Annotated in this window: 789 protein-coding genes, 28 tRNA genes, 21 rRNA genes, 24 pseudogenes, 15 riboswitches and 1 other annotated feature (2 of these 878 cut by a window edge); of the genes and pseudogenes, 629 read left to right on the top strand and 233 right to left on the bottom strand. The window is 38.1% G+C overall.

Annotation, left to right across the window (positions count from 1 at the left end; translation table 11 throughout):
• The 7 genes from JFU24_RS15405 to JFU24_RS15375 form a co-directional block, all read left to right on the top strand.
• On the top strand, positions 1-276 hold the final stretch of the coding sequence (locus tag JFU24_RS15405; protein WP_201250177.1) for a CdaR family protein. It extends 1,065 nt beyond the left edge of the window; only the last 276 of its 1,341 coding nucleotides appear in the window; its start codon lies beyond the left edge, outside the window; it ends in the stop codon at positions 274-276.
• Positions 277-331: 55 nt separating this feature from the next.
• Positions 332-1,681, top strand: a complete 1,350-nt coding sequence (gene glmM, locus JFU24_RS15400) for a phosphoglucosamine mutase (RefSeq protein ID WP_056525971.1) — start codon at positions 332-334, stop codon at positions 1,679-1,681.
• A gap of 449 nt (positions 1,682-2,130) precedes the next feature.
• Complete coding sequence (gene glmS / locus JFU24_RS15395; RefSeq protein ID WP_201222439.1) at positions 2,131-3,933, top strand: glutamine--fructose-6-phosphate transaminase (isomerizing); 1,803 nt, start codon at positions 2,131-2,133, stop codon at positions 3,931-3,933.
• 367 nt (positions 3,934-4,300) lie between these two features.
• On the top strand, positions 4,301-4,447 hold the full coding sequence (locus tag JFU24_RS15390; protein WP_201250176.1) for a hypothetical protein: 147 nt from the start codon (positions 4,301-4,303) through the stop codon (positions 4,445-4,447).
• 1 nt (position 4,448) lies between these two features.
• Positions 4,449-4,820, top strand: a complete 372-nt coding sequence (locus JFU24_RS15385) for an iron chaperone (protein ID WP_201222435.1) — start codon at positions 4,449-4,451, stop codon at positions 4,818-4,820.
• Between the two features lie 624 nt (positions 4,821-5,444).
• The gene (locus tag JFU24_RS15380) at positions 5,445-6,614 is read left to right on the top strand and encodes an ATP-grasp domain-containing protein (protein WP_201188252.1); all 1,170 of its coding nucleotides are present in this window, start codon (positions 5,445-5,447) and stop codon (positions 6,612-6,614) included.
• 13 nt (positions 6,615-6,627) lie between these two features.
• Positions 6,628-8,322 carry a methyl-accepting chemotaxis protein gene (locus JFU24_RS15375; RefSeq protein WP_242485347.1) on the top strand — a complete coding sequence of 565 codons (1,695 nt, stop codon included), beginning with the start codon at positions 6,628-6,630 and terminating at the stop codon, positions 8,320-8,322.
• Between the two features lie 61 nt (positions 8,323-8,383).
• Here the strand turns inward: JFU24_RS15375 and JFU24_RS15370 are convergent, their stop codons facing one another.
• On the bottom strand, positions 8,384-9,142 hold the full coding sequence (locus tag JFU24_RS15370; protein ID WP_056525958.1) for an SDR family oxidoreductase: 759 nt from the start codon (positions 9,140-9,142) through the stop codon (positions 8,384-8,386).
• 185 nt (positions 9,143-9,327) lie between these two features.
• Between JFU24_RS15370 and JFU24_RS15365 the strand changes: the two genes are divergently transcribed.
• The 11 genes from JFU24_RS15365 (at position 9,328) to JFU24_RS15315 (ending at position 24,005) form a co-directional block, all read left to right on the top strand.
• Positions 9,328-9,906 carry a TetR/AcrR family transcriptional regulator gene (locus JFU24_RS15365; protein ID WP_201250175.1) on the top strand — a complete coding sequence of 193 codons (579 nt, stop codon included), beginning with the start codon at positions 9,328-9,330 and terminating at the stop codon, positions 9,904-9,906.
• Between the two features lie 251 nt (positions 9,907-10,157).
• On the top strand, positions 10,158-10,358 hold the full coding sequence (locus JFU24_RS15360) for a cold-shock protein (protein ID WP_034304915.1): 201 nt from the start codon (positions 10,158-10,160) through the stop codon (positions 10,356-10,358).
• A gap of 692 nt (positions 10,359-11,050) precedes the next feature.
• A complete protein-coding gene (locus JFU24_RS15355; RefSeq protein ID WP_376107593.1) occupies positions 11,051-11,413 on the top strand; it encodes an ArsR/SmtB family transcription factor in 363 nt (120 codons plus the stop codon).
• On the top strand, positions 11,406-13,529 hold the full coding sequence (locus JFU24_RS15350; protein ID WP_201250174.1) for a heavy metal translocating P-type ATPase: 2,124 nt from the start codon (positions 11,406-11,408) through the stop codon (positions 13,527-13,529). The genes JFU24_RS15355 and JFU24_RS15350 overlap by 8 nt, the downstream gene beginning before the upstream one ends.
• 625 nt (positions 13,530-14,154) lie before the next feature.
• Entirely contained in the window at positions 14,155-15,417 is a 1,263-nt protein-coding gene (gene hflX, locus JFU24_RS15345) for a GTPase HflX (protein ID WP_201222429.1), read from the top strand.
• 748 nt (positions 15,418-16,165) lie between these two features.
• Positions 16,166-17,524 (top strand): NAD(P)-dependent oxidoreductase, encoded by a 1,359-nt coding sequence (locus tag JFU24_RS15340; RefSeq protein WP_201188420.1) that lies wholly within the window; start codon positions 16,166-16,168, stop codon positions 17,522-17,524.
• 26 nt (positions 17,525-17,550) lie between these two features.
• Positions 17,551-18,837 carry an NAD-dependent dihydropyrimidine dehydrogenase subunit PreA gene (preA, locus tag JFU24_RS15335; RefSeq protein WP_056525941.1) on the top strand — a complete coding sequence of 429 codons (1,287 nt, stop codon included), beginning with the start codon at positions 17,551-17,553 and terminating at the stop codon, positions 18,835-18,837.
• 27 nt (positions 18,838-18,864) lie between these two features.
• Complete coding sequence (gene hydA, locus JFU24_RS15330) at positions 18,865-20,283, top strand: dihydropyrimidinase (protein ID WP_056525995.1); 1,419 nt, start codon at positions 18,865-18,867, stop codon at positions 20,281-20,283.
• Between the two features lie 46 nt (positions 20,284-20,329).
• A complete protein-coding gene (locus tag JFU24_RS15325) occupies positions 20,330-21,814 on the top strand; it encodes an NCS1 family transporter (protein WP_201188255.1) in 1,485 nt (494 codons plus the stop codon).
• A gap of 16 nt (positions 21,815-21,830) precedes the next feature.
• Complete coding sequence (locus JFU24_RS15320; RefSeq protein ID WP_053348238.1) at positions 21,831-22,046, top strand: hypothetical protein; 216 nt, start codon at positions 21,831-21,833, stop codon at positions 22,044-22,046.
• A 324-nt stretch (positions 22,047-22,370) separates the two neighbouring features.
• Positions 22,371-24,005, top strand: a complete 1,635-nt coding sequence (locus JFU24_RS15315; RefSeq protein WP_201250173.1) for a PucR family transcriptional regulator — start codon at positions 22,371-22,373, stop codon at positions 24,003-24,005.
• A 148-nt stretch (positions 24,006-24,153) separates the two neighbouring features.
• Here JFU24_RS15315 and yhfH (JFU24_RS15310) read toward each other — a convergent pair whose 3' ends face one another.
• From yhfH (JFU24_RS15310) to yhfH (JFU24_RS15285), 6 genes are read right to left on the bottom strand one after another with little or no spacing between them, the layout of a single operon-like run.
• A complete protein-coding gene (gene yhfH, locus JFU24_RS15310) occupies positions 24,154-24,294 on the bottom strand; it encodes a protein YhfH (protein WP_201222427.1) in 141 nt (46 codons plus the stop codon).
• A 23-nt stretch (positions 24,295-24,317) separates the two neighbouring features.
• A complete protein-coding gene (yhfH, locus tag JFU24_RS15305; RefSeq protein WP_082527583.1) occupies positions 24,318-24,458 on the bottom strand; it encodes a protein YhfH in 141 nt (46 codons plus the stop codon).
• Positions 24,459-24,481: 23 nt separating this feature from the next.
• Positions 24,482-24,622, bottom strand: a complete 141-nt coding sequence (yhfH, locus tag JFU24_RS15300; protein WP_082527583.1) for a protein YhfH — start codon at positions 24,620-24,622, stop codon at positions 24,482-24,484.
• Positions 24,623-24,645: 23 nt separating this feature from the next.
• Positions 24,646-24,786, bottom strand: coding sequence for a protein YhfH (gene yhfH, locus JFU24_RS15295; RefSeq protein ID WP_082527583.1), 141 nt, complete (start codon positions 24,784-24,786; stop codon positions 24,646-24,648).
• A gap of 28 nt (positions 24,787-24,814) precedes the next feature.
• Positions 24,815-24,952 (bottom strand): protein YhfH, encoded by a 138-nt coding sequence (gene yhfH, locus JFU24_RS15290; protein ID WP_098176682.1) that lies wholly within the window; start codon positions 24,950-24,952, stop codon positions 24,815-24,817.
• A gap of 46 nt (positions 24,953-24,998) precedes the next feature.
• Positions 24,999-25,133 (bottom strand): protein YhfH, encoded by a 135-nt coding sequence (gene yhfH, locus JFU24_RS15285; protein WP_082527581.1) that lies wholly within the window; start codon positions 25,131-25,133, stop codon positions 24,999-25,001.
• Positions 25,134-25,848: 715 nt separating this feature from the next.
• Between yhfH (JFU24_RS15285) and JFU24_RS15280 the strand changes: the two genes are divergently transcribed.
• The 4 genes from JFU24_RS15280 (at position 25,849) to JFU24_RS15265 (ending at position 31,302) form a co-directional block, all read left to right on the top strand.
• Positions 25,849-26,739 carry a diacylglycerol/lipid kinase family protein gene (locus tag JFU24_RS15280; RefSeq protein ID WP_201222426.1) on the top strand — a complete coding sequence of 297 codons (891 nt, stop codon included), beginning with the start codon at positions 25,849-25,851 and terminating at the stop codon, positions 26,737-26,739.
• Positions 26,740-26,977: 238 nt separating this feature from the next.
• Positions 26,978-29,011 (top strand): Na+/H+ antiporter, encoded by a 2,034-nt coding sequence (locus tag JFU24_RS15275; RefSeq protein ID WP_201250172.1) that lies wholly within the window; start codon positions 26,978-26,980, stop codon positions 29,009-29,011.
• Positions 29,012-29,125: 114 nt separating this feature from the next.
• Positions 29,126-29,620: a GNAT family N-acetyltransferase gene (locus JFU24_RS15270; protein WP_201250171.1), complete on the top strand. Its 495-nt coding sequence runs from the start codon at positions 29,126-29,128 to the stop codon at positions 29,618-29,620.
• A gap of 296 nt (positions 29,621-29,916) precedes the next feature.
• Positions 29,917-31,302 (top strand): protoporphyrinogen oxidase, encoded by a 1,386-nt coding sequence (locus tag JFU24_RS15265; RefSeq protein ID WP_201250170.1) that lies wholly within the window; start codon positions 29,917-29,919, stop codon positions 31,300-31,302.
• A 51-nt stretch (positions 31,303-31,353) separates the two neighbouring features.
• On the opposite strand, the gene JFU24_RS15260 is transcribed toward JFU24_RS15265, so the two are convergent.
• Positions 31,354-32,702, bottom strand: a protein-coding gene (locus JFU24_RS15260; protein WP_201182105.1) for an IS3 family transposase whose coding sequence is annotated in 2 segments (ribosomal slippage) — positions 31,354-32,258 and positions 32,258-32,702 — 1,350 coding nt in all. Because the reading frame shifts where the segments join, the coding sequence is not laid out codon by codon here.
• A 215-nt stretch (positions 32,703-32,917) separates the two neighbouring features.
• Between JFU24_RS15260 and JFU24_RS15255 the strand changes: the two genes are divergently transcribed.
• The 6 genes from JFU24_RS15255 to JFU24_RS15230 all read left to right on the top strand — a co-directional run bounded on the left by JFU24_RS15255 (position 32,918) and on the right by JFU24_RS15230 (position 38,567).
• Positions 32,918-33,460: a helix-turn-helix domain-containing protein gene (locus JFU24_RS15255; RefSeq protein ID WP_053348244.1), complete on the top strand. Its 543-nt coding sequence runs from the start codon at positions 32,918-32,920 to the stop codon at positions 33,458-33,460.
• 73 nt (positions 33,461-33,533) lie between these two features.
• The gene (locus JFU24_RS15250) at positions 33,534-34,643 is read left to right on the top strand and encodes an ABC transporter ATP-binding protein (protein WP_053348245.1); all 1,110 of its coding nucleotides are present in this window, start codon (positions 33,534-33,536) and stop codon (positions 34,641-34,643) included.
• The gene (locus JFU24_RS15245; RefSeq protein ID WP_053348246.1) at positions 34,633-35,436 is read left to right on the top strand and encodes an ABC transporter permease; all 804 of its coding nucleotides are present in this window, start codon (positions 34,633-34,635) and stop codon (positions 35,434-35,436) included. The genes JFU24_RS15250 and JFU24_RS15245 overlap by 11 nt, the downstream gene beginning before the upstream one ends.
• Position 35,437: 1 nt before the next feature.
• Entirely contained in the window at positions 35,438-36,241 is an 804-nt protein-coding gene (locus JFU24_RS15240) for an ABC transporter permease (protein WP_201188268.1), read from the top strand.
• Positions 36,238-37,311: an ABC transporter substrate-binding protein gene (locus JFU24_RS15235; RefSeq protein ID WP_201250169.1), complete on the top strand. Its 1,074-nt coding sequence runs from the start codon at positions 36,238-36,240 to the stop codon at positions 37,309-37,311. Before JFU24_RS15240 ends, JFU24_RS15235 begins: the two co-directional genes overlap by 4 nt.
• 365 nt (positions 37,312-37,676) lie before the next feature.
• Complete coding sequence (locus JFU24_RS15230) at positions 37,677-38,567, top strand: foldase protein PrsA (protein WP_201250168.1); 891 nt, start codon at positions 37,677-37,679, stop codon at positions 38,565-38,567.
• A 171-nt stretch (positions 38,568-38,738) separates the two neighbouring features.
• On the opposite strand, the gene JFU24_RS15225 is transcribed toward JFU24_RS15230, so the two are convergent.
• From JFU24_RS15225 to nagA, 5 genes are all read right to left on the bottom strand, one after another.
• Complete coding sequence (locus JFU24_RS15225) at positions 38,739-39,263, bottom strand: YtxH domain-containing protein (RefSeq protein WP_201222418.1); 525 nt, start codon at positions 39,261-39,263, stop codon at positions 38,739-38,741.
• 208 nt (positions 39,264-39,471) lie between these two features.
• Complete coding sequence (locus JFU24_RS15220) at positions 39,472-40,194, bottom strand: SIS domain-containing protein (RefSeq protein ID WP_201188276.1); 723 nt, start codon at positions 40,192-40,194, stop codon at positions 39,472-39,474.
• Between the two features lie 86 nt (positions 40,195-40,280).
• A complete protein-coding gene (gene phnF / locus JFU24_RS15215) occupies positions 40,281-41,003 on the bottom strand; it encodes a phosphonate metabolism transcriptional regulator PhnF (RefSeq protein ID WP_053348252.1) in 723 nt (240 codons plus the stop codon).
• Between the two features lie 14 nt (positions 41,004-41,017).
• Positions 41,018-41,752, bottom strand: a complete 735-nt coding sequence (gene nagB / locus JFU24_RS15210) for a glucosamine-6-phosphate deaminase (protein WP_201188279.1) — start codon at positions 41,750-41,752, stop codon at positions 41,018-41,020.
• Positions 41,752-42,930: an N-acetylglucosamine-6-phosphate deacetylase gene (gene nagA, locus JFU24_RS15205; protein WP_201222417.1), complete on the bottom strand. Its 1,179-nt coding sequence runs from the start codon at positions 42,928-42,930 to the stop codon at positions 41,752-41,754. The genes nagB and nagA overlap by 1 nt, the downstream gene beginning before the upstream one ends.
• Positions 42,931-43,242: 312 nt before the next feature.
• On the opposite strand from nagA, the gene nagE reads away from it, so the two are divergent.
• Complete coding sequence (gene nagE / locus JFU24_RS15200; protein WP_201188283.1) at positions 43,243-45,153, top strand: N-acetylglucosamine-specific PTS transporter subunit IIBC; 1,911 nt, start codon at positions 43,243-43,245, stop codon at positions 45,151-45,153.
• Between the two features lie 320 nt (positions 45,154-45,473).
• On the top strand, positions 45,474-46,832 hold the full coding sequence (locus JFU24_RS15195; protein WP_201180978.1) for an IS1182 family transposase: 1,359 nt from the start codon (positions 45,474-45,476) through the stop codon (positions 46,830-46,832).
• 138 nt (positions 46,833-46,970) lie between these two features.
• Here the strand turns inward: JFU24_RS15195 and JFU24_RS15190 are convergent, their stop codons facing one another.
• Positions 46,971-48,698, bottom strand: coding sequence for an AAA family ATPase (locus JFU24_RS15190; protein ID WP_201188285.1), 1,728 nt, complete (start codon positions 48,696-48,698; stop codon positions 46,971-46,973).
• Positions 48,699-48,930: 232 nt separating this feature from the next.
• Between JFU24_RS15190 and def the strand changes: the two genes are divergently transcribed.
• Positions 48,931-49,509 (top strand): peptide deformylase, encoded by a 579-nt coding sequence (def, locus tag JFU24_RS15185; RefSeq protein ID WP_201250167.1) that lies wholly within the window; start codon positions 48,931-48,933, stop codon positions 49,507-49,509.
• A gap of 42 nt (positions 49,510-49,551) precedes the next feature.
• On the opposite strand, the gene JFU24_RS15180 is transcribed toward def, so the two are convergent.
• Together JFU24_RS15180 and JFU24_RS15175 are read right to left on the bottom strand one after the other, a co-directional pair.
• Entirely contained in the window at positions 49,552-50,244 is a 693-nt protein-coding gene (locus JFU24_RS15180; RefSeq protein ID WP_201188289.1) for an SGNH/GDSL hydrolase family protein, read from the bottom strand.
• Positions 50,245-50,412: 168 nt separating this feature from the next.
• The gene (locus JFU24_RS15175; protein WP_053348259.1) at positions 50,413-51,927 is read right to left on the bottom strand and encodes an MDR family MFS transporter; all 1,515 of its coding nucleotides are present in this window, start codon (positions 51,925-51,927) and stop codon (positions 50,413-50,415) included.
• A gap of 132 nt (positions 51,928-52,059) precedes the next feature.
• Between JFU24_RS15175 and JFU24_RS15170 the strand changes: the two genes are divergently transcribed.
• The 4 genes from JFU24_RS15170 (at position 52,060) to JFU24_RS15155 (ending at position 56,735) form a co-directional block, all read left to right on the top strand.
• Positions 52,060-52,548, top strand: a complete 489-nt coding sequence (locus JFU24_RS15170) for a MarR family winged helix-turn-helix transcriptional regulator (protein ID WP_201188291.1) — start codon at positions 52,060-52,062, stop codon at positions 52,546-52,548.
• 204 nt (positions 52,549-52,752) lie between these two features.
• Entirely contained in the window at positions 52,753-53,604 is an 852-nt protein-coding gene (efeO, locus tag JFU24_RS15165; protein ID WP_201250166.1) for an iron uptake system protein EfeO, read from the top strand.
• On the top strand, positions 53,605-54,891 hold the full coding sequence (efeB, locus tag JFU24_RS15160) for an iron uptake transporter deferrochelatase/peroxidase subunit (protein WP_397329060.1): 1,287 nt from the start codon (positions 53,605-53,607) through the stop codon (positions 54,889-54,891). It abuts the gene before it with no gap.
• Positions 54,892-54,980: 89 nt separating this feature from the next.
• Entirely contained in the window at positions 54,981-56,735 is a 1,755-nt protein-coding gene (locus JFU24_RS15155) for an FTR1 family protein (protein WP_201250165.1), read from the top strand.
• 40 nt (positions 56,736-56,775) lie between these two features.
• On the opposite strand, the gene JFU24_RS15150 is transcribed toward JFU24_RS15155, so the two are convergent.
• On the bottom strand, positions 56,776-57,201 hold the full coding sequence (locus JFU24_RS15150; protein ID WP_201250164.1) for a DUF4395 domain-containing protein: 426 nt from the start codon (positions 57,199-57,201) through the stop codon (positions 56,776-56,778).
• A gap of 565 nt (positions 57,202-57,766) precedes the next feature.
• Between JFU24_RS15150 and JFU24_RS15145 the strand changes: the two genes are divergently transcribed.
• From JFU24_RS15145 to JFU24_RS15125, 5 genes are all read left to right on the top strand, one after another.
• Positions 57,767-58,162: a MerR family transcriptional regulator gene (locus tag JFU24_RS15145; RefSeq protein WP_242485346.1), complete on the top strand. Its 396-nt coding sequence runs from the start codon at positions 57,767-57,769 to the stop codon at positions 58,160-58,162.
• A gap of 196 nt (positions 58,163-58,358) precedes the next feature.
• The gene (locus JFU24_RS15140) at positions 58,359-59,672 is read left to right on the top strand and encodes a hemolysin family protein (protein WP_445670465.1); all 1,314 of its coding nucleotides are present in this window, start codon (positions 58,359-58,361) and stop codon (positions 59,670-59,672) included.
• Between the two features lie 321 nt (positions 59,673-59,993).
• Positions 59,994-62,771: a response regulator gene (locus JFU24_RS15135; RefSeq protein ID WP_242485345.1), complete on the top strand. Its 2,778-nt coding sequence runs from the start codon at positions 59,994-59,996 to the stop codon at positions 62,769-62,771.
• Between the two features lie 28 nt (positions 62,772-62,799).
• A complete protein-coding gene (locus JFU24_RS15130; RefSeq protein ID WP_201250162.1) occupies positions 62,800-63,633 on the top strand; it encodes a CheR family methyltransferase in 834 nt (277 codons plus the stop codon).
• A 305-nt stretch (positions 63,634-63,938) separates the two neighbouring features.
• Complete coding sequence (locus JFU24_RS15125; protein ID WP_056525851.1) at positions 63,939-65,081, top strand: fused response regulator/phosphatase; 1,143 nt, start codon at positions 63,939-63,941, stop codon at positions 65,079-65,081.
• Between the two features lie 102 nt (positions 65,082-65,183).
• Here the strand turns inward: JFU24_RS15125 and JFU24_RS15120 are convergent, their stop codons facing one another.
• The gene (locus JFU24_RS15120; protein WP_082527580.1) at positions 65,184-65,354 is read right to left on the bottom strand and encodes a CsbD family protein; all 171 of its coding nucleotides are present in this window, start codon (positions 65,352-65,354) and stop codon (positions 65,184-65,186) included.
• Positions 65,355-65,432: 78 nt separating this feature from the next.
• Positions 65,433-66,191, bottom strand: a complete 759-nt coding sequence (locus JFU24_RS15115; RefSeq protein ID WP_201222411.1) for an alpha/beta hydrolase — start codon at positions 66,189-66,191, stop codon at positions 65,433-65,435.
• Positions 66,192-66,905: 714 nt separating this feature from the next.
• On the opposite strand from JFU24_RS15115, the gene JFU24_RS15110 reads away from it, so the two are divergent.
• From JFU24_RS15110 to JFU24_RS15080, 7 genes are all read left to right on the top strand, one after another.
• A 16S ribosomal RNA gene (locus tag JFU24_RS15110) occupies positions 66,906-68,458 on the top strand.
• Between the two features lie 175 nt (positions 68,459-68,633).
• A 23S ribosomal RNA gene (locus JFU24_RS15105) occupies positions 68,634-71,565 on the top strand.
• A 61-nt stretch (positions 71,566-71,626) separates the two neighbouring features.
• A 5S ribosomal RNA gene (rrf, locus tag JFU24_RS15100) occupies positions 71,627-71,742 on the top strand.
• Positions 71,743-72,393: 651 nt separating this feature from the next.
• Positions 72,394-73,945: ribosomal RNA gene (locus JFU24_RS15095) — 16S ribosomal RNA — on the top strand.
• Between the two features lie 174 nt (positions 73,946-74,119).
• Positions 74,120-77,053 (top strand): 23S ribosomal RNA (locus JFU24_RS15090).
• 61 nt (positions 77,054-77,114) lie between these two features.
• A 5S ribosomal RNA gene (gene rrf, locus JFU24_RS15085) occupies positions 77,115-77,230 on the top strand.
• Together the 16S, 23S and 5S rRNA genes form the textbook arrangement of a ribosomal RNA operon.
• Before the next feature lie 329 nt (positions 77,231-77,559).
• A complete protein-coding gene (locus JFU24_RS15080) occupies positions 77,560-78,399 on the top strand; it encodes a tyrosine-type recombinase/integrase (protein WP_201188307.1) in 840 nt (279 codons plus the stop codon).
• Between the two features lie 405 nt (positions 78,400-78,804).
• Here JFU24_RS15080 and JFU24_RS15075 read toward each other — a convergent pair whose 3' ends face one another.
• A complete protein-coding gene (locus tag JFU24_RS15075; RefSeq protein WP_201250161.1) occupies positions 78,805-81,936 on the bottom strand; it encodes an efflux RND transporter permease subunit in 3,132 nt (1,043 codons plus the stop codon).
• 191 nt (positions 81,937-82,127) lie between these two features.
• Between JFU24_RS15075 and JFU24_RS15070 the strand changes: the two genes are divergently transcribed.
• From JFU24_RS15070 to JFU24_RS15055, 4 genes are all read left to right on the top strand, one after another.
• Complete coding sequence (locus tag JFU24_RS15070; RefSeq protein ID WP_201188311.1) at positions 82,128-83,006, top strand: TetR/AcrR family transcriptional regulator; 879 nt, start codon at positions 82,128-82,130, stop codon at positions 83,004-83,006.
• Between the two features lie 661 nt (positions 83,007-83,667).
• Positions 83,668-84,330, top strand: a complete 663-nt coding sequence (locus JFU24_RS15065; protein ID WP_201250160.1) for a hypothetical protein — start codon at positions 83,668-83,670, stop codon at positions 84,328-84,330.
• A gap of 14 nt (positions 84,331-84,344) precedes the next feature.
• Positions 84,345-85,604, top strand: coding sequence for an efflux RND transporter periplasmic adaptor subunit (locus JFU24_RS15060; RefSeq protein ID WP_201250159.1), 1,260 nt, complete (start codon positions 84,345-84,347; stop codon positions 85,602-85,604).
• A 210-nt stretch (positions 85,605-85,814) separates the two neighbouring features.
• Positions 85,815-85,962: riboswitch (cyclic di-AMP (ydaO/yuaA leader) on the top strand.
• A gap of 172 nt (positions 85,963-86,134) precedes the next feature.
• Positions 86,135-87,397 (top strand): cation:dicarboxylate symporter family transporter, encoded by a 1,263-nt coding sequence (locus JFU24_RS15055; protein ID WP_201188317.1) that lies wholly within the window; start codon positions 86,135-86,137, stop codon positions 87,395-87,397.
• 62 nt (positions 87,398-87,459) lie between these two features.
• Here JFU24_RS15055 and JFU24_RS15050 read toward each other — a convergent pair whose 3' ends face one another.
• Entirely contained in the window at positions 87,460-88,203 is a 744-nt protein-coding gene (locus tag JFU24_RS15050; RefSeq protein WP_201222403.1) for a class I SAM-dependent methyltransferase, read from the bottom strand.
• 244 nt (positions 88,204-88,447) lie between these two features.
• Here JFU24_RS15050 and JFU24_RS15045 point away from each other — a divergent pair, with 244 nt between their 5' ends.
• The 3 genes from JFU24_RS15045 to JFU24_RS15035 all read left to right on the top strand — a co-directional run bounded on the left by JFU24_RS15045 (position 88,448) and on the right by JFU24_RS15035 (position 92,380).
• The gene (locus JFU24_RS15045) at positions 88,448-89,230 is read left to right on the top strand and encodes a hypothetical protein (RefSeq protein WP_201188321.1); all 783 of its coding nucleotides are present in this window, start codon (positions 88,448-88,450) and stop codon (positions 89,228-89,230) included.
• Between the two features lie 524 nt (positions 89,231-89,754).
• A complete protein-coding gene (locus tag JFU24_RS15040; protein WP_056526341.1) occupies positions 89,755-90,837 on the top strand; it encodes a D-alanine--D-alanine ligase in 1,083 nt (360 codons plus the stop codon).
• 160 nt (positions 90,838-90,997) lie between these two features.
• Entirely contained in the window at positions 90,998-92,380 is a 1,383-nt protein-coding gene (locus JFU24_RS15035; protein WP_201188323.1) for a UDP-N-acetylmuramoyl-tripeptide--D-alanyl-D-alanine ligase, read from the top strand.
• Between the two features lie 53 nt (positions 92,381-92,433).
• Here the strand turns inward: JFU24_RS15035 and JFU24_RS15030 are convergent, their stop codons facing one another.
• On the bottom strand, positions 92,434-93,585 hold the full coding sequence (locus JFU24_RS15030; RefSeq protein ID WP_201222401.1) for a PP2C family protein-serine/threonine phosphatase: 1,152 nt from the start codon (positions 93,583-93,585) through the stop codon (positions 92,434-92,436).
• Positions 93,586-95,038: 1,453 nt separating this feature from the next.
• On the opposite strand from JFU24_RS15030, the gene JFU24_RS15025 reads away from it, so the two are divergent.
• From JFU24_RS15025 to JFU24_RS15015, 3 genes are all read left to right on the top strand, one after another.
• Positions 95,039-96,538, top strand: a complete 1,500-nt coding sequence (locus JFU24_RS15025; protein ID WP_201250158.1) for a DEAD/DEAH box helicase — start codon at positions 95,039-95,041, stop codon at positions 96,536-96,538.
• A gap of 219 nt (positions 96,539-96,757) precedes the next feature.
• A complete protein-coding gene (locus JFU24_RS15020; RefSeq protein ID WP_056526348.1) occupies positions 96,758-97,231 on the top strand; it encodes a PH domain-containing protein in 474 nt (157 codons plus the stop codon).
• Positions 97,224-98,699, top strand: a complete 1,476-nt coding sequence (locus JFU24_RS15015) for a PH domain-containing protein (RefSeq protein ID WP_201222396.1) — start codon at positions 97,224-97,226, stop codon at positions 98,697-98,699. Before JFU24_RS15020 ends, JFU24_RS15015 begins: the two co-directional genes overlap by 8 nt.
• A 27-nt stretch (positions 98,700-98,726) precedes the next feature.
• Here JFU24_RS15015 and JFU24_RS15010 read toward each other — a convergent pair whose 3' ends face one another.
• Positions 98,727-99,317 (bottom strand): rhomboid family intramembrane serine protease, encoded by a 591-nt coding sequence (locus tag JFU24_RS15010; protein ID WP_201188331.1) that lies wholly within the window; start codon positions 99,315-99,317, stop codon positions 98,727-98,729.
• 110 nt (positions 99,318-99,427) lie between these two features.
• Between JFU24_RS15010 and acpS the strand changes: the two genes are divergently transcribed.
• The 14 genes from acpS (at position 99,428) to JFU24_RS14940 (ending at position 110,840) form a co-directional block, all read left to right on the top strand.
• Positions 99,428-99,784 carry a holo-ACP synthase gene (gene acpS, locus JFU24_RS15005; protein WP_201222390.1) on the top strand — a complete coding sequence of 119 codons (357 nt, stop codon included), beginning with the start codon at positions 99,428-99,430 and terminating at the stop codon, positions 99,782-99,784.
• Between the two features lie 234 nt (positions 99,785-100,018).
• On the top strand, positions 100,019-101,023 hold the full coding sequence (locus JFU24_RS15000; RefSeq protein ID WP_201222389.1) for a LolA family protein: 1,005 nt from the start codon (positions 100,019-100,021) through the stop codon (positions 101,021-101,023).
• A gap of 250 nt (positions 101,024-101,273) precedes the next feature.
• Entirely contained in the window at positions 101,274-102,431 is a 1,158-nt protein-coding gene (alr, locus tag JFU24_RS14995; protein WP_242485344.1) for an alanine racemase, read from the top strand.
• Between the two features lie 160 nt (positions 102,432-102,591).
• Positions 102,592-102,873, top strand: a complete 282-nt coding sequence (locus JFU24_RS14990; protein ID WP_034306380.1) for a CopG family ribbon-helix-helix protein — start codon at positions 102,592-102,594, stop codon at positions 102,871-102,873.
• A gap of 7 nt (positions 102,874-102,880) precedes the next feature.
• On the top strand, positions 102,881-103,231 hold the full coding sequence (locus JFU24_RS14985) for a type II toxin-antitoxin system PemK/MazF family toxin (RefSeq protein ID WP_034306610.1): 351 nt from the start codon (positions 102,881-102,883) through the stop codon (positions 103,229-103,231).
• 485 nt (positions 103,232-103,716) lie between these two features.
• A complete protein-coding gene (locus tag JFU24_RS14980; protein WP_053348281.1) occupies positions 103,717-104,544 on the top strand; it encodes an RsbT co-antagonist protein RsbRA in 828 nt (275 codons plus the stop codon).
• A 2-nt stretch (positions 104,545-104,546) separates the two neighbouring features.
• On the top strand, positions 104,547-104,903 hold the full coding sequence (locus tag JFU24_RS14975; protein WP_034306376.1) for an STAS domain-containing protein: 357 nt from the start codon (positions 104,547-104,549) through the stop codon (positions 104,901-104,903).
• Between the two features lie 3 nt (positions 104,904-104,906).
• On the top strand, positions 104,907-105,308 hold the full coding sequence (locus JFU24_RS14970) for an anti-sigma regulatory factor (protein ID WP_053348280.1): 402 nt from the start codon (positions 104,907-104,909) through the stop codon (positions 105,306-105,308).
• Between the two features lie 8 nt (positions 105,309-105,316).
• Positions 105,317-106,327: a PP2C family protein-serine/threonine phosphatase gene (locus JFU24_RS14965; RefSeq protein ID WP_201222387.1), complete on the top strand. Its 1,011-nt coding sequence runs from the start codon at positions 105,317-105,319 to the stop codon at positions 106,325-106,327.
• A 59-nt stretch (positions 106,328-106,386) separates the two neighbouring features.
• Positions 106,387-106,719 (top strand): anti-sigma factor antagonist, encoded by a 333-nt coding sequence (locus JFU24_RS14960; protein WP_201188335.1) that lies wholly within the window; start codon positions 106,387-106,389, stop codon positions 106,717-106,719.
• Positions 106,716-107,189 (top strand): anti-sigma B factor RsbW, encoded by a 474-nt coding sequence (gene rsbW, locus JFU24_RS14955; RefSeq protein ID WP_201250157.1) that lies wholly within the window; start codon positions 106,716-106,718, stop codon positions 107,187-107,189. Before JFU24_RS14960 ends, rsbW begins: the two co-directional genes overlap by 4 nt.
• Entirely contained in the window at positions 107,167-107,952 is a 786-nt protein-coding gene (sigB, locus tag JFU24_RS14950) for an RNA polymerase sigma factor SigB (protein WP_056526373.1), read from the top strand. The genes rsbW and sigB overlap by 23 nt, the downstream gene beginning before the upstream one ends.
• Positions 107,952-108,563 carry a PP2C family serine/threonine-protein phosphatase gene (locus JFU24_RS14945; RefSeq protein ID WP_309558402.1) on the top strand — a complete coding sequence of 204 codons (612 nt, stop codon included), beginning with the start codon at positions 107,952-107,954 and terminating at the stop codon, positions 108,561-108,563. The genes sigB and JFU24_RS14945 overlap by 1 nt, the downstream gene beginning before the upstream one ends.
• Positions 108,564-108,656: 93 nt before the next feature.
• Positions 108,657-110,840: a Tex family protein gene (locus JFU24_RS14940; RefSeq protein ID WP_242485343.1), complete on the top strand. Its 2,184-nt coding sequence runs from the start codon at positions 108,657-108,659 to the stop codon at positions 110,838-110,840.
• A 96-nt stretch (positions 110,841-110,936) separates the two neighbouring features.
• Here the strand turns inward: JFU24_RS14940 and cmpA are convergent, their stop codons facing one another.
• A complete protein-coding gene (gene cmpA, locus JFU24_RS14935) occupies positions 110,937-111,056 on the bottom strand; it encodes a cortex morphogenetic protein CmpA (protein ID WP_089364909.1) in 120 nt (39 codons plus the stop codon).
• Between the two features lie 85 nt (positions 111,057-111,141).
• Here cmpA and JFU24_RS14930 point away from each other — a divergent pair, with 85 nt between their 5' ends.
• The 20 genes from JFU24_RS14930 to tsaD all read left to right on the top strand — a co-directional run bounded on the left by JFU24_RS14930 (position 111,142) and on the right by tsaD (position 120,874).
• Complete coding sequence (locus JFU24_RS14930; RefSeq protein WP_201188337.1) at positions 111,142-111,621, top strand: SprT family protein; 480 nt, start codon at positions 111,142-111,144, stop codon at positions 111,619-111,621.
• Between the two features lie 132 nt (positions 111,622-111,753).
• A tRNA-Asn gene (locus tag JFU24_RS14925) sits at positions 111,754-111,828 on the top strand.
• Between the two features lie 7 nt (positions 111,829-111,835).
• Positions 111,836-111,926, top strand: a tRNA-Ser gene (locus tag JFU24_RS14920).
• Between the two features lie 17 nt (positions 111,927-111,943).
• Positions 111,944-112,018: transfer RNA gene (locus JFU24_RS14915), tRNA-Glu, on the top strand.
• 27 nt (positions 112,019-112,045) lie between these two features.
• Positions 112,046-112,121 (top strand) — tRNA-Asp (locus JFU24_RS14910).
• 82 nt (positions 112,122-112,203) lie between these two features.
• A tRNA-Gln gene (locus JFU24_RS14905) sits at positions 112,204-112,278 on the top strand.
• Between the two features lie 9 nt (positions 112,279-112,287).
• Positions 112,288-112,363 (top strand) — tRNA-Lys (locus tag JFU24_RS14900).
• 9 nt (positions 112,364-112,372) lie between these two features.
• Positions 112,373-112,454 (top strand) — tRNA-Leu (locus tag JFU24_RS14895).
• 59 nt (positions 112,455-112,513) lie between these two features.
• Positions 112,514-112,599: transfer RNA gene (locus JFU24_RS14890), tRNA-Leu, on the top strand.
• 18 nt (positions 112,600-112,617) lie between these two features.
• Positions 112,618-112,694 (top strand) — tRNA-Arg (locus tag JFU24_RS14885).
• A 6-nt stretch (positions 112,695-112,700) separates the two neighbouring features.
• A tRNA-Pro gene (locus JFU24_RS14880) sits at positions 112,701-112,777 on the top strand.
• Between the two features lie 32 nt (positions 112,778-112,809).
• Positions 112,810-112,883: transfer RNA gene (locus JFU24_RS14875), tRNA-Gly, on the top strand.
• A gap of 97 nt (positions 112,884-112,980) precedes the next feature.
• Positions 112,981-114,530 (top strand): 16S ribosomal RNA (locus tag JFU24_RS14870).
• Between the two features lie 175 nt (positions 114,531-114,705).
• Positions 114,706-117,640, top strand: a 23S ribosomal RNA gene (locus JFU24_RS14865).
• 115 nt (positions 117,641-117,755) lie between these two features.
• Positions 117,756-117,871: ribosomal RNA gene (gene rrf, locus JFU24_RS14860) — 5S ribosomal RNA — on the top strand.
• A gap of 71 nt (positions 117,872-117,942) precedes the next feature.
• A tRNA-Met gene (locus tag JFU24_RS14855) sits at positions 117,943-118,016 on the top strand.
• A 225-nt stretch (positions 118,017-118,241) separates the two neighbouring features.
• Complete coding sequence (gene tsaE, locus JFU24_RS14850) at positions 118,242-118,694, top strand: tRNA (adenosine(37)-N6)-threonylcarbamoyltransferase complex ATPase subunit type 1 TsaE (protein WP_053348963.1); 453 nt, start codon at positions 118,242-118,244, stop codon at positions 118,692-118,694.
• The gene (tsaB, locus tag JFU24_RS14845; protein ID WP_201188339.1) at positions 118,694-119,386 is read left to right on the top strand and encodes a tRNA (adenosine(37)-N6)-threonylcarbamoyltransferase complex dimerization subunit type 1 TsaB; all 693 of its coding nucleotides are present in this window, start codon (positions 118,694-118,696) and stop codon (positions 119,384-119,386) included. Before tsaE ends, tsaB begins: the two co-directional genes overlap by 1 nt.
• A gap of 25 nt (positions 119,387-119,411) precedes the next feature.
• Entirely contained in the window at positions 119,412-119,864 is a 453-nt protein-coding gene (gene rimI, locus JFU24_RS14840; RefSeq protein WP_201188341.1) for a ribosomal protein S18-alanine N-acetyltransferase, read from the top strand.
• On the top strand, positions 119,861-120,874 hold the full coding sequence (gene tsaD / locus JFU24_RS14835) for a tRNA (adenosine(37)-N6)-threonylcarbamoyltransferase complex transferase subunit TsaD (protein ID WP_056523290.1): 1,014 nt from the start codon (positions 119,861-119,863) through the stop codon (positions 120,872-120,874). Before rimI ends, tsaD begins: the two co-directional genes overlap by 4 nt.
• Positions 120,875-121,155: 281 nt before the next feature.
• On the opposite strand, the gene JFU24_RS14830 is transcribed toward tsaD, so the two are convergent.
• Positions 121,156-123,075 carry an ABC-F family ATP-binding cassette domain-containing protein gene (locus tag JFU24_RS14830; RefSeq protein WP_201188343.1) on the bottom strand — a complete coding sequence of 640 codons (1,920 nt, stop codon included), beginning with the start codon at positions 123,073-123,075 and terminating at the stop codon, positions 121,156-121,158.
• Between the two features lie 130 nt (positions 123,076-123,205).
• Between JFU24_RS14830 and moaC the strand changes: the two genes are divergently transcribed.
• Complete coding sequence (gene moaC / locus JFU24_RS14825; RefSeq protein ID WP_053348958.1) at positions 123,206-123,715, top strand: cyclic pyranopterin monophosphate synthase MoaC; 510 nt, start codon at positions 123,206-123,208, stop codon at positions 123,713-123,715.
• 34 nt (positions 123,716-123,749) lie between these two features.
• Positions 123,750-124,409 carry a redox-sensing transcriptional repressor Rex gene (locus JFU24_RS14820; protein WP_053348957.1) on the top strand — a complete coding sequence of 220 codons (660 nt, stop codon included), beginning with the start codon at positions 123,750-123,752 and terminating at the stop codon, positions 124,407-124,409.
• Positions 124,410-124,436: 27 nt separating this feature from the next.
• Here the strand turns inward: JFU24_RS14820 and JFU24_RS14815 are convergent, their stop codons facing one another.
• Complete coding sequence (locus JFU24_RS14815) at positions 124,437-124,652, bottom strand: YdiK family protein (RefSeq protein ID WP_201188345.1); 216 nt, start codon at positions 124,650-124,652, stop codon at positions 124,437-124,439.
• The gene (locus JFU24_RS14810; RefSeq protein ID WP_201188347.1) at positions 124,649-125,374 is read right to left on the bottom strand and encodes a CPBP family intramembrane glutamic endopeptidase; all 726 of its coding nucleotides are present in this window, start codon (positions 125,372-125,374) and stop codon (positions 124,649-124,651) included. The genes JFU24_RS14815 and JFU24_RS14810 overlap by 4 nt, the downstream gene beginning before the upstream one ends.
• A 336-nt stretch (positions 125,375-125,710) precedes the next feature.
• Between JFU24_RS14810 and groES the strand changes: the two genes are divergently transcribed.
• From groES to gnd, 9 genes and pseudogenes are all read left to right on the top strand, one after another.
• Positions 125,711-125,995 (top strand): co-chaperone GroES, encoded by a 285-nt coding sequence (gene groES / locus JFU24_RS14805; protein ID WP_053348954.1) that lies wholly within the window; start codon positions 125,711-125,713, stop codon positions 125,993-125,995.
• Positions 125,996-126,054: 59 nt separating this feature from the next.
• Positions 126,055-127,692, top strand: coding sequence for a chaperonin GroEL (gene groL / locus JFU24_RS14800; RefSeq protein WP_053348953.1), 1,638 nt, complete (start codon positions 126,055-126,057; stop codon positions 127,690-127,692).
• 968 nt (positions 127,693-128,660) lie between these two features.
• Positions 128,661-131,012 carry an ABC transporter permease gene (locus JFU24_RS14795; RefSeq protein WP_201250156.1) on the top strand — a complete coding sequence of 784 codons (2,352 nt, stop codon included), beginning with the start codon at positions 128,661-128,663 and terminating at the stop codon, positions 131,010-131,012.
• Positions 131,013-131,182: 170 nt separating this feature from the next.
• On the top strand, positions 131,183-131,950 hold the full coding sequence (locus JFU24_RS14790) for an ABC transporter ATP-binding protein (protein ID WP_201222378.1): 768 nt from the start codon (positions 131,183-131,185) through the stop codon (positions 131,948-131,950).
• A gap of 122 nt (positions 131,951-132,072) precedes the next feature.
• Positions 132,073-132,189, top strand: a pseudogene (locus tag JFU24_RS30335) (IS6 family transposase); the annotation flags it as partial.
• Between the two features lie 193 nt (positions 132,190-132,382).
• Positions 132,383-133,114, top strand: coding sequence for a GntR family transcriptional regulator (locus tag JFU24_RS14785; protein ID WP_201250155.1), 732 nt, complete (start codon positions 132,383-132,385; stop codon positions 133,112-133,114).
• Positions 133,107-134,651 (top strand): gluconokinase, encoded by a 1,545-nt coding sequence (gene gntK, locus JFU24_RS14780; RefSeq protein WP_201250154.1) that lies wholly within the window; start codon positions 133,107-133,109, stop codon positions 134,649-134,651. The genes JFU24_RS14785 and gntK overlap by 8 nt, the downstream gene beginning before the upstream one ends.
• 18 nt (positions 134,652-134,669) lie before the next feature.
• The gene (locus tag JFU24_RS14775) at positions 134,670-136,016 is read left to right on the top strand and encodes a GntP family permease (protein ID WP_201250153.1); all 1,347 of its coding nucleotides are present in this window, start codon (positions 134,670-134,672) and stop codon (positions 136,014-136,016) included.
• 77 nt (positions 136,017-136,093) lie between these two features.
• On the top strand, positions 136,094-137,497 hold the full coding sequence (gnd, locus tag JFU24_RS14770) for a decarboxylating NADP(+)-dependent phosphogluconate dehydrogenase (RefSeq protein ID WP_201250152.1): 1,404 nt from the start codon (positions 136,094-136,096) through the stop codon (positions 137,495-137,497).
• Positions 137,498-138,002: 505 nt separating this feature from the next.
• On the opposite strand, the gene JFU24_RS14765 is transcribed toward gnd, so the two are convergent.
• Positions 138,003-138,167, bottom strand: a complete 165-nt coding sequence (locus JFU24_RS14765; RefSeq protein WP_201250151.1) for a hypothetical protein — start codon at positions 138,165-138,167, stop codon at positions 138,003-138,005.
• Positions 138,168-138,444: 277 nt separating this feature from the next.
• The gene (locus JFU24_RS14760; RefSeq protein WP_201188363.1) at positions 138,445-138,624 is read right to left on the bottom strand and encodes a hypothetical protein; all 180 of its coding nucleotides are present in this window, start codon (positions 138,622-138,624) and stop codon (positions 138,445-138,447) included.
• A gap of 269 nt (positions 138,625-138,893) precedes the next feature.
• On the opposite strand from JFU24_RS14760, the gene JFU24_RS14755 reads away from it, so the two are divergent.
• The 7 genes from JFU24_RS14755 (at position 138,894) to JFU24_RS14725 (ending at position 148,573) form a co-directional block, all read left to right on the top strand.
• Positions 138,894-139,604 (top strand): hypothetical protein, encoded by a 711-nt coding sequence (locus JFU24_RS14755; protein ID WP_201222369.1) that lies wholly within the window; start codon positions 138,894-138,896, stop codon positions 139,602-139,604.
• Positions 139,605-140,265: 661 nt separating this feature from the next.
• The gene (locus JFU24_RS14750) at positions 140,266-140,517 is read left to right on the top strand and encodes a hypothetical protein (RefSeq protein WP_201250150.1); all 252 of its coding nucleotides are present in this window, start codon (positions 140,266-140,268) and stop codon (positions 140,515-140,517) included.
• A 1,953-nt stretch (positions 140,518-142,470) separates the two neighbouring features.
• Positions 142,471-142,583: riboswitch (SAM riboswitch) on the top strand.
• Between the two features lie 403 nt (positions 142,584-142,986).
• Complete coding sequence (locus tag JFU24_RS14745) at positions 142,987-144,009, top strand: methionine ABC transporter ATP-binding protein (RefSeq protein WP_201188370.1); 1,023 nt, start codon at positions 142,987-142,989, stop codon at positions 144,007-144,009.
• Between the two features lie 13 nt (positions 144,010-144,022).
• Entirely contained in the window at positions 144,023-144,673 is a 651-nt protein-coding gene (locus tag JFU24_RS14740; RefSeq protein WP_098175930.1) for a methionine ABC transporter permease, read from the top strand.
• Positions 144,674-144,694: 21 nt separating this feature from the next.
• Complete coding sequence (locus JFU24_RS14735; RefSeq protein ID WP_201188371.1) at positions 144,695-145,567, top strand: MetQ/NlpA family ABC transporter substrate-binding protein; 873 nt, start codon at positions 144,695-144,697, stop codon at positions 145,565-145,567.
• Positions 145,568-145,647: 80 nt separating this feature from the next.
• A complete protein-coding gene (locus tag JFU24_RS14730) occupies positions 145,648-146,856 on the top strand; it encodes a M20 family metallopeptidase (RefSeq protein WP_201188373.1) in 1,209 nt (402 codons plus the stop codon).
• Between the two features lie 535 nt (positions 146,857-147,391).
• Positions 147,392-148,573: a D-alanyl-D-alanine carboxypeptidase family protein gene (locus JFU24_RS14725; RefSeq protein ID WP_201188375.1), complete on the top strand. Its 1,182-nt coding sequence runs from the start codon at positions 147,392-147,394 to the stop codon at positions 148,571-148,573.
• A gap of 328 nt (positions 148,574-148,901) precedes the next feature.
• Here JFU24_RS14725 and JFU24_RS14720 read toward each other — a convergent pair whose 3' ends face one another.
• Together JFU24_RS14720 and JFU24_RS14715 are read right to left on the bottom strand one after the other, a co-directional pair.
• Entirely contained in the window at positions 148,902-150,335 is a 1,434-nt protein-coding gene (locus tag JFU24_RS14720) for an aldehyde dehydrogenase family protein (protein WP_201188377.1), read from the bottom strand.
• Between the two features lie 27 nt (positions 150,336-150,362).
• The gene (locus JFU24_RS14715) at positions 150,363-151,997 is read right to left on the bottom strand and encodes an acetolactate synthase large subunit (protein ID WP_201188379.1); all 1,635 of its coding nucleotides are present in this window, start codon (positions 151,995-151,997) and stop codon (positions 150,363-150,365) included.
• 698 nt (positions 151,998-152,695) lie between these two features.
• Between JFU24_RS14715 and JFU24_RS14710 the strand changes: the two genes are divergently transcribed.
• Positions 152,696-152,863, top strand: a complete 168-nt coding sequence (locus JFU24_RS14710; RefSeq protein ID WP_162878727.1) for a hypothetical protein — start codon at positions 152,696-152,698, stop codon at positions 152,861-152,863.
• 280 nt (positions 152,864-153,143) lie between these two features.
• Here the strand turns inward: JFU24_RS14710 and iadA are convergent, their stop codons facing one another.
• Together iadA and JFU24_RS14700 are read right to left on the bottom strand one after the other, a co-directional pair.
• The gene (iadA, locus tag JFU24_RS14705; protein WP_201222362.1) at positions 153,144-154,316 is read right to left on the bottom strand and encodes a beta-aspartyl-peptidase; all 1,173 of its coding nucleotides are present in this window, start codon (positions 154,314-154,316) and stop codon (positions 153,144-153,146) included.
• Positions 154,317-154,364: 48 nt separating this feature from the next.
• Positions 154,365-155,786: a YfcC family protein gene (locus JFU24_RS14700; RefSeq protein ID WP_201222360.1), complete on the bottom strand. Its 1,422-nt coding sequence runs from the start codon at positions 155,784-155,786 to the stop codon at positions 154,365-154,367.
• Positions 155,787-156,060: 274 nt separating this feature from the next.
• On the opposite strand from JFU24_RS14700, the gene JFU24_RS14695 reads away from it, so the two are divergent.
• Positions 156,061-158,100, top strand: coding sequence for a sigma 54-interacting transcriptional regulator (locus tag JFU24_RS14695; RefSeq protein ID WP_201222358.1), 2,040 nt, complete (start codon positions 156,061-156,063; stop codon positions 158,098-158,100).
• Between the two features lie 512 nt (positions 158,101-158,612).
• Here JFU24_RS14695 and JFU24_RS14690 read toward each other — a convergent pair.
• Positions 158,613-158,933, bottom strand: coding sequence for a hypothetical protein (locus JFU24_RS14690; RefSeq protein WP_201188387.1), 321 nt, complete (start codon positions 158,931-158,933; stop codon positions 158,613-158,615).
• 682 nt (positions 158,934-159,615) lie between these two features.
• On the opposite strand from JFU24_RS14690, the gene hutP reads away from it, so the two are divergent.
• The 7 genes and pseudogenes from hutP to JFU24_RS30795 all read left to right on the top strand — a co-directional run bounded on the left by hutP (position 159,616) and on the right by JFU24_RS30795 (position 169,470).
• Entirely contained in the window at positions 159,616-160,080 is a 465-nt protein-coding gene (gene hutP, locus JFU24_RS14685; RefSeq protein WP_053348919.1) for a hut operon transcriptional regulator HutP, read from the top strand.
• 316 nt (positions 160,081-160,396) lie between these two features.
• Entirely contained in the window at positions 160,397-161,908 is a 1,512-nt protein-coding gene (gene hutH / locus JFU24_RS14680; protein ID WP_201188389.1) for a histidine ammonia-lyase, read from the top strand.
• Positions 161,909-162,102: 194 nt separating this feature from the next.
• Positions 162,103-163,761, top strand: a complete 1,659-nt coding sequence (hutU, locus tag JFU24_RS14675) for a urocanate hydratase (RefSeq protein WP_201188391.1) — start codon at positions 162,103-162,105, stop codon at positions 163,759-163,761.
• A gap of 13 nt (positions 163,762-163,774) precedes the next feature.
• Positions 163,775-165,073 (top strand): imidazolonepropionase, encoded by a 1,299-nt coding sequence (gene hutI, locus JFU24_RS14670; protein WP_201188432.1) that lies wholly within the window; start codon positions 163,775-163,777, stop codon positions 165,071-165,073.
• Positions 165,074-165,192: 119 nt separating this feature from the next.
• Positions 165,193-165,303: pseudogene (locus JFU24_RS14665) on the top strand (hypothetical protein); the annotation flags it as partial.
• A 1,229-nt stretch (positions 165,304-166,532) separates the two neighbouring features.
• Positions 166,533-167,738, top strand: coding sequence for a quaternary amine ABC transporter ATP-binding protein (locus JFU24_RS14660; RefSeq protein WP_201188395.1), 1,206 nt, complete (start codon positions 166,533-166,535; stop codon positions 167,736-167,738).
• A gap of 4 nt (positions 167,739-167,742) precedes the next feature.
• Complete coding sequence (locus JFU24_RS30795) at positions 167,743-169,470, top strand: glycine betaine ABC transporter substrate-binding protein (RefSeq protein WP_201250149.1); 1,728 nt, start codon at positions 167,743-167,745, stop codon at positions 169,468-169,470.
• A gap of 180 nt (positions 169,471-169,650) precedes the next feature.
• On the opposite strand, the gene JFU24_RS14650 is transcribed toward JFU24_RS30795, so the two are convergent.
• Positions 169,651-169,833, bottom strand: a complete 183-nt coding sequence (locus tag JFU24_RS14650) for a hypothetical protein (RefSeq protein WP_056523237.1) — start codon at positions 169,831-169,833, stop codon at positions 169,651-169,653.
• 592 nt (positions 169,834-170,425) lie between these two features.
• On the opposite strand from JFU24_RS14650, the gene JFU24_RS14645 reads away from it, so the two are divergent.
• Positions 170,426-171,340, top strand: a complete 915-nt coding sequence (locus JFU24_RS14645) for a nucleoside hydrolase (protein WP_201250148.1) — start codon at positions 170,426-170,428, stop codon at positions 171,338-171,340.
• Positions 171,341-172,421: 1,081 nt separating this feature from the next.
• On the opposite strand, the gene JFU24_RS14640 is transcribed toward JFU24_RS14645, so the two are convergent.
• Together JFU24_RS14640 and JFU24_RS14635 are read right to left on the bottom strand one after the other, a co-directional pair.
• Positions 172,422-173,372 (bottom strand): ABC transporter substrate-binding protein, encoded by a 951-nt coding sequence (locus tag JFU24_RS14640; RefSeq protein ID WP_201188401.1) that lies wholly within the window; start codon positions 173,370-173,372, stop codon positions 172,422-172,424.
• A gap of 3 nt (positions 173,373-173,375) precedes the next feature.
• The gene (locus JFU24_RS14635) at positions 173,376-173,921 is read right to left on the bottom strand and encodes a hypothetical protein (RefSeq protein ID WP_201188403.1); all 546 of its coding nucleotides are present in this window, start codon (positions 173,919-173,921) and stop codon (positions 173,376-173,378) included.
• A gap of 159 nt (positions 173,922-174,080) precedes the next feature.
• Positions 174,081-174,300, bottom strand: a riboswitch (cobalamin riboswitch).
• A 201-nt stretch (positions 174,301-174,501) separates the two neighbouring features.
• Here JFU24_RS14635 and JFU24_RS14630 point away from each other — a divergent pair.
• The 22 genes from JFU24_RS14630 to JFU24_RS14525 all read left to right on the top strand — a co-directional run bounded on the left by JFU24_RS14630 (position 174,502) and on the right by JFU24_RS14525 (position 205,956).
• Positions 174,502-175,458 (top strand): AAA family ATPase, encoded by a 957-nt coding sequence (locus tag JFU24_RS14630; protein ID WP_053348904.1) that lies wholly within the window; start codon positions 174,502-174,504, stop codon positions 175,456-175,458.
• Positions 175,458-176,654 (top strand): DUF58 domain-containing protein, encoded by a 1,197-nt coding sequence (locus JFU24_RS14625; protein ID WP_201250147.1) that lies wholly within the window; start codon positions 175,458-175,460, stop codon positions 176,652-176,654. The genes JFU24_RS14630 and JFU24_RS14625 overlap by 1 nt, the downstream gene beginning before the upstream one ends.
• Positions 176,651-178,855 carry a DUF4129 domain-containing transglutaminase family protein gene (locus JFU24_RS14620; protein ID WP_201250146.1) on the top strand — a complete coding sequence of 735 codons (2,205 nt, stop codon included), beginning with the start codon at positions 176,651-176,653 and terminating at the stop codon, positions 178,853-178,855. The genes JFU24_RS14625 and JFU24_RS14620 overlap by 4 nt, the downstream gene beginning before the upstream one ends.
• Positions 178,856-178,881: 26 nt before the next feature.
• Positions 178,882-178,983: riboswitch (purine riboswitch) on the top strand.
• Between the two features lie 178 nt (positions 178,984-179,161).
• The gene (gene guaA, locus JFU24_RS14615; protein ID WP_201188434.1) at positions 179,162-180,682 is read left to right on the top strand and encodes a glutamine-hydrolyzing GMP synthase; all 1,521 of its coding nucleotides are present in this window, start codon (positions 179,162-179,164) and stop codon (positions 180,680-180,682) included.
• 267 nt (positions 180,683-180,949) lie between these two features.
• Complete coding sequence (locus tag JFU24_RS14610; protein ID WP_201250145.1) at positions 180,950-181,213, top strand: toll/interleukin-1 receptor domain-containing protein; 264 nt, start codon at positions 180,950-180,952, stop codon at positions 181,211-181,213.
• A gap of 19 nt (positions 181,214-181,232) precedes the next feature.
• Positions 181,233-181,766, top strand: coding sequence for a hypothetical protein (locus JFU24_RS14605; RefSeq protein WP_201250144.1), 534 nt, complete (start codon positions 181,233-181,235; stop codon positions 181,764-181,766).
• A gap of 24 nt (positions 181,767-181,790) precedes the next feature.
• The gene (locus JFU24_RS14600) at positions 181,791-182,426 is read left to right on the top strand and encodes a hypothetical protein (RefSeq protein ID WP_201250143.1); all 636 of its coding nucleotides are present in this window, start codon (positions 181,791-181,793) and stop codon (positions 182,424-182,426) included.
• 78 nt (positions 182,427-182,504) lie between these two features.
• Positions 182,505-183,173 carry a DUF6037 family protein gene (locus tag JFU24_RS14595; protein ID WP_242485342.1) on the top strand — a complete coding sequence of 223 codons (669 nt, stop codon included), beginning with the start codon at positions 182,505-182,507 and terminating at the stop codon, positions 183,171-183,173.
• Positions 183,174-183,596: 423 nt separating this feature from the next.
• Positions 183,597-183,698: riboswitch (purine riboswitch) on the top strand.
• 108 nt (positions 183,699-183,806) lie between these two features.
• Positions 183,807-185,138: an NCS2 family permease gene (locus JFU24_RS14590; protein WP_053348900.1), complete on the top strand. Its 1,332-nt coding sequence runs from the start codon at positions 183,807-183,809 to the stop codon at positions 185,136-185,138.
• Between the two features lie 146 nt (positions 185,139-185,284).
• Positions 185,285-186,127, top strand: a complete 843-nt coding sequence (gene glcT / locus JFU24_RS14585) for a glucose PTS transporter transcription antiterminator GlcT (RefSeq protein ID WP_201188409.1) — start codon at positions 185,285-185,287, stop codon at positions 186,125-186,127.
• Positions 186,128-186,342: 215 nt separating this feature from the next.
• Entirely contained in the window at positions 186,343-188,412 is a 2,070-nt protein-coding gene (ptsG, locus tag JFU24_RS14580) for a glucose-specific PTS transporter subunit IIBC (RefSeq protein ID WP_201250142.1), read from the top strand.
• A 450-nt stretch (positions 188,413-188,862) separates the two neighbouring features.
• Positions 188,863-190,412 (top strand): 16S ribosomal RNA (locus tag JFU24_RS14575).
• Positions 190,413-190,587: 175 nt separating this feature from the next.
• Positions 190,588-193,522, top strand: a 23S ribosomal RNA gene (locus JFU24_RS14570).
• Positions 193,523-193,583: 61 nt separating this feature from the next.
• Positions 193,584-193,699, top strand: a 5S ribosomal RNA gene (gene rrf, locus JFU24_RS14565).
• A gap of 565 nt (positions 193,700-194,264) precedes the next feature.
• Positions 194,265-195,816, top strand: a 16S ribosomal RNA gene (locus JFU24_RS14560).
• A gap of 175 nt (positions 195,817-195,991) precedes the next feature.
• Positions 195,992-198,924: ribosomal RNA gene (locus tag JFU24_RS14555) — 23S ribosomal RNA — on the top strand.
• A 61-nt stretch (positions 198,925-198,985) separates the two neighbouring features.
• Positions 198,986-199,101 (top strand): 5S ribosomal RNA (gene rrf, locus JFU24_RS14550).
• 1,011 nt (positions 199,102-200,112) lie between these two features.
• Positions 200,113-201,318, top strand: a complete 1,206-nt coding sequence (locus tag JFU24_RS14545; RefSeq protein ID WP_201222354.1) for an MFS transporter — start codon at positions 200,113-200,115, stop codon at positions 201,316-201,318.
• A 97-nt stretch (positions 201,319-201,415) separates the two neighbouring features.
• Positions 201,416-202,177, top strand: a complete 762-nt coding sequence (gene aroD, locus JFU24_RS14540) for a type I 3-dehydroquinate dehydratase (RefSeq protein ID WP_116821329.1) — start codon at positions 201,416-201,418, stop codon at positions 202,175-202,177.
• Between the two features lie 69 nt (positions 202,178-202,246).
• Positions 202,247-203,131 carry a quinate/shikimate dehydrogenase gene (locus tag JFU24_RS14535; RefSeq protein ID WP_098178045.1) on the top strand — a complete coding sequence of 295 codons (885 nt, stop codon included), beginning with the start codon at positions 202,247-202,249 and terminating at the stop codon, positions 203,129-203,131.
• 358 nt (positions 203,132-203,489) lie between these two features.
• Positions 203,490-204,692 (top strand): MFS transporter, encoded by a 1,203-nt coding sequence (locus JFU24_RS14530; protein WP_201222353.1) that lies wholly within the window; start codon positions 203,490-203,492, stop codon positions 204,690-204,692.
• Positions 204,693-204,942: 250 nt separating this feature from the next.
• On the top strand, positions 204,943-205,956 hold the full coding sequence (locus JFU24_RS14525) for a LacI family DNA-binding transcriptional regulator (protein WP_056529132.1): 1,014 nt from the start codon (positions 204,943-204,945) through the stop codon (positions 205,954-205,956).
• Between the two features lie 121 nt (positions 205,957-206,077).
• Here JFU24_RS14525 and JFU24_RS14520 read toward each other — a convergent pair whose 3' ends face one another.
• Complete coding sequence (locus tag JFU24_RS14520) at positions 206,078-206,635, bottom strand: shikimate kinase (protein WP_201183247.1); 558 nt, start codon at positions 206,633-206,635, stop codon at positions 206,078-206,080.
• 1,317 nt (positions 206,636-207,952) lie between these two features.
• On the opposite strand from JFU24_RS14520, the gene JFU24_RS14515 reads away from it, so the two are divergent.
• The 16 genes from JFU24_RS14515 to purD all read left to right on the top strand — a co-directional run bounded on the left by JFU24_RS14515 (position 207,953) and on the right by purD (position 226,433).
• Positions 207,953-209,506, top strand: a 16S ribosomal RNA gene (locus JFU24_RS14515).
• Positions 209,507-209,681: 175 nt separating this feature from the next.
• Positions 209,682-212,616: ribosomal RNA gene (locus JFU24_RS14510) — 23S ribosomal RNA — on the top strand.
• Positions 212,617-212,677: 61 nt separating this feature from the next.
• Positions 212,678-212,793, top strand: a 5S ribosomal RNA gene (rrf, locus tag JFU24_RS14505).
• A gap of 156 nt (positions 212,794-212,949) precedes the next feature.
• Positions 212,950-213,321, top strand: a complete 372-nt coding sequence (locus tag JFU24_RS31365) for an NETI motif-containing protein (protein WP_397443393.1) — start codon at positions 212,950-212,952, stop codon at positions 213,319-213,321.
• Between the two features lie 74 nt (positions 213,322-213,395).
• Positions 213,396-213,497, top strand: a riboswitch (purine riboswitch).
• A gap of 167 nt (positions 213,498-213,664) precedes the next feature.
• Entirely contained in the window at positions 213,665-214,153 is a 489-nt protein-coding gene (purE, locus tag JFU24_RS14495; RefSeq protein ID WP_053344200.1) for a 5-(carboxyamino)imidazole ribonucleotide mutase, read from the top strand.
• Positions 214,137-215,297, top strand: a complete 1,161-nt coding sequence (gene purK / locus JFU24_RS14490; RefSeq protein WP_201183245.1) for a 5-(carboxyamino)imidazole ribonucleotide synthase — start codon at positions 214,137-214,139, stop codon at positions 215,295-215,297. The genes purE and purK overlap by 17 nt, the downstream gene beginning before the upstream one ends.
• Positions 215,294-216,586, top strand: a complete 1,293-nt coding sequence (purB, locus tag JFU24_RS14485; protein ID WP_056522797.1) for an adenylosuccinate lyase — start codon at positions 215,294-215,296, stop codon at positions 216,584-216,586. The genes purK and purB overlap by 4 nt, the downstream gene beginning before the upstream one ends.
• Before the next feature lie 103 nt (positions 216,587-216,689).
• The gene (gene purC / locus JFU24_RS14480; RefSeq protein ID WP_201250141.1) at positions 216,690-217,409 is read left to right on the top strand and encodes a phosphoribosylaminoimidazolesuccinocarboxamide synthase; all 720 of its coding nucleotides are present in this window, start codon (positions 216,690-216,692) and stop codon (positions 217,407-217,409) included.
• On the top strand, positions 217,402-217,656 hold the full coding sequence (gene purS, locus JFU24_RS14475; RefSeq protein ID WP_053344204.1) for a phosphoribosylformylglycinamidine synthase subunit PurS: 255 nt from the start codon (positions 217,402-217,404) through the stop codon (positions 217,654-217,656). Before purC ends, purS begins: the two co-directional genes overlap by 8 nt.
• Entirely contained in the window at positions 217,653-218,339 is a 687-nt protein-coding gene (purQ, locus tag JFU24_RS14470; protein WP_053344205.1) for a phosphoribosylformylglycinamidine synthase subunit PurQ, read from the top strand. Before purS ends, purQ begins: the two co-directional genes overlap by 4 nt.
• Positions 218,323-220,545 (top strand): phosphoribosylformylglycinamidine synthase subunit PurL, encoded by a 2,223-nt coding sequence (purL, locus tag JFU24_RS14465; RefSeq protein ID WP_201222347.1) that lies wholly within the window; start codon positions 218,323-218,325, stop codon positions 220,543-220,545. Before purQ ends, purL begins: the two co-directional genes overlap by 17 nt.
• A complete protein-coding gene (purF, locus tag JFU24_RS14460) occupies positions 220,530-221,945 on the top strand; it encodes an amidophosphoribosyltransferase (RefSeq protein WP_053344207.1) in 1,416 nt (471 codons plus the stop codon). Before purL ends, purF begins: the two co-directional genes overlap by 16 nt.
• A gap of 42 nt (positions 221,946-221,987) precedes the next feature.
• Positions 221,988-223,016, top strand: a complete 1,029-nt coding sequence (gene purM, locus JFU24_RS14455; protein WP_201183241.1) for a phosphoribosylformylglycinamidine cyclo-ligase — start codon at positions 221,988-221,990, stop codon at positions 223,014-223,016.
• The gene (gene purN, locus JFU24_RS14450; protein WP_053344209.1) at positions 223,013-223,582 is read left to right on the top strand and encodes a phosphoribosylglycinamide formyltransferase; all 570 of its coding nucleotides are present in this window, start codon (positions 223,013-223,015) and stop codon (positions 223,580-223,582) included. Before purM ends, purN begins: the two co-directional genes overlap by 4 nt.
• Before the next feature lie 27 nt (positions 223,583-223,609).
• The gene (purH, locus tag JFU24_RS14445; RefSeq protein ID WP_201250140.1) at positions 223,610-225,142 is read left to right on the top strand and encodes a bifunctional phosphoribosylaminoimidazolecarboxamide formyltransferase/IMP cyclohydrolase; all 1,533 of its coding nucleotides are present in this window, start codon (positions 223,610-223,612) and stop codon (positions 225,140-225,142) included.
• 19 nt (positions 225,143-225,161) lie between these two features.
• Entirely contained in the window at positions 225,162-226,433 is a 1,272-nt protein-coding gene (purD, locus tag JFU24_RS14440; RefSeq protein WP_053344211.1) for a phosphoribosylamine--glycine ligase, read from the top strand.
• Positions 226,434-226,486: 53 nt separating this feature from the next.
• Here the strand turns inward: purD and JFU24_RS14435 are convergent, their stop codons facing one another.
• A complete protein-coding gene (locus JFU24_RS14435) occupies positions 226,487-226,753 on the bottom strand; it encodes a YgaP-like transmembrane domain (protein ID WP_201250139.1) in 267 nt (88 codons plus the stop codon).
• Positions 226,754-226,899: 146 nt separating this feature from the next.
• On the opposite strand from JFU24_RS14435, the gene JFU24_RS14430 reads away from it, so the two are divergent.
• From JFU24_RS14430 to JFU24_RS14350, 17 genes are all read left to right on the top strand, one after another.
• Positions 226,900-228,645, top strand: coding sequence for an adenine deaminase C-terminal domain-containing protein (locus tag JFU24_RS14430; protein WP_056522784.1), 1,746 nt, complete (start codon positions 226,900-226,902; stop codon positions 228,643-228,645).
• Positions 228,646-228,688: 43 nt separating this feature from the next.
• Complete coding sequence (locus JFU24_RS14425; RefSeq protein ID WP_053344214.1) at positions 228,689-229,726, top strand: DUF3048 domain-containing protein; 1,038 nt, start codon at positions 228,689-228,691, stop codon at positions 229,724-229,726.
• 27 nt (positions 229,727-229,753) lie between these two features.
• Positions 229,754-230,068 (top strand): YerC/YecD family TrpR-related protein, encoded by a 315-nt coding sequence (locus JFU24_RS14420; RefSeq protein ID WP_053344215.1) that lies wholly within the window; start codon positions 229,754-229,756, stop codon positions 230,066-230,068.
• Positions 230,069-230,302: 234 nt separating this feature from the next.
• Positions 230,303-230,986, top strand: coding sequence for a heptaprenylglyceryl phosphate synthase (locus tag JFU24_RS14415; RefSeq protein WP_053344216.1), 684 nt, complete (start codon positions 230,303-230,305; stop codon positions 230,984-230,986).
• A 78-nt stretch (positions 230,987-231,064) separates the two neighbouring features.
• Positions 231,065-233,314 carry a DNA helicase PcrA gene (pcrA, locus tag JFU24_RS14410; RefSeq protein ID WP_056522781.1) on the top strand — a complete coding sequence of 750 codons (2,250 nt, stop codon included), beginning with the start codon at positions 231,065-231,067 and terminating at the stop codon, positions 233,312-233,314.
• A gap of 103 nt (positions 233,315-233,417) precedes the next feature.
• Positions 233,418-235,424 (top strand): NAD-dependent DNA ligase LigA, encoded by a 2,007-nt coding sequence (gene ligA / locus JFU24_RS14405; RefSeq protein ID WP_201222345.1) that lies wholly within the window; start codon positions 233,418-233,420, stop codon positions 235,422-235,424.
• Positions 235,425-235,435: 11 nt separating this feature from the next.
• Entirely contained in the window at positions 235,436-236,605 is a 1,170-nt protein-coding gene (locus JFU24_RS14400) for a CamS family sex pheromone protein (protein WP_201183236.1), read from the top strand.
• Positions 236,606-236,807: 202 nt separating this feature from the next.
• Positions 236,808-238,355, top strand: a complete 1,548-nt coding sequence (gene pruA, locus JFU24_RS14395) for an L-glutamate gamma-semialdehyde dehydrogenase (RefSeq protein WP_201222343.1) — start codon at positions 236,808-236,810, stop codon at positions 238,353-238,355.
• Positions 238,356-238,629: 274 nt separating this feature from the next.
• On the top strand, positions 238,630-238,920 hold the full coding sequence (gene gatC / locus JFU24_RS14390; RefSeq protein ID WP_053344220.1) for an Asp-tRNA(Asn)/Glu-tRNA(Gln) amidotransferase subunit GatC: 291 nt from the start codon (positions 238,630-238,632) through the stop codon (positions 238,918-238,920).
• Between the two features lie 12 nt (positions 238,921-238,932).
• Entirely contained in the window at positions 238,933-240,393 is a 1,461-nt protein-coding gene (gatA, locus tag JFU24_RS14385) for an Asp-tRNA(Asn)/Glu-tRNA(Gln) amidotransferase subunit GatA (protein ID WP_057218305.1), read from the top strand.
• 12 nt (positions 240,394-240,405) lie between these two features.
• Positions 240,406-241,833, top strand: coding sequence for an Asp-tRNA(Asn)/Glu-tRNA(Gln) amidotransferase subunit GatB (gatB, locus tag JFU24_RS14380; protein WP_201183234.1), 1,428 nt, complete (start codon positions 240,406-240,408; stop codon positions 241,831-241,833).
• Between the two features lie 183 nt (positions 241,834-242,016).
• The gene (locus JFU24_RS14375; RefSeq protein WP_309558432.1) at positions 242,017-242,559 is read left to right on the top strand and encodes a sigma-70 family RNA polymerase sigma factor; all 543 of its coding nucleotides are present in this window, start codon (positions 242,017-242,019) and stop codon (positions 242,557-242,559) included.
• Entirely contained in the window at positions 242,556-243,023 is a 468-nt protein-coding gene (locus tag JFU24_RS14370; RefSeq protein ID WP_201183232.1) for a hypothetical protein, read from the top strand. The genes JFU24_RS14375 and JFU24_RS14370 overlap by 4 nt, the downstream gene beginning before the upstream one ends.
• The gene (locus tag JFU24_RS14365; RefSeq protein WP_201222341.1) at positions 243,016-244,086 is read left to right on the top strand and encodes a hypothetical protein; all 1,071 of its coding nucleotides are present in this window, start codon (positions 243,016-243,018) and stop codon (positions 244,084-244,086) included. Before JFU24_RS14370 ends, JFU24_RS14365 begins: the two co-directional genes overlap by 8 nt.
• Positions 244,083-245,021, top strand: a complete 939-nt coding sequence (locus JFU24_RS14360) for a hypothetical protein (RefSeq protein WP_201183230.1) — start codon at positions 244,083-244,085, stop codon at positions 245,019-245,021. The genes JFU24_RS14365 and JFU24_RS14360 overlap by 4 nt, the downstream gene beginning before the upstream one ends.
• A gap of 183 nt (positions 245,022-245,204) precedes the next feature.
• Positions 245,205-246,119 (top strand): diacylglycerol kinase, encoded by a 915-nt coding sequence (locus JFU24_RS14355; protein ID WP_201183229.1) that lies wholly within the window; start codon positions 245,205-245,207, stop codon positions 246,117-246,119.
• Positions 246,120-246,182: 63 nt separating this feature from the next.
• Entirely contained in the window at positions 246,183-246,758 is a 576-nt protein-coding gene (locus JFU24_RS14350; protein WP_057218296.1) for a GNAT family N-acetyltransferase, read from the top strand.
• 77 nt (positions 246,759-246,835) lie between these two features.
• On the opposite strand, the gene JFU24_RS14345 is transcribed toward JFU24_RS14350, so the two are convergent.
• Positions 246,836-247,054 (bottom strand): hypothetical protein, encoded by a 219-nt coding sequence (locus JFU24_RS14345; RefSeq protein ID WP_053344229.1) that lies wholly within the window; start codon positions 247,052-247,054, stop codon positions 246,836-246,838.
• 188 nt (positions 247,055-247,242) lie between these two features.
• Here JFU24_RS14345 and rlmD (JFU24_RS14340) point away from each other — a divergent pair, with 188 nt between their 5' ends.
• Entirely contained in the window at positions 247,243-248,613 is a 1,371-nt protein-coding gene (rlmD, locus tag JFU24_RS14340) for a 23S rRNA (uracil(1939)-C(5))-methyltransferase RlmD (protein ID WP_201222339.1), read from the top strand.
• Between the two features lie 297 nt (positions 248,614-248,910).
• Positions 248,911-249,459, top strand: a complete 549-nt coding sequence (locus tag JFU24_RS14335; RefSeq protein WP_201183224.1) for a YitT family protein — start codon at positions 248,911-248,913, stop codon at positions 249,457-249,459.
• A gap of 32 nt (positions 249,460-249,491) precedes the next feature.
• Here JFU24_RS14335 and JFU24_RS14330 read toward each other — a convergent pair whose 3' ends face one another.
• From JFU24_RS14330 to JFU24_RS14300, 7 genes are all read right to left on the bottom strand, one after another.
• Entirely contained in the window at positions 249,492-250,352 is an 861-nt protein-coding gene (locus JFU24_RS14330) for a DUF421 domain-containing protein (protein ID WP_201183222.1), read from the bottom strand.
• A 32-nt stretch (positions 250,353-250,384) separates the two neighbouring features.
• Positions 250,385-250,591 carry a DUF1657 domain-containing protein gene (locus JFU24_RS14325; RefSeq protein WP_053344233.1) on the bottom strand — a complete coding sequence of 69 codons (207 nt, stop codon included), beginning with the start codon at positions 250,589-250,591 and terminating at the stop codon, positions 250,385-250,387.
• A gap of 12 nt (positions 250,592-250,603) precedes the next feature.
• A complete protein-coding gene (spoVAE, locus tag JFU24_RS14320) occupies positions 250,604-250,954 on the bottom strand; it encodes a stage V sporulation protein AE (protein ID WP_053347930.1) in 351 nt (116 codons plus the stop codon).
• A 5-nt stretch (positions 250,955-250,959) separates the two neighbouring features.
• The gene (gene spoVAD, locus JFU24_RS14315; RefSeq protein WP_053344234.1) at positions 250,960-251,970 is read right to left on the bottom strand and encodes a stage V sporulation protein AD; all 1,011 of its coding nucleotides are present in this window, start codon (positions 251,968-251,970) and stop codon (positions 250,960-250,962) included.
• A complete protein-coding gene (gene spoVAC / locus JFU24_RS14310) occupies positions 251,970-252,449 on the bottom strand; it encodes a stage V sporulation protein AC (RefSeq protein WP_201183220.1) in 480 nt (159 codons plus the stop codon). The genes spoVAD and spoVAC overlap by 1 nt, the downstream gene beginning before the upstream one ends.
• Positions 252,450-252,469: 20 nt before the next feature.
• A complete protein-coding gene (locus JFU24_RS14305) occupies positions 252,470-252,940 on the bottom strand; it encodes a YhcN/YlaJ family sporulation lipoprotein (protein ID WP_201183218.1) in 471 nt (156 codons plus the stop codon).
• 69 nt (positions 252,941-253,009) lie between these two features.
• Positions 253,010-253,213 carry a DUF1657 domain-containing protein gene (locus tag JFU24_RS14300; RefSeq protein ID WP_053344237.1) on the bottom strand — a complete coding sequence of 68 codons (204 nt, stop codon included), beginning with the start codon at positions 253,211-253,213 and terminating at the stop codon, positions 253,010-253,012.
• Positions 253,214-253,937: 724 nt separating this feature from the next.
• On the opposite strand from JFU24_RS14300, the gene JFU24_RS14295 reads away from it, so the two are divergent.
• From JFU24_RS14295 to JFU24_RS14275, 5 genes are all read left to right on the top strand, one after another.
• Positions 253,938-254,354 (top strand): hypothetical protein, encoded by a 417-nt coding sequence (locus JFU24_RS14295; protein ID WP_201250138.1) that lies wholly within the window; start codon positions 253,938-253,940, stop codon positions 254,352-254,354.
• Entirely contained in the window at positions 254,351-255,628 is a 1,278-nt protein-coding gene (locus tag JFU24_RS14290) for an ammonium transporter (RefSeq protein WP_201183215.1), read from the top strand. Before JFU24_RS14295 ends, JFU24_RS14290 begins: the two co-directional genes overlap by 4 nt.
• Positions 255,629-255,664: 36 nt before the next feature.
• Positions 255,665-255,892 carry a group-specific protein gene (locus tag JFU24_RS14285; RefSeq protein WP_201183213.1) on the top strand — a complete coding sequence of 76 codons (228 nt, stop codon included), beginning with the start codon at positions 255,665-255,667 and terminating at the stop codon, positions 255,890-255,892.
• Positions 255,893-256,437: 545 nt separating this feature from the next.
• A complete protein-coding gene (locus tag JFU24_RS14280; RefSeq protein WP_201250137.1) occupies positions 256,438-258,303 on the top strand; it encodes a DUF6583 family protein in 1,866 nt (621 codons plus the stop codon).
• Positions 258,304-258,319: 16 nt separating this feature from the next.
• Positions 258,320-258,478 (top strand): hypothetical protein, encoded by a 159-nt coding sequence (locus JFU24_RS14275; protein ID WP_201183209.1) that lies wholly within the window; start codon positions 258,320-258,322, stop codon positions 258,476-258,478.
• A 539-nt stretch (positions 258,479-259,017) separates the two neighbouring features.
• On the opposite strand, the gene JFU24_RS14270 is transcribed toward JFU24_RS14275, so the two are convergent.
• On the bottom strand, positions 259,018-259,464 hold the full coding sequence (locus JFU24_RS14270) for a hypothetical protein (RefSeq protein ID WP_207196240.1): 447 nt from the start codon (positions 259,462-259,464) through the stop codon (positions 259,018-259,020).
• 256 nt (positions 259,465-259,720) lie between these two features.
• Here JFU24_RS14270 and JFU24_RS14265 point away from each other — a divergent pair, with 256 nt between their 5' ends.
• From JFU24_RS14265 to JFU24_RS14245, 5 genes are all read left to right on the top strand, one after another.
• Positions 259,721-260,377: a 5-bromo-4-chloroindolyl phosphate hydrolysis family protein gene (locus tag JFU24_RS14265; protein WP_201222335.1), complete on the top strand. Its 657-nt coding sequence runs from the start codon at positions 259,721-259,723 to the stop codon at positions 260,375-260,377.
• Positions 260,374-261,546 (top strand): toxic anion resistance protein, encoded by a 1,173-nt coding sequence (locus JFU24_RS14260; RefSeq protein ID WP_201183205.1) that lies wholly within the window; start codon positions 260,374-260,376, stop codon positions 261,544-261,546. Before JFU24_RS14265 ends, JFU24_RS14260 begins: the two co-directional genes overlap by 4 nt.
• Positions 261,547-261,557: 11 nt before the next feature.
• Positions 261,558-262,127 carry a nitroreductase family protein gene (locus tag JFU24_RS14255; RefSeq protein ID WP_057218282.1) on the top strand — a complete coding sequence of 190 codons (570 nt, stop codon included), beginning with the start codon at positions 261,558-261,560 and terminating at the stop codon, positions 262,125-262,127.
• Positions 262,128-262,334: 207 nt separating this feature from the next.
• Entirely contained in the window at positions 262,335-262,841 is a 507-nt protein-coding gene (locus JFU24_RS14250) for an SEC-C metal-binding domain-containing protein (RefSeq protein ID WP_201183203.1), read from the top strand.
• A gap of 340 nt (positions 262,842-263,181) precedes the next feature.
• Positions 263,182-264,180 (top strand): S8 family peptidase, encoded by a 999-nt coding sequence (locus tag JFU24_RS14245; protein WP_201183201.1) that lies wholly within the window; start codon positions 263,182-263,184, stop codon positions 264,178-264,180.
• 43 nt (positions 264,181-264,223) lie between these two features.
• On the opposite strand, the gene JFU24_RS14240 is transcribed toward JFU24_RS14245, so the two are convergent.
• Both JFU24_RS14240 and JFU24_RS14235 read right to left on the bottom strand, forming a co-directional pair.
• Positions 264,224-264,886: a YcnI family copper-binding membrane protein gene (locus JFU24_RS14240; RefSeq protein ID WP_201250136.1), complete on the bottom strand. Its 663-nt coding sequence runs from the start codon at positions 264,884-264,886 to the stop codon at positions 264,224-264,226.
• An 18-nt stretch (positions 264,887-264,904) separates the two neighbouring features.
• Positions 264,905-266,536, bottom strand: coding sequence for a copper resistance protein CopC (locus tag JFU24_RS14235; protein ID WP_201250135.1), 1,632 nt, complete (start codon positions 266,534-266,536; stop codon positions 264,905-264,907).
• Positions 266,537-266,711: 175 nt separating this feature from the next.
• Between JFU24_RS14235 and JFU24_RS14230 the strand changes: the two genes are divergently transcribed.
• Positions 266,712-267,581: a VOC family protein gene (locus tag JFU24_RS14230; RefSeq protein ID WP_201250134.1), complete on the top strand. Its 870-nt coding sequence runs from the start codon at positions 266,712-266,714 to the stop codon at positions 267,579-267,581.
• 57 nt (positions 267,582-267,638) lie between these two features.
• Positions 267,639-269,090, top strand: a complete 1,452-nt coding sequence (locus JFU24_RS14225) for a cadherin-like beta sandwich domain-containing protein (protein ID WP_201250133.1) — start codon at positions 267,639-267,641, stop codon at positions 269,088-269,090.
• 89 nt (positions 269,091-269,179) lie between these two features.
• Here the strand turns inward: JFU24_RS14225 and JFU24_RS14220 are convergent, their stop codons facing one another.
• The 3 genes from JFU24_RS14220 to JFU24_RS14210 form a co-directional block, all read right to left on the bottom strand.
• On the bottom strand, positions 269,180-270,805 hold the full coding sequence (locus JFU24_RS14220) for a PAS domain-containing sensor histidine kinase (RefSeq protein ID WP_201222326.1): 1,626 nt from the start codon (positions 270,803-270,805) through the stop codon (positions 269,180-269,182).
• A 115-nt stretch (positions 270,806-270,920) separates the two neighbouring features.
• Entirely contained in the window at positions 270,921-271,577 is a 657-nt protein-coding gene (locus tag JFU24_RS14215; protein ID WP_201183188.1) for a TVP38/TMEM64 family protein, read from the bottom strand.
• A gap of 121 nt (positions 271,578-271,698) precedes the next feature.
• Complete coding sequence (locus tag JFU24_RS14210) at positions 271,699-272,184, bottom strand: QueT transporter family protein (RefSeq protein ID WP_201250132.1); 486 nt, start codon at positions 272,182-272,184, stop codon at positions 271,699-271,701.
• 6 nt (positions 272,185-272,190) lie between these two features.
• Positions 272,191-272,235: riboswitch (PreQ1 riboswitch) on the bottom strand.
• A 168-nt stretch (positions 272,236-272,403) separates the two neighbouring features.
• On the opposite strand from JFU24_RS14210, the gene JFU24_RS14205 reads away from it, so the two are divergent.
• Both JFU24_RS14205 and JFU24_RS14200 read left to right on the top strand, forming a co-directional pair.
• Complete coding sequence (locus JFU24_RS14205; protein WP_201183184.1) at positions 272,404-272,925, top strand: YbaK/EbsC family protein; 522 nt, start codon at positions 272,404-272,406, stop codon at positions 272,923-272,925.
• A 263-nt stretch (positions 272,926-273,188) separates the two neighbouring features.
• Positions 273,189-274,001: a hypothetical protein gene (locus JFU24_RS14200; RefSeq protein ID WP_056522703.1), complete on the top strand. Its 813-nt coding sequence runs from the start codon at positions 273,189-273,191 to the stop codon at positions 273,999-274,001.
• Between the two features lie 184 nt (positions 274,002-274,185).
• On the opposite strand, the gene JFU24_RS14195 is transcribed toward JFU24_RS14200, so the two are convergent.
• Positions 274,186-274,482, bottom strand: a complete 297-nt coding sequence (locus JFU24_RS14195; RefSeq protein WP_201250131.1) for a DUF3892 domain-containing protein — start codon at positions 274,480-274,482, stop codon at positions 274,186-274,188.
• A 278-nt stretch (positions 274,483-274,760) separates the two neighbouring features.
• Here JFU24_RS14195 and adhP point away from each other — a divergent pair, with 278 nt between their 5' ends.
• Positions 274,761-275,774 carry an alcohol dehydrogenase AdhP gene (gene adhP, locus JFU24_RS14190; protein WP_053347932.1) on the top strand — a complete coding sequence of 338 codons (1,014 nt, stop codon included), beginning with the start codon at positions 274,761-274,763 and terminating at the stop codon, positions 275,772-275,774.
• Positions 275,775-275,851: 77 nt separating this feature from the next.
• Here the strand turns inward: adhP and JFU24_RS14185 are convergent, their stop codons facing one another.
• Genes JFU24_RS14185 through JFU24_RS14175 form a run of 3 tightly spaced genes read right to left on the bottom strand, consistent with a single transcriptional unit; the run spans position 275,852 to position 280,063 of the window.
• Complete coding sequence (locus JFU24_RS14185; RefSeq protein ID WP_201222324.1) at positions 275,852-277,282, bottom strand: sigma-54-dependent transcriptional regulator; 1,431 nt, start codon at positions 277,280-277,282, stop codon at positions 275,852-275,854.
• A 4-nt stretch (positions 277,283-277,286) separates the two neighbouring features.
• Positions 277,287-278,903 (bottom strand): sensor histidine kinase, encoded by a 1,617-nt coding sequence (locus JFU24_RS14180; RefSeq protein WP_201222323.1) that lies wholly within the window; start codon positions 278,901-278,903, stop codon positions 277,287-277,289.
• Between the two features lie 11 nt (positions 278,904-278,914).
• Positions 278,915-280,063 carry an iron-containing alcohol dehydrogenase gene (locus JFU24_RS14175; RefSeq protein WP_098176995.1) on the bottom strand — a complete coding sequence of 383 codons (1,149 nt, stop codon included), beginning with the start codon at positions 280,061-280,063 and terminating at the stop codon, positions 278,915-278,917.
• Positions 280,064-280,337: 274 nt separating this feature from the next.
• Here JFU24_RS14175 and JFU24_RS14170 point away from each other — a divergent pair, with 274 nt between their 5' ends.
• The 3 genes from JFU24_RS14170 (at position 280,338) to JFU24_RS14160 (ending at position 282,155) form a co-directional block, all read left to right on the top strand.
• Positions 280,338-281,747, top strand: a complete 1,410-nt coding sequence (locus JFU24_RS14170) for a M28 family peptidase (protein ID WP_201250130.1) — start codon at positions 280,338-280,340, stop codon at positions 281,745-281,747.
• A 76-nt stretch (positions 281,748-281,823) separates the two neighbouring features.
• Positions 281,824-281,961, top strand: coding sequence for a hypothetical protein (locus JFU24_RS14165; RefSeq protein WP_201250129.1), 138 nt, complete (start codon positions 281,824-281,826; stop codon positions 281,959-281,961).
• A complete protein-coding gene (locus JFU24_RS14160; protein ID WP_201183175.1) occupies positions 281,961-282,155 on the top strand; it encodes a DUF5344 family protein in 195 nt (64 codons plus the stop codon). The genes JFU24_RS14165 and JFU24_RS14160 overlap by 1 nt, the downstream gene beginning before the upstream one ends.
• A gap of 174 nt (positions 282,156-282,329) precedes the next feature.
• On the opposite strand, the gene JFU24_RS14155 is transcribed toward JFU24_RS14160, so the two are convergent.
• A complete protein-coding gene (locus JFU24_RS14155) occupies positions 282,330-283,586 on the bottom strand; it encodes a DUF445 domain-containing protein (protein ID WP_201183173.1) in 1,257 nt (418 codons plus the stop codon).
• A gap of 383 nt (positions 283,587-283,969) precedes the next feature.
• Positions 283,970-284,944, bottom strand: coding sequence for a bile acid:sodium symporter family protein (locus JFU24_RS14150; RefSeq protein ID WP_201183171.1), 975 nt, complete (start codon positions 284,942-284,944; stop codon positions 283,970-283,972).
• Positions 284,945-285,295: 351 nt separating this feature from the next.
• On the opposite strand from JFU24_RS14150, the gene JFU24_RS14145 reads away from it, so the two are divergent.
• From JFU24_RS14145 to JFU24_RS14130, 4 genes are all read left to right on the top strand, one after another.
• Positions 285,296-285,973, top strand: coding sequence for a response regulator transcription factor (locus JFU24_RS14145; RefSeq protein ID WP_201222320.1), 678 nt, complete (start codon positions 285,296-285,298; stop codon positions 285,971-285,973).
• On the top strand, positions 285,970-287,349 hold the full coding sequence (locus JFU24_RS14140; RefSeq protein ID WP_201183167.1) for a sensor histidine kinase: 1,380 nt from the start codon (positions 285,970-285,972) through the stop codon (positions 287,347-287,349). Before JFU24_RS14145 ends, JFU24_RS14140 begins: the two co-directional genes overlap by 4 nt.
• A 99-nt stretch (positions 287,350-287,448) precedes the next feature.
• Positions 287,449-288,555 carry an ABC transporter permease gene (locus JFU24_RS14135; RefSeq protein WP_201222318.1) on the top strand — a complete coding sequence of 369 codons (1,107 nt, stop codon included), beginning with the start codon at positions 287,449-287,451 and terminating at the stop codon, positions 288,553-288,555.
• Positions 288,552-289,229 carry an ABC transporter ATP-binding protein gene (locus tag JFU24_RS14130; protein ID WP_201183163.1) on the top strand — a complete coding sequence of 226 codons (678 nt, stop codon included), beginning with the start codon at positions 288,552-288,554 and terminating at the stop codon, positions 289,227-289,229. The genes JFU24_RS14135 and JFU24_RS14130 overlap by 4 nt, the downstream gene beginning before the upstream one ends.
• A 490-nt stretch (positions 289,230-289,719) precedes the next feature.
• On the opposite strand, the gene bioC is transcribed toward JFU24_RS14130, so the two are convergent.
• Genes bioC through bioF form a run of 3 tightly spaced genes read right to left on the bottom strand, consistent with a single transcriptional unit; the run spans position 289,720 to position 292,485 of the window.
• Entirely contained in the window at positions 289,720-290,550 is an 831-nt protein-coding gene (bioC, locus tag JFU24_RS14125; RefSeq protein WP_201222316.1) for a malonyl-ACP O-methyltransferase BioC, read from the bottom strand.
• Positions 290,540-291,289, bottom strand: coding sequence for an alpha/beta fold hydrolase (locus tag JFU24_RS14120; protein WP_201222314.1), 750 nt, complete (start codon positions 291,287-291,289; stop codon positions 290,540-290,542). Before JFU24_RS14120 ends, bioC begins: the two co-directional genes overlap by 11 nt.
• A complete protein-coding gene (gene bioF, locus JFU24_RS14115; protein WP_201250128.1) occupies positions 291,286-292,485 on the bottom strand; it encodes an 8-amino-7-oxononanoate synthase in 1,200 nt (399 codons plus the stop codon). Before bioF ends, JFU24_RS14120 begins: the two co-directional genes overlap by 4 nt.
• A 459-nt stretch (positions 292,486-292,944) precedes the next feature.
• Between bioF and JFU24_RS14110 the strand changes: the two genes are divergently transcribed.
• The 10 genes from JFU24_RS14110 (at position 292,945) to JFU24_RS14065 (ending at position 302,853) form a co-directional block, all read left to right on the top strand.
• Positions 292,945-293,784, top strand: a complete 840-nt coding sequence (locus tag JFU24_RS14110) for a YitT family protein (protein WP_053344275.1) — start codon at positions 292,945-292,947, stop codon at positions 293,782-293,784.
• Between the two features lie 231 nt (positions 293,785-294,015).
• Complete coding sequence (locus JFU24_RS14105) at positions 294,016-294,201, top strand: hypothetical protein (protein ID WP_201183156.1); 186 nt, start codon at positions 294,016-294,018, stop codon at positions 294,199-294,201.
• 364 nt (positions 294,202-294,565) lie between these two features.
• Positions 294,566-295,864 (top strand): ABC transporter substrate-binding protein, encoded by a 1,299-nt coding sequence (locus JFU24_RS14100; protein WP_201250127.1) that lies wholly within the window; start codon positions 294,566-294,568, stop codon positions 295,862-295,864.
• Positions 295,865-296,038: 174 nt separating this feature from the next.
• A complete protein-coding gene (locus tag JFU24_RS14095; RefSeq protein ID WP_053344278.1) occupies positions 296,039-296,899 on the top strand; it encodes a carbohydrate ABC transporter permease in 861 nt (286 codons plus the stop codon).
• A complete protein-coding gene (locus JFU24_RS14090; protein ID WP_053344279.1) occupies positions 296,899-297,717 on the top strand; it encodes a carbohydrate ABC transporter permease in 819 nt (272 codons plus the stop codon). The genes JFU24_RS14095 and JFU24_RS14090 overlap by 1 nt, the downstream gene beginning before the upstream one ends.
• Before the next feature lie 57 nt (positions 297,718-297,774).
• Positions 297,775-298,809, top strand: a complete 1,035-nt coding sequence (locus tag JFU24_RS14085) for a LacI family DNA-binding transcriptional regulator (protein ID WP_053344280.1) — start codon at positions 297,775-297,777, stop codon at positions 298,807-298,809.
• A gap of 232 nt (positions 298,810-299,041) precedes the next feature.
• Positions 299,042-299,764 (top strand): ThuA domain-containing protein, encoded by a 723-nt coding sequence (locus JFU24_RS14080; protein WP_056522646.1) that lies wholly within the window; start codon positions 299,042-299,044, stop codon positions 299,762-299,764.
• Between the two features lie 18 nt (positions 299,765-299,782).
• Positions 299,783-300,805, top strand: a complete 1,023-nt coding sequence (locus JFU24_RS14075) for a Gfo/Idh/MocA family protein (RefSeq protein ID WP_201222308.1) — start codon at positions 299,783-299,785, stop codon at positions 300,803-300,805.
• Between the two features lie 17 nt (positions 300,806-300,822).
• On the top strand, positions 300,823-301,863 hold the full coding sequence (locus JFU24_RS14070; RefSeq protein WP_053344283.1) for a Gfo/Idh/MocA family protein: 1,041 nt from the start codon (positions 300,823-300,825) through the stop codon (positions 301,861-301,863).
• 21 nt (positions 301,864-301,884) lie between these two features.
• The gene (locus tag JFU24_RS14065) at positions 301,885-302,853 is read left to right on the top strand and encodes a TIM barrel protein (protein WP_201250126.1); all 969 of its coding nucleotides are present in this window, start codon (positions 301,885-301,887) and stop codon (positions 302,851-302,853) included.
• Between the two features lie 202 nt (positions 302,854-303,055).
• Here the strand turns inward: JFU24_RS14065 and rluF are convergent, their stop codons facing one another.
• Positions 303,056-303,763 (bottom strand): 23S rRNA pseudouridine(2604) synthase RluF, encoded by a 708-nt coding sequence (gene rluF, locus JFU24_RS14060; protein ID WP_056522637.1) that lies wholly within the window; start codon positions 303,761-303,763, stop codon positions 303,056-303,058.
• A gap of 115 nt (positions 303,764-303,878) precedes the next feature.
• A complete protein-coding gene (locus JFU24_RS14055) occupies positions 303,879-304,775 on the bottom strand; it encodes a DMT family transporter (RefSeq protein ID WP_201183146.1) in 897 nt (298 codons plus the stop codon).
• A gap of 666 nt (positions 304,776-305,441) precedes the next feature.
• Here JFU24_RS14055 and galU point away from each other — a divergent pair.
• From galU to tagH, 7 genes are all read left to right on the top strand, one after another.
• Positions 305,442-306,332, top strand: coding sequence for a UTP--glucose-1-phosphate uridylyltransferase GalU (gene galU / locus JFU24_RS14050; RefSeq protein ID WP_201250125.1), 891 nt, complete (start codon positions 305,442-305,444; stop codon positions 306,330-306,332).
• A gap of 514 nt (positions 306,333-306,846) precedes the next feature.
• A complete protein-coding gene (locus tag JFU24_RS14045; protein ID WP_201250124.1) occupies positions 306,847-308,016 on the top strand; it encodes a glycosyltransferase family 2 protein in 1,170 nt (389 codons plus the stop codon).
• 661 nt (positions 308,017-308,677) lie between these two features.
• On the top strand, positions 308,678-310,096 hold the full coding sequence (locus JFU24_RS30790; protein WP_201250123.1) for a CDP-glycerol glycerophosphotransferase family protein: 1,419 nt from the start codon (positions 308,678-308,680) through the stop codon (positions 310,094-310,096).
• A gap of 56 nt (positions 310,097-310,152) precedes the next feature.
• Entirely contained in the window at positions 310,153-310,812 is a 660-nt protein-coding gene (locus JFU24_RS30785) for a CDP-glycerol glycerophosphotransferase family protein (RefSeq protein ID WP_313888874.1), read from the top strand.
• A gap of 571 nt (positions 310,813-311,383) precedes the next feature.
• Positions 311,384-312,880, top strand: coding sequence for a DUF6270 domain-containing protein (locus tag JFU24_RS14030; RefSeq protein WP_201250122.1), 1,497 nt, complete (start codon positions 311,384-311,386; stop codon positions 312,878-312,880).
• A gap of 200 nt (positions 312,881-313,080) precedes the next feature.
• The gene (locus tag JFU24_RS14025; RefSeq protein WP_201250121.1) at positions 313,081-313,989 is read left to right on the top strand and encodes a right-handed parallel beta-helix repeat-containing protein; all 909 of its coding nucleotides are present in this window, start codon (positions 313,081-313,083) and stop codon (positions 313,987-313,989) included.
• A gap of 290 nt (positions 313,990-314,279) precedes the next feature.
• Positions 314,280-315,884 carry a teichoic acids export ABC transporter ATP-binding subunit TagH gene (tagH, locus tag JFU24_RS14020; protein WP_201250120.1) on the top strand — a complete coding sequence of 535 codons (1,605 nt, stop codon included), beginning with the start codon at positions 314,280-314,282 and terminating at the stop codon, positions 315,882-315,884.
• Positions 315,885-316,115: 231 nt separating this feature from the next.
• Here the strand turns inward: tagH and JFU24_RS14015 are convergent, their stop codons facing one another.
• Both JFU24_RS14015 and brnQ read right to left on the bottom strand, forming a co-directional pair.
• Complete coding sequence (locus tag JFU24_RS14015; protein ID WP_201183142.1) at positions 316,116-317,048, bottom strand: aldo/keto reductase; 933 nt, start codon at positions 317,046-317,048, stop codon at positions 316,116-316,118.
• Positions 317,049-317,192: 144 nt separating this feature from the next.
• Positions 317,193-318,524 (bottom strand): branched-chain amino acid transport system II carrier protein, encoded by a 1,332-nt coding sequence (gene brnQ, locus JFU24_RS14010; protein ID WP_201250119.1) that lies wholly within the window; start codon positions 318,522-318,524, stop codon positions 317,193-317,195.
• 97 nt (positions 318,525-318,621) lie between these two features.
• Positions 318,622-318,869 (bottom strand) — a binding site (T-box leader).
• A 223-nt stretch (positions 318,870-319,092) separates the two neighbouring features.
• Between brnQ and JFU24_RS14005 the strand changes: the two genes are divergently transcribed.
• From JFU24_RS14005 to JFU24_RS13985, 5 genes are all read left to right on the top strand, one after another.
• A complete protein-coding gene (locus JFU24_RS14005; RefSeq protein ID WP_162878730.1) occupies positions 319,093-319,266 on the top strand; it encodes a hypothetical protein in 174 nt (57 codons plus the stop codon).
• 559 nt (positions 319,267-319,825) lie between these two features.
• The gene (locus JFU24_RS14000; RefSeq protein ID WP_242485340.1) at positions 319,826-322,567 is read left to right on the top strand and encodes a GTPase domain-containing protein; all 2,742 of its coding nucleotides are present in this window, start codon (positions 319,826-319,828) and stop codon (positions 322,565-322,567) included.
• Positions 322,568-322,663: 96 nt separating this feature from the next.
• A riboswitch (SAM riboswitch) is annotated at positions 322,664-322,769 on the top strand.
• 116 nt (positions 322,770-322,885) lie between these two features.
• Entirely contained in the window at positions 322,886-324,001 is a 1,116-nt protein-coding gene (locus JFU24_RS13995; protein ID WP_053344291.1) for a sugar ABC transporter substrate-binding protein, read from the top strand.
• Between the two features lie 65 nt (positions 324,002-324,066).
• On the top strand, positions 324,067-325,569 hold the full coding sequence (locus tag JFU24_RS13990; protein WP_201222298.1) for a sugar ABC transporter ATP-binding protein: 1,503 nt from the start codon (positions 324,067-324,069) through the stop codon (positions 325,567-325,569).
• Between the two features lies 1 nt (position 325,570).
• Positions 325,571-326,578, top strand: a complete 1,008-nt coding sequence (locus tag JFU24_RS13985; RefSeq protein WP_056522618.1) for an ABC transporter permease — start codon at positions 325,571-325,573, stop codon at positions 326,576-326,578.
• Positions 326,579-326,862: 284 nt separating this feature from the next.
• Here the strand turns inward: JFU24_RS13985 and JFU24_RS13980 are convergent, their stop codons facing one another.
• Entirely contained in the window at positions 326,863-327,219 is a 357-nt protein-coding gene (locus JFU24_RS13980; protein WP_201222296.1) for a hydrolase, read from the bottom strand.
• Between the two features lie 193 nt (positions 327,220-327,412).
• Between JFU24_RS13980 and JFU24_RS13975 the strand changes: the two genes are divergently transcribed.
• From JFU24_RS13975 to JFU24_RS13965, 3 genes are all read left to right on the top strand, one after another.
• Entirely contained in the window at positions 327,413-328,141 is a 729-nt protein-coding gene (locus JFU24_RS13975; protein ID WP_201222294.1) for a hypothetical protein, read from the top strand.
• Between the two features lie 233 nt (positions 328,142-328,374).
• Positions 328,375-329,610: a S1C family serine protease gene (locus JFU24_RS13970; RefSeq protein ID WP_201183133.1), complete on the top strand. Its 1,236-nt coding sequence runs from the start codon at positions 328,375-328,377 to the stop codon at positions 329,608-329,610.
• Between the two features lie 293 nt (positions 329,611-329,903).
• Positions 329,904-330,212: a hypothetical protein gene (locus JFU24_RS13965; RefSeq protein ID WP_201183132.1), complete on the top strand. Its 309-nt coding sequence runs from the start codon at positions 329,904-329,906 to the stop codon at positions 330,210-330,212.
• Here the strand turns inward: JFU24_RS13965 and qoxD (JFU24_RS13960) are convergent.
• Together qoxD (JFU24_RS13960) and JFU24_RS13955 are read right to left on the bottom strand one after the other, a co-directional pair.
• Positions 330,171-330,445, bottom strand: a pseudogene (gene qoxD, locus JFU24_RS13960) (cytochrome aa3 quinol oxidase subunit IV). The gene JFU24_RS13965 and the pseudogene qoxD (JFU24_RS13960) sit on opposite strands and share 42 nt — an antisense overlap.
• A 28-nt stretch (positions 330,446-330,473) precedes the next feature.
• Positions 330,474-330,731 carry a hypothetical protein gene (locus JFU24_RS13955; RefSeq protein WP_201250118.1) on the bottom strand — a complete coding sequence of 86 codons (258 nt, stop codon included), beginning with the start codon at positions 330,729-330,731 and terminating at the stop codon, positions 330,474-330,476.
• A gap of 1,203 nt (positions 330,732-331,934) precedes the next feature.
• Here JFU24_RS13955 and qoxA point away from each other — a divergent pair.
• The 5 genes from qoxA (at position 331,935) to JFU24_RS13930 (ending at position 336,976) form a co-directional block, all read left to right on the top strand.
• Positions 331,935-332,864, top strand: a complete 930-nt coding sequence (gene qoxA, locus JFU24_RS13950) for a cytochrome aa3 quinol oxidase subunit II (protein WP_201183130.1) — start codon at positions 331,935-331,937, stop codon at positions 332,862-332,864.
• Positions 332,865-332,937: 73 nt separating this feature from the next.
• Positions 332,938-334,884, top strand: coding sequence for a cytochrome aa3 quinol oxidase subunit I (qoxB, locus tag JFU24_RS13945; RefSeq protein WP_201183129.1), 1,947 nt, complete (start codon positions 332,938-332,940; stop codon positions 334,882-334,884).
• Positions 334,884-335,480, top strand: coding sequence for a cytochrome aa3 quinol oxidase subunit III (gene qoxC / locus JFU24_RS13940; protein WP_053344300.1), 597 nt, complete (start codon positions 334,884-334,886; stop codon positions 335,478-335,480). The genes qoxB and qoxC overlap by 1 nt, the downstream gene beginning before the upstream one ends.
• Position 335,481: 1 nt before the next feature.
• Entirely contained in the window at positions 335,482-335,766 is a 285-nt protein-coding gene (gene qoxD, locus JFU24_RS13935) for a cytochrome aa3 quinol oxidase subunit IV (RefSeq protein ID WP_053344301.1), read from the top strand.
• Between the two features lie 760 nt (positions 335,767-336,526).
• Positions 336,527-336,976: a YfmQ family protein gene (locus JFU24_RS13930; protein ID WP_201183128.1), complete on the top strand. Its 450-nt coding sequence runs from the start codon at positions 336,527-336,529 to the stop codon at positions 336,974-336,976.
• A gap of 448 nt (positions 336,977-337,424) precedes the next feature.
• Here the strand turns inward: JFU24_RS13930 and JFU24_RS13925 are convergent, their stop codons facing one another.
• Positions 337,425-337,559, bottom strand: coding sequence for a BA3454 family stress response protein (locus JFU24_RS13925; RefSeq protein ID WP_098176965.1), 135 nt, complete (start codon positions 337,557-337,559; stop codon positions 337,425-337,427).
• 314 nt (positions 337,560-337,873) lie between these two features.
• A complete protein-coding gene (locus tag JFU24_RS13920) occupies positions 337,874-338,731 on the bottom strand; it encodes a DMT family transporter (protein WP_242485339.1) in 858 nt (285 codons plus the stop codon).
• A gap of 130 nt (positions 338,732-338,861) precedes the next feature.
• A riboswitch (PreQ1 riboswitch) is annotated at positions 338,862-338,907 on the top strand.
• A gap of 105 nt (positions 338,908-339,012) precedes the next feature.
• Between JFU24_RS13920 and queF the strand changes: the two genes are divergently transcribed.
• Together queF and JFU24_RS13910 are read left to right on the top strand one after the other, a co-directional pair.
• Positions 339,013-339,513 carry a preQ(1) synthase gene (gene queF / locus JFU24_RS13915; protein ID WP_053344304.1) on the top strand — a complete coding sequence of 167 codons (501 nt, stop codon included), beginning with the start codon at positions 339,013-339,015 and terminating at the stop codon, positions 339,511-339,513.
• Between the two features lie 526 nt (positions 339,514-340,039).
• Positions 340,040-341,386: an aspartate kinase gene (locus tag JFU24_RS13910; protein ID WP_053344305.1), complete on the top strand. Its 1,347-nt coding sequence runs from the start codon at positions 340,040-340,042 to the stop codon at positions 341,384-341,386.
• 146 nt (positions 341,387-341,532) lie between these two features.
• Here the strand turns inward: JFU24_RS13910 and JFU24_RS13905 are convergent, their stop codons facing one another.
• The 3 genes from JFU24_RS13905 to JFU24_RS13895 all read right to left on the bottom strand — a co-directional run bounded on the left by JFU24_RS13905 (position 341,533) and on the right by JFU24_RS13895 (position 345,168).
• A complete protein-coding gene (locus JFU24_RS13905) occupies positions 341,533-342,891 on the bottom strand; it encodes an IS1182 family transposase (RefSeq protein WP_201249442.1) in 1,359 nt (452 codons plus the stop codon).
• A 368-nt stretch (positions 342,892-343,259) separates the two neighbouring features.
• On the bottom strand, positions 343,260-344,426 hold the full coding sequence (locus tag JFU24_RS13900; protein WP_201183127.1) for an ABC transporter permease: 1,167 nt from the start codon (positions 344,424-344,426) through the stop codon (positions 343,260-343,262).
• Positions 344,416-345,168, bottom strand: coding sequence for an ATP-binding cassette domain-containing protein (locus JFU24_RS13895; protein WP_201183126.1), 753 nt, complete (start codon positions 345,166-345,168; stop codon positions 344,416-344,418). The genes JFU24_RS13900 and JFU24_RS13895 overlap by 11 nt, the downstream gene beginning before the upstream one ends.
• Positions 345,169-345,329: 161 nt before the next feature.
• Between JFU24_RS13895 and JFU24_RS13890 the strand changes: the two genes are divergently transcribed.
• From JFU24_RS13890 to fosB, 3 genes are read left to right on the top strand one after another with little or no spacing between them, the layout of a single operon-like run.
• The gene (locus JFU24_RS13890; RefSeq protein ID WP_201183125.1) at positions 345,330-346,028 is read left to right on the top strand and encodes a LytR/AlgR family response regulator transcription factor; all 699 of its coding nucleotides are present in this window, start codon (positions 345,330-345,332) and stop codon (positions 346,026-346,028) included.
• 12 nt (positions 346,029-346,040) lie between these two features.
• On the top strand, positions 346,041-347,018 hold the full coding sequence (locus JFU24_RS13885; RefSeq protein WP_201222289.1) for a sensor histidine kinase: 978 nt from the start codon (positions 346,041-346,043) through the stop codon (positions 347,016-347,018).
• Between the two features lie 51 nt (positions 347,019-347,069).
• A complete protein-coding gene (gene fosB / locus JFU24_RS13880; RefSeq protein ID WP_201250922.1) occupies positions 347,070-347,492 on the top strand; it encodes a metallothiol transferase FosB in 423 nt (140 codons plus the stop codon).
• Between the two features lie 70 nt (positions 347,493-347,562).
• Here the strand turns inward: fosB and JFU24_RS13875 are convergent, their stop codons facing one another.
• Positions 347,563-348,123 (bottom strand): nitroreductase family protein, encoded by a 561-nt coding sequence (locus JFU24_RS13875; protein WP_053344308.1) that lies wholly within the window; start codon positions 348,121-348,123, stop codon positions 347,563-347,565.
• A gap of 453 nt (positions 348,124-348,576) precedes the next feature.
• Here JFU24_RS13875 and JFU24_RS13870 point away from each other — a divergent pair, with 453 nt between their 5' ends.
• Entirely contained in the window at positions 348,577-350,325 is a 1,749-nt protein-coding gene (locus JFU24_RS13870) for an ABC transporter ATP-binding protein (protein WP_201183123.1), read from the top strand.
• Complete coding sequence (locus JFU24_RS13865; RefSeq protein WP_201250117.1) at positions 350,300-352,090, top strand: ABC transporter ATP-binding protein; 1,791 nt, start codon at positions 350,300-350,302, stop codon at positions 352,088-352,090. Before JFU24_RS13870 ends, JFU24_RS13865 begins: the two co-directional genes overlap by 26 nt.
• Before the next feature lie 62 nt (positions 352,091-352,152).
• On the opposite strand, the gene JFU24_RS13860 is transcribed toward JFU24_RS13865, so the two are convergent.
• Positions 352,153-352,383, bottom strand: coding sequence for a hypothetical protein (locus JFU24_RS13860; RefSeq protein ID WP_201183121.1), 231 nt, complete (start codon positions 352,381-352,383; stop codon positions 352,153-352,155).
• A 325-nt stretch (positions 352,384-352,708) separates the two neighbouring features.
• On the opposite strand from JFU24_RS13860, the gene JFU24_RS13855 reads away from it, so the two are divergent.
• From JFU24_RS13855 to JFU24_RS13825, 7 genes are all read left to right on the top strand, one after another.
• Positions 352,709-354,760 carry a carbon starvation CstA family protein gene (locus JFU24_RS13855; protein ID WP_201183118.1) on the top strand — a complete coding sequence of 684 codons (2,052 nt, stop codon included), beginning with the start codon at positions 352,709-352,711 and terminating at the stop codon, positions 354,758-354,760.
• Between the two features lie 13 nt (positions 354,761-354,773).
• Complete coding sequence (locus tag JFU24_RS13850) at positions 354,774-354,977, top strand: YbdD/YjiX family protein (RefSeq protein ID WP_053344312.1); 204 nt, start codon at positions 354,774-354,776, stop codon at positions 354,975-354,977.
• 297 nt (positions 354,978-355,274) lie between these two features.
• On the top strand, positions 355,275-356,489 hold the full coding sequence (locus JFU24_RS13845) for an ammonium transporter (protein ID WP_201250116.1): 1,215 nt from the start codon (positions 355,275-355,277) through the stop codon (positions 356,487-356,489).
• A gap of 15 nt (positions 356,490-356,504) precedes the next feature.
• Entirely contained in the window at positions 356,505-356,867 is a 363-nt protein-coding gene (locus JFU24_RS13840; protein ID WP_201250115.1) for a P-II family nitrogen regulator, read from the top strand.
• A gap of 606 nt (positions 356,868-357,473) precedes the next feature.
• Complete coding sequence (locus JFU24_RS13835) at positions 357,474-358,124, top strand: LytTR family DNA-binding domain-containing protein (RefSeq protein ID WP_098176956.1); 651 nt, start codon at positions 357,474-357,476, stop codon at positions 358,122-358,124.
• A gap of 131 nt (positions 358,125-358,255) precedes the next feature.
• On the top strand, positions 358,256-359,782 hold the full coding sequence (locus tag JFU24_RS13830) for an acetyl-CoA hydrolase/transferase family protein (protein ID WP_053344317.1): 1,527 nt from the start codon (positions 358,256-358,258) through the stop codon (positions 359,780-359,782).
• A gap of 449 nt (positions 359,783-360,231) precedes the next feature.
• Positions 360,232-361,338: an AI-2E family transporter gene (locus JFU24_RS13825; RefSeq protein ID WP_201183108.1), complete on the top strand. Its 1,107-nt coding sequence runs from the start codon at positions 360,232-360,234 to the stop codon at positions 361,336-361,338.
• Between the two features lie 82 nt (positions 361,339-361,420).
• Here JFU24_RS13825 and JFU24_RS13820 read toward each other — a convergent pair whose 3' ends face one another.
• The 3 genes from JFU24_RS13820 to JFU24_RS13810 form a co-directional block, all read right to left on the bottom strand.
• Entirely contained in the window at positions 361,421-362,839 is a 1,419-nt protein-coding gene (locus tag JFU24_RS13820; protein ID WP_053344319.1) for an NAD-dependent succinate-semialdehyde dehydrogenase, read from the bottom strand.
• Between the two features lie 263 nt (positions 362,840-363,102).
• Positions 363,103-364,371 (bottom strand): dicarboxylate/amino acid:cation symporter, encoded by a 1,269-nt coding sequence (locus JFU24_RS13815; RefSeq protein ID WP_201250114.1) that lies wholly within the window; start codon positions 364,369-364,371, stop codon positions 363,103-363,105.
• Positions 364,372-364,605: 234 nt separating this feature from the next.
• Positions 364,606-365,517 carry a ketopantoate reductase family protein gene (locus JFU24_RS13810; RefSeq protein WP_201250113.1) on the bottom strand — a complete coding sequence of 304 codons (912 nt, stop codon included), beginning with the start codon at positions 365,515-365,517 and terminating at the stop codon, positions 364,606-364,608.
• A 287-nt stretch (positions 365,518-365,804) separates the two neighbouring features.
• On the opposite strand from JFU24_RS13810, the gene treP reads away from it, so the two are divergent.
• From treP to treR, 3 genes are read left to right on the top strand one after another with little or no spacing between them, the layout of a single operon-like run.
• Positions 365,805-367,265, top strand: coding sequence for a PTS system trehalose-specific EIIBC component (gene treP, locus JFU24_RS13805; RefSeq protein WP_201222279.1), 1,461 nt, complete (start codon positions 365,805-365,807; stop codon positions 367,263-367,265).
• 24 nt (positions 367,266-367,289) lie between these two features.
• A complete protein-coding gene (treC, locus tag JFU24_RS13800) occupies positions 367,290-368,975 on the top strand; it encodes an alpha,alpha-phosphotrehalase (protein ID WP_201222277.1) in 1,686 nt (561 codons plus the stop codon).
• Between the two features lie 20 nt (positions 368,976-368,995).
• Positions 368,996-369,706, top strand: a complete 711-nt coding sequence (gene treR / locus JFU24_RS13795) for a trehalose operon repressor (protein ID WP_201222275.1) — start codon at positions 368,996-368,998, stop codon at positions 369,704-369,706.
• Between the two features lie 158 nt (positions 369,707-369,864).
• Here the strand turns inward: treR and JFU24_RS13790 are convergent, their stop codons facing one another.
• Both JFU24_RS13790 and JFU24_RS13785 read right to left on the bottom strand, forming a co-directional pair.
• The gene (locus JFU24_RS13790) at positions 369,865-370,419 is read right to left on the bottom strand and encodes a 3D domain-containing protein (protein WP_201183090.1); all 555 of its coding nucleotides are present in this window, start codon (positions 370,417-370,419) and stop codon (positions 369,865-369,867) included.
• Positions 370,420-370,936: 517 nt separating this feature from the next.
• The gene (locus JFU24_RS13785; RefSeq protein WP_201250112.1) at positions 370,937-372,001 is read right to left on the bottom strand and encodes a M20 family metallopeptidase; all 1,065 of its coding nucleotides are present in this window, start codon (positions 371,999-372,001) and stop codon (positions 370,937-370,939) included.
• A 163-nt stretch (positions 372,002-372,164) separates the two neighbouring features.
• Between JFU24_RS13785 and JFU24_RS13780 the strand changes: the two genes are divergently transcribed.
• A complete protein-coding gene (locus JFU24_RS13780) occupies positions 372,165-372,668 on the top strand; it encodes a general stress protein (RefSeq protein ID WP_098176950.1) in 504 nt (167 codons plus the stop codon).
• A 48-nt stretch (positions 372,669-372,716) separates the two neighbouring features.
• On the opposite strand, the gene JFU24_RS13775 is transcribed toward JFU24_RS13780, so the two are convergent.
• From JFU24_RS13775 to JFU24_RS13765, 3 genes are all read right to left on the bottom strand, one after another.
• Positions 372,717-374,708 (bottom strand): methyl-accepting chemotaxis protein, encoded by a 1,992-nt coding sequence (locus tag JFU24_RS13775; RefSeq protein ID WP_201250111.1) that lies wholly within the window; start codon positions 374,706-374,708, stop codon positions 372,717-372,719.
• A gap of 222 nt (positions 374,709-374,930) precedes the next feature.
• Positions 374,931-376,400, bottom strand: coding sequence for a PH domain-containing protein (locus tag JFU24_RS13770; RefSeq protein ID WP_201183084.1), 1,470 nt, complete (start codon positions 376,398-376,400; stop codon positions 374,931-374,933).
• A 2-nt stretch (positions 376,401-376,402) separates the two neighbouring features.
• On the bottom strand, positions 376,403-376,897 hold the full coding sequence (locus JFU24_RS13765) for a PH domain-containing protein (protein WP_201183075.1): 495 nt from the start codon (positions 376,895-376,897) through the stop codon (positions 376,403-376,405).
• A gap of 343 nt (positions 376,898-377,240) precedes the next feature.
• On the opposite strand from JFU24_RS13765, the gene dacB reads away from it, so the two are divergent.
• Positions 377,241-378,662, top strand: a complete 1,422-nt coding sequence (gene dacB, locus JFU24_RS13760; RefSeq protein ID WP_201250921.1) for a D-alanyl-D-alanine carboxypeptidase/D-alanyl-D-alanine endopeptidase — start codon at positions 377,241-377,243, stop codon at positions 378,660-378,662.
• Here the strand turns inward: dacB and JFU24_RS13755 are convergent.
• The gene (locus tag JFU24_RS13755) at positions 378,659-379,324 is read right to left on the bottom strand and encodes an HAD hydrolase-like protein (RefSeq protein ID WP_446728289.1); all 666 of its coding nucleotides are present in this window, start codon (positions 379,322-379,324) and stop codon (positions 378,659-378,661) included. The two genes, dacB and JFU24_RS13755, sit on opposite strands and share 4 nt — an antisense overlap.
• Before the next feature lie 91 nt (positions 379,325-379,415).
• Between JFU24_RS13755 and JFU24_RS13750 the strand changes: the two genes are divergently transcribed.
• Entirely contained in the window at positions 379,416-380,021 is a 606-nt protein-coding gene (locus tag JFU24_RS13750) for a uridine kinase family protein (protein WP_201183068.1), read from the top strand.
• Positions 380,022-380,335: 314 nt separating this feature from the next.
• Here JFU24_RS13750 and JFU24_RS31360 read toward each other — a convergent pair whose 3' ends face one another.
• On the bottom strand, positions 380,336-380,596 hold the full coding sequence (locus JFU24_RS31360; protein ID WP_242486167.1) for an isochorismatase family protein: 261 nt from the start codon (positions 380,594-380,596) through the stop codon (positions 380,336-380,338).
• A 271-nt stretch (positions 380,597-380,867) separates the two neighbouring features.
• Here JFU24_RS31360 and bluB point away from each other — a divergent pair, with 271 nt between their 5' ends.
• Both bluB and JFU24_RS30780 read left to right on the top strand, forming a co-directional pair.
• Positions 380,868-381,509 carry a 5,6-dimethylbenzimidazole synthase gene (gene bluB / locus JFU24_RS13740; RefSeq protein ID WP_053344332.1) on the top strand — a complete coding sequence of 214 codons (642 nt, stop codon included), beginning with the start codon at positions 380,868-380,870 and terminating at the stop codon, positions 381,507-381,509.
• 170 nt (positions 381,510-381,679) lie between these two features.
• Positions 381,680-381,802, top strand: coding sequence for a hypothetical protein (locus tag JFU24_RS30780; RefSeq protein ID WP_274608129.1), 123 nt, complete (start codon positions 381,680-381,682; stop codon positions 381,800-381,802).
• 58 nt (positions 381,803-381,860) lie between these two features.
• Here JFU24_RS30780 and rpoN read toward each other — a convergent pair whose 3' ends face one another.
• Complete coding sequence (rpoN, locus tag JFU24_RS13735) at positions 381,861-383,234, bottom strand: RNA polymerase factor sigma-54 (RefSeq protein ID WP_201250110.1); 1,374 nt, start codon at positions 383,232-383,234, stop codon at positions 381,861-381,863.
• 388 nt (positions 383,235-383,622) lie between these two features.
• Between rpoN and JFU24_RS13730 the strand changes: the two genes are divergently transcribed.
• The 3 genes from JFU24_RS13730 to JFU24_RS13720 all read left to right on the top strand — a co-directional run bounded on the left by JFU24_RS13730 (position 383,623) and on the right by JFU24_RS13720 (position 388,211).
• Positions 383,623-384,948 (top strand): aminotransferase family protein, encoded by a 1,326-nt coding sequence (locus JFU24_RS13730; RefSeq protein WP_201183064.1) that lies wholly within the window; start codon positions 383,623-383,625, stop codon positions 384,946-384,948.
• A gap of 18 nt (positions 384,949-384,966) precedes the next feature.
• Positions 384,967-386,400 (top strand): aldehyde dehydrogenase family protein, encoded by a 1,434-nt coding sequence (locus tag JFU24_RS13725; protein ID WP_201250919.1) that lies wholly within the window; start codon positions 384,967-384,969, stop codon positions 386,398-386,400.
• 290 nt (positions 386,401-386,690) lie between these two features.
• Positions 386,691-388,211, top strand: a complete 1,521-nt coding sequence (locus tag JFU24_RS13720; RefSeq protein ID WP_056522546.1) for an aldehyde dehydrogenase family protein — start codon at positions 386,691-386,693, stop codon at positions 388,209-388,211.
• 209 nt (positions 388,212-388,420) lie between these two features.
• Here the strand turns inward: JFU24_RS13720 and JFU24_RS13715 are convergent, their stop codons facing one another.
• A complete protein-coding gene (locus JFU24_RS13715; protein WP_201183062.1) occupies positions 388,421-390,460 on the bottom strand; it encodes a molybdopterin oxidoreductase family protein in 2,040 nt (679 codons plus the stop codon).
• A gap of 192 nt (positions 390,461-390,652) precedes the next feature.
• Here JFU24_RS13715 and putP point away from each other — a divergent pair, with 192 nt between their 5' ends.
• The 3 genes from putP (at position 390,653) to JFU24_RS13700 (ending at position 394,742) form a co-directional block, all read left to right on the top strand.
• Positions 390,653-392,122: a sodium/proline symporter PutP gene (gene putP, locus JFU24_RS13710; RefSeq protein ID WP_201183060.1), complete on the top strand. Its 1,470-nt coding sequence runs from the start codon at positions 390,653-390,655 to the stop codon at positions 392,120-392,122.
• 157 nt (positions 392,123-392,279) lie between these two features.
• The gene (locus tag JFU24_RS13705; protein WP_201183058.1) at positions 392,280-393,554 is read left to right on the top strand and encodes an ATP-binding protein; all 1,275 of its coding nucleotides are present in this window, start codon (positions 392,280-392,282) and stop codon (positions 393,552-393,554) included.
• Positions 393,555-393,605: 51 nt separating this feature from the next.
• Positions 393,606-394,742, top strand: coding sequence for a DEAD/DEAH box helicase (locus tag JFU24_RS13700; RefSeq protein ID WP_201183056.1), 1,137 nt, complete (start codon positions 393,606-393,608; stop codon positions 394,740-394,742).
• Positions 394,743-394,807: 65 nt separating this feature from the next.
• Here JFU24_RS13700 and JFU24_RS13695 read toward each other — a convergent pair whose 3' ends face one another.
• Entirely contained in the window at positions 394,808-395,005 is a 198-nt protein-coding gene (locus JFU24_RS13695; protein WP_201183054.1) for a hypothetical protein, read from the bottom strand.
• Between the two features lie 44 nt (positions 395,006-395,049).
• Positions 395,050-395,931, bottom strand: coding sequence for a DMT family transporter (locus JFU24_RS13690; RefSeq protein WP_201250109.1), 882 nt, complete (start codon positions 395,929-395,931; stop codon positions 395,050-395,052).
• 181 nt (positions 395,932-396,112) lie between these two features.
• On the opposite strand from JFU24_RS13690, the gene megL reads away from it, so the two are divergent.
• Entirely contained in the window at positions 396,113-397,288 is a 1,176-nt protein-coding gene (gene megL, locus JFU24_RS13685) for a methionine gamma-lyase (RefSeq protein WP_201250108.1), read from the top strand.
• A gap of 13 nt (positions 397,289-397,301) precedes the next feature.
• Here megL and JFU24_RS13680 read toward each other — a convergent pair whose 3' ends face one another.
• Complete coding sequence (locus tag JFU24_RS13680; protein ID WP_201250107.1) at positions 397,302-397,712, bottom strand: hypothetical protein; 411 nt, start codon at positions 397,710-397,712, stop codon at positions 397,302-397,304.
• Positions 397,713-397,876: 164 nt separating this feature from the next.
• Positions 397,877-398,007: riboswitch (FMN riboswitch) on the top strand.
• A 144-nt stretch (positions 398,008-398,151) separates the two neighbouring features.
• On the opposite strand from JFU24_RS13680, the gene ribE reads away from it, so the two are divergent.
• From ribE to JFU24_RS13660, 4 genes and pseudogenes are all read left to right on the top strand, one after another.
• Positions 398,152-398,790 (top strand): riboflavin synthase, encoded by a 639-nt coding sequence (ribE, locus tag JFU24_RS13675; protein ID WP_053344344.1) that lies wholly within the window; start codon positions 398,152-398,154, stop codon positions 398,788-398,790.
• Positions 398,791-398,809: 19 nt separating this feature from the next.
• Positions 398,810-399,448, top strand: a pseudogene (gene ribB, locus JFU24_RS13670) (3,4-dihydroxy-2-butanone-4-phosphate synthase); the annotation flags it as partial.
• A gap of 80 nt (positions 399,449-399,528) precedes the next feature.
• The gene (gene ribH / locus JFU24_RS13665) at positions 399,529-399,999 is read left to right on the top strand and encodes a 6,7-dimethyl-8-ribityllumazine synthase (protein ID WP_056522523.1); all 471 of its coding nucleotides are present in this window, start codon (positions 399,529-399,531) and stop codon (positions 399,997-399,999) included.
• Between the two features lie 705 nt (positions 400,000-400,704).
• Positions 400,705-401,871: a DHH family phosphoesterase gene (locus JFU24_RS13660; protein WP_201183042.1), complete on the top strand. Its 1,167-nt coding sequence runs from the start codon at positions 400,705-400,707 to the stop codon at positions 401,869-401,871.
• 264 nt (positions 401,872-402,135) lie between these two features.
• On the opposite strand, the gene JFU24_RS13655 is transcribed toward JFU24_RS13660, so the two are convergent.
• From JFU24_RS13655 to JFU24_RS13625, 7 genes and pseudogenes are all read right to left on the bottom strand, one after another.
• Positions 402,136-403,002, bottom strand: coding sequence for a YihY/virulence factor BrkB family protein (locus tag JFU24_RS13655; protein ID WP_190270389.1), 867 nt, complete (start codon positions 403,000-403,002; stop codon positions 402,136-402,138).
• A 144-nt stretch (positions 403,003-403,146) separates the two neighbouring features.
• Entirely contained in the window at positions 403,147-403,599 is a 453-nt protein-coding gene (locus JFU24_RS13650) for a hypothetical protein (RefSeq protein ID WP_201250106.1), read from the bottom strand.
• A gap of 130 nt (positions 403,600-403,729) precedes the next feature.
• Positions 403,730-404,956: a cation:proton antiporter gene (locus tag JFU24_RS13645; protein WP_056522512.1), complete on the bottom strand. Its 1,227-nt coding sequence runs from the start codon at positions 404,954-404,956 to the stop codon at positions 403,730-403,732.
• 6 nt (positions 404,957-404,962) lie between these two features.
• Positions 404,963-405,460 carry a cation:proton antiporter regulatory subunit gene (locus JFU24_RS13640; protein ID WP_053344355.1) on the bottom strand — a complete coding sequence of 166 codons (498 nt, stop codon included), beginning with the start codon at positions 405,458-405,460 and terminating at the stop codon, positions 404,963-404,965.
• A 52-nt stretch (positions 405,461-405,512) separates the two neighbouring features.
• A complete protein-coding gene (locus JFU24_RS13635) occupies positions 405,513-406,076 on the bottom strand; it encodes a tyrosine-type recombinase/integrase (protein WP_053344356.1) in 564 nt (187 codons plus the stop codon).
• Positions 406,077-406,380: 304 nt separating this feature from the next.
• Positions 406,381-407,388, bottom strand: a complete 1,008-nt coding sequence (gene mreBH, locus JFU24_RS13630) for a rod-share determining protein MreBH (protein ID WP_201222260.1) — start codon at positions 407,386-407,388, stop codon at positions 406,381-406,383.
• Between the two features lie 77 nt (positions 407,389-407,465).
• Positions 407,466-408,530: pseudogene (locus JFU24_RS13625) on the bottom strand (MFS transporter); the annotation flags it as partial.
• A 131-nt stretch (positions 408,531-408,661) separates the two neighbouring features.
• On the opposite strand from JFU24_RS13625, the gene JFU24_RS13620 reads away from it, so the two are divergent.
• From JFU24_RS13620 to map, 8 genes and pseudogenes are all read left to right on the top strand, one after another.
• Entirely contained in the window at positions 408,662-409,759 is a 1,098-nt protein-coding gene (locus tag JFU24_RS13620; protein WP_201183036.1) for an AbrB family transcriptional regulator, read from the top strand.
• Between the two features lie 373 nt (positions 409,760-410,132).
• The gene (gene motA / locus JFU24_RS13615) at positions 410,133-410,924 is read left to right on the top strand and encodes a flagellar motor stator protein MotA (RefSeq protein WP_057218176.1); all 792 of its coding nucleotides are present in this window, start codon (positions 410,133-410,135) and stop codon (positions 410,922-410,924) included.
• Positions 410,917-411,672, top strand: a complete 756-nt coding sequence (motB, locus tag JFU24_RS13610; RefSeq protein ID WP_201183033.1) for a flagellar motor protein MotB — start codon at positions 410,917-410,919, stop codon at positions 411,670-411,672. The genes motA and motB overlap by 8 nt, the downstream gene beginning before the upstream one ends.
• A gap of 46 nt (positions 411,673-411,718) precedes the next feature.
• Entirely contained in the window at positions 411,719-412,009 is a 291-nt protein-coding gene (locus JFU24_RS13605; RefSeq protein WP_242485337.1) for a late competence development ComFB family protein, read from the top strand.
• Between the two features lie 247 nt (positions 412,010-412,256).
• Positions 412,257-413,462, top strand: a pseudogene (tnpB, locus tag JFU24_RS13600) (IS200/IS605 family element RNA-guided endonuclease TnpB).
• A gap of 161 nt (positions 413,463-413,623) precedes the next feature.
• Positions 413,624-414,139, top strand: a complete 516-nt coding sequence (locus JFU24_RS13595) for a type 1 glutamine amidotransferase domain-containing protein (protein ID WP_201250105.1) — start codon at positions 413,624-413,626, stop codon at positions 414,137-414,139.
• A gap of 310 nt (positions 414,140-414,449) precedes the next feature.
• Positions 414,450-415,263 (top strand): annotated as a pseudogene (locus JFU24_RS13590) (transposase).
• A gap of 219 nt (positions 415,264-415,482) precedes the next feature.
• Positions 415,483-416,229 (top strand): type I methionyl aminopeptidase, encoded by a 747-nt coding sequence (gene map, locus JFU24_RS13585; protein WP_201183028.1) that lies wholly within the window; start codon positions 415,483-415,485, stop codon positions 416,227-416,229.
• A 69-nt stretch (positions 416,230-416,298) separates the two neighbouring features.
• On the opposite strand, the gene JFU24_RS13580 is transcribed toward map, so the two are convergent.
• The 4 genes from JFU24_RS13580 to JFU24_RS13565 form a co-directional block, all read right to left on the bottom strand.
• Positions 416,299-416,541, bottom strand: coding sequence for a DUF2164 domain-containing protein (locus tag JFU24_RS13580; RefSeq protein WP_201183026.1), 243 nt, complete (start codon positions 416,539-416,541; stop codon positions 416,299-416,301).
• 12 nt (positions 416,542-416,553) lie between these two features.
• Positions 416,554-417,069, bottom strand: a complete 516-nt coding sequence (mobB, locus tag JFU24_RS13575) for a molybdopterin-guanine dinucleotide biosynthesis protein B (protein WP_201250104.1) — start codon at positions 417,067-417,069, stop codon at positions 416,554-416,556.
• Positions 417,057-418,322 carry a molybdopterin molybdotransferase MoeA gene (locus tag JFU24_RS13570; RefSeq protein WP_201250103.1) on the bottom strand — a complete coding sequence of 422 codons (1,266 nt, stop codon included), beginning with the start codon at positions 418,320-418,322 and terminating at the stop codon, positions 417,057-417,059. The genes mobB and JFU24_RS13570 overlap by 13 nt, the downstream gene beginning before the upstream one ends.
• Positions 418,323-418,425: 103 nt before the next feature.
• Complete coding sequence (locus tag JFU24_RS13565) at positions 418,426-418,650, bottom strand: DUF1128 domain-containing protein (protein ID WP_053344366.1); 225 nt, start codon at positions 418,648-418,650, stop codon at positions 418,426-418,428.
• 230 nt (positions 418,651-418,880) lie between these two features.
• Here JFU24_RS13565 and JFU24_RS13560 point away from each other — a divergent pair, with 230 nt between their 5' ends.
• Together JFU24_RS13560 and JFU24_RS13555 are read left to right on the top strand one after the other, a co-directional pair.
• Positions 418,881-419,282, top strand: coding sequence for a YtxH domain-containing protein (locus tag JFU24_RS13560; RefSeq protein WP_201222254.1), 402 nt, complete (start codon positions 418,881-418,883; stop codon positions 419,280-419,282).
• A 16-nt stretch (positions 419,283-419,298) separates the two neighbouring features.
• Positions 419,299-420,138, top strand: coding sequence for a YihY/virulence factor BrkB family protein (locus tag JFU24_RS13555; RefSeq protein WP_201222252.1), 840 nt, complete (start codon positions 419,299-419,301; stop codon positions 420,136-420,138).
• A 223-nt stretch (positions 420,139-420,361) separates the two neighbouring features.
• On the opposite strand, the gene JFU24_RS13550 is transcribed toward JFU24_RS13555, so the two are convergent.
• Positions 420,362-422,281, bottom strand: coding sequence for a heavy metal translocating P-type ATPase (locus tag JFU24_RS13550; RefSeq protein ID WP_201250102.1), 1,920 nt, complete (start codon positions 422,279-422,281; stop codon positions 420,362-420,364).
• A gap of 335 nt (positions 422,282-422,616) precedes the next feature.
• Positions 422,617-423,783: an MFS transporter gene (locus JFU24_RS13545; RefSeq protein WP_201250101.1), complete on the bottom strand. Its 1,167-nt coding sequence runs from the start codon at positions 423,781-423,783 to the stop codon at positions 422,617-422,619.
• Positions 423,784-423,973: 190 nt separating this feature from the next.
• Between JFU24_RS13545 and cax the strand changes: the two genes are divergently transcribed.
• On the top strand, positions 423,974-425,041 hold the full coding sequence (gene cax, locus JFU24_RS13540; RefSeq protein ID WP_053347939.1) for a calcium/proton exchanger: 1,068 nt from the start codon (positions 423,974-423,976) through the stop codon (positions 425,039-425,041).
• A gap of 468 nt (positions 425,042-425,509) precedes the next feature.
• Positions 425,510-426,325 (top strand): YfkD famly protein, encoded by an 816-nt coding sequence (locus tag JFU24_RS13535; protein ID WP_053344371.1) that lies wholly within the window; start codon positions 425,510-425,512, stop codon positions 426,323-426,325.
• Between the two features lie 44 nt (positions 426,326-426,369).
• Here the strand turns inward: JFU24_RS13535 and yfkAB are convergent, their stop codons facing one another.
• On the bottom strand, positions 426,370-427,491 hold the full coding sequence (gene yfkAB / locus JFU24_RS13530) for a radical SAM/CxCxxxxC motif protein YfkAB (protein WP_201250918.1): 1,122 nt from the start codon (positions 427,489-427,491) through the stop codon (positions 426,370-426,372).
• Positions 427,492-427,646: 155 nt separating this feature from the next.
• Between yfkAB and JFU24_RS13525 the strand changes: the two genes are divergently transcribed.
• Both JFU24_RS13525 and JFU24_RS13520 read left to right on the top strand, forming a co-directional pair.
• Positions 427,647-427,835 carry an SE1561 family protein gene (locus JFU24_RS13525; RefSeq protein ID WP_053344373.1) on the top strand — a complete coding sequence of 63 codons (189 nt, stop codon included), beginning with the start codon at positions 427,647-427,649 and terminating at the stop codon, positions 427,833-427,835.
• A 318-nt stretch (positions 427,836-428,153) separates the two neighbouring features.
• Positions 428,154-429,722, top strand: coding sequence for a fumarate hydratase (locus tag JFU24_RS13520; protein ID WP_274606919.1), 1,569 nt, complete (start codon positions 428,154-428,156; stop codon positions 429,720-429,722).
• Positions 429,723-429,769: 47 nt separating this feature from the next.
• On the opposite strand, the gene JFU24_RS13515 is transcribed toward JFU24_RS13520, so the two are convergent.
• The gene (locus JFU24_RS13515) at positions 429,770-429,907 is read right to left on the bottom strand and encodes a hypothetical protein (protein WP_162878737.1); all 138 of its coding nucleotides are present in this window, start codon (positions 429,905-429,907) and stop codon (positions 429,770-429,772) included.
• Positions 429,908-430,018: 111 nt separating this feature from the next.
• Here JFU24_RS13515 and JFU24_RS13510 point away from each other — a divergent pair, with 111 nt between their 5' ends.
• The 8 genes from JFU24_RS13510 to JFU24_RS13475 all read left to right on the top strand — a co-directional run bounded on the left by JFU24_RS13510 (position 430,019) and on the right by JFU24_RS13475 (position 437,319).
• On the top strand, positions 430,019-430,204 hold the full coding sequence (locus JFU24_RS13510; RefSeq protein ID WP_201183013.1) for a hypothetical protein: 186 nt from the start codon (positions 430,019-430,021) through the stop codon (positions 430,202-430,204).
• 470 nt (positions 430,205-430,674) lie between these two features.
• Positions 430,675-431,460, top strand: coding sequence for a delta-lactam-biosynthetic de-N-acetylase (pdaA, locus tag JFU24_RS13505; RefSeq protein WP_201250100.1), 786 nt, complete (start codon positions 430,675-430,677; stop codon positions 431,458-431,460).
• Positions 431,461-431,582: 122 nt separating this feature from the next.
• Positions 431,583-432,467, top strand: coding sequence for a DNA-3-methyladenine glycosylase (locus JFU24_RS13500; protein WP_201250099.1), 885 nt, complete (start codon positions 431,583-431,585; stop codon positions 432,465-432,467).
• Entirely contained in the window at positions 432,464-433,846 is a 1,383-nt protein-coding gene (gene rlmD / locus JFU24_RS13495) for a 23S rRNA (uracil(1939)-C(5))-methyltransferase RlmD (RefSeq protein ID WP_053344378.1), read from the top strand. Before JFU24_RS13500 ends, rlmD (JFU24_RS13495) begins: the two co-directional genes overlap by 4 nt.
• A gap of 117 nt (positions 433,847-433,963) precedes the next feature.
• Positions 433,964-434,482: a DUF1456 family protein gene (locus JFU24_RS13490; RefSeq protein ID WP_053344379.1), complete on the top strand. Its 519-nt coding sequence runs from the start codon at positions 433,964-433,966 to the stop codon at positions 434,480-434,482.
• Between the two features lie 627 nt (positions 434,483-435,109).
• Positions 435,110-435,886, top strand: coding sequence for a transporter substrate-binding domain-containing protein (locus JFU24_RS13485; RefSeq protein WP_053344380.1), 777 nt, complete (start codon positions 435,110-435,112; stop codon positions 435,884-435,886).
• A gap of 57 nt (positions 435,887-435,943) precedes the next feature.
• A complete protein-coding gene (locus JFU24_RS13480) occupies positions 435,944-436,588 on the top strand; it encodes an amino acid ABC transporter permease (RefSeq protein WP_053344381.1) in 645 nt (214 codons plus the stop codon).
• Positions 436,585-437,319 (top strand): amino acid ABC transporter ATP-binding protein, encoded by a 735-nt coding sequence (locus tag JFU24_RS13475; RefSeq protein ID WP_053344382.1) that lies wholly within the window; start codon positions 436,585-436,587, stop codon positions 437,317-437,319. The genes JFU24_RS13480 and JFU24_RS13475 overlap by 4 nt, the downstream gene beginning before the upstream one ends.
• 297 nt (positions 437,320-437,616) lie before the next feature.
• On the opposite strand, the gene JFU24_RS13470 is transcribed toward JFU24_RS13475, so the two are convergent.
• The gene (locus tag JFU24_RS13470; protein ID WP_201250098.1) at positions 437,617-440,124 is read right to left on the bottom strand and encodes an NEW3 domain-containing protein; all 2,508 of its coding nucleotides are present in this window, start codon (positions 440,122-440,124) and stop codon (positions 437,617-437,619) included.
• A gap of 271 nt (positions 440,125-440,395) precedes the next feature.
• Here JFU24_RS13470 and JFU24_RS13465 point away from each other — a divergent pair, with 271 nt between their 5' ends.
• The 7 genes from JFU24_RS13465 (at position 440,396) to tnpB (JFU24_RS13435) (ending at position 449,373) form a co-directional block, all read left to right on the top strand.
• Positions 440,396-441,622: an ROK family transcriptional regulator gene (locus JFU24_RS13465; protein ID WP_201222243.1), complete on the top strand. Its 1,227-nt coding sequence runs from the start codon at positions 440,396-440,398 to the stop codon at positions 441,620-441,622.
• Positions 441,622-442,713 (top strand): extracellular solute-binding protein, encoded by a 1,092-nt coding sequence (locus JFU24_RS13460; protein ID WP_056522461.1) that lies wholly within the window; start codon positions 441,622-441,624, stop codon positions 442,711-442,713. Before JFU24_RS13465 ends, JFU24_RS13460 begins: the two co-directional genes overlap by 1 nt.
• A gap of 15 nt (positions 442,714-442,728) precedes the next feature.
• Positions 442,729-443,841 carry an ABC transporter ATP-binding protein gene (locus JFU24_RS13455; RefSeq protein WP_201250097.1) on the top strand — a complete coding sequence of 371 codons (1,113 nt, stop codon included), beginning with the start codon at positions 442,729-442,731 and terminating at the stop codon, positions 443,839-443,841.
• Complete coding sequence (locus tag JFU24_RS13450) at positions 443,838-445,526, top strand: ABC transporter permease (RefSeq protein WP_201250096.1); 1,689 nt, start codon at positions 443,838-443,840, stop codon at positions 445,524-445,526. The genes JFU24_RS13455 and JFU24_RS13450 overlap by 4 nt, the downstream gene beginning before the upstream one ends.
• A 15-nt stretch (positions 445,527-445,541) precedes the next feature.
• Complete coding sequence (gene argH, locus JFU24_RS13445; RefSeq protein ID WP_201182997.1) at positions 445,542-447,026, top strand: argininosuccinate lyase; 1,485 nt, start codon at positions 445,542-445,544, stop codon at positions 447,024-447,026.
• Between the two features lie 290 nt (positions 447,027-447,316).
• A complete protein-coding gene (locus JFU24_RS13440; RefSeq protein ID WP_201250095.1) occupies positions 447,317-447,910 on the top strand; it encodes a MepB family protein in 594 nt (197 codons plus the stop codon).
• A gap of 257 nt (positions 447,911-448,167) precedes the next feature.
• A complete protein-coding gene (gene tnpB, locus JFU24_RS13435) occupies positions 448,168-449,373 on the top strand; it encodes an IS200/IS605 family element RNA-guided endonuclease TnpB (RefSeq protein ID WP_201250094.1) in 1,206 nt (401 codons plus the stop codon).
• A gap of 467 nt (positions 449,374-449,840) precedes the next feature.
• On the opposite strand, the gene JFU24_RS13430 is transcribed toward tnpB (JFU24_RS13435), so the two are convergent.
• The 3 genes from JFU24_RS13430 to JFU24_RS13420 form a co-directional block, all read right to left on the bottom strand.
• On the bottom strand, positions 449,841-451,307 hold the full coding sequence (locus tag JFU24_RS13430; RefSeq protein ID WP_201250093.1) for a sodium:solute symporter family protein: 1,467 nt from the start codon (positions 451,305-451,307) through the stop codon (positions 449,841-449,843).
• Positions 451,304-451,504, bottom strand: a complete 201-nt coding sequence (locus tag JFU24_RS13425) for a DUF3311 domain-containing protein (RefSeq protein ID WP_053344391.1) — start codon at positions 451,502-451,504, stop codon at positions 451,304-451,306. Before JFU24_RS13425 ends, JFU24_RS13430 begins: the two co-directional genes overlap by 4 nt.
• A 188-nt stretch (positions 451,505-451,692) precedes the next feature.
• Positions 451,693-453,033 (bottom strand): amino acid permease, encoded by a 1,341-nt coding sequence (locus JFU24_RS13420; protein WP_201250092.1) that lies wholly within the window; start codon positions 453,031-453,033, stop codon positions 451,693-451,695.
• Between the two features lie 179 nt (positions 453,034-453,212).
• Positions 453,213-453,291: riboswitch (glycine riboswitch) on the bottom strand.
• Positions 453,292-453,846: 555 nt separating this feature from the next.
• Between JFU24_RS13420 and JFU24_RS13415 the strand changes: the two genes are divergently transcribed.
• The 3 genes from JFU24_RS13415 to JFU24_RS13405 all read left to right on the top strand — a co-directional run bounded on the left by JFU24_RS13415 (position 453,847) and on the right by JFU24_RS13405 (position 459,015).
• On the top strand, positions 453,847-454,773 hold the full coding sequence (locus tag JFU24_RS13415) for a ketopantoate reductase family protein (RefSeq protein WP_201182990.1): 927 nt from the start codon (positions 453,847-453,849) through the stop codon (positions 454,771-454,773).
• Between the two features lie 437 nt (positions 454,774-455,210).
• Positions 455,211-456,608, top strand: coding sequence for an amino acid permease (locus JFU24_RS13410; RefSeq protein WP_201250091.1), 1,398 nt, complete (start codon positions 455,211-455,213; stop codon positions 456,606-456,608).
• Positions 456,609-457,289: 681 nt separating this feature from the next.
• Positions 457,290-457,368, top strand: a riboswitch (ZMP/ZTP riboswitch).
• 54 nt (positions 457,369-457,422) lie between these two features.
• On the top strand, positions 457,423-459,015 hold the full coding sequence (locus JFU24_RS13405) for an APC family permease (RefSeq protein WP_201250090.1): 1,593 nt from the start codon (positions 457,423-457,425) through the stop codon (positions 459,013-459,015).
• Between the two features lie 355 nt (positions 459,016-459,370).
• Here JFU24_RS13405 and JFU24_RS13400 read toward each other — a convergent pair whose 3' ends face one another.
• Positions 459,371-460,054 carry an adenine nucleotide alpha hydrolase gene (locus JFU24_RS13400; RefSeq protein WP_201250089.1) on the bottom strand — a complete coding sequence of 228 codons (684 nt, stop codon included), beginning with the start codon at positions 460,052-460,054 and terminating at the stop codon, positions 459,371-459,373.
• A gap of 413 nt (positions 460,055-460,467) precedes the next feature.
• Between JFU24_RS13400 and JFU24_RS13395 the strand changes: the two genes are divergently transcribed.
• Positions 460,468-461,844 (top strand): FAD-binding oxidoreductase, encoded by a 1,377-nt coding sequence (locus JFU24_RS13395; RefSeq protein WP_201250088.1) that lies wholly within the window; start codon positions 460,468-460,470, stop codon positions 461,842-461,844.
• Between the two features lie 94 nt (positions 461,845-461,938).
• Here JFU24_RS13395 and JFU24_RS13390 read toward each other — a convergent pair whose 3' ends face one another.
• Positions 461,939-462,151, bottom strand: a complete 213-nt coding sequence (locus tag JFU24_RS13390; RefSeq protein WP_053344397.1) for a hypothetical protein — start codon at positions 462,149-462,151, stop codon at positions 461,939-461,941.
• Between the two features lie 654 nt (positions 462,152-462,805).
• Here JFU24_RS13390 and JFU24_RS13385 point away from each other — a divergent pair.
• From JFU24_RS13385 to JFU24_RS13300, 18 genes are all read left to right on the top strand, one after another.
• Positions 462,806-463,699 (top strand): LysR family transcriptional regulator, encoded by an 894-nt coding sequence (locus JFU24_RS13385; RefSeq protein WP_053344398.1) that lies wholly within the window; start codon positions 462,806-462,808, stop codon positions 463,697-463,699.
• A 142-nt stretch (positions 463,700-463,841) separates the two neighbouring features.
• Positions 463,842-464,870 (top strand): LLM class flavin-dependent oxidoreductase, encoded by a 1,029-nt coding sequence (locus JFU24_RS13380; RefSeq protein ID WP_201250087.1) that lies wholly within the window; start codon positions 463,842-463,844, stop codon positions 464,868-464,870.
• A 74-nt stretch (positions 464,871-464,944) separates the two neighbouring features.
• Positions 464,945-466,279 carry an LLM class flavin-dependent oxidoreductase gene (locus JFU24_RS13375; protein WP_201250086.1) on the top strand — a complete coding sequence of 445 codons (1,335 nt, stop codon included), beginning with the start codon at positions 464,945-464,947 and terminating at the stop codon, positions 466,277-466,279.
• Between the two features lie 38 nt (positions 466,280-466,317).
• Positions 466,318-466,578: a glutaredoxin family protein gene (locus JFU24_RS13370; RefSeq protein WP_201250085.1), complete on the top strand. Its 261-nt coding sequence runs from the start codon at positions 466,318-466,320 to the stop codon at positions 466,576-466,578.
• 303 nt (positions 466,579-466,881) lie between these two features.
• Positions 466,882-467,178: a GNAT family N-acetyltransferase gene (locus JFU24_RS30310; RefSeq protein ID WP_342214749.1), complete on the top strand. Its 297-nt coding sequence runs from the start codon at positions 466,882-466,884 to the stop codon at positions 467,176-467,178.
• Between the two features lie 75 nt (positions 467,179-467,253).
• Entirely contained in the window at positions 467,254-468,078 is an 825-nt protein-coding gene (locus JFU24_RS13360; protein ID WP_201250084.1) for a transporter substrate-binding domain-containing protein, read from the top strand.
• 32 nt (positions 468,079-468,110) lie between these two features.
• Positions 468,111-468,818, top strand: a complete 708-nt coding sequence (locus JFU24_RS13355; protein WP_201250083.1) for an amino acid ABC transporter permease — start codon at positions 468,111-468,113, stop codon at positions 468,816-468,818.
• 20 nt (positions 468,819-468,838) lie between these two features.
• Positions 468,839-469,549 carry an amino acid ABC transporter permease gene (locus tag JFU24_RS13350; protein ID WP_201182972.1) on the top strand — a complete coding sequence of 237 codons (711 nt, stop codon included), beginning with the start codon at positions 468,839-468,841 and terminating at the stop codon, positions 469,547-469,549.
• Entirely contained in the window at positions 469,546-470,316 is a 771-nt protein-coding gene (locus tag JFU24_RS13345) for an amino acid ABC transporter ATP-binding protein (protein WP_201250082.1), read from the top strand. Before JFU24_RS13350 ends, JFU24_RS13345 begins: the two co-directional genes overlap by 4 nt.
• Positions 470,317-470,339: 23 nt before the next feature.
• A complete protein-coding gene (locus JFU24_RS13340; protein WP_201250081.1) occupies positions 470,340-470,849 on the top strand; it encodes a GNAT family N-acetyltransferase in 510 nt (169 codons plus the stop codon).
• Between the two features lie 14 nt (positions 470,850-470,863).
• Entirely contained in the window at positions 470,864-472,006 is a 1,143-nt protein-coding gene (locus JFU24_RS13335; protein ID WP_201182967.1) for an amidohydrolase, read from the top strand.
• A 589-nt stretch (positions 472,007-472,595) separates the two neighbouring features.
• Positions 472,596-473,630 (top strand): LLM class flavin-dependent oxidoreductase, encoded by a 1,035-nt coding sequence (locus JFU24_RS13330; protein ID WP_201250080.1) that lies wholly within the window; start codon positions 472,596-472,598, stop codon positions 473,628-473,630.
• Positions 473,631-473,696: 66 nt separating this feature from the next.
• Positions 473,697-474,530: a MetQ/NlpA family ABC transporter substrate-binding protein gene (locus tag JFU24_RS13325; RefSeq protein ID WP_053344410.1), complete on the top strand. Its 834-nt coding sequence runs from the start codon at positions 473,697-473,699 to the stop codon at positions 474,528-474,530.
• Positions 474,531-474,580: 50 nt separating this feature from the next.
• Positions 474,581-475,660 carry a methionine ABC transporter ATP-binding protein gene (locus tag JFU24_RS13320; RefSeq protein WP_201250079.1) on the top strand — a complete coding sequence of 360 codons (1,080 nt, stop codon included), beginning with the start codon at positions 474,581-474,583 and terminating at the stop codon, positions 475,658-475,660.
• Positions 475,602-476,252: a methionine ABC transporter permease gene (locus JFU24_RS13315; RefSeq protein WP_053344412.1), complete on the top strand. Its 651-nt coding sequence runs from the start codon at positions 475,602-475,604 to the stop codon at positions 476,250-476,252. The genes JFU24_RS13320 and JFU24_RS13315 overlap by 59 nt, the downstream gene beginning before the upstream one ends.
• A 35-nt stretch (positions 476,253-476,287) precedes the next feature.
• Positions 476,288-477,139 carry a MetQ/NlpA family ABC transporter substrate-binding protein gene (locus JFU24_RS13310; protein ID WP_201182959.1) on the top strand — a complete coding sequence of 284 codons (852 nt, stop codon included), beginning with the start codon at positions 476,288-476,290 and terminating at the stop codon, positions 477,137-477,139.
• Between the two features lie 12 nt (positions 477,140-477,151).
• Positions 477,152-478,495, top strand: coding sequence for an LLM class flavin-dependent oxidoreductase (locus JFU24_RS13305; protein WP_201250078.1), 1,344 nt, complete (start codon positions 477,152-477,154; stop codon positions 478,493-478,495).
• A gap of 416 nt (positions 478,496-478,911) precedes the next feature.
• Entirely contained in the window at positions 478,912-479,472 is a 561-nt protein-coding gene (locus JFU24_RS13300) for a thioredoxin family protein (protein ID WP_201250077.1), read from the top strand.
• A gap of 229 nt (positions 479,473-479,701) precedes the next feature.
• On the opposite strand, the gene JFU24_RS13295 is transcribed toward JFU24_RS13300, so the two are convergent.
• Entirely contained in the window at positions 479,702-480,247 is a 546-nt protein-coding gene (locus JFU24_RS13295; RefSeq protein ID WP_201182953.1) for a helix-turn-helix domain-containing protein, read from the bottom strand.
• 489 nt (positions 480,248-480,736) lie between these two features.
• Here JFU24_RS13295 and JFU24_RS13290 point away from each other — a divergent pair, with 489 nt between their 5' ends.
• The 15 genes and pseudogenes from JFU24_RS13290 (at position 480,737) to JFU24_RS13220 (ending at position 511,255) form a co-directional block, all read left to right on the top strand.
• Positions 480,737-480,976 carry a PLD nuclease N-terminal domain-containing protein gene (locus JFU24_RS13290; protein WP_201182951.1) on the top strand — a complete coding sequence of 80 codons (240 nt, stop codon included), beginning with the start codon at positions 480,737-480,739 and terminating at the stop codon, positions 480,974-480,976.
• Positions 480,973-481,878 (top strand): ABC transporter ATP-binding protein, encoded by a 906-nt coding sequence (locus JFU24_RS13285; protein ID WP_201182949.1) that lies wholly within the window; start codon positions 480,973-480,975, stop codon positions 481,876-481,878. The genes JFU24_RS13290 and JFU24_RS13285 overlap by 4 nt, the downstream gene beginning before the upstream one ends.
• Complete coding sequence (locus JFU24_RS13280; protein ID WP_201182947.1) at positions 481,875-482,663, top strand: ABC transporter permease; 789 nt, start codon at positions 481,875-481,877, stop codon at positions 482,661-482,663. The genes JFU24_RS13285 and JFU24_RS13280 overlap by 4 nt, the downstream gene beginning before the upstream one ends.
• Positions 482,664-482,712: 49 nt before the next feature.
• Entirely contained in the window at positions 482,713-483,429 is a 717-nt protein-coding gene (locus tag JFU24_RS13275; RefSeq protein ID WP_201182945.1) for an ABC transporter ATP-binding protein, read from the top strand.
• Complete coding sequence (locus JFU24_RS13270) at positions 483,404-484,996, top strand: hypothetical protein (protein WP_201250076.1); 1,593 nt, start codon at positions 483,404-483,406, stop codon at positions 484,994-484,996. The genes JFU24_RS13275 and JFU24_RS13270 overlap by 26 nt, the downstream gene beginning before the upstream one ends.
• Positions 484,997-485,089: 93 nt before the next feature.
• Positions 485,090-485,377, top strand: coding sequence for a transposase (locus JFU24_RS13265; RefSeq protein WP_190270366.1), 288 nt, complete (start codon positions 485,090-485,092; stop codon positions 485,375-485,377).
• A 480-nt stretch (positions 485,378-485,857) separates the two neighbouring features.
• Positions 485,858-486,547, top strand: coding sequence for a 4'-phosphopantetheinyl transferase family protein (locus JFU24_RS13260; RefSeq protein WP_201182939.1), 690 nt, complete (start codon positions 485,858-485,860; stop codon positions 486,545-486,547).
• A 14-nt stretch (positions 486,548-486,561) separates the two neighbouring features.
• A complete protein-coding gene (locus JFU24_RS13255; RefSeq protein WP_201182930.1) occupies positions 486,562-487,221 on the top strand; it encodes a hypothetical protein in 660 nt (219 codons plus the stop codon).
• A gap of 18 nt (positions 487,222-487,239) precedes the next feature.
• Complete coding sequence (locus JFU24_RS13250) at positions 487,240-494,778, top strand: non-ribosomal peptide synthetase (RefSeq protein WP_201250075.1); 7,539 nt, start codon at positions 487,240-487,242, stop codon at positions 494,776-494,778.
• Between the two features lie 11 nt (positions 494,779-494,789).
• Positions 494,790-495,056, top strand: coding sequence for a phosphopantetheine-binding protein (locus tag JFU24_RS13245; protein ID WP_190270362.1), 267 nt, complete (start codon positions 494,790-494,792; stop codon positions 495,054-495,056).
• 26 nt (positions 495,057-495,082) lie between these two features.
• Positions 495,083-496,635, top strand: a pseudogene (locus tag JFU24_RS31355) (condensation domain-containing protein); the annotation flags it as partial.
• Positions 496,636-496,680: 45 nt separating this feature from the next.
• Entirely contained in the window at positions 496,681-499,803 is a 3,123-nt protein-coding gene (locus tag JFU24_RS13235) for an amino acid adenylation domain-containing protein (RefSeq protein WP_446728302.1), read from the top strand.
• An 81-nt stretch (positions 499,804-499,884) separates the two neighbouring features.
• A complete protein-coding gene (locus JFU24_RS13230; protein ID WP_201250073.1) occupies positions 499,885-507,576 on the top strand; it encodes a non-ribosomal peptide synthetase in 7,692 nt (2,563 codons plus the stop codon).
• Entirely contained in the window at positions 507,573-510,476 is a 2,904-nt protein-coding gene (locus tag JFU24_RS13225) for a non-ribosomal peptide synthetase (RefSeq protein ID WP_201250072.1), read from the top strand. The genes JFU24_RS13230 and JFU24_RS13225 overlap by 4 nt, the downstream gene beginning before the upstream one ends.
• A 35-nt stretch (positions 510,477-510,511) precedes the next feature.
• On the top strand, positions 510,512-511,255 hold the full coding sequence (locus JFU24_RS13220; protein WP_201250071.1) for a thioesterase II family protein: 744 nt from the start codon (positions 510,512-510,514) through the stop codon (positions 511,253-511,255).
• Positions 511,256-511,629: 374 nt separating this feature from the next.
• Here JFU24_RS13220 and JFU24_RS13215 read toward each other — a convergent pair whose 3' ends face one another.
• A complete protein-coding gene (locus JFU24_RS13215) occupies positions 511,630-512,370 on the bottom strand; it encodes an IclR family transcriptional regulator (RefSeq protein WP_053344420.1) in 741 nt (246 codons plus the stop codon).
• Between the two features lie 147 nt (positions 512,371-512,517).
• Here JFU24_RS13215 and JFU24_RS13210 point away from each other — a divergent pair, with 147 nt between their 5' ends.
• The 5 genes and pseudogenes from JFU24_RS13210 to JFU24_RS13195 all read left to right on the top strand — a co-directional run bounded on the left by JFU24_RS13210 (position 512,518) and on the right by JFU24_RS13195 (position 517,989).
• Positions 512,518-513,402, top strand: coding sequence for a dimethylarginine dimethylaminohydrolase family protein (locus JFU24_RS13210; protein WP_201250070.1), 885 nt, complete (start codon positions 512,518-512,520; stop codon positions 513,400-513,402).
• 37 nt (positions 513,403-513,439) lie between these two features.
• A pseudogene (locus JFU24_RS30305) lies at positions 513,440-513,896 on the top strand (hypothetical protein).
• Between the two features lie 78 nt (positions 513,897-513,974).
• Positions 513,975-515,591 carry a M20/M25/M40 family metallo-hydrolase gene (locus JFU24_RS13205; RefSeq protein WP_201250069.1) on the top strand — a complete coding sequence of 539 codons (1,617 nt, stop codon included), beginning with the start codon at positions 513,975-513,977 and terminating at the stop codon, positions 515,589-515,591.
• A 165-nt stretch (positions 515,592-515,756) separates the two neighbouring features.
• Entirely contained in the window at positions 515,757-516,518 is a 762-nt protein-coding gene (locus tag JFU24_RS13200) for a dimethylarginine dimethylaminohydrolase family protein (protein WP_201250068.1), read from the top strand.
• Positions 516,519-516,567: 49 nt separating this feature from the next.
• A complete protein-coding gene (locus JFU24_RS13195) occupies positions 516,568-517,989 on the top strand; it encodes an amino acid permease (RefSeq protein WP_201250067.1) in 1,422 nt (473 codons plus the stop codon).
• Positions 517,990-518,182: 193 nt separating this feature from the next.
• On the opposite strand, the gene JFU24_RS13190 is transcribed toward JFU24_RS13195, so the two are convergent.
• On the bottom strand, positions 518,183-519,574 hold the full coding sequence (locus JFU24_RS13190) for a hypothetical protein (RefSeq protein ID WP_201222199.1): 1,392 nt from the start codon (positions 519,572-519,574) through the stop codon (positions 518,183-518,185).
• Between the two features lie 144 nt (positions 519,575-519,718).
• On the opposite strand from JFU24_RS13190, the gene JFU24_RS13185 reads away from it, so the two are divergent.
• From JFU24_RS13185 to JFU24_RS13170, 5 genes are all read left to right on the top strand, one after another.
• Positions 519,719-520,021, top strand: coding sequence for a hypothetical protein (locus JFU24_RS13185; RefSeq protein WP_201250066.1), 303 nt, complete (start codon positions 519,719-519,721; stop codon positions 520,019-520,021).
• A gap of 1 nt (position 520,022) precedes the next feature.
• Positions 520,023-520,169 carry a hypothetical protein gene (locus JFU24_RS13180; RefSeq protein WP_242485336.1) on the top strand — a complete coding sequence of 49 codons (147 nt, stop codon included), beginning with the start codon at positions 520,023-520,025 and terminating at the stop codon, positions 520,167-520,169.
• Positions 520,148-520,225, top strand: a complete 78-nt coding sequence (locus JFU24_RS30300; RefSeq protein WP_342214748.1) for a hypothetical protein — start codon at positions 520,148-520,150, stop codon at positions 520,223-520,225. Before JFU24_RS13180 ends, JFU24_RS30300 begins: the two co-directional genes overlap by 22 nt.
• A gap of 49 nt (positions 520,226-520,274) precedes the next feature.
• Positions 520,275-520,976 carry a LysM peptidoglycan-binding domain-containing protein gene (locus JFU24_RS13175; protein WP_201250065.1) on the top strand — a complete coding sequence of 234 codons (702 nt, stop codon included), beginning with the start codon at positions 520,275-520,277 and terminating at the stop codon, positions 520,974-520,976.
• 93 nt (positions 520,977-521,069) lie between these two features.
• Positions 521,070-521,402, top strand: a complete 333-nt coding sequence (locus JFU24_RS13170) for a peptidoglycan-binding protein (protein WP_201250064.1) — start codon at positions 521,070-521,072, stop codon at positions 521,400-521,402.
• Between the two features lie 81 nt (positions 521,403-521,483).
• Here the strand turns inward: JFU24_RS13170 and JFU24_RS13165 are convergent, their stop codons facing one another.
• The 5 genes and pseudogenes from JFU24_RS13165 to JFU24_RS13140 all read right to left on the bottom strand — a co-directional run bounded on the left by JFU24_RS13165 (position 521,484) and on the right by JFU24_RS13140 (position 525,480).
• Positions 521,484-521,993 carry a pyridoxal-phosphate dependent enzyme gene (locus JFU24_RS13165; protein WP_342214747.1) on the bottom strand — a complete coding sequence of 170 codons (510 nt, stop codon included), beginning with the start codon at positions 521,991-521,993 and terminating at the stop codon, positions 521,484-521,486.
• Between the two features lie 128 nt (positions 521,994-522,121).
• Complete coding sequence (locus tag JFU24_RS13160) at positions 522,122-522,673, bottom strand: VanZ family protein (RefSeq protein WP_207203207.1); 552 nt, start codon at positions 522,671-522,673, stop codon at positions 522,122-522,124.
• Positions 522,674-522,770: 97 nt separating this feature from the next.
• Positions 522,771-523,193: a hypothetical protein gene (locus tag JFU24_RS13155; RefSeq protein ID WP_201250063.1), complete on the bottom strand. Its 423-nt coding sequence runs from the start codon at positions 523,191-523,193 to the stop codon at positions 522,771-522,773.
• A gap of 318 nt (positions 523,194-523,511) precedes the next feature.
• A pseudogene (locus JFU24_RS30295) lies at positions 523,512-523,886 on the bottom strand (hypothetical protein); the annotation flags it as partial.
• Positions 523,887-525,048: 1,162 nt separating this feature from the next.
• The gene (locus JFU24_RS13140) at positions 525,049-525,480 is read right to left on the bottom strand and encodes a hypothetical protein (RefSeq protein WP_201250060.1); all 432 of its coding nucleotides are present in this window, start codon (positions 525,478-525,480) and stop codon (positions 525,049-525,051) included.
• Between the two features lie 1,076 nt (positions 525,481-526,556).
• Here JFU24_RS13140 and JFU24_RS13135 point away from each other — a divergent pair.
• The 11 genes from JFU24_RS13135 (at position 526,557) to JFU24_RS13085 (ending at position 538,749) form a co-directional block, all read left to right on the top strand.
• Positions 526,557-527,621 carry a C45 family autoproteolytic acyltransferase/hydolase gene (locus JFU24_RS13135; RefSeq protein WP_201250059.1) on the top strand — a complete coding sequence of 355 codons (1,065 nt, stop codon included), beginning with the start codon at positions 526,557-526,559 and terminating at the stop codon, positions 527,619-527,621.
• 258 nt (positions 527,622-527,879) lie between these two features.
• Positions 527,880-528,656: an IclR family transcriptional regulator gene (locus tag JFU24_RS13130; protein WP_201250058.1), complete on the top strand. Its 777-nt coding sequence runs from the start codon at positions 527,880-527,882 to the stop codon at positions 528,654-528,656.
• A gap of 275 nt (positions 528,657-528,931) precedes the next feature.
• Complete coding sequence (locus JFU24_RS13125; protein ID WP_201250057.1) at positions 528,932-530,140, top strand: CaiB/BaiF CoA transferase family protein; 1,209 nt, start codon at positions 528,932-528,934, stop codon at positions 530,138-530,140.
• Between the two features lies 1 nt (position 530,141).
• Entirely contained in the window at positions 530,142-531,095 is a 954-nt protein-coding gene (locus JFU24_RS13120; RefSeq protein WP_201250056.1) for a hydroxymethylglutaryl-CoA lyase, read from the top strand.
• 158 nt (positions 531,096-531,253) lie between these two features.
• Positions 531,254-532,552, top strand: a complete 1,299-nt coding sequence (locus JFU24_RS13115; protein ID WP_201250055.1) for a CitMHS family transporter — start codon at positions 531,254-531,256, stop codon at positions 532,550-532,552.
• A gap of 74 nt (positions 532,553-532,626) precedes the next feature.
• Positions 532,627-533,310, top strand: coding sequence for an RraA family protein (locus JFU24_RS13110; protein WP_201250054.1), 684 nt, complete (start codon positions 532,627-532,629; stop codon positions 533,308-533,310).
• Between the two features lie 307 nt (positions 533,311-533,617).
• Positions 533,618-533,908 (top strand): DUF3817 domain-containing protein, encoded by a 291-nt coding sequence (locus JFU24_RS13105; protein WP_201222184.1) that lies wholly within the window; start codon positions 533,618-533,620, stop codon positions 533,906-533,908.
• Positions 533,909-534,433: 525 nt separating this feature from the next.
• Positions 534,434-535,582, top strand: a complete 1,149-nt coding sequence (locus tag JFU24_RS13100; RefSeq protein WP_201250053.1) for a VanZ family protein — start codon at positions 534,434-534,436, stop codon at positions 535,580-535,582.
• Between the two features lie 134 nt (positions 535,583-535,716).
• A complete protein-coding gene (locus JFU24_RS13095) occupies positions 535,717-536,484 on the top strand; it encodes an ABC transporter ATP-binding protein (RefSeq protein ID WP_053344432.1) in 768 nt (255 codons plus the stop codon).
• A complete protein-coding gene (locus JFU24_RS13090; RefSeq protein WP_201250052.1) occupies positions 536,471-538,390 on the top strand; it encodes an ABC transporter permease in 1,920 nt (639 codons plus the stop codon). Before JFU24_RS13095 ends, JFU24_RS13090 begins: the two co-directional genes overlap by 14 nt.
• Positions 538,391-538,395: 5 nt before the next feature.
• The gene (locus JFU24_RS13085; RefSeq protein ID WP_201182892.1) at positions 538,396-538,749 is read left to right on the top strand and encodes a YxeA family protein; all 354 of its coding nucleotides are present in this window, start codon (positions 538,396-538,398) and stop codon (positions 538,747-538,749) included.
• A gap of 80 nt (positions 538,750-538,829) precedes the next feature.
• Here JFU24_RS13085 and JFU24_RS13080 read toward each other — a convergent pair whose 3' ends face one another.
• The gene (locus tag JFU24_RS13080) at positions 538,830-540,260 is read right to left on the bottom strand and encodes a sensor histidine kinase (protein WP_201250051.1); all 1,431 of its coding nucleotides are present in this window, start codon (positions 540,258-540,260) and stop codon (positions 538,830-538,832) included.
• Between the two features lie 5 nt (positions 540,261-540,265).
• Positions 540,266-540,967 carry a response regulator transcription factor gene (locus tag JFU24_RS13075; protein WP_201250050.1) on the bottom strand — a complete coding sequence of 234 codons (702 nt, stop codon included), beginning with the start codon at positions 540,965-540,967 and terminating at the stop codon, positions 540,266-540,268.
• A gap of 526 nt (positions 540,968-541,493) precedes the next feature.
• Here JFU24_RS13075 and JFU24_RS13070 point away from each other — a divergent pair.
• A complete protein-coding gene (locus tag JFU24_RS13070) occupies positions 541,494-542,663 on the top strand; it encodes an MFS transporter (protein WP_201250049.1) in 1,170 nt (389 codons plus the stop codon).
• A 162-nt stretch (positions 542,664-542,825) separates the two neighbouring features.
• On the opposite strand, the gene JFU24_RS13065 is transcribed toward JFU24_RS13070, so the two are convergent.
• From JFU24_RS13065 to JFU24_RS13050, 4 genes are all read right to left on the bottom strand, one after another.
• Complete coding sequence (locus JFU24_RS13065) at positions 542,826-543,563, bottom strand: amino acid ABC transporter ATP-binding protein (RefSeq protein WP_201250048.1); 738 nt, start codon at positions 543,561-543,563, stop codon at positions 542,826-542,828.
• A gap of 29 nt (positions 543,564-543,592) precedes the next feature.
• The gene (locus tag JFU24_RS13060) at positions 543,593-544,297 is read right to left on the bottom strand and encodes an amino acid ABC transporter permease (RefSeq protein WP_201250047.1); all 705 of its coding nucleotides are present in this window, start codon (positions 544,295-544,297) and stop codon (positions 543,593-543,595) included.
• Positions 544,281-545,105 (bottom strand): amino acid ABC transporter substrate-binding protein, encoded by an 825-nt coding sequence (locus JFU24_RS13055; protein ID WP_201250046.1) that lies wholly within the window; start codon positions 545,103-545,105, stop codon positions 544,281-544,283. Before JFU24_RS13055 ends, JFU24_RS13060 begins: the two co-directional genes overlap by 17 nt.
• 509 nt (positions 545,106-545,614) lie before the next feature.
• Positions 545,615-547,201 (bottom strand): S-layer protein, encoded by a 1,587-nt coding sequence (locus JFU24_RS13050; protein WP_201250045.1) that lies wholly within the window; start codon positions 547,199-547,201, stop codon positions 545,615-545,617.
• A 393-nt stretch (positions 547,202-547,594) separates the two neighbouring features.
• On the opposite strand from JFU24_RS13050, the gene JFU24_RS13045 reads away from it, so the two are divergent.
• Together JFU24_RS13045 and JFU24_RS13040 are read left to right on the top strand one after the other, a co-directional pair.
• Entirely contained in the window at positions 547,595-548,491 is an 897-nt protein-coding gene (locus tag JFU24_RS13045) for a TIGR01777 family oxidoreductase (RefSeq protein WP_201250044.1), read from the top strand.
• A gap of 73 nt (positions 548,492-548,564) precedes the next feature.
• Complete coding sequence (locus tag JFU24_RS13040) at positions 548,565-549,752, top strand: LL-diaminopimelate aminotransferase (RefSeq protein ID WP_201250043.1); 1,188 nt, start codon at positions 548,565-548,567, stop codon at positions 549,750-549,752.
• A gap of 66 nt (positions 549,753-549,818) precedes the next feature.
• Here JFU24_RS13040 and JFU24_RS13035 read toward each other — a convergent pair whose 3' ends face one another.
• Both JFU24_RS13035 and JFU24_RS13030 read right to left on the bottom strand, forming a co-directional pair.
• Positions 549,819-550,061, bottom strand: coding sequence for a hypothetical protein (locus JFU24_RS13035; protein WP_201250042.1), 243 nt, complete (start codon positions 550,059-550,061; stop codon positions 549,819-549,821).
• A 425-nt stretch (positions 550,062-550,486) separates the two neighbouring features.
• Positions 550,487-550,996 carry a DoxX family protein gene (locus tag JFU24_RS13030; protein WP_201250041.1) on the bottom strand — a complete coding sequence of 170 codons (510 nt, stop codon included), beginning with the start codon at positions 550,994-550,996 and terminating at the stop codon, positions 550,487-550,489.
• Positions 550,997-551,443: 447 nt separating this feature from the next.
• Here JFU24_RS13030 and JFU24_RS13025 point away from each other — a divergent pair, with 447 nt between their 5' ends.
• From JFU24_RS13025 to JFU24_RS13005, 5 genes are all read left to right on the top strand, one after another.
• Positions 551,444-552,061 carry an undecaprenyl-diphosphatase gene (locus JFU24_RS13025; protein ID WP_201250040.1) on the top strand — a complete coding sequence of 206 codons (618 nt, stop codon included), beginning with the start codon at positions 551,444-551,446 and terminating at the stop codon, positions 552,059-552,061.
• 175 nt (positions 552,062-552,236) lie between these two features.
• Positions 552,237-553,226 (top strand): zinc-dependent alcohol dehydrogenase family protein, encoded by a 990-nt coding sequence (locus tag JFU24_RS13020; RefSeq protein ID WP_201250039.1) that lies wholly within the window; start codon positions 552,237-552,239, stop codon positions 553,224-553,226.
• 555 nt (positions 553,227-553,781) lie between these two features.
• A complete protein-coding gene (locus JFU24_RS13015) occupies positions 553,782-554,054 on the top strand; it encodes a phage holin (protein ID WP_053344448.1) in 273 nt (90 codons plus the stop codon).
• A gap of 242 nt (positions 554,055-554,296) precedes the next feature.
• Positions 554,297-555,502 (top strand): IS200/IS605 family element RNA-guided endonuclease TnpB, encoded by a 1,206-nt coding sequence (gene tnpB, locus JFU24_RS13010; RefSeq protein WP_201250038.1) that lies wholly within the window; start codon positions 554,297-554,299, stop codon positions 555,500-555,502.
• A 205-nt stretch (positions 555,503-555,707) separates the two neighbouring features.
• Positions 555,708-556,187 carry a C40 family peptidase gene (locus JFU24_RS13005; protein ID WP_201250037.1) on the top strand — a complete coding sequence of 160 codons (480 nt, stop codon included), beginning with the start codon at positions 555,708-555,710 and terminating at the stop codon, positions 556,185-556,187.
• Between the two features lie 101 nt (positions 556,188-556,288).
• On the opposite strand, the gene JFU24_RS13000 is transcribed toward JFU24_RS13005, so the two are convergent.
• Both JFU24_RS13000 and JFU24_RS12995 read right to left on the bottom strand, forming a co-directional pair.
• The gene (locus JFU24_RS13000; RefSeq protein ID WP_201250036.1) at positions 556,289-556,828 is read right to left on the bottom strand and encodes a GDYXXLXY domain-containing protein; all 540 of its coding nucleotides are present in this window, start codon (positions 556,826-556,828) and stop codon (positions 556,289-556,291) included.
• Positions 556,818-557,879, bottom strand: a complete 1,062-nt coding sequence (locus JFU24_RS12995; protein ID WP_201182863.1) for a DUF2157 domain-containing protein — start codon at positions 557,877-557,879, stop codon at positions 556,818-556,820. The genes JFU24_RS13000 and JFU24_RS12995 overlap by 11 nt, the downstream gene beginning before the upstream one ends.
• 320 nt (positions 557,880-558,199) lie before the next feature.
• Between JFU24_RS12995 and JFU24_RS12990 the strand changes: the two genes are divergently transcribed.
• Genes JFU24_RS12990 through JFU24_RS12980 form a run of 3 tightly spaced genes read left to right on the top strand, consistent with a single transcriptional unit; the run spans position 558,200 to position 559,858 of the window.
• Positions 558,200-558,520, top strand: a complete 321-nt coding sequence (locus tag JFU24_RS12990; protein WP_056522239.1) for a PadR family transcriptional regulator — start codon at positions 558,200-558,202, stop codon at positions 558,518-558,520.
• Positions 558,517-559,071 carry a DUF1700 domain-containing protein gene (locus tag JFU24_RS12985; protein WP_201182861.1) on the top strand — a complete coding sequence of 185 codons (555 nt, stop codon included), beginning with the start codon at positions 558,517-558,519 and terminating at the stop codon, positions 559,069-559,071. Before JFU24_RS12990 ends, JFU24_RS12985 begins: the two co-directional genes overlap by 4 nt.
• A complete protein-coding gene (locus JFU24_RS12980; RefSeq protein ID WP_201182859.1) occupies positions 559,064-559,858 on the top strand; it encodes a DUF4097 family beta strand repeat-containing protein in 795 nt (264 codons plus the stop codon). The genes JFU24_RS12985 and JFU24_RS12980 overlap by 8 nt, the downstream gene beginning before the upstream one ends.
• Positions 559,859-559,905: 47 nt before the next feature.
• Here the strand turns inward: JFU24_RS12980 and JFU24_RS12975 are convergent, their stop codons facing one another.
• A complete protein-coding gene (locus JFU24_RS12975; protein WP_201250035.1) occupies positions 559,906-560,877 on the bottom strand; it encodes a bile acid:sodium symporter family protein in 972 nt (323 codons plus the stop codon).
• Between the two features lie 350 nt (positions 560,878-561,227).
• Here JFU24_RS12975 and tnpB (JFU24_RS12970) point away from each other — a divergent pair, with 350 nt between their 5' ends.
• The gene (gene tnpB / locus JFU24_RS12970) at positions 561,228-562,433 is read left to right on the top strand and encodes an IS200/IS605 family element RNA-guided endonuclease TnpB (RefSeq protein WP_201250034.1); all 1,206 of its coding nucleotides are present in this window, start codon (positions 561,228-561,230) and stop codon (positions 562,431-562,433) included.
• Positions 562,434-563,240: 807 nt separating this feature from the next.
• Here the strand turns inward: tnpB (JFU24_RS12970) and JFU24_RS12965 are convergent.
• Positions 563,241-564,611: a hypothetical protein gene (locus tag JFU24_RS12965; RefSeq protein ID WP_201250033.1), complete on the bottom strand. Its 1,371-nt coding sequence runs from the start codon at positions 564,609-564,611 to the stop codon at positions 563,241-563,243.
• Between the two features lie 468 nt (positions 564,612-565,079).
• On the opposite strand from JFU24_RS12965, the gene JFU24_RS12960 reads away from it, so the two are divergent.
• Both JFU24_RS12960 and JFU24_RS12955 read left to right on the top strand, forming a co-directional pair.
• The gene (locus JFU24_RS12960; protein ID WP_201250032.1) at positions 565,080-566,276 is read left to right on the top strand and encodes an MFS transporter; all 1,197 of its coding nucleotides are present in this window, start codon (positions 565,080-565,082) and stop codon (positions 566,274-566,276) included.
• 202 nt (positions 566,277-566,478) lie between these two features.
• Positions 566,479-571,164, top strand: a complete 4,686-nt coding sequence (locus JFU24_RS12955; RefSeq protein ID WP_201250031.1) for a hypothetical protein — start codon at positions 566,479-566,481, stop codon at positions 571,162-571,164.
• A 220-nt stretch (positions 571,165-571,384) separates the two neighbouring features.
• Here the strand turns inward: JFU24_RS12955 and JFU24_RS12950 are convergent, their stop codons facing one another.
• Entirely contained in the window at positions 571,385-572,332 is a 948-nt protein-coding gene (locus JFU24_RS12950) for a hypothetical protein (RefSeq protein ID WP_201222144.1), read from the bottom strand.
• A 654-nt stretch (positions 572,333-572,986) separates the two neighbouring features.
• Here JFU24_RS12950 and JFU24_RS12945 point away from each other — a divergent pair.
• From JFU24_RS12945 to JFU24_RS12925, 5 genes are all read left to right on the top strand, one after another.
• Entirely contained in the window at positions 572,987-573,217 is a 231-nt protein-coding gene (locus tag JFU24_RS12945) for an excisionase family DNA-binding protein (protein ID WP_098174491.1), read from the top strand.
• A gap of 238 nt (positions 573,218-573,455) precedes the next feature.
• Positions 573,456-574,475 (top strand): AI-2E family transporter, encoded by a 1,020-nt coding sequence (locus JFU24_RS12940; RefSeq protein WP_309558543.1) that lies wholly within the window; start codon positions 573,456-573,458, stop codon positions 574,473-574,475.
• Positions 574,476-574,811: 336 nt separating this feature from the next.
• Positions 574,812-575,633, top strand: coding sequence for a basic amino acid ABC transporter substrate-binding protein (locus JFU24_RS12935; RefSeq protein WP_053344464.1), 822 nt, complete (start codon positions 574,812-574,814; stop codon positions 575,631-575,633).
• A gap of 78 nt (positions 575,634-575,711) precedes the next feature.
• Positions 575,712-576,368, top strand: a complete 657-nt coding sequence (locus tag JFU24_RS12930; RefSeq protein ID WP_201222142.1) for an amino acid ABC transporter permease — start codon at positions 575,712-575,714, stop codon at positions 576,366-576,368.
• Positions 576,365-577,087 (top strand): amino acid ABC transporter ATP-binding protein, encoded by a 723-nt coding sequence (locus JFU24_RS12925; RefSeq protein WP_056522225.1) that lies wholly within the window; start codon positions 576,365-576,367, stop codon positions 577,085-577,087. The genes JFU24_RS12930 and JFU24_RS12925 overlap by 4 nt, the downstream gene beginning before the upstream one ends.
• 65 nt (positions 577,088-577,152) lie before the next feature.
• On the opposite strand, the gene JFU24_RS12920 is transcribed toward JFU24_RS12925, so the two are convergent.
• From JFU24_RS12920 to JFU24_RS12910, 3 genes are all read right to left on the bottom strand, one after another.
• The gene (locus JFU24_RS12920) at positions 577,153-577,524 is read right to left on the bottom strand and encodes a hypothetical protein (protein WP_201182838.1); all 372 of its coding nucleotides are present in this window, start codon (positions 577,522-577,524) and stop codon (positions 577,153-577,155) included.
• Positions 577,525-577,691: 167 nt separating this feature from the next.
• The gene (cidR, locus tag JFU24_RS12915; RefSeq protein ID WP_201182836.1) at positions 577,692-578,576 is read right to left on the bottom strand and encodes a cidABC operon transcriptional activator CidR; all 885 of its coding nucleotides are present in this window, start codon (positions 578,574-578,576) and stop codon (positions 577,692-577,694) included.
• A 184-nt stretch (positions 578,577-578,760) separates the two neighbouring features.
• Entirely contained in the window at positions 578,761-579,186 is a 426-nt protein-coding gene (locus tag JFU24_RS12910; RefSeq protein WP_053344469.1) for a universal stress protein, read from the bottom strand.
• 164 nt (positions 579,187-579,350) lie between these two features.
• Here JFU24_RS12910 and JFU24_RS12905 point away from each other — a divergent pair, with 164 nt between their 5' ends.
• The 5 genes from JFU24_RS12905 to JFU24_RS12885 all read left to right on the top strand — a co-directional run bounded on the left by JFU24_RS12905 (position 579,351) and on the right by JFU24_RS12885 (position 584,784).
• On the top strand, positions 579,351-579,731 hold the full coding sequence (locus tag JFU24_RS12905) for a MerR family transcriptional regulator (RefSeq protein WP_053344470.1): 381 nt from the start codon (positions 579,351-579,353) through the stop codon (positions 579,729-579,731).
• Between the two features lie 121 nt (positions 579,732-579,852).
• The gene (locus tag JFU24_RS12900) at positions 579,853-580,620 is read left to right on the top strand and encodes a 3-hydroxyacyl-CoA dehydrogenase (protein ID WP_201182834.1); all 768 of its coding nucleotides are present in this window, start codon (positions 579,853-579,855) and stop codon (positions 580,618-580,620) included.
• A 116-nt stretch (positions 580,621-580,736) separates the two neighbouring features.
• Positions 580,737-581,882 carry an acyl-CoA dehydrogenase family protein gene (locus JFU24_RS12895; RefSeq protein WP_201250030.1) on the top strand — a complete coding sequence of 382 codons (1,146 nt, stop codon included), beginning with the start codon at positions 580,737-580,739 and terminating at the stop codon, positions 581,880-581,882.
• Between the two features lie 28 nt (positions 581,883-581,910).
• Entirely contained in the window at positions 581,911-583,062 is a 1,152-nt protein-coding gene (locus JFU24_RS12890; protein WP_201182832.1) for a thiolase family protein, read from the top strand.
• A gap of 132 nt (positions 583,063-583,194) precedes the next feature.
• Positions 583,195-584,784: a fatty acid--CoA ligase gene (locus JFU24_RS12885; protein WP_201250029.1), complete on the top strand. Its 1,590-nt coding sequence runs from the start codon at positions 583,195-583,197 to the stop codon at positions 584,782-584,784.
• 322 nt (positions 584,785-585,106) lie between these two features.
• Here JFU24_RS12885 and JFU24_RS12880 read toward each other — a convergent pair whose 3' ends face one another.
• The 3 genes from JFU24_RS12880 to JFU24_RS12870 all read right to left on the bottom strand — a co-directional run bounded on the left by JFU24_RS12880 (position 585,107) and on the right by JFU24_RS12870 (position 586,494).
• A complete protein-coding gene (locus JFU24_RS12880) occupies positions 585,107-585,283 on the bottom strand; it encodes a YfhD family protein (protein WP_201182828.1) in 177 nt (58 codons plus the stop codon).
• Positions 585,284-585,397: 114 nt separating this feature from the next.
• Positions 585,398-585,520, bottom strand: a complete 123-nt coding sequence (locus JFU24_RS12875) for a YfhE family protein (protein WP_082527457.1) — start codon at positions 585,518-585,520, stop codon at positions 585,398-585,400.
• Between the two features lie 53 nt (positions 585,521-585,573).
• Positions 585,574-586,494, bottom strand: a complete 921-nt coding sequence (locus JFU24_RS12870; protein WP_201250028.1) for a TIGR01777 family oxidoreductase — start codon at positions 586,492-586,494, stop codon at positions 585,574-585,576.
• A gap of 127 nt (positions 586,495-586,621) precedes the next feature.
• Here JFU24_RS12870 and recX point away from each other — a divergent pair, with 127 nt between their 5' ends.
• Together recX and JFU24_RS12860 are read left to right on the top strand one after the other, a co-directional pair.
• The gene (gene recX, locus JFU24_RS12865) at positions 586,622-587,419 is read left to right on the top strand and encodes a recombination regulator RecX (RefSeq protein ID WP_201222133.1); all 798 of its coding nucleotides are present in this window, start codon (positions 586,622-586,624) and stop codon (positions 587,417-587,419) included.
• 75 nt (positions 587,420-587,494) lie between these two features.
• Positions 587,495-587,806 carry a YfhH family protein gene (locus JFU24_RS12860; RefSeq protein WP_053344476.1) on the top strand — a complete coding sequence of 104 codons (312 nt, stop codon included), beginning with the start codon at positions 587,495-587,497 and terminating at the stop codon, positions 587,804-587,806.
• A 47-nt stretch (positions 587,807-587,853) separates the two neighbouring features.
• On the opposite strand, the gene JFU24_RS12855 is transcribed toward JFU24_RS12860, so the two are convergent.
• A complete protein-coding gene (locus tag JFU24_RS12855; RefSeq protein ID WP_034305387.1) occupies positions 587,854-588,009 on the bottom strand; it encodes a small, acid-soluble spore protein K in 156 nt (51 codons plus the stop codon).
• 113 nt (positions 588,010-588,122) lie between these two features.
• On the opposite strand from JFU24_RS12855, the gene JFU24_RS12850 reads away from it, so the two are divergent.
• Entirely contained in the window at positions 588,123-588,389 is a 267-nt protein-coding gene (locus JFU24_RS12850) for a YfhJ family protein (RefSeq protein ID WP_053344478.1), read from the top strand.
• A gap of 57 nt (positions 588,390-588,446) precedes the next feature.
• Here the strand turns inward: JFU24_RS12850 and JFU24_RS12845 are convergent, their stop codons facing one another.
• The gene (locus JFU24_RS12845) at positions 588,447-589,424 is read right to left on the bottom strand and encodes a metal-dependent hydrolase (RefSeq protein WP_053344479.1); all 978 of its coding nucleotides are present in this window, start codon (positions 589,422-589,424) and stop codon (positions 588,447-588,449) included.
• Between the two features lie 205 nt (positions 589,425-589,629).
• Here JFU24_RS12845 and mutY point away from each other — a divergent pair, with 205 nt between their 5' ends.
• Together mutY and JFU24_RS12835 are read left to right on the top strand one after the other, a co-directional pair.
• On the top strand, positions 589,630-590,748 hold the full coding sequence (gene mutY, locus JFU24_RS12840; protein WP_201222130.1) for an A/G-specific adenine glycosylase: 1,119 nt from the start codon (positions 589,630-589,632) through the stop codon (positions 590,746-590,748).
• Positions 590,749-590,864: 116 nt separating this feature from the next.
• Positions 590,865-591,128 (top strand): hypothetical protein, encoded by a 264-nt coding sequence (locus JFU24_RS12835; protein ID WP_201182820.1) that lies wholly within the window; start codon positions 590,865-590,867, stop codon positions 591,126-591,128.
• A 116-nt stretch (positions 591,129-591,244) separates the two neighbouring features.
• On the opposite strand, the gene JFU24_RS12830 is transcribed toward JFU24_RS12835, so the two are convergent.
• A complete protein-coding gene (locus JFU24_RS12830) occupies positions 591,245-591,469 on the bottom strand; it encodes a hypothetical protein (protein WP_053344482.1) in 225 nt (74 codons plus the stop codon).
• A 60-nt stretch (positions 591,470-591,529) separates the two neighbouring features.
• Here JFU24_RS12830 and fabL point away from each other — a divergent pair, with 60 nt between their 5' ends.
• From fabL to JFU24_RS12805, 5 genes are all read left to right on the top strand, one after another.
• Positions 591,530-592,279 carry an enoyl-[acyl-carrier-protein] reductase FabL gene (gene fabL / locus JFU24_RS12825; protein WP_201182818.1) on the top strand — a complete coding sequence of 250 codons (750 nt, stop codon included), beginning with the start codon at positions 591,530-591,532 and terminating at the stop codon, positions 592,277-592,279.
• 82 nt (positions 592,280-592,361) lie between these two features.
• Positions 592,362-592,646 (top strand): gamma-type small acid-soluble spore protein, encoded by a 285-nt coding sequence (locus JFU24_RS12820; RefSeq protein ID WP_201250027.1) that lies wholly within the window; start codon positions 592,362-592,364, stop codon positions 592,644-592,646.
• Between the two features lie 169 nt (positions 592,647-592,815).
• The gene (locus JFU24_RS12815) at positions 592,816-593,070 is read left to right on the top strand and encodes a YgaB family protein (RefSeq protein ID WP_053344485.1); all 255 of its coding nucleotides are present in this window, start codon (positions 592,816-592,818) and stop codon (positions 593,068-593,070) included.
• 233 nt (positions 593,071-593,303) lie between these two features.
• Complete coding sequence (gene ntdP / locus JFU24_RS12810; RefSeq protein WP_201182812.1) at positions 593,304-593,834, top strand: nucleoside tri-diphosphate phosphatase; 531 nt, start codon at positions 593,304-593,306, stop codon at positions 593,832-593,834.
• A 422-nt stretch (positions 593,835-594,256) separates the two neighbouring features.
• Complete coding sequence (locus JFU24_RS12805; protein ID WP_201250026.1) at positions 594,257-596,002, top strand: ABC transporter transmembrane domain-containing protein; 1,746 nt, start codon at positions 594,257-594,259, stop codon at positions 596,000-596,002.
• 299 nt (positions 596,003-596,301) lie between these two features.
• Here the strand turns inward: JFU24_RS12805 and JFU24_RS12800 are convergent, their stop codons facing one another.
• The 5 genes from JFU24_RS12800 to JFU24_RS12780 all read right to left on the bottom strand — a co-directional run bounded on the left by JFU24_RS12800 (position 596,302) and on the right by JFU24_RS12780 (position 600,722).
• Positions 596,302-597,222 carry an EamA family transporter gene (locus tag JFU24_RS12800; protein WP_201222126.1) on the bottom strand — a complete coding sequence of 307 codons (921 nt, stop codon included), beginning with the start codon at positions 597,220-597,222 and terminating at the stop codon, positions 596,302-596,304.
• A gap of 292 nt (positions 597,223-597,514) precedes the next feature.
• Complete coding sequence (locus tag JFU24_RS12795) at positions 597,515-597,862, bottom strand: hypothetical protein (protein ID WP_201222124.1); 348 nt, start codon at positions 597,860-597,862, stop codon at positions 597,515-597,517.
• Positions 597,863-597,875: 13 nt separating this feature from the next.
• Positions 597,876-598,406 (bottom strand): NAD(P)H-dependent oxidoreductase, encoded by a 531-nt coding sequence (locus tag JFU24_RS12790; RefSeq protein ID WP_053344490.1) that lies wholly within the window; start codon positions 598,404-598,406, stop codon positions 597,876-597,878.
• 18 nt (positions 598,407-598,424) lie between these two features.
• Positions 598,425-600,029, bottom strand: coding sequence for a DHA2 family efflux MFS transporter permease subunit (locus tag JFU24_RS12785; RefSeq protein WP_446728178.1), 1,605 nt, complete (start codon positions 600,027-600,029; stop codon positions 598,425-598,427).
• Positions 600,030-600,083: 54 nt separating this feature from the next.
• Entirely contained in the window at positions 600,084-600,722 is a 639-nt protein-coding gene (locus tag JFU24_RS12780) for an HlyD family efflux transporter periplasmic adaptor subunit (protein WP_201182799.1), read from the bottom strand.
• 368 nt (positions 600,723-601,090) lie between these two features.
• Here JFU24_RS12780 and JFU24_RS12775 point away from each other — a divergent pair, with 368 nt between their 5' ends.
• On the top strand, positions 601,091-601,549 hold the full coding sequence (locus JFU24_RS12775) for a MarR family winged helix-turn-helix transcriptional regulator (protein WP_157443849.1): 459 nt from the start codon (positions 601,091-601,093) through the stop codon (positions 601,547-601,549).
• Positions 601,550-601,608: 59 nt separating this feature from the next.
• Here JFU24_RS12775 and JFU24_RS12770 read toward each other — a convergent pair whose 3' ends face one another.
• The 4 genes from JFU24_RS12770 to JFU24_RS12755 form a co-directional block, all read right to left on the bottom strand.
• Positions 601,609-602,700 (bottom strand): FUSC family protein, encoded by a 1,092-nt coding sequence (locus JFU24_RS12770; RefSeq protein ID WP_053344494.1) that lies wholly within the window; start codon positions 602,698-602,700, stop codon positions 601,609-601,611.
• A gap of 367 nt (positions 602,701-603,067) precedes the next feature.
• Positions 603,068-607,540 (bottom strand): glutamate synthase-related protein, encoded by a 4,473-nt coding sequence (locus JFU24_RS12765; RefSeq protein ID WP_201222120.1) that lies wholly within the window; start codon positions 607,538-607,540, stop codon positions 603,068-603,070.
• A gap of 333 nt (positions 607,541-607,873) precedes the next feature.
• Positions 607,874-609,163 carry a glutamate-1-semialdehyde 2,1-aminomutase gene (locus JFU24_RS12760; protein ID WP_201250025.1) on the bottom strand — a complete coding sequence of 430 codons (1,290 nt, stop codon included), beginning with the start codon at positions 609,161-609,163 and terminating at the stop codon, positions 607,874-607,876.
• A 144-nt stretch (positions 609,164-609,307) separates the two neighbouring features.
• Positions 609,308-609,628: a hypothetical protein gene (locus JFU24_RS12755; protein ID WP_201250024.1), complete on the bottom strand. Its 321-nt coding sequence runs from the start codon at positions 609,626-609,628 to the stop codon at positions 609,308-609,310.
• Positions 609,629-609,779: 151 nt separating this feature from the next.
• Here JFU24_RS12755 and JFU24_RS12750 point away from each other — a divergent pair, with 151 nt between their 5' ends.
• Genes JFU24_RS12750 through JFU24_RS12740 form a run of 3 tightly spaced genes read left to right on the top strand, consistent with a single transcriptional unit; the run spans position 609,780 to position 612,417 of the window.
• Positions 609,780-610,787, top strand: a complete 1,008-nt coding sequence (locus JFU24_RS12750; RefSeq protein WP_053344498.1) for an ABC transporter ATP-binding protein — start codon at positions 609,780-609,782, stop codon at positions 610,785-610,787.
• 48 nt (positions 610,788-610,835) lie between these two features.
• Positions 610,836-611,627: an ABC transporter permease gene (locus JFU24_RS12745; protein WP_056522169.1), complete on the top strand. Its 792-nt coding sequence runs from the start codon at positions 610,836-610,838 to the stop codon at positions 611,625-611,627.
• Between the two features lie 4 nt (positions 611,628-611,631).
• Positions 611,632-612,417, top strand: a complete 786-nt coding sequence (locus tag JFU24_RS12740) for an ABC transporter permease (protein WP_201182789.1) — start codon at positions 611,632-611,634, stop codon at positions 612,415-612,417.
• Between the two features lie 40 nt (positions 612,418-612,457).
• On the opposite strand, the gene JFU24_RS12735 is transcribed toward JFU24_RS12740, so the two are convergent.
• Both JFU24_RS12735 and metE read right to left on the bottom strand, forming a co-directional pair.
• On the bottom strand, positions 612,458-612,946 hold the full coding sequence (locus JFU24_RS12735; RefSeq protein WP_201182787.1) for an acyl-CoA thioesterase: 489 nt from the start codon (positions 612,944-612,946) through the stop codon (positions 612,458-612,460).
• A complete protein-coding gene (gene metE / locus JFU24_RS12730) occupies positions 612,939-615,248 on the bottom strand; it encodes a 5-methyltetrahydropteroyltriglutamate--homocysteine S-methyltransferase (protein ID WP_201250023.1) in 2,310 nt (769 codons plus the stop codon). The genes JFU24_RS12735 and metE overlap by 8 nt, the downstream gene beginning before the upstream one ends.
• A 155-nt stretch (positions 615,249-615,403) precedes the next feature.
• Positions 615,404-615,594: riboswitch (cobalamin riboswitch) on the bottom strand.
• A 291-nt stretch (positions 615,595-615,885) separates the two neighbouring features.
• Between metE and JFU24_RS12725 the strand changes: the two genes are divergently transcribed.
• From JFU24_RS12725 to perR, 7 genes are all read left to right on the top strand, one after another.
• Positions 615,886-616,305: a potassium channel family protein gene (locus JFU24_RS12725; RefSeq protein WP_053344503.1), complete on the top strand. Its 420-nt coding sequence runs from the start codon at positions 615,886-615,888 to the stop codon at positions 616,303-616,305.
• A gap of 62 nt (positions 616,306-616,367) precedes the next feature.
• Positions 616,368-616,838: a thioredoxin-dependent thiol peroxidase gene (gene bcp, locus JFU24_RS12720; protein ID WP_201222116.1), complete on the top strand. Its 471-nt coding sequence runs from the start codon at positions 616,368-616,370 to the stop codon at positions 616,836-616,838.
• An 11-nt stretch (positions 616,839-616,849) separates the two neighbouring features.
• Positions 616,850-617,959 (top strand): aminopeptidase, encoded by a 1,110-nt coding sequence (locus JFU24_RS12715; RefSeq protein WP_201182781.1) that lies wholly within the window; start codon positions 616,850-616,852, stop codon positions 617,957-617,959.
• Positions 617,960-618,230: 271 nt separating this feature from the next.
• Positions 618,231-618,425 (top strand): hypothetical protein, encoded by a 195-nt coding sequence (locus JFU24_RS30290; RefSeq protein WP_342214745.1) that lies wholly within the window; start codon positions 618,231-618,233, stop codon positions 618,423-618,425.
• A gap of 43 nt (positions 618,426-618,468) precedes the next feature.
• Complete coding sequence (locus JFU24_RS31035; protein ID WP_277950978.1) at positions 618,469-618,654, top strand: NAD(P)-dependent oxidoreductase; 186 nt, start codon at positions 618,469-618,471, stop codon at positions 618,652-618,654.
• 58 nt (positions 618,655-618,712) lie between these two features.
• On the top strand, positions 618,713-618,841 hold the full coding sequence (locus JFU24_RS30775; RefSeq protein ID WP_309558556.1) for an NAD(P)-dependent oxidoreductase: 129 nt from the start codon (positions 618,713-618,715) through the stop codon (positions 618,839-618,841).
• A gap of 313 nt (positions 618,842-619,154) precedes the next feature.
• Positions 619,155-619,598 (top strand): peroxide-responsive transcriptional repressor PerR, encoded by a 444-nt coding sequence (gene perR, locus JFU24_RS12705; RefSeq protein ID WP_053344506.1) that lies wholly within the window; start codon positions 619,155-619,157, stop codon positions 619,596-619,598.
• 105 nt (positions 619,599-619,703) lie between these two features.
• On the opposite strand, the gene JFU24_RS12700 is transcribed toward perR, so the two are convergent.
• The gene (locus JFU24_RS12700; protein ID WP_053344507.1) at positions 619,704-620,057 is read right to left on the bottom strand and encodes a YgzB family protein; all 354 of its coding nucleotides are present in this window, start codon (positions 620,055-620,057) and stop codon (positions 619,704-619,706) included.
• A 181-nt stretch (positions 620,058-620,238) separates the two neighbouring features.
• On the opposite strand from JFU24_RS12700, the gene JFU24_RS12695 reads away from it, so the two are divergent.
• The 20 genes from JFU24_RS12695 (at position 620,239) to JFU24_RS12600 (ending at position 628,437) form a co-directional block, all read left to right on the top strand.
• A complete protein-coding gene (locus tag JFU24_RS12695) occupies positions 620,239-621,102 on the top strand; it encodes a nucleotidyltransferase-like protein (RefSeq protein WP_201182779.1) in 864 nt (287 codons plus the stop codon).
• A 282-nt stretch (positions 621,103-621,384) separates the two neighbouring features.
• A 16S ribosomal RNA gene (locus JFU24_RS12690) occupies positions 621,385-622,937 on the top strand.
• Positions 622,938-623,112: 175 nt separating this feature from the next.
• Positions 623,113-626,046 (top strand): 23S ribosomal RNA (locus tag JFU24_RS12685).
• 116 nt (positions 626,047-626,162) lie between these two features.
• A 5S ribosomal RNA gene (gene rrf, locus JFU24_RS12680) occupies positions 626,163-626,278 on the top strand.
• 9 nt (positions 626,279-626,287) lie between these two features.
• A tRNA-Asn gene (locus tag JFU24_RS12675) sits at positions 626,288-626,362 on the top strand.
• A 5-nt stretch (positions 626,363-626,367) separates the two neighbouring features.
• Positions 626,368-626,459 (top strand) — tRNA-Ser (locus JFU24_RS12670).
• A 9-nt stretch (positions 626,460-626,468) separates the two neighbouring features.
• Positions 626,469-626,543: transfer RNA gene (locus JFU24_RS12665), tRNA-Glu, on the top strand.
• A 14-nt stretch (positions 626,544-626,557) separates the two neighbouring features.
• Positions 626,558-626,633 (top strand) — tRNA-Val (locus tag JFU24_RS12660).
• A gap of 90 nt (positions 626,634-626,723) precedes the next feature.
• Positions 626,724-626,797 (top strand) — tRNA-Met (locus tag JFU24_RS12655).
• Positions 626,798-626,802: 5 nt separating this feature from the next.
• Positions 626,803-626,878 (top strand) — tRNA-Asp (locus tag JFU24_RS12650).
• A gap of 12 nt (positions 626,879-626,890) precedes the next feature.
• Positions 626,891-626,966: transfer RNA gene (locus JFU24_RS12645), tRNA-Phe, on the top strand.
• A gap of 7 nt (positions 626,967-626,973) precedes the next feature.
• Positions 626,974-627,049 (top strand) — tRNA-Thr (locus JFU24_RS12640).
• A 15-nt stretch (positions 627,050-627,064) separates the two neighbouring features.
• A tRNA-Tyr gene (locus JFU24_RS12635) sits at positions 627,065-627,148 on the top strand.
• Between the two features lie 10 nt (positions 627,149-627,158).
• A tRNA-Trp gene (locus JFU24_RS12630) sits at positions 627,159-627,232 on the top strand.
• 17 nt (positions 627,233-627,249) lie between these two features.
• Positions 627,250-627,325: transfer RNA gene (locus tag JFU24_RS12625), tRNA-His, on the top strand.
• A gap of 38 nt (positions 627,326-627,363) precedes the next feature.
• Positions 627,364-627,438: transfer RNA gene (locus JFU24_RS12620), tRNA-Gln, on the top strand.
• A 3-nt stretch (positions 627,439-627,441) separates the two neighbouring features.
• A tRNA-Gly gene (locus tag JFU24_RS12615) sits at positions 627,442-627,516 on the top strand.
• A gap of 8 nt (positions 627,517-627,524) precedes the next feature.
• Positions 627,525-627,598 (top strand) — tRNA-Cys (locus tag JFU24_RS12610).
• 8 nt (positions 627,599-627,606) lie between these two features.
• Positions 627,607-627,687: transfer RNA gene (locus JFU24_RS12605), tRNA-Leu, on the top strand.
• A gap of 411 nt (positions 627,688-628,098) precedes the next feature.
• On the top strand, positions 628,099-628,437 hold the full coding sequence (locus JFU24_RS12600) for a hypothetical protein (protein ID WP_201222114.1): 339 nt from the start codon (positions 628,099-628,101) through the stop codon (positions 628,435-628,437).
• A gap of 39 nt (positions 628,438-628,476) precedes the next feature.
• On the opposite strand, the gene JFU24_RS12595 is transcribed toward JFU24_RS12600, so the two are convergent.
• From JFU24_RS12595 to JFU24_RS12585, 3 genes are all read right to left on the bottom strand, one after another.
• Positions 628,477-628,776 (bottom strand): hypothetical protein, encoded by a 300-nt coding sequence (locus tag JFU24_RS12595; protein ID WP_201250022.1) that lies wholly within the window; start codon positions 628,774-628,776, stop codon positions 628,477-628,479.
• Between the two features lie 91 nt (positions 628,777-628,867).
• On the bottom strand, positions 628,868-629,071 hold the full coding sequence (locus JFU24_RS12590; protein ID WP_056527384.1) for a hypothetical protein: 204 nt from the start codon (positions 629,069-629,071) through the stop codon (positions 628,868-628,870).
• A 592-nt stretch (positions 629,072-629,663) separates the two neighbouring features.
• Positions 629,664-629,954 carry a hypothetical protein gene (locus JFU24_RS12585; protein WP_201182773.1) on the bottom strand — a complete coding sequence of 97 codons (291 nt, stop codon included), beginning with the start codon at positions 629,952-629,954 and terminating at the stop codon, positions 629,664-629,666.
• Positions 629,955-630,464: 510 nt separating this feature from the next.
• Between JFU24_RS12585 and JFU24_RS12580 the strand changes: the two genes are divergently transcribed.
• Positions 630,465-630,881 (top strand): hypothetical protein, encoded by a 417-nt coding sequence (locus JFU24_RS12580; protein WP_201182771.1) that lies wholly within the window; start codon positions 630,465-630,467, stop codon positions 630,879-630,881.
• Positions 630,882-631,484: 603 nt separating this feature from the next.
• Positions 631,485-632,426: a glutaminase A gene (gene glsA / locus JFU24_RS12575; RefSeq protein ID WP_201183498.1), complete on the top strand. Its 942-nt coding sequence runs from the start codon at positions 631,485-631,487 to the stop codon at positions 632,424-632,426.
• Positions 632,427-632,643: 217 nt separating this feature from the next.
• Here the strand turns inward: glsA and JFU24_RS12570 are convergent, their stop codons facing one another.
• Entirely contained in the window at positions 632,644-632,835 is a 192-nt protein-coding gene (locus JFU24_RS12570) for a hypothetical protein (protein WP_053344519.1), read from the bottom strand.
• Positions 632,836-632,848: 13 nt separating this feature from the next.
• The gene (locus tag JFU24_RS12565) at positions 632,849-633,403 is read right to left on the bottom strand and encodes a site-specific integrase (RefSeq protein WP_242485334.1); all 555 of its coding nucleotides are present in this window, start codon (positions 633,401-633,403) and stop codon (positions 632,849-632,851) included.
• Between the two features lie 395 nt (positions 633,404-633,798).
• On the opposite strand from JFU24_RS12565, the gene JFU24_RS12560 reads away from it, so the two are divergent.
• The 3 genes from JFU24_RS12560 to JFU24_RS12550 all read left to right on the top strand — a co-directional run bounded on the left by JFU24_RS12560 (position 633,799) and on the right by JFU24_RS12550 (position 637,115).
• Positions 633,799-634,509 carry a sigma-70 family RNA polymerase sigma factor gene (locus JFU24_RS12560; protein ID WP_201250021.1) on the top strand — a complete coding sequence of 237 codons (711 nt, stop codon included), beginning with the start codon at positions 633,799-633,801 and terminating at the stop codon, positions 634,507-634,509.
• Between the two features lie 30 nt (positions 634,510-634,539).
• Positions 634,540-635,124, top strand: coding sequence for an ATP-dependent Clp endopeptidase proteolytic subunit ClpP (gene clpP / locus JFU24_RS12555; protein WP_053344522.1), 585 nt, complete (start codon positions 634,540-634,542; stop codon positions 635,122-635,124).
• Positions 635,125-635,624: 500 nt separating this feature from the next.
• Complete coding sequence (locus tag JFU24_RS12550) at positions 635,625-637,115, top strand: DHA2 family efflux MFS transporter permease subunit (protein ID WP_201182765.1); 1,491 nt, start codon at positions 635,625-635,627, stop codon at positions 637,113-637,115.
• A 151-nt stretch (positions 637,116-637,266) separates the two neighbouring features.
• On the opposite strand, the gene JFU24_RS12545 is transcribed toward JFU24_RS12550, so the two are convergent.
• Positions 637,267-638,160: a TauD/TfdA dioxygenase family protein gene (locus JFU24_RS12545; protein WP_201182763.1), complete on the bottom strand. Its 894-nt coding sequence runs from the start codon at positions 638,158-638,160 to the stop codon at positions 637,267-637,269.
• A 30-nt stretch (positions 638,161-638,190) separates the two neighbouring features.
• Positions 638,191-639,180, bottom strand: a complete 990-nt coding sequence (locus JFU24_RS12540; protein ID WP_201250020.1) for an ABC transporter substrate-binding protein — start codon at positions 639,178-639,180, stop codon at positions 638,191-638,193.
• Positions 639,181-639,568: 388 nt separating this feature from the next.
• Between JFU24_RS12540 and JFU24_RS12535 the strand changes: the two genes are divergently transcribed.
• On the top strand, positions 639,569-640,336 hold the full coding sequence (locus JFU24_RS12535; protein WP_201182759.1) for an ABC transporter ATP-binding protein: 768 nt from the start codon (positions 639,569-639,571) through the stop codon (positions 640,334-640,336).
• A 25-nt stretch (positions 640,337-640,361) separates the two neighbouring features.
• Positions 640,362-641,195, top strand: a complete 834-nt coding sequence (locus JFU24_RS12530; protein ID WP_379161119.1) for an ABC transporter permease — start codon at positions 640,362-640,364, stop codon at positions 641,193-641,195.
• 75 nt (positions 641,196-641,270) lie between these two features.
• Here JFU24_RS12530 and JFU24_RS12525 read toward each other — a convergent pair whose 3' ends face one another.
• Positions 641,271-642,497 carry a sensor histidine kinase gene (locus tag JFU24_RS12525; RefSeq protein WP_201182756.1) on the bottom strand — a complete coding sequence of 409 codons (1,227 nt, stop codon included), beginning with the start codon at positions 642,495-642,497 and terminating at the stop codon, positions 641,271-641,273.
• 352 nt (positions 642,498-642,849) lie between these two features.
• Here JFU24_RS12525 and JFU24_RS12520 point away from each other — a divergent pair, with 352 nt between their 5' ends.
• Both JFU24_RS12520 and JFU24_RS12515 read left to right on the top strand, forming a co-directional pair.
• Positions 642,850-643,749, top strand: a complete 900-nt coding sequence (locus tag JFU24_RS12520) for a glycerophosphodiester phosphodiesterase (protein ID WP_201183494.1) — start codon at positions 642,850-642,852, stop codon at positions 643,747-643,749.
• A 330-nt stretch (positions 643,750-644,079) separates the two neighbouring features.
• The gene (locus JFU24_RS12515; protein WP_201182754.1) at positions 644,080-644,538 is read left to right on the top strand and encodes a hypothetical protein; all 459 of its coding nucleotides are present in this window, start codon (positions 644,080-644,082) and stop codon (positions 644,536-644,538) included.
• A 366-nt stretch (positions 644,539-644,904) separates the two neighbouring features.
• Here JFU24_RS12515 and JFU24_RS12510 read toward each other — a convergent pair whose 3' ends face one another.
• Positions 644,905-645,801 carry a PdaC/SigV domain-containing protein gene (locus JFU24_RS12510; RefSeq protein WP_201182751.1) on the bottom strand — a complete coding sequence of 299 codons (897 nt, stop codon included), beginning with the start codon at positions 645,799-645,801 and terminating at the stop codon, positions 644,905-644,907.
• A gap of 102 nt (positions 645,802-645,903) precedes the next feature.
• On the opposite strand from JFU24_RS12510, the gene JFU24_RS12505 reads away from it, so the two are divergent.
• The 5 genes from JFU24_RS12505 to JFU24_RS12485 all read left to right on the top strand — a co-directional run bounded on the left by JFU24_RS12505 (position 645,904) and on the right by JFU24_RS12485 (position 650,817).
• Positions 645,904-646,440 (top strand): histidine phosphatase family protein, encoded by a 537-nt coding sequence (locus JFU24_RS12505; protein ID WP_201182749.1) that lies wholly within the window; start codon positions 645,904-645,906, stop codon positions 646,438-646,440.
• Positions 646,441-646,620: 180 nt separating this feature from the next.
• Positions 646,621-647,409, top strand: coding sequence for an HAD family hydrolase (locus JFU24_RS12500; protein ID WP_201182747.1), 789 nt, complete (start codon positions 646,621-646,623; stop codon positions 647,407-647,409).
• A gap of 150 nt (positions 647,410-647,559) precedes the next feature.
• Positions 647,560-647,676, top strand: a riboswitch (TPP riboswitch).
• Between the two features lie 133 nt (positions 647,677-647,809).
• The gene (gene thiC, locus JFU24_RS12495; protein ID WP_342214743.1) at positions 647,810-649,591 is read left to right on the top strand and encodes a phosphomethylpyrimidine synthase ThiC; all 1,782 of its coding nucleotides are present in this window, start codon (positions 647,810-647,812) and stop codon (positions 649,589-649,591) included.
• Between the two features lie 22 nt (positions 649,592-649,613).
• Positions 649,614-649,784, top strand: a complete 171-nt coding sequence (locus JFU24_RS12490; protein ID WP_162878748.1) for a hypothetical protein — start codon at positions 649,614-649,616, stop codon at positions 649,782-649,784.
• A gap of 409 nt (positions 649,785-650,193) precedes the next feature.
• Entirely contained in the window at positions 650,194-650,817 is a 624-nt protein-coding gene (locus JFU24_RS12485) for a spore coat protein (RefSeq protein ID WP_201225030.1), read from the top strand.
• A gap of 137 nt (positions 650,818-650,954) precedes the next feature.
• Here JFU24_RS12485 and JFU24_RS12480 read toward each other — a convergent pair whose 3' ends face one another.
• Positions 650,955-651,320, bottom strand: coding sequence for a carboxymuconolactone decarboxylase family protein (locus tag JFU24_RS12480; RefSeq protein WP_201225029.1), 366 nt, complete (start codon positions 651,318-651,320; stop codon positions 650,955-650,957).
• Positions 651,321-651,626: 306 nt separating this feature from the next.
• On the opposite strand from JFU24_RS12480, the gene JFU24_RS12475 reads away from it, so the two are divergent.
• From JFU24_RS12475 to JFU24_RS31350, 10 genes are all read left to right on the top strand, one after another.
• A complete protein-coding gene (locus JFU24_RS12475) occupies positions 651,627-652,394 on the top strand; it encodes an arylamine N-acetyltransferase family protein (RefSeq protein WP_201222108.1) in 768 nt (255 codons plus the stop codon).
• Positions 652,395-652,614: 220 nt separating this feature from the next.
• The gene (locus JFU24_RS12470; RefSeq protein ID WP_053344532.1) at positions 652,615-652,851 is read left to right on the top strand and encodes a hypothetical protein; all 237 of its coding nucleotides are present in this window, start codon (positions 652,615-652,617) and stop codon (positions 652,849-652,851) included.
• A 75-nt stretch (positions 652,852-652,926) separates the two neighbouring features.
• A complete protein-coding gene (locus JFU24_RS12465) occupies positions 652,927-653,553 on the top strand; it encodes a hypothetical protein (protein ID WP_201182739.1) in 627 nt (208 codons plus the stop codon).
• 383 nt (positions 653,554-653,936) lie between these two features.
• Positions 653,937-654,509, top strand: coding sequence for a YdhK family protein (locus JFU24_RS12460; RefSeq protein ID WP_201222106.1), 573 nt, complete (start codon positions 653,937-653,939; stop codon positions 654,507-654,509).
• A gap of 219 nt (positions 654,510-654,728) precedes the next feature.
• Complete coding sequence (gene tnpB, locus JFU24_RS12455) at positions 654,729-655,934, top strand: IS200/IS605 family element RNA-guided endonuclease TnpB (RefSeq protein ID WP_201222104.1); 1,206 nt, start codon at positions 654,729-654,731, stop codon at positions 655,932-655,934.
• A gap of 133 nt (positions 655,935-656,067) precedes the next feature.
• Complete coding sequence (locus JFU24_RS12450; protein ID WP_056528993.1) at positions 656,068-657,096, top strand: FUSC family protein; 1,029 nt, start codon at positions 656,068-656,070, stop codon at positions 657,094-657,096.
• A gap of 498 nt (positions 657,097-657,594) precedes the next feature.
• Positions 657,595-658,779, top strand: a complete 1,185-nt coding sequence (locus JFU24_RS12445; RefSeq protein WP_057217183.1) for a glycosyltransferase family 4 protein — start codon at positions 657,595-657,597, stop codon at positions 658,777-658,779.
• 20 nt (positions 658,780-658,799) lie between these two features.
• Positions 658,800-659,123: a hypothetical protein gene (locus JFU24_RS12440; RefSeq protein WP_201182733.1), complete on the top strand. Its 324-nt coding sequence runs from the start codon at positions 658,800-658,802 to the stop codon at positions 659,121-659,123.
• Positions 659,124-659,160: 37 nt separating this feature from the next.
• Positions 659,161-660,951 (top strand): hypothetical protein, encoded by a 1,791-nt coding sequence (locus tag JFU24_RS12435; protein WP_201250019.1) that lies wholly within the window; start codon positions 659,161-659,163, stop codon positions 660,949-660,951.
• 262 nt (positions 660,952-661,213) lie between these two features.
• On the top strand, positions 661,214-661,489 hold the full coding sequence (locus JFU24_RS31350) for a transposase (protein ID WP_207198782.1): 276 nt from the start codon (positions 661,214-661,216) through the stop codon (positions 661,487-661,489).
• A gap of 177 nt (positions 661,490-661,666) precedes the next feature.
• Here the strand turns inward: JFU24_RS31350 and JFU24_RS12425 are convergent, their stop codons facing one another.
• The gene (locus JFU24_RS12425) at positions 661,667-662,089 is read right to left on the bottom strand and encodes a carboxymuconolactone decarboxylase family protein (RefSeq protein WP_201222098.1); all 423 of its coding nucleotides are present in this window, start codon (positions 662,087-662,089) and stop codon (positions 661,667-661,669) included.
• Positions 662,090-662,806: 717 nt separating this feature from the next.
• Positions 662,807-663,394: an ABC transporter permease gene (locus JFU24_RS12420; protein WP_242489031.1), complete on the bottom strand. Its 588-nt coding sequence runs from the start codon at positions 663,392-663,394 to the stop codon at positions 662,807-662,809.
• Positions 663,395-663,762: 368 nt separating this feature from the next.
• Here JFU24_RS12420 and JFU24_RS12415 point away from each other — a divergent pair, with 368 nt between their 5' ends.
• From JFU24_RS12415 to JFU24_RS12380, 8 genes are all read left to right on the top strand, one after another.
• Positions 663,763-664,260, top strand: a complete 498-nt coding sequence (locus JFU24_RS12415) for a PaaI family thioesterase (RefSeq protein ID WP_201222096.1) — start codon at positions 663,763-663,765, stop codon at positions 664,258-664,260.
• Between the two features lie 382 nt (positions 664,261-664,642).
• Positions 664,643-665,098: a LytTR family DNA-binding domain-containing protein gene (locus JFU24_RS12410; RefSeq protein WP_098176513.1), complete on the top strand. Its 456-nt coding sequence runs from the start codon at positions 664,643-664,645 to the stop codon at positions 665,096-665,098.
• Entirely contained in the window at positions 665,095-665,514 is a 420-nt protein-coding gene (locus JFU24_RS12405) for a DUF3021 domain-containing protein (RefSeq protein WP_236694850.1), read from the top strand. The genes JFU24_RS12410 and JFU24_RS12405 overlap by 4 nt, the downstream gene beginning before the upstream one ends.
• 613 nt (positions 665,515-666,127) lie before the next feature.
• A complete protein-coding gene (locus tag JFU24_RS12400) occupies positions 666,128-666,442 on the top strand; it encodes a PadR family transcriptional regulator (RefSeq protein ID WP_201182725.1) in 315 nt (104 codons plus the stop codon).
• Between the two features lies 1 nt (position 666,443).
• Positions 666,444-666,968, top strand: a complete 525-nt coding sequence (locus JFU24_RS12395; RefSeq protein ID WP_201182723.1) for a DUF2812 domain-containing protein — start codon at positions 666,444-666,446, stop codon at positions 666,966-666,968.
• A gap of 299 nt (positions 666,969-667,267) precedes the next feature.
• Complete coding sequence (locus JFU24_RS12390) at positions 667,268-667,681, top strand: hypothetical protein (RefSeq protein ID WP_201182721.1); 414 nt, start codon at positions 667,268-667,270, stop codon at positions 667,679-667,681.
• Positions 667,682-668,317: 636 nt separating this feature from the next.
• Positions 668,318-669,115, top strand: a complete 798-nt coding sequence (locus JFU24_RS12385; RefSeq protein WP_053344548.1) for a fumarylacetoacetate hydrolase family protein — start codon at positions 668,318-668,320, stop codon at positions 669,113-669,115.
• Between the two features lie 538 nt (positions 669,116-669,653).
• Positions 669,654-670,199 carry a GNAT family N-acetyltransferase gene (locus JFU24_RS12380; RefSeq protein WP_201222094.1) on the top strand — a complete coding sequence of 182 codons (546 nt, stop codon included), beginning with the start codon at positions 669,654-669,656 and terminating at the stop codon, positions 670,197-670,199.
• A 263-nt stretch (positions 670,200-670,462) separates the two neighbouring features.
• Here the strand turns inward: JFU24_RS12380 and JFU24_RS31345 are convergent, their stop codons facing one another.
• A complete protein-coding gene (locus tag JFU24_RS31345; protein ID WP_446728175.1) occupies positions 670,463-670,822 on the bottom strand; it encodes a hypothetical protein in 360 nt (119 codons plus the stop codon).
• A 176-nt stretch (positions 670,823-670,998) separates the two neighbouring features.
• Here JFU24_RS31345 and JFU24_RS12370 point away from each other — a divergent pair, with 176 nt between their 5' ends.
• Both JFU24_RS12370 and JFU24_RS12365 read left to right on the top strand, forming a co-directional pair.
• Positions 670,999-671,517, top strand: coding sequence for a GNAT family N-acetyltransferase (locus JFU24_RS12370; protein ID WP_201222090.1), 519 nt, complete (start codon positions 670,999-671,001; stop codon positions 671,515-671,517).
• A gap of 266 nt (positions 671,518-671,783) precedes the next feature.
• Positions 671,784-672,311, top strand: a complete 528-nt coding sequence (locus JFU24_RS12365) for a dihydrofolate reductase family protein (RefSeq protein WP_201182713.1) — start codon at positions 671,784-671,786, stop codon at positions 672,309-672,311.
• Between the two features lie 229 nt (positions 672,312-672,540).
• On the opposite strand, the gene JFU24_RS12360 is transcribed toward JFU24_RS12365, so the two are convergent.
• The gene (locus JFU24_RS12360; protein ID WP_201250018.1) at positions 672,541-672,990 is read right to left on the bottom strand and encodes a VOC family protein; all 450 of its coding nucleotides are present in this window, start codon (positions 672,988-672,990) and stop codon (positions 672,541-672,543) included.
• Between the two features lie 126 nt (positions 672,991-673,116).
• On the opposite strand from JFU24_RS12360, the gene JFU24_RS12355 reads away from it, so the two are divergent.
• The 3 genes from JFU24_RS12355 to JFU24_RS12345 all read left to right on the top strand — a co-directional run bounded on the left by JFU24_RS12355 (position 673,117) and on the right by JFU24_RS12345 (position 674,815).
• On the top strand, positions 673,117-673,557 hold the full coding sequence (locus JFU24_RS12355) for an Lrp/AsnC family transcriptional regulator (protein WP_201222084.1): 441 nt from the start codon (positions 673,117-673,119) through the stop codon (positions 673,555-673,557).
• 223 nt (positions 673,558-673,780) lie between these two features.
• On the top strand, positions 673,781-674,101 hold the full coding sequence (locus tag JFU24_RS12350; RefSeq protein WP_201222082.1) for a hypothetical protein: 321 nt from the start codon (positions 673,781-673,783) through the stop codon (positions 674,099-674,101).
• Positions 674,102-674,260: 159 nt separating this feature from the next.
• Positions 674,261-674,815 (top strand): hypothetical protein, encoded by a 555-nt coding sequence (locus tag JFU24_RS12345; protein WP_201250017.1) that lies wholly within the window; start codon positions 674,261-674,263, stop codon positions 674,813-674,815.
• A gap of 313 nt (positions 674,816-675,128) precedes the next feature.
• Here the strand turns inward: JFU24_RS12345 and JFU24_RS12340 are convergent, their stop codons facing one another.
• Positions 675,129-676,490, bottom strand: coding sequence for a D-serine ammonia-lyase (locus JFU24_RS12340; RefSeq protein ID WP_201222080.1), 1,362 nt, complete (start codon positions 676,488-676,490; stop codon positions 675,129-675,131).
• Positions 676,491-676,641: 151 nt separating this feature from the next.
• Between JFU24_RS12340 and JFU24_RS12335 the strand changes: the two genes are divergently transcribed.
• The 6 genes from JFU24_RS12335 to JFU24_RS12310 all read left to right on the top strand — a co-directional run bounded on the left by JFU24_RS12335 (position 676,642) and on the right by JFU24_RS12310 (position 683,264).
• Positions 676,642-677,187: a helix-turn-helix domain-containing protein gene (locus tag JFU24_RS12335; RefSeq protein WP_201222078.1), complete on the top strand. Its 546-nt coding sequence runs from the start codon at positions 676,642-676,644 to the stop codon at positions 677,185-677,187.
• A 120-nt stretch (positions 677,188-677,307) separates the two neighbouring features.
• Positions 677,308-677,496, top strand: a complete 189-nt coding sequence (locus JFU24_RS12330) for a hypothetical protein (protein WP_201222076.1) — start codon at positions 677,308-677,310, stop codon at positions 677,494-677,496.
• Positions 677,497-677,691: 195 nt separating this feature from the next.
• Positions 677,692-679,149, top strand: a complete 1,458-nt coding sequence (locus tag JFU24_RS12325) for a S8 family serine peptidase (protein ID WP_201182699.1) — start codon at positions 677,692-677,694, stop codon at positions 679,147-679,149.
• Positions 679,150-680,483: 1,334 nt separating this feature from the next.
• Entirely contained in the window at positions 680,484-682,217 is a 1,734-nt protein-coding gene (locus tag JFU24_RS12320) for an amidohydrolase (RefSeq protein WP_201182698.1), read from the top strand.
• A gap of 441 nt (positions 682,218-682,658) precedes the next feature.
• Positions 682,659-682,874: a hypothetical protein gene (locus JFU24_RS12315; protein ID WP_053348812.1), complete on the top strand. Its 216-nt coding sequence runs from the start codon at positions 682,659-682,661 to the stop codon at positions 682,872-682,874.
• 240 nt (positions 682,875-683,114) lie between these two features.
• Positions 683,115-683,264, top strand: coding sequence for a hypothetical protein (locus JFU24_RS12310; RefSeq protein ID WP_056529733.1), 150 nt, complete (start codon positions 683,115-683,117; stop codon positions 683,262-683,264).
• A gap of 33 nt (positions 683,265-683,297) precedes the next feature.
• On the opposite strand, the gene JFU24_RS12305 is transcribed toward JFU24_RS12310, so the two are convergent.
• Positions 683,298-683,561 carry a hypothetical protein gene (locus JFU24_RS12305; RefSeq protein WP_201222072.1) on the bottom strand — a complete coding sequence of 88 codons (264 nt, stop codon included), beginning with the start codon at positions 683,559-683,561 and terminating at the stop codon, positions 683,298-683,300.
• Between the two features lie 1,067 nt (positions 683,562-684,628).
• Here JFU24_RS12305 and JFU24_RS12300 point away from each other — a divergent pair.
• The 3 genes from JFU24_RS12300 (at position 684,629) to JFU24_RS12290 (ending at position 687,399) form a co-directional block, all read left to right on the top strand.
• Positions 684,629-684,838, top strand: coding sequence for a hypothetical protein (locus tag JFU24_RS12300; protein ID WP_201222070.1), 210 nt, complete (start codon positions 684,629-684,631; stop codon positions 684,836-684,838).
• Between the two features lie 950 nt (positions 684,839-685,788).
• Positions 685,789-686,106, top strand: a complete 318-nt coding sequence (locus JFU24_RS12295; protein WP_201250016.1) for a hypothetical protein — start codon at positions 685,789-685,791, stop codon at positions 686,104-686,106.
• Positions 686,107-686,142: 36 nt separating this feature from the next.
• Complete coding sequence (locus JFU24_RS12290) at positions 686,143-687,399, top strand: glutathionylspermidine synthase family protein (RefSeq protein WP_201250015.1); 1,257 nt, start codon at positions 686,143-686,145, stop codon at positions 687,397-687,399.
• A gap of 569 nt (positions 687,400-687,968) precedes the next feature.
• Here the strand turns inward: JFU24_RS12290 and pcp are convergent.
• Genes pcp through JFU24_RS12275 form a run of 3 tightly spaced genes read right to left on the bottom strand, consistent with a single transcriptional unit; the run spans position 687,969 to position 690,300 of the window.
• A complete protein-coding gene (gene pcp, locus JFU24_RS12285; protein WP_056523388.1) occupies positions 687,969-688,616 on the bottom strand; it encodes a pyroglutamyl-peptidase I in 648 nt (215 codons plus the stop codon).
• Between the two features lie 11 nt (positions 688,617-688,627).
• Positions 688,628-689,590 (bottom strand): DUF979 domain-containing protein, encoded by a 963-nt coding sequence (locus JFU24_RS12280; RefSeq protein ID WP_141995143.1) that lies wholly within the window; start codon positions 689,588-689,590, stop codon positions 688,628-688,630.
• A 35-nt stretch (positions 689,591-689,625) separates the two neighbouring features.
• Positions 689,626-690,300, bottom strand: a complete 675-nt coding sequence (locus JFU24_RS12275; RefSeq protein WP_098178254.1) for a DUF969 domain-containing protein — start codon at positions 690,298-690,300, stop codon at positions 689,626-689,628.
• Between the two features lie 494 nt (positions 690,301-690,794).
• Here JFU24_RS12275 and JFU24_RS12270 point away from each other — a divergent pair, with 494 nt between their 5' ends.
• The 7 genes from JFU24_RS12270 to JFU24_RS12240 all read left to right on the top strand — a co-directional run bounded on the left by JFU24_RS12270 (position 690,795) and on the right by JFU24_RS12240 (position 696,877).
• Positions 690,795-691,184: a VOC family protein gene (locus JFU24_RS12270; protein ID WP_201183486.1), complete on the top strand. Its 390-nt coding sequence runs from the start codon at positions 690,795-690,797 to the stop codon at positions 691,182-691,184.
• Positions 691,185-691,283: 99 nt separating this feature from the next.
• Positions 691,284-691,676, top strand: a complete 393-nt coding sequence (locus JFU24_RS12265) for a hypothetical protein (protein WP_201250014.1) — start codon at positions 691,284-691,286, stop codon at positions 691,674-691,676.
• A 249-nt stretch (positions 691,677-691,925) separates the two neighbouring features.
• Positions 691,926-692,636: a VOC family protein gene (locus JFU24_RS12260; protein ID WP_201182663.1), complete on the top strand. Its 711-nt coding sequence runs from the start codon at positions 691,926-691,928 to the stop codon at positions 692,634-692,636.
• A 197-nt stretch (positions 692,637-692,833) separates the two neighbouring features.
• A complete protein-coding gene (locus tag JFU24_RS12255) occupies positions 692,834-693,436 on the top strand; it encodes a hypothetical protein (RefSeq protein ID WP_201182660.1) in 603 nt (200 codons plus the stop codon).
• Between the two features lie 130 nt (positions 693,437-693,566).
• Entirely contained in the window at positions 693,567-693,755 is a 189-nt protein-coding gene (locus JFU24_RS12250) for a hypothetical protein (RefSeq protein ID WP_201222062.1), read from the top strand.
• Between the two features lie 462 nt (positions 693,756-694,217).
• Positions 694,218-695,357, top strand: a complete 1,140-nt coding sequence (locus JFU24_RS12245; RefSeq protein WP_201222060.1) for an FtsW/RodA/SpoVE family cell cycle protein — start codon at positions 694,218-694,220, stop codon at positions 695,355-695,357.
• 323 nt (positions 695,358-695,680) lie between these two features.
• Positions 695,681-696,877 carry an FAD-dependent monooxygenase gene (locus JFU24_RS12240; RefSeq protein ID WP_201250013.1) on the top strand — a complete coding sequence of 399 codons (1,197 nt, stop codon included), beginning with the start codon at positions 695,681-695,683 and terminating at the stop codon, positions 696,875-696,877.
• 285 nt (positions 696,878-697,162) lie between these two features.
• Here the strand turns inward: JFU24_RS12240 and JFU24_RS12235 are convergent, their stop codons facing one another.
• From JFU24_RS12235 to JFU24_RS12215, 5 genes are all read right to left on the bottom strand, one after another.
• Positions 697,163-697,414 carry a hypothetical protein gene (locus tag JFU24_RS12235; protein ID WP_201182649.1) on the bottom strand — a complete coding sequence of 84 codons (252 nt, stop codon included), beginning with the start codon at positions 697,412-697,414 and terminating at the stop codon, positions 697,163-697,165.
• Positions 697,415-697,979: 565 nt separating this feature from the next.
• A complete protein-coding gene (locus JFU24_RS12230) occupies positions 697,980-698,525 on the bottom strand; it encodes a DUF1697 domain-containing protein (protein ID WP_201250012.1) in 546 nt (181 codons plus the stop codon).
• Positions 698,526-698,676: 151 nt separating this feature from the next.
• The gene (locus JFU24_RS12225) at positions 698,677-699,330 is read right to left on the bottom strand and encodes a Vat family streptogramin A O-acetyltransferase (RefSeq protein ID WP_201182645.1); all 654 of its coding nucleotides are present in this window, start codon (positions 699,328-699,330) and stop codon (positions 698,677-698,679) included.
• Between the two features lie 25 nt (positions 699,331-699,355).
• Entirely contained in the window at positions 699,356-700,243 is an 888-nt protein-coding gene (locus tag JFU24_RS12220; RefSeq protein ID WP_201222054.1) for a Vgb family protein, read from the bottom strand.
• Positions 700,244-700,375: 132 nt separating this feature from the next.
• Positions 700,376-700,762: a VOC family protein gene (locus JFU24_RS12215; protein ID WP_201182643.1), complete on the bottom strand. Its 387-nt coding sequence runs from the start codon at positions 700,760-700,762 to the stop codon at positions 700,376-700,378.
• Between the two features lie 384 nt (positions 700,763-701,146).
• Between JFU24_RS12215 and JFU24_RS12210 the strand changes: the two genes are divergently transcribed.
• From JFU24_RS12210 to JFU24_RS12145, 15 genes and pseudogenes are all read left to right on the top strand, one after another.
• Positions 701,147-701,722, top strand: coding sequence for a recombinase family protein (locus JFU24_RS12210; RefSeq protein WP_056529749.1), 576 nt, complete (start codon positions 701,147-701,149; stop codon positions 701,720-701,722).
• A 152-nt stretch (positions 701,723-701,874) separates the two neighbouring features.
• Entirely contained in the window at positions 701,875-702,792 is a 918-nt protein-coding gene (locus JFU24_RS12205) for a DUF3885 domain-containing protein (protein ID WP_201250011.1), read from the top strand.
• Between the two features lie 228 nt (positions 702,793-703,020).
• Positions 703,021-703,761, top strand: coding sequence for an MBL fold metallo-hydrolase (locus tag JFU24_RS12200; RefSeq protein ID WP_201250010.1), 741 nt, complete (start codon positions 703,021-703,023; stop codon positions 703,759-703,761).
• A gap of 221 nt (positions 703,762-703,982) precedes the next feature.
• On the top strand, positions 703,983-704,402 hold the full coding sequence (locus tag JFU24_RS12195) for a hypothetical protein (protein ID WP_201250009.1): 420 nt from the start codon (positions 703,983-703,985) through the stop codon (positions 704,400-704,402).
• A 386-nt stretch (positions 704,403-704,788) separates the two neighbouring features.
• Entirely contained in the window at positions 704,789-705,208 is a 420-nt protein-coding gene (locus JFU24_RS12190) for a VOC family protein (protein WP_201250008.1), read from the top strand.
• 170 nt (positions 705,209-705,378) lie between these two features.
• Positions 705,379-705,834, top strand: coding sequence for an SRPBCC family protein (locus JFU24_RS12185; protein WP_201250007.1), 456 nt, complete (start codon positions 705,379-705,381; stop codon positions 705,832-705,834).
• Positions 705,835-706,189: 355 nt separating this feature from the next.
• A complete protein-coding gene (locus JFU24_RS12180) occupies positions 706,190-706,681 on the top strand; it encodes a hypothetical protein (RefSeq protein ID WP_201250006.1) in 492 nt (163 codons plus the stop codon).
• A gap of 337 nt (positions 706,682-707,018) precedes the next feature.
• Positions 707,019-707,186 carry a hypothetical protein gene (locus JFU24_RS12175; protein ID WP_201249321.1) on the top strand — a complete coding sequence of 56 codons (168 nt, stop codon included), beginning with the start codon at positions 707,019-707,021 and terminating at the stop codon, positions 707,184-707,186.
• A gap of 164 nt (positions 707,187-707,350) precedes the next feature.
• Positions 707,351-707,797, top strand: a complete 447-nt coding sequence (locus JFU24_RS30280) for a DivIVA domain-containing protein (protein ID WP_242485332.1) — start codon at positions 707,351-707,353, stop codon at positions 707,795-707,797.
• Between the two features lie 72 nt (positions 707,798-707,869).
• Positions 707,870-708,028, top strand: a pseudogene (locus JFU24_RS30275) (GNAT family N-acetyltransferase); the annotation flags it as partial.
• A gap of 753 nt (positions 708,029-708,781) precedes the next feature.
• Positions 708,782-709,012 carry a hypothetical protein gene (locus tag JFU24_RS12165; RefSeq protein WP_201250005.1) on the top strand — a complete coding sequence of 77 codons (231 nt, stop codon included), beginning with the start codon at positions 708,782-708,784 and terminating at the stop codon, positions 709,010-709,012.
• A gap of 62 nt (positions 709,013-709,074) precedes the next feature.
• Positions 709,075-709,359 carry a hypothetical protein gene (locus JFU24_RS12160; RefSeq protein WP_201250004.1) on the top strand — a complete coding sequence of 95 codons (285 nt, stop codon included), beginning with the start codon at positions 709,075-709,077 and terminating at the stop codon, positions 709,357-709,359.
• Positions 709,360-709,557: 198 nt separating this feature from the next.
• Positions 709,558-710,007: a DinB family protein gene (locus tag JFU24_RS12155; protein ID WP_201250003.1), complete on the top strand. Its 450-nt coding sequence runs from the start codon at positions 709,558-709,560 to the stop codon at positions 710,005-710,007.
• Between the two features lie 200 nt (positions 710,008-710,207).
• Positions 710,208-710,711 carry a DinB family protein gene (locus tag JFU24_RS12150; RefSeq protein ID WP_201250002.1) on the top strand — a complete coding sequence of 168 codons (504 nt, stop codon included), beginning with the start codon at positions 710,208-710,210 and terminating at the stop codon, positions 710,709-710,711.
• A 316-nt stretch (positions 710,712-711,027) separates the two neighbouring features.
• Positions 711,028-712,056 carry a serine hydrolase domain-containing protein gene (locus JFU24_RS12145; protein ID WP_201250001.1) on the top strand — a complete coding sequence of 343 codons (1,029 nt, stop codon included), beginning with the start codon at positions 711,028-711,030 and terminating at the stop codon, positions 712,054-712,056.
• Between the two features lie 364 nt (positions 712,057-712,420).
• Here JFU24_RS12145 and JFU24_RS12140 read toward each other — a convergent pair whose 3' ends face one another.
• The 4 genes from JFU24_RS12140 to JFU24_RS12125 form a co-directional block, all read right to left on the bottom strand.
• A complete protein-coding gene (locus JFU24_RS12140; RefSeq protein WP_201250000.1) occupies positions 712,421-712,840 on the bottom strand; it encodes a hypothetical protein in 420 nt (139 codons plus the stop codon).
• 53 nt (positions 712,841-712,893) lie between these two features.
• Positions 712,894-714,207, bottom strand: coding sequence for a DUF4179 domain-containing protein (locus tag JFU24_RS12135; protein ID WP_201249999.1), 1,314 nt, complete (start codon positions 714,205-714,207; stop codon positions 712,894-712,896).
• Entirely contained in the window at positions 714,200-714,724 is a 525-nt protein-coding gene (locus tag JFU24_RS12130; RefSeq protein ID WP_201249998.1) for a sigma-70 family RNA polymerase sigma factor, read from the bottom strand. The genes JFU24_RS12135 and JFU24_RS12130 overlap by 8 nt, the downstream gene beginning before the upstream one ends.
• A 764-nt stretch (positions 714,725-715,488) precedes the next feature.
• Entirely contained in the window at positions 715,489-716,397 is a 909-nt protein-coding gene (locus tag JFU24_RS12125) for a restriction endonuclease (protein ID WP_201249997.1), read from the bottom strand.
• Between the two features lie 253 nt (positions 716,398-716,650).
• Here JFU24_RS12125 and JFU24_RS12120 point away from each other — a divergent pair, with 253 nt between their 5' ends.
• From JFU24_RS12120 to JFU24_RS12110, 3 genes are all read left to right on the top strand, one after another.
• Positions 716,651-717,214 carry a histidine phosphatase family protein gene (locus tag JFU24_RS12120; RefSeq protein WP_201249214.1) on the top strand — a complete coding sequence of 188 codons (564 nt, stop codon included), beginning with the start codon at positions 716,651-716,653 and terminating at the stop codon, positions 717,212-717,214.
• A gap of 96 nt (positions 717,215-717,310) precedes the next feature.
• Positions 717,311-717,784 (top strand): GNAT family N-acetyltransferase, encoded by a 474-nt coding sequence (locus tag JFU24_RS12115; RefSeq protein WP_201225380.1) that lies wholly within the window; start codon positions 717,311-717,313, stop codon positions 717,782-717,784.
• 127 nt (positions 717,785-717,911) lie between these two features.
• On the top strand, positions 717,912-718,406 hold the full coding sequence (locus JFU24_RS12110) for a GNAT family N-acetyltransferase (protein WP_201182639.1): 495 nt from the start codon (positions 717,912-717,914) through the stop codon (positions 718,404-718,406).
• Positions 718,407-719,226: 820 nt separating this feature from the next.
• Here JFU24_RS12110 and JFU24_RS12105 read toward each other — a convergent pair.
• From JFU24_RS12105 to JFU24_RS12095, 3 genes are read right to left on the bottom strand one after another with little or no spacing between them, the layout of a single operon-like run.
• Entirely contained in the window at positions 719,227-720,501 is a 1,275-nt protein-coding gene (locus JFU24_RS12105) for an FtsW/RodA/SpoVE family cell cycle protein (protein WP_201249996.1), read from the bottom strand.
• Positions 720,498-720,917: a PadR family transcriptional regulator gene (locus JFU24_RS12100; RefSeq protein ID WP_201249995.1), complete on the bottom strand. Its 420-nt coding sequence runs from the start codon at positions 720,915-720,917 to the stop codon at positions 720,498-720,500. Before JFU24_RS12100 ends, JFU24_RS12105 begins: the two co-directional genes overlap by 4 nt.
• The gene (locus JFU24_RS12095; RefSeq protein ID WP_274608128.1) at positions 720,907-721,449 is read right to left on the bottom strand and encodes a sigma-70 family RNA polymerase sigma factor; all 543 of its coding nucleotides are present in this window, start codon (positions 721,447-721,449) and stop codon (positions 720,907-720,909) included. Before JFU24_RS12095 ends, JFU24_RS12100 begins: the two co-directional genes overlap by 11 nt.
• Positions 721,450-721,752: 303 nt before the next feature.
• Between JFU24_RS12095 and JFU24_RS12090 the strand changes: the two genes are divergently transcribed.
• From JFU24_RS12090 to hutH (JFU24_RS12005), 18 genes and pseudogenes are all read left to right on the top strand, one after another.
• Positions 721,753-722,235, top strand: a complete 483-nt coding sequence (locus tag JFU24_RS12090) for a hypothetical protein (protein ID WP_201182633.1) — start codon at positions 721,753-721,755, stop codon at positions 722,233-722,235.
• 210 nt (positions 722,236-722,445) lie between these two features.
• Positions 722,446-722,712: a DUF3953 domain-containing protein gene (locus JFU24_RS30270; protein WP_201250914.1), complete on the top strand. Its 267-nt coding sequence runs from the start codon at positions 722,446-722,448 to the stop codon at positions 722,710-722,712.
• Between the two features lie 155 nt (positions 722,713-722,867).
• On the top strand, positions 722,868-723,029 hold the full coding sequence (locus JFU24_RS12080; RefSeq protein WP_201182631.1) for a hypothetical protein: 162 nt from the start codon (positions 722,868-722,870) through the stop codon (positions 723,027-723,029).
• Between the two features lie 17 nt (positions 723,030-723,046).
• Positions 723,047-723,412 (top strand): hypothetical protein, encoded by a 366-nt coding sequence (locus JFU24_RS12075; RefSeq protein WP_201182629.1) that lies wholly within the window; start codon positions 723,047-723,049, stop codon positions 723,410-723,412.
• Positions 723,413-723,646: 234 nt separating this feature from the next.
• Positions 723,647-724,186: a GNAT family N-acetyltransferase gene (locus JFU24_RS12070; protein ID WP_201222044.1), complete on the top strand. Its 540-nt coding sequence runs from the start codon at positions 723,647-723,649 to the stop codon at positions 724,184-724,186.
• 178 nt (positions 724,187-724,364) lie between these two features.
• Complete coding sequence (locus JFU24_RS12065; RefSeq protein ID WP_201222042.1) at positions 724,365-724,580, top strand: hypothetical protein; 216 nt, start codon at positions 724,365-724,367, stop codon at positions 724,578-724,580.
• Positions 724,581-724,823: 243 nt separating this feature from the next.
• A complete protein-coding gene (locus JFU24_RS12060; RefSeq protein WP_201249994.1) occupies positions 724,824-725,273 on the top strand; it encodes a YrvL family regulatory protein in 450 nt (149 codons plus the stop codon).
• 434 nt (positions 725,274-725,707) lie between these two features.
• A complete protein-coding gene (locus tag JFU24_RS30770; protein WP_242486097.1) occupies positions 725,708-725,869 on the top strand; it encodes a GNAT family N-acetyltransferase in 162 nt (53 codons plus the stop codon).
• 255 nt (positions 725,870-726,124) lie between these two features.
• On the top strand, positions 726,125-726,448 hold the full coding sequence (locus tag JFU24_RS12050; RefSeq protein WP_201182621.1) for a heavy metal-binding domain-containing protein: 324 nt from the start codon (positions 726,125-726,127) through the stop codon (positions 726,446-726,448).
• Between the two features lie 2 nt (positions 726,449-726,450).
• The gene (locus JFU24_RS12045; RefSeq protein WP_201182619.1) at positions 726,451-726,681 is read left to right on the top strand and encodes a hypothetical protein; all 231 of its coding nucleotides are present in this window, start codon (positions 726,451-726,453) and stop codon (positions 726,679-726,681) included.
• Positions 726,682-726,940: 259 nt separating this feature from the next.
• The gene (locus JFU24_RS12040; protein WP_201249993.1) at positions 726,941-728,050 is read left to right on the top strand and encodes a lactonase family protein; all 1,110 of its coding nucleotides are present in this window, start codon (positions 726,941-726,943) and stop codon (positions 728,048-728,050) included.
• 576 nt (positions 728,051-728,626) lie between these two features.
• Positions 728,627-729,022 carry a DUF2500 domain-containing protein gene (locus tag JFU24_RS12035; RefSeq protein ID WP_201249992.1) on the top strand — a complete coding sequence of 132 codons (396 nt, stop codon included), beginning with the start codon at positions 728,627-728,629 and terminating at the stop codon, positions 729,020-729,022.
• A 189-nt stretch (positions 729,023-729,211) separates the two neighbouring features.
• Positions 729,212-729,415, top strand: coding sequence for a zinc ribbon domain-containing protein (locus JFU24_RS12030; RefSeq protein WP_201182613.1), 204 nt, complete (start codon positions 729,212-729,214; stop codon positions 729,413-729,415).
• Positions 729,416-729,602: 187 nt separating this feature from the next.
• On the top strand, positions 729,603-729,920 hold the full coding sequence (locus tag JFU24_RS30265) for an alpha/beta fold hydrolase (protein WP_242485331.1): 318 nt from the start codon (positions 729,603-729,605) through the stop codon (positions 729,918-729,920).
• Positions 729,921-729,949: 29 nt separating this feature from the next.
• Positions 729,950-730,173, top strand: a pseudogene (locus tag JFU24_RS12020) (DDE-type integrase/transposase/recombinase); the annotation flags it as partial.
• A gap of 107 nt (positions 730,174-730,280) precedes the next feature.
• Positions 730,281-731,777 carry a helix-turn-helix domain-containing protein gene (locus JFU24_RS12015; RefSeq protein WP_201182611.1) on the top strand — a complete coding sequence of 499 codons (1,497 nt, stop codon included), beginning with the start codon at positions 730,281-730,283 and terminating at the stop codon, positions 731,775-731,777.
• Positions 731,778-731,950: 173 nt separating this feature from the next.
• Complete coding sequence (locus JFU24_RS12010) at positions 731,951-733,321, top strand: MFS transporter (RefSeq protein WP_201182608.1); 1,371 nt, start codon at positions 731,951-731,953, stop codon at positions 733,319-733,321.
• 129 nt (positions 733,322-733,450) lie between these two features.
• A complete protein-coding gene (gene hutH, locus JFU24_RS12005; RefSeq protein ID WP_201182606.1) occupies positions 733,451-734,986 on the top strand; it encodes a histidine ammonia-lyase in 1,536 nt (511 codons plus the stop codon).
• On the opposite strand, the pseudogene JFU24_RS12000 reads toward hutH (JFU24_RS12005), so the two are convergent.
• Positions 734,983-735,507, bottom strand: a pseudogene (locus tag JFU24_RS12000) (IS110 family transposase). The gene hutH (JFU24_RS12005) and the pseudogene JFU24_RS12000 overlap by 4 nt on opposite strands.
• Positions 735,508-735,813: 306 nt before the next feature.
• On the opposite strand from JFU24_RS12000, the gene JFU24_RS11995 reads away from it, so the two are divergent.
• From JFU24_RS11995 to JFU24_RS11965, 7 genes are all read left to right on the top strand, one after another.
• Complete coding sequence (locus JFU24_RS11995) at positions 735,814-736,254, top strand: cell wall hydrolase (protein WP_056523359.1); 441 nt, start codon at positions 735,814-735,816, stop codon at positions 736,252-736,254.
• A 399-nt stretch (positions 736,255-736,653) separates the two neighbouring features.
• Complete coding sequence (locus tag JFU24_RS11990; RefSeq protein ID WP_056523357.1) at positions 736,654-737,037, top strand: hypothetical protein; 384 nt, start codon at positions 736,654-736,656, stop codon at positions 737,035-737,037.
• Positions 737,038-737,512: 475 nt separating this feature from the next.
• Positions 737,513-737,956: a MarR family winged helix-turn-helix transcriptional regulator gene (locus JFU24_RS11985; protein ID WP_201249991.1), complete on the top strand. Its 444-nt coding sequence runs from the start codon at positions 737,513-737,515 to the stop codon at positions 737,954-737,956.
• 1 nt (position 737,957) lies between these two features.
• A complete protein-coding gene (locus JFU24_RS11980; RefSeq protein WP_057217744.1) occupies positions 737,958-738,998 on the top strand; it encodes a threonine aldolase family protein in 1,041 nt (346 codons plus the stop codon).
• A gap of 3 nt (positions 738,999-739,001) precedes the next feature.
• Positions 739,002-739,364: an alanine--tRNA ligase-related protein gene (locus JFU24_RS11975; protein ID WP_201182600.1), complete on the top strand. Its 363-nt coding sequence runs from the start codon at positions 739,002-739,004 to the stop codon at positions 739,362-739,364.
• Positions 739,365-739,721 carry a hypothetical protein gene (locus JFU24_RS31340; RefSeq protein ID WP_201183478.1) on the top strand — a complete coding sequence of 119 codons (357 nt, stop codon included), beginning with the start codon at positions 739,365-739,367 and terminating at the stop codon, positions 739,719-739,721.
• Between the two features lie 286 nt (positions 739,722-740,007).
• Positions 740,008-740,412, top strand: a complete 405-nt coding sequence (locus tag JFU24_RS11965; protein ID WP_201249990.1) for a hypothetical protein — start codon at positions 740,008-740,010, stop codon at positions 740,410-740,412.
• Between the two features lie 196 nt (positions 740,413-740,608).
• On the opposite strand, the gene JFU24_RS11960 is transcribed toward JFU24_RS11965, so the two are convergent.
• Positions 740,609-741,481 carry a DMT family transporter gene (locus tag JFU24_RS11960; RefSeq protein WP_201182596.1) on the bottom strand — a complete coding sequence of 291 codons (873 nt, stop codon included), beginning with the start codon at positions 741,479-741,481 and terminating at the stop codon, positions 740,609-740,611.
• A 110-nt stretch (positions 741,482-741,591) separates the two neighbouring features.
• On the opposite strand from JFU24_RS11960, the gene JFU24_RS11955 reads away from it, so the two are divergent.
• From JFU24_RS11955 to JFU24_RS11910, 10 genes and pseudogenes are all read left to right on the top strand, one after another.
• Positions 741,592-742,449, top strand: a complete 858-nt coding sequence (locus tag JFU24_RS11955; protein WP_201182594.1) for a LysR family transcriptional regulator — start codon at positions 741,592-741,594, stop codon at positions 742,447-742,449.
• 202 nt (positions 742,450-742,651) lie between these two features.
• A complete protein-coding gene (locus JFU24_RS11950; protein WP_201222032.1) occupies positions 742,652-743,206 on the top strand; it encodes a GNAT family N-acetyltransferase in 555 nt (184 codons plus the stop codon).
• Between the two features lie 270 nt (positions 743,207-743,476).
• Positions 743,477-743,827 carry a hypothetical protein gene (locus tag JFU24_RS11945; protein ID WP_201249989.1) on the top strand — a complete coding sequence of 117 codons (351 nt, stop codon included), beginning with the start codon at positions 743,477-743,479 and terminating at the stop codon, positions 743,825-743,827.
• A gap of 42 nt (positions 743,828-743,869) precedes the next feature.
• Positions 743,870-744,379, top strand: a complete 510-nt coding sequence (locus tag JFU24_RS11940; protein ID WP_201249988.1) for a hypothetical protein — start codon at positions 743,870-743,872, stop codon at positions 744,377-744,379.
• 488 nt (positions 744,380-744,867) lie between these two features.
• Positions 744,868-745,308 (top strand): CoxG family protein, encoded by a 441-nt coding sequence (locus JFU24_RS11935; RefSeq protein ID WP_201182588.1) that lies wholly within the window; start codon positions 744,868-744,870, stop codon positions 745,306-745,308.
• 703 nt (positions 745,309-746,011) lie between these two features.
• Positions 746,012-746,509, top strand: coding sequence for a GrpB family protein (locus JFU24_RS11930; RefSeq protein WP_201182586.1), 498 nt, complete (start codon positions 746,012-746,014; stop codon positions 746,507-746,509).
• 182 nt (positions 746,510-746,691) lie between these two features.
• The gene (locus JFU24_RS11925) at positions 746,692-747,327 is read left to right on the top strand and encodes a Type 1 glutamine amidotransferase-like domain-containing protein (protein ID WP_201182578.1); all 636 of its coding nucleotides are present in this window, start codon (positions 746,692-746,694) and stop codon (positions 747,325-747,327) included.
• Positions 747,328-747,494: 167 nt separating this feature from the next.
• Complete coding sequence (locus JFU24_RS11920; protein ID WP_201182570.1) at positions 747,495-747,779, top strand: hypothetical protein; 285 nt, start codon at positions 747,495-747,497, stop codon at positions 747,777-747,779.
• 157 nt (positions 747,780-747,936) lie between these two features.
• On the top strand, positions 747,937-748,461 hold the full coding sequence (locus JFU24_RS11915; protein ID WP_201250913.1) for a GNAT family N-acetyltransferase: 525 nt from the start codon (positions 747,937-747,939) through the stop codon (positions 748,459-748,461).
• 56 nt (positions 748,462-748,517) lie between these two features.
• Positions 748,518-748,688: pseudogene (locus tag JFU24_RS11910) on the top strand (lipid II flippase family protein); the annotation flags it as partial.
• A gap of 363 nt (positions 748,689-749,051) precedes the next feature.
• Here JFU24_RS11910 and JFU24_RS11905 read toward each other — a convergent pair.
• Complete coding sequence (locus tag JFU24_RS11905; protein WP_242485330.1) at positions 749,052-750,482, bottom strand: sigma-54 interaction domain-containing protein; 1,431 nt, start codon at positions 750,480-750,482, stop codon at positions 749,052-749,054.
• Positions 750,483-750,791: 309 nt separating this feature from the next.
• Between JFU24_RS11905 and JFU24_RS11900 the strand changes: the two genes are divergently transcribed.
• From JFU24_RS11900 to JFU24_RS11890, 3 genes are all read left to right on the top strand, one after another.
• Positions 750,792-751,826: an aromatic ring-hydroxylating oxygenase subunit alpha gene (locus tag JFU24_RS11900; protein ID WP_201249987.1), complete on the top strand. Its 1,035-nt coding sequence runs from the start codon at positions 750,792-750,794 to the stop codon at positions 751,824-751,826.
• Between the two features lie 146 nt (positions 751,827-751,972).
• A complete protein-coding gene (locus JFU24_RS11895) occupies positions 751,973-753,529 on the top strand; it encodes a BCCT family transporter (protein ID WP_201222024.1) in 1,557 nt (518 codons plus the stop codon).
• Positions 753,530-754,248: 719 nt separating this feature from the next.
• Positions 754,249-755,661, top strand: coding sequence for an MFS transporter (locus JFU24_RS11890; RefSeq protein WP_201182554.1), 1,413 nt, complete (start codon positions 754,249-754,251; stop codon positions 755,659-755,661).
• Positions 755,662-755,701: 40 nt separating this feature from the next.
• Here the strand turns inward: JFU24_RS11890 and JFU24_RS11885 are convergent, their stop codons facing one another.
• Complete coding sequence (locus tag JFU24_RS11885) at positions 755,702-756,880, bottom strand: ROK family transcriptional regulator (RefSeq protein WP_201249986.1); 1,179 nt, start codon at positions 756,878-756,880, stop codon at positions 755,702-755,704.
• Between the two features lie 250 nt (positions 756,881-757,130).
• Here JFU24_RS11885 and uxaC point away from each other — a divergent pair, with 250 nt between their 5' ends.
• The 22 genes from uxaC to tnpB (JFU24_RS11780) all read left to right on the top strand — a co-directional run bounded on the left by uxaC (position 757,131) and on the right by tnpB (JFU24_RS11780) (position 782,524).
• Positions 757,131-758,534 carry a glucuronate isomerase gene (uxaC, locus tag JFU24_RS11880; RefSeq protein ID WP_201249985.1) on the top strand — a complete coding sequence of 468 codons (1,404 nt, stop codon included), beginning with the start codon at positions 757,131-757,133 and terminating at the stop codon, positions 758,532-758,534.
• A 91-nt stretch (positions 758,535-758,625) separates the two neighbouring features.
• Positions 758,626-760,416, top strand: a complete 1,791-nt coding sequence (gene uidA / locus JFU24_RS11875) for a beta-glucuronidase (protein WP_201249984.1) — start codon at positions 758,626-758,628, stop codon at positions 760,414-760,416.
• A 623-nt stretch (positions 760,417-761,039) separates the two neighbouring features.
• A complete protein-coding gene (locus JFU24_RS11870) occupies positions 761,040-761,975 on the top strand; it encodes an AraC family transcriptional regulator (RefSeq protein WP_201249983.1) in 936 nt (311 codons plus the stop codon).
• On the top strand, positions 761,976-762,863 hold the full coding sequence (locus tag JFU24_RS11865; RefSeq protein WP_201249982.1) for a sugar phosphate isomerase/epimerase family protein: 888 nt from the start codon (positions 761,976-761,978) through the stop codon (positions 762,861-762,863). It begins immediately after the preceding gene.
• A 2-nt stretch (positions 762,864-762,865) separates the two neighbouring features.
• The gene (locus JFU24_RS11860; RefSeq protein WP_201249981.1) at positions 762,866-764,026 is read left to right on the top strand and encodes a Gfo/Idh/MocA family protein; all 1,161 of its coding nucleotides are present in this window, start codon (positions 762,866-762,868) and stop codon (positions 764,024-764,026) included.
• A 74-nt stretch (positions 764,027-764,100) separates the two neighbouring features.
• Positions 764,101-765,105, top strand: a complete 1,005-nt coding sequence (locus JFU24_RS11855) for a Gfo/Idh/MocA family protein (protein ID WP_201249980.1) — start codon at positions 764,101-764,103, stop codon at positions 765,103-765,105.
• 4 nt (positions 765,106-765,109) lie between these two features.
• On the top strand, positions 765,110-765,973 hold the full coding sequence (locus JFU24_RS11850; protein WP_201249979.1) for a sugar phosphate isomerase/epimerase family protein: 864 nt from the start codon (positions 765,110-765,112) through the stop codon (positions 765,971-765,973).
• Positions 765,974-766,702: 729 nt separating this feature from the next.
• On the top strand, positions 766,703-767,473 hold the full coding sequence (locus JFU24_RS11845) for an SDR family oxidoreductase (RefSeq protein ID WP_201249977.1): 771 nt from the start codon (positions 766,703-766,705) through the stop codon (positions 767,471-767,473).
• A gap of 929 nt (positions 767,474-768,402) precedes the next feature.
• On the top strand, positions 768,403-769,995 hold the full coding sequence (locus tag JFU24_RS11840) for a spore germination protein (protein WP_201222009.1): 1,593 nt from the start codon (positions 768,403-768,405) through the stop codon (positions 769,993-769,995).
• A 7-nt stretch (positions 769,996-770,002) separates the two neighbouring features.
• Complete coding sequence (locus tag JFU24_RS30765; RefSeq protein ID WP_274608166.1) at positions 770,003-770,131, top strand: hypothetical protein; 129 nt, start codon at positions 770,003-770,005, stop codon at positions 770,129-770,131.
• Complete coding sequence (locus tag JFU24_RS11835; protein ID WP_342214686.1) at positions 770,118-771,236, top strand: Ger(x)C family spore germination protein; 1,119 nt, start codon at positions 770,118-770,120, stop codon at positions 771,234-771,236. Before JFU24_RS30765 ends, JFU24_RS11835 begins: the two co-directional genes overlap by 14 nt.
• Positions 771,237-771,250: 14 nt before the next feature.
• Positions 771,251-771,454, top strand: a complete 204-nt coding sequence (locus tag JFU24_RS11830; RefSeq protein WP_207196258.1) for a hypothetical protein — start codon at positions 771,251-771,253, stop codon at positions 771,452-771,454.
• Between the two features lie 56 nt (positions 771,455-771,510).
• Positions 771,511-772,608: a GerAB/ArcD/ProY family transporter gene (locus tag JFU24_RS11825; protein WP_201222005.1), complete on the top strand. Its 1,098-nt coding sequence runs from the start codon at positions 771,511-771,513 to the stop codon at positions 772,606-772,608.
• Positions 772,609-772,751: 143 nt separating this feature from the next.
• Entirely contained in the window at positions 772,752-773,864 is a 1,113-nt protein-coding gene (locus JFU24_RS11820) for a GerAB/ArcD/ProY family transporter (RefSeq protein WP_342214685.1), read from the top strand.
• A 141-nt stretch (positions 773,865-774,005) separates the two neighbouring features.
• The gene (locus JFU24_RS11815; RefSeq protein WP_201249976.1) at positions 774,006-774,146 is read left to right on the top strand and encodes a hypothetical protein; all 141 of its coding nucleotides are present in this window, start codon (positions 774,006-774,008) and stop codon (positions 774,144-774,146) included.
• Between the two features lie 129 nt (positions 774,147-774,275).
• Positions 774,276-774,593 (top strand): SRPBCC family protein, encoded by a 318-nt coding sequence (locus JFU24_RS11810; protein ID WP_342214684.1) that lies wholly within the window; start codon positions 774,276-774,278, stop codon positions 774,591-774,593.
• 445 nt (positions 774,594-775,038) lie between these two features.
• Positions 775,039-776,547 (top strand): sigma-54-dependent Fis family transcriptional regulator, encoded by a 1,509-nt coding sequence (locus tag JFU24_RS11805; RefSeq protein WP_201249975.1) that lies wholly within the window; start codon positions 775,039-775,041, stop codon positions 776,545-776,547.
• A 25-nt stretch (positions 776,548-776,572) separates the two neighbouring features.
• A complete protein-coding gene (locus JFU24_RS11800; RefSeq protein WP_201249974.1) occupies positions 776,573-776,881 on the top strand; it encodes a helix-turn-helix domain-containing protein in 309 nt (102 codons plus the stop codon).
• A 168-nt stretch (positions 776,882-777,049) separates the two neighbouring features.
• Positions 777,050-778,300 carry a GntP family permease gene (locus JFU24_RS11795; RefSeq protein WP_201249973.1) on the top strand — a complete coding sequence of 417 codons (1,251 nt, stop codon included), beginning with the start codon at positions 777,050-777,052 and terminating at the stop codon, positions 778,298-778,300.
• Positions 778,301-778,334: 34 nt separating this feature from the next.
• Complete coding sequence (locus JFU24_RS11790) at positions 778,335-779,255, top strand: NAD(P)-dependent oxidoreductase (protein WP_201221997.1); 921 nt, start codon at positions 778,335-778,337, stop codon at positions 779,253-779,255.
• Positions 779,256-779,266: 11 nt separating this feature from the next.
• A complete protein-coding gene (locus JFU24_RS11785) occupies positions 779,267-780,787 on the top strand; it encodes a CoA-acylating methylmalonate-semialdehyde dehydrogenase (RefSeq protein ID WP_201249972.1) in 1,521 nt (506 codons plus the stop codon).
• 531 nt (positions 780,788-781,318) lie between these two features.
• A complete protein-coding gene (gene tnpB / locus JFU24_RS11780) occupies positions 781,319-782,524 on the top strand; it encodes an IS200/IS605 family element RNA-guided endonuclease TnpB (protein WP_201249971.1) in 1,206 nt (401 codons plus the stop codon).
• A gap of 79 nt (positions 782,525-782,603) precedes the next feature.
• Here the strand turns inward: tnpB (JFU24_RS11780) and JFU24_RS11775 are convergent, their stop codons facing one another.
• Positions 782,604-783,248 carry a GntR family transcriptional regulator gene (locus JFU24_RS11775; protein ID WP_201221991.1) on the bottom strand — a complete coding sequence of 215 codons (645 nt, stop codon included), beginning with the start codon at positions 783,246-783,248 and terminating at the stop codon, positions 782,604-782,606.
• 257 nt (positions 783,249-783,505) lie between these two features.
• Here JFU24_RS11775 and garR point away from each other — a divergent pair, with 257 nt between their 5' ends.
• The 4 genes from garR (at position 783,506) to JFU24_RS11755 (ending at position 788,153) form a co-directional block, all read left to right on the top strand.
• Positions 783,506-784,396 (top strand): 2-hydroxy-3-oxopropionate reductase, encoded by an 891-nt coding sequence (gene garR, locus JFU24_RS11770; RefSeq protein WP_201182517.1) that lies wholly within the window; start codon positions 783,506-783,508, stop codon positions 784,394-784,396.
• Positions 784,397-784,469: 73 nt separating this feature from the next.
• On the top strand, positions 784,470-785,843 hold the full coding sequence (locus JFU24_RS11765) for a four-carbon acid sugar kinase family protein (protein ID WP_201250909.1): 1,374 nt from the start codon (positions 784,470-784,472) through the stop codon (positions 785,841-785,843).
• Between the two features lie 66 nt (positions 785,844-785,909).
• Positions 785,910-786,746, top strand: coding sequence for a class II fructose-bisphosphate aldolase (locus JFU24_RS11760; protein ID WP_201249970.1), 837 nt, complete (start codon positions 785,910-785,912; stop codon positions 786,744-786,746).
• An 87-nt stretch (positions 786,747-786,833) separates the two neighbouring features.
• Positions 786,834-788,153: a gluconate:H+ symporter gene (locus JFU24_RS11755; protein ID WP_201182512.1), complete on the top strand. Its 1,320-nt coding sequence runs from the start codon at positions 786,834-786,836 to the stop codon at positions 788,151-788,153.
• Between the two features lie 258 nt (positions 788,154-788,411).
• Here JFU24_RS11755 and JFU24_RS31335 read toward each other — a convergent pair whose 3' ends face one another.
• Entirely contained in the window at positions 788,412-788,762 is a 351-nt protein-coding gene (locus JFU24_RS31335; RefSeq protein WP_446728301.1) for a VanZ family protein, read from the bottom strand.
• A 519-nt stretch (positions 788,763-789,281) separates the two neighbouring features.
• On the opposite strand from JFU24_RS31335, the gene JFU24_RS11745 reads away from it, so the two are divergent.
• Both JFU24_RS11745 and tnpB (JFU24_RS11740) read left to right on the top strand, forming a co-directional pair.
• Positions 789,282-789,986 carry a YjjG family noncanonical pyrimidine nucleotidase gene (locus JFU24_RS11745; protein WP_201249969.1) on the top strand — a complete coding sequence of 235 codons (705 nt, stop codon included), beginning with the start codon at positions 789,282-789,284 and terminating at the stop codon, positions 789,984-789,986.
• 305 nt (positions 789,987-790,291) lie between these two features.
• A complete protein-coding gene (tnpB, locus tag JFU24_RS11740) occupies positions 790,292-791,497 on the top strand; it encodes an IS200/IS605 family element RNA-guided endonuclease TnpB (RefSeq protein ID WP_201249968.1) in 1,206 nt (401 codons plus the stop codon).
• A 180-nt stretch (positions 791,498-791,677) separates the two neighbouring features.
• Here the strand turns inward: tnpB (JFU24_RS11740) and JFU24_RS11735 are convergent, their stop codons facing one another.
• The 3 genes from JFU24_RS11735 to JFU24_RS11725 form a co-directional block, all read right to left on the bottom strand.
• Positions 791,678-792,190 carry a hypothetical protein gene (locus JFU24_RS11735; protein WP_242485327.1) on the bottom strand — a complete coding sequence of 171 codons (513 nt, stop codon included), beginning with the start codon at positions 792,188-792,190 and terminating at the stop codon, positions 791,678-791,680.
• Positions 792,191-792,208: 18 nt separating this feature from the next.
• A complete protein-coding gene (locus JFU24_RS11730; RefSeq protein ID WP_201182494.1) occupies positions 792,209-792,715 on the bottom strand; it encodes a hypothetical protein in 507 nt (168 codons plus the stop codon).
• A 489-nt stretch (positions 792,716-793,204) separates the two neighbouring features.
• A complete protein-coding gene (locus JFU24_RS11725) occupies positions 793,205-794,596 on the bottom strand; it encodes a sigma-54 interaction domain-containing protein (protein WP_201250907.1) in 1,392 nt (463 codons plus the stop codon).
• A 532-nt stretch (positions 794,597-795,128) separates the two neighbouring features.
• Here JFU24_RS11725 and speB point away from each other — a divergent pair.
• The 16 genes from speB to JFU24_RS11650 all read left to right on the top strand — a co-directional run bounded on the left by speB (position 795,129) and on the right by JFU24_RS11650 (position 812,588).
• The gene (speB, locus tag JFU24_RS11720) at positions 795,129-796,127 is read left to right on the top strand and encodes an agmatinase (RefSeq protein WP_056527527.1); all 999 of its coding nucleotides are present in this window, start codon (positions 795,129-795,131) and stop codon (positions 796,125-796,127) included.
• Between the two features lie 104 nt (positions 796,128-796,231).
• Positions 796,232-797,653, top strand: coding sequence for a sodium:solute symporter (locus JFU24_RS11715; RefSeq protein WP_057218010.1), 1,422 nt, complete (start codon positions 796,232-796,234; stop codon positions 797,651-797,653).
• Positions 797,654-797,698: 45 nt separating this feature from the next.
• Complete coding sequence (locus JFU24_RS11710) at positions 797,699-798,460, top strand: class II aldolase/adducin family protein (RefSeq protein ID WP_053344614.1); 762 nt, start codon at positions 797,699-797,701, stop codon at positions 798,458-798,460.
• Between the two features lie 174 nt (positions 798,461-798,634).
• Positions 798,635-799,624, top strand: coding sequence for a D-2-hydroxyacid dehydrogenase (locus JFU24_RS11705; protein ID WP_201249967.1), 990 nt, complete (start codon positions 798,635-798,637; stop codon positions 799,622-799,624).
• Between the two features lie 334 nt (positions 799,625-799,958).
• Positions 799,959-800,828 (top strand): 5-oxoprolinase subunit B family protein, encoded by an 870-nt coding sequence (locus JFU24_RS11700; protein WP_053344616.1) that lies wholly within the window; start codon positions 799,959-799,961, stop codon positions 800,826-800,828.
• Positions 800,825-801,823 carry a 5-oxoprolinase subunit C family protein gene (locus JFU24_RS11695; protein WP_201249966.1) on the top strand — a complete coding sequence of 333 codons (999 nt, stop codon included), beginning with the start codon at positions 800,825-800,827 and terminating at the stop codon, positions 801,821-801,823. Before JFU24_RS11700 ends, JFU24_RS11695 begins: the two co-directional genes overlap by 4 nt.
• Positions 801,816-802,064 carry an acetyl-CoA carboxylase gene (locus tag JFU24_RS11690; RefSeq protein ID WP_053344618.1) on the top strand — a complete coding sequence of 83 codons (249 nt, stop codon included), beginning with the start codon at positions 801,816-801,818 and terminating at the stop codon, positions 802,062-802,064. Before JFU24_RS11695 ends, JFU24_RS11690 begins: the two co-directional genes overlap by 8 nt.
• Positions 802,065-802,095: 31 nt before the next feature.
• Positions 802,096-803,451 (top strand): acetyl-CoA carboxylase biotin carboxylase subunit, encoded by a 1,356-nt coding sequence (locus JFU24_RS11685; RefSeq protein ID WP_201221977.1) that lies wholly within the window; start codon positions 802,096-802,098, stop codon positions 803,449-803,451.
• 5 nt (positions 803,452-803,456) lie between these two features.
• The gene (locus JFU24_RS11680) at positions 803,457-804,221 is read left to right on the top strand and encodes a LamB/YcsF family protein (RefSeq protein WP_201182482.1); all 765 of its coding nucleotides are present in this window, start codon (positions 803,457-803,459) and stop codon (positions 804,219-804,221) included.
• A 368-nt stretch (positions 804,222-804,589) separates the two neighbouring features.
• Entirely contained in the window at positions 804,590-806,644 is a 2,055-nt protein-coding gene (locus tag JFU24_RS11675; protein ID WP_342214683.1) for a sigma-54 interaction domain-containing protein, read from the top strand.
• An 18-nt stretch (positions 806,645-806,662) separates the two neighbouring features.
• Complete coding sequence (locus JFU24_RS11670; protein WP_201182478.1) at positions 806,663-807,538, top strand: 5-oxoprolinase subunit B family protein; 876 nt, start codon at positions 806,663-806,665, stop codon at positions 807,536-807,538.
• Complete coding sequence (locus JFU24_RS11665; RefSeq protein WP_201221975.1) at positions 807,539-808,516, top strand: 5-oxoprolinase subunit C family protein; 978 nt, start codon at positions 807,539-807,541, stop codon at positions 808,514-808,516. It begins immediately after the preceding gene.
• A gap of 316 nt (positions 808,517-808,832) precedes the next feature.
• A complete protein-coding gene (locus tag JFU24_RS31330) occupies positions 808,833-808,925 on the top strand; it encodes a putative holin-like toxin (protein WP_223305372.1) in 93 nt (30 codons plus the stop codon).
• 268 nt (positions 808,926-809,193) lie between these two features.
• Positions 809,194-809,766: a TetR/AcrR family transcriptional regulator gene (locus JFU24_RS11660; RefSeq protein ID WP_053344623.1), complete on the top strand. Its 573-nt coding sequence runs from the start codon at positions 809,194-809,196 to the stop codon at positions 809,764-809,766.
• A gap of 62 nt (positions 809,767-809,828) precedes the next feature.
• Positions 809,829-811,259 carry an MDR family MFS transporter gene (locus tag JFU24_RS11655; protein ID WP_116821497.1) on the top strand — a complete coding sequence of 477 codons (1,431 nt, stop codon included), beginning with the start codon at positions 809,829-809,831 and terminating at the stop codon, positions 811,257-811,259.
• Positions 811,260-811,703: 444 nt separating this feature from the next.
• Positions 811,704-812,588 (top strand): DMT family transporter, encoded by an 885-nt coding sequence (locus JFU24_RS11650; protein ID WP_201182471.1) that lies wholly within the window; start codon positions 811,704-811,706, stop codon positions 812,586-812,588.
• 111 nt (positions 812,589-812,699) lie between these two features.
• Here JFU24_RS11650 and JFU24_RS11645 read toward each other — a convergent pair whose 3' ends face one another.
• Complete coding sequence (locus JFU24_RS11645) at positions 812,700-813,386, bottom strand: ArsR/SmtB family transcription factor (protein ID WP_201182469.1); 687 nt, start codon at positions 813,384-813,386, stop codon at positions 812,700-812,702.
• 330 nt (positions 813,387-813,716) lie between these two features.
• Here JFU24_RS11645 and JFU24_RS11640 point away from each other — a divergent pair.
• The 4 genes and pseudogenes from JFU24_RS11640 to JFU24_RS11625 form a co-directional block, all read left to right on the top strand.
• Positions 813,717-813,959, top strand: a pseudogene (locus JFU24_RS11640) (hypothetical protein); the annotation flags it as partial.
• A gap of 192 nt (positions 813,960-814,151) precedes the next feature.
• The gene (locus JFU24_RS11635) at positions 814,152-814,331 is read left to right on the top strand and encodes a hypothetical protein (RefSeq protein ID WP_201182467.1); all 180 of its coding nucleotides are present in this window, start codon (positions 814,152-814,154) and stop codon (positions 814,329-814,331) included.
• A gap of 470 nt (positions 814,332-814,801) precedes the next feature.
• Positions 814,802-815,050, top strand: coding sequence for a hypothetical protein (locus JFU24_RS11630; protein ID WP_201182465.1), 249 nt, complete (start codon positions 814,802-814,804; stop codon positions 815,048-815,050).
• A 120-nt stretch (positions 815,051-815,170) separates the two neighbouring features.
• Complete coding sequence (locus tag JFU24_RS11625; RefSeq protein WP_201249965.1) at positions 815,171-816,112, top strand: hypothetical protein; 942 nt, start codon at positions 815,171-815,173, stop codon at positions 816,110-816,112.
• A gap of 784 nt (positions 816,113-816,896) precedes the next feature.
• Here the strand turns inward: JFU24_RS11625 and JFU24_RS11620 are convergent.
• Positions 816,897-818,273 (bottom strand): aminotransferase-like domain-containing protein, encoded by a 1,377-nt coding sequence (locus JFU24_RS11620; RefSeq protein WP_201182460.1) that lies wholly within the window; start codon positions 818,271-818,273, stop codon positions 816,897-816,899.
• A 161-nt stretch (positions 818,274-818,434) separates the two neighbouring features.
• Here JFU24_RS11620 and JFU24_RS11615 point away from each other — a divergent pair, with 161 nt between their 5' ends.
• From JFU24_RS11615 to dfr, 11 genes and pseudogenes are all read left to right on the top strand, one after another.
• Positions 818,435-819,337, top strand: coding sequence for a DMT family transporter (locus tag JFU24_RS11615; RefSeq protein ID WP_201221967.1), 903 nt, complete (start codon positions 818,435-818,437; stop codon positions 819,335-819,337).
• 170 nt (positions 819,338-819,507) lie between these two features.
• Positions 819,508-820,119, top strand: coding sequence for an FMN-binding negative transcriptional regulator (locus JFU24_RS11610; RefSeq protein WP_201249964.1), 612 nt, complete (start codon positions 819,508-819,510; stop codon positions 820,117-820,119).
• Positions 820,120-820,348: 229 nt separating this feature from the next.
• Positions 820,349-820,513, top strand: a pseudogene (locus JFU24_RS30260) (GNAT family N-acetyltransferase); the annotation flags it as partial.
• A gap of 838 nt (positions 820,514-821,351) precedes the next feature.
• Positions 821,352-822,662 carry a hypothetical protein gene (locus tag JFU24_RS11600; RefSeq protein ID WP_201221961.1) on the top strand — a complete coding sequence of 437 codons (1,311 nt, stop codon included), beginning with the start codon at positions 821,352-821,354 and terminating at the stop codon, positions 822,660-822,662.
• Between the two features lie 81 nt (positions 822,663-822,743).
• The gene (locus JFU24_RS11595; protein WP_201221959.1) at positions 822,744-823,286 is read left to right on the top strand and encodes an NADPH-dependent FMN reductase; all 543 of its coding nucleotides are present in this window, start codon (positions 822,744-822,746) and stop codon (positions 823,284-823,286) included.
• Between the two features lie 261 nt (positions 823,287-823,547).
• Positions 823,548-823,903, top strand: a pseudogene (locus JFU24_RS11590) (MFS transporter); the annotation flags it as partial.
• A gap of 87 nt (positions 823,904-823,990) precedes the next feature.
• Positions 823,991-825,178: an amidohydrolase gene (locus tag JFU24_RS11585; RefSeq protein WP_201249962.1), complete on the top strand. Its 1,188-nt coding sequence runs from the start codon at positions 823,991-823,993 to the stop codon at positions 825,176-825,178.
• A gap of 338 nt (positions 825,179-825,516) precedes the next feature.
• A complete protein-coding gene (locus JFU24_RS11580) occupies positions 825,517-825,744 on the top strand; it encodes a DUF3953 domain-containing protein (RefSeq protein WP_201250906.1) in 228 nt (75 codons plus the stop codon).
• 567 nt (positions 825,745-826,311) lie between these two features.
• Positions 826,312-826,920, top strand: coding sequence for a DedA family protein (locus JFU24_RS11575; RefSeq protein WP_201182430.1), 609 nt, complete (start codon positions 826,312-826,314; stop codon positions 826,918-826,920).
• A gap of 502 nt (positions 826,921-827,422) precedes the next feature.
• The gene (locus JFU24_RS11570) at positions 827,423-827,617 is read left to right on the top strand and encodes a GNAT family N-acetyltransferase (protein ID WP_242485462.1); all 195 of its coding nucleotides are present in this window, start codon (positions 827,423-827,425) and stop codon (positions 827,615-827,617) included.
• A 118-nt stretch (positions 827,618-827,735) separates the two neighbouring features.
• Positions 827,736-828,233, top strand: a complete 498-nt coding sequence (gene dfr, locus JFU24_RS11565; RefSeq protein ID WP_201221952.1) for a DfrD/DfrG/DfrK family trimethoprim-resistant dihydrofolate reductase — start codon at positions 827,736-827,738, stop codon at positions 828,231-828,233.
• Positions 828,234-828,839: 606 nt separating this feature from the next.
• Here the strand turns inward: dfr and JFU24_RS11560 are convergent.
• From JFU24_RS11560 to JFU24_RS11550, 3 genes are all read right to left on the bottom strand, one after another.
• On the bottom strand, positions 828,840-830,246 hold the full coding sequence (locus tag JFU24_RS11560; protein ID WP_201221951.1) for a M20 family metallopeptidase: 1,407 nt from the start codon (positions 830,244-830,246) through the stop codon (positions 828,840-828,842).
• A gap of 67 nt (positions 830,247-830,313) precedes the next feature.
• Entirely contained in the window at positions 830,314-831,573 is a 1,260-nt protein-coding gene (locus tag JFU24_RS11555) for an amidohydrolase (protein ID WP_201182425.1), read from the bottom strand.
• Positions 831,574-831,699: 126 nt separating this feature from the next.
• The gene (locus JFU24_RS11550; protein ID WP_053347958.1) at positions 831,700-833,229 is read right to left on the bottom strand and encodes an AbgT family transporter; all 1,530 of its coding nucleotides are present in this window, start codon (positions 833,227-833,229) and stop codon (positions 831,700-831,702) included.
• Positions 833,230-833,741: 512 nt separating this feature from the next.
• Here JFU24_RS11550 and JFU24_RS11545 point away from each other — a divergent pair.
• The 3 genes from JFU24_RS11545 to JFU24_RS11535 all read left to right on the top strand — a co-directional run bounded on the left by JFU24_RS11545 (position 833,742) and on the right by JFU24_RS11535 (position 836,800).
• Positions 833,742-835,046 carry a hypothetical protein gene (locus JFU24_RS11545; protein WP_201182421.1) on the top strand — a complete coding sequence of 435 codons (1,305 nt, stop codon included), beginning with the start codon at positions 833,742-833,744 and terminating at the stop codon, positions 835,044-835,046.
• Positions 835,047-835,477: 431 nt separating this feature from the next.
• Positions 835,478-836,011 (top strand): GNAT family N-acetyltransferase, encoded by a 534-nt coding sequence (locus JFU24_RS11540; RefSeq protein ID WP_201182419.1) that lies wholly within the window; start codon positions 835,478-835,480, stop codon positions 836,009-836,011.
• A 174-nt stretch (positions 836,012-836,185) separates the two neighbouring features.
• A complete protein-coding gene (locus tag JFU24_RS11535; protein WP_201182417.1) occupies positions 836,186-836,800 on the top strand; it encodes a LysE family translocator in 615 nt (204 codons plus the stop codon).
• Positions 836,801-837,060: 260 nt separating this feature from the next.
• Here the strand turns inward: JFU24_RS11535 and JFU24_RS11530 are convergent, their stop codons facing one another.
• The 3 genes from JFU24_RS11530 to JFU24_RS11520 form a co-directional block, all read right to left on the bottom strand.
• A complete protein-coding gene (locus JFU24_RS11530; RefSeq protein WP_201221950.1) occupies positions 837,061-838,851 on the bottom strand; it encodes a S9 family peptidase in 1,791 nt (596 codons plus the stop codon).
• 406 nt (positions 838,852-839,257) lie between these two features.
• Complete coding sequence (locus tag JFU24_RS11525; RefSeq protein WP_201182413.1) at positions 839,258-839,638, bottom strand: CBO0543 family protein; 381 nt, start codon at positions 839,636-839,638, stop codon at positions 839,258-839,260.
• Complete coding sequence (locus tag JFU24_RS11520; protein ID WP_201182411.1) at positions 839,631-840,818, bottom strand: DUF2515 domain-containing protein; 1,188 nt, start codon at positions 840,816-840,818, stop codon at positions 839,631-839,633. The genes JFU24_RS11525 and JFU24_RS11520 overlap by 8 nt, the downstream gene beginning before the upstream one ends.
• Before the next feature lie 827 nt (positions 840,819-841,645).
• Here JFU24_RS11520 and JFU24_RS11515 point away from each other — a divergent pair.
• The 4 genes from JFU24_RS11515 to JFU24_RS11500 all read left to right on the top strand — a co-directional run bounded on the left by JFU24_RS11515 (position 841,646) and on the right by JFU24_RS11500 (position 846,101).
• Positions 841,646-842,944, top strand: coding sequence for a hypothetical protein (locus tag JFU24_RS11515; protein ID WP_201249961.1), 1,299 nt, complete (start codon positions 841,646-841,648; stop codon positions 842,942-842,944).
• Between the two features lie 236 nt (positions 842,945-843,180).
• Entirely contained in the window at positions 843,181-844,368 is a 1,188-nt protein-coding gene (locus JFU24_RS11510; RefSeq protein WP_201249960.1) for a M20 family metallopeptidase, read from the top strand.
• A gap of 12 nt (positions 844,369-844,380) precedes the next feature.
• Positions 844,381-844,581: a DUF3311 domain-containing protein gene (locus JFU24_RS11505; protein WP_053344651.1), complete on the top strand. Its 201-nt coding sequence runs from the start codon at positions 844,381-844,383 to the stop codon at positions 844,579-844,581.
• Positions 844,578-846,101, top strand: coding sequence for a sodium:solute symporter family protein (locus tag JFU24_RS11500; RefSeq protein WP_201249959.1), 1,524 nt, complete (start codon positions 844,578-844,580; stop codon positions 846,099-846,101). The genes JFU24_RS11505 and JFU24_RS11500 overlap by 4 nt, the downstream gene beginning before the upstream one ends.
• A gap of 339 nt (positions 846,102-846,440) precedes the next feature.
• Here JFU24_RS11500 and JFU24_RS30760 read toward each other — a convergent pair whose 3' ends face one another.
• Positions 846,441-846,569 carry a hypothetical protein gene (locus JFU24_RS30760; protein ID WP_255264060.1) on the bottom strand — a complete coding sequence of 43 codons (129 nt, stop codon included), beginning with the start codon at positions 846,567-846,569 and terminating at the stop codon, positions 846,441-846,443.
• Between the two features lie 348 nt (positions 846,570-846,917).
• Here JFU24_RS30760 and JFU24_RS11495 point away from each other — a divergent pair, with 348 nt between their 5' ends.
• The 3 genes from JFU24_RS11495 (at position 846,918) to tatC (ending at position 849,561) form a co-directional block, all read left to right on the top strand.
• Positions 846,918-848,555 (top strand): PhoX family protein, encoded by a 1,638-nt coding sequence (locus JFU24_RS11495; RefSeq protein ID WP_201221947.1) that lies wholly within the window; start codon positions 846,918-846,920, stop codon positions 848,553-848,555.
• A 12-nt stretch (positions 848,556-848,567) separates the two neighbouring features.
• Positions 848,568-848,750, top strand: a complete 183-nt coding sequence (locus JFU24_RS11490) for a twin-arginine translocase TatA/TatE family subunit (RefSeq protein WP_053344654.1) — start codon at positions 848,568-848,570, stop codon at positions 848,748-848,750.
• A gap of 64 nt (positions 848,751-848,814) precedes the next feature.
• Positions 848,815-849,561: a twin-arginine translocase subunit TatC gene (tatC, locus tag JFU24_RS11485; RefSeq protein WP_201249958.1), complete on the top strand. Its 747-nt coding sequence runs from the start codon at positions 848,815-848,817 to the stop codon at positions 849,559-849,561.
• Positions 849,562-849,960: 399 nt separating this feature from the next.
• On the opposite strand, the pseudogene JFU24_RS31325 reads toward tatC, so the two are convergent.
• Both JFU24_RS31325 and JFU24_RS11475 read right to left on the bottom strand, forming a co-directional pair.
• A pseudogene (locus JFU24_RS31325) lies at positions 849,961-850,077 on the bottom strand (YjcZ family sporulation protein); the annotation flags it as partial.
• Between the two features lie 637 nt (positions 850,078-850,714).
• Positions 850,715-851,983, bottom strand: coding sequence for an ATP-binding protein (locus JFU24_RS11475; RefSeq protein ID WP_201221945.1), 1,269 nt, complete (start codon positions 851,981-851,983; stop codon positions 850,715-850,717).
• Between the two features lie 532 nt (positions 851,984-852,515).
• On the opposite strand from JFU24_RS11475, the gene JFU24_RS11470 reads away from it, so the two are divergent.
• From JFU24_RS11470 to JFU24_RS31320, 4 genes and pseudogenes are all read left to right on the top strand, one after another.
• On the top strand, positions 852,516-853,925 hold the full coding sequence (locus JFU24_RS11470) for a GH1 family beta-glucosidase (protein WP_201249956.1): 1,410 nt from the start codon (positions 852,516-852,518) through the stop codon (positions 853,923-853,925).
• Positions 853,926-854,013: 88 nt separating this feature from the next.
• Complete coding sequence (locus tag JFU24_RS11465; protein WP_201182393.1) at positions 854,014-854,721, top strand: GntR family transcriptional regulator; 708 nt, start codon at positions 854,014-854,016, stop codon at positions 854,719-854,721.
• A gap of 700 nt (positions 854,722-855,421) precedes the next feature.
• Positions 855,422-856,714, top strand: a complete 1,293-nt coding sequence (locus JFU24_RS11460; RefSeq protein ID WP_201182391.1) for an MFS transporter — start codon at positions 855,422-855,424, stop codon at positions 856,712-856,714.
• Positions 856,715-856,998: 284 nt separating this feature from the next.
• Positions 856,999-857,114: pseudogene (locus JFU24_RS31320) on the top strand (HXXEE domain-containing protein); the annotation flags it as partial.
• A 105-nt stretch (positions 857,115-857,219) separates the two neighbouring features.
• Here the strand turns inward: JFU24_RS31320 and JFU24_RS11455 are convergent.
• Entirely contained in the window at positions 857,220-858,443 is a 1,224-nt protein-coding gene (locus tag JFU24_RS11455) for an alpha/beta hydrolase family protein (protein ID WP_309558640.1), read from the bottom strand.
• A 530-nt stretch (positions 858,444-858,973) separates the two neighbouring features.
• Here JFU24_RS11455 and JFU24_RS11450 point away from each other — a divergent pair.
• Positions 858,974-859,414, top strand: a complete 441-nt coding sequence (locus tag JFU24_RS11450) for an SRPBCC family protein (protein WP_201221943.1) — start codon at positions 858,974-858,976, stop codon at positions 859,412-859,414.
• Positions 859,415-859,478: 64 nt separating this feature from the next.
• Positions 859,479-859,946, top strand: coding sequence for a UPF0158 family protein (locus JFU24_RS11445; protein ID WP_201182385.1), 468 nt, complete (start codon positions 859,479-859,481; stop codon positions 859,944-859,946).
• Positions 859,947-860,149: 203 nt separating this feature from the next.
• Here the strand turns inward: JFU24_RS11445 and JFU24_RS11440 are convergent.
• From JFU24_RS11440 to JFU24_RS11410, 7 genes and pseudogenes are all read right to left on the bottom strand, one after another.
• Positions 860,150-861,507, bottom strand: a pseudogene (locus JFU24_RS11440) (IS1182 family transposase).
• A gap of 298 nt (positions 861,508-861,805) precedes the next feature.
• Complete coding sequence (locus JFU24_RS11435; RefSeq protein WP_053344663.1) at positions 861,806-862,153, bottom strand: DMT family transporter; 348 nt, start codon at positions 862,151-862,153, stop codon at positions 861,806-861,808.
• 25 nt (positions 862,154-862,178) lie between these two features.
• Positions 862,179-862,451: a DMT family transporter gene (locus tag JFU24_RS11430; RefSeq protein WP_235569608.1), complete on the bottom strand. Its 273-nt coding sequence runs from the start codon at positions 862,449-862,451 to the stop codon at positions 862,179-862,181.
• 69 nt (positions 862,452-862,520) lie between these two features.
• Positions 862,521-863,060, bottom strand: coding sequence for a TetR/AcrR family transcriptional regulator (locus JFU24_RS11425; protein ID WP_201221942.1), 540 nt, complete (start codon positions 863,058-863,060; stop codon positions 862,521-862,523).
• A gap of 774 nt (positions 863,061-863,834) precedes the next feature.
• A complete protein-coding gene (locus tag JFU24_RS11420) occupies positions 863,835-864,872 on the bottom strand; it encodes a HAMP domain-containing sensor histidine kinase (RefSeq protein ID WP_242485326.1) in 1,038 nt (345 codons plus the stop codon).
• Positions 864,869-865,543: a response regulator transcription factor gene (locus JFU24_RS11415; protein WP_201182380.1), complete on the bottom strand. Its 675-nt coding sequence runs from the start codon at positions 865,541-865,543 to the stop codon at positions 864,869-864,871. Before JFU24_RS11415 ends, JFU24_RS11420 begins: the two co-directional genes overlap by 4 nt.
• 23 nt (positions 865,544-865,566) lie before the next feature.
• The gene (locus tag JFU24_RS11410) at positions 865,567-867,318 is read right to left on the bottom strand and encodes an ABC transporter ATP-binding protein (protein ID WP_397443447.1); all 1,752 of its coding nucleotides are present in this window, start codon (positions 867,316-867,318) and stop codon (positions 865,567-865,569) included.
• Between the two features lie 490 nt (positions 867,319-867,808).
• Between JFU24_RS11410 and JFU24_RS11405 the strand changes: the two genes are divergently transcribed.
• From JFU24_RS11405 to JFU24_RS11390, 4 genes are all read left to right on the top strand, one after another.
• Positions 867,809-868,837, top strand: a complete 1,029-nt coding sequence (locus tag JFU24_RS11405) for an NADP-dependent oxidoreductase (RefSeq protein WP_201182376.1) — start codon at positions 867,809-867,811, stop codon at positions 868,835-868,837.
• 300 nt (positions 868,838-869,137) lie between these two features.
• Positions 869,138-871,090 carry an FUSC family protein gene (locus tag JFU24_RS11400; RefSeq protein ID WP_201249955.1) on the top strand — a complete coding sequence of 651 codons (1,953 nt, stop codon included), beginning with the start codon at positions 869,138-869,140 and terminating at the stop codon, positions 871,088-871,090.
• Between the two features lie 153 nt (positions 871,091-871,243).
• On the top strand, positions 871,244-871,657 hold the full coding sequence (locus tag JFU24_RS11395; RefSeq protein WP_098176604.1) for a YbjN domain-containing protein: 414 nt from the start codon (positions 871,244-871,246) through the stop codon (positions 871,655-871,657).
• A 189-nt stretch (positions 871,658-871,846) separates the two neighbouring features.
• Positions 871,847-871,920 (top strand) — tRNA-Gly (locus tag JFU24_RS11390).
• Between the two features lie 324 nt (positions 871,921-872,244).
• Here JFU24_RS11390 and JFU24_RS11385 read toward each other — a convergent pair.
• Positions 872,245-872,913 (bottom strand): B3/B4 domain-containing protein, encoded by a 669-nt coding sequence (locus JFU24_RS11385; protein WP_053344669.1) that lies wholly within the window; start codon positions 872,911-872,913, stop codon positions 872,245-872,247.
• 105 nt (positions 872,914-873,018) lie between these two features.
• On the opposite strand from JFU24_RS11385, the gene queG reads away from it, so the two are divergent.
• From queG to JFU24_RS11345, 8 genes are all read left to right on the top strand, one after another.
• Positions 873,019-874,158: a tRNA epoxyqueuosine(34) reductase QueG gene (gene queG / locus JFU24_RS11380; protein WP_053344670.1), complete on the top strand. Its 1,140-nt coding sequence runs from the start codon at positions 873,019-873,021 to the stop codon at positions 874,156-874,158.
• A 453-nt stretch (positions 874,159-874,611) separates the two neighbouring features.
• The gene (locus JFU24_RS11375) at positions 874,612-875,469 is read left to right on the top strand and encodes an amidase domain-containing protein (RefSeq protein WP_057217886.1); all 858 of its coding nucleotides are present in this window, start codon (positions 874,612-874,614) and stop codon (positions 875,467-875,469) included.
• A 65-nt stretch (positions 875,470-875,534) separates the two neighbouring features.
• Positions 875,535-876,023 (top strand): tRNA (uridine(34)/cytosine(34)/5-carboxymethylaminomethyluridine(34)-2'-O)-methyltransferase TrmL, encoded by a 489-nt coding sequence (trmL, locus tag JFU24_RS11370; protein WP_053344672.1) that lies wholly within the window; start codon positions 875,535-875,537, stop codon positions 876,021-876,023.
• A gap of 91 nt (positions 876,024-876,114) precedes the next feature.
• Positions 876,115-876,864: an oxygen-insensitive NADPH nitroreductase gene (gene nfsA, locus JFU24_RS11365; protein WP_057217955.1), complete on the top strand. Its 750-nt coding sequence runs from the start codon at positions 876,115-876,117 to the stop codon at positions 876,862-876,864.
• 337 nt (positions 876,865-877,201) lie between these two features.
• The gene (locus tag JFU24_RS11360; RefSeq protein ID WP_201182370.1) at positions 877,202-878,050 is read left to right on the top strand and encodes an ABC transporter ATP-binding protein; all 849 of its coding nucleotides are present in this window, start codon (positions 877,202-877,204) and stop codon (positions 878,048-878,050) included.
• Positions 878,001-878,921 (top strand): iron-hydroxamate ABC transporter substrate-binding protein, encoded by a 921-nt coding sequence (locus JFU24_RS11355; RefSeq protein WP_201182368.1) that lies wholly within the window; start codon positions 878,001-878,003, stop codon positions 878,919-878,921. Before JFU24_RS11360 ends, JFU24_RS11355 begins: the two co-directional genes overlap by 50 nt.
• 66 nt (positions 878,922-878,987) lie before the next feature.
• Positions 878,988-879,998 (top strand): FecCD family ABC transporter permease, encoded by a 1,011-nt coding sequence (locus tag JFU24_RS11350; RefSeq protein WP_201182366.1) that lies wholly within the window; start codon positions 878,988-878,990, stop codon positions 879,996-879,998.
• Positions 879,995-881,002 (top strand): FecCD family ABC transporter permease, encoded by a 1,008-nt coding sequence (locus JFU24_RS11345; protein ID WP_201182364.1) that lies wholly within the window; start codon positions 879,995-879,997, stop codon positions 881,000-881,002. The genes JFU24_RS11350 and JFU24_RS11345 overlap by 4 nt, the downstream gene beginning before the upstream one ends.
• A gap of 116 nt (positions 881,003-881,118) precedes the next feature.
• On the opposite strand, the gene JFU24_RS11340 is transcribed toward JFU24_RS11345, so the two are convergent.
• Together JFU24_RS11340 and JFU24_RS11335 are read right to left on the bottom strand one after the other, a co-directional pair.
• The gene (locus JFU24_RS11340) at positions 881,119-882,066 is read right to left on the bottom strand and encodes a response regulator (protein WP_201182362.1); all 948 of its coding nucleotides are present in this window, start codon (positions 882,064-882,066) and stop codon (positions 881,119-881,121) included.
• Between the two features lie 4 nt (positions 882,067-882,070).
• Positions 882,071-883,390, bottom strand: a complete 1,320-nt coding sequence (locus tag JFU24_RS11335) for an ATP-binding protein (protein WP_313889313.1) — start codon at positions 883,388-883,390, stop codon at positions 882,071-882,073.
• A gap of 397 nt (positions 883,391-883,787) precedes the next feature.
• Here JFU24_RS11335 and JFU24_RS11330 point away from each other — a divergent pair, with 397 nt between their 5' ends.
• The 6 genes and pseudogenes from JFU24_RS11330 (at position 883,788) to JFU24_RS11310 (ending at position 890,124) form a co-directional block, all read left to right on the top strand.
• Positions 883,788-884,780 carry a glutaminase gene (locus tag JFU24_RS11330; RefSeq protein WP_201182360.1) on the top strand — a complete coding sequence of 331 codons (993 nt, stop codon included), beginning with the start codon at positions 883,788-883,790 and terminating at the stop codon, positions 884,778-884,780.
• A gap of 142 nt (positions 884,781-884,922) precedes the next feature.
• Positions 884,923-885,147 (top strand): annotated as a pseudogene (locus JFU24_RS30250) (alanine:cation symporter family protein); the annotation flags it as partial.
• A 94-nt stretch (positions 885,148-885,241) separates the two neighbouring features.
• Positions 885,242-886,879, top strand: coding sequence for an APC family permease (locus tag JFU24_RS11325; RefSeq protein WP_201182359.1), 1,638 nt, complete (start codon positions 885,242-885,244; stop codon positions 886,877-886,879).
• A 72-nt stretch (positions 886,880-886,951) separates the two neighbouring features.
• Positions 886,952-887,048, top strand: a pseudogene (locus JFU24_RS31315) (alanine:cation symporter family protein); the annotation flags it as partial.
• A 647-nt stretch (positions 887,049-887,695) separates the two neighbouring features.
• Positions 887,696-889,591: a PrkA family serine protein kinase gene (locus tag JFU24_RS11315; protein ID WP_201182355.1), complete on the top strand. Its 1,896-nt coding sequence runs from the start codon at positions 887,696-887,698 to the stop codon at positions 889,589-889,591.
• A 224-nt stretch (positions 889,592-889,815) separates the two neighbouring features.
• On the top strand, positions 889,816-890,124 hold the full coding sequence (locus JFU24_RS11310) for an SCP2 sterol-binding domain-containing protein (protein WP_242485325.1): 309 nt from the start codon (positions 889,816-889,818) through the stop codon (positions 890,122-890,124).
• A 172-nt stretch (positions 890,125-890,296) separates the two neighbouring features.
• Here JFU24_RS11310 and JFU24_RS11305 read toward each other — a convergent pair whose 3' ends face one another.
• Entirely contained in the window at positions 890,297-890,506 is a 210-nt protein-coding gene (locus tag JFU24_RS11305; protein ID WP_053344681.1) for a heavy-metal-associated domain-containing protein, read from the bottom strand.
• 118 nt (positions 890,507-890,624) lie between these two features.
• Here JFU24_RS11305 and JFU24_RS11300 point away from each other — a divergent pair, with 118 nt between their 5' ends.
• Positions 890,625-890,804: a hypothetical protein gene (locus JFU24_RS11300; protein ID WP_056530917.1), complete on the top strand. Its 180-nt coding sequence runs from the start codon at positions 890,625-890,627 to the stop codon at positions 890,802-890,804.
• A 362-nt stretch (positions 890,805-891,166) separates the two neighbouring features.
• A complete protein-coding gene (gene yhbH / locus JFU24_RS11295) occupies positions 891,167-892,336 on the top strand; it encodes a sporulation protein YhbH (RefSeq protein ID WP_201182353.1) in 1,170 nt (389 codons plus the stop codon).
• Between the two features lie 413 nt (positions 892,337-892,749).
• Here yhbH and JFU24_RS11290 read toward each other — a convergent pair.
• The 4 genes and pseudogenes from JFU24_RS11290 to JFU24_RS11275 form a co-directional block, all read right to left on the bottom strand.
• Positions 892,750-892,974, bottom strand: a pseudogene (locus JFU24_RS11290) (NAD(P)H-dependent oxidoreductase); the annotation flags it as partial.
• Between the two features lie 49 nt (positions 892,975-893,023).
• Positions 893,024-894,250 (bottom strand): CynX/NimT family MFS transporter, encoded by a 1,227-nt coding sequence (locus tag JFU24_RS11285; RefSeq protein ID WP_201221935.1) that lies wholly within the window; start codon positions 894,248-894,250, stop codon positions 893,024-893,026.
• Positions 894,251-894,266: 16 nt separating this feature from the next.
• Positions 894,267-894,944 (bottom strand): FadR/GntR family transcriptional regulator, encoded by a 678-nt coding sequence (locus tag JFU24_RS11280; RefSeq protein WP_201182349.1) that lies wholly within the window; start codon positions 894,942-894,944, stop codon positions 894,267-894,269.
• A gap of 468 nt (positions 894,945-895,412) precedes the next feature.
• Complete coding sequence (locus JFU24_RS11275; protein ID WP_201250905.1) at positions 895,413-896,756, bottom strand: amino acid permease; 1,344 nt, start codon at positions 896,754-896,756, stop codon at positions 895,413-895,415.
• A 1,076-nt stretch (positions 896,757-897,832) separates the two neighbouring features.
• On the opposite strand from JFU24_RS11275, the pseudogene JFU24_RS31310 reads away from it, so the two are divergent.
• Positions 897,833-897,946 (top strand): annotated as a pseudogene (locus JFU24_RS31310) (YjcZ family sporulation protein); the annotation flags it as partial.
• A gap of 134 nt (positions 897,947-898,080) precedes the next feature.
• On the opposite strand, the gene JFU24_RS11265 reads toward JFU24_RS31310, so the two are convergent.
• The 3 genes from JFU24_RS11265 to JFU24_RS11255 form a co-directional block, all read right to left on the bottom strand.
• The gene (locus JFU24_RS11265; RefSeq protein ID WP_157444081.1) at positions 898,081-898,254 is read right to left on the bottom strand and encodes a hypothetical protein; all 174 of its coding nucleotides are present in this window, start codon (positions 898,252-898,254) and stop codon (positions 898,081-898,083) included.
• 93 nt (positions 898,255-898,347) lie between these two features.
• On the bottom strand, positions 898,348-899,742 hold the full coding sequence (locus JFU24_RS11260; RefSeq protein ID WP_242485324.1) for a cytochrome P450: 1,395 nt from the start codon (positions 899,740-899,742) through the stop codon (positions 898,348-898,350).
• A gap of 422 nt (positions 899,743-900,164) precedes the next feature.
• A complete protein-coding gene (locus JFU24_RS11255; RefSeq protein ID WP_201221931.1) occupies positions 900,165-900,305 on the bottom strand; it encodes a hypothetical protein in 141 nt (46 codons plus the stop codon).
• Between the two features lie 156 nt (positions 900,306-900,461).
• Positions 900,462-900,605, top strand: a riboswitch (cyclic di-AMP (ydaO/yuaA leader).
• Positions 900,606-900,756: 151 nt separating this feature from the next.
• On the opposite strand from JFU24_RS11255, the gene JFU24_RS11250 reads away from it, so the two are divergent.
• From JFU24_RS11250 to JFU24_RS11240, 3 genes are all read left to right on the top strand, one after another.
• On the top strand, positions 900,757-902,583 hold the full coding sequence (locus JFU24_RS11250; RefSeq protein WP_201182343.1) for an APC family permease: 1,827 nt from the start codon (positions 900,757-900,759) through the stop codon (positions 902,581-902,583).
• 589 nt (positions 902,584-903,172) lie between these two features.
• Complete coding sequence (locus tag JFU24_RS11245) at positions 903,173-904,027, top strand: RhaT/GlcU family sugar-proton symporter (protein ID WP_190270240.1); 855 nt, start codon at positions 903,173-903,175, stop codon at positions 904,025-904,027.
• Between the two features lie 15 nt (positions 904,028-904,042).
• The gene (locus tag JFU24_RS11240) at positions 904,043-904,828 is read left to right on the top strand and encodes an SDR family oxidoreductase (protein ID WP_053344696.1); all 786 of its coding nucleotides are present in this window, start codon (positions 904,043-904,045) and stop codon (positions 904,826-904,828) included.
• Between the two features lie 315 nt (positions 904,829-905,143).
• Here the strand turns inward: JFU24_RS11240 and JFU24_RS11235 are convergent, their stop codons facing one another.
• Together JFU24_RS11235 and sfnG are read right to left on the bottom strand one after the other, a co-directional pair.
• The gene (locus JFU24_RS11235) at positions 905,144-905,689 is read right to left on the bottom strand and encodes an NADPH-dependent FMN reductase (RefSeq protein WP_201182337.1); all 546 of its coding nucleotides are present in this window, start codon (positions 905,687-905,689) and stop codon (positions 905,144-905,146) included.
• Positions 905,690-905,835: 146 nt separating this feature from the next.
• Positions 905,836-906,945: a dimethylsulfone monooxygenase SfnG gene (gene sfnG, locus JFU24_RS11230; RefSeq protein ID WP_201182335.1), complete on the bottom strand. Its 1,110-nt coding sequence runs from the start codon at positions 906,943-906,945 to the stop codon at positions 905,836-905,838.
• A 409-nt stretch (positions 906,946-907,354) separates the two neighbouring features.
• On the opposite strand from sfnG, the gene JFU24_RS11225 reads away from it, so the two are divergent.
• Positions 907,355-908,539: an acyl-CoA dehydrogenase family protein gene (locus tag JFU24_RS11225; RefSeq protein ID WP_201221929.1), complete on the top strand. Its 1,185-nt coding sequence runs from the start codon at positions 907,355-907,357 to the stop codon at positions 908,537-908,539.
• A gap of 26 nt (positions 908,540-908,565) precedes the next feature.
• Here JFU24_RS11225 and JFU24_RS11220 read toward each other — a convergent pair whose 3' ends face one another.
• Positions 908,566-909,540 (bottom strand): bile acid:sodium symporter family protein, encoded by a 975-nt coding sequence (locus tag JFU24_RS11220; protein ID WP_201221927.1) that lies wholly within the window; start codon positions 909,538-909,540, stop codon positions 908,566-908,568.
• Between the two features lie 201 nt (positions 909,541-909,741).
• Between JFU24_RS11220 and lepB the strand changes: the two genes are divergently transcribed.
• Positions 909,742-910,290: a signal peptidase I gene (gene lepB / locus JFU24_RS11215; protein WP_201221925.1), complete on the top strand. Its 549-nt coding sequence runs from the start codon at positions 909,742-909,744 to the stop codon at positions 910,288-910,290.
• Between the two features lie 164 nt (positions 910,291-910,454).
• Positions 910,455-911,501, top strand: coding sequence for a nicotinate-nucleotide--dimethylbenzimidazole phosphoribosyltransferase (cobT, locus tag JFU24_RS11210; protein WP_201221923.1), 1,047 nt, complete (start codon positions 910,455-910,457; stop codon positions 911,499-911,501).
• 136 nt (positions 911,502-911,637) lie between these two features.
• Here cobT and JFU24_RS11205 read toward each other — a convergent pair whose 3' ends face one another.
• From JFU24_RS11205 to JFU24_RS11200, 3 genes are all read right to left on the bottom strand, one after another.
• Entirely contained in the window at positions 911,638-911,865 is a 228-nt protein-coding gene (locus JFU24_RS11205) for a zinc-binding dehydrogenase (RefSeq protein ID WP_201225012.1), read from the bottom strand.
• 328 nt (positions 911,866-912,193) lie between these two features.
• The gene (locus tag JFU24_RS30740) at positions 912,194-912,325 is read right to left on the bottom strand and encodes a hypothetical protein (protein ID WP_269083720.1); all 132 of its coding nucleotides are present in this window, start codon (positions 912,323-912,325) and stop codon (positions 912,194-912,196) included.
• Between the two features lie 484 nt (positions 912,326-912,809).
• Complete coding sequence (locus JFU24_RS11200; protein ID WP_201221921.1) at positions 912,810-914,204, bottom strand: sigma-54 interaction domain-containing protein; 1,395 nt, start codon at positions 914,202-914,204, stop codon at positions 912,810-912,812.
• 551 nt (positions 914,205-914,755) lie between these two features.
• Between JFU24_RS11200 and JFU24_RS11195 the strand changes: the two genes are divergently transcribed.
• Together JFU24_RS11195 and JFU24_RS11190 are read left to right on the top strand one after the other, a co-directional pair.
• On the top strand, positions 914,756-915,805 hold the full coding sequence (locus JFU24_RS11195; protein ID WP_201182324.1) for an XdhC family protein: 1,050 nt from the start codon (positions 914,756-914,758) through the stop codon (positions 915,803-915,805).
• Complete coding sequence (locus JFU24_RS11190) at positions 915,798-916,418, top strand: nucleotidyltransferase family protein (protein ID WP_201249954.1); 621 nt, start codon at positions 915,798-915,800, stop codon at positions 916,416-916,418. Before JFU24_RS11195 ends, JFU24_RS11190 begins: the two co-directional genes overlap by 8 nt.
• A 174-nt stretch (positions 916,419-916,592) precedes the next feature.
• Here the strand turns inward: JFU24_RS11190 and JFU24_RS11185 are convergent, their stop codons facing one another.
• A complete protein-coding gene (locus tag JFU24_RS11185; protein WP_201221916.1) occupies positions 916,593-917,192 on the bottom strand; it encodes a DNA-3-methyladenine glycosylase in 600 nt (199 codons plus the stop codon).
• A 120-nt stretch (positions 917,193-917,312) separates the two neighbouring features.
• A complete protein-coding gene (locus JFU24_RS11180) occupies positions 917,313-918,878 on the bottom strand; it encodes an MDR family MFS transporter (RefSeq protein WP_201221914.1) in 1,566 nt (521 codons plus the stop codon).
• Between the two features lie 266 nt (positions 918,879-919,144).
• Between JFU24_RS11180 and proC the strand changes: the two genes are divergently transcribed.
• The 3 genes from proC to JFU24_RS11165 all read left to right on the top strand — a co-directional run bounded on the left by proC (position 919,145) and on the right by JFU24_RS11165 (position 922,104).
• Positions 919,145-919,951: a pyrroline-5-carboxylate reductase gene (gene proC / locus JFU24_RS11175; protein ID WP_053344709.1), complete on the top strand. Its 807-nt coding sequence runs from the start codon at positions 919,145-919,147 to the stop codon at positions 919,949-919,951.
• Between the two features lie 85 nt (positions 919,952-920,036).
• Positions 920,037-921,407 carry an FAD-binding oxidoreductase gene (locus tag JFU24_RS11170; RefSeq protein ID WP_201182318.1) on the top strand — a complete coding sequence of 457 codons (1,371 nt, stop codon included), beginning with the start codon at positions 920,037-920,039 and terminating at the stop codon, positions 921,405-921,407.
• A gap of 100 nt (positions 921,408-921,507) precedes the next feature.
• Positions 921,508-922,104, top strand: a complete 597-nt coding sequence (locus JFU24_RS11165; protein ID WP_201182316.1) for a dienelactone hydrolase family protein — start codon at positions 921,508-921,510, stop codon at positions 922,102-922,104.
• An 83-nt stretch (positions 922,105-922,187) separates the two neighbouring features.
• On the opposite strand, the gene ald is transcribed toward JFU24_RS11165, so the two are convergent.
• Positions 922,188-922,746 carry the end of an alanine dehydrogenase gene (gene ald, locus JFU24_RS11160; protein WP_201182314.1) on the bottom strand. It continues 575 nt past the right edge of the window, so the window shows 559 of its 1,134 coding nt (coding positions 576-1,134); the start codon falls outside the window, past its right edge; the stop codon is at positions 922,188-922,190.

Genomic DNA, 922,746 nt, shown 5'->3' with positions numbered 1-922,746 from the left:
ACTTTCACCAATTTAAAAATAGAACCTGTAGGTATACAGGAAGACCAAGAAGCCGAATTGGAATCCGATGTAGCAAGCATTACTTTGCGTGGGAAAGCGGATGATTTGAAAGAAATAACTAAAAACGACATTACTCTTACAGTAGATGTGAGTAATTTAGATGAAGGTATACATGATGTAGAACTGGTAGTAAAAGCGCCTGCAGGAGTGAATTGGGAACTAGATTCAAAAACGGCTAAGGTCTCTATTACTCAAAAAGACGAAGAAGAAACATAACCTTCCTTTAACATCATTTAATTTAGTAACGATTCGAAGAAGGAGCGATAAAAAGATGGGTAAATATTTTGGAACAGACGGAGTTAGGGGTATAGCGAATAGCGAATTAACACCTGAGTTGGCATTTAAACTAGGCCGCTTTGGCGGCTACGTTCTTACTAAAAATACAGAAAAACCTAAAGTGCTGATAGGACGCGATACACGTATTTCAGGTGAAATGCTGGAAGGTGCACTAGTTGCTGGTCTATTATCTATTGGGGCTGAAGTTATGCGTCTTGGTGTAATTTCAACACCAGGAGTTGCTTATTTAACAAAGGCGTTAAGTGCTGAAGCAGGCGTTATGATTTCTGCTTCACATAATCCGGTTGCAGATAACGGTATTAAATTCTTCGGTCCGGATGGTTTTAAGCTATCGGATGATCAAGAAGCGGAAATTGAAACATTGTTAGATTTAGAAAAAGATGAACTTCCACGTCCGGTAGGCGGAGATTTAGGCCATCTAAACGACTATTTCGAAGGTGGACAAAAGTATCTCCAGTACTTAAAGCAATCAGTCGATGAAGATTTTACAGGCATTCATGTTGCGCTTGATTGTGCACATGGCGCGACTTCATCCTTGGCTATGCATTTGTTTGCGGATCTAGATGCAGATATCTCTACAATGGGGGCATCGCCCAATGGCTTGAACATCAATGATAAGGTAGGTTCCACGCACCCTGAAGCACTTGCTGAATTCTTAAAAGAAAAAGGGGCCGATGTTGGACTTGCCTTCGATGGTGACGGCGACCGCATCATTGCCATAGATGAAAAAGGAAATATAGTTGACGGCGATCAAATTATGTATATATGTGCGAAATACTTGAAAGAAAACAATCGTTTGAAACAGGGGACTGTGGTTTCTACAATCATGAGTAACCTAGGTTTTTATAAAGGTCTTGAGGAGCACGGAATACAAAGTGCCCAAACAGCAGTGGGCGATCGCTATGTTGTAGAAGAGATGCGAAAAGGCGGCTACAACCTTGGCGGTGAGCAATCCGGGCATATTATCTTCCTGGACTATAATACGACAGGGGATGGCTTATTGACAGGCTTACAGCTTGTAAACATTATGAGTGAAACACAAAAACCCTTATCAGAGCTTGCAAATGAGATGAAAAAATATCCACAGACGCTTATCAATGTTAAAGTGACTGACAAGCATGCTGTAACTGATAATGAAAAGGTGCAGGAAGTCATTAAAGATGTTGAGGCAGAAATGGAAGGAAACGGGCGTATATTGGTTAGACCATCTGGAACTGAACCTCTTGTCCGTGTTATGGCTGAAGCACCAACTGTAGAAGAATGCAATCGTTATGTTGATCGCATCGTCTCTGTGGTGAGAGCGGAAATGGGAATAAACGAATAACTAATCATATGCATAAAAGGAACAGAATATCCTTTTATGCATATTTTTATAAAGAAGTGTTTTTTTCATTGGTTAAGGTAACAAAGAATTGACCTATGTCCCTTTTGTAAGGTATGATTATCCTGATTTAAAACATATTTTGTTTAAAGGAGGGTAGGCAGGGAGAAAAGGAAATACAAAAGCGCCTGAACTAAGCTTGGTCGAGAATGGCTTAGTTGACGAGGAGGAGGTTTATCGAATGATCGGCGGATACCTCCCGGCTGAAGTGCACAGCCGCAGTAATTTCAATCTTAAAACAGTAGGGCAACTTACTGCACAAAGGATTGGAAATGCACAAAGGGAAAAAAGGCTATAAGCATTTCCTTTATAAAAATAAATATCAGAGATGAGGGGGCAGGGATGCCCCCGTGCATTCCTGTTCCCTCGAATCGGTTGGAGGAACAGAAATTATGTGTGGAATTGTTGGATATATTGGACTTAATGATGCGAAAGAAATTCTATTAAAAGGTCTTGAAAAGCTTGAATACCGCGGTTACGATTCTTCAGGGATTGCTGTCAAAAATGATTCAGGTGTGACAATCTTTAAGGAAAAGGGACGAATTGCAGACCTCCGTGGAGCTGTGGATGAAAAAACTATTGCACATACTGGAATAGGTCATACGCGCTGGGCCACTCATGGTGTGCCAAGTCGTGATAATGCTCATCCTCACCAAAGTAATTCAGGTCGCTTGACTTTAGTTCATAATGGGGTCATTGAAAACTATGCGATTCTAAAACGGGAATATTTGAAGGATGTTGCTTTTAAAAGTGAGACAGATACGGAAGTCATCGTTCAACTTATAGAGAAGTTTGTAAACGATGGTATGGAAGTAGAAGAGGCGTTCCGTCAAACACTCACTCTTTTAGAAGGCTCATATGCCATTGCCCTTTTAGATGCTGAAAATGATGAAACCATTTTTGTCGCAAAAAATAAAAGCCCGCTGCTAATTGGTGTAGGGAAAGACTTTAACGTTGTCGCTTCTGATGCAATGGCTATGTTGCAAGTCACAGATCAATTCCTTGAACTGATGGATAAAGAAATGGTTATAGTGACAAATGAAGAGGTAACGATTAAGAATCTTTCTAACGAAGAAGTTTTTCGTGAGCCATTCACTGCTGAACTGGATGCGAGTGATATTGAAAAAGGTACGTATCCTCATTATATGCTTAAAGAAGTCGACGAGCAGCCTGCTGTCATACGTAAAATTATTCAAGCTTATCAAAATGAAGAAGGCAAACTGGCAATCGATTATAGTATTGCAGAAGCAGTAACTGAGGCTGACCGTATCTATATCGTCGCTTGTGGAACTAGCTATCATGCAGGCTTGATTGGTAAGCAATTCATCGAAAAAATGACTGAAATTCCGGTTGAAGTCCATGTAGCATCGGAATTCACATACAACATGCCGATATTATCGAAAAAACCGCTTTTCATCTTCATATCCCAAAGTGGAGAAACTGCGGATAGCCGTGCGGTATTAGTGGCAATTAAAGAGCTTGGTCATAAAGCATTAACCATTACAAACGTACCGGGCTCTACATTGTCACGTGAAGCGGATTATACGCTCTTGCTGCATGCTGGCCCTGAAATTGCAGTTGCCTCTACAAAAGCTTACACAGCTCAAGTAGCTGTATTGGCTATATTAGCAAATGTTTCTGGACAGTTCCGTAACCTAGAGTTTGATTTCGACCTTGTTAAGGAGCTTGGAATTGTTGCGACAGCAATGGAAGCTCTATGCGATTCGAAAGAAGAGATGGAAGCTATTGCCCATGAATATTTGTCTGTTACAAGAAACTGCTTCTTCATCGGCCGGTCCCTTGACTACTATGTTGGTCTTGAAGGGGCGCTTAAGCTGAAAGAAATCTCTTACATCCAGGCAGAAGGCTTTGCTGGTGGTGAGCTTAAACATGGAACAATTGCCTTGATTGAAGAAGGTACACCTGTTATAGCTCTTGCTACGCAAGCAGGCGTCAACCTAAGCATCCGTGGTAATGTCAAAGAAGTCGTTGCCCGTGGTGCTAACCCATGCATTATTTCTATGAATGGGTTGGAAGAAGAAGATGATCGCTTTGTCATCCCGGAAGTGAACGAACTATTAACACCCCTTATCTCTGTTATCCCGATGCAACTCATTGCGTACTACGCTGCCTTGCACCGCGAATGTGACGTGGATAAACCACGTAATCTTGCGAAAAGTGTAACGGTTGAGTAAGCTGGAATGAATATAACGTGCCTTATGTAGTTTTGAAATAAAGTTTAACCGTTTTTTCAAAAGTTGCACCGTTTCACCCCTTTGGATATGATTATCTAAAGGGGTGTTTTTTTATGCCTAAAAGAGCGAGAACATCTAAAGTTGATAAGTGGATTAAAGAAGGCCGAGGAATAGGAATTGGTGTGCAGTGACAATAAATTTGTTTGAAAAATAATAAAGTCATTTAATACCATCTATCAAATCTATCGGAAGGTAATTGCTGCATCTTTAAGAGCAAAATTAAACAGCTTTATTATATAAACACACAATGAGGTTAGATTGCAAAGCGATTGTGCATTGTCGAAATTGAAGAAGAAGTAAAAAAACTATGGATGAACAAAAGGCGATTTTTGAGATGTCTAGGTATCCTGTCAAAGATACAGATGAGGTTGCGAATGGTGCAATTGATGTCATGGCGTATTGGCATGAAAAATTACATCGTTCAAAAATAATTTTTTATTATAGGAGAGAATGACATGGAAGTTTTTATAGAATATTTAGCGAGTATTGATAACCCGCAACATCGGGACCGAACGGAAGAAGTTTTGGTTTGGGTAACTAAGAAATTCCCAAATTTAATGCCAAAAATTGCGTGGAATCAGCCTATGTTTACCGATCATGGCACATTTATTATTGGCTTTAGCGTAGCCAAACATCATTTGGCTGTTGCCCCTGAAAGGGCAGGGATTATTCATTTTTCTGATGAAATTGTGCAGGCTGGCCATGATCACACCAAGCAGTTGGTACGTATCCAGTGGGATAGTCCGGTTGATTTCTCATTACTTGAGAAAATGATCGAGTTTAATATTTTGGATAAGACGGACTGTTCAACTTTTTGGCGGAAATAAAAAAATCGGATTATTCGGGGTTCAGTTCAATTAATTTTAATCAAACTTTATTAAAAACCAACACCTTAGAATTTATTCTAAGGCACGTTTTTTTATGCTTGTTTTTAGGAATCGGTGAGAGTACATGAATTATTAGGTAATCTCTATTCCTTCATAGTTTTATAGATTCACTTGTTATGCGAAATCCAAATATCAACCATCCTAAGGGTGTTTTGTGCAATGGCGGGACTTATAGAGAAAGGTACTCTAAAGGTTTTTGGAAAATTCCTTTTTGAGCCATTGCGACAATAAAGGAATATAAATATTGTTTATAGGTAAAAGAAATTATTATCACTTTTAAAAATAGGAAAAAGGAATGCCTGGATAGAATCCGGGCTTTTTGTTATGTCAAAAAAATATCATTAGATACCATTTACCTGTTCTGTTCAGAGGGACGTGTAATGAAGATCGACATACTTCTGTATTTTTTTGGATAAAATTAGGTAAAAAGAATTATGTATTGTTATTTATATTGTGACTATTGTTTAATTAAATAATAATAAATACCTATATAAGCTAAATACTTACCACTTTTAACCGATTAAATATGGGGATACATAAAACAGTATAAGTTAGGTGGAAAACATGATTATTTTGAATGAGCCCATTGTGTCACCAATTCTTCTAAAGGTATTAGAGAAACAGCAGATTCCAGTGTTGGAGCATGGGCGATGGAGAAACACACTATCATCAGAAAAGCTAAACATTCAAAAAGATACGGAGTTTTTTAAGTCTATGGAAATGGGCAAAAGGATTCTTACAAACTCTGAGAATGGCATTACATTATTAGGTCATTTTCAACCCAATAGCAATGAATACATATGGTCTAAGTTATTAAAAGATAAGAGTAAGGTTCGTAATCTAACGAAATCATTATATCCTGATTTCTATTTCCAAGAAATTGATCTATCCATAATAAGTGATATGGATAAAAAACAAATTCCGTTTCCTGTGGTTATCAAACCTAATATTGGCTACTCAAGTGTAGGGGTACACAAAGTTAAGAATGAACAGGATTGGGATATAGCCGTAAGCCATTTGAAGGAAGATTTACTGCATTCCGATGGATTGTATGATTCAACAGTAGTAGGTTCTCAGACTGTTTTAATAGAAGAGTGGATTCAGGGAGAGGAATATGCCATTGATGGTTATTTTAATCAGGATGGTGAACCAATTATATTGAACGCGTTTAAACGTTTATTTAAGGATGATTATGATACATCCGATCGAATCTATTACACGTCGAAGATAGCAGTAAATGAAATCTATGATGATGCCCTACAGTTTATGAAGAAAGTCCAAACTGTTCTACCCCTAAGGAATTACCCTGTACACTTTGAAATTCGCAAAAAGGGAGACAGGGTTATTCCCATAGAAATTAATCCCTTGCGTTTTGCGGGAGCGGGCACAACAGATCTAGGGTATCATGCCTATGGGATGAATATGTATGAACACTATTTCTTAGGAACGAAACCTGATTGGAATCGAATATTGGAAGAGATGGACGATAATATTTATAGCTTTTTCTTTGCAGAGGTTCCATTGGAAATAAATTTAGAAGATGTTGAACGGATTAATCATATAGGACTTCAAAATGAGTTTGAACATATTTTGGAATATAGACAGCTTCCTTTTCAAAATGATCGAAGTATGGCAATCATCTTTTATAGAAGTGAAGATTTGAACAAGAATCTTCAATTGCTTCATTTAGATTTATTTCCTTTTCTAACTATAAAAGAGCTGGCTTTAATCTAAGGAGGATGTAAGGTTGAAAATTTCAAAGCTAAATCCAAAACGATCTTTACTAGCTAAATTATTCGTATTCTACATAATTCCGTTCGTACTATTTGCAGGTGCTATGGATTTTTGTTTTTCATATATTACTAATAATATGATTAATGAAAATGTCCTTCCACAATTTGATGAGCGGCTATCTGAAAATGCCCGCAGTTTGGCTGCAAGCATTGATCCGGATTTGATAGAAAATGCTTCAGATCAGGGAGAAGCTATCTTGGGAAAATTAGATGCCTTCGTTGAAAAGAGAAAAGGCATTGAATATGTTTATGTCCTGAAGCGGGAGAATGATTCAGATGTCATTGTGGCCTTGAATGGCAGCAAGGATTTCATGGTGGAATCCCCGTTTACACCAGAACAGGCAAAATCGATAAATGGAAAAGAAGAAGTGTTAAGTGAAATCTATAACGATAAATGGGGCACACACAAGTCTTACTTTACACCTATCGAAGGAACGGATGCTATTGTAGGTATTGATATGGATGCTTCGTTTATTCCTGAGATGAAAAGCAAAATGATTGTCTTTAATATTCTATTTTTAATAAGTGCAGTATTATTGGGTGCTATAAGCGCTTATGTTATAGGGAGACAAATTTCCCGTCCTGTTAATGAACTAGTTGGTTTCACAAGTGAAATGGCAGTAGGGAATTTAAGTAAACCTATCACTAGTGTTCGACAAGATGAAATTGGGGATCTATCACACGGGTTTGAAGATATGCGAGTGAGCTTGTCCCATATTATTCAAAATGTCCGTGAACGTGCTCAAACGATGAATAAAACCACAGTGTCCATTCATCAATCTTTTGAAGAGATGGTAGAATCCTATGATCAGATCGTAACAGGGACAACGGAAGAAGCAAAAGCTTCAGAAGAACGGGCCCACCATATTGACCGAATTTCTAATATGATCAGTGATTTAACGGATACAATTCGTTTAATGAGCGAGCAAACGAATACAATGAACGAATTTACACTACATACGAACAAACTTGCTGAACAGGGGAGTAAACAAGTACAGGATGTAACGAGTCAGATGGATAAAATTATGGGAAATGGCCAAGCGAGTAAAGCCAATTTGGTGAGCTTGGAAGAGGATGTAGTTAAGATAAATGAAGTGATTGGTTTAATACGAATCATTGCTTCTCAAACGAACCTGCTATCCTTGAATGCTTCTATTGAAGCTGCACGAGCAGGGGATGCAGGCAGAGGTTTTGCTGTAGTTGCCCACGAAGTGCAAAAACTGGCTGTACAAACAGATGAATCCATTGATGTTATTTCTGAATCTATCATGCGAATTAATGAACAAACCGCAAAGGTTATCCAAAATAATGATGAGAGCTTCCAAGATATATTAAATGGAGTATCCTTAGTGGAGAACAATGGTGAGATTTTCAATAAGATTTTTGATTCTGTAGAAAAACTATTGAAAGGAACAGAACAATTAGCGCACCATTCGCAAAAAATTAATGTATCCTCAGATGAAAGTTTAGCATCTATTCAGGAAATCGCTGCAATCTCAGAAGAGGGAGTAGCAACAACTGAACAAATTTCTGCTGCTGCTATTCAACAAAGTAACATTATGACCGGATTAAAGGCACAAAACAGAAACTTGGCAAAAGAATCAGCCTTATTAGAGGAAATGGTCGAAAAGTTTATTACCGAAAAATAAAAAAGGTAAGATAATCATTAAAAAAACTCACTGAGAAAGGCGTCAGTGAGTTTTTTATAAATTAATAAGCAGTCCAGCCGGCATCAGCTGTAACAACCGTTCCATTCACGAAGCTCGAGTCATCAGAAGCCAGGAATAAAGCTACTTTAGCAATCTCTGTAGCATCTCCCACACGAGGGTTGACGTTGATTCCAACCATTGCTCTCTCCATACCAAAATCATTTGGCTGATTAATGGTTGTACCGATATTTGTGGCTACGGCCCCTGGGGCAACGGCGTTACAACGGATACCTTTTGTTGCATATTGGAAGCCAACGTTTTTTGTAAAACCCATTACAGCATGTTTAGCAGCTGTGTAGGCAGCACCTGCTCTTGAACCGAATAATCCGCCAGCAGAGGCAATGTTCACAATTACTCCTGCTTCTTTTTCAAGAAAGATTGGAAGGGCTTTTCTTGTTGAGCGCATTACACTCGTTGTATTGATTGCAAATTGCCGTTCCCAATGTTCATCTGTAATTTCAGCAGCTGGAATGAAGTTATCCATGATGCCTGCATTATTTACTAAAATGTCCAGAGTACCATATTTTTCAACAGCAAGGTCGATCATGGCTTGTACGTCCTCTTCTTTAGCAACGTTAGCTAAGATGGAAGCAGCTGTGCCACCGTTTGCTTCGATAACAGAAACGACTGCTTGTGCCGCTTCTAGATTAATATCCGAAACGATTACTTTTGCTCCTTCTTTTGCGTAAAGAACCGCGATTTCTTTCCCCATACCAGATGCAGCGCCTGTAACAACGGCTACTTTCCCTTGTAATTTCATATTTGTTCCCCCAGATTCATAATGTTTAATTACTGGATACTTAATGAACACTTGTTTGTTAACTTTCAATATCTATATTATAATCCCCTATATAAAGAGGTACAATCAGCAAATAAACCATAATTTGTTTATTAATAGACAAATAAATGAAAGTATGTGCATTAAAATGTGTTGGAGGTTATGAAATGGATAGGCGGGTAAAAAAATCTATAGCTACATTAAAAGAGGCCCTTATATCTTTAATGGTTGAAAAAGAATTTAGAGAAATAACAATTTCAGAAATCGTACAACGAGCGGATCTTAATCGTGGCACTTTTTATAAGCATTTTCAGTACAAAGAAGACTTGTTTAATGACGTGATTGATGACGTGATGAATGACTTAATTGAATCGTATCAAGCACCTTACAAGACTATTGAGGTTTTGGATATAGAACGGTTGCAGTCTTCTACTATACGTATTTTTCATCATGTAGAAAATCATAGGACCTTTTACCAAATGATATTGAAGCCAACGGCCTTGTCTGGTTTTCAGAACAGATTGGGGACTGTCATAAAACAATTATCTCTAGAGGACTTATTAGTAGGAAGTGATGACAAAGCCATTAATAAAGACTTGCTTGCTAGTTATCATGCTTATTCTATATTGGGAATGATCATACAATGGGTACAGGATGAATTTAAAAATACACCTGAATATATGGCTGAGCAACTTGTTAAAATCATACATTATCGGCCGATAGGAGTAACAGTTCCTAAAAAGTAAAAAAGTGCTTATGTGGTCCGACCCACTTTAGTATATAGAAGTTGATTGAAGTCGAATTTTAAGAGTATTAAAAATTGCTTGAAAAAAGTTTACTTAAACTATTTGCAATCGCTGCCATTTAATGTTATGCTTAGTCTTAATTATTTTTGTTCGGTACTAAGGATACTAAAAGTACTACTTTTCGTTTTCGATGATGACTTAGAGCAAGGATAGTAATACAATGTGCTTAAATGCACTAGGAGGCAACAACAATGGAACAAGGTAAAGTGAAATGGTTTAACGCAGAAAAAGGTTTTGGATTCATCGAACGCGAAAACGGAGACGACGTATTCGTACATTTCTCAGCTATCCAAAGCGAAGGTTTCAAATCTTTAGACGAAGGTCAAGAAGTTACTTTTGAAGTAGAGCAAGGTCAACGTGGACCTCAAGCTTCTAACGTTCAAAAAGCATAATTTCAAAACAAATAAAGACAGATCCTAGTTATAGGGTCTGTCTTTTTGTTTTGTAAAAAGAAAGTCAAAAAAACCTGCTCAAAGATTGAGCAGGGTAAATGGTACAAGTAAAGTAAAACGCTTAAAAGGTTTGACTAAGTATATCATAGTTTTTCAAAAAAATACTAAATTAATTATTTTATTCTATTAAGGCATTGGGATAGGAAAGTACGGAAATCATTAGATTGAAGGGACATGAGGGAAGCTCATATCCTTTCAATCTTTTTTTTCATTAGAAGATGATTAAAGAAAAAATTGATACGATTCAGGGGATATTTGATAAGACATTTCTTAACCATTTTAGAATGAAGCCTTCTATGACACCTATAAAGGTATAGAGAATAATAATACAGAGGTCAGGTTGCCAAAATAGGCACTTTGACCTCTCTTCGTTTATACAACAATAAAATTTATGAGTTATGAACGATTTCTAGTCATGCGTTGATCTGATCTTGGTGTATGTGGATGAAGTTCAAATTGAAACAAAAGCCAGTGTTTTTCATATATAGTCATATATGCCGCTTTTATCAAGTCTGCTTTGGGGAGGAAGTAAGTTTCTTTTACATTCAAATCTAGGTTTGAATATTCAGCAAATTATGGTATATTATAATCAAACGCATATTTGAATGAGGGGGGGTGAGAAGATGGCGGAAATGAAGGATATGTGTGATGTTCACCTGCATGATGAAGTAAAGGTGAACTGCATTCAAGAAGAAATGAGCCAGGTGAATATCTCTAGTATATCGAAGCTGTTTAAAGTTATCGGTGATGAAAACAGAGCGAAAATTGCTTATGCGCTATGTACGGATGAGGAGTTGTGTGTGTGTGATTTGGCGAATATCATTGGTGCCTCAATGGCGACAACCTCACATCATCTTCGTACCCTATATAAACATGCAATCGTAAAATATCGAAAAGAAGGTAAGTTAGCATTTTATTCATTAGATGATCATCATATAAAACAATTAATTCTTATTGCATTAGAACATCAGCAGGAGGTGAGGGTCGATGGCTGAATCCCAATCAAAAACGTATCGAATTCAAGGTCTATCCTGTACGAATTGTGCGGCTAAATTTGAAAATAATGTCCGTGACCTTGAGGGAGTGAAAGTTGCCAAAATCAACTTCGGGGCTTCGAAGATTTCGATTCAAGGAAGTACAACAATTGAAGAAATTGAAAAAGCGGGAGCCTTTGATAATCTTAAAATCCGGGATGAACAAGAACAGGTTATGGAAAAGGAACCGTTTTGGAAGCAAAAAGAAAATATTAAAGTAGTGTTTTCTGCTATCCTTCTTTTAATCAGTTGGATATTGGATAAACAATATGGTGATGGAAGCAACATGTCAGTGATTGGCTATGCGGTTGCAATTTTAGTTGGTGGATATTCACTATTTATCAATGGACTGAAAAATCTTGTCAGACTGCGCTTTGATATGCACACCCTAATGACGGTTGCAATTATTGGAGCAGCTGTGCTGGGTGAATGGGGCGAGGGAGCAACAGTCGTTATTCTGTTTGCAATCAGTGAAGCGCTGGAAAAATATTCGATGGATAAAGCCCGGAATTCTATAGAATCATTAATGAATATAGCTCCTAAAGAGGCCTTGATTCGTAGGGGACATCACGAAATGATGGTTGCTGTTGATGAGATTGAGGTGGGCGACACCATGATTGTCAAACCCGGTCAGAAGCTCGCTATGGACGGCAGGATCACGAAAGGTGCCTCGACACTGAATCAAGCAGCCATTACAGGGGAATCAGAGCCAATATTTAAAACGGTTGAGGGTGAAGTATTTGCTGGAACCTTAAATGGTGAAGGACTGCTGGAAGTGGAGGTCACGAAACGAGTAGAGGATACGACGATTGCAAAAATCATACATCTTGTTGAAGAAGCTCAGGCTGAAAAAGCTCCTTCCCAGGCATTTGTTGATAGATTTGCAAAATTCTATACTCCCGCCATTATGCTGATAGCGTTGGCCATTGCCGTTATTCCGCCGCTTGTCATAAACGGGGAATGGAGTGAATGGATTTACCGAGGATTGGCTGTGCTGGTTGTTGGTTGTCCATGTGCTTTAGTTATCTCTACACCAATTGCAATTGTAACAGCCATCGGAAATGCTGCGAAAAATGGTGTACTGATTAAAGGCGGAGTCCATTTGGAGGAAGCTGGAGCCATAAAGGCGATTGCGTTTGATAAAACAGGTACTTTGACAAAGGGAATACCTGAAGTGACTGATTTCACGGTATTGGTTGACGGGGTGAGTGAACAGGAAGTTCTAGGGATTGCTGCAGCTTTAGAAAGTTGTTCGCAACATCCTCTTGCCACGGCCATTCTCCAAAAAGCAGAGAGCCAGAACATGGACTATCACTCTCTAGTGGTCGAGGATTTTACCGCAATCACGGGTAAAGGTATAAAAGGAACAATAAATAGAGAAGTCTATTACATTGGGAAACCACATCTTTTTGAAGAAGAGGGCGGTTTAGCCTTTTCTGAAGATGTTCGTATCCAAATAAATGATTATCAAAATGAAGGAAAAACGGTGATGGTGCTTGGCAATCAAATAAAACTCCTTGCACTGATTGCAGTTGCGGACGAAATAAGGGAAAGCAGTAAGGAAGCAATCCGGAAACTGCATGCTCTCGGGATTGAAAAAACGATAATGCTAACCGGGGATAATATCGGAACAGCAAAAGCGATTGGAGCAGAAGCTGGCGTTCATGAGATTCAAGCGGAGCTATTGCCGCAAGATAAACTGGCCTTTATCAAACAATGGAAACAGAAATATAATCGAGTGGCTATGATTGGCGATGGTGTCAATGATGCACCGGCTTTAGCGGCTTCCACGGTTGGGATTGCGATGGGGGGAGCGGGGACGGACACCGCCCTTGAAACCGCAGATATTGCCTTAATGGGTGATGACTTATCAAAGCTGCCTTATACGATACGCCTAAGTCGTAAAACGTTAAAAATTATTAAGCAGAACATCACATTTTCGTTAGCGATTAAGATTCTGGCTTTACTATTGATAGCACCAGGCTGGTTAACACTGTGGATGGCAATTTTTGCAGACATGGGAGCAACGTTATTGGTCACATTGAACAGTCTTAGATTGCTAAGAATAAAAGAGTAATTGAATATGGCTTCCTGGTTCCTTTTAAAGGTGCAAGGAAGCCTTTTCTTGTACTGCTTCAAAATGTTTCATGTGAAACTGATAATTCACATACAGTTCAGAAGTTTTTCACTCAACAGTAAAGCAATTGAATGGGCGAGTACAACGTCGCCAGATGAAGTGATCGATCGTTATCGAAACCATTATTGAGAAAAGAGGAAGGGATGTACAGAAACGGTTCGATACTGGAAGAGTCCTGGTATCGTATAAAAAAGGCGGATATATAGCTGAATCTGAATTTCCACTATGGCTCGAGTTGCTTAATGAAAATGACGAGGTAAAAGAGGGTAAAGTAGAGCGGGACGATTAATAAACGATTGAATTCAATCCTATAAGGTCGAAAGAAAATAAGAAACCAATAGAATATCAAAAATACCAGGTCTGAATATGGCCTGGTATTTAATATGTTGAATTTTCTTTTAAGTAAAAGGAATCCTAATAAGAACATTTTTGAATGCAGAGCCAAGCAATCGTTATGCATGTTCTATGTAGTGTGCTACAATGTGGCTGACTTTTAATGAGGCATAGGATGATCCTGTGTGATTGTTAAATTGAGTATGGCAGTTACAGGAAGGGATTTGAAAGAATGGAATTAGAGCAAAGGGCAATCTTAGTTGGGGTAAACCTCAATAGCCAAAAGGATTTTGATTATTCAATGGAGGAATTGGCTAATTTAACGGAGGCCTGTGAGGTAGAGGTTGTCGGGACGATCACACAGAATTTGCATCGGGTGAACTCATCACATTTTATTGGAACCGGAAAGATTGAGGAAGTAAAAAATCTTGTGGAGTATAAGGAAGCGAATGTCGTCATCTTTAATGATCAGTTGTCGCCTTCACAACTTCGGAATCTGGAGAGGGACATGGATTGTAAGGTAATTGATCGGACAATCTTGATTCTGGACATTTTTGCACACCGAGCAAAAACAAAGGAAGCCCAGCTTCAGGTAGAATTGGCAAAACTTCAATATATGCTCCCACGTCTCGTTGGATTAAGGGAGTCATTAGGTCGTCAGAGTGGTGGAGTTGGTACAAACAAAGGTGCTGGGGAAAAGCAGTTAGAGCTTGACCGTAGGAGAATAGAGGAAAATATAAGTGTTTTGAATAAAGAACTGGAAGAACTTGTTGCACACCGTCAAACGCAGAGGAAGCAGCGGAAAAAGAATGCCATCCCAGTCGTTTCTTTAGTCGGTTATACGAATGCAGGGAAATCCTCGATCATGAACGCTTTGATTGAAATGTTTCACCCAACAACCGAAAAGCAGGTTTTGGAAAAGGATATGCTGTTTGCTACGCTTGAGACTTCCGTGCGAAACATTCCTTTGCCGGATAATAAGGAATTTTTACTGACGGACACGGTTGGTTTTGTTTCAAAACTACCGCATCATCTTGTGAAAGCGTTCCGTTCAACCTTAGAAGAAGTGGTCGAAGCTGACTTATTGATTCATGTTGTTGATTTTTCCAATCCCAATTATGAGCAGCAAATAGAGATTACAGATCAAACTTTGAATGATATAGGCATTAAAGAAATTCCAACTATTTTTGCTTATAATAAAGCAGATCTGACTGAAATAGATATCCCGCAGGTGAATCGTGACTCTGTTTATATGTCAGTGAAAAACAAAGTAGGCATACAGGAATTGATCGATCAAATCCGAGGACATGTTTTTGTAGACTATATTCGCTGTGAGATGCTGATTCCGTATGACCAGGGACAGTTGGTATCCTATTTCAATGAACATGGTCATATAACGGAAACAGAATATGATGAGAATGGATCTAAATTAAAACTTGAGTGCAAGAAAACAGATTATGAAAAATATCATCAATACGTTATTAACTCTAAGTAATCGTTTTGTTGATAATATGTGTATAAGTTGTTAGCAAGTTGTTAATGACTGAAAATTCACTATTGAACCTGTGTATAGTTTTTTAAGAAAAATACAATACTTACTGGAAAACGTTGAAATAACTCAGTATTTCTTGTTATCCACATATTATTTTTATGTGGATAACCTGTGAATAAAATTAAAAAGCCCTAGAAAATTGCATTTAATATTTTCTAGGGCTTTTTAATTTGTGGACAAAGTGTTGATAAGTTAGTTTTATTAAAAAAATTCAGTAAGTGTGATGAATATTAAGTAAGGTTTGTAGAAAAATGACGATGTTTATCATTTGTTGTTAGGAAATATCACATGGTTATTACATAGTGCACATTAAACAGTTAACAATATTTTACACTTTGTATAATGTAACTTGCTTTTTATCATTATAAAATAAAGAATACTCAATTTATCTGGTTATTACCAGATTGTGAGTTTTTAAGAACGATTGGGGGGGCTTTTAATGGCCAAAGGAAGCAGAGACCAAGGCGTGATCATCAAGAAAATAAAAGAAAATAATAAACGGAATGTGAGATTATTGGCAATTATATCGTCGTGACTGTCTTTCTAAATAGAACGATGAAGAACGACAGTGGGTTACTGCCATAAATTCTCTAATTGTAAGGATAGGAAATGCTATTTTAGATGAATACATGCAATTCCTCCCTTTTTATTTTTCACAAATAAATTTTTGGAAGGAGAATAGTAGATGAGTATGACGAGTCCGTTAAAAGATGGTCTGGCGATGAACTTTCAGGAAGTGGAGAGGGGGTTAACCCCACGTGAAGCTTTGGAAGAATCGAATCGATGTTTATACTGCTATGATGCCCCATGTATTCAAGCCTGTCCGACAGGGATAGATATTCCAAGTTTTATTAAGAAAATAGCATCAGGGAATTTTAAAGGATCGGCCAAGACGATCATGACAGCCAATCCAGTCGGTGCCAGTTGTGCGCGAGTATGCCCGACAGAAGAATTATGTGAGGGGGCATGTGTCCTAAACCATTCTACAAAGCCAATCATGATTGGCAATCTCCAGCGTTATTCCACAGATTGGGCCATCCAAAATAAACAAGCTCTATTCAAGGCCGGGAAGAAGAATGGCAAAAAGGTTGCCATTGTCGGAAGCGGACCTGCGGGCTTATCTGCAGCAAGGGAATTAGCCTTGCTTGGCTACAGTGTAACCATTTTCGAAGCTGAAAAAAATCCAGGTGGATTAAATACGTACGGTATCGTATCTTTCCGTTTGCCACAGAGCATTTCTTATTGGGAAGTTGAACAAGTAAAGAGTTTAGATGTTGAAATTAAAACGAATACGAGGGTTGGTGTTGATGTTTCTGCTACCCAGCTAACCACCGACTATGATGCCGTTATTTTGGCGATTGGTATGTCTGATGTTCCAAAACTTGGAATTGAAGGAGAAGACCTGGCTGAAGTATATGATGCAATCGACTTCGTCAAGGCAACGAAAACAGAGGCTATCACTGATAAATTCGTTGGGAAGAAGATGGCGGTCATTGGAGCTGGGAATACAGCGATTGATGCAGCAACCTGTTCTGTACGTCTTGGTGCCGAACAAGTTGGAATTATCTATCGTCGTACCCAGAAGGAAATGACAGCTTACGATTTTGAATATGAGTTTGCTAAACAGGAAGGTGTCGGGTTTCACTGGCTGACGAACCCTTCTAGGATTATTTCAGATAGCAATGGTCAGGTAACGGGTATCGAGTGTGTAAAAATGGTGCTTAGTGAGGCAGGAGAAGATGGTCGCCGTCGTCCTGTACCGATTTCTGGATCAGAATTTGTTATACCTGTCGATGGCGTTATCCGTGCTATCGGCCAATCTAGATATGTAGGACTGATTGAACAGTTTGGCATTGAGCATGATGGAGGCGTCGTAACATTAGAAGGAGACTCATATAAAACGTCGAATGAAAAAGTATTTGCCTGTGGTGACGTTATTTTTGGAAAAGGCCAAGGTGAGGCAATGGTTGTTTCCGCTGCCCAGCAAGGGAAGAAGACAGCCTATGAAATTGACCGGATTTTAATGAGCGAAGCGGTAGATATTGCTTAATAAAAATGAAAATTAGGAGGCTTAACATGGCTGATTTATCAATTGATCTTGCGGGTATTAAATCTCCCAATCCTTTTTGGCTGGCGTCGGCACCACCTACTAATTCGGGGTATCAAGTGCAGCGGGCATTTGAGGCTGGCTGGGGAGGAGCCGTTTGGAAGACGTTGGGAGATCCTATTCTGAATGTCTCATCACGTTTTGCAGCTGTGGGTTTTAATGGCCAGCGAGTAGCTGGTTTCAACAATATTGAATTGATTACGGATCGACCACTTGAGGTGAACTTAAAAGAAATATATGAAACGAAAAAACGTTTCCCTGACCATGCAATCATTGCATCAGTAATGGTCGAACCGCATCAAGATAAGTGGCATGAAATTATCAAACGCATAGAAGACGTGGGGGTTGATGGTTATGAATTGAACTTTGGCTGCCCGCACGGTATGGCTGAGCGGGGTATGGGCGCTGCTTCTGGACAGGTTCCTGAGCTTGTGGAAAAGCAAACATATTGGGCAAAGGAAGCGGCATCGAAACCTGTCATTGTCAAACTTACTCCGAATATAACTGACATCACGGTTACTGCGGAAGCCGCTATACGCGGTGGAGCGGATGCAATTAGTATGATTAATACGATTAACAGCCTGGCAGGAGTGGATATCCATTCATGGAATACGATTCCCCATGTAGGCGGTAAGGGTGCCCATGGCGGGTATTGTGGTCCTGCTGTGAAGCCGATTGCTTTAAATATGGTTGCAGAATGTGCAAGGAATCCACTGATTAATGTTCCGATATCGGGAATCGGTGGAATATCTAATTGGCAGGATACGGTTGAATTTTTATTGATGGGTTCAACGGGGGTGCAAATTTGTACTGCTGCCATGCATCACGGTTTTCGAATTGTCGAGGACATGATTGATGGTCTGTCTAATTACCTCGATGAAAAAGGGATATCCTCTGTGATGGATATTGTTGGTAAGTCTGTACCCCGTTATTCCGATTGGGGAAATTTAGATCTTAATTATAAGGTAGTGGCGCGCATTAATAATGATGTGTGCATTAACTGCAATAAATGTCATATTGCCTGTGAAGATACTTCACATCAATGTATAGATATGTTAAAAGACCCGTCAGGCAGCCCATTCTTACGAGTCCGTGAAGAAGATTGTGTCGGATGTAATCTTTGTTCGATTGTATGCCCGGTTGATGGGGCAATCGACATGATTGAACTGACAAGTGATTTGCCTCCAATGACTTGGAATGAACGTCAGGCATTCCTTGGGAACATCGGTAATGAAAGTGTTGATTTCGTAAAATAATGGAGGAGATTATATATGAAGAAGATCATGAAGAAAATTATTAAAAATGGAACAATTGCAACGGCTGCAGATACGTATCAAGCGGATATTTTAATTGAAAATGAAATCATTACAATGATTGGTAAAGACCTTTCAGCAGAGGGAGCGGAAATCATTGATGCAAAAGGCGCGTATATTTTTCCAGGAGGTATTGACCCACATACCCATCTTGATATGCCGTTCGGTGGGACTACAACAAAGGATGATTATGAAACAGGTACGATAGCTGCTGCATATGGAGGTACGACTACGGTCATCGACTTTTGTTTGACCGAAAAAGGGGCGCCATTAAAGAAATCTATAGAAACGTGGCACGAAAAGGCAAGTGAAAAAGCAGCAATAGATTATAGTTTTCATTTAATGATTAGTGAAATTAATGATAAGGTTCTGGCTGAGTTGCCAAGTATCATCGAGAATGAAGGGATTTCTTCGTTTAAAGTGTTTATGGCTTACAAGAATGTTTTTCAAGCCGATGATGCGACACTTTACCGTACACTGCTTCAAGCGAAAGAACTTGGCGCACTTGTCATGGTCCATGCTGAAAATGGCGATGTGATTGATTATTTAACAAAACAGGCGCTTGCTGAAGGTCATACTGATCCGATTTATCATGCGTTAACAAGGCCTCCGGAACTTGAAGGAGAAGCAACGGGACGAGCAGCCAAGTTGACGGAGATGGCAAACAGTCAGCTTTATGTCGTTCATGTCACATGTGAAGATGCGGTTGAAAAAATTACAGAGGCAAGAAATAAAGGGGTTGATATTTGGGGTGAGACTTGCCCGCAATACTTGGTCCTTGACCAAACCTACCTTGAAAAGCCCAATTTCGAAGGATCTAAATATGTATGGTCTCCTCCATTAAGGGAAAAGAGAAATCAGGAAGTACTATGGAACGCTTTAAAAACAGGCCAGTTGCAAACGATAGGCTCCGACCAATGCTCTTTTGATTTTAAAGGTCAAAAAGATCTTGGGCGTGAAGACTTTACGAAAATCCCCAATGGTGGTCCTACAATTGAAGACCGAATGAGTATTCTGTTTTCGGAAGGAGTCAAGAAAGAGCGTATCACCTTGAATCAATTCGTGGACATCACTTCAACCCGGGCAGCCAAACTTTTTGGATTGTTCCCTAAAAAAGGAACGATTGCTGTAGGATCAGATGCGGATATTGTCATCTTTGATCCAAAGGTGGAGCGGACTATTTCTGCAGATACTCATCATATGGCTGTCGATTATAATGCGTTTGAGGGAATGAAAATAACAGGTGAACCGGTTTCTGTTTTATCACGCGGTCAATTTGTCATTAGAGAAAAGCAATTTGTAGGTGAGGCTGGAAAAGGGCAATTCTTGAAACGGGCTAAATATAACACGTCGCTGGAGTCGGATTCAGAGCAAAAGCTTCCTGTCTAAAACGTCTGTAAGGAAAAACAAGCAAATTAATATTGGGGGATTTTATATGAGTGAGAAGAAAGATTATTTAAAGTCTCCCGATTTGCTGCCTATACCTCATAGTGAGAAGAACATAAGTGCAGCCGGTTTTGGATTTATTTGGGTAGGAATGGCTGTAGTATTGGCCGCCTTTGCAATTGGCGGTAACGGTGTACAAAGCTTAGCGCTTGGTTGGGTCGTGCTGGCAACGGTCATTGCTTGTGTAGTTCTTGGCTTTTTGATGACAATGACAGGAGATATCGGGGTTGAGCATGGCATCTCTTTCCCAGTCTATATGAGGGCGCCATTCGGTACGATCGGTACCCATATTCCATCGGTTGTTAGGGGGTTTGTTGCCTCATGCTGGTTCGGTCTTAACACCTACTTCGGTGCAACTGCAATGAATGCAATCTTTGCAACCCTTTTTAACTTTGATAATTGGTTTATCTGCTTCCTCATTTTTGCCGTTTTACAATTAGTTAACACGGCAATGGGAATCAAGTCGATTGAACGATTTGCTGACTTAGCAGCACCAGTCATCATCTTGATTTCAGGCTGGATGTATTTTACTCTTTCCGATCAAGCTGTGGCCCAAGGAAGAGATGTATGGACCTGGATTGAAAGTCCGGTAACTGGAGGTGCAGCGGCAACGGCTTTCATGGTCGTCATAATGGCTAATATGGGATTTTGGGGTACGTTGGCGGCGGATATGCCGACACTTTCTCGTTATATCAAGGCACCTAAAAATGAAAAAAATTGGTTCAGGCGCAATAAGGGGCAGGTTATTGGGAATATTATTACCTATCCCATTACTCAGACGTTCATGGTTATTATCGGAGGGGTTTCTTACATGGCTGTTTCCAATTATGATCCCGTCGTTGCTATACAAGGATCGGCAAGTGGAATTGCTCTTGGAGTCCTTTTAATCATGATAGTTTTTGCTCAATGGTCGACGAATACTACTGCCAATGTAATCCCGGCAGCTACCATTTTCTCAAATATCATGGGTCCTAAAATGCCTTTTTGGGCGGGAGTTGTTGTCGCCGGGTTTATTGGAATCGTAGTTCAGCCATGGAGCTTGTTCGGCATAATAATAGAAGTTTTGTTAATTGTAGGTGGAGTTTTAGCATCTATTGTTGGCATCTTGGTGGCTGATTATTATTTCCTTCGTAAACGACGTGTTAATGTACCAGAACTATATGAAAGTGAAGGTCAATATAAATACTTGAATGGTGTGAATTGGGCGGGAATCATTTCTTGGGCGATTGGTGGAATAGGTGCCACAGTTTTTTCAAACTATTCGTTTATTGTGGGATTCGTGCTTGGTAGCGCAAGTTATTATGTATTGGCAAAATTTTGGTGGTTTAAGAAATATGAACAAGCCGAAATTATTGACCCAAGTGATGAGAAATATTTAGGTATATCAATAGGGAGGGATTGGAAAATCGAAAAGGAATTAGAAATTGAAAAGGAATTGGTTATTACGACTGCTACTGGCGGGGAGAATGTGTAAAAAAGGGGGAGTAGAAATGTCCGAATATCAAGAGTATCGCTTAGAAAGGGAACAAATTGATTTTTTACTTGAAAGAGGATATCGAATCACCCGAGTCTCGGAAAATTTAAGTGGGGCTTTTCTCGATTTCGAACTGATAGAAGGTACGAAGCAGGAATGGAAGCAGTTGAATATCAAAACCCCGGAAGGAAGAAAATACTTCTCAACATTGCTTTTCAGGAAGTTGCATTAAAATTCACGTATAAACTTGAAATTCTGGCCTATTCGTTAAATGAATAGGCCACTTTTGTGTAGCTGTCTTGAATCAAAGTTCGAGAATGCTTTTAAACCTAAGAAATCAATATTCTTGGCTTTCTGATAGAAATGATAAGATAGATAGCCAATAGATATAGATAATCAATGTAGAATTTGAGTTCATAGCATCATTTTGAACATAAGTGATGAATTTTTTGTTGAATTTTGACGTTAGATTTTCTGACAAGTGTCTGGAGATTTATAGACTGTCCGTTTATAATAGATTTTATAGCAGTTTTATAGAAGGATGGTGGATGGATGAATGAATACTTCGATTACAATCGAGGAAATTCTAACGCGCAGGCATTTTAATCAGACGGATATAATCGCCGGCAGCAGTGGAATAAAGCGTCAAGTGAAATGGGTCCACTGCATGGAAGTCACCCAAATCAGCCACTTGTTAAATGGAAATGAACTGATTCTGACCACCGGTTTGGGGTGGAAAGATTGTGATAGCACATTTCTTTCCTATTTAAATCAGCTAATTCAATGTAATGCAGCAGGACTGTGTATAGAGATAGGTACCCACACCATGGCAATTCCCCAATGTGCGATAGATCTTGCAGATGAACACCAATTCCCTATCATCCTATTTCATCAAGAAGTTCCATTCGTAGAAATTACTCAGGATATTCATTCCCTAATCATTAATAAACAATATCAAATGATCTCCAACTTAGAGAACTACTCCCAGCAGCTAAATAAAAATCTCCTCGAAATTGACCATTATGAATCAATTCTAAAATTTCTCCATAACTATTTAAATGTACAGGTTATTCTTATCTTTAATGAAAACGATATAGCCAGTATTCCAAAAATAAAGAAAAAAATAACCTATCAAATGTTAGTGGAAGTAAATGAAGAAAAGAGAACTTTGAACAAAACCGTTCTTAGACAACCGATTCAAGTGCTCGGTGAGAATTATGCGGAACTGCTCATTTGCAGTAGCGATAGAGAGTTGACGGATTTTGATTCACTGATCTTGGATCGGACAGCCACCGCTTTGGCTCAGCATCTATTACGGGAATTATATATAGAAGAAAAGAAAATGTCAGAAGAAAGCAAATGGCTAACAAACTGGATTGAAGGGGAGTATAGCGACGAAGCAATCCGTGAGCGGCTTTCCTATATTGATCCGAAAATGCAGCTAGATGGCGGGATTGTTTGCATTTGCAAACAACATCCACGGTATAATAAAAGTTCAACAAAATTAGATGGAACCTATTTTAAGATAATGTTTAGGACAGTTTTTGAACAATATGGTTTTCAGATTTTCTCTATGGAAATTCATCAGCACCTTGTCTTCATCCTAGGCGATAATCGTTCATCCGAAGATTGGAAAGGAAGGGTGACAAGTGCCTTGGATCGTATTATGAAAATGGATGTCAGCGGACGTAATCGTATGAGCCTGCTTACTATTGGGTTTGGAAAACACGTTCAAAAGTTAAGTGAGATTTATAAAAGTTATGAAACGGCTCGTGAGACTTTATTGCTTCAGGATACCTTACCAGAGGAGAACAGAAGCTTTTTTTATCAGGACTTACATATGTATCGTATGATTTCTCTAATCAATAAGCATGGTAATTTGGAAGAAACCGTTCATGAATATTTAGGTCCTGTTATCGAATATGACAAACAAAATAACGGTGAATTGATGCCTACCTTGAAGACCTATCTCGCTTGTAATGGATCGAAACAGGAAACTTCAAAACAACTATTTATTGTCCGGCAAACACTGTACCATCGGCTAGAAAAATTAGAAAAACTATTAGGGTCAAATTTTATGCGCTCAGATCAACGCCTTGGCATCGAATTCATGATTTTTGCCTTGGATTACTTACAGAACAGTAGTAGGAAGACTAGTGGGGAATATATGGATAAATATGTGGGTAAATAGAAAAAAACCAAGGGTGTTCAAAGGACATCCTTTTTATAATGCACTGAAAGGGAGTTGGAGTGGCAAGTTAATATATTTGTGATTTCTCGGAAATGTACTGACATCAACAAGTTGGCCTTTACAGCTTCTTGATGTCAGTATCTTTTTTTTAATATTCATCTTTTTTGGAAAGGCAGTGGTCACATTCCATGAGGTAAGATTCAGCTTGTTCAGTGATTTGATCACCACACTTGGGACATTGTTTAGGTGGCAGGGTTCTAAAGAATTCCAACGGATTTTTAGTTTGCATGATAGTTTCCCCCTTTTAATTGTTTAGTAGTCTTCGCGTTTAGAAAGGCAGTGGTCACATTCCATGAGGTAAGATTCAGCTTGTTCAGTGATTTGATCACCGCACTCGGGACATTGTTTAGGTGGCAGGGTTCTAAAGAACTCCAACGGATTTTTAGTTTGCATGATAGTTTCCTCCTTTAAATGGTTTAGTAGTCTTCGCGTTTAGAAAGGCAGTGGTCACATTCCATTAAGTAAGATTCAGCTTGTTCAGTGATTTGATCACCGCACTCGGGACATTGTTTAGGTGGCAGGGTTCTAAAGAACTCCAACGGATTTTTAGTTTGCATGATAGTTTCCTCCTTTAAATGGTTTAGTAGTCTTCGCGTTTAGAAAGGCAGTGGTCACATTCCATTAAGTAAGATTCAGCTTGTTCAGTGATTTGATCACCGCACTCGGGACATTGTTTAGGTGGCAGGGTTCTAAAGAACTCTAACGGATTTTTAGTTTGCATGTGGTTCCCTCCTTTTAATTTGGTTAAACTAGTCTTCACGTTTGGTAAGACAGCGGTCACATTCCATTAAGTAGGACTCAGCATGTTCGACAATATGATCACCGCACTCAGGGCAATGTTTAGCAGGGATATTGTTGAAAAATTCAATGGTTTTTTTCGTTTGCATGATTATTTCCTCCTTTTAATGTTTTTATATTTTTTCTTAAAATGATTTATTCTTCACGTTTAGAAAGGCAGCGATCGCATTCCATCAGATAGGAATCTGATTGTTCAACAAGTGTTTCACCACATTCCGGGCAATGTTTAAATGAATGGTTTATTAATAAACTTGATTGATTTGTTTGCATGTCTCGCTCCTCCTCTATATAGTACAGTTTTTGTTGTTTGCTTGTTGTTATAATACAGTATATACCCGAAATTGGAAAATGTATAGGTATTTTACAGAAAATTTAAAAAATATTTCAGATTGAGCACAAAAACCCTATAGGAATAGGGTTTTTGTTAATATATTTTTTTGTCATTTATTAAAAAAAATGAAAATCTGAAGAAATATATAGGTTGAGAAGTGAGGAAAATTAAGAGCGAACGAAAGGTTATGCAATATTCAATGAAATAAAATAGTGTTTTATGTAACAGATTGAAGTACAGATAAATTACACGAAAAACAAATTGATGGCTAACCTGTTTCTATTTCTATATGTCTTTTAGCTGCTCTAAAATGTCGGTAAGTTCATAAGACAGCAGTTAATATATGAAAGTTCCTGTGCAGGACTAATGAATATAACTTTTTCTCCTTTAAGCACCGATAAGCAAAAAACAGAGTGAATACTAGAAATATGAAACGATGGCTTGCATTCTCAACTTGTTAAAGTACGGCGGAAAATATCATCGTAAAGAAGGAAAGTATCTGACTTGTCAGTAGTGTTGCGTTCTTTTTTTTCGTGATCAGATACTTTTGATTCAAAAAAATGAATATTAAGCTCCTGAAAAGGGGGTGTGCGGTTTTAGTGCTTTAGTAAAGAGGTAACTTGGTAGTAGAAGTACATTAATGGGAGGTCGCATATGTCAAAAGTGATGATTATCATAAATCCATCTTCAGGGAAGGAAAAGGCAGGACAGATATTGCCGAACGCAGAAAGGGTACTAAGGTGTATCTATGATCAAGTGATTGTTCGTAAAACCGAAGTCGAAGGTGATGCTATGGAGTTTGCTAAGGAATCCTGTGCAGAAAAATTTGATGCTGTCATTTCGATGGGGGGAGATGGAACAGTAAATGAGACAGTGAATGGGTTGGCCGAACAGAAGCATCGGCCTGTTTTCGGCATCATTCCACTAGGAACGGTAAATGACTTCGCTAGGTCCCTTGGCATACCGTTGGATCCTGATAAATCCATAGAGATGTTAAAAGAAGCACAGATTAAGGATGCTGACATCGGGAAGATCAATGATCGTTATTTCATGAATGTGCTGGCGGTCGGTGCAATTGCTGAGGCTACCTCTAATGTGACCGTTGAGCAAAAAACTCGTCTGGGCTCACTTGCTTATTTTATAGAAGGAGCAAAAACATTAGTCAAAAAGACTCCGTTTCCTTTAACTGTTGAACATGATCAGGGAAGGTGGTTGGGAGAGGCTTATTTATTAATTGCCACGATGACTAATTCAGTCGGAGGTTTCGAACAACTTGCACCCGAGGCGGAAGTAAATGATGGAAAGTTGCACACATTTATTATTAAAGATTTATCCCTTCCTCTTATTATCAAGATTATTCCGAGTTTAATAAAGGGCGAGGTAAAGGGACACGAAGAAGTAGAATATATTCAAACTTCTAAGCTGCATTTATCTACATCAGAGGAACTTGCAATCAATATTGATGGCGATGTAGGGTGTCTTTTACCTATTCAGGCAAATGTGTTGCACAAACACCTTCGTCTTTTTGTTCCGCGAACAATATGAATGTATAGGTATAGAAGTCGAGTACACTAAATCGGAAAAAGCTGATAGGGTAAATGTCGCAAATCACCTCAATATTCAACTTTATCTATCCCGCAACGTGAGGGTCCCTTGCTTTTATAAAAAGGTATCATTATTCCGGGTGCTTCTAGGAAATAATAGTTATTGAATGAATGAAGGGGTATATATATGGTACGCTTATAGTTATGAAAATAGATGAGAGAGGATGTTTGATGTTTGTATGGAGTTTTTTCTTGTTATATTAGCCCTTCTAATTTTAATTGGAATGTCTAATGTAATTAACCATTTTATACCCTTTATACCTGTACCGTTAATTCAAATAACGCTGGGTGTTGTGCTGGCGCTTTTACCTTTTGGTATCCACGTAGAGATGGAGACAGAGCTGTTTTTGCTGTTATTTATCGCACCTCTTTTATTCAACGATGGGAAGAATGTGCCCCGTACAGCCCTATGGAGGCTGAGAGCGCCTATTCTCATGCTTGCATTAGGCCTAGTATTCATAACGGTTTGGGCAGGAGGGTATCTAATCAACTGGATGATTCCTTCGATTCCACTGCCGGCTGCATTTGCTTTAGCTGCCATTTTGTCACCTACCGATGTAGTGGCAGTCAGCGCTTTGGCGAGCCGCGTTAAGCTGCCGAAGAGCATAATGCACCTTCTTGAAGGAGAAGGGCTCATGAATGATGCCTCAGGTCTAGTTGCCTTTAAATTTGCCGTTGCAGCTACAGTCACTGGTGTTTTCTCCTTAGTGGACGCAACGTTCAGTTTCATATGGATTGCGACTGGTGGTTTTGTAGGTGGAGCAATTATTGCCTTCATCATTATCAGGCTCCGTGTATTTCTTCGCCGTTTAGGAATGGAAGATGTTACGATGCACATGTTAATCCAAATCCTGACTCCTTTTATTATTTTCCTCGCTGTGGAACATTTCCACCTTTCTGGGATTTTAGCGGTCGTGGCTGGGGGTATTGTCCATGCCATTGAACGGGATCGGGAATTATCACCGACGGTAGAACTGCAGGTTGTTTCAAAGAGTACATGGTCTGTCATTTTGTATGTACTAAATGGACTTGTGTTTGTATTACTTGGCCTGCAAATTCCAAGCGTGGCGAAAATTATATTTGAAGATCCAGCTTTCAATAATGGACAAGTGATTATTTATATTGTGATTATTACACTGTTCCTCTTTGCTTTACGATTCATTTGGCTTATTGCAGCTTGGTCGATTGGCTGGATCACAAAAAAAGCTGGAGCCCAAAAACCAGACTTGAAAGCGGCCGGAATCATTACCATTTCCGGAGTACGAGGAGCGGTAACATTAGCTGGATCATTTTCGATTCCATACGTATTGGCAGATGGAAGTCCTTTCCCAGAGCGCTCGTTAATCATCTTTATTGCAGCAGGAGTTATACTATTGACCTTGATTGTTGCGAGTGTATTTCTACCTATTGTAGCAAGATCAGAAGAAGTGGAAATCGTATATAAGCAGGCTGATAAAACAAAATCGGCTACCATTCACACACATCAAGCGGCGATTCGAGTTGTAGAATCCCAAATGACAGATGAAAACCGAGAAGCGGCTTTATCGATCATTTCAAGATATCATACGAAAATCAACGCACTGTCCTATGTAGAACAAGAGAAAGAGCCTGCTGCACTAAGAGAGGAAGAAAGGGTTCTTCGCTTTAAAGCTCTTGAGGCAGAGCAAAGATTCCTAGATAAACTTATTAAAGATGAGAAAGTGGACCGAGAAACGGCATTTATATGCAAGGAATATATTCAACGTATGGAAGGCGCGGTCACAAATCGGATGAAATTCCGTTTTTTCAGGACAGTAACACTTTTTAGAAGAAGTATGTTGCGAGTTTTTAAATTATTTTTCCCTAATAAAAATGAAATAAGAAGAATCAATTTAAAGAGATTGGAAAAAGTAAGAGACCTTAAAATCAGGATGTATAAAGCTGCCATCCAAGAGATCCAAGCCGGGATTACTTCCGAAAACCATGAGACGTCTTCCATGATTATTGAAGAGTATAAAGTGCTTATTTTAAGATGCAAACGAGAAAATAGAGGCCGTGTTCCCAGTAAAATGGTCGAATATGAAAGAGAGCTATTCTATAAAGCGATTCAGGCAGAGCGTGACGAAGTACAGGATATGTTTGAAAAACGACAAATTTCCCGTGATGTCGCCAATATACTCCGCCAGCAAATCAATTTACGTGAAGCACTAACAATCAATGAAAACACTCACTGAATATATGAAGAAGCGCTGCCGATATCTTCGGCAGCGCTTCTTCCAGTTAGTGGAGGGATTTTCGGAGGAAGTATCGAATTATTAAGGTATTCAATATTGAAGGAGTGTGATCAGTTGGAACAGGAACAGAAAATCGAGACCATCACTTTAACGCCTTATCTGCTAGAACATCATCAGGAGCTGTCACAGTTTTATTTACCGGAAACACAAACCTCCTTTTCAGCTCTACCGGAACAGTCACTACAATACTGCCGGGAAGATGTGGACAGGCATCCTTTCGTTATATTGGCTGATGGTATCCCTGTTGGTTTTTTCGTTTTACACATTGGAGAAAACATTAGCCCTTTCACCAACAATAAGAAAGCAATTTTACTCCGTGGATTTCTCGTTGATCAAAAGCACCAAGGCAAAAAGATTGCGAAGAAAGCCTTGCGAGTCCTTCCAGAATTCGCAAAGGAGATTTTTCCAAACAAAGATTCGATTATTCTTGCAGTGGACGCTATGAACGTGATAGCGAAAACTCTTTATGAGAAATCCGGATTTCAAGATACAGGAATTCAAAAAGAAGGAAGAAGCGGGTGGATGGAGATAATGGAATATAGATTATGAGATTGCATTTGATGGGTTGGTTTGTGAAGTGTATTGCTTTCCTTCTGATTGGAAAAAAAGAAAAAGGAACCACACGTAAATATAGATTCATTCGATTACGAATTATTAAATAGGTAACAACTGATATATGCATAGGGCAATTAGACTTTTCGAAACAGGGAAGGTCTTTTTCTTTGTCCAATTTGTTACAAGTTTCATTAGGAAACTTGATGATTTAGAGGGTCGCTTTTAATAATACGGCTGCCTTATGGTACACTTTACTTAATGAAAATTTCGTTAATCGAGGTGTAGTCCTAATGAAAACAGTCGTAGTCGTAGGTGGAGGCATTACAGGTTTATCAACCATGTATTATTTACAAAAAGCAGCTAAAGCGGACAGTCTCTCCGTACGATTAATATTAATAGAAGGTAATGAGGAATTAGGCGGTAAAATCAGGACCGTGCATGACGGGCCATTTAAAATAGAAGCGGGTGCCGATTCGATTGTCGCCAGGAAACAAAATATAAAACCATTTCTTAAAGAATTGAACCTAGAGGATCAAGTGGTCTATAATGCTACAGGAAAATCATTTATCCATACGGATGGCGTGCTAAAGAAAATCCCGGAAGATGCCTTATTTGGAATTCCAATGAGCTTAGAGTCTTTGGCGGAGAGTGAACTTGTATCTGCACAAGGGAAGGTCGACGCCTTAAAGGATTTCTATACAAAAAATGAGACGTTTACGAAGAATGACTCAATCGGCTTATTTCTTGAAAGTTTCTTAGGTAAGGAATTGGTGCAAAAACAAATTTCACCTGTCCTATCGGGTGTTTATTCAGGGAAATTGAATGAATTGACCATTGCTAAAACACTGCCAGAGATGCTGGATTATAAAAATGAATATGGCAGCATCATACGCGGTCTATCTGAAAATAAGCAGAAATACCAGAGCAATGGAAATAAGAAGTTCCTTTCATTTAAAAATGGCTTATCTGTATTGATTGACCGTATTGAGGAAAGTCTTGATATGGTGGAAATTTTAAAAGGGACCCAGGCGGAAAAAATAATAAAGAATGATGAAGGGTATATAATTTCATTGGCAAATGGTGAAATGCTGGAAACGGATTTCGTCGTATTGAGTACGCCGCACACTATTGCCCAGAAACTATTGGGTGATCAGGAGCTGGATAAAGACTTCGCGGGCTTAATCAATAGCTCGATGATTAGCATTTATCTTGGGTTTGATATACCAGATAGCATGCTTCCTAATGATGGGACAGGTTTCATTGCTGGTGATAATAGTGATTTAATTTGTAACGCCTGTACGTGGACGAGCAGGAAATGGGGGCATACCTCTGAAAACAGTCAGCTTTTAGTAAGGCTCTTTTATAAAAGCTCAAGTCCAGACTATGATCGATTACAGTCCCTAACGAAACAGGAATTAATACAGGTGGCTTTAGGTGATATTAAAAATAGCTTGGATATTTCCGGGACTCCTATAACTAGTGAAGTAACAAAATGGCATGAAGATATGCCGAACTACCATATAAAGCATCCTCACATTGTTCAATCGTTGGAGGCGAAAATCGCCGAGAATTATCCGAATGTTTTACTTGCTGGCTGTTCATACAATGGTGTCGGAATACCGGACTGTATTGCAGATGGGGAAAAGAAAGCACAAGAGATTTATGCGAAGTTGTAAAGGGGGACTGCCAGGGTGAAGTGAACCCAAAAAGTTAGACACTTTATTTAATTAGGCAGCCTTGAGGGCATGAACCCGGAATTCTACCGGGCTCATGCCTTTTAATTTTACCTTGATTCGTTGATGATTGTAGTAATGGATATATTCTTCTAATTCTTGTTTGAAATGCTCCATGCTTTCAAATTCTTGAAGATAAAGTAACTCTGATTTTAATAGGCCAAAGAAGTTTTCTATGACCGCATTATCGAGACAATTTCCTTTACGGGACATGCTTTGTGTAATGTTATGTCTTTTCAAATCATGCGAATATTGTTTCATCTGGTAATGCCAGCCCTGATCTGAATGAAGAATGGGTGAATCTTTCGATTCCAAGCGGTCAAAGGCTTTCTCCAGCATTTTGGAAACGAGGGGATAAACAGGCCGAGATTCGACATTATAGGCGATGATTTCTCCATTAAACAGATCAAGAATGGCCGATAAGTATAGCTTCTCCCCAGCTAGATGGAATTCTGTGACGTCTGTCACCCATTTTTCATTTGAGTTTGTTGCCTTGAAATCACGTGCTAGAATGTTGGGTGCAATCTTGCCGATTTTCCCTTTGTACGAACGGTATTTCTTCATGCGAACTAAAGACTTCAATCCTAGTTCATTCATCAATCGGAGAACTGTTTTATGATTGATGCGAGCACCTCTGTTACGTAATTCTAGGGTGATACGCCGATACCCATAGCGCCCTTTATGCGTATGGAAAATCTCTTCGATAAGGGATTTCATTTCTGTGTATTTATCCTCACGCCCGAAGGCGTTTACCCAATAATAGTATGTACTCCGTGCCATGTTAGAAATGGATAGAAGCAGATTTAAATCAAATTGTTTCCTTAGTTCATGGACTACTTTCGCTTTGTCTTTCTTTGTAGGGCTTCCTTTTCTTGAACTAAGGCATTCAACTTTTTTAGATAGGCATTCTCTGCACGTAAGTATTCTAATTCGGCAAGAAGTGCTTCTTGAGAGCCTTTAGCTGGTGATGTTTTTTTGGTTTCTTTTTTCATGGATAGACGCCCCTTTTTCTTTGGTTTAAGGGCGTCTATACCTCCTTCCTTCAACTGATTTGACCATTTCAAAAGTGTAGAATCGGAAGGAAGATTATAGTGTACAGCGGTCTCGCTGATCGATGCCCCATATTCGTTCATATAATTAAGTACCTCTAGTTTAAAGGGCAGAGTGTAATTTGTATAGGATGAAGCAATTCCTTCCATCCCATGTTCTAGATAGCGAGCGACCCATCTCTTCAGAGGGGATAAACCTACATTTCTTTCTTGTGCGATGGATTTATAGGATTTTTTCCCTTCCAAGTACTCTAAAACTGCATGTAATTTTTCGTCTATCGTATATTTAGTCAAAAAAACTGCACCTCCAATTGTTAGATGTTGTCTAACAATTGGGGTGCAGTTCAAAGGGGCAGTCCTTTTTTTTGTATCTGCTATCCTGGAAATTTCGTTTGAAGTTTCCTGCATTTCCTGTATAATAATATTCGTTAAATTAAACTTTAAGTTTACTAATACAAAACTTTATGCACTTCGAGTTTACTATTTGTAAACCGATTGAGGGTAAAATTATGCAAATTGGAAAGAAAATAAAAAACCTTCGTTTGAAAAAGGGATTGACCCAAGAAGAGTTGGGAGAAAGAACTGATTTAAGCAAAGGGTATATTTCACAATTAGAAAGAGATTTGAGTTCGCCTTCAATTGAAACTTTCTTCAATATTTTAGAAGTACTAGGCTGTACTCCAAAGCAATTCTTCGATGAAGAGGAACAGGTCCAGAAAGTAGTTTATGAGGAAGAGGCACAAACATTTTTTATTGATGAGGAACGAGGCTATCAAATTCAGTGGCTTGTACCTGAATCGAATGAGAAGGAAATGGAACCAATTCGCCTGACTCTTCAGGAAAAGGGGGAATTCAAAAAATTTGAACCATCCTTATCGGAAACATTCGGTTATGTATTAAGTGGAAGAGTTATTGTAAAACTAGGTACACATACTTATCTAGTAAAAGCCGGGGAATCGATTTATTTTCATGCATCTGATGAACACCAAATCATCAATGATTTTGATGGTCCATCTGAGTTATTGCTTGTGGTGACGGAATCATATTTATAGAAACCAAAACATATGCTGCCGTTTGTTTAGGGTAAAAATAGATTATTAAGGTAATGGAAAGAGGGAAGTAGCTATGACAAACGAGAAGATTATACGCTTCGAACACGTTACAAAGCAATTTGATGATGATACCGTTGTTCTCGATAATGTTAGTTTTGAAGTTGAGAGGGGCAAGTTCTACACACTCTTAGGTCCTTCAGGCTGTGGTAAGACCACTATCCTTCGCTTGATTGCTGGATTTACGGAAGCTTCCAAGGGCGATATTTATTTTGAAGGAAAAAAAATCAATAATGTTCCAGCCAATAAACGACAAGTTAATACGGTTTTTCAAGATTATGCACTTTTTCCGCATTTAAATGTATTTGAAAATGTGGCATTCGGGCTCCGAATCAAAAAAATGAAAAATGCGGATGTAGAAATAAAGGTAAAGGAAGCTCTGAGCTTCGTAAATTTGGAGGGCTATGAAAAACGTGAAATCAGGGAAATGTCCGGTGGTCAGCGCCAACGGGTAGCGATTGCCAGAGCGATTGTTAATGAACCAGAAGTTATCCTTCTTGATGAACCGTTATCTGCCCTTGATTTGAAATTGCGTACAGAAATGCAATATGAATTACGTGAACTACAACAAAGGCTTGGAATCACCTTTATCTTCGTCACTCATGACCAAGAGGAAGCACTCGCGATGTCGGATGAAATCTTTGTCCTCAACAAAGGGAAAATTCAACAAAGTGGGACGCCTACGGATATTTATGATGAGCCGCTGAATCGGTTTGTTGCTGATTTCATTGGTGAGTCTAACATCGTAAAAGGAAAAATGATTGAAGATTATCTAGTGGAATTTGTCGGCAGGCAATTTGAATGCGTCGACCAAGGTTTGAATCGTAATGAAGCAGTGGATATTGTCATCCGTCCAGAAGATTTAGAGATTACTTCTGTTGATCGCGGGAAACTGCAGGTTCGAGTGGATTCTCAGCTATTTCGTGGTGTGCATTACGAAATCAGCTGCTATGACCATGATGGTAATGAATGGCTTGTCCAATCTACTAAAAAGGCGACAGTTGGAGACGAAATTGGACTGTATTTCGATCCTGAAGCAATTCATGTCATGAGGTTAGGTGAAACAGAGGAAGAATTCGATAAGCGTCTAGAAGCGTATCATGATGGGGAAAGTCATGCAGAATAAAATGTCCCGTAATATTTACTTCATTCCTTATGTCCTATGGATTGCTCTATTTGTTATTGCGCCTATTCTGCTCATCCTTTATTATTCTTTTTTTGATATCGAAGGAAATCTATCATTGATTAACTATCAAAAATTCTTTACACCCGTTTATTTAAAAATGACTTTGAGCTCATTTTGGTATGCTTTTTTAATTACAGGGATATCGCTGTTAGTGGCCTATCCGACTGCTTACTTGTTGACAAAAACCAAACATAAGCAGTTGTGGCTGTTACTGATCATCGTACCTTCTTGGATTAATTTACTCTTAAAAGCTTATGCCTTTATCGGTATTTTTGGCACATATGGTGTGGCGAATGGTTTTCTAGAAGCCATAGGAATTGGGAAGCAGCAAATTCTCTTTACAGATTTCAGTTTCATATTCGTTTCGGTTTATATATTTATCCCGTTCATGATCTTACCGATATTCAATGCACTGGACGAAATGAATCCAACACTTTTAGATGCGGCAAATGACTTAGGAGCGTCCCGATGGATGACATTCCGCCGCGTGATTTTCCCGTTAACAATCGACGGTGTTAAGACGGGGTGCCAGGTCGTCTTCATCCCAGCACTTTCATTGTTCATGCTGACAAGGTTGATTGCCGGTAATCGTGTCATTACCCTTGGTACGGCAATCGAGCAGCATTTTCTCGTGACACAGGATTGGGGAATGGGTTCCACAATTGCTGTCTTTTTGATTATTATAATGTTCCTGATTATGTTTGTAACGGGTAACCGAAAGCAGGGTGTGTAAAATGAGTAATAAATTATCACCATTATCAAAAGCGTTTCTCGTTTTGATTTTTCTCGTACTCTATGCACCGATTTTCTTTTTAGTATTTTACTCGTTTAACAGCGGTGGTACGATGTATGACTTCAAAGGGTTTACCTTTGAATGGTACAGGGAGCTGTTCCAAGATACAAGGTTGTTGATCATTGTATTAAATACACTTGTGATTGCTTTATTATCTGCACTAATCGCTACGATCATTGGCGTGATTGGAGCAATTGGAATCCGGTCCTTTACGAGCAGTAAAGCAAAAAATACGTTATTGTCTCTGAATAACGTATTGATCGTCAGCCCAGATGTGATTATTGGTGCCTCCTTCCTGATTCTTTTCACAATGGCCGGAATCAAGCTCGGGTTTTACTCCGTACTGTTGTCACACATCGCCTTCAGTATTCCAATTGTTGTTCTACTCGTGCTTCCAAAACTTCAGGAGATGAGTCCGACCTTAATCGATGCTGCCCGTGATTTAGGGGCAAGCCGGTGGGATGTATTGACGAAGGTTATCTTGCCTTACATTTTACCAGGTATCTTTGCTGGATTTTTTATGGCTTTGACTTATTCACTCGATGATTTTGCGGTTACATTTTTTGTGACTGGTAACGGATTCTCCACCCTTTCCGTGGAAATCTATTCATTGGCGCGCCGTGGAATTTCATTAAATATTAATGCGTTATCGACATTGCTGTTCGCAGTAACACTTCTGTTGGTTGTCGTTTATTATTTTATTACTCAACGAGTCAGGCAGACGGGAATGGGAGGGAGACGATGAAAAAGCTCGTCCAAATGTTCTTAGTCATTTCTGTCGTATCTGCCCTGCTTTTATATGCGATTTCAAGATTGAATACATCGCAGGGTTTTACGAGCAGCAATACGCTTACCATCTATAATTGGGGCGATTACATCGATTCAGATTTAATCGACCGTTTTGAAGAAGAAACAGGCATCAAGGTCATTTATGAGACGTTCGATTCTAATGAAGCAATGATGACCAAAATCGAACAGGGCGGTACGACTTATGATATCGCTATCCCGTCCGAATATATGATTGATAAAATGCGTGAAGAAGATTTACTTGTTCCCTTGGATCATTCCAAGCTTCCTAATTTGAAAAATATCGACGAGCGATTTATCAACCTGCCGTTCGATCCAGAAAATAAATTTTCCGTTCCTTACTTCTGGGGAACTGTTGGTATAGTTTATAATTCTAAGATGCTTGGTGGTAAAGAGATTACAGCCTGGGCAGATTTATGGGATAAGGATTTGAAAAATGAAATCCTCTTAACAGATGGTGCCCGAGAAGTAATTGGTATGGGGCTGAACTCTTTGAATTATTCCCTGAATGATACGAATGAAGAACATCTTCTAGCGGCAAAAGCCAAGCTCGATACACTCACTCCGAACATTAAAGCAATTGTTGGGGATGAAAGCCGCATGCTATTGGAAGCACAGGAGGCGGCGATTGGTCTGGTTTGGTCGGGAGTGGCTTCTGAAATTATGGCTGAAAATGAAGATCTCGAATATGTGGTGCCTGAAGAGGGGTCTAATTTATGGTTTGATAATATGGTAATACCGAAAACGACCAAAAATGTGGACGCAGCTCATCAGTTTATCAACTTCATGCTGGATCCAGAAGTAGCGGCACAAAACGCTGAATATGTTAGCTACTCAACTCCTAATAAAGAAGCGTTGAAATATATGCCGGAAGAAGTAGTGAAGGATGAACGTTTTTATCCATCACCAGAATTAACAGAGAAACTGGAAGTGTACGAAAACCTTGGGAAGAAAAACTTAGCCCATTACAATGAACTCTTTTTGGAATTCAAAATGCATCGTAAATAATACAAGAAAGAGCATGGTGTAAGAGGAATCCTCTACTTACGCCATGCTTTTTCTTTTCTAAGTTTGTGACTAGTTCTAATGTGGATTTCGTGCCAAACATATAAAAGTACATCATCATCTCCTGTTAGCTATACTCCCAAATTCAGTATTATGATATAACTTATCATCTTTGGAATAATGAATCTTTATTGAATTGGTCAGACGGTAGACAATCAGTCTTTAGTAAAAGTACTCTAAAATATCAGTTGAGAGATAAGTATGTTAGTATAATGACTGGATAAAGTGTATACAGCAGTGGGAGTAAAATCTTAAGGATTTATTAATATTTCCAAGCTATTATAATAGAAAAATTAAGGAGAGTATTCATGAAACTATTAAGAAGCACGAAGGCATATGTTTGGGCAGGAAGCATCTTAGTCATTGCTGGTATCATGGTATTTGCGATGATTTCGTCTACAGATAAGACAATGGCGAGCGTAGATGGAGAGAAAATCAATAAGGATGAGCTTTATGACGCGCTTGTTGAGGGGTATGGAGCAGATACATTAAACCTATTAATTACAAATAAATTGGTTGCATTGGAAGCGGAAAAAGAGGGAATTAAAATTAAGGATGAAGAAATCCAGAAAGAGATCGATACTCTGGTAGAATCCTATGGTGATGAAAAAGCGTTCAAAGAACAATTGGAAGCAAGCGGTTCTTCCATGGATGCCTTGAAAAAAGACATTGTGGTTTATCTTCAAACGAAAAAATTGATTGAACCGAGAATTACCGTGACAGATGATGAAATCAGCACGTATTTTGAAGATAATAAAGATACCTTTGCTCAAGCAGAACAAGTGGAAGCTAGTCATATTTTAGTTGATGACGAAAAAACGGCTAAGAAAGTTGCGAAAGAAATTGCAGAAGGTGGCGATTTTGCTAAATTGGCAGCTGAATATTCTACTGATACAGAAACGGCAGAAAAGGGTGGAAGCTTAGGATACTTTGGTAAAGGTGATATGGTGAAGGAATTTGAAGATGTTGCCTTTGATCTTGATATAGATAAAGTCAGTGATCCAGTTAAATCAGATTATGGGTACCATATCATAAAAGTAACCGGTAAGAAGGAAGCGAAAAAAGCTAATTTAGAAGACAGTAAAAAAGAAATTAAAGAAACGCTTCTTTCTGAAAGATTACAAGAGGAATATTCTGTTTGGTTAGCTGAAGTAAAAGAAGATCATGAGATAACGAATAAATTAGGAGGTACTGAATAAGGGGTGAAAAAGATGATTCCAAATCGAATAACATCCACTTTGGACCATCTTTTTTATAACACTATCCATTGTATTTAGTAATCTTTTTGAAAATATGATTATTGAAGAGGATAGGACCATATTTAGAAAAAAGGAGCAGAGACGTATTGTCCTCTTCTCCTTTTTTATTTGTTAGAAGTTAGATGAAATGGACTTTTCATTGGAGAGTTCTGATTTTGTAACTAGTTCATCACTTTCTTTTTCTCCTTTTTTATTGTCATCTTTTAATGACTGAGCTGGGGTTTCTTTCAATTGTTTTCCCGCCACTACAACTTTGGAGCTGATGCCTTTTAGTTCACTTGTTGCTTCTTTGGCTGAATCAAGGGCATCAGTGGAGATATCCTTTACTTCGGTTACCTTGCCTACCACGTCTTCATTAACGTTTTCATATAAAGTTTCAACGTCATTGATTGCCTCTTTAATCGTGTTGGTTGCTCCTTTAACGCTAGATACCATCTGTTCCTTCACTTCGCCTGGATTTTCCTTAACTTGTTCAATCATATTCACGGAGTTGTCTTTTAAAAGGATTGCCGATCTTTTTACTTTATTCCTTGTATTGGAGTCAAGTAAGGTTAAAGCACCACCTACAAGTCCGCCAATAAGAATACCTTTTAACAGTTTGCTATTCGTTTCAGTTTCAATAGTTGGTTGTGTCATCTATATTTCCTCCTCTAAGAATAGTAGATTGATTGCTTATTAGGGTTTTCCCTTATTTACCATAACTTAAACTTGTATAATAAAAACAAGGAATAAAAGGGAGTACCTCTAAAATTAAAAGAAGGCATCCGTATGGATGCCTTCTTTTAATTTTGCATATGGAACTAACGAAACAAAAAACTTATGTATTCCTTTTTGGGAAAAGGATTCACAATTGGGGAATCCTTGTTTTATATTTCGCGATTAGTTTTTGATTGTGTTCATCTGCCCCTTCGATATTCCCACTTAGGAAAACGGGAGGGGTCACCCCTGATTTAATAATGGTCTCAATGACTTGGGTGAAAATCATATTTAGAAGGACAGCTCCAATTACAGTCGATCCAGATCCAAATGATATATTGTTTGATTTCAGTAATGTATCACCTTTGGAAATATGATTGTCTATGATTAAATCAACGACATCGTGGAGAAAAAGTTTCTGTTTATGCCGTGAAGAACAACTGTTAGCATACTCAGGTGAAGTCAATCCAATAACAAAGGCGCCTTTTTCTTTTGCGATTGTAGCAACATCGATGGGAACGGGATTGACACCAGAGGATGAAATGACGATACAGACATCACCAGGACGGATATCCTCATCATTCATGAATTTCTCTGATAGGCCATTTTGTCTTTCAAGTTGCGATGACCTTGATGCTCCCTTAAAAAGCATCAAATCTTCAACGAAAATAGGACGAATGGCTGCTAACCCGCCTGAGCGGTAGAATACCTCTTCTGTCAATATATGAGAGTGTCCGCTTCCAAACAAATGGATGATTCCATCTGACATTACTGCTTTTGAGATGTGTTTCACAGATTCCTTAATCGAAAGCTTTTCCTGTTCTACCACAGTTGAGAGTAAATCCTGCACTGCTTCAAAATATGAGTTCATATGTGACACCCTCCGATTACCTTTAGCATTAAAAGATTATAGTGATGAATTTGTCCTTACTTGCATATCCGGTAAAAATATTCAAATTATCTAGTAATGTTGATTGTAAACTTATACCTGTCTGCACGATAAGCTGATTTAACATATTCTAGGGGGGTTCCATCTTGTAAAAACGTATTCCTTTGAATGAATAAAATGGGCGAATGTTTAGGAATCGCTAAATGGGTAATTTCTGTATCTGAAGCAATCGCTGATTCTAATGTTTGTGTAGCATAGTCGATTTTAAGTTTAGCGTAATTTTCTATATATTGGTAAAGGGACAGGTTGATAATTTCTTCAGTTAATCCCTTAATTAAATTCGCAGACATATACATCGTTTCGAGTGCCATTGGAACGTCATCGGCCAATCGTATCCGCTTTATTTCATAAACAGGAGCATAAGTGGAAATGTGCAGTTCATTAGCAATTTTTTTATTTGCCGGAATGATTTCGAAGCTCAGCAGTTTACTGCTTGGGTTTAGCCCTCGGGCTTTCATATCCTCTGTAAAGCTAGTCAGTCCATTAAGCTGCTGCTCCAGCTTCTTATCGGCTACAAAGGTTCCTCTGCCTTTCTGACGATATAGGTATCCATCATTAACTAGGTTATTAATGGCTTGACGGACAGTCATTCGGCTAATTTCGAATTGTTCTGCATATTCACGTTCAGATGGAAGGGCATTGTGCGCTTGGAACTCACCACTTTCTATTTGTCTTTTTATTTGTTCTTCGATTTGAAAATAAATTGGAAGAGGTGAGTTTTTATCAATCATTGATTTTCGCTCCTTTAGGGTATTAACACTCCAGATAACGCTTTTTGGTCTGCGATAATTGTAACATTATTATGTTTTTTAAGGATAGATGCAGGAAATTCCTCTGTTATTTCCCCGTGTATTAATTTCTTCAAGGTTTCGGCTTTCTCTTCTCCTGATATTAGCAGCAGAATTTCTTTACTTTTCATTATTGTGGCAATACCCATCGTAATTGCATGTGTGGGTACTTCGTCGATGGAGTCGAAATAGCGTGCGTTCGCTTGTCGAGTTGATTCCTCAAGTGCGACTACATGTGTACCAGACGAGAAAGAAGTTCCTGGTTCATTAAAACCAATATGACCATTTTGTCCAATTCCAAGTATTTGAAGATCAATCCCACCCAATGTTTCAATCATTTTGTCAAAACGAGTACATTCCTTGTCAAGATTATCGGCTGTACCATTTGGAAGATAAGTTTGTTCTTTATTTATATTAATATGAGCAAATAATGACTGGTCCATATAATAATGATAACTGTTTGGATCATTTGAATCTAAGCCGATATACTCATCTAGATTAAATGATGTTACGTTTTCATAAGAAGTATTATTTTGCATGTGATCTTCAATTAGCGTATCGTACGTCCCTTTTGGTGTCCCGCCTGTTGCAAGACCGAGCTTGATTTTCGAATTCTCTTTAACTTTTCGAATGACTATATTTGCAGCTGACTGACTCATTTCTTTGTAATCCTGCACTTTAATAATATTCATTATACATTCTCCTTTTTAAATGCTAATTTACCTCTGCAGAACGTCATTTCAACATCCAATTTTTCATTTAATATTACAAGATCAGCATCTTTTCCAACCTGTATACTACCTTTTCGATCAAAAATCCGAAGCTGTTTGGCAGGATTTTCTGCCGTCATTTTAATAATGTCAGTCATGGAACAGCCTGTATATTGCAAGGTGTTCTTAATGGCATCGTTCATTTTCAATATACTGCCTGCGAGTGTTCCATTTGATAGGGTTGCTGTCGTTTCGTTAACATACACGGGCTGGCCGCCTAAATCATAGGTACCCTTTTCAAGCCATTTGGCACGAAGCGAGTCCGTTATCAAGATCATCCGGTCACTGGTAATTTGGCTATAAGCTAACTTCACCATTTCCGGTCGGCAGTGAATGCCATCAGCAATAAGTTCAACAAACAGCTCGTCTCTAAGATAAGCAGCACCCAATACACCAGGCTCGCGGTGATGAAGACCCCGCATCCCATTATAAAGATGCGTGACGTGAGTAGTCCCTGCAGAAATCGCTTCACCTATTTGGTCATACGTTGCATCTGAATGTCCAATGGAAGCGACGACGCCTGTTTCCTTTAAGTGAGCTGCAAGATCTAATCCATTTTGTTGTTCAGGTGCAAGCGTTACAAGCTTGATCTGATTTTGGGCAATTTCCTGCCATCTTTTAAATAGAGGGACATCAGGATCAACGATGTACTCTTCAGGCTGTGCTCCCTTACGTGCTGGTGAAATGAAAGGACCTTCTAAATGAATCCCAACTATTTCAGCGTGATCCTGTGTTTGATTTCCGATATAATTACCCGCATTAAGAAGTGCTGATTCAATGGCATCTGTCGATTGAGTCATTGTAGTGGCCAGAAAGCTGGTGGTTCCTTCTTTTGGAAGTGTTTCTGCCATTGTAGATAAAGCTTCATATGTGGCGTCCATTGCATCAGCATTAGATGCCCCGTGAATATGAATATCGATGGCACCTGGAATTACCTGATAATCCGGTGAAAGTGTAATTACTTTAGCATCATCGTCATGTTTGTATTGGTTGACTGGACCTACTTCGGCAATTTTTCCGTCGACGACTTTAATGTACCCATTTTTGTATGTTTCCTTTTCGCTATAAACTATTAGATTATTAATAATGAATGTTTTCATACATAATCTCCTTTATGAAAGTAAAACTTAATGAATGAGTCATAAATTGGTCTCATATATTTTGCCCTCATTTTATCGCTTTTATTATAAGTTGTCTAGACCAGTTAAGGAGTAGCGGGAATAAAAATGATATTTTTGCTTTATTTTCGAAGGATATAGTATATTTTTCAAATAAATTGGTATAGACATCTATATATTTTTTATGCTAGTATAATCCAAAGAAAAGTTATTATATTGACAAAATGAAAACGCTTTATACGTCTTGTCGTTCTGCTGAATCAAAAGAAGTTAGGAACAAGGGAGATGAGTTCGATGTTAAATTTTTTACAAAAGATTGGGAAAGCTTTGATGTTACCGATCGCTGTTTTGCCTGCAGCGGCTTTATTGCTTCGCCTAGGTCAACCGGATTTACTTGATATTGCATTTATAGCTGCCGCAGGAAAAGCGATTTTTGATAATCTTGCCATACTGTTCGCTTTAGGTATAGCGATAGGATTATCTAAAGACGGAAGCGGTGCAGCGGCATTAGCTGGTCTTGTTGGTTACTTTGTTTTAACGAATGGTACACAAGCAATTAATAAAGATATCGACATGGCTGTTTTAGGTGGGATTATATCAGGTATAGTTGCTGCCTTCCTATATAATAGATACTCTGAAATAAGACTCCCTGAATGGCTTGGATTCTTTTCAGGGAAACGATTTGTTCCGATTATTACATCGTTAGCGATGATAATACTGGCAGGAATATTTGGCTTTGTATGGCCGCCAATTCAAGATGTAATCAATAACGTTGGAGACTGGATTACAGGTGCAGGAGCTTTAGGTGCTGGTGTATTTGGCGTATTGAATCGCTTATTGCTTCCAGTAGGTTTGCATCACGTCTTGAATAGTATGGTATGGTTTGTTTTTGGTGAATACAATGGAGCAACTGGTGATATAAACCGTTTCTTCGCAGGTGATCCAACTGCTGGGCCATTTATGACAGGATTTTTCCCTATCATGATGTTCGGTTTACCAGCAGCAGCATTAGCGATGATTGCAGCTGCTAAGAAAGAGAAACGTAAATTAGTAACGGGGATGCTGGTTGGTTTAGCTTTCACTTCTTTCTTAACAGGAATCACTGAACCAATTGAATTTCTGTTTATGTTCATTGCTCCAGTATTATATGTAATACATGCAATTTTAACTGGGATCTCATTAGCTCTCGCTGTTCTATTGGATATCCATCATGGTTTTGGATTCTCGGCAGGAGCCATTGATTATTTCTTGAACTTTGGAATTGCTCAAAAGCCACTATGGTTAATACCGATTGGATTAGTTTACGCTGCAATTTACTTTGTGATTTTCTATTTTGTTATAAAAATTATGGATTTAAAAACACCTGGTCGTGAAGATGATGAGGAAGAAGCAGAAGAAGATACTGTTGTGAAAACAGGGGATAAATATGCCGATATGGGGTCACTTTTCATTCAAGACCTTGGCGGTAAAGAAAATATTAAAGTTATAGATAATTGTGCAACACGGTTACGTTTAGAGGTTGGCAATTCAGATAATGTGAATGAAGTAGCATTAAAAAGACATGGTGCACGTGGCGTGATGAAGTTAAATAAATCAAGTGTTCAGGTCATTGTTGGAACAAATGTAGAATTTGTTGCCAATGCGATGAAACAACTTGTAAAGAATGATGCTCATCCAAGCCAAGTTAAAACAAAACCATCAGCACAAGTAATGGCTGAAACAGTAGAAGAAAACCAAGCTTTAGATGTAAATGATTTTGTTCTTCCGTTAGAAGGTAATGTTTTGCCGTTAGACCAGGTTCCTGATCAAGTGTTTGCTATGAAAATGATGGGTGACGGCTTCGCTATTGAGCCGGTAAATGGGACACTCGTATCACCAATTGATGGGGAAGTGTTCAGTATCTTCCCAACAAAGCATGCATTGGGATTGAAAATGAATAATGGTCTTGAAATTCTGATCCATGTTGGTTTAGATACAGTTAAATTAAATGGAGAAGGCTTTACATCTCTTGTACAAGAAGGTCAAAAGATAACAAAAGGAACGCCTCTTTTGGAAGTTGACCTAGATTTCATACAAAGAAATGCTCCGTCTACTGTTACTCCTATCATATTCACTAACTTACCTGAAGGAACGGCAGTGAAATTACAGAAGACAGGGTTCCAGAAACAAAATACAGCAGATATCATTCGGTTGGAAAAACTTTAAATAACAGTAAAAAAGAAGGCGTCCAATAGGACGCCTCAGACTGTAGACAAACTCGATGAAAATCGAGTTTGTCTACAGTTTTTTTGAGGGGTTGTAAAAATTCGACGTTGATTTCCACTCCAGGCACTCGCTTTCCGCGGGCGGTCAGGGAGCCTCCTCGGCGCCTTTGCGCCTGTGGGGTCTCCCTTGGACACGCATTTCCCGCAGGAGTCTCGCACCTTCCGTTCCAATCAACTTTGTTTTAACAATTAGATATAACCACTTTTGCCTACAGTCCTTTTTGTTTTAATATAGAAGTATTAAAACTTGAGGTGATGACGATGCTTTCGAAACATAATTCTATTCAGCGAGATCAACTTGAAATGATTACTTTGGATCAACTGGTGCCAGCGAACCATTTGGTTCGTAAAATTGAGGGAGCCATTGACTTCACTTTCATTTATGACTTGGTGAAAGATATGTATTCAGAGATAGGGCGCCCAAGTATTGATCCAGTTATTTTAGTTAAATTGACATTCATTCAATATACCTTCGGTATTCGTTCGATGCGTAAAACGATTGAAGAAGTTGAAACGAATATGGCTTACCGTTGGTTTTTAGGTTACGGTTTCCATGATAAAGTACCTCACTTCTCAACGTTCGGGAAAAATTATGAGCGTCGCTTTAAAGATACAGACCTGTTTGAACGGATTTTTTATCGTATCTTAATGACAGCTTCAGAAAGAAAGTTAATAAGTGCAGAGCACGTATTCGTTGATTCAACACATGTGAAAGCCAGTGCGAATAAGCGAAAATTCGAAAAGAAAATCGTTCGTAAGGAAACACGAGCATATCAAGGACGCCTTCAAGAAGAAATAAATCAAGATCGTGAAAACAATGGAAAGAAGCCTTTTCCACCGGATAAATTTGATAAAGAAGAAACCAAAGAAATTAAAGAAAGTACAACTGACCCTGAGAGTGGCTACTATGTAAAAGATGAACGAACAAAACAGTTTGCCTATTCATTTCATGCGGCTGCGGACCGCAACGGTTTTGTGCTGGGGACGATTGTAACACCGGGAAATACGCATGATAGTCATATCTTAGAGCCTCTTGTTGAACAAGTGATTGAGAAAGTTGGAAAACCTGAAGCTGTTGCCGCAGATGCAGCTTACAAAACACCAGCCATTACAAGCTACCTTTTTGGGAAAGAAATCACACCAGCTTTACCCTATACACGTCCACGAACAAAAGAAGGGTTCTTTCGCAAGCATGACTATGTTTACGATGAACATTTTGATTGTTATCTCTGCCCATCGGGCGAGATTTTAAAGTACTCAACAACAAATAAAGAGGGCTATCGCGAGTACAAATCACCCAAACACACTTGTGCGACATGCTCATTTTTATCACAATGTACAGTAAGCAAAGACCATCAAAAAGTGGTGACACGCCATATCTGGCAAAATTATATGGAAGAAGCAGATCATCTGCGTCATCACAAGGATGTAAAACCTATATATGCGAAACGTAAAGAAACAATAGAGCGTGTATTCGCAGATGCAAAAGAAAAGCATGGTATGCGTTGGACTACTTTAAGGGGACTTAAAAAATTGTCGATGCAGGCGATGCTTACTTTCGCTGCCATGAATTTAAAGAAGATAGCCAATTGGACATGGCAAGGTCCAAGAATGGCTTAATAAAGTGGGCTCGTAGAGGCCCAATCTCTTAATCTTGAGCAAAATTCAAAGGGAATTTCAAAAGGGGTCCGGAATTAAAACATTCCGAACCCCTTTTGTCTACAAACTGAGGCGTCCAATAGGACGCCTTCTTTTAAATTAAACCAAAACCAGTTCCTGAGGTGAAGCATCAACAATATTTTGAACTTCCGTCCCTTCAAGCGTTTCTTTTTTCAGTAGCTCTTCGACCAGCTCTTCATACTGCGGGCGATTTGAATCGAGCAATTTTTCCGTTTCCTGAATCGCTTTTGTGAACAGTTCCTGCATCTTTTGTTCTTTCTCGCCTTTATTAAATGTAAGGGTAAATCCATCTTGAAGCATTCCGGTATCGACCATTTGCTCAAGCAGATGTTTCGCCTGTTGTACGTCGCCGCCTACACCGATGCTGTGTTCCCCTAAATACATTCTTTCTGCAACGCCACCTGCTAAAATCATTTTGACTTGATCAAGTAATTCACTTGCTGTAGATAAATGAAGTTCTTTCGGAATCGGTGCTACATATCCAAGAGCTTCACCACGCGGTATGATGGTAGCTTTTCGAACAGAGCCCGGTTTGGTTAGGGCTGCAATCAAAGCATGTCCACTTTCATGGATGGCCACGCGGCGTTTAGTATCTACATCATTCAAGGTACGTGATGTGGCACCGAGAATTGTACGGTCAATGGCATAATCGAGATCTTGTTTGCGAATCATTTCCTGTTCATTTCTGAGAGCATGACGGGAAGCAGTATCAAATAAAGACCTTAAATCTGCTCCGGAGAAACCTGATGTGCTTTCAGCCAGTTCATCCAAGGAAGCAAGTACATCTGTTGCGAGTCGCTTTCCTTTAGTATGGATAGCAATGATCTCTTTTCTTCCCTGTGTATCTGGAAGTGGTACTTGAAAGGAGAAATCAATTCTACCAGGGCGAAGAAATGCCTCATCGAGCATATCTTTCCGGTTTGTTGCGGCAATAAATAAAATGCCTTCATTTGGATGACCTCCATCCAATTGGACAAGCAGTTCAGTCAGCGTTTTTTCGCCTTCTTCTCCGCCATGAGCTTTCCGTTTACCCGCTAATGCGTCTACTTCGTCAATGAAAATGACAGCTGGTGATTGCTTACGTGCATTTTGAAAAAGACTACGGACACGGGCTGCTCCAACACCGACAAACATTTCGTTGAAGGCCGAACCGCTTGTTGAGAAGAAGTTGGCACCCAATTCTTTTGCAATTGCCTGTGCAAGAAGCGTTTTCCCAGTTCCTGGTGGGCCGTATAATAAAATGCCTTGAGGAGGCTTAATTCCAATTTTAGCTGAACGTTCTGGTTCTTTTAGAGTAGTTAGGGTTTGCAGGATTTCTTGTTTGATTTCGGTTTGCAAACCGCCTACATCCTCCAAAGTTATCTCGGGCAAATCTCTAGGAGCAGAAATGCTTTGTTTCTTGCTGCCAATAAGTAATCCACCTTTTGACCTTTTCTGTATAATAACAATGGTTGTGACTAATGCTGCCATCAATCCACCTAAAATCCATAATGCTGACTTATTAGTTGATGAAAATGAATATTGAACATTATAAGTTTCGACTAGTTTATTGATCATTTGACTATTGGGGGGAATATTAGAAACATATTCTCCATCTGGTGTAGTGATGTGAAGGGTACCGTTTCGTTTCTCTTCTATTGAGACAAGGGCCCCATTTTGAGCTTTAATTGTCTTTTCAACAGAAGAAAAGGGAATAACCATTTCCTTTGATTGAGTTACAACATACCAACTAATTCCACCTATTATCACAATGAAAGCCGTTAAGAACGGCAGCAACTTCGAGACAAATTTAGAATTCGAGTTCAAATTTTCATCTCCTTTAAGGATATATATTCAGTATAGAATTTTTAAACGTGTATTATATAGGTCTTTAGTCCTTAAAATTTAGGTAAATAATGTAAAGGAACGAAATTCCAATAACTTAGGGATGAGTACTATTCTATTTTCAACCTGCATATTAGACTTTTTAAAAATGAAATGCTAAAGTGAAATGGTCTAAGTCATGAAAAAATAAAAAGGTAGAAGAGTGTGAAGTTCTATGAGTAAATTTATAAAAGACTATTTGATTACAATGAAGGATATCGTCAGAGAAGGAGATCCAATTCTGCGTCAGGTAACGGATGAAGTTAGCCTGCCGATTTCAGATGAAGATCGTGAAACGCTGGAGTGCATGATGCAATATTTGAAAAATAGCCAAGACCCAAAACTTCAAAAGAAATACAATTTACGTGAAGGTGTTGGTTTGTCGGCAAATCAGATTGGCTTGAATAAACGCATGTTTGTTATGTATTTTCCGGATGAAAAAGGGAAGCTGATTGAATATGCCCTTGTGAACCCGAAAATAATCAGCCATTCAGCTACGATGATTTATTTACCGCAAAGTGAAGGCTGTCTTTCTGTTGACCGTGATATAAAAGGCTATGTACCTCGTTATGAACGGGTTAAAATTAAAGCATTGGATAGCAAAGGTGAGACAATCGAGATGCGGCTGAAGGGCTTTGCTGCTATCGTGTTTCAACATGAGCTAGATCATTTAAACGGGATGATGTTTTATGACCGTATCAATATCGAGAACCCTTTCAAGCTTCCAGAAAATGTAGAAGTGAAAAGCTTGTAATACCAAAGAGGCAAAGCGCCAATGCTTTGCCTTTTTACATGTTTAAGATTGTCTTCCTGCCATATGCTTCTGTAAATCACTGAATATGGCCATACTCATTTGTTGGTATCCTTTGGAGGTGAGGTGGATGCCATCATCGCTAATTAAGTGGTTCAAGTCGCCAGCGGATTTAATGTAGGAACGCACATCAATCAGTGGCACCTTAAGTTCTTCAGCGAGGTTTTTCAATTGGCGGTTATACATTCCATGCCAATGTTCAATTCCGCCGACTTGGGACACAAAATGCCCGATTGAAGGCCCGAACCTTTCAGCGATAGATCGGTAATACCTAGCTGGATCTAATGGTGGGAGGGTCAAAAGAAAAGGTGTGACATGCTTGTCCTGAACCTGTTTAACAAGATGAGTAATATTTTCTAGGTACCGTTCGATGGGAACAATTGGCTCATGATCACCTTCTGGATTTTTGGCGACTTCATCCCAATGGAAGTTACAGTCGTTTCCACCAACCTCTATTAATACGATATCAGGATTTTCTGACATGACATCTTTATCGATCCGGCTAACTAGCAGGTCGGAGTTGTCATTGAAAACCCCTTTATTCAATACTTCAACGAATGGCAACGATTCTGTAAGCTTAGCTAAAGAGTTCGGATAATTGTCTTTAATAATGCGAAGCCGACCTTTAACATAAGAAATACCTCTGGTTAAACTATCCCCAAAACATACAATCTTCAAATTTCTCACCTCGGTATGTGACTGTGTTACTTATTATTTTAGTAGTAGAATAGTTTTTCAGCAAACTTTACTTTCTATTCATATAGAAGAGAGGTATTTTATTGAAATAGTACCCGCTTTTCCTTAATAAAAACTTAAAAAAGCGCTGAAAGCCCAGCGCTTTTTTAGTCATTGTAACGATTCCTCTTTTGGAGGCGTTTCTACTCTTGTTTTTCCCATAAAGAAAACTGTGATTGCAGCAAGACCGATTGGGATGAGGGCCAAAGTGAATATTAAGGAAATGGAATCAGACATTGCATGAACAATTTTATCTAGGATAAAGTCCGGAATCTGTGCACGTGCATCTGATTGGAAGAGCTGACGAGGGTCCTCCATTAGTACAGATGTGTCCGGTCCTCCCTGCATCCCTTTAAATGCGTCTGTCATTTTACTTGTGAATACATTATTCTGTATCGCTCCATAGATCGTAACACCGAGTGTCATCCCAAAAGAACGTAGGAATGAGTTTGTAGAGTTGGCCGATCCGCGAAATCTCGGTTCCAAATTATGAATCGAAGCAATAGGCAAAAGAGAGAACGAAAAGCCCATGCCGAAGCCAGTAAGAATCATGTAAAGTGTTAGTAAAGTTCTGCTGGTATCAGGGGTAATTGTCCCTAACAGAAGCATTCCTGCAAAATAGCAGACGACAGAAATTGTCATCAAGTTGCGGAAGCTGGTCTTTGTATTGAATATCCCACCAATTGCACTACCAACGACGGAACCAAGCATCATGGGAGTAAGAATTAACCCGGCATTTGTTGCAGATCCCCCGTAAACAGCTTGGACGAAAATTGGTATATAGACAGTTAAAATAATAAATGTACCGCCATATAGGATGGCTAAGATTTGAGAGGTTGCAAACAACCGTCTTTTAAATAACCATAATGAAATGATAGGATCTTTTGCTCTTTTTTCGAAAAAGAAAAAAGAAATGAAGAAAACTAAAAAGCTTGCAAACAGACCTATGATAGGAAATGAATCCCAACCATACTCTCCGCCCAGTTCGAGGGCAAACATTAAGCTAATAACGGCAATAACGAGTGTTGCTGCCCCACCCCAATCAATTTTTTGTTCTTGGGTATTGGCTGACTCTTTGTAATATCGCATGATGAAAAATAAAGAAATGATTCCGATTGGAACATTGACATAGAAAATCCAGTTCCAGCTAGAATACTCTGTAATATAAGCACCTAAAAGCGGGCCCAATACGCTTGAAGCTCCAAATACTGCTCCGAAAAGCCCAGTTAATTTTCCGCGTTTCTCAGGTGGGAAAATATCGAATATGATTGTAAAAGCAATTGGCATTAAAGCGCCGCCGCCAATCCCTTGGATTGCCCGAAAAATACTTAACTGGACTATGCTTTGAGCCATACCACATAATGCAGAGCCGATTAGAAAGACTACGAGGCCAAAAATAAAAAACCTCTTCCGTCCATACATGTCGGAAAGCTTACCGAAAATTGGCATGCTTGCCATTGTGGCGACCATATAAGCGGATGTCACCCAGACAAACTTATCGAAACCGCCTAAATCTGAAACGATCGTTCCCATGGCAGTCGCAACAATCGTATTATCCATTGCTGACATCAAGATACCTAATAATAAACCGGCAACAATGAATTTTTGGTTTTTTTGTTCTTTCATTTATTTTCCTCCTTAGTGCGTACTAATATTTCATAATTTTATTTACATAAATGAATGATAACCATTAAGATAAAATAAAATCATTTATCTTGATTTTCAAGATAAATTTAAGTGTAAGAGGGGTGGTATTTTATGTCAAGCGATAATATGGTGAATGCAGATATGTTAGAGAAGTTAACGCATAGTCTGAAAAAATATGGAATGAGATCGGTTTTATTTCAACAAAACATGGCCCAAAAAATAGGAGTTACCCATACGGACTTAAAGACTGCTGAGATATTGAATGAAACAGGACCGATAACCGCCGGTGAACTATCGAAAATTACGGGGTTGAGCACGGGCTCTGTAACGGCGCTAATCGATCGTCTTGAAAAATCTTGCTATGTAAAAAGGGAACGAGATCAATTGGATGGAAGGCGGGTAATGATTGTCCCAATGCCCGCAAGACAAGAACAGATCAAATCGCATTATCAATCACTCTCTACGGCTACCAAAAATCTATGTTCCACTTATAATGAGCAAGAGCTTACATTTATCCTTCAATTTGTGGAGGATATCTCAGAAATTATGGACAAGGAAAATGACAAGTTAATGAGTGAACGGGAAGGGTGGCTGAAATAAAGGCTACCCTTTTTACTTTTAGAGATATGAGGAGAGTTAAATAGGCGTTTTTCCCTTTTTAATGAGAAAGAAAAACGCTAGGGATATAACAAATTCTTCCACAACATATGGAAAATGTCTCGTTTTCAACAAAATTTATATTGATAATGATTTTCATTGTCTGCTAATATGAATCTAGAATTCATTTAAAAGGGAGATTCATATATGAAGAAAACAAAGGCATCATTAGCAGTCTTACTATCTACTAGCCTACTATTTGGCTGCTCACAGGAAAAGGAAGAAGTAAAGCCGGCAGACAAGCATGCCAAAGAAACGAGTGCAAGTGCGAGTGCTTTAGATGATGTATCTAGCGAATATCGGGAATATGCGATTGGTGAAATAGAGGAGTTTGTAAAAGCGACTGAAGAGTTTACGACAGCTGTAACGTCTGGTGATATTGAAAAAGCGAAGGAAGTATACGCACCGGCCCGTATGCATTATGAGAGAGCTGAACCAATTGCAGAAGTATTTGGCGATCTTGATCCCAAAATTGATGCGCGTAAAGGGGACGTTAAAGATGAAGAGTGGGGCGGTTACCACCGGATTGAAATGGGTTTATGGGAAGAAAACACAACAAAAGGTTATGAAGAGTATGCAAATCAATTGATGAGTGATGTCAATTTGCTTCGTGCCAAAGTTGAAACTGTTGAGGTCACACCGGATTTATTAATCACAGGTGCGGTTGATTTATTAAATGAAGTTTCTACCAGTAAGGTAACTGGAGAAGAGGATCGATACTCTCATACAGATTTATATGACTTTGTTGCAAATGTAGAAGGTGCCGAAAAAATCTACGAACTTCTTACACCAGCTCTTAAAGAAAAAGACGAAAAGCTTGTAACGGAAATCCAACAACGTTTTGACGATGTATACAGCTTGCTTGAGAAGCATAAAGAAGGTGATGGCTATACCTCTTATACGGATTTAAAAGAATCTGAGGTTAAAGAGCTAAGCCAAGCCATTGATGCATTAGCTGAACCACTTTCACAAATAGGGATTGTAACGGAGGAATCATAATTGAAAGAGAAAATGCCGAATGACGAAACCTCGCTTTTTACTAAAAAAGTAAGTCGTCGCAATATGTTGAAAACAGCAGGAGTTGGTGGGGTCGGAGTCGTGATAGGAGCCTCTGGATTTGGTGGGCTTTTGAATCTATCTGATTCGAAGGCAAATGGACAAACTAATGATATTGTTCCATTTTATGGGGCCAATCAAGCGGGCATTACTACTGAAGCTCAGGATAACCTTTATTTTGCAGCACTGGAAGTTACGACAGATAATAAATCCGACTTAATCCAGCTATTTAAGGACTGGACAGAAGCAGCGGCTCAGATGACAGAGGGAAAATTGGTAGGCGAAGCTTCTCTAAATGCTAGTATGCCTCCAAAAGATACTGGGGAAGCAAAAGAATTGTCACCCTCTAATTTGACGATTACTTTTGGAGTGGGTCCTACCCTATTTACGAAGAATGGTAAAGATCGGTTTGGTTTGAAATCGAAAAAGCCTGCTGAATTAAAGGATCTGCCCAAATTCCCTTTAGATGCGTTAGAAGATTCTTGGAGCGGTGGAGATATTTGTATTCAAGCATGTGCAGATGATCTTCAGGTTGCTTTTCATGCCGTTAGGAACTTAGTGAGAATCGGGAGAGGGAAAACGATTATTCATTGGGCCCAAACAGGTTTCCAACGTACTAAACAAGCCGATTCTCAAAAAACGACACCGCGTAACTTATTCGGGTTTAAGGACGGAACTGCCAATCCGGATACGAAGAAAAGTAGTGAAATGAATGATCATGTTTGGGTAAAGGCTGGGGATGGTCCAGACTGGCTTGTTGGCGGCAGTTATATGGTTGTACGCCGAATTCAGATGTACATTGAAGTATGGGACCGTACTATATTGAAAGAGCAGGAAAATACATTTGGCCGTCACCGTGACAGTGGAGCTCCATTAGGGATGAAGAATGAATTTGATAGTGTTGATTTAGAAGCTAAAGATAAAAATGGAAATCGGATTATTCCAGAAGATTCGCATATGAGTCTATCCAGGGGGGACGGAAAAGCAAAGATTCTGCGGCGTCCTTATTCATATGCGGATGGAATGGATCCTAAAACAGGAAGCTTGAACGCTGGCCTTCTGTTCATTTGTTATCAACGCAACCCAAGTAAACAATTTGTTCCTATACAGGAACGCCTTGCGAAAAATGATAAGCTGAATGAATATATCATTCACCGAGGTAGTGCTGTATTTGCTTGTTTGCCAGGTGTGAAAAAGGGTGGCTATATCGGAGAATCCCTTTTTAGGTAATTGAATTTTAAAAGATAGACGAGAAAATCGCCAGCATGGATGCGTATCCGGGTTGGCGATTTTAGTTCATAAATAAGGAGGGTACCAGTATGACTGTTTCTAAATGGAAAAGTGGGATATTGGTTTTAATAGTCAGTCTTTTATTTATTTCATCTGCAGTACGAGTTGTTTCGGCAGGTGAAAATCATGATCAGCTTTTTGTCTATATTGGCGATAGTTTAATGAAGACAAAATCCGGCGACCTTGACGCAGTTTCGGATAATATAGCTTTATTTGAAAAAGATTGGAAAATGATAAAAACGGACAGTGAAGTTGCGAAGAAAGTTGATAAGCAACTATTGGCTGTAAAAAGTGCTGTGAAGAACGAAGCAGACGCTGATGAAATTAAAAAGCAATTATCGGCTTTATCAAGTACTCTTATTACATATGATACAGAGGAAAACCCAGTAGATAAGACGGTCTATAAAGACCGGTTACAAGCGTTAATCCCATTAATAGATGAGTTGGATGCAACAATAGCTGAAGGTGACTTTGTTCAAGCTAAGAGTCAATATACAAACCTACGGAATCATTGGATTGACGCAGAGGTTGTTGTTCGGGAGGAAAGTGTTGCTTCATACGGTAAGATTGAAACGTATATGGCCTTTGTGCGGATAGCCATTACCCAGGACCCACCTGATTCGGAAAAAGCCAAAACGAATCTTTCTGAATTAAAAGGTTTACTGGAGGATTTTCTTGCTGGTAAGGTTAAAGAAGAAGACCAGAAGGTGACTTATTCACTTGGAGATGTTACACAACTCTTACAAGGAAGCGTAACCGATATTGAAAAAAATGATATCGATTCAGCAATTGATCAGTTGAATGAAATTTTAACAATTTGGCCTAATGTCGAAGGGGAAGTTTCAACAAGAGACAGCAAGTTGTACAGTGATATGGAAACAAAAGTTCCGACCGCAATCAGCTTGTTACAATCGAAAAAGATAAAAGCAGAGGAAGCGAAGGATATCGTTTCGGATTTAAACACCCGGTTGCTACCCTTGATTGATGATACGAGCTATACAACATGGGATGCTGCTTTGATTCTTTTACGGGAGGGGCTAGAAGCACTCTTGATTGTAGCGACATTATTGTCTTTTCTAAAGAAAATTGGACAAGCGGACAAACAAAAATGGATTTGGACAGGGGTCGGTGCTGGATTAGCCGCGAGTACTATCTTTGCGGTCATCATCAATATTGTTTTCTCTCAAATTACGGCTGCGTCAAGCCGTGAGTACATTGAGGGAATCACTGGGATAGTGGCAGTATTGATGATGTTGACAATTGGCCTTTGGCTCCATAGTAAATCGAATATCCATGCATGGAACCGTTATATTGGCAAGCGAATGGACCAAGCTATTGCTACAGGTAGTATCGTCTCGTTTGCTTTAATTAGCTTTTTATCCATTTTCCGTGAAGGTGCGGAGACAATTATCTTTTATGCAGGTATGGCGCCGTATATGGAATTGAAGCAGCTATTAAGCGGGATTGCAATTGCCTTCCTCATATTAGTAGTGATTGGTTTTATCATGCTACGTTACAGCGTGAAACTACCGATTACCCTATTCTTTAAAGCAGCAACGATACTCATCTATGTTTTGGCATTTAAGATTCTTGGGGTCTCTATTCATTCACTTCAAGTTTCACAAGTTCTGCAGACACATACGATTACTTCCTTCCCGTTTGTAGAATGGATAGGACTTTATCCGACAGTAGAAACGATACTTCCGCAAGCTGTATTAATTCTGTTGATCTTATTGGCTACCTATTGGGTTAAAAAAAATAATTCTGTACATGCATCTGAATAAAAAAAGGGGACTGACGAATGTCAGTCCTCTTTTGTAGTATCTAGCGCAGAGATCGGCGATAGGAATATTGTTTCCATTGATAGAGGATAAAGCAACCAATGCAGAATCCAAGGATGGCTATGAAAGAAGCAAGCCCGACCATCACCGTAAAAATATATCCTGAAACGGTCCAACCAAGCAAGAAAGAAATTAATCCAAGTCCCAAGCAAACGACTGCAATAACTTGGTTGAATTGCTGTTGTGAATGATCTTCCGGAATATAATCAGAAGGCCGCTTTTTCAAGAAGAGCTTTGCAAGCCGCATAATCGGATTGAAATTAAAGATAAGCCCTAAAAGTCCTGCTGTAAACGGAATCGCTAATATCCATATTTGACCAGTTAGTAAGGCAGTCACCACACTTGAAAATATGACCCATTGATTCGTGCGTACTAAGGGACGGGGAATAGAACGAATTTCACTCGTCATTTAAATACCAACCTCCCTGATGAGTTTTATTATATTTTATCTTTATTATAGCTACTTGTTAAGTGGGAATGATAACAAAGTCTATAAAATCAAAACTAAACCTCCTTATTTATAATAATTTTTATTTAGTATTGATTATTATTATTAAAACGGTATAATATAATATATAACAATTAGTTAAAGTAGGAGGACGGTATAATGGTAACAAAAGTTTGTCAAACATGCGGTACACCAATAAAAAAACTAAAGCATTCTTCGATATGCCAATGCGGTCCTAAAATATTGAGCAATCAATTTTCAGCTAAAACAAAAAAATAAACGGCATAAAATAGAATGATAAATTAAACCGGTTATTGAAAATAATCGGTTTTTTGTTTACTTGTGGAGTGTAAAGATGTGTAACTAAAAAAAATATCTTTACCCAATATTAAATATTTTTATTTTGAGTAAAAATAATGTACGATTAGAGAATAGAATTTAATGTCAGGGTGGAACAAAAGACAATGTATTAGTTTGTCTAAACCATCACGTGACGGTTGGGAGGGGTTATATTGGGAACGAGACGTTGAAAATTGGCGAGTTGGCGGAAATGGCGAATGTTACGAAGAGAACTGTTGATTACTATACAAACATGGGCCTGCTAAAAGCAGAACGTTCCGCCTCTAACTACCGTTATTATTCAGTCAGGGAACTTGAACGGCTTCACCGGATTGAGGAGTATAAAAGAAAAAACCTTTCATTAGAAGATATAAAGGAACTATTTAACCAGGACAAGGAAGTTTCATCTGTCATTGAGGAAACAGGACTTCAACTGAAAAGTAAACTGGATGGCTTGAATGAGGAACTACGGGAAGTAATCAGGCTGATTGAAAAGGACGAAAAAAATGAACTTCTTCTAAAAAAACAGATTTCTCACGAAAGTATTGCCTTAATCCAATCATTATTAGTGTTGTTAGTATAATCCAGATTTATTCTCGATAGTTTACTGTACTAAGGTGCATATTAATAAAGGACTTCTTCACAAAATGGTTGGGATGAGGCATTCATGTTAAAATTCAGTTTGTTTTTGAAATGGACATTAACCATTTACACAGGAGGTGCTTGGGATTAAACCGTGTTTTCCTATTCCTGGGTATTACTCAAGGTAGGGTATATACATGGTAAACCCGCACATATTGGAGATTTTTATAAAATTATTAGCAGTAGCTGTATTAATAGCATTAACGGCATTTTTTGTTGCCTCAGAATTTGCAATCGTAAAAGTCAGAAGTTCTCGCATTAATCAATTGATTGAAGAAGGACATAGAAATGCACTTGCAGCCAAGAAAGTAACCACACATATTGATGAGTACTTATCTGCTTGTCAATTGGGGATTACAGTAACCGCATTAGGTTTAGGGGTGCTGGGTGAACCGACGGTGGAGGCAATATTTAGACCATTGTTTTTAAGATGGGGATTAGATGAATCCGTAAGTCATATTATCTCTTTCGTGATCGCGTTTGGTTCTGTCACATTCCTTCACGTTGTAGTCGGGGAACTAGCACCAAAAACAGTTGCGATTCAAAAGGCTGAGGAAGTAACATTAATGTTTTCAAAGCCATTAATTCTGTTTTATCGTATTTTGTACCCGTTTATTTGGTTATTGAATGGTTCTGCTCGTGTTCTTACAGGCATGTTCGGGTTAAAGCCTGCTTCTGAATCCGAAATGGCTCACTCAGAAGAAGAACTGCGCATTATTTTATCAGAAAGCTATAAAAGCGGTGAGATTAATCAATCAGAATATAAATATGTAAACCAAATTTTTGAATTTGATGAGCGTATTGCCAATGAGATTATGGTTCCTCGTACGGAAATGACGGTAATTGAAAAAGGTATGCCCTTATTGGAGGTTGTTGAACTCATTCAAGAAGAGCAATACACCCGTTATCCTGTTATAGACGGTGATAAAGATAATGTAGTGGGTATGGTCAATATCAAGCGTCTTTATACAGCAACAATTACAGAAGAAAATGTTTCAGAATTGACGGTTGATTCATTTGTAACTCCAATTATTCGTGTTCTTGAAACAATCGCAATTCATGATTTACTACTGAAAATGCAGAAGGAACGGATTCATATGGCCGTTTTAACAGATGAATATGGCGGTACTGCAGGTCTTGTTACGGTTGAAGACATTCTCGAAGAAATCGTCGGAGAAATACGAGATGAATTTGACCAAGACGAACGGCCGCTTATTCAAAAAATTGATGAGGGACATTATGTTTTTGATGCAAAAACATTGGTCGAAGATGTTAATGATACCCTTGCAATAGAATTGCCAGAAGAAGATATAGATACATTGGGCGGTTGGTTCCTAACAGGGCGATTTGAAATTGCAGTCGGCGATAGAATAGAATATGCCGGCTTTGAATTTACCGTAAAAGAGATGGATGGCCATCATGTCTTATATGTTGAAGTTAAGAAAATTTAATAATCACGAAAAACCGAAAGCGAAAGCTTTCGGTTTTTATAATTTTACTAAATAATGAATTAATAATTGAGTATGGATTACTTACAATTAAAAAGGTAGACTACTACTCTAATGGAAAAGGATTTCATGAATAATAACGCTGTAGGTCACAATTTATACTATGAAAATGTTAAAATGTAGAGTGAGACATTAAATCTATCTAAATATAAACATATTGGAATGTTAGTAATAAGATTTATCTTTGCAAAGACATTCTTTTTCTGGCTGATTATAAATTAAGAGAAGAAGGTAGGCGGAAAAATGGGTTTTAAGAGGAAGCAAATGTTAGGGTTCGGTTTAATCTTGCTTTTCTTGGCTATATTACTTTCTTTCATGATGTTTACGCTTAACAATTTAAAGAGCAGTATGACCGAAATAGTTGAAAACCGCTATGAAAAAGTTCAAGCTTCGATGGAAATCCGTCAGTTGTTTTCAAGGTCAGACCGTGAAATTTTGTTTGCTGCTGATGATGCGAATAAAGAAGAAAGAGCCAATAGTCTAGAAATTATAAAAGAGAATCATAGTTTGATTGAATCACAAATTGCTGAATTATCTGGTACTTTAAATAAAGTAAAAGCAAAGCAATTGTTGAAAGAGTTTGAGACTCAATATACATCTTACTCCATAACAGAGACTGAGATTATTCAAAATATACAAGAAGAAAATTCTTCTGAAAATATTTCCAGGTTGATGAGAGATCAGCGGGAAAAGCGGACAAAAGTTATCAGCGCGATGGATGACTTTAAAGATTTCCAAGAAGGCATTATGAAAGAAACCTTAAGAAATTCGAAACAAACCTATGAAGATATGATTAGTTTCACAATCTTTGCTGTTATTCTTAGCATTTTAGTTATTTCAGTAACGATGGTTTGGATGATTCGCAGCACATCAAAAGATTTGCAATCCATTACGAAGGTCATCAAGAATATTGATTTTAAAAACTTATCGGTAGTACCAAGAATTTCAGTTCGAACAAAAGATGAAATTGGTGATATCGCTCGATCCTTCAATGATATGGCAGAATCGCTTGAAGCCTATAATCAAAAGGAGAAAGATTTCACTGAAAAAATCAGTGAACAGAACTGGATTCAGACTCGTGTTGCAGATATTGCTACCATGTATCAGCGTATTGTTGATGTGGAGGTTCTTGCTGACAGGTTCATTACAAGGCTTGCGCCGATGATGGGAGCGTCCATTGGGGCGATTTACGTCAGGCGAGGTGTGGGAAAAGATATGCGTTTTGTAAAGCTTTCCAGCTTTGCAGGAGATGGTGAGGATGCAGGTAGACGTGAATTTCGATTGGGTGAAGGTTTGATTGGACAATGCGCTCAAGAAGGAAAATCGAAATTCATCGACAATATTCCAGAAGACTTCCATTTGGTTACAACAGGGCTAGGGGAAGTCAATCCTAAAAGCATTGTCATTGCACCGGTCGTATTTGAGGATGAAGTTATTGCAATGGTTGAATTGGCAAGCTTGGAGACCTTTACGAAGTTGCAAAAAAGTTTCTTAACCCGTGTGTTGGATACTCTAGGCATCACGATCAATAATGTAGAAGGTCGGATGGAAATAGAGCGTTTATTGAAAGAATCACAGGCACAGACCGAAGAGTTGCAGGCTCAATCGGAAGAGTTACAATCTCAGTCAGAGGAAATGCAGGCCCAATCAGAGGAATTGCAAACACAGGCTGAAGAGTTGCGGATGATTAACGAACAATTAGAAGAGAGAAATCGCGAAACCGAAGATAAATCGAAAGAGCTTCAAGTCGCAAAATTAAATCTTGAAAAACAAGCAGAAGAATTAAAGTTAAGTTCAAAATACAAATCGGAGTTCATGGCAAATATGTCCCATGAATTGCGGACGCCGCTTAACAGTATTTTGATTTTATCTGAAATGCTTTCTGATCCTAATGATAGTAAATTAAATGAAGAGCAGCAGGAATTTGCTCGTGTTATTAACTCATCAGGTCAAGATTTATTAACATTGATTAATGATATTCTGGATTTATCAAAAGTTGAAGTTGGAAAACTTGAAGTTGTCTTCGACGAAATGAATATGAGTGAGCTGCCTGAGGTTTTGCACCGTAACTTTGATCATGTAGCGAAGAAAAAGAACATCGACTTTATAATCGATAAAGATAAAAATGTACCGGACATTTTCTTTACGGATGAACAGCGCTTCCAGCAAATCTTGAAAAACTTATTGTCCAACGCATTTAAATTCACGGAAAAAGGTTCTGTGTCTGTCCGAATTAAAAAAGCGGATGAAGAAAATGTCGCACAGTGGATTCAAACAAAAGGTGCAAGCAATTGGATTGAAATTAATGTGGCGGATACTGGTATTGGAATTTCCAAGGAAAAGCAGAAACTAATCTTTGAGGCGTTCCAGCAAGGCGACGGAGCTACAATGAGGAAATACGGTGGTACAGGACTTGGGCTTTCCATATGTCGTGAATTTGCTAAGCTGCTAGGAGGCTGGGTCATTGTAGATAGTAAAGAAGGCCAAGGTAGTACATTTACCTTCTTTATTCCAAGTATGCCAGAGGGCTTCAAACATGTTGGCGAAGCAATAGCTGCTTCTCCTGAAGTGGCAGCAGCTACCCATGAAGCAGCCGAATCTTTTGTAGAGCAGGAAGAACAGGATGTCGTAATATTCGATGGTGACGGCAAGAAAAATGGTAATCCATTCTGCAATAAAACCGTACTGGTCGTCGATGATGACCACCGTAATATCTTTGCACTAAAAAATGCCCTGAAGCATGAGGGGATGGAAATCCTTACGGCTGAAAATGGCTATGAATGTTTGGAGCTTCTTGAAAAAGGGAATAATATAGATGCAATATTAATGGATATAATGATGCCAGGAATGGATGGTTATGAAACGATGACTAGAATTCGCGAGCAGAATAAGTTCGAGAATCTACCAATCATCGCTTTAACAGCTAAAGCGATGAAAGGCGATAGGGAAAAATGCCTGAAAGCTGGCGCGTCCGACTATGTCAGTAAGCCATTAAAATTAGATCAGTTGCTATCAGTTCTTCGTGTGTGGCTGACTAATTAATTGATAGTACGGGTAAGGAAGGTTTTTCATGAAGGATACATTAACTGTTGAAGAACGAGAAGATGTAGAAATTGAATTATTATTGCAAGCCATTTATTCTGTTTCCGGCTTTGATTTTCGGAAATATATGCGTTCTTCTATAAAGCGGAGAGTTGAAAATCGGATGAGGCTGGACCATATTCGTAGGATAAGTGGAATGATTGAAATGGTTTTATATGAAAAAGGGTATGTCGAGAAACTTCTGAATGATTTTTCGATAAACGTTACTGAAATGTTTCGCGACCCGGATTTCTTTAAAGCTTTTCGATTAAAAATTGTACCGCTTTTAAAACAGCTCCCGGAAATTAGAATTTGGCATGCGGGTTGTTCGACTGGTGAAGAAGCCTTCTCAATGGCCATCCTTCTGAAGGAAGAGGGGCTTTATGAAAAGGCGAAAATTTATGCGACTGATATGAATGAAGATGTTCTCCGTCATGCGGAAAAAGGGATACTTCCGCTAAATAGAATGCAGTCTTATACAAAAAACTATTTGCAGGCCGGCGGAAAACAGGAATTTTCGGAGTATTATACGACGGATTATCAAAATGCCTATCTTAATTCTAGCCTTCTTAAAAACATAGTGTTTTTCCAGCATAATTTGGTCACTGATGGTTCGTTCAATGAGTTTCATATTATCATGTGCCGAAATGTGATGATTTACTTTACCGGTGAATTACAAACCTATGTAAACCATTTGTTTTATGACAGTCTTAGTAAAGAAGGCTTTCTTGCAGTTGGTAGTAAGGAAACACTTCATACATCTTCCTTATCGGAAGATTATGAGGACTTTGATTCAAAGGAACGGATTTATCGGAAATTATAAGAAGGGGGAGTTCGCATATCTAGCGGACTCCTCTTTTTCATTAGGCCACTAGTAATATGTTTACACCCTGTTTTTGGGTGATACAAAAAAATTCTTATAATATGTTTAGAGTGTCATAGTAACGGGTATATATAATGAATTGGTCTGCGAATGTGATGATAAAGTGGTTTATTATTATTAAAAGAGACTGAGCTTCGTTATAATAAAATGGAAACTACCCTATAGGAAACCACAATAATGAAACGCATTTACATAATAAAGATAAAAACTTGCCGCTCGATATAAGCCAAAAGGGGAATAAAAGAATGACGATATTAATCGTAGATGATAACCAGGTTAACCTTTTCGTTATAGAGAAAATTCTAAAGAGGGCTGGCTATACGGATTTTCTATCATTAACTTCTGCTGTGGAGATGTTTGAATATTTACAGGTGGATGGTCTAAAACCAAAGGAGACTTCTGTTGATATCATTCTGCTTGATATTATGATGCCTGAAATCGATGGAATAGAGGCGTGCAGACGACTTCAAAATATCCCACACCTTAAAGATATACCCGTGATTTTTGTGACCGCACTTGAAGACTCAAACAAGGTGGCCGAGGCACTTGATGTGGGCGGTATTGATTATATAATGAAGCCTATTAATAAAATTGACTTGCTGGCCCGGATTCGTGTGGGATTAAGGCTTAAATATGAAAAAGATTGGCATAAAATGCAGGATGAAAAAATTCGTAATGAATTAGATCTCTCGATGCAGGTCCAAAGCAGTCTCTTAAGTGAGCCCATTCACAATGACCACTTAACTATCAAAGCCTCATACTTACCTGCAAATAAGTTAGCGGGAGACATGTACTATTGGCATCGCATTGATGAAAATCGATATGGAATCATTCTGCTTGATATGATGGGTCATGGAATATCCGCTTCACTTGTTTGTATGTTTATTTCCTCTGTTTTGAGGGATGCGATTCGGACACATACAGATCCTGTTGCAGTCATAAACGAAATGAATCACTGGATGAGTGTCCTTAATAAAGAAGATAACCAAGTGCACTATTATTTTACAGCGATTTATATGATTATTGATACAGAGCAAAAAACAGTGGAATATGTTAACGCTGGACATCCTCCAGGCTTCGCTTTAATGGATGATGGAAAAGTGGCTTCTCTTTCAAAAGGGACATGTCCTGTGGGATTCTTCACTGAGATGAATATAGAGAAATCAATCATTCATTATGAAGACAGAATTCAACTTCTGTTATTTACAGATGGAGTCATGGAGGCTATCGATCGGGATGGCACCGAAGGGCTGAATCAAATACAAGAAGCGGTCTCAACGAGTTGGTTTGATATCAAGGAAACCGCTCCTATTGATTTTGTTATGCCCCCTGAAATGCAACAAGACCAGCCGGATGATATGTGTGTTGTTGTAATTCAAGCTAATTGAAAAAGGAAGAGGCTGCAGTTTATACCTGCAGCCTCTTCTGTGGTGTGGAAATTCTTATATAGGAGAGTTTCGATGTAGTATCCTGCGATTTTAATTTGCTAATTAACGTTTATTTTTCAATTTACTAACAGCGTCTTGGAGATTGCCTTTTAATTTATCAACTTTACCTTCTGCTTGTAAGTGAGGATCATTTTTCGCGTTACCGACCTGGTCTTTCGTTTCGCCTTTTACTTTATTGACCGTACTTTTTACTTTGTCTGATAAACTGCTCATTATGCTGCCTCCTTTTTCTTTATATACTATATATACCCTTGTATAGGTCGAGTAAACCAAGTTGTATATAAGAATCATTTATGAAGCGATTGTTGCCTTTTTACTGTGAATTTGAATGAAGCGATAAGCCTGTTCAATGATTTGATCTTTATCATAATCCAACGAAGCAACATGATAGGAATTTTCAAGGGCGATTAATTCCTTATCAAGGGACAATACAGTATCGTATATTTGATTGGAACATTGGGCTGGTACAACGTGATCTTCTGGAGAATGAAAAAGAAGTATCGGGCAGCTAATGTTTTCGAGCTGTTGACTTGTATGCTCCATAATATCAAGCAACTGATTAATTGCTTTTGAGGGAACTTGGTCATAAGTGATTTCAGTAACAGTATCGTCTTTTACGTCAGGCTCACCTTCAGGAATGAAACGCGGAACCGATGGGTTACGATAGATTTCATACTCAGGAACTTGAAGTGCGGCGTTAATAGTGAGAATTCCTTCACAAGGTACTTTTGTCGCTAAATCCAAAACAAGGGCGCCGCCCATTGATTGTCCTATTGCAAATACATATGTGCAGGTTTGCTTTAGCTTTGCATAGGCAGTCTCGACATCATGTACCCAATCTTGATAATGGCACGTTTCCATATCCAGCTCATCGGTACCATGGCCCTTCAAACGTGGAGCATAGACTGTATAGCCTTTAGCAGCGAGGTTATCACCTAAATACCTTACACTTTGTGGTGTGCCATTAAAGCCATGGCAAATGAGGATTCCGATAGAATTGCCAGGGAGGAAAAAAGATTCTGCACCTGGTATTACCTTTGCTGCTGTCATATCTCCATCTCCTTTAAATCATAATCTATTAAAAAAGGGGTTATTGATTATTAGATTCTGTCTTTCTAATAATATTAACTATTCCGATTATATTACTTGGTTATATAATATCATAACAAGATTTAGAAAGTCAACTTGGTTATGTTTCTTGTTCAATACATCAAGAAGGTACTTAAGGCAAGAAAAAAACAGGACTGCAAATACTTGTGGAAGATATACGTTGACGCGAGTACCTAAATATAACAAAGAAATCTAGCTTGGTTTCAATTAATAAATACAACTCCTTCTATAATATATGTTTACTAAAATACCGATCTAAGAGGTTGTTAAAATGCCTAACAAAATAAAAACTATAAAAATAGGAATAGTCGTTGACTTTCAAGTGGAATAGGATTAATATAAATAAGCACCAAGTACGACAAACAAAAAACTTCATCCACTTTTGGTAGATTACTAAAAGAAATAATAACTATTGACTTCTTATTATGAAAGTGTTAAGATGAAATGGTCGCTGAAAAACACAGCGATTCAAAATAAGTTAAAAACTTCGCAGAAGTTGACAACTAATCAATAGCGTGTTATGATGAATAAACAAGTTGTTCGAAAGAATGACGATAAAATTGCTCTTTGAAAACTGAACAAAACAAAGCGCCAACGTTAATTTTTAAAAGTGAGCACACACTATCAAAAAGCAAAATGAGCAAGTCAAACATTTCTTCGGAGAGTTTGATCCTGGCTCAGGACGAACGCTGGCGGCGTGCCTAATACATGCAAGTCGAGCGAATCGATGGGAGCTTGCTCCCTGAGATTAGCGGCGGACGGGTGAGTAACACGTGGGCAACCTGCCTATAAGACTGGGATAACTTCGGGAAACCGGAGCTAATACCGGATACGTTCTTTTCTCGCATGAGAGAAGATGGAAAGACGGTTTCGGCTGTCACTTATAGATGGGCCCGCGGCGCATTAGCTAGTTGGTGAGGTAATGGCTCACCAAGGCGACGATGCGTAGCCGACCTGAGAGGGTGATCGGCCACACTGGGACTGAGACACGGCCCAGACTCCTACGGGAGGCAGCAGTAGGGAATCTTCCGCAATGGACGAAAGTCTGACGGAGCAACGCCGCGTGAACGAAGAAGGCCTTCGGGTCGTAAAGTTCTGTTGTTAGGGAAGAACAAGTACCAGAGTAACTGCTGGTACCTTGACGGTACCTAACCAGAAAGCCACGGCTAACTACGTGCCAGCGACCGCGGTAATACGTAGGTGGCAAGCGTTGTCCGGAATTATTGGGCGTAAAGCGCGCGCAGGTGGTTCCTTAAGTCTGATGTGAAAGCCCACGGCTCAACCGTGGAGGGTCATTGGAAACTGGGGAACTTGAGTGCAGAAGAGGAAAGTGGAATTCCAAGTGTAGCGGTGAAATGCGTAGAGATTTGGAGGAACACCAGTGGCGAAGGCGACTTTCTGGTCTGTAACTGACACTGAGGCGCGAAAGCGTGGGGAGCAAACAGGATTAGATACCCTGGTAGTCCACGCCGTAAACGATGAGTGCTAAGTGTTAGAGGGTTTCCGCCCTTTAGTGCTCGCAGCCTAACGCATTAAGCACTCCGCCTGGGGAGTACGGCCGCAAGGCTGAAACTCAAAGGAATTGACGGGGGCCCGCACAAGCGGTGGAGCATGTGGTTTAATTCGAAGCAACGCGAAGAACCTTACCAGGTCTTGACATCCTCTGACAACCCTAGAGATAGGGCGTTCCCCTTCGGGGGACAGAGTGACAGGTGGTGCATGGTTGTCGTCAGCTCGTGTCGTGAGATGTTGGGTTAAGTCCCGCAACGAGCGCAACCCTTGATCTTAGTTGCCAGCATTCAGTTGGGCACTCTAAGGTGACTGCCGGTGACAAACCGGAGGAAGGTGGGGATGACGTCAAATCATCATGCCCCTTATGACCTGGGCTACACACGTGCTACAATGGATGGTACAAAGGGCTGCAAACCTGCGAAGGTAAGCGAATCCCATAAAGCCATTCTCAGTTCGGATTGTAGGCTGCAACTCGCCTACATGAAGCCGGAATCGCTAGTAATCGCGGATCAGCATGCCGCGGTGAATACGTTCCCGGGCCTTGTACACACCGCCCGTCACACCACGAGAGTTTGTAACACCCGAAGTCGGTGAGGTAACCTTTATGGAGCCAGCCGCCTAAGGTGGGACAGATGATTGGGGTGAAGTCGTAACAAGGTAGCCGTATCGGAAGGTGCGGCTGGATCACCTCCTTTCTAAGGATAAATACGAGAGCGCTTTTGTTTTGTTCAGTTTTGAATGAGTAATTCATTCAGATACGAAAGATCTCATCACGTTGTGATGAAGTTTTTTCTTCTTTGTTCCTTGAAAGCTAGATAATAGATAGAAGGCAATTAATTTTTTCAAAGCATCAGTAAGATCTTTTTTAACGGTTAAGTTAGAAAGGGCGCACGGTGGATGCCTTGGCACTAGGAGCCGATGAAGGACGGGACTAACACCGATATGCTTCGGGGAGCTGTAAGTAAGCTTTGATCCGGAGATTTCCGAATGGGGAAACCCACTGTTCGTAATGGAACAGTATCTTTACCTGAATACATAGGGTACTGAAGGCAGACCCGGGGAACTGAAACATCTAAGTACCCGGAGGAAGAGAAAGCAAATGCGATTTCCTGAGTAGCGGCGAGCGAAACGGAATTAGCCCAAACCAAGAGGCTTGCCTCTTGGGGTTGTAGGACACTCAACATGGAGTTACAAAGGAACGGGGTAAATGAAGTGATCTGGAAAGGTCCGTCAAAGAAGGTAAAAACCCTGTAGTTGAAACTTCGTTCCCTCCTGAGTGGATCCTGAGTACGGCGGGACACGAGAAATCCCGTCGGAAGCAGGGAGGACCATCTCCCAAGGCTAAATACTACCTAGTGACCGATAGTGAACCAGTACCGTGAGGGAAAGGTGAAAAGCACCCCGGAAGGGGAGTGAAATAGATCCTGAAACCGTGTGCCTACAAGTAGTCAAAGCCCGTTAATGGGTAATGGCGTGCCTTTTGTAGAATGAACCGGCGAGTTACGATTTCATGCGAGGTTAAGTTGATAAGACGGAGCCGCGACGAAAGCGAGTCTGAATAGGGCGAATGAGTATGAGGTCGTAGACCCGAAACCAGGTGATCTACCCATGTCCAGGGTGAAGTTCAGGTAACACTGAATGGAGGCCCGAACCCACGCACGTTGAAAAGTGCGGGGATGAGGTGTGGGTAGCGGAGAAATTCCAATCGAACCTGGAGATAGCTGGTTCTCTCCGAAATAGCTTTAGGGCTAGCCTCAAGATGAGAGTATTGGAGGTAGAGCACTGATTGGACTAGGGGCCCCCAACGGGTTACCGAATTCAGTCAAACTCCGAATGCCAAATACTTATTCTTGGGAGTCAGACTGCGAGTGATAAGATCCGTAGTCGAAAGGGAAACAGCCCAGACCACCAGCTAAGGTCCCAAAGTATACGTTAAGTGGAAAAGGATGTGGAGTTGCTTAGACAACCAGGATGTTGGCTCAGAAGCAGCCATCATTTAAAGAGTGCGTAATAGCTCACTGGTCGAGTGACTCCGCGCCGAAAATGTACCGGGGCTAAACGTATCACCGAAGCTGTGGATTGACACCGTATGGTGTCGATGGTAGGAGAGCGTTCTAAGGGCGTTGAAGTCAGACCGGAAGGACTGGTGGAGCGCTTAGAAGTGAGAATGCCGGTATGAGTAGCGAAAGAAGGGTGAGAATCCCTTCCACCGAATGCCTAAGGTTTCCTGAGGAAGGCTCGTCCGCTCAGGGTTAGTCGGGACCTAAGCCGAGGCCGAAAGGCGTAGGCGATGGACAACAGGTTGATATTCCTGTACCACCTATACATCGTTTGAACGATGGGGGGACGCAGAAGGATAGGGTAAGCGCGCTGTTGGATATGCGCGTCCAAGCAGTTAGGCCGGAAACGAGGCAAATCCCGTTTCCATTAAGGCGGAGCTGTGATGGCGAGGGAAATATAGTACCGAAGTTCCTGATTCCACGCCGCCAAGAAAAGCCTCTAGTGAGATGTAAGGTGCCCGTACCGCAAACCGACACAGGTAGGCGAGGAGAGAATCCTAAGGTGTGCGAGAGAACTCTCGTTAAGGAACTCGGCAAAATGACCCCGTAACTTCGGGAGAAGGGGTGCTTTTAGGGTGAATAGCCCGGAAAAGCCGCAGTGAATAGGCCCAGGCGACTGTTTAGCAAAAACACAGGTCTCTGCGAAGCCGCAAGGCGAAGTATAGGGGCTGACACCTGCCCGGTGCTGGAAGGTTAAGGGGAGAGGTTAGCGCAAGCGAAGCTTTGAACCGAAGCCCCAGTAAACGGCGGCCGTAACTATAACGGTCCTAAGGTAGCGAAATTCCTTGTCGGGTAAGTTCCGACCCGCACGAAAGGTGTAACGATCTGGGCACTGTCTCAACGAGAGACTCGGTGAAATTATAGTACCTGTGAAGATGCAGGTTACCCGCGACAGGACGGAAAGACCCCGTGGAGCTTTACTGCGACTCTGATATTGAATTTTGGTACAGCTTGTACAGGATAGGTAGGAGCCTGAGAAGCCGGAGCGCTAGCTTCGGTGGAGGCGTTGGTGGGATACTACCCTGGCTGTATTGAAATTCTAACCCGCGCCCCTTATCGGGGTGGGAGACAGTGTCAGGTGGGCAGTTTGACTGGGGCGGTCGCCTCCTAAAGAGTAACGGAGGCGCCCAAAGGTTCCCTCAGAATGGTTGGAAATCATTCGTAGAGTGTAAAGGCACAAGGGAGCTTGACTGCGAGACCTACAAGTCGAGCAGGGACGAAAGTCGGGCTTAGTGATCCGGTGGTTCCGCATGGAAGGGCCATCGCTCAACGGATAAAAGCTACCCCGGGGATAACAGGCTTATCTCCCCCAAGAGTCCACATCGACGGGGAGGTTTGGCACCTCGATGTCGGCTCATCGCATCCTGGGGCTGTAGTCGGTCCCAAGGGTTGGGCTGTTCGCCCATTAAAGCGGTACGCGAGCTGGGTTCAGAACGTCGTGAGACAGTTCGGTCCCTATCCGTCGCGGGCGCAGGAAATTTGAGAGGAGCTGTCCTTAGTACGAGAGGACCGGGATGGACGCACCGCTGGTGTACCAGTTGTCTTGCCAAAGGCATAGCTGGGTAGCTACGTGCGGACGGGATAAGTGCTGAAAGCATCTAAGCATGAAGCCCCCTCGAGATGAGATTTCCCATAGCGCAAGCTAGTAAGATCCCTGAAAGATGATCAGGTTGATAGGTCAGAGGTGGAAGCGTGGCGACATGTGGAGCTGACTGATACTAATAGATCGAGGACTTAACCACGCTTTAAAAAATGAAATACCTTCTTATTATCTAGTTTTGAAGGAACAACGTTCCTTTATTGTTTGGTGGCGATAGCGAAGAGGTCACACCCGTTCCCATTCCGAACACGGCAGTTAAGCTCTTCAGCGCCGATGGTAGTTGGGGGTTTCCCCCTGTGAGAGTAGGACGCCGCCAAGCCATTTTGAAAAGATCAGCCATTCTGGTTGGTCTTTTTTGTGTTTGTATAATTTGAAAAAAGTATCTAGAAAAAAAATAAAGACTTTTATAAGGTCAGAATACAAGTGGGAATCATAAGGGCAAGACTAGCTTACCCCAGTAGCTGTTAAACTTAATAAGAAGACTTTTTATTGATCTTGTTTCTGAATAGTTTAACTTAACACGATAGATAAACACTTTTACGAACCTAATATAGGTATTGTTTCTTCTTAATAAAGGGCATTCTTAATGGAGCTTAAAATAAAAATGATTTTTTTATATATAATGTGTTGACTTTAAGGTAGGAAAGGATTAATATAAATAAGCACCAAGTACGACAAACAAAAAACTTCATCCACTTTTGGTAGATTACTAAAAGAAATAATAACTGTTGACTTCTTATTATGAAAATGTTAAGATGAAATGGTCGCTGAAAAACACAGCGATTTAAAACAAGTTAAAAACTTCGCAGAAGTTGACAACTAATCAATAGCGTGTTATGATGAATAAACAAGTTGTTCGAAAGAACGACGATAAAATTGCTCTTTGAAAACTGAACAAAACAAAGCGCCAACGTTAATTTTTAAAAGTGAGCACACACTATCAAAAAGCAAAATGAGCAAGTCAAACATTTCTTCGGAGAGTTTGATCCTGGCTCAGGACGAACGCTGGCGGCGTGCCTAATACATGCAAGTCGAGCGAATCTCAGGGAGCTTGCTCCCTGAGATTAGCGGCGGACGGGTGAGTAACACGTGGGCAACCTGCCTATAAGACTGGGATAACTTCGGGAAACCGGAGCTAATACCGGATACGTTCTTTTCTCGCATGAGAGAAGATGGAAAGACGGTTTTGCTGTCACTTATAGATGGGCCCGCGGCGCATTAGCTAGTTGGTGAGGTAATGGCTCACCAAGGCGACGATGCGTAGCCGACCTGAGAGGGTGATCGGCCACACTGGGACTGAGACACGGCCCAGACTCCTACGGGAGGCGACAGTAGGGAATCTTCCGCAATGGACGAAAGTCTGACGGAGCAACGCCGCGTGAACGAAGAAGGCCTTCGGGTCGTAAAGTTCTGTTGTTAGGGAAGAACAAGTACCAGAGTAACTGCTGGTACCTTGACGGTACCTAACCAGAAAGCCACGGCTAACTACGTGCCAGCGACCGCGGTAATACGTAGGTGGCAAGCGTTGTCCGGAATTATTGGGCGTAAAGCGCGCGCAGGTGGTTCCTTAAGTCTGATGTGAAAGCCCACGGCTCAACCGTGGAGGGTCATTGGAAACTGGGGAACTTGAGTGCAGAAGAGGAAAGTGGAATTCCAAGTGTAGCGGTGAAATGCGTAGAGATTTGGAGGAACACCAGTGGCGAAGGCGACTTTCTGGTCTGTAACTGACACTGAGGCGCGAAAGCGTGGGGAGCAAACAGGATTAGATACCCTGGTAGTCCACGCCGTAAACGATGAGTGCTAAGTGTTAGAGGGTTTCCGCCCTTTAGTGCTCGCAGACTAACGCATTAAGCACTCCGCCTGGGGAGTACGGCCGCAAGGCTGAAACTCAAAGGAATTGACGGGGGCCCGCACAAGCGGTGGAGCATGTGGTTTAATTCGAAGCAACGCGAAGAACCTTACCAGGTCTTGACATCCTCTGACAACCCTAGAGATAGGGCGTTCCCCTTCGGGGGACAGAGTGACAGGTGGTGCATGGTTGTCGTCAGCTCGTGTCGTGAGATGTTGGGTTAAGTCCCGCAACGAGCGCAACCCTTGATCTTAGTTGCCAGCATTCAGTTGGGCACTCTAAGGTGACTGCCGGTGACAAACCGGAGGAAGGTGGGGATGACGTCAAATCATCATGCCCCTTATGACCTGGGCTACACACGTGCTACAATGGATGGTACAAAGGGTCGCAAACCTGCGAAGGTAAGCGAATCCCATAAAGCCATTCTCAGTTCGGATTGTAGGTCGCAACTCGCCTACATGAAGCCGGAATCGCTAGTAATCGCGGATCAGCATGCCGCGGTGAATACGTTCCCGGGCCTTGTACACACCGCCCGTCACACCACGAGAGTTTGTAACACCCGAAGTCGGTGAGGTAACCTTTATGGAGCCAGCCGCCTAAGGTGGGACAGATGATTGGGGTGAAGTCGTAACAAGGTAGCCGTATCGGAAGGTGCGGCTGGATCACCTCCTTTCTAAGGATAAATACGAGAGCGCTTTTGTTTTGTTCAGTTTTGAATGAGTAATTCATTCAGATTCGAAAGATCTCATCACGTTGTGATGAAGTTTTTTCTTCTTTGTTCCTTGAAAACTAGATAATAGATAGAAGGCAATTAATTTTTTCAAAGCATCAGTAAGATCTTTTTAACGGTTAAGTTAGAAAGGGCGCACGGTGGATGCCTTGGCACTAGGAGCCGATGAAGGACGGGACTAACACCGATATGCTTCGGGGAGCTGTAAGTAAGCTTTGATCCGGAGATTTCCGAATGGGGAAACCCACTGTTCGTAATGGAACAGTATCTTTACCTGAATACATAGGGTACTGAAGGCAGACCCGGGGAACTGAAACATCTAAGTACCCGGAGGAAGAGAAAGCAAATGCGATTTCCTGAGTAGCGGCGAGCGAAACGGAATTAGCCCAAACCAAGAGGCTTGCCTCTTGGGGTTGTAGGACACTCAACATGGAGTTACAAAGGAACGGGGTAAATGAAGTGATCTGGAAAGGTCCGTCAAAGAAGGTAAAAACCCTGTAGTTGAAACTTCGTTCCCTCCTGAGTGGATCCTGAGTACGGCGGGACACGAGAAATCCCGTCGGAAGCAGGGAGGACCATCTCCCAAGGCTAAATACTACCTAGTGACCGATAGTGAACCAGTACCGTGAGGGAAAGGTGAAAAGCACCCCGGAAGGGGAGTGAAATAGATCCTGAAACCGTGTGCCTACAAGTAGTCAAAGCCCGTTAATGGGTAATGGCGTGCCTTTTGTAGAATGAACCGGCGAGTTACGATTTCATGCGAGGTTAAGTTGATAAGACGGAGCCGCAGCTGAAAGCGAGTCTGAATAGGGCGAATGAGTATGAGGTCGTAGACCCGAAACCAGGTGATCTACCCATGTCCAGGGTGAAGTTCAGGTAACACTGAATGGAGGCCCGAACCCACGCACGTTGAAAAGTGCGGGGATGAGGTGTGGGTAGCGGAGAAATTCCAATCGAACCTGGAGATAGCTGGTTCTCTCCGAAATAGCTTTAGGGCTAGCCTCAAGATGAGAGTATTGGAGGTAGAGCACTGATTGGACTAGGGGCCCCCAACGGGTTACCGAATTCAGTCAAACTCCGAATGCCAAATACTTATTCTTGGGAGTCAGACTGCGAGTGATAAGATCCGTAGTCGAAAGGGAAACAGCCCAGACCACCAGCTAAGGTCCCAAAGTATACGTTAAGTGGAAAAGGATGTGGAGTTGCTTAGACAACCAGGATGTTGGCTCAGAAGCAGCCATCATTTAAAGAGTGCGTAATAGCTCACTGGTCGAGTGACTCCGCGCCGAAAATGTACCGGGGCTAAACGTATCACCGAAGCTGTGGATTGACACCGTATGGTGTCGATGGTAGGAGAGCGTTCTAAGGGCGTTGAAGTCAGACCGGAAGGACTGGTGGAGCGCTTAGAAGTGAGAATGCCGGTATGAGTAGCGAAAGAAGGGTGAGAATCCCTTCCACCGAATGCCTAAGGTTTCCTGAGGAAGGCTCGTCCGCTCAGGGTTAGTCGGGACCTAAGCCGAGGCCGAAAGGCGTAGGCGATGGACAACAGGTTGATATTCCTGTACCACCTATACATCGTTTGAACGATGGGGGGACGCAGAAGGATAGGGTAAGCGCGCTGTTGGATATGCGCGTCCAAGCAGTTAGGCCGGAAACGAGGCAAATCCCGTTTCCATTAAGGCGGAGCTGTGATGGCGAGGGAAATATAGTACCGAAGTTCCTGATTCCACGCTGCCAAGAAAAGCCTCTAGTGAGATGTAAGGTGCCCGTACCGCAAACCGACACAGGTAGGCGAGGAGAGAATCCTAAGGTGTGCGAGAGAACTCTCGTTAAGGAACTCGGCAAAATGACCCCGTAACTTCGGGAGAAGGGGTGCTTTTTAGGGTGAATAGCCCAGAAAAGCCGCAGTGAATAGGCCCAGGCGACTGTTTAGCAAAAACACAGGTCTCTGCGAAGCCGCAAGGCGAAGTATAGGGGCTGACACCTGCCCGGTGCTGGAAGGTTAAGGGGAGAGGTTAGCGCAAGCGAAGCTTTGAACCGAAGCCCCAGTAAACGGCGGCCGTAACTATAACGGTCCTAAGGTAGCGAAATTCCTTGTCGGGTAAGTTCCGACCCGCACGAAAGGTGTAACGATCTGGGCACTGTCTCAACGAGAGACTCGGTGAAATTATAGTACCTGTGAAGATGCAGGTTACCCGCGACAGGACGGAAAGACCCCGTGGAGCTTTACTGCGACCTGATATTGAATTTTGGTACAGCTTGTACAGGATAGGTAGGAGCCTGAGAAGCCGGAGCGCTAGCTTCGGTGGAGGCGTTGGTGGGATACTACCCTGGCTGTATTGAAATTCTAACCCGCGCCCCTTATCGGGGTGGGAGACAGTGTCAGGTGGGCAGTTTGACTGGGGCGGTCGCCTCCTAAAGAGTAACGGAGGCGCCCAAAGGTTCCCTCAGAATGGTTGGAAATCATTCGTAGAGTGTAAAGGCACAAGGGAGCTTGACTGCGAGACCTACAAGTCGAGCAGGGACGAAAGTCGGGCTTAGTGATCCGGTGGTTCCGCATGGAAGGGCCATCGCTCAACGGATAAAAGCTACCCCGGGGATAACAGGCTTATCTCCCCCAAGAGTCCACATCGACGGGGAGGTTTGGCACCTCGATGTCGGCTCATCGCATCCTGGGGCTGTAGTCGGTCCCAAGGGTTGGGCTGTTCGCCCATTAAAGCGGTACGCGAGCTGGGTTCAGAACGTCGTGAGACAGTTCGGTCCCTATCCGTCGCGGGCGCAGGAAATTTGAGAGGAGCTGTCCTTAGTACGAGAGGACCGGGATGGACGCACCGCTGGTGTACCAGTTGTCTTGCCAAAGGCATAGCTGGGTAGCTACGTGCGGACGGGATAAGTGCTGAAAGCATCTAAGCATGAAGCCCCCCTCGAGATGAGATTTCCCATAGCGCAAGCTAGTAAGATCCCTGAAAGATGATCAGGTTGATAGGTCAGAGGTGGAAGCGTGGCGACATGTGGAGCTGACTGATACTAATAGATCGAGGACTTAACCACGCTTTAAAAAATGAAATACCTTCTTATTATCTAGTTTTGAAGGAACAACGTTCCTTTATTGTTTGGTGACGATAGCGAAGAGGTCACACCCGTTCCCATTCCGAACACGGCAGTTAAGCTCTTCAGCGCCGATGGTAGTTGGGGGTTTCCCCCTGTGAGAGTAGGACGCCGCCAAGCCATTTTGAAAAGATCAGCCATCCTTGGCTGGTCTTTTTTGTATTATATTTATATTCGTATAATAAAGGTCTAACCACCATTGAGTTAACATAAAAGGTAGAGAATGATAACTGTAGAGAAAAATTGGATGTAGTTAGGGAAGTGTGTAGGATATAGACATACTATATCGAATGATACATTAAATTTACTTTTTATTGTTCGTAAGGGATATTTTTCTTATATCTGTATAATCATACCTGTGTAAAGACAAATGGACAGAATTCTTCGTTTCTAAAGGGATATATGTTAAACTTAAATTAGTTCTGAAACTGTCATTGGGGGAATAGCCGATGGATACCTCTGCTAAAGATGAAATGATTTTTTCGTTTGCTGGATGGTTGAGAGACCAAGGCAAATCAGATAATACGATCAAAACGTATACTGGTGTTCTTTCACAGTTTTGTGAGCAGACACAGAAGATATTAATGGAGATTCACTCTGAGGATATTCAAGATTATCTGGATTATTTAGAAAATTGCAAGAAAAGTCCAGGGACAATTGAAAAGCATTATATTGCTCTAAATGTCTTCTTTAAATTTTTAGAAAAGCCACAGATAATGCTTTCTGTTGAGCGTAAGGTAAAGGAGCACAAGCATGAGGTGCCAGAAACCTTAAGCATCAAAGAGCAGGAGGCACTTTTGAGGGATATAGAGGCAGAGGGGAATCTGAGGAATATTGCCATCGTCTACCTATTATTACATACTGGAATTCGTGTCTCTGAATTATGCGACTTAAATAGTAGAGATGTCATCATGGATACAGATCGAAATTATATCCTTGTCCGGAACGCGAAGGGTGAAATTGATAGAACAGTCCCACTTACAGTATCGGCTATACTACATGTTAAGAATTACCTTTATTCATTAAAAGAAAAAGCAGATCCGTTGTTTATTTCAAGTTACAATCAAAGAATCACTCCGAGATCGGTACAATATATTTTGAAAAAGTACAATGTACACCCACATAAATTACGTCATACATTTTGTCAAAGATTAGTGGATAACGGGATAGATGTACAAACCATTTCCAAGTTAGCTGGTCATAAAGATTTGAACGTCACGAAGCGTTATTTGAAAGATAAATCACTGAATCTTGAAAATGCGATAGATCAAACTTTTACCAAACATTAGTCTATATAAAATAAAAAGGAAGGGGTAAACCCTTCCTTTTTTTGTTATAAAAATTGGCATTTGAGACTATGGATTGTCAGGGGATAGGGAGTCAGTTGTCTAGTTTCTGTCGGCAGGGTTGGATGAAAAGGAATACGGAGTCTGATTGATGTAGCACCCTGAAACAATTAATGATGCACAATATGGAGCCTCTTAGTGAAGCAGAAACCGAAAACTTGTAAGTATAAACTATTAACTGTTTTATATCTCAAGGAAGGTGAGGGTTAAGTCAATCAAACGTTTTTTTAGGTTTAGAAGCCACCACATTAATAACATCGATTAGAATTATGATGTATTGGATAACGATGTGGGTCCAAATTATCAAACTAAAAAGGGTATCCCAGTATGAGATACCCTCTTGCTTGCTTACTTAGCTGTTTTTTTCTTTTTACCAATTTTCATTATTACTTCATATACTACCGGTACGATGACAAGTGTAAGCAATGTAGAACTCACTAGTCCGCCGATAACGGTAATTCCCAAACCTTGTGAGATCAAGCCACTGCCTTCTGCTCCTATGGCCAATGGTATTAAAGCACCGATCGTAGCAAGGGCAGTCATCAAGATTGGACGTAGACGGGTAGATCCCGCCTCGAGTAATGCTTCACGTGTTGATAAGCCGGATTCTTCATTTTTGATTACCCGGTCCACTAATACGATGGCGTTGGTTACAACGATACCGATAAGCATGAGGACACCCATCATGGCCGAAACGCTGATGGTCTCACCGGCAATGAATAAGCCTACTAAAGCTCCGATTACCGTGAATGGTAAGGAGAATAGAATGGCGATTGGCGCTAACCCGCCATGGAAAGTAACGACAAGGACAAAGTAAACGATAGCGATGGCTGCCAACATAGCGATTCCAAGTTGAGTGAATGATTCTTGGATATCTTCGGTTACTCCACCATAGTCTACAGTGACACTTGCTGGAAGGTCTAATTTTTCAACTTCCTTTTGTACCTCTGATGTTACTGCTGCAACATCATCCGATTTGATTGTTGCAGAAACGTCCGCGTAAATTTTTCCATCGCGACGGCTTATAGTATCGGATGCCTTGCCTTCCTCGATTTTAACAAGCTCTTTTAAAGGAATTTCCATTCCCATTGGAGAAGTGATTTTCGTATTCTCGAGATCTTTTTTATCTTCGAATGTCTTTTCTTCTGTCTCTACATATACTTTGACTTCTTCTCCATCTTTCTTAATTGTAGTTAGAGCATCATTTTTGTTTGAATTTGCAATGGACATGCCAACTTGGGCGGCTGTTAATCCAAGTTCACTAAGTTTCTTCTGGTCTGTCACGAGTGTGTATTGCTCATATGCATCGGAAAGACTTGTATCGACATCTTTCAATTCTTTATTTTTCTTCATGATGTTTTGAATATCATCGATTACCGGTTCAATGTCTTTTTGTGTATTTCCATAGACATAAAGGGTCGTTTCGTTGCTTGATGTGGAAGTGAATTCTTGTTGCTTCCACGTTCCAGGAGAGTCAAGATTGGTTAAATGTTTTATGATCTTTTCTTTCTTTTCCCCGAAGTTTTCGGTGTCTTCATCATAAAGTACATAGAAGAGGGCTGAGTTACTAGAGCCGCCCATCATGCCACTCATCATGTTTTCACCTAGTGTGTATTGGACTGTCTTCACATCATCTTTATCCATTAGGTACTTTTCTACTTTTTCCGTTTCCTTTTCAATATCCTCTTTTAATTCGCCAGGTGCTGGGGTATAAGTAACGATGATCTGCTTCTCTTCATCCGCAGGCATGAAGCTGACACCGATGCTTGGAATGAGGAATAAGCTACCGACTAATAATACTATTGCTGTACCGAATGTGATCAACTTATGGCTTAATGACCAATTCAGTGCTTTACGGTAGAATCCAGATAGCTTGCTTGGCTTTTCTTCATGTGATTTCAATTCTTTTTCGGAAAGGCCGTTTTTAAATAATGAGTCTGCCATGGCCGGTACAAGAGTGATGGCAATTATTAATGATGCGACTAATGCAAACACCATTGTAAAAGCGAATGGCATGAATAGTTCGCCAACAGGTCCTGTAACGCTTGCTAACGGCAGGTAAACGGCTACAGTAACGATAGTTGATGAAAGGATAGGGATGAACATTTCCTTAGTAGCGGAACGTATTAATTCGCCGCCTTTTAATTGCTCGCCTTTTAATGCCATTCTTCGATAAATATTTTCAATTACGACAATTGAGTCATCGACGACTCGGCCAATAGCAACTGTCATGGCTCCCAATGTCATAACATTTAATGAGATGTCCAATTGTTTGAGCACCAAAAGGGCTGCCAACAAAGATAATGGAATCGAGATGACGGATATTAGGGTCGTTTTAAAGTTTCTTAGGAAAAGCATGATCACTATGACGGCAAACAGACAGCCGAAAATGGCCTTGCTAATCATGGTTTCGACAGAATCTTTAATCGGTTTGGCTTGATCAAGCGTAGTATGTACGCTTACGCCTTTAAATTCATCTTTAAAATTCGAAACTTGGTCTTGCACTTCGTCTACGATTGCAACTGTATCGGCATCCGGCGATCTGGTTACTTGAATCCCGATTGATTCACTACCGTTTGTTCTTGATATTGTCTCAGCCTTACCGGTGATTTTCACATCAGCAATGTCTGATAATTTGACACTTTGTAGTTGAGGAACTGTTGCATCAGGTACTTGTTCAGGTGATACTTGATTGGTTCCCGGTGCTGTTTGAGTTGGTGCCTTTGTGTTAGAACCGCCTGTTAAAGGTATTTTTATGTTTTTTAAGTCTTTTAAAGTGGAGATGTTTCCATCAACAACAATTGTTTTTTCTTTATCATCAAAGTTATATAGACCAAGTGGCATTGTTACATTAGCAGCTTGGATGACTTTTTTTACGGTCTCTTCATCTAGCCCGTATTGAGTCATCTTTTCTTGATTGAATGCAAGGCTACCCTCATTTACCTGTTGTCCTGAAATTGTTACGGAAGTCACTCCGTCAATTCCTTCAAGTTTAGGGACTAACACCTCTTCGACATTTTTTGTTAGGGCAGGTAAATCCGAATCTTTATCTGTTATACTGAGTGCTACAACAGGAAAAGCGTTTAGCTCTAGTTTAGATACGCTGGGGCTATCAACCCCCTCAGGTAGTTCTAATTTCTCTAATGCTTCTTTCACTTCTTTTACAGCATCGTCCATATCCGTATCATAGTCATATTGTAATTGGATTGAAGAAACATTAGCCATAGAAGAAGAACTAACTAATTCAACTCCTGATAAGTTTGTGACTTTTTGTTCAATTTGATCTGTAAGTTTATTGGCTACTTCTTCAGGTGCAGCACCAGGGTATACCGTGGAAATGCTTATTAAAGGAGTAGAGATGTTTGGAATGGTCTCTTGCTTCATGTTTAAACCGGAATATAGACCTGCTGCAACGATGATAATTGTCAGCAACCAGATTGCCAGTTTGTTTTTCAAAGAAAATTTAATGATTGAATTCAAACTTTTACCCTCCATACTTTATATTGTGACTAGTCGGTCATAAACTCAAATATATAGTATATGGATTATGAATGCAATAAATAATATTCAGTTGGTGTAACGTTGTGATTTCAAGGGTTTTGAGATACAATGTGGAAGAAATGACTCGCTGGTCATATAGAGGACAATATTTAAGAGATAGGATGAATTTGATGAATGAAAAGCATAAAATAATTATAGATAAGTCCGTAGAGATTTTCGCAGAGAAAGGTTATCATGCTACTTCCGTTCAGGAAATTACTGAAAAGTGTGGGATAGCCAAGGGATCCTTTTATAATTATTTTAAATCGAAGGAAGAGTTGCTTGTTTCAATTTTCAAATATTATTATGGTGCATTAACGGACTCGTTGCTTGATATCGAGTTAGATGATTCTTTATCCAGTAAAGAGAAATTTTTGATGCAAATCATTGTACAAATAGAGCACGTGACAGGAAATACCAACTTGATTCGAATGATGATGCAGGAACAAATGGTTCATATCAGTAAAGAGCTAGATAGGTTTTTACACTATATCCATGAAGAGGGCTTAGTTTGGTTCAAACGTAAAATAGTAGAATTGTATCCAGAAATACCGACAAACTTCTTGCCAGATTGTACTATTATGTTAGACGCACTTTTCAAAGGTTATATCGGAATTTTATTCAGAAACAGACATTCATTTGAAGTGGAGAGGCTGCCTATCTTCATTTTAAATCGGATGGATTCCATTATAAAAGGTCTACATAAAACGGACGATCCTTTATTGAAAGAATTCCCTTTAATTGAATGTTCCATACAAAAAGTGAGCCCTAAAGAGGAAATTAGTTCAATCATTCGCCAGGTATTGGAAGTAGGAAAGCATAAAGAAGAGGGGTTAGAGACAAGTAAAAATGTTGAAGCGTTAAAAGCAATTCAAGAGGAGTTCTCTAAAGTTAGACCAAATGGCATAATATTAGAAGGACTTTTATTATTTTTAGAAAAAAACGAAAAACGAAATACCATGTGTTCTAAGCTTATCATTTTAATGAAGGATTATTTGACAAAAAATTAAAGATTTTTCTGAAGAGGCATACTGCCTCTTCTTTTATTTAAACCTTTTTCTAAATAACTCCTATATAAATTTCTTCACATGATTATGATTAAATTTCAAAATTGATGATTAGGAAAGAGTAGGAAGAAGGTAACTTTTTATATGAGGTTGAGGTCAGAAAAGGAAAAAGGAAAGTTAATTATTATGGAAATGATAAGTTTGAAAGAAGTCTAGAAGCTTAATTAAATGGCAAGTTTCGTCGATTGATGTAGGGAAGACTATGATGGTTTTGGTCCAGAAGAGTTTTATAGGCGCAGTTTAATGCATTTCCCCATGGTCAGTCTAGGCGCTGGTTTTTTTGGCGTGCCATCGACTCAAATTCAAGCTTTCCTAATCTGAAAATCCTAACTCAGTCAGGGTTGAAGAATGTGAAGGCGGGGCATCTGTATTGAAACAAAAGTGCCGCTTGAGGTAGATAAGTATGGAGGGAATTATAGCAAATCGCCAATGCGAATCAACGTCTTTATGCATCATCTTTCTATATTAACTTCAAATTAGGGAGACAAAGTATTATTTAATATTAATGTGTTTTTTTTGTTTTATTCATTCCTTATTTCTGCAATTGTTTCCAAAATAAGATAAAATATAGAGTGATATTTCATTTATTGCAGGAGGAACACATATGGTGTACCAGGTCAGATTGTTAAAGGGCATTTTAGAGCCTCATAGGAGTCGTTATCAGCTGCAAAATGCAGAAGCAGTCACACGACTTGGATGGAAATTACTATTATTATATTTTCTTAGTTTCATAGTTTTTGCTGTGGAAGGATATTTTGGCGTTGGATCGGAATCGTTTTCCAAAGAAATTATGAAGATGGATTCTAGTGAATTTGAAATGGGAAAGTTGTTGATAGTAGGCGGCAATATAATAGCAGGTCTATTTTACCCTACCATATACTTATTTTTATCATCTCTATTCTTTTGGATTGTTATAGATATCCCATACATAAAATTAGTAATCGTTCAAATGATTATTCTTGGTTTGCAATTATTAGAAAAGGTGTTTCTAATCCCTATATTAGTATTAATGGATATCGGAAACGATGCAAATCCTTTTTCATTGGGAGTTATCAGTCAGTACTTTCTCAGAAGTGATTACTTTATTCACTTTTTCAGTGAAATTACCATTTTTCAATTTCTGATTATTGCTCTGCAATATTTCTATTTAAAGGAATTTTCAGAACGGAATAATTATTTGGTGCTTTTAATGATTGTTCTATTCTATCTGGCCACGTGGCTTGTTAAAGCCTTTTTAGCGTACATCCAAGTGGGCGTATTTGTATAAGGTGGGTGAAAACAATGAAAAAATGGAAAATTGCAGCCGTATCAGTGGCATCGGCTGCGTTAATAACCGTTAACTTTTACCTTATTGAAAAGAAAGAAAGCAAAGTAGAACGAACTGTTTTTGTCGAAAACTGGACAAAGGTAAAAAAAGATACAATTACGGATACTATTCAAACAAAAGGGGTAGTTAAACCTGTAGAAGAGTATGATATCTATTTCGATACCAAGAAAAATGATTTTCAGAAATTCCTTGTAAAAGAGGGAGATGAGGTAACGGCTGGATCTTCGTTGTTTGAATATACTACACCCGAACTTGATGCTCTCAAAGGAAATCTAGAAGCGGAAAAAACTGCCGCTGAGGGTGAAATGGTGGGGATTAATGATTACATTGATAAGTTGAAAGCTTATCAAGGAAGTTTGACAAGTAATTCTAATAAAGCAGTAATCGATAATTCGATAGAAAAGAGCTTAAATATTGATATAACAACTACCTCTTCAGACTTGATTGAAAGTAATATTGAGCAAGAAATGTACAAGCTGGAACTTGAAAAAAACCGCTTGGAAGAAAAGGTTGTTATGCTGGATGCTCAATTAAGTTCAATTGAGGAGCAAAAAGTCGCGGTTGAGACGGCGAGTGAGGCTGATGGTGTTGTAAAAAATATCAATAAAAACCTGAATAATCCCATTATATCCATTGTTTCAACAAATGTGGCAATTGAAGGGGATTTCTCTGAAGAGGAGATGAAAAAAGCTGAAGTGGGCATGACTATAAAGGCAAGTTCCCCTGATTTAAAAAAGGCGTTGAACGGAACAATAGGTCGTATACATTCTTATCCAGAAGAGGAGCCATCACTAAAAAAAGATAACAGATTTCCATTTCAGGCATTGATTGAGCCAGGAGATGAAGAAACTAAACCTTTGTTGGTAGGGTCAAAAGTCAATCTTACTGTAATAACCAATGAGAAAGCGGGTGTACCCTCTATCCCTGTAGAGGCAGTACATCATAAAAAAAAGCCGCATGTCTACAAATTGACTAAAAAAGGCTATGTGGATAAACACTATATTACAAAAGGGCTTAAAGCAGAAGGAAAGCAAGAACTCATAAAGGGACCGGCGGTAGGTGATGTTATTCTAATAGAACCGAATAGGATTGTGAAAAATCATTCTTATTTTGTTACTCCAATTCAGTTTGAGAAGGTGAAATCTGCTAGTTATAAAAAATTCACCACTCGGGAAAAGGTGAGGTATATATTACTGGGTATGTTAGAAAAATAATCCATTTTTTCATTATTCGAGAGAGGGGATATATCAATCAGTTTTATTGTTATTTATATATCCATATAACAAAATTAAGCAAAATAGAGAATGTGTTATTATAGGTAAAATAGTCACTAATACAGAATATTCAGACATTTGCAAAGGTTTTTTCTTAAAGGGACAAGAAAAAATATTTACAGAATAACATTTTTAGTATAATATTTTATTATTAAGTATTCGCTTAATCTTATTACAAGAACGGGGGACCCATTTTTGCGGATTTTTTTCGCTAGGGGTGAATTCAGAAATGAAAGGGCTTTTGTGTTTCCAATTCCTAACCCGACAGCTAACCTCGTCAGCGTCTTTAAGGGAACATGTGTGAATATTCACGCCTATAGGAAATCGACACATGAAGTGTCTTTTTTTTCGGCGTAAAGATAGAGTTTTTCAATAAAAGAAAAATTACTTTCTTTCTATTAGTATCTTGTTTCCCTTACCGAGACAAAATGTTTTTGCTTTAAAGACTTTATGGAAGGTGAGGAAAGTAAATGAAGAAATTTAAATTAAGTTTAGCTAGCCAAATTTTTATTGGTTTAATTCTAGGGATTATTGTTGGTGCCATTTTTTATGGTAATGCGACAGCCCAAAACTTTTTACAACCATTCGGAGACATTTTCCTACGAATGATTAAAATGATTGTAGTACCAATCATTGTGTCAAGTCTTATCGTTGCAGTTGCGGGTGTAGGTGATTTAAAAGCAGTAGGTAAACTAGGAGCTAAATCACTTTCATACTTTGTGGTGGTAACAATGATAGCGATTGCTGTTGGTCTAGTTTCCGCGAATATTATCCAGCCTGGTGCTGGTGTAAATATGAACAATCTAGAACAAACTGATATTTCTACCTATGTTGATACAGCAGAAACTAAGCAGCATGAATCTTTTGTGGATACAATTGTTCACATTGTGCCATCCAATCCAATTAAAGCTATGGTAGAAGGCGATATGCTAGCAATCATTTTCTTCTCTGTTTTGTTTGGACTTAGTATTGCGGCTATCGGTGAAAAAGGTAAACCTGTATTCCGTTTCTTCCAAGGTGCAGCAGAAGGAATGTTCTACTTAACTAATATGGTCATGAAATTTGCTCCTATCGGGGTATTTGCACTAATCGGTGTGACCATCTCCAAGTTCGGTTTGGAATCTTTAATTCCATTAGGTAAGTTAGCGCTTTCTGTATACGGAACAATGATTTTCTTTGTAATTGTCGTTCTGGGTCTTATTGCAAAATTTGTAGGGTTCAATATCTTTACGTTGATTAAGCTTCTAAAAGAGGAATTAATTCTTGCGTTCTCGACAGCAAGTTCAGAGGCAGTTCTTCCGAGAATCATGGAAAAAATGGAGAAAGCGGGATGTCCGAAGCATATTGCTACGTTTGTTATTCCGACAGGATACTCTTTTAACCTTGATGGTTCTACATTATATCAAGCGTTAGCAGCTATCTTCATCGCTCAAATGTATGGGATTGATTTAAGCGCTTATGAACAAATTACACTAATGTTAGTGTTAATGATCACATCTAAGGGGATTGCAGGTGTACCTGGTGTATCTTTCGTAGTTCTTTTAGCGACATTAGGAACAGTTGGTATTCCAATTGAAGGTTTAGCATTTATTGCTGGTATTGACCGTATTCTTGATATGGGCCGTACAGTAGTAAACGTTATTGGTAATTCACTTGCAGCAATCGTTATCTCAAAATGGGAAGGTCAATTCAACCCTCCTGCCAATAATGAAAAACTAGAACAAGTTTCTTAATATAAAAAAACCAGAGTGATATGTCACTCTGGTTTTTTTTGTGAATTTTGAAAAACTAATTCTTATTTTTGAACAATCCAGAAGCGGCAATCTGATGAGAAAGTGATGACATCATCGCTTTCATGGAATAATTCACTTCGGTAAAAACTTTCTAGGAAAGTAAAACCTGCTTCATTGAGACAGTCAAAGACCTCCCGCTGATTAGGTATATGAAGAAAGGTATCTTTTTGTAGGGTCTTTCCAGAAGTGAAAATATCACCAAACTCATATAGCCGGTCATCCTGTTTACCTTCACACCAAATCATTTCTTCCTGCTCCCAAAAATTCAGGTAATTTTCATTTTTGTCACGGTCATGGGTGGTAAAAATGAAAATTCCATCAGATACTAAAACACGGTTAATTTCTTTTAAAGCTAGAATGCGGTTTTTTCGTTGAGGGATTTGCATTAAACCATTAAAGGTGAAGATTGCTTTATCGAATGATGAGTTATTGAAAGGAAGGTCTGTGGCGTCGCCAAGGATAAAAGGTATATCTAGGTTTTCTTCGCGTGATATTTTCCGGGCTTCTTGTAGCATGGCAGGAGTTAAGTCGAACCCGGTTATTTTGTGGAAACCTTGTTTATATAAGGAAAAGGTGGTTCTTCCTGTACCACAACCGATATCAAGGATTTTGTCATCTTGGGAAAAATATTTCTCGAATGCATACTTTTCAGATTGCCACAGGCCTATCTTTTTCGTTGCATCGGCATAAAGGGGAGTGGCTTCATGAAAAGAATTAATGATAAAACCTTTTTCAATTTTATCCATCGTCATTCCTCCAAACCTTTATTTTTACTATAATATGGATATTTATTTTTGTCGAGCTTGGATCTATCTTATTTAAATTAATGGCTGAACTTTTTACATGGTAAGAAATAAAGGCATATATCTTTCACTATAATGTCATAAAATGCAGGTGTGGATTTACATTCTTAATTATATAACCTTCGTGAAATCCAAAAAGTTTGATAAAATAACACTAATGATTGAAAGGGTCGGAGGGGATAAGGTTATGAAAAATGAAAGTAATGATATTTTATATATGCATATGCAGGCTTCCGAACGGTTTGTCCTTTTTAACGGTCTTACTTTTCAAGAGTTTGCCTTCTCACTGCCATATACCTTGAATTCCATCTTATTATTGAAACATCAATTCGATGGTGGGGAATATAATTTGAATGTTCTGCTTGAAAGCGTATCATCTGAAGATATTTCTAAACTCCTTAAAGAGAATGTTCAAGGGTATGGGGATTTCTGTTGGATCGATTTTGAAGAGGCAGACGGATTAGATGAATTAGAGGGGAGGGAAATATCGGAACTTTTATATTTAGGGCATACGAAAAATCATTTGGAGCCTCCTTTTTTTCGTAAACTGAATAATCAGTTCGTGTATCTTGCTCAGGATGACGGCTGGTTTAATAAAATTTATTTTCGTTCTCTTTCGACATATTATAATATGTTAGGGAGTCTAATTCCATTGAAGCTGGAGCCATTAAAAGTGGAAAGAAATTGGTTGAGGATCAGAAAGAAAAAAGAATTAACGGCTATTCCTGTAGATATCATTACTGCCTTGGCCCCTATTCTGGCAGAGGGTCTCGTTTTTTCATTCAGGCATGTTAAGTACTCAAGGACTAAGATTGAGGTTCCGGCATGGGTTGTGGGGGATTATTTAAACATGGATGAGATGTATGACGACTTTTCTGATAGAAAAATAAAAGAACCGGATGTCTTTATCACCTTTCATCGAAAGGAAAAAGTATGGGAGAGTGTTATAAAAAGCAACTCATTCTCATAATACCTCGAAAGTTGCCTGGGGTTACATAGAAGGAATTTTTACCCTTGATATATATGAGGTTTTTAGGTGTAAAACTTACTATCCCATGCATAAAGTAATTAATGGTCTATTTTATCATTGGAAAACCACCAATGATAGAAGTTTCACTTTTCCACGCATCAACAGGCTGTAAAGGTAATAAAAAAGGAAAAAATTTGGGTCAACAGCCTGTAAATGCCCGATTGGTTCCGACGCACAAGATGTGCTAACACAGGAGTTGCCACAGGACGTGGCGAATTTAGCCTGTGATTATACTAAGGTAATCATTGGAAAACCACCAATGATAGAAGTTTCACTTTTCCCCGCATCAACAGGCTGTAAAGGTAATAAAAAAGGGGGAATTTCGGGTCAACAGCCTGTAAATGCCCGATTGGTTTAACTAACCATCATTGGAAAACCACCAACGATAGAAGTTTCACTTTATCCGTTTTAGTGTAAAATGATACAATGAACAAGGTTAATAGAATATTGGAGGGTAATAACTCATGAAAACTAAACTTGGTTTGCTTTATGGTGGGAAATCTGCGGAGCATGATGTTTCAATGCAGACGGCTTTAGCGGTCATTAAAGCTCTCGATTTAGCAAAGTTTGATATATATCCGATTTACATAACAAAAGATGGTTCTTGGATAAATGGACCGAAGTTAACAGGACCTGCTGAGAGTGTGGAGGCTCTAACTTTTACAACTGAAAGATCGATCTCTCCTCTTGCTCTACAAGCTCATTCAACGGATGAAAATAGTGGATCTACGGGATATGATGTCATTTTCCCACTACTTCACGGACCGAATGGGGAAGATGGAACCGTACAAGGGATGCTTGAGCTATTGAATCTTCCTTATGTAGGGAATGGAGTTCTAGCTTCATCTGCTGGAATGGATAAGGTAATCATGAAAAATATTTTTGCTCAGGCTGGTCTTCCGCAAGTGAAATACACTTGGTTTATCCGCTCTGAGTGGGAGAAAAATACTGAAAGCTCCATTAATAAGGTGGCAGAAGAGTTAGGGTACCCATGCTTCGTTAAACCGGCTAATTTAGGTTCAAGTGTCGGTATCAGCAAATGTAATGATGCAGACGAATTAGAAAAAGCAGTTGCAGAAGCATTTCAATTTGACCGGAAGATAATCATCGAAGAAGGAGTCATTGCTCGTGAAGTTGAGTTTGGTATTCTTGGTAATGATGACCCCTCTTGTTCAGTAGCAGGAGAAATTATTCCTAAGAAAGACTTTGCCTTCTATGATTATTCAGCAAAATATGTTGACGGTAATTCAGCGATGGTCATTCCAGCGGAGATAAAGGAAAGTGAATATGCAGCTTTATCTGAAATGGCTATAACGGCCTTCAAGTCATTAGACTGTTCTGGACTGGTTCGAGCTGATTTCTTTTTAACGAAAGAAGGAAAAATCTATATTAATGAAGTTAATACAATGCCAGGATTTACTCCATTCAGTATGTTCCCGTTATTGTGGAAGCACACAGGCATTGACTATCCAGCGTTAATTGAAACACTTGTGAAGCTTGCCTTGGAACGTCATGAAGAAAAACAGAAAATCAAATATACAGTTTAAACGTCAGAGAATTTATTAGTAATTATAATAATCCATCAAAGGTGATTTATGTAATGGATTCAATTCAGCAGGAGTCGGGGTATCATACCGGTTTCTGCTTAGTTTGTTTAATGGAAAAAGAGAGAGCGGTTAACGGTTCGATGAATGTAGGAGGAACGAAATGATAAAGAGAACGTTAAAACAAGTATATGAAATGGTAGGTGGATTGAATGATATTATTCCATTTCAGTCCAAAGGAATTCATGGAGTAACTATTGATTCAAGAACAGTTAAGGAAGGATGTTTGTTCATTCCGTTAAAGGGTGAGCAGGTTGATGGCCATCAATATGTCAAGCAGGCATTAGCGCAAGGAGCGGCGGCTTCTTTTTGGCAACGAGATATTCCGAATCCTCCCCAAGATTTACCGATTATCATTGTCGAAGATACCGAAATAGCACTCCAGCAATTAGCGCGCTCTTATCGTCAGCAATTGAATATTAAAGTCATTGGGATAACGGGAAGCAATGGTAAAACAACTACAAAAGATATGACGGCTGCCCTGCTAGCTACCACCTATAAAGTTCATAAAACCAATGGTAACTTCAATAATCATCTTGGTCTGCCGCTGACGGTGCTTTCTATGGATGAGGATACGGAAGTGGCTGTTTTGGAAATGGGGATGAGTAGCCGTGGTGAAATCGAGTTTTTATCCAAAATGGCAAGACCTGATGTAGCTGTTATTACCAACATCGGTGAATCACACTTATTGGATTTAGGTTCACGTGAAGAGATTGCCAATGCAAAGCTAGAAATTGTTGAAGGATTGGCAGAAGACGGAACACTGATTTACCATGGTGATGAACCTTTGCTCTGTAACCGGATTAAAACCGAATTTCCTGAATTAAGGGTAGTATCTTTTGGACGTACTGAACAAAATGATTTATTTCCAAAGACGATTACGCAAGGGACAGACAACACCTCGTTTACAATCACAAATGATAAACAGGAAATTAACTATGAGATTCCAGTTCTAGGGCATCATAATGTTCTTAATGCATTGGCAGCTATACTGGCTGCGAAGGAATTGCAAGTAGATGTTTCATCGATTCAAAAAGGTCTGTCAACTATCCGGTTAACTAATATGAGAATGGAAATGGTTGAGGGTGCGAAGGGACAGAAAATCATCAATGATGCGTATAATGCCAGTCCAACTTCTGTTAAAGCTGCGGTCGAGTTGATTGAAGGCTTATCTGGTTTTGAAAATAAAATCCTAGTACTGGGAGATATGTTGGAGCTAGGGAGACAGGAAAAAGACTTTCACTTGAAAATCGGTGAACTAATTTCTGGTGATCGTATTGATAGAATCTTTACGTATGGTCCGCTAGCCAACTTCATTGCCAAAGGAGCGAGCAAAACCTTTTCAGCTGAGAAGGTTCGGTCTTTTCAAGATAAGCAGCAGCTAATTGAAGAGCTTAAGAAGTCTACCCAGGCCAATGATATAATTCTTGTTAAAGCATCGAGAGGTATGAAGTTAGAGGAAGTTGTTCAAGCTTTACAAAAGTAAAATCTAGAGTAAAAAAAGCCGATTTTTTTGAAATCGGCTTTTTTCTATCACATTCAAAAAAGCGTACCAGCAATAATACAGATGTCATCATTTATTTCTGAATGCTTCATCCTTGAAACCAGTAACTTCTGCAGAAGGTCATGCGTATCAAGATGGACGTTATCAATAAACTCCCTCTCAATATTTTCAAACCGGTTAACGGCAGGGCGATTGAATGACTCAGAAAGTCCATCTGTATAGGTGATGAAACGGCTCCCGGCATTATATTGAAATACCACTTTTTTAATAGGCATATCAGGAATAAGGCCTATAGGTATCGACCCTTCACTTAAATTGTGGATTTCATTGGTGCATGGGGAATACATAAAGGCTGGAGGGTGTCCACAGTTCACATATTCGATGAGCCGTGTCCTTGTATTCACGTAACCAATGAAGGCTGTAAAGTAAGAGTTATTCACACTTACCTTCTGCATATCTTGAAATAGTTGCCCCATATGTTTATTCAGTTCCTTTGTAATGAAAATAGGGTCTTTTACACGTTTAATAAGGTCTGGCATTAAAGTGCGGATGGACATGCTTATAAGTGCGGTGTGAATGCCTTTTCCGCAAACATCGATGATTATGAATCCGTACTTTCCGTCGTCAACCTCCATCCAGTAAAATAAATCTCCGGACAGCTCACTTGAAGGTTGGAAAAGCCCATGGATCTCTATATCTTTCTTCTGGATCGACAGTGGTAAACCTAATTGTTGAAAGTTCCTTGCAATGTGCAGACTCTTTTTTGATTTCTTGTTAATTTTTTCAAGTTCCTGTTCATTCATTTTTGCTGAGTACAACTGCATGCTGATGTTTTGGAGGGATTTGAATTTTATCTTAATTTCCACAGAATTGGCTGGAACTGCTATGATTTCATAAAAGGTCTTTTTCGGTAACACCTGAGGATTTTCCATTCTTCTGGATCGTTTGTAAATAAATAAAATAGGAATCTCAAGAGATTCTGCTAAGGCAAACATGGAAGTTTGCTGCCAACAATCTTTTGAAATGTGTAAAGGTAATATAAATAATGATTGCAATAAGTCCGTTGGGGCATGGAATAGATGCCTTTGATTGAGTGGGTCTTCTAAAAAAATGACTTTTTTACTAAATGTCTCTAACATAAGACTAAAGTCCTTGCACAAAGGAATATCTAATGTGTATATGTTCATGTAACCCCCCTAGTATCTTTTTAATAGGTCAATCATACTGCATTTCGACTAGTTTAATATCTATTTTAAGTGAAAATTAATTATTTTTTTAGAATTATCCGACTTCCACTTATTTATAAACACGTTAAACTATAAAGAATTACGGGTATAAAGTCTTGTTGCGAGAAAAGGAAGAATGGAATAAGGGTGAGTGGGTTTCTAATTAAATGGGTATTTTATATTTAAGGAAGAATTTACTGAAAAAAGAGAAAGAATTCAGCGGTTCTCTGAATGTATTTTGACTCGTGCGCCTTTATATTTTGCCCTTTTACTTATGTTAAGCAGCATTGAAAAAGAATGTTGGAACTATATTGACCCAAAACATTATATGGAGATATAACGTTTATTTTGAGAATTCAACATACTGTGAGGTGTTATAGGCAAGATTCCAAGTTCCAAAAAAATATAAAATACCATTAATTTGATTTATCTAGTGTAAGTTTGGTCAATTGTAAAGGAAGCAGTTTTCTAGCCTAAATGTAGATACGTCTAAGTTCCCCTAATTTGAGGAGAGTTTTAGACAAATCTAATGGACAAGTGTGACAGGATTTTTTTGAAACCAAACATTAAACAGTTTCAATGTTGTATGAATACAATATATTAGTTAATAAACGTATCTCGGCCGCACATTTTTCTATGGGGATTTTCATTTTAGCTTTTCTTGAATACTCGAAACTTTTGAGTAACCATGGATGCAGTGATATCCTTTATTGCAATAACAGTTTGAAAATGGTAATATAAAGTATGAGTTTAAATGTCTTATCATTGATGATTAATTAAATTAAATCAGGTTGAGGCAACAAAATTGTTTGTTCTTACATGTTTCATGAGGTTCATTTTTGAGATTATTTTAGATTAAATAGGCCGCGCGTCTGGTCATATATAAAAGCTGCATTTCTTGGCGGCTTTAGTAGCTAATAGGGAATCAAGCCGCGTTTAGCGCTTTTCCACTTCTGCAAATCCTCAACGCACCGGGCCTGTTTTGTATAAGAATCTTGGCGCTCGTCAAGTTTTATTCATACAGTCTTTTAAGTCTGTGGAATAATAGGTGCAGCAGCCCTCACCTGAATAAAACGGTGAAACAGCCGTTTATGCTACTTTTAATTTTCCATATTGAATTTAATTTTGGTTACATGTACTTTTAAAAAGATGGGCGTATGTTAAAAATAAGTCTACACGTGCGCGATGCTAAGAATGCCAGTGAAATGTTCGTGCTGGTATATTTCCTTTTTAAAAAATCATATTGAGTTCATTTGAACTAAAAGGCAGACATACTTTTAGGTGATAATGATAAACTTTTTCATAAGAGATAAAGTAGAACATCCGTCATGATGATGAGGATTTGAACTAAACATCTGTGCATGATCTATGAATGCACGTGTAAATTTACGATATAAAAAGGAGTACGAAAACATTGACATTGTTTAGCGAATTAGGATTAGATAGAACGTCTATGAAATCAATAGAAAAAATGGGATTTGAAGAAGCAAGCCCGATTCAAGCCCAAACGATTCCACTAGCACTTGAAGGTAAAGACATTATTGGTCAAGCGCAAACAGGAACAGGTAAAACAGCAGCGTTCGGTATTCCATTGATGGAAAATATCGATATTGCCAATGAAAATGTGCAAGGAATTGTTATTGCACCTACACGTGAGCTTGCGATTCAAGTTTCTGAAGAACTTTTCAAACTTGGTTATGGAAAACGCGCTCGTGTATTAGCGGTTTACGGTGGACAAGATATCGACCGTCAAATCCGTGCTTTAAAGAAAAAACCACATATTATCGTTGGTACACCAGGTCGTCTTTTGGACCATATCAAACGTAAAAATATTAAATTAGGCGGAGTTCACACTGTAGTTCTTGATGAAGCAGATGAAATGCTTAACATGGGATTCATTGAGGATATCGAATCAATCCTTTCAACGGTTCCGGACGAAAGACAAACATTGCTCTTCTCAGCTACTATGCCTGACCCAATCCGTAAAATTGCTGAAAGATTCATGCAAGAACCAGTTCTTGTGCGTGTAAAAGCTAAAGAAATGACTGTAGATCGTATCGAACAGTATTACTTGGAGCTAAAAGAAAGTGAAAAATTCGATACACTAGCGCGTCTTTTTGATATTCAAACACCGGATCTTGCTATTGTCTTCGGACGTACAAAACGCCGTGTAGATGAATTGGCTTCTGCATTGAATATCCGTGGCTATATGGCTGAAGGTATTCATGGTGACCTTAGCCAAGCGAAACGTCTGTCAGTATTGAAAAAATTTAAAGAAGGTAGTATTGATGTACTTGTAGCGACAGATGTGGCTGCACGTGGACTTGATATTTCCGGCGTAACTCATGTATACAACTTTGATATCCCTCAAGATCCAGAAAGCTACGTTCACCGTATTGGACGTACAGGACGTGCGGGCAAACATGGTATTGCGATTACGTTTGTAACACCAAGAGAAAGAGGCCAACTGCATGCGGTTGAACATACAACGAAAAAACGTATGGAGAAACTTAAAACTCCTACATTAACTGAAGCGTTGGAAGGCCAACAAAAAGCAGTAACAGAAAAAATTCTTTCAGCAATTGAGAATGATGATTTATCATTATACCTTGGTCAAGCTGAAGAGTTATTACAAAAACACGGCGCAGCAGATTTAGTTGCAGCTATGCTTAAATCAATGACAAAAGAACCGGATCAAACGCCAATCAAGTTAACGGAAGAGTCTCCATCCCCAATGCGTCGTAACCGCGGTGGAAGCAGTTCTTCTAATAACAGACAACGTAATGGACGTAGTTCTTCTGGCAGAAAAGATTACGGTAGCGGGTCAAGTAAACGTCCTAGCACAAACCGCAAATCAAATGGTTACGGTAATCGTAGCACGAGCCAAAAAAGAGAAAAATCGAATAAAATTTAATTGAATTTAAAATGCCGCTCATTAGAGCGGCATTTTTTTTGTCTAATCCCCCTAATTCCTTAGGATTCCTAAGTTGAATTCAGTATTGAATAGGCTGGTTATTAACATTGTTTGGAAAGTGTTTAAATCCCATCACCCAAATATAGTATAATGGATGAAAGCGAAGGGTGGATGACGTAGATTCATTCAAATATAGCCTGTGCAGAAGAGGAGAACCTTATGGAGCCTCAAAATCGTATTTCGAATAAGGCGTTGACTGTTTGGAAAATCAGTGGACTTATAGGCTGTTCAATAACGTGGATTTTGAGCATCGCTATTTTAGTGTTAACCATCATTTTTGATTGGACTTATTGGGTTTTTGGGGCAATGATTATTATTTCAATAATCCAATCCTACCTGACCATTTTTCTGATTCCTTCGGTAAAATGGAAGAGATGGCGTTACGAAGTGAGAAATACAGAGATTGACATCCAAAGTGGTATTTTTGTCATTAAAAGAACGCTCATACCGATGATTAGGGTTCAGCATGTTGAAACGAAGCAAGGACCTTTATTAAGAAAATATGAATTAGCGTCTGTTGAAATTTCTACGGCAGCAACAATGCATGTCATACCTGCTCTGGATCTTACAGAGGCAGATGAATTACGGCACTATATTTCTAAAATGGCCAGTGTGGAGGAAGAAGATGTCTGAACCTAAACGGCTTCACCCCATAGCTGTATTGCTCAACATTATTAAATCGATAAAAGAGTTAGTTTTTCCTTTTCTACTAGTGGTCGTTCTTCCAGGGAAGAATGATGGAATACCAGGTTGGATTCAACCTCTGGTCATTGGCATTATAGTACTTTTACTAATTGTTAACGCATTTATACAATGGTTACGTTTTACATATCGCATAGAGGACGGCGAATTTAGAATTGAGTCCGGAGTAATCGTAAGGAAGAAACGGTATATTAAGTTCGATCGGATACATAGTATAGATATTTCAGAGGGCATTATCCAGCGGATATTCCGTCTGGTGAAGGTGAACATTGAAACTGCAGGCGGTACTCAGGCGGATGCTGTTTTATCAGCCATAAGGAAAAGTGAAGCCGCACAACTTAACGCTTTAATAATAGAGGAAAAAAACAAAAAAACAAATAACTCTCTTGAAGGGGATTTTTCAGAAGAGGGAATAAAAGGGAATGGAGAAGTAGAAAAAGCTACTTCCGTTTTTAAGCAGACATTGCCACAACTATTCATTATGGCAGCTACTTCGGGAGCAATCGGTGTATTCTTATCTGGCGGAATCGCTTTTATTTCACAGTTTGATGAGATAATCCCTTTTGAGCGAATATTTAAGGATTATGAAGAGTTTATTGGAATGGGCACTATTATTCTTACTGTGCTAGCTATATTGGGTATATTGGTCGTTTATGTGCTAGCTACCTTAAGTATGGTTATTAGGTATGCTTCTTTTACCGTGGTAAAAACGGATGAGGAAATTGTTATTTCTAGGGGGCTGCTTGAGAAAAGGAGGCTGACTATCCCCATTCATAAAGTACAAGGTATTCGAATCATGGAAAATCTGGTTCGAAAGCCATTGGGGTTGGCGACAGTTTACCTTGAGTATGCAGGTGGCAGTGTGGAAGATAAAGAAAGTTTATCCATCATGCTGTTCCCTTTGATCAAAAGGAAACATTTACATGGCAAAATCCAAGAAATTTTACCGGTTTATCAAACAGCTATGGAAATGACATCTCTACCTAAGCGTGCTTATTCCCGATACGTATTTCGAAAAGGTATCTACATCATCCCAATTATCGGTGCCATGGTATGGTTTTTCAGACCATGGGGGTTCCTCTCACTGTTGCTTATTCCGTTTGCATTGGTTTGGGCTTATCTCCAATATAGAGATGCTGGGTGGAGTATTGAGGGGGATTTATTGCTTTTATGCAGTCGTTTTCTTTCTAAAGAGACTTTGATTATGCAGAGAAACAGGATTCAATCAATCACATATAAAAAGAGTTGGTTTCAAAAACGTAAAGAACTAGCAACTATTTCAGCTTCGATTAAATCAGGAGTCGGCTCTCAAGTCGGTATGGTAGTGGATGTAGAAGAAAAAGATTGTCAAATAATTAAATCTTGGTTTTTACCAAAAAAAGCAGTCGACTCCCAATGATAAAATAGGAAGAGTCGGCTGTTTGTCCTACCATTTTTTTCTCCAATATAAAGGAGCTGTTAAAACGCCAGTTACTAGACCTGATAAGTGTCCGACAACATTTATTTGCGGTTGAATAAATGTCATAATAATTGCAATGCCAGTTAGGGTATAAACCGTATTTTTCTCGTTGTTCGAAAAATTACTTTTATTAAACAACACAAGGTAGAGGAAGAAACCGAGTAAGCCAAAAATTGCACCGCTTGAGCCAACGTGGCTATAAGTTAGTGGCTTAACTAAGAAGGTTGCAATGTTCGCAAGGATACCGGTCGATAAAAAAAAGATCGTGAATTTAAAGGAGCCGAGAAAATTCTCAAGTGATGGACCAAAGATGGCAAGTGAGAATCCATTAAAAAGTAAATGTGAAAAGGTGCTATGTAGAAAAATTGGTGTAATCAAGCGCCACCATTGTCCATCAGCAATGTATAAGTTCACACCTGTACCATAATAAAAAAGTACATTGCCGGGAAATATGGGGAAAAGGACGAGAACAAAAACAATCATCATAATAAGAATGAGCACAGTCACGGCTCGGTGGGAAGTAGCGTATTCACGAAAACTTTCAGTTCTTGTAAACATAAATTCCTCCTTATCATAAAGATTTCAATTACATATAATATTATCATTTTTTGGTAAAAGGGTCCTCCTAATACCTATGCAAGATATTAATTAATAGAAGAGGTGTCAAAGTGATTAAAGGAATAGGCGTGGACATTACCGAGTTGGACAGAATGGAAACATTGATCAAACGGCAACCCCGTTTTAAGAACCGCATATTAACTGACAGAGAAATTTTGATATTTGAAAGATTAAATGGAAGAAGAAGGATTGAGTATTTTGCTGGCCGTTTTGCTGCAAAGGAGGCTTTTTCAAAAGCGTACGGTACAGGAATTGGTAAACACTTGTCTTTTCTGGATATAGAAGTCATCACGGATGAAAAAGGTAAACCGTTGATTTCAAAGCCTTTTTCGGAGGGGGTTCACCTCTCAATCAGCCATAGCCGTGACTATGCAGTAGCTCAAGTTGTAATTGAAAGGATGAACTGAGTTTGTCTTATCGGGTCATAATCCTTAAGGTTGTCTCATATACATTTAGTGCTATAGGGAGACAAGGCCCGGTAAAAGGTACATGGCAGAGTAGGTGCTCTCGAAAAGATTTTAGCGGGATCAAAAGTGTCCATGCTAAAATGCTGAGGAATGTAAGACATCAGTCGAGCCAATGTCCGGATCCTGCCTTTTCCTCTCCCTTTTACGTTCAAATGACAAAAAGGGGTTGAAAAGATGAAGAAGATGTTAATGCTTTTTGCAGGGATCATGCTCTTGCTTGCTCTTTCTGCTTGCGGCCAAAAATCACAAGGTGATGTAGTGAGTGAACTGAATGACAAGCTTGGAGAAATGAAGGGATATAAAGCCAATGCGAAAATGACACTGAAGATGGGGACGGAGCCTCAAGTGTATAATGTGGAAATCTGGCATAAAGATCCTTCTTTTTATCGCGTAAACCTAAAAAATGAAGAGAAGGATCAAAGTCAGATGATCTTGAAAAATGATGATGGTGTGTATGTATTGACACCTGCTTTGAATAAAAGCTTTAAATTTCAAAGCGAGTGGCCGGAGAACAGCAGCCAGGCCTATTTGTTTGAGTCGTTAGTGAAAGACATTACGGAAGATAAGAGTGCGACTTATAAAGAAACAGATAAACACTATGTTTTTGTGACAAAAACACGCTATCAAAACAATAAAATGCTACCTTTTCAAGAGATTACTATAAATAAAAAAGACCTATCTCCAGTGAGTGTTAAAGTCATGGACCCTGATAAGACGGCGTTAGTCCTTGTGGAATTTTCAAAAGTGAAATTCAATACGAATTTTGATAAAGATGCATTTGATATGAAAAAGAACATGACAAGTGCACAACTTGAAGCCCCTGTCATGGCAGAAGTCCAAGATGAAGGGTTTGCGGTTAAATATCCTGAAGCTATTAATGGCATGAGTTTAACAGAAGAAAAAGAAATTGCAACCGAAAAGGGAGAACGTATCATTTTGACATATGAGGGCACAAAAAGTTTTACATTGGTTCAGGAAAAAGCTGAGGTAGTACAGACGTCAGTTTCAACTAATGTGAATGGAGAACCGGTTGATTTAGGATATACAGTTGGAGCTATGACGGGAAATACGATTGCATGGACTTTTGAAGGTGTAGATTACATGCTTGCATCAAAGGACTTAACCCAGGAAGAGATGATAGAAGTAGCCCGTTCAGTTGGGGGAGACCCTGTTAAATAGCAGTGCATAACGAGCTGATGTTTCCCGTCGCCTTTTAAGGGTTCTCCCATGAAGGATAGGCGGGGAAGCGGCTTGTTATACTGTTAAATTATTTTCGGTTGGAGCGGTTTATTATTTATGGAAAATTAGCATCATGGTAAAAAAGCACTTTAACTTTCTATCCGTTGGTTATAGAATGGTCTATAATAAAAGGCAAACTTCGATACTGAGAAGAAATCTTATTGCGAGTGTAAGAAAGAAGGAACTTGGTTTGGAAACGAAAATATTTCACCGAGATACATGGGCAGAAGTAAATTTAGATAATATTTATGAAAATATCACTTCTATGAAAAAAAGGCTGCCATCCGGCATTAGTCTTTTCGCTGTTGTAAAAGCAAATGCGTATGGACACGGAGATTTTGAAGTGGCTCAAACTGCGCTTGAAGCAGGGGCTGACTTTTTAAGTGTTGCATTTGTAGATGAGGCTCTGGCTTTAAGGAAAAAGGGGATTTCAGCGCCGATTCTAGTACTTGGGGCCTCAAGGCCTGAAAGTGCAGGACTTGCTGCTGAACAGGGTATTTCGTTGACGGTTTTTGATGTAGCCTGGTTGGAAAGAGCAAGGGATAATCTTAAACCAGGTCAAATTCTACAAGTTCATGTGAAAGTGGATAGTGGTATGGGGAGAATTGGGATTCGTGATAAAGACCAGCTCACGAAGGTGGAGAGCTTACTTAATCAAGAAGCGTGTTTCAACTTTCAAGGGATATTCACTCATTTTGCTACAGCAGATGAACTAAAGACCGACTATTATGAAAAACAACTTGAGGTATTTAAAGGAATGCTTTCAACCTTAATTAGACGACCTGAATATATTCATGCCGCTAATAGCGCAGCATCTTTAAGGTTTACTGATCCTGAATGGAATGCAGTAAGAATGGGGATTTCCATGTATGGTCTAAGTCCCTCAATGGAAATGCTTCCTATTTTACCGTTCCCGTTAAAACAAGCCATATCGTTGAAAACGAAGATGGTCGCAGTAAAGCAACTAGTTAAGGGTGAAAGTGTTAGCTACGGAGCGACTTATACTGCTCAGGGAAATGAATGGATTGCCACATTGCCAATAGGGTATGCCGATGGCTGGATACGAAAGCTTCAAGGACAGGAAGTTATTGTAGAGGGGCGAAGAGTGCCAATAGTCGGAAGGATTTGCATGGATCAATGCATGATTAAACTACCCGAGTCTTTCCCTGTAGGAACAGAGGTTACGCTTATTGGAGATAATGGAAATGAAGCGGTTTCTGTTGATGAGATAGCAGCGAAGCTAGAAACAATTAATTATGAAGTAACTTGTATGATAGGTGCGAGGGTCCCCCGCATATATATAAAAGACAATCTTTTAGATCATGTGCGCAACTTTATCTTAGAATAATTGGATTGTAAAAAAATCCTAAGATTGTGAATAAGATTTCCTTCATTATGCTGATAATAGGATTGAGAATAGAATATACTCTTTGCAGATAGGCATTTTAATGGTAATATTGAAAAGGATATATAATAAAGGTGTGTAGTGATGGTGGAGGTGTATGTTTGTGTCTGAATCCAGCGCAACAAGAGAGATATTAATTCGATTACCTCAAAATTTTTTAACTGAGTTAGATGGGTATGCGAGTGAAGAAAATGTTAATCGCAGTGAATTTATTTATCGTGCCACAAAAATGTATCTTCGCGAACGTAAAAAGAAAGAGTTTCGTGAATCGATGAAACGCGGTTATATTGAAATGGCGGCCATTAATTTAACGATTGCTTCTGAAGCCTTTCAGGCTGAATTCGAGGCTGGGCATTGCGTTGAACGATTAGTTAGCGGAGGCTGAGCCATTGATTGTTGTTAAGCGTGGTGACGTATACTTCGCAGACCTTTCCCCGGTAGTCGGTTCAGAGCAGGGTGGAACACGTCCGGTACTCATTCTACAAAACGATATTGGTAATCGCTTTAGTCCGACTGTGATTGTGGCAGCCATTACAGCTCAAATTCAAAAAGCGAAATTGCCTACACATGTTGAGATTAATGCGAAAAAGTACGGATTCGAACGAGATTCCGTTATTTTATTAGAACAGATCCGGACAATTGATAAGCAGCGTTTAACTGATAAAATTACGCATCTTGACGAACCTATGATGCAAAAAGTCAATGAAGCTTTGCAAATCAGCTTAGGGCTCATTGAGTTTTAGAGAAAAGTTTTCCCGTTATTACGGGCGTTATTATAATACAAATTATTCTTTCTATATTTTAGATGACACGATTCCTGCATTAGTGGGAATCGTGTTTTTTTGCATTTGTGGATTCAGTGTATTATTCTCCTGTGATCTTTTTATTTCTAATAGGATTTGAAGAAGAAGAATTAATGCAGTTAAGGTAGTCCCTCTCATTTTATTGTTTAATGATGGATGGAACTTTCAGCAGGAAAAATAAAGATTTTAACGAAATAATAGAATGTTTATACAATTTTTTAAATAGTATCCTCCTAATTTTTCTTTGAAGAATGTTTTCAAATTCCTTTTTCGGGTAAAAAGGTATGTTGTAAATATTAAATAAAACAAACAAAAATATTGGGGAAGAACGGTAACAACCCTTGGTGGAGTTACATTACAGTTCGATAACATCCTTGTGACGAGGACGGGAAAACATAGTAATTGTGTTAGAATGGGAGGATATTATGAATCAATTGGTTTACGATTTTATTAAGCAAAATCAAGATTACATCCTAACTGAGTGGATGGATATCATGAAGGAAAGTACGGACGAAAGATTAATTAAAGTTGTCTCTGATCGGATGTTTACACAAACGAGTAGTGAATTTATAGATATGATTATCACGCATGTTGATAGTAAAAACAGGGAATTTACCTTGAAGCTTTCTGATTTTGCTGAGAAAGTCGTCCAATTAGGATGGCCGCTTACCTTTGTGAATGAAGGACTTCATAAATTCACGCTAATTGTTATTAATGGAATGGTTGAAAAAGGCATTGTAACTCCTGGTAATCAAGTGGAACTTGTTAACCATTTAGATAAGTGGTCCACTCCAATAAATAATGAAATAGTCAATATATATACCCAAACTTGGGAAAGAACTGTCTCATTGCAAAAAATAGCCTTGCAAGAACTCTCGGCGCCACTTATTCCTGTATTGGAAGGTATTACGGTTATGCCGCTAATTGGAACAATTGATACAGAGCGTGCGAAGCAGATAATGGAAAATCTGTTGACTGGTGTGGTTAAGCATAGGTCTGAAGTCGTTCTAATTGATATAACAGGAGTTCCGGTTGTGGATACAATGGTTGCCCATCATATTATTCAGGCAGCAGAAGCAGTCCGATTAGTAGGCGCGAAATGCATACTTTGCGGCATTCGCCCTGAAATCGCCCAAACTATTGTGAACCTGGGAATTAATTTAAATGAAGTGATTACAAAGAATACATTGAAAAAAGGAATTGAAGTTGCTTTAGAATTAACGAGCCGTAAGATTGTAAAGGTGGAGGGATAGGTATGAGGATTCCGATATTAAAGCTTTATGACTGCTTGTTAGTCTCTATACAGTGGGAATTGGATGATATGACAGCCCTTCAATTTCAAGAGGATTTACTGCATAAGATACACGAAACAAGCGCGAATGGAGTTGTCATTGATATTACATCAATTGATTTTATAGATTCCTTTATCGCAAAGGTATTAGGTGATGTTTTTAGTATGTCAAAGCTTATGGGGGCCAAGGTTGTAATTACAGGAATCCAGCCGGCTGTTGCAATAACATTAATTGAACTGGGAATAAGTCTCGATGATGTTCTGACAGCATTAGATTTAGAGAAAGGCCTGGAGAAATTACAACAGGAACTGGGGGATTAAAGAATGGAGTTCCAATCCTGCGTAAAAATCATAAATGAATGGGACATTGTAGCTGCAAGGCAGCTCGGAAGAAATGTCGCTAAAGAGCTGGGATTCGGTACAATAGACCAGGCTAGAATCACAACAGCTATAAGCGAATTGGCCCGAAATATATATCTATATGCTGGACAAGGCAGTGTAAGCATAGAAAAGCTAAATATAAATGGAAAGTCAGGGTTGAAAATCATTGCAGAGGACCAGGGGCCGGGAATAGAGGATATCCGCAGGGTCATGGAAGACGGATATACCACTTCAGGGGGACTGGGAGCAGGCCTTCCTGGAGCCAAACGTTTAATGGATGATTTCGATATTGAATCGATACCAGGTGAAGGGACTAAGATCGTCGCAACCAAATGGCTCCGTTAGGGGGGACTATGGATATTAAAGAGAATATGGAGAAAAAGTATTATGAGGCGCTTTCTACCTATCTTAAAGACCAAAATGAGCAGGCGCTTTATCAAGGTCAAAAAATCAGTCGCCTAAATATTAAATACAATATATCTCCAGAAGAAATTATCAGTATGCATAAAAATAACTTAATCGAATTATACCCGGATTTACCAGTGAAAGTAATGGATTCTTTCGATTTTCTGCTTGAAGTCATGATGGGCTACGGTATTGCATATCGTGAACATCAGAGCCTTAGACATCAACAGCAGGAACTAAAAACGGAGATAGAGATTGCAGCAAATGTCCAACATACGCTTTTAGAAACGAAGATACCGGATATCAAAGGCCTGGAAATTGGGGCGATTAGTGTCCCTGCTAGGCAAATGAATGGAGATTATTATCACTTTGTTCAGGATGAATATGAGCGCATCGGAGTAGGAATTGCGGATGTAATAGGGAAAGGGATCCCTGCGGCCTTGTGCATGTCAATGATTAAATATGCGATGGATAGTCTTCCTGAACATAGGCATGAACCGAATAGTGTGCTAGAGAGTTTAAATCGTGTTGTAGAGCACAATGTTGATCCAAGTATGTTTATTACGATGTTCTATGGATTATATGACCCTCATGACAAGCAATTTTCCTATGCTTCAGCTGGTCATGAGCCGGGGTTTTACTATGACGCCACTACAGGGAATTTTAGCGATTTAGATGCAAAAGGTTTACTGCTTGGGGTAGATAAAAAAACAAGGTATCGACAATATGAAAAAACAGTTAATCCGGGAGATATGATCATTTTGTTGTCGGATGGAGTAACAGAGTGCCGAACAAATGATGGTTTTATAGAACGGGAAACACTCATTGGTTTTATCCAAAAGAATATGCATTTACAAGCACAGGAAATAGTAAATAACATATATAAACAATTGGAGAAAATGCAGAACTTTCAACTAAGGGATGATTTTACATTAATAATTTTAAAATCAAATGTTTAGTATATTTTCTTCGGGGTATAGATATAAGCATGAAGAGGATATAAAGAGGTGGGTCAAGGATGAATATAACGGTAGATGTTAATGAACTAAATGCGGAATTTATTGTGAAACTAAAAGGTGAAATTGATGCCTATACTGCACCAAAATTAAGAGAATCGCTATTTCCAATTTCAGAACAGGACAATGTTTCGATTATTATTGATTTAACTGAAGTTTCCTATATGGACAGTACCGGGTTGGGGGTATTTGTTGGTGCGTTTAAAAGCGTAAGAGCACATAATGGCGAATTTACCTTGATTGGCTTATCAGAAAGGTTACGACGATTATTTGATATTACGGGTCTTGCAGATATCATTGATATTAAAAGTGGTACAGAGGGTGGGTTAGAATGAGTCAAGTATATGATTACATTGAAATGAAAATACCTGCAAAACCGGAATTCATCGGTGTCATCCGTTTAACACTTTCTGGGATAGGTAGCCGGATGGGATTTGCGTATGATGAAATTGAGGATTTGAAAATCGCTACCAGTGAAGCGTGTACAAATGCGGTACAGCATGCCTATAAAGATCTTGAAAAAGGCGAAGTGAAAGTAAGTTTTGGGCTTTACCCTGACCGCCTAGAGGTCATGGTTTCTGATAGTGGAAAGAGCTGTAATTTCGAAGAGATTCGTCAAGGGCTCGGTCCATATGAGCATGGGCAAAAAGTTGAACTCTTGAGAGAAGGAGGCTTGGGTCTTTACCTCATTGAAACTTTGATGGATGATGTGAAAATTCATCAGCATGACGGGGTTACAGTTTTTATGACTAAGTTTTTAGAAGGAGAGCAGGTGGAGATGGATGCAAAAACAGTCTCAACCTAATCAAGCACAAAGAGAACAAGTTAATGAATGGATTAGAGCCTATCAGCAGAATCAGGATGATGAAGCGCAAAGTAATCTGGTAATTCATTATAAAAGTTTGGTTGAAACAATCTCTCGTAAATATGCAAAAGGGAGATCGTTTCAGGAAGATATCGCTCAGGTCGGTATGATTGGTTTATTAGGTGCCATTCGACGATATGATGAATCTTTCGGTAAAAGCTTTGAGGCATTTGCTGTTCCTACTATTATCGGGGAAATCAAAAGGTTTTTGCGTGATAAAACATGGAGCGTCCATGTGCCAAGAAGAATAAAAGAACTTGGACCAAAAATCAGAGTGACAGTCGAGGAATTGACGACGACTCTGCATCGTTCACCAAGAATAGATGAAATAGCTGATTGTATAGGAGTAACAGAAGAAGAAATCTTAGAAGCAATGGAAATGGGGAAAAGCTATCAGGCTTTATCTGTTGATCATTCTATTGAGGCAGATTCTGATGGTGGTACGGTTACGTTGCTGGATATATTCGGCAACGTAGATGAAGGTTTTGAAAAAGTCAATCAGCGCCTAGTACTTGAAAAGGTGCTGCATGTACTAAGTGACCGTGAAAAGATGATTATTCAACACACTTATATAGAAAATTTAAGCCAAAAAGAAGCGGGGGACAAACTTGGTATTTCACAAATGCATGTATCGAGACTCCAGCGCCGCGCAATCAAAAAACTTCAAGAAGCTATTAATGCCGAAAACTCGGAGTTAATATAGTGATTAAAGACATAATGCGAGAAGAGAAAATAGAAGTCCTTGTCTCCCAATCTTCTAAAAACGGAATGATTTATTGTGGTGATGATTACTTTTTTCTTCATACGAAGGAATACTTTGTTTGTGTATTAGCGGATGGCCTAGGTAGCGGAAAATCCGCTTATGAATCCTCCCATGCCGTAATAGAGGTAGTAAAACGTAACCATGAGTTAGATGTTGAGTTGCTAATGGAGGTCTGTAATCAAGTTTTGATCGATAAGCGGGGAGCGGCCGTTTCTATCTTGAAAATCTATTATGAAAAGAATGAGTTCGTATACAGTTCAGTAGGCAACGTTCGCTTTTTCTTGTACAATCCAAGCGTCGACAAGCTGGTTTACCCCCTACCTGTAACCGGATATTTATCCGGTAGGAAGCAAAAGTATAGAACGCAGAGCTTCAAATACGAACCAAATGCCAAATTCATTATTCATTCAGATGGGTTGGAACTTAAGGGAGCTAAATCGTACTTAAAGAGGCTGGTCCCTATCGATAAAAACGCTCGTTGTATTTTGGAAAGCAGCCCAGCTACTGCGGATGATACAACTTTCATTTTAGGAAGCTTACTTTCGTCGTAATTCGGAAGTGAGCTTTTTTGTATTGGATTCGCAACTTCATCTCTCATTTGCTAGACTATATATATCAGAATAAAAAGGTTGGAGGTAATAAATTTGATAGTAGTAGAAGATTCATTAAAAGAATTAATTAAACAAATATCTAATGAGTTAACTTTGAAAAATCATCAAGTGCAAAATGTCATACAGATGCTTCAAGATGGTAATACCGTTCCTTTTATTGCTCGTTATCGAAAAGAAATGACGGGTTCACTAGATGAAGTGCAGATTCGTTCTATTATGGAAAGATGGAACTATCTAGAAAACCTTGGGCAGAGAAAAGTGGAAGTTACACGCTCGATTAGTGAACAGGGTAAATTGACAGAAGAATTAAAGTTACAAATTGAAAAGGCAACAAAGCTGCAGGAAGTGGAAGATTTATACCGACCTTTTAAACAAAAAAGGAGAACGAAAGCAACTGTGGCTAAAGAGAAAGGCCTTGAACCGCTTGCAATTTGGCTTCTTGAATGTCAAGTTCAGGCTTCAGTTAGTGAAAAAGCAGCCGAATTCATATCTGAAGAAAAAGAAGTTCCTTCTATTGAAGAGGCAATTGCGGGTTCGCAGGATATAATTGCTGAACTTATTTCTGATGATGCTGAATTGAGGAAATGGATAAGGGCTGAGATTTTTAAAGCAGGAAAATTGTTCTCCATTGTGAAAAATGAAGAAAAGGACGAAAAAAAAATCTTCGAAATGTACTATGAATATGAAGAGCCTGTCCAAAAAATCGTCCCACATCGAGTCTTGGCACTTAATAGAGGTGAAAAGGAAGAGGTTCTACGAATATCCATCCAGCCTCGGACAGAAATTATTATTAGTTATTTGGAACGGAAAATCATTAAAAATAATCAATCCGAAGCGGCAGGGTTGATTAAGGAAGCGATTGAAGACGGACTTAAGCGTCTAATCATGCCTTCTGTAGAACGGGAAATAAGAAAAGAGCTAACGGAAAAAGCAGAAGATCAAGCTATCCATATATTCTCGGAAAACCTTCGCAATTTACTACTACAGCCTCCTCTTAAAGGGAAAGTGGTCCTTGCTCTAGATCCAGCATATCGGACGGGTTGTAAGTTGGCTGTTATTGATGAAACAGGCAAAGTACTCGATATCAGTGTAATCTACCCACACCCTCCTGCTGCGAAGTTTGAAGCTGCTCGTGAAAAAACAATTGAAATTCTTCAGCGATTCGCAGTGGAGATTGTGGCAATAGGTAATGGAACGGCATCTCGTGAATCGGAGCAATTTATTGCAGATATTTTAAAAGAAGTGAAAGGGAATATATCTTATATAATTGTTAATGAAGCAGGTGCCAGTGTGTATTCAGCATCTGATATTGCTCGTGAAGAGTTTCCGGATCTTCAAGTTGAGCAGAGAAGTGCAGTATCAATTGGGAGAAGACTGCAAGATCCACTTGCGGAACTTGTTAAAATCGATCCCCAATCCGTAGGAGTAGGTCAGTATCAGCACGATGTTTCTCAGAAAAAGTTATCAGAATCCCTTACTTTTGTTGTTGAAACAGCTGTTAACCAAGTTGGGGTGAACGTCAATACAGCTTCGTCATCTCTATTACAATATGTAGCTGGGTTATCAAAATCTGTTGCTCAAAATATAGTGAAGAAAAGGGAAGAAGAAGGGAAGTTTTCAAGCAGGAAGGAATTAAAGAAAATTCCTCGGCTTGGTGCTAAAACGTACGAACAGTGCATAGGTTTTTTGCGTATTATTAATGGCAATGAACCTTTGGATCAAACCGCGATCCATCCGGAGAACTACGGGGCCGTGAATAAACTGTTAAAGAAAATAGGATTCACGTCTGAAGACTTAGGCAGTGATGTTTTGAATAAAGAGTTAGTCAAATTAAATCCAACAGAATTAGTGGATGAATTAGAAATTGGAGAAATCACGATTAAGGACATTATTGATGATTTAATGAAGCCGGGAAGAGACCCTAGGGATGAACTATCAAAACCTCTGCTTAAGCAAGATGTGCTAAAAATGGAGGATTTAAAAACCGGAATGGAATTACAAGGTACAGTAAGGAATGTTGTAGACTTCGGTGCATTTGTGGACATCGGTGTCAAACAGGACGGGCTGGTGCATATTTCTAAATTAAGCAACCGATTTGTAAAACATCCATTGGATGTAGTTGCTGTTGGGGATGTTGTAACAGTTTGGGTCGAGAAGGTGGACTCTCAAAAGCAAAGGGTATCTTTAACGATGCTGCAGCCTAAAGATCAAGATTAGCTATTATAAACTCCTTCTATATAGAAGGGGTTTTTTATTACTGTAAGAATAGTAATGCTTCTTTATAATTTATTAGTGCTTGGTTCAAATGGAGGTCTATAATCGAAGACTTTCTTTTTTTTGATAAAAAAACCAGCATTGATTCAACATCTTCACTTGATAATAATCCTTTTCATAAAAGGCTTTACGAATTTGATTTTGGAACCAATTAGGCATAGCGCTTACCTCCAGTAGTTTTCTATTGTTTTATTAGTCTATGTTATAATGGGTTGTCATGTTACCAAGGAAAGGGAGGGGGAAGATGGATAATCAGCAATTGCAAAAATTAGTTGAAGATATTTCGAGGAAAGACTTTCAAAAGCCCTTTAGACACCTAGCTTGTTTTAATCCGCGCCTTCGAACGACTGGAGGAAGGTACTTGCTACGTTCACATAATATAGAAATTAATAAGAAATATCTTGATGAACGTGGAGTGGAAGAATTGATAGGAATCATAAAGCATGAATTATGCCATTATCACCTCCACCTTGAGAAGAAAGGATACCAGCATCGTGATGCTGACTTTAAGCGTTTACTCGAAAAAGTTGGAGCCCCAAGATTTTGCACGCCACTACCGTCAAACCAGTTAAAGAGAAAAATGAATACTATTCAATATAGATGTGAAAACTGTCAGGAGTTATATTTAAGAAAGAAGCGTATCGATACCACTCGTTTTGTCTGTGGTAAGTGTCGTGGAACACTGATATACCAAGGTTTTAAAGAAAAAGAAGCAAATAAATAAAAAAAAACAAAAGAACCCTTGACTTTATGTTGCAACCTCCTTATAATCATAAGAGTCGACAAGATAACAACTTGTTCTTCACGACAACCACTAAGGTCCTTGAGCGTAAAAAAGGAACCCAATTTTCATTATTCCGCAGTAGCTCAGTGGTAGAGCATTCGGCTGTTAACCGAACGGTCGTAGGTTCGAGTCCTACCTGCGGAGCCATTTTTTTGGGGAAGTACTCAAGAGGCTGAAGAGGCGCCCCTGCTAAGGGTGTAGGTCGCGTAAGCGGCGCGAGGGTTCAAATCCCTCCTTCTCCGCCAGTTATACATTTTATCACGGCCCATTGGTCAAGCGGTTAAGACACCGCCCTTTCACGGCGGTAACACGGGTTCGAATCCCGTATGGGTCACCATCTTTTGTATGTTTAAATTAAATTACTGGTCCCGTGGTGTAGCGGTTAACATGCCTGCCTGTCACGCAGGAGATCGCGGGTTCGATTCCCGTCGGGACCGCCATTTATTTCTTTAAAAAAACACTTGCTAGAATTAAGTTATTGTGATATAATATTAATCGGGCTGTTAATTAGTAATTGATTATTGGGCTATAGCCAAGCGGTAAGGCAACGGATTTTGATTCCGTCATGCGAAGGTTCGATCCCTTCTAGCCCAGCCATTTTATTTAGAGCCATTAGCTCAGTTGGTAGAGCATCTGACTTTTAATCAGAGGGTCGAAGGTTCGAATCCTTCATGGCTCACCATTTTATTTCGCGGGTGTGGCGGAATTGGCAGACGCACCAGACTTAGGATCTGGCGCCGCAAGGCGTGGGGGTTCAAGTCCCTTCACCCGCACTGATATTTTTCTTCTTGACAACAAGTTGAAAAGGTGTTAGACTTACAAAGTCGCTTTCGCGGTCGTGGCGGAATGGCAGACGCGCTAGGTTGAGGGCCTAGTGGGGGAAACCCCGTGGAGGTTCAAATCCTCTCGGCCGCACCAAAAACATCATAGAAATTAGCGCCCGTAGCTCAATTGGATAGAGCATCTGACTACGAATCAGAAGGTTGTAGGTTCGACTCCCGCCGGGCGCACCATATTTACGGGAAGTAGCTCAGCTTGGTAGAGCACTTGGTTTGGGACCAAGGGGTCGCAGGTTCGAATCCTGTCTTCCCGACCATTCTTTCTTAGAAATAATTTGAAAAATTAAATGCGGGTGTAGTTTAGTGGTAAAACCTCAGCCTTCCAAGCTGATGATGAGAGTTCGATTCTCTTCACCCGCTCCATTATTGCTCTTTGAAAACTGAACAAAACAAAGCGCCAACGTTAAATTTTAAGTGAGCACACACTATCAAAAAAAGCAAAATGAGCAAGTCAAACATTTCTTCGGAGAGTTTGATCCTGGCTCAGGACGAACGCTGGCGGCGTGCCTAATACATGCAAGTCGAGCGAATCTCAGGGAGCTTGCTCCCTGAGATTAGCGGCGGACGGGTGAGTAACACGTGGGCAACCTGCCTATAAGACTGGGATAACTTCGGGAAACCGGAGCTAATACCGGATACGTTCTTTTCTCGCATGAGAGAAGATGGAAAGACGGTTTTGCTGTCACTTATAGATGGGCCCGCGGCGCATTAGCTAGTTGGTGAGGTAATGGCTCACCAAGGCGACGATGCGTAGCCGACCTGAGAGGGTGATCGGCCACACTGGGACTGAGACACGGCCCAGACTCCTACGGGAGGCAGCAGTAGGGAATCTTCCGCAATGGACGAAAGTCTGACGGAGCAACGCCGCGTGAACGAAGAAGGCCTTCGGGTCGTAAAGTTCTGTTGTTAGGGAAGAACAAGTACCAGAGTAACTGCTGGTACCTTGACGGTACCTAACCAGAAAGCCACGGCTAACTACGTGCCAGCAGCCGCGGTAATACGTAGGTGGCAAGCGTTGTCCGGAATTATTGGGCGTAAAGCGCGCGCAGGTGGTTCCTTAAGTCTGATGTGAAAGCCCACGGCTCAACCGTGGAGGGTCATTGGAAACTGGGGAACTTGAGTGCAGAAGAGGAAAGTGGAATTCCAAGTGTAGCGGTGAAATGCGTAGAGATTTGGAGGAACACCAGTGGCGAAGGCGACTTTCTGGTCTGTAACTGACACTGAGGCGCGAAAGCGTGGGGAGCAAACAGGATTAGATACCCTGGTAGTCCACGCCGTAAACGATGAGTGCTAAGTGTTAGAGGGTTTCCGCCCTTTAGTGCTGCAGCTAACGCATTAAGCACTCCGCCTGGGGAGTACGGCCGCAAGGCTGAAACTCAAAGGAATTGACGGGGGCCCGCACAAGCGGTGGAGCATGTGGTTTAATTCGAAGCAACGCGAAGAACCTTACCAGGTCTTGACATCCTCTGACAACCCTAGAGATAGGGCGTTCCCCTTCGGGGGACAGAGTGACAGGTGGTGCATGGTTGTCGTCAGCTCGTGTCGTGAGATGTTGGGTTAAGTCCCGCAACGAGCGCAACCCTTGATCTTAGTTGCCAGCATTCAGTTGGGCACTCTAAGGTGACTGCCGGTGACAAACCGGAGGAAGGTGGGGATGACGTCAAATCATCATGCCCCTTATGACCTGGGCTACACACGTGCTACAATGGATGGTACAAAGGGTCGCAAACCTGCGAAGGTAAGCGAATCCCATAAAGCCATTCTCAGTTCGGATTGTAGGTCGCAACTCGCCTACATGAAGCCGGAATCGCTAGTAATCGCGGATCAGCATGCCGCGGTGAATACGTTCCCGGGCCTTGTACACACCGCCCGTCACACCACGAGAGTTTGTAACACCCGAAGTCGGTGAGGTAACCTTTATGGAGCCAGCCGCCTAAGGTGGGACAGATGATTGGGGTGAAGTCGTAACAAGGTAGCCGTATCGGAAGGTGCGGCTGGATCACCTCCTTTCTAAGGATAAATACGAGAGCGCTTTTGTTTTGTTCAGTTTTGAATGAGTAATTCATTCAGATACGAAAGATCTCATCACGTTGTGATGAAGTTTTTTCTTCTTTGTTCCTTGAAAACTAGATAATAGATAGAAGGCAATTAATTTTTTCAAAGCATCAGTAAGATCTTTTTTAACGGTTAAGTTAGAAAGGGCGCACGGTGGATGCCTTGGCACTAGGAGCCGATGAAGGACGGGACTAACACCGATATGCTTCGGGGAGCTGTAAGTAAGCTTTGATCCGGAGATTTCCGAATGGGGAAACCCACTGTTCGTAATGGAACAGTATCTTTACCTGAATACATAGGGTACTGAAGGCAGACCCGGGGAACTGAAACATCTAAGTACCCGGAGGAAGAGAAAGCAAATGCGATTTCCTGAGTAGCGGCGAGCGAAACGGAATTAGCCCAAACCAAGAGGCTTGCCTCTTGGGGTTGTAGGACACTCAACATGGAGTTACAAAGGAACGGGGTAAATGAAGTGATCTGGAAAGGTCCGTCAAAGAAGGTAAAAACCCTGTAGTTGAAACTTCGTTCCCTCCTGAGTGGATCCTGAGTACGGCGGGACACGAGAAATCCCGTCGGAAGCAGGGAGGACCATCTCCCAAGGCTAAATACTACCTAGTGACCGATAGTGAACCAGTACCGTGAGGGAAAGGTGAAAAGCACCCCGGAAGGGGAGTGAAATAGATCCTGAAACCGTGTGCCTACAAGTAGTCAAAGCCCGTTAATGGGTAATGGCGTGCCTTTTGTAGAATGAACCGGCGAGTTACGATTTCATGCGAGGTTAAGTTGATAAGACGGAGCCGCAGCTGAAAGCGAGTCTGAATAGGGCGAATGAGTATGAGGTCGTAGACCCGAAACCAGGTGATCTACCCATGTCCAGGGTGAAGTTCAGGTAACACTGAATGGAGGCCCGAACCCACGCACGTTGAAAAGTGCGGGGATGAGGTGTGGGTAGCGGAGAAATTCCAATCGAACCTGGAGATAGCTGGTTCTCTCCGAAATAGCTTTAGGGCTAGCCTCAAGATGAGAGTATTGGAGGTAGAGCACTGATTGGACTAGGGGCCCCCAACGGGTTACCGAATTCAGTCAAACTCCGAATGCCAAATACTTATTCTTGGGAGTCAGACTGCGAGTGATAAGATCCGTAGTCGAAAGGGAAACAGCCCAGACCACCAGCTAAGGTCCCAAAGTATACGTTAAGTGGAAAAGGATGTGGAGTTGCTTAGACAACCAGGATGTTGGCTCAGAAGCAGCCATCATTTAAAGAGTGCGTAATAGCTCACTGGTCGAGTGACTCCGCGCCGAAAATGTACCGGGGCTAAACGTATCACCGAAGCTGTGGATTGACACCGTATGGTGTCGATGGTAGGAGAGCGTTCTAAGGGCGTTGAAGTCAGACCGGAAGGACTGGTGGAGCGCTTAGAAGTGAGAATGCCGGTATGAGTAGCGAAAGAAGGGTGAGAATCCCTTCCACCGAATGCCTAAGGTTTCCTGAGGAAGGCTCGTCCGCTCAGGGTTAGTCGGGACCTAAGCCGAGGCCGAAAGGCGTAGGCGATGGACAACAGGTTGATATTCCTGTACCACCTATACATCGTTTGAACGATGGGGGGACGCAGAAGGATAGGGTAAGCGCGCTGTTGGATATGCGCGTCCAAGCAGTTAGGCCGGAAACGAGGCAAATCCCGTTTCCATTAAGGCGGAGCTGTGATGGCGAGGGAAATATAGTACCGAAGTTCCTGATTCCACGCCGCCAAGAAAAGCCTCTAGTGAGATGTAAGGTGCCCGTACCGCAAACCGACACAGGTAGGCGAGGAGAGAATCCTAAGGTGTGCGAGAGAACTCTCGTTAAGGAACTCGGCAAAATGACCCCGTAACTTCGGGAGAAGGGGTGCTTTTTAGGGTGAATAGCCCGGAAAAGCCGCAGTGAATAGGCCCAGGCGACTGTTTAGCAAAAACACAGGTCTCTGCGAAGCCGCAAGGCGAAGTATAGGGGCTGACACCTGCCCGGTGCTGGAAGGTTAAGGGGAGAGGTTAGCGCAAGCGAAGCTTTGAACCGAAGCCCCAGTAAACGGCGGCCGTAACTATAACGGTCCTAAGGTAGCGAAATTCCTTGTCGGGTAAGTTCCGACCCGCACGAAAGGTGTAACGATCTGGGCACTGTCTCAACGAGAGACTCGGTGAAATTATAGTACCTGTGAAGATGCAGGTTACCCGCGACAGGACGGAAAGACCCCGTGGAGCTTTACTGCGACTCTGATATTGAATTTTGGTACAGCTTGTACAGGATAGGTAGGAGCCTGAGAAGCCGGAGCGCTAGCTTCGGTGGAGGCGTTGGTGGGATACTACCCTGGCTGTATTGAAATTCTAACCCGCGCCCCTTATCGGGGTGGGAGACAGTGTCAGGTGGGCAGTTTGACTGGGGCGGTCGCCTCCTAAAGAGTAACGGAGGCGCCCAAAGGTTCCCTCAGAATGGTTGGAAATCATTCGTAGAGTGTAAAGGCACAAGGGAGCTTGACTGCGAGACCTACAAGTCGAGCAGGGACGAAAGTCGGGCTTAGTGATCCGGTGGTTCCGCATGGAAGGGCCATCGCTCAACGGATAAAAGCTACCCCGGGGATAACAGGCTTATCTCCCCCAAGAGTCCACATCGACGGGGAGGTTTGGCACCTCGATGTCGGCTCATCGCATCCTGGGGCTGTAGTCGGTCCCAAGGGTTGGGCTGTTCGCCCATTAAAGCGGTACGCGAGCTGGGTTCAGAACGTCGTGAGACAGTTCGGTCCCTATCCGTCGCGGGCGCAGGAAATTTGAGAGGAGCTGTCCTTAGTACGAGAGGACCGGGATGGACGCACCGCTGGTGTACCAGTTGTCTTGCCAAAGGCATAGCTGGGTAGCTACGTGCGGACGGGATAAGTGCTGAAAGCATCTAAGCATGAAGCCCCCCTCGAGATGAGATTTCCCATAGCGCAAGCTAGTAAGATCCCTGAAAGATGATCAGGTTGATAGGTCAGAGGTGGAAGCGTGGCGACATGTGGAGCTGACTGATACTAATAGATCGAGGACTTAACCACGCTTTAAAAAATGAAATACCTTCTTATTATCTAGTTTTGAAGGAATGAAAATTTCTTCTTGCATTTTATTAGGATGCATGTTATAATAATATATGTCCTGATAAAAGGTTAAATGTTTGGTGGCGATAGCGAAGAGGTCACACCCGTTCCCATTCCGAACACGGCAGTTAAGCTCTTCAGCGCCGATGGTAGTTGGGGGTTTCCCCCTGTGAGAGTAGGACGCCGCCAAGCTATAACCTTTAATTGTATCCTTTTTTAAAAAAAGGACATACTAAATTTTATAAAAGAAACATTTATACCGTCGCGGGGTGGAGCAGTCCGGTAGCTCGTCGGGCTCATAACCCGAAGGTCGCAGGTTCAAATCCTGTCCCCGCAATCATGAAAAAAACGAAACCTTGGTTTCGTTTTTTTGTTTTATCTGAATTTCGGATAATAATGTCCTTAACTTATTTGTTTCTTCTTTTGAAACAAGGTAAACTACATATAGAATGCTTTATTAGGGATATAATTATGGTCGTTAGCTTTTTTAAGTATTGTGTTTATGGTTCTCAAGATAAAACTAGAGAACATTTTCCTAATAGATGATAAAGGTGATTGATATATGCAACAATTTGAATGGATTTCTCAGAATGAGGAAGAAACAGCGCATTTTGCACAGGAATTAGCACAAAAGCTTTCAAGTGGTGATGTACTTGCTTTAGAAGGGGACTTGGGAGCAGGGAAAACGGCGTTCACAAAAGGTCTTGCTAAAGGTTTAGGTGTATCTAGAACTGTGAATAGCCCAACTTTTACGATAATAAAGGAATACGTTGGGAGATTACCCTTATACCATATGGATGTATATCGGGTAAGTGAATCAGAAGAAGATTTAGGTTTCGATGAATATTTTGATGGTGAAGGTGTGACCGTTGTGGAATGGGCTCATTTAATTAAAGACCAGCTTCCAAATGAAATCTTAACTATTTATATTTATCGTCTTAGTGATACAAGCCGCCGTCTTGTCTTAGAAGCCAAAGGCGAAAGGTATGTTACGTTATGTAAGGAGATTATTTGATGAAGGTTTTAGCTATAGATACATCGAACTTCACGTTAGGGATTGCTCTAATAAATGATACTCAAGTAATTGGCGAGTATACTACGAATTTAAAGAAAAATCATTCGGTTCGAGTGATGCCAGCAATTGAGACCCTATTAAGGGATTGTGATACTAGTCCTAAGGAATTGACTAAAATTGTGGTCGCTCAGGGCCCTGGATCTTATACAGGGGTTAGGATTGGTGTGACAATTGCGAAAACATTGGCGTGGACGTTGAAAATTCCATTATCGGCTGTTTCTAGTTTAGAAGTTTTAGCTGCTAATGGACGTTATTTTAACGGGTTAGTTTCGCCCTTGTTTGATGCAAGAAGAGGCCAGATTTATACTGGATTATATGAAATAGAAAATAATGTGTTAAATACAGTCATGGAAGATTGCAATATTCTATCCTCTGAATGGGCAATTCGATTAAAGGAATTAAAGCGTCCTGTTTTATTTGTTGGTCAGGATGTAGAAATTCATCGGGAAGCGATTACGAAAGTGTTAGGGAATTTAGCAGCATTTTCTCCCGTACAGTTATTTAACTCTCGACCAAGCGAACTTGCATTTATTGGCCTGAACAAGAATGAAGTGGACATACACCAGTTTGTACCGAACTATATTCGTATGGCTGAAGCGGAAGCTAAGTGGCTCGAACAGCAGGGGAAATAAAATAATAGGAAAGCGACCGATTATTATGAGTAAAACATTGACGTTTCGAAAGATGAAAACGGAAGATATCGACCAAGTGTTAAACGTAGAAAAACAATCCTTTACTTTGCCTTGGAGCCGGGAAGCTTTTTTTAATGAATTAAATCATAATCAATATGCTGTTTACATGGTTATTGAAGATGAAGGGGAAATTGCTGGTTATTGCGGCGCGTGGATTGTCATTGATGAATCGCATATTACCAATATCGCTATTTTACCTGAATACCGAGGGCAAAAGCTGGGTGAAGCTCTGCTTAGAAAGATGATTGAAATCTCAATTAGCATGGGCGTTGTAAGGATGACGCTTGAAGTTCGTGTTAGTAATGCAGTGGCCATTTCACTTTATGAAAAACTAGGCTTTCAAAAGGGTGGAATTCGTAAAAATTATTATACAGATAATCAAGAAGATGCTTATGTTATGTGGGTGAATTTTTCATGAAAAAAGATCAACTTATATTAGGAATTGAAACCAGCTGTGACGAAACTGCTGCAGCTGTCATAAAAAATGGAACAGAGATATTGAGCAATGTCGTTGCTTCACAAATAGAAAGCCATAAGCGGTTTGGTGGTGTTGTACCTGAAATAGCGTCCCGGCACCATGTAGAGCAAATTACAATCGTGCTTGAAGAGGCTTTGCTTCAGGCTGGTGTGACGTACGAAGATTTGGACGCTATTGCTGTTACAGAAGGTCCTGGGCTAGTAGGGGCATTGTTAATAGGTGTTAATGCTGCTAAAGCGGTGGCATTCGCTCATGGAATCCCGCTTGTTGGAACGCACCATATCGCGGGCCATATATATGCTAATAGACTTGTTCAAGAAATTCAGTACCCAGCCCTCTCATTAGTCGTTTCAGGAGGCCATACGGAATTGGTGCTTTTAGAGGAGCCCGGTTCCTTTAAAGTAATAGGGGAGACGCGGGACGATGCAGCAGGAGAGGCATATGATAAAGTAGCTCGAACTTTAGGACTTCCTTATCCAGGCGGTCCTCATATCGATAGGCTTGCACAAGAGGGTTCACCATCTTTGAAACTGCCTCGGGCATGGCTGGATGGCAGCTATGACTTTTCTTTCAGTGGGTTGAAATCAGCTGTAATTAACACTTTGCATAATGCAGAACAACGTGGAGAAAAAATTGATCCTAAAGATTTGGCCGCAAGTTTCCAAGCAAGCGTCATAGAGGTACTTGTGACAAAAGCTGTAAAAGCTGCTAAGGAATATGATGTGAAACAGGTGTTACTTGCAGGTGGTGTTGCCGCTAATAAAGGCCTACGGGAAGCACTAACTGAAGCCTTTATGGATTTACCAATGGATATTTCTATTCCCCCTTTATACCTTTGTACGGATAATGCAGCAATGATTGGTGCAGCTGCAAGTGTCATGTTTGAAAAAGGAAAGCGCTCTGGGTTAGATTTGAACGGAAACCCCGGCTTAGATTTAGAAGTTTTCTAACGATAAAAAAGGCAGGAGACCAAACTTCGGTATCCTGTCTTTTTTATAATGTTTTAAAAAAAATAGAATATTCTGTGGATAACGTTTTTTTATTATTCAAACCCGCTGTGTATAACCAATTGTTATGTGGATAAGTGCATAAGTTTCTGTGGATATTGTGGATAAATAGATTGAGTAGCTATTGAGTAGCAACTTGTTTGTGTATAAAAATGTGGATAACTTTGAGTCGATCTTTTCAAAACATCATGTAAAGACCGAGTTAAATAACTCGGTCCGATTGTTTATTCTTCTAATTCAGCCCATTCTTCAAGATGCTGATCTAAAGTTTCCTGTGCTTTATCAAGCTTTGTCTGAACTTCCATTACCTTCTCATGGTCTTGGAAGACGTTTGGGTCACAAAGGAGCTCATTATACTCGTTTATTTCAGTTTCGAGTAGCTCCATGGCTGACTCGATTTCCTCGATACGGCGTTTTCGCTGGCGTTCTGCTTTTTTTGCTTCTTTATCAATTTTGTAGTTTGTCTTTTCGACGATTAGTTCCACATTGGTCGATTTATTTTGTTGTTCGAGTGCTTCAATTTCTGCTTGCTCTTGTTTCTTCTCTACATAGTAATCATAATCGCCGAGAAACTCTTCATTGCCGTCTTTGGATAGCTCAATGACCTTTGTTGCAATTCGATTAATAAAATAACGGTCATGTGAGACGAAAAGAATGGTTCCTGGATAATCTATCAAAGCGTTTTCAAGCACTAATTTGCTGTCGAGATCTAAATGGTTCGTTGGTTCATCAAGAATTAAAAAATTCCCTTTTTCCATCATCATTTTGGCTAAAGCAAGCCGTGCCTTTTCACCACCGCTTAGTGTCGAAACGGTTTTCAATACATCATCTCCACTAAAAAGGAAATTACCAAGTACTGTGCGGATATCTTTTTCCGGTTTAAGGGGATATTCATCCCATAGTTCATTTAGTACGCGTTTATTAGAAATCAAATTGGCCTGTTCTTGATCGTAGTAGCTGACCTCGACGTTCGTTCCAAAACGGAAATCGCCAGAAATTGCAGGCAGCTTGGATATAATCGTTTTTAATAACGTCGATTTACCAACGCCATTTGGACCGACAAGGGCAATACTTTCTCCTTTTGTCATCCGAGAGTTAATATTATTAGATACTGTTTCCCCTTCATAACCAATAGCTAAGCTTTGAAGATGAAGTACTTCGTTTCCGCTTTGCTTTTCAATTTGGAAGGAAAAATTAGCAGATTTTTCGTCACCTTGTGGCCTGTCCAATACGTCCATCTTTTCGAGCTGCTTGCGCCTGCTTTGCGCTCTTTTGGTGGTCGAAGCTCTTGTGATATTACGTTGAACAAAGTCACGCAGTTTTTCGATTTCACCTTGTTGTTTTTCGAATTGCTTCATGTCCCGTTCATAATCTTCCGCTTTTCCTTCTAAGTAAGAACTGTAATTACCATAGTACTTTTTCATATTATTTCTTGAAATTTCATACACCTGGTTTACAACTTTATCTAGAAAATAGCGGTCATGGGAAACAATAAGTACAGCACCTTGGTAACTTTGTAAATATTGTTCAAGCCAGGAGAGAGTTTCGATATCCAGATGGTTTGTTGGTTCATCGAGAATCAATATATCGGGCTTCTTTAAAAGCAGCTTTCCTAATGCAAGCCGTGTTTTTTGGCCTCCACTCAACGTGGAAATGAGAGTGGAATAGTCAAAGTCACCAAACTGAAGACCATGTAATACGGAACGGATATCTGCTTCATATTGATAGCCCCCCTTTTCTTTAAAGGCTACCTGTAAAGTGTCATATTCATTTAACACCTTTTGGTAAAGTATTTCGTTATCAAAAGTGTCAGGTTTGGCCATTTCGGCCTCAAGTCGGCGCAGTTCTTTCTCTTGCTCTATTAGGTCTTTGAATACAGTCTGCATCTCATTCCAAATGGAAAGTTCGGATTCTAAACCTGTATCCTGTGCCATATAGCCAATAGTGACGCCTTTGGGTTTGATGATCTCGCCGCCATCATGGGAAAGTTGTCCGGCTATGATTTTTAGCAGAGTTGATTTTCCAGCGCCGTTTCGGCCAACTAGGGCAATTCGATCTTTATTTTGAACTTCGAGCTTCATATTTGATAAAATAAGTTCAGCTCCGTAATATTTGGATAGTTGATTGATTTGTAATAAAATCATAAATTTTCACCTCAATTGATTATTGTTAGTGTAACGTATTATAGTAATTATCGGCAACAGCTGAGGTCTAAGCAAAAACAAGCTGTTACATAATGTGGAATAATAGTGTATGATTTAGGAGGGGTTATTAATGGGGGACTTAACGCATTTTAATGAACAAGGCAGAGCTAAAATGGTTGATGTGAGTGCGAAGCCTGAAACCATTCGGACGGCAACAGCTCAATCGAGTATCTTATTGAACGATGAAATATATGAAAAAATCACGAACCAGAAAATGAAAAAAGGTGATGTTCTGTCAGTTGCACAGGTTGCAGGCATCATGGCAAGCAAAAATACATCCAATATAATCCCGATGTGTCACCCTATTTCTCTACAAGGGGTCAATATAGCCTTTGATTGGGTAAAAGAAGAACAAGGTTATAGGCTTAAAATAGAAACAGAAGCCAAGACAAAAGGTAGTACAGGTGTTGAAATGGAAGCGTTAACAGCTGCATCTGTGACCGCTTTAACTGTCTACGATATGTGTAAGGCTATTGATAAAGGAATGGTAATCGGGCCTACATTTTTAGTGGAGAAAACAGGTGGGGTGTCTAGTAGCGATTACAAAAGACAGTTGAATCAAACAGATAAAGAAGAATAAGTTTGAAAAGCATGTGTGAAGGCGGGGAAGAACGATGAACCATGACCCAAAGATACCGCAGGCAACGGCCAAAAGGTTGCCCTTATATTATCGATTTTTAAAGAACTTACATTCCTCAGGTAAACAAAGAGTATCCTCGGCAGAGCTTAGCGAAGCTGTAAAAGTTGATTCGGCTACAATTCGCCGTGATTTTTCCTACTTTGGCGCGCTTGGAAAAAAGGGCTACGGCTATAATGTAAATTATTTACTATCCTTCTTCAGAAAAACACTAGATCAAGATGAATTGACAAAAGTCGCTTTAATTGGAGTAGGGAATTTAGGGACCGCTTTTTTAAATTACAATTTTTTGAAAAATAATAATACAAAAATTGAAATGGCATTTGAAGTTTCTGAAGATAAGGTTGGAAAGCGAATAGCTGATGTGCCAATCTATCATATGGACCAAATAGATACGCTTTTGCAGGAAAATAATATTACAGCAGCTATTTTGACAGTACCTGCCCAAGTGGCTCAAACGATAACCGATCGTTTAGTTAAAGCTGATATAAAAGGAATATTGAATTTCACTCCTGCTCGGCTGACTGTACCGCCGTCCATAAGAGTTCACCACATTGACCTGGCTGTAGAGCTTCAGTCCCTCATCTACTTTTTAAAGCATTATCCTGTGGTAGAAGAAGTTGCATTAGAGGAATAAAAAAACGCTGCGTCTTCGCAGCGTTTTTTATTTTTTCTTCTTATTGTTTGCGGATTTAATTTTAAAGTGCATCATGATCATACGTAACCCTGACCCAAAGTCAAGAGTTGCAATAAGTACGAGTATGTAGGCAAAGATTCCCCATCCTGTTGAATTGACGGTTTGGATTGCGATAGCCGTAAAAAGAGCCCCTAAGCCTGCATAGATGATACCGATAAATAGTGGTGATTGACGACGTTTCATAATAAACCTCCGATAAAGGCCTGTGCAGTATCTAGCATCTTCTCAATATCATCTCTATAAAACACTTGAAGGATGATAACAAGGGTATTCATTGCAATATGTGCCACCATCGACACAAGGATACGACCGGTTTGCGCATAAAGAAATGCAAAGGTGAAGCCCATTGCTGAATATAAAAGAAGATGTTCGAGTTCACCATGCGCCAAGCCGAAAATAACTGAGCTAATTAAAGCAGAAATAAAGAAATTAAAGCGTTTATTAAGTGATCCGAAAATGATTTTCCGGAAAAGGATTTCTTCCAAAATAGGTCCAATTACTGAAGTCACGAAAATGACCATTGGGACTTCATATATGAGTGAAATAAGATTCTGCGTATTTTCAGATTCAGACTTCACCCCGAGCATTTGTTCAATGCTTCCAGCTAGGCTTTGAGCAATAAGTGCCAGAAATACACCTGCTATCGCCCACAATATAGACGTAGGGATTGAAGCTTGATTACGTGTGTCTATCCTTTCCCTCATATCTTTTCTCATCAAAATTAAAATCAGTGTTAGAGCTGCGAGAAAGCTGAATACAATCCAGTATGCTGCTGCTTTAACTTTGAGTTCATCAGCAGGCATTTCGCTTAAAGATCCAATCAGCATGAAAATAGGCATCCCAACAATACTGGATAATTGCATGGCTATGTAAGTGATGATGACGAACCAATATTCTTTTTTCAAAAATGAAAACTCCTTTTATTTAGTCCGCCATTTCTCTTATAACGGTCCTGACATGGGGACAATCTCTAAACGTATACTCCAAAATGGTATCAAATAATGAGACATAACTCCACTTAAACGTACGCATAAGAGAACATTTCATCTCCTTTGTTAAAAGAAACATTATCCTAAAGTAGTATACCCGGAATTTATCAGAAATTAATAAAAAATTTTCGATAAGATACTTGCAAAAAAGGCTCGGTTTATTTAATATTATAAATGTGTTAGCACTCGATGATGAAGAGTGCTAATAATCACAAAGCAAATTATCAAGAGAATATGAGGAGGTTGTTTCACTTGTTAAAACCATTAGGTGATCGCGTTATTATTGAACTAGTTCAATCTGAAGAAAAAACGGCAAGCGGTATTGTTCTTCCTGATACTGCAAAAGAAAAGCCACAAGAAGGTAAGGTCGTAGCAGTTGGTACGGGCCGTGTTCTTGAAAATGGCGAACGTGTTGCTTTAGAGGTTGCCCAAGGCGATCTAATTATCTTCTCAAAATATGCTGGTACTGAAGTGAAATACGAAGATACTGAATACTTAATTTTACGTGAAAGCGACATTTTAGCTGTTATTGGCTAATTATACATCATACTTAACTGAACGAAAATTTTCTTAAAATTTTAGGGAGGTACTTATAAATGGCTAAAGAAATTAAATTTAGTGAAGAAGCACGCCGCTCAATGCTTCGTGGTGTGGACGCACTTGCAGATGCAGTTAAAGTAACGCTTGGACCAAAAGGTCGTAACGTGGTTCTTGAGAAAAAATTCGGTTCACCGCTTATCACAAATGACGGTGTAACAATCGCTAAAGAAATCGAATTAGAAGATGCATTCGAAAACATGGGTGCGAAATTGGTTGCTGAAGTAGCAAGCAAAACAAACGACGTAGCTGGTGACGGTACAACTACTGCAACGGTTCTAGCGCAAGCAATGATCCGTGAAGGTCTTAAAAACGTAACAGCTGGTGCTAACCCAATGGGTATCCGTAAAGGAATCGAAAAAGCGGTTAATACTGCGATTGCAGAATTAAAAGCCATTTCTCAACCTGTTGAAAACAAAGAATCGATTGCACAAGTTGCTGCTATCTCTTCAGCTGATGAAGAAGTAGGCCAACTGATTGCTGAAGCTATGGAACGCGTTGGTAACGACGGCGTCATCACAATCGAAGAGTCTAAAGGTTTCACAACTGAATTGGACGTTGTAGAAGGTATGCAGTTCGACCGTGGATATGCTTCCCCTTACATGGTTACTGATTCAGATAAAATGGAAGCTGTTTTAGACAATCCATATATCTTAATCACGGATAAAAAAGTAACGAATATCCAAGAAATCCTTCCTGTACTTGAGCAAGTTGTTCAACAAGGAAAACCACTATTATTGATTGCTGAAGATGTAGAAGGCGAAGCGCTTGCAACTCTTGTTGTGAACAAACTTCGTGGAACATTCAATGCAGTTGCGGTTAAGGCTCCTGGATTCGGTGATCGTCGTAAAGCAATGCTTGAAGACATCGCAGCTCTTACAGGCGGCGAAGTAATCACTGAAGAAATCGGACTTGATCTTAAATCTGCAACAATCGAATCTTTAGGACGTGCGTCTAAAGTGGTTGTTACAAAAGAAAACACAACTATCGTTGAAGGATCTGGAGATACAGCTCAAATTCAAGCTCGTGTAAACCAAATCCGTGTTCAATTAGAAGAAACAACTTCTGAATTCGACCGTGAAAAATTACAAGAACGCCTTGCTAAATTAGCTGGTGGTGTAGCAGTAATCAAAGTCGGTGCAGCTACTGAAACAGAATTAAAAGAACGTAAACTTCGTATTGAAGATGCATTGAACTCTACTCGTGCTGCTGTTGAAGAAGGTATCGTAGCCGGTGGTGGTACAGCTCTTCTAAACGTATACAATAAAGTGGCAGAAATTCAAGCGGAAGGCGACGTAGCAACAGGCGTGAAAATCGTTCTTCGTGCTATCGAAGAGCCAGTACGCCAAATCGCTCACAATGCTGGACTTGAAGGTTCTGTAATCGTAGAACGCCTTAAAGGTGAAGCAGTTGGAACTGGCTTCAATGCAGCTACTGGCGAATGGGTTAACATGATTGCATCTGGTATCGTGGATCCTACTAAAGTAACTCGTTCAGCTCTACAAAACGCTGGTTCTGTTGCTGCAATGTTCTTAACAACAGAAGCTGTTGTTGCTGACAAACCAGAACCTGCTGGCGCTGGTGGCATGGGCATGCCTGATATGGGTGGCATGGGCGGAATGGGCGGCATGATGTAATAAAGCCGTCAATCCCTTGATATATAAGGGTTTGAGAGTGAAATGGTAACATTTTGCTAACATTGAGGATTTTAATGGAGGCTTCTCATAAGTTGACCAAACTTATGGGAAGCTTCTTTTTTCATTTCTTGAGTTACATGGAGATATACATTCTTTGTAATCTGATCATCGGTATGACCAAGCCTGTCCATAATTTGTTCAAGTGAGACGAGACATCAGCTTCTGCAAGTAGAGAAGGCATGATTAATCCCAATAATAATATAGTGTAATATCAGTTGGTCACGCCCAAAACGAAAAAATCTAGACGAAAGGTTGTGGTAGGTGAAGAGGTTATTAAACTATATATTGAGTAGCAAAAAGTAATACGCCTCAAACGATAATTAATTTTCCGAATGGATCTTTTATTGAAAGTGAAATCATCCAAATTCGAGCTAGAAAGATAGATAAAGATTACTAGACCGATTGTATATCCATATGTTTGAATTAAATTCCTAAATCTTGACCATATGTACGCATTAGTTCATCAATTAACTCTTTGTGATTGTCAGTTGCAGTTGAAACAATTGTTACTCCTTCCACTTCCTTCCTTCCTTCCTTCCATTTCGATTAATTTTTTCTAATTACCTCCAATAGTCAACTTACTAAAATAGGGCTGCGGGCTTAGTAAATAATTAGGCTTAAGTTGGTTTACCTAATAAATACCATTTTGTATGATTACTTTGTACTCTCATAATTATTCAGGCCAAGTCTACTAAGAAATCAGCATGTATACTTTTTCAAAGGTTATTGATTAAGATTTTCAACATCCATGCTTAGTGCTTGTTCTGGAAATAAGAAATTAAAAAAGATTCATTTAGAGCATTTTTAATTCAAAAATTGATGGAAATTATTACCTTAAAGAAATGAACAAGATTGATAGAGACAAGGATAAAATAGAAAAAATTATCTATGTAGAAGGAGGAAAAATATTGTTTTTAAAGATGGTAAAGAATGATTTTGTCAGGCAGAAAATTGTAACAATTTCAGTATTTGTATTTATCGCTATGGCAGTTCTTTTGGGAGCTAGTGCAATAAATAACATGGCCAATCTGATTCAGTCGATGTCGGACCTGCAGGAACGTGCAGTACCAGCTGACATTACGCAGATGCATTCCGGAGAATTTGATCAGGCAGAAATCGATAAATTTACAGAAGAACAGCGTGAGAATATAGCGATGCAGGAGACGATGTTTCTTCTGACTTTGGATGGAAGTAATATTCATTTCGGCAATAATCAAACGATGGCTGGAACTGTACAGGATATTTCATTTGTTGTACAGAATAAAAAATTCGATTTTATATTGGATCTGGATAATAAAAAGCTGGATGTACCGGAAGGGGAAGTGGCGGTTCCAATCTATTTCATGCAACAATATGACTTAAAAATAGGTGATACGATTACGGTGAAAAGCGGAGAGTATGAGAATGAGTTTGTCATTTCAGATTATGCAAGAGATTATGAGATGAACTCTTCCCTTACTTCTTCGAAACGGTTTGTTATTAATCAGGCAGACTATAATGAAATGCTTTTAAAGCAGGCCGGGGAACTGGAATATCTGATCGAATTCAAGCTACATGAAAACGGGGATTCTCAAGGACTTCAGACTGCATATATCGAAGGAGGTCTTCCAGCAAACGGTCCTACAGTCGGAGGAAAGATATTTCTGATGTTTAATGCCATGTCAGATGCGGCAGTTGCAATGGTCATTATACTTATCAGTGTTCTGCTGATTATTATAGCTTCGCTCTGTATCAGACTTACGTTTCTGGCAACCATTGATGAAGATTTAAGAGAAATCGGTGTGATGAAAGCAATAGGAATATCCCAAAAAGATATAAAGAAGGTATATCTTAACAAATACAGAGTCATGTCAGTAGTAGCCGGTATAATAGGCTATCTGCTTTCCTTTGCCGTGGTAAATCTGTTTAACGGTAATATGAGACTTTACATATCTTCGGATTTATCAGGAAACTTAAAATATGTACTATCTCTTATAGCTCCATTATTGGTATATTTCATGATTGTGATGTATTGCAAGAAAGTACTGAAAAGAATCGATAAGATTTCTGCGGTAGAAGCCTTACGGAAAGATTCTATGGAGCATGGAAAGAACCAAGAATACAGTTTTCCACTGCTTAAGAACAAATTCTTCAGCACCAATATTTATATGGGACTTAGGGATGTATGTAAACGATTCAAATTATACAGGCTACTGTTCTTTATTTTTATCGTATGTACGTTTATTGTAATACTTCCTATAAATATTTATAACACCATGAATTCACCGGAATTTTCTACATACATGGGAATAGGAAAGTCCGATATGAGAATCGATCTTCGAAGGACCGATAGTATTACAGAAGATTTTAAAAAGCTGCAGGAAGAGCTGAAAAATGATTCGGATATTGAAAAGTATGCGGCCTACATCACAAGTTCCTACCAGGTCAAAAATGCGGAATCCTGGGACTATATGAATATTGAAACCGGAGATTTTTCCGTATTTCCATTAAATTATCTGGAAGGAAGAACACCGGAGGGTGAAGGAGAAATATCACTTTCCTTTGCCAATGCGTCAAAAGACGGATTAAACAAGAAAGTAGGAGATGAAGTAGCAGTAAAGGTTGGCGGGGAAGAAAAGAATTTGAAAGTAACTGGTATTTATCAAGATATTACAAATGGCGGGAAAACAGCAAAGGCGCATACCAGTCTTGGAGTAAATGATGAGGCCGTTCTTTGGTATATTGTGTACATGGATGTGGCTCAAGGCGTTGATATTCGTGAGAAAATGGACTACTACCAGAATGCCTATGATTCTACGCAGGTCAATGATATCAAAGAATATACACGGCAGACTCTTGGAAATATCATTGATCAGATGAGTACAGTTGTGATAGGCGCATTCGCCATTGCAGTAATCATAGCTGTATTGATCACGGCACTATTCCTTCGGATGCTATTATCAAAGGATATGTCTCAGATTGCAATCATGCGAAGTATGGGATTAACTTCTAAAAATATTAAACATCAATATATGGCAGGAACTATGATGGTACTGATATTGGGAATCATAGTTGGAGTGCTGGCTTCTAATTATTTAGGGGAGTTACTTGTAAGTATGGCAATGTCCACTATGGGAGCTGCAAAAATTGAATTTGTTCATGTTGTATGGCAGACTTGGCTGTTATGTCCGTTAGTGCTGATTGTAGTAGTCGGCTTTACGATATTTGTGTCCTGTAAGGTAGCCGTAAAAGATGATTTATCTGTCGTTTTAAGAAGTTAGAAGTACTGAAAAAAAAGGTTCGGGCAGGAAGTGTATCTGCTAAGGCAGAAGAAGTCTCCTGTGTGAAGACCCCTATGCAGATAAGAATGCAGATTCCTGAAAAAAAGCATTCCGGGGCGCCTCTGTGGAAATAGACTTTGATTTTAATATTTGGCATTGGAGGAATATAGATGAGCAATATATTAGAAGCAATAAGTATGAACAAAAAAGTAGAATTAGGAAAAGATAATGAGCTTCATATCTTAAAGGATGTAAACCTGGATATAGAAGAAGGTGAATTCGTATCGGTCATGGGGCCATCCGGAAGCGGGAAATCAACACTTCTTTATAATGTAAGCGGTATGGATAGAATTACTTCCGGCAGTGTGAAATTTAAAGACTGTGAAATTGGCACACTAAAAGAAGAAGAATTGGCGAAGATTCGACTGAATCACATGGGATTTATCTTTCAGGATATTAATCTATTAAAAAATCTGTCATTGATTGACAATGTTATGTTTCCTGCTCTTGTATCAAAAGACGCGGATAAAAATACGGTGTATCAAAAGGCAAAAAAACTGATGGAAATGACAGGAATTGAAAAGCTTGCAGATAATACGATCACTCAAGGCTCTGGCGGCCAGCTGCAGAGAGTCGCCATCTGCAGAGCATTGATAAATGATCCGGATATCATTTTTGGAGACGAACCGACCGGAGCATTAGACTCCAAATCGTCAGCAGACATTATGTCTATTCTGGCAGAGATTAATAATGAAGGGACAACCATCATGCTCGTGACGCATGATGCAAAGGTGGCAGCAAAAACCGAAAGAATATTGTTTATGGTAGATGGAAATCTTGTTGCACAGAAGAAAATGAGTAAATACGATAACCAGCATGACGATATTAAGAAAAGAGAAGAAAGCATTATGAAATGGTTAGTAGAAAATGGATTCTAATTTTTCATTGGCATTCGCATAAAGTTCATATGGAAACTTTATTTGGTAAGTTCGATAGGAAAAATGAAGAATGTTTGTAAGGAAAGACACGCTAACAATTTGTTAACACAATCAAGCAGAATATTTTGAGTGGTATCGAACCTATGCATATGGTAAAAAAAAGTCAACCTCATCAACAGGCAAAGTCTGCCCAAAATGAGGTTGAATTCATTCGTAAGTTGTTCGGAGTAGCTGCTTAATCCCAAAGTTAACAGGATATTACCATTCTATGTTTCTATTTCATTATTTTTGCACTAGAACCTTCTAAACTCCCAACAAACTTTGACTTATATTGATGAGAATCTAGTTACATTCAAAATGCTTGCATTATTCATTATTTTTATTATAATACTTGTATACAAGTGTACTTGAACTCTACAAGAAGGTGAATTTATGGCTGAATCAAAGGAATTTCTTTATCCTGTAAAATGGCTTTCAAAAGCTTCAGCTGGTGATCGTGTAACATCCGAGCTTAGAATGCGTATTATTTCGGGGATGATTGAAAGCGGTACCATCCTGTCTGAAAATAAATTAGCTGCTGATTTCGGTGTCAGTCGCTCACCAGTTCGAGAAGCGTTAAAAATACTGGCATCTGAAAATATCATCCGATTAGAAAGAATGGGTGCGGTTGTCATTGGTTTAACAGAAAAAAAATATGCAGAAATATATGATGTACGGATACTCATCGAGACTTTTGTATTTGAACGTCTAGTGAGGATGGACACGAATGAATTAGTAATGGAACTTAGTAAAATACTGGAAATGATGAAAATCTCCATAAAATACCGAGATGCTGATGAGTTTTCCTATCAGGATGTCCTATTCCACGAAACAATTATTCGGTCGATCAATCATTCCTACATTCTGATGATCTGGGATAATTTAAAACCTGTGATGGAAAGTTTGATTCTTCTATCCATGCGTTGTCGTTTTAAAGAAAAGTATGAAGACTTTACACGGATCATAAATAATCATCAACTTTATATTGATGCGATCAAAACAAAAGATCGAGACCTCATGATTAAGTCGTTACATGAAAACTTTGATGATGTTCAAGAGAAAGTTGATGACTTATGGATGTCTCAACAGATGCTTTCAAAAGGAGTCGAACAAGAAAATGACTAGCTATATGTTAGGTGTAGACATCGGAACAACAAGTACAAAAGCTGTATTATTTACGAAAAAAGGCGATGTCATTCAGCAAGAGAATATTGGTTATCCTCTTTACACACCGGATATGGCAACAGCGGAACAAGACCCTGAAGAGATTTTTCAGGCCGTTTTGAAAGCCTTTTCAAATATAACGAAACAGCATTCAGATAAAAAGATATCATTTATTTCATTTAGCAGTGCGATGCATAGTGTTATAGCTATGGATGAAAATGACCAGCCGCTAACCCCTTGTATCACTTGGGCAGATAATCGCAGTGAAGCTTTGGCCCATAAAATAAAAGATGAATTAGATGGGCATGAAGTTTACAAACGAACTGGAACACCGATTCACCCGATGTCACCATTATCCAAAATCACCTGGATCGTGAATGATCGCCCAGAGATCGCAACCAATGTTAAAAAGTATATCGGGATTAAAGAATATATCTTTAAAAAGTTCTTTGATCAATATGTTGTCGATTATTCCCTTGCTTCATCTATGGGCATGATGAATCTCAAAAACATGGATTGGGATGAGGAAGCCCTAAGAATTGCTGGAATAACGCGTGATCAATTATCTGAACTCGTACCAACAACAAAGATCTTTAACAACTGTGACCCGGATTTAGCCAAACAGATCGGGATTGATCCACAAACATCTTTTGTCATTGGGGCAAGTGATGGTGTCCTTTCAAATCTAGGTGTAAACGCTATCCGGAAAGGTGAAATTGCTGTCACGATTGGGACAAGCGGTGCGATTCGAACGATTATTGACGAGCCGAAAACAGACGAAAAAGGAAGAATCTTTTGCTATGCCTTAACGGAAAAGCATTGGGTGATTGGAGGGCCGGTAAATAATGGCGGGATGGTCCTTCGCTGGATTCGCGACGAATTTGCTTCTTCCGAGGTAGAAACAGCTAAAAGACTTGGAATCGACGCTTATGAAGTCTTAACCAAGATTGCCGAACGTGTAAGACCAGGCGCTGATGGATTGTTATTCCATCCATATCTTGCAGGTGAACGTGCACCATTATGGAATCCAGACGTACGGGGTTCATTTTTCGGATTAACACTATCGCATAAGAAAGAACATATGATTCGAGCGGCTCTAGAAGGAGTCATTTACAATCTATACACCGTATTTTTAGCCTTAACCGAATGTATGGACGGTCCGGTGACCCGAATTCAAGCTACGGGAGGCTTCGCAAGGTCGTCTGTTTGGCGGCAAATGATGTCCGATATCTTCGAATCGGAAGTGGTGGTTCCAGAAAGCTACGAAAGTTCATGCCTGGGTGCTTGTATATTAGGATTATATGCCACCGGGGAAATTGAATCCTTCGAAGTAGTTTCTGAAATGATAGGCAATACCCACAAGCACACACCGAAATATGATTCTGTAAAAGAATACAGGCAACTACTGCCGATTTTTATTAACCTATCAAGGGTATTGGAAAACGAATATACTCAGATTGCGAATTATCAAAGAAACTTAATAAATGCTACAAAGTAAACACATGGAGGAATTACAATGCCATTAGTTATTGTCGCTTTAGGAATTGTCGCTTTATTAATTTTAATAATGGGCTTAAAATTAAACACCTTTATTTCCTTAATCATTGTATCGTTTGGAGTAGCTTTAGCACTTGGGATGCCACTTGAGGAAATTGTCAAAACCATTGAAGCTGGATTAGGCGGAACACTTGGTCACTTAGCGTTAATCTTTGGACTTGGAGCGATGTTGGGTAAGTTAATCGCAGATTCAGGCGGCGCGCAACGCATTGCCATGACCCTTGTTAAAAAATTCGGTGAAAAGAATATTCAATGGGCAGTAGTAGCAGCATCATTTATTATCGGTGTCGCGTTATTTTTTGAAGTGGGATTAGTATTATTAATTCCAATCGTATTTGCAATTTCAAGAGAATTAAAAGTTTCGATATTATATCTTGGTATTCCAATGGTAGCGGCATTATCCGTAACACACGGTTTCTTGCCGCCGCACCCAGGACCAACCGTTTTCGCTGGTGAATATGGTGCAGACATTGGCCAAGTTTTACTTTACGGCTTCATTATTGCGGTCCCAACAGTTATTTTAGCTGGACCAGTATTTACGAAGATAGCTAAAAAACTCGTACCTGCATCATTTACGAAAACAGGCAGCATTGCCTCTTTAGGAAACCAAAAATCATTTAAACTTGAAGACACACCTGGATTTGGGATCAGTGTATTTACCGCTTTACTTCCCGTTATTTTAATGTCAATTGCTACGATTATCACTTTGATGCAAAAAACAATGGGCTTTGAAGATAATGGTTTACTAGCAGCTATCCGTTTTATTGGCGAAGCCGGTACTTCCATGTTGCTTTCCTTATTATTTGCGGTCTATTCAATGGGATTAGCAAGAAAGATTCCAATGAAAGATATTATGGAATCTTGTACATCAGCAATCTTGCATATTGGAATGATGCTATTAATCATAGGGGGCGGCGGAGCCTTCAAGCAAGTATTGATCGACGGCGGTGTAGGTGACTACGTAGCTGAATTATTCAAAGGAACATCATTATCACCAATCTTGCTTGCCTGGATCATCGCGGCAATCCTGCGTATTTCCTTAGGATCTGCTACCGTTGCTGCCTTAACAACAGCTGGTTTAGTTATTCCGATGTTAGGTCAGACGGACGTTAACCTTGCTCTAGTAGTACTTGCTACAGGCGCGGGAAGTTTAATCGCTTCACACGTTAACGATGCTGGTTTCTGGATGTTTAAAGAGTATTTTGGTTTAAGCATGAAAGAAACATTTGCAACGTGGACCTTGCTTGAGACGATTATTTCAGTAGCTGGATTAGGATTTATTCTATTACTAAGCTTATTTGTATAGGCCTTTCCCGGCAGTAAATCCCCCACTTATGTAGGGATTTACTGCCTATTATTCTTACATAAAAGGAGCAGAATTAAATGTTCAATAAAATTGGTGTCATAGGTTTAGGGGTAATGGGCAGTAATATAGCTTTAAATATGGCTAGTAAAGGGGAACAAGTAGCTGTCTATAACTACACAAGAGATTTAACGGATCAGCTTGTTGCTAAATTGGACAGTCAGTCGCTCCATCCGTATTACGAAATCCAGGACTTTGTTCAGTCACTAGAAACTCCAAGAAAGATTTTTCTAATGGTGACGGCGGGTAAGCCGATCGACTCGGTGATCAATTCATTACTTCCTCATCTTGAATCAGGCGATATTATCATGGACGGCGGTAACTCCCATTACGAAGATACTGAACGCAGATATGATGAATTGAAATCTAAAGGAATCAGTTATTTAGGAATTGGTATTTCTGGTGGAGAAGTAGGGGCGTTAAAAGGACCTTCAATCATGCCAGGTGGAGATAAAGAAGCCTATGAAAAAGTAGCTCCGATTCTGACAAAAATCGCAGCCAAAGTATATGATAACCCTTGCTGTACCTATATCGGTCCAAAAGGAGCAGGTCATTTTGTAAAAATGGTACATAACGGGATTGAGTATGCAGATATGCAATTAATCGCCGAAGCCTATACGTTTTTAAGAGAAAAGTTGCATTTAGAAGTTAATGAGATTGCTGACATCTTTGAAACATGGAATCAAGGCGAACTGAAAAGTTATTTAATCGAAATTACAGCCGGGATTTTAAGGAAAAAAGATGAAGTAACGGGCTTACCCTTGATCGATGTGATTCTTGATAAAGCAGGACAAAAAGGCACAGGTAAATGGACCAGCATGCAAGCTATTAATAACGGAATACCAGCATCAATTATTACAGAGTCTTTGTTTGCTCGTTACATTTCCGCTTTAAAAGAGGAACGGATTAATGCAGAAAATATTCTAACAGGCCCTGAGAACGTTCAGCAAAAATTAGATGAAAATGAGTGGATTGACTATATTAGACAAGCATTATATATGGGAAAAGTTTGTGCGTATGCGCAAGGTTTTACTCAATATAAAATGACTTCTGAACTTTACGGTTGGGATTTGCCTTTAAAGGATATTGCGCTGATTTTCCGCGGAGGTTGTATCATTCGTGCAGAATTTTTAAACGTCATTAGCGAAGCCTATCAAGAGCAGCCGAATCTGGCTAATTTATTAATCTCACCATATTTTGCTGAAAAGGTTACAGATTACCAGGTAGGATTGCGAAAGGTTGTCTGTGAAGGAATAAATTCTGGTATATCGTTTCCATGTTTAAGTGCTTCACTTACTTATTACGATAGTTATCGAACAGGCATCTCAAATGCAAACCTTTTGCAAGCACAACGTGATTATTTTGGTGCACATACCTATGAACGACGTGATTTAGCAGGAGTCTTTCACACAAACTGGCAGTGATAGAAAGTGACATAAGAAACAGTCATTTTTCAATAACCGTTCATGAATTTGAGATGAAGAAATTTGATAAACTCTTAAAAAATCAGTAAAAAAGTATAATGATTTCTTAATTAATTTAAGCAGAAATATACATAGCCAATTCAATGACTTTGTATATTTCTGCTTTTCTTTACAACATAAAAACCTAATTTACTTATGATACGGTTCACCGAGCTTAATATTATACTTATCAATAAAACACAATCCAATCTTTTATCAACAATCTGGCCCTTAACATAAAGGGGTTCTGCCGACAAAACGCGGATAATATACGTTAAGACAATTTAAAAGCCTGTTTTTTTATCGGCTATAAATGACTTTACTTCCTTCAAATCAAGATCAGTAACTTCTCCATTCCCTATAACATGATCAAACCCACAAGCTGAAACATTCAACCCAAGTAATAAAACAAGACACCCATTAAGAACCCTTTGAAAGCTCTTTTATTAATCTCCTCTTAGTTTTATTATAATAATATTGCACCTTTCACAGTTTTGGGAGATTCAAATTCATAGACATAAAAAATCAAATCTTCTGTTCCTTCTAAAATGCCATCTTTTTCTTTAAACTCATTTATGTGTTTCTTTAATAATGCAGCTTGAATTCGATTTAAGGACTTTTTAATTTTCATGATAATCTCCTTCCGGTATAATGAATTAGGTTTATTTAAAAAATATGTACTCTCTTTTAATAGGGTTGGGCTTTTTTCGAATTTTTCATATAGTAATTTATAAAAAATTAATTTAAAATGCTCACCTGACATTGAAATATCATGACATTAAGTGAAGTTGTTTTAGGTGGCTATGGCCAAAAACGTTGGTATCATTACCTTGTTACTTCCTATAAAATTATTAATTGAATGGGCGGCATGATGTAATCATTGCTTAAATCCCTTGAAATATAGGGATTTAACGAGGATTTAGAAATGGATGCTCACCTAACATGTAAATATTTTTATAGTGAAGGTCTTCCATCAGTTTATTGAACTGCTGGGAGGCCTTTTCTTTCATGTAGTCTGTCGTATGAGCATAGAAGTTCATCGGTGTTTGAATATCTGTATGTCCTAATCGTTGTTGAATTTCTATCAACCCCACCCATGCTTGGCACGGGGCAAGGCGCCAAGACCGACCAGATGTAACACAAACAATGGATAAGGATGGATAGGAGATAGCGGCGGCTATGCAAGAGAAGGAAGGTAAGCCAATAGATGATCTAAAACGTATATGGAAGTAGAAGAAAGGAAAAGGAAATTTTATCGGTATCCCTAATAATTTCTGGATAGTCTACACTTATCTAGACAGAAAATTTAAGGTCAGGTAGACTACAGATACAACTAGTTATAGAAAAGAGGTCCGATATGCGACGTGATATTCAACTGAATGAACGAGCTTTCTCTTCCAAGGAAGTGGCAGAAGAAGTGGGGATTGCAACTCCCACTGTTCGAAAGTATGGTCAAATCTTAGAGCGGAATGGATATGAGTTTTTGAAAGATGGAGATCGACGTATCTTTGTTCAATCTGACATCGGATCGCTTATAGCGCTACGCGATACGGACAAGCCCCTAGACGATACAGCTAAAGACCTTGTATATCAACAAAAAGAAAGATTAGAAGGATCCTATGAAACAGAGGTAGCGATACCCGATACATATGAAGAAAATTTACCCCAGGACCCCAATCAATTAAAAGAGGTCTTAATGTTTTTAGTCAATGAACTCGCAGCCACACGTGAAATGAATGTCCAACTGACAAACGATATGTCAGAGCTTAAAACAAAGGTTTCCCGGCTCCAGCAAGATCATCATGTTATAAGTTCTAGTATTGGAAATTCAGCGCAAAGAACTAATGCTAAAATTGAACAATTAACTGAACAACAAAATAACCATTACGAAACATTGCTACAACAAGAAAAACAAAAAAGTGAACTCTTACAAAAAGAAATACAAAATATGCGGGTCGAACAGAAAAAAGAATGGACTTCCCAAAATGAGTTTAATAAACGTTTAGAAGAAGCGATACAAAAACGTTCAGAAAAATGGTGGGGGCTTTTCTCCATATTCAGAAAATAAGGCGACCGTTAAGTTTTTTTGCCCAACTGTGTAATGATTCTTGGAAGCAAATTATTGATGTAGAAACATTTGATAAATCTTTTTTAAATATTTAATGATGGATAAAAGCATTGAGATGCCAATCCACAAAACTTTAATAAAAACATAGAGCCATATGATTCGCGTAGCTGAAACACAGAATTTAAGAAAGAGTATTTTAACTTTACAGGATTTGGTACCTGCTATGTAAGAGCTCGGTGATACCAATGTATTGACGTTCTAAAGGCAAACGAAGGCTCAATTGAAATTCATTGGAGATTTGTTTAAGCGATATGCAACTAAAACAAAATACACAAGCAAGCAAAAAAGGCATGCTTGATAAAAAGGGAGTTGAGGAGGTTGAAAACTTGCATTCAAAAACAAGAGTCCTCCTTAATAGTTGCTCCAGACAGGGGTTGACCGTCTCCTTTTTGTATGTTTCGTATCGCTGGGCGATATAACATGCAAATAAATTCAAAACCTATAGGTTTAATAGAAAATCTGGGTTAGATTTACAAACTTGATATACATCCGAATGAACGAGTATTCTCTTCTAAGGCAGTGGCAGAAGAAGTGGGGATGCAACACCCACTGTTCAAAAGTATGGTCAAAACTTAGAACGAAACGGATATGAGTTTATAAGATGGTGATTCCTATCATTATTCACTCCGACATCGAAGCGCTCATAGCGTTACGCGATACGGACAAGTCCCTATACGATATAGCTAAAGACCTTGTGTATCAACAAAAAGATAGATTAGAAGAAACTAATGAAACAGAGATAGCGATACCTGATAAATTTGACAATTCAATCCATAATCCCGAACAATTAAAAGAGATTTTAATTGTTTTAATCAATGAACTCGCAGCTACGCGTGAAATGAATGGCCACTGACAAACGATATGCCTCAGCTTAAAACAACAGTTTCCCAGCCCCAGCAAGATCCATGTCCTTAATAATGTTCCTCAAGAAAGGGGCTGATCGGTTCTTTTGTGTGTTTCGTATCGCGGGGCGATATAACATGCAAATAAATCTACAGAACCTTCATCTTTAATAGAAAGAGGGAGCCGATATGCGACAGGATATACATCCGAATGAATGAGCATCCTCTTCCAAGGAAGTGGCAGAAGAAGTGGAGATACAAAATCCACTGTTTGAAAGTATGTTTAAAACTTAGAGCGATATGGATAGGAGCTGTTAAAAGATAGCGATTGGCATATCTTCGTTCAATCCGATATCGAAACGCTTATAGCGTTACGCGATACGGGCAATCCCCTAGACGATAGAGAGAAGAACCCTTGTATCAAGAAAAAGAAAGATTGGTAGGAACCAATGAAACAGAAATAGCGATACCCGATACATATGACAATTTATTTAACCCATGTTCCCATTCAATTAAAAGAGATCTTAATGTTATTAACCAATGAACTCGCGCTCCGCGTGAAATGAACATCTAACTGACAAACGATATGTCATAGCTTAAAACTGAACAACAAAGAACCCATTACGAAACATTACTGTAATAAGAAAAAGGTTTAATTACCTTTTTTTTAGTCTCCTTTACGATATTCAGGTGTTAATTTGCGTTAATAACTATTTAAACCTAAGGCAATCAAATCAAAAGTAGAAATTCCTTTGTTCCAACTATTCGGAATCACCAAATTCAAATTTCAACAATTTCCCGAGAAATATCTACAAATTCTGAGTAGATATCGACAAAATTAGAAGCTTTAAAAGAGATAACGATACCCGATATATATGACAATTTATTTAACCCATGTTCCCATTCAATTAAAAGAGATCTTAATTTTTAACCAATGAACTCGCAGCTCCGCGTGAAATGAACATCTAACTGACAAACGATATGTCATAGTTAAAACTGAACAACAAAGAACCCATTACGAAACATTACTGCAATAAGAAAAAGGTTTTATTACCTTTTTTTTAGTCTCCTTTACGATATTCAGATGTTAATTTGCGTTAATAACTATTTAAACCTAAGGCAAGCAAATTAAAAGTAGAGATTCCTTTGTTCCAACTATTCGGAATCACCAAATTCAAATTTCAACAATTTCCCGAGAAATATCTACAAATTCTGAGTAGATATCGACAAAATTAGAAGCTTCTAAATAGCGATTTGTTTTTGCTGATAAGTAGACATACTATAGAATTCAAACTCTACCGAGTGTTTTTTAATTAAAAGAAATAAACTCTTCTAAGGAAAGAGCTTTTATAATAGTGCTAAAGATGAAAAAACACATGTTTAGTCTTCCTTCGCTGTAATAATAAATAACTTTTATTATTACAGATATGAGGGCAAAGGGTCCTCACACATTTAAAACAGATGCAAAAAAGTTTATAACCGCATATATATGGTACTATTTATTATTGTTTTTTCTTTTTTCTTTTTTGATACTAAACGTACCGAAAGTTTGCTATCAAAAAATGGTCAAAAACTCAAAAATAAACGTAAACCCCAATCAAAAGATTATAAGAGTGGGGGGCGCAGGGAGCTCCCCGCATGGATAAGGCAGACCGTGAGTAGCAACCTGAATAGTGAGTTTGCCAAAGGTTTGCCGTTATTTCATCAAGATACAGAGCTTTCCTTATGAGGAAGGAAGTCCTGATCCTGACTGACTTCGTAATGTTTTCGTTTTTTTGTAATAGAGTCTATGCCTAGGTTACCCGTATACATGGTATGCAGGGCAAAATCTGACCTGTCTTAAGGTATAGTTAAATGAACGATTAAAAATTATACTGTAAAAATATTTTAGATTATTCAAAATAGAGTTGACATTAGTAAAATTTGAATATATAGTGAGGAACATAATTAAATAAATACGTTATTTCTTATCAAGAGATGTGGAGGGACTTGGCCCTATGATACCTCGGCGACTGGGTTTTTACTTTTGTAAAAATACTGTGCTAATTCCAACGGACGAAAGTTTGAAAGATAAGAAGGAGCTTTTCTTAGATAATTAAATTAAGAGTTTACTCTTTTTTATTTCTAAAAGAGGCCTCTTCTGTCTGATGACGGAAGAGGCCTCTTTTGTTTATTCAGAATGTATATGGTTATTTGGAGAATTGGTGCAATTATTAGTAGGTTTCACGCACTAATCGTGAATTATAAGCAATTACTCGTGAGTTTGACAGATTAACTCGTGAGTTTCGCGCAATTACTCGTGAGTTTCGCGCAATTACTCGTGAGTTTCACGCAATTACTCGTGAGTTTCACACATTTACTCGTGAATTGTGAGCAATTACTCGTGAGTTTCGAAAATTTAACCCTATCATTATGAAACTTTGCAAAGCTCTTCTCTGGATAATGAATTCGTACAAATAAACAGCGTGGGGGGAGACAGAATGATTGAATTTCAAAATGTTAAAAAGGTATATAAAACAAAGAAACAGACTGTTGAAGCTTTGAAAGGAATTAATTTGACAGTTGAAAAAGGCGATATTTTTGGTGTTGTCGGTTATAGTGGAGCCGGAAAAAGTACGTTGATTCGGTTAGTCAATCTACTCGAACACCCTTCAGATGGACAGGTTATTGTTGGGGGGAAGGATTTAACCAAATTGAACCCGAAGGAATTACGGGCAGAAAAGAAAAAAATTGGCATGATTTTTCAACATTTTAACTTACTTAACTCAAAGACAGTTTTTGATAATATTGCCATGCCGCTAGTTTTATCGGGAACCCCTAGTAAAGAAATCAAAGAGCGGGTAGGCGAGTTGTTAGAGTTCGTTGGCTTATCAAGTAAAGCAAGGAGTTATCCGGAACAATTGTCTGGCGGTCAAAAGCAACGAATAGGGATTGCTAGAGCGTTGGCTACCAACCCATCGATTCTTTTGTGTGATGAAGCGACGTCAGCATTGGATCCACAAACAACTAGTGCTGTACTGCAGCTCTTAAAAAAAATTAATAAAGAATACAATATTACCATTTTGCTAATCACTCATGAAATGTCTGTAATTAGGGAAATTTGCAATAAGGTTGCGGTCATGGAAGGCGGACGCGTGGTTGAACAAGGTTCGGTTTTCGAAGTTTTTGCGAAGCCCCAAACAGGTATCGCAAAAAACTTTGTACGAACTGTTATTCACGACGAGATCCCACAAAGTTTCCTGAAAAATACCGGATCATATATTCCGATTATTTGGAAAATTAACTTTATTGGTACTACATCAGGCAATCCTTTACTTTCAACCATCTCGAAAAAATATGATGTTCATTTAAGTGTTTTATCAGCTAATATTTCTGAAATTCAAGAAACACCTTTTGGAAATTTAATTATTGAAGTGACAGGGAACAAAAAAGAGGTGGACAAGGCTTATCAATATATTAAAGATGAGGGGATTCTCGTCCAGGAGGTGCAGATAAATGGGTAATACGCTTTGGGGAATGGAAATAACGGCAGACCAGCTGTCGACAGCTTTCGGTGACACACTTTATATGGTAGCCATCTCATTGATATTTTCCGGGCTGATTGGACTTCCGCTAGGAATCTTACTTGTCATTACAAGAAAGGGTCACATCCTGGAGAATAAATGGATCTTTAATGTATTGAACCCGGTCATCAATATATTGCGGTCGGTTCCTTTCATCATCTTGCTTGTAGCACTTATTCCGTTTACCAGAATGATTGTCGGCAGTGCGATCGGAACGAATGCGGCCATTGTTCCGCTAATCTTTTACGCGGCTCCTTATATTGCCCGGCTTGTGGAGAACTCCCTGTTGGAAGTGGACAAAGGGATCATCGAGGCAGCTCAGGCGATGGGGGCGACGACATGGCAAATCATTTATCGCTTTTTGATTCCCGAGGGACTTAGTTCGTTGATCCTTACATTTACAACAGCGACAATTGGCCTTGTTGGATCTACGGCCATGGCAGGTGCTGTCGGTGCAGGTGGGGTAGGAGATTTAGCCTTAGCTTACGGTTATCAAAGGTTCGATACGATGACGATGGTCGTCACAGTAGCGGCGCTCGTGATCATCGTTCAATTATTGCAATCCACCGGGAATTTTGTTTCAAGAAAAATCAGAAGAAGATAAAAATAACAGGAGGTAGGAGAAATGAAGAAAATCTTATTAACGATCATGGTATTGGCATTGGCCATTGTGGCTGCAGCATGCGGGAACGAAGAGGGTGCATCAGGCGGTTCGGATGATGTGAAAACAGTGAAAGTCGGTGTCAGCAGCGGGGATACGAGAACATGGGAATACATTGTTGACTTAGCGAAAAAGGATGGGCTGAATATCGAACTTGTTACTTTTAATGATTATATCCAACCGAACCTTGCGTTAAGTGAAGGAGAAATTGATGCGAATTCATTCCAAACAGTTGCCTACTTCGATGAATTTGTTAACGATCAAAATTTGAAATTAGAGGCCATCGGATCAACTGTTATTGCACCTATGGGCCTTTATTCGAAAAAACACAAAGATCTCAAAGATCTTCCAGATGGCGCTACGATAGCCGTTCCGAATGAAGCAACAAACTTTGGCCGTGCATTACTCCTTCTTCAAGAAGCTGGATTGATTACATTGAAAGAGGAATTCAATGGATCGGGATCATTGGAAATCATTAAGGAAAATCCGAAAAAATTGAAAATCAAACCTGTTGCTGCCGGCAATACGCCGCGTCTATTGGATGATGCCGATGCTTCAGCCATTAATAATAACTTTGCCGTTGAAGCAGGCCTTACTTTAAAAGAGGCATTATTCCATGAAAGTAAAACGGCGAAACCATATATTAATATCATTGCGGTTAAAAAGGGAAATGCCGACCGTCCTGAGCTACAAAAATTAGTGGAGCTTTATCAATCGAAAGAAGTGGAAGCGTTCATTGAAAAAACGTTTAAAGGAAACACCATTCCTGCATATGTTTCTGTAGACGAATTAGTGAATTACCAAGATGCTTGGACAAAACCAGCCAATGAAAAATGATGAATAGAACAAAGTGAAGGAATGCCGGATGGATTCAAGGTGCCTGTCAGGCTTTTTAAACCAAAAGGGGAGTTAAGAATATGGCGAGAGAATTATTGCAGAAGCAGCATCAGCAGATCATTGAAGATCACATCGACCTTCATTCCGAATTATATATTGAAACGAGTCAAGCCATCCATGCAAACCCCGAAATTGGGAATCAAGAGTTCTTTGCTTCGAAAACGTTGACCAAATTACTTCAAGATGCAGGATTTGAAGTAACCCGTGATATAGCTGGGCATGAAACTGGCTTCATCGCCAAAAAGGCCTCCTCAAAGAAAGGCCCCAAAATTGCCTTTTTAGCTGAGTATGATGCATTGCCAGGTCTAGGACATGCTTGCGGCCATAATATCATTGGCACTACGAGTGTCGCAGCAGGAATTTCACTATCTCAAGTACTAGAGGAAACAGGCGGAGAGGTGATTGTTTTCGGAACACCTGCTGAAGAGGGAGGGCCAAATGGAAGTGCAAAAGGCAGCTTTGCGAAGCACGGTTTGTTTGATGAGGTAGATGCAGCCATCATTATCCATCCAGCTGGTCAAACTGGTGTAACAAGTCCATTTTTGGCTGTAGATCCACTTGATTTTCATTTTTACGGAAAATCAGCACATGCAGCTGCTGCGCCTGAGCAAGGTGTAAATGCTCTTGACGGGGTTATTCAGCTATTTAATGGCATTAGTGCTTTACGTCAGCAACTCCCATCTGAGGTCAAAATCCACGGAATAATAACCAATGGTGGAGAAGCACCTAACATCATTCCTGAATATGCTTCTGCCCGATTTTACATTAGAGCAACAACATGGAAGCTATGCCAGGATGTATCGCGTAAAATACGTGATGTTGCTGAAGGGGCTGCACTTGCCACAGGAAGCACAGTTAAAGTCGAACGTTTCCAAAATGAAGTGCTTGATTTTGTCATAAATCCAGTTCTTGATGAACTGTTAAAGGAAGAACTGACTCAATTAGGAGAAACGGTAGCTCCTAGAAAAGATAGTGGTTTTGGTTCGACTGATGCGGGGAACGTAAGCCATATAGTTCCGACAGCCCATCCATATATAAAAATTGGACCAGATGATTTGATTGCCCATACAAATGAATTCCGCGACTGTGCTAAATCTCAAGAAGGAGACAAAGCCATCCTCACTGGTGCAAAATCTCTTGCTCTTACTGGCTACCGGTTGATTTCGGATAAAGATCTGTTGGATAAGGTTAAAACAGCTTTTCATGAAGCGAAGCAAAAGGAAATATAAATAAATCGGATAGCAATAGTAGTGGTCTTCTCCAAATCTATAAAATAAGAAGTGCATTAGCTTAGACAAAACGATATATATAGGTCAGATAAAGAAAAACAGAAGCCCCTTGGCTTCTGTTTTTGTTATTTCTAGCTTTTTGAGAAGCTTCCAGTAAATCGTCAAATGTGGAATCAGTCGTAGCTACCAATGCCTCAAATCACCTTCTTACCTTTTTTCACTTTTATTCCTCTCCCTAAAATGTATCAGCGTAGTTTATATGCGAAATGTCGGTGATACCCTAATTCAATGGTATAAAAAAAATCCCTATCTATATAAATGGGGATTCTTTTTTCATTTAAATGGAGCATCCCACTAAAAGGGTCAGAACCCTTATAAAGTTATTTAAGGAAAGTAAAAGAAGGTTTTTATCCGAAATGTTTCCATGATTATTAAAGGGTAATTACTGTTTTATTTCAATTTCAATAAAACATCTCTAAACATTCAGATTTATTTTATTATGACTATATAGGATTTATCATTAAAGGAGAGGTATATGAAAAAGTTTTTCTTTATCTTCATTTTGGCTTTAATCCCCTTCGCCTCTACGACTGTAAGTGCAGAATCAGACTTACCTCTCATTAGTGAAGCTGGGATCATTATTGATGCGAAAAGTGGGAAAGTGTTATACGAAAAAAACACAAATAAAAAAATGTATCCAGCCAGTCTAACGAAAGTTGCTACTGCTATATATGCTATTGAGCACGGGGATAAGAATGAACTAGTGACTGTTAGCAAAAAAGCGGCTGAGGCAGACGGCTCTTCGGTATTTATTGAACCTGGGGAGAAAATAGAGCTTTCCAAATTAATTGCAGGAATGCTCATCAACTCCGGAAATGATGCAGCTATCGCAATTGCCGAGCATATGTCTGGTAGTGAAAAACTGTTCATGGAGGATTTGAATGAGTTTTTAAGGAAAGAAGTAAACGTCACCGATACTCATTTTACGAACCCCCATGGATTGTTTGACAAAAACCATGTAACTACAGCCAGTGACCTTGCGAAAATTACCCAATATGCAATGAAAAATGAAATTTTCCGTGAATATTTTGGGAAGAAGGATTTACCATGGGAAGTGGAAACATGGGACACAACTCTAGTTACCCATCATAAAATTTTAAAAGGCGAACTCCCCTATAAGGGAATAACCGGTGGGAAAACAGGTTTTGTTAGTAAATCTGGCTACACCCTGATTTCTACTGCTACAAGAGGAGAACAGGACTTGATTGCGGTCACTCTTAAAGCTCCTTCAGACAAGGATGCCTACTCTGATACTGAGCTTCTATTCAGCTATGGCTTTGAAAACTTTAAATCAGCCAAAATTGATAAAAAAAGCATACTTTATTCAGCGGATCACTCTAAATCCTACACGCTGAACGAAGACTTATACTATACCCATCTAATTAGTGATGAACCTAGTCTAAAAACCAGTAATGATGGAATTCTCTCAATCATGAACCAAGAAGGGAGCACCATAGAATCCTTTGATCTTAAAACGGTCGCAGATGTTAGGAACACAGAAGTGCCGGCCTCGTTTAAAAAAGAAACAATCAATGAGGAAGCTAATAAATTTTCTGTCCCATCTCTAGGATGGGGAGGCTGTGTCATTCTTATCATTCTGATAACGGTTTTTCTAAAGAAAAGAAAAAAACGAAGTGATTTTAGAACTCGTTACTAAAGAAAAACCGACTGGCAACCAGAGGCGTTGTTGCCTTATACTTTTCCCTAAAATCAGCCACTAAGGGTGGCTTTAATTTAATAAATAGAACGAAGGAGCACACATATTATACATGACTAATATGTATACTCCTTTATTTTTAAAGGCTTTTTATGATTTAGGTATTGATAATTCCAGGACAGGGTTTTTCTTTTAGGGGTATATAGTTATGTTGATACTAATACATTGTTACTTCTTACGAATACTAGAGGACGACATCTTTAGGATATCGCCCTCTACATACACTACGATTTATATTGAACAAAATACTTCCTCTTTTTATTTATAATCAGTTGTCACTTATTTTAAAGCTAATGAATTTCTGCTCCATCATTTCTTCCATCGCATATTTGACGCCTTCTCTGCCAACACCGCTGTCCTTCCAGCCACCATATGGCATATTATCAATCCGATAGGTCGGGATATCATTAATGACGACTCCTCCCGTTTCCAAGCGTTCCGCCGCATAAAAAGCACGTTCTATGCTCGGTGTCATCACTCCTGAATTCAATCCGTAACGTGAATCATTTGCATCCTTGATAGCATCATCCAGCGTATCGAATGGAAATATACAGACAATCGGACCGAATACTTCGAAACGAAATACCTTTGAGTCACGATTTACATCTGTTAAGACGGTAGGTAAGAGAACATTGCCTTCCACTGTACCGCCACACTCAATTTTTGCTCCTTCCTGTACTGCCTCGTCGATCCAACTTTGTAACCGCTCCAACGATTTTTTCGAAATGACCGCAGTAATATTAGTGCTTTCCTCGAGAGGGGATCCAATGACAAGCCGTTTTGTCCTACTGACGAATCGCTCCAAAAATTGTTGGTACAGTGAACTGTGGACATAAATTCTTTGAATCGAGATACACACCTGCCCATTATTTGTAAAAGAGCCCATCACACTTCGTTCTATGACTTTATCGATGTCGACTCCTTCATCAATAATGAACGGCGAATTGGATCCGAGTTCAAGGGTAAGCTTACGAAAGCCTGCTTGCTGCTGGATAAGGTGTCCGACTTCCACACTGCCAGTAAAAGTCACTTTTTTTACATGAGGGTGGGTTGTCAAAGCTTCACTTAAGACATCCCCTTTGCCCGGAATGATGTTCAATACTCCTTCTGGAAGGCCTGCTTCTTTAAAAATTTCTGCAAGCACGAGTGAACTAAGAGGCGTTTGTTCGGCAGGTTTTAATACAATTGAATTTCCAGCCGCAATAGCTGGACCAACTTTATGGGCGACAAGATTAAATGGAAAGTTAAATGGGGTAATTGCCGTTACGACGCCAATCGGGGTACGAATTGTGAAGCCAAAACGGTTTACTCCACCCTGTGCCGCATCCATCGGAATTTGTTCTCCATAATTGTTCTTAGCCGCTTCTGCAGAAAAACGGTAGGTCTGAACTGTACGATTGATTTCCTCACGAGCATTTCGAATTGTTTTCGCAGCCTCTAGAGAAACGATTTTCGCAAGTTCTTCACTACGTTCTTCCATGATCGCAGCAGCTTTTACTAAAATTTCGGCTCGTGCGTGTGCCGGGTAGGATCGGTATTTCTGAAAAGCGGAATTTGCCTCAACAATTGCTTCAATGGCATCCGCTGGTTCAGCCTGTCCGATTTGTGCAATTTCTTCATTTGAATGGGGATTATATAACGGCTCATACGATTTAGCCTCACGCCATTTGCCACCGATCCACAATTGCCACTTTTGCTTCATCTGACATTCCTCCAATAATACATGGTTTTATAATTTACAAATATAATCACCCAGTGTTTTCGAAAGCTCTACATTTTCCGAGTAATCGACATCTACATCTATCAAGACAATCTCCTTACTCGCAACAGCTTCTTCTAATGTGTGAAGCAATTCATCGGAATGGGTTACTTTAACCCCTTTAACACCAAAACTTTTAGCGAATTCTAAAAAGTCTGGGTCTGTAAATTCAATCGCATTCGTACGATCAAACTTATTCAATTGCTTCCACTCGATTAGTCCGAATTTTGAATCATGAAAAATGACAATCACGAAGGCAAGACCCAGACGTTTAGCAGTTGCCAATTCAACACCATTCATCAGAAATCCACCATCACCTGTGACCGCAATGACAGGTTTATCAGGTTTTGCCAGTTTGGCCGCAATGGCACCGGGAACCGCAATACCCATTGATGCAAAGCCATTAGAAATGATGGTGTGATTAGGTTTTTCCGGCTGATACATCCGGGCAATCCATAATTTATGGGCACCCACATCCGAAATGACAATGGCTTCCCCTTTTTCCGCCTTTTTCAAATCGGCGATAATTCGCTGAGGGATGATAGGGCTTCCTGATACTTCATCTGAAGAATGAAGCTTTTCAATAATCTGAGACCTTAACCTTTTCACTTCTGGCCAAAGCTCTTTTTCTTCAACTTCAGTAGTCAAGGCTTCAAGTGACTCTGTAACATTACCGACCAATTCAGCTTGAAGAGGGTAATAAGCATCAATCTCAGCTGGTCTGGCATCAATATGAATAATCGGATTCATCGCCTCATCGTTCCAATATTTTGGCAAGTACTCGACGAAATCATAGCCAACGGTGATAATGAGATCGGCCAAATCAAACCCGCATAGAACATAATCCCTTGCTTGCATCCCTACTGTATAAAGGGTCAATGGATGGTCGGAAGGTAAAACCCCTTTGGCCATGAACGAATTCACAACTGGAATTTGCTTCGCTTCTGCAAATTTCCGCAAGGCCTCTGTAGCTCCATCACGGATCACGCCATTGCCAGCTAGAATAATCGGCTTTTTAGCGCGATTGATTAATTCTACGGCTTTTTTGATTTCTGCTTCGGCAGGGCGGGATCTTGGCATTGGTGTAACTGGTAGTGGTTCACCTTCTGTATCCATCATTGCCACATCTTCAGGGAGCTCGATATGAACAGCTCCTGGCTTTTCAATGACAGCTGTCTTAAATGCTTTACGGATAATTTCCGGAATCGTATGTGGCACCTTAATTTGTTGATTCCATTTCGTTACTTCCTCAAAAACTCCAATAATGTCCACATATTGATGCGACTCCTTATGAATGCGATCAAGGCCCGCCTGACCTGTGATGGCGACAACAGGTGAATAATCCAGATAAGCATTGCCTATCCCGGTTAATAAATTGGTTGCACCCGGTCCCAATGTGCCCAAACAAACACCTGGCTTTCCAGTTAGCCGACCATAGATGTCTGCCATAAAAGCAGCTGCTTGTTCATGATGAACTAAGATAAATTTAATATCAGAGCCTATTAGAGAATCAACTAAATCCGTATTTTCCTCACCAGGTATTCCAAAAATATACTTAACTCCTTCATTCTCTAAACATCGTACAAACAAATCTGATGCCTTCAAACTATTCCCTCCTCAACCAATTCAATTTCTTTCCTTATATGTTGGCACTGCTTATGAAATATTATGTACCTGAGTGTTTTAAAAACCATTTCGTCTATTTATGAATGCTTTGACAAATTCAGAAGCATCACGCCATACTACGGAATTACTCAGTACTAGGAAGATTAGTATTTTTCAGCAAAAATCGGTCCAGAAATGCGGCACTATTCTTTTAATGGTGATAATGAAGGGAAGTTGTTTTAAAGGAATTACTACAAAAATATCGTAAATGCTCAAAGTATATGTGAGAAGTAGTTACGCGTGGTTTTATTGATGAAGAAGCCCTTTTTATTGGAATGATAGGTCGCCAAAATTTGCCGAAGAAGAAAAAATACGATAGATAAACAAAGCTGATAACCAAAAGATATATCTTATTAAAGGATCCGCTTTTTTCGCAGTGCGAGGAAAATGGGGGGATGAGGAATCGTCTGCTTCCATATTGCATGTAGAAGCGTGCTAAAAATATCGCTTCAGGTAAGCTGTTCACCCCTGGCAGGTTTGTGATTGCTTTTCGATGGGAGCTGATCTCGTAAATATTGCGCGTGGATTCATGAAATCCGTTAGAAAATAGGTGTAAGTTAGTAAACAGTGAAATTAAATCATAATTTTTTTTCGCTGGAGAAAACTAAACGAGCAAGAATAGAAAGGGGAGAATAAGTATGAGTCGTGGTAAAAATTTTAATCACAAAGAAAAAGGACATCCTGGAAACTTACCTAATAATAGAATAAGCGAAGAGAAGGAACACAGTCGACAGTATGAACAGATTGAAGATATTGTTACACATGAAGCTTTTAAAAATCGGGAAAAAGAGGACGAGATGCCTTAATTTACTCAGCAAATTAATCGGGTGGAATACAATGGTTAGATATTTGTGGAATAATCGCTAATTAGATTGATAAAACAAGGCTTGTGTCCCATCAAAATATTTAGACTTTTAAATATTTCCCGTTCGTAAAAGTACAACTTTTTTGAACGGGTATTTTTGTTTAAAATAGGTAGATTTTACGTTCGTTAAAGTTGAGATACACTTTTGTATGCCTGTAGTTTTGTAAACATAGTGGCATCGCTCAGAACCTGCTTTTCTCCTAAAAAATCTTGATCTATTCTTATTCAAACGTTCCTTTTATTAGCGGAACCTGCTTTTCTACCATCACTTGTCCTCTTGCCATTACTGTGTCGATTGTCAATGTTTCCTTTTGCAAAAATACGATATCGGCATCCTTGCCGATTTGGATGCTGCCCTTGCTCGAAAGCTTTAGCACTTGTGCGGGGTTCGTGGTGATGACCTTCAGAGCCGTTTCCAGCGGGATGCCTTCCTCTAAAACAGAATCACGCACTTCGTGATATAGCGACGATACTTTTCCTACTTGTAGGCCTGCATACTCCCCATGGCTGTTAAAGAAGGGAAGGCTTGCTTGCCCGTCTGAAGAGAAGGTGATGTGTCCGACTGGAACCCCTTCTTCAAGCATCATGCGCAAGCCCATACTGCACTTCACTTCGCCTTCCTCCAAAAATTGAGGAATGGTACTTGTGGTAAAGTCTACATATCCGCCTCGCTTCGCGTAATCAATTCCCGCCCTGAATAATTCTTCATTTCGATTGATATGTGTCGGATGGAGCTGCCGAATCGGAATGTCGGTTTTATCTGCAATTTCATGCAGCAAGGAAAGCTTTCCATCTCCGTCCCCTACATGAACTTCTAATATCCCAGCTTTTCCTGACAGGATACCGCCATTGCGTGCCGCAGCGGCGACTTTAGTCAGTTCCTCAAATGTGGGTTCTGATGATCTATGGTCGGAGATTGCAATCTCTCCAACACCGATAATTTTATCGATTAAAATAATATCGTCTTCGATTTTTCCCGTCAATGTTTTTACTGGCACTTGATAGGAGCCTGTATGAATAAAGCAGGAAATCCCCTCTTCTTCAAGCGCCCGCGCCTTGGCAAGAAGGCTTTCCATTCTACGGGTAGTTCCGTCCGTACCAAGTAAGCCGACCAGCGTTGTAATACCTGAAGTAGTAATATCAGTGAGCATCAGCTCGGGGGTGCGGGTTTTGAATCCGCCCTCGCCCCCTCCACCGATAATATGAACATGTGAATCTATAAAACCCGGAACAACCAAAAGATTAGTCGCATCAATGATTTGTATAGGGGCAAAGTTGTCAGGAATCTCGATTCTGTCATCTATAAATGCGATTTTATCGTTAGTAATCAATATGTCTTTCCGTCCTAAGTAATTGGGTGAGTATATCTCGCCATTTTTAATTAAAGTAAGCAATTCGGTTCTCCTCCTGTAAATACTGTTTCTTTCTTGTAAATACTGCTATCAGAATGGACCATACCCGATGAAGTGGGCTATGATAACAGCTATTAACCCGATGAGATATTGAATGAGCACCAGCGGTAAAATCCACTTCGCCCACTTTGTCCAAGGAATGCCTGCGATTGCTAATCCCGCCATTAAGGTGGTAGCGGTCGGGAAAATCATATTTCCGATTCCGTCCGCAAAAGAGAAAGACAACACTGCAGTTTGGCGCGTAATATCCAATAAGTCTGCGAGCGGCACCATAATTGGCATTGTCAGCATCGCATGACCGGTGCCGGACGCTAGTATAAAATGAATTAGAGTTTGGAAGCTGTACATGCCGGCAACGCTTAAAAAGGCCGGGATATGCTGGATAGATTCAGCTACTTGATGCAACATAGGGTCGACGATATGGCCCTCATTCAATACGACAAGAATGGCACGTGATACGCCGATTATCAAAGCGCCGCCGAGCAAGGCAGCAGATCCATTAGTAAAGGAGTTGACAATGTGATCTGCAGACAGTTTTCCGATGATTCCAATTACAATTGTCAATACAATGAATAAGGCAGCGATTTCTGTCATGTACCATTGGAACTTGATGACTCCAAACGCCAAGACGATATAGTTAATTAAAAAAGCTACTAAGATGAGCTTATGTCTCGCTGTTAACTTCGCACTTGATTGCAGCAGGTTTTTCGCTTCTTCTTTTGTATATTTTCCGTAGATTCCTATAGAAGGATTTGTCTTTACTTTCATTGCGTAACGATAGATATAAAGAACGGAAACCAGATAGACAATAACAAATAAAATAAGGCGGAACCCTATGCCTGAGAACATCGGCAATTCTGCGATTCCTTGGGCAAGTCCAACTGTGAATGGATTCATGACGGCAGTCGTAAATCCTGACATTACCCCTACTATGACAATGGCGGTTCCTGTAATTGTATCGAATCCCAGAGCCAACGCCAGGGGAATGATAAGTGGAAGGTAAGCCAGTGTTTCTTCTGCCATCCCCATTAAGGAGCCGCCTACAGCGAAAAACAGCATCACGACAGGAATCAATAGCTTTTCACGCGTCGCCAACTTCCGAGCCATTGTCCCGATAAGCACATCAACCGTACCTGTTGCTCTTAAAACACCGAAAAACCCTCCGATAATCAATAAGAAAAAGATAATATTTCCGGCTTCTACCATTCCTGTGTGAATAGCTTTTATCATATCGAACAATCCGACCGGTGCAGATTCTATCCATTTAAAAGAATTGGCGTCTACAGTTGCTCGTCCATCCGCTTCAATCCTTGCATATTCCCCAGCCGGCAAAATGTAAGTGAATAGAGTTGCTATTGCGAGAATGCAGAGCAGTAATACAAAAACATTGATTTTTCTCTCTTTTTTTCCCGCTGTTCCAAGCGAAACAATCTTTTCTTGTGATTGGCTCATACGTGTCTCTCCTTTGTCTTTAAAATAAATGCATGGAACTAAAACGCTTACAAAATAATTCCGGCCTAGAGACTATCAACTTTTTTTCTCGTATTCTGCTGTTTTCCTCCTTTTCAAATCCATAGGCACTTCACTGATTTTTATATGCAAAATCTGTGCCAATATTGGTAGATTGATTTTTATGAAAACTTTAGGGTTGGGTTATAGTTTAAGGTCATTATTGGTTCTTTTTGGTGATATAATAGAACCAATTTAAAGACAGGTAGGTGTTTTTATGTCGAAATCCTCACTTACTCTTATAGCGGGAAGTGCAAAAACAAAGCAAGCCTTGCAGGAACAGCTGGAACAATTGCTGGGAGACTATGTTCATGTTAAAAGCCATGCTACCGATGAGGGAATGCCACAGTCACTGGAAGATAGAATTATCTTGTATTCATCAGATACCGCTTATGATAATTCAAATGAAATGTATAGCGTAAATGCCGAGAAAATAATTGTGGGAAAGAGAACAGTTAATCATGAATACATTGACAAACTTTTAAGAATACCTGATGGTTCAGCAGTTTTGGTGGTGAATGATGATGATGATGCCACTATAAGTCTTATTGAATCCTTATATCAGCTTGGTGTCGATCATGTTCAATTTATCCCATTTCGGAAGGGGATATTGTTTTATGAGGATGTCCAAATTGCCGTTTCACCAGGGGAAATACATCTGTGCCCCTCTTACATAAAAGAAGTAATCGATATAGGCGTTCGTCTTTTTGATATAACAACAATTCTGGAAGTTGTAGAATGCTGCGGTTTGAACAAGGATATATCCTCTAAGATTTCAGAAAGGTATATTAGCAATATCATTGAATTACAACGTAAGCTGTTATTTGCGGAGCGGGATGCCAAGCAGATGAGCGAGCACATCCAAAATGTGTTGGGAACTGTCGATGATGGAATATTGGTCGTTAATGAGGAAGGACGGATTACGGTATTCAATAATCGGCTTGCGGCATTGTTTCATGTGGATGCACAAGATGTGGTTAATAAGTATTTAGAGCATGTAATGAATCGCCGGGATATTACCGATTTCATCATGGACGGTAGGGATGAAAGCAAGTTCTTCGACATAAACGGCGTGGACGTCGTAATTTTTCGGTTGCAAATGATGAAAGAAAATACAATTGTCGTAACCTTCAAGAGTGTACATCAAGCCTTTGAAATAGAAAAGACAGCACAAAGAGAAATGAGGAATAAAGGATTTTATACGAAATACTGCTTTGATGATATTATCGGTGAGGATGATGTAATGAAAGATCGTAAGCAGATTGCTAAGAAGCTTGCCTTGTCAGAGCATCCGATTTTGATTCAGGGTGAGACAGGAACAGGAAAAGAACTGTTTGCTCATGCTATTCATGAACATTCATTGCGAAAAAACGGGCCATTTCTGGCTGTGAACTGTAGCGCATTAACAGAAACTTTACTTGAAAGCGAATTGTTCGGCTACGAAGAGGGAACATTTACAGGAGCGCAAAGGGGAGGCAAGAAAGGTTTATTTGAATTGGCGGATAACGGGACTATCTTTTTGGATGAAATTGGCGACATAAGTCTCACAGTTCAATCACATCTGCTGCGCGTTTTGCAGGAGGGGGAAATCCGCAGAATTGGCGGCAGAAGAATTATACCCATTAATGTTCGAGTGATTACTGCAACGAATAAAGATCTTCAAGGAAAGATGCGTGACGGTTCATTCAGAACAGACTTGTTTTACCGGCTGAATGTACTCAATCTCTACATTCCGTCACTCAATGAGAGAAGAGCGGATATTCCGCTTTTGATAAAGCATCTCATCACAAAGAGTGGGAAGTGGGTAAAGGTAGAGCAAGACGTACTGGAGTATTTCATGCAATATAATTGGCCCGGCAACATAAGGGAACTGAAAAGCACAATTGATTACATGCTGACGGTTTGTGAGGGAAATGTTGTGACGAAAAGAGACCTTCCGTTCATGCACGGACAAGCGGGAGACAGTGTGACGTCCGAATATTCCGCATGTGAAAGTATGCTGGAAATGCAGGAGCGTGCTTTCATCTTGGAAGTAATCAAGCAATACAATGAAAAAGGAAAAACGGCGAGCAGAGAGCTAATATCAAGTCAAAGCAAAGAATCGGACTTTGTCTTGTCCCCTCAGCAGGTCCGTCGCCGCCTGGATATTTTAGAAGGCGAAGGATTTGTGGTCAAAGGTAGAGGACGGGCCGGCACGAAGATAACTGCTGCCGGAATAGAGTATTTATATTTTCTTAAGTCGAAGTGTTCAGTGTAGTGCTAAAGAAAAATGATTCCTGCATGTTGCTTTTGGATGAAAATGAGATAAACATCCATTAATTGATTGAGTTGGATATAACGATAGGCAGTGCAAATGAGATAGACATGAATCATAATTTAAAGGGACTGAGGCGTTTTGCTAAGAGAAAGCTGGCGTCAGTTGCCCTATACGATTTATGGCTGATGAGTTTAAGTCAGCGCAAGTATTAGGGGAATTCTCGTTGCAAGTAAAGGTCCGTCCTTTTGCTAGGGGAGAGTAAAAATCAGATGCTTCGGGGTTTCCTTTCCATAATATCAACACAATATAGTCAGGATGGAATTCTAAGACATTGGAAACTCAATTTTTTGATTCCATAAGTCTTATTTTGAAAAATTTGATATCTAAGAAATGTTGTAGAACGTGTCATTGCTTGATCAAAAAACGAGTACGATCCATGTTAGGATTGAAACCCTTTCGAGGGAAAACCTAAAAAAATAGCTTGGGGGACATCTCCAATATGTATTAATTATTTATATATCTCCTTCTTCTAGTTTTTTGTTTAAAACCATATAATCATTCTTGTTAAAGGATATCGTTACTCTATCTAGTCTATCTCCATTTGGATATAAAAATAATTGTTGATTGAATTTTATACCTAAAGGTACGACTGTTTGATAAATAAGATTTAAAATTTTAAAACATTCTAAATCTACTCCTTCTTTCAAATGATTTTTAACATGAATAATTACTACATCTTCAATATTTTCAAATCTAGGTTTTCGGGGAGAAATATTTTGAGCTTTACAAAGTCTTTTTAATAGATTTTGATAATAATCATGATTTTGTTTCAAATAAACCACCTCACATTTCATTTTATGTTATATAATTATATAAGAAAAATACATAATATAGAAATATAGGGTAATTTTGTGAAAAAATATTATTTTATCAACACTTTGCATCCTTTTTTCTTTAGTTTTAGTTACTCCAACATTTGCAAGTGAAACATAAAACAACTTTTTCAACTTCGTGATTTCCTTTCCCAATTAAAATAGATATTTCACAAAAGCAAAAAAACTTCGCAAAAAAGAAATACGATGATTTCTTCATGCCAAGTTCCATTCTATACACTAATAACTAAATTGGATTCTTGTTTTATTTACTTGAGTATTCTAAAGTAACTCAAATATCTAGTAATTGAAAATTTCAAAATAATAATTCAAAAATCTTCAGATGAATTATACTTTTTTTCGGCCCGTATTTGTTCTATTCTTTCGGAAACAATTCTGAACATAAGATGCAGTGATACTCTTTTTTCTAATTCCAATTTAGGTATTTATAAATGTAAATCAGTCATTAAAGGCTGTGTTATCTGAAACTTCAGAATCGACTAGATTATATCTATTGAATAAATAGTTGTCAACATCGTTATGTATGCGCTCACATGAGTATGGTCATATACAGATTGACAACTTATGTATCCTAAAGTATATACTTATTGAGTCTTAGGGAAAATAAAGGGGAGGGACATCTATGAATAATCAAGTTAGCCAGATCAATAATTTTTCTATGGGGAAATTAACTTCTTTATTGGTTCTCATGCATAATACTGAAATGGTAAAAGAAATTGAACAAGAACTTATATCTAGAGGGTGTCAGTATACAGTTGGAAAAGTTGGTGCCATGGATTTATCTAAAGTAGTTTCCGCGATTGAGACGAGTGCTAAAACAAACAATGTAATAAATTCTAATTCGTATAGAGAGGTTCATGCTCTTTATCATGCAATATTAGAGGCGATGCAAGGAGTAAGCAGAGGAACCCTACAATTAGGCGATATTTTGCGTACTGTTGGTTTAACATTTTCAATTGTTAGAGGAAATATTGACTTTTCTGGATACAATGGAGAATGGATTAGTGTATTTGTATATGGAACTATAGGTGCTCCAAAAAAAGGATTCGAACATGATGCATTAGGATTTGGATTTAATCATATATAAAAAAACGACCCAAATTATTTAAGTTTCAAATAATTTTTAATATTTTTAGAAAAACAATTGACAAAACATTCAGATAAGGCGATACTCTTATTAGGTGCCATACTAGTTATACTTTAAGTCGTACACCTTAAAGTATATAGTCATTTAGGTTTTATAGTTATTTAGGATTGATTTCAATGTTTAAACTTATAGTTAAAGCCCATAGTTAATAGATTATAGGGGCTATATCAAAAGAGGAATACATTTCTCTTTTGATATAGCCCCCTTTTTATTTTCAAAAAGTAAGGTGATTTTATTATATAAAGGAGTGATGATAATGTTTATTCAAATAGACGGGAATTCATTAACGTATGATCAAATTCATCAAGTTATTCATGAGGGTTATTCCGTTAAAATTAGTAGTGATGCTCTAGAAAATATAAAGAAAAGCAGAAATATAGTTGAGGAAAGTATTATCAACAACAAAGTAATCTATGGTGTTAACACAGGATTTGGGAAATTTAGTGATACGGTAATTTCAAAGGATGATTTAGCTGACTTACAAATCAATTTAATTCGAAGTCATGCTTGTGCCCTTGGGGAGCCATTTTCTTTGGAGGTAAGCAAAGTTATGCTGCTTCTCAGAGCGAATGCATTAGCAAAAGGATTTTCAGGCATTCGTCTGGAAACTCTGCAGTTACTAATTGATTGTTTAAATCACAATATTGCTCCTGTTATTCCAAGTCAAGGGTCATTAGGAGCAAGTGGTGATTTGGCTCCTTTATCACATCTAGCATTACTATTAGTTGGAGAAGGCGAAGCTATTTACAATGGTGAAAAAATGCCAGGGGGAGAAGCACTAAAGCAAGCAGGTCTTGAACCGATAAAATTACAAGCAAAAGAAGGCCTAGCTTTAATAAATGGAACTCAAGCTATGACAGCTGTGGGTGTAGTTGCATATATGGAAGCTCAAGAGCTTGCTGATCTTGCAGATGGTATAGCTGCGTTAACATTAGAAGGCCTTCAAGGAATTGTTGACGCTTTCACTCCAGAATCTCATTCAGTAAGACCTTATCCAGAACAGCAAAAAGTAGCTGGAAGAATTCTTTCTTATCTTGAAGGTAGTCAATTAACAACCACTCAGGGACAAATTCGAGTACAAGACGCTTATTCATTACGATGCATACCACAAGTACATGGTGCTGTTCAACAAGTTTTAAATTATGTAAAAGAGAAACTAACCATTGAAATAAACTCGGCAACGGATAATCCATTAATATTCTCAGATAGTGGAAAGGTTATCTCTGGAGGCAACTTCCATGGCCAACCGATTGCTTTCGCAATGGACTTTCTTGGTATAGCAATGTCAGAAATAGCAAGTATTTCTGAAAGACGAATTGAACGATTGGTAAACCCTCAACTAAATGATTTACCAGCATTTTTAAGTCCAGATCCTGGTCTTCAATCAGGTTTAATGATTACCCAATATGCTGCTGCATCATTAGTTTCAGAGAATAAAACATTAGCTCATCCTTCTAGTGTAGATTCTATTCCATCCTCAGCTAACCAAGAGGACCATGTGAGCATGGGGACAACGGCTGCACGTCATGCTTACCAAATTATTCAGAATAGTCGCAAAGTCCTTGCTATAGAAGCCATTTGTGCTGCTCAAGCTGCAGATTTTAGAGGCTCAAATAAGTTAGCACCTGAGACAAAAAGAGTTTATTCAAAAATAAGAGAAGCTGTTCCAACTATTACACAAGATCGTATCTTCTCACTTGATATTGAAAGATTAGCTAAGTTACTAAAAGAGGACGTACGGGAAGTTAATTATCAATTGATGCATTAATAAAATTACATGGATATTTTTTTAATATAAGGTTTCTCAAAGGGTAATTATGACACCTAAACATAAAATTTATAAAAAATGATGCTTTTTATGAATTGTGTCTCAGTATAGTTTTTTCTAAGAAATTATTAGTTTCTATAAATTCAAAGAATCTAGTTTCAGATATTTTCATGTTAATAGGGGAGGAAATATAAATGAAAACTGAACAAAGAGTAATTAGAGCACCTCGTGGAAAAGAACTAAACACTAAAGGGTGGGTGCAAGAAGCTGTTCTTCGTATGTTAATGAACAATTTAGATCCAGAAGTAGCAGAACATCCAGAAAAGCTAGTTGTATACGGAGGAATCGGAAAGGCTGCACGTAACTGGGAAGCATTTGATCGTATCGTGTCAACTTTAAAAGACTTAGAAGAAAATGAAACTTTATTAGTGCAATCAGGAAAACCTGTTGCTGTTTTCAAAACCCATAAAGATGCACCACGTGTCCTGTTAGCTAATTCAAATATTGTGCCAGCATTTGCTAATTGGGATAAATTCCATGAACTTGATAAAAAAGGATTAATGATGTACGGCCAAATGACGGCAGGAAGTTGGATCTACATTGGAAGTCAAGGAATTGTACAAGGTACGTATGAAACGTTTGCTGAATGTGCGAATCAACATTTTAATGGCGATCTAGCAGGTACTATTACCGTAACAGCAGGGTTGGGAGGCATGGGAGGAGCTCAGCCTCTCGCAGTTACGATGGCAGGCGGCGTAGTGATTGGCATTGATGTCGATCGATCACGCATCGAAAAACGGATTGAAACTCGTTATTGTGACGTCGTGTTAGAAAACTTAGATGAAGCGATTGCGTTAGCTGAAGAAGCAAAGGATGCAGGTAGACCTCTTTCGATTGGTTTAGTAGGGAATGCGGCCGAAGTTCTTCCAGAAATGCTTAAACGTAACTTTATCCCAGACATTGTGACAGATCAAACTTCTGCACATGATCCGCTAAATGGTTATTTACCAGTAGGGTTTACTTTAGAGCAAGGGGAAATTTTACGTAACAACAATTCAGAAGAGTATGTAAAAAAATCAAAAGCAAGTATGGCTCAACACGTGCAAGCCATTTTAGATATGCAAAAAAGAGGTTCAATCGCTTTCGATTACGGCAATAATATTCGTCAAGTAGCGCTTGATGAAGGAGTGAAGGATGCGTTCGATTTTCCAGGATTTGTGCCAGCCTATATCCGTCCTCAATTTTGTGAAGGAAAAGGACCTTTCCGATGGGTTGCCTTATCAGGAGATCCAGAAGATATTTACAAAACAGATGAAGTGATTCTACGCGAATTCTCATATAATACGCATCTTTGTAACTGGATCAAAATGGCGAGAGAAAAAATTGAGTTCCAAGGATTACCAGCGCGTATTTGTTGGTTAGGTTATGGAGAACGAGCAAGATTCGGGAAAATTATTAATGACATGGTTGCATCTGGAGAGCTTTCAGCACCTATCGTCATTGGAAGAGACCATTTAGATGCCGGTTCTGTTGCTTCACCAAATCGTGAAACAGAAGCAATGAAAGACGGAAGTGATGCTGTATCAGATTGGCCTATTTTAAATGCATTAGTGAATACAGCAGCAGGAGCAAGTTGGGTATCTGTTCACCACGGTGGTGGTGTGGGTATGGGCTATTCTCTTCACGCTGGTATGGTAGTTGTAGCAGATGGAACGGAAGATGCTGCACAACGTCTGGAACGTGTCTTAACAACAGACCCTGGTATGGGTGTTGTTCGTCATGTTGACGCAGGCTATGATTTAGCGATTCAAACTGCAAAAGAAAAGGGTATGAACATTCCATCATTAGATTAAGAGGAGTGAAAGCATCGTGAAATCAATTACGTATATTAAACGTGCATCGCAAGTGGTGACGGTTAAGGGTGGCAGTAAGGAACCTAAGCGTGGCCAAGCCATGTCAGACATCGGTATCATTGAAAACGGAAGCGTTATTATAGAGGGTGGAACGATTACATTTGTTGGGTCAGATGTCGAAGCTGAACAATATATTTCAACTATAGATGGAAAAGTATCAACGATTGACGCCTCGGGGAAAGTCCTAACCCCGGGGTTGATCGATCCCCATACACATCTTGTATTTGCCGGAAGCCGTGAAAAAGAACTAGAAATGCGGTTAAACGGAGCGAAGTATATTGATATTTTAAAAGCCGGTGGAGGTATCCTTCAGACCACAACAAGTACAAGAGAAGCATCCGAAGAACAATTAATTGAAGAATCGTTGAAACGGTTGAATCGTTTTTTACAATATGGTGTTACGACTGTTGAATCTAAAAGTGGGTATGGATTGACACTTGAAGATGAATTGAAACAGCTTCGAGCAACGAAAAGGCTGAACGAGCAGCATCCAATTGACCTTGTTTCTACTTTTATGGGAGCTCATGCTATTCCGGTTGATTATAAGGAAAACCCAGATGAGTTTGTGCGTCTTGTGATCGAAGAAATGATTCCGAAGGTTGCCGAAGAAAACCTAGCTGAGTTTTGTGATGTTTTTTGTGAAGAAGGAGTCTTTACGATAGAGCAGTCTGAGCGAATTCTTGAGGCAGGAAAGAACTTCGGATTAAAGCCTAAAATACACGCTGATGAAATTGTCCAATTTGGTGGGGCTGAACTTGCAGCAAAGGTGGGAGCTGTTTCAGCAGATCACTTATTACAAGCTTCTACTGAAGGAATTAAGCAAATGGCTGAAAGTGGAGTGATTGCTGTCTTATTACCAGGAACTGCTTTCTTTCTTATGGAAAAGCCTGCAGATGCAAGAAAAATGATCGAATCCGGTGTACCTGTTGCTCTTTCGACAGATCGCAATCCAGGATCATCTCCTACTGAGTCATTACCATTTGTCATGAACTTAGCATGTTTGACGATGAAAATGACACCAGCAGAAGTTTTAACGGCTTGTACGATTAATGCAGCTCATGCAATTGGAAGAGCTGATCAAATCGGAAGTATCGAAGTAGGAAAAAAGGCAGATCTTGTTTTATTTGATGCACCAAATTACCAAACGTTACAGTATAACTATGCAGTAAATCTAGTTGATACTGTTCTTAAAAGTGGAAAAGTGATCGTAGAAGGTGGAATTCTGCAAAACGTGCCCGTATCCACAACATAATTGCCCTTCTTTTCATTGACTGCGCTTGCCATTAGTTAGAACCGTATCATATTGAATAGGATACGGTTTTAACTTATTTATCTGTTTTAGCTTTAGGGTTTTATTCGTTTAAATAACTTATTGTACTAGGCGGATCACAAGGGCGTGAAACAGCTACCGCTAAAGGAGTCACTATTTGTATTGAAGAAGCAGCCAAGAGAAAAGGGATTGAGTTAAAAGGTGCACGTGTTACAAATGTATTCAATGCTATTAATATAGAAGTATCTGTTTCTTCATAAAAAGTAAAAACGAACTTCTAAAAGTGTAAGTTCGTTTTTTTTGCCTGAGCGCTCTTTAGCTTCAAAACTCTTGCTTCATCTTCCATATTACACGCACAGAAATAACTACTTCACTTCATTGTTATTGATTCGTTTTTTATTTTCGGCCTTGAGTCTAACTTAGCCGACTCTTCTTTATGACTAGACGAAGGAGTGTAGGCAAGTAGTTGTTCTGGAGACACATAGGCGGATGAGGTCCATTGTGCACCCCTAAAGACCCTCTCAATACCCCTAGATTTATTTAACAGTGACCGCAAAGCGTCCCCATCGCTTGTGGGACAATTTCATTTTTTTAAAAAAGTTTGCAGGAAATTACTTTTGACGTTTCGGTAACGGCTTGAACCGTTGATAGATAAGGGTTTACAGAGGGTAGGTGGCCCTTTTATATGGGGCACCATTCTAACATGCATACGCTAGTTTTCCGCCCCACGTCATTTGAATTTCTATTCATTCTTTGTTAAGGTAATTAAGTACTTCAGGGGTTATATGTTTAGTCAAGTGCAAAGACTAAAGAAAACTCTAAGTGAAAAACCATTTATATTTCAGTTGGTATATGCTGTGTCTGCTAGTTTCCTCAGTTATAATTGTACCTCTTTTCCCTACTTGAAATGCTCAATTTATTAGACACATATTGAATTACTTATGGGAATATAAATTTTTTTCCTATGCGCTTTATGTTAAGTGAAAGCGTCACTTCCTCCTTTGTTTAGGTTATGAAGTACTTCAGGGGTTAGATGTTTAGTCCATTGATTGGATCAAAGAAAACTCTAAGTGAAAATCATTTATATTTCAGTTGGTATATGCTGTGCCTGCTAGTTTCCCCAGATGTGATTACACCTCTTTTCCCTACTTAAAATGCTCAATTAATCACACATATATGTTTCAAGCAATATACTTATGGGAATTATAAATTTTTTTTTCGCACTTTGTGTCTAGTGCAAGCTGGCGATCATTAAACTGAGTCAAGTCCGCTTTTTTTTAAGAAAACTGATCCGGGACAGAGAAAAATATAGGACGTATCGTTTATAGCCATTTTCATTTATTTCAAGGTACTTATGTTTTTATATTGATTACTCGCATAAAACGGGGGAATTCAGCAAAACTGAATATCATATGGGCAAATATTAGAATGAGGTGACTCGATGAAGCCGTATGTAGAAGTCAGAAATGTCTCGAAAATATTTGGCAAATCTCCAAAAGCAGCGACAGATTTATTGATGCAGGGTAAAACAAAGAAAGAAATATTGAAAGAAACAGGACAAACAGTCGGTGTTAATAATGTCAATTTTGAAATTTACCCTGGTGAAATTTTTGTCATTATGGGGCTGTCCGGAAGTGGGAAGTCAACTTTAATCCGCATGTTTAATCGTTTGATTGATCCAACAATTGGAGAAATCTTAATTGGGAATGAAGATATCGTGAAGATGAACGCTGCCCGATTAAGAGAAGTCAGGCAAAAGAAAATAAGCATGGTCTTCCAGAACTTTGCTTTATTTCCGCATAAAACGATATTGGAAAACGCTGAGTTTGGGCTCGAAATTCAAAAAGTAGATCCAACAAAACGTCAAGAAAAAGCGATGAAGGCTCTTGAAGCCGTTGGATTAAAAGGCTACGAAAATCAGCTTCCATCACAGCTTAGTGGCGGAATGCAACAAAGGGTTGGGTTAGCTCGGGCACTCGCAAGCGATACTGATATTCTATTGATGGATGAAGCCTTCAGTGCTCTTGATCCATTAATACGTAAAGATATGCAGGATGAATTGCTGGAAATCCAAGATCAGTACAAAAAAACGATCATTTTCATTACCCATGATCTTGATGAAGCATTAAGAATTGGAGATAGAATTGCTCTAATGAAAGATGGAAGTGTGATTCAATTGGGAACACCTGAACAAATCATGATGAATCCAGCCAATGAATTTGTCGAGAAGTTCGTTGAAGATGTTGATCTATCTAAGGTACTTACAGCCTCTCATGTGATGATACGGCCGGAGAAGATCGCAGTAGACAGAGGTCCGAGGGTTGCGCTGGAAATTATGCGTAAACAAGGGTATTCCAGCATTTTTGTTGTGGATAGAAAGAAGAAGTTATTGGGGGCCGTGACTGCTGAACAGGCTCGTCAGGCAATGAGCAATAACCAATCGATTTCTGAAGTAATGACAACTGATATCCCAACTGTTAAAGAGGATGAATTGCTTGGAAACCTTATGGATGTGATGGCAACTTCAAGTCTGCCAATATCAGTCATTGATGATGAGAATAGAATTAAAGGAATTCTTCTTCGTGGGGCCGTAATTGGCGCTTTAGCAGGTAATAAAGATTCCTTGAATGAAATGGAGAGTGAATAATTCAATGAATATTCCGAAAATCCCACTGGGAGCTTGGGTCGATTCTTTAGTGGATTGGATAACTATTGTATTTGCTGGATTATTTACACTTATTACGAATGGGATTGAGGGTCTATTGGATATCCTGGTCGATGTAATGAGTGCGGGACCATCCATCGTGTTAATCATCGTCCTAACCCTTCTGGTTACCTATACAAGCAGATGGCCATTAGGGATATTTACTTTTATTAGCTTACTATTGATCGATAATCTTGGTTATTGGGAATCGAGCATTCAAACACTGGCTATCGTTATATTGTCAGGATTCCTAACCATCCTTATAGGGATACCGATCGGAATATGGTGTGCCCAAAATAAAACGGTGCGCAAGATCGTTACCCCAATCTTGGATTTCATGCAAACGATGCCTGCATTCGTTTATTTGATTCCTTCGATATTATTCTTTGGAATAGGGGTAGTGCCGGGGATCATTGCGTCATTCATTTTCGCAATCGCACCGACGATCCGTATGACCAATCTTGGGATTCAGGAAGTGCCCAATGATTTGATCGAGGCATCGGATGCTTTTGGTTCGACCAGCAGCCAAAAGTTATTCAAGGTACAAATACCATTGGCTACTCCAACAATCATGGCAGGCGTTAACCAAAGCATCATGCTGGCACTATCCATGGTAGTTACAGCTTCATTGGTTGGAGCACCCGGACTTGGGGCGGATGTCTACCGGGCTGTTAGCCAAATAAATGTTGGGCAAGGATTTGAAGCAGGTTTATCCATCGTAATCATTGCAATCATACTCGATCGTATCACGCAAAACCTTCGTAAACCAGCTTACGAACATATCGTTAGCCGGAAAATCATTTTTACAATACTGGCCCTACTAGTTGTGGGTACTGCACTATTCAGTACTTTTACAAAAGATACGGCTGTAAAAGGGGATAAAAATAGTTTTGCTGCCAAAGCCAATTATGAAGTCATCGGAATTGAACCTGGAGCAGGATTGATGAAGTTGACTAAAACGGCTATAGATGATTATAAGCTGGATGATTGGAAGTTGGTTGAAGGGTCTTCAGCGGCAATGGTTGCTGAATTGAAAAAAGCGATTGATAAAAAAGAACCAATCGTGGTTACAGGATGGTCACCGCATTGGATGTTCTCGAAATATGACTTGAAATATCTCGAAGATCCGAATGAATCCTTTGGCGGGGCTGAAAATATTAATTCGATTGCCAGAAAAGGCCTTGAGCAAGATGCCCCAGGCGCTTATAAAATTCTTGATCAATTCTTCTGGGATACTAAAGATATGGAAGATGTAATGGTCAAAGTTACTGAAGGTATGTCTCCTTCAGAAGCAGCAGAAAAATGGATAAAAGAAAATCAGGACAAAGTATCCGAATGGACCAAAGGTGCTGAATCAGGAAATGGTGAAAAAATCAAACTGGTTTATGTTGCATGGGACACTGAAATTGCCAGCACAAATGTGATTGGCAAGGTTCTGGAACAGAATGGTTATGACGTAACATTAAGTCAAGTTGAAGTCGGACCAATGTTTGCCGGCGTTGCAAACGGAAGTGCGGACGCAATGGTGGCTGCATGGCTCCCGGGTACACATCTTGAATACTATAATAAGTATAAAGATGACATGGTTGACCTTGGACCAAATCTAAAAGGAACAAAAAATGGTCTGGTCGTACCAGATTATGTCGATATTGATTCAATTGAAGATTTGAAATAAGAAAAAACGAGGGATTTTCGGACATGAAAATTCCTCGTTTTTTTTGTGATGAAAATGTTTTAGGGAGGAAGTGAGCCTAAAATGTTGAATTAAAAGAGTTTAAACTTTAATAATTACATGCACTAATTAATGATTGCTGGCTAAAGGGAAGTGTATAAAGAGAAAAAGAATAAACGAATCCTAATTAATAGAAACAAATTTATTTTTCAATTCCTCTTCAGATACCACGATTTTACCTCGCAAATCTTCGGAAAGTAATACATAGCTTTTCACTCCTATGAACTCTGAATCTGAAATAATAAAGAACTTTGTTCCCTTTTTGTACGTAGAAGGATAATCTTCAATTAACTTTAACATCTTCATCTTTTTTCCACCTTGAATATCCATTAACTAATTAGAATGTAACAACTTTCTTTATACTGGTAACCTCATATTATCTATCTATTTATAGCCTTCAACTATTTGGCCTATTTTAAAAATGAAATCACGGATATTGAATTTAAATAAATATCTTTGAATTAATAATCCAATATAAGTATTTACTAGTCAAGAATACATTTAAGTAAATATCTTTAAATATTTTAAGAAATCAGATGAAAACCGGAAAGGTGAGGTTCACCAACTGGATCACCCAACAAGGTTGTACCATTTTGGATCATTTCTTTCATGTATTTACTGCTAAATTGTGGGGATTATCTGTTTTTCTTTTTAATTGTCTATTATAAATATTCTTAAACTTTCCGTGGAATAACCTTTAATTGAATGCTAAAATTTAGTTGGAAAACCGGTTTCTCTAATACATAAGAAAAGAAAAAATGGGATGTAACGGATGTAGATGTATCCAATCACTAGGGTGCTTCCAAAGTAACTGTATTGTAAGATCCAGTGTTTGTATAAGAAATTTTGTCAACGGTACTATCATCGTAATCCGTTTAAAAAGAAAGTGGGAAAATATATGAAACCAATAATATTTGATGTTGATACTGGGGTTGATGATGCCTTAGCGATGGCATACGCATTAAACTCTCCTGAATTGGACGTGCTAGGCTTTACAACTTGCTTTGGTAACGTGTCCGTAGCTGAATCGACTCGTAATACGCTGGCAGTTTTGGAAAAGGTAGAAAAGAATATTCCTGTTTATAAAGGAGCCAATCAAACATTGGTGCGTGGAATGAAGAAAAAGTATCCAAAGCATGTTCATGGAGAAGACGGTTTAGGAAATACACTTAAGAATGAACCAACTATTTCAGCATCACCGGGAAATGCAACCGATTTTATAATCAATCAGGTGAAAAGTCGCCCTCATGAAATAACGATTATTGCAGTTGGACCATTAACTAACATCGCTTTGGCCATTAAAAAAGCACCAGAAATTATTTCACTTGTTAAAGAGGTAGTGATAATGGGTGGTGCAGTAAAAGTACCAGGCAACGTAACGCCGTACGCTGAAGCCAATATCGTATCTGATCCTGAATCAGCTGATTATTTGTTTTCCTCAGGGATACCAGTCACCGTTGTGGGACTTGATGTAACACATCAAACGTTTTTACTAAGATCAAAGCTTGATGAATGGCGTTCGACTGGAAAAGGGACTGCCCAATTCTTTGCAGAAATGACCGAATTTTATATGAAGTCTTATGAAACTTTCAATCCGGGTATTGGAGGTTGTGCTCTTCATGATCCACTCGCAGTTGGAGTTGTGATTGATCCAAGTTTTGTGACTACAGAATGGATGAACGTTAAGGTTGTGACTGAAGGAGAAGAGACAGGTAGAACAATCGGTCAACATGAAGGTGTGGCAAGGATTCGCGTCTGTACAAAAGTAGATGCAGATCGATTTGTGAAACATTTCTTGGAACGAGTTATATAAGGACATGGACTCATGATGTGAGGCTCTAGCTTTGAACTTTAAAGAATATCGATTACTCTGCATGGGGATTACTAGTTAAGAGATATGCTCCGTTTGATACTTTTCAAAGTTAGCGGTTTTAACGTTTCATATTCACCTAAGGATCGTTTTAATCAACGGCTATAGGTAATAAATCAGCATTATATTTGCTGGAAAAAGGACATCCTTTCATTTGGATGTCCTTTTTCGATTTTCTTTCTGAAATGTTTTCATGAGCAGTTTCAAAATAAACATTTTTATGATCTAGAATTGATTACAGGTAACGCACAGTATTTTTAAGAGTGCGGGTGGAGTCCAACTTAATACTACAATCTCTTTAGGGAAAACACTTAAACGATATTGGCTTTTTTGTTTTTTTAAAATTTAATCAATCGTTTGATTAATAAAATAATTGGAAGGATTAGTGAAAGTCTAAGGTTACTATTTTATGGGGAAAAGAAATGTATTTTCCATAATAGTCACGTATTCATGGGCATAAAGTTTTTATACTTATAAAACATGTAAAATAGTTGGCACTCGGGTGGTCTTCTTTTTTTGGAAAAAACAACAATGTAGTATAACGGAGCCTAAATAAAAAGGAAACCATTTAACTAAAGTTAAATGGTCCTTCGAAATAAATTTCAAAACTAATGTTTTTATAAGCTGTGTTTTTACTTTCAATGAAGTTCTCACATTGCTTTAAAAGGTATGTGAATACCTGTGTTCTTAAAACAGCCATACGGCTGTTTTTTTGCTACATACCTAGAAAGGTTTTAAGAATTCCTAAAAGAAGGGCGACTGCTAAGACCCATATAAAGAATTTTTTATACATGATCATTACCTCGAATTTTTTATGATTAGATTGCATTCATCTTAGCATAAAGATGAAAGAAGAGCAGGTGGTTCGTTATTTGCAAAGGGAGACCTTAAAAGAGAAATATAAGGGATTAGCGATGGAGGGCAGCTGCTCCAGGAGAGTGTGTGGTTGTAGTGATGGACTTAGGGAAGCAGAGGTAAAAAAGGAAAGGATGATCCAAGAACTTTGGAACATCCTTCTTTCGCATTATTTAAATAAGTCTGGATAAATGGTCTTTGCTGCGAGTTCTACAGCTTCACCAATCCTTGGCCCAGGACGTGACATAATATTTTCATCAAGTAGATAGACTTGATCATTTTTCACGGCGTTGATATCTTCCCAGCCTTTACGGGATTTAATTTCATCAACAGCATCATCTGCAAAGGTAGCAGTTGTAATGATAGCATTAGGGTTTCGTTTGACAATTTCTTCATCTGAAACCTTAACCCAGCCTTTTTGGTCGGCAAAGATGTTTTCAATGCCTGCAGTTTTTAGAATTTCTTGTTGGAAGGTTTCCGCTCCTGTTGTATAGATTTCTGGAGCTGGACTAATTTCAAAATAGGTTTGTTCCTTTTCATCTAATGTTTCAATTTTTTCCTCAACACTTGTAATTTGGGTTTGGATATCTTTCACCAATTCTTCGCCTTTTTCAGCTACGCCCATGACTTCAGCAATTTGCCCAATATCCCCATATACATCATCAAAATTTGTCGCGGATTTAATAATGAATACTGGGATTCCAGCATCTTCAAGTGGTTTCATCGTCGTTTCATCACCAATGGTATAAGCAATAATGGCATCTGGTTTTAAGGAAATAATTTTCTCTGCATTGATATTCACCGAATCGGAAACATGTTCAATATCCTTTGCTTCTTCTGGATAATTATCGAAGTCGGTCACGCCAACGACCTTATCTCCCAGCCCTAGTTCAAATAAAATTTCTGTATTACTTGGTTGAAGTGAAACTACTGTTTCCGGAACTTTATCAAATTTTATTTTCTTTCCAGTATCATCGGTAACGGTATAGGCTTTGACTTCTTCTGTCTTATTAGTGTCTTTCTTTTCCTTTGCCGTCTGGTCATCCGTTACTCCACATCCGGTAAGGAAAAGGGCAAGTATCAAGGTGGAAATCCAACTAAATCGTATGCTTCTCTTCATTATTTATTCCTCCGTTTTCTTCTTCATGGGTTTGGTTGGGTATGATTTACTGATAAAAGGAATCTCCTCAATACCATGTTGCTTATTGACGTAGACAGCCATCACGAATAGAACATTTGCAAGCAAATGGGCGTAATCAAAGAGAATTTCAGGGATTTCTATTTCTAAACTAACCTTGTGTAAAGCACGGACCGACTTTTTGGCTTCACTACGGCAAGTATGCAGAACACAGGCGGCGGTTGAACCTTGCGGAAGCACGAATGTCTCAATATGCTCTTTAACTTCTGCGACATAATGGTCGTAGATGGCACTTAGACGTTTCAGATCATTGTCGGTAATGGCCAATTTCCCACGGACTGAACCATTTAAATGATAAGCCATCGGCAACAATTCCATTAAATCTCGGTATACATCCGGAACATCCTTTGTAAGCGAGGCGGCCAAGCCAATTTGTGTCGTCAAAGAGTCGGTACGTATTTCATAATCGACGGTAGACTCGGATTCGCGCATGTATGGATAGCATAAAAAACGAAAATCCTTTTTTGCCATAACTCTTCCTCCTCTTCATAGTTAGATGAATCACCTCAGTATCGCTTTTCTCAGCAAAAGAAAAAGCCGACCAAGGGCATTGGTCGGCATCAATCACCTATGTATCTGTAACAGAAAAAGATGGAAGATTGCCGTACAATCCTCCTATCTTCCGAAGAGCATAATACGATAAAAAAGGCAGGTCTCCTGGCCCGTGCGTCATTTTACTCTAAGAACCTTCCCATTTGAACAGGATGAATGGTTATCGATGTGAATCTTTATCCTCAAACAGTGGTATTTATCTTATTTCATTAGCACTTACAGTTGCGGAAACAGCTTCGGTTTTACACCAAATTCCCTATTAAGCTGACAAGTCAGCACCTTTTTCTGCAAGGTTTATATTCACTTAGCAACAGTTTACCATACCTTTTTCCTAAAGCAGTATGAATATTTTTAGAGAAATTCGTTTATGGTTTGCGAATTATCTAGTAAACTTACAATGTAAGGTTTAATTGGATGTTAATGTAAAACGCATATCGAGTATAAAGAATATATAATAGGTGTTATATAAGAGTAATAGGGTAATCTCAGGAGGTAGAGTATGATTTATAAGCAGGTAAATCAAAAACTGGAAAAGATTTTAGGGAATATTGAAAAAGTGATTATTGGAAAACGAGATATAGCAGAACTGAGCATCGTAGCACTTCTTTCTGGGGGGCATGTTTTATTGGAGGATGTTCCTGGTGTAGGTAAGACTGTCATGGTCAGAGCACTGGCAAGATCGATAGGCGCAAACTTTAAGCGTATACAATTCACACCTGATTTACTACCTTCAGATGTAACGGGTGTTTCAATTTTCAATCCAAAGGAACAAGAATTTATTTTTAGACCAGGACCAATCATGGGCCATATTATTTTAGCCGATGAGATAAACCGGACCTCGCCGAAAACACAATCTGCCTTGCTTGAAGCAATGGAAGAGGCAAGTGTGACGGTTGATGGGGTTACAAGGGGATTGGAGAAACCCTTTTTCGTTATGGCAACACAAAATCCCATTGAGTACGAAGGAACATACCCACTTCCAGAGGCGCAATTGGATCGTTTTCTATTAAAAATGAAAATGGGCTATCCGGGTGTTGACGAAGAAATTGAGGTTTTGCATCGAGCTCAATATGCCGCACCACTTGAAGAGTTAGAATCTGTTATTACTTTAGAGGAATTAATAGCTTTACAGGAAGAGGCTAAAGCAGTGATAGTGGATGACACGATAAAGCGGTATATTGTTAATTTGGCTAATCGATCTCGTACGCATGAGAGAGTATATTTAGGGGTGAGTCCACGTGGATCGATTGCATTGATGAAGGCGGCCCAAGCTTATGCACTTTTGCAGGGCAGAGATTATGTTCTACCGGATGATGTGCAATATTTAGTACCGTTCGTGTTTGCCCACAGACTTATCCTGAAGCCAGAAGCGAATTATGAGGGAGTGGATGCTGGCATGGTGATTCACGAGATTGTCGCGACGATTCAAGTGCCTGTGAAGAGAGCTGTGACCTAATGCGGAACTTGATCAGCATCTTAAAGGAAAACATGAGTGTGATTGGCTTGTTATTACTTATAGCGATTTCCTTTTCTTTTGCGATGTTTCAAGGCGGTTTTGTCAGTTGGTTTATTTTTTATACATTTTTGCCGTTCGCTGTGTACTCTACGATTCTACTTTTTTATCCGATTAATAACATTATCGTTGAGAGAAAGGTCAGTAAAAGAGAATGCCGAGCAGGCGATTCTGTAGAAATAGCTTTAACTGTTACCCGTAAAAACAGGCTGCCTCTTTTATATTTGATGGTAGAGGAAGAGTTGCCGAAGGAATTGGAAAATAGGGGGATGCAAAGAAAAACACTTGTCTTTCCTGGTTTCAGGCATACATTCAGTATGACATATACTTTGAACAATTTGCCACGGGGTGAGCATACATTTCAAACAATCCGTTTCAGGACAGGAGACTTTTTTGGCGTCTTTGAAAAGGAAGCGACATATAGTTCACCTTTAAAAATCACTGTTTTCCCTTCATATCATGAGCTTACCTACAGAGATCTTGAGCGTGTATTCAATCAGGGACAAGTGGGATCAACAAAAAAAACACAGCGAGAACAATCAGTAGTATCTGGAGTTAGAGAGTATCAGCCAGGTGATCAGTTATCCTGGATTAACTGGAAGGCAACGGCTAGAACAAGTGAAATCATGACAAAGGAATTTGAAGTTCAGAAAAACCGTGATGTGTTTATCATACTTGATAATCAGGAATCGCTTTTCTTCGAAGAAGCAATTGTAATGACGGCTTCCTTTGTACATGCCATGTTAAAAAAAGGCATAGAGATTGGTTTCGCTAGTACGGGATCGAGGCAAATCTTACCGACTGGAGGAGGCAATAACCAGAAACGAAAGATTTTTAACCGCCTTGCTAAAGAAAAACCGAGTAGGATAACCACTTGGAACGGGATCATAAGGAAGGAAATTCTGCCGGCCAACGCAGCTGTGATTTTCATTGTCTCGGAATTAACATTAGAAAAGGTAGAAGTATTGAGTGCATTCCGCGCTAATCAAGGATTAACGTTGTTTTGTGTGAAAAACCCAGCAGACTTTACAGATGAGGAAAAAAAATCAAGAGCAGCAGCAGTATCACGGGGAATAAAGGTTTGCTTTCTTGAACAGGGGTATCTGCAACACGACAGACGAGAGGTGATGATGAAATGAATGTTTCAACCCCCTTGTTGGAAAAGTGGATGCATGTTCTTCTGTATACCTTTGGTCTGTTGTTGATCACAGAATGGTTAAGGCCTGTTGAGAAACTCACGGATACAGGGAATATTGTTGTTTTTGTTCTGTTTGTGATTTTTTCCCTACTACTGCATTATTTCCACTTCCATTGGCTAATCCGCTGTACCCTCTTAAGTGTTTATATAATGATTTCAGTACAGTTTCTTCATTCGAAAACCGCTTTATTTGAATTTTCATGGTTTAAAGGCAATCTGCTTGATTTTACAGCCAATCTATCAAATATATACGATGGCAAATGGGAGTTACTTTCAAATCCATTTCGAACTTTTCTATTTTTCTTGCTTCTTTGGCTTGTGACATATTTGATTCATTACTGGGTGATGGTGAAGCAAAGTATCTTTTTCTTTTTTATGTTAACGGTGATTTTTATATCGATACTTGATACATTTACTCCCTATGATGGTGATAAGGCAATGATAAGAATCATCATAATTGGTTTTGCAATGCTCGGTCTGCTGGCCTTGATGCGTCTGTCCATTCAGGAGCAGCTTAGGTTTTCAAGGGCTCCTATCAAGAAATGGATCTTGATCCTAACGGGGATGATTTTGATAAGTGTCCTTTTCGGTTTTGGTGCCCCTAAGTTCTCTCCACAATGGCGGGATCCAGTTCCGTATATTACTTCTTATTCAGATAAAGTGATGAAAGAAGATAGTAGTTCCACAGACAAAAGGGTGGGGTATGATGAAGATGATTCGGAACTTGGCGGATCGATAGAGCCAGATAGTTCTATTGTCTTTTATAACAATGCTCCTGCAGGTCATTACTGGAAAGTGGAGAACAAAGATGTCTATACTGGAAAAGGATGGGTTTCCTTAGAGGGAATAGACTTTTTTACTTTTTCTAACGGCCAGGAAATGACTTCGTTAAATACTTACGATATTCCGGAGGTAGTAAAAGCAGATGAAATGTCAGCGAGAGTATCCATGATGGAATTGTATTCTCATATTCTTCATCCGCAGTCAGGTTATTTAAAAAAGGTCAAGGGTAAAAAAGGAAAAGAGTTCAAGTTTTATAAGGATATGGACAAAATCATATCCGAAAAGGAAGACGGCGAAAGCCTTCTATTGAAAGAATATGAAATGACCTATGATATGCCGAGGTTTGATATGGCTGAGCTAAGGAAGGTCACAGAGCCGGATGAAACGATGGGTGTCTTAATGGATAAAAATACTCAGCTTCCAGAGGGCTTACCTAATCGAATATATGAATTGGCATCGCAGCTTACAATTAATGAAACAAATTGGTACGATAAAGCGAAAGCCATTGAAAATTATTTTGATGGTCCTGATTTTGTTTATTCAAAGGATGATGTTGCGTATCCGGAGGCAAATCAAGATTATGTCGATCAATTTTTATTCGAGACCCAGATTGGATATTGCGACAACTATTCAACTGCAATGGTCGTCTTACTACGTGCCGCCAATATACCGGCTAGGTGGGTAAAGGGTTATACTGAAGGAGAAAAATCAATTTATAAGGGTGAATCCGTTTATAAGGTAACGAATAATAATGCTCATTCCTGGGTAGAAGTTTATTTTTCTGGAATTGGCTGGGTTCCCTTTGAACCAACAAAGGGATTCACTGGAGAAGTTGAATTTTACAATTCGGACTTGAAACAGGATGATATAAAGAATTCGGAGACGGACACTCCAGCTAATGCAGAGCAGAAAAAGATGGAGACTAGTGAACGTCATGATACCCCTGATAAGGATACTCAATCATCTAGAGACAGGTTTGTGGGAAGCCAGGAAGGAATCTTGAAATGGACTTCTATCACTCTCATAAGTTTGCTGATGCTTGTGACAATTGGTTATTTCTCTAGAAGGAAGTGGATTCCGCACCTGCAGATTCTCCGCTATAAAAAGAAATCTGGCTCTCATTTTACGACGGCCTATGTATTATTATTGAAACAATTAAAACGTGCTGGTTTAGCACGTCCGGAAGGGCAAACATTAAGGGAGTACGCCGCATATGTGGATGCAGTGTACGGTACAGATGAGATGCAGAAGTTGACAGCTCGTTACGAATTAATAATTTACCGTGGAGACGTTGAAAATGGCGAATGGGAGCACTTACAAATCAGTTGGGAAAGCTTAATGAAAAAAACTAGCTCTTGACCAGCTTTTTATTATATTGATACAATAACTTAAACTAATATATCCTTCATATATCCTCGATAATATGGATCGAAAGTTTCTACCGAATCACCGTAAATGATTTGACTATGAAGGCGGATTTTAACTGGAAAGCTGAAAATCTGCCTTCGTCTGTACTTTTTGTGTATTTTTGAGGGTGGATTTTTAGTTTTTCTTTTTTTATGATAATATTTTTTATAAGAAACTATCACTCGATTTTTTGGGTGAATTACATTGATAGAGGTGACGTTTGTGCCGGGGAAAACAGAATTGCAAAAAAACCAGGAAATGATCGTAGTACTTGATTTCGGAAGCCAATATAATCAATTGATTACTCGTCGTATTCGTGAATTTGGTGTGTACAGTGAGCTTCATCCTCATACAATTACAGCAGAAGAAATTCTAAAAATGAATCCAACTGGGATTATTTTTTCAGGCGGTCCGAACAGTGTGTATGATGCATCTGCATTTGGGTGCGATGAGCGCATTTTCGAATTAGGTCTGCCGATTTTCGGTATTTGTTATGGTATGCAGCTAATGACGAAACATTTTGGCGGAAAAGTGGAGCCAGCTAAAAACCGTGAATACGGAAAAGCAACACTTGCCATTCAAAATGATTCTAAGTTATTCGGCGATCTGCCAAAAGAACAAATTGTCTGGATGAGCCATGGTGATTTAGTTGTCGAAACGCCTGAAGGTTTCACCATCGATGGAACGAACCCATCTTGCCCGATCTCAGCTATGAGTGATGAGTCACGTAAATTGTATGCAGTACAATTCCATCCAGAAGTACGTCATTCTGTATACGGAAATGATATTTTGAAAAATTTCGTATTTGGCGTTTGTGGCTGCAAAGGCGACTGGTCCATGGAAAACTTCATTGAAGTCGAAATGGAAAAAATCCGTCAAACGGTCGGAGATAAAAAAGTACTATGCGCTTTGAGCGGCGGAGTGGATTCATCCGTTGTTGCTGTATTGATCCATAAGGCAATTGGCGATCAGTTAACATGTATTTTCGTTGATCATGGATTGCTGCGTAAAGGGGAAGCCGAAGGTGTAATGAAAACATTCAGTGAAGGCTTTAATATGAACGTAATTAAAGTCGATGCAGCTGAGCGTTTCCTTTCGAAACTTGCTGGCGTTTCCGATCCGGAACAAAAACGGAAAATTATCGGTAATGAGTTCATCTACGTATTCGATGATGAAGCAACGAAGCTTGAAGGTATTGATTTCCTTGCACAAGGAACACTTTACACAGACATTATTGAAAGTGGTACGGCTACTGCACAAACAATTAAATCGCATCATAATGTTGGCGGTCTGCCGGAAGATATGCAATTTAAACTGATTGAGCCATTGAATACTCTATTCAAGGATGAAGTGCGTGCACTTGGAAGTGAAATGGGGATTCCAGATGAAATCGTTTGGCGTCAGCCGTTCCCTGGACCAGGTTTAGGTATTCGTGTATTAGGGGAAATATCGGATGAAAAACTTGAAATCGTTCGTGAATCTGATCATATCTTACGTGAAGAAATTAAAAATAATGGTTTGGAACGTGAAATCTGGCAGTACTTCACGGTGCTTCCTAATATCCGTAGTGTAGGGGTAATGGGCGATGCTCGTACGTATGATTACACAATTGGTATTCGTGCGGTTACATCCATTGACGGAATGACTTCAGATTGGGCTAGAATTCCATGGGATGTACTTGAAATCATCTCAACAAGAATCGTTAATGAAGTAAACCACGTAAACCGCGTCGTGTATGACATTACGTCTAAGCCACCTGCAACAATTGAGTGGGAATAGATATTAGATAGCAATTAAAAAGCTTGGAAAGCCTATGTAGATAGGTTTTTCCAAGCTTTTTTGTTTGAGTGATACCAGAGTTTTATTTTTATGGGAAATTTATATTGTATAGTGATTTCTATTCAGAAGTTTTAAACTTAATTTCCCTATTGATAAAATATATGAAATTTTAATTATAAAATTATATGTAGTAATGTACAATTAATTCAAAAGTCATTTTGAATATTATTTAGAAAATGTTTAGAGATTTAGTTAAGGAGGAGTTGTATGTCGAGTGAAAAAAATGATACAAGTATCCCCGATACAATTTTTATTAGCCATGCTAGTAGTGATGAAAAATATGTAAAAGAGTTAGTTAATTTATTAGTTCCTTTACATATTCCAAATATAGTTTGCAGTTCGCTAAATCGTTATCATATTCCGAATGATGTTGATATATATGATTATTTAGCTGATAAACTTAATGGAACTGGTCGAGTTATATTTGTTTTATCAAAAAATTATTATGATAGTGCAGACATGTTTAAATGAAATGGGTGCTTGTTGGATATTGAATAAAAATTATACAACTATTTTGACTCCTAATTTTGATTATGAAAATATTGCTGGGGCGGTTAATCCCAACCAAATGGCCTTTAAATTAAATAATGAAGACAGATTATGTGAATTTGTTGAAGGGATAAAACAGGAATTTTCCGTAAAAGGTTTGCCGACAATGGAGTTTGTTGAATTAGTTAGTCAGACTGCTAAAAATGTAAGCGATTTTGCATACGATGAAAAAATTCAGACTGAAAAGCTTAATTGGAAAATTGAAAGTTGTAGAAACCGAGAAGGAAAATTAGCTGTTGCTTTGAGAATTATTAATCCAACAAATGATAAAATTAACGTAGACTCCGTTGTTTTTAATTTCAAAGATGCAGATCAAAATGTTTTAAGAGTTGAAGAACCTGTAGATTTATCACTCCGTAAAAATGAAAATATAATTTTTTCTTTTGACTTAGATTACGGCGATAGTAATTATAATATTTATAATCATCCTGTAAATCAAAATGTACAGTTGCGTACATATATTGATGCATGGTAGGAGGTAGATAAAATGAGGGTCTATTTGAATTCAGAACAAGAAAAAGTGAAAGAAAAAATACAAAATTTATATAATGAGGCTATGGGATATTTTGCTGGCAAAACATCAGAAATACCATCAGACCGTATGGAGAAACTTATTAGTGAAATGGGAGACTTATCTCATGAACTACATATGCAATTAGAGCCTAGACCTAAACATCACAAAAATATGATTGAAAATAGTGGGATGGAACCAGAAAATCCAGAGTTTTATTATCATATTCATCCTGTGGAAGATTTACTGAAATATCTAGAGGATTCTAATGCTAATAATGACCCAGAGGATATTACTTTAGATGAAGAGTTTACTTTGAAAATCTATACAAGAAGATGGGGACATTATGACCGATATAAGGTTATTCGTAATAAAGATGGATGGAAAATTTCTCATTTAGCTCATAATGGGCAAGGGGGAAAAAATGGAGAACCGATTTTAAGTTACATTTTGAGAAATGATAGTGTTTCATATCCACAAAACCTTCCGTATATTATAGAGGATATTTGGATTAGAGCTGAAGAAGAAGGATTAACAAAAACACAAGTTCAGGATATGTTAAATAGAGTAGCGGAGTGGATAAGTATCGTAGAGGAAAATTATCCTAATGATATTGCAAGGTAATAAAACCTGGAAAGAGTGTATCGAATTTAAAAGCATTATTAATGCAAGAAAAACTGAACTTATATAGGGGATGTTATTTTGGGTGCCTATATCTTATTAAATAATCTTTTCGCACTATCTAAATCTATGAAAAGAGAAAGCCTTGATTATCAAGTGATAAATGATATTAAGTACAATAAAGACTTGATGATATGTGCACTTTTTAAATTTGACTATGTGAATTTGAAAAATAAGGCGTATGATGACCAAACATCCCAGAAAGAATATTTGTTGGGGTTATTTAAAAAAAGGACTAATGAATATTTACATTTACCTTTGATTCATAGGGTAAGTGAAAATTTTGAAGCATTTGAATTACCAAAAAGGCTTGATGAAGATTTGTATAAGCAACTTCGAGATTTTTTAGAAATCAATTATTCAGAAAACGGAGAATTTAGACCTGTTGATTTTTTTAATGCACTAAATAGTGCAATACCAACAAAGGCTAGTGATCGTAATCTAGATAGAAGGGTATGTTCTTATTCATATCCAACTACTTCTGATAATGAGCGTGAAAAAATCTATTTTTATCGTTTTCGTGATAATGATAAAAGAGGCGAAAAGCGTAGCTTAGAAAACTATGAAAAAACACAAAAACTACTTCCGTATGCTAACGAAATCATCAGAGGGAGAAACATCTCTGTATGTTTTACTGATACGCCAAAAGATATTGATAAAGAAAAAGAAGAAATAAAAAGCCCAAAATAAAGTCTATTTAAAGTTTGTGATACCAACATGATACCAATCAGAATTGATTTTATGGGTTAAAAGTTTTCTTAAACTACTGTAAACATTGTTATAATGACATTTCAATATACATCAATTTTTATGTTTTATCGAGTGGGAATAGAATAAAAACATCTGATCAGTGAAGGGTTTAACCTTCACTGATTTTTTTATTTAAGTTAAGTTGCTCTATTTATCCAGTTTTAGCATGATTCGTTTATTAAAATAGGTTTCCTAGACTAGTGAAAAAGGGGAAGGATAGGTTGAATGCTTACATTTTACGTATGTTTATGGGTGTATAATCATTATAATTAGGACCAAAAGCGAACATTGTCTAAAATTACATATAAAATATTCGTTTAAGATATTGACGATTATTTTTGTGACTGGTACACTATACCTATAATAATAAAAAAACATAATTGTCGTATAATATTGGGGATATGGCCCAAAAGTTTCTACCAGGCTGCCGTTAACAGCTTGACTACGATGTGAATGAATTGGTGAGTTAGGATATAACTGCCACTTCTTTACATATTAGTAGTCAAGCCCGATTCGGAAGCGAATGGGGCATTTTCCTTTTGGCTTACGATTCTATGATAGGGGAGACTCATAATGAAGAATTACTTTCGGTTTAATGAACTGGGAACTAATTATCGTCGGGAAATACTGGGTGGTTTAACAACGTTCCTTTCTATGGCGTATATCCTGGTTGTAAACCCTGTGATGTTAACTTTACAAAGCATCGAGGACTACCCAGATGAATTAAGAATGGATTACGGAGCAGTTTTTGCCGCGACAGCCTTAGCCGCTGCGATAGGTTCAATACTGATGGGGCTCATAGCCAGGTATCCAATATCTCTTGCTCCAGGTATGGGCTTGAATGCATTCTTTGCTTTTACCGTTGTACTTGGTTTTGGAATACCATGGCAGACAGCTCTAACAGGAGTTTTGATCTCAGGGATAATCTTCGTTCTACTGTCTCTATCAGGAATACGAGAGAAAATTATTAATGCAATTCCAGTTGAATTGAAATATGCCGTTGGAGCGGGTATTGGCTTGTTCATTACCTTTGTAGGGTTCCAAAATGCAGGAATTATTACGAATGATGATAGCGTGCTTGTCGGTCTAGGTGACCTAACATCAGGAAATACTTTATTAGCTGTGTTCGGGATTGTCGTAACTGTTATATTAATGACAAAAGGCGTAAAAAGCGGCGTGTTCATAGGGATGGTCATTACGGCTATCGCAGGAATGATATTTGGACAAGTGCCGGTTCCAGATAAAATAATCGGGGCAGTTCCAAGCATTGCACCAACATTTGGAGTTGCATTTGATGCATTCGGAAATCCAGGTGAGCTATTCACTGGTCAAATGTTAATCGTTATTTTAACCTTCTTATTTGTAGCGTTCTTTGATACAGCAGGTACGTTAGTGGCTGTTGCTCAGCAAGCAGGTTTGATGAAGGATAATATTCTTCCGAGAGTAGGTAAAGGGTTGCTTGCTGATTCTCTATCCATCGTTTCAGGTGCAATTCTAGGAACATCAACTACAACATCTTATGTAGAGTCAACATCGGGTGTTGCTGCTGGTGCCCGAAGCGGTTTTGCAGCTGTGGTTACAGGTTTGCTATTTGTCCTATCCCTTTTCTTCTTCCCGCTTCTTTCCGTTGTGACATCAGCGGTAACTGCGCCAGCGTTGGTTATAGTGGGTGTATTAATGGCATCCTCACTTAAAAACATTGACTGGCATAAGTTTGAAGTGGCAGTACCAGCCTTCTTCACAGTTATCATGATGCCGATGACATATTCGATTGCAACAGGGATTGCTTGTGGTTTTATCTTTTATCCCATCACGATGTCAATGAAAGGGAGAGCGAAAGAAGTTCATCCAATTATGTGGGGTCTTGGAGTCGTCTTCCTTCTATACTTTATTTTCTTGAAGTAATAATAAGAGCAAGTGAGAAGGGTCCCGTTTATGGGGCCCTTCTTTCATGTTGTAAGGGAAAGGTCAATTCGTGTATAGTAAAAGTACCAAGTATTTTATCCGGTATAGGACATATGGATGATTTTTCGAAAAAATGAGGGAGAATAATGAATGGTTTTATCGTTGAAAAGGTTTTGAACAATAACGTGGTAATTGCCACTCATTCGTCGTATGGTGAAGTCGTTTCAATTGGAAAGGGCATAGGATTCAACCGAAAGAAAGGCGAAGAATTAAGTCCAGATCTTGCAGAGAAAACGTTTGTTTTAAAAAATGTGAAAGAACAGGAAAGCTACAAAAAGCTTTTGCCAAAGATTGATCAAAATCTGCAAGCAGCAATAATAGAATCCATTCATCTTATTAACAATCGAGTGTCAGGGAAACTTAATGAACATATACATGTCGGATTAACCGATCATTTACTGTTCGCCCTTCAGCGTGTTTCACAAGGAATGACTATTAAAAACCCATTCTTAAAAGAAACGATAACCCTCTATCCTTTTGAACATGATATTGCAGTTGATGTCATTGACCTAATCGAAGATAAGACAGGTATAGGACTGCCACAAGGTGAAATTGGTTTTATTACGCTTCATATTCATAGTGCAATAGCGAATAAAGACCTCTCGGAAGTCAATCAGCACTCGCAACTAATTTATCATCTTATCCAAGTCGTTGAAGAACAGTTGGAAGTACAAATTAATAAGGATAGCGTTGATTATACGCGTCTGGTTCGTCATTTAAGGTTCATGATAGACCGTGTAATGGCAGGGGAAGAGGTAGACGAACCTGAAAAAATCGCATTGCTATTGAAAGAAGAATATCCATTGTGTTACAATATTTCATGGAAGCTAATAAAAATTATGCAACAGAAATTAGGCAAACCGGTTTTTGATGCGGAAGCTGTCTATCTAACGATGCATATTCAACGATTGCAAAAGAAAATTAAATAAAAATACATTAACTTACGTGTTACTGATTCGATCAGGCATAAGTGAGGAGAATGATTGTTCTGAAAGAGGGTATTATATACCTGAATTTTCATTTCAATCCTATCTTTGCTTATGCCTTTTTTGTATTCCAAAATCAGACACATAAGAGGATGAATTCAGTCATTATAATGTAAACGTTTTTATTAGCCTAAAAACAGTATAGAGGAGGAAAACCTATGTTTAAGAAGTTGTTTGGTGTTTTGCAAAAAATCGGAAAAGCTTTGATGCTTCCTGTGGCAATTTTACCAGCGGCCGGAATTTTGCTCGCGTTTGGTAATGCATTGCAAAACGAAACTTTGTTGGATATCGCTCCGTTTCTTGCAAGTGGTGGAGTAGAAATGGTCGCATCGGTTATGGAGAATGCCGGAAATATTATTTTTGGAAATCTTCCGCTATTGTTTGCTGTGGGGGTCGCAATTGGGTTAGCTGGTGGAGATGGTGTTGCCGGGCTGGCAGCGATCATCGGGTTCTTGATTATGAATGTAACAATGGGAACGGTACTTGGAATTGATGCTGCTGACATTGAGAACAATGGTGCTGTGTATAGCAATGTTCTTGGAATTCCAACTTTGGGAACGGGCGTCTTCGGCGGTATTATTGTCGGTGTCATGGCTGCAATAATGTATAATAAATTTTATGAAATTGAACTTCCTTCTTATTTAGGATTCTTTGCCGGTAAACGTTTTGTACCCATTGTAACAGCTGCAAGCGCAGTTGTACTTGGGTTGTTGATGATTTTGGTTTGGCCGACGATACAATCAGGGTTAAATGCATTTTCGGAAAATATGTTGGGTGCTAACCTAACTCTTGGAGCATTCGTGTTCGGAGTGGTAGAACGGGCGTTAATTCCGTTTGGATTGCATCATATTTTCTATTCCCCATTCTGGTTTGAATTTGGCAGCTATATCCCTCAAGCTGGTGGGAATCCAGTCAGAGGGGACCAAGCCATCTTCATGGCTCAAATTAAAGATGGAGTACAGAATTTAACAGCTGGTACCTTCATGACTGGTAAGTATCCATTTATGATGTTCGGGTTGCCAGCAGCTGCTTTAGCTATTTATCATGAAGCTCGACCAGAACGAAGGAAAATAGTCGGTGGCTTGATGGCTTCGGCTGCACTTACATCGTTCTTGACTGGGATTACAGAACCACTTGAATTTGCATTCTTATTTGTAGCACCGATACTTTTCGGTATTCATTGTGTGTTTGCTGGTCTTTCTTTCATGACTATGCATTTACTAGATGTGAAAATCGGGATGACGTTCTCAGGTGGTTTAATCGACTACGTACTGTTCGGTTTGATTAATCCTCAAACGAATGCTTGGATTGTTATTCCGGTTGGATTAGTCTTTGCGCTTATCTATTACTTTGGATTCCGATTTGCGATTCGGAAGTTTAATCTTAAAACTCCTGGTCGTGAAGTGGAAGAAGAGGATGAAGAAGAAGGGTCTACAAGTACAGCTGGAAGTCTTCCTGGAGATATCTTAGATGCAATGGGCGGAAAAGAAAACATCGCTCACTTAGATGCATGTATCACCCGCCTGCGTGTGTCAGTAAATAACATTGATAACGTTGATAAAAATAGATTGAAGAAACTTGGTGCGGCAGGGGTACTAGAAGTAGGGAATAACATCCAGGCCATCTTCGGTCCTCGTTCTGAAACAATTAAAGGACAAATGAAAGATATAATTGATGGAAAAAGACCTCGTAAAGTTGAAGTGTCTCCTGAAAAGGGTGTAGAGGATCAAATTGAGGACATTGTTCCAAAACCATTACGGACAGATACTGGTTCTGAGGGTTTTATTTCACCTATTAAAGGAGAAATCAAACCGATTACCGAGGTGCCTGACGCGGTTTTTGCTGAAAAAATGATGGGTGACGGCTTTGCAATCGTACCGGAGGATGGGTTAGTTGTTTCACCTGTAGATGGAACGATCGTTAATCTGTTCCCGACTAAACATGCAATAGGCATTGTTTCTGATGCGGGACGTGAAATCTTAATGCATGTGGGAATAGATACAGTTAAATTAGAAGGTAAAGGCTTCGAAGCACTTGTCGCTCAAGGAGATAAGGTGACAAGCGGACAGCCATTACTTAAAGTGGATATTGAGTATGTCAAAAATAATGCCACTTCTATAATCACGCCAATCGTCTTTACCAACCTTTCTGAAGGAGAAAGCGTGAAGATTGAAAAGAGTGGAAAAGTAGATAAAGAAGAAGCTAACATTATTTCTTTCAATAAATAAGGGTTATGGAACAGGGGGCAACAGTAATAAGTTGCCCCCTGTTTCAATTTATCCAGATTAACAGGATAAGTCTTTAAGGTTAAGATGAAAGATAGGAGATAAAAACCCGATAGTTTAACCTATTTACCTATAAAGAATGATATGGATTTTCATTATATATAGAAGAAGATGAGAGTCAATGAAATAAAATGAAGAAATATCCAAAATTAAATTGACTTGTCTGTATGCAGGTGCTAGTATATTAAATACACCGCTTGAGACAACGACGACAAGAAAGAAAAAAGATGAAACTTGTTGTTGACATGTTGTTTGAAAGGTGTTATGATAATAAAGTCGCTAACAGAGCGGCGAACATATTGCTCTTTGAAAACTGAACAAAACAAAGCGCCAACGTTAATTTTTAAAAGTGAGCACACACTATCAAAAAGCAAAATGAGCAAGTCAAACATTTCTTCGGAGAGTTTGATCCTGGCTCAGGACGAACGCTGGCGGCGTGCCTAATACATGCAAGTCGAGCGAATCGATGGGAGCTTGCTCCCTGAGATTAGCGGCGGACGGGTGAGTAACACGTGGGCAACCTGCCTATAAGACTGGGATAACTTCGGGAAACCGGAGCTAATACCGGATACGTTCTTTTCTCGCATGAGAGAAGATGGAAAGACGGTTTTGCTGTCACTTATAGATGGGCCCGCGGCGCATTAGCTAGTTGGTGAGGTAATGGCTCACCAAGGCGACGATGCGTAGCCGACCTGAGAGGGTGATCGGCCACACTGGGACTGAGACACGGCCCAGACTCCTACGGGAGGCAGCAGTAGGGAATCTTCCGCAATGGACGAAAGTCTGACGGAGCAACGCCGCGTGAACGAAGAAGGCCTTCGGGTCGTAAAGTTCTGTTGTTAGGGAAGAACAAGTACCAGAGTAACTGCTGGTACCTTGACGGTACCTAACCAGAAAGCCACGGCTAACTACGTGCCAGCAGCCGCGGTAATACGTAGGTGGCAAGCGTTGTCCGGAATTATTGGGCGTAAAGCGCGCGCAGGTGGTTCCTTAAGTCTGATGTGAAAGCCCACGGCTCAACCGTGGAGGGTCATTGGAAACTGGGGAACTTGAGTGCAGAAGAGGAAAGTGGAATTCCAAGTGTAGCGGTGAAATGCGTAGAGATTTGGAGGAACACCAGTGGCGAAGGCGACTTTCTGGTCTGTAACTGACACTGAGGCGCGAAAGCGTGGGGAGCAAACAGGATTAGATACCCTGGTAGTCCACGCCGTAAACGATGAGTGCTAAGTGTTAGAGGGTTTCCGCCCTTTAGTGCTGCAGCTAACGCATTAAGCACTCCGCCTGGGGAGTACGGCCGCAAGGCTGAAACTCAAAGGAATTGACGGGGGCCCGCACAAGCGGTGGAGCATGTGGTTTAATTCGAAGCAACGCGAAGAACCTTACCAGGTCTTGACATCCTCTGACAACCCTAGAGATAGGGCGTTCCCCTTCGGGGGACAGAGTGACAGGTGGTGCATGGTTGTCGTCAGCTCGTGTCGTGAGATGTTGGGTTAAGTCCCGCAACGAGCGCAACCCTTGATCTTAGTTGCCAGCATTCAGTTGGGCACTCTAAGGTGACTGCCGGTGACAAACCGGAGGAAGGTGGGGATGACGTCAAATCATCATGCCCCTTATGACCTGGGCTACACACGTGCTACAATGGATGGTACAAAGGGCTGCAAACCTGCGAAGGTAAGCGAATCCCATAAAGCCATTCTCAGTTCGGATTGTAGGCTGCAACTCGCCTACATGAAGCCGGAATCGCTAGTAATCGCGGATCAGCATGCCGCGGTGAATACGTTCCCGGGCCTTGTACACACCGCCCGTCACACCACGAGAGTTTGTAACACCCGAAGTCGGTGAGGTAACCTTTATGGAGCCAGCCGCCTAAGGTGGGACAGATGATTGGGGTGAAGTCGTAACAAGGTAGCCGTATCGGAAGGTGCGGCTGGATCACCTCCTTTCTAAGGATAAATACGAGAGCGCTTTTGTTTTGTTCAGTTTTGAATGAGTAATTCATTCAGATACGAAAGATCTCATCACGTTGTGATGAAGTTTTTTCTTCTTTGTTCCTTGAAAACTAGATAATAGATAGAAGGCAATTAATTTTTTCAAAGCATCAGTAAGATCTTTTTTAACGGTTAAGTTAGAAAGGGCGCACGGTGGATGCCTTGGCACTAGGAGCCGATGAAGGACGGGACTAACACCGATATGCTTCGGGGAGCTGTAAGTAAGCTTTGATCCGGAGATTTCCGAATGGGGAAACCCACTGTTCGTAATGGAACAGTATCTTTACCTGAATACATAGGGTACTGAAGGCAGACCCGGGGAACTGAAACATCTAAGTACCCGGAGGAAGAGAAAGCAAATGCGATTTCCTGAGTAGCGGCGAGCGAAACGGAATTAGCCCAAACCAAGAGGCTTGCCTCTTGGGGTTGTAGGACACTCAACATGGAGTTACAAAGGAACGGGGTAAATGAAGTGATCTGGAAAGGTCCGTCAAAGAAGGTAAAAACCCTGTAGTTGAAACTTCGTTCCCTCCTGAGTGGATCCTGAGTACGGCGGGACACGAGAAATCCCGTCGGAAGCAGGGAGGACCATCTCCCAAGGCTAAATACTACCTAGTGACCGATAGTGAACCAGTACCGTGAGGGAAAGGTGAAAAGCACCCCGGAAGGGGAGTGAAATAGATCCTGAAACCGTGTGCCTACAAGTAGTCAAAGCCCGTTAATGGGTAATGGCGTGCCTTTTGTAGAATGAACCGGCGAGTTACGATTTCATGCGAGGTTAAGTTGATAAGACGGAGCCGCAGCTGAAAGCGAGTCTGAATAGGGCGAATGAGTATGAGGTCGTAGACCCGAAACCAGGTGATCTACCCATGTCCAGGGTGAAGTTCAGGTAACACTGAATGGAGGCCCGAACCCACGCACGTTGAAAAGTGCGGGGATGAGGTGTGGGTAGCGGAGAAATTCCAATCGAACCTGGAGATAGCTGGTTCTCTCCGAAATAGCTTTAGGGCTAGCCTCAAGATGAGAGTATTGGAGGTAGAGCACTGATTGGACTAGGGGCCCCCAACGGGTTACCGAATTCAGTCAAACTCCGAATGCCAAATACTTATTCTTGGGAGTCAGACTGCGAGTGATAAGATCCGTAGTCGAAAGGGAAACAGCCCAGACCACCAGCTAAGGTCCCAAAGTATACGTTAAGTGGAAAAGGATGTGGAGTTGCTTAGACAACCAGGATGTTGGCTCAGAAGCAGCCATCATTTAAAGAGTGCGTAATAGCTCACTGGTCGAGTGACTCCGCGCCGAAAATGTACCGGGGCTAAACGTATCACCGAAGCTGTGGATTGACACCGTATGGTGTCGATGGTAGGAGAGCGTTCTAAGGGCGTTGAAGTCAGACCGGAAGGACTGGTGGAGCGCTTAGAAGTGAGAATGCCGGTATGAGTAGCGAAAGAAGGGTGAGAATCCCTTCCACCGAATGCCTAAGGTTTCCTGAGGAAGGCTCGTCCGCTCAGGGTTAGTCGGGACCTAAGCCGAGGCCGAAAGGCGTAGGCGATGGACAACAGGTTGATATTCCTGTACCACCTATACATCGTTTGAACGATGGGGGGACGCAGAAGGATAGGGTAAGCGCGCTGTTGGATATGCGCGTCCAAGCAGTTAGGCCGGAAACGAGGCAAATCCCGTTTCCATTAAGGCGGAGCTGTGATGGCGAGGGAAATATAGTACCGAAGTTCCTGATTCCACGCTGCCAAGAAAAGCCTCTAGTGAGATGTAAGGTGCCCGTACCGCAAACCGACACAGGTAGGCGAGGAGAGAATCCTAAGGTGTGCGAGAGAACTCTCGTTAAGGAACTCGGCAAAATGACCCCGTAACTTCGGGAGAAGGGGTGCTTTTTAGGGTGAATAGCCCAGAAAAGCCGCAGTGAATAGGCCCAGGCGACTGTTTAGCAAAAACACAGGTCTCTGCGAAGCCGCAAGGCGAAGTATAGGGGCTGACACCTGCCCGGTGCTGGAAGGTTAAGGGGAGAGGTTAGCGCAAGCGAAGCTTTGAACCGAAGCCCCAGTAAACGGCGGCCGTAACTATAACGGTCCTAAGGTAGCGAAATTCCTTGTCGGGTAAGTTCCGACCCGCACGAAAGGTGTAACGATCTGGGCACTGTCTCAACGAGAGACTCGGTGAAATTATAGTACCTGTGAAGATGCAGGTTACCCGCGACAGGACGGAAAGACCCCGTGGAGCTTTACTGCAGACCTCGATATTGAATTTTGGTACAGCTTGTACAGGATAGGTAGGAGCCTGAGAAGCCGGAGCGCTAGCTTCGGTGGAGGCGTTGGTGGGATACTACCCTGGCTGTATTGAAATTCTAACCCGCGCCCCTTATCGGGGTGGGAGACAGTGTCAGGTGGGCAGTTTGACTGGGGCGGTCGCCTCCTAAAGAGTAACGGAGGCGCCCAAAGGTTCCCTCAGAATGGTTGGAAATCATTCGTAGAGTGTAAAGGCACAAGGGAGCTTGACTGCGAGACCTACAAGTCGAGCAGGGACGAAAGTCGGGCTTAGTGATCCGGTGGTTCCGCATGGAAGGGCCATCGCTCAACGGATAAAAGCTACCCCGGGGATAACAGGCTTATCTCCCCCAAGAGTCCACATCGACGGGGAGGTTTGGCACCTCGATGTCGGCTCATCGCATCCTGGGGCTGTAGTCGGTCCCAAGGGTTGGGCTGTTCGCCCATTAAAGCGGTACGCGAGCTGGGTTCAGAACGTCGTGAGACAGTTCGGTCCCTATCCGTCGCGGGCGCAGGAAATTTGAGAGGAGCTGTCCTTAGTACGAGAGGACCGGGATGGACGCACCGCTGGTGTACCAGTTGTCTTGCCAAAGGCATAGCTGGGTAGCTACGTGCGGACGGGATAAGTGCTGAAAGCATCTAAGCATGAAGCCCCCTCGAGATGAGATTTCCCATAGCGCAAGCTAGTAAGATCCCTGAAAGATGATCAGGTTGATAGGTCAGAGGTGGAAGCGTGGCGACATGTGGAGCTGACTGATACTAATAGATCGAGGACTTAACCACGCTTTAAAAAATGAAATACCTTCTTATTATCTAGTTTTGAAGGAACAACGTTCCTTTATTGTTTGGTGGCGATAGCGAAGAGGTCACACCCGTTCCCATTCCGAACACGGCAGTTAAGCTCTTCAGCGCCGATGGTAGTTGGGGGTTTCCCCCTGTGAGAGTAGGACGCCGCCAAGCCATTTTGAAAAGATCAGCCATTCTGGCTGGTCTTTTTTTGCGTTTATATAATTTGAAAAGAGTATCTAGCAAAAAAATAAAGACTTTTATAAGGTCAGAATACAAGTGGGAATCATAAGGGCAAGACTAGCTTACCCCAGGAGCTGTTAAACTTAATAAGAAGACTTAAAGGGCATTCTTAATGGAGCTTAAAATAAAAATGTTTTTTTTATATATAATGTGTTGACTTTAAGGTAGGAAAGGATTAATATAAATAAGCACCAAGTACGACAAACAAAAAACTTCATCCACTTTTGGTAGATTACTAAAAGAAATAATAACTGTTGACTTCTTATTATGAAAATGTTAAGATGAAATGGTCGCTGAAAAACACAGCGATTTAAAACAAGTTAAAAACTTCGCAGAAGTTGACAACTAATCAATAGCGTGTTATGATGAATAAACAAGTTGTTCGAAAGAACGACGATAAAATTGCTCTTTGAAAACTGAACAAAACAAAGCGCCAACGTTAATTTTTTTAAGTGAGCACACACTATCAAAAAGCAAAATGAGCAAGTCAAACATTTCTTCGGAGAGTTTGATCCTGGCTCAGGACGAACGCTGGCGGCGTGCCTAATACATGCAAGTCGAGCGAATCGATGGGAGCTTGCTCCCTGAGATTAGCGGCGGACGGGTGAGTAACACGTGGGCAACCTGCCTATAAGACTGGGATAACTTCGGGAAACCGGAGCTAATACCGGATACGTTCTTTTCTCGCATGAGAGAAGATGGAAAGACGGTTTTGCTGTCACTTATAGATGGGCCCGCGGCGCATTAGCTAGTTGGTGAGGTAATGGCTCACCAAGGCGACGATGCGTAGCCGACCTGAGAGGGTGATCGGCCACACTGGGACTGAGACACGGCCCAGACTCCTACGGGAGGCAGCAGTAGGGAATCTTCCGCAATGGACGAAAGTCTGACGGAGCAACGCCGCGTGAACGAAGAAGGCCTTCGGGTCGTAAAGTTCTGTTGTTAGGGAAGAACAAGTACCAGAGTAACTGCTGGTACCTTGACGGTACCTAACCAGAAAGCCACGGCTAACTACGTGCCAGCAGCCGCGGTAATACGTAGGTGGCAAGCGTTGTCCGGAATTATTGGGCGTAAAGCGCGCGCAGGTGGTTCCTTAAGTCTGATGTGAAAGCCCACGGCTCAACCGTGGAGGGTCATTGGAAACTGGGGAACTTGAGTGCAGAAGAGGAAAGTGGAATTCCAAGTGTAGCGGTGAAATGCGTAGAGATTTGGAGGAACACCAGTGGCGAAGGCGACTTTCTGGTCTGTAACTGACACTGAGGCGCGAAAGCGTGGGGAGCAAACAGGATTAGATACCCTGGTAGTCCACGCCGTAAACGATGAGTGCTAAGTGTTAGAGGGTTTCCGCCCTTTAGTGCTCGCAGCCTAACGCATTAAGCACTCCGCCTGGGGAGTACGGCCGCAAGGCTGAAACTCAAAGGAATTGACGGGGGCCCGCACAAGCGGTGGAGCATGTGGTTTAATTCGAAGCAACGCGAAGAACCTTACCAGGTCTTGACATCCTCTGACAACCCTAGAGATAGGGCGTTCCCCTTCGGGGGACAGAGTGACAGGTGGTGCATGGTTGTCGTCAGCTCGTGTCGTGAGATGTTGGGTTAAGTCCCGCAACGAGCGCAACCCTTGATCTTAGTTGCCAGCATTCAGTTGGGCACTCTAAGGTGACTGCCGGTGACAAACCGGAGGAAGGTGGGGATGACGTCAAATCATCATGCCCCTTATGACCTGGGCTACACACGTGCTACAATGGATGGTACAAAGGGTCGCAAACCTGCGAAGGTAAGCGAATCCCATAAAGCCATTCTCAGTTCGGATTGTAGGTCGCAACTCGCCTACATGAAGCCGGAATCGCTAGTAATCGCGGATCAGCATGCCGCGGTGAATACGTTCCCGGGCCTTGTACACACCGCCCGTCACACCACGAGAGTTTGTAACACCCGAAGTCGGTGAGGTAACCTTTATGGAGCCAGCCGCCTAAGGTGGGACAGATGATTGGGGTGAAGTCGTAACAAGGTAGCCGTATCGGAAGGTGCGGCTGGATCACCTCCTTTCTAAGGATAAATACGAGAGCGCTTTTGTTTTGTTCAGTTTTGAATGAGTAATTCATTCAGATACGAAAGATCTCATCACGTTGTGATGAAGTTTTTTCTTCTTTGTTCCTTGAAAACTAGATAATAGATAGAAGGCAATTAATTTTTTCAAAGCATCAGTAAGATCTTTTTTAACGGTTAAGTTAGAAAGGGCGCACGGTGGATGCCTTGGCACTAGGAGCCGATGAAGGACGGGACTAACACCGATATGCTTCGGGGAGCTGTAAGTAAGCTTTGATCCGGAGATTTCCGAATGGGGAAACCCACTGTTCGTAATGGAACAGTATCTTTACCTGAATACATAGGGTACTGAAGGCAGACCCGGGGAACTGAAACATCTAAGTACCCGGAGGAAGAGAAAGCAAATGCGATTTCCTGAGTAGCGGCGAGCGAAACGGAATTAGCCCAAACCAAGAGGCTTGCCTCTTGGGGTTGTAGGACACTCAACATGGAGTTACAAAGGAACGGGGTAAATGAAGTGATCTGGAAAGGTCCGTCAAAGAAGGTAAAAACCCTGTAGTTGAAACTTCGTTCCCTCCTGAGTGGATCCTGAGTACGGCGGGACACGAGAAATCCCGTCGGAAGCAGGGAGGACCATCTCCCAAGGCTAAATACTACCTAGTGACCGATAGTGAACCAGTACCGTGAGGGAAAGGTGAAAAGCACCCCGGAAGGGGAGTGAAATAGATCCTGAAACCGTGTGCCTACAAGTAGTCAAAGCCCGTTAATGGGTAATGGCGTGCCTTTTGTAGAATGAACCGGCGAGTTACGATTTCATGCGAGGTTAAGTTGATAAGACGGAGCCGCGACTGAAAGCGAGTCTGAATAGGGCGAATGAGTATGAGGTCGTAGACCCGAAACCAGGTGATCTACCCATGTCCAGGGTGAAGTTCAGGTAACACTGAATGGAGGCCCGAACCCACGCACGTTGAAAAGTGCGGGGATGAGGTGTGGGTAGCGGAGAAATTCCAATCGAACCTGGAGATAGCTGGTTCTCTCCGAAATAGCTTTAGGGCTAGCCTCAAGATGAGAGTATTGGAGGTAGAGCACTGATTGGACTAGGGGCCCCCAACGGGTTACCGAATTCAGTCAAACTCCGAATGCCAAATACTTATTCTTGGGAGTCAGACTGCGAGTGATAAGATCCGTAGTCGAAAGGGAAACAGCCCAGACCACCAGCTAAGGTCCCAAAGTATACGTTAAGTGGAAAAGGATGTGGAGTTGCTTAGACAACCAGGATGTTGGCTCAGAAGCAGCCATCATTTAAAGAGTGCGTAATAGCTCACTGGTCGAGTGACTCCGCGCCGAAAATGTACCGGGGCTAAACGTATCACCGAAGCTGTGGATTGACACCGTATGGTGTCGATGGTAGGAGAGCGTTCTAAGGGCGTTGAAGTCAGACCGGAAGGACTGGTGGAGCGCTTAGAAGTGAGAATGCCGGTATGAGTAGCGAAAGAAGGGTGAGAATCCCTTCCACCGAATGCCTAAGGTTTCCTGAGGAAGGCTCGTCCGCTCAGGGTTAGTCGGGACCTAAGCCGAGGCCGAAAGGCGTAGGCGATGGACAACAGGTTGATATTCCTGTACCACCTATACATCGTTTGAACGATGGGGGGACGCAGAAGGATAGGGTAAGCGCGCTGTTGGATATGCGCGTCCAAGCAGTTAGGCCGGAAACGAGGCAAATCCCGTTTCCATTAAGGCGGAGCTGTGATGGCGAGGGAAATATAGTACCGAAGTTCCTGATTCCACGCTGCCAAGAAAAGCCTCTAGTGAGATGTAAGGTGCCCGTACCGCAAACCGACACAGGTAGGCGAGGAGAGAATCCTAAGGTGTGCGAGAGAACTCTCGTTAAGGAACTCGGCAAAATGACCCCGTAACTTCGGGAGAAGGGGTGCTTTTTAGGGTGAATAGCCCAGAAAAGCCGCAGTGAATAGGCCCAGGCGACTGTTTAGCAAAAACACAGGTCTCTGCGAAGCCGCAAGGCGAAGTATAGGGGCTGACACCTGCCCGGTGCTGGAAGGTTAAGGGGAGAGGTTAGCGCAAGCGAAGCTTTGAACCGAAGCCCCAGTAAACGGCGGCCGTAACTATAACGGTCCTAAGGTAGCGAAATTCCTTGTCGGGTAAGTTCCGACCCGCACGAAAGGTGTAACGATCTGGGCACTGTCTCAACGAGAGACTCGGTGAAATTATAGTACCTGTGAAGATGCAGGTTACCCGCGACAGGACGGAAAGACCCCGTGGAGCTTTACTGCAGCCTGATATTGAATTTTGGTACAGCTTGTACAGGATAGGTAGGAGCCTGAGAAGCCGGAGCGCTAGCTTCGGTGGAGGCGTTGGTGGGATACTACCCTGGCTGTATTGAAATTCTAACCCGCGCCCCTTATCGGGGTGGGAGACAGTGTCAGGTGGGCAGTTTGACTGGGGCGGTCGCCTCCTAAAGAGTAACGGAGGCGCCCAAAGGTTCCCTCAGAATGGTTGGAAATCATTCGTAGAGTGTAAAGGCACAAGGGAGCTTGACTGCGAGACCTACAAGTCGAGCAGGGACGAAAGTCGGGCTTAGTGATCCGGTGGTTCCGCATGGAAGGGCCATCGCTCAACGGATAAAAGCTACCCCGGGGATAACAGGCTTATCTCCCCCAAGAGTCCACATCGACGGGGAGGTTTGGCACCTCGATGTCGGCTCATCGCATCCTGGGGCTGTAGTCGGTCCCAAGGGTTGGGCTGTTCGCCCATTAAAGCGGTACGCGAGCTGGGTTCAGAACGTCGTGAGACAGTTCGGTCCCTATCCGTCGCGGGCGCAGGAAATTTGAGAGGAGCTGTCCTTAGTACGAGAGGACCGGGATGGACGCACCGCTGGTGTACCAGTTGTCTTGCCAAAGGCATAGCTGGGTAGCTACGTGCGGACGGGATAAGTGCTGAAAGCATCTAAGCATGAAGCCCCCTCGAGATGAGATTTCCCATAGCGCAAGCTAGTAAGATCCCTGAAAGATGATCAGGTTGATAGGTCAGAGGTGGAAGCGTGGCGACATGTGGAGCTGACTGATACTAATAGATCGAGGACTTAACCACGCTTTAAAAAATGAAATACCTTCTTATTATCTAGTTTTGAAGGAACAACGTTCCTTTATTGTTTGGTGGCGATAGCGAAGAGGTCACACCCGTTCCCATTCCGAACACGGCAGTTAAGCTCTTCAGCGCCGATGGTAGTTGGGGGTTTCCCCCTGTGAGAGTAGGACGCCGCCAAGCTATTCAAAAAGATCAGCCATTCTGGCTGGTCTTTTTTTGTGTTTATAAAATGGGAAAGAGTATCGAATAAAAAATCTTTAAGAAATTTAATGGGTTAAGTAATTGATGGTTGGTAATAGTCCCGATTTTTTCATGGATTACATATATGCTGGGGTTCAGGGTAAATTCTGATTTTATTACAATAAAAAATTTGTGAATTCAATATTAGACCTTAAAGCCAGTAGAGCCTAAAATAGCAGGTGCCAAAATTTCAAAGGGTAAATGGTTTTTATCTATCACTGTAGAGTGGAAACACACTGCTCTGTCGCCTATGTAACTGAGATATTGATAAAAGAAAATATATGAGAAAAACATATTTAGAGTTAAAATTAGTCACAATACACACTTAATTATACATACGGAGTCCTGAGCCCATAGAAGACAAACCATCCTTAAGTGGGGCTCACTCGGTTAAGAATGTGTTGAGGAATAATCATCAACTCGAAGAATGGAGTTTTAGAGAGTTTAAAGAAGCATTCTTTAAAGAAACAGAATTTCCTTGAAATAGGCAAAGAGATTAAATGCCTAGCCTATGCAAATTTATGAATAGAGGGGACTGTTTCATAAGTTTGACACAATTTAATTAGCGCAGTATAATAACTTCAGTAGAACGATATACTAAATGTAGTTAAGTAAGTAACTCCAGTAAAGGGCATGGATTACAGCTGTGTGTTTACGTATTTAATTTGGACATACTGATTTCATTTTGAACAACATTAGACCCAATTAATTCTGCGGGGGAGTTCAAGTATTTAGTAGAACGATATACTAACTTTGATTTGAATATTAGTAGAACGATATACTAATTATTAAAATTTAAGTAGAACGATATACTAATGCATTAAAGTAGCTTATATTTATCGTTCGTTTTCTTAAATATACTGTGGCGCAAGGGGGAAGCTTTAAGAAAGAGCTTAATAACTAAGTTGCATTTCTGACAACTTTTGAATAACTAACATAGGGGTGTGTTTTATGAAAAATCCATATATAAAAATGGCAATAGGTTTATATATTAGTTACTTTATTTTAGGTATGATCAACATCATCATTGGGTCAAATATGGAGAATTTGTCCAACCAGTTAAATACGAGTACATCAGGAATTAGCTACCTGGTTTCAGCAATAGGTATTGGTAAGTTAGTTTCTCTGTTTTTTGCTGGAAGACTGTCGGATAAATTAGGAAGGAAGCCTTTTGTTGTATCGGCGTCTTTCATCTACCTGATTTTCTTAGTGGGAATACCATTGGCTCCTAACTATACATTAGCATTTATTTTTGCAATATGTGCTGGTATCGCTAACTCATTTTTAGACGCAGGGACGTATCCTGCACTTATTGAAGCTTTCCAAAAGAAAGCAGGCTCTGCAACTGTATTAATTAAAGCTTTTGTTTCAATTGGTGCAACAATTCTTCCATTTATTATGGCGTTTTTTATTGCTAGAGATCTATTTTACGGATATACATTCTTCTTGATGGCAGCTGTTTACCTTGTTAATGGATTTTTCTTACTTAGGGTATCATTCCCGAATCATAAAACTCCAAGTGATATCCAAAGTGAGGATAAAGTTGAAACAGCTGAACCACAATTTTTATCAAAACCAAAGTTTGGCCAAGAAGGATTGGCCGTTATTCTTCTAGGTTTTACATCAACTGCTCTATTCATGCTTGTACAAGTTTGGCTCCCTAAATTTGGACAAGAAGTATTAGGTCTAACACAGGCTAAATCTGTTCAATTGCTTAGTTACTATAGCATTGGGTCCCTTGTTTCAGTCATTTTACTAGCAGTTTTATTAAATAAAGTAATAAAACCTATAACAGTTATGATTATTTATCCGGTAATTGCCGCAATATCTTTATTGTCTCTTATTTATATTCAGCAACCATTCATGACTGTTTTGAGTGCTTTCTTTATTGGGTTATCAACTGCAGGTGTGTTCCAATTGGCCATGACAATTATTACCGAATTCTTCCCAGCTAATAAAGGAACCATTACATCTTATGTAAACATTGCAGCTAGTTCAGCTTTTATTATCATACCATTCATTACAGGTATGATTTCTAAGAGTGCAGGTCTAACTGCTGTATTCTTGTTTGATGTTGGAATTGCAATCGTTAGTATTTTATTGGCTGTTTTTGTTGCCTATCGTTATAAAAAGGTGATTAAAGTTCCATCTGTTTAAAAAAGTCATAAGTCAGGTCATAATCTTTTACAGGTTTTACTAACAAACATCAGTGAGGTTCGAAAGCCCTCACTGATGATAAAAAGGGGAAAAATCCATGCAAACGATTACCATCAAAAACGTTAAAATCGGAGAAGGCGTTCCAAAGATTATTGTTCCATTAATGGGGACAACTCAAGAAGAGCTACTTCAAGAAGTTGAAACGGTAAAATCTTTGGAGCCAGATATCATTGAGTGGCGAGTAGATGTGTATGAACATGTTGAAAGCTTAAACTCCGTTTCGGAAATGATTTCAAAACTAAGAAAAGCCTTACCGAGTACTCTTCTTCTTTTCACTTTTAGAAGTCATAAAGAAGGTGGCAACAAAGAAATTACGGATCAATATTATTTTGAATTACTTCATACAGCGATTCGAACAAAGAATATTGATCTTGTGGATGTAGAATTATTTTATGAAGAGTCAGATGTCAAGGCAACTGTAAAGGTTGCTGAGGAAAATGGTGTATACGTAATTATGTGTAACCACGATTTCCATAAGACACCAGCAAAAGAAGAAATCATTTACCGACTGCGTAAAATGCAGGAGTATGGAGCTCATATTCCAAAAATTGCTGTCATGCCTCAAAGTGTAGACGATCTACTTGTTTTATTAGATGCAACTCACACGATGAAAACTAAATATGCGGATCGTCCGTTTATTACCATGTCTATGTCGGGGACAGGCCTGGTTAGCCGGTTAACCGGTGCGGTATTTGGTTCAGCTTGTACATTTGGTGCTGGAAAAGAAGCATCGGCACCTGGACAAATTCCTGTATCTCAATTAAGAAGTGTTTTAGAAACTATTGATCAAAATATTTAATTCATTGGATTTCTTCCAAAAAAGAATTTATTTAAAATTTTATGAATCATACATCAGGGGGATTGAATCATGGAAAGTTTAGCACGTATTAATGGAAAAACAGAATTAGTAGGACTTTTAGCAACACCTATCGGACACTCTTTATCACCAGCTATGCACAATTTAGCATTTGATAAATTAGGATTAAACTGTGCTTATTTAGCATTTGAAGTTGGAAATGAATCATTGGAGGATGCTGTAAAAGGAATGCGAGCATTAAATGTAAAAGGTTTTAATGTATCAATGCCAAATAAAATGAAAATCCTTCCACACTTAGATGAATTGGCAGACAGTGCTAAATTTTCAGGAGCGGTTAATACAGTTGTCAATGTTGATGGGAAATTCGTCGGTCACAGTACGGATGGAATGGGATATACTCGCAACCTTAAAGAACATGGTATAGATATCAAAGGCAAAAAAATGACTCTTATCGGTTCTGGTGGCGCTGCTACACCTATTGCTATTCAATCTGCACTAGAAGGACTTGCTGAAATTAGCATTTTTGCGCGTGATGATGCTTTCTTCCCACAAGCAGAAGAAAACGTACGAATCATTAATGAAGATATGAAGCACTTAAATGTGAAAGCAAATGTGTATCCACTTGAGAACCTTGAACAATTAAGAGCTGAAATCGAAACTAGTGATATTTTGGCAAATGGAACAGGCGTTGGTATGAAACCACTTGAAGGCTTAAGTGTCATTCAAGACGAATCAATGCTACGCTCTGATTTAATTGTTACAGACGTTGTGTACATTCCACGTAAATCAAAACTTATGGAACAAGCTGAAGCTGCCGGGGCTACAGCGATTAATGGTCTTGGAATGATGCTTTGGCAAGGTGCTTTAGCATTTGAATTGTGGACAGGTCAACAAATGCCTGTTGATTATATTAAAGAGCAAATTTTTGCAGATTAATAAGCTTCCACTGTGGAGGTTGCTCTCCAGCTTATAGTAATAGAGGTTTTTTGCGACCCCTGCTGAACTCAATTGTTTTTTAGTGTTTGGTGTTAAGGAACTTACAGCATATGAATGCAATAGACCTCGGAGCTAAGAAAAACAGGGAGTGTACTTCCTGTTTTTCTTAGCTCTTTTTTTGAAAAATTGTTTTTAATTTTATGGGATATCATAATGGGGATTGAAAACTGTATTTTTATAAAAAAATACAGTAATTAAAAGATCAGATTAAGTTTTTTTAGAGATTTCATTTTTTCAAACTTTAGTGTTCTTTAATGGGAGAAAAATTACATCGTGATTTACTATGGGGGGGTAATTAATGAAATATCAGTATTTTAAAGCGGCATCAGGGATGTATATTAACTATTTTCTATTAGGGATGGTCAATATAATTCTCGCTTCGAACATGGTCGCTTTAACAGAACAGTGGGATACAGATTCAACTGGCATCAGTTATCTTATTGCTGCAATAGGTATTGGAAGATTGCTTACGTATGGTATAACAGGAATATTGTCAGATAGATTTGGAAGGAAACCGTTAATCATTGTCTCAACTATTGTCATGTTATTCTTTTTAGTGGGGATTCCATTTTCTCCAACTTATGAGATAGCCTTTGTGTTTGCGTTACTTGCGGGTGTTTCTAACTCTGCCATGGATGCGGGGACATATCCAGCGCTTACAGAAATGTTTCCGAAATCTGCTAGTTCCGCAAGCGTAATGGTTAAGGCTTTTGTTTCACTTGGCGCAACAGTTTTACCATTTATCATCTTGTTTCTTTCTGAAAACAATTTGTTTTATGGGTATGCTTTTTTATTACCGGCGGTTATCTATTTTTTAAACATGATATTTTTGTTTTTTACTTCATTTCAAAAAATCCAAGACGGTCATAATAGTAAAGAAGACGAATTGCAATTGAGTAAGTTTATAAGTGAACCTGAATTCTGGAAAGAAGGGCTAGCGCTTATTATTATTGGTTTTACATCTACTGCCTTGTTTACAGTCTCGCAAATCTGGTTACCGAGTTTTGGGCAAGAAGTCGCTGGAATGTCTGCTTCCAATTCGATTAAATTGTTAAGCTATTATAGCGTTGGATCCCTTATTTCTGTTCTGCTTTTATCCGTTTTGTTGAAAAAATGGCTGAAACCTGTGACGGTCATTTTGCTTTATCCAATGATTACTTTAATAGCTGTCATTGTTATTCTTACCGTTCATACACCACTTGTACTAAGCGTAACCTCTTTTTTCCTTGGAGCTTCTACAGCTGGAATTTTTCAATTAACCATTGCAATAATGGCTGAGCTTTTCTGGAAGAAAAAAGGAACTGTAACGGGAATCGTTTCAACTGCCTCTAGTTTAGCGAGTGTTGTCTTACCCATCGCAACAGGGTTAATCGCTAAAAGTGGAGATATATCGCATATATTCCTATTTGATTGTTTTATCGCAACTTTAGGGATTCTAGCTGCAGTTTTTGTGAATTATCGGTATAAAAAATTAACTAAACATCCGATAATACTTAAATAAGGAAAAGAGACTGATTACTCAAAACTCCATCTTCAAGAATTAGGATGGTGTTTTTTTTTGCAATAGTAAGGAATAGGGAAAACTTCTGTGTATATAGCATTAAAATTACTAATAAGCGGTGACTGAACTATGTACAATAAAGCAATTTATATTATGGGTATAATAATAACTACAACTATATTATTATTATAGTAAGAATTGATGATTATAATCAATACATCAAAAATACACTCAAGATGGTGATTGAACGATGAAACAACCCAAAAAAGGTCGAGTCACATTGCAACAGGTAGCGAAGCATGCTGGCGTATCTACGTCCACTGCTTCCCTTATCGTTCGTAATAACCCTCGAATTTCGGAAGCAACACGAAAAAAGGTTTTAAAGTCCATGCGTGAATTGGGTTACGTTTACGATAGAATTGCAGCAAATCTAAGGTCGCAGAGTTCCGATACTGTAGGAATAATTATTACTGATATTTCAAACACTTTTTTTTCTGAATTCCTGATAGGTGTACATGATGCATTAGAAGAGGTCGGATATACGGTCTTGTTGGGAACTACATTTGATTCAGTTACGAAGCAAGACCAACTCCTTTCAACTATGTTGGAACATAGAGTAGGCGGCTTAATTCTTTGTCCCGTTTCTGAAAGTACACAAGAAACGATTAATCGATTAAATGAGATTGACACACCATTTGTTCTTGCTGTTAGAGAATTACCTGAAGTAAATAGCGATTATGTAGGTATTAACTATCCAGAAGGAGCCCGAATAGCTGTTAATCATTTGATTGAAAAGGGACATAAAAGGATTGCATTCCTTGGAGGGATTAGGGAATCTTCTACTTGGATTGAGAGAATGGAGGGGTATCGCGAAGCCCTTTCCAAAGCGGGCTTGGAAGTTGACGAATCGTTAATGATAGATAGTGCTCCGACACGAGAGGGAGGGTTAGAGGCTGTATTTAAAGTCCTTAATAATCCTGATCCCCCTACAGCAATCTTTTGCTTTAGCGACCTAATTGCTTTCGGCGTTATGCAAGGGTTAAGGATGAAAGGATTGATTCCTGGTCAAGATATAGACATCGTAGGATTCGATAATGTTCCAGTTGCAGAAATCTATCATCCGCCGTTAACGACTGTTTCTTCATTTCCTCAACGTATGGGAAAAGAAGCTGCGAATCTTTTGCACCAAAAAATGGTGAATATTGATCATGAACAACAGCGTATTATATTAAACCCCGAACTGATTATTAGAGAATCCTCCTAAAAAGAAAAAAAAGGTGATTAGTTTACAGGAAGAGGGAGTATCCCTTATCGCTGTATTCTTTTCATCTTTTCTATTATTCTTTTCTTAGGTTTTATAGGGCTTGGGCAATCAACTAGTGGAATTACTTAAGTGGTTCGTAAATATCCCAAGCCACTTTCAATGATTCAACAATATAATCTGCTACTTCTTCAACATCAAGGTCATTCGTATTCACTTTCGAGTGGTGATAGGAGTAAATTTCCTGTCTAGTATTAAAAAGTTCTTCTATTTCTTCAAGGCTTCGACTTTGTAACACTGGTCTACTATCAATAAGCAAGCCTATTCTCTCTTTCCAATATTCCCAAGATAAGTCAAGGTAGAACACAATACAATTAGAGAGACAAATTTTTCGTATATCCTCTTGTAAAAAAGCCCCTCCACCAACGGAAATAATTTTCAATTGCTGTTGGCTAAAGTAATCAATCATACTTTTTTCTTTTTCGCGGAAAGTCTTTTCCCCAAACTTCTTGAATATTTCTGTGGTGGGCATGTTAAATTCTCTTTCAATTTCTTGATCTATATCAATAAAATCCCTATATAATTTCCTGGCTACTTTTTGTCCGATTGTGGTTTTACCTACCCCCATAAAACCTATAAAAACGATACTTTGCATCCTCAAAGATGTGTTTTTATTAATCATTTATAAATCCCTCTCCCAACTATTTTTATAATGATTAAAAGTCTGTCCTCAATCTTTTAAAATAAATTTATTATAGTACATGACAGTAAATTTGTAAAAAAAATATTTTTCTAATATTTAGATAATATGTATGTAGGATATCAGCTAATATTTCTTTAATATTTACTCATTTTTCAAGATTCGTTCAATGAGTGGTTGAATATGCATCACTCTGCTTTTTTACTAGAACTGAATCTAACACAAGTAATGATTCTTCAGACATGGATAAATGTGTTTTTTTGCTTCATAAAACTTGGTTTCAGACTTTTATCCAGTACGAGCATCAGTATCGATGGTAGATTGGAGCCTATTAATAGACAAAAGCTTTACATTTTCCACATTCTCTAAGAAAGAGTAGGTAAAGAGGGGAATTTACTATTTTAATAAAAATAATTGTTAACATTCGTATATAAAGGATAAAGCTACTTTCTTTGGTTTCATTGTCTATCTGTAGATATCTGTTGATAAAAATGTTTTGACTCTTTCACCTCTTTGGGTGAATCCTTTAATATGTCCAATGCGTCTGTATTAACCTTAACAGGTTTGCTAGGTTCTAACGTGTGCTTGAACATTGAGGTATTGTAATAGAAGCTATTCAATAACTATTTGTGAGTTAATTATGGATTTTGATTGAATATAGATGACCACGACTTTATCTTTCTTCCAAGTGCATCTTTCATGTATCATTCCCTGATAATTAGATTAGTCATTGCCCTCCGGAAGGATTTGTTTTTAGAAATTCACTTTACTGACTAATAGTTAGAGAGAGGACATTTAGATTTTTTAAGAATAGAATCATGAAAGGTTTAAATGTCTTTAGAGGAAAAGCCATAGTTTGAATTATTACTAGAACAAGCATTTATACTAAGTTAACACCTTTATATAATCTAATAAATGAATTAAAAAAGAAAAAAAGATTCATAGCTAAAAATCAGTTGACTTTAAGGTAGGAAAGGATTAATATAAATAAGCACCAAGTACGACAAACAAAAAACTTCATCCACTTTTGGTAGATTACTAAAAGAAATAATAACTGTTGACTTCTTATTATGAAAATGTTAAGATGAAATGGTCGCTGAAAAACACAGCGATTTAAAACAAGTTAAAAACTTCGCAGAAGTTGACAACTAATCAATAGCGTGTTATGATGAATAAACAAGTTGTTCGAAAGAACGACGGCGAAATTGCTCTTTGAAAACTGAACAAAACAAAGCGCCAACGTTAATTTTTTTAAGTGAGCACACACTATCAAAAAGCAAAATGAGCAAGTCAAACATTTCTTCGGAGAGTTTGATCCTGGCTCAGGACGAACGCTGGCGGCGTGCCTAATACATGCAAGTCGAGCGAATCGATGGGAGCTTGCTCCCTGAGATTAGCGGCGGACGGGTGAGTAACACGTGGGCAACCTGCCTATAAGACTGGGATAACTTCGGGAAACCGGAGCTAATACCGGATACGTTCTTTTCTCGCATGAGAGAAGATGGAAAGACGGCCTCTAGCTGTCACTTATAGATGGGCCCGCGGCGCATTAGCTAGTTGGTGAGGTAATGGCTCACCAAGGCGACGATGCGTAGCCGACCTGAGAGGGTGATCGGCCACACTGGGACTGAGACACGGCCCAGACTCCTACGGGAGGCAGCAGTAGGGAATCTTCCGCAATGGACGAAAGTCTGACGGAGCAACGCCGCGTGAACGAAGAAGGCCTTCGGGTCGTAAAGTTCTGTTGTTAGGGAAGAACAAGTACCAGAGTAACTGCTGGTACCTTGACGGTACCTAACCAGAAAGCCACGGCTAACTACGTGCCAGCAGCCGCGGTAATACGTAGGTGGCAAGCGTTGTCCGGAATTATTGGGCGTAAAGCGCGCGCAGGTGGTTCCTTAAGTCTGATGTGAAAGCCCACGGCTCAACCGTGGAGGGTCATTGGAAACTGGGGAACTTGAGTGCAGAAGAGGAAAGTGGAATTCCAAGTGTAGCGGTGAAATGCGTAGAGATTTGGAGGAACACCAGTGGCGAAGGCGACTTTCTGGTCTGTAACTGACACTGAGGCGCGAAAGCGTGGGGAGCAAACAGGATTAGATACCCTGGTAGTCCACGCCGTAAACGATGAGTGCTAAGTGTTAGAGGGTTTCCGCCCTTTAGTGCTCGCAGACTAACGCATTAAGCACTCCGCCTGGGGAGTACGGCCGCAAGGCTGAAACTCAAAGGAATTGACGGGGGCCCGCACAAGCGGTGGAGCATGTGGTTTAATTCGAAGCAACGCGAAGAACCTTACCAGGTCTTGACATCCTCTGACAACCCTAGAGATAGGGCGTTCCCCTTCGGGGGACAGAGTGACAGGTGGTGCATGGTTGTCGTCAGCTCGTGTCGTGAGATGTTGGGTTAAGTCCCGCAACGAGCGCAACCCTTGATCTTAGTTGCCAGCATTCAGTTGGGCACTCTAAGGTGACTGCCGGTGACAAACCGGAGGAAGGTGGGGATGACGTCAAATCATCATGCCCCTTATGACCTGGGCTACACACGTGCTACAATGGATGGTACAAAGGGTCGCAAACCTGCGAAGGTAAGCGAATCCCATAAAGCCATTCTCAGTTCGGATTGTAGGTCGCAACTCGCCTACATGAAGCCGGAATCGCTAGTAATCGCGGATCAGCATGCCGCGGTGAATACGTTCCCGGGCCTTGTACACACCGCCCGTCACACCACGAGAGTTTGTAACACCCGAAGTCGGTGAGGTAACCTTTATGGAGCCAGCCGCCTAAGGTGGGACAGATGATTGGGGTGAAGTCGTAACAAGGTAGCCGTATCGGAAGGTGCGGCTGGATCACCTCCTTTCTAAGGATAAATACGAGAGCGCTTTTGTTTTGTTCAGTTTTGAATGAGTAATTCATTCAGATACGAAAGATCTCATCACGTTGTGATGAAGTTCTTTCTTCTTTGTTCCTTGAAAACTAGATAATAGATAGAAGGCAATTAATTTTTTCAAAGCATCAGTAAGATCTTTTTTAACGGTTAAGTTAGAAAGGGCGCACGGTGGATGCCTTGGCACTAGGAGCCGATGAAGGACGGGACTAACACCGATATGCTTCGGGGAGCTGTAAGTAAGCTTTGATCCGGAGATTTCCGAATGGGGAAACCCACTGTTCGTAATGGAACAGTATCTTTACCTGAATACATAGGGTACTGAAGGCAGACCCGGGGAACTGAAACATCTAAGTACCCGGAGGAAGAGAAAGCAAATGCGATTTCCTGAGTAGCGGCGAGCGAAACGGAATTAGCCCAAACCAAGAGGCTTGCCTCTTGGGGTTGTAGGACACTCAACATGGAGTTACAAAGGAACGGGGTAAATGAAGTGATCTGGAAAGGTCCGTCAAAGAAGGTAAAAACCCTGTAGTTGAAACTTCGTTCCCTCCTGAGTGGATCCTGAGTACGGCGGGACACGAGAAATCCCGTCGGAAGCAGGGAGGACCATCTCCCAAGGCTAAATACTACCTAGTGACCGATAGTGAACCAGTACCGTGAGGGAAAGGTGAAAAGCACCCCGGAAGGGGAGTGAAATAGATCCTGAAACCGTGTGCCTACAAGTAGTCAAAGCCCGTTAATGGGTAATGGCGTGCCTTTTGTAGAATGAACCGGCGAGTTACGATTTCATGCGAGGTTAAGTTGATAAGACGGAGCCGCGACGAAAGCGAGTCTGAATAGGGCGAATGAGTATGAGGTCGTAGACCCGAAACCAGGTGATCTACCCATGTCCAGGGTGAAGTTCAGGTAACACTGAATGGAGGCCCGAACCCACGCACGTTGAAAAGTGCGGGGATGAGGTGTGGGTAGCGGAGAAATTCCAATCGAACCTGGAGATAGCTGGTTCTCTCCGAAATAGCTTTAGGGCTAGCCTCAAGATGAGAGTATTGGAGGTAGAGCACTGATTGGACTAGGGGCCCCCAACGGGTTACCGAATTCAGTCAAACTCCGAATGCCAAATACTTATTCTTGGGAGTCAGACTGCGAGTGATAAGATCCGTAGTCGAAAGGGAAACAGCCCAGACCACCAGCTAAGGTCCCAAAGTATACGTTAAGTGGAAAAGGATGTGGAGTTGCTTAGACAACCAGGATGTTGGCTCAGAAGCAGCCATCATTTAAAGAGTGCGTAATAGCTCACTGGTCGAGTGACTCCGCGCCGAAAATGTACCGGGGCTAAACGTATCACCGAAGCTGTGGATTGACACCGTATGGTGTCGATGGTAGGAGAGCGTTCTAAGGGCGTTGAAGTCAGACCGGAAGGACTGGTGGAGCGCTTAGAAGTGAGAATGCCGGTATGAGTAGCGAAAGAAGGGTGAGAATCCCTTCCACCGAATGCCTAAGGTTTCCTGAGGAAGGCTCGTCCGCTCAGGGTTAGTCGGGACCTAAGCCGAGGCCGAAAGGCGTAGGCGATGGACAACAGGTTGATATTCCTGTACCACCTATACATCGTTTGAACGATGGGGGGACGCAGAAGGATAGGGTAAGCGCGCTGTTGGATATGCGCGTCCAAGCAGTTAGGCCGGAAACGAGGCAAATCCCGTTTCCATTAAGGCGGAGCTGTGATGGCGAGGGAAATATAGTACCGAAGTTCCTGATTCCACAGCTGCCAAGAAAAGCCTCTAGTGAGATGTAAGGTGCCCGTACCGCAAACCGACACAGGTAGGCGAGGAGAGAATCCTAAGGTGTGCGAGAGAACTCTCGTTAAGGAACTCGGCAAAATGACCCCGTAACTTCGGGAGAAGGGGTGCTTTTTAGGGTGAATAGCCCGGAAAAGCCGCAGTGAATAGGCCCAGGCGACTGTTTAGCAAAAACACAGGTCTCTGCGAAGCCGCAAGGCGAAGTATAGGGGCTGACACCTGCCCGGTGCTGGAAGGTTAAGGGGAGAGGTTAGCGCAAGCGAAGCTTTGAACCGAAGCCCCAGTAAACGGCGGCCGTAACTATAACGGTCCTAAGGTAGCGAAATTCCTTGTCGGGTAAGTTCCGACCCGCACGAAAGGTGTAACGATCTGGGCACTGTCTCAACGAGAGACTCGGTGAAATTATAGTACCTGTGAAGATGCAGGTTACCCGCGACAGGACGGAAAGACCCCGTGGAGCTTTACTGCTGACCTGATATTGAATTTTGGTACAGCTTGTACAGGATAGGTAGGAGCCTGAGAAGCCGGAGCGCTAGCTTCGGTGGAGGCGTTGGTGGGATACTACCCTGGCTGTATTGAAATTCTAACCCGCGCCCCTTATCGGGGTGGGAGACAGTGTCAGGTGGGCAGTTTGACTGGGGCGGTCGCCTCCTAAAGAGTAACGGAGGCGCCCAAAGGTTCCCTCAGAATGGTTGGAAATCATTCGTAGAGTGTAAAGGCACAAGGGAGCTTGACTGCGAGACCTACAAGTCGAGCAGGGACGAAAGTCGGGCTTAGTGATCCGGTGGTTCCGCATGGAAGGGCCATCGCTCAACGGATAAAAGCTACCCCGGGGATAACAGGCTTATCTCCCCCAAGAGTCCACATCGACGGGGAGGTTTGGCACCTCGATGTCGGCTCATCGCATCCTGGGGCTGTAGTCGGTCCCAAGGGTTGGGCTGTTCGCCCATTAAAGCGGTACGCGAGCTGGGTTCAGAACGTCGTGAGACAGTTCGGTCCCTATCCGTCGCGGGCGCAGGAAATTTGAGAGGAGCTGTCCTTAGTACGAGAGGACCGGGATGGACGCACCGCTGGTGTACCAGTTGTCTTGCCAAAGGCATAGCTGGGTAGCTACGTGCGGACGGGATAAGTGCTGAAAGCATCTAAGCATGAAGCCCCCCTCGAGATGAGATTTCCCATAGCGCAAGCTAGTAAGATCCCTGAAAGATGATCAGGTTGATAGGTCAGAGGTGGAAGCGTGGCGACATGTGGAGCTGACTGATACTAATAGATCGAGGACTTAACCACGCTTTAAAAAATGAAATACCTTCTTATTATCTAGTTTTGAAGGAACAACGTTCCTTTATTGTTTGGTGGCGATAGCGAAGAGGTCACACCCGTTCCCATTCCGAACACGGCAGTTAAGCTCTTCAGCGCCGATGGTAGTTGGGGGTTTCCCCCTGTGAGAGTAGGACGCCGCCAAGCTATTCAAAAAGATCAGCCATTTTGGCTGGTCTTTTTTTGTGTTTATAAAATGGGAAAGAGTATCGAATAAATAGGGTTGATAATCAGGGAGTCGACATGTGATTAACCAGGATGGCATAATTCCAGAAAAAATCTTTTTCTAGGTTGGAATTATTTTTGGAATTTTATAAGTATTCACTTATTAAAATGGCGATGGATTTCTTCGGGAATAAATCTTGCCTTTATCTGTTCTTTTCATTATACTATGAAGAATTTATTAATGAATATAAGCGAAGTATTGATGCGAAGGAAGGTAAACAATATAGAATTCGGGAAAGGAACGGTTTTGTGAGTAAGAAGAGTAAGGAAAAGTTTGAAGTAATAGATGGAGAAACAATTGATGCATGTCTAGATCGAATTAAAGCAGCAGGTTACTTTCCTGTAAGACGAACAGAAGAACCTATTTTTGCCGAAAGAATCGAGAATGGAAAGGTTCATTATGAGCCAGTTAATAGAAAAATCGTATTCGAAGCGAAATTAATCAAGTAAAACACGAACGATTTTTTGATATCCTGTAAAAATATTCGATTTTATCTTGACATTAAAATGGCGTGAAGGTAAGATGAAGTTAGATTAATACATCTCATATAATCCTGGGGATATGGCCCAAAAGTATCTACCTAATGACCGTAAATCATTGGACTATGAGAAAAGCATCTGACTAATTCGGAAACTAGCCAAGTCTTTTTGTGTTTTTTTAAAGGCTTTCTTCCGGGCAGATTGCTTTCTCTATGAGGAAGCAGTCTGCCCGGTTTTTTAATTTGATATAGATAATTATAAGCGTCCATCTGCATACTCAGGACGTTTTAATATGAGTGTTGGAGGGAAAGATATGAAGCCGCAAGTTGGGGTTATTATGGGAAGTGTCTCAGATTGGGAAACGATGAAATATGCATGTGAATCATTGGAACAGCTCGAGATTCCATATGAAAAAAGAGTCGTTTCCGCCCACCGTACGCCGGATTTGTTATTTGAATATGCAGAGAGTGCAAAAGAGCGAGACCTTAAAGTGATTATTGCTGGTGCAGGTGGGGCAGCTCATCTTCCAGGTATGACGGCAGCGAAAACGATTGTCCCTGTGATTGGCGTGCCTATTCAATCGAAGGCGTTAAATGGTATGGATTCGTTATTATCGATTGTTCAGATGCCTGGTGGCGTACCGGTTGCGACGGTGGCAATTGGGAAAGCTGGAGCAGTCAATGCTGGTTTGTTTGCAGCTCAGATATTAGCTGCTTTCGATTCTAAAATTGCTGATAGATTAGAGGCTTTACGAGACGAAACCAGAGAAAAGGTGTTACAGAGCAGTGAACAACTTAAATAATACAATCATTTTACCGGGACAGACCATTGGAATTATTGGCGGTGGGCAATTAGGCAGAATGATGGCCTTGTCGGCTAAGGCATCGGGCTTTAGAATAGCAGTTCTTGAACCAACTACAGATGGCCCATGTGCGCAAGTGGCAGATATTGAAATCACTGGTGCTTATGATGATATCGATGCATTGAAAAGATTAGCGGATGTCAGTGACGTCATAACCTATGAATTTGAAAATATCAGTTCAGACGCTCTAGATTGGTTAAAGCAACATGCGTATCTTCCACAAGGGTCAGAATTATTAAAGCTTACACAGGATCGCTTGACTGAAAAAAAAGCCATATCGAATGCAGGAGCATCTGTTGCTCCATATGTAGAAATACAGGATATTTCAGAAATTTATCTTCATATAGAAAAAATAGGGTACCCTAGTGTGTTAAAAACGACGCGCGGCGGTTATGATGGAAAAGGGCAGTTGGTCATTAAGGAAGAAGCCGATATTAGAAAGGCAGAAACCCTGCTCCAAACAGGTGTATGTGTGCTAGAAGCCTGGATCCCTTTCGTAAAAGAAATCTCAATTATCGTGACGCGTAAAACAAATGGCGAGGTAAGTCATTTTCCGATTGCGGAAAATATTCATGTTGAAAATATTCTTCATAAAAGTATTGTACCTGCTCGTATCAGTAAGCAGGCTGAGAAGAAGGCGATTCAAGAGGCCTTACAGCTTGCTGAGAAACTTGGTTTGATAGGGACATTGGCTGTCGAGATGTTTTTAACCGATCAGGATGAGATCATCATTAATGAGCTTGCACCAAGGCCTCATAACTCTGGTCACTACACAATGGAAGCGTGTGAGACGTCTCAGTTCGAGCAGCATATACGTGCTGTATGCAATTGGCCGCTCGGAAATACGGCATTATTGAAACCAGTTTTAATGGTAAATATTCTAGGTGAACATATGGAACCTTTACTGGTTGAAATTCCAAAGCTTTCAGATTGGAAGGTTCATCTTTATGGAAAGAAAGAAGCCAAGCTGAAACGAAAAATGGGGCATGTGAATATTTTACGTCCAACAATTGAGGAAGCTCTTTTAGAAAGTAATCGAAGTAAAATATGGAATCAACAGGTTGAAACGGAGGAAGTAAAATGATTGAACGTTATACCCGCCCTGAGATGGGAAATATTTGGACAGAAACTAACCGCTTTAACGCGTGGTTGGAAGTAGAAATCTTAGCTTGTGAAGCATGGTCTGAACTTGGTGTAATTCCAAAAGAAGATGTACAACTTCTTCGTGAAAATGCAACGTTTAATGTGGATCGGATCAATGAAATTGAAAAAGATACACGTCATGATGTGGTTGCCTTTACGCGTGCCGTATCTGAAACATTAGGTGAAGAACGGAAATGGGTGCATTACGGATTAACTTCTACGGATGTAGTTGATACAGCCCTTTCATATGTGATTAAACAAGCGAATGATATCCTTTCGAAGGATTTAAATAACTTTGTTGAGATTCTGAAAAACAAAGCGAAAGAACATAAATATACGGTCCAAATGGGACGTACACATGGAGTTCATGCAGAACCGACTACTTTTGGTTTGAAACTTGCTCTTTGGTATCAAGAAATGAAACGCAATGTCGAACGTTTCGACGAAGCCAGAAAAAACATAGAGGTTGGAAAAATTTCTGGGGCTGTCGGAACATATGCAAACATCGACCCGTTCGTTGAAAAATTCGTTTGTGAAAAACTGGGCCTTGAAGCAGCGCCTATTTCAACACAGACATTGCAGCGTGATCGCCATGCTCACTATATGAGCACGTTGGCTCTAATTGCGACATCCATTGAAAAATTCGCAGTGGAAATTCGTGGCTTACAAAAAAGTGAAACACGTGAAGTCGAAGAGTTCTTTGCTAAAGGACAAAAAGGATCTTCGGCGATGCCTCATAAACGGAATCCAATCGGTTCTGAAAATATGACAGGAATGGCACGCGTAATCCGTGGTTACATGATGACAGCATATGAGAATGTAGCATTATGGCACGAACGTGACATTTCGCATTCTTCTGCTGAGCGTATCATCTTACCGGATGCAACAATTGCTTTAAACTATATGCTAAATCGCTTTAGCAACATCGTGAAAAACTTAACTGTTTATCCAGAAAATATGAAACGTAATATGGACCGTACACTTGGATTGATTTTCTCACAACGTGTGCTGCTATCCCTTATCGATAAAGGTCTTGTCCGTGAAGAAGCATATGACACGGTTCAACCGAAAGCGATGGAAGCATGGGAGCTTCAGGTGCCATTCAGAAGCCTGATTGAAAAGGATGATAAGATCACAAGCTTGCTTACAAAAGAAGAACTTGATGATTGTTTCGATGCTACACATCATCTGAAAAATGTTGATGTAATCTTTGATCGTTTAGGTTTATAAAAATAAAGGCGGCAAACATACCATCCCAAGCGGTTGATATGTTTGCCAAGCCTAACTAATAGCAAGAAGATTCATAATATTCACAATGTGGAGGTCTGGACAGATGGAAAAACGAGAATTGCTGTATGAAGGTAAAGCGAAACAGATTTATGCAACTGACAACAGTGAAATAGTATGGGTGGAATACAAGGATTCGGCAACAGCGTTTAACGGTGAAAAGAAGTCAGAGATTGCTGGAAAAGGTAAGTTAAATAATCAAATTACTAGCTTACTATTTTCAAAGCTCGCCCAAGAAAATATTCCATCCCATTTTATTGAAAAGCTTTCCGACCGGGAGCAGCTAGTTAAAAAGGTCTCTATTATTTCTCTGGAAGTGGTCGTTCGAAATACAGCTGCTGGCAGTTTTTCTAAAAGAACGGGCATTGAAGAAGGACAACCACTGAAGAAAACGCTCGTTGAGTTTTATTATAAAGATGATGAACTCGGTGATCCTCTGTTAACAGAAGACCATATTGAAGAATTAGAACTTGCAAGCAAGGAAGACGTAGCCATTTTAAAAGAAAAAGCTCAAGAAATTAATAAGGTTTTAACAACCTTGTTTAAAGAAATGGACATTAAATTGATTGACTTTAAATTGGAGTTCGGTAAAACATCGGATGGAGCCATTCTACTGGCTGATGAGATTTCACCCGATACGTGCCGGTTATGGGATGTAGCAACGAACGAAAAATTAGACAAAGACGTATTCCGTCGTGATTTAGGTAGTTTAACAGACGCTTATGGAAAAATTCTAGCAAAGTTGGAGGGTATTCAACATGTATAAGGTTAAGGTATATATCACATTACGCGAAAGTGTATTAGATCCACAGGGAGCAGCAGTTCAGCAATCACTTCACAGTTTAACTTATAACGAAGTAAGTGATGTACGCGTGGGGAAATACATTGAACTCACAATTGAAGATACGGACCGTGATTTGGATCAGCTGGTGAAGGAAATGTGTGAAAAACTATTAGCCAATACGGTAATTGAATCTTACCGTTATGATGTTGAGGAGGTTGTCACCCAATGAAATTTGCTGTCATAGTTTTCCCTGGTTCCAATTGTGATGTCGACATGTACCATGCGATAAAAGATGCACTCGGGGAAGAAGTGGAGTATGTTTGGCATTCCACAGACAATCTAGATGAATATGACGGGATTCTCCTTCCAGGCGGTTTCTCTTACGGAGACTATCTACGCACAGGTGCAATTGCCCGTTTCTCCAATGTAATGGCGGAAGTTGTAAAAGCAGCTCAAGCAGGAAAGCCTGTTCTTGGCGTCTGCAATGGTTTTCAGATTTTACTTGAAGCAGGCCTTTTACCTGGAGCGATGCGCCGTAATGATGGCTTGAAATTCATTTGCCGCAATGTAGGATTGAAGGTTGAAAATAATCAATCCATGTTTACAACAGGCTATTCATTACATGAAACGATTACGATACCAGTGGCTCATGGTGAAGGAAATTACTACTGTGATAATGAAACATTGGCTGAATTAAAACAAAATAACCGCATCTTGTTCACTTATGATGGTGAAAATCCAAACGGAAGCTTGGAGCAAATAGCGGGAATTACAAATGAACAAGGAAATGTCCTCGGAATGATGCCTCATCCCGAACGTGCTGTTGATTCGCTGCTTGGCAGTAAAGACGGCTTAAAGATTTTTCAATCCATCGTAAAAAACTGGAGGGAATCACATGTTATTACAGCTTGAACCAAGTCCGGAAAAAATTAAATTGGATCGTTTATATGCAAGTATGGGACTATCCGATGAAGAATTTGCAATGGTGGAGAAAATCTTAGGCAGACTGCCGAATTATACGGAAACTGGATTGTTTTCGGTTATGTGGTCAGAGCATTGTTCCTACAAAAATTCAAAACCCATCTTAAGGAAATTCCCGATTACAGGGGAGAAAGTGCTTCAAGGTCCTGGTGAAGGAGCAGGTATTGTCGATATCGGTGACAATCAGGCAGTTGTTTTTAAAATAGAAAGTCATAATCACCCATCGGCAATTGAACCTTATCAAGGTGCTGCTACTGGTGTCGGCGGTATTATCCGTGATGTTTTCTCCATGGGTGCCCGTCCCATTGCGATGTTGAACTCGCTTCGCTTCGGTGAGCTTGAGAATGATCGTGTGAAATATTTATTTAAAGAAGTGGTTGCTGGGATTGCAGGATACGGAAATTGTATCGGAATTCCAACTGTAGGCGGAGAAATTCAATTTGATCCATCTTATGAAGGAAATCCTCTAGTTAATGCAATGTGTGTCGGTTTGATCGATCATAAGGACATTAAAAAAGGCCAAGCGCATGGAGTAGGCAACACAGTGATGTATGTGGGTGCTAAAACAGGACGTGATGGTATTCATGGAGCAACATTTGCTTCTGAAGAGTTGTCGGAGTCTTCAGAAGAAAAACGGCCTGCCGTACAAGTAGGTGATCCATTCATGGAGAAACTTCTTTTAGAAGCATGCCTTGAATTAATTCAAAATGATGCTCTTGTTGGTATTCAGGATATGGGAGCAGCAGGTCTTACAAGCTCATCTGCTGAGATGGCGAGTAAAGCTGGATCAGGAATAAAAATGAACCTTGACTTGGTACCGCAACGTGAAACTGGAATGACAGCATATGAAATGATGCTTTCTGAATCACAAGAGCGGATGCTGATCGTTGTTACAAAAGGACGCGAACAGGAAATCGTTGACTTGTTTACGAAATATGACCTAGAAGCGGTTGCTGTTGGTGAAGTAACGGATGATAAAAACCTAACACTTTCTCATCAGGGTGAAATCGTTGCTGAGGTTCCAGTTGATGCATTGGCTGAAGAAGCACCAATTTATCACAAGCCATCTGCAGAACCGCAATATTTCCGTGACTTCCAAAGTATGACGGCAGAAGTACCAGACATTGAAGATTACAGAGAGACCCTTTTGGCATTATTGCAGCAACCGACAATTTCGAGTAAAGAATGGGTATACGACCAATATGATTACATGGTGCGTACGAATACAGTCGTTTCACCTGGATCAGATGCAGCAGTTGTACGTGTTCGAGGCACAAATAAGGCCCTTGCGATGACGACAGATTGTAACTCCCGCTATATTTACTTGGATCCTGAAACAGGCGGTAAAATCGCAGTTGCTGAAGCGGCTCGTAACATTATTTGTTCGGGTGCAGAACCTCTAGCAATTACAGATTGCTTGAATTTTGGAAATCCAGAAAAACCTGAAATCTTTTGGCAATTGGAAAAAGCGGCAGACGGGATGAGTGAAGCTTGTCGAAGTTTAAGTACGCCTGTAATTGGAGGAAATGTCTCTCTTTACAATGAAACGAATGGGGAAGCGATCTATCCAACACCAGTAGTTGGGATGGTTGGCCTAGTGAACGATCTTCAACATATCACAACGCAAACGTTCAAAAATGAATCAGATATGATTTATGTGGTCGGCGAAGCGAAAGTGGAATTTGGGGGCAGTGAGTTACAAAAAATGCTTGAAGGAAAAATATTTGGGCGTGCTCCAGAACTTGATTTAACTGTTGAACAAAAGCGTCAGCAGCAAATTCTTTCAGCGATTCAATCAGGACTTGTTTCATCAGCTCATGACCTCGCGGAAGGTGGTTTGGCTGTTGCTTTATCTGAATCTCTATTCGGAGCAAGTGACCTTGGAGCAAAAGTAAATTTATCTGGAGAACTCGTATCCGAACTGTTTAGTGAAACGCAATCACGCTTTTTACTATCTATAAGTCCTGAAAATCAAAAGGCTTTTGAAGCACTTGTTGAAGATGCCGTTTGTATTGGTTCAGTAACAGCAGATAATAAATTAGTAGTGACGGCAGGCGGCGATAACAAGATATTGGTAGCAGACGTTGTAGATTTACAAACAGCTTGGAAGGGAGCTATACCATGCTTGCTGAAATAAGAAGCCTAAATGAAGAGTGTGGCGTAGTTGGAGTCTGGGGACATCCCGATGCAGCACAGCTTGCTTATTACGGGTTGCATAGCTTGCAACATCGTGGTCAAGAGGGAGCAGGCATCGTTGTTACGGATGGTGAGCAGATGTCTATCTCGAAGGGTGAAGGTCTTGTCACTGAGATATTCACAGCTGAAAAAATGCAGGAACTTTCCGGTTCAGGAAAAGCCGCGATCGGACATGTCCGTTATACAACGGCAGGCGGCGGCGGGTATCAAAATGTTCAGCCTTTCTTGTTTAATTCACATACAGGGGGGCTGGCGCTCGCTCATAATGGGAATATCGTCAATGCTCGTCAGTTAAAAGCACAGCTAGAAGGACAGGGCTCAATCTTTCAAACGACATCGGATACGGAAGTTCTAGCACATTTGATTAAACGTTCTGGTTATTCCGATGTGAGAGATTCAGTGAAAAGCAGTTTAAGTATGTTGAAGGGTGCTTATGCATTCGTCGTCATGACAGAAAACCAAATGATCTTGGCAAGAGATCCGCATGGTTTCCGCCCACTTTCCCTAGGGAAAATAGGCGATGCGTATTTCGCTGCATCTGAAACATGCGCCCTTGATATAGTAGGAGCGGAATTCGTCCGTGATATTGAACCGGGTGAACTTGTGGTCATTAATGATGAGGGCATCACATCCGAATACTTTTCACTTTCAAGTCAACATGCAATGTGCACGATGGAATATGTGTATTTTTCCCGTCCAGATAGCAACATTGATGGAATTAATGTTCATACCGCTCGGAAAAATCTTGGTAAGCAAATGGCACTTGAAGCTAAGATTGAAGCAGATGTCGTCACAGGAGTTCCTGATTCAAGCATTTCTGCGGCAATTGGCTATGCTGAAGCTGCAGGTATTCCTTATGAAATGGGCTTAATTAAAAACCGTTATGTTGGCCGGACTTTTATTCAGCCGTCACAAAGTCTACGCGAACAAGGTGTGAAGATGAAACTTTCACCGGTAAGAGGGGTCGTAGAGGGTAAACGGGTCATTATGGTTGATGATTCAATCGTACGTGGAACAACGAGCAGAAGGATTGTTCGCATGCTAAAAGATGCAGGAGCAAAAGAAGTTCACGTTGTAATCAGCTCACCACCAATTAAAAACCCATGTTTCTATGGTATTGATACATCGAAAAAGGAAGAATTAATCGCGAGCTCTAAATCGGTGGAGGAAATACGTGAAATCATTGGTGCTGATTCATTAACTTTTTTAAGTGTCGAAGGTATGGTCGAAGCAATTGGTCGTCCGTTTCCTGGAGAAACGCGCGGTTCATGTCTAGCTTGCTTCACCGGAAATTATCCGACAGAAATTTATGATTACGAACGAGAAAAAGCAAAATGTTAATAATGTCGGAAATAAAGAGTGATTTTCGGAGGAGGATTTCAAATGGCTAATGCATATAAGCAGGCTGGTGTTGATATTGAAGCTGGTTATGAAGCAGTAAATCGAATGAAAAAACATGTAAAGCGCACATTTCGTCCGGAGGTAATGAATGGACTGGGCGGTTTCGGAGGAATGTTTGATTTGTCTTCCCTGAACCTTAAAGAGCCTGTGCTAATTTCAGGAACGGATGGAGTCGGGACAAAACTTCTGCTCGCGTTCATGATGGATAAACATGATACCATTGGGGTAGATTGTGTAGCTATGTGTGTTAACGATGTTGTCGTTCAAGGCGCTGCGCCTTTGTACTTTTTAGATTATATTGCCTGCGGTAAAGCGGATCCTGAACGAATTGAAATGATAGTCAAAGGTATTGCAGACGGCTGCGAGCAGGCAGGCTGCGCTTTAATCGGTGGTGAAACGGCGGAAATGCCAGGTATGTACGAAACGGAAGAGTATGATGTGGCTGGATTTACTGTTGGAGCTGTTGAAAAATCACGCTTAATTACGGGTGAGACAATTTCGGCGGGTGATGTTGTTATTGGGCTTGCTTCAAGTGGTATTCACAGTAACGGATATTCTCTAGTTCGTAAAATCCTCCTTGAAGATTCAGGAATGGATCTACATGAATTCGTACCGGAGTTTGACTGCAAGTTAGGCGATGAATTATTGAAACCGACAAAAATCTATGTCCAGTCTATTTTGTCCACACTTGAAAAGTTTGAAGTTAAGGGACTTGCCCATATTACGGGTGGAGGATTCATCGAGAATATTCCACGTATTCTTCCTGAAGGTTGCGGTGTTGAAATCGGGCTTGGAAGCTGGACAATTCCACCTGTATTCTCGTTCCTTGAAGAAAAAGGGAACCTTGTTCAAGAGGAAATGTTCAATATTTTCAATATGGGGATTGGCATGACTGCTGTAGTGAAAAAAGAGGATGCGGCCGCTGTGGTTGCTCATCTACAGTCATGCGGTGAACAGGCTTCAGTTATTGGAACAATTGTGGATGGAAATGGAGTGTCGTTTAAACAATGAAGCGACTCGCAGTCTTTGCATCAGGTAACGGAAGTAATTTCCAATCAATTGCTGACGCAATAAAAGATGGAGTTCTGAACGCGGAAATCTGCCTTGTTGTTTGCGATCGTGAAGATGCTTATGTGCTTGAAAGAGCTAGGCTTGAGAATATTAGAACCTTCTCTTTTTCAGCGAAAAAGTACTCAAGTAAGGTCGAGTTTGAAACGGAAATTTTAGAGATACTTCGTCAACTTGAGGTTGAATTTATTATTCTAGCTGGTTATATGCGTTTAATTGGGCCGACATTATTACAGGCGTATTCACACAGAATTGTTAACATTCATCCTTCACTTTTGCCTAATTTTCCAGGCAAGGATGCAATTGGGCAGGCTTTTGACGCAAGAGTGGAAGAAACCGGGGTCACGATTCATTATGTCGATGATGGTATGGACACGGGCCCAATCATTGCCCAAAAGACAGTACCGATTCTTGCAGGAGATACGAAAGACATTCTCCAAATAAGGATTCAGGAAACGGAACATGGCATGTATCCATCAGTTTTACAACAGCTATTCCAAAAGAAATAACATACATTATGGAGGGACCAACATACCATGAAGAAACGTGCTTTAATTAGTGTATCGGATAAAACAGGTATTGTAGAATTTGCTAAGGGATTAATAGAAGCAGGGTTTGAAATTATTTCAACCGGCGGTACGAAAAAAACGTTGCAGGATAATGGTGTAGACGTGATTGGAATCAGTGACGTCACTGGTTTCCCGGAAATTTTAGATGGACGCGTTAAAACGCTTCATCCGAATGTCCATGGAGCAGTTTTAGCAAAACATGGTGATGCAGATCACGCGGCACAGCTTGCAGAACATAATATTGAGCCTATTCAACTTGTCTGTGTAAACCTATACCCATTCCAAGCTACAATTTCTAAACCGGATGTTACTGTAGAAGATGCAATTGAAAACATTGATATCGGTGGACCGACAATGCTTCGTTCTTCTGCAAAAAACCACGAGTATGTGACGGTTATCGTTGATTCCAATGATTATCCAACCGTATTGGCTGAACTGAAAGACGGAGGAGTTTCAAAAACAACGAATCGCCGTCTGGCTGCAAAAGTCTTCCGCCATACAGCAGCATATGATGCTGTTATTTCTGAATACATGACAGAGCTTGCTGAAGAAGAGAATCCAGAATCTTTGACTGTTACTTATGAATTGAAACAGTCGCTTCGTTATGGGGAAAATCCGCATCAAAAGGCAGCTTTTTATAAAAAACCGCTTGGTTCTGTTTTCTCAATTGCTGAAGCGAAGCAACTACACGGAAAAGAGCTTTCTTTCAACAACATTAATGATGCAGATGCTGCACTTCAAATTGTTAAAGAATTCAATGAGCCCGCAGCAGTAGCTGTCAAACATATGAATCCTTGCGGCGTCGGTGTCGGAACGACCATATTAGAAGCGTACGAAAAAGCATACGAGGCGGATTCTACTTCCATCTTTGGTGGAATCATTGCCCTGAACCGTGAAGTAGATAAAGCAACTGCAGAAAAGCTTCATGAAATTTTCCTTGAAATCATCATTGCTCCTGGGTTTACGGAAGAGGCAGTGGAAGTATTAACTAGCAAGAAAAACCTTCGCTTATTAACGATTGATTTCAACTCAGCTAAAAAACCTGAGCGTAAATTGACTTCAATTGAAGGCGGATTACTTATACAAGATCGTGATGCACATAGTTTGAAGGATGCAGAAGTAAAAGTAGCAACAAAACGCGAACCTACCCTTGAAGAGTGGAAAGCCCTAGAACTTGGCTGGAAAATCGTGAAGCATGTGAAATCAAATGCAATAGTGGTATGTAACGATCAAATGACATTAGGTGTTGGCGCTGGTCAAATGAACCGTGTCGGAGCTGCAAAAATTGCGCTAGAACAAGCCGGTGAAAGAGCAACAGGCAGTGCTTTGGCATCGGATGCTTTCTTCCCAATGGATGATACTGTTGATGCGGCAGCGAAAGCAGGAGTTACGGCAATCATTCAACCGGGTGGCTCTGTAAAAGACCAAGATTCAATCAAGAAAGCTGATGAATATGGAATTGCAATGGTATTCACAGGGATTCGTCACTTTAAACATTAATCAAAGATGAGGTGCGATAATGAATGTACTAGTGATTGGCCGGGGTGGCAGGGAGCATGCTATTGCCCGCAAACTGTTTGAAAGTAAACGGGTGGAGAAAGTTTTTGCAGCACCAGGAAATCCGGGCATGACCGATGTAGCAAATCTGGTGCCCATTGAAGAAACAAATCATGAGGATTTGGTTGCTTTTGCAAAAGAAAATGCAGTTTCATTGACGGTAATTGGCCCAGAAACGCCATTATTGAATGGACTAGCTGACGACTTTGCTAAAGCGGGCCTACAGGTGTTCGGCCCAAATAGCAGGGCTGCGGTCATTGAAGGAAGTAAATCTTTCGCTAAGGATTTAATGAAGAACTACAGCATTCCGACAGCAGAATATGAAACGTTTACTGATTTTGATTCTGCAAAGGCTTATATTGAAAAAATAGGAGCGCCCATCGTTATTAAGGCAGATGGCTTGGCTGCAGGCAAAGGTGTCGTAGTCGCAATGACGATGGAAGAAGCGTTAGACGCCATCCACGATATGCTTGTCGGGGCTAAGTTTGGAGAAGCTTCTGCCAAAGTTGTTATTGAGGAATTTCTCGATGGTGAGGAATTTTCGTTGATGGCATTCGTGAATGGTGAAAAAGTGTATCCGATGGTTATCGCCCAAGACCATAAGCGCGTTTTCGACGGAGATCAAGGTCCGAACACAGGCGGAATGGGTGCCTATTCACCGGTGCCGCAAATTTCCGATGAAATGGTTCAGACAGCTGTCGAAACAATCTTGCAGCCGACAGTAAATGCGATGATTTCAGAAGATCGTCGTTTTACCGGTATTTTATATGCCGGATTAATTGCTACGGAAAAAGGTACAAAAGTCATTGAGTTCAATGCTCGTTTTGGAGATCCGGAAACGCAAGTTGTTTTACCGAGGCTAAAAACGGATTTCGTTGATACGCTTGAAGCGGTCCTATTAGGTAAGGATTTACAACTTGAATGGCATGAAGATGCAGTACTTGGTGTAGTAGTGGCAGCAGAGGGGTATCCTGGAGATTACAAAAAGAATTCAATCATTAAAGGGTTGGACAAGATTAATCCAGATGCTCATATTTATCATGCTGGAACTGCTAAAAATAGCGAGGGATCTTTTGTTTCAAACGGTGGCCGTGTGCTTCTGGTTGCTGCAAAAGGAAAAGATTTAGCCTCTGCTCAAGCTAAAGTATATAAAGAATTGAGTCATGTTGAAAAAGACGGATTGTTTTGGCGTACAGATATCGGTTATCGTGCCATTCAATACAATTTATCATGATAATTTGAAAGAAGCTGACTCTAAGAGAGTCAGCTTCTTCTTTAGAAAAAGATTTAATAAGTATCAGGTGAATTAAAATCATTTTCCGCTTTTTGTTCTTTTTTCATTAATGTTTGTCCATTCTCCATAGCGTCCACGATTGGACAATAGCGTAGAATGCCTTCACCAATTTTCATAGCTGATATCATGACGACAAATAAGTAAGATTGGTTTTTCCAAGGTTTTTTAACCATTTTTGCTGTTGCCCATGATAGAAAGGTAAAACCACAGGTAATCCGCATAAGTGCATTTATTATACTAATATTTTGTTTAAACTTCATAATAAGTCCATCCCTTCACAAAAAATTAACAATTTTTCAGTTAACATTACTGTGCTATTCTGGTAAGTATGTTAGTATGAAATAAAATTGGGTTTAAAATGGTTTTTTTATTGCATTTGTTTCAAAAAAATTATGGGGGAATGTTTATGCTTGAACAGCGCTATAGATGGAAAAATAAACATCTACGTGAACATATAGATGTGCTGGATGGCAATAGGGCACCACACATTCTGCTTAAAAATACGACTTATTTAAATCAGGCTTTACGAAAATGGGTGAAAGCGAATATCTGGATCTATGATGATCGCATAATCTATGTTGGCGAAAAGCTTCCTGAAAATATAGACCGCTGCGAAATGGTTGACTGTACAAATCAGTACCTGGTCCCGGGATATATTGAGCCGCATTCACATCCTTCTCAATTATATAATCCCCTTTCTTTTTCACGTTATGCATCTCATTTTGGGACAACGACATTAATCAATGATAACTTGCCATTTCTATTGCAGTTAGAAAAAAAGAAAGCGTTTTCTCTTTTGAAAGAACTTCGTAATATTCCTGTTACAATGTATTGGTGGAGTCGTTTTGATGGACAAACGGAATTAGTAGACGAGGATATGGTATTTTCACATGGTGCAGTTAAATCTTGGCTGGAGCACGATGCCGTACTACAGGGCGGCGAACTAACGGGATGGCCGAAGCTCCTCGACGGGGATGACATGATGTTGCACTGGATTCAGGAAGCAAAGCGGATGAGGAAGAAAATTGAAGGACACTTTCCGGGTGCGTCGGAGAAAACGTTGGCGAAGATGACGTTGTTTGGTGCTGATTGTGATCATGAGGCAATGACAGGCGATGAGGTCATGTCTCGTCTGCTACAGGGTTATTATGTTTCACTAAGGCATTCTTCTATCCGACCGGATCTTCCTAAGTTGATACAAGAAATACATGATATGGGCATCGATCATTATGACAAATTCTTTTATACAACAGATGGATCACCTCCGTCTTTTTATGAAGGTGGTTTTATAGACAGCTTAATCAAAATAGCAATAGAGCAAGGTGTTCCGGTCATTGATGCTTATAATATGGCAACTATTAATATCGCCCGCTATTATAATATTGAATATCTTCATGGTAATATTGCTACTGGAAGGGTTGCCAACATTAATTTTCTGACAGATATAAAGGAACCGGCACCAGTTTCTGTAATGGCAAAAGGGAAATGGGTGAAACGGGATGGTGAAGTAATTCCCGATTCTCAGGAAATCAACTGGAGCGATTTTGATTTTAAACCGCTTGAACTTGATTGGGATCTTAGTTTAAAGGAAGATTTTGAATTTTCTATGCCGTTTGGAATTGAACTGGTCAATAACGTAATCACGAAGCCATATTATCTTTCCAATGACGTTGGCCATGAAGAACTGACCTTTAAAGATGATGAATGCTTTTTCATGCTCATTGACCGTGAAGGTAAATGGCGCATTAATACGATATTAAAAGGCTTTGCCAATAAATTGTGTGGTTTTGCAGGTTCTTATACAAATACGGGTGACATAATCTTAATTGGTAAACGAAAACAGGATATGCATTTAGCATTTAACCGGTTGAAGGAAATTGGCGGTGGTATCGTTTTGACTGAACAAGGCCAGGTGATACATGAACTGCCTTTAAAATTAAAAGGAGTCATGTCCAATAAGGAGGTTCCTGAACTAATTAAAGAAGAGAATGAGTTGAAAAAGCTGCTACGTGAAAGGGGTTATCGCTTTGCTGATCCGGTGTATACCCTTTCATTCTTTTCAACAACTCATCTTCCCTATATAAGGGTAACCCAGCGAGGAGTATATGATGTAATGAATAAAACTATACTCTTTCCTACTATAATGCGTTAAAATATAAGAGAAGAAATGGTTAAAAAATCAGGGGAGTGGAAAGATGAAATTTAAGAGAGTTCTTTTCATCATTATTGCTATTTTTCTGCTAGCAGGCTGTTCGACTAAAGAAGAACCTGTACCAGATGACAGTAAGCCGAAAGATGCAGCTGTCATTAAAAATACAGATGTTAAAAACGAGCCTTCCAACATGTTTCCACTTACTGGTGTAGCCACGAATGAAGATACCGAGCAAAGGGCTGTAGCGGTGATGATTAATAATCATCCAAAAGCGCGTCCACAATCTGGTCTCTCAGATGCGGACATAGTCTATGAATTGCTGGCGGAAGGCGACATAACCAGATTTTTAGCTGTTTTCCAAAGTGAAATGCCGAACCAAATCGGACCGGTTCGGAGTGCAAGGGACTATTATATCGAAATGGCCAAAGGTTTGGACTGCATCTATGTGTGTCATGGGAATAGCCCAGAGGCAAAAACCATGCTAGACAAAGGATATATTGATAACTTGAACGGCCTATATTATGATGGTACTTTGTTTCAGCGCTCAACAGATCGAAACGCACCGCATAATTCCTACACTTCTTTTGATAATATTGAAAAGGGTGCGAAGGAAAAAGGATATGAGCTGACAGGTGCACCAGAGCCATTTACTTTCCTGACAGAGGAAGAGGCGGTTGGTCTGCAAGGAGAATCGGCTTTGAAAATTGAGATATCCTACGGATCGGCAGAGTTCAATGTAAAGTATGAATATGAAGGAACAGAAGAGAAATATAAACGTTATTCTAATGGTGAGCAAACAGTCGAGCATAAATCAAGCAAACCGATTTTACTGGATAATATATTCATCATTGAGACCACTCATCAAGTGGTTGATGATAAAGGACGCCTTAAAATTGATTTAAAAAGTGGCGGAAAAGGTTATTTACTTCAAAAGGGGAAGGTCAATGAAGTAGAATGGGTTAATAAAGATGGTCGAATTATACCAGTGAAAAACGATAAAGAAGTAGGGTTGATACCGGGGAAAACTTGGGTCAATATTATTCCGAATCAACCTGGTTTAGTAGAAGACGTCTCATTTTGATACCCATGAAAATTGAGGGGGAGAAACATGCAAATTGATAAGTTAAGAGGGAAAGAAACGGATCAGCTGTTTAAGTCGATACTTTCCTTGCGCGATTTAGACGAATGCTATCGATTTTTTGATGACTTATGTACAGTCAATGAAATTTCATCATTAGCACAGCGCCTTGAAGTAGCCCGTATGCTTGAAGAAGGTAAAACCTATCATAAAATCGAAAACGAAACAGGCGCTAGCACGGCCACGATTTCTAGGGTTAAACGCTGCTTAAACTACGGAAATGATGCCTACACCATGGCTCTTAACCGTATAAAGGAAAACGTTGAAGAAACAACGGAATCTTAATGAATTCGATTTTTTTATATTGTATGAAATAGAAAAAGCCGAGGAATTCGTTTCCCGGCTTTTTATTTTGAGTAAGCGTTTTCTATAGCAGCTACCGTCCAGTCGAAACCGTGTTATATTGGATTTTAGATTCAGAGGTTTCCAGTTGGTAAACATTTTATCGATACTTCTCTTTTTTAATGAAAAATCTTAATGCTATAATGGTGAAATGGGAAGTGTGAATGGAGGATTATAATGTACGATTTTCGCGAGTGGAAACATGTTTTCAAACTCGATCCAAATAAAGAAATAAGCGATGAGGCGTTAGAAAAAGTCTGTGAATCTGGTACAGATGCAATTATGGTTGGAGGCACCGATGGAATTACGCTTGAGAATGTACTTCATTTGATGGCGCGAGTTAGGCGATATACAGTCCCATGTGTGATGGAGATTTCATCGGTTGAAACAGTGACGCCGGGATTCGATTTATATTTTATTCCGAGTGTCCTAAATAGCACCAATCCAGATTGGATGATGAAACTGCATCAGCAAGCAGTCAAAGAATACGGATACCTTTTGAATTGGGATGAAATTTTCGTAGAAGGATATTGCATCTTAAATCCTGAGTGTAAGGCGGCTCAATTGACGAAAGCCAATACGGATCTAGATATGGATGATGTGGGTGCATATGCAATGATGGCAGAAAAGATGTTCAAACTGCCGGTTTTTTATCTTGAATACAGCGGTGCTTATGGCGATGTCCAGATGGTGGAAGCGGCTAGAGAGAGTTTGGAGAATACTGTACTATTCTACGGCGGTGGGATTAAATCAGTAGAGCAGGCCAAAGAGATGGCGGAGTTCGCGGACGTAATCGTTGTTGGTAATGTGATCTATGAAGATTTGAAAACGGCGCTTGCAACAGTTGAGGCAGTTAAATGATAATTTGGCCAAAATGTAAATAGGGAAAAAATGTAGTATACTAAAACAGAAACGAATGTTCGTATAGGTGGTGTGATAATGCAATATTTAGCGGAAAAATTACTAATAGGTTTGAATGAACAGCAACAAAAAGCAGTAAAAGCAACAGATGGTCCACTTCTAATTATGGCTGGGGCAGGAAGTGGAAAGACGCGTGTGCTGACTCACCGTATTGCTTACTTGATGGTTGAAAAGGAGATAGCACCTTGGAATATCCTTGCAATCACATTTACTAATAAAGCCGCACGTGAAATGAAAGAAAGAATCCGTAGCATTCTGGGCGGTGCGTCCGAAGATATCTGGATTTCAACGTTCCACTCTATGTGTGTCCGTATTTTGCGAAGAGATATTGATCGGATTGGATTTAATAGGAATTTCTCAATTTTAGATACGACGGATCAGCAATCAGTCATAAAGCAAATTATGAAAGACCGTAATATGGATACAAAGAAATATGATTACCGGGCCATTTTAGGTAGTATCAGTTCAGCAAAAAATGAATTGGTCGGACCAGAAGAATACCTCAAAACTGCGTCAGATTATTTTACTAAAGTAACGGCAGATGTATATACAGAATACCAAAAACGTTTGCGGAAAAATTCAGCCCTCGATTTTGATGATTTGATCATGATGACGATTCAATTGTTCCAACTTATACCGGAAGTGCTAGAATATTATCAGCGGAAGTTTCAATACATTCATGTTGATGAGTATCAAGATACAAACCGGGCTCAATATATGCTTGTTAAACTGCTAGCTTCACGATTCCGTAATCTCTGTGTTGTAGGGGATTCAGATCAGTCGATCTATCGCTGGCGCGGTGCGGATATTGCGAATATCCTTTCATTTGAAAAAGATTATCCTAATGCCAATATGATTTTCCTTGAACAGAATTATCGTTCAACGAAAAAGATTCTTGAAGCGGCGAATAAGGTCATCGATAATAATCGAAACCGGAAGCCGAAAAATCTTTGGACTGAGAATGTAGATGGTAATAAGATTTTCTATTACCGTGCAGACAATGAACAAGGGGAAGCGCAATTTGTAGCAGGAAAGATAAATGAATTAGCTAAGGACGGTAGTAGAAAATATTCCGATATAGCAATCCTTTACAGAACAAATGCACAATCACGGGTAATGGAGGAAGTTCTGCTTAAATCCAATATTAACTATGCAATCGTCGGCGGCACTAAGTTCTATGATCGTAAAGAGATTAAGGATTTACTTGCCTATCTGCGTCTTATTGCAAATCCTGATGATGACATCAGTCTTCGCCGTGTAATAAATGTACCGAAACGAGGTATTGGTGCAACTTCAATGGACAAAGTAGCAGATTATGCAGATCAATATGATCTTTCCATTTATAAAGCACTTGAGTCCGTGGAAATGATTGGGATAAGCGGGAAGGCTACCAAAGCAGCAAGGGAATTCCACACGTTAATTACTAACTATACAAATCAGCAGGAGTACTTATCTGTGACGGAACTGGTGGAAGAAGTCATTAAAAAAACCGGTTACCGTGAGATGCTGCAAGCAGAAAAAACAATTGAATCACAAAGCCGTCTTGAAAATATAGATGAGTTTTTATCTGTAACGAAAGCATTCGAAAGTAACAGCGAGGACAAATCATTGATTGGCTTTTTAACTGACCTGGCGTTGGTTGCTGATATTGACCAATTAGATGAGAACTCCGAAGAAGCAACAAATACGGTAACGTTAATGACACTACATTCGGCGAAGGGATTAGAATATCCGGTAGTCTTTTTACTGGGCCTTGAAGAAGGAGTTTTCCCTCATAGCCGCTCGCTCATGGATGAGGAGGAGATGGAAGAAGAACGCCGTCTTGCTTATGTGGGGATTACAAGGGCTGAAAATGAGTTGTTCATCAGTAATGCCCAAATGCGGACACTGTATGGACGGACGAGCATGAATCCAGTCTCACGGTTCATCGGAGAAATACCCGAGGAACTTCTTGAAGATCTTAAACCGAAACCTGCTCCTAGATCCAAGCAGACTCCATTCAGTTCTCCGGCGAGAACAGGGAACACTGCGACGGCTTCCACAAGAAAAATGCCTACCTTTGGGCGAGCTGTTTCTGCCCCATCTGCAACAGGCGGTGAAGAGATTGGTTGGGCCGTTGGTGACAAGGCTTCCCATAAAAAGTGGGGGATTGGAACCGTGGTGAGTGTAAAAGGAGAAGGCGAAGGAAAGGAACTGGATATTGCATTCCCAAGTCCAATCGGCATTAAACGCCTATTGGCGAAATTTGCACCAATAGAAAAAGCATAAGCTATGAATATGCGTCTACTGGTGAAGAATAGGGATATCTGACTTAGACACCGCTCTTCTAAGATGAAGTGCGGTGGAGTCTTCTTTAGAAAGGATTGAACGTATGGACATACAAGCTGCAGAGAAGATTGTTCTTGAGCTGCAAACTTTATTGAACCAATATAGCTATGAATATTATGTGAAGGACCAGCCATCCGTACCTGATGCTGAATATGATCGGCTTTTACGTGAATTAATTGAGTATGAAGAGAAATTTCCCGAGCTGAAAACAGCCGATTCTCCAACACAGCGGGTCGGTGGGGCCATCCTGGATATGTTCGAAAAAGTGGAGCATACGACACCGATGCTTAGCCTAGGTAATGCTTTCAATGAAAGTGACTTACGCGATTTCGACAGAAAGGTCCGACAGGCTGTAGGTGACAATTTTTCCTATGTATGTGAATTGAAAATAGATGGACTTGCCGTCACACTTCAATATGAAAATGGATATTTCGTAAGAGGAGCAACCCGAGGAGACGGAACAATTGGTGAAGATATTACCGAAAACCTGAAAACAATCAAGTCAATTCCTTTGAAGGTACGGGAGCCTATCGCCATAGAAGTGCGTGGTGAGGCATTCATGCCAAAAAAATCATTCGAATCTCTAAATAAGGCGAAGGAAGAACGCGGGGAAGAACCTTTTGCAAATCCTCGTAATGCAGCTGCTGGCTCTTTGAGACAACTTGACCCAAAACTTGCTGCGAAACGGAACTTGGATGTATACCTTTATGCGATTGCTGATTTAGGTGAAACAGGGGTTCGTTCTCACAGCGAGGGTCTAGATTTATTGGATGAACTAGGGTTTAAAACAAATAAGGAACGAAAAACCTGTACGAATATAGAGGAAGTTCTTGCCTATATTGAAGAATGGACTGAACAACGTCCAAACTTGGCCTACGATATCGATGGAATTGTCGTAAAAGTGGATTCACTTGAACAGCAGGATGAACTAGGCTTTACGGCAAAAAGTCCGCGATGGGCGATTGCCTACAAATTTCCAGCCGAAGAAGTCATCACAACACTAAGAGGTATCGAGCTGAATGTTGGCCGTACGGGAGTGTTGACACCAACGGCTGTTTTGGACCCTGTTCGGGTAGCCGGAACGACTGTGCAACGAGCTTCGCTGCATAACGAAGATTTAATCCGTGAAAAGGACATCCGTATTGGAGATCAAGTGGTCGTGAAAAAAGCAGGCGATATCATTCCAGAGGTCGTCAATGTACTAGCAGAACGTCGTACGGGGGAAGAAGTCGAGTTCCAGATGCCGACTGAGTGCCCAGAATGTGATAGCGAGCTTGTCCGACTGGACGGGGAGGTCGCCCTGCGATGCATCAACCCGAAATGTCCGGCACAAATCCGAGAGGGCTTGATTCACTTTGTATCACGGACAGCAATGAATATCGACAGTTTAGGTGAAAAAGTCATTAGCCAGTTATTTAAGGAAGCGCTCATACAGGATGTAGCTGATATTTATAAGCTTACATACGATCAAGTGATAGCATTGGAACGGATGGGAGATAAATCCGTCAATAAACTCCTTCAGGCAATCGAAGCTTCGAAAAGCAATTCGCTAGAAAAATTACTATTCGGCCTTGGTATCCGCCATGTTGGTTCGAAAGCAGCGAAGACTCTTGCGAGGGAATTCGGCACTATGGAAGCATTAAGCAAGGCGAGCCGTGAAGAACTTACAGCAATTAATGAAATTGGAGAAAAAATGGCTGATTCCATCGTGGCATATTTTGAATTGGAGGAAGTGCATGCACTGTTGAATGAGTTGGAAGCAGCCGGTGTGAACCTTATCTATAAAGGGGCAAGAGCTGTTTCTATAGAAGAAATCGATTCCATTTTCGCTGGAAAAACAGTCGTTTTGACAGGGAAACTGCATCAGCTAACACGTAATGAAGCGAAAGAAAAATTAGAGGCGCTAGGAGCTAACGTTGCTGGAAGTGTCAGCAAGAAAACGGATTTGGTCGTGGCCGGCGAAGATGCTGGTTCCAAACTAGAAAAGGCAGAAAGCCTAGGCGTTCTCGTATGGGATGAAGAGAGACTGATTGAGGAACTAAAAAAATAAGAGGTGTAGCTATGAGGAAACACTCTATTTTGGGGATGATTCTTATACTACTTCTTGCTGGATGTGCACCTAGTTTTGAGGATAAGCAAGAGGTAGTTCAAGACTCCAAAAACGAAAAGGATACAGCAATTATTCCGAAGTATAAAATTTCGGAAGAATATTATCAAACGATTCTTCCGTTTGAGCCATCAAAAGCCCGCGGTTTGGTCGTTTCGAATTTAAATACTCGATATGATATCGAAGAGTTTGAAAATGGACTGATGCGGTTGGCACAAACTCAATTTGACCCGGAAGAATACCTATTTCAAGAGGGGCAAATGCTCGACAGTTCCAAGATATCATCCTGGTTGAACAGAAAATATACAAAAAGTCAGTTGAAAGAAAAGAACAAGAAAGAAAGTGATAACGTAGGTTTAAATCCAGTTGATTCAGGTACAGGTGACATTGATAAGCGGAATGCGGAAAATCCAATTTACCTGGCTCATATTTTAGAACATAACTATTTGGTGAAATCAAAGGATAGCACAGTTAGCCTTGGTGGAGTTGTAATAGGCCTTGCCCTAAATTCAGTCCATTACTATCAAAAAGAAGCATACGGGGCAACCTATGAAAAGAAAATTGATAGTAAAGAACTAAAACAAGAAGGGGAGAAAATTGCTGAGGAAGTCTTAAAAAGATTGCGTAATATGGACAAGCTGAAAAATGTTCCGATTACCATTGCCTTGTTTGAGCAAAATGAAAAATCCTCTGTAGTGCCTGGGAATTTTATTTCCTATACGAATATAGGGAAAAACTCTAACAATATTGGAAAATGGACAAACTTAAACGAAGAATACTTCCTATTCCCTTCGGCAAGTGCAGAAAAAAAATATAGGGATGACGTCAACACATTCACAAATTTTAAAGAGGATGTTGAAGAATATTTCCCTAACTTTAATGGAGTTATTGGCAGGGCATTTTATATGGATGACCAATTACAAAGCTTGAACATCGATATCCCTATCCAATTTTATGGAAACTCAGAAGCGATTGGCTTTACACAATATGTGGCTGGTCTTGTAATGGAACGTTTCCCTAAATATATTGCAGTACAAGTATCGATCACTTCTGTAAATGGACCCGAAGCACTTATTGTTCGCGAGGCAAATCAAGACGAACCAACCGTGCATATATACGAATAAAAAAAAGATGAAGCTTAACAAGCTTCATCTTTTTTATTTGGAACAAATCTAGCCATGAGTAACCTTAACAAAATGGCTTTATGCCTGGCTATTATTCTTGAATGATATTATCTTATTTATACATAATTTGAAGAGTTTAACAGTTTTAGTTAGAATAAGATTGATAGTGTTGAAAAGTTATTTAAAACAGGGAGGGATTGTTTTGGTGCAATTGTATAAACATGAACCGTTTACGGATTTTTCTCAAGTGGCAAATAGCGAGGCGTATCAACAGGGGTTAGGCAGGGTGAAAACATACTTAGGTCAGAATTATGATTTAGTCATTGGTGGAGAAAAAATCTCTACAGAAAATAAAATTATTTCTATTAATCCAGCTAAAAAAGAAGAAGTGATAGGCTATGTATCGAAAGCCAATCGTGAGTTGGCTGAGAAGGCAGTTCAGGCAGCGGATGCGGCCTTTCAGACATGGCGTAAGGTAAAGCCTGAAGTAAGGGCAGATATACTGTTCAAAGCGGCAGCTATTGTCCGACGGAGGAAACATGAATTTTCGGCCTTGCTGACGAAAGAAGCTGGCAAGCCGTGGAATGAGGCAGATGGTGATACGGCTGAGGCTATCGATTTCTTAGAGTTTTATGCAAGGCAGATGCTCAAATTAAAAGACGGAATTCCTGTACAGAGCAGACCGAATGAAAATAATCGCTATGATTATATTCCACTTGGAGTGGGAATTATTATTTCCCCGTGGAATTTTCCTTTTGCTATTATGGCAGGAACGACTGTTGCGGCCATCGTAACGGGAAATACGGTTCTGTTAAAACCGGCATCGACTACTCCGGTTATCGCGGCTAAATTTGTGGAGGTGATGGAGGAAGCAGGTCTGCCTAATGGGGTATTGAACTTTGTCCCGGGGAGCGGTTCAGAAGTAGGCGATTATCTTATCGATCATCCCCGCACCCGTTTTGTTTCATTTACAGGATCTCGTGAAGTAGGTACGAGAATTTATGAACGTGCCGCAAAAGTGAATGAAGGTCAAATTTGGCTGAAGCGGGTGATTGCGGAAATGGGTGGTAAAGATACGATTGTAGTTGATAAGGAAGCGGACCTTGAATTGGCTGCTCAATCGATCGTGAATTCGGCATTCGGTTTTTCCGGGCAAAAGTGTTCTGCCTGTTCCCGGGCGGTCATTGTTGCTGAAGTATATGATCAGGTGCTAGAGCGTGCTTTAGAACTGGCAAAGGAATTGTCCGTTGGTGATCCAGAAGATGGTGCAAACTTCATGGGGCCGGTCATCGATGGTCAAGCTTATAAAAAAATCATGGAATACATTGAAATTGGGAAACAAGAAGGTCGTTTAGCCGCTGGTGGAAAGGGTGATGATACAACCGGTTATTTCATTGAACCAACGATCATTGCCGATCTTGATCCGTATGCCCGGCTCATGCAAGAAGAGGTTTTCGGCCCAGTTGTTGCTTTTTCGAAAGCAAAAGACTTTGATGAAGCGATTGAGATTGCAAATAATACGGATTATGGTCTGACGGGAGCAGTAATTACAAATAATCGTGAACATATGGAAAAAGCACGTGATGATTTTCATGTGGGAAATCTATACTTCAACCGTGGATGTACGGGCGCGATTGTAGGCTATCAGCCGTTCGGAGGCTTTAATATGTCAGGTACAGACTCAAAAGCAGGAGGACCCGATTATCTTATCCTTCATATGCAAGGAAAAACGACTTCAGAAGCATATTAATGGAAATGTAATCCCTTCCTATTTAGGAAGGGATTTTTGCAAGAATCGAGAACATTTGACTAATTTGACCGCCTTCTTGGAATTTCCCCGGAAATTTCGGCAACTTTCTCATATTTCCCGGAAAATACTTCTTTTTCTTTAAGAAATATTTGAATTTCGACATGGTATCTCTTGTTGCTTTACTGTGCAATAGTTTGATATGATTTAAACGATGATTTTATGGAGAAAAGCGACTATTTTAGTCGATTTGGATATTTTTTCGGAGGTGAAGAGAATGTCACGAATTTCTATGGAACAAGTAAAACACGTTGCCCATTTGGCTCGTTTGGCAATTACGGAAGAAGAAGCAGAACAGTTTCAGAATCAGCTTGAACAAATGATTTCATTTGCGGAGCAGTTGAATGAACTTGATACGGATCAGGTAAACCCGACTTCTCACGTTTTGGATATGAAAAATGTAATGCGCGAAGATGTTGCAAAACCAGGATTACCAGTAGAAGAAGTAGTTAAGAATGCACCGGATAGCAAAGAAGGATATATCCGTGTACCAGCCATTATGGAATAAGGAGGGACAATGATGTCGTTGTTCGAACAAAAAGTTTCCGAGCTTCATCAACGTTTACATAATAAAGAGATCAGCGTTACTGATCTTGTTAACGAATCGTATAAGCGAATCGGACAAGTAGAAGACAAGGTGAAGGCATTTTTGACATTAGATGAAGAAAACGCCCGCAACCAAGCAAAACAATTGGATGACCAATTAGTAAAAGGCGAGAGCCAAGGCGCCCTATTTGGCATGCCAATCGGTGTGAAGGATAATATTGTTACTAAAAATTTACGGACAACTTGTGCGAGCAAAATTTTGGAGAACTTTGATCCAATCTATGATGCAACCGTTGTTCAAAAGTTACAGCAGGCAGAAACGGTGACAATTGGAAAATTGAACATGGATGAATTTGCGATGGGTTCTTCAAATGAGAACTCAGCATATCAGGCAACACGCAATCCATGGAATACGGATTATGTACCAGGTGGCTCTTCAGGTGGTTCAGCTGCATCTGTCGCTTCTGGTGAAGTCTTATTCTCATTAGGTTCTGACACAGGTGGATCGATTCGCCAACCAGCTGCATACTGCGGAGTTGTCGGCTTAAAGCCTACATATGGACGGGTTTCCCGTTTCGGACTTGTAGCCTTTGCTTCTTCATTAGATCAAATCGGTCCGGTGACAAGAACGGTTGAAGATAATGCATACCTTCTTGAAGCGATTTCAGGCGTCGATCCAATGGATTCCACATCTGCTAACTTAGACGTACCGAATTTTGTGAATTCATTAACAGGCGATGTTAAAGGGTTGAAAATTGCAGTTCCTAAAGAATACCTTGGTGAAGGTGTTGGGGAAGAAGCACGTAATTCTGTACTTGAAGCTTTAAAAGTATTAGAAGGACTTGGAGCTGTATGGGAAGAAGTTTCCCTGCCGCATTCCAAATATGCTCTAGCTGCTTACTATCTGCTTTCTTCATCAGAAGCATCGGCAAACCTTTCCCGTTTTGATGGCGTTCGCTTCGGTCACCGTACAGATAATGCAGAAACCTTAATTGAAATGTACAAGCAAACTCGATCGGAAGGATTCGGTGACGAAGTAAAACGCCGTATCATGCTTGGAACTTTCTCCTTAAGCTCTGGTTATTATGATGCTTATTATAAAAAGGCTCAAAAAGTGCGTACATTGATCAAAAAAGACTTTGAAGATGTATTTGAAAAATATGATGTAATCGTTGGACCGACAACACCTACACCAGCTTTCAAAATCGGTGAAAAAGTTGCCGATCCATTAACGATGTATGCGAATGATATTTTAACGATTCCTGTCAACCTTGCTGGCGTACCAGGTATTTCCGTACCTTGTGGTTTCGCTGCTAATGGTCTACCGCTTGGTCTGCAAATGATCGGGAAGCATTTTGATGAAAGCACGATTTACCGCGCTGCTCACGCATTTGAGCAAGCAACAGATTTTCATAAACAATTTCCTAAGCTGTAAGGGGTGAAAAAAATGGACTTTGAAACGGTAATTGGTCTAGAAGTACACGTAGAATTAAAAACAGATTCAAAAATTTTCTCATCGAGCCCGAACCAATTCGGTGCCTCTCCAAATAGCAATACGACTGTAATCGATCTTGGCTATCCAGGTGTATTGCCTGTCGTCAATAAAAAGGCTGTTGATTTTGCAATGAAAGCTGCTATCGCGCTAAATTGTGAAGTGGCAGAAATCACGAAATTTGACCGGAAAAACTATTTTTATCCAGACAATCCGAAAGCTTACCAAATTTCTCAATTCGATCAGCCAATCGGTGAACATGGCTGGATTGAAATCGAAGTCGGTGGCAAGAAAAAGAAAATCGGCATTACACGTATTCATATGGAAGAAGATGCTGGTAAGCTGACACATAAAGGGAACTATTCACTTTGTGATTACAACCGCCAAGGTACTCCGCTTGTTGAGATCGTATCCGAGCCGGATATCACGTCTCCTGAAGAAGCGTATGCTTATCTGGAAAAATTGAAATCCATTATTCAATACACAGGTGTTTCCGATTGTAAAATGGAAGAAGGCTCACTTCGCTGTGATGCTAACATTTCCTTGAAACCAGTTGGGCAAAAAGAATTCGGTACGAAAACTGAATTGAAAAACTTGAACTCATTCAACTTCGTTCGTAAAGGGTTGGAGCATGAAGAAATCCGACAAGCAGAAGTATTGAATGAAGGCGGCGTAATCGAACAGGAAACACGTCGTTTCGATGAAGCTACAGGTAGAACAGTTCTAATGCGTATTAAAGAAGGCTCTGATGATTACCGCTATTTCCCGGAACCAGATTTATTGACTATCCATATCGACGAAGAATGGAAAGCACGCATTACTGCGGAGATTCCAGAACTTCCAGATGCACGAAAAAAACGTTACGTTGAAGAATTTGGTTTACCAGAGTATGATGCTGCTGTTTTAACGGTAACAAAAGAAATGGCTGATTTCTTTGAAGCAACAGTTGCTTCAGGTGCGGATGCGAAACTTGCATCGAACTGGATCATGGGTGAGGTTTCTGCTTTCTTAAACGCAGAAGGGAAAGAACTGCATGATATGGCGTTGACTGCTGAATCATTGGCAGGAATGATCAAACTGATTGAAGATGGTACAATTTCTTCTAAAATCGCGAAAAAGGTATTCAAAGAGTTGATCGAAAACGGTGGTAACGCAGAAACGATCGTTAAGGAAAAAGGACTTGTCCAAATTTCTGACGAAGGTGCATTACGATCAGCGGTTGAAGAAGCTTTGAATAATAACCCGCAATCAATTGAAGATTTTAAAGCTGGTAAACAAAAAGCAATCGGCTTCCTTGTCGGACAAATTATGAAAGCGACAAAAGGCCAAGCTAATCCACAACTTGTTAATAAAATTTTGGTTGAAGAAATCAATAAACGTTAATAATTGACCGTATCACTTTCTAAGTGATGCGGTTTTCATATGGTTATCAAAAGAGTTTTACGAGGAAATACTGGAACTTATAAGTGAGAAATTAATTTTATATTTTTTTTGGAGTTATCTGTAGGGGTAACTCCTTTTTGTGTCGTCTATTACATGAATGCTTAAATGAAAGGGGGGAGAGAAGTGACAGATGAGTTAGTGGAGAAGGTGAGAGGTGGAAATGATCATGCTTTCCGGATATTGATAGAAACGTATAAGGAGACGATTTTTAGAACCGTCTATTCCGTTTTACGCAATCAAAAGGATGCAGAAGATGTCACCCAGGAAGTCTTTATCAAAATCTATACTTCTCTTCCTCAATATAAAAATCAAGGTTTTAAAACATGGATTACGCGTATTGCCGTCAATCATGCAATAGATTTGAAGAGAAAACGAGAAAGGCAAAAGGAAGAATCACATGAAGTACAGCCTTCGGAAGCTCATTTAGGCCTATCTGATGATGTTGAGGCAGTGTTTTTTCGAAATGAAAAACGAAAGCAAGTATTACGGAAGCTGAATGACCTTCCGGAGGGGTATCGGGACGTTGTGTATGGCTATTACATACAAGAAAAAACATTCCAGCAAATTGCAGAGGAACAGCAGATTCAAGTCAAATCTGTTGAGGTAAAGCTATATCGGGCAAGGAATTGGATGAGAAAACATTGGAAAGAGGAGGATTTTTCATGAACCATGTTTCTGAAGCAGGGTGGATTGCTTATTTGGCGGATGAAATGCCTGATAATCTAAAAATAGAATATGAAAATCATTTATACTCCTGTGACGAGTGTTTAACAGTCTATATGGAGGCGATGGAAAGAGCTGAATCTAGTCTGCTCGTTGAAGAACTTGATATAGCAGATTCTGTTATGAGCTCGATTGCTCAACTAAATGAAGTATCTAATGAAGAGGTTAAGCAAATCAGAAAAGAAAAATCTCTTCGGACGATTACAAGACATTACCTGATTGCCGCTGGTTTTACGATTCTATTAATGGCAGCCGGAGTTTTTCAATCCCTGACTGAATACGTTGATTCTGTAGAATCCAGTACTGTAAAGGAAACTCAGACCTTAACCGATGGTCTTATTGATAAAACATTTAATTGGATGGACTCTATTGAAAAGAAAAATAAGGAGGGGTTTAGAAATGAATAAAAGTCCGATATTAGCTTTTTTGTTATCATTTCTTCCGGGTTTTGGTCATTTTTACCTAGGTAGGAGATATAAAGGTTTATTTTATTTTCTAGCCACGCTTGGATTAGGGCTGGGAGGCTTTTTTCTTACATTGATTAGTCAATTGGAAGCGTTTCTTGCCTTTTCCATTATAGGAATGGTGTTTTATTTCATCAGTATATTTGACTTGGTAGTTACCTCTCTAAGAAATCCTAAAAGCGAAACGGATGCAGGGGGAATAGTGGATCAGCCGGAAGCAGAAAGATTCTATGTAATTGTCCTTTCATTCGTGCCTGGTCTCGGACATTTTCAGCTCGGCCTCATGAATCGGGGACTTATTTTTCTAATTGGCTTTTTAGGCCTTGGCATTATGGTGATATTCATCAGTGTGATGACACAAATGGAAGGTCTGCTAATATTCATGGCTTTATTGCCAGTTATCTGGATTTACAGTTTTTTTGATTCTGTTCAACAGCTGAATAAAAAGCAAAGGGGTGAGGAGCTTATTGATCGGACCGTGTTGGAAGATTTCGAGGAGAGACGGGAATCTGGGAAGAAGAGTAAATCGGTCGCGACTTTATTCGCCATTTTCCCTGGGGCAGGTCATTTATATTTAGGGCTGCAAAAACGCGGAATCCAATTAATGGCCGGCTTTTTATTCGCCATTTATATATTGGATTTACTCCGTTTAGGATTCTTCTTTTTCCTTATTCCGATCATCTGGTTTTACAGCTTTTTTGATGGATTACAAAAAGCGGCTAAAATGGAAGAGGGTCCTGTTGAAGATACGCCCATAATTTCGGGAATTGTCAATCAGCAAAAATGGGTAGGCCTTGGTTTGGTGGGGCTAGGAATTTATTTCTTGGCAAGTAACATTATCGTTCCGGCAATTGCACCTCATTTAGATGAATGGGTTGGAAGCAACTTAGAATATTGGTTTAGAGATTATTTTCAAAAAGTACTCGTGTGTATCCTTCTTATAGGTGGAGGAATAAAATTGTTAGCTGGAAGTAAAAAAGCGAGAGACAAGGAGGAGACAAAATGAGAACATGGAGAGTCGGAACAATTTCAATGGGAGTCTCTCTGGTTGGTTTAGGTATGATTTTACTGATTTCTCAAATCGCAAATATGAATATGACGACGATTCTTCTTTCTTGGTGGCCGTTGCTTTTCATTATTTTGGGAGTGGAAATTCTCTTCTATATCTATTTTTCCAGAAAAGAAAGTTCCTTTGTAAAATATGATATTCTTAGTATTCTTTTCGTAGGATTGCTTGGAACGACGGGAATTGTTTTAATTCTGCTGACATCAAGTGGAATAATGGATCAAGTCAGGGCAGCCGTGCAAAGCGAAGAAAAAACAGTGAATTTACCTGGGTTCAATGAAAAGGCTGGAAAAGACATTCAGAGGGTCGTTCTAGATTCTGGATCATACCCATTGACGGTTGAAAGTGGGACCGATGAAGAAGTTTCTATATTCGGGACATATGATGAGCTTGTAACAGTAGATGCTGAATCCCTGTTGAAAAAGACGGAAGATTATTTAATGGTTGAGAGAAACGGTGATACACTTTATATCAGCTTCAAGGATTTACCGGTTCAAAATAGCCTTTTAGGCGGAGGCAGGACGAATCTCAAGGCTACTCTTATTATCCCTGCTGAATTATCATTAGAGATTAATGGACAAAGCACGGATCTTGTCTTAAAGCCAAGACAGCTTTTAAGTAATTGGAGTGTAAAAGATAGCGGCTACCTTAGCGTATACCTTCAAGAAAATAGTGATATCAAGATTGAAGCAAAAGGTGTCGAGGAGCTCGAGGGGCCTGAAAATAGCTGGAAAACGACCGAGATAAAAGAAGAAGACACGAATGAAGAAGGCACTGAAAAAACTGAAAAAAAGAATGGTACACTAAAGTCTGGAAAAGGGAATCATATCTTAACTGTCTTCGATACATATAAAGTGAATGTTCATTACCCATAATTTTAAACCATTTACTAGAATAAAATTGTAAAAAGCTTTATAATTTCCCTGATAAGATTTCTAGAAAAAGCATATAAAGAAATGGGCCGAAATGCGGTCCTCTTTTTTTTCGAATATTGCTTTTCATGTAGTGAACGATTAATATGTAATTTATGGAATCAATTTGTATAAGGATGATGGGAAATGAAAAGAGCAAGGTTGATTTACAACCCGACATCAGGCCGGGAAGCCATTAAGAAGAGTTTACCAGGGGTGCTTGCAAAGCTTGAAGCAGCTGGATATGAGGCTTCTACACATGCGACGACCGGTGCTGGTGATGCAACGAATGCAGCTAAAATTGCCATTGAACGCGGCTATGATATTGTCATTGCAGCAGGAGGCGACGGAACGATTTATGAGGTTGTTAATGGACTGGCCACTGCAGAAAAGCGCCCAAAACTAGGAATTATTCCGACAGGAACGACGAATGATTTCGCGCGGGCACTGCATTTACCGAAGTCAATCGAAGGGGCAGCTGATATTATTGCCAGTGGGCATACGATGCCAATCGATATTGGAAAAATGAATGATAAATATTTCATCAATATTGCTGGTGGGGGTCGATTGACTGAATTGACCTACGACGTGCCAATCAAGCTGAAAACAATGCTTGGGCAGCTAGCTTACTACATTAAAGGGATTGAAATGCTACCTTCTATCAAGCCGACAGAAGTTTCAATCGAATATGATGGAAGGCTTTTCGAAGGCGAGATTATGCTATTTTTAGTCGCCAATACAAATTCGGTCGGTGGCTTCGAAAAACTCGCACCAGACGCATCCCTTAATGACGGCATGTTCACGTTACTTATTTTGAAAAAGGCAAATCTTGCTGATATTGTCCGAGTCGTAACTTTGGCAATGCGCGGTGAACATATACATGATAAAAATGTCATTTATGAAAAAGCAAATCGGATCAAAGTAACTGCCAAAAAAGACATGATGCTTAATTTGGACGGGGAATTTGGTGGCATGGCCCCAGCTGAATTCGTAAACCAGTACCGTCATTTTGATGTATTCATCCCGGAAGGAATATTGCCGGACGATCCAACAAATAAATAATGAAAAGAAGGTCACTAAAGTGGGTGGCCTTTTAATTTTAATCTAGCAAGGAGAATGGGTAACGTGTACATCAGAAGAGCGACACCAGAAGACGCAGAAAAGGCAGCAGTATTAACACGACTTGCGATAAAGGAAATTGCCGAGGAGTTAACTGGCGAAACAGAAGAAGAAACAATACTCGCCGTTCTTGCCGACTTTTTTAGAAAAAGTGGAAATCGAATCAGCTATGAAAATACCTTCGTTAGTGAACATAATGGGGAAGTATCTGGACTGATCATTGCCTATCATGGAAAAGATGCTAAAGGGTTAGATGAACCAATAGTTGAAAGATTACGGCGGAAAATGAAAGATTCGAGTATTACACTCGACAAGGAAGCAGAGAGTGATGACTTTTATCTGGATACATTATGTGTTGACCCGAATTTTCAAGGGAAAGGAATTGGAAGTGCACTGATTCAATATGTTGAGGAGTATGCTAAGGAAAAAGGCTACCCAAGGGTTTCTTTAGTCGTTGAAGATGTGAATGAAGGGGCAAATCGTCTCTATAACAGGTTAGGATATAAGAAAATAAAAACCATTATGATAAGTGGCTATGAATTTGGATATATGGTAAAAAAATTAGAAGAACCCCTTGTTTAACAGGGGGTCCTTTTTACGTGTGTTTTGATATATCACTTCTTCCACCATTCATTGAACTTTTCTTAGTGGAATGGGATCTACATTTGCTGTCCGTTCATCGCAGCCCAATCAGCATAAACTCCGGTTCCGTTGCAGCCGGGACAGTCGTGTATATCGGAAAAATGATATTCCGTTGGTACGAAAGAGCTGTATCCTCGCCCATAACAATCCGGACAGAGGCCCTTTTCCTCCATGCTTACTCGATGTTTTTCTAGCCTGTTTGCATTCCAGGCAGATATAGAGTTAAACAAACCCATTTCTTCACCTCATCTATTTTTCCTTATTTTTCTTTTTTTACCTCGCTTTTATACATGGAACTATGAAAAAACGTAATTCCTTCTACTATTATTTTATGAAAACCAATGTAAATTGGTGAGTCGTTTTGTGGCAAGGCTCTGAATGTGGTAAAATACAGGCTAGCTTATAAAAGAAAAGAGAAGATGATATGAAAAAAACAGCACCCGTTGCTAAAAATGATATTATAGAGGTTTTATTCGAAGATTTAACGCACGAAGGAGCTGGAGTAGCTAAAGTTGATGGCTATCCGATCTTTGTTCAGAACGCCCTTCCTGGTGAAAAGGCAAAAGTTAAAGTAATGAAGACAAATAAAGGTTATGGCTTCGGACGTTTGATGGAGATTATAGAAAATAGTCCGTATCGAGTTGAGATTACAACTGAAGACTTTCATAAATACGGTGGCTGTCAGCTACAGCATATGAGCTATGAAGGACAGTTGGAATTCAAAGAAAAACAAGTCCGTGAAGTGATGACTCGCATTGGAAAACTTGAGGATGTGAAGGTACACCCGATAATTGGTATGGAAAACCCAACTCATTATCGTAACAAAGCCCAAGTGCCTGTTGGTGAAAAGGACGGCAAGCTAATAGCGGGATTCTTTAAACCACGGACACATGAAATTGTAGAAACGAAAGAAAGCATTATCCAAAATGAAGTGATTAGTGAAGCTGTTCAAGTTGTAAAAGAAATCATCAGTAAACTTGGTATCCCTGCTTACAATGAAAAAACCCATAAAGGTGTATTGCGTCACATTATGGCTCGTTATGGCAAGCAAACAGGCGAATTGATGATAGTACTCGTTACAAGAACGAAAAGTATCCCTTTCATCGAAACAATCGTGAAGGAAATCGTTGAACGTCTTCCACAGGTGAAATCAATCGTCCAAAACGTAAATTCGAAGAAAACAAATGTTATCTTGGGCGACAACATGACTTTGCTATGGGGTAACGAAGTGATCTATGATTTGATCGGTGACGTGAAATTTGCGATTTCCGCAAAATCCTTTTATCAAATTAATCCAGATCAAACGAAGGTTCTTTATGATAAAGCACTTAATTATGCTGGTCTAACGGGCGAGGAAACGGTGATTGATGCTTATTGTGGCATTGGTACCATTTCATTATTCTTAGCACAAAAAGCGAAAAAGGTTATTGGTGTGGAAGTTGTATCAGAAGCGATTGAAGATGCACGCCGCAACGCTGAATTAAATGAAATCACAAATGCAGAATTCATCGTTGGTGATGCAGGAAACGTCATTGCTGAATGGTATCAAAAGGGTAACATGGCAGACGTCATCGTTGTTGATCCACCTCGTAAAGGTTGTGAAGAATCTCTTCTAAACACAATCATTGAGATGAAACCTAAAAAGGTCGTTTATGTATCTTGTAACCCAGGAACCTTGGCACGGGACCTTCATATTTTAGAAGAAGGCGGATATAAAGCAGTTGATATCCAACCTGTCGACATGTTCCCGATGACTACACATGTTGAAAATGTAGTGTTGTTAGAATTGAAATAATGGTGTAAGTGCCCAGTCATTGGACTGGGCTTATTTTATATTGATTTATATAATAAGTGTCTTTGTTAGATAGAGATGATGAAGCAGGACCCATTAAGGGCTCTGCTTTTTCAATGTGGTGTCAAAAATTGTAGTAAGGGTGCTGAGGAAAAAATTTTTTACATGTATATTCTTGACGTTCTAACTTGGACATATATTATGGAATATCGAATATCGAATATCGAATATCGAATATCGAATATCGAATATCGAATATCGAATGGGAGGTAAGGTGATTTTATTAAATTCCAAAAAGTGATGGCTGTAATCGTTGGTAGCTTTTTGATAGGTATTGGAATTAATGGTTTTTTAGTTCCATATCATTTAATAGATGGCGGTGTTATTGGAATTGCTCTTATTATTCATTATTTTTTGGGCTTTCAAACGGGGTTATCCATGTTAGTTCTTAGTATTCCTTTATTTATATATGCTTGGTACTATGAACGTCACCTTTTCTATAGCAGCATCCATGGATTACTTTTGACTTCTCTTTTTATGGATTGGTTGAGTCCATTAAAAAAGGCATTTTCTATTTCCATTCTCAGTAGTTCGTTAATTGGCGGAGCTATCATTGGGCTGGGCATAGGGCTTATGCTTCGATATGAGACAAGCAGCGGAGGAACAGATTTGTTAGCAAAATTCATTTCCAAATCTTCCTCCATAGATATTGCTATAGTTATTATTGTCATTGATACACTCATTATTACAGCTGCCGTCTTTATCTTAGGTATGAGAATTTTTCTTTTTTCATGTCTGACGATTGTCATTATTGGACTGATTACATCACTTATGAAAGTGAGGGATTAAATTTTCTTATCAACCCAAAAGTATAAAATAAATTAGTTTTTTAAGATGAAGGCTACATGGTCAATTGCCTTTTGCAATTTTTCACTATTTTTGCTATACATTTCTTTAGCTTCCTTTGATTCAGTTCCAAGGGCAAATAACTCTAAGTCTGCTTGGCATTTTTTCAAAGTTGCGAGCATCAAAGGCTTTTCTTGTGGAGATGGCACTTTAATTTTATCATCAAAAAGATCCACGTTTAATTCACCATTGGAATTTGCTTGTCCAAGAAAGACATTCTCGATGGTTACGCCTAGCTTATCCAATTCGGTTTTCAACCAATTTCGGTTTAGGCCAATCGTGGAAAGTGGTTCATCAAGGATTTCTCCATCCATAATGACAGTCTGAGCCTCCTTGACTGAAGCAACTGCCAGATTCAAATCTTTTGCTGTTAAAGGTTGATTTTGCTTTTTTAACATAACAGAAAAGTCACCGTTTGCTTCTAACAAACCAAACTCAACATCAGCTACATCAAAGACATCCTTCTTTCGAAGTAACCCTAACAATTCATCAGTTGTATACTTTTCCTTTTTTAAATTGTCTTCCATGACTTTTCCATCTTTAATAAACACTGAGGCTTTTCCTTCCACAAGATCACGAATAGTTTTGCTTTTCAAAGAAATTAATCCTGCTATAAAAGGTGCGAGTGCAAAAACGAGAATAGAAAGCACCCCATTTATAATACTTCCTTCAACCTTTGTGGCTAACTCTGCCCCAACGTTCCCGATGGTTATGCCAGTTACATATTCAAAAAAGGAAAGCTGAGATATCTGTTTTTTACCTAACCATTTTGTGATTAAAAAAAGGACAATTAAAAAAAATAGTGACCGTAAAACGATTTGTAACCATTCAGGCATTACTTAGCACCTCCTGCAAATCATAGGTTTAATCAAAAACCCTTATATTGTGGTTCCTCTCGTTCTAATTCTCCAACTCGCTTGTGTACATCCTTCATCACTTCATTCACTACCATCATCGTTTCATGCAGGATACGTTTCGATTCATCATCTTGAGTTCGGAGTGCAAGGCTAGATAAACCAGCTTCTACACCCTTAAGGCTGGCGACACATTGTTTCACTTCAGATGCAATAGTCATCCTATATTCTCCTTATCCTTTTGGTTTAAAAATAATAGCTCCTATCATTCCGAAAATAATTGCTGCTGATATCCCGGCACTAGTTACTTCAAACATTCCTGAAATTACACCAATTAAGCCATGCTTTTCTGCCTCGGCCATTGCCCCATGCACAAGCGAATTCCCGAAACTTGTAATGGGGATCGTTGCGCCTGCACCTGCAAAATCAATAAATGGTTCGTATAAACCAAACCCATCTAAAAGAGCACCTACGACAACAAAGGTACTTAATGTATGGGCGGGTGTTAGCTTGAATACATCAAACATTATTTGCCCGATTACACAAATAAAGCCTCCTACAACAAAAGCCCAAAAATAAATCATCATTGCTATTCACCACCATATTCAATCGAAACGGCATGGGCGATACATGGAATCGTCTCGCTTTGCTGAAAGGATAGAGGAGATAATAATGCGCCGGTAGCTACGACTAACATACGTTTGAAATCTCCCTTTTTCATGCGGTTTAATAAATGCCCATATACAACCGTTGCTGAACATCCTGGTCCACTGGCTCCGGATAAAACTGGTTGCCCCTCTCTATAAATCATTAATCCGCAATCCTTATACTGTTCTTCACGTATAGGGGTTCCATGTTTTTTAAATAATTCTAATGAAGCTTTTTGCCCAATCTTTCCTAAATCTCCAGTTACAATCAAATCATAATAGGAAGGGTCGATGTTTCGTTCTCTTAGATGGGTCTCAATTGTATCGACAGCTGCTGGAGCCATGGCTCCTCCCATATTAAATGGATCGGTCAATCCCATGTCAATGACCCGGCCGATTGTGGCTGAAGTAACTCGAGGGCCTTTTCCGGAACTACTTAATAAGGCAACTCCTGCACCCGTAACGGTCCATTGGGCAGTGGGAGGCTTTTGACCGCCGTATTCAGTTGGGTAACGGAACTGCTTTTCAACAGCGGTGTTATGACTAGAAGCACCTGTTAACAGATAATCCGCTCCTTTGGTGTTAACAAGGTAAGCGCCGAGAGCAAGTCCTTCCATAGAGGTAGAACACGCTCCAAACAAGCCAAGATAGGGTGTACCCAAAGTTCGACAGGCAAAACTTGTAGGTGTTATTTGATTAATGAGGTCGCCGCCAAGGAAAAACTGAATCTGATCTTTTTGAAGGCCAGCCTTTTCGATTGCTTTTGTACTTGCTTCTTCTATGAGGACTTTGTGAGCCTTTTCATAGGAATCTTGATTTATCCATAAATCGGAATGAAGTAAATCAAAATCATCTGCAAGTAATCCTTCAGCTTCAAATGGTCCCCCGACAGTTCCTGTGGAGAGTATGACAGGTTTTTGATCGAAAACCCATGTACGATGACCCGTCAGCATTATAAACCACCCCATTGAATAAGAATTGTTTTAATCAGAGCAACAATAAAAGCGGAAAAAACGCCGAATAAGATGACGGAGCCTGCCAATTTAAACATATTACCACCAACTCCTAAAACAAATCCTTCTGTTCGATGTTCAATAGCGGCTGATATGACAGCATTCCCGAATCCTGTAAGCGGTACTGCAGATCCAGCTCCCCCAAATTGAGCGATTCGGTCATACACTCCAAATCCAGTAAGAAGCATAGCAATGAAAATTAGCGTTCCTGCAGTGGGGTTCCCAGCCGTTTGATCTGTGAAATCAAAGTAATGAATATAAATATTTTGAATAAACTGCCCGATAAGGCAAATGATTCCACCTGTTATAAAAGCTTTAATGCAATTTAGTAGTACTGGTCTTTTTGTTTCCAGTTGGGTTTGAAGTTGTTGATATTCTTGTTGGACAGGGGTTAATTTTTTCTTTTTATTATTTGACATGCTTGTATCACCTCTTCCATCTACGTCTGTTCCTTCATTAAACTTTTGATTTCTTTGAAGTCTTTTTTCAGTGAGTCCATCTTAGTCTTATCTTTTTCGAGCTTTTGTTCCAACTGGTCAAGTTCTAAAAACATCTTTTGGTCAGTTGAGATAAGAATTTTATAATCTGGGAACATGTTTTCTAAGTCTGATTGTGCTTGTTTTTTAACGCTCTTTAAACGGAAACGATCAAAATTATCTACTTTGACTGCCACTAACAATTCCTTATCGCTATTTACGGCTTTTACATCCGAAACCTCTTCCTCTGCTAATAGCCTATCTTTAGCTTGATTGGCCACGGATTGCTTTATTGGACTGCTAGTATGTACCTTCGAAATATTCAAGTTTTTATTATTATCTATTTGATTCGAATTTCCGGAACATCCTGAGACAAACCCGATAACAGTTATTAAAAAAAGGAATGTTTTTAATGTCTTCATTTTGTATTTCAAGGAATTGCCTCCTCAAATTAAAGATATAAAAAAGGTTGGTTGCCTCAACCAACCTTTTTATATGATTACTTATTGCTTATATTGTGGTTCTTCTTGCTCAATCTGATCAATACGAGGAGAAACGCTGTCAACAATCGATTGTGTTTGTTGAGCAGCTTGTTGATAAAGTTGTTTGGCTTGCTCGTTGTCCGTTGAAAGGGCGAAGGTCTCGAAGCTTGCTTGAGCACTTTTTAGTCCTGCTAAAGTCGTTTTAACATCACTGATTACTGTCATGGGTGTTACCTCCTTGGTTTTTAACTGCCTTTTTAGAATAAGGAAACATCAATTTTTATATACCTACCAAAATTCTCTAGATTGTGAAAAATAGTGATTTCAATCCCTTGTTTGCTTAAAAATCGCATGGCCTTGAGGATGAAACTTGATAAGGTTTATAAAATAATTTGTTTCCGATTCAAAGTATTTTATTGAGGGGGTTTAGTTTTGCTTCTTCAGTATAAAAAGGTAGCAAACGCCGATTGGCTGATACTTCTTTTGAACAAGTAACCCGGATTACTGAAGAACCAGTTATCAGTATACGGCGGATGTGGCTTTAGCGTCTGATGGAAACAGTTTGTTTTCATGAAAGTTAACTGCCACTCTGTTTCGTCAAGTGATGGTTGGTATATTTAAACTGAGGGTGTGCCGGGGGAACTGAGCAGTTTTTATGTGTAAAAAAGTAAAGGGACTGAGTTCGGTTATTTAAGGGGAATTGCGCTTATCTATATTTAATCAAACGATTGATTAATAGCTGGAATAGTAATAAATATGGGGAGATAGCTAGCTTTTTTTGTATGTAAGGGAGTCAGCTATTTAAACAAATAAGTGCATTGTACGATTCAATTATTCACTCTAATTTAAAAACTGCCATAGTGTTTTAAAATTTTTAAAAAGTTGACTCAATTCAGAATTATACATATAATCATATTAAAGCTAACGTGATAACGTGAGGTGATATAACATGATGGTGGTTTTAGACGATTTGTATAATAGAGTGGTTTTTCAAATTTCGTTGGAAGAAGTAATGAAAGTTCTGCAAGGAATCAAGAGCAAACAAGAGTCGGAGATTGAATCAATGAAAACTAGGATACATAAATACGAGCAAAAACGAAGAGCAGAGGAAGCGTGGTATCAATCGCTATCCCCATTTAAACGGTTTTTTACGGGACGGGCTCCGAGCCATCATCAGGCTGTAGAGCATTTGGTGAATGTTAAAGAAAGATATATCAAAATTGAGAGTATAAAACAAAAGGTCGCTATTATAAATGAGGCGATGGGCTTACTGGAAGCAGACCCGGAAAAACGCGAAATAATATTGCCACCTACCATCATAGAAGATATAAAGGCTTGGCGGAAAGTGGAGGAACTACCAATATGACATTAGAAACGTTAAATGCTGGATTGGATACAATCTGGGTTGTTCTGACAGCAGCCATGATTCTATTAATGGAGGGCGGCTTTGCCTTATTAGAGGCAGGGTTTGTTCGTACTAAGAATAATGTGAACATCATTATGAAGGTTTTTGCTGATATTACGATTGGTACGCTTTGTTATTTCGTATTAGGTTTTGGGTTAATGTATGGGACGGATTTAATAGGGAGTATCGGGACGAGTGGTTTTATGCTGAAAGGTGATTTGTCGCACATCGATTTGACCATTTCAATAGATGCATTTTGGCTATTTCAAGGGGCGTTTGTAATTGCGGTAATCTCCATCGTTTCCGGAGCCGTTGCGGAAAGGATTAATTTTCGCGCGTACCTTATCTATGTGGTCATGATGACGGCGTTTATCTATCCGATTGCCGGTCACTGGGTATGGGGCGGCGGCTGGCTAAGTGAGTTAGGGATGCGGGATTTTGCAGGCTCAGCGGTCATTCATGCACTAGGTGGTTTTTCTGCACTGGCAGCAGCCATGGTGATTGGTCCGAGAGTGGGAAAATTTCCGTCAGAGGGACCTAGTTCTATTTCCCTGCCTAGTAATCTCCCGTTGGCATCGGTTGGAGCGTTCCTCTTATGGTTCGGCTGGTTTGGGTTTAATGCAGGAAGTACTCTGCAGGCTACAGATGGTCGTATCGGACATATTGCCATTGTCACGATGCTCTCAGCTGCATCAGGTGGTGCAGGTACTATGCTTTATACGTTATTTCGCTATGGACGATCAGATGCTCCGTCCGTCATCAATGGTTCACTAGCAGGACTTGTTGGCATTACTGCTGGCTGCGCTTTCGTTAGTGATATTGCTGCGATCCTAATTGGGGCAGTTTCCGGAATGCTTATGATAGCAGCGACTAACTGGTTAGAAGCCCGTAAGATTGACGATCCAGTGGGGGCCTTTCCTGTCCATGCGGCTTCTGGTATGTGGGGAACAATAGCTGTAGGTCTTTTTGCTACAGAAGGTGGTCTATTTACAGGTGGAGGATGGCATTTACTTAGGGTTCAAGCGTTGGGATTAATGGTATTGTGTATTTGGGGATTTGTATTAACATGGATGGTTTTTAAAGTCATCAATATTTGGGTACCAATTCGGTCTACGGATGAAGAAGAAGAGCTAGGCCTGGATATCAGCTATCATGGTATCATGGCCACTCATACCTCTCCAGAGTTTATTAAGTCAGAGAATTACTTTAAGCAGGAAGAAGAGGTAAAAAGGTAAGATTTATCTTAGAATAGAGTAAGAGGTGATTTATAAATGGGTACATGCAATCTAAATCATTCCCAGCAAGATGTCAGATTGAAATTAGAGAGTCAAATGAGATTTTTACCAAAGGACTTAGGTAAGAAATTGGGCCGCTTTCTAGAAAACGAAAATTCGCAGGAAACACTGAACGAATTGTTTCATCTTTTAAAGAAGTACGATTTGGCTTCTAAGGAAGAACAAGATGCAAGAAATGAAAAGTTAAATCATTTTATGAGATGATCGAGAAAGAACGGGAGTGCAAGAATGGCTCCTGTTCTTTTTTTGTTTCTGGTTTAAATTTGTAATATTTCCAAAAATAAATGGTTAAACATTCTTTTTGAGCGGAGTGAGAAATGAGGATCATGGGAGGCTTTAATAAAAATTCTTAAGTGATAATTTCATGGGGTATTTACATACTTATACAGAGGGCGCAGGGAAACTCGCTCCTTGATATTATTAGATACCTGTTTCGAGGAGTATTTAATGTAATAACAAGTAAAGGATGGAGGTGATTTATTGTTCAACGGCTATTCATGATATTTGAACAGATGAGGTGAGAAGGCATAGATTTCCGAACATGAATTTGAGAGTTATTTTTAGAAATTTAGAATATGGATATTAATTAACAATAATTTAATAATATGGGTAATAATAGTTCTCGTTATTTCCGTCGTTATTTACCTAAAATGTGTAATTATTGAAATGAATTATTTATGATGAAAAAGTACTAAATTTATAGGAGTTTATGTGTTAAGTGAGTAGGAAAAGGGAGAGAGTCCTAATAAATGAAAAATTGTAAATCATGTGGTAAGACGGTGAGTGAGGATTCTAAACTTTGCCTATCATGTGGCGCTTCTGTAGGTGAAGACCAAAAAACAGAAGAGGAAATGGCTACTTCTGAATTGAGGCAAGAACAAATCGAGGAAAAGCCCTCAAAAAAGCTATTCAAGAAAAAAACGTTAATTATTACGGCAGTATTAGCATTTATCATCATTACCAGTGCAGTTGCAGCTATTATTCATAAATCCCCGAAAGAGCTGTATCTTCTGTCTGAATACAAAACGTATCAGAATTACAAAGAGGAATGGACCAATAAGTATGGCAATTCAATTGAATTCCAAGAGAAAATGATGAAGCAACCTTCTAGTTCAGATATGACCCTTAGTGGAAGTGTCGAAATGGATTCATTAGGAAATAATCCAGACTTTGAAATGATTCAAGAATTATTGAGCCATATATCTTTTACAGCCAATACTGAACAGGATCCTATAAGCAAACAAGGTCACTACAAATTAGCCTTGAATGTCGAAAAGGAGAATGCTTTGGAAATTGAAATGTTCCAAAGTAAGGATAAACTCGGTTTGAAGGTTCCGGAGTTATATGAAAAATTCTTTTATTTGAATTTTGTTGAATATGGTGAGTTCATGCGTATGATTGATCCCTTATATGAGGGGCCTGAAACCTTAGAAGTATCGGATCTTAAATGGCAGGACCTGAAATTAACGGAGAAAGAACAGAAATATATTCAAAAACGGTATGGGTTATTCTTATTGGACCGATTAGAGGGTGAGAACTTTAAGGTACAAAAAGGCGTGGAATATAAGCATGAAGGCGAGACGATGAAGTTAAGGGAAGTGACTCTTAAGTTATCTGCCTCGGAAACTAAAAACCTTGTAAATGATTTTATGGATCAATTAATTGAAGATAATAAGCTTCATAGCATGATAGTTAATCGAGCACAAAAAGTGGCGAAGGCTAATGCGATGGCAGATGACGTAGAGGTACTTGATACAAAAGAAATGAAACGACAATTAATTAATGGGTTAAAAGATGCAAAGAATGAAATGAAGGATATTAGTTTTCCAAATGGGTTTTCTTCTACATTACTAATTAACAAGAGTGAGCAAGTTATCGACCGTAAAGTAACAATGGCGGTAGGAGGAAACTCAGATCAGGTCAATATGAAAGTGAACAGTAAAAATATTCCTTATGGGAATGATCAGATATTTGAAGAATTTAGCGTTGCATTATCTCCTGAAAAAGATGAGGATTCCCAGGTTATGTTCCAAGTTACAAATGATGTGGCTGTTAATAAAGATACGCGGGCTGAAAATCTTAAGGCTTCCTTTATGTATGAAGAGTACGGGGAGAGTGAGGAAATCAAGTTTGCGATGAAGAGTGATATTAACGGAGAAAACGGTGGTAAGCAGAACATCATTAGGAATTTTAACCTGAACTTCGCCGGTGGTGATTTATCTGATATGCCTTCTGCCTTTAAAGGAACAATTAAACAAGCGAGCGATCTTAACCTAAAGAAAGACTATTCCAATAGGAAATTTGAAGTAAAGCTTGGTCTAGAGGGTGATTTGGATTCAGGAACGGTTACAGTCAAGCTAGATTCTAAGACGAAGCTAAAGGATAAAGCCGATTTGCCAGATTTGGAGCTTGATTCTGGTGAAGGGTTAAGCGTAGTGAACATTTCTGAAAATGAGATGTATAAAATTCAGGAAGAAGTAGGAACGAATTTAATGGAGCTTGGTGTCAAATATGGGCTCATTCCGGAAGATAGGTATCAGTTCGATATTAACGATGAAGCTAGTTATGACGGTTATTATCAATTTGAAGACAAACATTCGGATGATAAGTTTTAGGTAGGGTGTGTTTTACATGAGAAACACGTTGGTTTTTACTTCCTTTTATTTGAAGGTGCTATTAGAAAATAGGAAGGCAGCCGAAGGAATGGCTGACTCCTATTTTCTTTTTATTGGGCGCAGCAGTCATTGGAAACTACTTTTTGAAAGAAGAGAGCCGAGTACAGCCATTTAAAGTAGCGATAGTAAAGATGATCCTACGGTTGAAACAAAGTTGGTCATCGAACAGCTTACAGATAGTCCACATTTGAACGGGATTATGACCAAGTTTGGAGGTTGATCAAAAAGAGGCAGAAGAGCTACTGCAAAACCAAACTGGAAATTAATCATTGTTGAAAAAAGACGGCCCAGCAAGGAAGAACAATGGTGTACATTACATATGACATGAGCGAAATCATGAAACTCTGTGACCGAATCGGTGTTCTGCAATATGGCGTCATGAATCACAGGCACCCTCAAGGAAGCGGCCGAAAGCTTCGGGGAATAAGGCTATTACAACATATCCCTAGAAGAAGTAGTATACAGACTATTAAGCGAAACGGATGATTGTTTGGAGAACTGGCAAATCAGTTAAGGCAACCCGAAATGACCGTTTTGTTAAGCTTTATACCTCTTAATCAATCGTTTGATTAATTCCATGTTCTTTTGATGAAAGAGCTAGTGAAAACGTAAAAAAACAGCAGAGGCCCATAATGAGCTCCTGCTGTTTTTTTCCTAAAAGCCATCATCTGTAGCGGAGAATGGGATGCTCAAGTTCCTTTCCACGGCCCGCAGTCTTTGATTAAGTCTGTTCAATCTGTTCGTATGACGCTGATCATTTTGGCTTAGCCTAGTTATTTCCTGGTTAACACGGTTCACTTCTCGATTCACCCGCGTAATCTCTTGGTTCAGTCGATTGATTTCTCTCGTTTGTTGCTCATTTTGACGCTCAAGCTCCCGAACTCTTCTTTCAATTTGTTGAGTTTGCGGCGGTTGTCTTTCAAAATCAAACTCCTCGGGCAAATGGTTATATGGATCGTCTTGAATCTGCTGAAAATTCCAATCTTGCTGTGGTACATATTCATATCGTTCGGGTTGTTGGAAGTATGGGTTGAAATTAGCCTGAATGTACTGATGATTTCCATTTTGTTGTGGAAAAGGATAAAAACCGTGTGAATTCATAGTTAGCTCTCCTTTGCAAACGGGATAGATACCCTATAACTTATGTGAGTTCTAGTAAAGTGGCAAGGCGATAGCCTAAAAAGAGTATAATGAAGAGGGGGCATTTTCCAATGAAAATATAAATTCATCGCTAAATTTGCAGAAACCATCCTGTTCCTATATCGTTTAAGTAGGAGAAAATTTTCTTCCATCTTGAAACCAATTACTGTGATAATCGTATATATAGAAAAGAGTGTAAGTCAGGAGTGTAGTGAAAATGAATCGCTTTCTTGCCGATGTTGTTCCAATATTAATTGCATTTCCAATGGTTTTGCCGGTTTGGCTGATTAGCTATTTTGCATTGAATCAATCGTTTGTTCTTTCTGTTGTCTTTTCCTTAGTTGGAGGGGGCCTCGCATACTGGCTAAGTTCCGTCTACTTTTCCTCACGATTCCTCAAAAAACATGAATTGACAAGAAAAGAATATCAATATATAAAGAAAAATTTAAGTGAAGCAAAACCGAAAATATGGCGAGTGCAAAAGGCACTAATTTCGGTCAGGCATATCTCTTCTTTTAAACAGAGGAAGGATATGATAAAGATGATCAGGAAAATATATAGTCTTACCAAAAAAGAACCAAAGCGCTTTTACCAGGCGGAACAATTTTATTATTCCCATCTGGATTCAGCCACGGAGTTGGCAGAGAAATATGTTTTTTTATCTCAGCAGCCCAGAAAGACTAAGGAGCTCGAACTATCTTTAACAGAAACACGTAAAACTTTAAAGGATCTTACTAAAACTATAGAAAAGGATTTATATAAAGTGATTGCCGATGATATAGATAACCTCAACTTTGAATTGGACGTTGCGAAGCAAACCATTAAAACTAGAAAAGAGTCACAAGTAATCGATGAAAGCAGGAGGTTAAAATGAATAATAATGATCCAAACCTGTTAAATAATACGACTAACGCCAATTTAATTGATGATCTTTTAGCCAATCCATTTGACGAGGTGCAGCAGTTGGAGAAGCTTTCTCCCCAGGAAGCAAAGCCGGTCAAACTGATTGATGTCATTCCGGAAGAAAACCGGGCAAAGGCCTACCAGCTTGCTGAACAAATTGACCCAACAAATCACCAGGCAATGATTTCCTATGGTACACCCGCTCAATCAAAACTCTTAACCTTTTCGAATTCGATGCTTGAGCATGTACAAAAAAAGGATGTAGGTGAAGTGGGCGACATTATCAGTGATTTAATGAAGAAGTTAAATGATCTGAGCCCGGATGAGCTTAAACCGGATAAGCCCTCGTTTTTTGCGCGTATGTTCGGGAAGTTGACGGGATCTGTACAGGAAGTACTTTCTAAGTATCAAAAAACAGGGGCTCAAATTGATCGAATCAGTGTAAAACTCGATCGGAGCAAGAATATCCTGCTATCGGATATCGTAATCCTTGAAAAGCTTTATGAAACGAATAAGGAATATTTTCAAGCGTTAAATGTCTACATTGCAGCGGGGGAAATTAAACTTGAAGAAATTCATGAGAAAACAATTCCAGAGCTAAAGAAATCTGCGGAATTAAGCAATGATCAAATGAAGTTTCAAGAAGTCAATGATATGCGCCAATTTGCTGAAAGATTAGATAAAAGGCTGTATGATTTGAAATTGAGTCGTGAAATCACCATTCAAAGCGCCCCGCAAATTAGGCTGATACAAAACACAAATCAGGCGCTTGTCGAGAAAATCCAATCTTCAATCATGACGGCCATTCCACTTTGGAAAAATCAGGTTGCAATTGCATTGACCTTGATCAGGCAGCGTCATGCTGTGGAGGCACAAAAGCAGGTTTCCAAAACGACAAATGATTTGCTATTAAAAAACTCGGAAATGCTGAAAATAAATACCATTGAAACGGCTAAGGAAAATGAGCGAGGGCTTGTCGACATTGAAACATTAAAGAACACCCAAGCTAATTTAATTTCCACGCTTGAAGAAACAATGCGAATTCAAGAAGAAGGCAGGCATAAACGTCGACATGCTGAACAGGAACTGGCTGCGATGGAGAATGAACTAAAGCAGAAACTTTTAGAGATAAAGGGATAAGGAGAGATTACATGGAAACTATTGAAGCTATAAAAACGAGAAGAAGTATTGGGGTTGTTAAACAAGATCCGGTACCAAAAGAATTGATTGAACAAATAATTGAAGCTGGAACGTATGCACCTAATCATCATCGAACAGAGCCTTGGCGTTTTTTTGTACTAACAGGAGAAGGAAGAAATAAACTAGGGCAGGTCTTTGAAGAGATAACAAGAATTGAAAATGCAGATGATACCCCGGAGAGTTTAATAAGTAAGATGGAAAGACAAAAAAAGAATCCACTAAGAGCTCCGGTCATTATTGCAGTAGGTATTGAACCTAGTGATAAGAATAATGTCTTAGTATCCGAAGAATATGCAGCAGTGAACAGTGCCGTTCAGAATATGCTTCTTGCCGCACATTCTCTAGGTCTTGGGGCAGTATGGAGAACTGGCAAAATCACCTATAATACGAAGGTTCGGGAATTTTTCAACTTATCCTCAAAAGGAGAAATACTAGCATTCATTTACTTGGGTTATCCCGATATGGAGCCAAAACCGGCTAAAAAAACACCGATTGATGAATTGACTACTTGGATCGAATGAAAAATTAATGGGAAGTAAATATAGGAGCAGTTGCATCAGTATAAACACACTGCGGCAGCTGTTTTTTTGTTCGATAAGATTTCTTTAATAGGTTTTTACCATATAGGATTTTGGCTTTCTTATGCTTCGTTTCAAGTGACGATTGAGGTTTTAGGTTGTACAATACATAGGGTGAATAAATTTTGATGAATTAGGATGTGTCTATAGATGAGAACGATTGATCCATTTGAGATTCTAGATGGAAAAGCGATTAAATATTTGGATGTTTTTGGCGTTGAGGATGGAATTGCTTTAAAGAGTAAGTATGAAGATAAAACGTATTGGATATATGATTATTATTGCATGCATCAGACCTGTGATTGCCAGGAAGTGTACCTTGAATTCGTGGAGGAGCGCAAGACCACCAGTCAGGCCGGACAGCATTTTGGAGTTCGGGTTTCATTCCGAGATAATCAATTCGTCCTAGAGGATTATAATATTTCCAAGCAAAAGGCGATGGATATTGCTGAAGACACGTTAAAGTACAGTAAAGACGTAATGGAACTGTTTAAGAAGCGCTATCAGCAAATGAAGGAAAAAGGCTCACAAATTATCATGGAGAGTGCAAAAGCGGCTAAAATGCCACATGTTCATACAGAACCAGTCATCGGAAGAAATGAGCCATGTCTATGTGGCAGCGGGAAAAAATACAAAAAATGCTGCGGTGCAGCTTAAGTTCATTTAAGGGAGGCTGACTCGATTCGGAGTCGCTTCTTTTTTTTGAAATCTAACATGGAAAAATAGAATGATTTCATAAATAAAAAAAATACTATAGTATTACAGGAACGTTTGTTCTATAATGGGGGTACCAGATAATGACAAGAAGAAGAAATAAAAAGTAGTAATTTAGACGGAATTTTCCGAATACTCCTTTTTTATTTTCAAAAATCTGGTATATATAAGAGAGAAGAGTTTTTTGATCTCATCTCTTTCAACGGTAGACGGCAACCAGACGGGATAGAAGATCCCCCACTGATGGCAGTTTAACTTATTGAACGAAGGAAGGGGTAATCAAATGACAAAAGAAAAAAGATTAATACCTTACAAAGTTCTTGAAGTAATGGACACGGTTAAAGAAAAAATTCCTGAGGGTGTAGAGCTTGTGAAAGCCCCGGCAATTTGGGAAAAGAGCAATTATGGTGAAGGCGTGGTCGTTGCTGTCATCGATACAGGCATTGATAAAGAGCATCCAGACCTCAAAGAAAGAATTATTGGTGGAAAGGATTTTACCAATACCGGGGATTATCAAGATGATAACGGGCATGGAACACATGTCAGCGGTACGGTTTTGGCTGCCCTTAATAAAGTTGGAGTAGTTGGAGTGGCTCCGAAAGCAAGTATTTTAGCGTTGAAAGCCTTAAATGGAAAAGGACAAGGCGATATAAATTGGATTAATGGAGCTTTAGAGTATGCGATTAATTGGCAGGGGCCTAATGAAGAAAAGGTTTCAGTTATTTCACTTTCCCTCGGTGGTCCTCCAGATGAGGCGGAACATAAGCTTATTCAAAGAGCGCTTCAGAAAGATATCCTTGTTGTATGTGCAGCTGGAAATAGTGGGGATGGGCGTGATGAAACGGATGAATTGGATTACCCAGGGGCATATCCCGAGGTAGTGGAAGTCGGAGCCGTGGATTTAAGCAGAAATTTGGCGGATTTTTCAAATACAAATGATGAAATTGACCTGGTAGCGCCAGGAGTTGATATTCTCTCTACGTATCCAGGAAATAGATATGCTAGGCTGAGCGGAACGTCTATGGCAACGCCTCATGTAAGCGGTGCGGCAGCTCTTTTGAAAGTGATTGCTGAAAAGGAATTTGGCCGTAAGCTAACTGAAGCGGAATTATATGCACAGTTAGTGAAAAGTACAGAAGATCTGGGAATAAGCAAAAGAGCCCAGGGGAATGGGCTACTAAACTTAACAATAGCGGAACAAAGAGTTGAAAAATCCATTAAGATTACCATAGAATCAGAAAATCTTCAGTTACCAAGTAAAACGGTGGTCATGGAATATTAAAAATAAAAAAGGTGTCCCAAGAAATTTTGGGACACCTAAAAGATTATTTTTTACTTTTCCTAATGGCTGCTAAAAGGGCTACAATAGAGAGAATCAAAGATATCCCTGCAAGAGTAATGATCAGTGTTTCATTGTTATCATCTTCTGCTTTTGCAGAATCCTTTGAACTGTCGGCTGAATTTGAAGCTGCGTGATCACTTTTTTCTGCATGGCTATGGCCCTCAGATCCTGTATTAGCTTTGGAAGCTACCGAAATCTCAGTTACAGAATGCGGTAGGTTGGAGCTTTCATCTCCACTCCATTCAACAATTTCACCATCTTCATAATATTGAAAGGCATCCCAAGCTACATTTGTTTCTTCTTTAGGGTTTTGGGCAACGAATAAAAATTGCTGGAATTGTCCAGCGGCAATTCCTTCATCGGTCGCTTCCCATGTTACCGTTTTTACATGACCTTCTTTGTTACCTTCAGTTGTTACTTTCCACCCTGGTACAGGCTGGTAGCTTTCAAAAGTAATGCCTTCCGGTATCTTTAAAGTCACCTTGGTGGTGGCAGTTTCTTTTTCAACGGGTACTTTAAGTGTATAGGTTTCCCAAGCCTCAGGTGCAGATGAACTAGGCTTAACAGTAACGTGTGCATTCGCTGAACCAGAAAAAATGAATAGTGCAGCAAATGTAGAGATAAGAAGCTTTGAAATGTTTTTCATTTAAATAAATCCCTTCTGTTATGAATTTCCTACTAATATTGTAAAATCGGCATCAATTGAATCTAGACTTTCAGTTAATCCATGGACCTGAATCTTCCACTTTCCTGACATGGTTAGAATCGACTTGGATGTAAACGTACCTGTATTTTCTCCCTGAAGTTGAAGTTTTATTTCTCCTCCGCCGGTATCTACAGGCTCCATTATGATTGTAAGCTGTTCAACTTCGGTATAAGGCATGCCTTCATCATTGGATATGTTTACTTGGATTCTGTTTTCACCGACTTCATTGGGAGTTACCATTAACGTAACCTCATTATTTTCTGCAGTCATCAAAGTTTTCTCAATTGGTCCTGGAGAAGACATGGCCGTTTGGACATTTGTTAATAGAGCGGCTACAAGGAGAACGACGATTCCTACACCAAACTCTATTCCCACACTATAACCAAGTTTTTTTTCTTTCTTTTTCCCCCTGAAAAAATGAAATGCTCCTAAAACAATCATGACTAACATGAGACCAACTTTCGCAAGTAACAATTGTCCATATGTTGTTTTTAACAATGAATGGATAGTCGGTACATGCTGTAAGCTGCTATATATCCCGCTAACGATCAGTATGATTACAAACAGAAATGCCCATCTGGAAAACCTTTGAATGATTGACCAGTAAAATGTTTTCTTATCTTCTGTCTGCCGATCAGCAAGCCCAGGCAATATCACCAATAAGGCCATAAGGCCGCCCAACCATAAAGCCATGGACAATAAATGGAGGAAATCCATCAAAACGGCCAGAACCTGATTAGGAACAGCTGCCGTATGTCCAATTGAAGCCTTACAAACCATCAAGCTGACTATTATGATGAAAGAAAGATAGGGTAGTGATTTATTCAGGGAGTTCTCTAGCATGAAATAAATCACTAAAAATAGAAAGAGCAATATTAGAATTTCAACGATCCAGATGGCTCCAAAGTTTGTAGCATTCAATACTTCTTTTATATAACTCACATTAAATGCATCAGTCCAACCTACGCCAGCGTCAATCGTCACCTTTAAAGGCAGACTGAAGAAGATGGAAAATGCTAAACCTGCATATGAAAGCCAAAGGTATAGACGGGCTCTTCTGCTGGCTTCAAAAAGGCGAGAATCCTTCATTAACGATAATTGGAAAAAAAGGATTCCGGTAAGGGCTGCAAAAGATATGTATTGAAGACTTTGCAGGAAAACGTTGATGGAATTCGGAAAACCTGCATTCATTTCGGGATTTTCTTGGTCTGATAGGCCCGCTGAATCTCCGAATTGAAAGGGGATTGTCCCTTCAATGGGGTGGCCATCACTCGAAACCACTCTCCATTTTATGTTGTAAATTCCTTCATCGAGAGTGCCTTTCCACTTAGCTTCCAGTATTTTTTCACTTTGTTCCGAGATTGTACTGTCTTGAATTTGTATTTTGTCCCCATCTTGGCTGAATACCTCAAGTGAATGGAAAGCTGGTTGTATATTCTCACTGAATTGAATGCTGATCTTTTCAGGAAGAGTATCCATTGCTTCATTTGGACTAGGATTAGAACTTATAACAGAAGCGTGACCAGAAGCCGTTACTGGATATAAAAGCAAACTGAATAGGCTGATAACCAGCCATAAATAATTCTTCATATTGGTGCGTCATCACCCTTTCATAAGATTATGCAAGCTCAGTATAAAATAAAAATGTGAAAAAACAGTGAAAAAAAAAATACTTATATAAGGAAATTAAGAAATACTAGAAAGAGATAAAATACCTATAATAAATTTACCACTTAACGTAACTAAAATGAAAAGAGGACAGAAAATGAAATTTCAAAGTTATCCCAACACCTATGTCGGCTATGTACATATCATTATAGAGGATTTATCGCGTAGTTTAAAATTTTATAAGGAGATTATTGGATTCGAAGTACTTGAGCAATCTGCTGATAAAGCAGTGTTAACAGCAGATGGGAAGACGCCACTACTGATTTTGGAACAACCAGATGGTGTAACACCGAAGCAATTGAGGACGACTGGTTTATATCATTTTGCGCTTTTAGTACCATGCAGAGCTGATTTGGCTAAGATATTACTGCACTTGATTCAATGTCGATATCCGCTGCAAGGAGCTTCGGATCACTATGTAAGTGAGGCCATTTATTTAGGGGATCCTGACGGAAATGGAATTGAAATTTATTGTGATAGGCCGGAAGAAACCTGGAAGTGGCAGAATGGGCAAGTCGAAATGGGTACGGAGGCCCTTGATGCAGAAGGACTATTAGCAGAAAATGATGAATCACCTTGGGCAGGTCTGCCAAGTGAAACCGTAATGGGCCACATTCATTTACACGTAGCAGACATTGGTGCTACCGAAGAGTTTTATACAAAAGGACTAGGCTTTGAAATTGTTGTACGATATGGAGGGCAAGCCCTATTTGTCTCTACAGGCAACTACCATCATCACATTGGCCTTAATACATGGAATGGAGTCGGGGCTCCTGCACCGGAGGCAACAAGTGTAGGACTGAAATCGTTCACGCTTATTTTACCAAGTGAAGAGGCACGAAAAAACACAGTAGAGCGATTACAGCAATTAGGATCATTTATAAACCAGGAGAAAGAAGTTGTTGTAACAAAGGATCCGTCAGGAAATGTCATCCATTTAGTCGTTCCCACATTAAGAAATAATTAAGGTTTCTTTGTTAACCTGACCCTACCACATTTGCAGGAATAATAGGGGGGATAGGCGTTGTTAAAGAAAAGGTTTAAAGAAAAAGGTGTGAAGGTGATCTTGGTCGGTTCTCTTGTGGGAATGGGAACGTTCACTTATATGCCTACAGCAGAGGCTACGGAGGATACAGCGGTCACACAGGGAGAGGCCCAAACGGTAAATACTCTATCTAAGCTCGAAATAGATGGTATAACATTGAATCAACAGTTTTCTGCTGATGTTTTAGAGTATAGTGCAACAGTAGGGAAGAATGTTGAAAAAATCAGCTTACTTGCTGAGAGTTCTAGTGAGACTGCTACCGTATCAGTGAATGGTATACAACTGACAAATGGGAAGGCTGAGGATTTTTCTCTTCAAACTGGTAAGAATACGTTCACGATCACGGTCAGTGATGGGATAAATGAAACGACTACCTATACCATCCAGGTTGATAAATCGGAAAGCGATGACAACCTTTTAACTGCGATTGGATTATCAAAAGGTTCTTTAACATTTGATGCGTCTGTAACAGCTTATAAGGTTTCTTTGGCGAATAAAGTCAATACCATTACGGTGGCTCCAACAGTGAGTGACAGTACTGCAAGGGTAAACGTAAATGGAATAGATGCAACGAGTAAAGGAGTAAAGGTGAACCTTCCAGTTGGTAAGACAACGGTGAAGATTGTCGTTGCAGCAGAAAATGGAGATAAAAAAACATACACGCTTACGATTACAAGGGCTGCAGCTAAAGCAAAGAGAACCGAAGATAAGGATACCTCTAAAGGAGATGAAGCTAAAAAGGAATCTTCAACGGGAACAAGTAAAACTCAACCTTCCTCCGATAACGGTGACAAACCATCATCAACTCCTTCGGATTTATCCAAAGGTCAAGTGCTAAGTAGCCAAGCACCTAAAGCACAGCAGATTGCAAGCATTTCCACACAAAAACACTTATCGGATTCTGTTAAAAAGGCAATTTCAGCTGGGTCCGTAGGTGAGGAAGGCAATACCACACCAGTGTTGAACACTTTGACAGTATCAAAAGGAACGTGGAACAAATCTTTTGATTCTGATGAGCATACATATCATATCGAAGTCGATAAGGATATTACCTCAGTCCCAATTGAAGCTATAGCTAGCGCAAGTGGAGCTACGATAAAATATGACGGTGAAAGCAGTAAAATCGTAACGATTAAGAATAAAGCTAAGACTGCAATTTCAGTTACAGTCTCAAAAGATGGAGCACGACGTACCTACGTCCTTGTTTTCGATAAAGATATCGATGTAGACATGGATGAGGAAGAAACTGTAGATGATGCCAAAACTGAAAAAGAGGCAGTAGTTGGAGCAAAACAAATGAGTACATCTAGTAAATCGGAAAACCTTAAATCCAATAACAGAGGTAGCCAGATGATGCCGATGGATAATCAATCAACAGAATCCATCTCATTTTTGGGGAAAATAAAGAAATTCGTTCTCTCTCTTTTTTAATATTACCAAGGGACTGTTTCAAAAAATTTGAAGGGGTCTTTTTTTAGACTACAAAAAAAGGACAAGATTTAATAGGCTTGTCCTGAAATTTATATTGGTAAAACAATTTTGACTTCAGTTCCATGATTTAGCTCGCTGTTAAAACGAACCTTTCCTCTGTGCGCCTCAATAATTCGGCAGCTAACGGTCAATCCTAGACCCGTTCCTCTTTCTTTAGATGAATAAAAAGGTTCTCCTAGATGTTTCAAACGATTTTTTTCGATTCCACTTCCATTATCCCTGATGGTTATGGAAAGGGTATTGTCTATTTGCTCGAAATCAATCCAAATGTGATCGGCGGAGGCCTCCATAGAGTTCTTAATCATGTTTATAAAAACTTGTTTGAGCTGATTTGCCTCACATGAAAGAAGCGGGATTTCATTTTTTACATCTATCGATATTTTTGTAGAATATGAGTCTGCCTCTGGTTTAAGCAAGGTTTTGACTTCATCCATCAGTCCAATAATTTGGTGTTTACTGAATGGGAGTTCCTGAGGTTTTGCAAGAACAAGTAATTCGCTTACAATCAGATTGATTCGGTCTAATTCACTGAGCATAATAGTGTAGTATTGTTCAAAGGGGTGGTCGCTCTTTTTAAGTAATTGGACGAATCCTTTTAAAGAAGTTAATGGGTTACGTACTTCGTGTGCTACACTGGCAGCAAGTTCACCGACTATTGACAACTTTTCGGTTCTTCTTAAGCGTGCTTCCGTTTCTCGGATTTGAGTTACATCTTTAGCATAGGTAATAATTCCGACTAATTCATTTCCAATAAGCATCGGGACAAATGTACATGAAAGTAAAAGAGACTCCCCGTATTTCGTGAGAAACTCTATATCTTTTCCTTTTTTTATCCCCTTTTGGTTTTCGACGACGTATTGACAGGATGTACGAATCAGTTCTTCATCTTCTGCGGAAAAGTTTAACTCAATAAAAGAGGCACCTTGGATTTCTTCTTGATGAAAGCCTGTAACTGTTTCAAACCTTGGATTGACGGTGGTAATTATTCCGGTTAAATCAAGCATCAGCATCGGATAAGGGTTGTGTTCGAACAATGATTTATAGCGCTGTTCACTCTCAAATAATTGATTTTCTGCGACAACTCTTTCAGAAATATCCCTGCCAATGACCACTAATCCTTTTCGGGAACCATCTTCAAAGAACAAAGGAACTTTGATGGTATCAAAGGTCTTATGATTGCCGTTGGGTAGCGGGATGATTTCCTCACACCGCGTAATCTCCTTTTTTATCCACGTTTCTTCATCTGAAATTTCACAGTAGATTAACGACTCTTTATAAAATTCGGAGTATTCTGCGAGCTCACTGTCTTTTTTCCCCTTATAGTCTACATGTTCCAATTGAAATAATTGCAGACCAAAGGTGTTGGATTCAAGCCATCGGCCATCTCCATCCTTGAAGTTAACGAAGTCTACCATTGAATTAATGAGCGTGCGACGACGCTGTTCCTCTTCTTTTAATTGCTTGAATTTTTCTCTTTTAGCCAAATAAAGAAATAAAATCAAGCCTATTGATAAAAGAAAAACAATTCCTTCTGCTCTTTGGAGTTGAATAAAGACCTCTTTGTTTTCAATATTAGTAGTTAAAAAGTAGTCGAACACGACTAGCGTAAGAATCCCAAATAGGATATATAGTACTAAAATGGAGCGTTTGGACATGGAGATTCTCCCTGATTTACGACATTTCAAAGGTTAAAAATACATACACATTTTAACAAACTATCAAAGAAAAATATATGCAGAATCATAAATAAAAAAACAGGAACCCTAACAGTCACCTGTTTTTCCTGAAGAAGGTTACTTTCTTTTTCTTCTTAAAGCGTTTATAGATAAGGAAAAATAGTAAGAAGAGGAAGGCGAGTACAGCTAGTGTATATTGGTTCATTTCCACAGATAGGAGACCATAAGGGATTAAGGATAGAAAGAAAAAGTATATAAGATTGCCGAGTGCGGTCGCTAATAAAAAATCCTTGAAGGTTACAGAACTGACTCCTGCTGCCAAGTTAATTAAACTTGTTGGTATGAGTGGGAATATCCTTCCGGTAAACACGTACATAAAGCCATGCTCTACAACGGATTCTTTCCATTTTGGGCCCATTTTCTTTAAGAGAGGTGCCTGAAACCAGTTCCTGGCTGCATAAAAAATGAATCCTGATGCAACGACACTTGTAACCCAACTCCATAGGTACCCATATATGAATCCAAATATCGCGACATTGATGGTTAGGAGTAAAATTAAGGGTATAATGGTAAAAGAATTTTGGACAATCATCAACACAAATGTCACAACAAAAGTAAGCAAAAGGTTTTCTGTCAATATGGTTATAACTGAATCCAAATCACTTTTCCAAACCATGGTGAACAATTCTGCATTGGAAACGATAAATATTACTATTACCAGTAGACCGATTAAGGTCAGTATTTTTTTCAAAAGGTCACCACCATTCATTCTAATAGTTTATCATCTTCAGGTTCAATGGTGAAAAAAAGAGCTTCCGCATGAAGCAGACAGCTCTTTTCCATTATAGTGGGTTAACGACGCAAAGATTCCTTTATAGCCACTTTTCAAACTGAATTCTTTTGTTCATTCCATAAATGATTGGCGCACCAACCAAAAGGACGATGAATTCACCGACAGCCGTGGTCATCCAGCTTAACAAGAATGGAAAATCCAGGGCAAGGTTCAGTTCGATTGCAATTAAAAACATTGTGAACGTGAAAAAGATAATCGTAACGATCATCCGTCCTTTAATGCTCTTTATGAAGCGTGAGGCAAAAATGACAAGCAATAAGGCAAGCAGAGATTGCCCTACCCCGAATATCAAATCATATGGCACCATCGGCGAAAAGAGCAGATTCGATATGAAAACGCCGCCCACTATGCCGTAGATATATTTTTTATTAAATACAATCAGATGATTCAATATTTCCGGAACCCGAAATTGGTATATTCCAAATGATATTGGTTGAAACACAAATGAGACCACCACATATAAGGCGGCCAATAACCCGCTTATCACGAGTGTACGAACATTCATTTTATTCTCTCCCTAGTTTTTTATCGTGGGATGGTTACGAACCACGTTTAGGCTTTTGCCCGAAGACTAATAGTATCCCATGTAGGCTTGTTTCGTCAATTTGTAAAGAATGGTTTCAAAATAATAAGTTTTCAAGCTGTGGATGTCTCAAATGATTTTGATTTATTGCAATAAAGGATGATATTATTTTTACATGTACTTCAAAGGAGTGGATATAATATGTCGATCGAGAGTGTCAAGAGCCATTTTAAAAAATGGAATCGGGAAGGCGATGTAATGGAGTTCGAAACATCGAGTGCTACGGTGATTGAAGCAGCAGAAACCATCGGTGTTATTCCAGCGCGAATTGCTAAGACTCTTTCCTTTAAGGGGGAAGGTGAGCATGCGATTTTGGTTGTTGCCGCAGGGGACGCAAAAGTGGATAATAAGAAATTTCGTCAGACGTTCGGTTTCAAGGCACGAATGCTGTCAGCTGAGGATGTGCTTGAGCAGACTGGTCATGCCATTGGAGGAGTCTGCCCGTTTGGGTTGGCAAATGACCTAGATGTTTTCCTTGATGTGTCGATGAAGCGCTTTGAGTCTTTATTCCCAGCATGCGGAAGTGCGAACTCTGCAATAGAACTTAAACTCGCTGAATTATTTGAATATTCAGGAGCAAAGGATTGGGTTGATGTTTGTAAGGCATGGGAAGAAGAGCAGAATGAGGAAGCAGCAGTAGGTAAGGCAGTTGATGGATTTTGATTTATCGTACCAAAAAGAACCACATAGAATGGAAATGAGTCCACTTGGGTGGACTTTATTTGTTGATAACGAGAGACATTACCTGTTCCCTTTTTATTACTGGGTTTTTAGTTATAAGCTTTTAACTTGTTCCGAATAGGTTTGCTCCCATTTTCTTCTGAAAAGTTGACCGCAGATGTAAATTAACGGTCTAATTAGGGGAGGTTTGTTCAACATGGCGCATAGGCAAATCGTTCAGAAAGTTCGTAAGTGGAGGGTAAAAGATGTTCAATGAAAGCTATAAAAAAAACAATAGCAGTTACCTCAGTCTTAAAACTCTTTATGAAGAAAATATCACGGTTAAGAGCATTGCCCAGGAACTTGAGTTTTGCCATAAAAACGATTTAGCACTGGGGATACAAAAAGAATTGGAAAAAAAGAATTTCGATATATTGGCGGTAGAGGATCAAGGGGAAATTATCGGATATATCGAAAGGCAAGAACTTGGTGAAGGTAAGATTGCGGAGTATTTGAAATGTTTTACACCAAGAGAATTGGTTTCGGACTCAACCCCTTTGATTCAACTTCTTCATATTTTTAAGAATAAAACGAGGGTGTTCGTGTTAGAGAATAATTCAATTAAAAAGTTGATTACCCACGCTGACCTTCAAAAGCCTCCAATCAGAATGCTGATTTTTGGATATATTACCCTTTTGGAAATGAGGATGAGCGATATCATCATGGATAAATTCGGGGATGACAGTTGGTATCCAATGATCAGCGGAGATCGTTTAGAAAAGGCTACCGAATTATATAGGAGGAGAATCGATAAAAATGAGGATATCAATTTAATAGAGTGTCTGCAAATCAGTGATAAATTCGATATCATTCATAAAGATCAGGAATTGAGGTTCTTCTTCCAAATTCCTTCTAAAAGTAAAGGAAAGAAAGATGCGAATGCCATTCGGAAATTACGGGATAAGATTTCTCATGCTAATGAACTTGGGTTGGACATGTCCTGGATAGAAATCATCGAAGTGGTGGAATCCTGTGGCCAACTGCTCGAAATCTCTGAATCCTATCGGTATGAAAAATAAAATGATGGTGAGAGACGTTTTAGGTAGACCATACTTCAAATAACTCTGCAATTTTTAAAGCAGAGCTGTAAAGCATTCTCAAGACGAACTGGAATTAAGGAGAACCAGCTACTATGCTGGTTCCTTTTTGTTTAACCCCCTGACAGAAAAAACTGCCCATACGTGAGGCAGCTTCTTCAAATAGTTAGAACTCCGGTAGTTCATCCAGGTTATTTTCCTTTACCCCATCGGGCTCACTCCGCAATATGTCACGGCCATATTTATGGAAGACATCAACATTGGCGAGGTTGCCTGCCTTAGCTTCCGAAAGAGCGGTGGGATAGTCAAGCTCCCGCCCAGAATTTGTTTTGATGGCAATAATATTGTCATCTTCACTTTTTCGTACTGCGATAATTTCTTCTTTTCCAGTTGTATCATGTTGGTTTACTTGTGGGGTTCCCTGCTGTTTGTAGGATTCATATGCTTTTTCAAATTGGTCCATGCTTGGACACCTCCTATTTATAGGGTGAGCTATTTGGTCAGCAATATACAAACCAGGTTTCGTCCAGATTGAGCCGCATTTTTGTCAAAATGGGCCGACTTTTCGGCATTTTTTTATGAAAAGACTGTTGTCCGGGCTTTATTCTTCTGGCATGGCACTTGCATCATAAATAAGTGGAAGTGAGAAATATCCACTTAAAAAAGGGAGGAATATGAATCATGAATGTAAAACAAGGGGCAAGTACTGCGGATGCAAAAAAAATACAAGACGTTAAGACAATGAAGGCGGCGGTCGTCAATGAATTTAATCAAGAGCTTGAGATTAAAGATGTACCAATCCCTGAATTAGAATATGGTGAGATATTAGTGAAAATTAAAGCATGTGGCGTGTGTCATACCGATTTACATGCGGTACATGGTGATTGGCCGGTAAAACCGAAGCTGCCGCTTATTCCTGGACATGAGGGAGTAGGCATTATTGAGAAGGTGGCAGAAGGCGTTACTACATTAAAGGTTGGTGACCGCGTTGGGATTCCATGGCTTTACTCGGCATGTGGCGATTGTGAATACTGTCTGACTGGACGGGAAACGCTTTGCCTGGATCAATTGAATGCAGGATATTCTGTGGATGGCGGTTATGCGGAATATTGCAAAGCGCCAGCAAAATATGTGGTCAAGGTTCCTGAAGGTCTTGACTTTGCGGAAGTTTCACCGATTTTCTGTGCTGGTGTAACGACTTATAAAGCGCTTAAAGTGTCAGAAGCTAAACCTGGAGATTGGGTAGCAATCTATGGAATTGGTGGATTGGGTCATGTTGCTCTTCAATACGCGAAAGCTATGGGCTTTAATGTCATTGCCGTTGATATTCAAGATGATAAGCTTGATCTGGCTACAGAATTAGGAGCAGATTTCACGGTTAATGGTCTTAAGAGCGATCCTGTACAAGCCATTAAGGAAAAAGTTGGTGGAGTACAAGCGGCCATTTCTGTAGCGGTTACGAAAAAAGCTTTCGAACAGGCTTACAGTTCAGTTAAAAGGGGTGGAACATTGGTCGTTGTCGGATTGCCGAATGACGAACTTCCAATTCCAATTTTTGATACGGTACTAAATGGGGTGACTGTAAAAGGGTCAATCGTTGGTACAAGAAAAGATCTACAAGAAGCTGTTCAATTTGCGGCTGATGGCAAAGTAAGGACGAATATTGAAACGAGAACGCTTGATGAAATCAACGACGTGTTTCAAATGATGGAAAAGGGCGAAATCAACGGAAGAATCGTATTAACTTTAGAATAGAAATAAACAAACGAGGGAGTCCTAAAATCGGGCACCCTCGTTTGTTCTAGGTAGCTTATAAGAATTCTATAATTAGATTATGTCTGATTCTTCTCATTTAATATATATCGCAATTTTCTCATGGAGATCTGCAAACGCTTGGCCGCTTCATTTCGGTTTCCATAGGTTTTTTGAAGTGCCTGCATGACGAGTTCTTTGCCAATTGTAGATTCGAGTTGTTTGATTTCCTTAAGGATTTCCTCGAGCATTAGTTCATCTTTCTCATTAAAGTCGGCAACCAGCTGTTTACGCCATTCTTCGAGATGATTTTCAGTCGACTGATTCGCATTCGGCGGGTCTTTTTTTATTGGAATAACCTGGTTGGTAGATAGAAGGAGATCATTTGCCGAGATTTCCTGTTTATGGTCAGCAAGAGTGAGAGTTCGCATGATTACATTAGATAATTCGCGTATATTACCGGGCCAGTCGTATTGCTGTAATTTTTCAATAGCTTCATTGGAAAAGGAGATATCTGCCTGGCCAGTTCTTTCAACCAAATGTCGGACAAGGAGGGGAATATCTTCTTTTCTGTTACGCAAGGCGGGGATATCAAGAGTGACGACGTTCAGTCGATAAAATAGGTCTTCCCGGAATTTGTTTTTTTCAACTGCCTGCTGCAGACTTTCATTGGAGGCGGCTACTAAGCGGGCATTTGTTCTTAATGTCCCGCTACTTCCGACACGCATAAATTCCCGTGTTTCCAAAACTCGAAGCAATTTGACTTGTATGGCCGGACTCGCGTCGGCAATTTCATCGAGGAAAAGGGTGCCATTCCCTGCAATTTCAAAGAAACCTTTTCGTTGTTGGGTTGCTCCGGTGAAGGCCCCTTTTTCATGCCCAAATAATTCGCTTTCGAGAAGGGATTCCGAGATTGCTCCACAATTAATACCAATAAAGGGCTCGTGGCTTCGTGGGCTTGCTGAGTGAATGAAACGGGAAAGTACTTCTTTGCCACTCCCTGTTTCTCCCTCGATCAAGACATTGACGGATTTTTGAGCCACTTTGAAAGCCATTTCAATCAGTTCCTTCATTAATAAACTTTCTCCTACAATGAGACCCGACTCTTTGGCAAGGTTATGGATAAAATGTTGATTCAAATCGTCGTTTTCATTCAATAGGTTGTCAAGTTGCTTTTCCAATACTTCAATATCCACAAAGGGTTTTTCCATATAATCACTCGCTCCAAGTTTCATTGCCTCGACAGCGGTCTTGACTGTGCTGTATCCGGTCATAATCAGTGCCTTGCAAAGCGGTTGTTTTTGTTTCAGATGCTGCAGGAGAGAAAGGCCATCACAATCTGGAAGCTTTAGGTCTATCATCGCGGCATCAAAGCGCTGCTGATTAAAATCTATTTGGTGAAATTCCTTTCCACTGTTCACGACCTGTACGTGATATCCTTTCATCGAAAAAAGGCGGGATAAAAAGGTACCAACTTCTTTTTCATCGTCTACCACAAGTAAATTAATCATCTCATCATCTCCTTTCATCTTCTGGCTGCAAGGGAAGCCTCAGGAAAAATACACTTCCTTTTCCAGGTGCGCTTATTACGTCAATTTTGCCTCCATGGTCTTTCGCAATGCCAAGGCTCACAGATAATCCTAGGCCTGTACCTTTTTCACGGTCCTTAGTCGTATGAAAAGGATGAAAAATGAGCGGCAGCCGCTCTGCTTCAATCCCAGCCCCGTTATCAGCAACCTTCACCACCATGAATTCTTCTTCAGAATAGGTATGAATCGTAATGGATTTTTCCGATATATCACAATCATCCAATGCATCCTTGGCATTCAATAGCAAGTTGATGATTATTTGTTCTATCTGAGGCTGGCTTCCCTTTATGAAAGGAAGATCTTCCTGAAGGGAAAGATGAAGGGAAATTTGTTTCTTCCCTAGTTGAAACTTCAGAAGGTTCATTACCTGATGTATGGCCTCGTTAATAGAGTAATAGTGGAATCTATATTCATCTTGACGGGAAAAGGTAAGTAAGCTTTTCACGATTTGCCTGCACCGGTCGCCGCAATTTTTAATATCGTTTAGAAGCATATAATCTTCGTTGTCTGGTAAAGTGTTCCGTAATAAAAGCTGTGAGTTTCCAAGAATGGCCGTTAATGGGCTATTCAATTCATGGGCAACTCCAGCTGCCATTTCGCCGATGGCTCCGAGCTTGCCTGCATGTAACAATTGAGCTTCCATCTGTCTTCTCTCGGTGACATTTTTATAATAAGCAATGACTCCATAGACCTGTTGATCCTTATTTTGAATCGGATAGGCATGCATTTCCAAGATCGCTTCAGGCTGAAGCAAAATTTCTTGAAACCCTGGCTTATCCTGTACAAAGGTCTCTTGAATCAGTGTCTGAGATTTCTCAATTAAAGGACTTAAGTCAAAAAAAGCTCTGGCTGCATCATTTGATTGGTAGACTTCTCCTTGGCGATCAAAGACGATGATCATATCTTCGACGGCCTTAAAGGTATCCTCCCATTCTTGTTTGGAATGGAGAACTTCTTTATAGAGCTGGGCATTCTCCAAAGTCAGTGCAAGCTGGTTGGAAAGTTGCTCAAGAAAATCCAACTCATCTTTATGCCACGTTTTCTTTTTCTTTCTGCCGAAGGTCCAAACCCCTATTTTTTTATTTTTCCCATACAGGGGCACCAATAGAAGCGTTTCAATCTCAAGAGATAGCAGTCTTTTTTTTTCCGGGAAGTCTTGTAGCATTTTGATTTCCACCTGAATGGATTGTTCGTCTTTCAAGGCAGATGAGAAGTCCTGAAAAGGGTGTAATAGGTTGTTGGATTCAATTTCAAGCTCGCATTGGCCATTAGGACAAATATGGAGAAGAGTTGGTTCTTCTTCGTATAAAATGACAAAATGACTGTCATCGAATGTAATTAGGTGCTTGAGTTTTGAGATAACATTTCGGAGAATTTCGTGAATATCCATGTCTATATTCATGTTTTTAGTGATATCGTTCATAATTTCAAGCTGCATATTTTTCTTCTTCAACTGATCCACGGTTTTCTTAAGTTCCGTGTAATATGTTTTTTTCGAAGACTTAACGCCTGTCATTAAATCGATCAACTCAGATTTGTTCATGTTTTCACCTCTTATAGGGCTGTAAGGAGCAACTGCCTAATCTGTTCTAATGACATATCCCGAGGGTTCGTAATCATGCAGGCATCCTCGAGGGCGGTCATTCCTATTGTATCAATCATGTCTTTGGTAATGCCCACGTCACCTAGGCTCCTGGGTGTCCCGATATCCTGGGACAAGTCCCTTACAAAGTGTACGGCAGCGGTGCCGGCTTGCTGCTCAGTTAAAGCTCTCGTATCAATCCCCATGATCTCTGCTATTTGGCTGAATCGCTTCGGGGCCGCAATTCGGTTGAAGTCCATGACATGGGGAAGAAGGATAGCATTGATTTCACCATGCGGAAGCAGGTACTTTCCGCCAATGGCATGTGAAATTGCATGGGCTGCTCCCAATATGGCATTGGAAAAGGCAAGACCGGCTTGCAGGCTGGCCATCGCCATCGCTTCTTTTGCTTCCTCATTATGTTTAGACGCAACGGAAGGACGTAGGTAACGGGAAACAATGGACAAGGCGTTTTTGGCTTGTACATCGGTCAAAGGAGTTGCAGCGATAGATACATAAGATTCAATGGCGTGTGTCAAAACATCCATTCCAGTAGCGGCGGTCAAATCTGCTTCTAAGGTCGTTAAGGTAGCCGGGTCAACAATCGCAATATCAGGAACGAGGGATTTTGAAATGATCGTCATTTTTTTCTCCCGGAACGAATCGACAATCACAGAAAACTGTGAGACTTCCGAACCCGATCCGGCAGTGGTCATGATCATCACCATAGGGGGTAGAGGAGAATGGACTTTATCAACCCCTTCATAGTCACTGATGGTTCCACCATTCGTTGCCAAAAGGGCGATCCCTTTTGCCACATCCAAGGCACTGCCTCCCCCCACACCTATGATGGCGTCGCATTCATGATCATTAAAAAATAAACAACCGGCTTCTATCTCCCTGTCTTTCGGATTGGTCGTCGTTTCAATGAAGGTGGCAAAAGCAAGCCCCGCATTTTGGCAGGCTTCCATGACAATATCAAGCCAACCAGCGTTGGCTACACCGGAATCACTAACTATCAGTGTCTTTTTGGCACCCAACCGCAAGCAAGCCTCGCCAGCTTGTTCAATAGAACCTTTTCCAAAAATAACTTCCGGCATCACAAATTTAGTTATCGACATCTTCGCGCCTTCTTCCCTGATTAAAGTCATTTTCTCTTTGTACTATTTTCCCGAAGAAAGGCGAAAATCCTGTTTGAATCGCAGGAATTTTTATATAATGTGACAAATTATTAAATAAAATACAACTTTTGGTATAGATCAAATTTCCTGCTAGTTTCTTAAATTTGTAAATTTGTTACTTAAGGCACAGATTAATAGGGATAAACCTACCTAGTTAGAATTTTCTGTATATTGTAAAATAATGGAGGGAATCTATTAAACTGGGAGGCAATCTATGAAAAAACAATTTCTATCCTTATCATTAGTCGCAGCATTAACATTCGGGGCAGCCGGAACCACTACTACTACTGCTTTAGCGACACCGCATTCTTCTCCAGTACATCAGGCGCCATCCACAGACAAGCAAATCGTTAAAAGGATCGATGTCGACAAAATCCACAAGAATATTGAATACCTTTCACAAACACCTCGAGTAGCCGGGACGGAATCTGAGTATAAGGCCGTCCAGTTCATCAAAAAGCAATTTAAATCTTATGGCTATAAAGCCGATATTGAAGAGTTCAGTTTTTTATCCTATACAGACCCAAATCTGGTCGAGCTGTCCGTTGACGGATTTGATGGGGAAATCCAATCAAACCATTTAACCTATTCAGTAAATGGTGATCTATCCGGTGAAATGGTATACGCCGGTTTAGGAACGAAGGAAGAGCTTGAAAAAGCGGGTGTTACAGGGAAGATTGCCCTTATTCAAAGAGGCAGCCTCACTTTTGCAGAGAAAGTATTGAATGCAGCAGAAAAAGGAGCAGCGGGTGTCATCCTATTCAATAATGCAGATGGGGAATTAAATGGGACACTTGGAGGGGCTAATGATAAGTATATTCCATCTGTCACGATAACGAAAAAGGATGGAGAAGCCCTGCTTGAAAAATTGAATGCTGGAGTTAAGCTAACGGCATCATTAAAAATTGAAGGGGCTTATTCTGGAGAAAAAACCTCTTATAACGTAGTGGCCACAAAAAAAGCAACCAAGAACAATAAAGCAAAGAAGAGCGATATCATTTATATCACAGGTCATCATGATTCCGTCGCCGGGGCACCTGGAGCGAATGACGATGCATCAGGAACGTCCGTTACACTTGAACTTGCACGTGTTTTGAAGAATCTTCCTACAGATACGGAAATTCGTTTCGTTACCTTTGGCGCCGAGGAAAATGGATTGCTAGGTTCGCAGCATTATGTGGACAACCTCTCTGATGAAGATATCAAGCGGACGATTGCTAACTTCAACCTAGATATGGTAGGAAGCAGGGACGCTGGGGATTTGGTTATTTTGACTAATGATGGAGAAATGAACCTTGTAACCGAGCTGGCTCAGGAATCAAGTACAAGACTGAATGGTGAGCCGACTCCATATGGACAAGGCGGGCGAAGTGACCATGTATCTTTCGCTGAGGCTGGGATTCCCGCTGCTTTATTCATACACAGTCCATCAGAACCTTGGTATCATACTCCTGATGATACCATTGATAAAATCTCAAAAGAAAAGCTTCAAGATGTTGCTGAAATTGTCGGCACCGCTGTCTATGACCAAGCTAAATTGGAAGCTAAAAAACCTAATCCAAATCATAAAAAAGGGAAAAAGGTGAAAGCGCCGCATTTATTTGACGAAAAGGAATTGAGATAATTCATTAAAAAAGGTATGAATTTTAGAGGGTGCAGCTTGCACTCTTTTTTTTATGTTTAAAAATGGAAAAACCACGATGCTGAATATAGAGAAAAAAGCTATGAGTGCAGCAGGCACCATAGCGCATGAAGCGGATGCTCTTTTAGGAAAAGGAGAAGCCGTCATTGATCAATTGGAAAGTAAAATATCATATTTAAAAGGGTGGTTGTTTTAATGACGACAATCAAACTGAATCATCCTGCCGTAACTAAGCAATTGGAATTCACCTCGAAGTGGATTGATCGTGAAACCAACCTGAAGAAGGTCTTTGAGCAATATATCAAAATCGTCCAAAAAAATGTAGAAGATACGATATTGTTATTCTTAGTCAAAATCTCATTAGCTTTGGCAAAATCATTTCCCCATTAAAAAGCCCTTAAGGTTAAGGGCTTATCATCATTGCTATTACGACTGAGGCAGCGAATCAGCACGAGTCCGAAACTGAGAGAATCAGTGCCAAAAGAACAAACTAGAAACCGGATTCGATCTGGTAACGGCAGCAAGCTGCAAGAAGCTGAAACCATATCGGTCGCAGCGCCGGAATTATACCAGCTTAAGTAGAGCCTGTATACCTGTTAGGATAATCCCTATTATAAAACCACAAACCGCTCCGTTCACACGAATCCATTGTAAATCTTTTCCTACACCATTTTCCATCATATCAATTAGAGTTTCGTTGTCTAGCTTATCTAAATTTTCTTGTACAAGATTGCCGATCTGCGTATGATTATTTTCAATGAGAACAGTAATTTGTTTCTGAATCCAATTATCAATGTGGGTGCTATTTTCTTTTATGTTGTCTAGTATGTGATAAATCAATGGAGTAAGATAAGTATCCATGAAATTTTTATCTTCAACGAAATCTAATGCATCTTGTTGAATTTGTTGTAGACTTCCCATTATTGTTGCTTCAGGTTCCCATTTTGTTAGAAGTTGTTTTTTCCATTTTTCAACTCCTTCTAACAGTTCCCGGTTATGGTCAATGCCTTGTATCTCTTTCCTGATATATAAGATTAAAGCCTCTCTATTTGGTTCTTCCTCGTTTTGTAAATTATTTACGACACTTAATAAAAGGTTTTGTATGATATTCCCAAGTTTCTCTTCGTTAAGTAGACTTTGAATGGATTTAACGGCAAACTGAAGCATACCATCTAGTTCAATCTTACTAAGTACATCCATGGAAACAGTGCCTAGTTGGTGACTTGTTTGTTTTTTTCTTAACCAATCTTCAGCTTTTTTCAAAACATGATCCAAAGCTTTCCTATCAAATTGTTCATTAAGTAGCTGTGAACTTACTAAATGAAGAAGCTTGCTCATTTCTATGTTAGAAAGTGTAGCTTCAATTTTTTTTGCAACGAAAGGTGTAATCTTTTCAATATCTATATAACAAATCATTTGCTTGATAAGTTTAATAAGAACTTTTCTAAAAGCATCACTTTGTATCTCTTTTACTAAAATAGGGATCAATTTTTCTGTAAAAGGAATATGTTTTACTTTGTCTTGAATACTTTCCTTTGAAAGCCAGTCATTTTTTAACATCGAAACAAGTGCATTTGTCATTCTTTTACGATTGTTGGGCAAAAGAGCTGTATGAGGGATTGGTAATCCAAGCGGATGGCGGAATAATGCAGTGACTGCAAACCAATCTGCTAATCCACCAACTAGACCTGCCTCAAACCCTCCATGTAATAAATCTAACGGCAACGAACCTTGAAATGGAGTGGTTGCAATATAACCCAACCCCATGATAATTAGTGAATATCTAGCAATTTTTCTTGACGATTTTATTTTTGGTGACATTATATTCCCTCATCCTTAAAATGATATTCAATTACTATATCCAAATCATTAGCAAGAGTTTTATGTCTTACTTTTATCTAGTAGTATAGCAGGTAGTTCAAAAAATTACCCCCAACAAAGGCAGTAAGTTCATTTATTCAGGGGAAAAAGCATATCACTTATTAAGTAATGGAACCTTAAAAATGCATCACAATATGAATCAGCCCTACAATCATTAATATATCACGTTGAATATTTGTTATCTTCCTTGAAATGTTCAATATGCAGATAGTTAATTCACAATAAAAAAAGCCGATTTACTCAATCGGCTTAATCCACTAATTTAATTAAAAGAGTCAAAAAAGCCCTCCAGATTATCGATTTTTTGGATCATATACACATTATTATGCGCCTATTTTTATCGAATTATTTTTAGCGTTCTCTCCATTTTTTTTATCTTTCATGCGACTGAAAATAAAGGCTAGAACGGAGCCTGATATATTATGCCAAACGCTGAAAATGGCACTAGGTACCGCGGCCAAAGGCGAGAAATGAGCTGTTGCTATTGCTACACCTAAACCGGAATTCTGCATACCAACCTCCATTGCAACTGCTTTCTGTTTAGCTAAATCCATCCCGCATAAACGAGCAAAGAAAAAGCCGAGGAAAAAACCAAGAACATTATGAAGAACGACTACTGCAAAAATCAGCAATCCTGTTTTAGCCAGCTGTGCTTGGCTGCCAGCTACTACAGCAGATACGATCAGAACAATAGAAATGACAGATACTAGAGGCAAAGCCTTTGCACCAGCCTCTGCTTGTTTGCCGAAAAACTTTTTAACAACAAATCCAAGCATCAGTGGGATAATCACCACTTGAATGATAGAAATAAATAATGATCCAATACTAATATTAACCCATTTACTTGCCAAGAGCAGAATAAGCAGGGGGGTTACGATAGGTGCTAGAATAGTGGAAACAGAAGCAATGGCAACTGCAAGCGCAACATTTCCTCTCGCAAGAAACACCATGACATTTGATGCTGTTCCACTTGGGCAACACCCAACCAAAATAACACCAACAGCCACTTCTTTCGGTAAATCGAACCCTATTGCTAATACAAACGCTAATAATGGCATAATGATAAAGTGTCCTGCTACCCCTAGTGCTACTTCTTTCGGTCGACGGAAAACTTCTTTAAAATCCGCTGTTGATAGTGTAAGTCCCATGCCAAACATGACAATTCCTAATAATGGAACAATATAGGCTCCAATCCATATAAAATGATTAGGCATGATATACGCAATAATTGCGAAAATAATGACCCATAAGGTAAACGTTTTACCAGCAAAAGAGCTGATTTTCTCTACTAAACCCATAGTGACCTCCTAGATGTTTTAAAATAAATCAATTATAAATTATATTCAGAATATTTAAAACTCTTTTAAGTGATAAAAAATATCAATGCGTTTCTAACCAGCCATTTGGGAATCAATTTACTACTTCTTATGTTTATGAAGATAAACTTTAATAAAAAAGCGGACAAGGTTTTAAAAACTTTGTTCGCCATTTTTATTTAGATAGGCCTATATATTATTGGCAAACTAATTTATAAGGAAAGTAACCACTGGTTTTCTAGAGCGCGAATCAGTATTGGTTGTTTTAAAAGCTCAATTATTGCTATTGTAAGAATAACTAGGGTTATTAAATGAAGTGGAGATGTGGTTTCTTTGATACATATATTAATTGCTGATGATGATCGTCATATTAGAGAATTATTAAAATTTCACTTAGAAAAAGAAGGGTACATGGTGTTCGAAGCAAAGGATGGAAATGAAGCTTCATCAATACTAGAGAAAGAACGAATCCATCTTGCTGTTGTAGATATTATGATGCCATATAAAAACGGACTGGATCTTTGTAAGGAAATACGGGATCAATATGATCTACCGGTTATTTTATTGACAGCTAAAGATCAACTTATCGATAAAGAAAAGGGGTACTTTGCTGGTACTGATGATTATCTCGTCAAGCCATTTGAACCCCGAGAGCTATTATTTCGAATTAAAGCTCTTTTGCGCAGGTATCGCATGGTTAATTCTGAATTGATTTCCTTGAATCAAACGGTTATTGACCGTAAAAGTTATGAAGTGCGAATAAAGGGGAATACGTTGCTCCTGCCGCTTAAGGAATTTGAGCTACTAGCTCAGCTGGGGAGTTTTCCTGATCAGGTCTTTACACGTGAGCAGCTAATTGAACTGGTGTGGGGTGCTGATTTTGAAGGGGATGATCGGACTGTTGATGTCCATATTAAACGGTTAAGGGAACGTTTTGCAGGGCGGACCGATGATTTTGTGATAACGACTGTCCGTGGCTTAGGTTATAAACTGGAGGTCAATAAGAAGTGAAAACACTTTATTTCAGGATAGTTATTCAAACCATTTTGATCATGGTACTTGCCAGTGTCATCGCTTTTTTAATTTCCAATGTCTATTATCATAAGGTTCAGAAACCACACAATGGTGAGAAGATAAGCAAAGTTGCTGGTGATATCGTCTCCTTATATGAAGAAAATCCAGGTCAGGATATTGATGCGTATTTAAATCATATTGCAGGATTGCACTATCAAATGTATTTATTTAATGAGCAGGGTGAAGGGACTTTGTATGGGGAGCCGTTTCGGGAAACAGCTTTGGATTCAGACACGATTTCAGGAGTTTTGAACGGGAAAACCTATCAAGGGATCGCTAATTATAATAATGGGCTGTTTATTACGGGTTTTTTTGAGGATGTATTAATCAATAGCGTTGGGGTACCAATTAATGTGGATGGCGAGAAATATGCCTTGTTTGTAAGGCCGAATATAGAACTGCAGTTTGGAGAGTTCCGCTTTTTCCTTGCTGTTTTGCTCGTACTTACGCTCCTTCTCAGTTTCTTATTTGTGATCATTAACACGCGATTCATTGTTAAGCCAATTACGAAATTAACAGAAGCCACAAAGAGAATCGCTGATGGGGATTATAGTAGTAAATTGAATGTAACCCGAAGCGATGAGATAGGGGATTTGGCACAGCATTTCTCGAAAATGACTCAAAGCATCCAGCGGTTAGATGATATGAGACAGGAATTCGTTTCAAATGTTTCTCATGAAATTCAATCTCCGCTCGCATCTATACAAGGTTTTTCTCAAACCCTTCAATCGGAGGAATTAACAAAGGAACAAAGAAATAATTACTTGTCTATTATTGAAAAAGAGAGCCGGCGCATGTCCTTGTTGAGTAAACAGCTCCTAATGCTTGCTTCCTTGGATATAGAGGATGACCCGCTGCAACGGTCAAATTTCGATTTAGCGCAACAAATACGGCAAGTGATGTTCATGCTGGAATGGAATTGGCGGGAAAAAGATATGGTGATCGAAATGGATTTACCTTCAACCATCATTTCTGCTGATGAGAAACTATTAAACCAAGTATGGACTAACTTGATAACCAACAGTATTAAATACTCTGATATCGGTAGTTCGATTGTTATTCAAATCAAGAAAATTGATGGCTTTGTAGAAGTGAAGATTGCGGACACGGGTATGGGAATTCCAGAAGAAGACCTCCCTTATATCCTTGATCGCTTTTATAAAGTTGATAAAGTGAGAAATCGCAGTGAAACAGGCAGTGGCTTAGGACTTTCGATAACAAAGAAGACGGTTGAACTACATGGCGGAACGATTGAGGTTCAAAGCGAACTTGGCAAAGGGACCACTTTTTATATCCGGTTGCCCCTTATGTAATCATTCGTTCATCTTCCATTCATATTGATTGATTACAATCAAAACATACCGATTGAAGTAGGACTTGATCGGTAAATAAAAGGAATGGGAGATGAAATAATGTTTTTAGCAATACGTGAACTAAAGCATTCAAAGTTACGTTATCTGCTGATTGGACTGATTATGGTATTGGTCGCTTTGCTTGTCTTTATCATTTCAGGATTAGCTAATGGACTTTCTTCAGATAATGCTTCATCCATTCAAAATATGAAGGCCGACTATTTCGTTATGGAGCATGACTCTAAAAATAAACTGAACCGATCAATTATATCCATGGAAAAGCTAGATGAAATCCGGGCTTCATCTGATGTTAAAGCAGCCGAAGGTCTTGGGCAAATGATGATTACTTTAAACAAAGTTGGCTCATCGGAAAAAACGGATGTCACTATTTTTGCGACCAATGCTAGCGGTATATTGGCACCGAAGATCATAGAAGGAACGAACTATGACAATAAGAAGCAAGGTGAAATAGTTGCGGATCGTTCTTTAAAAGAGTTTGGCTATAGATTAGGTGATTCATTAAAAGATGACTTGTCAGGAAAAGTATTAACCATTGTTGGTTTTACTGAAAAACAGTCTTACAGCCATTCCCCGGTAGTTTACATGAATATTAAGGGATGGCAGGAGATGAATCCTGTATTGAAGAATCAAGACAATAATTCAATTAGCACTATAGCAGTTCAGATGGATTCAAAGGCAGAAGAAGCTGTACGCAAATCAATGTCTGGTGATGTAACACTCATATCGAAAGATGAATCACTTCAGAGTATTCCAGGGTTCAAAGAGGAACAGGGTACATTGACGATGATGATTGCCTTTTTGTTTGTTATAGCAGCTTTTGTTTTGGCAGTGTTCTTCTATGTCATTACTTTACAAAAAACGAATCAATTTGGTGTACTTAAGGCACTTGGAGCTAATACGAGCTACCTTGCAAAAAGTATCGTTGGTCAGGTTATGCTACTTGCCGTGGCATGCATAGCCATTAGTGTTGCACTGACATATGGCGCCACTTTAATTATGCCAGAAGGAATGCCATTTGAATTGAGTACCAATTTGGTTATTAAATATTCCGTGTTACTTTTGGTTGTATCCGTATTGGGTTCGCTGCTATCACTTTATCGAGTAGCGAAGATAGATGCGATCGAAGCAATAGGGAGGGTATCATGATGGGAGATAAACTATTATTTGAAAACGTCAGTAAGATTTATGGGGAAGGCGATAATAAGGTGACAGCCCTTGATAATATTTCCCTGAATGTGAGAGCGGGGGAATTCGTCGCCATCGTGGGTCCATCAGGCTCAGGAAAAAGTACTTTTCTTTCCATAGCCGGTGCGTTACTTTCCCCGAGTAAAGGACGTTTACTTTTGAATAATGAGGATATTACATCACTATCTTCAAAGGAATTGACTCGAGTGCGCCTTGAAAAGATCGGGTTTGTATTCCAATCATCGAATCTTGTGCCATATCTAACCGTACGAGATCAGCTTCTGCTCATTTCTGAACTGATTGGCAAACGGGATAAAAAAACTGTGAAAAAAGCGGACGAATTGCTTAGCCACCTTGGACTTAGACATCGGGCAGATCACTTGCCAGAAGCACTGTCGGGCGGAGAGCGGCAGCGTGTAGCCATCGCCCGTTCGTTGATGAATGATCCTGAAATCATTTTAGCGGATGAACCAACCGCAAGTCTTGATTCCAAAAGAGGCAGGGATGTTGTTGAAATGCTTGCTCATGAGGTGAAGTCAAGAAATAAAGCAGCCATTATGGTGACACATGATGAAAGAATGTTAGATTTATGTGATCGAGTAGTCAATATTACAGATGGCCGGGTTTTCGGGTGAAAAAGTTAAACGTAAACACATTTTCATCTTAAGATGATTTGAGTAATTTTCAATTGAAATAAAGGCTGAAATATTCCGATTGGACTGAACCTAAAATAATAAGACAATATTAATATTCTTTTAAAAGAGAACAAGGTTTGAACGGACCTAGTAAAATGAGACACAATAAAAAACTTTAATTAGGCCGCCGCTTCTCCAAAGGAATTTGGAGAAGCGGCGGCCTAATTTTTCTTGAATTGGAACCTTGTTTAGTTAAATTCAATAACAAGATGAGCTCTACTTATTTATGAAAAACTAATCCGAATGCATGCACAGTAAGCACCTGAATTCTAGAGGAAACAGTAGTCTATATAAATACTTTATAGAACGGACTTAAATTATGTAAGGAAAGACGGGAAAAGGTGATCTCCCAGTATATTTTATAAACGGCTATAAGATAGAAAAAGGATACTATGCTGGTATACCAGACCATTATCTTCGGATTAAGGTGTTAGGGTAGGGGTGCATGCTTTTTTATATTAAAGAACAAACAATGATAGGTTGCCTTCACACCTGATTCATCTTGGTATTTTGTTTCGTATATGTTGATTAACTCTCGAAAAAAAGAAGGGCGCTGGCAGTAGTTTTCTTTGTTGCTGTTAGCTGCACCAATCTTTTTAATTGAAGTGAAAAATTCACGTACTGTCTGAAAGTACTCTAGTTCAAGCTTTTCCATTTTTGTTATCTCGATTGGAAATGCTGATGAAAAGGGGAGTGCTTCTTCACAAACTTGGGATAATTCTTCTAGTGTGTAAAACATTTGGCCTGGTGAACTATCAATGGAAAGTTGAAGCTTTTCTTTCGCATGTTCATATGACATATGAAGCTCTTGAAAGGTATCGATTCCGAACGTTGAAAATATCAGGCTTCCTTCAGCCGTTAATCGTGCAATCAATTTTTCAAGAGTTGCAGGAAGATTATTCAGCCATTGAAATGTTGCATTAGAAATAATCAAGTCGTAATTTTCATTAAGCGCCATTTCTTCGATATCAGTACATAAAAATGTAACACGATCTTCCTTTGTCATTCCTTTCGCCACTTCAACCATTCCTGGTGCCAAATCAACAGCGGTAATAGAAGCATTAGGAAATGTATTAACGAGTAACCTCGTTAAGTAACCAGTGCCGCAGCCAATTTCAAGGATGTTAATTCTTTGTTTGCTGTTTTTTTGAGGGAGCAAATCCACTAATTGTTTCGCCATGTTTTTTTGAACATTGGCATACGCATCATATGTTTTCGCGTGTTCACTGAACCGCTTACTTAACAATCGTTTATCTATCATGAATGTACTCCTTTTGAATAAATGTTTTTATATGCTCCATACATTCCTGTGGTTTTGTGAAAAATGGAATATGACCAGCGCCTTCGATAATATGAACCTCGGCTTTCCCACCCAGATTTTCTTTAATGAAAGATGAGGCTTCGAGTGGGCAAATTTTGTCTTCTCTCCCATGAAGCAATATAAAGGGGACTTCAATCCGGTCGAGTCTTGATCTAGCATCTTTCTGAATTAGATAATCCAAACCAATCAGAAGCGAAAATACGTCATCCCCATGAAACTCGCTTTGAATTGTCGTGATGAATTGATGATAAAAACCTTCTTCTTTTTCAGCTTCGGAAAACATTGCTTCATAGAAAGAAGTCAAAGTCTTCTCTTTATTGCGCTGCAGTTGTTTCTTCATGCGCTCGACCATTCGTGGATCCCAGCCAAATGAATAATTATCTCCTGTGGTAAACCGACTTGTTGCGCCAAAAAGGATATAACCTTTTATTTTTTCTCGAAACGAACTTGAAAGTTCAAGTGATACTATTGTTCCTAATGACCAGCTCAGTAAATAAACAGGACCATCGATGGAAGCGATTGTGTCTATGACTCGTTCTTCAAAGTCATTTAGTGTTTTCATATCTCTCCATTCTATGAATGAGAGATGAAATACTTCTGACAGCGGTTTGATTAACGGTTGAAACGCATCTTTTTCCATTCCCCAGCCAGGAAGCATGACTAAATTCGGCTGTTTCATTCAATAACACCCATTTCTTTTCCAATGATCGAAACTTTTTCAACTGCCCAATCAAGATCTTTTATATCGTGGAGAGCTGTTACGGTAAAACGGATTCTCGCCTCATTTTCAGGAACGGTCGGCGGCCTGACAGCAATAGCTGCAATTCCTTCTTTCTGCAAACGTGTGGCAAATTCCATCGCTTTTTCGTTTTCCCCGATGACGATAGGAACAATTTGTGATCGACTTCCACAAATATTAAACCCGTAATATGTGAGTTCTTCTCTAAAGTGTTCTGAATGTGTTTGGAGCAGTGAGCGGCGTTCTGGTTCTTGTTGTACAAGTTCTATCGCTGTTTTCATAGCACCGAGTATGGCTGGGGGGAGCGCAGTTGAATATATGAATCCGCGCATGCTATTTTTAAAATAATCGATGAGCCATTTTTTCCCGACGACATAGGCCCCGAATGAACCGAGCGCTTTACTGAATGTTCCCATTTGGATATCTATTTTATTTTGAAGATGGAGATGACCGGCATAACCTTCACCGTTTTTACCGTAGATGCCGCTTCCGTGTGCTTCATCAGTCATTAACATAGCGTTATAACGTTCTTTTAACCAAACAAGGTCTTCAAGATAAGCAAAGTTACCGTCCATGCTGAAGACCGTATCCGTCACGATTAATTTACGTGCTTCCATCGATGATTTTTTCAATAATGCTTCTAAATGATCTAAATCATTATGACGATAGCGTAGATGCTTTGCACGGCTTAAAAGAGCTCCATCGACAATGCTTGCATGATTCAATTTATCGCTATAAATAATATCGTTACGGGACAGCAGGGTGGATATAATTCCAAGGTTCGCGTTATATCCACTGTTAATAATGAGTCCTGCTTCGGCTTTCTTCCAATTGACAAGAGCTTGTTCTACTTGCTCGTAAAGAGGATGATTGCCAATAATTAAACGTGAAGCCGTTGCTCCTGCACCATATGTATGTACTGCATCTACCATAGCCTTTTTCAGCCGCTCATCCCCTGCATATCCTAAATAGTTATTAGAAGCTAGATTCAGCATCCTGCACCCGTTGATCATAAGCCATGGCTGCTCGGCGAATTCCGTTGAAACGAGTTCACGTTTTTGCGATATCTCTTCTAAATAAGCCAGTTCTTTCTTAATTTTTTCTTCCCAACAAGGTAATTGTTTTTCACTGTGCATAGCCATTCTCCTTTTTATATGTTAACTAAAAACAATATAGGTTAACATATAAAATATTCTAATCATGACTCAATGAAACTGTCAAGCTTTGAAAAGGAACATGATAATAAATTGATTATCCATTAATCTAGGAGAAATCAAGGGGCGAAAAAAGACACTTATCATAAGCATGCTGTTGGTTATTTGAACCAATTCGAGGAGCGTGAAACTAACATAATAATAGGTTAATGAGAAGGAGACAGTGGCTTTGTTAAGCTAATGTATAAAAGAGCTTAGTGAAAATTAGTGCCTTTGTATGTATTAATCTTGTTCATTGAAGATAATCTAACTTCCAACGTAGTCTTTTTGTTAAACCTTCAAATCTTTGAAGGATTAAATGGAATTCCATGTTACTATAGAGCAGTGAAATTAACCTATTTCTTTTCACATTAACCATTACATAAAGGAAGGTAATTAAATATGAAAAAGATTTCTTTAGATGTTTTCTTTATATTAATAGGAGCTTTTATTTTCGCTTTGGCAATAAATCTTTTCGTTATTCCCAATGAACTTGGTGAGGGAGGAGTCACGGGGATAACCATCATTTTGTTTTATCTTTTTGAATGGTCACCAGGGCTGTTAAGTTTGATTATTAACGCTTTCCTGCTCATTGTCGGTTATAAATATTTGTCGAAAATAACAACGGTTTATACAATCATAGCCGTTGCATTTAATTCACTTTTCCTCCATTTAACCGAAAGTTGGAGTATATCTTCAGATGAATTGGTCGTCAATGCGATATTTGGCGGTGTTTTTGCCGGTGCAGGTATTGGCATAATCATTCGAGTTGGAGGCACGACTGCCGGTACAACGATCTTAGCCCGAATTACGAATAAGTATTTGGGATGGAGCTTAAGCTATGGACTTCTGTTTTTCGATTTAATCGTTGCGTTCTCATCTTATTTTATTATTGGTGCAGAAGGTCTAATGCTTACTATCCTTATGCTTTATATTGGAACAAAAACGATGGAATTCATCATTGAGGGATTGAACCCGAAAAAAGCGATTACCATCATTTCAAAAGAAGCGGACCAGATTGCAAAACAAGTAACCGTTTTGATGGATAGAGGGGTGACTGTTTTTAGTGGTCATGGATACTATACAAAAGAATCCAAAGAAATCCTATATATTGTTATTAGTAAGCAAGAGGTACTCAAATTAAAGAGAATTGTACAGTCTACTGATAGAAGTGCTTTTATAGCCATACATGATGTTCGTGATGTATTTGGGGAAGGATTCTTAGATATTTCGAAGTCTTAAAACCATATTGAGGAGCCAATGAGGTTCCTTTTAATGGGGAATCCTATATAGTATTTTTGAAACATTTGATATTTGGAACTAAAGAAATAATTGCAAAGAGCCTAAATAGGCTTTTTTTTATTTTTCCAAAAAGAGAAAAATCTGTAAAATAAGAATAATTTGTTATATTATGTAAGTAAGAATCCAAACACCCTGAGGAGTGCAGCCATTAAATATGGAGGTGTGTCCAATATGATCCTTTTAAAAGTGGATGACAGAAAGTTTGGGAAAAGCAATATCAAGTACAGCATAGTTGATAAGGAAACGAATGAACTGATTATTAGTGGTGTGTTTGAAGAATTTGGACAAGCAAGTGATAAATATTATGAACTAAAGGATGAGTATGGTTCATCCAATGTGAAGATGATATTGAAGTGAATAGAGGGGAGCCTTTGGGTTTCCCTATTTAAAACTTATTTAGAATAAATGTCCATTACGATAATTTTTATAATCAAATAAAGGAATAATCTTAGGTTTGTGAATCATATAATTAAGTAGACAAGGCTTATATCCTACTTGTTGTTTACAAAAAAATACAAATTAATTGTAAAGTATGGAATTTAGTGGTAATATAAAGCGCATAAATGAAAACGTTTACAGTATTCCTGTAAGGAGGTGATGTATAAAAGGTTGGATAGAATAATAATATAGTAGATTTAGAAGTGTATATTTTTTTATCATTTTATGCAAACGTTTTCTTGAATTTGCATAAGATCTTATGAAAAAGGGAGAGTTGGTAGGCATGAAACTTCAAAAATGGTACGGGGGAATCTTTTCTGTTTTATTAATTTTTAGTGTGATTTTGGCTGGATGCTCTTCTTCTACAGGTGGAGACAGTGACTCTAAAGACAAAGATAAAGTGACGCTGGATATCTTTCAATTCAAAGTAGAGTTTAAGCAGCAATTTGAGAATTTGGCAAAACAATATGAAAAAGAAAATCCAAATGTAAAAATCAAGATATCAACAGTGGGTGGTGGAAATGATTATAAATCAGCCATTACTGCAAAGTTTGCTTCAGGTGAGGAGCCAGCAGTTTTTAACATTGGCGGACCAATAGATGTTGAACAATATAAAGATAGATTATTAGATTTAAAGGATACAAAGGCTGCAGCTGCTGCGCTTGATGGTACATTGGATGGCGTGGAAGAGGACGGGCACGTTCTAGGGCTTCCATTTAACCAAGAAGGATACGGCTTGATTTATAACAAACGAATTTTTGAAGAAGCCGGAGTTAAACCTGAAGAAATTACTAGTTATTCAGCATTAGAGGCTGCGGTTAAAAAACTGGATTCACAGAAAGATAAATTGAAAATCGAGGCGGTTTTCGCTTATCCGGTTAAAGAGAAGTGGGTAACAGGAAACCACTTATCAAATGTCTTTTTAGCACCTGAATTTGATGGGAATGTATTAACTGCGAGCAAGTCACCAACCGTTAAATTTACGGATGGAGACAAGTTTAAGCAACTGGTCGATATTCAAAATAAATATTCCGTTCAGCCGACGGCAAGTCTAGATTATTCACAACAAGTGGAAGAGTTGTTCTCGCTTGAAAAGGTTGCAATCATTCAGCAAGGAAACTGGGTGTATAACACAGTGTACGATATGGATCCTGAGTTAGCCGAAAACGGTATTGGTATTATCCCGATTCCGAATGGGGATACAGCTGCGGGGATGCCAGTTGGGGTTCCAAACTATTGGGCAGTGAACAAAAAATCAGATGAAAAAGTTCAGGAAGAAGCGAAGAAATTCCTCGACTGGATGTATACATCTGATGAAGGAAAAAAAGCTGTTTTGGAGGATTTTAAATTCATTCCAGCTTATGAAGGGTATGACGTAGAAAAAATTGCCGATCCACTTTCAAAAGAAATTTATAAATATTCACAAGATGGAAAGACGACTGGCTGGGTTTTTAATGGATATCCAGTTGGTTGGAATGATGACCTAGGTGCAAGTGTCCAAAAATACGTAACCGGTAAACTAACATGGGATGAACTTGTGCAACAAAATATTGAAAATTGGGAGAAAATTCACAGTAAATAAGTATTCCGTAAATGGGAAACAACCAATCGCCGTCGAAAGCTGTGTCGATTGGTTGTTCCTTGTTACAAGAAAGTTGTTAGAGGGAAAGTTCGGTTACTAGATATTCTTCGATTTTCGATTCGAAATTAAAACTCATTTTCTACTAATATATCTTTCATAAGGAGGTCGGTTTCATTGAGAAATCGGGATGCCGCATATTGGCTGTTTTTGACACCTGTTCTGGCTGCACTCATTTTGGTGGTGATTGTGCCACTCATTTACGGATTTTATTATTCATTTACGAATTGGAACGGTCTTGGAACTCCGGACTTTATAGGGCTTAAAAATTATATAGACTTGTTTACGGATAGAGGGTTTCTGGATACATTTTGGTTCACCATTAAATTTTCAGTAGCAGCTATTGTGGTAATTAATATTATCGGCTTGAGTTTAGCGCTTATCGTGACGTCGAAAATTAAATCAAGCAACCTACTTAGGACAGTTTTCTTTATGCCAAATTTGATCGGTGGCTTGATTCTCGGTTTTATTTGGCAGTTTATTTTTATTAAAGTATTCGGCGCAATTGGTGATTTGACAGGGATTGAAGCTTTTAATGGCTGGTTGTCAACGACAGAAACCGGTTTTTGGGGATTAATCATTTTAACGTCTTGGCAAATGGCTGGTTATATCATGATCATTTATATTGCTTATTTACAAGCGGTTCCTGAAGAACTGATCGAAGCGGCTAAAATTGATGGGGCCAACAGCTTTCAACGTTTTCGCCATATTACTTTTCCGCTTGTAGCACCGGCTTTTACTGTTAGTTTGTTCTTAACGCTTTCCCACTCCTTTAAAATTTATGATCAAAACCTTTCTTTGACTAACGGAGCGCCTTATAACTCAACTGAAATGGTTGCGATGAACATTGTTAAATCCGCTTTTACCGAAAATGATATGGCATATGCACAGGCAAAGGCCGTTATCTTCTTCGTAATTGTGGCAGCAGTTTCTCTAACACAAGTGTATATCAATAAGAAAAGGGAGGTTGAGCTGTAATGAGAAAAAAATGGAAGCTATGGCTGGTTGGATTCATCGGTTTCATCTTGGCATTATTGTGGCTCGCTCCGTTTTATTTAATGATTGTCAATGCTTTTAAAATGAAACGTGATATTTTTGCCGACACGCTGGGGTTGCCTAAAACTTGGACATTCGAAAACTTTACTCAAGCTTTCGAACAATTGGATTTCCTTCGGACTTTATTTAATTCTTTATTGATATCGGGCGTCAGCGTAGTAATAATTATTATCTTTTCAGCAATGGCGGCTTATGCGCTTTCACGAAACAAAAGTAAAGTCAGTTCTTTGCTCTTCTTCGTGTTTGTGGCAGCCATGTTGATTCCATTTCAATCTGTGATGATACCGCTTGTTGCCCAATTCGGACAGCTTGGGATGTTGAACAAGGCTGGGTTGATTTTCATGTATTTAGGCTTTGGCAGCAGTCTCTCGATATTCTTGTATCACGGTACTTTAAAAGGGATTCCTACCTCGCTTGACGAAGCTGCGAAAATAGATGGAGCGAACAGGTTTCAAGTATTTTGGTATATCATTTTTCCTTTATTAAAACCTATGTCGATTACAGTTGGAATCTTAAATGTTATTTGGATTTGGAACGACTACCTGTTGCCATCCCTTGTTATTGGAGGCGCTGGCTCGGAGACAATCCCGCTTAAATTATTCTTCTTTTTCGGACAGTATACGAAACAATGGCATCTAGCCTTGGCTGGGCTTACTTTATCCATTATTCCAGTCATTATCGCGTATTTTTTTGCTCAGAGGCAAATTATCAAAGGAATTGCGGATGGTGCCGTTAAATAAGTATTTAAATATAGGGAATATTAAGCCATGTGCGGTGAACGGGAAGTGGTGTTGAATATGTCTGTTACGATAAAGGACGTTGCCAAAAAAGCGAATGTCGCTCCATCAACGGTATCGCGTGTTATCCATAACAGTCCAGCAATCAGTGAAAAGACAAAGCGTAAGGTACGTAAGGTATTAAAGGAAATGGGCTATCATATGAATGAAAATGCCCGGAATTTGGTCACGAAATCCACCAAGGCCATTGGAATCGTCATGAAAAATTCAGCCAGAGAATCGCTTTACAATCCTTTTTTTCCAGAGGTTATCCGTGGAATCGGGGATTTTTGCAATAAAGAGGGATACAGTCTTTCTCTAACGACCGGTGAAACCGAGGATGCAATTTTTGAAGACGTCGTGAAAATGGTTCAGGGTAGACGGGTGGACGGTATGATTGTTTTGTATTCGAAAAAGGATGATAAAGTGGTGCCCTATTTATTAAAGCAGGGCTTTCCATTTGTTTTGATTGGGAAACCAAGTACGAACATGAGCGGAATCACCTTCATTGATAACGATAATGTTCAAGCAGCCAGGGAATTATCGGAGTTTGTAATCAATCTTGGTCATCAGAGAATCGCTTTTTTAGGGGGGAGCCCTGAGTTTGAAGTGATTCAAGCCCGTTTAAGAGGGTTTCAACAAGCTATGGAACAGGCCGAATTAAATGTGCCAAAGGAATATATCAAGCTGATCCCTTTAAATCGAGCAGATGGAATAAAGGCAATCAAGGAATTACTAAATCTACCGGAAGCTCCAACCGCTTTTATGGTAATGGATCTTTTATTGGGAGTACTTTTACTAGGGGTGTTGGCGGAAAAGAATTTAAAAGTACCTGAGCAAGTTAGCGTCGTCTGTTTTAATCATTCAGAGTTTATTGAATTTTTAAGTACGCCACTTACAACAGTCGATATTCATACGTATCAATTAGGCTTTGAAGCAGCAAAATGTGTGTTTGATTTAATTGCAAATCCCGAAATGATGGAAAAAAGTATCAGGATTCCAACTAAAATCATAAAGCGAGAGTCGCATTTTGTTGTTAAAAAGGAAAATAAATGAAAAGTGTAGAAATGTTTTTCCAATTAAAGCTTGATTTTTGCTAACATAAATTTACAATAAAGATTATCACTAACAATTTTTTGAAATTCATACTTTTCGAAATGCCAAGTATGTTCTTATAATCGACTGAGTTTTTATTATTTCAAACGCAAACGTTTGCGTTCGAAATTAAGAGGTAGTAGTTAAACATATAGAGCAAGTTGCCGACAAATTAATGTGGAGGAGATTGTTCATGAGAGTTCTAGTATGGAATGAGTATCGCCATGAAAAAGAAAAACCTGATGTTGCTGAAATTTATCCGGATGGAATCCATGGTGCGATTGCTGGCTTTTTACAAAGCGAACAGGTCGAGGTGAAGACGGCTACACTCGAGGAAGAAGAGCATGGTTTAACTGAAGAGATACTGATGAAAACCGATGTACTTCTCTGGTGGGGACATGTCGCACATGAAGAAGTTCATGATGAAATTGTCACACGGGTTCATAAGCGGGTACTCGAGGGAATGGGTCTTATCGTCCTCCATTCTGGACATTTCTCAAAAATCTTTAAACAATTAATGGGCACGACTTGCGATTTGAAATGGCGGGTAGCGGATGAAAAGGAGCGGCTTTGGGTTGTTGATTCAAGTCACCCAATCGTTGAGGGAATCGGAGAATATATAGAACTTGAAAAGGAAGAGATGTACGGGGAACATTTTGATATCCCTACGCCGGACCAACTATTATTTATCAGCTGGTTTGAAGGTGGGGAGGTATTCAGAAGCGGTTGTACGTATCAGCGTGGTAAAGGTAAGATTTTTTATTTCCGGCCAGGTCATGAAACATATCCGACATACCATAATCCGCAAATACAACGGGTGATTAAGAATGCAGTTGAGTGGGTCAAGCCGGAAGTTAACAATAAATCGGTATATGGAAAAGCCGAACCGTTGGAAACTATCTCAATAAAGAGATGAAGTGAAGGAGAGAGTAGAATGGGCAGAGTGAAAGTAGGCGTCATTGGATGCGGCAGTATTGCAAAAAACAGGCATTTTCCAGAATACGAAGCGATCCAGGAAACAGAGATAATTGCCGTTTGTGATATTGTGCAAGACCGGGCGAATACAGCAGCACAAAGGTATAAGGCACAAGCATATACTGATTATATAGAACTTTTGAAGAATGAGGAGATTGAGGCTATCAGTGTATGTACCCCTAATTACTTGCACGCCCGAATCACAATTGCTGCCTTGGAAGCAGGTAAGCATGTTCTTTGTGAAAAACCAATGGCAACTTCTTTAAATGACGCAGAAAAAATGAATGAAGCAGCTTCAAAAAGCGGCAAAATATTAATGATTGGTCATAATCAGCGTTTTGTCCCCTCTCATCAAAAAGCGAAACAGCTTATTGATAGTGGTGAGATAGGGAGGGTCTACAGCTTCCGAACGGCTTTTGGACATTCCGGACCAGAGAATTGGGCCGTGGACGGACGGAACAGTTGGTTTTTTAAAAAAGATCAGGCAGTTATCGGTGCTATGGGCGATTTAGGCGTTCATAAAGCTGATTTATTGCGTTATATCCTGGGAGAGGAATTTGTTGAAGTAGGAGCATTTGTAGAAACGACTGCCAAGAAAAATACAGATGTTGATGACAGTGCTGCCTGTATTCTGCGAACGGAGAGCGGAATTATTGGTACTCTCACAGCCAGCTGGTCGTATGCGAAAGAAGACAATGCGACGGTCATTTATGCGGAAAAAGCCGTATTACGTCTTGAAGACGATCCTAAATACTCACTGATTATTCATCATGATAATGGTAAGACGGAAACCATTGAATTAGGTAGCATCCAGACAAATGACTCTGAAGGACAGCATGATTCTGAAGTAATCAGCCACTTTGTAAAATGTGTGGTAAACAATGAGGTGCCTCTCGTCTCAGGAGTTGAAGGATTAAAATCATTAAAAGTCATTCTTGGCGCGATGGAATCGAATGCATCCAGAAAAATCATCCGCTTATAAAGGGGTTAATAGTCATCATGTACAAATTAAAAATGGGAATAATCGGTGCTGGTGGAATTGCTCAACAAAGGCATATCCCAGCTTTTCAAAAATTTCAAGACAAGGTAGTTTTATACGCAATTCAGGATATAGATGAACTGAAGGCGAGAGATGTGGCACGTGAATATCATATCGAAAAGGTCTTTACCAATTATGAAGAAATGTTCGCGGAAGTGGATGCAGTTACGATTGCCACGCCAAACAAGTTTCATGCGGAAATTTCTATCGCCGCGCTGCAAGCGGGTGTACATGTGTTGTGCGAAAAGCCTATGGCGATTACAACCGAGGAATGTAAAGCAATAACCGAGGCTGCAAACTTATCGGGGAAGGTACTATCTATCGCTTACCATTACCGCTTTATGAAGGAAGCTCAGGCTGCGAAGAAAATGATCCAGGCCGGTGAAATTGGTGAGCCGTATGTAGCGCGTGTACAGGCAATCCGACGTCGGAAAGTTCCTGGGTGGGGAGTTTTTACGAGTAAGGAATTGCAGGGTGGAGGAAGCGTTATTGATTACGGCTGCCATTTACTTGATTTGGCCTTATGGCTGATGGATGACCCGGAGCCGATTGAAATTGTAGGTTCGACATATAATTATGTCAGTAAGGGTGTCGATCAGGTCAATCTATGGGGCAATTTCGATGCCTCTGTATTTGAAGTAGATGATCATGCTACCGCGTATATCAAATTTGCCAACGGTGCATCTTTATTATTCGAAACATCATGGGCCGCGAATATCCGTGAAGAAGCAACAGTCTTGAGTTTATCCGGAACGCAGGGCGGACTGGATGTGTTCCCCTTAATTTTGAATCAGGCAAAGCACGGCATGCTATTAAATAGTGAGGCGGTATGGATGCCTGGAGAGGATACACCCGATCTCCAACAGGCAGAGAATTTTATTGATAGCTGCCTCGGAATTGCCGAACCATTGGTAAAACCATCGGAAGCCATGAAAGTTTCGAAGATAATTGAAGCCATTTATCAAAGCTCAGCAAGTGGAAAGGTTATGAGTATCAATTAATGAAAAGGTGGGGTGGGGCTAGTGAAGTTAGGGATTTTTACAGTGCTATTCGCACAAAAATCATTCGAGGATATGCTTGATTATGTGGCAGCCTCCGGTTTAAAATCAGTTGAAATCGGTACAGGCGGGTATCCAGGTAATGTCCACTGTCCGTTAGATGAACTGTTGGAAAGTGAAGAAAAGCGCAAAAAATACTTGGAATCTGTTCAAACAAGAGGCCTAACTATCAGTGCATTCAGCTGCCATGGCAATCCCATCTCTCCAGATAAATCATTTGCCAAAGAAAGTGATGAAACGCTCATAAAAACAATCAAGCTTGCGTCCTTATTGAATGTCCCAATCGTCAATACATTTTCCGGTACGGCGGGTGACCACGAAGGAGCTAAATATCCAAACTGGCCTGTTACGCCATGGCCGAATGAGTATACAGATGTTTTGAAATGGCAATGGGAAGAAAAGTTGATTCCTTATTGGAAAAAAACTGCAGCAATTGCTGATGAACACAATATTAAAATCGGACTCGAACTGCACGGAGGCTTTCTCGTTCACACACCTTACACTTTGCTAAAACTACGGGAAGCTACATCGGACGCAATCGGCGCTAACCTTGACCCAAGCCATCTCTGGTGGCAGGGGATCGAACCGGTGGGAGCCATCAAAATCCTTGGGAAAGCGGGAGCAATCTACCACTTCCATGCAAAAGACACATACTTGGATCAGGATAACATCAATATGTATGGCCTTACCGATATGCAGCCATATGGAAACATCCAAACCCGTGCCTGGAACTTTCGCTCGGTGGGCTGCGGCCACAGTCTTCAAGAGTGGTCCGACATCATGAGTGCACTTCGCACATATGGCTATGACTATGTCGTTAGCATTGAACATGAAGACCCGCTAATGTCAGTTGAAGAAGGTTTTCAACGTGCAGTAACCAATTTGAAAACTGTCCTCATCAACGAAAGCCCAACTGATTTATGGTGGGTGTAATTTATAGCCGATAACGAGCAGCCTATCGCAGGTTGCTTTTTATTTTGGAATTTACGAGTAAATAATCGAAACTCACGAGTAAAATAGTCAATTTCACGAGTAAAAGTGCAAAATTCGCGAGTAAAGTTAAGTCTATGTTGAAAAGTCTAGGACAGATTGAATTAAAAAAGAATGCCCCCGAACTCAGGGGCATCCTTTTGAGTCATCTCTGCCTAGGCGTATAATCCAACTCGGTAAACAGTTCCCTCAATTCATCCTTCGTTAGGTCGCGCCATTGTCCGAGGGCTAACCCATCCAAATGGATGTTCATGATCCGAATTCGATGTAAATCGCGGACCTCATAGCCTAGCGCTGAGCACATACGGCGGATTTGTCTGTTCAATCCTTGCATTAATGTAATGTTAAACGTATATTTGTTCAACTGTTTGATCTTGCAAGGAAGTGTCTTCGTACCTAAAATCTCCACGCCGGATGCCATATCTTGTATGAAAGAAGAGGTAAGCGGCTTATCCACAGTTACGATGTATTCCTTTTCATGCTTATTCTCTGCACGCAGAATTTCATTCACGATATCACCATCATTTGTAAGCAGGATGAGGCCGCTTGAGTCTTTGTCAAGACGTCCAATATGAAAAACCCTTAGTGGATGATTAACAAAATCAACAATATTTCCTTTAATGTGTTTTTCTGTCGTACTCGTAATGCCTATTGGCTTATTCAGCGCAATATAGACATTTTGCTGTTCTACCTTTATGGGGTTACCATCAACCCGAACATCATCGCCTGGTTCAGCCTGACTGCCAAGCTCAGCAACAGATCCGTTAATCGTTACGCGGCCTTCGGCTATCCATTTATCCGCGCCTCGTCTCGAAGTAATCCCGGACTCACTAATATATTTATTGATCCTCAACTAAAGCACACCTTTACATTCAGATTTTCTTCTTTAAAGGATAACGTAAATCATGATAGATAGACAAGAGGGAAAGGCAAGAAAGCGTTCATGGATGCAAATTACCGAATGACTTTTACATGGACTTCGTGACAGCTTGAAGGTCCTTTTTCTTTTTACTCGTCAAGTAGACGCCAGTGAAGACAAGTAGCCCCCCAAGGATTTGGACGATAGTAATCGTTTGTCCTAAAATCAGGCTTAGAATGGCGGTAAAGACGGCAATCAGATTAAGATAAATTCCAGCCTGGCTGGCATTGATATGACGAAGCGAAATATTCCAGAAAATAAAGGAACCTACGGATGGGAAGATTCCAATATATAAAAGACCTGTGATTGCTGGGCCACTTAAATCAAAGTTCAGTCCAGAGCCAATGGCAAATGGAGCAACGAGAATCAAACCGAGAAATACAGAAACGGCTGTGGCTGAAATAATCGGAATGCTTTTCAGCTTTTTCCCGATTATTGAATAGAAGGTCCAAACGAGAATAGCCAGAATCATCAATAGGTCGCCTTTATTATAAGTGAGATGGAAAATTTCCAGGAGATGTCCTTTTGTTAAGACTAATAATACGCCGAATAATGAAATGATAAGGCCTAGTACATGATGGATTGAAATTTTCTCCTTTAACAGCAATGCAGAAAAAAGAACGATTAATGCAGGATTAATTGAATTGACAAGAGCAGCATTCATGGATGTTGTATAGGTCAGAGCCCAATAAAGGAAAAAATTATAACTGATGATGCCGAGTAAACCCATTGCTAAAAGTACTTTCCAGGCTTTCCATACACTCTTCCAATTTGGTTTTTCAATCCAATGGGCTAGTGGGAATAATAAGAAAACGGCAATTAGCCAGCGGGTAAATGTTAGTTGGATCGGGGAAAGTTCAGTCACAACGTATTTGCCAAATATATAATTGCCGGCCCAAAACAGATTGGCCAAGATGAGAAATAAGAGAATATAGGATTTTTTCATAAGGTAGCCTCTTTTCTAATTGAAGGAATATTCACTAAATATATCAAAGTAGAAAAATGTAAGCAATCTACAAAAGGAAGCAATTTAATAGATCCTATGGATCAGCCATTTTAGCAGGATAATTGAGGACGGATCTAAAGGGCTCATTATATAGAAGAAAAGAACACTTTCACAAGCGAACATAATGCCATTTCTATGAGAAAAAGTATTCTGTCAGCGTCGAACGAGCCCCCGTATGATTTTTCTGTTACTTGAACAAATTGTCCCCATCGATTTTCGATTTAAAGACAGTGTAGTTCAAAGTGAGTTACAGGGTGATGCTCTCTATAAAGTTCTTCTTTTACAAATCAAACTCAATGTTGAGAGTTAGAGAATATTAACATGGTTTATAATGATGTTTGTAAATAAATATAAATTATTATATAATTTCACAGTAACATTAATAAATTCTTAACATTGTAATGAAATATTAATAAATTTTTCGTATTTGGCCGGATTTACTTTAAATAATATTTACAATCAGTGAGTCTATGGTACTATAAAGATATATATTTTATATATCTTTAAGCACCTTGTATATATAAAGTCATGTTTATTGAAGGTGAATAAAAAGGACATAAGGTTATCATCTATGTCCTTTTTATTTTTACGGAGAGGAAAAAGAGTATGAAAAAAGTTAGAAAAGCAATCATTCCAGCAGCAGGATTGGGGACAAGGTTCTTGCCAGCTACAAAGGCAACACCAAAGGAAATGCTTCCTATTGTTGATAAACCAACTATTCAATATATTATCGAAGAAGCTGTGGCATCAGGTATAGAAGACATCATTATTGTAACAGGAAAGAATAAGCGTGCTATCGAAGATCATTTTGATCAGGCATATGAACTAGAGCAAAACTTGAAAAATAAAGGGAAAAGTGATTTGCTCGAAATGGTTCAACACGCTTCTAACTTAGCTAACATTCATTACATTCGACAAAAAGAACCAAGAGGACTTGGTCATGCAGTCTGGTGTGCGCGCAATTTTATCGGTGACGAACCTTTTGCTATCCTTTTAGGTGATGATATTGTACAAAGTGATACACCATGTACATTGCAATTAATCAATCAATTTGATGAAATGCAAAGCTCCATAATAGGAGTACAGGAAGTAAATGAACTTGAAACAGATAGATATGGAATAATCGACCCTGCCGCTCGAGTGGGCAGAAGATACCAAGTAAATAATTTTGTTGAGAAACCAAAACAAGGAACAGCCCCTTCTAATTTAGCTATAATGGGTCGTTATATTTTAACACCTGAGATTTTTGCAGTCTTAGAAAAACAAGAAGTTGGAGCAGGGGGAGAAATTCAGTTAACAGATGCTATACAAAGCTTAAATGAATTTCAACAGGTACATGCATACGATTTTGAAGGAATACGTCATGACGTTGGAGAGAAATTCGGATTTGTGAAAACGACCATTGAATTTGCGATACAGCATCCTGAATTACGAGAAGATATCTTAGAGTTAATGGAAGATATTTTGAAAAAAGAAAAAGTACTAGTGAGTTTATAATTCTTGTATAGGCCTTTTTTTTTGAAATATAGTATTTACTGATGGAACATAACCACTGGAAAAAACAAACAGATTCTGCTAGCTTAGTATGCATTTTATTTTGAGGCAGAACATGTACATTGCAGGGGCGTCAAATATCCTTTCTTCTAGAAGCTAATCCTTGGGATGATACACTGCTATATAAAAGTAACGTTGAGTTTCCATAGTAAGTGAAAAAGTGAGCACTCGATTATCTTAATGATTTGTTAATTTTGTTACATTATGAAAAAAAGATAATGTCAGCTACAATAAAGCAAAAAACATGTTTCGAATTACATGGTATTATCTGTTATTTGAGACTTTTTTGTACCGAGATCTAGTTTTAATGTAATTATATATAAAAAAGGTTTTGTACCCCTAAAACTTATTAATAATACGTTTATGTAAATAAAATTAATCTAATTTTAGATCATAATGCATTAAAAAGATAATTTTACAGTGGTTACACGAACAATAATAAAAGGGGAGAATATGTATGGAACAACCATATATCTCGGTAATATTGCCGATTTATAATGTAGAGGATTATATCAATGAAGCTTTTGACTCTTTACTCTCACAAACCATAGGATTTGAGCACTTAGAAATTATAATGGTTAATGACTGTTCTACAGATGGAACAATCAATATCCTTCGTAATTATGTCCAAAAATATCCTAATGTTAAGCTATTTGATTTAAAGGTGAATTCGGGTGCCCCCGGAAAACCTCGTAATATTGGTATTCGTGAAGCCACAGGTAAATATACAATTTTTTTAGATCCGGATGACTTTATCCCAGCTGATGCTTATGAAAAATTGTACAAAGTAGCAGAAGAATGTGATTCAGATTTTGTAATGGGAACAATGGAAAGTTTTAAAGATAGTGACCCTAAACGGAAAACATGGTTCCACATAACTTTTCGAGATTATTTATTGAAAAAAAGCTATTATAACGTATCAATTAAAGAAGTACCTTTCTTTCTTCAGGTAAAGACAGCAGTTTACCTAAAACTTGTAAAATCAAGTTTTCTCAAAAAAAACTCCTTAGGTTTTGTTGAAGGCATGAAAAATGGGGAAGATAAATATTATGATATACAACTATTTACATTAGCAGAAAAATTCAGCTATATTCCTGAGACTATTTATATGTACAGGACACGAGACGACGAAACTAACCTATCAATGACACAGCAAGATATTGAATCAACTATTTTAAATGATTGTAAGGCTGCAGAAATTGTTAGGACTGTATTATCAGAAAAACAATACGAAGTATTCCAAATTAATGCTTTACGTTCTATTTTTTGGAAACTGATTGATCCAGCTTTTAATTCGCTTTCTTATTCAAAAAGAAAATATTTATTAGAAAGAATTAGTCCTGTTGTTTCTACATATAACACAGAACTTATTCAAAAATATTTTAAATTGGAGTTACCTATTGTTAGTTTACTTAGTAAAGGCTATTTAGACTTGGCTATGGAGTATACACAAATGCATATATCACGAAAATTTTGGTATATGGAAGGCAATGCTTTGCTTAAGATTTATAAAAGGCAATCCGGATTTTTAACAAGTAAATCATGGAAGATAACTAGACCCTTAAGAGTCTTGAATAACAAAAGACATAAAATAAAAAGAAAGTTAAATGCGATTAAAACACCATAAATTATGATTAAAATGTAGATTGCATTAACAAGAGGCAATCAAATAATTCATAAAATTAAAAAGGTGAAAAATTTCTGTCGGTTTATTAGAGAATAATACTTTTTTTTATACGGAGATTGATAACGTAAGAGGCTCTGTTACCTAAGATCACTTCCTATCGGTCCTTTTCTCTAATCTATAAGAAATGAAACAAAGCGATATCAGTGGAAATGGCTTTTTGCTTTCCTTATTTATTTGCTTATAGGAAATTTTGATAGGTTTTGAGAAAATGCCAAGGATAATGGATTTTTTTTAAATACTGTTACTGAGCGAGAGAAACATCTCAATTATTTCTACGTTCCAAAAGATTCCCCGGATGTTTAAAAAGAAAAGATATCTAGGTTGTTAATTTATCTATGTTAGACGAACTAATAGAGTATTATTACGGCGAGTTTTATATTATAAAAAGCAAGTTTTTTACAATATGGAGTAATTGGATTGAAGCGAGTAGATATTAAATAATAACCCATTTCCCACGATTTGATGGGTTAGAAGTAAATGATTGGCAAACTAATATATATAACTCGTTTATGGTATCGACAGCAAATAAGAATACTCAGGAATCGTTTAAAAGTTAATTGATCATTTATCCATAGCTGGAAATACAGAAGGAGAGTCATTTATGAGCTTGTGTCTAATATATTTACCAGAAAGTTTTCCGTTAGTGAGGGGGGAGGATGAAATTCCCCAAATTGTTAGACAGGCAAATGGGAAAGAAGATATTCAAATCATTATCTTTGATCATAATATGCTAGAAAAAACTTCAATAGTGAAAAACATGAATGTGCGCATTGTCTCTAAAGAAAACATTAAAATCGATGATATAGACTCAGACTATATTATGTTTTTAGATAAAGAAACTACTTTTAGTAGTGATTTTTTTGAAAAGGTTTTATCTGAAATAAATTCAGAAGAAAAGTATGATTTTTTCCAGTTAACAGGAGAAAACAGAAGTAACAATATACAAAAACATACGGATGTTATTCAAGCGGATTTTGATGATATTGCTTCATTAAAAATTATTAGAAGAGATCTGTTAAATACATTTGATTTTTTCAGTTTGAAAAATGTTAACCAATTAATGTTGATGGAACTTTACTTTGACTTATTTGAACGACGCCTGTCTTTTAAATCGATAAAAAATGTTAAATTCAGCAAATCACATAATCAGTCAATAGAGACAATCATTAATGATGGTCAGATATTGAGTCATCTTGTATTTTCTAAAGACGCTATTGAGAAAAAGAAATTTAGGGTTTTATTTAAGAAAGCATTGTTTTGCAAATTACTTAACTTGATTGATAGTCGAAATTTTGTTGATTTACTACCTTATAATAACCAAGAATTTATATTAGAAGTACTAAGAGAGTTGTTATTGGAAGTGGGTGACGAATCTTTAAAAGCATGGAATTTAAATGGATATCTTCCTTTTACACAAATGGTTCGTGAAGGGTTGTACACAGAGGCACTTTATTATATTCGCCTTTTACGGGGGAAACGTTATTGGTTTAATACTACAAAAGAAGTAGAAAGTAAAATTAAACAATACTCCATTGAAGAATCTTTATCATGGAAATTGACAGCTCCTCTTCGAAAAAGCACTTTATGGAGGCAAAAGATCAAAAATTATTTTGTGAAATGGGGACTTAAAACACTAAGTTTTCCAGTAAAACTAAGGTTTATTGGACAGGAAGTTTGGTTAATTAGTGAGCGAGCTGACCAAGCAGAAGATAATGGTTACGCCTTTTTTAAATATTGCCGAGAAAATTATCCAAATAAAAAAATATACTACATTATTAATGAAGATTCACCACATGTAGGAAAAATTAAGGAATTGGGTAATATAGTGTATCACTCGAGTTTAAAGCATTGGTTATATATGCTAGTGGCGAATAAATATATAAGTGCTTGGGTTTTTGAAGAAACAACCTATCCAGGGGATAAAACCAAATATCAAAATATATTTGGTGAATTAATAGAAAAAAACCACAAATTACTCTTCAACATGGTGTTATTATTCATAACATTGCCCCTTACTTAAACAAGGAATTATATAATCAGAAATTATTTATAGCTAGTTCCAACAGTGAAAAAGAAGTGATTAAAACAACCTTAGGGTATAAAGAGGAAGATATAGTCGTAACAGGATTAAGTCGATTTGATAACCTACACGACCTGAAAGTGAAAAAACAGATATTAATCATGCCTACTTGGAGACGATCTTTGTTTAGGTTGAATCAAAGTGAATTTCTCCGTTCAGAGTACTTTAATCGTTATTATCACCTTATACGAAATGAACACTTTCTTAAATTAATAGAAAAAGAAAATGTTGAAGTGAAGTTCTATGTGCATAATCAAATGCAGCAGTTTATGAATAACTTTGTTTTCAATCACCCTAATATTCAATTTCTTACTAAGCAGGATGCCATTGTATCAGAATTACTTAAAGAGAGCTCTTTATTAATAACAGATTATTCATCTGTTATGGCAGATTTTTTGTATATGGAAAAACCGATATTACTTTATCAATTTGATCCGTATGATAATCATCATGGGCCAGTTAAAGAGATCAGTTATGCAGATTTTGGTGAGGTATTAACTGAAGAAGAATCTCTAGTAGAAAAAATAAGTGAAATTGTTAACCGTGATTTTAATATTAATGAATATTATTTAAAGAAATCAGATAGCTTTTTTGCTTATAAAGATAATAAAAACAGTGAACGTATTTATCAGGCAATTGAAAAGTTAAATAATTAGAAAGATTTAGAAATTGAAGACTCTAGCTGTTACTGATTTTGAAGACGAAGATCAAACTGGACGAGTTTATTTTCATGCTCAAGTTTCTGAGGATTCAACGCCACAAAAACCCATTTTATTTATTAACCGTGATATATCTAAATATGTGCCACCTGTAAAAATCCCAATTCTACTATAGCAAAAGGCAGTAATCAATTTGCTATAGTAGAATTGGGATGAAGTTTTTATTCCTAAAGATTTTGAAATAGTTCATGGTATTTGGTACATGAAACTGACAATAGTAGAATACTTATGTAAAATTACTGAACGAATTTTTATTGCTATTTATTAAAGGGCTTTAAAATAAAACCATATTTAACAAAATATCATACTAATGCTTGTTAGGTTAGTGTTCAATCTTACAATATTCTGCATGTCCAAGGCCTTTATAATATGAGTCAGGTAAGATAAAGAATTTTCACGCCAATTAAATGAGATTGTTATTAGTAACTATGTAGTAGATAGAAATATAGAGATTCATTTAGTATAGTCTGACTCTAAACTGGATTTCATTTTGTTGAGAGGTACCTATATGAAAACTATTGTGAAAAATATTACGTATATCGATGATGGAATAAATATACCTATTCAATTACCAGAAGAATTAATTGGAAGTCTCCTTTTTGTTGAAATCAAAAAAAGAAACGATTTATCTTCTACTTGTATATTTAGGAAAGAAATAGTTCCTACTTCAACTGATTTTATACTAGAAATTTCAAGTTCAGATTTTGTAAGTGCAGAAATCCTGAATCAGAATGAAGTATGGGATATTAATATTAAAACTAAAACAAGCCAGCTTAGGTTATTGAAAAGTAACAATGAAATGAATACAAGATATGTGAAAAATGAATGGAATGATTTTTACTGGAAACCGTATTGGACAAAAGATAATTACCTAGCTATTTTTATCAAATATGTTAAAAGTAAATCACCGTTTTCTATTAAGGATATATATATATCAAACCAACTTTATATAAAAGTAGAAATTAATGAAATACATTCACAGGATGAATACTTTTTCTTATTTAATAATGATTTATTCAAAGAGACATATCGAATAAATCATAACATTTACTTTGAAATTCCTATTAATGAATTTACACTTGATAAGGCTGGAAGATTTCTTGCCAAGGGTATGCTGGTAACAACAACGAAAGCTAATCAAACTAAAATTATATTAACAAGTGAAGATGTTCAGTTTAATATACAAAATGAAAAATTCAATATCATTTTATCAATAGAAAATGGTACTTTAAATTTAGAACTTACTCAAAAGAAAAAAGGGATAACAGTAATTGGTTGTTGTGCTACTCGTGATAATTTTAATAGCCACTTTAATAATGATTACAAAAAAGAATATGAATTTATTCAATTACAAAATCAAGCATCTGTTATTAGTCTAGTATCAAACCCAATCTCCTATAATAGCAATGAAATAAATAAAATTGATCAGTGGGTAGCCGGTCAATTAATTTCTGAATTAAATAAAAGCTTTTTTGAAAATCAGAAATATGGGGAAAATGACTATATAATTTTGGATTTCTTTTCAGACGTATATTTTGGAGTTATTAAAATCGACGATGCATTTATTACCAATAATCATTGGGCTTTACATAAAACAGACTTGTATCAAAAGTGGTCTTCTCTACCTACGTACAGATTAGACACTGATTTTGACATTTATTTTGAGTTATGGAAGAAATCAATCCATGAATTATTTAAACGAATTACTATTGCTTTTCCACGCTCAAAAGTAATGATACACAAGGCTAGATTCACAGATAAATATATAAAAGAAGATGGCAGTATTGTATTGTTTGATAATGCCAAAAAAGTTCCAAAGTATAATTTACTATGGTCCATCTTAGATAACTACGTAGAAGAAAATTTTGATACAATTCCAATTAGTATAAGTGAAGAAAAGCTTATTTCAACGGAAAACCATAAGTGGGGGAAATTTAATGTCCACTATGATTTACCGTATTACCATGAGTTTTTAATGAAGTTGAGAGAGCTATCATTATCATAAAGGAAGTTAATCTTGATTTTAGTGATAGATTAAATAGGGGAAGTCGATAGGTTCCAATCAATTGAAGGTAAGAGGGAAGGGGTAATAAAAGTATATTACCTCTTTTTTGATGAAATAAATATTAAGGAGTTCTTACCAATTGGTTTAATAGTTTTTCATTAAAGGTATAATCTGGTTGTTGGAAAAAGAGGTAAATAGTAGTGAAAAAAATAGCTAAGTTCCTGTTATTATTAGCGATTTGTTTTACAATTTTAGTTATTCATCCTAAAAAGATATGGGTAGAGGATTGGATAAATGTGACACAGTTTGGAACCGATTCACGAGCAATACAAAAAGCGCTAAATATAGCAAAAGAAAAGGGGAAAGTAAATATCATCATACCTAATGGTGTATATGATATAAAAAATACATTGGTAATTTATAAGAACACTCGTATAAAAATGGAGGAAAACACAGTATTAATGAGAAAGCATCCAGGTACTTTGATTAGAAATGGCAAAGCAGGCGATCAATATACTGGATATGAGGGGAATGGAAATATAATCATTGAAGGTGGCACTTTGGATGGTAATTATTCAAACTCTTCCTATAGTCAATATGGATATGGGGGGGTATCCTTTGCTCATGCAAAAAACCTCATTATCCGGGATGTAACAATTAAAGATATTGTCTTTGCACACGGCGTGGAGATTAACTCCTCTCATAATGTATTAATCGAGGATTGTGTATTTATTGGATTCAAGGATAACACTGCAAATGGTAGCCGGAATTATTCAGAAGCAGTGCAAATTGATTTAGCCTCTCATTCTGGTTTTCCAGATTTCGGTTCGTGGGATTATACACCGAGCAAACAGGTTACGATAAGAAATAATTATTTTGGAAACAGTACTACAGAAGGAATGGAACCTTGGCCAGTGGGTATTGGGGGACATGGGGGACAAGATCATATCTGGAATGAAGATATTAATATTTATAATAATACTTTTGATGGAATGACCTTTGCTGGGGTAAGACCCTATAAATGGAGGAATGTAGAGATTAATAACAATACGTATAATAATTCAAAAATACCCATATTAGTTGAAACCAACAATCAAAATGTACATTAGGTTAATTGGTGGAAATGATTGTTTGGTGAATTTTTAAATGAGAGTCAAACGTACTAATAGATTCACTTTTTTCTGTAATTTAATTCAGGGTAACTATTTCTCGATATGTTTACTGAGCAATAAAGCTAACCTACACCTGAAGTTATTTAGAATAAGGGGATTTTGAGAAATGATTTCGGTAAAGTTTATTAATATCAGTTATTAGCATTTTCTAAGTAATCTAACAAACGAATTTAGGAAGATGGGTTAAAAGAAGATCCTAAGTAAATTTAAATTATTAAGGGGTTTTTATGAACAAAGCTGTTGTCTTTAGAAATGTTACGAAGCGTTATAAAATGTATAAAAATAATTCTGAAAAGTTTTTGGATTTGATTTTGCCCAAAGGGTATGGGGAAGATTTTTTTGCTGTACAGAACATTAATTTTGTGGCAGAAAAGGGCGATGTGATTGGTATTATTGGTGTAAATGGAGCCGGGAAGTCGACTTTATCCAATTTAATTACGGGTGTTGTTCCTCCTAGTGAGGGAAGTGTCGAAATTAAAGGGGAAGCGTCTTTGATTGCCATTGCATCGGGTTTAAATAATCAATTGACAGGTCGGAATAATATTGAGCTGAAATGTTTAATGTTAGGGTTCAACAAAAAGGAAATAGAGGAATTGATGCCTGAGATTATTGAATTTGCGGAGCTTGGGAAGTTTATTGATCAGCCGGTGAAGAAATACTCAAGTGGTATGAAATCGAGGTTAGGCTTTGCCATTTCTGTAAATATCGATCCTGATGTTTTGGTCATTGATGAAGCTCTTTCTGTTGGGGATCAGACTTTTGCCGAAAAGTGCTTGAATAAAATTAATAGTTTTCAAGAAAGAGGGAAGACGATCTTTTTTATCAGTCATTCAATTGGTCAGGTGAAAAAATTCTGTAAAAAGGCGATATGGATGGAGGCAGGAGAGATAAAGGCGTATGGGCCAATCGAAGAAGTAGCTCCCGCTTATGAGAAGTTTTTAAAAGATTACAAAGAATTGTCTCCTGAAGCACAAAAGAACTTTAAGCAAATGATTATGGAAAAGAGAAGCAAGCTTAATACAGCTATCGATGACGATGACGGGATGATTACGAGAACAGATGTTTATAAGAAACAAATGAAAAGAAAAGCGCAGGGAAAAAGAAAAAGACTCATAGCCAGTGCCTTTTTAGCGATAGGAATAATAACGGTGGCTCTTCTTTTTTCACAATCGGAGAGACTTTTAACCATTATCCAGAAAGAACAAAATGGTCAGGACCTTAAAATTGCAGAAAAGCCGGATAAACATGTAGGTTCTAGTACGGATGCACCAATCCCAGAAGAAAAGGACATTCGATATGTGAATGTTAATGCAGGATTTGTTAGAGATAATCCGGATTTGTTGAAAAGTGAAAAAATAAGTATGATAATTTTTGGAGATTATTATATTATCGAAGAAATTCAAAAAGATCCAGTGGAAGATTTTAATTGGTTGAAAATTATGAAGAACGAGCAGGCTGTTTGGGTAAGTGAACAGATTCTGTCAAAGGATGTTAATACGATTGAAGAAGAGCAGTTATTTGAGAATATTAGTGATATGTTTCAAGTAGATAACCTTGAACAATTATTATTGTTCATTGGGCAAAGTAAAGAGGAAAGTAACGCCACTGAATTAAATGAAATTGTGAAGTTTGCCTATACCGATGATGAACACATAAAAGGGATAAGTATAGATACTAATCACCAAAGTAGGTCTATTGAAGAAATGATTGAATTGTTTGGTACTCCAAGTATACAGCTTGTGCACAAGGCGATTCTATATCATGGTGAAAAATATGATGCTATTTTCTATTTTAATGATAGGGGATTGCTGCGGGAAATATTGATTAAATAGGGGGTTCAGCCAAACAGATTATCTGTAAAGTGGAGGTGATGCATATGCTGGAAAAAGGACAACTTCAATAAGTGGGGAAGCCTGTCCAAAGCGAGATTTAATGCATACATAAATTATTAGGAGTAGTAATTCATAAATGAAAAGTATATTGAGGTTCTATGTTTCTAACCATATTTGTTAGAAACATAGAACCTTTTTTATTATTTTTTTCCTTTGTCTTTTAAATCCTATTTAAGCGAAAATCGCGCTGATTTCGGCAATTTCATCCATGGTTAATTCCACTTCTAATGCTTTTAAGTTGCGTGTGACCTGTTCTGGTTTTTTCGCTCCAGGAATTAGGACATCTATCGAGTGCCGAGTTAAATACCAAGCTAGTACCACATCAGCAACATCGGCATTTCTTCTGTTTGCTATCTCTCGGACTTCTTCTACTTTTTGCAGGTTGCTAACAAAGGCTTGTCCTTGGAAAAGTGGACTTTTTGCACGGCCATCCTCAAATGTCGAATCTTGAGAATATTTGCCACCGAGCAGACCGGAAGCAAGCGGGAAATAAGGTATAAAGGAAATATGATTTTCAGCTGTATAGGGCAGTAAATCTTGCTCTGCTTCCCGTCTGAATAGGTTGTACTCGGATTGCAGGACATCGATATAGCCGTCTTTATTCGCTTCCTTTAATTGCTCAAAGGAAAAATTTGAGACGCCGATTGCCTTGATTTTACCTGCATCTTTCAATTCCTTTAAGGCACCGACCGCTTCATCCTTTGGTGTATCTTCATCAGGGAAATGAATGTAAAACAAGTCGATATAATCGGTTTGGAGTCTTTTTAAACTAGATTCTACTGCGTTTTTCAGAAAAGCAGGAGAGTTATCTAATACGACTTTCCCATCGACAAATTTATGCGCCCCTTTTGTAGCAAGGACTACATCCTCGCGTTTGCGGGTCTTTTTAAGAATTTCACCGATAATTTCTTCTGAACGCTCTGGACCGTAAATGAAAGCTGTATCCCAAAAGTTAATTCCCTCATCAAGAGCTGTTATTAAGACATCTTTTCCTGTATCCTCGCTTAGATTAGGAAAAAGGTTATGTCCGCCAATGGCATTCGTGCCAAGACCAATCGGATTCACATATAGATCTGTTTTACCAATTCGCGTTTGCTTCGACATATTACTAATCATCTCCTTTAGCATTATCATAACAAAAAGTGGCAGGTAAATACCAAAATAAAGAAATGTGAGCAGAGTGGGAACTGTTAAAAACACTATCGTGCAAAAAAGCAGATGATTTGTACAAAATCATCTGCTTTCCTATTATAAGGTTGCGCTTTCCAATTCCTCAGATTGGGCTGCTTGTCCGATCTGACTGAGTAGAAGGCCACTGGCAATTCCGACAAGAGCTGGGATGATCCATTCCATTCCGTATGAAGAAAGAGGAAGGGCATCACTAAACGTTTGTACGGGCCCTAATGGTAAGCCGAATGCGTTTAATCCATCTATTAGAGCAAAAACGCCGGTGAAGATCATTGCACTCCGATATACTTTTTTCGGGTTTTTAAAATGACGGCTGAAGAACGTTAAAACTATCAGGACAATTGTTAATGGGTAAGCCATCACAAGGAATGGTACCGATACTTTTAAAATTTGATTCAGACCCATGTTTGAAAGAATGAAGCCGACAAGTGTTACAATCAGAATTAAGGTTTTGTAGTTGGCCTTGGGAATAAGATTTGAAAAATACTGTCCGCAGGCAGTTGTCAAACCGACGACGGTCGTGAAACAAGCTAAGGTGAAAATAACGCCTAATAGAATCTTACCGCCTTTTCCAAGTAAAAGGGTGGATGCGACAGTCAGGATCTCTGTTCCGTTTTCAAATGAACCATCTGCTGCCATACGCGCTCCCATTACACCTAAGGAGATATAAACTAAAGAAAGCAATAAGCCGGCGATGAGGCCTGCTTTTAATGTATATCTCGTCAATTGTTTCCGATCTGAAATCCCTCTTTGCTGTATCGAAGTCAGGATAACTATCCCGAAAGCAAGGGCAGCTAAAGCATCCATCGTGTTATAGCCTTCGATAAAACCTTTTGAAAATGCTCCTGTTGCATACGCATCAGTTGGAGCTTGGAATGGAGCATCAAGCTTTACAAATCCAACGACACAGAGAATGACCATGGCCAAAAGCAGGGTAGGTGTAATCCAGCGTCCCATAAAAGTTTCCATTTTTTCAGGATTCAAAGAAATGACATAAACAATGGTAAAGAATACGGCCGTGAATAAGAATAGAAATAGGGATTGATTCATCGAGTCGCCAAGGTACGGTTTGAATCCCATTTCGTAGGCAACGTTCGCATTCCGTGGAATCGCAAGAAACGGTCCGATGCTCAAATAGATGACGACCATGAACAGTGTACTGAATATAGGATGCACACGCGCTCCGATTGTTTGCGCCCCACCTTTAACAAGTGAAACGGCGAGGAGTACTAAAATTGGAAGGCCGACACCGGTGGCGACAAAACCTGCAATGGCGGGCCAGAAGGAAGTCCCGGAAGAAGCTCCTAAAAATGGAGGGAAAATAAGGTTTCCAGCTCCGAAAAACATCGAGAAAAGCATAAGGCCGATAAATAATGTGTCTGTTTTTTTCATGATGATTTCTCCTTTTTTAAAAATGATAGTACCCGCCGACTGGCCCAAAAAGGCTATTAAAAGTGTTATTTTGCAAATAAAAAACTCGCCCCTAATAATCAGGGACGAGTTTGTGCTCGCGTTACCACCCATATTCCGCGCTTCATAGAAGCTACGGCACTCAGTCAACGTACGAATTCATACGTGATCCATTGTAACGGCGGAAAGCCCGTCAAAGCCTACTTCATTTTCAGCTTTGCATCTCAGAGATGATTTTCGGATAGGCCTTGGACATCGACTTCCACCATACGTCGACTCTCTGTAGAACAGGGTTCTTATCTTACTCTTTCTCTTCATAGATTTTATAATATAAAGATAATTTAGCAAATTCTAAGTATTAAGTCAACATAATTTGACAGTACAAATCATTCAATTTTTATTATTCAAGAGCAGGAGATTAGTCCCTTATAATCGATCCTTCCTTTATTTGGAGATATTTTTCGTGAAAAGAATCGGATATAACTCCCTATTATCTTTCTAACCGCATCTATATTATAATAGAAGACAGAACACTAAAGGAGACAACATTATGTCTGAAAATAAAAAGTTAAGTCTCGCGGATGCAGTCAAACAAAAACTGGCGCAAAAGCAAGCGGGCTCAAGTCAAGATAAACTGGAAACCGGCGTTGTGAAAAAAACGAAACAGCTAAAAAGCCAGTTAACTAAAAAGCCAAATAATCAACGTAAGCGTACAGGGGTATAATCCCAATTTGTCAAAGGACAATTACTGTTCGGGGCTTATCAGAGAGCAGTTACCTTTCATGAATTAAGGTACTGCTTTTTTTTATATGAACTTTCAAATAGAAATTTATTATTATTAGGGAGAAGATTGTACTTTCGCTTTTAGGAAGTATTCAAGTGAAAATTATTTTTGTTTTTACCACTTATAGGTAGTTTACGGGCGGGATTTCTGGTAATTTAATGGTATAAGAATTGTTCCCTCCTACCTCTTCGGATATTGGTAAAACTAAATAAAACATATTTTTACAAAAGTAGAAATCACTTCTCAAGTCTTATATTAAATTCATTACAATTCTATTTGTTTCTGTTTTAAAATTGTAAGAGTCATGAAATGTTGTTACCATATTGTTTTGTTAAAATAATATTTTAAAGGTTTATAAATAATTTTCTTAACTAAAGGAACCTATAAATCTCTTTTCATAGACAAAGTCTTGAGAAAAGTTATTATTCGATTTTCATAAAGACTCCATATCGATGATTATCCTTTAATTGAAAATATGAAATATATCGGGGGAATAAAGATGGATGAACGACTGATTGGGAAAAAATACTATGAAACAATGATTGAGGATACACGCAAGCATCCAATTCAAACATTAGGTGAAATGTTTCTCGTGGAACAAAAAAAGGAAAGAGCGGATTTGACTGCAGTTCGGTTTGCTCAAGGAGAAGTATACTTCCAGCATCATGACTATGAAGCAGCCATTTTTAAGTGGGAAAACATAGAAGGTGAACTTGGTTCATGGGCGAAAAAGAATATTGCTGATGCTTATTTTGAACTAGAGATGTATTCGACCGCTGAGGATATATATAAATCCGTCAGTACGGATGAAGCGGTATTGAAAACGGAAGTCCTTCTACAGCTGTTCTCTCTTTACATAGTAGAATCAAGAAATGATTTGGCATCAAAAGTTGTTAAGGAAGCAGTCGACTTTCAACCTGATTACCCGAATGTCACCGCAATTGCACGCTCCTTTTTTGAAGAACAAAAGGATTGGAACAGTGCTGTAGTTTTAGCCGCGAATGAAAGTATCCGTACGGAATCAATGATTTGGTTTGATGTGCTGAAAACGTATATCCAGCAAGGTGTTGCTCAATCGATGGCTCCGGATTATTTCTCAAATGTTCTCGAGGCGTTATACAACCTTGATCAGGATCGCTTTGAAAAAATGACGGTTGCACTTTGGAAAAATTATAAATATACAGATTCCTACTTTGAATGGCTTAGAGTCATTAATAATTTGATAGATGGCATCGAATTACATCCAGGTGATGTATGGGATGAGCTTTCTGTCTATTATCGGGATGCTTATGCCGGTTTGCTTGAAGGAACACACTTAATCAAAGATTTGAGTCCTGTTGTGCCGAGATTGTTGGAAAATTGGTTGAAAATCGCGGATGGAGAGCTTTCGTTATTTGCAGCGGCTTCCGTTCTGTCATGGAATGAAATTTTCCCTGATACAATTAATGCACTGGTTGTTCAGGATGCAGAAAGTCTGTTAGCAAAATCGCCTAAATTGGGAGGCGGATTGGAAGCGGGCGAAAAACTGTTCAATTCCATTATTCAGTGGGCTGAAGAGAATAACTTAACAGTTGGCAATAAACTGAAATGGATGGTAGACGGACTTAAGGATACCGAAAATTTCAATCTTCTTCTTGTCGGAAGCACAGGCAATGGCAAAACATCCTTTATTCAGTCGCTTGCTGGAGAGAGTATTGCTGCCGAGGACCATTCGTCCCTTGTCAGTGTCAAAGATGGAGATAATCTGGAAATCTATGAAATTACAGATACAGATCACAAAGTCGTTGGTGAGTTAACTGAATTGGATGAAACACGCCGTCAGCGCGGAACCATTGTCGACGTGACCCTTATTAGTGACTACCTAAAAAATAATCGCCTGCGTTTACTTGATACACCAGGGTTCAATGGGGAAAAAAGTGTAGACTCTGATTTCCAAGGGTATTTACAGGGCAGCGATGGATTGATGTTTGTTCTCGATGCACGAGCGCCTTTCACCGGTAGTGAACGAGATTTGTTATTGGAAATTCAAATGATGGCACCGAAACTTCCGATTCATTTCTTACTAAATAAGATGGATACGATTTACAGTGACCAAGTGGCAGTCCGGATGGAAGATGAAACATGGGATAAAGTGAATGCGTATTTCCCGAACGCAAAAGTATTTGCGTTCTCCAAACTTTATGACAGCAAACAGCAGTTACAGGACCTTTCATCCTTCCTTGATTCGAATTATCAAGCTGATAATTGGAAGGAAAGAAGATCTGAGAAGATTCTTGCATTCATTCGCAAAACGTTATCTTACCTGCTAGAAAAACGGGCAGCTAATGAGCGGAAATGCGAGCACTCAATTTCTTGGAATGAGCAGATGGAAGTCAAATTGAATGGAGCCGTCAATCAACTGGCAGATTTGGAAAAAGAAAAAAGTGAAAATATCATAAGGTCGTATCGTTCAATTAAAGAAGAAGTGAAAAAACAGCTTTCTTCAAGAATCCCTGAATTACTAAGAGAATGTTCTAAATCATTAACGGAAAGTAGCGATTTCAGCCAAGTTCATATACAGTTGAACGATGAAATGAATGAGCAGATTCAGGCATATATTTCAGACAAGATTATGCCGCAATATTACCGTTCTCTTCAAGACTGGATTGCTACATCTCAGTTGGAATTTACACAAATTCAACAGTTTATGGATGAGATGAGCACAGGGTTCAATGAATTGTACAAAGAAGAGCGAATTACACTTGCGGGAGACTTTAGAGTTTTGGATGATTGGCGCCGTGATGCGGATCGGATGACAAGCAGTATCCGCATTGAAGACGTTAATATTTTACTACGCCGGACCCCATCGCAATTGCTGCTTAAAGGGGCAGGGAAGTTGTTTGGAGCGATTCCGCAAAATAAAGCTAATATGTACAACCGGTATAAGAAGTACCTAGAAAGTGAAGACTACCAGGATGTTGCAGAGATGATCAGTGACCGTTTCCTTACACAATTCGGATTGTTTGAAAAATCTTTGGATAGAGATATCTCACTTTTCTATCGCAGTTCATTTGCCTTACTTCAAAAAACGATAGAACAAACACAGACTGAAATCAAAGATCATCAGGCAGCACTGGAGCATATGAGAGAAAATCCGGAAGTATACCGTGACCCGATTACTCTATTTGAAGTGAAACTACGTCAGTTAGAAAGACTTGAAAAGATCGAGAAAAAGCGTCTGGCTAAGCTACAAAGAAAATAAGTGTAATAAGAAACATTTTAAATATTCAAAAATCTATTGACTTTACGACTATATCCCTATAAAGTGGTAATTACGAAAAACGTAACACATTATATTCTCTTATCAAGAGTGGCGGAGGGACTGGCCCTAAGATGCCCAGCAACCGTTCCATTAGGAATTGGTGCTAAATCCTGCAAAACAGAAATGTTTTGACAGATAAGAGAGGGACAAGTCTGCAAATCAGCTGATTAAACCTCTCTATTCTAGAGAGGTTTTTATTTTGGGATTTACACCAACCTAATTGATAAGATTAATGAGTGAAAAGAAGGGGGAACTAAAATGAGGAAGTCAATTTTTAAAAGGGTTTTCGTTTCGGTCATAGCTTCGGCTTTGCTTTTAACGGGCTGCTCTTCAGGACAAAGTTCAACAGAATCAAAGAAGGATGAAAAAGTATCTTTTAAAAATGTTCCAGAACGATTTGCAAAAGGGGAAGGTGCCAAAATCAAAGTCATTCGTAAGATTGGCGGAGATGATCATACGGCTCAATATTTAGCTGGAGCGAAGGAAGAAGGAGAAGCATTAGGTTTTCAAGTGGATACGTATACAGCAAATGGCGATACGGCTAAATTCCATGATGCAATCGCCCAGGCTTTACAAGAAGATTATGACGGCTATATTATCTCCCATGGTGATGATGCAGCAACAGTGAATGACGTTCAAAAGTTGGTTGATGCAGGAAAGAGCGTTGTTACATTCGACTCTATTAGCGACTTATCTAAAATTGACGGTGTGACCTTAACTTCACAGGATGATGAAGCATTGGCAACTCTGGCTTTTGATAAATTGATAGAAGAACAAAAAGGTGAAGCAGCGATCGCATACCTTTGGGTAGATGGTTTCCCACCAATGGTGAGAAGAAATGCGGTGTATCAGGAAAAATTAAAAGAAAATCCTGGGATTAAAGAAGTCGAAAGATTCGGAGTAGCATCTGCAGATACTTCGGTTCAGACACAAAATGCGGTAGCCGCAATGTTGAATAAATATCCCAAAGGCAAACTAGATGCGATTTTCGCAACATGGGATGCATTCGCAATTGGAGCGGCTCGTGCGATTAAAGAAGCTGGCCGCGATGAAGTGAAGATATACGGAATCGACGTATCTAATGCTGATCTTCAAGAGATTCAAGCGAAAGGCAGCTCTTGGTCTTACACGGCAGCTGTCGATCCGAAATTGATTGGTGCAGTGAATATGAGGATTTTGGCAAAAAAATTAGCGGGTGAAGAAACACCGCAAACATATGACTTAGAAGCTTCACTTATTTCACAAGAGCAGATTCAAGCTTCAAAAGAAGCGGTCAACATGGCCAACTTGTCCGGTATTGTCGAAGGATGGGGAGTATCAACGGAATTTGAAGAAGAATGGATGAAAGTATTGAAAGATCATTATAAAAAGTAAAAAACAGAGTCATTAGACACTCTCTTTCTAGTGAAGAGAGTGTCTGTTTAATAGGGGGAATGGGCATGAGCACACAACTAGAAATGAAAAAGATATCGATTGGATTTCCGGGAGTAAAGGCGCTTAGTGAAGTTGATTTTTCAGTACAATCAGGGACAGCCCATGCAGTGGTCGGCGCAAACGGAGCAGGGAAATCTACGCTAATGAAGGTCTTATCGGGCGCTCATGCCCATTATACAGGTGAAATTTTTCTGGATGGAAAGAAGCAGGATATCCGTTCACCGAAGGCTGCACAGGAACAAGGTATTCAAATTGTTTATCAGGAAGTAGATACGGCACTCATTCCTTATTTAACTGTTGGGGAAAATGTAATGTTGAATGATACGGTGCAAAACATGGGCAAAAAACAGATGGTCCATTGGAAAGAGTTGCATAGAAAAGCCACTTATATCCTGGCAGAGATGAAAATTGGTGTCTCTTCGAAAAAGCTGGTGAGAGATCTTACCTTGGCTGAAAAACAGATGGTTCTGATTGCAAGAGCAGTCTCGACGGAATGCAAATTCCTGATCCTCGACGAACCAACTGCTCCGTTAAGTTATACGGAGACGTCAGAACTATTTCGAATTGTAAATGAATTAAAGCAAAGAGGCGTTGGCATCATTTTTATTTCCCATCGTCTTCCAGAGATTTTTGAAATTTGTGAAGAAATTACGATTATGAGGAATGGGAAAAGTGTTGCATGTCGAGAAGTAGCGGATATTACCCAAAACGAAGTGGTCGAGGGAATGCTTGGGAAAACAATGGATGAACAGTTCCCTGTTGTAAATGCTGCGATTGGTGAAGTTGTTCTGGAAGTGAAGGGACTGTCAGATGCCGAAAAAGTTAAAAATGTTAGCCTTCATCTAAAAGCAGGAGAGATTGTTGGTTTGGCAGGATTGGTTGGAGCAGGGAAAACAGAGCTGTGTAAAACCCTATTCGGTCATACTGCTATCACAACAGGGGAAGTCGTGATGAATGGTAGAAAGCTTTCATTGAAAACACCGTATCATGCAGTAAAAAGTGGTCTAGCACTTGTACCGGAAGAACGCAGGAAAGAAGGCATTCTTGTTCAGGAATCAGTTGCAACGAACTTGACTGCAGCAAGTGTCGGAAAATTCAGCAAGATATTCAGCTTTGTAGATCGTAAGGCGGAAAAGAAAAAAGCGAAGGAAATTATTACGAGTCTTGGTATTAAAACCCCTTCAGAGGAAGCTAAGGTTGAAAACTTGTCAGGTGGTAATCAACAAAAGGTCGCTATCGGAAAGTGGCTGATTGCTGATGCAGATGTATACATATTTGATGAACCTACAAAAGGCGTCGATGTAGGGGCCAAGAAGGACATATTCGAATTGATTGCCCAACTTGCCAGAAATGGGAAGGCAATTATATATGCATCATCTGAGTTGTCTGAAATCATCGGTATTACTAATCGAACTTATGTGTTATATGGTGGAAAGACAGTCATCGAATTAGAGACAAGCAAAACCAATGAAGAAGAACTACTATTCTACTCAACAGGAGGCAAATAGGATGAGTACACCGATTCCTGTTCTCACACAGACAACAAAAGCGAAGAAAAAAGTAGACTTATTCGACTTTTTCTATAAATACGGCACAATCTTGACGATTATCATTTTGGTTGGGATATTTGCCGTTTCAAATCCATCTTTCATTCAAGCTAATAATCTAATTAACATTCTGCGTTCTATTTCAATCGTGACCATTATTGCGATTGGAATTACGATATCCTTAACTGTGGATGGTTTTGACCTATCCGTTGGTTCTGTAGCATCATTGGCTAATGCGATCGTCATTTCGATGTTTGTTTGGTTTTCGCAGGATACCCTGATTGCCATATTAGCTGCAATCGGTGCGTCGCTTGTAGTAGGAGCATTAAATTCATTCATGATTGTAAAATTGAGAATTCCTGACATGCTTATGACATTAGCGACCATGTTCATCATCCAAGGGATTGCTCTTACCTATACAAAAGGAGCAACGGTTTCACAAAATATGGTCATGCCTGATGGAACGTTCGCTGAAGGACTGATCAGCCCATTTTTCGCTAAGATTGGACAGGTCCCTTGGATTATTCTGATCATGGCAGTCATTGTGATAGCTACCCATATCTTTTTGACTTATACCAAGCACGGTCGTTATATGTACATTATTGGGGGAAATAAGGAAGCTGCCAGACTTTCTGGAATTTCGGTAAATAAATACAAAGTACTGGCCTATCTCCTTTCGGCTCTCTTTGCCGCAATCGGGGGAATTGTCCTTGCTTCCCGTGTCATGACATCCGAAATCAATTCCGGGTCTCCTTACTTAATGGATGCTGTTGCAGCAGCATTTATTGGTTCATCCGTTCTAGGAGCAGGGAAACCGAATGCCTTCGGAACCTTCATCGGTGCAGTCCTGATTGGAATCCTTCAAAACGGACTGATTATGATGTCTGTCCCATACTACGCGATGGACATCGTTAAAGGAACCGTACTTGCCCTAGCGCTAGCGGTTACCTATTATAAGCAAAAACACTAGACTTATGTGTGAATGACACCTTATTTTTCATCGTAAAGTAATCCGCAAAACGTTAAATATACCAGAATCGTTACCTATTGAATGCAACAGTTCTGGTATATTTTTATTTTGGATTATGCATTTCCAAAACTAATACCATCATAATTTTCTTCCTGTAAAACTCCAAACACTCTGATCGTGATGTACCCCATGTGTTAAATCACTTTCTTTCGAAGATGCTTTTTTCATCCTCGTTCTTTTAAAAAATAGAAACTTGATATTTCAGGTTCTGTTTAATTATTCTCCTATTTAAAGTTTTGGATTTCCTCGTTGCCTTTGAATTTGTTATCTGCCAATATGCCGATTTCTTCAATATGCTTTCGGGCTGTTTCATCGCCTAATTTATATATGATGGCGTACAGCTTTTTCATAGCTTCATCGTATTTATCATTTGCCCGGTCATGATGATAGAGAAGATAAGGTACATGAGAACGAGCGTATGACTCCAAGTCATCTGTTCGATGTTCCTCTAGGCATTGCTTTAATTCTGCTAGTTCTTCATCTGTAGCGTGTATAGTAAAGCTTGGATTTTCCTCAAGTTTTTTTCCTAGTACATCGCCGCTGACCAAATCCACATGATAGGTCTGTTTTTCCTGCATCATTTTTTCATCACCCTTTCAAGCGTTTATCTATGATGTACCACTATTTGTAAAAATATAATCGTAAAAGTGAACATTCTCCATAATAAATCGATAGAGATAAAGATGTCAGATATTTCTTGTAAAATCGGGTAAGATAGATTTATAGAATAATATGGAAGTGTATGTGTATTCAGTAAAAGTGAGGAGTGACTTTTTGAAGAGATTACTCATATTTATTTTAATGATGGCATTAATTGTTTCAGGCTGTACAACCAGGAATTACGATTCCAACATGGAGCTAGGAAAAAGTCAGGTGGAAGAGGAAAATTATTTAGAGGCCCATGAGGCATTTGAATTAGCGTATAAAGAAGACCAAACAGGGGAGACGAAAGAGTTAATGGAACTTTGCGTCCTTTTGGCAGATGGAATGAAGAAATACGAGGAACAAGATTTTGAGGCGGCTCAAGTGTTTTTTGAAGAAGCTGCTGCATATAAGGCAAATTATGAGAAAGGTAAACTCATGGTACAAAAGGCAATTGGAATGTCCTCAGAAACTGGAGAAGCCAGTGCTGAGCCAGTTGAAGACACTGAGGCAGAGCAATCGAGGGATGAGTCTGAAAACCCAGTTACCGAGTCAGAAGAAGAGGATGAGCCAGTGGAGGCCCCCGCCACATCGAAGCTAGCTGATAAAGGAAATCACGAGAGTAACAAGGATTTAGATAAGACATTGACGAAAGCTCAGGCGGAAAATCTGGTGAAAGACTACGCTGACATGGAAAACTATCCTCAGCTTCAAATTCAATATGATCGTGAAGATGAAAAGGGAGATTACATATTCCAAGTGTTTGAAATGGCCAATGACAGTAAGGGAAGTGGGCATAAGGCTACTTGGGGTTGGTATGGCGTGAATAAGAAGACAAAAGAAGTCTATGAGCTTATGTAAGAAATAGAATGGATGAAAAAGGTGCCTTGTTATTTGAGGCATCTTTTTTCGTAATGGGGGGTAAGAAATCTCAGAGCTATTAACCAGTCAATATTGTTCTTTTTTCGGTCATATCTAAATTAATTTTATCTTTTTTGTAAAAAGTTTGCCGTATTCTTTATTTCTTAAGAATTTTTTAATAATTACTGTTTATGATGGAGCCAAGTAAAGGACTTTCATAGGAGGGATAAAGGATGGAGAATTATAATGGGGATGAGCAAGTTCGGGTGAAAGCTGAACCGAAAAAGGGAAAGTCGCTTTGGTTAACTAGTCTTGTTTCTGGAACTGTTGCTTCTATAGTTACATCTTCTGTGTTTGTATTTGGCGGAGATTTTATAGATGCAGAGAAAAATACAGTGACCGAATCATCACAAACTGCAGGGGCAGAACAAACCGAGAGCGTGGAAAAGAATAAGAGTATAAATACAGAAAAGTTATCGACAAGCACAGATTCAAATGAAAGAGCAGATATGGTTGAATCAGCTTCAAAATCGATTGTAGGTGTCGTAAATTTACAAGAGATGCAAAATCAGAACCCATTCCAGCAGCAAAGCACGGAGAGCGAAACTGTTGAGAGCGGCACGGGGTCAGGAGTTATTTATAAAAAAGATAATGGTAAGGCCTATATCATCACGAATAATCATGTTATTGAAGGAGCTAAGGAAGTAGAAATTTCATTGTATGATGGACAAAAGGCAACTGCAACAGTTGTTGGTGCAGATGCTTTAACAGACCTAGCGGTTTTGACGATTGATGCCTCGGTAGCACCAGAGGGAATTAATTTTGGGGATTCAGATAGAATGCGTCCAGGTGAAGAAGTTTTGGCCATTGGTAACCCTCTCGGACTTGATTTCTCACGTTCGGTTACGCAAGGAATTGTAAGTGCAACTGGGCGTTCTATATCAGTCGATACATCTGACGGAGAGTGGGAACTTGATGTCCTTCAAACAGATGCGGCAATTAATCCTGGCAACAGTGGAGGTGCATTAATCAATACTGCTGGTGAAGTAATAGGCATAAACAGTTTGAAAATTTCTGAAAGCGGTGTGGAAGGCTTAGGTTTCGCTATACCAAGTAATGACGTAATACCGATTGTAACGGAACTGATTGAAAATGGAAAAATCACGCGGCCATATTTAGGGGTCAGCTTGGCGAACACAGAAGAACTTCCACAGTATTATCTTCAAAATGTCCCTGAGGCTGCAAAGTCAGGAGTAATGGTAACGGGTATAGAAACTGGATCGGCTGCTGCAAATGGTGGACTTAAGCAACAGGATATCATTGTAGAGATTGATGGAACGAAAATTAGTACCTCTGCTGAATTAAGGAAACATCTATACACAGATAAGAAAATTGGCGACAAAGTAAAAGTTAAAGTGTATCGAGGTAATGAAGAGAAAACCTTAACGATTACGTTACAAAATTCATAAAAAAAGAGAAATGACTCCTGAGCAATTGGCAGGAGTCATTTTTATAGCTAATGAGTCGATAAAATATTTGGGTAAATAATAAAAAATAAATGATAGTATAAAAATGGATATTATCGGAAAAATAGGTAGTGTATTTTAACTATTTGGTTTATTTTCCATATAGTCTTGAATACCTAAAAGTGAGTTGTAATCACTTTAATTTGTCAAGGTTTTCATTGTGAATATATTGAAAATTATAAAAAGTTTGACAAATTTGTGAAATGTCATAAAATAGAAAGAAAGGGGATGAAATAATGGAAGCTAATCAGAAGATGTTAGATGCAGTGAAGTGGGTATCAGGCACAGGTTGTGTAATCGGAATTATTATTTTTGCTTTAAGTTTATTTGTAAGCGATTACAATAAGGATTATATTTTAACTGCTGTTGGAATGGCCATTACATTAAGCGCAGCTGCCATTTTCCTAGTTGGTATATTTTTTGTCCTGACAGAAGAAATGGTGATGAACACACATAAGGGTGAAAGAGTTGTACCGGAAACAACTAAAATCATAAAAATAAATTCAAAAGTTAAAACAAAAAGAAGTACCGAATTCAGTAACTAAAGCAATTAATAGAGGGTAATAAACGTTTGTATAGATGGCCTTCTTATCATCAGATTCACAAACATGCATGAACATAACTAGTTGTTCGCTACTTGCAGGAATGAAGCTTCTATAAGGACTATCATTCCTGTTCTGAAAGAAAGGTCATATATATCAACACCAAGAGCCACGGCTGTAAGAACCATGGAGAATATGAACCCCATTACATGTCCACGTGGAAATAACTGTTTCATACTCAAATTTCCTTTCAGGTAGATGAAGCTACATCCGGAATGCTAGTGAAGAATCAGCTGTCGGTACGATAGTGAAGTTGTATTCTGGAACTGGGAACAGAGAGTAGACCACTCTAGAGAACGCGTATTCAAAGAATCGCTTGAAATATTTCTTGGGCATGGCAGTAGGTTGTACACGATTAAAGCGTAACCAACTAGTAAACAAGTGCTCCAACAATGAAAGCATATTCAATGATCCAAATCCAGTTGATTTAGAATATGTGTACATACAACATAGCTTGGCCATCCACACCAAACTCACTACATTCCTGAATGAAAAGTTCTAACTCTACATTCTGAACTCTGAACTATACCACGAAAAATGGACACTTTAAAAAGGTCCATTTTTCGTGGTTTTCTATGTGCATATAATAAAAGAAACAAAAGGGATGCAGTTGTCAAAATTGGATATTTAAGTAGTGAGTTTCCTTTATTCGTAGGTGGAGGAATTCCAGAAAAGTGAATGGACTAATGCGCTTGAAGTAACATGTGGGGAAACGGCCTGCCCCCTGGTCACTTTATAAATTTTGAGGTGTGAAAGGATATCCTTTTTCATGCCCCATTCATAATTACAAAACACAAATAGCCTGCTCCCGCAAAAATAGGAGGACAGGACTAAACAGCAGTTTAGGAAAAGTAATACTGACAGGGCAATAAGTATTGCGAGAAGACGGAACCTGATTACCAATCATATATTATTATTGTTCTTAAATAAGATTAACCCGATTATAGAGTACAAGCCCCCATTTTCCTTTCCCCTATTTTAACCAAGCCTATTAGAATGGCTAAATGTGCCACAGCAAATGTCCTAGAAAGGCATTCAAGTAGGCATCATAAAGGATCAAAATGTTCATTTCACACTCTTTGTTTCCTTATATATATATATATATATATATATATAAGGGCAAGTGTTGTACGACAAGTGTAATGAAGCAGGGAACACAACATCATATACAATGCCGTTACCGAGTCCATGGTCGAGTGAGAAAAATTCGTTTTTAATCCTGGATACCATCAACATCCAATAACGATTCCATTGATAGCTATCTTCTTAACAGGAGAGGTAATAAAATTCTGAATATTCGGTAATTTAAATCAGGTCTTGAGTAATGTACGAGGAAGAATATAATGTGAAAATTCATTATATTAAAGTAACATTATATGGAAAATAAACCGGGGATACTTGCAAATCCTCACTAACTAAGCGAATTCTCCGTAAGTAAGATATTAAACATTTATTATATTTCATTTCATAAAGATTTTCGAACATTTCAGTTCAGTTACCATCTTCTTACTGCTCTTTCATGAACTTTATGTGACAGATGTCACTTTGTATTGTCTTTTTATACACTTGGGATTAATATTGGTATGTCGGGGTTTGTGAACATGGTAACACTTTGTCCGAATAATTACCAATAGGAATTTTATTATGTAAGAAAGGGGTAGTACTATGAAAATAAAATGGGCTTTATTAACTATACTTTTTACTATTGCCACTGTGCTAACCGGTTGCGATAACCCATTAATGGTCTTGGACCCTAAAGGGCCAGTAGCTGCAACACAAGCAGATGTTATTATGATTTCGATATGGACAATGGCCTTTGTCGTTCTTGTCGTTATTGTACTGTATATCTTCATGATAATGAAATATCGTGCTTCCAAACAGCGTGATGATTATGAACCACCTCATATTGAAGGAAGTAAGGTTCTTGAAATAATTTGGGTTGCGATCCCAATTTTAATCGTCGCTTTCCTATCAGTTGTTACTGTTAAAACAACAAATGAAGTTGAGGCAACACCTAAAGGATACCAAGAGCAAGAACCGTTAGTTATTTATGCTTCATCTTCTAACTGGAAGTGGCATTTTAGTTATCCGGAAGAAGATATCGAAACAGTTAACTATCTGTTTTTACCGACTAACCGACCAATTGAATTTAAACTTTATTCATTCGGACCAATCTCTAGTTTCTGGATTCCACAACTTGGAGGACAAAAATACGCGATGTCGGACATGGTTAACACGTTGCACTTAGCAGCTGATGTACCAGGAGAGTATATGGGTCGAAATTCAAACTTCAGTGGTTCAGGTTTTGCTCAGCAAACGTTCAACGTTAATGTACTGTCTGCAAAAGAATACGATAAGTGGGTAGATGAAATTAAAGCTACTGCTAAACCGCTTACTGAGGAAAAATTCAATAAATTATTAGAACCTGGTCATGTGGGACAATCCACTTACACTGGAACTCACTTAGAGTTTTCTCCAGCTCCTGAAGGGGAACATGCTGGTCATGACCACGGATCTTCTGATACTGAAGAAAATGATTCCAAAGATTCACACGAGGAACATTCAGAACACAGCAACATGAATCATGATCACTAAGAATTAATTTCGTTCGATAAAACAACTAGGTTTACAAGATAAGGAATATTTTCCTGAAAGGAGTCACAAAAGTATGGATTACTTTGATCGATTTGCCGTACCTCATCCAAGTCCTGCAATTTATGCATCCATGGTTGCCATTGGCTTAACCATGATTGCGGTTGTTGCCGGAATTACCTATTTTAAAAAATGGGGTTACTTATGGCGTGAGTGGTTAACAACGGTTGACCATAAACGTATTGGTATCATGTACATCTTGTCAGCACTACTTATGCTTTTCCGTGGTGGCGCCGATGCTATCATGATGCGTGCTCAAACGGCTGTGCCTGATAACGGTTTGTTGGATGGACAGCATTATAATGAAATATTTACAACACACGGGGTCGTCATGATTCTGTTCATGGCTATGCCATTTATCATTGGGTTAATGAACATTGTTACACCATTACAAATTGGAGCGCGTGACGTAGCATTCCCACGTCTAAACGCAGTAAGCTTCTGGTTATTCTTCATGGGGGCAATGCTATTTAACATCTCTTTCGTAGTCGGTGGTTCTCCTGATGCAGGTTGGACATCTTACTTCCCGCTGGCAAGTAACGATTTCAGTGAATCAGTAGGTTCGAACTATTACGCGATTGCAATTCAAATAGCTGGTATCGGTACATTACTGACTGGTATCAACTTTATCGTAACCATCTTGAAAATGAGAGCACCTGGTATGAACTTAATGAAAATGCCAATGTTCACATGGTCTATCTTGATCACAAACTTCATTATCGTTTTCGCTTTCCCTGTATTGACAGTGGCACTTGCGTTGATGACAATGGATCGTCTATTCGGAACTCAATTCTTTACGATGGCCAATGGCGGTAGCGATATGCTTTGGGCAAACTTGTTCTGGGTTTGGGGACATCCTGAAGTTTATATAGTTATTCTTCCGGCATTCGGTATTTACAGTGAAATCATTTCAACTTTTGCACGTCGTAACCTGTACGGATATAATTCGATGGTTATCTCTATGGTAGCTATTTCTACTCTATCTTTCGTTGTATGGGCTCACCATTTCTATACAATGGGTCACGGTGCAATGGTTAATGGTATCTTCTCGATTACCACGATGGCAATTGCCGTTCCGACCGGTGTTAAGATTTTCAACTGGTTGTTCACGCTTTGGAAAGGTAAAATCGTTTTTACTGTTCCAATGTTATACTCTCTAGCTTTCATTCCGATTTTCACGCTCGGTGGGGTAACAGGGGTTATGCTTGCCATGGCAAGTGCTGACTACCAATACCATAATACAATGTTCTTAGTAGCTCACTTCCACTACGTTTTAATCCCTGGTACTGTATTTGCCGTACTTGCTGGTTTCACGTACTGGTGGCCAAAAATGTTTGGTTTCATGTTGAGCGAAAAAATTGGGAAATGGTCGTTCTGGTTCATTACAATCAGCTTTAATGTAACATTCTTCCCGATGTTCATCACTGGTTTGGATGGGCAAGCACGTCGTATGTATACGTACTCTGAATCAACAGGCTATGGTCCATTGAATATGCTCTCTTTCGTTGGAGCGATTGGCTTAGCAATAGGGTTCGCGCTTATTGTGTACAACATCTATTGGAGTACTCGTTATGCATCAAGAAATATTTCAAACGATCCATGGGATGCACGTTCTCTAGAGTGGGCTACTCATACACCAATACCAGAATATAACTTTGCAATTGTGCCTACAGTTGATTCTACAGAAGCATTCTGGGATTCTAAGAAAAAGGGCTTTAAATTATTTGGCGGTAAAGTAGAAAAGATTCATATGCCAAATAACAGTGGCGTGCCGTTTATCATGAGCTGTATCTTCTTCGTTTGGGGCTTTGCAATGGTATTCAGCATGTGGATCATTGCAATCATTGCAACACTTGGTATCTTTGCTTGTATGGCTCACCGTTCATTCGAAAAAGATCACGGACGTTATATCTCCGTTGAAGAGATTGAAGAAACTGAAAATAAATTGCGAGGTGCTAAGTAATGAAAATAGATAACTCGCTGCCACTAGAATATAGCACGGAAGAAAATCGCTTAAAGATTTTTGGGTTCTGGATTTTCCTAGGAGCAGAAATAGCTCTTTTCGCTACACTGTTCGCCACTTATTTTGTATTAGTTAACGGTACTGGAAATGGTCCAACAGGGGAACACCTTTTTAAAGTACCAACCCTAATGCTTCAAACAATTTTTCTTTTAACTAGTAGTTTTACCATTGGACTTGGAATCAATGCAATGAGACTTGGTAGTAAGAAAGCGATGCTTAGTTTCTTCGTTATTACTCTAATTCTTGGTTTAGGCTTTTTGGGAGTCGAAATCTATGAATTCGTGGAGTATGTACATGAAGGAGCAACGATTCAAACAAGTGCTTTCTTATCTAGTTTGTTTACGTTACTAGGTACGCATGGAGCTCACGTTACACTTGGTTTATTCTGGGGAACATTCATCATTCTGCAGGTTAAAAAACGCGGTCTGATTCCAGAAACAGCAAACAAAGCTTTCATCTTTTCTCTTTACTGGCATTTCTTAGACGTTGTCTGGATTTTCATCTTCAGTTTCGTCTACCTGAAAGGAATGATGTAATATGAAACAATTATTCCCACGGGGCCAAGTTATGGGATTTGCCTTTTCACTAATCCTGACTTTGGTTGCACTATCAGTTATAGTGTTTGATCTCTCACTTAAAATGGCAATGATCATCCTACTTGTTACAGCCTTCATGCAAGCAGCACTTCAATTGGTAATGTTCATGCATGCAGGAGAGTCTGAGGATAAAGCATCGATTTACACAAACGTTTATTACGGATTGTTTGTTGCATTGGTTACAATTTTCGGTACAATGCTAACAATGATTTGGGGATATCAATAATCCATTCCTACAAAACTGGGCGTCTTGATGACGCCCAGTTTTTTTGTATTTAATTATAGTAAGTTTTGGAATTTATATATCATTATATTCACTTCATCATAGAAATTTGTATTGTTATGAAGGATGAAGATGAACCAATTAAGTTTAGTATAACCATTTCAGAATGTTTTATTTACAGGGAATGGTAGAAAATATGGGTAAGAAGATAGGAGCTAGATTCGTTATACACAAGAATTCCTTGAAAATTCGAGGAATCTTCAAAAAAAACATCTTTTTTCATAATAATTTAAATAATAAATGTTGAGTTTTTACCCTGATCATTGCTCATTATTTCTAGGACGAGATAGCGGCCCCTTTATTGGGTCTTTTACTGTTTGATCGGATTATCGACGGGCTTACCTTAGATTCATTTGGAGGAGAGGGTAATGGTAATGCCTTTAATGATTCTTCCGGGTTTTGAAGAGAATAATAATCATCCTTTTATATAAAAAAGAAAGCAACAAGCCGTTAAAATAATTTAGTGGCTTCTATAATTTCCTTAATTTCTACTATACTGTGTACGTTTTAGACTGGTTAAGCATTAATCTACGTCTTCGTATCTTTAGTGCCCTTCTTCAAGAACCCGTTTGTTTAAGTACAACGTTTCACAATAAGTGAAACGTTAATAGAACGGTCACATCTTCAAAGAAATACTGTCCGCCCCCTTTGATATAATAAGGGATATAATAATTAATTTAGAACTTAGCGGAGATGATGAAATATGACATTGCCTGTTTTGATTTTAACAATTCTCATAAGCTTGGTTAAGCTATTAGTTACCTGTCTTCCAACCGATGCAGTGAATTGGATTATAAGCAAATTTAAACTGCATTCAGAACTTAGTGACGCGAATTGCATCGTAACCTTTGACGGAAAACGCTTGGAAGGTGAAGATAAAATTCAAGTTATTAATTATTTTAATGAAGCTAAATTTTTGAAAAAAAATCATATATTTCCAGGGAACGAGCAATTGTTTTTACATCCAGAAAACAGTGGGACCCCATTAGTCATTGATACTAAAAGAGGCAAAAAGGATGTTAGGTTACTTGTGTACATTTACAACGACCACGTGGATGTAGTCAAACAGTACAAGAAGAAGTTAGTTGCGTATAGTTTGCTTTCCGATAGCCTGCAAGAACGTTCTATGCCAGTAATAAGGGATTTTGTTTAAAAGGAACATAAAAAAAAGACGGTCTTTAAAAAGACTGTCTTTTTTTCTAAAATTATTTATTGTGTAATCCATTTTTTTATTCGATGGTAAAAGTTATAGTTAATAAAGCCCTGTTCATTTAGGGACCTTTCTTTCCTTCTTTATTGAAAATACTAAATTACTAGTTATTCAGATTGAGTGTAAAAGCGTTCACAAACTGACGTCTTTATATTAGTATCATATGGAAAAAATAATTAAAAGTGGGGGGGATTGAAATCGAGGGGTTCTTCGAATAGAAAAAATTCAAAAAAATGCATTAGGATAATAAAACAATAGAAGTACATAAATAAAACAGTATTGAAAAGGGTTAATTTGTTTATTAGTATAAGTGCATGTAAAAAGTAATTTAGGTAAATTACATCTGAAAAGGTAATAAAAAAAGCAGGTTTCTAAAACGAAGCCTGCTTTTTTATGCTTTCCATTGTTTTTCCACTTGATGAAGGGCTTGTTGTAAAATTTCTTCTTGATTAGTACCTGGTTTAGTAAGGACGTTAGTTTGATAAGATTTTCCTTGGAAATCAACTGTTACTGTAACTTTTACCATTATGCATCTTTCCTTTCTTAATTCAGTATTAAATGGGAGTATTGTACGTACTTCTTTTATTCCCAAAGATGAATATTTTTCAAACATTTCGAAAGCAACGAATGTGAAGATTTAATATTCATAATTATCTGATATTTAAAAAGAAATGTCAACACTTTTTGGGGCCAGACCCCATTTCCCGAGATTTTGTATGTGCATAAAGATTGTTGTATCAGTGTTAAAGGCTTGTTGTGTAGGGGTCAGACCCTATTTCCCAAATAAAAACAACCTGGCTAGTTTGCATAACAGGCAGGTTGTTTTAGAAAATTTATTATTCAAATTTTGGTTAAGATAATTCCGATTAAGGCTGCAAATACGCCGGCAATTTGATAGGATTTTAGTTTTTCTTTGAATAAATAACATCCAGCAAATACGACCACTAAACAGTTTAGGCTGACGACAGGGAAAATGATGCTTGCGATGCCGGTATTCAACGCAAAGAAATAACATCCATAGGCTATGATGCTTAAAAAACCTACTAAGGAACCAATTTTAACTTCTTGTAGCTTGATTTTTTCATTCTTAAAGGCCAAAGCCGAAAGAAGATAAAGAGTTCCGCCCCCATACATTGATACTAGAATATCAAGGGAGTTTAAATGAAGACGTGTTGATGTCGTCATTAAGATGCCGAGCACACCAAAAGATAAAATGGAAAATAAAGTGTGCATAATCCAAGGTAAATATTGATGATTACCTTTAGCATTAGGTGTATACTGAATGACTAAGGTAGCGAGAAGCATGCAGGCTATTCCACTCCACTGCAAGGAAGAAATATGTTCGTGAAAAATTAATGCTGCACAGAGAATGGGGAATATTGCATTCGCTGCAATTAGTGGGGATGTCAAACTTGCCGGACCTTTTTCAAAGGCGCTTGCCATCTGGATATTTCCATTAGCGTTCAGTACACCAATTGCTGCACCCAGCATGATAGAAAGCAAGTTCAGGTTCAAACCATCCACAAGTACTCCATAAATTATGGACAAAATAAAAGCTACAAAATAAAAGAAAAATTGGATATGTACCTTTGAGTAACCCTTTCCGCTACTCCATTTAAAAATGCTGTTATTGATTCCGAAACACAAACTGGTGATGAGTGCTGCAAAGATCCACATTGCTTTAATCTCTTCCTTCATGTAGGATAAACTTCTTCTACATTTTAAGCTGAATACATGTAGGAATCAAACTAAATTAAAAAAGTATGATTGACAGATTAGATATTTTTTTCTATATTTACTATGACAATTTTAAAATATTTCCCGAAAAACGGGAGAGGTTCATAGCATCACCCTCTTAAAAAAACTATGGCTTTGATATTTTTCGCGAATCAACCATATCTTTGAGGAGATATGGTTTTTGTTATATAGAGGCCCACTTTATGAATCTCCCTGTGAAACGTGGAAGAGGAGGACTTTTTATGTCTGGAAGAAAAGAAGAAGAATTAAAAAAAGATATCACATTACTTGGGAATCAAGGCACAAAATATACATTCGACTATGCGCCTGAAATTTTGGAGTCGTTCGATAACAAGCATCCGAACCGGGATTACTTTGTCAAGTTCAATTGTCCGGAGTTTACTAGCCTATGTCCAATTACTGGCCAGCCGGACTTTGCAACCATTTACATTAGCTATATTCCTAGTGTGAAGATGGTCGAAAGCAAGTCTTTGAAGCTTTATTTGTTCAGCTTCCGCAACCATGGTGATTTCCACGAAGATTGCATGAACATCATCATGAACGATTTAATCGAGTTGATGGATCCGAAATATATTGAAGTCTGGGGCAAGTTCACACCTAGGGGCGGAATTTCTATTGATCCATACACAAACTACGGGAAACCAGGGACGAAGTTTGAGGAAATGGCGAATTTCCGCTTGATGAATCACGACTTGTATCCGGAAACTGTAGATAATCGCTAAACATTAGAGGAGCCTCTTATGCGGTTGGAGCCCCTCTGGTCATTTTTCAAAAATGACTGTTACGAAGCCTATTGTCTGGCAGACGCAATGTACCTATCACCGAATGCAGTAGAGGAGGATCTTCATTCTGTAATCAAAGCTCATTAAGAATGGTGCTCTTAGGCAGTTATCGCCAGTTACTAGGTTAGGGAAAAGTACAGAAAAACACAGCTACACAGGATGAATCCTATCGAGGGATTCACTGATTCTAAGATATTTAATTTAACCCGTCAAAACAGAATCTAGGTATTTTGTTTTGACGTTTTTTTTTGTAAATGAACCGTATAAAATGTGAAAAGTGCTACAAAGAAGAGTGATTATTATACGTTTTTCTGCATCCTCATTCAATAATTTTATCGACTTTGTCTTTATCGAAAACACAAATGTCCTTGTGCAAAGGAATTAACTCTTGATTGTTTTGTCAAAACACGTAATAATAGGGAGAGTTGATTTTGACAGAATATTTTTAAAAATAGGGGATGTCGGGATGAAAGTTGCGAAGTTTGGCGGGAGTTCACTTGCGTCAGGTGAACAGTTAAAAAAAGTATTCGAAATTGTGGTTTCTGATCCAGAGAGGAAGATTGTTGTTGTTTCGGCTCCAGGGAAACGCAATTCCGATGATATAAAGGTGACGGATTTATTGATTGAAGTTGCCGAACAGCAACTGCGCGGTGAGAATGGCCAGCTCTTGATAGAAGATGTGGTCACTCGGTATGCGAGTATTGCTGAAGAATTAGATATTTCAGAGGATGTCATTAAAGAGATTCGTGAAGATTTGCACACGTTGTTACGTGCAGATCAAAATAATCCGAAGCGTTATATGGATGCTTTAAAGGCAAGCGGTGAAGATAATAATGCGAAGCTGGTTGCGGCTTATTTTCAAAGCCGTGGGGTAGAGGCGCAGTATATGGATCCGAAGAAAGCTGGCTTGATTGTAAAGGATGAAGATGGATACACTAAAGTGCTGCCCGAATCATATGAGCGGTTATATGCTCTACGTGATGAGCCGGGAATTGTAGTATTCCCAGGGTTCTTCGGTTACACGTTAGATGGCGATGTTTTAACGTTCTCAAGGAGTGGTTCGGATATTACGGGTTCGATTCTTGCCAATGGGGTTAAGGCCGAATTGTATGAGAATTTTACAGATGTGGATGCCGTTTTCGCTGTGAATCCAAACGTGGTTTCCAATCCAAAGGGGATCCGAGAGTTAACGTATCGCGAAATGCGTGAGCTTTCTTATGCTGGTTTCTCGGTGTTCCATGACGAGGCTTTAATTCCTGCATTTCGTGCCGGAATTCCTGTTCATATCCAAAACACGAATAACCCAGCGGCTCAGGGGACGCGTATTGTGAGCACACGCGATAATACGAATGGCCCGGTTATTGGGATTGCGAGTGACAAAGGGTTTTGCAGTATTTACATTAGTAAATACTTGATGAACCGTGAAGTCGGATTTGGACGCAAACTGCTTCATATCCTTGAAGATTACGGGGTTTCATATGAGCATATTCCATCCGGTATTGATGATGTGACGCTTATACTAAGGCAGGATCAAATGACAGAGGAAGCTGAGAAGAAGATCGTTTCGCGCATTAAGCAGGAGCTTCATGCTGATGAAGTGATTGTGGAACATAACCTTGCGTTAATTATGGTTGTCGGGGAAGGCATGCGTCATAATGTGGGTACAACGGCAAGAGCATCAAAAGCGCTGGCTGAAGCTAAGGTCAACATCGAAATGATCAACCAAGGCTCTTCTGAGGTGAGCATGATGTTCGGTGTAAAAGGTCATAGTGAAGAGACGGCAATTCAGGCTTTATATCACGAGTTTTTTTGAGAATGAGATTTTAGAAACCTCCTTGAAAAGGAGGTTTCAGTTTGTAGACAAAAGGGGTTCGGAATGTTTTAATTCCGGACCCCTTTTGAAATTCCCTTTGAATTTTGCTCAAGATTAAGAGATTGGGCCTCTACGAGCCCACTTTATTAAGCCATTCTTGGACCTTGCCATGTCCAATTGGCTATCTTCTTTAAATTCATGGCAGCGAAAGTAAGCATCGCCTGCATCGACAATTTTTTAAGTCCCCTTAAAGTAGTCCAACGCATACCATGCTTTTCTTTTGCATCTGCGAATACACGCTCTATTGTTTCTTTACGTTTCGCATATATAGGTTTTACATCCTTGTGATGACGCAGATGATCTGCTTCTTCCATATAATTTTGCCAGATATGGCGTGTCACCACTTTTTGATGGTCTTTGCTTACTGTACACTGTGATAAAAATGAGCATGTCGCACAAGTGTGTTTGGGTGATTTGTACTCGCGATAGCCCTCTTTATTTGTTGTTGAGTACTTTAAAATCTCGCCCGATGGGCAGAGATAACAATCAAAATGTTCATCGTAAACATAGTCATGCTTGCGAAAGAACCCTTCTTTTGTTCGTGGACGTGTATAGGGTAAAGCTGGTGTGATTTCTTTCCCAAAAAGGTAGCTTGTAATGGCTGGTGTTTTGTAAGCTGCATCTGCGGCAACAACTTCAGGTTTTCCAACTTTCTCAATCACTTGTTCAACAAGAGGCTCTAAGATATGACTATCATGCGTATTTCCCGGTGTTACAATCGTCCCCAGCACAAAACCGTTGCGGTCCGCAGCCGCATGAAATGAATAGGCAAACTGTTTTGTTCGTTCATCTTTTACATAGTAGCCACTCTCAGGATCAGTTGTACTTTCTTTAATTTCTTTGGTTTCTTCTTTATCAAATTTATCCGGTGGAAAAGGCTTCTTTCCATTGTTTTCACGATCTTGATTTATTTCTTCTTGAAGGCGTCCTTGATATGCTCGTGTTTCCTTACGAACGATTTTCTTTTCGAATTTCCGCTTATTCGCACTGGCTTTCACATGTGTTGAATCAACGAATACGTGCTCTGCACTAATTAACTTTCTTTCTGAGGCTGTCATTAGGATACGATAAAAAATCTGTTCAAACAGGTCTGTATCTTTAAAGCGACGCTCATAATTTTTCCCGAACGTTGAGAAGTGAGGTACTTTATCATGGAAACCGTAACCTAAAAACCAACGGTAAGCCATATTCGTTTCAACTTCTTCAATCGTTTTACGCATCGAACGAATACCGAAGGTATATTGAATGAATGTCAATTTAACTAAAATAACTGGATCAATACTTGGGCGGCCTATCTCTGAATACATCTCTTTCACCAAGTCATAAATGAAAGTGAAGTCAATGGCCCCCTCAATTTTACGAACCAAATGGTTCGCTGGCACCAGTTGATCCAAAGTAATCATTTCAAGTTGATCTCGCTGAATAGAATTATGTTTCGAAAGCATCGTCATCACCTCAAGTTTTAATACTTCTATATTAAAACAAAAAGGACTGTAGGCAAAAGTGGTTATATCTAATTGTTAAAACAAAGTTGATTGGAACGGAAGGTGCGAGACTCCTGCGGGAAATGCGTGTCCAAGGGAGACCCCACAGGCGCAAAGGCGCCGAGGAGGCTCCCTGACCGCCCGCGGAAAGCGAGTGCCTGGGGTGGAAATCAACGTCGAATTTTTACAACCCCTCAAAAAAACTGTAGACAAACTCGATTTTCATCGAGTTTGTCTACAGTCTGAAACCTCCTTGAAAAGGAGGTTTTTTACTGTTAATCAAAAATCTCGCCAGGTAAAAGACGCGCTGAGAGTTCAGCGCGTCTACTTTAATTCAATACCCATTTATCCTTCAAAAATAAAATCCTAGATACAGCAAAGAATAAAGCAATTGAGACAATGAGGCTACTGGCTGTAAGGAAGATGTTTTGATAATCAATCACGCCATAAATCAATTCTTTAAAGAGAGCAAAAATATTGAAAATTGGAATCAAGAAGTGTTTGGTTGTTAATTCATGTAAGCCTGTTCCGCCTAAGAATAGTGCAGGCATAATGACGAGCATTGTTATCGGTGATATATAGTTTTGGGATTCCTTGACGGTCTTGGATATAATGCTAGCTGACATTTGCAAAGCCCCCATGAACATTGAAAATAATACCGTAATCAATAGGGCAGTAGGGAGGATCATCCATAGGTCGTTACCGAAATCAAATCCTTTTCTAAGTTCTTCCGTTAGAAAAATGAGCTCCAAGGTGACTACTAGAATAGAGACAATTCCTGCAAGCGCCCCGATGGATGAAATTGTAAGCCATTTGGCTACAAGGATTTTCCCACGGCTGACGGGAGTCATTAGCAGGGCTTCCATCGTTTTGCGGTCTTTTTCTCCTGCAAATAAGTCAGAGGCAAGCGGGTAGGCCCCAGTGCTGATGGCCATCGTGATAATCATCGGTAAAAAGATTGAAAGAATGCTCAGTGACGCCCCGTTATCGGTATCAAGGCCCACTTCCTTGATGTTGACTTGCAGCGGACTAATCAGACTAGAGTCAGTATTGATGTTTTGCAGCCGTTCTTGAATGATTTGCTTTTCAAAAAGTGTTAAAGCTGACTCGACCTGTGAAAGGGCGAAAGAACTATCTTGGCTATACGTGTCACCGGAGAGGCTGAACGTGACTTGTTCGCCCTTTTTAATTTGTTCCATGAAACCGTCGCTTACTTGCAGGGCTGCAGCGGCTTTGCCTTCTTCGATGGCTTTGGTCGGGTTATCGAATGATTTGACTTCGATTTGTGGAAAATCACTAAGCAAGGCTTTGCCGTCTTTGCTGAATGACGGATCGACTGCCAGGGTATAGGTTTCATTCTCATCTGTGGTCATCAAACTTTCGTAAAATAGTGTTAACCCAGTCAACAAGAGAATAGGTAGGAATACACTCAAAATCAATGTGCGACGATCTCTTAAAGCTTCCTTCATTTCTTTCACATACATATTAAGAAACATGAGATTGGTTCCCCCTTACAAGTTTGGACATGAAAATATAATTCAGGTCACGACTATTTTCTTCTATATAAAGAGACTCAAGCTTTCCTTTATAAATCAGTTCCCCTTTATGCATCATTGCTACGGAGTCACAGAGTAAAGTAACCTCTTCCATGATATGGCTTGAGAAGATAATCGTTTTACCCTGCTGTTTCAGTTGAAGAACAAGCTGGCGAAATACATTAGATGAAGTGATATCAAGTCCTGTCGTCGGCTCATCGAAAAGTATGATGTCAGGATCATGAATTAGCGTACGTGATATGGCGACCTTTTGACGCATACCTTTGGAGAATCCTCCAACTTTTCGGTCGAGATAATCTTTCATCCCGAACATGACAGCGAGCTCTTCAATCCGTACTTTTGTTTCGTGCTTGCTTAATCCGTAAAGTGTGGCGAAGTAAGCGAGGTTTTCACGTGTGGTTAAGCGGTCATATAAACCGGTTTCACCACCGAACAAGACGCCGATTCTTTTCTTAATTTCATTCGGGTTATCCAAAGTATCAAATCCGGCAACTTTGATATATCCATCTGTTGGAGTCAAAAGTGTGGCAATAGAACGCAGCAAGGTTGTCTTTCCTGCCCCGTTTTCTCCAAGCAATCCGACAATCTGGCCTCTTCTCACATCAAGGGAAACATGTTTAAGAGCGGTTATAAATATTTTTTTATCTTGGAACGTTTTTGTGATTTCATGAATTTCGATCATTTCGGTACCTCCTACAATCTCTTTGGTTGTTTTAATCATACAAATAAACTAAATGAGAAACTGTAGTTTTGTCGCGAAAATGCCGTTTATTGTCGCGAAAAGGTCATTTTTCCAAATCTAAATGGTAAAATAAAGATAATTTTAGATGAGGAGAGTTGAAAATGAAGGTAGGACTTGTGGATGACCGGAGAATTGATTTGGACAAGCTGAATGGTATTGTGATCCAGATACCGGGTATCGAGCTTGTCTTTTCTACTGATTCCGCGGAATATGCTTATGAGCAGATTAAGCAGGAAACGATTGACTTACTTATAGCGGATATCGAAATGCCCAATTTGTCAGGATATGAATTGGCAGACATCATTCATTCTCATGCACTGAATATTGCTGTCATTTTTGTGACTGGTACCAGTGGGTATGCTGTCCATGCGTTTGAGCTAAATGTACATGACTATATCATGAAGCCTTACTCGAAGGATAGGCTCGTCAAATCAATCGATCGTTTTCTGGAAAAATCAAAAACAGCTGAAGTGGCGGGAAGGCTTTTTTTAAAACTGAAAAATGATATTCATATTTTACAAAAAAAGGATATCGTTTTCATCGAACGCTCTGGACGTTCGACCACAATACATACGAAAAACGGTCCGATTAAAACCTATCAGACTTTGAATGAACTGGAAGGTGAGTTGCGGGAAAGAGATTTTATCCGATCTCATCGTTCATTCATCATTAACATTCATTTTGTGAAAAATTTTTCTTTGTATGCAAAAAATTCTTACCTCGTGAACTTCGAGGGGATCGAGGAGCAGGCGATGATCACGAAGGAAAGAGTGGACTTTTTGCAAGCTCAATACTTTTAAGGTGGGAAGACTATGAATGCATTACCGATAATTGTGGCTCTATTAGGGGCATGGAATGTTTATGGATTAACAGAATTACTTTCTTTGCCTTTCCCGCTATACATATCAGCGATATTCATCTGCTTTCTTGCTTTTTTCCTTTACCGAAAGTATTCTCACCTCTATAAGCAAATTTCACTGGGAAACTATGTGACTGCTATTCTATCAGGCACGCAGCTGATTGTTGCGATACTTTATGCATGGATAGAACCTTCAATCGCGTATCTGGGTCTTTTCCTTTTGTTCATAGGGATAGAAATGATTAGGGTCAATATGGGGAGACGTTTCCTCCGGCTTAAAAATCAGCAGAAGCAAATGGAAGAAGAACGGATGCAGGTTAATGAAACCTTCCGGGTGGTACGCAGTCAGCGTCATGATTTTCTGAAGCACGTGTCTGCACTTCAGTTTATGATCGAACGTGACGAGGTGGCAACCGCAAAAGAGTACATAAATGAATTAGTAGATGTGTTTGAAGAAACGAATCTATCAATTAAAGGTGAAAAAGGGGTCGTTGCCGGGATTCTTCATCAAATGTACCGGAGGGCAAAGGAAAATCAAGTACAAATTGTGTATCATCTCGATGTCCCGCTTTCGTCTTTACCTATAAAGGATCAGGAACTAGTCTCATTGATTGGGAACGTGCTTACTAATGCGATTGAAGCAGCTGAATCATGGCAGGAGGAAAAAGGGGAGATAGCACAAATCACGCTTCATTTTTATAAACGGAGCGGTATGTACCTTTTATCATGTAGCAACAGCAGTCTGCCCATACCTAATCCCATTCTGGATGCACTGTTTGAAAAATACGGTCAAACCACGAAATTGGGGCCGCATGAAGGGATGGGAACGAAAATCATCGCTGATATCGTGAAAAAACATCAAGGCTATTTGGATTTCACCTATAAAAGTGAAGAATTCTCCCTGAAAATTAAAGTTCCCGCGATTATGTAATAGTTTTTTTGTGGCAAATGATTATTTTCTACAGGAAGGGAGAGGAAGTTTATCAATATTAAAGGGTTGAATCACTTTTTATTTTCAGTTTCTGATTTAGATAAATCTACTGAATTTTACGAAGTTGTATTTGGGGCGAAGTTGCTAGTTAAGGGAAATTCCACGGCCTACCTCGATTTGAATGGTATGTGGATCGCTCTTAATTTAGAAAAGGATATATCAAGAAATGAAATAAAAGATTCATATACACATGTGGCGTTTTCAATTGATGAAAAAGACTTTGATGAAATCTATGAGAAGCTGGAAAGCTTACAGGTGAATATCCTTACAGGCAGGGAGAGAAATGAGAGAGATAAAAGGTCTATTTATTTTACTGATTTAGATGGGCATAAGTTCGAATTCCATACGGGAACACTACAGGAAAGGCTGGATTATTATAAACAGGAAAAGTCTCATATGAAGTTTTATTTATAAAACGTAATCGACATCTATAATAAAGAAAAGGAAAGCCTCCAAATTGAAGATTGGAGGCTTTCCTTTTTAGTTAGTTCATAACTGTTAGTAGTTGTTCAATCGATTTCCGTGGACGTGGGGTGGGAATCATATCGGGGTAGCCAACGTGCAGACTACCGACGATTTTTTCACCAGGATTTACGCCTAAAGCTTCACGGAACTCTGTGCTGTGAATCATGCCGTATGTTTCCCAAATCATTCCGATTCCTTGTTCCCAGGCAAGCAGGCTGAAGTTCTGAATCAGGGCACTTGTAGCTGCATAATCTTCTTCGCGAGTCATCGGATTTGGGTTTTCGTCCATTACAACCGCGACAAACATTGGAACATCTTTTAGTTTATTATATCCGCGCTGTCCAGCTTCTTTTTTCTTTTCTGGATCCTTTTCCTTGCCTGCCATAAAAGCTCGGGTTGCTTCAGCCAGTTTTAAACGGCTATCCCCCTGCACGACGATGAAGCGCCACGGCTGGGTCATTTTGTGATTAGGTGCCCATGTCGATGTTTCCAATAAGGATTGAATGGTATCAAGGGGAACAGGAATGTCCTTAAATCGTTTAATACTGCGCCGTTCTTTAATGATTTGTTCAAGTTTCATGCTCATCCTGCTCCTTTTATCTATATATGAACGTTTATTAGTTTTCAAAAAAAATAATCCCCGGCTGCCTAATATGCTTTCAACGTGAATAAAATGACTTGAATAAAGAGGGGGCAATATTCTAGTGACTTGCATTCGCTACTAAGCATATAATTTTTACTAGGCACAGAGAAGCCGGGGCGACATTGTATCTATGTACAATATCAAAAGGGTACGATAATAGATTATCGTATTTACTTATCAAATTTCAGAGATCGATAATGAAATTGAAAATCATTATCAATTAGAATTTTCTCTTATTTCCTGTTATTTGTCAAGAGTATTTCTAAAAAAAATTCAAGTTATTTACCAATCCTATTAATTATTTCAAAATCTTTTATAAATTCTGTATAAAAATGTATAATGAAAAGATAAAAATGCTTTCTACATATGAAGAATTGAAGGGTGTCATAGATGAAAAAACTGTTCTCATTTCTAAAGCCATACCGACTCTTAATTACTCTCGCTTTATTTTTAATGATTGTTGAGCTCGGTGTTGAACTGTTACAACCGCTATTTATTGCAAAAATAATTGATGATGGTATTTTACAGAAAGATCTATCAGTAGTGATTAAGTGGGGAAGCATTATGGTGGGACTTTCTATTTTTTCATTTCTTGGAGGAATCGTTAATTCGTTTACAGCATCTCATGTGAGTCAGAGTTTTGGCCATGATGTCAGGAAAAGCCTTTTTGGAAAAATTCAGGCGTTTTCTTTTGCTAATTTGAATAACATTCCGACCTCATCTTTGATTACAAGGATGACGAATGACGTGACGCAGCTTCAAAATACGGTTTTCATGGGTCTGCGTATCATGGCAAGAGCTCCATTAATTGTACTTGGTGGCGCGATCATGGCGATTACGGTCAATTTGAAACTGTCTCTTGTGTTAGTCATTTCGATTCCCATTCTTGTGTTCTTTTTAGGGTGGGTTATGAAACGAGCGGCTAAACTATTTAAACTCGTCCAGAAAAAGCTCGATAATGTTAATAGCGTCATGCGGGAAAATCTGATAGGCATGCGCTTAATTAAAGCTTTTCTTCGTAAGGAGCATGAAATCAAACGATTTGACGAGGCGAATGACGAGTTGAAAAGAAAGACTGTAACTTCCCTTCGTTTAATTGAAACAACGATGCCGGTGCTGATGCTGGTTATGAATTTGGCCATCCTGGTCATTCTTTGGCTTGGAAGCGAATTTATTGCAACTGGAGATATACAGGTCGGGGAAGTGGTGGCGATTGTTAACTATGCAACGAGGATTGCAGCATCACTTTCAGTTTTTTCGTGGCTGATCATGGTCATTTCACGAGCAAAGGCTTCAGCTGAACGCGTGACTGAAATATTTGAAACCCCCATAGATCTAGATGAAGGTAAGATGGAAAGTCAGAGTGGGGCCGTTAAAGCAGGAAGCATCGAGTTTCAGGATGTATCATTCCGTTATCCTGGAAGTGGTACACCGGTATTGAAAAATTTGAGTTTCACTGTTGAAGCGGGAGAATCGCTTGCTATTATCGGAGCGACAGGCTCAGGGAAAACCTCCTTATTTCAGCTAATTCCAAGATTGTACGAAGTTGAAAGCGGATCCATTTTTATAGACAGCCAAGATGTGAAAAATATTCCCTTGGATTCCCTTAGAAAAAGGATTGGCTATGTACCGCAAGAAGCCTTGCTTTTTTCAGGATCCATAAAGAATAACATTGCTTGGGGGAAAGAAAACGCCACGATGGAAGAGCTTATGACAGCAGCCGAGCATGCTCAGGTTCACGAGACCGTGATGAAACTGCCAAAACAATATGAAACGCAGTTAGGGCAAAAAGGAGTGAATCTGTCAGGTGGGCAAAAACAGCGGTTATCGATTGCAAGGGCATTGGTGCGTAGACCGAAGATTCTTCTGCTGGATGACAGTACAAGTGCCCTGGATTTAAAAACAGAAAGTAAACTGCTTAATGCTTTAAAGTCCTATACATGCACGACACTTATCATTACACAAAAAATTAGTACAGCCATGGAGGCAGATAAAATTTTATTGCTTGAAAATGGTGAAATGCTTGCGGAAGGAAAACATGAAGAGTTGATTAAAACAAGTACTCTTTATCGAAAAATCGTTCACTCACAGTTTGGGGAGGAGGGGATTTCACTTGAGTCGAAAAATATCTCCCGCTAATGCAAAGTCAAAACCATCCAACTCATGGAATACGATAAAACGAATAATCCCCTATTTAGCAACGAATAAAGGTCTGCTATTCTATGTCCTGCTTATGGTACTAATAAGCTCGATATTGGGATTACTCGGACCCTTTCTTGTTGGGATGGCCATAGACGATTATATTGTCACCAAGGATAGCGGAGGGCTAATAAACCTGTTGTTCGGGCTTCTTGCGGTCTATATTTTCTATTCACTTTCGATGTGGTTGCAGAATTATTGGATGATCGGGATTGCGCAGGATACGGTGTATGTGATGCGCAATCAATTGTTTAAAAAGCTTCATCAGTTGTCGATCCCCTTTTTTGACCGCCGTCAGCATGGGGAATTGATGAGTCGGGTAACGAATGATATTGAAAATGTCAGTTCTACTTTGAATAGTTCTGTGATTCAGGTTTTTTCAAGTATACTGACATTGGTAGGAACAATCGGAGTGATGCTGTATTTGAGCCCATTGCTAACGCTTCTTACTCTCTTTATCGTTCCGCTTATGTTCTTCGGGTTGAGATGGATCACAAACCGGACAGGAAAGCTTTTTAAAGAACAGCAGAAAAATCTTGGGGAACTGAACGGGTTTATCGAGGAGACAATTTCCGGACAGCGGATCGTGAAGGCTTTTTCACAGGAAGATAAAGTTATCAGCGATTTTATTACCCGGAGTGAAAACTTAAAGAAAGCTGGGTTTTTATCGCAATCTTATTCAGGGCTGATTCCAAAGCTAATGAATTTACTGAACAACTTAAGCTTTACGGTAATTGCTGCTGTCGGTGGATTTTTGGCACTGAGTGGCGTTGGTACGGTTTCCATCGGGGTCATTGTCATTTTCACCGAGTACTCAAGGCAATTCACCCGGCCATTAAATGACCTGGCTAACCAATTTAATACGCTGCTTTCGGCTGTTGCTGGTGCTGAGCGTGTATTTGCCATTCTTGATGAAAAAGAAGAGGAAATGGATGAGAAACAGGCCGGTAAACTTCGGAATGTCTGTGGTGAGGTGGACTTTGAAGGAGTTTCCTTTTCATATGATGAAGAGGATCAAACAATACATGATGTCAGCTTTCATGCTGAAAAAGGAGAAACCATCGCCCTTGTGGGGCCAACGGGGGCAGGTAAAACGACAATCATTAATCTGCTTGCCCGTTTTTATGAACCAAACAGTGGTCGGATCTTGATCGACGGCCAGGATATCCGGCAGGTAACGAGAGCCAGCCTCCGTAAGCATATGGGATTTGTTTTACAGGATTCTTTTTTATTTCAGGGGACCATTCTTGAAAATATCCGCTACGGACGATTAGAGGCGGGGGATGAAGAAGTTGTGGATGCAGCCAAGCTTGCAAATGCCCATTCCTTTATCATGAAGCTTCCAGATCAATATGATACCATTTTGAATCAGGATGGTAGTGGAATCAGTCAGGGGCAGCGCCAGCTTCTATCGATTGCAAGAGCGATTTTAGCAGATCCCGTTCTATTAATCTTAGATGAAGCGACAAGCAGTATAGATACGATTACCGAACTGAAAATCCAGGAAGCGTTACACCGATTGATGGAGGGAAGAACGAGTTTTGTCATTGCTCATCGATTGAATACGATTCAGCAAAGTGATCAAATTCTGGTACTGGATGAAGGAAGAATCATTGAAAAAGGTTCTCATAATGAGCTTTTGCAGCAGCGAGGATTTTATTCCGAACTTTATCGAAGCTCATTAAAGGAAAATCAGACCGGATGAAAAAAATGTGTGCCGCTGGGCGCACATTTTTGCGTTGGTACTGTAAAGTCAAAACCCTATCCCTAGGAATTGCATTCGATTTCATTTAATGATGCAATTGCTTCGTCTAAAAAAGCAAGGAGCTCTGCCTTTACCGGGTACAAGCCTGCGGAAGAAGAGTCAGTCTCCGATTTACGCACATCCCAGAATTTCTCCTCTAGTTCTTTGTTTCCCTCGAAAATCAACTCAGACAAATGTAAGTCTTCAGCAATAAGCCTTCCTTCCTCTGAATCAGCAGGAATGCCTTTGTTCATAGTTAATTCAATGTGTTTGATGAGGTTAATCCATTGCTTCGTTTGGATACATGGATTAGTTAACGGAATAGCTGTGGTATTGGCGGCCCGTGAAAGTGCCTACAAATCAGGAAGAAAGACGGTATATTCCATAAAAGTGGTTATAAATCCATTACAAATTGACTAATTGACTATTGCTAAGTAACCATTTAATGACATATAATTCTGAATATATACAAAATTATTTAAATTCGTTTGGTTAAGGGGGAAGTATGTAAGCATATTGCCATATGAAATGAAGACTTTTTATAGTAATTAATAATTTTAATAGATAGGAGATGAAAAAATGAAAGCGCTTAAGTCAGTCATTCTTTGGGGGATTATATCGGCGGTTGGTGCAGTAAGTTTTGGTTTCGTTGCTTTAAACCGAGGAGAAAGTATTAATGCTATGTGGATAGTCACTGCAGCTCTCTGTGTATATTCGGTTGCGTATCGCTTTTATAGTAAATTTATCGCACAGAAAGTGTTTGAGCTAGATGACAATCGTCAGACTCCATCAGAAGCAAATAATGATGGAAAAGACTACGTCCCTACAAATAAATGGGTGTTGTTTGGTCACCATTTTGCAGCAATTGCTGGAGCTGGTCCGCTTGTAGGACCGATCCTTGCTGCACAGATGGGATATTTGCCGGGAACACTTTGGCTTGTAGTTGGAGTTGTTTTAGCCGGAGCGGTACAAGATTTTATTATACTCTTCGGTTCGATGCGCCGTAACGGCAAATCGCTTGGTGAGATGATTAAAGAGGAAATTGGACCTATTACAGGTTTGATTGCAATGGTGGGGATTCTTGGTATCATGATTATATTATTAGCGGTACTTGCCCTTGTAGTCGTAAAAGCCTTGATTGGCAGTCCTTGGGGGATGTTTACGATCGCTTCAACCATCCCGATTGCAGTCCTTATGGGCGTCTACATGAGATATATCCGGCCTGGTCGGGTTGGTGAAGGTTCAATTATTGGTATTATCTTATTGATGCTTGCTTTATATTTCGGTCGATTTGTATCCGAAAGCGCGACATTGGCGCCAATGTTTACGTTCAGTGGTGAAACAATCGCTATCATGTTGATCGTATACGGATTTGTTGCTTCTGTTCTGCCGGTATGGATGCTATTGGCACCACGTGATTATTTAAGTACATTCTTGAAAATCGGAACGATCATCGGGCTTGCGCTTGGTATCTTTATCGTCATGCCAAGCCTTGAAATGCCTGCTGTCACTCAGTTTATTGATGGAACAGGACCTGTTTTCTCAGGGAATCTATTCCCGTTCTTGTTCATCACGATTGCTTGTGGAGCAGTGTCGGGATTCCATGCCCTTGTTTCTTCCGGTACAACACCTAAAATGATTGAACGTGAATCTCATTCGCGTCCAATAGGATACGGAGCTATGCTGACTGAATCCTTTGTTGCCATCATGGCGATGATAGCAGCCTGTGTACTGACACCAGGGATTTACTTTGCGATTAATAGCCCAGGTGCGGTTGTTGGAACGGAGCCAGCTCAGGTAGCAGCGACGATTTCCGATTGGGGATTCATTTTGACACCAGAGATGATTACTGGTCTGGCAGATGATGTCGGAGAAGAAACGATCTTATCCCGTACTGGAGGAGCACCGACCTTTGCAATTGGAATGGCTCATATCTTCTCGCAGGTGGTTGGTGGAGCTTCACTGATGGCGTTCTGGTATCATTTCGCGATCCTGTTTGAGGCATTGTTCATCTTAACGACCATTGATGCTGGAACAAGGGTAGGGCGTTTTATGATTCAAGATATTCTCGGAACCTTTTATAAGCCATTTGCACAGACGAGTAAATGGCTGCCAAACATCATTGCGACGGCCATTTGTGTTCTTGGTTGGGGTTATTTCCTTTATCAAGGAGTTATTGATCCTCTTGGTGGAATAAATACACTTTGGCCGTTGTTTGGTATTGCAAATCAGATGCTTGCAGCCATTGCATTGCTGCTTGGTACAACTGTCCTTTTCAAAATGGGCAAAAAAGCATACACATGGGTTACGCTTGTACCGACTGTATTCTTATTGATTGTAACCATGACGGCAGGTTGGCAAAAGCTATTCCATGAAAACCCGGCGATTGGCTTTTTGGCGCATAAGGACAAATTTAAAGCCGCCTATGATAAAGGGGAGGTTCTTGCCCCGGCAGCTAACTTAGCCGAAATGAAACGAGTTATCATCAATGATTATGTGGATGCAGCCCTTTGTGCCATCTTCATGATTGTTGTCATCACTGTCCTGATTTCAGCCATAAGATTATGGATCAAGGTCTTGAAAAATCAAAAAATAGATTTACATGAATCACCTTATGTATCAAGGTCATAAGGGAGGGAAGACAATGTTGAAAAGATTAACAAAGATTCTTAGCTTCAGAAAGCAGTTTGTAAGTTTGCTTGTCGGCGTACCTAGTTATGAAACTTATGTAGACCATATGAAGGTCCACCATCCCAAAGATCCAGTAAAAACTAGGAAAGAATTTTTCTGTGAAGCGCAGGATGAACGGTATAATGCTAAAGGTGGTAAAGTGTCTCGTTGTTGTTAACTAATTATTTTTTTGAAGGGCCCTCGATTTGAGGGCCCTTTTTGGTTCGTTTTTTAGCGTGGGAAATAAGTAGGGATGGATTATAAGAACATTAGACTAAAAAAATTTCTTTTGAAATGGTAGTAAGGCAAAATTCTTTAGATTTACGGTTATTTATTCATACTAATGTTATAAAATCTAACGCTCTTTTGATAAAATATAAAAATAAAGTTGAATTATTAGAAAATTAAGTATATGATAAAAAAAATAACATAATGATGTTAAATAACATAACATATATAAAAAGGGGGAAACAAAATGCAAATGGCAGATTCGGTTTTTATGTTTTTGGCAACAATGATGGTTTGGCTAATGACACCAGGGATTGCCTTATTTTATGGTGGGATGGTAAAAAGTAAAAACGTCCTGAATACGGCAATGCATAGTTATATGCCACTGGCCGTCATTTCTATTCTTTGGGTACTAGTTGGATATTCATTATCATTTTCACCAGGAAATGCACTCCTTGGCGGTCTGGATTGGGTTGGTTTAAAAGATGTAGGCTTCGAATCAGGTCCATACAGCGAAACAATTCCTCATAGTTTATTCATGTTATTCCAAATGACTTTTGCTGTATTAACCGTTTCAATCATTGCAGGAGGTATTGCAGAGCGGATGAAGTTTTCAGCATTCTTAATTTTTACAATTCTTTGGTCTCTATTCGTATACGCTCCTGTTGCTCACTGGGTATGGGGAGGCGGCTGGTTAGCTGAACTCGGTACTCTTGATTTTGCTGGTGGTAACGTTGTTCATATTTCTTCCGGGGTTGCAGGTCTGGTTTTAGCAATCATGTTAGGAAAAAGGAAAGAATCAGGTAACAGTGCACCACATAATCTTCCATTAACATTCCTTGGCGGATCATTAATATGGTTCGGTTGGTACGGCTTCAATGTCGGAAGCGCACTGACAATTAATGCGGTAGCAATGAATGTATTCGTGAATACAGCTGTTGCAGCAGCTGCAGGCATCCTCGGTTGGTTAATTGTTGAGTATATGGCGAATAAAAAAGCAACATTGCTAGGTGCAGTATCTGGAGCGATTTCTGGGTTAGTTGCCATTACACCAGCGTGTGGGTTCGTAACACCAGCATCTTCCATCATTATCGGTGTCGTTGGTGGAGCAGTATGCTTCTGGGGTGTATTCTTCCTGAAAAATAAACTAGGATACGACGATGCCTTAGATGCTTTCGGTTTACATGGCATCGGTGGAACTTGGGGTGGAATCGCGACAGGATTATTTGCTACTACTTCCGTAAACGAAAGTGGAGCTAATGGTTTATTCTACGGAGATTTCAACTTGCTTTGGAAGCAGATTATAGCCATCGTTGCAACGTATATATTCGTGGCCGTGGTCACTTATATCATTGCAAAAGTAATAAATCTTTTCGTTCCATTGCGTGTAAGTGAAGAAGATGAGTCAATGGGGCTTGATCTTACACTTCACGGCGAAAAAGCCTATCACGAATCAATTTAAATGGAGGTTGATCATATGTCTGAGGTTTTAACGAAAATTGAAATCGTTACACGTCCTATTAAGTTTGAACAATTCAAAACAGAGCTTGCAAAAATAGGGGTAAGCGGAATAACTGTATCGGAAGTAAAAGGAACAGGACTTCAGAAAAGTTATGTGGAAACGTATCGCGGTCGAAATCGGGAAATGTCGTTACATGATCGGATGAAAATCGAGATTGTTGTTTGTGAAGTTCCAGTTCAGGATGTTGTGGATGTGGCAAGGGAATTTTTGAGCACAGGGAAACCTGGTGACGGCAAAATCTTCATTTATGAATTAGCGAATGTCGTGAATATCCGAACAGGAAAAGAAGGACATGATGCTTTAAAAAACGAGAACTAGAAGGATTAATTAATCTAACATTATGTGCCGAATTCAGCAGATTAGAGAAAGGAGCTAAATATGGGGAGACTGGTCCGAATTGTTAATGCAAAAAAACAAAAGATTGTTAATACACTCATATCAGAGAATGTATATCAACCTGCTGACCGACCCTTTTTATTAGAATTACCATTGAAAAATTTAGAAGAAATTTTATCACTTCGAATAAAATCCTCGTTTCAAAATCAGAGTTATAAAAAATAACATTTTGCAGCCGTTTCTTCTATATAAAGGAGAACGGCTTTTTTATGCTTTTACTGCATTTCATCGGCAATTGATTTTAAAAGTTTATAGCTTGGAAGTGATTTTTATTATATAAGGGAACTTTTTTTATCTCCCATAGAAATCGATGAGTATTCCTACTATAATGAATATGGACAAAAATTTTAATCCAATTTATTTGCTTTTTTTGACGTTTTTAGCTTAGTTAATTCAATTTTTCTTTATTTTGCGAAAAAAAACTTCAAAAAAATTGTAAGTCTTCCATAAATAATGAAGTAGGTTCGAGAATGCCCTGTTTATAGTGAGGGGAATTTATAAATATGTTCTTTTATGAGGTGAGGGGAAATGGATCAATTTACGGTCGAGTCCGTTTTAAATATCATCAGGGAATTTGTTCCGCAGGATGCTTCAATCTCTGTGGCTGACTCAGAAAAATACATTTATTACCAGCCGAGCAAGCAGGTTGACTTAGGAATTAAACCAGGAGATTTAATAAGTGAAAAAACAGCTACTTATAAAGCGTTGAGTGTCCGAAAAAAAATTGGTGTACAAGTTGAAAGTAATGTATTTGGCGTACCTTATTATGGTTTGAGCGTACCAATAATGGACGAGGGTAATCCGTTAGGGGCAGTAACAGCCATTTTGCCGTCAAAGCAGTTAATATTACCGACTTCATTTTTAACAATCAAAACAGATGACCACTGGATACCACTTCCATATGACGAAATTATGTATTTAGAGGCGCAAAATAGGAAAACTAAAATTCAGTCCGAACGCGTGAATGGATTTCATAAAATGAACTTAAGTGAATTGGAGTTTATTTTACCGAATGATTTGTTCATTAGGGTTCATCGTTCGTACATCGTCAATATTAATTATATTCAGGAGATTCTTCCTGATTTTCACTCTACATTTTTACTGGTAATGAAGGATCAGTCTAAAATCCAAGTTAGTCAAACATATGCAAGTCAATTCAGAAGAGCTCTAGGATTTTAATGTTTCTCCTTGATGTGATAAAAATGCTGGTTTGTGCTCTATTTAAGGCTTTTCATTCGAAAACGAATGTGACAATTACACGGGCTTGATAAAATTAAGTGTAAGAAAAGCGAAAAATGGGGGTCTTTTGTATGAACGAAAGCGTTTTCAAAAAAATTCGCAACGAACAATTTAAGGGGAAAGTTGTTACAGCGGAAGAAGCAGCTTCTTGGATTAAAGATGGGATGAAACTTGGTATGAGTGGATTCACTCGTGCTGGTGATGCTAAAGTTATCCCGATGGCTCTAGTTGAAAGAGCTAAAACTGAAAAATTTAAAGTTGACGTTTATACTGGTGCTTCATTAGGGCCAGAAGTCGACCAACATATGGCGGAAGCCGGTATCATTAACAAACGCTTACCGTTCCAAGCGGATAAAGGTATTCGTAATAAAATCAATGCTGATGAAGTCACTTATGTGGATCAGCATTTATCTCATACAGCTGAACAAGTTCGTCAAGGCATTGTCGGACCTATCGATTTTGCAATCATCGAAGCATTGGCTATTACAGAAGAAGGATTAATCATCCCAACAACTTCTGTAGGTAACTCAGCCATCTTCGTTCAAGAAGCTAAAAATGTAATTATTGAATTAAACGTGTCTCATCCAGAAGGATTAGAAGGCATGCATGATATTTATACACCCGCTAAACAAGGTGAGCGCCAACCAATTCCAATGACTAGCGCAAGCGATCGTCTTGGATCAATTGGTATTCCGGTTGACCCTGAAAAAGTTAGAGGGATTGTGGTTTCTACAGATCTTGATGCACCTTCTACAATCGTGCCACCAGACGAAGAAACAGCAACAATTGCCAATCACCTTATTAACTTCCTTCGTGAAGAAATCAAGGCTGGCCGTTTAACTGAAAACCTTGCTCCGCTTCAATCTGGTGTAGGTTCAGTAGCAAACGCAGTATTCGCTGGTTTCCTTGATTCTGAATTTAAAGATTTAGAAGTGTATTCTGAAGTTTTACAAGATGCAGTATTCGATTTAATCGATGCTGGAAAAGTAAAATTTGCTTCAGGCTGCTCGATTACATTAGCTGAAGAAAAAGGAAAACAAGTTTACGGTGAGCTTGATAAATACCGTGATAAACTCGTTCTTCGTCCACAAGAAATATCTAACCATCCTGAAATCATCCGTCGTCTTGGTTTGATTTCAATCAATACTGCGTTAGAGTGCGATATTTACGGAAACGTAAATTCTACACATGTTTCTGGTACAAGAATGATGAATGGTATCGGTGGATCAGGAGACTTTGCTCGTAACTCACGCCTAGGTATTTTTGTAACGAAATCATATGCTAAAGGCGGCAAAATTTCTAGTATCGTTCCTTTCGTTTCTCACGTGGACCACACTGAGCACGATGTGGATGTACTAGTGACAGAGCAAGGTATTGCTGATTTACGTGGTCTAGCACCAAAAGAACGCGTAGAATTAATCATCGAAAACTGTGCACACCCGGATTACCGTCCGCAACTTCGTGCATACTTTACTGAAGCAGTTGCTCAAACTGGTGGACATCAAACTCCACATATTCTTGAAAAAGCATTCTCTTGGCATACAAACCTTGCTAAAAACGGTACAATGCTTGAAGCTGCTCTTCAAGATCAAAAATAAGATATATGACCACCCCGCTATTATAGCGGGGTTTTTTAGGGGTTCAGCACATAGCGCTGAGCCTCTTTTTATATGTATTTACTGTAGCATGTCATTGGATAGTGATTCTATTACGATGTTGGGATGCTTGCTCTGGCCCTACAGCAAAAATTGCTGATCGAATTCAAATGACCCGTTTTCATTGTATATTTTCTTTTTGTATTATTTGCAATATATTAACTGGTTTTTAGATTTTAATAAATAATAAATCATGCTTAAGTATCCAAAAGAGTGGGAATTGTATCATAAGGTTTTTTTAGATTATTTTTGTATATAATTATACGTTCAGGTTATAGAAGTATGGTAAACTGCTAACAATGAAAGATTATCATACATAGAATTTTACATTATATATGTCGTTTCCTTAGAAATAGGGAGTTATATAGAATGGTTATATTGGAGGAGATAATTTGTTCAAGACAAAACTGCATTTTTGGACGTTAGAGTTATTATTATTGTCTTTACTTTTTTATGTTGGTACAAAGATTTCTTTTCTTTTTGAGCCAATTGTGATTTTTACCTCAACTTTGTTCTTTCCAATCTTGATTTCAGGTTTCCTCTTCTTTTTGTTCAACCCAACTGTTGACTTTTTAGTTAAACGGAGATTGCCGAGGGGATTGGCGATTTTATTGCTTTACGTATTTTTCCTTGGATTGATTAGTTTGTTGGTCGGCCTAGTGGGCCCATCGCTTTCTAGACAGGTCACAGATTTAGTCAATAACCTCCCGGATTATTTCAATCAAGTAAGAAAGTTCATTGAAGATTCAGCTGAGTCAAAATGGTTTTTGTGGACTGTGGAACAAGATTATGTCCCTTTGCAAGAAGTAGGAGATTCGCTTCAAAAATATTTGACGAATTTACCGAGTAATATAACGAATAGTTTGTCTTCGGTTTTCAGTGTAGTGACGAATATTACGTTAGTAGTCGTGACGGTTCCTTTCATCCTATTTTATATGCTGAAAGATGGGGATAAGCTTCCAAGTTCCATCATGAAATTCGTACCCGTTCGTTACAGAAAACCAGCTTTAACGGTACTTAAGGAAACGGGAGAGACGCTTACTACTTATATTCAAGGACAGATGCTAGTTTGCATGTTTGTCGGGATTGGAACGTTTATTGGATATTTAATCATTGGTTTGCCTTATGCGTTCTTATTTGCGCTGATTGGTGCGGTAACCAATATCATTCCATATGTAGGTCCGTTTATCGGAGCGGCTCCTGCGGTCATTGTGGCGTTGATTCATTCACCGACAGAAGCGTTATTGGTCATTCTTGTTGTAACGATTATTCAGCAGCTGGATGGTAATGTCATTTCACCGTTAGTCATCGGGAAAAAATTGAACACTCATCCGCTTACGATAATCATCCTTTTACTCGTTGCTGGAAACATTTCAGGTATCATCGGAATGATTTTGGCAGTTCCGACATATTCCGTTGTAAAAACGATTGTGTTGAATATCGTAAAGTTCATCAGGATCCGGAAAGAGGAAAAGCTTGAAGAAGATATATTAGAATGAAAAACGGGACCAACTCAAAAGAGTTGGTCCCGTTTTTCTTTTTTAAGAAAGGTTCCCCAATAATCAAGGGTACTTGAACATATTACAAACCTAAAGAAATATATTTTACTTCTAAGAACTCTTCAATTCCCTGGTGTCCGCCTTCGCGGCCGAGCCCACTTTGCTTGAAGCCACCAAATGGAGCCTGTGGAACGGAGGGAAGTCCGTCGTTTAAGCCGACAATTCCGAATTCTAGTGCTTCAGTAGCTTTGATGCCTTTGGTGATATTTTCGGTAAACACGTATGCAGCTAACCCGAAAATGGAGTCATTTGCACGCCTAATAGCTTCTTCATCCGTCTTAAAGGAGGCGATTGGAGCTAATGGACCGAATGTTTCTTCCTTCATACAGAGCATGCTGTCATCGATGTTGGAAAGAATTGTTGGCTCTAGGAAAAGCCCGCCGATTGATTTTCCACCAGCTTCGAGTTTAGCTCCGCTACTGATTGCTTCATCGATTTGTTTTTGAACCTTATCCACCGCATCTTGGTCAATAAGTGGACCAATGTCGACGCCTTCTTCTAGCCCATTGCCTACTTTAAGTTCGTTGACTTTAGCCACAAGTTTTTCGATAAAGGTTTCTTGAATGGATTCGTGAACATAAATACGGTTTGAACAGACACATGTTTGTCCAGCATTACGGAATTTAGAACTGATAATGCCATCGACTGCTTTATTAATATCAGCATCTTCAAAGACGATGGCAGGCGCGTGTCCGCCAAGTTCAAGTGAGACTTTTTTTACTGTATCGGCGGAGCCCCTCATTAAGGTTTTACCGACTTCTGTTGAACCGGTGAATGTCAATTTACGGACACGTGTATCTTTAAGCCAGGTTTCACCGATTTCTGATGATTTCCCTGTCACGACATTGATGACGCCTTTTGGAATACCAGCCTCTTCTGCTAATTCTGCCATTTTTAAAGCTGTAATAGGAGTCAGGTTGGCCGGCTTAATGACGACCGTACAGCCGACAGCAAGGGCAGGTGCCACTTTTCTTGTAATCATCGCTGCTGGGAAGTTCCATGGTGTAATGACGGCTACCACTCCGACTGGCTGTTTAGTCACGAAAAGTCGCTTATTAGACACGGAAGCAGGAATTGTTTCACCGTACACTCGTTTTCCTTCTTCGGCAAACCAAGATAAAAATCCATTAGCATAGGTCATTTCCCCAAGAGCCTCTTTTAAGGGTTTACCTTGTTCCTCTGTCATGATTCTAGCTAATTCTTCTTTATTATCTTCGATTAATCGATGCCATTTCCAAATTAAATCGGCACGTTCATAGACTGAGAGAGCTGCCCAACCTGTAAAGGCCTCATAAGCAGCATCGGCAGCCTTGGCCGCTTCAGCTGCACCACCTTTAGGTACGGTGGCAACGACTTCATCCGTTGCCGGGTTTTTCACTTCAATTTTATCCAGTCCAAAATCTGACCACTCACCGTTAATAAATAATCCGTAATCCTTCATGATAAAACCTCCTATTTTGGTTAAATCCATCAAACTACTTAAAAATCTTTTACCTTTATACCAATACCTGTTATATAAAATTATAAACACTTTTTGGAGTTTCTGAAATTTATTTGATTGGCTATTTTTTTGAGCCATTGTAATAAAGTGAAGAAAGGGGAAAAGACATGGGAAATCAGGATGAAAATCGGGAAGGTTTTTATAATAATAGATTATCAAAAAAAAGAGGTGCAAGTTGCACACCTCTTTTTTTATAGCTTATTTTATTTTTCCGAGGAGACGGCTACTTCACCGACATTGTCGGAGAGAGCTTGATTTGGATAGAATTCGCCTTCTGATTTAGAGATGACTACAGTCGCAACACTGTTACCGATAAGATTAGTGATGGCACGTGCTTCGGACATGAAGCGGTCAACCCCTAATAGGAGAGCCATACCTTCAACTGGAATCATCGGGAATGCGGCTAATGTTGCAGCAAGTGTAATGAAACCAGATCCTGTAACACCTGCAGCCCCTTTAGATGTTAACATCAAGATTCCTAGAAGGGTTATTTCCTGCCAGATGCTTAAATCGATACCATATGCTTGAGCGATGAAAATCGCTGCCATGGATAAGTAAATGGATGTGCCATCAAGGTTAAAAGAATAACCAGTTGGGACGACCAAACCGACTACGGATTTTGAACAACCGTATTTTTCTAGTTTTTTCATTACGCTTGGAAGAGCAGATTCCGATGAAGATGTTCCTAATACTAATAAGATCTCTTCTTTTAAATAGGCAATGAATTTGAAAATATTAAAACCGTAGATTTTTGCGATTGAACCAAGGATAAGAATAATGAATAGGGCCATCGTGATGTATACGCTACCCATTAATTGTCCAAGAGAACTTAGAGAACTAAGACCGAACTTACCGATTGTGTAAGCCATTGCCCCAAATGCTGCCAATGGAGATACTTTCATAATCATACCAACGATGCCGAAGAAAATATCAGCAATATGCTGAAGGAAGGAGACGACAGGTTGTACTTTTGGTCCCATCGCAGCCATTGATAATCCGAATAATACAGCAAAGAATAAAATAGGGAGCAAGTCGCCACCAGCCATCGCAGCAACTGCATTATCTGGAATGATGTTAGAAATGAAGGCAACTGCGCCATGTTCCGTTTCGGAAGCGGCTGTTGTATATTGTGATACATCTCCGCCTTCGACTGAATCAATGTTGAAACCTTTACCAGGTCCTAACAGATTAACTACGATAATTCCGATAGCAAGGGCGAAGGTGGTAACGATTTCAAAATATAGCAGGGCCTTTCCGCCGATACGGCCAACCTTCTTCATATCGCCCATGCCGCCAATTCCGATTACGACCGTTAAGAAGATGATTGGTGCAATGACCATTTTAATCATTTTAATAAATAAATCAGCTAATATCTTCAGTTGTTCACCGAAAGTAGGGAAGAAGAAACCGACTGTAATACCTAGAATAATACCGATGATGACCTGAACGGTTAGATTTTTTAATATTTTCAAGGTGCATTCTCCTTTGATATATGATAGCGCTTTCTTAACTTAACTTTAGTGTAACAGAAGGAAGAGTCAGAATATTCTTTTGGTGATATTGTTCTTTTTGGTCTTTTTGGTCTTGGGGATAGTTTAGTAGCTGAAGGGAAAGAAGGAATTTGAAGTAATATTGAATTCATTAAGGATCTACTTTGAAAAGCCGCAAAAAAAGTACCGGTGTAGTAGCACCGGTACTTGAGAAAATCAATTTTCAAACGGTTTTATGAGTCCATAAAGGGTTTCAATAACGGGAAGTTTTAAATTGACCTTTTCAGCTAGACGCAGTGCACCACCTTGTAAATGCTCTACTTCAAGGGTTTGGCCTTTTCGAAGGTCTTGATGCATGGAAGAGGTTGATTCGTCCGGTAAATCTGCCATGTTTTCTAGTGCCTGAGCAACATTCTGTTCTGTTATTCCGACGTTATAAGCATTTGCAAGTTTCTTCATTTCAATAAGGACATGTTCTAGTAACCTATTAGTTTCAGGGAATCTCCGTATTGTGCCAATAGGGAGGTTGGAAGCGGTTGTTACACCGGAGAAAGCGGTAATGAACATATATTTAATCCACATCCTGATTAAAATGTTTTCTGTTCTGCTTGCCCCCATGATAGCTGAACTGACTGCCTGTTCAAATTCGTCGCAAATCTTTGTTTGTGAGGGATGAAGCGGGCCAAAGATTAAATCGTGATTCTTATTGGAGTGAATTACATGGCCCTTTTCGTTTAGGGTAGCGATAATGAAGGCGCTTCCCCCTATGACGGCTGCTTCACTTAGTTCGTCTTGCAAAATGGAGATATGTTCTATTCCATTCAAAAGCGGAAGGATCTTCGCGCCTTTTTCAACAAGAAGCTTCAAGTCAGGGATGGTCCCCTGCAAGTGCTGGCCTTTTACGGCAAGAATCACTAGATCAACTTGTTCTATTTTCTTTACATCTTCTATGATATGTAGCTCGTTAAAATCATAGTTTCCATGAGGACTAGTTATTTTTAGGCCATTTTCTTTCAATTGTTGGGCACGTTTTTTTCGGACAAGGTATTGAACATGCTGTCCGGCCTGTTGTAACCTTCCACCAAAGTAGGAACCTAATGCACCAGCCCCAATAATGACAATATTCAAAGTGCGCACCTCTCTTTTAATTAGGATGTCCTAATCATAACATCGACTGAATTTTCAGTAAATGTTATGTGGAATAATAAGGTTGTATTCTTAAACTATGTATTTACGAACACAGCCAAAAGATACAAAAGCGGTGTAGTTTAAAAATCGGAGGCTGATGAAATAAAGAAAGCGGTTCCATTTTTTTCTTGACTAACTTGTATATACAAGTTAGTCTATCAATAACAAACATGTATATACAATTTTAGGGAAGAGACGAACAATAAATGTTAAGGGGAGGGATTGTTATGGCAAAGGAATATAGTCAGATAGTGGAAGGAATCGTCAAAGGAGTAGGAGGAAAAGAGAATATCCAGTCTGCAACGCATTGTGTTACAAGGCTTCGGTTTGCATTGAAAGATGAAACGAAAGTGGATAAGGAGGAACTCGATAAAATCGATGTGGTGAAGGGTGCCTTTTCCGCTAATGGTCAATTTCAGGTCGTGATCGGGCAGGGGACGGTAAACAAGGTATATGCGGAAATGGTCGAAGCCACCGGAATTGGGATTGCTACGAAGGAAGAAACGAAATCAGTTGCTGAAAGTAATTTAAATCCACTTCAAAGGGCGGTTAAGGCGTTAGCTGATATCTTTATCCCAATCCTTCCTGCAATCGTGACGGCTGGTTTATTATTGGGAATCAATAATATCCTGACTGGGACAGGTATCTTTTTTGAAAAAAAATCCCTTGTCCAAGTCTATACCCAGTGGAGTGATTTTGCCGATATCATTAACCTAATAGCCAACACGGCCTTCACATTCCTGCCGGCACTTGTCGGTTGGTCAGCCGTGAAGCGATTTGGTGGTAATCCATTGCTTGGAATTATTCTAGGATTGATGCTGGTTCATCCAAGCTTATTAAATGCTTGGGATTATCCAAAAGCAAAGGCAGCTGGCGATATTGGTATGTGGAATTTATTTGGCCTTCAGATTGAAAAAGTAGGCTACCAGGGTCAGGTGCTCCCTATTTTAGTAGCTTCCTATGTACTGGCGAAAATTGAAGTGTTTTTAAATAAACGGGTTGCCGATTCCTTTCAATTGCTGGTAGTCGCACCGATATCATTACTAATCACTGGTTTTCTAGCCTTCATCGTCATCGGACCAGTGACTTTTACGATTGGAAACTGGATCACTTCCTTATTCGTTGGAATATTCGACATGGCGCCTGTTATAGGAGGGCTGCTATATGGTGCATTATATGCTCCGCTGGTTATTACCGGCATGCATCATACCTTCCTAGCGGTTGACTTTCAGCTCATCGGTTCGATTGGAAGTACCTTCCTGTGGCCGATTCTTGCACTTTCGAATATTGCCCAAGGTGCATCGGCACTTGCCATGATGTTTCTGGCGAAAAATGATGAAAAACTGCGAGGACTGTCGCTGACGTCATCAATCTCAGCGTTTCTTGGTGTAACTGAACCAGCTATGTTTGGGGTAAATCTGCGTTATCGTTTTCCGTTTTATTCAGCAATGATCGGTTCGGCACTTGGGGCTGTCTATATTATGCTAAATGCTGTCACATCACCCTCTATCGGTGTTGGCGGAATACCAGCAATATTCTCGATTTTTCCAAATAAATGGATTCCGTTTAGCATCGGCATGGTCATAGCAATTATCATCCCCTTTTTTCTTACTTTTTTCCTGGGGAAATCAAAAAAATATACTCTAAATAGTAAAGAGAATACAAGAATTGAAGACCATAGCGTCTAAGTTTAATAAAAGAAAGGACGTGACATGATGAAGGAATGGTGGAGAAAAGCGACTGTTTATCAAATCTATCCGAAGAGCTTTAATGATACGACCGGAAATGGCATCGGTGATATTAAGGGAATTATTGAAAAGCTTGCCTATTTAAACGAGCTCGGAGTGGATGTTATCTGGCTTACACCGATTTACAAATCACCTCAAAAAGATAATGGCTATGATATTAGTGATTATTATTCAATTGATGAAGAATATGGATCGATGAGGGATTTTGAAGACCTGGTAGCTGCAGCTCATGAACACGGAATTAGAATCATCATGGATCTTGTCGTAAATCACACCTCGACTGAGCATGAATGGTTTAAACGAGCATTAGAAAGTGATGATTCTCGATTCCGCGATTTTTATATTTGGAGAGATCCGATAGACGGTCATGAACCGAACAATTGGCTTTCTAAGTTTGGCGGATCAGCCTGGAAGCTGGATGAAAAATCCGGTAAGTATTATTTGCACCTTTTTGATGAAACTCAGGCTGATTTAAATTGGGAAAACCCTCAGGTTAGGCAGGAAATTTATAAACTGATGCATTATTGGTTTGAAAAAGGGATTGATGGCTTTCGGCTTGATGTAATCAATCTCATTTCTAAGAATCAGCAATTCCCCAATGACGACGGTACACTTGCACCTGGAGACGGCAGAAAATTTTATACGGATGGGCCGCGCGTACATGAATTTTTGCATGAGATGAACCAAAGTGTACTTTCCAATTATGACAGCATGACGGTCGGGGAGATGTCTTCGACGACGATTGAGGATTGTATCTCTTATTCTTCTCCTGAGCGGAATGAACTGAGTATGACGTTTAACTTCCATCACTTAAAAGTGGATTACCCAAACGGAGAAAAATGGGCGGTTGGCGAATTTGATTTTCTATCTCTTAAGCAGATTCTTTCAAAGTGGCAGATGGAGATGCATCAGGGTGGGGGGTGGAACGCACTATTTTGGTCCAATCATGATCAACCCCGAATTGTCTCACGCTATGGAGATGATGCGTTATATCATCAAGAATCGGCGAAAATGTTGGCAACAACGATTCATATGATGCAGGGGACACCATTCATTTATCAAGGCGAAGAGTTTGGGATGACAAATCCGAATTTTGACAGAATCGAGCAGTACCGGGATGTAGAAACATTGAATTATTTTCGAATTATGAAGAAGCAGGGGATGTCAGAGCAGGAGATTTATTGTATATTACAGCATAAGTCACGAGACAACTCGAGAACGCCTGTACAGTGGAATGAATTGAAGGAGGCGGGTTTTACGAAAGGGACCCCATGGATTCCAGTGGCAGAAAACTATCGGGATGTTAATGCAGCACAAGCATTGAATGATCAGGATTCAATTTTCTATCATTACCAGAAACTAATCCAGCTTCGCAAAGAATATGAAATAATAACGAGCGGTGATTATAAAATAATTCAGTCAGAACATCCTGAGTTATTTATCTATGTCCGTAGCTACCAAGACGAACAGCTTCTTGTGGTTAATAATTTTTATGCAAAAGATACAAAATTAATTCTGCCTGCGGAACTTCTGAATAATGAATCTGAGACTATACTCATCGGAAATTATTCTCAGTCATTGCCTCTATGTCACAAAATGGAAATTCGACCTTATGAATCCGTCGTTTATCATTTGAAAAAGAAATGGTAAAATACTTTGGGTGATAATTAATGAAAAATAAATTTATGAAGATATATGAAAATATTTCAAAACAAATACTTGATGGACGTCTAATCGCGGGGGATATGCTGCCGTCTGAAAATGAATTGGCTGAAAGTCATTCTGCGTCAAGGGAAACGATTAGGAAGGCGCTGAAGATGCTGTCGGAAGATGGGTACATTCACAAAGTCCAGGGTAAAGGATCAATTGTTCTGGAAATGAAGCGACTTGACTTCCCCGTTTCCGGACTTGTTAGCTTCAAGGAGTTAACCCAAAAAATGGGCGGGAGGGCGAAAACATATGTTGAAACCTTCGAGAAGATTAATCCGAGCCCTGCCTTGCAGGAAGTATTAAAGCAAACAGAAGATGAACTAGTATGGAAAGTCATCCGTGTTCGTGAAATTGATGGAGAACGAATTATCCTTGATAAAGATTTCCTTGCAGAGAAGTATGTCCCTCTTCTGACCATAGACATTTGTCGGAAATCCATTTATGAATATTTGGAAGAAGATTTGGGTCTTTCAATTGGCTTTGCCAAAAAAGAAATCACGATTGAGGAGCCAACAAAGGAAGATCGGAAACTACTCGACCTTGAAGGTTTTCACAGCATAGTCGTTGTCAAAAGTCACGTTTACCTTGATAATGCTAGTTTATTTCAATTCACCGAATCTCGTCATCGTCCTGATAAATTTCGATTCGTCGATTTCGCAAGAAGAAAATGAGAACATTACAAGAAGGTGCCTCATACGTAGGCGCCTTTTTTGGTCTCCTTAGGCATTACCAATATTATTCAGCAAATATAAAGAAACCTATAGTTTAGTAGTTAGTAGAGCATGAAAAAACAAAAAAACAGCCTGAAATCTATCAGGCTGTTTTTTTGTTAATTATAGATTTTTACTTTAACGGTTTTTCTGCCCCAATTGATAGCTTTTGAGTGAGAAGAGTAGAAGACGTCAATTTTATTCCCTTTGATTGCGCCGCCTTTATCTGCCGCAATGGCATCCCCGTATCCTTCTACATGAACTTTTGTTCCTAGTGGAATGACCTTAGGGTCGACTGAGATCGCTTTTGCGTTAGGGTTTTTCTTTAAGTTAAGACCCGATGCTGTAATACCGCTGCAACCTTTGCAGTTCGCAGTGTAAGCTGTAGCCTTCACGGTGATCGTTTTATATTTCTTGGATGATGACGTTTTAGCTTTAGGTTTAGCAGAGGTCGAAGTCTTCTTGACCTTTAAAACTTGTTTTGGATGGATGTTATCTTTTTTTAGGTTGTTCCAACTTTTGAGTTGATTGACTGTTATATTATGTTTATTGGCGATACTCCATAGTGAGTCGCCGCTTTTAACTTTGTATGTAGTAGTAGCAGCCGATGAAACTCCGGAAAAACTAAATACCAGGAAGAAAGCAGTGAAAATTGGAAGTAGTATTTTTTTCAAATGAATAGTCTCCTTTGTTTTAAATCGTAGACTTAGAATAACAGTTATATATGACAATAATGTTTCGCTGGAATAGTAATTGTGTTACAAAAGCGTTTCTGCTGATAAACAATTGTAATATAAACCAGGTAAAAAGAACTAATTATTTAAATGTTCCAATATTATGTATTTTGTCAATATAATAGGTTTTTTGTTTAATACCCTTGATTTAATGGCATAATTTGTTTAAAAGAATAATATATGGTTGTGTTTTGTTTAGGTTTAAAGGCCTGTATTTTTTGTAAAAAAGAAACACATAAAGAGTTGAATTTTTCTATTTTTTTAGTGGATAGCGTTATCAATTCTTATTCACTTGTGAAATGAAGTTCGTAGTTCTTGAGGTTTTCTATTATTTGCGGGATTTTCAATGATTTCACTAGCATCTCTTCATCTAGTAAAAAGAAGTTTATTATTGTAATAATAGACGCATGAAAAAGCCGACAGCTATATGGAATGTCGGCTTGTAACTTGTAATAAATTAAGATAAAACGAATTCAGAAGCAAAATCGACGAGCATTTGTTGATAAACAGCAACAGATTCGAGACTTACACATTCCCTGTCGCCATGCCAGTTCTCACCTTTTGGGCCAAACTCAATAGCCGGGATATCATATGCCGCAAAAAAGACAGTATCAGCGGAGCCATGCTGCCCAAAAATGATAGCTTCCTGATTGGTGTTCTTTTCAATAATTGGACGAAGAAGAGTGATGAATGGGTCATTCTCTTCGGTTTTTACAGGCTTGCTGTACATGCTCAGATGGATATTATTTCCTGTCACGCTTTCAATCTGTGCAATAATCTCTTCCATGGTTTGGGTAGGGAGATAACGGATATCAAGACTGAGTAAGCAGGCATCCGGTACCTTATTATAGACATCTCCACCTTTTATTTTAGCCAAATTAAGTGAGGGGGATGTGTAAAGTGGAGAATTTTCCCGAGTGAAGGGAAGTTCTTTAATTTTTTGATAGAGATCATACGCCTTTTCAATAGCATTCACTCCTTCCCATGGCCGGCTTCCATGTGCGGATTTACCTGAAACTTCAATATCCAGACGAAGGGCTCCCTTGGCCTGCAGGCCGATCCCTAACTGCGTCGGCTCTGCACAGATTACAAAGTCCCCTCTATAACCATGCTTCGCTAAATATCCAGAGCAGTTCAAACCGCCAATTTCTTCATCTGATACGATTTGGAGCTGGATTTTTAGACCTAAGTCTCTATCTTTTAGTTCTGAAAATGCACACATCATGCCTGCAATCCCCGCTTTCATATCAGCTGCCCCACGTCCATATAATTTCCCTTCATGAATCTCAGGGAAAAATTGATCCGGCGTCCCGCTGACAACATCGACATGGCCATTCCAAATCACGGTTTTTTCTCCACTGCCAATTTCGCTTACAAGCATTTTGTACCCGTTATTTACTATTACATTCACGGTAAGTCCTTGCTTGTTAAGCCATTCCGCACAGTATTCAACTGCTTCGTTGGCTCCTTCTTTTGATGAACTGTCAATAGATACTAAATCTTTAAGTAACTCGATGAGCAAATAGAAAACCTCCTAAAAATATGCATACTATAATTATATATACCCTTATTAAGAAAGGGTTAAATCAAAAATATTTTCCTATTAAAAAACGTTTATTCTTTTCATTTCTCAGGGTATGTAAAGGGGGAGCGACAATTTACATTCTTTAAGGAGGATGATAGATATGGATAAACGTATAATTGGTGTATATGAAACTGGAGAAGAGGCCATTAAGGCAGTTGAGGCTTTGCAAGCTCAAGGATATAATCGTGAAGATATTTCAGTCGTAGCGAAAGATAAAGAAGAATTAAGGACAGTGAATGAAGAAACGGGTACAAAAGTTGAAGAAGGACTTGCTGCTGGTGCAGCGACCGGAGGCATCTTGGGCGGTGCAGCTGGTTTATTAGCAGGAGTAGGGGCGTTAGCGATTCCTGGAATTGGACCTGTATTAGCGGCTGGGCCACTCGCTGCTACATTGGCTGGTGCAGCCGTGGGAGCTGGTACAGGCGGCCTGGCCGGCACATTAATTGGTCTAGGTATACCTGAAGAAGAGGCAAATCGATATGAAACAGATGTGAAGAATGGCAAGCTACTTGTGTTAGTTGATGCAGATGCGAGAAAAGCCCATTCTTCCTACTCAGGTATTACAGAAACGGATGAAACGCTTACTAAAAGTAGACCGCTTTAATAGATTTGGATAAAAAGGGACGGATCCTTAGGGTCCGTCCCTTTTTTGTTAGAATGTGAATTTTTTTATTTCGTTGTGCATTTCCTGGGATAGGGTATCTAATTCATTAGCAAGGGCATTTAATTGCTCCATTGAGGCATTCGTTTCTTCGACAGAAGCAGTTACTTCTTCAGTACCGGCAGCCGTTTCCTGACTGATTGAGTTTAAATGCTCTGCATTACTAGACATCTGTGAGACCTGAGCAACCATCTCGTTCATCATCATTTTAATTTCGTCAAAATTGCTGAATGTGTTCGCAATTATCTTTGCTATGTGACTAATGGCGTTTTCTGTATCGGTTACAAAAGTATCCTGGTGATGGATTTTTTGATTGACTTGGTCAATTAAATTAACCGTATTCGTTGTATCAGTTTGCATGGCATGAATGATTTTCGAGATTTCCTTAAGAGATTGCTCCGTTTGCTCGGCCAATTTCTTAACTTCATCAGCAACCACTGCAAAACCCTTTCCATGCTCACCAGCTCTTGCTGCCTCTATAGCTGCATTCAAAGCGAGTAAATTAGTTTGCCCCGCAATTCCGCTAATGGTCTTTACAATATCGCTAATATCACGGGAACGTACATCCAATGATTTAACCGCCTCGCTCATATTATTGGAAATCAGGGTCGTTTCATTGAATTGCTGTTTTAGGTTTTGGACTTGAACGATTCCATCTTCCGAAGCCTTGAACATATTATCGGATTCCATGGACATTTTGCTCGTACGTGTCTCAAGGTCATGGATTTTATCAGCCAAAAGCTTTACAGCATTTTCATTATTCTGACCGATTTCAATTTGGTCTATGGCCCCCGCCGCAATTTGCTCCATCGTCAAAGCTACTTCGTTTGCCGAAGCAGAATTCTCATCTACACTGGCGACGAGCGTCATAGAGGAGTCAGCTACTTTATGGGAGAGGTTATTAACTTTTTCCAGCATGTGACTCATATTCCGGGTCATTATGTTTGTGTATACTGTAAGCTGCCCAATCTCATCTTTCCTCCAAATGGAATTAGTGGAAGTGAAATCACCATCAGTCATTTTTCGAATGGATTCTTGCAGCCTATTTATAGGTTTTGTTAAAGATCGAGTGATGAAGATTGCAGAAACGGCAGTGATGGTAAAGACGATTATCAGTGTGATGATATTGTCGATTATCATCGGATTGGCACGTAATTTCACTTCATTTTCATCTATTACACCTGCAATTTTCCATCCCGTTTTAGGGTTGGATACATAACTGATGATTCGGCTTTGTCCTTCATATTCCTCAATCATTGTTCCAGATTCGCTATTCATTTTTTTGAAAATATTTTCTTCTGAAATATCCTGTTGGATTTTCTTTTTATCTGGATGCGTAACGAATGATCCTTTCTTGTCTAATAAAACGGTATAACCAGTTTCACCCAATTCCGTTTGATTAACCATCGTGATTAAAGTATCAATCGAAATGTCGACACCGAGCACACCAATCAATTTATCTCCATCATAAACGGCTTTGGCTGCGGTAATGACAAGTGTGTTCGTTGCTTTATCGGTATATGGTTCCGTCCAAATAATTTTATTTTTTTCTTTCAATGCAGCTTGATACCAATCTCTTTGTCTTGGATCAAAGTTAACTGGTAAAACAGTTTTAGGGAATATTAAGGTTTTTCCTTCCTTCTCGGTGGCTATATACAATCCATTTATTTCCTCATTGCTGGAATGTGTCGTAGAAAACTCAGCCATTATAGATTCAGGGTCCTTATTAAAAGAATTCATGATGGGATACTTGCTTATTCTATCTAAATGATCTTCCGTTTTTTGAAAGAAAATCTCGAAAGAATTATTTATTGATTTTACTTGCTCTTTCGTCGATACCGTTAGTTCCTGGGTCCTCAAATCAACACTATTATTATAGCTATTATAAGAAATGACCAATCCACTAATCATGATCAAAGCTAAAAAAGGAATTAAAATTTGTTTTTTTAGAGAATTAAAATACCATTCTGTTAGTCTTTTCATGTGGGAGATGCTCCTTAAGTACTTCAAATTTTTAAAATGGTTTCAATAGATATTTCGGCAAGTTTTTACTTTTTTGAAGCTTTTAGCTGGAATATTCTTGTAACTATTAATAATGTTGTTAGGTATCTTTATCAGAGCAGATTACAGATGGAAGAGAGGGGGGAATATAGATGAAATAAAAAAAGAGCTGACTGTCATAGTCAACTCTTCCGTTTTTTAACCTTATTCGACTTGAATATTTTGCGTTCGGCAAGTATACCATGTGTAAAACTCGTCAGCATATTCAACTGATACGTCTTGAAGCTTTGTATGATGCACTGGTTTGGAGCGGTTAACAGTTTCAATTGAGGCAAGCCCGAAGAGTTTTTGTAATTTCGAGCGTTCTACTTCAATTTGAATGACTTTGCTTCTTTTTGTAATAAACAGTGACGTTTCTAAGCTTCCTGATTTGAACTGAATAATCTCGTTATTTAACAAATAACGACTATTTTTGTAATCTAATATTCGCAATGTGTAAATAAGGACGAGTAAAATCACTGATACATACCATATGGCCGGTTTAAAATAATAGATTGCCACGGTCGTAATGATCCAGAAAAAGCTGGGCCGCAACATTCGTACTTTGAACGCTTGTTTCGATAAGCGTTCCATCGAACGTTCCACTTTGTAAGTAGGTAAAATCTCTTCTATCATCGCATACGCACGGTCAACCGATAAAAACGGATAGAGAGTATTTGTTTCTAGTTCTTTATCGCCTGTACTTCCTGCGCTTATCAGTTTTACTTCCGCTAAACCAAGCATTCTTTTAATGAGTGATTGGGTGATCTCGACTGCTTGTACTTTTTCTTTCTGAATCGAAAAAGCAGATTCGTCAAGTACACCTTTCTTAATATACACGCGTTCATGGTCTGATGATATTTCATACTTCCCATATTTAACGAACGTGGAAATAATTCCGAATGCAACGGCTATACAAATAATGCCGATGAGAGCTATGGTTACAATCCACCATGTATCTAATAACGTTGCAAGCAACCCTTCGGCATTTTCCATATTGAAAAAATCATCGAGTGTATTATAAATAGTAGCGACAATCGGAATAAGCGCCAGGAAGCTGAGTGATGTAAAGGAGGCTTTCAGCACATCCTGTTTGGTAGGTGTAAAATGAATCGTCTTTTCAGAAACCGATTCAACAATTTCCAGGATATCCTCTTCAGTACCAGCGACTTCGATAACAGAAAGTTCTTGTATTAACGATAATTCCTGTTCAAGTCGTTGGGCCTCTTTTTGAGAAATAACCTCAAATGGTACAGAACCTTGATCATCAGTCATCCCGGTTTCAAATGTTAATGAAGTTAAGTTGAAAAGTTTGTGGAATAGAGTTGTACGTCGCTGTACGTTTTGTACTTTAAGAAACGGAACTGTTCGAAACGACTTGGAGATAAGCCCTGATGTAATATGAACGGTTCCTTCTTTAATTTGGTATTTATATGTATACCATTGAAGGATAACTGAAATAACTCGCCATACCAAGTAAACTAGAAACCCGATTTGGAGCACCTTCATATATGTCTTTTCAGTACCGAAGTTTAGTACATAAAGCATGATAATAAAAAACAAGTTCCCTTTCATTACTTTCCCTAATTCGAAAGGGATTTTGAACGGGTGTAACCGTTTTGCATGTTCTTCCATTGTTAATCCACTTCCTTAATTTTTGCGAAATGGGCAATTTTATCTCGTAGTTCATACGCTTCTTTCTCTGAAATGGCAGGTATGTCATGGGAAGCACCCATTGTCCCGATACTTATCGAATAAAGATTATATTTCCGCAAAAGTGGACCTTGGTTCAACTTGACTGATTGTACTTTCGTCATCGGAATGAGTTCGTGAGTTTCCTTCCATGCTCCTTGTTTTGTTTGAATGAATTCTTCGCTCACGTCGTAACGCCAATACTTTTGCAAAAGGATTGGTTCAATAAAGATGGACCATATTGCATGAAAAAATAGTAATACGATAAGGCCGGTTATAGTCCATCCAATCCATTCTTTCCAAGCAAAATAATTATCGACATACAATAGAATGCTAAGGACGGCGAGGATTACAAGATTGGTAATGGTTTCAGTCATCCGCCAAACTTTAACGGATTCTTTGGAAATTTTCTTCGTGGGCGGTTGAATCATTGAATACATATGTTCACTCCTTACTGTGTCTTAATACTAATACGAATAAACTTTCAGAAAAGTTCCCTAAATATCATCTAAAGGGATGAAAAAGAGCCCTATTAGGTATGGGGGCCGTTTATTGATAAAAGTCTAGATTTGTTAGCTGAAACACCGCTTGAATAATTGAGGATTTCTTGTGTATGTATTAGGGGAAACTTTCAAGTGAATCTTCACTATTTATCTGACCATAAAATGGACAAGATAGTAGGGATGAGTTTTTTTCAGAGTAGGAGTGGTATGTTTGTCATATAAAAGGAAGTTGAGTTTTATATTCTTCCTGTTTTTGATTTGCTTTTTTAATGGAGAATCGATGCAGGCGTCGAATGAAGAGGGAATTCTAGGTCAGCAAATTCAGCGGATTTTGAATGAGTCTCCAGCATTGGCAGGTGCCTTAGTGGGAATTTCCATTCGTTCAGCAGAAACGGGAGAATTGATTTATGAACGCGGTTCGCAAACGAGACTGCGGCCTGCCTCGAATCTAAAGCTTTTGACTGCTGCGGCAGCACTTGAAACATTAGGTGATGATTATGTTTTTCAAACAGAACTGTACATAAAAGGATTGCAGGTCGACCATGTTTTGCAGGGGGATGTGTATCTGAAAGGAAAAGGAGATCCTACTTTATTAGAAAAGGACTTTGATGAGTTGGCAGCTTCACTGAAGCAAAATCAAATCCAAATCGTCCATGGAAATCTCATTGGGGATGACACCTGGTATGATGATGTTTGTTATTCCAAGGACTTAGTTTGGAGTGATGAGTACGAATACTACGGAGCTGCTGTTTCAGCATTAACCGCTTCCCCGAATGAAGACTATGATACCGGGACAATTCTCGTGGAGGTATCTCCAGGTAAGAAAGCTGGTAAAAAGGCAACAGTGAAGATGAAACCGGAAACGGAGTATGTGGAAATCATAAACAAAACAAAAACCGTAGCAGCGGATGGAAAGAAGAAAATCGATGTCGAAAGGTTTCATGGCAAAAATGTTATAACGGTAACTGGGACCATTCCGGAACATGCTGGGCAGATGAAAGAGTGGTTTTCGGTGACAGATCCTACAGAGTATGCACTAAACCTATTTGAAAAATCAATGAAGAAACAAGGAATCAAAGTGGTCGGTGAAAAGAAGCAAGGTAAAACGCCAGTAGATGCAAGGATGATTGCCACTCATGAATCAATGCCGCTTTCACAACTTCTTATTCCTTTCATGAAGTTGAGCAATAACAGCCATGCCGAGGTTTTGGTAAAAGAAATGGGTAAAGCGGCAAATGGAGATGGAAGCTGGGAAGATGGATTGAAAGTGGCAAAAAACCAGTTGACGTTATTGGGCCTCGATATGCATACGATTAAGATGCGTGATGGATCCGGCATTTCCCAAGTCAATATGATCCCTGCAAATGAAATCACGAGTTTGCTATATGCCGTTCAGGAAAAAACATGGTTTCCTGCATACTTAAATGCATTGCCAGTTGCAGGGGTTGAAGAACGAATGGTTGGCGGAACGCTAAGAAAGAGGATGAAAAAGACTAATGCAACTGGGAACGTTCGCGCAAAAACAGGGACAATTTCAGGGACGAGCTCCTTATCTGGTTATGTGACGACCAAAAGAGGGGAAAAAATCATCTTTTCCATTCTCTTGAATAACTTTGTAGAAGAAAAAGGCATCACGGCCATACAGGATAAGATAGCCGTGATGCTGGCAGATCAGGAAAACTTGTTAGAAAGTGGTCTTTAGTATCCCTTAGAAATGTAAGTTTGTAGTTCTAGAAAATCAGCGATGAGTATATCTGCATCTTTCAATTCATTTTCAGCGGCAAATCCGAATTGACAGCCTACAGCCACTAAGCCATTTTCCTTTGCTGCTTCGATGTCGGATTTTCGGTCACCAATCAGGATGGCTTTCTCGATTTGATAGTCTTTCAATAGCATTCGCACTAAGTCGGTCTTCGAGCCTTTCGAAGACCTTTCCACACTGTATATGTCCGTAGCATATTCATTTAGCCCAAAATATGAACAGATTTCTTCCAAGTATTTTTCAAGACCGTTGCTAGCAATGAAAATGGAAATTCCAAGCTGTTTGATCGTTGACAAGGTCTCCAAAACGTGAGGAAAAAGCTGACCTTTTCCTTCTTTGATTTCTTGATTCAAACATTCTAAAAAAAGTTGGTCCGCCTGACGGCGAATATGCTCGGGATGCTTTGGCAATAAGGTTTCCCAAACGACAGTTAATGGGACGCCCATAATCCTTTGGTACGTGGCAAGCGGGGTGTCTCCTGTCCAGCTCCCTTCTGATCGAAGGATTTCAAACGTTCGTTCAAGTGAAGGACCTAATATCTTATTTGTTTGAAACAAGGTGCCGTCCATATCGAAAATGGCGGCAAATTGGATTTTATTCAATAGTTGCACCTTCTTCTTAGATTTTTTATCCTCTCAAGGAAGGAATATAAGGGAGGGAGGATAGAAATAAGTAGTATAGGAGGAATGTTTTATGAACTTTCCAACACTTCAAGGACCTTATACGATTCAGAGTCTTATAGCTAACATTCATACGTTATCCAAAAAACAATCTCCATATTTAATCGCCATAGATGGTCGCGGAGGATCCGGAAAAAGTACGCTCGCGGCCCGTATTCAATCAGAATGTCCGGGTAGCACGGTTGTTCATATGGATGATTTTTATTTGCCGTCATCACAGAGAATCCAACTGCCTCCCTCCAAAAAGCAAATTGGTGCGGACTATGATTGGCAACGGGTTTTTGGTCAGGTTCTCCAACCGCTTAACTGGAGGGGTGAAGCGAAATATCAACGGTATGATTGGGAAACGGACGCAATGGGCGAATGGCATACTATTCCTGCTGAAGGCCTTGTTATTATTGAAGGAACGTATTCCACTCGTAAGGAACTAGCTGAACTTTATGATTTCACAATCTGGGTAGAATGTCCCCGAAATCAGCGTTTGGAACGGGGACTTGAGCGTGATGGTGAAGAAGCGCGTCCGATGTGGGAGGATAACTGGATGGTGTATGAAGATCTCTATGTTGACACACATAGGCCGCAAGAAAGAGTGAATCTTGTGGTGGACGGAACCAGATGAATTCAGACTCTTTGTCCTGCCTTTCACTAATGCCCCATTGCAATTGGGGCAGATGTAATTTGTTTTTCAGTACGCTCATCGCAAAAGGTATATTCATGGACTCAAGAATAAAGGCGAGTGCCTGTGCTGTTCTCCATTGTACATGTTTCACAGGTACTTCTCATCTCCAATCATCATAGACTATGAATAAGGCTCTATGTCTGCATAATTTCAGTGAATTTCATTATGCAGATTTGCCAAGGAAATCTGGTAATCAATTCTGCGCTATAGCACATTCCATCAGGGCCTATCCGCTCAAATGTAGTGGTCGCATCTTATCCTAAGATAGGAATGAATCCGAGGTTACCGGACATCCGGGTGGTGGTCTCTACGCAATGATTGGTCGTTAATCCAGTAATGACAACCTGGGGACAAGCCTCTTCTCTTAAAATCTTCTCAAGATTGGTAGCGATAAACGCACTATTCACATATTTTGTGAGAATCCATTCAGTTGACTTTGATTGACTGAACGCTTTAAACCGGCTTGTTTCATTCTCGGGATAAAAGAGGGAATCCTTTGATTCAGATAAGTACAGTATATAAATTACCTGCCGATTAGACTCCCGCCATGCTTGAATGGACCGGGTAATATTAAATTCTGCCTGAGGATTATTGTGCCTGCCTTAATTAGGATCATCGAATGCCTTTTGGATATCGACAACGATAAGAAGGACATTCTTTTTCAGCTTTATTCCCATCATTCCTTTTCTGTGTCGAAGTTACTTTTAATTGTAATGGTTTACCTGTAACATTTATATTGAATTTTTAGATAAATTTCTGAGAAGCCGGAAACATTGGGGGAGAACTATGTTTACTAATGACGAACAAGCAGCCGTATATAAAGCTATTTATAACCGAAGGGATATCAGGAGTTTTTTACCCGATCCCATTTCAAAGGAAATACTGCAAAGAATTTTGGATGCGGCACACCATGCCCCATCTGTAGGATTTATGCAACCTTGGAGTTTTATTGTTGTTTCATCTCAGGAAATCAAAAACCGCTTGGCCTGGGCAGCCGATAAAGAGAGAAGAGCGCTCGCAATTCATTATGAAGGCGGAAAAGAAAATAAATTTCTTAGTTTGAAAGTTGAAGGGTTAAAAGAAGCACCATATACCATCTGTGTAACCTGTGATCCGACACGGGGAGGTTCCCATGTGTTGGGGAGGAACTCGATTCCAGAAACCGATATTCTATCCACTGCCTGTGCGATTCAGAATATGTGGCTAGCTGCCTGTGCCGAGGGATTAGCAATGGGGTGGGTCAGCTTTTACAAGAAAAATGATATCCGTGATATTTTGGATATACCGCCGCACGTCGAGCCTATCGCACTAATGTCGGTTGGCTATACTGATCAATACCCGGATAAACCTATTCTTGAATTAGCTAACTGGGAAAAGAGACGGTCTAAGGATGATCTTATTTTTGAAGATAAGTGGGGTAAAAAATAAAACTCTTTGTACCTTCATTCATGCTAGTGAGGAGAAAATTTGGTGATGCAGCTTTATACTTTTAATAATAAAAACAGGAAAAACAGTGAACAAATTTGACTCCAATCTTATCCTCTCTCGAATTACAATCCACTACGCATATTGAGTGTAGGTATGTGGAGAGGTTTGGTGTGATAGGGTATCATCGGGCTCGTTCTTCAGTTGCTTTTGATTGTATCGGTCAGGGTAAAGTCAGAGGAGAAGACGATAAATGGGAAGTCGTTCAAACTAGTGATGCCGTTTCCCAATGTTAAAGTTTAACTATAAAGAGAAAAAAACTAGCTGTACTTTTACACAGCTAGTTTTTTTGTTTCAAAATCTCCGGCGTTTAGAAGATCCAGGTATACCGAGGTCTTCACGGTATTTTGCGATGGTCCGACGGGATATTTTGGTCCCTTCATTTTCAAATATTTGACAAATCTTTTGGTCAGAAAAAGGCTTTATTTTATCTTCATCGGCGATCAAGACTTTTATTTTTTCTTTGATGGTAATAGTGGATTCGGTTTCTTGGCTGTTCACTCGGTTTAAGCCTCTAGTAAAGAAGTTCCTTAATTTGAAGAGGCCTTGCGGCGTTTGGATATATTTATTGCTCGTGGCCCTGCTGATTGTTGATTCATGAAGCTGGAGTTTTTCGGATATATCTTTCAGTGTCATAGGTTTTAATCCAGCAATCCCTTTCAAGAAAAAATCCTGTTGTTCCTCTACAATTGTTGCTGTCACTTTGTAAAGGGTCATTTGCCTTTGTTCAAGACCTTTAATCAGTAATTGAGCATCATTTAAGTGATTTTTGACGTAATCTTTAGCTGGATCGCCCGGCTTAGTCGCTAATATATTCGTATAGTAATGATTGATTGATAGTTTAGGTGCGAAACTATCGTTAACCGTAATCAGATAGCCATCCTTTTCTTTTTCTACGAATACGTCCGGAACGATGTAATGAGTCATATCGTTAGAAAAATGACTGACGGGACGGGGATTTAACGTGCGGATAAAATCTGATGCCTCTTGGACTTCCTGAATAGTTACTTTGTAAAGGTTGGCTATTTTCTTGTAGCGCTTTTCAGCTAAATCTGTTAAGTGCTTATCTATAATAGTGTACGCCAATTCATTATAATGCTCATGCTCACGCAGCTGAATGAGTAAACAATCAGTCAAATCTCTGGCACCCACTCCGATAGGGTCAAGGGATTGCAGAACTTGAATCATGTCTTCAATTTCTTCTATAGACACGGAAAAAAGAGAGGCTGCCCAAACTGCATCCACTTCAAGAAATCCATATTCGCTTAAGTTTCCAATTAAAAATGCGAGGATCTTTCTTTCAAGAGGTTTCAAGAATTTCAGCATACTCACTTGTTCTAGTAAATGATTTTCTAGTGTTTCTGTTTTTACTGAATAATTATTGATCGGGTTATAATCACTGTCTCCATTGAATCCTTTACTTATAGCCGAAGATCCTTCTGCCTGAGTGTTTATTTTATTTGTACGTATACCGAATTCAGAGAGAGAGGCGAGAGGGTCTTTAAATGTTTCGGTTATTTCGAGAACAGGATTTTCGTTAGCCTGTTGGTGTAAAAAATCTATAAGTTCATGTGCAGAATATTGTAGAATATTGATCGATTGCTGTAATTCAGGGGTCAAAGCTAACTTCAAAGTTTGCTTTTGATACAGTTCAAAGCCTACCTGCATTTATATCAACTTCTTTCATTTTAGATTAACCGAGGGCTCAAAAGGGAAATGCAAATGTTATTACCATGATAATAATACAAATTTTTAGAAAATTCAATAATTTATGTCAGGTTATGTAACATCATTAAGAAATTAAATACAAAAAACGACAATATTAGTAAAAAAGTATTAATTTTTGTTGATAAATGGAAATTTAAATATGTTTGATTTGAATATGAATCGATTGATTTATATTCGAATCAATATGCGCTATTTTTGATTTATTTATGAATCATTTTCTCTTTGAATACTATTATATAAAGCTCATATACTTTGGCATGCATCTTGCTATATAAATACGTATAGCAAATGATAAAAAAATCTATTAAGTGAGAAGGGTGTTTTTTAGATGATTAAAGAGAAGACGGGGATTCAGGAATTAATCGATTTGGATAAAAAGCATTTTATTCATCCGACTACAGCAATTGCACAACAGCAGGCGGATGGTCCAAGTTTCATTTTTACAGAAGGTAAAGGAATATATCTTACGGACATCACGGGTAGAACTGTCATTGATGGCATGGCCTCACTTTGGAATGTGAATATTGGGCATGGACAAGAAGAGTTGGCTGAAGTGGCGAAAGAACAGATGGCAAAGTTGGCTTTTACTTCAAGTTTTGCTACCTTCAGCAATGAGCCGGCTATTCGTTTAGCGGCTAAAATTGCTTCTATTGCGCCTGGGGATTTGAATGCAGTTTTCTTCACTTCAGGTGGATCGGAATCAAATGATACGGCAATTAAACTTGCTCGTCACTACTGGATTTTAAAAGGCCAGCCTAATCGTCAAAAGATTATTTCCCGCTCGAAATCTTATCATGGGGTGGCTATGGGAGCGACAAGTGCAACTGGCTTGAAACCATTCCGTGACTTCACGAATTCCATTGCTCCGGATTTTTGTTATGTAGATGGTTCTTCCATTGAAGAGTTGCGTAAGGTCATTGAACAAGAAGGGCCAGAAACGATTGCTGCATTTATCGCGGAACCGATTCAAGGAGCTGGCGGCGTGAATCTACCTCCTGAAGGCTATTTTAAGGAAGTAAGAGAGATTTGTAATGAATACGGCATTTTAATGGTAACAGATGAAGTCATTACAGGCTTCGGAAGAACAGGTACGTATTTTGGAATTGAGCACTTCGGTGTTGTGCCAGACATGATGTGCTTTGCAAAAGGTGTGTCGAGCGGATATGCCCAGTTAGGTGGCGTGGTCCTTAATGATAAGATGCATCAGGATTTTATAGCCCTGTCTAAAGGCACGCTTTTACATGGATACACATACAGTGGGCACCCAATGGCTTGTGCTGTCGCCTTGAAAAATATTGAAATTATTGAACGCGAAAACTTAATAGAAAACTCGAAACAGCGTGGCGTAGAATTGCTTGAGGGCTTTAAAAAGCTACAAAGCAAACACCCGATTATTGGGGATGTTAGAGCACTTGGTCTTATTGGAGGCATTTCTATTGTCAAAGATAAACAAACCGGGGAAGGCTTTGAAACACAGCTAGCACCAAGACTTGTGGCTGAAGCTGCGAAGAATGGTTTAATTTGCCGGTCTGTTACGTTTGATCAAGATACACTCGTGTTTGCACCACCTTTAATCATAACTAAATCAGAAGTCGAAAGAATAATTGAAATCCTGGATGAAACATTTACAGCTGTCGAAAAAGAAATTTTATAAGAGGTGATAAGGATGGTAATGACGGAAACTCTGAAAAAGAAACTATTTATTAATGGAAAATGGCAAGAAGCCCAAAAGTTCACGACACTAAAGTCTCCCTATAGCGGGGAGGTTTTAGCGGAGATTCCGGCTGCTACCCCTGAAGAGGTTGAGTTGGCGATAGACTCAGCTTATCAAGCTAGAAAAGAAATGGCTGCTCTGCCAAGTCATAAACGGGCTGCCATTCTTGAAAAGCTTGCAACTCTTTTGGAAAGCCGTAAAGATGAGGCAGCTGAAATTATTGCTAAAGAGGCAGCGAAGCCGATTAAAACAGCGATAGGAGAAGTCTCTCGGACGATTGCCACATATAAATTTGCAGCAGAAGAAGCAAAGAGGATTCATGGAGAAACATTAACGATGGATGCGACAGCTGACGGGGAAGGTAGAATTGGTTACACCGTACGCGAGCCAATTGGCGTAGTGGGTGCAATTACTCCTTTTAATTTCCCGATGAACCTGGTAGCTCATAAAGTCGGACCAGCCATTGCTGCTGGAAACCCGATTGTCTTGAAACCTGCGAGCCAAACGCCACTATCATCGCTATTGTTAGCTGAGCTATTAGCAGAAACAGATCTTCCTGATGGAGCGTTTAATCTGATTACGGGAAGCGGTTCGGTAATTGGTGATAAATTAGTGACTGATTCACGGGTGAAGAGCATTTCATTCACCGGAAGCCCTGCTGTAGGAATCGGTATCCGTAACAAGGCGGGCTTGAAGAAAGTGAGTCTTGAACTTGGTTCCAATGCAGCGGTTATTGTGGATAAAGGGATTGATATTGATAAGATTATCCCACGCTGTGTAACGGCAGCATTTGCTTTTCAAGGGCAAGTCTGTATTTCCTTACAACGAGCATATGTTCATGAAGAGGTGTATGACGAGTTTGTAGAAAAATTCTCTGAGGCAACGAAGGGACTAATACTCGGCGATTCTTTGGACCCGGCAGTGGATGTCTCAGCGTTAATAAGCGCTGGTGATGTAGAACGCAGTCTGGACTGGATCAGTGAAGCAAAACAGTACGGTGCCGTTGTTGCAGCAGGAGGTAAATCTGAAGGGAATATCCTGCATCCTACTGTCTTACTGGAAGTGGATGCGAAGCTTAAGGTATCCTGTCAGGAAGTCTTTGCTCCTATTGTTTTGATCAATAAGGTGTCGTCGGTTGAAGAAGCAATTGATTTGGTCAATGATTCCGAATTTGGCTTGCAGGCAGGGGTTTATACAGACAATATCAATTTGGCCCTTACTGCAGCTGAAAAACTGGAAGTCGGTGGCGTTATCATAAATGATATCCCAACATATCGCGTCGACAACATGCCATATGGCGGAGTCAAAAAAAGCGGGATGGGCCGTGAAGGGCTAAAGTATGCGATTGAAGAAATGACGGAAATGAAGCTGGTCATTTTTAATCGGAATTAATAATGAAAAAGTATGGAGATGAGCAGTATGCTCATCTCTTTATTTTTGAGAAAATATATTTCTTCTACATATATTTTTTATGATTCTTTTAATAGAAATAAAGAGGTTGTGGCGAAAGTAGAGAAGATTGACTGAAGTTATTATGCAAAAATGAATAGATAATTCACGATTGAATTTATATGGGACAGGGAAGAGAAAGAAAATGCGATTTACCTAATATTCCAAACTGGCATGAATCTTGCTTATATCTTGTATATAGGTAGATAACTTAAAACCGAGGAGGAATTAAAATGCAGGAAACTTTACAAAATAACACACAAAAAGAAGGAACGGAAGCACTAGACTTAAAGATGTTTATCAATGGGGAATGGGTGAGTTCGACTTCGGGTGAAAAAAGGGATGTATTGAATCCGGCTACGGGAGAAGTTATTGCTACAGCTGCAGAAGGAACACAGAAGGATGTCGATGCAGCGGTTGAGGCAGCTAAATATGCTTTCTATGAAGGAGGCTGGTGGGGAACTCCGGCAGTGGAGAGAGCCAGACTTTTATTCAAAATTGCCGATAAATTAGAAGAAAAAGCTGAAGAACTAGCTGCTTTGGAAACGTTGGATAATGGAAAACCATTGCGCGAAGCTCGTTTTGATATAGATGATGCAGCAGCCTGTTTTAGATATTATGCAGGATTAGCTACTAAACCGACAGGACAGACGTATGAGGTGCCTGACGGTCAGCAAGCAATGGTCGTCCGGGAACCAATCGGTGTTTGCGGGCAAATCATTCCTTGGAACTTCCCTTTGTTGATGTCAGCCTGGAAATTGGCTCCGGCGCTAGCTGCAGGAAATTCCGTCGTTTTCAAACCATCAGAAGTAACACCAGTAACGGCTGTTAAACTATTCGAAATCTTGGAAGAGGTCGGAGTACCCAAAGGTGTCGCAAACCTAGTATTAGGGGCAGGACCAGTTGTCGGACAGGCCATTGCTGAACATGAGGAAATCGATAAAGTGGCCTTTACAGGCGGAACAGCAACAGGCCGTAAAATCATGGAAGCATCGTTAGGGAATTTGAAAAAAGTGACTTTGGAGCTAGGTGGGAAATCCCCTAATATCGTATTTGCAGACTCTGACTTTGAGACTGCTGTTGATTACGCTTTATTCGGGATATTCTGTAACCAAGGACAAGTATGTTCAGCGGGCTCTCGATTACTTTTGGAAGAGTCCATTTATGATCAATTTATTGCAAGTCTTACCGCGAAAGCGAAACAAATTAAAGTGGGGTCAGGTTCTGATGAAAAAACTCATATGGGACCAGTCGTTTCTGAAGCCCATATGAACAAAATTTTATCGTATATCGAAATTGGAAAAGAAGAAGGAGCCAAATTAATCGTTGGTGGGAACCGGATTAAAGGAGAGGGCTTGGAAAATGGGTACTTTGTTGAACCAACGATTTTTGTTGATACAACACCTGAAATGCGTATCGTGCAGGAAGAAATTTTTGGACCAGTACTTGTTGTTCAAAAGTTCAAGGACGAGGCAGAAGCTCTTCGACTGGCCAATGACACGAAATATGGTTTAGCTGGAGCGGTGTTTACGAATGATATCGCTAAGGCGTACCGTGTAATCAAAAAAGTACGTGCTGGTATCACGTGGATAAATTCTTATCACCCAACATATAACGAAGCTCCTTGGGGTGGCTTCAAACAAAGCGGAAATGGCCGTGAGCTAGGTACTTTCGGATACGAGGCTTACACAGAAGTGAAGCAAATTAATAACAACTTGGATATTCAACCAACAGGATGGTTTGATGAAGAGTAAAAATAGCTAGATGAAAAGGCTGTTCCTTAAGGAACAGCCTTTTTGTGGAAATGAAATTCTAGAAACGTAAATATAACTCCAGAATCGTAGATAAACTCCAGAAATCGAACATATTTTAAAAAATGCACTCAAAATAAAATGAATAATAGACACTTTTCAGTAATGAGTATAAATCATGATAATCAATCAAATCCGATACGACTATAATTTCACAGTTTTAAAAGATCAACCCGGCCTGAAAAGAAAACGGCGCCATTTCCCATATCTGCCACCCTGTCTGGAGTAAGGGCATTGATATGTTGCTTTGTTTCAGGTGTGTTCTGCCATAAGCCTTGGCTGACAAGAACACCGGCTAACACATTTTCCCCGGGAGCAGCAGTTAGCACACATTCACCGCGCTCGTTCCAGATACGGACCATATCTCCTGTATCTATTCCTAATTTTAGGGCATCTGCCGTATTCATGTGTAGTTTCGGTTCTTTTTCCATAGAGATATGTTTTTCGTTATTGGAAAAAGTTGAATTCAAGAAATTGTGATTAGGTGCTGGTATGAATAAAAATGGCAGGTCACTGTCTTTGACGATTGGCATATACGTTGGTAGCGGTTCGTATCCATGCTTCTTCATCTGTTCAGAATAGAGTTCGATTTTGCCGCTCGGTGTCTGCAGTTTACCCGGGAACAGCGGACTCATCTTGGCTTTGACAAATTGACTTTCTGAAAGGGATTCATAAGTGATTCCTTCTAAATACGGGTTATCTGGAAAATTGAGTGCCTGGCGTATCATATCATCCTCTGAATCTCTAAAAGCTGGTTCTTCAAAGCCCATACCCCGGGCTAACAGTTTGAATAATTCGACATTTGATTTCGACTCTCCATACTTTTCCACTACAGGTTTTTGTATTTGGACGTAATTATGCCAGTATGAATTATAAAAATCCTCCGTTTCATAAGATGAAGCAGCAGGCAGGACGATGTCAGCATACATTGCCGTTTCGGTTAAGAATAAATCATGGACCACAGTAAATAGATTTTCTCTCATCAGACCTTCCTGCACTTTATTCGCATTCGGAGCGACAAGGGCTGGATTGGAACTGTATATAAATAAGGAAAGAATCGGGTTTTCTTTTTCTAAAAGGGCTTGACCGATTTGGTTCATATTAATGATACGTGTTGTTTTATCCTTCAAAAGGTCAGGACGTCTTAGGGCGTTTGTATTAAAAGCCAGGTATCCTGAATTCCCCTTTATCGCGCCACCGCCCTTCGAAAGCCATTGACCGGTAAGTGCAGGAAGGCAGGCGATGGTCCGTACGGCCATGCCGCCATTATCATGGTGCTGCAGACCGTTGCCTATTCGAATGAATGAAGGAGTCGTGCTACCGTACATTCGTGCTAACTCATATAGATCATCAATCGGAACACCAGTAATCGCTGAGACGGTGGCAGGGTCATATTGGCGGACATGCTCGCACAATTCAGCTGAGCCCACAGTGTATTCATCTAAGAAAGGTTGGTCGACTAGATTTTCGGCATATAAAATATGCATTAAACCGAGAGCGAGAGCACTATCTGTTCCGGGCAGAATAGGAATGAACCAATCGGCCCACTTTCCAGTTTGGTTTTTATGTACGTCAATGACCACAACTTTTGCCCCGTTTTTTCGGGCCTGCTGGGCAATTGTTACTTGGTGCATATTTGTGCTCACAGCGTTAATGCCCCACAGGATAAAAAGCTTTGTTTGAATCGTTTCTTCCGGGTCGATGCCGAACGAACCACCCATCGTATAGTTATATCCAACAGAACCGGCCGCGTTACAAATGGAACGTTCAAGTCTGCTTGCCCCGAGCTTATGAAAGAACCGACGATCCATTCCTTCTGCACTGAGGTTTCCCATGTTTCCATAAAAGCTGTAAGGAAGGATGCTTTCTGGGCCATGCTGTTCAATTAAGTTTTTCCATGTTGAAGTGATTGTGTCAATGGCTTCCTCCCAGCTGATTGGAACAAAATTCCCTTCTCCTTTTGAGCCGATCCGCTTTAATGGCTGCTGAAGACGTTTGGGGTCATATATGCGAGCTGTCATGTTTCGGACTTTGTTGCAAATATTTCCTTTAGTAACAGGATGGTTAGGGTCTCCTTGCACCTTAATGATTTTCCCATCTTTTTTGTGCAAAAGTAAGCCGCATTGATCAGGACAATCAAGAGAGCAAACTGAGGGAAAGACTCCATCTGGTTGATTGATATAGGGTTGCATGGCGTTATTCCTCCTTATTATCTAATCTTATATCTTGCATCGATAATCTATTTATATCTTAATTATTATTGAATGTGAAATAGTAGATAGTTGCAAGAACTTCTTAACATATGATTTTTTTTCTGATAAGCTTACAAGATAAAAATGAACCTTTTTTATCACAAAATGAATAAGTAATAGGAGGATATATTTTTGGATTATGGAGTAATAATATCTATTGGAATATATATGGCAGGTATGCTATTAATTGGTTATTTAGCTTATCGAAGAACTGCCAACTTAACCGATTATATGCTTGGAGGCCGCAACTTGGGCCCGGCTGTAACCGCATTAAGTGCAGGGGCTTCCGATATGAGCGGATGGCTGTTAATGGGTCTTCCTGGTGCGATGTACATAAGCGGCTTAAGTGCCGGGTGGATTGTTGTCGGCCTGTGTGCAGGGTCTTATTTAAATTGGTTATTTGTAGCGCCACGACTTCGGACATATACGGAAGTGGCCGACAATTCGATTACGATACCGGACTTTTTGGGAAATCGGTTTAAAGATAGTTCTCGAATATTAAAAGTGGTATCAGCCTTAGTCATCTTAATCTTTTTCACCTTTTACACCTCTTCAGGTATGGTAGCAGGTGGGGAGCTTTTCCGAACTGCTTTTAATATGGATTACCGCTGGGGCATCTGGCTGACAGCGAGTGTTGTTATTCTTTATACATTATTTGGCGGTTTCCTTGCGGTTAGCTGGACGGATTTTGTACAAGGTACGATCATGTTCATTGCCTTAATTTTAGTCCCTGTTGTCACGATTGTAAATATTGGCGGCTGGGATCCTACTATTAATGAAATAAAATCGATTAATCCGAATTTATTACATGCTTTTGAAGGAACTTCAACTATTGGTATTATATCGTTGCTAGCATGGGGTCTTGGTTATTTTGGTCAGCCTCATATCATCGTACGATTCATGGCGATTTCATCTGTGAAAGAATTGAAAAGCGCACGACGAATCGGTATGGGCTGGATGATTTTCGCTATCGTAGGAGCGATGTTTACGGGCTTGGTCGGAATCGCTTATTTTAATCTGACAAGCGGACCTCTAGGGGAAAAAAATGCCGAGTCTGTCTTCATCATTCTGGCTAAAGAACTATTTCCTTCTTTAATTACAGGCTTCTTATTAGCAGCGATTTTAGCCGCGGTCATGAGTACGATTGCATCTCAACTGTTAGTATCGGCAAGTGCGCTGACTGATGATTTCTATAAGCAGTTTATTCGCCCGAATGCATCGGATAAGGAATTAGTGCTGGTTGGACGATTTGGTGTATTAGCGATATCTGCTATTGCCCTTATTTTAGCTTTCAACCCTAGTGGTACGATTCTTAAATTGGTCGGTTATGCCTGGGCTGGGTTTGGAGCAGCATTTGGACCGGTCATTCTGTTAAGTCTTTACTGGAAACGGATGACGAAATGGGGCGCGCTAGCAGGAATGATTGTGGGTACCGCAACCGTGATCGTGTGGGAAATGATTGATAAATTTGCTGAAGTCTATGAAATCATCCCTGGATTTATTGCTGGTACAATAGCAGTCGTGTTTTTTAGCCTGTTATCAGCCAAACCTTCTAAAGAGATAGAAGAGGATTTCAATCAAGCTGTAAAAAATCTCTCTTGATTATTGACGCTGCTCAATCAAATGGGCGGCGTTTTTTATATGATAAATAATCAAAATATATGGTACAATATCCGTAAAGTCCTTATGTGTAAAACATGAGGACTTTTTTTGAGTGGTTTGGGTATAATAAACCAAAAACAACTACAAAGGATATAAAATGAACCAGTCTCATAAAATTGCAATTAAAGTAGCTATTATATATATAATCATTGGGGTCTTATGGATTATCATTACAGATTCCTTCTCGATGACCCAGGCAAAAGAAGATGTCCAGACATATGCGATGTTTCAGCATTCCAAAGGGTGGATGTTCATTTTCATTACCGGGATTTTTTTATATATTATAATCCGATATTGGACTGGGAAAATGTTGCGCTCCCAACAGGAATTTAATCTTAAGGATGAGCAATATCAGTCGCTGTTCAAGCATAATCCGGATTGTGTCCTTGAATTGAACCTCGAAGGAAATGTCGTTTCAATTAACCCGGAGGCTGAAAAGCTGTTAGGTCACCAAAGTGACAACTTGAAGGGTAAGAATGCCAATCATCTCATCAACTGGAATGAAAGTGAAAAAGTATCTGTTTTCTTTACACAATCCCTTCAAGGAGAGGCTGTTAAATTCGAAACGACCATCCAGAATATGAGTGATGAAAAGCGGATAATTCGTGTAACTTTTTTGCCAATTATTGTTCAAACGGAAATGCTTGGAGTATATGCAATCGTCAGGGATATTACCGAATTGCGGCGAGAAGAGGAATTGATGATCATGTCTGAAAAGTTATCTGTAATCGGACATCTGGCTGCTGCCGTCGCACATGAGATAAGGAATCCGCTAACATCGCTAAAAGGGTTCGTGCAGTTAATGGATATGACGAAAGAAGTCAACCCGATGCATTCTGATATCATGTTAAAGGAAATTGATCGAATTAATATTATTTCGAGTGAGCTGCTGGTTCTCGGGAAAAAACAGGACGTTGCTTTATGTAAAATTGATCTTGGTGACTGTTTACAACAAGTATATACGTTAATGAAAGCAGAGACGAATTTGAATAATATTGAGATGGGGTATCAGGTAAAAAAAGCCGAGCCGGTTTATATTATGGCTGATTCCATCGAACTTAAACAGATGGTCATTAATATTGTCAAGAATAGCATTGAAGCGGTTAGTGATAATGGGAATATAGACATATCCTTGGATGTCATTGATGATCATGCTGTAATCAGTGTGAGTGATAATGGAGTAGGTATGGTGCCTGAACGCTTGAAACGAATCGGTGAACCTTTTTATTCGACGAAGGAAAGGGGCACAGGAATCGGACTTGCAATCTGCCAGAAGATTATTCACCGCCTCGACGGAGAGATGCATTTTGAAAGTGAGAAAAATAAGGGAACCACGGTTACAATTCGGATTCCGTTGGCTACTACGCTTTAACAAATGGTACTATAGAGTATATGAAAAGTTTTTTTATTAAAGGAGAACGATATGAGCGAATTACCAGCATTAGTGAACGATAGAAAGCCATTTATCCAGGAGGCCTGGAAAAAATCTGGCTTCGGCCAACTTACTCCGATTCAAACGAAAGCGATTCCTGTAATTGTACAAGGAAAAGACATCATGGCTGAATCACCCACGGGAACAGGAAAGACACTTGCTTATTTACTGCCATTGCTTGAAAAAATAGATCCTGATAAAAAATCTCCCCAAGCTTTAATTTTGGCGTCATCACGTGAATTGGTCATGCAGATTAATGAAGAAATTCGGATTTGGTCAGAAGGAAGCGGTATTTCAGGTGCAGCATTCATCGGTGGAGCTAATGTAAAACGTCAGTTGGACAAACTGAAGAAGCATCCACAGGTCATTGCTGGAACACCAGGACGGATTTATGAATTGATTGCCCAAAAGAAATTGAAGATGCACGAAGTAAAAACAATTGTCCTCGATGAAGGTGACCAATTAATTATTCCCGAGCATATGGGAACGATTAATAATATTATCAAAACTACGCTTAAAGACCGCCAAATCATGGTGTTTTCTGCAACTCTACCAGAGGAAACGGAAAAAGTGGCTCGTGGATTCATGAACGAACCAGAAATGATCAAGGTCGATAAGCATGAAAAAATGGAGTCAAAAGTAGACCATCTTTACTTTGTTGTTGAGAGACGGGAAAAGTCCAAGATTCTTGAGAAAATCACGAGGCTGAAAGATGTGAAAGCTCTTGCCTTTTTAAACGATATCGCAGAGCTGAGCGTCTTACATGAAAAGTTGAGTTATAAAGGCGTTGAAATGGGTGTCCTTCACGGTGAATCTAATAAAGTAGACCGTGAGAAAGCACTGCGCAAGCTTCGTTCAGGTAAATCTCCGATGTTGATGGCAACAGATGTGGCGGCTCGCGGACTTGATATTAAAGGACTGACAGCCGTCGTTCATATTGATATGGCTGAAAACATTGACCAATATATTCATCGATCCGGGAGAACAGGGCGTGCGGGTGCAAATGGCACGGTTATCTCAATTGTAACGGAAAGAGAAGAGCGAGAATTGAAAAAAATGGCACGTGAACTTGAGATTCCGTTAACGAAAGTAACATTCTATGGTGGAAACATCGTAGTCGAAGAATAATTTTTGAATGTAGAGATGGCCATTTAGGCTGTCTCTACTTTTTTTATCAAGACTAGGCAGATGTATTAATACATACCCTCTAAACCAATCATTAACGTCATGAATAAAATATAACAAAGAACAGCTCCCAAAATCGTTTGGTTATGAATACTTTTACCTGCTTTTAGATTTTTCAAAAGTGAAACCATATTACGAAAACACATAACGCTTATTGATGGGATAACGAACAAGTGTATAAACAATAGAGTATCATCTCCACTCATTTTCTTGTTCCCTCCTACAGTTAGAGTATATTTTGAAGAACACTCTACATGGACTTTTCTATTGTCGCAACTTGATGGGATGTCCAGTTAACCAGAAAGATCCCTACGAAGATGAGTGAACCACCTAACGCAACGTACCAGTGGATCGGTTCATCTAGCAAGATGAAACCAGATAAGACGCCAAAAAAGGGAGCTAGAAATAGAAAGGCACTCGTTTTGGTGGAATCTCCTTTTTGTAGTAGGAAAAACCAAATTGAAAATTGTACGATAGAAGCCATAATGGCTAGCCATAATAAAATGAGCATGGATGCCGTTGTGATTATGAAAAAGGGCTGTTCAAAAAGATAAGAGCCAATTAGCAGCAGTAACCCTCCGCAAAGCATTTGATAGGCTGACATGACCCAAGTGTCGATTGCGTGTCCCCAGTTTTTCATCAACAGGGTGGCGAGGGACCAGGAAATGGCTGACATCAATCCGAGAAGGGTTCCTGTTTTTAAATCAAGATGTGCCCCCATTGTGATAAAGACACCGATAAATCCTAGGAAAACCCCTGCCCATTGCTGTGGGGCGTATCTTGTTTTACAAAAGAGCGTTCCAAAAATGATAACTAATAAAGGATTCATAAACGTCAAAATCGAAAGTTCCCCTGCTGAAATGGTCCTAAGGCCTACAAAGATGCAGCCCATGACACCAGCTGTCTGGAATAAACCGATGATAGCCAATTTAGCCCAGTCTATGGTCTTGCTTGGATGAGGTCGTTTGATGAGTTTAACAATTATGGCCATGATCAAACCTGCAAGGATAAATCTTATGGCTGCAAGCAACATGGGAGAAGTATAAGCTAATCCTATTTTTCCGATAGCGAATGACGAACCCATTAAAGCAGTCGTTAAAATGACAAGTAAACCAAAAATGACTTTGTTCATCGTTTCCCCTCCAAAAATCCTTATCTATGAATAGTTAAAATTAGTATTGAATGATTGTAAAATTATAGCATATTGCTGAAGATAGGAGTTTAATAATGAGTGGAAAACACAAATGAAAACGCTTCCTTTATATGGGATATTGACATATGATAGAAATAGACATTGGTGAGGAGGAGACGGTATGGCAGAGAAATATAAGCATATTGAAACGGCAGTAATTCATGAAGGATATGACTCGAAGGAGCATTTAGGAAGCTTAACAACACCACTGTTTCAAACCTCAACATTTACTTTCGAAACGGCCGAGCAAGGAGAAAGACGTTTTGCCGGTTTAGAAGATGGATATATTTATTCGCGTCTTGGAAATCCAACGGTACAGGTGCTTGAAGACAAGATTGCGGCATTGGAGGGCGGGGAAGCAGGGCTTGCTTTCAGCTCAGGGATGGCTGCGGTATCGGCTGTGCTTTTTGCATTAACTAAAACAGATGACCACATCTTGTGTTCACAAGGATTATATGGTTGTACGTTTGGCCTCCTTCAGTTGATGAAAAGTAAATATCGTATTAATCATGATTTTTGTGATATGGATACAGAGGAACAGTTAAGGAAGATGATCCGCCCAGAAACAGCCTGCATCTATGTGGAAACCCCTATTAATCCGACAATGAAAATGATTGATTTACAAATGGTCATGAAAGTCGCGAAAGAATGCAATGTACCGGTTGTAGTCGATAATACTTTTTCGACACCTTATTTACAGAAGCCTCTTGACTATGGCTGTGATGTCGTTCTTCATAGTGCGACGAAATATCTTTGTGGACATGGAGACGTCGTTGCAGGTCTTGTAGTTGGAAAGAAAGAGTTTATCAATCAGGTAGCGGTAACGACTCAGAAAGATATCGGAGGAATTATTTCGCCGTTTGATGCGTGGCTACTACTGCGGGGGTTAAAGACTTTACCAGTTAGGATGGACCGGCACTCTTCCAATGCGTGGGAAATCTTTCGGGAGCTGAAACAGCACCCCCAGGTGAAGAATGTATATTATCCAAGGGATACTAGTTCCCCGGGCCATTATATAATGGAAAAACAGATGAAACATGGTGGAGGCCTTATCTCCTTTGAATTGCAAGGTACGAAGCAGGATGCCCAGAAATTTCTGAATAACTTGAGACTTATCAAAATAGCTGTCAGCCTAGGAGATGCCGAAACATTGATTCAGCATCCAGCTACCATGACTCACTCGGCAGTTCCTGAAGAATCCAGACATCAAATGGGTATCAGCGACCAGCTTATCCGCCTTTCAGTAGGCCTCGAAGCTTGGCAGGACATCTGGCACGATCTTCAGCAAGCCTTTTAGATGGAGTCAGACCCTATTTCCTGGTTTTTTTGATGAAAATGGTGAAGGATAAGATAAGGATTAGAACAGCCAGGATGTAGGATAAAGTGGTGATTGTCGGGTAGAGAGTGCTGTTCCGTACACCAATGCCGATGAACGCCCAGACGAAGACAAGCGGATAGCACCAATCCCGGTTTTTAACTGCGAAGACAAAGGCCAGGATTGTTGCTGCAATCATCATGACAATCGTCCAGGTTACATTAGATATCTCAAATTCTTTCCAGCTAATATAGGTGAGATAGTAAGAAATGTCAGCGATGGCTGCGACGCTTACCCAACCTAAATAAATGGAAAAAGGGAATAGGTCGAAAGAGGCATGCTCCACTTTTTTAATGTTTGTATAAATGACAATCAAGTTAATCAAAAGCTCAATAATAATGAACACTAATTTTACTTATTTAACCATTTTGAGCACATAGGAGGTCTTGAAGAAAAATATGTACATTCTTCCTTATACATAGTAAGTTCTTGTTACTAATGGTTCATTTAAGGTTAGAAATTTTACATCTTTACTTTAAGGTGATAAAATATTCAGAGATTCATAATAATTTAGTCCTTCGGGGTCGGGTGAAAATCCCAACCGGCGGTGATGAAGAAATTCTAAGCCCGCGAGCCTGATAAAGGCAGGATTTGGTGAGATTCCAAAGCCGACAGTATAGTCTGGATGGGAGAAGGACGTGTGGAACCCAAGTGTATACGTGCGCCTAATTTTTCAAAAATGAAAATTTTAGGCTTTTTAGGTATACAATTTTTCACTCATTTCTCCTGCTAACTCCTTAGGTCAATCTAAGGGGTTTTTTATATTCTATAAAAGGGGGAAAAACATGTTTACGGGAATCATTGAGGATATCGGTACCGTCCATTCCTTGAAAAAAGGAAAAAGCAGCATGGAGTTGGCGATTCGTTCTGAGAAAATCCTCGAAGATGTTCATCTGGGGGACAGTATTTCTGTCAACGGAGTTTGCTTAACGGTAACGTCCTTCACGCAAAGTCTGTTTACTGTCGACGTGATGCCAGAGACGGTCAAAGCTTCTTCAATCCGGACGTTAAAACTAGGATCACCTGTGAATCTGGAGCGTGCCATGAGTGCACAGGGCAGGTTTGGCGGCCATTTTGTTTCAGGCCATATTGATGGTACGGGAACGATAATAAAAAAAGAGCGAAAAGAAAATGCTGTGTATTATGTGATCAAATTGGAAGAAGGACTCAGTACATTTTGCATCCCAAAAGGGTCAGTTGCCATTGATGGTACGAGCTTGACAATTTTCGGGATAGAGGGAAACCTGCTTACTGTATCTCTGATTCCCCTGACTCATCAAGACACAATATTAGGGCGAAAAGCAGCTGGCGATATCGTTAACATCGAAAATGACATGATAGGGAAATATATCATACATCAAATAAAAAAAAGTGATTCAAAACCAGGACTGAATTTAGAGTTTTTGGCAGAACACGGATTTTAATTAAAGGGCGGTGTAAAAGATGTTCCATACAATAGAAGAAGCGATCGAAGACTTAAAAGCTGGTAAAGTAGTAATCGTATCCGATGATGAAGACCGTGAAAATGAAGGTGACTTTGTTGTATTGGCAGAAAAGGCAACGCCTGAAGCGATTAATTTTATGGCGACCCATGGACGCGGTTTGATTTGTACAACCATTACCGAAGAACTGGCGGCAAAATTGAATTTGCATCCTATGGTCGGTGAAAATACCGATCATCATGGAACTGCTTTTACAGTTAGTGTCGATCATAAAAGTACTTCTACAGGAATAAGTGCATTTGAAAGATCCTTGACCATTCTGGAGCTTCTTAAAGAAGATTCAGTTGCTGGGGACTTCCAACGGCCTGGTCACACTTTTCCGATTGTCGCTAAAGAAGGTGGCGTGTTAATACGGGCAGGGCATACGGAGGCATCCGTAGATTTGGCAAAGTTATGCGGGGCTGCTCCTGCAGGCGTTATTTGTGAAATCATGAATGAAGACGGGTCAATGGCACGAGTAACTGATCTAGAAGTTATCGCCGAAAAATTCGATCTTAAATTCATTACGATTGCCGAGCTAACTCGTTATCTCCAACAAAGAAAAATATATGAGAAACAGGGACTTGAATTAAATATTCCGAATGCTTGAAGGATATAAGTGGTTGAAAAATAAAAATAAGAAAAAATTGACATTTGTTTTTAAATTAGGAGGATATGGACATGGGGAAAATTATTGAAGCACAATTAATCGGATCAGGGTTGAAAGTAGGCATCGTGGTAGGAAGATTTAATGAGTTTATTACAAGCAAGCTTTTAGGAGGTGCGTTGGATGGCCTTAAGCGTCATGGTGTTGATGAGAATGATGTTGACATAGCGTGGGTACCAGGGGCTTTTGAACTTCCGCTAATTGCGAAAAAACTAGTGAACACAGGCAAATATGATGCAGTTATCGGCCTTGGAACAGTAATTAGGGGGGCCACTTCTCATTATGATTATGTGTGTAATGAAGCAGCTAAAGGCATGGCAGCAGTTTCTCTGGACACAGGCGTACCTGTTATCTTCGGTTTGTTGACTACTGAAAATATCGAGCAGGCTATTGAACGTGCAGGAACAAAATCAGGTAACAAAGGCTATGAAGCAGCCGTTAGTGCTATTGAAATGGCGAACCTTGGAAAATTGATTGAACAGTAAATGGTACACATTAAAAAAGCCGCAGAGAAGAAAATTCTTTTCTGCGGCTTTTTAATGTAGCGAATGTAAAATTACCTGTCAGATTTGGCTAGCTTTTTCAACCCATTAAGCAGTTCCTCAAAGTTCGAGAAATTTCTTGCTATTTTATTGATGAGAGTATCCTGATCTTTGAAGCTTGCCGCCACTTCTTCAATGAAGAAGCGTGTTCACCTGCTCTAGCAGCTTCAATTGAGGCATTCAGAGAAAATAAATTCGTTTGTTTTATATGTCTTCAATCTTTACTAAAACCGCTTGAATGTCTTTATTTTGCTGATCCATTCATCCATTAGTACTCCTTCTGTTTAGCCTTTTCACCAAGGGTATGATGTTCTTAGCAAGGGTGACCATTTCCTTGCCTCTATACTAGTCCTCGTTCCACTTTCCGTAGTAAAGGACTTCATTTTCTCGACAGTGGCGTGCTGGATTCACTTAGAATACATGAAAATATCTCGATTCCAAAGTAATATCTTACCTTTATAAATCGGTATAAATACTGGGAAATAAAGAATTTTATAGGTATGATATGAAAATATTTTATTACAAAAGCTGTTCGTAAATGAAGCATGTTAAAATATGCGGATGTGATTATGCTACAATTGTAAAGATTGCAATTGAAATTCATATCTTAGGGAAAAGTAATTATATTAGTATTTAGGAGGGGTTTGTGTGTACCATCTCTTTACACATAATGATTTAGATGGAGTCGGATGCGGTATTGTAGCGAAGCTGGCATTCGGGGAAGAAGTAGTGGTTAGTTATAATTCAATCGGGAGACTTAATCAGAATGTAGCAGCATTTCTTGAGCAGGCCAAAATTGAGGATACGTTGCTGGTTACTGATCTTTCAGTTGATGAAGATAATGAAAAAGCGATTTCACAGTTTGTTGAAGATGGAGGCAAAGCGCTTCTGATTGATCATCATAAATCAGCGTTGCATTTGAACGAACATGAATGGGCATCTGTAACAGTCGAGCAGGAAGACGGTAAACAAACAGCAGCGACTTCATTATTCTATCAGTATGCAGTTGAAAAAAAATTGTTGGAACCTTCGCGGATTGTTGCTGAATTTGTTGAATTAGTTCGTCAATACGATACTTGGGAATGGGAAGTAAACAAAAATTTAACGGCAAAACGGTTAAATGATTTGTTCTTTATGATTCCGATTGAGGAATTTGAGATGAAAATCGCCCATAAATTATCAACGGCTGAAAGCTTTACTTTTGACGAAGTTGAGCAAACGCTTTTGGATGTTGAGGAAAGCCGGGTTGATCGGTACATAAACAGGAAAAAAAGAGAAGTCTATCAGGCTACGGTTGGTCCCCATACAGCAGGTGTGGTCCATGCTGAGTCCTATCATTCGGAATTGGGAAACGAACTGTCCAAAGAGTTTTCCCATCTGGATTATATTGCAATTCTAATGGTCGGAAGTAAAAGAATCAGCTTTCGGACAATCCATGATGACATAGACGTTTCTGAGGTTGCAGGTAAATACGATGGGGGCGGTCATCAAAAAGCCGCAGGTTGCACAATGTCCGAAAAGGCATACAGTCAATACGTAGAAAAGACCTTCTTTGCCGAGCCTATTAAACGCGATGCTCATAAAAACCAATTGAATATCAAGGAATCCCCAGAGGGTTGCCTGTATTCAACGAGAGAAAAACAAGATATTTTCATCTATGAAGATGAAGAAGAAGAATGGATTGTGGAGATCAACGGAAAACAACAGAAAAAAACATTTGATACATTTGGGGAAGCGGATAAATATATAAAGCGGAAATACGCTGCGTGGCTGGCCCATGATGAAAGATACGAAGAGTTTGTCAATAGAGGGTGAATAGGAAAACGGCTGTCCGAATGTGGGCAGTCGCTTTTTGTTGTGTCTCTAAGACGGAAACCTGACACTTTGTGTAGAATCATCCATAAATCGAAGGAAACGAAGATAAATGGAGACTTTCCGTAGATTAAACTGAAATTTCGTAGATAAAAAGAAAGATTCGTTGATAAAAGTTGTTGATCCTACTCATTTACGTAGGATTGGACTGAACTTTCATAAAAATCAGGCTCAAAAGGGATGCCTTTTGAGCCTGTTTAAGCTATTTCACCTTTTAAGTGGGACAGGATGTACGATGGTACGGGATTGTTTTTTTGGTATAGAATTTTGGCGATGAAGAATTGCGTTGATTTCGCCACCGATTACAAAGATCAGACCACTCAAATACAACCATAACATTAAGATGATAACGCCCCCTAAACTGCCGTAAGTGGACGAATAGTTAGCAAAGTTGCTGACATAGAATGAGAATCCAAGTGATATTCCGAGCCACAGTACGGTTGCGGTCACGGCCCCAGGGATAACGTGTTTAATTGGAAAACTCTTATTCGGTGCAAAGCGATATAAAAAGGTCAATACTAGTGAGATAACGACAACTGCAATGATCCACCGTAATAAGCTGAATAGACTTTGCATTTCTTCAGGAAGCGAGATGACTTGTTGTAATAAATCGATGATCACTTTCCCAAAAACGGGCAGACCTAACATAACGATAAAAGCTACAACCAAGCCTAAGGTTAAGATAATAGAAATAAAGCGGGCTTTAATGAAGTTCCTTGTTTCTTTCACATCATAAGCGATGTTCATTGAATGAATAAACGCATTCATACCGTTTGAGGCTGACCATATGGTGCCTAGGAAACCGAAAGTAAGTAAGCCGCCGTTCCGCTCACTTAATATGTTGATAATATTTTCCTCGATGACTTCCACCGTTTCCGTTGGCATGAATGTTTTTATAGTATCCATGGCTGTCTGAATGTCGATATTCAAATAAGGTAAAATCGAAAGTAGTAAAATGAGCAAAGGGAATAGTGCGAGTAAATAATAATAGGCCTGTTCTGCTGCCAACCCTGTTACACGATCTTCTTTTATTTCTTTGATAAGCTGCTTGCTGAATTTTATCGACTTATTCATCCGGGCATCACTCCTGAATAGTTACTAAGGTTATCTGCTTCTTTTCCCACAGTTCAGGTAAGTTAATCCTCCTATCTAAAGAAAAGAAAAGAAAATGGAAGGTACTTTTTTAAAAAAGGTCTTGATAACCCTTCAGGTTGTCTTTCATTGTATATCTGTTGGTTTTCTTATACTTGTAAGAACAATATAACCCGCAATTATTCCTGTAATTGAATTAAATGTGGTTGATCCATCTGCTCCGAAGTATCCTCCCCAAACCAATGTGGAGAAAGGTAATTCGAATTCAATTATTTCAGTGAAATACAAAATTGGAATAATGGACATGTAAATGAACGGTGATCCAAGGATGAGTAACCTTAGCCAATTCATTTTCCAGTGACCTTTTGTTAAAAAGTTTTTCACGATACTAGGTATCGCGAATATGCCCCCGATGAAAATTGGAAAGAAAGATTGAAACAAAAAATATCCCTTAATCTCATATGTTTCGCGACTAATTAATTCTAGATGATGTTGGTACTTTAAACCATATAATAATACACTTAATAATAGAATTAAGTAGGATAAATAACTAATTGTTCTTTTCCAAGAATGGCTCATAAAATGTTTCCCCCCCCGTCTTTTTACTATTATACGGGAAAATAAGGAAAAAGTTTCGGCGGTTAACATTTGCAGAGCTTTAAAGAAGAAGTGTAAAGAAAGGCCGAACATTTTGTCCGACCTTCCTCTATTACACTTCTTCTTTTTGTTGTTCCTTTTGGACCTTTGGCGGCGTCCATTTGAAGATTTTATTGAGGATATTATAGATATGTTTGGATTCTTTTGTAAGGATCGGTCCAAGAATCGCTAAGGTCAAAACATATAGTGCCGCAAACGGGGTTAGTATTGGCATTAAACCACCTGCAATACCTAGATTGGCGAGAATAATGGAGAATTCACCACGTGAAACAATAGTTAAACCGATATTGGCTGAGGCTTTGTGAGATAAACCAGATTTTCGTCCGGCTATCATACCAGCGACAAAGTTACCGATTATAGTGATGATAACGGCTCCAAGGACCATCCAGACAGCTCCACCAAGGGTAGTTGGATCAATGCTCAAGCCAAAGCTGAAGAAGAATATGGCGCCAAAGAAGTCTCTAAAGGGAATGACAAGTTTTTCTATCCTGTCGCTGTGTTCCGTTTCAGAAAAGACTAGACCAAGCAGTAATGCACCGATGGCCTCTGCAACGTGAATTGTTTCTGAGAAACCTGCGACAAAGAATAGCAAGGCAAACACAACAATAATAAATATCTCATCAGAGGATATATTAAATAATTTGTTGAGTAAACCAGAGGCTTTCCGAGCTATTACGAAAAATATCAGCATATATCCGATGGCGATGAAGGTAGAAAGTAGCGTTCCCCAAATGGAACCAGAATCGCTTAATACCAATCCAGATACGACTGATAAATAAACAGCAAGGAAGATATCTTCAAACATGATGATACCAAGAATGAGCTCTGTTTCGTTATTACCTGTTCTTTTAAGATCGACAAGGACTTTTGCTACAATGGCACTTGATGAAAAGCTGATAATCCCTGTTAATATTAGAACTTCTCTTAAAGGTAGTCCGAGTAGGAAACCATATAGTAAGGCCATTCCAGCGTTGATTAAAATGTAATACGTTCCGCCTGTTACTATATTTTTCCCTGACTTCATTAGCTTTTTAACGGAAAACTCAAGACCTAAGTAAAATAAAAGGAACAATATCCCGATTCTTCCGAGGAACGCTATGATTTCATCACTTTCGATGAAGCGCAGATCAATCAATCCGAAGTTTGGAGCATGGGGGCCAACGAGCATGCCAATGATAATTAATAATGGAACATTTGATATTTTAAATTTACCTGCAACGAGAGCAGCTAATGCTACTAGAAGCAGGGCAGTTCCTACTTCAAAGACTAAATGGTCCATATGTGCTTAGTCACTCCTTTCGTCGGTCAAAAGTTCTCTTGTCAGGTTACGGATATCTTTTCTTTCACCAGATATTACTAGCGTATCGCCTGTTTCGATGATAGAGTCTGGACCAGGATTGTTTAGTTGTTTTTTTCCTTTTTTCGAATGGGCAATAACGGTTACGTTGTAATTGCTCCGAATATCAATCGAACCTATTGTTTGATTGATTGCTCTTGAACCTGGTTCCACCTTGAACCATTCAATAACCAAGTCGCCTAATGACATCTCAATCGTTTCAAGCGCTTGTGGTTTGTAAACCATACCGCCTATGATGGAAGCCATTTGTCGCGATTCCTGATCGTTAAGGGTGATGCTCGATATAACTTCTTCATGTTCATTATCAAAATGGTACAATTCCCGACGACCATCATCGTGAATGACAATCACTAATTTTTCATCATTTCTCGTTATGATTTCAAATTTTTGGCCAATACCAGGAAGTTCGCTTTCTCTAATTTTCACTGGAATTCCTCCTTAAGATAGTTGGTTAGAGTTTTAGAAGATAGAAATATGTTTATAAATTAACGTCAATAATCGTTTTGAATTTCTTCTCCTTAGAAATGCCAATGTATTTTAGTGTCTCTGATGGACTTGAATGATGGTAATGCTTTTGTATCAAAGAAAGAGACACTCCTTGTTTATAGGCATGATAGCCAAATGTTTTGCGCATCGAACTCGCTCCGAATTTACCTGTCAGACCTGCACCTTCCACAGCATCATGAATGATTCGGTGAGCCTGTTGGCGCGTAATCGGCTTTTTTGTTTTAGGGGATAGAAATAAAAATTGACCTTCGATAACCTTCGAGCCTTTTAGGTATTCTTGTAAGGCGGTACGAACTTTCAAGTTCAAATAAATTTGAGTGACTTCTTCATTCTCCATTCGTTGCTCATAAAACTCTTTGATTTTTCCTGTTTCATCGAGAACGTTGGAAACAGTGATTTCCAGCATTTCATTTATCTTCATACCCGTATTGATTCCGAGTACAAATAATAAATAATCCCGACTGGAGTGAGCTCGTAAATACGTTTTTATTTTGCTGATTTGATTGATATCCTTAAAGGCTTCCACATATTCCATAGATCTTCTCCTCTTACCAATGTAACATAATTATATTATATCACAAATTATGTTACATTGCATGTATTAAGTCCTATAAGAAAGATTCCCCCAAAAAAAGCAACTCATATGGAAATAAAAAAGTGGTGTCCAAAAGTAAACCTTCTTTTACTTATTCTCTACCTAAACAAGAAAAAATATATCAGTTTAGTGTGTTATATCTTACTAAAATGAGGGGATGTAAGGCATTTCTAAAAAAAATGTAGTTTGGCAGCATAAAACATAAAAAAAGAGGGAATCCCTAAGTTGGAATTCCCTCTCTTTTTTAATAGACTGCTTTTTGTAATTTATGAATGACCTCAAGTGAAAGGCCAGTTCCTATGGCAACTGATTCAAGCGGGTTATCAGCAAGTTGGACTGGTACTACAATTTCATTCGTTAGCCAATCTTGTATTCCATTAAGGAGTGCACCTCCACCAGATAAGATGACACCTTGATCAACAATATCACCACTTAATTCAGGAGGACAGTCTTCCAAAGTGGCTCTGATTGCTTCTAAAATATGAAGAAGCGATTCCTGGATTGCTTCCTGGACGTCAGTGGATGATATCGTAATCGGTTTTGGAAGACCAGTTACAAGGTCGCGACCTCTGACTTCCATGGTCACAACGGAATGTTCAACGAGGGCGTAGCCGATTTCCATTTTTATTTGTTCAGCTGTCCGTTCCCCGATTAACACATTATGTTTTTTTCTTACGAATTGGGAGATATCTTCATCCAATTGATCTCCGCCAATTCTGATGGAATTACAAGAAACTACGCCGCCGTAAGAAATAATTGCCACCTCAGTTGTACCACCGCCGATATCAACGATGACATTAGCAACTGGCTCTTCTACAGGCAGACCTGCCCCGATTGCTGCTGCTACTGGTTCCTCAATAAGGTGGACCTGCTTGGCTCCACAGCTTTTGACTGCATCCTGAATGGCTCTTCTTTCCACAGATGTTGAGCCTGATGGTGTACAGACTACTACACTTGGCTTTCGAATTGATAAGCCTAAAGCCTTGCTTGCTTTTTTCATGATTTCCCGTAGCATTTGTGCGGTAACATCAAAATCCGCAATGACCCCGTCCTTTAGTGGCCGGATCGCAACGATATTTCCAGGTGTTTTTCCAATCATGTTTTTTGCATCCACACCGACTGCTAATACTTTATTAGTCTCTATATCAATGGCCACAACAGATGGCTCATTAAATACGATTCCTTTATTTTTACTGTAAACTAGCGTATTTGCAGTTCCTAAGTCAATGCCTATTTCTGTATTTGATAACATTTAGTCACCCCTCCATAAGAGTTTGACCCCTATATAATCATTCTACCTTGAACTGTGAGTTTGTGGGGGTGGGAAATCTAGTAAATAGTGGAATTGCTGCGCTGTTCTTTTTCATAAATGGAAAACATGATGAAATATAAAACGGCGCTTGCGATTGCCAGCGCACTAAGAATGCCAAATGTCCAATTGTAACCAATCCATCCTGTCATGGGAATGGCCAATGGTGCTAACATTCTACCAATTGTGAAACGCAAGCTTGCTGCAGCAAAATATTGCCCCCGCATATGTGCCGGAGCGAGCTTGGATACAAATCCCTGCTGAATGCCCTCTGTCAAAAGCTCAGCTAATGAAAACAAAGCAATTGCGATAAATAACCCCCAAATCCATTGTGTCGATCCAAATAAAATTATCGAGAAGCAGTAGGTAATTGAAGAGGCAATGAATACGTTTCTTTCTTTATAGACGGACGTCCATTTTGTGACAGAAATGGTTAAGAGCGCAACGAATAATCCATTTTCTGCAAGCAAGAGTCCAAAAGTCTGCTCTGCTTTTAAGTTGAACGAAAATACAGATTGCGGGTCGACCATTTCTATAATATATACGGGAAACAATAAATCAAGCTGCATGAATGTCTGATAGATCAATACACCAGCGATGATAAAGAGCAGAAAGACCTTATCGCGGATAATCACCTGATAGTCCCGTATCTGGTTCAGTAAAAAAGAAAAGCCATTTTGCTCTTTTTCGGGGGTTTTTGTTAGAAAAGCTGTTTCGGTTACCCATCTTTGCAGAATGAAACCAAGAAGGATATTAATGATGGCGGCAATCCCTAACAGCTCGAATCGGTGTTTAGCATAAAAAATGCCTCCTGAAATTGGACCTATGACCACTGCAATGTTGATGGAGGTATAAAAAACAGCAAAACTTTGCTGCGATCTTTTTCTGGAATCACGTCGGCGACCATCGCCTGGCTCGCTGGATTATAAAAGGCGCTGAATATACTTACCGCGGTGAAACTAACAAATCCTATAATCGGAGAATCAAGCCAAGGAGAGCTGGACCAAGCAAAGAAGATGTAGGCGAAGCCCTGCCCGAATGTTGAAATAACCATCATGCGTTTTCTCCCAAATCGATCTGCACAATAACCGCCAAATAAATTGGCCAAAACGGCAAAAAACCCCAGGCGAAAACAAGAGAGGGTAGTAGACTTGAAACAGGTTATTTTATGTTAAGATGAAAGATGAAATTATGGTAGATAAAGAAGGGTAATAATATGAAAACATATTTAGTTGAGAGTAAGATTTTTAGAGTTATTTTCACCGCTTTTCTAGCTTTCATAGGTGGGTTCGTGTTTAATCGTCTTGGAATATATTTACCGTGGATGCTCGGACCATTATTTGTGGTGATGATTGCTAAAATCAAATTAGGAAAGTACATGTTATGGTCTAAACCCTTTAGAAGCACTGGATTGGTTATTCTTGGTTTACAACTAGGAAGTTCATTCACGAAACAATCGTTAAATGAAATGATTGAATATTTGCCCATCATGCTTTTTACGACGGTTGCTATCATTTTATTTACGGTATTAACTGGTTGGTTTGTTGGAAAGCGAATGAATTTATCTTTGAGTACGTCCATGCTTGGCAGTTTTCCTGGTGGTCTGTCTCAGATGGTGGTCCTAAGTGAGGAAATGAAGGATAGTGATGAAACAATTGTTGGCTTCATGCAGACGCTTCGAGTCATCCTTGTTATATCCATTGTTCCCTGGCTTGTGACTCACGTTATGACAGTTGATTCGGTTGCGGTAGTAAGTGTTTCGGATCGGCCCTTTTTCATGTTTGATTATGATTGGAAATTAGCCATTCTGATGATTGTAACCTTTCTATTATTCATTTTCATCACCAAAAGGGTAAACTTCCCGCTGCCATTTTTACTTGGGCCTCTCATGGCGGCAGCCCTATTTAATTTGGCAGGACCTGGGGCACCGCAAATTCCTGATTTTTGGTTGAACTTTTCACAATTGCTGATTGGCACGCATTTAGGGTATACATTGAAGGTCGACAATCCTCGACTTTTCAGAAAGATGTTCGGAGCAGTATTCGTTAGTAATGTCCTGTTAATTGGATTTTGTTATTATCTTTCGATTCAGTTTGCTCCCATCCTATCTATACCGGCTAACGAATTGTTTTTAAGTATGGCACCAGGCGGTGTGGCAGAAATGGCAGTAACAGCTATGTCTGTTCATGTGGATTTATCTGTGGTCACTAGTTTCCACTTATTCAGAATTTTATTCATTTTATTTTTACTCTCACCCATCATCAAATGGCTGGATGGTAGAAATATATGGTACCAGAAAAAAGAACGAGGCTGACATGCTTCGTCTTTTTTTTGTCTAAATATTTTTCATTTTAATAGATTAATAAGAAAAGGGTGAATGAGATAGAGCGGAGGGCACATTGGAACAATAGAGAAGATATCGTAAAATTCCTTTTTAAACAAGGTTTTTATGGAAAAAATTAATATATAAAAACAGGGCGGCTTGAAATTCCCTTTTGACGGAAACTTTGTCTGAACTGAAATATGCTATGGAATCTGTCCTTAATAAGGAGTAAAGCAGGTAGATTTTGTGATAATAGAATGAAATTTTAAATTCTATCCAATGGAATAGTAAAATAATACTCATTTTTTTCAAACTTCATCCGATATAAAGGGCAGATAAGACTTTTAATGAATGGGTGAGTATTATGGATATAACATCGGTTTTGGGAGTAGTTCTAGGGATTGTGGCTATTTTAGTGGGAATGGTATTGAAAGGCGTAAGCATTACAGCGCTGATTAACCCGGCAGCTATCTTGATCATTATTGTAGGGACAATAGCTTCTGTTGTAACGGCTTTCCCTTTTTCAGAATTAAAAAGATTGCCAAAAATATTAAAAGTTTTATTCTTAGAACAACAATTAACAAAGCCTGAAGAACTAATTAAAACCTTTTCTGAATGGGCGGTCATTGCCAGAAAAGAAGGCTTATTGGCTTTAGAAATTATTTCGGATCAAGTCGACAATACCTTTTTGAAAAATGGGTTGAATCTTGCGGTCGAGGGTCAGAGTGCTGATTATATTCGTGATATTTTAGCAGAAGAAATAGACGCAATGGAAGAACGTCATCTAAGCGGGGCTGCAATTTTTAGTCAGGCTGGCACATATGCACCGACACTTGGAGTATTGGGTGCGGTAATCGGGCTGATCGCTGCATTAGGTAACATGGCTGATACCGAGGCATTAGGACATGCCATTTCTGCAGCGTTCGTAGCAACCTTGATGGGAATTTACACAGGGTATGTGTTATGGCATCCATTTGCGAATAAGCTTAAGCGGAAATCGCAACAAGAAGTCCGGATAAAAGAAATGATGATAGAAGGAATTTTATCGATCATCGAAGGGGAAGCGCCAAGAACGATAGAACAAAAACTAACATCCTATTTGCCTGCTGAAGATCGTAAAAAGTGGTTAGAAGGCGATGTGAGAGAAGATGGCTAGGCGGAAAAAAAAACAGCGGCATGAAGAGCATATTGATGAGTCATGGTTAGTACCTTATGCCGATATCTTAACTTTGCTTCTTGCACTTTTTATCGTCCTTTTCGCTTCGAGTTCGGTTGATGGAGTTCGATTCCAACAATTATCTAATGTGTTTAATCAAGTGTTTACGAGCGGGACGGGATTTATGGATTTCCCCAGCGATTCTCCCAGCAATAAACCAACATCACCGGAACAAAGTACAGGGGCAGAAGAACTTAAGAGGTTAGGTAAAAGCGAAAAGAAACAGCTTACAGAGGTTCAGGAACGTGTAAATGCATATATTAAAAAGAACGGTTTAACAGATAAATTGGGTACGAACCTCACGGATGAAGGCATGCTGATATCAATTAGGGATAATGTGCTGTTCGAATCAGGCGTGGCAGAGGTTAGAAGTGAAGATCGAAAAATGGCTAAGGAAATTTCAAATCTTCTAGTTATGGACTTACCCAGAAACATTATAATAAGCGGACATACCGATAATATACCGATTCAGACTTACAGGTATGATTCGAACTGGGATTTAAGCGTTATGCGTGCGGTTAATTTCATGAAACTTCTCCTCGGAAATAAAGACTTGGATCCCGAAATGTTCAGCGCAAAAGGTCATGGGGAATTTAAGCCAGTTGCTTCTAATAAAACAAAAAATGGAAGAGCGAAAAACCGGCGTGTTGAAATACTGATTGTTCCGCGGACGGCAATAAATGAGTGAAAACCTGTCTGGTATGGACGGGTTTTTCTTTTTTAAAGGAGTATGTATGGAAAGAGAATATACAAATGTTATGGAAGAGATTGTTGTGACTTGGGTGCAGATTTTAATGGCTGGAATGGAATATCAAACGTTTTGCTCGTGCAACAAATGTAAGAATGACATTATCACATTATCTTTGAATGCCCTGCCCAATTATTATGTAACAACGGAAGAAGGGCGGAAGCGGATATTTGAAAACTTGAATACAGATGAAAACCGAAAGTGGATTAACAAAAGACTTATTAGTGCCATACATGTGGTAGGTAAATTCCCCAAACATAATCAGAATAGAACATGACAGGAGCTCAGAGTCTTGGATCAAAAATCATCTATAAATTTAATAACCTTATACGAGAGTTATTGGTATATATATGGAGGACATTATTATTTTTTATCATTTCCCACCAGAAGACTCCCTCTTAAAGCGTGTGAAGGGCGAGAGCACAACGGTAAGGGGGAGATGAATGGCGGTTGGCATAAGCCAAAGTAATCTTTTTGCAAACGTACATTCGATGGTTAATAATAACTATAAGGGGGTGAAACCAATGGTCGTAAACAAAGCTTATAAATTTCGAATCTATCCAACTAAAGAACAACTAGTTCTAATCAATAAAACGATCGGCTGCTCCCGTTTTGTCTATAACTTCTTTTTAGGCAAACAAAAGGAGAAAGATGCCTACTGGTATATTTGTGAAGAAATGAAGCAGAACGGCCAATTACCCTCTAATGAACGGAAAGGTTCTTTTCTGAATAAATACGAAACAATCAAAGAACTTCCAGCTTTAAAGAAAGAGTACTCTTTCCTGAAAGAAGTAGACAGTATTGCCTTACAGAAATCGGTGGAAAATTTAGCAGATTCCTATAGTTGATATTATAAAAAGCAAAACAAGTCACCACGCTTCAAATCGAAAAAGAATCCTATCCAGTCCTATACGACTAAACATACGAATGGGAATATTGGAATTTTTGGAAACAAAATCAAATTGCCAAAACTCGGTCTAGTTCGTTTTGCTAAAAGCCGCGAAGTCGAAGGGCGAATCATCAATGCCACAATTAGGCGGAACCCTTCGGGTAAATATTTCATTTCCGTTTTAGCCGAAACCCATGTACAAGTACTTCCTAAAACGAATCGTTCGTGCGGTGTAGATGTTGGTTTGAAGAACTTTGCTATTCTTTCAGATGGTACGGTCTATCAAAACCCAAAATTCTTCCGGACGGTCGAAAAGAAATTGTCCCAAGCACAACGGATTCTTTCAAGGCGACAAGAAATAGCCTTGAATCAAAATAAACCATTGGCTGAAGCCAAAAACTATCAAAAACAAAAACGAAAAGTGGCTATCCTACACGAAAAAATTTCAAATGCCCGAATGGATTACTTACATAAAGTTTCTACCGAAATCATTAAAAACCACGATGTTATTGGAATGGAAGACTTGCAAGTGTCGAATATGATGAAAAATCAAAAACTAGCTAAAGCTATTAGTGAAGTATCTTGGTACCAATTCAAAAAAATGTTGGAATACAAAGCAAAACGGTATGGTAAACAAATCGTGACCGTATCTAAAACGTTTGCTTCTAGCCAATTGTGTTCTAGCTGCGGTTACCAAAATAAAGACGTTAAACATCTGAATCTTCGTGAATGGGATTGTCCTTTTTGTTCTACTTGCCACGATCGAGATATTAACGCAGGACTCAATCTAATGAATGAAGCCTTAAGGCTTCTAACCGTAGGAACTACGGGAGTAGCCTAATTAAAAATTGGCCGATAGGCTAATGTTCTTAGGAATCCCCCACTTCAATCGGACCGTAAGGTCGATAAGTGGTGGGTAGTTCAAGTGTTTATTTATTCTACATGAGGGAACATAAATGGAGTAAGTTCATTCGATCTAAAAATGGAGGAGATGAATTTTTTATGAGTAAAAAAATCGCATGTGTAGTAACGAATATGTTTGAAGACTCGGAGTACAGTGAACCGGCAAAAGCATTTGAGGAAGCCGGCCATACGGTAACTACGATTGAAATGGAACAAGGGAAAAATGTTAAAGGCAAACAAGGTGAAGTCGAAGTCACAATAGATGAAAGCATCGATTCAGTAAAACCAGAGGAGTTTGATGCTTTGTTCATTCCTGGAGGTTTTTCCCCAGACCAGCTACGTGCAGATGCACGCTTCGTAACGTTCGCAAAATCGTTCATGGATGAAAAAAAACCTGTATTTGCAATCTGTCATGGACCACAGTTGCTGATTACTGCCAAAACACTTGAAGGACGTCATGCAACAGGGTATAAATCTATTAAGGTAGATATGGAGTATGCAGGTGCTACATATTTAGACAAAGAAGTCGTTGTTTGCGGCGATCAACTTGTCACCAGCAGGACACCAGAAGATATCCCAGCCTTTAATCGAGAGTCACTTAGATTATTGAAATAAAAAAATCCCGACGCCGTCGGGATTTCAGACTGTAGACAAACTCGATGAAAATCGAGTTTGTCTACAGTTTTTTTGAGGGGTTGTAAAAATTCGAACGTTGATTTCCACTCCAGGCACTCGCTTTCCGCGGGCGGTCAGGGAGCCTCCTCGGCGCCTTTGCGCCTGTGGGGTCTCCCTTGGACACGCTTTTCCCGCAGGAGTCTCGCACCTTCCGTTCCAATCAACTTTGTTTTAACAATTAGAAATAAACACTTTTTCCTACAGTCTTTTTTGTTTTAATATAGGAGTATTAAAACTTGAGGTGATGACGATGCTTTCGAAACATAATTCTATTCAGCGAGATCAACTTGAAATGATTACTTTGGACCAACTGGTGCCAGCGAACCATTTGGTTCGTAAAATTGAGGGGGCCATTGACTTCACTTTCATTTATGACTTGGTGAAAGAGATGTATTCAGAGATAGGCCGCCCAAGTATTGATCCAGTTATTTTAGTTAAATTGACATTCATTCAATATACCTTCGGTATTCGTTCGATGCGTAAAACGATTGAAGAAGTTGAAACGAATATGGCTTACCGTTGGTTTTCAGGTTACGGTTTCCATGATAAAGTACCTCACTTCTCAACGTTCGGGAAAAATTATGAGCGTAGCTTGTAATGGCTGGTGTTTTGTAAGCTGCATCTGCGGCAACAGCTTCAGGTTTTCCACACCAGCTTTACCCTATACACGTCCACGAACAAAAGAAGGGTTCTTTCGCAAGCATGACTATGTTTACGAGGGCTATCGCGAGTACAAATCACCCAAACACACTTGTGCGACATGCTCATTTTTATCACAGTGTACAGTAAGCAAAGACCATCAAAAAGTGGTGACACGCCATATCTGGCAAAATTATATGGAAGAAGCAGATCATCTGCGTCACCACAAGGATGTAAAACCTATATATGCGAAATGCAAAGAAACAATAGAGCGTGTATTCGCAGATGCAAAAGAAAAGCATGGTATGCGTTGGACTACTTTAAGGGGACTTAAAAAATTGTCGATGCAGGCGATGCTTACATTCGCTGCCATAAATTTAAAGAAAATTGCCAATTGGACATGGCAAGGTCCAATAATGGCTTAATAAAGTGGGCTCGTAGAGGCCCAATCTCTTAATCTTGATCAAAATTCAAAGGGAATTTCAAAAGGGGTCCAGAATTAAAACATTCTGGACCCCTTTTGTCTACAAACTGAAATCCCGACGCCGTCGGGATTTTTTCTTTAATAATGGTTTTAAGGATTCATATACTTCCATCTTTGCAGTAAAATAAAAGGAGAGACGAAAAAAAAGGAAGTGTAACGATTGATCGTATTAAAATCTGCACGTGAGATTCAAGCGATGCATGACTCAGGTAAAATTTTGGCAGCTTGTCATAGGGAAATTGCAAAATTAATTGTACCCGGTGTGACAACATGGGAAATTGAAGAATTTGTTGAAGGGTTTTTAAAGAAACATGGGGCGAAGCCAGAACAAAAGGGTTACAAAGGGTATGAATATGCGACATGCGCAAGCATCAATGAAGAAATCTGTCATGGTTTTCCTCGAAAGACACCTTTGAAAAATGGCGATATCGTAACAATTGATATGGTTGTTAATTATAACGGCGCGCTTTCAGACTCTGCCTGGACGTACCCGGTCGGTAAGGTTTCAAAGGAAACGGAACACTTACTGCATGTGACAAAGGAATCTTTATATAAGGCGATTGAAGTATCTGTAGAAGGCAATCGTATTGGCGACATTGGTCATGCTATTCAATCATATGTAGAAGCGGAAGGCTTCTCTGTCGTCCGTGATTTTATCGGCCACGGGATTGGAAATGTTATTCATGAAGAGCCTCAAGTTCCGCATTATGGATTGCCAAATAAAGGGCCGCGCCTAAAAGAGGGCATGGTATTCACAATTGAACCGATGGTGAACGTAGGTACATATAAAGCCAGCAGGGATGCGAATGGTTGGACCGCCTCTACTGCAGACGGGAAATACTCGGCTCAATATGAGCATACGATTGCCATCACAAAGAACGGTCCACTTATTTTAACGGAACAATAATGATTTGGTTATCTTATCTCCTAAAAAGCGAAAAAAACAGCATCGGAAATTGATGCTGTTTTTTTCATTTCATTTAATTGGTCGTTCCAATGAATATAAATCTTCTTCGATGTTCCCAATTCGGTCCTCAATTACTGTTTTAGCATCTTTAATGCCCTCGTTATATATAAAGGGAGCGATGTTGTCGAGAATGAATTGTAAGTGGTTTTCAGCAGCAATTTCGCCAATTTTTTCACCATTCTCCTGGTAGACATACTCTTGAATGCGTTCAATCATCGCGCGTCGCTTTTCTAAGGGAAATTGAATAAACATAAAAAAACTCCTTCATATCTGTTCTAAAAACCATGAAATGAAATGATCCGAATTTAAAGGGAAGACGGGTACTGAAGCATTGCTCATTGATTGCTCCAAACAGTCAGGCCAAGCAATAATTGCTTTGATATTATTAAGCTGTTTTAGTAATAGAAGGTCATTTTCCTCTTTGATTAGAATTACCTTAGGAAAGTCTTCCTGTTTGTATCCTTCGATCAAAATCACGTCGGGATGAAAAAGAGCCAGGAATTGAATCAGCTCTGCTATAGAGGTTCCATTTCTAAAGTTGCCAAGTAATTCAATCGTCCCGTCTCCTTCAACAAGTGATGCAGCTGCCCCAGCCTGAAAGTGTTTGGTCGAATCCTTTATACTTGTATGATCGGGTTTTCCGCCATGCCCATGATGCTTTAATACGGCTGTTTCCAAGTTTACTGCGCGAAGCTTCTCAATTATATTCGTAATGAAAGTCGTTTTTCCTCTATTTTGGTAGCCGACCACTTGAAATATAAATGGTTTCACCAAGGCCATACGCATCCTTCTTGGTCATCAAGAAGAAGGACGTCCACGATATCGCCAGTTTTGAATCCACGAGTGCCTCCAGGTAATACGGTTAGTGAATTTGCTCCTGCAAGGCTTGTTGTTATATTGGATTTATCTACACCACTAGGGATAACCTTCAGTTGGCCAGATTCGAAAAATAAACGAGTTCGCAAAAGCCGTGAGAAGGGATTGGGCTTTAAGAAATCCTCAGCCAATTGCGCTTTTTCTTTTCGTAAATGAGGCTGCTCAGAAAACAGCATGGTTCGAATAATCGGTCTTGCAAATAACTCAAAGCCGACATAACTGGCAGATGGATTACCAGATAAGCCGAATAGAAATTTATTATTAAATACAGCAACTGTTGTTACACTGCCAGGGCGCATGGCTACTTTATTGAATAAAACATTAGCTCCTATTTTCTGGTAAATGTCAGGGAGAAGGTCGAAATCACCGACGGAGACGCCCCCCGTTGTAATGAGAAGGTCGACTTCCTCCAAGGCTGAGGAAATCGCCTCATAGCTTAAGTCAAATTCATCCTTAAGTTTTCCATAAAAACGAACTTCTCCTCCTGCTCTCTGAATTTGGGCGGAGATGGCATGAGAGTTGCTGTTGCGAATTTTTCCCGGTTGCAATGGTTCACTGACATCTAGAAGTTCTGACCCTGTAGCAAATAAGCCGACGACAGGCTTTTTGGCAACTGGAACTTCAGCGTAACCGAATGTAGCAAGCAAGCCGATGATGCCTGGATTAATCATTGTGCCTTTTTTGACAAGAATATCACCTTTTTTTGCATCCTCTCCTTTGAAAGACACATTTTCGCCTGAGTTAAGAGAGCGTTTAAAGGATATGTATTTCTTCCCGTCCTTTTCAAATTCCTTGGTGAGCTCGAGCATAATAACTGCATCACATTCATCTGGCATCTGGGCTCCAGTCATGATTCTTGCTACCTGGCTTTGTTGCACAGGAAGAGTAGAAACCATCCCTGCAGCCAACTCTTCTATCACTTCGAATTCGAGCGGATTATTAAGGGAACCTTCAGCCGTATCTTCAGACCTGAGGGCAAAACCATCATACGGTGAACGGTTGAAATGTGGAACATCATTTGTGGCTATAATATCTTGAGCTAAAAAACGATAATGACTTTCCTCAAGAGCAACTATTTCCACCTGTCCTTCTAATTTATGTTTCATCACTTTTTCTACTGCATCTGCGAGACTAATGGGCGTTCTTCTTTCTACCATACCTACAACTCCTGTCTGATTGTCCAATAATATTCACTATAACAAATTTAGCAGAATTCTTTAATAAATAAAAAACCCTCACCATTATGGGAGGATTTGGATGTTATTTATTACGGAGTCTTCCAAGTTCTTCAGCGATTGCTTCCATTTCACGGACACTAAAGTTTGTTTTTTTCATCACCATTTTATAAATATCATGAAGTTCTTCATACATTTCGATATCGAAATGGGTGGATTTGATTGCTCCGAAGTTCATTACTTTTAGTTTATCCTTGATTGCTTCTACCATAAACTCGACACTTTCGGCTGTATTTTGTGTTAAATCCATTTCCCTCATCCTTTCACACGTTTCTAAATTATTTTCATCTTTGCATGATTACCCCTATAAGTCAATGAATATTCAGTAGGAAAACGACGCATTATCTCCGATTTACTTGATTGTCTCGCGTTTTAATGTGAGCATGTTTGGGAAAAGATAGGAAAAAACTTTTTTAAACACTGTATAATGGAGATAACCACCATTACCCATCGACTAATATATGACGAGGAGGAGAATATATGAGCAACATTCGTGAAGAATATAAGTGTGCAAAGAAAAGTAAATTTATGCAAGCGGTTTTTATAGGGGCTCTAGCTGGGGCTGCTGTTAGTCTTTTTGATAAAAACACGCGAAGTTCCGTATTGGCAAACAGCAAAAGTTGCATGAATAATATGAAAGAACTAGTGAAAAACCCCAATGGAATCCTAACTCAAGTACGTGAAACATCTTCAAAAGTTCGTGCCACAGTTGAAAAAATTTCCGATGATGTATCCTTCATTTCCCAAAGAGTAGAGGAGATGAAAGATATTCCATCGCAAGTTGCGCATGTTGTGATGGAGACGAAAGAGGTCTTCTCTGCGGAAGGACAGCAAGAATCGTCTTCAAACCATGATTTAGAAGAGCGTATTCCCTTAAATTAGATAATGAGGTGGAGGTATGGCCGATAAAAAAGAATGGTTGAAATGGTCATTCTTCAAAACTTTCATAAAACGGTTACAAGTGGATGATGTGTCGGGACTTGCCGCCCAGCTGTCCTATTTCTTTTTACTTTCCCTGTTTCCGTTACTTATTTTCCTATTTACTTTATTGGCCTACCTGCCATTTTCACAGGAAGATATTTTACGTATAGTCCGTTCATATGCACCAGATGGTTCTATGGCAATCATTGAGGGAAATCTAGCAGAAGTTATGGAAGGGAATAGTACCTTATTGTCGTTTGGTGTCATCGGAACAATATGGTCAGCATCTAATGGAATGAATGCAATTATTAAAGCCTTTAATCACGCATATGGTGTAAAAGAAAGTCGAACTTACTTTATTTCCCGGGGAATGTCGATTATTCTCACATTAGCGATGATTTTTGTTTTTATTGTCGCTTTGTTGCTTCCTGTATTCGGAAAGCAGATAGGTATATTTTTATTTGCCGAATTTGGGCTATCTGACGAATTTTTGTCGATTTGGAATCATATGCGCTGGGTGATTAGCACAATTGTATTATTTATCGTGTTTACGATCCTCTATTTGATAGCGCCCAACAAAAAGTTGAAATGCCTGACAGTGCTTCCGGGTGCTATTTTTGCCACGGCTGGCTGGAGTCTCGTTTCCTTTTTATTTTCTTTTTATGTAGCGTACTTCGCAAATTATTCTGCAACTTATGGGAGCCTTGGTGGGATAATCGTGTTAATGGTCTGGTTTTACTTATCAGGGCTAATCATAATTCTAGGCGGGGAAATTAATGCACTCATAAGTAATAAAGAACAGCCAAAATGTGAATGAGCTTCCTAAAGTTCCCGTAATAGCTATAAGTCCTGCAGCTAATGCTAATCAAGAAATGACGACTTAGTAGTAGGGAGGAATTCTTTCATGGGTAAAAGCAACAAAAAGCAAAAAGGAAAAAAAGGTTCGAACCATAAAACGTCAGGTTCTGCTAATGGGAAAAACGGCTATCACTAAGTAGAATGAACACAAAAAAAGGGGCCTTATAGGCTCCCTTTTTTGTTTAGTTTTTCAATAATCTTAAACTGTTCAGAATAACTAGAATGGTGCTTCCTTCATGGCCAATTACGCCATATGGAAGGTCGAGGAATTGAAGGAAGTTGGATGCAATCAGAACCATAATGACAGAAATCGAGAAAACGACGTTTTGTTTAATGATTCGGTTCATTTTCTTAGATAACCTTACTGCTTCGGCAATACGCGGTAGGTCATTCTTCATTAGGACAACATCCGCTGTTTCCAACGCAACATCTGTGCCTTCGCCCATTGCAATCCCGACAGAAGCAGTTGCAAGTGCAGGTGCATCATTAATTCCATCTCCAACCATTGCTACAGTACCGTATTGTTCTTTCAACTTTTTCACTTCAGTAACCTTAGTTTCAGGTAAGCATTCAGCAATATATGCATCGATATGGCTCTCAGATGCAATCGCTTTAGCGGTCTTTTCACCATCGCCTGTCAGCATAACGGTATGAATGCCTTCATTTTTCAATGCTTCGATAGCAGTAATCGTTTCTTCACGCACCACGTCTTTCAATGTAAGAATGCCGGCAATACCTTGATTGTCTCTTGCATAAACTATCGTCTTTCCTTGTTCAGCTAGTGTTAGTGCAATACCGTTTTGAAATTGTTCGGCTTCACTTCTTCCGACGAAATCAGCTTTTCCTACTTGCCAAAGCACTCCGTTGAAATATGCTTGAACCCCATTACCTGAGATATCTTCCATATTATCCGGTTTAATGATGTCTTTAACTAATTTAGTTTTAGCGTAGCGCACAATTGATGTTGCCAAAGGATGGTTCGAATAATTTTCAACAGATGCAATATGGAATAGGAAATCTTCTTCGTTTAAATCTTCACGGATAATTACATCCGTTACCTCTGGTTTTCCTTTTGTTAATGTTCCGGTTTTATCTAAGGCAATTGCTCTCAAGTTGCCAAGATTCTCAAGATGGATACCGCCTTTAAATAGAATTCCATGACGAGCACCATTAGAGATGGCAGATAGCGTAGCTGGCATAATAGAAGCTACGAGGGCACAAGGTGAAGCAACAACAAGCAAAATCATTGCCCGGTAAAATGTTTCGGTCCAACTCCACCCTAATACAAAATGCGGTACGAACAACATCAAAGCGACAACGGTTAAAACAATTTTTACATAGGTTCCTTCAAAACGTTCAATGAACAGTTGAGAAGGAGACTTTTCACTTTGTGCAGATTGAACGAGAGTAATTATTTTTTGAAATAATGTTTCATTTGCTGGTTTTGTAATTTCTACGGTAATCGTTCCACGCAGATTCACTGTTCCCGCAAATACTTCATCATCCAATGACTTACTAACTGGAATAGATTCGCCAGTGATCGCCGCTTCATCAATATTGGTACGTCCGTCCGTGATTTTTCCATCAGAGGGTATTCTTTCACCTGGTTTTACCAAAATTAGGTCCCCGACTTGTAGCAGGGAAACGGATACGGTTTCTTCATATCCATTTGTGATTCGCAGCGCTTCTTCCGGCTGTAAATCCATAAGTGCTGAAATTTCTTTATGACTTTTATTCATTGTGTATGTTTCAAGCGCCCCGCTCAAAGCAAAGATGAAAATTAAAATCGCGCCTTCCGTCCAGTATCCGATAATCGCAGAACCGATGGCCGCGAAAATCATTAGCATCTCAACATTCAATTCCTTATCGGCAAACGTATCTTCAATTCCCTCTTTTGCTTTAGCATAACCGCCGATTAGGAAGGAAGCTAAATATATAACGATAGAAGGAGTTTCAAGTCCATTCTTAGAAAGCACCCAGCCTAATAATATTAATACACCGCTAAACAATGCGGCAATAAGTTCTAGATGGGGTTTTACTTTTTCCAACCAAGAGGTTTCGCATGCAGTCGGTTGTGTTAATTGTTTAGTATCAGTGGTCATAAGATTCCCTCCCATATTCTTTTCTATTTTTGTGTAAATGATATAGATTATCATTTGTATAATATCTAATTGAGAAAGATAATCAACGTCATTTCTCTGAGTAAAATATGAAAGCTGTCACCAAAATTGCGATGACAGCAACGATTTCAAAGGTTTATTAACGTGATGTTCTTTTTATTAATATTATATTAACACATATCCTATTCAAAAATAAAGAAGAATGATTCTAATGTAGGAAAAAATATAAAGAACCATAAATTATATCATTTGACCACTATATGATAAAAACAATACAAATTGAATAATAAATGGAGTAGTTCAGATAATAAACTATACTACAAGCTTGGAGCAGGCATTTTTTCCTTAAATAGCACCAGTGAAATAAAGACAAGAAGAAGCATTATACTAATTAGATAGAAAAAATTACCTCCTTGTAAGTATTCGATGACTAAACCACCGAAAAACGGACCACCAATGCTGCCGAGACTGTAGAAGATGCTGCATAACAGATTTCCTGCAGGTAATAGGTTGCGAGGCAAAAGGTCTGCCATATAACTGATTCCTAAAGAGAAAGTCGAACCCACCATCATCCCGCCAAGCAGGAAGAAAATGAACAGACCGATTACGGAATATGAAACAATTCCAGCTAGAGTAAATACGGTAAAGCCTGAAAAAAGAATGATCAGCAAGATTTTTCGTCGGCCAAATCGGTCACTGAGCATTCCAAGCGGAATCTGTGAAAGCAAAGTACCACCTGAAAATGCTGGAATGATAAGCGATACTGCGGTTAAATCAATTCCAGAGCGCAATGCGAATACTGGAAAGTTACTATTCAATGAGGATTCAAGTACACCAAAGGTGAATGGAAGTAAAAAGGCGACCCATGCGATGCGACTCACTTTCGTAAACCGTTTAAGTGTACCGAAGAATGATGTGCTTTCTGATTCATCTTGTTCAGGAAGCTCGTTTTTAATCAGGAATACAGTCATCCACGTAAGCAGGCTTAGTATGGATGTAATGATGAATGGCAAAGACTGATTAATCTCCAGAAGCTTCGTCATTAGCGGACCAACCATGAAACCAAGACTGAAAAATAGTCCATAAATAGCGATATTCCTTCCGCGCTTTGCTGAAGGGGAAATAGCGGTAATCCATGTCTGGGTAGCAAAGTGAAGGGTATGATCACCGATTCCGATGAAAAAACGCAGAGCAAACCAAAACCAGAATGATTTCCAGACCGGAAATAAGGCAAGTGAAAGAATTACAGTTATTCCGCCAAACAATATTAATGGCTTATAGCCATATTTGCGGAGAGGTGCTTCCATAAAAGGAGAAATTAAAAGAATCCCAATATAAAGTGACGCAGCATGAAATCCATTTAAGGAAGAGCTAATTCCGTCATTTTCGAAAATAATTGCGATAATTGGCAGAAGCATTCCTTGAGAAAATCCAGATATGCCGACCATACAAATTAGAACACTAATAAGCAGCTTTTGATTCATAAGTTTTCGTCTCCTAAGATATGTATACCTTGTTGATGTTACATCCAGGGGAGAGGGTTAAGCAATAGAAATTTGGGTAAATGTTGACAAGAAGAGAATATCGTTAAAAATCCCCTTTTTCATTTCGGGAAAATTATGTATGATAATTTTTGTTACATATTAAATTGCATATAGAATTGTGAGGAGAAATATCGTGGATAAAATATTTTTGGGGCTCGTCCTCTTAGGTGTCCCTTTATCAGTTATAGGTTCTTTGATGCATTGGCCGAGTGTAATCATGTTTATTGTGTATTGTTTAACAATTATAGCGCTCGCAGGTTTTATGGGCCGGGCAACGGAAAGTCTAGCGATTGTGATGGGACCAAGGATTGGTGGACTGTTGAACGCAACCTTTGGTAATGCAGTGGAACTGATTATTTCCATTTTTTCATTAAAGGCAGGGCTAGTGGGCGTCGTATTAGCCTCTTTAACTGGATCGGTATTAGGAAACTTATTGTTGGTGGCAGGACTTTCCTTTTTTATTGGGGGGACGAGGTACAAACGGCAGAAATTTAATGTGTTCGATGCAAGGCATAACGCTGGTCTGCTAATCTTCGCCGTTATTGTTGCTTTCGTGATACCGGAAGTGTTCACCCAAAACATGAGCGAATCAAGTACAATGTCGTTAAGTGTCGGAATTTCCATTATTTTAATCTTATTATACTTAGCAGCATTATTCTTTAAATTAGTTACTCATCGCGGGGTTTATCAGCATGCGGAAAAAAGAGAAGCCCATGAGGAACATGAAGAGGAAATACCGGAATGGAGCAAGAAAAAGGCCATTACAATTCTTGCAGTTGCTACATTGGCTGTTGCTTACGTATCGGAAAAACTTGTTCATACTTTCAGTGAAGTCGGGGAGACGTTCGGGTGGACAGAGTTATTTATCGGAGTCATTATCGTTGCCATCGTAGGTAACGCGGCTGAACATGCATCAGCCGTTATTATGGCATATAAAAATAAAATGGATGTCGCTGTTGAGATTGCAGTCGGTTCTACGCTGCAAGTAGCGATGTTCGTTGCTCCTGTCCTAGTGTTGATATCATTAATGTATCCAACACATATGCCGCTTGTTTTCACATTGCCTGAGTTGATTTCTATGGTTACGGCTGTCTTTCTGATGATTATGATTTCGAATGACGGGGAAACGAACTGGTTTGAAGGGCTTACCCTGTTGGCTGCTTACTTTATTATGGGGATTGGATTTTACTTATTATAAGAGTGTCAGGCCTTCCAAATCGGGAGGTCTTTCTTTATGAGAAATGCGGATACATAAAAATGACTCTGCCCAGGTTATTTAGCAGAGTCATTTCTATATTAGTAAATTACCATTCATAAATTAATCCAAAATTTTTCATCATGCTTCTGTTAAAGTTGAGAAATAATTCTAGAGTGTTACACCATCCTTTTACATCAAATTTAAGTAAGTGGCGAATTCGTTTTTCTGTCATCCTTGAAAAGGGTGTTTTAGATCGATAAGCATACCTCCTGAACGTTTATTAGGTATGAACGATTTCGCCTCCTTTTTATAATGTAAGTTAAGTATAACCGATTTATATAAAAAAGTAAATATTCTGAACTTTACAAATTTATTACAAAATCAACATGTTATTGAAATGTATAGAATGTTGAGGAAAAACAAAATCTATAAACAAAATGATTGAACCTTTTAAAGGAGTGCTACAGCATGAGACGACTTATTCTTATTACAGTGTTTGCCCTAACTGCCTTTATTCAGGCGAATGTAAGTTTTGCAGCCCCTATATCAGCCGGAGATAAAACAACTCCGAACAAGGTGAATATCCCACCTTCCGTATTAAATATTGCGAAGGAGAATACGTATCCGAACTCGACTCAGGATCTTCCAATGCTGCAGCCGAGTGAGTTTGCTAAACAGTTGATTGATTCATCGGATATTAAGATTGAAAATCCAGAACTCATTCATATGTTGAATGAATCAGCAATTGCAAAAGCACCGCTTGCTTTTGGTTACAGGGCGACCATTTACCTTGGCCATTGGGCGTTGAATTACGAGTCTTCCGAGACGGCACCCAATTGGGAATATCAAAAGATCAATATGAATTACTATGATAATCGCGGCGGTGATGTTCCATACAGAATCCGTTATGTCCAAGAAAACCAAAAGGCAGTGAGTGGTGGACTAACAGCGAAAATTCCTAAGGCCGAGGATGTTAAAAAGATGATGTTATTAAAAGCTACGGAAAAGACCCATTTGCCACTCGCTTTTGAAACGATTGTTGGAGCTGGTACGAAAAAAGATGAAGTATACAATGTTGCTTCAAATCGGATTGGTTATTTATCTAGCTATGCTTCTGCCGTCAATGAAAAAGGTAAGGTCACCTATGGAGAAGTATATTTGAACCTTAAAGGAAATAAACGCTCGATTACGATTAAAAATATTACCTCGCAAGGCATAGGAGCTTGGATACCAGTTCAGGACCATGTTTCCTTCAGCTTTACTGTTTCGCAACAGCCACGGTAATGAAGGTGAAGTAAAAAAACTCGCCTGATTGGCGAGTTTTTTTCTCATATATTAGACTTTCTTACGCTGAAGTCTTCTTTAGGGTAATATGCATTTTTGACAAGAACATTCGGACCGAGACATTTAACCGACGAACAGTGGCAGTTTAATTCATTGGCCAGCTTCGAATTCATCCATGTTTCATAGGATTCGGTTAACGGCTGATCAATGATATTTCCCAAAGTGGGTGCATCCCCAAAATCGGTAACAATGACTTCTCCGGTAAAAATATTGACATTCAAACGAGAGCGTCCATCAGGGTCATTCCGAACTGTCACTTTTTTAGCACTGTAAAGCCGCTGAAGCAGCTCTAATTCTTCTTTGTTGTTGTTACATGGATAGAATGGGAGCGTTCCGAAAAGCATCCATACATTTTCATCCCGAATATCAAGTAGATGATGAATCGCCTCGCGCATGTTCTCCAATGATAACGTTTCAAGTGCTGAGGCGAAATCACTTGGGTACATCGGATGTATTTCATGGCGCTGACATCCCATTTCATCGACAATCTGTCTGTGGATATGCTCAAGATGTGGCAAGGTGCGTTTATTAAGCATCGTTTCTGCAGAAACTAGTACACCTGCTTTTGTCAGGGCACGGGAATTTTCAATCATTTTATCAAATAATTTTTTTCGTTGCTCGCGCGAAGGTTTGCGGTCCATCATGGCAAAACCGATATCGATGAATTCATCGATCGTTCCCCAGTTATGGGAAATATGAAGAACATCCAAATAGGGTATGATTTCCTCATACCGTTCCAAGTCAAGGGTCAAGTTAGAATTGATTTGGGTACGAACTCCACGGTTACGAGCATATTTTAATAAAGGTAAAACATAATTTTTCACTTGTTTTTTAGAAAGCATTGGTTCACCGCCAGTTATACTTAGCGAGCGAAGCAATGGTATCTCATCGAGGCGCTGAATTATTAATTCTAAAGGAAGAGCATCCGGGTCTTTTGGCTGAAGTGTGTAACCGACAGCACAATGTTCGCAACGCATATTGCAAAGGGTAGTGGTTGTGAATTCGACATTGGTAAGACTGAGCTTTCCGTATTGTTCAACGTCCATATATGCTTCCCAAGGATCATACTTGGGTGTGATTGGTGTTAAAAGATCTTGCTTGATCATAGACATGTTTAAAACTCCTTACGTAATAATGCACTAACCCATTATGAACAATGGGCACAAAAATTGTCAAATGGCGGAGAGCTTCATTTTAGCTTGCCATTGCACTTTCAAGAGGATTTCGTTACGATGGAAGAAGAACGGAAGGAGAGTGCCTCATGGGAAAAACCATTACAGGTAAAAACGAACAATTAACATACTTAAAAGAACGCCTCACGATGTTCATGGAGGTTCTTGACCATATTGAACCAGAAAATACAGAATTAGAAGATATTGATCGCTTAATCGGCATGCTTGATGATTTGGAAGTTAAAGTAGAACAATTTAAAACGCGCAAAGAAGGATAATATCTGTACGATAGTATGATTTTTTTATAATTAATATTCGTAAAGGGATGACGCTATTTACTCGTCATCCCTTTATATATGTAATGAAGAAAAATGGTTATTCAGTATTAGGTAATGATTGGGAATGTTTTTTTTGCTTTATGCTAATCTTAGCGCCCCTGATTATTTCTCTTTACACCGATTTCCATTAAGAAAATTAATTACTTGTTTTCGAAAGATTATGTTAGATGTATAATAAAACGGGTGTTGTATCATTCGCTCTTAATAGAGAAGCGGTGAATGATTAAATCTAGGGGAAATAAGAGGGGGAAGAGAAATTTGGATATTCAAAAATTCCAAGAAAGTATGTACAGTCTTATCGTTGAAACTTCAACGAATCTTCCAAAGGATGTTCGTCGTGCGGTCAAAAGTGCGAAACAACGTGAAAATGCAGGTACGCGTTCAGCGTTAAGCCTAACAACAATCACGAATAATATTACAATGGCTGACGACAATGTATCACCGATTTGTCAGGATACAGGTCTGCCGACATTTAAAATTAAAACTCCAGTTGGTGTGAACCAACTTGAAATAAAAGAAGCAATTCGAAATGCAATCATTTTAGCAACAAAAGGCGGAAAGCTTCGTCCAAACGCAGTTGACTCTTTGTCAGGTGAAAACAGTGGGGATAACCTTGGGGAAGGTCTTCCTGTCATGAAATTCGATCAATGGGAAAAAGATTACATTGATGTGCGTCTTATATTAAAAGGCGGTGGCTGTGAAAATAAAAATATTCAATACAGTCTTCCGATGGAGATTGAAGGATTAGGTAAAGCCGGCCGTGATTTAGACGGAATCCGTAAATGTGTTCTTCATTCCGTATACCAAGCGCAAGGACAAGGCTGTAGCGCAGGGTTCATCGGCGTTGGTATCGGGGGAGACCGTTCATCCGGATATGATTTGGCTAAGGCTCAACTTTTCCGCAGTAACGAAGATGTGAATCCGAATGAGGATCTTCGTAAACTAGAAGAGTATATCATGGAGACGGCAAATGAATTGGGAATTGGCACAATGGGCTTTGGCGGCGAAACAACACTGCTTGGCTGTAAAATTGGTGTCATGCACCGTATTCCGGCAAGCTTTTTCGTATCGGTTGCTTATAACTGTTGGGCTTTCCGTCGCTTAGGTGTGAAAGTGAGCCCAGAAACAGGAGAAATCAATGAATGGCTATATCAAGATGGTGAGAAAATTGACTTTGCTCTAGAAGCAGAAAAAGCAGCGAAAGAAGAAGTAGCCGCAGCAATAGAAGCTGAAGTTGAAGCACCGCGTGAAATCATCCTTCAGGCACCAATTACGGAAGAACAAATCCGTGAGCTGAAAGTTGGTGACGTAGTCCGGATTAACGGAAGAATGTATACTGGCCGTGACGCGATACACAAGCACTTGTCTGAAAACCCTGCACCAATTGACCTTGATGGACAGATTATCTATCATTGTGGGCCGGTTATGCTTAAGGACGAAGAAGGTAAATGGCACGTGAAAGCTGCAGGTCCGACAACTAGTATTCGTGAAGAACCATACCAAGGCGATATCATGAAAAGATTTGGCATTCGCGCTGTTATCGGTAAAGGCGGAATGGGTCCAAAAACACTAGAAGCACTAAGCGAACACGGTGGTGTTTATTTAAACGCGATCGGTGGCGCAGCTCAATATTATGCAGACTGCATTAAATCAGTCGAAGGTGTGAACTTCACTGAATTTGGTATTCCTGAAGCAATGTGGCACCTGAAAGTTGAGGGATTTACCGCAGTTGTTACCATGGATTCACATGGAAACAGCCTGCATAAAGACGTACAGCAATCTTCATTAGAAAAACTGTCACAATTCAAAGAACCTGTATTTAAATAAGATGTATGCAAAAGACGCTCACCAATTCGGTTGAGCGTCTTTTTACCTTACTCTTCTATTTTCGGCAATGGATCAATCCTTTTTGAATCCCCTAAATTCAATCCACTTTTCACAAAATAAACAAACAGCCCCGCACCTAATCCCAGACAACCAATAAAGCCTAACGTAATTACCCATTCCAGCATTGTATACGCCCCCTTGCTAATGTATATGAAAAAAAAGGCTATTATTGCCTTAAAAAAGTACAATCTTTTTGCACCTTTGCTCATACATTAGAAGAGAAAGGGGGGAGTAAAATGCAAAATAGCATCTTATTGTTCTTTGTCGCAATGTTAACAGGTTTTGCTTTCATCCATCTTCCTGTGGCAGGCACGATTTTCTCCGGACTTGAACCAACTTTAGACGTAATTGGAATTGTAACCGTTATCGTTTTTGCCATCGTCATCATTTGGAAGGCGGTACAGGCGTTATTTAAAGGGTAAATAGATAGGGGGCCAATCCTTTTAGGAGGATAGGCCTTTTTTGCGTGGAATTCGTTCGTTGTGGAATTCGTCCGTAACCGGGGATAATTTGGCCTATAGAACAATAATTCGGCCGTCATCGGCAAAAATTTGACCTACAGAAAGATAATTCGTCCGTCACCGCAAAAATTCGACCTACAGAACAAAAATTCGACCGTCACCGGCAAAAATTCGACTGTCACCGTGGATAATTCGACCTACAGAAAGATAATTCGTCCTACAGGAAGAAAAATCGACCGTCACCCGCAAAAATTCGACCTACAGAAAGATAATTCGTCCTACAGGAAGAAAAATCGTCCGTCACCGCAAAAATTCGACCTACAGAACAAAAATTCGACCGTCACCACGAAAAATTCGACCTACGACAATATCATGCATATAAATCTTCATGTTCCAAACACTAAGAAAAAAAGAACATGGGGGATAATCCAATGAAAAAAATGGCGATTCTATCCGTTTTTATCTGCTTGATCTGCTCTTTAGCAAGTCCGGCTTTTGCGGAGTCCTATAATTGGGGCTTCAATAAAGGGAAAAACGGAACTCCTGCCGATGCAGGAAAAAACTTCAATGAAATGCTGCCTAAATATGAAGCAATTTATAAAGGTGACACAACGAAAAAAAACATATATTTAACGTTTGATAATGGTTATGAAAATGGATATACGGCACAGATCTTAGATGTGTTAAAAAAACATAAGGCCCCAGGAACTTTTTTCGTCACTGGTCATTATTTAAAAACCGCACCGGAGCTTGTTGTCCGTATGGCGAATGAAGGTCATATCGTCGGAAACCATTCCTGGAATCACCCTGATATGACCAGTGTGACGGATGAAGTCATTCGCACGGAACTGCAACGGGTTAAAAAAGCAACTGAAAAATTAACGGGCCAACAGGGGATGAACTACCTAAGGCCGCCGCGTGGTGTATTCAATGAGAGAACAATGAAAGTCGCACAAAAAGAAGGATATTACCACATTTTCTGGTCGCTTGCTTATAAAGACTGGGTCGTTGACCAACAAAAGGGTGCAGCTTACGCTCATGATGAAGTGCTTAAACAGATTCATCCAGGGGCGATTTTATTACTGCATACTGTTTCAAAAGATAATGCAGAGGCGCTTGACTCAATTTTGACTGATCTTGAAAAACAAGGATACAAATTCAGCAGTCTGGATGAATTAATGATTGAAAAACACCTGCCAAATCGAATGCTTTATTAAAATAAAAAGCGGAACCTGAAGTGAGATTACAGGTCCCGCTTTTTTCCATTCTCCTCATTTTTAAGTAATATTTCAGGAAACATGCTATAATACGTGGAAAACTGCTAAAGGATGGATCGCTTGTGTGGACGGAAAAATTACAGGTCCAGGGACCATATAATTTCGACCTTGTTCTCGAACGATTATCGTTAGACCCACTTCAAGTAGTTGATTTTACTAACAGAACGGTAAAAGTTCCGCTTTATATAGAAAAAGAACCAGTCGTTTTGCATGTTCAGGCAATAGGAAACATCGAAGAACCGACCTTTATCATTAAAGGTCAATCAGAGGAATACAAGTCTAAAGCAATCGAACGGTTAAAAAAGGTTTTTCATTGGCATCAGCCATTAGAAGGCGTTTCCCAGCATTTCCGAAAATCTGATTTAAGGGGAATCTTTGAAGAGCACCGCGGTACAGCCATAGTCTTGGACTTCGATTATTACAGTTGCCTCGTCAAATGCATTATACATCAGCAATTAAACTTGTCTTTTGCGCATATACTCACGGAACGGTTCGTGAAAACATTTGGCAACCAGATAGATGGTGTGTGGTTTTATCCAACACCGGAAACGACCTCACAACTTCAGGTGGAACAGTTAAGAGCCATTCAATTCAGTGGCCGAAAAGCTGAATACGTCATCGGACTATCCCAGCAAATCACTCATGGCCATCTTAATCTTGATCTGTTGGCAGAGCTATCCGATCAAGAGGTTATGGATATACTAATAAAAATACGCGGAATCGGTAGATGGACGGCTGAAAACTTCCTGCTTTTTGGACTCGGAAGGCCGAACCTTTTTCCAAAAGCCGATATTGGCATTCAAAACGCCATAAAACTTTTATACGGCTTACCGCAGAAGCCAACCCAAGAAGAAATGGAAACCTACAGTGAAAAATGGGCTCCATATCTAAGCTACGCTTCCCTCTATTTGTGGAGAAGCATCGAAAAACGGAGTGAAAAGAAATGACAAACATGCAAGATACAACACTAGAAGTAAATCAAACCCTTCCATTAACCATTAAACGGCTTGGCATAAACGGAGAGGGAGTCGGCTACTTTAAAAAGAAAGTCGTCTTCGTCCCAGGAGCATTACCAGGTGAAGAAATTGTAGCTTTAATTACAAAAGTGCAGCCAAACTTTTCTGAAGCAAAAATAAAAACCATCCGGAAAGAATCGCCACACCGCATTGCCGCACCATGCCCAATCTACGCAGAATGCGGTGGCTGCCAACTACAGCATTTAAGCTATAGTCAACAGCTTATTGAAAAACGCGATATCGTCATTCAAGCGATGGAACGTCATACGAAATTCCCGATTTCTTCATTAAATATACAAGAAACAATCGGCATGGAAGATCCTTGGAACTATCGTAACAAAAGTCAGTACCAAGTCGGTCAGAAAGATGGCAAATTGATTGCCGGTCTTTACGGTTTGAACTCCCATAACTTGATCGATATTCCCAACTGTCTTGTCCAACACAAGGCTACTAATAAAGTAACCCGTACGGTGAAGAAGATACTAAAGAACCTGAATATCTCGATCTATAATGAAAGAAAGAGAAAAGGTGTGATCCGAACAGTCATTACAAGAGTTGGCTTTGAAACAGGCGAAGTACAGGTGGTCTTAGTTACAGGAGCGGAAGAAATTCCACAAAAAGATCAATTGCTTAAGCAAATTCGTGACCAACTGCCGGAAGTGAAATCGGTCGTTCAAAATATTAATAACCAAAACACATCACTTATTTTTGGCGAAAAGACGATCCATCTGGCTGGCGAAAAAGTCATCAACGAAACATTGGGTGATCTATCGTACGAACTATCGGCCCGTACTTTTTTCCAACTTAATCCAGTTCAAACAGTCCGCATGTATGACGAAGTGAAAAAAGCGGCAGCCCTAACCGGTACCGAAAAAGTCGTTGACGCGTATTGCGGCGTAGGAACCATCGGACTTTGGTTATCGGAAGATGCAAAAGAGGTTCGCGGAATGGACGTCATCAAAGAATCCATTGAAGACGCCAAGAAAAACGCCATAAAACACAAACGTACCAACATGCACTACGAAACAGGAAAAGCCGAAAACATCCTGCCGCGCTGGACCAAAGAAGGATGGAAACCGGACGTATTAGTCGCCGACCCACCAAGAACTGGCCTGGACCAATCCTTACTGCAAACTATCCTAAAGGTCAAACCAAAAACCATTGTGTATGTATCATGTAACCCATCCACATTGGCAAAAGACCTACAAGAATTGAGCGCTTTATATAACGTAGAATCCATGCAGCCTGTGGACATGTTCCCGCAGACGAGTCATGTTGAAGTTGTGACGAAGTTGAAAAGGAAAGAATAAGCAGAAGGATCCGAGAATCTGTAAAAGGTTCTCGGATTTTCATCTGCGTTTATTTCAATCCATTTGTGAAATAATGAAGGTACTGTAAAAAATAAGAAATATACAGGAGGTTTATGGATGCATAATCATGATATTTTAATTCGATTAAGATATGCGCTGGATATAAAAAATAAAGATATGGTAGAGATATTTAAACTTGGGGATATTGAAGTAACAAGAGAAGAAGTCATGCAGATGCTCACAAAACCAAAAGACGGTTTCTATGATGAATACGACGACGATGATATGGATGATGAAGGTATAAAATGTAACAATACGATGTTGGAATCTTTTTTAAATGGCTTGATCATTTTTAAAAGAGGGAAACAAGAACCAAAACCCGGCCAGCCAGAAAACCCGGCACCTACTGCAAAGAATAAGGAAAGCATGAATAATATTCTGCTAAAGAAATTGAAAATTGCGCTGACATTAACAAGCGAGGATATGATTGATATCCTGGATGAAGCAGGAGTCATGATAACTAAAGGAGAATTAAGCGCCATCTTAAGAAAAGTTGGTCATAGAAATTATAAAGAGTGCGGGGATAAATTCGCCAGGAATTTCTTAAAAGGGTTAGCTTATAAATATAGGGGATAAGGGAGCAGTAAAGTAGTTGAACTAAAACTACTATATGAATGAGATGCTCATACCAATGCTCAATTTTTTTGGAAAGTTACTTAACCGTTAATAAGAAATAAAAGAATCCTAATTTCTCATTTATGACCCTGAGAAAATTAGGATTTTTTGCAAACTTCACCAAAATCCAATGTTCCGCCACATACGCTCTACACATGTTGAAGTAGTAACAAAATTAGTTTTAAAATAAAATAGTAGACACTAATTAAAGTTGTGCATAAAGTGTGGACAAAGGAAGGAGAGAAGAAGGAGAAATCCCAATCCCTCAAGCCTTTCTCCTATCCTTGTGCATAACTTTTTTTAGAGGGGAGAAAGAACGACCTTATATATTATGGAGAAAAATGAAGTACAGCAATGAGGGTGTTTCATTGTAAAAAGCCCATTCTATTGAAACTTTTTTTAGTATACGTTTCAATACCAGTTTCTAATTACCATCAGATAGACAAGATTAGGAAAAACATCCATTAATATTATTTAAAGAAAATAATATATATTCAAAAAATTCATATTATAATACTTTATACTTATGCTATATTATAGGGAGAATTATTAATTATCACGTATAATTTAAGAATTGGAGTGATTTGAATGAAGAAACTTGGTTTATTTAGTATGTTTTTGATTCTTACTATCATTATCTCAGCTTGTGGAAGCAATGATGAAAAAAATGCAGGTGAGAAAGAGAAAAGTCAAAAGGTATATAAAGTTGGTGTGGATACGACATATCCTCCCTTTGAATTTAAAGAGGGAAACGACTATAAAGGTATTGATATTGAATTAATCAATGCAATAGCAAAAGACCAGGATTTTAAAATCAAATTTTCTCCAATGGATTTCGGTGGAATTATTCCAGCGATGCAAGCCAATCAGCTTGATGTCGCTATTGCAGGAATGAGCATTACAGAGGAAAGAAAAAAGGTAGTAGATTTCTCAACGCCGTATTTTGATGCAGGATTAACAGTGGTTGTTAAAAAAGATAATACAAGTACTAAATCAGTCGATGACCTTAAAGGAAAGACCATAGCAGTGAAAAAAGGGACAACCGGTGCTAAATATGCACAGGATAATTCCAAGAAACTAGGAATTAAAGTTGTTCAATTTAATGATAGTCCAGCTATGTTCCAGGAAGTAGCAAACGGTAATGCCGAAGCACTTATAGAAGATTATCCTGTTATCTCCTATGCAATTGCTCAAAAAGACCTTGGGTTAAAAATCGTAGGTGATCGTTTGAATGGAGATCAGTATGGAATTGCTGTATTGAAAGGGCAAAACCAGGATTTATTGAAAAAAATAAATGACGGTCTTGCTAATCTTAAAAAAGATGGAACATACGATGAAATATTAAAAACTTATCTTGGTGAATAGATTTATGCTTATTAGGCGCGCTTAAAGCGCGCTTTCTTTTTCTAAGGGGTGAATAGAATGGATATAATTGTTGCGGCATTGCCTATTTTATTAAAAGGACTTCAGGTGACACTTTATATCTTTGTAATTGCCATTATCCTAGGTTTTTTGATTGGTTTAGTGGTGGCCTTGCTGCGACTTGCTCCTATCAAGATCTTGAACTGGATTGCAAAGGTTTATGTAGATGCGATACGAGGAACGCCGTTTATTGTGCAATTGTTTTTTATATATTTCGGTGTGAATTCACTAAATTTGATTTCTTTAAACAGTACTACAGCTGGAATAATTACCGTTGCCATCAATGCAGGGGCCTATTTTGCTGAGATAATAAGAGCGGGAATTCAATCCATCGATAAAGGACAAACAGAAGCGGCAAGATCAATCGGATTCACTGGTACTCAAACAATGCGATATGTAGTACTGCCACAAGCCTTTAGAAGGATGCTTCCTACCATTACGAACCAATCGATCATTAGTCTAAAAGATACATCTCTATTATCCGTTATCGGTATAGCGGATTTAACACAGCAAGGGCAGATTCAGGCTTCGGCAACCTTTGAAGCGTTCAAGATTTGGCTTGTTGTTGGTGTAATTTACTTTATCATCATCTATTTGTTAACCCTTATTGCTAACTTCATAGAAAGGAGGGTACAAGTTCGATGAGCATCATTACTGTAAAAAACCTGAGAAAATCATTTGGAACTGTCGAAGTTTTAAAAGATATTAATGCAGAAATAAAAGAAAAGGAAGTAATTTGTGTAATAGGACCTTCTGGATCTGGAAAGAGTACATTTCTGCGCTGCCTGAATCTTCTTGAGGAAGTTACGGGCGGTGAGGTGGTCATTAACGGACATGATATTACTGACCCTAAAGCGAAAATCAATATCAACAAAGTTAGACAAGAGGTTGGAATGGTTTTTCAACATTTCAATCTATTCCCTCATAAAACCGTGTTGGAAAACATAACGTTGGGGCCTATTAAAATTCGTGCCACCGATAAAGCTGAAGCGGGAAGATTAGCGCTTGAGTTACTGGATAAGGTTGGGTTAAGGGAAAAAGCAAATAGCTATCCAGGAGAACTATCCGGAGGACAAAAACAACGGGTTGCCATCGCAAGGGCATTGGCCATGAATCCGAAGATTATGCTATTTGACGAGCCGACTTCTGCACTTGACCCTGAAATGGTCGGAGATGTTTTAGAGGTAATGAAACAACTTGCTAAAGAAGGTATGACAATGGTCGTTGTTACCCATGAAATGGGCTTTGCCCGGGAAGTTGGAGATCGTGTCATATTCATGGACGGAGGGTACATTGTAGAAGAAAATGAACCGAATGAATTATTCGGTAACCCTCAGCATGTTCGAACCAAAGCCTTCTTAAGTAAGGTGCTTTAGGAAGGTAGAGTGTGGGAATGAATGGCTAAAAGAGTGAATGCTTATCACTTAAGAGGCTTATAAAACTCACCGACGTAGAAGTTAAAATAAATTAAAGTTGTGCATAACGTGTGGACAAAGGAAAGAGAGAAAAAGGAGAAATCCTAATCCCTCAAGCCTATCTCCTATCCTTGTGCATAACTTTTTTTGTTTTAGAGGTAAAGGTTAATCGTGTTCCGCACCAAGCTTCAATCAGGCTAAACATTCATACAAAAAAGTAACCTATGCATTCAACACCTGCACAGGTTACTTCTCTAGTTACTGGGCCCCGTAACTAATCAAGTTCGTCATGATTCGATATCCTCCTGGTACCTGGCTTTGAATTTGCCGGTAGAGGACAAGGTTGGTGTAGAGATAGGTTCCTTTACCGTAATTGGCCATTAGGATTCCACCATCAAATGGTTCTTCATTTGGATCAGCCATGGAAATGAAAGTTTCAAATCGTTCGTCCCATTTCATTGGGAAGTACAATCCTCTTTCTTGAACCCAATTGTTCCAATCGTCCGTTGTTATTTTGTTTGGATAGTTGAAAAGCGCTGATTCTGGTTTCAATACGTTTACTGTGGCTTTTTCATCGGTTACTCTCCAGCGAATGGAGGGATTTCCGATTGTAAGTGGATATGGAGCAGTCGTCAGGGCATCCCATCCATCACCAGGTTTGTGGTATTGAACGACAAGGTGACCGCCGTTTTCTACGTATTGAAGTAAGCGCGCGTTATTTGTCTTTAGATCTTCTCGAGATAGATAAGCGCGTATACCTGTAACAATCGTGTCGTATTGGCTCAAATCACCTAATGCTAAATCATCAGCTGTTAGCTTTGTAATATTAAGACCTGCGTTGCTTAAGTAATCGGCTACTTTGTCAAATCCACTCTCAATGTAACCTACTTTTAGTGAAGCTGGCATTAAAAGCTCAAATGCAACGGTGTTGATTGCTGCTGGGTACTGGTAATAGAATGTTCCGATATGGTCATAGGTAATTTCTTGAATAGTAGAATCAAAGGTTTTTCCATTGACAGTAGCTTCTGCTTTTAGCTGATATTCACCATTTTGAATCGTCTTCGGTGGTATAAGGGTGAATTTTACTTGTTTTTCTTCTGATTTTTCATTAAATGATACGGTTGCTTTTGTAGGTAACACTTTCCAATTTTTAGGTATTTTTAAAGCGACGTTTGCTGATGTTTTTCCTTCTGTATAATTTTTTACAGTTACGGTTACTGGTATTTCTTCCTGTACATCTGCTGTGTTTACCACGATGTCTTCAGGTGAAAGGGTAAGACCCACATCAGGTAGGACAGCGATTGTTCCTTCCAATTCTTCTGTGATGGTAGTCTTGGTTTTACCGGATTCATATGAAATGTTGGTTGTAATGGCTGATTTGTCATAAGCATGGTAATAGGAAGCATCTTTTGGAACGTTAACCTGGTAGGTGATGGTCTCTGATTTATTTGGTGCTAGATTGATTGCTTTAGATTTTGTTTTAGCTTTCCATCCTTTAGGCACGTTCAATTTGGCAGAGAATTTTTTCAATGTTTGTTTTCCGGTATTCTTCACTGTTACGGTTACGTTCGTATTTTGACCTTTTGTAAGGATCGGAGAGGCTGATTTTGCTTGAACATATAGTCCTGAAGAGACATAACTAACGTTTTGTAATTGCTCTTCTTTTAATGAGAGCTTATGAAGCAAGTCGTTCTTCAACTCAGAGTTTAGCTTTGCCTTTTTAATTTGCGAAGTAAGTGAACGTACATGAGAAAGAGCTGTTTGGGATGTTGTGAAAACACGTTGATCATTCGGATAGGCCGCAACAACTGTGTTCAAATCCCGTTGTACATTTTTAAAATCAGATTTTAACTTTGAAGCTGAAGCTGGGAGTTTATCAGCCCATTCGGTAAAATTATAAGGTACTCCTGCAAAAAGGTCTGACTGGCCTTTCGTATCAACGGCGCTTTGTTTCAAATCTAGATGAACCAGGCGAGGCGCTGCAGGGATATCAGAGCCCATTCCTTGGCTTTTATGCAGATAGCGGGATTGTTCTCCAAGCTGTGGATAAGTCATACCGTATATTGGATCATAGGTACCGATTTCAATGGATGTGGTGGCTTTATCTGCGGAGGAAACAGGTAAATATAATTTTTTCACTTGCCATACTGATAGACCTTGTTTCAATTGTTGTGGAAAAACAGATGGATCAGCCGCATCCTTAAAAGCACGTTCACTTAAGATTGTCATTGTACGATGATGTCCATGCTGGGTATCATCATTTTGGAAGGATGGCATCAATATATCAGGCTGATATGTTCGGATAAACCGGATAAGCCGTTCATACGTGAGTTCCTCGCCCCATTTTTCTAATGTTTCTTCTGGTGTTTTCGAGAAGCCAAAATCATAGATAGGATCAGAGGTTGTTTCACTGAGATGATAGGCTTTAACCCCGGTAATTTTTGCAGCTTCTATCATTTCTCTTGAACGGATAATTCCAAGAGCATTGTCCAGTTCATCCCCAATTTCATTTTGTCCGCCTTCACCACGGTTCGCAATTAGGCTGGAGGTCTTCACACCTAACCCTCTCGATAAATAGGCGAGAAAGTCGCTGCGCTCATCATCTGGATGGGCACCGCTGTTTAAGAATGTAACGGCTGTCTCGAGTGGCTTGACCGCATTCCATAACTCAACATTAGGTTTTTCCTTTTTTGCTGCGTTACCTGCGAGCGGCAATAGTGAAAAAACTAACAAAAGTGAAAGCAAAGGTACCAAAATTTTTTTCATGCCTTCCTTTAACCCCTTTCAAATTTAATAAAAATCCTAAGCTTTTTTGAAGACTATGAAAAGTATGTTAGTAATATTACCTAACTAACTTGATGAAAAAGCTTATCTAATAAATAACACAATAGGTTATAATTGTAAATGAACCGAAATAACTATTAAAAACAGAGTATTTGAAATAATCAAAAAATAACTTGTGCACTTTCTTGATTTAAGTTATATTTTTACTTAATTAGTAAGATTTACTAACTAAATAATGTAAGGCCGTGATGTGATGAGTTTTAAGCGAACACCCAATCATCAAAAATACGTAAATAAAAAAAGAATCATTCAATGCATCCAAGAATGTTCATCTATTTCAAGGGCTGAAATCGCTGTTAAGCTTCAGCTTAGTAAACCGACAGTTTCTCTTGTTGTAGATGAACTTATACAGGAGAAATGGGTATTTGAGAAAGGAATAGGAGAGTCCTCTTCTCAAGGAGGGAGGCGGCCAATCCAGCTCTTTTTCAATGAGCGAGCGGCATATATCATAGGAACCGATATTGGCGGAACAAAAGTGAAAATCGTTTTATGTGATTTAAGTGGCAACATCCTTGCTGATACTAGTTTTTCAACAAATATTTATCTACAATCAGGTCTTCTTAAACAAATGGCTATTGAAACAGATCGGTTAATTGCAAAGAATCAGATCGCGAAAGATAGGATTTTAGGGATGGGAGTTGGGATTCCTGGTATTACGCAAACAGCAAGTGGACTAGTAATTGAGGCACCGAGTTTAGGGTGGATTCAGTATCCATTTATAGCCGAAGCGAAACGGTATTTCGATTTCCCTATCTTTGTCGACAATGATGTGAATGCTGCTGCTCTAGGTGAACAGTGGCTAGGGAACGCACAGAATAAGCGAAATGTACTGTTTATTGCAGTTGGCACAGGGATAGGAAGCGGCATTATCTTGAATAACCAGTTATACAGAGGGGCATCGAGTGCAGCTGGAGAGATGGGATATATGGTAACTAATAAAGAGGATATGAAGCGTGAATTTAAGCCGATTTTCCACAGATATGGCTATTTAGAAAGTGTTGCAGGAGGAAAGTCCATTGGTGCTCATTTTACTAGAGCAGTTCTCAAGGATCCTCATCATTCTTTTTTTGAACGGGCCCAGTCTTCTGAACTATCAGGTGAAGATGCTTTTTTGTTCGCAAAAAAAGGAGATTCGACAGCTATAGCTGTCATTAATGACGCCATCGAACATTTAGCCTACGGAATTGTCAATGCAGCTAGCTTGCTAAATCCAGAGGTCATTATTTTAGGAGGTGGTGTATTAAATTCATCTGAATACATTTTACCTAGAATTCGGGAGATTGTTGATCGATATCTTCCAAGTTTAGTAGAAATGAATACTTCACAACTGGGAGAAAACGCAGGAGTTTTGGGAGCGGTTTCCCTATTTTTAAGAGAACATGATAGCATTTTGAATTTTCATAATGAGGGGGATTATTAATGAAAAATAAGAAAAAGTCGTTTGTTTCAGTGCTAACTTTATCGGCAGCTTTATTGATTTCTGGATGTAGCAGTACAGATACAAAAACGAATTCGAATGCAGGCGGTGCCAAAGAAGAAAAAAGTGAATTAGAAGATAAGATTGTTGTTTATTCGCCGCATGGAAAAGATATTTTATCAAAATTCGAGACTCAGTTTGAAGAAAAATATAGCATTGATGTTGAGTGGCTTGACATGGGGTCCCAGGAAATCCTTGATCGTGTTCGATCAGAGAAAACTAATCCGCAGGCAGATGTTTGGTGGGGAGCACCTTCCACGAACTTTAACCAAGCAAAGGATGATGGACTGCTAGCTGCTTACCAACCTACCTATTCTGATAGTCTTGATGAAGGGTTCCACGATCCAGAATGGTATTGGACGGGAACGAGCCAGACTCCAGAAGTCATCATGTATAACAGCAAGGAACTATCAAAAGACGAAGTCCCAAAAGATTGGGATGAGCTGCTTGACCCGAAATGGAAAGATGAAATTATCATTCGCTATCCGCTAGCATCTGGAACGATGAGGACGATTTTTTCTTCGATGATTTATCGCACGTATAAGGATACAAATGATCCTCAAGAGGGCTATGATTGGTTAACGAAGCTCGACCAAAATACAAAAGAATATTCAGCCAACCCGGAAATGATGTATAACAAAGTAGCCAAAGGAGAGGGTTCACTATCTGTTTGGGCAATGCCGGACGTTGTCATGCTGAAAGAAAATAAAAACTATCCGTTTGAGTTTGTTATTCCAGAAAGCGGAACACCGGTGTTGACAGAAGGAATTGCCATTGTTGAAGGTGCCAAGCATCCAAAAGCAGCTGAAGCGTTTTATGAGTTTGTGAACTCACCAGAAGCTGCGAAAATTTTAGCTGAAGAATTTTACCGGATTCCGACAAGAAGTGATGTGACAGATTTACCTGAATGGATCACGGAAACAGATATTAAAACGATGGATATTGATTGGGATGTTTTCCAAGAAAAAGGTGACGAGTGGATGAAATATTGGGACGAAAATATTAAAAGTGGAGATAAAGAAATTAAAGAATAAGGAAGTGTCGTTGGGATGGCGTCAATAAAAATAGAGAATGTCCAAAAAGCCTTCGGAAAAACGATAGCTATCGATCATTTAAATCTGGAAATCAAAGACGGTGAGTTTTTTACCTTTTTAGGTCCAAGTGGCTGCGGTAAAACGACAACCCTTCGGATGATTGCTGGGTTTTATTATCCAACAAAGGGTGTCGTCCGATTTGGCGACAAAGATATGACGCGAGTACCTCCGGAGAAAAGAAATACTGGCATGGTTTTTCAAAACTATGCCCTTTTTCCTCACATGACGGTTTTTGAAAATGTAGCCTTTGGATTGCGCGTGAGAAAAGTTTCTTCAAGCGATTTAAAGGGGAAAGTGCTGGATGCACTTCGCAAAGTCAGGCTGGAGAACTACTCGGATCGTCAAGTGAGCCAGTTAAGCGGAGGACAGCAGCAGCGTGTAGCCCTTGCGAGAGCACTTGTTATTGAACCGGAAATATTACTGTTGGATGAACCATTAAGCAATTTGGATGCCAAGCTTCGTGATGAAATGAGAGCAGAAATCTTAAGACTGCAGCGTGATTATAAGATTACCACCATTTATGTCACACATGATCAGGCAGAGGCATTATCGATGAGTGATCGGATCGCCGTGTTCAATTTTGGGGTATGTCACCAGGTCGGGACTCCAGCAGAAATTTATAATCAGCCCGCTAATGATTTCGTGGCGAGTTTTATTGGTGAGATTAATCTATTGTCCGTTCAAGTGAAGAACGTTCAACAAGAGAATATAGTGGTTACCCTAGAAAACGGTGAAGAACCGGTAAAATTACTTGTACATAATCACACTAATGAAGGAGAGTTAATTCAACAGAATGAAAAGAACCTTGCAGTTTCGATTCGTCCTGAAGCAATCCGTATTCTTGATAAGGTCAAAGAAGGAACAAATATCTTAAAAGGAAAAATAGAATCTGTCCAATTCTTTGGATCTGTTGTGAATGTGATGGTGGATGTTCATAACGTGTTACTGAGGGTAGACGTATTAAACACACACGAATTCGGATACTTTTATCAAGGGAAGGAAGTGTATGTACAGCTTCCGGAGAAACAGCTGCGCCTCATCCCGGTCATAAGCGGTGATGCTCCATGATTAAAAATCGTGATACAAGGTTGACGATTTGGCTTCTTATACCAGTTGTATTAGTGCTCGCTGCATATGTTCTTTATCCATCATTGAGAACCTTTTTCGAAAGTTTGCAAAAAGACGGATCGATATCTTTCGGAAATTATCAGGATTTCTTCGTGCAGGAATCGAAAACGAACTTAGAAGCTCTATGGAACTCTGTTTATATATCAATTTTAAGTGTATTGGCTAGTGCCTTGATTGGTATTCCGCTTGCGATTATTTTTAACCGTTACGATTTTCCAGGCAGAAGCTTCTTTTCAACTGCAGCGATTTTGCCGATTGTTCTTCCATCATTAGTAGGGGTTATGGCCTTTATGTTTTTATATGGAGAATCAGGATTAATTCCAAATGCTATTAAGGATTTGTTTGGTCTTGATAAAGTTCCTTTTAAAATTGGCGGGGTTTCGGGAATCCTGATCGTGCATGCCTATACGATGTATGTATATTTTTATATGACCGTATCCGCTGCGATCAATAAAATTGATCCGTCTCTAGAAGAAGCTGCTTATAACTTAGGAGCGAATAAATTCAAGGTATTTTGGAATGTGACATTTCCATTATTAACACCTGCCATCGTTGCCGCTTCTTTACTTGTATTCATGATTTCAATGGCTTCATTCAGTGCCCCGTTTTTATTAGCTGGTGGGTACCGAGTGTTGAGCTTGCAAATATATTTTTCGAAAATTAATGGTGATATGGAAATTGCTGCTACTCAATCTGTAATTCTTTCCATTGTTTCGATTTCATTTCTATTATTCATGCGTTGGTATCAGAATAGGAAAGATTACCGCATGGCTTCAAAAGGAATCGGGGCACACAGGAGTGAAGTGAAAAATCCGCTTATGAAGTGGGTGATGGTGGTAACGGGTATCATCGGCGTACTTATTCTGCTTTTACCGCACTTTACGATTCTATTGCTTTCACTTGTACCGGATGGAACCTGGACGTTTCAAACGTATCCAACAGTATTTAATGTGGAAAATTACCGGCTTTTGTTTGAAGACCCTAATATTTTTAAACCGTTACGAAATAGTTTACTAATGGCTGTTATTGCCACACTAGCAAATTTGGTGTTTGGGGTCATAGCGTCCTATGTTCTTGTCAAACGGAAATTCATTGGGAAAAGCTTTATTGATATTCTAGTCATGATTCCATGGGCCTTGCCTGCAACGGTTATTGGGATGAACTTGATATTTGCATTTAATGAACCTAGCGTTTTTTCTTTCGGTCAGATATTAGTAGGAACATTTTGGATTCTGCCCCTTGCCTATTTCGTTAGACATATTCCGCTTGTTGTCCGCTCAACTAACGCCGTTCTAGAGCAGCTTGATGACTCGATTGAGGAAGCAGCAAGAAACTTGGGGGCAAAGTGGTTTTATACCTTCAGAAAGGTCATTTTACCGATTATTATGCCTGGCGTTTTATCAGGGACATTATTAGCCTTTATCGAGTCTGTAGGAGAATTCCCAACCTCAGTCCTATTGTATACGATTTCTAACAGACCTATATCTATTGAAATTATGAATCAGCTTCGGATGTTCAATATGGGGCAGGCAGCTGCTTATGGGATGATTCAAATCACGCTGATTGTTATTGTTCTTTTTATTTCGAATAAGTTTTTTGGAATCAAAGCAGAAAAAGCCTTATAAATCGGGGGTAAAAAGATGAGTAAGCTGGATGAATTTATCAAAAATGAAGGTAGTGTTTTTCCAGGAAAAACATATGTAGAAGAGCTTCTAATGCCAGTTTTTAATGATCAAAGAGATTACTTATTTCATGTGATGTTCGATATTCATCGAGCACATGTGATCATGCTTTCAGAACAAAAGATTATTAAAGAAGAAGAAGCAAAAATTATGCTGGATGGGATTCGGAAAGTGGCTCAAACAGATCTCACCCTCCTGACCTATCAACCTCAATTCGAAGACTTATTTTTCATGATGGAGGCAAAGATTGGCGAAGAAATCGGTCATGAGCTTGCAGGAAAGATTCATATCGGTCGCAGTCGTAATGATATGGGAGTTGCAATGTATCGGCTTGTTTTGAGGGGCCATCTTCTTCAATTAATTGGCTATGCAGACCAATTGAGTGAGTCATTCTTGGTGCAAGCTGAAAAGCATATAGAAACCTATATTACGGGTTACACGCATACTCAGCCAGCTCAGCCGACTACATTGGGCCACTACTTTCTAGCCATTTATGATGTTCTTCAAAGAGATATTGGACGGTTATGGGCAGCCTATGAAACGGTGAACCTATCCCCTCTGGGAGCAGCCGCATTAACCACAACTGGTTTTCCAATCAGCCGGAATCGTACCGCTGAATTGCTTGGCTTTGAGGCGGTTGTTGAAAATTCCTATGACTCGATTGGCGGGGCCGATTATTTATTAGAAACTGCAACTGCAATTATGACGTGCATGGTCAATACTGGAAGATGGATTCAAGATTTTTTGCAGCATGTGACAAGGGAGTTTGGTACATTTTATGTGGCAGATCCTTATGTTCAAGTAAGCAGTATCATGCCGCAAAAAAGAAATCCAGTATCAATTGAACATTCCCGATCAATTGCCAGCAGTGCGTATGGTGATGCGCTTGCTGCAATGAATATGATCCACAATACTCCATTTGGTGATATCGTCGATACGGAAGATGATTTACAGCCGCATTTATATCGAGCATTTTCGAATGCAGGCCGTGTCATGAAACTAATGTATGCAGTCATATCAACTTTGAAAGTAAATGAAGAACATACAAAAAAAATGGCCGCAAAATCTAGTATCACGGTTACTGAATTAGCAGATACTCTATCAAGAGATTACGAGATATCATTTAGGAAAGCTCATTCCATAGCTAGTCATATTGCAAAACGGTCGATAAGTGAAGGGAAAGAGTTATATGATTGGGACACACAAGACATTAACAAGATTATTAATGAATTCGTTTCAGTGAATATAGCAGAAGACGAATGGAAAAAAATCATCTCCCCCGAATATTTTGTGGAGATTAGAAGCATTCAAGGTGGGCCTAGCCCGAAAGAAGTTTCGAGGATGATTGTGAATAGAAAACAAAAACTAGAACAACAGGTGCAGGAATATAAGGAAATTGTTAAAGCTTTGAATGATAGAAGGAAAGCTTTAGTGGAATATTGAGGTTGCAGCTTTGGAAAATCCCGTAAGCAGAACAAGTGGAAAAGTCAGCATAATGATTAAAGACCCGGGAGGAAGTTGCCTGGGTTTTTTTTAGGTTCATTCCATTTTATTTAAATGTCATCTAACTATTTACAGGGCTAGGGCTTTGATAAATAATGCTGTTGATAATTGAATATAGCGAACGAATGTTCTAAAATGAGGGAACAGAACGAGAGTGAGGTGTATCGAATGGCTTTGTAAGAGAATATAGTAAAATGACTAGAAAGCTTTAAAATGGAGGATTAGAACAGATGGATGAGAAAAATCAAGACTTATTAGAATCAGATCTCAGCGTTCAAAATTCCGGGGCTTCCTCTGACACAATTCATAGTGACCTTCTTGCAGCAAAGGAACTTGTTTATAGCCCGTGCAGGTTTGAGTTCTCACAACCACTAATAGAAGCACAAAACGCTGAATATGGAGCCTATATATTCAAGTTGAATACCCTTTCCATTAGATTTCGTGTGGCTAAAATCACACCTACAAAGGTTGGACAATTTGTGACTTTGTGGGAGAGAATTGGGGATGGAGCGATTCAACCATATGACATATCAGATCCAGCTGATTTGTTTGTTATTAGTACTCGCAAAGGTAATAACTTTGGTCAGTTTGTATTTCCAAAAGCGGTTTTATTGGATCAGAATATAGTATCTAATAAAGGTAAAGGTGGTAAACGAGCAATACGCGTTTACCCACCTTGGGACAAGCCTACTAGCCGTCAGGCACAAAAAACTCAGATATGGCAGCTAAAATATTTCATAGAGATACCTATAAATACACCAATAGACTGTGTTCGTGTTCAAATGCTTTACAGTCCAAATCACGCAAGTCAATTAGAAAAATAATTATGGTCTCTATGGATTTGGGAATATGGTACGAAAGAGTTGTTAGCATTTGATGAATTATTATCAGTATCGTTAAACATAGGCATGAATAAAGGAATCTTTTTATCATTTCACGCCAGAAGACTCCCTCTTCAAGCGTGTGAAGGGCGAGAGCCCAACGGTAAGGGGGAGATGAATGGGGGTTGGCATAAGCCAAAGTAATCTTTTGACAAACATACGTTCGATTGTTAATAATAACTATAAGGGGGGTGAAACCAATGGTCGTAAACAAAGCTTATAAATTTCGAATCTATCCAACTAAAGAACAACTAGTTCTAATCAATAAAACGATCGGCTGCTCCCGTTTTGTCTATAACTTCTTTTTAAGCAAACAAAAGGAGAAAGATGCCTACTGGTATATTTGTGAAGAAATGAAGCAGAACGGCCAATTATCCTCTAATGAATGGAAAGGTTCTTTTCTGAATAAATACGCAACAATCAAAGAACTTCCAGCTTTAAAGAAAGAGTATTCTTTCCTGAAAGAAGTAGACAGTATTGCCTTACAGAAATCGGTGGAAAATTTAGCAGATTCCTATAGTCGATATTATAAAAAGCAAAACAAGTCACCACGCTTCAAATCGAAAAAGAATCCTATCCATTCCTACACGACTAAACATACGAATGGAAATATCGGAATGATTGGAAACAAAATCAAATTGCCAAAACTCGGTCTAGTTCGTTTTGCTAAAAGCCGCGAAGTCGAAGGGCGAATCATCAATGCCACAATCAGGCGGAACCCTTCGGGTAGATATTTCATTTCCGTTTTAGCGGAAACCAATGTACAAGTACTTCCTAAAACGAATCGTTCGTGCGGTGTAGATGTTGGCTTGAAGAATTTTGCTATTCTTTCAGATGGTACGGTCTATCAAAACCCAAAATTCTTCCGGACGGTCGAAAAGAAATTGTCCAAAGCACAACGGATTCTTTCAAGGCGACAAGAAATAGCCTTGAATCAAAATAAACCATTGGCTGAAACCAAAAACTATCAAAAACAAAAACGAAAAGTGGCTATCCTACACGAAAAAATTTCAAATGCCCGAATGGATTACTTACATAAAGTTTCTACCGAAATCATCAAAAACCACGATGTGATTGGAATGGAAGACTTGCAAGTGTCGAATGTGATGAAAAATCACAAACTAGCTAAAGCTATTAGTGAAGTGTCTTGGTACCAATTCAAAAAAATGTTGGAATACAAAGCAAAATGGTATGGTAAACAAATCGTGACCGTATCTAAAACGTTTGCTTCTAGCCAATTGTGTTCTAGCTGCGGTTACCAAAATAAAGACGTTAAACATCTGAATCTTCGTGAATGGGATTGTCCTTTTTGTTCTACTCACCACGATCGAGATATTAACGCAGGACTCAATCTAATGAATGAAGCCATAAGGCTTCTAACCGTAGGAACTACGGGGATAGCCTAATTAAAAATTGGCCGATAGGCTAATGTTCTTAGGAATCCCCCACTTCAATCAGACCGTAAGGTCGATAAGTGGTGGGTAGTTCAACGTATACTTACACGAATTTCTAGAGCTTCTTTTTTTTTTTTAGAGGATTTTGATTTCCTGAATCTGAAAGAAGTGAACCGCAGAATGACCCGTAAATTATTTCTTGTATCTTTCATCAGTACGATCTTTTGAAAACCATTTTATCTGTTGATTGCCAAGGCCCCTGCTGTCATTCATTACTCATGTCCAAAGAGAATAATAGACCGTTAGAGGGAAAAAAGACAAGAAAAAGAAGTGTGTATCCTTTATGGGGTATGGGATACATAACATGATAAAGGCTCAGTCTTTTGACTGAGCCTTTCGATTGTATAATTTACGGTGCACTTTTAATCCCCAAAAACCACAGTCAAAGAATTACTTCATATATCTTTAATAGATTTAGATTATTTTGCGGGATCTAACTGAACCGAGAGCTTTCTGAAAGCGAGACTTACAGTAATCATAACAAAGAAATTGACCGCCAAGGCAATGATTCCAACATTCAAATCTTTCGCTGCCTGTGGTAAGGATGGAAACATGGTACCTATGGTTGAATGACTAAGCGTAATGTAGGTTACGATGGCCAATCCGCAGATGATCCCGGCGATTGCTCCATATTTGTTGATGGTATTAGTTTTTTTCAGGCTAAAGAGAAGAGACGGAAATAACTGTGTGATAAGACTGTATCCCATGAGAATTAATGCTGACATCGTTTCCCCGCCGTTTAATGTAAAGTAGACTGCTATTAATGCAATAACAGGAACGAGGAACTTTGCTAATCTTACAACGTTCCGATCGGATACTGTAGGTGCAAATTCCTTATAGACGTTTTTCGCGAGCAGTGTAGCCACACTCATTAAAAGCATGGATCCCGGTACTAATGCGGTCAGCATTCCAGCTCCGCCGATTATGCCTATAAACCATGGATCAAAGGTCTCAATAGAAAGGCGCAGCAATGAGAGGTCTGCATCTGCCCCAACGAGTCCAGGCACTTTCAATATAGCAGTAAATCCTACAAAAAAGACAAATAACAACATGAGCGTATATAACGGACTGATTATAGCATTTTTACGAAATACTTTCCCGCTGCGCGCCGAATAGACAGCGCTGAAAACTTGGGGCCACATGTAAAAACCGAATACAAGCAATATTACCGTGGAGATAAACCATGAAACACTAAGCCCCTGTTCAGGAAGCTTTAGAAAACCAGGCTGGGCTGCATTTACGGCCTCAAACATCGGTTGAAAACCACCAAAGTAATGAATAGGAAGATAAATTCCTAAGAATCCTATAATCACGATCATCATGATATCTTTAATGACTGCTGTCCAAACTGAGCCGTGTATTCCAGAAATCATAACATAAATAGTAAGGCTGATTGCTCCCATCCAGACCGCGGTAGACATTGAAATTGCTCCATAAGATGCTTCTGAAACAATAATCCCTAATCCTTTAAGTTGCACGACAATCACTGGAATCATAGATACCACACCGACAAGTGCTGCCAGAATTCCTAAGCTTGGGCTCTTATACTTGCTTACAAAGAAATCAGATTGAGACATTAGACTATTTTCTTTGGCATATTTCCATATTTCCGGAAGAAGCCAATATGACAATACATAAGACAAAGTAATGTAAATAAGGACGTATAAAGCGGGTGCACCCTTACCATAAGCCCAGCCGCTGCCGCCAAGAAAGGAAAACGTCGTATAAATTTCTCCAGCCATCAATAGAAAGACGAATATAGCACCAAAACCACGGCCTCCAACCGTCCATTGTTCCAAATTCATGTCTTTTCCTTTTGAAGATCGAATACCTAAAAAGATTGATAAAAGTAAAAATCCTAAAATAATTAAGAGGGAAATATTCATTCCTGGTCACCTTCCCGATTTCTGGGGTCCAACTTATACATGATGCCCAAAATAACGGATGTAAGGACCACCCACATAGCCATCCAAAACATATTAAAAGGCATCCCTAATACATAAGGTTCTATTCTGTTAACAAACGGAAGAAATCCTAATATGCCTATAAAAGGAACTAGAGTAAGTATATATATAATCTTCATTAATCCAACCCCTCCATTCTAAGTGAAAAGTCATTCATATCGACTTACAGTACCTTACACTATTTTAATATAAAATTTACTGTGGCTGCATTATATATTTTAGTAGCGCTTCTCTGTGTTAGCAAAATAAATTGAAAAAAAGGAAGGGAGTGTCCCTTCCTTTTAATTCCTGCGACCATGAAAAATAGCTACTTTTTTTTCTGATAATTATAGAGTACGAGTAGAAGAATGAACCAGATTGGCGTCATTAACAGTGAAAGTCGTGTAGCTTCAGCGAATAGCATAACGATTAGGATGAACAGAAATAATCCTAAAATAACGTAATTGATAAAGGGTGTAAAAGGAGCTTTGAATGTAGATTGGGCTCTCAAGTCCGGACGTTTTTTCGTATATTTGATATGTGAAATCAAGATGATGCTCCAAACCCAAATAAAACAGATGGCACTGATTGTAGTTACTATTGTAAAGGCCTGTTCAGGTATCATTTTGCTTAGCAATGCCCCTACGGAGACGACGATTGCCGATGTAACCAAGGCATTACTTGGAACAGCATGTTTATTTAATTTTGCTAATTTTGCAGGAGCATCGTTATTATTGCTTAATGTATAAAGCATACGGCTTGTTGAAAATAAACCGCTGTTGCCGGCAGATGCAGCGGATGTCAGGACAACAAAATTGATAATCCCTGCAGCGATTGGAATGCCGATTAGTGTAAAGACTTCTACGAATGGACTGCTTGATGCATCCAGCTGTGTCCAAGGATTGACGCATAGAATGACGAGTATGGCACCTACATAGAAAAGTAAAATTCGGACCGGGATTTTATTGATGGCTGATGGTATATTTTTTTTCGGGTTAGCTGTTTCTGCTGCAGAAACACCAATTAATTCGACCCCTACAAAGGAGAAGACAACCAATTGTAAAGATAGCAGGAAGCCGGATACGCCGTTCGGAAACATGCCTCCGTGGCTCCAAAGGTTGGTGAGTGAAACGGTTCCTGTATTGGTTTTAAAGCCAATGACTAACAGGATGATGCCTACAATAATCAAGGCAATAATCGTGATGACTTTAATGAGCGCGAACCAGAATTCAAGTTCTCCAAACAATTTAACCGTCAATAGATTCAATCCTAACAGAATGACTAGGCATGCAAGAGCTGGTATCCATTGAGGGATATCGAACCAATATTGCATATAGACACCAACCGCAATGATATCGGCCATGGCTGTCATGATCCAACAGAACCAATAGGTCCATCCGGTTACGAATCCAGCCCACGGCCCGATATATTCGGTAGCGAATTCGGTGAATGACGTATAACCGGCGTTGGATAAAAGTAATTCCCCTAAAGCCCTCATAACAAAAAATAAGGCAATCCCTATAATAAGATAGGAAAAGATAATGGATGGGCCTGCTAATTGGATGGCTTTACCGGATCCAAGAAATAAACCGGTACCAATGGTTCCTCCTATTGCAATTAATTGTATATGGCGATTTTTTAAATCTCTTTTCAATTCCTGTTTAGCCAATTTGAGCATCTCCCGTTGTATATGATCTTAGTCGTGTGGAGCGTTATTCCACATTCCGTGTAGCTCGTTGTTTTCACCTCGCTTATGCCATTGAATGGCAATATCTTGGATTTTGGACAATAAAAAAAGAGATTGGATACTACCAATCTCGTCAGGTTTAAGAATAACAATTCATCATTCGTTACTCTTCTGTCCTTTTGCCTGAGATTGTGAATCCTTCGGCGCTGTACTATGTACAGTCTCTCCAGAAGCTGCTCCTGCTATAGTGTGATCCATAGCATTCAACGCTTGCTAGTATGCGGTTGTAATAAATGTCCGTTTGTAGAAGAATTGAATCTTCCTTCGGTCATTTGTCATTATACTTAAATAACGTCAATATAATATTGGAATTCTATCATTGTTTATTCTATAGGTCAATATGGAAATTGGAAAGTTAGCGAGTAATGTAGTTGGTATATATCAACTCTTTAAAAATAGTGATTGGAAAAGCCATAATGACTGTAGCTGATAGTTAACGGGTACACTTTAAAATCAATACAAAAAACAACAACAAATTTTGTGGTTATCGTTCCTCAGAAAAGTAGACTTCGTTTAAGCCTTAATTTTCCTTTTGGTGATATATATGAACCAAAAAGAAGCTGTAAGGGATGTTACAAACCCCTCGTGTCATTATTGGTATTTCACAATATTGTAGCTTTTCTAGGTGGTTTTTTTCTAAACAATTCATACCATAGAACTGGCATTTTAATCGCGACCGTTTTCCGAATAGTGTGATAATATTTAGGTAAAAAGGTGAAGGGAATTAGGGATGCTATGGCGATAAAGACAGTATCAATTGTTGGATTAGGAGCACTGGGCATTTTATATGGACATCATTTATCAAAGGAAATGCCGAAGAAGAATGTGAGGATTATTGCGGATACAGCTAGAATAAAGAGATATGTCCAGGATGGGGTTTATTGCAATGGTGAGCTTTGTGACTTTCATTATGTAACGCCTGAAGAAATATGCGAGCCTGCAGATTTGATGATTTTTACTGTTAAATTTAGTGGATTGGAAGATGCTATTGAAGCGGTGAAGAATCAAATTGGAAAACAGACGATTATTATTTCTGCTTTGAATGGGATCACAAGTGAAGCGATTATTGGTGAGGCGTATGGAAAGGATAAAGTCTTATATTGTGTTGCGCAAGGTATGGATGCTGTTAAAGAAGAAAATAAGTTGACATACGACCATATGGGCATACTCTGCCTTGGTGAGCGGGAACCTGGATTGGTTTCAGAAAAGGTTCAGCAGGTGGCAGATTTTTTTGAAAAAATGAAGGTCCCATATGAGATAGATACGGATATGTATAAGCGGCAATGGGGGAAATTTATGCTGAATGTTGGTGTTAATCAAACTGTTGCTGTCTATAAAAGTAATTATGGTGAAATTCAACGAAAGGGTCATGCAAGAGAAATGATGATTTCTGCCATGAGAGAGGTTATCGTTCTGTCAGAGAAAGAAGGAATTCATTTAACGGAAAGAGATCTGGATTATTGGTTAAGTGTATTGGATACATTAAGCCCAGAAGGAAAGCCATCCATGGCTCAAGATATCGAAGCTCGACGTTACAGTGAGGTTGAGTTATTTGCAGGTACGGTATTAAAATTAGGTGAGAAATACGGAGTGCCTACACTTGTAAACAAAGAGTTATATGAACGAATTGAATTTCTCGAAAGTCAATATAATTTCAACTAAAGTTTGACTTTTTTCTATGATAACTCCCTCACCTTGCTCTAGAACAAGGCCATTTGAACTGAGCTCAGTCTTTAAAGACTGGGTTTCCTTTGGTTGTGTTAAATTCCCTACTTTATCTTATTAGGGTCATGTTATTTTATTGATTTCTTAAAATACTAATATATCTAATATCACTTTTAGTGATTGAATTTTTTTATACTGTTTAGTGTTTCTTCTAGAAATACATTTGTTTTTTTACAGAATATTTATTATTATAAGATAAGATTATAAATTATGCGATATGAAAAAGAATTGGAACTTTTCAAATCTAATCTAAGTATGGAAAATGAATCAACAGTTGTTTTGATCTAAATTGGGAGTTAATTAGGGGCTAGAAAAAAACTTTAATAACCTTGTACGAAGTATAGTCGCTAATATTACATCTGGAGGAATTAATCATGTCAAACAAAGAATTAAAGAGAGGGCTAGAGGCACGTCATATTCAGATGATCGCTTTGGGCGGTACCATTGGTGTTGGGTTATTTATGGGATCAGCAAGTACGATTAAATGGACTGGACCATCTGTAATGCTAGCTTATGCTATCGCTGGTCTTTTTATATTTTTCATCATGCGTTCTATGGGAGAAATGCTTTATTTAGAGCCTACTACGGGTTCGTTTGCAACATTTGCGAGTAACTATATTCATCCTTTAGCAGGTTATATGACTGCATGGAGTAATTGGTTTCAGTGGGTAATCGTCGGAATGTCCGAGATAATTGCCGTTGGAATGTATATGAAGTATTGGTTCCCAGATTTACCCGCATGGATACCAGGTGTGATTGCCATGGTTATCCTAGGGGCTGCAAACCTCATTTCTGTAAAATCTTTCGGGGAATTTGAATTTTGGTTTGCGCTTATTAAAATTATAACGATTGTACTGATGATTATTGCTGGACTAGGTCTTATCTTTTTCGGATTTGGAAATGGCGGTGATGCAATTGGATTATCAAATCTTTGGGCAAATGGCGGCTTCTTCACCGGGGGCTGGACAGGGTTCTTCTTTGCGCTTTCCCTTGTTGTAGCATCCTATCAGGGCGTTGAACTTATCGGTATCACTGCGGGTGAAGCGAAAAATCCAACGAAGACTGTAACAAAAGCTATCCAAAGCATCATTTGGCGTATTTTAATATTCTATATTGGCGCTATTTTTGTCATCGTGACAGTCTTTCCTTGGAACCAACTAGATGACATCGGTAGTCCGTTTGTTTCAACCTTTGCTAAAATAGGTATTACTGCAGCAGCAGGTATTATTAACTTTGTCGTAATCACAGCGGCGATGTCTGGATGTAATAGTGGGATTTTCAGTGCAGGTCGTATGCTTTACACTCTAGCAATGAACGGTCAAGCTCCTAAAATCTTTGCGAAAGTATCTAAAAATGGAGTGCCAGCTTATTGTACGATTGCTGTCCTTTTAGGTTTAGCAATTGGTGTTGTCTTGAACTACCTTGCACCGCCACAACTATTCCTTTATGTTTACAGTGCTAGTGTTCTACCTGGAATGATTCCATGGTTTGTCTTACTTATTAGTGAGCTTAAATTCAGAAAGGTAAGAGCTGCGGAAATGGAAAACCACCCGTTCAAAATGCCTTTTGCCCCTTACAGCAACTATGCAACAATTGCATTTTTACTGATGGTGCTGGTTGGTATGTGGATTAACCCTAGTACTCGTATTTCCCTGATTGTTGGGGTCGTTTTCCTAGCTATAGTCGTAGCAAGTTATTACATTTTAAAAATGGAGAAGCGAGTACCATTAGAGGCTAAGACCGATGATGATTTCCAGCTAAGAAGCAAGTAAGGATTTAGGGACATCATCTTGTTCAAGGAAATATTAAAATACTATTAATCTACGTTCATCATTCTAGCTATGCTGAGTGTGTTTCACTGTTAGTTTAAATATAATAGATACTAATTAAAGTTGTGCATAAATTGTGGACAAAGCAAAGAGAGGTCTTCATCCCTCAGGCTTTTCCCCCAACTTGTGCATGACTTTTTTTGCGGGAGAAAAGAACACTGGGAGTAAAGGGGAATAATCCAGTGAAATTGAAAACCGATAAGGTATTTTAGAAATATGGGGGATTTATATCCCATTGTGGTCATGGAACCTCCCCACCGTTATGGTTGATTCTAGCAAATCGGTTATTTTGTACAAAGTTGCTTTGATATTATTGCAATAAATCCGAACCTTAAAAGGAATAAAGAAAATCGGGAAACCCATTAATTTGGAACGGTTTATTTTGCACATATAAGCTATTAAAGATTTTTAAGTATAATGTTAAAGGGAAATGATGATATTGTTGAAGCATATAGTTCTAGAAATCGAATGTTTGTTTTTTGGAGCTTAATCCACCTAATTTTTTCAAATTAAAAAGAATATTAATAGTGAATTCCGAAAAAACAATGGGATTATTTATAAAATATAAATGTTTTTCAAGTATTGTGAAATTTAATATAATCCTATATACTAAAAAAAAACTATTTTTCTATATGTAACTGGCGCAACATGGAGTACCATGGGGGAGCATATAGAGTATAAGCCGCGCGCCTGGGCAAACACTTGATTTTTTTAGATCAAGTGTTTTTTATTTTCCTAGGAAGAGGTGTAGGTAGGGATGAGTAATATGCATAGAAAGATGGGGACTTTTGCTTTAACTATGACAGGTATTGGTTCTATTATCGGCTCAGGGTGGTTGTTCGGAGCGTGGAAAGCTGCCCAGATTGCAGGACCAGCAGCTATTTTTTCTTGGATTATCGGTATGGTTGTAATTTTATTTATCGCATTATCTTACGCAGAGCTTGGGGCAATGTTTCCTGAAGCTGGAGGAATGGTTAAGTATCCTCAATACTCGCATGGCTCTTTTATTGGATTTTTAGCTGCGTGGGCAAACTGGATATCTATCGCTTCGACTATTACCGTTGAGGCCATTGCTTCAGTACAATATATGAGTACGTGGCCTTGGGAATGGGCCAGATGGACTCATTCTTTAGTTGATAACAATATCTTAACGATCAAAGGATTATTCATAGCTTCTTTACTACTATTGTTCTATTTCTTCGTCAACTATTGGACAGTTAACCTTTTTGCTAAGGCAAATTCATTTATTACTATTTTTAAATTAATTGTTCCAGGTGTAATGGCAGGATCGTTATTTTTTGCTGGATTTCATGGTGAAAACTTTACAAGTTCTCAAGGGATCGCACCATATGGTTGGGCAAGCGTTTTAACAGCAGTAGCTACTTCTGGTATCGTGTTTGCGTTTAATGGATTTCAAAGTCCCGTTAATATGGCAGGAGAAGCTAAGTCTCCGAATAAGTCTATACCTATTGCTGTTATTGGGTCTATTCTAATTGCAGGTTTTATATACGTTATATTACAAGTTGTGTTTATCGGTGCAGTTGATCCGTCTATGATCGTGAACGGATGGAGTCATCTGAATTTCAATTCACCTTTTGCTGATTTGGCAATTGCTCTTAGTCTTAACTGGTTAGCGATTGTATTGTATGTAGATGCATTTGTATCACCGTCTGGTACAGGTGCTACTTATACAACGACAACTTCGCGTATGCTTTATGGAATGCAGAAAAATGGGTACTTACCGAATATCTTTGGTACATTACATCCACTTTATGGTGTTCCTCGTCCAGCGATGTTATTAAACTTAGGAGTATGTTTTATCTTTTTATTTTTATTCCGCGGATGGGGCGTACTTGCTGAAGTGATTTCAGTTGCTACACTTATTTCGTATATCATGGGGCCAGTTGCATTGGCAACATTAAGACGTACAGCTTCTCATTTTAATCGTCCATTTTACTTAAAAGGTGCTTCTATTATTGCACCATGTGGATTTGTTTTTGCATCGCTTACTTTATATTGGGCGCGTTGGCCATTAACAGGAGAAGTGGTTTTCATCATTGCCATTGGACTTCCTATTTACTTTTATTATCAAGCGAAAAATAAATGGAATGGATTCAAAAAACAATTTTTATCAGGTGTTTGGATGCTTCTTTACTTAGGTTGTATGATTTTGATTTCTTATATTGGAAGTGAGAAGTTCGGCGGAAAAAATATTCTTACTTTTGGCTGGGATATGGTGGTCATCGCATGTCTAGCACTTGGCTTCTATTGTTGGGGAGTTAAAAGCGGGATTAAAACAGAATACATGGCTGAGGCTGAAAAAATTAACAAAGAATTTTTCAATAAATAACTTTTAGTGTAGACATCGCTATATGAGTAGAATGAAAACATGGTTACTTTATGACCATGTTTTTTTTAGTGCTGGCGATTGGAAGGGTATTCCTATTAATGGGCATGGAAAATTTTATAGTTAAAAAAAATAGCGTATTTTGCCAGATATAAAACCAATCCATAATCAGTTAATAGTGAGCTATACAAAATCTTCATCGTAATTATAATGGAAAATGGGGATTTACTCAGTTTGTATCTTGATAAGATTAAATCCGCAAATAATGTAAAAGCTGAATTGAGACCCATAAAAAAAGGTGTCAGGCACCCTTTTGGGTTTTTGTCCCTTAAGATACCTGACAATAGTAATGAAGAATTTACACTTTTACCACACGTTTATAGCCAACCTCGCTGAAAAATTGATTGGCAGGAAGTACAAACATTTCATCTTCCAAGTCTAGTTGTATCGGATTAGAGAAAATGTCTCCGTTATATACGAATGAGTGATATTCACCAAACTCACCACATGGATCTACATCACCTGGTAAATCTTCAATAAATTTTTGGTCCAAATCTCTTCCTAAAAAAGAAGGATCGAGCTTATCTAAACGAATGCTGACAATTTTCGCTTTATACCCTAAATCAATAAACTCCTGGACTAACTGTTTCGTGTTGATTCCTGCTAAAGGAAGGATTAGTTCATAACCATTAGACTCAACTAAGTTCTTTTTGTATTCGATACAATCCTCCAGAAAAAGATCTCCAAATGCAATTTTTGAGATACCTTGACTGCCAAAAAAATTCATGGCGTCAATAAGGCCTTTTTCAAAACCTTTTCCATCATATAAAGGATATTGAATTTTGTATAATGGAATTCCAATGGATTCTGCTTGAGCTTGAATCAATTTAAAATCAACCATGTGTCCGGATGTTTCATCATCAGTTGTTACGGTTGTAAGCAAAGATACGACTTCATATTTGTTTTCTTTTAACAGCTTATGAAGCATATACGTGGAATCTTTGCCACCACTAAAGCAAGCAATGATCTTTTCTTTCAACATCAATCCATCTCCCTTTTGTTCCGTTTATTTCTATCGTACGCACTTTAGCTGCGTGAATCAACAAAGAAGGGGGGGCGAGTAGAGTGCATACAGTCATCACTTGTTAAGTTAATTGAAATTGTTACGAGTAAATTGGTGGAATTCACGAGTAAATTGGTGGAATTCACGAGTAAATTGGTGGAATTCACGAGTAAAACTGCATAATTCACGAGTAAATCATGAAAATTCACGATTTAAGTGTGCTCTATCATATAGAAAAACTATATATCCTACTTTTTAATGTACGGATGTTGAGTAAAAAGTAGGAATTAGATTAATTGAAATCCTTTCCTGCCTATAGAATGTGTCTTCTCCTAAAGATTTTCATAGTATATAGCATCCTCTCTACATCATCTGAGAAAGGGGGCTATATTTTGGAAAAGACAAAGCTTACCGGGCGGATCGTTACACCTGGTGATTCTGAGTATGAGCAGGCAAGAATAAATAATAATTTAAGCTTCCCAAAATTCCCAAAGATAATTGTATTTTGTCAGAATACAAAGGATGTACAAAATGCATTGAAGTGGGCGAGGGAGAATCATATACCTTTTCGGGTGAGGAGCGGCCGACATAGCTATGAGAACTTTTCATTAGTAAATGGCGGTCTTATTATTGATGTCAGCGAAATGGATAGAATCAAGGTCAATCGTGAAAAAATGATTGCAAAAATAGAAGCCGGAGCTAATTTAGGGAAGGTATATAATAAATTATGGGAATACGGAACGACTATCCCTGCAGGTACCGAAAGCAGTGTAGGCCTTGTCGGCCTTACGCTCGGCGGGGGAATTGGCATGTTAACGCGGTTGTTTGGACTTACTTGTGACAATCTTATTGAAATAGAAATGGTAAGAGCAAGTGGGAGTAAAGGTGCCGAACTCATTAAAGCAAACAAGAATCATAATAGTGATTTATTTTGGGCTTGCTGCGGCGGGGGAGGAGGAAACTTTGGCATTGTCACGTCCTTTACATTCAAGGTGCACCCGATTTCTAGGGTTTCAGTCTTCTCCATTACATGGGGATGGGAAGATTTCGAAGCAGTATTTAATGCATGGCAAAATTGGGCACCTCACACGGATGACCGACTAACATCAGAAATAGAGTTTAAGTCAAAGGAAGTAAATCAAATTATCGCTCAAGGTGAATTTGTAGGTACGTCATCTAGGTTAAAGCAACTTCTTCAGCCTTTAACGACAACCGGTTCACCAACTAGTGTATTGATAAAGGAAGTTCCATATATTGAAGCTGTACGGTTCTTTGACGACCCGAGTGGAAACCAATCAGCCCATCGAAAGAGATCAGGATCTTTTCTTAATAAACCTTTTCCAAAGAAAGCGATATTGACGATGAAACAATTTTTAGAAAAAGCACCAAATGAAAATTCAGGCATTTGGCACCAATCTCTTGGAGGAGCAGCAGGCAAGGTCGAACCAAAGAAAACGGCTTTCTATTACCGGGACGCCATTATTGCACAGGAATACCTAGCTACTTGGAACAATCCTGAAGAAGAAAGGGAAAACATACGTTGGATCAAAGAATTAAGGAGTGCCTTATCACCGTATACGACTGGTGACTATGTGAATTGGCCTGATAGGCAAATCAAAGATTGGCCAACAGCGTATTATGGAGAAAATTTTAAACGGCTTCGAGAAGTAAAAACTGCATATGATCCATTTAATACGTTTAAATTTCCTCAAAGCATTCCACCTTATAATAGTGGTTTTAAGAAAAACAGGGGCGCTCCCTTTTTATAAGGTTTGCTAAACTATGTGAATAACTAAAAAGGCCTAATCCACTTATGGGTATAGGCCTCTTATCATCTAGCTTTTGTGACATTCTATTCTTAATTTACTCCGTTTTTTGAGTTTGCATTACACTGTAAACTTGACTTACATATGATTGGGCTTGTGCGATTTCCGAAGCAGCTTGTTTAATTGCTTCTTGTGCCAATGTTGGGTCCGATGAGGATTTTTCAATTGCTTGACTAAGTAAAGTTTGTGTAAGAGTAACATTTGCTTTTGCTTGATTTAATTGATTGACATCGATTTGTTGTTGAGGCATTTATTTTCTCTCCTTATTTCCTATTTTGAATTACTCCTTTAGGATGACCTTTCTTTTCTTTTTTATAAGGAGAAAAAATAATAACGTAAATATGTCAGTTTTATAATAAAAGGAGAAGTCGGAGCTATTCTAGCTTACTGAGTTCAATTGATGGATACGAGAATCTCTAACGAATGATGGATGTTCCATCTTTCTTGATTTTAATCCAACTTACAAATGAAAGTAATGTCTGAGGAGTTAATTCTACAAAGACCTAGATACCTGGAAAGTTCCAGCCCGATTTTAGCATATGCATCCCATGATACAAAGTAGAACTTTGTTGGTGTTATTCCATAACTATCCCAAATGGAATAACAATTCCTATTAATAAAATAGCCATTAAGGTGATCAATACAGCCACTAGACTGGATTCAGATTGTCCGTTTACACAATGAAGTGAGTGGTATTTAATTCACTTTTCTCCAATAAGGTATGCGCCAATACTTTTTAAATTGTGAATTGTGGGTCTTTCAACTAAATAAAATACACTTTACTTATTGGAATTATATGATTAAAATCGAATAAAGTCTCTATAAAATGGAAAAATCATTCATTGCTCCATAAAGCGACAAGCGAAGGAGCCTGCTTTCATATTGGAGATAAGGAGTTGGATAGATGAATATTGATCATATTGAAGCATTTTTATATGTTGTTCACTTTAACAGTTTTCATAAAGCTGCAGAGGCACTGTTCTTGTCACAACCAACGGTTACGGCAAGAATTAAAACACTCGAGAATGAACTCGATTCGGTATTATTTGAGCGGCAAGGCAGGGGGATTATATTAACTGAAAAAGGGAAAGCATTTATTCCATTTGCGGATCAGATTATTCGTACCTATCAACAGGGAAAAAAGCAGTTAAAAAAAGGAAGTTATCGAGAAGAAATAACGATTGGCGCCAATATCATTACTTCGCAATACTTTATTCCATATGCTCTTCCTTTATGGAAAAAAGAAAACCCTGATTTACGCTTTAAGTTTATTTCTGCTCCAAACGATGCATTAGTTGATAAATTGCTTCAGAAACAGGTGGATATCGCATTTATGAAGGATGTTACGCATAGTGGTCTCCAAAATCATAAGGTCCTTGATAATTCGATTCGTTTAGTTGTGTATCCTGGCCATCATTATCAATTTCAAAAAGACCTGTCAGCGCAGCAATTGGCAACTGAGCCGCTAGTATTTTTTGAATGCGGCGCATTTGATTGGAACCAAGTTCATAAAATCTTTGAGGTGTCACATGTAGAGCCACGTATTGAATTTCAGGTAGATCATTTGGAGGTGGCTAAATCTCTAATTCTTAGCAGGAGTTGTATTGGATTTTTACCGTATTTATGTATTAAAAAAGAGTTAGAACAGGGAACCCTGGTTGAAGTGGATGTGTCGCATTTAATCAAGATAAAGCAGCACATCCATTTGACACATTTAAAATATGGGGTTGAAGCTCCTTTATTATGGAATGAAATCCTGTCTTCTGTTCAGAAATTTGAAAAATTGCTCCTTCATTGATAGAGATTTCCTATCCATACAATAATTCTTTCTATCAGTTTAAGTATTGCCATTAGCATGTTTAAGGTGATAGGATAAATCACAATTACAAATAAACCATTATTCTTATAAGTAAGCTATGAATTAACGTGGAGGAGATAGTATGAGTTATAAGCTTGGCATTTTAGACCAGAGCCCGATATTTCCAGGAACTTCGGCTTTTGATGCACTACAGCAAACTATTAATCTAGCTAGACATGCTGAGGAATGGGGGTATACCCGTTTCTGGGTATCAGAGCATCATCATGCAGAACAGCTGGCTGGATCTTCCCCAGAAGTATTGATATCGTACTTGTTGGCCCAAACAAAATCGATTAAGGTGGGATCTGGAGGTGTAATGCTTCAGCACTATAGCCCATATAAAGTGGCGGAAAACTTTCACGTGTTATCAAATCTTTCACCTGGCAGAGTAGACCTTGGTATTGGAAAGGCACCAGGTGGTCTCCCCTTATCAACGAAGGCGCTACAGTTTGGTACTGTGAATGATGGAAAAGATTTCGAAGAGCGGTTATCTTTTTTGCAAAAAATAATTGGAAATTCGGTTAATGAAACTCACCCGCTTGTAGGTATTCAAGCGACACCACTCCCTTCGAAAAAACCAAAAATGTTTCTGCTTGGTGCGAGTGCTGACAGTGCCAGGCTAGCAGCCGATCTTGGTATAGCTTATGTATTTGCTCGATTTATCAATAGTAATGAGACTGTACTCGAAGATGCTGCACGCATTTACCAAAGTATCTATCCAACTGGGAGCTTTAAGGTATCAGTTTCAGTGATTGCTGCTCCTTCACAACAAGAAGCAGAACAGTTAACAGGTGATCAAAAGATTGTGAAAGTTCATCTCCAAAGTGGTCGTTCTGTTACGGTCCAAACACTTGTGCAAGCAGAGTTATTTGGGAAGCAGTCTGGGGAGTCTTTCGAAATAGAAGAACAGGATTCCAATATTATTGCTGGAACTCCCTCTTACGTGAAAGGGATATTAACAAATTTTCATGAAAACTATGGGGTAGATGAGTTTATCTTACATACGCCGGTTTTAAAAGAAGCAGAACGATTCAGGTCTTTTCAGCTGTTAAGTCCACTTTTACCTGAAGAGGATCACATTACGGGCCAAAAGAAAGCATTCATTAATTAAAGATGTTCAGTAGATAGCTGCAAAGTTAAAAATGGATTCACTTGTTTTCTATGAAAATTAAAGGAGGAGTATCAATGTCCATGCAAAGAAAGTTGAAATTGGGAGCACTTATACATGGAGTTGGAGGGAGTATATCTGGTTGGAGGCATCCTGACATTCAAGCAGATGCCAGTGTTAGTCTTGAATTTTATAAGGAGCAGGCTCAGAAGGCCGAAGAGGGAAAGTTCGATTTACTTTTCATTGCTGACGGTGTATTTATCAATGAGAAATCAATTCCGCATTTTTTAAATCGATTTGAGCCACTTACCATTTTATCCGCACTTGCTGCTTTCACATCAAGAATAGGGCTTGTTGGAACTGTTTCCACCTCATACAGTGAACCATTTACTGTAGCTCGGCAATTTGCTTCACTTGATCACATTAGTCATGGTCGTGGCGGATGGAACCTTGTTACTACACCTCTAGAGAGTACTGCCTTGAATTATAACAAAACGATTGAAGAACACCCTGATCATGCCAAACGCTATCGGATAGCATCAGAATATTTACAAGTTACCAAAGGACTTTGGGATTCATGGGAGGATGACGCGTTTACTCGGGATAAAGAGACCGGTGAGTTTTTCGAACCTTCTAAATTGCATCAATTAAATCATAAAGGAGAATTTTTCTCAGTGCAGGGACCACTTAACATTGCTAGATCTAAACAAGGGCGGCCTGTCATTTTCCAAGCAGGTTCATCAGAAGCAGGCAAACGTCTTGCGGCTAAAGAAGCGGATGCAATCTTTACGGGTCAACCAACATTGGAAGAAGCGCAGAACTTTTATCAAGATGTAAAAAACAGAGCTATTGCATTTGGGAGAAATCCTGATGAACTTGTAATTCTGCCAGGAATCGCTCCAATCATTGGTGCAACTGTGGAAGAAGCAGAGAACAAATATCAAGAACTCGCTAACCTAGTTTCTATAGATAAGGCGCTTGACTATTTGGGACGATACTTTGATCATCATGATTTTTCTCAATATGAACTGGATGCGCCTTTCCCAGATCTCGGACACATCGGAAAAAACAGTTTCCGAAGTACGACTGACCGAATTAAACAGGAAGCCAAGGAGAAACAGTTAACGCTCCGTCAAGTAGCACTTAAGGAGACTACACCTCGGACTTCTTTTATTGGAACTCCAGAGAAAATAGCGGATTTGATCCAGCAATGGTTCGAAGAGAAGGGTGCGGACGGGTTTATTTTTACTTCAAGTGTTCCAAATGCTTTGCGCGACTTTGTAGACTATGTGGTGCCTATCCTTCAAAAAAAGGGGATATATCGTACTGAATATGAAGCAGAAACATTAAGAGGCAACTTGGGGCTTCCATTTCCGAAAAATCGTTATGCCAAAGAAAGCATTAATCAATAATTGAAGAATCATTTAAAAAATTGAAGGAGGAATACGAAATGGGAGATGCGTTATCTGTCGTCGTTTGGTCAAAACAAGGATGTCACTATTGTGAAGAGGTTAAACAATACTTGAAAGAAAAGGAAATTGCTTATCATACAGTGGATGTTACCAATCATGATGAACGGCGAGATATTTTAGAAATCAAATATGGTGTTCGACATGTGCCTGTTATTGAAATTGGGCGAGGTAACGTATATGAGAGCGTTACTGAAGTTGGAATTCCTCATCTTGAAAAAGTACTTGAACGCGTACAATAACAAAAATCCACGCGTTTAAATCCGAGTATATAAGTATGACTGATTGATTTAAAGAAAGATTGCAGATGTAAATCCGACTATTCTGGTATATATAATACGTTATTAGAAAGGGAGTTTATCATGACACAGCTAATCCGTCTTGCTACTGTAGAGGATGCTCCAGAAGTGATGAACCTTTCACTTCGGGCTTATGAACCAATTCGAGAATTGAATATTTAATTTCTGGCTGCGACAGCTGATTTGCAGCTAGTGACGAATAATATTCGGCGGAATCTCACTTAGGTTTTAGAACAGGATGGCCATATTATTTCCACTGTTACAGTTCGTCATCCATGGAATGATCCTGATCATTTCAGTCCGTACCCATCCATTTGGTGGTTTGCGGTCGATCCCCTATACAAACAAAAAGGCATAGGTTCGACTTTGTTAACTTGGGTGGAAGAAAATGTACTTCGGGATCAGGTGAAAGCGCCGGCTGTCTATTTGGCGACAGCTGATCGTCACCCTTGCTTGTTTCAATTTATGAAGGAAGAGACTATGAGATTTTTGCTGATCGAGATCACGATGGAGAAAAAATTGTGTATCTTCGTAAAATTCTAGATGAAACGTTGTAACGCATTAGTGAAAATAAAGAACCAATTGTTAGTAATTAAAAAGGGTACGGGGGAATTTGAGATGAAAAAAATATTATTAATTGTTATGGCACTGCTACTAACTTTTTTGGGAGCTTGCTCTTCGAAAGAAACAACGAGTACAGCAAAATCAAGTTCTGGAGATTCAGAAGATAAAAAAGTTCAGAAAATCATTGTCGGAACAGGGACGCAATTCCCGAATATTTGCTTTTTGGATAAGCATGGTAAGTTGACAGGGTATGATGTCGAGTTGGTTCGTCAAATCGATGAAAAGCTGCCTGAATATGAATTTGAATTTAAAACGATGGAATTTTCGAATCTATTATTAAGTTTAGAAACGAACAAAATAGATTTTGTTGCTCACCAAATGGAGGTGAATGATGAACGAGAAGAAAAATTTCTATTTAATAAAGAACCATATAATGTCTTTCCGCTTCAAGTTACAGTTCATCAGAACAACAATGATATTCATTCCATTAAAGATCTAAAAGGAAAAAAAGCGATAGTGAGTGCAACGAGCAATTCTGCTGTTTTTCTTGAAAAGTATAATAAAGAAAATAATGCCGGTATTGAAATTGTCTATTCTGGCCAAGGCGTAGATGATACGAAGAATCAAATCAAAACTGGTCGAGCGGATGCTACCATTACTACCCCATTTGCAGTCAACTTCTTAAATAAACAAGCAGATGCACAGCAAAAGGTTGTGGGTGAGCCACTTCTTAATTCAAAAGTATACTTTTTGCTAAGAAAAGACGAAACACCTTTACAGAAGAGAATTGATGAAGTACTTGTGGAGCTGAAAAAAGAAGGGGTAGTTAGCGAACTAAGTAAAAAGTGGCTGGGCGCAGACTATTCAGTAGGATTTTAATTAGATAGTAGTAAGCGCGGAGGTGCTAAAGCATGGGGAAAGCATTCGATCCTTCATTAATCGTCGATTTCATTCCGACGTTAATATATTACCTTGGAGTAACATTGCAAATTCTGGCAGCATCCGTTTTATTAGGAATGGTCATCGGGATAGCGGCAGCCATCCTGAGATTATTTCGTATCCCTGTTTTGAATCAATTTGTCATTTTGTATATTTCATTCATTCGGGGAACTCCTATTTTAATACAATTATTTCTAGTTTTTTATGGACTGCCTGCAATCCTTTTATTCATTAATATTGATATTTCAAGAATGGATGCTCTTTATTTTGTCATTATTACGTATGCATTAAGTAATGGGGCGCATTTCACAGAAATATTCCGAGGAGCGATTAAGGCTGTCGATTATGGGCAAACGGAAGCAGCCTATTCTGTTGGTATGGATAATAGTCAAAGTTTTTTTCGAATTGTGCTTCCGCAGGCATTACGGATTGCTTTTCCGAATATCGCAAACTCTATTATCGGATCCTTGAAGGATACCTCACTTGCCTTTACCATCGGCGTAATGGATATGATGGGTAGGGGAGAGACATTAATTGCTGCAACTGCACATGCTCTCGAAGTCTATCTCTCATTAGCTGTTATCTATTATGCAGTCGTGCTATTGTTTGAGAAAATATTCAGACTTTATGAAAATCGCATTAATCGGCATCGAACTGTTGATGTGTCTGTTACTGGATAACAAAGGGAGGAGAGAAGGACTTGACGATTGATATTCTATTTATTTGGACTGCTTTTAAGGAGATTATTAAAGCACTTCCGATCACACTTATCTTAACGATTCTTCCTCTTCTTGCAGGTTTTATTATCGGTCTCGCTGTTGCCTTAATTAGGGTATATAAAGTGAAATTTCTATGTAGAGTTGCAAATGGATATGTTTCCTTCTTTAGAGGAACACCGATTATTATGCACATAATGCTCATTTATTTCGGTTTTCCATTATTAATCGATCAAATTTCCAAAAAATTTGATTTGGGTATTCAATCTAATTCCATTCCGATTATTTTATTTGTCTTAACCGCCTTATCGTTGAGTGCGGGTGCCTATTTATCAGAAATATTCAGATCGGGAATTATCAGTGTCTCCAATGGCCAAATGGAGGCAGCCTATTCCGTGGGTATGAATTCGTTTCAAGCCATGACGCGAATTGTTTTGCCACAGGCCATTGCCCAGTCCATCCCGAATTTCACGAATATTTTCATTGGATTCTTGCATACGTCATCCATTGCTTTCATTGTATCGCAAAAAGAAATGACAGGAGCAGCCAATATAGTTGCATCCACCAATTTGAAATTTTTGGAGTCTTTTATCGCTGCTGGTTTAATTTATTGGGGCCTCACAATCATTGCAGAGGGGCTTTCGTTTTTAATTGAGAAAAAGGCCACTGCCTATAATCGAGGAGGAGTACAATGATTTATTTAAAAGATATAAAAAAATCATTTAACCAGCAGCCCGTTTTAAAAGGAATTAATTTGAAAATAGGCAAGGGAGAAGTAGTTACCATACTTGGACCAAGTGGATCAGGGAAAACAACCCTGCTTAGGTGCTTGAACTTTCTGGAGAAACCAGATGAGGGAATTGTTCAAGTGGGAGATATACAGGTGAAGTCTAAGAAGGCGACCAAAAGGGAAATCTTATCCCTTAGAAGACAATCGGCAATGGTTTTTCAGCATTATAATTTATTTGCTCATAAAACTGTTTTGGAGAATGTAATGGAAGGGTTAATTGTTACAAAAAAATATAAGAAAGCTGAAGCGAAACGGGAAAGCGAGCTGTTATTGGAAAAAGTAGGTTTGGGAGATAAACATAACTATTTCCCTTCGCAATTGTCAGGAGGTCAACAGCAACGTGTTGGAATTGCTAGGGCACTTGCTTTAAATCCGGAGGTCATTCTATTTGACGAGCCAACTTCGGCACTCGACCCTGAGTTGGTCGGTGAGGTGCTTTCTGTCATAAAAGCAATTGCACAGGAAGGCATCACGATGGTGATTGTAACCCATGAAATGAGTTTTGCTAAAGAGGTATCGGATCGTGTTCTTTTCATGGATGGCGGGGTCATTGTAGAAGAAGGTTCACCATTGGAGATTTTCAATGTTCCAAAGGAAGAGCGAACACGTCAATTTTTAAACCGGATATCAAGAGATTTTTCCGTATCGTTTTTAGAAGAAAGGGCCAATTAAAGGAAGGGGCAAAAGGAGGACGTATGATTAATACAATCGTAGTCGATGAATTGATTGAAGAAGATAAAGAGACGGTGCGCCGCTTATTGGTAGAAAGTTATCAACAATATGAACATGAATATTCGAACCCGGAAGCTTGGGAAGGATATTTAAAAAATATAGAATCCTCGGTGGATAATCCACATGTTGATAAGGTGTTGGTTGCAAAGTGCAATCAGGATATCCTTGGTACATTACAGCTTTTTCAGTCATCTGAAAAAGCATATGAAAAGCCGGAACTTGGGATTTTTTCACCAATCATTCGGTTGTTGGCCGTTCATCCCGAGTCAAGGGGACGCGGTATCGCACAGGAATTATTAAAAGCTAGTGTAATTTATGCAAAATCGCAAGGTGCGTCCAGTTTGTATCTACATTCTACTGATAAGATGCATAAAGCCATTAAACTATACGAATGGTTTGGCTTTAAACGGGATCGAACGAAAGAATTTCAAAATCATGATATTTTAGTAAAATGCTATCGCTTAGATTTATAGAAGGAGGCGACTGTATGAGTCGAGAGCTGGAAAATCGCTTAATATCGATACGGCGCCATTTACATCAATATCCGGAGTTATCAAATGAAGAATTTGAAACGACAAAATCGATACAAACGTGGCTCGAGGAAGAGGGCATTGAGATCCGTCATACAGGATTGAAAACAGGTGTTTTTGCAGATATAAAGGGTGGTAAACCCGGACCGACAGTAGCCATAAGGGCGGATATCGATGCTCTTCCGATTGAGGAACGAACCGGGCTTCCATTTGCTTCGAAAGTAAAAGGAGTGATGCATGCTTGCGGCCATGATTTTCATACGGCAGCTGCAATAGGTGCTGCCTACCTTTTAAAAGAATATCAATCAGAGTTGTCCGGGACAGTGCGATTGCTTTTTCAACCCGCAGAAGAATTAGGTGGTGGAGCGGTGCATGTGATAAAAGATGGTCAAATTGACGATGTAGCGGCTGTGATTGGACTGCACAATAAACCCAATTTGCCTGTCGGCACCATTGGGATAAAAGATGGTCCGTTAATGGCGGCAGTGGACCGTTTTCATATTGTTCTTCAAGGGAAGGGGAGCCACGCGGCCATCCCTCAAAACGGAAAAGATCCAATAGCGGCAGCGGCTCAGCTTATTACCGCTCTTCAAACTATCGTCAGCCGGAATGTATCCCCATTAGATTGTGCTGTGGTGAGTGTTACGAGAATAACAGGTGGAAACACTTGGAATGTAATTCCGGGTGACGTCATATTGGAAGGAACGATTCGAACCTTTAATTCTGGGATCCGCGAAGAAGTAACAGAAAAGTTTTATTCGATTGTGAATCATATTGCAGCTGCTTTTTCACAGGAAGCTGAGATTGGTTGGTTTCCTGGGCCCCCTGCGCTTCTTAATCATCCTGCAGTTACAGAGATGGCACGCGTGTCTGCTCGGCAGCAATCATTGCATGTAATCAATCCAGAATCTTCAATGGGTGGTGAAGATTTCGCTTATTACCTTCAACATATCCCCGGTACCTTTGCCTTTTTTGGTACAAACGGAAACGAAGACTGGCATCATCCAGCTTTTACTGTTGATGAAAAATCCATTATTAAAGCCGCTTATTTTTTATATGAAAGTGCCAAGGATTTATTACATAACCAGGGTAAGTGGTGAACATACATGACAAAGGTGTCAGACACGATCTAAAATTGGTTCGTGCCTAGCACCCTAGTTGTCGTAATTCCAAGGATATCTGCAACTTAATTTCAAGCAAAGGCATGATATATCCACCACAAATTAACTATTCAGATAGCTGCTTTTGTGTTGTGGAAGCTCCGTGAATGACTTATCCGATTGGGAGCCTCTTTTCTCTTCTGCAAGTCAGCTGATGCGAACATTGCCCCCTCCATTTTTCCTTAACTACATAGCCACTCTTCGTTCATTAATTCATTCAAGTTTTTCATAGATTCCTCTATCCTTTTCTCTTCCTCTCATTGATGATTCTTAGTTCTGATAGGGTTTAGAAGATTAGGTCTCTATAAAAATATTTCTTAACCCTAATAGGCGAAAGTGAGTTTAAGTAATTTGGCAAAGGTATTCCATACTCATAAGCGAATGATAGAGTTTTTTTATCAATTAAATAAATTTTTCTATCAAATAAGGTGTTGTCAAGTGCTTGTTTACAATGTTAGGATGAATTTCAATCGAATTAAAACAACTAATTCGATTTGTTAACTTGGTATTGATGATTGGAGGGAGATATATGAGTTTTAAGCTTGGAATATTAGATCAAAGCCCCATTTTTCCTGGGAATTCGGCAGTTGATGCACTTAAGCAAACCGTAAACCTAGCTCAAAAAGCTGAAGAGTGGGGATATACCCGTTTTTGGGTATCGGAACATCATCATATGGAACAAGTTGCTGGATCTTCACCGGAAGTATTAATTTCTTATTTATTATCGCAAACCACATCCATTCGTGTAGGTTCGGGAGGTGTCATGCTTCAGCACTACAGTCCTTATAAAGTCGCTGAAAATTTTCATGTTTTATCCACTCTTGCCCCGGGGAGGGTAGATCTTGGCATTGGTAAAGCACCAGGTGGATTTCCTTTATCAACAAAGGCATTACAATTTGGAACTGTAAATGATGGAAAAGATTTTGGGGAACGTGCATCCTTATTGCAAGAGATTATTGAAAATTCAATCAATGACGATCACTTTCTCTCTGGTATTCAAGCAACACCGATACCGCCTGAGAAGCCCGAAACTTTTCTGCTTGGTGCCAGTTCAAACAGTGCTCAACTAGCCGCTAACCTCGGAATGGATTTTGTATTCGCCAGATTTATTAATAGTGATGATACCATGCTGAATGAAGCCTCCTCTGCTTACCGAAGCAAGTACCCAGATGGTCGTTTTATCGTATCTGTAGCCGTTGTGGCAGCCCCTACCCAACAAAAAGCAGAGGAGCTGGCAAGCGATCACAAACTATTTAAAGTTCATCTTCAAAGTGGCCGAACGTTGACAGTTCAATCACGTGAACAGGCTGAATCATTTGAGAAGCAGGCTGGTGAGGCTTACGAAATAGAAGAGCAGACCGCAAGTGTTATTGCTGGGACTCCAGGATATGTAAACGGAATTTTAAAGGAACTTCATAAAACTTATCAAGTGGATGAATTTATTTTACATACACCGCTCCGAAAAGAAGTAGAACGGATCCAATCATTTCAGTTGTTGAGTCCGCTTCTCTTAGGGGAAGAGACTATACATATAGAAGGAAAAGAAAACATCCAGCGGATATGAATCAGCTGATAAATATTTGCAAGTATTTATTCCAATATAAAAGGATAAAAAAAGGAGTGAGGAACATTGAAGAAAATTAAATGGCTGTCAGTGACGATTTTAACAGTAGTATTACTGGTATTAGGAGCTTGTGGAAATAATGAGCAAACATCATCGGAGAGTAAAGGAGACAAAGATGAGGAAGTGACTTTGAAAATTAGTGCAGCCTCGATTCCACATGCCGAAATTTTAGAGTTTATCGCACCGGATTTAGAAAGACAGGGCGTGAAACTAGAAGTAGTGATTTCTACGGATGGTATTCAAACGAATCAACAAACAGCAAACAAAGAATTGGATGCAAACTTCTTTCAACATACACCGTATTTAGAGCAAGTAAATAAAGATAGTGGTTTAAATTTGGTTAATGTGAAGGGCGTACATATTGAACCATTTGGTGTCTATTCCAAGAAAATTAAGTCTATAGGGGAATTGTCAGACGGAGCGAAAGTAGCCGTACCGAAAGATCCAGTAAACTTTTCACGAGCGTTACAGCTTTTTGCAGCAAATAATATCATTGAGTTGGATTCGTCTAAGTCAGGGGATTATACGATTGAGGATATTACAAAAAATGATAAAAAAATAGAATTCATTCCAGTCGATTCCCCTCTTTTAGTTCACTCGCTTGACGATGTGGAAGCGTCGGCCATTAACACAAACTATGCGCTAGAAGGAGGGTTAAAACCTCTCGATGATGCACTGATAATTGAAGGAAAGGATTCACCATATGTTAACATTTTAGTTGCTCGTCCAGACAATAAGGACGATAAAGCGATCCAAAAGCTTGCGAATGCCTTAACGACGGAAAAGGTCAAAGAATTTATTTTAGATAAATATGAAGGAGCCGTCGTGCCTGCGTTTTAAGTGAAGTGAGTTTTCTAAACCAAACTAGTTAAAAAGAGGAAGTGGCCACTTTGATTGAATTTCGTCAGGTTTCAAAAGTATTTGATGACGGAGAGAAGAAAATTGAAGCGTTAAAGGAGATTAATATAACCGTTGAAAAAGGGGATATATTCGGAGTCATCGGTTTTAGTGGAGCAGGAAAAAGTACACTCATCCGAACTGTGAATCTATTAGAATATCCTACTTTAGGTGAAGTGATTGTAGAAGGAAAAGATCTAGCAAAGATGTCTGAAAAAGATTTGCGTGAAGCTAAGAAAAATATTGGCATGATTTTTCAGCATTTTAATTTACTTAATTCCAAAACAGTCTTTGATAATGTGGCGATGCCATTATTGTTAAGTAAAAAAAAGAAAAAAGAGATTGAAGAACGAGTTTATGAGATTCTCCGCTTTGTTGGTCTAGAAGACAAAGCAAAGAATTATCCAAATCAGCTATCAGGAGGACAAAAGCAGCGTGTCGGGATTGCCCGTGCGTTGGCTACAAACCCTTCGATTCTATTATGTGATGAAGCAACATCGGCATTGGATCCACAAACAACAAAATCAATCTTGAATCTGTTGAAACGGATAAATGATGAATATAAAATTACCATTCTAATTATCACGCACGAAATGGAAGTGATTAAAGAAATTTGTAATCGGGTTGCAGTGATGGAGGATGGTAGCGTGATTGAATCAGGAAATGTGTTCGATATTTTTGCCCGTCCACGAACAGAAACAACACGTAACTTCATTCGATCGGTTGTTCGCGATGAAGTGCCATCAAGTGTATATGGGTTGCTACAAGAGGATGCCTATTTCAGCCGTATTTTTAAAATTGATTTTTTTGGGTTGAGCTCTGGGCAGCCTATCGTTTCAAAAACAGCGAAGAGGTTTAGTGTGGAAATAAACGTTCTGTTCGGCAATATTACTGAGTTACAAGGCATCCCATTTGGTAATTTAATTGTTGAAATAATAGGAAATGATGATGAAATAAATCGGGCATTACAGTTTATAAAGAATCAAAAGGTTGAAGTGAAGGAGGTTACGAAGGATGGAAGTCAGCAAAGAGCTCATTTTAAACGCATTGTGGGAAACGCTGTACATGGTTAGTATTTCACTTTTTTTTGGAAGCATCATTGGAATATTCTTAGGCATATTATTGGTTGTAACAAGAAAAGGTCATATTTATGAAAATAGATTTATTTTTTCTATAGTGAATCCAATTGTAAACATTTTCCGATCGATTCCGTTTATTATCTTGCTTGTGGCGATTATTCCATTCACAAGACTAATTGTTGGTACGTCGATTGGTACGACAGCAGCAATTGTACCACTCGTGCTTCATATTGGCCCATATATCTCAAGACTTGTAGAGAATTCGCTATTAGAAGTAGATGAAGGCATTATTGAAGCTGCGAAAGCTATGGGAGCAACACCGTTACAAATTATTTTCAGGTTTTTAATGCCTGAGGCTTTTGCGTCGTTAATTCTGAGTATAACAACTGCAACAATTGGTTTAGTAGGCGCTACAGCTATGGCAGGAGCTATAGGTGGCGGTGGACTTGGTGATGTAGCGATAACATATGGCTATCAACGCTTTAGTACTATTACGATATTCGTCACCGTTGTAATTCTAGTAATTGTAGTTCAGGGAGTACAAAGTTTAGGAAATATACTCGAACGAAAAATTAGAAGGGTGTAGTGGTGGTACTGAACAGACAGAGAGGGGAATAAATGATGAAAAAATGTATTTTACCTTTATTGCTTATTTTGGGGGTGTTATTGACAGGTTGCTCAAGTGATTCAACTAATGCGGGAGGGAAACAAACGAAAGTGAAGGTCGGGATTAGAAATTCTGAACTTCGAACATGGGAATTTTTAAAGGAACAGGCTGAAAAAGAAGGGGTGGAAATTGAAATTGTTAATTTCTCATCGGCTTATGATCCGAACGAAGCGCTGGCAGAAGGGGATATTGATATCAACGCCTTTCAACATGTTGCCTATTTAGATTCATTTAATGCGAAGAACGATACAGATATCGTTCCAATTGGGACTACAATTATTGCTCCTCTCGGTTTGTATTCAAGTAAATATAAATCGGTGGAAGAAATTCCAAATGGTGCACAAATTGCTGTGCCCAATGACCCAGCAAACTGGGGAAGAGCTTTATTGTTATTACAAGAAGCAAAACTCTTAAAGGTTGTTGATGACTTTGACGGAAGTGGTGGACAGGACAAAATAAAAGAAAATCCGAAGAAAATCGAAATTGTTCCTGTCGATAGTGCCAGTGCTCCACGTGTGATGGAAGATACAGCTGGTTCGGTGATTAATAATGGAGTTGCGGTAGAAGCGGGACTCACTTTAAAAGATGCTCTTGTTCATGAAAATAATACTGCAAAGCCTTATATTAATATCATAGCAGCTAGGAGTGAAGATCAAGACAATGAAATTTTCCGAAAATTAGTTGATCTCTATCAATCAGAGGAAACAGCTAAATTTATTGAAGATACCTATAATGGAAACTATATTCCAACATTCATTACCTTGAAAGAATTGAGCAGTTATAAGGAGATATATTCTAATAAATAAGGAGAGATTAGAATGGCTCAAGACAGACAGATGAAGCTAGCTGCTTATCTGATTGGAACAGGTATGCATGTTGCGTCGTGGCGACATCCGGCATCAAATCCGAATGCAAGTATTGATGTGAAAGCTTTGCAAAGACTGTCAAAAATTGCGGAGAAAGGGAAATTTGATCTTGCCTTTGTGGCAGATAGTTTGGCCATTAATCATGAATCGCATCCTCAAATACTTAATCGATTTGATCCGATTGTACTAATTACAGCATTAGCTGCAGCGACAGAAAAAATTGGCATTGGGGCGACAGCTTCTACAACGTACAGTGAACCTTATGTACTCGCTCGCCAATTTGCTTCTGTTGACCATATAAGTGGCGGACGTGTGGGGTGGAATGTTGTTACAACAGCTGATGCGACCGGAGAGACAGCCTTGAATTTCAGTCGCGATAAACATTGGGCGCACGATCATCGTTATGAACGAGCAGAGGAGTTCATCGACGTTGTGCAAGGATTATGGGATTCTTGGGAAGATGATGCATTTGTGTATAACAAAGAAACGGGACAATTTTTTGATCCTGATAAAGTGCATGAGCTTCATTATAAAGGCAACTATTTTTCGGTTAAAGGTCCGTTGAATATTGCACGCTCGGTGCAGGGACAGCCGGTTATTATTCAAGCGGGTGCCTCTATACCAGGGAAGAGATTAGCCGCTCGAACAGCCGAAGTCGTTTTCACACATTGGGATAACATTGAAGAATCGAAACGATATTATCAAGAATTAAAATCGTATTTAATGGATTTTGGAAGAAGCGGAGAGGAGCTCCACATCCTTCACGGCATTTCCCCTATTATCGGAGAAACCGAAGAAATAGCAATTCAAAAATATCTCAAACTCCAAAGTCTCGTCGACCCTTATGAGAGTTTGAAATTCGTTTCTGGTTATATGGGCAATGTTGATTTTTCTAAATATTCTTTAGATACGTTAGCGAAGGATGTTGAGTTTCCATCAGTAAATAGCATACAAAGTAACTTTAATGAAATGAAGAAAATTATTGATGAAGAAGACTTAAAAGTCGGTGAATTATATGCGAGATTTTTCAGTCCTGCCAGACGTGATAGATTTGTCGGTACACCAACTCAAGTAGCCGATGAAATGGAGGTATGGTTTACCGAAAAAGCTGCAGATGGCTTTATGCTTCAATTTCCACTGTTACCAGGCGACTTAGAGGATTTCGTCGAGATGGTTGTTCCAATTTTACAGGAGAGGGGCTTGTTCCGTTTGGACTACGAAGGAGACACTCTCCGTGATCACCTTGGATTAAAGAATCCAAAAAATCGCTTTGTTAATGAAGAAATAGCAAATTAAGGGGAGTAAGGATTAGATTTCTCACATCTTCGTTATATCCATCAAATGAAGGCATATATTAGGTGCGGACAAAGGAAAGAGAGACAAGGAGAAATCCTAGCCCCTCCATTCTTTTCTCCTACCTATATATATGACTTTTTTGTTTATAGAAGAATCACCAATCATGATGCTGCCGGAAATTACCGGTACACAGCAAATAACTGACTGAATGCTCAAAATATAATAGTTAGTTAGCCCTAGCTTTTAATTGTAATTAGAGTTTTCCCTTTTCACACGAGAAAGAAAACATGTTTTTACTTATCAGGCTGCTGTTAGTGATCCACAACTCGGAAAATCTTGTTGATTATTAGAGTGGAAACAATGAAATCATAAGTTGTTTATGGTACTTTTAAATAAATAAAGATAGGAGAATTATGATGACGACTTTGAATGAATGGTTTGAAAAGGGGATTCCTGCTAAAGACTTTGTTGCTTCGATGAATGTTCATAAAGAAAGCTTACAATCGATTTATGATCGGTTTTCTGTTTCGGAGGTAGACCAAGATTTTTTTAATGATTTAAAAGCGAAAGACCTTCGAGTTATTATCATTACTGAAGACTGGTGCGGAGACGCGATGATGAATATACCTATTCTTTTAAACATTGCAGAAGCCGCAAATATTGAAACTCACATGGTTTTACGTGATCAAAACCTTGAGCTGATAGATCAATACTTAACAAATGGAACAGCGCGTTCAATTCCTATTTTTATATTTATTGATAAGAATGGTGAAGAAAAAGCGGTTTGGGGGCCTCGTGCGCCAAAGGTACAAGAGAAAGTAATGGAGTTGCGATCAGTTCTGCCACCTAAGGATGACGAAAGCTTCGAGGCAGAGCAAAAAGAAGTATTTAAAAAAATGACTAAAGCTTTTTCTGAAGATAAACAGCTTTGGAACGAAGTATACAGCAGTATAAAAGAAGCCTTAGTAAAGATATAAAATTTGAATTACTTCCACGTTTAAAACGCGGATATTTTATTGTTCTATAAACCCGGCTACCTTACTGAAAGCCTCTCCAATAAGAAGAGAAGCGTTGGTGTAACTCAAAAAAAAACGAGTGTAAAACGTAAGCTGTTTTACACTCGTTTTTTTATTTGTAGTGTTTTTTTCTATATGTTAAGGGCAGGGTTCATGGCACCTTGGTTTTGGGCAGCCTTTTTTCATTTGTTTATGATTCTGGAATAATGGTAACGCCAATGGTTCGAATTGGAGAATCCTGTTTAGCACTTTGGTTCGTGGCTTTGTAGTATTTTAACATTAGATCGTTTAATTCATTTTGAAAGTTAATAAAACTTTCATCATCAAGCTTTAGTTCTAAAAGTGAAAAGGTTGAACCATCTTCTGAGCAATCTCGTTCTTCTAATTTAGTAAGGTAATTTTGATATTGAGTCATAAGTGATAATTGATAATACGAATAATAGTTCAACTTTTTCTCATTAGAAGATTTTTTCCACTCTTCTCCACTAAGTCGTGCCTCTTCTTCATTCAAAACGTAGTATTTTTCGGAAACTGATCTCACTTTTTTTTCTTTCACAATGCGAATAACTCCAGAATCTAACAAAACTTGTATATGTCGATACAATGTTGCCTGAGGTACATCTTTAATGATTTTTAACATTTCTAGTGGTGTTAATCCATTTTCTCTGTTTCTCATTAAAGCTTGGGAGATCTTTATTCTTACGGGGTGCATTAAAATTTCAGCTTTATTAACCATTTTATTCTCCTTACATTAGAAATTTGATACTACATAATGATAATCAATTCGATAATCCCAATATTGTTCTTTTCTTATCATATAGATCACGAATAATAACTTCATTTTGTCATATAGTGTATGGTTAAATCATTTTCATTTAAGTAAGATAATAGTAGAAGAATACATTTAATCAAATTAGAAAATTTTTACCGTAATGTATTTTGAAGAAAGTAATATGCATTTTTTTAAAAATATATGTAATTATTTTTTAAAAAGATGAAATGAGTTCATACAATAGGATTAAAAAATCCTAGCTTTTAGCTTACATAAATCCCACTATATTTTTGTTATTATTTATAATGATAATATTATCATTATAAATAACAATAAAAACTAAAACAATATTTTTAAAAGAAAAAAACAGGTGCAATATTCCAATTATCATGTTATCATTATCAATAATGATAACATTTTATTTTGAGTTATTAAATTATAGGAGTGGTAGTTATGCAATTGCATTACGGATGGGACGAATTTAAGAATATTGATTTCATGTCTTTTCTGCCGATTATTTTACCGGTAATTGCTATTGGATTTATTTTAGTCCTTATAGCTTTAATTGATTTATACAGACATCGAAAAACGAGGAAAAATATTTTATTGTGGACACTCATTATTATTTTTGTAAACACTCTTGGTCCAATACTGTACTTTGTTATTGGTAGAAAGGACAGTGACAGAATATGAAATTAGAAATCAAAAATGTTACTAAAAAATTTAAAGAAAAAACAGCGGTTAATAATTTTTCAATGGAACTACAATCAGGGGAATGTGTTGGATTGATAGGGCCTAATGGGGCAGGTAAATCGACACTAATAAAAGTTATTGCAGATATTATAGATCCAAGCATGGGAGAAGTCTTACTTGGTGGTAAGAAAATTTCTAAAATGAAAAGGGAAATAGGCTACTTACCACAATACCCAAACTTTTTTCAATGGATGACTGCCAAAGAAACCCTTACTTTTATGGGACAGCTATCAGGAATAAAGAAGGAAGAATTAACACGGAGTATTCCAGAAATAATGTCGAAAGTAGGGTTAAGTGGGGAAGAGAATTCAAAGGTAAGAACCTTTTCAGGTGGAATGAAACAGAGACTTGGAATTGCACAAGCATTGTTACATAAACCATCTTTGATTGTAATGGATGAACCGGTTTCGGCATTAGATCCAATTGGTCGAAGAGAAGTTCTAAATATAATAGAAGAAATAAAGAAAGAGACGACCATTTTATTATCAACACATATATTAAGTGATGCAGAAGAAATATGTGAGAGATTTGTCATTATAAAGAATGGTGAAAAAATTGAAGATACTACAATGACAGAATTATTAAACAGGAATAGTGAAAATAAAATTAATGTTGATTTAACAGTTAAAAATCAAGAATGGATTGAAATCGTTAAAAGCTTAAACTTTGTAAAAGGTGTAGAGGTAATTGGAAATAAATTAAAAATAGAAGTGGAAAATATAGAATTAAATAAGAATTTATTACTGGCGAGTGCTCTGGAACACAATGTTGATCTTGTACGGTTTGAAATAGATAACGATACATTGGAAGAGATATTCTTAAAATTGGTGGTGGGAAAATGAATAATTTTACCGTTTTAGCGAAAAAGGAATTTGTGCAGATGGTACGTGAATTCAAAGTTATTTGGCTGCCTCTTGTATTTATATTTTTAGGATTAACTCAACCAGTTGTTAGTTATTACTTACCTTCAATATTAAAGGCACTAGGTGGAGGCCAAGGGATCACTATTGATCCAAGTATGGCTGCTCAAAAAGGCGGCGAAGTACTTGCTAGTACATTAGGGTCTCAATTTGATCAATTAGGGGTCATGATTATAATCGTTTCCATGATGGGGGTCGTACAGTCTGATAAAGCAAATGGTATGTTAGCCTTTATTCTTACAAGACCTGTTACGGTTGTTTCTTATATAAGTGGAAAAGTTATTTCCAATTATTTGTTTGTTGCTTGCAGTGTAGTGCTAGGATACTTGGTCTCATATCTGTATGTTATTTTATTGTTTACGAGAGTTGATTTTGTGGACTTATTAGTAGCTTTGTTGTTCTATCTGATGTGGATTCTATTTATAGTTTCATTCACGACAATGATCAGTACTATTTTTAATAGTCAGGGTATTATTGCATTAATATCAATAGTATTTTTACTGGGCTGTAGAATCGTAGTGGGTTTAAGTCCTGTTATAGACAATGTGAACCCGGCAAGTATGAGTAAACATGCTATGGAAGTACTTATTTTAGGAACAGTCAATACAGATGTAATCTGGAGTGTAATATCGACAATTGTATTGTCAGCACTAACAATCTTAGTAACAAACATATGGATTTCTAAAAAGAAATTTAATAATGAATAAGTAGAAGGCAGAAATGTGTTAATCATGAAGTGATGGGGGGATGATAACATTGTTAAGCATCACAGATTTAGAAAAAAGTTACTCAACCAAGAAAATTTTAAACGGTGTAAATTTACAAATAAAAAAAGGGGAAATTTTAGGTTTTATAGGAGCAAATGGTGCAGGGAAAACAACGACATTAAATATTATTACGGGCATATTAGATTATGAAAATGGAATGGTTGAAATAAATGGGCTGACCAAAGAAGACGGCATAGAATATAAAAAACAATTTTTCTTCATCCCTGATACCATTAATGTATTTAAAAACGTTTCGGGGTTGGACTGGATTCGTTTTTTGATGAACCTATACGATAATGAGGACAACGAAAGTTTGGATGAATATATCAGTCGGTTTGGTATGCAAGAGTCCATTAATAAGCCAATGGGAAGCTATTCCTATGGAATGATGCATAAAGTATCATTGATAGCAGCTTTTACAATAAATCCACCGATCATCATTATGGATGAACCATTAAATGGATTAGATCCAAACGCAGTGTTAGTTTATAAGGGTTTAATCAAACAATACGTTGAAAAGGGTGGTACAGTATTTTTCTCAACACATTTGTTAGATGTAGCAGAGAAAGTTTGTAATACAGTGGCTATTTTAAAAGAGGGAAAAATCATCTTGCATGATGAGATAAAAAATATTATAGGTGAAAGCTCATTAGAATCTATCTTTATGGAGGCGCAAGTATATGAAGGAAAAACTTCAATTAACTAGATTTATTGTTTCCTCCTTCTATAAAAAGCCCAAGCAGACAATGCTACAGGTTGTATTAATAATAGCCGTTTTTTATATGTTTTTACAATTAACTGTTGTAAACGCCTTTGTTTATTTTCTTGGAAACACTCAAGTTTTTATGTTTTACAATCTAACAATTTCTAGTATTCTCGTCTTTGCTTTGGTTTGCTATTTATCTACTTCACAAGTTTTTGCTTATTATGAATTTAACGTATTAGCACCTCTCCCACTCTCATATAAGAAGATTTCAACAGCAAAAGTGATCAGTAGCTTATGGGTGCCTATCGTCTTATCAATGGCAGTCCAAGTACCGACCTTAGGGTTCTTGATAATCGATCTAAAGTTTGTGGAAGCGATTAAATTGTTGTTATTTATACCAATTGTCAATGGATTAATAGCATTGCTCCTTTTATTTATTCTATCTTGTATAAATAGATATTATTATAAATTTAAAAATAAAGTAGCATATTTAATGGTGAACATTGCTGTCATTATACTGCTTTCGATTATTTCAATTATTTATTTTGCCAGCAAATCAACAATTAAAATGTCAAAGGTTTTTTCGGAAATTGATATAACTTCTATTGAAGGGCTAAAAAACTCGATAGAATTTATACTAAAACACATTTATGAAACCGCAAACATGATTCCAGTGATAAAGTGGATCATCAATGCTTTTGCTTCAAATCAAATAACTGTTCAATTTTTTATAATTTATATTTCTATAGTAATACTTAGTCTCTTATTATTTTCTTTTATTATAGAAAATATTTCTGTGAATTATTTTAAAAATGGGTTATTAGAAAATAACAAAACGAGCTTGAAAAACTCAAGGGTTCATATCACTAAAAATCAATGGAATAACTATTTACAAAGAGAGATATGGATTATTAAGTCTGAAGCTTATTTTAAAATGCAAGTAGCTTTAGGTCTTTTATTACCGCCAATATTTTCAATTGTAATGCTATTGTTAATACAGAATGAAGTGCTTCCGAATTATTTAAACATAACAAAAGAAGGAGTTTTTGATAAATACTTTTCATATTCGGTCCTTTTCTTGTGTTGTATAAATAATATAAGTGGAACCCCTTATTCAAGAGAAGGGAAATACCATTATTTATTGAAGAGTGCACCGTTTAATAAAGGATATGTGTATTTTTCTAAAGTAATATTTTCATCAATAATGAGTATTATAGCGGTAGTAGTTAGCTTTTTGTTCTTTGCACTGTTTGGTCATTGGAAATTAGAAAATGTAGTCATGTTAATAATTATTTCTTGTTTAGTAGTTTGCTACAATCTTCTAACACCAATATTTGATATGAAAAACCCAAGTATAGAATGGGAGAATCCATCTGAGGCAATTAAATCAAACCCAAATGTATTAATAAGTCTATTATATGGATTGCCAATTTTAATCATTATTGCGACCATTCATTTTTGCTTGATTTGGTTCAGTGTCCAACCTCTCTTAGCAGCTCTGATAATATTAATGATCGTAATAATAACAATTTCTATTTTGATAAATAGGTTGAAAGTGGCTTTATAAAAATCTTTATATTAGAAAAGTATTCTTACTATGTTAAAGGGAGATATAGAAAATTGGCAGCACTAAATAAATTTAAAAAAGGAGTGTCTATTTATGGGGAAGCACCATGATAAAGATTTTAAAATTTACGCTGCTCGATTAGTATTGGAAGAAGGCAGGAAGCCTAGAGAATTGGCTGAAGAGCTTGATATTTCTATACCAACTTTACGAAATTGGGTCAATACCTATAAAGAAAATAACGAACAGGGCTTTGAAGACGCAAATAATGTTTCTTCGGAGCTTAGATTGACAGAAGAAAAGGACAAAATAATCAAAGATCTAAAAGAAGAGAACGAGATTTTAAAAAAGGCAATGTATATTTTTACGAAACAACCAAAATGATTCTTAACCATAAAGGATCGGATATTGAATATATACGACATTACGAAAAACTATATTTTATTTTTTTCACAAAATTAAAGTGAAAAAAAATAAAATATGGTTTTTTGTTGTTTAGTAAGAAAGCAATCAATTTGATTTTTGATGTTTTTTGATCTGTTGACTATCCATAAATTATTAAACGAACTTATGAAAAAGAAATTTTTAATCACAAAATTCGCACAAAAAATGTTATGAAAATACTCTTTTAGAGAAAAAAGTTCGAAAAATTGGTAAAGTTGCTATGTATTGTAGAAAATTTACAAATTTTTAATAGACTCTGTAAAATTGTTGTGATAAAGTGTTATCGATAATGATAATAGGTAACAATTCATCCATAAAAACCATTTATTGTATAAAAAGTATAACCTTTATGTAAGAAAGTGGATGAAAAGTGAGGACTTTTTCAGTGATTCTAACAGTTGAAGAGGAGGAATATAGTAATTGATTGAATATTTTATGAATAGAAGCAATATTTACAAATCTTTCATCAAGTTTTATGAATCAACTTCAGTTAATTTGGAATATGCTGATGAAATATTCAACGAACAAGAATGGAAATATTTAAATTTGCAAAAGGGAATCAAAAGAATCATAGAAGCAAAGAAAAGTTTATACTGTGGAAAATTAGCAATTATGGAATTTCTAGATATCGGTTTGAGTGAAATAAAGAATATATCCCTGTTGAAAGGTGTCTTTGGACAACCGGTTATTGTTAATAACCTATTACCGTCAATTAATTTAGGGATTTCCATCACACATACAGATAAAACTTTCGGAATATTAATTTTTGATCAATTACATCCAATGGGAATTGATATTGAAACTAAAACGAAAACTGATTCTGAATTTTTAGAGACATATCTAACGGAATGTGAGAAAAAGCTGATTAAGGAAAGCAATGGTGTTTTAAGTAAAGAAATTTTCTTTAGTGCAAAAGAAAGTTTATCAAAAATACTAAAAACAGGATTAACATCTCCACTTCAAATCTATGAAATTTCGAAGTTTGATATTAAAAATAATAGTATTTCACTTTTTTATGAAAACTTTACTCAATACAAATCAACTGTTGAGCTCGTGAAAGATGAAATAAGAAGCGTTACATTTCCAGTAAATTCTAAAAAAATAAATTAATAGGGGAAATATCAATGGAATTAAAAATGGAATCAAATGCGCAAGGTAAAAGTAATAACAAACTAGCACAATTTCTTTTTAAAAAAGAGGGAAAAGTTTACAAATTAATAATATCTCTATTAATGCTTAGTTTAATTGCTGGTATCGAAACAACACTTTTATTATATTCTGCAGATCAAAAAGGGATGAGTGTTTTAAATGGCATGTCCATTTCTGAGATAGGGGCTATGAATTTTGTCATTAATACAATTGTAATGGGGTCTTTAGGATTATTGGTCACATTTATTATTCAAATATTAATTGTATGTCTATTATTTTTAGTTCTAAAGGTAAGACCTGTAAACATAAAAGGGATATGTCAAGCTGTTATAAATGCAGGGATATTCATTGTAGTTGGATCTGGTGTTAATGCAATCATCGCTCTCTTAGTGAAGAGCAAAGAAACAACATTTACTAGTTTAGCTTTACTAGTGCATGATGAAAATTCTTTACTGCACACATTCATGGCAGAGTTTGAACTGTTTTATATTATTAGTTTAATTGTATTTAGTTATAGCTTAGAAAAATTAGCACTTATTAAAAGGAAAAATGCATTAATCATAACAATTATCATAGCCTTAATTTCTTTAGTTTTTCATATGTTGACGGTCGCATCAGGCACATATTTAAAATAATGGGGGAAAACAGTGAATATGAATTCTTTAGTATATTTGTTTGAAGAAAGTGTAAGAAGACATGAGGATAATATTGCGATAAGAAATAAGGATAAGCACTTTACATATAAAGAAACGAATATCTTAGCAAATAAAATGGCAATGTACTTAAAGAATAAAGGGATAAAAAAAGGAGACAATGTTGGGATTTATATTGAAAAATCCGAGTATGTTTTATTTTTAATAGTAGCATTACTTAAATTGGGTGTAACCTATGTACCAATTGACCCTAAAAGTCCGAATAAAAGAGTAAAACATATTATAAAAAATTCAGAATTAAAGTTATTAATAGGGGACATAGGTAAGATAAACGACAATGATTGTGATTATTTAACAATTGATGAAGTGATAGAGAAATCAAAAGATATGACAGGTGATAATTCAAACACATTAGTTGACCCTAAGGATCCAGCCTATATTATTTTTACCTCTGGCTCTACAGGTGATCCTAAAGGAGTATGTGTGTCACATGAAAATGTTATGAACTTGTTTTTAGGATGCGAGAATTTGTTCGATCTTAATAATAAAGATAAATGGACATTTTTCCATTCCTACGCATTTGATTTTTCTGTATGGGAGATGTGGGGTGCTTGGATTTATGGCGGAGAAGTTGTAGTGGTTTCATTTGAAGAAAGCCGAAATCCAATATCATTTGTTGATTTAATGGTACGTACACAAACGACAATTTTTAATTGTACTCCAAGCGCTTTCTTCGAGGTGAGTGAAGAAATCATTAATCGTCAAAATGAATTGAATTTAAAATACATAATTTTTGGTGGAGAAGCATTAAACTTCAAAAAGTTGACCCATTGGTTTTCACTAGAAAATAGTAAGTTACCAAAACTAATAAATATGTATGGAATAACTGAAACTACCGTTCATGTAACATACAAAGAGATTGAAAAAAGTGATGTTGAAAAAGGGATTACAAATATCGGTAAAGTCTTGCCACACCTTGGGTTTAAAGTAATAAATCAACTTGGAGAAGAAGTAACTTCAGATGAAGAAGGCGAGTTGTATATTTCAGGAAAAGGTGTTTCGTTAGGTTACTATAAAAATATCATAATGAATGAGAAGAAATTTACATATATTGATAACGTTCGTTACTATAAGTCCGGGGATGTAGTGAAAGTTTTAAATGATGATGAACTTCAATATGTTTCCAGGAATGATGAGCAGGTCCAGTTAAGAGGTTTTAGAATTGAATTAGGAGAGATAGAGAGCGCGTACAACAATGTGAAACACATCAAAAATGCTGTTGTTACAACGGATACAGCATTTAACGATGATATGCATTTATTTTTATACTATGTTGCGGATGAAGAATTAGCTGCTGACTATTTGAGGGAAAGTGTAAGAAGCTCGTTGCCAGCTTATATGATCCCAAGTTTTTTTATCAAGATAGAAAAAATTCCTTTAACTGTAAATGGGAAACTAGATAAATTATTATTACCCAAAGTAGATAGTAAAAAAGATTGTGAAACTACCTCTACTACTGAGAGTCTGGTAGTAGATGAAAAAATAAGTGAGAAAGTAAGAGAAATGGTTGTAAGTATTATAGGTAATGAGGCTATAAGAAACAATCAGTCACTACTTGAAAGTGGAATGAACTCATTATCGATAATGAGATTAATTGTCAATATAAAAAATCTATTTAATATCGAGTTTGCTCCATCAGAGATGTTGGAAAACGACACGATTACAAAATTATCCAAAGTTATAGAAACTCGGAAAAATAAAGAGGAAAAGCAAGAGTATATACCTATAAAAATAAATGATACGAGAACATACCCTTTATCATATGAGCAAGAAAACTTGTGGTTTATTCACCAAACAAATGTAGACAAATCCTTATATAACATAGTTTTTTCTTATGAAATATCAGGAGGAGTGAATAAAGGAAATCTGGAAATATCGTTAGATAAGTTGAGCAGGAAACATCATATTTTAAAAAGTGTCATTCAAGAACAATCTGGAAAAGGTATCTTAGCTTTTGATGAGTCGACTTATCATTTTATTAACTACTTTGATATTTCGAATATTCCTTTAGACAAAAAGGAAGAAAAAATAAATCAATGGGTGAAAGAAGAAACGGAACGACAATTTGATATAGAAAATGGTCCTCTCTTGTCGGTTACATTAGTGAAGACAAACGAATGTGAATATCAATTGATATGTAATATCCATCATATTATTTTTGATGGTTGGTCGATTCCATTATTGATCAACGACTGGTTTGCTATTTATGAGGAAATCGAGAATGGAAAAAAGAATGATTTAGATAACAGATCTATTCAATATGGTGATTATGCTTTATGGCAAAAAACCTCACCAAATTATATAAGTAGCAAGGACAACGAGTTCTGGAGTAATGAAATAGCTACAATGCGTCAAAAGTCCCTATTACAATATGATTATCAAAAAACAGATGATAGTAAAAATACTTCCGATATTATCAGCTTTTTATTACCAAAAGATATTCAAAAAAATCTTGAAGATCTTCACAAAAGAACAAAATCAACCTTGTTTATGAGTTTACTAACCGCATATCAAACCTTTTTATCTGTATATTTTGATGAAGAAGAAGTTGTTGTAGGAAGCCCATTGGCGAAGAGAAACAATGTCGATACGGAACAATTAATAGGTTATTTCGTTAACACCTTGCCCTTTAAAATTAATGTTTTTCTGGAAGATTCATTTGAAGAGATTTTGAGAAAAAATATAAAAAATATAACAGCTGTTTTTGACCACCAAAATTTACCGACAGAGAAAATTTTGAAACATTTATCATTAGATAGGACCATAGATTCAACGCCTTTGTTCGATACTGTTTTTGTACTACAAAATAACCAAAAAGAAAAGTTAACATATAAAACTTTAAAATTAAAACCTAAAAAAATTAATGCATTTAAAGCAAAATTTGATTTGGTTGTACAAGTAGAAGAATTTGATGATGCATTAGTCATTTCTTTTGAATTTAACAAATCATTATTTAATAAAACTACGATTCAAAGAATGGCTAACAATTTTCAACATTGGCTGCAAGAAATTACAACGCAGGATGACAAGCAGCTAAGGGATTTGTCTTATTTAGAGCCCGCACAGTTTCGAACAATAATTGAAATGAGTACAAGTAAAGTAAATCTGGAAATAATGGATGATCATCACTTTGAAGATGTAATTACTAGGTTTGAGAATAAAGTAAAAACAAATTTCGAAGATATTGCCATTGTTCATGGCGATGACGAAATAACATTTGGCGAGCTAAATGCTCGTGCAAATCAGATTGCACATCACTTATTCCGAAACCATGTTGGTATAGAAGATAAAATTGGTATTTTTATGGATCGATCAATTAATATGGTTACGACTATTTTAGCCATTATGAAGGTTGGAGCGGGATATGTACCTTTGGACCCGTCACAACCAGAGTCGCGATTAAAACACATGATTGAGGATTCTCAAATCATGTATTGTTTGAGTAACGATGAGGGAATTTCAAAATATCCTGGCGAAGAAAGTAAGCTAATATTGGTCGAAGAAATACTAAAGCAACAAAAAAGTGAAGTAGAAGAGTTCCATTCTATACGAATTTCGAAAAATAATTTAGCCTATATCATCTACACTTCAGGAACAACAGGAAAACCTAAAGGGGTCATGATTGAGCATGGTGGATTAGCAAACCTCTGTGACTGGCATATTAATCATTATTCTGTTTATGAAAAAGACGCAGCAACACTAGTTTCAAATACTTCTTTTGATGCTTCTGTTTGGGAGATATTCCCGTATTTAACAAATGGGAATAAACTCGTGATACTAGATTACTATGATTTACTTGATGTAGAAATCCTTTCAGAGAAGTTAGAAAAAGAGAGTGTCTCACTCGCATTTTTTTCAACGGGGCTGCTTGAGCAATTATTTATTAACGAAATGAAATTTCCAAAATCAATAAGAGCTGTTTTGACAGGTGGAGATCGTTTAAAAACGATACCTAATCGCTTGAGCTTTGATTTATATAATAATTATGGGCCAACAGAAGGTACTGTTGTTTCAACATCATATAAGATACTTCCAAGTGACGATACAGTGATTCCCATTGGAAAGCCTATCTTAAATGTAGAGGCATTCGTATTTAATTCTGGAATGAAGCTTACTCCTAAAGGGCAAATAGGTGAACTGTATATTGGCGGTAAAGGTATTGCAAGAGGATATATAAATAATGCAGAGAAGAACCTTGAAAGTTTTATTCCAAATCCGTTTAATCACTCTAAGAAACTATATAAAACTGGGGATTTAGTTAAGTATACAGAAGATGGGAATTTACTATTTGTAGGTAGAGTGGATGACCAAGTGAAAATACGGGGATATCGAATAGAACTAGGTGAAATCAATGCTGTTCTTAAAAAATGTACAGGTATAAAGGATTGTTTTATCACAGTAAAAGATGAATCTAAATTGAAGAAATTTATTATTGCGTATTATATTTCAGACAATGACTTGGAAGAAGATCATATCCGTGTATATATGAAAAATCATCTTCCTCATTATATGATTCCTGCTTACTTTATTAAAATGAATTCTTTTCCCCTAACAGTTAATGGAAAAGTGGATATGAAGAGCTTGCCAGATCCAAGAACTAATCAGGAAGAGACTAACAAAAAAAGTGTCATTAATGGCACGGAACAAAAATTGTTAAATATATGGAAAGAAGTGCTGAATAATCAGGAAATAACTATCTTTGATAACTTCTTTGAATGTGGAGGAGACTCCATCCTAAGTATTCAAATTTGTTCACTTGCAAAGAAAGAAAATCTTTTTATTACTTCAAAAGACATCTTTGAAAAACAAAGCATTGAAGAACTGGCAAAGGTTGTGGAATTGAAGGGCGATTTAACAATAAACCAGTCTGATGTTTTTGGAAAGGCATCATTTACACCCATTCAAAGTTGGTTTTTCTCTCAACAAATTGATAATTATAATCATTGGAATCAATCTGTAACGTTAAAAGGCTACCCGCTAATGAGTGAGAAAAAGCTTCAAAAGATCATGACACATATCGTTAAACATCACGATGGGCTGAGATCAAGGTTTGATAGTAAAGAAGCATTTTCAAAAGTTGAAAAGAATGTGAACCACAACGAAATGTGGAGTACAAAATACGTAGATCTATCAAACATGAATAAGGACTTACAAGAACAAGAAATTTCTAAACTCGAGAACGTTGCACAGCAGGGTATAAATATTTCAAACGGGCCGCTGATGAAAATTGTTTGTATAAAAACAGACGAAGATGAGCATACAATCATTTGGATTATTCATCATTTAATTGTTGATGGGGTTTCTTGGAGAATCTTAATCGAAGACTTTGATCGATTATATATTCAAGATATCAACAATCAAGAACTAAAACTGGATAACAAAACAACATCATTTAAAGAATGGGCAAACAAACTAAAAGAATATAAAAAGAGTATTCCTGTAGGTATTAAAGAGTACTGGCTAAACGAAAAAAGTGAAGTGTATGAAAGCCCATTAGTTAAAACAGAGAATGTATACGATGGAAGATCATTTGAAATGAAGCTAAATAAAGAGATCACAAGCAAAATCTATAATCAAATGACAAGAGCTTATAAAGCATCTATTGATGAACTCTATTTATCTCTGTTTGCTAGGATAATCGGGAATTATTTCAATAAAAAAGATATTCATTTTACTTTGGAGGGACATGGTCGCGAAGAATTATTCGACGATGTCGATTTGTCTAGAACAGTAGGATGGTTTACGACGATGTGCCCGGTTTATCTAGAAAATACAGAATCATTGTCAAAAACGATTCAAGTTACAAAGAAAAAGTTAAGAGCTTTGCCTAATAAAGGGATTGAATATGGAATTATAACAGAACTATGTGGTGAAACACATGTGAAACAAAATAAGCCAATTATTAGTTTTAATAATTTAGGTAGGTTTCATCAAAGCAATCAATTAGTTGCGAAGGAAGTTATCTTTTTTAGTGAACAAGATATTCAACATAACTCCTATACTGAACATGAAGTAGATATTGAATTACTGGTAGTAAATGATGAGCAAACTATAAAAATAAATTACAACAGACATTTTGCAAGAGAAGATTTTGAGAATTATATAGAAAAAAACTTGCTAGAATTGCTACGAACATTAGAAGCAGAGACAAAATTGAAAGAATCAACGTATTTGTCGGAAGACTTTCCATTAGTAAAAATGCCTGAAGAGGAACTTAACCAACTCCTAATCAGCGAATCACGAATTGTTGATATTTATGATCTGACTTCTCTACAAAAAGGGATGTTATATCATAGTTTGCTTGATAGTGAGAGCAGCCAGTATAAAGTACAACTCATTTTTGATATCAAAGGTTGTTTGGATGTCCGAAAATTAAAGAATGCCATTAAAACAATAGTAGGGAAACATGATATTTTAAAAACCAAATTATATTCAAGTAGAAAAGGAATATTTTATCAACTATTAATGAGTTCTCTAGATATCGAAGTTCAATATGAAGAAATGAATGATCATCATGTGATGCTGGAAAAGTTGTTAGCAGATCAATACAAGAGCATAGATATCGAGAACAATAGGTTAAATAGCTTCATGATCGTTAAGCTAGCGGAGAATGAGTACCAATTAATATGGACATTCCACCATATTATTATGGACGGTTGGAGCTACTCGATGGTGATTAATGACATTTTTAATACTTATCATTCAAAAACACCTTCTTCATCCGTGAGTACCTCATTTAAAAAGTATGTTGAATATATGAAAGATTATACGAAGCATAAAGAACTACAAGAGTATTGGGCGGAGAAACTGCAAGATGTTCAAATTCCAGGACCTAGTTTAACAGGAGCATTAGTAAGCGAGGAATATATTGAGAATTGCTACTTGAAAGTATTAGATGAGGAATTGAGTACTTCCATTCAACGATTCTGTCAGGAAAATAAGATTACCATTAATACTCTCTTTCTAACTATTTGGCTTGCTACATTAAAGGAAGTAAAAGGAACAGATAATGTGTGTTGTGGAGTAGTGACATCGGGTAGAAATATCCCCGTTGAAAATATTGAGATTATGGTTGGTCCATTTATCAATACTGTCCCGTTTATTAAGAAAATCACCCAAGAGAAGTCTTACAAGGAACTACTAAATGAAGTTCAAAAAGAGTTTTTAGAATTAAGTACCTATGAAAATACACCATTATCAGATATTTATGAGTGGGCGAACGCTAAAGATCACTTGTTTGATTCTTTGTATGCTTTCGAAAATTACCCAATGACACTACCTAGTACTAGTGAAATCAAGGTGAGTTTGAAAGAAGGAAGGGAAACAACGCATTATCCAATCGTCATTATCATTACTCCTGGTTCAAGTGTTCAAATTAAGTTTAATGAGACAGTAGTCAATCCGAAGTTAAGGTCATCAGTCATTTCGGTATTTAATCAACTACTCAATGAAATGTTAGAAAAAATAAAAGTTAAGTGAGGCGAGGATATATGGAAACTACCATAGTCGTTAAGGAAAGGTTAATCGAGGAAAAGCTTATTGGATTTTGGAAAGAAATTTTAGATCAAGAAACCCTTAGTACAGATTCTAGCTTCTTTGATTTAGGAGGAAACTCTCTTTTAGCAATGCAGTTTATTCAAATGGTGAAGAATAACATGGGAGTAAAATTACCAATCAAAGTGATGTTCGAACAATCGACTATTAAGGAACTTTCAGTACTCATCAAACAACTAGATGATATTAATAAGTTAAGTTGAATGGAAAAGAATTGAGGTGATTTCCTATGAACAGGAAAATTAGTGGAACAGAAGAGAAGCTAGTAAACATGATTTCAAATGTTATCGATCCTCTTAAAATAACACTGTTAGAAAACATAAATGAATTGTTAATAACAAATGAAAAACATCATGAGTTTTTGTCTTCAATAAAAAGAGAGTTTGGTATTCAGTTAACACCTGAGATTATTTCAAGTCAATCGAATATTGAAAAGTTAGCGAGTTTCATAGATATGCTTCTTAGTATGAGAGAAGACGAGGAAAACAAACCTTTCAAACGAGGAGAAAGTGAAGGATTACTTTCGCATAATCAAGATCGAATGTATCTGTTTGATAGACTAGAGGAAAAGAAAATGCTTTATAATATGCCATTTAAATTTATTTTAAATGGCGTAGTAGATATCGATGCCTTACAACAGGCACTAGATATTATGATTGAACGCCATGAAACTTTGCGGACGAATTTTAAAGGTGAAGAACATCAAATTCTTCAGTTCGTTATGAAAGATTGTCGTAGTGTAATAGCATATGAAGACTATCGAAAAGTAGACCCCGAAGTGATTAACTTAAGGGTTGCCTCCCATCTTAATGAAGAAATGAAAAGATGTTTTAATCTAGAAAATGATCCGTTATTTAATATGAAGCTATTTCGAATTGAAGAAAAAAATATTATTTAGTATGTAATTTTCACCATATTATTTTTGATGGAGTATCGTTTTTGACATTTTTCGAGGAGTTAATGGGGATTTATGAATTGATTCAAACGGGACGGATTGAGGATATTCCCCCTATTGAAATGCAATATTTAGATTATGCTGCCTGGCATAAGGAGTGGGTCAAAGAGAGCACGCCCAGTCAAAGAAAGTTTTGGGGAAGTTATTTGAATCAAGAGGAAGAAGTATTAGAACTTCCATTTGACTTTCAACGCCTAAAATCACCTTCTTATTCAGGTGACAGATTAGAAATGGATATAACGGATGAACTTCGTTTATTGATAGACACGATTTTAAAGAAGAATGGTATAACTTTATATACTTTTATGATGACCGCCTATCAAGTGTTTTTAAGTCAGTATACCGGGAAGAATCAAATCATTGTCGGGAGTACCGTCGCAAACCGAGGCCAAGAAGAATTTGCTCGTACAGTGGGCTGCTTTGTTAATACATTACCTTTTAAGTTAACAGTAGATGATACAGAATCATTTCACACAATCTTAACCAGAAATCGTAAGTTGATTTTGGATGTATTAGAACATCAAGCTTTTCCATTTGAAAAAATTGTTGAGATCATTAATCCAGACAGAGACTTGAGTTATTCTCCATTGTTCCAAACAGCTTTGGCAATGGAAGAAAGCTTCGATGGAAGCTTTAGCAATTCATTTTTCACTCTTGAAAAAGATAAATTCGACATTCCTTTTTCAAATTATGATCTTACTATAAAAGTAAAGGGTTCTCAAAAGCTAGTACTTGAATTCGAGTATTCTGATGAACTATTTCATCGGGAAACAATCGAAAGACTCATGAAGAGTTTCGAAAAATGGTTATTCCAAATTTGTCAAAATACAAATATTCCTATTTGTCATTTAGATTATTTAGATGACAGTCAAATGAATCAATTATTATCTGAGTGGCAAGGTGAAGTTTCGGATACATATCAAAATGAGACAATCATCTCCATTTTTGAAAGGATCGTAGAGAACCATTCGAACAAATTAGCCGTTACTGATAATGGAGAAAGTATAACCTATCTAGAATTAGATGAAAGATCAAATGTGATTGCAAACTTGGTTAGAAACCATATGAAAAATGGTTCAAATAAGGTAGGTCTGCATGTATACAGATCTATTGATATGGTAATCAGTATGTTGGGGATCATTAAAGCTGGATGTGCATACGTACCGCTTGATCCTATGCTGCCAACTGAAAGATTAGAATATATCATTAATGATTCGAAAATAGATATATGTATTACGAATCAAGAAGAAGAACCTGAGATTAAAAAGATAGCAAATGTGATAAATCTTGAATCCGTAAATTACATAGATACAGAAAGCTTTTCTAAATTGCTTGCACCTTCAGATTTAGCTTACATTATTTATACTTCTGGAACTACAGGAAAACCGAAAGGGGTCATGTTATCTCATAGAGGTGTAGTGAATTTAGTAATAAGTCAAAACAAATACTTACAACTTAATGAGACATCAAAGGTATTACAATTTGCTACCTTTAATTTTGATGCTTCTATATACGAGATATTTGGAAGCTTATTAAATGGTGCAGAGTTGCATATCGGAAATAATAAAGAGGAAATGTTTGATTTATTCGCACTTGAAAATCAAATCATAAGTGAAAAGTTAACGCACCTTGTATTACCACCGGCGGTATTACAAGAGCTAAATATAGAGGATTCTGATGTGACGTTCGTTGGTTCAGCGGGGTCAGAATGCCCAATAGACTTGCTAAATCGATATCAAAAGATAAACTTTTATAATGCGTATGGACCGACAGAATATTCTGTATGGACTACATTTGAAATGTTTAAGGCATTTGAAAACAATAGGATTCAAAATAATAAAGTATCGATAGGTAAACCAATACTGAATACTAACGTTTATTTATTAAGTCCTGAGCAAAAGCTTGTCCCAATAGGTGCTACTGGTGAAATATACATTGGTGGTGAAGGGTTAGCAGTTGGATATGTTAATAATGATGATTTAACAATAGAGAAGTTTATTGAACACCCTTTTAAAGTTGGAAAGCGTTTATATCGTAGTGGTGACCTTGCAAAATTCACGAGCAATGGCGAGTTAATTTTTCTAGGGCGCAAGGATAATCAAGTGAAAATAAGAGGATTTCGAGTTGAAGTTGATGAGATTTCGGTCACTCTCAACACGTATCCGCAAGTAATTGATTCATTCATTAAAATTCAAGATCAGCCAAACTTAAATAAACAAATAATTGCCTATTTCACATCAAAACAACAAGTCGATTCCAATCAGTTAAAAGCATTTTTAAAAGAGAGATTACCAAATTACATGATCCCGTCATTCTTTATACAAGTGGACAAATTTCCGTTAAACGCAAATGGGAAAATTGATTCAGCTATTCTTCCGGTTCCGGACACTAGAAGTAGTACCGATTTAGAAGTACCTAAGACGAATAATGAGAAAGTTCTTCTTCAAATTTTCAAAAGTGTCTTAGGAATAGATGTCTTAAGTATCCGAGATAACTTTTTTGAACTTGGTGGGGATTCTATTCAGAGTATTCAAATATGCTCTCTAGCAAGACAAGAAGGCATTATCATTAGTCCGAAATCAATTTTTGAAAATCAAACGGTAGCTGAGTTAGCTGCGATTGCGAGAACTGAAAATAAAGTCATGGTTCAACCTATTGATACCAGAGGGAATGTGGAACTGACACCAATCCAAGAATGGTTCTTTGCAGAACACACGACTTCTATCAATCATTGGAATCAGTCTATTGTGTTTAGTAAAAATATTTGTGCTCAAATAGAGGACATTGAAAAAATTCTATCTCAGATAGTAGAACATCATGATGGATTGTTAACCCTATTTGAAAACCATAACAATAAATATTTAGGGAATATAGACTCTGATCATAAAACATGGGAGTTAGTCTATAAGGATATTCATCATTTAGATGAGGAAACACGAATAAGAACAAGAGATGAATGGGAAATGACGATACAAGGTTCATTGGACATAAGAAATGGACCGATAATGAAAATGCTAGTTTTGAAAGAACAATCGAACAAGTATCGCTTCCTTTGGGTAATCCATCATTTATTAGTTGATGCTGTTTCTTGGAGAATTTTACTTGAAGACTTTAATTATCTCCATGATCAAGTATTAAACAATCAAACAGGAAAGCTGGCAACTAAAACTTCATCATTTAAAGATTGGTCAAACTTCTTAAAGAAATACAATGAAACGTTAATGGATTCTAAAACAATCCGTTATTGGGAGCAAAAAATAAAAAATAAAATAGCTGATTTTAAGATAATAGAAGACTTTATAGCAAAAGAAGAAAGAACAATAGAGAAGTCATTTAGTGAAGAAGAAACTGAGTTTTTGATCCATGAATTAACAAGTCAATCTAAAGCAACTGTAGAAGAAGTTTTGTTGTCATTAATCGCAAAGAGTGTGAACCAATCTTTTGAAGTAGAGAATTTTTGGATAGAAGTGGAAGGCCATGGCAGGGAAATAGTAGACGAAACAATAGATGTTACACGAACAGTTGGCTGGTTTACTGCGATGTATCCAATATTATTACATTCAGATGCGACATTTAATAATACGTTAAAAAACACAAAGAATGCAATAAGGGAAATTCCAAATAAAGGTTTTGATTATGGTGTGATCAAGTATTTAAGACCCGGAGTCATCCAGGAGCCAGATATCCATGTTACTTTTAATTATTTAGGAAAATTGGACTCTCAATTTGAATCATCTAATAGCAAGGATTTTGGTGAATTTGAAAATAAACCGAAACTACATTTCCTGGCCTTGATTCAAGACGGAAAACTAACCATAAAGATAATATCAAAATTAGCTAAGAATAAGATAGATCTATTAATAGAAGCTATTGATAAAGTGGTAATGGAAATCGTGGGCACTGAATCTAAACAAAGTTCGTTAATAGAAAGTGATTTTCCAGATGCCATGATTACTGAGGAAGACTTGTTTCATATATTAAATTCTAATAAATGAGATGATTACTAGTTTCCTAGAAGGAAAGAAGTAAGTAGATATGGATGGAACACAATGATAATGGGATCGGGAGGCGCAAAATTGGAGAAATCAATACAAAATATCTACTCATTAACTCCGCTTCAAGAAGGAATTCTCTATGAACTTGAAATGAATAATCAAACAGAAAATCTGTACATTTCTCAAATGCAAATCAGAATAACAGGCACTCTAGAAGTAAACGCATTATTCCAGGCATGGAATCAGGTTGTAGAGCGTCATGAAGCATTAAGAATGAAGGTCATCTCTAAAAATATAGAAAACAACGTTCAGGTTGTATTCAATTCAATCGATTATCAACCAGAAATATTCGACATGACATTGCTAAATGAACATGAACAATTAAAGGAAATACAGAGGATATCCAATGAATCCCGTGATATGGACGTAAATAACTCGAATTTGATGAAATTCCAGTTGATAAAAATCGAAGAAAATCAATTTATAATGATTTGGACTCATCACCATATTATTTTAGATGGCTGGAGCACAAGTATTGTCCTCAATGAACTCTTTGAAATTTACAGCCAAATAGTAGGAAAAGACACAAAAGGGCTTATTGAAAAACCAAAACAATATGGCGACTTTATTCGGTTTATGAATAGAACCAATACGGAAGAGTTAAACCGTTTTTGGAAAGTGCTAGCAAAGGATATTGAACAACCAACGATCACATTTCCTGTTATAAAACAAGCGAAGGAAAACCAGAAGGGAGATAGTCTCTTTTGGGAGTTAGATAAAGAACAAAGTAAACTATTAAGAGACTTTTCAGCTGAAAACCATGTAACGATTAATGTATTATTGCAATTAATTTGGTCGATGGTGCTAAAGGAAATGTCTCATCAGAATCGAATAGTTTTTGGGATTGTGAGCTCTGGTAGGTCGAATAATTTATTCAAATCAGAAGAAATTGTTGGACTGCTCATTAATACGATTCCTATGATAGCAAAAATAGAAGATACAGATAGCATTGCTGATTTATTGAAACAATTTCAAGAAACATTAAACAACATGTTAGATTTCTCCCAAATTTCTTTAGTAGATATCAAAAATCATACGAAATTAAAGAAGGAAGATCCTTTATTTGAGACTTTATTTGTTTATGAAAATTATCCAGAAGCTAAAGATGAAGGATCGAGTATTAATTGGGAAGTACAAGGTGGAACAGAATCACACAGCTTCCCTTTATCATTACAAGCCCAGGATAATAAAGAAACAATAAAATGTAAATTGTATTTTAATCGAAGCTTTTTAGAAATTTCACTTGTACATGATATTCAAGAAGCCTTTATGCAAATTGCTAATCAAATTACAAAGGCTCAATACATCAATGAAATTTCTGTGGAAGTTGATTTTCCAAAAACAAAAAATAATGTCAGTAATGACTTTAAAGCTATACGAAACCGTTCTGTCTCTACCTCAACTGTTAATGAAGATCTTAAAGAAATCTGGCAAGAGTTTTTCTTGAACAGAGAGATTAATGAGGATTCTGATTTCTTCCAGCTAGGTGGGCATTCGATAACAGCTATGAAATTGGTGTCAAAAATAAATAAAATACTTGATATCAATATAAAATTAAAGGATTTGTTTGAAAATCCTACCTTGAAATTGCTAAGTCATAAGATGTTTCCAGAAATAATGATATCCACTAAAGATGAAACTCAATTTGAAGAAATAGTTATATCATTTGTAGAAAAGACTTTTTTGGAAGTTTTATCAACAAGTCAAATCGATAAAAACGCCGATTTTTTTGAAATAGGCGGCCATTCGATATTAGCCATGAAGTTATTAACAAAATTAAACAAAGAATTTAATCAAATTCTAACTTTAAAAAATATTTTTCAAAATTCAACGGTCCAATCGTTGTCTGACTTCATCATTAATAAAATTTCAGATACTGCAAGTGAACACAAAGAAACGCAACCACAAAATTATGTTCTATCTAGTAACCAAGAAGCTTTGTGGTTTAACGAAAAACTAAATGGTAAAACGACTAATTATAATATACCTCAGAAATATAAAATTACTGGGAAAGTGGACAGTACACTTCTAGAAAAAGCCGTTAATCATGTCATTAATAGACATGAAATTTTAAGAACTATCGTTCGTGAAAAAGATGGTATAGGCTATCAAGAAATAAGAGAAGATTTGTACGTTAAAATAGGTGAAATAGACCTCACTGAGTTAAAAGCAGAACAGCAAACAACTCATGTTTTGCAAATAGAAGACGACATGCAATCGGAAATTTTTGGAATAGAAAAAGGTCCTCTCTTGACGATAAAACTTGTTAAATTGAGTGAAAAAGAGTTTGTACTATTTGTTAATCTTCATCATTTTGTTTTTGATGGATGGTCAGTGAGTATATTTTTAGATGAATGGTTATCGTTTTATGACAGTGAAGTGAATAAAAAGGAACTTATCCTTGGAAACGATTTTATACAATATAAGGATTTTGCCGTAGAACAAAAAAGCTGGTTGGAACGTAATTTTAAAGAAGAAATGCTATTTTGGAAAAGAAATTTATCAGGCGATTTACCTAAATTAGAGCTTCCTTTAGATACGATTCGAAAAAAAGAAAATCGCAATAATGGCAGTAGTTTCATAGTGGAGCTAACAAGGGAAGAGCTCCAAAGCCTAAAGCGGATGTCACTTGAACAAAATTCAACACTATATATGACTCTACTAACTATGTATCAGTCTTTTCTAGCAAAATATACAGGACAAAATGATGTCATTGTTGGAAGTTCTTTAGCGAATAGAATGATTTCTGGAACAGAGAAATCAATAGGCTATTTTGTCAATACACTACCCTTTAGATTAAAGATAGAATCTGAGGAAACATTTGAAGAGATTCTACATAGAAATACGGATCATATCGTTGACATCTATGATCATCAACAAATGACATTAGAAAAAATTGTTGAAGTTATTAATCCTGAAAGAAATTCGGCGAACACCTCATTATTTCAAACGGTCTTTATTTTACAAAACAATGCTAAAGCAGCATTTCAAAGTGAATACATAAACATAACGCCTGAAGTTATAAAATCAAAGGTAGCAAAATTTGATTTAAGTTTAGCTGTGGAAGAATTTGAAGATAAACTATTATTCGCTTTTGAGTATAATTCAGAGATTTTCAATGAACAAACCATTCGATTATTAGGTGAAAATTTTTTAGAGTGGATCAAAACAATTACAAATCAGCCTGAACAATCAATTGATCTAGTATCTGTTGTGAGTAAGAAACAAGAGAAGATATTATTAGAGGATTGGCAAGGAGAAACTATTTGTTTTGAGGGGATCAATGATTCCATTCCAGAAGCTTTCTATAAAATTGTTGAACAATTTCCTGATAAAATGGCCATTGTTGATGGTTCGAGAATCATTACATATCGGGAATTAAATCAAAAGAGTAATCGACTTTCACACTATTTACTAAGCAAAGGAATTTCTAAAGAAGAGAAAATTGGAATATATGTGAATCGATCGATTGATATGGTAGTCGGGATGTTGGCAGTAATTAAAGCTGGAGCTGCTTATGTTCCATTGGATCCTCATTATCCAAACGATAGATTAAGCTACATGGTTCATGATTCGTCCATTTCATATTGTTTGACTCACAAAGAACTTGAAGAGAACGGATTAATCGATCAATCTAAAACAATATACTTTGAAGATATTGAGAAAGAATCGAATACGTTAATGGAAGAAAATCTTCACATTGCTGATCATAAAGATCTAGCATATGTCATTTATACTTCCGGAACAACAGGTAGGCCAAAGGGAGTAATGATAGAACATAGAGGAATTATTAACTTAGTTTTTAATCAAAATAAAATGATGTGTTTAGATACTTCAGCTAAAGTGTTGCAATTCGCTACGTTTAATTTTGATGCATCCGTTATTGAGATTTTTAGTTCACTTTTATTTGGTGCTGAACTACATATAAGTGTAGATAAAGAAAACCAATTTGACATGAATAAACTTGTTGAACAAATAAAGGACGAAGAGATTTCGCATATTATTTTACCACCTGCTGTGTTGAAGGAACTCCCAATCACTGAATTGAGTAGTATTAAAGTGTTAGGGTCTGCAGGTTCTGAATGTCCAGTTGAACTCGTTTCAAAGTTTAAACATATATCGTTTTTTAATGGTTATGGGCCTACAGAATATTCGGTGTGTACAAGTTATAAAATATTTCCTCCGAATGAAGATGTAACAAATGAATTCGTTGTTTCAATTGGAAAGCCTCTGACTAACACTGTTGTACTTGTATTAGATAAACATAAAAAAATAGTACCGGTAGGATCTGTGGGTGAACTTTACGTGGGAGGACTTGGGTTAGCAAGAGGATATTTGAACAATGAGAGTCTAACCAATGAAAAGTTTGTACCCAATCCATTCAATCCTACAGAAAAATTATATAGAACTGGGGATTTAGTTAAGTTTAATAAAGTTGGAGAATTAGTTTATATAGGTAGAGCAGACGATCAAGTGAAAATAAGAGGATATCGTGTTGAACTATCAGAGGTTAATGTTTCATTACGAAAAATAGAAGAAATAAAAGATAGTTTTGTAACGGTAATGGAAGATAGATTTGAGAATAAAAGGCTAATTGCTTACTATACGGTGAATAATGAAGTTTCGGTAGAAATAATCAGAAAAAAATTAAGAGAGACTCTGCCTACTTTCATGATTCCCTCTCATTTTATGAAACTAGATACGTTTCCTTTGACGCCGAATGGAAAAGTAGATCAAAAAGCACTTCCTAAATGGACGGAACAAATGGATGAACGTAAGGAAAACATGCTAGATGTGAAAGGATTGTCTAAAACTGAAACAGAGCTTTTGACAATTTGGAGAAATGTTTTAAACGATCCATTAATAGGTCCAGATGATAACTTTTTTGAATGTGGTGGTGATTCAATCATCAGTATTCAAATATGTTCTGCTGCAAATGAGAAACATTTATTTATAACACCTAAAGATTTATTTGAATATCAAACGGTACGAGAGTTAGCGAGTATTGTAAATGAGCAGGAGCAAAGCCAAGTGGTTCAAGAAACAATATCAGGTTATGTCCCGTTAACGCCTATTCAATCTTGGTTTTTTAATGAAAATCATGAGAATATTCATCATTGGAATCAGTCTGTCGTTTTAATGAAGGATAATACAATGTCAACTGAACAATATAAAAAAATCATTATGAAATTAATTGATCATCACGATGTTTTAAGGACATTATTTGAAAAACAAGGTGATTCATATATAGGCAATATTCGGAATGTAGATACAGCATGTGGTTTTTATGAGTATCATGTTTCAAGTTTTAAAGATGAAAATAGTTTGAAGGAAATTAAAGAACTAGAAGAAAGTGCCCAACAAAGTTTAAACATTCACAATGGACCTATGATGAAGTTTCTTCTTTTTAAGGATCAAAGAGAAGTAAGAATTTTTTGGGTAATCCATCACCTCGTAGTTGATGGTGTTTCGTGGAGGATACTTCTTGAAAATTTCGAAAGATGTTGTCAACAGATAAAGAATGAACAAGAACTATCACTGCCTTTAAAAACGACTTCTTATAAACAATGGTCCGAGAAACTTAACGAATATCAGAATACTGAACGATCAGAAGAAGCCGTCCAATATTGGGAGAAGGAAATGAATAAGACCGTTTCTCCGCAGACGAAAAGTTTAGGAGAAACGTGTGATTTTGAAGGCATGTATAAAATAGAAGTGGATGAGGCCAAAACACAAAACCTCATTAAAAATACATTAAGAAAATATAAAACGTCGATTGATGAAGTTTTATTATCTGTTATCGCTCATGTGTTTTCCAATCGAATAGGAATCCATGAATTTTGGCTCGATTTAGAAGGCCATGGAAGAGAGGATATTGAGGATGGTATTGATCTATCAAGGACGGTAGGATGGTTCACCTCTATCTATCCAGTAAGGATTGAAGGAAAATCGTCTTTGGGGTCAACGTTGAGAAATACAAAAAACACATTAAGAAGTGTGCCAAACAAAGGGTTTGACTTTGGTATCCTAAAGTATATTTCTAATAAGAATTATAGCTATCCAGATAGCCTTGTGAGTTATAACTATCTAGGTCAGTTTAACAACACAGGTGATATGGAACAAACCAATAGTAGCAATATTGATTTAAACTACAAGTTTCCATATAAACTGAATTTCGTCGCAAGCATCGTAAACAATAGACTCATTCTGAATATTATTGGGGATAGAAAAAATGAGAATTTCCAAATAATATGTAAAGAAGTTGAATCGCAAATAAACAAAGTTTTAAGCGGAAGTGTAGAGTTAAATGATTCCATTGTTGAAACGGATTTCGAATCTGAGAAAATAATTGATGGAAGTACGATCACCCATTTTATTAATAAGTTTAATAATATTGAAGAGATTTACCCAGTGACATCACTTCAAGAAGGGATGTTATTCCATAGTGAAGTGAATCAAAGTTCTGAATATATTTCACAGCTATCTATTGATTTAAAAGGGAATCTTGACCTGGATAAATTAGAAGAAGCTTGGAATGATACCTGTAGAAAATATGACGTTCTAAGGTCAGTTTTTAGGCGAAATCAAATGGGAGACCGCTATCAAATTATACTCAATGACATTTATTATGTGTTTAATCATGTGAATCTAACGATGTTTAATGGTGACGAGTTAGAAGAGAAAATAGATAATCTGTTAGTGCAATGCAGGGGTAGACAAATTGATTTAGAGAATGGTCCACTCATGAATATAACATTAATTCAAATATCGAGTCATCGCTATAAATTCATATGGACACATCATCATGCCCTAATAGATGGCTGGAGTCTGCAAATTGTTATTAATCATTTCATGGATAATTATCTAAATGCATCCAGTATGTCAAAAGACGGTGAAGAGCATAAGCTTGCTTATAAACAAGTCATGAATCATGTTCAGAATGTTAATAAAAAAGATGAAGCAGCTTTCTGGAATAAAGAGTTGGAGGATTTCGGACAAGTAAAAGCACTAGCAAGTACGAAAAAAAATAAACAATCTTATACATCCGATAAGGTTATTGAATATAGCTTATCTGAGGATCTTACTGAAAAATTAATAGATATATCCAAGCGACACAGGAAAACAATTAATACAGTGGTTCAAGGAGTTTGGGGCATCGTCCTATCCTACCTTAACGAAAGCAAGTCAGTATGCTATGGTGTGACAAGCTCAGGAAGGAACCTCAGCATTCCACATATCGAATCAGCTGTAGGTTTATTAATCAACACACTTCCATTTTCTTTGAAAATCGATTGGGAAGATGATTTACAATCTTATTTCACCGCTATTCAAAATAAGCAATTACAAATGAGAGAGTATGAGTTTAGTTCACTAACGGATATTAAGCGATATGCTGAAATTCCATGGGATAAAGATTTATTTCAACATATATTTGTGTTCGAAAATTACCCGAGCACAGAACTAGCAGAGGATTCGCGAATAATGATTGAAAATTCTGTTGGAAATGAATCGACTAATTTCGATCTTACGTTTTCTGCCGCTTTAGTGCAGTCAAAGCTCCATTATAAAATTATTTATAAAGACAGTATGTATGATGAAAATGAGATCTTACGTTTTATGGATTCGATGCAAAGGATATTCTTAAATCTAACAGAAGATGAAACGTTATCTATTGGTAAATTAATAAATAACTTGAAAGTTGGGGCACTATGATAAGTAAATTGATGGCGACGAATAAATTGATGTCAATAACTGAAGCTTTTAGAAAAATAGTAGAGGATAATCAATCAAAAGTTGCACTTTGTGAAAATGAACGGCAAATTACCTATAAAGAATTAGATATTCTCTCAGATAATCTTGCCAAAAAAATCGTTGATTTAGGAATTCAACAGGAAACAATGATAGGGATTCCAAGTCAAAGATCCATTGAACTGGTCATAGGGATGCTTGCAATTTTAAAGTCAGGTTGTTGCTATGTTCCAATAGACGAAAAGTATCCATTAAAAAGATTAGAATATATGCTTGCAGATACGAATATGAAGTTCTTCTTATCTAATGGCCCTCAAGGGAAGTTTAGTGAATTAAGTATTCAACCAATTCTATTTGAGCTTAATGAGCTAAGTAAGGAAGGACACACTTCTGTCAACCGTTCATCAGAAAATGGTCTAGCGTATGTAATTTATACTTCTGGAACAACTGGAAAGCCAAAAGGCGTAATGATAGAACAAAGTAGTGTAGTTAATTTAGTATTGAACTCTAAAATACTTGAAATAAACGAAAATAATAGAGTGGCTCAATTTTCTAACCCCTGCTTTGATGCCGCAACTTTTGAGATATGGGGAGCGTTACTAAATGGAGCTACATTATTCTTGATGTCAAATGAATTTACTTCTTTTGATGATTGGAAAGAAGCAATATCAGTTGGAAAGGTAGATGTAGCGTTTTTTACAACTGGTCTTTTCAATGCAATGGTAGATGAGGATCCATTTATTTTTGAAGGATTAAAGAAAATCGTGGTTGGTGGAGATAAAATCTCCATTTCTCATGTAAATAGATTGAAACAAACGATCGGTCATGTTTCTTTAATTAATGGGTATGGACCAACCGAATGCACAACCTTTGCTATTTGTCATGAAGTTGAAGACAAAGATGTAGATGTTATTCCTATTGGAAAGCCGTTGAGTAATGTTGAAATAAAAATTTTATCTGAAGAACAAGTTGAGGTTGGCGATGGAGAAATAGGAGAGATCTACATTGGCGGTCAAGGAGTTATGAGAGGTTATTTAAATCAACCAGAATTAACAGAACAAGCTTTGATTATAGATGATTTAAATCAGACGAAGTGGTATAAAACAGGTGATCATGGCATCCGTTTAAATAATGGTGAGATTCTGTATAAAGGACGAAAAGATAGCCAAGTAAAAATACGCGGTTTTAGAATTGAGTTAAATGAAATTCAAGAAAAACTTGATAAATATACAAAGGTTGAAAGTTCAGTAGTAGCTGTTAAAAACATCAATAATGAGAATTACGTTACCGCTTATTACACACATAAGGATGAGAACACGGAAAACGTCGAGAATGATATAAAAGATTATTTGAGTAATGAATTGCCGAATTATATGATTCCACACTTCTTTGTTAGAGTTGATAATTTCCCTCTTAATGCCAACGGTAAAGTGGATAAAGAGAAATTGTTAGAAATGGATATAATGCAAAATAAAACTTCCGTAGCTATTCAAGAAGATGGAAAGAAAAAAGAAGTATTAGAGATTTGGAAAAAGGTATTAGGAAATCAAAGTTTAGGATTAGACGATAATTTCTTTGGAAATGGAGGGCATTCCATTTTAGCTACCAAACTGGTCTATGTAATGAAAGAAACTGTATTACCAGAAGCCACTTTACAAATATTATTAGCAAATAATACAGTAAATAAATTTGTTGATGCACTTGAAATGGATTCATCTGGCAGTATAGAAGTCGTGATGGAAAACGATTCTACGCTCGATCACTCTTTGAAGGAGAAAATAAGAGAAATATGTGCTCAACCAGTTCAATTTGAAAAAAACATGTTGATTACAGGAGGAACAGGGTTTTTAGGGGCACATCTATTAAACAAATTGTTAGTGGAAATAGATCATGTCAAAATCTATTGTTTGGTTAGATTTCCTTCGAAAAATAGATTAAAAGATACATTAATAAAATATGGTCTTTGGCAGGATGAGTTCGAAAGCAGAATAGTGGTAATTGAAGGGGATTTTAGTAAACATCAATTTGGTTTAGATGATATGACATATGAGCAATTAAGCAATGATGTTTCTCAGGTGTATCATGTAGGTGCAGAAACGAACTTCTTCGAACCGTATAGTAAATCAAAAATTTCAAATGTAGATGGTGTAGTAGAGATTGTTAAGTTTGCTTCTTCCAACACTCGGAAAAATATTTATTACGCATCAACGCTTTCTGTATTAACTGGAGAAAGAAAATGGGACGAAGAAGACGAATTAGTTTATTCATCCGATTTAATGATCGGGTATAGCCAGTCAAAATGGGTTGCAGAGAAACTACTTCTCCAAGCAAGAGATTATGGACTAACAGTCGATATTTTCCGATTAGGTAGGATTTCATCTAATTCATCAAATGGGGTCTGGAACGAGAAGGATATGTTGTACAAAGTTTTTGAATCATTTATTGATCAAAAGATATTACCATTTAAAGAAGAAATTCATTTTGAATTAATGCCAGTCGATTTTGTAAGTGAGTTTATTTACAAAATATCAAGATTAGATGAGAACAATAAACTCGGAATCTACCATATGTTCAATGATCAGAAAGTTTCAAGTGAATTCGTAACCTCTTTCTTTGAAAAGAATGATATACCTTACTCGAATATGGACTTAGATGAATGGCTGCAATCTTTAAAAGAAAAGACACAATCTAATGAGATTCATTCATTAAGTGCTTTGTCCCAATTAATTGACGAATCAACAAAATTAAAAGAATCAGAAATTCTACAATCCAAAACAAAAAAGGAATTAGATCTGCTGTCAATGCGAATGCCAGAAATTGATTCGAGGTATGTTGAAAACTTTATGAAGTTTATGTTGAATTAATTCTTATTTAGGTGAGGAGTAAGGGGATGAAGGGATTGAATAAAAAACTTTTTTGTTTTCCTTATGCTGGGGGAAGTGCATCTTTTTATAGAGAGTGGAAATTTGATAACAATGAGATTGAGGTAATCCCGCTAGAATACCCTGGACATGGAAGTAAATACTGTGAACCATTGTGTGATCGTATGTCTGCTCTGACGGATATCTTAATGGAAGAAATGCAAACAAAATATCAAATAAATTCACTAAAAAATATCTCCTTTTTTGGACATAGTATGGGTGCGATAGTAGCATATGAAATTGCGGCAAAATTAGAAGAGAGATACGGAAATAAGGTAGAACAATTATTTATATCTAGCAAATCGTCTCCAGATTATAAGGTAGATCAAATCGATTGTTCTAATTCAAACACTTTAAAACAATCACTAAAAAAAATCGGGGGAACAAACAAGGAGCTCTTAGAAACAGAAGATTTCATGAATATATTCCTTCCGATTATCCAATCAGATTTAAATATATTAGCAAACTATCATGGTGAAAATAGACGTCAAAAAAAGTTGAATAATAAGGCTGTTTTGTTATTAGGTTCTGAGGATTCTGTGACGAAGGAAAGTATTGAAAGCTGGAATCAATACATTGAACATATTAACGAATTGCATATTTTAAAGGGAGATCATTTTTACTTAAAGCAAAATCAAGATATCGTATTAAAAATTATTCAAGATTATTTACTCAGTAGTCATTGTGAAAATTCTGATTTAAGTACAGTCGTATTAAGTTAAAACCTTCGATTAGGAAAAATTGTGAGAAAAAAGAATAAGACCCAAAAGTTGTGGTGATTTCAGACACTTTTGGGTCCTTTTTTATTATGCCATCGGTTTCAGAGACAAGGTTTTGAAGTAACGTGACACCCGTTTCTATCTGCTTAGGATCTGAGGCCTACTATCCTTATAATTGGTTTGGTGGAATAACAATCTACCATATTGACCGCTTTGATTATTTGCGTTAATCGCAAGGGAAAGACTGAAATTTTAACGAAAAGATTAATTCGGAAAAGAAGTGACGATTTATTAAAATTTTCAGGGTTTATTATAAAACAACAAGATATTAATGGATGAATCGTTTCGTGAATACCGTTCATCCACTGGTCTCATATTCATGGTCCTCTATACCCCAATTTTGAAGAAACTCGATTGCCGGTTTCAATCACATTTTTAATGAGAAAATCAAGTCTGTCTTCTGTCAAGTTAAAGCTGACAAAACCAATACTCACTGCCCCATGCACTTCTCCAAAATGGTTTAAGACCGGAACAGCTACAGAAGATGTTCCTTCTGTTCTTTCACTGTGACTGATTCCATGTCCCTTCATTTTAGTTTCTTTCAATATATCCCAAAAAGCTGCTCTTTCTTGAACTGGCAAAAGAGCATCTACGATTTTTTTCGCTTGATTATATGGCATATAGGCGAGCATTACCTTATTAGCAGCTCCAATATGCATAGGGACTCGTGAGCCAAGCTGGTCATAAACACGGATTTGGCTTTTTTCACTGTCGATTCGTTCGATAATGAGTGACTCAATTCCTACTGGCTGGCTGAGATAGACGCTTTCCTCCACTTTGTTCATAAGCCTTTCTAGTTCAGGCCTTATTTGACTTATGTAATCCATTTTGTCATACATACGCAAACCATATTCGAGCCAAATATTTCCTAAACCATATTGTTTGGATTGTTCGTCTTGTTGAATTAGGCCATGCTTGGACATTGCTTTTAACAAACGGTGCATGGAACTAACCGGAAGTTCACATTCTTGAGATAGTTCCGTAATAGACAGCCAGTTTTCCGATGAATCGGAAACTAGCACCTTAATAACGTTCATGGCCCGGTCAATTGATTGCATAAACTTACCACCTATCTTTCATTACGAGTTACAAAAAAACTGAAGATTTAAAACATATTGACATTATACCATATTTAATTTTATAATTTAAGAAAATTTCCTATTGTCGGAAACGTTTTCCGATATGCGGAAAAAGGAGGAAAGGTAATGACATATTGTTCGTCTATGTACCAACCATTAGAACGTGTCATTGTAAAACATCCGAACGACGCTTTTATTAGTCAAGAGCATATAAGCCAAGAATGGCAGAATTTCAACTATGTAGAAGAGCCAGATTTCAAAGAAGCCCTAACAGAGTATGGTGACTTTATTTCTATTTTGGAGAAATATGTTCCAAACATCGATTATTTGCCCGCATCTTCGGAAGTCGGAATGGATTCCTTATATGCGCATGATCCTGTAAAATTCACGAGTGAAGGAGCCATTATTTTAAAGTCTGGGAAAGAATTGAGACAGCCTGAAGCAAATGTATACAAGGAGTTTTGTAAGGAGAAGAACATACCGATTATTGGTATTTTAACTGGTGATGCTGTCGCAGATGGCGGTGATATCGTTTGGCTTGATGATCGGACACTTGTTGTCGGACATGGTTATCGTACAAACGCTGAAGCTATTCGGCAATTAAAAGAAATGACCGCTCATCTTGTCGATGAATTCATCGTAGTCCAGCTTACACATGATCAAGGCGAGGCAGAGTGCCTCCATCTTATGTCCTTTATCAGCATGGTAGACCATGATTTAGCAGTAGTCCATTCTCGTCTTATGCCAGTATTTTTCAGAAAACTGCTTATTGATCGCGGTATTCAGCTTATTGAAGTGCCGGATGATGAGTACATGAACTTAGGCTGCAATGTGCTTGCATTAGCTCCGCGTGTTTGTGTAATGCCTTCTGGTAACGCTTACACAAAACAACAGCTTCTTGATGCTGGAGCCACAGTATATGAATACAAGGGAACTGAAATCAGTTATAAAGGCACTGGAGGACCAACTTGTTTAACCTGTCCAGTTGTACGTACGAATATCAAATATTGAGGGGGAAATTAAGTATAAACATGTAATTGTAAAAACAATGGGAGAAAGTTATGTAAATGGTTTAACAACCTCCGACCTAGGCAAGCCAGATTATGAAAGATTATTAGAGAAGCATGCTGCTTAAGTGGAAGCATTAAAAAAATGCGGGGTTTCAGTTACACACTTGCCAGCAAGTGAGGAATTTCCAGATTCAACATTCGTTGAAGATACCGCTGTCTGAAAACAGGAATCTCCTACCTTGGGGAAAACTTGATTGTAGCTGCAGGTGAATTTATCAATCATCATAATTTTTCACCATACAAGAAAATAACGGTTTCAACTGAAGACGAATACTCAGCAAACTGTATCCTTGTAAATGATTATGTGATTATTCCAAAGGGATATGAGAGACGAAACGTAAAATGAATGAAGTTGGTTTTAAAACGATTGAACTGGAAATGTCTGAGTTCCAAAAGCAGGACGGTGGATTGAGCTGTTTGTCACTACGCTTTTAAAAAACAGAAAATTTAGATAAAAGAAGGTTGGTTTTTCCTGTATTCTTACATTTATTAAAAACCGGAAGGGGGATTTCAATGAGTCGATCACTATGGGGTACACCTGAAACTCTTCGTGCTTTATTATGTGAACTTGTTAGCTGGGAAAGCCGTACTCTTACTGAAGGGGAATGCATGTTTCCTTATAAAGTTCAAGAGAAATTAAGTAAGCTTGATTATTTTAAAAGGAATCCAGAGAACTTATCACTTCACGAAGTTGATTTAGGGAGAAACTTTGTCAATGCCTTTTACAAACATCCTGAAGCCAAGGAGACAGTCGTATTAATTAGCCATTTTGATACGGTCCAGACTGAAGAATACGGCGATCTTGAGACTCTTGCTTTTCAACCAGAGGAGCTCACAAAAAAACTTCATGAACGAAAAGATAATTTACCGGAAGAAGCTCGCATTGATCTTGAATCGGGAAAATACTTGTTTGGAAGAGGAACGATGGATATGAAAATGGGACTTGCCCTTCATATGGCTCTCATCGAAAAAGCAAGTATCGAACAATGGTCTATCAATCTTCTGCTATTAACCGTCCCAGATGAGGAAGTGAATTCAGCGGGAATGAGAGCTGCAGTTAAAGAACTTGTGACTTTGCGTGATAATTATGACCTTTCTTATAAAATGTTTTTTAACAGTGAACCATCTTTTTCACAGAAACCGGGAGATGATAGACATTATATCTATTCTGGAACGTTGGGGAAAATCATGCCGGCTGCTCTTTTTTATGGAAAAGAAACTCACGTTGGTGAGCCTTTAAAGGGAATTACAGCTAACTATATTGCCTCGTTCCTTACTCAACTCATGGAGTGGAACACTCTGTTTCAGGAAAGTGATCTCGGAGAGGATACACCTTTACCCGTTTCGCTTCAGCAAAAAGATTTGAAATTACAATATTCAACACAGACTCCTTATCGTGCAGCCGCCCTTTATAATGTTTTCATTATGAAAAGAAGCGCTGCTGAAATTATGGATATATTCGAGCAGGTTGCACAGGAAGCAGCGATAATGTGCAATGAATCATATAAAGCTGTTTGCCGGCGTGAACAGATTGAAAGTGTAGGCGAAGTAAAAGTATTGCGCTACGAAAAGTTACTTTCTTATGCCGAGGGGAAATTTGGTGCAAATTTTGTTGCGGAAATAAAGAGTGAAGTCCAAGGAAACATGGATTGGGATGAGCGGGAAAAATCACTGCGAATCGCTGATAAACTGATGATTCAATGTCAGGAGCTTGCGCCGGCCATTGCATTGATGTTTGCACCGCCATATTATCCTGCTGTCAATACGTCCGATGATCCGCTTATCATTGATTCTGTGAAATTAATAAAGGAAACTGCCCGCTTGTTTGATGACGATGTCAGCCAAATTCATTATTTTAATGGTCTTTGCGACTTAAGCTATGTTCAATATAGTGATGAGGCTGATGGCTGGACTGCTTTTGAAAAGAATACGCCAGTCTGGGGCGATACTTATAGCATTCCTTTCGCTGATATGCTTCAACTTCAAGCACCCGTGCTCAATGTGGGTCCGTTCGGCAAGGATGCACACCAGCGTACTGAGCGCCTTCACATCGATAGTGCCTTTGTTCATACGCCCGTTATGCTGGAGAGACTAATAAAGAGTATGTTTAAGAGTTTGGTTGAGAAGTGAAAGAGGGGTCCTATCGTTTCTACAAGGTTAGTGGTGCCGAAAATCCAATAACTAAAAAACTGCTTGTACAGTTTGGAGCACAAGTGCAATAGGTCCGGAAGGTTCAGATGGTTTAACTGTCCCTATTTTAAAAAAATTAAGTTAACTATATTAGGAGGAATAAATATGTTTAAACATGCGATTGTACGAAAGATTGGTAAAAGTTATGTAAATGGCTTAACAACATCGGATTTAGGAAACCCGGATTATGAAAAAGCGCTTGTACAACACGAGGGTTATATAGAAGCATTAAAACGCTGTGGTGTGAAAGTGACTGTTCTCGAATCGGATGAAACATACTCTGATTCTACGTTTGTAGAAGATACCGCCGTGTTGACGCCAAAATGTGCCCTTGTAACGAATCCTGGTGCAGAAAGCCGAAATGGTGAGATTATTGAAATGAAAGAAGTTTTAAAAGACTTTTATGACACAATTGAGTATATTCAATCTCCAGGTATGTTAGATGGCGGAGATGTCATGCAGGCAGAAGATCGCTTCTATGTTGGACTTTCTTCAAGAACAAATGAAGCAGGTGCTCGGCAGTTCAAAGATATTATGGGTAAGTATGGCTATGATACGACCATCATTCCTCTTAAGAAATTCTTTCATTTAAAAACGGGTGTGAATTATCTAGGAGATAATAATTTATTAGTGGCCGGAGAATTCATCAATCATGAAGCTTTTTCTAGCTATAATCAAATTGTTGTAACAGAGGACGAAGAATATTCGGGTAACTGCGTCCGAATGAACGACTACATTATTGTCCCGAAAGGATTTGAGGGAACAAAGAAAAAGATTGAAGATATTGGATACACTGTGATTGAAGTGGAGATGTCAGAATTCCAAAAACAAGATGGCGGTCTTAGTTGTCTCTCATTAAGATTCTAAGTTAGTTAGGAAGAAGGTGGATTAATAGCAAAGAAAAGGACGTGATAATATGGGGAATGGTTTGGAAAACAATGAACAACTGCAACGCTCAATGAAAAGACGTCATTTATTTATGCTATCGCTTGGTGGCGTTATTGGGACAGGCCTATTTTTAAATGCAGGCTATACAATTAATCAAGCAGGGGCTGGAGGGGCTCTGGTGGGTTATTTAGCAGGTGGTCTTATTTTGTATATGGTAATGGTCTGTCTAGGCGAGCTAGCTGTTCATATGCCGGTTACAGGTTCATTCCAAAAATATGCTGCTACATATATTGGACCTTCCGCTGGTTTTTCGCTCGGATGGATGTATTTCGTCGGTTCAGCCGCAACTGCAGGAGTTGAGTTTACAGCAGCGGGAATATTGATGAAACACTGGTTCCCTCATGTTCCTATCTGGATTTGGTGTGCTGTATTCATTGTACTTTTATTTACATTGAATGCGTTAACGACAAGAGGTTTTGCAGAGGCGGAATATTGGTTCGCTGGAATAAAAATCGTTGCGGTAATCTTGTTTATCTTAATTGGAATCGCTGGCATCTTTGGCTTTGTCTCCTTATCTGATCGTCCAACCCCATTCTTTGAGAATCTAGCTCCTTCTGGACTTTTCCCAGCAGGTGGTATTGCAATTGTCTTTGTGACAATGATGAATGTAATATTTTCCTATCAAGGCTCAGAACTAATAGGGATTGCAGCAGGGGAAAGTGAAAATCCCGAAGAGAACATACCTAGAGCTATTCGAAATGTAATTTTTAGAATCATTGTATTCTACATTGCGTCCATTATTATTCTTTCTGCCATATTCCCTTCTTCTGAATTAGGTCTATTAGAAAGTCCTTTTGTAACTTTAATGAAGATTGCAGGGGTCCCTTATGCAGCAGGTATCATGAATTTTATTATTTTGACAGCTATTCTTTCTGTTGGAAATTCATGTCTTTATGCATCTTCACGTTTACTTTGGTCGATGGCACATGATGGAATGGCACCTAAGATATTTGGTATTTTGTCTAAGAGAAAAGTACCGTTGAATGCCCTTCTTTTTACAATGTCTTTTTCACTCTTATCGTTATTGACCAGCTTTATTGCTGCTGATACTGTGTTCGTATTACTTATGTCAATCGCAGGTATTTCCGTCACGATTTCATGGATGGGAATTGCTTTATCGCAATATATGTTTCGAAGGAAGTTTTTAAAAACGGGTGGGAAAACGGAAGAGTTACAATATAAAGTACCATTTTATCCATTTGTCCCATTGTTTTGTTTAGGATTTTGCTTTTTGATTCTAGTATTTCTAGCTTTTGATTCTACTCAACGAGTCGGATTATTTTATGGGATAGGATTTTTAATCGCCTGTATATTATTCTATAAATTTAAACTGGCTAAGAAAGTAGAGTCAACAATAAATGTTGATAGTAGTAATGAAAAAATAATGTAGTTTAGAATCTACAGGGCATTATCTCCTTGGATTACTGGATTAGGATAAAATTCGATTTTTATTTAAAATGTAAAAAGGACTGATCTTTTTTTTCAGTCCTTTTTCATATGGAAATTACTTCACACATTCAAATCTAGATCATCAAGTACTGTTCTCGTTTTTTAATACCCAATCACATTGGCTGTATAAAAAGTTATATGAGAAACATCGCAACTATTGTTGTGACTACTAAACCAATGGTTACCGGTAGCAGATTCCGGCGTGCAAGTTCGAAGGGACTGACATTACATATTGCAGCGGCTGGGATGAGTGCCCAAGGAATCAAGGTTCCGCCGCCTACCCAAATTGCAGTTATTTGCCCAAGTGCAGTCAAGGTGGCGGTTCCGCTTCCAATGGCCGTTCCAAATAGTTTGGCAACCGATCCTGCTAAAGAGATTCCTGAAAACCCCGACCCATCGAGGCCAGTGATGGCACCGATGCCCGTTAATGTAACGGCGGCTATTTCTTTCGTTAAAGGAACTGAGGCCGCTAATGCGGCACCGAGATCATTGACGATGCCGAGAGACGTTTTTGGTAAATAGTCACCGATGATTTGGTTGAAGCCAGAATCACCTAAATAGAAGAATGCAGCGATTGGAATGACGGGTCCGAATACTTTGAATCCAAATTGAAATCCCTGAATTAAATAGGCCGTTGATTTTTCAAGTCCTTGTTGTTTATGTGCGACAAGGGATAAAATCAGCAAAATGAAAACGGCAGTACCACCAACCAATGCGGTTGCATCTCCCCCTTGTAACTTCAAAATCGATAATGCCACAACATCCAACAGAAATGCGATCGGAATGAAGACTGCAAAAAACTTCTTTTGTGCCAGTGTGAGCAGATCTTCACTAAATGTTTGATCTTGGAGGATACCTTCATTATCCTCCGCCTTGATTCTTCCAAGTTTCATATCCCGCTTCAAGAGGATAAAGGCGGAGAGGGTGGTGACGACGCCCATTGTGATGACAAGGGGAATGCTCGCAGCGATAACATCACCGACTGGTATCGAAGCGGCATCCGCCGTCAGTTTAGGTGCAGCTTGAATGATGAAATCCCCTGACAATGCTATTCCGTGACCAAAAAGGTTCATCGCCATCGCCACACCGAGAGCAGGTAAACCAGCCCGTAATGCAACGGGGAGCATAACCGCCCCAAGTAAGGCAACAGCCGGTGAGGGCCAGAAAAACCAGGATATAATCATCATGACGATTCCGATTATCCAAAAGGCAAGTGTAGGATTTTTAATGAATTTAGCAAATGGTGCGATCATGACATCATTAATTCCAGACTTTGTTAAAACCGTGCTCATGGCAACTATGATTGAAATAATTAAAATCGTGGACATTAATTCTGTGATTGCGAAAATGAAGCTGTTGAATATCCCGCTTATGGATGAAGCTAAACTGCCAGTAGCAACTAAAGCCAAAAGGAAAATTCCAACTATACAAATGAGGGTAGTGTCACGACGTTTTACCATAAACCCGATTATCAATGCGATAAATACAACATAAATCCAATGGAGTGCCGTCAATTCCATCTCCATGATCCGTCCCCCTCATAAATGTGCCTAGTTACAGATTATGAGGGGAGATCGGGGTGGTGAGTTGTTTCATAAATTTAAGGGCTTATCTTCATTATTTTCACTTATGATGAAAATATCGAGTTCAAGAAGCAGCAACAGGAATGCTTGGCGAACATTTTGTCATTCGGTTTATTGTGTACGGCAACAGGGGCTGTCCTGGGCTTGTTAACATTTAGCCGCAATAGAAAAAACGATATCAAAAGTAATGTCAAAAATGCTGCTACAGAATCGGCTATCATTAAAACAAAGCTAGAAAATATTGATCAATTTGTTGATTCAATTAGGATTGACTTTAAAGCTAGTGACCAGCGTTGGACTGCATTGTCAGAGACCGTTATTCGTATAGATGAAAGCACAAAACAAGCACATAACTGCATTGATAAAATTGAAAATAAAGAAGAGATTTGAATTGGATAAAACAAAACAATATGTGGCATTGATAGGCGGTGCTCTAGGGGCACTGCTTTTATTTTTTCAATCACTCGGTTATCAGGTTGAATGGTTCAATGAAGATACGATAAAGCTTTATACGGGGTGTATAAAAATCAATACTTAGTAACTAAGAGTGGACAGAAACAAGAAGAAGTATTGAAGAAAGAAGGATTAAAATAAGCTGCCCATTGGGTGGCTTTTTATTTTAAATTTAAAGGAGACGTGGAAAATGAATTTTACTAAACTTCCTCAATTAGTCGATATGAGAGGGAAACTAAAATCAAAGGGCACTTATTCAAAGCGCACGAAAACAATCACTCACCGTGTATGGCACCATTCCTTAACAAAAAAACATTTGGGTGGATCTGATGCAGCAAGTTTCGCGGACTACCATGTAAATACGTTGGGTTGGCCGGGGGTAGGTTATACATTTATCATTGAGCCTAAGAATCTAATTAATACACCGAATGGTAAAAGGGCTAGGATTGTATATGCACATGATATTGATCGCCGGACCTACCATGTAGGGAATAGTAACCAATTTGCACTAGGTATTTGTGTTGCTGGGGATTATCGCTACGACACAATGGACGATGCAACAATAGCATCTATTGCAGACCTTCATTCTGCACTTGTAAAAGACAACATTGGTAAAAATGATGCATCTCACAGTGAGATGCCGGGCTATAGCTGGAAAGCGTGCCGTGTATATGATTATCGTAAACATATTAAATGGCAGGAATCAACAACTCCCGTTATACCGTCTCCAGCACCTGACACATACACCATCCAAGAAGGTGATACCTTGTGGAGCATTGCACATAAGGACGGAACTGGTGGTGTTCAAGTTGAAGATTTAATTAAAGCGAATCCTGGTATAGATCCAGCTAAATTAAAAATAGGCCAGAAGATCAATTTTGGGAATGCTTAAAATAAAGAAGACACCAAACCTTCGAGTAGTGGGGATGAAGTAATTAAGTCGATTCAGAAAACGTTAAATAGCCGTTATAAAGCTGGTCTCACTGTGGATGGACTTAATGGACCTAAAACAAAATCAGCACTTATTAAAGCCCTGCAAACAGAACTTAATAAGCAGTTCAATAAAAAGCTTGTTGTGGATGGGAAATGGGGAGCTAAGACTAAGGATGCAATTGTCACTGTTAAAAAAGGTGCAAAAGGCAATCTAACATGGATCCTACAGGCTGCACTATACACTGAAGGTTATAATCCTGAATCACTTGATTCTATCTTCGGAAAAGGTACAGAGTCGACATTAAATAAATTCCAGAAAGCTAAAAAGATAACGGCAGATAAGAAGGCAGGTAAAGCTACCTTCACTAAATTGTTTGCAGCATAATCAAAGCCCTTACTCGTATTGAGTAGGGGCTATTTTTTTGTTGAAGTAGGGAAAATTAGAACGAAGGGTAAAACAAATCATTTATTCATACAGATCGGTACTTAGATATTTAAGACCAGAATCATTTATAGTTAATACGATATTTGCCCCATATTCTTCCTTTTTCAATAGTTTTAATGCAGCAGCAACATTCGCTCCTGAAGAAAATCCTGCAAATATTCCTTCTTTTTTTGCTAAATCTCTTACAACTTGTGTAGCTTCTTCATCGGTAATATGAATGTAGTTTGTAACTAAATCTTTGTCCAGAAGAGGCAAGTTCATTAAATATCCCCCCCCCCCTTGAATCTTATGATTTGGATTAATTAGAGGTTTACCAGAGTAGAATGGAGTAGAATATGGTTCAACTAAATAACATCGAATATCGAGATTATACTTTTTTAGAGTTTTTGCACATCCTGTAAAAGTACCGCCAGAACCTGCAAAATCAAGAAAAATATCTATTTCTCCATTTGTTTGTCTCCACATTTCTTCGCCCGTGTGATATTCGTGAGCATGTATATTCCCAACATGGTTAAATTGGCTGCACGAAATGCTAAATTACTGAGTAAAATGTTCCGAAAATAGAAAACAAAAAATAGAGACCATCAACTTTATAACGTTCCTGGCGGGGAATCGCGTTAAGCAGTCGAAGAGTCTCACTAATAACACAGGATATATGGTTATGCATTATAGATATGTTTAACTATGGAATTAAACTTTATATTCCACTTATTTACAAGGAGTTTAAACGTTAATTTAAATAGTTTAAAAAATATTAAATATCCTATTAATGTGCCAGAAAGATTAAAAATTATATCATCAATATCAACAAATCTAAAAGTATATCCCGCATATAAAGCTGTTAGTAGCTGACAAGATTCGAAAATTAGTCCTGTTAATAAACCTACTATAAATATTTTCTTGAATGAGGCTTTAATTAAGAAAGGTAATCCAAAACCTAGTGGTACAGTCATTAAAATATTATAAAAACTCAATTTAGTAAATTCATATTTAAACGGAATAAAATTCATTTCTCTCCAAACATTTTGTCCCCCAAATGCTTCTCTTTGATCATTATCTACATAAATAGGAAATTGAGTGAGGTTGATAACATTACATAAATAAATATATATAATTGTATAGAATAATAAATAGGTATAATTTTTTTGAATTTTAATTTTAGAATAAGTGCCAAAATGAAATATAAAATTATAAAACTGTAAAGAATCCAACCACTGAAATGATAAACCATTTTATATTCTCCTAACATCATAAAAATATTATTAAAAAGAAAGAACTTATAATTCTTTATAAGTTCTTTCCAATTGTTTAATTTGATACTTTACCTGAACCTTTAATATTTCTACCGTCATCAACTCTAAAAATTTGTAGATAATACTTAGTGCCCCCACCTAGACCAGAATAACTACCTGACACACTTGAAGAAGTACCATTTTTATTAGGTGTGGCTTTTATCGTACCAAAGCTGTTACCTGAGGACTTATTCCATAATTGATAAGTTATCTGGTTAGGACCTGTAGGACTTGGTTCAGAACTATATTGATAATGTGTACCACTTAATTTTGCAGTACCTTTATTTAAATCAAAGTATTGACCGTTTTTACTTCCATCAACCATACGAAGATCCATTGTAAAACTATAAGCGTTAGTTGCTGCAAAAGCAAAAGATGGTATTGCTATTATAAATGATAATAAACATATTACTGCAAATGAAAATAATTTAGTCTTCATAATGACATCCTTTTGAATTATTTAATATGCGGCCACATATTCCCAAAAATGTTAACAGGGACAATAGTAACATGAAGATATGGATTTGTTAATAAATATTACCAAATTTGTAATTATCTAATAATTATTAGGCGAGGGAAATACATAAAAAAAGAGTATTTAAATAAATCATATATATAAATAAATTATAGGAAGAAATATTTGCAATCATACTTTGTATCTAAAACACTAGAACGAAAAATATATGAATTATGGCTTAAGAGCAAAACATCATAAAAATTCCAACTTGTCCATTTCATTAATAAAGATTCCTATGTTGGCCATCGCCACACCGAGAGCAGGTAAACCAGCCCGTAATGCAACGGGGAGCATAACCGCCCCAAGTAAGGCAACAGCCGGCGAGGGCCAGAAAAACCAGGATATAATCATCATGACGATTCCGATTATCCAAAAGGCAAGTGTAGGATTTTTAATGAATTTAGCAAATGGTGCGATCATGACATCATTAATTCCAGACTTTGTTAAAACCGTGCTCATGGCAACTATGATTGAAATAATTATAATCGTGGACATTAATTCTGTGATTGCGAAAATGAAGCTGTTAAATATACCGCTAATGGATGAAGCTAAACTGCCAGTAGCAACTAAAGCCAAAAGGAAAATTCCAACTATACAAATGAGGGCTACATGCTTGTTGTAAGTGGATTAAAAGCTACTTATCACACAGTTGTGAAAGGCGACACAATAACTGCTCTTGCTAAAAAATACGGGAGCACAATTATACAAGTAAAGGACTGGAATAAACTTGATAGTCGCTATACAATCTTGGTTGGGCAAAAGCTGCGCGTAAAATAAGTTGATAACAAAAAAATCCCCTCTCAATGAGAAGGGGTTTTTTGTTATTTAAAGTATTATTGGTTTGATACTTATTTGAAAATTAGAAAAGGATAAATTGTACAATGATTATACTCAGTATATTTATAGCAGAAAGAATCTTTATATACTTTGTTGATTTTTTTACTTCTTTTCTTATTAAAGAAATACAAACTAGTAAAACTAACAATGTATATAATGCTGGATAAATTACTGTAAGTGTTGGAGATATAGCTATACAAATAATTGTAATTAACCCAGTGAAATACAAAAACCTTTCATATTTTATAAGATTTTTGCCCTTCAGAACAAGTAACATGAAAATGATTAGTGCTAGCGTGATGCTAAAAATTATTATTCTCTGTGCAAAATACATCATTTGTTTTTCCCTCTTATCTACGATTGCTGAAATCAATATATTCCATAATAACCTTTTTACAAATCCGCCGGGGGACTTTTTCTGGTACCGTACAACATACCAATAAAGAAGTATAACAAAAAATATTTTTACAAACTTGAACACAAAAATCTCCTTCTATGTATTTCATAAGTAAGAATTATTATCTTTTTCATAAAAAGTGGACTTTTGAATTCTTTTCAAAATCAATCTTAATTCCATATAACCCATAATTAAGAATTAAGATTGATGATAAATATAAAACATTTGGTTTACTGTGGAAGGATATAGGGGCTGTTTTGGGATGGCTAAAGAAATAGAAAAATTGATATTAAAAGCAATGTTGCAGAATCGGCTATCATTAAAACAAAGCTAGACAATATTGGTCAATTTGTTGATTCAATTAGGATTGACTTTAAAGCTAGTGACCAGCGTAGGACTGCATTGTCAGAGACGGTTATTCGTATAGATAAGGCAAATCATCTTAAATATTGACGCTGATAAACTTGTGGAATTTTGGCATTTGGGACGATAAATAAGACAGCCATATTGGCTGCCTTATTACTTCAATAGCAAATGAATTTACTAAGCATTAATTTTCCTATATCTTAATGTCATTTCAAATATAGTCAATAATAAAACAAACCATAAAATAGGATTATTTAATGAGATTCCTACAGTAGATTTCCCTCCCATTAATGTTAATACTCCTATTAGCACTAAAGTATAGAGAATAAATGCTGCTTCTCCTATAAATGAGTTTTTTTCGTTATCTTCATCAGTCTTTCGATTAATTACCATATAGATAATCACTACTCCGATAATTCCAATTGTCATTGTAGTCTTAGACATGTCATTGAAGACGATATTCGGGAAATAATCAAAAATCATAAGACCAGAAAATAATAAAAAGATACCTATTCTCACTAATGTTATCAAATTCATCTTCCCCATTTGTGTTACTTGTGCCTTATCAGTTTGGATTGCTCCTTCGTTTGCTGATGCAAATGCTCGCAAAACTATTAATTACTAAAGCGAAAACTATAATTTGCGACAAAAACTTTCTAATTTTACACATCCAACCTTAGTTGGTAAAATATATTAATTATAACTAGTACTATAATATCACAAGAATTTAAAAATATAATTTTTTTATTTGAAATAAAGTACCTAGAGATATATTGAATATTTCAAACAGATAAGGAGCGATTTTTTGAAAAAAATACACTGGGAAGACAAATGTTTTATTTTAATAACGCTTGTATTAGCTATTCCAATGGGGTTTAATCAGATATTTAGTCAGATGTATTTAATAACATTAGCTCTCTATGTGTTAAAAAAAACATTTTTTAATTTGGAGAATGTTAAGAAGTGGAGAGTCTTAGGGTTATCTACAAGTATTTTTTTGATTATAGTTGCGCTAATTAATATATTAAGAATAAGTAAAGGGGTTTATTGGTAATAAGAGACTTATTGCAGGGTTTGTTCTAAATCATAAACAATTGGGAAGAGATTAAATAAAAAAGGGATGGTAAATATGTAACATCTTTTTTCCTGCATTAATTGCCGTTATTTTTGTTGCTGTGGGCTATCTATTGGTTTAGCTTTTAAAAAAACAAGCCCTAAAAAAGATGATAAAACTTACTAAAAGGAATCAGCCTAAATTGCTGATTCCTTTTAGTTTGTATTGACTATTTTAAATTGTATGAACCGTGCTACAGCACAATAAGACTAATTTTTAAAAGCCCTTCTCGTTTGAGAGGGGCTGATAAATGTAATATTTAACGACCTAAAGAACTTTCTAATTGTAGGGTATTTTATCGGATTTATCCAGTTATGAATGTTGTGGATTTAAGGAAGTAAATTCAGATGTTTAATCTACATCAAAAGCCAACATTGCCATTTCGTTTGAATAAATTCTTTTGCAAGCCATCATCACGCCAAGCCCAGATTAAATGGCCCATAAAACAACGGTGAGCAGAACAGGCCCTAGTAAGTTGTTTCATAAATTTAAAGGCTTATCTTCTTTATTTTCAACAATACATCAAGTATCCTTAATTTGAATGGCCATTACTGTAAATGAGGGATAAGTCGTGAAACAAATATATAGTAATATTATACAATTTCGGGGTACACATTATGAGTTTGGATACATGCAAGGTGAGGAGTTAAAAGATTCACTAACGCTAAAAAATCGTGAAGATCAGTGGAAGATTAGGCAGCCGCGGTTTACGATTGAAGAAGAAGAGGTCAAGAAAGCGATTACACAATTTGCCCCTGGTGTGTGGGAAGAATTACTTGGCTTGCAGGAAGCGCTGAAATGGCCAATTGAACGTGTGTTGCAGGAGTTTGGAGGGTACCGATTGGATTATGTTCGTTCGGGATGTTCCATTATGACAGGTGAGAATTATTTCATTCGTAATTATGATTACCACCCAAAGACATATGAGGGACGCTACGTCCTATTTCAACCAACCGATCAGGGCTATGCTAGCATTGGTCCAAGTCAACGTGGGACTGGACGGATGGATGGCATGAATGAAAAAGGGCTAGTGGTTGGATATAACTTTATGAATCGAAAGAATCCAGGAGATGGATTCATTTGTTGTATGATTGGTAGATTGATTGTAGAATCTTGTGCGAACGTTCAGGAAGCGGTCGCGATGTTGAAGGAAATCCCACATCGGCATTCATTCACTTACGTTGTCTACGATAAAAGTGGTGATACCTATATTGTGGAAACCTCTCCGAGAAATGTAGAGGTGCGCAGGTCAAATGCCTGTACCAATCACTTTGAAATCATGAAAAATGAAAATCGTAACCATCTTATAGATTCAAAACGCCGATTGGAAATTATACAAGATCATGAAGGAAAACTTTCATCTGCCTACGATGCTTATAGATTGTTTAATGATACCAACCAAGGTGTCTTCTCAGATTTATATAGCAGCTGGGCAGGAACGATTCATACATCCGCTTATTTACCTAAGGACATGAAAGCTTGGATGGCCTTGGGAGGGAACCAGGAACCTACTTCAATAGATTTTGCGAAATGGCTCGAAGGAGAAGATGTTGAGTTAGACCGAATTAGAGGTGTAATTGATACGGATATTCCATTTGTACATATGGATGAGGGGGCAAATTGGTTTCGGAATTGATCGCTCCCTTTGGAAATTAAGATAATATAGCTTGAGTCTTGAGTGTTGTGACAAAGCTGAAGACTGGGAATTTTTATGATTAGAGAATTAAATGGACAAAAACAGTGATTGCTGTAGAGACAGGATTTGGTTTTAAACGGTAAGTAAGGCTTATGTAATCTTGAAAATTATTTACGTATCGTTAAAGGAACAGTAATCATTTTTAAACAGAATTGGAAAGGATTTGGAATTAAATACTCGTAATTGGGGGCATTTATAATGGATGAAAATGAAAGCTCGAAAGGATCACGAACAGTTCAACGCTCAATTAACATAATGAACTGCTTTACTATGGAAGAATCTGAATTAACTCTGACAGAGATCTCGAATAAAATTAATTTGGCAAAATCAACAACTTCCAGGTTAATAGATACTTTGGTACATAACGGTCTTCTTCAAAAAAAATTCTCAAATTCAAAATACCAGTTTGGCTACAAAATGTATCAATTTGGTCGTATTGCAGAAAATACCATCTCATTTGATATAACAGAAATTGCAAAACCATTCATGAAGAAGTTGAGAAATGAAATTGGAGAATCAGTAAGTTTATATATGCTGGAGAATAAAAAACGAAGGTGTATTGCGCGATACGGGAGCAATCAATCAATCCGTCATGTTGTAAGTATTGGGGAGATACTTTCGTTGGAGATTGGTTCAGGGGGAAAGGTGTTATTAGCTTTTCAGTCTCCATCGTTTATTGAATCCACATTAAATGATTTAGATTCAGAAAGGTTACGCATAAGTCTTACAAATGAATTGCCGATCATTCAAAAAGAATCTATTTCAATAAGTTTAGATGAGAGGGGAGCAGGGGTTAATTCAGTTGCATCACCTATCTTTGGATTAGATCGAGAAGTGAATTTTTGTCTATGCGTATCGGGCCCGAGTACACGATTTACGGAAGAAAGTATGAATGCTATAAAAAATGAAGTGAAGACAATTGCCTTGAAAATTTCCGAATGTTTTAGTAATCCAAAAGAAAATCATTCATTTTAGAAAAGATACACCCATCCTATTACTAGGCAGCGCCTCACTGGCGCTGTCTTTTATTTTTAACCTTTTAAAAAAACAGAATTTTATAATTTTTATAGTGACATCTAAAAAGTGCTTTGTTATAATCAACACATAAAGTTCTGTTAGATGGAATTTATTGTTCCGTCTAATGAAACTTAAATCAGTTTAATAGTAATCGATGATAGGAACATTTCATATTTCCATTGCGTCTAGCAACAGTAATACTGAAATAAAACATCAAGGAGGAAGTAATTACTATGGATAATCCTACAAATGGACCTTTGACAGGAATTCGTGTTATTGATGCATCTACTGTGATTGCAGCTCCTTTTGCAGCCACTTTACTAGCAGACCTGGGAGCCGAAGTTATTAAAATAGAACTTCCAGATAAAGGGGATCCTTTGCGTGGACTGGGACCTTGGAAAGAATCTGAACCGTTAAGGTGGCCAGGGCTTGCACGTAATAAACAGTCTGTAACATTAGACATTCGCACTAAAGAGGGCAAGGAGATATTTAAAAAATTAATTAGAACCGCAGATGTATTAATAGAAAATTTCAGGCCTGGAACCATGGAAAAATGGGGACTAGGATATGATGTGCTGAGGGAAGTGAATCCCCGTCTCATTATGACTAGGCAATCTGGTTATGGGCAGACAGGGCCATATGCAGAAAAGGCAGGATTCGGAACGCCTAGTACTGCATTTTCGGGATATACCTACCTACAGGGATTTGAGGACCGACACCCAGTAAGCCCTTCATTTTCATTACTCGATTATATATCTGGCATATATATTGCTTTTGGAACTGTAAGCGCTCTCCTTCATCGTGAAACATCGAGTAAAGAAAAAGGTCAAATCGTTGAGATGGGACTATACGAAGGGATGTTCAGGATGATGGATTTCTTAATTGCTGAACATGATCAGCTCGGAAAAGTACGCGAGAGAGCACCTATGCTTCACGGTCATTCAAGCCCTTCGGGTACTTACCAAACAAAAGACGGACATTGGGTTGTCATGGTATGCAGTACACAAAAAACATGGGAACGTTTGGCTCAAGCTATGGATCGGACGGATTTGATAGGAAATCCTGATTATTTAACAAACCAAGCACGAATGAATAACAATGACATCCTTCAAGAACTTGTTATGACTTTTATGAAATCTCTAAATAAACAAGAACTTTTGAAGACAATGGATGAGTTTGGTGTTCCCATTTCTCCTATATTAAGCATAAAAGATATCTTCGAAGATCCTCATTATCAAGCTAGAGAAAATATTTTGGAAGTTGATCATCCTCGGTTAGGCAAAGTTAAAGTTCCCGGCATCGTGCCAAAGTTTTCAGAAACACCTGGGCGTATCCGTCATCGTGCACCGGAACTGGGAGAGCATAACAAGCAGGTATATAGTGAACAACTTGGTATATCTGAAGAGGAATTAACAAGTTTGAAGGAAAAGGGGATAATTTAACATGCAAAATAAAAAAAATTTTGTACCCGAACAAGTGAATATATGGGAAGTCCTGCCACGAGATGGTTTTCAAATGGAAGACAAATGGATACCTACAGAGGAAAAGGTTCGTATTATTCGTAGCCTGACAAGTACAGGAATCAAACACATTGAAGTTACATCATTTGTTCATCCTCGAGCAATACCCCAATTAAAAGATGCTGAAGAGGTTGTAAAACAGGTTCAGGATTTAGATGGAGTGAAGTTTCGGGCGCTGGTTCCTAACCTGCGCGGTGCAGAACGTGCTATTAATTCAGGAATGAAAAAAATTAAAATATTATTATCGGCTACAGACTCGCATAGCCTATCCAATTCTAACTGTTTAGTTAGTGAAGCACAAAAGGATCATTTGCCTATTGTAGAACTTGCTAGAAAATATGGTGTAGAAGTTGGAGGTTCAATTGCGGTAGCATTTGGTTGTCCTTATGAAGGAAAGGTACCTTTGGAAAAGATCGTATCAATTCTTGAAGGATATAAAAATATGGGGGTTACCGAGGTTTCATTAGCAGATACGGTTGGAATGGGAAATCCAAAGCAGGTTTCTGAAATGTTAAGTATTTTAAGAAAATTATTCCCTAGTTTCAAGTTCACTTTGCACTTACACAATACAAGAGGGATGGCATTAGCTAATGCAGTTGCAGCGTTGGAGCAAGGAGTTACAGACTTTGATAGTTCTACCACGGGATTGGGTGGATGCCCTTATGCTCCTAACGCTGCTGGAAATATACCCACTGAGGATCTCACTCATGCTTTTCATGAGATGGGAATTCAGACAGGAATTAATCTTGACTCATTACTCGATGTTGCTAGGGATATCAAAAATACAATTGGGCATGATGGTGGAAGCTTTATTCTTAAGGCAGGTCCAAATAGTAGGCTGCACGCTAAACCTAAAAATCAAATAAAACTGGGATGAGAACGAAAAGGGATTCATGCGAATCCCTTAAAAAACTTCAAAGGGTAATATTTAGAATCGAAAATTGTTCCAATTAATCTGAACAAGTATGAATTAGAAAGCGCTATTCTATTGCCAAACATGAAATGAAAACGCATTCAAATAAAGGGGAGGTATTTATGTTATCAATTTTAGGATTTATGATGATTGTTGTTTTTATGTATTTAATTATGAGTAAGCGTTTAAGTGCTCTTAATGCCCTGATTATCATTCCAGTCATTTTTGCACTAATTGGTGGATTCACTGACCTAGGCCCTATGATGATGGATGGAATTGGAACTATTGCACCAACAGCAATTATGGTTACATTTGCCATTTTATATTTTGGGATACTAATAGATGCAGGTATGTTTGATCCTTTGGTGAACAGAATGGTGAAAATATCAAAAGGGGATCCGTTAAAAATTTCAGTTACTACTGCAGTTTTGTCTTTGTTGGTAGGATTAGACGGAGATGGAACGATCACATACCTAATTGTTGTTACGGCATTATTGCCATTATACGAGAGATTAGGGATGAATAAGCTAATACTTGCTTGTCTCCCCGCAATGTCAATGGGAATTATGAATGTCCTTCCTTGGGGTGGGCCAACTGCGAGGGTTATGTCTATATTTGGTTACGATGCAATGGAACTACTTGGACCAATTATTCCATCTATCATTGCTGGGGCATTATATGTAATTGGGCTTGGTGTATTTTTTGGCTTAAGAGAACGTAAAAGATTAGGTGTATATGGCAATAAAACGGAAGCCGAAGTGGAAATAGCCGCATCAATCGAGGACGAGGCTGTTCAATCATTAAAAAAACCAAAATTGTATTGGTTCAACATAATACTTACACTACTATTAATTTTTGCATTAGTTAAAGCCATTTTGCCACTCCCAGCCCTATTTATGATTGGCTTTGTCATTGTCATAGTCGTGAACTACCCTAATTTAAAAGATCAACAGAAAAGAATTGAAGCACATGCAGGAAATATTCTAACTGTTACTTCCTTGATTTTTGCTGCAGGTATTTTCGCAGGTATTTTGGAGGGAACGGAAATGGTTGATGCAATGGCCTCATCTTTGGTCAAAGTAATTCCTGACTTTTTAGGTCCACAATTGCCAGTTATCGTAGGACTAACAAGTATGCCATTCACTTTTGTAATGGCGAATGATCCTTATTATTTTGGTATAATTCCAATTATTGCTGAGACAGCTGCGGGATTCGGTATTGATAAACTTGAGATTGCCCAAGCATCGTTATTAGGGCAGCCTTTACATTTATTAAGTCCTTTGGTCGGTTCCGTTTACGTATTAATCGGGCTTGTTGGTATTGAGTTTAGAGAGCATATTAAATTTTCATTTAAATACGCTGTTGGAACAGCTCTGGTTATGATTATTACAGCTATCTTTTTTGGTGCATTATCAATTTAGTTATGTAATCAGTTGTCGATTTGAAAGAAACTATCATTTTCATTCGAGTAAATAACGAAATGGGGTGTAAACATATGACTAGATTGGACTCAGTTCCTGCTCTTTTACCTGTATCAATCATAGAGAGGGCTAAAGCATTAAGTACGACCCTTATAGCAGATGCGATGGATTGTACCGGTGTAATGGATTATAAGATAAAGCCTGTGGCATCTGGAATGAAAGTGGTAGCAACAGCTATGACTGTTAATATGAGAGCGGGAGATAATTTAATTCTTCATCAAACCATCTATTCTGGAAGAGAAGGCTTTGTATTAGTCGTAGATGGAAAAGACCACAAAGCAAATGCCTATTTAGGGGAGTTAATGGCTGGAGCTGCAAATGCAGTCGGACTTGAGGGTATTGTAATTGATGGATTAGTTCGTGATAAAGAGGCTCTTTGTAAATTGGGATTTCCAGTTTTTGCAAAGGGATTCACGCCTAGCGGACCATTTAAAGATGGACCTGGGGAATGTAATACAACTATCTCGTGTGGTGGTGTAACTGTTCACCCCGGTGATTTAATCATTGGTGATGAAGATGGTGTAGTTGTTGTTTCAAAGGAAACTATTGAAGATGTATTTGCCAAGGCAGAGAAAAAGTTAGCTTATGAGCAAAAGCGCCTCAGAGAAATCTCAGAATATACTCGAAAAAGTAAAGAAGGTGATCCAGAAAGAACTATTGAGCCTTCTTGGTTAAAAAATAAAGCAGAAAAATTTTAAATTGTTAATGGGGAGTATTTTGCGGTACAAACACTAGAAGTGGAGATCGGGTTTTTCATTTAAACTAGTCCGATTAGAAAGCTTCTTTTGAAGCTGTTAGAAAACACTTAGGCTCAGTCTTTGGACTGGGCTTTGTTTGTTTATTCTAGACCTAAGAAATCATGGATACTATTTATTAGTGGAGCGGCTTGCAATATAATATGATAGAGAAATAGACTGGAAAATTAAAGTAGCAAGTAGATAGAAACCTTTCATGTGAACCGTTCCTATCAATTTGTACTTGTAAAAAAAGTAGGGGGATGAACAAGTGTTTTCTACAGCTCTTGGATGGTTTAGGTTTATTACAATAATTGAGGGAATCTCATATGTTCTATTGCTGGCTATTGGTATGCCCTTTAAGTACATATTGGATATTGGAGAAGCAACACTCATTTTAGGCAGCATTCATGGTTTCCTATTTGTCGTGTTCGGACTTTTACTACTTTATGTGAGCATTAAATCAAAATGGTCATTTATAAAAATGGCGATGATCTTCATCGTTTCTTTTATCCCGTTTGGGAATTTTGTTATTGATCGAAAACTATTGAAGCAAAGCTAAATAATAAAGAAACATTCAATTTATATCAAAACAAATGACTTTTTGATGGCATATTGGATTAAAAAATTACGTGATAGAGTAGCTTGAATGCATAGCTACTCTTTTTGTTATTTCCAAAATTGCCACCACATTTTTGTTAATTGGCTGCAAGTTGCTTTTTCACTTCTTGAGATTCTCTTATGCTCTCATCTCGTTCATTTTGTCCGTAGCTAACTTAATAGTTGGTCCTTCTATAACCTCATAATAACCTTATGTTAATTTGGTGAGATGATGTGGGCAGAGAAGGAAGTGGAAAAATTGTCAAGAAACAGTTAGAAAGGGATATTTAAGTGCAAAATATATTTGACTATCTAAAAGAACAAATAGATATCTTAGATGAACATCTTTGGAACTTAATGATGGATGGAGGATGAAATATTAGAGCCGCTCAGAGGAGTTATATATTTTATAAAAAAATATAATTGAGAGAAAAGCGCATGTTAGGATGAAGAGCATAAATTATTTTCATGAAAAGAGGGAGAGAAATTGACAGCCTATACACAACCAATCTATGTGGCAGCCATCTTTTTTGCCATATTGGTGTTTATGTTATTTATTCCATGGCTCATTTATACATATAGAAAATATAATCACTTGCCACTTTCTACTACATTTATCACATTTTCATTTATCTTTTATTTTCTATCAGCGTTGTTTTTAGTATTACTGCCATTGCCAGAAATACGCGATACTTGTTCGTTACAAAAATCTGATACACAGCATTTTTCACTGGTGCCATTTCAATTCGTGGCGAATACCTTTGAGAACAGTGGTATTGTATTAACACAACCAGGTACATATATGCAGTTATTTAAACAACCTTCATTTTATCAAGCGTTTTTCAATTTCCTATTATTATTGCCCTTTGGCGTTTATTTACGCTATTTCTTCCAAGAGAAAAAATATTGGAAGAAAGCTCTTGGCTTCACATTCGTATTAACTCTATTCTACGAAATAACACAGGTAACTGGCATTTATGGCATTTATAATTGTGCTTATCGAATTTTTGATGTAGATGATTTAATGTTGAATACTTCAGGTGGCGTACTCGGCTTCTTCATTGCCCCAGCCGTACTAGCGTTATTTCCGTCGAGGCAGAAAGTTAAGGCGAAAGCAGATAAACTATTAGCCCATGATGAAGTAAAAAAGATGTCTGTATTGCTAGCAATAATTATTGATTTATTCATATGTAAAATTGTAATCCGAATTGTTTTGAACATGTCCAATGTTAATGAGGTTAGTGAATTTGTTGCAAGTACAATTGCATTATTTGTAATGTTTTTTTTCATTCCACTGCATTGGAGTGGACATACAGTTGGTACGAAGATTATGCGCTTTAGTTATGACAGTAAAGTATGTAGGGCAGAAACAAACAAGCGATTGTTTAAACGCTTTGGTGCAATTTATGCCATGTATTTTATAACGGTGATTGCGAGCACTTTGAATAATATGGAAGTACCAATGGACTCTCCTTATTATAAGTCATCCGTATTTTTAACACTGGGTACTTGGGTCATCTTTGTTACTTTAACAATCGTGTTATTCATTCACGTTATGTTAGTCGTATTTGGTAAAGAAAAACGCCGTTTCTACTTCGATGAAGCATCTGATTTGTATACAACTAGAAAAAAATAAGGTAATAAATCGTCTTCTATACAATAGAAGACGATTTTTTTATAGATTTAAGGTTGCTGTAAGGTTGGCACAAAGATGCTGTAAGGATGGGCATTTATAGTATAAGTATCAGCAAAAATGACGAGGTGAAACACATGGAACCATTATTAAAAGTAGAAAATATTAAAAAAACATATGGTAAATTAAGCGCCGCTTATACTGCGTTAGAAAATGTATCTTTTGACATTCATGAAGGAGAGTTTGTGGGCATCATGGGGCCTTCTGGAGCGGGGAAATCGACTTTGCTTAATATGTTAGCAACAATTGATTCACCAACTGAAGGGAAAATCTATATGAATGATACGAGTATTCACGATTTGAAGGAAGCTGCTTTAGCAGATTTCAGACGTGACAATCTTGGTTTCATCTTCCAGGATTACAATTTGCTCGACTCATTGACTGTGAAGGAAAATATATTATTACCACTGGCGATTGCGAAAACCCCAGCTAAAGAAATTAATATCTTAGTGAATCGTATTGCTAAAGTATTTGGTATTGAGGATTTACTAGCAAAATATCCTTACCAAATTTCCGGTGGCCAAAAGCAAAGAACAGCTGCAGCCAGAGCGCTTGTGACAGAACCTGCACTGATTCTAGCGGATGAACCAACAGGTGCACTTGATTCAAAATCAGCGACAAATCTACTGGAAAGCTTAAGTAATTTAAATGAAAATAATAATTCTACCATCATGATGGTGACACATGATGCATATGCCGCAAGCTTCTGCCGACGTATTATTTTCATCAAGGATGGTACGCTATCAACAGAAATTTATCGTCGTGACCAAACACGTAAAGCATTCTTCCAACAGATTTTGGATGTCCTTGCAACAATTGGGGGTGAGGTAGATGACGTTATTTAGTCTAGCGAGAAAAAATATTGCACGAAACTTCTCCCAATATTTTTTATACATCGCATCTATGGTTTTTAGTATTGTCATCTACTTCACATTTGTGACATTAAAATATAGTGATACGATTGCAGAAAAAACGGCGTCATCACAAAAATTAGATTCACTAATGAGTGGTGCGGCAGTCATTCTAATATTCTTCGTTGCCATATTTATCGCATATTCGAATTCATTCTTTATGAAAAAACGTAAAAAAGAAGTGGCATTGTATGCATTACTAGGCGTACGTAATCGTCAAATTGGCTTTATGCTCTTTTTTGAAAACTTATTATTAGGCTTGGTTTCATTAGTAATGGGGGTTGTTCTTGGATTCCTTTGTTCAAAAGGATTTATGACGATTTTGATTCATTTAATGGGCTATGATGTCATAGCACCATTTACATTTTCGGGATCAGCAGCTTTGAATACCGCTATTGTATTTCTTATTATTTTCTTAGTGACATCATTCCAAGGCTATCGTTTAATTTATCAATTTAAACTAATTGATTTATTCCATGCATCGAAAAAAGGGGAAGTTGCTCCAAAGCCATCTATGATTGTAGCCATTCTTGGAGTATTACTAATTGCCATCGGTTATTGGTTGGCGATGCAAGATCTTTTTACTTCTAAAGTGTGGCAAAAAGTCGGCTTTTTAATGACAGCACTCATTATTTTATCAACAGTAATTGTCGGTACGTTTTTATTGTTCCACAGTGTGACAGGCTTTGTGTTAGCTGTGATTAAGAAAAATGAAAAATGGCTATGGAAAGGTCTTCATATAATGACGATCTCACAACTGCTATATCGAATTCGGGGTAATGCACGTACATTGACTGTAATTGCGGTGTTAAGTGCTACAACTGTAACAGCAGGCGGTGCAGTGTATGGTCTTTATTACAACACAAATGACCAAGTTATGACCGCTGATCCGAATACCTTTATGTATCAGCAAACAGATGCAAAAAGCGATCAACAAGTTAGCAATGTATTGTCAGATACAAAGTACGATGAAAATATCGAAGCACTATCAGTCACATTTAATACAAAAGAATTAAACGCGGCATCAGTTTTCGATAGCTCAGACAAAAGAATTTATACGGTTATCAACGAAAAAACATATAACAAATTAGCAGCAGTACAAAACAAGGAAGAACTACATGTGAATGCTGACAATGCGGTTATTTTAGATATTGGATATGACAAAAGATTCTCACCTAAATACAAAGGAAAGACCATCACGACAGAAAACAACTCTGCAATCACATTCCAGAGCTTTAAAACGCAAACAGTTTTAAATGCCGGCACAGCAGGTATTGCAGTTGTGGTATCAAATGATCAATTTAAAGTATTACAAAAAGAAGGAGAAGCACTAAAATATCGTGTCATTGGTGTGGACAAAGCTTCTACGGATTTATCTAAAAAAATTGCAAAACAAATACCTGAAGAAGCGCTATTTTCTAGTGCCCCTCAAGATTTTCAGAGAAGCATTGAAGGCGTGGGATCACTCCTCTTTATCGGAAGCTTCCTGGGTCTGGTATTTTTAGCTGCAACAGGTAGTATCATTTATTTTAAAGTATTAACTGAAGCAGAGGAAGATAAATCACAATACAATATGCTTCATAAAATGGGAGTTAGCGCAAAAGAAATGCGGAAATCCATTGCATCACAAGTATTCGTAATCTTCTTCGTACCACTATCAGTAGGGTTATTACACAGTGTTGTTGCTTTAAAAGCCTTCTCTAGCTTACTGATGATGGACCTTGCAAAACCTGTGATGATCTGGATGATTGCTTATACAGTTATCTACGGTCTGTATTATATCTTAACGGTAGCTTCTTACAATCGTATTATCACACAAAATAATAAAACAGAAGGATGATCGAGATGAAAAAATTTCTAATGGTAGTGGGTATTTTGTTTTTGCTAGGAGTAGTAGGAGTCTTCGCGCTTACTAATATTGACTTCAACCGTATGAATGCCAGCAATTATTATTTACAAATTACAGAGGATGGGGAAGAGCATGAAACCAAACTGGATGATGGTACAGTGATGACCTCCTACTCTTATAAACTGGACGCTACTAATGCTGATGGTGAAACAATTCCACTAGAATTCACTGCACAAAAAAATCTTCGGAAAGATGCCTACTTGAAGATGTACGTAAAAAATGGTGATGAAGTATCGTCATATGATGAAGTGAAATTTGAGGAAATTCCGGAAAAGGCACAAAAAAAATAAAATATGAAAGAAGGGCTGTCTCCAATAAGTAAGTGGAGTACAGCCCTTTTCTCTGCCTGTTAAGAAAAATATAATTAGCATTATAAAAGAATAGTAATGGTGGTGCCCTTATTTTCAACGCTAGTCAAATCGATTTTCCCATTATGGGCTAGAATAATATCCCTTGCAATCGCCATACCTAAACCAGTTCCATGTGTACTGGTAGTATTCGTACCTCGGTAGTAGCGTTCAAAAACCTGTTCTAAATCTTTAGAGGGGATACCACGGCCATTATCGGCAATGGTAATTTGGGTATGAAAGACTGAAGCTGTGGATATGTTGCTTGACTTTTGCTCTTGTCCACCCAGTAGATAAATATTATCAATTCGAATATTCACAACGACATTTTCATCGTTATGCACAAGTGCGTTGTAGATAAAGTTAAAAATCGCCCTTTTCAGTAATTTTTTATCCACTTTATGCATGGCTTTGTCCACATTTGCCTCAAATTCAACCTGTCGATCCCCAAATGATGAATCATTTAAAAGCTCAATCGTCATTTCACGAATAAACCCAACAATATTTACATCTTCAAATTGTAACGGGAGTTGTTGATTGCGCAAACGCATCGTTAAATTGAGGTCGTCTAACAAATCTTTCATATAAATAGACTGTCTATTTATAATAGATGTATACTCATGCAATTCTTGTGGTGTTAAATCTGTGGAGCTATCTTTCATCAATTCTGCATACCCATGGATAGAAGCAAGTGGTGTCTTCATATCATGCGAAACATTGCTAATCCATTCCTCACGCATTTGGTCGATTTGATCACGTTCTTTCTCATACTGATCTAACTTCACCGAAAGTTCATTCATATTGCGAAACACATCTTCATAAACGCCTTTTGGTATGCTCATCTTCTTAAAGCGTCTCTCCCGAAGCTGCTGAATTCCTTCTATTAATAAGTTAAGTGGACTCGTTAATCTTTTACCAAATAAAAATCCAATGACTAATGCAATAATAATATCGACGATTAAAAATAATAAAAGTAAGATGTTAAAGTTTTTGAAACTTTTTCCATAATCATAGGTTATTACATAGCGACCTATTTTCTGTTCCTTAACACCTACAAAATAGCTGAAATTATGGGCTTCGCCGACAAAAACAGTCGTCTCTGCATCAATTTCTTTATACTTATACATTTGTACGATTTCAACAGGAGAATACATGGTTTGCAAATTTTGAGGTGTATAAAAGGCTGCTACTTGCTCACCCTTATTATTCAAAAATTGTATCCAGGCCTTTTTGTCTTGGAGTTTTTCTAGCCCTTCTTCATTTACCATCGGTTTGTTATCTTGCAGTTCTACATATTGTGAAAATGTTCGGCTAAAGTTTTCCGCAGATACTTCTTCTGTCCCCAAATTAGGAAAAAAGATTAAGCAGAGGAGTAAAATTGTATTTACAATCCCTACGATTACAACAATTGTCACAACGGATCCTAAAAAGCGCCGTGTCAATTTCCACTTCATTTGTCTCACCCCTTGGTATGTAATTTATAACCAAGTCCTTTAACAGTTAATAAAAACGAAGGCTTTGAAGGATCTATCTCAATTTTTTCGCGTAAACGGCGAATATGTACCATCACCGTATTATCGGAGCCAAAGAATTCATCGCCCCAAACATGTTCAAACAAAGTTTCCTTGCTCAAAATCTGATTCGAATGATGCATAAAACAGCTCATCAGTCCGATTTCTTTAGCTGTGAGCTCAATCGTTTTTCCATCCTTTTTCACTTCTGTTTCATTGGCACTAAGCTCAAAAGGACCAACTTGCAAACTTTTCGGAGCTGCTTTTTCCTCTGAAAATCCAGCCCGTCTCAACTGTGCCTTCACCCGATAAGCAACTTCTTTCGGACTAAATGGTTTGGTAATATAATCATCCCCACCTATCGCCAGCCCTATAAGTTTATCAATTTCCTCATCCTTAGCCGACATAAATAAAATTGGCACATTTGACACTTCACGAATTTGCTTGCATAAATCATAGCCTTCGCCATCAGGCAGCATAATATCTAGCAATACAAGTGCAGGATTAAACTCCTGAAACTTTGCCCAACCAGCCGCAACGGTTCCCGCCGTTACAATATTTGTAATACCTTCTTTATGTAAAACTGTCTCCATGAGACGCGCCAAATCTTCCTCATCGTCAATAATTAAAATCCACTGATCATTAGCCATTCTTCTACCTCCCAAACATCAATCTTAACCTACAGTATAGAGTACCCTGTAGCAAAAAATAAGGGGAAGGGAGAGATATTTCTGGAATAAGTGGCGTCTTAGGCATCCGTTTCATAATTTTTCATTAAAGATTATATTTAATAGCGAAGATAGGCTGCGAAACAAAGTAGAGAAAAGCACATAGGTTCCATTAAAAAAGAAAATGTACTTTCGATGAAAGGATCAGGACCTTGTTGCCATAAAACGTAGAGGCCTGATCATGGCTTGGTTTTAAATGAGGTAGTTTATGGTTGTAGGCTTATTTATTTGAGGTGGATATAGATAGTACTAAATACTGATTTGGTAAAGGTTGTATGATAAACTGTTTAAAGTATTGGTAGGTAGATAATGATATAGCTATTATGTTTTACTATGCAATTAAGTCTAGGTCTTCGATAATATTCTTTCTAGACCAAAATCATTTTCTATCAAAGATCATTAGAAAAAGTATGCAGCAAATGTGAAAGAATAAAAGGAGAAAAAAATAATGGAAACAAAAAAGGTGTTGCCTGTTCTTTTTTTAGTCATGTTTTTAGTGATGGTCGGCTTTGGGATTATTATTCCCGTAATGCCGTTCCTAGCTGAAAAGGTGGGTGGCAGTCCGACAGAGCTTGGTCTTTTAATGGCTGTCTATTCGTTAATGCAATTATTATTTGCCCCAATGTGGGGACGTATCTCAGACCGAATAGGTCGTAAGCCTGTTATGATGATTGGAATCGCAGGATTAGCGCTTTCTTTTTTCATCATGGCGACAGCAGATTCTTTATGGGTTTTATTCGTAGCTAGAATTGTTGGTGGGGTTTTATCCTCTGCTAACATGCCAACTGCAATGGCGTATGTAGCTGATATTACGACGCCAGAGGACCGGGGGAAAGGGATGGGGATCATTGGTGCTGCTACAGGACTTGGCTTCATCTTTGGTCCGGCAATTGGAGGTATCTTCTCAAAATCAAGTTTGAATTTACCTTTTTATATTGCTGGAATTTCATCTTTAATTACTCTAATTTTAGTGTTTATAATACTGAAAGAATCACTTACAGTAGAAAAAAGATCTCAGCATTCGAAAAATAAAGAATCAATGTGGAAAGCCTTTAATGGACCTCTGAGTATTATGTTTATTCTACAATTGATAATCACACTTTCGATGGCTGGACTCGAAACGACTTTCGCCTATTTCGCAGCTCAAAAGGCTAATATAAGCCTTGTACAATTAGGCTATATCTTTATGATTATGGGATTTGGCAGTGCGATTGTTCAAGGTGGATTAGTGGGAAGGATGACCAAGAAATATGGGGAAGGATCGGTCATCCGAATCGGGATTATCGTATCGGCCATTGGATTTATTCTAATACTGTTCTCTAATAATTTCTGGACATCTGCAGTTTTCTTAACCATTTTCGGATTAGGGAATGGTTTCATCCGGCCGGCCATTTCGGCACTGTTGACCAAAAATTCTACAACTGGACATGGCAGTGTTACTGGCTTACTTTCTTCATTTGACTCATTCGGTAGAATTGCTGGGCCTCCAATAGGTGGATGGTTATTTTCCATTTCGATAGATTTGCCATTTATTTCAGGAGCTATGCTTTCAGTTTTTGCATTGGTTCTTTATCAGATTTATCATGCCCAGACGAAACAAGTTAAAGCATTTGTTTGATGTATGTGCAACCCTAAACTAGCCTGTAGATAACGTCCAAAGTCAGGCAAATCTACAGGTTTTTTCTAGTCGGAATTGAGATTATACATTTAATTTAAATGAGCAAAAAAAACCCTATTTTGCAAATAGGGTTTTTCTATTCTACTTAATATAAGCGTCTTTTTATTGAATCATATTCAAAAAACGGCGTGTACGCTCTTCTTTAGGGTTTGTGAAAATTTGTTCGGGTGTTCCACGCTCCATAATTTTTCCTTCATCCATGAAGATAACTTCGTCTGCTACCTCACGAGCGAAACGCATTTCATGTGACACAACAACCATTGTCATTCTTTCTTCTTTCGCTAAGTCTTTCATTACTTTTAAGACGTCACCAACTAGTTCAGGATCCAGAGCAGAGGTTGGCTCGTCAAACAGCATTACTTTTGGCTCCATGGCCAGAGCCCTTGCAATTCCCACGCGCTGTTGCTGGCCGCCGGACAACTGGAAAGGATAAAAATCAACTTTGTCACCTAAACCCACTTTTGTAAGCAATGCCTTGGCTGTTTCTTTCGCTTTTTGTTTTGGAATGTTCTTTACTATAATTGGACCTTCCATTACGTTTTCTACTGCTGTTTTGTGTGGGAAGAGGTTATAGTTTTGAAATACCATTCCTGTCAAACTGCGAAAAGAAGTAATTGATCTTTTACTAACAGTTTTTTTAAACTCCATTAGTTTTTGATCAATTTCAATCGTCCCGTCTGTAGGCACCTCAAGGAGATTTAAACACCGAAGAAAGGTTGTTTTACCTGAACCTGAAGGGCCGATTAATACAATGACTTTTCCTTGCTCCACTTCCAAATCAATACCTTTTAATACTTCAAGGTCACCAAATGATTTATGAAGATTCTTAATGTTAATCATTTTAAAATCTCCTTTTAATACTGCAGCTCTTATTTTGCTACATAACGATTAAGTCTGTCCTCGATATTTCCTTGAATGAAAGATAAAATAGTACACAAAATCCAATATAAAGCAGCTGCTTCGATGTAAAGTAATAGAAATTCATAGTTTTTTGCAGCAATTTCTTGAGCTTTACGGAACATCTCTGTTACAAGAATTAGTGATGCAAGCGATGTATCTTTTAAAAGGCTAATAAAAGTGTTTGATAATGGGGGAATGGATACTCGAGCTGCTTGCGGTAAAACAATTCGCTTTAATGCTTGGGTATATGTCATACCAATTGAATAGCCTGCTTCCCATTGTCCTTTTGGTATTGATAGAATTGCTGCCCGTATAATTTCTGATGCATAAGCTCCGACGCTTAGAGAAAACCCTATAATAGCCGATATGAAAGGATTAATCGTAATATCTAAGTTTGGCAGCCCGTAGAAAATAATAAATAATTGCACAAGTAATGGTGTCCCGCGGATGATTGACACATATACACGCGCAATTATTTGTAAAATTTTTATAGAAGATAATCGAGCTAATGCTGTTAGTACAGCGAGAATAAGGCCAAGAACAAATGAAATTAATGTTAGTGGAATTGTATTTTTAATAGCTCCCTCTACCATAGGATAGAGGGAGGTTTGAGCGATAGAAACAAGTTGGTTCATACGCTCTGGGTCAGAGAAAATATTACTTAGGAGAAACATCTTCACCAAACCATTTTTCGGAGATTTTTGCGTACGTACCATCGTCATTCATATCTTTTAGTGCTTTGTTTACTTCTTCCACTAACTTGCCGCCGTCTTTTCTAAACATTAACCCACTAGCTACACCGTTTTCTTCCTCGTCAGCCACTTTGATAGGTGCATCGGGGTGTTGTTTTTTATAATCAAGGTAAGATAATTTATCATTTATCGTTGCATCTACACGTTTAGAACCAATAAGCTGTACAGCTTGAGAAAATCCTTCAATACCGGTAACTTCAGCACCATGGGATTTTGCTATATCATTGTAGTTACTTGTTAAAGATTGTGCAGATTTCTTCCCTTTTAAGTCATCGAATGATTTAATATCTGAATTGTCTTTGTGAACAAGTAATACTGCTCCTGATTGAATATATGGGTCAGAGAAATCGTATTTCTTTTGACGGTCTTCATCAATTCCAACTTGGTTTGCGATCATATCAAAACGTTTAGCATCTAATCCTGCAAACATACCGTCCCATTGTGTTTCTTTAAACTCTGCTTTCACACCAAGCCGCTTTGCTACTTCCTTAGAAATTTCAACATCAAACCCAGTTAGTTTGTCTGAATCATCGTGGAATGTGAAAGGAGGGTATGTACCTTCTGTTCCAACTGTTAACACGCCATCTTTTTTGACTTTATCATATAGACTTTCTTGTGAAGAAGATTTATTGTCGGTATTATTTGCCTCATTTTTTGTATTTGAACCACAAGCCGTAAGTACAATTGTGAAAGCTAACAATAGCGATAAAAGAGCAATCGATTTTTTCATTTGATAAACCTCCTAGTAATCTGATAGGGATTGATACTCTGTGATACTAAATTAGAAAGGGCAAAAAGTCAATAGAAACAACTTATATCATTAGTGTTAATGTTTCTTTGCGAATTATACAGATTTTAAGGGATTGAAGTGAATTAGTACTCATAACGAAGAGCTTGTTCTTTTCTACAACTTTTCATTTCTAATATCAACCATTTCGTAAAAATGATGCCTACATAGATTTTCTTTTTATCCTTGAGAACGTTTGTCCTAATTATTCTCAAGATAATTGGAGGGGTCCACCTATCCTTTCTACTTATATGGCATCTGTTCTGATACCGAACTCGCAAGTGAGTTTCAAGGTTTTTTTGTCTGGAGGAGACTAAGGAGATTAGAAACGATGGATTTAGAACTTTCCAGAACATAAAGACTCCCATCCACCTTTAGAACTAAGCAGGGGATGGGAGTGTTATTTCTGGATTTGAACCGCCCGAAACTATTGCAGCATCTTTATTATTGGCTTAGTGATTGTCATGCGTTCTTTCCTCTACGCTTACGAAGATAGGGTTCGAATAGAACCAAAGGTCTTTATAGTTACGGTTGTTGATCTCGGCAAAACGTGATTCGTTATCCTCAATATCAGTCTTTGAATCGATCAGCGGCTCACCGTTGCTCGTTTCTCCAGAGACATTTTCCCCTAGATTCGTACCTCTCAAACGGAAATATTGGTCCTTACTCGCTTTGACTTTGTAAGTGATAATATGGTAACCGTCGCCATCAGTTTTCCAGTCTTTGCTTGTAAAGCGTTTAACTACTTTTGTCGTATCATTGGTGTCTTTACTGTAAGCAGGTGTTCCAGGCACAGCTTTCCCAGTTACATCACCGGAAATTAAATCCACGTGATCCACTTTAACAAAATCGCCGTTGTTGTTCTTTTTAGGGCTCTTAAATCGGATTGTAATTTTGACCATTTGTCCTTCCTTCACTTTAAGGTCCCCACCCATATCTACCTTGCTGCTGCCGCCTTTAGCTTGGAAATCAAGTGCGTTAATCAAGTCACCAAAAACAGAGAATGATTTCCCCGACCGCATGCCGTCCAAGACGGATTGCATTGTGGAACCGTTCACCCAAGTGTAATTTTTGGAATATTCGCCAGGCCAGTATCCGCTAGAGTAAAGGCGGTTTTCACTGATTTCGAAATGGGAGTCCGAATTGGAAAAGTTCCAGAACTGACGTCCTTCTCCAAGAAGCGCATCCCATGCACCGCCTACCTTAGCAAGCATGTAATCGGAACCGCCGTAAGTTCTGTTTTCAGGCGTTGTCAGGTTTAAGCCGCCTCTGTCAGGCTCCATCTGGTTTCCGGGCATGCCTTCAAATCCGAACAAGACATCCGGTGCGATATTGTTGAAGTCTCGGAAATCAGATATGGTGTACACCTTTTTTCTCGAAGGGTGATTCAGGATGGCATAACTTGTATTCTTATAATTCTTCTCAAGCCATGCCAAGGCTGTTCGAGCATCCTGGGGTGTCTTATTGGCTCTTTGATCCTGTGATTTCCAGATGGCTACATCCGTTGAATTGAACATCTTTTCATCCTGGTTGGTAAACAAATACTCGAATTGATTGCCAGCTTTTAAACTTTTTGATGATCCTGCCTGATCTCCCAAAATTCCTATGCCGACATGCTCGTATGTAGGCATGTCCCATTCGAACCCCGAAAAGATAATTTTATTTTTATATTTGCCTTTTTTCTGCAGTTGTTTCATTTTCGGAGCTTGATATTGAATGATTCCCTGAGACAGCGGAATCGGACCGCCTGGAAGCAATTGTCCTTCATCATCCCGTGAAGACATTCTCAAATGGTCGGAAATCCCCATCCAATCCATACCATACTTGTCAAATGAGTTGTTGAGCACGTTTTCAAGGGTCTGAGACCCCTCTGCATCGTCGGACTGAGTGGTATGGGCATGATATTCCCCTTTCATCCATCTGCCTCCAGAATTTGTCTGGTTGTTTTCTTCTGTATCTTTTGCAGCGACCGGCAGACTTTGAGAAAAGATGGCTAAGCTGAGAGCCAATACCGTGAATGATTTGAACTTATTTAACATCTTTCTGATACCTCCGAAATATTGAAATAATATTGAACAAGCCAATTTTATTGTAAAAGTATTAAGTAGCTATTTGGGGAGAGTATGGTTTTTGTAAATGAAGAGGGGGAATTTCTGGAATAATCTTTTTGGATTTCATTCGAGAACCTATAGAAAAAACCATATGTTTATTGTCGAAATAAGGGAAAAACTCTGAGCCTCAGATAGTCTTGAAACCCTCAACAGCCTTTTTATTTATCATCATTCTTTTATCCATCACGTTAAATTAAAAAGAGTATTCTCCTACCATTTAATGTAATTGGGTGATATAATTTTTGTGAATAAATTCACAAAAATAGAAATATCTAGTTAAAGTATTAGCTATTAACTCTTGAAAGAAAGCGAGTTGGTTATATGAAGAAGAAAGTAGTTTTGGCTGGCGGGACTGGGTTTGTCGGTAAATACTTTGAAAATCATTTCATGGGTTTAGGATATGAGGTAAGAATAATCTCAAGACAATCTCCACATATAAGTTGGAGTAATAACGAAGGGATAAGAGAATCAATTGAGAATTCTGATATGCTAATCAACTTGGCAGGGAAAACAGTTAACTGTCGCTACAATGCTAAGAATAAGGAAGAAATCTTACAGTCACGAACTGAAACTACTAAAATACTCGGAAATGCGATTAAACAATGTGAAAATCCTCCTTCATTATGGATAAACTCAAGTACGGCGACTATTTATAGGCATGCTGAAGATATTCCAATGACAGAGGATGACGGTATCATTGGCTCAGGTTTCTCGGTTCATGTGGCCAAAGAGTGGGAGCGTTCATTTTTTGAATTTCAATTACCTGAGACAAGACAAATTGCTTTAAGAATTGCGATTGTGTTGGGCGATGATGGTGGGGTAATGACTCCTTATAAAAATTTAGTTAAATTTGGTCTAGGCGGTCATCAAGGATCGGGAAATCAAAAGTTCAGTTGGATACATATAGATGATTTATTTAACATTGTCCTTTTTCTTAGAAAGAACGAGGAGTTGAGCGGAGTATTCAATTGTTCTTCGCCTCACCCAGTTACAAATCGCGAGTTAATGGCTCACCTGAGAAAAGCCATGAATAGAAAGATAGGATTGCCATGCCCAAGACCCATGCTTGAAATGGGAGCTTTCTTTATGAGAACCGAAACTGAATTAATCTTAAAGAGTCGCTGGGTTATTCCTGAAAGATTGGTAAGGGAGGGTTACGAGTTTAAATTTGATAAACTCGATGCAGCCCTTCAACAAATACTCAAGAGTTCTAAATAAGGGTATAAAACACTAGAGAGTGATTTGCTATAATAATAGATAAAAAGATTATTGATGAAGGGGAATCCATATTATGAATATTACTCCATCTGAAAAAGTCGGAAGATTCACAACAGGAATTTTTTCGGAGTTGGCGACTCGTAAGCAGGATGCGATGAAGCGCGGGATAGATGTTATCGATTTGAGCGTTGGTAGTCCTGATTTGCCACCGCCTGCATTTGTAGTGGATACGCTGGTCAAATATGCACAGGATACAAACTCATACGGTTATACGCTAAAAGGTACAACTGAATTCCATGAGGCTGTTTGCTATTTTTATCGGCAGCGTTACGGGGTAGAGCTTGATTCAGATAAAGAGGTCCTTCAACTGATGGGCTCACAAGATGGGCTTGCACACTTGGCAACAGCGATGATTAATCCGGGCGATTATGTGTTAGTACCAGATCCGGGATATCCAATTTACGAAGCAAGTGTAAAACTCGCGGGAGGTAACATTTATCCGATGCCACTTACTGCCGAGAATAAATTTCTGCCACAGCTCAATCAAATCCCAGTGGAAATATTGAACAAAACGAAAATGATGATCATCAGTTACCCTGGAAATCCAGTCACTGCACTTGCTGATGAAGATTTTTTTTCAGAGGTTATTTCGTTTGCTAAAAAGAATGAGATTCTGGTTGTTCACGATTTTGCCTACTCTGAGTTAATTTTTGATGATCATCCTCCGATTAGCTTTATGTCTATTCCGGGTGCTAAGGAGGTTGGGATTGAATTTAATTCGCTATCGAAAACGTTCAATATGGCAGGCTGTCGTATTGGATATGTGGTCGGCAATCATGATGCGTTACATATCTTAGGTACATTGAAATCACACATCGATTATGGAGTTTTTTATCCGATTCAAAAAGCTGCAGAAATGGCGCTTACATCCAACCTTTCGCTGCTGTCCGATCAAGTTAAGGAATACGAGGCCCGTCGGGATGCCTTGATAATAGGTCTTGCAAAAGGAGGATGGCATGTACCTAAATCCTCAGCTACCATGTTTATTTGGGCTCAAATTCCTGCTGGTTGGAAGTCACGCGATTTTGCTTATGAATTGATTGAAAAAGCGGGGGTTACGGTCGTCCCTGGGGATGCTTTTGGAGAAGAAGGCGAAGGGTATGTTCGAATGGCCTTGGTCCAACCGGCTGAGAGATTGACAGAAGCTGCAGAAAAGATTCAATTGTTTCTGGAAGAATATCAAAAAGTGGTTCAGGATTGAATATGAAAAGTAAACGGAAAGAGTGCGGAGGGTAAGCCGCACTCTTTCTTTGCAGGTCCTTCTCATTCAATTCTTTTTTGCGACTTTATTCAAAATGAAATAGGCTGATATAGCAGATAAAACAGCAATTATTAATGTAGGTATTTGTGAACTTTGAACAAAAATCACTTCTTGAGAAAGTGTATTACTCATGCTCAATGACTCTGAAAAATCAGGGGTATATGTAGCAGTTAGAAATAGACCAGATGAAATTTGCAATAAGGTAAATAACAATAAGAAACTAATAGTGAAAATTAGATACTTTTTCATTTTACACCTCCTCATTTGATTACGAGTATAGCGTACAAAAGTTTCGTTTAATTTTACACTTTTCTGGAAAATGTGAAATGGTGCATTTTTATTAGATTTCTAAAGCCATTCGTTTGGTTCTTAGCTTGTGTCTATAAAGTCCTCATCAAACTCTTCGAAACGTTTAAATCCTTTAGCTTTATAGTAATTTTCTCCGACTTAGTTTCCTATTTCAACATCGGCAATAACTTGCGATAACCCTTGTAATTCTTGAATTAGCTTCTGTAAAAGCTTTGTATTCACTCATTCTTACTCTAAGTGGGATGAAATCCTGCGAATGAGCTAGCATTCGTAAGAAATACTTAATTAACTGAGGGAGTTCAACTAGAAGAATGCATAAAAAGACCGCCTATACTGGCGATCTTTCGAATCTACGTATTAAAAAACTAAGCAGCATTTTTTATCTCTCTTGTTTTTTTAGCAAATAGTTTTTCTTTAAGAGTTGGCATAATCAAACCATCTACCCCATATCTTCCTGCATTCATAGCAGAAACTAGGATAAACATTGACAATAAAACAAGTTGTGGGTTTGTACTTGTAGTACCACTAAACATATAAGAAAAGTTCATCGCTATTCCAAAAAACACTGCTGTTTTTGTAAAACAACCGATTAATAAACCTACCCCTACAAATAGTTCTCCCCAAGGTACTAAGAGGTTAAATACCTCTATATTAGGAATCGCTATATTTTTTAGAAATACCACCCACCATTCTTGAACAGCCGGGTGTTCTCCTGTTGAGTTAGCTAGAGCACCCTGTAAAAAGCCAGAAGCATCAAACTGTCCACTTGCTACCTTCCCCCAACCAGCCATAATCCACGTATATCCGATATATACACGTAATACAGCTAAGAGTATAGAAATGTTTTTGTTTTGTCTTAGAGCATCAATCATCATGTTTTCCTCCAGTAGTTCAAAATAATAAGTACTAAGGAATATAATAACATCATTGAAAATGATTTTCATTATCATTTATATTAAAAATGTATTAAGAATATATAAAGAACCTCCTTCTACAATCGGAAGTAAAGCTGAGGATTCAGTAAGACTCTTCGGTTATTCAAAAATGCTATTGATCCAATTGTTGAAGTTAGTAGACAGCAATTTATTGGAGTTCTCTATTTGAAATTACCATCAGACGATTCCAATTTCGAAGCTAGCTAATATTATTGTTATTTAACCACTCAATCCCGAAAAACAAAGCTATTATGTGAATAATAAACCACCTTACAAAAATATGACAAAATTGTAAGATGTGAACCTTAAACTGTTAGGTTAATCGATGGCGATTTATCTCTCCCTCTTTTAAGATTTAAGAAAAAGAGGAAAAAAAGGTGGTATGAAATGAGTTTTTTAGAACTGAATATTAATTTATTTAGAATGATTAATGACTTAGGGAAACAATACACATACTTAAATCCTGCTATGATTTTTATTGCTGAGTATATGGTATTTTTCTTAGCTTTTGGTGTTATTGTAATTTGGTTTACTCAAAATAAAAAGAGTAGAATGATGGTTTTTTGTGCAACCATTACTTTTGTATTTGCTGAAATAATCGGGAAGATAGCAGGAAAATTTCATTCCAATAATCAACCATTTGCTGAGTTGACAAATGTTAATAAATTAATTGAAAAAGCAGTTGATAATTCTTTTCCAAGCGACCATACAATATTGTTTTTCTCATTTTGTGTATCCTTTTGGATATTCAAAAGAGGATGGTGGTTTTTATGGATCATACCGGCTTTCCTTGTTGGTTTTTCTCGTATTTGGGTCGGTGGTGTCCACTATCCAGCAGATATTCTAGCAGGAGCTATTATAAGCATCATTTCAGGCTCAATTGTTTACCTTATTGTTCCTAAGTTACGCTTGACTCTGAAATTATTAGGGGTTTATGAGAAATGCGAACAATTGGTTATATCTCCTTTAACTAAATCGAAGGGGAAAAAATCAAAGGATTTTTAAGAAATGATAACATTGAAAATTTAGAATTTATGAATAACTTTCAACTAACAGGTGCTTTACTTCAATAAGAGAGTTGCTTCGGCAGCTCTTTTTCTTATGTCACGAACAGGGCAGGTTAGTGAAAGGTGATATTATAAATATAGATGAGATTTTTTAGTAAAGGAGACTTATTATTTTGGAAGCAAAATGTATTAAGTTCTATGAATTCGGAAGCCCGCAAAGCGTATTGAAAGTTGAAAGTAAAAACATTCAACGACCTGCTAATGGAGAAATCCTTGTGCGTATGAAAGTTCGCCCTATTAACCCATCTGACTTGCTACCAATTCGTGGGGTATATTCTCATCGTATCCCTTTACCTTCCATTCCTGGCTATGAAGGGGTCGGTATTGTAGAAGAGGTGGGTCCTTCAGTTTCTCAAGAACTAATAGGTAAGCGTGTTCTGCCTCTGCGTGGTGAAGGAACTTGGCAAGAATATGTTAGAACATCTGCGGAGTTGGCAGTTCCTATACCTCGTTCCATTGAGGATTATATTGCAGCACAATTATATATAAATCCGATAACAGCTTGGCTTACTTGTACAGAAGTATTAGCATTGAAACCGGATGATGTATTAATCGTGAATGCTTGCGGATCTTCTATTGGTCGTATCTTTACTCAGTTATCCAAGATTCTTGGTTTTCAGTTGATTGCTGTAACAAGAAACAATAAATATACGGAAGAACTACTTAAACTTGGAGCTTCTAATGTAATCAATACTTCGGATAGATCATTACATAATACCGTGATGGAATTAACGAATGGGCGTGGAGCAAACGCTGCTATTGATTCTGTGGGTGGAACAGATGGTTCAGAGTTAGCTTTTTGTGTTCAACCAAATGGAATGTTATTAACTATCGGGCTTTTATCAGGAAAGCCTGTAAATTGGGCGGAAATTTCAAATAGGACAAAAGTGAATGTTAAAATGTTTCATCTTCGGCATTGGAATCAACAGGTATCAGTACAAACTTGGCAAGAAACTTTTAACCTTTTGATAAATTTTATAAACGATAAAAAGTTGAGGTTTATGATGCCAGACTCTCACTATGGCCTACAGGAAGTACAGGAAGCTATTCGTGTAACAGAATCCCCTATGAGTAATAGAGGGAAGATTTTTTTATCCAGTTAGCTACTAATTTTTCTTCTTCAACTATAAATCAGGCAGTTTTTAATAATAAGATCGTTTTTTTGAAAAAATAGTGGGATTGTTCTTTGAGAAAAGGAAAAAAAGAAGTTTTACTTTTAGTTTTCTATTTCGTAATATTTATTTAAAGTACAGTCGGGTGCGTACGTTCATTAAGAAGTATGGAAAAGGTATTAATAAAAGTATCATTTGATTAAATAAGTTAAGAGCATGTTTTGACCAGTCTTTTTTCAAAACATGCTTTTTCTTTTGTACGTTTATAAAGGTTAATAGTAATGAAATTATCAAACTTTATTTCAAACCTACTATTATTATCTGCTTTATCTATCTTTCTCTCTTTTGCCTATAAAATACGCATTGTTATAGATTACTTTCTGTTATCAATTTTTCTTTAAATTATAAGTAAGGAAATCAAAGTATAAAGCGATATATTAATTTCATAGGATTCCCGAACGCTAGAAGGACAAGCTACATAAAATATAGCAAGTCCGTACTATTTTATGAACTGAAGTGGGCTTAATATAAATAAGGGGCATAGCAATGATCAACTGGAAAGTGCGTTTTAAAAATCCGACGTTTATTTTTACAGTTCTTCTCCCTGGGCTTTTAATATTAACGCAAATGGTTGCAGCGTTCATTAATAACTTTATCCACCCGATTGGTTTTACCATTACCGATGATGCGCTGAATGGGGCGATGGGGATTATTAACTTTATTGCGCTTACATTCTTTGGGGTCGGCGGTGTGGTTGATCATACTACTAAAGGTCTAAGCGACAGTGATGAGGCTCGAAAATATGAGGAACCTAAGTAATTGGACGAACCTTTTTCTACTAAAAATGTAGAAGAAACCAGATGTCACCGTTTATTTTATGTAACGGAACATGTGGTTTTTTTGTTTTTAATCATTTCCCGCCAGAAGACTCCCTCTTCAAGCGTTTGAAGGGCGAGAGCCCAACGGTAAGGGGGAGATGAATGGCGGTTGGCATAAGCCAAAGTAATCTTTTGACAAACGTACGTTCGGTGGTTAATAATAACTATAAGGGGGTGAAACCAATGGTCGTAAACAAAGCTTATAAATTTCGAATCTATCCAACTAAAGAACAACTTGTTCTAATCAATAAAACGATCGGCTGCTCCCGTTTTGTCTATAACTTCTTTTTAGGCAAACAAAAGGAGAAAGATGCCTGCTGGTATATTTGTGAAGAAATGAAGCAGAACGGCCAATTACCCTCTAATGAATGGAAAGGTTCTTTTCTGAATAAATACGCAACAATCAAAGAACTTCCAGCTTTAAAGAAAGAGTATTCTTTCCTGAAAGAAGTAGACAGTATTGCCTTACAGAAATCGGTGGAAAATTTAGCAGATTCCTATAGTCGATATTATAAAAAGCAAAACAAGTCACCACGCTTCAAATCGAAAAAGAATCCTATCCAGTCCTATACGACTAAACATACGAATGGAAATATTGGAATTGTTGGAAACAAAATCAAATTGCCAAAACTCGGTCTAGTTCGTTTTGCTAAAAGCCGCGAAGTCGAAGGGCGAATCATGAATGCCACAATCAGGCGGAACCCTTCGGGTAAATATTTCATTTCCATTTTAGCGGAAACCAATGTACAAGTACTTTCTAAAACGAATCGATCGTGCGGTGTAGATGTTGGTTTGAAGAATTTTGCTATTCTTTCAGATGGTACGGTCTATCAAAATCCAAAATTCTTCCGGACGGTCGAAAAGAAATTGGCCAAAGCACAACGGATTCTTTCAAGGCGACAAGAAATAGCCTTGAATCAAAATAAACCATTGGCTGAAGCTAAAAACTATCAAAAACAAAAACGAAAAGTGGCTATCCTACACGAAAAAATTTCAAATGCCCGAATGGATTACTTACATAAAGTTTCTACCGAAATCATCAAAAACCACGATGTTATTGGAATGGAAGACTTGCAAGTGTCAAATATGATGAAAAATTACAAACTAGCTAAAGCTATTAGTGAAGTATCTTGGTACCAATTCAAAAAAATGTTGGAATACAAAGCAAACTGGTATGGTAAACAAATCGTGACCGTATCTAAAACGTTTGCTTCTAGCCAATTGTGTTCTAGCTGCGGTTACCAAAATAAAGACGTTAAACAACTGAATCTTCGTAAATGGGACTGTCCTTTTTGTTCTACTCACCACGATCGAGATATTAACGCAGGACTCAATCTAATGAATGAAGCCATAAGGCTTCTAACCGTAGGAACTACGGGAGTAGCCTAATTAAAAATTGGCCGATAGGCTAATGTTCTTAGGAATCCCCCACTTCAATCAGACCGTAAGGTCGATAAGTGGGGGGGAGTTCAAATAGAGAATTTATGGTGAATAAACGAAGGTGGTAGAAATAAAAAAGGATTTTAGGAATCAAATCTAAACTTCATCATATATTTAAAATTGTGTTTCATTTACAGATTGGGGAGGAAAAAGAATGAGTCTTAGTTTACCAGTTTCAAAATGGATTGTAGCAATTGTTTCACTTGTAGCATTGGTTGCAGCATTTATTTTCGGTCCAGCTAATGCATCAGCATCAATCAACTATGGCGATGAAGTTGCCGCCTTAGCGGAGAAGCAGGTGGGGAGCCCATATAAATATGGAGGGACGACACCAAAAGGATTCGATGCAAGCGGGCTTACTCAGTATGTTTATAAAAATGCAGCGACAGAAATGAAAATTCCGAGAACAAGTGCAGATCAGTATAAAACCGGTAAAGCCGTGAAGCAAAAAGACTTAAAAACAGGCGACTTAGTGTTCTATGCAACTGGCACGAAAGGAAAAGTCTCATTTGTGGGCATCTATAATGGAAAAGGTACTTTTGTGGGAACCACAACAAAAGGTGTAAAGGTAGTTAAAATGAGCGACAAGTATTGGAAAGATCGATATATTGGGGCTAAACGGGTCATTAAGTAATAGCTCTGATATTCATAACGGATACTTTATAATATGACTAGCAAAAAAGAGCATCGAAAATCTGATGCTCTTTTTGCTAGCCTAGGATAGTTGAAAAACCCTTACTCAATGATAATATCTGTTAATACAACATTACCATTTCTAACCTTTACTATAGCAACTGAAGGTTTAGCCAAAGCGTCTGTTTCCATTTCCTTAGCCTTTTCTTCGGATGCATAATAATTGTCTAGGCCGTATCTAATCTGAACAGTTGTAGCTCTTTTTAAGTCATAAGGAATTTCTAATTCTCCTTTTAGATAAACACCTTTGCTGGGTTTTTCTTTCGTTACTAAATCGACTTTATATAGACCATCACTGCTTTGTTTTAGTCGTACATATACCTTTTTATAATCACCCATATTTCTTGTTTTAAACTCAGAAATAACAGAGTCATCAAGTTGTGAAGGCTTAACGGTCTCTATTTCGTAATTCAGAGCCACATAGCTGCCCCGGAACAGGTCCGTCGGGTCGACTGGGGCGGTTTTGATTTTGATTTCCTCTCCGGTCATGGTAGTCCAGACGGGAGGAATCGACAAGACTAAAAGAATCAAGATTGGAATGGAAAATACGATGAGCGGTCGGAAGAATAGATTATTCTTCATTGAAATCGCCTCCTTTTTTCCGTTGGTTTTCAAAGAAGAAGCCAAAACCAATAAGCATGATGCCGCCGATTATGAATGTAAGTGATTTTGGCAGGAAGTCAAAGGAATCAATATAGTATCTGAAAATCAGTGCACATATTATCACAATGCTGGTTAAACTGCCCTTTAGAATGAGGTAAAGCAGGAAAATAAAATAAGCTATAGGGAACCATATCGAAAATTCAAAGGTAAGGAAGAGTGCGGTGATTCCATGTAAGATATGCCCTTGTATGTGGGTGGTGCTTTGTAATTTAGATGGAAATGGAAGATACGCCAGTATAATTCCCAATACAAACAGAATGGAAAGGACGATCGTATTCGACTGTTTAAAATCTAACTTCGGTACAAATTCCATTAGAAATAAGGCGATTGTATTGATGGCTAATGTGTTAATAAAAAAGCCCAAGGCCTTAGGATAATCGAATTTTTTTAATAGAACATATAAAAACGGTATAAATACAAGAATAGCAAGCGGGTAAGACGTTTCATCAAGGAATATACTTCCGTTAATATAAATGAAAAGCAGAAAGGAAGTAAAAAGAAGGATGAAGACGTCTTTTAAATAGTAACCAATGAATACTGTTCCAATGGCCCATAATAAAAAGGAACTGTTGAAATTGATGCTAATGTTAAACATCTGCTCAACTAGAAATATGCCTGCTCCGAATATCAAAATTCCAACATAATGTAAACTCCGGGCTGTTTTGGGAAAGCGTTTCTGCCACTTAACACCAGCGAAGTTTACTCCAATTAGACACGCAATTATTATTAGGAATTTTACTCCCTTATTTAAATATATCCAGTTACTGGCAACGAAGGTTAATACCCCAAGACCTAAAAGAAGCGCCCCGATGGACAATAAAATAGTAATGAAACTTAAATTCTCCTTCACATCATAGGAACCTAGCATCTTTTCTTTTTCTTGCTCAGAGATAACTCCTCCTGTTTCAAGATACTTAAGTTCGTGTTCAAGAAAATCAAACTGCTTTTTCGTTATTTCTTTTTTTGCCAAAGTAATTCCTCCTTCCATATATTTCTATTATATAACTTATTCTCCGTTAGCTATTAATATATGTTAATTTTCTCTTACCCTCTTTTGATTACACTTAACGGAAATAACGATATATACAATTCTGATTAGTTAGGCGGTCAGCTCAAATCATAAAAAATAGGATAATTACAAGGAAGAGGGTAAGCTTTTAAATATTTTTTTACAGTACCTTGCAATAAATAGTACCATGTGGTAAATTATTTGCATAAGATGTATTGTTCGTCGTTTGGTACTGTTTAATGAATAGTACTGGAAACATACTAGAAGGGAGTGATGGTACATTGAATGTACAATTTAAAAAAGGTGTTTTGGAACTGTGTGTCCTTGTGCTGTTGGATAAGCAAGACCGTTATGGCTATGAACTTGTTCAGAAGATTTCAGATCAAATCGAAATATCGGAAGGTTCGGTTTATCCACTTTTACGACGATTAACGAAGGAAGAGTATTTTACGACATATTTGCAAGAATCAACTGAAGGGCCACCGCGTAAGTATTATAAGTTAACTGACAAAGGCCGGGAGTACCTTCACGAATTGCTGACAGAATGGACCGAATTTTCTAATGGGGTCAATCAATTAATCAAGGAAGGTGTGGGCCAATGAATAAAGAAGAATTCTTAAAACAATTGGATGCCTCATTAAAAAGGCTTTCTCTAGAGGAACGGCAGGATATCCTGCAAGATTATGAAGAGTATTTCGAAATTGGGTTGGAAAAAGGAAAAACAGAGCAAGAAATTTCAGAAGCTCTTGGAAACCCGAAACAAATTTCCAAGGAACTATTGGCATCCTACCATCTTGGTCAAGTTGAGGAAACGACTTCCGCTGGAAATGTCATGCGAGCTGTTTGGGCAGTTATTGGTTTAGGATTTTTTAATATTGTGATTGTATTAGGACCTTTTATTGCATTGCTAGGGGTTGTTATTGCAGGATGGGCATCAGCGATAGGATTCATTCTTGCTCCGTTTGGCGTACTTCTTAATCTGATTTTAGGGAGCTTTCAATTATTTGATTTGTTCTTTGCATTGGGACTTTGCGGGATTGGAATATTCATAGCGATGGGGATGTTTGTCGCTACAAGTGCTTTAATTAAAGGATTTATTCGCTATTTGAAATTTAACGTTTCCCTTGTGAAAGGTGGTTTGAAACATGGTTAATATTAAAAAATTATCGATTATTGCACTTGTTCTGTTATTGGTTGGTGTAGTAGGCAGTTTGTTTACATTTTCGCAAGTGACGGATAAGGAATCCACTACAGAGAAAAAATCGATTACAGATGAGGTAACGGACATTCAGGTTATTTCTGACAATGCAGCTGTTGAAATTATCCCAACGACAGGTACGGAGACTAGTGTAGAGTTAGTATCAAAAGGTGTGGATGTTTCTAAGCTGAATTTTTCTGCAGATGTGGAAGGAAAGAAGCTTGCGATAAAATTAAAAGATAAACGTTCCTTTAGCTTTGGGTTTCAAATTCAATCATTACATTTAAAAGTGTATGTGCCCGAGAAGTCTTATAAGTCCTTTGTCGTTAAAAGTGATAATGGAAAAGTGCAAATGGCTGAACTGGAGATAAAGAATCTGAACGTGGAATCACAAAATGGCCGAGTTGAATTAAATGATATAGTAACCGAAAAAGTAGAGGTGAAATCTGCTAACGGAAGAGTAGATCTTAATAATGTAGAGGGAAATCTGGTAGGTTCCTCGAATAACGGCAAAATCTCCCTTGTCACAAAAGACTTAGATCGGAATATTCAATTGGAAAGTGACAATGGCAAAATTATGATAAAAACAGATAAAGAGCCGACCAATACAACCTTTGATGTTCATGTTGATAATGGGAAAATCGATATTCTCAATAAATATGAGGGGAATGTTGTCATTGGTAAAGGTGAAAACATGGTTAAATTAGAAACGAATAATGGGAAAATTGAGATAATAAAATAGCAACAAAGCGAGAAAAAAGCCGATTCCGATGGAATCGGCTTTTTCAGTTAAGCAGCCATTTTATTTTCTTGAACTGGCTTAGGCTTATGATAATACCTGTTTAAGAATGAACCATAAACGGAAGCGAGTATTTGTTGGAAAAGAGTACCGAGAATGACAGGAACAGCAACGGCGGCAGGGAAATAAGCAACGGCAAGAGCAGCTCCTGCAGCGATATTTCTCATACCTCCTGTATAGGTGACGGTAATAATCTCTTCTTTTTCCCACTTCAGGAATTTTCCGACCATCCAGGATAATAGATAACCAGAAAAGGCAATAAAGAAGACCATAATAGCCATTTTGATTAATTTTGCATCGATATGACTTAAATATGGAGCAACTTTCGCGCTGTTTAAGGTCACACATATACCAAGTGCTATTTTAGAAAAGGGAGCTAAACGCGGTCCAAGCATCGGTTTTATTTTTCCCTTGGTAATCTGATTCAGTACCATCCCAATCAGTGAAGGAATGACAACCATGCCGATTAACCCTTTCATGATTGCCATGGTATCCATTTCAACCGATGTTCCGCTGAAGAAAGCAACGCTAAACGGCACAATAATCGGTGACAAGAGCGTATCGATTAAGACAATCGTCAAAGTGAGCAGGGTGTTTCCTTTGTAAATGGATACCCAAAGCAAACTGGTAACACCAGTTGGAATCACAACACCTAGAACTAAACCAGTTATGGTCAGATTGTCTCCAGGAAACACCAGGTGTCCAAGTAGCCAAGCCCAAATTGGCATGACAATATGCAGGATACAAAGGACCACAATTATCGGTAAGGGATTGGAAGCGATACGCTTCAATGAACTGAAATTCGATCCTAAACTTCCGGAAAATGTAATAAATGCAAAAATCCAAGGGGCGAGGAATATATAGGAATCTAAATAACTGGCAAGCAATACGCCGACCACTACACCAGTTGGCGTGATAAAAGGCATAGCCTTTTCAAGAAAATGATTTAACTTCTGTAACAACAATTTCACTCCTAGCCAAATACGTATGATGATAAAGGCAAGCTGCTTCGTACTATCATGTTTGTAAAATCCCTGTGAAAGTCCCAGCAAAGGAAGTTTCACACTATCATCTGTAGATCAGGTGGAGAAGAACAAACGAAGTTTTTAATAATAATAGAAGGTGCTGATAGTCTTTTCGTTTTTCATTTTATCATTTCCCGCCAGAAGACTCCCTCTTCAAGCGTGTGAAGGGCGAGAGCCCAACGATAAGGGGGAGATGAATGGCGGTTTGGCATAAGCCGATAAGCCAAAGTAATCTTTTGGCAAACATACGTTCGGTGGTTAATAATAACTATAAGGGGGTGAAACCAATGGTCGTAAACAAAGCTTATAAATTTCGAATCTATCCAACTAAAGAACAACTAGTTCTAATCAATAAAACGATCGGCTGTTCCCGTTTTGTCTATAACTTCTTCTTAGGCAAACAAAAGGAGAAAGATGCCTACTGGTATATCTGTGAAGAAATGAAGCAGAACGGCCAATTACCCTCTAATGAATGGAAAGGTTCTTTTCTGAATAAATACGCAACAATCAAAGAACTTCCAGCTTTAAAGAAAGAGTATTCTTTCCTGAAAGAAGTAGACAGTATTGCCTTACAGAAATCGGTGGAAAATTTAGCAGATTCCTATAGTCGATATTATAAAAAGCAAAACAAGTCATCACGCTTCAAATCGAAAAAAAATCCTATCCAGTCCTACACGACTAAACATACGAATGGAAATATCGGAATAATTGGAAACAAAATCAAATTGCCAAAACTCGGTCTAGTTCGTTTTGCTAAAAGCCGCGAAGTCGAAGGGCGAATCATCAATGCCACAATCAGGCGGAACCCTTCGGGTAAATATTTCATTTCCGTTTTAGCGGAGACCAATGTACAAGTACTTCCTAAAACGAATCGTTCGTGCGGTGTAGATGTTGGTTTGAAGAATTTTGCTATTCTTTCAGATGGTACGGTCTATCAAAACCCAAAATTCTTCCGGACGGTCGAAAAGAAATTGGCCAAAGCACAACAGATTCTTTCAAGGCGACAAGAAATAGCCTTGAATCAAAATAAACCATTGGCTGAAGCCAAAAACTATCAAAAACAAAAACGAAAAGTGGCTATCCTACACGAAAAAATTTCAAACGCCCGAATGGATTACTTACATAAAGTTTCTACCGAAATCATCAAAAACCACGATGTTATTGGAATGGAAGACTTGCAAGTGTCGAATATGATGAAAAATCACAAACTAGCTAAAGCTATTAGTGAAGTATCTTGGTACCAATTCAAAAAAATGTTGGAATACAAAGCAAAATGGTATGGTAAACAAATCGTGACCGTATCTAAAACGTTTGCTTCTAGCCAATTGTGTTCTAGCTGCGGTTACCAAAATAAAGACGTTAAACATCTGAATCTTCGTGAATGGGATTGTCCTTTTTGTTCTACTCACCACGATCGAGATATTAACGCAGGACTCAATCTAATGAATGAAGCCATAAGGCTTCTAACCGTAGGAACTACGGGAGTAGCCTAATTAAAAATTGGCCGATAGGCTAATGTTCTTAGGAATCCCCCACTTCAATCGGACCGTAAGGTCGATAAGTGGTGGGTAGTTCAACATAGCGGGGGTAATTTGCTATGGTGCGGTTTTGATATTGTGGAATAAAATTGCCACAGTTTTTTGTTTATTATGGGTAATAAATCCATTAGAGTCGAAAACCTTTGTATCCTTGGAATGGATATACATTTTAAGCAGGAGCTTTATTTTTTTCGTTTCTTCTATACGGTCAGGCATTCCATATGCTTTTGTAATTCGTGAAACCATGGAATAGCTTCTTGTTTCTTGAGTATCTTCATTATTTTCCTTTTTTTATGAAAGTAGAAATCATAAACTTTACTTTGAAAAGATGATCTTCTTTATGGGGAAAAGGGGGTCCTACATTCATCCCCTTAATCATAACCATTCTTAGTTCCTTTGTTAGTAAAGTGATTTAGACCCTTTCTTTAGACCCTTTAATAACTTTTTTGCCGAAAGCCTTGGTATGACTGATTCGAATAGAATCTATCAGGGGAAAGAAGAGCATCATTTAGTTATCCACAGCATGTAAGGCACTATTCACAGTATAAAGAGTTCAATGCACACCTGGATGAAGGGTGTCTACAGTCAGGGAAAAGCTAATTCACAGAACAACTTCAAAATTATCAGTCCTCAAAATCAGAAAAAGGGAGGGAGGCAGCTACATAAGGGAATAGGTATTGGAGTGGAATGGAGAAAGGAATTTTTATGCATGACAAAAAACACTCGCCCAAAAGCCAGTGTTTCTGTTAGCCATATTTTATCCTAATTTTTCATATGATCTTTTTGGATAGCAAAATAGGATCGTATAGCTTCTTTTTTCTGTTTCAATACATCTAGGACGGATTCGTTATTATTTACATTTTGGTACATCGTAATATGTTTCTCAAGTTGTTCGTATGTATGCTTTTTAAGTGTGTTGAGGTAATCGGAAATAGACTGATCCTTTTTTAGAATTCGCTGTTTTCCGCGTATAGACTTTTGATCAGTATCTTCTGTACCTACTATGACAGAATTCACGCGTGAGATCACCCAATCTTCACACCATATGCTTAGTGTTCTATGAATCTTAAACGCCTTGTCATGCTTCACACGGATCATTTCAATATGCTCATTCACTTCTATATAATCCACATTTCTCGCTAAAGATCCCTCCGAAATTCCGCGGTGCAAGTGTTCGCGCTCCATTAAGTTTTTAATGCAGGCAGCCTGGTGTGCATACGTGGCCAATTGTTCCAGTACTTCATTATAAACGATTGTACTAAAATAAGCGGAAGCCTGTTTTGGATCGGCTAATAGATGCTTTTTGTTTGACAGGACTTTACCTAACTTTTTAAGTGAAGTGCTATACACAAATCGAGCCAGTTTTAACAAATCATCTTTTATAGGTCCATGTGCAGCTTTAAGAAACGAACGGTAGATATATTTTCCGACCCGTTCTAGCTCCATACAGACTTTATCTTCTATATATTCAAGGAATCCTGCTTCATAAATTGTTTTCCGTACCAACATCCTCTCCGTACGATTTTCAAGATAATCCTTCAACATTCCTTCTTTGAAAGAAGCTAAAATGATTTCTTTCCGTGTGAAAACGGAGCTGGCAATAGTGAAGGTTACCATGTCGCCTAATGTTTGGTTAACTGTTTCCATGGCATCAAGTACATCCTGTCTTTTGAAAAGGGAACATTCTGAATGGACAATTTCATCGTAGTGCAGCGAGACTTCTTCAGATTTATTGACAGACATATTGAATGCTGCCATGAGCATGAGTCTCTTGGAGGGCAGGGATAGGCTTCGGAAGGCATTACTATAGAAGAAACGGTATTTTTTACAGTATCGGTCCTTTTTACTGTTGAAGCTGAGACTGCCTGTCGGCCCGAGATTGAATTTATATTTTGTTATCTCCTGTTGAATGGGAAGGAAGATTTTTCGGCCGCAGCCAACTTGTGGGGATGAAAATTTCTTGATGATCTTTTTCAGATATTTTTCAGTCGTTCCAATCCCTTTAGCCATTTTGTGGAGGGGACTCTGAATCACACCATCCCAATCCATATGAAGGAGGGAATATAAACATGTGTCGAACTCCTTGGAGGATACATGGCGTATTAAATATCGGTAGGTTTCTTCATAAATCATTGTTTTCGGCTCCTTTTTTTCACAAGTCAAAGGCTATTTTTCTTTCACAGTCTATATAAACTTTTAAAAGGAAAAAGTAGCATGTCTTTTAAAAAAAAATAGAGACAAAGAAAACGATGCCTAAAATGAATTTAGTGAATGCAGATATTATGGGAACCTTAACAATTGGAAAGGCAGGTGCAGCCAGTAAAGAAATAGTAAGTGCGCATACAGATGGGTAACATACCATATGCTTCTTAGGGGATAGAATAAACGCTAATGTAAAAACATACATTACTCCTAAATCATGAGATTTTTGTGTATGTACATATCATTCTTTTATGTTCATGAAGATTAGAAAACTTGGTCCAGTTTCAAGCTGGGCTTATCATTTTGAATTTTATTTAGGAACACGAAATAAATCATTCGCTTATTGTATCTATTTTTAGTAAACTGGCAATAACTATTTGGATTAGAAGGTGAAGGAAAATGAGGGAAACCTTAGTGGGTGAGAGGGTAAGAGGTTCTGATAAAATATGGACACGTGACTTTATCATGATTTGTTTGGCAAATCTGTGTATTTTCATGGGTTTCCAAATGACGATGCCAACCATCCCGCTGTTTGTTGAGCAGCTTGGAGGGGACGATCGCCTAGTAGGGGCTGTCCTAGGGATTTTTACATTTTCCGCTCTGCTTGTTCGGCCAATTGCCGGAAAATTATTGGAAACGAAAGGAAGACGTATTGTTTTTCTTATCGGGTTAGCCATTTTCGCTATATCCGTGGGTTCCTTCGGTTTTATGGGGAGCATCGGATTGTTATTTTTAATGCGCATTGTACAGGGAGTCGGCTGGGGTTTTTCTTCAACAGCTTCAGGCACCATCGCCTCTGATATAATTCCGGCCAAACGCCGTGGCGAAGGGATGGGGTATTACGGATTATCGGGCAATCTAGCACTCGCATTCGGTCCATCACTGGGGCTTTTTCTAGTTACAGTCCTTCCATTTCAAGAGCTGTTTCTGATTTGTTCTTTGTTAGGATTGTTTGCTGTAATAATGGGATCGATGATTCGATATCAAAAAGTGGAAATAAATCCGTTAACTGCTGTGGCTGCAAAGAGGTTTGATATTTATGAGAAAAGTGCCCTGCAGCCATCTCTACTTATTTTCTTTATTTCAGTTACATTTGGCGGAATCGCAACTTTCCTGCCACTTTATACAGCAGAAAAAGGTGTGAGTGGAATTCAGTGGTACTTCTTGCTTTATGCAATGGCTCTCATGGTCACGAGATTATTCTCTGGCCGATTATATGACAGAAGAGGCCACCGGGCAATCTTTGTGCCATCAACAGTGCTCATCATGACAGGTATGCTCCTGTTAGCTTGGATGCCAAGTGAAGCGGTACTATATATAGCTGCGGTGCTTTATGGATTTGGATTCGGTTCAGTTCAGCCGGCCTTGCAGGCATGGTCGATTGAAAAAACAGCACCCAATCGTAAAGCGATGGCAAATGCCACTTATTTCTCATTTTTCGACCTTGGAGTTGGTATAGGAGCTATTGTTTTCGGACAGATTGGCTACCTTTTCGGCTATCGGAGTATCTATGTCACAGCAGCTGTCTCGATTTTCATTTCGATTATAGTTTATTTTTGGATTGTTAGAAGTGAGGGTAAGTTAAAAATAGTATAGAAATTTTGGATGACTCCATTGAGGGGTTATCTTTTTTTTGTAGCAAAATTTGTCCGATTGAATGGAAATGGTTTTTGGTAGATTTAAGGGGTTATCCGACTTGGATACTAAATATATAAAAAATGGAAAAACTTTGTTATTATCTAAAAGAGATTATACATACGATAATATAAGGTCTAAGTGAAGGAAGGGGAATCTTTGGATGGATGATTCTTCAAATGAAGAAATGACATTAGAAAGAAGGAAGCAGATTTTCCAAGAAGAGCTTGAAGTTTTATGGGAAAGGCGGCTCATCCCAAAAACAGAATATATACGGATTAGCAGGGCGTATGATCGGCATTTTCAAAGAGCCCTTTATAAACAAAAACGATTAGATAATGAAAAAAAGCAAGCTAGTCTCAAAGCAGAGACAATATTGAAAAGTGAGGCAGCTGAGAAGAAGGTTCAGGATAACCTCGTTATAGATGAAGAATCACATCAAGAAGGAGTACAAGGGATACCTATATTTGACGAATCAATAATGAATGATAAGAAGGTTTCGGATGTCCTTAACGAACCAGTTATAGTAGAAAGACCTGAACTGGTCATCGCGAGCATCCCTGAAAGGAAACCTGTTAATCAACAGCGGGTAATCAAGCAAGAGAAGCCTGTTCAACCAATAAAGCCAAAGAGAACACCCGAGCAAATCCGGGAACGGAATATCTCTGTCGTCCTGCTCACGGGGGTAATTTTACTTCTATTTGGAGGTTTAATTTTGGCAACCTCATCATGGGGGAATTTGAATGCGGTTCTGAAGGTGTTTTTCATAGGAATGGTATCCGTCGTTTTCGCGGGAATGGCCTTTATCGCCTGGAAGCTGAAAATTAAGCAGACGGCTTTTGCTTTCCTGACGCTTGCAGGATTATTTATTCCAATTACGATTTTATCAGCTTCATATTATCAGATATTTGGAGAGTACTTATCGCTTAATGGTGAAGGGCGGGCTCTACTCGGTTTTCTTGGAGGATTACTTTGCTTTGGCATATATTTCAAGATTGCTGATTACTTTAAGTCAAAAATATTCATTATCATATCCATATTAACGTTTGCTGTTACCTGTTACTTCGGTTTTGCTTTTGCGACTCCAACGATTGAGTGGATGTTTTTGACGGTTAGTGTCCTTAATCTATTGCTTTTATGGAATGTTGAACAGTTGAAAAATAGGAATGAATTAGTGTTATTCAAACCGTTCATTTTTCAATTCATCCTGTTTAAAATCATTGTGGAAACCTTTGTTATTTTGACATTATTTTCAAGTAACCTGGTTTATTCGATAACATTGATTGTCATTTCTGTTTTGTTTTTAATTTTTGCAGTCAAATTTCAAAAGAAATATTATGAAATTGCTTTTAGTGCTATCTTCACTTACGGATATATCCATTTTGTTTATAATTCATTTTTCAATGAATTCATGGTCATTGCTTTTGCACTTGTGCCAATCATTTTTATGGCGCTTTCGACTTATATGGCTAAAGCAAAGGAGCCTAAGTTATCTAAGAACTTTATGTTTACCAGTTTGATTGAGAGTGGAATCGTTTTTTTATATATAAACGCGATGGTTTATCAGGAAAACTATGCGCAAATTTTTGTTGCGCTTATGATACTATCTGCTCAGTTTGTCTATGTTTCACTTCAATCGAAAAATATGAGCTTCACGTATCCAGCTGTTGTTGTTTTTAATTTAGCATTTGTATATCTTTGCTTTGCTTTTCAATTCTCGTTTACTACTGTTTTAAATCTAATATTCGTGCTTCAGGTTTTCAAGTATATTGGGCTGTATTTATATAATCGCCACCCAAGCTACAGTCTATTTAAGCAAAGTGTCTTATTTATCTCTCCAATGATAATGGTGGGGGTATTAACTAGTAAATTGATTGAAATGGATTGGCTTGCTGTTAGTGCAGCTCTCGTCCTGATTTCTGGACTTTTCTTTATTACCTATGTAAAAGATGATACAAAATCTATGATGGAAACAGCCGTATATGGATTTCCGATTTCTTTCGTATTAGCGTTGGTTGCCTTCTATCCATATTTGTTGGAAGGTAGCGTTTGGGTCAGTTCAAATATCACTGTCAGCCTTTATTTAATGGGGACAGCACTGATTTCAATCGGAGCGGCCTACGCTTTAAAGAGTAGATTTCCAATATTCTTTCCTGTCTTTACCTATAGTGGACAGATTCTTTCCTTCCTTGCTTTTATACTGATTCCATACAGTGAGTTGAATCCAATGGGTGTAACGGGTTTAATTACTATGGCGACTGCAATAAACGTATGGTCTGTTCATGTACATCGGAAACATATATTCTGGCTGCCCGTTATTATTACAAGTGCCAGCCTATATGGTTCGCTTTACGATGTTTTTGATTTTAACCAGGTGATATTTAAGATTGGTTTCGCGTTGTTTGGTCCTTTTATCTTTTTCATTGTAGGAGAATGGCTTGGGAAATATTCAAAAAATGGGAGACTATACTTTCTTTACTCCAGCCATCTTGCAAATTTAGTGGCGATACCTGTTGGATGTTTACTCATTGTCCATACGAATAGCTCGCCGTTTCTATATGTTACGCAGCTATTGATATATATCTTAAGTGCCTTGCGTACGAAAGTGAAATGGGAAAAATACGTCTTTACGTACCTTGGGTTTTCAGTGCTTTTCTTACAGGTGCTTCTGTTTTTAGCCAACGTGGAACAAATAAAATTTGTTACTTCGATTTGCTTGATGATTACAGCAGGAATCATTACCATTCTATGGGCAGTATCTAATAAGAACTGGAAAGATATCATGGAATATTACCTCATTCCATTCATTCATTTGGCGGTCAGTGTTTCGATATTTGAAACGGCAATCCGTGATGTCCCACTAAATCGGGAGATCATTTGGGTGGGGTTTGTGACTGTACAGATTGTGTTTTCCTGGTATCTGCTCATAAGAAGGAATTGGCAGAACTTTGTTGTGGTTCCTCTTAGCCTCGCTTTCATTTTCTATGCGATGTTTGTAAATAGTTTACCTCTGGTTATGGGGATAGTTGTACTGTTTGCATGTGCAGCTGTGATGGTATTTGCTAGCCGTCGCTATTTTAAAGGGCTAATTAAACAAGAAGGTAAAACGAGGTTCATTGATTATTATAGGGTATACGGCTTGTTATTTTTGATTTATATGAATGTGAAATTTTTAATGACCGAAACAGGTTATGAAATCCTAGGAATTTTCGTTTCACTATTGTTGCCGAGCTACTTTATCCTGATGAGAAGCTTTTCAATTCAAGCGAAGGAAAGAAACATCTATTCAGGTATAGCGACTGTCGTCTCCCTATATCCGTTTATGAACATCCAAGATTACGCGCACAGACTCCCGCTTATTACGAGTATGGCTGTTCTTTTCGTCTGTATGATTGGGATGTTGTTGCTAAGCAGACGCTATTCCAAAGGACTAATCAAGAAGAACGGATCAGGCACCACAATTGATCCTTTTAGGATTTACGGTTTGTTATTTTTGATTGATATGAATGTGGAAGTGTTTACGAATGAAACCAAATATCAGGTGCTTCAAGTCTTAGTATCGCTCTTGATAACGGGCTACTTCATATTACTGAGAAGCTTTACAGGCGAACTAAATGAACGGAAAATCTACTCCAATATTGCAGCAATCGTCAGTCTGTATCCTTTCTTAAGCATTATGAACTATGTTCACACCCTTTCGATTGTATTAGGATTGATTGTTCTTTTCATCTGTATGTTAGGAATGGTAATACTAAGCCGTCGCTATTTTAAAGTATTGATTAAGAAAGAAGAAACAGGCGCAACGATTGATGCTTTCCGGATTTATGGTCTTTTATTTTTGCTGGCCATGAATAGAGAAGTACTAGTGAATGAAACGACATATCAGTTACTGCAAGTCTTTGTATCACTCTTGATAACGGGCTACTTCATCCTGATGAAAAGCTTTACAAGTAATGTGAAGGAAAGAGATATCTATGTATGGCTTGCTGGAATTCTAAGTTTGTATCCGTATTGGATCATCATTAAGTATGCAGACACGTTAGCTCTTCCGATTGGCATCACGGTCCTTTTCGGATGTACGACCATAATGGTGATACTAAGCAAGAGATATTTTAAAGGGATACTAACGAAAAGCGAAATTGGCCTTAGTATGGATTTTTACCGGGTATATGGGTTGCTGTTTCTTTTTGCAATGAATATAGAGGTTCTGATGAGTGGATCAGTACATTTCATTCTAGAAGTTTTCGTAGCACTTCTGATTCCGGCCTATTTCATCTTGATAAGAAGCACGACGACTGATCGAATGGAAAGAAAAATCTATTTGGCTGCCGCCATATTGCTTAGTTTGTATCCGTATTGGGTCATCATCAATCAATTTTCGATTCCTGCTGTCCTCGAGGTAGAGACCGAGATTCTGCCACTGTTTATTGTCAGTACTATATTATTGAGGAAAATCTTTGTTAAAGGCAAAACTACGCAATATATCGAGATTGGAATTGTCTTTCTCTTGTTTTTAGTCTTGATAGGCGATGCAATGGCGAGCAATACCTTAAATGATGCGCTTATTATCGGAACGATTTCATTATCAGCATTGCTCTTCGGATTCATGATGAAATACAAATCGTATTTCATAGTAGGGACCGGGACAATTTTATTCAATATTTATATGAATACGAATTCGATGTGGAGTGAGATGCCATGGTGGCTGTATTTAATCATCGGCGGAGGGGTGCTTATCGGAATTGCTTCCTTTTTTGAATGGAAAAAACAAAAAGATAATAGGACATCGAAGGAAGTTCTTGAGAAAAATAAACAAAGAATTAAAAATTGGTTCAATCGATGGAATTAATAGAGCTTAACTAAACTAAGGCAGTAGCCAAAGGCTTTTACTTGAAGGAGTAAGAAATGAAATTTTCAGTATGATTCAGTTAAAGTGCCTCCTTTAGTAAAGGGGGCACTTTAACATTGGTGCATCTATTATTGATGAAATTCATATTTCGGGTGACTAGAAAATAATAGACCCAAGCGCTTAATTTTTCTCTGCATATCGGAACTATATAACAAAAATTTCATGACGAGCACGAGCTGCACGAAGAACAGCTAGAAGAAGAATCAGAACCAGAACTAGAACTCGAACCACTGTCATAGGTGCTGCTATGATCTCCACCATGATTAACATTGATTGAGTCAGAGGAGGTAGTGGCTGCTTTCACCCCGAAAATATCATTAAAGTCTGTATCATGATTATCGGAACTGGCATAGATGAAGTAGGCAGGAGCAGCATAGTCTGTTTGATCGTATCTTTCCCGCCAATCTAATACTATTTTCGGACGATTTTCTTTAAAAAGGGAGGTGAAACATTCAAAGGTCTGTTCCGCTTCTATACTTGTAGGAGTACGCATATATTTCTCCTTTAACTGTTCCAACTCCAGCGTTTCGAATTCATGGAGCAATCCTTTTCCTTTATCATGCTTGAAAAATTTCCCCCATTTTTGAATCGAACTTGAATCAACCGTAAACAGTTGTACATAGTAAAAATCAAACAGCGTGCGTTCTTCAGGTTTAAAAACAGGCTGTGAGTGGGGATTATGCTGAATGGGTTGGCCAATGAATGTCTGGCAAAAATCATCATATTCCTGTTTGTAATTCAGCATGATATGCCATAGCTCATCGATGACCTCATTAAACATTTCAACTTTGCCAAACACAGCAGCCATAATCAAGTAGCGTTTAAATTCGCGCCACAGCTCATTAACCCTTTCCTGTGAGTTTCGGGGATACTTCAGCCGGAATTCTGTATTGACCTTTTCCATATAATCGTAATCCAGTGCTTTGTTAAGCTGTACGATTAATGCTTCTGGTACAATTTCGGTTATTTCCACGTCAAAAGTGTCCGTATATAATTTACCAAATTCATTTTGATACCGCTCTATTCTAGCTGGCTCACTTCGCCGTTTCACAACAATGACTAGAAGGACAGCGAAAATTGCCGCAAGTATTACATAAAATAAGGTCATTTGGTCAACTCCTCTTAATCTATAGATCTATCACTTAGTATTATCTTACATGTTATTGGAAGGGTTTGTAAGTTATTACTGTGATTTGTTTTTGAGATAGCCATTTATTCATAGGTTGAATTTTTCTGAGACTGAGGTTTAGACATCGTCCTTTCACCCCTTTACATACTTGCGTGAAGCAGGGAAACTGACCCAAATTCAAGTAAAGGTTAATAAATCGATAAACAAAAGACTGGAACAAAAGTTTGGACCACATGGTTGGATGGGATAAAAAATATCAAATTACTCCAATAATAGCAACCGTAAAAGATCTAACCGCCATAGAAACCCCAACCTTCGTAAAAACTAGTTCTTGCCAATTCGTTTTAGGTAAAATCGAGGCAAAGGTAAAAATGAGGGTTAAAGCAGGGTACAAAGTACTTTAAAAAGCGACTGAAGATAAAAAAGAAACGGATAAAGTGGCGTTAAAAACAAAAGAAAACTCTAAGCTATCTGTCGGTGCATTCGATAAAACTGGAAATGCAAAAACGGTAAAAGTCACTTTGTAATAAGTTAATGGCCTCTCAAATTGAGAAGGCCCATGTATTTGTATGGATTAGGCACTTCAAATGAAGACTCTTATCTAGTATAGTTAAGAGGAAAAGGGGTGAAGGCATGTACTTGACAGTAAAAGAGACTGCGGAATATTTATCAATGCCGGAATCTTATATAGAAAGCATGATTGTTCAAAATAAAATTCGCACCGTCTATGATGGTGAGCAGTATTTAATTTTTAAAGAGCAGTTTAATACGCATCTGGAACAGATGGAAAAATATAAGAAGCAATTAGCGGACTATTATAGTGAACCCATCCCAGAAGATATCGATGTGAAAGATGAAGATTAGCATCTGCCTTATTGGCAGATGTTTTTTAAAAATATAGACCTAAATCGTCGTTGAAGTCAGTGGATGTTCTAAAAAAGTGAGTCTGGAATAATAATCTAACCTCCTCTCAATAAGACTTACTGATCATTCAAATAATTTTGTCTTCAATGGAAGGTAATTGTAGTAGAATCCCTCAATTCCGTGTAAAATACATGTAGAAGGAATTATCACGGCAGAATGGTAGTTAGGAGATAGGTAAGTGGTAAAAGAGTATTTACAAAGTGAAGGTTTTTCAAGGTTAATTACATTAATAGTGTTAGTCCTGTTTCTAATAAGTATTGGAAGTATGGTTAATATTGTATTATTCACATTTGTTTTCACTTTCCTAATGGGAAGGCTGGAACAATTTATCATGATTCGACTAAATAAAGTGATGCGTATTAACTCTAAAGTTGTCATAAGCTTTTTATATATAGTCGTCATTTCTTGTTTAGCCATCGTTCTTTATAAATATTTGCCGGTCATTACGTTGCAATTTACAGAATTAGTAACACAGATTGTTTTTTTCTTTCAACATCCACCCGATAGTCGGGTCATTCAATACGCCATTAGTTTAATGAACGAGACTGAATCGCCGCTCGATCTTCAAAAACAGATGAATACGCTCTATCTTTATGTATCTGATTTCGGTAAACTGGCATTACAGATTTTCCTTTCCATACTGCTTAGTCTGTTTTTCTTATTGGAAAGAGATAAAATTATTCGCTTTACTTCTAAATTTAAGCGAGGTAAATTCAAATCCTTCTTTATAAACCTTGGTCACTTTGGAGTAAAATTTATCAATTCATTTGGAAAGGTAATTGAGGTCCAGTTCTTAATTGCCATTACGAATGCAGTCCTTTCAGTAACTTTCTTATGGATTCTTGGGTTTCCACAGTTGATCGGTCTTGGAATTATGATTTTCTTCCTAGGGTTGATTCCAGTTGCAGGAGTTATTATCTCCCTAATTCCACTTAGCATGATTGCCTACAGTATCGGCGGTATGCCAAAGGTTATTGCTGTGTTTGTTATGATTGGGATTATACATGCACTTGAAAGCTATATTTTAAATCCAAAATTCATGTCGGCAAAAACAAATCTGCCAACGTTCTTCACCTTCATCATTCTTCTGTTTTCCGAGCATTTTCTTGGGATATGGGGTTTGATCATTGGGATTCCGATCTTTATCTTCCTATTAGATATGTTAGATATTGAAGAGGGGATTAAAGAAGTGCCCTAAATAAATTTAAGTAAGCAGCGACCAAGCTAATGAGGTTGCTTGCTTATTTTTGTTTCCTATTTAAAATCTGGCTAATAGTTCTAATATCTGTTTTCAATATAATTTCAATAATTACTTAATAAATGAGGAAATGTCTGCCGTTTTTATAATTAAAGCCTATTTAAATTCTTGGTTTTTTGAGTTAATTGGATAAAATTTTATTTTACTAAAGTTATTTACGGACTTTTTATTGCATAAAAAAACAAATAAACGTATAATATTTTTAAGTGAAAATACTGAATATTCTTTCTGATTTGATTTGTTTGCGTTCTTTAAAAGAGAGAAGAGGGGATTATTTTGAAAAAAGTTTCGTTTTTAATGTTTGCCATGGTAGTTTCTTTGTTACTGATTATGACTGGATGCGGGAAAGAAAAGGAAGTAACGACAACTAGCGAAAAAGAAGAAGCAAATGGGAAAACACTTAGGATCGTGACGGATGCAGCATATGCTCCATTTGAATATCTAGAAGGCGATAAAGTTGTTGGATTCGATGTTGATTTTATCAATGCTGTTGCAAAAGAAGCCGGTTATAAAGTGAAAGTTGAGCATGTTGGCTGGGATCCGATTTTTGTGGAAATCGAGTCTAAAAGAGCGGATGTAGGGATATCTGCAATTACAGTAAATGATGAGAGAAAACAATCGTATGATTTTTCGGTGCCTTATTTCTTATCCACAAACAAAATCTTAGTTCCTGAGAAAAGTGATATAAAATCAGGGAAAGAATTGAAAGGAAAGGTTATTGCTGTTCAAACAGCTACAACTGGACAGGAAGCAGTCGAGTCACTTCTTGGGAAAAATCATAAAGACATCAAAAAATTCGAAAATAATAACCTGGCCATTCAGGAATTATTACAAGGCGGAGCTGAAGCGGTAGTAGCGGACAATACCGTTGTTGAAGAATATGTGAAAAATAACCCTGACCAAAAGCTGAAAGTTGTTGAAGATAGCAGCAGTTTTGATCAGGAATTTTATGGTCTTATGTTCCCAAAAGGTAGCGAGTTGAAAGCTGATTTTGATAAAGCCGTCAATGCTATTTATGAGAATGGAAAGTATGCAGAAATCTATAAAGAATGGTTCGGCACAGAACCAGATGTTGAAACGTTAAAAGCACAGCAATAAAACAAATTAATAATAAAAAATTGCGTAACTTTACGTGTGAAGTTACGCAGTTTTTTTGGTCTTTAGGGGGGGAACAGAATGAATTTTCGCTGGGACATTATTTTTGAATATGCTCCTTTCTTATTAAAGGGAACGATACTCACAATTGGGCTATCGGTTTCCTCTATTCTCATCGGAACTTTTTTAGGGTTACTGATAGGTTTAGGGAAAATAATGAGAAACAAGGTGCTCGCATTTCCATTTTACTGTTATGTCACGGTTTTTCGTGGAACTCCGCTATTAGTTCAGATTTTTTTAATCCATTTTGGTATTGTGCCCTTTTTTACTGGGAAGACGAACGCAATCACAGCGGGAGTCATTGCTTTGTCTTTAAATGCAGCGGCTTATATTGCGGAAATATTCCGTGCAGGAATTCAATCCATTGATAAAGGACAAATGGAAGGGGCTCGTTCGTTGGGAATGACCCATACTCAAACAATGATTCATGTTGTCTTACCTCAAGCATTCAAACGTATGATCCCTCCGTTAGGAAATGAATTCATCGTATTATTAAAAGATTCCTCCCTCCTTTGTGTCATTGCAGCCCCCGAATTAATGTATTGGGGAAAAGCGATGGGGGGGCAGTACTTTAAAGTTTGGGAGCCGTATTTGGCTTGTGCCTTTATCTATCTTTTCCTGACCCTTATTTTAAGTTTCGTATTAAATAGACTCGAAAGCAGGTTGAAAACAGAATGATTAAGGTCGAGAATTTAAAAAAGTCATTTGGAGATAACGAGGTATTAAAGAATATCAATGCAATCGTTGCCCCACAGGAGGTAGTTGTGGTGATTGGGCCTTCAGGGTCTGGTAAGTCTACTTTTCTCAGGTGTATTAATCAACTTGAAACGATAACGGGAGGACATATTTTCATAGAGGGACTTGATACGACAGATAAGAAGGTCAATATCAATAAAGTACGCACTGAAGTTGGCATGGTATTTCAGCATTTTAACTTATTTCCGCATAAAACAGTTATTGATAACATTATGCTTGCGCCGCTAAAGGTTCGTAAAGTTTCCAAAGAACAGGCATCACAAAGAGGCATGGAACTACTTAAGAAAGTAGGACTTGCTGAGAAAGCGAACGCCTATCCGGATTCATTATCGGGTGGACAAAAGCAACGTGTGGCAATCGCAAGGGCATTGGCAATGGAACCCAAAATCATGTTGTTTGATGAACCGACTTCTGCTCTAGACCCGGAAATGGTCGGTGAAGTGCTTGAGGTTATGAAGCAATTGGCTAAAGAAGGTATGACAATGGTCGTAGTGACCCATGAGATGGGGTTTGCTAAAGAAGTTGGTGATCGTGTGATTTTCATGGACGAGGGCTTTATTATCGAAGAAAATATTCCAAGTGAGATTTTTGATAATCCGCAGCAGGAAAGAACTAAAGCCTTTTTGAGCAAAGTGCTCTAATATTAGAATAAGAAAAAAAACCTTCCGTAAATCGGAGGTTTTTTTTGGGAACATATCAGGGGGTGTTATTTAATATATGATGAGCCTAAAAGTGATTCAGGGCTTTTACCGAGCACTAGCATACTGATTTTAGCATATCCAATATTTTCATTTTGGGAGAAGGTTTGTTGTAAAACCTGGATATTAGGATCATCCTTTAACTTTTGAACTTCCTCTATATATAAGTGGATAACGGAGGGCATAACGAATTCAGGGGTGTATTCGTTATGGTTTTCATCCATGATTAGTGTGCCCATAAATTGATATTTAAATTGAAAAGCTCGTGTTAAGGCAACGACATGGAGTAGTTTATTAAATAATTCGGGGTATGAATATTTAATTTTCTCCAAAGCTTCTTCGGTTGCTTGTAACTCATCGACACTAGATAAAGTGATCATAAATATCTCCTTTCTGAAAATATAGATTCCATCAGTAATTACAGTGCTTTTTACTCATACCAAGTCTAACTCCGCGGTTAAGTATTGTAAAATGGTTAGATGTTATCATGAGCATAACTTAAATCTATGATAGTGCTTACATGTCTAATGCTTTACTATCGAGGTAGTTAATCTTTATGAGTTAACGCTTCTCTTGTATATTTTAGCCATTCTTTTGCCGCATATGAAAGGTATTGATCCTTACTCCAAATGAATCCTAAGTTCCAACTAATGGAAGGGTTTTTGACCTTAATGGACTTGATGCGTTTATCATGGCGGCATAAACTTTCCGGTAAAAGAGCGATTCCAAGATTACAGTAAACCATTTCCTCTATAAAATCCCAACGTGAGCTTTCTGTGACAATGTGTGGAGAATAACCAGCTTCTTTACAGGACGAAATTATGAGATCACGCAAGACATAATCTTTATTAAATAAGATAAAAGACTCGTCTTCAAGGTCGGCCAAATCAATCTCTTCCCGACAAGCAAGTGGGTGGGAGGGGGGCACAATCAAGTTAATGTCTTCTTCTAAAAAGGCAAAATGATGAAAAAGTACGGTGTTAGTTGGCAGGACTATTACGCCAATGTCGAGTAAGTCATTTTGAACAGATTCTTCAATTTTCTTTGAGCCATCCTCTACTAATTGAAAGGTAATATTAGGATAATCCTCATGAAAACGGCTAAGAATTCGGGGGAAGAAGGAGGCATCAATAATCGGCGGTAATCCGATTCGTATATGTCCCTTTTTCAAGCCTAATAAATTGTCCATTTCTGTTTCTAAATTATGAAATGCTTTATCAATTAATTTTGCCTGCTCTAATACAACCCTTCCGGCATCAGTCAGAATCAGTTGTTTACGGGAACGATCAAAAAGTTCAACACCGAGCTCAGTCTCCAAGTTTTTGATCATCTTACTGATGGTCGGCTGAGTAATGAATAAATGATCCGCTGCCCGAGTAAAGCTGTTGAAATTGGTAACCTCTATAAAGTATTGTAAATGCTTAATATCCATCACTTCACCTGCTTATCCTCTTTTAAATTTCTTTCATTTTACCTGTTAACAGAAGGGTTTGTAAAACATGAGAAGCTTTGTTGGTAAGATTTCCTCTTTGTTTCGTGAGCGTATAAAAAAGCTGGGCTCCAAATAAGAGCCCAGCTTCTTCTAATTGGTTAGTCATAGGGTTGTCGCAAATTGTTTATTTAACTAATAAGACAGGTACCGGAGAATTCTGGACGATATAGTGGCTGACGCTTCCTAGGAATTCCTTGAATCCACTTAAGCCTCTGCTGCCCATTATGATAAGGTCGCAATTTTGAGATTTCGCATGTTCCAACAAAGTAGTGATAGCTGAACCTTCTACGACAAAAGACTGAGATGCATTAGGAATTTCGGATAACAGTGCATCCGCTTTTTCGATAACTTCGTTGCCATACTTAAGCATGGCTTCTTCAATTTCTTGAAAAGCATTGCCATATATATTTGGATGGATTGGAAGTGTAACAGCGTGAAGTACCTGAATTTCAATAGCAGGATCCAGCTTCGCTAATTCAATCGCTTTTTCTAAAGATTTACGTGCCAATTCAGATTCATCATAAGCAACTAATATTCTTGAGCAGAGCATAATTAATCCGTCCCTTCATTTAAAAAGAATATACCCATAGTATATCAGTTTATAACTTTCATTCAGTTTTATATATTTAAAATTTTGTGAATATTTATTGAAGTTTACGTTAACGTCAATGTTAAGATAAGGTAAATAATCCCTTTGCAAAGTGTGGTTTTAACATGTACACCATTTCTGAGTTAGCAAAAGAATTTGATTTGACAACAAGAACACTACGATATTATGAGGAACTAGGTATGCTAAGGCCAAAGCGGACCGAAACCGGAAAAAGAGTATATGGAAAGAAAGAACATGCTCAACTTAAAATCATTATGCGTGGCAAGAAGTATGGCTTTTCTTTAGTTGAAATAAAGGATATTGTTCTGCTATTTGATAAGGATAGGACGGGTATTAAGCAATTGGAGAAAACAATTGATACAGCTGGACAGAAATTAAATGAAATAAATGAACGTATTAAAGAGCTTGATGAATTGAAGCAGGATTTTGAACAGGTGATTAAAGGTTTTACCGAAACACTTCATAGCTTAAAAAGTAAACAGTGAGTCAGGCATTCCAAGCAGCAAAACCATCAGAATAAAAATACTTCAAAGTATTATTGAAATGAGTTGTGACGATAGGTAAAGATGAATATATATTCTAGACGAAAACAAATGAGGTGAAGATTTGGATATTCAAGAAACTATTGCAGTAGTGACAGGTGGGGCTTCAGGTCTGGGAGCGGCCACTGTAAGAAACATCATTAAAAAAGGTGGAAAAGCCGTTATCTTTGACCTCTCAGAAGAAAATGGCGTCAAAATGGTCGAGGAATTAGGAGATTCAGTCATATTTATTAAAACAGATGTGACAAGTGAAGAAAGTGTACTAGAAGCGTTGGATCAGGGAATTGAAAAATTTGGATCAATTAACACAATTGTCAATTGTGCTGGCATTGCGATTGCTGAAAAGGTCATTGGAAGAAAAGGTACGCATGAATTGAAAGCGTTCTCAAAAGTAGTGACGGTTAACTTGGTCGGTACATTTAATGTAATTCGTCTTGCGGCTGAAAAAATGGTCAATAACCAAGCAAACGAAGAGGGGGAGCGTGGTGTCATTATCAACACAGCGTCGGTAGCTGCATTTGAAGGACAAATCGGACAAGCGGCATATAGTGCCTCAAAGAGTGGGATTGTCGGTATGACTCTTCCGATTGCAAGGGAGCTTGCTTCCAAAGGGATACGTGTCGTATCGATTGCACCGGGGTTATTTCATACACCGATGTTTGATTCATTACCTGAAGAAGCGAGGGCGTCATTAGGGAAAACCGTGCCATTTCCATCAAGGCTCGGATATCCGGAAGAGTACGCTAAACTTACGGAAAGCATTATTACGAATCCTATGCTGAATGGAGAAACGATTCGGTTGGACGGGGCCATTCGAATGTCACCTAGATAAGGTAGGTTCAAACCCTTCCGGGGAATTTTAAATAATGGATTAGAAAACTAAAGTGTATTTTTTATAAAAAGGAAAAGGTTGATACGAAAAAGCTAATGACAGAGGAGATAATGCAGATGGAACATCCATACTTAAGTGAAGATCACGAGATTTTCCGTAAATCATTACGCAAGTTTTTAGAGAAAGAAGCGGTTCCCTATTATGAACAATGGGAAGAAGACCGTATTATTCCTCGTTCGTTTTGGGGGAAAATGGGGGAGCAAGGCTTTTTATGTCCGGATCTTGGAGAAGAGTATGGGGGTTCTGAAGTAGATTGGGGCTTTGCGGTCATAATTAATGAAGAACTAGAAAGAGTGGGTTCAGGTTTCATAGGCTTCGGGCTCCATAGCGATATTACGGTTCCGTATATTTCCGCATACGGAAATGAGGAGCAGAAACAGCGCTGGCTCCCTAAATGCACGACAGGGGAAATCATTACAGCCATCGCCATGACAGAGCCGGGAACAGGTTCGGATTTGGCCAATATTAAAACGACTGCGATTTTGGATGGAGATCATTACATACTAAACGGCCAAAAAACATTCATCACAAATGGGATTCATTCGGACCTGGTCATCGTGGCTTGTAAAACAGATCCAAATGCTGTTCCGAAGCATAAAGGCGTCAGTTTAGTCGTGGTCGAAAGAGATACTCCGGGATTCACCAGGGGACGAAAACTGAAGAAGCTTGGTTTGCATTGTCAGGATACAGCAGAACTTATCTTTGAAGATTGTCGTATACCAAAGGAAAACTTGCTAGGTGAAGAAGGCAAAGGGTTTAAGTATTTAATGGAGAAATTGCAGCAGGAACGTCTTGTCGTAGCAATTTGTGCCCAAACCGCATCCGAGGATATGCTAGCGGATACGATTGAGTACGTCAAAAGCAGGGAAGCGTTCGGGAAATCAGTGAGTCAGTTCCAAAACACTCAATTTAAAATCGCAGAAATGGCCACTGAAATTAAAATGGGCCGAGTTTTCCTGGATCAATTGATTGCTAATCATATGGCGGGTGAACAGGTGGTCACAGAAGTATCGATGGCTAAATGGCGTTTGACAGAGACTGCCCGGAAAATATCCAATGAATGCATGCAGCTTCATGGGGGCTATGGTTATATGGAAGAATACAAGATTGCTAGAAGGTACCGTGATGTGCCGGTAGCAAGCATCTATGCGGGTACAAATGAAATCATGAAGAAAATCATAGCAAAGAGCCTTGGACTTTAAAAAACAAAATGAGAAGGGGAGAGATTACATGCGGGAAGTGGTAATTGTTGAGGGAATTCGTACTCCGGTTGGCAGAAGAAACGGTGTCTTAAAGGATGTTCGCCCAGATGATTTAGCAGGTGAAGTATTAAAGAGGCTGGTTGAAATAGCAGGCATTGATCATGCCATCATCGATGATGTCATTTTAGGCTGTGTTTCGCAGGCTGGGGAGCAAGCCGGAGATATTGCTCGGATTGCTGCTCTGATTGCCGGCTATCCGATTGAAGTGCCAGGTACGACAATTGACCGACAATGCGGATCGAGTCAGCAGGCTGTCCATTTCGCTTCCCAAGCCATTTTGTCAGGAGATATGGATGTGGTCGTAGCAGGAGGAGTAGAAAACATGTCTCGTGTCCCAATGGGTTCAAATTATCAAGGAGCTGAAACAAGTCAAAAGTATTTAGACAGCTACGAGGTAATCAACCAAGGTATATCGGCTGAAAGAATCGCAGAAAAGTGGGGAATCACCCGTGAGGAATGTGATCAGTTTTCTGTTGAAAGCCATGAGAGGGCAATACGTGCTCAAAAGGAAGGCTATTTCGACCGTGAAATAATCACAGTTACAGGTACAGATAAATTAGGAAATCATATTGAAGTTACCGAAGACGAAGGACCAAGGGGGGGAACTACGGTAGAAGTCCTTTCAGGGCTGAAGGCAGTTTTTAAAGAAGAAGGATTAATACATGCCGGGAACTCAAGCCAAATAAGTGACGGTGCTGCAGCTTTACTATTAATGGAGCGTAGTAAAGCAGAAGAGCTTGGATTGAAACCACGCTTTAAAGTGCATACACGGGTTGTTGTCGGATCAGATCCTACCTTAATGTTGACAGGTCCAATTCCTGCCACTCAAAAAGCATTGGAAAAAGCAGGTCTTTCCATTGATGATATCGATGTCTTTGAAGTTAATGAAGCCTTTGCTCCTGTACCGCTTGCCTGGTTAAAAGAAACAGGGGCCGACCCTAAGAAGCTAAATCCAAATGGAGGAGCGATTGCCTTAGGACACCCTCTTGGCGGCAGTGGTGCCCGTTTAATGGTTTCGATGATCCATGAATTAGAAAGAAGAGGCGGCCGATATGGATTACAAACAATGTGTGAAGGTCACGGAATGGCGAATGCTACCATTATTGAAAGAATAGATTGAGACGGTATTTTCTCGTGAATAACATTAGAAATTCACACGAAAGTAAAGGCTGAAAAAGTGATAAAGCCGACCATCAGGAGCATGACGTGAAATCATCCTGCTGATAGTGGGTTTACTTGAGGAGGAAATGATATGTCAGTAACGATTAAAAATATCTTTGATCAGACGGTTCAAAAATTCCCCATTAAAGAAGCTATCTACGACGTGAGAAGAAATATCCGCTATACCTACATTCAATGGAATGAGCAGGTGAATAGGTTGGCGGCGGCTCTCCAAGCAGAAGGTGTCCAAAAAGGGGACCGGGTCTCTACCTATCTTTATAATAATGAAGAACTTGCCACCGCATTCTTTGCCTGTGCAAAAATCGGTGCGGTCTTTAATCCAATCAACTTTCGCTTAATGGCAGAAGAGCTTGCATTCATCTTAAGTGATGCGGCGCCAAAGGTCGTTTTATTTGAAGGTGAATTGGAATCGACTGTGGCAGCTGTTGAAAAACGCTTCCCTGAAATAGCATTCTGGTATATTGATGAGAATGTGCCTCGCTTTGCCGAAGGATACCGCCAAAAAATGGTCAGTACATCTTCTAAGCCTGTTGATGTAGACATTCACGAGAATGATGTCTATGCCATTATGTATACAAGCGGGACGACAGGACGGCCAAAAGGAGTAATTCACCTTCATAAAGATATAGTCGAGCAGGCTATGATTTTATCAGAGGCGATGAAGTATGAAAGCATTGATATCGGTTTGATTACCGCGCCAATGTTTCATTGTGCGGAATTGCACTGTTCATTTTTACCGCGCGTGCAGGTTGGTGCAACGAATGTAGTTCTTCATCAGTTCAATCCTAAAAAGGTACTAGAACTGTTTGAATCCGAAGGGATTACCAAACTGTTTGCGGCCCCAACGATGTGGAATATGCTTATTCAGGAAAATCTGAATGATTATAAATTTCAAAGTTTGAAGCTGGGACTATATGGAGCCGCTCCAATGGCGCCTACGCTTGTACTTGCTTGTCAGGAAAAACTGGGCATTCAATTTATCCAAGCATATGGAATGACGGAAATGGGTCCGGCCATCACTCTACTATTAGAGGATGATCAAATAAGTAAAGCTGGCTCTGCCGGCCAAGCGTGCCGCGATCATGAAATCGTCATTGCCCGTCCAAATGACGAAGGCCCATCGGATCCCGATGATGCACTCGAACCCGGAGAAATCGGGGAAATTCTTGTAAAAGGCCCTTGCATCATGAAAGGGTACTTTCAAAGAGATGGAGAGACAGAGAGAGCACTTTACAGAGGCTGGTACCATTCCGGGGATATAGGTTTCCTTGATGAAGATGGATATTTGTGGGTCAAGGATCGTGTGGATGACATGATTATCTCTGGTGGCGAAAATGTATATCCACGTGAAGTGGAAGACACACTTTATGAGCATCAAGGAGTACTCGACTGTGCAGTAATTGGTCAGCCTGATGATAAATGGGGAGAAACGGTAACGGCCTTTGTAGTGGCTAAAGATCCGTTGTTGACGGAAAATGATCTAGAAGACTGGTGTAAGAACAGCGATACACTTGCTAACTATAAACGTCCAAGAAGATATATCTTCTGTAAAGAGTTACCTCGAAACGCAAGTGGGAAAATTCAAAAATTCATGCTCCGTAAACAGTTGGAAGAAACTGTGGCTGAATACCAAAAGGTGGGGAAACCTCCTTTGTTTTAAGCAGAATGGCTTTTTTAGTTGAGTTAGTAAAATGAAAATAAATAATCCAGTCAAATCATTTTAGGATAATGCTTTTTTATGTAAGAAAAAGAAAAGTTATCCACAAATGAAATGCAGTTGAATCAATGAGATCTTAGGGTTATCCACACTATCCACATAGTTATCCAGAAATTACATTATTTACATGTTGATACCGCGAGGCAAACACCTATTATTTGTCAGTATTTTCAGAAAATATCCACAATATACACAGGGGTGTGGATAAGACGGTGTCAGTAAGCTAATTTAAGGGGCTGACTAACAGCCCCCTAAGGTGTAAAAGTTATAATTTGCGGTTATGGGCACGGCGATTAGCCGCATTGGATCGCGCTTGTGCTTCAATATCTTGTTGGTCAGCCAGTTCTGAAGAATATTCGACATCAAGTCCGTCACTTTTTAGGTTTTTAGGAACTTGTGGAAGTTTTTGAACGTTATTGTCTCGATTATTATTGCGTCCCATATCAGCGCCCCCTTAGAGTAAAGAAATAAATAAGCTAGCGATGATTTCCTTAATCATCGCTAGCTTATTTTATGCTGAATGGTAGATCAAAATGTACGGGAAAATACTCCAAACTTAACGGCGAGATTTCTTCTCGTTAAATCCACCTGCTCGGTCTGCATTTTTAAATTCTCGAGAATAAAGAATTGCTTGCGTGCTCGTTAAGGTACTTTTTTCTTTTTCCTGTTTTTTGGGCAATTAGATCATCTCCATTTCACTTGATATCCCTATTTTTTCCTAAAAAGTTTCATTCATACATGAGAATTTTCTTTTAAGATATTGTGTAAAGCCGTATTAAGGGCTGGAAAAGTGAACGTGAATTCTTCCTCTGCAAGTTTATTAGGAAGGACTTTTTGGCCTTCTAGCACAAGTATGCTCATTTCACCGAGCATGGTTTTTAGCATGAAGGGAGGAACAGGTAACCAATGAGGCCGGTGCATGATAGTACCAATTTCTTTTCCGAATTTATCCATTTGAACCGGGTTAGGTGCTGTGAAATTGACTGGACCTTGAATGTGTTGATTGTTCATACAAAAAACAATTGCACGGGCGACGTCGTGAATATGAATCCAGGAAAGCCACTGACTTCCTTTGCCCATTTTTCCTCCGCCGAAAAGTTTATAAGGAAGAACCATCATTGGCAGTGCACCTTCTTTTTCCCCTAGAATCACACCAAACCTTGTAAGGACAACTCGCTTACTGTATGAGCGGGATTTGGTTGCTTCTTTTTCCCATAGCTTAACTGTACGGGCCAAGAAATCATCACCGATGGAATCAGAGGTTTCGGTAAAGGTCTCATGATCAGAGATACCATAAAAACCCACTGCACTTGCATTGATAATGACAGAAACTTTATCGGGAAGCTTAGAAAGAATCCGGTTCATTTCTTTGGAAGCTTCAACTCTGCTTTCGACAATCCGGCGTTTTCGTTCCGGGGTCCAACGCCCACTGTTTAAAGACTCACCGGCAAGGTTAACGAACACATCAAGGCCTTCTAAATTTTGTTCAGGGCTTGAGTCTGGGGTCAGCCAGCCGATATATTGGAGATTTTCCCGTCTTTTATATTTGTCAGGATGACGTGTCAATATATATAAATCATGATTTTCTTTTAATAATTCATCGATAAGGGCTGTGCCGACAAAACCGCTTCCACCAGCAATGGCTATTTTCATGAAAACCACTTCCTTTTTCCTGTCTTTTATTCACTTTAACATGCCCTTGTTCTTTTTTCATTTTTAGACATGCTATATATAGAAAAGGTACTCGTAAAGGGGTAAAGTAGGGATGGGGGTGGATTTTATGCCAAACATAACAAAAATAACAACCCAAAAAAAACGTAAAGATCGTTATAACATATTTGTTGATGAAAAATATGCGTTTAGTGTGGACGAAGAAGTTTTATTGAAATTTCACTTGAAAAAGGGTACTGCACTTGATGATCTGCTTCTTGCTGAAATACAATTCCATGATGAAATTCAAAAGGCATTTACGGATGCTCTTAATTATTTATCATACCGCATGCGTTCAGAATCGGAAATTCGCCTTTATTTAAGAAAGAAGGAAATAGAAGAACCGATTATAAAGGAAGCGATACATAAGCTATACAGCTTTAACTATTTAGATGATCTTGAATTTTCCAAGGCTTACGTGCGGACCCATGTAAACGGAGGCAATAAAGGGCCTACTACCCTTAAGATGGAACTGAAGGAAAAAGGAATACAAGAAAAGCTAGTTGTGGAGGCTTTGAAGGAATACCCCTATGATATTCAAATTGAGCATGCGAAAAAGCTTGCGGGAAAATCGGTGAAAAAAGAAAAAAATATCTCGGAACGAGCTTTAAGGCAGAAGCTTGAACAGACATTGACACGAAAAGGTTTTCCAAGAGATGTCATTCTCGAGGCACTTGAGGATGTGACGGTAGAAAAGGATGAAGATGAACAATGGGATTCGCTATGTCATCATGCAGAAAAGACGCAGCGCCGCTATAAAAACTATGAAGGCTTCGAATATGAACAAAAGATGAAGCAGGCATTATACCGAAAAGGTTTTCCAATAGAATTAATTGACCGATATCTTTCCAATTCAGATATGGAATAAGTACATCGATAGCCAAATCGCAAAATTTTGTTTAATATAGAAGTAAATTAATATTTAATTTAAGGAGCCATATATATGAGCGACGTAAGATACAGCAAGTTGTCGGCCTATGAACTACAACAGGAAATTGCAGCGTTAACCGAAAAAGCGAGAAAAGCTGAGCAATTAGGGATGGTTAACGAATTCTCTGTGTTGGAACGCAAAGTAACTATGGCCAAAGCCTATCTGTTAAATCCGGATGATTTTAAAAAAGGTGAAATTTATCAAATTGAAGGCGATCCGGGAGTCTATTTCAAAATTGATTATATGAATGGTGTATTCGCCTGGGGATACCGTTTGGGTGGAAGCGGGAAGGAAGAAGCACTGCCGATTTCGATGTTGAGATAATAAGATTGAAGGAACCGGGAGGACCCGATTCCTTCTGAATATTGTTTCTAATTCGATCGCTCGTTTGATGCTTTCATACGTTCTTGAGGGTGTGTGTTAATGCTGCCATCCGCACGCTTTGAAGCATATCTCGCTTTTGCACGAGGCTCACCTTGAAATTTATTATTGTTTTGGTTGGGGAATCCTTTTTGTTTATTTCGCAAGTTTTTCTCCTCCAAACATCAGAATTAAGAAAACAGCGTTTCCGCTTACTACTAGTATGGGTAAAGAACAGTATAGTTCAGTCTGTAAAAATATTGGCAATGAGGTGGTTCTAATGAATGATTACCATGAAAGATTAACCAAGATCCTGCTTGAGAAAAATGATCACATCACGTATGAGCAAGCTTTAACTTGGGTGGAATTATTATGGGAAGATTTCGAAGCGACCTATGCAAAAGCTGGGCATGAGTATGCTGGCGAAGAAATGACGTCACGTGTTGTCCAGACCTGGATTGATAATTACGGTGAACAATTCCACGAATTCATTGCGAAAAATCCTAAATATAAGCATTTATTAAATCAACAGAATCGACTGCATTAAAAAAGCTGATTCCAGCGGGTTTCCCCTGGAATCAGCCTTTTTTAAATCTGCCTAGACCTACAAAATAATATTCAATTTCTTCTGCAGTTTCGCTTCACTAAAGATCCAACCGGTATACGAATTCAAGATATTTAGGTCGCTGTCTAAATGGACGACTGCTACAAAGGGGTAATACCCATTGCTTCGGTATCTTAAATCAATAAAACGGACTTCGTAATAGTCCTTAATTTGTTCAATTTCAAAGCGGTAAACAGGGGAAAAAGACAGAAAGGCAGCCAAATTGATATCAAGCTTGGCGGCTTCGAGAATTTTGCTTTCAGGCAATGGAATTCGATCAAATGTATCAAGAATCGTCACATAACCATTATCAGCTCTCGCTACATAATAATGCTTTTCGGTAATCACGGCTATTTTCCAGCGATGAAAACGCATGGTTGGTGATAAAATAATTTTTCTTGCTCCCGGAATTTGCTGCTTAACAGCTCTTTTAATGAAAGCCTGTTCCCTGAACCTAGAGATATAATAGATCACGAGTATCCCGTAAATGGAGAGAAATAAATAGCCGGGAGGAAATCCATACCCCCACAATATCAAGCCGGCAACATGGATTCCAAAAATGAACGGGTCAAATGTATTGATGACCCCTAGAGCTACCCAATTGGAAGAAATAGGCCTTAGCGCCTGTGTTCCATAGGCATTAAAGATATCGACAAAAACATGAAGAAATACGGCTAAAAAGGTCCAAAGCCAAAGATGAAGGTAATTTGCTTCAGGTATGAAGGCGAAAAGTGCACCGCTGATAATCAAGGGCCAAAGTAATACAGCGGGAATCGAATGTGTAATTCCACGGTGATTTCGTATATATACAGCGTTATTTCGTAATTTTAAAACGGTGTCAATGTCAGGAGCTTGTGATCCTAATATCGTACCTGCAATGACTGCACTTGCAGTAACTGGACTTTGCGCAATAACAGGATCTAATGTGGCAAGTCCTCCAAGAGCAATTCCCATGACAAAGTGAGTACCTGTATCCAAAAGTCTAACCTCCCTGCCACAATTTGAAAAAAAGATCTTCCTTAATCATACCGTATTTATATATTATCCATCAAATGAATATATTTTTGACTTATTTTTGTGACCTATTACAATAAAATAAATATGAACATGATAAAAAAAAAGAATGCCTACTATTATGTATTCCCATTTTTAATAAAAGTGTAACATCTTTGGAGGAACTGAAGTGAAAGAAATAAATATCCCAACAATAGAAAAAATAAATATCGAGGCGTTTCAAAAAGATTTAGTTTCCTGGTTTCTCGAAGAACAAAGAGAATTGCCATGGAGGGAAAGCAAGGATCCGTACCGTGTTTGGGTTTCAGAAATTATGCTTCAGCAAACGCGAGTGGATACGGTCATTCCTTATTTTAACCGGTTTATAGACTGGTTTCCGACACTTGAGGATTTTGCCAATGCCGATGAAGAAAAAATATTAAAAGCATGGGAAGGACTCGGTTACTATTCGCGGGTCAGGAACCTGCATAGTGCTGTTCAAGAGGTAAAGGCGTCATATAATGGTGTTGTACCAGACAGTCCCGAGGAAATTTCTAAGTTAAAAGGTGTTGGTCCTTACACAGCTGGAGCGATTCTGAGCATAGCCTATGGCAAGCCGGAGCCTGCTGTGGATGGGAACGTCATGCGTGTACTATCAAGGATATTAATGATTTATGAAGATATTGCAAAGCCAAAGACGCGAAAGACATTTGAAGCTGCTGTTCGTAAGCTGATTGATCACAACCATACATCTGCTTTCAATCAGGCCTTAATGGAACTGGGGGCTTTAATATGCACACCTGGTAAGCCTGCCTGTCTGCTGTGCCCAGTTCAAAGTCACTGTCTTGCCTTTGAGGCAGGGGTTCAGTCAGAACTGCCGGTGAAAATCCAAAAGAAAAAAACGCGTGATGTACCAATTGTGGCTGTGCTATTAACGAATGAAAAAGGTGAATTTTTAATTCACAAGCGAGCATCTGAAGGATTGCTAGCAAACCTTTGGGAATATCCAAACTTCGAAAACCATACATCCCTTCAGCATAAACGGGAATTCTTTGAAAGTCGATTTCAAGAAATGTACGGTGTAAAACCGGAGATTACAGATCCGCTTGTGAAAATTGAACATGTTTTTTCACACCTTGTCTGGAAAGTGGATACGTATACTGGAACGGTCAAAGAAAAAATTAGTGAAGCGACGTTATTAGAGAATCAGCTGAAGTGGGTGAGTAAAACGGAGATGGAGGAGTTCGCGTTTCCGGTTTCACACCAAAAAATGATGAAGGCTTATAACGATAAAGAGGGTATCAATTAAGTTATCGTTTTTTTTATACCCTCCATACAACCAATTTAAATAGAACAAGCAGTGCGTTCCGGATAAGATAGTACATTGTTTTTATGGTAATATAAGGATATGGAGGGGGCATATAAATGAAGGTAGTTTTTCAAGCATTTATTGGTTCAATAATTCTTCATGTGTTTTATTTTGTTAGTACGATGATAGTCGGATCTATAAAAACAAGCCAATATAAACCAGGAATTGAAAACGCATGGGGTCAAGCGGAGACACTTCAAAATGAAGTAGTCTTTGGTAAAGTTATTTCCCCTTCTGTTTACTTGTTATCACTTGTAGGTGTAGCTCTGATTTGCGGAATTATTATATTTTCCTATAAAAAAATCTTTACGGAGAGATAGCTCAATAAATATGAAAAGCCAGCAATGGTTCCTCTCAATAGTTTATACTCAAAAAGAGGATATCCGCTAAGATACCCTCTTCTTTTTCGCTCAATTTTCAATTGTATAAAGTTAAATTAATCGTAGCTTGTTTCTGTTCCATGGGTGTAATTGGCTTCTTGTCTGTTAATTCCGCCTCTATTTTCAATTTCTTTGACGATTTCGGTATGGATACTCTGTCCTTCTTGGTTTAAATAAGGTACCATTTGTTGAAGGGAGTGATGAAAATAGGCAAGTTCACTATTTTCCCAATCCGATTTTTTCATCATCGACAACTCTGTCATATCACGTCCAACATACATAAAAAGTAACACTCCTTTTTTAAAGTGATGGGTGTTTACTCAGAAAGGATGAATAAACAAATGGAACAAAAAGTAGCGCTCGTTACAGGAAGCAGTAAAGGTCTAGGAAGAAGCACAGCATTAAGACTTGCAGAGGAAGGATACGACCTCGTTATTAATTATGCCCGGAGCAAGTCAAAAGCATTAGAGGTAGCTGCTGAAATTGAAGCATTGGGTCGTAAAGCCCTTGTAGTAAAAGCGAATGTCGGTGACGTTGCGAAAGTGAAAAGCATGTTTGAGGAAATCGATGCGTATTATGGACGTTTGGATATCTTCATCAATAATGCTGCATCAGGTGTGCAGCGCCCGTTAATGGAGCTTGAAGAAACCCATTGGAACTGGACAATGGATATCAATACAAAAGCCCTCCTTTTCTGTGCCCAGGAAGCGGCGAAATTGATGGAAAGAAATGGTGGAGGTAAAATTGTAAGTATCAGTTCACTTGGTTCCATCCGCTATTTGAAAAATTACACAGCTGTCGGAGTATCGAAAGCGGCGCTTGAAGCACTGACAAGATATTTAGCTGTTGAACTGGCTTCAATGAATATTTGTGTCAATGCCGTTTCAGGCGGTGTGATTGATACGGATGCGCTAAAATCTTTCCCGAATCGGGATGAAATGCTTGCTGAAGCAGCTGAACAGACTCCGGCTGGACGGATGGTTGAGGTAGAAGATATGGTGAGCACCATCCTATTCTTAATTTCCGATGGAGCAAGTATGATTCGCGGACAAACCTTAATTGTTGATGGAGGCATCTCTTTGCTTGTTTAATATAACTGGTAAAATTTAAATGTTTTTAGCCGGATAACACTCCATAATATTGGTTATCTTATTATTTGTGGAGGTGATATTAATGGCTAACAACAATAAATCAAAAGCAGGTACTAACGCCCAACAAGTGAGACAACAAAATGCGCAATCTCAGCAAGGTCAAGGTCAAGGCCAATACGGTACTGAGTTTGCAAGTGAAACAAACGTTCAACAAGTGAAACAACAAAACATGCAATCTCAGCAAAATAAAGGCCAAGGTCAAGGTCAAGGTCAAGGTCAATACGGAACTGAGTTTGCAAGTGAGACAAATGTTCAAGAAGTGAAAAAACAAAACCAAAAATCTCAAAGCAATAAAAGCCAAGGCTAATTGCTGATACGAAAAGGCATCCTTCTTTTGAAGGGTGTCTTTTTATTTTTTTCCCTTCTTTTGTATTCGACAAATGTTTCTTTACGTTTACATTTTATGTCAAAGGAGATATCAGATAAAAATAGAATATACATACTATAGAAAAAATACAGATTAGGATGGTGCAATCATGGAGCAATTTAATCAGCTTATAAACAATCAGTTGAAAACGATGGAAAAGCTTTTACTTTTACAATCTGAAATCGAAAGATGCCAAGATATAGAGAAGCAACTCCTTGATCTGCAAGAGGAGAGTGAAGCAGTTACCATTCAGGAAGAGATTCAACTTAAGAAGCAAGAATTGAAATGTATCCATGATATGTTCGAGAGGCAAACAGAAGAGGTCATTCGTTATTTTCAGCAAGGACAGGCTGCAGTACAATAAATAATTGGCTAATTTCTAAGTAGAAATGAGTGGAAGGTCAGATTTTTTTGGCTTTTTTTCACATTTTTACTGGGGGATTAGCCACTTTTGTTTTAAATTTATGAATAAATCGCTATAATATAGGAATATAGGGTAAATGGAAAAAAGTATATATATTAAATACACACAACAACTGCAAACGGAATAGGGCACAGTACGCTGAAAGGGTGTCTATAGAAAGTAGGGAGAGATAAATGGGGATTGTTCCTGCCGAAGGAGGAAAAATCCAAATTCATAGCTATAAACATAATGGACATATCCATCGTATCTGGGAAGAGACAACCGTTTTAAAAGGAACCCAAAATCTGGTGATAGCGGCAAATGACCGTACTATGGTGACGGAATCAGATGGAAGGACATGGATTACAAGAGAGCCGGCGATTTGCTATTTTCATTCAAAGTATTGGTTTAATGTTATTGGTATGTTGAGAGAGGACGGGGTTTATTACTATTGCAACATCAGTTCTCCGTTCACATGCGACCCAGGAGCATTGAAATACATTGATTATGACCTGGACATCAAAGTATTCCCAGATATGACGTTTAATTTGCTGGATGAGGATGAATATGAAAGGCATCGGAAAGAGATGAATTATCCTGATGCTATCGATCAAATATTAAAACAGAACGTAGATTATTTAATTTATATGATACGCCAGCGAAAAGGACCATTCTCCGCAGAATTTATTGATAGTTGGTATGAACGCTTTTTAACTTATCGATAATAGTAAAAAGGCCTGCTGCTTATCTAGCAGGCTTTTTTTCTATTGTGTATTCCCCAGTACTCTAACAAATCAATGCGACAGATTATACATGTTATTCATCTTATTTTTCTAGAAGTAAGCCCTATTCCTTTAACTGTTGCGGTTTTAAAGTTAAACTTACGAGATGCTGAAATGATTCCCGTTTATAGAAAGCCTCTGAATAATATGTTGTTGAAAAGAATATTTTGGAACTATTCATAAAATATTTGGAAGAGAACGTGAATATGTGAAAGACTAATGATAGCTTAATTTTCTAAAAGGAAAATAAAACTGAAAGTGTATCTTCTGGAATCTTTTACTCGATATTATACAGTATAAACTAATACTAGAGCATTACTATCTTAAATCTTCTTCAAAATTATTTGGAGAAATGGAGGAATCCCGTGGAGAGCATTAAGAGATATTTACAATTTGTTAAGCCGTATAAATGGCAGATTATCGGGACGGTATTGATTGGGCTGTTAAAATTCGCGATTCCACTGTTGATTCCCTTGCTTAGTAAATATATTGTGGATGACATCATCAATAGTGATCTGTCTACTGATATGAAATCCGAACGCCTTTTATGGGCTATGGGAATCATGCTTTTTATCTTTGTAGCGGTAAGACCGCCCATCGAGTATTACCGGCAGTATTTTGCTCAATGGACAGGAACAAAAATCTTATATGATATCCGTAATGATTTATTTACCCATGTACAAAAACTAAGTTTTAAATATTATTCCAACACAAGAGTGGGCGAGGTCATCTCAAGGATGATCACGGATGTGGAACAAACTAAGAACTTTGTTATCACCGGTTTGATGAATCTCTGGCTAGATATCGCTACAATTATTATTGTGATAGTGGTTATGTTCACGATGGGCGTAAAGCTAACCATTGTATCCATCATTATGTTGCCATTTTATGCTTTTTCAATCAAACACTTTTTTGGAAAGCTCAGAACCTATACAAGGGTTAGGTCTCAAGCGTTGGCGGATGTGCAGAGTCATCTTCATGAACGTGTTTCAGGCATGTCGGTTATTAAAAGCTTTGCGATTGAAGATCGTGAGCAGGAACTGTTTGCGAAGCAGAATAAAAATTTCCTGGATAAGGCACTGAAACATACGAGTTGGAATGCTAAGTCATTTGCTGTCGTCAATACAATTACAGATATTGCACCCTTACTAGTGATTGGCTTTGCGGGTTATCAAGTCATCAATGAGCAGTTGACGCTAGGTACTATGGTAGCCTTCGTCGGTTTCATAGACAGGCTTTATAATCCTCTCAGACGATTAGTTAACTCTTCGACGACAATGACACAAACATTGGCGTCTATGGACCGGGTTTTTGAATTTGTGGATGAGAAATATGATATAGATGATGAACCGGGTTCAAAAGAGCTGAAGCAGGTAGAAGGCCGAATTACGTTTCAGGATGTGTCATTTGCTTATGATGAGAAAGAGGCACCTGTTTTAAAACATATCAACCTGGATGTGAAACCGGGTGAAACCATTGCACTTGTTGGAATGAGTGGCGGAGGGAAATCCTCAATCGTTAGTTTAATTTCACGTTTCTATGATGTAACAGAGGGAAGCGTATTACTAGATGGAACGGATATCCGGAAATATCAAGTCCGCAGCCTAAGAGATAAAATCGGAATGGTGCTTCAGGATAATATCTTATTTAGTGAATCAGTTAAGGCAAATATCCTAATGGGACGGCCTGAGGCAAGTGATGAAGAAGTATTTGCAGCAGCAAAAGCAGCAAATGCTCATGACTTCATTACGTCTTTAAAAGACGGTTACGAAACTAAAGTGGGTGAGCGGGGCGTGAAATTATCCGGGGGGCAAAAGCAACGGGTTGCCATTGCGAGGGTATTTTTGAAAAACCCGCCTATCCTTGTTCTGGATGAAGCAACATCCGCCTTGGATTTAGAGAGTGAACATTACATCCAAGAAGCGCTTGATATATTAGCGAAAAAACGGACCACGATCATTGTAGCACACCGCTTATCAACCATTACCCATGCCGATCGGATTGTTCATATTGATAATGGGGAAATTACCGAAATCGGAACACATGAGGAACTAATGAAAAAACAAGCGCATTACTATAACCTATTTCAAGTTCAACAATTGGATGCTTAAGAAAAATAGCATATAGGAAATCCTTGTATATATTACGGATTCACTACAGAAGGAATTTTAAATAAAAGAGCAGATCATTTCGCAGTAGTGCAATGGTCTCTTTTTTATTTAAAAACTATCACAATAAGTGTAAAGCTCCCAAATTGTTAAAGTCGTTCATGATGTAATTTGCATACTAAAAGAGCATCGGTAATCGATGCTCTTTATTGTTGAATTTTCAGCTGTTTTAAATGTGAAAAGTAAAACAAAAAAGTAATTTAGCCTGCAATACTTCCAGTTAAAAGAACCTGCTATATTCATTAGGATACTCTTTTTTCGTGCGAAGTCCTTTTACTATTAGGAAGAAATCTAGTGAGATGCTTTATCCCCTCAGGTAATGCAATTCCGATAATAATCAAGAACATTCCGAACCACTGCAGGGATGTAACTTGTTCATCTAGGAAGATAACCGAAACGACCATCGCGGAGGGCAATTCTGCCGCACAAAGAATCGTGCCAAGCCCGACACCAACTTTCGGCATACTGACAGCAAAGAAAAAGAAAGGAACAAGGACACCCAACGTGCCAAGCAGTAGACCATAATACCATAGGTTTGTTTGAACCAGATTTGTTACAAGTGTGATAGGGTTAGTAGTGAATACAGCAGTCAGCATCGCCCCTGTTGCAATGAAAAACAACCGCTTCATGGAAGATTCTCCAACGGCGAACTGAGAGTTACAATACATATAAAGAGCAAAAAGTAACGCCGATAAAAGGCCAAACAATACTCCTTTAAAACTAAGTGCAGAGAGAGGCTGGCCAAAAATTGCTCCAGCTAATAACGTACCGATAAATAGAACGAAAATGGCAATGAGTTTATTTTTATCCGGACGTCTTTTATTTAGAAAGCTTTCGATTAGGACGCCGATCCAGGTAAACTGAAATAAAAATACCACGGCTATCGAAGCTGGAAGCTCTGATACTGAGACGGCATATGCCTTCCCGACAAAAGTGGACATCATCCCTGTGAATAAAAGTAATCCGGCACTTTTCCATGAAACTTTATATTTAAACGAAAAAAGAAATAAAACAGAGACAATCAGCCAGCCGACCAGGTATTGACTTCCGACTAATTCTCCGGAAGAATGGCCGTCCATGAATCCAAACTTAATCATAGTGGATAATGTACCGTATGAGATAGAGCCGATTAAAACCATTATGGAATACTTCAATAGTTGCATAATTTTTCACCCCTATAAAAATAAAAATCGCCACCTGCCTAAAGGGCAAGTGACGAACGAAAAAAGGAAATCCTTTTAAAATTCCGTCTCTCAACAAAAGCTGAGTTTAAAAATGATGGTGTTGCATTACCTTAGCTTAAAGTCTCTGTGAATAATTGTCAACCAGAAAAAAAAGTAAAGTAAACTCGTCGATGGGTAAGCTTAAGGCGACAACAGCCCTTTAGATTCCCTTATACTCTGAATTATAAAATAAGATCCCCACATGGTCTAACGCCAATGTGAGGATCTTATTTTATTTGCCATTTTGCTGAATATCCTCTAACGTGCCGCGATATTCTTCATCCTTCATTTTGCGAACGGTTGGATTGTTTTCTTCAGATGAATCATCGTTTGAGTGCTGTTGACTGTGAAGATTAGAAAGCACCAAACGATAATCATCATCCTTCATTTTCAGTTCATCCCTGTCCTTTTGGACAATGATTTCGGTACTAAGGTCAATTTCTGGGGAAAAAGCGGGCTCTTCTAAAGAGTGCTCTTCCTCAACGACCGGCTTCTCATCAGGGGATAACGCTTTGATATTAAAAGTAATTAAACCCGTAACCGCTAAAATGGCAACGATAATAATTAGAATTATGCCCATTGAATCAAGCCTCCTAGAGCTCGTTTATGAATGATCGGGTGACATGGGCTACCCGTTTTCCTAATGCTTCTCCAAGCTGGAAGTCCTTTGTGGTGATGCTGTCATCTACGCCGGGTGGACAGCTGATTCCCACACCATAATAAGACCCGTATAATGCGTTTTCAGGAACAGTACCAGGTAAACCAACAATGATCATCCCCTGATGAAGCATCGGAGTAATCAAGTTCAGCATCGTAGCCTCCAGCCCGCCATGTAAGGTAGCCGTTGTACAGAATACAGCCCCGACTTTATTGATTAGTTTACCTTCCGCCCATAGATAGCCTAGTTTATCAATCCAGGTTTTCAGACTCGAACTGATGGTTCCGAAATGTCCGGGACAGCCCCAAATGATGGCGTCCATTTCTGGAAGCTTATATACATCCGCCTCGTTTACATGATCAATTAGAACTTCAGCTCCAGGAACCATAGCGGCTCCATGAGCGATTGCTTCGGCAAGTGCCTTCGTGTGGTTGCCTTCACTGTCGTATATAACATAGATCTTCATTCTTATCCCCCTATTTGGTTAAACTGATTTTTTTACTGGTGAAGGCAATAAAGGTACATCGATTTTCTCTTGTTTAGTTTGTTTAAATGTTTTGTCCTTCCGTACGTCACGCAAAAACAGTGAGAGAACAATGCCGACAACTGCAAAGCCTGTTGCCCAAAAGAAAGCATCATTGATTCCCATTACGTTTGCTTGACCCTGGATTTGGGTGGAAATCAGTGACATTGCGGTTTCCTGTGCCTGTTCGCTAGTTTGATTCATGGAACTCATGATGGATTGAACCATTGATTGGAAATTTTGCACAAAACCAGGGTCACTACCACTCATATCCGTTCCTAAAGTGATGCCATGAAAAGAAGCACGAGTTGTATAAATGGTCGTAACAAAGCTTGTTCCGATGGCCCCGGTTACTTGTTTCACCGTATTGCTCATCGCAGTACCATGTGTATTCAGATGCTTTGGAAGCTGATTCATCCCAGCTGTCATAATTGTCATCATCAGTAAAGACATTCCAAGAGAACGAATGGCATAGAAGATAACCAAAGTCGAATAGGTCGTCTCTGTAGTCAGGTTTGCGAATTCAAAGGTTGTGATTGCTGTAATAATCAAACCAACAAGTGCTAATGGACGAGGTCCGACTTTGTCAAATAAAGCTCCCGAAATAGGAGACATCACCATCATCACAAGTGCTCCCGGTAACATCAATAAACCAGATTGAACAGGTGTGAATCCCCTTAGCGTTTGTAAATAAATCGGCAACAAGAAAATACCGGTAAACATCGCCACCGTCACGATAGCTGAAATAATATTTGATAAAACGAACATATCGTACTTAAACACACGGAAATCGAGCATCGGTGTATCCGATTGTAGCTGCTGAACTACAAATAGGGTAAGAAGGAGAAGCCCAACGATGATGGTTCCTAGAACGATAGCGTCTAACCAGCCTTTTGAACCTGCTTCACTGACACCGTATAGTAGGGATGCTACACCTATCAGAGATAAGGATGCACCTAATATATCCAATTTGATTTTCTTGGGTTCTGCCACATTGCGCATATTTAAAAAGGCTAGTGTCATGATAATTATGCCAAATGGCACCATTGCATAGAACATGACTCTCCAGCTATATTCCTGTATGACCCAACCAGATAAAGTTGGACCGATGGCAGGGGCAAACATGATAGCGAGCCCAAAGATTCCCATTCCTTTCCCACGCATTTCTGGAGGGAAGATAAAAAGGATGATCGTCATGACTAATGGCTGTAATATCCCGCCACCAGCTGCCTGAATTAACCGGCCGGTAAGAATAACAGGGAAATTTGGTGCAATACCACAGATAAGAGTTCCGACTGTGAATAAAAACATGGCAGCGAGGAATAAGACGCGCGTGCCAAAACGCTCAATTAAAAAAGCGGACAAAGGAATCAATGCCCCATTGACGAGCATGAAACCAGTGGATAACCATTGAATCGTAGTTGCTGCGACATTAAATTCAGCCATCATTCTCGGCATCGCGACACTTAGCAAGGTTTGATTCAAGATGACCATGAACAAGCCAAGCATTAAGATGATTAACATGGGAGCATATTGTTTCATTCCTTTGTTTTCATTTACTGAGATTGTTTGAGGAGCCATTTAAGCCAACCTCCTTTCTGTAAACCTGAGTTGGCAAGATTATTTTGTTGATATCTTCACTTCGGCGTTCATGCCTGGTAATACTTTATCAGAAGGAGCCTTAATGGAAATTGTAACTGGAACCTTTTGAGTGACTTTTGTATAGTTTCCGCTACTATTTTGGTTACCCATCACTGAAAAGACTGATGTGGTTGCGTAACCGATTTGTTCTAATGTACCCTCGAAAACCGTATCGGGATCTCCATCGATGATAATATCGACGCTATCACCCTTTTCAATGTTTTTCAGTTTATTTTCTTCAATATTAGCTGTTATCGATAGTTCTTCCATATTAATGGTCTGTGCAAGAGTTTGACCTGCTTGGACAAGTTGATCCTCTAATACCTGTGTTTTAACAACTGTACCTGGAGCTGAAGTTTTTACAGTTTGGTCACCTTCTACCGTTGCTACTTTAGCCACTTTATTGTCTTTACTGACAATGTCGCCTTCTTTTAGGTCCCAATCTGTTAGTTTTCCAGAAGCAGGAGCTACGATCGTATATAAATCTCCTGTAACTTTTGCTTCATCTGTTTTGATGAAATTCGTGCTTTCATAATAGTAATAAGCCCCTCCGCCTACAACTGCCAAAATAACCACTAATCCAATGACATTGATTAAAATTAAACGTCCTTTATTCACGTGTTTTTCGCCTCCAAGAATTTTTGATAATGATTCAATTGAATTGCTCTAAAAAATTGTCACACGATTTGTTGCAGGTCCTTCTATAAAAAACTGACGTGACCTAATTAACACCTGCCTTCTATGTTTATAACATATTGGTTAAGTTTAATAAATATTAATTTTTATAAGTATTAATATTATCAAATAAAAAGTTTACCAGTTTACTTAATTTTTGTCATGTAATATATTCGGAGTTACTTATGGTAAATAAATCCTAATGGAAAAATTGAGGGGAAGAGTCTGCGGCTTTACGGATAAAAGATGAGTAGATTTGACAATACTTTATCATTTATTTAAATTTAAGGTAGGATTGTCCTATATAAGGAGTGAGAAGGCTGGATTTTAAATGGGAAGTAACCAATAGTGTAGAAATGCAGATTTTTCGAATCAGGAAGAAACTTCGGAACATCGTTGTCAAAAATCTTCAGCCTTATGGATTGACGTCGCCTCAATTTTTCATATTGATGATATTAAAGCGAGAAGGATCAATTAAATCAACTCAACTGGCTGACTTTTTGACGGTGAAGCCGAGTGCGATTACTGTTTTTGTAGATAAATTGGTCGAAATGGATTATGTGAAACGGCAGCCTTCAGAAAAGGACCGCAGAGTCATTAACCTTGAATTAAAAAAGGGCGGGGAAGAAATTTTGGGTAAAGTCCTTGCGGAGCATAACCAATTAATGGGTAAGAATTTTAACACATTCTCAGAGGATGAGATGCAGGATTTATTAATGAAATTGGATAGGCTTGAAAAGGCAGCAGATCAACACCTTTTGGAAGATTGAATAGAAGTACAATAAATAGAAAAACGAAAAAAGACGGTTCCGAGGAACCGTCTTTTTAATTAATCTTCTTCATATTGGACAGAGATTTCATTGTCATCCTTATGGAAGGACTGGAAGCTGACAATCAACTTTTCAAGATGCTCCAATTGTTCGTCATACTCTATGACGGCTGAAATCAACGGTACAAGGCGGGCAGAAAGATGGCCCAAGTTATCATGCATTTCGTCCACTTGATTTTGCTGTTCAAAAAAGTGGGCAAGAAGCTCTTTACGACTTAAGCAATCCTGATCCCAATCTTCAATTTCCTCAATCGCTTTAATTTTTTCGATATGCAGTAATATCAGCTGTTCATGCTTACGAATTAGGGAATCAAGCTGCTGCAAGATACTCCGTTGGAAATCTTCAGGCATTTGATAAAGTTCATTCTCGAATTTATGAATTCTCTTCAAAGTTTCAAACGCCTTTTTTGTGGTGATAATCATTTGCCGATATACAACAAGCTTCCTGGCTTTAGCAACACTGTTCTTTTTGAAATATTCACGTTCCTCTTTGTACATGGAATAGATATGTTCTAGATCAAGTAACTCTTCTTTTAATCTGCTGATGTCTTTTTTCAATAATGTGTGTTCAGTAGCATGTCTTGTGCTAATTCGAATCCATTTTAAAATATCTTCCGTCACATCTGTTATGCGTGTATAAAGCTTTGCTTCATACTTAGGTGGGAGAAAAACAAGATTGACGATAAAAGATGAGACAATCCCCAGTAAAACAGATGAGAGACGAATAAAGGCAAAGTTTAGAAATTCACCTTGCTGACTTTCCATAATGGCAATAACCGTCACGATAGAAAGTACAATCGTTTTATCCATTTTTAATTTTAAATTGATGGTTATGACGACCATCACGGCTAGGCCGATTATAAAAATGTCATTTCCGAATATCAATACGAAGGAAACAGCTACCAACGCCCCGATTATATTTCCTTGTACTTGTTCCAATACCGTTTGATAAGAACGATAAATGGTCGGCTGTATTGCAAAAATTGCAGCAATCCCAGAAAGAACAGGAGCAGGAAGATTAAGTAGTTCCGAAAGATAAAGAGCTAAAACAATCGCTATTCCTGTTTTGAGAATGCGGGCACCAAACTTCATATATAGGTTAATCCTTTCTTTGTAATGTAATAGGTTTTTATAACAAAGGCTCTAGTTATATATAGACTATTGCTTAAAGTTGTATTCTAACTTATTTGTTAGTACTTTACACTAAAATAAGAGGAAGTAAACAAAAAGTAATATACAGGAATTCCCTAAAAGTTACAATGGGTAATTTTAAGTCTAATGTATAAAGAAAATAGAGGCAATTTATCATACGTGTAATTACCTCATATGTCTTTCTCTTCAGGCAGTGTAAATAGAAGAATACTATTGGAAAAAGCTGATGCTCAAAATAAAGAGCATCAGCTTTTTCGATAATATTAAGACTTAAGCTGCCAAGTATCTTTCAAGTGAGAACTTTTTATTACTCAGTGGATACAGCTGGATCCGCTTGTTCTTTAACAGGAACAACTTGAAGGAAATGTTTACTAGGGTGTTGAAGCAAAGTCTCTAGAGAAGTTGCTTCTTCTGTTTGGCCTTGATCTTTTAACAGAGACACGTATTTTCCAAGAAGTTCAGTCACGTCTTGAAGACCTTTTTTAGAAAGCGCCTCAATTGAAATTTTCGCTCCTTTTGCAACCCGCTTTTGAATAACTTCTTTCGTTAATCCAGCTTCAGGTTGTTGACGTAAATAAACGACACCGCCGGTCATCCCTGCACAGATCCATGGACCCGGATCACCTAGAACCAATCCTCTTCCATTTGTCATATATTCAAAAGCAAATCCCTTAATATTGGAAGTTACCGCAATATTTCCAGTTTCCTTTGCTGGAATGGGTTGCTTCAGCAGTCCGCCAATAATCATATCTGCTCCGGAAAGCCGGATTCCTGCCCTGGCATCGGCATCGCCTTGGGCAATAAGGAGACCGTGCTGTGCGCCATATCCGAAGCCTTTACCGACTGATCCATTATAAAACTTTCCATCTTTCCCGGGAGATTTAAAAATGGCGATATTTCCACCAATCGATGTTTTACCAATTCCATCCTGGGCGCCGCCATTTACGCTAATCGAGATTCCTTCGGTATTGTATGCCCCAAGTCCATTACCTGGAATCGAGCCATCCTGATAGGATAGGTGAACAGGAGGAAGTTTTTTGTATGATCCATCGAGTCTGCCTCGGACCCGGTGGCAGGATACCCGGCTACCGAGTACACGCTGCTCGGATGTGATCGAGCTATAGCTGCGGGATTGCTGCAGTTCTTCCACATGTGAATCCAGGTATTCTGCACCTACAGCAACCTGCATGGAACCCTCGTTCAAATAAGTCGCTTTTTCTTTATTAGAGAATGGCGTTATATCCAGGTTTTTTAATAAATATGTTAAATCCAGTGTTTGTTGACCTTTAACTTGCTGAAGCAAATCAGAGCGACCAACAATATCTTGAAGATTCTTCACACCAAGAGATCCGGTCAGTGCTTTAAGTTCTTTGGCAAACGCAGTGAACATATTCGTTAATCCTTGAACCGCTAAATCAAATTTTCGAGGAACAAAGCGGCGTAGCCCATGTTCTTTTGCTTGGGCTTCCGATTCGATTTGAGTGGCGATTCCAACATGGCATGTATCAAGATGACAGCCACGGCACGTTGTACAGCCAACTGCAATCATCGAAAGGGTTCCAAAGCCGACACGGTTTGCCCCAAGCAACATCAATTTTAATATATCCATCGAGCTTTTTAACCCGCCATCAGCCCAAATTTCAATGTTTTGACGAATCCCGGATTCAAGGAGCGCGTTATGGGCCGCCTTCACACCTATCTCAACTGGAAGACCAACATGTTCGAGGGCATGAATCCGAGCTGCACCTGTTCCGCCATCAAAACCAGAAAGCGTGATAATATCGGCGCCAGCTTTGGCGACACCGACTGCAATCGTACCAATGTTTGGAACAACTGGTACCTTAACGGCGACTTTGGCTTTGTCGTTTGCCGTTTTTAACTCATGAATCATTTGCGCCAAATCTTCAATAGAGTAAATATCATGGTTATTGGAAGGGGAGATTAAGTCAGAACCAATGGTTGCATTCCGGGCTTCCGCAATTTTCGCGGTAACCTTCGAGCCGGGAAGATGTCCGCCCTCACCAGGTTTTGCCCCCTGCCCAATTTTAATTTCTAATAGATTAGAAGAGTTTAAGAGCTCTGCGTTGACACCGAAACGGCCGGAAGCAATCTGCTGTCCGCGGGATTTCGGGTACTTGCCCAGCATATCCTTAATTTCTCCACCCTCACCATTCATACTAATCATACCTAACCGTTCGGCAGCCTCTGCGTACGCCCGGAAAGCTATCTCATTTTGAGATCCAAAGGACATAGAGGCAATGACAAATGGCAGCTCCTGTTCGCCGATAGAAAGACTGACTTCTTCGGATGGGACAGATGAATCGGAAGCTTTTAAGGATGTTAAATGACGAATCGTTGTCGGATTGGACTCTTCTTGTTCAGTAATTTTTTCGCGATAAGCGTCATAGTCACCGGTTGAAGCAACTTCTCCAATCGATTTCCAAATCCTTGGGAATAAATGAAAGGTTTTACCCATCCGTTCTTTTTCATTATTGTAATCTACCGCACGCTGTATGGCGTCGGCTTTTATTTTGTCAAAGTTATAGTCTAAATCATTTGAACCAAAGAAGTTAGCGATATTTAAATAATTGGCAATTTCCTCATGCAAGCCGATGCTTGAGAAAAGTCGTCCATAGCCGCGTAGTTCATGAATGCCGATGGTGGAGATAACTTTCTCGAGTCCTTTTGTCAATGAGTTATATAGATTGGTAACACCCTTAAGATCATCAGAAGATAAGGATAGGAACATGAAATACGGACTGATTAAGTTGGCTCCAAGTCCATAAGAAACAATGATATCATGCAGGGATCTTAGTGATGCAGAACGTAAAAGAATGGAACAATCCCTACGTTTGCCTGTATTGACTAATGCTTGATCGACTGCTGAAGTGACAAGGTGTGGATCAAGCCAAAGATTTCCGTTTTGATGGGCGAGGGCATCATCCAAAACGAGCAGAGTTTTTCCTTCATCGATTGCGTTAACCGCTTCATCGGTAATTCTGGTTAATGCATCCGGAATACTTTCATCCTCTGTAAAAGTGCTCGAAATAAAATGTACTAGTTTTTGATCTTGATTATATTTAACGAATTGATCGTAGCTAGGCTGCGAAACAATAGAAGAGCATTCATAACCTGTTAATCCTTCAATTAGTAAAGGAGTTAGAAGCTCCGTAACTTTCCCCGCCTTTTTTGCTTCAAATAAAGAAGGTCGATTCCCAATGATGGTTCTTGTTGAGAAGTGCTCGGTTTCCCGATCCCGGTCGATCGCTGGGTTGGTTACAACGGCGACACTTTCCTTAATGAAATCTGCAATATTTGTCCGCTGAGGATTGAGGGCGGCCAGTGGTGCATCGTGACCTAGTGAACGAATAGGTTCAGCTCCTTTTTCGGCCATCTGTTCGACTAATTGAACATGCTCTCTTTCCCAGCCAAAGGCTTTATATTGGCCGTTATGAATGGCTTGTGTGTTTGTCATGGAGACCACTTTTTCAAAAAACTGTGGCTGTAAGCGAACTAGATCATTGTAAAGAACAAAACGATTATTGAAAAGTTCAAACACCTTATCCTGGAAATCTTTGTAGTTGTACAATTCAATAGAATCACCGTTCCATTTCAAGCCGACTTTTTCCCCTGGACCCAATGGTCTTGGATCTCCTGTATATTCATTAGAAGAAATGATACCTGGTTCAGAAGTGAACATATAGGATGTTTCCGTTTCAATATTCCAAAGTGGACGCAAGCCTAAAGAGTCGACAGAGAAAACTGCTTCGTCGCCAAAACGAGAGATAATTCCAGCAGGACCCTGTGCAAAATGTCCCCATGCTTCTCGTAAATACGTATATAAGTTTTGTAAGTGTTCAGGATATTCCTTGATTTCATTAATAATTGGAGGGAAAACAAGATCGATTGCCTCAAACAAAGAGTAGCCATGACGACAGATAAATGTTTCAATTGTTTTGTTTAAATCCTGGGAGTCACTCCCGTCTTTTGCGATTGGAACCCCAATCATTTTTGCTTCATCACGCAATTTGGCAATAGTATTGATTTCGCCGTTATGTCCAAGCACACTGAAGGGCTGGACCCTGAAAAAGCTTGATAGAGTATTAGTTGAAAAACGATTGTGTCCTAGGGTCATAGTGGAAGCGGCTAAAGGGTCAGCAAGATCATGGTAATAGGCAGGAAGCGTATCTCCGGCCCCCATTACTTTGTAGACCGCATGATACTGGCTTAGAGAAGCAACATGGATAAAATCACTTTTTTCGATGTCGGAAGTTAGTTCAAAAAGAGCATTGGAAAGCTCCTGGTGGTTTTCGATTGTGGATGAACAGGCAAATTGCCAGAACACTGGGTCTTCTTGAATGGCAATCGGCCCTAATGCTTCAGAACGGTATGCTTTATCTGTTTCGAAGATCAAGGAAAGCCCGTGTTGAAGGAGTTTCTCTTTGACTTCGATTTTCAAATCATTTGCTTCTGTTTTATTGCTTAAAAATAAGTGGCCGACTATGAAGGCATCTTGATCGACGATGCTGGAATCGATATTTTCCGCTTCAAGCTTCTTTTTCCAGAGAGCCCTAGGAATATCAATATGAATACCGGCGCCATCTCCTTCACCATTAATAAAGCCGCAGCGATGGTTCATTTTAACCAAAGCGTCGATACAGGCAAAGATATTTTCGTTGGTTGGGATTTTCTTTTTTTCAATGCAGGAAACAATTCCGCAGGCATCATGTTCTTCTCTGTAAAATTCTTTGAATGAAGCAGGTGTCCATTGTTGAGTCATATGTTTGGCGTGAATAAGGTTTTCCCTTATTTTCTGCCTTTCACCTCCTGTAGCATTTGATTTAACGAGGATAATATTAGTAAACTTAAACAAACGTTTAAGTTATTAATTGATTGAAAGAAATTGTATATAAATGTATTGATATCATATCATTTAAATATTCAGAAATCAATTTTTTATACAATAGATTGGATGAGAGGATGAGTGTCAATTTTATGAAAAAATGATTTAAAGGCCAATTTCAATGATTTATTTAAAGGAAATAAGAAACCTCCAAGAATGATGTGCATCTTGGAGGTGTATAAAAATTGCATAATTATGCTTTTTTATTTCTTATATTAGGTTTTTGAATGCATGTTCAACCGCTTTTAGAGTATAAGCGATATCATCATCTGTGTGAGCTATTGTCAAGAACCAAGCTTCATATTTTGACGGTGCCAAATTGATGCCTTGGTGAAGCATAAGCTTGAAAAACTTACCGAACATTTCGCCATCCGTGTTTTCTGCCTGCTCATAATTTTCAATTTTTTCTGTTGTGAAGTAGATAGTTAAAGCCCCTTTAAGGCGATTAGTAGTGATAGGGACATTATATTGGCGAGCTGCTTTTAGGATACCTTCTTCGAGGATTTTTCCTAAGCGATCAAGCTTATCGTATAGACCTTCTTCTTTTAGAACTTCTAAGCATGCAATCCCAGAAAGCATGGAAGCTGGATTACCTGCCATCGTTCCTGCTTGGTAGGCAGGTCCGAGCGGTGCTACAGTTTCCATGATTTCTTTTTTACCGCCATAAGCGCCGATTGGAAGGCCTCCACCGATTATTTTTCCAAGGGCAGTCAGGTCAGGCTGAATTCCCAAAAGGTCCTGTGCTCCACCGTACATAAAACGGAAAGCGGTGATAACTTCATCAAAAATAACGAGTGAACCGGCTTCATGAGATAGAGAGATGACTTCTTCTAAGAAGCCTGGGTTTGGCTCGACGATTCCAAAGTTGCCGACAATCGGCTCGACTAGGACACCAGCAATCTCATTGCCCCATTTGTTAAGCGCTTCTTTAAATGGCTCGATATCATTGAAAGGCACCGTGATGACTTCTTGTGCAATACTTTTCGGAACACCAGCAGAGTCCGGTGTTCCAAGCGTGGACGGACCTGAACCTGCAGCTACGAGAACAAGGTCGGAGTGACCATGGTAACAGCCGGCAAACTTGATGATTTTGTCGCGTCCAGTATAAGCGCGGGCCACACGGATGGTGGACATAACAGATTCAGTACCTGAATTGGTGAAGCGGACTTTATCTAGGGATGGAATCGCTTCTTTCAGCATTTTGGCGAACTTGACTTCGTGTTTGGTGGGCGTACCGTATAAAACACCTGTTTCAGCTGCTTTTGTAATCGCCTCTGTTATATGGGGGTGGGCGTGGCCAGTGATGATCGGCCCGTATGCCGCTAGATAATCGATATACTTGTTGCCATCGACGTCCCAGAAGTAAGCTCCCTTGGCATGATCCATGGCTACCGGTGAACCGCCGCCTACGGCTTTATAAGAACGAGAAGGGCTGTTGACCCCGCCGACAATATGCTCCAATGCTTCTTTATGTAAAAGCTCTGAATTACTAAAATCCAATCTAAAAACCTCCTAAAAATACAATCATAATCCCCTTAATCATAGCACTTTTCTGGCCAGAAATCTGGGGTGAAAGGTTGGGAAATAGGGTCTGGCCCCTAATAAAAACGCTGAAACCCTAGAAACAGCAGGCTTCTTCGCATTTTATTTTGTTTGGGAAATAGGGTCTGACCCCAAAACTTCAGTTATAAAGGATAGGATGTTCAGGATGGTGATAGGGTTTTCGATGTCAAAGCTTTGGCGTTTGATTTCACCTTGGGCTTGGTAGAAGATAAGGTGGCCGGTTTCTTTTTCTTCATTAATATGCAAGTGGAAGCTTAAGGGGGTGTTTTCAATCGATCCGGAGGAATCCCTTTGAACAACTTGGCATAATATTTCATCGTATTCATCTTCGTAAAGGAAATCATATCGAAGATCGATAACGACCTTTTCGATTTGGGATAGTAATAATTGTTTAATATTCATAGCATACTTGTCTCCTTTATATATGTATCTCATGCAACGCCAAAATTTGCCCTGAAAATAGTCCTTTGCATCTAGGCATTTTTATTGTCTAAAAAGCTGAGGTTGGATAAACTAATTCATTAGGACAAGAGATTACGGAGGAAATAATAGAATGAGTGATGCAATTCAAGTGAAACAGCTGCGGAAGGAATTTAAGTCGGTATCAAGCCGATCTGGTTTAAAAGGGGCCTTTCGCGATTTACTTACAAGAAATTATAAAATTGTTCCTGCTGTTAACGATATTAATTTTACTGTAAAAAAGGGTGAGATGGTAGCTTATATCGGGGAAAATGGTGCAGGGAAATCGACAACGATTAAAATGCTGACAGGTATTTTAGAGCCAACAGCGGGTGAAATTACGGTAAATGGCATGAATCCACATAAAGAACGGGAAAAGTTCACGCAGACAATCGGGGTTGTATTTGGTCAGCGCTCCCAGCTGTGGTGGGATATCGCAGTCCAAGAATCCTTCCGGTTGCTGAAAAAAGTCTACAAAGTATCAGATGAACAATATAACGACCATATGGAACATGTGATCAAGACGCTCGATATCGGCCCTTTGCTCGACAAACCGGTGCGTAAACTTTCACTTGGTCAGCGGATGCGCTGTGAGCTTGCTGCAGCACTGATTCACAATCCACCGCTGCTGTTCTTAGATGAGCCGACGATTGGACTTGATGTGCTCGTGAAAATGAAAATTCGCGAGTTTTTGAAAGAAATCAATAAAAAATATAACACGACAATCCTTTTGACTACCCATGACTTAGGAGACATAGAGGCTTTGTGTGAGCGCGTAATCATGCTTGATGAAGGCCAGATTATTTATGATGGGGAACTGCAGAGTTTGAAAGATAATTGGGCGGAGGAAAAACAGGTTCACTTTCAATTTATTGAGCCAGTTGAGTTACACGAATTGCAATCCTTACCGCTGCCGTTTACCGCGAACTGGGTATACGATGAAAAACATCAAACTTACATGGCTATGATGAAAGAGGAAAGCGATCATATTTCACAGCTTGTTTCTGCGGTCGTATCACATTTTAAAATTAAGGACGTCAAAATTCATGAAACCTCTATCGAAGAGATTGTTCGTAATATTTATGAAGAAGGCACGGTCTGACTCTCGTACCATTAAGAAACAACGTGTCTGACAAGAAGGGAGAGGACCATGGGGAAATATCTTGCTATGATTCGCATGCGTTTTTTGATGATGCTTGCGTATCGAACGGATTATTATACCGGTATTTTAATTTATAGCATCAATATTGGTGCTTATTATTTCTTATGGAATGCGATATATGGGGATAAAAGCTCCATCGAAGGACTTTCAAGTATGCAGATGACAACCTATGTAGCGGTTGCCTGGATGGCGCGTGCTTTTTATTTTAATAATATTGACCGTGAAATTGCTAATGAAATAAAAGACGGCAAAGTTGCCATCGAAATGATTCGACCTTATAACTACTTAGGCATGAAGACGATGCAAGGACTGGGAGAGGGAATATTCCGTTTCTTCTTCTTTTCCATTCCAGGTATGCTGCTGGTAGCTTTTATTTTTCCTATCGAATTGCCACATGAACCGGCAACGTGGGGAATATTCGGCATTTCCTTGCTGTTCAGTTTCATCATTAATACACAAATTAACTTATTAACGGGAATCACTACATTTTTCTTATATAACAACGCAGGGTTGATCCGGGCAAAAAGAGTCATCATTGATTTATTTTCCGGGCTGTTACTACCAATCAGTTTTTACCCAATATGGGCGCAAGAAGTAATGAAGTATTTGCCCTTTCAAGGGATCAGCTATGTACCAAGTATGATTTTCACAAATGGTTATAGCTCAGGCGATATCGGCATGGCCTTATTACAGCAATTTATTTGGGTCATCATTCTCATAATACCAATTCAGCTTTTATGGATAGTCGCAAAAAAACAGCTGATTATTCAAGGAGGTTGATGAGATGTTCTATGTATCGATGTTTTTTCAATATGTAAGCCAATATATGAAAACGAGATTGCAGTACCGTGCCGATTTTTTCATGGAAATTCTTTCTGACCTATTGAATCAGGTTGTGAATCTGGTATTTATCTTAGTTGTTTTCGGACATACGCAATTTTTAAGCGGTTGGAGCCGTGAAGAAATTATTTTCATATACGGATTCTTCCTTATACCATTTGCTCTTTTTTCTTCATTTTTTAATATCTGGGATTTTAACGATCGCTATATCGTTAAAGGTGAGATGGACCGAATATTAACTAGGCCAATCCACAGCCTGTTTCAAGTCATTTTGGAAAGAATTGAGCTTGAATCATTATTTGGTGTTGTGACCGGCCTGATCATTATTTTCTATTCGGGTGCTTCGTTGAATCTCGAGCTTGTCTGGTATGACCCTATTCTCTTTGTGATTTTTTCAATCGGTGGGGCACTTGCTTATGCGTCCATCTTTGTAGCAATTGCAAGTATTGGGTTCTGGTCGGATGCGAAAACGTCAATCATGCCAATGATGTACAATATCGGGAACTACGGCCGCTATCCTGTTGATATTTATAACAAGGTCATTCGGTTTGTACTTACATGGGTGCTGCCATTTGCGTTTGTCGGCGTGTATCCAGCCTCTTATTTTCTTAGAAAAGAAGAGTGGTATGTTTATGCATTTGCAACACCGGTTATCGGGATTGTCTTTTTCACTGTATCTGTTTTCATTTGGAATCAGGGAGTGAAAAGGTACCGAGGGGCCGGAAACTAAAAAAATCCCTTCAACATTAACACTGTTGAAGGGATTTTTCTTATTTACGCTTATTCTTTCTTTCAATATATCTAGCTTGTGCTTGAACAAATTGCTGCTTTTCCTCTTCCGTTTCCGGAAATACCTGAGGAACGGGGGTGGGCTTTCCATCTTCGTCTATTGCTAGCATCGTTAAAAAAGCACGGGCTGTAAGCTGCTTTTCGCCGGTTAATAAGTTCTCTCGCTCTACTTTCACAAATACCTCCATCGACGTCCGATGGGCACAGGTGACATAGGCCTCAAGGTTAATCGCATCCCCTGTCTTGATGGGTGCCAAAAAGTCAAAGGAGTCACTTGATACGGTCACAACCGGTTTTCGGCAATGGCGCATTGCTGAAATGCAGGCGATTTTATCTACATAGGCCATCACCTTACCGCCAAAGATGGTGTTGTGATGATTCGTATCTGGTGGGAAAACAAGATCTGTTAAAAAAGTCCGTGACTGCCGGATAGGATTAGCATTTGTAAGATCAATACCTTTTTCAGTCATTTGACTGTTGATTGACCAGTAGGTTTTTGCGAACGATTGTTGCGGCTTCCACCATATTTTTCAAAGAAGCAACGGTTTCAGGAACGCCCCTTGTTTTCAGACCGCAGTCCGGGTTAATCCAAAATTGATCTTTATCCAATACTTTGATGCCTCGTTCAATCATATCGACCATTTCCTCGACTGCAGGAACCCGTGGACTGTGAATATCATATACGCCTAGACCAATACCCTTTTCATACGTTTTTTCCTCAAATGCGGTAGCTAGTTCACCGTGGCTGCGAGATGTTTCTATGGAAATTACATCGGCATCCAGGGAAGAGATGACATCCATGAAGCTGTTGAAATCGCAATAACACATATGCGTGTGAATTTGAGTTGTATCTTCCACACTTGAAGTGGAAATCAGGAAGGAGTTCACAGCCCATTTTAAATATTCATCGCGGTCGCTTTTTTTCAATGGCAGACCTTCTCTAAGGGCAGGCTCATCCACCTGAATCATTTTGATTCCGGAAGTTTCTAACGCTCTCACTTCTTTTTCCAAGGCAAGAGCTAACTGGTAGCAAACATTCTCCCTTGAAATATCATCACGTACAAATGACCAGTTCAGAATTGTTACAGGACCTGTCAGCATTCCTTTTACCGTTTTCTTCGTCAGGGATTGCGCGTACACACTTTCCCGGACCGTCATCGGCTCGATGAAATGAACATCGCCGTAGATAACAGGCGGTTTTACGCAGCGAGAACCGTAAGATTGTACCCAGCCTTTTTCGAGGAAAACGAATCCGCCCAGTTTATGGCCGAAAAATTCAACCATATCTGTTCGTTCAAATTCTCCATGTACAAGAACATCCAAGCCGATTTCTTCCTGGATATCGATCCATTTGCTGATTTCCTCGTTAACAAATGTTTCATATTGAGCAGCCGTCCATTCTCCTCGTTTGAATTTCCCGCGAGCTTGTTTTACTTCAGCTGTCTGCGGAAAGCTTCCGATTGTTGTTGATGGAAGGAAAGGCAGTTTGAAAAATTCCTGTTGTTTGTGATAACGCTCTTTAAATGGCAGCTGACGGCCGGCTGTTTGACTCTTCGCCTGTTCGACACCAGTTTGGACGTCTTTATGGTTTCGCGCGTTTGAATTTGCTAACGTTTGAAGTGCTAATTTGTTAGCGGCTACTTTTTCAGCAATTGCTTCGGCACCTTGATTACAACCTTTTACTAGTAGAGTGATTTCTTCAAGCTTCTCATCAGCAAAAGCAAGGGCCTGTTGCACTTCTTTAGTAAGAGCCGTCTCATTACGAACCGTTACTGGTACATGAAGCAGGGAGCAAGAGGGTTGAAGCCAAATTTGGTCTTCGGCTACGGTTTTTGTGAGGGTATTGATCAACTGATTCTTTTTCGATAAATCGGAAAGCCATATGTTTTTCCCATCAATCACACCTGCACCGAGCACTTTGTCTTTCGGGAAGCCGAATTCTTGAAGATTACTAAGGTTTTTCCCTTTATCATGGACAAAATCAAGACCGATCCCTTGAACGTGTAATTCAATAACTTCTTGGTAGTGCTCTACCGCATCAAAGTATGTTTGTAGCATGATGTTCAAGTTTGGAGCTGCTTCATTCAATTTTTCATATAAGTAAGTAACAGTTTGCATATCATCTTTAGAAATGGATGAAACAAGGGAGGGTTCATCCATTTGCACCCACTTCACGCCTTCTTGTTCTAACTCTTGCAGAATTTGTGTGTATAAAGGCAGGAGACTAAGGATGATTCCAGGTACATCTTGCTTATTGTAGCCTTTAGACAGAGTAATAAAAGTATAAGGTCCGACTAAAACGGGCTTAGCTTCAATTCCTAGTTTTTCTTTGGCTTCGCGATAAGCAGCAAGTGGTTTATTTTCTGTCAAAGTCAGCTTCGACGGTTTTAATTCGGGAACGATATAGTGATAGTTTGTATTGAACCATTTCGTCATTTCAGAAGCAACTTCATCCTTGTTTCCGCGAGCCATAGAGTAATATACAGAAAGGGGAACAGTGCCGCCTTTATAGGCTGAATAACGCTCAGGAACAAGACCGAACATTACAGACATATCGAGCATTTGATCATATAAAGTAAAGTCATTGACAGGAATAATATCTATACCTTGGTCCTTTTGCTTTTGTAAGTTGCCTAAACGGATGGCTTCTAGCTGTGCCGTAAACTCCGATTCATCGATTTTTCCCGACCAGTAGGCTTCTAATGTGCGTTTCCATTCACGATCTTCCCCAATTCGCGGGTACCCTAAACTACTACTTTTCAATATTCCCATCCTCCTACATTCTTTTTTTAAAAAATAAAATAACAACAAAAAAAGCACCCCTAACCGTCAAAAGAGAAAGTTAGAAATGCTTAAAATAAAGGGGTATACAAAAACCCCTTAAAATTATAAGGTCCCTAACACTTCCCTATTCTCCGTAGGTTAAAACAGTGTTGTCGAAACAGGCAGGTCTCCTGACTTTAGGAATCTTATTAGCGGCAGGCCTTCCCAATCCGAAAATCAGTGGCATATTGCATAGCGCTAACATTCCTATTACAGTGGCGGGACCGTGCCGGAATTACACCGGACTTCCCTTTTAATCCTAAAAAAATTAGGAACCTATTTCCACATATGAAATTTCACAAACCCGCTGTAAATTAAACTGCAGGCAACAAATATTTATAAAATAAAAACTATTATAAAAATTTAGACAAGCTTATCATATCCCGACTAAAATGGTCAACAAGGAAAAAAGTCTCGGGAAATGGGGTCTGACCCCGCCCTATATCGACAAAACTATTGGTGCACCTAGGTTTGTTTAAGGATGTGAATGTTGGGAAATGGGGTCTGACCCCTAAATAAAGAATATATTGTTTGGACGGGGAGTATGTATAGGGGGAGTGGGTTGTTTTGAAATGAGGCGTGGGGGATGACTTTTTACATCTTGATTGCAGGGATTATTTTTTGCATGGTGATGAGCATTCGAACGTTATTTCTTGTTGAGTCGGGAGGAAAAAAGTTTTCTCTAGAGGATATGCTATGGCTCGGCAATTTATATGCGACGATATTAGTAGGTTTTGCACTGATTTATTTATTATACGAGCTTCAGAATCATTCGGTGATTCTTGATATGGGCAATCGTTTAGACGGCAGTTTTTACGAGCAACTGAAGACTTCTTTTTATTTTAGTGCAATGACAATGTTTTCAGTAGGGTATGGAGATATAGCCCCGATAGGCATGGGCAGGATGATTGCGACAATCCAGGCGTTCATTGGATACACTCTCCCGGCTGCGTTTGTGATCCGGACAGTGATTGACTTAGAACAGAAGGAAAGGAAGAATAAATGAAAGTTGTGTTTCTTTCAATTATTGGGTACGCTTACCATAATGAAAGAAATGGAGGGGTAAGAATGACTGTTAAAATTGGAGAAAAAGCACCGGATTTTCAACTTCCTGCAAACAACGGTGAAAAAGTTTCCCTATCGGATTCTAAGGGCAAACACGTTGTTTTATATTTTTATCCGAAAGACATGACGCCTGGTTGCACAACGGAGGCCTGTGATTTCCGTGACCACAATGAGCAGTTTGAGGAATTGAATGCTGTCATCATAGGGATCAGTCCAGATCCGGCGGCGCGTCATGAAAAATTTATTGAAAAATATGGGTTACCTTTTCTGCTACTAGCTGACGAAAATCAAGAGGCTGCTGAATTATATGATGTATGGAAATTAAAAAAGAACTTCGGCAAGGAATATATGGGCATTGAACGTTCAACTTTTCTGATTGATAAGGAAGGAACGATAGTTAAAGAATGGCGTAAGGTAAAAGTCAAAGGCCATGTCGAAGAAGCGCTTGAAACTCTTCGTGATCTAGAAAAATAAGGTACAGCCAGATGAAGGATAAGCGAATAACCAAGCTTGCTGAAAGGCTGATTCATCATTCCGTACAATTACAGCCAAAAGAGAGAATCTTGATACGGGGTCATATCAACATGAAACCGCTATTGAAAGAGCTGATTGATGAAACATACAGAATCGGTGCATATCCATATGTCGAACTGGAAGACGATGAAATAAGCCGACACTTGTTAAAAGGGAATGTGAAGGAACAACTTGATACCTTATCACAATGGACTTTGAGGAAATATACTGATATTGATGCGATAATAATCATCTCCAGTGAAGAAAACGATGCTGAATTGGCAGAAGTTCCTGCAGAGAGGCATCGTCTTCATGGGGAAGCGATGAAGTCGTCGACTCTTTTCTATGTAAACAACCGGCGTTGGGTTTTACTTAATTACCCGACTGTCAGATTAGCACAAAAAGCCGGTATGAGTTTTAGAAAGTACGAAGACTTTCTATTAAACGTGTGCACAATGGATTACGGGAAAATGGAAGTGGCACTGAAACCGCTTAAGCAATTGATGGAGCGTACTGAAAAAGTCCGGATTGTTTCACCTGGGACAAATCTCACCTTTTCCATTAAAGGAATGCCGGCTGTCATATGCGCTGGGAAAAATAATCTCCCTGACGGGGAAGTGTTCACGGCACCCGTAAAAGAGAGTGTTCATGGTAGGGTAGCCTTCAACACACCTTCAACATATCAAGGAATCACCTTTCGTGACATAGTTTTAACCATACAAAAGGGGAAAATCACGAAAGCAGTTTCTAATCAAAATTCTAAAATGAATGAGATTCTCGATGTAGATGAAGGGTCCCGTTTTATTGGGGAATTCGCGCTTGGAATCAATCCTTACATTTTGGAGCCAATGGACGATATTTTGTTTGATGAGAAAATATGTGGCAGTCTGCATCTAACTCCTGGCCAAGCCTATCAAGAGGCTGATAATGGTAACCGTTCTTCTACACATTGGGATATGGTTTTGATCCAGCGTCCTGAATATGGCGGTGGTGATATCTACTTTGATGACATTCTGATCCGAAGGGATGGCATTTTTATGTTGCCGGAACTAAGTGCTTTAAATCCAAATTTATTAAAATAAAGCCTTTTTTAACAGGGGTAAGGCTTTTGTCCAACTCAAAAAGAGGACACCTGAATATGCTTTATTAAGGGAATACCTCCTCAGAGAAAGTTGCACGGGACATACAGAGCCCGTGTTTTTTTTATGTTAATTAAAAGGTGAGATAAACATGTTAGTACTTTCAATAATTATTCCAAAAGAAGACATCCAAAAGCAGATGGAGGATACCTTTCCTGCTTTGAATTTCATTTATCAAGGGGATTGAGAGGATGAACCACTTCGTGAAGCAAAAATCTTAATTCCATACGGCGAAGATTTAACAGATGAGACAATTGAGAAAGCACCGAATTTAAAGTGGGTTATGGTTATGAGTGCAGGTATGGAATTAATGCCTTTTAAAGTCATTGAGAAGCGCGGGATTTTGGTAGTACACGATTGGGATGCTTTTACAGTACGAAAAGAAATTGAAACAGCTTATCATGAATGAAGCAGACGTCGAGCTGTGGGATAGAAAGATAGAAGTATGAGAATTGAATGGGAAATCGATACTCATTCTTGGTGCTGGTGCAATTGGCGGAGAGGTAGCGCGTCTTGGGAAAGCCTTTAGGATGACCACAATTGGGGTCAATCGTAGCGGAAATCCTGTGCAGCACTTGATCGTCTTTATGGGCTCTCTGAGTAAGTTACATCGTATCTGTTCTGCCAAGTACGATTGAAAGACAAAATCTGTAGCAAAAAGAACACTTTAAAGCTATGAAAGGTTCTGCTGTCTTCGTGAATATTGGACGAGGTGATCTGGTTAAAGAGGAAGTGTTGATAGAGGTTTTACAAAACAGGGAAATTGCTCATGCCATTTTAGATTTATTCGATCCAGAACCTTTAGATAAGGAGCATCCGTTTTAGCGTATGGAAAATGTAACGGTCACACCGCATCTTTCGAGTAAAAGCAGTGAATATTTACCTAGAACCTTTTCAATTTTCGAAAAAAACATGCATGAATTCCTGAATAGATGGAAAAGACTTTATCAACGTCATTGAGATCAATCAAAAGGATACTAGGCACAATTAGAAAATGGGAAAGAATTAAAGGGGTAATGAATAAACTAAAAATGAATCGATAAACAGATGAAATATTGACAAAATCAACGTATAAAAGGTACACTATTTATAAATATTATAATTTAATAATTCATACTTAATGAGAAAAAAGAGGTGGATGGCGGTGTCTGAAGTTCAGTTAAAAGAAGCGTTGGATTCCCTTAAAGATACCGGTGTAAGAATAACTCCTCAACGCCATGCGATACTTGAATATTTGATAAGCTCTATGTCCCACCCTACCGCAGATGATATATATAAAGCGCTAGAAGGTAAGTTTCCCAATATGAGTGTGGCTACGGTTTATAACAACTTGCGTGTGTTCCGAGAAGTAGGATTGGTTAAAGAACTTACCTATGGTGATTCTTCAGCAAGATTTGATTTTGTAACGACGAATCATTATCATGTAATCTGCCAAACCTGCGGAAAAATTGTAGATTTTGATTATCCGGCATTGGACGAAGTCGAACATTTTGCAGCACAGGTCACCGGTTTCAATGTTAGTCACCATCGGATGGAAATCTATGGAGACTGTACAGAGTGCTCAAAAAAAGAAGCACATTAAAAAAAGTTCCGCCACTTGGTTGGAACTTTTTTTTTGTTGCAAAAAAATGATACAATTAATCTTGGACCATCTGCCTGGGATAAATAAGCTCTCTTAAGGGGTTATTTAGTCTTGCAGGCTTTTGCGATTATATTTTTCGTTAAATTCTTCGCCTTCTAACTTTTTATCAAGGGTCAATGGTTCTTCACAATGCATGCAAATATCCACACGCCCTAATATTTTTGTAGGTTTACTACAGTTAGGACATACAACCTGGATCGATTTTGTAGAAAGCATTCCAATCCAAAAATAAACGCCGGTACTTGCAATTATGAATAAAAGACCTAGACCCATAAAAAGTGTCATAACAATAGGGTGTGTTTTAAAGAAAAGTCCAAGATACATCACAATAAAGCCGATGAAAATCAAACTTAAAGCAAATGTACGGATTTTATTGATTTTGCTAGAATATTTAGCCATGGATTGTCCCTCCTAAAATATAACTTTAACTATAACATAAACTACGGATGGAACAAAAAAGAAATAAAGGATACATATTACTTTTGAATATGTTGTTTTTGTAAATATCATCTAGGTGAAATACAGGATTTTGAAGAGTTTTGTCGAATGTAAAAAAAAAAAGGTTTTGGAGGAATTTATAATGGAAGATATCCTTCGCCCGATTTATCAAGAGCGAGCAAGTTTAAAATCTACACTTGGAATCTTGTTAATAGAAAAAAGAGAAAATAATAGCCCGATTACCGATACATTTGACTACATTCTTTTTGTTATTGTAGATGAAGCAGAAGAGGCAGTGTTTTTAAAACACTACACATATCAGGACAAAAAGGCAGCTTTACATATCGTAAAGGAAGAACAACTAAAAGAATGGCTTCTATTAGGTACAAACCGAAAAGTAGTTGACTGGATTTATAACGGAAAGGTCCTCTTTGACCGAAATGAATATTTGGATCATTTGAAAACCGAAATTCGAGAGTTCCCTTTTTATGGAAGAAAGTTGAAGATAGGGATGGAGTTTGCGAAGTTAATTCGCAGATATATGGATGGAAAAGGCTTCTTTGAAAAAGGTCATTATCTTGATGCATATAACCATATTGTTCATTCCCTGCATCACTTAGCTCGTTTGGAAGTAATAGAACAAGGTTTTTATCCAGAAGTTACAGTCTGGAACCAAGTGAAACATATGGAACCTGAAATCTATAAGTTGTATAAAGAATTGATTAGTAGTGAGGAAACGCTTGAAAAAAGATTGGAGCTTCTTTTCCTTGCGAGTGAATTTCTTATTTACTCTAGGACGAATACGGGTTCACAGCATTTAGTTGAAATAATGAGTACAAAAGAAGATCCTTGGACAATTGCAGAGTTAATGGATCATCCGGAACTTAATTATTATTCAGTAGATCTAGGTGTTCTGTTAGAATACTTAATAGAGAAGAAAGTAATTGATGTCATCAAAGTGGAAACAAAAGGACAAGACGTTTATCATCGATTTTATAGAGTATAAAAAAATATTTCAAAAAAATCATTTTTAGTGTTGACCAATAATAATCTAGGTGTTATATTAATACATGTCGCTGCGGGACATCAGCTTTCGCAGCTTCAACAAAACAAAAAACATCAAAAAACATGTTGACAAAATAGTCTACAACATGATAAGATGTAAAAGTCGCTTACGAAGTAAACGACAACGAAATTGCTCTTTGAAAACTGAACAAAACAAAGCGCCAACGTTAATTTTTTAAGTGAGCACACACTATCAAAAAGCAAAATGAGCAAGTCAAACATTTCTTCGGAGAGTTTGATCCTGGCTCAGGACGAACGCTGGCGGCGTGCCTAATACATGCAAGTCGAGCGAATCAATGGGAGCTTGCTCCCTGAGATTAGCGGCGGACGGGTGAGTAACACGTGGGCAACCTGCCTATAAGACTGGGATAACTTCGGGAAACCGGAGCTAATACCGGATATGTTCTTTTCTCGCATGAGAGAAGATGGAAAGACGGTTCTGCTGTCACTTATAGATGGGCCCGCGGCGCATTAGCTAGTTGGTGAGGTAATGGCTCACCAAGGCGACGATGCGTAGCCGACCTGAGAGGGTGATCGGCCACACTGGGACTGAGACACGGCCCAGACTCCTACGGGAGGCAGCAGTAGGGAATCTTCCGCAATGGACGAAAGTCTGACGGAGCAACGCCGCGTGAACGAAGAAGGCCTTCGGGTCGTAAAGTTCTGTTGTTAGGGAAGAACAAGTACCAGAGTAACTGCTGGTACCTTGACGGTACCTAACCAGAAAGCCACGGCTAACTACGTGCCAGCGACTCGCGGTAATACGTAGGTGGCAAGCGTTGTCCGGAATTATTGGGCGTAAAGCGCGCGCAGGTGGTTCCTTAAGTCTGATGTGAAAGCCCACGGCTCAACCGTGGAGGGTCATTGGAAACTGGGGAACTTGAGTGCAGAAGAGGAAAGTGGAATTCCAAGTGTAGCGGTGAAATGCGTAGAGATTTGGAGGAACACCAGTGGCGAAGGCGACTTTCTGGTCTGTAACTGACACTGAGGCGCGAAAGCGTGGGGAGCAAACAGGATTAGATACCCTGGTAGTCCACGCCGTAAACGATGAGTGCTAAGTGTTAGAGGGTTTCCGCCCTTTAGTGCTCGCAGCCTAACGCATTAAGCACTCCGCCTGGGGAGTACGGCCGCAAGGCTGAAACTCAAAGGAATTGACGGGGGCCCGCACAAGCGGTGGAGCATGTGGTTTAATTCGAAGCAACGCGAAGAACCTTACCAGGTCTTGACATCCTCTGACAACCCTAGAGATAGGGCGTTCCCCTTCGGGGGACAGAGTGACAGGTGGTGCATGGTTGTCGTCAGCTCGTGTCGTGAGATGTTGGGTTAAGTCCCGCAACGAGCGCAACCCTTGATCTTAGTTGCCAGCATTCAGTTGGGCACTCTAAGGTGACTGCCGGTGACAAACCGGAGGAAGGTGGGGATGACGTCAAATCATCATGCCCCTTATGACCTGGGCTACACACGTGCTACAATGGATGGTACAAAGGGCTGCAAACCTGCGAAGGTAAGCGAATCCCATAAAGCCATTCTCAGTTCGGATTGTAGGCTGCAACTCGCCTACATGAAGCCGGAATCGCTAGTAATCGCGGATCAGCATGCCGCGGTGAATACGTTCCCGGGCCTTGTACACACCGCCCGTCACACCACGAGAGTTTGTAACACCCGAAGTCGGTGAGGTAACCTTTATGGAGCCAGCCGCCTAAGGTGGGACAGATGATTGGGGTGAAGTCGTAACAAGGTAGCCGTATCGGAAGGTGCGGCTGGATCACCTCCTTTCTAAGGATAAATACGAGAGCGCTTTTGTTTTGTTCAGTTTTGAATGAGTAATTCATTCAGATACGAAAGACATCATCACGTTGTGATGGGATTCTTTCTACTTTGTTCCTTGAAAACTAGATAATAGATAGAAGGCAATTAATTTTTTCAAAGCATCAGTAAGATCTTTTTTAACGGTTAAGTTAGAAAGGGCGCACGGTGGATGCCTTGGCACTAGGAGCCGATGAAGGACGGGACTAACACCGATATGCTTCGGGGAGCTGTAAGTAAGCTTTGATCCGGAGATTTCCGAATGGGGAAACCCACTGTTCGTAATGGAACAGTATCTTTACCTGAATACATAGGGTACTGAAGGCAGACCCGGGGAACTGAAACATCTAAGTACCCGGAGGAAGAGAAAGCAAATGCGATTTCCTGAGTAGCGGCGAGCGAAACGGAATTAGCCCAAACCAAGAGGCTTGCCTCTTGGGGTTGTAGGACACTCAACATGGAGTTACAAAGGAACGGGGTAAATGAAGTGATCTGGAAAGGTCCGTCAAAGAAGGTAAAAACCCTGTAGTTGAAACTTCGTTCCCTCCTGAGTGGATCCTGAGTACGGCGGGACACGAGAAATCCCGTCGGAAGCAGGGAGGACCATCTCCCAAGGCTAAATACTACCTAGTGACCGATAGTGAACCAGTACCGTGAGGGAAAGGTGAAAAGCACCCCGGAAGGGGAGTGAAATAGATCCTGAAACCGTGTGCCTACAAGTAGTCAAAGCCCGTTAATGGGTAATGGCGTGCCTTTTGTAGAATGAACCGGCGAGTTACGATTTCATGCGAGGTTAAGTTGATAAGACGGAGCCGCGACTGAAAGCGAGTCTGAATAGGGCGAATGAGTATGAGGTCGTAGACCCGAAACCAGGTGATCTACCCATGTCCAGGGTGAAGTTCAGGTAACACTGAATGGAGGCCCGAACCCACGCACGTTGAAAAGTGCGGGGATGAGGTGTGGGTAGCGGAGAAATTCCAATCGAACCTGGAGATAGCTGGTTCTCTCCGAAATAGCTTTAGGGCTAGCCTCAAGATGAGAGTATTGGAGGTAGAGCACTGATTGGACTAGGGGCCCCCAACGGGTTACCGAATTCAGTCAAACTCCGAATGCCAAATACTTATTCTTGGGAGTCAGACTGCGAGTGATAAGATCCGTAGTCGAAAGGGAAACAGCCCAGACCACCAGCTAAGGTCCCAAAGTATACGTTAAGTGGAAAAGGATGTGGAGTTGCTTAGACAACCAGGATGTTGGCTCAGAAGCAGCCATCATTTAAAGAGTGCGTAATAGCTCACTGGTCGAGTGACTCCGCGCCGAAAATGTACCGGGGCTAAACGTATCACCGAAGCTGTGGATTGACACCGTATGGTGTCGATGGTAGGAGAGCGTTCTAAGGGCGTTGAAGTCAGACCGGAAGGACTGGTGGAGCGCTTAGAAGTGAGAATGCCGGTATGAGTAGCGAAAGAAGGGTGAGAATCCCTTCCACCGAATGCCTAAGGTTTCCTGAGGAAGGCTCGTCCGCTCAGGGTTAGTCGGGACCTAAGCCGAGGCCGAAAGGCGTAGGCGATGGACAACAGGTTGATATTCCTGTACCACCTATACATCGTTTGAACGATGGGGGGACGCAGAAGGATAGGGTAAGCGCGCTGTTGGATATGCGCGTCCAAGCAGTTAGGCCGGAAACGAGGCAAATCCCGTTTCCATTAAGGCGGAGCTGTGATGGCGAGGGAAATATAGTACCGAAGTTCCTGATTCCACGCCGCCAAGAAAAGCCTCTAGTGAGATGTAAGGTGCCCGTACCGCAAACCGACACAGGTAGGCGAGGAGAGAATCCTAAGGTGTGCGAGAGAACTCTCGTTAAGGAACTCGGCAAAATGACCCCGTAACTTCGGGAGAAGGGGTGCTTTTTAGGGTGAATAGCCCGGAAAAGCCGCAGTGAATAGGCCCAGGCGACTGTTTAGCAAAAACACAGGTCTCTGCGAAGCCGCAAGGCGAAGTATAGGGGCTGACACCTGCCCGGTGCTGGAAGGTTAAGGGGAGAGGTTAGCGCAAGCGAAGCTTTGAACCGAAGCCCCAGTAAACGGCGGCCGTAACTATAACGGTCCTAAGGTAGCGAAATTCCTTGTCGGGTAAGTTCCGACCCGCACGAAAGGTGTAACGATCTGGGCACTGTCTCAACGAGAGACTCGGTGAAATTATAGTACCTGTGAAGATGCAGGTTACCCGCGACAGGACGGAAAGACCCCGTGGAGCTTTACTGCAGCCTGATATTGAATTTTGGTACAGCTTGTACAGGATAGGTAGGAGCCTGAGAAGCCGGAGCGCTAGCTTCGGTGGAGGCGTTGGTGGGATACTACCCTGGCTGTATTGAAATTCTAACCCGCGCCCCTTATCGGGGTGGGAGACAGTGTCAGGTGGGCAGTTTGACTGGGGCGGTCGCCTCCTAAAGAGTAACGGAGGCGCCCAAAGGTTCCCTCAGAATGGTTGGAAATCATTCGTAGAGTGTAAAGGCACAAGGGAGCTTGACTGCGAGACCTACAAGTCGAGCAGGGACGAAAGTCGGGCTTAGTGATCCGGTGGTTCCGCATGGAAGGGCCATCGCTCAACGGATAAAAGCTACCCCGGGGATAACAGGCTTATCTCCCCCAAGAGTCCACATCGACGGGGAGGTTTGGCACCTCGATGTCGGCTCATCGCATCCTGGGGCTGTAGTCGGTCCCAAGGGTTGGGCTGTTCGCCCATTAAAGCGGTACGCGAGCTGGGTTCAGAACGTCGTGAGACAGTTCGGTCCCTATCCGTCGCGGGCGCAGGAAATTTGAGAGGAGCTGTCCTTAGTACGAGAGGACCGGGATGGACGCACCGCTGGTGTACCAGTTGTCTTGCCAAAGGCATAGCTGGGTAGCTACGTGCGGACGGGATAAGTGCTGAAAGCATCTAAGCATGAAGCCCCCCTCGAGATGAGATTTCCCATAGCGCAAGCTAGTAAGATCCCTGAAAGATGATCAGGTTGATAGGTCAGAGGTGGAAGCGTGGCGACATGTGGAGCTGACTGATACTAATAGATCGAGGACTTAACCACGCTTTAAAAAATGAAATACCTTCTTATTATCTAGTTTTGAAGGAATGAAAATTTCTTCTTGCATTTTCTCAAAAAGACGTTATAATAATATATGTCTTGAAAAAATGTTAATAATGTTTGGTGACGATAGCGAAGAGGTCACACCCGTTCCCATTCCGAACACGGCAGTTAAGCTCTTCAGCGCCGATGGTAGTTGGGGGTTTCCCCCTGTGAGAGTAGGACGTCGCCAAGCTTATATCGTTCCGCAGTAGCTCAGTGGTAGAGCATTCGGCTGTTAACCGAACGGTCGTAGGTTCGAGTCCTACCTGCGGAGCCATTATTGGAGAGCTGTCCGAGTGGCCGAAGGAGCACGATTGGAAATCGTGTAGACGGGTAACCCTGTCTCAAGGGTTCAAATCCCTTGCTCTCCGCCATTTACAACTGGCCCGTTGGTCAAGCGGTTAAGACACCGCCCTTTCACGGCGGTAACACGGGTTCGAATCCCGTACGGGTCACCATTCCGAAAACATATGGAGGATTAGCTCAGCTGGGAGAGCATCTGCCTTACAAGCAGAGGGTCGGCGGTTCGATCCCGTCATCCTCCACCATTTTTTAAAAAGCAACAAGTTGTTTCTATATATCAGATATAATGAAACTGTTAACACGAAAACTTGATGCAATAGCAGCATTATTAACGTCGCGGGGTGGAGCAGTCCGGTAGCTCGTCGGGCTCATAACCCGAAGGTCGCAGGTTCAAATCCTGTCCCCGCAATCTATGGTCCCGTGGTGTAGCGGTTAACATGCCTGCCTGTCACGCAGGAGATCGCGGGTTCGATTCCCGTCGGGACCGCCATTTTTATTGTTTGGCTCAGTAGCTCAGTCGGTAGAGCAAAGGACTGAAAATCCTTGTGTCGGCGGTTCGATTCCGTCCTGAGCCACCATTGTAGTGCCGGTGTAGCTCAACTGGTAGAGCAACTGACTTGTAATCAGTAGGTTGGGGGTTCAAGTCCTCTTGCCGGCACCAGTAACATCCATATGCGGAGGGGTAGCGAAGTGGCTAAACGCGGCGGACTGTAAATCCGCTCCTTCGGGTTCGGCAGTTCGAATCTGCCCCCCTCCACCATTTTATTTATAGGGGTATAGTTTAAAGGTAGAACAGAGGTCTCCAAAACCTCCAGTGTGGGTTCGAGTCCTACTACCCCTGCCAATTTTAATTTTATAATGGCGATTGTGGCGAAGTGGTTAACGCACCTGATTGTGGTTCAGGCATTCGTGGGTTCGATTCCCATCAGTCGCCCCATTTTTTAATAAATGATGGTATAATAAGTATAACGTTAATGGGCTATAGCCAAGCGGTAAGGCAACGGATTTTGATTCCGTCATGCGAAGGTTCGATCCCTTCTAGCCCAGCCATTCGCGAAAGTAGTTCAGTGGTAGAATACAACCTTGCCAAGGTTGGGGTCGCGGGTTCGAATCCCGTCTTTCGCTCCAAAAACGTTGGCGGCATAGCCAAGCGGTAAGGCAGAGGTCTGCAAAACCTTTACCACCGGTTCGATTCCGGTTGCCGCCTCCAACAAAAATGCCGGTGTGGCGGAATTGGCAGACGCGCACGACTCAAAATCGTGTTCCTCTGGAGTGCCGGTTCGACCCCGGCCACCGGTATCACCAATAGCGAAGAAAAGCTATTACTTCAAGCTTCACACTTAATTGTGTGAAGCTTTTTTGTGTTTATCACGCACTACAGAATATGTACAAATATTGTGCGGGGTAGTGTGCGATGAGTAAAGGAGGAAATTTACTATAGGAAGATGAATTAAGAATTGTTACAAAAACTACTTACGTTAAATCTGATGAATTGGAGTTTAAATTATTCTTTGAAGACTGCCAATTAAGGAATCTTTGTCCTCATACTTTGAAATATTATCGAGAACAATTTAATGCGATTAAACGACCATTGGTAACAATGACAGAAAAGGATATTAAATTGCTGATATTAAATACCGTGAAGTTCGTCATTTACCGCGTTCTGGTGGTAAAATACAGTTGTAGTATTATGGGAAGAGAGGGGAAAATTTGAATAATATCGGTGAAGATTTTAAATTACGTGTTCATAGCAATCGTTGGGGCCATTATGACAATTACACTCTTATAAAAAAAGAAAATGGATGGACTGTTATTACTATGAAAATTCATGGTGACGAAGGCGATAAACACGGCAGTCCTGCTATTGAAAAAGCATTTGACAGAGAATCAATTTCATATCCAAACGATTTAGGATATTTCTTATCAGATATTTGGGATGCTTCAGAAACCAAAACTAAAGAAGAAGTTCAAAAATATTTCGATGAATTAGGAGAATGGATTTCTACCACTGAGAAAACGAAGCCTAATTTCGGAGCATTGCATTTATAAGTAAACAAAAAAGATGTGTCCAAATCGGGCACATTTTTTTTAGTATTCAACATTTTCTTCAATAATCGGATTTCCTTCTGCGTCAAGCAGCTCTGGTTCGTAGAGATCATAATTGAATGTTTTCTGTTCCTCTAAATATTTTATTTTTTGGTATTCTTCTTTACTCATGCCCTCCCAAATATTTGGCCTGTGTTCGACATGCCCTATCTTGTAATACTTAATATCTACTTCTGGCTCTGTGAAAGCTTTGTTGAAAAGTATAATTCCGAAAGTGAATATCATGAGTATGATGGTCAAAATGGAGCCAGCTATTTTGATTTTGTTTAGAAATTTTTTCAATGGTGGGGTTATTCCTTTCTGTGTTCGGTAATTTCAGAACTGCATAACTCACAAGACTGGATGAGTTGATAAGAAACTTTTTCGTATCAACTCAACTGTATAAAAGCCGACTTTCCACGTTACGCAGCTCTCCAGATGAAACACTATCGGCAACAATTATTTGCAAGGTTCTCATAGCTGTCATTCGCTTGTCTGGATGCTTCATTTGAAGATGTTGTTGTATTGCTCGGAAAAGCTCATTATTTTCTGGTCGGTTGGCATTATAGATTTCTTGTAAACTCTTCGATTTCTCCATGGCTTCTCCTACTTTCCATCAAGTGTGCATCCGTGTGAAAGCATTCACCTTCATTTCTTATGCTATTAACATTGGGGTTAAATCGGTAAATTTGTAAGGGTGATGCTTGCTTTGAGATGCAGTTCTATACATTCGGTGGAAGTTTAAAACTTCTTTGGGTCGACCTTCTCCATAATATAATATTCGGTCATGACGGTGTATTCACCTCCATTTCAACATTATTTTAAATATTCTTGGGGATTTTACGTGCATATTAAATATGCAGGTACCTCGTGGCTATCGAGGCACCTACATATCATTGCAATAATTACAGGCTATTTCAACGGGGGTAACTTTGTTAGAGCTACTAGCATTTTGACGTTAGGGCCTGAGGTGTATATTACGCACATCAGCTTTTTACCCACTTTATACATTGTATATATGCCTTCTTGACCTTCATGAACAATTACTTCATTCAGATTTACACCGCTACATTATAGCGGTCAATTTGAGAGGCTCAGTGAACTAGCGGAACAATAGGTTACGAAAACTATTCGTACCCTAAAAATCATTATTGATATTAGAATCAGTTAATGGTAGTGGCCCGATGATTTCAGATTTCTATATTCATAGCATTGAGTTCTGCTTCCGTATAGCCAGAAGCGGATAGTGCTATTTCAATTTCTTCAGCAGCCTTATAATCAAATAATTTAAATTTAGACATTAAAGCGAAAGCATTTTGATCTTCAATTGCCAAGGCAACAGCTTCCACGTCTTGTAGTAACTTCAGGTCTTCAATGTAGAATTGAGCGGTTCGCATCGCTAAATACTCATTCAGTGTAGTTGAACTGTAGAAAAGTCTTGTTAAAGTAGCGATTGCGTTAGGAACGAAAATCTTATTCATAATTACCCCTCCAATATTCTCAATATTCTGTTATATTAATCACTACAAGTATGAGTCACCATAAAAATGTTGTCAATCTTTATCTGTTGAGCACTTTTACTTACCAGATGAATGTACATCTGTACTCAAATTGAGTAACTAGAAAATGTCGATAGACGCCTTTGCCAAAGGAAAGAAACGATTACAATGCTTTCACTTGAAATGATGGTGGAACAATATCAAGAAGAAATACAACCAATGATAGAAAGTTTTAAATTGAAATAAATAGAAGGAGGAAAGTATGGAAGAGTAATTAAAAGCAATCTCTTCCCTTTTAGGGGGTCTAGTAGGGGATTATTAACAATCTTCTCGTAGGACGTACACACCACTTCATTATTACATAGTAAATATTTCCTTTGTCTTTTAACTGTATGATTTTAATATCTAAACAGTTTATTATATTGATAAAGGAAGAATAACTTAAGCTAATACTATAATGAAATAAGTCTTTAAAAGGGAAGTGATAGTTAAATGCTTTATATAAGCGATATCGAAAAAATAATTAATAACACATTAAATGAGCACAATTTGGATATTATTTGTGAATTTGACAATAATCTAAGTGCACCTATGAGTTATAACGTATCGACCAATACTATAAAGTTTAATTATCTTCAAGTTAACGGTTATAAAGGAAAAGTTAGAATTAAAGAGACAGAGGAAGACTTTGTTAAAATTATTCTTTATCGTATTATTGGTTATTATTTAGATTTTAAGAAAAACAAACATGATTTAAGGATTATGATGTATGGTCACGAAGAGGAAAAAGAAAAGCTGAAATCTGAAATAGAAACTAATGCTTGGGATTATGGGAGAACATTAATACCTGAACAACTATTGGAGTCATATGATAAAGTCCGTGAGTTAGATAAAATGCTAATAAATTAATGTAATTAAATTGAGACCCGACTTTAAACTGAAAGCCACATCATTTTTAAGTATGTAATATTAGTTCCAGCAAACGTGAAGAGTCAAAAGAGCTTTTCCTCCCTTGTTCACTCTGGATTTCCCATTTTCAAGGCAACCTAGTAAGGTAGTAATGGAACAGGAACACTTATAAGGAAGCCTCCTTGGAGGGGCAACTGGTAGAATACTCTTTGGAGATTCGCTCTGGAGCTGGCTTTTTTGAGTGAGAAATTAAACTGATATCCAATAAGACAAGACCAAGAGAAAGAGGAGTTGTCTGAGAAAGCTTGACTAATAAATAAATAGAAAATGAAAAATGGGGTTTTTGAGATTACATAGCTCTCTATACGGTCCTCTCCTTTGTCATTATAAGTCAATCAGAACTATGTAACCGTTCCTCTATATCAGAAGCAATGCAAAGAGAGTGAATAGCCTCCTCCCACAATGAAGATAGTAGCTCCTGTAACTTTACTTCTTTTATTATCTGCTTCCTAGTTTTGCAAATAATAACTATGAAATATGGTAATAAATAATAACAACACTTCACAAGACAAATTTTCAAAGGGGCGGCAAATTGTGAACAATATGGGATGTCAATGCAGGTCCAATGAAGAATTACAGCAACTGGTTGATCAGGCAAAAAAATATACAAATAAGGGAAAAGTGGCGGACTATATACCGGCTCTTGAAAAGGCGAATCCTGAGGGCTTATCTGTGGCTATTTACTATCCTGACGGTAAAGGGTATTGTGCGGGGGATGTAAGTGGTAAAGTGACTCTGCAAAGCATATCAAAAGTTTTGACACTTGCTCTGGTATTAATGGAAAAAGGTGAGGAATATGTCTTTTCCTATGTAGGAAAAGAACCCACCGGTGATCCTTTTAATTCGATTGCCAAGTTAGAGACAAACAAGGCATCCAAGCCGTTAAACCCGATGATCAATGCAGGAGCATTGACTGTGACCCACATGGTTGCAGGTGACAGTGTAAATGAGCGATTCAATCGTATTTTACATTTTATCCGGGAATTGACGCAAAATCCTACTATCGGTTTTAATGAAGATGTTGCACGTTCAGAATACAATACAGCAGACTTAAATAGGTCGCTAAGCTATTTTTTAAAGCAGCATAATGTAATAAATGAGGATGTGGAGGACTTAATCGAATTGTATTCGAAGCAGTGTGCCATTGAAATGGACAGTCAGGATTTGGCGAGGATCGGCTGTGTGCTGGCCATGAATGGGAAAGATCTGTTGACGGGAAAGCAAATCATCCCCGGGGACATTGCCCGTATTTGCAAGACATTCATGGTTACCTGCGGCATGTATAACGCATCAGGTGAATTTGCCATTAATGTTGGAATTCCGGCTAAAAGCGGTGTGTCAGGGGGAATCATGGGGGCCGTCCCCGGAAAATGTGGGATTGGAATTTATGGCGCTGCGCTTGATGAGAAGGGGAACAGTGTTGCCGGGATAAAGATCTTGGAAATGATGGCGAAAAAGTATTCCTTAAGTATGTTTAATATGTAAACAAGGTTGTCCGTATTTATCAAAATGAACCTGATGACATGTATGGCCTTACAAGAGGAAAAGGCCTGCCAGGTGCAATTAGTGCAGTGGCATTAGTAAATGTGGTTCACTCCAAAGCCTTACAGAAACAAAGCATTTACTTCAAGCTGCAATTGTAATCGTTACTTTCAAAGCACAAAAAAGGACCTCTGCACATAAGGCAAGGTCTTAAGCTCGATTATAACAAGTTGGATAGAAGGGATACTTTTCTATACAAAGCATTTGCCTCTTTATTCTGATGTTCCCCCGCCTCATTTAGATGTCCTTCCATATCGGTCATTAAATCAGCTAATTTCAGTGCCTTTTGTCTGTCAGAAATATTACTGCGAATGATATATTCGTACTTTGCATTGTATTCAGTTAGTGTCATTTAATCCGTCCTCCTATAGTACAAAGCCATTTAAGCTGTCCTCTATTTCTTCATCAGCAATTCCTATGTACTTCAAAGTTATTTCAGGGTGTGAATGGTTAAGAATCAATTGTAATTTAGCCACGTCTTTACTCTGTTTATAGTACCAGTATCCGAATGTTTTCCGCATGGTATGAGTTCCTACACTTTCAATGTCTACCATATCTGCGGCTTTATTAAGCTGTCTGTATGCTTGTATCTTGCTTATCGGCTTATCACCTTTGCGTGAAGGGAATAGCCATTCGCTATCAATGGTATCTATATAAGTTGCTAACTCATTAAATACATTGTTAAGTTGTATTGTTCTAGGCTTCTTTGTCTTGCCTTCCTTAATGATAATTTTCATCTGGCCTTTAATATCCTTTACCTTCAACGATAATAGATCAGACACACGTAAGCCAGTATTTATTCCTAAAAGGAACAATATGTAATCTCTTTCGCTGCAATGTCTTTTCAATGACCATTTCATATCATCTAATTTTTCCAATGATCTGATTGGTTGAACGTCAATTAAATGTTCTTTCGCCATTTTGCATCAGCTCTTTCATCCTGCTAGTAGAATCAATGATTTGAATGTATACTTTTATCTGATAGTTAAAGAATAACACTTGAACAGGCAAGAAGTCAAAAAAATTACCGTTTTGAAAGTAAACTTTTAACTATTTGTTTACATTGGGTGTGCCTTGATTAAATTATTGGTGACGAATCCGGTGCACAAAGGGGAAGCCCTAGTATAGTCTATTTGCTGCATACAGAACACTGAGATTAGCTTGTTTGGGTCATAACCAAACAGGTTTTTAGTATGAAAGGAAATCCACAGGAAAAAATGGAATAGAATAAAATAAAGGAAAAAATTTTCACCCCCATATCTTTTTCTCTTTCTAAAACGTTTATAGGATAGAGGGTGTTGAAGGAGTGAGAAAAATGATAAATAAGTTGAAAGAAGATATTTCTGAAGGAAAAGATAACGACATGATTTTGCGTGAAGTCTATCCTGAATTGCTTCGGTTTTGCCGATTCCTTACCCAAAATAATTGGGATGGCGATGATTTAGCACAGGATACGATACTGAAGGTAATGCAGGGCTATGGGAATAAAACGGAGGTAACAACGGCTTTATTGAAGACGATAGCCCGTCATTCCTGGATTGATACGATACGTAAAAGAAAAAAAGAATCCGTAGAGGATCTGAAGGACACCGAACAGCAGGGGGCAATTGGGGAAAATGCCTTTGAAACGGTTGAATATATTATAAAATCCCTTACCCCAAAACAAGCTGTGGTGTTCATATTAAAGGAAGGGTTCCTCTATCGATCTAAAGAAATCTCAGATTATTTGAACACGACGGAAACGGCTGTAAAGGCCATCTTGAATCGTGTGAAAAAGCGTTTTGACAAAGATGGCATTGATGAGCGTAAGTTGTCCTGTGCGGAAGATTGGCAAGATGATGAGGAACAGAGGCTGATGTCTCTGATGACGCAGGCTTTGAAGGTCCGAAATCCTGATATCCTCATTAGAAGTATTCCATCTTTCAAATCCCTGAACAGTGAATCAATGATTCCTAAACTGATGAATCGTTCGATGCACTCCAAAGCATGCTTCACTACTTCAAACACTCTCTCAATGGCTGCATAGCCAATCATTTTGTTAGGAGGAAGAAGAGATATGACTACCATTCCATATGTAATTGAGCAATCCAGCAAGGGTGAGCGCTCATACGATATTTATTCCAGACTTCTAAAAGACAGAATCATCATGATTGGGGAAGAAATCACAGATCATTTAGCCAATAGTGTGGTTGCTCAATTGTTATTCTTGGCAGCAGATGCCCCTGATAAAGAAATTACCATCTTCATAAATAGTCCTGGGGGATCGACTAGTGCCGGTTTTGCTATTTATGATACGATGCAATATATTAAACCTGATATCCGGACTGTATGTACGGGTATGGCTGCATCATTCGGGGCAATGCTTTTATTGGCGGGTACGAAAGGAAAAAGGTGCGCTTTGCCGAATAGTGAAATTATGCTTCATCAACCTCTTGGAGGGGCAAGGGGGCAAGCTACGGAAATTGAAATTTCTGCCCGAAGGATTTTGAAACTGAAGGATCATATCAATCAGATCATCTCGGAAAGGACTGGGCAGCCTATCGAAAAGGTGGCGAAGGATACTGATCGTGATTATTTTTTAAGCGCAAATGAGGCGAAGGAATACGGTATTATTGATGAGATAATCGTTCAGGGGAATTAATTCATAAAAAGGCTACTTGAATTTTGAACTTTCTCCCATTAAGTGGAGAGTTTTGTAAAAAGACCTAATTAAAAAATGACATCAGTAATGGATGAGGTTGCAGACAAAAATAAGCTGAAATATGGAATGAAGAGAAACAATCGATATAAATTTATCGGCTGTTTCTCTTTTTTTATCTATTCACTGATGTGATTACATTCATAGTGGTAAACAAAATACAATTATACGAATTAAGGTCTGGTTGTATGGTTATTAAGATGGGAACAACAAAGAAATATCTTTAATATAGTGCCAATATGAGTTGAGAAAAACACCATCTAAAAGTCGTAAATTGAGGTTAAACGAATTTAGCTGACTGTATTATTGGATAAGATAGGTTGATTTCCTTTATGATAGGGAGGCATATTAACTTAGTAAAGTCGAATTAGAATATTAAGACTTGAAAAATATAGTAGGAAGTAACGATATGTAATAACTCAACCAAAGGAAGTGCCGTAAGAATGAATCTCGATAAAACAGCAATCACTAAAATTCGTACAGGTCCCATGTTTGCGGTGATGTTGGCTGGTGCTCTCGTCGCTTTCTTGAATCAGACTCTAATCAATATCGCATTGCCTCAATTGATGAATCATTTTGAAATATCGGCTGCAACAGCTAATTGGCTGACAACTATCTTTTTGTTGGTCAATGGGATTGTCATCCCGATCACAGCTTTCTTGATGGAAAGGTTTAACACAAGACAATTATATCTAACTTCGATGGGACTCTTTGCTTTAGGAACTTTTTTATGTGGAATTGCACCTAGCTTCTCCGTCTTATTGATCGGACGTGTGGTTCAAGCTGCAGGTGCAGGGATTTTATTCCCTTTGATTACAAATGTGATTTTCACTTTATTTCCTCCTAATAGACGTGGTTTTGCGATGGGGATATTTGGAATTGCGATGAATTTCGCCCCAGCCGTAGGACCAACGTTATCAGGATGGATTGTACAAAACTATTCCTGGAGAGTTCTGTTTTTTATCATTTTCCCATTTGCACTTCTTGACTTTCTTTTTGCAATTTTTATCATTAAAAATGTAGGGGAAACTAGCCGACCCAAACTCGATAAAATGGGTGTAATTCTATCCACTATCGGATTTGGAGGAGTTCTATACGGATTTGCTACAGGCGGTACTAAGGGGTGGGGCAGTTTAGAAGTCCTTATAATGTTCCTTGTTGGCGGAATCAGTATAGTATTATTTGTCTGGAGACAATTTACCGTAAGGCATCCTATTTTGGAATTTCGAATTTTTCGTTATCGGATGTTCACATTAACTACGATTATCAACGTCATCGCGACTATGGGTATGTTCTCTGGAATGATATTAATGCCAATCTATATGCAGAATATCCGTGGCTTTACTCCCTTGGAATCTGGCCTCATGCTATTGCCTGGAGGTATTGTAATGGGGATTATGTCTCCTATCACAGGTAAGCTGTTTGATCGGTTTGGGGCGAGATGGCTAGCGGTAAGCGGACTTGCTATTACTATTATTACAACCTATCTTTTAACACGGCTTGAAACAGATACGTCTTATTCTTATGTGGTATGGGTATATACTATTAGAATGTTTGGTATGTCGATACTGATGATGCCTATCTTTACAGCTGGATTAAATGAATTGGCACTTAGCTTAAATAAATACGGAACAGCAATGGTTAATACGTTGAGAATGGTTGCAGGTGCTGTCGGCATGGCATTCTTTGTGTCAGTTATGACAAATCAGGGAACGAAACATGTACAGGGAATTTTAACACAAAATCATATCTCACCAGAAAATAAAACCCAAATGGCAATGGCCATTAAACAAGGAAGTGTAATGGGGGTAGATGATGCATTTATGATAGCTACATGGTTAACCATAGTTGCGTTCATACTGGCCTTTTACATACGGCGAACTTCACCACAAGAAGATACCATCACCAATCGATTATCAAAAAAACAAGTTTGAATAAACAAGGCAAAGTTAGTGAGTATCACATCTAGTTCCCTAGGTACAATAAATCCTTTCATTATAAACGGACTTGCCTTAAGATGACATATAAATACCAGAATAAGGGACACTTTTTATGAGTGTCCCTTTTCATTTCAGACAGAAAGTTTTATTTCTTAATAAGTAGTCTACTGGATTCGTTGTCTTTATTTACAGGAACATCTTTTCCTACTGTGACACGGCGAACAACGCGATGTTGGCTCTCATAGTCTGCAATAGCATAATGCTGCGTGGCTAAGTTATCCCAAATAACAACATCCCCTTCGCTCCATTGCCAACGTACGGTATTTTCTAAGCGGGTAACGTATGAATCGAAGATACTCAATAATCGTTCAGATTCACTTGTTGTATATCCTTCAACTCTTCCCGCAAAGCCACCTAATAACAAATGCTTTTTCCCAGTTTCTGAGTGCACATGAACGACTGGATGTCTCGTTTTATAAATTGTCGATTCAAATACATCACGATATTTCTTTTTAATCTCATCATTGATATTTTCGGTTGGTTTGAATTGAGCGTAATCGTATTCATTTGTATGGATGGCCCATAGTTCGTCTGCTAATTTTTTCAATCCTTCTGGAAGATCTTCATATGCTTTATTCGTATTTGCCCAAACTGTATCTCCACCCACTTTAGGAATGGTTACGCCTCTTAAAACAGAGTATTTAGGAACTTCTGGAACGAAAGTAACATCAGTGTGCCAATGGTTTGCTTTAGCACCTTGTTCAGAATCAAGTTCGAAGATATAGTTTGTATTGTCTTTGACCGGTACTGTAGGATGTGCATAAGGCTCACCTAGTAGTTTGGCAAATGCTTCTTGACTAGCATCGTCCAAATGATTTTGACCTTTGAAGAATACGACTTTATAATCGTTTAGCGCTTGTTTGATTTCACTGAAAATAGCTAAATCCAAGTCTCCGCTTAATTGGACTCCTTGAATTTCCGCTCCAATTCTTCCTGCTACTGGTACCACTTTTAATTGTTGTGTTTTAGTTTCCGTCATAATCAATCTCCTCCTGAATGGTATGTTTTTTTATTTTTTAAAGGCTTCATCAATGTATTCATTGTGGATCTGGTTTTTAAAATTAAACGATTTCTTGATATAACCCACACCAGCTAAAGTATCGATTGATTCTTGTTGTGCTTTGATGGCCTCTTCAGTAAAGAAGATATTTGGCTCTTCAGCCGTTATTATTTTCTTGACTGTGTCCACAGGCAATTTAGTTTCTTTAGAATAAATTTCAGATGCTTCATCTGGATTTTCAATTTGCCAATCGGCTGCTTTTTTATAAACCTTTAAATAGGCCTCTACAATTTCAGGATGTTCTTCGGCAAAACCCTTACGTGCAATGATTGCACCAGGAGCTAATATTTTTCCTTTTACTTTAAGTGCGACTGCATTTCCTTTTTCAATATTATTAAGATAATAAGGGTTCCATATGGCCCAAGCGTCCAATTGTTTGGTTTCAAAGGCGGCCTGGGCATCATCCGGTTGTAAATTGATGAGTTTAATATCCTCAGTCGTTAAACCATGAGCTTTCAATGCCTTAATTAAATACACATGGCCCGTTGTCCCCGAGGCAACACCAACCGTTTTTCCCTTTAAGTCTTCAATCTGCTTTATGCTACTATCTGCTTGAGCTAGGATCCGGACAGAAGACTCACCCTGACCTGTTTGTGCAATCACTTCGAATGGTAGATTCTTATCAATTCCGGCAATTAGTGCACCATCCCCTAAAAAAGATAGGTCAACCCTGTTGGAAGCAAGGGATTCCAAAAGCGGGGGACCACTCGGGAATTCACTCCACTCGATTTGGGCATCCAGTTTAGAAAACTCTTCGTCGAACAATCCCTTTTCCTTTGCAATGACTAATGGCCCCATCTTGCCATTTAGGGCAATATGCACTTTTAGTGGATCACTTTTTCCGGAAGCTTTGCCGGCATCGGAATTACAGCCTGCTAATACTGCGATACTGATGATGGCAAGTAGTACTGCGGTTAACTGGCTACGATATTTCTTCATGAATTCCCTCCCTTTTTTTATTACACTTACCACATCTGGATAGTCAGATTAATGACAAAAAAGAGATTCAACGAAGAGTATGCCGGGGTTACTCTTCATTGAATCTCCGGTAGTCCAGTTGATTCACATGACTTTTATTGAATTGGCTCCTTTGTGAAGCGGATTGGTGTATGAATGCATCTTAACAGCTGTTAGAATAATCTGTCAATTATTTTTTTATAATTAATCCGATAAAATAAATTGGTATTAGGTGTTGATATTAAATAATCGATAAGTTAATATAAAATGAAATATTGAATCGACTAGTTAACTAGAGATTCAGCAAAGGGACATTATGTGTCTTCTTGCTGGATCTCTATTTTTTTTATTTGAGAAAGGGTGATGAGTATTGGTATCGACGTTAGAAATTAATCACGTAAGCAAGACATTTAAGAATGATAATGAAAGAGTCCATGTTTTGGATAACTTGGATCTAACCGTAAACAATGGTGAATTCGTTACCATCATTGGTCCGAGTGGTTGCGGGAAAAGCACTTTATTAAAGTTGATCGCAGGACTTGATTTAGACTTTGAAGGCGCGATTATTGTAGGCAATCAGGAGGTTAGTGGCCCTTCCAAAGACCGTGGTTTCATTTTTCAAGAGCACCGTTTATTTCCATGGTTAAACGTGGAGAAGAATATTTCAGGTAACCTTCCATTAAAAAAGCCAGAAATACGAAAAAGGGTGGATGATTTGATTTCACTTGTTAAACTTAAAGGATTTGAAAAGGCATATCCACGCCAATTATCCGGTGGAATGTCTCAGCGGGTCGCGATTGCCAGAGCCTTATTACGTAACCCTGAAGTTTTATTGTTAGATGAACCATTTGGTGCATTGGATGCTTTCACGCGAACACATCTTCAAGAAGCATTATTGGAAATATGGGAGAGGAATAAGACAACGATGGTGCTTGTCACCCATGATATTGATGAATCGATCTATTTATCGAAGAAAGTGGTCGTCATGGATGCAAAGCCTGGACGGATTAAAGGTATCGTTCCAATTGATTTACCTTATCCAAGAACTCGAACAAGCAAAGCGTTCCAAGAATTTAGGTCCGTTATTTTAAATCAACTAGATCATCATCCTGAAGAAAAGGAAGATTGGAGCATCTAATAAAATTTTTAAAAAGAAAGAAAGGATGAAGAAAATGTCTACACAGACCGTTGCTCAAAACAAGACGATTGTCATTAGGAAAACGACAAAACAATCCAAAATGGCCAAATCAGCATTTCGAGGATTATTCCTTCCTGTTGTAGTGTTGATTGCATGGCAATCATTAGGTTCAGTTGGAATCCTGCCTGCCCAATTATTCTCATCACCTTTATTGATCGTTACTACTTTTATTGATCTCGTTCAGTCAGGTGAAATGGCCATACATTTACAAATTAGTTTAACGCGGGCGCTTCTTGGCTTTGCATTAGGTGGTTTTTTAGGTTTATTGATCGGAGTCATTGTTGGTATGCAAAAAAAATCCGAGGAGTATTTAAACCCAAGCATTCAAATGTTACGAACAGTTCCTTTACTTGCCATTACACCTTTATTCATTATGTGGTTCGGATTTGGTGAATTATCTAAAGTACTGCTTATTGCGTTAGGTGCTTTTTTTCCTTTATATTTACAAACCTTTTTAGGACTTCGGAATGTGGATAAAAAACTATATGATGTTGCTCAAATCTTAGAATATAGCCGTCTGGAACAAATAACGAAGCTCATGATTCCTGCAGCTTTACCAAACATATTACTCGGTATCCGTTTAGCATTAAGTTCCGCATGGATGTGCTTGGTCGTCGCTGAATTATTAGGGGCAGATAAAGGGGTAGGCTTCATGATCCAAGATGCCCGTTCATTTATGCAAACTGACGTCGTATTCGTAGGTATCATCATTTTTGCTCTCGCTGGTAAAATCTCAGACTCTTTTGTCCGCTTTTTGGAAAATCATTTACTGAAATGGCAAGATAGCTTTAAAGCTTAATTGAAAAGGATGACCGCCCGTGATGGGAGGTCATCCTTTTTTTGTTTTGTTGGAGTTACTGGAAGGTGTTGTTTTTTATTCTTTTTCTTTATATAAAGGTAAAAAAATAGTGAAGGATGTTCCTTTATTCAATTGGCTTTTAACTATAATTTCTCCCTTGTATTTTTGGGCGATATTATAGCAAACAGTTAAGCCGATACCGGTACCTCTTTCTTTAAGTGAATAAAACGGCGTGCCTAGTATTTCAAGCTGTTCCTTAGAAAGTCCTATACCTGTATCCGTGATTTTTATTTTTGCCATATTTCGTTCTTGTTCTGTTTCTACAGTGATAAATCCGGGATTGTTCATTGATTCAATCCCGTTTTTAATAATATTTACTAATACTTGTTTAAGTTCAATCGGATTCATTTTGATGTATAGTTCTCCGCTAAATTTAAGTAGAAAGCCTACATTACAATTATTAGCAAAACTAGTTAATAGATCAGAGATTTTCTGAATTTCATGATTCAAATGAATAACCTGGATATTTCCTGATTGTGGTTTTGCTAATGATAAATAGTCATTAATTATTACCTGTGTATATTCAAGTTCTGTAAGCATGGTTTGTACATAAAATTTTTCTGTTTCGTTCAGTTCTTTTTCTTGATCTAATAATTGGGCAAATCCTTTTACGACTGTAATGGGGTTCCTTATTTCATGCGCAATGGTAGCGGCTAGCTGACCGACTGAATTTAATTGTTTAGCTTGTTGAATTTCTTTATGAAATGCATTTGTGGATTGCATTCTATTGTTTGTTCCTATAAATACAAATACTAATATTATTTGTATAGCTATAAAATTCAATGTATTACCAAAACTATCTAATGCGACATACTCGTACGTATACTGAAGATTTGTATGCGAAATAACTAAGATAAAAGTAGGTCCAAGTATGATATTTAAAGAAGCGACAATATAAAACCCTATTTTATCAAAGAGAAAAATGGGGATTAAGGGTGCTATTGCGAATAAAGACAACATAATTGCAGTATCTGGGAATACCCAAAATTTAATATATAAATAAACAGTAATTAAGAAAATGAACAGGGTTTTATATAAATTAGTTTCTTTTTTTACGAAAAATAACAAAGAAAGAATGATTCCAGATATCAAAATGACCTGTAAAGACATATCGTAAGGATTAGCTTTCCAACTTATTGGAGATACAGAAATGCCAACTAATAGTAAAAAGGATATCATTGCCATAAATGCCTTAAGTATAAATCGGTGTTTGTTTTGATAATACTGATAGTTTTTTAACATAATTCCCCTTGATTTTAATATTCTGTTTTTTTTAATAGTAATCTTTTACTAGTTTTTTGTAAATCAAAAAAACATAGATTTTGATATCTCATTTTACAAAGCTTTAAATTGGGAAGCAAATTAAGTAAAATAAGTCTAAAGGAACTGGATAGTGCATTCAAAATAGGTGAAACGAACTAAGTGATTTTTATCAGTATGCTGTTTTATGGGTTTCTTTCCTTATTTTTATAGAGGTGTAGTTTCTTTACACTATATTAGTTGTAGCTTTACATTTCCCTTCTAAAATGAAAGTAAGAATAGAAGGGAGAGAGGGAAATTGAAAACTAGTATAAAGAAATTAGGTCTATGTATTATGAGCGTAGGATTTATATTACAGGCTACATCGTTGGATGCTTCAGCTGCTTCAGCAAAAGAAAATCACTCAAACTCATCAATTTATGAGAAGAAAATTGTGAATATCGCGCATCGCGGTGCTTCTGGTTATGCTCCTGAACATACCATTCCCGCTTATCAATTGGGAGAACAAATGAAGGGTGACTACATAGAAATCGATCTCCAGATGACTAAGGACGGAAGATTAATAGCGATGCATGATGAAAAGGTGGATCGCACAACAAATGGTACAGGTCTGGTGAAAGATTTAACACTAGCAGAAATAAAAAAACTGGATGCCGGCTCTTGGTTCAATGAAAAATATCCGCAATTTGCAAAAACGAAATATAAAGGGTTAGTGGTTCCAACTCTTGAAGAGGTCTTTAAAAAATTTGGCAGACAGGCAAATTATTATATTGAGACTAAGTCTCCAGAGGTATATCCAGGAATGGAAAAAGAACTTCTAGAGGTTCTGAAAGATTATAAGATGGTAGATTCAAAGGGACGTACCAAAAATGTACTTATACAATCGTTCAGCAAAGAAAGTCTGTTGAAGGTTCATGACATGAATCCAAAGTTGCCACTGGTTCAACTTTTCTCTTATAAGAATCAGGCAACTATTTCTGATAAAGAATTGGAATCTATTAAGGAATATGCCATTGGAGTTGGTCCGAACTTCACTAAGATAGATGGACAATACGTGAAAATGGTCAGAAATCATGGTCTTCAATTTCATCCGTATACAGTAAATGAAAGAGCTGATATGAAAAAAGCTTTAGAATGGGGAGCAACGGGATTGTTTACAAATTACCCTGATGTATTTAATGAGGTAATAAAAGAGTATAAAAAAGAAAAACACAATCAGATTATGAGTAAATGAAGAATAGATTGAGAAGATCTATATAAGCTTATTAGGAATCATCAACTAAATAAAGGTATCCATAAGTAAGCTTCGATTCTTCGGGGCTTTTTTTTGTATCTCGTTTTTTGAATTTAAACCTAATCCGAAACTTCAGAAGAAGGATGATATTATCGTACGTGTGACATCGACGGCAATTTGCGCGTCAGATCTTCATAGTATTATGATATAGAGAAGTATAATATGTGTTTTAAAAAAAGAAAGGCCGATAAATGATCTTGAATAAGAGTGTTTGATAAGAAAATGATACAATTTATTATATAATAATATTGATAAAGGGAGGTAGGTCTGATGGTATATAATTCGGCGGCTGAACTTTGTGAAGGGTTTGAGGCAGTATATCAGCCTATTCAAGTTCAGTTAACGATTGAGATTGTTGATAAGAGATTGGGGCCTGTAAAGGCTGAAGCAGAGATTGCCATCAAGCCTGTTGAGTCAAAGGGGTTTTTAGAGGTGTTGGTGGAGGATCTGGAATCGGAGCATATTTTTGCTGATGAAAATGGCAGCATATACGGAAGCTTTGGAATTGATCAGAGCATCCAAATTTATGATGAAGTTCTAGACATTATTCCGTTAGATGATCTAATCGGAAAAGAAAATTGGAAAGTGACTGTCGATTCATTTATCGCGGAAGAAAAGCTAAAAGGACAGCTGGAAAAGGTACTGAATAATTACCAATTTAGTGATATGAGCGGTAAATATAAATTTAGAAAAATATGTACGATTACGGAACTCCAATTTTTGAAGTGAAAAAAATAGAGAAGGTAAAAGCCTTCTCTATTTTCATTATTATTCTTGGATCATTTTAAATCTGTTCTGGTTAGCTTTTCTTCGTATTCGGCCTCATCTAACCCTATTCACTCCTTATTCTCGTCCTTTAACTAAGAGCTTCTTCGAATTATGTTTAAATCAGACAAAAGTAAGTTCGGCATTGGTTAAAAACATATTCCCATCAAATATCTATTATTAAAAAATCCACTTTTTTGAATGCGATGGTAAGTATGCATGAAATCGCATCGGATTGTGAAATATGGTTCTATATTTTTCATCATTTGTTAGATATATTGAATTAAAGGGTACTAAAAAAGCACAGGAGTTAGCCCCTGTGCAACGAAATTATTTATAAACCTTACTTGGGATTTTTACGGCAGGATGGCCAGCGGCATAAGGAGCCACTTCATATTCTTGGAATACGAGATAGATCCCCCCGTTTGTATAATAGAACTGTGAATCCTTATTGACGGGAACATCGCTCTGTTTTTTCACATAAAAACTATCTCTTTTCCTCATGTAGTCATAAGCATATTTCTGCACCTTCGTATATTTCACTTTGGATGTGAGGATTTCACTGATTTTCACCTGTTTACCGGAAGATTCTTTGAAATTATAGGATGTTGTGTATCCCATTCCATGAGCTCCACCGCTATAGTAGTAATCGTCAATAAGAATGCTTAGCTTTCCATCTTGGTTGAATTTCACTTTATACGAAATACTGTAACTATACTGACAAGAGTATGGGGATTCTTTGCACCATTCCTCATTTTTATCTTTTTCCCTATCCTTTTTGGCTTGCAGATAAGAGGAATAGGCGTCCTTGGCATGCTTAGTTAACACCTGATTAATTTTATCCTGAGCTGCTTTACTTTTAAGTCCTGATACTTGCGGATACGACAAGTCACTGATATTTTTATATTTTTTCTTGGTTATCTTCACATTGCTGAATTTTAAATATTTTGTAGATACATAGGCTTTTTTTCCATTGTACCGAATTTCCGACCAGCCGGATTTTGTTTTCGAATAAACGGTTACGGCTTTCCCTTTCTCCAACGATCCTACTTTTTTATAGCTGGTGCTGGGGCCACTTCTAACAGTTAAAGGGGAACCCTTCGTATTTACCGTGGCATTTTCTGTAGTGGCTGCTGAGACTGAGTCGATTTTTATCAGTAAAAAAGAGATGCATGTAAAAGTTAATGCGACAGCAAGGACAATCTTAGTGAAATTCTTGAATAGCATTCAATTACCACCTTTGTATAATTTTTACATTATCTATTATATAAGTAGGTGGATCAATTAGAAAGTGAATTTTTTATTTCAAAAGTTAAAGAGGAGAAAAAAATGAAAATTGGTTTAGTACGACACTTTAAGGTGGCACATGAATTCCCAACTGGAAAATATGTGACGGCGGATGATATGAATCAATGGTTTAAGGATTATGATGCAGCAGATATTATTTATGGGACAACTTTATTGGACGATGTGGAATGGAAGAGATGTTATTGCAGCGATATGTCGAGAGCAGTGAAGACGGCTGAGCATATCTATCCTGGTGAGGTTAATCAGATGGAGGAACTTCGGGAAATACCATCTCCACCTCTTAACGGGAAGGTGAAGCTGCCATTCATACTTTGGGCCATTTGGATTCGCTGTTGCTCGGTAGTTAACAAGCAGACGAGAGCGGAGATTAAGATTGCTGAGAAACGGATCAATAAAGTATTGGACGAGCTTCTCGCAAAAGGAGAGCAGGATGTTTTGATTGTGAGTCATGCTGCTCTCATGGTATATATGAGGAAAGAGCTGATCCGACGGGGATTCGCAGGTCCAAAGTTTAAGATTGCTAGTAATGGAAAGTTGTATGTGTTCGAAAGAAAATAAGGAAAAACTCGCATGTGAACTTTTTTAAGTTTTCATGAGCAAATAGGGTAAGCCTTTTGATATTTCAAAGAAAGATGAAGGCATTTTACCGATAGTTATTCTTTTTCTAATGGTTGTGGTTTATTATTGTAATAGTGTAATTTTTTCGAATTCAATGGTAGGGAAAAGAGGGTGAGCATTTTGGTAAAGGCAGTTTTTTTTGATTTAGATGATACGTTACTTTGGGATCAGAAGAGTGTGAAAGAGGCTTTTATAGCGACATGCGAATTGGCAAAGGCGAAATATGATTTGAATGTTGACGAGTTTGAGGAAGCGGTACGGAAAGAAGCACGTGAGCTTTATTCTTCTTATGATACATATGAATTTACGCAAATGATCGGTATCAACCCGTTTGAAGGACTTTGGGGTAATTTTCAAGATGATCATGATGAATTCCGTAAGATGGCCGAGATTGTACCAGCTTATCGGAAAGAGGCATGGACAAGAGGCTTGAAGGCATTAGGGATAGATGACCCGGCATTTGGTCTTGAGCTAGCAGAACGTTTCCCTGCTGAGAGACGGAAAAAACCATTTATTTATGAAGAAACATTCCAGGTGTTAGATGAGTTAAAAGGGAAGTACAAATTGTTATTGCTGACGAATGGTTCGCCTGAGCTTCAAAATACGAAGCTTGAAATCACGCCTGAGTTAGTTCCTTATTTCGATCAAATCGTTATTTCCGGCGCGTTTGGACGTGGGAAACCGGATGCTTCTATTTTCGAGCATGCATTAGAAATCATGGAGCTTGATAAGCATGAAGTATTAATGGTCGGCGACAATTTAATGACGGATATCCTTGGTGCATCACGTGCAGGCATTAAATCGGTTTGGATAAACCGTCATGATAAGGAACGGAATGAAGTCATCCCTAATTATGAAATTACGCATTTAGAGGAGCTTTTTCCTATCCTTGAGAGTCTAAATAAATAACGGATATATCCCCTTCAAGTAGTAAGTTCAAAAAAACTTAACTTGGAGGGGATTTTATTTAATTCAAAACATGGCATTAAAATAATAGGACTTTGAATTTATTTACAAACCAAAATGGATGGTATATAGTTACCATGTAATAATTAATATTATTCAGACTAGGGGTGTCCAATAAAAGTTGGGCTGAGAGAGAAGCGCGTTAAAGCTTCTTAACCCTCAGGACCTGATCTGGTTCATACCAGCGTGGGGAAGTTAGAATCTACTATTCAATGACATGTAATTTGGTCATTTCTGTAGTCATACTAACTTTAGCCGGGTCTTAAATATGAGACCTGGCTTTTTCGTGCGAAAATGGATTGGATTTTGTCCTTTTTAATCTAACTTAAAAAGGAGAAATGAAATCATGAGTAATTCAGTAAATGACATGAACGTTTCAATTATGTCCAATTTTGCAGGAAGTAAAAAAGTTTATGTAGAGGGGTCTAGACCTGATATAAAAGTTCCTATGCGTGAAATTAAACTAAGTCCCACAACAGGAGCATTTGGTGAAGAGGAAAATTTACCTCTACGCGTATATGATACTAGCGGTTTCTATACGGATTCTGAGTATTCTATTGATATTCGTAAAGGTCTTGACCCTATTAGACGCAACTGGGTTCTTGAACGGGAAGACGTTGAAGAGTATGTGGGGCGTAAAATAAAACCAGAAGATAATGGGTATAAAAAAGTTGAGTCTCATTCCAAAGCAGAAGTTTTTCCGGGATTGATAAGAAATCCTTTGCGTGCAAAGAAGGGGAGAAACATAACCCAACTCCATTATGCTCGTAAAGGTATCATTACCCCAGAAATGGAGTTTATTTCGATTAGAGAAAGTGTTTCCGCTGAGTTTGTACGAGATGAAGTAGCTAGCGGGCGGGCCATTATACCGGCTAATATTAACCATCCTGAAAGTGAGCCGATGATTATCGGACGTAATTTTCATGTGAAAATAAATGCGAATATTGGGAATTCAGCGGTTAGTTCATCCATCGAAAATGAAGTAGAAAAAATGACTTGGGCCACTCGCTGGGGAGCCGATAACATCATGGATCTCTCTACCGGAAAAAATATACACACAACCCGTGAATGGATTATTAGAAATTCGCCTGTACCTGTTGGAACAGTACCGATTTATCAAGCGCTTGAAAAAGTAGATGGAGTCGCTGAAAATTTAACATGGGAGGTTTTTCGGGATACTTTAATTGAGCAGGCTGAGCAAGGTGTTGATTACTTTACCATACATGCTGGTGTGCTTCTGCGATATATCCCATTAACAGCAAAGCGGATGACGGGAATTGTTTCCCGTGGGGGTTCTATTATGGCTCAATGGTGTCTGGCTCATCATGAAGAAAGCTTCCTCTATACTCATTTTGAAGAAATCTGTGAAATCATGAAAGCATATGATGTATCTTTCTCATTAGGAGATGGACTTCGTCCTGGATCTATTGCAGATGCAAACGACGAGGCGCAATTTGCGGAATTGGAAACATTGGGTGAACTAACAAAGATTGCTTGGAAACATGATGTACAAGTTATGGTTGAGGGGCCCGGTCACGTTCCAATGCATTTAATTAAAGAAAATATGGATAAGCAACTGGAAGTTTGTCAAGAAGCCCCATTCTATACATTGGGACCCCTAACAACTGATATAGCTCCTGGCTACGATCATATTACTTCTGCGATTGGGGCTGCCATGATTGGCTGGTTTGGAACTGCGATGCTTTGTTATGTGACACCGAAAGAGCACCTTGGTCTTCCAAATAAAGAGGATGTTCGAATAGGGGTTATTACGTATAAAATTGCAGCCCATGCCGCTGACCTAGCAAAAGGCCATCCAAATGCTCAAAAACGAGATGATGCCCTTTCAAAAGCAAGATTCGAATTTCGTTGGAGAGATCAGTTTAATCTATCGCTCGATCCTGAAAGAGCCGTTGAATATCACGATGAAACTCTGCCTGCTGAGGGTGCCAAAACAGCTCACTTTTGTTCAATGTGCGGTCCTAAATTCTGCAGCATGAGAATCTCACAAGATATTCGTGATTTAGCTAAAGAAAAAGGGCTTGGTTTTGAGTCTGTAATTGATGAAGGCTTGAAAGAAAAAGCGAATGAATTTAGAAACACAGACGGAAAAATCTATCAATAATATGGACGAAAAGGAGAATTCGATGAATCGAGTAATCCAGATTAAAGTTGAAATAAAACAGTTGGAAAATCAGCTGGATCAGCTTAAAAAAGAGCTGAGTATTTTTCGGGAAAATTGTAATCATGAATTTGTAAAAAATGATTATTTACAAGAATGCACAAAGTGCCACTTAATTGAGAGTCTGCAATGGTAGGGATTTCTCGATTAAATAACTTTGGATTCTTGGTATTCTAGTAAGTAGAAAAATTGCAAATCAATAAGACTTTAATGCTCCTTGGGATTATTCAGTTTTATAAGTATTAAGGAGAAAAAGGACTAACCATCCTTTTTCCTTATTTTTCATAAGCACCGAATCAGACTTTGAGAAAGTTCCATAGATACCCTCGGCATTACCTTTCTCTTTTATAAGTATAAGTTACCCCAGGTATTTTTCTTTATCCTATATGTCCCTCATTTCTTCGGATCATGTTAGTCATAAAAACCAGTGTATAAAGGAACGTGGCTTTATTAGGTTTTCATGGAAGGGTTTTGCACGGATATTCTTGTTTTGTTTTAACATACTAAGCTTGTCCACATCATAAAACAAGGAGGGAATTTACATGATGCAAAATCAACAAGGTCAAACACACGAGAATATGCAAACAGGTGCTATACCCCCACAAATGAATCACGGTGGTCACGAAGTATTCGATGTACATGAAGTGTTGTCGGGAACGATTGGTACTTTAAACACTTATATGCTTTTGCGTCAGCATGTACAGGATCAGGAATTACTGGACATTCTGGATCGTCAATATCAGTTCATCCAAGATGAATATAACCTTTCATTAGAGTGCTTTCAATCTGGCCAGGACCCATCCAAACGAACACAGAGTTACAACATGAATCAAGGTAACGATTTTATATATGGATTGACACCAACTCAGCCAAAGAAACCTTTGCAATCCGTATCGGAAATTACGGATGAATGCATTTCAGGCTTGATGCTTGGGGCAGTGAAGTCTGCTGCTTCTTTAAAAGCAATGTCTGCACTTGAAATTACAAACCCAGTTGTGCGTCGCGTATTTGCAGCTTCTGTTCCGAACTGCATTGAAATGGCATATGAGATTTCGATATATCAAAACAAACATCATTACTACCAAGTTCCACAGCTTGCACAGCAGGATATGCAACAAATGTTGAATTCATATTCACCCGCACAAGGAAATAACAACGTAAGCCATTAATTAAAAAACAAACAAAATCTAAAAAAACTAGCAAATTTATTCCGACCAGTTAGATAACTATAGCAATTTATTAAGGGATAGGACTAAGCACCGTAAGTCCTATCCCTTCAATAATATTAACCAGTGTTGTTTCCTTATTATTGTTTCATCTGATTTATTTCCTGAACACAATTTTGGACAAGAGTTACAGCCTGGCTCATAGTTGCTCCTCCACCAAATGCTGCCGTCACTCCGATTGCTTCCAGGATTTCTTGTTCTGAACACCCTTGATCAAGGCATCCTTTAGTATGGTAGATAATACAGTATTCATCTTGAGAATATAAGCTTATGCCTAAAGCGATAAGCTGTTTCTCTTTCTTAGATAATAGACCTTCTTTAAAGCATTCTTCCGTAAAGGAATTGAATTTCTCAGCGAGCTCAGGCATTTTATCCGTAAAAATACCAATACCAGCTTTATAATCGTGAAGAGTAATTTCTGTAGTGTTTTTTGCTTCAAATTCCATATCCCATTCAACTCCATCCATAATAATCTTTCATCAAAAATTAGTATGAACTAAACAAGAAATGATTAATCAAAAACGATGGAGTTATTGTGAATGAATAGCCTGTTAGATCACGTGTAGATGCACTAATACATATACATAAGGATATTCTGTTGCATCGCCACATACAGCTCATTTGTATAGAGCATCCATAGACCGCAAGGCACTCCAGAATAGTTGAAGACTAAAATATGGACAAAGTATAATGAAATATGTAAAGAGTTAAGATACCTTTTTGCAGTGTCTAACTTAAGGGGGGAAATCGTAATGAATGAACTGAACGCATTATTCCGAAAAAGAATAGGGCTGCTGGAACATGAAAAAGTGACTTTTGAAAAATTAGATGAAATTCTTGAAAAGACAGCGAAAACAATTCCCTTTGAAAACTTATCCATCATGGCATCTCATCTTAGTGACATCAACAAAGAAAATATCATGAACAAAGTTCTTGTGAGAAACGAGGGGGGACTTTGTTATGAATTGAATACGGCGCTTTATTTTTTCCTAGTGGAAAATGACTTTGACGTTTTCTTAGTTCGCGGCGTAATTTACAATCAAGGGTGGATGACCATAGGTAGAACCCATGTCGCCATTCTATTAAATCATGAAGGTCAAACTTATTTAGTCGATACGGGATTTGGAGGGAATTTACCTTTAAAACCAGTACCGTTTAACGGAGAAACCGTTATTTCTCAAAATGGTGAATTTCGAATTAAAAAGGAATGTAACGAACATGGAGATTATATTTTTGAATTAAAGCTGAAACATAAAGATCCCGATTGGAAAATTGGGTATGCTTTCGATTCTTCAAAGACCGTAGAAAATGTTGTGGAACTGAATGAGATTCAAACTATCATCAGGGAAAACCCAAAATCACCTTTTAACAAACATCCTTTAATCACTCGACTTACAAATAGCGGGAACATCACTTTAACCGATACATCCTTTACGCAGTGGGACGACGGGAAAGTGACAAAAGAAGAAATAGATAGCACACGATTCAAAGAGATAATGAAACAGTATTTTGATAGATAAGAGATAACGAAAGAAAGTTGCCCTCCCTCAGGCTGTCGAGAAACCTTTGACAGCCTTTTTTATGTTCCTTAACCTAGACATTGAATTTGTTAGGGTGCATACGGGAACCATTACTGTACGACCTTGAAGGAAGGAGACAATCTGATTTTGTTATCCTTATTAAATGCAGGACAATCACCCTTCCTTGTCGAACTAAGTACAAGAGAAGAGGCTGATGAAAATGAGTAATGCAAAATACAAATTTTATTATGTGAATGGGGAAACAGAGGAGTTAGAGACGAATGAACCCTATACTGATGAAGCCAATAGTATTCTGAATCTGCAGTTAATTCAAAATGCGACATGGTTACAAGCAGGTGGGAAGCATATCAACTTAGCTAATGTAATTAGTATCGAATTTGCAGGAGACCAAGATAAACGTAAATTAGAGCAAATTAAGTTTAGGCCTAATAAATAAAGCACCCAATACGGGTGTTTTTTTTTATCATTTGTTATAGTTTTAATTGAATAGGTGAAAAGGGAGGGATTCAAAATGGAGAAGAAAAATCGATTAGTTTTTACTAGATCAAACGCTGGTACTAAACGGAAATTCGATGAGGCTATTACAATTCTGGAATATAGCGTAATGCTTGTTGAACTCTTCGACTTAAAAGAATTTAATAATGTTATTGCCGGGCAGTTAAGACTAATTCTATGTGAGAACAAATATACACGAATAAAGAGGGAAAAAGTCACCATTGATAACTCCTTAATAAAGAAAATCAATCCTAACCCGAAATTGTATCCCGTTAAAGATTTCATTGAAATAAGCAAAGAAGGCAATACAGAAATACCCGAAGAACTTTTCGATTACACTAAGCCGAGGATTGATTTAAATATTTGGCGAAATCAAGTAATCTATAAAAGTAGTTTAGGGGGCATTCTCCAGGAAATTACAATCTTAGATTTTATTAAGGAGTCTGCTCAAAAGAGTGGTGGTGCTCACGTGGAATCAAGTCTTCCTGAAAAGTCTTTTATGGTGGACGAGCATGCCGAAAGTATTTTAAGGTGTATAGCAAGAGGATTATTTAGGTCTATTGGTAGAGATTTTGAAGAACATTCTTCTATGAACCTTACACATATAATAAAGAAAATTGAAGAATCAAAAGCCTCCGAATAGTTTCTTTATTGTAAAAAAGGGGGGGATTTACCCTTACTTCATGACATGACAATCACATTGCCTGAAGATTGAGTAAAAAGCATTTAGGGGAAGATATAACAGAAGGCTGAGTAAAGGTAAGTTCTTTATGTAATGAGTAGAAGAAATTATCCAATTAAGTCTTCAATTGTAGCAGGTTAGGATAACAATAAAAGACGATTTTTCCACCTAGAGTAGGAAAAGTCGTCTTTTTATTTGTTTATAGGTCAGGAGATAAACCGGAATAAACCCACTAAATGAAAAAACAGTATGAAAGGCACTATTTTTTTGTCCTGAGCGTACTCCACAATTTCTGCATATTTAATTGGTACGATGTATTCAAATGTTAAAGGAGGATTTATTACATGCTGAAAAAAAGAATAAAAATGCCCATCATTTTATCATTATGTGCAGCCCTTTTCTTAGTATTGGGTGCATGCTCCAACACTAATGATGAAAGTAAAGAAAATAAGGAAGACAAGGATCATAGTAATATGGACATGAACCATTCTAGTTCAGGTGATGTTCCTAAAGGTTTAAAAGTAGCTGAAAGTCCAACCTATGAAGTCGGAAGTCAAGCGATTATAGAATCAGATCACATGGAAAGTATGAAGGGTGCGAAAGCAACAATTGTTGGTGCCTATGATACTACCGCTTATGCTATTTCGTATACTCCTTCAAATGGTGGAGACAAAGTGGAAAATCATAAATGGGTTATTCAAGAAGAGCTTAAAGATGCTGGCGAGAAAACGTTAGAACCTGGAGCAGAAGTTACAGTAGATGCATCCCATATGGAGGGGATGGATGGTGCAACTGCTGAAATTGATTTTGCTGAAGAAACGACTGTGTATATGGTTGATTTCACTCCGACTAATGGTGGAGAAGAAGTTAAAAACCATAAATGGGTAACAGAAAGTGAATTAACATCGGCTGAATAATGTTGAAACAACAAATTTTTACGTTCAAATCAAAGGTTAGCCAGTTCTTACTGGTTAACCTTTTTTATCATTTCCCGCCGGAAGACTCCCTTTTCAAGCATGTGAAGGGCGAGAGCCCAACGATAAGGGGGAGATGAATGGCGGTTTGGCATAAGCCAAAGTAATCTTTTGACAAACATACGTTCGGTGGTTAATAATAACTATAAGGGGGTGAAACCAATGGTCGTAAACAAAGCTTATAAATTTCGAATCTATCCAACTAAAGAACAACTAGTTCTAATCAATAAAACGATCGGCTGTTCCCGTTTTGTCTATAACTTCTTTTTAGGCAAACAAAAGGAGAAAGATGCCTACTGGTATATCTGTGAAGAAATGAAGCAGAACGGCCAATTACCCTCTAATGAAAGGAAAGGTTCTTTTCTGAATAAATACGCAACAATCAAAGAACTTCCAGCTTTAAAGAAAGAGTATTATTTCCTGAAAGAAGTAGACAGTATTGCCTTACAGAAATCGGTGGAAAATTTAGCAGATTCCTATAGTCGATATTATAAAAAGCAAAACAAGTCACCACGCTTCAAATCGAAAAAGAATCCTATCCAGTCCTATACGACTAAACATACGAATGGGAATATTGGAATTGTTGGAAAAAAAATCAAATTGCCAAAACTCGGTCTAGTTCGTTTTGCTAAAAGCCGCGAAGTCGAAGGGCGAATCATCAATGCCACAATCAGGCGGAACCCTTCGGGTAAATATTTCATTTCCGTTTTAGCGGAAACCCATGTACAAGAACTTCCTAAAACGAATCGTTCGTGCGGTGTAGATGTTGGTTTGAAGAATTTTGCTATTCTTTCAGATGGTACGGTCTATCAAAACCCAAAATTCTTCCGGACGGTCGAAAAGAAATTGGCCAAAGCACAACGGATTCTTTCAAGGCGACAAGAAATAGCCTTGAATCAAAATAAACCATTGGCTGAAGCTAAAAACTATCAAAAACAAAAACGAAAAGTGGCTATCCTACACGAAAAAATTTCAAATGCCCGAATGGATTACTTACATAAAGTTTCTACCAAAATCATCAAAAACCACGATGTGATTGGAATGGAAGACTTGCAAGTGTCGAATATGATGAAAAATCAAAAACTAGCTAAAGCTATTAGTGAAGTATCTTGGTACCAATTCAAAAAAATGTTGGAATACAAAGCAAAATGGTATGGTAAACAAATCGTGACCGTATCTAAAACGTTTGCTTCTAGCCAATTGTGTTCTAGCTGCGGTTACCAAAATAAAGACGTTAAACATCTGAATCTTCGTGAATGGGATTGTCCTTTTTGTACTACTCACCACGATCGAGATATTAACGCAGGACTCAATCTAATGAATGAAGCCATAAGGCTTCTAACCGTAGGAACTACGGGAGTAGCCTAATTAAAAATTGGCCGATAGGCTAATGTTCTTAGGAATCCCCCACTTCAATCAGACCGTAAGGTCGATAAGTGGTGGGTAGTTCAATTGTTATGTTGATTATTAATAAAGATTACAGAATGGGAGATACAAATCCATGACTCTAGGCCCGCGTGTCCTTAAAACAGGAATTGCTGTTACATTGGCATTGTTAATTTGCTCGATCTTAAATTTGCAGCCTGCAGTGTTTGCAGGGGTGGCAGCTGTTTTCACGATACAGCCTTCTATTTATCGTACATGGAGGCATTTGTTTGACCAAATCATTACCAATGTAATTGGTGCACTGACTGCGCTTTTTTCTATTCATTTCTTGGGGGATAGTCCAATTATGATTGGACTTGTCATGATATTGGTAATTTCGCTATGTTTGAAATTGAAAATGGAAAGCACAATACCGCTTACACTCGTTACGGTATTAGCCATCATGAGTGCTCCAGGTAATGAAAGTCTACACTTTATATTAAATCGTTGTTTAATCATTTTAGTTGGCATTGTGTGTGCAATGATCGTAAATATTGCCATCTTCCCACCAAAATATAAACGAAATTACCTTGATAAAGTTCAATTGATTTTTAACAATCTTTCTTTATTATTACGTACGGCATTTTCCAAGGAAATGAAGGCAAAATCTTTTCAAGAACACTATGCAAAATTAATTAAAGACATTCCAAAACTAGAAGAACAATATAAGATTTTTGATGAAGAAAGAGGGAACCTTGTAAAACTAAACCAGCTGGATGTTAGGGAAATCGTAGTATTTAAACAAATGCTGAAGACCCTCAAGCAGGCAGAACAAGTAGTAGAAAACATTGATGAACATTATTTCCAGAGTAAGACGAATGAGGAGGAAAACCATCTCTTCGACCATCATCTTGAAGAGTTAATCAAAGGTCATGAATACTTGTTGCTAAAATACGAGGGGAAAATAAAAGGGGAAGATTATCATATTGAAAATGATATGGCGGAAAAAAGCCAAATATTTTTCGAGCGTGCTCTCGAAATATACAGTCAAAATAAAGAACAGAAATTACGCACAATGATTATTGCTTCTTCCATCGTAGAATATAGCCTTCAATTGCGACGATTAAGTCGATTAATCGATCAGTACCAAACGGCAAAAAGGTAATGGGAGTCATCTGATTATAATCAGGAGAAAAGGATGCTCACTGTACCATAGTATTAAAGGATCTTCATCATCGTTTGACTATTTCACTTAACAGTTTTGATATTTCGCCTTAATTTTCCAGTACACAAAAAATACAATAGTTTCAATGTAAGAGGACGATTCTGGTAAATGAATCGTTCTCTCTTTATTTTTGCTAGTTAACATTGTCATCAACTCTTCATGTGAATACTGGTAATCACCCTATTTCTGTAATAATTTTAAAAATATGTTCTAGAATTCCTATTCCCTTTACTAAAATATATAAAAATTCATGAAAACTTTACTTTTATTTACATACTTCTCGTATTGATGTCAATATTCAGTAATACATGTTTGTTATAATCGATTCACAGTTTTAAAAGTAGAATTGACTTGGGATAAGGGTCTTCTAAAAATCTTTCATTTACAGATGAGTAAGCAGGCTGATTGAAGATGACTGAAAAGTAGGAGTGAACAAAAATGGAGCAATCTATAAATCTAAATGAACTTACATTTAACGATAAAGATAGATATGTAATCATTACGAATGCTTATCCACACGAAAAGCAATTATATCGTAATGGGTTTATCCACCGAAGAGTCAAGGCTTATTTGGCAGAGGGTTTGAAGGTCGATGTCTTTGTTTTACATCCTGCCTATAAAAAAGCAGAAAAGTATTCGTATGAAGATGTGCCTGTTTATCGAGGAACTGAACAGCATCTACGCATGTTCTTAAATCATAAAGTACATAAAAAAGCGCTCATTCATTTTGTTAATTCAAAAATGGTACAAGCGATAAAAGAAACAAGCACAGATTTACCAATTATTACGTGGATACATGGTTTTGAAACGGAGGCTTGGCATAGAAGATGGTTTAATTTTCTTGAAAGCCCTGAAAGCTTACGGAAGATTCTTGAAATGGCGGACGACTATTATGTAGCACAGCTTTCTTTTATGAATTGGTTTTATCAAACGAATGAATTGGATACAACTTTTGTTCATATTTCCAAATGGTTCAAAGAACATATAGCGGAATGTGACGCGAGAGCAGAATCGAAAAATTCAGTAATCATTCCCAATGTAATAGATGACAATCTGTTTACTTTTATAGAAAAGCCAGTAGATATGCGGACAAAAGTCCTTTCAATCAGGCCGTACGCTTCTCGGAAATATGCCAATGATTTATCGGTGAAAGCAGTGCTAGAGCTTTCAAAGAGACCATATTTCAATAAATTAGAATTTGCTTTTTATGGTGATGGAAAGTTGTTCGATCAAACAGTTGAGCCAATCCGTAATTTTGAGAATGTAACTATTCATAAAGGCTTTATATCTCAAGAGCAAATCGCTGCATTGCATAAGGAGTATGGAATTTTTCTTTGTCCAACCCGTTTGGACTCTCAAGGGGTTTCAATGTGTGAGGCCATGTCTAGTGGGCTAGTGCCGATTTCAACAGATATCACGGCAATCCCCGAATTCGTTAAACACGACGTTTCTGGCCTTCTTACAAAACCTGAGTCTCCTATCGAAATTGCGGATGCAATAGAACGCTTATATTACAATTCGGACGTATTCTTAAGAGTGTCAAAACAAGCATCGCAGTCTATTCGAGATAAATGCGCCGTAGATGTTGTTATTAAAAGAGAATTAGAGATTATCCAAGGTTAATGGAGGGGAGTTTTTTCAATATGGACGAACGAAACGAATATTGGAAAACTATGTATGAGGAACTAGAATTACAAATGAAAGACATGATGTCCATGACATTAGAGCTCATAGAGAACGATAGCACTGAAAAACAAAACATTATTGAGAACGTTACAAAAGAAAATAATAGGTTGCGAGAAGAATTAGAAAAAAGTAAGTTAGCCCAACAAGAAAACATTAAGCTAAACAAAGAGATACGTAGACTTAAGTTATTAGAACACAAATTCAACGTTACATATATAGGGAAATTCACGTTGAAATACCTTGCACTCAAATCATCTATGAAAGAACAAATAAAAAAATAGAAATTCATATCACATTTCAGTCATTGGAGTGAAAACTTTGAGTTCACATGAATTAGTGCGTAACAGAAAAATGAAGGTACTTCTATTTGGCTTTATTGACATGAATTCAATGGATGGATCTGCAGTATTTTTATCTTCCCTAGCTTCGACTATTGCGTTAGATTCTAACATCGAGGTAGATTTACTTTTAGCTAGCCCAGTCAAACGCGATATATTAATTCAGCCACTTGAGAAATTTGACAATATAACGATTCTTAATCCTTTTGTTGATCCTTTTTTTAATGCCACCGATGAAGAATGGGTAAAAAAAGGTGTCATTAATTTTGATATTGCTGAAATGCTCATTTCTCATTATTGGAGTCAAAAGGAATATGATTGGCTATTTGTAAGAAGCATTGAGACTGTTGAAAAAATAGCAAGGCATAAGCATATCATAAAGAATACATTGGTTTATGCTACAGGCTTAACTCACATAGGTCAGGATGTTAATGAAGAAAAATTTGAGAGCATCAAAAATATATACAATCAATGTGCTTATTTCTTATGTCAAACAGAAGAGATGTGCGAATTTGTAATTGAGATTCTTAATTTGAATAAAGAAAAAAACAAAGTTTCCCTGCTTACCCCGATGATACCAAACGTTGAATCAGCAGGAGGGGAAGATCGGTTAAAACACAAACTTGTATATACCGGGAAATTTGACCCTGATTGGAAGACGATTCCTATCATTACTGCTTTTAAAGAATTAAAGCGTGAGATTCCGAATCTTTCACTTGATATAGCAGGGGATAAATTCAAATGGGTTAAAGGCGATTCTCAGTTTAAGGAAGAAGCAACATATCTCCTGGAACATACAGAAGGGCTTACATGGTACGGGGCAGTGACGAGGGAGAATGCTCAACAATTAATAGTGAACAGTGACATTGGGATAACCTGGAGAAGTGAGGAAATGGACAGCAGTCTGGAACTGTCTACGAAGTTATTGGAATACGGAATTTTAAGGAAGGCTGTAATAATGAATCCAACCAAAATGCATTTAAAGCTTTTTGGGGAAGATTACCCGTTATATGCTGTTACAGAGAAGGATTTCCGTGACACAGTCAAATTAGCTTTATGTAATAAGGATATTTATGAGTTTGCAGCCAAACGAATGTATCAAGTTAGCAGGCAGTTTTTGTTTTCGGAAGCATTAAAAAAACTGCAAGGGCTATTATGGAGTAGACGTATTACTGATTATTTATATAAAAGTGGAAATGCATATTATATTGATGAAGATGACTTTGATGAACTAAATAAGCATGTACCATCCCATCAGGTAAAAAAATTGCCTGCAGATATAAATGTTGAAGAAGTTTTCACCTATATTTTCAAAAGCATTCCAGAAGAATTAAAAAAAGTAGAAAAACTTGTTAAGCTGTCTCGGTTTGGTCAAATCATTCAAGCGGAAAATGCAGGATGTTTTACCTTCCTTCAAATTCATAAAAGTTATAGCGGCTTTGAGGAAAACTTTCAAAATAATTTGCCATATCTAAAAACTATAGGATTTGAAACCAATAGCACTCCAAAATTAAAACCAAAAGACATGGAAATTTCAAAAAAAGAACGGATAATTGTAGAAAATAAAAACAATGATGTGAGAGTGAAAAACAAAGAATTTGTTAAAGAAGTAAAGAAATTAAAAAAACTGAACGCGGTTCAACTTAAACAAATTACTAAGCTAGAAAAACAAAACCTAGCACTTGGACGTAAATACGATTCACTTTCGAAGTCGAAAATGGGTAAGATAACATTTAAATATTGGGATTTAAGAAAAAGGCTTAACTTTTAAGAAGGGGAAGGTTTTTTTGAAGCTGACTAAGTAGACAATGCAATGGAAAAGACTCAAAATAGAAAATCATTAAATTGTGAAACAATAGCAGCTTCCTTGTTGCTGATATTTCAGAAAGCTATATGTCCCCTGAGAGATTAAAGTCAAAATCAGACTCAAGACTCCTTTCCAATGTAAACGTCAAGTAGCCCTAAATACACGATGAAAATTGTGTTTTCGGGGCTGCTTTTTGTTTGCTTCCCTTTTTACCGGTACCTTGCATATGGAAGGTACCGGTAAAAAGGGAAGACTTGATCTATTTCTTCTTTATTCGTTACATCCATATTTGGTAGGTGTAGGTAAGGATCATATACACTTATTATTATCTTGTTCGTCAAGTTTAGCACCCAGTAAAATCATGCAGTACCTAAAAGGAAGATCCTCAAGAATTCTGCAGGATCAATTCCCTGAGCTGAAAAAGAAGTATTGGGGGACAACATTTATGGGTAAGAGGCTATTTCTGAGCCACAGTAGGAACGATGACAGAAGAAACAATTAGAAATCATATAGCTAATCAAGTCACTGAAGAAAAGAACGGCATATTCAGGATTGAAGACTGAATATGTCGAAAAAATTTATTATGCTTAAGGACTTTGGGATGACTTTAGTCGTCGACATATATGTCCAAATCCACCTGCTTTAGCATGTGGTCGTTTAAGGCGTGTTAGCGGTTTTATTAATTTGGCTGCATTTCTAAATCCTTAATTTTTACATTTCTTTGAGCAAAAACTTTTTTTACCACCTTTAGAGCATTCAAGACACGGGGGAAGCCTGTATAGGGAATCAAGTGCATGACAGTTCCAACAATTTCATTTGGAGTTAATCCAATTGTAAGTCCTGTGTTGATATGCAATTCCAATTGCGGCTCCGTACCTAGAGTTACAAGAGAAGAGATTGTGGCAATCGTACGTTGATGATTAGTTAAGCCCTCTCGTGAATAAATATCTCCAAAAGCAAATTCAACAATATAACTCTCTAAATCAGGTGCAAGTTCTTTAAATTCGTCTACAATATTCATGTGTGTTCCAATTTCCTTTTTATCTGTTAAAGTATACTCCTTTATAATATCTACACCTTGTTGGTAACGAGTTTTTTCCATGTTATTTTCCTCCTAAAAAATCATTTGTATTTGACAGAAATAACTATAACGCAGTTTTCTTTATTCGTAAAATACATATAACTCATGCAATTCATTCCTTTTTTTCATGATTAAAAAGGTAATTCAGCTGGAATATACTGGATAAATTCACGAACTGCAGGTGTATTGGGCTACTTCTATAAAGTAAGTGAGGAGAACTAAAAGCCCCTGAACGCTACCTAGCGTACAGGGGCTTTTGTCATTTATATCGAGAAAAGGAGCAGGGGAAATGATTATGATAATTGACCATCTTGAAACTTTTTATGTATGTTGTCCATTTTAAGATGACGTTAATTTAATCAAACTTTATTTCAGTATAAAAAGGATTTTACATCATATTCAACTGTTTTATAGATCGTGACAAAGATAATAAGTTGATTTCAGATGCACTAGAGACATTTGGAAATCAACTATTACTTAGTGTGCAAAAGTATGTCCGTATGGTAACACCGTGGCCGAAGCGATGTACAACGCGTTTAGAAATGAATTCGCAAACGGGGCACATGTCGCTTCGCTTGAACAGCTGGCTCCTGAACTAGATAATTGTATATTGGTTTAACAACATTGACATTCATGGAACACTTTATTATTTGACACCAGTGGAATTTCAGCGATGGTACTTATAAAAGTCGTTCAATTTAGTGTTGACATACCCTCTTTGCTTGCCCGTTCTTCAAGTTAAATCGCATCCTCTTTCTCAATATTTCGAATCGCCGAGTAAGCAATTGTTACTCCGACTGCCGCGAGCGCTAATTGAAGAGGAATGAAAGTCACCATTGAGAATGCTGGATTAGAAGCACAAGCAATCATCACTACTATAAGGGATGAACTTATTGTGGCCGGAACAGAATGTTTACGCATCCCAAAATACAATGGAATTAAGCTGATTCCTGCTGTGGCAATGGAATATGGAATCATTTTTAAGGCCTCTCCAAAATACTGATTTGCAGTTATTGAAAATGGAACAATGGGAAAATAGCTATTTATGATAGTAAATGATCCCGCAACAATGATATTAGTCACCAACATGGTGATAAACGTCAGCGCAGCTATAAATAACAGTTTGCTAGCAATCATTTTCTTTCGATTAATGGGATATGAGAACATAATCAAAATGGTTTTGTTTTTATATTCCTCAATGACTATTTTCGCAATCAATACTGCGGCAAACACAATAAATGTAGCTCTCACCATTGCGCCGATCATTACAAAGGCTTCTTGATACATTGTAATCATTGAATCTCTTTCCTGCTGTTCTAAATACATAACGAAACACAGTATAGGTGTCATGATTATGTTTGCGATAATCGTACCTTTTATTTTGTTAAATAGCTTTCTACCATTTCTTGAATCGATAAATCATCTTCCACTAGCAAAATATTAGATTGCATTTCTTACCGCTCCTAACTTTTACATATATTAACACTTTTAATTATACTCCAAGATCTATTGAACGTGAAAAAATGTGGAAACCATTCTAGCAGAAATTCTATTGGTGAATACAACAGAAAATGTCAATTAATTCTCAAAACTTGTATTACTAAATTAAGAGCGATCATCACAATATTGAATTAGTGAAGCTTCTACAGTATCCTTGATATTATAATATTCTGAAAAATACAGGGGGAGAAATGATGGAGGAGAAAGTGCTAAAAGCGATTCAAGATGATTATCCAGATGCATTTGCATGGTGTTATGGATGTGGTCGGTTAAATAAAGATGGTCATCATTTTCGAACGGGTTGGAAAGGAGAACAAACTAGGACAATTTATACACCACGCTCAGAACATATTGCAATTCCAGGCTTCGTTTATGGCGGCTTAATTGCATCGTTAATTGATTGTCATGGAACAGGTTCGGCTGCATTGGCATTGCATCGAAAAAATGGGCATGAAGTTGGGGATGGAATAGAGCCTCCTCGGTTTGTAACAGCTTCATTAAAAGTGGAATTTGTAAGGCCAACTCCAAATGATGTTCCATTAATAGCGGTTGGGAGGATACAAGAGATTCATCCTAAGAAGTGGAAAATTGATACAGAAGTATTTGCAAATGAAACACTTTGTGCTCGTGGAGAAGTTGTAGCAGTGGTGATGCCAAGCACTTTTACAAGCAAAGAACAATCCCTAGCATGATGAGTCATAAGTAATCAATGCAACGGATCCTTCAGTTGAGAAGAAGTAAGGCCTAATAAAAGCTTTATAAGAAAAAGAGTATGTGACCGTCCAAGCATTTTGGACGGTTATTTAGTGCACCTAGCAAGTATCTTCAAAATCAAAGAATGAAAGACAGTGCAGGGCAGAATGTTTTAACATACATATTCACCTTAGCTTGATGGAGAAAGTCCATCCAAGTGGGTGATTCCAAGGCGGATGCGCTTTTTGTACCAAAATACCGATGTAACTGACAGCGCATTTTTTGCAAGTTAGAGCTATTTAGTTACATGTGGCTGGAAATCACAAGCGAAATTTCAGTTTATCAATATACTTAAAATATAAGCAAAGGGAGGTCGCAAAGATGAAAATACAGGTAGAGATAGATGAGGAGGTCCAAGCGATAGAGGTACTTATCCGAAATCATGAATGGAATGAGGAAGTGCAAGAATTAATGGAGCGCTTGAAGGAGAGAAAACGACCATATTTTGTTGGCAGGAAAGAAGATATGCAGCATGTTTTCAGGGCAGAAGAAATAATCTGTTTGTTTACAGAGCAAGATTCCATAATGGTGCGGACGAAACAAGGGACTTTTGAAATGAAAGAAAGATTATATGAACTGGAAAAGGACCTTCCAGGTAATCAGTTCGTTCGATTATCCAAATCGGTGATCGCAAATCTAAATGAGTTAAGCAGATTTGAGGCATCTTTCAATGGAACTTTATGCGTTTATTTTAAGTCAGGGGAAAAAGAATATGTTTCTCGACACTATGTTCAAGGAATTAAGAAAGCATTTCAATGGAGAAGGAAGGGATTATGATGAAAACACTTTTGTTTCGTAGTTTTGTAGGGATTTGTTTTGGAGCACTCGTGATGGTATTGACGTGTTTTGGAGTAATAGGTTTTGGTGATGTGACCTCATTAGACAGTGGGATTTTCGTGAAAAATGCGATAGGCTGCCTATTATGTGGCTGGTTTTTCAGCACAGCAACTATATTATTTGAAATAGAGAAATGGAGTTTATTATCTCAGACTATTCTACATTTTTTGACTGTTAGTATACTATACTTTCTTCTTTCTTTCTTTGTTGGATGGATTCCATTTAGTTTAAAAGGGTTAGTAACAGGAATTGGTATTTTCCTACCATTCTATGCGATCATCTGGATTATTTTCTATCTCTATTTCCGCTACCAAGTGAAAATTTTGAATGATGGGTTAGATAAGAGAGGGAATTGAGAGAGGATGGACAGTAATTTTTTAAGGTAAGAGAGATAAGTAGTTTCAGTAATAATGTTTTTACCTGATTGAGTTGCTTTTTTAGCAGCTCTTTGTTTATTGGCTCCTGCCTTCTGATGATTCTTCTTACATATCAGGACAAATACTTTTCGTAAATGGTGGATCAATCGCTACCTGATAAATTGTCTGAAAGGCCCCCTCATTTCCTAATATTTAGCCTTTTCCTAGAGCTATCCCCACAAAGAAAATACGAATATCTTATACAGTTTTTTGGTATATCTGACACATGTTACGTCAAAGGTAAAGCGTATTTAATGTCTCCTAAGAATAGTCCATATTGACAGGTGCTTTACTTCAATAAGAGAGTTGCTTTGGCAGCTCTTTTTTTTATGGAACTATCGGGGCAGGTTACGATAAGCGTAGTTGTAGATTTATAATAAAGTTTGATTGTTTCTAAAAAAGATTGATTATTTTTTTTATGATTTGATAAGAACTCCCTTTAAATATGGAATAAAATTGAATATTTATTCCATATATTTATTGTTAACTATATCGCTTTATGATATATTATTTTTAGATGTATCATAAAGTGATATAAAAAGGTAGGGTGAAAATGAAATCATTAGAACAGTTAACCGATTCTGTATTTTATATTATGGCAGGATTTACAAAACCAAGACATGGCTATGCGGTGATGAGTTTGATTGAAGAATTAACGAATGGGCAAGTAGTAATTGGACCTGCATCGCTATACACAATTATTAAAAAGTTAATAACCGAATCCTATATTGAGCTATTTGATGATTCAGATTCACGTAGAAAAGTATATAAATTGACAAATAAAGGTAGATATGTGTTGGAACAAGATATTTTGAGACGTAAAACGATGCTTGATTTCGCTGAAAATGGATTAAAAGGGGAGAACTAAAGTGGGGGAAACAAAATTTATAGTTTCAAACGGGATTGCTTTTTCAGAAAAAAAAGATTTAAAAATGCTAAGAAAGTATGCTGCAAAAGGATGGATTGTGAAACGCTTTAAAAAAATGGGATATGAATTAGAAAAGGGTGTTGCTGAAGATGTTATTTTTAGTCTTGATGTAAGAGAATTAGCAGAAAATGAACTAGAAGAATATATTGAAATGTTTGAATTGGCAGGGTGGGAGTATATTTGTTCAAGTTATAATATGCACCTATTTAAAGCGAGACCTGATACAAAGCCAATTTATACAGATAAGGAAACAAAACAGGAAAAGATAAAAAACCTTAGAAAACCAGTTATATTAGCAGTTGCCATCAGTATGGCTATGCTCATTGTAAGCTATATAGTTTTTTCAGTAAGTTCAGGATTATTAAGTACAATATTTTCAAAACTTTTTTTATTATCACTTGTCATTACTATTCCAATGTTAATGACATTAATGGCGACCTACTACCATTCGTTTCGAACAAAATAATATGGAAAGTGAATTTGTGAGTTTATAAAGAAATGGTGGTTATTATAACTTATTCGCTTACCAAAATTATCAATCTTTTTTATAACATTTTCGAGAGCTAAATCCCTTACATTTTGATCAATCTTTGTTCAAAACGTAGGGGATTCTTTTTATGATGAAATGAATGTTTTCAGCAACTTTTTAATCGAACTTTATTTTAAGCCAACAGTAGTGTATTTGAACTGTGCAATAAAGAATTTTATGGATAAAACCTAACTTCTTGTAAAAAATAAGATAATAATCTACAAGGAGACTTAATAATGAAAAAAATAGCCATACTCTTTCTTATCTTTTTCATTTCGTCTAGTAGTGCTACTGAAGCAAAAAACACAATTGAAACAATTCCTCAAAACAAGCCACCTTCCATTATGGAATTAGCTTTTCTAAGATATCTTGGTGGAACCATTCTTGAAGTTATGGAAAAACACGGTGATAGTCAATTATTCACATTTAATAGAATTGAAAAAATTTCAAGAGATATTCAAAATGATACATATGAAGTGTCATTACATGTAATTGGATATGAGGGACCCATCAACCCGCCTTTTAAGTTAATTCAAATGACTATTCGTATACCAGGAAAAAAATATACTAAATATAGTGTGATTTCATACAAACATCGGTATATTAATGACAAAGAATTGAATGAGCTAACTAAATATGTTGCAGATTAAATTAGATTTCATAATTTCGCAGTTTGTGTCCATTCTACAATAAGTCTTAATGAACGGGTGCGTTAGCTGAAGATCAGAGCTGTCTTTAAGGCAGCTTTTTCTTTATGCCTCTATCGGGGCAGAATAGTTGAAGAAGGATTGATAACTTTTTTCTAATTAGGAAAGATTAGAAAAGATGTGTGTTTTTATATAAAAAAACTTATTGTACTGATTTTGATTATATCTCTATTTACTTTAGATTCAGTTGGAGTGGATGCACTCAAAGAATGCCCAGAGTTAAATGAGTTAGTAGAAATATCAATAAGGGATAAAAAAGAAGTAGTTAAAGCATTAAAATATTAATTCCTAAAACTTACGAAGTAGGAGATTATCCTGTAATTCGTTCGAATCAATTACTAAAGGAATGTCTCCCGAAGAAGCGTTTAATTATGTTCCAAGTGTCATTGAGGTGTTACTTACAGGCTTCCATTTCCCTACTATTATGTCTAGAGCGACTTCGATATTACCACTAACTTCATTTTCATTGGGCTTTTCGGTTATAATGAAGTTGGAAGTCTTCGTTTGCGATTATGTGGAGACCCGAATTTTATATTATCTGAGGTAGTATACCTTACTTATCAAAGGAGTTTATTCATCATGAATGTGCTACAAAAAACACAAAAAATAGTTCGCTATCAGAATCAACAGGGCAAAATACATTACGGTATTGTTGAGGATGAGATGATATTACAACTGTCTAGCAGTTTTGCTGAACTTGTCAACAAGGAAATAAAGTATGACGGGGTAGAGCTGAAATATAGTGACGTTAAAATTTTGGAACCTGTAAAACCTTCTAAAGTGGTTAATTTCGGCTGGACCTATGCAGGTCATGCGAAGGAAACAGGGGGAGAGGCAAACCTTGTAGAACCATTTCTATTTTTAAAGCCATTATCTGCGCTTATTCCAGACAAGGAGAAAATTATCCTTCCTCCAAACGATCTATCCAACCAAGTAGAACTTGAAGGGGAAGTAGCCTTGGTGATTGGAAAGCGCGGAAAAAACATTAAAGAAGAAGATGCGCTTGATTATGTGTTTGGTTGCACAATATTTAATGACGTCACAGCAAGAGATCTTACAAAAAAAGATCCACAGTTTACGCGGGGCAAAGGATTTGATACGTTCGGACCTTTGGGGCCGTGCATCGTTACCGGGGTAGATCCTACAAATTTACGGATTGTGACCACTTTAAATGGCCGCGTTGTCCAGGACGGGAATACCAATGAAATGTCTTTAAGCATTCCGTATCTAATCAGCTGGCTTTCGCAGGTAATGACACTTGAGCCAGGTGACATTTTGGCCACGGGTTCACCATCTGGCAGCTGCCCGATCAAGTCAGGGGATGAGGTCGTTGTTGAAGTCGAGAATATCGGTCGGTTATGTAATGAGGTTCAGTAGGATTTGCCAGTATTCTTAATGCTAAATATGAAAATGTTCATAAATAGATGAGCCGACTTTTTAAAATGTTACAGGGGACATCGCAATAAAAAGAAAGAAGAGTTTCTTTGTACTTGCATTCGCATGTGGTACTGCTAGAGAAACGGCAGTATTAAAAGAGCTTGGTGTCAATTTATTTGAGATAAATGATAAACCTGATGGTCAATGGCTAAATATAGTTGAGTATTGAATCATTCCTTAATGAACTAACGGTGCGTTAGTTCATTAAGGAACACAAAAATGATCAATCTTTTTTATAAAAGAATAATCAAATTAAATAGTATAAGGGCATGTTTTGATTAATCTTTTTTCAAAACATGCCCTTTCTATTTATTCATATATAGGTTTCTTGTATTAATTTGATAAAACTTTGTTCAAAGCTACAGAAATATGATATGAAAATTTTGTAGGTTTTCACTTAAACTAAAGAAGCAGATACTTCAAAAAGGATTATTGAAAACTTTATAGAATTTAAGAGCTGAGAGGGAGGGGGTTCGGAGTGCTTAATGTTGAGATTAGAAGGCCAAGAACTGAGAACATTAAAGAGTTAAATCATTTTTTTAGGGTAGTGATTACAGACACGTTTACTAAAGAAGGTATCGGAGAGAAGTTGGATGATATAGAAGATGAAATCGAAGCTAAGAAAAAATACTTAGAAAGTGATCTTGAAAGCAATGGGGAAAAACGATATTTCTTGATTGCTTTAGATGATGATAAAATTATTGGTTCAATCGAATACGGTCCATCAAGCGAGCTGATATGCAATTGTACAAAAAATGCTTTAAATAAGCTAATTGAGGTAGGTACAGTATTTGTTCATCCTGACTACCAGAGGAATGGGGTAGGTAATTTACTATTGAAGACAATGTATCATACTTTGCAGCATAGGGGCATAGAAGAATTTTGTTTAGATAGTGGATATATTCGTGCACAAAAAATCTGGAAAAAGAAATTTGGAGATCCTGATTATTTGTTAAAGGATTATTGGGATGAAGGGTATGATCATATGGTTTGGAGAATCAAGGTCAATGATTTATTAAAATAGGATATTTTGCACTCGTTCGTTGTATGCTTTTATTCAATTAGACAGCATAAATGATCTCCACAATCAGGCGCCTTTGTTATAGAGAGCGTCCAAATTGCGTGTTTAAGGCCTCAGAATTAAATAAGTTTATTGTAACTTTACAGCATCAGTATAACGCACTGTACACTTTTACTGATGCTTGATTTCAACAAATATTTCGGGAGTCGAATGTTTAACAACCGCCCAACTTCCTTGAATAGCAAGGATCGTAGGCTTTTTTATTATTAAAATTCACTTTTCACCACGTCATTTCCTTCGATAAATTCTTTATTCAATGCATAGTAATCTTTTACATCAACTATAATCCAGCGTTTGAATTTTTCATTATAAGTTAAAGCTAACCAATATTCCTCAAATGTTTCTACTATTGGTTCACTGTCATTAAATCCATTGTATCTTTTTTGTTTATTATGAAATTCTACTGGAATTCCCACTCGATATTGTTCATTTTCTTTAGATAATTTAATATTCCCAAGATTGATTCGAGTCCCTAACGCTGTTCCTTTCCAATAACTTTCATTTGTTTTTGCAAACTGAATGTTTTCCTCATAGTCTTTAACGATATTATCAGCGACTGTATTGATAATGGCGACTCTATTCTTATAGAACTATCGGGGCAGGATAGTTCAAGAGTGCATATTGATTTGTTCAACAATTGGTTCATTTTATGGAATAACACTTATTGAGCTAACTGAGGGTTGAAGAAAGAATGTTATAATAAATTTTATTATTTTACTGTTTTGCATTGGAGGTACTTAACTTGGAAATTAGAAAAGCAAGGAAAGAAGATATAAAAGGCATATCAAGAGTTTATGTTGATAGTTGGAGGACTACTTATCGTGATCTAGTACCTGACGATTATCTGGACGAATTATCGTATGAAGATGCTGAAAAAAGATGGAATGATTTTTTATATAACGAAAATGAACCTTTTATATATGTTGCAATTAATGAAACAGGGAAAATTATAGGTTTTGCATCCGGTAAAAGTATAGATGAGAAGAATTACGATGGAGAACTATATTCGCTTTATCTCTTACAGGAATGTAGAGGATTTGGTGTTGGTAGGCAGCTTATTTCAGCTATTGCTAAACATTTTAAAGAAAAAGGTATTTATTCTATGATGGTTTGGGTAATGAAACAGAATAATTCTGGACTTGGATTTTATGAACGTATGGGAGGAAAAGAATACATTCATAGGACCAGTACGTTTGGAGGAACCATAGTAGAGGATATTGCTTATGGCTGGAAGGATATCTCAGAATTATGTATTGAGTAAGAGTAATAAAGATTTACAAGCGTGTAACTTGTTTAATTAACGGACGCGATTCTTGAATAAGATTCGCTTTTCTTAATGAACTAACGGGTGCTTTAGCGCCATAAGAAGGCCGCCAATTTGGCGGCTAATATACGAACTACTTTCCTTTTCTTATTGAACTATCGGGGCAGAATAGTTCAATAGTTGAAAGTTAAGAAACAGAAGAATTTATATAGTTTAATAGGTATACTAATTTTATCATCTGAAACAAAGGAATGGAGATTTACATGAAAAAACAGCGTAACATTATTTTATACATTGGTACTTCAATTGATGGCTATATTGCAAATGATGATGGTACATTAGAGTGGTTAGAATCAACAGAAGTAGAAGGAGATTCTGGCTACAATTCACTCCTGGAAAGAATTGACACTGTTGTTATGGGAAAAGGAACTTATGATGTCATTCGTGGATTTGATATGAATTATCCGTATAGTGATTATAAAAATTATGTATTTTCTAAATCTGTTAGTGGATCAGATGAATATGCTTCATTTATTGATGAAGATGTCAAAAATTTCATTAAAAATATAAAACAAAGGCCTGGTAAAGATATATGGTTAATTGGTGGAGGAAACTTAGCTCGTGAATTTTTTAAAGAAAATTTAATTGATGAATTTCACCTAGCCATTGCACCTATTATTTTAGGGAAAGGAATCTCCCTTTATAACGGAGATGATATTACTCTAAAATACACGTTAACCAAAGTAGAAAAATTAGGTCAACTTGCTATGCTTCATTATATAAAAAAATAATTTTCATCATCTTTCCCTTTTTTAGTAGGGGAAGATTTTTACCTTTTCAACTACATTTTTTACTGAAAACCGTTCGAAAATTAATAGATGTTTATATAACTAACGGGTGTATTAGCTGAAGATCAGAGTTTAAATATAAAATAAAGCTAAACCGTTTAAAACAAAGTTAAACGGTTTGTAAAAAAATTTCATTGAAACACCTCTTAGGGATGAGTAACAGTAAATATTATCAATTGAATTGTTGGAAATTTACCTTTTCAATAAACTCAATGACTTCCCCATTTGGGCTGTATACAAGTGCATTATTAACTTTAATTACTGGATATCCTAATCCCATTGTAGCTGGTGGAACACAGTTTTTTGCCCCAAAGTGAATAGCTGTTTTATAAGCTTCACTTGCATTCTCTACTGTTAAGGCAAAGTGTAATAATGCACCATGTTTTATTTCTTCATGCTCCAAAGCCTTTCTTCCTTGAGCAGCTATTTGTGCCTCGTAATCAAAGACTTCTATAAATGTATTACCATCGGATGAAACGAGCATAGCAGCTTTCTCTAAATTAAACTCAGGTAGTGCCCAAGTATGTGCAATTTTAAAATTCAATGCATTAGTATAAAATCTAATGACTTCATCGAAATCCTTTGCTTGGATTGCAATATGTGCAATTCCTTTAATAGACATAAAAACGCCTCCCTTTTTTAGTGTACTTTATTCTATGTGATGAATACATATGATTAATAAGCTAAATTTGATATAAAACCTTATAAATAATGGTATTTTTAAATAAATACCTAAGGAGTTGTAAGTGTGAAAAATTACAGTGATTTAGATGCGGTTGACTATAAAATAATGGAGATTTTACAAAAAAATGCGCGCATTCCTATTTCGAAAATTAGCCAAAAGGTTGCTATGTCACAACCTTCTGTGAAAGAACGCATTTCTAAATTAGAGGAACAAAAAATAATTTTAAGCTACAACACTGTACTTAATCCAGATAAGTTGGACAAAGGAGTAACAGCATTTATTTTATTCAAAACTGAGAAATGCCAATCTTTCATTGAATTCTGTAAAGATTCTAAAGAAGTTTCTGAGTTACATAGAATTAGTGGGGATTTCAATTATCTAATTAAAGTTCAAACGATATCTATTGAAACGCTAGCAGATTTTCAAGATTCTCTTACCGAATATGGAAGTTCCAAGTCTCTTATTAGTATGAAAAATCATATTGAGAGTAGATTGGTGTTTTAGTGTGTACCTTTCAAAAAATTTCTATTTTATCAGGAAACAACTTCATTCTTAGGGAACATACAAATTGTCATTCTTCTTTCATTTTTGATTTCACAGATGTACTATTTAATCAATTTGATTAGAAGAAAAGGTAATTTCATTTTTTCACTAACGGGGCAGTATTGTTGAAGAAGGATTTTACTTTAATAAGACGAACTTTTGCTATATTTAAGGAGTTTTGCTTATGAAATTTACATTATTTCTTGAGGCAAGTAATTCAGAAGAAACTAACAAACACTTAGATGATTTTAAGAAATTTGCTGTTAATTATAAAGTTTTCATGTCTGTTTCTGAAATTGGGGAGTATTGGAAAATTAAAGGTATGTACAAGGTTTTTCTTGATATAGATGAATCATCTGAATCTAATGTAAAACCTATGCTAAATAATATTGCATCTAAATGGCTGGAACTTCCCAATGAATTTTTAGCTTCAAACACTATGGATGGCTTTGAAATTTATATTCCAAACCTTCATATGATAACTCTTGTGATAGACGATAATTAAAACCTCTCTTGTTAAGCTAACGGGTGCGTTAGCTGAGGATCGGAGCTGTCTTTAAGGCAGCTTTTTCTTTATGCAACTATCGGGGCAGGATAGTTGAACAAGGATAATGCACAATTTGTATAGAAGATGTTGAGTGTAGGAACATTTGAAGGAAATGAGGTGGCTATCATAAAGAAAATTTTTAGTTTATTTTTTTTGTTTGTATTGTTTATTGGTGTAGTTGCTTGTAACAAGGATGTGGTCAAAGAAAACGGTGTGGAAAAAGAGGGGAAACCTGTTAAAGAGGAAAAAGTGGTCAATATAGAAAAGGCAGAAAAATTATTTAAAGACTATAGTACAGAACTATATACCATTAAAGATTCATCCAATCCTCCAACTTTTGATGAAATCGCAGAAAAAATTAAAGTTTATTTAACAGAAGAACAATATAATGCAGAAATCGCTAACCGTAAATTTCAAATACCAGAATTGGTATCCAAACAAATTAATAAAAGTATTGAAGTACAAGATGTGAAACTTGAAGAACAAAGCAAAAATGATGATGGCACAATAGATTACTTATATACAACGAAATTTAAAGTTTATGACGAGAACTCATCTAAAATTTATGAGAAAGTAGGAGAACTAACCATATCCACCACAAATAATGAATTAAAAATCGATCGTGATTGGAGTAGAGGAGTAAAAATTGACGGTTTAGATGGTGGACTTTAATAAAAGTTTATTTAGAGCTTATAGAACTAACACAAAAATAAACAATTATATTCAAAGTTATATAAAAACAGTTAGCTAATAAGCAAGAAAAATAAAAAAAGCCTACTGTAGATTTAAAAAGTATCGATATGCAGGATTGTGTTGTTCCACAATCGGGCCAGATTGTGGAACAACACCTTCATAGAAAATTTGATATCTAAATCAAAGTTTAGAAGATTTTGTGAGGGTTTGTACTTATACTATCGGGAGGCTAGTTTAACAAGAACTGAAATTTTAAATATAAAAACACAGGGTTAAACTACCCCTTGTTAAATTACTTCTGTTTCTCTAACGATAATTTCAACCCTTTTTGATAATATTGTGTCTTCATCTCTTCAGGAACCATGCTTCCACCAGTCCCCCAAATAATATGTGTACCCTTACTCATCTTTTCCGTTAAACTATGCTTCTGTAAATAATCGATGCCCTCTTTACATAATTTACTTGGTCCTATCATGCCTGCTAGTGCAGAGGGTTCTAAATGGATCCCCTCTGTATCGACTAGCTCTTTTAGCAACTTATACAACTGTTCATCGCTAACCGTATAATTACCACTTAAAAAAGGTTCCATAGTTTTACCCACAAACCCAGATGGTTTTCCTACAGCAAGTCCATCCGCGTCTGTTACATTATCGATACCAACATCAAGTACAGAAACTTTATCATGAAGTCCAGTCATTAAACCGAGTAACATACACGGTGAGTGGGTAGGTTCTGCAAAGAAACAGTGAACATAGTCTTGATACAATAATTTCAAACCAAAAGCTACGCCTCCAGGACCTCCACCTACTCCACATGGAAGGTAAACAAACAAAGGATGATTTTCATCTATTATTATCTCTAGCTCTTCTAATTGTTTCTTCAATCGAGATGCAGCCACTGCATATCCTAAAAATAGGTCGTGAGAATTTTCATCATCCACAAAATAACATGATGGGTCACTATTTGCTTGGATTCGACCTTCCTCTACAGCTTTACTATAATCAGCTTTATATTCAATAACTTTGACATTTTTGCTTCTAAGCAAGTCCTTTTTCCACTGTTTTGCATCAGCTGACATATGAACAGAAACATTAAAACCTAACTTTGCACTGATGATGCCAATACTAAGTCCTAAATTTCCAGTCGAGCCTACTGCGATTGAATATTGTGAGAAAAAGGTTCGAAACCTATCACTATCAATAATCGAATAATCATCTTGAATCGTTAACAATTGATGTTGAAAAGCTAATTCTTCTGCATGTTTGAGAATTTCATAAATCCCGCCTCTTGCTTTAATAGATCCTGATATAGGAAGGTGACTATCACATTTTAGTAATAATTCTCCTAATATAGGTTGTTGATAATCCTGTTCTAAGGATTGTTTCATGGCAGGAATTCTCACTAAAGGAGATTCTATGATACCATTCGTTCCTTTTGTTTCAGGGAAAACCTTGGCGATATATGGAGCAAAACGTTTCAACCTTTCATCTGCATCTCTTACATCTTCTTGAGTAAGGGGGGATTTTTTAATGCCCGTTTGAAATTTTTCGACATTTGGATTGAGCCAAAATACTTCATCCATCGAAATGAGATTGTTTAGTAAAGGATATTGGTCTTTCCATGTTTGTATTTCTTTGCTTTCAATCTCTTTCATTTGTTTAAACCTCCTAATTTTCTTGTAACGAGTTGTATTATAAATTATAATTAAATAAATTTTAATACAGTTTAACACACAATTATCTTTATGTTAATTTAAATTTAATTCATTTAAATTAAATTTAACATTTTGTTAAGGAGTATCGATTATGGAAAATATAGATATTGGTAAGAAAGTTGAAAAATATAGAAAAGCTAAAGGATTGAGTAGTAGAGAGTTAGCAAAATTAGCTGAAATTACACCTTCAATGTTAAGCCAAATTGAACGAGGTTTGGCGAATCCTTCTATTCAAACCCTAAAGGTCTTAGCTAAAACCCTGAATGTTCCAACTTTTAGTTTTTTACTTGAAGAAACAATTACGGAGGATTTAATCGTTAGGTCTAGTAATCGTAAGAAAATGATCATTGATAATTTGTCTTATGAGTTATTGTCACCTAATTTTACGGGTAATTTAGCAACAGCGATTATGAAAGTTCCTTCGAATACTTCTTCGTCAGAAAATCTTCTAGAACATAGAGGAGAGGAAGTAGCATTTATTTTGGAAGGGAATATTAAGGTGTATTTAGGTGAAGAAGAATATCTATTAGAAGCTGGTGATAGTGTGAAAATACCAGCAAATTTAAAACATAAATGGGAAAATAATTTTAGTCAAAATGCAGTTGTATTATTTTCAGTTACCCCACCTGTGTTTTAATGTAGAAAAATGTTACATATAATGTTCTTCTTCCACAATCAGGCGCTTTTCTGTAACAAGGAACAGCGCTTATTTCCATTATAGGGCCAGATAATTGATCAACACAGAGGAGGAGAATTTTTGTTAATACATAAAATCGATGACGAAGTATCTTTGAGGTTATTCAATGTGGGTGACGCTGAAGAGTTTTTCAATTTGATCATTAGTTCAAAACCTTATCTCAAAGAATGGCTTGATTACGTAGAAAAAGTAGAGGATACTGTTGAGACCATAAAATCTCGACTACAGAGCTTATTTAATATTATCTAAATAATACTGCGTTCATCACAATAATAATGAGAGGAGTATTCCGAGCTTTATCACGGGACAGCTGCTCTTTTATTTATTAAAAAATATTTATTCTTTATTTCAATAATATGAGATTTATTAGGAAAACTTGGAATTTAAGTTGTTGTATATTAAGATAGTATATGATGAATATTTTCCATATATAGGAGGAGACATATGAAAAAGAAAATTTTACATACGGTACTTTCGATTGCAGTAGGAGCAGGGATACTGTCCGTTGGTGGTGTTCCTACCCAAGCTAAGAGTCAAAATCAGGAGATGAATGACACATACGCAATAGCTTTTAAAAGTGGATTACCAGAGAATTATCAAGAGGTAATACGGAAAGCTGGTGGTAAAGTAACTAAAGTTCTTCCCGAAGTTGGAGGATTAGAAGCTCAATCTGACGAGCCTTCTTTTCTTAAAAACCTAAAAAGTAATTCTTCAATAGAAGCTGCTAACAGAGAAATTCCCCTAACCTTAGACAAAACAGCAGTCAGCCCTTATAACTATGAGTCTAGTATCATCAGCCAGCAAAATTCAGAGAGTTATTGGGACTCCCAATGGGATATTCAAAGGGTGACCAACGGCGGGAAATCATATGATTTAGAAACAGGCGGATATAAAAATAAAGATGGTAGTATTACTCATAAAGCAGTGGTGGGAGTGATTGATACTGGAATTGATGAGTCTCATCCTGACTTAAAGAATAATATAATAGGTGGACGTAATCTTGTTCCTGCTGGAATGGATGAATCTGAAACAGGTGATCCTACTGATATAAAAGATCGCAATGGGCACGGTACTCACGTTGCCGGGATCATTGGAGCAAATGGTAAAGTAAACGGTGTAGGACCAGATTTAGGAATCCGATCCTATCGCGTATTATACTCAGAGCAAGCCCTTGGATTACCAGCTTGGATTATAGATGGAATTATTGCAGCAACAAATGACAAGGTAGATGTTATTAATATGTCTCTTCGCTTCTATAATAATACCAAAATGACAATTGAGGGAGAAAGTTATAAATCAGTCGCTGAAACGTTACTTTGGAAGAGAGCAATTCAATATGCAGTAAAGAATGGAGTAACTGTAGTAGCCGGTAGTGGTAATGAAAGTTTAAATTTAGATGACAAGAAGGAAGTAAACGAATTTTTAAATAAAATGTATGAACCATATGGAATGAGCGTGAAAGGGCCTGCAACTGTAGTACCAGCACAAATGCCAGGAGTTATTAATGTGTCTGCCTCCACAAAATGGTCAACTCAACAGCTTGCTTTCTACTCTAATTATGGAAACAGTGCTATTGACGTGGCAGCTCCTGGAGGAGATTATGGGTCTAAATATGCAGAAACCAATGATCCTGCGGCGGCTGATCCAAGTAACTTAATCCTAAGTACTTGGCCTACCTATTTAGGTACTTCATATGAGTTTAATGCTGGTACTTCTATGGCCACTCCTCAAGTAGCTGGAATTGCAGGAGTTATTAAGGCAGCTCATCCGGAGTATAAACCTGCCCAAGTAACAGCACGTATTAAGCAAACAGCTCTTGACTATGGAAAGAATGGACAAGATGCTTTATTTGGTTCAGGAGAAGCAAATGCTTATAGAGCATTAGAAAATATAAAGAAGTAGCTTATGTTTCTAAATAAGATGAAATATTAAAAGTACAAGGAAAGTAAATCATCTTTTCAAAATAAATATAGAGGCTACTGATTAGGTGAGTGGCCTCCATATAAACTGAATAAGGTCTTTTTTCTTTCATCTTTTTAACTTATTGCACAGTTTGTGTCAACTTTACTATAAGTTTTATAGTACTACCTCAGTATAATAGATAATGCTCACGAATACTCGCTTATTCGCAGGATTTCAAACCACATGGTATAGGTTGCTTTAGATGAACGAAAGAGATAGGACCGTTTTGATAAGATGAGGGCAGATTGAAATAGAGGATCTATTGAAAATCCAATATTATTAAATATAATGCGTACATTCTCCACGCTGCCCCTGGAGGCTTCCCTCCCATGTCTCAACGGGTCATAATCATATGCCCTTTCATTCCTTCGTCATGCCTATCCAAGGGGGGAGGCCGGTTTTGCTAATGGAACGGATCAATGCCCTTTTGTTCTATAAATCCAGTACTTCGTGCTTTCTTTGAAATTCTACGAATAAGCTAACTTTCGTAAAAAACAATGTGAATTTTAATTTACGCTGCTAGTTGTTCAAGAGGGAAGACCATTTCCGGTTTATAGGCAGAGCCATTACGAGCAATTCCTACTAGGACACGGGCCCTACGCCTCTTTCCTACCCCAGCTGAATTATGTTCCTTACAGCCTCAAGATATCGTAACCGGGTGGAAATCATGTATTTAGCTATCGTGGTAGGTCTTTAGATAAAGAGCTATTTTTACGTGCTAAAGCAGATGCCGAAAAAGCAGGATTCAATAAAGTTTTCCTTTGTACTGACCACATTGGATACTATGAAAAATATGGATTCACTTATATAGGTGACGGATACCATCCTTGGAGAAGTAGTTCAAGAATTTATGAGAGCAATAACCAAAATAATCATTTTTCAGCGTAGCGATTTTTTATTCAAGAATGGCTTTTCTGAACGAACTATCCTGTGTTTTACTTCAATAAGGGAGTTGCTTCGGCAGCTCTTTTTCTTATGGAGCTAAAGTCAGGTTAGTTCAACAGTGCTGTTTGATCTTTGTTCAACAATTGGGCCATCCTAATGATTTTTGGAGAAAAATAAATATACCCCTATGTAAAATTCAGAATATTTCGTATAATATATTTATATTTGGTACGGACATCATGATGTTTATGAAGCTTTTTCAACAGCATTTAGTAGGGGGGCTCTTTCTAGTTGTTTAAATGAAATATTTCTTAGAACATCATCGGTGTATATGGCATAAATCAAGAGGTGTTATGGATAGGATCTTAAATCAGAAAAGGGGTTTTTTCTTGAAAAGAAATTTTTTAAGTAAAAGAAATTTGTTTATCTTCTCCCTTGTTTTTGTGCTTGCATTAGTAGGCTTTTCTTCAGGTACACTTCCAGACCATCTTGACCCTCTTGCACCTGACACTGTTTACTTTAACGGAAAAGTTATCACCATGGACAAAGATACTACTATTGCCGAAGCCGTAGCAGTCAAGGACGGAAAAATCATTGCTGTTGGTTCAAATAAGGAAATTAGCAAGTTAAAGGGACAGCACACGAAAGTTGTTGATTTAAAGAATAAAGTGTTATTGCCGGGATTCTATGATGCCCACAGTCATTTTCCGAGCTCCGGAATGGATGGGACTGTTCAAGTTAATTTAAATAGCCCACCGGTAGGTCCTATTAAAAATATTGATGATCTGATCATTGCCTTAAAAGATCGAGCTATGGAAACCCACGAAGGTGAATGGATACTCGGGCGAGGGTACGATCAGACACTTTTAGCGGAAGGACGTCACCCGACACGTGAAGATCTGGATAAGGTATCAACGGAGCATCCAATCTATATCGGACATACTTCCGGACATTTAGCAGTAGCTAATAGTGTTGCACTTAAATTGGCAGGAATTACAAAAGATACTCCTGATCCACCTGGTGGGGTAATCGTAAGAGACCCTAAGACAGGAGAACCGACTGGGGTATTAGAGGAATCTGCTAAAGGTCTTGTAAGCAAGCATATTCCTGTTGTTACAGAAGAGGAAAATCTTGCAGCGTTTAAAAAGGCTGTCCAGGATTATATCTCAAAAGGTGTAACGACCTCGATTATAGCTGGGGCAAATAAACAGGGTCTTATTGATTTACAAAGATATCAGAAGCAAGGTTTGCTGCCGTTAAGGGTTACAGCCATGGGTGCCGGGTTTGGTGGCGTTATAACCCCTGGTGAATTAGGCGGTTTTGTAACAGGTTTCGGTAGTGATATGTTGAAGCTTGGCCCTGTGAAGCTGTCTCATGATGGATCCATTCAAGGGTACACCGGCTATTTAAGTAAACCGTACCACGTGCCGCCGGGAGATGATCCAAATTATCGGGGATATCCGGCGACAAGTCGTGAGGAATTAACGAAGCGAGTAGTGGAATTGCATAAGGCTGGATACCAAATTGCGATTCATGGTAACGGAGACGCAGCAATTGATGATATTCTTTACGCCTTCCGTACTGCCCAGGAGAAGTATCCGCATAAGGATGCCCGTCATCGTATTGAGCATGCTCAAATGGCTAGATTAGATCAATTGGATGAAATGAAGAAACTGGGTGTTACACCATCATATTTTGTTTCCCATACCTTCTTTTGGGGCGATCAGCACAGGGATATATTCATGGGGCCTGAACGTGCCGCTATGATGAGCCCTCTTAAATCGTCCATTGATCGTGGTATTAAATTTAGCATTCATCTTGATTCTCACATTACCCCAATGGACCCGCTGCAGGCAGTATGGTCTGCTGTTAACCGGATTTCAAGAAGCGGCAAGGTGATTGGTCCGGAGCAAAGAATCACACCATTAGAGGCACTTCGCGCAGTAACAAGTGATGCAGCATGGCAAAACTTCGAGGAAAATGAAAAAGGCTCAATCGAAAAAGGGAAATTTGCGGACTTTGTTGTTCTGGAAGAAAATCCGTTAACAATTGACCCTATAAAAATTAAAGAAATCAAAGTACTTAAGACAATTGTGAACGATAAGGTTATCTACGAAAATTAAATTAAGGATAGGATGCACGGGGACGGTTCTACTGCTTCATTCACTTGCTGGTGAAGCACAAGAACCGTCTCTTTACTTCCTGCGTGCCCAGCAAGCCATTAATTGTTAGTTGGCGAAAGTCCAACCCGAGTAAGTGCCAAGACGCTCGGTAGCTGACAGGCAACTGGTGGAGAAATCCTAAGGTTGAAGCCCTGTGACAAAGTAACTTGCTTTAAGGGGGGGAATACCAGCTAATACAAAGTTATGTGCTTATTCAAGAAAAGGGCGCGATTCTTTAATAAGAATCGCTTATCTTAATGAACTAACGGGTGCTTTACTTCAATAAGGGAGGTTGCTGCAGCAACCTTTTTGTTATGCAACTTAGGGGCAGGTTAGTTGAATAAGGTAATATTTGGATTAAGATAGATATAAGTAGAAAAGTTAATAACAAGGGGTGATTTTTTGGAGAAAAATATTGGGGATGTAGATTTTTTTAAACAAGTAGTAAAAAGACTTTGCAAAAAAAACAATATTTCCCCTCAGAAACCTAAATTTGAAATCATCGAGAACGTAATGGTTATTAGCATTAAGAACCATTTAAAAGATGGAGTAGACTTAGATTGTTTTAATATTTTAAACCTTATTTACCGAACAATTGGACCTTTAGAAGAGAGCTGAACAAACAAGAAATAGAATTATTGAGGCTTATGCAGAGTGTCAAGGCATTTTATTTTGATTATAGCAATGAAATGAATACCATTTGGCGATGAATTTTTTTACTAAGTTTTTAATGTTTTTACTGATATATGCAAAGTTAGCAGTACACTAATAAAGTAATAAGGTTTACTTCAGTAAAATAAGGTATATTATATTTGTTGAATAGATTCTCTTTAAAGACATGAAAAGTAGGTGAACAAAGTGGGAAAATATCAATTGGATTACAAAGGTCAGGTAGCTGTGACAAAGTTTCATGAAAAACAGACGCCTGCCAAATTTGATAAAAAGCAGCAACTTGAAAAAATACGTGCGGAGTATTTGAAAAAGAAGCAAAAACAAACAGATAAATAATATGAATGAAAACATAGGAAGACTAAAATCTCCCTATGTTTTTCTTATTCGAAGTTCTTTTTTCAATTGACGATTGAGTTTATTATTCCCATAAATTTCAGATTCGGTGACAAAAAACTCGTCATCAGATATCCATTCCTCACTAAAAATTTCAGTAGCAGAATCAATAGACCAGCCGTTATTTTGGATACACCAGTAATCTCCAGCAGAAATTTTTAAAACATTTGGATACTCACTTGGCTTAGGTAGCTGAATAAAAAGATAAGTCTCGATCTTTTCAGCAAGATACTTTCTCAACACCCCACACTCAAAGAAAGTCAGGGAATACCAATGCGCTGAATTTACTTCTAATAACTTAAAGGTAAACCAATGAGTAAACCTATAAAAAACCTACTATATCAACGTTTATAGGTTAAAAGGTTTACAGGTTTACGCAATTATGGAATTCTTTATATAAAAAAATAGATAGATGATGAGTTAGAGTTAGCCTTAGACAAAATTAGCTTATCAATCATCATTAGAAAGTTTGAAAATCGCTTAGAATGGTTTTCTGAACACACAAAGCTGATTAATAAGCATAGATGGAATGTAGCAAGCTACCAGCGTTTAGCTTAATAGCTTTTATTGCTAGTAGTTTTCTTACCACAGCTAAACATTTCTGATATGCTCCAATAAAAAATAAAGCAACGCATTCCAATATAGAAACGGCTGCTTTAATTCATACTTTCAATTTTACGCTTGACGAGTTTTTTATAAAAATGGTTACGGTTTTGGTTACGTTTCTAAATGGTTGTAAATCAATTCTAGTCAATTGCGATAGTTAAGAAACATTGTATTCATCGTAAGAACTAATATAGAATAATTTAAAATAATTGAAAAAATATACCTCAATTAAATAAACTGAAATCTATTAAATTGTTGATATATCAATGTTTCTAACGTATTTTTTGATGAATTTATAAACTTAGTTACGTTTTTGATTACGTTTTTCCCAATTTTCTGTATATGGTGCAAACAAACACAAGAAAATAGGTAAGTTATTCATCGTTCAAATATATACAGGCTATTTTTTCAAACCTCTTACTTATGCAACTAACGCATGCGTTAGTTGAAGATCGGAGCTGTCTTAAGGCAGCTTTTCCTTACGGAACTTTCCATAAGGAGTGCTATTATAAGACCTATCGTAAAATGCCAAAAACGATGTGCATTGGTGGGCGGAATTATACCCTCTGACGTATTTATATTACCTCTTACTAAAATGCCTTACAGAGCCATCTAAGTAGTAAATAATTTCCACTTTTTAGTTTTTTATTTCCAGGAATAATGCTATTATTTGTAAAATACATATAATAAGGCGGGATCTTATGGATGAAAAAACTCAACTAGCTTTGATTTTTCTATTAATACCTCTGGCAATATCAATTTATTTTTGGTTTTCGGATTCAGCCTTATTACGAGGCGGATATGACTTAGCTATAGATGGTTTTGTAGTAGCCAGAGCCTTAATGATTATTTACACATTACATTTATTAGGAAAATTAGGAGAATTTATTATTAAGAACAAAAAAGATTAGTTATGAGCTATTTTTTTTGTTTTATAGATTGATGGATTAAATACTTCAATAAGGGAGGTTGCTGAAGCAACTTTTTTCTTATGGAACTATAGGGGCAGGTTAGTTCAATAAGGGAAAATTATGAAACTATTGGGACTTTCTATCCGTAGAATATAGAGAGAGGGTGTGCATGTATTGATGTTTTCACGGTGGACGTTTCTCCAAGGGATTATAGTAATAATTTTAGGAATTCTCGCATTTATAACTGATTATTTTAAGAAAGATATGGCAACGTCAAATCTATCAAACACTGTAAATACAGTACAGATGTTAATGACACTATTATTTATTATTGCTGTTATTGGTTTATTTAGCTTACTTATGTTTTTTCAATCTAAGAAAAGTAATACTTTTTTATTGCATCCTATTTGGAAAAAAATGCACATAATAGTATCTTTCCTATTGGTTATATCAATAGTTGTATTTATTAGTGCGTTTTTTATAAGTCCCCTCAGTGAAGTAATTCAGAGTAGTAGGTGGATTTTATTCATAACCATCTATTATTTTCTATTTTTAATAAATATTTTAGTTTTAACCTTAATAAAAAAGAATACAATTTCAAATGCGAAAAAGATTAAATCATCATTTATATGGACAGTATTAGTGCTCTTTGTAACTATTTTTTTTATTTAACCTTAACTAAAATTCATTTTGAATCTTATAAAACTAAAGGTGTGTTAGTTCATTAAGTCGTACAAGACCACAGAGTTGTCTTTTTTTTGTTCAAAAAACAATGTTTAACAGAGCCATAATAAAAAATCAAAACGATCATTTTATCAGCATTTAAATACTTAATTCGCTTTCTCTCTGATTCTCGGAAAATAATAAAAAAAATATGTAATATAAATTAGTTTAAGAAAGAATTAAAATTTTTTATAAAAAATACAAATGAAAATAAGGTGAATTATTTAATGAAAATGAATAAGAGAAAATTAGCTTCTTTAATAGCCTCTTTAGGGTTAACAAGCTCTGTTTTAGTAGGTTGCGGATCTACTCCGTCTGTTAATAAAAGTGATGAAACGTACAAAGAAGACGAAGAACAAAATGATTCTAGTTCAGGTTCAGGTTCTAGCTCTAATACCAATACAAATTCCAACAGTCATACAGTTGTTCCTCCGGTAACCGGTTCTAAAACAACTAAAAATGGTGTCGTCAGTGGTTCTAGCAAAGCTTCTACTAATAAAGGTTCCACTGGTATTGGAAGCGGAAAAGGCGGGGCAAGTAGTTAAATCGAAATTTCAAAAAGCATCTAAGGAGAGACTAATATGGATAATAAGAATGAAGCACAATATCTTTTAAAGTGGATTGAATTAAACGACAAAATGGTCGAGAAAGGCTTTACCTGGGGAAGTTTAGAAGAAGATGAAGATTGGCACCAATATATGTCTTATGGTATACATACATATTCTCAAAGAGAAATAGATAGCATTAATATTGCTACCAAAAAAATAGGGAACGTATACAACAAGATGTATCACAAACTGTTGGACGGTTCTCAAGAAAGTAACGTATGGAAGTCTGAACTAGGATTGCCTGTTCAAACCTGGGATGCTGCCAATGTTCCTAGTGATTTATTTAGCTACTTTACTAGAATGGATTTCATTGTTAATGGAGATGAAATCAAGCTAATTGAAGTGAATTGTGATACACCTACAGGATATATAGAATCATCTATTGTTAATCAAATCATTTGTGAAGAATATGAATTTGTATCTCCAAATAAACTTGAAGAAAATATCAAAAGAACTTGGGCAATGATTAGCAAAGAATATAATATAACAGATAATGACACCGTTCATTTTACTTCCTACGGTTGGCACGATGAAGATCGTGAAACTGTTTTATTCAATTTAAATAAGAGTTGTCTACATAAAACTAAATTTATAGCTATTGAAGATATTATCGTATCGGATGAGGGGCTGTTCGATCAAGAAGGAGATAAGATTAACCTCTTATATCGACTTTATCCGCTTGAATATTTAGTTGATGATAAAGATTTTGCCGGAAATGAAATTGGCCTTTCTTTTTTGCAACATATTGCTGATGGTAAAGTAAAATTAATAAATCCGCCCGGATCCTTTCTTATGCAGTCTAAAGCGGTTTTAGCTCTTATATGGACGCTACGAGATGACAGCGGGATCTTCAGCTTTGAAGAACGAGAGAGCATCCGTCGATACTTCTTACCTACTTATTTAAAAAGTGGTTTTCCTTTTGAGAATAAAGCATATGTAGCAAAGCCAATTTACGGACGCGAAGGCGGAAGTGTTGAGATTTTTGACAACTTTTCTAAGTTAGTAGAGAAAGATGAAGAAGATTATTACGCAGAATGGCAAAAGGTATATCAACAATATGTTGAGATGCCAACTAAAACGGTAAATACTTGGGACGGAGAATATACTGGAAAAATGCTTGTAGGGTCTTTCTTAATTGGTGGAGAAGCTAGTGGCTTATTCCTTCGTGTAGGAGAAAAAATAACCGGCAACCTTTCTATGTTTTGTCCAGTGGCCATTGAGAAATGGTAGGTAGTGTCACTGAGATAATCATAGACACACTTTTCGCAGAAGAGCGCATATCAAGAAAATAAAGACACAGAATTCTAAGTAATTCCTTTTTAGTAAAGAATCGTAAACACATAAAAAAAGAATAGAAGGGGTTTAGGGAATGTTGGGAAAAAGCAGGTGGACAAGCATTACACTTGCCTTCATACTTTGTTTTTCACGATGAGGACGAATCATTTAATTTAAAGAGTAATCAGTGGATTGATGATGATGAAAAATGGTCATAAGTATTATTTTATGAAACTTGTGGCTTTACTCCCTGTTCAGGTGGGGTATGGAAAAAACAGTAACTGTGGTGCAGCGCTGGTCGTGCGCTGCATGGTTGGCTAACAGGTGCTTTACTTCATTATCAGGAGCTGATCAGCAGCTCCTTTTGTTATGGGGATTATTGTAATGAATCAAAAAGACCTCTTGATATGATGAAAGTGTCCCAAGCTCGCAAGCGAAAAGGACACTTTCATCATAAACATGAGGCCAATCATGAATTATAACCAAAACAAGTAAATCGGTCGAATTTTAAAAAAACGGTACAATTAATGGGTCGTCCCGCCTACTGTATGAATATCCGATTCATATTTAGCAGCTGTGACAGCAGCTATTTTTATGCCCTTAACAATTGTCTCAAGGCTTAAACTAGGCGCTTCTTTATTAATAGTTTGCTCCGGAATGAAAGGAATATGGATAAATCCACCCCGGATGCTTGATGAGGTTCGGGTGATATAGTCCATTAATCCATAGAAGATATGGTTGCATACAAATGTTCCGGCGGTATGGGATACCGATGCAGGAATGTTGCTTTCCTTCATGTTTTCGACAATTCTTTTGATGGGGATCGTAGACCAATAGGCTACTGGCCCTTTGTCTGCAATAGGCTCATCAATAGGCTGGTTTCCCTGATTGTCTGGGATTCTAGCATCATCCATATTGATTGCCACCCGTTCAGGTGTGATGTGAAGCCGACCCCCAGCTTGTCCTACACAGATAACGATGTCAGGATTATGCTGCTGGATAAGCTGCTCCATTACTGCAACTGATTTCCCGAATACAGTTGGGATTTGTTCAGCAACTAGAGTCACATCATCAATAACTTCTCCATGTAACTGTTTTACTGCTTCCCAGGAAGGGTTTACTCTTTCTCCGCCAAAGGGCTCAAACCCGGTTAATAACACTTTTTGCTTCATGAAGATCCCTCCTATACTCCTAATGAAACAAGTAAGTACATAAGTACGATATTGAAAGCTAATACTGCCAAAGCTGTTGGAACTTGAACTTTTATGACATGGTTTTTATCTTTCAAGTCCAGCAAGGCTGCCGGCACAATATTAAAGTTGGCAGCCATTGGCGTCATTAATGTTCCACAATAACCCGCAAACATAGATATGGCAGCTATATGATTTGGATTAGCGTCAAATTGGTTAATCAGAAAAGGAATGGCGATACCTGCAGCCATAACCGGGAAGGCAGCAAAGGCGTTCCCCATGATCATAGTGAATATAGCCATGCCGAGACAGAAAATGACCACAACCCAAAATAGCGAACCTTCGGGAATGATTGCTGTCACAGCTTTGGAAACGACTGTACCAACCCCTGCATTTGTGTAAATAGTTCCCAATGTTGCAAGTAGCTGTGGCAGCAATACAGCCCAACCAATAGATTCTAGCAGGCGACGTGATTCTTTCACAGCTCCTGTAGGTGTTCCGCGTGTCATCACCATCGCAAAAATAATGGCAGTCAAACACGCCAGACCTAAAGCAACCATCGTTACATTAGATGGATCCAGCAAAGCCTTTCCGCCAATTTTAACACCGTCTAGCAGCTTAGAACCAGCTAAGGTTAAAATAGGAATCAAGATGGCGGGTAGGAAAAGACGGCCGCCAAGCCGTTTTCTTCGCTCTTCCTTTACAGTAATGCTTTCTTCAACATGTTCGCTTTTCTTTAACCCGCCACCTGCAATGATTAAAACCATAATAATAACCATAAGTCCAATGTAAAATGGCGGAATAATTTGGCCGAACATTAATGTAATTGAATAAATCAAGTAAAAGCTTCCCGTAGTCAACCGGCGGCTGTTCGTCCGATCAGTGAAAATATATAGGGAGCAGCCTAGAACAATGATGCCCATCAATACGTAAATCATTTCAACTGAGAATATCATAATAGATGCTCACTTTCTCTTTGGAGTGTTTATCATTATTGGCCACGACTGCCCAAACGTTTATCCAGCTTTTTATCAAACATACGGAGGCGAATGGCGTGTACAATAAAAGCAAAGATGGCAGTAGGAATTCCCCATAACGCCATTGATATTGGGTCAGCAGGGATATTGTTCTGTTCAAAAAATCCGTTCATCAATAGAATTGCACCAACCGCCACGAAAATATCTTCTCCGAAAAACAAGCCAATATTATCGGTAGCGGCTGCGTGTGCACGGATTTCCTGTTGCTCTTTCTCAGGTAGCTTACCATATTTTGTTAGAGCAGCCCCTTCTGCCATTGGGGCAATCAGCGGACGTACAGTCTGCGGATGACCACCAAGGCTGTTTAAACCAAGAGCAGCTCCGACTTCCCTGATCAATAAATACATGGTCAATACCCGGCCAACAGTGATGGCTTTAATTTTTGATACAACCTTTGAAGCTTGCTGCTGGAGACCATTTTTTTCAAGCAGCCCAATAACGGGAAGCGTGACTATGAGAATAGACATGTACCTGTTAGTTGTAAATGCTTCGCCAAATTGCGTAATAATACTGGTAATGGGAATACCTGCAATCATCCCCGTAACGAGTGCTGAAATAGTTACCACAACTGCTGAATTGAATCTAAGTACGAAGCCAATCATGATTAAAAGAACACCAATTAGAACCATACATATCCCCTTTCTTATTATTAAAACTATTCTGCAAAAATATAAACTACATGTTATTGTACATTAAAGTAAGAATTTTTGAAATAAATTTTTTATTAATCCAAGTGACTAATTATGTAAAAATCAAAGTCTTTTATAATGAAAGAATAGAAAAAATGCATCAAAAAAATACTTATTTACAACAGTAGAAAAACTAAAAATGGGACACGACTATTTCTGTGGAAGAAGCATTAAAGAGATTCAAGAATAATATCACCAGAAATAGGATTGTTATATAGTCTATTTAACTAACGGGTGCGAAGATCTAAGCTGACTTTAAGTTAGCTTTTTCTTTATTCATCTATCGAGCGCAGTTTAGTTGAAGAAGGATTATGGATTCTAGCTGCCGAATAGTTTAAATTAACCGATCCAGCTCCAGATACGGTGTAAGGGGTCATCTTAGCCACAAAATGACTAAGGTAAAAAAAATAGTTGAAATGAAAGAAGTGAAGGTTTTGATTAAATATAAATGCCTCCATCATGTAAGTCTTACTGTGACAGATTTGGAAAGAGCAAAAGAATTCTATGGTAAAACTTTATGTTTAAAAGAAATACAGCGTCCTGATTTTGATTTTCCAGGTGCCTGGTATGAAATAGAGGGACATCAACTTCACTTGATAGTCGATCCCTCTTCACAGACAATTCGTAAGGATAAAAGCTTATCCAGCAGAGAAGGTCACTTTGCCCTTAGAGTCGAGAACCACTATGACACTCTTAAATGGTTAAAACAGAATAAAGTTGAAATACTTGAAAAACCATACGGGAAAAGTGGATTTGCACAAATTTTTTGTGCCGACCCAGATGGTAATTTGATTGAACTAAATGTTAATCAAAAAGATCTATAAGTAGGCAAAGATAAAGGCTGCCATTACTGGCTCTTTTCTTATTGAAGTAACGGGGCAGATTAGTTGAAATAAGACAAGTAGGATTAAACAAATCTATTATTGAAAAAAAGAGTGATTAACAGAGATAATTTTATTAAGCTAACTTGTGCTATAGTTCAAGATGTGGGGCTGCCACCACCATTATCAAATGAATTTAGGTTGGAAATTGAAATGAAGAAAAATATGTTTAGTTTTACGTCAGCCATAGTTGGAGTTATGGCTCCATTACTTTTATTTGCTGCAATTGAAATAATTGATTACAAGTTAAGTGATATATTACTAATTAGTAGTTTGACCCTGTATGGTGTTTCTATTGTTTGTACGATTATAGCTGTAAAAAGGAAAGAAAAAAATAAGATAAAGTACATCCCACTCATTACATTAGTCCCCTTTACTCTTTATCAATTATTAATTTTATTGGTTTATTCATTAGGGAAATTCATAAATGGGTAGTAACAGGGGCGTTAGCTGAAGATCGGAGCTGTCTTTAAGGCGACTTTTTCTTTATGCAACAACCGGAGCAGGATAGTTACAAACAATTAATAGGCGAGGTTACAACTGCAACAATAAGATGAATTAATATATATATATAAATAGATGAATTTTACCTTAATGGATAATTATGGTATAAAAAGGATGTGGATACGATTTATACATAGACTTACTTACATTATTAGATATACAAGGAAGGTGTTATTATCATTGGAAATTAAATCGATTGTTTTACAGACTAAAAGTTTAAAGCAAATGAAAAAATTCTATATTGATACGTTAGGTTTTTCTCTTATTAATGAGGATAAGAATCGCTTTCGAATTGCTGTGGGTACAGGTGAATTTGAGTTTACAACAAAAGACGTGGTAGATAACCCCTATTACCACTTTGCTTTTAACATACCAGCTAACAAATTTTTTGAAGCAAAATCATGGGCAAAAGAAAGAGTAAGTTTACTTATTGAAGATGGGGTAGATGAAGCTAATTTTGCTCATTTACCTGCCCATGCTCTTTATTTCTATGACCCTTCTGGTAATTTAGTAGAATTTATTTCAAGATATGAAATTGCTAAAGATAGTATTGAGCCTTTTTCGGTTAAAAGTATTTTAAACATTAGTGAAATAGGTTTAATTGTAGAAAACACTATAAGTGTAAGCGGAAAATTAAATGAAATTGGTGTGACCGAGCGTGACAATAATACAATAAGTAGAAAATCCCTTAATTTCATGGGTGAAAGAAGGAATGGAATATTTATTATATTAGCCCAACCAGGGAGAAGATGGATATTTTCTGATAAAACATCTGCCATATTTCCTCTTGAGATTACATTAATAAATAACAATAAAATAATCATCAATTCCGATAATGAATTTCAGATATATCGGGACGAGCACAAAGGAGAGTTATTTTCTGAAACGTAACATCTATTAGAATACCAATTTTTGGTAGATATCTATCCTTCTTCAACTAAAGGGTGCTTTACTTCAATAAGAGAGTTGCTTTGGCAACTCTTTTTGTTATGGAACTATCGGGGCAGGATAGTTCAACAAGTGGTTGGGGTAATTTGGTAAAATTAATATAGATTTAGTAAAATCAATATAATACTGGGGGAAATCTTTTGAAAAAAAACTATTTCATTTTTAGCTTAATATCAATTTTATCCTTGATAATAATTTCTGGTTGCACTAATAAAGACAGCATAGCTACAATTTCAGTTAATTCCGATTCTGAACATACGAATACTTTTAAAAAATTAAATTTAGGGGAACTGTATGATTTTGATTTCAAATTAAATAATGCAGATATAACTTGGGTAAATGTTTGGATAGAAAGTTACAAAGATGGAAAACAAGAACCTCAACCGTTAGCTGAACTATCTTATGGGAAAAGCCCTAACAAAGTGGAGGAAGGAAATTTAGGATTTGGAATAATAAATACTAATGATACTCGTTTAGGTTTTCTTTATGCACCCAATGTAACTGCAACCCCACAAAAAATAGACAAAATACATTCTGTTGGTGTGTTTAGTAGATGGGATTATGCCATAGGGGAAGATAAAGTGGAATTAAAATTAGGAGAAACGTATTTATTAGGTGCATACAGGGAATCCAATGGAAACTCCATAAGGACATACAATTTACAAGACGAAAATGAAGTGAAGAAAATGATAAGTGATGATAAAATTGTATTTTTACTAAAAATTAAAATAGAAGAAAAATAAATGAATAATTAGTTTCCACAGCAGTTGGTTCAATTGGAACCAATTCAACTGTTACTCTAAAAAAAGGTGGAAGTACATGGGGTTTAAAGTTAACAAACAACAATAAAAATAAATGTTGGTTAATTACCAATTGTACAAAACTACAGATCCTAATATGAAGATTGGGATTCAAGCCATAAAGACTCCGCGAACTCCTCAAATTATAGATCAGATTCAAGCCGAAGAAAAAGGGATCTGCATACTTGAAGTAGTAATAAATGGCATTGAACAGGCAGGAAAGAAATGCAAAGGGAACAAAATCGCCAGCAGCAGAAAATAAGGGGCAAGAATAATACAAAAAGTCGTCAACATGTATGGGAAATGGATAGGTAACTTCTTACAGACGAATTTGGTAGCCTTAAAGGCTACTGATTTTTATATCGGGGGATATGCTCAACGCTTGGGGGAATTTGAAAAAGTCTAAAGGATTGTTATTAGTTTATATCTGTTACTGGTATTAATGGTATACCTTAAAATACTTTTTGTGAAATAATATTTAAATGAGGCTATGTTACTACCAAAATTTAATCACTGAACAAATAAAAAGAAAAAATAAAAGCGTATAACAAAAAAATGATTTCATTTTAAGCCTTTTTTTAATTGGTTATCCTCCATACATATTTTTATTCAATTGTATACCTAGAATGTATGAATAATAAAAGTGCATCTATTTAAAAAAAATTACATTTTTAGTATAATGAAGTAAAATTATAACATAAGAAAATATTTACAAGGGGAAAAAATGAAAAATTCAAAGTTGGATTACAACCTAATTACACTTTTACTTTTGCTATTTATAACTAGTTGTATAGCCATATATACTGCTCAAGAATTTGGTCAATACGAAGGGAATTTTTTATTTAGACAAGTATCTTGGTATTTTATAGGTTTCAGTATGATTTTAGGAGTTATGTATTTAGATTCTGAACAAATATTTCGCTTGAATTGGTTTATTTACTCGCTTAGTTTATTTCTATTAATTGCATTAATTTTGTCACCTGAGTCAATAGCACGAGAAATAAATGGTGCCAAAAGTTGGTTTCAAATTCCTGGGATTGGGTCTATACAGCCAGCTGAATTTACTAAAATATCTTTAATAATTTGTTTAAGTTACTTAATACAAAAACATCATAATAAATATGTAGACAAAACTTTGAAAACGGATTTTATTCTATTAATTAAGATGGGGGCCGCAACACTTCTTCCTATACTTTTAATTATGAAACAACCAGATTTAGGAACATCTTTAGTATTAATGTGTATTTTTATAGGGATATTATTTGTTTCAGGAATATCATGGAGAATAATTGGTGTTATTTTTATTATTTGCGTATTAATTGCCAGTGGAATTTTTTACTTAGTTTTTCTTAACCCTGAACTTCTTCAATTAATGGGAATAAAAACATTTCAATTAGGAAGGATTTATGCTTGGATTGACCCAGAGTCTTATCAATCAGGAGAAGGCTATAACCTAACCAAAGCCTTACTTGCCATAGGATCAGGTGCATTTTATGGTTATAGAGGAGACGGTGTATACGTTCCTGAAGCACATACAGATTTTATTTTTAGCGTTATTGCTTCTAAATTTGGTTTCTTAGGATCTAGTATTTTAATAACAATTTATTTTCTCCTTATTTCGAGCATGGTGAAGTTAGCCATAGATGTCAAAAATAGTTTTGAATCTTACCTATGTGCAGGTGCGGTTTCTATGATTTTTTTCCATATTTTCGAAAATATTGGAATGAATATAGGTTTATTGCCGATAACAGGGATACCTTTACCTTTTATAAGCTACGGAGGCAGCTCATTAATGGGGAATATGTTAGCAATGGGATTAATTTTTTCAATAAGCTATCGAAAAAGAGCATATATGTTTGACTAAGGTGGCTTAGTATTCCAGGATTAATTCAATTTTCTCTTTTCGTAATATTAGGTTTGTTTTTACTAAGAAAACTAGTGCAATTTATTAGACGGTAAAAACCGTCTTTTTTTTATGTCACAGTATGTGTCAACTCAAAAATAAGTCTTATGCAACTAACAGGGCAGGTTAGTTGAAGAATGCTGTTTGATCTTTATTCAACAATTGGGCCATTTTGTTGAATAATTAAAGTCCTAATATTTTACTGTGGTAAATAAGTTATATAGGCCGTGAATATACTGTGGATATGTTAAGACTTTAATTAGGATAGGAGTGAATAAGCAATTATGAAAGAAACGATGCGCGTTCTTATTTCTGGTGCGAGCATTGCCGGTCCGGCACTTGCTTACTGGCTTCACCGCTACGGATTCGAAGTGACTGTAATAGAACGTGCACCAGCATTGCGCACGGGTGGGTACGGGGTTGATATCCGTGGTGCAGCCATTACGGTACTTGAGGGGATGGGTATACTCGATCAAGTTCGTGCAGCTGACACGAACATGACTGGTGTTTACTTCGTGAATAGCAAAGGCAAGATCGAAGGTCAAATAAGCGAAGCGAGTATGGGGAACCATCAAGGTCTGGACATCGAAATCATGCGTGACGATCTTTGTCACATTTTGTACGATTTAACTAAGGATACGGTCGAATACATTTGGGGAGATTCGATTACCGCAATACATGAGACTGAAGCTGGTGCAGAAGTTCAATTTATGTATTGCAAGCCGCAGACTTTCGATCTGGTAATCGGAGCGGACGGTCTCCATTCTAATGTGCGCACCTTGACTTTTGGCGACGAAGCACAGTTTAAACGTACGCTTGGCTGTTATATCTCAATTTTCACCCTTGAGAATTACCTCAACCTCGACCACCGCCAGCTGTTTTATACGATACTAGGCAAAACTGTAGGTATGTATAGCGCCCGTAACAATACCGAAGCAAGGGGTATGTTCTTGTTCCAATCAGAGGCATTGAAATACGACCGCTATGATACAGAAGCTCAAAAGAATCTTGTAGAAAATGCCTTCGTAGGCCATACGGGCTGGGAAACCTCGAATCTACTCAAAACCATGAAAGATGCGACAGACTTTTATTTTGACGAGATTTGCCAGATTCACATGCCGACATGGTCAAAAGGTCGGGTTACATTGTTAGGCGATGCGGCGTATGGCCCATCACCCCTATCGGGTCAAGGGTCTAGCCTGGCGCTTGTCGGAGCTTTTGTATTAGCTGGTGAACTCAAAGCTGCAGATTGCGATTTCACCCGTGCCTTTGTTGCCTACGAACAAAAAATGAGAAAGTTTGTTGAGAAAAATCAAAAAATAGGACTAATGGCTGCCGGGAGTATGATTGAAAGATCAAACTTCAAAATCTTTCTACGCAATTTAATGTTTCGCGTACCCATCCTTATGGTTGTATCGTTTAAGATGATTTCGAAAATGATAGCGAAAGCTGCCAACGGGATTGAACTGAAAGATTATTGATATGCGATATTTTAGAGACGAGTTTCAACCAGTCTTAAAAAACTGATAATTTCTTTGCTTGTGTGTAACTATCAACAAATGACTTTTTATTATTCAGTAACAATACAAAACCCGAACAGTTTTCTGCCTGGTAGCTAAGCGTAAGAAGGCTCTTAAGCCTTTAATAATATTGTTGATCTTCCGCAATCGGGCGCGATTCTTTAATAAGGTTCGCTTTTCTTATAGAACTAACGGGTGCGTTAGTTCAACAAAAAGACCGATTATTTCGGCCTTTTTGTTTTCTTGTTATTCAGCAGTGAATGTAAATGTTTCTTTTAAAGGTCTGCCTTCGCTACCCTTTTGAGTCCAAACGATTTCCACTTCCAATTCCGTTGCTTTTTCAGCCAAAATGAAATTGCTAAATTTATAAGGATATCCATCATTCATTTGTTTTGCTAAAGAAATCGCTTCTTCAAAGTGGTCTTTATTGCAATCCTCTTCACCAGGACAACCAAAAAGTGCAAACTTCGTCGTAGAATTAGGTTCATTGCTAAACATATAAATTTCCGCAGACAATACATTCTTACCAATGTTATCAACCTCTAAAGAGTAAGTATGAAATTTTCCCTTTTCGGGCTTTCCTAATCCCTTACCTTGTTCAGCTTCGGCTACTTGAACTGACCATTGTTTCGATGTTTGTTTGGTTGGTAATTCACCACAGTTACTTTGCCCAAAATAGAATGGAATATGTTTTGAACTAACAGGTGCTTTATTTCAATAAGGAAGGTTGCTGCGGCAACCTTTTTTCTTACGGGGGTCCCACCAACAAAACGCGGAAAACATACGCTAAGCAAATTTCGACATAAAGAAAGCCGAAGTTTCCTACGTTAAGGATGTCAAGTTGATCGATATTTACGTATATTTTAAGTGTTAATTTGCACATCCAACTATAAAACCCAGCTACCTTCACATGAGAAGATTAGCTGGGTTTCTTAAGTATGTACATCCAATCATTTATAGAACTACTCGGATTCGCCTAGTAGGCCCAGTGACAGGGTTCTGGCTCTAATCTGTCAGATATTTTCCGATTTCCGGAAAATAGTTCTTGCTAGTATCATGTAATTCACGCCTCTGCTGCTTGCATAAGTTCGTATATTTTGCGAGTTGTATTTACATTCCTAATTGTTATTTGTTGATATGGCTTTGAACCAACGAGTATAGTCATACCGGATTTGCTAATATTCTTTTTTTCAACCGACCATAGAATGGCTCCAGGAACGTATTTTACCGTATCAATTTCTGGTTTGATGACCAGCTTATTAAGCACTGACTCATCATCAATTTCGTCCCATAAAAACAGCACATCGCTTCTCATTTGTTGGTCGTTCGTCCATGACTCTGGAAGGGAGTGTATGACTTTTTTTAAATCATCAAAACTACGGACTAAAACTTTGATTTGTAATCCGAAGTTTGTATGTATAGCCTCTTCTAAAATATGGGATATTGTTGTTTTTGATTGGCCATTCACTGTGAAAATAATATTACCTGAATTGATATATGTAACTACAGAGCTCATACCTACTCGTTCAAAAATTTTTTTAAGCAACTTCATGTCAATTTTATTTTTCCCACCAACATTGATTCCCCTAAGCAGTGCGACATAGACCATGATAATCCTCCTAGATCGATTAATTTAATTCAACTGGTGTTTATTGCAGAACTTTCATAAAGTGTCTTATCGGCAAAAAAGGTTGGATATCTAAAAAAGTACCTAACCTTTTTTGTTACCATAACGAGTGCTATAGGCAGTTGTTAATTTGTCATATTTTATTTTTCAGGTTTTCTAGATTATCTATATCTCCATTTACTATCAAACCAATATGATCAGAAATAACTTCAATATCTAAATCCCACCATTTTATTTCTAGCAATTTGCTAATGATTTCTGCTGAGAAACGGGTTTTAATTTTCTTTGCAGGATTTCCTCCAACAATTGTATATGGTTCTACATCTTTAGTAATAACTGATTTTGCTGCTATAATAGCACCATCACCTATGTTGATTCCAGGCATAATGACCGTATCCATCCCAATCCAGACGTCATTTCCAATTATCGTGTCCCCTTTAAACGGCAATTGATCTAGCGCTGGTGTGTATTTCTCCCAACCTTGTCCAAAAATATTGAACGGATAAGTGGAGAAGCCATCCATCCTATGATTAGCTCCATTCATAATAAACGTTACACCGGGTGCTATGGCACAAAATTTCCCTATAACAAGTCGATCACCAAAAAATTCGTAATGATACAACACTTGATCTTCAAAGGATTCTCCATTTTTTGCATCGTAATAAGAATATTCACCTGCAATAATATTTGGTCTAGTAATTGTATTTTTAATAAATTGTAAAATATTATTTCCTTTAATCGGATATTTATCTGTAGGATTCGGTCCATGCTGCTTATTTGATTCCATAGGTAGTCACTACCTTTCAAAGTTTTTATCCAAAGCTTAACCGGCCTAACTTATTGCATTCCTCAGCGAACCACAAGGCCTTGTCAGGTCCTACTACCATACCATGTGGCTCCGCATTTTTCGTAGGAATAGGATATTCCGTAATTTCACCGTTTATTGTAATCCGACCTATTTGATTACTTCCCCATTCAGTGAACCATAAAGCACGATCAGGGCCGGTTACAATTGCGTGTGGACGAGCATTCGGAGTAGGAATGGTAAACTCACTTATTATTCCAGAAGTAGTAATTCTTCCAATTTTATTTCCGTTAATTTCTACAAACCAAAGTGCACCATCCGGTCCATTTGTAATTCCCACAGGACCAGCCTGTTTTGTGGGTAACTTATATGTAGTCACTTCCCCGTCTATCGTAATCCGACCTATTTGATTACTCTGATTCTGAGTAAACCATAGAGCATAATCAGATCCAGCTACAATAAAAGAGGGATAAGAATCAGGAACAGGCAAACTATACTCAATAATTTCACCTGATGATAAGATTCTTCCTATTCTATTTCCGTTCATTTCTGTAAACCAAATGTCTCCATTATGTCCTTGCGTGATTCCAAAAGGTCCTGAATCGCTGTTTGGTAGCGTATATTCAGTAATTTCACCTGTTACTGTTAGTTTACCAATTTTATTTGTCCTATTTTCAGTAAACCATATATCACCCTGATCTGTAGAAGTGATAGATAGCACACCTGCATTGAAAGTAGGAAGATCAATATGAGTCACTTTACCATCAACAGTCATTCGACCTATTTGATTCGCTTTATGTTGTGTAAACCATAGGGCACCATCTTTTCCCCTAGTAATTCCATAAGGACCTGAATCTATATGAGGAAGTTCAAATTCTTCAATTTTTATTTTCACGTTAATTCCTCCTTTTTTTGTATAAAATTATTCTAGTAATTGTTTTGAATACGGTGCATTTTCAGTTAACACAAATAACTCCGTTCGAATAAATTGAAGCGGAGTTATTTGTGTTGAAAAAATCCTAATCAATTACAGCATTTTATATATTTCAATAAGGTTCCTATCTGGGTCTCGAAAATGTGCAATACGTGATCTCCATTCTTTACGATCGTGTGGTTTAGTAATAAATTCAATCCCATTTTCTCTTAAACGGTTATAAGTCTTATCAACATCTTCTACTTCAAATTGAAGTAAAAATTTTGATTGAGATTCCCCTTCTAAAAATTTATTTTCCTCTCCGACCACTTCTGCCATGGCTTTTCGGGATAAAAGCTCGATTTTCGTTTCTCCATTATTGAAAAGTGCATATTCCATTTCTTCCTCGTACCAACTTATTGAAAGTCCTAATATATCTTTGTAAAAATTGGAGCTTTTTTTAAAATCCTTAACCAACAGTCTGATTTGTAATAACTTCAATTCAATCTCCTCCTAATAATATAATTCTCTTCATTTACAAAAAACCTTTATGTAAACTAAACCTGTAGACCATCTACATTTCTAGTTACCATAAACTATATAACATCTTCTGATTTAACTTCGATTTACTTACGAATAATCCCTTCTCTAATTCAAGAAAAGGCCCGATTGCTGAACAAAATTAATAAAAACACACACTTGCTATCTTTTATTGTATTCCATAAATAAAATTTTATTTTTAATAGAATTTGTTCCAAAACTCAAAACTTTAAGACACTCTTAAAAATAGAATTTTTTTTGGTTATTTATTCTTGTTTTCTGTCTAAAAGTTAGTCTATAATTTAGTGTATAAAAGATTTAAGACTTATAGACAGAGGATGATACATATTGTTAATTGGTTATGCGAGGGTTTCAACTACTGGCCAAGATTTAGAAACACAAAAGGAAATTTTGGAAAATGAAGGGTGTAAAAAGCTTTTTGTTGAAAAAGTAACCGGAACAAGTACAAAACAAAGAGCCCAACTTTATGAAGCTATTGAATTTGCACGAGAAGGAGATACATTAGTAGTAACTAAAATAGATCGTTTAGCTCGTTCTATTATGGACTTAAATAAGATCGTTCATGAATTAGCTGAAAAAGGGGTTAATGTAAGATTTGTAAAAGAAGATATGAAGTTTGATGGTTCAAACGAAGGAAACAGCTTACAAACACTGCTTTTTAATATATTAGGTTCATTCGCACAATTTGAACGTGATCTGATTGTAGAAAGAACAACAGAAGGCCGGGAGAGAGCAAAAAGGCAAGGGAAACATATGGGAAGACCAGGGCAAGATGAAAAGACTTTAAAACGGGCTATCAAGCTATATAATGAACGTGAAACAAACGGAATGAGTGTAAATGACATAGTAAAAACTACAGGAGTTCCACGTTCCACGTTATATGCAAAAATTAGGGAATAGGGTTGCTATGGCAGCCCTTTTCTTATGGAACTAAAGGGGCAGTTTAGTTCAACAAGGAAATGTTAGAATAGCAATGAGTGATTTTATGGGGCTATTGTTGGTTGTATATCAATCGAAGAAAATAACAGACCTTAAACCATAAGGAGATAAAGATGAGATTATTGGATCAATTAAAGAAGAACTCAAATTATTCGATTCGTTTTGAATTGGGACTTATCCAATTAAAGGGTAAGGAATATTTCGATGAAATGCATCATCGAGCAACGACTATACTCAATTCTATATTCGATAAAAATGATGACATTTTGATCGTTGTTTGTATTAGTAACCCTATTGATTACAAAAAAATTGATAGTCCTAATATAAAGCGTTTTATTAAAAACAAAAAGCTGATCTACGATTTGAAATGTAAAACTATAGCTTTTGAATTTGATGAAGAAGATACAGAAATGGAAACAAAACAATACAGTTTAAAAGTTAAGAAACATGATATTCGTTTAGGCTATCTTATTCAATCAATAGGCTTTAAAGAATTCGGAATGAAACCAAGGGTTAACGGATCTTTTTATTTATTAAATTTGACGAAAGAGACGTTGTTTCATATGTATGATGATCGAGGATGTGATGTTTATGGTTTAGAAAAAGAAAAGTTACTGCCTTTATACTATAAATTCAGAAAGTGGATTTTAGACTATGACCGTATCCGATTTGACCGTATGTTTGAACAAGGCCTGTTCAATATTTATGAATCACCAGAAGATATGGAAAAAAGACTTGAATTAAACGAAAAGAAGGTGAAGGAAACAGGAATTAATCTATATCAAGTTAACACATGCTACATCACCCATGAACTCGAAATTCCGAAAGTATTTGCAGAAGAATGTTTAAGTGAGATGACACAAACAGGTTTTGAAATTAATTTTGAACAGAAGCTTAGTGACTCCATTATTCTTAGGGCAACCAAAAAGGCAGCTCTAGCACTTGTGGATTACCAAACGGAACTTATGTCTCTATATTCAAGAAAATATAAAGGGAAGTATAACGGGTGGTCAGCAATTAAAGCTTTTTGAAACAGAGAGTGAACAAGGGTCAATAGCCAATATATGAATGCTACGTCGTTCCTTTTCTTGTTGAACTAACGTGGCAGTATAGTTCTATAGTGCAACAAAAAATAATTGACAAAAATTATTTTATATGTTATGATTAAATATTTGTTATTGAAACCCTCTTGGTTAATTGGTAAATTAAACTAAACAGTTATTTAGATATGATTAATTAATAATTTGGAGGGGAATTTAATGAGAATAGCTAATGGAGTTGAAATGCTTGAGTTAGAAGCTGAAGCGTTTGGAGGGAAAGCAGTCATACACCCGACGCTTCTCTGGGATGATAAAGAAGCTATTTTGATAGATACAGGAATGCCAGGACAATATGAGCAAATAATCTCAGCAATAAACAGAGTAGGTTTATCATTAGATAAATTAAAAGCAATTATATTAACACATCAAGATATTGACCATATTGGAAATGTGCCAGAAATCATAAAGGCAACTAGAGGAAGTATTGAGATATTCGCTCACGAACTTGATAAACCATACATAGAAGGGGAAATTCCTCTTATTAAAACGAACCCTAAAAGTATGGCTAAGATTTTAGACTCTCTTCCAGAAGACCAATCAAGAATAATGCTTGAGCTTTGTGAAAATCCTCCAAAAGCTAAAATTGATACTACTTTATCGGATGGTCAAGAACTACCCTATTTCGGAGGGATAAAAGTTCTATTTACACCTGGACATACAGCTGGACATATAAGCCTTTATTTGAAAAAAAGTAGAATTCTTGTTGCTGCTGATGCAATGATTTGTATAGAGGGGAATCTAAGAGGACCCGTTGAGCAAACAACACTCGATATGGACACTGCGATTTCTTCTTTAGATAAATTTTTAAAATACGATATTGAATCTGTAATTTGCTACCACGGAGGAGTATGCAATAAAAAGGTGCATAGGCAACTTGAAAATATCATGAAAAACGTATAGAACTATCAGGAGCGATTCTTCATTAAGAAGGATCGCTTTTCTTATGCAACTATCGGGGCAGGTTAGTTCAAGAAAACACAGGAATATATGGTAAAATATACATACAAAGGAAAATCAAAATTGGAGGAAATTAGATTGGAAGACTTAAACATTTTTTTATCTTTTGGTAATGAAAGAAAAACAAGTTGCATTAGTTAATAAAAGTGCAGAAGGAGATGAATATGAATAAAAAAATAGTATTAGGTATTTTGAGTATTGTAGTTATTGCTTCCATATGCATTTATATATTTATGCCTGAAAAAATTGAAGGAAAGTCGAAAAATGAAATTTGGAAGGTTGAATATACAGCAGTAAACAACAATAATATTGGACATGGTGGAATTGTTTCAGTAGAACAATTAACAGAAGATAAATTAGATGTAAAAAAAATTAGTTTTTATAAAAATCATGAAAGATTATCAGAAGAAACGAATTTTATGGATGAAAAAGATATTGATGGAACGGTTTATACATTAAATCCATTTTCATATCCAGATATTTATATGGGTGATGCACCAGATAAACATGCATCTTACTTTGTGGAAATTATATGGACAAATGCCTCTGGAAAAAAATTTACTGAATCAATCAATTTAAAATAAGACCGTTACATTTAAATAGTATTTTGAATATGGGGGCTATTTTAAAGTATTCGCCCTACGAAATAATAAGCGTATTCGATTTTAAAATCGAATACGCTTATTTATTGATGAAAAACAACAATCAAGTTAAACAGAGCCTAAAATAAAGAAAAGTACCCCATTTTGAGGGTATTTTTCTTTCCTCACAGTTTGTGTCAACTCTGCGATAAGTCTTAATGAACTAACGGGTGCTTTACTTCATTAAAAGGAGCTGATCATCAGCTACTTTTCTTATGACATTTACGGGGCAGGATAATTGAGTAAATAGGGTAAATTTAGAGTTTCAAAGGACAGAGATACATAAGTAGAGAATATGTTTATTTATCAAATAAAAGGAGGTTAATTTGATGAATGAAAAATTATTAAGGGTAGGTACAACTTATATACCAGTTACTAATGTAGAACTTACTTCGGAATGGTATGTAAGTAAATTGGATGCAGAGTTAAGCTATAAAGATGAAGACAAAGCAATTCTTAATTTTGCAAACCAAAGTATTTTTCTTGTTAAATCTAAAGAAAACCAAAGCTCTAATTTTTATGATATTTACGGTGAAGAACATTTTTCTATGACCTTTGAAGTTAATGGCTTAAACGCTTTAGAAGCAGTTCATAAAGATTTTATCGAAAAAGAAATAAAAGTTGGAGAAGTTGAAGACAGAGGTCATGCGGGGAGAAACTTTGTTTTTTATGATTTAGATGGTAATAAATTTGATGTGTGGAGTGAATTAAGTCCAATATTCAAAGAAAAATATCTAATCTCGCAATAGAAAAGATAGACTCTTATTAAGCTAAACAGAAGCTTTACTTGAATAATAGAAGCGTGGGCAGCTCCTTATGGAACTATAGGGGCAGTTTAGTTGAATAAGGGCTAGGTAATATTGGCTTTAACGAACTATAATGATGGTGTTAGAAAGTGCTTACAAAAGGAGAATAAGAAATGCCTGTTATTGAGTATCAACAATTTATTAAAGCACCAGTTGAATTATGTTTTGACCTTGCGAGGAGCGTGGATATTCATACCAAAACGACATCGAAAACAAAGGAAATTGCTGTTGATGGTGTGACAGAAGGGTTATTAGAGGAGGGAGATACTGTTACTTGGGAAGCCATTCACTTTGGTATTAAACAAAGGCTGAAAGCCCAAGTGACATTAATGGAAAAACCAAATAAGTTTGTAGATATTATGGTAAAGGGAGCCTTCCATTCTTTTGTTCACACACATCAGTTTATCGAAGAACCAGGTGGAACTATAATGATAGATAAATTTCAATATAAGTCACCGTTCGGTCCAATTGGGGTTTTAGCTGATAAGTTGTTTTTGGAGAAGTATATGAGAGCATTTATCGTTTCTCGTGCAAAGGCACTGAAAAAGATTGCCGAGAATGTGCTCTAACCTTGTTTAACTAACGGGTGCTTTAGTTCATTAAGGGAGGTTGCTGAAGCAACCTTTTTGTTATGCAACTAAAGGGGCAGTTTAGTTCAACAAGAAAATTGATTCATAAATGTCACATTAGGCTAAAATTACGACATAAAGAAGTACAATTAATCAGCAGTATATTTGGTTGATTCATCAAATTCTTTAACAGAGAAGGTTAAAAATCTCCATAAAAAAGAAGCTACGATTTCTTTACTCATTAATTCTAGTAATATCACAACTCAATTAACGGTTGATAAAATGAGACAAGGGTATTTATGCGAATCATGTTGAATTGTTAAGTAATTGAAGTTATTAGAAAGGTGTGTTAATTTTGGATATTGAATTAAAATTTTTTTCCGAAAAGGCACTTAAACATATGTTTATTGGAAGTCAATTGGATGGAGTGAAATTTGGTGTTGGACCAGGTGCAATTCTGATTCGATTTATGAATTATAATAATTCTAATAATCAACCAGATGATTTATGGTTAAATATTGAGTCAAAATGGAATGTTTTTTCTTCAGGAAATAATGATTATCCTAACTCGGAGGATGAAATGAGTGAGTTAACTGAAGAGGATGAATATAATTTAGTCTTTAAATTACGGAGAGAAAAAGTTGCTGACATTAAATTAGGTGAAACTGTTCCGCACCTTTTTATCGTTTTTCAATCTGGTCAAACCTTGTTTGTAAACGGGCATCACAACATGTATGAATGTTGGCAAGCAGGTGACGGTGCTGGATATACTGGTGATAATTGGCTGATAGTTGCAACCCCTGGTGACGATATCGATATTGCTTCTTGGGCCCCTGATGAATTTTAGGAAAGGAGTGAACGACAATTGAACTAACGCATGAGTTAGTTATTAATAAAGACACTCCTTGAGTGGATTAAAATAGATATTACTTTAGCTCTGTTTGTTATTATTTCATATTTTTTGTATCTCTAATTCTTTTTCTTATGGCACTAACGGGGCAGGTTAGCAAGATTGTGAAGGTTTGTACTTAAACTAACGGGTGCGTTAGTTCTATAACAGGGGTTGCTCGCGGCGACTCTTTTTCTTATGGCACTAACGGGGCAGTTTACTTAAATAAAGTATAAGATCAATGTGTTACGATTACTTATGGTTTTAATTTTTCAAGAAGAAAGGATAGTTATATATGGATAATGCAATAATTACTTTTATTTTTACATTTTTAGTTGTCTTAATTATTAACTTTATAGGGCAAAGGTTAATAGTTAATAAAGAAAAAGTCCTTGATGGGAGAACTTTAGTAACTTTGTTAGCCCAAGGTTTGATAATAACAATTATTTTAAGTTTTATTTAAGGCTATTCAGCTAACAGGTGCATTAGCTGAAGATCGGAGTTGTCTTTAAGGCAGCTTTTTCTTATGCAACTATCGGGGCAGGTTAGCATTACAAGGATATGCTAAGATAATAACGGGTTTCTAATCAAACCAATAATAATTGGTTCTATTTGATGGAGGTTATTATGATATATGAAAGATTATGTGAACTTATAAAAGATTACCCTAAATTGAATGAAGTTTGTCAAGCCATGATTCGTGAAGAATATTTTATAACAAAGATAACCACAACTTCTATGTCTCCTGTACAACAAGATTTTACAAGTATAGAGGTTATAATGGAAAATCATGGTGGAGAAAGAATTTTACTAATTTTCACTGAGGGAATAGTCGATTCTATGACAGTTGAAGAATTTCCTTCTACTAATGAAAAAATTCATCCGAATATACTATTGAATAAAGAGATTATTCACGATAAGACCTTCAAAAAAAGAGCATTTGGTGGCTATGATATGGATGAAGTAGACGGGTTTTTAGACCTGATTATTAAGGATTATAGATTTATTGAAGAGGGATTAATAAAAGAAATTAAAATGCTCAAGGAAGACATGCAGAAATTAAGGGGACATTAGAAATAAATACCCGTTCTTCAACTAACGGATACCTTTACTTCAATATCAGGAGCTGATCAGTCTGCTCCTTTTCTGGAATTAGAGGTATTTTCTCATAACATTCGTGGCATAAAAGCATAGGAAAAAGCAGGATTTAAAAATGAAGGAACATTGAGACAATCCCTTTATATGAACAATAAATACTCTGATGAAGTCCATATGGAAATGCTTCAAGAAGACTACTATAAATAAAGAGTATTCACAACTCTTCTGATACCAACCGTATATTTGTGATGTATTACACTTAAACTAACGGGTGCGTTAGTTCATTAAGAAGAAGTAAAAAAAGTCGAATCCTTAACGTAGGCAGGGTATTAAAAAGAAAGTGATAGGTGAATTAATTGTCTAATATAGTGATTGGTGTAGTATTAATAATCCTAACTATGGTTAAGATTATTAGAAATAAAATGTATATATGGTTAATTACCCTCACACCAGTGGTATGTTTAATGGTATTCTCTCTTACGGATATTCTAGACTTCATTCCAAAATTAGCAAAGATGATTACTTGTTATATACTTCTTATACTGACTATGATTTATTGTGTTTTTTATAGTGAGAAAAAAAGAGGGCATAATTGAAAAACATATGATTCCTTTGTGAGAGCATCGGAATTGTGCGTTCTTTTTTTAGGGAGAAGTTTAGGGGATTGGTATGAAAAAGGAATTTAGAAAAAAGGTTAGTTTCATTTGAATGCTTATTTCCCCCGTTTGTAAAAGTACACTTTTACGAACTTTTTTTGATTGTTACTTCTTAAAATAGACTCTGTTAAACTATTCTTTTGATTTTTCTTCTTCAACTAACAGGAGCGTTAGTTCATTAACTTGGGTTGCTTCGGCAGCCTTTTTCTTATGGCACTAAAGGGGCAGGATAGTTTAAGAGGACATAACTCGTATTGTAAACTGGAATTAAGATTTAAACCCAAAATTCATCCTGGAGGAACCAATGATAAACAAGTTTGAAATCAGATATTTTTATATTATCAGCCCAAGTGATGATAAATTTATTAAGTGGAGTACAGTTAAGGGAATCCTTAACGAAGATATAGTAGATGATTATGAAATAATTACTGATTTAATGGCTCAAGATGTTCGAGATAAGTTTGGTGAAGAATATGAAGTTTGGGATATAGCCAAAGATGAATTTGAACAGAGAATAAAGCCTAAAATGAAATAAAGTTCCTTAACCTAATAGAACTAACGGGTGCTTTACTTCAATAACAGGGGGATAATTAAGCTATGTTAGATTTTCTTTTAGGCATTCTTTCCGCAGGATTCGGTGATAATTCTTTGGATACTCGAAAAATTGATCGAAATATAGAAATGCTGAAGAATCATACTTGGTTTAAAGATATATACGAAGATGAAAAATATCATCGATTGTTTTTTGTTAATAGAAATGTTAGGCAGTATTTACAAAGTACAATGCGTGTAAAAAGAATTATAAAAAGGAAAAAATCTCAAAGAGTATTTCTTGTATTTTTAAATAAACAGTTAAAAAATAAAATATCCTTAAAGAACTAACGGGTGCTTTAGTTCATTAAGGGAGGTTGCTGAAGCAACCTTTTTGTTATGCAACTAAAGGGGCAGGTTAGTTGCATAAGAATCCATTTATTTCACTCGAATTAATGTAATTATATGGTAATATAAAAATGAAGGGAAATTGATTTTTAAAACGGAAAATCCTATTGAAAAATTCAATCATTGGTGGTGTTATTCTCATTGAAAACTATCCAAAAGATGTATGAGCATTTAAATTGGGCTAATCAACTTATTCTTGAAACATTGCAAAGTATTGAAGATAAAAATCAAGAGGTGAGCCGTTTGTTTTCCCATATCCTACTTGCAGAAAAAGTATGGATAACTAGATTACGAGGATTGGACAGTTCACGACTGCCGATCTGGTCAGAGGTCGATATAGAAGTCTGTGCAGAGCTTGTTATGCACAATAAAGAGAGCTTAACAACGTTTCTTACTAATTCATCAAATACTGACCTAGATAAATTAATATCCTACACAAATAGTAAAGGAAAAGAGTTTAAGAATTCTGTACGGGATATTTTAACTCATGTAGCATTGCATGGTCAGTATCATCGAGGACAGATTAACTCACGACTGCGATCAGATGGTTTTGAACCAGCTAATATTGACTTTATTACATTTGTGAGATAGATGTATTCGGGGTAGCCTTGTTCAATACTAGTTTATGATATGTGTCTATGTTCCACTAACAGGTGCGTTAGCTGAAAATCGGAGCTTTCTTTAAGGCGACTTTTTCTTTATGGAACTATCGAGGCAGGTTAGTTTAGAAGCAAAATGGAAATGTAAGAATTATAATGTATTTCTATCAATAAATTTTGGAGGAATTATATATGTATGTAACGGTTTCAGACTTTATTAAAGAATGGAATAGGGAAGCTTTGTTAACTCAAAACGTTTTGGAAGGTTTAACAGATGAATCTTTAAAACAACAAGTTTATCCAGAAGGTCGTACTTTGGGAAGGATTGCGTGGCATCTAACAACAAGTATTCCGGATTATTTATCTCATTTTGGGTTGAACATTGATGGAGTAGAAATTGCAAAAAGTGTCCCAACTTCAGCAAAAGAAATTACTGAAACCTTTAAAGTGGTAAATTCTCACGCATCCCAAATCATTGAACAACAATGGACAGACAAATCCCTAGAACAAATACAAGAAGCATTTGGAAGACAGGAATCAAATGCTCAAATACTAATGGGACTAATCAAGCACATTGTTCATCATCGTGGTCAAATTACCGTTTTGATGCGTCAAGCAGGATTAAAACCGTTTGGGGTATATGGACCACCGAAAGAAGATTGGATTCATTTAGGGGTGGAAAATCCACCACTTTAATAATGAACTAACGGGTGCTTTACTTCAATAAGACAACATAATAATCTTCCACAATCCGGCGCATTTCGATAATAAGAAATGCGTTTTTTCACAATCGGGCCAGATTGTGGAATAAAGAAATTTATGTAAAGGATTTTACTAATATTAACGGAGCAGGATATTTAATAGCAAATAAGTAATTGTCAATATTCTGATACTTCTATATAGTGGAATTATATGTAAAATAGGAATTCAGGGTTTGAAACAAACTTTTATGTTCAATCGATTCCTATCTTTTTAACTAGAAAATAAAATGTATAAATTTGGGGGAATAGTTATGAATATTAACTTAACTGATTTAATTTCAAATATTCAGAGTAAGAATGATTTCTCAGGTACAGTATTTGTTAAAGATGATGAAATGGTGTTAGATTTAAACTTTGGTTACGCTAACCGTTCTGAACAACGAAAAAATAATTCAACAACTCGCTTTGGAATAGCATCTGGATGCAAACTCTTTACTGCTATTGCAATTTGTCAGCTCGTGGAAGAGGGTAAAGTTTCTTTTGATTCAAAATTAAGCGATTGTCTTGATATTGATTTTCAGCATTTTGACAAAGAGGTAACTGTCCATCATTTACTGACACATACTTCAGGAATACCTGATTATTTTGATGAGGAAGTCATGACAGACTTCGAAGAACTTTGGATTAAAAATCCTATGTATCAAATAAAGAAGTTAAAAGATTTCCTTCCATTATTTCAAGACGAGCGTATGAAATTGCAAGTAGGACAATCCTTTCACTACAACAATGCTGGCTATATTTTGTTGGGTCTTATTGTTGAACAGGCAACAAAACTTGAATTCTCTGACTATGTTCAAGAATGTATTTTTAAAAAAGCTAATATGATGGACTCTGGATATTTTACATTTGACTCTCTACCTCCAAATACAGCATTAGGATATATAGATCGCCCTGATGGTACTTGGAAGACAAATATTTATTCGTTACCTGTAAAAGGTGGTGCCGATGGCGGGGCATTTGTAACAGTGGTAGACATGGCTAAGCTGTGGGATGCGCTTTTTAATTTTCAACTTTTAAGTGAAGAGTACACCCACAAAATAATAAAGGCTCATATTCAAGTCAATGAAAGTGACTTCTATGGTTATGGTACATGGATTAAGAAAACTGATAATAGTGTACTTAAATATCATGTAATGGGTTACGACCCAGGAGTCAGCTTTCATTCTGCTTATTATCCTGAAACATCTGCAAAAGTTGTGGTCTGCTCCAACAAGTCGGAGGGAGCTTATGAGATTATGAGTGGAATCGAAGCAGAATTGAAAAAAGTCACTAACTTATAAATCCATAATAAGACGCATTTCTATAATAGGAATGCGTCTCGTCTTTTAACAGATAGATCCGTATTGTAGAACAACAACCAGAAAAAGGATTAATCTCCCATGAGTGCGGTGAAGCAAAAAGAAAAAAAGCATCCAATTAGATATAATACAGTTAACACATATAGATCAAGGTTGGAGTATGTGAATAATTATTCTTAAACTAACGGGTGCGTTAGTTGATTAAGGAACACAAAAATAAAGGAAATTTAATTCTTTGGGCAAATCTTCTTCCTCTACTAAAAGTTATTGTTAGTGACAATACGGGCTGTTAACTAAAAATTACACCGTTCAAATTTCCGAACGGTGCTTAAAATAAATTAGATTCCTAATTAAAACGCCTAAAGTTATTACCTTTTTGATATTTGTGATAATTTACTGCAAAATGTGACGTGCCAACTAAAACGACTGATGTAACTAGGAATGTGATAACGAATTTCATAGGGTCTTTGAGGGATCCTTCAAAAACTAAAGTAACATATACAGGTGCACATAATACCAAAATTAAGATATTAGAAAAGGAGATGACCTCAAAAATATTCTTTTTATACCTGCCATTTGCAATCAAGGTATATAGAATAACAGGGATTGCAATAGCTAATGCTAGGAAAATATATTTAGGGTCAAATAATCCATTCTCGAATAAAAATCTACCTTTAAACAACTTCCCAACCATAGCTGTACAATAAATAATAATTGCAGAAAAGACTAGATTTAAAACGATTAAAAATGGCTTTCCCACTTTCATTTTCTTTCCCTCCCTTTATATGAGCCTCTTTCTAAGGCTGGATTGGCTCATATTTAATTGGGAATATCAATCTTAAATTCTTCATACATAATAGGTTTTGGAAACTTATAAGTTTTAATCTGCAAGCCTTTATTCTTGCTGGCTGCAAATTCTTGCTTAAATGTATTACCCTCAATTCGCTCCGCTAATGGATTATCCTCTAGCAATAGGCTTTTCCCATTAGCATCTTCTAGCCATAATGAATTTCTTGAAAGTTTATTGCCTACAATTGCATCACTTTGAAGATCAAAGTACATAACGGTCTTATCTTGTTGATGAATGATCTTTGTTACAAGAACTTTCCCAAATTCACCTTGATCGACGGTGAAAGGCAGAGTTTGTTCATCCAATGGTATGAATACTTCTTCCCAGCCTTTTTCCGACACAGGAATGGTGTAAGGAACAACTCTTACTTTTTTGCTGCCTTCTTTTAAAGGTGCATACAGAAAATTAAGCTTTGCTATTTCTTTTCCATTTTTGGTATCTCCAATACCACTTGCTGTTACCGTATCTAACACATTCCCATTATCATCGATCACGTAAAAGTTTAATGAATATGGATCAAGCTTATTATTCCCTTCATCCTTTACCACTTTCACATTAAGATCTGTTCCAGCTGGGCCAACTTTTAAAGAACTTATTTCTACTTCTGCCCCTTCGATGGTTTTCACTTCCTGCGGTCGAATCACTGTTACTTCATTTGATTGTTTCACGGGAAAATTAAATTCCCACTTGCCTGGAATCAGACCAACCGCATCAATTCTCAATTTTATATCAAATTCTTCCGGAAGTTCCTCAGTCGGCGTAATATCCATCGTCCCTTTATATTTCTGTGGTGTGACAAATTCTCCTGAATAACCGGAAATGAAATTGATTTCCTTCCCATTTACTTCAATCGTTGGATGTTCGATCTGACCAATTGCGAACAGAGATTCTTGAGTATATCCGAATGTTAAACGAGTACCGTCATAGAAAAATTCATTCATTGTTAACGTAATCCCATTGTCCTTTGAAGATTGGTCAACCACCTGAGTTAAGCCTTTTTCTCCTGCAATTCTTAGTCCCTCATCCCAAGAGTCGTTGAAAAAGGTTCCGATAATCGGAATATTAGAGGCAATCTTCGCCATTGCAGGAGAAACACTTGCTGACCCAATAAAAACGCCTAAGCCTAAAACTGCGGCACTTAGTGAATAGAAAACCACTTTTTTCTTTGACGTTTTTGTTCGATTTTCATTGATTGTATTTGCAATAATCGAATCAAGCTTATCCATTGGGACAGATACTTTATCCATTTCTTTTTTCAAATCTGGCCATTGATTACTACTCATTAACACAATCCTCCTTCAACTTTTCTTTTAATAGATTAATCCCACGATGAATGTTAGTTTTCACCGTACCTTCTGGATAATCTAAAACGTCAGCAATTTGCTTAACCGTGTAATCCTTATAAAACCGTAGAATTAAAACCGTTTTATATTTTTCATCTAATTCCATAACAGCTTGAAGTAAATCAGGATCTTTTTTGTTTGTTTGGTATGGAGCCAGCTTTTCTTCTATGCTTTTTATCTCCATTGGAATAATTCTTTTCTTTTTGTTTATGAGATCAATCGCTGTGTTGATAAGGATACGTGACAACCAAGTTGAAAAGTACCGTTCATCTTTAAGATTTTTAATTGAAATAAAAGCTTTATATATGGTTTCTTGGAAAACCTCCAGCGCATCGTCTTCATTTTTCATATAAATATAGGCTATTTTATAAAGTTTGATTTTTTCATCCTCTATTAGCTCTTGAAAAGCTTTGTTATTTCCCTTTTTCGCACGCTGAACCTTCTTTATATCTTGCAATGTAGTGCCCCTCCCTTCCTCTAACTGTTAGACAAACTAGGAATGAATAACGTTTCAATTTTTCTCATTTTTTTTGATTAAACAATTTTGTTCTCTAATTCTATCTTAAATGTAGATTCTTAGAGTGGCTTAAATAAAGTTGAACTGTTTATAAAAGTCGCACCGTTTTGAAAAAAGTTTAGCCGTTTTTGAAAAGGATTTCAGTTTTTCTTGTAGATTAAGAACCTGTTGAGTAATAATAAAGTTATTCCATTAAAGGGCCAGATTGTGGTAGAAGGACTGTATTAACTATTTGAAATAATTGAAGTAACTAAAATGGGGAATCTACGATGACGAAAACTAAATGGGTATTAATTCTGTTAGGTGTAATGGACTTGGTACTTATCATCGCATCTTACAGACTATTTCATTCTTTTCTTGAAACCAACAGGTTATCTTGTTCCTTTGGGAATTAATTTTATTGTTTTATCCGTAATCGGGTTTCGTTCGAGCTTTCCAAAAATCTGGAATGGGCGGTATAGCACTGTTGCTACCGTTCGTAAAAGTAGACTTTCTCGAACGGTGGAGTTTCTTCTCAAAACAGCCCTTATTCACGTTCGTTAAATCATAAAAATACTTTACGAACGTTCCTAAAATTCCATCGACTTTTACGAACGTCCTGGACGAAAAGAAGACCACCAATTGGGTAGCCTTTTGAATGTACTATGATTTTCTATGATTATAAAGTTTCAGCTGATGAAAAAGACCCCTTTATCAAAATTTATTCACTTTAAAGTAACTTCACCAGTATCATTAAAAGTCCATTTATCTATGTCTTGATCAAAAATAACTTTATCAAATGTACCATCAATAACTTTAAATACTAATAATGCTATTTTCTCTCCTTGGTCAACAATAGTATCAAATACATTCTGGCCACTTGTGAATTCATAGTCAAACCCTTTAATTCCTAACAGTACACCTGCCATTTTAACATATTTAATTGCACCAAATTCATAACGGCCAGTAGTTGGAGAAACCGGATTTCTTGGAAGCTTATTTAATATTGGTTTTAAAACAGTTTGCAGGTTTTCTTGTGGATTTCCTTCTTGATCATAAAAGAATGTTGTTGCTGTTTCTATTTCTTGAGTTGAATTAACTTCTTCAGTATTAGCCTTAGCATAAAAATTTTCTCTTTCCTGTTCATTAGCTGCTACCCAAGCTAAGCTTGGTTGGTTTATAAAGGTCACTGTCCCTTTTATATGTATTTTTTGTATTGTACCTTCCCAGTCCTCGTCTTTAAATTCTCTAAGTATAGCTAATTTTATTCCCTCGTCCTCGGCAAAAGTTCTAGCGCCTCTTGTATATCCTTCAGTAGTAACCACGAAAGCTTCATCAGGTTTAATTTGTGAGACGGCACCAAAGAAATCTCTTACTATACTTATACCAACTTTTGAATCATAGTCTTTACATTCAATTAAAACTCTTCTAGATACGTTTGAACTTTCAATTGTGACATCTATTTGATGTGCTGTTTTCTTTCCATCTCCACGAAGAGTTAAATCATGAATAACAACATCATTTGTGTTTAATGTTTTAAACACTACTGCCGCAATTTTTTCGTATTTTGTACCCTGCTTTAATTTTTCCTCAGCAATATATTCGTCGTATATAGTTTCTATTTTCTCACTCATTTTAGCCACTCACTTTTCCATATTATAACATGGGTTAACCATACAAATATGAATGATGATGGGGGTTTTGAACTGAAAAAAGAGTAGCGATTCCTCGGGGGTTATGCGGTCAATAGGGGTAGCAGGTACTTTAACTTATCATGGTGTAGATTTGTGAAAAAATGTACTTAAACTAACGGGGCAGTTTAGTTCAAGAAGGAAATTACAGACAAAAATAGAAACTAGTATTTACTACTTATGTGGGAGGATCTGTATGCTAAAGAAGATTTACATTGTCAGACATTGCGAAGCACAGGGGCAACCTTCGGAATCTCAATTAACAGAAAAAGGTTCGAAACAAGCGAAATATTTAGTTGATTTCTTCAGTAATGCAAAAATTGACCGAATAATATCAAGTCCGTTTTTGCGTGCTATTCAATCAGTAAAACCATTAAGTGAGAAAACAAATATTAAAATAGAGATTGATGAACGCCTCTCAGAACGAACACTAAGCACAACGGACTTACCTGATTGGTATGAAAAACTAAAAGCAACATTTAATGATATGGAATTAAAATTTGAAGGAGGAGAGTCAAGTCAAGAAGCGAAGAAGCGAATTGTAAATGTTGTAGAAGAAGTCTTTAAAAGTGGGACTGAAAACACAGTAATCGTCAGTCACGGAAATATAATATCCTTACTTTTAAAGAATTATAATAGTGACTTTGATTTCGAGTGTTGGAAAAACCTTAGTAATCCTGACGTTTTTCAAATAAACTGTATTAATAATGAAGTGATCTTGGAACGTATATGGGATGAAGATAAAATAATAAAAATCTAATTAAATACATTAATTTAATGAACGGGTGTAGCGATCCTCTAGTAAGGATCGCGCCTAAAAAATTTATTTAAAATAAGATAACGAAGGGAAAGTCATATGCAAATTATTAGCGTTAGAGAACATCCCGAGTATAAAGAAAAAGCAATTAAATATTTTCAGTGCAAATGGGCAAACGAAAACAGTATGAAAGTATATGAGGACTGTATTACACACAGCATAACAACGGATAGTCCGTTTCCTATTTGGTATTTAATGGAGGATTATGGTGAAATTATTGGCTGCGCAGGTCTTATTAGCAATGATTTTATTAGTCGGATGGATTTATGGCCTTGGATATGTGCTCTTTATATTGAAAATAGCTATCGTGGTAGATCTTTAGGTAAAGAGCTACTTTTACGTGCTAAGGCTGATGCCGAAAAAGCAGGATTCAATAAAGTTTTCCTTTGTACTGATCACATTGGATACTATGAAAAATATGGATTCACTTATATAGGTGACGGATACCATCCTTGGGGAAGTAGTTCAAGAATTTATGAGAGTAATAACCAAAATAATCATTTTTCAGCTTAGCGATTTTTTATTCAAGAATGGCTTTTCTTAATGAACTAACGGGGCAGGTTAGCTCAATAAAAAAAGGACTTAAACTTTGAAAGGCGAAGTGAATCAATAAGAAAATACAGTCATAAGGAGAGATATATTGAAAAAAATTAGAGAAGCAACAGACAAGGATATGAAAGTAGTTTATATGATGGGCTATGATGTTTGGGGAGACAGAATGCTTTCTCAAGAATATGTAACGATGTGTCAGGGTTCCAGTAAGTACAAAAAGGGGAAATGGTATGTTCTGGAGGAAACTGATACAAAAGAGTTATTAAGTTCCCTAATAGTATATGAACTAAATCTTACAGAAGACTTACTTGTTAGAGGGATTGGGTCAATTGCTACTCCTTTACATTTAAGACAAAAAGGGTATGCTTCTATATTAATTGAAGAAGTGATAAACAAATTAGAGCAAAATATAGATTGTAATAATTTTTTCTTATATAGCGATATTGGGTCAGACTTTTATAGAAGATTTAATTTTATTGAAATACCTTCTTCTAAGCAAAAATATAAGGATAGTATTTGTATGTATTATTCAAAAGAAAATGATATTGACTCCATATCTTTTGATATTCCCGACTACTTTTAAAAGATATTCTTATGGAACTAACAGGTGCGTTAGTTCTATAACAGGGGTTGCTTCGGCGACCTTTTTCTTATTGAACTAAAGGGGCAGGTTAGTGAAATAAAAATATTAAAACAATTAATATAGAATCAATACTTATTGGTAGGTGAAAACAGTGTATTTTAAGTCATTTTTAAAAAAGAAAAAAATAGATTTAATTATTTTTGCATTCGTAATGATTTTAGGATGGATTTCAAGTTATATACTTATTAATGGACCCGCATCCTGGGGAGGTCCTGTTGGTGTAATAATCGCATATTTAATAAGGTTCTTTTGGGAATATAGGAAATTTAAAAGAGATACTAAAGAATCAAATAAATTTTTACATAATAGACGGAGTTTTTAATAATATTAAGAACTTCGTTTCTTGTTTTACCAACTTTTTAATTGTGAATAAATACACTTAAACAAACAGGTGCGTTAGTTCATTATGGATTACTAAAAATAATCAAACTATTTTATAATAACTGTATACTGAATCACAAGAAAAGAATCCATCTCGATCAATCTTTTTTCAAAATGGATTCTTTTTATTTACGCTAATATGGGGGTTCAGGAGAAAATTTTGATCAATCTTGATTCCAAAAATACACATAGATCTTAATTAGTTCTATATTTTGATAAATCGACTTACTGATCATTTATCAGTTCCTATATATTCAACTTTTAGGGAATTTTCCACCTGATAATTATCCTCATGATTAATTGCATCTTTCAAAGCTTCATGCCTTTCCCCATTCCTAGTTTCTTCAGAAAAGAGAGTATGAGCTACAATACCATACTCTCATATTTTCTTCATCAGCATAATATTTTTTTTGTGATACACACTTAAAACCAGACCAAACAAGAAGGCGTTAATCATCGCTGATAAAGCACCATAACTCATAAATGGCAGGGATAGACTTATTAGTGGTAATAAGCCGAGAGACATTCCGATGCTGACAGTAACCTGTGCAGTGAATATGGCAAAACTGCCGGAAACAAGCATTTTCCCAAATGGGTCTTTCACAGTTTGGAATATACGGGAAATTCGCCAGATCATCCATAAAAACAGCAGACCAATGAGCAATGCCCCGGCCCAGCCAAGCGTATAGGTAATTGTTACAAAGATAAAATCCGTCATCATTTCATTAGAAAAATCAATCGCTCCGAGGGAACCAAAATGGCCAATCCATCCGGCATCCTCAATTAGCTTTTCTAGTTTCAAAGGCATATACCTCGAGGTCTCACTGAATTTTTCAGGCGTAACAAACGCATAAAGTCTTTCTAATTGATAGGCCCTTATATCTTTCAAGGATATAAGCAGAAGTGAAACACATGTAGTAAGTAGGACTGCTGCAGTGATAAGGATTTTCCTTTTATTTAGGCTACTCCTCCAGACCATTACAGCAACCATCAATGAATAAATCGCCACCGCCTGCTCGTTGGCTGTATTCAGAAACAAGAAGGCAGAACAAACGTATAAAATGGCAGCCAAATAAACATTCATCTTTTTTGATTGCAGCATTCCGGCCCAGGCAAGCAGAAAAAGTGGCAGAACCACAATAGAATCGACCGACAATAAACCCATAATATTAATTCGAGGATTGCCGTTTACTAATACATTGGAAAATTGGAACTGAACAAGAATCAGACATCCCATCGTAAAGAAAACCCAGCCCCATCTCTGAAATTTCCGATAATCGAAAAAAAGAAGGACACAGGCCAAAATTACACTTCCTGTGACAGAATATGCCTGCTTCAGCACTGAAAATGAATTACCATCCTTAAATAAGAACCAAAACAAAAACAGGCCCGCAGCTGACATGAACAGAAACATACTCATTAGCTTCCAATCAATCTTCGGCCTGTGCAGCTTGTCCATCTTCTGCCCAATGTCAGAGGGGCTTCCCATATTCCGGACAGCCAGTTCCTCTGCTTCTTCCTCTTTATATCCTTTTTTGACCAGTTCAGTTTTAGCTTGATGCAAATGGGCTTTTAATTCAGCTTCTATATATTTTTTTGCTTCTTTTGATCGGATATACGACGAAACCTCATCTAAAAAATGATTGCTTCTCAATCGGTTCTTCCTCCTTCAAACGCTGTCCGCCAACTAGCAGAGGCGGAACCACTTTTAGATTTCTTTTTCTTTAGCCACTTTTTCGCACGTTCATCCAAGGAATAGAGCTTCCTTTCTTCAGTTTCCCAAAAAGACTGGAGCCAGCCTTCCTTCTCAAGCTCATGCAAGGCAGCATACAAGGAGCCTTCGTTATTTTCAAATTTCCGGATGCCTTTCTGGTAAAGAGATTCATTAATTTGATAACCACTTTTCTCCTTATCCAATGATCTGAAAATACCAATTAAGATGTCTTCCCTACTTACATCCTGCTTTTCGATAGCAGTATGGATGGAGTTTCTATGGTTTTCCGTGAATTTCAAATCAAGAAATGTATGCTTTTTCATAGCCGATTTCAAGCGTGTTAATTTATCTTCCATCGGTGGATTCCTCCCAATAGGTTTTTAACCTTCTTTTCGCCTGGCGCATCCGGGTCTTCACCGTTCCAAGTTTGACCCCGGTAATTTCAGAAATATCCTTGAGCTTCATTTCCTGAAAATAATGGAGATAAATGAGCTCGCGATACTGGATTGGCAGTTCCATGACTGCACCAGCAAGCTGCCTGTCTTCATCCTGCTGAATGATCTCTTCTTCCACATTATCGGTAGAAGTCCATTCCTGCTCCTCTTCTGCAGTCGAAACTTTTCGGAAGTACCAGCTTTTCCTATAATCCTTACAATGGTTAATAGCAATTCTCCAAAGCCACGTCCTTATATTTGATTGTTGGTTATACGTGGGCAGCGCCTTATAGCATTTGATGAAAATCTCCTGTGTCAGGTCCTCTGCCACAACTACATCTTTTACATAGGAATAGACCAATTGCAGAATATCCTGGCCATAAAGGGACATGATTTCATCCAGTAAGGATTCGTCATCTTTCATTTGAGACCATTTAAACACAAACTCCTCCAAAACAGTTCACACTTCCTTCCCTAGATATATAGACGATAGTACTTATAAGAAGGTTTTCTATTTTTAAAAATTATCCCTTTGTTATTGTGGAGTACAGCTGAAAATATAGAAAACATGTTAAGAATTAGTACAGCAATAGTAGAAAATCCTTGCCTGACAACATCCAATCGGAAAAGTTAAACCGTTTATAAACATGAAAAACCGAAATCATTACTGATTTTGGTTTTTTCTTATAGAACTAAAGGGGCAGTTTAGTTGAATAAGCTGTATTCTAAATACGGTTTGTAGAAAGAGGAGCGATAGATGTTTTTTAAAAAGAGAAAATTAATTAAAAATGACATAAAGTTTATGGCGGAATTGTTATATGAAGATGTATCATCTGAAAAATGGGACCAAGCAAACCTTACAAAAGATAATTTGAATCTTTCAATAGAAAGTGTTCGCTTGGTTGATGAGTATGCTGATAGGTTAATGCATACAGACTTTGGACAGCAGCTTTTAAAAGAACATCCAGATAATTTTCCCGTACGAATCGGAGTCTATCTAGGAGAAGTTATTAAAAACCATACAAACGGGCAATATAATTGGTTTGAGTTTAAGTCTATCCAAGAAAATACGATTCATTTAGATAACTATATGGTGAGTGTAGAAAGCGAAAGTGTTCTTTACTCAAAAAAATTAGACAAAGTGATATGTCCGATTTATGAAGCTATACAATATCTTAATGGAGAGTCTAAATATAAAACTCTTTTAAACTATGTAGACGAAGTAATAAAAAATCAATAAAGGAGACGAATATAAACTTTATTAACTAACGGGTGCTTGAGTTTAAGATTATGGAGCTGTTCAGACGGCTCTTTTTTCTTCTTCAACTAAAGGGGCAGTTTAGTGAAAGAAGTAATTTCCATTTTTCATACAAATGAAAAGGTGTTAAATGGTATGATTAAAAAGAAATAGTGCTGAACTTAATTTTTAGGGGGAAATATATTTTTGAAAATGGTTAGAATTATTTTAGCGATAGTGGTTATTGTTCTATCAGGTTATAGTCTAATAACTCAAACCTTTGAGTTATTGCCGTATTATATGTTTTTCCTTGGGGCATTTATGTTGGTGTCAGGATTTGTCGAACTTCAAAAAGACAGAAAAGGATTTTGGGGGTATATGAATATTGTTATCTCTTTATTTATTTTCTTTTTTACATACCGTATTTCATATAGAACTAACGGGTGCGTTAGTTCATTAAGGATCACTAAAAATAATTAAACTATTTGATAAAAACTGTATACTAAATCACAAGAAAAGAATCCATTTTGAACAATCTTTTTTCAAAATGGATTCTTTTTATTTACGCTAATATGGGGGTTCAAGAGGACCTTTTGATCAATCTTTATTTCAAAGCTACATAAGGTGGTATGGTAATGGAAATATCATTAAATGATTTTTTAGTTGGAGACGGTTTTTCATATATTTTTAAATCTGGGAAGAGAGGGATGATTAATTTTTATTTTTTTATTGATTCAGTTGAAGAGGATTTAACTACGAGTTATAGCCAAAGCTTAAAAGAATTTTTAAAAAAATAAATAAGTATCCGATTTATTTGCATGGAATTAGTGGTTCGAAGGAAATTAATATATCGAAAGGAGCAAAAACATCGAAAGTTGCGCCTAGAAATTATCATCATTTAGTAGAAATAAATAATATTGAAGAGCTAGTCAATTATTTTCCTAAAGCCTATTTGGACGCTTTTAACAATGATAGTATTTTGTTTTCTACTGAGAAAACAATAGAAATGGATTTTACGAGTGACATTGGTTTAGCGAGATTTATTTTGGATTATACAAAAACGACATCAAAAGATAGATATTATCTTTGGGTAGGCCATGACGGAATAGGTTTTGACTTCGTTTCGAATTTTTCTGATTATCCGTACAATAAAGTTCCGATTACAAGTGATGAGGATTAAACGAAAAAAGACCAGAAATCATTTCCTGGTCTTTTATTGAAGTAAAGGGGCAGATTAGTTCAATAAGAATTATGAGAAAATATAGGAGATAAGAAATTTAGTAATGCTTTTTGTTATGTATAGAACTTTTCTTAACTGTTTTAGATATATCAAATCTTTAGGAGCTGTATGTAAAATAGAAGGTAAAGATATATATTTTAAACAAATACATAAATAACAATTGAGGGAGTTTTTATGATTAAAGGAAATTCTGTATACTTACGACCAATTAACGAAAAAGATATAGAGAGTATTCATATGTGTTTTCAGGATGAAGAGATCCTATATATGACTGGTACTAAAAAGCGATTAACTAAAGAAGAAATAGGAATAGGTTTGAAACAATTTAGTAAAGATTCTACACGAAATGACTTTGCTATTTGTCTAATAGATACCAATAAAATTATTGGTGATTTATCTATTACAGAAATAGATTTAGAAAATAATAAAGCTATGTTCCGAATAGCTATACATAATAAAGAGTATTTTGGGAAAGGGTATGGTACTGAAGCGACTAGTCTTGCACAAAAATTCACATTTGAACAGCTTAAACTAAATCGATTAGAGTTACAGGTTTTTTCACATAATATGCGTGGAATGAAATCTTACGAGAAATCTGGGTTTAAGAGAGAAGGAATATTAAGGCAATCTCTATTTGTGAAGGATCAATATTCTGACGAAATTATTATGAGTATGCTTTATGAAGAATATCTAAGTTTTAAAAAAAACACTTAAACTATCAGGTGAAATAGAAGAATTGCAGGACTGTCATGTGACAGTCTTTTTATATGCAACTAACGGGGCAGTTTAGTTCAACAAGCGTAGTGTCTTCGGACTGTGACATTTTTGATATTAATAGAGTATTCCTATAAAATTATTAAAAAATGGTACTAATACTACCAGGAGGATTTTTATGGCGAAATATATTTCGATTTCTTTATTAATATTTATTGGTCGCTTTATCTTGTTATTGGCATTACTTCCTGTCTTTGAAGATGTAATGATTTCATTCTCATGTATTTTTCTTTTGTTGTTATCTATAATTATTTCTTTTTTAGTTAGGATTGTTGAATTACTCAAGAAAAATTATAATTTACAAAAGGCCACTTTCAATAAGTTGGAGCTTTAAAAATAAAACAATTTGCTGCACAGTTTGTGTCAACTCAACAATATGTTATAGAACTAACGGGTGCGTTAGCTGAAGATCGGAGCTGTCTTTAAGACAGCTTATTCTTATGCAACTATCGGGGCAGGTTAGTTCAATAAGCGTGGTGTAGTCGAACGGTACGAGATATTTCTAAAAAGATTAGTTATCGGTAAAATAAGTTAGAGTTTCAGAAGTAAAGAGATCTAACAGAGGAGAAACAGACATATGCCAGAAAATAAAAATGATTCATTTCGTGATATGAATTTAAAAGAAAAGATGGCAACAGTTACCGGATTAGCATTTCTCATTATCCTGGTAGTGGGCTTTGTATTGGGGCTTTATTTCTTTGGACTGGCAGGGGTTTTTGAACTGTTCGGCGTTCAATATGAATCTATCTGGTCATTGATTGTTTTTGTTGTCAGTTTCTTTATTTTAGGCATCATTGTCGAATTGTTTTTCAAAGCAATTTTCAAGCTGTCTGTCCGAAATATAACAGGGAAAATAAAGGTGTTTTTTATCCGAATCAGTTTTGAAGGCACATCGAACTGGCTAGTCCTGTTCGCAGTGGATGAGTTTATGAAAAGTATTACACTTTCCTTGAAAACAGAGATTATTATTGCATTGCTACTTGCCATAATAGAAATTGTTTTCGATGATGATAAGGAAATCTCCTAATAAAAAAATTTACCTAAGTATAATTGGGGATTTTTTGTACCTCGGGTAGAGAATAATGGAATTGGGAAGTGAACAGTTCAAAAATAAAAAAGAGAAGTCTTGTTCAACTATCGGGTGCGTTAGTTCTATAACAAGGGGGGGCTTCGGCAGCCTTTTTCTTATTGAACTATCGGGGCAGGATAGTTCAATAAGGGGAATATTGAAAAATTCCCTAAAATTAGTGAAAGATAGATGAGGGATTTGTTATGAAAATTAGTCAAATCAGGAATTTCAATTTGGTCGCTAAATTAAATAAATATGTGCACGATTTACATTCAAATTTATATCCTAAATACTTTAAGGAAAAATGTGAAGGAAGTTTTCAAAAGTCTGGTTATTAACGAAAGTTTCATTTTCCTTTTGTTAGAAGATAACGAAGAAGCTCTTGGCTATGCTTGGATAGAGATAGAGAATATATACACCAGATTAGCATAGTAGGAACAAAGAGGAATAAGGGGTATGGTTCAAGTCTTATGGAATGTATATATGAAATTGCGAACGATCGAGGAATAGATTTAATAGAATTAGATTATTGGATTGAGAACATTGTTGCATAGAACTTCTATAAAAAGCAAAATTTTATAAAGTACAGAGAATTTGTTTATAAAGAACTTTAATTCTTACTGAACTAACAGGTGCTTTACTTCAATAGCAGGGTTGCTTAGAACCAAGAAGAAGATGTATCGTTTCTTAATTTGAAAAAAATATATATGAAGAACCTGGATAAACCATTGAATAGTACACTTATTTCATTAGTAAATGATTGGCACAAAAGAACATATTTATCTTAATATATACAAGGGGGAGTATTTATGCTAATTGTAACGAAGGAACAGATTGAGGGGTATAAAATTAAAGAAATAAAAGGGGCTTGTTTTGGCCTGGTTGTAAGAAGTCGTGGTTTTGCTGGTCAAGTTACTGCGGCGTTAAGGTCTCTTGTAGGCGGAGAAATTCATGAATATACAGAAATGCTTGAGGATGCAAGAAAACAAGCAATAGACCGATTAACACAGAACGCTCATGCAATGGGGGCTAATGCAATAGTCATGTTTCGATTTGATTCAGGTGAAATTGGACAAAACATGAGTGAAATTGTAGCATACGGAACAGCAGTTGTAATTGAAAAGGTTGAGTAAATATGAAATGGATTTGGTGTTATTTTCTATTTCAAATTTGTCTAATACTTCTCTTTTGGATTTTTTCCAAACGTAAAGATAGGCGTTATAAAGCAAATAATGATAACCTTTCAAAAGATTTTGAGCCCACGCAAGAAGTGTTTATTGACCCAATTTCAAAGGTTTTAATAAGAGTCTATGTTAATCGCAAAAACGGTGAACGTAGATATATTGAAGAAAAAGGTGAAGAATAGAAGGCTGCGCCTGTTCAACAAACAGGTGCTTTACTTCAATAAGGAAGGTTGCTGAGGCAGCCTTTTTCTTATGGCACTAACGGGGCAGTTTAGTTTAACAATAAATGGACTGCTTCGGCAGTCCTTTTTCATTTGTTGTTATAACTAAAGATAGGCTGTGGGATAAGTGGATGATAATCCTTTTAACCAATTTGCATCAATTTGGGGAATTTAAATGGGAAAAGCACCATATAAAACAATGAAAGGAGGAAGGTATAAAATGCAGATAATGAACGAATATTTCCGTGCGAATGCGAGTATGGTTTACATTATGACCAATAATGAAGTAATGAATCAAATCATTTCCTTTTACAGGGACATGAATGGAATGCTTACTTTTGTGGATTCCTACCCAACTTATGGTAGAGGTACTGGTACAAAGGAAGTCTCCACTGCAACGGCAAACGATGGTGTCGATCCGCTTACGTCACAAGGAGCCCTAACTTTGTCCCGTGATGGACGTTTCCTTCTTGCAGTGAACGCAGGCAGCCATAGTATCAGCAGTTTTATCATTACTGACAGCGGTGCACCCGTTCTCGTAGATGTGAAGCCATCAGGAGGTACTCAGCCCAATACCGTAGATGTGTTTGGTAATCTTGTCTATGTTGCCAATGTAGGGAATGTGGCTAACAATTTCGCCTCCAATATCACTGGTTTTCGCATAGATAATAACGGACGCCTTACTCCTATTCCTGGATCCACCCATTCTCTCAGTACTTTCAATGCTCAGCCCGCTCAGGTTCTCTTCACTCGTGATGGTAGTAAAATCCTTGTATCCGAGCTTACTTCAAACCATCTCAGTGTATTCCATGTAAATCAAAATGGTACGGTTACAGAACCAATCGTTAATGATTCTTATGGTCAAGGACCATTGGGTGCTTATTTTCTATCCTCTGGAATCCTCTTAGTTACTGAAGCAGATTCAAATGCCCTGTCATCCTATTCAATGAGTACCGACGGGATCCTTCATGTGATCAGTGGCTCTGTACCAACTGGATATAAAACCGCATGCTGGGTTGTAACAACTAGGAATGAACGTTATGCATATATTACCAATACCTTAAGCGGCACCATCTCCACCTACCGAATCGATCGCAATGGAGCACTTTCAGTTGTAAGGCATATTACCAGTACACCGCCAGGTACAGCTCCAGGACTGCCCATGGATGTTGGAGTGAGTAATGATGGACGGCATTTTTACACTCTTAACGGAAATCAGGGCACAGTCTCCGTATTTACTATTCAAGATGATGGAAGTCTGGTTAGATTGCAGGTTGCTGCTTGGACCAACTTTCCATATTTAGGATCACAAGGGTTGGCTGTTCTTTGATTCTATTTGGTCCATCACATTTGATGGAGTAGAAAGTTTCTCTTAGTGAATGAGTCATCTTCAACTAACGGGGGCTTGAGTTCAAGAGGGTGAGTTGCTGCAGCGACTCCTTTTTTCTTCCTTTCTATTAAAAAACATTCGCAAAAGTCAATTCAAAATCGACGAACGTTCATAAATGTTTTTATAGACACATACCTTGGTTTTAAAAAGGGGGAATAAAAAGAACTCTCCCTTTCTATTTTTGCATCTTCAATTTATCCCGAGCGATTATCGATACCTTATGATAACGTTTTGCATGCCATTTAGAAACATCCGCTTACATTCCCGTACCGCCAACAACTAATACATGTCCTATTTTCACCAGCATCCCTTCCATTGAAAATCTATCACTCTACCTTCGTAAAGTAAAAAGTCTTCTTCAACTAACAAGTGCTACTCTTCATTATGAAGGGGAGCCGTTCGAAGAGAAAAGAGTAGGATAAGTCCAAAATGTATATGCCATTTTTTTGAAGGCAGTCTGAAACTTTATTTCATTTTATCCGTATATTTTATTATCATAACAAGGAGGAATATCTAATGTACGATGTTGGTGGAAGCGGAGATTGGCTTTTCACAGTTGCTCCGATATTTATAGGAATTATTTTCGTTATCATTTTTATAGTAATAATAGTTAATTTATTCAGTGGTCTTAGCCAATGGAAGAAAAATGAGGAATCTCCTTGCTTATCTGTTCCTGCAATTGTAAAAATTAAACGAACGAATGTCACAAGGAATAGTCATCTTCACGAACATAATAACAATGTCCACTCGGATGGCTCATCTACGACTTATTTTACTACATTTGAATTTGAGAGTGGCGATCGATCAGAATTTCGTATTTCAGGCAAGGAATTTGGTATTCTTGCAGAAGGAGATATCGGCACTTTAACTTTTCAAGGAACAAGATATATTAATTTTTCTAGGAAAAATTAGACTGACTGATAATGGATAACGCTTACGCTTTAAGGTAATAAAATTACATAATTTTATTTTCACTTAACATAGAACACACTGAAATAATTGGCTTTGTTCAGTATCTGTTAGTCCTGCCAAGATGAAACTATAGGATTTAATAGATAAGCTATTTTAATTAAACCTACATAAATTGGGGGATGAAGAATAATGAGTGAAAAAGGATGTATGAAATGTGGAAGCAATGATGCTGCTAAGAAAGACGTGGCAATGACTGGAACAGGATTGTCGAAAATGTTTGATGTCCAAAGTAATCAATTTACGGTTGTGTATTGCAAGAAGTGCGGATATTCGGAGTTTTATAATAGGCAATCATCAGCAGGCAGTAATCTGCTGGATCTATTCTTTGGTTGATCACGGCACGAGAAGAATCTCCTTTTTTTAAAAAAGGAGATTCTTGTTTTTTTCATTATGCATGACGTACATTACTTCTTCAAAATTCCTATACTATAAGACTTTGAATCTCAAGGGTTTCTACTTTATTGGTGTCATGACGGACTTGGGACCGGGAAATCACCGTCTCCTTTAGAAGATGTCAACCATGAAAGATTTGCTGTCGCTGCTTGATCATCTAGAAATCAATCAGGCGACACTCATCGGTCACTCAATGGGTGGTCAAATTGCCACTGAATTCGCTCTGAATTATCCTGAAAGGGTTTCAAAACTTGTTTTGCTTGCGCCTGGATTATCTGGGTTTAGCTATTCAAAGGAATTTGAAAAGAATATGAAGACGATTCATGAACTGCCCCCGATATCAATAGGGTTTTGGAGGGTTATTTGGCATGGCCAAAAATATATATCAGAAATAAAAATTTTAGAGAAAGATATTGACGTCCTATTAGTTTGTTTAGTTGAATAGTTAAAAGAGGACAAGATGATAGCGTCAAAATCAGACGATTACGGTACATTAACAATATAGTGGAACTAGAACATCGTTTCATTAAGAAGCGTGTGCGTTAATGTTGGGATTCAAGTCGTATGGAACACCCACTTCTATATTGAGTGGTATTAAAGCGATGCATGCGATGAAAAAAGGACAACTTCACCAACATGTGAAATCTGTCAAAAAAGATGTAAAATTCATACATAAGTTGTTTGGAATTGCATCATAATCAGTTTTTACACTAGAACCCTTAATCTGATAGTCACTGTAGTGATGAAAATAAGCTTGGTTCGGAGATAATTAATAAGAAAAAATCTATCATAAGGGAGTACCTGTATGGTCAAATTGTTAATTGCTGATCGCGATCAAAATGAACGAACAGGGATTGGCTGGCTAGTTTCTTCGTTTTCGATTCCATTTGATCACATTCTATTAGCAGGCTCAGTATCTGATGTATTTCATCTAATAGAGGCCGAAGTACCAGATGTTGTTTGCATTGAACTCGATATGATTCCAAAGGATACGTGGGACAGCTTTAAGGAGCTGACCAAACGGTACATACAAAAGGTCATCGTCATGACGGCTGAAGCCACATTTGAACGTGCGCTTCAAGGCATCGAGCTTCATGCCTATGATCTATGGGTAAAACCTCAGTCGCCTGACCATATCAAACGAGTATTAACCCAGTGCTGCAAGGCCGTTTCCCAAACTGAGGAGAAACAAGAGCCATCGGCCCAAATTGAGGTGCCTGCCGTATCTTACAGTTCTCTATTCGTGCATCAAGAAACGTTAGGCGCCAATTTCCGATTAATGCTGATGCAGTTGGAAAATTCGAAGAAACAACCTATATTGCTATCTTTTTTACAGGAATATCCATTTAAGAATCGGCCGGTTGTATTGCCGCTAAGCGACATGATCGTTTCTGTTTTTTCATTCGATAACCAGCAGCCACAGCCACTCAAACAATTAAAGCACATAGGCAATCGGATTCTAACCGAATGGGAAGAGCAGTTTTCGGAGCCCATGTCACTAGTTTTATATGATACTAATGACCCGTTGCTTTCGTTAAATGAAAAATATCTTCATGCGAAGCAAGCGCTAGAAATTCGTTTTTTCAAAGGGTATCGGCAGCTTTCGGTCATTGAGGATAAGGTGAACTGGGTTATGATCGATCCGTTTTTAACCCCGTCTGAACAGCGCGAATGGATTGACATGCTGAACGAAGGTGACAGGGACAAAATTAAGCAGTGGATGTATAAAGAATTTTTGAATAAGGAAGATCCCTATCCCGAGCCAGGTTTATTGCGAACCCGGTTAACAAGCTTATTAGCCCAAGTCCGACGCTTCATGAAGTCATTTTACCTTGATGAAGGGATGCTTGAGAGACGTTATCATCAAGTATTTGAATCCATCCTATACAATCCGATTCTATATCGGATCGTCCAGGAGTTATTGCTGTTCTTATATGAAGTTCTTGATCGGGCAAATAACAATCAAGAAAACGCTCGTACAAATGTGATTGAGCAGGCCATCCGGTACATTGAGGAGAATTTTACTAACCCTAAGCTAAGGCTTGAGGACGTTGCGAACCAAGTAAACAGAAGCGCAGCGTATTTTAGCTCGCTCTTAACAAAAAAACAAGGAAGCTCGTTCCGACAGCTATTAACAAAGACACGGATAAACGAAGCACAGCGTCTATTGATAGATACAAAACTCTCGATTCAAGATGTAGCAGATAAAACAGGATTTATAAATGCAAATTACTTTAGCAAAATTTTCAAGGAAAAAACCGGTACAACCCCTCGTTCATTTAGAAATCGTAAAAAAGTATAGAAATCTAAAATAATTATAGTTTTCAAATGTAAGCGTTTTACATTAAACTTTAAATTCGAAAAAAATTAGAAAAATTCAAAAAATAGACGTCTGTTTTCAATCGCTTTCCTTCTCTAAACTAGAGATGTAGGAAGTGTCCCAAAAATTAAATATTGAAAAGGGGAAAGACGCTTATGACCGAACAAAAATTTAAGATGGATGACGCTCCACTTAACAAGTTCCATATGAAAATTACAGCGCTTACTTTTGGCTCTAATTTCTCTGATGGGTATGCTCTTGGGATTATTGGAGTGGCTCTTACACTCCTTAGCCCACAAATGGAACTCAATTCGATGTGGGTAGGACTAATTGGAAGTTCTGCTTTGGTCGGGCTCTTTTTCGGTAGTCTAGTACTTGGAGGGTTATCTGACCGCATAGGCAGACAGAAAATATACCTGCTTAACTTCTTATTGGTCACTATAGCTTCGTTGCTGCAACTATTTGTGGATGGGCCCGTAGAGTTGTTAATTTTGCGTTTACTGATAGGTTTTGCTCTCGGAGGCGATTATGCAGTCGGATCGACTTTACTTGCCGAGTTCGCGCCTAGAAAGTATAGGGGATTCTTACTGGCTTCTCTAAATGTGCTCTGGACGGTAGGTTACGTCTCTGCAACCATTGTCGGATATTATTTAGGTCAAGCTGGTCCGGAATCATGGCGTTGGATGCTTGCTAGTGCCGCAATCCCTGCATTCATTGTGCTGATACTGCGAATCGGAACACCTGAATCCCCACAATGGCTCATCAGCATGGGACGTATTGATGAAGCACGCCATATCGTAAAGAAGTATATCGGGCCTAATGCGGAAATCGACGAAACTGTTATTGAGACTCAATATAAAAATGGCTTTCGTGCTCTTTTTAACAAAAAATTCCGGAAGCGAACAGCTTTTGGAAGTCTATTTTATGTCTGTATTGTCATTCCGTACTTTGCCATCTACACATTCCTACCGTCTATCTTAAATAGTATGGGTTTAGCAGAAAACTTCACTGTAGACTTGTGGTTAAACATATTCCTAATCTTGGGTTCGATTGCTGGTCTTTGGCTTATGGAGAAATTTTCTCGCAGAGGTTTCACTATTAGTACGTTTGCAATCCTGACCGTCTGCTTGCTTATGCTTAGCATTTTTCACGAACCTAAACTTTTAGTAATTCCGATTTTTCTGGCTTTTACTTTTATATTATCAGCAAATTCAAATCTTACGCTAACATATCCGGCCGAACTTTTCCCTACCGAAATTCGCGCATCTGGGGTTGGTTTTGTGACAGCGTTCAGCCGAATTGGTTCTGCTATCGGGACATTCCTCCTGCCCCTTAGTATGAACACTATAGGGTTGGATGCCTCGATGATTGGAATGACGGCTATTCTGTTAATTGGTACTATCATTTCGATTGCCTGGGCACCGGAGACAAAGTCACTCTCTTTAAGCGAGGCAAGTAATCCTTTTAATGAAGCAAGTAATTCAAATTCAAACTTAAACCCCTTGAACCATAAGAAGATTAATTGACATGAAAAAAGGAGACCTTTCCATTTATCGAAAGAGAGGTCTCGTTGCGAAATTTTACTAATTCAATGGCTTAAACATCATAAAAGTTAATGTTTTGTCAAACTGCACAATATAGGAGATGAGTTTATTATGAAAACAGAAGAAAAAGTAATGATAACTGAAGATGATTTTAGTATCGGGGATTTGATTTCAGTAGCAAGGCATCATGCCCCTTTGGAGCTGTCTATGAGTGTAAAGAAAAGGATTAGCCAAGGAAGGGATATAGTCGAGCGTTTTGTCGAGGAGGAGCGAGTCATATACGGAATTACGACCGGAGTAGGAGAGAATTCAAAAATAAAAATTTCAGCCTCTGATTCGAGAGAATTGCAAAAAAATATAATTATGAGTCATGCTTGCGGTATGGGCGATCCGTTGGAGAAGGAAATAGTAAGGGCAATTATGGTGATGATGATCAAAAATTTATCCCTTGGTTATTCTGGAGTAAGACTTGAAACGGTAGAGAGATTAGCAGAGATGGTGAATAAAGATGTCATACCATTCGTCCCTCGAGAAGGTTCCCTAGGTTACTTAAATCATCAGGCACATATCAGTTTGGTCCTTTTGGGGATGGGTGAGGCCTATAATCAGGGCGTACTAACAGATGGCGAGACGGCTTTGAAGAAGGCCGGAATCAAGCCAATCGAACTGCATGAAAAGGAAGGGCTTTCTTTGATTAATGGCACGGTAGATATGACTGCTATTGGCGCTCTGGCCGTTTATGATGCCATTAATGTTCTTAAGGCGGCAGACATTGTTTCGATAATCAGTTTTGAGGCGCTGAAAGGAACATACTATGCCTTTGATCCCAAAATTAGTAAAGTAAAACGTCATCCTGGACAAAAAAAGACAACTGATAATATTCATAAGCTGATAGAAAACAGTGAGATCACGGAAAAATTTAAAGATTACCGCACACAAGATGCTCTTAGTATTAGGTCCATTCCACAAGTGCATGGAGCATGTAAGGACGCTGTTGATTACGTTAGGACGATTGTGGAGAGAGAAATGAATTCAGCCTCAGATAATCCGTTGGTGTTTGATGATCAAGAGGGTGCAAGAGCGATATCCTCTTCCAATTGTCATGGAGAAGCGATAGCCTTAGCCATGGACTTTCTGGCAATCTCTCTATCTGAATTGGCCAATATTTCTGAACGAAGGATTTTTAGACTCGTCTCGCCTCAGTATAGCGAGCTGCCCCCGTATTTGATCGAGCAAAGTGGGCTTAACTCGGGCTATATGATTCCGCAATATGTCGCGGCGTCATTGGTTTCTAACAATAAGGTTTATTCACATCCGTCGTCTGTGGATTCCATTCCGACAACAGGGGGACAGGAAGATCATGTAAGCATGGGGACATCTGCAGCTTTAAAGGCACTGAAAGTAATCGCCAATACTGAAAAAGTGATTGGGATCGAATGGATGTGCAGCTGCCAGGGGATTGAATTCCATCAGCCGTTACAGCCTGGAACAGGAACGACTGCAGCCTGCGATTTGTTTAGAAAATATGTGCCTCGCCTTGAGCAGGACAGAATTTTATACAAAGACATGCGTACAGCTGCGGAACTGGTTCATTCAGCAGAAATTGTAAAGCATGTAGAAGCAAAAATCGGTCCTTTGCAATTTTAAAGATATGATTCATAGCTGAAGTTGCAGTTTGAATCAATAAAAGAATATGTTAGCTTGATATTAGCATCTTGAAGAATTTTGTGAATGCGATTCTGCTCTGAAGTGCGATGATGAATCAATTTTTTTCGATAACGAGTAAGATCTCGTAAATCACGAATATCCTCCGGTGGGACAAAATTGCTTTCAATAAGTCCACATCTTAGAAGCTTGGCAAGCCATTCGGCATCTTTCACATCAGTTTAACGCCCTGGAACATTTTTGACATGTCTGGCATTGGCAAGAACAAGGTGAAAAGAACCTTCAAGTATATTCCATATTGGTTTCCAATAGACTCCGGTACTTTCCATCACAATATCGGATACCTGAAGGGGAGCTAGCCAATCACTTAAAGCCAAGAGTCCCGTTGTTGTAGTTGGAAACGTTTTAATAGAGGTTTTTGGCTTTTTATCTAATGGACTAAATAATACACAGGCTACTACTGTTTCTTGGTGTACATCTAGGCCAGCACACCGTTCAATCATTGCTTCCATAGGAGAATCACCTCAAAAAAAATTAACAATACATATGACAGGAGATTTGTTACAAAAATTTTTGTATACGTACTTGTAGTACACTAAATGGTTCTTCAATACTGTCACAACCAGTTTCTTATATAGAGGTTTCTTATGGAGCTATCGGGACAGTTTAGTTGAATAAAGGTATAAAAAAGAATGCCATAGTTTTCATCTTACTTAAAAACTGTAAGCTTTAAAAACTAAGCATTCTTATTTTATAAACAATGACATCAATGTAGGCTTTTTTTCATACTATATTTCTGGGGTGAAAAAATGCCAAGAGTAAATTACAAAAGTTCAGACGTTGACTTAATGGCAAGGATGATGAGAGCTGAAGCCGAAGGTGAAGGGTTACAAGGAATGTTATATGTTGGAAATGTAATTGTTAATCGTCTTAAAGCTGATTGTTTAGACTTTATAGATTTAAGAACAATTCCACAAGTCATTTATCACGTACAAGGAGGAAATTATTCTTTTGAAGCTGTTCAAAAAGGTAATGTATTTTATCAAAGAGCGAGGACTGCTGAAAAACGATTAGCAAAACAGAATTTGGAATACTGGAGACAACACCCAGGGAAATATGCCCTTTGGTATTTTAATCCATATGCTCCATGCCCGCCTACATGGTACGATCAACCCTTTGCTGGACAATATAAAAATCATTGTTATTATGAACCAAAACCTGGAACATGTGAAAGTGTTTATACCGGTTAGGTTGTCTAGGAGCTATTATTAATTCTTGAATTTTATTGTAATTTTGCCTTTTTGGTGCTACGAATACAAAATTTTTAGGTGTTGGTAGCCAACCATATTCATTCAATGCAACTCCTGTAGGTAATGTAACAGTTGTCGGTTGAAAAAAACGCTTGAGACCCTAACCGAAGCCTATTTTTTCAATCGTTGTTTTGATGTACTTTTATCTCACGAAATAAAAAGGGAACTTCCTGGTTAGCAGGTGTTCCCTTTTTATATATATCAAACATTAAGTATTAGTAATTTATCCAAGAAAGCAAGATTGTTATACTCAAACTAAAGGGTGCTTTAGTTGAACATGAAGAGCATTTAGTTTACGCAGCTCGATATAATAGATGAAAACCATTAGGAGTTGACTTTATGCTTAATCGGATCAAGAATAAATTGATTCCCACACAAGTAACGGGAGAAGAAGTAGATAATATCTACGCTATCTTACCCCCTCCAGGAACCATTATCGGAGAGGCAACGGAAGAAGAAATGGAAAAGGCAGCAGAGCTTGAAATTAGACATATGGCTTTCATGAGGTTGCAGGAAATGAATATACAGTTTGACGGTGCATCTTATAAAGAACTATTAAAAGAGTTTCAAGATTTTGAAACCGATTCGAGTAAATTTTGGAGAGGTGTATCCAGCCGTTTATCTGTTCCTTATGAATGGCCAATCAGAATTGATCATGCAAACAGCCCTATTTATATTGGTGAACATGATTTATATGAAGAAGAAGTAGAGAATGAAGATTGATATTGAAATTTATGCTTGGCATAGTCGAATAGGTTCCATGTATTCGTTATTAATGTATTTTAAATCGATTTTAGAGCGTTAACCAAAAGGGTTAACGCTATTATTGTTTGCAAAATAGCTGGATAATGAAGTGAGTGGATTTTTCCTTCTTTTTTAACTAACGGGTGCGTTAGCTGAAGAATCAGAGCTGTCTTTAAGGCAGCTTTTTCTTTATGCAACTATCGGGGCAGGTTAGTTGCATAAAAAATAATTATTAAGAATGGTGTTTTTGTTCAATATTGAAAAAAATAACCTCGATCTTTCGGGGTTATTTTTTATTTTTGAAATTGGCCAAACTAGTGGTATCAAATCAATTGGAAAGCGTATTTGGGATTACGTTTTATCCTTCATCCTTCATTGATTTAAAAAAGTTGACAAAGTCCACTAATAATACTAAAGTATTAGTGGATGAAGTCCACTAAAAAGGAAGGCTACAATGAAAGTTAATAATAATACCATTGCTGATATACGGCAATTCAATAGATTTTATACGAATATACTTGGTGTATTAGATAAGCATATATTTGATACAGGATATTCTTTAACTGAGGCACGAGTCGTTTTAGAAATCGGTATGATGGAGCAGTGTATAGCAAACAATTTAGTTGATAAACTGGAAATTGATCGCAGTTATATGAGTAGAATAATTAACAAGTTAAGTAAAGATGGACTGGTTATTAAGGAAAACTCGACTTCGGATAACAGAACTAGTCTGATTCGGTTGACTCCTAAAGGGATGACTCTTTTTAACCAGCTTAATGAAAGATCCGATGAACAATTAGTGAGGTTATTCCAAGGATTATCACAAAATGAAATAAAAGAAATCCATGCTTCTATGATGTTCATTCAGAAGAAACTGGATAGTTTGGGGAGAATATAGGATGATACGTTTTGAAAATGATTATACAGAAGGTGCTCATAAGCAAATTCTAAAACGATTAATAGAAACCAATGAAGAACAAACACCCGGATATGGAGTGGATGAACACTGTGAAAAAGCGAGGGCTTACATTAGAAAAGAGTGTGATGCTCCGAATGCAGATATACACTTTTTAGTAGGAGGAACACAAACGAATACCACTATTATCGCTTCCATTTTGCGCCCGCATCAAGGTGCAGTTTCAGCAATTACTGGTCATATAGCAGCACATGAATCTGGCGCAATTGAAGCAACGGGACATAAAATACTTACTTTACCGAGTGATGATGGGAAAATCCAAGCAGCACAGGTGAAAAATTTATATGATGCTCATTGGAATGATGTCACTCATGAGCATATGGTACAGCCAGGCTTGGTTTACATTTCTAATCCTACAGAAAATGGAACGACTTATAGTAAAGTCGAATTGGAAGCATTAAGTAAAGTTTGCCGGGAATGTCGTTTGCCATTGGTAATGGATGGCGCTAGATTAGGATATGGTTTGGCTTCAATGGATAGCGATTTAACCTTGGCAGATATTGCAAGTCTATGTGATGTATTCTATATTGGCGGAACTAAAGTTGGTGCGATGTTTGGTGAAGCAGTAGTCATCATAAATGATGCCCTGAAAAAGGATTTCCGATATATTATCAAGCAAAAGGGAGGATTATTGGCAAAGGGAAGACTTTTGGGGATCCAGTTTGAAACCTTATTCGAAGATGGATTATACTATGAAATTTCTAATCATGCCGTGGAAATGGCAATCATGATTCGAGATGCATTTGTTGAAAATGGATTTTCATTACGATATGATTCTACATCAAATCAGCAGTTTCCCATTTTGCCGGATGATGTAATTTTGGAATTAGGCAAAAAGTATTCATTTTCCTTCTGGGAAAAAGTCGATGCCACACACAGTGCTATGAGATTTTGTACTAGTTGGTCTACGAAAAAAGAACATGTTGAAATGCTAGTAGAAGATATTAAGGCGACTAAAGGATAAAAAATGGCAACGATAGAGTTATACGCAGAGAATAGTTATTTAAAAGAATGTACGGCGAATATTGTTTCAATAAAAGAACAATTTGTTGTGTTTAATCAAACGATTTTTTATCCAGGTGGCGGTGGACAGCCTTGTGACCGAGGGATTATTAAACAAGGTGATAAAACCTATAATATTTTAACAGTAAAAAAAATAGATGGAGAAATTATTCATGAACTTGAACGTCCATTACAGCACATTAATCAAACAGTAGAGATGCAGATTGACTGGTCTTGGCGGTTTCAGAATATGCAGTACCACACATTATTGCATGTCATTTCAGGTTATTTATATCAACATTACAATGCTTTAGCTACAAGTAGTTAAATTGAAAAAGAACATGCGAGATTAGAGCTGTCTTTTTCTCCTGGAATAATACAAGAAATACCATTTGATCAATTAGAACAATCAATAAAGAAGTTACTGGCACAACCCCATAATGTTTACACGAAAATATTAAGTAGAGATGAAGCCGAGCAAAAAGAAGGGACTATTAAGACGGTAATTAATTTACTTCCAGCTTCTCTTAACGAAATTCGAATTGTTCAAATAAATGATATTGATGCGCAAGCATGTGGCGGAACCCACGTCAACAACACAACTGAAATTAAAGACTTCTCCATTATGAAAATTCAAAATAAAGGTCCCATGAAAAAAAGGATTAAAATTCAACTACTGGATTAAGTTCTACTATCCCTTCTTTTTAGCAATGAGGGGATAATCAATTGGACAGTAGAAAATTTATACGGGAATAGTTCAATAAACGGTAGCATCAATATTGATTATTATTTTCATGTTCCAATTTGCAGCTGCAGTTTGTTATGCAATTAACAGGTGCGTTCGTTCTTTAAAGAGCTGTGATAATCAGCTCTTTTCTTATGCTAAAGTAGCAGGACTGTAGTATAAGACTTGAGTAGTCAATTTAAGATGTTAATTTTTCTATCTTTGGTACAATAAAGAAAAATTAAAAGTGGGGATTACTATTAAAAAGAAAAGCCTTTATGCCCTTAATTTAATATTATTGCTATTATTAGTGGCTTGCCAACAATCATCAGAAAATTTGAATTTTAAGGGAGATAGTGAAAATTGGTCGGCAAAACTTAATGTAGTAAAAACTGATAACGATAAAGAAACTAAAAAGTTTGAATTACAGTTCAAAGGAAAAGATTATAAATCTGTTGAAAACCTTGAATTTAAGATTAATACTCCTAATTATGCTTGGGGTATGGGCGAAATTGAATTGAATAGTACTGGTGTATACAAAACACATAAAACTGAAACGGGTGAATTTTCTACGTCAAAAACTGATGTTATCGATATAGAAGTGACGTGGAATGGAAAGGTTGAAAACTTTTCGTTAAATAATAAGGAGTAACTTATTGATTATTTTTTGCATTTAAAAGGAAGATAGTCTGTTTGAACTTAAGCTCCTGAATAATGGATAGCAAGGTTCTTGTTCAACTAACAGGTGCGATTCTTCATTCTAAAAAATCTGATTGAAGGTTACTTTATTTTTAGCACAGAATAAGTTTACTAACCGTATTCAACTATCTTTTATATATTTACGACGTTCAATTCATACCATATTCTATCCTTTTCTTCGGAGTATGATTGGCAACAAAAATACCGATTAAAATTATCGTTGCACCAATATATTCTTGCATGACCATCTTTTCACCAAGGAATAGAAAGGCAAAAATTGCAGCGGTAATTGGTTCTAAGGAAAAGATAAAGCCAGTATTTTCAGGTGTTGTGTAGTTTTGCGCTATTGATTGAACGACAAATCCAAAAGCAGAGCAAATGATTGCTAAACTGACAATGGCTGCCCAACTAACAGCACCTATTGGCCATGAAAATGGCTCAAAAAGTAATGATGCAATTAGCCCCAGTATCCCCGTAAACCCAAGCTGAAAAATTCCAAGCTGAAAGGCATCAACAGTTCGTGCAAAATAATTATTTGCTACAATATGGATGGCATATAATAGGGCTGTTAATAAACAATAAATTATCCCGATTTCAAAAGTGAATGAATCTTTCAATGAAAGCAAAGTGAGTCCTGTGAACGTAATTAGAGTGCCCAACATAACTTTGCGTACTGGTAATTTCCTTTTAATTACAACCATAATCAAAGGAACAAAAATAACAGTTGTCGTAATTAAAAAGCCAGCTGTTGAGGCACTGGTAGTTTGCATTGCAAAGCCGAATGTAGCAAACACACCACATAATATAGTACCTAAAATCGCACTCGCTTGGATCGTTTGCCGATGCACGTGACGTATTTTTTGAAAAAACAATAGAGCCATTACAATGAATGCAATAATAAATCGAAATGCAACAAGCATAAATGGCTGCACTTCACCTATACTGAACTTCGTAAATATATAAGATGAGCCCCATCCCATTGTAACGAAGACTAATAGAATATTAGCTTGTTTTTGTGTCATGTTAATCTCCCTCTCTATATAAGTGATATAATCGTAGCATCCCTTTTGTTATTAGGGAAACGAATGTTTTTAATAAAACTATTAGATTTACTAATATAGAGGTGATTAACATGAATGCATATTTCGCACTTCTTGCGGTACTTGAAACGGGTAGTTTTACAAGTGCAGCAAAACAACTTGGTTATACGCAATCAGCTGTCAGTCAGCTTGTTCATACAGTAGAAGCTGACTTGGAAACGCAGCTTATCATTCGTTCACGGACAGGAGTAACACTGACACCAGATGGAGAGCAATATTTACCGTTTATTAGAAGTATTTGTAATGCAATTAGAGAATTACATGAAAAGAAAAAGGAAATGCAAGGGTTAGAACGAGGGACTATTCGAATTGGAACATTTTCGAGTGTGGCATGTCACTGGTTACCACAATGGATGAAGGAATTTAAAATACTGTATCCTAATGTCCGATTTGAAATTCATTTAGGTGATTATACGGATATTGAAAATTTAATTAAAGAAGGGGTAGTAGATTTTGGCTTTGTGAATCCAGATGCAGTGACACAACTCGAAATGATTCCTATTCAACAAGATGAAATGCTTGCGTGTTTACCACCAAATCATCATTTGGAAATGCGTGATAAAGTACTATTACAGGAATTATTAGAGGAGCCTTATATCTTATTAGATGAAGGAGCTGTTAGTGAACCTCTTAATGTATTTCATCGACACCAATTTGAACCGAAAATCGAATATCGTGTACAAGATGATTATGCCATTATGTCAATGATTGAGCAGGGACTAGGTCTTTCAATTTTGCCTTCATTAATATTAGAACGTTTACAATATAATATTGTGACAAAATCGATTGAACCACAAGTAATGCGGACTATTAGTATAGCTTATAAAGAGAAAAGTATTTTACCGATTACAAGTCGATATTTCATTGACTTTATTGTAGCGAAAGGATAGAGAAAAAGCGATGCGAGCCATGGCAGATCACCCTGAATTGGTTCAATTTGCAACTGAAATTGAATGAAAAAGGACTTCTTTATTGCAAAGGGGTTCTTTTTTTGTGCATTTCTCTTGTAGAACTTAAGGGGCAGTTTAGTTTAAGAGGTATTACCTGTAAATTGTAGAAATTATATAAGAAATAAATATGAAGGTGGTTTCTATGGGACAGTTTCAACCAAAGCATTTCATAAAAAAGAACGGTGAATCATTTTTATTGAGAACAGCTTTACCCGAAGACGCGGAGAAGGTGCTAAGATTTAATAAGGCTATTATTAGTGAAGCCCCTTATTTACTTACTACCGAGACTGAATTCAAAGTATCTTATGATCAAGAAAAACAATTTTTAAAACATATAGTTGATGACAATGGGAAGTTAGCAATTATAGCTGAATATCAAGAAGAAATAATAGGTTTTTTAGATTTTCATAATGGTCATAAAAAGCGAATTCTACATCAAGGTGCCTTTGGAATGAGTGTTGCCAACGAATATAGAAATCAAGGAGTTGGTAAAGCATTGCTAACTGTATTGTTGGATTGGGCAAAAGACAACCCTTTAATTGAAAAAGTTTGCCTTGAAGTATTTGCTGATAATACGAATGCAATTTGTTTATACGAAAATTTTGGGTTTGTTGAGGAAGGCCGTAAATTGAAAGCTATAAAGATTGATAATGAAACATACTATGACTTAATCTTAATGGCTTATTTTACGAATTAATCACAGATGTTATATAGCTAACGGGTGCTTTACTTCAATATGAGAGGTTGCTGCGGCAACCTTTTTCTTACGGAACTAAAGGGGCAGGTTAATTTAATAAGGATAATCCTGGTTATGATAAAGCCATTCTTTTTTGGAATTTGTCTAGTTATTAAGTAATAGTCTTAATGTCTTTTCGGATAACTATAATAAAGTTAAAATACCCATATTTATTGGGTGATTCTGGATATACAATCAAGGCGATTTCCTACCAGATAGGGGGACTTAAAAATGGCATCTATTGTTTACACAGTGATATTAATTGTTAGTTTTTTATTTTTAGTGTGGAAAAATGACGATAAAGAATCTTATTTTCCGTTAAAAATAATTGGATATTTTATATTAGGTTCATTTGCCTTTAATTTCAATCAAATTTCACTTCCACTTGGGTTTGTAGTGTATCTGATATTTTTTCGACCTAAGTTAAATGTACAGGTTAAACGAATAGCTGCGGTCTTTGGTTTTCTTGCATTTATATTCGTCCAAGGGACCATACCATATGCAATGGATGAATGGGAAAGTCGCCCAATATTCATTGAGCATGAACTTGGTTCAGTATATACGATGAACTTTCAAGAATAATATGAACTGGTTAAGCAAGATTTAAATCTAGAGAACAACAGTTTGAGGCTTGAGGAATTTGAAGTAGACTATACTGAAGATGGAAGAATTACAGACTTAAGCTGGCAACTACTTGGTCAAAATGGCAATAGCTATAATCTCTATCAAATTCGATATGATATTGATAAGAATAGGTATCAAGTTATGAATAGTCAGCTTGAAACATGGCTCCAATACAATCGATTAATTGATGCTGAACATTTTTTTGAAAATCTTAATGTGCTTGATATTAAAGATATTACTCATGCTAAGGGTGACTTTTCTTCCTATGTTATACAAAGTACAGGGGAACTTATCAATTATGCAGTAGAAAATCGAACTCATGTCGTATCAAATGGAGAAATACAATTATTAGATGATGAGCAGTTACCAGTTGAAGGTTATTATATTTCAACATTTGCAATGAAGAAAACGGCAGAAGAAAGAGATGATCAAGGAAATATCACACAAGAAAGCTTCGAAGGTACTGAATTGTCTGATTATCTATTTGATGTAAATTTTGATGAGGAATGATAGAAATTATTGTTGAATATCTAGCAAGCTAAATTTCATCTAACGGAAGGTGTCTATCTAAAAGTTTCTTCCGTAATCAAGGCGAATCCTACTAAAAGATTCGTCTTTTATGAATCTTTAAACTGGAATAGGAAAATATGTTAAAATATAACTGACTTTATGAAAAAAACTACTTCAGCTAAAGGGTGCGTTAGCTTAAGATCGGAGCTGTCTTTAAGGCAGCTTTTTCTTATGGAACTAAAGGGGCAGGATAGTTCCATAAGGGATACTGTTAAGTGACATTAAAGTCGTTTAAAAACGTCAGTCCTGTTATTCCATTAAAGGGCCGGATTGTGGAGGATTGGAGAATTTTGATTCTACAAATAATTGGGGGATTGGAAGAAGGAAAGCTATGTATAATTAGTGATGTAAGTTTATGCTTTTTATGTAATAATTATTTTGTAGAAATGTAAAGTTACAATTCATACATAGTGAAGGTGGGGATCATAATGGCAACGGGAACGCATACTGTAGAAGTTCCAGTAGATGTACAAGCAGTTTGGGATTATGTCAGTGATCTCGAAAAATGGGCAACGACAGTACCAGCCTATAAAGAACATGAAATCATAAATGACAAGCAATCTATTTGGACATTTGAAGGTAGTGTGAAAGGTATTAAAAAAACAATACAAGCGCAGGTAGATATTACCGAATGGAATGAACCTTCAAATATTAAGTTTGAACTAAAAGGTTTATCAGATAATTTTACAGGAAGCGGTCACTTTACTGCAGAAGATGTTAATGGTAAAACAATAATGACTTGTAAGGTGGAAATCCATGCAGGCGGATTATCTGGTGCGGTGTTAACACCAATTATTAAATGGGCTGTTCCAAAAGTAGCATCTCGTTTAACAGAATCTATCGCACGTAAAATTGCAGTATTCTCATAGTTTTCAAAGATTGAAAGCCAATTCATTTTGGAGATACCTTCTCTGAAGTATAGATGGTAACATTCTGAAGTGACCAAAATAATGATATCGAGCTCTACTAGAAATTTTATAATTAGCGGAAAGGGGGCTGTCCAAAAAGGATGGCCTCTTTTTTTCAATATTCCAGAATCGCTTTTCTTAATGAACTAACAGGTGCTTTAGCTTAGGATCAGAGCTGTCTTTAAGGCAGCTCTTTCTTTATGCAACTATTGGGGCAGGTTAATTTAAAAAAGGTTTGTAATTTATGGTAAAACAAGATGTATAATTTGTGTAATTCAGAAGGGAGGTTGAAAAGAAATGAAGCTTTCTTTTTGGTTCTATTTGGGAGCTGTGTTTGTTTATTTTTTAAGTTTTATTTCTTCCTTTTCAGTTGGGTTATATGTATTATTTTGAGCAATTTTACTTTTACTATTTGGGTTGGTGATATCTTTTAAACTTCTTAGAAAAGAAATGAATATATTCATTTTAATAGGTATTTCCATTGTAATCTGTGTTGTTTCATATGTCATTTGGTATCTTTTAGTTCATAATGTAGATGACTATTATATATTTTTCCCTTTTACAATTTTCGTATAGATACTTCCTTGTTGAACTAACAGGGCAGTTTAGCTGAAGAATGGTAAAGTTAACTATAAAGAATTTATTAAGGGAGAGAGAGAGACATATGGAACAAGTAAATTTCTTAGATAATAGTCAGTCTTATGAAAATGTGGAGAAAGCTTTCTTAGTGCATAAAAAAATAATTAAAGAACTTCTGGAAGAAGCTGATATCCAGCACATAGGAAGTACAGCTATACCTAATTGCCTTACAAAGGGTGATTTAGATATACAAGTGCGTGTTATTCCTGAACACTTCTCTAAAGCCGTACAAGCACTTTCACAATTATATGAACTTAATGATGGCAGTGTAAAAACTTCATTCTTCAGGTCATTTAAAGACGATACAAAAATTCCTCCTTTAGGAGTACAATTAAGTGTCATTGATTCTGAATATGATTATTTTTGGAAGTTCCGAGATGTTTTATTACGAAGTGATGCTTACAGGATGGAATATGATGAGCTAAAGAGGAAGTATGAAGGCAAAAATATGGATGAATACAGGGAAGCCAAAAACGAATTTTTCCAAAGATTAATGAAGACTCCTGAATTTAATAATCTGTGATAAATTGCTTTTTTCATCTTCAACTAACGGGTGCTTTACTTCAAAAAGGGAGGTTGCTGCGGCAACCTTTTTCTTAATGAACTAACGGGGCAGGTAGCTGAAGAGCAGTGACATATAAAGGTATTGTCCTTTTTTACGTAGAATATTTTAAGAATAGCTTGTAAATAAATGGGGGTAGACATATGGAAATTTGTTTTATAGGTGGCGGAAATCACTTGAATAACGAATTAGGTGAAGTGTTCCTGGAACTTTCAAAAATGATTAAACCTGATGCTAAGATTTTAATAATCCCTTTTGCAACCGACAACTCCAGGTATGAAAGCTGGATGGAAAGTATCAAACAAGCCTTTTCAATAATGGAGAATGTGAGTGTTGAATTATTAAACGAAGACCTTTCAGAAAAAGAAATGAAAAAGTCTATAAAAGAACATGATGTTCTTTATTTTATTGGTGGAAAGCCAGAAAGGTTAATCCATGTAATAGAAGAAAAAGGACTTACCCCAATTATCAAAGACTTTCAAGGTTTAATCATTGGATATAGTGCGGGTTCATTAGCTTTCTGCAATGATTGCATAATAACAAAAGATAAAGACTATCCAGAAACGATAGTGATCAAGGGCTTAGGATTAGTTGGGTTTAGCGTTGAGGTCCATTACGAGGATAATATAGATGGAGAATTAATTCCCCTATCAAATGAACGAAAGGTATATGCAATACCAAATGGAAGTGCAATTTTCTCCAAGAACGGGAAACTATTTAAAGTGGCAAATGATATCTATTCCTTTCAAAATATGAAAAAGGAAATTGTAAATTCCTAATTCTTAATGAACTTACGGGTGCTTTACTTCAATAATAGGGGTTGCTGCGGCAGCCTTTTTCTTATGGTTCTAAAAGGAAATAGTACACACGGGAAAGAATATAATGTAATATATATCATTTATTTACATTTTTTTAAGAGAATCCGAAAAGAAAAGGAGCTAAAAAGGTGTATATAATAATTGCATTTCTAGTTTTTGTGATTGTGTTTATTGCAACTACCCAACTAATTTCAAATAGGTATTGGAAATGTATCTATACTACATTTGGATATGAGAATTATTTTAAGGTGGTTTCCAAACTGAAAAGCGAAGGAATAACATACAAAACTAAAACTCCAATAAATATAGGTTCCGAAAATCTCCCAAATCGTATGGATTCTACTCAATATGATGTTTTTGTTAAAAAAGAAGATGAACAAAAGGCCCAGAAAGCACTGCACAAGAATAATTGATTTATCATGGACTAACAAAGGTGAGATCATTGAGTGTGGGCTGTCAGATATGGCAGCCTTTTTCTTATAGAATTAAAGGGGCAGGTTAGTGAAAGAGAGTATCTACCATATTTGTGGAATTATTATTGAAATATGTAAGGTAAAGGGGCTAATAATGATGACAAAAAATAATTTCCAAGTTTTCCTAAGGACAGGAAATTTAGATGATGCAGAAGCCTTGTTAGAAATTCAAAGGGAAGTTGTTTCAGAAAACGAATTTATGATTTCCGTTTTAGAAGAATTTGAAGAGACAACGGAGCAACAAAGAAGTTGGATACAGAAAATTTTAGAAAATGAAAGAGAAACAATAATTGTGGCTGAAATTAAAGGAAAAGTTATTGGTTTGATTGTATTTCGGTCAAAAAATACCAAAAGGCTTGCTCATACTGGTTATTTTACGACTATGATAAAGAAAGATTATCGAGATATGGGTATTGGTAAACTCCTTATTAAAGAACTTTTAAACTGGGCAGAACAAAACCCTTTAATTGAGAAAGTAAGTTTAGGAGTTTTATCAACAAATCGGAGGGCAATAGCCTTATACAAAAGTGTGGGATTTGTAGAGGAAGGACGTAAAATTAAAGAAGTAAAGTTTAGCGAGGACTTATATGTAGATGACATTCTTATGTATAAATTGGTTTAATCCTTCTTGAACTACTATGAAAATAAATTTCTGTAACTTCGAAAAAAGACAATACCAAAGAATCTATTCTTGCGGATGACGTAATAAATCAAAAGGGAAGTTACCTTAATCTCAAGGGCTTATCTCTTATGATGGTTACTTCTCGTTTATTAGGAACCTTACTAGCTCAAGTATTTTTTATTCCAGGGGCAGGATATATTGCGTGGTTTACTAAATTTATTGTCTAATAATTATCTGATTTCTTATAGAACAACAGGTGCGTTAGTTTAATAGGATGCAATAAAGGAGACCACAATAAGTGGTCTCTTTTATTAATGTTTAACAAAGCCTGTTTAATAATAATGTATGAAATAAATATCTTTGATGTATTTATCGGCTACTAAATCTGTGTGCTGTACCATGATCTGGATACTAGAAGATTCATGGCCATCTTATTCCGTTCAAAAAGATCTGAGGCAGCACTGCGGAAATGTAAGTAAGGGAATAAAAACTGTTTTTACATTCAGTAAGTGCCGCGTAGAACGTGCAATAAACCGTAAAAAACAAATGATTAAGCTCCCTAATATTTATGATTCATTTCTTTAATGAAATCACTTATAAAAGTCTAAACCTTTGCAGTATTTCCGCACTAACCGTGACGCTTTTGATTGGCTAATGGATAATTGATTAGCGACTTTTCTTGTATTCCTGAATTTTGTATAGGAGTTAACGATCAGGTTTCTTTCAAGTTCTTCTAACGCTTTATCTAATGAATAATCTTGGAGCATCTGACTCGATAGGTCTTGGGGTGTGCTGTTTCGACTAAGTGGTGTCTCTTGACTTGGGGTTACTCGAGCATTTTTTTGTTGTAGTATGATCGGTAAATCAGATACCTGAATGATAGCATCACTCGTTACAACTAAGCTTTCAACCAAATTCTCTAATTGACGTATATTTCCGGACCATGGATAGTCATAAAAAATATCGAGGACTTCCTTCGATATAATACGATTAACTTGATACTTTTTATTGAATACTGAAAGAAAATAGTAAGATAGCGGGATGATATCTTCTTTTCTTTCCCTTAATGGCGGTATTTGTAAATTAACCACATTAAGTCGATAATATAAATCTTCCCTAAATCGTTTTTTCTGCACCATCTCAAATAAGTCTCGATTGGTAGCGGAAATAATTCGAATATCCACTTTCTTTAGTTCTCTGCCCCCAACAGGAAGAAATTCAAGGTCTTGAATAACCTGTAAAAGCTTAGCTTGAATATTAAACGGGATTTCTCCTATTTCATCTAAAAACACGGTACCACCGTTTGCCATTTCAAGTAGTCCTTTTTTTCCGCCTTTGGTTGCCCCGGTAAAAGACCCCTCCGTGTATCCGAAAAGTTCTGATTCTATTAATTGTTCCGGTATGGTAGCACAGTTAATTGATAAGAAAGGCGAGTTCTTTCGAAGTCCTCTATTATGAATGTATTTAGCCAACACTCCTTTCCCTGTACCAGACTCCCCTTGAATCAAAATGGTTGCATCAACCATAGAAATCTTATCGCATATTTCCATTACATTGTTCATCTGTTCATTGTTCGTAATTACGTTTTCTTTATAAGAATTCTTTTCACTTATTTCTTCTGGTTCCTTTTCCTCTGAAATGTATAACCCTTTATAGTTTGGTTCTTGTGCTGTTGTAATAATAAGTTCAATTTCCTGTTCATCGTTGAGTAAAGGAATAGCTGTTGTAATCATTTCCTTTCCAATATATGAAACTTGCTTTATTGTAACCGATTTCTTGTCCTTCAGAACAAAGGGTAAAATACTAGGTTTCCAATATCCTTTGGAGAATATTTCATTATTATGTTTTCCAACTATTTCGCTTAACTGCTTTCCATAATGCCTTTCATAAGCTTTATTTGCGTAAATAATGCAGGCATCTTTGTTAAGAACATAAATCTCATTAGGTGAATGATCTAAAATTTTTTTCAATATCTCAGTACTCATTTCAATTTTTTCTTCATTATTCATTAAGTTTTGCATGAGTTAGCTCCCTTCATCTCCTTTTAAGATGTCAAATGAGTCTGTAATAACTAAAATGAGTCTATTATGGTTAAATTGAGTCAATTATAAATCATATTTATACATTAAAGAAGGGGGAAATAGTAAAATATCGGTAATAATAGAGAGCTTTCGAATTGGCATTATCCTTGCATAAGAGTTAAGTAAAGCATGCTACAGATATAAGGAAATATGATGCCAATAGGTAGAGGAGATTTAAAAGTAATACCTGTATCCTTATTCAGAGCAAGTCTTTAATCTTATGCATAATTAAAAGGAGGAACTGCCATTATGTCTACAAAAGAAGATATGAAAAAGTTGGAATACACACTACCTTATAATCAGTATGTGGATCCTGAAGTCATGAAGGGGGAAAGGGAAAATATTTTCTATAAAAACTGGATTATGGTTGGGCATACAAGCCAGGTAGAGAAGGTTGGAGACTTCTTTACATTTGATTTGGTTGGGGAGCCGATTATTGTAACACGGGGAAAGGATGAAGAGTTACGGGCTTTTTATAATATTTGCCCTCACCGCGGTGCGATGGTCGAGCGTACTGAACAGGGCAATAAAAAAATTCTCCAGTGTATGTATCATGGATGGACATTCCATTTAGATGGTAAGGTGAACAGGACTCCAAATTTCAAAACAAATGATATAGAAAAGCCTAGCTGCATGACTTCAATTCGAGTAGAAGTACATCAATCGATGATATTTGTAAATCTAGATCAGGATGCCTCTTCTTTCGAAACAGATTATCAATCTTTTTTAAATAACATAAAAGAATATACTTTTCTTAGTTCCTTAAAAAAGGTCAGGGAAAACCGGCGAATTGTTCTTGCTAACTGGAAATCAATCATTGACAATTATTTGGAATGTGATCATTGTCAAATTGCACATCCTAGCTTCTCGAAGGCATTCGATTTAACTAAATATAGTATTACTCCTTGTGATAATTTTTCCTATCAGTGTACAACAGCAAGCGATGAAGAAGAAGGTTCTGGTGCACGTTTTTACTGGGTATGGCCGAATACCATGATTAGTATTTACCCAGGTACTGGAAATATGACAACGAGCCATATTATCCCGGTTGATGAAAAAAGTTCATTGGCTATTTATCGTTATTATTTTGCTGATGAAAAGTTAACTGAAGACGAGGAAGATTTAATTAAATTTGTCGATCAAGTGCGAGAAGAAGACTTCGAACTAGTTGAGTTATTACAAAGTGGATTACATTCTAAGGCTTGTGGAAGAGGAGTATATTCTCCGACCGAGCACGGTTTGAAACATTTTCATCAATTAGTCACAAAGGCGATGCAAAGCTAGTCTGTAATCTATAAATGGTCTATAGTTTATTAAAAATGAAAGCGTTTTATATGTGTTGTTCATTTGTTAGTGAATTATATAAAAGCTAGAGCTGAAAGTGTAGTTTGCATACTATCAAAAAGCAATGAAAGAGGGTTTTTTATTTTATGAAACAATCAAATGTAGATAAAGCAATCTTTTGGCCGGCTCTAGCTATTCTTGCTGCTTTATCAATTCCTGTACTATTAAATCCTAAACAAGGGACTGCTATCCTCGGAGATCTTCATCATTTAATTGCCGAGAGTTTGAGTTCATTATATTTATGGGCTGTGGTAGCGGCTTTAGGTTTCTTGATTTGGCTGGCATTTAGTAAATATGGAAAGATAAAATTTGGTGCGCCTGATACCAAGCCGGAATTTTCAACATTTAGCTGGTTAGCTATGTTATTTACGGCCGGAATTGGTGCAAGTATCACATACTGGAGTGCCATTGAATGGGCGTATTATTACACAGCTCCTCCTTTTGGGGCCGAACCAAAAACTACGGCGGCGGCAGATTGGGCGTCTACGTATGGATTATTTCATTGGGGATTTAGCGCATGGGTACTATATTGTCTACCTGCTTTGCCGATTGCCTATAACTTATATGTGAGGAAAAATCCGAGTGTGAAATTGAGTTCAGCGTGTGAAGGTGTTCTCAAAAAGGGAGCAAATAGCTGGGTAGGAAAAGCGATTGACGTTTTTTTCATGGTTGGACTAGTTGGAGGTATAGGGGCTGCTCTAGGCTTGGGACTTCCGATGATTTCTGAAGGTATTTCTGAATTATTTAATATACCACGAAGCTTTATGTTAGATATGGCGCTTATAGTAATCTTGACATTAATCTTCTGTGTTAGCACGTATTTTGGTCTGAAAAAGGGCCTGAAAAGATTAGCTAACATCAATACGTATCTCTTTTTAGCACTTTCTGCATTCGTTCTTTTAGCTGGTCCAACTTTGTTTATTATATCCAGATTTACGGATAGCGTTGGGGTTTTGTTACAGAATTTCTTTCGTATGAGTTTCTATACCGACTCCGTTGCCAATTCTGGCTTTCCGGAAGCCTGGACGATATTCTACTGGGCCTGGTGGTTTGCTTGTGCTCCTTATATGGGCATATTTGTAGCGAAAATCTCAAAAGGAAGAACGATAAGACAAGTCATTTTTGCTGAATGCATTGGAGGAACGGTAGGATGTTGGGCAGCGTTTTCTATAATGGGTAATACAGGTCTTTACTTTGAACTTAATAAACTTGTTCCTGTCATTGACATTTTAGAGAAGAAAGGTGGAGAAGCAGCGATTGCTGCCATTTACCAGGGCCTTCCCGGCGGCAGTATTGCCTTGTTTGTCATTATCATTATCACCCTTATTTTTCTTTCTGCTACATTAGACTCTTCGTCATTCACATTAGCAAGTGCAGCTTCAAAAAAGTTGTCATTAGATCAAGAGCCAGCTCGATGGCATAAAATATTTTGGGCTTTGGTCATAGAGCTTGTAGCGTTTTCCATGATGTTCGGTGGAGGACTACATGCTCTTCAATCAGTAGTAGTCATTACCTCCGTTCCACTCATATTAATAATGGCGATGGCATCAATATCGCTCATTAAATGGATAAAAGAGGATCAGGCAGAAAGCAGTAGCATAGAAAAAACTATCAATGAAGAACCTACAAAACTAACATCTTGATGTATCATCCAAACTGGGAGGATACAGGAAAGGTGCAAAAGCTTAAGGGATAAATAAGAAACAGGCACCAGCTAAAAGAACAGCTGGTGCCTGTTTGGCGTTTGCTGATCCAACCGTATAAAACTTTTCTGGGAGTTGTGTAAAAAAACCTTAAATTATTTACATTCCTTTTATTCATCTTTCCGCTATTACTTGTTTCACTAAGTGTAAGTGATTTAGCTTAAAGGTGCCCAAGCTATTGATACAATTGCCCAAATAATAAGTACAATTGTGAGACAAAGCAATGTAAATTGAATTCTAATGCTTGTAATACCAATTGAAAGTAGGAACGTACCGATTGCTGATCCTAATCTACTTATTGCTGTTGCCAGTCCAACACCAGAAGATCGGGTTTCTGTTGGAAAGCACTCGAGCGGAGTAAAAAAAATATATTTTCAATATTCATAATTATTTATATGATAACGCTTACAAAAATTATTGACGAAAGAAAGGGCAGGTGATATTCTATTTATAGAAATATTTGGTTAGTTTACTAAACTAATTAAAAATATTTAGGTATTAAATGTAAGTAATTATTGTTTGTATCATTTTGTAAGGGCTTTCAACACAGGTAAGCAAGAATGCAATGAGATTTATCTGGTTAAAACCATACAGCGTTATTTCTTCTAGGATAAAAACCTGATGAATCAGTGGATTTCTAATGCTATGGAGGGATGAAAATGAGTCAATTAGAAAGGTTGGAATCCGTTGAAGAAGCTGTTGTATACGTTAAAGTCAGAAAATTTGGTATTAGAGATAAACTAGGTTACTTATTTGGGGATTTTGGGAACGACTTTTTCTTTATTTTAGTAAGTTCTTTCTTAATGGTTTACTATACGGATATTTTTCATATCAGTGCAGCTACAGTTGGAATACTTTTTTTAATTGCGCGTTTATGGGATGCTGTTGCGGATGTTACTTGGGGACGTTTCATTGATACAAGAAAGCCAGGCAAACATGGAAAATTTAAACCTTGGATTTTCAGGATGTCCTTTCCATTGGTACTGTCAGGTATATTAATGTTTGTGAAGATTCCAGGTATGTCTGATGGCTTTTATATGGCCTGGGCCTTTGTCACTTACATTGTTTGGGGAACTTTGTACAGCACAGTAAATATTCCATACGGCTCGATGGCTTCAGTTATAACAAGCGATCCTGTCGAACGTACATCACTATCCACATTCAGGACAATGGGAGCTATGTTGGCTAGTTTAATTATTAACGTAGTGGGTCCATTAATTCTATTTGTGGATAATAAGGCAGATCCAAACCATTTTCTGGTAGGAGCTATCATTTTTGGACTTCTTTCTATCTCTTGTTATATAGCATGTTATAAATTATCGACCGAACGAATTATTGCCCCTATAAATGAAAATCAAAAATCTTCTTTAAAAAAGTCTGTAAAAGGAATTGTCAAAAACAAGCCTTTATTGTCTATCCTTGCAGCATCCTTAATTTTCATGATGTGTACGATGCTGATAGGAGCAATTAATGTGTATTTGTTTAAGGATTATTTCAGCAATGCGTCAGCCCTAAGTTTAATAGGATTGGTACAAACTGCCGCAGTTTTCGTTGCTATGCCAATAGCAAAACCATGCGTTGCTAAATTTGGTAAAAAAGAAACGGCGTCAATAGGGATGCTGCTTGCGGGGGGAGTATATGGGCTACTGTACTTCATGCCGAACCTATCTGCGATACAATTCATCATCATTTCAGCAATAGGGATGTTTGGATTTGGATTCTTTAATATTGTGGTGTGGGCATTTGTAACAGATGTAATAGATTATCACGAATATTTAACTGGCCTTCGTGAAGATGGAACTGTGTATTCAATCTATTCATTTGCTCGTAAAGTAGGACAAGCAATTGCAGGAGGAATCGGCGGTTTTGCGATTGCAATGGTTGGATACGATGCAACACGAGAAGCACAAACACAACAAGCGCTTGATGGAATTCATGCACTGGCAACCTTAGTACCCGCAGTCATCTATATAGTTGTTTTCTTAATTTTGGCCTTCCTTTATCCATTAAATAAGAAAAGGACCATTCAACTGGCTGAAGACTTGGCTGAGAGAAGAAATATTAAGGATTAGTGAAAAAACTCCCCTGAAACACAGAAAGGGGAGTTTTTCGTTATTTCTTGGGATAGCTATTTTCATAAGAAAGATTCAGAATAGGAACATCAAGGAAATTTTTGATTGCAAGGGCACATGCTCCCATTACACATGATTTTTTTCCAATTGCCGATAGAGTAAGTTCACGGTAATGACTAATGGAGGAGGTCAGATTATTCCTGATTTTGTTAATGGAATCAGGATATATACGAAGCAATTCACTGTCTAATACCAGTACGTCCGGATTATACATGTTAATCATATTGTTTAGGCCAATGGATAAGTAGTAAATAAATCGTTCCATAATCTTATGTACCGCTTCATCACCTTCATCAATCCACCGTTGAATATTCTCATATGTCAAATTTGGGATTTGTTTTTCTTGTGAAAGAAATTCAAAAATACTCGATTCTGAAGCGTATTTCTCCCAGCAGCCTTTATTACCACAATTACACTGCTTTCCGTCCGGAACAACAATCATATGGCCAATTTCTCCTGCAAATCCATCATGTCCCCGAAAAAACTCATTCTTCATCATCATTCCAAGGCCTATCCCAGAATGAAAGGTTGCGCTTAAAAGGTTATCTGCTTCATGATGCACAAATATGCGCTCAGCAAAAGCACTTAGATTAGCATTGTTTTCAAGATGAACATCAATTTCAAATTCCTTTTCTATGTCGTTTTTTAAATTGATATCTTTCCATTTAAATCGTGGTACAAAGTGAATGAGTTCGTCTTTTCCTACCAGACCATGGATTGCAATGACTATACCAACAATTCCATAGCGACTGTCAGCGTATTTGGCTTTGTACTTTTTGATCGTTTTATTCAGCAGTTTGAGAATCTCCGAGTAGTCTGTAGTATTTATTTCTTTGATAGAGGAGGTGACACTACAGCCGAGAAGATTGCTTAGAGTGAAGGAAATCCGTCCGTAATCAATGTCAATCCCGAGCGCATATCCTGCTTGGCCGTTTAAGGAGAGCATGATAGGCTTCCTACCGACACTGTTATGCTCTAGTTGTGTTTCTACTATTAGATCTTCGTCCAATAAATCTGCAACCTGCGCTGAGATAGTTGCTCTTGTTAAATCCGTAGCTTTGGACAAATCTGCCCTTGAAATCATGCCTTCTTTTATTATTTCTTTAATAATTAACCCACGATTAATTTTTTTGATATATGCTGCATCACCGGTAATCATTAATATCCTCCCATTTTGGCAACAACTTTTAGATATATTTTTATTATAACAGTTTCTCGTATGTCAAATACTATTAGATTATAGTGTATTCAGATAGAGTTAATTGACGGAAAAGTGAAAAAATGATAAATTATCTATATAATTAATTAGTTTAGTAAACGAATTAATAGGATTGACTAATTAAAAATGAAAGGGCTTACAGTGGAACAGATGCTGGTACCCATATAAACTTTTATCAGGAGGGAAATTTATGAAAGTCTTTTTGGATGATCATTTTTTGTTAAACACGGACACAGCAATCGAATTATACGAAAATGTTGGTGGAAACCTGCCGATTTTTGATTTTCATTGCCACTTATCCCCACAAGAGGTATGGGAAAACAAACCCTATGAAAATATTACACAATTGTGGCTTGGAGGCGACCATTATAAATGGAGAGCCATGCGTATGCACGGAATTGGCGAGCGATATATAACAGGTGATGCAGAGGATTGGGATAAGTTTGCTGCATGGGCGGAAACGATGCCTCACTTAATTGGAAACCCTCTATATCATTGGGCACACATGGAGCTGAAATTGTTTTTTGGTATTGAAAAAATCCTGAGCCCTGAAACTGCGCAAGAAATTTACGATGAGTGCAACGAAAAGCTTTCCAGGCACGAATTCAAACCAAGATCATTTATTGAAAAATCAAACGTTAAATTTATTGGAACGACGGATGATCCTATTTCTGAGCTCGAATTCCATCAGTTACTGAAGCAGGATGAATCCTTTCAAATAACCATTGCTCCGACTTTCCGTCCCGATGGCGCCTTATTCGTCGAACGTCCTGATTTTAAAAGCTGGCTTCAAAAATTAGAAAAAGTATCAAAAATTAAAGTGGATTCAATTGAAAGCCTAATAAAGGCCCTTAAACAACGTGTCAATTACTTTCATGAAAACGGTGGTAGGGGTTCGGATCATGATATTCAGAAAATGGTATATGTAGACACCACTATAGAAGAAGCGGATATCATCTTCATGAAACGGATGAATGACGAACAGCTATCAACTGAAGAATTGACTGCTTACCGATCATTCTTATTGAAGGAATTGGGGAAAATGTATGCAGAAAAGCAGTGGGTTATGCAGCTGCATATGGGAGCTATGCGTAATAACAACACTAAGATGAAAGAACTAATTGGTACAGATATTGGATTCGATTCTATTGGAGAGACCAATTTAGCAGAAGGATTATCTAATTTTCTTGATGCGCTTGATCAAGATGGATCCTTACCCAGAACTGTATTATTCAATTTAAATCCAAAAGATAATGCGATTATTGCGGGAATGATCGGGAATTTCTTTGAAGAAGGGATCCCGGGAAAAGTTCAATTTGGTTCAGGCTGGTGGTTTAATGACCATATTGATGGAATGGAAAAACAAATGAAGGAACTTGCGAATGTCGGACTTCTGAGCCACTTTGTTGGTATGCTGACAGATTCCCGAAGCTTCCTTTCGTATGCTCGCCATGATTATTTCCGTAGGATTCTTTGCAACATCCTAGGCGATTGGACTGAACAAGGATTAATGCCTAATGATAAAGAGCTACGTGAGCAAATGGTCAGGAATATTGGCTATTACAATGCTGAAAAATATTTTGCGAAACGATAAAAAATAATTGTTGTCTTTTTTTGCTTGATTATTTAAATGTTAATGGAGTTAAAAGGAATAAATCATTTTATTTTTTTAAGGAGTGTTGGACATGTTATATCCCATCGTAACTGAAACTCGAAACCTTATAGACTTGAATGGAATTTGGAACTTTAAACTGGATGCAGGTGAAGGGTTTCATGAAAATTGGAAAGACGAAAAATTGGCTGGCACTATGACGATGGCGGTCCCATCCTCTTTCAATGATGTAGGAGTTACGGGTGAAATCCGCAATCATGTTGGCTGGGTCTGGTATGAACGTGAATTTACAGTGCCGGCCATTCTTGCTTCAGAACGTGTTGTATTAAGATTCGGTTCTGCAACACATGCTGCAAAAGTATATGTGAATGGAGAGCTTGCAGTTGAACATAGAGGTGGATTCCTCCCATTTGAAGAAGAAATTAATTCCTTTTTAAAAGCAGGAAAAAATCGGTTGACGGTAGCAGTAAACAATGTTGTCGATCATTCAACACTGCCAGTTGGAACCTATGTGGAAAAAGAGGTAGCTGGTATTGGAGAAGTAATTCGCAACATTCCTAACTTTGATTTTTTCAACTACGCTGGATTACAGCGTCCGGTAAAAATCTATACAACACCCCGTACTTACATTAAAGATGTAACGATAGTGACAGAATTGAATGGAAAGGTAAGCTACACCGTAGAGACAGTAGGGAAATCAGAGGTTCATGCCAGTGTAGTAGATGAGTCAGGTGAAATAGTTGCCACAGCTAATGGAGTCTCCGGTACAATCATGGTCAATGGTGCGAAGCTTTGGGAGCCATTAAATGCATATTTATATACGCTGAATATAGAACTTTCAGAAAATGGAGAAACGGTTGATCAATACGAACAGCCCTTTGGTATCAGAACCGTAGATGTACAAGATGGTAAATTCCTCATAAACAATAAGCCTTTTTATTTTAAAGGCTTTGGTAAACATGAAGATACACCAATTCATGGAAGAGGCTTTAATGAAGCAGGCAATGTAATGGATTTCAAACTTATGAAATGGATGGGTGCCAATTCATTTCGCACTTCTCATTATCCTTATTCTGAAGAAATGATGCGTCTTGCAGATCGTGAAGGCCTTGTTGTCATTGATGAATCAACTGCTGTCGGTGTTCATTTAAACTTTATGTCAGTTTTAAATGGACAGACAACAAAAAAAACCACATGGCAAGAAGTGAAAACGTTTGAGCATCATCAAGAGGTCATGAGAGAACTGATTGCCCGTGATAAAAACCATCCTTCAGTTGTGATGTGGAGCATTGCGAACGAACCTGCTTCAGAGGAAGAGGGTGCCTATGAATATTTTAAACCGTTAGTGGACCTGACGAAGGAGCTAGACCCGCAAAAAAGGCCGGTTACAATTGTTACACATTTAGGTGCGACACATAAAACCGATAAAGTTGCAGAACTGATTGATGTCCTTGCTCTAAATCGCTACTATGGCTGGTATATTGACGGTGGTGACCTTGATTCCGCAAAAGCAAAACTACGTGAGGAATTTACCGGCTGGAATGAACGTTGTCCAGGAAAGCCAATCATCATGACTGAGTATGGAGCTGATACAGTTGCAGGCCTCCATGATGTTGATCCAGTCATGTTCACCGAAGAATACCAAGTGGAATATTTAAAAGCCAATCATGAGGTATTTGATGAATTTGATAACTTTGTCGGCGAACAAGTATGGAATTTCGCAGACTTTGCTACTAGCCAAGGAGTTATGCGGGTCCAAGGAAATAAAAAAGGCATCTTTACCCGTGAGCGAAAACCGAAACATTCTGCCCATGAGTTACGAAGACGATGGACGGAAATTCCTGATTACTTCTACAAGAAATAAATGTGTTATTAATAAAAAAAGAAATGATTAGAATCATTTAAAGTAATGTAGAAAGGAAGAACAGTACGAAGTTTTAGGTGTATGGATAAAGCGGAATTGAACAGTTGCTTTATTGAAATCACTTTCCGATATCTTTACAAAAAAAGACGATGAAACAAGGAATCCTCTAAGGTTGTTATCCTGGATACAGAAGGTTGAAAGGTGTAGATAAATGGACAAGCCAAATGCAATATGGTTTTAGGGTGCAACTGCGGATCATTACAGCATAAGTGTTTGTCTACTTATATGCATGACAGTGGGGCTCATTCGCAACAATGAGTAGATAAAGAAGAGATCTTCTTTAAGAACTGGATGGGGGAAGAAGTGAACTTACTAACCTAGCAACCAACTATCCTTTAAACTTCAGTAGGAGACAAAATCAGCACACAGGAAAAAGCTGGTTTTGTCTCTTGTTTTAATTACATTGCTTATCTGATAGTATTGTGCAAAAAGCAATATCAGTCAAAAATATGGAACAATTCAGCTTTTTAGGAGAATGCTTTTTGTTTCTGGCTCCGATAAAATAGAAGTATATCAATAGAATCAACATATTGATAGCGCTTACTTGATGAGGTGTGAGAGTAATGAATGAGCATAAAATATTTTCGTATCCAAAGCAGCCTATGGATGAATGGATTACCTCTTTTTACCGAGTGCGGGGCGTTGAGTCGCATCTATTTAATTTTCACTCACATCAAGAGTATGAGATCTATTTCTTTCATTCAGGAGATTGCAGGTATTTAATCAACAATCGAATCTATGATTTACAACCGGGCGATATCATTCTTTTGGATGGTATGACATTACATAAGCCCAATCCACAGCCAGGCAGTACTTACATTAGAAGTATGATCCACTTTTCACCAATATGGCTGCAAGAGTTGTTGATTATCCTAGGCATCCCAAATTTACTAGACCCATTTCAAAAGCTTAACAATTGCTTGTTTCGGACAGGGTATGATGAATCGGGGATTTTTGTGGATGAAGGAATGAAAAGGATAACCAGTTTGATGGCGCATCTAGAGGCAGAGCTACAGCAAAAAGGCAAAAAAAACGAAACCATTGAAGCAGAAATAAGGCTTGAGCTTGTTCAATTGCTGGTGGGAATCTATAAAATGAGCCAAAAAGAATTAGCCCAGCACTCTAACAAAAGGACAGAAAAGGAACATCATGCTGAAGGTATTGCTTCATGGATTAATAACCACTATACCGAAAAAGTAACTTTGGATCGACTGGCCAATGAGATGAAACTGAGTAAGTATTATGCTTCTCACGTTTTTAAAGAAGTAACAGGATTTACTGTCATGGAATATGTGATGGGCTGCCGGTTTAACCAGGTGAAGTATCTGTTGGAAATGGAACCTGATCAAACGCTGGGGAATATATCTCGTGCAACAGGTTTTGAGAGTATCGCCCACTTCAGCCGGTTTTTTAAAGAAAAAGCTGGCATCACCCCATCTCAGTACCGTAAAAGTAGACTGAAAATGGACATCACGGGAAGGAAGGAGGAACAAGTTTAAATGAATCCAAATCTACTGATTTCAGGTTTTTCTGATGAAATTTCATCGGATTTTGATATCCAACTTGACACTGTCTCACAGCTTGGAATGAAGTTTATTTCTTTGCGTGGCATTGACGGGAATAATATTGGGGATTTCACAGTGGAAGAGATAAAAGAGACCGTACTTCCAAAACTTCAAAACGCAGGAATCGGTGTTTCTTCTATCGGTTCCCCAATCGGGAAGGTTTTCATAAATGATGAAGCAGGTTTTGTAAAACAAAAACTTATGCTGGAAGTCCTCTGCCAAATAAGCAGACTGCTTGACTGTAGATATATCAGAATATTCAGTTTTTATATTCCTAAGGACGAAGATCCGGACCAATTCGGAGAAGATGTGATTAGGAAGTTAACGGAATTTGCTGCGATAGCGGAAAAATACGATGTTATTTTATTGCACGAAAACGAAAAGGATATCTATGGTGACGTTGGCAGAAGATGTACAGAAATTTTGAGGAAAGTTGCTTCACCGTATTTTAAAGCGATTTTTGATTTTGCCAACTTTGTACAGTGTGGTGAAAACACCCAGGATTGTTACAACTTGTTGAAAGATGAAGTGATCTATATTCATATCAAGGATGCTATAACAACTAGTAATCAAAATGTTTTGTGCGGAACAGGAGAAGGCAGAATACCGGAAATTCTTTCTCAATTGATAGAAAGCGGTTACAAAGGATTCTTAACGCTTGAGCCGCATCTGGTTCAGTTTGATTCATTAAAGGATCTAGAGCTGGAAGATGCTGCAATGGTTATCGAGAATAATAAAGGACTTGATGGAAAAAGCGGATACAAACTTCAATACGAGGCACTCCTAAAGATTCTTGAAAAAATTGATAATGAGGAGAGATGATCATGAAAGCAGTGAGATTAGGAATTATTGGTATGGGAGCACAAGGCGGATTATATGCAGGATTTCTGGCGGAGGGAAAAGTGAAAAATATGGTGATAGGAGCCATTTGCGACATCGATTCTGCTAAAAAAGAATTGGCCGCAGACAAATATCCGGACATCCCTTTTTACGATAATTATATTGACATGCTTGAAAGCGGAAATGTAGATGCTGTTGTTACCTGTGTACCACATTATCTGCATCCCGAAATAGGAATGGAAACATTAAAGAGAGAGATTCATGCTTTAGTTGAAAAGCCTGCGGGCGTTTATACAAAACAGGTAAAGGAGCTGAATGAATATGCAGCCAAGAAACCAGAGTTGACATTCGGTATTATGTTCAACCAACGGACAAATCCACTCTATCAAAAAGTGAAAGAACTCATCGACAATGGTGAAATTGGTCAAATTCGTCGAACAAACTGGATGATCACAACCTGGTGGAGACCGCAGGGATACTACGATTCAAGCGCATGGAGAGCAACGTGGGGTGAAGAGGGCGGCGGTGTCCTTGTGAATCAGGCCCCGCACCAGCTCGACTTGCTTCAATGGATATGTGGTATGCCTAAAAAGGTATATTCTAATGTGAAATACGGTTATCAGCGAAATATTGCAGTGGAAGATGAAGTAACCGCTGTACTTGACTATGGGAATGGAGCCACTGGGGTTTTTATTACATGCACACATGATATTATCGGTACAGATCGGTTTGAAATTTTAGGTGACAAAGGCAAAATCGTTGTCGATGACAGCAAAAAAGTGACTATCAAAAGACTCTCGAAACCTGAATCGGAATTGAGCGACAGCATGAACATGCAGGATGTTATGAAAATTTTCATGGGCGGCAATCAATCTGATATATACAGTGAAGAAGTACTGGAATTCGAAAGTGTCTGGGGTGCACAGCACACAGCCGTATTGGAAAACTTTGCTGCAGCTATTGTGGAAGGGACTCCTCTACTAGCACCTGGCAGCGACGGGATACATGGAGTTACCTTAGCGAATGCGATCCATCTATCAAGCTGGTTGGATAAAGAAGTCGAAATCCCATTTGATGAAGAACTTTACTTAGAAGAATTGAATAAAAGGATCGCTGAAGAAAAAAATACTCTTGTTACATCTTAATGTGAATCAATAATAGAAACAGACAAATTCTCAGTCTTACTGGCCAAGAGTTTGTTAGAGAAGGAGATTAGCATATGTTGAAAACAGCAGTTATCGGGCTTGGAGAAATTTCTTACATACACATTCTTGCAATACAAGCTAACCCGAATGTTGAGTTGAGTGCTGTCTGTGATATCGATGAAACATTAAAAGATTCTGTACCTGGTGTTAAATTTTACAATGATTATCAAATCATGATTGAAAAAGAGGCAGTCGATTGTGTCCATATTTGTCTGCCTCACGACCTGCACTATCCTGTAACGAAATATTGTATGGAACAAAGGATACATGTATTTCAGGAAAAACCTTTGGGCTTGAACATGGAAGAGGGGCTAGCACTAGTAAAACTAGAGGAAGAAAACAAGAATATAAGGTTGTGTGTGTGTTTACAGAATCGTTTCAATGAATCTTTTGAAAAGCTTCAACTGATTATAGAAAGCGGAGAATATGGCAAGGTAATTGGTGTAAAGGGGTTAGTATCGTGGAATAGACCGTCATCCTATTATGAAGTGAAGCCATGGCGTGGCAAAATGGCATGTGCCGGCGGTGGAGTGATGATCAATCAAGCTCTTCACACATTGGATTTAATGCAGCTGATCGGTGGAGAAATGGCTTCGATAAAAGGGGAAGTTGCTCAGCTGCTGGATTATGAAATTGAAGTGGAAGATACAGCCACTGCACATATTACGTTTGAAAACGGAGCACAGGGGCTGTTTTTTGCTACAATTGCCAATGCAGAAAACGACAGCGTGGAGTTACAAGTACTTTTGGAGAAGGGGAAATTTACGATTAAAGACAGTATTCTATTTAGCGTAAATGAAGAGGGAAAGGTAAAAAGATTAGCAGAAGATGCGAAGATGCCCGGCTCAAAATTCTATTATGGTGCCAGCCATGCCAAATTAATTGATATATTCTATGAAAGTATTCTATCTGACACTCAAGATTATATTCATGCTAGAGAAGCCGTTCAATCGATAAAAATGATTGAAGCTATTCGAAAATCATCAGAAACGAAACAAGCAATATTCATGGAGGGATAAAATAATGGGAAAAGCTAAAATTGGTGTTCAAATGATGATGCTTAAAGGGAAAGTAGAAGAATTAGGTGTCTATGAAACAATGAGAAAAATTGAGGAGCTTGGTTTTCATGCTGTTGAGGTTTCACAAATTCCGATGACTGCAGAAAATGTTGCAGAGTTAAAGAGAGCCAGCCAAGATTTCAATATAAAAATCGCCGCTCTATCTGCAGCTTTAGAACCCATGCTGCCAGGAATGGGAGGGGAGACATTAACGAATGATTTTGAAAAGATTATAAACGATTGCAAAACATTGGATTGCAATTTTTTACGAATCGGCATGCTGCCCTTTACGACAATCGGGGATAAAGATAAAATCATGAGTTTTGTAAAAAAAGCAGACGAAGCGGCAGAGAAATTAGCAGAGCACGGCATTGAATTGTACTACCATAATCACCATATAGAATTCCAAAAATATGATGGTGAATATTTATTGGATATTATCAAGAATAACACTGCCAAGATTGGATTTGAATTGGATGTACACTGGATTCAGAGAGGCGGATTAGATCCTGTTGAGGTAATCAATAAATTTGAAGGCCGCATCTCATTGATCCATTTAAAAGATTATCGTATTGGACAAATTGATATGAGCGGTTTTGAAAATGAATTTGACCAGGGTAAGTTTTTTCAAGCATTTAACAATGTGATTCAATTCGCAGAGCTTGGTGAAGGAAGCCTTGATCTCAAAGCTATTATTGAAGCCGGTATAGAAAGTGGCTCACAGTACTTCCTCATTGAGCAAGATGAACTATATGGCCGTGATCCATTTGATTGCCTCAAAACTTCTGCGGATCACTTACGAAAACTAGGGTATTCTGATTGGTTCTAATAATAAAATAATAAATTGGAATAAGCAGAATTAAGGAACCTAAACAGCAACTGGGGTTTTGTTGAGAGGTTATTTTAATTGGCATCAAGCAAAGTAGATATCGGAAGACAAAAAAACAATTCACGATTTATTTTTGTGAATTGTTTCGGACTGGTTCAGAAAGATCAAACGGTATAAATTCACCATACTCTTCCAACTTGTTAATTAAGGAAAGAATGAGATTTTTCATTTTATCGCCTCCTGTTGTGTTGTTGCCTTTATTATCAACTAATGGATAATTTTGAGTCAACATCGATGAAAGCGATAACAATAGTTAAGAAAACGTACATCATTCACTATTTACGCTATCATGCTCTATTATTCTTTCTCTTTCATAAGCTTTGTTCAGGGAGCAGTTCTTCAATATGTAAACATAAATTGATAGGAAGTAATGCTCCAAATGGATTTACGGAAGAACGATAATGATATTATTTACTTTATTAATTTGTCTGGTAAACAAATTAATAAAGGCTTTTTTTAAAGTGATTTTAAAGGGTTTACACAAACGTTATTGACCAACAAATAAAAAGACGTAATGGAGCGGGCTTGACCGCCTTGTGGAACGGACTCGAATGACTGTTGAATCTTAACAAGAAAAAGCCGTTCATATTTCCGAGTATTGGAAGCTACGGGAGAAGGACAACTTGGAGTTACAGAGGACAGCATTGGCTGAATAGGAGGAATAGTAGAATGACAAATTTATTTGATTTAACTGGAAAAACAGCCGTTGCAATTGGCGGAAACAGCGTATTAGGTTCTTCCATCTCCAAAGGATTTGCCGCACAAGGCGCTAGTGTAGCGATTGTCGGAAGAAACCTTGAGAAAGCGGAAGAAGTCGTTAAGGAAATTGAAAGCAGCGGTGGAAGTGCAAAGGCTTTTCAGGCTGATGTATGCTCACGTGATTCTTTATTGAAAGCGGCAGATGAAATTGAACAATGGTCCGGCGGTTGGGACATTCTTCTGAATGCACCGGGAAAAAATAGTTCAACAATGTTCTTTGAACTCGGAATGGATGAATGGGATGACATTATGGATGTCAATTTAAAAGGCATCGTGTTAACCTGCCAGATCTTTGCGAAGAAGATGATTGAACAGGAAAGAACAGGCAGTATTATTAATATTTCTTCTGTTTCATCGACCACGCCATTATCCAAGGTGTTTACATATTCTGTTTCAAAAGCAGGGCTTAACAGCGTGACACAGTTTTTGGCACGTGAATTCGCTCCGAACGGCATTCGTGTCAATGCTATAATTCCAGGTTTTTTCCCAGCTGAACAAAATAGCAAAATCTTAAGCGCTGAACGAATCGAGTCCATTATGAATCATACGCCAATGAATCGATTTGGTACACCGGAGGAATTGCAAGGCGCTGCTGTGTGGCTTGCCTCTGAAAGAGCATCAAGCTTTGTCACAGGAACACTAATTCGAGTGGACGGTGGATTTGGCAGCATGACAATCTAAGATATCAGTAACCCTACAGACTTGAAAATCACGCAACGATGAATTGCATCGGCTGCGGTGGTATTTTTAGGGGAAGTACTTCTTTAACAATCATAACCGGCTCTTCCACTGTTCCTCGTGTACCGCCCACAGAGTATTTCCACCAAAGTAAAGCTTAATCATGGTTCCAAGAGCCAGCTCGATGGCACAAAATATTTTGAGCTTAAGTCATATGGTTTGCATAATTTTCCAGGATGTTCGATGGAGGACTACACGCCTTGCAATTAGTAGTAGTCATTACCTCCGCACTACTCATATTAATAATGGCGATGGCATCGATATCGCTCATTAAATGGATAAAAGAGGATCAGCTGATAACAGTAGCATAGAAATAACTATCAATGAAGAATCTATAAAACTAACATCTTAATGTATCATTCAAACTGTGAGGATGAAGAACAGACACATTATTCATTATCATTTTTTTCTAAGTATAAATCTTGTATCCACCTTTTAATGTAACATCAAAGGTCATTATTTTTAGGCTTAGCATATGAAGCATTAAAATATTCTATCTACCTAGTTCGTAAAAGTTATACTTTTACGAACTTTATTTATATATTTACGAATGTTATTGAAAGATGAGTTAAAAAAATGAATGGTAGTAAAATTAATATACTTGTTAGCGGCAGGGGATTAAAATGATAGCCAGCAAACTTAAAACTATAGAAGAAACTCGTCAAAAATAACTCTTTTTGGCTGTAATTCCCTCACCTCATTTTCAAAACTACGTTCCATTATGACCTGATTTATCCCCAGTTCCTTAGCATTTATAATCATTTCCTCCAAGTGTCTCTTTAAATTATGTTATGTGAGTTTCAGGATTATCTGTATAAAATATCCTGGATGAAGAAACATAGAAAAATGGAGTTAGAGCGACCTGCAAAAAAATGGGGGTAACCAGCTTGATTCGTAATGTGAGTAAATTGTTAAGAAAGACGAAAGAAAAAAAACCTCATATACAAAATAATTACCAGGATTCTAAACCGGAGGACCCACTTAATGGAGAGTTTAGTCAAAATGTAGAAACGCTTCGTTTGATTTATGATAATTGTTCAGATGTCATGTTCCGCTCGTTCTTACTTTTCGGTAAAACGAGAGCAATGCTTATTTACATTGAGGGTCTTTCAGACATCGAGGGGATAGAAGAATATGTGCTTTCTCCACTCATGCAGGAATCAGCAAATGTGCCACAACCATTAAATGACTTTCTAGTACATAAAATGCCCATTTCAAAAGTGAAAAGAGTGAAAATGATAGCGGATTGCATTGAATCTATCTCCATTGGAAATCCGATCCTTCTATATGAAGGGGAGCGTGATGGATTTTCTTTAGGATTGTCTAAATGGGAAAAGCGAGCAATTGAAGAACCTGTTGCTGAGGGAGGAATAAGGGGATCGCGAGAGGGATTTAATGAATCTCTAGAGGTAAATACATCTCAATTGAGACGTATTATTAAAAGTCCTGCTCTTAAAATGCAATCGATGAAAATTGGGAAATATACTCAGACGACTGTTGCGATTGCATATATTGATGGACTTGTGGATAAAGCACTGATTGAAGAGATTACGATTCGGCTGGAACGAATTGAGATGGACGGTATTTTAGAAAGTGGATATATCGAGGAAATGATTGAGGACAATCCGTATTCACCTTTCCCTCAGATCTTGTCAACAGAACGGCCGGATGTAGCCTGTTCGTGCTTGCTGGAGGGACGGGCAGTCATTCTTGTAGAAGGAACCCCTTTTACTTTAATTGCTCCAGTATCTTTCTTTTCTTTGATTCAATCACAAGAGGATTATTATCAACGTTTTATGATAGGAACTCTCATCCGTTGGTTACGTTATATTTTTATGGTGTTATCTCTATTGCTTCCTTCCTTTTATATTGCTATTTTGACGTTCCATCATGAAGCGGTCCCAACTGCACTGCTGCTAAGCATGGCTGCATCCAGGGAGGCGGTCCCTTTCCCTGCTATTATTGAGGCATTGATCATGGAAATTACGTTTGAAGCACTAAGAGAGGCAGGGGTTCGATTGCCAAAGCAGATAGGCTCTGCTGTCAGCATTGTTGGAGCGCTAGTGATTGGTCAAGCTTCCGTACAAGCAGGGTTGGTTTCAGCACCAATGGTGATTGTAGTTGCGATTACGGGGATTTCTTCTTTTATGATGCCTCGTTATATTGCTGGAATTGCGATAAGGATGCTGCGTTTTCCAATAATGCTGCTTGCCGGTACCTTAGGACTGCTTGGCATAATAATGGGAGTTATTGCTATAGTCATTCATTTGTGCAACTTGCGCTCCTTCGGTGTTCCCTATTTAGCACCACTTGCACCTTTAAAAGGTAAAGAACTGAAAGATGTACTATGGAGATCTCCTATGTGGATGATGGATACACGCCCGAGCTTTACAGGGAAATCTAACGTATACCGTCAGTCTCCAGAACAGGGGCCAAAACCCAAAAGGGGAAGTGAAACGGAGTGAATACTGGTTGGAGGCGATCAAAGATATTGGAGAAGGTAAAGAGGCGTTACTTCAGGAAAAGCGTCCTGCTTTTTCTGGGCATTTGTGGAACAATCCCTTTAGTAAGCGGGTGTTGGGATCGAGTGGAAATCAATGATTTGGCGATTGTCACAGCAGCAGCCATCGAAAAAAAGGAAGATAATCAAATCGAGCTATCCATCCAAATATTTATCCCTAAGTCATTAAGCAGCGGAGGCGGTCAAGGAGGGCCAGGTGGAGGAGGTGGAGTACCTACAACATTGGTGAGATCCGAAAAAGGATCCAATATTTCAGATGCATTGTCTAAGCTTCAAAGCAAGGTTCCACGCAAAATTTTTTGGGGACAATGTAAAGTATTTGTATTCGGCGAAAAGGTAGCAATGGAAGGAATACAAGAGCATCTGGATTTCTTGCTGCGCCATCCGCAGCCAAGGGAGAGAGCATATGTGTATGTCAGCAAAGGAAAAGCTAAGCCTATCCTTGAATCATTGCCACCTCTAGAAACCTATTCAGGGGAGGTGATGAGGGAACTAACTGATTTACATATAGGGATGCGGGTCACATTACAGAATTTAGATGAAATGTTAACGGGTAAATCTCACGCTGCTGCACTTCCGTTAATTGGTATTTTACCGCCTGGGAAAGGTGAAAAGAAATTACAGGGGATTCCTTACATTGTCGGAGCAGCCGTGTTTAATAAAGATAAAATGATTGGCACGATGACGGAAAAAGAAACAAGAGGGATATTGTGGTTAAGAGATGAAATAGAATCCTACACAGTGACCCTAAAACCCAAAGGTGAAAAAGGGGAGATATCTTTAAATCCTGTGTCGGCACAAGTCAAGCTGGTTCCACAAATTCAAAATAAGAAATGGAAATTGCTAGTGAAGGTTAATACAGAAGGATCTGTTATTCAGAATGGAACGAATATGATTCTTTCAAGTCCAAAAGCACTAAAGGATGCAGAAAGATCTTATCAAAAAGAGATAGAAAAGCGTATCGAGATGGCTTTTCTGCGTACTCAGAATAAGAAAGCTGACATTATAGGGTTAGGTAGAGACTTCTATCGGAAATATCCTAAACAGTTTAATAAAATCGAAAACCACTGGAATGAGATATTTGAGGAGATTGAAGTGGAAACTGATGTTGTGGCCCATATTCGCAGACAGGGCTATATAGACAAACCGGCGGGGCTGCCTGAGAAAGAGGTGAAGGACAAGTGAGATGGGGGACATTTTTGTGTACAACAGTAATTGTAGCTCTAATCATTTTGTATGAGTGGCCGAAAATGAAACAAAATCCTAAAAAAGACAAAATGGCTTTTTTCTCATTGCTCCTCATGGGTTTGGTTCTGTCCATGTTCAATATTCAACAAATGTCAGGACCCACTGCATGGATTGTAACTTTTTTTAAGCCGTTTGGAGAGTTTATGGAAAAGTAAAGGCCCATGATTGAGGCGGATATCATTTACCTCATACAGAGGAAAGGAGGAGGATGATGGAGAAAGGTAAAATTTCATCCCTGCAGATGGCGATCATGTTGTATCCTACGATTGTGGCTACAGCTATACTCGGGGCTCCAAGCATCACAGCAAAATATGCTCTAAATGATTTATGGCTGTCCCCCATTTTAGCTGCCCTCATCGGGTACGCGACGGTGTATATCGCTTATAAACTGCACAAACTTTATCCGAAACAAACGGTTATCCAATTCAGTGAACAAATTATTGGTCGGATTCCGGGGAAAATTCTCGGTTTTTTATACTTGTTTTTTTATATCCCTATCACGGGGGAAATCCTAAGAGGTTACGGAGACTTTATTGTCGACTCTTTTATGGTCAATACCCCGATTATCGTGATCATGGCATCGATGGTAATCCTTTGTGCACTTATCGTACGCGGAGGTATAGAGGTGTTGGGGAGAGCTGCCGAATTGTTTTTACCTATTTTTATCTTTCCGATCTGTATCTTAATCATCCTACTGAGTGCAGATCTTGATTTTAAGAATATATTCCCGATATTGGGGGAAGGGATTATGCCTCCACTAAAGGGTGCTATTATACCGGGTGGATGGTTCAGCGAGTTTTTTCTGATTATTTTTCTCCTCCCTTTTTTAGCGGATATGAAAAAAGGAATGAAATACGGGATGATGACTGTTTTTGCCGTGATGATGACGTTAGTTGTGGTAAACCTAATCGTTCTTTTTGTACTCGGACCATCGACATCCTCTAAGGTTTATCCTCTGATGAACGTAGCTCGGTATATAAGTTTCGGCGCCTTTTTTGAACATTTGGAATCCGCCGTTATGGCCATTTGGGTAGTAGGAGCGTTTGTCAAAATTTCTGTGTTTTATTATGCGGCTGCTTTAAGTACCGCCCAGTGGCTGAATCTTTCCGACTATCGGCCTGTTGTATGGCCGATAGGGATATTAATTGTAGAATTCAGCTTTTGGTCGTTTCCTAGCTCTATGGAAGTTAGTCGTTATGATATCATCGCCTTCCCTTTTCATGGAATTTTGATGCAAACGATTATTCCTCTGCTTTTGTTGGTGATTGCTTTTGTAAGGAAGCGAAATAAGGGAACAAAAACCGGCTGAATTAGATTTTTTCTTGATATTGGTGGGGCACGTTATATGGGAGGGAGCACTTATAAAACCGTTAAGAGAGTTTATGCAAAGTGAATCGATCTTTGGGCTGCGTGATTTCGATTTTCCATACAATCACAGAAAGGAGAAAGATGATGGAGAAAGGCAAAATTTCATCACTACAAATGGCAGTCATGTTGTATCCTACTATCGTGGCTACCGCTATTCTTGGGATTCCAAGCGTCACAGCGAAATTTGCCAAAACGGATTTTTGGCTGTCCCCTATTTTTGCGTCCCTCATGGGGTATGTGACGGTGTATATCGCTTATAAACTGCACAAACTTTATCCGAAACAAACAGTTATCCAATTCAGTGAACATATCATTGGCCGATTAGCGGGGAAAATCATCGGTTTTATATTCTTGTTTTTTTATATCCAGATCACGGGAATCATTATCAAAGAGTATGCAGAATTTGTAGTGGACTCCTTTCTAATTAATACACCAATAATCGTGATCATGGGAACAATGACAGTCCTCTGTGCCTTCGTCGTACAAGGTGGTTTAGAAGGAATAGGGAGGGCTGCCCAATTATTTGTCCCTCTTTTTATATTTCCACTGCTTATCGCAATTATTTTGGTGTTCCCCGATTTTGAATTTAAGAATATATTCCCTATATTGGGGGATGGAATTATACCTCCTATCAAAGGCTCAATTGTTCCGGGTGGATGGTTCACGGAGTTTTTTCTTATGACTTTTTTCCTGCCTTTTTTAGCGGATAAGAAAAAAGGAATGAAGTACGGAATGTTGACGGTCTTTGCTGTGATGATCACGTTAGTTGTGGTAAATCTTGTCGTTCTTTTTGTACTCGGAACAACGACACACACTAAGGTTTATCCTCTGATGAACGTAGCTCGTTACATCAGTTTTGGCGAATTTTTTGAACATATGGAGTCCATCGTCATGGCCATTTGGGTAGTAGGGGCTTTTGTGAAAATTTCTGTGTTTTATTATGCCACTGTTTTAGGTACCGCACAGTGGTTAAATCTTTCGGATTATCGGCCCATTATATGGCCGTTAGGAATCTTAATGATAGTTTTCGGCTTTTGGTCAATGCCTAACTCAATGGACTTGGAGCGTTTTAACCTCGAAACTTTTCCTATTTATGCAGTATTAATACAAACCATTATTCCGCTGTCTTTATTGGTGATAGCTGTTATACGTAAAAGAAAAAGCAAACGAAATAGTAAGGGAATCAATTCAGGCTAATATTTCAGATTGTTGCCGTTTTATTTTTTAATTTTTTTTGGCATTGAAAGGGAATGGTGATTCTTCCTAGAAATAACAGGTTAGCAGGTCGCAAAATATCGTTCTCAATAACGTTTTACGATTCAGGAAATGATTACTGTAATGGAGGATGAGTCATTTGCAAATTTAGAACAATTGTTGATAAAAAAAAGAAAGAAAATACAAATCCAAATAAAAGACCTATGGCTTCAGGCGGGTGAGATTGATGAGTTTCTTGCATCAGCGAAGGAGGAAAATGAATGATCCAATGGAAAGAAGAAAGGATAATCGAGAGTAATATTGAAAATGTGTGGAGTTTATTTTTTGATAAAAATATTAAGAAAATTATGGATAAAGTGGAGGGGCATACTAATTGAAAAGAAGGAAGAGGAAGTGGGCGCAAAGCATAGGCAAAGTTATCGTGAAGGAAAGCGATTGGAAACCTATATCGTTGAAACATTAAAGTATGAAGACCTTGAGGATAAAAAGCAGAAGCAAATTAGTTTTGTTTTAGGAAAGGCCTTTGAAATTACTCTAACGTTTACGTTGCTTAAGATCGATGATACACACATGAAATTTATTTATGAGGGGCAAAATAAAGGAGTTAATTTTGTAGGTAGAGCAATGTTGAAACTAGGTAGCGAGAAAAGCAACAATAAGGTAGTACCGGAATTTATGCAAAAGGTTGAACAAGAAGCGCTAAAAGCTTAGCGTATGGAGCGAAATTATTACTCTATGTTAATACAACGAATGAGCTTTTTCATACATTCGATGTTAACAGTAAAACGGATACTGTAGTCTATCTCCTCTAAGAACTGAACGACTGGCCCCTGATAATGTTACCTGTTGAAATCTCTTCAAGCGTAAGTAATCAATAGTGATTTTCCTAAGGCTTCCTTTAAGCTTGTCTTACTTTCTCCTTATGTAATGTCTAATCCAATGATGGAGCCGATTTTTCATCCTCATGGATCAGATCTAGATTAACCTAGACCCCTCATTTTTAGTGCATATATGCTTATGCTTCGACTATCAAAATACGTCTAGAGTTAAAACTCACTTGGGCAAGAAGGGATGATATAATTTGGATATATGTGATTATTTTACAAAATGATAGAATGTATCTACCAAATATTATATTTTTGGGGGAGGGGAAACAATGAGACATAATTTAGTAGAACATAAAGAGCATTTTCAGCGAGACGAATTAGAAGTTGCGCGCTGGATGAAAACGGATTTTGTTTTTTTGCGTAATACCACTACGTTAAAAGATGCAGCGGAGCTTCTTATAAAGAATCAATTGAATGAGGTACCGGTTGTTGATGAACATCAACATTTTCTTGGTGTATTATCTTTATCTATGATTATGCAATCCTTGTTAAAAGACACTTCCCTAGATGAGTCAATCGAAATACATTATGACCGGAGGATTAAACCGCTTTCCTTTCAAGAAATATTATCAGGCATTTCGCCACTGACTAAAGCTAGTGTTCCTGTTGTTAATAATCAAAATATTTTGATAGGTGTGTTGACTCAGCATGAAATTTTAGAAGTTCTTGCCCAAACCTATCACAAAATGAACTTGCTAGAAACTAAGGTAGAATGGTTCAATGTTTGTTTTGATAATATTTATGAAGGTATTATTGTAGTTGATAAAAATGGTTTCGTCAAAATGATTAATAAAGCATATAGTAGTTATCTTGGGGTGGAACAAGGCGCAGCTATTGGTCAACATGTAGTAAGTGTAATTGAAGGAACCCGCTTACATATTGTTCTTCAAACCGGAATTCCAGAACGGAATCAAGTTCAATTTTTGCAAGGACAGGAAGTGGTTGCTCATCGTATTCCTATTTGGAGGAATAATGAAATAATCGGTGGGATAGGGATACTCGTTTTTCAAGGGGTATCTGAATTATATAGGATATTTGATAGAATCCAGGACTTACAAGTCACAAAAAATCCTTCACTTTCTAACATTAATATTGAACAACAGCCTCCAAAAGAGGATCCAATAACCTTTGCTCAAGTCATTGGTGAGAGTGAAAGCTTTGCACATGCAAAAAACATTGCTCGTCGTGCAGCAAAGTCACCTGCATCCATATTGATAACGGGTGAAAGTGGAGTAGGAAAAGAGATATTTACCCAGGCAATCCACTCCCTTAGTAATTACAGCGGAGGTCCTTTTATCAGTGTTAACTGTGCTTCTATACCTGAACAATTATTAGAATCGGAGCTATTTGGTTACGAAGAAGGGGCTTTTACTGGTTCAAAGAAAAAAGGGAAACCAGGGAAGTTTCTTTTAGCGCACAAAGGGACCCTTTTTCTCGATGAGATTGGTGATATGCCTTTACATATGCAATCAAAGATATTACGTGTCCTGCAAGAAAGAGAAGTAGAACCAGTTGGTGGATCAAAGCCTATTTCTGTCGATTTCCGACTTATTGCTGCGACCAACCGTCCAATCGAGGATATGATAAAAGAAAATAAATTCCGAGAAGATCTTTATTATCGTTTGAATGTCATTCCCATCTATATTCCACCTTTAAGGGAAAGGAAAAATGATATTCCACTTCTTATTGGTCACTTTATTAAATTAATTTGTAAAAAATATAAGATACCATCTAAAGAGATTAGTAGAGAAACGGTAGCAGACTATGATGGAGTATGAATGGCCAGGAAATATCAGGGAGCTGGTGAATGTAATAGAAAGGCTAGTTACATTGGTAGAAGGCCATGATATTTATTTTGCTGATTTTCAGCGCTATTTTTTAGAACAAAAAAAGCAGATTCCAGAATTCACAACAATGGAAAAAACGAAACTTGAAAGTTTTAACTCATTTGAAAGCCTTAAAAATGCAGGATTAAATAAGGAAAAAGAATTATTACTTCTAATTATTAAAGAAGAAAAGGGAAATAAAACACGTGCAAAGAAAAAAATAGGGATCTCAAGAGCTACTTTATACAATAAATTGAAGGAATATAACATAGAATTGTCTACTTGATTAGACAACTGAACAAAATATTTTACAACTGTATAATAAGTTATACAGTTTTTTATTAGGAATTTAAAATAATTGTGTGTTTTCACATAAATCAAATGTGGCACAGTTATTGCATTGTTTATAGGTAAGAGTCGAATCAAAAAAACTAAATAATGGTGGAGGTGCTAAATGGTCATTAGCTTTATAGGATTTTTTGCCGCCTTAATTTTATTAATTATTTTTACTATGCGAGGAGTCAATATCATCATTGCTGCATTAGTATCTTCAGCAATCCTAGCATTAACAAGCCGGTTGCCTTTAGAGAAAGCGCTTACAGTTAATTACATGGATGGGTTCACCGGATATTTTGCTTCATGGTTTCTAGTATATTTACTTGGAGCTGTGTTTGCTGTTGTTACAGCTTGTGCTTTGATGACCTATGGTGGAGTAAGTATTGCCATCGTCGCATTTTCGGTATATCCAATTGCAGTCTCTTTATTTAAAGCAGCAAATCTGCCTCATCGATTTATTCCAGGTGCTATTGTATTTGGATCTATCTCATTCTCAATGACTTCACCAGGATCACCAGAAGTTCAGAATTTGATACCTATGGAATTCTTTAATACTCAGCCAACAGCAGGTGGTTTGATTGGTGTTATCATTGCTGTATTTATCATGATTCTAGGTGGTTTTTGGCTTAAGAGCATGGTCTCTAAAGCAGTGAAAGATGGAGAGTTTTTCAATTTGCCGAATTCGGAAACGGATGGAGCAGCATTAGCAGAAACAGCAGCTACGGTAGAAATGAAAAAGGATGAAAAATTACCGAATATTCTGATTGCCATTTTGCCCTTGGTTTTAGTAGTCATTGTTTTGAATATCATGTCAAAGTTTCTTTCTCCAACTGGTGCAGCGTTAGTGGCTTTATTTTTAGGGGTCATCGTTGGGCTTGTACTGATGAATAAATATACCCGGAAATATGGCATGATTTTTGGTAAAGGAAGTGAAAACGCTATCATTGCAACTGCGAATATCTGTGGAGTTGTTGGTTTCGGTGCAGTTGCAAAAGAGTCACAAGCATTTACATATATAGTAGATTCGCTTGTTGGTATGCCTGGAATGGCTTACGCAGGATTAGCGGCTGCTGTGACGATTATTGCTGGTGTTACAGGCTCAGCATCAGGTGGACTGGGAATCGCACTTCCAATTTTGGCTCCTCTTTATAATGCACAAGGGTTAGATCCAGGGGCAATGCACCGTATTTCGTCACTTGCTTCTGGTGGACTTGATTCGCTTCCGCATAACGGTTATGTGGTCACAACCATTAGAGTAGTAAGTAATGAGACACATAAACGGGCTTATAAGCCAATTTTTATTCTGAGTGTTGTTGTTCCAATGATCGCATTGGTTTTAGCGGTCTTGTTATATACAATTTTTTATTAACATGAAAACAATTAATAAATATGGAGGGAACTATATGAAGGAATTTCAAACAATAGCTTTTATTGGTTTAGGAAATATGGGACTGCCCATGGCTACTAATCTTGTGAAAGCTGGATATACCGTTTACGGTGTGGATACAAATTCTGATGCAGAAAAGAAGTTTTCACAAGATGGTGGAAAAATAGGTGTCCCTACTGAGCTTTTGGCTAAGCAAGTAGACATTGTCATGACAAGTCTTCCTACTCCACAAATTGTTGAGAAAGTCTACTTAGGAGATGGTGGAATCGTTGAAAACGCAGATTCTGCTCTAACTATTATTGATTTTAGTACCATTTCTCCTCAATTAAATGAAAAGATATATGCCATTACCAAGGAAAAAGGAATCGACTATCTTGGAGCACCAGTAAGTGGAAGCGTTTCTGGGGCAGTAAATGGCACCCTAACGATCATGGTGGGTGGAGACAAAAAGGTTTATGAACAAGCTCTGCCATTACTGAGAGTATTGGGTGACAATCCATTTCATTTAGGTGAAAGTGTGGGTGTGGGGACCGTTATTAAACTATTAAATAACTTAATGATTGGTTTTTATACACAAGCTGTCGCAGAGGCTGTTGCCCTTGGAGAACAAATGGGCGTGAAAGCAGATACGATTTATGATGTTTTAAGTGTTAGTTTCGGTCAAAGCAGAATATATGAAAGAAACTATAAAGGGCATATTGCACAAAACAACTTTAATCCAGGTTTTTCAACAAATCTCTTATTAAAAGATTTAAAGCTGGCAAAACAAATGGCAGACGAAAACCAGACTCCATTGCCAATTGGGGATAAGTTAATTGATTTATATTCCGAGGCTGTGGAAAAAGGATATGGCGAGCAGGATATGGCATCTGTATATCTAATGGTCAAAGAAATAATCCCAAGTAAAAATGATGGTTTAGTATCTAATAAAAATTAGGAGGAATAAAAATGACTACAATTAAAAATGATACAAAGAAATTAACACATTTTATTGGCGGAGAAATGAAAGCGGGCAAAAGTGAACGCTTTGGTAATGTGTATAGTCCTTCAACGGGTGAAGTAATTAATTTGTGTCCATATGCTTCTGTAGAAGATGTGAATGAGACAGTTGATGTGGCACATGTGGCATTTACAGCATGGAAAAATACCTCTGTCGGAAAAAGAGTGGAGGTCATCCACCGTTTCAGAAGTCTTTTAGTAGAAGAAACAGAAAGACTTGCCAATATAATAGGTTTGGAAAATGGGAAAACGATCGATGATGCAAAAGGGGAAATTAGTAGAGGGATTGAATCTGTTGATTTCGCTATTAACGCTCCGCATATGTTAAAAGGTGAATATTCGGTCAATGTTGGGGGAAATATCAATGCTTTCTCCATGAAACAACCTTTAGGTGTGGTTGCAGCGATCTCTCCATTTAATTTCCCGGCAATGGTGCCGCTTGCGATGACGACGATGGCGGTTGCATGTGGTAATGCAGTGATTTTGAAACCATCTGAACGTGTTCCGAATGCAGCTTTATTCATCTCAGAATTATGGAAAAAAGCTGGTTTGCCAGATGGGATTTGGAGCATTATTAATGGTGATAAAGAAGCAGTTGATGCCATACTTAAAAATCAAAAAGTACATGCTATCTCTTTTGTAGGTTCCACCAGGGTAGCTGAATATATTTATCACGAGGGATGCCGAAATAATAAACGAGTCGCTGCTTTTGGTGGCGGAAAGAATCATATGATCATTATGTCTGATGCTGATTTAGATCAAGCGGTTAATGCCTTCCTAGGTGCTGCGTATGGATCGGCTTCCCAACGTTGTATGGCAATTTCAGCAGCAATGCCAATTGGCGAAAAAACAGCTGAAGCATTCGTGGCAAAATTAAAAACTCGTGTTGAAGAATTAAAAGTGGGGGCATATAACGACGAGAATGCAGACTTCGGAGCCGTTATTACTCAAGAATCGAAAAATACAATCATCAAGTATATAGATGAAAGTCTTGAAGAAGGCGCAGAATTATGCGTGGATGGTCGAAATCCAGAAATTTGCGAAACAAACAAAGGTTTTTATTTAGGAGCAACACTGTTGGATCATGTTACTCCTGAAATGAAAATTTATCGTGATGAAGTGTTTGGCCCAGCTCGTATTGTAGTACGTGTTAATAACTTAGATGAAGCTATTGCATTAGTTAATAATCACGAATTTGGGAATGGTGTCACGATCTTTACAGAAAGCGGTGCTGCTGCTAGAAAATTTTCTGAACAAATTGAAGTAGGGATGGTAGGAGTAAACGTACCTATTCCAATCCCAGTAGGATATCACAACTTTGGTGGATGGAAACGTTCAAAATTTGGAGAAGGCCACATGTTTGGCCCAGACACCGTCCGCTTTTTCACAAAAACCAAAACCGTTTCAGAAAGATGGCCTGAATCTAAAGAAATCGAAAATAAAACGGATTTTTCTTTTCCTAGTAATTAATTAAAGTAATGCCCCGTTCGAAAAAGCGACCTTTTTCGAACGGGGATTTTTTATATGAAATATTTTCTAAATATAATAGAAGAAACTAGCAAAAAAAGCATCTGTTTAAGCAGATGCTTTTTGATTTAGAAGTTTCCGGATTTAATGATTTACAACTGAATTAAGTCGGAAAATGTTGCGACCACTAATTTGAAAGTATGGCTATCCCAATAAAATTCAGAATGAAGGGATAAAGTGAATAATGAATACCTTGATAGAACTGTATTCGGTTTATTAAAAGATGAATGGCTTACTGATAAATAATAAAAATTCTGCTTAGTTATTATTTTTAGTTTTACAAGGGAAAAACATTTTTAAATGAGGTAGGAAAATGTTTTTTATCATTTCCCGCCAGAAGACTCCCTCTTCAAGCGTGTGAAGGGCGAGAGCCCAAAGGTAAGGGGGAGATGAATGGAGGTTGGCATAAGCCAAAGTAATCTTTTGACAAACATATGTTCGATGGTTAATAATAACTATAAGGGGGTGAAACCAATGGTCGTAAACAAAGCTTATAAATTTCGAATCTATCCAACTAAAGAACAGCTAGTTCTAATCAATAAAACGATCGGCTGCTCCCGTTTTGTCTATAACTTCTTTTTAGGCAAACAAAAGGAGAATGATGCCTACTGGTATATCTGTGAAGAAATGAAGCAGAACGGCCAATTACCCTCTAATGAATGGAAAGGTTCTTTTCTGAATAAATACGCAACAATCAAAGAACTTCCAGCTTTAAAGAAAGAGTATTCTTTCCTGAAAGAAGTAGACAGTATTGCCTTACAGAAATCGGTGGAAAATTTAGCAGATTCCTATAGTCGATATTATAAAAAGCAAAACAAGTCACCACGCTTCAAATCGAAAAAGAATCCTATCCAGTCCTATACGACTAAACAAACGAATGGAAATATTGGAATTGTTGGAAACAAAATCAAATTGCCGAAACTCGGTCTAGTTCGTTTTGCTAAAAGCCGCGAAGTCGAAGGGCGAATCATCAATGCCACAATCAGGCGGAACCCTTCGGGTAAATATTTCATTTCCGTTTTAGCCGAAACCAATGTACAAGTACTTCCTAAAACGAATCGTTCGTGCGGTGTAGATGTTGGTTTGAAGAACTTTGCTATTCTTTCAGATGGTACGGTCTATCAAAACCCAAAATTCTTCCGGACGGTCGAAAAGAAATTGACCCAAGCACAACGGATTCTTTCAAGGCGACAAGAAATAGCCTTGAATCAAAATAAACCATTGGCTGAAGCCAAAAACTATCAAAAACAAAAACGAAAAGTGGCTATCCTACACGAAAAAATTTCAAATGCCCGAATGGATTACTTACATAAAGTTTCTACCGAAATCATCAAAAACCACGATGTTATTGGAATGGAAGACTTGCAAGTGTCGAATATGATGAAAAATCAAAAACTAGCTAAAGCTATTAGTGAAGTATCTTGGTACCAATTCAAAAAAATGTTGGAATACAAAGCAAAATGGTATGGTAAACAAATCGTGACCGTATCTAAAACGTTTGCTTCTAGCCAATTGTGTTCTAGCTGCGGTTACCAAAATAAAGACGTTAAACATCTGAATCTTCGTGAATGGGATTGTCCTTTTTGTTCTACTCATCACGATCGAGATATTAACGCAGGACTCAATCTAATGAATGAAGCCATAAGGCTTCTAACCGTAGGAACTACGGGAGTAGCCTAATTAAAAATTGGCCGATAGGCTAATGTTCTTAGGAATCCCCCACTTCAATCAGACGTAAGGTCGATAAGTGGGGGGTAGTTCAATGCTGTGTCTCCATTCGGTTTAAACAAAATTCTAAATCATTCTGCAGGTGTTCTTTCATTAATCGCTCCGCTTCGTCTCCGTTATGAAGAAGGATGGCCTTGTAAATATCATGATGTTCCTCAATCAAAAACGGCCGTTTATGATAGACAACTGTTTTCCGGAACAAATAAATAATGGACTGCATTCGGTCAATTATATCGATCATCATAGGATTGTTAGTTGCGCCTACAATAATATCATGAAATTCATTATTCGCTGACATTACTTCTTCCGTATTACCTGTGCTGCCAATTTCCACGCACTCTTTGAGCTTTACAAGCGCTTCTTCCGTCATGAAACTAGCACAATGGCGTGCTGCAAATCCTTCCAGTAATATTCGCACCTGAAAAATATGACGAAGATCCATATCGCTTGGGTTCACAACGCGTTTTTGTTTAATAAGCCCTTCCTGTTCGAGTTTACGAATGGATTCACGCACTGGCGTCCGGCTAATACCAATTTCTTCTGCTAGCCTTTCCTCGACCAGCTTCGTTCCACGTTCTAATTCTCCGTTCAATATCCGATCTCTTATATATTCATAAGCCTGTACATAGGCATGAACGTTATCTTTTTTTACCAATATAATCGTCTCCCGAATCATGATTTGTTCTTACCTTAAAGTATAAGTTTAAGAAGGGTTATTTAAAAGTATATTTTTTTGTATACATTTTTTTAAAAAATGTATACAAAATTATAAAAAATGTGTACAATCGATTATAAGGTTTTGAAAACGCTTTATAAATCAAGTTTTGGACTGAGAATTGGGAAAAGGTCCTCTCATATAAAAGTAGCTGCACTTAAGCAGTTTTGTCTAAAAAACACATTAAAAGTGTTAATTAGAAGAAGGGGGAATTGGAATTGACTAAAAAAATTGGATTTATTGGATTGGGTATCATGGGAAAACCAATGTCATTTAATTTACTTAAAGCAGGTTACGAATTAACTGTTTACGATATTAATACGCAAACTGTGGAGGCGCTTGTAGAAGCAGGGGCAAAAGCAGGTACACCAACTGAAATGGGTGAGACATGTGATGTCATTATTACGATGCTGCCTGCTTCTCATCATGTGAAACAAGTCGTGCTTGGTGAAAATGGTATTTTGGAAACGGCTACAGAAGGAACGGTAATCATTGATATGAGCTCTATTTCACCGGTCGTATCGGTTGAAATTGCAAATGAAGCAGCTAAACAGGGTGTTGAAATGATGGATGCTCCGGTAAGCGGCGGTGAACCGAAAGCGGTCGACGGGACGCTGGCGATTATGGTTGGTGGAAAAGAAAGCGTATTCGAATCTGTTAAAGATGTTCTCCACTCTGTAGGGACGGATGTTACATTAGTTGGCAAGAATGGCAGCGGTGTCACAGCAAAATTGGCGAATCAAATTATCGTTAACCTAAACATCGCGGCTATGTCCGAAGCACTTGTTCTTGCAGCAAAAGCGGGTATTGATGTGGAAAAAATGTACCATGCAATTCGCGGCGGTCTTGCTGGAAGCGCTGTACTCGATGCAAAGGTACCTCTTATTCTTGACAGGAACTTCGTAGCCGGAGGACGAATTGATATTAATTTAAAAGACATCACAAACGTAATGGAAACAGCTCATGAAATCGGAGTTCCACTTCCACTATCAAGCCAGCTTCTAGAAATTTTTCATGCGCTTAAAGTAGACGGCAAAGCGGGCGATGACCATGGCGGTATCGTGCAGTATTATGAAAAACTGGCAAACGTGGAAGTAAGGAGGGTGTAAATTGACAGTGACTTATTCAAACAATTTAAACGTAAAGAATACATTTGCCAATCTGCCGACAGTTCCGGATGAAATGGTTGTAAATGAACTACTCGCAAAGGAACTGCAAGATTTCAATAAAAAAATCATCGTTCTTGATGATGATCCAACGGGAGTTCAAACCGTTCACGGTATTTCCGTTTATACAGATTGGTCGGCTGAAAGTATCGAAGCGGGATTCGCTGAAGAGAATTCAATGTTTTTCATTTTGACAAATTCGAGAGGCTTTACAGCTGCTGAAACTGAACAAGCACATAAGGAAATCGCAAGTGTCATCCAGCACACAGCTGAAAAGCAAAACAAAGAATTCATCATTATCAGTCGTGGGGACTCAACGCTGCGTGGTCATTATCCTCTTGAAACAGAGGTGTTGAAAGAGACGGTCGAAGCACAATCAGATATGCAGTTTGATGGAGAAGTCATCATGCCCTTCTTTAAAGAAGGCGGTCGCTTTACGATTAATAACATTCATTACGTGCAGGATGAACATGACTTAGTGCCGGCTGGTGAAACTGAATTTGCGAAAGACAGGACTTTTGGTTACAAATCGTCGCATCTCGGTGAATGGGCAGAAGAAAAGTCAAACGGAGCATTTAAAGCGGAAGATGCTGTGTATCTGTCGCTAGAAAGCATTCGGGATCTTGATATTGATGGATTAGTTAGTCAACTGATGGCAGTTAAAGATTTTAATAAGATCATTGTTAATGCGGTTGAATATGTTGATGCAAAAGTCGTGGTGATTGCATTAATCCGAGCCCTAAAAGCAGGCAAGCATTTCATGTTCCGGAGTGCAGCGGCTTTAACAAAAATCATCGGAGGCGTGAGTGACAAAGCACTTTTAACGAAAGAAGAACTTATGAAAGACCATTCTGATCATGGCGGTCTGATTATGATTGGCTCACATGTGAAAAAAACAACGGAGCAATTTGAAGCTCTTCAAACATGTAATTTCATTGAGTTCATCGAATTCGATGTCCACCTCGTGCTGTATCCGGATAAGTTTGAAGCGGAAATTCAACGGATTATAGAGACGAGCGAGCAACTTATTCGTAAAGGCCAAACGGTTGCAGTATATACGAAGCGGGAGCGTCTTGATCTTGGTGAAAACAAAAAAGAAGAAGAATTGAAGCTGTCAGTGAAGATTTCCGATGCTGTGACAAGCATCGTCAAGCATCTTGAAGTACGTCCAAGTTTTATTATTGCCAAAGGCGGCATTACTTCAAGTGATATAGGGACGAATGGCCTTAGCGTTAAGCGAGCAACGGTAGCTGGTCAAATAAAGCCTGGTATTCCGGTCTGGTTGATTGGGAGCGAAAGCAAATTTCCTGGGATAGCTTATGTGATTTTTCCTGGAAATGTTGGGTCAAGAACAACCTTAAAAGAAGTGGCAGAACTGCTGCATCAGTAAGTTGAGCGGCATTTGCCGCTTACAAGGGTGATTGTAAGCGAATACAAATAGAAAGGCGGCATAGGCATGCTTGTCAATACGAAAGAAATTCTTTCTGCAGCACAAAATGGGAAATATGGTGTTGCTGCGTTTAATGTATATAATCTCGAAACCGTACAGGCAGCGATTACTGTTGCAGAAAAAGAAAATCATCCGGTTATCATTGCTCTAGGAGAGCGATATTTTGATACGGTCGATGTGGAAGGCTTTGCAGCATTAGTAAAAACACTCGCAGGGAAATCTTCCGTTCCAGTTTCTCTTCACCTTGATCATACGTATGAAAAGGAATCGATTATTCGGGCAATCAGGTGCGGTTTTACATCGGTCATGTATGATGGTTCAAAATATGAGCTTACGGAAAATATCCGCCTTACAAAAGAAATCACGGAGATTGCACATATGGCGGGTGTCAGTGTAGAAGCTGAAATTGGATCGGTTGCCCGCGGCGCTTTTTCAGATGAAGAAGAAGGAGACGGCACATTGACAGATCCAAAGTCTGCTAAAGAGTTTGTCGAGGAAACAGACGTCGATTTTCTGGCTGCCTCAATCGGAACAGTACACGGGATGTACACGGGAAAACCGAATATTGACCTAGATCTATTAGAGGAGATTCGCCAGCTAGTTGGTATCCCTCTCGTTCTTCATGGAGGATCTGGTACACCAGATGAGATTATCAAGCAGGCTGTTGCAAGAGGGATATGCAAAGTAAATGTAAATACAGAGGTATCGTTGGCGGCCACCTCGTATTTAAATCAGGCTTTTGAACAGGAACAGAAGGCGGCTCATCTATCGGCTATTATGGCGGGTATGCAAGAAGCGATGGAACCGGTCATGACGAAATTTGTTCGTTTGCTTCAAAATTAAGACGTGATATAGAAGAGAAGTGAAAGAGTTGGTTGATGCTGGAGCAGCAGCAGCCAACTCTCACTTAAAAGACAAGGGGGATAAAAAATGCCGATATTATCTATCTGTATAGGGGTTGCCCTATTGCTAGTATTAATGCTTGCTTTTAAATTAAACGCTTTCATATCCTTGCTTATTGTTTCCTTAGTAGTGGGGATCATGGAAGGAATGACACCGAATGCTGCAATGGCATCCATCCAAAGTGGTTTGGGTGGAACGCTGGGTAATCTCACTATAATCATCGTCTTTGGGGCGATACTCGGTAAGTTGATGACCGATTCTGGTGGGGCCCAACGAATAGCGATGACACTCATCAAAGCATTTGGGAAAAAGAGAGTTCAACTAGCTGCTGTTCTTACAGCTTCTGTTGTTGGGATCGCCCTTTTCTTTGAAACAGGAGTCGTCGTTTTAATTCCATTAGTATTTACGATTGCTATTGCAGCAGGAGTACCTGTATTGTATATCGGTATGCCTGTTATAGCTGCTCTTATCACGATGCATGGATTTGTTCCTCCACATCCAGGACCAACAGCGGTAGCCAGTGTATTTGAGGCAAATTTGGGTAAGACCTTAATATACGGGATCATCATTGCGATCCCTGCCATTATTATTGGTGGGCCGTTATTTACGAAATTGTTTAAGAAAGAAGATTTGGAAGCGGATATTCCAAAAGAGCTATTTAATCCTAAAGAATTTAAAGAGGAAGAAATGCCAGGGTTTGTAACCAGTCTTCTTACATCCCTCATGCCGGTGATTCTGATAGCAATTAAAGTGTTTGTAGAAATCTTTATGCCTAAATCATCGATTATGCCAGTTGTTGATTTTATAGGTAATCCGGCTGTGGCTCTTTTAATCTCTGTTATTCTTGCCATTTTTACCTTTGGTCTTAATCGAGGTAAAAAAATGAATGAAATCATGAAATCCCTTACAGACTCGGTCAGCGGAATAGCTATGATTCTATTAATCATAGCTGGTGGCGGTGCGTTCAAACAAGTACTGATAGACAGTCATATTGATCAATATATCGCAGGTATCATGGCTGAATCAACGCTTTCTCCATTAATCCTTACTTGGCTAATAGCTGCTATCCTAAGGGTAGCAATTGGGTCTGCCACCGTAGCTGGTATGACTGCGGCTGGGATTGCAGCACCGCTTGTCGGGGCCACAGGTGTGAGTCCAGAACTTATGGTTTTAGCTGCTGGTGCAGGAAGTATAACTTTCTCTCATGTGAATGATGCAGGTTTTTGGATTTACAAGGAATACTTTAACCTTTCAATAGGTAAAACCATTAAAACCTGGTCCGTTATGGTCACCATTATTTCCCTAGTAGGACTGGCTGGTGTACTCATCATCAATATGTTCTTATAATAGAAAATAGAAAAACCCTATTCTTTCTATAAAGTTATAGAAAGGATAGGGATTTTTTTATGGTTCAACAAGAATTCCTTTATTCTCATCCATAATTTCGACAAAGAATCCACCAGGTTACTATATGAATCCTTTAAGTATTTACTTTTCGTTGGATATTACCATGTCCAGCTAGTCTTTTTTTCTTATCCCTTACTTTAAGTTTTTTAAGAAATAAAATACCCCAATAGCCTATTATCACACCCACTGTATTTAAAATTACATCGTCAATATCTGTGCTACAAAAAATTGAAAAACTTCAGCTATACAAGTGACACTTAGACCTAACAAAAATATTTTTTTAAAAGAAACCCATCTTTCCCAGATTAACGGCACGAAAAAACCCTTTGGTGAAAATAAAAGCATATTTGCAGAAATATTCAAAAGTGATATACTGCCCCAATCGTCTACATTCGCATTTAATTCAAAAAAATATTGATAGAGAGTGTGAAAAGGTATTAAATTCTTTTTTGAAATATCACTTGATAAATCAAAATAGAGTTCACCTGTATTACTAATAATCCCCATATCCCATCTAGGAATGACTGTTTGTGAGGTTAAACCAACAATATATAAGACGAAAATTGTTAAAACTACCTCATTTTAAACTTTTATTTGTTTTTGTGTTTTTTAATAAAAATTAATCTATCTATTAAAAAAAGGTAGTGCGACAATCATATATCCTATCATGTGCTTTATATACATAATTACTAAGCACATAGTTCCCCACTTAACCTAAATCAATGAATATAAGTTGTTTACCACAATCTAACGGAATATGTGAAAATTTAGATGGAACTATTGTACACTAAATATTGTATTTACAATATATAGAGAAAAAAGTAGCTCCAAAAAACAGGAGCTACTTTGTCATTATTTTTCCTAGCGACTAAAATCACTAGGAGATGAAATAGCTACTAGAATATTTTCTGTTTATAAGTTACCATTTGAAATTTGTTTCTTGGTCATTTTCCCTAATTTTGTTCAATGGATGGAATTAATAAAAAAGGTAGCTAATTCATGTTATTTTTATGAAAAGTAATTGAGATAGTTGTTCAAACATGTCGGTAATGAATAATGGAGGTACTAATGAAATACGAGGTTATATTGTTCGATGTTGATGATACATTATTAGACTTTAGTATATCGGAAAAAAGGGCACTACATGGAGCCTTCCTTGAGTTCGGTTTACCTACAGGAGTCAAGGATTATGAAGCCTGTTATCAAGAGATTAGTAGGGTATTATGGAGAGAATTGGAACAGGGACTTACTAATCTATCAGATCTAGGAGTGGAGAGATTTAAGAGGTTGTTCCTCAAGCATGAGCTTGACATCGAGGCAGAGATGTTCAGCCGTGTGTATCTTAACTATTTGAGTAAGGAAATCCATCTTATACAGGGAGCTGTGGAAGTTTGCGAGAATCTAGCAGATTGTCGTCTAGCTATTATTACTAATGGATTCACCGATGTGCAGACATCAAGAATTGGCGGTTCTCCTCTTAGCAATACTTTTGAGCATATTATAATTTCTCAAGAGGCGGGATTCCAGAAACCTGCAAAGGGTATTTTCGATTACGCGTTCTCTAAGTTACAGATTACAGACAAAGCTAAAGTTTTAATTGTGGGCGACTCTTTGACCTCCGATATTCAAGGAGGAATAGATTACGGGATTGACACCTGTTGGTTCAATCCGCACCGAAAGGAAAATAATCTAGGAATTAAGCCAACATATGAAATCTGGAAGCTGATAGATATTATGCAGGTTGTAGAAAGTAAAGTAGTGGAGAGATTTTAAGTGAACCTTTTAAAAAGAGTTGATTGGAAGAGTTTATTCTTACAGTAGAATGTTAGATTTTTGGGAGTATAACAGGAAAGATTGATTACCTGTTTTTCTAATTATAAGCAAGATAAGAAATGACTAAAACAAGTATGGGTGTGTTAGCTTTTTATCATTTCCCGCCAGAAGACTCCCTCTTCAAGCGTGTGAAGGGCGAGAGCACAACGGTAAGGGGGAGATGAATGGCGGTTGGCATAAGCCAAAGTAATCTTTTTACAAACGTACGTTCGGTGGTTAATAATAACTATAAGGGGGTGAAACCAATGGTCGTAAACAAAGCTTATAAATTTCGAATCTATCCAACTAAAGAACAACTAGCTCTAATCAATAAAACGATCGGCTGCTCCCGTTTTGTCTTTAACTTCTTTTTAGGCAAACAAAAGGAGAAAGATGCCTACTGGTATATTTGTGAAGAAATGAAGCAGAACGGCCAATTACCCTCTAATGAATGGGAAGGTTCTTTTCTGGATAAATACGCAACAATCAAAGAACTTCCAGCTTTAAAGAAAGAGTATTCTTTCCTGAAAGAAGTAGACAGTATTGCCTTACAGAAATCGGTGGAAAATTTAGCAGATTCCTATAGTCGATATTATAAAAAGCAAAATAAGTCACCACGCTTCAAATCGAAAAAGAATCCTATCCAGTCCTATACGACTAAACATACGAATGGGAATATTGGAATTGTTGGAAACAAAATCAAATTGCCAAAACTCGGTCTAGTTCGTTTTGCTAAAAGCCGCGAAGTCGAAGGGCGAATAATCAATGCCACAATCAGGCGGAACCCTTCGGGTAAATATTTCATTTCCGTTTTAGCCGTAACCAATGTACAAGTACTTCCTAAAACGAATCGTTCGTGCGGTGTAGATGTTGGTTTGAAAAACTTTGCTATTCTTTCAGATGGTACGGTCTATCAAAACCCAAAATTCTTCCGGACGGTCGAAAAGAAATTGGCCAATGCACAACGGATTCTTTCAAGGCGACAAGAAATAGCCTTGAATCAAAATAAACCATTGGCTGAAGCCAAAAACTATCAAAAACAAAAACGAAAAGTGGCTATCCTACACGAAAAAATTTCAAATGCCCGAATGGATTACTTACAAAAAGTTTCTACCGAAATCATCAAAAACCACGATGTTATTGGAATGGAAGACTTGCAAGTGTCGAATATGATGAAAAATCACAAACTAGCTAAAGCTATTAGTGAAGTATCTTGGTACCAATTCAAAAAAATGTTGGAATACAAAGCAAACTGGTATGGTAAACAAATCGTGACCGTATCTAAAACGTTTGCTTCTAGCCAATTGTGTTCTAGCTGCGGTTACCAAAATAAAGACGTTAAACATCTGAATCTTCGTGAATGGGATTGTCCTTTTTGTTCTACTCACCACGATCGAGATATTAACGCAGGACTCAATCTAATGAATGAAGCCATAAGGCTTCTAACCGTAGGAACTACGGGAGTAGCCTAATTAAAAATTGGCCGATAGGCTAATGTTCTTAGGAATCCCCCACTTCAATCAGACCGTAAGGTCGATAAGTGGTGGGTAGTTCAAATAGGAATTCCTGTGTCGATTTATATATAAGCCGATTTCCTTAAGTTTAAGAATCATCGGCTCCTATTTTTTTAGATAGGGTTGCGTAGCGTCAGGCTATTCTCTTGGCAAGGTATTAGATTGCTTCACTTCCATTTGAATGGACTGGAAGGGTTCTTTTCCAAAGAAAGCTTGAGCTCTTTTAGCCATTTCATTTAACATCACGTCATTTTCAATTAATTCCCCCCTTATACGGTCTATCAATTGTAGGGCGTTTGGTCCTGTGACTTGCTTTGCTACACGCTCAAGGAGAACTTTCGTATCAACTGAATATTTTTGTGCGAAGCTGTGACACATCACCATATTTTTCCGAAGTGCATAAGAATATTCACTTGTAAAAGCCCTTCGGATGCATCCTCGTGTCCCGGCGTAACCGTATGAAATCTCGGAAGCGGCCCGATAAAAAAGAACCATTCCATCCGCGTGACTGGATTCTGGGTGCAACCGAAGTTCACTTATCAACGAAATTAAATGTTGAACCACTATTTTAGCTGACTCCGTTGTTTTCCACCATTCCATCAAATGTTGGTGATCTTCCATACTTATTTCCATGGGTTGTGAATTAGGCAATATGCTCTTCTCTCCTTCCTATAGACGTGGGATTGCTTGAATATTCTGGATTCTTGCACGACTGATCTTCCATTCAGGTCCAAGAAAGGCTTTGCCGAGACGTATCGCTTCTTTGATTGATTCTGCGATTTGGCGGTTTAAATATCTACTTTGTTCAATCAAATAAAAAGTGTCCGGCTTCGCACCTTTTACTGCTAGTTCAAAATTAGGGTTTAATTGTTTTTCGCTAATACGTAGTGTATCCAGTTCAAACACAAGCATATCCTTTGCAAGAGAAATGGATTCTCCTTGATGTATCCTCATGATTGTTCCACGTACTGCATCAAATCCGTAGCCAATATCAGCTACTGAAGCGTGGTAAGGATTAAGCCCTGGTGCAGTCCGGATGGATGGAATATCTCGAAATCCTGTGGTAATGGAACAGACAACTTCTTTAGCAGCTAGACCTTTTTCTAAGGTATTATCAATGGCTTCAAGATAAAAATCCCTTTGATTGGAATTCATCCCTGTAAAAGTAGATGTCATTCATTTGTTTCCCCCTTAGCATTATATGATTAGGATATTAAATCCTAAATTTTTGAAACTAATGATCTTGATCTACTGTTAAGAAATATACTCCCTTGAATAAGATTATATTTCAATGTATTCAAAAATAATTAGTCGGAAGTTTTTGAGTCAACTGGACTAGATTTAAAACAAAATAGCAGACCATGCATTTTCGGCACTACCCAAACAGAAAAAAGCCTTGCAGAAGTTCTGGATTGGTTACCCGCCTGCAAGGCTTTTCTTTTACTCAAAATATGTATGTGAATGTAAATTTTTTATATCAATTTACATTCAGTATTCTTCTTTGCTATTCATTCTTTATGTGTCATATCAGAATGATAACAAGTTCATGGTCACTCTTATTCTAATCCGATTTACCACACACGCAAGTTCGGAGACAGGGAGTAGTGGTTTGAAAAAATTAATTTTTATAGGGCTGAATTAAGAAGATTTGTAACAAGATATCATTCAAAAGTACTTCTTATATTTCTTTAATTTATAGATGACCGTAGGCTGGCTAACTCCCAAATATTCTGCCATTTGGTAAGTGGTTTTACATTGTTTGTATGCTTTAGTAATCAGTTGTAATTCAACTTTTTCTAAAGTCTTCTTTAGATCGTGATTCTCGTCTGATTCCTGTTCTATTGTTTGGGAAGAGGAATTTTCTGTTTGTTCTATTTGTCCTGTGATGGTTTGGGGAAGGTGTTTGGGAAATATAATGGGTTCCTCAATGATCAGAATTAACTGTTCAATTAAATTTTCTAATTCGCGTATATTTCCTGGCCATTGATAATGAGTCAATACTTCATAAGTCGTTGGATGGAATTTTTTTAATTTCTGGTATTTATCATTTGTTTTCTGTAAGTAATGTTGAATTAAGAGCGGTATATCTTCTTTACGTTCATGTAATGCAGGAATTTGGATAGGTATCACATTCAAACGATAAAACAAGTCTAATCTAAACTTTCCCTCATTTACCATCCCCTTCAAATCCTGATTTGTTGCTGCGATTAGCCGGAAGTTAATAAGGCTTTCTTTTTTTCCACCGATGCGCTTTATTTTTTTTTCTTGTAACACTTTCAATAATTTAGCCTGCATGGCAAGTGGAAGTTCCCCGATTTCATCTAAAAAAAGAGTTCCACTGTCAGCCTGTTCAATCAGCCCCTGCATTCCTTGTTTGTTTGCTCCTGTAAAAGAACCTGGTTCATAGCCAAATATCTCTGATTCAAACAAACTTTCCGGTATTGTGCTGCAATTCACCTCAATAAAGGGTTCTTTCCTTCGATTGCTTTGATTATGAACAGAGCGTGCAAATGTACTTTTCCCTACCCCTGATGGACCTAATAAAAGAATCGTGGCATCTGTTTTAGCAACATTGTGGATCGTTTTTAAAATCTGCTTGGTTGCATTACTTCTAGCAATCATATCGTGGTAATCTAGTTCTTTTTCCCTTAAATCCTCGACTTCTGTTTGATAGCCTTTTACTATTCGTTGTAATTGCTCGTATTGTTCCTGCAATTGCAATATCTCGGTTTGATCCTGGCCATAGCTAATTACCCTAACGAGAAGGCCTTCTTTATTAAAAATGGGATAGCCTGTTGACATGACAACATGCCCTGTTTGTGTATGCTGCATAATACGCATCGCTTTTTTTTCTTTTAAAACGAGTGCATTGATAGATGGTGTGAGGAGTCCCTCTTTTTCTAATTGATATACAGATGTACCGATGTATGAGGCAGGATCCATACCATAAATCTCCCAGAGTTTTGGATTGGAGTATAAAATGATACCTTTTTCGTCTGTAATTGTAATGTTATTATTCGATGTTTCGATAATTTTTTTTAACTCCTGCTCAAGCATTCTATCATCCAATAGGTTCGCCTCCTTTTATTTTTATAGGTGTTGATTAAAATATTAATCAAAAAGAGCGAATAATCAAAAATTAAATTAGGGAATAAGGATTTGATTTAATTTTAAATCAAATCCTTATAAAAAAATAGCTAAAATCGTCGTAATTATCTGAAAAATAGTTGGCGCGAATCTTGCTTAAGTAATAGGTAAGATGAAAATTATGAAAAATATGGGGGCGTTTACTATGCTGTAGCAAATATCCAGTACATATTGCCAGTGCGTCTACAATAGTTTTCACACGTGAGGGTCTCAAATACGGCGTTCTAATTAAGTCTACAAAAATAGTTGCAATAGAAAAAACAGGTGCTTGAGCACATGGTAATACTTTTAATCGATAGATTTACTATGACAATCTGAGAGTGTTCCTTCCTAGCTAACCGTAAAGTATATTTTAAAAATCACATTAGAATATATGCCAAGGTTGTGGCAGGAATGGAATTTGTAATTATACAAATATAGTAGGAATTTAGGAGGATATTACATGATGAAGTATCAACCGAAGGACTCATTCAAATCACCCCGTTTTTGTGGAGTGCGCACATTTATGCGGCTTCCATTTGTTGAACAGCTAGATGAACATATGGATTTTGTCATTACGGGTATTCCATTTGATTCAGGGCAATCATTTAGAACGGGGGCAAGATTTGGCCCAGAAGCTATTCGCGATTTTTCGATTCTTTTGCGTCCTTATAACCCTGAACAGGATATTAACATTTTTGATTATATTTCAGGGATTGATTATGGGGATATTCCAATCATTCCGGGCTATATTTCTGAAACATATAAAAAGATTGAAGAAGAACTTACTCCTGTTATTGAAAAAGGGATCATTCCTATTTCATTAGGAGGCGATCATTCTATTACTCTAGGAGAGTTACGCGCAATCGTAAAAAAACATGGGCCAGTTGCCCTGCTTCAATTCGATGCCCACTCCGATACATGGGATAGCTATTTTGATCAAAAATATAATCATGGAACCGTTTTTCGCCGCGCAATAGAAGAAGGTCTCATAGATGTATCTAGATCTCTTCAAATTGGAATGAGGGGCGGTCTGTACGGACCGGAGGATCTTCAGGATGCTCGGGATTTAGGCTTAGGCGTTTATACGACGAACGATTATAAACGAATGGGTGTTGAGAAAATGCTAGAGGTCATTCATGAGCGAGTAGCAAATGGCCCTGTCTTTTTATCCTTTGATATTGATTTTCTAGATCCTGTTTATGCACCTGGAACGGGGACACCGGAAGTTTCAGGGGCCAACATTGATGATGCTTTAACCTTTGTAAGAGGATTGACGAATATAGATTTTGTAGGATTTGACCTTGTTGAGGTTTTACCTGCATACGATCACGGACAAATCACCGCTGCCGCCGCCGCTAATATTGTCTATGAGTTCATCACACTTATTGCTCTTGCAAAAAAAGAAAAACTGGAGAAAAAAGAGAGAGTGGAAGATTTGGAAACACAGCTTAACAAATGATTTCCTTTTCAAATGGATGGAAGGAATCAGTGGAAATGCCATTCCTTCCATCTTTAAAACACAGCGATATATTAAACCAAACAACCGCAAAAGGAGATGTGTAAATGCATATTTTGGATATAACGATCATGATTCTATATTTTTCTGTTTTAATCATTGTAGGAGTAATTGGATCTAAACGGGCAAAAACAGCAGATGATTTCATTGTAGCTGGGCGTAATCTAGGGCATTTTATGTATTTATCATGTTTAGCTGCTGTAATATTAGGGGGCGCTTCTACTTTAGGAACAGCAAAGTTAGGTTATCAGTTTGGAATATCCGGTATTTGGCTAGTGGTAATGATCGGGCTAGGCATTATCGCAATAGGGTTATTTTTAACAAATAAGATATTTGATTTAAAAGTTTTGACGATTAGTGAAATGTTGGAGAAGCGTTACAATTCACAAACACGATTGATCAGTGCCTTAGTCTCGGTTATCTATACATTTATGTTGACTGTAACGCAAGTGATTGGAATGGGGACGATTTTACATGTTTTGGCTGGTTGGAATTTAACAATTTCCATGATAGTCGGGGGTGGAATCGTTTTATTTTATACAATATTAGGAGGAATGTGGTCAGTCACTATGACTGATGTAGTGCAATTCGTCATTATGACGATCGGTATTTTCTTTATCATGCTTCCAATGAGCATCTCTAAGGCAGGAGGGTGGGGCTCACTTAAAGAGAATCTCCCTGCATCACATTTCGAGTTAGGCAACATTGGCGGAGAGACAATTTTTCAATATTTTTTACTATTTACCTTAGGGGTAGTTGTGGGTCAAGATATTTGGCAGCGTCTTTTTACCGCACGAACCAAAGCGATTTCTCGTGGCGGAACGGTTGGAGCAGGAATATATAGTGTTTTTTACGCGATTGCAATCAGTATCATTGGAATGTGCGCTTTTATTATCCTTCCTAATTTAGGCGATCCACAAAATGCTTTTACTAGTATAGCAATGGAAACTTTACCTGCGGGTCTATTAGGTGTTGTCATTGCAAGTGTGGTCTCCGCTCTTATGTCCACTGCTTCAGGAACATTGCTTGCTTCATCTACTTTAGTTGTTAATGACATCATTAAAAAATATATCGGTCCAGGAATGAGTGAACGTCAATTTTTAAAAACATCTCGGATTACAACTTTAACGATTGGTGTATTGACCATAATCGTTTCGATATGGATTCAAGACATTTTAGTTGCATTAGATGTAGCTTACGCAATTTTATCCGGTGCTGTGTTCTTTCCGATCATTCTTGGATTCTTTTGGAAGAGAGTCACGGCTACAGCTGCATTTTACTCCATTCTAGCTAGTATGATCGTTATTATTGTGGGATTGGTGATTAATGGGCCTTCCTCCACTCAACCAATTCTGTACGGGCTCGCTACTAGTTTTGTGGTTATTACAATACTTACTTTAATGAGTTCCAAGAATGAAATAAATCAAGATGTAAAAGGTAATGACGACGTGGATACCATAGCTAATTGATGATACACCCAAACAAGCAAAAAATGATTTAAGGGGGAAAGAAAAATGACAAAGACAATTTCCTTGGAACCAGCAACATTCAATACATTGGAAGAAGAACGTAATCATCGGAAAGAAAGATTGGCAGCTTCATTCCGTCTTTTTTCAAAATTTGGTTTCGACGAGGGGATAGCTGGACATATTACGGTTCGTGATCCTAAATATACAGACCATTTCTGGGTCAACCCGTTTGGGATGCATTTTAGTCAAATTTCCGTTTCGGATCTTATATTGGTTAATCATAAAGGTGATATTGTAGAGGGTGAACATTCAGTGAATGGTGCTGCCTTTGCCATTCATTCAGAAATTCATAAAGCTCGACCGGATGCCATTGCAGCGGCACATGCTCATTCGGTCTATGGAAAGACATGGTCTTCTTTAGGGAGATTACTAGACCCGATTACGCAAGACGCCTGCCAATTCTATAATGACCATGCATTATTTGATGATTTTACTGGTGTGGTGTATGCATCTGAAGAAGGGAAACGCATCGCTAGGGCTCTAGGTCAATACAAAGCTGTCATTCTTCGCAACCATGGGTTGTTAACAGTGGGCCAATCTGTAGACTCAGCTGCTTGGTGGTTCATAACCATGGAACGTTCATGTCAAGCACAGATTATGGCTGAATCTGTAGGTAAGCCCATTTTTATAGAAGAGGAGTATGCCAAATTAACAGCAGAACAAACGGGAACTGAATATGAGGGATGGCTGAGTTTTCAACCTCTTTGGGATAGAATTAGAAAAGAGCAACCAGATTTCTTGAAGTGAACATAAAAAGTAATTCCAGAAAGAAGATAAAAAGAATCTAACGGTGAAGTCCTTGGTTGGGCTTCACCTATTGTAATGAAGATGGAATGAATTAGAAGAAGAATTCAAATTCACAGATTGCCGCCCCTGCATTGAATAAAAAAGGAATCAATAGGTTCTTGAGGAGGTTTAATAATGCCCGGTTCTAAGAAAGCAGCTCCTTCACTTTATGTAAGGGCCGATATACCGGAAAAATACATAAACAAGTTTAAAGAGATTTGTTCTGAAGTTGTTGTCGAACCATGGGAATTCGGCGAACCTGAACCACAGGCAACTGTAGATTTATCAAAGTTCGATGTCCTCTATACGTCGGGACTTCACGATAATCTTAACATACTTAAAAAGGCTCCAAAGATTAAATGGATCCATTCAGATAGTGCGGGAATGGAGGCCATGCTGAATGAAGACATTCAAAACAGCGATATCATCATCACCAATGTAAAAGGCTGCACGTCTGTTCCGATTGCCGAGCATACAATTGCCATGTTATCTTCGTTAGCGAGAGGTGTGCATACAATAATCCGAAACCAAATAAATAAAAATTGGGTTGAAATTCCTGTGACGGACCTTGAAAATGCAACAGTGGGCATAATCGGGTATGGTGACATTGGCTTTGAAATTGCAAAAAGATGTAAAGTACTTGGAATGAAAGTGATAGGATGTCGTCGGAACCCCGACAAAAGGAACAAAGAATATGAACCTGCTGATTTGATTATGGGCATGGATCAAGTGGATGAAGTACTTTCACTATCAGATTTTATTGTATTAGCTCTCCCATTTACCAAAGAGACCTCTTATTTTTTTAATAAAGAACGGCTAAATAAAATGAAAAAAGGTAGTTACTTAGTTAATGTTGGTCGCGGAAATACCATTGTCGATGGAGATTTAATTGAATGTTTGAGCAATGGGCACATAGCTGGTGCAGCACTTGATGTGTTTGAAGTAGAGCCTTTACCTAAAGATCATCCTTTTTGGCAGCTTGAAAATGTAATAGTTTCTCCACATAACGCATACAACTCTTCAAAACATCTAGATCGTGTGATGGAGTTGTTTTTGCAAAATTTAAAGCTTTTTTCTGAGGGGAAGCCACTGATAAACGTCGTTCATAAACAACTGGGTTATTAGTAGTAATGGGCTCGTTGAAAAAAATACCTTATAGATATTTTTTGAGGATATGAAAAATTCAAATTTTACATGTGAAACAAGAGTCATAAATGTGAGAGACTGCAAAAGCCTAGAACGCTTTGTGGTCTTTTTTATATTTTAGACCTTATGATCTAGTAATTTATTAATATATTGCATTTATGAAAGATGATATTTCAATATTGAAATATTACTAAAGGTATTTAGACGTTTTATCAGTTTAATAGTCTGAAAAATCGATAAATAATATGATTATCAGTTTTGGCATGAATATTGCAACGTTCTAGTATAAATCCAATAAATGAGGTGAAGTCCATTGACCCGTTACGAATATGGCGGTGATGAGTTTATTTTTGTTGAATTAGCTGAGGCAATGAGTCTTGAAACGAATTTTAAAGCAATGGCAATTACTAAGGCGTTACGAGAAAAAAAGGTATCAGGAATACTGGATATTTGTCCTTCCAATGCTTCTTATATGATTCGGTTTAATCCAGATCTCATTCATCCAGATGATTTAATTTCAAAATTAAAAGAACTTGAACAAGATGTCACGTTGGAGAACTTTGAAATAACTGCACGTGCAGTTGATGTACCCATTTTATTTGAAGACCCTTGGACGCATGAGGCATTAATGCGTTTTAGAGATCGACATCAGGATCCAACATCAACAGATATTGAATATGTGGCACATACAAATGGCTTTCAATCAAAAGAAGATTTAATTAAATCAATTACGGATGCCCCTTATCTTGTGTCGATGATAGGTTTTGTACCGGGGTTGCCATGGTGCTATCAAATGGTTCCAAACGAGAAGCAAATCGAAGCACCTAAATATGTCCGTCCTCGAACATATACGCCAGAGAGAGCATTCGGATTCGGCGGTTCATTTGCTGTTATTTATCCGGTTCAAGGTGCAGGTGGTTATCAATTGTTTGGAACTGCTGCAGCACCGATTTTTGAAAAAGAGCAGCGTTTACATGATTTTAAAGAGTCAATGACCTTCCCTAGACAAGGGGATGTTTTTAGATATCGAAGCATTTCGATGGAGGAATACGAAGATATTCGAAAACAAGTTGAAAATGGGGAATTCCGATATTTGACGAAGGATATCACCTTTAAACCGAAAGATGTTCTCGAAAATCCAAATGCGTTTTCAGAATCTGTGATAAGGAGGTTATATGCATGATTAAAGTTATTAATCCTGGACTTCAAACGACTATTCAAGATCATGGAAGAATTGGATTTTATGAAGTGGGGATGCCACCATCGGGAGCCATGGATAAATACTCATACAGAGCAAGCAACTTACTTGTTGGGAATGATGAAAATGCAGCTGTTCTCGAGATTACTTATATGGGGCCAGTATTAGAATTTCAACAAGATGTAACCGTTGCTATTGCAGGAGGGGAAATACCGCCAAAGATTAATGATCAGTATGTTCCAATGTGGGAAACTTTAGAAGTTAAGGCTGGAGATGTGCTGTCATTTGATTTTGTTAAACAAGGAGCCCGGGTGTATTTAGCGGTAGCTGGCGGAATTGAAGTGCCGCTTATTATGGAATCACGGTCCACATATACTTTGTGCGGAATTGGAGGTTTCGAAGGAAGGCCACTCCAAGCTGGGGATCATTTGAAAATCGGTAATGCTAACAAATCAAAGATTGCGATTGGAACACGGATAAGTGATGAATTAATTCCGGTCTTCTCAAAAACGAATGAGATTCGTGTTGTTGTAGGATTGTGCAGTTATCGCCTGACTGAAGAAAGTAAAAAACGCTTTTTCTCCATCGATTGGACGGTTACAACGGAAGCAAACCGTGTTGGCTACCGTTTTAAAGGGGAGCGTTTGAATTTCGTAGAGCGTGAACAACCATTTGGTGCCGGTAGCAACCCTTCAAATGTGGTTGATCTAGGGTATCCAATCGGATCCATTCAAGTACCAGATGGTGTCGAACCGATTGCTTTGTTAAACGATGCTGTGACAGGTGGAGGCTATGCGACGATTTGTACAATTATTAGTACGGATTTAGACAAAATGGCTCAAATTAAAACAAATGAGAAGGTTCGGTTTGTTGCTGTTGATATTAATGAAGCCCTTGAGGCGAGAAAATTATACAAAGATAAAATCAATCAAATGAAAAAACAAGTATTAGGACAAATAGGGGGAATCAATCATGGCTGAACAAAAAACAGTTCTATCACCAATCCCAGGAGTATTTTATCGCAAACCAGCTCCTGATAAAGACGTGTACGTAAAAGAAGGAAATACAGTTAAGACAGGCGATGTTCTTGCTATGGTGGAAGTTATGAAAAACTTCTATGAAATTAAAGCAGAAACAGATGGGGTTCTTGCGCAATTCTTTGTTGAGGACGAGGACCTTCTAGACGCTGGACAGGAAATAGCGGTAATCATTGAACAGTAATCATTTTTGTGGAAGGAAGGAGGAAAAGTAAATGGGCTATTTTAAAAAGGTGCTGATTGCAAACAGAGGGGAAATTGCTAGGAGAATTATTCGTACATGTAATAAGGAAGGCATTCAAACAGTCGCTGTCTATTCCGAAGCCGATGCAGAGGCTCCTTATGTCAGTGAAGCGACTGAAGCTGTATGCATAGGTCCGGCTCAAGCGAAAAAGAGTTATCTTGATATTGAAAAAGTGATTCAGGTAGCAAAAGAAACACATGCCGATGCTATTCATCCTGGGTATGGATTCTTATCTGAAAATCCGGAATTTGTACGCAGATGTGAGGAAGAAAACATTGTCTTTATCGGTCCCTCTGCGGAAACAATACATATTATGGGCAGTAAGCTTGAAGCTCGTACCCAAATGCAAAAGGCGGGCGTAAGGGTTGTGCCAGGTACGGATAAAAGCATTGAGTCAGTTGACGAAGCATTGCTGATTGCGAACGATCTTGGTTACCCGCTCATGTTAAAAGCTAGCGCCGGTGGTGGTGGTATTGGGATGCAGCTTGTTCAAAATGATGCCGAGCTAATAAAAGTGTTTGATGCGACGAAGCAACAAGCTACTTCATTTTTTAAGGATGGAACTGTCTTTTTAGAAAAATGGATTTCAAAACCCCGCCATATTGAAGTGCAAATTGTCGCTGATACATACGGAAATGTCTTACATTTATTTGAACGGGAATGTTCAGTCCAGCGCCGAAATCAAAAGGTGATAGAAGAAAGCCCTTCACCATTTCTAAATGATACCCTTAGAAAAGAATTGTTAGATGCAGCCATTCGAGGTGTAAAACAAATAGACTATACAAATGTAGGCACAATGGAATTCATTTTTGATGAAAATCAAAACTTCTATTTTCTTGAAATGAATACTCGTCTGCAAGTAGAACACCCAGTAACTGAAGAAATAACGGGACTGGATTTAGTTGAACTACAGTTAAAAATTGCTGCAAAGGAAAAACTGACAATCACACAGGAAGAGATAAACAAAACAGGACACGCGATTGAATGCAGACTTTATGCAGAGGATCCTAATACTTTCTTTCCTAGTCCTGGAGTAATTTCTAGGTTGAAATTACCTGAAAACGATGTAAGGTTCGATTTTGGCATCATTGAAGGCAGTGCGGTGACCCCTTTTTATGATCCGATGATCGGTAAAATTATTGTACACGGCATCACACGTGATCAAGCAATCGAAAAAATGCAGCGAGTCCTTGATGAGATTGACGTACAGGGAGTTAAAACAAACCTCATGCTTTTAAAACAAATCATGAAAAATAACCAGTTTATACGTGGTAATTATACGACTCAATTTTTGGCAGAAAATAAAATTCAAGTGCTTGAGGGGTGAAAACAATGTTTAAGGTAGATTTGAACTGTGATATGGGTGAAAGCTTCGGTCTTTATGAATTAGGTAATGATGAAGAATTAATGCAGTCCATTACCTCGGCTAATATTGCATGTGGTTTTCATGCCGGAGATCCCCATGTTATGAGAAAAACAGTGGAACTAGCAAAGAAATATGATGTTGGGATTGGTGCGCATCCAGGGTTTCCTGATTTATTGGGCTTCGGTCGTCGCTTCATGACCTGTACACCCTTAGAAATTAAAGACTATGTGATGTATCAAGTAGGTGCTTTAAGAGAATTCAGTGCTGCAGCAGATGTCAAAATCCAGCATTGTAAACCACACGGAGCTTTATTTATGAAAGCAATGGAAGATAAGACTATAGCACGAGCAATATTAGAAGCAATTCATGCTATCGATCCAAATATGGTCATATTTGCACTTAGCCAATCTGAAGTGATGGAAGAAGCGATAAAAATGGGTGTCCCTGTTGCAAAAGAAGCTTATGCTGACCGGGAGCATACTGAAAGCGGGTCCATTTTGTTAACGAGAACAGGCGCACAAATCAATGATTATGAAGAAATGGCGCAGCGAGTTGTTCGTATGGTCAAAGAAGGAAGAGTCATCACACACGATGGAAAAGATGTTTCCATTAAAGCAGAGACCATTTGTATTCATGGAGATACACCAGGAGCGCCGACTCTGGCTAAAAAGGTTGTAGAAGCTTTAAAAGAGGGCGGCGTCGAGATTGTACCTATTAAAAAGATTATCTAGTAAGGTACTGGTCCTAAAATGTATATTGGTATAGTAGTTGGCCTCTAAATATTGAACTATGCTCTTTAAAAAGGATTTATAGATTAGTCGACTAGTAGATGACTCCGGTATTGAATGCCGGAGTCATTCTGTTTAGCCCCCAATATAACGAATTGTATTGTAATTGTATTCCTCTAGACACTCTTCAATTAATTTGTAAACTTCTCAAACTAAGCCCTAGCTCTTTCACTTGTCGTTGGAATTTCAGATACTTAATAAAAGATATAATTGACCTAATAATCAAAATTATATATATATTAAAATACTTCTGAATTCATATCCTTATCTATAAAAAGTATAATAAAATAAAGATTTAGTTATCGGGAGGGGTGAGTAAGTTGATTATTTGGAACGATATTCTTAAACCGATTTCAGTATATGTTAATATTCAGAGCACTATTGGATCTGTCATTCAAAAATTATCAGATCATAAAGCGAATATTGTGTTTGTAAAGGATAAGGGGTCTTTAGTGGGCTATAGCACAATGGAGATTCTAATGCACCAAATTGCTCAAAAGGAAGACTTATCACAGCCGATTAGCTATAAAAATGATATTTTAAAAGTCCCACAGTTCACGCCTGTTGAATTTTTCCATAACGTTTCTCTGATTATAGGGGAAGATGCTAATGGAGAAATTGTCGGCTACACTACAATTGAACAAGCACGGAATAAAATCAGTGAGTTGAATTTGAAGGATTTAAATCTCCTTTTACATGGAGCTGGAGTAGGAATTGTCCGAACAAATATCGATTATCAAATAGAATACATTAATGAAACAGCAGAAAGTATTTTAGGTCTTCACCGTTCATTTTTACAGTTTCGAGACTATAAAATGCTTTTAACTATCGATAAAAATCTTGATAGAGTCATGACTGGGGAAACTCTTATAAATGTGAACGCCTCTATTAACTTTAAACATACAGTAGGGAATTTTTACCCCTTAAGAATGGAAGATAAAATAAAAGGACTCATACATATTTTTTTCTCGCGTGAAGTTTTCGAGGATTCTGTTAAAGAATTAGATTTTGTTCGAAATCTGAACTCTGATTTACAAACGGTTTATGCTTCTTCCCAGGAACAAATACTCGTCATTGACGAAAGCGGCAAAATCATTCGAGTAGCGGGTATGTTTCTTCACGATTTTTGGAAAGTGGATAATCCAGAAAACATAATTGGTAAGCATATAAGTGAGTTTACTAGAAAAAACATTTTTCAGCCTAATGTTTTTGAACTATGCAAGAAACAAATGAAAAAGGTTACATCGATTCAGGATTCCATGGGGAAAAGTAGAGTCTGGTCGGTCGCAACCCCGGTATACCACGAAGGGAAATTAGAAAAAGTAGTTGTACTTTCAAGGGACATTACACAAGAAAGATCCTCAATTTTAGATCAATCGGACGAAGGTTTTCAACCGCTACAAGATCATGATGATTTAAACATTAACGAAAAACAACTTGTTTATCGTTCGAAAACAATTGAGCGCTTAGTAGTAGAGATAAAGAGAGTAGCCCAATTTAATTCGACAATTTTACTCGAAGGTGAATCCGGTGTTGGGAAAGAAGTATTTGTTCACCATATCCATTCAGCCAGTCCAAGGAGTAACAAGCAGCTAGTTAGGATTAACTGCGGTGCAATTCCAGAGAATCTCATAGAAAGTGAATTGTTCGGTTATGAGAAAGGGGCATTTACTGGTGCAGATAAAAATGGGAAAGCAGGCTTGTTTGAGATTGCTGATAACAGCACGCTTTTTCTCGATGAAATTGGTGAACTCCCTTTAAATATGCAAGTGAAGCTATTACGTGTGTTGCAGGAACGAGAAGTGACTAGAATTGGCGGGACCCAGCCGAAACCTGTAAATGTTCGAATTATAACGGCAACGAATAAGGATTTACGAGAGTTGGTGAACCAAGGTGAATTCAGGGAGGATTTATACTACCGATTATATGTTATTCCATTTAGTATTCCGCCATTACGTGAGCGAAAAGAAGATATCTTTCCCTTGGCCATTTATTTTCTGGAACAATTTAAAAAAATGTATGATATCAAGAAAAGCTTCACCCCAGAAGCTATTGAAGTTTTAGAGACATATGCATGGCCGGGAAATGTAAGAGAACTTCAAAATATAGTGGAGCGATTAACGTTATTAGGCGAGGGAGAATGGATAAAACGAGAACATGCATTGAAATTTCTGTACGGGGAAGTTCAAAAAAAGAAAACACAACTAATGGTTTTAGAAATAATGCCACTTAAAGAAGCGGTAGAAGAATTAGAAACTCAACTTATTCAAAGAGGGATGCAAAAATACGGCACTGCCGATAAATTATCTAAAGTACTAGGTGTTAGTCCTGCGACAATAAGCAGGCGGATGAAAAAGTTGAAATAATAAAGGGGGCGACAATTATTGTTTAATTTGCCTGAAACTCATTTTAATTTCGGTGGAGACGAATACATATATGCTGAAATTTCTCGTGATATGAGGATTGAGAGTAACTTTAAAGCAATTGCGGTGACGGAGGAGCTGAGAAAAAGAGAGATTCCAGGCGTTATTGATATTGTTTCATCCAATGCCTCCTATTTAGTTCGTTATAACCCGGACATCGTCTCAGCAAGAGATTTGCTGGACTATTTAAAAGAAATAGATTTGACGAAAAGCAATCCTGAAAAGTTAAATTTATCAGTACGAATAGTAGAAATTCCAGCATGGTACGACGATCCAGTGTCAAGAGAATATTCCATGCGTTTTAAGAGCAGACACCCTGCCCCTGACTTAACAGACTTTGAATATGTGATGAAAGTAAATGGGTTTACAGACAAAGAATCATTTATAAAATCTCATTCAGACACACCCTATTTAATTACAATGGTTGGATTTCTGCCAGGAACGGGTTGGCATTTTCCGCTTGGATTGCAGCCAAATGAGATCATTCAAGCACCAAAATATAATAGTCCCCGTACAGAAACGCCGGAAAGAGGCATTGGTATAGGTGGTGCATTCAATGTGATTTATCCAGTCAATGGACCAGGTAGCTATCAACTAATAGGACGATCAGCTATCCCTTTAGTAGATAAAACAAACCCATTAGAAGAGACTTCTTTTTTGGCAAGACCAGGAGATATATGGAAGTATCGTCCTGTTAAGGAATCCGAATATAATGAGATCGAAAGCAGCGTACGTGCTGGAACGTATCATAATAAAGTAAAAGAAATTGATCTTTCTCCACTTGAATATGTACAAAAAGGAAAAAAGTATATCGATGAGCTCATGGAGGATTTTTAAATGATAGAAATTAAGGAGCCTGGGTTATGGACAACGGTACAGGACTTGGGACGCGTCGGGAAGTATCATCTGGGCGTACCGCCATCAGGAGCAGCTGATAAATATTCATTTATTATTGGGAACCTACTTGTAGGAAATCCTGCTGAGTTTGCATCACTTGAGATGACATTATTAGGGGGAGAGTTTGAATTTCATAGAAATTTAATTATTGCCCTTACAGGTGCTCCAATGGAAGCATACTTAAATCACCAACGATTATCTTTCTGGGAAACCCACCAAGTAAAAGAAGGAGACATTTTAACGATAAAAGCTTGCCAACAAGGGGTGAAAAGTTATTTAAGTATCTCTGGTGGCATAAAGGTTCAAGATGTTTTAGGTAGTAAATCAACCTACGAACTAAGCCAGATTGGGGGCTTTGATGGCAGAAAGTTAGCTGTAGGCGATAGAATACAGATTAATGAACCATTGCCAGGGGCTTCAAAACAGGTTGGTAAATCTGCTCCACTAGAATTCGTCCCAACCTTTAATGATTTTCAAGAATTACGTGTCACGATGGGGTTATCGGGTTACTTATTGAGCGATCAAGGGTTAAAAACTTTCCTCAATTCGGAATGGATCGTTTCGCATGAATCCAACCGGGTTGCTTACCGATATACTGGCCCAAGAGTGTCATTCACTGAGCAATATCCACCATTCGGTGCAGGAACTAGTTTTTCGAATGTTGTTGATTTTGCGTATCCTATAGGATCTATTATGTTTACAAATGAGGAAGAACTGATTGTTTTACATAATGATGCAATGACAGGAGGGGGTTTTGTTACAATAGGAACCGTCATAAGCCAAGATTTAGATTTAATTTCTCAATCTAGACCTTTATCGAAATGTCACTTCATCACAGTTACTATTGACCAGGCCATCCAAACGCGAGCAGAAAGAAGAAAAAGGATGGAAACGCTGGTCGGTCTTATTAAAAGGTAAGTAATGACTTAAACTTTGTACCAAAATAATAACTGGAGCAGGATGTATGAGTATTAAATGAAGAGGCTCAAAATAACTCGATAGCAGAAGCGGAAATCAAGAGCTTCTAGTCAGTGTTTAGATTGAAGTCAACTTCCTATTAATATGAACTTTCGATTTTTCAATGAACATGATTATTACGAGAGCACACTCTTACTGGGTGTGCTCTTTTTTTATTATTAATGCACTATTGCCATTGAAATGTCAGTACTTCATGTTTTCCTGTATAGGACAATCTCTGATCAGGAAATGCTTGATGTAAGGAGGCGATGTATGAGTGGGTACTTTTGAAGTTCTTTCCCTAATGCTAAGCTTTGGCATGTTTGTAATTGCTATTCTTGATTTTAAAAATCATGACAAGAATCCTTGAAGATACCGATATATGTTTTTAAACGATAGTCCGTTATTCTATTGATGGAAATGTTTTTATTAAAAAGGCCAGTGTCCTAAGGATGGTAAAAGTTTTCCGATTCTTTTTACTTGCAGAGAACACCCAATGAGGTGTTCTTTTTGTTGTTGATAGGTATACCTGAATCAAAGCAAATCCTATCATTGTTGCTATCTACATTGACAAAAAAATGATGTGTCAGTATAGTTCTAATAGACCGGTTGATATAATTTTAAGGAGTGATTCAGCTATGGCAGACAAAAGAAGCTCAAAAGAAGTTCTGATTGAAGCTGCTTCTCGACTTTTTCGAATACGTGGATATTATGGTGTAGGGCTTAAGGACATTATTGAGGAAAGTGGTATTCCTAAAGGCTCGCTGTATCATTATTTTCCTAAAGGAAAAGAAGAATTGGCTATTGAGGCGATTAATCATACAAAAGAAATGGTTGTAGGTGAAATTCAGCGAGAATTTGATGAAATTGAAGACCCTATTAAAGCAATTCAGGCTCATATTTATCAATTATCCGAGGTTTTTGGCGAAAATGGTAATCTTTTAGGCTTGCCAATCGGAACAATAGCGGCTGAAACATATACGACAAGTGAGCCTATAAGAATGGCCTGTCAAGAAGCTGTAACGGATTGGCAATCTATTTATGTGAAAAAATTACATGAGGCAGGATACAGTGAGAAGCGGTCTAAGGATTTGAGTATCGTCATTAACGCTTTAATAGAAGGTGGTATTCTTTTATCTTTAACGGCGAAAAGTGGGGAACCTCTCCACGCTATTGCGGAGCAGATACCATTATTGTTGATAAATAAATAAGTCATACGGAAAAATTATTATAAGCTTAGGTCGATGCAGTTAGTAATTGGAGGAATTTTTTTATGTCTACAGATGCAACACAGCAACAAAACCCAGTCATTAGAACGACCCCTATATTAATCTCTTTTTTAATTGCAGGGTTCATTGGGTTATTTAGTGAGACAGCTTTAAATATGGCACTTGGCGATTTAATACAGGAATTTAATGTTAGTCCTTCTACTGTGCAATGGCTGACAACGGGGTATCTATTAACATTGGGGATATTGGTTCCAGTTTCGGGGCTCTTGATTCAGTGGTTTAATACTCGTCAATTATTCATTGCATCAATGGTGTTCTCTATTATCGGAACGCTCATTGCTGCAATAGCACCTGGTTTCGGCCTATTAATGCTAGCTCGTGTCATCCAGGCAGTCGGAACGGGACTTTTACTTCCTCTTATGTTTAATACCATTTTGGTAATTTTCCCAATTCATAAAAGGGGAGCAACCATGGGGTTGATGGGGCTCGTGATCATGTTTGCACCAGCCATCGGACCGACAGTTTCAGGTTTGATCATCGAAAATCTGACTTGGCATTTTATTTTCTGGGTGTCTTTGCCGTTCTTTGTGATCGCTTTACTATTTGGTCTCAAGTATATGCAAAACGTTTCAACGATCACCAAGCCTAAAATCGATGTACCATCCATTATTTTATCGACCATTGGTTTTGGGGGAATAGTTTATGGCTTTAGTATTGTAGGAGATCAAGGATGGAGAAATGCGATCGTTCTATCCTCGATCATTGTAGGCCTTGTAGCGCTATTCCTGTTTGCTGTAAGACAATTCAACATGGATAAACCGATGATTGACTTGCGTGTTTTTAAATATCCTATGTTCACGCTAGGGTTAATAACCGTCTTCATTACCTTCATGATTATCATGTCATCTATGATCCTATTACCATTATACTTGCAAACTGGGCTAGCGTTAGCTGCGTTTTCAGCAGGTCTTGTACTTTTACCAGGTGGCGTACTGAATGGTTTCATGTCTCCAATTACGGGGCGCATTTTTGATAAATTTGGACCAAGAGGGCTAGTGATTCCAGGCTTTATTATCATGATTGCTATGTTATGGACTTTGACGAACGTAACGACTGAAACCTCTATCATTATGGTAATCGTCATGCATACTTTCCTTATGATTGGTGTTTCGATGGTCATGATGCCTGCTCAGACAAATGGGCTGAATCAACTGCCGAAAAATCTTTATCCAGATGGAACGGCTCTTATGAATACATTACAACAAGTATCGGGAGCCATTGGTACGACGGTTGCTATTACCATCATGTCAGCATCTCAAAAGAACTATATGGCTAGTGTAGAAGACCCATTTGACCCATCAACCATTAGCGGTTCATTGACTGCAGGTGTTCAGGATGCCTTTGTTTTCGGTCTAGTCCTTGCAATCGTCGGTTTGATTGTGTCGTTCTTTATTAAAACAGCTCGCGATAAATAAGGAAGATCTCTTAACGTAATAACATAAAGAAGCCAGCAGGGAATGGAGTTTCTCTGTCTGGCTTTTTTATTGTTTGTTTGGCTCTGTTAAAGGATGTTGTTGATTTTGAGCTAAGGCAGGGTAGTTGAACAAGAAAACATATAAAATTTTAGAGGAATAAGGGTCAACCACTTGTCATCCCTCTGGATAGAAACAAAAAGATTATGAAGCGCCTTTGTCGTTTTGTGCTTAACAAAATTCACTAGCTGTAAGGAAAAGCCCATTCATTAAATTAGTTAGTATTGAGCATGTAAAGGTTCCCTAAGCAGGGAAGCCAATTCGAACAACTTAGATTTAACCAGTTTTATTTTATCTCCATTGCATTCCATATTTCGATCACAGCTGAAATATTCAGAAGTTATAATAGGCACAGGTTGGTCATTATAATATGTAGGGAGATAAAAAATGAATACTTTCAAATTTACACTGTTAATACTCTTAACAACATTTTTAATGGGTTCTTCTTTTGCTGTAGGTAAAATAGGTTTGTCTTATTCATCCCCGTTGTTATTAGCAGCATTACGCTTCACACTTGCCGGACTCTTAATGGTAGTAATCGTTATCGCTTTAAAAAGACCGCACCCAGAATCTAAAAGAAACTGGATAAAGATGCTTATTATTGGTACTTTCCAAACAGCTGGTGTTATGGGGTGTATTTTCTTAAGTTTACGAACCATTACAGCTAGTGAATCCTCAATTCTAACATTCACTAACCCTTTACTTGTTGTTCTATTTGGTACCGTATTTTTACAAACGCGCTATAAACTTTATCAATGGATTGGTGTTCTTTTAGGATTAGTAGGAGTAAGCATTACAATGGGAACGCAAATTGAATTTAAGATTGGTATTCTTTTTGGCATTCTTTCTGCTGTTTTTTGGGCAATTTCAACATTATTAGTTAAAAAGTGGGGATTGTTTTTCGATACGTGGGTTCTATCTGCTTATCAGATGTTTTTTGGTGGATTACTACTTTTACTTAGCAGCTTTATTCTTGAAAAACCAGTCTTCATTTTGAACGGTAATTCATTGTTCATTTTATTATGGTTAAGTATTATGTCTTCTATTGTTCAATTTGCCGTCTGGTATTATCTTTTACAAAAGGGTGATCCAGGAAAAACGAGTGCCTTTTTATTTTTGGCACCTTTCTTTGGTGTATTATCTGGCTGGTTACTATTAGGGGAGACGTTATACCCTTCAATCATAGTTGGTGGCTTGTTTATTATAATTGGTGTCTATCTTGTAAATAGAAATTTCCAGCAGAAAAATAACCAAGTTAAAAGAGCTTTATAAATAAATCGTTTGCTCTAAGCTTTCAATCGCAAATGTAACCCCTCATAGTGTTCAGAAAAAAATAAGTTACCCTTATCTGTGAACTAAGGAGGGGTTTTTCTCAGCGTTAAATTACACATTTATATTAAAAGCTTGTTTAAACCCTACTTTTCCTTTATCTGTGACTTTAACAGCGCGAATTGATGGAACTTGTATTATCCAACCTAATTCAAAAAAGTGTGTCATAAGTCCATGCCCTAAAGAGCCAGCAAGATGATGATGACGCTCACTCCAGTCTAGACACGCGTGAGAAAATGAGCGGCGTTTTCTTTTTAAGATACATAAATCAAGGCCGAAATCAGTAAAAAACTGTTCTCCTTTAGGTGTAACTACAAATTCTCTTTCTTCTTTATCCAAATAACCAGCATTCAACATCGATTCGGTTAAATCGACTCCTAATTTTCCTGCTAAATGGTCATAGCAAGTTCTTGCTTCCCGAAGCAATTTTACCTGACTAGATTGTTTTAAAGAACGCACTTCAGGAGGTGGGGAAATCGCAAGGAACGATTCTAAAATGCGCGCAACTTCTCCATTTGCTAGTTGGAAATAGCGATGACGTCCGTGTTTTTCAACGTTAACAAGGTTACCTTCTATCAATTTAGAAAGGTGAAAGCTGGCTGTTTGAGGTGTTATCGCAGCCATAAAAGCTAATTCACTGGCTGTATGAAAACGTCCGTCCATTAAACTCGTTAGAATTGTTGCCCGCGACGTTTCTCCAAGGAGAAAGGCAACTTCAGCCACATTTGGATTTATATTCACTTTTACCATCCTTTCTGCATTCCACATTTCGATTATAGTTGTAGTGTCTATCGTTTTCAATGAATAATAACAATTCCAAGGGGGAACATGATGAACACCTATAATATAGAAATATTTACTTCTCAAAGAACAGACCACGTTTCAAAAGGATCTGCAAGCATGGCAGATAAGGTGATAGAATTTGGAAGGTAACCTGGATTTATCAGTGTTGAGAGAGCAAGAGATCACGAAGGGTATGGTTATTTTACAGTCCCTTATTTGGAATCCAGTAGCACAACAAAAAGGAAAAGAAGCGTAGTACAGAAAAATACAACGTGCAGATTTGTAAAGAAAGGTATCTACCACCTCAATAATATTAATAATTACCATTACCGTTTAAAGAAATGGATAAGTCGTTTTAATGGTGTTTCTACGAAGTATTTACAACTTTATTTAGTGTGGTTTCAATTTCTCGACAATAGGAAAATGGAAAGCCATTTGAGCAAGAAAAAGCAAATGCAAATGCTTATCTTGGGTTTAGTGGCAATCTACAGAAACTTTGATTTTTGCAGCCCTGATCAGGACTGTAACTAACGATAGAATGGCAAGATATTTTTTCATTTTATTAATAATTATCTTACGAATCATAAATTCGAGTGAGAATCTTGTAGCAACAAATGAGTCAACTAACGATACCGCAGCTACCTCTTCTTAGAAAACTTTATAATCTCAATAGAGTAAGCTAATTGGTACATAATCAAATCAGCATTAAATTAAGACTTCGTAATGTCTCATAAGACTTGTATCATAGAGGGCTCAATTTACGGCCACTTTGCTGAAGATAAACAAGTCTTAGCAGGAGATCCGTTAATCAGCAGCAGCCGATACGACGTCACATTCGGAACATTCATCGTAGGCGATAAATCACTTAACGTTTACATCAATGGAATGCTACAGAAATCGTAACAAGTCCGAGCATAGCGGACTTGTCTAAATGTAGAGGCTGGTGCTGTTATTGAGTATTTATATAGGCTTGAAGGTATTCAAACCCTTTTGATAGAACTCTATATAATGCGGAAAAGTACAGAGTTCAAGCATACTTTGGGGGTGAGTTAAGGAACTGGAAAAGAAAGATAAAATTACGCACATTAAGTACGCGCAAATGAACAGCGATCCGAAAATTGAACAAGTGACAAATCTGGGAAGCTTCAGAAATCCTTAGATGAACAATGGGAAAAAGAATTTGAAATAATGATAGAAGAGCACAAGGACTATATATTTTTGTTCACAGAAATGAAAGAATTTCAAGATTTCGAAGAAGAGCTAAGAAAACGAATGGGTGAGTCAATTAAACAAGCAGAATTGGAATTCATAAAAGAATTGATAGAGAGCACTTATAGGACGGTTTACATCTTAAAGGGCAGGAGGACACAACTTTGAAAAAGTTCTTATTATCATTATTAGGTGGAGTAATAATAGGGGGAATTATTTGTTACGTTTTTATGGACTATGAAACATCAAACTATGTAATACAAAATTATAATGGTCAGAAAGAGAAAGAAATTAAAGAATGGGACTTCATGTATCTATCACAAGCTGGGTTCATAATTTTGGCAACAACTCTGTTGATTTATTTTTCTTGGGGCGCTGTAGAAAAACGAGTGGATAAAGATAATAAAATGTAAATATTTTAATTTTTTACAATAATTTAACATTTATTTGTCGTTTTGTGTTAATGTTGTTTTGTGATTATCGAAATTGATAATAACAAAAACAATTGATTGGGGATGTAAGGAATGAAAGCCTTGAAAAGGCTACTATTCTCGTGTTTAGCAGTGATGTTGTTTTCTTCGCTACTAAGTACGGTAGCGAATGCGGGAGGACAGAAAAATAATTATGTTTATAAGCTTGGTAAAAGCGGTTCATCAGGTACTTTCTCTAAATTACAAAAAATTAGGTCTGGTCTTTATTTCACAGCATGTGGCAAGGTGACATACGACCTCGAACACATTGTTAATTTCGGAAAATGGGATACGAAGAACTTCAGGTGGAATACTTCCTCTTTTACACTGTCCAATCTTAAGGGCAGAATGACTGGCGGTGTTGCGTTGACAGGAAACTACGAGGGGACAGGAAATAACAAGCTAGATCATAAATACTCTGGTGTTGAACTAAAAAGCGGCACATTCAAATATACGTGGAATCGTACGATGGCTTTAGGTCCAAAAAACAAAAATGCTCACTACGATATAACAACAAAATCAGGCTGGGCAACTCCATCAATCAATTGTAATAACGAAGCAAACGTTGTTTTAGACGTTGGCGGCAGCGCATCATCTCTTGCTTATTTGGATGAGGCAGCAAGTTTTGAAACTTATTCTGACGAAGATATCCCGACTGAATTTACAGAAAAGACAGAGAGCTTATCTGAGGCTATAGGAGACGATTTTGACGGACAAGTTGAACCATTAGGCAAGGATGTCGTTGTCAGTCACTTCGATAATGCAAAAAAAGATACTATCATTCTAACCCAACAAAATGATACTCCTATCAGTGTTAATAATGTAGATGACGAGGACTTTTCTAAAGTTGTGGTAGATGATGTTGCATACGAAATAGGCAATTTTAAAAATGCTGCAGATGAAAAAATGAATGTTGTAAAGTTTGAAAAGGACGGCATTTACATGGCGTTAGTTACAAATCAAACGAATGAAGAAGCTCTTAAACTTGCAGAAGAATTGAAGTGAAAATATTATTCGAGAGAGGTTCTATTTATTTAGAACCTCTCTTTGTGGGGTCCTACCAACAAAACGTGGAAAACATACGCTAAGTATCCCTATGTTCAAGAGTGGGGTTCTTTTTCTAGAAGGGTTACCGCCAACAGGATTAATATTGTCCATTAGATATACTAAAGAGCAAGATAAAGATCAGAGTGAAGTAGTAAGTGGAGCAGGAATCTTCGGTAATTTTGTTTATCTTTTGTAACTTTACTACCATTTAAGGTAAGAAAGGCGATATATATTATAGTGTGCCTTCTTATGGTCCTTTTGTTTCTATTGGTTTATGGGAAGTATCCAAGGTTTAGTTATGCAACTTACGGGTGCGTTAGTTGAATAAGGAATTCTTTATATATGGTTTAATATGGTAGAATGGCTGGGGAGGAGGAGTTGAAACTTCACGAAATCTTCATGTCCTGAAATCACTCCATTTCACCGTGAACTTAAATTCAAGGGTAATGAAATCCTGCGATTAAGCGAGTATTTGTGAGAAAATCGTATAAGCTGAGGGAGTTCAAGAAAGTACTAACGCAGCAGTTTTCAATACTTCGGAGGCAAGTTAATAAAGAACCCTCCAAAAATCATCGTTTTGAGAGGGTTTTACTTTATCTAAAAGTTTGTAGAGTTGGAGAGTAAATATGTCTCAAACGAATGCTCAAATTCTAAGTCTCATAAACAACCGTTTTGATATATTTTCTTAGGGTTGGAAATCCGCATAATCTTGTGAAGCTACCTCTATATAAATTTCCCCTTACTAAATGAGTAAAAAGTTATTTGGAGTATTATGATTTTTTCTACTGTCAATTAAAGCAATACAGTGAGCCAATCGCTCTACCCCTAGTTTAATTTGACTCTCGTTCACTTGAGAGATGCTTAATCGAACGAGATTTTCCTTTTTATATTCGGGTAAAAACATTCTAGAGGCATCATCAACATAAATATGCTGCTCGTTTAGCATATGAACTACCTGTTTTGCTGTCACATTCTCGGGCAAACTGATGGATAGATAGAATCCTGAAGTCGGTTTAGAAAAATGAGTATTAGCCGGTAGCAATAATTCACATGCTTCTTGAAGAATTTGCATTTTAGTACGGTATACCTCTTTTACTTTTTTGAGATGGCTATTAAACATACCACTTTTTAAATAGATTTCTAGCGCACCTTGAGAAAGTGCTGAACTATTAAAATCTGAACTAAATTTATAACGTAAAAAATTGTTAATCATTAATGTAGGAAGAACGACAGTACCAATCCTTAACCCTGGGAGAAAAATTTTCGAAAAGCTTTTAATATAAATCACTCTCCCAGAAGGATCAAAAGAAAATAAAGGATCTGATTTTGGATTTGGATCAAGGTCTCCTAAAATATCATCCTCCACTATATATACATCGTATTTTTCAGCTAACTCAACGATTTTTTTCTTTTCGCTATTCGTGTAACAATGTCCAAGTGGATTGTGAAATCTCGGGATAATATAGAAAAATTTTATATCATTATTTCGAAAAATGTATTCCAGACGATCAAGATCAATCCCTTCCATTGATAATTCAATTCCAAAAGTAGTAGCTTGATGCAGATTGATGGACTCAATGAATCCGAAATAAGTAGGCTGTTCAATTAGAATATTGTTTTTTCCATTTGGAAATGGCATAGAAACTAATAAATTAAGGGCTTGCTGCGAGCCAGATACAACGACTACTCTTTCAGGTTGAGTGAACACCTGTAAATTCTGCATATACTTCACTAACTGTACTCGTAATGAGTAAATCCCTTGTTGATCAGAGTATGTAAAAAGCTCTTCTTTATATAGTTCAATTGCTTGATTCATACAATGTTGAAACTCAACATAAGGCATAATGTTTTTATCTGGACCAGCAGATAAGAAATCAATCACCTCATTTTCATTCGTCGCATCTTGAAATTCATTCACAACATAGTAGCCACTTTTAGGAACAGAATAAATTAAATGCTCTTTTTCTAGTTCGATGTACGCTTTAATAACTGTATTTTTGCTACATGAAAAGTACTCAGATAACTGACGAACAGAAGGGAGTTTACTACCTGCAATGAGCGATCCATCTGCTAGTCGAAGCTTAATTTCTTCCATTATCTTAATATATTTTGAGTTCATATATTGATCCTCCTTTAACTGTACCAGGACAGATAGGTAAAAAAATGGTTTATTTTCATTGTGTGTACCTATTATTATTTTAATTATATCAGAACTATTTTTAAGAAAAGTAGAAAATGGTACAGAGGTGATACAAACTATAAAAATGGGGGTAGGATAAGATGCAGAGAGAAACCAGAGAGAAACTTGGATTATTGTTAGGATTAGTAGGTGTCATTTGTTTTAGCTTAACACTCCCTGCTACAAGTATTGCAGTAGAGTATTTTGGGACTACGATAGTCGGTTTAGGAAGAACAGTCGTTGCTGCTATTTTAGTAGTTGTGGTATTGATCGTTCGAAAAGAAAAACTACCTTCTCCAGGCCAATTCAAAAGTCTACTTATTGTTGCTGTTGGTGCAGTTTTAGGATTTCCTCTCCTCACTTCTTGGGCAATGGAATCCTTACCTGTTTCTCATGGAGCTGTGGAATTAGCCCTGTTACCGTTAGCAACAGCCGGATTTGCTATGTTTAGAGCAGGTGAAATCCCTTCTCTCAAATTCTGGATTTCAAGTATAATCGGCTCTTTAGCTGTCATTATGTATGCACTTCATCTTGGATTCGGTCAATTGCAATTTGCCGATTTAGCTTTACTAGCAGCAGTGATTATACTGGGACTTAGTTACGCAGAAGGGGGGAAATTAGCGAAAGAATTAGGTAGCTGGCAAGTAATTGCTTGGGCAATTATGATCGGTGCTCCATTTTTTATTATTCCAGTTGGGCTAAACCTTACAACTGAAATGCTCCATGCCCCTTTACAAGCTTGGGTTAGTTTTATTTATCTCGCAGTGGTTAGTCAGTTTCTGGCATATGTTGCTTGGTATAGCGGAATGGCTATGGGCGGAATAGCAAGAGTTAGTCAGATTCAATACTTACAACCATTTTTGATGATTCTATTTGCAACAGTATTTCTAGATGAATCCATCACATTTTTCACTCTTGTAATAGCAGTGATTGTTGTCTTTTCTGTTATTTTAGGCAAAAATGCTCACGTATCAAAAAACGGAGCTGTATCAGAGAAAAACTAACTGCATGTTCAATTGAGATAGGTAACGTATGGCATATAGCTTATAGAACGACCGAATTGTATTAGATGAAGAAGTTGTCATGAATATAGAGGATTGTGGTTAACAAACCGTTATCCTATAGAGAAATTATAAAATTAATGATAAGAAAAGATTCTGAGAGGAGAAAAAACATGTATATTCCTACACATTTTAAAATTAAAGACGAAACGCTTGCCTTCGACATTATAAAGGAACATAGTTTTGCGACTCTTTTTTCTCAACATAATGGAATGCCTTTTGCGACTCATTTACCGTTAATTTTGAACAAGGATAATTCATACTTATATGGACATTTTGCTCGTCCTAATCCTCAGTGGAAAGACATCAAAAATCAAACCGTCTTAGCTATTTTTCATGGTCCGCATTGTTATATCTCCCCATCTTGGTATGAGACGAATAAAGCAGTACCAACATGGAATTATGTGACCGTTCATGTTTACGGAGAAGTCGAACTGCAAGAGGATGAACATGAGTTAATGAGCTCCCTACATGATATGGTATCGAAGTACGAAGCTCCTGACAGTTCATACAGTTTGCAAGATGTTGATGCTGAGTTTCTCGCTGGTATGAACAAGGGAGTTCAAGGATTCAAAATAAAAATTAACAAAATAGAAGGGAAAGCAAAGTTAAGTCAAAACCATCCATTGCAGAGACAAGAGTCAATTGTTAATCAACTGGAACAAATTTCAAATACAGATGAGCAACAGATTTCATTATTAATGAAAGCAAACCTAAAAAAATAACGTTGAATGTTACTGCACTAACAGGAGTGTTGATCCAATAAGGATTAACGCTCTTTTTTTTTGAACTTCTTTTAGATCAATTCGGTGACGGAATATATGAGGTAATAAAAGTTTATGACGGAGAAGTCTTGGATTTGAGTCAATATTTTGGACACAAAAAAGTTAAATCTTAAGCTTTATTTCTTGGCTTGGGACTTTTATATCCTAAGCTGCTGTGAATTCTTTTTCAATACAAAAAGAAGTAATGAATAGAGGAATAAAGAAGCTTTGGGTTTTTCCAATAAATGAATCAGTAGAAAAAGTATATCAAAAGTATGGATTTCAAACAGTTGATAAATTGAAAAATGGACATTCATTTTTAGCTGGGAAAAGTATTAAAGAAATTAGAGTTTAGAAATAGTCTTAAACTAATAGGTGCTTGTATTAAGTAGGTTGTTGGTCACCCTTTTTATTTGAAAGCTATGTTTAACTTGATTGTTGATTTCATTCAAATTAAAAAGCGAATTCGAAATATAAATGGAATACGCTTCTTTTTATGGGCGACGAATAATTAATAATTGGCCCCCGAAAAATCCAAAAACACATTAATTAGCCCTAACAACATATCCAAAATAATAAAAATTATAATAATTGTAATGATACGTTGCAATGTAAGAACATAAACTTCTTTATCTTTATAACGCTTATAAAAAATCCATAAAACAATTCCTCCTGATAAAAAGATTAAATTAAATGCTAAATATACAATCTTAAAAATAGTCAACTTTCAAAAACACCTTCTCTTTTCTTAGCTAAGACAGCTTATTTATTTCATTATAGCTATTACTCTACAAATATTTGCGAAAGCATTGTTATGCTATCATTTTTCTTAATGGAATCGTTGCTTTTGTTTCGGTTATTGGGTGTAAGCAACTTTCCACCGCAAACGTGTGAATACTACGTTCATCTGTATCAAAAGCAAGTGTATCCAAGAAATTAAACCAACCCAAATACGTTGTAAAAAGAAATAATAAAGCCATTGAAAAAATGTTCATCATGTTATTCCGGAATCGAGCCATTTAATCGAATAAAACAATGCATAATCGATAAAAAACACAAAAAGCGAATTGTTTTTGAAATGGTTTCAAGATTAATTAAAGTAATTTTTTCTATATATATGGGGATAATTCAGAGAGGATTCTTTTATGAAGTTTTGTAAGGTGAAAATAAAATTCCATGAAAGGATGAAATAAATGAAAGTGGTTACAATTTCAACAGTAGATGAACTTGTAAACGCAGTTGGCAATCAAGCGATTGAAGTAATTCGTGTGAAAGGAAAAATAATTGAAAGTCCTTCGTTAAACTTGTCACCAGGGCAACAATTACTGGGTGAAGGTGATTCAATGATCAAATTTAAGAGAGGTATTGATGGTATTGAGGTAAGTCGGGACAATAAGATTGAAGGATTAACATTTATAGTTGAACCTAGCTGTCGAGCAATTTTAAACAGACCAGATGTAGATTCACTCGGAACATTAAGCTTAAAGAATGTAAAAACAATCGGACAAATTCAACTATTAGCTACTGGTTCTGTACGTTCGGGGCAGGTAATTGCACAAAATGTGGAAGTAATCGAAGCGGATACGAGGGAACTACAGGATCGACCTAAAGGATTTGGTGTATACGTCTTGCAGGGAGCCTTCACATTATGGAATCAACAAACCGATTCGAACGTGACAATTACAGCTCATCTTACTGGTCTGAGGGCAGGAAGTAATGAAAAACCTGTACAAGGAAGTGGCATATTTGTTAGTGGGGCTGGCGATGTAGGCGGTCGACTCGAAGTGGATATGTTAGAAACAGGTGAGATACACTCAAATGGTGGAATTAAACAAGGCACGCCAGATGTCATTTCAGGTGGCGTTTTTGTCGTTTATGGTGCGCATGTGAAAAAGGTTGTGAATCATGGTTCTGTGACGACGTATGGTGTGAATGATATGGTGTTAGATAATTGGGGAATGGTGAACGAATGGATGGCAGAAAAGCGAATTACTTCTCATGGGCCAAGTGGTATTGGTTTTGTAAACTTTAGCGAAATCGGGACGCTGCGTATCCTCAGTGATATCGAAACGTACGGGATCGGTGCTCGGGGGTTTAATTTGTATGATGGAAGCTTAAAATATGCAGAATTTAAACGGATTGTTACTCATGCAAATGCTGCTGTTGGTATTCAAGTCAGTCGACCTCTAGGAACATTAGTCGTGCATGAAGATATTGAAACATTTGGAGGTGAAGGGGAATCCTTAGTAAAGGGAGTCATCACGCAACTATCTGCCGACGGATTAAGTGTCAAAGAAGGCGGTAAAATTGATAAGGTCGAAATTGGCGGCAGAATCGTTACAAATGGGCAAAATGTTCGAAGTCTTCACGTACAAGGTGAAATAAATACAATGACGGTCAAGGGTGGAATATTCTCAAATGGATCTGGATCGAAGGCAGTATTAATTGAAAATGGTATCGTCCCATTAAACGGTATAAAAATATATGAACAATCAGCAAAATAAAGAAAAATTTATCTTAATAATAGTCCTTATTGGAGTTAAGACAAACTATTTGGTAGATCAGCTACTGAGGAGGAAAAAACAATGACAAAATTAAATATCGGAATTATCTTAGGAAGTACACGCCAAGGACGTGTAAGTCCACAAGTAGGAGAATGGGTAAAAGGAATTGCTGACAAACGTGGCGATGCGAATTATGAAATCGTAGATATTGCAGACTTCAATTTACCTTTTGTATTTACAACTAATGGTGAAGAACCAGGATTAAAAGCTTGGTCAGAAAAGCTTACTAATTTAGATGGGTTTGTATTCATTGTGGCAGAATATAATCATAGCATCACAGGTGCATTAAAGAATGCATTAGATTCAGCTCGTGACGAATGGAATAATAAAGCTGCTGGTATTGTAAGCTATGGTTCAACTGGTGGTGCTCGTGCAGCTGAACATTTACGTGGAATTTTAGGAGAATTACTAGTTGCAGATGTTCGTGTACATCCAACATTGTCATTATTTACAGATTTTGAAAATGGAAGTGTTTTTAAACCAGCTGAACACCACCCTAAAAATGTAAATGCTATGCTTGACCAAGTTATCGCCTGGAGCGGTGCATTAAAAACTTTACGATAAAAATCATTCCAAACATTAGTAAATGTGAGGAGGATTATAGCTATCCCTCTTTTTGTGATAGCGTAATAACGGTTTAATGATATGAGTTCAGATCATTTTGGCTTTGTGAAGGCAAAGTGAAATAAAGGAGATATAATAAAACTCAATATTCTACCATGTAATGCACATTTTCTCCACGCCGCCCTTGGAGGCTTTCCCTCCCATATCAACGGGTCATAAAATATGCCCTCTCATTCCTTCGTCATGCCTATCCAAGGGGTGGAGGCCTTACCGGACCTTACTTATACAATTGTCGTCTTCATTGGATTGCGCTATTTGGATTTGGACTTTATGCGACCCCATCAACAGATATATCTGTATCTAATGCTCCTGCTGACAAAGTCGGTGAAGCAGCAGGAGTTTATAAAATGGCAAGCTCACTTGGCAGTGCAATAGGCGTCGCGATTTCTGCAGCTGTTTACGGTGCAATTGCAGCAAATGGAAATCTTGAACCAGCGGCTACAGTAGGTAGTATCGTAAACGTTATATTCGGTGTACTTTCAATATTCTCTACTATCTTTTTGGTGCCAAAAGATGCCGGTAAAACATCTAATGCTCCTGAAAAATTACCAGTTTGAAGCCCTGTTGTAGAATAATTAGTAGTTGGAAATGTAAAACGCCACATTTAGTGGCGTTTTCGAAAATAATAAAAGGAGGAAGAGTTTATGAGAAGTGAATTAATAGAAATGTTAGAATCTCGTAAGGATGAAATTATTGAAATTCGCAGACATCTACACCAAAATCCTGAGCTTTCTTTTAAAGAAGAAAAAACAGCTCAATATATTATTGATTTTTATAAAGGAAAGGACGTAGAAGTTCAATCTAATGTAGGTAATGGATACGGAATTATCGTGACAATTAAAGGTGGAAAGCCTGGAAAAAACATTGGTCTGCGCGCTGATTTTGATGCGCTCCCAATCGTCGAAGAAACGGATGTACCATTTACATCAAAAAATGAAGGCGTTATGCACGCGTGTGGTCATGATGGCCATACAGCCTACTTGTTAGTCTTAGCGGATTGCCTAATTCAATTAAAAGATGAAATTCCAGGTACAATAAAAATTATTCATCAACATGCGGAAGAAGTTCCGCCAGGCGGGGCAAAGAGTATTGTAGAATCCGGCATGCTTGACGATTTAGATAATGTATTTGGTATTCATCTGCTGCCAATGGGCCCAGCAGGAGTTGTTGGTTATCACGCTGGATATTCTTTTAACGGCAGGGCTTATATGAAATTAAAAATTCAAGGTAGAGGTGGACATGGTTCCTCACCACATCTAGCGAATGATGCCATTGTGGCTGGTGCTCATTTTGTTACAGCCGCTCAAACGATTATTAGCCGTCGATTAAGTCCTTTTGATATTGGTGTGATTACGATTGGTTCTTTTGATGGAAAAGGAACATTTAATGTAATTAAAGACAGCGTAGAGCTTGAAGGCGATATCCGTTATATGACTGTTGAAACAAAAGGAACAATTGAAAAAGAAGTTAAACGTCTTGTAAAAGGACTTGAAGAAGAATTTGATGTAACATGTGATCTAACATATACGAATGATTATCCACCTTTATATAATGATCCTGAAATAACAGAAAAGGTTGCTGAGTTTCTCAAGAATGCAAATGATAAAGATATTAAAGAAGTGAAGGAATTTCCAGCAATGCCACCATCTGAAGACTTTGCTTACTATGCTGAAAAATTCCCTTCCTGCTTCTTTTACATTGCATGTACACCTAAAGGAGTAGAAAAACCTTATTTTAATCATAATCCTAAATTTGATATCGATGAAGATGCCCTTCTCGTGGCAGCAAAAGCAGTAGGATATGTAGTTTGCGGTTATTATGAGTTAGATTAGGAAAAAGATTAGAATTGTTTGTAAGGTATGGCATAGATGACCACATGGTTCGGTGTATTAGATAATTCTATTGATAAAAAGCAAAACGAATACCGAGACAAGCTAATAAAGAAGAAAGCGAAAAATCCATAGTATCATTGAGTTTGTGTATCATGAAACCACAAATGGAACATCAATTATCAGGAGCTGATCAGCAGCTCTTTTTCTTATGGAACTAAGGGGCAGGTTAGTGAAAGAAGGAATTTCCATTTTTTACACAAATGAAAAGGTGTCCAATGGTATGATTGAAAAAGAAATTGTACAGAACTTAATTTGTAGGGGGAAATATATTCTTGAAAATGGTTAGAATTATCTTAACAATAGTGGTTATTGTTCTATCAGGTTATAGTCTAATAACTCAAACCTATGAGTTAATGCCGTATTATATGTTGTTCCTTGGGGCACTTACGTTGGTGACAGGATTAGCCGAACTTCAAAAAGACAGAAAAGGATTTTGGGGGTATATGAATATTGCTATCTCTTTATTTATTTTCTTTGCTTCCATACAGGCTTTCTTAATGAACTAAACGGGTGCTTTACGTCCATAAGTAAGGATGTCTTTTGTGTCGTATAAGACACAAACTGTGAAATAAAAATGAAAAAGAAAGAGTATCATATTACTCTTCCTTTCTGTCTATTTTATACTTGTCTAACCTTAATGAAATGTCTCTAAGTAAAATGTTTCTTTCCTTTTGAGTTTTGAGGAAGCTGATTAAAAACCAAACAATAAATGTTATTGGAATTAAATAAAATAGTATACCAGAAAGTGCCATAAAGTCTACCCAGTCCATTGTTTCTCTCTCCAATCTTTCTATATTGGGGAATTATAGCATATTTATTTGATAGATTCTTAAATTGGTTGACGGAATCCCAAACTATCGGAGCTGTCTTTAAGGCGACTTTTTTTATGCAACTATTGGGGCAGTTTAGTGCAATAAGAAAATCAAAAATTGGGGATAATAACCTTTAATATTGTTAAAGGAAAAGGAGATCCCCGATGAAGAGTAAATTTTCTTTTATTATTATTTAAATACTGCTGATAATAAATAATCAGAAATGATTGTTAGACATTACCTAAAAGGTGGAGTGAAAAAGTGGAAAATCATATTGCTTACCTTCTAGAACATTATGGGTACTTCGGAATTATATTTGCTTTAATCGGAGGTATTGTTGGACTTCCTATACCCGACGAGGTTATTCTTACATATATTGGTTACATTGTGTTTCAGGGTAAATTATCTTACTTAATTTCAATAGTAAGTGCCTTTGTAGGAGCAACGGGGGGGATTTCGCTTAGCTACTTCATTGGTTATAAATTTGGGTTGCCTTTATTAGAAAAGTTTGGACCAAAAATTCACATTACCGAACAAAAAATTAACAAAACAAAGAAATTATTCAAGAAATTCGGACCCTTTCTTTTATTATTTGGTTATTTTATTCCTGGGGTACGGCACCTTACAGCGTATATAGCAGCTGTCAATCGCTTCCCTTTTAGAATATTTGTTATTTACGCCTATACTGGTGCATTAATATGGAGTTTTACTTTTATCACACTAGGAAGAATATTAGGGGAAAATTGGACCAATGTTGAACTATATATGTCAAAATACTGTATTTATTTAATTACGAGTTTATTGGTCCTTTCAATATTCATTTATTTTTTATGGAAGAGAAGAAATCGATTAAGAAGGGGTATTTCATAAAAGTGACGGTTAAGATGGAGGACTTTAATAAAATTATATTTAGAGCTTATAAAACTAACAGGTGCGTTAGTTTAGATCGGAGCTGTCTTTAAGGCGACTTTTTCTTTATGCAACTAACGGGGCAGTTTAATTGAAGAAGGAAATTTAATATATTAAAAAGAATATACATATTTTGAGCAAATCCTCAAAAGGAAGGAAGTGATATTGGTTGAGTCGTATTAATAAGTTTGATTTCATCAAGGCTTCTATTGAAGACATTGATAAGATAGTTAGTTTGCGGTTAGCACTTTTAAAAGAACTAGGTTAGTTAAAATCTCTTCAGGAGGAACATCTTATGGAGACATCAACAAGAGAGTATTTACATAAAGCACTTTCAAAAAATGAATTTATATCCTATATTGCGGAATCGAATGGGGAAGCCATTAGTATTAGTGGAATGGTTTAATTTCAAAGACCACCATATTTGGAAAATCTTCATGGGGTTGAAGCCTACATTCTTAATATGTACACTATCCCTGAGTATCGTGGAAAAGGTTTGGCAAAACGAATGCTAAAAAAATGTATAGACGAAAGCAGAACGCCTCTAAAGATGGAAAACATCTATACAAAAAAATGGGCTTTACGACGAAGGATAGTGAGATGGAGTTGTTTCTTTAATACGTTATCTTGTTATCGATTAACGGGTGCAATAGTATAAGGTTGCCTGCTGCTTCGGCGGCTTTTTTCCCACTAACGGGGCAGGATAAATGAAGAAGAAATCTCAATAGAAATACAAGATCACATGGTAATATAGTTTAAAAAGGGCTGTATTAGACATGAAATTTTTTTTAATTGTTGCAATGGACAAGAATAGAGTAATTGGTAAAGAGAATGACATTCCGTGGAGAATTCCAAAGGATTGGCAGTATGTAAAGAAAACTACAAAGGGACATCCAATCATATTAGGTAGAAAGAACTTTGAGTCAATTGGAAGTGTCTTACCCGACAGAAGGAATATTATTTTGACAAGAGATAAGGCTTTTAATTTTGATGGTTGTGAAATTGCTCATTCAATCAAAAATGTTTTTAAGTTATGTGAAAATGAAGAAGAGATTTTCATTTTTGGAGGGGAACAAATTTATAAAATGTTCTTACCTTATGTAGAAAGGCTGTATATTACAAAAATTCATCATGAATTCGAAGGGGATACATTTTTTCCGGAAATTAATTTTAATGAATGGGAAGAAGTATCTGTAGAAAAAGGGATTACTGATGATGAAAATCCATATATTTACTATTTTCATGTTTATGAAAGAAAAAACATACTAAACTAACAGGCGCGTTTCTTCATTATTGTGTTTAGGAGATAATAGGGTGAATAAAGAAAAAAGAAAAAAGAAAAAAGAAAAAAGAAAGTATTTCTAAAAGGTATACTCGTTGAAATTCGAGATTCAGTCTTGTTTGAAGTAGCTTGGAGAATCTTATTTTTTATTCCAAGAATGATAATACGTTTAATCTATAATCTATAATTTATTTTAACTTAAGGAAAAAAATAAGTTATTTTCAACTATCGGGTGCTATAGAATGATATAGGTTTTTGTAGCAGCTGTTTATTATTGCAAGTAGAAGGGTTATATGACATTATGTTGACCATATAGTTTATAGGCTGTTAAATAAAGAATGGAATCAAAGATAAAAGTTCTCAATGAAAAAGGGATCTTCCAATCGAAGATCCCTTTTTATACTGCTATTTCACTTAGAGTCACCCAGTCATTATTGGATCATTCCGTCCTCTTGAGCGATTTTTTCTACCTTATTATCGAAAGAGTATTCAAAAAAAACCCATAAATTCATCACCATATATGCTATGAACATTGGTCATCATTTCAATAAAGTCAGGGAATTTTCCATACGTACGATTACAACAATCTTTCTAATCATTATCTTTTAACTAAGGGCTTTACATCTTGCGGAATAGGGGAGACATAGCTTTTCCCTTTTAATCGTTCTTTTAGCTCTGCTTTTGCCTTGTCAATTAATTCTGGATTTTGGAGTACTTCTACTGCAGTTGCCGCAATAACCTTGCCAGCATGAAGCATACCTTTATGGGCAATAGATGTTGATCCGAGTGTAACCCACTGCCAGCTATGCAGAGGGGATCCAAGAACAAAACAAGCTGTTGTGCATTGAGCAGTAGGAACCATCCAACTAACATCCCCCACATCCGAGGAACCTGTTAATGGCGATTGACAGCCCTCAATGGGTTCCAACCAACTTGCCATAGCATCATCTTGACTATCATTAAACGGATTGATTGTACTATTCCTTTCTTGTTCGGTTAAGGTAGCACGGATCTCTTTTGCAAGCTGTTTTTCTTTATCATCGTGTTGTGGAATACCTAATTCTTGAAAATTCTTATACATAACCGAATCTAACACTGTGTTTTGGATAACATTAGAACAGGCTTTATCGAAAACGATTTCTACTTCAGTTCCTGTCATAAGGGCTGCTCCCCTAGCAATATTACAAACTCTTAAGTAAATATCTTGAACTTGTGAAACTTCTGGAGCTCGTAATAAATAAAGAACTTCTGCATCTTGTTGGACAACATTAGGCGATAATCCACCAGAATTCGTTATCGCATAATGAACTCTGGCGTCTTGGATAATATGTTCTCTTAAATAGTTCACGCCAACATTCATAAGTTCTACGGCATCTAAAGCACTACGTCCCAAATGTGGTGATGCTGCTGCATGAGAGCTTTTTCCTTTAAACTTATAATACACTTGGAAATTGGAAAGTGAATCCATCGACATAATTCCGTTAACATCTAGTGGATGCCAACAAAATGCAAAATCAACGTCATCGAATAAACCTTCTCTGACCATGAAGGTTTTGCCTGATCCGCCTTCTTCTCCAGGACATCCATAATAACGAACTGTCCCATTTATATGATTCTCTTCCATATAATTCTTCACTGCAACAGCAGCAGCTAACGATCCAGTACCAAGTAAATTGTGACCACATCCATGGCCATTTTCACCTTGTACAATTGGCTCTTGTTTAGCTGTAGCTGTTTTTTGACTCATACCTGACAACGCATCAAATTCTCCCATGATTGCCACAACAGGTTTACCAGTTCCAAAGCTACCAATAAATGCTGTCTCTATGTTTCCAACACCTTTTTCAACAGAAAAGCCTTCGTTTTCTAACGTGCTGCAAAGCAATTCAGCAGATTGATATTCTTCAAAACGTGTTTCTGCAAAATTCCATATACAGTCACTAACTTCAATGAATTTTTCTTTTTTTTGTTCAATGATTTCTGATAGTCTATTTACATGTGTCATTTTACACGCATTCCTTCCTATATATAATCAATTTAATATGAATGTATATTCGATTTAATATGAAATATTATTTTAAAAGTCGTCTTGCAATAAGATTCAAAAGTTCTACACTTCTTGGTAACACTTCTTCTTGAATATCAAATTTAGGATGGTGGTGTGGTGCAGGAATATCGGTCCCAATAATCATATATGTCCCTTTACCACCATTATCCTGTACTCTTCGAATCATAAAACTTGCATCCTCGCTTCCAGCAGAACCGGATTCCCTACATGCTTTGATTGTTGAAAAACCATCTACATTTCGGGCTTCTTCCATAGCTAGATCGACAAGTTCTTGATCACAATGAATCGTAATTGCTTGTCCTATAATTTCAATTTCATATTCAAGCTCATGCATACCTGCACTATGAGCCACGATATTTCGAACACGTTTCTCCATTTCTGCATTTGTTTCTTCGGTTACGGAACGGGTTTCAATTATCATTTTTGCATGCGCTGGAATAATATTAGCGGCTGTACCACCATTAAGAATACCTACATTTATGCGGGTAGAACCTGAACTAAATCTTGGAATAGCATGAATATTTAATAATGCAGTGGCTGCTCCTAACAATGCATTTTTTCCTTTTTCAGGAGAAGCACCTGCATGAGAAGATACCCCGTGAAAATGAGCTGCCATTTTCGTACTTGCTAAAAAGCCAGAAGACCCACCATGAAATTCTCCTAGAGGGACATCTGTGCCAAGGTGCAGACAATATAAATGATCCACATCATCTAAAATTCCTTTTTGTACAATTGAATAGGCACCGCGTACTCCCTCTTCAGCTGGTTGAAAAATAAGCTTAACCGTTCCTGCAAAGTTCTGGTCCGCTAATTTTTCAGCAAGCCCTAATCCAATTACTGTATGGCCATCGTGTGCACAGGCATGCATATTCCCTTCATATTTGGAACGAAAACCGTTAGTTTGTGGGAAGTGGTCAGAATCAGTACTTTCCGTTACAGGTAATGCATCCATATCAAACCGGAAAGCTACAGTTGGGCCATCTGTTTTTCCTTTTAATATACCGATAACAGCAGTATATCCACCCTCCATTTCTTGGAGAATTTCTGGATTTGCACCGTCTTGTAATGCTCTATTAAATGTTTCTTGTAATACTTCTGTAGGTGGAACTCCACGGCGAGAATCCCCATCTAAAGCATCTTTTCCAAATATCACGTTATATTTCAAAGAAGTTAGTACTTCTACTACTTTTGAAGCAGTTCGAAATTCGGTAAAGCCAACTTCTGGGTGTTGATGAAGATCACGTCTTAAAGAAATAATATCCAATTCTTTCACTCCTAAAGTTATTTGATGAAAATTTAATAATTTTCGACGAGTTTTGGCGTCTAGCCCAAGCAGCCTAGCCCCTCGAGTCGCTGAAGGGGCTATTCAAGGCGCTTGCGATTTTTCAAATTACGGTAATTTCGGGTATACGCCAGGACCAATTGGGAGGCCAAGGAAATACCAAACCACTACCAATAGCGTCCAAATGATAAAGATGATAATCGGATATGGCAATATAAGAGAATAATAAGTTCCTAGTTTTGCATCTTTTCTATACTCTTGTAGGAAACTTAAGAATAGTGGGACAAATGGAGATACAGGTGCTAATGGTAGAACAGATGAATCTGCTACCCTAAAAAGCATTTGGGCGAAGGCAGGATGATAGCCTAATACCATAAACATTGGAACAAAAACCGGAGCTAATATAGACCAAATCGCGGATCCGCTAGCAATAAACATGGAAAGAAGTCCAGATAAGAACATTAACCCAATAAGGACGGGTGCACCATCTATGTTTAGCTGTTCTAAGAGATCTGTGATGGATAATGCCAAAAATTTACCCATATTACTCCAGTTAAAGCAAGCGACAAATTGGGAAAGTGGAAAAACCATAATAATAAATCCGGCCATTCCTTTAATCGGGTCTACTAATAATTCTGGTATATCATTTTGTTTCTTAATTGCTCCCACCTTAACTCCATAAGTAATAGAGACTGTAAAAAAGAAAAGTAAGATGATCGCGACAATACCAGACATAAATGGAGAGGGAAGAATAGCTCCAGTTTCTGGATTTCGTAATAGGGCTCCTTCTGGAACGACTAGAACGACCATAACAGCTATAAAAATCAATGCTGAAATACCTGTAGCCAGGAGTGCTTTGTTTTGTTGCTTCGTTAATTGTTCCAATTTTTTATGCTTACCGCTACCTTCATATTTTCCTAAGCGCGGCTCAACAAATTTATCTGTAATCAAGGCAATGACAACAGTAAGTACGAGAACTGAAGTAGCCATAAAGAACCAGTTATCGGTAACATTAACTGTCAAATTTGCTTTCATACCATTCGCTACTTCCGAACTAATTCCTGATAGCAAGACATCTGTTGTGACGATTAATAAATTGGCAGTGAAACCTGAACCAACCCCAGCAATAGCAGCGAGCAACCCAGCAACAGGGTGCCGTCCCACAGCAAGGAAAATTAAAGCTCCAAGAGGAGGCATAATAACAAGCGCAGCATCAGAAGAGACATGGCTAAAAAATGCAACGAATACAACTAAATAACTCGCGTATTTCCCTGAGACCTTTAACGACATTTTTCGAATCAAAACTTCTAACAAACCGACTTTTTCAGCAAGTCCTACGCCTAGCATTAGGGCTAAAATAGAACCTAGTGGTAAAAAGCCGGAAAAGTTTTTAATCATATTCGGCAGTATCCATTGAATGCCTTCACGGCTTAAGAGATTTTGAACTTCTACTTTCTCTCCACTAATGGGATCCGATGCCGAAACATGGAAAACAGATAAGAGAGCGGTTACAACAAATAAAAAGGCGATCATATAAATAAATAAAATAAATGGATGGGGGATTTTGTTTCCTATTCGCTCTACTTGATTGAAAAATCCACCTTTTTTATGATTTTGCAGATTAGTTGTATCTTTCATTACTTTTTGTTCCATTACATTCTCCTCCTAAACCTTCTTCCATTTGTAGTTTGTGCTTTTTTTGTACCATTTAATTTATAAACTTTTTCTCTAAACCTTCCTTAAGCTAAAATTACCCAAAATGGTCTTTCATCCTTCGTGTACTTCATACATACCTTTCAAATTACTTGTTTTTCATTTAACGAATACTTAACGTTATTTTCGTTAAATGTATTATATAATTAAGAATAATCTATTTCAATAAAATTTTCAGAAAAAAAGGAATCTTTTTTTTTCTAGCTTTAGTAATACTTTCTAAACAAACAAAAGGTTTTGAATCTTTTGCATGTATAAGTTCTACCACTCTTGACCTCACGATAGAGAAGTAAACCATATTAAGTAGCACCGTTTATTTATGTCAAACGGCGCTTTACATGTTATTAATATTTGGATCTCATTATTATTCCCTGTTGGGGTTAATTGGTTATTTTGATATAATAAATCTAATAGTATGATGTAGGGGTGAAGTAAACTTGTATAAAATTGGTGTTGTAGGTCCACTTTCATCTTTAAAGAAAATTCGGGATGTTACTAATGAATTTGAGCATGAAATAGATTTCATTGATTTTCCATATGAAGATGCACGAGAGGTAACGGACATTATAAAAAATCACCAAAACGCAGTAAATGGTTGGTTTTTCTCTGGACCAGTTCCTTATAGAATTGCAAAAGAAATGTTAGATTCAGAGGCCAATTTTACGTATTGTCCTCCTGTTGGATCTAGTTTATATAGATGTTTTTTACAAATGTCTGCGGATCAAAAGTATTTTTTCGATAAGATATCCATCGATATGATTCGATTAGAAGACTTTTTTTTGCAAGAGTCGCTACAAGAACTAGGAATTTCCACTGAACATATTTATGTAAAAACATTTGATGAACAATATAATTTTCAAGACATTGTTCAATTTCATCTTCAGTTGTGGAGGGAAGGGGAGGTACAAGGTGTCCTTACCGTTTTACAATCTGTATATGAAGCATTGAAGAAAGAAAATGTTCCTGTCTACAAAATAAATATGACAAAGATGGAAATTAGACAAGCGGTCAAGATTTTAATTGAAAAAGCAAAAAGTACTTATTTCAAGGATAGTCAGATAGGTGTAGAGATTATTGAAATTGATCAGTTTGATCAATTTGTAGACGAGGTTAATATTCGTTACCATCTGCAGCATTTGGAGCTGAAAATTAAACAAACATTGCTTTCATTTTGCGAAAAATTAGATGGATCCCTCATCGAAAATGGAAACGGCCGCTATCAAATATTTAGTTCACGCAAGGCAATTGAACGAGAAATTGGTAGCTTGCAAAGTACTGTTCAACAACTGTCACTTGAGATGGATGTCTCTGTTGCAGTTGGAATTGGTTTTGGTGAGACGGCTGCATCGGCTGAAATCAATGCTCGTAAGGCGATCCGTCATTCGAAGAAGCAAGAAAGTTCCGGCATTGTTGTTATCCAGGAAGATGGTTTAATGATCGAATCTGTAGGTCAAGAAGAACAATTGGCATATACCTCCCGTTCTAATGATAAAGAACTGCTAGATAAATTAAATCAGGCTAACATTAGTGTAAAAACGTATAAAAAGATTGAAGCATTGATTGATCGTATGGGCTGGGACGGCTTCACTTCCTCAGACTTAGCTTCTCATTTATCTATGACCGTTCGAAATGCCCAGAGAATTATGAGTAGTTTAAGTGAAAGCGGTTTAGTGGAGTACAAAGGAGAAGAACTTCAATCGCCTCGGGGAAGACCTCGTAAAATTTATATGTTAAAGAAGTAACACCTCGACATTTTTGATATACAATTTAATTTCCGAGGAAAGTTTTGAGGATTTCTCTTAATTAACTCTCCCTAAGTTAGCGTCACATTGCCATCAAGTTAACAATTTATAATACCCTCAGAACAAAATTTTGGGCTTTCTTGTAACAAAGAAGCTCATTTTATCGTTTTGGGGGTTGTCCTATTTTCTTAGCTTGATGGGCATGTGGTGTACCTCAATAAGCATATAAAAGAATCCTCCAATTCTAAACAGCAGCATATAAGATTCATTATATGAACTTTTGAATGTACGTTCGTTACATTCAAATTAGAGAAAATACCCTTGTTCAACTAAAGGGTCAGGATAGTGCAATAAAGAATTCAATTTATAAAGGAATTTTCACCATTTAAAAAGAATAATTAATTATAGTAATAAACAGAGGGAGAGATGAAATGTTTCCAATATTAGAGACAGAAAGACTAATATTAAGAGAAATAACAAAAGAGGATGCAGAAGGAATTTTTGCTTGTTTTTCTAACGAAAATGTAACACGTTATTATGGACAAGAAACATTAGAGAGTATAGAAGAAGCAGAGAAATTCGTTGATTTCTTTTCAAATAACTACAATGAAAAAAGAGGCATACGCTGGGGGATTGAAAAAAAAGAGACCAAAGGTATAATTGGAACAATTGGTTTTAATGCTTGGTTACCTAAACATAAAAGAGCAGAAATAGGTTACGAAATCCATCCAGAGCAGTGGGGAAAAGGATATGCTTCAGAAGCAGTATCTAGAGTTCTTACATATGGTTTTGATGTTATGAATTTAACTCGTATAGGTGCTGTTGTATTTTTAAACAATGAAGCATCTAATAAGTTACTGACCAATATTGGTTTTCAAAAAGAGGGGGTTTTGAAGAAATATATGTATCAGAATGGTATAGCACACGATACATATGTCTATTCATTACTTAAAAATAATAAGTAAACGTGTTTAGCTAACGGCTTTAAAGGCTGTGACGATCAGCTTTTTTCTTATGCAACGAACGGGGCAGGATTGTTGATTAAAGAGCTATTTTATTATGTTAAAAGTGTTAAAATAAACTATGTAGTGGTTGGTTAAATCGGCTGTATAATCTCTAAAAGAAAGGAATAATATATAATGTTGACTTTCATTTTAGTTGTTCTGATGTTATTTTTAATCCCAGGTCCCGCTGTTTTTTTGACAATATCTCAAACTATTAAAGGTGGAAAAAAGAATGGAATTATCACAGGCTTGGGTATTGCTGTTGGTGACTTAATTCATACTCTTGCGGCAGTTGTTGGACTTTCCGCGATATTAATGACATCTACACTTGCTTTTGGAGTTGTTAAATATTTAGGTTCAGCATACTTAGTTTATTTAGGAATAAGAGCTTTGCTTGAAAAATCAAAGAAAATTGAAAAACCTATTATTAAGAAAGTGAATAATAATCTATCATTTCGTCAGGCTTTGTTAATTGAATTACTAAACCCTAAGACTTCATTATTTTTCTTAGCTTTCTTACCACAGTTTGTAAAAAGTGATGGTTCCCCAGTGACAATTCAGCTTTTAATGCTTGGGTTAACATTTGTACTGATGAGCATAATGTATACCACTCTCTTAGTTTTCCTAACAAGTACAATTGGCAACAAGTTATTAGTTAAATCTAACAGCAGTTCAAATTGGTTTGGGAAAGTCGTAGGTATAGTCTACATTGGTTTGGGAATAAAGTTAGCTCTTCAAACACACGAATAGATAAATATATTTTTATTCGTTAATCAACTAACAGGTGCAATCGTTCTTTAAAGAGCTGTGATGATGATCAGCTCTTTTTCTTATGCAACAAATGGAGCAGGTTAGTTATTTAAAAAATTATGATAAAATAGGGAAAATTTTATTACTCATATCAAAAGAGACTTTTGTTTTCTTAAAGAAACTAAGAAGCACATTTCCTTATAGTCGGTACGCTAATTCCTTTTAATCACCCTTCAAAATATAAAAGACGCATTGGGAAATTATTTACCAATATATTGATTGAGGAAATGTGCTATTGCCGTATAGGCAGTTATTTTATTATTTAGTTTTACGATGGAATGACCTTCATTTTCAAAACAGATAAACTTTACAGGGTGATTTCTTGCCATTAATTTATTTACGATTTGTTCAGATTCTTCAATTGGGACGCGTGGGTCATTAGACCCATGAAGTACCATCAGCGGACTGGTAATCCGGTCAGTAAGTTTCAATGGATCAATCAGATCATAAAAGTTTCCGTCCTTTTCAATAGTTCCATATTCAACTTCGCGAAGTTTGCGTCGCCACGGACTGGTTTTTTTAAGAAAAGTTCTGAAACTTGAAATCCCAACGAGATCAATTGCAGCAGACCATAATTCCGGATAGTGAGAGATGGCTGCAAGAACCATAAATCCTCCGTAGCTCCCTCCCATAATGGCAACTCTATTAGGATCAGCGCTTCCTTCTTTCTTTAACCAATCTACTAAAGAAACAAGATCTCTTACGGAGTCCATTCGTTTGCGAACATCATCCAGATGAGTATATGTTTTTCCATATCCTGTACTCCCGCGTACGTTAGGAGTAATTACTGCATAGCCAAGGCTTAGGAAATACTGCAGAACTGGATTGAAAACAGCACGGATTTGGCTTTCAGGACCCCCATGAACATATAGAATAACAGGAATTTTTTCTGATTGGGTATTTGGCTTGAAGTAAAAGGCAGGTATTTGGAGATTGTCAAAAGATTTAAAGGAAATAAGAATGGGCTCAATTAATTTATTTTCCAAAAACTTTGTCTGAAGAGATTGAGTAAGCCGTTCTGTCTTCATTTTCTTTAGGTCAACCTGCCATATATCAGACGGATAGGTCGGCCCATTGAATACATAGGCTAATTTTTGATTGTCGGGTGAAAATGTTAAGCTAGTTATCATCCCCATTGGTGTCATCCATGTATAAAGGGCACTTGATTTTAGATCTAAAAGAATGCCTCTTGAAATACCTCCTTCATTAATTGAAAAAGCTAACTTTGAATGATCTTTACTCATAGCGAGGCCTTCAAAGTCCCACTGTCCTACCTCCAGCCAAGTGATATGTTTTGTTGAAAGATCAATGATCGAGAGCCCAAAAAATTCTCTATCTTGATTTGTTAATAAATAGAGATGATCTCCATCCTTACTGAAATGAGGGTTTTTATAGCTTGCTTCACCCTGATGATCTGTTAACCAATTCATTTCTCCTGTGTCAAGATTCAGTAAACCTAAATCGTTATCCAACTGGGAATTTGTTTTCCGAATCAATAACGAATTACAATCAGGAGACCACATGATGGAGGAATAGAGTCCATCCTTTGACAAAACCATTTGTATTTCTAATGTTTCGATATTTTGAATATAGATATCGAAAAAGGCAGGATGTCGACGATTGCTTGACCAGGCTATCCATTTTCCATCAGGTGAGTGACCCCCATATTCATGTTTATGGTCAGGAGAGTTGGTAAGCGGAATCAGTAGACCATCACTTTTGAGTAAAAACAGTTGTTGCTTCTCATTACCGCAGACATCCATGCCGATGAGAAGGCCGCGTTGTGATGAACTGTTTAAATATTTAACAAAAGTAATTCGTTCATTAGTAAAAGAAATTCGGGTAGGTTCACTTATATCGAAATCCTTTGCCCAAACCTGAGGTAAACCAGAATAATCAGCAATAAAGATTAACTTATTACAATTTGGATCATAAACAGGGTTACTGACAGTTCCAACAGACAAATATGATTTGATGCCAATTTCTTTCATACATTCACTCCTTAAAATGTGCTAGAAAAGAGAGGAATTGAGATAGCCCAAATAATAAAAAGCTCAAAAGGATCTAATTACGTCTCACAACCATTATATTTAGATGCATATATATCATGTACTTTATATCTTGGCTATGAGTGCCGAAAATAGTTGAGAACTAGATTTTAGGGAATGTTTTTAAAAGGTTTTTCCATAAGTAAATCTATAAAAGTAGTGAGCTATTTTAGTCTTTAATCATCAAATCCAGAAGGGAAACCCTCCTAGCATATTTCAAAGGGGGTCACAAAAATTTTATTTTAATTTTTGTGACCCCCTTTGTTTTTTTATCCATAACACGAAATTGGCATGTACTTTTTTGTATTTAGCAAGTTTGTTTTTTAGATTCCTATAACACAGTCGATTGTTATTGAAACCATCGATAAAATTTCCAAATAATGAGCATGAAGATCATGTATCCGAAAAGGGAATAAGAATGATGCCATGCTTCGCTATGAGTAAACAATCCTAAATTCTCCGAAAAAGATTCGGAAATACTTATACAAAGTCCAATCAAAACGATAAACAGTATTCTTGAATATGCAGTCAACGCTTTTGCGATCCATAAAAAGAGCGTAGTAAAGATTGGCAATATCAATAATGTAAAAGCGACATTGATTGTAAATGTATCTGGGAATGGTCTTGCCGGAAAGGAATACATTTGTTTACCTACAAACAGTAAGTCTAAATACGTTCCGATGAAACTAGAGAAAATTATTGTGGCTACAAAAGCCCGATGGTTACTCATCTTCTGCTTCTTCTCGGAGTAGGACGTTTTTTTTTGCCAGAATGGCAAGTTCAATTTTTTCAAGCGTTGTGCAGTATTCATCATAAATCTCCCCATCTATATTTTCTCCCTTATCGATTAAGTACTCCATGATGTGCCAGTCTTCAAACCAGTCTTTGCTTTCCTCCTCTTCATGATTAAGATCTTTCCATGTGTATATTAATCGAGGACTGTATAAGCGATCCGCACCTTTTCTTAATTGGCACTTTTTTGTTCGACGTTTATAAAATGCACGGGAGAATGATTCGTTTACATCATTAAACAAATGCGGCCAGTAGTCTTTTCGCGAACCGGTATGTGGATGATCATGAGCCCAATCTACTACTCCTGATAAGATGTTCTCACGGCTAAACAGCAGTGAGTATAATCGCTTGCCCAGCAATATTCGCTCATGAAGGGAGGTGAAATGCTTCATTGTATTCCCGACTAGTAATGTTTCTTGTTTGGTCTCATCTTTATAGAATGGAAAAAGAATGTGATTAAAGCGAAAAAAATCATAAAGTTTGAATCCAATACTATTTAGTACGGTCTTTTTAAAATGGGCATTTTGAATGACCCTTTTTTCTAAATAGCTTTGTTCATTAATAACAGTGGCAATGGCTAACATATACTGGTCGCCTGTTCTCCAAAAATGGTTCCATAATGTTTCCATAAACGTTGATACATTGAAAAAAGGTAGAAGATGAAACAGTCTTTTTGATCTTTTGACACTTTGTTCATACAACAAAAATTGTGGGTACACATCTTGGAAGATTAACCAGTTCCCTCGTTCCAAAAAAGAAAAGAAGATAAGTTGATCTTTTTCCGACAATAGTCTTGTATATAAATCCCCTTTTAAATCCGTCATATTCCAACCGCCATTACGCGATACCATATGTCCAAGTAGTGCCCAGTGTATTTCTGGGTAACGGAGGTAAAACTGAAAATAGGCATGCGTTCGCGTCACATTATTATTGTTGTGTTGTCTTGTTCGTTCTTTTATTTCGTGTATTAACATTGTCTCTTCTCCCGTTAACTCCCCCGTTTTAACAGAAGTCTGTTTTTTACCTTTTTTCTTTAATTCATCTTTTACATCTAAAAGAGAGTACGGAAACGTCTTGGAAAATCCGTTCCATTTCCTTTTCCGATCGTTGTGATGCATCCTTCTTCCTCCCATTAACTTGAATGTTCTTCTTTTTTAGGCCAAATAGGTTATCGTAATAACCAACAGGTGATCAAATTCTTCAATCTATTTATGAGAAATCAATCTTTTAAACTTCTAGTAAGGATTTTTAAAGGTATTTTAACAGTGTAGCTATCATCAGTTTATTACGAACGTGAGGAACAAATGATGATCGTTTTTTCGTACAAGAGGTAGCGTGCACATTTTAATGTTATCTGTACTAAGAAAATCATAAGTATTTAAAGTATTCTAAGAAGACAAAATTGAGTGAAAAGTTTCTTTCAATATTGAGGGAGGATAGTTAAAGAGTGCTGTTTGATCTTTGTTCAACAATTGAACCATTTTATTGAATAAGATCTGCATAAATATCCCCTTACGCAGCCATTTAGGTGCGCTTGAGAGGCGTAAACGTTGATTTATCAATGGTGTATAAACGAAGATGTTTTGTAAACCTCACATGAATAACGTATACAAGGTATTTTTCTTTCATATCGCATGATAAAATGGTGTAAAAGGGAAATATTGGTGTGGTTAGGAATGTTTTTACAGCTATAAACACCATTTCTATCATTCTTTTCTTTTTGCTACTGTTATTTTTCATTTCTCTTGGTTCATTTATACGATCAAGAGTAACAAACCAAACTAACAGAACTCTAATACAAATTAAATAAAAGTGAGATAAAATGAATGAATTACGGAAAAACAACAGAAGAATTAGAACTTACGATAATGTGAATTATGTTAAACTAGGATATTCTATAAGAACAATGAATATATTACAGATGATAAAGGAAGTCGAATACAGGATGTATAAAATCGGACTAGTCGGTCTAAAAACTTCTATAGAACGGATATTAGACTTGGCAGAAGAATATAAACATGAGTTGGAATTCATCTCTTTTCCCTATGTAAATACCGAAGAGGTAGAGGGAATTGTAAAAGAACATAATTCTCACGTACATGCATGGCTTTTTTCTGGTCCACTTCCCTATGAAATTGCGACAAAAACACTAGGTAAAGATAAAATAATGGTCCATGTTCCTGCTACGGAATCAGGTTTTTATAAATCTTTTTTAGAGATGATCTACGAACAGGGGAAAATTATTGAGCATCTAAGTATTGATACTATGTCCTCAAATAATATTAGCGAAGAAGCTTTGTCACAGTTGAATATAAAAACCCAAAAGATTTATACGAAAGTGTTTGAGTTAGATGTTGATACGAATGAATTGGTACATTTTCACTTAAATTTATGGAATAAGGGAAGGACAGAAGGCGCTTTTTCTTGTTTTCCGTCTGTGTGTGAAGCTTTAAGGGAATACGGGATTCCAGCCTATCGGATGACGATGAGTAAGATGGAAGTGCGACAAACGCTTCGGATTCTTTCTGAAAAAGTAAAGACTTCCTACTTTAAAGACACACAAATCGGAGTTGAAATCATTGAAGTTGAATATTTTAACAGAGTGGCAGAGGAAATGAAAACTCCTTATCATTTACAGTACTTGGAGCTCCGGCTAAAAGAAATGTTAATTCAACTTGGTGAAAAAATAAATGGTTCCTTTTCAGAGAAAGGGAATGGAAGATACATGATTTTTAGTTCGCGCGGCGCAATTGAACGAGAAATTATTATGCTCGAAGATACCATTCAAAAATTGGCCTTTGAAGCAGATACAACAGTTGCTGTTGGAATTGGCTTTGGCGAGACTGCCTATTCGGCGGAAATCAATGCTTTTCGTGCTATTCAACATTCAAAGGATATGAAGAAGCGTGAAATTGTGATTATTCAAGATGATGGCAAAATTATTGAATCACCAGGCAAAAAGAAAGAACTACAATATGATACCCGTACTCACAATAAACTCCTTATAGAAAAGTTAAAAAAGGGAAATATAAGTGTTAAAACGTATAAGAAGATATCGGCTCTCGTTCAAAGAATGGGCTGGAGTGATTTTACTACAAAGGACTTAGCGACATATCTTGAGATGACAGAGCGCAATGTTCGGCGTATTGTTGCGGATATGTGCGAGGTTGACTTGGCACAATGCGTTGGTGAAGAGGCTAACGCCACCCGTGGAAGGCCGAGTAAAATTTATCGATTATTATAAATTATAAGCACCCATAATTTGGGTGCTTATTTTTTTTGTACCTTAATTTAGCATATTAAAGCGTTGAAAGGGAAAAATTAACTATTGGATTCAGTCAGAAAAAATAGTTTAGAATTTTCAAAAAAATATTGAAATAAAGCTTATGAAATATTATACTCCATTTAAGGAATTTCTTCCTTAAACTATCCGAAAATAGATATTGTTATGTAAATTGAATGAAAAAGGAGTTGTAGTGGATGTCTCAAACGATAATGATTCATGATTTAATCGAGGCTGTTAAAGATGAAGTGATTGGGTGGCGAAGATATTTACATAAGTATCCGGAGCTATCTTTTCAGGAAGAAAAAACAGCACAATTTGTTTATGAAACGCTACAAACTTTTGGTGATTTGGAAATTTCACGTCCGACAAAAACGAGTATAATGGCTCGTTTAATTGGCCAGCAGCCTGGGAAGGTTATTGCACTGCGGGCAGATATGGATGCGCTTCCAATTGAAGAAGAGAATGATTTTGACTTTGTATCACAGAATTCAGGCGTGATGCATGCTTGCGGACATGACGGGCATACGGCGATGCTGCTTGGCACGGCAAAGATTCTTACCCAGTTAAAGAATCAAATTAAAGGGGAGGTTCGCTTTTTATTTCAACATGCTGAGGAACTGCCGCCCGGTGGAGCCCAAGAGATGGTGAAAGCAGGTGTGCTTGAAGGAGTAGATATGGTCATTGGCACTCATCTCTTGTCGACTCTACCTTTAGGAAAAATTGGTTTGGGCTACGGTCCGATTATGGCTGGAGCTGATACTTTTGCAATTACCGTGGTGGGTAAAGGGGGGCACGCCTCACAGCCTGAACTTACGGTTGATCCCATTGCAATTGGAACTCAGGTTGTATCAAATCTCCAGCACATTGTTTCGAGGTATCATGATGCTCAGGAAGCTCTAGTGATTTCAGTGACTCAGTTCCATGCGGGAAGTGCGATTAATGTTATTCCAAGTAGTGTAAGCATTGGAGGTTCCGTTCGAAGCTTTAATCCGGAACTGAGGGAAAAGATTCCAACCTTTATCGAACGCATTGTAAAAGGAATTACTGAGGCACATGGGGCTACTTATGAATTCGATTATCAGTTCGGTTATGCTCCGACCATTAATGATGAAGAAGTTACCCGATTGATGGACGAAACGGTCTGTGAAGTATTTGGTGAAGAAAGTCGAGAGATTTCAAAGCCAATTATGGGAAGTGAAGACTTCTCTGCTTTTCAAAAAGTAGTTCCGGGATCTTATATTGTAATAGGAGCTCGTAATGAAGAAAAAGGGATTATATATCCTCACCATCATCCCAAATTTACTTTCGATGAACAGGCTTTACAATATGGGGTGAAGTTATTTGTTCACGGGACTTTTAAAATGTTAAATCTAACATACTAGGGGGTTAAGAGTATGAAAAAAATATATTGGCTTGGAATTATCCCGTTTCTTGGCTTTATTGTAGGCGCTTTGTTTACTAATAAAGTGACTCCCTATGTTCTAGGAATGCCATTTTTTCACTTTTGGATTGTACTCTGGTCTGTGCTAACCACAGGTATTATGGGGATTATATATCTACTAGATCCTGCTAATCAGAAGGGAGATTCAAGATGAATATTGCCGTGTTTTTCATCCTGTTTTTTTTCGTCATTTCTGTTTTGATTGGTATCCAGGCTAAAAAAGGGAAAGAAATGAACTTAGAACAATGGTCAGTTGGGGGACGTGGAATGGGAACCCTATTGATTTTCCTCTTGTCCGCAGGTGAAATGTATACGACCTTTACATTTTTAGGTGCAAGTGGATCGGCTTATGGGGAAGGAGGCTCCATCTTTAGTATCGTATCATACGGCTGTCTGGCTACAGTCATCTCCTACTGGACATTTCCTGCTATCTGGAGGTATGCAAAGAAACACCAATTAGTTTCCCAATCAGATTTTTTTGTAAAAAAATATCAAAGTCCTTATCTTGGTGTGCTTGTTGCTGTAATAGGTGTTATAGCTTGTACTTGCTACTTAGTCCTGCAATTGAAGGGGTTAGGATATATCGTTTCTGCAACATCCTATGGGGCCATTTCATCTACAGCTGCCATTTGGGTTGGAGCAATTGGTGTAACCATTTTTGTAATGGTTTCAGGTATTCACGGTTCTGCTAGGACAGCTATCTTGAAGGATATTCTGATTCTAGGCATTGTCATATTTTTAGGAGTTTATTTCCCTCTTCATTATTATGGCGGTCTTCAACCTATGTATGAGGCCATTGAAAATGCAAAGCCGAACTATACCATACTTCCGGATCAAGGAATGAGCGTTTCGTGGTATATATCGACCGTTATATTAAGCTCTATTGGATTTTATATGTGGCCGCACGGGTTTTCTCCTATTTATGCTGCCTCTAGCGAAAAGGCTTTACGAAAAAATGCAATCCTAATGCCAATGTACCAATTGATTTTGTTGTTTGCCTTTTTTGTCGGATTTGCAGCTATCTTACAGACGCCTGGATTAAAAGGCGCGGAAGCCGATCTTATCTTGCTGCAGCTTTCTAAACAGGATTTTGATCCATGGTTTGTGGGCTTAATTGGTGGCACGGGCGTGTTAGCCGCTTTAGTACCAAGTTCAATGCTGTTGATGTCAATATCAACATCTCTGGCGAAAAATGTATATAGCGTATTCACTCCATCAGCAACGGAAAATCAGATTGCAAAACTGGTAAAATTCTTGGTTCCCCTTATTTCTCTCGTAGGGATTTACTTAACCTTTAAAGGTGGAAATTCCCTCTTTAGTCTCGCTTTAATCGCCTATAATTTTATCACACAACTTGCTCCTGCCTTTTTCGCAAGTTTGATGAGAAAGAATTTTGTAACCAAACATGGAGCATTCGCCGGGATTATAACAGGAGGCGTGCTAGTTTCTATTATGGAACTAGGGAACATAAAAATTGGTCACTTGTTTCCTTATCTTCCTCAAGCAATTAAAGACTTGAATGTAGGAATTATAGCCCTATTTGTTAATATCGTAGTTTTAGTGGGTGTCAGTGTGATGACAAAAAACATTACTAATACTCATAAGGATAATGATGTTTTAGAGACAACAACAGTAGAGCACAAGGTTCTAATACAAAAAGAATCTAACAGATAACACAACATGTATAGTAACTAATCCAAGAGTAATTCACTTCTAAAAAGATTATGTAAATACGAATGCCCTCCAGTTAAACGATCTGGAGGGCATTTTTTATTATGTAGACCGACAAAGAAATGTACTTTTTTTATTGTCAAAAATTCAAAGTTGATCCAGTGCTTGGTTATTCAACGAAGCTCCATTTTTGATTAAGATAAAAGGGCACATTGAGAAATTGATCATCAATGAGAGAAGGTAATTTCAGTTCTTTTAGATCGCTTACTGCTGAAATAAGTAAGAAGATTATCTAACAAGGAAATAAACCGGTCTGAATATGACCGGTTTGTTACATTTAGATTACTCTGTTTTAGCGCTCTGATCTTTATTTCTTTTATTTCCTTTACTGTTGTCCCCACTAACAGGAACTTGTCCGTGTAATTGCGGTGAATTTTGATTACGGCTGCCTTTATTAAATTTTTTTGTCATATCTCACATCTCCTTTCTTATTTCAAATACAGTTTGTCCGTTTTTGGTGAACTTATGTTTTCTCATGAAAAGAACATCCATAGAATCTAATCCTTTACAATTTTTAATAAATTATTTTAAAAAAATTAATACCATCTTTACTTTAATTTGCTAAATTTGATTTGTGGCTTGGATAGGCACTATTTAACAAGTTAATCGAGAAGTACATACATAGTCTATTTCGATTTTGCAGAGAAGGTGAGTTTGGCTTCAAAATAAGTGATGGGACTTAGTTCAGAATGAAGCTGATGAGTGAGAAATTTTAAAAAATAGAGGACTAAGTCTTCAAGGAAAATAAAGGAGGACATTATGGAAAACATACCGTTAAATAGACGCACCTTTTTAACACGTATTGGAACAGGAGCTACTGCTCTTGCAGTGGCCACTTCTGGTTTAGGTATTTTAAGCGAGACAGTTAATGCGGAAACCGACAGCCTTTTACATGTAAAACCGAAGAAAAAGGGCTTTAAGTTTACTCCGATTGAAACTACAAATAAGGACGAACTCGTTCTTCCAAAAGGATTTAAATATGACGTTGTAGCCGCTTATGGCGATGTAATCAATGGTAAAGGTGACACATTTGGTTTTAATAATGATTTCACCCTTTACTTTCCTATTCAAAATTCCAATGAAAGAGGATTATTATGGGTAAACCACGAATATACAAACCCTCTTTACGTGGAAGGAGAAAAAGTAAATGGCAAGTATGCTCCTACACAAATTGAAAAGCTTCTTTATAACCAGGGCGGTTCCATTATTGAAGTGTACTATGACAAGAAAGTGAATAAATGGAAAATGGATGCTGCTTCCACTTATGCCCGACGAGTAACGGGATTAACATCTTTTGCACTTACTGGGCCGGCCAAAGGAACAAAAGTGGTAAACGGCGCAACAAGTGTTCAGGGAACATTCGCTAACTGTTCTGGTGGAAAAACATTATGGAATACGGTTTTATCCTGTGAAGAGAACTTCGAAGAAACCGCTAATAATGCCGGATTAAACCAAACACATTACGGCTGGGTAATCGAAGTTGACCCGTTCAATCCAAATTTTGCGGTTCGCAAACATACCGCTCTTGGACGTTTCAACCATGAAAATGCTTCAATGGGACTTGCCAAAGACCAACGTGTCGTCGTTTATATGGGAGACGATAAAAAAGATGCTTGTGTCTATAAATTTGTAAGTAAGGATAAATATGTACCTGCATTAGGAAAGGCAAATTCCCGTCTTCTTGAGGAAGGGAATTTATATGTAGCGGACTTTAAAAAAGGAAGATGGATAGCTCTGACAATTGAGGCCGTACAAAAGGCGGCGGCTGGCAAACCGGAACTATTGGAAAAGTTCCAAACGCAAGGTGATGTTGTTACTAACTGTCACGAAGCAGCCCTCCTTCTTGGCGGAACACCGACTGACCGACCGGAGGATGTGGAAATTTCACCATTTGATAGCTCGATCTTTATTGCACATACGAATAATGATAAGCACGGAAACTTACATGGACACATTACACGTTTTATCGAAAAAAAAGGTGACCATGGAGCAACTGAGTTTGAATATGAAATTTTCGCAGCTGGCGGACGTCAAAGCGGATTCAGCGCACCAGACAACTTAACTTTTGACAGCAACGCGAATTTATGGACCGTAACGGATATTTCATCGAGTAGCTTAAATCAAGGTGCATGGACAAGCTTTGGCAATAACGGAATGTTTGTCATTCCTACCGTTGGTCGAGATAAAGGGATTGCCTGGCAGTTTGCAGCCGCTCCAATGGAGGCTGAATTAACCGGACCTTGTTTCACTCCAAATGAAAAGACACTATTCTTGTCTGTTCAGCACCCTGGTGAAGAAACGGAAGATATCAATAATCCTACAAGTACATGGCCGCATCGTAAAGGTGAAAAGATGCCTCGTCCGGCAGTCGTGGCTATTACAGGATTTAAATTTTAAGGAGGAAACACGATGTTGCAAAATATTGGGATACCTGGATTGGTTTTGATTTTGGTCATTGCTCTCATCATATTTGGTCCATCTAAGTTGCCCGAAATTGGACGTGCTTTCGGTAGCACATTGAGAGAATTTAAAAACTCTACTAAGGATTTAATTTCATCAGACGAGAAAGAAGAAAAGACGCAATCTAAGTAATTTTTAAGAAGATGTAAGCAATAAGCTTACATCTTCCTCTTGCATTTAAGAAAGGAGGGGCTGTATGACTAGTCAAGAAATGCTTATGGTTGAGCACCTTGAGGAACTCAGGAAACGGATCATCAATACTTTGATTGCTTTTCTGGTTTTTTTAATTGGATCATTCATTTTTGTGAACGACATTTACACATGGCTTATTCGTGATCTCGGCCATAAGTTAGCTGTATTGGGGCCAAGTGAAATCCTCTGGGTATATTTTATGATTTCTGGCGTGATTGCGATTGCTCTTACGATTCCAATTGCCGCCTATCAAACATGGCTATTTGTAAAACCGGCACTTTCTGAAAATGAACGAAAAACGACACTAGCGTACATTCCTGGACTGTTTATCCTTTTTATTGCCGGTTTATCATTCGGATATTTTGTCGTGTATCCAACCGTTCTGGGTTTTTTACTATCTTTGTCTGAAGGTCAATTTGAAACGATGTTTACGTCTGAAAAATATTTTAAATTTATGATTAACTTGACACTGCCGTTTGGATTTTTATTCGAAATTCCGCTGGTTGTCATGTTCCTCACCTCTCTTGGTGTCGTTAATCCTATGATTCTTTCAAAAGCGCGAAAGATAGCTTACTTTTTGCTTGTCGTTGTAGCCATTTTAATTACACCACCAGATTTCATGTCAGATATATTAGTTACCGTGCCTCTTTTAATTTTATACGAGTTTAGTGTGACATTGTCAAAAATCGTCTACCGGAAAAAACTCAAACAGCAATCAGATAACGTCATTGAAATGAGGAAAACGTCTTAAATAAAAACGAACTTCTGTTTATAAGGAGTTCGTTTTTTATTATGTAAATTGGGGTAACCATTCTATGCTCACCAAGCTAAGTGAGGAATTCCTATGCGAGAAATATAGGACATATTATCCGTTGAGTGATTATATATCAATAAAATTTTTCTGGATATTCATTCATCTGTTCGTAAAAGTATACTTTTACGAAATTTTTTTGATTGTTACTTCTTTAAAATAGGCTGTGTTAAACAATGCCTGTGATTTTTCTTCTTCAGCTAGGGCAGATTAGATGAAGAAGCCGACCATTAAAGGTCGGCTTTTTTCATTCTATTTTTAACAACAGGCGCCATATCCGTAACCGCCGCCGTAACCGCCGCCGTAACCGCCGCCGTAACCGCCGCCGTAACCGCCGCCGTATCCACCAACAAAGCTAGCTCCAACAATGATTAAGAGTATAAACAAAACGACTATAAAGGCGAAACCTCCACCAAATCCAAAACCGTCGTCACACCTTGATTCACAACCTGACATATAGACATCTCCTTATTAGTTTTTAAGGAGGAAATTAATTAAATGGGTAATATCACCTTATGCTCTAATCAGGGAAATGACACAAGTTCATTGGATAAAATGTTGAAGGTACCTCTTATTGGGATTAAAGGTTCGTTAGTTCAATAACACCTATGAATATAATCAAACTTTTTAATGAAATTTCTTTACCAATTAATATGTAAAGAAACCATTCTGAGAAGTCTTTTTTCAAAATGGTTTCTTTTTATTAAACGTAAAATGAAGGCACGCACATATTTCTGACAAAACTCTATTTCAAAGCTAAACAAAACGTTCCAAAAATCCTTAACCATAGAACTTCCTTTATCAATTTTACCAAAATTATAGGTACTAAATAAAGTTCGATAATTTTTAATAAAGATTGATAATTTGTAAAAAAGTTTGATAAAAATTCTATTTTGATAATGCAACTTCGTTTTTTTCAGGATCCACTTTAGCATTTCTTCTTGAATAAAAAATGACCCACCTTGGTCCGCATTAGTTAAGAGGCGTGGTGGGTTCTTTTATCTTAATAATAATTCCTTTTATACTATTCAAGAAAACACTACAGTAAATGGAATAATAAAAATCGATATTACTTAAAAAATAGATTCATTACTTATTTTTTAGAATAATCTTCATGATAAGCGGGAAGTGTTACTGTAATAGTTGTTCCCTTATTCGAAACACTATTTATATTAAGTGTACCTTTCATCGTTTGGATTGTCTTAACAGCTAACATTGATCCTAACCCTGTACCTTTTTCTTTGCAACTGTAATAAGGTTCACCAAAACGGTTTATTTGTTCTTTGTTCATTCCTATTCCATTGTCACTTATTTCGATAATTATGTCGAAATTATTTTTATAGGAAACAATACTAAGTTCCCCGCCGTTTGGCATAGCCTCTATACCATTTTTAATCAGGTTTATGAAGCATTGCTTGAAATGTTGAATATTCCCACGCGTAATGCCTGGAGTTAACTGTTCTGATATATTAACTAAATTCATGTTAGCTAATGGTTTTATCATTTCAATTACATATCCTATTTCACGGTTTATTAAGATATTATCCACTTTTTCGATTGCAGGTTTTGCAAATGCTAAGTATTCACTAATAATTGATTCTGCACTATTAAGTTCTCTAACAACATGTTCTATATATTGTTCTTTTACTTCTTGAGAGAGATCAGAAGCCTTTAGCAGTTGAACAAACCCTTTCACAACTGTTAAAGGATTTCTAATTTCATGTGAAATACTAGCTGCAAGTTGACTAACTATCTCCATCTTTTCAAGTCTCACCATTTGTGTTCGGATTAAAATTGCATCTTTTAAAATTTCCATGATATATACAGCCAAAACGATAATAAAAGGAGGGAGGATGATAAAGTAAAATACATACGCCTCCGTTATTCGAAAATAATCAGACATAACGAGTGAAATAAAGCTGGTTAGTATTCCTAGAAACAAAATTAATAGTATGGAGCTATTTAGCTTATTTTTTCTATTAAAATTTTTGAATTTGGAAGAAAATAGAGCCGTTATAATAAATATAACGATATATACAATTAACGTAAGTAAATTGAAACCATAAAAAGCAAATCTAAAAGTTAATATTATGACTAACAGAGCAGCCCCTACAGGCCAACCACCATAAAGTGTCCCTATAATAAAAGGGATTTGCCTGAAATCATGGACACAATATTCATCTATATAAATAGGAAACTTCATACATAATATAATAGGAATGCTCATGCATGTAGTAATGAGGGTCTTGCTATACTGACTTAACCTTTTGCCATGATCTAATAAAATGGAATAAATCAAAATACTTACTAAGATATAAAAGAGATTATCTAATATGTTTTGATTAATATAAATAAAATTCATTGGATTCTCCTGAAAAATTAACAACTAGGTCTATTATACAGGAATAACATTAAAAAGGAGGATTTTAATATGGTAATTGTTAATTGACAAGAACGACGTTTAAATATAAAGAAAGACTTGTTTAGAAACGCCATCCAGTTACTTCATTAAAGGGCGCTTTAATGAAAAAAGAAAACAGAAATGATCAAACTATAAAGAATGATTTAAGCTGATTGTACTACTAGGGTTAATGGCATTATTATTACTATTAATTTAAATTCGAAAAGGTAAGTAAGTTTATTTTCATCTTCAACTAAAAACAGGGCGTTGATTCGGTAGAATTAACGTCTTTTATTTTTGTTTTATTAATGGTACTTGGATTTAATTATTTCATTACAGTAGATACTATCTTTTATACTTATGTTTTAATGTTTTACGAATTTTATGTAGTCAAATAATGATAAAAAGTATATAATCACATTAATATTTGTACCTATAAATATTATATATAATAATAAATTTAATAGGATGGTATAAAAACGGAGGGTTTATAATGAAGTTTCCACATGATTTTTTATTTGGAGCAGCTTCTGCTTCTTATCAAATAGAAGGAGCATGGAATGAAGATGGTAAAGGTATAACGAATTGGGATGTCTTTTCAAAGATTCCAGGGAAAACGTATGGGGGTACTAACGGTGATGTAGCCATAGACCATTATCATCGATACAAAGAAGATATAAAATTAATGGCAGAGATGGGACTTGAATCGTACCGTTTTTCCATTTCATGGGCACGTATTTTGCCAACAGGAGACGGAGAAGTCAATGAAAAAGGCTTGGAATTTTATAATAATGTTATTAATGAATGTTTAAAATATGGTATTGTTCCATTTGTTACGCTGTATCATTGGGATTTGCCTCTGACGCTTGAAGAAGATGGAGGATGGACGAATAAGAGAACAGCTGAGGCCTTCGTCAAGTATGCAGGAATTTGTTTTCGGGCATTTGGAGACCGCGTCAAACATTGGATTACGTTTAATGAAACGGTTATGTTCTGCGGATTAGGCTATTTAAAAGGAGCTCACCCGCCTGGTATCCAAAACGATGAGTATAAATACTTTCAAGCGACACATTACGTGTTTTATGCACATGCAAAAGCTGTAGAAGTCTATAAAGAACTAAAATCTTACGGCGAGGTTGGTATTACCCATGTTTTCTTACCAGCTTACAGCGTAGATGATAAACATGAGAATGTATTAGCTGCTAGACATGCTAATGAATATGAAACTTTTTGGTATTATGACCCAATTTTAAAAGGTGAATATCCGTCTTATGTGGTTGAGCAATTAAAGGAGAAAGGCTGGACGCCAAGTTGGACAGAAGAAGAATTAGATACGTTAAAAAGAAATGCTGGAAAAAATGATTTTATTGGACTTAATTATTATCAGCCCATTCGAGTAGAAAAAAATCACGAGGCTGACTCATCCATGGCACATTCAAGAGAAACATCTACTCTAGCTCCAGGCAACCCGTCTTTCGATGGCTTTTATCGGACCGTAAAGATGGAAGATAAAACATATACAAAATGGGGGTGGGAAATCTCACCTCAAGGGTTTTTAGACGGGCTGCATATGTTAAAAGAGCGTTATGGTGATATTAAAATGTATGTAACAGAAAACGGACTTGGTGATGAGGATCCGATTATTGAAGGTGAAATAGTAGATGTTCCTCGTATTAAATATATTGAGGAACATTTAAAAGTGATAAAGCGTGCAATCAAAGAAGGCATTCATTTAAAAGGGTATTACGCATGGTCTGTCATTGATCTATTAAGCTGGTTAAATGGGTATAAAAAGCAATACGGATTTATTTACGTGGATCATCATGATCATTTAAACCGAAAGAAAAAGCTGTCGTTTCATTGGTATAAGCATATTATTGAGACGAGAGGAGAAGAGCTGTAAGTAAAAAGAAAACCTCTTGATTTTAATCAAGAGGTTTTGTGTATAATAGAAGCAGTAAATGATTGAGGACGATTAATAGGGAGATAATATGGCTGTAAAATATAAAGAAATTGCTGATCGATTAGAATGTGAAATACAGGAAGGTAAGTTTGATAAAACAAAAAAGTTGCCGACAGAAGAAGAACTGATAAAAAAATTTGAAGTGAGCCGAAATACGATTCGAAAAGCAATTAATCAGCTGGTCAATCGTGGCTATATCTATCAGGTGCAAGGCAGCGGCATGTTTTTACGGGAAGAATCTGTAACAGATTATATTAATTTAGGCAGTCTCAGAGGATTAACAAAAGATTTGACTTCAAAAACAATTGAGACGAAAATTCTGGCTTTACATGTGCTAGAAGCTGATGAAGTAAACGCAAAACAAATGCGATGTGAAGTAGGAACAAAACTTTATTATATCAAGCGGCTACGAATTGTAGATAAAGAACCTTTTTCAATTGAAATAAGTTACTTTAAAAAAGATATTGTGCCATATTTAAATGAAGATATTGCAGCGAGTTCTATTTACAGTTACCTTATAGAGGACTTAAAATTAAACATTGGTTTTGCTGACAAAGTAATTAACTGCGAAAAAATCGATGAAGCAAGTGCGATAGTGCTGCAAGTTAATCCGCTAGATCCAGCATTGATTATTGAAAATACAGTATGCTTATCTAACGGAACCATCTTTGAATTATCTAAATCAGTATTCCATTATCAAAAAGCAAAAATCTTAAATCGAACCAATTTTAAATAAAATAAGATTGAACCGGTAAAGACTTCTGTTCTTAATTGGAATTGAACAGTGTAGCTTTTACCCTTCCTAAATGTGTTAGTGACTTATGTAAATAATCCAAGTGATTTTTTGTTATTGATGTTACTGATAATATATCTAATTAAAAAATATTATTAATCTAAGAGGCGATACTTTGACAAAGTATCGTCTCCTTATATACGATTGCACAATGATTTGGTCTTATTTAACCCGGCCCCAATTACTTAATAATGATTTCTGGACAGACTTCCCTACGAAAGAGGAAGTTTGTCCTGTTTTTTAACAATGAACAAATTTAACAGATGCCTTAGCTGAAAATCCGGAGCTGTCTTTAAGGCAGCTTTTTTTTATTCAACTATTGAGGGAGGTTAGTTAATCAAAAGGAAAGTTATTAGACATAATTTTTTGAAAATTATTGATGGTCATATTAGTAGGTATTATACTAATTACTAATCGCTAAACGGAAATGGGCAAAATTATCAAGGCAAAACAATGGAGAAAAGAGCTAATGTAGATTACGCATGGTATTACATAAAATAAGGTCCGTCAGTAATGAAAGGTAAATCGCTGCGATAGAAGTAATAGCATTCCGTAAATTATCTTTTTTTTACCTCTTGAAAAATAATTGAAATAACAATTTAATTAGGAAGAAAAAAAGTTCTTCGGAAAGGAAGACAGAATAATGTCTGAAGCATTAAAAAGTATAGAAAATCAACCAGATTGGATACAAACATATATTGATTCTCCAGAAAAACAACAACAGTTATATCGACGTACGTTGCTGATTGTTGTTATATCACAAATATTCGGGGGGGCAGGTCTTGCAGCTGGTGTAACCGTCGGAGCACTTCTTGCACAAGACATGCTGGGTACAGAGAGTATGGTAGGGGTTCCGACTGCATTGTTCACATTAGGTTCTGCAGGAGCAGCGCTGATTGTAGGGCAACTCTCCCAACGTTTTGGACGCCGTTCTGGACTCGCAACCGGTTTCTTGGCTGGTGGTCTTGGCGCGGTCGGGGTAGTAATTTCCGCATTAATTAACAGCATTCCACTTTTATTTGTTTCACTGCTAATCTATGGTGCTGGATCGGCTACAAACTTACAAGCACGCTATGCCGGTACAGACTTGGCAAGTTCTAAACAGCGGGCAACAGCTATCAGTATTGCTATGGTATCAACCACATTAGGTGCTGTTGCAGGCCCCAATTTGGTAAATATAATGGGCGAATTGGCTTGGTCAATCGGTGTTCCTTCTTTGGCTGGTCCATTTATTCTTGCGGCTGTAGCTTACATCCTTGCTGGCTTGGTGTTATTAGCTTTACTTCGTCCAGACCCTTTCATTGTGGCAAAAGCAATGGCAGATGTTCAGAAAACACACAATGCCGTACTTTCAAACAAGGATTCAAATGCACCGACGATAAACAAGCGAGGAATTGTTGCCGGAGCTACAGTAATGACCTTAACTAATTTTTTAATGATTGCAATTATGACAATGACACCTATACATATGGGACATCATGGACATGATTTGAAAGAGGTAGGGGTAGTAATTGGTTTTCACATAGCAGCGATGTTTCTGCCTTCTTTAGTAACTGGATTCTTAGTAGATAAAATTGGACGAACTGCAGTGGTTATCGCTTCTGGTGCCACTCTGCTCGCTGCTTGTATACTTGCTTCCAGTGGACCAGCTGATTCCATGCTGGTGCTCAACACCTCACTTGTTTTACTTGGGCTTGGCTGGAACTTCGGTTTGATTAGTGGTACAGCGCTGATAGTTGATTCAACTCACCCTTCCACTCGCGCAAAGACGCAAGGATCTGTCGATGTTTTGATTGCTTTGTCAGGAGCAGCGGGCGGTGCACTATCTGGCATGGTTGTAGCTCATTACAGCTATGCAACACTCTCATTTGCCGGAGCTATCCTTTCACTACTGCTTATTCCAGTTGTCATTTGGTCCCTTAGAGGTAAAGAATGATGGACTTTTAAAGTTAAGAAGTATGGAAAATGCACAAAATTATTCATTCAATTGAATATGTGATTTGACCAATCTTTTTTCAAATCGTGCTCTTTCTATTTGTATTTGCGGAAAAAAAGATTGATAACTTATATTGAAGTTTGATAAAAACAGCTTGTTAGATTTTGGAAATCTAGCTAGCTGTTTTTATTTGGAATATATAAATGTAGAATGAAGTGCGAAAGAATATTTTTATTTACCTAAAGGGCCGTAGAAACTCATTTAGGAAAGTAGGTAGCGTATGGATTTCTTTCAATTTATTATTTTGCTTTGCTATTACATTGCATAATATAGAAGAGGCTCTTTGGCTGCTTAAATGGCCACAGCAGGTGAATTTCATTTTGCTGTGATTATCATTACTAAAAAATAATTGAAGCTTAGGGGGCACGAGGAACTTTTGATCAATCTTTATTTCAAAGCTACACATCCCGAGGAGACCCCCAGTTATTAATTATTTTTTTTGATTTTAATTACTGGATATTTCATATTCGTTTAAAAATTCAATAATTCCATCTACCAACCCAGATGATAATGGTAGTTCAGGATTTGTATAGGTTGCTAGATTTCTCTCTCGATCTACAGGTGCTTCTTTCAATACATGATTCATCTTCTCGAGTATAAGTAATTCAGAATCTCCTTTTGCCTTGTGTAGCGCTTCTGCATTAGTGGACGCCACTTGAATATCTCTATTACCGTTTACAATTAGAACAGGGATAGTTAGCTCTTTTACTAATTCTATCGGATTATATTGAATCCAAGAAATCATGTAAGGTTGAACAGAAGGACGGAATACACTTTGCAAGTCTGCACTTACAGTCTTAACTTGTTTACCTTGTTTTAGTTTTGTTAATATATCTTTAGACTCTGTTAATAACTTCGGTGTCAGCTGCTCTTCAAGCTGTTTAAGAAGTACTTGGTCAATAGGTTCGCCTGCTCCAGCTAATGAAATGAATGTGTCTGTCTCTGTTTTCTTTGCAGCTGCCATTCCAATTAATGAACCTTCACTATGACCGATGATGCCAACTTTAGAAAAACGGCTATCCTTTTTAGCAAATTGAACCCATGCAGCTGCATCTTCAATATATTGTTCGAATCTCAGTTCCTCTTCTTTTCCTGCCAAATTCATATTTTCCCCGACTCCGCGCTTATCATACCTAATACTTGCGATACCTTTTTCTGCAAGACTTTCTGCTAACATTTTCAAACTATTATTTTTCCCAGGAAGTGCAATGGAGTTCCCATCTTTATCAGTTGGACCCGAACCCGCAATTATAATCATCACAGGAAAAGGACCTTCATCTTTTGGTGTTTCTAAAAGTCCATACATGGTTCCTTTCTCCAAGTCGGCCTTCACAACTTCACCTGATCTTTTTTCCTCAACTTTTTCATCAGATTTCTTGAGCAATTCAAAAGGAAACTCTTGCCCTTGCTGAACAAATGTTCCTGAAATCTTCTCCTGATCTACTTTCCCATCAAACGTTATTTGCTGATTTTGAATTTTCATATCAAAAAACAAGTCTGATTTATTTAACTTTACATTTGTTAAGGGGAATTTGTTCAATCCTTGTACAGGAATACTTATCGTTCCATCTTTCTTCGTGAAATGAACAATAATCGGGAGAGGCTGATTTGGAATCATTATTTCTCCTTCCCACGTACCTTCAATAGCTTTCAACGAATTCTTTTCCACCTGTTCTACCTCCTTAGTACTGCACCCTAGCAATAATACTAAAGCACTTACAATGATACACATAATCGAAAACAGTCTTTTCATAAGAGCCCCTTTCCAGCCTATAGATAATAGGAACAGAAGATATTTTTTTAGAAGTTAGTGTTCCAGTACTTTATAACTCGAATAAAGCCTAATACAGTGCGATCAAATTTATTGTTTGATTCAGTCACTCATTCCTTAACAAGTCGGATTAGTCTTCTTCCAGTTGATACAACTACATTTTAACATTTAATTTCAATAATTTTCCTTATAATAAAAATTATTCTTCCGCTAAACTGTAAACTTTTAGTTGTGGTAGCAAATAATGAAATAACTGGTGCTTTACTTCAATAAGGGAGTTGGTTTGGTAACGGGGCAGATTATTTGAAGAAGAACTATATAAATAAAAGGGGTTTTTTAGAAGTTAAGAAAGTATAATTTGTTTATTTAATGATGATATAGATATAATGGAACAATTATCAAATATTCCGAAAGTGAGTTGATTTTGTATGGATACTCAAGTAACTACGAAATTTAAAATACTCAAACCAGTTAATGAGGTATTTGAAGCCATAGTAGACCCTGAAAAAATGTCTAATTATTGGTTTTCATCGGGAACTGGAAGAGTGGAACAAGGCAAGACGATTACTTGGAGATATGATGAATACAATGCTGAAGGGGTTATCAATGTATTGGAAGTCGAGGAAGATAAAAAAATTGTTTTCTCGTGGGGAGGATATGGTCAAGAAACGGTTGTTACAATTACACTAAAAGAGTTGGATAATACGAGTACAATTATTGAAGTAAACGAATTGGGTTTTAAAGAAGATGACCCCGAGATAATAAACAAAATGATAGGACAAAAAGAGGGTTGGGTATATATGTTAACTTGTTTAAAGGGTTATTTGGAAAATGGTATTAGTAATTTGAGAGCATCATTAATCCATTAGTTAAATAATTCTTGTGGAACTAACAGGTGCGACTGTAAAAAAATATAGAAGGAGATCCTATATCATGACTGTACAAGTAAAGCTTAAAGATATTATTGAAGAAATGGAAATACAGTTTGAAGAGTCTCAATCATTTCTAAATATTAATACGGGTGAAATTTTTTTTGTAACTTCTAATGATTTGAGAGCTGCTGAAGATGATGAACCATTCGATCATTTACCTGATTGGCAACAAGAAAATTTAAGGGTTGCTAATGATGTTGTTGAAAACTTTGAGAATTATATAGAGTTACCAACTAAATATGATGTCCATGAATATGAAATGATGGAAGACTTCTGCCTAACTGTTAGTGATCTACGAAAGCAAAATTCTTTATTATTAGAAATTAAGGGAAAGGGTGCCTTTAGAAAATTCAAGGACAAAATAATAGATTTTGAAATCGAAGATCAATGGTATTCATATCGTGACGAGCGTTTTAAACAAATTGCTAAAAAATGGTGTCAAGATAATAACGTCAACTATATTGAATAGATAAGACAAAGTACTTTCAATAAGCGTGAATGAGACTAACTAGCAAGAATCATTTTAAGAAAAAAAAAATCATCAAACCTTTAGTTTGATGATTCAGTTTGTAGACAAAAGGGGTCCAGAATGTTTTAATTCTGGACCCCTTTTGAAATTCCCTTTGAATTTTGATCAAGATTAAGAGATTGGGCCTCTACGAGCCCACTTTATTAAGCCATTATTGGACCTTGCCATGTCCAATTGCAATCTTCTTTAAATTCATGGCAGCGAATGTAAGCATCGCCTGCATCGACAATTTTTTAAGTCCCCTTAAAGTAGTCCAACGCATACCATGCTTTTCTTTTGCATCTGCGAATACACGCTCTATTGTTTCTTTGCGTTTCGCATATATAGGTTTTACATCCTTGTGGTGACGCAGATGATCTGCTTCTTCCATATAATTTTGCCAGATATGGCGTGTCACCACTTTTTGATGGTCTTTGCTTACTGTACACTGTGATAAAAATGAGCATGTCGCACAAGTGTGTTTGGGTGATTTGTACTCGCGATAGCCCTCTTTATTTGTTGTTGAGTACTTTAAAATCTCGCCCGATGGGCAGAGATAACAATTAAAATGTTCATCGTAAACATAGTCATGCTTGCGAAAGAACCCTTCTTTTGTTCGTGGACGTGTATAGGGTAAAGCTGGTGTGATTTCTTTCCCAAAAAGGTAGCTTGTAATGGCTGGTGTTTTGTAAGCTGCATCTGCGGCAACAGCTTCAGGTTTTCCAACTTTCTCAATCACTTGTTCAACAAGAGGCTCTAAGATATGACTATCATGCGTATTTCCTGGTGTTACAATCGTCCCCAGTACAAAACCGTTGCGGTCTGCAGCCGCATGAAATGAATAGGCAAACTGTTTTGTTCGTTCATCTTTTACATAGTAGCCACTCTCAGGGTCAGTTGAACTTTCTTTAATTTCTTTGGTTTCTTCTTTATCAAATTTATCCAGTGGAAAAGGCTTCTTTCCATTGTTTTCACGATCTTGATTTATTTCTTCTTGAAGGCGTTCTTGATATGCTCGTGTTTCCTTACGAACGATTTTCTTTTCGAATTTCCGCTTATTCGCACTGGCTTTCACATGTGTTGAATCAACGAATACGTGCTCTGCACTAATTAACTATCTTTCTGAGGCTGTCATTAAGATACGATAAAAAATCTGTTCAAACAGGTCTGTATCTTTAAAGCGACGCTCATAATTTTTCCCGAACGTTGAGAAGTGAGGTACTTTATCATGGAAACCGTAACCTAAAAACCAACGGTAAGCCATATTCGTTTCAACTTCTTCAATCGTTTTACGCATCGAACGAATACCGAAGGTATATTGAATGAATGTCAATTTAACTAAAATAACTGGATCAATACTTGGGCGGCCTATCTCTGAATACATCTCTTTCACCAAGTCATAAATGAAAGTGAAGTCAATGGCCCCCTCAATTTTACGAACCAAATGGTTCGCTGGCACCAGTTGATCCAAAGTAATCATTTCAAGTTGATCTCGCTGAATAGAATTATGTTTCGAAAGCATCGTCATCACCTCAAGTTTTAATACTCCTATATTAAAACAAAAAAGACTGTAGGAAAAAGTGTTTATTTCTAATTGTTAAAACAAAGTTGATTGGAACGGAAGGTGCGAGACTCCTGCGGGAAAAGCGTGTCCAAGGGAGACCCCACAGGCGCAAAGGCGCCGAGGAGGCTCCCTGACCGCCCGCGGAAAGCGAGTGCCTGCAGTGGAAATCAACTTTCGAATTTTTACACCCCCTCAAAAAAACTGTAGACAAACTCGATTTTCATCGAGTTTGTCTACAGTCTGAATCATCAAACCTTTAGTTTGATGATTTTTTTACTTGTTCGGAAGTATTAGAAGCATTTAATAAAACTACCCCTCCAATTATTAATACTAAGCCACCTAATGTAATGATGCTAAATGGTTCTCGCCATAACAGTACACCAATTAACGCTGTTATAGCTGTTCCTATTCCTGACCAAATAGCATAAGCTAAACTTAACGGAATTGTTTTAAGACATAATGATAAGCAATAAAATGCTAAACCAAAACCAAGAATAACTCCAATTGAAGGGAATAAATTTGTGAATCCTTCCGACAATTTAAGCATTGTCGTGCCGAATATTTCGCTGATAATTGATATTCCTAAAGCGATATAACCTTTCATACAATTACCTCCGATTCTCTAAAGGTTAATGAGCGCCACCACTTGAGAGTTTCAAAACAACAACTCCACCAATGATTAGGACTAAACCAAGAAATTTTTTCAGATTAAAACTTTCTTTATAAACGATAACACCCACTAATGCGGTTAAAGCTGTGCCTATACCTGACCAAATAGCATAAGCCGTACCAAGTGGAATTGTTTTAAGAGATAAAGACAAGCAATAAAAGGCTATACCCATTCCAATTATTACTCCAATGGAAGGGAACAACTTTTTAAATCCGTTTGATACTTTTAACATTGAACTACCAAATACTTCACTAATGATGGCTATTCCCAAAATTACATATGGATTCAAGGTGAACTCCTCTTATTTTGTCATATTTATTAATTGCTGGATTACTTCCTTATTCATTTTGTCATCTAACGGTGCTATATTAAACAGTTCTGAGTAATAAATGCCATCTATTGCTAACCGAATAATAGTTGCTGTTATAGGATTTATATTATCCTGTTCGACTTTGTTTTGCATATACTGATAACTTTTGGACATACTTTCTGATAAACTAGGATTCAACATAGAAGCAGCAATTATTCCTATATTTAACTCGGCATTGTGGTCCAAGTCCTCTTTGGTTGTTTCAATTAAAGCACGACACCATTTCCCTTTTTCTAATGGGTCTTTCTTAGCATGTTCTTCAAATAACATAGTGAATTCTTCAAAAATATATTGTGTTAACCCTAGCAATAATGCTTCTTTATTTGGGTAGTGATATAATAAGCCACCTTTACTTATTCCAGCTTGTTTTGCCACAGCATCTAAAGTCAAATCATTAAAATCATTTTGAATAATGAATTCTTTTGCAGATTTCAAGATAAGATTACGTTTCATTTTAGCTTTCGATTCCAAATAGTATCAATCCTTTTTAAAACCGTCCAGACGGTTTTTTTAAAATAATATCGTCCAAACGGTTTTTTTGTCAAGTACATACAATAACTCTTATTCAACTAAACCAGCCAATAGTTTGTTAATATTTTCCAATAAACACTTAACATATTTCATGCGATGCTTAATTTGTGCATACCAAATAATTTTCAAAGGTTCTGTGAAGTTTTGGGCTATTTTTTACTTGGTGTAGAAAAGAAAAAGATTTCGGAAACTTCTGATAAAATTGTTGACCGATGGGGAAGAGGCGTTATCTTAGTCATCTTTTTATGTACTTTTCCGTCGGTAAGTACAAATGATATGAATTGGCTTTTGATACTTTATTTATTTTTATTATATGCTTTCAGTCTATTCTTGAGTGGAAGTACCTGAAGAACTCAAAATAATATGTCACCACCCTTATTTTTCTAATATTAGGTGTAATTATTATGTATAATATTGAATATTTTTTTCAATTATTGGGCTGAAGTTAGGTTGCTTAATAGATAGAAGGTTGTGAAATATTGTACTTAAAGTAACAGGTGCTTTACTTCAATAAGGGAGATGCTTAGGCAGGTTTTTTCTTATGGAGGTAAGGCGGCAGCACTCCAATGAATAAAAATGAGATTTGAGCGTAAAAAGACCCTTGGTATGGTAAAAGTGTCCTGAGGCTGGCCAGCCTCAGGACACTTTTATCAAAACCAGGAGACCTAGCATGAATTATACCCAAAATAAGAAAATCGCTCATGAAAAATTTCTTCATGATATTGGTACTCGTATTGTAAAAGTCGTTCCCTTTCCGAGTTCACCTTTAACAGATATAGTCCCATCATGCATATCAATAATCTTTTTCACAATCGATAAACCTAAACCACTCCCACTTTTTGAGCGTTCCCTTGCCTGGTCTGCTTTATAGAATCGTTCGAATATGTGAAGCTGGTCTTTATCTGAAATGCCAATTCCAGTATCAGAAATCTTTATGACTGCTTGATCATCAATCTGTTGTAATCGAATAGTAATTGTTCCATGATAGTGGGTGAATTTGATACTATTGTGTATTAAATTTGTCCATACTTGGCTCATTAAATCCTCATCTATAAAGACCGAAATCTTTTCTAATGATACATCCATTACTAATTCTTTTTGCATCCAATTCGGTTCGCAAGCCAAAATAATTGTTCGAATTTGTTGATCTAGTCGATAGCTTTTTTTTTCAAACGGATGATGCTTGGATTCAAGGGATGTAAGCTTCAGAAGATTATCACTTAATTTAGATAATCTCCGGCTCTCTGTCTCAATAATATGGAGGTAATGATTTCGTTCTTCTATTGTCAGCTTATTAAATTGAAGCGCTTGGGCAAATCCTACAATGGAAGTAAGAGGCGACTGTATTTCATGTGAGACATTAGAGATGAATTCCTGCCGCATTTCTTCCATTTGTTTCAATTGTTTGGCCATGTGATTGAAGTGGTTAATGATTTCGGTTATTTCGCCGTTTCTCTTATCCATTTTAAAATCCAAATGGACATTATAATCGCCATTGGCAATTTTCCTTAAGGCATCAATGATCTCCAGGTAAAAATTTACGCGTTTATTGTGATTTATAGCATGCATAAGATAACCAATGAATATCATAATGGCGATGCTAGTCATGATTGTTGCTAGATATTGAACAAAATCGGATAGTCTTAAAGGCAATAGCTGAATGATATAGTAACCAGCCGAAAAACAAAACGACATAAACGCCAGAAAAAACAGTCCGCCAAGTATTGGTTTGAAAAATCGATTGGCCGTCAACTTGTTATCTCCAAACGGTAACCTAATCCCCAAATCGTTCGAATCCGAAATGGGAATTCCAATTCTGGAAACCGTTCTCTCACTCTTTTAATATGAACATCGACAGTTCGTTCATCACCTTCATAATCATAGCCCCAAATATCTTCAATAAGTTCTTCCCTAGAGAAAGTTTTTCCAGGATAACTTGCTAGTTTAAATAACACTTCAAACTCTTTTAAAGGAATCGTATATTCCAGGTCTTTAAATGACATTTCATGTGTGTTGCGATTCATCTTTAATTCACCTATCTTTAATGTTTGAGAAATAGTGATTTTATACCGTTTTAATAATGCTTTTATTCTAAGGACTAATTCGATTGGCTCAAATGGTTTTACAAGATAATCATCTGCCCCAAGACCAAATCCCTTTACTTTCTGTGTTGTTTCTCCTTTTGCCGTCAGCATTAAAATGGGGATATCACTAAATTCCCGTATCTCTTTGCATAATTGCCATCCATCCATGTTAGGCATCATTATATCAATAACTGCTAAATCGATTTTTACCTTCTCCATTAAGTTCAATGCTTGTAGCCCATCTGAGGCTTCATATAGATCAAACCCTTCTTTTCTTAACAAGAGTTGTATAAGTTCACGAATATGGGCATCATCATCGACAATTAATATTTTTGTCATCCTTCTTCTTTCCTTTCGATGAATTAGGCTAGTTCAAGTTTGTTTAACTGCTGTTCAGCAAATTCGCGATATAATGAGTGCGTATTATATAGTTCTTTATGTGTTCCGCTGCCTGTTATTTTCCCTTTTTCTAGGAAGATGATTTGATCTGAATTAATGACAGTCGATAGGCGGTGAGCAATTACTATTGTTGTTCTGCCTTTCATTAAATCATTTAACGCCTGTTGAACAACATGTTCCGATTTGCTGTCTAGGCTTGAGGTAGCTTCATCAAGCATTAATATTTTTGGGTTTCTTAAAAATGCACGAGCAATCGCAATTCTTTGTCTTTGACCGCCTGATAATTTCATACCTCGTTCACCAACCTCAGTATCATATCCGTTTGGAAGTTCAGAAATAAACTGATCGGCATACGCCATTTTAGCTACTTGATTTAATTCTTCATCTGTTATATCCCGATCTATTCCATAACAAATATTATCTCTAATTGTACCTGATACAATAGGACTTTCTTGCGAAACATAACCAATCTGGCTTCTCCATGAAAGGAGTGTGAAATCATTTATGGATTTCCCACCTATGGAGATAGAGCCTTGCTGTGGTTTATAGAAACGCTCAAATAATGAGAAAAGAGTCGTTTTTCCGCTGCCACTTGGGCCGACAATTGCAGTGACTTTACCTGCTTCAACGGTAAAGCTTATATCTTTAAGTACCTGTTCTCCATTATTATAACTATAGTTTAGATGATCCACGGTGATTGATTGATTGATATTTTGAACTTGCTGATTCGCGTCTTCTTCCTCTTCTGAATCCAAAATGGAAATTATACGCTCTGTTGCACCCGTAGCTTTTTGGAATTGTGTAAAGAAACCTGCTAATTGAGCCATTGGCATGATAATTTGGAAAAGGTACATAATGAATGCAACTAAAGCTCCAGCTGACAGAGCTCCTGAAGAAACACGCATTCCCCCATAACCTAAAATTAGGACAAGTAATGCCATCATGACTAAACTCATTAGTGGGCCAATTAAAGCTTGTATTTTTGCTTCTTTTAATCCGAATTGAAATAATTTGGTAATCCCTTTATTTCCATTTTGATATTCAAATGTTTCTGCATTGGATGCTTTAACTAGACGGATTTCGGTTAGCACCTGTTGGAGAATTGAGGTGAAACTTGCTGTCTCATCCTGCATCCCCTTTGATATTTGATGCATTTTTTTGCCAAGCGGCATTAATATTAAAACAGAGAGTGGGATTGCAATGAGCATCAACAATGTCATTTTCCAATCCAGTACAAATAACACAATCATGGAGCCTACAATGGAAATGATTCCTGTAACGAAATTAGATAGGTGTTCCGAAATTAATCCTTTCACTACAGTTGTATCATTTGTCATTCGACTAACTGTTTCTCCTGATTGATGTTCATCAAAATAATTCACGGGTAATACAAGTAATTTTCTCCATAGTTGATCTCGAATACCCGCTACTACAGATTGCCCGATCCGATTTAATAAATAGATGGAAAATCCACTAGCCAATGCTTGAACAATAATTGCAAGAACGAGAAGTGTGATCCGTTCAGTGCTTAGTGAGCTAATTGAAAAATCATTAATAAGATTCTTTGTGAATAACGGGACTAATAATCCTACACCTGTTGTACTTAAGCTTAATACTAAAGCAATCCCTATCATTAGTTTAGAAGGCTTTGTTTGTTGAACTAATCGAATAAACTGGCGCCATCCTTTTTGCTTTTTTACTTCTGACATATTTATTTACATCCTTTCTTAATCCTTTTTACAAGAGGAAGTATACAAAGAAGTTATGAATTGAATATGAACTTCTAAGTTAATTATTCTATTTAGTGGTTTTTTCGAAATAACTGGTAACATGACTTTGTTTTGCTAGTTAATCTACCAAAAAAGCAAACATAGGGATGCCGTAGCTAAAATCCGTGCATGAATGATTTGTTAAATAAGTGATACTTCATATTAGATGAAGCCGTTGAACAAATCATAAATCAACTTTAATGTTTACCAAAGCCTTTTGTATAAAATATACAGGAGTTTGCCCTAATCCAGATGACCTTTATATGAATGAAATAGATAGGACATAATAGATATCATAGGATTTAGATATTTTAGTAAGGGTTACATATAGAAAAGTATGGAATTATCAAGAGGGCATAATTTTTGACCAAGGATCTTTAACAGTGATACGCTTACTTTTAGATATTACGTATTCAAAATCAAGGAGGAACACAAAATGACACAATCCAAACAACAAAAAATCACCCTGGCAAACCGACCAAAAGGAATGCCTTCGAAAGAAGATTTTAACTTTGTGGAGAGTGATGTTCCCACACCAAAAGAAGATCAAATATTATTACGGACGCTTTATTTATCTGTCGATCCATACATGCGTGGAAGAATGCAAGATACTAAATCATATATAGCTCCATTTGAATTGAATAAGGTCATCACTGGAGGCGTTGTAGCCGAAGTGGTAGAATCCAATTCGAATTCCTTCAAACAAGGAGATGTTGTTGTTGGGAATATCGACTGGGCAGAGTATACGGTGGTCAATGAAAAAGAAATCCGAGTGATTGATCCTAAAGTTGCCCCTGTCACAACTCATTTAGGGATTCTCGGGATGACTGGTTTAACAGCTTACTTTGGTTTGCTCGATATCGGAAAACCTCAAGAAGGTGAAACAGTCGTGGTTTCTGGAGCAGCTGGGGCTGTTGGTTCAGTAGTTGGACAGATTGCTAAAATCAAAGGTGCTAAGGTAGTAGGCATTGCTGGCTCAGATGAAAAACTTGAGTATTTAACAAAAGAGCTTGGCTTCGATGGAGCTGTTAATTATAAAAAAGATAGCTTTGCGACAGATTTAAAAAACGCTGTTCCTAACGGAGTCGATGTTTATTTCGATAATGTTGGCGGTGAGGTAACGGATGCTGTTTTCACACTTTTAAATACAAATGCTCGTATTCCATTATGCGGAGCGATTTCCTCTTATAATGCAGAAGGAAAAGATTTAGGGCCGCGTCTGCAATCGGCGATGATCAAAACGAGTGCACTTATGAAAGGTTTCACAGTTGGTAATTATGCCGAAAGATTCCAAGAAGGTGCGACAGATTTAGGGGAATGGCTACAGCAAGGAAAATTGAAGTATGAAGAAACCATTATTGAAGGGTTTGAAAATACCCCTGATGCATTTCTAGGTTTATTTAAAGGAACGAATCTGGGTAAACAACTTGTAAAAGTTGCAGAACCTAAATACGCTACGCTCTAAGCATGGGAACCTAGTAGAGGGTAACATTGGTGTGACATAGTCTTTAAAACAGTATTGAAAAAAGAGTAAATAATTAAGGGTATATAATAAGCGGCCTTTTTTCGATATTCAATCGGGGGAAGGCCGTTTCCCTTTTCCTAGATACGAGAAAGATTAACGTATATTCCTCTTCCTTTAAGGTATCTTTTGTTGTTAATGAAGGATATTAAAAGAAGCTCTAGATTAAGCCATCAAGATAACGGTTGAATAGCGTCAAAAGAGAAGATAGGGAGCGAATTATTTAATGAAAGGAAAAGTGAAATGGGCAAAAATAAACAAAGAGTATCTTCAAAGTCTCCGAAATTAGAAGCGATACATACGACATTTAAACAGGCTTTTGAAATAAAAAAGAATCCATTTCCGTGGATAAAGGCATTGAGTGCAGGAATTGCTGCTGCATTACCTGTATTCATAGGATTATTATTTGGGAATTTTGAGTACGGTTTACTGGCAGGAATTGGTGGATTCTCTTATTTATACGTGTTTAACCAACCGTATGAGCAAAGAGCTAAAAAGATTTTCTTTGTAATGTGGGGCCTTTCTTTATCTGTTGTCTTAGGAACCCTTTTGGCCCCATATCAGCTAGGGACAGCTATAGTGATGGGGATTATTGGGGCATGTGTATTTTTCATTTTTGGTGCTTTAAATATCACTGGTCCTTCGGCAATATTTTTCGTTTTGAGTTTTGCGCTTGCTACAGGTATGCCTATTGATCAATCACTTGCGCCGTTACGTGGAGGGCTTGTTTTATTAGGTGGGGCATTATCTTGGATAATCTGTATGTTAGGCTGGTTTTACAATCCCCATGGACCTGAAACTAATGCAGTGGAAAAAGTGTATAGAGAGTTGGCGGTATTCTTTGATTCAATAGGGACAGAGAAGTTTAATACAGCAAGACACAGAACGGTACTAGCAATGAAGCAAGCAGAAAATACGCTTTTAGCCGGGTATTCAGCCAAGAGAAGTACAGATATATTTAAGCGGTTGTTTCTTTTAAATGAACATGCAAACGCGATATTCTTGAGAGTTCTTGAAATTTCTTTGAACAATAAGATCGTACTTCCACCTGAATTAGGGAAATCCGTTCAGGCATTAGCTGACTCTATTGGATCTAAAACGAAAAATAAATCAAAGATTCTTCAGCCAGAGCAGGTTGATAAAGAAGTAGAAGATTTATTCATAAAAATCTATAATGCAGATGCCATCATGAATGAACCGGTTCAAAAAATTCATCAAGAAGTCTTAATCTCAAAGCCTTCTCTAAAAACCATATTTCTGGGGGCATTTGATAAAAACTCCATAGTCTTTCTCACTTCTGTACGATATGGAACAATCCTTACTATCGCCGCTATCATCGCTTATTCAGCCGGTTTTAATCGTTCGTATTGGGTGCCCTTATCCTGTGCTGCAGTAATGTCCGGTGCTACCATTATCGCCACATTTCATCGTGCTGTTCAAAGGACTTTCGGGACAATCATTGGGCTCCTATTAGCAAGTTTGATTCTTGCATCTGTTCATAACGAGTTTATTATTGTGCTAATCATCTTGTGTTTGACTTTCATTACAGAGCTTTTTATCGTTCGGAATTATGGGTTAGCTGCGATGTTCTTTACACCTTCAGCTTTAATCATGGCAGAATATTCAACTCAAAGTTACGACTTCAGTTTCTTTGCAACAGTAAGGATAACTGATATCGTTGTAGGGAGTATTATAGGCCTTGCTGGGTCATTGTTAGTCGGAAGTCGATCAGCGTCCAGTCTTCTGAGTCATTTTATCGCGAAAACGATTCGAAGTCAGGGTCAATTTTTATTAATGGCGTTCTCTGAAAATAATAGGACCCTTACATTTGATGAGAGCAGTGAACGAAGCAAAATGCAAACCAATATGGTCAATCTATTAACGGTATACAATACGTCTCTAGGTGAGATATTCAAAAACAAGGCCAGATTAGAGTCTCTATGGCCCGTAATATTCTCAATAGAACAATTGGGGTATTATCTAAATGCCAGCTTGAAATACTCTGAACGTCCTGTTCTTTTAGAGAAGGATCTCGCTCAATTGCTTTATGTTTTTGAAACCATGGCAATAGCTGCAGATAAAGATCAATCTTCAACAAATAAAACCGTACCAGAAATTGAAGGGTTTTCAAAAATTCGTCACGAGATTTTGGACCTCCAAGAAGCTCTTCAGTTTAGGGGAGAAGTTTCAAGCTAACCTTAGAGTTTTGTTTAAGGGAGTTCTTATTATTGGCTCCCTCAATTCAACTGAATGAATGCACTAGCTGAAAATAGAGGGTTTATTCAAAAAGTCTGTAAAAATGCCAATTTTCAGTATAAAATGTAAATACATACAGAAAGGTGATGGATCATGTCAAACGTTGCAAAATTTCGAGATTTTTTAACGCGCGAGAAAATCTATATGAATGAGTTGAAAGAAGATGACACCACCTTTTTTAGAGCAGAGCAAAAGTTAAAGGATGGCTGGAAGGTTCTTTTAGTTTTTGCTTTCAACCAAAATGAAAATGTGGCGGATTTATTTTGCTTTAATGTTGCCGAGTTGAAGAATCCTGATAAAAGGCGGGATGTACATACACTGTTAAATGAATATAATGCTAATTTTAGATATTCAAAGTTGTATGAAGAAAAAGGGACTATTTCAATTCGTTATTCTTATTCCCTTGAGGGAGAATTTTTACCAGATCTAGCTTTCAGGAAGTTAATCATGTTACTTGAAACAGCGGAGCAGGTATACCCGTCGTTAATGGAAGTCATCTGGTCTTAACAGTGGAGATGTAGGGAAAGTTCTCTGTTATTAGAGAACTTTTTAACATCTTTAATAGAGTGATGAATATACTATTGTAACATTCATTAAATTTTTATTATTTTTTTAAAAATAACTATTGCATTTATTTAATATAAACTATATAATTAATTTTGTTGATAGCGATTCGACAAATTTCTACAAGAATACGCGGGTGTAGTTTAGTGGTAAAACCTCAGCCTTCCAAGCTGATGATGAGGGTTCGATTCCCTTCACCCGCTCCAATACATACTCATAACGCAGGGTTTCGTTACCTGGAGAACGAAGCTTTGCGTTTAAATATTTTATAATGAGAATTCTACTGTTTACAGTAGGTTTTTTTTATTGTCTAGATTTGTATGTACCTATAATTTAAGGAAGTAGTATGAGATGAGGCTGATCCTGGGTGACTAAGAAACTAGTTGATATGTTGTCAGGAAGCGTATCAAGTGAATCCAAAACTGGGGAATGTGTTTGTAATAGAAGAAAAAACATTCACAGGTTGATATCCTATCCTATAAAAAGACCCCTTCCGATTTTGAAAGGGGTTTAGTTCTGCTCGATTGTTATTATACTTCTAAAATGGAATAAGTTCCTTCTCCACCGTGGATTTCGAGGAACATTTTCATTAAGGACTCTGTTAGCTGATGGGCTTCTTTGATTGGAGTCTTTGGTTGTAAATAGATGATTTGGATTGCCTTTTTCGTTTCTTCCGTGACCTTTGTTCGTTCTGAATCAACGTAGGGGCTTCCAAATGCTCCATCACGATCGGCAGAAGTAATCATGTTTTCCATTGAATTCAAGCGGCCATTCAAGCCGTTATACTCATCTGTACTCTCGCCAATTTTAATCGAGATATCTCCTGTTAATTTATCAGCATCATATATGCCAATAGGCACTTCATATAAAAGGGAGAAGAAGTTATTCAGGTCGATAGCGGAATGAATAGATGTTAAGTAATTTTGTTTTTTAACACGACGGTATAGAGCTTCCACGGAAGGACGGTAGCGTGACGGATTCGTTCCGGTCGTTTTGAAAATCTTTCGCCACTCTTTGATACCCGGGAAATCGGTTAATTCTTTTTCATCTAGATCGAAGAAAAGAGCTTCTTGAAATAACTGTAGTCTTCCTTTGACCATTTGCGGGGAGGGGCCAACTTCGATGTTTTCATATGTAATGATCCCAACTTTGAAATCAGGGATTTTACTGCTAAGATTAGCGGAAATGTTAATTTCCAAGCGTTACACCTCCAAAAATGATTGCAATTAGTTTATCATAGATAGCAATGGTTTGAAATGAATACAAGCTTCGATGGGAATAATGAATGAACGAAGGTGAAAAATATGGATATGAATTCACTTAAGCAAGAAGTGATTATATATAGTAAAGAGATTGGCATTGATAAAATTGGGTTTACATCAGCCTCTAATTTCACGGAATTGAAAAGTCGGCTGATCCGTCAGCAGGAACTAGATTATCAGTCAGGATTTGAAGAACCGGATATTGAAAAAAGGGTCAGGCCTGAATTGATTTTTGATAAACCGCAATCCATTATTTCGATTGCACTGGCCTATCCTTCTAAATTGAAGAATGCACCGCAAAGCACAAAAAGTGAGCGACGTGGGATTTTTTGCCGGGCCTCTTGGGGAACGGATTATCATACGGTTCTTCGTAATAAATTGCAGTTACTTGAGGATTTTATTAAAGATAAAGTGCCAGGAGCAATGGCAAAGTCTATGGTAGATACTGGTGAATTATCGGATCGTGCTGTTGCTGAGCGTGCAGGAATAGGCTGGAGTGCTAAAAATAGTATGATCATTACTCCTGAGTTTGGGTCTTATGTATATTTAGGTGACATGATTACAAACTTGCCATTTATACCGGATCAACCGATGGAAGATCAATGCGGGACTTGCAATAAATGTGTGGATGTTTGTCCAACAGGTGCACTTGTGCAGGGTGGCCAGCTGAATTCTAAGCGCTGTATTGCTTTTTTAACGCAGACAAAAGGATTTCTCCCTGATGAATTCAGGACGAAAATAGGCAATCGTTTGTACGGATGTGATACGTGCCAGACTGTTTGTCCGAAAAACAAAGGAATGGATTTTCACTTTCATGAAGAGATGGAGCCTGACCCTGAGGTTGCGAAGCCGTTGTTGAAGCCTCTGCTTACGATCTCAAATCGGGATTTCAAAGAAACATACGGCTATGTATCTGGTTCGTGGCGAGGCAAAAAGCCAATCCAGCGAAATGCCATTTTAGCATTAGCCCACTTTAAAGATGAAACGTCACTACCCGAATTGATTCAGATCATGAAGGAAGATCCGCGTCCTGTATTACGGGGAACCGCGGCCTGGGCGATTGGGAAAATTGGACGGAAACAAGTAGTCTCTATTTTAGAGGAAGCTTTAATGAACGAAACCGATGAAGAGGTTCGTGCAGAAATTGAAAAAGGACTGCAGTTTACCTTGGAGCATCAATAATATTAAATATATCAGTTATAGCCGTCTCGTAAGAAATTTAACGGGACGGCTTTTTTTATTTTTTGTAGAAATGTGAGGATGAGGGTTTAATATGTAGGTAAAAAAGAGTCCTCGATATGCTTGGACTATCTTTCCATTTGCCGGCTAATTTTTTTATAGGGCGGGAGAGGCTCAAAACCTTTCAACCGGAATACTGGGGAAGTAGATTTTGTATTCTGTTGTGATGATGGGCTAATAATACCTTTTATTTTTCAGATATATTATTTAATCAAGTGGATACCCTAGCTCGTGATGTTCTAAGCGTTTTTGCTAGTTTCTTTTGTTAATAAGAGTTTATTTCGAGGAAATGAACAAAAACAGGCCATTAATATATTCTTCTTTAATGAAGTTGTGTTTTTGTCCATGCCCTCATACATACACATTAGCATAGATGGTATGAAGGGGGGCATAATTTTGAGGGAACAATTGAAACAGCTTTTGCAAGAAAGAGTGGAGTGTTATACTTCTGATACTCAAGAACGCGATGAAAGAAAATTGCATCTGAAAAAGGAGTTAATGCGGAACCGCTCTACGGAAATTGTGCGGGTAAATGCTGCAGGAAAGGTTCACTCGAAGAGAAAGGAAGAAAAGGATACGGTATTGACCTATAAAGTACATCTACAATATTTATTGAAGCAGGAAGATTCTTTTTATATAGAAGAGGAAATGGAAGAAAGGGAGGCGAGGTTTAGAGATGGGTATTTAATAGATGAACGTGACCTTGTACCAAGCTTTGAACCAGAAGAGGTGCCTCCAAAATGGGAAGAAGGTTCGGAGCGACTTTCTTATAAGTATGACAGGATGAAGGCCGTCCAGTATGCCGAGCGGTGGTGGAATGAATTTAATCCTGCGTACCACAAGTTCACTGATGATTGCACGAATTTCATTTCACAATGTTTGCATGCAGGAGGAATCCCAATGTGGGGGGCGCCAAACAAAAATAAGGGCTGGTGGATAAGAGGGAAAAGCTGGAGCTATACCTGGACGACTGCACACTCCTTATATAATCTGCTCGCTGGCGGAAAGGGAATCCAGACAAAACGTTTAGAAACAGCTGAGGAGATGGATATAGGCGATATCATGTGTATTGACTTCGAAGGAAACGGACGCTTTGATCATAACTTGATTGTAACGGCGAAGGATCAGAACGGAATGCCGCTTGTGAATGCCCATACGATGAACAGTCGCCATCGATACTGGACGTACGAGGATTCGAGCAGATATACACCGAATATCGTTTATAAATTTTTCTCGATTTTGGATGGAGTGTGATTGGTTTTTAGTCTGTTTGTTTAATGCTATAATTAGATGAAGTTTAAACTAGAGGTGAAAATGAAGTGGCAATACATGTAGTTTTATATCAACCACAGATTCCAGCAAATACAGGTAATATCGCAAGAACGTGTGCAGGAACAGACACGTCCCTGCACCTTATTCGTCCGCTCGGTTTTTCAACAGATGACAAACAGCTTAAGAGGGCCGGTCTCGATTATTGGGAGAATGTTAAAATCCATTATTATGATTCATTGGAAGAGTTTTATGAGAAGAATGCCGGCGGTGAATTTTATTACTTAACGAAATTTGGAGAGCAGCCGCATACAACCTTCGATTATAGTGATCAGGACAGTGAGATTTATTTCATGTTCGGTCGTGAAACGACGGGCCTTCCGAAAGACCTGATTCATGAAAATTTAGACCGTTGTCTGCGAATCCCGATGACGGATAAAGTTCGTTCTCTAAACCTATCCAATACAGCAGCGATCTTAATTTATGAGGCCTTAAGGCAGCAAAATTATCGTGATTTGGATTTAAAAACAAAAGGTTGATGGATTAATGCTTTTATTACCATACTATCAGTGGGGGATATAGCCCCCCTGGTGGATGTTTTACCTACATACTTTTTTAGGGGTGGAAGCTTTGAATAATATTATTGAGAAGATTTTAGATCACCGTTCCATTCGTTCTTTCGAGGACAAGCTATTGTCGGAAGAGCAAATTCAAACGATTGTTGAATGTGCTCAGGCTGCATCAACTTCAAGTTATATTCAAGCGTATTCAATCATTGGGGTAACCGATCCAGAAAAGAAAGCCAAGCTAGCGGAGCTTGCCGGACCACAATCTTATGTAGAGAACAATGGGCACCTATTCGTTTTCTGCGCTGATTTATATCGACATGATCGGATAGCTGAGATGGAAGATACAGACCTTTCCGATTCGATTGAAAGTACGGAAAAATTCATGGTTGCATGCATTGACGCAGCTCTTGCAGCTCAAAATGCGGCATTGGCTGCAGAATCAATGGATCTTGGCATTTGCTATATCGGTGGAATCCGTAACAATCTTCCAGAAGTGTCAGAGATTTTGAATATTCCACATCGTGTTATTCCGTTATTCGCCCTTGTAGTCGGCTATCCTAAAAATCGTTCCGATAAAAAGCCACGTCTGCCACAATCTAATATATACCATGAAAATGGCTATCAGGCGGATAAGCAGGAGTTTATCGGTCAACTGAAAGAGTATAATGAAACGATTTCTAGTTATTATGAAAGCCGTACAAAAGGCAAACGAAAAGATACCTGGACACAGCAAATGGCTGGTATGCTTGGAAAGAAAAGCCGGATGTATATGAAAGATTATGTGGAAAAGCAAGGATTTAAAAAACATTAAATGATAAAAAAACTTTGTTAGGATATCTGAATTTTTATCCATAAATGGATTATTCTTAAAAGCCGGCTATCCATAATTAGCCATAAGATGACCTCGGGTATTGTCCCCGAGGTCATTCTGTTTTTATTTCATATTGGAATAAACAGGTAGCCCTTTCTAGATAAATAGTATTAGCATTGTTCCCCATACATCCAACATGAAATTATCCTTTTATAGCCATATAAATAACTATTGACAATATATTTATATAGAATTATAGTAATTAAGTAATGGATAATGATAATCATTTTCATTTGAGTTTTTACTTACTTATTTTTCAGTAAATGGAGGTTAAATAATGGTTCGCCTATATACAGAGAATTTAAATATTGGCTATGGTGAACGTTTAATTGTAAAAGATCTCAGTGTGGAAATTCCAGATAAAAAAATTACAACAATTATCGGATCCAATGGTTGTGGGAAATCTACACTGTTGAAAGCAATCACTCGCATTATTCCCAATCAATCTGGGTCAGTCGTTTTAGATGGAGTAAATATCTCAAAAGAAAGCACAAAGATACTCGCTAGAAAGATGGCGATTCTTCCGCAAACACCAGAAAGTGCAAGTGGATTAACAGTCGGCGAACTCGTATCTTATGGTCGCTTTCCTTATCAAAAAGGCTTCGGACGCTTGACCAAAAAAGATTATGAAGTGATCGACTGGGCACTTGAAGTAACAGGAACAAAAGACTTTAAGTTCCGGCCTGTAGATGCACTATCAGGAGGTCAACGCCAGCGCGTTTGGATTGCAATGGCCCTTGCACAAGAAACAGAAATCATCTTCCTTGATGAGCCGACCACCTATTTGGACATGGCACATCAACTAGAGGTTTTAGAACTCTTACAGAAGCTGAATGTAGAACAGGAACGTACGATTGTCATGGTCCTACATGACTTAAATCAAGCTGCTCGTTTTGCTGACTATATTATTGCCTTAAAAGAAGGAGAAATAGTCAAAGCGGGAGATTGTGAAGAAGTCATCACTCATGAAGTACTTAAGGAAGTATTCCATATTGATGCGGTAATCGGAAGAGATCAACGAACAAACAAACCAATGTGTAGTACATACAATTTATTAAAAGGAGAATTGACAACAAATGAAAAAGATAATGATTCCATTTATTCTGCTGTTAGTGTTAATTATTAGTGCTTGCGGTAACGAGTCAACCGAAAAGGATGAGAGCTCGAATTCGAAAAAGGAAAAATCGGGTACCATCACGTACCAATCTGAAAATGGGCCTGTCGAAGTGCCTGCGAATCCTAAGCGTGTAGTCGTACTATCTTCTTTCGCAGGTAATGTCATGGCTTTGGATGTTAACCTTGTAGGAGCTGATTCCTGGTCTAAAATGAACCCGAATTTTAAAAAATTAAAAGATGTCGAGGAAGTAACTGACGAAAACTTGGAAAAAATCATCGAGTTAAATCCGGATTTAATCATTGGTTTATCAACGATTAAAAATGTCGATAAACTAAAAGAAATTGCTCCAACCGTAACGTATACATACGGAAAAGTGGACTATTTAACACAACATGTAGAAATTGGTAAACTCTTGAATAAAGAAAAAGAAGCTCAAGCATGGGTGGATGATTTCAAAAAACGGGCAAAATCCACTGGTGATGACATTAAAGCTAAAATTGGTGAAGATGCTACCGTTTCCGTATTGGAAAAGTTTGACAAACAATTCTATGTATACGGCGATAATTGGGGCCGTGGAACGGAAATCCTTTATCAAGAAATGAAATTGGGCATGCCTGAAAAGGTAAAAGAAGTGGCATTGAAAGATGGTTACTTTGCCTTATCATTAGAAGTCCTGAAAGACTATGCCGGTGATTATGTCATTTTGAGCAATAACAAAGATCAGGACAATTCATTCCAACAAACAGATACGTTTAAAAACATACCTGCCGTTAAAAACAATCAACTATTTGAAGCTGATGCAAAAAAATTCTACTTCAATGATCCAATAACATTAGATTACCAATTAGACTTCTTTTCAAAAAGTTTTCTTGGAAAATGATACAGCGAGGGAGAGGGAGTCTGATTCCTCTCCTTTTATTCTATAAAAAAGAGATGAGAGAGACAGATGACTAATGAAAATCAACGTTTCATCCCATTTATATATAAACTGATCATAGCGATCGTTGCCTTTATCGGCATGTTCATCATATCTATGGTGTTTGGTGCAGCCGATGCTACCATCAAGGATGTATGGCAAGCACTGACGTCCAATGCTACAGGTGATAAGATTTCCATCATTCGGGAAATCCGGTTCCCTCGTGAAGTTGGTGCCATCTTTGTAGGTGCAGCACTTGCAGTTTCTGGTGCCATCATGCAGGGAATGACGAGGAATCCTCTTGCTGATCCTGGGTTGCTTGGATTGACGGCAGGTGCCAATGCAGCTCTTGCCATTACCCTAGCCTTCATTCCTTCGGCTAATAACTTAGGCATTATGATCGCGTGTTTTATTGGTTCTGCTGTCGGGGCAATTATGGTTTTCGGTATCGGTGCAATGAAAAAGGGAGGATTTTCTCCATTAAGGATTGTTTTAGCAGGTGCTGCAGTTTCTGCATTCCTATTTGCCGTTTCACAAGGGGTCGGTATTTATTTCAAAGTATCAAAAGATGTATCGATGTGGACGGCAGGGGGAAATATCGGAACATCATGGAGTCAACTTCAAGTAATCGTTCCGTTTATTTTAATAGGTATCTTGATCTCCTTTATCTTTTCTAGACAGCTCACTATACTTAGCTTAAGCGAAGAAGTAGCTGTTGGATTAGGTCAAAAGACAACACAAATAAAAGCGATTCTCTTCGTTGTCATCATTCTCCTTGCTGGGGCTTCCGTAGCGCTTGTAGGGAATATGGTGTTCATCGGTTTAATGGTTCCCCATATGGTTCGAGCCATTGTTGGTACGGATTATCGTTTCATCCTACCTATGTCCGCAATTTTAGGAGCCACTTTCATGCTTCTTGCCGATACAATTGGCCGTACAATTAATTCTCCATATGAAACACCTGTGGTAGCGGTTGTTGCGATGATAGGTTTACCTTTCTTCCTCCTAATCGTTCGAAAAGGAGGTAAAGCATTTTCATGATCCAGTCAGCTTTAATCAAAAAACAGCGATGGATACTAGGTGCATTATTCGCACTTATTATCATTACAATCATTATTGGGACCAGTTTGGGGTACTCTAATTTATCTTATGACCGACTGATTCCAACGCTTTTCGGGCAAGGGACGTTTAAAGAGGAATTCATTTTATTTTCCGTCCGATTACCACGAATCATCATTACTCTTTTAGCAGGAATGGCCCTTGCACTATCTGGTGCGATTTTACAAGGAATAACACGTAATGACTTAGCTGATCCAGGGATTATCGGTATTAACTCTGGAGCTGGTGTTGCGATTGCGGTTTTCTTTTTGTTTTTCCCAATAGACACAGGTTCATTTGTTTATATGATTCCACTTGTCGCTTTTATCGGCGCGTTACTGACAGCGTGCTTAATATATGTACTCTCTTATAAAAGAAGGGGCGGTCTTGAACCTGTACGGTTAGTGTTAATTGGTGTGGGGTTTTCAATGGCACTTTCCGGTATGATGATTGTACTCATTTCATCAGCCGAAAGATCAAAAGTTGATTTTATCTCGAAATGGTTAGCGGGGAATATTTGGGGTACGGATTGGCCTTTCATATGGGCAATACTTCCGTGGCTGGTTATACTCATTCCATTTACTTTATATAAAGCAAACCGATTGAATCTTCTTGGGCTAAGCGAACCTGTTGCAATCGGTGTGGGTGTATCGATTGAAAAGGAACGGATTGTCTTACTTATAACAGCTGTTGCCCTAGCCGCTGCTGCCGTTTCAGTTACAGGTGGAATTGCATTTATTGGACTTATGGCCCCACATATAGCAAAATCTTTAGTGGGACCTCGAAATCAATTATTTATTCCGGTTGCCATATTAATTGGTGGATGGCTACTATTGCTTGCCGATACAATCGGTCGTAATATAGTTGAACCCGAGGGTATTCCAGCGGGTATTATGGTCGCTTTAATTGGTGGACCTTATTTTATGTATTTGTTATTAAAAAAATAAGAATATGTGTACAGACTCATGATTGTTGAAAGAATCCCTTGAAATATTTATTTCAGGGGTTTTTTTGCTTTGTGGAATTTAACAAATTTCCGTAGCAATCTTGTTTTTATTTATGATTATCTATATCTAATAATCTCCTCTGAATTCAAGCGCTTCGCTTCGAAAAAGAATACTTGAATAAACTTTTTTGTATTTACTCGGGTAGGAGTAAGAACTATTGTTGAATCATTTTGCAATTCTTTCATTTTTTGGCGAACGACAGTGAAATCAAAAAATTTAGAAGCATAATTTTCAAACTTTGGATTTGAAAAATCCGTTAAACCTAGCGAAGAAAAATGAATTAACGAATGATTAATTGCCCTGCGTATTCGCTGTTCGGTAGCTTTTATTTCCCGGTTAATATCAGCCTGTACAGCTGATGGTCCGAGCTTTTTTTTTGTAATTTCTACAAAAATATCTTTAAGAGTTGGGAAATGCTGTTCAAAAGTATAAGTACGTTCATACATGAATAAATATTGAAGCATTTCAATGAAATCTTTAGATCCATTTTCTCCCACAATCCCTAATTCCGATAAAAGAAATTCGCCCACTTCTATTATACTTTTTTCATTTAAAATATTTGATTTATCCACTTTTGGCTGTTCAAAATGCAATACACTATTTAATGAGGTTTGGATATTAGTGATCGATCTTTCTAAATAAATACGTTCCATTACTTTTCGAATAACTGTTAATATTTCAATACGGTTAATTGGTTTAGTAATATAATAATCGATTCCGAGAGAGTATGCCTCACCAATAAGTTCTTTTGATTCAACTTGCGAAATCATTATGATTTTCCCATTAAATGTATCTTTTATATGACGAAGTGTCTCAATGCCATCGCGGATAGGCATTAATAAATCAATAAATAATATATCAATTTGTTTTAAATTCAAAATGTGTCCTTCTAATAGACTGCCATCTTCCGCTTCCTCCACCACTTCTCCTAAATCTTCGTTCTCTATAATTTGGCTTAGGATTGAACGTATAGCGCAATCATCATCTGTTATAAAAAAACGCATGAAATCACCCTTTCTGAATCAACTTATGAATTGGTAACTTTATTGAAAAAACGACGCCGTTAGGCTTATTCTCAAACAGGATATCTCCCCCAAGTTCTTTCACCACTTCTTTTACATATGAGAGTCCAATCCCTGTTGATGGTGTCCCCAAATGATCATATTTCGAAGTGAATCCAGGTTTAAAAATCACCTTCTGATATTTTTGAGGGATTCCAGTTCCATTATCAGCAACTTTTAATTCTACATTGTCGGAAAGTTCACACAAACTTAATCTAACGATTCCCTTATCAATAATTGCTTCCACTGCATTAGCTACTAAATTATTGATAAGAGATAATACGGTATATACATGATAATGTGAATCGTTGTTTCGATCTAATGAGTATTCAAATTGAATATCTTTTTCTAGTGATAAGGCATATTTTTCATTAATTCGGATAATTAATTGGAAAAGTTCAGCAGCATCCATATAATCTTTAAAACTCTCATTAGAAATCAATTTAGAGAGACCGGCAAAAATTCGTTGATTATCTTTTTTAACTTCATGCATTTCGCCTGCGATGCGTAATGCTTTTTGACTTAATTGCTGTGTGAGAACATGAGGCTGTTTTTCCCGCTTTTCCCGTTCATTTAAATCACGATACAAATCATACGATTCCTTTGTAATATTCTCTGCATTTTTTAATGTTTTTTTTAAATGAATCGTTTCCTCATATAAATTGGAAATGAGCATCAGCATGTGTTCATTTTGTTTTCTGATTTGCCTTTCTCTTGATTGTGCTTCATAAAGTTTCATCATATTAAAAAAGCTTAAAACGATAAAACTGTGACCGAATGCGATTATAATCATCTCATTTAATGCACCTATCGTAATTGTTGTATCTAATACAAAATATTGAAAGATTAATTCTACAGAGTCGGACAATATTTCGATAATGAGACCAATAAATCCAATAATCAATGATCGGTTTTGAAAGCGGTTGATTTTCGCTAAATAAAAAAGAAAGGAATAGGTAAAATAAAAGAAAAAACTAGGATAATGTTCTTGAAAAGTGGACGTCCAGTGAAAATTATCCTGAATGAAAAAGTCTATTAGAATACGAAATACAACAACCATTGTTCCTGTCAAGATGCCCGATAAAATGGCAGGTGTTTTCTGTAATAATAGTAAAAAGAAGAAAAGTACCGGCGGACCAAAACTTATTCGAAACGTTTCATTTAAAGGATAAAAACTCAATTCACCTGCTAATGGCACTGTTAACGACATCAGAACAAGGATATAGACCTCTTTTTTCATTAATGTACCGAGATTCAAGTCGATCACCTCCCAATTTGTTAGAAAATTAGTATACAGTTTCATCGGTTTCAATACAACGCTTACTTTGGTTCTTAAAAACGAATCTAAAACGGATTTGTACCAAGTATGGCAAAAACAATCTGGTTTATCTATTCACAAAAATTGGTACTGGAACCTGTGAGACAATCACGCTTTTTTTTTTGAAGATTTTATTTTTTTGATTTTGTAGGTTTTCGTATGATTATGTAGTTCCCTCTTTAAAATTAAAAATAGGTTCCCTCTAGAGAAATTTTGAAAGCGCTTAACAATATTTATAAGCTTAATTATGTTTTCAACGAATCTATTGTAAGTAGGCTTAATGGGATTCGGTAAAAACGCTTATAAAGAAAAAATAATGATACAACAACTAAAGAGGTGGGGAAATATGGTTGAAAAATTAGCGGAAGAGTATAACATTCACGCAAGTAGTCAAAAGAAAACCTGCTTAGATGAATGGGTAGCACATTACAGATCCTATGCTACTAAAGGACAAACCGCCAATTATATACCTGCATTGAGAAATACACACTTATCGCAATTAGGTATTTGCATACTAGAGCCAGGTGGAACAATGATAACGTCAGGGGATTGGGAAGTCCCTTTCACATTGCAAAGTATATCAAAAGTACTCAGCTTTATAGCCGCATGCTTGGGTCGTGGTATTTCTTATGTGTTAGATCGGGTCGATGTGGAACCAACTGGGGATGCTTTTAATTCAATCATTCGTTTGGAAATGCATAAGCCAGGAAAACCGTTTAATCCTATGATAAATGCTGGAGCAATTACTATAGCTTCGCTTCTCCCAGGCGAGTCTTCACAAAAAAAATTAGAATTTCTCTATGAATTAATCGAAAGTTTGTTAGGGAAACGCCCGACAATCAATAAGGAAGTGTTTCAATCTGAGTGGCTAACTTCTCATCGAAATAGAGCTCTAGCTCACTATTTAAAAGAGACGAATTATTTAGAATCGGATGTAGAGGAAGCTTTAGAGGTTTACCTGAAGCAATGTTCCATAGTAGTAACAACAGAAGACATAGCCCTGATTGGACTAATTCTCGCACAAGATGGGTACCATCCTATTCGTCAAGAACAAGTCCTTCCTAAAGAAGTAGCTAAACTAGCCAAAGCGTTAATGCTAACTTGTGGAATGTACAATGCTTCGGGGAAATTTGCGGCTTTTGTTGGGGTGCCAGCTAAAAGTGGAGTATCTGGCGGGATTATGGCACTAGTTCCTCCAAGTGCTAGAAGAGAAATGCCTTTTCAAGATGGATGTGGTATTGGTATATATGGACCAGCTATTGATGAATATGGGAATAGCGTAACAGGTGGGATGTTATTGAAACAAATGGCACAAGAATGGGATCTAAGTATTTTCTAAAAAGCCTAATGGTTAAGGGGGTTCTGGTGCTAATAATAAAAGGGCGATAAAGGGGACATCCTTAAGATTTCCCTATCAATCTACTAAACAACCAGAAGTGATGTACCCAACAATTACTTTAAGATGTAAATTGACGTATCAAATGTTTTTTTGGTCAAACTTATTAATTATTATGCTTGCTTCTTTCGGTTTGTACTTCTTATTAAATCGAAAATTATACAATTTCGATTGTTAAAAGAAATGGTTCGTGTTTTTAAGAAAGATAAAACTAGTTCCAAAAATGAGGTTTCACCGTTTTCAACCGTTTTGTATTAATATGGCTTCTAGTGTGGGGTCAGGTAACATTACAGGAATCCCCATTGTGATTATTTATTGAACGTACACTAGCACTAATCATTAATCCAGTTACTTTAAAAAGTTAATATAAAGGAATGAATTTTGGAAAGCATGGTGATAAACATATGAATAATTTGCAGAGAAAGATGGGAACATTTTCGTTAACGATGGTAGGACTCGGGTCAATTATTGGCTCAGGTTGGTTATTCGGAGCATGGAGAGCGGCACAAATCGCTGGACCAGCTGCCATTATCTCTTGGATTATTGGGATGGTTGTTATTTTATTTATCGCACTTTCTTACAGTGAATTAGGGGCTATGTTTCCTGAAGCTGGGGGAATGGTAAAATATACGCAGTACTCTCATGGTTCGTTTATAGGGTTTCTTGCAGCTTGGGCAAACTGGATTGCAATCGTTTCTGTAATTCCTGTTGAAGCGATTGCTTCTGTTCAATATATGAGCTCATGGCCTTGGAAATGGGCGGAGTGGACACATGGTTTAGTAGTAAATGGAAGTCTTACTGGGGGAGGCTTAGCAATTGCCTCTGTATTACTAATCGTCTACTTTTTATTAAATTACTGGACCGTTAGTTTGTTTTCAAAAGCTAACTCATTTATTACTATCTTTAAAGTTATTATACCAGGACTTACGATTGGGGCACTTTTATTTGCTGGTTTTCATGGATCCAATTTTACGTCTGCAGGCAGTATAGCACCTAATGGTTGGGCAAGTGTACTTACTGCTGTAGCAACTTCTGGTATTATCTTCGCATTTAACGGTTTTCAAAGTCCCATTAATATGGCTGGTGAGGCAAAGAATCCTGGACGTTCGATCCCAATTGCAGTAATCGGTTCAATTTTAATTGCAACAGTTATCTACGTTTTATTACAGATTGCGTTTATTGGAGCCGTTGATCCGTCTATGATTGTGAACGGGTGGCAACATTTGAATTTCAATTCACCGTTTGCTGACTTAGCAATTGTTTTAGGCCTAAACTGGTTAGTTATTTTACTATACGCCGATGCTTTTATTTCTCCTTCTGGGACAGGGATAACATATACAGCGACAACGTCACGAATGCTTTATGGAATGGAAAAGAATAAATATTTACCAAGCGTGTTTGGGAAATTACATCCTCTCTATGGCATTCCGCGTCAAGCTATGTTTTTAAATCTAGGTGTATCTTTCTTATTTTTATTCATGTTTAGAGGCTGGGGAGTACTAGCAGAGGTTATTTCGGTTGCGACTTTAGTCTCTTATATTACAGGTCCAGTAACTGTTATGACATTAAGACGCACAGGTATGAACTTGTACAGACCATTACGTCTAAAAGGATTAAGTATTATTGCACCACTTGGCTTTGTTTTTGCTTCTTTAGTTCTATATTGGGCAAGGTGGCCACTGACAGGACAAGTATTATTTATCATTATGATGGGTCTTCCCGTTTATTTCTATTATCAAGCAAAAATAAAATGGAAGGGGTTCCGTCAAAACTTTTCAGCAGGGCTGTGGATGGTTGTTTACTTACTATGTATGATGACGATTTCATTCTTAGGAAGTGAAAAGTTTGGTGGACTAAACGTAATTCCATTTGGTTGGGATATGGTTTTAATTACATGTATATCACTTGTGTTTTATAGCTGGGCAATAAAGAGTGGATTCCAAACAGAATATTTGGAACAAGGACAGAAAGTAAACGATGACTTGAGATCAATAGAGGAGAACAACATGGCATCTCAATCGGAAAAAAAGAACGCTGTATAAAATATGAAAAACACTTCCTTGGTTGGCATACTCCAATATGTATGGAATCAATGGAGGTGTTTTTTTATATTTTATAAAAAAAAAGATAAAAACGGCTTGCGAGGTGATCCAGCTTATTATTTGGAAAAAGGCTTAAAGAAGCGGTGGATGGGTGGATTATTTACGGTCTCGTGTTTAACGCTGTACAGTAAATACAATTATTCTTGCCAGAGCCAATTCGTTAATGATACCAACTGTATAAAAATGGCTAATTGAAATTAACGAAGCTCGCTAAAAAATCAAATCGCTTTTTCAATTTTGTTTTTTTTGGCCAAATAGTATGTGTAGTCACTGCCATTCTCATATATATAGTAGAACTTCGAAAGTACTTTTATTTGCTTGTATTGATGAGGGGGCGCAAAAAAGGGGACGGCAAATTTAATTTGCTGTCCCCTTTTTTGGGAATTATAAGAAAGGATTTATTATTCCTTTTATTTCACACCTGGTTTATCGTCATACCCAGCAGTGAAGATAGCGGCTAAAAATGCAATAGCAACTGCAATGATAATAACTGTGCCCATGTTGTGACCTCCCTTTACCCATATTGTCCCACTTAAGTATAGGCTTAGTATACCCTAATTTTTAGCAGGAGTGCACGCAATTTTTCTTGTCGGGTGATTTGTCATTAATTGTTCAAGTTTAAAGCCTTTCTTAAACAGAGAAAGTCTAGAGGTATCCAAGACAATTGCACAACCTCTTTTTAAAGTCTGACATGTTTGTCAGACTTGGCGCATAGATTTAAGTATTCTCTGAAAGTGACAGGGGGAGGTTCCTGAAATGGATATTTTAAAGAAAATCGAAAAATTTAGAGAAGATGAACAGAAGCTGAAGTGGGAAGGTACCTTCGCAGAGTACTTAGACATCTTGAAAGAAACACCATTGGTTGCACAATCTGCTCATTCACGTGTATACAACATGATTAAAGATGCAGGGATAGAGGAAGTAAATGGATCAAAGAAATACAATTTTTTCAGCGGCCAGCTGTTTGGTCTAGAGGATTCACTGGAAAGACTTATCGAGGAATATTTTCATCCGGCGGCTAAGCGACTTGATGTACGTAAACGGATCTTGCTCTTGATGGGTCCAGTCTCAGGTGGTAAGTCTACGCTAGTTTCTTTACTGAAGCGGGGACTTGAAAATTATTCGTTAAAAGATACTGGAGCAATTTATGCAATAAAGGGATGCCCGATGCATGAAGATCCACTGCATCTCATCCCGCAGTACTTACGGCAAGATTTTTATGAGGAATATGGCATTCGAATTGAAGGTAACCTATCGCCGCTGAATGTTATGAGGTTAGAACAGGAGTACGGAAGCAGAATTGAAGATGTGATGGTCGAGCGTATTTTCCTTTCAGAGGATAAGCGTGTTGGTATTGGAACATTCAGTCCATCTGATCCTAAGTCACAGGATATTGCTGATTTGACAGGCAGTATCGATTTTTCAACAATTGCCGAATATGGGTCCGAATCGGATCCTCGTGCCTACCGTTTTGATGGTGAGCTGAACAAAGCCAACCGTGGGATGATGGAGTTCCAGGAGATGCTGAAATGTGATGAGAAGTTTTTATGGCATTTGCTTTCATTGACTCAGGAAGGGAATTTTAAAGCAGGACGGTTTGCATTGATCAGTGCCGATGAACTTATCGTGGCTCATACGAATGAAACGGAGTATAAAGCTTTTATTTCCAACAAGAAAAATGAAGCACTACATTCCCGAATCATTGTCATGCCGATTCCATATAATCTGAAGGTGACCGAGGAAGAAAAGATTTATGAAAAAATGATTCATGAAAGTGATGTTTCTGATGTTCATATTGCACCGCATACATTAAGGGTTGCGGCAATTTTCAGTATCATGACGCGTCTAAAGGACCCGAAAAAAGGTGATATCGATTTAGTGAAAAAGATGAGGTTATATGATGGAGAAAATGTGGAAGGCTTTAATTCTGCAGACATCAATGAATTGAAAAAAGAATATCAGGATGAAGGCATGAGTGGAATTGATCCGCGTTATGTGATTAACCGAATTTCGTCAACGATTATTAGAAAGGAAAATCCATCGATTAACGCACTGGATGTACTGATGTCGTTAAAAGCCGGTCTTGACCAGCATCCGTCGATTACGAATGAACTTCGAGAGCGGTATTTAAATTTCATTTCACTGGCACGTAAAGAATACGACTCCATTGCCAAAAATGAAGTGCAAAAGGCATTTGTGTATTCATATGAAGAGTCGGCGAAAATCCTGATGGATAATTACCTGGATAATGTCGAAGCATACTGCAATAAATCAAGGCTGCGTGATCCATTGACGGGGGAAGAAATTAACCCGGATGAAAAATTGATGCGGTCGATTGAAGAGCAAATCGGAATTTCTGAAAATGCAAAGAAAGCATTCCGCGAAGAAATTCTAATCCGTATTTCTGCCTATGCACGTAAAGGGAAGCGATTCGATTACAATTCACACGACCGTTTACGTGAAGCCATCCAGAAGAAGCTGTTTGCCGACCTGAAGGATGTTGTCAAAATCACTACTTCAACTAAGACACCAGACGAAAGACAGCTGAAGAAAGTGAACGAAGTCATCACGAGACTTGTTGATGAGCATGGTTATAATACCACTTCTGCCAATGATTTGCTGCGCTATGTGGGAAGCTTGTTAAATCGGTAAATCATAAATTTTGCCCCTACCTCTAAAAGGGTGGGGGTTTTAATTATAAAAAATGAAAATTTATGTCATTCATACTAGCTAATGTTATCTTTTAGCTGAAGTGGAATGAGACAACTTCATGAAGGAAAACCACGTCTTATAACAGTGATTTAGGAGTTTTTTTTGTAAATGCAATCATCTGAAACAGATTGATGGAGGGATTACATATAGGTGTAATCACTGAGTTGAATAAATTAGCTGAGAAAATCAATGATAACCCAGAGCATATTCAAAACGAAAAAAATCGTGTGTATCAATTCAATATTGATGAAATTGGTCCCGTTCAACTGTTGATCAAAGATGGACAAGTTGAAGTGGTCAAAGGTACATCACATGATCCAGAAGTGACATTGAAATTATCAGAGGGAAATTTATCAAAGTTATTAAAGGATGAATTAAATACTGCTATTGCCTTCATGACAGGTGGCTTAAAGGTAGATGGAAACATCAGCCTTGCTCTGAAACTGCAGGAATTTGTAAAATGTTATAATTAAAAAATACCGAACTCTTCCAGCAGTAGAAGAGTTCGGTATTTTTATGATCAGAATTTATTTCTTACGGTAGCTAGGAAGTAACGACTGCAAAGTAAGAAGCCAGTATAAGTTGTATAAGTGTAGCAACGCCTTAGTCATCGCCCTTACAGGATCGCCAATCAATTAGTTTTCTTTATTTGGTGACATTCAACCCATACTGTTCAATAAGTGTCACAAGTTGTCCGGGTGAAAGTTTGTCTTCACTATAATCAATTTTGATTTCCCCGTCATCAACATCGATGATCGCACGCTCTACCCCGTCTGTAGACAATAGAATGGACTCTAGATTTATTATTGGTCCTTCAGATGTTGCTTCCTTTACATAGAGTGTGGTTGTTTGCATACTCCTTTCACCTCCAAGAGATTTGTTCATATGTCTTATCTATACCCTATCTTTCCGATACCTATGTAACGTTTTGGATTTGGAAATATTGGGTATCAATAAGTAGAGGTGATGGAAAATGAGTAAAGAAGAATTGAAACGAGATCATGTTCCTGAAAATAGCTCTATGGCTAAGGATTATGAGGAGATGAAAGAACTTGGCAAACAGATGGAAAATCAAAGGACGAATGAAGAATTGAAAGAGTGGGATAAACGCCCAGGTACAGTCCAACATGAAATAGAGGAAGAAAAAGATTGAAAAAGTCCTCAACTAGAATAAATCTATCTGTGTAAAAAGGGTGTCCAGAAAGTTACTGGGGCACCCTTTTGTTGTTTAGTGAAAAACAGAAATTTTTAAGTTTGACCCTTGAAAAAACCGTACAAGATCTCCTATATTATGCAATGCTTGTCTAATTTTATAGGCAATCGTCCATTATCGAATTTTTTTGTAAATTATCCTTTATCGCTGCATAAGATAGAGTAATACTTTTCTTTTAGTCCGTTGTTTCCGGACTGTATTTTATTTATGTGAAAAACCGGAATGATGTGGGCTTTCTCACACTAACTTATTATATGAAGGAATGATGAAAAGCGTGCAAACATTTATAAGGGGGGAAGAGAATGTCGGAAGAGAATAATCAACAATATGTGATTTCACAGGAAAATTGGTCCCTCCATCGAAAAGGCTATGATGATCAACAACGCCATCAGGAAAAGGTGCAGGAAGCAATTAAGAATAATCTACCTGATTTAATTTCAGAAGAAAGCATTGTAATGTCTAATGGACGGGATGTTATTAAGATCCCTATTCGCTCCTTGGATGAATATAAAATTCGTTATAACTATGATAAAAACAAACATGTAGGTCAAGGCGATGGCGATAGTAAAGTAGGGGATGTGGTCGCAAGAGATGGCTCACCATCCGATGCCGGAGGAGGCAAAGGGCAGGGTGCAGGTGACAAGGCAGGCGAGGATTATTATGAAGCCGAAGTGTCAATGATGGAACTAGAAGAAGCACTGTTCAGCCAGTTAGAACTGCCTAATCTTCAGAAAAAAGAACAAGCGGAGCATACGCTTGAGCATATTGAATTCAACGATATTCGCAAGACAGGCTTAATGGGGAATATTGATAAAAAGAAAACCATGATATCCGCTTTCAAACGAAATGCCTTAAGCGGCGACCCAGGTTTTCATCCAATTTATAAGGAAGATTTTAAATTCAAAACGTGGAATGAAATACAAAAACCGGACTCCAAAGCAGTCGTATTGGCAATGATGGATACTTCCGGAAGTATGGGTCTATGGGAAAAGTACATGGCCCGAAGCTTCTTCTTTTGGATGAACCGATTCTTGCGGACAAAATATGAAACAGTTGAAATCGAGTTTATTGCCCACCATACAGAAGCGAAAGTGGTACCGGAAGAAGATTTCTTTTCGAAAGGGGAAAGCGGCGGTACAATTTGTTCTTCCGTATATCGAAAAGCATTAGAACTTATTGATCATAAATATGACCCTGTGAAGTTTAACATTTATCCATTTCATTTTTCCGATGGTGACAATCTCACGTCTGATAACGTTCGATGCGTAAAGCTTGTGGAAGAACTCATGAAGGTTTCCAATATGTTTGGCTATGGGGAAGTCAATCAATACAATCGCCATTCGACATTGATGACAGCTTATAAGAATATCGACAATGAAAAATTCCGGTATTATATTCTTAAGCAAAAAGCTGACGTTTTCCACGCGATGAAGAGCTTTTTTAAAGACGAAGAAAGTAAGAAGTATGCATAAAAAAGGAAACCTGTTGATCTAAATAGTTTAATTCAATTATATATAGCGATATTTAAATCAATATAATAGTAGGTAAAAGACGTGCGGTTCACATAGTACGTCTTTTTTTAAATTTTTGTTTTTTATACAGGTGAGGGAGATAAGATACAGCTAATCTAAAGAGGGAGAGTTTGCATAAACTAAGAGGAAATAGAAAGGGATAGGGGAGAATATCCTCGATTTCATGTATGGTTTTTAATAGTATGGAAGTCAGATTCAAATGAGCTGACCTACTAATTTGAAAAAGTAAGAAGTTTGGCTGGTCATTGCAACATCACAGCGATATGAAATTACTTACGATTCATAAAGTGGAATTGCATATAAAAGTAGCCGTTGCTCAACAGGAGCAACGGCTACTTTTACATCTACTATACTTATATCATTCGTTTCGTTACTTCAACGACACGTTGTCCTAACGCTTTCCCAAGTTCTTTATCATGATCAGTTATAAGCACATCACTTTCAACTGGACATGAAATCCCTACACCATAATACGATCCACCATAAAGCGTATTTTCAGGAATATTCCCCGGTAAACCAACAATAATCATCCCTTGGTGAAGCATAGGTGTAATAAGTTTTAATAAGGTTGCCTCTAGACGCTTAAAAAAGCACGATATTTGTGCACAGAAACATTTATTAAAGCGATTAATGAGTTGTTACATATTCGTTTTTTCCTGCACGCATTCCAACTATGAAAATTAGAGCTGATACTACGATTAACATTAATAAGGGAATCGTCCAACTGTGTGTAATGTCATGTAGCCCTCCAAATAATACTGGTCCAACAGCAGCTAAAAGATAACCAAATGATTGAGCCATTCCGGATAGTTCCGTCGCCTCATGGGTACTTTGTGTACGAAGACTAAAGAACATCATGGATAAACTAAATATAGTTCCGACTCCAACCCCAATCAAAATCATGCATACTGGGATAAGCAGCGTGCTTCCGTACAAAATACCGAATATCCCTACAATAAGAAAAATAACAGGAGGGACTACTAACAAACGCTGACTTTGTATGCGTCCAGCTAAAATTGGCACAATGAATGTTATAGGAATGACGGCAAGCTGCATGATGGATAGCATCCAGCCAGCTTCATCAGCATTTAGTCCTTTTTGCTCCAGAATTTCTGGCATCCAGGTAATTACTGTATAAAAGATAAACGATTGCAGTCCCATGAATAAAGTGATCTGCCATGCTAAACCCGAACGCCATAAGTTAATGTTTTTTACCTTTTGAGCCGTTTGTTCATCCTTATCGGACTTGAATGGCTTTTTTAATTGTGGCATCCAAAAGAAAACGGTAATAAGAGATAAGATTCCCCAACATCCAAGTGCACCAGCCCATCCTAACCCTGATAAAGAGGAAATGGGAATACTGATACCGGATCCTATTGCACCACATAAATTCATGGAAACTGCATAAACCCCTGTCATCAAACCGATATTCCGTGCAAAGTTATGTTTAATAAGACTGGGTAACAATACATTGCCAATAGCGATGGCTAACCCAATTAAAATGGTTCCTAAAAACAATGTCGTCACTCCGCCAATAGATCGTATCCCAATCCCAATCGTTAATAAGATTAAGGAAATGAATAGGGTAAGCTCCATTCCAAAACGTCGAGCTAACTTAGGTGCAAATGGAGATAAGAGTGCAAAAGCAAGTAAAGGCAATGTTGTTAATGAACCTGATAGTGTATTGGATATTCCCAAATTATCCCGAATCGAAGTTACCAGAGGTCCTACAGAAGTTAAAGGAGCTCTTAGGTTGGCCCCAATCAGAATGATCCCGATAATAAGTAGTCCAATTCTAGGTTTAAGATCTATTTTTGTTTGTTCTAGTTGATTTGCCGCTTGATGAATACCCATAATTTGTCCTCCGTACTTAGACTAAAGATTTTTTGAATTGTGTAATGTATTCATTCACTGTTTCAATTGCCCGATTTACATCTTGTTCGATGATGGCATCTACAAGGTTACAATGAATGTTCAAATGAAAGTTCGCACCTGAACTCATCTCAGCTATCTGATGGATGGAAGCATGCAAAGAATCTTCCATATGTTCGTACAAATCAATCAATAAATCATTATGTGATGAACCCATAATTGATTTATGTAACTGAATATCAGCTTCTTCGTAAGCCTTACTATCCTTTGCTTCAGCAGCCTTACGACATGCTTCTATATGAATTCTCATCTGTTCTATATCTTCTTGGTCACGTCTTAGTGCAGCTAATTGTGCTCCTTCTCTTTCAAGTGCATGACGAACCTCTAACGTCTCTAATAAACTTGACTGCTGGATCCTTCTTTGAAATGCAACTCCCAGGGCACTTGATGACTTGACGAACGTTCCCTTTCCTTGTTTTGTTACTAAAAGACCTGCATAAACAAGTGATCGTACAGCTTCTCTTAATGTATTTCTACTCACATCGAACTGTTTTATCAAATCCATTTCAGGAGGAATCTGATTTCCAATCTTCCATTCGCCAGATTCGATTAACGATTCAATTTGGGAAACAACTTGTTCTACAAGTGATAAACGATTTGTTTTAGATATGGTCAATATATACACCTCAAATTTGTAGGATGATTGGTTCATTGGTTATTTTAACATATGTATGTTGAAATATAAACAAGAATAATGTTAAAGTACGGGTATTCAAAACTTCCTTCCCCATCCAATTTTCCACCTTGGCTGTATAATGGACACAATTTCCTATAAGAAAAAACATTTCCTATTTAATGTTCATAACTTATACGAGACATGGGGTGTTTTTTCTCTTGTCCCCCATTACTGGGCTGAATTTCGTATGCCGGTAAATGAAAAGGCTCGAATAATACAGTCTGGATTATTGCAAAAGAACTTTCTCAATTGTACAGAAAGTCTTTAATATTGGAGAAAAAAGCCCTGAAATCAAAAATTTCAGGGCTTCATTTCTTATAAGGTACTTTATGTTAAAACAAATAAGGAATTATAAAAAAGTCTGGGAATTAAATTCCCAGACTTAATTGTAATTCAAAAGAAGTATGTCTATTTCTTAGCTGATTTTTTTTGTTTGACTAAAAAAGAGAGCAGGATAAATACTGCTACAGTTACAAGACATACAGTGGTACCAATTATATTTTGTTTATTAAAGATAAAAGCAATAAAAATAAAGCTTAAAGCTATGATCGCAAATATAGTTGTATATGGGTACCATTTTACCCGGAAACCTGGTTCGTCAGTGTATTGTTTACGGAGCTTCAATTGGGCAGAACATATACTGATCCATAATAATAAAACTGTAAAGCCAGGGATAGCCATTAGATAGCTTAATATCAGATCGGGAGTCAAATAGGATAAAAACACACCAAATAATATACATAATGTAGTTAAAAATATTCCATTAAGTGGGATACCTTTTTTGGTTGTTTTTATAAATACCTTAGGGGCTTCTCTGTTCTGAGAAAGAGTAAACAATGTTCTTGATGTAGCGTATATACCTGAATTTGCAGCTGATAAGACAGCAGTTAAAAGAACGAAATTCATAATATCAGCAGCTCCTGGAAGTCCTGTTAAGCTGAAAACCTGAACGAAAGGACTCTCTTCAGTACTTACTTGGTTCCAAGGTATTACTCCGCAAATAATAAGAATTGGCAAGACGTAAAAAAGGATTACCCGCCATACTGTTCCTTTAATGATTTTTGGTATAACTCGCTGACTGTCTTTGGTTTCTGTGACAGCCACACCAATTAATTCAGCACCCCCATATGAAAACATTACAACTAAAAGTGCACTTAACATGCCTCCAATTCCTTGGGGGAAAAAGCCACCATGTTCCGTATAATTAGAAAATGAAGCGGAACTAGGGAAAATTCCTATCAGAATCAAAGCTCCTAAAATAATAAAAGCAATTAAAGTTATTATTTTAATACCTGCAAACCAAAACTCGAGTTCTCCATAGTATTTTACTTGAAACAAATTTATTCCTATTACTACTGACGCACATAGTATACTTAGTAGCCATAATGGTACAGAAGGAAACCAGTATTGTAAAAAGCTTCCGGCTGCCACTATTTCTACAATGATCACGATAATCCAGTTAAACCAATAGAGCCATCCTACAATAAAGGATAATTGAAACCCAAAAGCTTTATTTATAAGATGTTGTACGTTCAAATTGGGAAAAACGGTTGCCATTTCTCCTAAAGCTGCCATTACAATAAATAACAATAGGCCCCCTATTAAATAGGCTATCACAACACTTGGACCAGCCATATTTAATGTATCTGAGCTCCCCTTAAAGATCCCTGTTCCTATCATTCCTGCTAACGCAATAAACTGGACATGTCTTGGCAATAAGCCCCTTTGTAAATCATGATGAGTCTTTTCCATGTTATTCATGCCTTTCTTCCGTTATTTTAATAAAATATTATTTTAATAAAAATCAAAGGACTCTTCTGTGATTAAACGCTTTTGTGTACTAAAGTAACTATATTAATATATCATAATTCAGAATAATGTCAATTTATGTAGGGGAACAGAAAAATTATATCTTTAACACGAGAGAATGAATTGTGGATATTATTTAAACATATTTTGATACTTATTCTTATTAAAATGTCATTTGTTAAAGTTAATTTATTTTTGTATTAGAATACTCACTTTTAAGGAGGTTATTTTTTAGGAAATAAATGTTGTGAGGAACTACTGAAAATACTTATATCTAGATTCCCGTTCATATAAGTTCATCTTTGTAAACAAAGAACCCAAATCCAAATATGAGGAATTCGGGTTCATTGCTCTTTATAATTTCGATAATGGAATTCTTCTTATCTCCTTTGATTGCCCCTAGCTATCAGGCTCATATAGATGAAGGACTCAAAATTGTTCCCTACTTGCTGCATCCACCTTTGTTTATAGGAGTCCCCATTCTATTATTGATTACAGCATATATAAAGCAAAAAATAAAACCAACAGTTTCATGAAGAGGGAGGCTGTTGGTTTTTTTTTTGGCTGTGAAGATACTCAAAAATAGAAAGAAAAAAATGAATGAAAAGAGGAGAAAGTAATCTTCTCCACGAGCGACTGTAAAATATTGTTTAATGTTATAGAGAGATTGGAACATATTCAAACCCTGTAAGTTGTCAATGACCATAATAAGTAAATACGTACCTAAAAAAATTAATAAAACTGGAAGCATTTTGGCCATGCTATCACCTTCAATCTTTTCTTAAAGTGCGGTTAATCATCTGAAAATATACACTATATAAGTGAGACTTTAAAATATATATAAAGCTGATACAAAATAATTTTCATCCTATTCAATATTCAGTGAAGATCATGAAATAACCAATTATAAGACCAAAAAAAGTTAAATTGTATTATTGCTGTCATTTTCCTGACTAGTGCATAAGATGAACTAACCCATTTAAGTTCTTCTATAAAAACAAATAAGGAGATGTTTCTATATGTCAGGTTGTGAGTCAAGTTGTGACGGCGGATTTGGATTTGGTGGAGGTTTCGCCTTTATAGTTGTTTTGTTTATATTGTTAATAATTGTTGGAGCTAGCTTTTGTGGTGGTGGATACGGTGGTGGATACGACGGTGGATATGCCCCGGTTCAAGGATATGGCGGCTACTGCTAAAAAAATAAAAAAAGCCGACCTTAATAGGGTCGGTTTCTTCTATAATTATTAAAAAGAACTGTGAGGCTATTCTATTCACTCTCACATAACGTGGAGAAAGAAAGTGGATGTAGGTAATCGGTGTCCTGCACCTGTTCACTATCCTGTAGAAATTCTAAATAACCGGCAAATACCTGTGAAGCCATCCCTAGATAGTGCATTTCAGTGTGGATGGTACCCATCTTGTGTGAATGAAGCATATACATTTTCATCCCTCCTTTTGTAATTCAGATGTCCACCAAAATAGGTCCGGCTCTTAAAAACGAAAGTTTTGTTCATGTAATCCATTTTATATTCATTTAAATTTCAGAAGCTCCAGGGTGGAACCCTTCTTCATTTCTTTCTTCTACTATCATGCGCAATCCACGCTTTGGTCTGAGTGTAAGTGTTGTAATTGGTTTTACTTCATGATGGTCCGGTGCTAGCCTAATTCTATATCGTTGAGCAATACACGCTAGGACAAGCACAGCTTCCATCAATGAAAAATAATTACCAATACAAACTCTTGGTCCCCCGCTAAACGGAAAGTAAGCATACGTAGGTAAAGTTTTCAAATAGTTGTTTTCAAATCTCTCAGGAATAAAAGAATCTGGATTATCAAAATACTCCGGCTTGTGCTGCACCACATATGGACTTAGCAAAAACATATCGCCTTTTTTAAAATGATACCCCCCTATTTTCACATTCTCCTCCACTTCCCGTGAAATGATATAGACTGGCGGGTATATGCGAAGTGATTCCCTGATAATATTTTGTGTGTATGTTAATTTCATGAAATCGTCAGGCGTAGGAGTACGGTTGCCTATTACTCTATCTATTTCATTGAAAAGTTTAGTTTCCACTTCTGGATTCTGTGAAAGAAAGTATATGGCCCAGGAAAGCGTATTTGCCGTCGTTTCGTGACCGGCAATGAAGATGGTCATTAGTTCATCGCGTACTTGCTGGTTTGACATACCTAAGCCGTCCTCATCATCTCGAGCCTCCATTAAAATTCCAAGCATATCTTCATGTCTTTCTGCATCTTCCCTACGTTTTTCGATAATGCTATAAATCACTTTATCAAGTCTTTGTATCGCATTTTTATATTCACGGTTGCTTTTAGTTGGAACCCATAAGGGTAATTGAAGAAGTGTTCTCATCCTTTTGACGGAAATTTTCAAGGCTGCTTCCATCGGTTCTCCGACCACATCATACCCATCTTTGAAATCCATGCTGAACATGGTCCTGCTTATTATCCCAAGGGCGATATTCATCATATCTTTCGTAATAATCCGTTCTTTCTCATTTTCCCAAGTTGAAATATAGTCCATTGTTATATCAATCATATCCTGGGCATAATTGCTAATATGGGACTTTTTGAAAGAGGGTTGAATAAGCCTTCTCTGGCGCATGTGAACGTCTTTTTCGCTAGTAAGAAGTCCATCACCAACGAGTGGTTTTATAGCATTGCTGTCCTTTGATTTGACGAAGGATTTTTGTTTCGTTACAAGTATCTGCTTTATTAAATCCGGATTTGAAATGAGGTAAACATTTTGGAAAGGTCCAAAACGAAATTTTGCAACGTCTCCATATTCTTTTGATAAACGGGTAAGAAAGCCAAGTACATCTTTTTGAAACTCCTTTGTATGGCCAGAAATTAGTTTTCCATTTGGGACCATTGGAGTATCATATAAAACTTCATCAGTTTCACTCAATGTTCTTTCTCTCCTTTCGGTAATAATAATTTCTTGTAATCATTCTATGAGAATAAGCTATATTGGTTTGGACAAGTTGTTAAAAGAAAGAGCACATAATTTTTAATTAGTTAATCATAATGAATATACGAGTCCTAAAGGGTGAGGGGAGATTACTAGATTTCCATTCGTACTCAACTAAAAATAAAGTTTTCTCTATAAGTTGAGTATAGAAAAATTACAAATCGTGAGAGCGTATTTTGAGCTGATAAGAAACCACAAAGAGGAGAGAAGTACAAATGGTAGTTCCTAATTTACTGGTAATAAACAGGTGAGGAATTAAAGGTGTCTAGTGTGAAAAAACTCTGGGTGAGAGGAATCCAGAGTTTTTTTTTGGGATATTCAGAAAGAAATTTCCTTTTGTTAATAAATAAGAGATGTATTCAGCTTCGTTCTTCCCTATCTCTATTTTGGTGCGGATCATTTTTTTCCATTGTAGGACCACCATATTGTTCGTTAATTTCTTTAACCACTTGATCTAAAAATTCATCAGATATTATTGGGTTATCATTTTTTTTTGGCATGTAATTCTCTTCTATCCTTTCTTGGTACCATGCGTCTTAATCACTAATGAAGTATTCGTTAACAACATAACCTCTCTAAGAAAAAATTATTCTTTTTGTTTGCAAATTTTTCATTTACTTTTCCGAATCACGGGAGTATGATATCAACAGTTTCATATTTCTAAATCGCTGAAACCTTATGGTACGGGGGAACCGTTATTAGGATTGTTTTACAATCCAAGGGGTGAATCCTTTCTAGGTAGGGCTACTCAAAGGTCCGAATCCGACAGCTAACCTCGTAAGCGTTATATGAGAAGGAAGGTGGAGCTTGTGAGACAAAAAAATGATGTCTGCAGGTCTATTTAACTATGACTTGTGGGCATTTTTCTATTTTATTCTTGTTTTTTTCGTAAAGTTTTTTTCATATAACTGGGCAAAATAAACTTAATTTGAAAAATGGCGGTGATTTCTAGTGTTATCTTCTATAAAGAGGTTCTTAATAGGCCGGCCTCTAAAATCTACTGCATTAGGTGACCAAAAGCTTAACAAAACAAAAGCTTTGGCCATATTATCTTCTGATGCTTTGTCTTCCGTTGCATATGGCCCGGAACAAATTTTAATTGTTTTAATTACAGTGGGTGCCGCAGCATTTTGGTATTCCATTCCTATCGCCATTGGTGTATTGATTCTGTTAATGGCTTTAATCTTGTCCTATAGACAAATTATCTTTGCTTATCCTCATGGCGGGGGAGCATACGTGGTTTCAAAAAACAATTTGGGTGTAAATCCTGGGCTGATAGCTGGAGGATCTTTGTTAGTCGACTATATCCTAACTGTGGCTGTAAGTGTTTCTGCGGGTACAGATGCCATCACATCTGCTTTTCCCAGCCTACATTCATATAATGTCGTTATTGCTATAATTTTTGTAATTCTTCTTACCATCCTTAACCTAAGAGGGGTAACAGAGTCGGCTTCCGTATTAGCCTATCCAGTGTATCTTTTCGTTTTAGCGTTATTCATTCTGATTGGTGTAGGTGTATACAAAATTTTGACTGGTGAAGTTTCCCCTGACTTACATGCATCAATCGGAACACCAGTAGCAGGGATCAGTTTATTTATACTTCTAAGAGCTTTTGCATCAGGTAGCTCTGCATTAACAGGAGTTGAAGCGATTTCCAATGCGATTCCAAACTTTAAAAATCCAGCGCCTAATAATGCTGCAAAAACATTAATAGCAATGGGTTCCTTACTTGCTGTGTTATTTACGGGTATTGTATTCTTAGCCTATTATTTAAGCATTGTTCCTAGCGCAGAGGTAACTGTTGTTTCACAAATTGCTGAAGAGATATTTGGACGCAACTTTATGTATTTCTTTATCCAAGGAACGACAGCATTAATATTAATTCTTGCTGCCAACACTGGCTATTCTGCTTTCCCTTTGCTTGCGGTAAATCTTGCAAAGGATAAATTCATACCAAGGGCGTTTACAATTAGAGGAGACCGATTAGGATATTCCAATGGAATTATCATACTAGGACTTGCATCAATCATCTTAATAATCGCATTTGGAGGACATACAGAAAATCTTATTCCACTTTATGCGGTAGGGGTATTTATTCCATTTACGTTGTCTCAGTCCGGGATGATTGTTAAATGGATTCGCGAAAAGCCAAAAGGATGGATGATGAAATTAACCATTAATTCAATTGGTGCCATTATTAGCTTTATCGTCACGATGATATTCTTTTTAACCAAATTTACTCAGGTTTGGCCTGTTTTGATTTTTTTACCTATCATCATTGTTATTTTTCATCGAATTAGAAAGCATTATGAAGCAGTTGGTGACCAACTTAGGATTACAACTTGTGAGCCTATATTACCAATAGAAGGGAATATTATTATTGTACCTGTGGCTGGTATAACGCATGTGGTTGAGAACTCCTTAAATTATGCTAAATCTCTTTCAGCACATCAGGTTATTGCCGTTTATGTTGCTTTTGAAAGAGAAGATGAAAAAAAATTCGAAGAAAAATGGAAGAAGTGGCAACCAGATGTTAGACTCGTCACACTGAACTCTTATTACAGAAGTATCATTCAGCCATTAACTAAATTTGTAGATACAGTTGAACATAAAGCGAGGGAATCTAACTATAAGGTTACTGTAATCATTCCACAATTTATTCCGAAGAAAGGCTGGCACAATATTCTTCATAACCAATCTAGTTTACTGATCCGTGCCTACTTACTTTATAGAAGAAATGTAGTTATTACGACAGTACCTTATCATTTGAAGAAATAAAAATATATAACAAGTGATTTCACAGACAGCCTTACTTTGCTGTATTCTCTACCGAAAGAGCAAACCTTAACAGGGTTTGTCTACAGTTTTTTTGAGGGGTTGTAAAAATTCGAACGTTGATTGGAACGTAGGGCACTAAGCTTTCCGCGGGCGGTCAGGGAGCCTCCTCGGCGCCTTTGCGCCTGTGGGGTCTCCCTTGGACACGCTTTTCCCGCAGGAGTCTTGCACCTTCCGCTCCAATGAACTTTGTTTTAACAATTAGAAATAAACACTTTTGCCTACAGTCAGTCTTAGAGCAAACCTTAACTGGGTTTGCTCTTTCTTCAATTTACGCTCTATATTGAGAAAAGAGGGTTACCGCTGGCAATCCTTTTTATGTTGGACAATATTTCTGAAGCTGAATTTGTCTATCCTTTTGAATTTATCATTATCATTCATTAGATTAATTGGTTATTAGATGATCAAAATCTAAGAAGTTTTCATTGATAAAATTACCATGGCTCAATTTCCTTAATGAGAACATATTAAAAAAAGACAAAATAAAATTTCCTGATTTAATGTTTTGAACATACATATGTGGGGGTTGAAGATGGATATATTATTAGCTCTCTTACCGGCACTATTCTGGGGAAGTATCGTTTTATTTAATGTGAAACTTGGTGGTGGTCCCTATAGTCAAACGCTCGGTACAACGATTGGGGCTTTGATTTTTTCTATTGGGGTTTATTTTTTCGCGGATATCAAGTTGTCACCTCTAGTTTTTGGTGTGGGGTTTGTTTCAGGACTTTTTTGGGCTGTTGGACAAGCTAATCAGCTCAAAAGCATTGATTTAATGGGTGTTTCTAAAACAATGCCGATTTCAACGGGATTACAGCTGATTTCTACTACTTTATTTGGAGTCATAGTTTTTCACGAATGGTCTACACTGAAAGCAGTTATTTTAGGCGTACTGGCTTTAGTATTTATTATCATTGGAATCGTGTTGACCTCACTGGAAGATAAAGAATCAAAAGAGAGTAAATCGGGAAACTTGAAAAAGGGAATCGTTATTCTACTCATCTCAACATTTGGTTATTTAGTTTATGTGGTTGTTGCACGTCTCTTTGATGTTAATGGCTGGTCAGCATTGTTTCCTCAAGCAATCGGGATGGTGGTAGGTGGCTTATTATTAACGTTTAAACATAAGCCGTTTAATAAGTATGCAATTCGCAATATCATTCCTGGATTAATATGGGCAGCAGGAAACATGTTTTTATTTATATCACAGCCTCGTGTGGGAGTCGCTACGAGTTTTTCCCTATCTCAAATGGGCATAGTCATCTCAACTCTCGGCGGGATCATCATTTTACGTGAGAAGAAAACAAAGCGCCAATTAATTGGAATCGTTATTGGAATTATCTTGATTATTATAGCTGGGGTTATGCTCGGCCTCGCAAAAAGCTAATTGGAGGATGATAGAATGTATACAGATTTAGAAGGCAAGGTCGTTGTGATAACTGGTTCATCTACTGGTTTAGGAAAAGCAATGGCAATTCGCTTTGCTCAGGAAAAGGCAAAGGTCGTGGTTAATTACCGTACTAAATTAGAGGAAGCAGATAGTGTGTTAGAAGAAATCAAAAAAACAGATGGGGAGGCTATTGCAGTAAAAGGTGATGTCACCGTTGAAGAAGATGTAATTAATCTTGTGCAATCAGCCATAAAGGAATTTGGAAAACTAGACATTTTCATTAATAATGCAGGAATAGAAAATCCAGTACCTTCTCATGAGATGCCCTTAAGCGACTGGAACCGGGTAATTGATACCAATTTAACCGGTAATTTTTTAGGTTGCCGTGAAGCCATCAAGTATTTTGTAGAAAACAACATTAAAGGAAATGTGATAAACATGTCCAGTGTACATGAGAAAATTCCTTGGCCTTTATTTGTTCACTACGCGGCAAGCAAGGGTGGTGTGAAGTTGCTTACGGAAACTTTGGCGTTAGAATATGCGCCAAAAGGTATTCGTGTAAATAGCATTGGTCCTGGTGCAATAGCCACACCAATAAATGCCGACAAGCTTGAAGATCCTGAAAAGAAAAAGGATCTTGAAAGTATGATTCCGATGGGGTACATTGGAAAGCCTGAAGAAATCGCTGCGGTTGCCGTATGGCTGGCATCTTCAGAGTCTAGTTATGTTACGGGCATCACCCTATTTGCTGATGGAGGCATGACGAAATACCCTTCATTTCAAGCGGGAAGAGGATGAAGGCATCTCTTGAACAAACTCATCTTAATATTAATGGTTGAAAATTTACTTCTGGTATAATAGGCGAGCCCTTTTCTATACATAATAAGGGCTTTTCTCAACATAGTTCTTATGAAATAAAACTGAAAGAGCGGCCTTTTACCGGGTTGGCTCGTTCTTCAATCTTTTTAAGACTTTTTAAAAAGGGAAGATGCAAGTTCAGCTAAAAAAGAGTGAATCTGTCTCACAACTTATACTAGGCGTAGGTAGCTTAATGAATAGGTTTGATGCACAAAAAATCCCAGTAGGATCATTCCTACTGGGATTTTTACTAAATTAACGATTATGATGATTAAACCAGGTAATGAAGTTATCAACGACCGTATCTAAAAACTGAACAGTCGGTTCATGAGTAAGAGTACCTTCTTTATCGATTTTTTCATGAACTGCTCCAACATAAACTTCATTTCCAGGAAGCAAAGGAGAGGAGATACCTAGAGCAAATAGAATTTCACGCAAATGTAATTGGGCTTTAACCGTTCCTAAATGTCCCATGGACGCACCCATGATCCATGATGGTTTACCAATCATGACTTTATCTACACGTGATAACCAATCGATAACATTGCCTAATACGCCTGGAATCGTTCCATTGTATTCAGGAGTTACCCACAAGACTGCATCTGCATTGGCCACTTTGCTTTTAAATTCTTTTACCACTACAGGAGGGTCGTTTTCGATATCTTGGTCATAAAAAGGCAAATCCCGAACGTTTAAGATTTCAAGTTCAAACCGTTCTTGATATTGAGTTTGAATAAATTTAGCAAGCTTTAGGTTATAAGATTCTTTACGAATACTCCCTACAATTGCAACAACTTTCATCTTCATTACCTCCGAGTATTTATTTGTATTTTCCATTCGTGTTAATTTGTTCCACTTTGATATTATAATTGTTATTTTATTGAAAGGGAAAAAGGATGCTTATGAAAACTCAAATACTTGTACTACTTCGGAGTATTGTGATCACTTTAAATCAGTGTTGCATTCTTTGCTATTAGCGATATAGTAGCAGTATCTTCTTTTACCTTTGCTTCCTTTTGCCTTACGAGAGGAATTATCTTCTCCCCGAAGACTTGTAAATCTTCTTCGTAGTGCAGGAATCCTGTTAGGATGATATCCACTCCGATTTTTTTCAATTTAATGATGCGGTCCGCAACTTGCTCGGCAGACCCAATTAACCCGGTTTTAAATCCGTCGTTGTATTGAACGAGATCCTCGAATGTTGAGTTTTGCCACATTCCTTCACCTTGTGAAGAAGCTTGACCTGCAAATTTCACTTGGCTTTTAAATCCTTCGACAGCCTTTTGATCTGCATGTAAAACAATATCTGTTAAAACTTGTTTTGCTTTTTCTTCTGTATCACGGACAATCACAAAACCATTGACACCAATCTGAATTTCTCTTCCATTCGAGCGAGCCAGTGATCGTACATGGTCTATTTGTTCTTTTAATTTCTCTAGTGTGTTTCCGTTTATAAAATAAACATCAGACACTCGTCCTGCCATTTCTCTTGCGGCAATAGAGTTGCCACCTTGAAATATTTTGGGAGGGTTAATCGGTTTGGGTTTTAGGGGTGCTTCATTTGTTCGGTAAAAATCACCCTTAAAAGTAGTCGCTTCCTTTGTCCATAAATTCCGTAGAACTTGTATAAACTCTTCAGAACGCCGATAACGTTCATCATGATCTAACCATGGTTCTCCATAACCAGTAAACTCGCCTTTAAACCATCCACTAACGATATTTATGGAAGCACGTCCATTGCTGATATGATCGATTGTTGAGATAATTTTGGCTACGACACCTGGGTGCCATAGTCCAGGAAGAACGGCTGTAATGATATTAATTTTATTAGTCACACTTGCCAATGCAGAAGCAAGCGTAGCAGCTTCTAATTGATTCTCAGCCCCATAGCTTGCAAAGAATCTAGTTTGTAGTAAAACATAATCAAATCCAAGATTTTCGGCCATTTGTGCATATCGTTTATTCGCGTCATACGTCCAACCTGTTCTTTGGGGAATATCCGAAATAACCAGACCTCCACTTACATTTGGTGCCCAATATGCAAATTGTAAACTCATTAAAATTACCTCCTGTTTTTCGGGAATACTCTTATCTAAAAAGCAATTTTTCATAAAGAAAGGCTCTTGTCAGCCTTCAAAAAAGAAGAGTTCGACAAGAGCCTCTGGTAAACCAGTCAGCATTTTTTGTTTTTTTAAGTACGTACACCTTTGTGAGAAAGTTTAATATACATTAAGCCTACCTGTCAAGTGAGTATTGAGAGGCGGATTTGTACCCTTTATAAAAAACCATTCTTAAACATTACTTGACTAATGTGTTTAATAAGATTTAATATTAAAACGAAGATTCTGATAATTAAATAGCCGACTAGGTCACTAGAGGCTCCCAATTCAAGGTGGATTATATCTTGAGAGGGGAGTCTCTTTATTATTTTTGAAAAATCAAGACGAATTAAGGAGGACTCAATTAATGAAAATAGCGAAAGAAAATAAGGCTAATTATCTTGAGATAGCTAACAATCTCGCGAAGGAATTTGCTAAAACAGCAATTGAGCGAGATAAAAGAGGAGGAACGGCAAAATTTGAGCGTGACTTACTTCGTGAAAGTGGTTTGCTTTCGCTTATGATTCCAAAATCCCTAGGAGGGAAAGGGGAAGATTGGAAAACAGTTTTACAATTAACACGTGAACTGGCAAAAGTGGATGGATCGATCGCACATTTATTCGGATATCATTTCTTATGTTTGACATCTGTCCACTTATTCGGATCTCCATTTCAGAAAGAAAAGTTATATAAGGAAACGGCCGAAAAAAATTTGTTCTGGGGAAATGCCTTTAATCCGCGGGATGAAAATTTGCTATTGAAGAAAGAAAACTCACAATGGATATTGAGTGGGAAAAAAAGCTTTTGTTCAGGGGCAATGGATTCTGCCCGCTTATTGATTTCTGCTAAGAGCACAGGTTTTGAACGCCCTGTTATTGCTGTTATTCCAACTAATCGAAAAGGAATTATTATACAGGATGATTGGGATAGTTTTGGACAGCGGCAAACAGACAGCGGGACTGTTATTTTTAATGAAGTGTTACTGAAAAATGAAGAGGTGCTTGATTATTATGAACAAGACCTCCAAGGTTTGTTTCCTACATTAAGGACACATATTGCCCAAACAATTTTGGTTCATGTGATGCTAGGAGTTGCGGAAGGAGCCTTTGAAGAAGCAAAAAACTATACAAAGAATGTGACCCGTCCTTGGTTGACGTCTAATGTAGAAGATGCAACCAGCGATCCCTATACCATTCGCCATTATGGAGAATTATTCGTTCAATTAAAAGCTTCAGCTGCACTGGCTCAAAATGCTGCAGATGCCCTGCAGTTTGTATGGGGAAAAGAGTGGACACTAACTGAGCAGGAACGGGGAGAGTGCGGGATCACAATTGCAACAGCGAAGGTTTCTGTAGCGAAAACGGCATTAGAGGTAACGAATCGTATGTTTGATGTAATGGGTGCAAGAGCTACCTCGGCTAGGTATCAGTATGATCGATTTTGGAGGAATATAAGAACCCATACATTGCATGATCCGATTGAATATAAAATTCGGGATATCGGCAATTGGGCCCTCAATTCTAAGGTGCCTGAAATCACACCTTATTCCTAACGAAGTAAGCATGAATTATTTCAAGTTTAAAAAAAACCATCCGATTTAATCTTTGAAAAACGTCGATGGTAATACTTATCTAATGAATATCCGAAAAAGGAAGCGAGCATCTGTTGAAACAGCATTCCAAGTACTACAGGAACCGCAACGGCAGCCGGGAAATAGGTGGTCGCAAGAACAGCTCCAGCACTGATGTTCCGCATCCCGCCGGTAAAAGTTAAGGTAATGACGTCTTCCTTTTCCCATTTTAATAATTTACCAATTATCCAAGAAAGAGCATAGCCTGAAGCGGCTATAAATAAAACTAAGAAGGTCATGATTATTAATTTTTTGTCGAAATGAGTTAAATAGGGTGCAATTTTTGAACTGTTCAATATTACGACAATTCCTACGCTTAGTTTGGAAAAAGGGGCTAAGCGGGGGGATAGACTTGTTTTTACCTTGCCTTTCGTAGTCTGATTCAAGAACATTGCCAGCATGGACGGAAGAACGACCATTCCGATTAACCCTTTCACCATTGACCACATATCCATTTCGATTGAGCCGCCTCCGAAAAGGGCAACACTGTAAGGAACGATGAATGGAGAGAGCAGGGTGTCGATGAGGATAATGGTTAGAGCAAGTACGGCATTTCCTTTATAAATGGATACCCAAATCATACTGGTGACACCCGTTGGAATGACTACTGATAAAACTAAACCCGTAATCGTGAAGGCATCCCCACGAAAAACTAAATGGCCAAGGGCCCAGGCCCATATTGGCATAAGTACGTGCAGGATGATCAAAACGATGAAAACAGGTAAAGGGTGTGTGACTACCCGTTGCAGTGATTTAAAGTTTGAGCCTAAACTTCCTGCAAATGTGATGAAAGCAAATATCCATGGAACTAGAAATGTGTAGTCAGTTAAATGTTCGGCTAATAAGACGCCAATAACAACGCTTATTGGTGTAATAAGCGGCATAGCTTTATCCATTTGTTTATTAATAGTCTTCAGCATCATTCATTCATCCATCCATTTCCTACGTGAAATTCTTCATAAGTAAGTTTACCATTTTCAATAATACGTATTTTAAAAGAATGAACTTTTGACTTAACGACTTCTACTATATACATAATAAATCCATTTAAGTAAAATATTAATATGAAGAGATTTTTATTTTAGAAATGTTAGCCGTTCAAAATAGAGGAGAGGGGAGTATCTATGCAGAAAGATATAAAAAGTGAAGTATTTTCATGGGTGAAATCTATCCTATTTGCTTTAATAATCGTGTTTATTTGCAACCAGTTTTTATTTACCCCAGTGATTGTTAAAGGTAAATCAATGGAGCCAACTTATGAAAACAATAACAGGATTGTAGTTACAAAAATCGGTAAGATCGAACATTTCGATATGGTCGTATTTCATGCTCCTGATGCAGATAAGAAGTATATCAAAAGGGTGATCGGCCTTCCAGGTGACAGTGTGGAAGTGAAAAAAGACGTACTATATATCAATGGGAAAAAGTATACAGAACCATATTTGAAAACAAATAAAGAGGAAATTCCACCTGAAGAAAATCTGACGGAGAATTTTACCCTGCAAAATCTATTAGGGAAATCCAAAGTACCCAATGGTTATTTATTTGTCATGGGAGATAATCGTAGGGATAGCTGGGATGGCAGAAGATTTGGTTTTATATCCGAGGAATCACTTGTGGGTAAAGTGGAATTTCGTTTCTATCCATTAAGCGAACTAGGGATGCCACAGTAAAAATTATAAACTTGGAATACGCGTGTGTTAATTATTCATATTACTTGAAGAGAAATTTTATAGCGTAATAATATGGACTAAGTTGTATTTATAGCAGATGATAGATTAAGAACCTTTTCCAATGGTTAAGGTTTTTTATTTTGAATTTTGGAGGTTTTTTCATAATGAAGAATGAATTAGCCACTCTCTCCATCCCAATGCTGGATGAAGAAATGGGACAGCAGGTAAAAAGGTATGTGGATTTTCTGACAGTTCCGCAGGGAAGTTTGGGACGGCTGGAAGAATTGATAATTGAATTAGCAAAGATGACAGGTGAAGCCTTTCCTGAAGTATCGAGACCGGGCGTGATTGTGTTTGCAGCCGATCATGGGATTACGGATGAGGGGGTTTCCGCTTATCCAAAAGAAGTGACAGAACAAATGGCTCTCAATTTCCTGAATAACGGAGCCGCCATCAATGTATTCAGCCGTGCGATTCATGCTTTTTTTGACATAGTTGATATCGGGATTGACGCTGATATTGAAGCACCGGAATTAACTTCAAGGAAAGTCCGCCGTGGAACAAGAAACTTCTATAAAGAAGATGCGATGACACGGGAAGAAGTAAACCAAGCGCTTGAAATCGGGTATGAGCGCGCGCAGAAAATGATTGAACAGGGAGCGAAATGTCTAATCCTCGGTGAAATGGGAATCGGAAATACGACAGCTAGTTCTGCAATCATCTCCGTTATTAGCGGGAAGAGCGTAGAATCGCTTGTAGGCCAGGGAACAGGACTAAAAAGTGAAGGTATTTTACATAAACAAAGAGTTATTGAAGAAGCAATCTTATTAAGAAAACCTATTCCTGATGATCCAATCGATATTCTGATGAAAATTGGCGGATTCGAAATTGCCGGGATGGCAGGAGCCATGCTAGCAGCAGCCAATAACCGAATTCCCATTCTTGTAGATGGTTTTATTACAACGACGGCTGCTGTAATTGCAAACCTGATTTCGGGTCGTGCATCTGATTATATGTTTGTCGGACATCAATCCGCAGAGCCGGGACATAGAACGGCCATTGAATTGCTTGGTAAAGAGCCAATTCTTCAACTGGGAATGAGAATAGGAGAAGGAACAGGAGCCGCAGTTGCTTTTCCTATTCTTAAGTCGGCGACATTGGTCATAAAGGAAATGGCAACATTTGAGTCGGCAGGTGTGTCAAACAAATAATAATTATAGTAAGAAGGAGGCTTTCTATATGAAGGCCTCTTATTTTTATGTAAAAAGACCTGCTAAGAAAAAACCATCATGCATCTACCGTGATTTCTTGTTTTTTTACCATGAGCGGTCCGGTGCATCCGCTTTATTAGGTTTTGTTATTATGTTCCAAAGTTATTACTACATTACCCTTTTTGTGTCCTTTTTCTACATAGCTATGAGCCTCGGCAATTTGTTCCAACGGAGAGTGCCTATCTATGACAGATTTTATCTTTCCCGCCTCAATAAGCTCTTTGAGAAAGATTAGATCCTCAGTTCTTCCGGATGTTATTCCACCTATTACTTTCTTGCTGCCTATCATTGAAGTCCAAAGCATTTGAACAACCTGTGGCAGCCCAGCGACAGCTGCAAGATAGAATAACCAGAACAAAGGAGAGTTATTTACTGAAACGTAATATCTCTGTTAGAATTTTCAAGAATATGGATACCGATATTCAGTATTCAAAGTTTAGAAAAGAGAGTTTTTTGATAGACAAAAAGATTACTATCCTTGCTCCACTAATAGGTGCGATTCTTCATTAAGAAGGATCGCCTTTCCTTATGCAGATAAAGGTGCAGGATAGTTGATCTTTGGTGTCGTAATTGAAACTATTCATTAAGAAGAATGTAAATCAGCTAAAAAAGAGGATATTAAATCCTCTCATTTATTTGTCTTTATCTAATTGTTCATCAGATTTTTGGACGATTTCTTTTAATTCTTCTATGTCACCTTTAGCATTAATAATTTCAAAAATCTCATTTAAGCCTTCTGAGGTTTTTTCATCTTCTGTTTTCACTTTACCCCTCCTAATTGTGGTTATTTTTAAGGTCTCCAAAAACTAGAAGATAAAACATAAAAAGAAAAAAAGGATTAGGAAAAGTGTACAAGTTGATTTCATAATATAAACCCCTCCAAATAGGAGAGGTTGTAGAGGTCTTATGTAGTTGTTTAAGTTGGTAACACTTCCCGATATTACACATCAAAGGCTGCTTGTATATTTGTAATTTGAAGTTAGCTAATTAAGTTAATTCTTCCTTACCGGCAATGATATCATTGGTTGCTTAAGCGTCTGCTTGCTGTTGTAATTGGTCATGTAGAATTGAACTTCTGTTTCAGCCGAAAGTATTTTTCTTTTGATATGTGGATCGAAGTGTGTTCGAATTCTAGAGAGAAAGTACTTGTTCAACTACAGGTGCGTTAGTTGATTAAGGAACACAAAAATGACTAAGGAAATCTCAATAGCATTAATTTGATTAAACTTTATTTCAAAGCTACATTACTCAGGAGAGTTGACTTTGATATTTCTTCATTTTTCGAACGACAGAAGGCTGGCTAATGCCTAAAAATTTAGCCATTTCATATGTGGATTTACATTGTTTATGTGCTTTCATCATCATCCATTTTTCCACTTGTTCAAGAGCTGTCTTGAGATCGCTGTCCTCAACCATCATTTGATCGATCATTAGGGTATCATCCTTTTTCTCCAAAGATTCTTGACTATGAAAGTAGGAGGGGAGGAAGCCTGGGAAAATAATGGAGTCTTCGGAAGTCAAAATGAGCCGTTCAATTAAGTTTTCTAATTCACGTACGTTCCCGGACCATTTATGCTGGATGAGGATTTCGTATGTGGATGGGTGCAATTTCTTGTCGGTCTTGTATTTCTTGTTAATGATCTCGAGATTATGATTGATTAAGATGGCAATATCCTCTTTTCTTTCTCGTAAAGGTGGGATATGGACAGGAATCACGTTTAAGCGGTAATACAAATCGAGCCTAAATGATCCTTTTTCTACCATTTCTTCGAGGTTTTGATTTGTTGCTGTTACGAGCCGAAAGTCTATCTTATGCTCTTTTTTTCCACCCACTCTTTTAAAGTTTTTCTCCTGCAGAACATTTAATAATTTCACCTGCATATCCAGGGGAAGTTCTCCGATTTCATCTAGAAATAAGGTTCCGTTATGTGCCAGTTCAATCAATCCTTGTTTCCCATGCTTTTGCGCCCCTGTGAAGGATCCTGCCTCGTATCCAAACATTTCAGATTCAAAAAGACTTTCTGGAATGGTACTGCAGTTGACTTCGATGAATGGTTCTTTACTGCGATAGCTCTGATTATGGAGCCTTCGGGCAAAGACGCTCTTTCCAACCCCGGATTCCCCGAGAAGCATGACAGTAGCATCCGTTTTTGAAACACGGAGTATCGTTTTGGCGATTTGCCGCATTTCCTTGCTTCGATAGATAAGTTCTTCCTGTTCCCGAAGTTCCTCGACCTCTGTTTGGTAGTCTTGAACCTTTTTCTTCAATTGTCCGTATTGATCCTGTAGGTTTCTAATTTCTGTTTGGTCCTGGGCATAACTAACGACGCGAACCAGTTCACCATCATCATTAAAGATGGGATATGCAGTCGACATGACGATTTTTCCCGTCTTCGTATGTTGCATGATTTGAATAGGTGTCCGTTCTTTCAAAACCATAGCGGTGATCGATGGAGAAAGTATTCCTTCAGTTTCCAGCTGGTAAACCGATTTTCCAAGATAATGGTCGGGCTCAATTCCATAAATCCACCAGTGGTTAGGATTCGTAAATAAAATAAAACCCTTTTCATCGGTCACGGTAATATTGTTATTGGATGTGCTGATGATGGTGTCCAATACTCTTTTCACATTGTTATCACTCATTATTTTCTCCTTATCTATTGTTCTAGTGATTCAAATATAAATCAAAAACAAGGGTAAAATCAAGAATTTTCAGATATTTTGATTTGAAAGTGAATCAATGTGACCAGAATCTTTTTGGTTAGCTTTGCTTTAGCAGCCTTTTGTTCAAATGATGGTAGGCTTTTATTCTAATAAATTTATAATGCGTGCAGTTTTTTTGTGGAGCAGGTGCGACGATAATTTTATTTATGCTTTTAACTCTTTTCACAACGAGTTGTACAGTAAGGAATATTAGGCTGTGTTTCGTATCTAATCGCAGCATTAGGACTGATTCTTTTGCATTTTAATCTAGGTGAGCGTTTCCTATAAAGGCGGTTTATTGCTATTTTATGTTTTGTTGCTCTTTCACTGTTTCTTAGCATAGTTTTAGTAAGAAAGAATACTAAATAGATAGTATAGAGAGAAATTTTTTTGTGAAAAAATGGATAAGAAAAGGGATTTTTCCTTTTTATCTTTCACTTTCTTCATAAAGGTCAATAATTAACTCTTAGCAGGCAGGAGGAGAAACGGATATGTCACGGTTACAAGAGTTTAAAGATGTATTTAAAAATATTAAATTAGCATGGGAACGTAACGAACAAGCGGCGATTGCCATGCAAATTAGTGTTAAAGGTTCTGCCTACAGACTGCCAGGTACTAAAATGATGATGGCTTCTGATGGGCAAATGTTCGGTACGATAAGCGGAGGATGTTTGGAAAGCGATCTTTTTGGGTGGGCAGAAAAGGCAATGGAAATGAAAACGCCTTTAACACATAAATACGATTTAAGTGAAAATGAAGTGTGGGGTTTAGGAATAGGATGCAAAGGGATTCTTGAAATGCTCATTCTACCTATAGATCAAAATGATGTATTTTGGAAAAAAACAGAAGATATTATCCAGAAGGGTCAAGCTTTCTCTTGTGTACTGGAAATACCTACTGGGAGGAGGTTATTGATTGAAAAAGAAGGTAATATAATTGGGGATTTGGATAATCTCCCCTGCGAGGTTGTTGAAAAAGCAAGAAATAGTATGGACACGCAAACTCGTGCAGAAATAATGAGCTGTGACGGAAGCAGATTTCTAATTGATGCAGTTAAACCTGGGGAAAAATTAATTGTTGCTGGAGCCGGAAGGGATGCAGTACCTGTGGCTGATTTGGCTGCTAAAGCTGGTTTTTCAGTTACTGTATTAGATTCACGTGTGGAATTTAACAACCCTCGACTTTTCCCCTCTGTTATACATTTAATCGAAAATCCTGAAGAGATTAATTCAAATAATGTCACCGATTCATGGTGGATCATCATGAATCATTACCAAGAGATTGATGAAAAGGCATTACAACTTGCTTTGAAAAGTAATCCACGGTACATCGGTGTTCTTGGTCCTATGGCTAGAACAAAAGAAATGCTTATAAATATTGGACAAACTTTTTCCGATGGGCCGATACATTCACCAATTGGTTTGGATCTAGGAGCCGAAACGATGGAGGAAGTAGCCATAAGTATTGTTACTGAACTAATGACAGTCAAAAATGGTAGAAATCCGGTTCCACTCCATGGAAAGACGAAAATCCATGGTTAAGGTAGGAGCTGTAATTCTTGCAGCTGGAATGTCAACACGTATGGGAAAACCTAAACTATTATTACCTTTAAATGGTCAACCTCTTTTTAAATATGCTCTTAAAGCAACGGTCGATGTTTCATTACAGCCAATCGTTTTAATCGCAGGTCATTATATAGAAGAAATTCGACATTATACTCATGATTTAGAAGATATAGAAATTATTTATAATCAAAATTATGCAAATGGTATGGCTTCTTCTCTGAAACTCGGTATTCAGGCGGTAAAAAAAGATGTGGATGCTGTCATGGTTTTCTTAGCGGATCAACCCTTAGTTTCCAAATCAATTGTACAATTACTAATTGACCACTATAAAGCTCATAAGCATGAAGGGATTCGTATTGTCCGGTCAAAATATAAGGAAGATTTAGGTCATCCAGTTCTGTTTGATGCTGAATTATTTAATGAATTCGATTCAATAGATGGAGATCAAGGAGGCAAAGAAATTATAAAAAAATATACACAATTAACAAAAATCATTTCCTTTGATAACCAGATGTGGGGAATGGATGTTGATACACCTGAAGATTACTTAATAATGAAAAAATATTTTGATTTAGAACTTTACACTTAGAAAAGCTTTGGCTAGAAAGGGACTACTGCACGAGTCGCTCCTATATAATCGTGGTTGAGCAGTGCTTTTTGTAATTTTTCGGTTGCCCATTCTAACTTTTGTTCTGAAACCTAAAAGAAAAGAGTGACCGTGTTTTGCGGTCACTCCTTTTAAGCATAGGAAAATAATAAATTATTAGCGAGATATAAAAGGATTGTCGGTTACCCAAAAACGCCATGGATAGTCCTTCGCTTCTCCGGAGTTGCCAATGCCGATTCGGGGTCCGCTGGATATGTGCTCAGGCTTTTTTCCAGAAGCAAGATAAAGCGGCGGTTTTGTGAAAGGTTGACCATAATCGGCCATAGTAATGCCTAGTGCTTTGGATAACTTTCCAGGTCCGTTCGTCAACTTTCGAAAATCAGCAAGCCCACGTCTTTCATGCATTAACTCAAGCCCTGAATAGGGTTCCACAGCCCGGATTAAGATGGCTTCCGGCTTATCCAGCCCACCGCTTACGACATTGACAAGCGTATGGGTGTGCATGACGTATGTATAGATCATTCCGGACTTTCCGAACATCACTTCAGTCCGCTTCGTCCTTCTATTTCCAAAACTATGTGCAGCCCTATCTTCCGGTCCCATATAGGCTTCGGTTTCAACAATAAATCCAGAAGCGATTCCTTCTGATGTTTCTTTTACCAGCAGGCAGCCGAGAAGGGATTTTGCCAGCACGAGCGTTGGCTGCTGATAAAACTCCGGTGGTAATATTGAATGGAAATTTGTATCCTTAAGCATAGTATCACTCCATATAGTCTCTTATAGATAAAATTCCCTTATTGTAGAAAAAGAAACCTAGGGATGAAGGATAGTAAAAAGACCGGCTGGAAAGGCGCCGGTCTCTATGTTAATCATTTATTAACCTAAATCTTTTTCCGCTTCTTGATCTCTTTTGATTTTTCCGGAACCAACTGAAAGAGCAACTAATATTCCGACAGAGACAAAAAAGATACCAGTGACAAATACACTTGAAAATGCATCAATCCAGGCATTTTCAATGGTTTTTATAATGATATTGCTGACTTCAGCCGGCATCTTCAGATTCTCAGGATAGAGCATGATATTGAACAAATTATCTGTTTTATCGGCAAGTGCCTTCAATGCTTCTTGTATTAGGGTATTTTTTTCACTAACAACCGCGTCATCCATATTTTGCTGTAGATTGTGATTCATGACTGCATTCAAAATCGTAATACCCATCGTTCCGCCTATTGATCGAAAGAAGGTCGAGGCTGCAGTGACCGATCCTAACTGTGATTTTGGAAATTCATTTTGAACGGCAATCATCAGGGTCGGCATAACAAGACCCATTCCCACACCTAAGACAGCCATGAAGGAATAAGCGGTCAGAATTGTAGTTTCACCATCCATCGTACTCATTAGGAAAAAGCCGAGAGTCGCAATGGCCATTCCAAAGGTAAGCACGGTACGAAAGCGAAATTTTAACAACAGCCGCCCGCCAACGACACTAGAAAGAATCAACCCGATCATCATCGGAGTCATGGTCGATCCGGCTTTTGTTGGTGACACTCCTAAAACTCCTTGCATGAACAGTGGGACAAACATGATAGCCCCGAACATACCCAGACCTAGCAAAAATCCTAAGATATTCGTGGTGGCAAAAACTCTATTTTTAAAGAGAGATAAATCAAGAATTGGTTCAACTGCTTTTCTTTCAAAAATGATAAATAGGACAATAAAGACAAGGGTGCTGCCGAAAATCAAGAGAGATTCAAGTGATATCCATTCGAATTTATCACCCCCGAATGTTAAGCCCAATAAAAGCAGGACAATACCTGGAATTAAGGTGAAAATACCAAGGAAATCGATATTCACTTTCTCTGTTTTTTGAATCGCTTCGTTCTTCAACCCGACATAAATCAAAATCGCTGATAATAATCCCGTCGGTACATTAATGAGGAAGATCCAATGCCAGCTGATATGGTCGACAATCAGTCCACCCAGAAAAGGACCAATTACAGAACTTAAGCCAAAAAGGGCTCCGAATACACCCTGCCATTTGGCTCTTTGTTCAGCAGTGAAAATATCGCCGATAATCGTTTGGGATAAGGGCATGATCATCCCGCCCCCGATTCCTTGCAGCCCCCGATAGATAATCAGCTGCTCCATCGAAGTGGCAGTGGCGCATAAAAAAGAGCCAATCGTAAAAATAACTGTACCAATCAAATAAAGGGAACGTCTGCCATATAAATCTGAAAGCTTCCCAACAATCGGTACAACGGTCGTAGAGGCAATTAAATAGGCAGTCGTCACCCATGCAAAGATAGTGAAACCATTCAATTCCCCAATAATCGTTGGCATTGCTGTCCCTACGATTGTCTGTTCCAATGAACTGAAAAACATTCCAATGATCAATCCTGTTAAGACAAGCTTGGTATTGACTGCTCTTTTCTCGATTTGCATTTCATTTCTCCATTTCCTTAAACTGTTTTCCTTTTTTCAATGACTAATAGGTCAAAATTATATAGTGAAAATGACTTATAAGTCAATCCTTTTTTTTCGCTAAAAAAATCAGTTGCATAAGTCGTTTATTCGTCTATTTAAACTTAGTAATTCGACTAGAAATATGCAATTCCTTCCTAATCTAAATATCTGCGACGTGTTTCCATTTGCCATATCCGATATAATAAGAGAGAGTATAGATGAACTTATGATTGGAAGTGTAAGATATGAATAAAAAAATCGGGTTTATTGGATGCGGTAAAATGGGAGCGGCAATGCTTGAAGGCATGTTGCGCTCGGAAGTCATCTCACCTGAAAATATAATGGTCAGCACAGCAAGTGTTGAGACTTTGACGAAGATCACCTCGAAATATAAGATTGAAGGCTGTTTAGATAATAAAGAGGTAGCCGGTTTTGCCGATTTGCTCTTTTTAGGGATTCAACCCGCCATGCATAAGCAAGTGCTCGACGAAGTTAAGATTCATGTGAAAGAAGGAGCTGTGATCATTACAATGGCAGCTGGAATAACTACATCACAAATTGAGGAAGGTTTGGGAAAACCAGTGAAGGTTGTCCGAACGATGCCAAACACTCCTTCCCTTGTCGGTGAAGGCATGACGGCAATCAGCATTAATCGTGAAATCACAGCAGCTGATATTACTGATGTTACTACACTGTTGAATTCTTTTGGAAAAACAGAGCTTATACATGAAGATTTGATGGACGCAGTGCCAGCAATCAGTGGATCCTCACCGGCTTATGTATACATGTTTATCGAGGCGCTTGCGGATGGAGCGGTTCGTGACGGTATTCCACGAAAACAAGCATATCGAATGGCCGCACAATCTGTAATGGGTGCTGCTAAAATGGTGCTTGAAACAGAAAAGCATCCTGGCGCTTTAAAGGACGATGTATGCACTCCGGGGGGGGCAACAATATCTGCGGTTGCTTCTTTAGAGGAGAATCAGTTCAGAGCTAGTATTTTACAAGCGATGAAAGCCTGTACAGATAGAACGAAGGGGCTCGGACAGTAAGAATTATAGATTGCCTATTCTCAGGCAATCTACTTTTTTACATAATATTATCAGAATGTTTAGTTAAAAAAGAGGGGGAAGCAGAATGAATATATATTATATAGAGGATTTAAGAAAGATACTAACGGAAGAACAAGTCACGGTGAATGAAACTATATTAGAGCAGCACAGTCATGATGAATCGTATCATACTCCGCACTTACCGGATATGGTCGTTTATCCAAGAAGTGCTGTAGAAGTGAGCGCAGTCATGCGTTATGCGAATGAACATGAAATACCAGTCATTCCTTTTGGTCTAGGTTCGAGTTTAGAAGGACATGTGGTTCCAATTAAAGGGGGAATTTCGCTCGATTTATCCTTGATGAATCAGGTGTTGGAAATCAGGGAAAGTGATTTTTTGGTGAAGGTCCAACCAGGTGTGACACGGACGCAGTTGAATAAAGAATTGAAAAAATACGGATTGTTCTTTTCTGTCGACCCCGGAGCCGATGCGACATTGGGAGGGATGGCAGCTACGAATGCAAGTGGCACAACTTCGGTCAAATATGGCATAATGCGCGATCAGGTTCGGGATTTGGAAGTGGTTCTAGCAAACGGTGAAATTATCCATACCGGTAGCTTAGCTACAAAATCATCATCTGGGATACATTTAAATGGCTTATTTGTCGGCTCGGAAGGCACGCTAGGTGTATTTACTGAACTGACTCTAAAGGTGTACGGCATTCCTGAAGTAACAATGGCAGGGAGAGCTTCATTTCCAACCGTTGAACAAGCAGTATCTGCCGTCAATGGAATCATGCTTGCTGGGATTCCAATTGCGCGTATTGAATTGGTCGATGCCGAGTCTATTAAAAAAGTAAATCAATTTATGGACAAACTTTATGAAGTTAAACCAACATTATTCTTGGAGTTTCACGGGAATTTTGCCGGACTAGAACAGGATGTCAATTTTGCTAAGGAAATCGTAAGTGATTTTGGCTGTGAGGATATCCAGTTTGAAACGGATTCAAAAGCGCGAAATGCATTATGGGAAGCTCGCCATAATCTTGCATATGCTTTTATTCACAGTGCTCCGGGTAAGAAGCTGATGGTCACGGACGTAAGTGTGCCCCTCCATGAATTGTCGAATGCCATATTAGAAACTAGGAAAAAAGTCGAACAATCCAAAGTAGAAGGAGCGATTGTGGGCCATGTGGGTGATGGAAATTATCATGTGTTATTTATGATTGATCTAAGTAATCCAGAGGAAGTGAAAGAAGCGAAGCGGTTAAATGAAGAAATAGTTGAATATGCCTTAGCGAAAGGCGGTACATGTACGGGTGAACATGGGGTTGGGCTTGGAAAATCCAAATATCAGCGGAGAGAGCATGGAGCGGCGTATGAGGTGATGAAAACGATCAAGCAGGCCTTGGACCCGAATGGAATAATGAATCCAGGGAAGATTTTTGTAGATTGATAGATGAAACATGAAAGAGGGGGCTTTAGGCACCCTCTTTCTGAAACGACAAAAGAGGGGAACTGTATGATGAAGAGAAAAATCTTAACAGGGGTACAAGATGTTCAAGATACAAACAAAAAATACTAATAAAGTAATCATTGTACTGCATGAAATTTACGGGGTTAATCAACATATGAAGGATTTTTGTGAGTTATTATCAGAACAGAACTTTGATGTCATTTGTCCAAACTTTTTGCAACGGGAAGAACCATTTGCTTATGTGCAAGAAAAAGAAGCATATCTTAATTTTATGGATAATGTAGGTTTTACTAAGGCATCGAACAAAATAAAAAAGATAATATTGAAAGCTAATGAGGAATACTCAAAAATATTCATCATTGGATTTAGTATAGGGGCGACAATTGCTTGGTTATGTAGTGAGGAGATATTTGTTGATGGAATAGTAGGATATTATGGCTCCCGCATAAGGGATTATTTAGAAAAAGCACCAAAATGCCCTACATTGCTGATCTTTCCTCAAGAAGAACGATCGGTTGATGTAGACGAGTTAGTTTTACATCTAGATAAAGAGAATATCGAGATACATACATTTAATGGTTTTCACGGTTTTAGTGACCCGTTTTCTCCTAAATATAATCTAGAATCAGCAGAAAAAGCCAGTAGCCGAGTTATTAAGTTTTTACTAAAGTCATAAGTAACTGTAGCGGGAAGAATCCCGATTAAGTGCAATAAAAAAAGACTCCAGACGCGATGAACGTCTTTGGAGTCTCCTTATTATTATGCGTTGATATTATTTGGGTTTAAAGCATTTTCAACACTAACATAGTTGTAGCCTAGGTCTGATGCAACTGCTTCGAACGTGATTTCTCCATTGGCTACATTGACGCCTTTTGCAAGGGCATCGTTTTCAAGGATTGCTTTGATGGCGCCTTTGTTGGCAATTTGCAGTGCGAAAGGTACAGTTACGTTCGTTAAGGCAACTGTAGATGTTTGAGGCACTGCTCCTGGCATATTTGCCACCGCGTAATGAACTACTCCATGTTTAACATAAGTAGGGTTATCATGTGTTGTTATGTGGTCAACCGTTTCAAAGATACCGCCTTGGTCGATAGCAACATCGACAATGACTGAACCTGGAGACATTGATTTAACCATTTCTTCAGTAACGAGCTTAGGAGCTTTTGCACCTGGAATCAGAACTGCACCGATCACTAAATCAGCTTCTTTGACTGCTTCAGCTATATTATAAGGATTTGAAATGAGTGTAGTTAGTTCATTTCCGAAAATATCATCCAATTGGCGAAGGCGATCAGGACTTAAGTCAAGAATGGTAACA

The sequence above is a fragment of the Peribacillus sp. TH27 genome (assembly GCF_016650915.1).
GTDB lineage: Bacteria > Bacillota > Bacilli > Bacillales > DSM-1321 > Peribacillus > Peribacillus butanolivorans.
This window is presented reverse-complemented; position numbering and strand designations above follow the sequence as displayed.

What these genes read in the sequence shown, in the direction of transcription:
- glmS (WP_201222439.1), top strand. Translation starts at nt 2,131, where the DNA reads ATGTGTGGAATTGTTGGATATATTGGACTTAATGATGCGAAAGAAATT.
- hutP (WP_053348919.1), top strand. Translation starts at nt 159,616, where the DNA reads ATGAATAATCAAGTTAGCCAGATCAATAATTTTTCTATGGGGAAATTA.
- JFU24_RS12830 (WP_053344482.1), bottom strand. Translation starts at nt 591,469, where the DNA reads ATGTATGTTGGACGTGATATGACAGAGTTGTCGATGATGAAAAAATCG.
- guaA (WP_201188434.1), top strand. Translation starts at nt 179,162, where the DNA reads ATGATCGTAGTACTTGATTTCGGAAGCCAATATAATCAATTGATTACT.
- JFU24_RS15225 (WP_201222418.1), bottom strand. Translation starts at nt 39,263, where the DNA reads ATGACACAACCAACTATTGAAACTGAAACGAATAGCAAACTGTTAAAA.
- JFU24_RS12240 (WP_201250013.1), top strand. Translation starts at nt 695,681, where the DNA reads ATGAAAGAAACGATGCGCGTTCTTATTTCTGGTGCGAGCATTGCCGGT.
- JFU24_RS12295 (WP_201250016.1), top strand. Translation starts at nt 685,789, where the DNA reads ATGAAAATGAATAAGAGAAAATTAGCTTCTTTAATAGCCTCTTTAGGG.
- JFU24_RS11745 (WP_201249969.1), top strand. Translation starts at nt 789,282, where the DNA reads ATGAAATACGAGGTTATATTGTTCGATGTTGATGATACATTATTAGAC.
- JFU24_RS13510 (WP_201183013.1), top strand. Translation starts at nt 430,019, where the DNA reads ATGCAAAATAGCATCTTATTGTTCTTTGTCGCAATGTTAACAGGTTTT.
- JFU24_RS15385 (WP_201222435.1), top strand. Translation starts at nt 4,449, where the DNA reads ATGGAAGTTTTTATAGAATATTTAGCGAGTATTGATAACCCGCAACAT.
- JFU24_RS11785 (WP_201249972.1), top strand. Translation starts at nt 779,267, where the DNA reads ATGACTACAATTAAAAATGATACAAAGAAATTAACACATTTTATTGGC.
- JFU24_RS15340 (WP_201188420.1), top strand. Translation starts at nt 16,166, where the DNA reads ATGACGAGTCCGTTAAAAGATGGTCTGGCGATGAACTTTCAGGAAGTG.
- JFU24_RS14590 (WP_053348900.1), top strand. Translation starts at nt 183,807, where the DNA reads ATGAAGAATTACTTTCGGTTTAATGAACTGGGAACTAATTATCGTCGG.
- JFU24_RS14635 (WP_201188403.1), bottom strand. Translation starts at nt 173,921, where the DNA reads ATGGCAAAAAAGGATTTTCGTTTTTTATGCTATCCATACATGCGCGAA.
- JFU24_RS11855 (WP_201249980.1), top strand. Translation starts at nt 764,101, where the DNA reads ATGTTGAAAACAGCAGTTATCGGGCTTGGAGAAATTTCTTACATACAC.
- JFU24_RS12770 (WP_053344494.1), bottom strand. Translation starts at nt 602,700, where the DNA reads ATGAAGTTTGGTGCCCGCATTCTCAAAACAGGAATAGCGATTGTTTTA.
- JFU24_RS14650 (WP_056523237.1), bottom strand. Translation starts at nt 169,833, where the DNA reads ATGAAGATGTTAAAGTTAATTGAAGATTATCCTTCTACGTACAAAAAG.
- JFU24_RS12465 (WP_201182739.1), top strand. Translation starts at nt 652,927, where the DNA reads ATGGAGAAGAAAAATCGATTAGTTTTTACTAGATCAAACGCTGGTACT.
- JFU24_RS15060 (WP_201250159.1), top strand. Translation starts at nt 84,345, where the DNA reads ATGAAAAAATGGAAAATTGCAGCCGTATCAGTGGCATCGGCTGCGTTA.
- JFU24_RS12290 (WP_201250015.1), top strand. Translation starts at nt 686,143, where the DNA reads ATGGATAATAAGAATGAAGCACAATATCTTTTAAAGTGGATTGAATTA.
- JFU24_RS11355 (WP_201182368.1), top strand. Translation starts at nt 878,001, where the DNA reads ATGAAAAAGATAATGATTCCATTTATTCTGCTGTTAGTGTTAATTATT.
- JFU24_RS12445 (WP_057217183.1), top strand. Translation starts at nt 657,595, where the DNA reads ATGGAGCAATCTATAAATCTAAATGAACTTACATTTAACGATAAAGAT.
- JFU24_RS11890 (WP_201182554.1), top strand. Translation starts at nt 754,249, where the DNA reads ATGAGTCAATTAGAAAGGTTGGAATCCGTTGAAGAAGCTGTTGTATAC.
- JFU24_RS11550 (WP_053347958.1), bottom strand. Translation starts at nt 833,229, where the DNA reads ATGAAAGATACAACTAATCTGCAAAATCATAAAAAAGGTGGATTTTTC.
- JFU24_RS14075 (WP_201222308.1), top strand. Translation starts at nt 299,783, where the DNA reads ATGGGCAGAGTGAAAGTAGGCGTCATTGGATGCGGCAGTATTGCAAAA.
- JFU24_RS11730 (WP_201182494.1), bottom strand. Translation starts at nt 792,715, where the DNA reads ATGACATCTACTTTTACAGGGATGAATTCCAATCAAAGGGATTTTTAT.
- argH (WP_201182997.1), top strand. Translation starts at nt 445,542, where the DNA reads ATGAGTAAGCTGGATGAATTTATCAAAAATGAAGGTAGTGTTTTTCCA.
- JFU24_RS13125 (WP_201250057.1), top strand. Translation starts at nt 528,932, where the DNA reads ATGGATAATCCTACAAATGGACCTTTGACAGGAATTCGTGTTATTGAT.
- JFU24_RS14725 (WP_201188375.1), top strand. Translation starts at nt 147,392, where the DNA reads ATGAAAAAGTTTTTCTTTATCTTCATTTTGGCTTTAATCCCCTTCGCC.
- JFU24_RS12550 (WP_201182765.1), top strand. Translation starts at nt 635,625, where the DNA reads ATGAATCTCGATAAAACAGCAATCACTAAAATTCGTACAGGTCCCATG.
- JFU24_RS14270 (WP_207196240.1), bottom strand. Translation starts at nt 259,464, where the DNA reads ATGAATTCACACGGTTTTTATCCTTTTCCACAACAAAATGGAAATCAT.
- JFU24_RS14815 (WP_201188345.1), bottom strand. Translation starts at nt 124,652, where the DNA reads ATGAAACGTCGTCAATCACCACTATTTATCGGTATCATCTATGCAGGC.
- JFU24_RS14545 (WP_201222354.1), top strand. Translation starts at nt 200,113, where the DNA reads ATGAAAAATCCATATATAAAAATGGCAATAGGTTTATATATTAGTTAC.
- JFU24_RS14980 (WP_053348281.1), top strand. Translation starts at nt 103,717, where the DNA reads ATGAATCAATTGGTTTACGATTTTATTAAGCAAAATCAAGATTACATC.
- JFU24_RS12860 (WP_053344476.1), top strand. Translation starts at nt 587,495, where the DNA reads ATGAGCGACGTAAGATACAGCAAGTTGTCGGCCTATGAACTACAACAG.
- JFU24_RS13025 (WP_201250040.1), top strand. Translation starts at nt 551,444, where the DNA reads ATGAGTTTTTTAGAACTGAATATTAATTTATTTAGAATGATTAATGAC.
- JFU24_RS11655 (WP_116821497.1), top strand. Translation starts at nt 809,829, where the DNA reads ATGTCTACAGATGCAACACAGCAACAAAACCCAGTCATTAGAACGACC.
- JFU24_RS12275 (WP_098178254.1), bottom strand. Translation starts at nt 690,300, where the DNA reads ATGGTTCTAATTGGTGTTCTTTTAATCATGATTGGCTTCGTACTTAGA.
- JFU24_RS14195 (WP_201250131.1), bottom strand. Translation starts at nt 274,482, where the DNA reads ATGGACCAATTTGAAAAAGCATATGAATCCTACAAACAGCAGGGAACC.
- JFU24_RS14055 (WP_201183146.1), bottom strand. Translation starts at nt 304,775, where the DNA reads ATGAAAAAATCCTATATTCTCTTATTTCTCATCTTGGCCAATCTGTTT.
- JFU24_RS13200 (WP_201250068.1), top strand. Translation starts at nt 515,757, where the DNA reads ATGTTTAAACATGCGATTGTACGAAAGATTGGTAAAAGTTATGTAAAT.
- nagA (WP_201222417.1), bottom strand. Translation starts at nt 42,930, where the DNA reads ATGAAAACATTCATTATTAATAATCTAATAGTTTATAGCGAAAAGGAA.
- JFU24_RS12540 (WP_201250020.1), bottom strand. Translation starts at nt 639,180, where the DNA reads ATGAAGAAATATCGTAGCCAGTTAACCGCAGTACTACTTGCCATCATC.
- JFU24_RS12195 (WP_201250009.1), top strand. Translation starts at nt 703,983, where the DNA reads ATGAATAAAAAAATAGTATTAGGTATTTTGAGTATTGTAGTTATTGCT.
- metE (WP_201250023.1), bottom strand. Translation starts at nt 615,248, where the DNA reads ATGGGAATATTGAAAAGTAGTAGTTTAGGGTACCCGCGAATTGGGGAA.
- JFU24_RS13225 (WP_201250072.1), top strand. Translation starts at nt 507,573, where the DNA reads ATGATAAGTAAATTGATGGCGACGAATAAATTGATGTCAATAACTGAA.
- yfkAB (WP_201250918.1), bottom strand. Translation starts at nt 427,491, where the DNA reads ATGATCAAGCAAGATCTTTTAACACCAATCACACCCAAGTATGATCCT.
- JFU24_RS13965 (WP_201183132.1), top strand. Translation starts at nt 329,904, where the DNA reads ATGGAAGCTAATCAGAAGATGTTAGATGCAGTGAAGTGGGTATCAGGC.
- JFU24_RS11690 (WP_053344618.1), top strand. Translation starts at nt 801,816, where the DNA reads ATGGCTGAACAAAAAACAGTTCTATCACCAATCCCAGGAGTATTTTAT.
- JFU24_RS13475 (WP_053344382.1), top strand. Translation starts at nt 436,585, where the DNA reads ATGAGCATCATTACTGTAAAAAACCTGAGAAAATCATTTGGAACTGTC.
- JFU24_RS14030 (WP_201250122.1), top strand. Translation starts at nt 311,384, where the DNA reads ATGAAAACTATTGTGAAAAATATTACGTATATCGATGATGGAATAAAT.
- JFU24_RS13465 (WP_201222243.1), top strand. Translation starts at nt 440,396, where the DNA reads ATGAGTTTTAAGCGAACACCCAATCATCAAAAATACGTAAATAAAAAA.
- JFU24_RS14300 (WP_053344237.1), bottom strand. Translation starts at nt 253,213, where the DNA reads ATGACAGTAATCAGTGATGTTAAAACGACTTTAGCAGGACTAAAAAGT.
- JFU24_RS14765 (WP_201250151.1), bottom strand. Translation starts at nt 138,167, where the DNA reads ATGAAAATTAAAAAGTCCTTAAATCGAATTCAAGCTGCATTATTAAAG.
- JFU24_RS14335 (WP_201183224.1), top strand. Translation starts at nt 248,911, where the DNA reads ATGGCTGTAATCGTTGGTAGCTTTTTGATAGGTATTGGAATTAATGGT.
- JFU24_RS11725 (WP_201250907.1), bottom strand. Translation starts at nt 794,596, where the DNA reads ATGCTTGAGCAGGAGTTAAAAAAAATTATCGAAACATCGAATAATAAC.
- JFU24_RS12010 (WP_201182608.1), top strand. Translation starts at nt 731,951, where the DNA reads ATGACCGAACAAAAATTTAAGATGGATGACGCTCCACTTAACAAGTTC.
- JFU24_RS11540 (WP_201182419.1), top strand. Translation starts at nt 835,478, where the DNA reads ATGTTTCCAATATTAGAGACAGAAAGACTAATATTAAGAGAAATAACA.
- JFU24_RS15035 (WP_201188323.1), top strand. Translation starts at nt 90,998, where the DNA reads ATGATAAAGAGAACGTTAAAACAAGTATATGAAATGGTAGGTGGATTG.
- JFU24_RS15350 (WP_201250174.1), top strand. Translation starts at nt 11,406, where the DNA reads ATGGCTGAATCCCAATCAAAAACGTATCGAATTCAAGGTCTATCCTGT.
- JFU24_RS30265 (WP_242485331.1), top strand. Translation starts at nt 729,603, where the DNA reads ATGAAAGATTTGCTGTCGCTGCTTGATCATCTAGAAATCAATCAGGCG.
- JFU24_RS12925 (WP_056522225.1), top strand. Translation starts at nt 576,365, where the DNA reads ATGATTAAGGTCGAGAATTTAAAAAAGTCATTTGGAGATAACGAGGTA.
- JFU24_RS13595 (WP_201250105.1), top strand. Translation starts at nt 413,624, where the DNA reads ATGAGTAAAAAAATCGCATGTGTAGTAACGAATATGTTTGAAGACTCG.
- JFU24_RS13970 (WP_201183133.1), top strand. Translation starts at nt 328,375, where the DNA reads ATGGAGAATTATAATGGGGATGAGCAAGTTCGGGTGAAAGCTGAACCG.
- ligA (WP_201222345.1), top strand. Translation starts at nt 233,418, where the DNA reads ATGGACATACAAGCTGCAGAGAAGATTGTTCTTGAGCTGCAAACTTTA.
- JFU24_RS13925 (WP_098176965.1), bottom strand. Translation starts at nt 337,559, where the DNA reads ATGGTAAAAGTTACAGTAACAGTTGATTTCCAAGGAAAATCTTATCAA.
- bioF (WP_201250128.1), bottom strand. Translation starts at nt 292,485, where the DNA reads ATGCACAGTGAAAAACAATTACCTTGTTGGGAAGAAAAAATTAAGAAA.
- JFU24_RS13175 (WP_201250065.1), top strand. Translation starts at nt 520,275, where the DNA reads ATGAATTTTACTAAACTTCCTCAATTAGTCGATATGAGAGGGAAACTA.
- JFU24_RS13875 (WP_053344308.1), bottom strand. Translation starts at nt 348,123, where the DNA reads ATGAAACTTGAACAAATCATTAAAGAACGGCGCAGTATTAAACGATTT.
- yhfH (WP_082527581.1), bottom strand. Translation starts at nt 25,133, where the DNA reads ATGCAAACAAATCAATCAAGTTTATTAATAAACCATTCATTTAAACAT.
- lepB (WP_201221925.1), top strand. Translation starts at nt 909,742, where the DNA reads ATGCAGAAAGATATAAAAAGTGAAGTATTTTCATGGGTGAAATCTATC.
- JFU24_RS11490 (WP_053344654.1), top strand. Translation starts at nt 848,568, where the DNA reads ATGTTGCAAAATATTGGGATACCTGGATTGGTTTTGATTTTGGTCATT.
- JFU24_RS14820 (WP_053348957.1), top strand. Translation starts at nt 123,750, where the DNA reads ATGAACCATGACCCAAAGATACCGCAGGCAACGGCCAAAAGGTTGCCC.
- JFU24_RS12895 (WP_201250030.1), top strand. Translation starts at nt 580,737, where the DNA reads ATGGAACATCCATACTTAAGTGAAGATCACGAGATTTTCCGTAAATCA.
- JFU24_RS13310 (WP_201182959.1), top strand. Translation starts at nt 476,288, where the DNA reads ATGAAAAAATGTATTTTACCTTTATTGCTTATTTTGGGGGTGTTATTG.
- ribE (WP_053344344.1), top strand. Translation starts at nt 398,152, where the DNA reads ATGTTTACGGGAATCATTGAGGATATCGGTACCGTCCATTCCTTGAAA.
- JFU24_RS12480 (WP_201225029.1), bottom strand. Translation starts at nt 651,320, where the DNA reads ATGGAATTTGAAGCAAAAAACACTACAGAAATTACTCTTCACGATTAT.
- cidR (WP_201182836.1), bottom strand. Translation starts at nt 578,576, where the DNA reads ATGGATATTAAGCATTTACAATACTTTATAGAGGTTACCAATTTCAAC.
- JFU24_RS12695 (WP_201182779.1), top strand. Translation starts at nt 620,239, where the DNA reads ATGGAAGATATCCTTCGCCCGATTTATCAAGAGCGAGCAAGTTTAAAA.
- JFU24_RS11915 (WP_201250913.1), top strand. Translation starts at nt 747,937, where the DNA reads ATGACAAAAAATAATTTCCAAGTTTTCCTAAGGACAGGAAATTTAGAT.
- yhfH (WP_098176682.1), bottom strand. Translation starts at nt 24,952, where the DNA reads ATGCAAACGAAAAAAACCATTGAATTTTTCAACAATATCCCTGCTAAA.
- purD (WP_053344211.1), top strand. Translation starts at nt 225,162, where the DNA reads ATGAATGTACTAGTGATTGGCCGGGGTGGCAGGGAGCATGCTATTGCC.
- JFU24_RS13065 (WP_201250048.1), bottom strand. Translation starts at nt 543,563, where the DNA reads ATGATTAACATTAAGAATCTTCATAAATCATTTGGTGACCTTGAAGTA.
- JFU24_RS11825 (WP_201222005.1), top strand. Translation starts at nt 771,511, where the DNA reads ATGGAGAAAGGTAAAATTTCATCCCTGCAGATGGCGATCATGTTGTAT.
- JFU24_RS13210 (WP_201250070.1), top strand. Translation starts at nt 512,518, where the DNA reads ATGACATATTGTTCGTCTATGTACCAACCATTAGAACGTGTCATTGTA.
- JFU24_RS13645 (WP_056522512.1), bottom strand. Translation starts at nt 404,956, where the DNA reads ATGGACCATTTAGTCTTTGAAGTAGGAACTGCCCTGCTTCTAGTAGCA.
- JFU24_RS12125 (WP_201249997.1), bottom strand. Translation starts at nt 716,397, where the DNA reads ATGAGTGAGAAAATAGAAACTATATACGACGAATATATTGCTGAGGAA.
- JFU24_RS12965 (WP_201250033.1), bottom strand. Translation starts at nt 564,611, where the DNA reads ATGATTTATGAAGAAACCTACCGATATTTAATACGCCATGTATCCTCC.
- JFU24_RS12450 (WP_056528993.1), top strand. Translation starts at nt 656,068, where the DNA reads ATGACTCTAGGCCCGCGTGTCCTTAAAACAGGAATTGCTGTTACATTG.
- JFU24_RS13280 (WP_201182947.1), top strand. Translation starts at nt 481,875, where the DNA reads ATGAATAATTTTACCGTTTTAGCGAAAAAGGAATTTGTGCAGATGGTA.
- JFU24_RS11975 (WP_201182600.1), top strand. Translation starts at nt 739,002, where the DNA reads ATGGCAACGATAGAGTTATACGCAGAGAATAGTTATTTAAAAGAATGT.
- JFU24_RS12060 (WP_201249994.1), top strand. Translation starts at nt 724,824, where the DNA reads ATGCCAGAAAATAAAAATGATTCATTTCGTGATATGAATTTAAAAGAA.
- hutU (WP_201188391.1), top strand. Translation starts at nt 162,103, where the DNA reads ATGAAAACTGAACAAAGAGTAATTAGAGCACCTCGTGGAAAAGAACTA.
- JFU24_RS11580 (WP_201250906.1), top strand. Translation starts at nt 825,517, where the DNA reads ATGGTTAGAATTATCTTAACAATAGTGGTTATTGTTCTATCAGGTTAT.
- JFU24_RS11325 (WP_201182359.1), top strand. Translation starts at nt 885,242, where the DNA reads ATGAATAATTTGCAGAGAAAGATGGGAACATTTTCGTTAACGATGGTA.
- JFU24_RS14250 (WP_201183203.1), top strand. Translation starts at nt 262,335, where the DNA reads ATGAGAACGATTGATCCATTTGAGATTCTAGATGGAAAAGCGATTAAA.
- JFU24_RS15320 (WP_053348238.1), top strand. Translation starts at nt 21,831, where the DNA reads ATGTCCGAATATCAAGAGTATCGCTTAGAAAGGGAACAAATTGATTTT.
- JFU24_RS15000 (WP_201222389.1), top strand. Translation starts at nt 100,019, where the DNA reads ATGAAGAAGATGTTAATGCTTTTTGCAGGGATCATGCTCTTGCTTGCT.
- JFU24_RS15235 (WP_201250169.1), top strand. Translation starts at nt 36,238, where the DNA reads ATGAAAAAGCTCGTCCAAATGTTCTTAGTCATTTCTGTCGTATCTGCC.
- JFU24_RS14360 (WP_201183230.1), top strand. Translation starts at nt 244,083, where the DNA reads ATGAGAACATGGAGAGTCGGAACAATTTCAATGGGAGTCTCTCTGGTT.
- JFU24_RS14155 (WP_201183173.1), bottom strand. Translation starts at nt 283,586, where the DNA reads ATGTCACCAAAAATAAAATCGTCAAGAAAAATTGCTAGATATTCACTA.
- JFU24_RS15175 (WP_053348259.1), bottom strand. Translation starts at nt 51,927, where the DNA reads ATGAAAGAACAAAAAAACCAAAAATTCATTGTTGCCGGTTTATTATTA.
- JFU24_RS14240 (WP_201250136.1), bottom strand. Translation starts at nt 264,886, where the DNA reads ATGAAAAACATTTCAAAGCTTCTTATCTCTACATTTGCTGCACTATTC.
- JFU24_RS14620 (WP_201250146.1), top strand. Translation starts at nt 176,651, where the DNA reads ATGAATGTTTCAACCCCCTTGTTGGAAAAGTGGATGCATGTTCTTCTG.
- JFU24_RS15245 (WP_053348246.1), top strand. Translation starts at nt 34,633, where the DNA reads ATGCAGAATAAAATGTCCCGTAATATTTACTTCATTCCTTATGTCCTA.
- JFU24_RS11430 (WP_235569608.1), bottom strand. Translation starts at nt 862,451, where the DNA reads ATGTTAAAAGTATCAAACGGATTTAAAAAGTTGTTCCCTTCCATTGGA.
- JFU24_RS13410 (WP_201250091.1), top strand. Translation starts at nt 455,211, where the DNA reads ATGTCAAACAAAGAATTAAAGAGAGGGCTAGAGGCACGTCATATTCAG.
- JFU24_RS12585 (WP_201182773.1), bottom strand. Translation starts at nt 629,954, where the DNA reads ATGAATAAGATTTTCGTTCCTAACGCAATCGCTACTTTAACAAGACTT.
- JFU24_RS15135 (WP_242485345.1), top strand. Translation starts at nt 59,994, where the DNA reads ATGTTAGGGTTCGGTTTAATCTTGCTTTTCTTGGCTATATTACTTTCT.
- JFU24_RS14220 (WP_201222326.1), bottom strand. Translation starts at nt 270,805, where the DNA reads ATGTCCAAACGCTCCATTTTAGTACTATATATCCTATTTGGGATTCTT.
- JFU24_RS11465 (WP_201182393.1), top strand. Translation starts at nt 854,014, where the DNA reads ATGGCTGTAAAATATAAAGAAATTGCTGATCGATTAGAATGTGAAATA.
- JFU24_RS15390 (WP_201250176.1), top strand. Translation starts at nt 4,301, where the DNA reads ATGGATGAACAAAAGGCGATTTTTGAGATGTCTAGGTATCCTGTCAAA.
- treC (WP_201222277.1), top strand. Translation starts at nt 367,290, where the DNA reads ATGATGAAGGAATGGTGGAGAAAAGCGACTGTTTATCAAATCTATCCG.
- JFU24_RS13390 (WP_053344397.1), bottom strand. Translation starts at nt 462,151, where the DNA reads ATGCCTCAACAACAAATCGATGTCAATCAATTAAATCAAGCAAAAGCA.
- qoxD (WP_053344301.1), top strand. Translation starts at nt 335,482, where the DNA reads ATGAAACAATTATTCCCACGGGGCCAAGTTATGGGATTTGCCTTTTCA.
- JFU24_RS15020 (WP_056526348.1), top strand. Translation starts at nt 96,758, where the DNA reads ATGGAGCCTCAAAATCGTATTTCGAATAAGGCGTTGACTGTTTGGAAA.
- JFU24_RS30270 (WP_201250914.1), top strand. Translation starts at nt 722,446, where the DNA reads ATGGTTAGAATTATTTTAGCGATAGTGGTTATTGTTCTATCAGGTTAT.
- JFU24_RS13650 (WP_201250106.1), bottom strand. Translation starts at nt 403,599, where the DNA reads ATGAGCCATTCTTGGAAAAGAACAATTAGTTATTTATCCTACTTAATT.
- JFU24_RS12425 (WP_201222098.1), bottom strand. Translation starts at nt 662,089, where the DNA reads ATGGAAAAAACTCGTTACCAACAAGGTGTAGATATTATAAAGGAGTAT.
- JFU24_RS12725 (WP_053344503.1), top strand. Translation starts at nt 615,886, where the DNA reads ATGACTTTTTACATCTTGATTGCAGGGATTATTTTTTGCATGGTGATG.
- JFU24_RS15140 (WP_445670465.1), top strand. Translation starts at nt 58,359, where the DNA reads ATGGTAAACCCGCACATATTGGAGATTTTTATAAAATTATTAGCAGTA.
- JFU24_RS31350 (WP_207198782.1), top strand. Translation starts at nt 661,214, where the DNA reads ATGGAAGGTACCGGTAAAAAGGGAAGACTTGATCTATTTCTTCTTTAT.
- ptsG (WP_201250142.1), top strand. Translation starts at nt 186,343, where the DNA reads ATGTTTAAGAAGTTGTTTGGTGTTTTGCAAAAAATCGGAAAAGCTTTG.
- JFU24_RS12145 (WP_201250001.1), top strand. Translation starts at nt 711,028, where the DNA reads ATGAATATTAACTTAACTGATTTAATTTCAAATATTCAGAGTAAGAAT.
- JFU24_RS14625 (WP_201250147.1), top strand. Translation starts at nt 175,458, where the DNA reads ATGCGGAACTTGATCAGCATCTTAAAGGAAAACATGAGTGTGATTGGC.
- JFU24_RS11185 (WP_201221916.1), bottom strand. Translation starts at nt 917,192, where the DNA reads ATGCTTAAGGATACAAATTTCCATTCAATATTACCACCGGAGTTTTAT.
- JFU24_RS15115 (WP_201222411.1), bottom strand. Translation starts at nt 66,191, where the DNA reads ATGACAGCAGCAAAGGTAATACCAGGTGCAGAATCTTTTTTCCTCCCT.
- JFU24_RS11960 (WP_201182596.1), bottom strand. Translation starts at nt 741,481, where the DNA reads ATGACACAAAAACAAGCTAATATTCTATTAGTCTTCGTTACAATGGGA.
- JFU24_RS12700 (WP_053344507.1), bottom strand. Translation starts at nt 620,057, where the DNA reads ATGGCTAAATATTCTAGCAAAATCAATAAAATCCGTACATTTGCTTTA.
- JFU24_RS11925 (WP_201182578.1), top strand. Translation starts at nt 746,692, where the DNA reads ATGGAAATTTGTTTTATAGGTGGCGGAAATCACTTGAATAACGAATTA.
- purQ (WP_053344205.1), top strand. Translation starts at nt 217,653, where the DNA reads ATGAAATTTGCTGTCATAGTTTTCCCTGGTTCCAATTGTGATGTCGAC.
- tagH (WP_201250120.1), top strand. Translation starts at nt 314,280, where the DNA reads ATGAACAAAGCTGTTGTCTTTAGAAATGTTACGAAGCGTTATAAAATG.
- JFU24_RS14245 (WP_201183201.1), top strand. Translation starts at nt 263,182, where the DNA reads ATGACAAAAGAAAAAAGATTAATACCTTACAAAGTTCTTGAAGTAATG.
- JFU24_RS12850 (WP_053344478.1), top strand. Translation starts at nt 588,123, where the DNA reads ATGAATGATTACCATGAAAGATTAACCAAGATCCTGCTTGAGAAAAAT.
- JFU24_RS13095 (WP_053344432.1), top strand. Translation starts at nt 535,717, where the DNA reads ATGGAACCATTATTAAAAGTAGAAAATATTAAAAAAACATATGGTAAA.
- JFU24_RS14745 (WP_201188370.1), top strand. Translation starts at nt 142,987, where the DNA reads ATGATTGAATTTCAAAATGTTAAAAAGGTATATAAAACAAAGAAACAG.
- JFU24_RS12545 (WP_201182763.1), bottom strand. Translation starts at nt 638,160, where the DNA reads ATGACGGAAACTAAAACACAACAATTAAAAGTGGTACCAGTAGCAGGA.
- JFU24_RS15030 (WP_201222401.1), bottom strand. Translation starts at nt 93,585, where the DNA reads ATGAACATATACACATTAGATATTCCTTTGTGCAAGGACTTTAGTCTT.
- JFU24_RS12460 (WP_201222106.1), top strand. Translation starts at nt 653,937, where the DNA reads ATGCTGAAAAAAAGAATAAAAATGCCCATCATTTTATCATTATGTGCA.
- JFU24_RS14090 (WP_053344279.1), top strand. Translation starts at nt 296,899, where the DNA reads ATGAGAAAAAAATGGAAGCTATGGCTGGTTGGATTCATCGGTTTCATC.
- JFU24_RS14265 (WP_201222335.1), top strand. Translation starts at nt 259,721, where the DNA reads ATGAATCGCTTTCTTGCCGATGTTGTTCCAATATTAATTGCATTTCCA.
- JFU24_RS12325 (WP_201182699.1), top strand. Translation starts at nt 677,692, where the DNA reads ATGAAAAAGAAAATTTTACATACGGTACTTTCGATTGCAGTAGGAGCA.
- JFU24_RS11245 (WP_190270240.1), top strand. Translation starts at nt 903,173, where the DNA reads ATGGATATATTATTAGCTCTCTTACCGGCACTATTCTGGGGAAGTATC.
- JFU24_RS14325 (WP_053344233.1), bottom strand. Translation starts at nt 250,591, where the DNA reads ATGACTATTGCATCTGAAGTGAAACAATGTGTCGCCAGCCTTAAGGGT.
- galU (WP_201250125.1), top strand. Translation starts at nt 305,442, where the DNA reads ATGAAAAAAGTTAGAAAAGCAATCATTCCAGCAGCAGGATTGGGGACA.
- JFU24_RS13075 (WP_201250050.1), bottom strand. Translation starts at nt 540,967, where the DNA reads ATGGCTAATGATCAGTGGATTTTAATTATTGACGATGAGGAAGATTTG.
- JFU24_RS14930 (WP_201188337.1), top strand. Translation starts at nt 111,142, where the DNA reads ATGGATAATCAGCAATTGCAAAAATTAGTTGAAGATATTTCGAGGAAA.
- JFU24_RS12930 (WP_201222142.1), top strand. Translation starts at nt 575,712, where the DNA reads ATGAATTTTCGCTGGGACATTATTTTTGAATATGCTCCTTTCTTATTA.
- JFU24_RS13780 (WP_098176950.1), top strand. Translation starts at nt 372,165, where the DNA reads ATGGATAAACGTATAATTGGTGTATATGAAACTGGAGAAGAGGCCATT.
- JFU24_RS14150 (WP_201183171.1), bottom strand. Translation starts at nt 284,944, where the DNA reads ATGGGTTTAGTAGAGAAAATCAGCTCTTTTGCTGGTAAAACGTTTACC.
- JFU24_RS13985 (WP_056522618.1), top strand. Translation starts at nt 325,571, where the DNA reads ATGAGTACACCGATTCCTGTTCTCACACAGACAACAAAAGCGAAGAAA.
- JFU24_RS14085 (WP_053344280.1), top strand. Translation starts at nt 297,775, where the DNA reads ATGTCTGTTACGATAAAGGACGTTGCCAAAAAAGCGAATGTCGCTCCA.
- JFU24_RS15280 (WP_201222426.1), top strand. Translation starts at nt 25,849, where the DNA reads ATGTCAAAAGTGATGATTATCATAAATCCATCTTCAGGGAAGGAAAAG.
- JFU24_RS13450 (WP_201250096.1), top strand. Translation starts at nt 443,838, where the DNA reads ATGATTAAAAATCGTGATACAAGGTTGACGATTTGGCTTCTTATACCA.
- JFU24_RS11985 (WP_201249991.1), top strand. Translation starts at nt 737,513, where the DNA reads ATGAAAGTTAATAATAATACCATTGCTGATATACGGCAATTCAATAGA.
- tnpB (WP_201250034.1), top strand. Translation starts at nt 561,228, where the DNA reads ATGGTCGTAAACAAAGCTTATAAATTTCGAATCTATCCAACTAAAGAA.
- JFU24_RS14295 (WP_201250138.1), top strand. Translation starts at nt 253,938, where the DNA reads ATGATGGTGGTTTTAGACGATTTGTATAATAGAGTGGTTTTTCAAATT.
- JFU24_RS13370 (WP_201250085.1), top strand. Translation starts at nt 466,318, where the DNA reads ATGGGAGATGCGTTATCTGTCGTCGTTTGGTCAAAACAAGGATGTCAC.
- JFU24_RS11570 (WP_242485462.1), top strand. Translation starts at nt 827,423, where the DNA reads ATGTACACTATCCCTGAGTATCGTGGAAAAGGTTTGGCAAAACGAATG.
- JFU24_RS12820 (WP_201250027.1), top strand. Translation starts at nt 592,362, where the DNA reads ATGGCTAACAACAATAAATCAAAAGCAGGTACTAACGCCCAACAAGTG.
- JFU24_RS12890 (WP_201182832.1), top strand. Translation starts at nt 581,911, where the DNA reads ATGCGGGAAGTGGTAATTGTTGAGGGAATTCGTACTCCGGTTGGCAGA.
- JFU24_RS15275 (WP_201250172.1), top strand. Translation starts at nt 26,978, where the DNA reads ATGGAGTTTTTTCTTGTTATATTAGCCCTTCTAATTTTAATTGGAATG.
- JFU24_RS12015 (WP_201182611.1), top strand. Translation starts at nt 730,281, where the DNA reads ATGGTCAAATTGTTAATTGCTGATCGCGATCAAAATGAACGAACAGGG.
- JFU24_RS12115 (WP_201225380.1), top strand. Translation starts at nt 717,311, where the DNA reads ATGCAAATTATTAGCGTTAGAGAACATCCCGAGTATAAAGAAAAAGCA.
- JFU24_RS11200 (WP_201221921.1), bottom strand. Translation starts at nt 914,204, where the DNA reads ATGAGTGATAACAATGTGAAAAGAGTATTGGACACCATCATCAGCACA.
- JFU24_RS12225 (WP_201182645.1), bottom strand. Translation starts at nt 699,330, where the DNA reads ATGGAATCAAATAAGCAGCATGGACCGAATCCTACAGATAAATATCCG.
- JFU24_RS15220 (WP_201188276.1), bottom strand. Translation starts at nt 40,194, where the DNA reads ATGAACTCATATTTTGAAGCAGTGCAGGATTTACTCTCAACTGTGGTA.
- JFU24_RS13285 (WP_201182949.1), top strand. Translation starts at nt 480,973, where the DNA reads ATGAAATTAGAAATCAAAAATGTTACTAAAAAATTTAAAGAAAAAACA.
- JFU24_RS13955 (WP_201250118.1), bottom strand. Translation starts at nt 330,731, where the DNA reads ATGGCCAAGCTATGTTGTATGTACACATATTCTAAATCAACTGGATTT.
- JFU24_RS14230 (WP_201250134.1), top strand. Translation starts at nt 266,712, where the DNA reads ATGAAATTTCAAAGTTATCCCAACACCTATGTCGGCTATGTACATATC.
- hutH (WP_201188389.1), top strand. Translation starts at nt 160,397, where the DNA reads ATGTTTATTCAAATAGACGGGAATTCATTAACGTATGATCAAATTCAT.
- JFU24_RS13490 (WP_053344379.1), top strand. Translation starts at nt 433,964, where the DNA reads ATGCATAATCATGATATTTTAATTCGATTAAGATATGCGCTGGATATA.
- JFU24_RS12490 (WP_162878748.1), top strand. Translation starts at nt 649,614, where the DNA reads ATGAATCGAGTAATCCAGATTAAAGTTGAAATAAAACAGTTGGAAAAT.
- JFU24_RS15255 (WP_053348244.1), top strand. Translation starts at nt 32,918, where the DNA reads ATGCAAATTGGAAAGAAAATAAAAAACCTTCGTTTGAAAAAGGGATTG.
- megL (WP_201250108.1), top strand. Translation starts at nt 396,113, where the DNA reads ATGGCAGAGAAATATAAGCATATTGAAACGGCAGTAATTCATGAAGGA.
- JFU24_RS11450 (WP_201221943.1), top strand. Translation starts at nt 858,974, where the DNA reads ATGGATACTCAAGTAACTACGAAATTTAAAATACTCAAACCAGTTAAT.
- JFU24_RS12560 (WP_201250021.1), top strand. Translation starts at nt 633,799, where the DNA reads ATGATAAATAAGTTGAAAGAAGATATTTCTGAAGGAAAAGATAACGAC.
- JFU24_RS11535 (WP_201182417.1), top strand. Translation starts at nt 836,186, where the DNA reads ATGTTGACTTTCATTTTAGTTGTTCTGATGTTATTTTTAATCCCAGGT.
- JFU24_RS11275 (WP_201250905.1), bottom strand. Translation starts at nt 896,756, where the DNA reads ATGGAAAAGACTCATCATGATTTACAAAGGGGCTTATTGCCAAGACAT.
- JFU24_RS11820 (WP_342214685.1), top strand. Translation starts at nt 772,752, where the DNA reads ATGGAGAAAGGCAAAATTTCATCACTACAAATGGCAGTCATGTTGTAT.
- recX (WP_201222133.1), top strand. Translation starts at nt 586,622, where the DNA reads ATGCCAAACATAACAAAAATAACAACCCAAAAAAAACGTAAAGATCGT.
- bioC (WP_201222316.1), bottom strand. Translation starts at nt 290,550, where the DNA reads ATGATAGATAAACGATTGTTAAGTAAGCGGTTCAGTGAACACGCGAAA.
- JFU24_RS15050 (WP_201222403.1), bottom strand. Translation starts at nt 88,203, where the DNA reads ATGGATAAAATTGAAAAAGGTTTTATCATTAATTCTTTTCATGAAGCC.
- JFU24_RS14535 (WP_098178045.1), top strand. Translation starts at nt 202,247, where the DNA reads ATGGAAAGTTTAGCACGTATTAATGGAAAAACAGAATTAGTAGGACTT.
- gntK (WP_201250154.1), top strand. Translation starts at nt 133,107, where the DNA reads ATGACTAGCTATATGTTAGGTGTAGACATCGGAACAACAAGTACAAAA.
- JFU24_RS13110 (WP_201250054.1), top strand. Translation starts at nt 532,627, where the DNA reads ATGACTAGATTGGACTCAGTTCCTGCTCTTTTACCTGTATCAATCATA.
- JFU24_RS11460 (WP_201182391.1), top strand. Translation starts at nt 855,422, where the DNA reads ATGTCTGAAGCATTAAAAAGTATAGAAAATCAACCAGATTGGATACAA.
- JFU24_RS11685 (WP_201221977.1), top strand. Translation starts at nt 802,096, where the DNA reads ATGGGCTATTTTAAAAAGGTGCTGATTGCAAACAGAGGGGAAATTGCT.
- JFU24_RS11885 (WP_201249986.1), bottom strand. Translation starts at nt 756,880, where the DNA reads ATGATTACCGGTGATGCAGCATATATCAAAAAAATTAATCGTGGGTTA.
- JFU24_RS13380 (WP_201250087.1), top strand. Translation starts at nt 463,842, where the DNA reads ATGAGTTATAAGCTTGGCATTTTAGACCAGAGCCCGATATTTCCAGGA.
- tnpB (WP_201249968.1), top strand. Translation starts at nt 790,292, where the DNA reads ATGGTCGTAAACAAAGCTTATAAATTTCGAATCTATCCAACTAAAGAA.
- queG (WP_053344670.1), top strand. Translation starts at nt 873,019, where the DNA reads ATGGATATGAATTCACTTAAGCAAGAAGTGATTATATATAGTAAAGAG.
- JFU24_RS12985 (WP_201182861.1), top strand. Translation starts at nt 558,517, where the DNA reads ATGAATAAAGAAGAATTCTTAAAACAATTGGATGCCTCATTAAAAAGG.
- hutH (WP_201182606.1), top strand. Translation starts at nt 733,451, where the DNA reads ATGAAAACAGAAGAAAAAGTAATGATAACTGAAGATGATTTTAGTATC.
- mobB (WP_201250104.1), bottom strand. Translation starts at nt 417,069, where the DNA reads ATGGCCTTGGTGAAACCATTTATATTTCAAGTGGTCGGCTACCAAAAT.
- JFU24_RS14185 (WP_201222324.1), bottom strand. Translation starts at nt 277,282, where the DNA reads ATGATTAATTTACTTGTGGTAGACGATGAAAAAGAAGTTGGTACCTTT.
- JFU24_RS12230 (WP_201250012.1), bottom strand. Translation starts at nt 698,525, where the DNA reads ATGGTCTATGTCGCACTGCTTAGGGGAATCAATGTTGGTGGGAAAAAT.
- JFU24_RS12910 (WP_053344469.1), bottom strand. Translation starts at nt 579,186, where the DNA reads ATGCTCTGCTCAAGAATATTAGTTGCTTATGATGAATCTGAATTGGCA.
- ribH (WP_056522523.1), top strand. Translation starts at nt 399,529, where the DNA reads ATGGGGAAAATTATTGAAGCACAATTAATCGGATCAGGGTTGAAAGTA.
- hydA (WP_056525995.1), top strand. Translation starts at nt 18,865, where the DNA reads ATGAAGAAAATTATTAAAAATGGAACAATTGCAACGGCTGCAGATACG.
- JFU24_RS12715 (WP_201182781.1), top strand. Translation starts at nt 616,850, where the DNA reads ATGAAGGATAAGCGAATAACCAAGCTTGCTGAAAGGCTGATTCATCAT.
- JFU24_RS13690 (WP_201250109.1), bottom strand. Translation starts at nt 395,931, where the DNA reads ATGAACAAAGTCATTTTTGGTTTACTTGTCATTTTAACGACTGCTTTA.
- JFU24_RS11435 (WP_053344663.1), bottom strand. Translation starts at nt 862,153, where the DNA reads ATGAAAGGTTATATCGCTTTAGGAATATCAATTATCAGCGAAATATTC.
- hflX (WP_201222429.1), top strand. Translation starts at nt 14,155, where the DNA reads ATGGAATTAGAGCAAAGGGCAATCTTAGTTGGGGTAAACCTCAATAGC.
- JFU24_RS14520 (WP_201183247.1), bottom strand. Translation starts at nt 206,635, where the DNA reads ATGATTAATAAAAACACATCTTTGAGGATGCAAAGTATCGTTTTTATA.
- JFU24_RS12470 (WP_053344532.1), top strand. Translation starts at nt 652,615, where the DNA reads ATGAGTAATGCAAAATACAAATTTTATTATGTGAATGGGGAAACAGAG.
- cmpA (WP_089364909.1), bottom strand. Translation starts at nt 111,056, where the DNA reads ATGCCTAATTGGTTCCAAAATCAAATTCGTAAAGCCTTTTATGAAAAG.
- tsaD (WP_056523290.1), top strand. Translation starts at nt 119,861, where the DNA reads ATGAAAAAAGATCAACTTATATTAGGAATTGAAACCAGCTGTGACGAA.
- clpP (WP_053344522.1), top strand. Translation starts at nt 634,540, where the DNA reads ATGACTACCATTCCATATGTAATTGAGCAATCCAGCAAGGGTGAGCGC.
- JFU24_RS14290 (WP_201183215.1), top strand. Translation starts at nt 254,351, where the DNA reads ATGACATTAGAAACGTTAAATGCTGGATTGGATACAATCTGGGTTGTT.
- JFU24_RS13570 (WP_201250103.1), bottom strand. Translation starts at nt 418,322, where the DNA reads ATGGTAGAAAGAAGAACGCCCATTAGTCTCGCAGATGCAGTAGAAAAA.
- JFU24_RS12945 (WP_098174491.1), top strand. Translation starts at nt 572,987, where the DNA reads ATGTACTTGACAGTAAAAGAGACTGCGGAATATTTATCAATGCCGGAA.
- JFU24_RS13090 (WP_201250052.1), top strand. Translation starts at nt 536,471, where the DNA reads ATGACGTTATTTAGTCTAGCGAGAAAAAATATTGCACGAAACTTCTCC.
- JFU24_RS12390 (WP_201182721.1), top strand. Translation starts at nt 667,268, where the DNA reads ATGAAAAAAATAGCCATACTCTTTCTTATCTTTTTCATTTCGTCTAGT.
- JFU24_RS12420 (WP_242489031.1), bottom strand. Translation starts at nt 663,394, where the DNA reads ATGTATTTAGAACAGCAGGAAAGAGATTCAATGATTACAATGTATCAA.
- JFU24_RS13720 (WP_056522546.1), top strand. Translation starts at nt 386,691, where the DNA reads ATGCAGGAAACTTTACAAAATAACACACAAAAAGAAGGAACGGAAGCA.
- JFU24_RS11315 (WP_201182355.1), top strand. Translation starts at nt 887,696, where the DNA reads ATGGATATTTTAAAGAAAATCGAAAAATTTAGAGAAGATGAACAGAAG.
- JFU24_RS14170 (WP_201250130.1), top strand. Translation starts at nt 280,338, where the DNA reads ATGAAAAAACAATTTCTATCCTTATCATTAGTCGCAGCATTAACATTC.
- JFU24_RS13460 (WP_056522461.1), top strand. Translation starts at nt 441,622, where the DNA reads ATGAAAAATAAGAAAAAGTCGTTTGTTTCAGTGCTAACTTTATCGGCA.
- JFU24_RS11615 (WP_201221967.1), top strand. Translation starts at nt 818,435, where the DNA reads ATGCAGAGAGAAACCAGAGAGAAACTTGGATTATTGTTAGGATTAGTA.
- gatB (WP_201183234.1), top strand. Translation starts at nt 240,406, where the DNA reads ATGGACTTTGAAACGGTAATTGGTCTAGAAGTACACGTAGAATTAAAA.
- JFU24_RS12485 (WP_201225030.1), top strand. Translation starts at nt 650,194, where the DNA reads ATGCAAAATCAACAAGGTCAAACACACGAGAATATGCAAACAGGTGCT.
- JFU24_RS11710 (WP_053344614.1), top strand. Translation starts at nt 797,699, where the DNA reads ATGACAAAGACAATTTCCTTGGAACCAGCAACATTCAATACATTGGAA.
- fabL (WP_201182818.1), top strand. Translation starts at nt 591,530, where the DNA reads ATGGAACAAAAAGTAGCGCTCGTTACAGGAAGCAGTAAAGGTCTAGGA.
- JFU24_RS13730 (WP_201183064.1), top strand. Translation starts at nt 383,623, where the DNA reads ATGATTAAAGAGAAGACGGGGATTCAGGAATTAATCGATTTGGATAAA.
- JFU24_RS11980 (WP_057217744.1), top strand. Translation starts at nt 737,958, where the DNA reads ATGATACGTTTTGAAAATGATTATACAGAAGGTGCTCATAAGCAAATT.
- JFU24_RS14415 (WP_053344216.1), top strand. Translation starts at nt 230,303, where the DNA reads ATGTACGATTTTCGCGAGTGGAAACATGTTTTCAAACTCGATCCAAAT.
- JFU24_RS13485 (WP_053344380.1), top strand. Translation starts at nt 435,110, where the DNA reads ATGAAGAAACTTGGTTTATTTAGTATGTTTTTGATTCTTACTATCATT.
- JFU24_RS12440 (WP_201182733.1), top strand. Translation starts at nt 658,800, where the DNA reads ATGGACGAACGAAACGAATATTGGAAAACTATGTATGAGGAACTAGAA.
- JFU24_RS13080 (WP_201250051.1), bottom strand. Translation starts at nt 540,260, where the DNA reads ATGAAGTGGAAATTGACACGGCGCTTTTTAGGATCCGTTGTGACAATT.
- JFU24_RS13315 (WP_053344412.1), top strand. Translation starts at nt 475,602, where the DNA reads ATGGAAGTCAGCAAAGAGCTCATTTTAAACGCATTGTGGGAAACGCTG.
- JFU24_RS11255 (WP_201221931.1), bottom strand. Translation starts at nt 900,305, where the DNA reads ATGCCAAAAAAAAATGATAACCCAATAATATCTGATGAATTTTTAGAT.
- JFU24_RS11190 (WP_201249954.1), top strand. Translation starts at nt 915,798, where the DNA reads ATGGTTAAGGTAGGAGCTGTAATTCTTGCAGCTGGAATGTCAACACGT.
- JFU24_RS11525 (WP_201182413.1), bottom strand. Translation starts at nt 839,638, where the DNA reads ATGAGTAACCATCGGGCTTTTGTAGCCACAATAATTTTCTCTAGTTTC.
- JFU24_RS15355 (WP_376107593.1), top strand. Translation starts at nt 11,051, where the DNA reads ATGAAGGATATGTGTGATGTTCACCTGCATGATGAAGTAAAGGTGAAC.
- JFU24_RS11650 (WP_201182471.1), top strand. Translation starts at nt 811,704, where the DNA reads ATGAATACTTTCAAATTTACACTGTTAATACTCTTAACAACATTTTTA.
- JFU24_RS14790 (WP_201222378.1), top strand. Translation starts at nt 131,183, where the DNA reads ATGAGCAATATATTAGAAGCAATAAGTATGAACAAAAAAGTAGAATTA.
- JFU24_RS14255 (WP_057218282.1), top strand. Translation starts at nt 261,558, where the DNA reads ATGGAAACTATTGAAGCTATAAAAACGAGAAGAAGTATTGGGGTTGTT.
- JFU24_RS14280 (WP_201250137.1), top strand. Translation starts at nt 256,438, where the DNA reads ATGAAAAATTGTAAATCATGTGGTAAGACGGTGAGTGAGGATTCTAAA.
- JFU24_RS12880 (WP_201182828.1), bottom strand. Translation starts at nt 585,283, where the DNA reads ATGGGACGCAATAATAATCGAGACAATAACGTTCAAAAACTTCCACAA.
- JFU24_RS11850 (WP_201249979.1), top strand. Translation starts at nt 765,110, where the DNA reads ATGGGAAAAGCTAAAATTGGTGTTCAAATGATGATGCTTAAAGGGAAA.
- gnd (WP_201250152.1), top strand. Translation starts at nt 136,094, where the DNA reads ATGTTCAATAAAATTGGTGTCATAGGTTTAGGGGTAATGGGCAGTAAT.
- JFU24_RS15170 (WP_201188291.1), top strand. Translation starts at nt 52,060, where the DNA reads ATGTCAAGCGATAATATGGTGAATGCAGATATGTTAGAGAAGTTAACG.
- JFU24_RS12385 (WP_053344548.1), top strand. Translation starts at nt 668,318, where the DNA reads ATGAATGTGCTACAAAAAACACAAAAAATAGTTCGCTATCAGAATCAA.
- JFU24_RS13980 (WP_201222296.1), bottom strand. Translation starts at nt 327,219, where the DNA reads ATGATGCAGGAAAAACAGACCTATCATGTGGATTTGGTCAGCGGCGAT.
- rlmD (WP_053344378.1), top strand. Translation starts at nt 432,464, where the DNA reads ATGACAAACATGCAAGATACAACACTAGAAGTAAATCAAACCCTTCCA.
- JFU24_RS15080 (WP_201188307.1), top strand. Translation starts at nt 77,560, where the DNA reads ATGGATACCTCTGCTAAAGATGAAATGATTTTTTCGTTTGCTGGATGG.
- purE (WP_053344200.1), top strand. Translation starts at nt 213,665, where the DNA reads ATGAAGCCGCAAGTTGGGGTTATTATGGGAAGTGTCTCAGATTGGGAA.
- JFU24_RS14200 (WP_056522703.1), top strand. Translation starts at nt 273,189, where the DNA reads ATGTTCAATGAAAGCTATAAAAAAAACAATAGCAGTTACCTCAGTCTT.
- bluB (WP_053344332.1), top strand. Translation starts at nt 380,868, where the DNA reads ATGTTTACTAATGACGAACAAGCAGCCGTATATAAAGCTATTTATAAC.
- JFU24_RS15065 (WP_201250160.1), top strand. Translation starts at nt 83,668, where the DNA reads ATGGTGTACCAGGTCAGATTGTTAAAGGGCATTTTAGAGCCTCATAGG.
- JFU24_RS14960 (WP_201188335.1), top strand. Translation starts at nt 106,387, where the DNA reads ATGAATATAACGGTAGATGTTAATGAACTAAATGCGGAATTTATTGTG.
- JFU24_RS14420 (WP_053344215.1), top strand. Translation starts at nt 229,754, where the DNA reads ATGCAAATTGATAAGTTAAGAGGGAAAGAAACGGATCAGCTGTTTAAG.
- JFU24_RS15010 (WP_201188331.1), bottom strand. Translation starts at nt 99,317, where the DNA reads ATGTTTACAAGAACTGAAAGTTTTCGTGAATACGCTACTTCCCACCGA.
- JFU24_RS11765 (WP_201250909.1), top strand. Translation starts at nt 784,470, where the DNA reads ATGGTTGTAAATGAACTACTCGCAAAGGAACTGCAAGATTTCAATAAA.
- JFU24_RS11495 (WP_201221947.1), top strand. Translation starts at nt 846,918, where the DNA reads ATGGAAAACATACCGTTAAATAGACGCACCTTTTTAACACGTATTGGA.
- JFU24_RS12410 (WP_098176513.1), top strand. Translation starts at nt 664,643, where the DNA reads ATGAAAATACAGGTAGAGATAGATGAGGAGGTCCAAGCGATAGAGGTA.
- qoxC (WP_053344300.1), top strand. Translation starts at nt 334,884, where the DNA reads ATGAAAATAGATAACTCGCTGCCACTAGAATATAGCACGGAAGAAAAT.
- JFU24_RS11845 (WP_201249977.1), top strand. Translation starts at nt 766,703, where the DNA reads ATGACAAATTTATTTGATTTAACTGGAAAAACAGCCGTTGCAATTGGC.
- JFU24_RS14970 (WP_053348280.1), top strand. Translation starts at nt 104,907, where the DNA reads ATGGAGTTCCAATCCTGCGTAAAAATCATAAATGAATGGGACATTGTA.
- JFU24_RS11170 (WP_201182318.1), top strand. Translation starts at nt 920,037, where the DNA reads ATGAATATATATTATATAGAGGATTTAAGAAAGATACTAACGGAAGAA.
- JFU24_RS13235 (WP_446728302.1), top strand. Translation starts at nt 496,681, where the DNA reads ATGAATCAATTATTATCTGAGTGGCAAGGTGAAGTTTCGGATACATAT.
- JFU24_RS11165 (WP_201182316.1), top strand. Translation starts at nt 921,508, where the DNA reads ATGTTCAAGATACAAACAAAAAATACTAATAAAGTAATCATTGTACTG.
- JFU24_RS11900 (WP_201249987.1), top strand. Translation starts at nt 750,792, where the DNA reads ATGTCTACAAAAGAAGATATGAAAAAGTTGGAATACACACTACCTTAT.
- JFU24_RS11285 (WP_201221935.1), bottom strand. Translation starts at nt 894,250, where the DNA reads ATGGGTATTCATCAAGCGGCAAATCAACTAGAACAAACAAAAATAGAT.
- JFU24_RS14165 (WP_201250129.1), top strand. Translation starts at nt 281,824, where the DNA reads ATGCTGAATATAGAGAAAAAAGCTATGAGTGCAGCAGGCACCATAGCG.
- JFU24_RS11345 (WP_201182364.1), top strand. Translation starts at nt 879,995, where the DNA reads ATGATCCAGTCAGCTTTAATCAAAAAACAGCGATGGATACTAGGTGCA.
- JFU24_RS15040 (WP_056526341.1), top strand. Translation starts at nt 89,755, where the DNA reads ATGAAAACTAAACTTGGTTTGCTTTATGGTGGGAAATCTGCGGAGCAT.
- JFU24_RS13770 (WP_201183084.1), bottom strand. Translation starts at nt 376,400, where the DNA reads ATGGAAGAACATGCAAAACGGTTACACCCGTTCAAAATCCCTTTCGAA.
- JFU24_RS14720 (WP_201188377.1), bottom strand. Translation starts at nt 150,335, where the DNA reads ATGAAGCAAAAGTGGCAATTGTGGATCGGTGGCAAATGGCGTGAGGCT.
- aroD (WP_116821329.1), top strand. Translation starts at nt 201,416, where the DNA reads ATGCAAACGATTACCATCAAAAACGTTAAAATCGGAGAAGGCGTTCCA.
- JFU24_RS12070 (WP_201222044.1), top strand. Translation starts at nt 723,647, where the DNA reads ATGATTAAAGGAAATTCTGTATACTTACGACCAATTAACGAAAAAGAT.
- JFU24_RS11870 (WP_201249983.1), top strand. Translation starts at nt 761,040, where the DNA reads ATGAATGAGCATAAAATATTTTCGTATCCAAAGCAGCCTATGGATGAA.
- JFU24_RS13305 (WP_201250078.1), top strand. Translation starts at nt 477,152, where the DNA reads ATGGCTCAAGACAGACAGATGAAGCTAGCTGCTTATCTGATTGGAACA.
- JFU24_RS13725 (WP_201250919.1), top strand. Translation starts at nt 384,967, where the DNA reads ATGACGGAAACTCTGAAAAAGAAACTATTTATTAATGGAAAATGGCAA.
- JFU24_RS11595 (WP_201221959.1), top strand. Translation starts at nt 822,744, where the DNA reads ATGACAAAATTAAATATCGGAATTATCTTAGGAAGTACACGCCAAGGA.
- JFU24_RS15195 (WP_201180978.1), top strand. Translation starts at nt 45,474, where the DNA reads ATGCTTTCGAAACATAATTCTATTCAGCGAGATCAACTTGAAATGATT.
- JFU24_RS13130 (WP_201250058.1), top strand. Translation starts at nt 527,880, where the DNA reads ATGGATGAAAATGAAAGCTCGAAAGGATCACGAACAGTTCAACGCTCA.
- JFU24_RS12475 (WP_201222108.1), top strand. Translation starts at nt 651,627, where the DNA reads ATGAATGAACTGAACGCATTATTCCGAAAAAGAATAGGGCTGCTGGAA.
- JFU24_RS12150 (WP_201250002.1), top strand. Translation starts at nt 710,208, where the DNA reads ATGTATGTAACGGTTTCAGACTTTATTAAAGAATGGAATAGGGAAGCT.
- JFU24_RS13525 (WP_053344373.1), top strand. Translation starts at nt 427,647, where the DNA reads ATGGGAAAAACCATTACAGGTAAAAACGAACAATTAACATACTTAAAA.
- purL (WP_201222347.1), top strand. Translation starts at nt 218,323, where the DNA reads ATGTTATTACAGCTTGAACCAAGTCCGGAAAAAATTAAATTGGATCGT.
- def (WP_201250167.1), top strand. Translation starts at nt 48,931, where the DNA reads ATGAGTAAATTTATAAAAGACTATTTGATTACAATGAAGGATATCGTC.
- JFU24_RS13265 (WP_190270366.1), top strand. Translation starts at nt 485,090, where the DNA reads ATGGGGAAGCACCATGATAAAGATTTTAAAATTTACGCTGCTCGATTA.
- JFU24_RS13040 (WP_201250043.1), top strand. Translation starts at nt 548,565, where the DNA reads ATGAATATTACTCCATCTGAAAAAGTCGGAAGATTCACAACAGGAATT.
- JFU24_RS12885 (WP_201250029.1), top strand. Translation starts at nt 583,195, where the DNA reads ATGTCAGTAACGATTAAAAATATCTTTGATCAGACGGTTCAAAAATTC.
- JFU24_RS11510 (WP_201249960.1), top strand. Translation starts at nt 843,181, where the DNA reads ATGTCTCAAACGATAATGATTCATGATTTAATCGAGGCTGTTAAAGAT.
- purC (WP_201250141.1), top strand. Translation starts at nt 216,690, where the DNA reads ATGGAAAAACGAGAATTGCTGTATGAAGGTAAAGCGAAACAGATTTAT.
- JFU24_RS13035 (WP_201250042.1), bottom strand. Translation starts at nt 550,061, where the DNA reads ATGAAAAAGTATCTAATTTTCACTATTAGTTTCTTATTGTTATTTACC.
- ntdP (WP_201182812.1), top strand. Translation starts at nt 593,304, where the DNA reads ATGGGGATTGTTCCTGCCGAAGGAGGAAAAATCCAAATTCATAGCTAT.
- JFU24_RS14610 (WP_201250145.1), top strand. Translation starts at nt 180,950, where the DNA reads ATGTCGAGTGAAAAAAATGATACAAGTATCCCCGATACAATTTTTATT.
- JFU24_RS12135 (WP_201249999.1), bottom strand. Translation starts at nt 714,207, where the DNA reads ATGAGTAGTAATCAATGGCCAGATTTGAAAAAAGAAATGGATAAAGTA.
- JFU24_RS15360 (WP_034304915.1), top strand. Translation starts at nt 10,158, where the DNA reads ATGGAACAAGGTAAAGTGAAATGGTTTAACGCAGAAAAAGGTTTTGGA.
- JFU24_RS14120 (WP_201222314.1), bottom strand. Translation starts at nt 291,289, where the DNA reads ATGAAACAGCCGAATTTAGTCATGCTTCCTGGCTGGGGAATGGAAAAA.
- JFU24_RS13385 (WP_053344398.1), top strand. Translation starts at nt 462,806, where the DNA reads ATGAATATTGATCATATTGAAGCATTTTTATATGTTGTTCACTTTAAC.
- JFU24_RS12565 (WP_242485334.1), bottom strand. Translation starts at nt 633,403, where the DNA reads ATGGCGAAAGAACATTTAATTGACGTTCAACCAATCAGATCATTGGAA.
- JFU24_RS14235 (WP_201250135.1), bottom strand. Translation starts at nt 266,536, where the DNA reads ATGAAGAATTATTTATGGCTGGTTATCAGCCTATTCAGTTTGCTTTTA.
- JFU24_RS11500 (WP_201249959.1), top strand. Translation starts at nt 844,578, where the DNA reads ATGAATATTGCCGTGTTTTTCATCCTGTTTTTTTTCGTCATTTCTGTT.
- JFU24_RS13855 (WP_201183118.1), top strand. Translation starts at nt 352,709, where the DNA reads ATGAAAGCGCTTAAGTCAGTCATTCTTTGGGGGATTATATCGGCGGTT.
- JFU24_RS12870 (WP_201250028.1), bottom strand. Translation starts at nt 586,494, where the DNA reads ATGAAAATAGCCATTGCTGGTGGAAGCGGTTTTGTCGGCACAGCCCTT.
- JFU24_RS13290 (WP_201182951.1), top strand. Translation starts at nt 480,737, where the DNA reads ATGCAATTGCATTACGGATGGGACGAATTTAAGAATATTGATTTCATG.
- gatC (WP_053344220.1), top strand. Translation starts at nt 238,630, where the DNA reads ATGTCACGAATTTCTATGGAACAAGTAAAACACGTTGCCCATTTGGCT.
- JFU24_RS15315 (WP_201250173.1), top strand. Translation starts at nt 22,371, where the DNA reads ATGAATACTTCGATTACAATCGAGGAAATTCTAACGCGCAGGCATTTT.
- JFU24_RS13045 (WP_201250044.1), top strand. Translation starts at nt 547,595, where the DNA reads ATGAAGAAGAAAGTAGTTTTGGCTGGCGGGACTGGGTTTGTCGGTAAA.
- JFU24_RS14330 (WP_201183222.1), bottom strand. Translation starts at nt 250,352, where the DNA reads ATGCCTGAATGGTTACAAATCGTTTTACGGTCACTATTTTTTTTAATT.
- JFU24_RS11990 (WP_056523357.1), top strand. Translation starts at nt 736,654, where the DNA reads ATGCTTAATCGGATCAAGAATAAATTGATTCCCACACAAGTAACGGGA.
- JFU24_RS14180 (WP_201222323.1), bottom strand. Translation starts at nt 278,903, where the DNA reads ATGAACAAATCTGAGTTGATCGATTTAATGACAGGCGTTAAGTCTTCG.
- JFU24_RS13430 (WP_201250093.1), bottom strand. Translation starts at nt 451,307, where the DNA reads ATGAATATTTCCCTCTTAATTATTTTAGGATTTTTACTTTTATCAATC.
- JFU24_RS12950 (WP_201222144.1), bottom strand. Translation starts at nt 572,332, where the DNA reads ATGACCTTATTTTATGTAATACTTGCGGCAATTTTCGCTGTCCTTCTA.
- JFU24_RS13890 (WP_201183125.1), top strand. Translation starts at nt 345,330, where the DNA reads ATGAAGGTAGGACTTGTGGATGACCGGAGAATTGATTTGGACAAGCTG.
- JFU24_RS12205 (WP_201250011.1), top strand. Translation starts at nt 701,875, where the DNA reads ATGAGATTATTGGATCAATTAAAGAAGAACTCAAATTATTCGATTCGT.
- JFU24_RS14700 (WP_201222360.1), bottom strand. Translation starts at nt 155,786, where the DNA reads ATGAGCCAATCACAAGAAAAGATTGTTTCGCTTGGAACAGCGGGAAAA.
- JFU24_RS13245 (WP_190270362.1), top strand. Translation starts at nt 494,790, where the DNA reads ATGGAAACTACCATAGTCGTTAAGGAAAGGTTAATCGAGGAAAAGCTT.
- JFU24_RS11515 (WP_201249961.1), top strand. Translation starts at nt 841,646, where the DNA reads ATGTATAAAATCGGACTAGTCGGTCTAAAAACTTCTATAGAACGGATA.
- JFU24_RS11840 (WP_201222009.1), top strand. Translation starts at nt 768,403, where the DNA reads ATGGGGGTAACCAGCTTGATTCGTAATGTGAGTAAATTGTTAAGAAAG.
- JFU24_RS13205 (WP_201250069.1), top strand. Translation starts at nt 513,975, where the DNA reads ATGAGTCGATCACTATGGGGTACACCTGAAACTCTTCGTGCTTTATTA.
- JFU24_RS12795 (WP_201222124.1), bottom strand. Translation starts at nt 597,862, where the DNA reads ATGGGCATAATTCTAATTATTATCGTTGCCATTTTAGCGGTTACGGGT.
- JFU24_RS12580 (WP_201182771.1), top strand. Translation starts at nt 630,465, where the DNA reads ATGCTTTATATAAGCGATATCGAAAAAATAATTAATAACACATTAAAT.
- JFU24_RS13115 (WP_201250055.1), top strand. Translation starts at nt 531,254, where the DNA reads ATGTTATCAATTTTAGGATTTATGATGATTGTTGTTTTTATGTATTTA.
- JFU24_RS13360 (WP_201250084.1), top strand. Translation starts at nt 467,254, where the DNA reads ATGAAAAAAATATTATTAATTGTTATGGCACTGCTACTAACTTTTTTG.
- JFU24_RS14425 (WP_053344214.1), top strand. Translation starts at nt 228,689, where the DNA reads ATGAAATTTAAGAGAGTTCTTTTCATCATTATTGCTATTTTTCTGCTA.
- JFU24_RS15265 (WP_201250170.1), top strand. Translation starts at nt 29,917, where the DNA reads ATGAAAACAGTCGTAGTCGTAGGTGGAGGCATTACAGGTTTATCAACC.
- JFU24_RS13535 (WP_053344371.1), top strand. Translation starts at nt 425,510, where the DNA reads ATGAGACGACTTATTCTTATTACAGTGTTTGCCCTAACTGCCTTTATT.
- yhfH (WP_201222427.1), bottom strand. Translation starts at nt 24,294, where the DNA reads ATGCAAACTAAAAATCCGTTGGAATTCTTTAGAACCCTGCCACCTAAA.
- JFU24_RS14005 (WP_162878730.1), top strand. Translation starts at nt 319,093, where the DNA reads ATGTCTGAAAATAAAAAGTTAAGTCTCGCGGATGCAGTCAAACAAAAA.
- JFU24_RS13655 (WP_190270389.1), bottom strand. Translation starts at nt 403,002, where the DNA reads ATGAATAAGTCGATAAAATTCAGCAAGCAGCTTATCAAAGAAATAAAA.
- JFU24_RS13550 (WP_201250102.1), bottom strand. Translation starts at nt 422,281, where the DNA reads ATGACCACTGATACTAAACAATTAACACAACCGACTGCATGCGAAACC.
- JFU24_RS13425 (WP_053344391.1), bottom strand. Translation starts at nt 451,504, where the DNA reads ATGAAGATTATATATATACTTACTCTAGTTCCTTTTATAGGCATATTA.
- JFU24_RS12530 (WP_379161119.1), top strand. Translation starts at nt 640,362, where the DNA reads ATGAAGAAAATGTCTACACAGACCGTTGCTCAAAACAAGACGATTGTC.
- groL (WP_053348953.1), top strand. Translation starts at nt 126,055, where the DNA reads ATGGCTAAAGAAATTAAATTTAGTGAAGAAGCACGCCGCTCAATGCTT.
- JFU24_RS14735 (WP_201188371.1), top strand. Translation starts at nt 144,695, where the DNA reads ATGAAGAAAATCTTATTAACGATCATGGTATTGGCATTGGCCATTGTG.
- JFU24_RS13050 (WP_201250045.1), bottom strand. Translation starts at nt 547,201, where the DNA reads ATGTTAAATAAGTTCAAATCATTCACGGTATTGGCTCTCAGCTTAGCC.
- JFU24_RS14750 (WP_201250150.1), top strand. Translation starts at nt 140,266, where the DNA reads ATGGTGATTCCTATCATTATTCACTCCGACATCGAAGCGCTCATAGCG.
- JFU24_RS13335 (WP_201182967.1), top strand. Translation starts at nt 470,864, where the DNA reads ATGAGTCGAGAGCTGGAAAATCGCTTAATATCGATACGGCGCCATTTA.
- JFU24_RS30280 (WP_242485332.1), top strand. Translation starts at nt 707,351, where the DNA reads ATGATATATGAAAGATTATGTGAACTTATAAAAGATTACCCTAAATTG.
- JFU24_RS13560 (WP_201222254.1), top strand. Translation starts at nt 418,881, where the DNA reads ATGAGCAACATTCGTGAAGAATATAAGTGTGCAAAGAAAAGTAAATTT.
- mreBH (WP_201222260.1), bottom strand. Translation starts at nt 407,388, where the DNA reads ATGTTATCAAATACAGAAATAGGCATTGACTTAGGAACTGCAAATACG.
- speB (WP_056527527.1), top strand. Translation starts at nt 795,129, where the DNA reads ATGATGAAGTATCAACCGAAGGACTCATTCAAATCACCCCGTTTTTGT.
- yhfH (WP_082527583.1), bottom strand. Translation starts at nt 24,458, where the DNA reads ATGCAAACTAAAAATCCGTTGGAGTTCTTTAGAACCCTGCCACCTAAA.
- JFU24_RS14530 (WP_201222353.1), top strand. Translation starts at nt 203,490, where the DNA reads ATGAAATATCAGTATTTTAAAGCGGCATCAGGGATGTATATTAACTAT.
- JFU24_RS13060 (WP_201250047.1), bottom strand. Translation starts at nt 544,297, where the DNA reads ATGTTTCTCCTAAGTAATATTTTCTCTGACCCAGAGCGTATGAACCAA.
- JFU24_RS15130 (WP_201250162.1), top strand. Translation starts at nt 62,800, where the DNA reads ATGAAGGATACATTAACTGTTGAAGAACGAGAAGATGTAGAAATTGAA.
- JFU24_RS11205 (WP_201225012.1), bottom strand. Translation starts at nt 911,865, where the DNA reads ATGCTTTGGACTTCAATGATAGGCAGCAAGAAAGTAATAGGTGGAATA.
- JFU24_RS14640 (WP_201188401.1), bottom strand. Translation starts at nt 173,372, where the DNA reads ATGAAGAGAAGCATACGATTTAGTTGGATTTCCACCTTGATACTTGCC.
- tsaB (WP_201188339.1), top strand. Translation starts at nt 118,694, where the DNA reads ATGAAGGTTTTAGCTATAGATACATCGAACTTCACGTTAGGGATTGCT.
- JFU24_RS13455 (WP_201250097.1), top strand. Translation starts at nt 442,729, where the DNA reads ATGGCGTCAATAAAAATAGAGAATGTCCAAAAAGCCTTCGGAAAAACG.
- JFU24_RS14630 (WP_053348904.1), top strand. Translation starts at nt 174,502, where the DNA reads ATGATTTATAAGCAGGTAAATCAAAAACTGGAAAAGATTTTAGGGAAT.
- JFU24_RS13330 (WP_201250080.1), top strand. Translation starts at nt 472,596, where the DNA reads ATGAGTTTTAAGCTTGGAATATTAGATCAAAGCCCCATTTTTCCTGGG.
- JFU24_RS13705 (WP_201183058.1), top strand. Translation starts at nt 392,280, where the DNA reads ATGAACCAGTCTCATAAAATTGCAATTAAAGTAGCTATTATATATATA.
- JFU24_RS12750 (WP_053344498.1), top strand. Translation starts at nt 609,780, where the DNA reads ATGAGTGATGCAATTCAAGTGAAACAGCTGCGGAAGGAATTTAAGTCG.
- purS (WP_053344204.1), top strand. Translation starts at nt 217,402, where the DNA reads ATGTATAAGGTTAAGGTATATATCACATTACGCGAAAGTGTATTAGAT.
- JFU24_RS15230 (WP_201250168.1), top strand. Translation starts at nt 37,677, where the DNA reads ATGAAACTATTAAGAAGCACGAAGGCATATGTTTGGGCAGGAAGCATC.
- JFU24_RS12190 (WP_201250008.1), top strand. Translation starts at nt 704,789, where the DNA reads ATGAATGAAAAATTATTAAGGGTAGGTACAACTTATATACCAGTTACT.
- JFU24_RS15380 (WP_201188252.1), top strand. Translation starts at nt 5,445, where the DNA reads ATGATTATTTTGAATGAGCCCATTGTGTCACCAATTCTTCTAAAGGTA.
- treR (WP_201222275.1), top strand. Translation starts at nt 368,996, where the DNA reads ATGAAAAATAAATTTATGAAGATATATGAAAATATTTCAAAACAAATA.
- JFU24_RS11470 (WP_201249956.1), top strand. Translation starts at nt 852,516, where the DNA reads ATGAAGTTTCCACATGATTTTTTATTTGGAGCAGCTTCTGCTTCTTAT.
- JFU24_RS11895 (WP_201222024.1), top strand. Translation starts at nt 751,973, where the DNA reads ATGAAACAATCAAATGTAGATAAAGCAATCTTTTGGCCGGCTCTAGCT.
- JFU24_RS11225 (WP_201221929.1), top strand. Translation starts at nt 907,355, where the DNA reads ATGAAAATAGCGAAAGAAAATAAGGCTAATTATCTTGAGATAGCTAAC.
- JFU24_RS12030 (WP_201182613.1), top strand. Translation starts at nt 729,212, where the DNA reads ATGAGTGAAAAAGGATGTATGAAATGTGGAAGCAATGATGCTGCTAAG.
- JFU24_RS12590 (WP_056527384.1), bottom strand. Translation starts at nt 629,071, where the DNA reads ATGGAGAAATCGAAGAGTTTACAAGAAATCTATAATGCCAACCGACCA.
- JFU24_RS12065 (WP_201222042.1), top strand. Translation starts at nt 724,365, where the DNA reads ATGGCGAAATATATTTCGATTTCTTTATTAATATTTATTGGTCGCTTT.
- JFU24_RS13620 (WP_201183036.1), top strand. Translation starts at nt 408,662, where the DNA reads ATGAAAACATATTTAGTTGAGAGTAAGATTTTTAGAGTTATTTTCACC.
- JFU24_RS13850 (WP_053344312.1), top strand. Translation starts at nt 354,774, where the DNA reads ATGTTGAAAAGATTAACAAAGATTCTTAGCTTCAGAAAGCAGTTTGTA.
- JFU24_RS11815 (WP_201249976.1), top strand. Translation starts at nt 774,006, where the DNA reads ATGGAGGATGAGTCATTTGCAAATTTAGAACAATTGTTGATAAAAAAA.
- perR (WP_053344506.1), top strand. Translation starts at nt 619,155, where the DNA reads ATGGCGGTGTCTGAAGTTCAGTTAAAAGAAGCGTTGGATTCCCTTAAA.
- JFU24_RS12090 (WP_201182633.1), top strand. Translation starts at nt 721,753, where the DNA reads ATGTTTTTTAAAAAGAGAAAATTAATTAAAAATGACATAAAGTTTATG.
- JFU24_RS13840 (WP_201250115.1), top strand. Translation starts at nt 356,505, where the DNA reads ATGTCTGAGGTTTTAACGAAAATTGAAATCGTTACACGTCCTATTAAG.
- JFU24_RS14435 (WP_201250139.1), bottom strand. Translation starts at nt 226,753, where the DNA reads ATGAAGTTTAAACAAAATATTAGTATAATAAATGCACTTATGCGGATT.
- purB (WP_056522797.1), top strand. Translation starts at nt 215,294, where the DNA reads ATGATTGAACGTTATACCCGCCCTGAGATGGGAAATATTTGGACAGAA.
- JFU24_RS11955 (WP_201182594.1), top strand. Translation starts at nt 741,592, where the DNA reads ATGAATGCATATTTCGCACTTCTTGCGGTACTTGAAACGGGTAGTTTT.
- JFU24_RS11475 (WP_201221945.1), bottom strand. Translation starts at nt 851,983, where the DNA reads ATGAATTTTATTTATATTAATCAAAACATATTAGATAATCTCTTTTAT.
- JFU24_RS13750 (WP_201183068.1), top strand. Translation starts at nt 379,416, where the DNA reads ATGAACTTTCCAACACTTCAAGGACCTTATACGATTCAGAGTCTTATA.
- JFU24_RS13215 (WP_053344420.1), bottom strand. Translation starts at nt 512,370, where the DNA reads ATGCAATCAATTGACCGGGCCATGAACGTTATTAAGGTGCTAGTTTCC.
- JFU24_RS11665 (WP_201221975.1), top strand. Translation starts at nt 807,539, where the DNA reads ATGATAGAAATTAAGGAGCCTGGGTTATGGACAACGGTACAGGACTTG.
- JFU24_RS14045 (WP_201250124.1), top strand. Translation starts at nt 306,847, where the DNA reads ATGGAACAACCATATATCTCGGTAATATTGCCGATTTATAATGTAGAG.
- JFU24_RS11585 (WP_201249962.1), top strand. Translation starts at nt 823,991, where the DNA reads ATGAGAAGTGAATTAATAGAAATGTTAGAATCTCGTAAGGATGAAATT.
- JFU24_RS14525 (WP_056529132.1), top strand. Translation starts at nt 204,943, where the DNA reads ATGAAACAACCCAAAAAAGGTCGAGTCACATTGCAACAGGTAGCGAAG.
- JFU24_RS13155 (WP_201250063.1), bottom strand. Translation starts at nt 523,193, where the DNA reads ATGAAGACTAAATTATTTTCATTTGCAGTAATATGTTTATTATCATTT.
- JFU24_RS30790 (WP_201250123.1), top strand. Translation starts at nt 308,678, where the DNA reads ATGAGCTTGTGTCTAATATATTTACCAGAAAGTTTTCCGTTAGTGAGG.
- spoVAE (WP_053347930.1), bottom strand. Translation starts at nt 250,954, where the DNA reads ATGATTTATTTTTGGGCTTTTGTTGTAGGAGGCTTTATTTGTGTAATC.
- JFU24_RS14775 (WP_201250153.1), top strand. Translation starts at nt 134,670, where the DNA reads ATGCCATTAGTTATTGTCGCTTTAGGAATTGTCGCTTTATTAATTTTA.
- JFU24_RS11505 (WP_053344651.1), top strand. Translation starts at nt 844,381, where the DNA reads ATGAAAAAAATATATTGGCTTGGAATTATCCCGTTTCTTGGCTTTATT.
- sigB (WP_056526373.1), top strand. Translation starts at nt 107,167, where the DNA reads ATGCAAAAACAGTCTCAACCTAATCAAGCACAAAGAGAACAAGTTAAT.
- JFU24_RS12570 (WP_053344519.1), bottom strand. Translation starts at nt 632,835, where the DNA reads ATGACACTAACTGAATACAATGCAAAGTACGAATATATCATTCGCAGT.
- JFU24_RS12185 (WP_201250007.1), top strand. Translation starts at nt 705,379, where the DNA reads ATGCCTGTTATTGAGTATCAACAATTTATTAAAGCACCAGTTGAATTA.
- JFU24_RS14070 (WP_053344283.1), top strand. Translation starts at nt 300,823, where the DNA reads ATGTACAAATTAAAAATGGGAATAATCGGTGCTGGTGGAATTGCTCAA.
- JFU24_RS14830 (WP_201188343.1), bottom strand. Translation starts at nt 123,075, where the DNA reads ATGATTTTATTACAAATCAATCAACTATCCAAATATTACGGAGCTGAA.
- JFU24_RS12765 (WP_201222120.1), bottom strand. Translation starts at nt 607,540, where the DNA reads ATGACTCAACAATGGACACCTGCTTCATTCAAAGAATTTTACAGAGAA.
- JFU24_RS13030 (WP_201250041.1), bottom strand. Translation starts at nt 550,996, where the DNA reads ATGATGATTGATGCTCTAAGACAAAACAAAAACATTTCTATACTCTTA.
- JFU24_RS11930 (WP_201182586.1), top strand. Translation starts at nt 746,012, where the DNA reads ATGGAACAAGTAAATTTCTTAGATAATAGTCAGTCTTATGAAAATGTG.
- JFU24_RS15370 (WP_056525958.1), bottom strand. Translation starts at nt 9,142, where the DNA reads ATGAAATTACAAGGGAAAGTAGCCGTTGTTACAGGCGCTGCATCTGGT.
- JFU24_RS14260 (WP_201183205.1), top strand. Translation starts at nt 260,374, where the DNA reads ATGAATAATAATGATCCAAACCTGTTAAATAATACGACTAACGCCAAT.
- JFU24_RS11790 (WP_201221997.1), top strand. Translation starts at nt 778,335, where the DNA reads ATGAAGGAATTTCAAACAATAGCTTTTATTGGTTTAGGAAATATGGGA.
- JFU24_RS13765 (WP_201183075.1), bottom strand. Translation starts at nt 376,897, where the DNA reads ATGTATTCAATGATTCAACCGCCCACGAAGAAAATTTCCAAAGAATCC.
- JFU24_RS13715 (WP_201183062.1), bottom strand. Translation starts at nt 390,460, where the DNA reads ATGCAACCCTATATCAATCAACCAGATGGAGTCTTTCCCTCAGTTTGC.
- JFU24_RS11755 (WP_201182512.1), top strand. Translation starts at nt 786,834, where the DNA reads ATGCCGATATTATCTATCTGTATAGGGGTTGCCCTATTGCTAGTATTA.
- rlmD (WP_201222339.1), top strand. Translation starts at nt 247,243, where the DNA reads ATGAAAAAAACAGCACCCGTTGCTAAAAATGATATTATAGAGGTTTTA.
- JFU24_RS14205 (WP_201183184.1), top strand. Translation starts at nt 272,404, where the DNA reads ATGTCGATCGAGAGTGTCAAGAGCCATTTTAAAAAATGGAATCGGGAA.
- JFU24_RS11265 (WP_157444081.1), bottom strand. Translation starts at nt 898,254, where the DNA reads ATGTATATGCTTCATTCACACAAGATGGGTACCATCCACACTGAAATG.
- yhbH (WP_201182353.1), top strand. Translation starts at nt 891,167, where the DNA reads ATGTCGGAAGAGAATAATCAACAATATGTGATTTCACAGGAAAATTGG.
- JFU24_RS13015 (WP_053344448.1), top strand. Translation starts at nt 553,782, where the DNA reads ATGATCAACTGGAAAGTGCGTTTTAAAAATCCGACGTTTATTTTTACA.
- JFU24_RS13565 (WP_053344366.1), bottom strand. Translation starts at nt 418,650, where the DNA reads ATGGATTTAACACAAAATACAGCCGAAAGTGTCGAGTTTATGGTAGAA.
- JFU24_RS11560 (WP_201221951.1), bottom strand. Translation starts at nt 830,246, where the DNA reads ATGACACATGTAAATAGACTATCAGAAATCATTGAACAAAAAAAAGAA.
- JFU24_RS13885 (WP_201222289.1), top strand. Translation starts at nt 346,041, where the DNA reads ATGAATGCATTACCGATAATTGTGGCTCTATTAGGGGCATGGAATGTT.
- JFU24_RS12835 (WP_201182820.1), top strand. Translation starts at nt 590,865, where the DNA reads ATGAAGGTAGTTTTTCAAGCATTTATTGGTTCAATAATTCTTCATGTG.
- spoVAC (WP_201183220.1), bottom strand. Translation starts at nt 252,449, where the DNA reads ATGTCAAATAATAAAAAGAAAAAATTAACCCCTGTCCAACAAGAATAT.
- JFU24_RS11860 (WP_201249981.1), top strand. Translation starts at nt 762,866, where the DNA reads ATGAAAGCAGTGAGATTAGGAATTATTGGTATGGGAGCACAAGGCGGA.
- JFU24_RS14135 (WP_201222318.1), top strand. Translation starts at nt 287,449, where the DNA reads ATGTTTTTAGCAATACGTGAACTAAAGCATTCAAAGTTACGTTATCTG.
- JFU24_RS12510 (WP_201182751.1), bottom strand. Translation starts at nt 645,801, where the DNA reads ATGCTATTCAAGAATTTCACTAAGATTGTCCTTGCTGTCGCATTAACT.
- JFU24_RS12350 (WP_201222082.1), top strand. Translation starts at nt 673,781, where the DNA reads ATGAAATTTACATTATTTCTTGAGGCAAGTAATTCAGAAGAAACTAAC.
- JFU24_RS13695 (WP_201183054.1), bottom strand. Translation starts at nt 395,005, where the DNA reads ATGAGTGGAGATGATACTCTATTGTTTATACACTTGTTCGTTATCCCA.
- JFU24_RS13605 (WP_242485337.1), top strand. Translation starts at nt 411,719, where the DNA reads ATGGAAAGAGAATATACAAATGTTATGGAAGAGATTGTTGTGACTTGG.
- JFU24_RS11220 (WP_201221927.1), bottom strand. Translation starts at nt 909,540, where the DNA reads ATGATGCTGAAGACTATTAATAAACAAATGGATAAAGCTATGCCGCTT.
- JFU24_RS12235 (WP_201182649.1), bottom strand. Translation starts at nt 697,414, where the DNA reads ATGTTTAGCAATGAACCTAATTCTACGACGAAGTTTGCACTTTTTGGT.
- JFU24_RS12140 (WP_201250000.1), bottom strand. Translation starts at nt 712,840, where the DNA reads ATGAAAGTGGGAAAGCCATTTTTAATCGTTTTAAATCTAGTCTTTTCT.
- JFU24_RS13830 (WP_053344317.1), top strand. Translation starts at nt 358,256, where the DNA reads ATGAACGAAAGCGTTTTCAAAAAAATTCGCAACGAACAATTTAAGGGG.
- JFU24_RS12740 (WP_201182789.1), top strand. Translation starts at nt 611,632, where the DNA reads ATGTTCTATGTATCGATGTTTTTTCAATATGTAAGCCAATATATGAAA.
- JFU24_RS11520 (WP_201182411.1), bottom strand. Translation starts at nt 840,818, where the DNA reads ATGCATCACAACGATCGGAAAAGGAAATGGAACGGATTTTCCAAGACG.
- brnQ (WP_201250119.1), bottom strand. Translation starts at nt 318,524, where the DNA reads ATGAAAAAAACAGACACATTATTTATCGGCCTTATGCTTTTCTCGATG.
- JFU24_RS13375 (WP_201250086.1), top strand. Translation starts at nt 464,945, where the DNA reads ATGTCCATGCAAAGAAAGTTGAAATTGGGAGCACTTATACATGGAGTT.
- JFU24_RS14710 (WP_162878727.1), top strand. Translation starts at nt 152,696, where the DNA reads ATGAGTCGTGGTAAAAATTTTAATCACAAAGAAAAAGGACATCCTGGA.
- JFU24_RS13070 (WP_201250049.1), top strand. Translation starts at nt 541,494, where the DNA reads ATGGAAACAAAAAAGGTGTTGCCTGTTCTTTTTTTAGTCATGTTTTTA.
- JFU24_RS11705 (WP_201249967.1), top strand. Translation starts at nt 798,635, where the DNA reads ATGCCCGGTTCTAAGAAAGCAGCTCCTTCACTTTATGTAAGGGCCGAT.
- yhfH (WP_082527583.1), bottom strand. Translation starts at nt 24,786, where the DNA reads ATGCAAACTAAAAATCCGTTAGAGTTCTTTAGAACCCTGCCACCTAAA.
- JFU24_RS13480 (WP_053344381.1), top strand. Translation starts at nt 435,944, where the DNA reads ATGGATATAATTGTTGCGGCATTGCCTATTTTATTAAAAGGACTTCAG.
- JFU24_RS15240 (WP_201188268.1), top strand. Translation starts at nt 35,438, where the DNA reads ATGAGTAATAAATTATCACCATTATCAAAAGCGTTTCTCGTTTTGATT.
- JFU24_RS15150 (WP_201250164.1), bottom strand. Translation starts at nt 57,201, where the DNA reads ATGACGAGTGAAATTCGTTCTATTCCCCGTCCCTTAGTACGCACGAAT.
- JFU24_RS15055 (WP_201188317.1), top strand. Translation starts at nt 86,135, where the DNA reads ATGAAGAAATTTAAATTAAGTTTAGCTAGCCAAATTTTTATTGGTTTA.
- sfnG (WP_201182335.1), bottom strand. Translation starts at nt 906,945, where the DNA reads ATGAGTTTACAATTTGCATATTGGGCACCAAATGTAAGTGGAGGTCTG.
- JFU24_RS15120 (WP_082527580.1), bottom strand. Translation starts at nt 65,354, where the DNA reads ATGAGCAGTTTATCAGACAAAGTAAAAAGTACGGTCAATAAAGTAAAA.
- JFU24_RS12755 (WP_201250024.1), bottom strand. Translation starts at nt 609,628, where the DNA reads ATGAATATTAAACAATTATTACTATCCCAAATCGAAAAGGTCGTTATC.
- JFU24_RS11865 (WP_201249982.1), top strand. Translation starts at nt 761,976, where the DNA reads ATGAATCCAAATCTACTGATTTCAGGTTTTTCTGATGAAATTTCATCG.
- JFU24_RS13405 (WP_201250090.1), top strand. Translation starts at nt 457,423, where the DNA reads ATGAGTAATATGCATAGAAAGATGGGGACTTTTGCTTTAACTATGACA.
- JFU24_RS12040 (WP_201249993.1), top strand. Translation starts at nt 726,941, where the DNA reads ATGCAGATAATGAACGAATATTTCCGTGCGAATGCGAGTATGGTTTAC.
- JFU24_RS11935 (WP_201182588.1), top strand. Translation starts at nt 744,868, where the DNA reads ATGGCAACGGGAACGCATACTGTAGAAGTTCCAGTAGATGTACAAGCA.
- JFU24_RS13580 (WP_201183026.1), bottom strand. Translation starts at nt 416,541, where the DNA reads ATGTTTATTCAATTTCCCTTAGAAAAGCGACGCGCGATGATTGAACGC.
- pdaA (WP_201250100.1), top strand. Translation starts at nt 430,675, where the DNA reads ATGAAAAAAATGGCGATTCTATCCGTTTTTATCTGCTTGATCTGCTCT.
- JFU24_RS12520 (WP_201183494.1), top strand. Translation starts at nt 642,850, where the DNA reads ATGAGCGTAGGATTTATATTACAGGCTACATCGTTGGATGCTTCAGCT.
- glsA (WP_201183498.1), top strand. Translation starts at nt 631,485, where the DNA reads ATGGGATGTCAATGCAGGTCCAATGAAGAATTACAGCAACTGGTTGAT.
- motA (WP_057218176.1), top strand. Translation starts at nt 410,133, where the DNA reads ATGGATATAACATCGGTTTTGGGAGTAGTTCTAGGGATTGTGGCTATT.
- JFU24_RS30795 (WP_201250149.1), top strand. Translation starts at nt 167,743, where the DNA reads ATGAATATTCCGAAAATCCCACTGGGAGCTTGGGTCGATTCTTTAGTG.
- JFU24_RS12525 (WP_201182756.1), bottom strand. Translation starts at nt 642,497, where the DNA reads ATGTTAAAAAACTATCAGTATTATCAAAACAAACACCGATTTATACTT.
- JFU24_RS13300 (WP_201250077.1), top strand. Translation starts at nt 478,912, where the DNA reads ATGACGACTTTGAATGAATGGTTTGAAAAGGGGATTCCTGCTAAAGAC.
- JFU24_RS11405 (WP_201182376.1), top strand. Translation starts at nt 867,809, where the DNA reads ATGACACAATCCAAACAACAAAAAATCACCCTGGCAAACCGACCAAAA.
- JFU24_RS14355 (WP_201183229.1), top strand. Translation starts at nt 245,205, where the DNA reads ATGAAAAGAGCAAGGTTGATTTACAACCCGACATCAGGCCGGGAAGCC.
- JFU24_RS13085 (WP_201182892.1), top strand. Translation starts at nt 538,396, where the DNA reads ATGAAAAAATTTCTAATGGTAGTGGGTATTTTGTTTTTGCTAGGAGTA.
- proC (WP_053344709.1), top strand. Translation starts at nt 919,145, where the DNA reads ATGAATAAAAAAATCGGGTTTATTGGATGCGGTAAAATGGGAGCGGCA.
- JFU24_RS15365 (WP_201250175.1), top strand. Translation starts at nt 9,328, where the DNA reads ATGGATAGGCGGGTAAAAAAATCTATAGCTACATTAAAAGAGGCCCTT.
- tnpB (WP_201249971.1), top strand. Translation starts at nt 781,319, where the DNA reads ATGGTCGTAAACAAAGCTTATAAATTTCGAATCTATCCAACTAAAGAA.
- nagE (WP_201188283.1), top strand. Translation starts at nt 43,243, where the DNA reads ATGTTAAATTTTTTACAAAAGATTGGGAAAGCTTTGATGTTACCGATC.
- JFU24_RS13895 (WP_201183126.1), bottom strand. Translation starts at nt 345,168, where the DNA reads ATGATCGAAATTCATGAAATCACAAAAACGTTCCAAGATAAAAAAATA.
- JFU24_RS13345 (WP_201250082.1), top strand. Translation starts at nt 469,546, where the DNA reads ATGATTTATTTAAAAGATATAAAAAAATCATTTAACCAGCAGCCCGTT.
- JFU24_RS14100 (WP_201250127.1), top strand. Translation starts at nt 294,566, where the DNA reads ATGAAACTTCAAAAATGGTACGGGGGAATCTTTTCTGTTTTATTAATT.
- JFU24_RS11195 (WP_201182324.1), top strand. Translation starts at nt 914,756, where the DNA reads ATGTCACGGTTACAAGAGTTTAAAGATGTATTTAAAAATATTAAATTA.
- JFU24_RS13870 (WP_201183123.1), top strand. Translation starts at nt 348,577, where the DNA reads ATGAAAAAACTGTTCTCATTTCTAAAGCCATACCGACTCTTAATTACT.
- JFU24_RS13400 (WP_201250089.1), bottom strand. Translation starts at nt 460,054, where the DNA reads ATGTTGAAAGAAAAGATCATTGCTTGCTTTAGTGGTGGCAAAGATTCC.
- JFU24_RS12100 (WP_201249995.1), bottom strand. Translation starts at nt 720,917, where the DNA reads ATGGAAGATAAATTAACACGCTTGAAATCGGCTATGAAAAAGCATACA.
- yhfH (WP_082527583.1), bottom strand. Translation starts at nt 24,622, where the DNA reads ATGCAAACTAAAAATCCGTTGGAGTTCTTTAGAACCCTGCCACCTAAA.
- JFU24_RS13190 (WP_201222199.1), bottom strand. Translation starts at nt 519,574, where the DNA reads ATGGAGATGGAATTGACGGCACTCCATTGGATTTATGTTGTATTTATC.
- JFU24_RS13900 (WP_201183127.1), bottom strand. Translation starts at nt 344,426, where the DNA reads ATGTTTCTTAATATGTATGTGAAAGAAATGAAGGAAGCTTTAAGAGAT.
- preA (WP_056525941.1), top strand. Translation starts at nt 17,551, where the DNA reads ATGGCTGATTTATCAATTGATCTTGCGGGTATTAAATCTCCCAATCCT.
- treP (WP_201222279.1), top strand. Translation starts at nt 365,805, where the DNA reads ATGGCAAAGGAATATAGTCAGATAGTGGAAGGAATCGTCAAAGGAGTA.
- rsbW (WP_201250157.1), top strand. Translation starts at nt 106,716, where the DNA reads ATGAGTCAAGTATATGATTACATTGAAATGAAAATACCTGCAAAACCG.
- JFU24_RS13910 (WP_053344305.1), top strand. Translation starts at nt 340,040, where the DNA reads ATGAAAGTTGCGAAGTTTGGCGGGAGTTCACTTGCGTCAGGTGAACAG.
- JFU24_RS13515 (WP_162878737.1), bottom strand. Translation starts at nt 429,907, where the DNA reads ATGCTGGAATGGGTAATTACGTTAGGCTTTATTGGTTGTCTGGGATTA.
- JFU24_RS14345 (WP_053344229.1), bottom strand. Translation starts at nt 247,054, where the DNA reads ATGGGTTTGTTTAACTCTATATCTGCCTGGAATGCAAACAGGCTAGAA.
- JFU24_RS13860 (WP_201183121.1), bottom strand. Translation starts at nt 352,383, where the DNA reads ATGAACAAAGGCATTCCTGCTGATTCAGAGGAAGGAAGGCTTATTGCT.
- JFU24_RS14160 (WP_201183175.1), top strand. Translation starts at nt 281,961, where the DNA reads ATGACGACAATCAAACTGAATCATCCTGCCGTAACTAAGCAATTGGAA.
- JFU24_RS11905 (WP_242485330.1), bottom strand. Translation starts at nt 750,482, where the DNA reads ATGCAAAACTTAATGAATAATGAAGAAAAAATTGAAATGAGTACTGAG.
- JFU24_RS12045 (WP_201182619.1), top strand. Translation starts at nt 726,451, where the DNA reads ATGAAATGGATTTGGTGTTATTTTCTATTTCAAATTTGTCTAATACTT.
- JFU24_RS11995 (WP_056523359.1), top strand. Translation starts at nt 735,814, where the DNA reads ATGCCAAGAGTAAATTACAAAAGTTCAGACGTTGACTTAATGGCAAGG.
- JFU24_RS14730 (WP_201188373.1), top strand. Translation starts at nt 145,648, where the DNA reads ATGGCGAGAGAATTATTGCAGAAGCAGCATCAGCAGATCATTGAAGAT.
- motB (WP_201183033.1), top strand. Translation starts at nt 410,917, where the DNA reads ATGGCTAGGCGGAAAAAAAAACAGCGGCATGAAGAGCATATTGATGAG.
- JFU24_RS14740 (WP_098175930.1), top strand. Translation starts at nt 144,023, where the DNA reads ATGGAAATAACGGCAGACCAGCTGTCGACAGCTTTCGGTGACACACTT.
- JFU24_RS14975 (WP_034306376.1), top strand. Translation starts at nt 104,547, where the DNA reads ATGAGGATTCCGATATTAAAGCTTTATGACTGCTTGTTAGTCTCTATA.
- JFU24_RS14275 (WP_201183209.1), top strand. Translation starts at nt 258,320, where the DNA reads ATGAGAAACACGTTGGTTTTTACTTCCTTTTATTTGAAGGTGCTATTA.
- JFU24_RS14210 (WP_201250132.1), bottom strand. Translation starts at nt 272,184, where the DNA reads ATGAATGTTCGTACACTCGTGATAAGCGGGTTATTGGCCGCCTTATAT.
- JFU24_RS11950 (WP_201222032.1), top strand. Translation starts at nt 742,652, where the DNA reads ATGGGACAGTTTCAACCAAAGCATTTCATAAAAAAGAACGGTGAATCA.
- JFU24_RS12165 (WP_201250005.1), top strand. Translation starts at nt 708,782, where the DNA reads ATGATAAACAAGTTTGAAATCAGATATTTTTATATTATCAGCCCAAGT.
- JFU24_RS14365 (WP_201222341.1), top strand. Translation starts at nt 243,016, where the DNA reads ATGAATAAAAGTCCGATATTAGCTTTTTTGTTATCATTTCTTCCGGGT.
- efeO (WP_201250166.1), top strand. Translation starts at nt 52,753, where the DNA reads ATGAAGAAAACAAAGGCATCATTAGCAGTCTTACTATCTACTAGCCTA.
- JFU24_RS12960 (WP_201250032.1), top strand. Translation starts at nt 565,080, where the DNA reads ATGAGGGAAACCTTAGTGGGTGAGAGGGTAAGAGGTTCTGATAAAATA.
- JFU24_RS14080 (WP_056522646.1), top strand. Translation starts at nt 299,042, where the DNA reads ATGAGAGTTCTAGTATGGAATGAGTATCGCCATGAAAAAGAAAAACCT.
- JFU24_RS15250 (WP_053348245.1), top strand. Translation starts at nt 33,534, where the DNA reads ATGACAAACGAGAAGATTATACGCTTCGAACACGTTACAAAGCAATTT.
- JFU24_RS13820 (WP_053344319.1), bottom strand. Translation starts at nt 362,839, where the DNA reads ATGAAGGATTACGGATTATTTATTAACGGTGAGTGGTCAGATTTTGGA.
- JFU24_RS12280 (WP_141995143.1), bottom strand. Translation starts at nt 689,590, where the DNA reads ATGATATTCTCAGTTGAAATGATTTACGTATTGATGGGCATCATTGTT.
- JFU24_RS12515 (WP_201182754.1), top strand. Translation starts at nt 644,080, where the DNA reads ATGGTATATAATTCGGCGGCTGAACTTTGTGAAGGGTTTGAGGCAGTA.
- dfr (WP_201221952.1), top strand. Translation starts at nt 827,736, where the DNA reads ATGAAATTTTTTTTAATTGTTGCAATGGACAAGAATAGAGTAATTGGT.
- JFU24_RS14105 (WP_201183156.1), top strand. Translation starts at nt 294,016, where the DNA reads ATGATCCTTTTAAAAGTGGATGACAGAAAGTTTGGGAAAAGCAATATC.
- JFU24_RS11610 (WP_201249964.1), top strand. Translation starts at nt 819,508, where the DNA reads ATGTATATTCCTACACATTTTAAAATTAAAGACGAAACGCTTGCCTTC.
- JFU24_RS13005 (WP_201250037.1), top strand. Translation starts at nt 555,708, where the DNA reads ATGAGTCTTAGTTTACCAGTTTCAAAATGGATTGTAGCAATTGTTTCA.
- JFU24_RS13195 (WP_201250067.1), top strand. Translation starts at nt 516,568, where the DNA reads ATGGGGAATGGTTTGGAAAACAATGAACAACTGCAACGCTCAATGAAA.
- JFU24_RS12175 (WP_201249321.1), top strand. Translation starts at nt 707,019, where the DNA reads ATGGATAATGCAATAATTACTTTTATTTTTACATTTTTAGTTGTCTTA.
- JFU24_RS14370 (WP_201183232.1), top strand. Translation starts at nt 242,556, where the DNA reads ATGAACCATGTTTCTGAAGCAGGGTGGATTGCTTATTTGGCGGATGAA.
- glmM (WP_056525971.1), top strand. Translation starts at nt 332, where the DNA reads ATGGGTAAATATTTTGGAACAGACGGAGTTAGGGGTATAGCGAATAGC.
- JFU24_RS11395 (WP_098176604.1), top strand. Translation starts at nt 871,244, where the DNA reads ATGTCAAACGTTGCAAAATTTCGAGATTTTTTAACGCGCGAGAAAATC.
- qoxA (WP_201183130.1), top strand. Translation starts at nt 331,935, where the DNA reads ATGAAAATAAAATGGGCTTTATTAACTATACTTTTTACTATTGCCACT.
- queF (WP_053344304.1), top strand. Translation starts at nt 339,013, where the DNA reads ATGTCTGGAAGAAAAGAAGAAGAATTAAAAAAAGATATCACATTACTT.
- JFU24_RS13995 (WP_053344291.1), top strand. Translation starts at nt 322,886, where the DNA reads ATGAGGAAGTCAATTTTTAAAAGGGTTTTCGTTTCGGTCATAGCTTCG.
- pcp (WP_056523388.1), bottom strand. Translation starts at nt 688,616, where the DNA reads ATGAAGCAAAAAGTGTTATTAACCGGGTTTGAGCCCTTTGGCGGAGAA.
- JFU24_RS11715 (WP_057218010.1), top strand. Translation starts at nt 796,232, where the DNA reads ATGCATATTTTGGATATAACGATCATGATTCTATATTTTTCTGTTTTA.
- JFU24_RS12200 (WP_201250010.1), top strand. Translation starts at nt 703,021, where the DNA reads ATGAGAATAGCTAATGGAGTTGAAATGCTTGAGTTAGAAGCTGAAGCG.
- JFU24_RS13905 (WP_201249442.1), bottom strand. Translation starts at nt 342,891, where the DNA reads ATGCTTTCGAAACATAATTCTATTCAGCGAGATCAACTTGAAATGATT.
- JFU24_RS12920 (WP_201182838.1), bottom strand. Translation starts at nt 577,524, where the DNA reads ATGATCACTTTATCTAGTGTCGATGAGTTACAAGCAACCGAAGAAGCT.
- bcp (WP_201222116.1), top strand. Translation starts at nt 616,368, where the DNA reads ATGACTGTTAAAATTGGAGAAAAAGCACCGGATTTTCAACTTCCTGCA.
- JFU24_RS11530 (WP_201221950.1), bottom strand. Translation starts at nt 838,851, where the DNA reads ATGAAAGAAATTGGCATCAAATCATATTTGTCTGTTGGAACTGTCAGT.
- JFU24_RS12335 (WP_201222078.1), top strand. Translation starts at nt 676,642, where the DNA reads ATGGAAAATATAGATATTGGTAAGAAAGTTGAAAAATATAGAAAAGCT.
- JFU24_RS14430 (WP_056522784.1), top strand. Translation starts at nt 226,900, where the DNA reads ATGCTTGAACAGCGCTATAGATGGAAAAATAAACATCTACGTGAACAT.
- JFU24_RS13340 (WP_201250081.1), top strand. Translation starts at nt 470,340, where the DNA reads ATGATTAATACAATCGTAGTCGATGAATTGATTGAAGAAGATAAAGAG.
- JFU24_RS11360 (WP_201182370.1), top strand. Translation starts at nt 877,202, where the DNA reads ATGGTTCGCCTATATACAGAGAATTTAAATATTGGCTATGGTGAACGT.
- JFU24_RS11240 (WP_053344696.1), top strand. Translation starts at nt 904,043, where the DNA reads ATGTATACAGATTTAGAAGGCAAGGTCGTTGTGATAACTGGTTCATCT.
- JFU24_RS12035 (WP_201249992.1), top strand. Translation starts at nt 728,627, where the DNA reads ATGTACGATGTTGGTGGAAGCGGAGATTGGCTTTTCACAGTTGCTCCG.
- JFU24_RS14110 (WP_053344275.1), top strand. Translation starts at nt 292,945, where the DNA reads ATGAAAAAGATTTCTTTAGATGTTTTCTTTATATTAATAGGAGCTTTT.
- JFU24_RS12120 (WP_201249214.1), top strand. Translation starts at nt 716,651, where the DNA reads ATGCTAAAGAAGATTTACATTGTCAGACATTGCGAAGCACAGGGGCAA.
- JFU24_RS13120 (WP_201250056.1), top strand. Translation starts at nt 530,142, where the DNA reads ATGCAAAATAAAAAAAATTTTGTACCCGAACAAGTGAATATATGGGAA.
- JFU24_RS15155 (WP_201250165.1), top strand. Translation starts at nt 54,981, where the DNA reads ATGACTGTTTCTAAATGGAAAAGTGGGATATTGGTTTTAATAGTCAGT.
- JFU24_RS13415 (WP_201182990.1), top strand. Translation starts at nt 453,847, where the DNA reads ATGGCGATAAAGACAGTATCAATTGTTGGATTAGGAGCACTGGGCATT.
- JFU24_RS11350 (WP_201182366.1), top strand. Translation starts at nt 878,988, where the DNA reads ATGACTAATGAAAATCAACGTTTCATCCCATTTATATATAAACTGATC.
- JFU24_RS11760 (WP_201249970.1), top strand. Translation starts at nt 785,910, where the DNA reads ATGCTTGTCAATACGAAAGAAATTCTTTCTGCAGCACAAAATGGGAAA.
- JFU24_RS30760 (WP_255264060.1), bottom strand. Translation starts at nt 846,569, where the DNA reads ATGACAAAAAAATTTAATAAAGGCAGCCGTAATCAAAATTCACCGCAA.
- JFU24_RS11805 (WP_201249975.1), top strand. Translation starts at nt 775,039, where the DNA reads ATGAGACATAATTTAGTAGAACATAAAGAGCATTTTCAGCGAGACGAA.
- gatA (WP_057218305.1), top strand. Translation starts at nt 238,933, where the DNA reads ATGTCGTTGTTCGAACAAAAAGTTTCCGAGCTTCATCAACGTTTACAT.
- JFU24_RS14785 (WP_201250155.1), top strand. Translation starts at nt 132,383, where the DNA reads ATGGCTGAATCAAAGGAATTTCTTTATCCTGTAAAATGGCTTTCAAAA.
- JFU24_RS14965 (WP_201222387.1), top strand. Translation starts at nt 105,317, where the DNA reads ATGGATATTAAAGAGAATATGGAGAAAAAGTATTATGAGGCGCTTTCT.
- JFU24_RS14130 (WP_201183163.1), top strand. Translation starts at nt 288,552, where the DNA reads ATGATGGGAGATAAACTATTATTTGAAAACGTCAGTAAGATTTATGGG.
- JFU24_RS15015 (WP_201222396.1), top strand. Translation starts at nt 97,224, where the DNA reads ATGTCTGAACCTAAACGGCTTCACCCCATAGCTGTATTGCTCAACATT.
- JFU24_RS14695 (WP_201222358.1), top strand. Translation starts at nt 156,061, where the DNA reads ATGTCGAAATCCTCACTTACTCTTATAGCGGGAAGTGCAAAAACAAAG.
- JFU24_RS12340 (WP_201222080.1), bottom strand. Translation starts at nt 676,490, where the DNA reads ATGAAAGAGATTGAAAGCAAAGAAATACAAACATGGAAAGACCAATAT.
- JFU24_RS13775 (WP_201250111.1), bottom strand. Translation starts at nt 374,708, where the DNA reads ATGAAAAGACTAACAGAATGGTATTTTAATTCTCTAAAAAAACAAATT.
- adhP (WP_053347932.1), top strand. Translation starts at nt 274,761, where the DNA reads ATGAAGGCGGCGGTCGTCAATGAATTTAATCAAGAGCTTGAGATTAAA.
- tnpB (WP_201222104.1), top strand. Translation starts at nt 654,729, where the DNA reads ATGGTCGTAAACAAAGCTTATAAATTTCGAATCTATCCAACTAAAGAA.
- JFU24_RS13930 (WP_201183128.1), top strand. Translation starts at nt 336,527, where the DNA reads ATGACATTGCCTGTTTTGATTTTAACAATTCTCATAAGCTTGGTTAAG.
- JFU24_RS11680 (WP_201182482.1), top strand. Translation starts at nt 803,457, where the DNA reads ATGTTTAAGGTAGATTTGAACTGTGATATGGGTGAAAGCTTCGGTCTT.
- JFU24_RS13440 (WP_201250095.1), top strand. Translation starts at nt 447,317, where the DNA reads ATGGATGAGAAAAATCAAGACTTATTAGAATCAGATCTCAGCGTTCAA.
- JFU24_RS13470 (WP_201250098.1), bottom strand. Translation starts at nt 440,124, where the DNA reads ATGAAAAAAATTTTGGTACCTTTGCTTTCACTTTTGTTAGTTTTTTCA.
- JFU24_RS11305 (WP_053344681.1), bottom strand. Translation starts at nt 890,506, where the DNA reads ATGCAAACAACCACACTCTATGTAAAGGAAGCAACATCTGAAGGACCA.
- JFU24_RS12745 (WP_056522169.1), top strand. Translation starts at nt 610,836, where the DNA reads ATGGGGAAATATCTTGCTATGATTCGCATGCGTTTTTTGATGATGCTT.
- spoVAD (WP_053344234.1), bottom strand. Translation starts at nt 251,970, where the DNA reads ATGCTGACGGGTCATCGTACATGGGTTTTCGATCAAAAACCTGTCATA.
- JFU24_RS15325 (WP_201188255.1), top strand. Translation starts at nt 20,330, where the DNA reads ATGAGTGAGAAGAAAGATTATTTAAAGTCTCCCGATTTGCTGCCTATA.
- dacB (WP_201250921.1), top strand. Translation starts at nt 377,241, where the DNA reads ATGCAGGCGTCGAATGAAGAGGGAATTCTAGGTCAGCAAATTCAGCGG.
- JFU24_RS11620 (WP_201182460.1), bottom strand. Translation starts at nt 818,273, where the DNA reads ATGAACTCAAAATATATTAAGATAATGGAAGAAATTAAGCTTCGACTA.
- JFU24_RS11340 (WP_201182362.1), bottom strand. Translation starts at nt 882,066, where the DNA reads ATGCGTTTTTTTATAACAGATGATGATTGCGCTATACGTTCAATCCTA.
- rimI (WP_201188341.1), top strand. Translation starts at nt 119,412, where the DNA reads ATGAGTAAAACATTGACGTTTCGAAAGATGAAAACGGAAGATATCGAC.
- JFU24_RS13990 (WP_201222298.1), top strand. Translation starts at nt 324,067, where the DNA reads ATGAGCACACAACTAGAAATGAAAAAGATATCGATTGGATTTCCGGGA.
- JFU24_RS11415 (WP_201182380.1), bottom strand. Translation starts at nt 865,543, where the DNA reads ATGACAAAAATATTAATTGTCGATGATGATGCCCATATTCGTGAACTT.
- phnF (WP_053348252.1), bottom strand. Translation starts at nt 41,003, where the DNA reads ATGATTGATAAAAACTCACCTCTTCCAATTTATTTTCAAATCGAAGAA.
- JFU24_RS12365 (WP_201182713.1), top strand. Translation starts at nt 671,784, where the DNA reads ATGAAAAAACAGCGTAACATTATTTTATACATTGGTACTTCAATTGAT.
- JFU24_RS15125 (WP_056525851.1), top strand. Translation starts at nt 63,939, where the DNA reads ATGACGATATTAATCGTAGATGATAACCAGGTTAACCTTTTCGTTATA.
- JFU24_RS12505 (WP_201182749.1), top strand. Translation starts at nt 645,904, where the DNA reads ATGAAAATTGGTTTAGTACGACACTTTAAGGTGGCACATGAATTCCCA.
- JFU24_RS11660 (WP_053344623.1), top strand. Translation starts at nt 809,194, where the DNA reads ATGGCAGACAAAAGAAGCTCAAAAGAAGTTCTGATTGAAGCTGCTTCT.
- JFU24_RS12300 (WP_201222070.1), top strand. Translation starts at nt 684,629, where the DNA reads ATGGATGAAAAAACTCAACTAGCTTTGATTTTTCTATTAATACCTCTG.
- purN (WP_053344209.1), top strand. Translation starts at nt 223,013, where the DNA reads ATGAAGCGACTCGCAGTCTTTGCATCAGGTAACGGAAGTAATTTCCAA.
- JFU24_RS11795 (WP_201249973.1), top strand. Translation starts at nt 777,050, where the DNA reads ATGGTCATTAGCTTTATAGGATTTTTTGCCGCCTTAATTTTATTAATT.
- JFU24_RS14755 (WP_201222369.1), top strand. Translation starts at nt 138,894, where the DNA reads ATGCGACGTGATATTCAACTGAATGAACGAGCTTTCTCTTCCAAGGAA.
- JFU24_RS11775 (WP_201221991.1), bottom strand. Translation starts at nt 783,248, where the DNA reads ATGATTCGGGAGACGATTATATTGGTAAAAAAAGATAACGTTCATGCC.
- JFU24_RS14285 (WP_201183213.1), top strand. Translation starts at nt 255,665, where the DNA reads ATGGGTACATGCAATCTAAATCATTCCCAGCAAGATGTCAGATTGAAA.
- JFU24_RS13055 (WP_201250046.1), bottom strand. Translation starts at nt 545,105, where the DNA reads ATGAAAAAATCGATTGCTCTTTTATCGCTATTGTTAGCTTTCACAATT.
- JFU24_RS12080 (WP_201182631.1), top strand. Translation starts at nt 722,868, where the DNA reads ATGGAAATATCATTAAATGATTTTTTAGTTGGAGACGGTTTTTCATAT.
- JFU24_RS14645 (WP_201250148.1), top strand. Translation starts at nt 170,426, where the DNA reads ATGAAACCAATAATATTTGATGTTGATACTGGGGTTGATGATGCCTTA.
- JFU24_RS11600 (WP_201221961.1), top strand. Translation starts at nt 821,352, where the DNA reads ATGAAAGTGGTTACAATTTCAACAGTAGATGAACTTGTAAACGCAGTT.
- JFU24_RS12790 (WP_053344490.1), bottom strand. Translation starts at nt 598,406, where the DNA reads ATGAAGATCTATGTTATATACGACAGTGAAGGCAACCACACGAAGGCA.
- JFU24_RS12800 (WP_201222126.1), bottom strand. Translation starts at nt 597,222, where the DNA reads ATGCAACTATTGAAGTATTCCATAATGGTTTTAATCGGCTCTATCTCA.
- JFU24_RS13270 (WP_201250076.1), top strand. Translation starts at nt 483,404, where the DNA reads ATGAAGGAAAAACTTCAATTAACTAGATTTATTGTTTCCTCCTTCTAT.
- glcT (WP_201188409.1), top strand. Translation starts at nt 185,285, where the DNA reads ATGAATGGTTTTATCGTTGAAAAGGTTTTGAACAATAACGTGGTAATT.
- JFU24_RS13295 (WP_201182953.1), bottom strand. Translation starts at nt 480,247, where the DNA reads ATGGTTAATAAAGCTGAAATTTTAATGCACCCCGTAAGAATAAAGATC.
- JFU24_RS11695 (WP_201249966.1), top strand. Translation starts at nt 800,825, where the DNA reads ATGATTAAAGTTATTAATCCTGGACTTCAAACGACTATTCAAGATCAT.
- JFU24_RS14175 (WP_098176995.1), bottom strand. Translation starts at nt 280,063, where the DNA reads ATGTCGATAACTAAATTTGTGATGCCGGAAGTTATTTTTGGAAAAGGT.
- purH (WP_201250140.1), top strand. Translation starts at nt 223,610, where the DNA reads ATGAAGAAACGTGCTTTAATTAGTGTATCGGATAAAACAGGTATTGTA.
- JFU24_RS15070 (WP_201188311.1), top strand. Translation starts at nt 82,128, where the DNA reads ATGAATGAAAAGCATAAAATAATTATAGATAAGTCCGTAGAGATTTTC.
- JFU24_RS12160 (WP_201250004.1), top strand. Translation starts at nt 709,075, where the DNA reads ATGTTAGATTTTCTTTTAGGCATTCTTTCCGCAGGATTCGGTGATAAT.
- JFU24_RS12415 (WP_201222096.1), top strand. Translation starts at nt 663,763, where the DNA reads ATGGAGGAGAAAGTGCTAAAAGCGATTCAAGATGATTATCCAGATGCA.
- JFU24_RS13000 (WP_201250036.1), bottom strand. Translation starts at nt 556,828, where the DNA reads ATGAAGAATAATCTATTCTTCCGACCGCTCATCGTATTTTCCATTCCA.
- JFU24_RS13835 (WP_098176956.1), top strand. Translation starts at nt 357,474, where the DNA reads ATGGATCAATTTACGGTCGAGTCCGTTTTAAATATCATCAGGGAATTT.
- cobT (WP_201221923.1), top strand. Translation starts at nt 910,455, where the DNA reads ATGAAGAATGAATTAGCCACTCTCTCCATCCCAATGCTGGATGAAGAA.
- JFU24_RS13700 (WP_201183056.1), top strand. Translation starts at nt 393,606, where the DNA reads ATGAGCGAATTACCAGCATTAGTGAACGATAGAAAGCCATTTATCCAG.
- JFU24_RS14000 (WP_242485340.1), top strand. Translation starts at nt 319,826, where the DNA reads ATGGATGAACGACTGATTGGGAAAAAATACTATGAAACAATGATTGAG.
- JFU24_RS12245 (WP_201222060.1), top strand. Translation starts at nt 694,218, where the DNA reads ATGAAAAATTCAAAGTTGGATTACAACCTAATTACACTTTTACTTTTG.
- JFU24_RS13255 (WP_201182930.1), top strand. Translation starts at nt 486,562, where the DNA reads ATGGAATTAAAAATGGAATCAAATGCGCAAGGTAAAAGTAATAACAAA.
- JFU24_RS11400 (WP_201249955.1), top strand. Translation starts at nt 869,138, where the DNA reads ATGGGCAAAAATAAACAAAGAGTATCTTCAAAGTCTCCGAAATTAGAA.
- JFU24_RS12360 (WP_201250018.1), bottom strand. Translation starts at nt 672,990, where the DNA reads ATGTCTATTAAAGGAATTGCACATATTGCAATCCAAGCAAAGGATTTC.
- uxaC (WP_201249985.1), top strand. Translation starts at nt 757,131, where the DNA reads ATGAAAGTCTTTTTGGATGATCATTTTTTGTTAAACACGGACACAGCA.
- JFU24_RS11635 (WP_201182467.1), top strand. Translation starts at nt 814,152, where the DNA reads ATGTCTCATAAGACTTGTATCATAGAGGGCTCAATTTACGGCCACTTT.
- JFU24_RS12400 (WP_201182725.1), top strand. Translation starts at nt 666,128, where the DNA reads ATGAAATCATTAGAACAGTTAACCGATTCTGTATTTTATATTATGGCA.
- JFU24_RS11235 (WP_201182337.1), bottom strand. Translation starts at nt 905,689, where the DNA reads ATGAAAGTTGTTGCAATTGTAGGGAGTATTCGTAAAGAATCTTATAAC.
- pcrA (WP_056522781.1), top strand. Translation starts at nt 231,065, where the DNA reads ATGCAATATTTAGCGGAAAAATTACTAATAGGTTTGAATGAACAGCAA.
- uidA (WP_201249984.1), top strand. Translation starts at nt 758,626, where the DNA reads ATGTTATATCCCATCGTAACTGAAACTCGAAACCTTATAGACTTGAAT.
- tatC (WP_201249958.1), top strand. Translation starts at nt 848,815, where the DNA reads ATGACTAGTCAAGAAATGCTTATGGTTGAGCACCTTGAGGAACTCAGG.
- JFU24_RS11330 (WP_201182360.1), top strand. Translation starts at nt 883,788, where the DNA reads ATGGTTGAAAAATTAGCGGAAGAGTATAACATTCACGCAAGTAGTCAA.
- JFU24_RS12815 (WP_053344485.1), top strand. Translation starts at nt 592,816, where the DNA reads ATGGAGCAATTTAATCAGCTTATAAACAATCAGTTGAAAACGATGGAA.
- JFU24_RS11445 (WP_201182385.1), top strand. Translation starts at nt 859,479, where the DNA reads ATGACTGTACAAGTAAAGCTTAAAGATATTATTGAAGAAATGGAAATA.
- JFU24_RS13355 (WP_201250083.1), top strand. Translation starts at nt 468,111, where the DNA reads ATGGGGAAAGCATTCGATCCTTCATTAATCGTCGATTTCATTCCGACG.
- JFU24_RS11945 (WP_201249989.1), top strand. Translation starts at nt 743,477, where the DNA reads ATGGCATCTATTGTTTACACAGTGATATTAATTGTTAGTTTTTTATTT.
- JFU24_RS11300 (WP_056530917.1), top strand. Translation starts at nt 890,625, where the DNA reads ATGAGTAAAGAAGAATTGAAACGAGATCATGTTCCTGAAAATAGCTCT.
- qoxB (WP_201183129.1), top strand. Translation starts at nt 332,938, where the DNA reads ATGGATTACTTTGATCGATTTGCCGTACCTCATCCAAGTCCTGCAATT.
- JFU24_RS12980 (WP_201182859.1), top strand. Translation starts at nt 559,064, where the DNA reads ATGGTTAATATTAAAAAATTATCGATTATTGCACTTGTTCTGTTATTG.
- rpoN (WP_201250110.1), bottom strand. Translation starts at nt 383,234, where the DNA reads ATGCAGGTAGGCTTTGAACTGTATCAAAAGCAAACTTTGAAGTTAGCT.
- JFU24_RS12405 (WP_236694850.1), top strand. Translation starts at nt 665,095, where the DNA reads ATGATGAAAACACTTTTGTTTCGTAGTTTTGTAGGGATTTGTTTTGGA.
- nagB (WP_201188279.1), bottom strand. Translation starts at nt 41,752, where the DNA reads ATGAATATTATTAAAGTGCAGGATTACAAAGAAATGAGTCAGTCAGCT.
- tnpB (WP_201250038.1), top strand. Translation starts at nt 554,297, where the DNA reads ATGGTCGTAAACAAAGCTTATAAATTTCGAATCTATCCAACTAAAGAA.
- JFU24_RS12050 (WP_201182621.1), top strand. Translation starts at nt 726,125, where the DNA reads ATGCTAATTGTAACGAAGGAACAGATTGAGGGGTATAAAATTAAAGAA.
- JFU24_RS12735 (WP_201182787.1), bottom strand. Translation starts at nt 612,946, where the DNA reads ATGACTGAAAAAGGTATTGATCTTACAAATGCTAATCCTATCCGGCAG.
- JFU24_RS13250 (WP_201250075.1), top strand. Translation starts at nt 487,240, where the DNA reads ATGAATTCTTTAGTATATTTGTTTGAAGAAAGTGTAAGAAGACATGAG.
- tnpB (WP_201250094.1), top strand. Translation starts at nt 448,168, where the DNA reads ATGGTCGTAAACAAAGCTTATAAATTTCGAATCTATCCAACTAAAGAA.
- JFU24_RS14400 (WP_201183236.1), top strand. Translation starts at nt 235,436, where the DNA reads ATGAGGAAACACTCTATTTTGGGGATGATTCTTATACTACTTCTTGCT.
- JFU24_RS14015 (WP_201183142.1), bottom strand. Translation starts at nt 317,048, where the DNA reads ATGTCGAAGCAAACGCGAATTGGTAAAACAGATCTATATGTGAATCCG.
- JFU24_RS15045 (WP_201188321.1), top strand. Translation starts at nt 88,448, where the DNA reads ATGAAAAATGAAAGTAATGATATTTTATATATGCATATGCAGGCTTCC.
- JFU24_RS13845 (WP_201250116.1), top strand. Translation starts at nt 355,275, where the DNA reads ATGCAAATGGCAGATTCGGTTTTTATGTTTTTGGCAACAATGATGGTT.
- JFU24_RS14660 (WP_201188395.1), top strand. Translation starts at nt 166,533, where the DNA reads ATGAAGCCGTATGTAGAAGTCAGAAATGTCTCGAAAATATTTGGCAAA.
- purF (WP_053344207.1), top strand. Translation starts at nt 220,530, where the DNA reads ATGCTTGCTGAAATAAGAAGCCTAAATGAAGAGTGTGGCGTAGTTGGA.
- JFU24_RS11180 (WP_201221914.1), bottom strand. Translation starts at nt 918,878, where the DNA reads ATGCAAATCGAGAAAAGAGCAGTCAATACCAAGCTTGTCTTAACAGGA.
- JFU24_RS13635 (WP_053344356.1), bottom strand. Translation starts at nt 406,076, where the DNA reads ATGGAATATGTGGAAGCCTTTAAGGATATCAATCAAATCAGCAAAATA.
- purM (WP_201183241.1), top strand. Translation starts at nt 221,988, where the DNA reads ATGGCTAATGCATATAAGCAGGCTGGTGTTGATATTGAAGCTGGTTAT.
- tsaE (WP_053348963.1), top strand. Translation starts at nt 118,242, where the DNA reads ATGCAACAATTTGAATGGATTTCTCAGAATGAGGAAGAAACAGCGCAT.
- JFU24_RS13545 (WP_201250101.1), bottom strand. Translation starts at nt 423,783, where the DNA reads ATGAATCAAAAGCTGCTTATTAGTGTTCTAATTTGTATGGTCGGCATA.
- JFU24_RS12955 (WP_201250031.1), top strand. Translation starts at nt 566,479, where the DNA reads ATGGATGATTCTTCAAATGAAGAAATGACATTAGAAAGAAGGAAGCAG.
- JFU24_RS12905 (WP_053344470.1), top strand. Translation starts at nt 579,351, where the DNA reads ATGTACACCATTTCTGAGTTAGCAAAAGAATTTGATTTGACAACAAGA.
- moaC (WP_053348958.1), top strand. Translation starts at nt 123,206, where the DNA reads ATGGGGGACTTAACGCATTTTAATGAACAAGGCAGAGCTAAAATGGTT.
- JFU24_RS13920 (WP_242485339.1), bottom strand. Translation starts at nt 338,731, where the DNA reads ATGAAGGAAGAGATTAAAGCAATGTGGATCTTTGCAGCACTCATCACC.
- JFU24_RS13555 (WP_201222252.1), top strand. Translation starts at nt 419,299, where the DNA reads ATGGCCGATAAAAAAGAATGGTTGAAATGGTCATTCTTCAAAACTTTC.